Origin of the sequence: Methylomonas sp. EFPC3 (assembly GCF_029643245.1) — a bacterium.
In the GTDB taxonomy this organism is placed as follows: Bacteria; Pseudomonadota; Gammaproteobacteria; order Methylococcales; family Methylomonadaceae; genus Methylomonas; species Methylomonas koyamae_B.
This window is the reverse complement of the sequence record NZ_CP116398.1, coordinates 2,015,372-2,938,117: the sequence shown is the minus strand read 5'-3', so window position 1 is coordinate 2,938,117 and position 922,746 is coordinate 2,015,372. Positions and strand designations below refer to the sequence as shown.

Genomic DNA, 922,746 nt, shown 5'->3' with positions numbered 1-922,746 from the left:
GCCGGTCACGTCTATCGCGGTGGCATCGATGCCTTGGGCTTGCAAGGCCCGGTATACCGCGTTGCCGCTGTTCAACGATACTTCGCGCTCGGCGGCGGAACCGCCCATCATCACCGCGACCTTGCCGAATGCGGCGGGATCTTTAATCCGTAAGGGCCTCATGTTTTGTCACCTATCCGGCAAACTTCGGTCTGCAGACTGACGCCGAACTTGGTTTGCACTTGCGTTTGAATATGTTCGATCAGAGCTTCGATATCCGCCGAACTGGCGTTACCCTGATTCTCGATAAAATTGGCGTGTTTTTCCGATACCACGGCGCCGCCCACTGCAAAGCCTTTCAAGCCGCAGGCTTCGATCAGCCGCGCGGCGAAGTCGCCTGGCGGATTCTTGAACACCGAGCCGCAGGTCGGCTTGTTGGTCGGTTGGGTCGCGTTGCGTTTCTCCAACAGTGCCTTGATGTGTTGCTGGCTGGCTTCGCTATTGCCTTTGACCAATTTCAGTTGCACCGACAGAAACCATTCGCCTTCCAGGCCTTTGACCGAGCGGTAGGCGACTTCGAACTCGCCGTGATCGCGCTCGATCACTTCGCCGCGGGCGTTGACCATTTCCACCCGGTCGACAATGCGCCAGGTCTCGCCGCCGAAAGCGCCGGCATTCATTTTCAGGGCGCCGCCCATTGTGCCGGGGATACCGGCCAAAAATTCGGCGCCGGTCAGGCCCAAATCGGCGCAAAAGCGGGCGACGTGGGCACACGGCACGCCGGCTTCGACGTAAACTCGTTCCGAGTCGATCAGCCGCATCTCTTTCAAGCGGTTGCGGGTGTTGATCACGGTGCCTTTGATGCCGCCGTCGCGCACCAGCAAATTGCTGCCCAGGCCCAGCCAATACAAAGGCTCGCCTTCCGGCAGTTCGGCAATGAACTCGATCAGGTCGGCCTTGTTTTCCGGAATGTACATGTGTTGCGCCGGGCCGCCGACCCGCCAGCTGGTGTATTTGGCCAGCGGCTCGTCGTTCAGCAAGGTGCCTTTCCAGCTCGCCGGGGCCATCACTCGCTTCCTCTCAGTTCGGCCAGCGCCTCGGCCAGCTTTTGCGGCAGTTCGGCGGCGATCTGGCCGACGTTGCCGGCGCCCATGGTCAGGATCACGTCGTCTTTTTCGACGATGCCGGCCAGGATGGTGGCCAAATCCTCGCGGTTTTGCACGAATACCGGATCGACTTGGCCGCGCACCCGAATCGAGCGGCTCAAGGCTTTGCCGTCGGCGCCGGTGATTGGCGTTTCCCCGGCCGAATAAACGTCCAGCAAAATCAACACATCGACCCCGGACAGCACTTCGACGAAATCTTCGAACAGATCGCGGGTGCGGGTATAGCGGTGGGGTTGGAATACCACGACTTTACGCCGACTCGGCCAGGCTTGGCGCAAGGCTTCCAAGGTGGCGGCCAGTTCGCGCGGGTGATGGCCGTAGTCGTCGACCAAGGTCAGTTTGCCGTCGGCGAAATCGACGTCGCCGTTAATTTGGAAGCGGCGGCCGACGCCTTTGAATTCGGCCAAGCTTTTCACAATGGCGGCGTCGTCCACGCCCAGCGCGGTAGCGATCGTGGTTGCCGCAAGCGCATTCAACATGTTGTGCCAGCCGGGCAAATTCAATGTGACTTGCAGCGGCGGCAGGTTGCCCCAGCGCAGCACGGTGAAATGGGTGCGCAGCCCGTCTTGTTTGATGTCGACGGCGCGGACGTCGGCATAACTGCTGACGCCATAGGTTTTTACCGGTTTCGAAATGTTCGGCAGCACGTCGCAAACGCCGGGGTCGTCCACGCACATCACGGCCAGTCCGTAGAACGGCAACTGGTGCAAAAATTTCAGGAAGGTGTCCTTCAGCTTGCTGTAACTGCCGCCGTAGGTCTCCATGTGGTCCTGATCGATATTGGTCACAATCGCCATCATCGGCTGCAGGAACAGAAACGAGGCGTCGCTTTCGTCGGCTTCGGCCACCAAATACTTGCCCAGGCCCAATTTGGCATTGGCGCCGGCACTGTTCAGGCGGCCGCCGATGACGAAAGTGGGGTCCAGGCCGCCTTCGGCCAGCATCATCGTGGTCAAACTGGTGGTGGTAGTTTTGCCGTGAGTGCCGGCGACGGCGATACCGAAGCGGAAGCGCATCAGTTCGGCCAACATTTCTGCGCGCGGAATCACCGGAATCCGGTTTTCGTAAGCCCTGACCACTTCCGGGTTGGTTTTATCTACCGCAGTGGAGGTGACGACGACATCGACATCGGCGACGTTTTCGGCCTTATGTTCCAGATAGACTTTGACGCCCAGGTTTTGCAAACGGTCGGTGACCGGCGAGGCCTTGATGTCGGAGCCGGACACGGTGTAGCCCAGGTTGCTCAGGACTTCGGCGATGCCGCTCATGCCGGTGCCGCCGATACCGACGAAATGGATTTTGTCGATGTCGCCCAAGGCCTGATTGGCGGCGGGAATATTGGGGCGGTTCATCGCGCGGCCTCCGCGTGAGGCGCGGCAATTGTCGCGCAAATGTCGGCCACGGTTTGGGTGGCAGCGAGTCTGGCCTTGGCTTTCGCCGCCCGACTCATGGAATCTAAGGATGTCATGGCTTGGGTAATGGTTTTACGCAGGTTTTCCGCGTTCAATTCGGGTTGCGGCAGCAGTAAAGCGGCGCCGGCGTCGGCTAAATATTTGGCGTTCGCGGTTTGGTGGTCGTCGATGGCATGCAACAACGGCACGAAGATCGCCGGTAGTCCGGCCGCCGCGACTTCGCTGACCGTCATCGCGCCGGCGCGGCAGACGACCAGATCGGCCCACCGGTAAGCGGCGGCCATGTCGTCGATGAAGGCTGCTACTTCGGCGTTTAGGCTGGTGGAGCGGTAAGCGGCGGCTACCTCGGTTTGCATCGCGGCACCGGTCTGGTGCTTGATCTCCAGATTGGCGAATGTGGTCAATGCGGCTGGTACGGTCTCGTTCAATACTTTGGCACCCTGGCTGCCGCCGAGAACCAGTATGCGCAGGTTACGGCCGGCGTCCGGCGTCCATGCCTGTTTGTCCGGCAGTGCGCTGAAGCCGCTACGCAGCGGGTTACCGGTGCATTCGGCGCCGAGATTCGGCGCAAAACTGGCGGGAAAGGCTTCCAGAATTTTGGTTGCCGCCAGTTTGGCCAGCCAGCGGTTGGTGGTGCCGGGCACCCGGTTTTGTTCGTGGATTACCAGCGGAATGCGCAGGCTCTTAGCCATCAGGCCGCCGGGGCCGGCGACGAAGCCGCCCATGCCCAAAACCACATCCGGCCGGCGCTCGCGCAAAATCCGTTTGGCTTGGCGGCAGGCTTGCACCAGTTTGACGATACCACCGACTTTGGCCAACAAGCCTTTGCCGCGCAGGCCGGCCACCGCCAGCCAGTCGATATCGATGCCGGCGGCCGGTACCACTTTGGCTTCCAGACCGGTCTGGGTGCCGAGCCAACTCACTTGCCAGCCGCGCGCAGCCATTTCCTGGGCCACTGCCAATGCCGGAAATACGTGGCCGCCGGTACCGCCCGCCATGATCACAATGCGGCCGCTCATGCCAGTTTCCCCTTGACGTTGCTCTTGTTGTGTTCGGTCACTTCGTAATGGATCCGAAACAACACTGCCATCGCCCCGCACATCACAATCATGCTGCCGCCGCCGTAACTCATCAGCGGCAGCGTCAAACCCTTGGTCGGCAGCATCCCCATGTTGACGCCCATATTGACGAAGGACTGAAAGCCGAACCAAATGCCCAAACCGTAAGCCGCGAGCGAGTTAAATCGCAGGCCGGCTTGTTCTGCCTGTTCGCCGATCGCAAACGCGCGCACCACCAGGGCGCTGAACAGCGCGATGATGACCAGTACGCCGACCAAGCCCAGTTCTTCACCCAGCACCGAGAATAAAAAGTCGGTATGAGCTTCAGGCAGATAAAACAGTTTTTGCAGGCCGTTGCCCAGCCCGACTCCGAAGAACTCGCCGCGGCCGAACGAAATCAAGGCTTGCGTCAACTGGAAGCCGGTGTCCTTGGCGTCGGCCCACGGGTCGAGGAAACTGGTGACCCGCGCCAGCCGGTAAGGCGAGACGATCACCAACATGACCGCCAGGCCGGCAACCAGCGCCAGTAGGATGACGAATTGCGAAATCCGCGCCCCGCCCAGAAACATCATGCCCATGGCGATGATCAGAATCACGACGGCGGAGCCGAAGTCCGGCTCCAGCAGCAACAAAACGCAAGCCACCGAAAACAGCATCAGCGGTTTGACCAGGCCGAAGGCGGAACGGCGCACGTGTTCGGCGTGGCGGGTGACGTAGCCGGCCATGTAAATCACCGAAATCAGTTTGACCACCTCGGATACCTGAATCCGCAGACCCAAAATCGATAACCAACGGATACTGCCGTTGACTTTGACGCCGACGCCGGGAATCAGCACCACCAGTAGCAGCGCCAGACCGGCGATGAACAGGGTTTGCCCCATTTTTTCCCAGCTTTTCATCGGCACGTTCAAGATAAAGCCGGCAAAGGCCAAGCCGAAGGCGATGTGCGCCAATTGTTTGAATGGATAATGCGAAATGTCGTCGGCCATCTTCACACCCAGGTGCAGCGAAGACGACGTGACCATCATGAAGCCGATACCGAGCAGGGCGAAGCAGGCCAGCATCAGTACCGGATCGGTATGCAAGCGGCTTTGCCGAGGCTTCGCTGCGGGCGTAGGCTTCAACATGACGGCAGCTCCATCACCGCTTCGGCAAATTTGTTGCCGCGGTCGACGTAACTGCGGTATTGGTCGAGGCTGGCGCAGGCCGGCGACAACAGTACGCTGTCGCCGGCATCGGCCAGACTGGCGGCGGTTTTGACCGCTTCTTTCATGTTGCCGGCGAATTTGACCGGTACGTAATCGTGCAAGGCATCGGCGATCAATTGCGCATCCTTGCCGATTAAGACCACGGCTTTGGTTTTCTCGCGCACGGCCGGTGCCAATTCGGTCATGTCGGCACCCTTGGCGTCGCCCCCGGCGATCAATATCACTTTACGGTCGTAGCCTTGCAGCGCGGCGATACAGGCGCCGATGTTGGTGGCTTTGGAGTCGTTGATCCAGTTGATGCCGGCTCTTTCGGCCACCTTTTGCATCCGGTGCGGCAGGCCTTTGAAGTTGCGCAGCGCGGTGCACATCGCGGTCATACTCAAACCGATGGCGCTGCCCAAGGCCAATGCGGCCAAGGCGTTGGCCAGATTGTGCGAACCTTCCAGACGCAGGTGAGAGGCCGGCATCAATACTTGATCGCCGTGCATCAGATTGATGGTTTCGCCGCGTTGCAGATAGAAATCGGCGGTGCTTTGGATCGAAAACGTCAAGCTCGGCCGGTTGGTGTCGCGCATCGCCATGACCAGCGCATCGTCCGCATTCAAAACCATCGTGCCGTCGCCGCGGAATATGCGTTGCTTTTCGGCGGCGTAGGTTTCGATGCTGGCATGGCGATCCAGATGGTCCGGACTGACGTTCAGCACGGTGGCGGCTTTGGCGTTCAAGGCTCGGGTGCGTTCCAATTGGAAACTGGACAGCTCCAGCACGTATAAATCGGCGTCCTGTTGTAATAAGTCCAGCGCCGGCGTGCCCAGATTGCCGCCGATGGCGGTTTTCACTCCGGCGGCGTTGGCCATTTCGCCGAGCATGGTCGTCACCGTGCTTTTGCCGTTCGAACCGGTGATGCCGATGATCGGCTTATCGGTGGCGCAGGCGAACAAATCGATGTCGCTGATGACTTTTACTCCGGCCTGCACGGCTTTTTGAATCGCGGTTTCGTGCAGCGATACGCCGGGACTGACGAGCAAGTGAGTGGCGACATCCAGTGCGGACTGATCGAAGCCGCCGGAAAACACGGGTACGTCCGGCATTTGTTCGCGCAGATTGTCGATCAACGGCGGTTGCTTGCGGCTGTCGACTACGGCGAACCGGATCGGGGTTTTTTGCAAAAATTGCGCGGCCGAATAGCCAGTCGCGCCCAGGCCGACGATCAGCAGTCGAGCGTTGGCCGGATCCAGTTGAAAATGGCGTTCCAGATTGGCGAGTAATTGTGCGGTATCCATGGCTATCTCAGTTTCAATGTCGCCAGGCCGATCAGGACCAAAATGACCGAAACGATCCAGAAGCGGACGATAATGCGCGGCTCGGGCCAGCCTTTCAATTCGTAATGATGGTGAATCGGGGCCATCAGAAATACCCGTTTTTTGCGGGTTTTATAGGAGGCGACCTGAATGATCACCGAAATGGTTTCGACTACAAAAATGCCGCCCATAATCACCAAAACGATTTCCTGGCGGACCAGCACGGCGACGATGCCCAGCGCGGCGCCCAATGCCAACGCGCCGACATCGCCCATGAATACCATGGCCGGATAGGCGTTGAACCAGAGAAAGCCGAGGCCGGAGCCAATTAGCGCGGCGCAGAAAACCACCAATTCGCCGGATTTGGGGATATGCGGTATTTGCAGGTATTGGGCGAAATTGGCGTGGCCGGACAGATAGGCGAAGATCGCCAATGCGGCCGCGATCATCACGGTAGGCATGATCGCCAGGCCGTCGAGGCCGTCGGTCAAGTTCACCGCGTTACTGGAGCCGACGATGACGAAATAGGTCAACACGATGTACATCCAGCCCATGTCCAGCGTCACGTTCTTGAAAAACGGCACGATGAATTGGGTTTCGGCAGCGACTTGAGCGGTGCTGTACAAGTAGATGCCGGCACCCAGTGCGACCACCGACTGCCAGAAATATTTGGCTTTGGCCGACAGGCCGACGCTGTTGCCGAGCAGCACTTTCTTGTAATCGTCGATAAAACCGATGACGCCGTGTGCCAGCGTCACCAACAAAACCACCCAGATGTAACGATTGCTCAGATCGGCGCAGAGCAGGGTGCTGATCGCCACCGCGAACAGGATCATCGCCCCGCCCATGGTCGGGGTGCCCGATTTGGAGAAATGGCTTTGCGGACCGTCGTCGCGCACGCTTTGGCCGATTTTTCTGCGGGTCAGCTTTTCGATCACCATCGGGCCGCTCAGCAGCGAAATCGCCAAAGCGGTCAACACGCCCAGGATGGCGCGGAAGGTCAGGTAGTGTAAGACCCGGAAGCCGCTGTCGATACTGCTTAAAAAGTCTGCGAGTAAAAGTAACATTATGCCGCTCTAAAATTGTCGACCAGCGCCGCCACCACGTTTTCCATTTTTTGGGCGCGCGAGCCTTTAACCAGTAAAGTTTCCCCGCCGCTCAGTTCCGCGGTCAGGTCTGCAATCAATTGTTCCTGCGTGTCGTAATAACGGGCGCCGGCGCCGAAGCCGGCGACGCTGTGGCGGGCCAATTCGCCGGTGGCGAACAGGCGCTTGGCGCCCATGGCTTTGACCAATTCACCCATTTCCCGGTGTATCGCCGGGCTGTCCGGGCCTAATTCGCCGAACGCGCCTAGCGCAACCCATAACTCGGTCCGGCTGCAGCCGTCGATAGCTTCCAAAGCGGCGCGCAACGAACTCGGATTGGCGTTGTAGGTGTCGTCGACCACGATGTTGTTGCGGCGGCCGCGTAACGGCTGCATCCGGCCGACTACCGGCCGCAAGCCTTCCAGACCGGCTTTGATCGCGTCGAGCGCGATGTCGAATTGCCGCGCAACCGTCGCCGCTGCCAACGCGTTTTTGACGTTGTGGGCGCCGGCCAGATTCAAGCGGATAGCGATACTTTCGCCGCCGGCTTGCAACTGAAAGCGGGTGGCGAAGCCGTCGGCATCAAGGCCGGTTTCGATTTGCTCGGCGCGGACGTCGGCAGCAGGATGGAAGCCGAAACTAACCGATTTGCGCGGGCCGGCCAGGGTGAGCCAGAAGTCGTAGAAGGCGTCGTCTCGGTTCAACACCGCGACGCTATCCGGGTTCAGGCTTTCTATGATCTCGCCCTTGGTTTTGGCCACGCCGTTCAGGTCGCCGAAACCCTCGATATGCGCCGCACCGACGTTATTGATCACGCTGACGTCGGCTTGGGCATAACGGCTGGTATAGGCGATTTCGCCGATGTGGTTGGCGCCCATCTCAATCACGGCATAGCGGTGGCCGGCATCGAGTTTCAGCAAAGTTAGCGGGACGCCGATGTCGTTGTTCAAATTGCCTTGAGTCGATAAGGTGGGGCCTTGGGTAGCGAAAATCGCCGCGATCATTTCTTTGACCGTGGTTTTGCCGTTGCTGCCGGTGACGCCGGCAACTTTGACCGGCAATTGCCGCCGCCAGTAGCCGGCCAATTCGGCCAGCGCCAAGTGACTATTGTCGACCACGATTTGCGGTAGAGCGGATGCGCAGGCGTGTTCTACCAGCAGCGCCGCGGCGCCGGCCTGTTGCGCTTGCTCGATAAAATCGTGGCCGTCGAAATTCTTGCCTTCCAAGGCCAGGTAAAGTTCGCCGGGTTTGAGCGTGCGGGTGTCGATGCTGACCGACTCGACGCTGTGGTCGGTTCCGGTCAGAGTGCCGTTGACGGCTCGGGCGATTTCGCTGAGCAGCATCTTCATGGTTTGCGCCACTCCGCCAAGGTTTTTTCCACCAGCGCGCTATCGCTGAACGGCCATTTTACGCCGGCGATTTCCTGGTAATCTTCGTGGCCCTTGCCGGCGATCAGTACGCAATCGTCGGGAGCTGCTTGTTGTATGGCTGTGTTGATGGCCGTGGCCCTGTCGTTAATAACGGTTACTTTATCGCTACGGCAGCCCGCCAAAATGTCGGCGACGATGGCGGCCGGAGCTTCGCTTCGCGGATTGTCGTCGGTGACGATGACCTGATCCGCCCAGGTCTCGGCAATCCGGCCCATTTCCGGGCGTTTGCCTTTGTCGCGGTCGCCGCCGCAGCCGAACACCAGTTGCAACCGGCTGTTGCCTTTGATGGCTTTCAAAACTTTTTCCAAGGCATCCGGGCTGTGGGCATAGTCCACGAACACGGTCGGTTTGCCGTGGCCGCCGAATTTTTCCATGCGGCCGGCAATGGCAGTTAGTGAGGTCAACCGTGCTACGGCGGTTTCGAAACCAATGCCCTGGGCCAGCAATACGCACAGCACCGCCAGCAAATTTTCCAGATTGAAACTGCCGACAATGCCGCTGGTGGCGGTTAGCCGTTTACCGCGCCAAACCGCGTCGAATTCGATGCCGGCGGCGCTAAATTTTGCATTTTCGGCCGTCACGCATTCGCAGTCCGGAAGCGTTCGCCCGCTGGCGCTGAAGGTCCACACCTGGACACCCCGGCCGATACTGTCCAATACCTGTGCGCTGCTGGCGTCATCCAAATTGATAGCGGCAAATTTCAAGCCCGGCGTCTTGAACAAGGCCAGCTTGGCTTGCAGATAGCTCTGCATATCGCCGTGATAATCCAGATGGTCCCGGCTCAAATTGGTGAATACCGCGCCCTTGAATTGCACGGCATTGACCCGGCCTTGCTGCAATCCATGCGAGGACACTTCCATGGCGACTGCGCGTTTGCCTTGGGCCGCCAATTCGGACAAGATCCGTTGCACGTCCAGCGCATCCGGGGTTGTGTTTGCGGTCGGCTGTAACTTGCCGAATTCGCCCCAACCCAGCGTGCCGATCACGCCGCAATCGGGCAGCGCCTGCGCGAGCAGTTGGCTGCAGGTGGTTTTGCCGTTGGTGCCGGTGACGCCGATCACATCCAGCTGCGCCGAAGGCCGGCCGTAAAACCGGGCGGCGATCTCGCCCAGGCGGTCCGCCAATCCGGCAACGGCAAACAGCGGCGCAGCGAGCGGCGTCTGTAAGTGGGACGCACTCTGCTGCGGTTCGAATACCACGGCTTTGGCGCCGCGGCTGACGGCCTGCGCGGCATGAGCCAAGCCGTGTTGCCGCGAGCCGTTCAAAGCGATGAATACGTCGCCTGCGCGCGTGCAACGGCTATCCAGGCTCAAGCCGGTTATCTCCGCGTCCGTAGCTATATCAGTTAGTCCGTTCAGCAATTCGCTCAGCTTCATCGTTTGCTCAACAGTAAGTGCATGTTTTCCATGCCGTCCGGCTCGACGCCGTAAACTCGTAATGCTCCGGCCATGACCCGCGAGAAGGCCGGTGCGGCAACCAAACCGCCGTAATATTGGCCGCTGGTCGGCTCGTCGACCACGATCGCGATAATAAATCGCGGGTTACTGGCCGGCGCCATGCCGACGAATACCGATAAATATTTGTCGTCGGCGTAACCGCCGGCGGTGGCTTTTTTCACGGTGCCGGTTTTGCCGGCCACCCGGTAACCTTCGACTCTGGCTTGATACGCCGTGCCTTCCTTGCTGATCACGTGCTCCAGCATTTCCCGGACTTTTCTGGCTGTTTCCGGCTTAAACACCCGTTGTGCGTCCGGATCTTCGTCGCGCTTCAATAGGGTCACCGAATGAATGATGCCGTCGTCGGCCAAGGCGGTATAGGCCCTGGCCAGTTGTAAAATCGAGGTGGATACCCCGTAACCGAACGATAAAATCGCTTGGTCGAATTCGTGCCAGCCTTGATAGTCGAGCAACGAGCCGCTGGCCTCGCCGGGGAAGCCGACGCCGGCCGAGGTGCCGAAGCCCAGTTTGTTGTAAACCCCCCAGAAATACTCCGGCGGCATGGTCATCGCGATCTGGGTCACCGCGATGTTGCTGGATTTTTGCAACACGTGGGTCAAATCCATCGTGCCGTAGTTATGCACGTCTTTGACCACGTTGCGGCCCAGGTGGTAAACGCCGTGGGTCTCGATCATCACATTCGGATGGATATAGCCGCCGTCCAGCGCCGCCGCGATCACGAACGGCTTTACGGTCGAGCCGGGTTCGAAACTGTCGACGATGGCCCGGTTGCGGTAACGGTTGCTGCTCAGTTCTTTCCGGTTGTTCGGGTTGAACGCCGGCTGGCTGACGCTGGCCAATACGTCGCCGTTTTTGGCATCCAATACCACCAGCGAAGCCGAATGCGCCTTGTTCTGGATTACTGCGTTTTGTAATTCCCGGTAAGCCAGGTATTGCAAGCGCTCGTCTATCGTCAGAATCAGGTCGCGGCCCGGCACCGCTGCTTCGATGTTTTCTACGTCTTTGATGATCTGGCCTTTGCCGTCTTTGATCACCCGTTTTTTGCCCGGTTGGCCGCGCAATATATGTTCGTAACCGTGTTCGATGCCTTCCTGGCCGATATCGTCGATATTGGTAAAGCCCAGCAAATGGCCGGAGACTGCCCCGGCAGGGTAATACCGCTTGAATTCGCGCTCGAAATAGACACCGGTGATTTCCAGATCTTTAACTTTTTCGGCGATATCCGGATTGATCTGCCGGCGCAAATAGACGAAGCGCTTGTTGGCGTCTTTTTCTTTTTTCAGCAGCGAGCGCAGCTCTTTTTCCGGGAAACCGAGAATTCTCGCCATCGGTGTCAGTTTGTCCTGTTCGCTGTCTTTCAATTGCCGTGGATTGACCCAGATCGATTGCACCGGGGTACTGATTGCCAACGGTTCGCCGTTACGGTCCTTGATCTGGCCGCGGTATGCCGACACCGACACGACGCCGATGTGTTGCATGTCGCCTTTATCCTGTAAAAAATCCTTGTCAAGGATTTGCAGATAAACCGCGCGGCCAACCAAGGCAGTCATCGCCAGCATCATTGTCGACAACAGCAGTTTTCGCCGTATCGGAAAATCGGTATTAAGGCGCGGTGCTGGGGCAGAACCGGTAAAAATTCGCATTACGGCTTGATGTAAATTATTTTGTCCTGCGGCGGCAAAGTCAGCATCAATCGCGACCTGGCCTCGACTTCAACTCGGTTTTCTTCGGTCAGCGTCGTCAATTCGAGCTGTAACCGTCCCCATTCGACTTCGTAATCGTCGAGTTCCTTTTCCTTTTTTTGGATCTCGATAAACAGCAGCCGCGATTGGTATTTGCTGTAAATCACCGCGATGCCGGATATAAGCAACACCGCTACCAGTATTGTCAGCAGGATGTTTCGAGCAAATATCATCAACGCTTCTCCGCGACTCGCATTACCGCGCTACGCGCTCTGGGGTTATCGCGCAATTCCTGCGCTTGGGCGCGTATCGATTTACCGATTTTGCGTAATTGCCCTTGTTCTATGTCCCGTTCTCTGACCGGCAATCTGCCGGGATCGGTTTTCGCCCCCGATTGGTCCCGAATAAACCGCTTGACGATCCTGTCTTCCAAAGAGTGAAACGAAATCACTACCAGCCGTCCGCCCGGCGCCAGTACCTCCAGCGCTTGCTGCAAACCTGCCTTGATCTGTTCCAGCTCCTGATTGATTTCGATCCTGATCGCCTGAAAGCTGCGTGTGGCAGGATGTTTGTGCTTGTCGCGAAACGGCACGCTTTGTTCAATCAATCTCGCCAGTTCCAGAGTGGTCGTGACCGGGGCCTGTAGGCGCTGGCCGACGATCGCCCGGGCGATGCGCTTGGCAAACCGTTCTTCGCCGTATTCGAATAAAATCCGGACCAATTCCGGTTCGTCAACGCTAGCCAGGTACTCGGTAGCCGACAGTCCGCGTCCGGTGTCCATACGCATATCCAGCGGTCCGTCGCGTAAAAAACTGAAGCCGCGTTCGGCAATATCCAGTTGCGGCGACGATACGCCCAAGTCCATCAATATGCCGTCGATCTTGCCGGCGTATCCGTTACGTCTCGTTACTTCCGCCAATTCGGCAAAACTGGCATGGCGTAATTCGAATCTGGGGTCCTGACGTAAACTCTCTGCCTCTTGACTGCCAATCGCATCCGCGTCTCTATCCAGTGCCAACAACCGGCCCGATTCGCTCAGCTCGGCCAAAATGCCACGACTATGGCCGCCCCGACCGAAAGTGCAATCCAGATAGAGGCCGTCCGGTTTTATCGCGAGTTGCTGGAGCGCTTCCGCGTATAAAACGGTTTGGTGTGCCGGCATCTCCGTCAAAACGACAAAGAGCCAAGTTCTTCAAGGCCCTCGCTGTCGTTACCGTCCATCCATTCCTGTTCTTTGGCCTTCCAGGCGTCTTCGTTCCAGACTTCGAACTTGTTCAGTTGGCCGACCAGCACAATATGCTTTTCCAGGCCGGCGAACTCGCGCAATTTTTCCGGCAACAGCAGGCGGCCCTGGGCGTCCATTTCGCACTCCGAAGCGTTGCCTATGACAAAACGCCGCAACTTGCCGGCCATTTTGTTCAAGGTCGGTAAGCGGCTGATGGTTTGCTCCAGCTTTTCCCATTCGGGTAAAGGGTAGAGCCAGAGGCAGCCCGGTTCGCCAACGCATTTATCGTCGACTGCAACGGTGACAACCAGTTGGCGGTCGCAGCACTCCTGTAACTCCTCCCGATAGCGGGTAGGAATCGCAACGCGCCCTTTCGCATCCAAACTGATTGAACTTATGCCTCGAAACAAATCAAACCCTCAAAAAGCCAAAAAAATCCATTTATGCCCACTTTACATCACTTTTGTACCACTATAGTTTTCAAAATGGGCTTAGTCAAGAGGCAGCTAGATTAAATTCTTTCTTTTTCTACAATGACTTAGGTCTGGTTGGGGGTTGGGTTTGAATGGGTGGTGAGGGAGGGGGTAAAACTGATTGGTATCAAAAAGTTAATGTCGATTTTTGATGTAAATCGCAATTAACGAACGCTAATGCTCAAATTTATAAGGTTATTTTGTTCAAAACGGGAGAAGCGGCGCTTGCAGGAACTCAGGGCGCCGAAAAAACTCGCGCTTGTTAGGGCGTGGTTTTTAGGGCGGATTGCTCTTTGAATGGGGGCGGGGCGAATTCAGGCTTGTTCGGGTTTTTGATCCCGGTTTAACAAGTTGTCTACGGCTTGTTTGGGTTGGAGGTTCTCGAAGAGTACTTTGTAAACCTGTGAGGTGATGGGCATTTCGACGCCGTATTTTTGCGATAACCCGAAGGTTTCGCGGGCAGCGGAGATGCCTTCCACTTCCTGGTTGATTTGTTTCAACGCTTGAGCCTGATCCTGGCCGCGTCCAAGGGCCAGGCCGAAGCGGCGATTGCGGGATTGATCGTCGGTGCAGGTCAGGATCAAGTCGCCGAGGCCGGCCAAGCCCATAAACGTGTCGGCTTGGCCGCCCAGACGGATGCCAAGGCGCATGATTTCGGTCAGGCCGCGGGTGATTAAAGCTGCGCGTGTGTTGGCGCCGAAACCCAAGCCGTCAGCGATTCCGGCGGCGATGGCTAATACGTTCTTGCAGGCGCCGCCGACCTGGACGCCAATAATGTCGTGGCTGGTGTAGACTCGAAAGCGTTGATTGTGCAGCATGGCGCTGAGTCGGGACGAAAAGGCATCGGATGTCGAGGCGACGGTCACTGCTGTGGGCAAGTCTGCCGCGACTTCGGCGGCGAAAGTCGGCCCGGACAGCGCGGCGGTTTCGATATCTTCGCCCAGCGTTTCGGCGACGACTTGGCTTAACAGGGCGCCATCAAGCCCGTCGAAGCCTTTGGTGGCCCAAGCGACCATAGGTTTTTCCGCCAAAAAGGGTTTGATGCGAATCAAAGTATCCCGGAAGGCATGGCTGGGAACCGAAATCAAAAGTACCTGGCTGTAACTTACGGCTTTGCTGATGTCGGCGGTGAGCTCGAGATTGGCAGGCAACTGGGCGCCGGGCAGGTAGCGGCTGTTTTCGCCGGCTTGTTGCAGCGCAGCGATATGTTGCGGATTATGTCCCCATAGCGAGGTGGTGCAGCCATTTCTGGCTGCTTGGATAGCCAGGGCGGTCCCCCATGATCCGGCACCCAGGATGCTGATTGATGGCGGCATCCTGTCTTAGTTTAAAGTTTTGGCTTCGGCGTTTTGCGGAGCTTGTTGTGCCTGTTGTAAATGTTGCATGTACAGGGCGTCGAAATTAACCGGAGCCAGGACCAGTTGCGGGAATCCGCCTTTGCTGACTAGGTCGGAAATGACCTCGCGGGCGTAGGGGAACAGGATGTTCGGGCAAAAGCTACCCAGCATTGGCCCCATTTCCTGTTCGTTAAAGCCTGCGATCAGAAATACTCCGGACTGGTTGACTTCTACCAGATAAGCGGTGCTTTCGCCGACTTTGACGGTTACGGTCAGTGTGAGCGAGACTTCGAACATCGAATTTTCGATCGGTAACACATTGGTGCCGAGGTTCAGATCCAGCGCCGGCTCCCATTTTTGGGTAAAGATTTTGGGTGAATTTGGGGTTTCAAAAGAAATGTCTTTGGTATAGATCTTTTGAATGATGAATTGTTTTTCGCTGGATGCGTTGTTTTCGGCCATGGTCGTGGTTTGGGGTTGGTTGGTTAATCTTTGATTTTGCCCAGTTTGATCGGCAGTTTGTTGTCTTCCCATGATTGCATGCCGCCAATCATGTTATAGACCTGTTCGAATCCTGACTTAGTCAGGGTTTTGCAGGCAGCGGCCGAGCGAGCCCCGGTTTGGCAAGTCACGATCAGCGGATGCTTTTTGTGTTTCTCCAGGGCCGTGAGTTGTTCATCGATTTTGCCTAGCGGAATATTCAAAGCATTTTCGATGTGGCTTTTGCTGAATTCGTGTAATTCCCTGACGTCCAGAACGACGACGTCGTCACTGTTCATTTTGGTGACGGCAATTAGCGGCGAAATGTTTTCGTACTTATTAAAAGAATTGGCAAGCAAATCCTGAATTAGCAAGAAAATGACGCAGACCAGTGCAAATACCAGTAAATAATGGTTGGTGGCGAATTCGATATATTGTTCTATTGGTGCATTCATATTGTTGGTTATTGCTGTTTAAGCGCCGCAAAAAATGCTGCGCATCATTTGAATCAGATGAATAACGCGTTCGTCGTCGATAAAGTAATAAACGCGGTTGGCTTCCTTTTTATAATCAAGAATGCCTTTGTCCCGCAATATCGCCAAATGTTGCGAAATATTGCTCTGACTGGTTCCGACCTGTTCCACAATGTCTTGAACGCTGATCGAGTTGCTGCCCAATACGCAGAGGATTTTCAGTCGTAAAGGGTGGGACATGGCTTTCAGGCAGCGCGCGGCGCGGCTGATATCGCTGTCGTCATATTGAATACTATCGTCTTGATCTTCCATTTAATTACGATATAGCTTGGCAAAATTGGTCGCTAGGCGGCCTGTGGCATTTTTCGGATTTGGCGGCTGGTGGTGCTGGTATAATGCCTTGCTTAGATATGCAGCGGCCAAGCCGCCAACTTAGCGAGCAATACGAGGCCAGCAAATCTAACAGAGTAGGCCTTATTGTTCAATACCCGAGAATTGAGCCCGCGTAATTGTGCGGCAATGGCTGTCGCCGAGATCTGATTTTATAACCATTAGTGCTTGGAGTCCTTAATCCGATGGCAAACCGGCTTCCCCGCGCGCCGCTCGTTACCAACAGGTTTTCAGGGTCGAAAAACAGCGAATTGTCGTGTCGGCTCGGGAGTATAAGAATTGCCAAATACCCACCGATGGCGCTGGCAAGGGTAGTCGGTTGCCTGGTTTTCGCCGGGTTGGGGGGGGTAAGTCAGACATTGTCGGCCGCTCCCGCAAACGACAAAACCTTGGCCGACGTCCAGTCGAAAATTCAACAGATCGGTGGCGACGTTCGCGACTTGCAAGCCGAAAAAAATCGGGCAGTGGAGCAGTTGCAAAAGCTGGAGATGCAATATGGCGAATTGGCAAATAGCCTGCGTGCATTGAAAGCCGAAATCAGGCAACAGGAGTCAGTGCTGCAGGAAGTGCGCGGCAAGAGCGCTGCGGCGCAACGCAGTATGCACGAACAACAGCAGGAACTCGAAGGGTTGCTCAAGGCGATCTACGCCATGGGCGGCGATAAGGAGGGCTGGAAAGTGATTCTGAACCAACGCGATCCGGCAGTGTCAAGTCGAATGGCGATTTACTTCGACTATATCAGTAAGGCGCGAGTGGAAAAACTCAAAGCGTTTGGCGAGGCCTTCGATGAGCTTCGGCAGTTGGAGGCGCAAAAGGACAGCGAGTCTCAATTGCTTCAAGCTGCTTTGGTAAAGAAGCAGCAAGAGTCGGATGCAATGCTGGCGTTAAAGGGTCAACGCGAAGCCTTGTTAGCCAGGATTGAAAGTGATTATTCAGCCAAGGCCGACCAACTGCAGCGCTTGGTGGCTGACGAGAAAAAATTGCAGTCCTTGGTGGCGTCTTTGCAGAAAACTGATGATAATGCCGAGGACGAGTCTTCACCTGAGCCGCACAAGTCCGAACCAAGCACGAGCCCACCGCGGGTACTTTCCAAGCAAATGCCGGCTACTCCTCCGGTTGGCGCATCAGCAAGCCAGCCGTTTGCAGAGTTGCGCGGCCAATTGCCGTGGCCGGTGCAAGGGGCGGTGACGGAGCGGTTTGGCAGTCGGCGCTACGAAACCACTTGGGACGGCGTCGTTATCAGTGCCAGGGAAGGGGCTGACGTGCGTGCGGTGACGGGCGGCAAGGTAGTCTATGCTGATTGGCTGCGAGGTTACGGATTGATGATTATTGTCGATCACGGTAGAGGCTTTATGAGCTTGTACGCGTTCAGCCAAAGTTTACATAAAGGGGTTGGCGATCACGTTAGGGCCGGCGAGGTTTTGGCCTCGGTAGGTCGAAGCGGTGGCAGAGCCGATGCCGCCTTGTATTTTGGCATCCGAAAAAACGGACGGCCGGTCGATCCGGAGCAATGGTGCCGTAAACCGGGCAAAGGTTAATTATTTTTAGGAAACAGGTTGTTGGAGTTCGAATTCAAATGTTAAAAAACAGAAACATATTAATCTTGCTGGTCGGATTTATTTTGGGCGTGGCGCTTAGTTTGTGCGGTAGCGTCTTTGCCGAAAAAGAGTCGCCGGCTTCGGTGAAAAGCGATGAGCTGCAGGCCTTGCCGTTTGACGAGCTGCGGACCTTCACCGAGATTTTCGGTCGCATCAAACAGGATTATGTAGAACCCGTTTCCGACAAGAAACTTTTGGAAGATGCAATTCGGGGCATGCTGTCCGGTTTGGACCCGCATTCCGCGTATCTTGCCAGCGAAGAGTATAAGGAGCTGCAAGAAGGCACCACGGGTCAATTCGGTGGTTTGGGTATAGAAGTCGGCATGGAAAACGGTTTCGTTAAAGTGGTTTCTCCTATAGACGATACGCCGGCGCAACGGGCCGGAATTAAAGCTGGAGACTTGATCGTTCGTCTCGACGATAAGCCGGTGAAAGGTATGACGCTGGCCGATGCGGTGAAAATCATGCGCGGCGAGCCAGGCAGCGAGATTGTGCTGACAGTGATTCGCGAAGGGGAAGAGGCGCCGCTGAAGTTCGCGTTGACTCGCGACATTATCAAAGTCAAAAGCGTCAAGAACAGGATTTTGGAAAAGAATTACGGTTATTTGCGGATCAGTAGTTTTCAGTCCGGCACTGGTCAAGGTTTATTGGATGCAATCGATGAGTTGAAAAAGGAGAACGAAGGCCCGCTGAAAGGTATCGTTCTGGATTTGCGCAACAATCCGGGGGGCGTTTTAAATGCGGCGGTGGATGTTAGTGATGCCTTTATCGATTCCGGGTTGATCGTTTATACCGAGGGGCGGATCAAAAATTCGGAAATGCGTTTTAATGCCACTTCAGGCGATGTGATAAACGGTGCGCCTATCGTGGTGCTGATCAATGGCGGTTCTGCTTCGGCATCCGAAATTGTGGCCGGCGCATTGCAGGACCACAAGCGGGCCATCATCATGGGTGAGAAGTCGTTCGGCAAAGGCTCGGTGCAAACCATTTTGCCGACCAGTAACGGTGCGGCGGTCAAGTTGACTACGGCGCGTTATTTTACGCCTTCAGGTCGGTCTATTCAGGCCGAAGGTATCGAGCCGGATGTGACGTTGGCCAGAGTCAAGCTGGCGGCCATGGATAAAGCGAAGCTGGATACCGTCAAAGAAGCGGATTTAACGCATCATTTGACCAACGGTAATGCTAAACCTGAGAAGAAGGTTGATGAAGAAGACGGTGATGACGCCAAAGATGCGCCGGAGAAAGATGGGGACGGGGCGGACTTGTCCGAGGCTGATATGCGCGATTATCCTCTGCATGAGGCGTTGAACTTGCTGAAAGGCATTAGCATCATGCGTCGTTAAGCGTTCGGTTTGATAAAGTCGTTCGCCGGAATCGTAGCGATTCCGGCGTCTTTGGCCAAAATAAAACCCCGAGTGGCTTTCGCCAGTCGGGGTTTTTTGTTTCAGGTCAGGCGGCTTTTTGTTAGCTGAGCGCGAAGTTCAATTGGTCGACGATTGATAACGCACTGAAAATTGATTCATGGCCGCCAAAACCAAATCCGCGTCGTTTTGGCTGCTTAAATCAAAGGCGTTGATGCCGACTCTGGACAAGTAGAATACTTGGTCGGGAAGGTATTGACCCACCGCGCGGAGCTCGCCTTGGTACCCGTCCCTGCTGCGTAGTAAGCGGGCCACGGAAAACAAGCGGCCGTCGCCGAAGATCGGAAAGTTCAGTTCGATCAAATCGATTTTATCCAGGTCCGAGTTCAAAGCGTCCAGTTGTTCGCCGGGAGCTACCCGGATGCCAACTTTGCTGTTACGTTCAAGGAGCTGGGCTTTCTCGCTGAGCCAGCGTTGCAGGCTGACCGTAATGTCTCCGCTGGGAAGCGGGGCGGCGTCTTCGATAAAAGTCCAGGTGTTGTTGATTAACTGTTGGTCTTTAATGATTTGCATAAACTCTTTCCCTAAACGGCTCCAGGCCGACGCGCTTTACGGTTTGTAAGAAGGCTTCGTCTTCTAAGCGTTGCTGAACATAAACGTCGAGGATGTCGGTAACGGCCGTGGTGATATCGCTTTTGGCAACTGCCGGTCCCAGGCGTTCGCCAATCGCGGCTTCGTTTTCGGATGAGCCGCCGAGTGTGATTTGGTACCACTCTTCGCCGTGCTTGTCGACGCCGAGGATGCCGATATGGCCGACGCTTTGGTGTGCGCAACCGTTCATGCAGCCGGACATGTTAATTTTGATGTCGCCGATGTCGTGAATGTAATCAATGTCGTCGAGTTTGGAATTCAGTTCTTTGGCAACGCTGATCGAGCTGGCGTTGGCCAGAGAACAAAAGTCCAGGCCGGGGCAGCAAATAATGTCGGTTACTGTGCCGATATTGGGTGTGGCCAGCTTGAGTGCGTCCAGTTTTTGCCAGAGCGCAAATAAGTCGCTTTGTTTGACGTCGGCGAGCACGAGGTTTTGCCGATGGCTACTTCGGACTTCGCCGAAGCTGTATTGGTCAGCCAAATCGGCCACGGCCTCCAGTTGTTCGGCGGTAATGTCGCCTGGCGGGGATTCGGGGGCTTTCAAAGAGATGTAAACGCCTTGGTAGCCGTTGATTTTGTGTTCGACTGTGTTGTATTTAGCCCATTTGGCGAAGTCGCTGTTAACGGCAAGGGTGTTGGCAAAATTCGGGTCGGGGCTTGCGATGGTTTCGTAAGCGGGCGGGGCGAAGTGGGCTTTAAGTTCGGCGATGCGTTCCTCGCTCAGTAACATGCTGTCGCGGATGCGTTCCCACTCCTGCTCGACCATGGCCTTGAATTTTTCCAGGCCGGTTTCCTTAACCAGAATCTTGATCCTGGCTTTGTACTTGTTATCACGGCGGCCGAACAGATTATATATCCGTAAAATAGCTTCCAGATAGGACAGCAGGTGCTGCTTTTCCAGATAAGGGCGAATGGTTTGGCCAATTATCGGGGTTCGGCCCAGGCCGCCGCCTACCAAAATTTGAAATCCGGTTTCACCTGCGTCGTTTTTGACCAAGTAGACACCGATATCATGCAATTGGACTGCTGCTCTATCATGAGTTGCGCCGCTGACCGCGATTTTGAACTTGCGTGGTAGGAAGGCAAATTCGGGGTGCAGAGTGGTCCACTGTCTGATAATTTCGCAGTACGGCCGCGGGTCTTCGATTTCGTCTTTGCAAATGCCGGCCAAATGGTCCGATGTGGTGTTTCGTAGGCAATTGCCGCTGGTTTGAATGGCGTGCATCTGCACTGTTGCCAATTCGGCGAGCAGGTCTGGGACCCGTTCCAAGGCTGGCCAGTTGTATTGAACGTTCTGCCGGGTTGTGAAGTGGCAGTATCCGCGGTCGTAATCGCGGGCCACCGATGCCAGCTTGCGCAATTGTTTCGAGGAAAGTAGTCCGTAAGGGACTGCGACCCTCAGCATCGGTGCATGGGTTTGCACGTAGAGACCGTTCATCAGGCGTAGTGCTCTGAATTGGTCGGCTTCCAGGTCCCCGTTCAGAAAGCGTTGGGTCTGGTCGCGAAACTCTCTAACGCGTTCTTCAATAAGTGTTTGATCTTTCTGGTTATATTGATACATTTAGCGATGATGCGTGGTTTACTGACTATTTTGCTAGGTATCTGAATAATATAACGGCCGGGATTAAATGACAAAGAATATTGTATGGTGATAACATGCCCGGTTAGTTTTTTTGCTTTTAATAACGACTAAAACATAGAGGATAAAGGGGGCTACCTTGTTGCGCTTATTGTTGATTTTGGCCGGGCTGTTGTTTGTGCCGCAAATGGCCATGGCCGAAGAGTTTCACAATCTCGGTCTCACCGGAACCGAGCGGGGGATATACACCGTTCTAATCTTTTTGGTGGCTTACGGCTTTGTCATGGCCGAAGAGTTCACTCATCTGCGCAAGTCCAAGCCGGTGATTTTTGCCGCGGCAGTGATTTGGGCGCATGTGGCCGTTCTGGCTAGCGAGGCGGGGGTTTCGGGCGAGGAACTGCATAAAGCTTTCGAGCACGATTTGAAAGAATATGCTGAGCTGATGCTGTTTTTGCTGGTGGCGATGACTTATATCAACACCATGGCGGAACGCAATGTGTTCGAGGCGTTGCGCTCCTGGTTGATTCGGAAGCAATTCGGTTACAAGCAGTTGTTTTGGATCACGGGCGTCATCACCTTTTTCTTGTCTTCCGTTGCTGACAACCTGACTTCGGCTTTATTGGTCGGCGCTGTGGTGATGGCGGTGGGTGCGGATAACGAAAAGTTTGTTTCTGTCGGTTTCGTCAATCTGGTTATCGCAGCAAATGCCGGCGGTGCGTTTTGCCCGTTCGGCGATATCACGACGCTGATGGTGTGGCAAGCCGGGTATGCCGAATTCTTTGATTTCTTTAAATTGTTTATTCCGTCGGTAGTCAACTTTGTTGTCCCTGCATTTTTCATGTCGCAAGCGATTCCAAACGGTCAGCCGCAAGCCACCAACGAAGCGGCGGTAGAATTGAAGCCAGGTGGCTGGGTGGTCTGCGGTTTGTTCGCTGTAACCATTGGCTTGGCGGTCAGTTTTAAGCAGTTTTTGCACTTGCCGCCGTTCATGGGAATGATGGCCGGCTTATCGATTTTGATGTTGTTCATTTATTACATCAAGGTTCGTTTCACCTCGGAAAACGAAGTGCGTCTTGATGTATTTGACCGTGTCAAAGAAGCGGAATGGGATACCTTGTTGTTCTTTTTCGGCGTGGTATTTGCTGTCGGCGGTCTGGGTTATATCGGTTATCTGGAATTGCTGTCTGCGGCCATGTATGACGGTTTGGGGCAAACAACGGCTAACATTCTGGTCGGTATCATTTCCGCGGTAGTCGATAACATCCCGGTAATGTTTGCAGTGTTGAACATGAATCTGGATATGGATTTGTACCAATGGTTGCTAGTCACCTTGACCGCCGGCGTCGGCGGATCTTTGTTCTCGGTCGGTTCGGCCGCGGGTGTGGCGTTGATGGGGCAATCCAATCACAAATATACGTTCTTTAGTCACTTGAAATGGACGCCGGTTATCGCGGCCGGTTATGCGGCCAGTATCGTGACGCATTATTTGATCAACGGTTGATTTTAGGTCCTACCTAAAGTGCGTTGTTAGAGAAAGCGTATGGCGGAAACTGTAAGCAGTTGGCGCAGCGCTTTCTCTATCTATACCCAGCCGCGCGTGCTGGGTATGATTTGGCTGGGCTTTTCGGCCGGCCTTCCGTTCTCTTTGACGTCCTCTACTTTGTCGGCCTGGCTGGCTGACGCCGATGTTTCTCTGGCCGTAATCGGCTATTTCAGTTTGGTTGGTGTTGCATATTCGGTAAAGGTGTTGTGGGCGCCTGTGGTCGACCGATTGCCGTTACCGTTGTTTTGCCGGTGGTTGGGTAAGCGGCGGGGGTGGATATTCGGCGCTCAAATCGGCATAGCGTTGGGTTTGTTTGGGATGGGCGGCTTGGATGTTCATCAGGAGCTGGCGAAAATGGCTTGGTTGGCGATTTGGGTGGCATTCTGCTCCGCTACTCAGGACGTTGCAATCGACGCCTATCGGATTGAGATTGTAGCTCCGGAGATTCAGGGGGCGATGGCGGCGATGTACGTATTTGGTTACCGTCTGTCGCTATTGCTCGCTGGGGCTGGGGTGCTCTACATTGCGGAATATCAGAGTTGGTCTGCGGCATATCAGGGGATGGCGTTGACGATGTCGGTGGGCATGGTTGCGACGTTGCTGGCGCGCGAACCGGCCCGGCTGGTTGACGATCGGGTGGAGCGGCTCGAGCAAAGTGTGGAAGTTGCGCTTGGGGTGTCAGGGGTACGTAGCTTGTCGGCTAGTTTGCTACGTTGGTTTTCCGATGCGGTTGTCAGTCCGTTTGTCGAGTTTTTCCAGCGCAACGGCAAAAATGGCGCGCGGATTTTGCTGCTGATCGCTGTCTATAAAATGAGCGATATTGCGATGGGGGTCATGGCGAATCCGTTCTATTTGGAATTGGGGTTCAGCAAAAAAGATATCGCTGACGTCACCAAGGTATTCGGTTTTTTCATGACGATTGTGGGTACGTCGATAGGCGGGGTGTTGGTGGTTCGCTTCGGTATTATGCGGCCACTATTATTCGGGGCTGTGATTGTTGCGGCGACTAATTTGCTGTTTGCAGCTTTGGCTTTGGTGCAGCCCGATATCATGCTGTTGGCAGGCGTGATCAGTGCGGACAATTTGAGCGGCGGCATCGCTTCGGCCGCTTTTATTGCGTATTTGTCCAGTTTGACGAATTCGGCTTACACTGCAACGCAGTATGCGCTGTTTAGTTCGTTGATGACATTGCCGGCGAAGTTGATTGGGGGTGTTTCTGGCGACTTGGTAGCGCAGTTCGGTTATGCCGTTTTTTTCATGTATTCCACCGTTATCGGCGTACCAGCAATCGTCCTGGCGATCATGTTGACGCGCTCTGCGTCGTTTGGCCGGCGAAATTAATTCATCTGAATACGTCTTTGGCTTGCGGTTCTGGTTGCTAAATCGTATCATAAGCAGTTCTCTATCAAGTATGTCTCCCGAAAAGGGTATGTGAGCGCTATGAAACCAGAAATTCATCCACAATATAAACAAATAACCGTGACATGCGGTTGCGGCAATACTTTCCAAACCGGTTCCGTTTTGGCTTCCGATTTGCACATTGAGGTATGCTCTTCATGCCACCCGTTTTTTACCGGTAAGCAACGCGTGGTCGACACTTCAGGTCGCGTGGATAAATTCCGCAAAAAATTCGGAAAATAAACGTCTTTCCGGCCTGCGCTCGGCCGCCAAGCCTTTGGCGGCTTTGAGTGTCGGCCAGCGTCAAAACAAGCTTTCTTCGTTAAATTCCTCTTCGAAGCTTTCTTCCGGTTGAATCGGCGCCGACATGGTTTTCGGTGCGGTTTCTTCTGCGAAATATTCCCAAATCCCGCCTTTTTCGTTTGGCTCTAGCAAAAGTCCGTCGTGCGGGTTGATATAGGCTTGCACAATTCCGGCGGGCGGAGTTTCCGGTTTTTCCGGAAAATGGTGTTGTACTGCTTTGATGAATTTAATCCACATCGGCAATGCAACTTTGCCGCCGGTTTCGCCGTGGCCTAATGGTAGGGAGTTGTCATATCCGATCCAGGTCGACGCGACAATTCCCGTGGCGAAACCATTAAACCAAGCGTCCCGCTGTTCGTTGGTGGTGCCGGTTTTTCCGGCGAGGTCGTTTCTGCCGAGTTGTTTGGCTTGGGTCGCTGTGCCGCGTTGCACGACATCGCGTAGCAAGCTGTTAATTAAGAAATTGGTCTTTGCTGAAATCGCACGTGGCGCTGATGTTTCTTGAGGTGGGTTCAGTTCGTTGCAATCGGCGCACGCGATTGGCGGTTGGGCTTGAAATAACACAGCGCCGTCATTGTTTTCGATTCGCTCAATCAAATAAGGCGTTACCAGAAAGCCGCCGTTGGCAAACACGGCGTAGGCGGTGGTCATCCTTAAGGGCGATGCATAGCCGCTCCCCAGGGCGAGCGATAGCGTGGTCGGCAACTGTTCTTTGTCGAAGCCGAAACGTCTTGCCGTGTCTATGGCTTGCGTAACGCCGATTTCCTGCAATAAGCGGATCGACACCAGGTTTATCGATTCACGGAGCGCTACCCGTAGCGGTGTCGGCCCCAAATAGCGCCGGTTATAGTTTTCCGGTCGCCAGTCGTTTTCTTGCGAAGGATCTTCGATCACAATCGGTGCATCATTAATAATGCTGGCCGGCGTAAAGCCTTTCTCAAAAGCCGCGGTATAGATAATAGGTTTAAATCCGGAGCCCGGCTGTCGCTTAGATTGCGTGGCGCGGTTGTATTTGCTGTGGTAGAAATCGAAGCCGCCCGAGAGCGCCAATATGGCGCCATTGTTTGGGTTAAGCGCAGTTAAAGCCCCCTCTACTTCCGGTACTTGGGTCAATGCCCAATCGCCGCTATTGAGTCGTCTGACCCAAATCAAATCTCCGCTATGTAGATTCGTTCGGTTAGCGCCGCTGCGCTTGATCCACTCGATGTTGCTGCGGTCGATTTGAATCCTGTCGCCGCCGTGAATTGTCGCGGTGATGCCTGACTCGGTAAGTCCAACAATTTGTGCTTGGCGGCAGTCGCCGATGACGGTATCGGTCAAGATAGCGCCGTTTCCGGAGGCGTTTTTGGTCAATGGGCCACGATATCCGTGGCGTTCGTCGTATTCGTGTACGGCTTCCTGAAGGGCGCGATCGGCAGCGCGTTGAAACTCGCTCGGCACCGTGGTGTATACCTTAAGGCCCAGTGTGTAGGCGGCATCGCCGAATTGCGCCATGATTTCTTGGCGGGCCATTTCGGCTACGTAAGGTGCTTGGAATTCGATATTGACCGGCTGCAATGCGGCGTCGTCCGCAGTGTTCAGCGCCGAGCGGTAGGTGTTTTCGTCGATATATTTTAACTCCAACATGCGCCGTAACACGTAATTGCGCCGTTGCAGCGCGCGCTCGGGATTGGTGATCGGGTTGTAGATGGACGGAGCCTTGGGTAGGCCGGCGATCATTGCTTGCTGCGCCAGGCTCAATTCGGAGAGGTTCTTGCCGTAATAGGTTTGTGCGGACGCGGCTAAACCGTAAGCCCGTTGCCCCATGTAAATTTTATTCAGATAAAGCTCGAGAATCTGATCCTTCGAATAGCGGCGTTCGATTTTTAAGGCCAGGAGGATTTCCTTCAATTTGCGCAAATAGGTTTTTTCATTGCTTAGCAAAAAGTTACGCGCGACTTGCATTGTGATGGTACTACCGCCCTGGCGCTTTTTGCCTGTCAATACGAGCTGAGTAGCCGCTCTGGCCAGGCCGGTGGGGTCGATGCCGATATGGGTAAAAAACCGGTCGTCCTCTGCCGCGATAAAGGCGTTAATTTGTTGCGGGGGGACTTGGTCGATGCTCACTGGCATTCGATGCTTTTCGCCGAATTGGCCAATCAACAAGCGATCTTGGCTGTAAATGCTGAAAGGCATTTGGTATTGCACGTTTTGTAACTGCTCGATATCCGGCAGTTCTTTGTCGAGTTCGGCAAAGAAAAAATAACTCGCTACGGCAAAAGTGGTGCAAAACGCTAAAACGCACAACGCTAGCCACTTGATCAGCGACTTCAGCAAAGAGCCTGATTTTGGAGCTTTTTTAATCGGCACAGCAATACGAATGCGTTAAAAGATTTACAAGAATCGGTTTAGGAAATTCCTGTACATGGGGTCGATAAGCTAAAGTTACTTATAAAGTGGTTCATCTAACAGGATGAAAATAAAAAAACCATCTATACTTGGACCGTAGAGCTTCTGCGGGCCTCGGTTGCGCTGTGCGAGCTAAGTTTAGTCTTTTATGATTCAAAAAGGGTTTGTTCATGAGCTGGTTCAGCAGGAATCCGTCGGCTGTATTGGGAGTGGATATCAGTACGGCGGCGGTCAAGTTGTTGGAGCTAAGTCGGGCAGGTGCGCGATATAAAGTCGAGAGTTACGCCGTAGTGCCGCTACCCCAGGACGCCATCGTTGACAAGAATATCACTAATGTCGAGCAAATTGGCGGAGCGATCAAGGCAGCGGTCAAGCAATCGGCTACCAAGGCCAAGCACGCCAGCGTCGCTGTTGCCGGCTCGTCGGTAATGACGAAGATCATATCGATGCCGGCTTCGCTGACCGATGCCGAGATGGAAGAACAGATCATGGTCGAAGCGGATCAGTACATTCCTTATTCGCTTGACGAGGTGAATTTGGATTTCGAGGTGCAAGGGGTAACCAAAAGCAACCCGGATATGGTGGATGTGCTGCTTGCGGCGTCCCGGCGGGAAAATATCGAAGACCGCGTTGCAGCACTGGCTTATGCCGGCTTGAAAACGGTGGTGGTCGATGTCGAGGCATTTGCCATGGAAAATGCTTTTTCGCTGTTGATCGACCAACTGCCCGAAGGGATTGGCGGTATGACTGTCGCGATCGCCGATATCGGCGCGACGATGACGTCGTTGAATATATTGCATGCCGGAAAGACGGTTTACACCCGTGAACAGGGTTTCGGAGGCAAACAATTGACCGAGGAAATTCAACGCCGTTACGGACTTTCCTACGAAGAGGCGGGGTTGGCCAAGAAGCATGGCGGTTTGCCGGACAACTACGCGGCCGACGTACTGGAGCCTTTCAAAAAAGCCATGTTGCAGCAAATTGCTAGATCGCTCCAATTTTTCGTGTCTTCAAGCGCCAACCGTGGCGTCGACGCATTGATTCTGGCGGGCGGTTGCGCGTCTATCGCGGGGTTGGACAAATTAGTCGAGCGCGATTTGGGCATACCTTCTTATATAGCCAATCCGTTTATCAATATGGCGCTGTCCAATCGGGTCAAGCCGCAAAGTCTCAGTAACGATACGCCGGCGATGATGATTGCTTGCGGCTTGGCGTTAAGGAGTTTCGACTAATGGCCAGAATTAATTTACTGCCTTGGCGCGAGGAGCTTAGGAAAAGGCGACAACAGGAATTTGTTGCCGGTATTGGCGCGGGAATAGTGGCCACCGCATTTATTTTGGTGGTTGTCTATTTATACATCGAAGGTTTGAAGGAATACCAGACCTTGCGTAACACAATGCTGCAAAACGAGATTGCCATTCTCGACAAGAGAATTCAGGAAATAAAAGATATCGAAGACAAGAAAAACCGATTGTTGACCAAGATAGAAGTCATTCAAAAATTGCAGGAAAGTCGTCCGGAAGTGGTGCATCTGTTTGAAGAGTTGGCTAAAACCACGCCCGAAGGTGTTTATATAACTAAATTCGTTCAAGCCGGGGCTCTGATAACGTTGGACGGTAAGGCGGAATCCAATGCCCGGGTGTCGGCTTATATGCGAGCAATAGACAATTCTCCATGGCTCAACGGCGCTGTGCTGACCGTTATTCGGGGCGAGGGTAAGAAAAGCGGAACCATGAACGACTTTACGTTGACGGCAAAGCAGGGCAAGAAGGCGGATAAAGTTCCTGGAGGGGCTGCAAAATGAATTTGTCCGAAGTCAATTGGGACGTCAACGCTGCGGGAAGTTGGCCGACACCGCTAAAAATTATCGTCATTGTCATTTTTTCGCTGCTGACCGCCGCTGCCGGCGTGTACTTGGTCACGATCCCGCAGTTGGATGAGTTGGAGGCGTTGGAAAAACAAGAGGCCAGTTTGAAGAGCGCATTCGAAGTCAAACAGAAGAAAGCCATTAATTTGCAGGATTACCGGGATCAACTCGAACAGATCGAGGCGTCGCTGGGCGACATGTTGAAGCAGATGCCGACCAAAGCGGAAGTGGCCAGTTTGCTGGTAGACATTTCCCAGACCGGGCTAGCCAGCGGCTTGGAATTCAAGTTGTTCCAACCCGGCGCGGAGGTTAATCGGGAGTTCTATTCGGAATTGCCGATCAACATTCAGGTTGTCGGCAAATATGAGGAACTGGGTTTATTTGTCAGCGGATTGGCGTCCTTACCGCGTATCGTTACGGTACACGATGTGCAAATTACCCCGCTAGGTAAAGAAGGTAAAGACGGGATGACCATGGCGGCCATCATCAAAACCTACAACGAAAGCGAATCCGGGCAAGCCGGTGCGGCGGCAAAAAAACGGAGAGGACAGTGATGGGGATTGAGTGCAGAGTCGTCTCGACTCCGGCATGCTTGGCGTTCTTGTTGGTTCTTAGCGGTTGCGGTGGCGACGACGTCAGCGATTTGAATAAATATGTTCAGGAAGTCAAATCTCGGCCCAAGGCGCCGATAGAGCCTTTGCCTGAAATAAAAGTGGTCGAGTCGTTTATTTTTAAACCGGACGGTTTGCGCGATCCGTTCCGGCAGATCGAGAGAGCGAATGACGACAGCAGTGTCGATGTTTCCGGGGTGAGCGGTATTCATCCCGATACCGAACGCCGCAAAGAAGAGCTGGAGGCTTATCCGCTGGATACTTTACGCATGGTGGGAACGTTGCGCAACGAGAAGGGGTTCTGGGGACTGATCAGAGCGAATGACGGGACCATACACCGGGTTCAAGTTGGGAATCATATGGGGCAAAACTACGGCAAAATTTTGCGTATCCTCGACGACAAAATAGAGCTGATGGAGATCGTTCCGGACAAACCTGGCACTTGGCGCGAACAAGAGTCCGCGTTAGCGATGGCCGATGATAAAGGGTTATAAAATAATGAGTATCGAACTTAATAATGGCGTACGGATTGGCTTGGGACGGTTTTCGAGTCAACGATGGTTTCTGTTTTTGGTGTTGTTGCTGGCCGGGATGCCGGTGCGAGCCGAAGATGCGGCGATCAATAACCTCGAGTTCTCGTCGTTAGCCGGCAATCAAGTCCAAATCCAGTTGGAAACCAGTGGCGGATTGGTCGAGCCGAAAATATTTCAAACCGATAACCCGTCGAGAATTGCGTTAGATTTCGCTGGCGTCAAGAGTAATTTGGCGAAAAAAAGTTTTCCGATCAATCAAGGTGCCGCCGGCACCGTATATGTAGTGGAAGCATCCGGTCGTACCCGGGTCATTATTAACCTGATCGAGAAAGTGCCCTACGAGACTCGAGTTGAGGGCGATAAGTTTTACGTGCTCCTGAAGTCGGCCGGTACGGTTTCTGCTGTCAACACGACAGTGCAGCAAGCGCCTTCTGCGGCGAAGAATTCGGTGATCAGCAAGTTTTTGCCCGAGCAAAATATCAGGAGCATTGATTTTAGGCGGGGGCCGAATGGAGAAGGGCGCTTGCTGTTGGGTTTGTCGGCGGCCAACACCGTGGTGGACACCAAGCAGAGCGGCGGTAAAGTGGTGTTGAATTTTTTGAATACCCGTTTGCCGGAGTCATTGGTCAAGAGCTTTGATGTATCGGATTTTGCCACGCCAGTGCAAAGAATCGAGGCGGTTCCGAAAGGTGACAGCGTTAACGTTACGATAACGCCGAACAACGGCAATTACGAATATTCCTCGTATCAAGCCGATAACTTGTTGACGGTGGAGTTCAGACCGTTAACGCCGGCGGAAAAGGAAGCGCAACAAAAGGAAAAGTTTCCCTATGTCGGCAACAAACTGTCTTTGAATTTTCAGGATATCGAGGTTCGTTCGGTGCTCCAGATTCTGGCTGATTTTACCGAGCTGAACATCATCGCTGCCGATTCTGTGGCCGGGAACGTTACTCTACGGTTGAATGACGTGCCGTGGGATCAGGCTTTGGAGCTGATTTTGAAGGCCAAAGGCTTGGCGAAGCGCCAAAATGGCAACGTGGTGATGGTGGCGCCCGTAGCCGAGATCATGAAAATCGAGCAGGAAGAATTGGATTCGAAGAAGATTTTCGAAGAGCTGGAGCCGTTGAAAACTGAAAACGTCCAGATCAATTACGCCAAGGCTTCCGAAATTTGCGGTGTGCTGATGGGTATCGGCAACAACTCACAAGGTGGACAGTCGGGAGCGGGCGGTGCCAGTGGCGGCGGTGGTTGTGGTGGTGGCGGTGGTTCTGTTGCCAGTCCGGCAGGTTTGGGCGGCGCGGGTCAAGCCGGCGGATTAGGAGGGGCGACCAGTATGCGATTGCTGTCGCCCCGTGGCACCGCGATCGTGGATGCCCGGACCAATACGTTGATTGTCAAAGATACTGCCAAAGCGATGGAAGACGTCCGTAAAATGATCAAATTATTGGACGTACCGGTGCGGCAAGTGTTGATCGAGTCGCGCATCGTGATCGCAGATACTTCCTTTGCCCAAAATCTGGGTACCAAATTCGGTGTTGCCCACAAGGCCGATGTCAACGGTGGAACGCAATACGGTATGACCGGCAGCGGTGTGGATACCAGTGAAAATTCGCAAATTCTGGCGGATTTAGGTTCGGCGTTGGCGGCGTCCAGCGGCGGTGCGCTGGCGTTGACCTTGGCTCGGGGCGCTGACTATTTGTTGAATTTGGAGATCAATGCGCTGCAGGACGACGGCAAGGGTGAGTTGGTATCCAATCCTCGGGTCATGACCAGCGACCGGGTTCAAGCTTCGATCAAACAAGGTGTGCAAATTCCTTATCAAACCCAAAGCCAAGCAACCGGACCGGTCACGCAGTTGGTCGATGCAGTGTTGGAGTTGAACGTAACTCCGCAAATTACCCCTAGCGGCAGCGTGATTATGCAGCTGGATATCAAAAAAGACTCGCCGGGTACGCCATTGGCGACCGGAGGCAACGCCACCGTACCGATCGATACGCGGCAGTTGAAAACCAAGGTGCAGGTCGAGGACGGCGAAACAGTTGTTCTGGGCGGTATTTACGAGTCTACTGTGCAGGATTCGTATAATACAGTGCCATGGGTGTCTGATCTTCCGGTAATTGGGTGGATGTTCAAAAAGAGCATAAAAACCGATAACAAGAAGGAGTTGCTGGTTTTCATAACGCCTAAGATCGTCAAGGAATCGTTGAGCGCAAAGTAATTGCGTTTGTCGCGGAGATGGTATCCGTAGAAAGGGGGCTTCAGCCCCCTTTTTCATGGTGAATCCCAGATTGGCGGGGCTCTCGTTCTTTCGGGGGGCTGGCTATGGTATATTCGATCGATCAATCTAAACCATCTCGTTTGCTTATGGCGACTGAAAGACTGCTTGCTTTAATTTTATGGTGTCTGCTTTTGCAGGCTTGTGGTCAGACCGGGCCGTTGTATATGCCCGATAGTCAGCCGCCGATTTACGTTCCCAAACAAGAAAAATAAACATGGATTTTTTTAACTATCGGCAACAGGCTTTGTTTGCCGAAAATGTTGCTGTTGAAAGCATTGCCGCCCAATACGGCACACCTTGCTACATTTATTCGCGTGCCGCGTTGGAACAACAATGGCAAGCCTTTGATCGGGCTTTCGGCTCGCATCGGCATTTAATTTGTTACGCCGTGAAGGCCAACTCAAACATTGCGCTACTCAATTTGTTGGCCCGCTTGGGTTCGGGATTCGATATTGTTTCGTTCGGAGAAATGCAGAGAGTATTGGCGGCTGGAGGGCGTCCCGGCGACATCGTATTTTCTGGGGTAGGCAAGCGCGCGGACGAAATTTTGGCGGCTTTGCAAGTCGGCATCCGTTGTTTTAACGTTGAAGTCAGCGGTGAGCTCGATCGGATCAACGAGTTAGCCGGACAACTTGGTGTTTTGGCGCCGGTATCGTTCCGAGTGAACCCCGATGTCGATGCCAAAACCCATCCTTACATCTCAACCGGCTTGAAGGAGAATAAATTCGGTATCGACATCGATAGTGCTATCCACGAATACCGGCGCGCGGCGGCTATGCCGAATATTCAAGTGGTCGGGATCGATTGCCATATAGGGTCTCAACTGACAGGGCTCAATCCGTTTCTGGATGCATTGGATAGGGTGCTGGCGCTGGTGGATTTGCTTGCTGCGGAAGGAATCAAGCTGCATCATTTGGATTTAGGCGGTGGTTTAGGCATTCGCTATCGCGACGAAACGCCGCCGGCGCCGGCGGAATACGTCGATGCGTTGCTGCAGCGTTTGGGCAAATTAGATTTCGAGATTTTGTTGGAACCTGGCAGGGCGATTGTTGGCAATGCCGGTATTTTGCTGACCAAAGTCGAGTACCTAAAGCCAACCCCTAATAAAAATTTTGCGATAGTTGATGCGGCAATGAATGACTTGCTCAGGCCGGCACTTTACAGTGCATGGCAGGATATCGTGCCGGCTCGGTCGGTCAATTCCGGGCAAGAATTGGAATGGGACATTGTCGGCCCTGTTTGCGAGACCGGTGACTTCTTGGGTAAAGGCCGAGTGTTGACGCTGGCTCCGGGCGATTTGTTGGCGGTCCGCTCGGCAGGAGCGTACGGGTTTTCGATGAGCTCGAATTACAATTCCCGGCCTCGTGCGGCCGAGGTGATCGTTGACGGTAGTGACTGCCATCTGGTCCGTGAACGGGAGGGTGTTGAGCAATTATGGATTGGCGAACGCTTGTTGCCATAGGACGGTTATGGAGATTCGTTTTACCAAAATGCACGGCTTAGGTAATGATTTTATCGTTATTGATGCTGTTTCACAGCAGATCGATCTGAGTGCCGGTCAAGTTCGTTTTCTCTCTGACCGGCATTTCGGGGTCGGATGCGACCAAGTATTGTTAGTCGAGAAGCCTGTCAGCGCAAATGCCGATTTTAAATATCGTATTTTTAACGCCGATGGCAGTGAAGTGTCTCAGTGCGGCAACGGGGCAAGGTGTTTTGCCCGTTTCGTGCGGGAAAAAGCATTGTGCGACAAAGCGGAAATTGTCGTGGATACCGATGCCGGTCAATTGGTGTTGGGGTTCGATACTGACGGTTTGGTCCGGGTTAATATGGGGGTGCCGCGGCATGAACCGGAACAGATACCGCTAATCGCACCAAAACAACTACCGATTTATTCGTTATTGCTCGACGACGAATGCATCGAATTTGCCGCGGTTTCCATGGGTAATCCGCATGCTGTGCTGATTGTAGATGATGTTGAGCGAGCGCCTGTAGCGCAATTGGGGCCGCGGTTAGAGCGCCACGAATTTTTTCCGCAAAGGGCTAATATCGGTTTTATGCAGATCGTGGATCGATCATATGTTCGCTTGCGGGTCTATGAGCGAGGTGCTGCGGAAACGTTGGCTTGCGGCAGCGGTGCCTGTGCTGCGGTGGTGGCCGGTATAGAACTCGGCCTGTTGGATAGCCAGGTTACTGTGCGTTTGCCTGGCGGAGAGTTGCGGATCAATTGGTCGGGCAGGGGGTATCCGGTATTCATGACCGGGCCGGCAGTTACGGTATTTGAGGGGCGAATAAGCATATGATTGACGAGCGGCGCGCGGATATCACGGATGCTTTGGTGGTCGACTACTTGCGGCTTCATCCGGATTTCTTTCATCACCATCTGGACTTGTTGGAGCAAATGCATATCCCGCACCCCAGTGGCAACGCAATCTCCTTGATATCCAAGCAGTTGGAAATCTTCCGGGTCAAGCATCAAGAGCAGGAAAGTCAGCTGAATGCGTTGATAGATATAGCCAGGGAAAATGATGCGTCGTTTAATCGCATGCATGAGTTGACACTGGCTATGTTGGAAGCGAATTCTCTGGAGGATGCGATTGCGAACTTGAGCGATGTGTTGTCAGAATGTTTTCTGACGGATTTTGTCGGAATCAAAATTATCAGGGGTGGCGTCTATTCGCCAATCAGTAATTTGTTTGTTACGGCGGATGAACCGAACTTGAAACATTTTGCCAACGAACTGGCGACCAATCAGCCCAAATGCGGGCGTCCGACGTTGGCGCAAGCGACTTTTTTGTTCGGTGATGCGGCCATGGAAGTCAAGTCGTGTGCGATTATCCCAATGGTGTTTACCCAGCTCGAAGGTCTATTGGCTATTGGTAGCCGCGACGAAAGTCGGTTTCATTACAGTATGGGAAGCGTATTTTTGACTCAGATGAGCGAGATTATTGGGACGCGGTTGATTTCGTTGTTGCAGCAGCTGGATTAGTGCTGTGGATGCTGCTGCGCATAGCTTAGTAGGCTTGTTCTTACGGTATCTGCGCGAAGAAAAGAGGGTTTCGGAGCATACTGCTGTCAATTACCAGCGCGATTTGGCGCGGTTTACCAATTTTTGTTGTTCTAAAGAAATCCGGAGTTGGGCTGATGTGCAGCCGGGCGAAGTGCGCCAATATGTCTCGGCTAGGCATAAGGATCGAATCAGCAGCAAAACCATCGGCCGAGATTTGGCAGCGTTGCGTAGCTTTTACCGATTTTTGCTCAAAGGAAAACACGTTGCGGCCAATCCTGTTTTGCATATTCGGGCGCCCAAGGCTCCAAAAAGATTGCCTAAGGTGTTGGATGTCGATCAGATGTCGGGAATGTTGGATGCAGCGGCTGATTCCGTGTATGAAATACGGGATATTGCCATGTTCGAACTATTTTACTCATCAGGGCTTAGGCTAAGCGAATTGGTGAAGTTGGATCTGTCCGATGTCGACTTTGCGGCGGGGTTTTTGTTGGTGCGTTTCGGCAAAGGCGGTAAGCAAAGGCTGGTTCCGATTGGTTCCAACGCCATTGTCGCGGTCAATCGCTGGCTAAATGTTCGCCCGGATTGTTCTGAGTCGTCGCTGTTTATATCATTTTCAGGGCGAAGGCTATCCCCGCGTACCGTTCAGCTACGGTTGAGCCGGTGGGGTAAAAAAATAGGTTTGGATGAGCATGTTCATCCGCATATGCTGCGGCATTCTTTTGCTAGTCATCTTTTAGAGTCAAGTCAGGATATCCGGGCTGTTCAGGAGTTGCTCGGACACAGCAGCGTTGCAACGACTCAAATATACACGCATTTGGATTTCCAGTATCTGGCAAAGATTTACGACAGCGCGCATCCTCGGTCAAGAAAATCTCAAGAGAACGCCGAAAATTCGCGAGAGTGAATTTGATGTGTTGACAGAGTGGAGAGGTGTGGCTAGAATGAGCGGCTCTTCACTGCTGACGGCTTGGGGATTTGAAGGTTAAATCCTGGGTTGGTGGTGGGCTTGCTGGCTCTGTTGTTTTGGGGTTGGTAAGTTGGTGGCTTTTGATTTGGAGGTTTGAATCGAAAGTCGCTGAAAAAAGTGGTTGACATGACTTCTGATTGCTGTAGAATATGTCGGCTCAACAGGGCGAAACGCTCTGGCTCTTTAACAAACTGAATCGAAATAATTTGTGTGGGTATGTGTAGCGATCGATTTCTGTTAGAAATTATCGGTACAGACCACGTCAATTTAAGCTTATAAATTACGTTCTGTAATCGAGTCAAGATTGGTCGCTAATCTTTCTTAGCGACAAACCAAAATTAAACTGAAGAGTTTGATCATGGCTCAGATTGAACGCTGGCGGTATGCTTAACACATGCAAGTCGAACGCTGATAAGGTGCTTGCACCTTTGATGAGTGGCGGACGGGTGAGTAATGCATAGGAATCTGCCTATTAGTGGGGGACAACGTGGGGAAACTCACGCTAATACCGCATACGATCTACGGATGAAAGCAGGGGACCTTCGGGCCTTGCGCTAATAGATGAGCCTATGTCGGATTAGCTAGTTGGTGGGGTAAAGGCCTACCAAGGCGACGATCCGTAGCTGGTCTGAGAGGATGATCAGCCACACTGGGACTGAGACACGGCCCAGACTCCTACGGGAGGCAGCAGTGGGGAATATTGGACAATGGGCGAAAGCCTGATCCAGCAATACCGCGTGTGTGAAGAAGGCCTGAGGGTTGTAAAGCACTTTCAATGGGAAGGAATACCTATCGGTTAATACCCGGTAGACTGACATTACCCATACAAGAAGCACCGGCTAACTCCGTGCCAGCAGCCGCGGTAATACGGAGGGTGCAAGCGTTAATCGGAATTACTGGGCGTAAAGCGTGCGTAGGCGGTTGTTTAAGTCAGATGTGAAAGCCCCGGGCTTAACCTGGGAACTGCATTTGATACTGGATAACTAGAGTTGAGTAGAGGAGAGTGGAATTTCAGGTGTAGCGGTGAAATGCGTAGAGATCTGAAGGAACACCAGTGGCGAAGGCGGCTCTCTGGACTCAAACTGACGCTGAGGTACGAAAGCGTGGGTAGCAAACAGGATTAGATACCCTGGTAGTCCACGCCGTAAACGATGTCAACTAACTGTTGGGTTCTTAAAGAACTTAGTAGTGGAGCTAACGTATTAAGTTGACCGCCTGGGGAGTACGGCCGCAAGGCTAAAACTCAAATGAATTGACGGGGGCCCGCACAAGCGGTGGAGCATGTGGTTTAATTCGATGCAACGCGAAGAACCTTACCTACCCTTGACATCCTCGGAACTTGTCAGAGATGACTTGGTGCCTTCGGGAACCGAGAGACAGGTGCTGCATGGCTGTCGTCAGCTCGTGTTGTGAAATGTTGGGTTAAGTCCCGTAACGAGCGCAACCCTTATCCTTAGTTGCCAGCGAGTAATGTCGGGAACTCTAGGGAGACTGCCGGTGATAAACCGGAGGAAGGTGGGGACGACGTCAAGTCATCATGGCCCTTATGGGTAGGGCTACACACGTGCTACAATGGCCGGTACAGAGGGCAGCGAAACCGTGAGGTCAAGCAAATCCCACAAAGCCGGTCCCAGTCCGGATCGCAGTCTGCAACTCGACTGCGTGAAGTCGGAATCGCTAGTAATCGCGGATCAGAATGCCGCGGTGAATACGTTCCCGGGCCTTGTACACACCGCCCGTCACACCATGGGAGTGGGTTGCAAAAGAAGTAGGTAGTTTAACCTTCGGGAGGGCGCTTACCACTTTGTGATTCATGACTGGGGTGAAGTCGTAACAAGGTAGCCCTAGGGGAACCTGGGGCTGGATCACCTCCTTACAAAGACAGAATCCCGTTACACGTATCCACAACAAATTATTTCGATTGAAAGACGCACCTGGGTCTGTAGCTCAGTTGGTTAGAGCGCACCCCTGATAAGGGTGAGGTCGGAGGTTCAAATCCTCCCAGACCCACCAACGCGAAAAGCAAGACGAAAGCAACAAGGCAACTGAACACGCAAAAGACATTCGTCGGATTGCTGTTTTGATCTTGACGATTTCGGCTTTAGTCTTTTGACTGTTTTCGGGGCCATAGCTCAGCTGGGAGAGCGCCTGCCTTGCACGCAGGAGGTCGGGAGTTCGATCCTCCCTGGCTCCACCACTCGCCAGAGGCAAGCCAAGTGCCCGCGTCCAACGTATCCGTGAAGGCGATCAGCTCTATAATGCTTGAATACAGGCTTTATAGAATTGATCCTTAGATCAATACGCTCTTTAACAATATGGAAATCTGTAACCAAGTCTTGATCGGAAACGATCAAAACTGAAACGAGTTGCGGTTTATCGGAAGTGATTATCGAAAGATAAGCGCCGAAAGTAAATAGCAAGTCGTTCTCAAGCAACATCAGCGAACATGTCAGCTGACAAATAACTTAAATCGTAAGCCTAACGAAGCCGAAGATGAAAATCGGAAGCGAAGTAAAAGCAGACGTATTCGGGTTATATGGTCAAGTGAATAAGCGCATACGGTGGATGCCTAGGCAGTAAGAGGCGATGAAAGACGTGGTAGCCTGCGAAAAGCTTCGGGGAGGCGGCAAACAGCCTGTGATCCGGAGATGTCTGAATGGGGAAACCCGGCGAGGATAACCTCGTCATCTTTGAGTGAATACATAGCTCACTGAAGCGAACCCGGAGAACTGAAACATCTAAGTACCCGGAGGAAAAGAAATCAACCGAGATTCCCTTAGTAGTGGCGAGCGAACGGGGACCAGCCCTTAAGTGTTGATGACGTTAGTGGAACGGTCTGGAAAGTCCGGCGATACAGGGTGATAGCCCCGTACACGAAAACGTCTTCAGCATGAAATCGAGTAGGTCGGCGCACGTGAAACGTTGACTGAATATGGGGGGACCATCCTCCAAGGCTAAATACTCCTTACTGACCGATAGTGAACCAGTACCGTGAGGGAAAGGCGAAAAGAACCGCGGAGAGCGGAGTGAAATAGAACCTGAAACCGTATGCGTACAAGCAGTGGGAGCCCCTTCGTGGGGTGACTGCGTACCTTTTGTATAATGGGTCAGCGACTTACATTTTGTGGCAAGCTTAACCGAATAGGGGAGGCGTAGGGAAACCGAGTCTTAATAGGGCGTTTAGTCGCAAGGTGTAGACCCGAAACCGGGCGATCTATCCATGACCAGGTTGAAGGTGTGGTAACACACACTGGAGGACCGAACCCACTCCCGTTGAAAAGGTAGGGGATGAGTTGTGGATCGGAGTGAAAGGCTAATCAAGCTCGGAGATAGCTGGTTCTCCTCGAAAGCTATTTAGGTAGCGCCTCGTGTATAACTGCTGGGGGTAGAGCACTGTTTCGGCTAGGGGGTCATCCCGACTTACCAACCCGATGCAAACTCCGAATACCAGCAAGTTTCAGCACGGGAGACACACGGCGGGTGATAAGGTCCGTCGTGAAAAGGGAAACAGCCCAGACCGTCAGCTAAGGTCCCCAAATCTATGCTCAGTGGGAAACGATGTGGAAAGGCACAGACAGCCAGGAGGTTGGCTTAGAAGCAGCCACCCTTTAAAGAAAGCGTAATAGCTCACTGGTCGAGTCGGTCTGCGCGGAAGATTCACCGGGGCTAAGCATAGTACCGAAGCTACGGATTCACGCTTTGCGTGAGTGGTAGAGGAGCGTTCCGTACGCCTGCGAAGGTCGATTGAGAAGTCGGCTGGAGGTATCGGAAGTGCGAATGCTGACATAAGTAACGATAAAGGGGGTGAAAAACCCCCTCGCCGTAAACCCAAGGTTTCCTGCGCAACGTTAATCGACGCAGGGTTAGTCGGCACCTAAGGCGAGGCAGAAATGCGTAGTCGATGGAAAACAGGTTAATATTCCTGTACCAGTAGTAACTGCGATGGGGTGACGGAGAAGGCTATATCAGCGGTCGGTTGGAAGTGGCCGTTTAAGCAAGTAGGCATGTACCTTAGGCAAATCCGGGGTGCTTTATGCTGAGATGTGATGACGAGTGTCTCGAAAGAAACGCGAAGTGATAGATGCCCTGCTTCCAGGAAAAACCTCTAAGCTTCAGGTTACTAGTGGCCGTACCCTAAACCGACACAGGTGGGTGGGATGAAAATTCTAAGGCGCTTGAGAGAACCCAGGTGAAGGAACTAGGCAAAATGATACCGTAACTTCGGGAGAAGGTATGCCGTTGATAAGTTAAGTCCCTCGCGGATGGAGCGTAAGGCGGTTGCAAAAAATCGGTGGCTGCGACTGTTTAGCAAAAACATAGCACTCTGCAAACACGAAAGTGGACGTATAGGGTGTGACGCCTGCCCGGTGCTGGAAGGTTAATTGATGGGGTTATCTTCGGAGAAGCTCTTGATCGAAGCCCCAGTAAACGGCGGCCGTAACTATAACGGTCCTAAGGTAGCGAAATTCCTTGTCGGGTAAGTTCCGACCTGCACGAATGGCGTAACGATGGCCACACTGTCTCCACCTGGGACTCAGTGAAATTGAAATCGCTGTGAAGATGCAGTGTACCCGCGGCTAGACGGAAAGACCCCGTGCACCTTTACTATAGCTTGACACTGGACTTTGAACCTACTTGTGTAGGATAGGTGGGAGGCTGTGAAGCAGGAACGCCAGTTCTTGTGGAGCCATCCTTGAAATACCACCCTGGTATGTTTGGAGTTCTAACCTCGATCCATTATCTGGATTAGGGACAGTGTCTGGTGGGTAGTTTGACTGGGGCGGTCTCCTCCCAAAGAGTAACGGAGGAGCACGAAGGTACCCTCAGCCTGGTCGGAAATCAGGCAATGAGTGCAAAGGCATAAGGGTGCTTGACTGCGAGACGGACAAGTCGAGCAGGTACGAAAGTAGGTCTTAGTGATCCGGTGGTTCTGTATGGAAGGGCCATCGCTCAACGGATAAAAGGTACGCCGGGGATAACAGGCTGATACCGCCCAAGAGTTCATATCGACGGCGGTGTTTGGCACCTCGATGTCGGCTCATCACATCCTGGGGCTGAAGCAGGTCCCAAGGGTATGGCTGTTCGCCATTTAAAGTGGTACGCGAGCTGGGTTCAGAACGTCGTGAGACAGTTCGGTCCCTATCTGCCGTGGGCGTTTGAGATTTGAGGGAAGCTGCTTCTAGTACGAGAGGACCGAAGTGGACGAACCTCTGGTGTTCCGGTTGTCATGCCAATGGCATTGCCGGGTAGCCACGTTCGGACAGGATAACCGCTGAAAGCATCTAAGCGGGAAGCCCCTCCCAAGATGAGATCTCACTGGGACTTTAAGTCCCCTGAAGGGCCGTTGGAGACGACGACGTTGATAGGCACGGTGTGGAAGTCCAGTAATGGGCGTAGCTAACGTGTACTAATTGCCCGTGAGGCTTGACCATATAACACCCAATGCGTTTGGGTAGCAGTTGACTGCTGATAACAAACTGAGAACGACAAACTCGCTACAGATTTCCATGAAAAACAGGTTAACGGCGAAAGCCGGCAAGCGAATAAGCTTGAAACCTGTGCATGACGGCTGCAACAACAGCCTAACCAGTTTGCTTGGTGAACATAGCAAGCGTGAACCACCCGATCCCATCCCGAACTCGGAAGTGAAACCGCTTAGCGCCGATGATAGTGTGGCAGGTTGCCATGTGAAAGTAGGTCATCGCCAAGCTCTTAAACATAAAGCCCGTCTCAGACGGGCTTTTTTTTGCCTAGACTCTTCTCACAGCTGCGTGCGCCATGCGATGGCTCAATCCAGGTACGGGACACGTAAGGCTGCTAATCCGCCTAGAGAGTCGTTCAATTCGACTACATTGCGGCAATTCGTGCTCGCCAGTCCGCTAAATTGAATCGACCAACCACCCGGGAAACGACATTCCTTTCCCGGTCAATCAAAAAACTGCTGGGCGTCAACGATACATCTCCAAAGGCCCTCGCATGGACGCCTTCGATATCCAAGGCTACTGCATACGGCAATTTCCGCATTTCGCTCAACTGCTTTACTCGGCTGGGAATCTCGTAAGGCATCGCTACCGCAATTATTTGCAAACCCTTGTGGGCGAATTGTTGGTGCAAAGCGATTAAATCCGGAATTTCTTCGATACAGGCCCGGCAGTCGGTCGCCCAAAATGTGATCAATACTGGCTGACCGCCCAATTCTCCGAGCACAATTCGCTCGCCACTTAGCGTGGTGAATTCGGCATCGGGGGCTTTGGGGTTTAGACAATGCCTTCTATCGGGACGGAGGATAGCTACTACAAGAGCGATGGGCTATAAGCCAAAGCACTAAAGACAGTCGTATAAGCCATCAATGAATGCATATAAGTCGCTTTTTAAGCTGAAACCGCCCCTGCGTTTATAAGGTGTAGGCCGCAAAATAGTGTATCGAGAGCTAAGTTGAGGAGGCTATTGATGTGAGTGCCGGAAAAAATTGAAATTGTCTTGACAACAATTTGCTAGGTGGTAGACTGCCTCGCACCTTGAGGGACGTGGGTGTCTTCGAAAGAAGTCTGGTAATAAGGAAAAACAAAGAACTCCCGATTCGATCGGGGATTTAGATAATCTTTTAGGAGGTAGAAATGGCTGCTACAACTGAATCAGTTAAGGCTGATGCTGCGGAAGCACCGCTTTTAAATCAAAAAAACCTGTGGGCAGGCGTTGCTCTGTACTTGGTTTTTTATTCATTCATTCGTTGGTATGAAGGTGTTTACGGCTGGTCTGCTGGTCTTGACTCTTTCGCGCCTGAGTTTGAAACATACTGGATGAACATGCTGTACATCGAGATCGTTATCGAAGTACTGTTGTTTGCTGGTATCAACGGCTATATCTGGAAAACTCGTGATCGCAAAGTAATGTCAATCACTCCACGTGAAGAATTGCGTCGTCATTTCACACACTGGACTTGGTTGGTTTGCTACGGTTGGGCTATCTACTGGGGTGCTTCTTACTTCACCGAGCAAGACGGTACTTGGCACCAAACTATCGTTCGTGATACCGACTTTACTCCAAGTCATATCATTGAATTCTACCTGTCATACCCGATCTACATCATCACTGGTTCAGCTTCTTTTATGTATGCAAAAACAAGACTGCCTACATACCATGAAGGTCTGCACCTGATGTACTTGGTTGCGGTTATTGGTCCTTTCATGATTCTGCCTAACGTAGGTTTGAATGAGTGGGGTCACACATTCTGGTTTATGGAAGAGTTGTTCGTTGCTCCATTGCACTACGGTTTCGTATTCTTTGGTTGGGCTGCTCTTGCTGTAATGGGTGTTGTGAACACCGAAGTAATGGCAATTGCAAAATTGCTGAAAAAAGATCTGGCTTAATAGCTTATCTTTAAAAAGTAAAATACTATCTCCTTTCCTGCCGCTGCTTTAGCTGGTGGCGGTAGGATAAAGAGAAGTGAAAAAAATATAATTTTAATTCTTTAGGAGGTAAGCTAATGAGCGCATCTCAATCAGCTGTACGTTCTCGTGCGGAAGCGGTTCAAGTTTCCCGTACGTTTGACTGGATGATTCTTTTTACACTGTTCACCGCGGTTCTGGGTGGCTATCACATTCACTACATGTTGACCGGTGGTGACTGGGACTTCTGGACCGACTGGAAAGATAGACGTCTGTGGGTTACTGTAGCTCCTATCGTTTCTATTACATTCCCTGCGGCTGTTCAAGCTTGCTTGTGGTGGAGATACCGTTTGCCAGTTGGTGCAACTCTGTCTGTAGTTGCTCTGATGGTGGGTGAGTGGATCAACCGTTACATGAACTTCTGGGGTTGGACTTACTTCCCAGTTAATATTTGCTTCCCATCTAACCTGCTGCCAGGCGCTATCGTTCTGGACGTGGTTCTGATGTTGGGCAACAGCATGACTCTGACCGCTGTAATCGGTGGTTTGGCATACGGTTTGTTGTTCTACCCAGGCAACTGGCCTGTTATCGCTCCGTTGCACGTTCCTGTTGAATACAACGGCATGATGATGACTTTGGCTGACTTGCAAGGTTACCACTACGTACGTACCGGTACACCTGAGTACATCCGTATGGTTGAGAAAGGTACATTAAGAACTTTCGGTAAAGACGTTGCTCCTGTATCAGCGTTCTTCTCCGGTTTCGTTTCTATCATCATCTACTTCTTGTGGCACTTCTTCGGTCGTTGGTTTGCTAAAACTGACTTCATCGCTGACGACGCTTCTTAATTTGAAGTAGTAAGAAAATGAACTTGGCGGCAATATGTCGCCGTCAAAAAGTCTTAATTTAATTTCTCTAGTAATAGAGGAGGAAATATGAAAATAATAAAAGACAAAGTTGCAAAACTGTCCTTTGTCGCACTGTTGGTTGCAATGGCAACAGCGATGTTCTACGCTCCAGCAGCATCTGCTCATGGTGAAAAGTCACAGGCTGCGTTCATGCGTATGCGTACTATTCACTGGTTTGACCTGAACTGGTCAAAAGAAGAAGTGGCTGTCAACGATACAATGACAATTTCTGGTAAATTCCTGGTATTCGCAGGCTGGCCAGAAACTGTTGATAAACCAGAAGTTTCATTCTTGAACGTTGGTATCCCTGGTCCAGTATTTATTCGTGCTGGTTCTTGGATCGGTGGTCAACTGGTTCCTCGTTCAGTTTCTTTGGAACTCGGTGAAGTTTATGAGTTTAAAGTTCTGTTGAAAGCTCGTCGTCCTGGCGACTGGCACGTTCACTCAATGATGAACGTACAAGGCGGTGGTCCAATCATCGGTCCTGGTAAATGGGTAACTGTAACTGGTTCTATGAGCGAGTTCGTAAACCCAGTAACCACTTTGACTGGTCAAACCATCAACTTGGAAAACTACGCTCTGGATAACGTTTACTTCTGGCACGCTGTATGGTTCGCAATTGCGTTCGCATGGTTGCTGTTCTGGATCAAACGTCCTATCTTCGTTCCACGCCATATCGCTGTAAGCACTGGCAAAGCAGATTCTTTGATCTCAGCTGGTGACAAAAAAGTCGGTATGTTGTTCGCTGTTGGTACCATGGTAATCGTAGCGGCTTCTATGGCTTCTACTAATGAAAAATACCCTGTTACTACTCCGTTGCAAGCTGGTTTGTTGCGTGGTATGAAAACTTACCAAATGCCTGAGTCAACTGTTTCTGTAAAAGTTGATGATGCTACCTATCGTGTTCCTGGTCGTGCAATGCAAATGACCTTGACCGTTACAAACAATGGCGATTCTGCTATTCGTTTGGGTGAGTTCAACACTGCTGGCGTTCGCTTCTTGGACCCTGCTGTTCACGAAGACGACACCAACTATCCTGATGACTTGTTGGCCGAAGAAGGCTTGTCTGTTAGCGATAACAGCCCGCTGGCTCCAGGTGAAACCCGCACTATCGAAGTTACCGCTTCTGATGCTGCTTGGGAAGTTTACCGTCTGGCTGACTTGATCTATGACCCAGACAGCCGTTTTGCTGGCTTGTTGTTCTTCTGGGATGCAAACGGCAACCGTCAATTGGTAACTGTTGACGCTCCGCTGATCCCAACTTTCATCTAATATTTGAAAGTGTTCTAGGTTTGTAAAAACTTAGGATTGAAAAACAAACCCCCGCTATTGAAAGATAGCGGGGGTTTTTTTTGGAGTAAATTTCTGATAGAACACATAAATCAATGTTTTAATCGGAATGAATATTTGAGTTTAAGAGTACAGAGATGAAGAAAGTAATGTTAGTTTGTGCGTTATTTTTATTGGTGGGGTGTGCGGAAAAGGAAGAATATCAAAATGTGGTGTTGGAACAGATGAAAGGAGATAAAGATATTAATGACTACAAAATAGCGCCCGAAAAGATGACAAAATGCGTAGTCCAAACTTCATCGTCAAATATGCCGGGATTGTTTTTTTTGGATCCATTGCGTAGGCAAGCGTATAAAAACTATACAAAGATGTTGCAGCTCAATAAAGCTAGCGACCCCAAAAAAAGCCTAGATGAGTTAAGGCAAGAGTTTGGCGACGCAAAGAAGCTCTCGGAAGCGCATTCTAATTATGTAGAAAGTGTGGTTGATTGTATGTCCAATCTAGTTTCTTCTACAGAAGAAGCTCAAAATAAGTAATGGCGCCCGTTCTAGATCACTTATTCGGAAACCGCAAGATAGTCTGAGAGATAAGCTTAATTATTGATGGGATGTGATGTTGGCAAAATTAGCAAAAGCGAGTCGGGAGTTTTCCAAGCAAATGCATTTGCCAATTCTCTGCCTAATACTATATTAATACAATTGTCTGATATAGGAACTTGGTCGTGACGCTAAGATTAGTAGTGATCTCATATAAAGGTACTAGATTAACTGATAATGTAGTCGCCGAGTTTAATCAATCGGGTGGGGCAATAGGCAGGAAAAAAGAAAACACCCTGGTGTTAGGCGATCCGGAAAATTTTGTATCAGGTCGTCATGCCGAAATTTTGTATAACAATGGGCAATATCAATTAAAAGATATTAGTAAAAACGGTACGTATTTGGTTAATGCTAATGTCCAACTGAATGGCGAATCGATTACATTAAATGACAAAGAAGTTTTGCGAATAGGCGAATATGAGGTTTTAGTTGAAATAGACAGTGATCCTGCGGATATTTCAGCTATCGATTTTTCCGAGTTCGATAGGGGGCCTTTCTCTCAGGCTATCATGACGGAGGCGGGAGCACCTTTTGGCACTGAATCGGTTTCGGTCGGACTCGAGAAACTCCCGGAAGACACTGATAGACAATTTCCGCCGAGTCAAGCGTTTCAAGACAGTTTTTCGGTGCCTAACGTCTTGATGGAAAATTCAGCACCGCCAGTTCAACCGGCTAAAGATATTGCCCAATTTCTGAAAGGGTTAGATGCGCTGGAGGATCCCAGACCTTTTGACATACCTGTTGTCAATGGTGCAGCCTCAATCGATAAGCGATTCGCCGTTGAAAATTTTCCACAAGATGTATCCCCTCTATCGGGGATAGAGTTGACCGAGCAGGCAGATCGAATAGCGCCTGAGTTACCGCAAGCGAGCAGTGTCTCTCGAGATAGGCAAGAGGAGGTTAGCAGTGTTAACGCAAGCCATCCAGGCGCAATCGACAATAGCGAATTGCTCAAATGTTTTTTGCAAGGTGCGGGGATTAGCGACACAGATTTTTTGCAAGAATCGCAGCGCCGCCAAGCGATGATTTCGGCTGGCCAACTCTTCAGAAATTTGATTGAAGGCTTGATGGACGTTCTGCGGGCACGCGCAGAAATGAAAAGTGAATTTCGTGTTTCTGTAACGACAATCCGGTCAACTGAAAATAACCCGCTAAAATTCAATCCTGATGTAGAAAGCGTGCTTAAACTCATGCTATCGCCGAATAACCCGGCATTCATCTCCCCGGATGTCGCAGTAGCAGAAGCATTTAGAGATATCAAGTATCACCAGATGGCGATTACCGCGGGTATTCAAGCTTCTCTTGCCGAAATGATGAGAAGATTCGAACCGGATACCTTTGAGAAAACGTTGGGTGAAGGATTAGTGTTTCAGAAGAAGGCGAGATGTTGGGAGCTTTATTGCGAAAAATATCCGGAATTAAAGTCCTTGGCGGTCAATGAGTTTTTTGGGGATGAATTTGCTGACGCATACGAGAAGCAGATGAATTTGTTTAGCCGGCGCTGAGCTTTAGCCTGATTAAATTCCCATCTTAAGCCTATAACCGAGATCAACAGAGTATGTCTATCAACAATAAGATTGTTTGGACTGAAGGCATGTTCCTCCGGCCTCAACACTTTCAGCAACACGACCGTTATCTGGAAGCACTGGTCGATGGACGTTGCCGTGGAATCAGAGCGCACGACTGGGGTTTTTCGACAATCGAGATTGACATCGCCCAATTGGCAATAGGTAAGATTTGCTTGAGCGAGGCGAGGGGTATCTTTCAAGACGGTACCCCATTTTATTTGCCACACGAAGATGAATTGCCATTACCTTTAGACGTCCCGCCAGGTACCAGTAATGAAATCGTTTACTTATCTTTGCCGTTGCAGCGACCTGATGGTGTTGAAGTCGATAGCGAGCAAAACCCCGATGGGTTAGCACGCTATCGTCTAAACCATCGGGACGTCAGAGATAATAACGCTGGATATGATGGACGTTATCCGGTCCAAATAGCGAGTATACGTCCGAAGTTGTTGTTGAGTTCGCAAGAGCGCTCCGGATATTTGTGTTTGGGGATTGCGAATATCGTTGAAGTACGGGCGGACAAAACCGTCGTGTTGGATGAAAAATATATCCCTGTGACGCTGCAATCTATGGCTAGCCGTATCCTAGCTGGTTTTGTACGCGAGTTGCAGGGATTGCTGCATACTCGCGGTGAGGCGTTAGCAACCCGAGTGGCGGGTGCCTCACATGGTGCCGCTGTGGCCGAAGTAGCGGATTTCATGTTGTTGCAAACGATTAACCGCTACGAACCGTTACTCGAACATTTAGCAGCAGACAGCTCGCTGCATCCGGAAAGCCTATTTTCTCTATGTTTACAGCTAATGGGCGATCTGGCGACTTTTTATCGTTCAAGCAAGAGACCGATCGCCATTCCGCCTTATCAACATGACGATTTGCGTTGCAATTTCATTCCATTAATCGACGAGTTGCGGCGTTTGCTGAGCATGGTATTGGAGCAAAACGCGATTCAAATACCGCTCACCAAACACAGTCAATCGGTTTATTACTCCGGTCGCCCAGATGTAAGACTACTGGAAAATGCGATCTATATACTCGCTGCCAATGCTCAAGTATCCTCGGAAATGCTGCGTATGCATTTCCCGCCCCAGGTTAAGATCGGTCCGGTTGAAGAGATAACGCAATTGGTCACCGCCGCATTGCCTGGAATTTCTATCCATCCACTGCCGGTTGCGCCGAGGCAATTGCCATACCACGCAGGATGTTCATATTTCGAGCTCGATAAACAAAGTCCTTATTGGAAAAAAATGGCCGAATCGGGCGGATTTGCTTTTCATATCGGCGGCAATTTTCCAGGTCTGGAACTGGAGTTTTGGGCAATTAAAAAAGGGTAGGCTGCAATGACGCAAAATGGTCCATTCGGTGATGACGACAAAACCGTGTTACGCCCGTCGCCGGGCGGGCGTATGCCTGACTCCGCCACGATCAGTCGGGCTGTACAAAAATCGGTAACCCCGCCACCTGCCAGTTTTCAAAATCTGCCGCCAATAAGCGCGTTGACGTTATCGGCATCCGCTTCGTTCTTGGATTTGGCTGCCGGCCTACTTTCGCTGGCCGCCAGATTAAAGACAATGGTCGCGTATTCGGCAATCGACGAATTAAAACAAAAACTCGCTAAGGAACTCAGCGAATTCGAGAACCGTGCACTTGCCTCAGGTTTACAACAAGAGCAAGTGCGTATCGCCAGCTATGGCCTTTGTGCCTTTCTCGACGAAATTATCCAGAACACCCCGTGGGGATCACAAAGCAATTGGGGGCATCAAAGCTTGTTGATCGTGTTTCACAAGGAAGCCTGGGGGGGAGAGCGATTTTTTCAGATTCTCGATCAATTGGTAAGACAACCTGCACAAAATTTGGCTTTGATCGAGCTTTGTTATGTTTTATTGAGTTTCGGTTTCGAAGGCAAATACCGAATCATGGCTAACGGTATGAACGAGTTGGAAAAGCAACGGCTTGAACTATACCAATTGATCCAACGCGTTCGCGGAGACAGCCCGCCGGAATTGTCACCTCGCTGGCAAGGCCAGAAAACAGCAGTACAGCCGCTGCTAAACCGTATCCCTTTATGGGTGTTCGCAACCATAGCGGCCGGATTGGCCTTGCTGTGTTATTTGGGCTTTGTGTTCTTTATCAACGCCGCCTCAGATCCAACCTACAAAGAACTGCTCAAGTTGAGTAAGGAACCGATTTCGCTGGCTGCGCTGGAGTCTACTGCGCCGGCCGTCCCGGCGAGCCCATCGCCGATGCCAAACCGGGCGCAACGTTTTATTCCGCTATTGCACGACGAGATCGCCAGCAACATGGTAGAAGTAGTCGACGATAGCGTTATCCGTATCCGCAATTCATTTCCATCAGGTAGCGATCAGGTTAAACCCGAATTCATTCCGATGTTGAAAAAGATCGCTAAGGAACTCGAGAATCAGCAAGACTCGATACTCGTCACCGGGCATACAGATGATAAACCCATCGTGTCAGCCCGGTTTCCCTCCAATTGGCATTTGTCGACGGCGCGAGCCAAGAATGTATTGGCTATTTTGGTCGCTTCCGCTCAGTTGCGCGGAACCGCCCGGGCCGAGGGGCGCGCAGATGGAGAGCCGCTGGTGCCCAACGACAGCGCAGAACATCGCGCGCTTAACCGCCGTGTCGACATCCTGATTAAGTGAGAACTGCTCGTGGAACGGATATTCAATTTCTTCAAACATAAATGGGTGTTGGAACTGATCGGCATACTGTTCCTATCGCTAATGATCTGGTTTATCGGGCCGCTGGTGGCAATTGCCGGTGTCGCGCCGTTGGAATCTGAATTGGCCAGAGGAATAACGATCGGGGTATTAGTATTTGTCTGGCTGATTTATCGGCTATTGGCCTACCGCTTCTCGCAACAACGCGACCATAAGCTGATGGCCGATTTGGCCGGAAAGGAGGGCAATGATAGTGCTAACGATACGGAAGCCGCCGCCACCGCAGAGTTGGATATCTTAGGCCGAGGTTTTGAACAAGCGTTAGCGTTGTTGAAAACTAGTGGGGGTAAGCAACAGCGAAGTACCCAATTTCTGTACGAAATGCCTTGGTATGCAATTATCGGTGCGCCGGGGTCCGGTAAAACGACAGCATTGATCAATTCCGGTTTGCACTTCCCGTTGGCCGAGCGTTTGGGTACGCATTCGGTGAAAGGCGTCAGCGGTACCCGCGATTGCGATTGGTGGTTTTCCGACGAAGCGATATTGCTGGATACCGCCGGCCGCTACACCACGCAAGATAGTCATAAAGAGGTGGATGCGTCCGCTTGGCAGGGTTTCCTGCTGTTGCTTAAAAAATACCGGCCGCGCCGGCCATTAAACGGCGTATTCGTCGCGGTCAGCGTCAGCGACTTGATGCAACAGTCGGAAGAAGAATTGCGGCAGCATGCGGCGGCGGTCAGGCGCCGGATCATGGAGTTGAACGACCGCTTGGGTGTTCAGTTACCGGTTTACGTGTTGTTTACCAAAGCCGACTTAATTGCAGGTTTTAACGACTTTTTCGCCAACTTGACCGAAGACGAACGCAGCCAAGTATGGGGCGAAACTTTTCTGCGTACCGAAATGGCCACCGACAATCCGGCCGAACACATCCAGCAATTCGGACGTGGTTACGACGAGTTGATTGAGCGACTGACTCAGCGGCGTCTGAAACGGATGCAGGAAGAACGTGATGTTCAGCGGCGAGCGGCCATTTTCGATTTCCCGCAGCAAATGATGCTGTTCAAAACCGTTGCTACCGATTTTTTGCAGGCTACGTTTTCCACCAATCGTTATGAAGAACCGTTTCTATTGCGCGGCGTGTACTTCAGCAGCGGCACCCAGGAAGGCACCCCTATCGACCGCATCATGTCGGCGCTGGCCGCCAGTTTTAGACTCGAGCGCCAAGCAGTTCCTTTATTGAGTGGCCGCGGCAAAAGTTATTTTCTGACCAAATTGTTGAAACAGGTGGTGTTTCCGGAAGCGGACCTGGTCGGCACCGATCCGCGGGTGGAGCGCCGATATCGCCTGATGACGTTTGCCGCCTACGGCGCTACCTTTGCGTTTGTTGCAATCGCCACCATTGTTTGGTCAATCAGTTTTACCGCCAATAAAATGGCGATAGCCGACGTCGACAAACAAATCGAAGCCTACCGTGCCAGTAATATCGTCGCTCAAGACGCCCGAAGCGGATTTTTGGCCTTGTTGCCGAAGCTAAACGCACTGCAGGCGGCGGGCGATGTTTATCGCCAAGCCGGCTGGAGTACAGGTTTTGGATTGGATCAAGGCGACAAGATCGGCTCCGGTGTGGACATGGCCTACCAGCGCTTGTTGAGGGAGGGCTTTGCGGTACAGATCGTCCAGCGCTTGCAACAACGCATGCAGAGCGACGAAGGTAGCAACCTGGATGTGTTATACCAGTTATTGCGAGTTTATCTGATGTTCGGCGAACCCCAACGGATGGATGTCAAGGTGGCTCAGCCCTGGATCAAGCTGGATTGGGAACAAATGTTCGCCACCGATCCGGAAACTCAAGCGAAATTGCAGACCCATTTGGATAATTTGCTGGCTTTGCCGTTGGATCCTGCCGCGATCGATAACAACTTTGTCGGCGCGGTTCGCAACAAACTGAGCCAAATACCGTTGGTCAATCAAGTCTACAGTCGCTTTAAAAGCGAGGCTTTGTTTGACCATAGCCACGATTTGATCGTTGCCGCCCAATTGGCGCCAAATGGCGGCCGGGTTTTCGTTGCGGCCAATGGCAAAGAGTTGGACTCAATCGTGGTGCCCGGGGTGTTCACCGCTTATGGCTATACCGAGCTGTTTTTGAAAAAGGGTATGTCTTACGTCAAGGAAGCCAGCGAACAGAACTGGGTATTGGGTGTCGAAACCGGCAATTCCTTGACCGAAATCGACCGCTTGTACGGCGATTTCAAACGGTTGTATCTGGCCGATTATCAAAAAGCCTGGGATGGCGTCTTGGCCGCGGTCAAATTCCGGCCGCAAGCCGGGACCAGCCAGCTGGTCGACACACTGGATCTGTTGTCCAGACCGGACTCGCCGTTGAAATTGTTGCTGGAGTTGGTCGAAAAAAATACTTCACTGAGCAAACTCTCGGCAGACTTGGCCGACAGCCTGAGCAAAGCCGCCGGCGCTGTCGCGGTGCCGGAGGCCGCTACCCAGAAATTGTTGGCGATGGCCAAACAGAACGAGCAAGGCATCGATCCGGTTAAAGCGTTAGAAGCTTATTTCGAGCCGTTTAACGCGCAAGTGCGCGGCGGTGCCGACCGTCCGGCGCCGATCGCTTCGGCGCTCTCCAGTATTAAAAATCTGCATGACTATTTGATGCAAATCGGCTCGGCCAGCAATGCCGGCGGCCAGGCTCTATCCACCGAAGCTGCCAAAGCCGCAGGCGGCGGCATTGATCCGCTGCAGGCGGCGAAGATGGAATTCGCCCGCTTACCGGGGCCTATTGCGGCCTCTTTAAACGCCTTGACCGCCACTGGCGGTCAACAAATCAAGAGCGGTGCAAAAAACCAGCTCAACGAAATGTTGAAAACCGCCGTAGCAATTCCCTGTAAGGCTGCCTTGTCCGGCCGCTATCCATTTGCGAAAAATACGCCTCAGGATGTGTTGTTGGCCGATTTTGGCAAGGTGTTTGCGGCTAACGGTATCGTCGACCAGTTTTTCAATGCCAATTTGAAACCTTTCGTCGATATTGCCGCTGTGCAGTGGCAAGAACTTAAATCCGATAACGCTCTGGGCTTGGCCCCGGCCAGCATTCGCCAATTCCAGATTGCCGCCAAAATCCGCGATGCGTTTTTCCCGGGTGGCGGTGCCGTGCCGCAAGTCCAGTTTGAATTGAAGCCGCTGTCCTTAGACGACCGGGTCGGGACTTTCCGGCTGAATGTCGAAGGCCAGGAATTGGTCTATCGCCACGGGCCGGAACAGCTGACTAAATTTCAATGGCCGGGAAGCAATAACAGCGCCGGAGTGCGAGTGGTATTCGAAACCCTGGACGGCAAACAAGTCAGCCGTGCCAAAGACGGGGCCTGGGCGCTGTTTCGTATGTTTGATGAATTCAACATTGAGCCGACAGGCCTGCCTGACCGCTTCAATCTGACCGTGCAAGTAGAAGGCCTCAGCGCCCGTTTCGAATTGCACGCCGCGAGCGTAAACAATCCGTTCGGCATTAGCGAATACCAAAGCTTCCGCTGCCCGGAGGCCTTGTGACGAATGTCGAACCGGCAACAGTCGGTTTTTTCGGCAAAGTTCCTAGCTTGGGCGATTTTGTTAGCCGGCGCTTGCCCCGCCAATTCATCGAGCCCTGGGACCAATGGTTGCAATCGTCGTTGCGCGCCAGTCAGGATTCGCTGGGCGACAAGTGGCTATCGTCGTTTTTGGTCAGTCCTTTGTGGCGTTTCGCCCTCGGCCCCGGAGTTTGCGGCAACACTGCCTGGGCTGGCGTGATGATGCCCAGTGTCGACCGGGTCGGACGCTATTACCCGTTGACTTTGGCGCAGCCGGTGCCGAGCGACGCCGTGATGGGTTTGTTCCTGCCGGAGACGGATTGGTTCGCGCAATTGGAGGATGTGGCGCTGTCAGTTTTGGGCGAGTCCTTCGATTTGGAGGCATTCGACGCAGCGGTATCAAGTATTTCCTGGAACCGGCACGGTCCGGCCCATTATTTTCAAGGCAATTCTGATGCGGATTTCCGCCAACCCCAAGGTAAGTGGGCCGTTGGCTTCGAAATGCGTGATTTATCGCAAAGCGGGTTGGCGTATCCGTACTTGAGCCAAGCCTTGATGGCGAGGTTTTTAACGTGCTACAGCGTGTGGTCTTCGGCCGGCACCCAGGCCGGCCCTGCCAATCTGTTGTGTTGCGAAGGTTTGCCGCCCATCGAGACATATGCCGATTTTTTAAAAGGCATCCCGCAAACCACGCGCTCCTGGCAATTACACAGCCATAAACAAACTTTGGAATCTCGTCAGATCAATCCGGCGGTCGTGACAAAGACCGAAATGGCTGCCGAATCGCCCCCGGCTACTCCGAGCTGGTCTTCCCATGGTGTAAGCGTGGTTGGCAATAAGCGCAAACACAACGAGGATGCGATGCTGAATTCCCCGACGCAAGGGCTATGGGTCGTTGCCGATGGTATGGGAGGACACCAGTCAGGTGACCTGGCCAGCCGGCTGGTGGTTGACAGTCTATCGGCCATGGCGCCCACTGAGAGTTTAGACGGACAAATAGAAGCGGCATTAGCGCGTTTGCAAAAGATCAACGAAGATCTACGCCGTTTTGCCTCCGGCCTGCAGCAGGGCGACATCATCGGTACCACGGTTGTGGCGCTTCTGGCCTGCGCGGCGGAATGCGCCGCGATTTGGGCGGGGGATAGCCGGCTGTACCAACTGCGCGGAGGGCGATTCCGGCAACTGACCCGCGATCACACGCTATTAGACGAATTGATGGATTCAGGCTTGATGACTCGGGAAGTGGCCGAGCAGCAGGTCGGAGCGAATGTGATTACCCGTGCCGTGGGTGGACAGCAGGATCTGGTTTTGGATGTGCTGAGATTCCGGGCCGAGGCGGGCGACCGTTACTTACTGTGTAGCGATGGCTTGGACAAAGAATTGAGTGAAGCCGAAATCGCCGCTTCGCTGGCGCTCGGCGATTGTCGGGAAGCCACTGATAGTCTGATCGATCAGGCCTTGGCGCGCAGCGGTAGGGACAACATCACGGTCGTTGTCGCCCAATTCGGCTGAAAGCCCTGTCCCAGACTTTTACCCACGCCAGACGGCTGGCCGGTGTTGGCCGTTAGTCCCCACCTCAATTTACCAAATCCCGTATCGGGTACGACATATCGTGCCAACTGTGCGTTTAGACTTGATCGCCTGGCAGGTCCCGACTTTATGCGCTATTTCAATAATTATTATCTTTCAATCGCTTAGCTTTTGATTGCCGATAAGCCGGCTTGGTTGGCATATTAATTGTGATAGTCCCTATCGTTGAGCGCCGATTGCTCAATTCGAATGAGCGATGAATCCGGCAAGCACGTTTATTTCGATTTTCGGCACGCGTCGTAAAAGCGGCTACACTGGAAGCGCCGCAATCTGGGTAGAGCATGCCGGGAATTATGTTAGGCGACGTAAATTTGTAACCCTGATGGGTTAATAATCAGTTGCGCCATGGCCGCATTTTCGGATCGCAACGCTAGTTGCGGCTCGGCTGCCTTGTTTGCCGCTGGTGCTGGATTTTACCGATTTGGAGAATAGAACATGGCCGATTTATCAGGCTTGTTAAACGAAATAAGCCCGGATAACCCCTGCGGCGACAACTTGGAATATGACGCCGCCCGGATTGCGTTGGACACCGATATTCAGGGCACGCCCGAAAATCAGTTTACCGGCGAAAAAGCGATGCCGCCCAACTGGCGCGATATCCAAAAACAAACCCTGGCATTGTTGGAGAGATCCAGAGATCTGCAGGTGATTTTGTACTTGATCAGAGCGTTGATTCCGTTGGAAGGCTTGACCGGTTTTCGCGACGGGCTCGGTCTGTTGCAGGAGTCGGTGAATCGGTATTGGGATAGCATTCACCCGCAACTCGACCCGGACGACGGCCTGGATCCGACGTTGCGGATCAATATCATCGAAGAGTTAGTGAATTTCGATTGGATCATCCGGCCCTTAAGTTTGACGCCGCTGGTCGAATCCAAAGCCGTAGGCCGTTTCTGTTTACGCGACATTCAGTATGCGACCGATAAGTTGGAGCCGCCGGAAGGCGTTGCCAAACCCGATATCAACGCCATCAAGGCCGCATTTTTGGATGTGGACGGTGAGGAATTGGGCGCAACGTTCCGGGCGATCGGCGAGAGTATTGCCAGCGTGGCGCAGTTAGAGAATTTTGTCAGCGAAAAAGTAGGTGTTGGCCAGGGCGCCAATTTGTCGGCGCTCCGATCCTTACTTAAAGAAATCAGTTACCAGTTCGACCAACTCGCCGGCAGCCGACTGGAAAGCGAAGCCGAAAGCACCGAACAGAATGCCGAGCAAGACGAAGTCGGCGCAACCGGTGGCAGCGCCCCGGCTAAAGTCAAACAAGTGTCCGGGGCGATAGAGTCGCGTGCGGATGTCGTTCGGACGTTAGACTTGCTCTGCAAATATTACGCCGACTACGAGCCTTCTAGCCCGGTGCCTATTTTGTTGCAACGTGCCAAGTATCTTGCTACCGCGGATTTCCTCAGCATAGTCAATAACCTGATGCCGGATGCGCTGTCGCAAATTGATCTAATCAAAGGTCCCGATCTGAACTAAAGTGTTACTGTTGTTTACTATTTCAACTGGAGAAGAACATGGCTGAGAGTAGTCAGAAATTTATACAGCGAAACCGGGCGCCCCGGGTGCAGATTGAATACGATGTCGAATTGTATGGTTCGGAGAAGAAGGTACAGTTGCCGTTTGTGATGGGGGTGATGTCCGATTTGTCCGGCAAGCCTTCCGAACCGTTGGCTCCCGTGGCCGACCGCAAATTGCTGGAAATCGACGTCGACAATTTCAACGATCGTTTGAAATCGATGAAGCCGCGCGTTGCGTTCCAGGTCGCCAATACCCTGACCGGCGAAGGCAATTTGAGCGTCGATATCACCTTTGAAAGCATGGACGATTTCTCGCCGGCCGCGGTCGCGAAAAAGGTCGCCGGTCTGGATAAAATCCTGGAGGCCAGAACTCAGCTGTCGAATCTGATCACTTACATGGACGGCAAAACCGGCGCCGAAGAACTGATCGCCAAACTAATTAACGATCCGACCTTGCTGCAAACCTTGGCGGCATCGGCCAAGCCAGCCGAATCCGGAGCTGAAACCACCGAAGGGCAAGGGGAATAAGCCATGGCAGAATTAGAATCGCAAAGCGCGCAAGGTGCAACCCAAACCCTGGAGTTCGACGATTTCTCCGCATTGCTGGCCAAGGAGTTCAAACCGGGTACCGAGGCGGCGAATCAGGTCAATACCGCCGTAGCGACCCTGGCCCAATACGCCTTGAAGGACGTCGCGAAAATTTCGGACGATGCCATCAAATCGATCCAGGCCATCATCGCCAGTCTGGACCAAAAAATCACCGAGCAGTTGAACTTGGTCCTGCATCACCCCGATTTCCAAAAACTGGAAGGCGCATGGCGGGGACTGCATTATCTGGTTAACAACACCGAAACCGACGAGATGTTGAAAATCAAGGTGTTGAATATTTCCAAAAACGAACTGGGCAAAACCCTGAAAAAATTCAAAGGGACCGCCTGGGACCAAAGTCCACTGTTCAAAAAACTGTACGAAGAAGAATACGGCACCTTCGGTGGCGAACCTTTCGGTTGTTTGGTCGGCGATTACCATTTCGACCACAGCCCGCAAGACGTCGAATTGCTCGGCGAGATGGCGAAGATCAGCGCTTCGGCGCATACGCCTTTTATCTCCGGTGTCGCGCCTTCAGTGTTGCAAATGGAAAGCTGGTCTGAACTCGCCAATCCGCGCGACTTGACCAAAATTTTCCAAACGCCCGAGTACGCCGCGTGGCGGTCGCTACGCGAATCGGACGATTCACGCTATATCGGTTTGGCAATGCCGCGCTTCCTGAGCCGTTTGCCTTACGGCTCCAAAACCGATCCGGTCGAAGAATTCGATTTTGAAGAAGATACCTCCGGAGCCGACAGCGGCAAATATACCTGGTCGAACGCGGCCTACGCGATGGCGGTCAACATCAACCGCTCGTTCAAATATTACGGCTGGTGTTCGCAGATTCGCGGCGTCGAGTCCGGCGGTGCAGTGGAAGGTTTGCCGGTGCATTCGTTTCCGACCGACGACGGCGGCGTCGATATGAAATGCCCGACCGAAATCGCGATTACCGACCGCCGCGAAGCGGAACTGGCGAAAAGCGGATTCATGCCGTTGCTGCATAAGAAGAATACCGACTTTGCCGCGTTTATTGGCGCACAGTCCTTACAAAAACCGGCCGAATACGAAGATCCGGATGCAACCGCCAACGCCAATTTGGCCGCGCGTCTGCCTTACCTGTTCGCGACCTGCCGCTTCGCCCATTATCTGAAATGCATCGTCCGCGACAAGATCGGTTCTTTCAAGGAAAGGGAGGATATGGAGTCCTGGTTGAATACCTGGATCAGCCAATACGTGCTGACCAATCCTGCCGTTGCTACCGAGAAAGACAAAGCGAGACGGCCTTTGGCCGGCGCCGAAGTGGTGGTGGAGGAAGTGGAAGGGAATCCCGGCTACTACCAATCCAAGTTTTTCTTGCGGCCGCATTACCAATTGGAAGGTCTGACGGTGTCTTTGCGTCTGACATCTAAATTGCCGTCGCAGAAAGGATAAATTGGATTGCTCGATCGAGCCGGATGCCTTGCGGATTGTTGTGATGAGCATTCGGCTCGCCGCGGTGAGCGGCAAGAAATTTTATAAATCCCGCATTGCCGGGACCTATAAATCCCGGGTGGCATACCCGTTTGTTTTAATGACCAAAGTGGAAAGGAGAGCAGTATGATTTTATTGAAATTTGCAACCGAAATTAAAGGCGACAGTACCGTCGAGGGCCACGCGGATTGGATCACGATTGATTCCCTGTCATGGGGCGTAGGCCGTGCGATCAGCACCAGCGGCGCCGGTAAAGACCGGGATACCAGCAATCCGTCTTTTTCGGAAGTGGCCATCACCAAAAGCATGGACGTTGCCTCAGTGGACTTGTGGATGCAGGCCATTTGCGGCAAAAGCTTGGGCACTGCGACGATTCATTTCATTCAAACCGGCGGTGCCGATACCAAACAACAGGTCTATTTGGAGATCGAACTTTCGGAAGCCATCGTCAGCGGCTATAGCCAAAGCAGCGGCGGCGAGCGTCCCTCTGAATCGATCTCCCTCAACTTCAACCAGGCCAAAATGAAGTACAGCACCTTCGGCGAAGGCAAATCAGCTACCGCCGGCGCGTTCAAAGGCTGGGACTTGAAGAAAAACCAAACCTTTTAATCGCCGTCCCCGGCAGCGTTTGCGTTGCCGGGGATATTTTTCCGATCTATTGGAGAAGTCATGCTCAGTGTTTCGCAACTGATCGCAAACGGAGAACTGGATCCCGCTTTGCAGCAAACGCAGCAACAGATTCGCCAGAATCCGGCGGACGCCAAACTGCGGGTTTTATTGTTCCAGTTGTACTGCGTATCGGGCTGGTGGGACAAGGCTCTCAACCAACTCAACGTGTTGCGCGATCTGGATGCATCCACTCTACTGATGGTCAGCACCTACGAGCAGGTTTTACAGTGCGAGGCCTTGCGTAAGGAAGTATTTGCCGCCCGCACCACACCACTGATTTTCGGCCAACCGCAGGAATGGATGGCCCTGATGCTGGAAGCGTTGAAATTGGAAAGTGACGGCAACCACCCCCTCGCAGCGGAATTACGCGGCCGTGCCATGCAACAGGCGCCGGCTACGCCCGGCTCCATCGACGGTACCCCATTCGCCTGGATTGCTGATGCCGACGTTCGGCTCGGTCCCAGTCTGGAGGCGATTATCAATGGCCGTTATTATTGGATTCCCTTCATGCAAATCAGCAAGATTCAGTTGGAACAGCCGACCGACTTGCGCGATTTGGTCTGGCTGCCAGCCCATTTCACCTGGGTTAACGGTGGCGAAGCCGAAGGCTTTATTCCGTCGCGTTACCCCGGTTCGGAACTGGCCGACGATGTCCGGATTCGCCTGTCTCGACTCACCGACTGGCAGTCGGTGGCGGCAGACGCTGCGCACGGCCTTGGCCAACGTTTATTGGCGACCGATGTCGACGATTATGCGCTGTTGGATGTGCGCAGCATCGAACTGGCCGCCGCAACGGAACCGCAATAATGGCCGATTTGCTTCACGCTGAGCGGTTACAGCCGTCCTTGTTGGACCGCTTGACCGACGATGCGCCGGAGAACCAAAAAGAAAGCCGGGAACAGCGCGTCATGTCGATGCGCCAGCTCCGGCAAAGCGTACTGCGCGATTTAAGTTGGCTGCTGAACACGGCGGCCTTGGAAAGCATGATCGATCTCGGCGACTACCCGTGCGTGGCGAATTCGGTTTTGAACTTCGGTTCGCCGGTGTTTTCCGGCGTATCGGTAACAGGGATCGATGCCAAACAGATCCAGAAAAAGGTTAAACAGGCGATAGCCAGTTTCGAACCGCGCATCCTGCCGGATTCGCTATCGGTGGAACTGGTGAAGGACGATGAGGAAATGAGCAACAAAGCCCTGTCTTTTACTATCGAAGGCGACCTGTGGGCGCAGCCCTTGCCGATTCATTTGTTTATCCGTAGCGACCTTGATCTGGAGACCGGGGAAATGAGTATTCAGGAATTGGATTAAGCGGCAATGGATCCGAAACTGCTGAAATACTACAACCGCGAATTGCAATACGTGCGGGAAGTCGGGGCCGAATTCGCCGCCGAATTTCCGAAAATTGCCGGTCGCCTGGGCCTGGATACCTTCGAGTGTTCCGATCCTTATGTCGAACGGCTGTTCGAAGGCTTTGCCTTCATGGCGGCGCGGGTACAGCTTAAAGTCGACGCCGAGTTTCCGAATTTTACCCAGCAGTTATTGCAAATCGTCTATCCGCATTATTTGTCGGCGACGCCGTCGATGACGGTGGTGGAATTCAAGCCGGATCTGGCCGAGGCGGCGTTAGCGGAAGGATTGACCATTGCTAAGGATACTGTGCTGCGCAGCTTGATTGCGAAAGGCGAACAAACCGCCTGCGAATATAGGACTTCGCAACCGGTGCAACTTTGGCCGCTGCAACTGGCGCAATTGGAATATTTGCCCAGTTTGGCGGCGATTTCCAGCAGCGGGCTGACACCGGGACGCTATCCGCCGACGGTCAAGGCCGCATTCCGCATCGTGTTGCGTACGGTCGGCGGCATTAAGTTCAGCAAGATGCCGCTGCAAAACTTGCCCTTGTTCTTGCGCGGTTCCGGCAATATTCCTTACCGCTTGTACGAGCAGTTTTTGGCCAACGCGGTGGGCTTGGCCGCAAAATTCAAAGTCGGCGCGTCCCATGGTTTCGAATACGCCAACGGCCGAGTGGCGCGTGGCATGGGCTTCAATCAGGAAGAGGCGTTGCTCAGGCAAACGCCGCGCTCGTTCGACGGTTACCGGATATTGCAGGAATATTTCGCGTTTCCGGATCGCTACCTGTTTGTCGAGTTGGAGCGGTTGAATCAGTTGACGGCGACCTGCGATAGCGAGGAACTGGAGCTGTTCGTGCTGTTGGACCGGAGCGATTTGCAACTGGTCAACGCGTTGGACCAGAACAATTTGGCGCTGTTTTGCGCGCCGGCTATCAATTTGTTCCCGAAGCGCGCCGACCGCATGCACGTCGACCATCGCCAGTCCGAATACCATTTGGTAGTCGACCGCAGCCGGCCGATGGATTTCGAAGTGTACAGCGTTAACGAGGTTTGCGGTTACGGAAATGACCAAGCCGGCGAGCAACCATTTCTGCCGTTCTACGGTTCCAAATCGGCGTACCAGAATCAGGCTGAAACCGCATTTTATGCGCTAAGGCGGACGAAGCGGGTGTTGTCGTCCAAACAGCGCCGCAAAGGCGTGCGTTCCAGCTACATCGGCAGCGAAGTGTTTATCGCCCTGGTCGACGCGACCGAGGCCCCCTATTCCACCAAATTGGCGCAGTTGGGCGTCGAGACGCTCTGCACCAACCGCGATTTGCCTTTGGTCATGCCGGTTGGTTTGGGCGATACCGACTTTACGCTCCAGATCAGTGCGCCGGTCAAATCGATCCGTTGTATCGCCGGGCCAACCCGGCCGCTACCGGCAGCCTACGAGTCGGATACGGTGTGGCGCTTGATCAACCATTTGTCGCTGAATTACTTGTCCTTGATCGACAGCGATCAGAAAACCGGCGCCGCCGCATTGCGGGAATTATTGGGCTTGTATGCGGAAAGCCGCGAGCCGGCGATCAAGAAGCAAATCGAGGGCGTTATTTCGGTTAGCTCGAAGAATGTAGTCAGGCGCATCGATTCCAAAGGGCCGATGGTGTTCGGTCGCGGTCTGGAAATATCGGTCTTACTCGACGAATCGGCCTTCGAAGGCGGCGGGTATTTCTTAATGGGTACCGTGCTGGAGCAGTTCTTTGCCCGTTACGTGTCGATCAATTCCTTCGTCGAAACCGCGATTCGCACTACCGACCGCGGCGAAGTGGCCAGATGGCCGGTGAGGATGGGATGCCGCCAAACGTTTTGATCGACGAATTGCGGCAAGCCGCGGATCGCTTCGATTTTTTCGAAGCTTTGCGTTTGATAGAAACCTTGCACCCGGACAAGCCGCGCTTGGGAGAAAGTCTGAAAGCCGGGGACGATGCGATCCGCTTGTCTCAGGAACCCGGATTGGAATTTCCGGCGTCGGCCATCTCGGCTTACGTCGCCGAGAGTGCTAATTCGGCAAAGCCCCGGCTGGCAGTCAACTTTATGGGATTGTTCGGCCCGAACGGTCCGTTGCCCTTGCATTTGACCGAATACGCCCGGCAACGTGCGCGCCACCATCACGACCCGACCCTGGCCCGGTTTGCCGATGTGTTTCACCATCGCATGATCAGCCTGTTTTACCGGGCTTGGGCCAATGCTCGACCGGAAGTGCATTACGATCGGCCGCACACCGACCGCTTTGCTTTTTATGTGGGTAGCTTGGCGGGCGTTGCCGGAGAGGCTTTCCAGCAGCGGGATGCGCTGGCGGATCGGGCGAAACTGTTTTACGCCGGCCATTTTTCCGTCCAAACCAAACATCCCGACGGATTGCGCGCCGTGATTGCCGATGTCCTGGGGCTGGGAGTGCGTATCGAGGAGTTCGTTGGCGAGTGGATGGACATCCAACCGGCCGAACAAACCCGTTTGGGTGCAACTCCCGAAATTGCCAGCTTAGGCCAAACCGCCTTACTGGGTGCTTCGGTCTGGGGTTGTCAGCACAAATTCAAGGTCGTACTGGGGCCGATGGCGTTGGCCGATTATCTGGCATTGTTGCCGGGCGCGGTATTGTTCGAACAAGTCAAGTCTACCGTAAGGAATTACGTCGGCGATGAGTACGTGTGGGATGCCCAATTGGTATTGAAATGCGCAGAAGTACCGCCGGAAATGGCTCTGGGTGTTCCGCCGCAACAGGATAAGCGCAGTATGAACGGCTATGCCCAACTGGGCTGGAGTATGTGGCTGGGGCCGCGCAGTAGCGAATGCGACGCCGACGATTTATTGCTAGACCCATTTATCGCCGTAGGGGCGAACTGTTAAACCAACCTTAACTTTTGAACAGGAAATGTAGCGATGGCAGAAATTAGCCGAGTCAAGCTGTTTGGGAAATTAAACCGGGTTTGTTACAAAGCCGTTGAGAGCGCGACGGTGTTTTGCAAACTGCGCGGGAACCCCTATGTCGAATTGGTGCATTGGTTGAGCCAATTGCTGCAATTGCCCGACTCCGACCTGCACCGGGCGATCAAGCATTACGGCCTGGACATGTCGCGGATCGCGAAAGAAGTCACCGAAGCGCTGGACAAGCTGCCACGCGGTTCGACCTCGATTTCCGATTTCTCGCCGCATATCGAAGACAGCGTCGAACGCGGCTGGGTTTACGGCACGTTGTTATTCGGCGAAAACCAGGTACGTAGCGGCCATTTGCTGGTCGGCATGCTAAAAACCAAAGGTCTGCGCAACGAGCTGATCGGCATTTCCCGTGAATTCGAAAAACTGAAACCGGACAGCGTCTCCGACGAGCTGCCGAATGTGATTGCCGGTTCGCCGGAAGACGGCCAGACGGCAACGGACGGCAGCCATATCGCCGCGACGCCGGGCGAGGCCAGCGGTGCGATAGCGCCGGCGGCGATGGGCAAGCAGGAGGCCCTGAAACAATTCACCGTCGACCTGACCGAACAGGCCCGCCAAGGCAAGATTGATCCGATTGTCGGCCGCGACGAGGAAATCCGCCAGGTCATCGACATCCTGATGCGCCGCCGCCAAAACAATCCGATTCTGACCGGCGAGGCCGGGGTCGGCAAAACGGCGGTCGTCGAAGGTTTTGCTTTGAAAATTGTCGCCGGCGACGTGCCGCCGTCTTTGCGCGACGTCAGTTTGCGCACCTTGGACGTCGGCTTGCTGCAGGCCGGCGCCAGCATGAAAGGCGAATTCGAAAACCGCCTGCGCCAAGTCATCGAAGAAGTCCAAGCTTCGCCGAAACCGATCATTCTGTTCATCGACGAAGCTCACACGCTGGTCGGCGCCGGCGGCGCAGCTGGTACCGGCGATGCCGCCAATCTGTTGAAGCCGGCGTTGGCGCGCGGCCAATTACGTACCGTCGCGGCGACCACCTGGGCCGAGTATAAAAAACATATCGAAAAAGATCCGGCCTTGACCCGCCGCTTTCAAGTCGTGCAAGTCCACGAACCGGACGAAGCCAAGGCTATCCGCATGATGCGCGGCGTGGTATCGGTGCAGGAAAAACACCATCAGGTGCTGATTCTGGATGAAGCGCTGGAAGCGGCGGTGAAATTGTCGCATCGCTACATTCCGGCTCGGCAACTGCCGGACAAGGCGGTTAGCCTGTTGGATACCGCTTGCGCCCGCGTCGGCGTCAGCCAGCACGCCGTGCCGGCCGAAGTCGACGACTGCCGCAAGCGTATCGAAGCGCTGGAAACCGAATTGGCGATCATCGGCCGCGAAAAAACCGTCGGTGTCGAAGTGGTTGGCCGCGAAGAGTTGGCCAACGAAAAATTGGCGGCCGAACGCGAGCGGCTGGTGGGTTTGGAGGAGCGTTGGAACGCCGAGAAAGAATTGGTCGGCAAGATTCTGGCGCTGCGCAGCAAATTGCGTTCGGCCGGACATGCGGTGGACGGTGCAGCCGAACCAACAACCGATTCGACTGACGCGCAGGAAGACCGCGATGCCTTGTTGGCCGAATTGAAAGACTTGCAAACGCAATTGCATGAACAGCAAGGCGAGTCGCCGTTGATCTTACCGACGGTCGACCATCAGGCCGTCGCCGCCGTGGTGCAGGATTGGACCGGCATTCCGGTCGGGCGGATGGTCAAGAACGAAATCGAAACCGTGCTGAAACTGGCCGACAATCTGGAACAGCGCATCATTGGCCAGCGCCATGCGTTGGAGATGATTGCCAAGCGGATTCAGACTTCGCGCGCCGGATTGGACAATCCGAACAAACCGATCGGCGTGTTCATGTTGGCCGGTACGTCCGGCGTCGGTAAGACCGAAACCGCGCTGGCTTTGGCCGAAGCCTTGTACGGCGGCGAGCAGAACGTCATTACCATCAACATGAGCGAATACCAGGAAGCGCATACCGTGTCGACATTGAAAGGTGCGCCTCCCGGCTACGTCGGTTACGGCGAGGGCGGGGTGTTGACCGAAGCGGTCCGGCGCCGGCCCTACAGCGTCGTGTTGCTGGACGAGGTCGAAAAAGCTCACCCCGACGTGCACGAAATCTTCTTCCAGGTGTTCGACAAGGGCTGGATGGAAGACGGCGAAGGCCGCGTCATCGACTTCAAAAACACGCTGATTTTATTGACCACCAACGCCGGTACCGACCTGATCGCCAATCTGTGCAAAGACCCGGATCTGATGCCGGAACCGGAAGGGATTGCCAAAGCGCTACGCGAACCGTTGCTGAAGGTGTTCCCGCCGGCGCTGCTCGGCCGTTTGGTGGTGATTCCGTACTATCCGCTAAACGACGAAATGATAGGCGCGATCGCCCGCTTGCAATTGAACCGGATCAAAAAGCGGGTCGAAGAAACCCACAAGGTCCCGTTCAACTACGACGACGACGTGATCAAACTGATCGCCAGCCGCTGCACCGAATTGGAAAGCGGCGGCCGGATGATCGACGCGATCCTGACCAACACCGTGTTACCGAAAATCAGCGAGGAGTTTTTGACGAGGATGATGGAAGGTGCGCCGATCGAGCGGGTACAGGTTAAGGTTGAGGGTGGGGATTTTGGCTATGGGTTTGAATGATTTTTGTTGGATATTCCTGTTGGAAATAGGTTAAGGCCGACATTTAATTATTAGTTAAATGGTTTTTTGTCGTTTGGTCTTTATTGGAAATATGTGTGGTGTTTTGCTGTTGTATGGCAGATTTATTTTAAATTAAAAAGTTAGCTGGAGGAAATGTGGCGGATGTAACTTATACGTTTGATTTTGAGAAATATCATGTTTATAAAGTCTTGGCTAATGAGTCGCTTAAAGAAATAGTTGCTAAGGGCATCAAAAAAGCTAGTCTTCGTCAGTCAGCTCATAGTAGAGGAGGTAAGAATACTCTATTGGTTATGAATGCAGCCCAAGAACAACAGTTGCATGAATATATTCGAAAAAATAAGTTATTTGGTGACGGAGTGTGGGTTCCTGTCTACGGTTGTATCGTAATTGGATATTCGGATGGCAAGAAAGGAATCGTATACACCGGGGGAACAGTGGAGTTAAACATAAAGAAGGAGAAATCTAGCGGTAATCAACCGCCGACATACGTGCTTTCGCATTGTGGCGGAATTTCGGAGGATGCAACTTATGTTGGGACTACCGCGTATGCTAAATGGGAGACTACTTGGGGAAATACCTCTATAAGTGCGTAAGTATTACGGAATTATAATGATGGGCGCTGTGAGGTATTGTTGGGCTCAATTTCGGTGCATATGTCTTGCGTAGCCAGGATTATTTAAGAAAATCTGTTTTTCGGATTTGCTTTTGAGGTGATAAGGAAATGCTTTATAAAGCAGAATTTCAAATCAAGATTGATCAGATATTCTGGGCGAACATCAGAGACTCCCAATTTCCGAGTGATCGAAAAATCGAGATTGTGCCGGGTGTCGATGCGGTTTGGTTACCGTATACGCAAGAGTGATTGACTCGGTTAGCAGGTTGGTGAAAAACCATATTTCAGACACTAGTTTTGCTCAATCGAACCAGCATTTAGTGGGAAAAATAGCCTCATCGTCACTAAATATAGAGTCATTCAAAGGCAAAAAAGAGTTTTTCACCAACCTGTTAAGTTAAGGATGGTAGGAGCGGGCCCTGCCCGCGATCAAACGGCTTCGGTCGCAGGGCTGGCCTGCTCCTACAGGATGTGAACCAGCCGTTCTGTTCCTTAACTTAACGGCATTGGGGGGAAAGGGGACTGGTATCAAGTGTCGGGGTGCAGTGAATAAAGGTGGCCTGATACACTGCAGAGCAGTTTTATCCTTAAACTAAGTCGGATGTAGGCTGCTTTTTTTCAGCAACTAGATCATTAAGCGATTCGACGATTGAAATTCTAGTCGGTCAATCTCGAAGCACTCGGATGGGCGGAATCTGAATGCTTTGTTTCTAACTGGGGGATAGTGAAGTCGCCACCTGTCTGGGCTACTCAGAAAGCGCAATTCCAGCATCTTTACAGGCCCTAACGGTTACCGCCGCATATGGTCGACGATTGGCTGGTGCAAAAATAGGAGTCCAGTACTTGGTTGGGTGAGGGCTTTCAAGGTGGTATTCGGTGCAACAGTTCGGATGTCGTGATCGGTTATTGTGGTACGAATCCGGGACAAAAGTGGAAACTAATCTCGGATTTGGGAGCCCATCTGAAAATCGGCTTGCGCATGTTGTCCAACAATTGCTCGTCGGCGCGGCAAATGTTGAAGGCCGCCAAAAAATGCTACTGGCAGACGAATATCGGTCAGTGGGCATTTGTTAGGTGGCGGTTTGGCACAAGTGGTTGGCGTTTGGGAACGCGTACCAGCCGCCACCGTTAACTTTAACGTTTCGGCGATGGCTGATGCCACCGGCGGCGGTGCGCACGGTAAGGGTAATTGTTGGCAGGCGGTATTGCAAACGGATTGGGCCAACATAAACCCGTTCGAAGCGCTTTAAACCGGGTAGCTAACTTGGCGTTCAACGGTTAATATTTTTACCTGTGATACGCATAATCACGGTCAGGACAATCCGAACTCAGACTCGTTGAAGATGGGAGACAGCATGACAACTGCGGTAAGTTTACGCAAAGTGACGATGCCCACGGCGGCGCAAATTTGCCGGGATATTCAGTTGGAGCCAGATGCGTTACGTTGTTTGGCCGAGGACTTGGCACCGGCGGCATTTTTGCGCAACTTGATCGAACTCAAACTGTTCCCCGATGCCGTTCGGTTTCTGGCAAGAGCCTTGCCCAAGCGGGAAGCAACCTGGTGGGCCTGCATCAGCGCCCGCAGCGTGGTCGGACCGGATACCAAGCCGGAAGTGGTGAAAGCCTTGGAGGCTGCCGAGTTATGGGTGTTCAAGCCGACCGAACCCAATCGCAGATTGGCGAACAGCGCAGCCCACGATGCGTCGTTCGAAAACCCGGCTGCTTGGGCGGCAATGGCGGCGTTCTGGAGTGAAGGCAGTATGGCGCCGGAAAACGTGCCGGCCGTGCCACCGGCCGACAATTTGACCGGTAAGGCTGTGGCCGGGGCCGTGATGCTGGCCGCGGTGCTGACGCAGCCGGACAAATCCCAGGACAAATACCAGTTCTTTCTGGAGCAAGGTATCGATATCGCCAACGGCGGTAACGGCCGGGTCTGGCAAGCGGCTTGACGGAGGGACGATATGGGACAGCCCGCCGCACGCTTGACCGATATGCATGTTTGCCCAATGTTCACCGGACCGGTACCCCATGTGGGCGGGCCGATTTCCGGCCCCGGCGCCCCCACCGTTTTAATCGGTAATATGCCCGCTGCCCGTGCTACAGATATGGCGGTTTGCGTCGGACCTCCCGATACCATTGCGATGGGTTCCACGACAGTATTGATTGGCAATATGCCGGCCGCCCGTATGGGCGACACTTGCGCCCACGGCGGCACCATTGTCGTCGGTTACCCGACCGTATTGATCGGGTAACTCGCCGGGCTCGGTTCTTCAACAGTTTCATTTAGGATTTCGACATGTCCCTCTCTCAAGATCAACGTGTAGCCAAGGTGACCACGGCGCTGGGCGATGGTGTTTTCGCACTTTATCGGATGACCGGTAACGAAACCGTCAGCCGCTTGTTCGAATACGAATTGGAACTGTTGAGCGAAAGCGGTACCCTCGATTTGAAAGCTTTATTGGGTACCGGTTTGACGGTCCAACTGGCATTGGAGAACAGCGGTAGTCGCTGGTTTAACGGTATCGTCACTCGGGTCAATCAACTCGGCATGCTGGGCGACTTGTACAACTACCGGGTCTGGTTGCACCCCAAAGCCTGGTTGATGACCAGGGCGAGCAATTGCCGGGTTTTGTCGCCTTCTGTCGGCGAAGGCAACCAAGCCGCGCCGACCACCGCGTCCGAGATCGTCAAGAGCATACTTGGCGAATACGGCATCGTGCCGACCTTGAATCTGAACGAAACCTACCCGGAGCGTGAGTTCTGCGTGCAATATCGGGAGACGGATTTCAATTTGGTCAGCCGTTTGATGGAGGAGGAGGGTATCTATTACTACTTTAAACACGAGAACGGCAGCCACACCATGGTATTGTGCGACAACATGCAGGCGCACCAGGCGCTTGCCGGCAATGCCACGGTCAAGTATTACCCGCCCGACAATCAGGGCGTGCGCGATGAAGAACATATTTTCGATTGGACTTTCAGTCGGCAAATTCAAAGCGGCGGTTACCGCTTGAACGAATACGATTTCGAAGCCGCCACTGCCGATTTGAAGGTGGCGTCGTTGATTGATGGCGAACATGCGGAATCCGGGAAGGAAATTTACGATTATCCGGGCGAATATAAAACCTCTACGGAAGGCGAGCGCTACGCCAGGTTACGGATGGAACAGGCCCGTTCCGAGCACGAGCAGATCTTTGCCGGCGGTAATGTAAGAGGGCTGGCAACCGGTCTGACGTTCAGCTTGGCCGAATATCCCCGCGCCGACCAGAATAGCCAGTACATGGTGTTGTCTACCGACATCAGCATTCGCAATAACGGTTTCGACTCCGGTGCCGGCGGCGAGGAAGAGTACCTGTGTACCTATTCGGTGATCAATACGTCTTATGTTTACCGCCCGCCCCGTTTGACACGGGTTCCGGTGGTTCAAGGCGTGCAAACCGCCGTCGTGGTTGGCGGACAGGGCGACGAAATCCTGACCGACCAATACGGCCGGGTTAAAGTCCAGTTCCATTGGGACCGGCTCGGCACCAAAAACGAGAATAGCTCCTGTTGGGTGCGGGTCGCGCAGATTTGGGCCGGCAAGAACTGGGGCAGCATGTTCATACCCCGAGTCGGCCAGGAGGTTGTGGTCGATTTTCTGGAAGGCAATCCGGACAATCCGATCATAACCGGCCGAGTTTACAACAGCGTCAATATGCCGCCGTACACGCTGGATGCCAATAAAACCCAAAGTGGTATCAAGACTCGCAGCACGCCTCAAGGCGGCACCGGAAACTTTAATGAACTCCGGTTCGAGGACAAGTATGGTGAAGAGGAAATCTATCTGCACGCGGAAAAAAACTTTACCCGTATCGTCGAGAACAACGACGTGCAGAAAATCGGGTTCGATAAAAAAGATGCCGGCGATCAAACCATAGATATCTATAACCACCGCACCGTGACCCTGGATCAGGGTAACGATAAATTGACGGTCAAGACCGGTAACCGCACCGTCGAGATTCAGCAAGGCAACGACGAATTGACCGTCAGTTCCGGCAACCGTAGCGTCAAGTTGGGATCGGGCAATTTGACGGTTAAGCTCGATGCCGGCGCCATTTCGGAAGAAGCGGCGCAATCCATAGAACTGAAAGTAGGCTCCAACAGCATCAAGATCGACCAGAGCGGTGTGACGATTAAAGGCATGATGGTCAAAATCCAAGCCGACACTCAGGCTGAGCTGAAGGGTTTGCAGACTACCGTCAGCGGCGACGGCATGCTGACATTGAAAGGCGGCGTGGTGATGATCAACTAATGCGTGGCGGGTACTGCCGGGTGCTATTTTATAACACTTTGATTTGCTAGGGTTTTTAAAGGTTCTGGTTGCGGCAACGCCCAGCGCGGCCCTACGATCTGTTCTAAAAATACTAAGCTATTGAATTAAATGTGCTTTTTAAAACCAGAATAATTCTTTATTATAATGCTAGGTAATTAGGTTGGACCCGGTCCGCACCTAGTCACTGCTGCTGTTCAATCAATCTGGAGAATTAAAGATGAGTTTTGAATTACCTGCATTACCGTATGCCAAAGACGCTTTGGCGCCGCACATTTCCGCCGAAACCATCGAATACCACTACGGCAAACACCACCAAACCTATGTGACCAACCTGAACAATCTGGTTCCGGGTACCGAGTTCGAAGGTTTGTCTCTGGAAGAAATCGTCAAAAAATCGTCCGGTGGCGTGTTCAACAACGCAGCCCAAGTCTGGAACCATACATTCTATTGGAATAGCCTGTCTCCCAACGGCGGCGGCGAACCGACCGGCGGCTTGGCCAACGCGATCGAGAGAACCTTCGGTTCGTTCGAAAAATTCAAAGAAGAATTCACCAAGTGCGCCGTCACCACGTTCGGTTCCGGCTGGGCATGGCTGGTGAAAAACGACAAGGGCGGCCTGGAACTGGTCAGCACTAGCAACGCCGGTTGCCCATTGACCGACGGCAAGACTCCGATCTTGACCTGCGACGTTTGGGAGCACGCCTATTACATCGATTTCCGTAACCTGCGCCCGAAGTACCTGGAAGCATTCTGGGCTTTGGTTAATTGGGAATTCGCCAGCGCCAATTACGAAGCTTAAGTTCTAACCCGGCGCGGACCGGCGTCCTCACAGGCCCGCCCGCGCCGTTTTTGGCTGAAAAGCACTACGGAACGGCAGAGTCTAATCCCCTGCCTTCTTACTCGGCGCCATTCTTTTGCAAACCAGGTTTTGCCGACGGGCTAAAATAGCCTGTACCGTTCAGGAAATGCCCTGCCACAGCGTGTGGCCCACGATGAAGTACGTCTGCTTCCATAACAAGGGCGGCAAAGGCGTGACCAGCTCGTTCGATCATTCATAAATGGCTCCCAAACTCAATCCGCAACAACTCGCCGCGGTCAAAACCGTGGATCGTCCTTTGCTGGTGCTGGCCGGTGCCGGCAGCGGCAAGACCCGGGTAATTACCGAAAAGATTGCGTACCTGGTGCAACAAGGCACCGCGGCGCGGCATATCGCCGCCGTCACCTTTACCAACAAGGCCGCGCGGGAGATGAAAAGTCGGGTCGGCCGTTTGATCGACGACAAGCAAAGCCGCGGCCTGCGGGTGTCGACGTTTCATTCCCTGGGTTTGGAAATTCTGCGTAAGGAACACAAGGCGCTGGGGTACAAGGCTGCGATCACCTTGTTCGACGAGCAGGACAAATTGAGTCTGCTGAAACAGTTGATCGGCCATGGTGCCGACGGTTGCGACATCGACGCCGTCGAGAGTTACAACCATAAGATAGGGCAGTGGAAAAACGCATTCGTCAGTCCGGAGCAGGCCTTGAGCCGGGCCGACGACACAGAAACCGCCGCGGCGGCGCGCTTGTATCATCAGTTCAACCGCAGTTTGAAGGCCTATAACGCGGTGGATTTCGACGACCTGATCGGCCTGCCGGTGGAATTGTTTCAACGGCATCCGGATGTTCTGGAAAAGTGGCAGCATCGGATTCGCTATTTGCTGGTCGATGAGTATCAGGATACCAATATCACCCAGTACCAGTTGGTGCGGGCGCTGGCCGGGTCCTTGGGCCGGTTTACAGTGGTCGGCGACGACGACCAGTCGATTTATGCCTGGCGCGGCGCCCAGCCCGAGAATCTGAGTCAGTTGCAAAAGGATTACAGCCGGTTGCAGGTGATCAAGCTGGAGCAGAACTACCGCTCGGCCGGGCGGATTTTGAAGGTGGCCAACCAATTGATCGCCAACAATCCGCATACCTTCGAGAAAAAATTGTGGAGCGAACTCGGCTACGGCGAGCCGTTGCGGGTGTTGAGCCATAAAAACGATCTGGCCGAGGCCAAGCAAATCACCGCCGAGATCGTTCACCACCGGTTCAAGACCGGCGGCAGCTACGGCGACTATGCCATTTTGTACCGCGGCAACCACCAGTCGCGCTTGTTCGAGAAGGAGCTGCGCGAAAATAACGTGCCGTATTTCATCAGCGGCAGCGCCTCGTTTTTTTCGTTCACCGAAATCAAAGATGTGCTGGCTTATCTACGCCTGTTGGTCAACCGCGAAGACGACGCGGCGTTCTTGCGGGTGATCAACACGCCGCGGCGGGAGATCGGGCCGACCACTTTGGAAAAATTGGGCGCTTACGCCAACGAGCGGCATATCAGCTTGTTCCAGGCCTGTTCCGAACTGGGCTTGCAGCAGCGGCTGTCGGAAAAATCGGTGCTGCGTCTGACCCGGTTTTGCGATTGGGTGCGGGATAAGGCGCTGAAGATCGAGCGCGGCGATACCTTTGCCGAAATCGAAAAAATGATAGACGAAATTCATTATCCACAGTGGCTGGACGAGAACAGCAAAACCCCGGCCTCGGCCGAGCGCAAGCTGAAAAACGTCTACGAATTGATCGAGTGGCTGCGGCGCATCGCGACTAAAGAGGAGGGCCGCGAACAGTCGTTGGCGGATGTGATCGCTAAAGTGATGCTGCTGGATATCCTGGACCGCAACCAGGAGGAACAGGCCGGCGACCAGGTCAGTCTGATGACCTTGCACGCCGCCAAGGGGCTGGAGTTTCCGCACGTGTTTCTGATCGGCATGGAAGAAAACCTGTTGCCGCACCAGAACAGCATCGAAACCGGCAATATCGAGGAAGAACGGCGCCTGGCTTACGTCGGCATCACCCGCGCCCAACAAACTCTGACCTTCAGTTATTGCACTCACCGCAAGCGCTACGGCGAATTGGCGGAATGCGAACCCAGCCGGTTTTTAGGCGAGTTGCCGGAGGAGGATTTGGAGTGGGCCAATAAAAAACAATTGGCCCCGGAGGAGATCAAGCAGCGCGGCAAGGCCAGCCTGGCCGCGCTGAAGTCGATGTTGACCTGACGCCGACTATTGCAGCACCACGAAGAACGCTTCGCCGCCGCGTTGCAGGTTGACCAGCAGCGGCGCGTTGGGATTGACCACCTGCTTCATTTCGTCCAGGTTCCGGACCCGGTAGCGGTTGGCGGTGACGATGACGTCGCCGGGGCGCAGGCCGGTTTTCCAGGCTTTCGAGTTTTGTTCCACTTTTTCGATCAGAACTCCTTCCACCTGCTCTTTCGGCGTGACGCCGAGCGTGGCGCCGCTCAGGATCGGATGCAGTTTGGCGCCTTCGAGCTGTGGCCGTTTCGGTTTGCCTATCGTGGCCTGCACGGTTTTGCGTTCTTCGCCGCGCATGATGTCCAATTCGGCAGTATCGCCGACTTGCAGCAGGCCGACCGCATTACGGATTTGGGTGCTACCGCCTTTTACATCCTGGCCGTTGATTGCGACGATGATGTCACCGGGTTCCAGCCCGGCTTTTTCGGCCGGCGATCCGGCTTCGACTCGGCTCACCACGGCGCCATGCTGGCTTTTCAAGGAGAAGGCTTTGACCAAGTCCGGCGTCAGATCTTGGGTGGTGACGCCGAGCAGGCCGCGGCGCACCTCGCCGTGCTGCACCAAAGACTCCATTAAACGCAGCGCCATGTTGGACGGAATCGCGAAGCCGATGCCGACATTACCGCCGCTCGGCGCCAGGATGGCTGTGTTCATGCCGACGAATTCGCCGCGCAAGTTGACCAGTGCGCCGCCGGAGTTGCCGGGATTGATCGAGGCGTCGGTCTGGATGAAGTCTTCGTAACCTTCGATGCCGAGGCCGGAGCGGCCCAGGGCGCTGACGATGCCGGAAGTGACGGTTTGGCCCAGGCCGAACGGGTTGCCGATCGCGACGACGAAATCGCCGACTTTCAGTTGGCTGGAATCGGCGACTTTTAACGCAGTCAGGTTGTCGGCCGGGATTTGGATTACTGCGACGTCGGCTTCCGGGTCGGTGCCGAGCAATTTAGCGTTCAGTTGGCGGCCGTCGGCCAGGGTTACGTTAATCTTGTCGGCTTTGTCGATCACGTGGTTGTTGGTCAACACGTAGCCTTGGTCTTTGTCGATGATCACGCCGGAGCCCAGGCTGTTGCGCTGTTGTTGCTTGGGGTTGTTGGGGATGTTGAAGAACCGGCGGAAGAGGGGGTCGTTCATCAGCGGGTTTGCCTGCATCCTCACGTTGGTGGAGGTGGAAATGTTGACCACGGCCGGCATGCTTTGCTCCAGCATCGGCGCCAGTGACGGCAGGTTGGTGCCATCCACCTGCAAGGGCAATGCGGCGTTGGACTGCCAACTACTCAAGCCAAGCAAAAATAGCAGAATGATTTTTCTCATGGTGGTTATGTTTTTGGGTTGTGGTTTGTTGGATTGCCGGCATGGACACGCCGGAGCCTAATTTGTTTCCCGGAGTTTAATTAATAATCGGCTATCATAGGTTATGTTCCGTCGTTGGATTCCATACTCTTCAATCCGCACCTGACTAGTGGCTGTCGACATCCATTCCGCCGAGGGCCGGATTATCCGGCAGTTAATTCCGCTCTCCACGCTGCCGTTCAGTAAATTTGAGGCGATATGCGCCCAAATCAATATCGAATCCGCCGAAGAAGGTAAATTTTTATTTCAACGCGGCGACGAACGCAACGAGTTGGTCTATTTGCTGGACGGCAGCGTGACCTTGCAGACCGAAGCGCTCACGATTGAAACCATCAGCGCCGACAGTCCGTCAGCCCGGTTTGCGCTGGCGCATCAGATTCCGCGAAAAGTGAACGCAGTCGCTAATAGTAGAATTCGGTTTTTACGTTTGAATACCGATATGGTGAAATCGGCGCAAGACGGCAATTTCGAGGAAAACGAGAGTTTTATGGTGGTAGACGAGGTGGAAGACAACGACGACTGGATGACGACTTTATTGAAGTCGCCGGTGTTTCGTGCGTTGCCGCCGGCAAACCTGCAGAAGATTTTGATCGGTATGCAGGAACTGCGCGTCGACGCCGGGGACGTGATCGTCAGGCAGGGCGATGTCGGCGATTATTTCTACATCATCAAGAGGGGGCGTTGCCAAGTCAGCCGCAGGCCGGCGCCGAATGCAAAAGATATTAAGCTCGCCCTGCTGAGCGATCAGGATACTTTCGGCGAAGATTCGCTGATTTCCGGGGAGCCGCGAAATGTGTCGGTGACCGCGCTGACCGATGTCAGTCTGTTGCGCTTGGCGAAAGAGTTGTTTTTGACCTTGATCAAGCAGCCGACGCTGAAATATATCAATTATCGAGAGTCTCAGGAATTAGTGGCTAAAGGCGCGGATTTGATCGACGTTCGCGAGCCGGACCACTATAAGCCGCTGCATTTGCCGTTGAGCATCAATATCCCGTTCTTTTCATTGCGAATGCATTTGAAAACCTTGAACCGGCAGCATCCGATCGTGGTGGTGTGCCAGAACGGCCGGATGAGCGAGGCGGCGGCTTTTATTTTGATGAGGCACAAATTCAATGCGTTGATTTTGGCCGGCGGTATTGACGAGATCGATCCGAGCTATTTGAAATCGCCGTCTTCGTTTCCGATCGACGACGGTATCGAGACTGGCAATTTCCGTGAGATTGCCGGCGACACCGCCATGTCAGCCGCCACTAGTCAAGTCTTCACCGAGCCTTCGTCGCTGCAGGACGACATGCTAAAGCTGCGTCGCTATTTGCAACAACTAAAGACCAAATACAATATTCTGGAAGCAGAGAAAAAGGCTTTGGAGATGAAATACTTATCGCTTGCCAAGTATTCCGAAAGCCTGAAGGCCGAGCTGGAGGAAATCAAGAACGCCGGCAACCGGGGCTGACCGGAGATTCCGGCCGCCCGGCGGGCTAGAAGCGGAATTATTTGATTTTGGCTTCTTTGTACATTACGTGTCTGCGGACGACAGGATCGAATTTTTTGATCTCCATCTTTTCCGGCATGGTTTTTTTGTTTTTAGTGGTGGTGTAGAAGTGGCCGGTACCTTCAGTCGAAACCAATTTGATTTTGTCGCGCATTGTCTGTCTCCTTAAACTTGTTCGCCACGGCTACGGATGTCGGCCAAAACCGCATCAATGCCATTTTTGTCGATGATTCGCATGCCTTTTGAAGATACTCTCAAGCGTACCCAGCGGTTTTCGCTTTCCACCCAGAATCTGTGATGGTGCAGATTCGGCTCAAAACGGCGCTTGGTTTTGTTCATTGCGTGTGAAACGTTGTGCCCGCTCAGGGGGCGTTTACCTGTTACTTGGCATACTCTGGACATGACTACCTCAATGCGAGCTTTTGATTCAAAATAGCCGCGCTTTATATCAAAAAAACTTTTCCGGGTAAACCGCAGCCTGGAAAATAAATTTGATAAAATCCCCCGCATTCCCACTTGTTTCGCGTAATACAGGACTTTATGGCAATCAAACTCGGCATGGTCATGGATCCCATCGGCCAGATCAATATCAAAAAAGACACCAGTTTTGCCATGTTGCTGGAGGCTCAGGCCCGCGGCTGGGAACTGCACTACATGGAGTTGTCCGATCTGTTTATGCGTAACGGCCATGCCTATGCCCGCAGCCGCCTGCTCGAAGTCAAGCGCGACGAGAAACAATGGCATGCTTTCGGCGCCGAGCGGCAGATCGAACTGTCCGAGCTGGACGTGATCATGATGCGCAAGGATCCGCCGTTCAACCAGGAATATATTTACGCCACCTATATGCTGGAGCAAGCCGAACGCCAAGGCGTGTATGTAGTCAATAAGCCGCAGTCGCTACGCGATGCCAACGAAAAAATGTTTACCGCTTGGTTTCCACAATGCTGCACCGATACGTTGGTGGCGCGGGACCCGCAAAAAATCCGCAATTTTCTGGCCGAACAAGGCGAGATCATTTTGAAGCCGCTGGACGGCATGGGCGGCGCCTCGATTTTCCATGTGCGCGAGGGCGACCCTAATCTGAGCGTGATTCTGGAAACCATGACCGGCCACGGCAGCAGTTACATCATGGCGCAACGTTACTTACCGGCGGTCAGGGACGGCGACAAACGAATCTTGATGGTGAACGGCGAACCGGTGCCGTATTGCCTGGCGCGGATTCCGGCCAGCGGCGAAAGCCGCGGCAATCTGGCGGCGGGTGGACGCGGTGAAGGCCGCGAATTGAGCGCGCGCGACCGTTGGATTGCCGAACAGGTTGGGCCGACATTGCGGGAAAAAGGTTTGGTGTTCGTCGGCTTGGATGTGATCGGCGATTACCTGACCGAAGTCAATGTCACCAGCCCGACCTGCGTCCAGGAGTTGGATAAGCAATTCGGCATCAATATCAGTGCGCAATTGATGGACCACATTGCTGCCCAAGTGCAAGGTTGAAATGCAGGCTCCGCAGTTGACGTCGACCCCGCTGTCGCAAGGCGATTCGCTGATCACGGCTTTGTTTCTGGCGGCGGTGGTGCACGTCGTGATTGTATTGGGTATCAACTTTACCTCGCCGAAACCGGCAAAGATGGATAAATCGCTGGAGATTACAGTGGCCCATACTCCGCTGAAAAAGGCGCCGAAGGATGCCAAGTATCTGGCTGCGGAGCATCAGCTCGGCGCCGGCGAGCAAACCCAAAAACCGGAGCCTTTGCAGCATAAAGAGGCGGTACCGTTTTCGCCGCCGAGTCCGCCGCAGAAAAAAGTGGTGCCGCAGCCGATGCCGGTTCCGGCCAAACCGGTCACCGAAAAGGTGCTGGTCCAAGCCAGGGCGCCGGTTAAGATTGCGGCTGAGCCGGAACAGCCGGTGGAAACACCCGAGCCGGTTGAGGTCCATGACGCCGCCCCCAAATTATCCCCTGAAGCCCTGCAGCAGCAGATCGCGCAACTGGGCGAGCGGATTCGCAACAGCCAGCAAAGTACCCAGGAATCGAAAATCAAATTCGTCAACTCGATCAGTACCCACAAATACCTGGCAGCGCAATACGTCAAGGATTGGGAAGACAAGGTTGAGCGTACCGGCAATCTGAATTATCCTGAGGCGGCTCGCAAAAAAGGGGCCTCGCAAATCTTGACGATGGATGTCGGCATCAGTGCCGACGGCAGTATTTACAGTATGCGGATTGTTAAATCGTCCGGAAATCCGGCGCTGGACGATGCTGCCAAGCGCATCGTCAAGATGAGTGCGCCGTTTGCGGCGTTACCGGACGAGTTGTTGAGAGAAGTGAACGTTTTGGTGATTACCAGGGTCTGGAAATTCTCGGACGAAACCGGTATGACCGCCCGTTAGCCTATGAGCACTGCCATGACAGACGCAACTTATTTGAACAATCAGTTTTTGATCGCGATGCCCGGCCTGGCCGACCCGCATTTCTTTCATACCGTCACCTACCTGTGCCAACATAATGCGGAAGGCGCGCTCGGTATCGTGATAAACCGGCCGACCGGTATGAAGTTGAAAGATATTTTCGAGCAGATGGGCATCAAATCCGAAATCGAAGCCGTGTTGAACACGCCGATTTTCGCCGGCGGCCCGGTGCAGCAGGAACGCGGCTTCGTGATTCACAATGCCTGCGAGCAGCGTTGGGATTCCAGTATTTCCACGGCGGAAAACATCACCTTGACCAGTTCCCGCGACATCCTGGAAGCCATCGCCGAAGGTAGAGGCCCAAGCCATTATCTGATCGCGCTGGGTTATGCCGGTTGGGGTAGCGGCCAGTTGGAGAAAGAAATCGTCGAAAACGCCTGGTTGAATACGCCTTGCGGCGAAGCCATCCTCTATGAGACGCCGATCAGCCAGCGCTGGAATGCCGCGGCTGGTCAGCTCGGCATCGACATCAATCGTCTAACCACGCCGGCCGGACATGGTTAAAATCGACCCGCTGGCTGCCAAATTAAGCAGCGACGCCTATTTGGGATTCGATTTCGGCAATAAAAAAATCGGCGTAGCCGTCGGTTATGCCGGCAGCGGCATCGCCAGTCCGCTGCAAACCATTCGTTCCTTAAACCAGGTGCCGGACTGGAGCAGGATCGGCCAACTGATCGCCGAATGGCGGCCGGCCGGCTTGGTCGTCGGCATTTCCCGGCAAGCCGACGGTTCCGACAACGTGGTGACGCCGCGGATGCAGAAGTTCTGTCGCCAGTTGCAGGGGCGTTACAATTTGCCGGTGCACCAGATCGACGAAGCGCTGACCACGTTTGCCGCCAAACAGATGCTGTTCGACGAACTGCAACTCAGTGCGACCAAACTATGGGCGGTCCAAGACCAGCTTGCCGCCCAATTGATTTTGCAAAGTTGGTTCGACCGATAACCGCGGATTTCGGTGCGGATTGGTTATGCCCCGCGCCCGGCCGCCAACAATAACAAAATGCTCAACCACACCATGTCTATCGATTCTTTGAACATCGACGTCCTGCTGGACAATCTGGAACTTGCCATCCGGCAGCAGATCGGCGAACGAAAACTGCAAAATCCGCTGCTGATCGGAATCCACAGCGGCGGGGCTTGGGTTGCCCGCCACATGCACTTGCGCTTGGGCATCAGCGAGCCCTTGGGTTTGCTGGACATCACCTTTTATCGCGACGATTTTTCCCAAATCGGCATGCATCCCAAAGTCAAAACCAGCCAATTGCCGCCACATCTGGAAGGGCGCGATATCATTCTGATCGACGACGTGTTTTACAGCGGCCGTACCAGTCGCGCCGCACTGAACGAGATTTTCGATTACGGCCGCCCCAATCAGGTCGTGCTGGCGGTGTTGATCGAGCGCAACGGCCGCCAAATTCCGTTGCAGCCGGATTGCCGCGGCATCCGTATCGATTTGGCCGAGGGCCAGCGGATTAAATTGACCGGTCCCGACCCGCTCGGCATCGAGATTCAGGATTTGGCCGGAGTCGCGGCATGACCCGGCATCTGCAACTGACCGAGCAAGGCAAACTCAAACACTTTCTGACCATCGAGGGCCTGGATCGGGAGTTGCTGACCGAGATTCTGGACACGGCCGAATCCTTCGTCGGCATGTCCGAGCATCAGGTGAAGAAAGTGCCGTTGCTGCGCGGCAAGACCATCGTCAATCTGTTTTTCGAAAACTCGACCCGCACCCGCACCACGTTCGAGCTGGCTGCCACCCGGCTGTCGGCCGACGTGTTGAACATGGATATTGCCCGTTCCGCCACATCCAAGGGCGAAAGCCTGCTCGACACCATCCGCAATTTGGAAGCGATGCAGGTCGACATGTTCGTCGTGCGCCACGCTTTGAGCGGCGCCGCCCACTTCATCGCTCAACAAGTGGCGCCCCACATCAGCGTAATCAATGCCGGCGACGGCCAGCATGCGCACCCGACCCAGGCCATGCTGGATATGTTCACGATTCGTCAACATAAAAAACAATTCGAGGGGCTGAAAGTCGCGATCGTCGGCGATATCCTGCATTCGCGGGTGGCGCGCTCGCAAATTCTGGCTTTGAATGCCTTGGGTGTGGCCGAGGTTAGAGTCATTGCGCCGAAAACACTATTGCCGGCCCAGGTCAAAACCATGGGCGTGACGCCGATCCACGACATGGACGAGGGCTTGGTCGATGTGGATGTGGTAATCATGTTGCGTTTACAAAAGGAACGGATGAACTCGGCCTTTCTGCCCAGCGAAAGCGAATTTTTCCGCTGCTTCGGTTTGACCGAAGCCAAACTGCAACGGGCCAAACCCGATGCGATCGTGATGCATCCGGGCCCGATCAACCGCGGTGTCGAAATCGCCTCCAGTGTTGCCGACGGCCCGCAGTCGGTGATCCTGCAGCAAGTCAGCAACGGCGTGGCGGTAAGGATGGCGATCATGTCAATGACCATGCAAAGCGGAGGTACGGCATGACAAAATTTCAGGATAGAAATTTTGCACTGCCAACGGCGGCCCGCCAAGGTGCCGCACCAGGAGGTGCGGCATGACCAAAATCCGAATCGACAATGGCCGCATCGTCGATCCGGCCAGCGGCATCGACGCCATTGGCCCGGTCTATATCGCCGACGGTAAAATCGTGGCGGTTGGCGAAGCGCTGGCCGATTTCGCTGCCGAACAAACTATCGACGCGACCGGCCAGTTGGTTTGCCCCGGCTTCGTCGACTTGAGCGTGCGCTTACGCGAGCCGGGCCAGACCCAAAAAGGCAATATCCAATCCGAAACCCGGGCCGCGCTGGCCGCGGGCGTGACTTCGTTGTGTTTGCCGCCCGACACCAAGCCCTGTATCGACACGCCGGCCGTGGTCGAATACATCAAAGACAAGGCCGAGCAGGCCGGTTATGCGCAAGTTTACAGTATCGGCGCGCTGACCCAGCGTCTGAACGGCAACGAGCTCAGTGCCATGTTTGCGCTGAAGCAGGCCGGCTGCATCGCAGTCGGCAATGCCAGTGCCCCGCTCGGCAATTTGCTGATCTTGCGCCGGGCGATGGAGTACGCCAGCAGCCACGATTTGCTGCTGATGTTCCGCGCCAACGAAGCGTCCTTGTCCGGCAAGGGCTGCGCCCACGAAGGCGCGGTCGCCAGCCGCTACGGCTTGCCCGGCATTCCGGAAGCGGCGGAATCGATTGCATTGGCACAATGTCTGGAACTGGCCGAACTGACCGGCTGCCGGGTGCATTTCAGTCAGATCAGTTGCAAGCAATCGGTGATCAAGATCCAACAGGCCAAGAAGTACGGTCTGAACGTCACCGCCGACGTCGCGATACACCAACTGCACCTGACCGAAAACGACATGGCACCGTTCGACGGCAATTACCACGTGATGCCGCCGCTACGGGGCACGATAGACCGCCAGTATCTGCGCGAAGCGTTGGCCAACGGCACCATAGACGCGATTTGTTCCGATCACCAACCGCACGATCTGGACGCCAAGCTCGGCGCGTTTCCGGAAACCGAGTCCGGCGTCGCAGCGCTGGAAACGCTGGTGCCGTTGACGCTGGCCCTGACCGGCCAACACCGCATCGGCCTGACGCAAGCGATTGCCGGCCTGACCTGCAACCCGGCGCGGATCATGGGCCTGGCCGCCGGTACGCTGGCCGTGGGCAGCAACGCCGACATCTGTATTTTCGATCCGGCGCTGGTCTGGCGGGTCGAGCGCCCGGCCTGGCTTAGCGCCGGCTGCAACACGCCTTACTGGGGGCGCGACCTGACCGGGCGCGTGACCCACACCTTACAAGCCGGGCGGATTGCATATTGCCTGTCGGATATTTCTGGAGTTAACCGGGGCTGACCCTTAGCACCGTGACGGCGGGCAGCCCTCGCCAAGGAATTTAACATGAGTTGCATCAAAAATCGGACCAGCAGTTCCGCTTCGACCAGCATTATCGACGATTTGAAAGGCGACCAATCCTGGCGCATCTTCCGGATCATCAGCGAGTTTACCGAAGGCTTCGATGAATTATCCGGCCTGTGCGACGCGATCTCGATTTTCGGTTCGGCCCGCTTGAAACCGGATCATCCCTATTACGTCAAGACCGTCGAAATCGCCGACCTGCTCAGCAAACAGGGCTTTGCCATTATCAGCGGCGGCGGTCCGGGCGTAATGGAAGCCGCGAATAAAGGCGCGATCGCCAACGACCAACCCTCCATCGGTTTGAATATCGAATTGCCGATGGAGCAAAAACCCAATCCTTACCAGAATATCGCGCTGAATTTCCGTTACTTCTTCGTGCGCAAAGTCATGTTCGTGCGTTATTCGATCGGTTACGTCTGTATGCCGGGCGGTTTCGGTACGCTGGACGAATTCTTCGAAGCGCTGACGCTGATGCAGACCCACAAGGTCTATCCGATTCCGCTGGTGTTGTTCGGCAGCGACTTCTGGAACGGGCTGATGGACTGGATGAAGGCGAAAATGCTCGAATACGGCACCATTTCCGAAGAGGATTTAGCACTGATCACCGTCACCGACGATCCGCACGAGGTGGTCAACATCATGGTCGCCCATCGCGAATGGAAAGACCGGCAACGTAAAAACTAGCCGCAAACGCAACTTTTCGGACCAAGGTCGGTCCCAACTCGGCAACATCAATCAAACCAATTCGACATGACTGCAACAAGTCCCGATTCCTGCCAAGCGGCGCTGCAACAACTCAAACACCATATCAATAGCCAAATCATCGGCCAGGAAGTCCTGGTAGAGCGGATGCTGATCGCGTTGCTGGCCGACGGCCACCTGTTGGTGGAAGGTGCGCCGGGGTTGGCCAAAACCCGCGCCATCAATGTTCTCAGCCAGGGCGTACAGGCCGATTTTCACCGGGTGCAATTTACCCCGGATCTGTTACCGGCGGATTTGACCGGCACCGAAATATACCGGCCGCAGCCCGGCAGCTTCGAATTTCAGAAAGGTCCGTTATTCCATAATCTGATCCTGGCCGACGAGATCAACCGGGCGCCGGCAAAAGTGCAGGCGGCGTTGCTGGAAGCAATGGCCGAGCGGCAGATCACGGTCGGTAAAGCCACCTATCCGCTGCCGCAACTGTTCATGGTGATGGCGACCCAAAACCCGATCGAACAGGAAGGCACCTATCCGCTGCCGGAAGCTCAGCTCGACCGGTTTTTGCTGCACGTCAAAATCGATTATCCGGATGCCGGCCATGAACAAGCCATTCTGCACCTCGCCCGGGCCGAAGCCAAAGGTGCTTTGCAAAACGGCGACTACCAGGCGCCCAAAATCAGCCAGCAAACGCTGTTCGCCGCCCGTGGCGAGGTACTCGACTTATACATGGCCGATAGTCTGGAGCAATACTTATTGCAGATCGTATTGGCCACCCGTAAACCGGCGGCCTACGGCCAGGACTTGGCCGGTTGGATCCAATACGGCGCCAGCCCGCGCGCCAGCATTGCGCTGGACCGCTGCGCCCGGGCCAAGGCCTGGCTGGCGCAGCGCGATTTCGTCGACCCGGCCGACATCCAGGACATGGCCTACGACGTACTTCGCCACCGGTTGATTTTGTCCTACGAGGCCGAGGCCGAGGGCGTCACTGCCGACTACGTGGTCAAGGAATTGATCGCCAGGATTGCCGTGCCGTGATGGATGCGCAACACACCGCCGATAACCCGCGGGTGGCGGTTACTCTGAAAGGCTTGGTCGATCTGGCCAAACCGGCCGCCGCGATCAGCCTGGGTCACGCCAATATCCGCGCCGCGCAGAGCGGTAATTACCTGTCGCATCTGAAAGGGCGCGGCATGGCCTTCGACGAAACCCGTCTGTACCAGCCCGGCGACGATGTACGCCGCATCGATTGGCGCGTCACCGCCCGCACCGGCAAACCGCACAGCAAAATTTTCAAAGAGGAACGCGAGCGGCCGATGTTCATCGCCGTCGATTACCGGGCGACGATGGCTTTCGCTACCCGCGGCGTGTTCAAGTCGGTGCAGGCCGCCCGTCTGGCGGCTTTGCTGGCGTGGGCCGCATTGCAACAGGGCGACCGCATCGGCGGCCAGATATTCAGCGAAGCCGGTTGCCTGGAATTGCGGCCGCAAACCGGCAAGCCGGCCTTGCTGCGGTTTTTGAATGCCTTGGTAAAACCGGCTTACAGCGGCGACCCGGCAGATCAGCTCGATATTCCGCTGTCCAGGCTGCTACATCACGCCCGCCCCGGCAGCCGGGTTTATATCCTCAGCGATTTTCGCGGTCTGAATCCGGCCGCCGAACGGCATTTGACCAATTTGGCCAAGCACTGCGAAGTGGTCATGGTGCATATTGCCGACCCGTTGGAAATGCGCTTGCCCAGCAAGGGCCGCTACAGATTTACCGACGGCTTGCGGGAAATCCTATTCGACAGCGCCGACCGGCAACGGGCGCAGTCCTATCAGCAACAGTTTGCCGATCGTCGGCGCCTGCTGCAGAAATTGTCCAGCCAATTGCACTCGCTGCTGATCCCCTGTAGCACGCAGCAAACCGCTCTGGACGTGCTGACCGGCGCCCGGCCGCATTGCCGCTAGAGGCCCAGTCCGTCATGTCCGGATCCGAAAACTTGCTGCGTCCCGCCAATTTAGCCGCCCCGGGGCCACAGGCGCGGCAAACCGGCGTTGCGCGACCGCTGCATTTTGCCGCCAGCATCGCTATGCTGGCGGCCGCAATTTTTATCGGCGGCTGGCTGGGCATGAAACTGGTGATTCCGCCGGGTTATTCCAGTCCGCTCTGGCCGCCGGCGGGGATCGCACTGGCCGCCTTATTGATATGGGGCCGCCGGTTGTGGCCGGGTATCTGGTTGGGCGCCGTGCTCAACGAATTGACCGCTGCCGCTAATTTTTCCGGGCAATTGAATTCGACTGCCGTCGCGGCCGCGATGTTGATCGCTGGCGGCAGCACCTTACAAGCCGTGGTCGCCTCCGGTTTGTCGGAACGGTATTTGCGGCCGGGCTTGCCGAAACTGGAAACGCCGGGCCGGATCTTGACGTTTTTTGTGTTAGTCGGCCCTTTGGCTTGCGTGACCGCGCCGAGCATAGGCATCGGTGCCCTGTACGGTTTGCAACTGATGCCCGGCGACGAGGTACAAAACTCCTGGCGCAATTGGTGGATCGGCGACAGCCTGGGCGTGATGGTGATCGCGCCGTTGCTGTTCTGCGCCTTCGGCCGACCGCATGCCTTGTGGCGGGCCCGGCGCTTGAGCGTGGCCTTGCCGCTATTGGGCACTCTGCTGGCGCTGGTGTTAGTGTTCACGCAGGTGTTTCGCGCCGAGCAAACCCGAATCCAGCAGACCTTCGATAACCGGGCGGCCGCCGTCGAAACCCTGTTGGCGGAATACACCACCCACGTTGTCGACAGTAGTCTGGCGCTGCGGGATGTATTCCTGGCGTCCAGCGATATCAGCCGCGAGCAATTTAGCGGCTTTGCTCGCGGCATCTTGGAGCGGCATCCGGAAATCCAGGCGCTGGAATGGTTGCCGAGAATACGTCACCCGCAACGCGCCGGCTTCGAAGCTAAATTGCGGCAGGAAGGCTACGCCGGATTCCGCATCACCGAACGCGACCCCGGCGGCCGTTCCGTGCCGGCCGGCGAACGCGCCGAATATTTTCCGGTGGCCTACGTCGAGCCGATGGCCGGAAACGAGAGATCCTTCGGGTTGGACTCGGTATCCAATCCGCTGAGTAAACAGGCCAAGGATGCCGCGCGGGCCAGCGGCAAGCCGACCGCATCGGCAGGGCTAAGTCTGGTGCAGGCCGATGGCGCAGTTCCGGGCGTACTGGTGTCTATCCCGGTATTCAAAATGGCGGCAGCGGCGGCAGACAGCGATTTCATCGGTTTCGTCTCGGCGGTAATTGTGCCGGCGCGGATGTTGGAGGTCGTCACCCAGGGCCTGAACACGCAGTCCTTGGATATCAGTATCGAGGATACCGCCGGCAACGGCGTCTACACCGAATTGTTCGCCAAGCGCTTACCCTCGACGATGCGCCAAAATTACGCATTGCAGGATTGGCAACGAGTCTTCAAATTCGTCGACCGCGATTGGCGGGTGACGATAATGCCGAGCAGCCAATTCATCAACGAACAAGGGTCTTCGGTGTTATGGGTGACCTTGCTCGGCGGCCTATGCTTTACCAGTTTGTTGAATATCATGCTGTTGATCGTCAGCGGCCGCACCGCCGCCGTCGAAGCCTTGGTCGAACAGCGCACCCGCGATCTGGAAACGGCGGTATCCGAACAAAAAGCCGCCGCGCAACAGGCGCGCGAGTCCGAGCTTAAATTGCGCACTATCGTCGATTCGCAACCGGAGTCCGTGAAACTGCTGGCGCGCGACGGCCGGCTGCTGCAGATGAATCCGGCCGGCCTGGACATGATAGAAGCCGATTCGCTGCAACAGGCCCAGAATTGTCGATTGGAAGACTTGGTCGGCGCCAAATACCGGGACCAATTCAAAAAATTGATCCGTCGGGTGTTCGCCGGAGCGTCAGGCACCTTGGAATTCGAAATCACCGGATTGCGCGGCGGCCAGCGCTGGCTGGACACTCATGCCGTTCCGATGCGCGACGCCGACGGCAACATTACCGCCTTGTTGGGCTTGTCGCGCGATATCACCGAACGCAAACTGGCCGAAGACGATTTAAAGCTGGCTGCCCGCGTGTTCAGCGAGGCTCACGAAGGGATTCTGATTACCGACGCCGAGGCCAACATCATCGACGTCAATCCCACCTTTTGCGAGATTACCGGTTACAGCCGCGACGAGATGGTCGGCAAAAAACCCAATATTCTGCAGTCGGGTAAATACGGTCCGGAATTCTACGCCGAGATGTGGCGCGACTTGCAGCAACAGCAGCATTGGCGCGGCGAATTATGGAACCGCAAAAAGAACGGCGATTTGTATGCGGAATGGTTGACGATTTCCGCATTGTGCGACAGCGACGGCCGCATCACGCATTACATCGGCCTGTTTTCCGACGTGACCCAAGCCAAACAACAGCAACAGTTGTTGGAACTGGTGGCGCATTACGATCCGTTGACCCGGTTGCCAAACCGGATTTTGTTCGCCGACCGCTTGAGCCAGGCTATTGCTCACAGCAAACGGGAGAAGTCGTTGCTGGCGATCTGCTTTCTGGATCTGGATGGTTTCAAACCGGTCAACGACCTGTTCGGCCACGACATCGGCGACCGGGTGCTGGTGGAAGTGGCGGAGCGCATCAAGAATACGATTCGCGAGGAGGACAGTGTGTCGCGCCACGGCGGCGACGAATTTGCCTTGCTGCTGCGCGATATCGACACCCTTGAGCAATGCGAACAGGCCATTTTGCGTATCCATCAGGCGATCTCCGAACCCTTCTCGGTCGACGGCCAGCAAATCACGGTCGGTGCCAGCAGCGGCTACACCTTATATCCGCTGGACGATGCCGATCCGGACGGCTTGCTGCGGCATGCCGATCACGCCATGTATCAGGCCAAACTGGCCGGCAAGAACCGTTGCCAATTGTTCGATGCGACGCAGGACCAGCAAATCATGCATCGCCACCAGCAATTGCGCGATATCGAAGCGGCCTTCGTGAATGGCGAAATGTGTTTGTATTACCAGCCCAAGGTCGATATCAAGCGCGGTCAGGTTGCTGGCGTCGAAGCCTTGATCCGCTGGTTGAGTCCGCAGCGCGGCATGGTGCCGCCGCTGGAGTTTCTGCCGGCCATTGCCTCTACCGATTTGGAAATCCGCATCGGCAACTGGGTGATCGAGCAGGCCTGCCGCGATCTGGCGGCTTGGCAGGCATTGGGCTTGAAATTGGAAGTCAGCGTCAATATTTCCTCGTACCATTTGCTGTGGCCGGGAATTCAGGAGCACATAGCCGGCATCTTGCGGCAACATCCCGAAATCCGGGCGCAGTCTTTGCAATTCGAAATCCTGGAAAGTACCGCGCTGGACGATTTGAGCGCCGTGAACCGCATCATCAAGAATTGCCGCGAGCAGCTGGGTATCAGTGTGGCGCTGGACGACTTCGGCACCGGCTATTCGTCGCTGACCCATTTGCGACATTTGTCGGTCGATACCGTAAAGATCGATCAAACCTTCGTCCGCGACATGCTCGATGATCCGGACGACTACGCCATCATCGACAGTGTGATTGATTTGAGCCAAGCCTTTAACCGTAAGGTGGTCGCCGAAGGCGTCGAAAATCAGGACCAAGGTGTGGTGTTGCTGTTGCTCGGTTGCCGATTGCTGCAAGGTTATGCGATTGCCAGGCCGATGCCGGCAGCGCAGATCGCCGATTGGGTGGCCGCCTACCGGCCTTTTGCCGACTGGGATTTCTATGCCAACGCCGAGTTGACGCCGGAGCAGACCATGATTGCCATTCGGCGTTGCGACGCCCGCCAGTGGTTGCAGCGGGTACGCGACTGCCTGTTTGCGGCCGGACAACAGCCGGTACCGGCCTGGCCGATCATGGATCGCCAGCGCACCCATTTGGGGCGCTGGCTGCGTCAGGCCCGGCAGGAGCGGCAGCACGCCGAGGACTGGCTGGAGCGACTGCTGCAACTGCAGCAAAATTTGCATAGCCAGGCCGATCGCTTGCAACGATATTACGATGCCGGCGAGTTGGCGGCAGCCCAAACCGGTTTTGCCGATTTACAGGCGGTACAGCGGGAAATCGACGAAAGCCTGATCCTGTATACTCAACTGCCCTGAATTCGATAACGCCAACGATGGAACAATTGCCGTTAAGAGATATTCATTTGCCCGACGCCGTCGATTTTTGGCCACCGGCGCCCGGTTGGTGGGCTTTGGCGCTATTGCTGCCGGCATTAATGTTCGGTTTGCGGCAGCTTTATCAACGAATACGTCGGCGCAGTGCCGTTAAAATTGCCGGCAAATTGCTGGAAGCCATGCGCAGCGAGCCCACAGGCGATGCCAGACAAACTGTGGCGGCCTTGTCCGCCTGGTTGCGCCGGGTTGCGCTGAGTACCGCACCGCGGCGCGACGTGGCCAGCCTGAGCGGCCATGCCTGGCTGCAATATCTGGATCGTTCTTTGCCGGATGCGCCGTTCACACAGGGGCCCGGACGTTGTCTGGCCGATGCCCACTACCGGCCGCAGCTACCGAACGACGCGGAATTGGATGCCTTGTTCGAGCTATGCGAACGCTGGTTGAAACAGCAGGCGAAAAAATCATGATGACGCTGGCCTGGCCTTGGCTGTTGCTCCTGATACCGTTGCCGCTCTTGCTGCGCCGCTGGTTGCCGGCCCAGACTCCGGCCCGGCAGGCGGCATTGAAGACCCCGTTTCTGGACGATTTCGGCAGCGATCCGGGTCGCATCGTCGGCAGCGACCGGCGTTGGCCGTTGTGGCTGGCGGTTTGCGCCTGGCTTTGCCTGCTGTTGGCCGCGGCCCGGCCGCAGTGGCTGGGCGAACCGCTGGAGCAGACGGTCAGCGGCCGCGATCTGATGTTGGCGGTCGACGTCTCCGGCAGCATGCAGGAAGAGGACTTTCTGTTGGAGAAACAGCGGGTCGACCGACTGACCGCGATCAAGCAGGTGGCGGGCGAATTCATCATGCGCCGCGCCGGCGACCGCCTCGGCCTGATCCTGTTCGGGACCCAGGCTTATCTGCACGTACCGCTGACTTTCGACCGCAAGACTGTACAGACCTTGCTCGGGGAGGCCTTTATCGGCATCACTGAAGACGAGCCGAAAACCTCTATCGGCGATGCCATCGGCCTGGCGATCAAGCGGCTGCAAGACCAGAAAGATGCCAGCCGGGTCTTGATCCTGTTGACCGACGGCGCCAACACCGCCGGCGAACTGACACCGCTGAAAGCCGCAGAACTGGCAGCCGAAAACCACTTGAAAATCTATACCATCGGCATCGGCGCCGACGAAATTTTGGTGCGCAGCCTGTTCGGCACCCGCCGGGTCAATCCGTCGCTGGATTTGGACGAGAAAACCTTGACCGCGATCGCCGAAGCCACCGGCGGCCATTACTTCCGCGCCCGCAACACCGAGGAATTGGAGCGCATTTACCAAATGCTGGACCAACTGGAACCGGTGGAAAAGGACAAACAATACTTCCGGCCGCGGAGCGAGCTGTTCCATTGGCCGTTGGGTCTGGCTTTGATATTGGCCGGCTTGATCGCGGCCGGGCGGTTACGGTGGAGCTGATGCCGGCAGAATTCCATTTTTTACGGCCGCTCTGGTTTCTGGCCTTGCTGCCGGCCGCCTTGCTGTTGCTGAAACTGGCCCGCCACCGGCAAAGCCGGGCAAATTGGACTGAGGTTTGCGATGCCGAGCTATTGCCGTTCGTGCTGCAGGACCAGCCGGCGGCAGCGCAGCGGCGCTATAGCCTGATCGGTGCCGCGCTGGCGACCGTGCTGGCGATTGTTGCGTTGGCCGGGCCGACTTGGGAACGCTTGCCCAGCCCGGCTTTTCGCAACGATGCGGCGCTGGTCATCGCGCTGGATTTGTCCAAATCGATGGACGCCGCCGATATCAAGCCCAGCCGCATCGGCAAGGCCCGCTATAAAATCGCCGACCTGCTGAAACAGCGCAAGGACGGCCAGACCGCACTGCTGGTTTACGGCGGCGATGCCTTTACCGTGACGCCGCTGACCACCGACACCGCCACCATCGACAGCCAGTTGTCGGCATTGACCACCGACATCATGCCCAGCCCCGGCAGTCATACCGCCATTGCCGTAGAACACGCCGCCAATTTGTTGCGTCAGGCCGGACTGGCCAAAGGCCATATCCTGTTGGTGACCGACGGCGCCGACGCCGACGTGGCGGAACAAGCCGAGCATTGGTTGCGCGGTTACCAATTATCGGTATTGGCGGTCGGTACCGCCGACGGCGCGCCGATCCAGGCGGCCGGCGGCGGTTTTTTGAAAGACCGCAGCGGCAATATCGTGGTGGCGAAGATGGACGAAGCGACCTTGGCGACTCTGGCTCGCAACGGCCGCGGCCTTTATCAGCCGGTAACGGCCGGCGACGAAGATGTCGAAGCCTTGAGCCGGGTGTTCAATTCCGTCGTAACCGATCCGCAAAATCAGGACTCCAATTTGCTGTTGCAGCAATGGGACGAAAAAGGCCCATGGCTGTTACTGCTGGTGTTGCCGTGGGCGGCCGGGCAATTCAGGAAAGGCTTGTTGCTCTGGTGCCTGTTGAGTCTGGCGCCGCTGCCCAGAAACAGCTATGCGCTGGATTGGCAAAGCTTGTGGAAAAATCCCGACCAACGCGCAAAGCAGGCCTTCGAGCAGCAACAATACCAGCAGGCGGCCGAGCAATTCCAAGACCAGGCCTGGCGCGCCGCGGCCCAATACAAGGCCGGCCAATACGAACAGGCCGCCGAGTCCCTGAAACACGCCAACAGCGCGGAAGGCCACTACAACCGCGGCAATGCGCTGGCCCTGGCCGGTCGTTTGCCGGAGGCGGTGCAGGCTTACCAGCAGGCCTTGCAACTCGATCCGCAGCATCAGGACGCAAAATACAATAAAGAATTGGTCGAGAAAAAATTGCAGGAGCAGCAGCAACAGCAACAACAGCCGAACCAGGGCCAGGACCGCCAGCCGCAGGACGGCGGACAAGAACAGCACGCGCAAGACCGGCAATCCCAGTCCGGTCAGGCAGACGGCGACCGGCAGAACGAAGCGGCCAAGCAGCAGCCGGGCGAGCAATCGGCGGCGGACCAGCGCAAGCAGGCCGAGCAGCAATCAAAACCGGCGGAACAAAACCCCTCGGATAGCCGGCAAACTGCGCCGCCGGATCAGGCTCAAAATCAGCCCAAGGATGCCAAGCCGGAAGCGCAGCCGGCGGAAGCGGCCGCCGCGGTCGAGCGCAACGAAACCGAACGCGCCAACGAACAGCTATTGAAACGTATTCCCGACGAGCCCACCGGTTTGTTGCGGCGGAAATTCAAGTATCAATACAGCCAACGCAATCGCCGGAATCAGGCCGACAGCCCCTGGTAAAGCGATGCCCAAACCGTTCCACAGACTGACGAAAAGACGATGGATATTGGCCTGATAGTGTTTTTGATTGTGCTCAACGGCGTGTTTGCCATGTCGGAAATGGCCTTGGTGTCTTCCGGTTTGGCCCGCTTGCAGAGATTGGCCGGCGAGAAGCGGGCCGGCGCCGCCACCGCCTTGAAACTGCACCAAGACCCGTCGCGGTTTTTGTCCACGGTCCAGGTCGGTATCACCTCGGTCGGCATCCTCAGCGGCGCGCTCGGCGAAGACGCCCTGACCGAACCGTTGCAGCGCTATCTGGCCCAATTTCCCTGGTTGGCGCCGTACGCCGACAGCATCGCCCTGATCGCGACCGTGGTTGCCATCACCTATTTTTCGGTCGTGGTCGGCGAATTGGCACCGAAGCGGCTGGCGCTGCTGAATCCGGAACGGATTGCGTTGGCCGTGGCCAAACCGATGAACGCGTTGGCGGCGCTCGCCAGCCCGCTGGTGTGGTTGTTGTCCTCGTCCAGCTCGCTGCTGCTGCGTTTGTGCGGTGCCCACCGGCCGCCGCAGGCCAGCGTGACCAACGAGGAAATCAAATTGCTGATGGAAATCGGCGCCGAGTCCGGCGTGTTTCATGCCAGCGAACGCCATCTGGTCGGCAATGTGATGAAGCTCGACGAGCAGCGGGTCGGCGCGGCGATGACCCCGCGGCTGCAGATTTACGCGGCCGACCTGGATGACGGCGATGCCGAGGTGCGGCGCAAGCTTGCCGAATGCCCCTATGCCAGAACCGTGATTTGCCGCGGCGGGCTGGACAACATCGCCGGGGTATTGACCCGCAGCGAATTGCTGCAGCCGGCGATGAGCGGGGTGGCCTTCGAAATCGCACCGTTCGTGCACACGCCGCATTTCGTGCCGGAGACGATGACTTTGGTGCAACTGCTGGAATATTTCAAAGCCAACCAGGTCGACCTGGCTTTGGTCGCCAACGAGTATGGCGATATCGAGGGCCTGGTCACGCTGAGCGACGTATTGAAAGCCATCGTCGGCGAATTGCCCGGCGGCGACCTGGATGTCGATATTGCCGAGCGGGCCGACGGCTCCTGGCTGGTCGACGGCGGCGTCTCGGTGCAGCGCTTGAAATCGCTGATCGGCTTCAGCGGCGAGCTCCCCGGCGAAGCCGACAATGCTTACCACACGGTAGGTGGCTTCGTCTTGTTTTACCTGGAAGATATTCCGCGTGTCGCCGAAGCCTTCGAGTATCGGGAATGGCGGTTCGAGATTGTCGACATCGACGGCGTGCGCATAGACAAAGTGCTGATCACGCCGCGGCCGGGCGAAGAATAAATGCCGGGGCCGCCCATTGCGGCCGTGCCGGGCAAGCAGATTACTGACAAAAGGAAAAAACCATGCAAGCGCAGCGATTCTTAACCCTGATCTTCGCTTTATTGTGCTGGGCCGGGCCGGTGCCGGCCGCCGACATGAAACCGTTGCTGGAGGCCTCGCCGGCGTTGATGAAATTGTTGACGATTGACGAAGTCAGGCCCGGCGAGATGCGGGAGTCGTTGAGCCTGTCGGCGCGGGTGGATTTGGATCAGCATCGGGTGGCCCGGATCGGGGCCAGCGTGACCGGCCGCATCACCGAGATCAATGCGATGCTGGGCCAGAACGTCAAGAAGGGCGACCGGCTGGCGTTATTGAACAGCACCGAACTGAGCCAGGCCCAATCGGACTATCTGAAAGCCACGTCGCAAGTCAATCTGCGGCGAATCACGGTCAAGCGCGCCGAGCGGCTGCTGGAAAGCGGCGTGATCGCCGAAGCCGAACTGCAGGAACGCCAGGGCGTGCTGGCCGAAGCCGAGGTGGATCAGCGCGCCGCCAGCGACCGCTTGCGGGTGATGGGCATGAGCGAGGCCGATTTGAAGCGGCTGGACAGGCAGCGCAGCATCCATTCGTTTTCGCCGGTAACCTCCAGCATCGACGGCGTCGTGATCGAGCGTAACGTCGCCATCGGCCAGGTGGTGCAGCCGGCCGACAGCCTGTACACGGTCGCCGATTTGTCGCAACTATGGCTGGTGGCGGAAATTCCGGAACAGCAGGCGCACTGGGCCCGGCAGGGCGACCAGGTGTTGGCGGAAGTGCCGGCGTTGCCCGGTGAGAGCGTCAGCGGCAAACTGATCTACGTTTCCGATCTGGTCGATCCCGACACCCGCACCGTGACGGTCAGGATGGCGTTGGCCAATCCGCAGCGACTGTTCAAGCCGCAGATGCTGGCGACTTTAAAAATCAGCAAGCCCGGCGCCCAGTCGCTGCTGATTCCAAGCCCGGCGGTGGTGCGGGAAGATGATAAAGACCACGTGTTCGTGCAGACTGCCGACAATCGGTTCGAATTGCGCCCGGTCAAACTCGGCCGCGAGGAAGCCCAAAAGCGCGAATTGCTGGCCGGTCTGCGCCCCGGCGAAAAAATCGTCGTCAACGGCGCCTTTCATTTGAACAACGAACGCCTGCGTAGCGCGTTGGAGTAAGCCATGATCAACCGTTTGATAGAACTGGCGCTGCAACAACGGATTTTGGTGGCGGTGCTGGCGGTGGCGGTGGCGCTGTTCGGCGTCCGCGCAGTGCGGCAGCTGTCGGTGGATGCGTTTCCGGACGTGACCAATATTCAGGTGCAAATCGCCACCGAAGCCGCCGGAAAATCGCCCGACGAGGTCGAGCGGCTGGTGACCGTGCCGTTGGAAATCGCGATGGCCGGCTTGCCGGGACTGGAGGAAATGCGCTCGCTGAATAAAAACGGCCTGTCGCTGATTACGCTGATCTTTACCGATAAGACCGAGGTCTATTTCGCCAGGCAATTGGTGATGGAGCGCCTGATCGAGGTCAAGCAGCAAATGCCGCCCGGCGTCAATCCGGTGCTGGGCCCGGTGTCGACCGGCCTGGGCGAGGTTTACCAATATACGCTGGACCGCGACGATGACGGCGAGCGGCCGTTGACCCAGGAAGAGTTGCAGTTTCGGCGTGAAGCACAGGATTGGGTGGTCAGGCCGCTGTTGCGCGGCATTCCCGGCGTCGCCGAGATCAATTCCCAGGGCGGTTACGTCAAGCAATACCAGGTTTTGGTCAATCCCAACCGCTTGCACCACTACCGGATTTCGCTGAACGAGGTGTTCGAGGCCTTGGCTCGCAACAACGCCAACAGCGGCGGCGGCGTGTTGCCGCACTATGCCGAACAATATTTGATCCGCGGCGTCGGCCTGATCAACGAGGTTAAGGACATCGCCAATATCGTGTTGAAGGAGGAAAACAGTGTGCCGGTGCATATGCACGACGTCGCCGAAATCAAAATAGGCCACGAAGTGCGGGTCGGTGCGGTGTTAAAAAACGGTTATACCGAATCGGTCGGCGGCGTGGTCATGATGCTGCGCGGCGGCAACGCCAAGGAAGTGGTGAGCCGGATCAAGCAACGGGTGGCCGAAATCAACGCCAAGGGCATGCTGCCGGGCGGCTTGAAAATCGTGCCGTATTACGATCGCAGCGATCTGGTCGACGCAGCCTTGCATACCGTGACCAAAGTGTTGATGGAAGGCATCGTCTTGGTCGTCATCATCCTGTTTCTGTTCCTGGGCGATGTGCGCTCCAGCCTGATCGTGGTCGGTACCCTGATCGTGACGCCGCTGGTGACTTTCATCATGATGAACCAATTGGGCTTATCGGCCAATTTGATGTCTCTCGGTGGCCTGGCGATTGCGATCGGTTTGATGGTGGACGGTTCGGTGGTGGTGGTCGAGAACGCGTTCCGCTTGCTTGGCGAGCGCAAGGGCCGCGCCACCAGCCGGGTGCGGGTGGTACAGGCGGCGACCCAGGAAGTGGCGACGCCGGTATTGTTCGGCGTCGGCATCATCGTCTTGGTGTTTTTGCCGTTGATGACGCTGCAGGGGATGGAAGGCAAGATGTTTGCGCCGCTGGCTTACACCATTGCGATCGCGCTGCTGATTTCGCTGGTGGTGTCGCTGACCTTGTCGCCGGTGTTGTGCGCGTTTGCGTTGGAGGGCCACGACGGTGAACACGATACCCGCTTGATTGCGTTCATCAAGCGCCATTATCTGCGCTTGCTGGATTTTTCGATGGCCAACCGGCTGAAAGTGGTCGGCGCCGCCTTGGCGGCCTTTGTCGGCGCTTTGGTGTTGTTGCCCTTGCTCGGCACTTCGTTCATTCCGGAAATGAAGGAAGGCTCCATCGTGCCGGGTATCAACCGGATGCCGAATATCTCCTTGGAAGAAAGTATCAACGTCGAGATGCAAGCCATGAAAATGGTGATGCAGATTCCGGGCGTCAAAAACGTGGTGTCCGGCGTCGGCCGCGGCGAAAGTCCGGCCGATCCGCAATCGCAAAACGAGTCGACGCCGATTGTGACCTTGAAACCGCGCGAGGAATGGCCGCAAGGCTGGACTCAGGACGACATTGCCGATGCGATGAGCGGCAAGCTGATCGAAAATCTGCCCGGCATGCAAGTGGTGATGGCGCAACCGATTTCCGACAGGGTCGACGAGATGGTGACCGGGGTGCGTTCCGACGTTGCGGTCAAGGTGTTCGGCGACGATCTGGCCGAACTCAAGCGGCTGGCCGATGCGATTGCCGGGGTGGCTAACGGCGTCAGCGGTGCCCGCGACATTCGGGTGGAACGGCTGACCGGTCAGCAATATCTGAATATTACCGTCGACCGCCAGGCGATCGCCCGCCACGGTCTGAATGCGGCGGACATTCACGACGTGATCGAAACCGCAATTGCCGGCAAAGTCGCCACCGAGATTTACCAGGGCGAGCGGCGCTTCTCCGCTGCGGTGAGATTGCCGGAAGCCTTCCGCAACAATATCGCCGCGATCGACCAATTGATGTTGACCTCCCCAAACGGGGCGCGGGTGCCGCTGGGCGACGTGACCAAGATCAGCCTGAACGACGGCCCCGCCCAGATCAGCCGGGAAATGGGCAAGCGGCGGATCGTGGTCGGCATTAACGTGCGCGACCGCGATTTGGGCGGCTTCGTCGCCGAGTTGCAAAAGGCCGTGGCCGATAAGGTCAAATTGTCGGAAGGATATTATCTGCAGTGGGGCGGTCAGTTCCAGAACATGGAGCGGGCCTTGGGTCATTTGCAAATGATCATTCCGGTAACGATTGCGGCGATTTTCTTTCTGCTGTTCATGTTGTTCAAATCGCTGCGCTTCGCCGCGCTGATCATCCTGGTGCTGCCGTTCGCTTCGATCGGCGGTATCGTCACGCTGTTTTTGAGCGGCGAGTATTTGTCGGTGCCGGCTTCGGTCGGTTTCATCGCCTTGTGGGGTATCGCGGTGTTGAACGGCGTGGTGTTGGTGTCCTATATCCGGGCCCAGCGCGAGAGCGGGCTGAGCCTGGAATATGCGGTGCGCCGCGGCTGCGAGCAGCGTTTCCGGCCGGTGATGATGACGGCGACGGTGGCCTTGTTGGGCTTGGTGCCGTTTCTGTTTGCGGTCGGGCCCGGTTCGGAAGTGCAAAAGCCGCTGGCCATCGTCGTGATCGGCGGTCTGATCAGTTCGACCTTATTGACTCTGGTGGTATTGCCGGTGCTGTACGGTTGGTTCGACGACCGTCAGGATGTTCATAAACCGTTTTCGATGAGATGAGCGGATTTTTGTCTATGCGTACTAGTGTGTCGCCCTGGTGGCTGGGGATATTGTGGTTTTGGCTGAGTGCCGTTGCCGGCGCCGCCGAGATCGGCGTTGCGGTCGACCGCAATCCGGTGGCTTTGAACGAGTCGTTTCAAATTACGTTTACCGCAACCGAGCAACCGGACGGCAATCCGGATCTCGAGCCCTTGCGGCAGGATTTCGAGATCGTCAACCAGCAACGCAGCAGCAGTGCCTCCTGGGTCAACGGCAAAAGCAACCGCAATGAGCAATGGGTTTTGACGGCGATGGCCAAGCGCAGCGGCGAGTTGACGATACCGGCCATTGCCTTCGGTGCCGACAGCAGTAAACCGCTGGCGCTGACGGTGACCGAAGCCGCGCAGCCGACCGCGAAGGACGATGAACTGTTCCTGGAAGTCTCGGCGACGCCGGAGCAGCCCTATGTGCAGGCGCAGGTGATTTATACGCTGAAACTGTTCCGCCGGGTGCAGATCACCCAGGCCAGTTTGGCGGAGCCGGAAATCAAGGATGCCCTGGTGGAAAAACTGGGCGAGGACAGTACTTACTCGACCCAAATCAAGGGTGTCGACTATTGGGTCACCGAGCGCAAATATGCAATTTTTCCGCAGCAGAGCGGCCTGTTCACGATTGCGCCGCTGGTGTTGAATGCGGAATACATCAGCAGCCGGCAGCAACCGCGTTTCAACGGCTTTTTCAACCGGCCCAGCACCGAGACCCGGCGAGTGGTCTCCAAAGCTGTGACATTGAACGTGCGCGCGGCGCCCGCCGAATTCAAAGGCGCCTGGCTTAGCGCAGAATCTTTGGAGTTAAGCGAGGGTTGGTCCGATTCCAGTTTGCAGGTCAAAGTCGGCGAGCCGCTGACTCGCACCTTGACCTTGAAGGCCAGGGGGGCGACGGTCGGCCAATTGCCCGAGTTGTTCGACAAAACCCCGATCGACGGCATCAAGACCTATCCCGACCAGCCGCTGTTGCACGAGGATAAACAAAGCGACGGTTTGACCGCGTCGCGCGAGGAGAAAATTGCCTTCATTCCGTCCAAACCCGGCGAGTACAGTTTGCCGGCACTTAAGATCCAGTGGTTCAATTCCAAATCCCAGAAAATCGAGGTGGCCGCTTTGCCGGCGGTCAAAATCAAAGCTTTGGCGGCGGCCGAGGTCGCCACGCCGACGGCCTCCGCTACCGAGTCCGAACCGGAGCAGGCCAGCCCGATAACGGCAACGCCGATCGCTGTCACTTCCGATAGCGGCGTTCGGCTGTGGCAGGCGGTTTCGGCTGTCCTGGCCATGGGCTGGTTGCTGACCGTAATCGGATTCGTAAGGTCCGGCCGGCAGCGGCGCCAAACTAGGGCTGCCAGTATGGCGCAGTCGGAAAGCGCGCTGGAAAAAGCGATAAAGCGAGCTTGTTGGGAAAATAATCCGCAAGCGGCCAAGCAGTTATTGCTGCAATGGGGCAGGGCCGAATTCGGCGCCGACAGTCTGGCCGGCTTGGCGAGCCGTTGCGATCAGCCGCTGTGCGACGAAATCAACGACTTGAATCGCTTGTTGTACGCACCCGGTGGGCAGGAGTGGCAGGGCCGCGACTTGTGGACCGCATTCAGCGGCCAAGCCCGCCGCGCAGCCGCGCCGGCGCCCCTCGGCGACGGCTTGGAGCCCTTATTCAAAATTTGAGCTAACCGCGCCGTTCGAGATGAGCCAGAGCCATGTACAGTGCGGCGATCGAACGGGCTTCGCTGCATTCGCCGCTGGCCAGCAGGCTGTCGATGCTGCGCAACGACCAGGGCACTACCTGTAATTCTTCCGGTTCGTCGCCTTCCAGCTTCTCCGGGTACAGTTCTTCGGCCAGGATGATGTCTATGGTGTGTTCCAGATAAGACGGCGCCAACGAGACCCGGTGCAGATGCTCCAGTTTGCCGGCGCCGTAGCCGATTTCTTCTTTCAATTCCCGGTTGGCTCCGCTGAGCATGTCCTCGCCGGCGTCGAGTTTGCCTTTCGGCAGTCCCAGTTCATAGCGGTGGATGCCGGCAGCATATTCCCGGACCAGCAATACCGTTTCCGGGTCCAGCATCGGTACGATCAGCACCGCGCCGTGCGAGCTGTTGCGCGCCAGCCGTTCGTATTGGCGGCGTTCGCCGTTGCTGAATTCCAGATCCAGGGCTTCGATGCAGAATTGGCGGGTTTGGGCCAGCACCGTTTGTTTTAGAATTTTGGGTCGCTTGGGCATCGTGGGGCGGGTTTGGGTTAGTTAGGCCGAGTTTATGGCCGGAAGTTGGCCGCCTTATGTTCGGCAGCGGCCGGTATCGGCATGGGCTGGCCGAATCCGAGTCGGGGTTTAACTGTCAGTTTACGCATCATGCTTCTTGGGTCTAGCGCCTGGACTTGGGCTGGCATTGTAAAACGTTGCCGCTGCGGCGGATAGCATCGAATTCCCCGGCGCTGCCGCTTCGCGCGGTGCGCGGCTTATAATCGGCGAATATTTAACGGAGATCTCTAGCAATGTTGGATTGGCGGCAAATCGATACGGTGATGTTGGACATGGACGGCACCCTGCTGGACCTGAATTTCGATAACCATTTCTGGCAGGAATTCGTACCTTTGCGTTTTGCCGAGTTGCACGGTTTGACTCTGGAGCAGGCCAAGCAGGAGTTGGCGCCGCGGGTCAAGGCGATGGAAGGCCGTTTGGAATGGTATTGTCTGGATTACTGGAGTAGCGAGCTAAATTTGAACATCGCCGGATTGAAGCAGGAATTGGCTGGCCTGATCGCGGTGCATCCTCATGTGGTGGAGTTTTTGGATGCGCTGCGCGGCCGGCGGCGGCTGTTATTGGTGACCAATGCCCATCGCGACAGTCTCAGTCTGAAAATGGAGAAGACCTGTCTGCACCGGTTTTTCGACGAGATTGTAAGTTCCCACGATTTCGGCTTTGCCAAGGAGCAGCAGGGATTTTGGCAAGCGCTGCAGGAGCGGCATGTATTTGAGAAGCAGCGCAGTTTATTGGTCGACGATAGCCTGGCCGTGCTGCGCTCGGCCAGGCAATTCGGTATCGCTCATCTGGTCTCGATCAGCAAGCCGGACAGCCGGCGTCCGGTCAGGCCGATTGCGGAGTTTCCGGCGATTGAGGATTTTCGGGCGTTGATGCCGGGCTTGCTGCCGGATGCGGCCGATGTTCCCTAGGCTTACGGTCCGGCCGGGGCGGGCGTTTACCGTGCTGGACTACCCGTTCCCGCGGTTCGCGGCGCTCGGGCTTGGCGACCTGATCGGCCAGTAGTTCCGGTTCGATCGATGCTACCGGTACTTTTTCGCCGATGTAGTCTTCGATGTCCGGCATCGAGTAGGCGTATTCCTCGCAGATGAAGCTGATCGCTTCGCCGCTGGCGCCGAAGCGGGCGGTGCGGCCGATGCGGTGCACGTAATCTTCGACGTCTTGCGGCAGGTCGTAGTTGAACACGTGGGAGACGTCCGGAATATGCAGGCCGCGGGCGGCCACGTCGGTGGCGATCAGCAGGTTGACCTGGTTGTCCTGAAACGCGGCGAGCAGTTTTTGGCGCTTTTCCTGCGGCACGTCGCCGCTCAACATCGCGACTTTGTAGCCGTTGGCCTGCAGGTAGTCGTCCAGCCGTTCCGCGCAACGCTTGGTGTTGACGAAGACGATGCTGCGTTGCGGCTGGTGATGTTTCAATAAGCCCAGCAGCAACGGAATTTTCTGGTCGTTGGCCGGGCAATAGGCGATTTGTCTGATCGCTTTCGAGGTGACTTCTTCCGGTTCGATCCGGATCAGCACCGGGTTGTTCATGTGTTCGTAAGCCAGTTCGGTGACTTTGTAGGACAGCGTGGCCGAGAACAACAGGTTCAGGCGTTTATCGGCCGGCGGCATCCGCCGTAGCAGAAAGCGAATGTCTTTGATAAAACCCAGGTCGAACATGCGATCGGCTTCGTCGAGTACCGTGACCTGGATGTTATCCAAGGTGAATGCGCCCTGTTTGTAAAAATCGATGATGCGTCCCGGCGTGCCGATGATGATGTCGACGTTGGTTTTGATCTTGTCCAGCTGTTTTTGGTAGTCGGTGCCGCCGTAGATCAACGCGAATTTCAGGTTCAGATACTTGCTCAACACCAGCGCGTCCTTGTGGATCTGGATCGCCAGCTCGCGGGTTGGCGCTAAGATCAAGGCCCGCGGGTTCTTGATTTTTTCGCTTTCGTCGTTGATCAGGTGCTGGAACGTCGCGAGCAGGAAGGTCGCGGTCTTGCCGGTGCCGGTTTGCGCTTGGCCGGCGATGTCTTTGCCGCGCAGGGATAAGGGTAACGACTTGTCCTGGATCGGAGTGCAGTTGATGAATCCCGCTTCTTTCAGACCTTTGATGATGGAGTCGGACAGCTCCAAATTGCTAAATCGCGTTTCCGTTAAGTGTGTTTTTTTCATAACTCGCTAGAATAACTCAAAACGCTGCGCGGTTGAAATCGATTGACAATTTAAGCGCGGCGAAACTATATTCATTGCTTTGCAAACTTATGGAGAATGGCGTGAGCGACCTAGTGCTTCATGTATCAGACGCTGATTTCAACGAAACTGTGTTAAAAGCCGGCTCGCCGGTATTGGTCGACTACTGGGCCGAATGGTGTGGCCCTTGCAAAATGATTGCTCCGGTGCTGGATGAAATTGCAGCCGAGTACCAAGGCAAACTGACCGTCGCCAAACTCAACATCGACGAAAACCCGAAAACCCCGCAACATTACGGTGTGCGCGGAATTCCCACTTTGATGATTTTCAAGGGCGGCGAAGTCGAGGCTACCAAAGTCGGCGCCTTGACCAAGTCGCAGTTGGCCGCGTTTATCGACAGCAACCTGTAAACAGGCTGTAACCGGACTTGTCGAAAATGTTTTGATAAGTCCGGTTATTGCGCTAGAATTCCGCCCGCTAGCTTCTCGCACCCCGATCGCCCGAGTTTTCCAACACACTTCTTCCGCCGTAAACAGCCTTCTGCTGTTTTGCATTTCTTCCATTTCCCTAAGTCAACATGAACCTTACCGAGTTAAAACTTAAACAACCGACAGAAATCATCGCTATCGCAGAATCCCTGGGGTTGGAAAACATCGACAGAGCCCGAAAGCAGGAACTGATTTTCTCGATCTTGAAGAAGCAGGCGAAGAGCGGGGAGGATATATACGGTGACGGGGTACTGGAAATCTTGACCGACGGCTTCGGTTTTCTGCGCACGCCGGGTTGTTCTTATCTGGCAGGGCCGGATGACATTTACGTATCGCCCAGCCAGATCCGCCGTTTCGGCTTGCGCACCGGCGATACCGTCAGCGGCAAGATTCGGCCGCCGAAAGAGGGTGAGCGTTACTTTGCGATGCTGAAGGTAGAGAGCATCAACTTCGAGTCTCCCGAGCAAGCCAAGAACAAAATTTCCTTTTCCAACCTGACACCCCTCTTCGCCAACAAACGTTTCCGCCTCGAGCAGGGCAACGGGACCAGCGAGGATTTGACCGCCCGCATCATCGATTTGATCGCGCCGATCGGCAAGGGTCAGCGCGGTTTGATCGTATCGCCGCCGAAAGCCGGTAAAACGATGATCATGCAAAGCATCGCCCATGCGATTGCCGAGAATAATCCGGAGTGTTATCTGATCGTATTGCTGATCGACGAGCGTCCGGAAGAGGTGACCGAGATGGAGCGTTGCGTGCGCGGCGAAGTGGTCTCCAGCACCTTCGACGAACCGGCTACCCGCCACGTGCAGGTCGCCGACATGGTGATCGAAAAAGCCCGGCGCATGGTTGAGCACAAGCACGACGTGGTTATTCTGTTAGACTCGATCACGCGTTTGGCTCGTGCTTACAACATGGTGGTGCCGTCTTCCGGCAAACTGCTGTCCGGCGGTGTCGATGCCAATGCCCTGGAAAAACCGAAGCGATTCTTCGGTGCTGCGCGTAATATCGAGGAAGGCGGCAGCCTGACCATCATTGCCACTGCGCTGGTCGAAACCGGTTCGCGGATGGACGAGGTGATTTTCGAGGAGTTCAAAGGTACCGGCAACATGGAGCTGCATCTGGAGCGGAAAATCGCCGAGAAGCGGGTCTATCCGGCGATCAATATCAACCGTTCCGGCACCCGCCGCGAGGAATACCTGGTCGATCCGGACGAACTGCAAAAAACCTGGATTCTGCGCAAGATTCTGCAGCCGATGGACGAATTGGCGGCATCCGAATTCTTGTTGGGCAAACTCAAAGATTTCAAAACTAACGCCGCGTTTTTCGATTCGATGAAGCGTTAACGCTTACGGCCGATGAGGCGAACGGCACTCCGCCTGCCGTTCGCTTCCGGTTCGCTCTACCCCCTCCAATCCCCCGTTGTCCCCGGTATTTCGCTGCCAAACCTAAAGAGTCCGATTCCGCTTCGAGTCGCGTTTGACATCCAACTGAAACATTTCTTGGTTGTGGATGTGCTTAATTTTGTTATATTGCGCCCCGACCTTAACGCGGAGAAATGGCCTTGCGAAACACTAGCAAATTTTTCATGCAGTTCGTCCGATTGGCGGGGCCTTTCTGGTGTTCCGAAAACAAGGCCAGTATTCGCGGACTGTCGGCGGCGTTGATTGCGCTGACTGTCGCCCAAATCGCGATTTCAGTGATTATCACCGAATGGAGCGCCGATTTGTTCGATGCTCTGGAACAACGGTCGATGTCGCGGTTCTTTACCCAAATCGGTCTGATTGTGCTGATCTTTTTGGCGAACATTGCGATCACCGCGACGCACTTGGTCATTAAACGGCGGTTGCAATTGGGTTGGCGCGGCTGGTTGACCTATAAATTGATCGGCCAATGGATGCGAGACGGTCGCCACTATCTGGTGACCCACATTCCCGGCCAGCACGACAATCCGGACGGGCGTATCGCCGAAGATGTCCGGATTTCGACCGAATATGCGATTGATCTGCTGCACACAATTTTTTACTGTGTGTTGTTACTGGTTAGTTTTACCGAGATTTTATGGACCTTGTCCGGCAGCGTTGCCATCGATCTCGGCATCGCCGAAATTCCGATTCAAGGTCATTTGGTCTGGTTGGCGCTGATCTACGCCGCCAGTGCCTCGGTTCTGGGCTGGTGGATAGGTCGACCGCTGACTACGGCGACCGATAATCGGCAAACCGTTGAAGCCAATTTCCGTTTTGCACTGGTCAAGGCCCGCGAAAACGCGCAAGCGATTGCCCTGATCCATGGGGAGCGCCACGAGAATCCGCATTTCCATCGCTTGTTCGGCAACATCGTCGACGCCTGGAATCAGCAAACCTTGGCCTGGCAACGGATCACCATGTTCAGTTCCGGCTATTCCATCCTGTCCATGGCCTTCCCCATCCTGGTGTCCGCGCCGCGCTTTATTCTGGGAACCATCAGTTTGGGCGCATTGATGCAATCGGCGCAGGCCTTCCAGCAGATGGTCGCCGCGTTGTCCTGGCCGGTCGATAACATGGGCAAGGTCGCGGAATGGCGGGCCTCGGTAGAACGCGTGCTTGGGCTGAGTAAGGCACTGGAACAATTGGAACGCGAAATCGCCAAACCCGATCCGCACCGCATTCGCAGAGTCAAGCAAGATAACTCGATGTTGGCATTCCGCAATTTGTGCATTAGTCGGCTGGACAACATCGTCTGTATTTCGATGCTAAACGAGGAAATCCGCGCCGGCGAAAGGGTGTTGATTGCCGGTAACGCGTTCTCCGGCAACAAATTGTTTAAGGCGATTGCAGGATTGTGGCCGTGGGGCGAAGGCACCATCGAACTGCCGGACGACGAACAGATGTTTTTCATGCCGCCCAAACCGTATTTGCCGACCGGCAACCTGCGCGCTTCAATTTGTTATCCGGCCGATGCCGGTAGCTTCGACCAGCAACTATTGATCGACACCCTGCAGTTGGTTGGTGTCGGCGAGTTGGTGGAGCAGCTGGAACAGCACGCCGATTGGGATAAAACTCTGGAGCGCGAGCAAAAGCAACGTTTGGGTTTGGTGCGCTTGCTGTTGCATAAACCGAAGTGGATTTTGATGCAGGAAGCCTTTGATTCGCTCGATCCGGACGGCGAAGTGGAGATGGTCAATCTGATCCACAAAAAGTTGCCGCAAGCGGCGATGCTGACCATAACCAAACAACCGACGATACAGAACTTGCACAAACGCCGGATTACCTTGAGTTGAGCGCTTGCCCACGACCAGGCTCCAACAAAATTTTTGCTCGAAAAGTGGGGTATTTGGTTTCTGAAACGTCTTAATGGATAAGGCGCCCGCCGATCGGCGGAGGCGCCGGGGTGTTAGTCCTTAAGAAAACTCTGAGCGATATGATTCTGCAGGCCGTGTCTAAACTGCTTTGAACGGAATCGACTCTATGTCGTTCGCTGAAACCTGGGGCAGCGTTTAATCGAAGCTTCCTTCTGTTCGGGTAATGTTATGAAACCAAGACATTCGCGCAGCAAGCCGGCGGATTTGGCCGCGGAAAAGTTGGAAGCCGCTTTTCCGTCGGCCCGCTATTTTCAAGTTCACTTCGAATATCTTCACGAAACCATCGCTGAACTGAAGCAGCAGATCGAAACGGCGAATCGGCAAATTGCCGAGTTGCAGCGGCGGTTGCCGGAGGCGGAAGCGAAGCAGAGGATGGAACTGGACGGAAAGGCGGCCAGTGCCTTTACGACTCAAGATTGGTGTTTGTAGCCGGAGCTGTTTTTATCCACCCAGCGTTGCTCGCCGTTGGTCAGCATTTCCCGTTTCCAGAACGGCGCCCGGCTTTTCAGATTCTCCATGATGAAACGGCTGGCGTCGAAGGCGTCGCCGCGATGTTCGGACCATACCGCGACCAATACCAGCGAGTCGTTGGGTTCGACCCGGCCGACGCGATGCACGACCAGCGTATCCAAAACCCGCCATTGGCTTGTTGCCTGTTCGACTATATGCAGCAGTTGCTTCTCGGTCATGCCGGGGTAATGTTCCAGGTACATGCCGGATACGGCATCGCCTTGGTTGAAATCGCGCATGGTGCCGACGAACACGGCCGTCGCGCCGTATTTTCCGGCCATGCCGGCCGCTTGTTGGTGGTTAGCGATTTCTTGCCAGGGATCGAAAACCGTATCCGATAATTTCACCGCCATGGTCTTCAACCTCCCGTCACCGGCGGAAAAAACGCCACCTCGTCGCCGTCCGCGACCAGACTGTCCAGGTTGGCGTAATTCATATTGATCGCCGCCAGCAATGCGCTGGGCCGAGCCAGATCGGGATTGGCCAACTGCCATAGTTCGCCCACCGAAACCGGGGTGGAAACGACGAATTCGTCGCCGTCACGACCGACGTATTCTTTCAAACTTGCGAAGTACAGCACTTTGATCGACATTCTGTTTCACCGGGTAATACAATGCGTTTATTTAATCTTTCAGTCTGTCATGTCCAATTCGCCGCTTACCCACTTCAACGCTGCCGGGGATGTCCACATGGTCGATGTCGGCGCCAAAGCCGTTACCCAACGCAGCGCGGTTTGCGAGGGCTATATCGAGATGCGGCCGGAAACGCTGGCATTGATTGTAAACGGCGCACATAAGAAAGGCGATGTGCTTGGCGTGGCCCGGATCGCCGGGATCATGGCCAGCAAGAAGACCGCCGAGCTGATTCCGTTGTGCCATCCGTTGCCACTGACCCATGTCGAAATCGACCTGCAGCCCCAGACCGCTCTGAATCGGGTTTACTGTCGAACCTTGGTCAAAACCAGCGGCCAGACCGGCGTCGAAATGGAAGCGCTGACCGCCACCCAAATTGCGCTATTGACCATCTACGACATGTGCAAGGCGGTCGACCGCGGCATGACTATCCAAGGCGTGCGCCTGTTGGAAAAGAGCGGCGGCAAATCCGGCGACTGGCGGGCGGATGCCGTCGCCGCGCCTTAATTTTCCGGTTTGGCTTGCGGATTCCGGTTCAGAATTTTCTCGTCTATGGTTTTGTGCAGCAGGCGCAACAGCTCCGCCGAGCCGTCCTCGTCGGTCTCCATATCTTCCGGTTTGGCCAGGGCCGCGTTAACGCGGATGCCGCCGGTTTGTTCCTGCAACGTGATCAAATATTCGGCTTCGGCGTAATGGTTGTTCAGCAAGGTTCTGATCAGGCTCAGATCCTTGCCGGCCGTGTCCGGGTCGTAACGTACCTGGAACCTGCCGTCCTGCTGATTTTTGTCGAGGATCTCGATGTCGGTGATTTTTAATGCCGTTGCGATCATTTCCCAGGCCCGTTCTTCGCGGGTCTTCAAGGTGAGCAGCGGTTTGTCGCCGTCGGTGAAGGTCATCAGCCCGGCCAGAGCCGATTTCGGCTTCAGATCGTCGGAGTCGAGGGCCGGTTGCGGGTTAGTGTGCTCGATCGGCAGCACCGGCGGTAATTCCAGATGGTGGGTATCGCGGTACTTCTCCGGCGTTTCGCCGCAGGCGGCCAACAGCAGGCAGGGAAGCGCGTAGCGGACTCGTTTCAACATAGCCGGATTCACTCGCAAAAATAGCGTCTGTGTTCCAACACCGGGAACGACACCCGCATCTTTTCCAGTCGGTTCTTGTCGACTTCGCCGCAGACGAAGCCGGGGCCGGTCTTGTAGCAATCCAGCACCACGCCCCAGGGGTCGATGACCATGCTGTGGCCGAAAGTTTGGCGGCCGTTCATATGAAAGCCGCCTTGGTTGGGCGCCAGCACGTAGCACAGGTTTTCGATCGCCCGCGCTCGCAGTAGTACTTCCCAGTGCGCAGCGCCGGTTTTGGCGGTGAAAGCTGACGGAATCACCAGGATGTCCAGGCCTTTGCGGGTCATGGGCCGGAAAAACTCCGGGAAACGCAGGTCGTAGCAGACCGCGACACCGAGGCGGCCGAACGGGGTATCGATCACACAGGAATCTTCGCCGGCTTCCACCGAATCCGATTCCCGGTATTCCTCGGCGGTATCGGGGACGCTGACGTCGAACAAGTGCACCTTGTCGTAACGCGCCACGCGTTGGCCCTGGTCGTTGTAGATCAGGCAGGCAGCGCGCACTTTATTCGGGACCGAGGCTTGCATCGGCATGGTGCCGCCAATGATCCAAGTGCCGTATTTTTTCGCCGTCGCAGCCAGGAACTCCTGAATCGGGCCCTGTCCGTCCGGCTCGCCGACCTTGACTTTGTCGTACTCGTTCATGCCCATGATGGCAAAGTTTTCCGGCAAAGCCACCAGCTTGGCGCCGGCTTTGACGGCTTCGGCAATTTGTTTTTCGGCTTCGAGCAAATTGGCGCTGACTTGCGGCCCGGAAGCCATTTGGATGGCGGCACATAGTGTCATGAGTGGTCCCTGATGGTATTTAGTTGGTTGCGTCGATCGGGGTGGGCAGTTCTTGCTGGCGCTGAACCGGTCATTTGCCGAGCGAATCCAGCCATTCGAAGCCGGTCAGGCTGCGCCAGGCTTTCTTCACCAAACCGTCCTGGTCGTGCAGCGGCGTCACTTCGACATTGCCCCATGGCCCGCTCAGTTTGTATTGCGAGCCGAAAAAATATCCCTCTTTGTAATCGTCGGTCACCGCTTGGGTAATCATCGCGGCGATGCCGCCGACGATTGTACCAGCAATGGGAACGGCGCCGGAACTCTTAGGTACCACGGCTACCCGTTGGTCCACGATCTTCTGTACCAAGTCGGCGTTGCCGGCGACACTGAGTTTGGCCGACACCGCGTCGATGACCAAATCGTCGGAATAGGCCAGGCCGTTACTGATCTTGACGGTACCGGTAATCGTATCGAAGGCCAGCCCCTGGCGGAAAACGTCGCTGAAATCCAGGCTCAGGCGTTTGGCCCATTGTTCCATCGCGATCAGCCCCAGCAAGCGGCCGAAGCCGGGTTCGATGCTGGAAATGCGGCCGTCGCTGAGTTTGAGCCGGAGTTGGCCGTTGACGCCGGCCAGCGAAAACTGCTGCGGGCCGCCGCGCCAACTGCCGTTAAAGCCGATTTCGGCGTCGGTGCCGCGAAAGTCGTCGGTAAAGCCCAGTTGCGACAGGAACATACCGAAGCCTTTCATGTTCAATTTTCCGGTCAGTTGGGTGGAACTGACGCTGCCCAATTTCAACCAGTCGGCGCTGAAGTCGATGGTGCCGGCCACGCTGGCCAGTTGCACGTGCTTGAAATGAATGCCGTTGATCAACCGTTCGGTGCGCAGTTTCAGATTGCCCAGGTCCACATTCCGCCACAGCAATTGCTTGCTATCGATATCGATCAGCGGCAAATCGCCGACGGCCGCCTCCTCGGCGCCGCCGAAATTGAGTCCTTCCATGGCGGTCAGATTCAGATGCTCCATTTGCAGGTGGATGCGCTCGGCGCCTCCGCGTTGGTCCGGAATCGTAAAGTGGCCGCGCGCCATCGTGCTGTCTATCGAGCCTTGCCACGCTTGGTCGCTATGCTGCATCCGGCAGGCGACGGCACCTAAGCGGAGTCCTTGCCAAACCAGATCGCCGCTGTCCAGCACCAACTCCTGCAGTGCCGGCAGACGCGCTTGGTTGTCGCCGGAACCGAATGCGGCCAGCGCTTCGGATAATTTGAATTGGGGCTGGCGGATTTCCAATTTCAGGCCGGGACGGTCGAAAATTTCGGCGGCGCCCTCGCCGTAAACGATATGCGCCGAACGCAAGCCGTTACTTTGGCCGTCGATTTGCAACGCCGCCCGCAGCTCCCGGCCGTAACCGATATGCAACGGCACGAATTCGCCGTCGTCCAGTATGAAACGCAAGTTCAACGGGCGTTCCTCGCCGGCGGTTTTGCCGAGCCGCTCCGGCGCATCCAGGCTGACGCCCTGCAGATTGCTGGTGATTTGCAAGACGTCGGCCTGGTCGGCGGCGTAAGGCAGGGTCAGTGCGGCCTGGTAATTGAAGCCGCCCTTGGCCGCCTGGGTTTTCAAGAAAGAGAACTGCTTTTGTAAGCGCTCGACGTCGGTGACGCCGCTGATCAGCAATTGCGTTGCGGTGTGGTCGCTTTGCAACTGGCCGCGGATCGGATAGCCCAGGGTTCTGGCTTCCAGCGGGCTACTACTGACGCGGTCTTCGGTGAAGTGCAGCACGCCGCCGATGTTGTCGACCATTAGATCGACCGGCTTCAGCAGCAGGCGCGCCTTATCCAGATGGGCATCGACTTTCACCGTGGTGGGCAGGGTGTCGTAATAGGCGATTTTCAGGTCCAAGTCGACTTGGGTGTCGCCTTCCGGCGCCAGTACTTTGGCTAGCGGATCGGTTTTGACGTGCAGCGGGGTCTTTTGCAGATATTGCAGACTTTGCGGCAGCTTGCTGTGTACTTGGCCCCAGACGTAGACGTAATCGCTGTCGGCCAGGTCCGGAATCGTCACGACGGCCTGATCGATACCCACTTCTTCGCTATGGCCGCCGTCGATCGCAACTTGCAAGTCGGCGCCAAGAAACTGCACGTCGGCATGCACCGCGCGCAAATGCGGCCATAAGGCATTGAACTGGATTTCGCCGTCGTCTATCGCAAACACCACTTCGAAACGGCCGGCGCCGGAGGTGAACGGAAAGTCCGCCAGCTTGCCCTGCAAGCGCATTTCGCCCTTATCGATATGGCCGCCGACAAAGGCGTCGTCCAGCCAGGCTAATGCATCCTTACCCATGATTTTGGCCGGCAGGTAGCGCGGCACCTGGCTGATGTCCGCGAAATTGCCGAAGCGGGTGCGCATGTCGATTACCGGACTGCCGCCGTCGTGCGGGATGCTCAATTGCAGGCGGGTGGTGGTTTGGAAGTCGGCGCTATCCAACTGCAGGCCGTCGCTGGAAAATTGCCAATCGTTATCGGTTTGCACCCAGTCCAGCCGGCCGGTCAGGCGGGCGATTTCCAGTTGGTCCCGAAACATGGCCGGCGCGTCGAAATCGGCGCGTTCCGTGTCGAAAACCAGCCGGCCGCCCTGGTCGCCGGCCGTGATGCTGCCGCGTAAGCCCTGCACTTGCGGCATGCCGTCGACGGCGTCGATGCCGAGCTCGGCAAATTCGCCGCTCAAGGCGTAATGTTGCTGTGCGCTATCGATATACAGCGCCGTGTTATGCAATTCGCCGCGCGGATTCAGCTTCAACCAGCGTTCGAAGCCGGCGGCGTCGCCCAGAAACGGCGCCGTCAAATGGTCCAATGCTTGCAGATTCAGGGCTTCGATGCGGCCGCCGACATTGCCTTGGGCGTCGCGCTGCAGGTAAAACTCGCCGCCGTGCCAGCGTTGGCGGTTGCTGACCGCGTTCATGTCGTAAACGCCCCAGCGCTGGCGGCCGTCGGTTTCGCTCCAGGCCAGATTGCCCTCGAAGGTGTCCAGTTGCAGGGCTTTGCCGGTCTGTTTGCCGAGCTTGATTTGCTGGCCCTGCACGTAACCGGCAATCCGGTAGGGCGTCGAGTCGCGCCAATCGCTCCAGAGCCGAATATCGCCCGAACCCGAATACAAGTGCAGGCCGGCCGGTAAATCTTCGATCAACCAGGCCGGACCTTGCAGATTGTCGCCTTCGATATAAAGCCGACCGTTGAGGGCGTTGGCCTGGAAAATATTGCCGTGCAGTAGTGCGGAAATCCGCAAGTTGTCGCCTAAGGAATCCGGCAGCCGGCTGATTAAGTGGATTTCGTGGTCCTCGCTGCGGTTTTCGATGCGCAAGTCGAAGTCGGCGATCGTCACCGGCGGCCGCTGCCGTTTCAAGTCCAGCCAGGTGACCTGGCTTTGCAGGATTTCGTATTGGCCGCCTTCCAGCAGCCACAGCGGCTGTTCGTCGCTGCTATGCAAGCCCTTGATGCGCAGGGCGCCGTCGGCATCGCGGATAATGTCCAGTTTGGCGCCGACCAGCGTGACCCAGCCGGAGGCCATGGCATCCTGGGTGAACAACCATTCCAGCAAATTGATGCCGAGCCGCACCTGTTGCAAACTGATCGCCGGTTTGGTGCCGGCTTCCGCGGCGTCTATGGTAATGTCGCGCAGAATCAATTCCGGGCTGAAGCCGCGCATCTTGGCGCTGAGCCGGCCTATGTGCAGCGGCACCCCGCTGATGCGGCGAATTTCGCTTTCCAGCCGTTGGCGGTGGTCGGCGATATCGATCAGAAACAGCCTGACCGCGCTCAATGCCAGCGCCGCCGCGATCAGCGACCAGAACAGCAGGTGCCGGGTGGCCCGGCTGACATGGCGGTGGATAACCAAAACTTAGGCCTATAGCAACACCACGTCGTAGTGTTCCTGGTTGTATTCGGCTTCGGCGCGAATCTTGATCGCCACCTTCAGAAATACTTCCAGCTCGGCCAGCATGTCGGCTTCCTCGTCCAGCAGCATTTCCACCACCTGCTCAGAGGCCAGGACCAGAATTTGCTGCACGCTGTATTGGCGCACCACCCGGATGATTTCGCGGAAAATCTCCAGGCAGATCGACTCGGCGGTTTTCAGCACGCCGCGACCGCCGCAAGTCGAGCAAGGTTCGCACAGAATGTGCTCCAGGCTCTCCCGGGTGCGTTTGCGGGTCATTTCCACCAAGCCCAGCGCCGACACCTCGGTGATCTTGGTCTTGGCGTGGTCTTTTTCCAGATTGCGTTGCAGCGCGGCCAACACTTGTTTCTTGTGCTCGTCGCTTTGCATGTCGATGAAATCGATAATGATGATGCCGCCCAGATTGCGCAGCCGCAGCTGGCGGGAAATGGTTTGCGCCGCTTCCAGATTGGTCTTGAAGATGGTTTCTTCCAGGTTGCGGCCGCCGACGTAGCCGCCGGTATTGACGTCCACCGTCGTCATCGACTCGGTCTGGTCGAACACCAGATGGCCGCCGGACTTGAGCTTGACCTTACGGTCCAGCGCCTTGCTGATCTCGTCTTCGACGTTGTAGATGTCGAACACCGGCCGTTCGCCGGAGTAATGTTCGATCACCGAGACGATTTCCGGGACGAAGGTCTCGGCGAATTCGACCAGCTTCAAAAAGGTTTCCTTGGAATCGACCCGGATTTTTTCGATGCCGTCTTTGTACAAATCGCGCAAGGTGCGGATGCTGAGCGGCAGGTCTTCGTGGATCAAGGATTTGACCTTGGCCTTTTTGCTCTTGTCCAGGATCGATTCCCAGAGTTTGTGCAAGAAGGTCATGTCGGAATACAGAATCACTTCCTCGACGCATTCGGCGGCGGTGCGGGCAATGAAGCCGCCCGGCACCTGGTGTTTTTGCTGGTAGGCCTCGATGCAGGCCCGCAGCCGGGTGCGCTCGGACTCGCATTCGATGCGCTGCGACACGCCGGAGTTGCCGGCATAAGGCATGTAGACCTGGTAGCGCGACGGAATCGAAATGTCGGTGGTGAGCCGGGCGCCCTTGTTGCCGAGCGGGTCTTTAGTGACTTGCACCACCAGCTTCTGGCCTTCCTTCAGGTAATGTTCGATGTTCTCCGAACCCTTTTCCGCCAGTTCCTGGCTGCTGAAGTCGGATAAATGCAGAAAGGCGGCCTTGTCCAGGCCGATATCGACGAAGGCGGCCTGCATGCCCGGCAATACCCGGCAGACCTCGCCCTTGTAAATGTTGCCGACCAAGCCCTTTTGGCGAACGCGCTCGATGATCAGTTCCTGCAACACGCCGTTTTCGATGACGGCGACCCGGGTTTCCGGCGGCGTCACATTGATTAATATTTCTTCGCTCATTGAATTACTTCTATGCCGGCTTGGCTCAACAGTTGTGCGGTTTCGAACAGCGGCAGGCCCATCACCCCGGAAAAACTGCCGGCGATCGACTCGATAAACACGCTGGCCAGTCCCTGAATCGCATAGGCACCGGCTTTATCGCAAGGTTCCCCAGTTTGCCAATAGGCCACGATTTCCTGGTGGCTGAGGGGGCGGAAACGGACTTCGCTGACGCTCAAGGCCTGCCAATGGGTTTGCCCGCTACGCAAGGATACCGCGCTATACACCTGGTGGCTGCGGCCGGACAGCCGGCTCAGCATTTCGATGGCATGTTGCAGATCGTCGGGCTTGCCCAGAATCCGGCCGTCGCAAATCACGCTGGTGTCGGCGGCCAGTATCGGCAAGCGGCTGTCGCTTTGCGCCGCACACACGGCCGATTTTTCGGCCGCGACCCGCTCGACATAGGCGGCCGGGGCTTCGCCGGGGAACGGGGTTTCGTCGATGTCGACGGCCATGACGGCGTGGCGGATGCCGATTTGGGCCAGTAATTCGCGGCGGCGCGGCGAGGCCGAGGCCAGGATCAATTGTGCTTGCATACCGTTAACGGTGGTAAGGATGGTTGTTGAGCAGACTCCAGGCCCGGTAAATTTGTTCGGCAACGACGATACGCACCAGCGGATGCGGGAAGGTCAGCGGCGACAGGCTCCAAGATTCGCGCGCCAACTCTTTGACCTGCGGCGCCAGGCCTTCCGGGCCGCCAACCATCAGCGCGACCGGCTGGCCGTTGCCGAGCCAGCGCTGCAAAGCCTGCGCCAGATCGGGGGTCGACCAGGGCTTGCCGGGAATATCCAGCGTCACGACGTGGGCGCGCGGCGGCAAGGCGGCGATCATGCGTTCGCCTTCGTCGCGGGTAATGCGGGCCACGTCGCCGCTTTTGCGCTTGTCCGGCGCGATTTCGCGCAGTAGCAACTCGCACTCGCGCGGCAGCCGCTTGGCGTACTCATTATAACCTTGCTGTACCCAGTCCGGCATTTTGCTGCCGACGGCGATCAGATGAATTTGCATGGCGGGGAGGATACACAGATGTGATGGGTGTGACAATGCGAGGGCGGTTGGCGTGGCGAGGGATTTCCTGATAGCGGGAACGTGTGGCGGAAAGGCGATTTGACCGCGATGTGTTTGTCTCGGCTGGCTGCAGTTTTGCGAAACAGCCTTTCATCCAGTGCCGCCATGCACCGGTCTGATGATCGCCGGCTTGCTCATAGCCGCTTTTCGTCGCAAAACCATGCGTCCCAACCCATTTGCCGGGCGCTTGCCGAGCCGCGAGTCGCTGTAATATGCTTGGTTCAAATACATTTGATTTGCCGAGGTGACTCATGTCCGCCGCGCTTCAACGTTATACCGCCGAAGAATACTTGAGTCTGGAACGCAGTGGATCGATTAAAAGCGAATTCCACGACGGGCAAATTTATGCGATGACCGGCGCCAGCCGGGAACATAATTTAATTTCCGGAAATATTTGTGGAGAACTCAGTCAGCAACTGAAAAGCCGTCCCGGCGAAGCCTACATCAACGACATGCGGGTCAAGGCCACCGCAGCCCGCAGCTACCACTACCCCGACATCGCCGTGGTTTGCGGTAAACCCGAGTTCGAAGATGCGCAGGTCGATACCTTGCTTAATCCGACCCTGCTGATCGAAGTGCTGTCGCCGTCCACCGAAGCTTACGACCGCGGCGGCAAGTTTGCCCATTACCGAAAAATCCCCAGCTTGCGCGAATATCTGCTGGTGATCCAAGACCAGCCTGGTATCGAACGTTATCTGCGCCAAGGCGAAGTCTGGATATTGAGCGAGACGCTGGGCCTGGAAGCAAGCGTAGCGCTGGAAAGCATCGATTGCCGGCTCAGCTTGCGCGAGGTTTACGATAAGGTGTTTGACGATAATGCAAGCGGGGAGAGGTAAGTGAGTTGCGTCCTGGCGGTCGACATGCAAATGCTTGATTGCTAGACCTGATCCCGATTCTCCCCTCGCAATAGGTGCGCGCTCGGTATGCAGCGAATAATGCTTGAGCCGCACGATGCGGTGAACGTCATCCTGCAAGGTCGGCGGATTTGATGCTTGACATCGAATGATTAGCGAATATATTCAGGCGCTGATTATTTGAAGAGTCAAATCCGCGCGAATTTATGGCAAATATCAGGTTATCAACCCGGTTGTGCGCGGTTTGGCGGTTATCCGGGCAAAGGTGCCCGAAAAGGCCGGCAATATCAACTTGTCGGGCAGATTTGCCTGATAATCAATAGTTAGGCGCCAACCAAATAAGGGAGAGTGCGATGGCATCGTCACAGTCAGAACTTCAACTTTGGGTCAATCTGGCCACAGGCCTTAGGCCGCTGGAGCAACTCGCTCTAATAGGCCTAAGTCAGCGCGATCCCTATCTGCAACCAAGCACCATTGATCCGTCACGCATAGTGGGAGAAGAGAAGTGCTACCGCGCGAGCCAATGGCTCAGCCAGAACGTCCGAAGTCTTCTCCATTGCTACTGCGACTTTTGCTCCCAGGCCGGATCGAAAGTCGGGGGCAAGGCCTCGGACACCATGTCTCTAGTTGGTGCGCTCGCCTCGCTTCTGATGGCCACTTATGGTTATTCGGCTGCCCCCGCCGTCGCATTCGCATCTTGGGCATTGCAGTCTGGCATGAAGCTCTGGTGTGACCAGTACGGAGTAGTTCGTCTTGATGGTTCAGGTAGCTACCGCCTGAACCTGTACGCAAACTATGAGGGAGACCATCCGGTCACCTTATCATCTGTTGATATTCCTGGGATCTTTTCCATGAGCTACTACCCGGCTATCAAGGAAGTCATACGCGACAAGCAATACAAGAGCCCTGTTCACCAAGTCCTCATTCAGGAGCCGGCGCGTGCGAAGGGACAGTTCATGCCGGCTGACGCGAAGAAAATCTATGACGTCATGGAGTACTGCGAATCCAAGCATCAGCACCAGTTCTCGTTTTCCGACATCCGTAGCAAGCGCACTCTTTCAGGTACGGTCGACGTTTACTGTTTGCAGGCCCTATCGACCGAGCTGGAGTTGGAGGCATCAACGGTAGAGCTAAGAGGTGCCTAAGGCCGTAAGGCGCAATAACCAACGGGCATTGCGCCGAATGACGGAGGTCAACATACGGCGCAATGCGGCTATCGCCTATTGCGTATATGGACTCCTCCCGTTTTGCAAGCAAATCACTTCTGTTGGTAAAAGGTACGACTGCACACGTATATCCGGCCTTACTTGAGCATCATAGGCTCTGGCCATAATGGGCTATTCGCGCGCTGGTTCCTTATCGCCCTAACGTGCTCTTGGGCACAACTCAATAGTCAGGTTTTACCAGCGCCGGTTCGTCCGGTTGCCATCAGGGTGATGCTTCGCAATCGAGTGGATTGCTCTTTTATCTCAATCGGCTTGGGCGTGACAGTTTACTGTCAGGCCCAAGCCGATTCCCCAGCCGGCCGGTCTCGGTCCGGTTGGTAGTCGATGTTCTTGCTCAATAACGCCCAAGCAATTCGAGCGTTTTTATTGGCCAAGGCGACGGCGGCGATGTTTTTGTTACGCCGCTCGCTGAGGGTTTGCAGCCAACGGCTGCGCGGATCGTCTTTTTGCCCGGCGACTTTGAGCACGGCCCGTGCGCCGTGAATCAACAAGGTCCTCAAGTAGGCATCGCCGCGCTTGCTGATGCCCAACAGCCGTTCCTTGCCGCCACTGCTATGTTGACCTGGCGTCAAGCCCAGCCAAGCCGCCATGTCCCGTCCACGCTTGAATTGCTTGCCGTCACCCACGCCGCTGACCAGGGCTGTGGCGGTAATCGGGCCGATGCCCGGAATTTGCTGCAGACGTTTGGCGCCCGGATCGGTATCGGCTTGGCGTTGAATGCGTTTATCCAGATCTTTGACGCGCTCATCCAGGCCGATCAAATCGTCTTTTAAACCGTTGAGCAAACTTCGGAAGTGGCTGGTCAGGTGGTTGTCACCATCTTCCAATAAGCCCGGTAGCGCTTTGCGTAAGGTTTCCAGGCGTTGTCCGACGACGATGCCGTATTCGGCCAGCAAGCCGCGAATTTGATTGGCCTTCTCGGTGCGCTGACTGACCAATTGACTGCGTATGCGATGCGTGGCCTGTAGGTCTTGCTGAGCCACCGTCTTGATGGCTACGAAACGCATCGTTGGTCGCGAGACCGCTTCGCAGATCGCTTCCGCATCATTGGCGTCGTTTTTGTTCGCCTTGACATAGGGTTTGACGAATTGCGGCGCAATCAATTTGACGGTATGACCCAGTTTTTCGAGTTCTCGTCCCCAGTGGTGGGCACTGCTGCAGGCTTCCAGGCCAATCAAACACGCCGGCAAGTCCCGAAAAAACGGCAGCATTTGCTCGCGTTTAAGTTTTTTCTTCAGCACGGTCTGTTCGTGGCTATCGACCCCATGCACTTGAAACACCTGTTTTGCCAAATCAATTCCTATACGTTTAACATTCATCTCGGACTCCTCCTTCCGCTTGTCGGATAGCTTTAGTCTATCCCTCTGGCACCCGATGCCGCTAGGAGGGAGGAGTCCATCCCATTGCCCTACGCGGGCTAGACCTCACCCCTTTCTGTGCGCTCAAGCGGGACGGTCGCTATCACACCCGCCCCTTAGCTTTACGTTATGTTGCAAGGTGAGCAATGGGTTTGCAGGAAAAATGGAAAAGCATTGAGCAAGAATTGATGGCTGCATATCAGTTGCTCCCTGAGAATGTCATCGAATCCGATAATGGATACAGAGAAAATGATTTCTTGTCCTATATTGAAGCCAATGAACTGCTCCTTGCAATGGAGGAACTTGATGGGGTGATTGATTATAATCCGAGCCCCGGCAAGGAGTTTTGGACTCATCTCATAAATGCAGCAAAATTAATGAATCACAATAATGCCATTAGATATGAATCTATCCGTTCGGCAACATAACACGGCGCTCCAGCCGACGTCGGCGCTGTCGCGCCTCCTCGGCTGAGCTGGGCGTTGGGCAGTCGAATTCAACTAACAGTTGGACCGCAAATCCTCCAATTCAACAACCGAAAGGGCTGTAGCGTGGCAAAGAATGACGCAGTGCTCCTCGACTCGCTATTACAACAGCAACTGGCTGCGAAGCCAGATACAGATGTTGGAGAGCTATTCGAGAGATTTGTCCTTGAGCAGATTCTTAAGAACTTTGACTTATCAAACGAAGAATTAGACTTCGGATGGACCGACGGCTCGCTTGATGGAGGCATTGACGGCTTTTACGTTCTAGTCAATGGACGCCTACTAACAGACCCTAAGGATTTTTCTTGGCCTCGCTCCGCAGCGGAGATTCAAGTCTTTCTTGTAACCTGCAAGCATCACGACACCTTCCAACAGGTACCCCTTGACGCCATGCTTGCTTCGGTTCAAGAGCTCTTTGATTTATCTCGAAACACAGCAAATCTGACGGGCAGCTATTCGGCAGAAATTCGAAAATGTCGTGAAGTGTTCATCGCTGCATTCCGACAGCTTTCTCTTTATCGGCCAACGCTCTCATTCAAAGTTATTTACGCTTCACGCGGGGACACAAGACTTCTCGGAGACAGCGTTTCGGCACGCGCAAAGCAGCTAACAACACTACTGAGCTCCTACTTCAGCGCATCTACTGCCACCTTTACAGCTTTGGGTGCATCTGAACTTGTTGAACTACATCGCGAGGTCAAGAGCTTTGCGCTTGACCTTCCTGTTCAAGAGTGTCTTACGGCTGATCAAGAGGGTTACGTTGTACTTGCACGGCTCAAAGACTACGGGGTATTCGTGAGTGATGACAAAGGACAGTTACGACGTTACCTGTTCGATTCAAATGTCCGAGCCTTTTTGGGCGGAAATCTGGTCAATGTCGATATCGCCCAAACCTTAGCGAATCCGCTTGCACCGAACTTTTGGTGGCTCAATAACGGAGTCACGATTCTCGCGACCAGCGCGTCGCTTGTTGGAAAGACACTCAAGCTAAAAGATATTCAAATCGTCAATGGACTTCAAACCACAGAGTCCATTTACAGGCACTACGCGACGAGCCCATCACAGCAAGAGGATCGACGCTCGCTTCTTGTCAAGGTCATTGTGTCTCAAGAGGAGAGCGTGCGTGATCAAGTGATTCGGGCTACAAACAACCAGAGTTTGGTGGAACCTGCTGCGCTTCATGCGACAGATCGAATTCAGCGCAATATTGAAGAAATTCTCATTCGACATGATTGGTACTACGAGCGACGAACCAACTACTTCAAAAACGAGGGGCGGCCAGAAGCTAGAATAATTTCTCCTCTCGTCATGGCGACGGGCTCAGTTGCTCTTTTGCTCAAGAACCCGGTCAAATCATCGAAGCTAAAACAAAAGCACCTCCGCACAACTGAAGCATATCAAGCGGTCTATTCAGAAACCTTCCCAATCGATGCGTGGCCTGTCGTTGCAGCCCTCATTCGGGGTGCGGAGATCGCCATACTTCGCTCTCAACAAGCGAGACATGGCGGCCGCGGCCAATACCTATCTGCTTGGCGAGGACTTCTTGCTTATCTCGCGGCTGTGCGAACACTAGGGACTTTCTCCTATTCTCTCCGACAGTTGGCTTCACTCGACGTTTCTTTATTGACTGAGACGTATATGTCCGAGTGTTGGACCGCCATGGTCGACGCACTAGGTGGACTTGGGTCCAATAAACTCAACGAGGGCCGGCTAACTCGAATTACTGAAGCTGTAACCTCATTGTGGGCACTCAGCGGACAACCGACGGATGGACGGCGAGATATTCCTTCAATCGCTACTTACCAAGTGCAAGCCCCGAAATCTACCGAACCGGAAGAGTTTTTGAAGGCGGTAAACGACGCGCTACCCCCGCAACCCTGGAAGCCCGGCGTCCACATAACTGTTGCACAACAGATTAAAGTCAAACCATTCCGAGTAAGCAAAGCGATTCAGACACTGATCGCCCGAGGTGTTTGGATGCAGCAGCGGGATGGAGTCGTCTTTGATCAGTTGGGAAATGAATTAATGCGTGACGAAACTCGTAGTCCAAAGCTGGAAGGTTAATGGGTTGGACGTTCTAACCACTCTTACACACCGCTGCCCAACCCGTCATTCCACCGGACCAGCGCGAAAAGCCGCGCAGGCCGGTGAATTCAGACGTTATAAGTCTTTGGAATGATCGTGAGCAAAGATCAAAAAGTCATTGAGTTACAAGGCCGTAAGGCGCAATAACCAACGGGCATTGCGCCGAATGACGGAGGTCAACATACGGCGCAATGCGGCTATCGCCTATTGCGCACTACGCGGGCTGGAGCCTCGGGCCGCGAAGCCAAAAGGATGGCTTGAAGCTGCCGTCCATGGCCCTGGATGCCCGCGTCCTGCGGGCATGATGGCCGTTGTGGATAACGATCAGCGCAAAGCGTGGGAACCAGGAAATCATCGGACATCTCCCTGGCAAAACGCTCAAGCCGCGCGGATTCCTCTGCGCTTCAACCCCCCTAAAGTACCTTCCGGCTAAGCCGGGCAGCCTTCCATTTTGTAGATATAAAAGCCGTCGCGTTTTATGCTGTCGATCACGTCGGCCGGAGCTTTCTGGCTGTGGCAGAAACGGCACTCCTTGCTGCTAACCGCCGCGTCCGCTTCGCCGATCGACGCCAGCCATTGTTTGGCATAGGCGATGGCTTGCTGGTCGTCGCGTGCCGCGGTGAATACGTCGAAGTGCATCAAGCGGCCGTCGCCGGCGGTGACGTAAGTGTCGTAAACATGGATCTGCATGGTGGTTCTCCTGCTGCAAAAAGTCGGTAGTTGCCGGCATATCCGGTTGATCTATTTTATATCGAATCAATATCAATTTGCCGATTGCGTTGGAGCACGCGGCGGATCATTGCAACAACTCGACAAACCGGTCGACTTCGTCGGCGGTCGTGGCAAAGCTGGCAACCAGACGCAGCAACACCTCGTTTCTATTTAGCAGGCCGGGATTGGCGTGCGGCGGATTCCAAGGGTAGAACACCGCGCCGGCGGCGTGCAGCCGGTCGGCATCGCTCCGCTCCAGTACCGCAAACACTTCATTAGCCTCCGCCGGCCAGGCCAGCCGGGCGCGGCGGGCGGCGACAATGCCTTGCTGCAGTCGGGCTGCCATCGCGTTGGCGTGGCCGGCCAGTTCCAGCCACAGGCCGTCTTGTAGATACGCTTGGAATTGGGCGGCAATGAAGCGGCTTTTGGAGAACAGTTGCGCGGCGCGTTTGCGGATGAACGGCAAATCTTTGGCCGTGTCCGGGTCCATGAACACCAAAGCCTCGGCACACCAGCAGCCGTTTTTGGTGGCGCCGAACGAGACGATATCCACGCCGAGTTGCCAGGTCATTTGCGCCGGTGTCAATTGCAGCGCGGCCAGCGCGTTGGCGAAGCGGGCGCCGTCCATGTGTAAGGGCAATCGGTGCTTGCGGGCGATCTCCGCGATGGCGGCGATTTCGTCCGGTCGATACAACGTGCCGATTTCGGTGGCCTGGGTGATAGAGACCGCCATCGGCTGACCGGCGTGGATGAAGCCGGGCGGAAAGCGGCCGATTTCGCCGGCCAGCTTGGCCGGGTCTATCTTGCCCAAATCGCCGTCGACCGGCGCCAGCCGGGCGCCGTGGGTGAAAAACTCCGGGGCGCCGCATTCGTCTTCCAGCATGTGCGCTTCACGGTGGCAAAACGAGACGCCGCCGGGACGATTGATTGCGGCCAGGGCCAACGCATTGGCGGCGGTGCCGGTGCCGACGAAAAAGACTGCGACCTCACGTTCGAACAGTTCGCAGAAACGGCGTTCGATGCTGCGGTCCAGCTCGCTGGCGCCGTAAGGTGCGGCGAATCCGGCGCCGGCGGCCAGTAAATGTTGGGCGATGGCAGGGTGAGCGCCGGCCCAGTTGTCGGAAGCGAAGTTCATAGTGTGTCGCCGGGTTTGAATTGCGAGAAAAAGGTTTCCGGTTTAAGTCGATTTAGGCCGCAGTATCGGCAGCACGGAGCAGATGCTACCCGCTGGCTGGTTTTTTCTGGTTCATTTAAACCAATTCGCTTTTAAAAATGGCTTTTTTCAACCAATTGCCGGTAGAATGCCTTGCGTTTTCGACTCTAAATCCCATAAACAATGGTCATACTCAGCACGCTGCTTTGGACCCCCGCTGCCGGGGCGCTATTGCTGGTGCTAATCCCCGCCCATCAAACCCAAGCAGTCCGCCTGACGGCGAATCTGTTTGCCGGCGTGGCTCTAATGCTGGCCTGCATGCTATTGGCGCACTACGACGCCGCCGATCCGGCTTTGCAACTGACCGAATTCTACCCGCTGAATCCCAAACTCGGTAGCGCCTACGCGCTAGGCATCGACGGCCTGTCGCTGCCGATGCTGATCCTGGCGGCCTTGTTGACCTCGATCTCTTTGATCGGGTCGTTCAATCTGGCCGACGGCGTCAAGGGTTACCACATCTGCATCCTGCTGCTGGAGTTCGGTATGCTCGGCGTGTTCATGGCCCAGGACTGGGCCTTGTTCTATATCTTCTGGGAAGTGACCTTAATCCCGCTGTTTTTTCTGATCGACCGCTGGGGCGGCAAACGCCGTCACGCCGCCAGTTTGAACTTCGTGCTGTACACAATGGGCGGCTCGGTGTTCATGCTGCTGAGTCTGTTGGCGATTAGCCAGTACGATTTGCAGAACCAGGGCTCGTTGATGGCATCGATGGGCCAGGCGGCGCAGAACATGCCGGCCGTCGAACAGGTGCTGGTGTTGTTGGGCTTTCTGATCGGCTTCGGCGTGAAAATGCCGATTTTTCCGTTGCACGGCTGGTTGCCGCTGGCGCACGTCGAAGCGCCGAGCGCGGTCAGTATTTTGTTGTCCGGGATTTTATTAAAGATGGGCGCCTACGGTCTGCTGCGCTCGGTGGTGATGTTGCCGGTCGCCGCGCAACTGATTCAACCCTTGCTGATGTTTCTGGCCATGTTCGGTATGGTTTACGGTGGCCTGCTGGCTTGGCGCCAGCCGGACATGAAAGCCATGGTGGCCTATTCCTCGCTGAGCCACATGGGCGTGGTGTTGCTCGGCATCGCCACATTGAACCAGACCGGCTTCATCGGCGCGATTCTGCAAATGACTGCGCACGGCCTGATCGCCGGCGCCCTGTTCTTACTGGTCGGTTTGCTGTACGAACGCACCCACACCCGCAATATCCAGGATTACAGTTCGCTGGTGCAGGTCATGCCGCGCTTTGCCGGGCTGGCAACGCTGGCGCTGCTGGCGGCGATGGGCCTGCCGGGCTCGATCGGCTTTGTCGCCGAATTGCACATGCTGATCGGCGGCTTTCAGCAATGGGGGGGCTGGATGGCGTTTTTCAGTCTGAGCCTATTGATCAGCGCGGCCTATGCCATGCGCACCATCGGCCTGCTGTTCACCGGACCGGTCAAGCCGCAGATGCGCGACATCGCCGATTTGACGCCATCGGAGCTGGCGGCGTCGGCGGTATTGGTCGGCTGCATCGTCGTGTTCGGCTTGTTGCCGGCGCCGTTGATCGAATTGTCGGCGGCGTCGGTCGGGCGGATGCTGGCCGTGATCGGCGAGAGGTTGCTGTGATGCGGCCGCTATGTCTTGGTTTGCCCGGCCGGGGAGCGATCTGATGGCAGCGTCCGTTACCGGCGACATGGACCTACGCGACATTGTCCGCCACGCGATCGCACATTTGGACCACGTGTTGCCGGGCCAGGCGCCGATCCACGATTTCGTCCACCACAACACCTTGCACGGCTTTCAACATTTGCCGTTCGAGCAGGCGTTGGCCGAGTTCACCGCGCTCACCGGAATCGATTGCTATCTGCCGGCCGAGAAGTTCCGCGAGTTTTACCGGCAACAACGCATCACCGACCGCGATCTCGATGCGGCATTGCAGCATCGGTTCGGCAGTGCATTGGCCGAACCGCTGGCCGGTAGCGCCGGTATTTCCCGGCGCGAACTTTACCGGGCCGTGTTACTGCACGATTTACAGGCCATTAGCCCGCAGCAACTGGCCTGGCGGCTCGGCGAATCCGCCGAATTCGATGTCGAGACGGCCGGCGGCCGGCCGCTGCGCGAGCTGTGGCAAGCGGTTTCGGCGAAGTTGGCATTGCCGGCGGCAGAATTGCATCCCGAGGATTTGCTGGATCTACCTGCCGCGCCATTCGACAATGAATTGCCGCAAGCGGACGATGCCGATAACCCGGTGCTCTGGTTCGACCGGGTCGGCGTCACTTTGACTTGGCGCGGTGTATTGCTGGCTTTGGCGGGCAAGGACATTTTGGAACTGGTGCGGCCGCAATTGATTCGCTTGTGCGCATCGTTGCTGGACGAAGGTTTGGCGGCCTGGCGTTTGCCGGGACGCCAGGAATTGGGATTGTATGCGGCCTGGCGGCAGGCGCTGGACTGCGATGCGCTGCCCTTGTTTCACGATCTGGCGGATTGGCGCAGCGTTACGGCACGCTTGCCGGAAGATGCGACGGACGCCATCGTCCAGCAACTGCAGGCCATGGCCTTGCCGGCGGAGCGCTGGGCAGGCTATTTGCAGCGGCTGGCGCTGGAATTGCCGGGCTGGTCCGGGTTGATCAACTGGCGGCAGCAGCACCCGGATTATCGGGAAGGGCGGCCGGTTCCGGTGCGGCTTACCGATTATCTGGCCATCCGGCTGGTATTGGATCGGCTTTACGCTCAGCCGTTGTGCCGTAGCCTGTGGCATGGTCCGGCTCAATTCGACCGGCTGCAGGCCTATTTCGAAAAACATCCAGCCGAATTTGGCGTCCGTCGGGCGCTGTTCGCCGGCGAGTTGCCGGAGTACCTGGCTCAGGCCGCTCAGCAATTGGTATCCGCGGCCGATAGCTCCCGGCAAGCCTGGCAAACGCTGGCGCAACGGATTCGGAGTTGGCGGCAAAGCCCGTTGGCGGCAGCCGACGGCAGGCTCACCGCTCACGACCACGGCTGGCGACTATTTTCGCTTTGTCGGAATTTAGGGTTGGGGCCCGATGCGGTGTCGGCTCTGGAAAAAAGCCAACTGCTGGCCTGGTTGACGCCGGTCGCCGAATTTGACGAGCAACAACGGGCTTCGGTCTGGCTGGACGCTTACGAGCGGCATTATCGTCAGGATTTGTTACAAGCCTTGCACGCCAATCACGGCCGCGGCCGCTGGTGGCGGCGGGAGCGGCGGCCGCAAGCGCAGGTATTTTTCTGCATGGACGAGCGCGAGGAAAGTTTTCGTCGCCATCTGGAAGAGTGGAACCCGGCCATCGAAACCCTGGGCGCTGCCGGATTTTTTGGCGTGGCGATGGACTACCAGGGGTTGGACGACCATCATCCGACGCCGTTGTGTCCGGTGGTGGTGACGCCGGCACATCGGGTAGCGGAAGTTTGCCTACCCAGCCGCGAGGATTTGCTGGCCGACCACCGTGCCGGCTTGAACCGGGCGCAAATCATCAGCGACTGGTTGCATCAAACCTTGCGCCGGCATCTGTTGCGGGCTTATCCATTGTTATACCTGTTTGCGCCGCTGAAGTTGGCCGGGCTGTTGGGCAAGACCTTATGGCCGGACCTGCAATATCGCCTGGAACGGGCCTGGCAGGCGCGGCTGGTGCCGGCGGCACCGACCCGCTTGCAGTTTACCGCCGATGCCGCAGCGCCGGTCGCAGCGAAACCCGGTTTCAGCGACCAGGAACAGGCGCAACGGGTCGGCCAATTCTTGCGCACCACCGGACTCAGCTACGGCTTTGCCCGGATCGTCGCCATTTTGGGCCACGGTTCCACCAGCCAAAACAATCCGCACGAGGCCGCCCACGATTGCGGCGCTTGCGGCGGCCGCCGCGGCGGCCCGAATGCCAGAGTATTCGCGGCGATGGCCAATCGGCCGCAGGTGCGCGCCTTGCTGGCCGGGCAGGGCATTGCGATTCCGGACGATACCTGGTTCGTCGGCGGCCAGCACGATACCTGCAGCGACGCGATTGATTGGTACGACGCGGATCTGGTGCCGGCTGCGCTGGTCGCCGATTTCACCCGCTTGCAAGCCGATCTGGCCGAGGCCGACCGGCGGGCCGCGGCCGAACGCTGCCGGCGCTTCGCCTCGTCGGGTTATCCGGTTTCGCCTGGGGCCGCGTTCCGCCACGTCCAGCGCCGCGCCGCCGACTTGAGCCAGGTGCGGCCGGAATTCGGTCATGCCACCAACGCCGCCGCCTTTATCGGCCGGCGTGCGGCGACGCAGGGCGTGTTTTTCGACCGCCGCCTGTTTTTGATTTCCTACGATCCCACTCAGGACGGCGACGGTACGATTCTGGAAAATATTTTGCTGACCGCCGGGCCGGTCGGCGCCGGCATCAATCTGGAATATTACTTCTCGACCGTCAACAACGACCGCCTCGGTTGCGGCACCAAGATTCCGCATAACGTCACCGGTTTGTTCGGGGTCATGGAGGGCGCGTTCAGCGATTTGCGCACCGGTTTGCCGCTGCAGATGGTGGAGATTCACGAGGCGATGCGCCTGCAAATCGTGGTTGAAGCCAACACCGAGACCTTGGCGCGGATTTATGCCCGGCAACCGGTGTTACAGGAGCTGGTTGGCGGCGGCTGGGTGCATTTGAATGCGCTCGACCCGGACGATGGCCGGATTTTCGTGTTCGATCGCCGCGAAGGTTTTCTGCCCTGGCAGCCGGAGGATCGCGAACTGCCGCTGCGCGATGATTCGGCAGCCTGCTACGTCGGGCAGACCCAGGCCGTGGCGCCGATTCTGGTTCGGCAACCGGACATCGCAGGGGAATAACGACTATGGCCGGATACGCATTTTTGATTCCGTTGTTACCGCTGCTTGCCGCCTTATCGATTGGCGGCCTGCATTTTTTTAATCTGCTGCGCGGCGAAGCCGGCGAAAAGCTCAGCGCCCGGCTGGCGGCCTGGGCGATCGGCTTGGCGGCTGCGCTGGCGCTGGGTTTGCTCGGGCTGGAGCTGGCCGGCAGCCCGAGTGGGTTGCAGGTCTACGGTAGTTGGCTGGCCAGCGGCAAGTTGGCGATAGGCTTTTCGTTGCAGGCGGGCGGCCTGAGTATGGCGTTGGCGGCCTTATTCGGGTCGCTGTTGCTGGCCGTGGCCCGCTTTTCCCGCAATTATCTGCACCGCGAGCCGGGCTTTCATCGCTTCTTCTTTATTCTGAGCCTGTTTGCCGCGGCAATGCTGTTGTTGGTGTTGTCCGGCAACGCGGTGTTCACCTTTGTCGGTTGGGAAATCGCCGGGGTCTGTTCTTATCTGCTGATCGCCTACGCCTACGAGCGGCCGGTGGCGGCGCATAATGCCACCCGCGTGTTTATCACCAACCGGGTCGGCGACGGCGGCTTTTTGCTGGGCATCGGCTTGATGCTGGCCTGGCTGGAATCTGCCGACTGGCAAACCTTGAATACCGGCGCGGCCGACCTGGACCGCGGCGACGCTACCTTGCTGGCCTTGAGCTTTGCCGTCGCCGCCTTCGCCAAATCGGCGCAGATTCCGTTTTCGCCCTGGCTGGCGCGGGCGATGGAAGGTCCGACCCCGTCCAGCGCGATCTTTTACGGCGGCGCAATGGTGCATGCCGGGGTATTCCTGACCCTGCAACTGCGACCCTTATTCGAGCAGGCGCCGGCGGCGATGGCCTTGCTGGCGGCGATCGGGGCGATGACCGCCATTTACGGTTATTGGGTAGGCTTGAGCCAGACCGACATCAAAAGCTCGCAAATCTTCGCCGCATCGGTACAACTGGGCTTGATGTTCCTCGAATGCGGCTTAGGCTGGTGGACCTTGGCCGCCTGGCATTTGGCGGCGCATGCCGTGGTGCGTTGCTATCTGTTTCTGACCACACCGTCGATTTTGCATAACACCCATGGCCGGCCGCTCGAACCGGTGCCGGCGGCGCTCGCCGACTGCCGCTGGGCCTTTCTGGCTTCGTTGCAGCGTGGTTGGCTGGAGCCGGCGGTGGATTGGCTGTTAGTGAAGCCAATCCTGCAACTGGCCAAGGATGCCCGTTACATCGAAGAGCGGATTCTGGACCCGTTGATGGGCTCGCCGGCACCGGCGATCAGGGCAATGTCGTCGTTGGCGCAGCGGGAAGAGCAAAAGATGGGCGCCAATCTGAGCAGTGCCGAAGACAGCTTTGCCCAGGGCAGCGGCCTGGCCGGCAAGTTGGCGCAATGGACTTCGGGCTTGCTGAACTGGTTTGAATACCATTTCATCTTGCGCGGCATCGGCGGCGAGTCGATTCGGGTCGGGCGCCGGCTGGGGCAGGCGGCGAACCGGTTTGAACAGTTGTTGTTGCGTGCCCGTTATCTGGCGCTGTTCGTGTTGATTACGTTGATGGTAGCTTTGGGGTACCGATGACGACCGATATCGTTTACTGGCAGGCGGCTGCGGCGTTTCCGGTGCTGAGCGTATTGACCGCGCTGCCGCTTCTGACCTGCGGCGCGGTGTTGGGTTTGAAAAGCTGGCGGCTGTGGCCGACCGCGTTGACCGGCGCGGTGGCGAACGTGTTGTTGAGCATTTACCTGCTGTGGGTGTTCGATGCCGAAGCGCCCGGCATCCATCTGGCCGAGAAAATCGACGGCCTGGGTTACCGGGTCGGCGTTGACGGCACCAATATCCTGTTTATTCCGTTGACGGCGGTGTTGGGTGCGCTGGCGCTGGTCTACACCCTGATCACCCGCCACCGCAACGACCGTTTATTCGTCGCCTGTCTGCTGGCTTACCAAGGCATCCTGATCGGGGCATTTGCGGCGCTGAACACGCTGCAATTCTGGTGCTGGAGCTTGTTGGAACTGGTGCCGGTGGCCTTGCTGACGATGGTTGCCGGTACCGGCCGCTTGCGCAACCAGGCCGTCAAAACCTTGCTGCAATATTGGTTGTCCGGTCTGGCGATGAGTCTGGCCGGCTTTCTGTTGCTGAGTTTCGGGCTGGCCGGCAACGGTATGGATTTGAGTTTCGATTGGCTGGCGCTGAAACACCATAATCTGGCGATTCCGAACGAAACCTTGATCTTTCTGCTGCTGTTTTTTGGTTTTGCGGTGCGGATGCCGCTGTTTCCGTTCCACGCCTGGTTGCCGGTCTTGGGCGAGCACGGTACCGCAGCCAGCGCGGCGATTTTTCTGCACGGGCTGAAGCTGGGCATCTATGCGCTGATCCGCTTCATCTTGCCGCTGACGCCGGGTGCCGCCGAGCAATGGACCCATTTCGTCGTCACGCTGGGTTTGATCGGGATTTTTTACGGGGCCTTGCTGGCCTTGATGCAAATCAACATGCGGCGTTTGATCGCGTTCGCGGTGATCAGCCATACCGGCATGCTGGCGATCGGCGTGTTTTCGTTCAACGATTTCGCGCTGGAGGGCAGCATTTTGTTGTCGGTGGCTTACGGCTTGGCTACCGCCGGCATGCTGTTCTGCATCGGCCTGATTTACGAACGGACCCGGACTTCGTTCCTGCCGCGCCTGGGCGGGCTGTTCGAGACCAATTCGACCTTGGCTTTGCTGTTTCTGATCTCGGCGCTGAGTACGATGGTGATGCCGGGCACGCCGGGATTCGACGCCGCTCATTTGTTGATCGAGGGTACCATCGAAGAACACGGCTGGTGGATCGCGATCGCAATTCTGTTGGGCAACGTGTTGGGGGCGGCATTCTTGTTGTGGGCGTTTCAACGTCTGTTCATCGCTCACCCGAAACGCTTCGTGCAGCCTTACGGCAGCGTTCACCATCCGGTATTGAAGGAACGCATCATCGCCGTGACGGTGTGCGGCTTGTTGATCGGTACCGGGTTTTATACGACGCCGTGGCTGAAATACATCGACCAGGAGGCGCGGGAAATCGGCGAGCATTATCCGGCCCACCACAGCCACCATATCAACGAGACCCACCATGAATGAGGCTTTGCCGCTGCTGACGCTATGCCTGCTCTGGCCCTTGCTCGGCGCATTGGCGCTAGCCTGCGTCCGCGATGGCGGCCGGGCGAAGCGGCTGGCCTTGGCCGTAGCGGGCGTCGAGCTGCTGTTGACCTTGGGCGTCGTCTTCGGCTTTGATCCGAGCGATGGCGGCTATCAATGGCAGGAACACCATTTGTGGATACCCAGCCTGAACGCCTATTACGCGGTCGGAGTGGACGGTATCTCGCTGTTGTTCCTGCCGATGACGGCCTTGTTGACCTTGATGGCGCTATTGGCCGGCTGGAATGCGGCAGCCCGGCTGCACCGATTTCAGTTGGCGCTGGTGCTGATCTTGGAGAGTGCCACCATCGGCGTGTTCGTCGCACTGGATATGGCGCTGTTTTTCCTGTTTTGGGAGTTGACGCTGCCGCCGATTTTCTTCCTGGCCGGTTTATGGGGGATCGGTGCCGAACGGCGCCAGGCTGCGCTGAAATACACTTTGTACATGCTGTTCGGCGGCGTGCCGCTATTGTTCGCGATCGCGACGCTGGCCTTGAACCACGCCCATTTCACCGGCGGCGACGTGCCGGGCGGTCTGGCCTTCAGTTTGCCGGTGTTACTGAACACGCCGATGGATGCCGCGACGCAGGAACTGGTGTTTTTTTTGCTGATGCTCGGTTTCGCGGTGAAAGCGCCGCTGGTACCGTTTCATACCTGGCTGCAGACCATGGCGATGGAAGGACCGGCGTTTCTCACGGCCTTGCTGGTCGGGTTGAAGCTGGGCTTGTACGGCATTCTCCGCTTTGCCTTGCCGTTGGCGCCGCAAGCGGCGCTGGAGCATCGCTGGCTAGTGGCGATCGTCGGCGCCGTTACCTTGGTATACGCCGCCCTGATCGCGTTGCAGCAAACCAACTTACGCCGGTTGCTGGCCTATTCCAGTATCAGTCACGTCGGCTTGGTGCTGATGGGCTTGGCGGCATTCAATTATCAGGGACAGCAAGGGGCGTTGTTGCAGTTGCTTAATTTCAGCGTGGTCGCCGGCAGCCTGATGCTGATGGCCGGCATGCTGCAACAGCGCTTGGGCAGTTGCGAGCTGGTGCATCTGGGCGGCTTGGCCAAACCGGCGCCGCGTCTGGCTTGTTTGTTCTTCCTGTTTACGCTGGCTAGTCTGGGTGTACCGGGTACCAACGGTTTTCCGGCGGAATTGCTGGTTCTGATCGGCACCTTGCAGGCTTATCCGGCGCTGGCGATGGTGGCTTTGTTCGGCGCCGTGTTGAGTGCCGCCTACATGCTCGGTTTCGTCAGGAAAGCCTTGTTCGGGCCGACTAACGCTACGGCTCGCAACTGCCCGGATTTGACCCGGCGCGAGCTTTTGCTGTTGTTGGTCCCGGCCGTGCTGGTGTTGCTGGTCGGACTCAGTCCAAAAAGCGTATTGGTCTGGCCGGAAAGCAGCTTGTTGATGCGGCAGCAGGCCGTGGCCGAAGCGGAAGCGGTGCGAGCGGTTTCCGGGCTGGCGCCGGCACGAGCCGCCACTGCGGATGCGGCCGACTCGATTTGAAAGCTGGCGGCGAAGGCTTGGACCGGCCCGGAAAATTGATTGGCATATAGTTTCGAATCGATATAATATTGACCCAAGCCCGGCAGTTTCAGGCCGGGAGCTCAAAAATACGTTACGCCACTGGGATTACCCCTAAAAGGACGATAAATATGCACACTCCCGCGAAATTATTATTAGAAAACAAAGCTTGGTCCGAAGAAATCAGTAGCAAAGATCCGGATTTTTTCAGTCAGTTGGCCAAAGAGCAAAAGCCGGATTTTTTGTGGATCGGTTGTTCCGACAGCCGGGTGCCGGCCGAGACCATCGTCAATGCGCAACCCGGCGAAATATTCGTCCATCGCAATATTGCCAACCAAGTCATCGTTACCGACTTCAATTGCCTGAGCGTTTTGCAATATGCGGTCAACGTCTTGAAAGTCAAACACGTGATCGTCTGCGGCCATTACGGTTGCGGCGGCGTCAAGGCGGCATTGCAGCCGCAAAAATCCGAATTGGTGATCACCAACAAATGGCTGATGCACATCAAGGATGTCTACCGTTTGCACGAGGAAGAATTGGAAACGGTGTCGCCCGAAGACAAAGTGAACCGCATGATCGAGCTGAACATCGTCGAACAGGTTTACCGGCTGGCGCATACCTCGATCATCCAATCCGCCTGGCGCCACGGCCACAAGCCCACCTTGCACGGTTGGGTATACGGGCTGAACGACGGTTTGATCCAGGAATTGATCAAGCTCGACCATAACACCCAAATCAATCCGATTTACCGCTATGCGGATTAAGCGGCCTGCCCACTATTAACGACGGATTGAAACCAATGACAACGCATTTGAGTGATTACCTGAAACATTTGCACCAGGATCTGCCGGCCGGCATCGTGGTTTTTTTGGTGGCGTTACCGCTCTGCCTGGGGGTGGCCCTGGCCTCCGGTGCACCGCTGTTTTCCGGGATCATCGCCGGATTGGTCGGCGGCTTGCTGGTGTCCTGGGCTAGCGGCTCGCAACTGAGCGTGTCCGGTCCGGCGGCCGGGCTGACCGTGATCGTCTTCGAAGCCATCGAAACCTTAGGCGGCTTCGGCGGCTTCCTATTGAGCGTGGTACTGGCCGGCGGCCTGCAGATTGTATTGGGCTTCTTGAAAGCCGGTGTCATCGGCGCGTTTTTTCCGGCGGCGGTGATCAAAGGCATGCTGGCGGCAATCGGTCTGATTTTGATCATCAAACAGACACCGCACGCCACTGGTTACGACACCAGTCCCGAAGGCGACGAAAGCTATATGCAAGAGACCGCCGAATCGAGTTTTTTCGAATTGTCGGAGGCGTTGGAGGGCATTACGCCCGGTGTGACTCTGGTTAGCGTGGTCGCGTTGTTGATCCTGATCGTTTGGGACAGCGCGCTTATCAAACGCTTCAAGGGTTTGAAGCTCGTGCCGGGGCCGTTGTTGGCTGTGATTTGGGGGGTCGGTTTCAATGCCGTGGCGCTGCAATACTTTCCGGAATTGGCGATCGGCGATAAGCACTTGGTGTCGTTGCCGGAGTTGGGCACTACCGCCAATTTTGTCAACCAGTTGCGGTTGCCGGACTTCAGCTATTTCGGCAATCCGAAAATTTATTCGATTGCCGTAACCATTGCCATCATCGCCAGCCTGGAAACGCTGTTGAGTATCGAGGCGGTCGATAAGCTGGATCCGCACAAACGGGTGGCGCCGACCAACCGCGAGCTGAAGGCGCAGGGCTTGGGCAATATGGTCAGCGGGATGATCGGCGGTTTGCCGATTACGGCCGTGATCGTGCGCAGTTCGGCCAATATCAACGCCGGCGGTCAGACCCGGCTGTCCTGCTTCTTCCACGGTCTGCTGTTGATGGTCAGCGTGCTGTTTTTCGCCAAGTACCTGAACATGATTCCGCTGGCCTGTCTGGCGGCGATTTTGCTGCAAACCGGTTACAAATTGGCCAAACCGGCCATGTTCGTCGAGTTTTACCGTAAGGGCTGGAACCAATTCCTGCCGTTTGTGATTACCGTCGCCGCGATTTTGTTAACCGATCTGCTGGTGGGCATTGCGATAGGCATGGGCTGCGGATTTTTCTTCGTGCTACGCGCCAATTTTCACGCGGCGATTACCTTGACTCAGCACGGCCAGCATTACCTGCTGCGCTTGCATAAGGATGTATCGTTTTTGAATAAGGCCCTATTGCGCAAATGCCTGCAGGAGGTCCCAAATGATTGCGAACTGCTGATCGACGGTTACAAGGCGCAATTCGTCGATCTGGACATCTTAGAGACGATAGGCGATTTCATGTTAGCGGCGCCGGACCGGGGCATTCAAGTCGAGATTCAAGGCATCCCGCTGGAAGACATTACGCCGTCTGCCGGCCATTGATGCGGCAGCCCGCCCGTGTCGGGGCGGGCGGCGTTAGCTAGCGGTTGTCGGAGTCAATTTTGCTATCAATTCCTGTATCGCGCCGCGTTGGCGTTCGATATCTCGCACCAGCTCGAATTGGGCCAGCGCCCGGCGCAGATTTTGGCCGGCGTCGTCCACTTTGAAGTAGCGGTTACCCTGCAAATAATCGGTGAAGAAGCGCAAACCCAGTTCGAACGGGATCAGGCGGATCGCCGGATACAGGTAACGGTAATCCGCTTCTGTAAAAAAACGGCCGGCCTCGGCCAGATAATGCTCGAGAACCGCACTGCAACGCTGCAGATCGAAGCCGTTGGTGTCCGGAATCTGGCAACAGGAGCGCAGGCAGTCGCCGATGTCGTAATGCACCAGACCGGGTTTCACGGTATCCAGATCGACCAAACCGATAATCCGGTCGCTGTCCGGCTCGAACAGAAAGTTGTTCAATTTCGGATCGCCGTGTATCACTCGATCCACCAATTCGCCGCGTAGTCTGGCCTGTTCCAGCTCATGGATGCCTGCGCCGAAATCGGCGATGAAACGGCGGCAGCTTGCAAAGTCGGGATCGCTCGGCTCTTGCGGTGCTTGAGCCAACGCCGCCTGATACTGGCGAAAATATTCGGGGGTGATGTGGAAGCCGGGCAGGGTGTCGTGCAGGGTTTCGGCGGCCAGGGTGCTGCACAAGCTATGAAAATGGCCGAGTGCGGCGCCGACTTCGCCGGCTTCGGTGAGATTGGCGAGCCGTTCCCGGCTTTCGGATGGCGTGATCCATTCCAGTGCCCGCCAGACCCGGCCGCTGTCGCGGTCGCGAATTTGCGCGTCGTCTGCAGCCGGCAGCAGTCGGGGGATGCGTAAACGAACCTCGACTGCGGTTTGTCGGCCGAGGTGGCGGTTCAATGCGGTTAGATTTTCAGCGATAAGTTCCGGATGCGGAAACACCCGGTCGTTGATGGCTTGCAAGACGAAGTTGTCGCCATCAGCTTCGACCAGGAAGGTATCGTTGATCAGGCCGCTACCGAGCGGCCTGATCGCGTGGATGGTCCGGCCGCCGGCGAAGCGGCGGGCAATCGGTTCCAGCCGGTTCACGGATTTAACTGCCGGGCCAGTGCGCGTAAGGCCTGGCCGCGGTGGCTCACCGCATTTTTGGTTTCCGGCGGCAGTTGCGCCGAGGAGCATTGGAATTGGTCCAGCCAGAAAATCGGATCGTAGCCGAAGCCGTTCTCGCCGACCGCAGCAGGCAGGATCTTGCCTTCCCAGACGCCCTGGGCGATCAGCGGAGTCGGGTCCGCAGCGTGGCGCAGGTAAACCATCACGCAAATAAAGCGGGCGCTGCGCAAGGCGTCCGGCACATCGCGCATTTCCGCCAGCAGTTTCTCCAGATTGGCTCGGTCGTCGGCGCCGATGCCGGCATAGCGGGCGGAAATCACGCCGGGCGCGCCGTTCAGTGCGTCGACAACAATGCCGGAATCGTCGGCAATCGCCGGCAGCCGGCAATGCGCGGCGGCATTGCGGGCCTTGATGATCGCGTTTTCGATGAAGGTGGAGCCGGTTTCCTCGGGTTCGGCGACGTTGAATTGCGATTGCGGCAGAATCTTGTCGCTTTGCAGAATGGCCTGGATTTCCCGAATTTTGCCCGGATTGCCGCTGGCCAGTACGATCGAACTCATCGGCTTAGAATGCGATCGGTTTCGGCGCGGGTTTCTTCGCCTCTTCCAACGCCGCTTGTTGTTTTTCCAGCAATTGTTTGATGCCGTGTTCCGCCAGTTCCAGCATCGCATTCAGTTCGTCCTTTCTGAAGGCATGGCCTTCGGCCGTACCCTGGACTTCGATGAAGTGGCCGGCTTCGTTCATGACCACGTTCATGTCGGTCTCGGCCTGGTGGTCTTCGGCATAGTCCAGGTCCAACACCGGTACCCCGTTGTAAATGCCCACCGATACCGAAGCGACTTGGCCGTGCAGCGGGTTTTTCTTGATTTTGTGGGTTTTCAGCAGGTGGTCGATCGCAATCGACAAGGCAACGAAACCGCCGGTGATTGACGCGGTGCGGGTGCCGCCGTCGGCTTGAATCACGTCGCAATCGATGGTGATGGTATTTTCGCCCAGCGCCTTCAAGTCGATCGCGGCGCGCAGGGAGCGGCCGATCAGGCGCTGGATTTCCAGGGTTCTGCCGCCCTGTTTGCCGCGGCCGGCTTCGCGGTCCATCCGGCTGTGGGTCGAGCGCGGCAGCATACCGTATTCGGCGGTGACCCAACCCTCGCCTTTGCCTTTTAGGAAACGAGGGACGCTATTGTCGACGCTGGCGGTGCATAAGACCCGGGTGTCGCCGAATTCCACCAACACCGAGCCTTCGGCGTGTTTGGTGTAATGGCAGGTAAAACGAATTTCGCGTAATTGGTCCGGATTGCGTCCGCTTGGTCTCATATTGTTCTCGGCTGTATCAAAAGTTGCGGCATTATACTGGCTTTGCCGGGCCGATTTTTAACTATTGGGGGCTCAGCGCCTGCTGCAATTCGGCTACGGTTTGCGGCCGGTTTTCCGGGAAAATCGCCATGGCCCAATCGATCGCTTTTAACAGATATTCCGGGAAGCGGCGCTTGTGGGCTTTGACGGCCGGCGGCAAATTGTCCTGCTTGGCGCGGTCCGGCGACGGTATCGGGATTTTGTAGTCCAGGCAGGCGCGCATGCTGGCACCGACGGCATAAATGTCGGACCAGGGGCCGAGATTGCCGTTACTGTCGTATTGTTCGATCGGCGAATACCCGTTGGTCAGCACTTTGGCCCGGTTGCGCTGCGGGTCCAGCGTGATTTTGCGGATCGCGCCGAAATCCAGCAGCAGCGGATCGTTTTCGGCGCGGATCAGAATGTTGGCGGGCTTGATATCCAGATGCACCAAGCCTTTTTGATGAACTGCGTCGATACCGTTCAGCAACAATGGGAATACCGTCAACAGGAATTCTTCGGTAATCGGCAGGCTTTTGCGGTGTAGGATTTTATCCAGGGTGACGCCGTAGTCGTAGGTCATGACCATATACACGGTATCGTTGGCTTGGAAGAAGTTGATCACGTCGACGATGTTGTGGTGCTTCAGCATCGCCAGAACTTTGGCTTCCTCGAAAAACAGCGCCCGGCCGCGCATGAATAACGCCTTGGCTTCTTCGCTATTCGGCGCCACCAGGTTATTCCAGGTACGGTGCGCCAGCTTGCGCGGCAAGTATTCCTTGATCGCCACCTGCGTCTGGTCGGACATTTGCCGGGCCAGATAGACTGAACTGAAGCCGCCGTGCGCCAATTCCCGCTCGATCATGTACTGATCTATAATGGTTCCCGATTGCAGGTAGTTCCATTGTTTCGGGTAGGTTTCCGGATCGTAATATTCGGCCATAAGGAAAGCTGCGCGGGTAAAGCGTGAAGATTATAGGTGAAAAATGATTAGAAGCATGACCGCGTTCGCGGACGGCGAAATGAGCGCCGACAACCTGACTATCTTGTGCGAATTGCGTTCGGTTAACCACCGTTACAGCGACGTCAGCGTCAAATTGCCCGAGCGCTTGCGATTTGCCGAAGCCGACGTTCGCCGCTTGATAGCCGAAAAGCTGAAACGCGGCAAAATCGAATGTGCATTGAGTTACAAGAAACAGACCGGCGAAGCCAGCTTCAATGTGAATCGGGAAAACGTGCGGCGTCTGTTGGCGGCTACCGCCGTTATCGAAGCCGAAATGAGCAAGCCGCAAGCTTTTTCCGCGCTCGATGTGTTGGCTTTTCCCGGTGTTCAGCAAGAGCAGGAGACCGACAAGGACGCGCTGCACGACAAAATCGTTCAACTGCTGGAGGAAACTCTGGACAAAATGCTGGAGACTCGGGTTCGAGAGGGGGCGCAACTGGCACAATTGCTGGAAGACCGCTGCCAGAAGGTGTTGGTGTTGGTCGAAGCGGCGCATAAACGGATGCCCGAGGTATTGAACAACTTACGCAATAAATTGACGGCCAGAGTCCAGGAAATGGTTGCCGAGCCCAATTTCGACCGGCTGGAGCAGGAGCTGGTGCTGCTGGCACAAAAGTTCGATGTGGCCGAGGAATTGGACCGGCTGGAAACTCACGTCCTGGAAGTGCAGCGCGCGTTAAAACAACCAGAACCCACCGGCCGGCGCCTGGATTTTTTGATGCAGGAAATGAACCGGGAAGCTAACACCCTCGGCTCCAAATCCGCCGACCGGGAAATGACCCAGATCTCGATCGATTTGAAAGTGCTGATCGAGCAGATGCGCGAGCAAATCCAGAACATTGAATGATGTTTCAGGCTGTCTAAACCAATCCAGCCAGACCATAAAGCCCAGTCAATCTGGGCTTTTTTGTGTCCTCAAGTGTCCCACGCTTGCTACCCGTTCGGTTTAATCGACAGGCAACAGCGTTCTCTCTGCAGCAACCGGCCGCCCGTTCAAGGCCAAATGTCATTGTCCCGCTTGAACTTTTCCAATCATTGAGACGCCCAAGCGGCGGGATTGTGGGTCGCTTCGCGCGATCGGTACCCGAAACCGCCGCGAGAAGGGGATCAAACAAATATTTCATCAGCCTCCTGCTGCCGGATTGGGAAGCGGCTCAAATTCAGCCGCGCTTGATCGGGGCGGTCAACCGTTAACGGTCATGGTATTCCAGCTCCGGATATGCTCGCTCGCCCGGCGGCTGGGTTTTTTCCGAATGGCGAAATAGATAATTTTGCAAGGTGCCGGGGTAGGTGATGCCGGCGTGGTAATCGTAGAACTCGTATTCGACTTCTTCTACCGGTGGGGCCTGGGTTTTCGCTACCGTATGTTCGCTGTGTTCGGCCCAAGCCGGCATCAGCCATAGTCCGCATAAAACGGTCAACCCCGCTGTTCTTAGTGTGTTGTTGTTTTTCATATCAGTCACCTCTGAGTCATTACAGCGGTTTCGGGCGTAATCCCGACCTTCGCGCTTGGCATTTAGTTCCTCGGCAATCGGCGTCTAGCCTACCAATTATTTGAAAAACACCCCCCGCAGGTAGGGCGAAACGTTAGCGTATCCCGGTTAATCTTGCTATCGACCGAAACGGAGACTGGCGAAGCGCCGGTCTCGACGTTTCAACCCTGATTTCCGCGAATTCAAGGTTTTTGGTGGCTGGACCGTGAGGTGTATTGGCATCGCATATTTCGCCAGGTCGTTCGCCGCGGCGATGCGTTGGCTGCCGGCGGTTTAGCGGGTGAAGACCAAGCTCATCTTTTGGCATTGCGCGATGCGGTGGACGGTGACCGGGCCGCGCCGCACTTTCTGGTTCGGGCGGTATTAGGTAACGAAGATCGTCCGGACCCTTTTTAAATTTTGGCACCGGGTTGCCGTCGTGAAAAGACCTTGCCACCGCGCCTTGGCTTCGGCGGTGCGGTCGTTTCTGAAGCTGACAACAACGGTGCAGCTGAATCCGCGCTAGGTCCTGCCCCCTAAGTCTGTAGGGTGTTGGCGGCAGGGATTTGCGGTTATCGTAAAAGAACTGAGTAAATTCGCTAGAATCTAGCGATTACACTCGGCAACAACAGGATCGCCATGAATGGCGGCCTTATATTTTCATCGTTAGTCTTTGGAGTAGAGTATGAAACTGAAACACACATCGATGATCGTCGGCGCGTTGCTATCGGGCGGCCTGACCAGTGCTGCGCATGCCGTACAGCAACCTAATTTTTACGAATGTTCCGGCCGCGGCGCCAACCTGACTCTGAGCATAGGCAGCAAGGCGGAAGTCGGCATTTTCCCGGCGGCGACCATACTCAATCTGGACCTGGGTAAAAAGAACTATTCCTTCAAAGAGGCCGACATCACGGTCGAATCCACCCTGATCGGCGAGCTGTGGGAGGTCACGCTGGAACACATTCCTGATTTGCGTATCGACCACGCCTCCGTGGTGATTCCGCAAATCAACTTGGCTGACGCTCCGCAGCATTTCGTCAGCCAGTTGATCCTGACCCGGGTTGCCACGCCGTTTACCGGCGAACCGCCCAAAGGCGTGGTCAATGCGTCCCGATACATCGACCTGAGTTGCTCGGCGTCTGTGGTCTATTATTGATAACCCAATATTGCCATGCCGACGCAAGTCGGCATGCTTTCGCCCGGTTGCTTCCGTTCAATATGGACATGTTGCGACGCTTGACCGCCCACCCCAGATAGCTTGCGTATGACATTGTCTGCCACGTTAATTGCCGGAACCGCCTACTTCATGTTGGGCGGGCTTTGGTTTACGCCGCTGTTCGGCAAATACTGGGACCGGGCGGTCGGCTTTTGCCGTCCGCAACGCTGGCGGCCGCCGGCGATCTACTACCTGGGGCCATGGCTGGGCTGCCTGATTGCGGCTTTTGCCACTGCAATCCTGTTCGATATAATCCGGCCGGCATCGTTGACGGATGCGTTAAAAATCGGGTTTGTGATCGGTGCCGGCTACGGCGCCGCGCTTACCGCAGTCAATGCCATCTCGCCGAACATGCCGAAACCGGGGCTGTACGCACTGGTGGTCGGCGGTTACCACTGGCTGGGATTGACCTTATGCGCCGCAATTTTGTACGAATTGGCCTAACCGATCATGCCGAAAACGACTTGCACTTATTGGAATCCCTTATTACCCGCCAAGCAGGACGGCTGGCAGCCGATTCCCGGTCTGGAAGGCCTGGCGGAACAATTGACGCTGAGCATCGATCCGGAAGCCGGCGAATATACCCGCCTGACCCGCTTCCTGCCGGGGGCCGACACCGCCGAATTCGGCGGCAAGACCCACGACTACCCGGAAGAAGTGTTCATTGTCAGCGGCCGATTGTACGACGCTGCTTTTGACCTGTGGCTGGAAGCCGGCCACTACGCCAGCCGACCGCCCGGTGAATTGCACGGTCCGTTCAAAACCGACCTTGGCTGCGTGGTGCTGGAAGTTTCGTTTCCGAATCGGGTCTGACGATAACCACATGTCCGAATCTCTCGAATACATAAAAGACTTGCTATTGAGCGATGGCCTCCCGGCCGATGCCGAATGGCTGTTCGATCTCTACCGTCAATCGATGCGAGACTGCGTCGAGGCGACCTGGGGTTGGGACGAAGACTTTCAAAAAAGCGGTTTTAACCAAAACCTTAAGCCCAGCGATTGGCAGGTCATTTGGCTGGGCGAACACCGTATCGGCGGGTTCGTGTTGAACGAATGTAGCGACCATCTCCGGCTGGCGATGATCATGCTCGAGCCGGAATATCGACGCCAAGGACTCGGCCGAAAAATCCTGACTCACATTCAGCAAGTAGCCAGGCAAAAGGCATTGCCGGTCAGGCTCAATGTCATCAAAGCCAACCCCGTCCTGCCGTTCTATACCAAATTGGGTTTTCGCCAATACGCTGAAGACGAGGCGTGTTTCCGATTGCAGTGGGACGCCTAAACCTCAGGCGTTGTGCTGCCGCTTTTAGGTAGTCTGCGCTTGAAAATCGCTAAACGCGCTACCATGTCGCCGGCATCAGAACCCAATAGCCGGAGGCCGCCATGAACGATCCCAAGCAAACCCATTCTGCCGATCCCTTCGTCAAGCGCGTGCTCGCGGTTGGCGCAGTCGCCGCCGTACTACTAGCCGTTTGGAATTGGCGCCCAGGACTTTCGGCACCGGAACCGGCATCGATCCGAACCGTGGCGGCGCGCGGCGATTTGGCGGCCGACGAGAAAAGCACGATCGAGCTATTCGAAAAATCCCGCGATTCGGTGGTGTACATCAGCACCGCCGCGCTGGTGCGCGACGCCTGGACCCGTAACGTATTTTCGGTACCCAAGGGTACCGGCTCCGGCTTTATCTGGGACGAAGCCGGCCACGTGGTGACCAACTTCCACGTCATCGCCGGCGCCAACGAAGCCACCGTCAAACTGGCCGACGGCCGCGACTACAAAGCCGCGCTGGTCGGCGCCAGCCAGGTGCACGACATCGCCGTGTTGAAGATCGGTGTCGGCTTCAAACGGCCGCCGCCGGTGCCTATCGGTACCAGCAGCGATTTGAAGGTCGGGCAAAAAGTGTTCGCGATCGGCAACCCGTTCGGTCTGGACTGGACCTTGACCAGCGGTCTGGTATCGGCTTTGGACCGCTCGTTGGGCGGCCAGGAAGGTCCGGCCGTCGAGCATTTGATTCAAACCGACGCGGCGATTAATCCCGGCAATTCCGGCGGTCCGTTGCTGGATTCCGCCGGCCGCCTGATCGGCATCAATACCGCAATTTATAGCCCCAGCGGCGCCTCGGCCGGCATCGGTTTCGCGGTGCCGGTGGATACGGTGATGCGGGTGGTGCCGGAATTGATCAAACAGGGCAAATACATTCGTCCGGCCCTGGGCATCGAAATCGATCAACAAATGAACGAACGGCTGGCCACTTTGACCGGCACGGCCGGCGTCGCGGTGTTGCGGGTGCAACCCGGTTCGGCGGCGGATAAGGCAGGCTTGCGCGGCGTCGAACTCGCGTCGAACGGCGTCATCCCCGGCGACATCATCGTCGCGATCAACGGCAAGCCGGTAGACTCCTTGTCCAAATTGTTCGCCCGCCTGGACGAACAGAAAATCGGCGATGTCGTCAAAGTACAACTGGTCAACAACGGCCAGACCCGCGAAGTCGAAGTAACCTTGCAGCCGGGGAATTGATTGGGCTTGGTAGTTGGTTATAACTACCAAGCTGTAAATGATCGAACCCCACCGTCGCTCCCGCGAACGCGGGAGCCCCGTTGCGCATTCGATTCGCACCTTGGCTGCAAAGTCTCGCCAAATCCGGATCGACTGGTAAGCTCGCAGACTAAACGCCCGCATCTCGCCAGCCATGACCCCAACCAAACCGCCCAAACTCAATCCGCGTAAATTGCTGCTCAGCAAATGGACCGCAGTTGCGCCGCAAAACCGGGAAAAACACTTTATTGTCAGTAAAGTGCTATGGCCCGACGATCCGACGCTACCGCTGGAGTTGATCGAACTGGAAGCGGTGCACAGTAAGCGCATCCAACTGCTGCCGTGGCGGGCCTTGCAGGACACCGCCACCTGGCGTCAGGGCTGGCATTGAGCGATGAGTTACAACCTGGTCTGGTTCAAGCGCGACCTGCGCCTGCACGACCACGCGCCGCTGTGGCAAGCTTGCCGCCATGGCCCGGTGCAGTGCCTGTACATCATCGAGCCCAGCCTGTGGGCCGCGGCCGATGCGGCAAGCCAGCACTACCTTTTTCTGCGGGAAAGTCTGTTAGACCTGGATTTGGCGCTACGCAAACGCGGTGGCGGCTTGCGGGTCGAAATCGGCGAAGCGGTCGATGTGCTGGAACGGCTGTGGCGGCAGGCGCCATTCGCGGCCTTGTACTCGCATCAGGAAACCGGCAACTGGCTCAGCTTTCAGCGCGACTTGGCCGTGCAGCGCTGGTGCCGGACTCGGCATTTGCCCTGGCACGAATATCCCCAATTCGGCGTCGTGCGCCGCCTGCAGGATCGCGATCTGTGGCAGGCCGAGTGGGAAAAACTGATGGCCGCAAACTGTCTTGAGGCACCGACAAACGTCCAATGGCTGCAACCGGAGTTACCAATGACGTTGCCTGAACCGCAGACCTTGGGTCTAACTCAACCTGATCCGCCGCAGCGCCAACCAGGCGGTCGCCGCCAAGGTATCGAAACCTTGCGCGATTTTCTGTTCGAACGCAGCCGCGGATATCGCGGCGGCATCTCCTCGCCATTATCGGCTCCAAGCGCCTGCTCGCGGCTGTCGCCGTATCTGGCCTTCGGTTGTCTGAGCTTGCGGGAAGTAGTGCAAGCCAGCCGCCGCCAGATCGCTGCCTTGCCGCAAGGCGACCCGCGCCGGGCCGGTCTGACGGCTTTCGTCAGCCGTCTTTACTGGCATTGCCATTTCATCCAGAAACTGGAAAGCGAGCCGGAGCTGGAATTCAGAAATATGCATCGCGGCTACGACGGTCTGCGCGAAGCCGATTGGAATCCGTATCATTTTCAAGCCCTGATCGACGGCCGCACCGGCTGGCCGCTGGTCGACGCCTGCGTGGCGATGTTGAAGCAGACCGGCTGGCTGAATTTCCGGATGCGGGCCATGCTGGTTTCGGTGGCCAGCTATCCGCTGTGGCTGCACTGGCAGCCGGTCGGCCATTGGCTGGCCCGGCAGTTTCTGGATTACGAGCCGGGCATTCACTGGAGCCAAATGCAAATGCAGGCGGGCACCACCGGCATCAACGCCACCCGGGTCTATAACCCGATCAAACAAGCTCGCGACCACGACCCGCACGGCCACTTCGTTCGGCATTGGCTGCCGGCCATGCGGCGGGTGCCGCAGGCATGGCTGTTGGAACCGTGGCGGATGCCGGCCAGACTGCAACAGCAATGCGGGGTCAAGGTCGGCGTCGATATTGCCGAACCGCCGGTCGATCTGGAAATCGCCACCCGGCAAGCCAAAGCCAGACTTTATGCCGTGCGTGGCAAGGCCGAAGTCAAAGCCGCCAAGGCCGCCATCGTCGCCAAACACGGTTCGCGCCAGCGGCCGGCGCCGCGTCGAAAAGCTCGAGCCGCCAGCGGCTGGATGCAAACCGAATTGGAATTTTGATGCATCGCAAGGCTTCGCTGCCGTCGAAAGTCTGCCCGGTCTGTAACCGGCGGTTTGCCTGGCGCAAGAAATGGGCAAAAGACTGGGATGCCGTGAAATATTGCTCGGAACGCTGCCGCCGGCAACGGCCTGCGGTAACCGCGCCATGACTACATTGCGCCTGATCCTGGGCGACCAGCTCAATCCTCTGCATAGCTGGTTGGTCGATAGCGACCCGAACGTGGTCTATACGCTGATGGAAATCCGTCAGGAAACCGATTACGTGCTGCACCATGCCCAAAAAATCATCGGCATTTTTGCGGCGATGCGCGACTTTGCCGGGCAATTGACCGCTCGAGGCCATCGCGTGCACTACCTGAAAATCGACGATGCCGACAACCGGCAAGCGCTGACCGCCAATCTGGATTGCTTGATCGAACGCTTTCAAGCGCAGCGTTTCGAATACCAGTTACCCGACGAATGGCGGCTGGATCGGCAGTTGCGGGAGTACTGCCAAAACTTGGCTATCGCCAGCCGGGCCTGCGACAGTGAACATTTCTACACCGAGCGCGACGCCGCCGCCCAATGCTTCGGCGAACAGCCGCATTGGTTGCTGGAAAAATTCTATCGGCGGATGCGGGTCAAACACGGCGTATTGCTCGACGACAGGCAATGGCCGCTGGGCGGGCAATGGAATTTCGACCATGACAACCGCAAGGCCTGGCCCGGCGTGCCGGCGGTGACTTACGACAACCGGCCGCGGCATGACCATACTACGCTGTGGCAAGACATCGTCGCTGCCGGCATCAGCAGTTTCGGCGCGGCCGACGCCGAAGACTTTCGCTGGCCGCTGAATCGGGCGGAAGCGTTACAGCAGCTCGACGCTTTTATCAGCGACGGCTTGGCCCAGTTCGGCGATTTTCAGGACGCGATGAGCCGGCGCAGCTGGCGGCTGTTTCATTCGCTGCTGTCGTTTGCGTTGAACACTAAAATGCTCAGCCCGCGCGAAGTGGTCGAGCGAGCCGAAGCCGCCTATCGCCAGGGCCAAGCGCCGCTGGCGGCCGTCGAAGGTTTCATCAGGCAAATCATCGGCTGGCGCGAATATGTGCGCGGCGTGTACTGGGCCAAGATGCCGAATTATGCGCAACTCAATCATTTCGGCCACACCCGGCCGCTGCCGTCCTGGTTCTGGACCGGCGAAACCCAGATGAATTGCCTGGCGGCCTGCATCGGTCAGTCGTTGCAATACGCTTATGCCCACCATATCCAGCGGCTGATGGTGATCGGCAATTTCGCGCTGCTGGCCGGCTTGGCGCCCGAGGCCGTGCATCGCTGGTATCTGGGGGTCTATATCGACGCCTTCGAATGGGTGGAACTGCCCAACACGTTGGGCATGAGCCAATTCGCCGACGGCGGCTTGCTAGCCACCAAGCCTTACGTCTCCAGCGCGGCTTACATCGACCGGATGAGCGATTATTGCAAGGGCTGCCGCTACGATAAAAAGACCCGCAGCGGCGAGCGCGCTTGTCCATTCAACGCGCTGTACTGGCATTTTTTCATCCGCCACCGCGACCAGTTACAGCGCAATCCTCGCCTGAGCATGGTCTATCGCAACCTGGACCGTTTTGCCGCAACCGAACGCGATGCGCTGGTTTGCCGGGCGCAGGCAGTGTTGACGGATCTGTCCGGGCTTTGAATGGGGTTTCGCCGCAAGGGCTTACAGATGATCTGAATATTCGCGGCTCCGGTCCAACCGCAGCTATTTGATTTGAGTTGCCTGAGCTTAAGGTGCCGGGGCAACCGCAAGCTTCTGCTGCTCGCGCGGTTGCGCCGGTTTACTGTTGGACGAAGCGTCCGATCGATTCCGGAGAATTGGTTAATTATTGATTGGTATTGGCGCCGGCCGGCGCGTAACCGTCCACGCTGATTTCCACAACGGGTTGGCCTTCCTGCCCGGTTTGACGGAAGCGCAACGCGCCGGTCACGGCGGTCGGCGTTGCCGAAGTACAGCCGCTTTGCACGTAAAACCAAGACGAATCACGCATCGACGAGCCGTCCGGGTCCATGAAATTGACGTCCGAGGTAAAGTCCACCCAGTTGTCGCTGATGGGGGCGACCGAGGTCAAGGGTTGCGCTACCGTGCTGCCGGCGACGTGGGCGACCGAGGTAGAGGTCAAGCCGACGCGGAATAAGACTTCATCCGATGCCGAGCCGCCGCGGGTGACGAAATTGTAGCCGGCGGAAACCGGGCCGCGATTGCGAAAGCCGGCGCGCTTGAAATCGTTGACTTCGAAATACTGGGTGCCGGCTGACGACGGGTTGTAGTCGACGTTGTTCAGGCGGATTTTAGCGGCGTAAACGCAACTGGTCCCGGCGGCGTTACGCCAGACTTGGTCGGTTACGGTACCGATGGTGATGTTGTTGATGCGGATATTGCGCGGGGTGCTGACGACCAGAGAATAGCCGCTGACCGGCGGATTATTGCTGGGCACCGCGCAGGTGTTGTTGGCGCCGCCGTTGGGCGAAAACGTTGGCGGAGTCGACTCCAAAGAGCCGAAGTCGCCGGTCAGGTTGCAGGTCGCGTAGGCCGAAGTGCCGCCGGGGACGGCAAAGCCGGTGGCCGGTAGCGTTATCAGGCCGGTGGCCATGGCCGATCCGGAGACGGCAAAGGCGGCGAGCATTGCTGCCGCAAGTGATGTGTGTTTCATGGTTTCTCCTTAGTTCGATAAATTGTGTGTCGTTGCTATTGAGGAGGGTTTGCTCGTCCTTGAGCATTGCGGCTAGAAGCCGTGTCCAACGCAGGTGGTTACCTGGGTTCCGTCGACCGTCACGCCATCCGGACAGATGGCGGACAGAAATTGGGTGCGGCTATCGATAACGGCCCGTTCGCTGCCTTTGGCCGCCGAGAGGTCGGCGCCGCGCAAATCCGCGCCGGATAGATCGCTGCCGCCAAGCTCCGCCCCCGCTAAGTTGGCCTGTTGCAGATCGGCATCGGCAAGTAAGGCATCGTTTAAATTGGCGTCGGACAGATTAGCTTCCCGCAACCGGGTGTCGGTCAGTGCGGCGCCGGCTAAATTGGCGTAGCTGAGGTTGCTGTTACGCATGTCGGCGTTCGCCAATTGGGTGCCGCTGAGTTCCGCGCCGGTCATGGTGGCGTGGGCCAATTGCGCCTGGGACATGTCGGCGCCGGCCAGTTTGGCGCCGGACAAATTGGCTTGGCTGAAGTTGGTTTGTTGCAGATTGGCCGATTCGGCGATCAGCGGGTTGTTGCCGTCGGATTGCAAGCTGGACAGATTGGCGCCGGCCACCCGGGTTTCGGCGCCGATAACCAGCGAACCGATCACTGCCGCGCCGGATAAATCGGCGCCGCTCAAATCAGCGCGGCCCAATTCGCCGCCCAAACGGGCTTTGAACAGCACGGCGCCGGCTAAATTTCGATCCTTTAGGCTCGTGTTCTCGCTAAAGTCGCAACGGGTCAGATCATCGCCGGCCTTGGCGGTTCGGCAAGTTTCCAGGTCGGCGGCCTTGTAGGTCTTTAACCAGCGCCAGTAGTTAGGGCTGCTGTCCGGCACTTGGTTTTGATTCTCGGCTTGTAGGCTCAAATAGGCCGAGCCGGCGTAGTTGACCCGGTCATTGGCGGCATAGATCGGGGTTTCCCCCAGTCGCCGCGAAACACACCAGGTAATTTTCCCGCGGGAGCCGGATTTGGCTCGTTAGGCGATAGGGGTGTCGGGTCGGTATCGGCCAATGCCAAGTCGGCATTGCTCGATGCATTGGCCGTTGCGGCGTTTTGTTGTGGCCGAGTCGGCTTTTCACCATTGCCAATCAAGAGCTTAGGGGTAGCGAGCGAGTGCTGGTCGCCGGTCGACCATTGCAGGGCGCCGCCGAAAATCATGGCTACCGCAGCGATACCGGCGCCGGATAACACCGTCTTGTAAATATTCATAAGCGTGCTGACGAGTCGAAGAATTCGGTCTTCGCTACCGAGACCTGTTTTTCATTCTAGCAGGCATATTGCTGCATAAAGCGCAGGAAAAAATCCTAAAAAATTATTGAAATATAAGGAATTTTTCCTGTATCCCTCGAAGAGGTTGCCGATTAGAATCGCGCAGTTTTCGTTAGAGCCATCCTCGCACGAGGCCAACTTACCAACCACTGACCTTTCCCATGTTGTCGCTTTCCGATCGCTATTCACCGCACTCAGTCTGCGGATGCCGAACTACGTTCTCTTGGTCGCTCCTAGCGCTGGTCCTGATGTTTGGTGTCCGCCAATGTCCGGCGGCAGAGCGCGAAGTCGAAGCCAATGAATTGGATAGTGTCATCGTCGAAGGCAAACCCACCGCTAAGATCAGCCCGCTCGAAGGTTTGCAACTGGACAAAGAGCAAATCGCCGGCAACATTCAGTCGATCTCCGCCAAAGACATCAAGGAATCCCTGGCCACCAGCATGGGCGACTTGATGAACAGCCATTTGCAATCGGTTAACGTCAACGATTACCAGGGCAACCCGTTCCAGATGGATATCAGCTACCGCGGTTTTTCGGCGTCGCCGCAATTGGGTACGCCGCAAGGCCTGTCGGTATTTATTGACGGTGTCAGGGTGAACGAACCCTTCGGCGATATCGTCAATTGGGATTTGATCCCGATGAACGCCTTGTCCAGCATGGACGTATTTCCGGGTTCCAATCCGTTGTTCGGATTGAATACGCTGGGCGGCGCCTTGTCGCTACGCACCAAAAACGGTTTTGACGATAGCGGTGTCAACTTGCGGTTTACCGGCGGATCGTGGGATCGGAAGAAAGGCGAGCTGACCGCCGGCTGGAACAACGGTACCGTCGCCGCTTTCGTGTCCTTTACCGGATTCGACGAAGAAGGCTGGCGGGACAATTCGCCGTCCCAGGTCAACCAGGGTTTCGCTCGTTTCGATGTGCGCGGCGAAAATTACAATCTGCGTTTCAGCACCTTGGTGGTGGGCAACAACCTGTTGGGAAACGGCTTGATTCCGACCGATTTGTACCGGCAGGATCCGGCCTCGGTGTTTACTTCGCCGGACAGCACCCAAAATCAGCTCCAGCAATACACCTTGGGCGGCGAACTGTTTTTGAACGACGAGTGGAGTGTCACCGGGCAAATTTACCGCCGCGACAGCAACCGTAAATCGGTTGCCGGCGATATTTACGAAGGATTTTCCGACATGAGCGTCGACGGACCGGGAAAGGATCAAGTGGTGCAAGCGAACGGCACTTTGACCGGAGAGCCGGTGTGCCGCTACCAGGATGCCAATCACGACGGCATTATCGATTACGGCATTTTTATCTACGATCCGTTTACCGGCACCAGTACCCTGGATCCGACGAGCATAAACAAAAAGAACTTGACGGTGGAGGAAAGCAATAATCTGTTTCCGTTGGATCCTTTGAATTTAAGTACCGGCTGCAGCACCGTGCGTTACGAGAGGGTGTCCGGCCCGCGCAACGGTGCGGCGGTTAACAACACCGATCCGATCGATCCCAATCCGATTTATTCGCCCGCCGGCTACATTCCTGGAACTCCGATCGGGGTATTGAGCAAAACCGACATCGGCCAGATCACCGACGGCGCCTCGCTGCAATTGAACTGGAACAACAAGCGGCATAAATTCATGTTCGGCGGCTCCATCGATTATGCCTCGACCGATTTCGACACCAGCCAGCGCCTTGGTTTGATCGACGCCAGTCACCGGGTGTATCTGGACCCGGCCAACATCGATCCGATATACACCGCCAGCCAGCAGGACATCAACAACAACTCCTTCAGCGGCGTTTCCCGCACCCTCAGCGGCTATTTCAGCGAGACGTTTTCGCCGGTGGATAATCTACACCTGAGCGTTTCCGGTCGCTTCAATCGCACCAACGTCAAAAACCGGATGCGGGCCCGTACCCGTGCCGGTTTCGAAAGTTTGAGCGATATCAAAGACCTCAATCAATACCGGCCGACGGTCATTTTGTGCAACGGCAGCGATCTGGCCTCGTGTGGGGATACGCCCAACTACAACGACGAGCGCTGGTTAAATGACGTTTATAACTCGCAAAACCCTTACTACGGCCTGGGCCAATATAGCGAAACCCCAACTTCGGAAAGCTTCGACTACACCTCGTTCAACCCGTCGGCCGGCTTTAGTTATCTGCCGTTCAAAAACCAGGACGTACCATACAAGGACTTGAATCCGTTCTTTAACTGGAGCCGGGGCACGCGGACCCCGTCCACTGTGGAACTGGGCTGTGCCTACGACGGCACCATGGTGCCGCAAGATCCGGGCGACCCCAACTCGCAATCAATACCGAAAAGTTTGGCGACAATCGGCGGCTCCTGCACCTTGCCGACCGCCTTGTCCGGCGATCCGTTTCTGCCGCAGATTTTCGCGAGTTCTTACGAATTTGGGGTGCGTGGCAAAGTCTTCGGCGATTGGAATTGGAATGCCGGCGTCTACCGCACCGACGTCAGCAACGACATTTATCTGGTCGGCATTACCGCCGATCGCAGCTTTTTCGACACCATCGGCGAGACCCGGCGGCAGGGGATCGAGTTCGGTTTTTCCGGCAAGGCCGGCATCGTCGATTTCTCGCTGAACTACGGCTATACCGACGCTACCTTCCAATCGCATCTGTTCATGCTGAGTCCGCACAACAGCAGCGCCGCTCAGCGCGACGTCAATGCCGACTTCGGGCAGCAATTGTACGATTCGACCGGGAGGCCGATTGTGGCCTTGCAGGACATGATCGAAGTAAATCCCGGCGACCGTATGCCCGGCGTACCGTTGCACAACATCAACGCTTCGCTGAATTTTCATGTAACCGAGCAATGGCAGTTCGGCATCAACATGGTGGCGCACACCGCCTCCTTCGTGCGCGGTAATGAAAACAACGACCATCAGCAGGGCGCCTACCACTATTACTACACCACCGACCAACTGGGTAATTCGATTCTGGTCAGAGGCCGCCAATACAAAGATGCCGGCAGCGTCTCCGGCTTTGCCATCTTTAATTTGAAAACCCAATACCAAGTCAGTAAGACGGTCAAAGTGTTCGGCATGATCAATAATTTGTTCGATCGGCAATATGCGACGGCCGGGCGGCTGGGTACCAATCCGTTTTCGCCGTCGGAGCGCGGTGCCATCGGTCCGAGTGGCTGGAATTACAACTCCAGGGATTGGCTGAGCAGTACCTTCATCGGGCCCGGTGCGCCCAGAGCGTATTGGGTCGGAATCGAGATGTCGTTCTAAACCGCAACAAGCCAAGTCTTACCCCCAGATTGGCTTATCCCCCAAACGGTGAAAGGCTGACGGCGCGGAAACCCGGCCGTAGCACATTTTGCCGTTTGTGAAATATTCACCTGCAAATACCCTCTCTGGGGAGGGGGAAGCGCGGCGCCGGACCGATTACAGTATCAGCCCAGTAACCGGGCTGATGCGTCGAAGCACAACTCAAAGCACGCCCCCGGTTAACCGCAGTTCGGCAACAGCGATTCGCTCGCGGTTTCCGCGCTACTGCAAGTACCGACAGCTTCGGCGCATCCAGGCCGTGCTGTTGCATGCCGCCGGAACCTTGCGGTTTGGCGGTTATTGATGTTGATCTGCCCCCCCAAGGATGCGGCCAACATGTTTTAGTCCATTTCCAAACTCAGGTGAATACGATGAATCTTGTTAAATCTTCGCTACTGGCCGTGCTGCTGTTGCCGGCGATCAGTTCTAACGCTAGTGCCGCCCTGGTGACGGTCGACGCCGCCAACTTCGGCATCTTCGAAAGAACCGTCAGCGGTGCCACCACCACTGTGTCTCATACCACGCCGGACAATTTGCCGCGCTACGACCTGGGCAGTCCTTTTTCCAGCACCGACACCCAAATTACCATCCGCCACTATTTCGTTTACGACTTGAGCCAAATCACCGGCAAGATCGTCGGCGCGACCTTGAAAATCTTTTCGCCCAGCGACGGCAGATCGCCGAACGAAACCGATCACTACAAAATTTCCGCGGTTTCGACCGGCGTCGATGTGCTGACCAACGGCAATTCCAGCGCGGCGGAAAATCTGGCGGCCTTCGATGATATGAACGACGGCACCCTTTACGGCCAGACCGATCTGAAGGCCTCCACCATCACCACCGGTTCGATTCTGACCATCGATTTGGCGGGGGCGCTGGCTGACTTGAACGCCAAACTGGGCGGCAAGTTCGCGTTGGGCGGGGTCATCGATCCTCTCGTCAGCCAAGACGACGGCAACGGCGGCTTGCTGGTGCCTTATTACTTCTCGGGCGCGCAAGGCAGTACCGATCCTGTACCGCAATTGATCCTGGAAACCGCGCCGGTGCCGCTGCCGGCGGCTTGGACCTTGTTCCTGGCCGGCGCAGCCGGTTTGTCTTTCGCCAAAAAACGGCGGCTGGCGGCCTGACGCAATCGGCGGCCTTTGCGGCCGCCAACTCCATTTGCTGCCGGCCCGCGCAATCCGGGCCGGCACGTTCCGATCCCGCCAGCGTCTTCCAGCTACCCTGGATTTTTGGTATTGAACACATCGGGAACTGACACCCCGCTATTTTGGTACGATGATGCCGCGGCGGTCGGCGCGTAGCCGGCGTCGCGCAAAACTTTCGGCAGATTAGCGGACACTTGGCATGACGAGTTCAATCAACAAATCGGCAAATCCCCAGGGCAAGGGCTTGGTCGCGCTATTGGACAGCTTGCAACAAGCCAAGCAGCAACTGGTCGTACCCGCCAAGAACCTTCAACAAATCAGCAGCGACTTGTTCACCTCGCTGTTCGTGTTAAACAGCCGGATTCGCTTCAAACCGACCGCCGGGCAAACCTATTGGCTGTACTTCAAAGATAACCAGTACCGGCTGTCGTTGATCGCGCCGGAACAATGGCCGCCGGCCCAATCCGGCCGCTTCATCGGCGCATGCGAACTGCAAGCCGATTTGAGCTGGACGCTGGAGCTATCCGACGCCTGCGCCAATGACAACGCCTTCCTCCAGGAAATCGCCGACCGCCGCCGCCAACTCGAACAACAACTGCAACAAGCCGAAACCATCGACGCCGCCTTGCCGGTATATCTGGAAACCCTGCCGTACTACTCCCGCGTCCTCGCCTCGGCACTGGCCTATTCGCTGAAACAATCGATGCAAAAATCCGGAATTTCCGGCTTGAGTTATCGGCAGGCGGAAAGGTTGTTAGCTGGGCCGGCGGAATAATCCATCCGCTAGACACGTTGAGGCCGTTGCGTTTAATCTAGTGCTGTAAGGCCTGAGTCGACCCAAAGGGGACTTTGTCCTGAGTTACTGAAATGGCTGGTAGTAGGCATATAAGAGACAGTTATAATGGCAAACAGCTAAATTTCTGCCGGATTGGAAAGATATACAGGACAATTTAATAATTTGTTAGCCAACACAATACAGGGAGGTTTTCATTGACTGAAGCAAATGAAGGCAAGATTGATAGCTTGAATTCAGAAATTGAACAGTTCGCTGAATCGTTGCCATATTGGGCAAAATATCTGAGTTCAAAACTGCTATCCGGGGAATCAATTTCTTATACCGATATAGACACTGCATACAGCTACGTTCTTGAAGATGCTGGCTTAAAACCATCAACAGAGAAGCCTGCTATTGTAATAAGTTGCGACAACGCATCCTGTGACGGTTTCAAAGATGACCTTCTGCTAACCAGCTTGCAAAACCTCAAAGGCGTAAACGCGCTTGTAGAAAATCAAAAGATTGAGTTTTGCCCTCAGGTAACAATTGTTTACGGCGTAAATGGTTCGGGAAAAACTGGATATACTCGCCTATTGAAGAAGGCTTTTCATAGCCGTTCTACGGAAGATATTCTGCCGAACATTCATGTCGCAAGCGGTCATAGTAATGTATCAGCAGAAATCAGCTTTACTTCCAAATCTAAACTTTATGCCCTTACATACCCAGACCACAAACAACAAAACGAATTCAGACAATTTTCAATATTCGACAACAAATGCGTCAATGTCCATTTAACCAATAGGAATCAATTCGAGTTTAGGCCAGCTGGGCTTGATTTTTTCGGCGATTTAATCGAGGCCTTCAAAAAAATAGAAGAAAAAATAACCGCCGACATTACCAATAAGAGCGTTACAAAGGATTATCCTTCGTTGTTCGATGGTGAGTCAGACATCAAGAATGTACTGAATACCCTTTCCGCAAAAACCCAAATTGATGACCTCAAAAAACTAATCCCGATTACAGAAGAAGAGAAGAAAAAACGAAGTGAACTTGAAGAACAAATGGCGCAACTGCAGACTTTGAAGAAAGATAAAGAGATTGCAGATTTAAATGATTACAAAGAACTCTTAACGACATTAAAAATATCCATTGCCGACAACAACAAATTCTTTACAGCGGAATCACTTTCTGAAATCAAAACAGCAATATCGGACTGTCTGTCAAAAGATGACACCGCTAAAACCGAAGGTATCGAGAGCTTCAAGACCGACAAAATAATGAATGTCGGCAGCAAAGAATGGAAAGGTTTCATAACAGCGGCCCAGGATTTTGCAAAACAACAGGTGGGTGATAACGAGAAGTACCCAAAGGCCGATGACTATTGTATTTTGTGCCAGCAGCCACTTTCTATTGAAGCACAGAAACTAATTGCATCATATTGGATTTTTATTAAGAGTCAGTCAGAGCAGGATGCAAAAAATGCTCAGACAGCATTGAATACACATAACAAGAACTATGAAGAGTTAAATTTCGACCTGCTACCCGAAAACGGTGTATTAACAAAATGGATGCTTGAAAAGCATAAGAAAGAAACACTCGAAATTAAGGAATATTTACAAAAGCAGAAAGCTTTATCTGAAAGCATAATTTCAGACCTAACAACGAAGACAGCAAATAACAGGACAGCAATTCAAACTGATACGACTCACATCGACAGAATCGTTCAGGGCATTGAAGGCAACATAACAAAGCTCCAAGAGAATGACCCCACAGCAGATATCAAGAAACTACAAGATTCAATCACATATCTGAATCACAAAGAAAAACTTGAACAGCATATAACGGGTATTGAAACATATGTTAGTAACCTGAAATGGGCCGCCACAGCGACAAAGGCAAAAGGTAAAATTTCGAAACGTAAAATCACAGACAAGGAAAAAGAGCTTTCTGGAAAATATTTTAACGAAGCATACGTCAGAGCTTTCAATGATGAGTGTAAATCTTTGAATTGCGAAATAGGCATCAATATTTCCCATACTGGCTCGGCTGGCACATCTTATCGACAGTTGTTTTTGAAAGGAAAAGAACCCTCAAAGATTTTAAGTGAAGGGGAGCAGAAAATCATTTCGCTTGCGGATTTTCTCGCAGAAATTAAGCTATCAGAAATCACTTGCGGAGTTATTTTTGATGACCCGGTAACTTCACTTGACGACGAAAGAAAAGGCCGTATTGCAGAACGGATTGCAGAAGAATCTACAAAAAACCAGGTAGTAGTTTTTACCCACGATTTAGTTTTTGTCTCAACATTGATTTCTGCATGCTGTGAATTCAAGGTTGACCATGTATGCCACTGGATTGAAAAAAGAGATGATACGCCTGGATATGTGTTTCTAAACAATGCACCGTCTTATGAAAAGCAATATCGTAACTCTGTAATTCCGAGACGCCATTATGATGAAGCAAATAAAACAGATTGCCCGCCGGCGCAGAGAGAATACCTTGTAAAATCAGCGTTCACCGAACTCCGTACTTGTTATGAGGTTTTGGTTATAAACGACTTGTTCAATAATGTCGTTCAACGCTTCAATGAACGTGTCAGTGTTGAATCACTTAAAGATGTTTGCTTTGACGAAGAGTTAAAAACTGAATTGCTTGATAATTTCGGTAAATGCTGCAGATACATGGAAGGACATACTCATAGCGATAAATATGCGTATCAAAAGCCCACAGTGGAAAATTTAAACGCCGAAATCAATCGCTATGAAACCATCAGAACAAAAATCAAGAGATCGAAAAAAAGAAAGTAAGTGTTGAGCACTTAGCAGGTTGGTGAAAAACCATATTTGAGACGCTAATTTTGCTCAATCAAACCAGTATTTAGTAGGAAAAATAGCTTCATCGGCACTAAATATAGAGTCATTCAACGCCAAAAAAGAGTTTTTCACCAACCTGTTAGGGGGTGGTTAAAAACCGGATCAAACGGGAAGCTGACCAAGGCAGGTTATTGACCGGTGCGGTTTATGAGAAGCGTTGGATGGCAGTTTTCTGGCTCTCACTTGCCATTGGCCCAATTTATCGGCCGACCGCTCTTGGCCGATAGCAACCCCCAAAAATTTCAAAACACCCCAAATTATTCCCGCTTTCGAACAAATGTTACCTTAATCCGCTATGGCCCTTATTTGGCTTTATAGCGTGCTTCCAGTTGAGTCAGTTTCTGTCCGAGATCGGGGGGGGCTAAAAAAACGAAGGCATTTCCATATTTGTGCTTGCTCAGGATATGAAATTCGTCTGCCATTTTGAGTAAATCGGTGCGCGCGGTTTGGTAGCTGAGTTTATGGGCGGCCTGATGTTGCTGGATGGTGTAGATGGTCGTCGGGTGATCCAGGGCATGTCTCAGAATCGCCAACTGCCTGTGGTTTAATTTTCCTTGTAAAGCCGAGCCTTCCAGGCATTGCTCTATCTCGAATATCTCCGCCGTTTTCTTTTCCAGATATTGATGTAAAGCAGTTATGGCTTTTCTGATGACTTCCAGTTGATGAACGATGAAATACGTCAAATCGTTATCGTCGGTTTCGGAATAAAGATAGGCTCTGCCGTATTGCGCCGGCGCTTGCTTAATGATCTGCGATATGGAAATAAACTCCATCAGCCAATAGCCCTGGCTTGCCATGGACCACTACAACGCCCTGGCGGTGCGTCCGTTGCCGAACCAGCCTCCCCCGCCAGGTAATATTTCACACCCGCTACCCTCCCCACGTAGGGCGCTTCGAAAACCGGCAATTGTTACCTTATCCCCCAACGGACCCAGGCTGCGGCTGTTAGGTCCGCCGGTTTTTATTCATTCGTTTTGGGGGAACTCAGATGTACACATTACTTGTTGGTAAACAACGCGCGGCTGGTCGCGCTTTCTGGTTAGCGGTTTTAGTGATCGGCGGCGCGAATGCGGCCGCCGGCTGGGTAGCGACGGGTCCGGCTCAGTCGGTAACCGTCGCCTGGACTAGCGACGAAGATCCGGATGCCGGCGGCCAGGCGGCTTGAGCCGGCCTTGCTGAATCGGATTCGAACTGTTCCAGGAGATAACCATGTCATTCCCAATTTTTCAGATAAGACCTCTGCCTTGGGCTGTTGCGGCGGTGCTGGCCGGCGGATCGTTGGCGGCGGTTCCGGCCGCCGCGGCGGCCCGTTACGATTTTGCCGGTACCGGTCTGCAAGGCGACCGCAACAGCGTTGCCCGCGACATCAACGACCAGGGCCAAATCCTGCTGTTGAACAATCTGCCCGGCAAGGACCGGGAACCAAGCGTTACCCGTTCTTACATTTACCGCAACGGTAGCGCCGAGGAAATCACCGTCGGCGGCAAATCGGTACAAGCTTACGCGATCAATAACCGGGGCGACGTCGTGGCCTCGGTCAACGTCGATGCCGACCATCCGTATACCAATCAACTCTTTATCCGGCGGGACGGCGCCAACGAGATGACCGGCTTGAGCACGGATAGCCGTAAAAGCCTGTCATGGGCGATCAACGACCACGGCGATATCGCAGGTACCTTGGTAGGGGACCGGAGCGTTGCCGGCGTGATCTACCGCAACGGTACGTTGCTGAAAACCGGCGGGAGGGGCGTGAATGCGATCAACAATCGCGGCGACGCCGCCGGTTACGTGGCCGGTCCGAACGGGCTCGGCTCGCTTGCCCACTTGTACCGCGACGGCGTCGGCCAAACGATTGGCGGCCTGGGCGGCGATACCAGCGAAGGCACGGCGATCAACAACGCCGGCGAGGTGGTCGGCTACAGTTCGTTGAGGCCGGATGAGTACCTCCCCCACGCCTTTCATTACGCCAACGGCCGGATGCAAGACCTGGGCAGTCTGGGCGGCGACAGTCGGGCTTCGGACATCAACGATACCAGTCAGATCGTCGGCTATTCGCGCACCACCGACAACGCCATGCATGCCGTGCTGTGGAATAACGGCCGGATTTACGACTTGAACCGGCTGGCAGCGGACGGCTGGACCTTGCACCACGCCTTGGGCATCAACCGTTACGGCCAGATCGTCGGCTTCGGTTCGCACGAAGGGGCTGAAGCCGAAGGCTTTGTACTGACCTTGCATCCGGAATGGCAAGGCAACGGCAACGGGGCTTGGGACGATGCCGCGCGCTGGAATTACGCCGGATTCGGCAGTTTCGGTTTCGCGCCCGGCCAACCGCACGATGTTGTCGTCAATCCGGGCGGTAACGCCGCTATTTTGGGCAGCGCCCATGCCAGCGTGCGCAGTCTTGTCGTGAGCGGTAGCGCCGGCCAAAGCGTGGCGTTTGATTTGAATCGTGGCTATACCGCGGCCGAGCGCGGCACTCGTCTGCAAAATGCCGCGTTGACCGGGGCCGGTACGTTGGACGGCGGCTTGCAAATCGATGCCGCCAGCCGGGTACAGGTCGGTAGCGGCGAGCAGATGCGCTTACTGGGCGGTAGCGTCGACAACGCCGGCAGTATCCAATTGATCGGCGCCAGCGCCAATCTGGCCCGCTTGCACACCGATCGTATGTTGATCAATCAGGGCCAATTGCAACTGCAAAATGCCGCCGCCGATTTTGCCGGCGGCCTGGAAAATCGCGGCCAGCTGCAGGTCGGCTTTGGCGCCAATAGCGTAACCGGCGCCGTGACCAACGCCAAAACCGGCCGAATCGTGCTGTCCGGCAACGGCGAAACCGCATTCTGGGGCGACGTGACCTTGCAATCCGGCAGCGAATTACGGGTAGGGCGCGATGCCGGCGCCGTGTTTTTCGGCCAGGTGGTGGTGCGCGACGGTGCCTTGTTGAGCGGCACCGGCACCAGTTATTACGAAGGCGGCCTGTCCTTGGGCAATTCGCCGGCCTTGGTGGCCAACAGCGGTAGCGCCAGCTTCGGCAGCGAGAACCTGTATCTGGCCGAAATCGGCGGTCTCGAAGCCGGTCAGCAGTTCGATCAATTGCAAGTAGCCGGCAACCTCAATTTCGGCGGCGTGCTGCAACTGATGTGGTGGGACAACTTCGCGGCCCAGGCCGGCGATGTGTTCGACTTGTTCGACTGGGGCAGCAGCTCCGGTAAGTTCACGCGGATCGATACTCGCTTCGCGACCTTGGCCAACGGTTTGCGCTGGGATTTTTCCAAGCTGTACACCACCGGCGAAATCGGCGTCGCGGCGGTACCGTTGCCCGGCGCTTTCTGGCTGTTCGGTTCGGCTCTGCTTGCTTTGGCCGGCCGCCGCCGCAACGCTTAATTCAATATTGTTAGGGGAATTATCATGAAAAACATTAAGTTAAAACAACACTCCATCCGCGGCTTGCTTGCTGTCGCCGGGCTGGGCCTGTTTTGGGTCGGCTCGGTTCAGGCCGGTACCCCCGGCCGCGGTTACAGCACCAAGCAACCCAAACCGACGCCGATCCGCACTCAGGAATATCGGGCGCAAACCGCATGCCCGACCGCCGGTTGCGTAGAGTTCTTCGGGCCGCTGATTCGAGGCATCGGCAAGGGCGGTTAACCGCGATGTTGCCCGGCGGTTTGGCTGCGATGCCGTCGCCGGGCGTGTTTGTTGTCCCGCCCATCAATACCGTTTCACCCTGATGTTTTCGAAGGGCGTGCGTCATGGGCTACGACAGCCAGAAACGAGAGTAATCAGGAGTATCCCATGCGTATCTTATTAGTTTCCACAGCATTCTCAGGCCTGACCCAGCGTTTTTTTACCGAACTCAACGATGCCGTCCATGACGTCTCTGTCGAATTGCATTTAGGCGACGAAGCCCGGCTGTTGGAGGGGGTTGAGCTGTTTCATCCCGAACTTATCCTCTGCCCGTTTTTAACCCGGCGCATTCCGGCCACGATTTACCAGCGCTACACCTGTCTGATCGTACACCCCGGCATAAAAGGCGACCGCGGCCCGTCCTCGCTGGATTGGGCCATTCAGGAAGGTTTGCCGGAGTGGGGAGTAACCCTGCTGGCCGCCGACGCGGAAATGGACGCCGGGCCAATTTGGGCCTGCCGCACGTTTCCGATGCGCGCAGCCACCAAAAGCAGCTTGTTCAACCGGGAAGTGACGCAAGCCGCCGTCGAGTGTCTGTGGGAAGCCATGAGCTACATACAGGCTCCCAGCTTCCGCCCGGAACCCCTGGATTACGGCAATCCCAGCGTCACCGGCAGATTGCGCCCGGCGATGAAGCAGAGCGATCGCGCCATCGACTGGCAACAGCACAGCAGTGCCGAAATCGTGTCCAGAATTCGCGCTGCGGACGGCAGTCCCGGCGTACTGGATCAAGTGTGCGGTCAGCCGTTTTACCTGTTCAACGCCCATGCCGACGACCAGTTCATCGGTAAACCCGGCAGCATCGTGGCGATCGCCGAACAGGCTATTTGCCGGGCCACCGTCGACGGTGCGGTCTGGATTGGCCATCTCAAACCAAAGCGGGCGGACGGAAAGGGCATTAAGTTGCCGGCCGCAATGGCATTGGGTGACCTGCTCCAAGCGCCACGGCAGGGCATGGCCCGCTGGTTCGCAACCGGGGTCAAGCGCCTGACGATCGATCACTTGAAGCCGGGCCGACAATATCCACTACAGGAGATCTGGTACGAGTTGGAAGGGGACGTGGCCTTTCTGCACTTTACTTGCCACAACGGCGGTATGAGTACCGATCAATGCCGTTTACTGCTGAAAGTGTATCGCTATCTGGCGGGGCTAAGCATCAAAGCCATCGTATTGATGGGCGGTGAGGATTTCTGGTCAAACGGCATTCACCTCAATCACATCGAGGCCGCCCAAAACCCGGCGGACGAATCCTGGCTGAATATCAACGCCATCGACGATCTGGTCAGACAAATCATCCAGACTCCCGACAAGCTCACCATCGCCGCTGTGGCCGGCAACGCCGGTGCTGGCGGGGCGATTCTGGCGTTAGCCGCCGATCTGGTGTGGGTGCGGGCTGGGGTGGTGTTCAACCCGCATTACCGCAACATGGGCGGACTATACGGTTCGGAATATTGGACTTATCTCCTGCCCAGGCGGGTGGGTGCGGAGGCTGCGGAGCGTTTGTCGACAGCCTGTATTCCGCTCAGCGCCAGAAAAGCATGGCAACTGGGTATGGTCGATCAAGTGCTGGATAGTTCGCATGCCTTGTTTGTTGCCCAAGTCAAACACCTGGTACGCCACCGTCTCGAAAACGACGCGTTATTGCGGGAAGAACTGGGCGCCAAAGCCGGTCGGCGTTGCCGCGACGAAGCCGAGCAGCCGTTGGCGGCTTATCGTCAGGCAGAGTTAGCCCAAATGTTCGAAAACTTTTACGGCAGTGGCGATTACCACGAGGCCCGCAAGGCTTTCGTGTTTAAACAGGCGGCCAAAGACACGCCGCGTGCTATCGCCAGCCATCGGCAAGCGGAAGCCAAAGCCCAAGTGGTTCGGCAACTGCCGTCGCGATCGGTATCGCCCGACAGATCGCGCAATGCCGGCGCTTTACAAAACTCTTGAGATTAAAACTTAACCAGAGGTGAACGAAATGACTACCAATCTGCAATTGGATAACCCTTTAACCGCGAATTCTCAAGCGGTGACCGACCAAAACGGCAACCGCAGTTCTCTTAATATTTCCAGCGATAGGTTGGGCATCGGCACCGCCGACCCGAAAGCCAAACTGCACGTCAGCGCGGACATTGTGGCCGGCACGGACGCCAACGGCTATCGCTATATCTTCCACACCAGGACCCATGCCGGTGGCGATTTTCTGCATATCACCGGCGACGATGCGAATGGCAACTGGCAGTGGGATAGAGGGATTTCATTGGTTAAAGCGACCGGAAATGTGGGCATCGGTACAGCCCATGCCAGCCAGCGGCTGACGCTGGGTTCCGGCAATGTGCAATTGCCAGCGCCTGTAGGTGGCGAGCATGGCAATCTGTATTTCGGCGGGATAACCGACCAAGGCCAGGTTGGCATGCGTCTGTTCGGCGGCTACATAAACAACACCTATCAATCCGGCTTTATCGACGTGCGTGCCGGCAACCTGGAAAACGGCTTGGTATTCCGGGTGGACGACGTGCAAGGAGGTATGGAACGGATGCGCATCAATGCCAATGGTAACGTCGGCATCGGTACCCAAACCCCGGAAGAAGCCTTGCATGTGGCCGGCAATATTGCCGTCAACGGCGATATTCGCCTGCTCAACGCCGATTGCGCCGAGGACTTCGACATCTGCGACGCGGATATCGAAGCCGGAACCGTGATGGTATTGGGCGACGACGGCTCACTGCATCCCAGCAGCCAGGCCTACGACAAGCGCGTGGCCGGCGTGGTTTCCGGCGCCGGGCAATACAAGCCCGGCATCGTGCTGGACAAGCAACCGACCGGCAAGCCGCGCAAGCCGATTGCCTTGATGGGCAAGGTGTATTGCAAGGTCGACGCCGAGTTCGGCGACATTGCCGTCGGCGACTTACTGACTACCTCGCCGACGCCGGGCCATGCGATGAAAGCCGGCGACGCCCTCAGCGCCTTTGGCGCAGTCATCGGTAAAGCCTTGCGTCCGTTGAAAGGCGGTAAGGGCTTGGTGCCGGTTTTGATTGCCTTGCAATAACTCACTTTCAGGCGTCCATGCACGCGCTAATGGCTCGTGCATGGAGTGCCGCACGATTTTGGAGAAATTCGATGATCACCAGTATCCGAGAAGTTTTAAATTTGACCGGTAAACCGGCAAGTCTGCGCGAGATAGCCGTCAAGCGGAAAGCCGTGTTTCCGGTCTCGCTGCGAAATTTGGTGGGTGCACCGCCGCCTGGAAAAATTGTCCAAAAACGTATTCCGCTGGACTTATTGCAACGAAAATCCGACGAAATTTTCGAGAATCGAAGTCGGCCACTGATCAAAATTCGCTTGCATAACCTGGGAAGCGGCGATCATCGCCACAGTACGTTGACCGTCTATCAGGATGCCGGCTATCAAGAAAATGGAACTCAAGTTTATCGGGAGGCGAGCGGATTTCCGAGGGACTTGGGCCAGTTGAGTTCCCGTATCTCGGATTACCATTTCAACGACTTGAACAGCCGCGAAATTTTGTCACCGGACTTCATCGGCGGCACAAATCCGATCATGCGGATGCTGATTTATTTCGAAACCGGCGGCGAAGAATTGAAGATGAACAACTGGCGAAACGTCAATCTCACCGCGTTTAAACTCGATTTGACCTTCAAGTTTGCGCTGGATGCGGACAACAATCTGCTAGTAACCGAAAAATCGTTGATCAAGGCCGACGTGGCAACCGATGCAGCCTTCGGTTGGCGGGCGGTAGTGGAAAGCGAAATGGAATCCGGGATGCGTAATAAAATCTACGATGCGTTATACAAAAAGGACTCGCTAACCGGCGCCTATGCGATTCAAACTCTGAATCAGGCATTAAAACGGCTGTTGTTGGGCGACGACTTTTTAATAACCGGTATTTCCAGCGACGACGAAGCCATATACATCGACTATCTGTTAAAGCCCGGCCAGTTGGAGTCGTTTCCGGAAACCCCGCAAGCGCCGCTGGAACCTGGATTGCTGAGCAACATCGATCACATCGTGGTGTTGATGATGGAAAACCGTTCGTTCGACCACATGCTGGGGTATCTGAGCAAGCATGGCGGACGTAGCGACGTCGACGGTTTGCATGACGGCGAAAAGAACCGATACTTGGGCAAGGACTATCCATCCATCCCGCTGACCGACACCCAGTTTTTCCAAAGTCCGCCGCACAGTCATGGGCCGGTTGAGGCGCAAATCAACGCTGGCAAAATGGATGGCTTTGCTGCCGCGTTTGCCCAGAAGTTTCCTCAACAACCGGAAATCGTCGGCCAAATCATGGGCTACCACCCCGCTGCCCACGTGCCGGTTTACGATGCCCTGGCCCGCGAATTTGCAATTTGCGATCGCTGGTTTGCCGCCCATCCCGGTCCGACCTTTTGTAATCGCTTTTACACCCTGACTGGCCGACTGAATCGCAACCGGTTTGGCTTGCCGGAAACCGATAATCCACATTTGGCGGAATTTCAGCCGGTCAAAACCAAAACCCTGTTCGATCATCTGAGCGATCACGGCGTCAGCTGGCACTACTACGAAAACCGTTATTGTTTTCTGCGTTTGTTCGAGCGTTATACGTTGGACGATCACTTCATCGTCGACTTCAACGACCCGCTCAAAGGCTTCGTCGCCAGTGCTCAGGCCGGTACGCTACCGGCGGTGTCTTTTATCGATCCCAACTTCGTTGACGAGCCGGACGATGGCGATAACGATGACGGCCCGCCCGCCGACATCCGCGCCGGGCAAAACCTGATTGGCACCATTGTCAACGCTTTGATGAACGGGCCAAATTGGCATAAGACCCTGTTACTGATTACCTATGACGAACACGGCGGCTTTTACGACCACGTCGATCCGTACGACTACTCCGCCAACGCCAAACCGGTGTCGGGTATCGATCATTACGGGGTGCGGGTGCCGACCTTCGTGGTGTCGCCTTGGATCGACGCAGGTTCGGTCAGTAAGGCGGTGTTCGACCACACATCCATTCCGAAGACCATCATCCGCCGCTTCCTGCACACCAATCCGCCGGACATGGGCGAGCGTGTCACGGCAGCCAACGATGTGTCGCAGATGTTGCGTAGCACACCTAGAACGGATAAGCCCGCTATACCGATTCCGCCCAGGCCGCAAGTGAACGCTTTTGCGGCGAAAATGGCGATAGCGGCAGATCCGGAAATCGATGACTTCAAGGACATCATGCGGGCCATGCGGGCGAGATATCCACGAGATCACTAGTACGGCCGGATACGAAGGGGCTGGTAGAGACGGTATATTCTAAGCAAACTGTAATACCAGCCCGCCCCGGCACTTCATCAGACTTTGGGACCGCCAAACCGACTTGCCGTCTATATGACACGTAAACACAGGCTATTCGTACACGTGAATCTTGCCACTTGTATCTCACTATCCGCTTGCGATAATCGTTAGCCTCCGCTACCCGCCATGACAGCTGAATCGGCTAATGCCGTGCGATTGAAACGAGGTTAAACGCATGTCTGCCATAGAATCCAAATATCGAAACGAAATCGAAGTGGAGCGGTTGTGGGTGACGACCGCGATCAGCAATTCAGTGCTGTTAATGCTGCCGTTCCCGGTGCTGATCGTGATCGATCTGTGGCATACCGCGCCGCACAATCAATTGCTGGCATGGTTTGCGTTTTCATCGCTGACCCATTTATCGCGTTGGTCGATTTTGCATTACTACCGGTCCCGCAAGCAGCGCTTGGCGGCAAACATCACGCTGTACAAAATGTTGGTGTTATCGGCCGGCGCGCTGACCAGCTTGGGCTGGATACTGTGTATCGTTCTGTTTCTGGACATCGACGACCCTGCCAATGTGTTGCTGGTCTGCTTGCCGCCGATTATCCAGGCCGTGGGGGCGATGATGAGTTGGTTTGCTTACTATCCGGCCGTCTTGATGTTGTCGATACCGATCGGCCTGACTTTTGTCTTTGAGTTGCTGTATTACGGCGGCGAACATTTCATTGCCGCGGCGATCACGATGTCGTTTTTACCGCTGTTAAGCTACTACTACACGCAAAAATTTTCCGACATGCTCAACCACGCGCTGGAGTTGAGTTTCGAGAATGTCGCGCTGCGCCAGGAATCGGAAGAAAAATCGACCTTGTTGGAAACCGCGTTGGAAAACATGGGGCAGGGCATCGCGATGTCGGACGAGAACGATGGCTTGCGGATGTGGAATGCGCGGTTCAGCGATACCTTGGCCGCGGTCGGTTGCCAAGTCGAACCCGGCACGAACCTGGCGCAGTTGTTGGCTGCAGCGAATCCGCCGCTGCCGGTCAGCGCCCAAGGCCCGGCCCATTACCATCTGCCCGGCGGCCCGGTATACGAAATTCTGCAGGTACTGTTACGCCACGGCGGCCGGGTGATCACGTTTACCGACATCAGTAACCTGATCAAGCGCGAGTTGGCTCTGGAGAATGCCCGGCGCGACGCGGAACGGGCGAATGCCGCCAAAACCCGGTTTCTGGCCGCGGCCAGCCACGATTTACGTCAGCCGATTCATGCGCTGGGTTTGTTTTTCGGGGAATTGTCGGAGCGGGTACGCGGCGAGAACACGGCGCACTTGATCGATCGGATCGATGACGCCATCGACGCCGTCAATTCGATGCTGAGCGCCCTGCTGGATGTCTCTAAGCTGGATGCCGGCGTAGTCACGCCTGAACTGCAAGCCTGCGATCTCGCCGAGTTGTTCGAGCGGCTGCATGCCGAATTTCAGCCTTTGGCTCAGGAAAACCGCAATACCGTCCGCTTCCGGCCCGGCCGATACCCGGTCGCGACCGATCCGGCGATGTTGGAGCGGATGCTGCGAAATCTGATCGGCAATGCCCTGCGCTATACCGAGAACGGCCGGGTTTTGGTCGGTACCCGGCTGCGCGGAGCGGAGCTGGAAATTCAGGTGATCGATACCGGCCGCGGCATACCGGAAGACCAGTTGCACGAAGTTTTCGTCGAATTTCACCAGCTGCATAATGCCGGCCGCAACCGCCGTCAGGGTTTGGGGCTGGGGTTGGCCATCGTCAAACGGCTGGCGCGGCTGCTCGGCCACCCGCTCCAGGTGCGTTCTGCGTTGGGCAAAGGCTCGTGCTTTTCGCTGAGGATGCCGTTGGCGCTAAAGTCTGCGCCGCGCCCGGCTCAGGCCGGCCAACCGCTGCTGGCGACCACGCTGCTGACCGGGAAGCAGGTGTTGTTGCTGGATGACGATAGCAGTGTGCTGGAGAGCATGAGCGGCCTGTTGTCGCGTTGGGGTTGCCGGGTTTTGGCGGCGGCATCCTTGTCGCAAGCTTTGGACGAGCTGGCGCGGGCGGATTCGGCGGTTGACTTGCTGATTACCGACTATCGGCTGGCCGATAGCGTTTCCGGGATCGATTTCGCGCGTGATTTGCGGGAAACACTGGGCTACCGGTTCGAGGTGCTGGTCGTCACCGGCGATACCGGTCCCGAACGCTTACGCGAGGCCGATGCCAGCGGCTTTCCGTTGCTGCACAAGCCGGTCAATCCCGCCAAACTACGTGCAACCTTGCAGCACTTGCTTGGCGCGGCAAATGCCAGATCGTGAGGGGGGCATCAAGCAAACTACGACGGCGCTCCAGCAAATTCGAAGTGATCTGCTTGCAAAACGGGAGGAGTCCATATACGGATTCGGAGCGTAGCGACAATCCGCCAAAATCCAAACCAAGTGCAAGATCAAATGGCGCAGGTATATCGCAAGCCATAAATGGTGGATTGTTTCGCGGATCCACCTTACGCCAATCGTTTATCTGCCGTACGGCCGTTCGATCAAAACCGCCGGGCATTCAGGTTGGATCGCCGTCATCGCTTTTGATTCAAACCCAGCCAGATTTTGAACGCCTTGGATCGGCCAATTGCGGTAGTTCGTCGTCGCCAGATACTTGGCGCTCAAAGGGCTTCTCCACTCTTAAATCTGCCGGTTACCCGTAACTCAGCATCATGTCTAGTTGTTCAACCTCGTCCGAGTGATTACCCGACTTAAGAGCGGTATTGCATAGAACGAGCACTGATTTTTTCACCGTTTGATGTGAGCTGTACGACCCAATTGTTAGGCGAGTCGACGAAGACACCGTAAAGCATCTCACCGAACTTTTTCTTCGAGTAAGACATGTCTGGACCGATGTCGGCCAGAGTCCCAGCCAAGTAGTCCGGCAACCTTATAAGCGCATCAAATCTGTGCTCCCCTGTTCGGTTAGGAAGCTCGAAGTTTATATTGGGGACGTCAAGGATCAAATTTCCCTGTGTAGTGGTCTCCTGGCCGAGCTGGCTTGACGACATGAGAATGAAATAGAGGAAGGCTAGGTCATAGACGACGGTATCGTTGTGCTCAATCAGCTTATCCCTGTCAGAAATCCAGCGCAGGTAGCCCGCCCGAGTCGCCTGGGTCACGAGATAGAACATCGTGGCGGCGAACCCTGATGCCAGGTGAATTTGGCGAGATAGCTTGGCATTCAATTGCTTCCGCGCTAAATCCCTCTCAAAGGTGCTGAGCCGCTTCAGTACGTCATCGAAGTATGTGGGGTCCAAAGAAGCGTGGGCTGGCGAGTTCTTCCGCAAGGATTCCACAAACTCGCAAGCATCCGGGATGAAACAGGACATGTGCTCGATGCGCAGATAGTCACGCAAGAGCGCCGAATCCCTGTCAATGACGAATGACACACTGAACGTCACCGGTTCTGGGCAAGTCAGGTACTGCATCAGCCCCCACGGTACTTGTCTTGTGTTTTTGATGTCGCGGGGAGCCACCGCTGAGAGGTACTCACTGATGTTCTCTGTCTTATCATGATTTGCGATGACCACGAACGAGAAAACATCGTTTTTCTTGCCATTGTCTCCGATGCAGTAATCCGAAACGATGGTCCAAGGCATCCCTGCTGGATAGGCTGCGAACCATTGCTTCATTAGTTGTTGCAATGTCATTGTCGCGTCGATAAATACTGGCAACAAATCCACCATCCGTACTCACCTTCAATTGTTATCCGCGCACGCTTTTCAAAGTGTCACGGCTCTGTTTTGCTGCCAGGACAGCTTTTCGCCGTCGCTCATGACGACCTCTTTAGGTCCAGACGTATTTCGGCATGACGGTGAGCCCCAAATGCCCTTCGAGATCGTCGAGAAATGCTTGCCAGTACGTCAAATCAACTCGTTTAGAGCAGAATGCACCAGCCATGACAATGAAGGCCTTGAGAACCGTTTCCATATCGCTGATGAACCCTTTGATGACCGTATCGACTTGCGCCTCGTAGGTGAGAAACAGCGCATCGCGATAGTTGGCTTTGCCACGGTAGCGAAACGCTTGGTGCAAGAATCCCAGACATCTGCCTTGCAGACGACCGTCACGTAGCTGTTGCGCTCGCTTTGAGCGGAAATCGTTTAGTCCGAGCTTGGATAGCTCCTTGAGCTTCAGGTCTTCGCAGATCTGCCATTCACGATAGTCCCGCGTTCCACTGAGATAGGATATGCAGGCACCACGAGCGTCCGCTACATTAGTGGGGCGCGTGGGGAGGCTGAAGTTATTGCCATTGCGTAGGACAGCTATCTCGGATGTCGCATCCTTCTTGACCAGGGTAGTTAGTCGGAAGGCAAATGGAGAAACTGCCAACCCGTCAGATGCGATTTGCCGATCCCATTGGGTTGCAGTACTGGTATGGTCTTTTTGCTGTGAACCATCCCTGGCCGCGATCATTGCACTGGCGGCACAGTAGATGCCGTAGTACCAGGCCATAATCCCAACTCGCACTAGGTCTTGATCACGACCAGCATTTGCCATCGCCTTCACTGCAGACAGGTGATGAAGGCTCATCAGCAACTGCTCAAACACGGTGTTCATTGCTGCGTCACTTAGATTGGTAAAACGTTGTACATGCTGATAGTAAGTCTGCATGTGGGACCATTCGAGGGCTTCATCTTGCACGACTAAAGCCAAGGCATGCATCCAGTTGACGCTTCCTTGAAGGGCAAATCGCGGTTCTGGGGCTCCTTGTGGCTCGGCTAGCGTGCCGGTGACGGAGGGCCGTCCACGCGTAATGCGTTCATACAGAAAGCTGGCTACCATTGTTTTATTTTCTCCTAACAGGGAAATCTATCGTTCGGTTAATATTGCTAGTCTAGGATTAATATACAACCAACACCAGCCGCTTGAGCTCGATGGAAATAACGGTAGCACTGGCCGAGGTCCAGCCCGTCGAGGGTGGCTCCCGAGCGCCTGCTCTACTCCGATACCTACCCTTGAACCTCTGATATATCGACCGGCGGGTATGGGTCGGTTGTGCCAATTTGCCACGTCTAAAAGCAGTCATTCGAAACTGGCGTAACGATACCGAATCGATGGCTGAGTTTTAATCGGAACCGGTGGCGGTTTTCAATCGGAATGGGTGGCTGGTTTGGACTGGAATATGCCAGCAGATACGAATTCACCAAGCCCTCCAGCCAATTGACCTGAGCCCCGTTTTCTTCATGCCCCGGTAACGGCGCTTGTGGAAACCGGATTGGCACTTGTGCCTTGATGGGTATTAATGCTCCGGAAAATAAGCTCGACCCAGGCTCTGCTCGACGCGTACGTCCGGTTTTGCTTACGCTGGCTGTACGACAGGTTTTTGCCGGGTTTGCCTTTGTCGTTGATGCGCCAATTCAGGCCGAGATGCTGCGAGTCTTTCCTGTCGTCACGGAAGATTTAATCAGCGTTTCCCGCTGCGGCTAAAAGGTCAAATCGGAGCTAGCCGACGGGAAGAAACTCGACTTCGGGCAACTCTGAACATGGACTAGACTCTTTGTTAACGTCGTTCAAAACTTAGCGAAATGGTCCTTGCCGACCAAGCTTGACCCGAGAAGAAAACGGTTGGCAATTCGCTACTACCTTCACCGTAACCCCAGGAGAGTCTTATGCTGCGCCGCTTTAAACCCCTGATAATCGTCACTGCCACTGCTGCTTTGATCAGCATGAGCGGCTGTGTTGTCAATCCGAATAATTCGAACGGAAGTTCTTATAACCACAATCTTGGTCAGGAGCTTAAAACCATCCTGGTCTACGACTTGAAGGGCAAAAACGTTTATCAAGCGGAAAACGAATTGCGTGATCGCGGATACGGCGAATACGGCCGGGAAGGTCCGCACAGTTGGTGGTTTAACGAGCAAAAAAATGAGTGTTATGAATTCGAAGAAGAGAACAACAAAGTTCATAAGATACATCTGAAAGGCCGGCATGATTGCGAAAACGCTCCGGGTAACCGTTACGGGCGGCATCACGATCAACAGCATAATTCCGAGCATAACCAGCGTTACAACAACCAATACAGCAATGGAAACAACAGCCACTTCGGACAAACGCCAAACAGTTTGTCCGACATGGTGGGTGCCCGTGCCGGACAGGCTGAAGGGGAGTTATCGCGGCGCGGCTACCACTTTTCGCGCTCGTCCTCCTCGGTTGACGCGCCAACCCAGTTTTGGCGGGAAAACCACAGCGGCGCGTGCGTATCCATCCTTACAAACGAGGGCCGTTACCAGTCCATCGTCTACACGGCAGCCGATGCTTGCAACTGAGTCAATCCAAACAGGTTGGCCAGAGCCGTAGCTGTTTCGACGGGCGTTCGGCTTTGCTGCATGCACGGGATAGCCGCGGCCCGCCTAGCAAGTAGCCTGGATGGAGCGTAAGCGGAATCCGGGATTTGACGAATCGGAACCCGGCGCGGATTTATATCGTGCAATCCGGTTGGGTTTTAATTCGATCCTGTGCTCCGCGTTGTTTAATACGGGCTACGACACGAAATTTCCTGATCGCCGGATTAAGCACGTTCGGCTCAATCGCAGGGCCGTAGGCTGGGTAGAGCAACGCGAAACCCAGGTGCGCCTGCGAAGGCGCGTAAACAGCACGGTGAAAGTCCGTGTCGGAGAAAGCCATGACTCCGTAATCAAAAGTAACTGCGTCACCGCGAGGTGGGGTGGAGAGCAACTGGCGATGAACGACCAGTCCGTAGGAGACGAACCCGATTCGGCGGGATGTGGCGGCGAGCCTGCTTGGGTATGGCGAAGCCCGAAAATCGACCTTGACGTTGCGATGGCGGCTAAAACGATCAAGGAGCGCATCAAGTGGTTGGGGATGGAATGGTCGGAAGTTTACGCGAGATAAGCAGGGAGACCTGTCGGAGGGAGAGAACACCGGCAGGAGTCAGAGCCTTCGTACGACTGCATGGATGCAGGAGGTAGAGCAACGCAGGAGCGGTTGCCGAGTACTGTAAAGCGATGAAGTTGTCCAAGGTCAGCCCGATCTGGGAAACCGGGTCATTAGAACCGAGGCGCGGCCTCCTGAACCTAAACACAATGACATCGCCGGAAAAGCGCGGGACAACACAACCCGCGTCGAGGGAAGGGAGGTAGGAAAGTTGATGCGAGAAAGACAGACAACGTACCGAGAGGAGTCACCGAGTGTCGGAAGCGACTAAACAAGCGACAGAGACCCAAGGACCGCAAAAGTCGTGGGAGGAAACGGCTGTCTGGACGGAACGCATGTTGGCGGCACTGGCAAACGGTGTCAAAGGCGGCAAATGGTTCAGTTTGTACGACAAAGTTTATCGGCCTGAGGTATTGATGGCGGCCTGGCAACGGGTAAAGCGCAACCGGGGAGCGGCGGGCGTCGATCGAGTCAGCATTGATCGCTTCGACGCACAGGCGGCGCAGTGCTTGGAGGAGCTGCATCAAACCCTGAAAACGGGGCAATACCGACCGCAAGCGGTCAAACGGCTGGAAATCCCGAAAGGCGACGGTAAAACGCGCCCGCTGGGCATTCCGACGGTCAAGGACCGAGTGGTACAAGCGGCGCTGAAAAGCGTCATCGAACCGATCTTCGAACGGCAATTTCTGGACACGAGCCATGGATTCCGGCCTGGGCGCGGATGCAAAGACGCGCTCCGAGTGGTGGATCAAGGTCTGAAAGAGGGCTATTGCTGGGTAGTTGATGCCGACATACAAGGCTACTTCGACAACATTGCGCATGAAAGGCTGATGAAACGGGTCGAAGCATCGATAAGCGACGGCAACGTTCTGACGTTGATCCGGCAATTTCTCGAACAAGACATTCTGTTGGAAGCGAGACGCTGGACGCCGATGAAAGGTACGCCCCAAGGAGCGGTGCTCAGTCCGCTGTTGGCGAACCTTTATCTGCATCCTTTGGACGAGAAGCTGACGGGGGAAGGTTTTCGGCTGGTACGCTACGCCGACGACTTCGTGATTCTCTGTCAAAGTCGGGAAGAGGCCGAACGCGCGTTGGAAAGTGTCCGCGTCTGGATGGCCGAAAACGACTTGAACTTGCATCCTGACAAGACGCACATTGGCGACTGTCGGGAACCGGGCCAGGGGTTCGAATTCCTGGGCTACCGATTCGAAGCGGGGCGGCGGACGGTCAGACGTAAAAGTCTGAACAAGGTAAGGGATGCGATTCGGTTGCGAACCCGGCGGACGTCCGGCGAGTCGATTGAGCGGACGATACAGAAGCTCAATCCGGTACTGAAAGGCTGGTTCGGCTATTTCAAGCACGCGCACAAATACACCTTCAACACCTTGGATGCCTTTGTGAGGCGGCGACTGCGCGCGATCCTGCTGAAACAGAACAAGAAGCAGGGCTGCGCCAATAGCAAAAGCGCGTCGTTTCGTTGGAAGAATGCCTACTTTGCCGAGCGCGGGCTTTTCTCGTTACACGAAGCCTACGTGATGGCTAGCCAATCCCGATGAGGAAACAACTGACTGGAGAGCCGTGTGCGGGAGAACCGCCTGCACGGTTCGGAGGGAGGGGAGGCTTTGGTCTTTCCTACCCCTATCGGAGACTTAAATGACCAAGTTTCTTTGCATTTCATGCTACCGGCCATATTCCCTGTGCGTTGGAGCTCGGCCAACCGACCGGCCGCTGCCCGTTTGGGGTTGTTCGCAAGGGCGCAGGCAATGCCGAAGTCCGGATCAACCGCAACGGCCGCGGCGAGCGGCGTATCGAGTTCATTTCCGGTCAGCCGGCTTTTTACGACGACAATTTGACGTTGATATTCGAGCGCTCCGGCGATTTGTTTTTGATTCGAATCGGAAATGAGGAACGCTACGGAATCCCCGAAGCGGTGGTTACCGGTGGCTAGCGCATACGGTTTTCGGGCGCTATCCCCGTTTGTAGCGGTAACAAACGTGACTAATTGACATTGCCGGCGGATGTTATAGTCCGCAACGACCGGCTTGATTGTCCCTAATCGTCGTTAACTTGAAACAACGGAGTACAACATGACCCAATTACTCAGCTTACTCGCCGGCATCGTGTTAACGATGAGCCTACTCACCACCGCCGAGGCGGCGAGCAAACCCGTGCAATTTCCCAAAGGCAAATCCAGCGCGACCATCAAAGGGACTGTCAAAGGCGGCGAAGACGTCGATTACGTGTTGCGAGCCAAGGCCGGCCAAACATTGAATGTAGATTTTAAAGCCGGCAAGGGCGCGGCCTATTTCAACGTCATCCCACCCGGCAGTACTTATGAAGCCCTATTCGTGGGGATGAACGAAGGCGACCATTATTCCGGGACGCTACCGAAAGACGGCGATTACATTATTCGCGTCTACCTGAAAGGCAATGCCAAAGACTCAGGCAAACCGGTCAGTTTCACTATTAACGTGGGAATCCCTGCCAGCAGTGCAAGTACCGGCAGCGCGGAAAGCAATGTCAGCCTGACCAGCGCTGCGGAAAAGGCCTGTCTGACAGCCGTTGCGAAACAAGTTGGCGCCGACAAAAGCCTGCTGAAGATTAAAGACATCTTTTCTTCTGAAGCCGGCATGGCGATTATGGTGCTGGTCCCCGAAGCCACTGCACCCTGGAAATGCTTTTCCGACGTGAGAGGCAATGTGTCCGGGGTTGAATTCACCGGCTCAGAAGGCGCGTTGTAAATCTGCTTTAACCGCTCACGCTGACGACTTCTTACCGAGTCGGTCCCCCGCGGCATCGATCTTTTGTCCGTCAAGATCGATGCAGTTTCTCCGCTTCACCGCAGCCTCAATGCGCCTGGGCCGGCGTGGGCGCCTGACCTAGTTGGGCCATCGCCTGATAGACATACGCTAGCAAGGGCGGATCGATAAACGTACCAAAGAATAGGTAAGGCTCGGCCTGATGCGCGGCACGAATTTTGGCATGGGTGTCCGGATTGTCACCCGCGTAGGCCCGGAACAAGCCCAGCCAAGTTCGCGCGAGTGCCTGCATCTCGGGAGCGCTGGGCGGTGTGCCGTCCTCCAAATGCTGGCGGATTGCGGCGATCAGTGGCGGCCAAGCGTCGGCTTGTTTGCCGTAATTCGCGCGCATCACGCTGAATTCGTCGGCACTGAGGTATTTTTCGTAGATCCGCAATTTACTCTCAACGAAAGCGCTTTGGATGTAAGCCACAATGGCCAAAATGTCCCCGATCTCGGCCAGTGACAACCCAAACTGCCTTAAGGCTTGAATTTGATGCAATCTGGCAATGTCGCCCCGCTGATACAGCCGGTAGCCGGTATCGGAACGCGCGGAAGGTTTGAGCAAGCCAATGCTGTCGTAGTGATGCAGGGTGCGGACGGTCAGTCCGCAGCGTTTGGCGAGTTCGCCCACTTTAAGCAACATGATTTGCCTCCTGCCTGATGCGTTCCGGCAGCATAGAGCGTGACGCAACGTCAGGGTCAAGGGTCCTCAGAAAGATAATCCCGTCCCCGACTGCAACTGAATTCGTGAGGTTTTGATGACTCAGCCAAGGCCGACTCAAGCCATCACGTCCAGTTTCGTCGGCAAGGCCATCCCATCCAGACGTTTTACGTTGCTCAGCACCCGTTCCAGAAAGGCGGTGTCTTCGTGACGGCTTTTCCGGAATTCGATCAGCCCCTCGATCTGGCCTAAATAATCTACCTTCACGTCGCCGGCATCCGTTGCGGCGCTTGGGTTGATGGTGGCGGTCGGCATGTAGGGCACGACATCCAGCAAACCATCCACGCCGGACTTGATCAAGGCATTGATTTCGTTTAGCGAGACATTGCGCATATCAACCGTAGGCGGCGACGGCTGTCTATCGTCGGCAGCATCCGTTTTGACTTGCGGTGGAGATGGCAAAGTTTTTCCGCTGACTGTTCGGGTTGCGGCAAGGTTGGGGCTTATGGTGGAAACATTCATGGCAAACTCCGGCTTTTAAGGTGACGATCCAGCGTATCCAGCAAAATAGGCGCCATTTGCCGTGGTTCATGCCAACGGCTTTACGCGTCGTCGTTGTCGGCCACCGGTAATATTCGACACAGCAAGGCGTACAAGGCCTCCGGCTCCAACGGCTTATGCAGCACCAGATAGCCTTCCTGCTCGGCCTGCGCCAGGGCCGGCGAATCGAATTCGCCGCTGATCATGGCCCCGGCGGCTTCCGGGCAACGTTCCAACAGCGCTTGCAGTAATTCGAAGCCGCTCTCGCCGGAGCGCAGGCGCTGGTCGCAGAAGATGGCGTCCGGTGCAAAGCCCGCGTCCAGCTCGGCAAAGGCTTCGCCGGCCGAAGCCACGCAGACGGCGCTGATGCCCCAGGCGCAGAGCAAGGCTTCCCACGCGCTGCGGACTTGAGGCTCGTCGTCGACCACCAGACAGTGGCCGTGCAGCCGGGTATCGCCGCCCAGCGCTAAGGGCAGCGTCTCGCGCACCGCCAAGCGGCGCTCGCCGGTCTCCGCCGCCGGCAGCCGCAACCAGAAGCGGGAGCCGCGGCCTTCGTGCGAATTCAAGCCCTGGCTGGCACCCATCAGATCGGCGCAGCGGGCCACCACCGCCAGCCCCAGGCCATGGCCGGCATTGTCGATGCGCCAGGCGTGTTCCGGGCGGAAGAACGGCGAATACACCCGCTGCTGATCGGCCTGAGCAATGCCGACCCCGGTATCCCAGACTTCGAATTGCCATTGCCCGGCCCGGCGGCGCACCGCCATCAGCACCCCGCCGCGCTGGGTATAACGCAACGCATTCTGCATCAGATTAATCATCGACTGCCGCAGCAACAATGGATCGGCGTTGACCAACGCCTTGCCGCCGCTGGTGCGGACCCGCAAGTCGATGGTGCGGGCCTGGGCTTCCTCCCGAAACAGGGTCGCGATATCGGTCATCAGCGGATCGATCGCCACCGGTTGCAGTTTCACCGGTTGCGCGCCGAGTTCGATCTTGGATAAATCGAGTAGCGAATTGAACATCTGGGTCACGGACTGCACGCTTTGCCGCAAATCCTGCAGGGCCGGCCGCAACTCGGCGGCGCGGTTGCGGCGGGAAATGGATTCGATCAAAAAGCCCATGGCATGCACCGGTTGGCGCAAGTCGTGAGCGGCGGTGGTCAGAAACCGGTTTTTGGCATAGAGCGCCGCTTCGGCTTCTTCTTTGGCTTGTCGGTAATCTTCGGCCAGACGCTTGCTGTCTTCTTCCAATTTCACCTGTTGTAGGAAGAAGCGGTGGGCAATCGCCGAATGGCGATGGATGGACATGATGTAACTGACGCACAACGGCATGATCAAATGCCAATGCTCCGGAAACGCCCACGGCGTTAGCAGGGTGCAGCCACCCCAGCCGGCATTGAAGAAGCGCTTGAAAGCACTGTATACCGGCGATTGGTGGGTGGCGTTGGCGGCCATGACCGCCGCCAGGCTCATGTAAAGCAGCAACGCAAATTCGAACGGTACCCGGCCTGCGATCACCGCAACCAAAGCCGTCAGACCCAGGCCGTGGGCCAAGGCCATGCGCAAGATCACCGGCATCCATTTACCGATCGTTGCGTCCGGATCGAGACGGTTTCTATCTCGCCGGTAGTTCCGGTATTGCAATCGTGCCGCCGTAAACGCCACGAAATAGGACAGCGTCCACATCAGCAGGCCCCAGGCGTTTTGATCCAATTGGTACTTCCAGTAGACGAAGGGCATACCGACGAAGGGGATGATGGTAATGCCGTAGACCAATCGGTTGTGGGTAATGTCCAACAATCGGGCCTGGCTTCCGGCATTCAGGTCTTCGAAGCGCAAACGGCTGTTTGTTGAGTCGGTGGGATCGGAATCGACGATCATTCGCTTTCCAGGCTGCGTCCGCGAAGTTTGGTAATCACTTCGATCCTATTTTTCGCACCGAGACGTTCCAGGATGCCGGTGACGTGTTCTTTCACCGTGTGTTCCGACAAGGATAGATTCAGCGCGATTCGTTTGTTCGGTAAGCCTTTCAGCATCATCGCCAACACTTGCCCCTGCCGCGGCGTCAGGCCCAGCTCGGCGGCGGTGACCGGCAATTCTCGCGCCAGCGTCAGCGCAGCCGGGGACTGACCGCGGAACCAGATCTCGCCGGCCATCACCGCCGTTACGGCTTTGGCGAAGAGCTTAGGCGCGGCCTGTTTGTGAATGAAACCGTCGGTGCCCGTTGTGGCGATTTTTTCGGCGACGGTTCGGTCGTCGTCCGCGCTGATCGCCAGCACCCGAATCATCGGATGCCGTTGTTTCAATTCGGCCAGCAGCGGTAAGGAAGCGCCGTCCGGCAACCAAAAATCGACCACGGCCAGTGCTGGCGGCTGGTCGGTTTCCAGCAACGGCCAAAATTCGGCGATAGCCGATACCGGCTGCGCCCGGCTAAAACCGCAGTGCGTCACTAAAAAATCGGCGATGCCGTGCGCCACCAGCGGATGGTCGTCCACTACCACTGCCCAAGCCGAGTTGTCCACGATCATGTTCTCCTTGCAATTGAGTTCAGGCGGCCGAAGGTTTTATCTCGGCTCTTCCTGGAGAGTCAAGATTGCTTTTATACATGCAAATGATTTGCATCTTAACAGATTCCAACGGCTAAACTACCCCCACTGGGGTGGGGTTCCACCGCCGAAATCCCTTCTCGATAATGCCCGCCAACTGAAACAATTTTTGGTTATTTTTCCGATTCGGAGCTTATCTTATGAAACTCAAATTGATGGCCAGCGCCGTTACCACTTGCGGCATCTTAGCGGCTCCGGCCGCGCAAGCCCAATTATTCGACCGCGGTGGCGGCCTGATTTACGACAGCGTCCAAAACATCACCTGGCTGGCGGACGCCAACTACGCCAAAACCAGCGGATACGATGACGATGGGCGTATGACCTGGAACGAGGCGAACGCCTGGGCTGACGGCTTGGCGATCCACGACGCGGTTCGCAACGTCACTTACAGCGACTGGCGCTTGCCGACGCTCACCGATTTGGGCGCCCCCGGCTGCAACTACAGTTATAGCGGCAGCGATTGCGGCTTCAACGTCGACACCACCAGCTCAGAATTGGCTGGCCTATTTTACGGAGCGCTGGGCAATAAGGCCTTGGTCAATGGCAGCGGCCAGCAGCAACAGGGATACGGCTTGATCGACGATCCGGCCAACCCCAACGACGAGTCCTTGTTTAGCAATCTCGAGTCCGACTACTACTGGTTCGGCACATCCTACTTAAGCTCATCCAGTTTGGCGTGGGGCTTTCGATTGTCCACCGGAGAGCAATATTACTTCTCATCCGCCGGCGGCGCGATGAGGGCTTGGGCGGTGCGCGACGGCGATGTGGCGGCTGTGCCGTTACCGGGCGCGGTCTGGCTGTTCGGCAGCATGTTGATGGGTTTGCTCTACACCCAACGATCGGGGAGTGGCAAGGTTTAGCCGCTAGAAGCAGCCTGTTCGCTTAAAGTTTTGGAGAACTACGTATGAAAAAAACATTGATGGCTGCGCTGTTGACGGCGTCGCTCGGTACTAGCGGTCTGGCCAATGCAGCGACGACCGTGGTCGATTTCGAAGGCATCCGCGACTGGGATCTGGTCGATGGCTACGGCGGTTTGTCGGGCTGGGAATCGTTTCACGTACAGGTGTCGAGTTACTCAGAATTCGAAGCGCACGGCCCGGAATTGGGCGAGAGCCGTTTGCATGCTACAGCCGGCGAGCTGACGTTCGATCAAGGTCCGGTGATTTTTCAAGGTCTGTATTACAACTATTGGGGCTCCGATACCAACGTCAGTTTTTCGCTGTTTTACCAGGGGGAAAAAGTCTACAGCTCGCCGCTGGATGGCGACAATCAACCGCGCGATATCTATTGGCTGGCATCCGGCTACGCCGGACTGGTCGACAAAATCCAGTTCCACGGCCAGAGCGGCGACGGATTTATCGTCGACAATCTGACCTATACCACTGCACCGGTGCCATTGCCGGCCGCAGTCTGGTTGTTCGGCGCCGGCTTGCTCGGGTTGGTCGATATGCGGCGCTGGCGGGCTTAAGGAAACTGTTGCCGCTTGGTGGGCCTGTGTTGTGACAGGTCGATTTCTCAAGTCGGGACGAAAACCATGCAATTGCGCCGCATACCAACGAATCTTGGCGGCGCATTTTTTACCTAGCAAACGAGGAGACAGGTGATGTGGAATACTAGATGCCCCAAGACTGGGATTGGAAAATTGGCGGTGCTCGCGCTATTCGCTGCGCTGCCTTATTCGGCTGAGGCGGCGCCGATATTTCTCGGGCCGAGCGCTTATGCAAGCGTTACCGATAGCCCGTTCCACGGACAAAATTTCGGCTATTTTCATCTCGAAGACTTTGAGGATGGCGTGTTGAGCACGCCGGGGGTCAGCCTCCGCGAAGTTTTCACCACTGGTATCACCACCGCGTTCAGCGATTCGGTAGACGGCGACGACGGCATCATCGACGGTGTCGCCAGCGGTCAAACCCGAAGTTTGTTCAGCAATTACAGAACCAGCAGTTTTACTTTCGATTTTTCCGCTGCAGCGCTGGGCGGTGCTCTGCCAACGCACGCCGGCATCGTGTGGACCGATGTCGGGCGAAACAACGGCGGCGCTCCGCGAGCCGCCGACCTGTCGGACAATACTATCTTTGAAGCATTCGACCATTTGGGTCGTTCCTTGGGCGTGTTCGGGCCTTACTCCCTGGGAGATTCCAGTATTTCCCGCACCACCGGCGAGGATCGCTTCTTTGGCGTGATAAACGCCAGCGGCATTTCCGCTATTCGAATTTCCATGCCCGGTAAAAACAATTGGGAGGTGGACCATTTGCAATACGGTTACGCGCCGGTGCCGGTGCCGGCAACGGTGTTGCTGTTCCTGTCCGGATTGGGGTGGTTAGGCTTGGCGCGGCGCGGCCAATCGACGGTGAGTCCAAACGGCGACACGCTGGATGGCGTTTCGACTATCGGCTGACCGCCGCCTAGTCGTCGTGCGCTGGCTCAGTAGCATAGGGGCTTCCGGTTTTGGTCTGGGGGATTACCATCTTCCAGCGCACACCGCTGAGCCGCAGATATGCTGAGCCGGCAAGTCCTGCTGTCGCGGACGTATTATCCCGAGAAATCGACCTTATATCTTTCCGGTCTCAGAAAGAAACTGACGCAACAGCGTGTACAGCGCCTCCGGCTCCAACGGCTTATGCAGCACCAGATAGCCCTCCTGCTCGGCTTGGGCCAGGGCCGGCGAATCGAACTCGCCGCTGATCATGGCTCCGGCGGCTTCCGGGCAACGTTCCAGCAGCGCTTGCAGTAATTCGAAGCCGCTCTCGCCGGAGCGCAGGCGCTGGTCGCAGAAGATGGCGTCCGGTGCAAAGCCCGCGTCCAGCTCGGCAAAGGCTTCGCCGGCCGAAGCCACGCACACGGCGCTGATGCCCCAGGCGCAGAGCAAGGCATCCCAGGCGCTGCGGACTTGCGGCTCGTCGTCGACCACCAGACAGCGGCCGTGCAGCCGGGTATCGCCGCCCAGCGCCAAGGGCAGCGTCTCGCGCACCGCCAAGCGGCGCTCGCCGGTCTCCGCCGCCGGCAGCCGCAACCAGAAGCGGGAGCCCCGGTCTTCGTGCGAATTCAAGCCCTGGCTGGCACCCATAAGATCGGCGCAGCGGGCCACCACCGCCAGCCCCAGGCCATGGCCGGCATTATCGATGCGCCAGGCATGCTCGGGGCGGAAGAACGGCGAATACACCCGCTGCTGATCGGCCTGAGCAATGCCGACCCCGGTATCCCAGACTTCGAATTGCCATTGCCCGGCCCGGCGGCGCACCGCCATCAGCACCCCGCCGCGCTGGGTATAGCGCAATGCGTTCTGCATCAGATTAATCATCGACTGCCGCAGCAACAATGGATCGGCGTTGACCAACGCCTTGCCGCCGCTGGTGCGGACCCGCAAGTCGATGCTGCGGGCCTGGGCTTCCTCCCGAAACAGGGTCGCGATATCGGTCATCAGCGGATCGATCGCCACCGGTTGCAGCTTCACCGGTTGCGCGCCGAGCTCGATCTTGGATAAATCGAGTAGCGAATTGAACATCTGGGTCACGGACTGCACGCTTTGCCGCAAATCCTGCAGGGCCGGCCGCAACTCGGCGGCGCGGTTACGGCGGGAAATGGATTCGATCAAAAAGCCCATGGCATGCACCGGTTGGCGCAAGTCGTGAGCGGCGGTGGTCAGAAACCGGTTTTTGGCATAGAGCGCCGCTTCGGCTTCTTCTTTGGCTTGTCGGTAACCTTGCTCCAGCAAAATCTGCTGCAGAAAAAAGCGATGGACCAGTATGGCGTGTTTGTAGATCGAGAGGATATACAGGGCGGTCAATGGCATCACGTAGGGCCAATGTTCCGGAAATACCCAAGGGATTAAGATGGTTGTAATGCCCCAGCCGGCAGCGAAAAATCGCTTAAAACAACTGAGTACCGGCGACTGATGAGTGGCATTGCCGGCCACAATCGAGGCGCTGGTGACCAAAAACAGGATAGCAAACTCGAACGGGTAAGGCGCGCAGGACATGATTACTATCGGTAGCGACAAACCGAATCCATAGACTAGCGCCAGTCCATGCACCCGCGGTAACCAATGGCTGATCGCCTGCTCGGCGTCCAATCGCGTGCAATCGGCCTTGAAACGGTTAAACAGCAGTTTCACCAATAGCGCTACCAGGCTGAAGCAAACGGCCCAAGTCCAAAACGGCACTGCACTCCTGCCGATTTGGTGTAACCAGACGATGAAAGGGGTTGCCACCACCGGGAATAAACTGAAACCCAACACGATGCGGGCGAAGCTGAGGTCCAATAGGCGCAATTGGCCGCTGGCGCTGATTTCCGATAAGCTACCCGCGCCTTGTCGAGCCGATTTCGCAATAAGTGTTGCCATTTCGCTACTCCAATACCGGTCAGGTGATTGCGGTGCCCGTATCTTTCCGAATTAATCCGTTTGCCAAGAGGCGGTCCGGCTGTCGGCAGCGGTGCAACGGGCGGCAAAGTCGAGCGGGCAATCTTGCCAAACCGCCGCGACAGAGTCGATCCGCTTGCACCGGCGCAGCGGATTATGTGCGCTTTTTAGAGCGAAAGGCAGCTATCGCAATCAGGCCGGATAGAAACGGCCATACCGCGGCTGGCAATGGCACCGGCGCCGGCGCCAATCTGGCTGACCAGTTATTGCTTGGAATGACCGGTCCGCTCCAGGTGCCGTTGATAATTTCCGTGCCGGATACAGCCAATACCGCGAAGTAATTCGTCAAGCCGATGCCGCGCGCCGGTTGTACGATCTCGAATCCGGATAATTCGATTTCCCGATTGGCGAAAAGGGTTCCGGTGAACCGCTCGCGGCCGAATGAGCCGTTACTGCCCACCCAATCGAAATATCCGGTCAAGGACAGGCTGTCCCCGATCGCTATTTGCGTTTCGAACACCAGGGTCGAACCGTTCCAGCTGACGCCGCTGGTGTCGCCCCCGGATACTAGCCAGGTACCGGAAGTCAAATCGACATTTACCGGAGCGGCATTCGCCGTTTGCGAAACCATCGCCAGAAGAACGATAAGCAGCGCAAGCAAACGGATAGCGTTATTTTTTAAATTCATTGTTTGTACTCCAAAAAGGTAGAAGGCATTTAGAAATCTTTGAGCTGTTGGATATCTGGGTATCTGCTACCTCCTTCGGTCGCCTGCCGTTGCAATGAGTTTGAGTTGCGCCTGCGTTCCGTCGCCCCGCTTTTGGACGCTGATGCGCATGCTCCACGCTGCTGTCAGCGGCCAATCCCTAGTCCTCCAAATAGGTTGCGGTGCCGGATAACGGCGGCAACCGCAACGGAAGCCGCCGTTACCTGACAAACCTCTCGATCTGCCGCTGGCAATCGGCCGCCGCGACGGGCGCTGGCCGGCAAGTATCGTATGGCTCCGTTCGGCGTGAAGTGGCATAAGCGGAAGACGTGGTATTCAGCAAACACGCCGGATCTCGACAATGGCGTTGTTAGGTGACTTGGCGCCCATGCCAATCGATTTTCAGACAATTCGTTCCAGATCAAACCTGGTTAAAACATACAATTAAATTGCATCTTAACAGGCCGGCTACGGCTTTCGATACCCCACTCCGGTAGGGTTCCCCAGCGCCATTTGCCTTTCGATAATGCCGGCCAGGCTTGGCATCCTTGACCGGTTTACCGAGTTGACGAATCCGCTCGAGAACTACTGTTTGGAGAAAATTGATGAAACCTAAAGCTTTTCGCACATGGCTGGCCTTGCTCGGCTCGCTGGCTGCCTGCAGTGTGCAGGCGCAGCTATTCGACCGCGGCGGCGGTCTGATCTACGACAGCGACCTTGACGTCACCTGGCTGGCTGACGCCAACTACGCCAATACCAGCGGCGCCTATACTCCCGGCAAGATGAGTTGGCAAAACGCCGTGGCCTGGGTGGATGGGCTGACTTACGCGGATAGCGTGCGCGGCACCACCTACGACGACTGGCGTTTGCCGACTTTCCAAGACTTGGGCGCGGCGGGCTGCGACTACGGCTACAGCGGCACCGACTGCGGTTTCAACGTCGCCTTAACCAGCTCGGAACTGGCCCATTTGTTCTACGGCGATTTCGGGAATAAGGGCTTTTCTGATTCGCGCGGCTTGCCCCAGCCCGGCTACGGTCTGGTCGACGATCCGGCCACGGCCGACGACGAAAGCCTGTTCAGCAATCTTCAGTCCTTCAGTTATTGGCTGGGCACCAGTTACAGCGGCGACAGCAACAAAGCCTGGTATCTGAGCACCGCGACCGGTATGCAAAACTACATCGGTAAAGGTAGCCAATTTTACGTCCTGGCCGTGCGCGACGGCGATGTCACCGCAGTACCGAACCCGGAAAGCTATGTCCTGTTTTTATCCGGCCTGGGCCTGATGGCCGGGCGGATCGGCCGCCGTCGCAGCGGCGCCAGTCCGATTGAATCGATCCACTTGCAAGGAAAAATCCTATGAATTGTAAACACACCGTATTGGCGGTCGCGATGGCTGCCACAATCAACTTGACTGACGCCCAAGCCGCGCTGCTGGACCGCGGTGGCGGCATGCTGTACGACACCGTCCTGAACGTGACCTGGCTGCAGGACGCCAATTACGCCAAGACCAGCGGCTACGACGCCGACGGCAAGATGAATTGGTACGAGGCGATGGCGTGGGCGGAACAACTGGAGTTCGGCGGCTTCGGCGATTGGCGGCTGGCCAGCATCAAACCGGTCAACGGCATTGCCTACAACGAGAACTTTTCCAACGACGGTTCTACCGATTACTCCTGGAATGTCACCAGTCCGAACTCGGAACTGGGGTATATGTACTTCGTCAACCTGGGGTTAACTGCCTATCAGTTTCCAGATGGTAGCGACAACCCAAATTTCGGGATTTTCCGCGACGGCCGCACCGGCGGCCAAACCGATGTCGGCTTGGTCAAAAATCTGCAATCGGGTGATTACTGGTCCGGCAACGAGGTACCCAGCCGTACCGACGAAGCCTGGTCTTTCCCGACCACGATAGGCATGCAACAAACTTGGTACAAAAACAATCTCGCCTCAAGCATGTATGCCTGGGCAGTCCGCGACGGTGACGTTGCGGCGGTACCGCTCCCCGCTGCGGTCTGGCTGTTCGGCGCCGGTCTGGCCGGACTGTTGGGCAACGGCAGACGGCGCCTGACAGACTGAATAGCACGCTTCAATTAAGAAAATTCAACCAGGAAATCCAATGACGAATCAAAAAATTTGGCTGTATGCCGGTTTGTGTTTAACGCTTGGCGGCTGCGCGGCCTGGGCCGTGACCCAAGACGCGCTGGTGGATCGCACCGCCCACGCCCTGGGACTGGAAAAGAACCAGTTCAAAATCGAGAACCGGGTGGACGACGGCGTCACCACCCGCTATTCGGTGAAGACCGACAGCGGTCTGCAATACAATTGCTACGTCGGCGGCTCGATCTCGGTGCTGGGGCGGATGGTTTCGGAAGCGATCTGCAGCAAAAAAGGCGAGCCGGCCAGAAATCCGTTATTGGGCCAATGACGCGATTTCTGCAATGTGGGCTAGCCGTTCGGGCGGTATCGAACCGAGATCGCCGCGGCGGCGCTGCCGTCCCTGCAACTTCGGTTGATCGATTGCATCCCCGGCGATGAAGCTAGCGCATTCGACCGCGGCCATGCTGCCCTTGTTGGCCGGCCTGCTGAACGGCTGTGGCGGGAACCTTCCCCAGGTGGCGACGACCAATGTCGCCGGCCGCCAAGTGGAATTTGCCTTGAGCCGGCGCGATACCTTGCCGGTGGTGTTCGAAACCGGGCTGGGCGGACACTTCACTTGGTGGGAGGAGGTCTATCCGCCAATCGCCGAGTCGGCAACGGCCTTGGTTTACAACCGCGCCGGCATCGGCAACAGCGATGCAGTCGCATCGCCGCGCGACGGTCGCCATGTGGTGCAAGAGCTGCGTGAATTGCTGATCAGCCAGAAACTGGCGCCGCCCTATGTTCTGGTCGGCCATTCGCTGGGCGGTTTGTACCTGCAATGGTATGCCCGTTACTATCCGCAGGAGGTTGCGGCTTTGATTCTGGTGGATTCCACCCATCCAGCGCAACTGAAAGGCCAGGGGGCTGTGGAACATTGGCCGTTTTGGTGGCGTTGGCTGTTCGAAGTATCGTTGTCGGCCGCGGCCGAAGGCGAGTTCGCCGAAATCGATCGGACCGGCGATGAAGTACTCGCGGCGCCGGCATTTGGCGCCGTGCCGGTGATTGTGCTGAGCGCGGCGCAACCGTTGGCCGATACGTCGGCACTGGCCGTCGATAGCAATCGCAAACGAATGGAGCTGGCCCGGCTCTATCCGGGCGCAATTCAAATTTGGGTGGACAGCGGCCACGCCATGCCGCTGGAACGACCGGAGCCTATCATTTCGGCGATTCGCGAGGTGCTGGCCGCGGTACAGCCCAAGTCCCAAACGGTAGCGATGCCGTCGGCGCAAACGCCGGCAGGCGCCGACACTTCGCGCTAAGCTGCTAGCCGGCCTGCGCCAGCAGCTTAGGCAACAACTCCTCGCGTTGGCCGATATCCAGTTTGGTGTAGATTTTACCGATGTGGTCTTTGACCGTGGTCAGTTTGATGTGCAGGCGTTTGGCAATGTGATCGTACGACAAGCCTTCGGCAACGCATTGCGCGACTTCCTGTTGCATCGGCGACAGCGGCAAGTCCTGCATCGCCCGCAGAATTTTCAAGGCCACCGGTTCCTGGTGTTCGATGGTGACGCCGATCAGTTGGGAGCCTTGGTCCTGGCAATCGAACAGGCGGTAAGCGCGGAACCAAAATCGGCCGTACGGGTTGATGTGGCAGAACTGCGGCGGCGGTACGTTTTGGCCGCGATAAACGGCGGTGAGATTGGCGCAAAGTTGCGAGAGACGGCCCAACAAACGGTCTTCGCGGCGGCCGTCGACCAACAGGCGGGGTAATCTGGCCATACTTAATAACTGTTCGGCTTCCCGGCTTTGGCTCAGCAGTTCGCCCTTGCTGTTCATGATCATCATACCGGTACGACCGTTTTCGCTGTATTGCGGTTCGGCATGGGCGGTATTGCCCAAGGCGTGGACGATGTATTGCTGCACGTGTCCGAGCAGCATTTGTTCCTTGGTGCCGAACGGAGCCTGGTTTTTGCTGCGGTATAAACCCAGCACGCCGACCGGCCGCCCGTTCTGCGCTACCGGCATCCATAACACGTGGTGCATATCGAACGGCCGGTAAACCAAGTTGTACATGTCGCTACGGTAAAATTCGGGGTCGACGGTGCGAGCGTCGGCGATTGCCGGGTGGTCTTTAAACCAGGCAATCGCCCGTTGCTGCCTTTCCTGAGTGTGGAATTCGGCGACGATGGCCGGAATGGTGTCGCGCATCCCGGCCAAATCGAAGCCGGCGATGTGGTACTGCGGGTAGAGTCTGGCGTCGGTACCGGAAAACGTATTGTGGTGCGATTGAATCAGAGCCGGCAATGCCCGCAAGAATTCGGCAATCACAATCTCCTTACTCAAACCCGAACAGCACAGCCGGCGCAGATAGGCGATTGCGTTAGATTGTTTCATGGCTTATTTCCCCCACTGGTTATTGTTTTGGGCCGGTCGCCAAACGCTGGCGCTTGCCGGCCTTGCAGTTTCGGGAAAAAGTATGCTGGTATTCGGTAGCCCTAGAAAATATGGCTGACAGCCTATGTCTTTCGGGGTAATCGGCTTTTATGTTAGGGCTTTGTCGGTCTCGATCTCAGCGATAGGCGGGCGTGCAATCTCGGGCTTTGCCCGCCGTTTGCGGCCGGCAGCCGGCCGGGCGCGTTGCGGGGCTAGTCCGAAAGAGATAGGCCGTCGTATCGATTGCAGGGCAGCCGCTCAGCCATTATCCTGCAGCCAGCGAAAATGCTCTCCCGATCAAGCTCAGCAGGATCAGCCATGAATAACTCGGACCGGAATCTCGAAGCGCAAATTGAAGTGGAACGGCTATGGGTGACGACCCGGCAGGGCAAATATGTGTTTTTTGTGATGCTGCCGTTTACGATCTTGATTGTGGTCGGCTTGTGGCAGACTGCCGCCCATGGCCTGTTGTTGCTTTGGGCTTTGGTTTTGACGGGTATCAACCTGTTTCGCTGGGTTGTCCTGCACTATTACCACTTGCATAAAACGGCGTTGGTCGACAACGTGCCGAAATTCAAACGCCTGATTATGCTGGGTGCCGCGCTCAACGGTTTTTGGTGGGTCATGTGCCAGGTGTTTTTTTTGGATGCCAACGATCCGGTCAACGTGCTGGTGATTGCCGTGCCGACTATTACTCAGGTTGTCGGGGTCATGTTGACCTGGTTTACCTATTTTCCGGCAGTGTTGGTCGTCAACATTCCGGCGACGATTGCGATCGACTATTTCCTGTTAAGCGAAGGCGGCGGCAACTACATCGTACCGGCCATCATTTTTTCGGTGCTGCCGATTATCAGCATTCCCAGCTCGCTAAGGCTGGCCGGGATGCTGAACCATGCCCTCCGCCTGAATTTCGAAAATGCCGCTTTACGCCGCGAGTCCGAGGAAAAATCCCTGTTGCTGGAAACGGCGCTGGAAAATATGGGGCAGGGCATCACGATGTCGGATACGGACGATCTGCTGCGCATGTGGAACCGCCAATTTACCACCTTGCTGGGCGACGGAGCTGGCACTGTGGACAGCCATGCCAGGCTTTCAGAGTTATTGGCGGCCGCCAGCCCGCCGATCACGATCAGCGCGGAAGGCTCGAGCAATTATCGCGGTCCTGACGGCAAGGTCTACGAAATCCGCCAATCCGGGTTGGCGCACGGCGGCCGAGTTGTCACTTACACCGACATCAGCGATTTGATCAAACGCGAACAAGCTTTGGAAAAAGCCAAGCGCGAGGCCGAACAGGCCAATGCTGCCAAGACCCGGTTTCTGGCTTCGGCCAGCCACGATTTGCGTCAGCCGATACACGCACTGGGCCTGTTCTTCGCCGAATTGTCGGACCGGGTGGCGGCGCCGGAAACCCAGGGTTTGCTGGCCCAGATCGACGACTCGATCGCCGCGATCAATTCGATGCTGAATGCTTTACTGGACGTATCGAAATTGGATGCCGGCGTGGTCAAGCCGGCGATCGAGCCGTTCGCGCTGGATGACTTATTCCAACGCCTGCAAAGCGAATTTCAGCCGATCGCCGCGGAAAACCGCAACCAGCTCAAGATTCGCCTCGCCCCATTACTGGTCAACACCGACCCGGCCATGCTGGAGCGGATGTTGCGCAATCTGATCGGGAACGCGTTACGCCATACCGGGCATGGCCGGGTATTGGTCGCTGCCCGCCGGCGTTGCGGCAGTGCCGAAATCCAGGTCATCGATACCGGCCCCGGTATTCCGGACAATCAGCTCGACGAGATCTTCGTCGAATTTCATCAACTGCATAATCCGGCCCGCGACCGCCGGCAAGGGTTGGGCTTGGGCTTGGCTATCGTCAAGCGTCTGGCGAAACTGTTGAACCATAAGATTCGAGTCAAATCCCGCTTGGGCCACGGCTCTTGTTTCTGTTTGACCCTGCCGTTGGTGGCGGAAGCCGCGATCACCTTGCCCGGTCCCGAGCCGCAAAATGCAGTGTCGCCGTTACATTTGCTGGAGGATAGACGGTTGTTGGTGATCGACGACGATGTCGCGGTGCGGGACGGCATGCGCGGCCTGCTGAGCCGCTGGGGCTGCCGCGTGTTTGCCGCGGCCGACCTGTACCAGGCTTTGGCCGAGATCGACGATCATCAATTGCGGCCCGAATTGGCGATCGTCGATTACCGCTTGCCGGGCGATTTGTCGGGGATCGAGGTGGCGCGGGAACTGCGCCGCCGGTTGGCATATCCGCTGCCGATACTGATCGTCACCGGCGATACCGGGCCGGAACGTTTGCGCGAAGCCGATGCCAGCGGTTTTCCGTTACTGCACAAACCGGTGCAACCGGCCAAGCTGCGCAGTACCTTGCAGTATATGCTCAGCAAACCCGGTAGGGACTGAGCTCGCCGGAATCAGAGTCCTGTGGCCAGCGGCAACAGTCCGAGCCGAGCCGCCGCGGTGACGGCTTGGGTGCGATTGCCGGCATCCAGCGCGCGTAAGATCGCTGCGACATGCAGTTTCACGGTGCCTTCGGCCAGATTCAAGCGGCGGGCGATCGATTTATTCGGCAAGCCTTGCGCCATCAGTTCCAGTACCTCGATCTGGCGTGCGGTCAACGGGTGTTGGCCGGCATCGGTCTCGACTTTCAGCGTTGGCGCAACGTCGAGTTTGCCGAGCAGGCGCGGCGGAACGTAAATGTCGCCCTGCAACACGATGCGCAAGGCAGTCAACATCTCGTGGCCGCTGCAAGATTTCGGAATGTAGCCGACCGCGCCGGATTCCAGGGCGGCGTTGACGTGCTGCGAGCTTTCCGAGCCGGACAAAACCACGATAGGCACGGTCGGCGCCTGCTCCCGCATGCCGGGTAGGGCGCTGAGGCCGTCTTGTCCCGGCAGATCGATGTCGAGCAACACCAAATCCAGATTGCGGCGGTGGCTGAGCAGATTCGAGGCTTCGCCGGTATTGGCCGCTTCGTGGACCAGCACGTTGTTGTCCAGTTGCTTTAACACATGCAACAGCGCTTCCCGAAACAAGGTGTGGTCGTCGACGATTAATATTTGCATGGTTGGGACAAGTCCTGAAAGGTAACGGGTGGCCGCCGTCGGCGAGACATTCAGTCGAGGGTTGCGGCTTAGGTTAGCCCGATACCGCTCGCGTCGCCAATATTCCGTGAGGGTGCGGCCTAAGCCCTCAGTGCCAGCAACTTCGGCAATACCTCGTCGCGCTGGCGGACGTCGAGTTTGCCGTAGATTTTTCCGACATGGTCCTTAACCGTAGCCGGTTTGATGTGCAGCGATTGGCCGATTTGCTCGAACGAAATGCCTTGCGTCAATAGCATTGCCACTTCCTTTTGCGTCGGCGACAACGCCGAATGCTGTAGCGAGCGCAGCAGTTTCAGCTTCAGCGGCTCGCGGTGTTCGGCGCTGATGCCGATCAGGCTGCCGCTCTCGCTGCTTTGGCTTTCCAGCCAGTAGGCCCGGAACAGAAATTCGCCGGCCGCACCGGTGTGGCGGTAACAGGGCGGGGCGGCGCTGTGGCCGCGGGAAACTGCTTGTAATTTCGCGCAGAGGCGGGCCAGTTCCGTCATTAACAAGGCTTTTCCCCGGTCGTGATTGGCGTCGAGCGCCGGGGTAGATGCGGCGTGTAGTAACTTTCTCGCCTCCGGGCTTTGAAATAAGATTTTGCCTTGCGGGTCCATGACGATCACTCCGCAAGTCGCCTCGCGTTCGTAGCGGAACTGGGCGTCGTTGGCCGCTTTTATCGCGTGGGCCAGATAGGGGAGCAATTGGCCGGCCAGTGCTTGATCCTCGCGGCCGAAGGGTTTTTGGGTTCTCGGCCGGTACAGGCGCAGCACGCCATTCGGTTTGCCGTTGTCGATGGTAGGCAGCCACAGTACATGGTGCATGTCGAAGCGGCGGTAGACGACGTTGTAGATATCGCTTTGGTAAAAGCGGTCGTCCAGCAGCAAGGGGTTGGTGATCGCCGGATGGCGTTTCAGCCATGCTGCGGCCCGGCTTAAGCGTTCCGGCGTATAAAACGCCGATACCACCTCGACCATCGTGCCGGCCATTTCGCTCATGTCGAAATCGGCAATACAGTAAGTCGGTCTGAGCTGCGCATCGACGCCGGAAAAGACGTTGCTGGTGGAAGGTATCAGGATGGGCAAGGTGCGCAGAAATTCGTTGATCACCAATTCCTTGCTCAGTCCGGAACAGCAAAGTTGGCGCAGATAAGCCATTGCGTGATTTTTTTTCATCGAAACCGCTCCGTTTCGGCCGGGTAGAGTTGTTCGCTAGCGCTTGCGGAGGCCGCCAGCAGCTTAGGCAGTAATTCTTCCCGCTGGTGAATATTGAGTTTGTTGTAGATTTTGCCGATGTGGTCCCTGACGGTGGTCATTTTGATATGCAGGCGTTGGCCAATCTTTTCGAACGGTTCGCCCTGGGCCAATAGCAGCGCCACTTCGCGCTGGGCGGGCGACAGCGGTTGGTCGCGGAGAGCTCTGAGCAGTTTCAGCGTCAAAGGCTGGCGATACTCTACCGTCACGCCGATCAGGCGCTCCGGCTGGTCGCCGCAACCGTTCAGCCAATAGGCTTTGAACAGATATTGGCCGGTGGCGGCTTGATGGCTGAATGACGGTGGCGGCGCATCTTCGCCGCGGTAGATGCCGAGCAGATTGCGGCATAGTTCGGCGAGTTTGGCCAGCAGGCGGTCCTGACCGCGCATATCGCGCAGTAACCTGGGGTAGCGGGCGAGCTCCAAGAGCCGCGTCGCCTCCGGGCTTTGGAATACGGTCTTGCCTTGAGTGTCCATCACCAACATTCCGGAGCTGCAAGGCGGGCCGAGCTGGAAATTGCTGTCGTTACCGGCGCGGAAGGCATGCGCCAGATAGGGCAATAAACTCAGCGCCCGGGTCTGGTCGCGGCCGTCGAACGGTTTCTGATGCTGCGGCCGGTAAAGCCCAAGTACTCCGGCTGCGCCGCCGTCCAACGGGAGCGGCAGCCACAGCACGTGATGCATATCGAATCTGCGGTAGATCAGGTGGTAAAGATCGGTCGCATAAAATCCTTGTTCCATCACCCTGGGGTCGCCGATGCAGGGATGAGAGGCGAACCAGACGTTGGCGCGTCGTTGGCGCTCGGGAGTATGGTAGGCGGCGATAATTTCCGGAGCCGTGGCCGCCATGTCGGCCAATTCGAATCCGGCTATGTGGTAGACCGGTCTCAATTGGCTGTCGCCGACCGAAAAGGTATTGCTGTTCGACGGCACTACCAGCGGCAAGGTTTTGAGAAATTCGCCGATCGCGAGCTCACGGCTCAAGCCTGAGCAACAGATTTGGCGCAAATAAGCTAAAGCGTGGCTTTGTTTCATACCTGAGCCTTTGGCAGGGCTGGAGCGCCAGCTGGCGGACGGATTCACTATTGGAACATATTCTGCGCAGCCAAACATCCTCTCTATGGAGGGTGTTTGCGACGAAAGTCGGTGGATTTGCTGTGGCCGGGTTTTTTGCCGGCCGATTGCAGTCTATCGCCGAGGGCCTTGGGATGCAGTTAAAAAATTCACTTGGCCAAGTGGGGGAGATGGGCAGAGTCGGCCGCAAAACGTCAAACTGGAGTTTTGCGGCGGCTCCCGCTAGGGCTGCGCCGGCAAACGCCAGCGGTGTTGACTGGTTTGGCTTACTTGCGCAACCGTTTGTAAGCGTTGATCAGACCGTTGGTAGAGCTGTCGTGGTCGGTCACCGTTTCGTCGTTTTTCAATTGCGGCAAAATGGCCTTGGCTAGCACTTTACCCAATTCAACCCCCATCTGGTCGAAGGAATTGATGTTCCAGACGACGCCCTGGACGAAGATTTTATGCTCGTAAAACGCGATCAGCATGCCCAGTGTGCGCGGCGTCAGTTTTTTGAACAGGAAGGCGTTGGACGGCTTGTTGCCTTCGAATATCTTCGAAGCGATCAAGGCGTCGTCCAGGTTGGGCTCGTGGCTTAAATCGTGGCGCACTTCGGCTTCGGTTTTGCCGCGCATCAAGGCTTCGGCCTGGGCCAGAAAGTTGGAGATCAAGATATCGTGGTGGTCGGGGAGGTCGTAATGGCTTTGCGCCGCCGCCAGAAAATCGCCGGGGATCAGTTTGGTACCTTGGTGGATCAACTGGAAAAAGGCGTGCTGGCCGTTGGTGCCGGGTTGGCCCCAGATGATCGGTCCGGTGTTGTAATCCACCTTTTCGCCGTTGATCGTCGCGCTTTTGCCGTTGCTTTCCATGTCGCCTTGCTGGAAATAGTCGGCGAAGTATTTCAAGGATTGCGCATACGGCAGAATCGCGTAGGTTTCGGCTTCGAAGAAGTTGTTGTACCAGATGCCGAGCAGGCCCATGATCACCGGGATGTTTTGCTCGAACGGCGCACTACGGAAGTGTTCGTCGGCCAGATGCGCGCCCATCAGCAGTTCTTCGAAATTATCCATGCCGATGTACAGCGCGATCGACATGCCGATCACCGACCATAACGAGTAACGGCCACCGACCCAGTCCCAGAACTCGTACATGTTTTCCAGGTCGATGCCAAATTCCTTGACTTTGGCCTCGTTGGTGGAAATCGCGACAAAGTGTTTGGACATGTGTCCCTGCTCTTGCGCCGCTCTCAGGAACCAGTCGCGGGCCGAGCGGGCGTTGGTCATGGTCTCCTGGGTGGTGAAGGTTTTCGAGGAAATCAAAAACAGCGTGGTTTCCGGGTTCAATGGTTTTAGGGTTTCGACGATGTCGGTCTGGTCGACGTTGGATACGAAATGCGCTTTCAGGCCTTCCTTGCCGTAAGGAGCCAAGGCAGTATCGACCATTTTCGGCCCCAAGTCGGAACCGCCAATACCGATATTGACGATGTCGGTGATGGTTTTGCCGGTGTAACCGGTCCAGGCGCCGGAACGGACTTGTTCGGTAAACACCCGCATTCTGGCCAGCACCTGGTTGATTTCCGGCATGACGTCCTGGCCGCGGAAATAAATCGGCTTGTTGCTGCGGTTGCGTAATGCGGTATGCAACACGGCGCGTTTTTCCGTGGTATTAATGATGGAACCGGAAAACATGGCTTCGGTCTTTTCCGAGAGCTGGGCGCGGTTGGCCAATTCGATCAACAGCGGCAGAGTCCGATCGGTGATCAGATTTTTTGAGTAGTCGAATAACAGATCGTTGAAGGTTATCGAAAACTTGTCGAATCGCTTGGGATCTTTGTCGAAGGCATCCTTCATGCAAAATTTGCCGGCAATCTCGCGGTGGTGTTGCTTGACGGCGTTCCATTCGGCAGAGTCTACTAATTTGGACATATGATTTGGTTGTTAATTGACCAGAGAGGTTAATTCGGTGGAAAAGATCGGGCGGAGGCTTTTCGAGGAACGGATCATAACCCCATTATAAGGATTGTCTTTGACTGCTGACAAAAAAAATTAAGCAACGAATAGTGCCCGCCAAGTATGGAACGCCAACCTTTCTTTGCCTAGGGCGATGTGCTAGAGTTAGCCATTGTTTCGATCCAAATCAGGCATTTAGATTCGCCGGCGACGAAAACAGGTTTCATGCATAACCACATGAAAGATAATAAAAATTAAAGCATTTACTAATACAGGAAGGGGATTTATGAAAAGCTCTCGCATGATAAAAAACGGTTTCCTGGGCTTGCTGGGCCTGGTTTTTTCTGCGTCGGTTTGGGCGCACGGCGGTGCGGCCGGTACCGATACCGACCAATGTAAGTTCGAACTGGAAAAAGACCACTGGATCCACTATACGGCTTATCAGCCCAAAGCTTATCCGGCCGAAGAATTTTGCGGCAATATTCCCGACACCGGTTCGCTGACCCAATTGGTCTTCGATTACCAAGACCAACGTTACCGCGGTATGGCCGTCGAATTCGAAGTCACCAAAGAGCCGGAAGGCAAACGCGTATTCTTCCAGGCTGCCGAAAAACACAAATCTGGCACCGTGGTATTGAATCTGCCTGAGGGCGTGCCCGAAGTCGGCAAATACCTGATCCACATCACTCTGTTGCAAGATAGCGGCGAACGTTTGGATGCCCACATGAGCTTCAAAGCGGGTGGCGGCCAACCGACCAGCAAAGGCAGCTATGGCCTGTATGCATTGGTTCTGTTTGCCGGTCTTTACATCTTTTATCTGTCCAATGCCGGTTTCAAAAGCAAAGTTGACGGCATGCTCGGTAAAGCCAAAGAATTTTAAATATTGACCCGCCCTTTGTCGGCCAAGCCGGTAGAGGGCGGATGCAGTAGTCCACTAGTAAAACCCGCGGTTTGCGGTAGATTCATGATTCACCAACGCCTCACAGGTACTCGCGCCATGGTCAAATTTCTTTCACTAGCTTCTTTAGTCTGCGCTCTGTCGGTCTCGACTGTGTCTGCAAAGGAGGTTCAGGATCATAATCAGATGATGAACCACGGCGACGGACATTTGATGGATATGGACGGTGCGATGGTGATGGGCCAAAACACCGACACCCTGCCGGGCGGATGTGAAAAAATCGCCGCCACCAAGGAAATCACCGTGCGGGCCGGACACAAGTATTCGGAAAAATTTCCCGGCACCATGTTCGCGTTCGACCAGCAGGAATACCAGTTCGAGCCTTGCACCAAGCTGACCGTGCATTTCATCAACGAAGACGAAATACGCCACCAATGGATGATGCATGGCCTGCCCAAGTATTTATACCCAAAAGGCATGTTCCATCTGGAAGTCAGCGGACCGGGTAAAGTGTCCGGCACCCTGATCTTGCCGCCGGGCGATAAAACCTATTTGGTTCACTGCGATATCGCTCAGCACATGGAAAAAGGCATGAAAGGCCAGTTAAAGGTCGGTAAAGGCGGTGAAGATTTGCCGAGCATTCCGGGTGTCACCGCAAGCATTTTTCCAGACGATTACAGCGGTAAGCCTTACGATCCAAAGGTCGACGCTCCGGTCACTTCAGCGCCGGTTGCGGCGCAACCGGCGGCGGCCAAAGCCGTTTCGGCTCCGGTTCAGTCTGACGATTCAATCGTTTCCGGCGTTACCGTGATCGGCCTGGCCATCGGCTTGATTGCCGCACCTTGGTTGGCAAAGCGCTTTGCCGGCATGAGTGCCGGGGAAATCGTCGCGACGATTCTGGAGCAATCGGCGCATCTGGTTGGCTTGGTTGTGCAACTGATCAGTAAACTGGTGAAAATGGTTTCCGGTAAAAACGCTATCGCTCTGCCGGACAAATAAGCCACATGAGCAAAAGCCCCTGAAGCTTTTCGGTTTCAGGGGCTTTTTTATGGGACACGGAAATGCAATTCGAATCCTGGGGCCTGTTGGGCTTGTTCGCCAGCGCGTTTATTTCGTCGACGGTCGCGCCTGGCGGTTCCGAAGCGGTGTTGGCTTACTTGGTCAGCCAGCAGCACATTCCGGTAATCTCGCTGGTGGCCGTCGCCACAGTCGGCAATACCCTGGGGGCACTGACCACCTGGTGGCTTGGATTGTGGGCGGCCGGCAAATATCCGGCCGAGACTGTGTTGTCTAGCGAGCGGCAGCGTTCGTTGCGCGCCGTGCGCCGCTGGGGCAGTTGGGCTTTGTTGTTCTCCTGGTTGCCGCTGGTCGGCGACGGCTTGTGTTTCGCGGCGGGATGGTTGCGTTTGTCCTGGTTTTCTTCGCTGCTGGCGATCTTTTTCGGTAAAGTGTTACGTTACCTCGCCGTGGCTTACGCCTTTATTTGATCCGCTATGAGTTTTTTTTCGCTACCCCATTTTCCGCCAGTCGATAGCTCAGCCGAACACCGCCGCCGCGATTACCAAATCGCCGGATTCACTTTTGTGACTACGACGATTTGTTTGACCATGGATGGCTTCGCGCCGCAATTCATGCAATACGTGTTGGCTGTGTTCGGCTGGCTGTTTTTATTCGCCTGGCTACGCGGCGAGTGCAAGTACGTTCGCACTCAAGTGGCGGTTGCAGTGACGTTTGCGCTAATCGGCGAATATTTTGCGTCGGTCTACATGAAGGGTTACATCTACCGTTTCGGCAACGTACCGGCTTATGTGCCGGCCGGCCACGGTTTAGTCTATTTGACTGCCGTCGCCTTGGGTCGCTCCGGTCTGTTCCAGCGCTACGCGCGGCCTATCGCTGTTTTCGTCGTCGCGGCTTGCGGCAGTTGGGCGGCCTGGGGCTTGAGCGGTTACACTCGGCTCGATGTGATCGGTGCGGTACTGTTTATCGTGTTCTTGGGCTACCTGTTCAAAGGCCGTTCGCCGATGGTTTATCTGGGGGCGTTTTTCATTACCTCGTGGTTGGAAATCGTCGGCACCAGCGCCGGGACTTGGGCTTGGGCCGAGATCGATCCCGCCTCGCATCTGCCGCAAGGCAATCCGCCCAGCGGCGTGGCCGCTTGGTATTGTCTGGTCGACGCGGTGGCGATTGCCGGCGCCGGCCCGCTGTTGCAAGTATTAAGTAAAACGGCGCTGGTGCTGCAACGGCAACGGGCTTGATCAATCCGGGCGGGCGGTTTTTCCGGGCAGCGTTCTGACTGCGTGCAAACTGACGCGGTCGCCGATTCGGATCACGCCGCCGGCTAAGATTGTCGCAGTCATGCCGCCGTGGCCGCGCAAGGCGTTGTAACTGCCTGCGCCCAACTCCGCCGCCATTTTCGAGCACGGGTCGCAAGGTCCGGTGATTCGAATCCTGACTTCGCCGCCGATGATCCATTCCAGTTGCGTATCCGGAAACGGCGAACGCATGCCGACCAGATTCAAGCCGGAGATTAGCAGATTACGCCGTAGCCGGAGCGGGTCCAGGTAGTCGAGTCCGCACCAGCCGGCGACTAGCGGCAGGTGTTCGACTTGAAATAGCGTGATCTCGCGTTTCGACGATTGTCGTCCGGATTTTTTGGCGGCCGAGCGGCGGTCGCCGAGCAAGCCGCGGCCGGGTTCGGCGACGGCCTCTCTGACCGAAACCGCCGGTTCGCCGCGCGCCGGACGCAGGATGATGGCTTCGATCCGGCCAGGCGTGGCAAAGCGTTGGCAGATTTGCCGCAGATCCATGGTTCGGTTAACCGAATGCCGCAAAATAGCGATTGCTTCGGGCAAGAAAGTCTTTCATTTCGAAGGCGACTGGTTTTTGTAGCGCCAGGTCAAATACCCCATCAGCGCGCCCCAGACCAGCATGTAAATACCGTGCAAAATGATCTCGAAGTTGAGCCGATAGGCTTCGACGTAATAATCGTACAGATAGTCGAGAACGACCGCGGCCAGAGTCAACTGGACAGCGTGTTTGAATGTCAATTGTTTGAAGTAAAAACAAACGACGCCGAGTACGAAAAAACCCACCAAAAATCGAGTGCCGGCGTGGATGCTCCACTCCACACTAGGAATTGCCGACTTCAGCATCGCCATGTTCATGAGGTAGAGCAGAGCGAGACCGGTGGTAAATGTGAACAGCAATAGTTTCATGGTGGTTCCCCTGTGTGCGTTTTAGTTATTTTAATGTTGCCGGCAGCAACCTTTGGGACGGTTACACCGCCATCCGCCGCTTGTCGGCCGTATTCGCCGGGTTGGCAGAGGGCGAGAAAAAATTGCTCCATGCATTAGGGTGACCCTGTTCGGCGCGCTTGGTTCGATGCGGCGTGCCGAATTGTAAGGCTGAAATTCGGTTTTCGCCGAACCCGCTCAGCTCTAAACCGGCCGCATTCCTTGGCGATAGTCGCTTCGCAGTTGCCGGGACTAGGGTCGGTGCGACCGGTTCCACGCCGTCGCGAGCCGATCTGCTTCCAGCCTACTTGCAACGCCGGCCGAAGCGGAAGCGCAATCGCATATTTATTGACTGGGATCAAATTCGCCGGCAATCCCGATTTAGACAGCGCGGCGGCGGAGGCATACGATCCGTGGTAAAGCCGAAGAATCCACCCGGCTAAGACTCCCGGCAACGTAACGTACTATCGAGGAGGTTGTTATGCCAGTCACCCGAGTCATTGTTACGGACAGCAGCAGAGCGCGTTTTTTCAACTTAACCAGTCGCATCGAGCCGATGCTCGAATTGGACGGTTTGACCCATGCCGAAGGCCGGATGCGCGGCCAGAACGAGGTCAGCGACCGTCAGGGCGGCATTGCCGGCGGACATGGCGAAGGCGACCATACCTTCGAGGCTCCTACCGATTTGAAACACCACGAAGCCGAGGTTTTCGCCAGGCAAATCGCCGACAGGTTGGAACAAGGGCGGGTCGGGCGCGAGTTCGACAAGTTGGTTCTGGTCGCGCCGCCTGAATTTTAGGTGCGCTTCGCCACGTACTCAACGGCTATTTGCGAAGTTTGGTGGATCATTCGCTGGATAAAAATCTGGTTGCCGCCGATGAAGCGGCTATCCGCGAGCATATCTTGTAAAGTGTCGCCGATCCTTCATTCAGCGCACGGCCGCGTTCAGCCGCGGCCGCTTCCCCAGCCTCCGATTATTTGCTAAAGCTCTAAATTTCCCGTGTGGCCGATTGTTCACTCATCGCTTCGCCGCGGCCTTTGCTTTCGCTAAATACTTGCAAATCCACCGAAAATCTAGCCGGGTAACGTTTTACAGGTAAAATATCCGCTCGTATAAACGCAAGCCTTTCCAACACAAAACATGGACAAAACCTATTCCCCGCACGCAATCGAACAAAGCTGGTACAAAATCTGGGAAGAAAACGGCTATTTCGCCGCCAACCGCGACGGTGCATCGTATTGCATCATGATCCCGCCGCCCAACGTAACCGGCAGCTTGCATATGGGACATGCGTTTCAGGACACCATCATGGATGCGCTGACCCGCTATCACCGGATGAAGGGCCATAACGCCTTGTGGCAACCGGGAACCGACCACGCCGGCATCGCCACCCAGATGGTGGTCGAACGCATCATCAATGCCGACGGCAAAACCCGCCACGATTACGGCCGCGACGCCTTCATCGAAAAAGTCTGGGAGTGGAAAGAACAATCCGGCGGCACCATCACCCGCCAGTTGCGCCGTATGGGTTCGTCGCTGGATTGGGACAAGGAACGCTTCACGATGGACGACGGCATGTCCGCTGCGGTGCAGGAAGTATTCATCAAATTGTACGAAGAGGGCCTGATTTACCGCGGCAAACGTTTGGTGAACTGGGACCCGGTGTTGCACACCGCGGTGTCCGATCTGGAAGTGTTGTCGGAAGAAGAAGCCGGCTCGATGTGGCACATGCGCTATCCGCTGTCCAATGGCACCGGCCACTTGATCGTGGCGACCACCCGACCGGAAACGATGCTCGGCGACGCGGCGGTGGCGGTGCATCCCGACGACGAACGCTACAAACACCTGATTGGCGAGCTGGTCGAACTGCCGTTGACCGGCCGCTTGATTCCGATCATCGCCGACGACTACGTCGATCCGGAATTCGGCACCGGCTGCGTCAAGATCACCCCGGCTCACGACTTCAACGACTACGAAGTCTGGTCGCGCCACAAGCAAATGAACGTGATCGCCGACCAACCGCACGGAGGCTTGATCAACATCTTTACCGTCGATGCGGCGATACGCCCGAATGATGATGGTTTTGCAATTATCCCGGAAACCTATATCGGCCTGGACCGCTTCGAAGCCCGCAAACGCATCGTCGCCGATCTGGATGCCCAAGGCCTATTGGAAAAAATCGCCGACCACAAATTGATGGTGCCGCGCGGCGACCGCACCGGCGCGGTGATCGAACCCTTCCTGACCAACCAGTGGTACGTCAAAATCGCCCCGCTAGCCAAGCCGGCGATCGAAGCGGTGGAAACCGGCGCGATCAAATTCGTGCCGGACAATTGGAAAAATACCTATTTCGAATGGATGCGCAACATCCAGGACTGGTGTATCTCCCGGCAAATCTGGTGGGGGCACCGCATTCCGGCTTGGTACGACGACAAGGGCAATACCTACGTCGGCCATTCCGAATCTGAAATCCGCGCCAAGCACGGCTTGGCGGACGACTATGTTTTATTCCAGGACGAAGACGTATTGGATACCTGGTTCTCGTCGGCGCTGTGGCCGTTCTCGACCTTGGGCTGGCCGGACAAAACCCCGGAATTGGCCGCGCATTACCCGACCAGCGTGCTGGTCACCGGCTTCGACATCATTTTCTTCTGGGTAGCGCGGATGATCATGATGGGCTTGAAATTCATGGGCGACGTGCCGTTCAAGGAAGTCTACATCCACGGCCTGGTGCGCGACGCCGAAGGCCAGAAGATGTCGAAGTCCAAGGGTAACGTGCTGGATCCGATCGACATCATCGACGGCATCGAGCTGGATGCGCTGGTGGAAAAACGCGTTTCCGGCATGATGCAGCCGCATCTGGCCAAGAAAATCGAACAAGCCACCCGCAAGCAGTTCCCGGACGGCATCCCGTCCTACGGTACCGATGCGCTGCGCTTTACTTTCGCCTCGCTGGCTTCGACCGGCCGCGACATCCGCTTCGACTTGCAGCGTACCGAGGGCTACCGCAACTTCTGCAACAAATTGTGGAACGCGGCGCGCTACGTGTTGATGAATACCGAAGGCCAGGATAACGGCGTCGATTGCGCCGAGTGCCGCTACAGCCCGGCCGATCAGTGGATTTTGTCCCGACTGAACCGCACCATCGCCGACACCCGCAGCGCCATCGACAGCTACCGCTTCGACCTGGCGGCACAGGCGATTTACGAATTCACCTGGAACGAGTACTGCGACTGGTATCTGGAGCTGGCGAAAATCTCGCTGCAAAGCGACGATGCACTGCTGCAACGCGGCACCCGCCAAACCTTGTTGCGAGTCCTGGAAACCGTGCTGCGGCTGGCGCATCCGATCATGCCGTTCATCACCGAGGAAATCTGGCAACGGGTCGGGCCATTGGCCGGCGTCACCGCGGCGACCATCATGTTGCAGCCTTACCCTGAGAGCGACGAAAGCGCTATCGACTTGGTCGCCGAAACGCAAGTGCAATGGGCGATGGACTTTATCCTCGGCATCCGCCGCATCCGCGGCGAGATGAATATCGCGCCGGGCAAACCCTTGAACGTGTTGCTGCAAAACGGCTCGGCGACCGACCAAGCCAATCTTAAAGAATTGGAAAGCTATCTTTTAAAGCTTGGCCGACTGGAAACCATCGTTTGGTTGAACGCCGGAGACAACGCGCCGGAATCGGCGATTGCGCTGGTCGGTGAGATGAAAATTCTGATTCCGATGGCCGGCTTGATCGACAAAGATGCCGAACTGGCAAGGCTGGACAAGGAAATTCAACGCATCGAAAAAGAATTGCCGCGCATCGAAGGCAAACTCGGCAACGCCGCGTTTGTTGACAAGGCGCCGCCTGAAGTCATTGCCAAGGAGCGCGAGAAACTGGCCGGTTTGCAATCCTCGTTGACCAATCTGAAGGAACAGTACGCCAAAATCAAAGCCTTGTAAGCCGATGGGCGGACCACAAAAAGCGCCGGCAAACCTGGAAGACTGGACGGAGCTGTTGCGCGGCCAGGAAATGCCGATTTTCTCCAACACCGCGCACAATATTTATGCGGCGTTGGATGATCGCAAGAAAGGGGCAATGGAGTTGGCGACGGTGATTCTGCAAGATCCCAACCTGACTGCCAAGGTGCTGAAAGTCGGTAGCAGCCCGTACTACAATCCGTCCAAGCAGAAGATGAGCACCGTTTCGCGGGCTATTGTCGTGTTGGGTGCCGAAATCATCCGCGAATTGACGCTGGCATGTTCGTTTTTCGAAGCGATTTTGTCGACCAGCGATAAAAATCGGGCCAACCGGGAGATCGCCAAGGCTCTGCATGCGGCGGTCCAGGCCAAGAATCTTGCGGTCGCCGTGGGCGATATTTCGCCGGAGGAGGTGTTTGTTGCGGCCCTGTTGCACAATCTCGGCCACGTCGCGTTTTGGTGTTCCAGCGATCCGCATTCCAAGCAGGCGCACGCGAAACTCGAAAAATGCGGTTTGAGCGGCGCGGAAGCCGAGAAAAAAATCCTCGGCTTTTCGTTGCGCGATCTCGGCAAAAAGCTCAGCAAGTCCTGGAGCCTGGGCGGATTGATCGAAGAAGCGATCGCCAAACCCGATTCTGCGGACAAACGGGTGCAGATGGTCAAGTTGGGTCACGATATCTGCCAAGCGTTGCAGGCCGGCCCGGATTCGCCGCTAATGACCGCTTGTCTGACTAAGTTCAGCGAGCTCACCCGGCTGCCGCTGCCGGAAATACGTGCCAGAATCGAGAAAAATACCCAGGAGGCGGCGCTGATCGCCCGCCAATTCGGTGCGGACGATGCGTCGCGCTTTATCAAAGTCGATGCGGTGGCCGACGAAGCGCCGGTCGAAGAACCGTTCGACAAGAAGCAATTGCAGTTTCAGATCCTGCAGGATATCAGCAGCCATATCAGCGGCCAAATCAACCTGAACCAGTTGTTCGAGATGGTGCTGGAAGGCATCCATCGCGGGGTGGAAATGGATAGGACCTTATTCATGCTGCTAAGTCCGGATAAACAGGCGCTGAACGAAAAATTTTCCTTGGGTTGGCGCAAACCGGTTCCGGAACAGAAGCTGCGGATTCTGAATTCGGAAAATTCCACCAATTTGTTTTTCAACGCCCTGCGCCAAACCGAAGGCGCCTGGCAATTTCCGGAGCAGCATCCCGGCCTTTATACCCCCCAAATCGTGCAGCATATCGGCCGTCACGAATGTTTTGTCTTTCCGATACGGGCCGAGAACAAGATGGTCGGTCTGATCTATTGCGACCACTCCATTCATGGGCTACCTTTAACCCGCGAAGATTTTATCGCCGCCAACCATTTCGCCAAGCAAGCTCATATCGGCTTGACTCTCTACTGTATGAAGGGCCATTAATCCATGACCGATCCCGAGCTGTCGAATCTCCAAGTGTTTCTGGTGGAGCCGTCCCACACCCAACAGCTCATCATCATCCAATATTTACAGAGTTTCGGGATCAGCGACATCATTTGCGTTGCCAGCGGCCGGGAGTTGTTTCAGGGTTTGCAGCATAGCCGGCCCGATTTGGTGGTCAGTGCGATGTATTTGCCGGATATGACCGGTGTGGAATTGGTTCACGCCTTGCGCGAGGACAGTGCCTCCTACGAAATGGCCTTTTTGTTGATTTCCAGCGAGACCAATATCAAATACCTGGAGCCGATACGCCAAGCCGGTGCGATTGCGATTCTGCCCAAACCGTTCGGTCGCGAAGCCTTGCGTACGGCCTTGCAGTCCACGCTCGAATACGTGCATCCGGAAAAGCTCGGGCTGGAGCATATCGATATCGAAGACTTGCGGGTGCTGCTGGTCGACGACAGCGATTTTTCTTTGAAATATCTAACTAAGGTGTTTAACAACATCGGCGTTGACCAATTGACCGTTGCCCACGACGGCAAACAAGGCTTGCAGCTTTTCAGCCAGCACTATTTCGATCTGATTGTCACGGATTACAACATGCCGGAAATGGACGGCTTGCAATTGGTCGAACATATCCGCAACCATCCGGAGCGAGGCTCCACGCCGGTCCTGATGGTAACTAGCGAACAGAACCAAAGCCGGCTGGCCGCTATCGAAAAATCGGATGTGTCTGCCATTCTCGACAAGCCGTTCGAACCGGCGTCGATCAAGCGGTTGTTGATTAATCTGCTGAATTGACCCTGTCCCGCAGGCGTGCGGATATTTCACGACGCACACGGCAAAAAGCGGCATTTGCGTACCCCCCAAAACCGGAAATTCAGCTAAATTTAGTAATGTTATTTCCTGAACGGTGCGCCCATGAAACCCGGAATTACTCCCAACAATCATGAAAAAAAACTGGGCGACGAGGATTTTATCGTCTCCAAAACCGACGCTGCCGGGCGAATTACCTACGCCAACCGGATTTTCATGGAGATTGCCGGCTATCCGGAACACGAACTGCTCGGCATACAGCACAACATCATTCGCCATCCCGACATGCCGCGCGGTGTATTCCGATTTATGTGGAATACCTTGAAAGCCGGCGACGAGTTTTTCGGATTCGCTAAAAACCTGTGTGCCGACGGCGGTTATTATTGGGTGTTTGCCAACATCACGCCCGACTACGACCGTAACGGCAAGTTGCAAGGTTACTATTCGGTACGGCGCAATCCGCCGCGCTCGGCGTTGGAGGTGCTGATTCCGATTTACCGGGAAATGCTCGCCATCGAAAAGCGCAGCTCCGCCAAGGATGCCCCGGACTTATCGCTGGCGTACCTTCTGGATCAGGTCAAGCAAACCGGGGCTAAGCATTACAACAGTTTAGTGCTCAACCTGTACAAGCCTAACGGAGTTTAAGCGATGAGTTCCAATGCCAACATTCCGTTTTTAAGAACCAAGCTGAATTATGCGGTAGCGGCGATACTGGTCTCGGCGCTGGGTGCCTTGGTTTACTCCGTGATCATGTTCGGTTTTTCCTGGATCATGTTGCTGCTGTTATTGCCGTTGCCGCTGGTGGCTCTGATCGCCTGGCAGACCGGCAGACAAAGTCTGCTGGTGTTGGAGCGGATGGAGCAGGTGCTGAAGCATACCAATGACGGAGAGCTCTACCATCGGGTCACCAAAACCCGCGGCATGGGCGAAATCGGCAAGGTGGCCTGGGAGCTGAACGAGACACTGGACATCATGGAATGTTATTTCAAGGAAATCAGTACCTGTTTCAGTCATGCCTCGCAAGGCAACCATGAACGCTATGCTCTGGTCGACGGTTTGCCGGGTTTGCTGAAGCAGTCGGCCAAAAACATGAATGCGGCGATCAAGTTGATGGACGAAAACGACCAACTAATGATCAAAAACCGCTTGTCGGCCGGCTTGCACGCGCTGAATACTTCCAATTTGCTGACTAATCTGAAAGGCAACCAAAACGATCTGATCAATATCACCGAGCAGATGCAAAAGGTGGAGAGCATCGCCACCGAAACCGGGCGCAACGCCGACGATAGTTTGGCCACTGTAGAAACGATCAGCCACTCGTTGGCCGATATCAATTCCAACGTGCATTCGGTGTCCGACGTGATCGGAGCCTTGATCAGCGACAGCAAAAAAATTACCGAATCCTTATCGATGATCACCGGGATTGCCGACCAAACCAACCTGTTGGCATTGAACGCGTCGATCGAAGCGGCGCGGGCCGGGGAGCACGGTCGCGGCTTTGCGGTGGTGGCGGACGAGGTGAAAAACTTGTCCGAGCATACCAAGGACGCGGCAATGGAAGTCTCGAAGACGCTGAGAGCCTTTAACTCGCGCGTCGAACAAATGCATGGAGAAGCCGAAACTTCGGCGGCCATTTCGCAGGAGATCATGGCCCAAGTCAGTTCGTTCCGGCAACAGTTTTCCAACCTGTCGCAATCCGCCAAAGCTTCGCTGGGCTTTATCGCCTACGCCAAGGACAAGTCCTTCGGTTTGCTGACCAAGTTGGACCATATCATCTACAAGCAGAACGGCTATATTTCGATAGAAACGCCTAGCGATTGTCCGCAACGTCAGGCCATTATGGTCGACAACCATAATTGCCGATTGGGCAAGTGGTATTACGAAGGGCTGGGCTACGAATCTTTTCGGCATACCGCGGCTTACGCCAAACTGAACCAACCGCATGCCGACGTCCACACCACAACCCAGCGCGCATACCAAATCTCACGCGGCAAGTGGCAGGAAGATCAAGCCATGCTGAACGAAATCATCCATCAGATGCAGTTGGCCGAAAACGCCAGCGCCGACGTTATGCTGATGATCGACGCCATGGTCGAAGAAAAGCATAAAGGTAGCTGATGCCATGCCGGTCAGGTTTTGGCTGATTTGCGCCAAATCTCCCCCGCCGCAAAACAGGCCCAGCCCCAACGCAACCAGTTCAACATAGCCGCCGCCAGCCACAGCGCCCAAGCCAGCATCAGGCCGCGGTACGCTGCCAGCGGCAGGCTGAGTACCGTGGCGCTGGGCAACTGCGGGTCGTTGCGGTCCTGGTACCAATTCAGTTGGTAAGCCGTCGAATTGTTACCGGCGATTTGCATCTCCGGGCTACCGAGCAGGCCTTGTTCCACCGCCCAGGCCAATACCAGCAAAGCCAATACGCTGCCGCTTGCCAGACCGATTTGTAACAGGTTGAAGCGGTGTACTCCGGCAGGCGGCTGCCTGGCGCGCCATTGCAACGCAAACAGCCAGCCGGCGATGAAAATGCCGGCGGCAACGTGCAATTGGCTCAGGCCGGTCAGCAGTAAAAACCATTCCCAGTGCTTCAGCGGCGTGGCTCCTGTTTTGCTCAGACCGAAGCCGATCAGAGCCAGTACCAACAACAAGCCCCAAATTAACGCAGCCGGGCCGAACGAGGGGCCTGCGGTCCACAGCAGCCAGCGGTTTTGCGGCATGATCAACCGAATGCGGCTATTGACGCTGGCGCTGCCGAGATTGGCACTGGGCGTGGAGGTCGTGAAACCGAGCGGCAGCGGGGTTTGCCACTTTAACACCGCGTGCTGGTGACCGGGCCGCAACGGCAGGCTGACACTGACGCCTTGCTGGCGTATCGGCTGGCTGATGCCGTCGATCGCCACTTCCTGCAGTTGGGCGGTGTCCGGCAAAATGATCGTGTGTCGGCCGCCTTTCGAACTGCGGATAGCCAGCGTGAGTTCCGCAGTCTGATTACGTGCGCCGGGCTGAACTAACAATTCGCTGCTGTCTATCGTGAGAGTGGCCCCGGCGACCGCCGCCGGGCGTTCTACTTGCAACGACACGCGCTCGCCGGGCCAGGGATGCCACTCCGGCAGCCAGGGGCCTTGCGGATTTTCCCGGTAAATCGGAGCCGGGCCGTCGCTATGCAGGCGCCAAACCGGGCTTACCTCGACCTGCCAGACTTCGTGCCATTGGCCCCCGGCATCGGCCAGCAAGTCGATTTGGCCCGATTTTTCCAACACCGACTCCCATTCTGCGCTGCCTTCGCTGGCGGCAATATTCACCAATACCTTGCCGTCCTTGACCCGGACTAGCGGTGTGGTTACCGCCTCGCCTTTTAGCAACGGTAGTTCGAACATGATCGGATTGCCGGATTCGGCCAGCGATTCGACTCGGGTGCTGATGCGCCAATCCAGGCCCAGGTGCAGAGTGCGGCTGACGCGGACGAACGCCGGCAGCGCCGTTTGCGGCAGGACTTTACCGGTCGGCGTTTCGGTTTGCAGCCGGCTGAATTCCAGTTGCGGACCGACTTTGCCGTCTTCGTAGCCGCCGTCGATACGCCAGCCGTCGGCGGCGAGGCTGACATGTTGCGGGATCAGCGGCAACGGCAGTGTGAACTTGACCGGTTCCCGGTAGCGGCCTTGCATCGCCACACTGTGTACGCCGCGCGGCAACGCCAGCCAGACGTCGCCGGAGGCATTGCGGAACAGGGCCTGCCCCGGTGCGCCGTCGACCTCTACCGTTTCCGGCAGCCATTGGTCGGCCTGTGCCGGCAACGGCACCGCCAGCGCTTGCTGGGCGTGGATTTGCAATTGCAGGCGCAGCAGGTCCGGTTTGGCTTGCACTTGCATTTCCGCGATCTGAGCACAGTCGGGCAAGCAAGCGGGAGCTTGCAACAGCCGGGCTTTCAGCTCGGCCAGCAATTGCGGATCGGGCAAATCCGCATATGCCGGTCGGCTCGGCATAGCCAGCAGCGGCGCCAGCACCACACAGGCAGCAGTGGGCGCCATCCGGCGCCAGCAGCCACCAATCGAGACGTCGGTCAGCCTTAGAAGCAGCGCCAGGGTTATCCCGGCCTGCAAAAAATGCAGCAACATCATGGCCCAGGGCGGCAGGTACCACAGCTGCACTTGCTGTTGGCTATCCACCCCGCCGTTCCAGGCCAGATGGACGCTACGCCAATGCCAGTTCGGCAGACCGGGGCCGGTTTGCAGATTGGCGTCGGGATCGGTCCGCTCCAGGTCGGCGGAACTGCTGGCGCCGCCGCCAGCTTCGGATTTGGTCGAGTAACTGCGTTTGAATACTCTTGCCTCGGGCAGCGCGTCAGCCAGTTCTGCCGGCGCCGCATCGCTTTGCAACGCTTCGGGTGCGGCGGGCGCGCTGGTGTAGGCGACGCTCGGCTCGATCTGTTCCGGCTGCTCCAGTTGCGGATAAATCCCGATCCGGATTTGAGCCACTACGAATGGAACTGCCAACGCAACCAGCGTCAGCCAACACAAATTGCGGCAAGCGGCCAACCAGTGCCGGGCTTTGCCTTCCGGCAGTACCCGCAGCAAGGCCAGCGTTGCCAGAGTCAGCAGCCAAATCAGGCGCGGTGCATCGGGTTCGTGCCAGATCAGACTCAAGCCGAGCAGGGCCGCGCCGCCCCATGGCGAAGACCACAGGCGTCCGGCCGCCAGGCCGCCGAGCAACACCAGAAACAAATCCAGCAAGGTCCAGCGGTTCAGCCAGGTGTCCGGGGCGTTGTCGACCCCGGTCACCGCCAGTAAGCGCCAGCCGGGCGGTGTTTTCAGTTCAGCCCGGACCTGCTGAAAGCGTTGCTGCCAGCCGCTGGCGGACAAACTCGAGATATCGGTCTCGATCCGGCTGTCGGCATTCAGTTGCAGATTGCCGCTACGAATTTCCACGCCTTGGCTATGGTCGGGCAATTGCGTGACCAGCTGGTTTTGACCGTTCAGTTGTACTTGGCCGAGATGTAACTCCGGCGCCGCGTTCAGCCGCCAGTCGCGGCGCATGCTGCCGCTAATCCGGTCGTTGACCGTGTAACCGGTGCCGGCAAAATCCAGCCACAGGGTGCGGGTCAGGGCTAGCTGGTTGGGTTCGGGTTCGGGATCGCCGCGGCGGATCACGTTGAAAATCATGCTGTCGCCTTGGTGCAAACGGTAGGTCGGCAAATGCCGCCAGTCGTCAGGCAAGTTGGTCTGGCTGCCGTCGATCGCCGCAGGTTGGGTGATTTCGGTCAACCGCAGGGAGGGTAAGGCTTGAAACGTCCATAATTCTTCCTGCGGCCAGCCGGCATCGTCGATTGCCAGCTCCAGTTGCGTCAAATACTGCGGATGGCGGCTGTGGATATCTATGATCCAGTGACCGGGGCGGACTTGGGCGAATAAGCGGCCGTTTCCGTCCAGCCGGGCCGGCAGTGTGCTGTTGACATTGATCGGAATAAAGCCCGGTAACAACGCGTGGCCAAATTCAAGCTCGCGCGCGGCGCCGGAGACTTCCAGGTCCAGCCGGGTGATCATTTGCAGCGGGGATTCGTCGATAACTTGGCGAAAAACGTGCAGTTCCAGGCGGTTCTCCCGATTGCCGGCGTCGGCTGCGGCCCGCTCCGCCAGCCAGACCGCGCCCTGTTCGATCCGCGGATAATCCACCGGCCGGCCGTCGATACTAAGTCGAAGTAAGCCGGAGGCCTCCGGGATGGCCAGTTGTTCCGGAAGCTGATCCCAAACGAATTGGCCGCTGATCCGGTAATGTCCTGCCGGTAATTCCAGGGCCGGCCTGCCATCCTTGATCCCGACCGGAACGGCTTGTTGGTCTACCGTCACGGCTTGCGGCCAGTGGCGTTCGTCGCCGGGTAGCGGGATCCAACTTTTGCGGTAAAGTGTCCAGTCGGACTCGAAATTGCCGCGGTTGGGTTGCAGGTTTAGCACGAATCGACCGGGCCAGGCGCATTGCTTGTTTTGGAGGTCGTTGAACCAGAACGGGCAGCCGTGTTGCGGTTGGTCGTGCAGCACCCAGCCGATCCAGGGTTTTAAGGGTTCCGGGGTATCCTGAAGTTCCCAAGCGTTAGCCGGCTGCCGCATGCCTTGCCAGGCCAAAAGAATAACCAACCATATCCAGCGCTCCATCTTGTCCTCCCCGGAATCAACCCGGTTTCAGTGAATTGGAAAACCCCTGCTATCGAGGTCTTTTTGTAAACAATCCCGATCTTAAGCTGTGTTTATTCGCTAATTGCAATAGAATAAGTCGCGTACCCCGTTTAAAACGCTCGTAATTACCGGAGAAATTTGACATGACTGATCAAAAAGTGACGTTAAAACACGATGGCCAGGAACAGGCCGTCGAATTGCCGGTTACTGCTGGCACCATGGGGCCGTCGGTCATCGACATTCGCTCGCTGTACGCGCAAACCGGTTGTTTCACTTACGACCCCGGTTTTACTTCCACTGCCAGTTGTACCTCGAAAATCACCTTTATCGACGGCGACGCCGGTGTGTTGCTGTACCGCGGCTATCCTATCGAACAATTGGCCGAGAAATGCGACTTTCTGGAAGTCTGTTACCTGTTATTGAACGGCGATCTGCCCAACGGCGCGGAAATGAAGGGCTTCGTCACGACCATCAGCCAGCATGTCATGGTCCACGAGCAGTTGATCAAATTCTATAGCGGATTCCGCCGCGATGCCCACCCGATGGCGGTATTGGTCGGCGTCGTCGGTGCGCTGTCGGCGTTCTACCACGACGTGATGGATATTACCTGCAAAGAAGACCGTTACATGTCCGCGATTCGGTTGATCGCAAAAATGCCGACCATGGTGGCGATGTGCTACAAATACAGCATCGGCATGCCGTTCATTTATCCGAAGCGCAAACTGGGCTACGCCGAAAACTTCATGCGCATGATGCACGGCGATCCGGGCGAGGATTATCTGGCCAATCCGGTATTGATGCGGGCGCTGGACCGGATTCTGATCTTGCACGCTGATCACGAGCAAAATGCTTCGACCTCGACGGTACGTCTGGCCGGTTCCAGCGGCGCCAATCCTTACGCCTGCGTCGCCGCCGGTATCGCCTGCCTGTGGGGTGCAGCGCATGGCGGTGCCAACGAAGCGGTATTGAATATGCTGGAAGAAATCGGCGACGTGTCGCGAATCGGCGAATATGTGGCCAAGGCCAAGGATAAAAACGATCCGTTCCGGTTGATGGGCTTTGGTCACCGGGTCTACAAAAACTATGATCCGCGCGCCAAGCTGATGCGGCAAACCTGCCATGAAGTGCTGGACGAGCTGAATCTGAACGACGACCGTTTGTTCAAGCTGGCGATGGAATTGGAGCGGATCGCGCTGGAAGATCCGTATTTCGTCGAGAAAAAACTCTACCCGAACGTAGATTTTTATTCCGGTATCGTGTTGCGGGCTCTGGGAATTCCGACCGAAATGTTCACCGCGATTTTCGCGTTGGCGCGTTCGGTGGGCTGGATCGCGCAATGGGACGAAATGATCTCCGATCCGGAACTGAAAATCGGCCGGCCGCGCCAGTTGTACAAAGGCGTGACCACCCGCGATGTGAAACCGATCTCCGCCCGTTAAGCCCTTTGGCAACACGGCGTTCGCGCGAGGCGGATCGCCGTGTTGCCAAAAAATGCCGCCGCGGCAGCGGTAGTTTTAGTATCCTAGCCGACCCACTTGTTCCGGTCGCCCATCATGACGCAATACCCTCTTTACGCTACTGCGCCCAAGGCGCTGGAAGGCATCCTCGCCAACGAAATCCGCAGCCTCGGCGGCCAAAACGTCAAGGAAAAACTGGCCGGGGTGGCCTTCGACGGCGATTTGGCGCTGGCCTACCGAGTGTGTTTGTGGTCCAGGGTCGCCAACCGGATCTTTCTGCCGTTGAGTAGTTTCGAGGTCAAATCCCAGCAGGACTTGTACGACGGCGTCAAACGCATCAACTGGTTCGAGCATATGAAGCCGGACGACAGTCTGGCGGTGTCGTTCAGCAGCAAGAACAGTCCGGCCATCAACAACACCCATTTCGGCGCGCAAAAGGTCAAAGACGCCATCGTCGATCAAATGCGCGCCAAGTTCAACAAACGGCCCAGTGTCGAGACCGAGCGGCCCTCGCTGCGGGTCAATGTTTATTTGCACAACGACTTGGCCCAACTCAGCCTGGATTTGTCCGGCGAGAGTTTGCACAAACGCGGCTTCCGCGACGTCAGCATCGCCGCGCCGATCAAGGAAAACCTGGCGGCGGCGATTTTACTGCGCGCCGGCTGGCCTGCTATTGCCGAACAGGGCGGCACGTTGCTGGATCCGATGTGCGGTTCGGGGACGATGCTGCTGGAAGGCGCCTTGATTGCCGCCGATATCGCGCCGGGTTTGCAGCGCGATTATTTTGGCTTTCTGGGCTGGAAGAAACACGATGCCGAGTTGTGGCAAGGCTTGCTCGACGAAGCACGGCAACGCCGCGAGGCCGGGCTGGCAAAACTGCCTACCATCGTCGGTTTCGACCAGGACCGGCGTACCGTCGCCACTGCGGTTCAGCACGTCGAAAACGCCGGCTTGTCCGGCAAGATTCATATCGAAAAACGCGACATCGGCGATGCGGCCGCGGCGGAAAGCTGGCCCAAAGGTTTGATCGCCTGCAATCCACCTTACGGCGAACGCTTGGGCGACGAAGCGGAAACCGCCGCGCTTTACCGCCGCTTCGGCGAGGTGTTGAAACAGCGCTTCGCCGGCTGGCTGGCAGCGATGATTATCAGCGACCCGGAGTTGGGCTTTAGGTTTGGCATTCGCTCGCAGAAGCCGATTACGTTGTTCAACGGGGCGCTGGAATGCAAGTTGTTGCGTTTTAACATTGAGGAAAGAGTTTTCTTCGAGCCCAAGGCCAAGTCGCAACAGGAGCGCGCGGAATCGATCTGGCGCCGCGCTCAAGCCGAGCAACCCGATCCGCAAGCGGACATGTTCGGCAACCGTTTGCGCAAGAATCTGAAAAAACTGGCGAAATGGGCCAAGCAGAATAACGTGCATTGCTATCGCTTGTACGACGCCGATCTGCCGGAATACGCGGTCGCGGTGGATGTTTATCAGGGCGAGAATACCTGGGTCAACGTTCAGGAATACGAATCGCCGAAAACCATCGATCCGGCCAAGGCCAACCAGCGCTTGGCCGGAGCGATGGCCGAGATTCCCAAGGTGCTGGAAATTCCGGCCAACCAGGTGTTTCTGAAAATCCGCCGCAAGCAAAAAGCCAGCGACCAATACGAAAAGCAAGGCGACTCCGGCCGCTTCCAGGTCGTCGAGGAAGGCGGTTGCAAGTTTTGGGTCAATTTCGAGGATTATCTGGATACCGGCCTGTTTCTCGACCACCGGCCGATGCGCTTGCGGATTCAACAGGAAGCCAAAGGCAAGCGCTTCTTGAATCTGTTCGCCTACACCGGCAGCGCCACAGTGCATGCGGCGCTGGGCGGCGCAGTAGCGTCGGTCACGGTCGATATGTCCAACACCTATCTGGACTGGGCCAAGCGTAATTTCGAATTGAACGGCATCCGCGGCGACCATAAACTGGTGCGGGCGGATTGCCCGAAATGGCTGGCCGAACAAGCCACTGCCAAGACCAAGCCGCAATTCGACCTGATCTTTCTCGACCCGCCGACCTTTTCCAATTCCAAGAAAATGGACGAGGCCTTCGATATTCAAAACGATCACGTCGCGTTGCTGAAAAACGCCGCCGCGTTGCTGGCGCCGGGTGGGGTACTGTATTTCTCGACCAATTTCCGCCGCTTCAAATTGGACCGCGAGGCTTTGGCCGGTCTGCACTTCGAAGATATAACTGCGGCCACGATCCCGGACGATTTCGCCCGCGACCAAAAAATTCACTATTGCTGGAGGATCAGCCGATGACGGATTGTGTGCATATCATCGTTAAAGGCCGGGTGCAGGGCGTCTATTTTCGGGCCTATACCCAGAAGCAGGCGGTAAAGCTCAATCTATCCGGCTTCGTTCGCAACTTGGCTGACGGTTCCGTGGAAATTGTCGCCAGCGGTCATTCGGAAGAATTGCAAAAATTGGTGGCCTGGTGCCATCGAGGGCCGCTGTTGGCCAAAGTCGGAGAGGTGACGGTGACGCCGCATCACAGCGATGAACATTTTGCGGGTTTCGAAATTCGTTGAGCTTGGTGACGGTATCGATCGGCTGTTTTTCAAAAGCTATGGCTCAAGATCAATGCGAGCGATGCCAACAGAAAAATCGCCGCCAGCGCGGCCTGACGAATGTTAGGCGGGTCGGCACTGAGGCCGGTCGCCAAGGCGGCGAGCGACAACAAAGCCATCGGATACGCCAACAAGTCTGAAATGCCGAATGCCTCGCGGCCAGCGTCAGCCTCCGCCGCGGCGTAGTAGGTAAAGCAGCCGATGCTGGGTATAGCGGCAATCAGGCCGACGCCTGCTAGCAGGCGTATGGATCGTTTCATGCGGGCTACTCGTCCGATTTGTCAGGTTAAAGATAGAGCGATCTTCGTTTTTTCCAAGCGCTGGCAGATGCTTTGTCGACCTCGGTTAGGCTTCGCATAGGGCATTTCGATCATTTTGACGGACTAGGCTCACATTCGAGATATGCGGTTGGAGACTGGGCTTGCGGATTTTGACGTAACGGCTAAGCTTGGCGGGCCAAATCACTTGGAAAGTTCGCTGTGGCAAGCGGTCGAGTTGTTGTGGCTTACATGGATTGAGATGGTGAATCTGCCAATACGGCCAATTATGGCGTTAGATCATTTGCTCGGCGGAATTCGCCGATTCTTCGAGGATACCGGAGAGCATGAAACATTTGGAACCGATAAAGCCGTCACGCAATGAGCAGGAGTCGAGGCGGGTCAGAAGCGGCCAAGCTTCGCCGCTTAAGTTACTTTTGATCAGTGCCTTGCTGGTTGCCGGGCTGGGTTACGCTATTGATGATGCATGGATTTCCGGTGCTGTCGATAAGGTTTCCAGTACCCACCAAGCCGAATTGGAGACCACGTTCGCCAAGATCCAATCAGTCGAGTTAGTGCCGGTGTCAGATAGCGATACGGAAGCCGCTTTGGCTACGATGCGACTCCCGCCTGAACAGCGGCAACAATTGATGTCGGAATTGTCGAAGCGCGTTGATTTGGCTCCAGACGCTAATCCGGCGGCAAGCGGATTGAGGTTGGTGTGGGTCACGTTGTGGGATTTTGCTGCCGCAGATGGCGATGTGGTCAACGTGGCTTCGGCCGGCTATCAGAGCGATGTGGTTTTACAAAAAAACCAACCCGGATCGCGGTGCCGCTTGACGGGACTAAGTCTGTGAAAATAACCGGAGTTCATGACGGTGGCGGAGGTATCACGCTTGGCGTTGAGAGCGGAGGTAACCCGCTTGCGCTGCCGGTGTTAAAACCGGGCGTCAGTTTGGTTTTACCGGCCTCTTGATTGGGCGGTTGACGGATGATTAGTGCCTTTGGCCGTTGGATGCCTGTGCTGTTTGCGGTGACGGCGTTCGTCAGTTTGTTTCAGTTTGCTGAGGATCACTGGCCGAAGGCGCCAGTCGTGCCAAGCATCATTTCCGGATTGCGTAGCAACATCGCCTATATCGCCGGCTTTGCTCTAGTCGGATGGCTGTTGTTAGCGCTAGGATGGCTCTACGAGTGCTCCCGGCTTCCCACTTTTTTACACAAGGGGCTACTTATGGATATTCTCGACCGCCTGACCAATAGACAGGCTATAGAAGACGGGTTGGCCGAAGCGGAGAATGCTACATTTATCGACGCCGAAAGTCTCTCCAAGGCGATGAAACAGCGGGTAGTCGGGCAGGACGGCGTTTGCGACGACATATCTGCCCAAATTAGGCGGCGCTTGGCCTTATCTCAGCGCGGCAAGCCTGTCGGCGTATTTTTGTTCGCCGGACCACCGGGTACCGGCAAAACCTATCTGGCCAAAGTGCTGGCCGACGAACTTGAGCGTCCGTTACTGCATTTTGACATGACGCAATTTGCATCCGGTAGTTATTCTTTGTCGCAATTGTTCGGTATGACCAAGGGATATGTCGGTTCCGACAGTTATGGAAAGTTGACGGCCGGTCTGCGGGACACGCCGGATGCGGTGGTGCTGTTGGACGAAATCGAGAAAGCGCATCCGGATGTGCTGAAAGCCTTTTTGACCGCTTGGAATGATGGATTTGTAACGGAGCGCTCCGATAGCCGCCACATTGTCACGACCTCGGCGATTTTTGTTTTGACTAGTAATGCAGCGACTGACCGCCTGACGGAATTGGCCGAGACTTTCGCTGGCGAGCCAGACATGATGAGGTCGAGCGCGGTCGAAGCGCTCCGCGAGAGTCTATTTGCCCCCGAAGTTTTGAATCGGCTGGATCGAATATTCGTGTTTCGAGCGCTGCAAGGTTTGGATGTTGCCAGAGTCGCTGCTTTGGAAATCGAGGACATGATTCGTAGTTACGGCTTGGAAGTCGTCAATCAAGGTATCGACCCCCAAATTATCCTGACGTTAATGGCGCGTTTCAAGAAGCTCGGGAAGAGTAGTTCCTCTAGGGATCTGGTGCGTGTCATTGAAGAGCGTTTGGCGGATTCACTGATAGAAGCGAAGAAATGTGGCGTTAAAGCCATCGAATTGAGTTTTGACGGTGAGCAACGAGTTGTGGCTCGAGCGCGAGTTTAAAGTTTCAAAGTGAACTCGATGGAGCGCGAAGGGTTATGGGTTCGATCGGCAACGTGGCGCTGGACTGTGGTTTTGACCTGCCTGTCTTCCGCGTTAGTGGTGTGGTTGGGACCTTGGCAGCAGATGGTTACATCCAGACCCAGTGCTGCCAGTTACCGAGCCAGTGCGGCGAATTCGGTGCAGCAGGTGGCGGCCAACACCACACAAGTTCAGCTATCAACCGGATCAGCCGGACACGACGAGTCCTTTGACGTCAGCCTGGCACCTCAGGCTAATGTTTTGCCGCCCGGTACCGAATTGCATGTCGTCGGTGTGTATAGTGGGGGCGCTGCCGATGGACCTAAATCCCAGCCGTGGTGGGCAAAGTGTCCCAACCGAAAGGATTCTCAAGCGATGCTGAATTGTCATCAGCAATTTGCCGGGCAGCACACTCAGAATATCGTGACCGTGACAGTCCCATCTTCCCCGATACCCAAAGTACTCGCGCTGATGTCTTACGAGCCGGTTAAATGGGTATTGGTTGGAGCAAAGGCCGGGAACGTCCGGCGAATTATTCTCGGTGGGTATCACGGTCAGGATTTTCAGGGGGTCACCGAGGATATCCCGGTGGACGTTTATACCTATGATTCCTCTCCTTGCGTGAACTGTTCACGCCATTCCGATCACTTTTACGCTTATCGCAAGGACTCTGCGGAATACTCGCAAGCGCTGGATAAGCTTCGCAGCATAACGGGCCTTAGTCCGGTCTCGTTCCAGGGACTTCCCAAAAGCGACCGTTTTACCATTGTATCTTCGCCCGCGGTGAGCGTGGCGTCCGCAGGTAAAACTGAAAACCGGGCTGATTCCGTTTCCGGGCGTCGCTTTATTGATGAGGTTGTGATCGGCGATGTGGCGATACCGCTGCCGGAGGGAGACTGGCAGGGGTTGGCACACATCCAGAATCCGTCCAGTCGGGGCAGCGATGAATTGGCGGTGTTGGCCAAAATTGAGCAAGACAAATTACAGGAAATGGTTGTACTACGCTTACAGTTTGTCGTTGATGGTAAAGGTTTCGCTCGGCACTCGGCTTGCGATGCTGCCGGCGCACAAGCCGCTAAAACGGCGGAAAACCAGGATTTCGGCAAGCAGATGTGTTTTTGGGTCGGACACGATACCGCACCGTGGGGGCAGCCGATTTTTAATTTGGCCGCAAACAGGCTAGTCGCTAAAAACGTCGCATTGCCGGATGTCTTGATCGACAGTGTGTTTCATCGTGCGGACAAGAACACGGCGCTGACTGTTGTTTATGCCAACAACCCCGAGATAAGGGGATTGTCCAGTCCCAAAACTACCTGGGAAGCTAGTCCATGGCACCCGAAGTTTATACAGCGATTTCCAGATAAATTGACTTATATGCAAGACCGAATGCAATGGGCTGCAACTTGGTTCCAGATTTTTAAAGCGAAACTTCCTGCCTCCGCTGGCTGATTTCCGGTCACTACCGTCATTCCAGTTTTAGTTTGTTGTCGGTGGTTTTACAGGCACAGTGCCGGAACCACGCAATCGGCGACGCTAGGATAACTTCCCCCCACCTTTCCCGGAGAATCGGATTACAATAGCCGCCATTTATTCTCAACTCAGGGTGCGGGTGGTTCCCGCCCGAATCGGCAGGAGCTATTTTGGCTGACAGAATCATTCGAATCGCCACCCGGCAAAGTCCGCTGGCTTTGTGGCAGGCCGAGCACGTCGCCGAGCGCTTGCGTCAGGCTTTTCCGGGCTTGCAAACCGAACTGGTGAAGATGGTGACCCGCGGCGACAAAATCCTGGATGCGCCGTTGGCGAAAGTGGGCGGCAAGGGTTTGTTCGTCAAGGAACTGGAACAGGGCATGCTGGAAGGGGCGGCCGATATTGCCGTGCACTCGATGAAAGACGTGCCGGTCGAATTTCCGGATGGCTTGCATCTGGCGGTGATTCTGGAACGCGAAGATCCGACCGACGCCTTCGTCTCCAACCGTTACCGGGCTTTGGCCGAGCTGCCGGCGGATGCCCGAATCGGCACCTCCAGTTTGCGTCGTCAATGCCAAATTAAGGAAAAATTCCCGAATGCCGAAATTTTGAGCCTGCGCGGTAACGTCAATACCCGCCTGGCCAAGCTCGATGCCGGCGAATACGACGCGATTATTCTGGCCTCGGCCGGACTGAAACGGCTGGATTTGGCGGAACGCATCACCGCCCGCTTGCTGCCGGAGGAGTCCTTGCCGGCCATGGGCCAAGGCGCGATCGGCATCGAATGCCGGATCGACGATGCCGAGATTCATCACTACCTAAAGGTATTGCACGACGAAGAGACCAGCATTCGCGTCGGCGCGGAACGGGCTATGAACGCCAGGCTAAATGGCGGTTGCCAGGTGCCGATCGCCGGTTTTGCCGAAGTCAAAGGCCAGCGCTTGTTCATGCGTGGTTTAGTCGGTAGTCCCGACGGTTCCGTTTTGTACCGTGCCGAGGCAGAGAGCAGTTTGGCGCAGGCTGAGGCATTGGGCCGGGCGGTAGCGGACGATTTATTGGCGCAAGGGGCCGATCAGATACTCCGCGAGCTTTACCAGTGATGCCCGGTTTGAACGGCGCGCGCGTTTTAGTAACCCGGCCTGCCGGTCAAGCCGAGCATTTGTGCGAATTAATCGAAAGCCGTGGCGGGATTCCGGTGCGGTTTCCGACCTTGCTGATCGTTGCGCATCAGCCTGAGGCACAAGCTCTGGCTGATGCCGCAGCCAGCGATTGGCTGATTTTTACCAGTAGTAACGCTGTGGATTTTGCTATACCGGCGTTCGGTGGCAAAATGCCGGGTTGGCGTGGAGCCAGACTGGCGGCTGTCGGCGCCGCAACCGCGCAAGCGTTGCGGCAGGCTGGCTGCGAGGTGGCGTGTGTGCCGGCCAGCGAATTCAGTAGCGACGGTTTGCTAGCCGAGCCGGCACTGCAGCAGGTTGCAGGCTTGCGCTGCACTATTGTGCGCGGCTGCGGCGGCCGGGAAAAATTGGCGGACGGACTCCGTGGCCGCGGTGCCGAAGTGATGTATTTGGAAGTCTACAGCCGGAGCCGGCCGGAGGCCGATGCCGCTGGATTGCGGGCCGATCTGCAAGGAAACCGGCTGGCAGCGGTGACGGTGACCAGCGTTGAGGCGCTGCAAAATTTGTTGGCAATGCTGGACAGCGAGTCGGTTGAACGATTGCGGCAAATCGGATTGGTGGTGGTGAGCGAGCGTATCGGCCAAACTGCGCTACAGCTAGGATTTAAACGGGTGGCAGTCAGCTCGCAAGCGACGGATGCGGCGATATTAGAGACCTTGACGACGTTATTGAACGGGGAAAACAGTGGCGGAAGTAATTGAAGAAAAACAAGAAGCTCCAGCTCAGGTGGTAGTGGTTAAGAAGTCGCACGCCGGTCTTTGGATAGGCATACTTTCCATCGCCCTGGTTGTGGCGGTGGCGGCGGCGGGTTTTTATTATTTGCAGCAATTACGAGCCAGCCAAGACACCGAGAATAGTCAGGACAATCAGAAAATCATCGAACTGGACCGGGAGTTGAACGGCTTGCGCGATCAGTTGGCCGGGGTGCAATCCCAGATCGCCAACGTCAATGCCGAAATGACCGGCAAGGACAACCATTTCAACCAAACCTTGGCCGAGTTCTCCCAGTTGCACGAAGAGCGTTTGACGACAGCCCGCAAGGAATTGGAGAACTCTATATTGGTGGTGCAGCGCCAATTGGGTAAAACACGCGGTGATTGGCTGCTGGCGGATGCCGAATACTTGTTGACAGTCGCGAATCAGCGGTTGCAGCTGGTCGGCGACGTCAATACCACGCGTCAGGCGCTGGAAGCGGCCGACCAACGGCTGCGCGAAAGTGGAGATGCGGCGGTATTCAAGGTCAGAGAGCAGATTGCCAAAGAACTGTCGTTGTTGAACAGTGCCATCGTGCCGGACATCGTCGGCCTTTACGCGCAAATCCAACAATTGCAGGATTCGGTAGAAAACTTGGCGGTGTTTCTGCCACATGCCGGCAAAGCCTTGGAAAAACCGGATGCGGCCAATCAGGATTTGTCCGAACACGGTCATGAAATCCTGCAACAGGTTGCCAAGCAATTGGAGGGCTATGTGGTATTGCGCCATACCGACCAGCCGGTCAATGCCGTGCTGACCCCGGAAGAAGCGCACTTTATCAAACAGCAATTGAAAGTTCGGTTGGAAATGATCCAGATTGCCTTGGTGCAACAGAATGATGCCTTGTTTTCCAGCAGCGTTGCCGACGCCAAACAATGGCTGAAGAAGAATTTTGCCGAAAACCAACAGACCGATAACTTTGCCGTTGAGCTGGATAAACTGGCCGGGGTTCAGATTCGTAGCCAGTACCCGGACGTCAGCGGCTCGCTGAAGCTACTGAAGGACATTAGCAAACTGCGGATCGAGACCGATAAGGCCGTGTTCAACAATCCGCCGGCGCCGGCCGAAGCCGCAACGGCCGGCCAGTAATCAGCGGTGGCGCCATGAAGAATCTTGTTTATTTCCTCGGCTCGCTGCTTTGTGCGGTTGTTGCGGCGTATTGGCTGCACAGCTGGTTGGCCGAGTATAACGATCCGGGCTATGTCTTGATCGGTTTCGGCCATTGGTCGTTGGAAACCTCGCTGACGGTATTTGCCGTGGCGTCGGTGATCGGTTTTTTTGCGTTGTATAACTTCTTCCGGTTACTGGGCGTATTGCTCAGACTGCCGGGGCAGCTATCCAAACGCCGACGCAACATCAAATTCAACCGTTCCCAGGAAGCGTTGATCGCCGGTCTGTTCGATGCCGCCGACGGCAACTGGGAGCGGGCCGAGAAAATTCTGGTCAAGCATGCCGCGAACAGCGGCGCGCCGCTACTGCACTATTTGACCGCAGCGAGGGCGGCGCAATCGCGGGGGGCGCTGGACAAACGTGACGAGTATCTGCAAAAAGCCGCGGCGCAATCGTCCGATACCAGCATCACGGTTGGCTTGACTCAAGCGGAGTTGCACCTTTCCGAACAACAATTCGAGCAGGCGTTGGAGACTTTGGGCAAATTGCATTCAATCAACCCCGGCCATGCCAGGGTGTTGAAAATGATGCATCAGGCTTACCAGCACCTGGGCGATTGGGAAGGCCTGAGCAAGCTGTTGCCATCCTTGCAGCAACATAAAGTGCTGATGGAAGCCGACGTCAAGTTGCTGGAAACCGAGACCTTCAGCCGGTTGTTGAAACAAGCGGCCGAGCAGAACGACGCCCAAGCCGTTCAAGCTTGTTGGGAGACCGTGCCGGACCATATCAAAATCCTGCCGGGTATTGCAAATATTTACTTTGCGGCAATGATCGGTGCCGGCGCTGGCGAAAGCGTCGAGCCGGCGATGCTGAAACAGTTGGGCCGGCGCTGGGATGATACCTTGCTGGTGTTGTTGGCTAACGTCGAAACCTCCGACTCCGCCAAGCAATTGCAGTCGATAGAGCAATGGTTGGCGGTGCATCCGGCCAATGCCGTGTTGCTGCGCGTGCTCGGCAAACTGGCTTTGAAAGTGCAACAAATGGAAAAAGCCGAACAGTACTTGTTGAAAAGCCTGAATATTGAACCGTCGGTCGCCGCTTACCAATTACTCGGCGAAGTGCAGTTCAGCCGCGGCGAAAAAGACCTGGCGTGCGAGAGTTTCAAGCGCGGTTTGGTATTGGCTTCCGATGAGGTGGTCGGCAATATCGAGGCCGTTACCGGCTAGGCTTTGCCGATTGGCCGAGATCGGGATTGGTTTACCGGCTTAACAAAGCTCCGGTTGGCCGGTGTTAACCGGCAACGGAATTCGGGTTTGGGTGGGTTACCAGTCTGTTTCGGCCCCCGGCTTTGGCCTGGTAAAGCGCTTTGTCCGCCCTGTCCAGCAAGTGGGCCGGCTCAGTTTGGTGGTCGATATGGGTTAGGCCGATGCTGACAGTGACTTGGCCGGCAACCGGAAATTGCTGACGCTCGATTGCGGTGCGGAACCGCTCGAAGGTCGACACGGCGTCGGCCTGATTGACCAGATTCAATATCACGACAAATTCCTCGCCGCCGAAACGGAACAAAAAATCGTTGTAGCGGAAATGTCTTTCCATCGCCTGGCTGAACATCAGCAATACTTCGTCGCCGTATAAATGGCCGTGAGTGTCGTTTATCCGTTTGAAATGATCGATATCCAGCATGGCAATCCAGGAGCTCTTCTCCAAGTAGCAATCCTTGATCGGATGCGAGCGGAAATAATCGCAGACCTGTAACATGCGGGCGTCGAACGACTGGCGGTTAGGCAATTTGGTCAATGGGTCGCGTTCTTTGCGGTCGTGTAGCGCCACCAGATTCCGGTAAATCGAGATTAGATCGGTAAGCAGTGCCAAGGCCGGTGGATCGAACGTTCCCTTCAGTAGTAAGGCCCGGTCGGGTCCGCCCAGCTCGCGTACCGGAGCGACGATTTGGGTGAACAGCCCAGCTGCATTGGGTTTGCTAGGCGTCAGATCGGCACTGCTGTTAAATTCCTTAAGCAGGTCGATGTCCTCTTCCTGCGGCTGCTCGGCAAAATCCAACGGAAAGCGCCGCACCAGTTGCTCGCTGGTGCACCGGGCTTCGCCGGTTTTTAGGTTGCGTTCGCCGTAGACTTCGTAGGCAGCTGCCTGGTCGATCCAGGGCAAATCTTCCAATAAATGCAGGAAGCGGTAAGTCAGGCCTTGGTAGTCGGGTTGTTCGCTCAACGCGATCGCCCAATGCGAAATTTGCCGGTAGTCGGGATGTAGGTTCAATTGCGCGAGCCTTTGGTCGGCAGAGTTATAAGTACCCGCATATTCTGCTTGAATCGCAGGTGGTTTCGAAAGACATTTTTTAATAAGGTTCGATGCGTGTGGCGTGGTGGGCGCTGGCGAGGCCCCGGCGGAGATTCGGCCGCTCCAGGGTGGAACGTTATACGCAGCGTATTGCCATGCAGGAGATGTCGTCGTGGGCTTCGCGAATTGCCAAATGGCGTTCCAGCGCCGCTTTGACGGCATCGATGCGTTGGCCGGCCGGAGTGGCCGCCAAGGTCTCGATCAAGCCGCCTTGACCGAAACATGCGTGGTCTGGATCTTGGGCGTCGGTCAGGCCGTCGGAATAGACAAATAACTCGCAAGCGGATTCCCATTGCCAAAGTTCGCAGCGGTCATCGAATTCCTCGTCGGCCAGGATGCCGGCAAAGGTATGGCGAGATTTAAAGGAATGCATCGCGGTGCCGGCAGAGTCGAGGACCAATGCGCTAGGCAAGCCGCCATTCCACAGTTCTATCGATTTCCGCGTGCTGTCTATCATGCCGATAGCCAGCGCCACAAAGCGATCCGGCGGTATCTGCGTGAACAATAAGCGGTTTATTTCCCTGACGATAACAGGAATTGCCAAGCCTTTTCGGGTCATGGCCTGAAATGCCTGATTGACTATGACGGTCGGAATCGCCGCCGCCAAGCCGTGGCCGGTTGAATCTGCCAGCATGAAATATATTTGCTGTTGGCTGACGCGGCGGGCGCAAATCAAATCGCCGCTGAAGCGGTTGGCCGGTTTCAGCCAAAATTGCAGATGGTCGTCTTTCAGATCGTTTTGCCTGATCAAGCGGGCAAAAATGCTTTGCAGGAACAATTGCTCGGTTTCGTTCCGGTCGTGGTACATCTTCAATTGCGCTGTGTCGGCGGCAATGACGCGTTGCATATCCAAAAAACGCTGCACCGAGTTGAGCTTGGCTTGCAGGATGGCTTGATTGAACGGTTTCGGTAAATAGTCGTCAGCCCCCGCTTCCAGACCGGCGACGACGTCTTCGGTTTCGGTCAGTGCGCTGATGACGAAAATCGGCGTCCATTTGCTGCTATTCAGTGCGCGGATGGCTTTGATTGCCTGGATGCCGTCGAGTGTCGGCATTATGATGTCCATCAGTACCAGATCGGGATCGGTGGCGGCGAACTGGTCGACGGCTTCCTGACCGTTTGCCGCCAAGATAACCCGATGCTGCATCCGGGTCAGCAATTTCTCCAGCAGTATTCTGTTTTCCGGCAGGTCGTCGGCGACCAATATTTTCATTACGGCGACTACAGTTAATTACTGAAAGCCTGCAGTCTACATTAACTGAACAGCGAATCCCACATTGCGTCGACTTTTTTTATGACCTCCGGCCGCATCACAATCGGCCGCCCCCATTCGCGTGCGGTTTCGCCGGGCCATTTGTTGGTAGCGTCGAAGCCGACTTTGGAGCCCAGGCCGGATACCGGCGAGGCAAAGTCCAGGTAATCGATCGGCGTGTTTTCCAAGATCGTCAAGTCGCGAGCCGGGTCCATCCGGGTGGTGATGGCCCAGATCACATCCTGCCAGTTGCGCACGTCCACGTCGTCGTCGACCACGATCACGAATTTGGTGTACATGAACTGGCGCAAATACGACCAGGTGCCGAGCATGACCCGCTTGGCGTGGCCGGCATATTGTTTCTTCATGCTGATGACCGCCATCCGGTAGGAACAGCCTTCCGGCGGCAGGTAGAAATCGACGATTTCCGGAAACTGTTTTTGCAGAATCGGCACGAACACTTCGTTCAAGGCCACGCCCAAAATCGCCGGCTCGTCGGGCGGCCGGCCGGTGTAGGTGCTGTGGTATATCGGCACCTGTCGCTGGGTGATACGCTCGATCGTGAACACCGGGAATTCGTCAACTTCATTGTAATAGCCGGTATGGTCGCCGTAGGGGCCTTCCGGCGCGGTTTCGTTTGGGTAGATAAAGCCTTCCAGGACGATCTCGGCGCTGGCCGGCACTTGCAGATCGTTGCTCAGGCATTTGGTCACTTCGGTCTTGCTGCCGCGCAGCAGGCCGGCGAAGGCGTATTCCGACAAAGGGTCGGGTACCGGGGTAACCGCCGCCAGGATTGTCGCCGGGTCTGCGCCTAAGGCGACCGCGACCGGAAATGGTTCGCCGGGACGTTGTTGTTGCCATTCCCGAAAATCCAATGCGCCGCCGCGATGGGCCAGCCAGCGCATGATGACTTTATTTTTGCCGATGACTTGCTGGCGGTAGATGCCGAGGTTTTGCCGTTCTTTGTTCGGCCCGCGCGTGATCACCAGCGGCCAGGTAATCAGGGGGGCGGCGTCTTCCGGCCAGCAGGTCTGAATCGGGTAATCGGCCAGATCGATTTCGTCGCCGATCCTGATCACTTCCTGACAAGGCGGATTATTGACGACTTTCGGCGCCATGTTCAGCACTTGTTTGAACACAGGCAGCTTTTCCAGTGCGTCCTTCACGCCTTTGGGCGGTTCCGGTTCCTTCAGGTAAGCCAATACTTCGCCGATCGCCCGTAACTCGGAGATATCCTTGGCACCCATTCCCATCGCCACCCGCTTGGTCGTGCCGAACAGATTGCCGAGTACGGCAATATTCGAGCCTTTCGGGTTTTCGAATAACAATGCCGGGCCGCCTTGTTTCAGCACCCGGTCGCAAATGACGGTCATTTCCAGAACCGGATCGATTTCGTGTTTGATGCGCTTCAGTTCGCCCTGTTTTTCCAGTTGCTGAATGAAATCGCGTAGGTCTTTATATTTCATACCAAAGTAGATGATTGGATGTCCGAGGGAAAGGTTGGTCCGCTGGTATCGCATTCGCCCGCAAAGTTTAACGGAATCCGCAATGCCGGGTTTAGTTCGTAGGCTCGCCGGTCCAATTGTTCAAGCGGGTACCGAAAACGTAATCGAACCAGGGCCAGGTTACGCACCAATTGCCGTTACCTGCTTGCAGATGGTGCTGGTAGTGCCAGGGTAAGTGCCGCTTTGCCCAATCGGGATCGAGATGGGCGCGGCGGTGTTTGCAGTAATACAGTGCCAGCGAAGCATAGAGTGTCAGCACGAAGAACGGCAGGTCGAGCGCCAAAGGCAGATGCAGCGTTACGATAAGCGCCAATATTGCCAATTCTTTGGTCTGCGCATTCCAAGTCCAGCGTAAGCTGCGATAGCCTGGATCGCGCATACCTTGTTCCGCGCAAATCCTGTGGTGCTGCTGCCAGTGGTAAGCCCAAATGCTGCCGGGATTCTTACCCAGGCCATGCAGCAGGTACTTATGCATTAGCCATTCGCCGAGATTCGCGTAGAGCAGGGCGGCCAGTATTTGCAATGCTGCCATCCGGATTCGACCGTCAAATCACCGGCACGATCAGGACGAACAGAAAAGCAATGACGGTCCACAACACGATTTTGGTCCGCAACGGCGTTTTGCGCCATAACGCGGCCAATTCTTGTTTCATCGCCTGTTTGCGGTCGGTTGCGGCGCGGATGCGTTTGATTGCTCCGGCCAGGGTATCGCGTTCCAGACGCTGCTGTTCCTCGAACAGCAACTCGTCCAGCTGCGAATAAAACACGTCGCAGGTCGGGCATTTGAATTCCTCGCCGATTCGGGCCTGACCGCACTGAGGGCAATTTTTCATGGTTGCTCCTGAGAGTAAAAAATCCGGCCGTTTGGCAACTCGGCCAAACAGCCGCTGGCGCCGTTATGCGGCAATGCCGTTGTGGCGCAATAACGCATCGATATTCGGTTCGCGGCCGCGGAAGTTTTTGAACAAGGTCATCGCGTCGGCGCTGCCGCCCTGCTCAAGGATATTGTGCAAGAATGCCTCGCCGGTCGCCTGGTCGAAGATGCCGTTTTCTTCGAACAGCGAGAAGGCATCGGCCGACAGCACTTCCGCCCATTTGTAACTGTAATAGCCCGCCGCGTAGCCGCCGGCGAAGATATGGGAAAAGCTGTGGGCGAAGCGGTTGAACTCGGGCGGCTTGACCACCGCGACCTGCTCGCGCACTTGCTGTAAAGTCGGATAGATCCGGCCGCCCTTGGCTGGATCGAAATGTTGGTGGATTTTGAAGTCGAACAAGCTGAATTCCAGTTGCCGCACCATCATCATGCCGGCCTGGAAATTTTTGGCGGCCAGCATTTTGGCATATAGCGTGTCCGGTAACGGTGCGTCGGTTTGGTAGTGGCCGGAAATCAAGCCCAGCGCTTCTCGATCCCAACACCAGTTTTCCAGGAATTGACTGGGCAACTCAACTGCATCCCATTCCACGCCGTTGATGCCGGAAACGCCCAGGTAATCGATCTGAGTCAGCATGTGGTGTAAGCCGTGGCCGAATTCGTGGAACAGGGTTTCCACTTCGTCGTGGGTCAGCAGGGCGGGATCGTTGCCGGTCGGCGGCGTGAAGTTGCAAGTCAGGTACGCTACCGGGGTTTGCAAATGGCCGTCCGCGGATTTTTTGCGGCAGACGCAATCGTCCATCCAGGCGCCGCCGCGCTTTTTGGCACGGGCATATAGATCGAGGAAGAAGCGGCCGCGCAGTTGGCCGTTGCGGTCGAGAATTTGGTAAAAGCGGACGTCGGGATGCCAGGTGTCGAAGTCTTTGAGCTCGGAAATTTGGAGGCCGAACAGTCGCTCTACAATCGCAAACAGGCCCGGCACCACTTTGCTGTCGGGGAAATAAGCTTTTACTTCTTCTTGTGACAACTGATAGTAATGTTGGCGCATTTTTTCCGAGTAATAACCGATATCCCAGGCTTGCAAATCTTGCAGGCCGTGTTGTTGCGCGGCGTATTCTTTCAGTTCCGCCAGATCGCGGCGGGCTTGGCGCCAGGATTTGTCCGCCAGATCTTCCAGAAATTGAACGACATCCTCGGTGGACTTGGCCATTTTGGTGGCGAGCGAATACTCGGCGTAGTTGTCGAAGCCCAGCAATTGGGCTTTTTCGTGGCGCAAGGCCAGGATCTGCTCCATGATTTCCGAGTTGTCCCAGCGTCCGGCGTGCGGACCTTGGTCCGAGGCCCGGGTACAGAAGGCTTCGTAATGTTCGCGGCGTAAATCGCGGTTATCGGCGTAGGTCATGATCGCCAGATAGGACGGGAATTGCAGGTTGATCAGCCAGCCGTCCTTGCCCTCGGCTTCGGCCGCCTGCTTGGCTTGCGCCAACGCGGATTCCGGTAGCCCGGCCAGATCGTCGACATGGGTGATTTGTTTGTGCCAGGCGTTGGTAGCATCCAGCAGATTTTCCTCGAACTGGCTGGCGAGTTTGGACAATTGCTGGCTGATTTCCTTGAAGCGGGCTTGTTTGTCCGCCGGCAGATCGACGCCTGACAGATGAAAGTCGCGTAATGCATTGTCGATAATCTTTTGTTGGGCGCGATCCAGCGCAGCGAATTCGGTGCTGTCGCGGACGGCTTTATACGCCTGTTGCAGCGCCTTATTCTGGCCGACTTCGGTCGAATATGCGCTCAATTTGCCCAGGCAGGCGTTGTAAGCGTCGCGCATGGCTTCGCTGTTGACTACCGAATTCATGTGGCTGACCGGCGACCAGGCTTTATTCAGCCGATCTTCGGCAGTTTCGATCGGGTCGATCAGGTTGTGCCAAGAGTAGGCCTCGCCGCCTGCGAGTTGTTTTTCGATCGTGGCTCTAGCCTCGGCCAGTAATTGGTCGATGGCCGGTTCGACGTGTTCGGGCAGTATTTTGGAAAATTGGGGCAATTCGGTCTGTACGAGTAACGGGTTGGTCATGTCGGTGCCAATTTAGATGAAAAAATGAAAAACGATGTCAGCACGGCAGCAGCGTCGCTCGACCCACGGTGTGGGTGTCGTGCGATATCGCCAACGCAAAATCCTGGTGCAATTTGCTTAGGTTGAGCCTGCTAGCGTCGGGATTTGCGTCGAACTCCGGGGAGCCTTTGCACTGTGCTTGCGCCGTAAGCCAGGATCAGTGAAGCCGGTTGTGTTGATTCAGTTCGGCTGCGGCACAAGCAGTTTTCCGCACGATGCGGATATTGCCACTATATTCCGGAAATTCGAACGATTTGTACAGGAGCAAACGGTTGGGTAGCGGCGTAAGTTGGAAAGCTTCCGGCTTGTCAAGTAAGGATGCGAGGGCTTGAAGCTGGCCGCGTCTGGGGAGCTTAGGCGTTGTTGCACCGGCTGGTATCAGGTCCGGAAGAAATTCAGCGCCTCCGCTATTTGCTGTTTGGCATCTTGCAGCGCTTTCAGGGACATGTCGGGCGTCAGCGCATTGTCGCCCAGTTTGTGGAAGGCCGGTAAAGTGTTCAGCGGCGGCAAGTTTTGACTTAGCGGGCCGCCGAGCCGGCTGTGGAATTTTGCCAGCAAGACGATATCGTTGACTTGCAGCGGCTTGGCGTCGTCGAAATACCAGTTATCGGTGTTTAATGGAATCTGTTGCAGACTGTCCGGAAAGTGCCATTTCTTGAGGATAAACGTACCAACCACCCCCTGCAAATGATCGATAGCGGCTCGCAGTTCGGTTTCGTTGTATTCGGCCGGGTCCAGCGTTTCCGCTAGCGTTACGATCGGGAGGGCGCCGATGTTATGAGTCAAGCCGGCCAGCAAGGCTTCGTCGGCATTGATTTTGCCGCTGAGCCCGGCCAGGGTGTAACTGAGGCTGGCAACCTGGATGCTTTGTTTCCAAAGCGACTGTGCCAACTGGTTCAAGAGTTTGTTTCGGCTCTTGAACAGTTGGTGCAGACTGATGCTGGTCGCCAGATTTTGTGTGGTCTTGAAGCCGAGCCGGTTGACGGCGTCGTGGCTGCTGGTGATCGGCCGGTTGCTGCGATAGATTGGGCTATTGGCGACCTGAATCAGTTTCGAGGAAATTACCGGATCCAAATTCAGGATTTTGACCGCATCGCCGATGCTGATGTCTTTTTGCAACGCGCTACGCAGCCTCAGTGCCACGTCGGGCAGGCTGGGGACGTGCAGGTTGTCGGCCTTGAAAGCTTGGCAGAAGCGTTGGAACAACACCGTATTGCGCAAGGCTTGCGGAACTTGTTCCAGATTCAGGGCGGTCTGGTCGGCCAGTTTGCTGCTGCGTTGCAAGGCCGACAGCGGCAGGTAGACGGCTTGCAACGCAGATTTGGCGATGGCGTTGAAGTTCTGTTCGCCGGAGGTCGCCAGCGGATAGCAAGCTTTGAAGGTGCCGGCTTCCACCATGTATCCAGCACCGTTGGCCGCTTCCATAAATACTTGGCCGCTGTAGAGGTATGCCACTTCCTCCGTCTGCTCGCCGCGGTTGAACAGCAAGTCCCCCGGATTGAAATTACGCAATCTGATGGGCAAGGCTTTCAGCTCCGTGACCGGTAATTCGCCTACCGGGATCAGCTGTTGCAAAAACTGGAGCGGTAATTGCGCTGTCGTTGCTTCGCGAGTTTTTTCCGCTCGCTCGCTTGGTTCGGCGGTTTTTTTAAATAGCTTTAAGAACATGCGGTCAGGTCGAGAAAATACTCAGGGCTTCGTGAATTTTGGCTTTGGCGTCGTGTAGGATCGCCAGTGTGTTTTCCGGAGACAACGAGAAATTTTTCAGTTTGCTGGCGGCCGGAATGGCAGTGATCGCCGGCAGCTCGGAAGACGCGGTTTTGCCTATCTGCGCATGCAGGCGCGACAACACTACGATATCGGTCAGCGTCAGTTTTTCATGGCTGTTTTGGTACCAATTGCTGCTGGACAGGGCAACGTCGAGGAATTCTTCCGCAAAATCCCATTCTTTTAAGACCACGGCGCCGACCGGCCCCTTGATGACCGGGATGGCTTGTTCGATCTCGCTTTCGTTGTGGTATTCGTTAGGCAGGTTGGCGACGAAGTTCAGGAACGGGATCACGCCGATGTCGCAAACCAAGCCCGCCAATAGCGCGTTCTCCGGATTTTGTTCGCGGGTATGGCTGGCCAGCACGTGGCAAAGGCCCGACAAATACAGGCTTTGTTTCCACAAGTTTTCCAAATGGCTTTTGATCAGTGGCGATTTGCTTTTGAAAATTTGCCGCATGCTCAATGCGGTGACCAAATTGCGGGTGGCGTTCAAGCCGATGCGGATCACGGCTTCTTTACAGTTTTTGGCGCGCACCGCGGTCAAGTACAGCGGGCAGTTGGCAACTTCGATCAATTTGGCGGAGATCGCGGGATCAAGTTGGATGATCTTGACCGCTTCGTCGATATTGACATCTTTTTGGATGGCCTTGCGCAGATTGATGGCGACTTCCGGCAGGGACGGTATTTCGATTTCGTGGTCGGAATTCTGGAAGTGTTCGGCGAACAACGCCAGCAGGCGGTTGTCATGCAACTCTTCGGGTATTTCCAGTTTGCCGTGGTCCTGCCGACTGGGCGTCAACATGATTTTCAACGATACCCGCAGGATGTCGACGTCGGTTTTGGCGGTCGCGGTGGCGGTGTGCTTGGTGCCGCTACAGATCGGAAACTTGGCTTGGGCGCTGCCGGCCACGATTTCGTAACTCTTGCCGTTGTGGTCGGCCAGCGTGACGGTGCCCTGCAACAGGTAAATCGCACAGGTGGCCTGTTCGTTGACGTTATACAGGATACTACCCGCGCTCAGGCTTTCCACGTGGTTGTCGGTGGAAAAGGTTTGCAGGATTTCGTCGCTGAGATTCCGGATCGGAAATAGCTGTTTCAACGTCTCCGGTGTAATGGGTTGTCCGGCGTGTTGCTTGTGCAGCTTGGCCTGGGCTTTTTCGAAAAAAGATCTGATTCCACTCATGCTGTTCCAATAACCGTATAGAAGTCGTTTTGCGGGTGATTGTCGCCGTTTGTCGGCGTGTTTGTCATTTGTCCGGGTTCAGTTGGTCTCTCGGCGTTCTTGGTCGAGCAAGCCGATCACCGGTGCGGTGGCAGGGCGGACTCCTCGCCAAATATAGAACGCCTCGGCGGCTTGTTCCACCAACATGCCTAGACCGTCGACACTTTTTGCCGCGCCATTGGCCAAGCCCCAGCGGACGAAGGCGGTCGGCCGGTTGGCGTAGGCCAAGTCGTAGCAGGTGCCGTTTTCGGCGAGCAGGCCGGCGGGAAGCGGCGGGAGTTCGTCGCTGAGGCTGGCCGCGGTGGCGTTGATGATCAGATCGAAACAGCGGCCGGCCAGGGCGTCGTAACCGCAGGCGTCCACCGCGCCGAGAGACTTGAAGTCGTCGGCGATGGTATGAGCTCTGGCAGGTGTCCGATTGGCGATCACCAGGCTGGCCGGGTTTCGCTTCAGCAACGGGGCGACAATGCCGCGGCAGGCACCGCCTGCACCGAGGATCAGAATGGCGGTTCCCGGCAGATTGAGCTGGAGGTTCGCGGTCAGGTCGTTCAACAGGCCGGTGCCGTCGGTATTGTCGCCCAAAATGCTGCCGTCGGCGGTCAACGCCAGGGTATTTACCGCCTTGGCCGCTTCGGCGGCCTCGCTGAGCCGGTCTGCATAACGCCACGCCAGTTCCTTCAATGGCACCGTGCAGTTCAGGCCTTTGCCGCCGGCGCTAAAAAAAGCATCTGCCGCGGCTGTAAAGTTGTCCGCGGGGACGTCCTGTGCCGAGTACGCCAGATTTTGACCGGTTTGCTCGGCAAACAGTTTGTGTATTCTGGGCGATTTACTGTGGTTGATCGGATGGCCGAATACCGCGTATCGATCGGATAGGCTCGAGTCGGGGATGTTGGCGACGCTGTAGAGGTTATCGTTCATGCCGGAGATCATCCTCGGCTGAGCCACTGGGCGGCGGCTTTGGCGTAATAGGTCAGGATGGCGTCGCAGCCGGCACGTTTGAAGGCCAGCAGCGATTCCAGCACGACTTGCCGTTCGTCCAGCCAGCCGTTGGCGCTGGCAGCCTTCAGCATGGCGTATTCGCCGCTGACCTGATAGGCGAAGGTCGGTACGCCAAAGTGGTCTTTGGCGCGGCGGATGATGTCCAGATAAGGCATGCCGGGTTTGACCATGATCATGTCGGCGCCTTCCTGCAGATCCAGCGCGATTTCGCGCAGGGCTTCGTCCGAATTGGCCGGGTCCATCTGGTAGCTGTATTTGTTGCCGCCGGCCAAGTTACCGGCCGAGCCGACCGCATCACGGAACGGACCGTAAAAACTGGAGGCGTATTTGGCCGAATAAGCCAGAATCCGGGTGTTGGTAAAACCGTGGTTTTCCAAAGTATTACGAATCGCGCCGATCCGGCCGTCCATCATGTCCGAGGGCGCGACAATGTCGGCGCCGGCTTCGGCGTGGGACAAGGCCTGCTTGCATAGCACGGCCACGGTTTCGTCGTTGACTACGTAGCCTTGTTCGTTCAGCAGACCGTCTTGGCCGTGCGATGTGAACGGGTCCAAGGCGATATCGGTGATTACGCCGAGTTCCGGCAGCTCAGCTTTCAGCGCTCTTACGCAGCGTTGCGCCAAGCCGTCCGGGTTGAATGCTTCCTCTGCCGCCAAGGACTTCTGGGCCGGATCAATCACGGGAAACAAGGCTATCGCGGGTATGCCCAGCTCCAACAAGGTTTCCGCTTCCTTGAGTAATAAGTCTATCGACAACCGGTTGACACCGGGCATTGAGGCGACGGATTGCTGCTGGTTTTGGCCTTCGATGACAAACAGCGGGCAAATCAAGTCGTCACAGCTTAGGCGGTTCTCCTGCATCAGCCGGCGGGAAAAAGTCTGAAAGCGCATGCGCCGCATCCGGGTGGCTGGGAAAAAGTCTTTAGGGTGTGGCATCTGATCCATAGTAATATAATAGGGCATTGGTCGATCCACGGAGGGTGGACCGAAGTCTTTCGCTTGACCGGCTCAGGCCTTTATTCTAGCAGTGTATCGAATCGGGGCACTCTAATTTAGCCGGCAATTCCTTTTGAGATGATTTTATGAGTATCCGAACTTATATGCGTTTTATGTCTGTGTTGGTTTTTAGCGTATTTGCAGTCTTGTCTACGATCGCGCCGGTAGCGGCCGCCGACCTAAGCGAACCGCAAATGGCGATTGAAGACGCTTCCAATAAGCTCAAGCAACGTCTGCAGGACCCGAATTTTCCGCACGATTTCCAAAAAATCAATGCCTTCGTTCAAGAGGTGATTTATCCGCATGTCGATTTCGATCTGATTTCGTCGCTGGTGCTGGGTAAGCTGTGGAAGGACGCTTCCCCCTCTGAGAAGGAAAGTTTCAAAAAGGAATTTCAAACTCTGCTGATCAGAACCTATTCCAGAGCGTTTTTCGAGTTTAAGGATTGGTCCATCCGGTTTTTGCCGGTGACGCCGGAAGAGGACGAGCGCAAAGTCTTGATCAAAACCGAAGTATTGCAGCCTGGATTGCAGCCGATAGCGGTCAATTACCGGATGTTGAACGTTAAAGGCCAGTGGAAAGCTTACGACATCATGATCGAAGGCGTCAGTTTAGTGACCAACTATCGGACCAGTTTCAAAAACGAAGTCGAGCGTACCGGTTCGTTGCAGGAAGTAATAAATCAGTTGGCGAAACGCAATACTGAAGCGCTAAACGCCAAAAACAACTCCTAAGTGTTCTCCTCGGATTCCGGCCACGCCTAAAGGTGGGGCCGGAATCCAGCTTCCTGTTCATGTCATCCCTCAAAGATTCTCTTTACGCCAATCCGCTTGGCGAAGTCGGTGCATTTAAATTCGACGAAGCCGTGGTCAAGGTGTTTCCGGACATGATTCAGCGTTCGGTGCCCGGCTATCCGGCGATTATCTCGGCCATCGGCCTGTTGGCCGGCCGCTTTGCCAGGGATGACAGCGTTTGCTTCGACTTGGGCTGTTCTCTGGGGGCGGCGAGTCTGGCTATGCGGCAGCAAATCACCGCGAAGAATTGCCGTGTCGTGGCCGTCGATTGTTCCGAAGCAATGGTCGAGCAGTGTCGGAAAAATCTAGCGGACTCTGCGGTCGCGGGGGTGGATGTGGTGTGTGCCGACATTCGCGACATCCCGATCGAGAACGCGTCGGTCGTGGTGTTGAATTTTACGCTGCAATTTATTCCGTTGGCGGACCGGGAGGCTTTCTTGGCCAAGCTCTATGGTGGATTGCTGCCCGGCGGAATTTTGATTTTGTCGGAAAAATTGGCGTTCGATGATACGCGGCAACAGGAATTGCAGACCGAGATGCATCACTTGTTCAAAAAGGCACAGGGCTACAGCGAGCTGGAAATCAGCCAAAAGCGCAGTGCGCTGGAAAACGTGCTGATTCCGGAAACGTTTGCAGTGCATCGGCAGCGCTTGGTTTCAGTGGGTTTTTCCAGTGTCGAGGTTTGGTTCCAGTATTTCAACTTCGCATCGATGATTGCGTTGAAATGTTAGGTTACGACGATTTGTACGCCTCACTACGGGAGGCGGGCGACCGGGTTTGGGGTGAGAGTTTGCCCGGACAATTGGCTGCGGCGTTTAACGATGCCGCGCACGGCGATTTGCCGCGTTGGCGCCAGGTGGTTGACGATTTGCCGCGTTACCCGGCCTCCAGTATCGATTTGGCGAATGCGGTGCGGATCGGTGTCGATTCGGATATTTCCGATGTTGCCAGAGAGCAATTGCGCGAACAGCTGATGAAGTTGCATCCTTGGCGGAAAGGGCCTTACCGGATATTTGGCATCGATATCGATACCGAATGGCGTTCCGATTGGAAATGGGAGCGTCTGAAAAATGGGATCGCTCCGCTGTCAAATCGGGCAGTGCTCGACGTCGGCTGTGGTAATGGTTACCACTGTTGGCGAATGCTGGGAGCGGGGGCGCGATTGGTGGTTGGCATCGATCCTACCATGCTCAGCGTGATGCAGTTTCAGGCGATACGTAAGCTCCACGGGCCGGCGCCGATTTACGTCTTGCCGCTGGGGATCGAAGACGTGCCGGCCAATTTGGGATGGTTCGATACCGTGTTTTCGATGGGGGTGTTGTACCACAGGCGCTCGCCGATCGATCATTTGTTGGAATTGAAAGGTTGTTTGCGGCCGGGCGGCGAGTTGGTTCTGGAAACGCTGGTGGTCGAGGGTGACGAGCGCCAAGTTTTACTGCCGGCCGGCCGTTACGCGCAAATGCGCAACGTCTGGTTTTTGCCCAGTTGCCAGGCGCTGGAATTATGGATGCAGCGTTGCGGCTATAAGGATATTCAGTTGCTGCATGTCGGCAAAACCACGGTCGAGGAGCAGCGTAGTACGGAATGGATGCGGTTTCATTCCTTGGCCGATTTTCTCAATCCGGGTTCTCCCAAGTTGACCAGCGAAGGTTTGCCGGCACCGATGCGGGCGATTCTGAAGGCTAGCGTTTAAATATAGGTTGGCAATTCTAAATTATTGTAATTCGACAGTAACATTCTAGAATTGCCTAGCTTGAAAAATGCGCCGACACGGGTTCGGTTTTTTCAGGCATTCAACCATTAAAACGGGAGTCCAAATATGAAAAAATTAATTACCATTTTGATGTTATGTTCCTTCTCTGTGTTTGCCGAGCCGATTGACATCAATCGAGCGGATGCCGAGACCATCGCTAAGGAGTTAACCGGAATCGGGCCGAAGAAAGCGGAAGCGATTTTGCAGTACCGAAAGGAGCATGGGGATTTTAAGACGCCAAAGGATCTGGAAAATGTCCCTGGTATCGGTGCAAAAACGGTTCAGCAAAACGAGAAGAACATAATATTCGGCGATTCAGCGGCAGCGGAAAAGTCAGCGAAATCGGAAAAGTCGGCAGAGCCGAAAAAAGCCAAATAGGCGCCTGATTTCCGGCTCTTGATTGAATTGTGTTGCGGCTGGTGCCGCAACCGATTGCTCCGCCCCCTGGAGGTCGATCCGCTGTATTATAGGGGGCGGGCTTTAGCCGAAAGTGCCGCCGTTCCAGCCCCAAAATTCCGCCGGACATTTGCTGAACTCGATATAAATCCGATCCGGCTTGATCTCCAGTTTATTTGACAGGAGCTGGCACAGCTCTGCGGCTAAGTTTTGTGCTTGGTTTTTGGTCAAGCCGATACTTTTGCATTCCAAGTAGGCCAGGGGCTGGTCGTTGCCGGCGAAAAGCATAGAGCCCTCGCTGGCCAATTGAACCATCACGTAGCGTTCGGGTTTACCGGTCTCGGTTGCGACAAGTTTGGATAATTCGCCGAGTAATTCCTTGGCTTGCTCGACATTTACTGGGGAGTTGGTGTTGAGTTTCAGGTAAGGCATGCGTTCTCCTTCACGAGTTTATGCATTGATGTCGTGCCATCGTTCGACGATCCGGTATTCTACGCCCGAAGGGGTATGGAGGGATTCCGCCAGGCAAAATCCGTTCGATTGCCACAAGACAGGGGTTATATTCACTTCGGGTTTGCAGCGGGCTTTTTTGGTTAACGTGGCATGTGGCTTGTAAGGCCGGCAGTCGGTAATAATGCCGCTTCGGTCTGCAATTCCGGCCAGCTCGGTGTGGAATCGCAGGAAGTTTGGATCGAAACCGCTCGCTGTCAGGCACAAGACTTTCGGTTTTTCCCAGAAATCCAGTCGGTCTAATACAAGCTCGGTTGGAATATCTTTGAGTTTGGCCGCTTCCTGCGTCACCTCTGTCTGCTGCTTGGCGTTGACCTTGCCCAAAAATAGCAAGGTAATGTGCAGATTGTGTGTTGCAACCGGTTTGCCGCAACCAGCCAGTTGTTTGCAAACGGCGGCGCATGCCGAACGCGTGGCCGGAGTGGGCCATAGTGCAAAAAACAGGCGTCTCAATCAGCTATCCTCCTGTGTCGGAAGTGCAGTGTCGAAGTGTGCGGTTTGTTGCCGAGTTTTGCAATTCCGGTTTGGCAATAACGCGATCGATTGCGGTGTAGTTCCGAGGTGCGGGGTGGGAAGGGTTTTTAGTGGCATGCGATCTGTCCGTTACGCAAATGTAGCATTTCGATTGCGTCGTCAGCCTATGTGGCGCTTGCGGTTGCTAAGGATTGACATACCTGCTGTTTCTATCTTACAGTTACAGATGCATCACACGTACGTGACAAGCCTAGCGGGTTGTGGCAATTTGCAAGAATCGGCTATTACTAAAAATTAAAAACTTTCGGAGCACATCACATGGCAAGACCATTAATTCAAATGGCGTTGGACTCACTGGATTTCAACCAAACTGTGGCATTGGCTGACCAAGTCGCCCCTTATGTCGATATCTTTGAAATCGGTACCCCTTGCATCAAATATAACGGCGTCAACTTGGTGAAAGAGTTGAGAAACCGTTACCCAGACAAATTGTTGTTGGTCGACCTGAAAACCATGGACGCCGGCGAATACGAAGCAGGCGCTTTCTACGCAGCCGGCGCAGATATCTGCACCGTATTGGGCGTATCCGGTTTGGCTACCATCGGTGGCGTAATCAAAGCGGCAAAAAAATACGCTGCTGAAGTACAAGTTGACCTGATCAACGTGCCAAGCAAATCCGAGTGCGCACGCGAATCAGCCAAACTGGGCGCGCAAATCATGGGCGTTCACACCGGTCTGGACGCGCAAGCGGCTGGTCAAACCCCATTCACCGACTTGAATGAAGTCGCTTCTTTGGGTTTGAACGTTCGCGTTTCTGTTGCCGGCGGTATTAAACCGGCAACCATCGACCAAACCGTTAAAGCCGGTGCCAATATCATCGTCGTCGGTGCGGCTATTTACGGTGCGCCATCACCTGCCGAAGCGGCTCGTGAAATCCGTGAATTGGTTGACGCGGCGGCGGTGTAAGCCATGCATCAAGAGTTAATCATAAACAAAATTTCCAGCATTCTGGAAGCCACCCCCGATTCGCACGACAAAGCTTTGGTCGATATGCTGGATCAAGCCAAGAGAATCTTCGTCTCTGGTGCCGGTCGCTCGAAGCTCGTTGGTAATTTCTTCGCCATGCGCTTGATGCACGGCGGTTATGACGTCAGTGTTGTTGGGGAAATTGTAACGCCGAGCATTAAAAACGGTGATTTGTTAATCATCATTTCCGGTTCTGGCGAAACAGAGCAATTGATCGCGTTTACCAAAAAAGCGAAAGAAGTCGGCGCTAAAATCGTATTGATTTCTGCCAAGGACGACTCGACTATTGGCGATATGGCGGATATTACGCTGCAAATCGGCCGTTCCGAGCAATACGGCAAAGTTAAAGGCATGCCTATGGGTACTGTGTTTGAATTGTCCACCTTGCTGTTTTTGGAAGCTACCATTTCTCACGTAATTCACGAGAAAGGTATTCCCGAAGAGGAAATGAGATCAAGACACGCCAATTTGGAATAATTGCGTATAGCCTACGGTCTGGCGCAGCCTGCCGTAGGCCCAACAGATAACAAGTGGGCGTCAAGGTGATACCGATTCCAGCAGTCTAAGAGCAAGAGTGTGGTATTGGTCTTCCTTGAAATTTACCAAGCCTCAGCCAGAGCGGCGTTTGACATCACAAACGTGCACTTAAAATAACAAGTTAAAGGAGACCAACATGCCTTCGCGTCGAGACTTAGCGAACGCCATCCGCGCACTTAGCATGGACGCGGTACAAAAAGCCAATTCAGGACACCCTGGAGCCCCGATGGGGATGGCCGATATCGCCGAAGTACTGTGGAACGATTTTCTGAACCACAACCCCAATAACCCGAAATGGGCCAACCGCGACCGCTTCGTGCTGTCCAACGGTCACGGCTCCATGCTGATTTACTCATTGTTGCACCTGTCGGGCTACAACCTGCCGATCGACGAACTGAAACAGTTCCGTCAACTGCATTCCAAAACCCCGGGCCACCCTGAATACGGCTACACCGACGGCGTCGAAACCACCACCGGCCCGCTGGGCCAAGGCATCACCAATGCTGTCGGTTTCGCCATCGCCGAACGCGCCCTGGCCGGCCAATTCAACCGCCCCGGTCATGACATCGTCGACCACCACACCTACGTATTCCTGGGTGACGGCTGCCTGATGGAAGGCATCTCCCACGAAGCCTGCTCGCTGGCCGGCTCCATGAAACTGGGCAAACTGATCGCCATCTACGACGACAACAACATCTCCATCGACGGCGAAGTCCGCGGTCACGGCGACGTCACCGGCTGGTTCCTGGACAACACCCCGGCCCGCTTCGAAGCCTACGGCTGGCACGTCATCCCCAAAGTCGACGGCCACGACCCGGACGCAGTGAAAAAAGCCATCGAAGAAGCCAAAAAAGTCAGCGACAAACCGTCCATCATCTGCTGCCAAACCATCATCGGCTTCGGCTCGCCGAACAAACAAGGTAAAGAAGAATGCCATGGTGCTGCGCTGGGTGAAGCCGAAGTGGCCGCCACCCGCGAACAACTGGGCTGGCCGCACGCCCCGTTCGAAATTCCGGCCGACATCTACGCCGGATGGGACGCCAAAGCCAAAGGCGACCGTTTGGAAAGCGCCTGGAACGCCAAATTCGCCGCCTACCAAGCCGCGCACCCGGAACTGGCTGCCGAATTCGAACGCCGCATGGCCGGTAAATTACCAGCCGACTGGAGCGAAAAAGCCAACGCCTTCATCGCCGACGTCAACGCCAAAGCCGAAACCATCGCCAGCCGCAAAGCCTCGCAAAACACCCTGAACGGCTTCGGCCCGTTGCTGCCGGAACTGCTGGGCGGCTCCGCCGACCTGGCCGGCTCCAACCTGACCCTGTGGAAAGGCTGCAAAGACATCAACGCCCCTGGTCACGACGGCAACTACGCCTACTACGGCGTGCGCGAATTCGGCATGAGCGCCATCATGAACGGCATCACCCTGCACGGCGGCTTCAAAGCCTACGGCGCCACCTTCCTGATGTTCAGCGAATACGCCCGTAACGCCCTGCGCATGGCCGCCCTGATGAAAGCGCCGACCATCTTCGTCTACACCCACGACTCCATCGGCCTGGGCGAAGACGGTCCGACCCACCAACCGATCGAACAAACCGCCACCTTGCGCATGATTCCGAACATGCACGTCTGGCGTCCGTGCGACGCGGTCGAATCGGCGATTTGCTGGAAAGCGGCGATCGAACGCCAAGACGGCCCGAGCACCCTGATCTTCTCACGGCAAAACCTGCCGCACATGGCTCGTAGCCAAGCCCAGATCGACGCGATTGCCAAAGGCGGTTACATCCTGAAAGACAGCAACGGCACCCCGGATGCGATCATCATCGCCACCGGTTCCGAAGTCGAACTGGCCGTCAAAGCTGCCGAAGCGCTGGCCGCGAAAGGCAAAAACATCCGCGTGGTGTCCATGCCGTCGACCAACGTGTTCGAAGCCCAGGACCAGGCCTACAAAGACAGCGTATTGCCAGCGAGCGTGACCAAACGCGTCGTGGTCGAAGCGGGCGTGACCGACAGCTGGTGGAAATATGCCGGCAGCCAAGGCCGCGTGGTAGGCATGGACCGTTTCGGCGAATCGGCCCCGGCCGGCCAGCTCTTCAAAGAGTTCGGCTTCACCGTGGACAATGTCGTCGCTAACGTCGAAGCCGTTCTTTAATTTTGATAATCAGTAGGCGAAGCTCCGGCTTTTGAAATATCAAATGGCCGGGCTTCTCTTTTCCAACAGCTATAGGTGAAAGACGTGAAAATGAATGAATTGACAAAAGGCGTAATGGCGGCGTTATTGCTGACCAGTTCCGTAGCAATGGCAGAGTCGGATTATCCGGCGGCTGATTATCAGCCAAAAGTTCTGTATACCAATCCGGATTACAAACCGGAAGCAGCTCCCGCCGCTAAAGCAGCCGCGCCTGCGCCGGCTGCTAAAGCTGTAGAAGTGGTAGAAAACGATCCAAATTATCCTGCGACCAATTTCCACCCCAAAGTAGTTTTCAGCGACTCGGCTTATAAACACGATAAGACCGCTCCGCAAGCACCTGGTGCCCGTTCGTCTTCCGCATCGTCTGCGTCGGCAGCGAGCAGCGACGCTAGCGAGGAGGTAAGTTCAAGTGCCGGAGAAAAAGGTTCGTCCAACAACAGTTTGTTGGGGCTGGTCGCCTTGGCTGCTGTTGGCTTCTTCCTGTTTAACAAGAAAGGTGGAGCCGGTTCCGCTTCCGGCGGTGGTTCAGACGCGACTTACGGCGATGCTAGCGGCTCTACAGGCGTCGAAAAATATATCGACAGACTGGGTATTAATAAAACCGGCGTTGCTAAGTATTTGGAGAAACAAGACTCCACTCCTGCAACCGGTGTTGCTAAATATATGGCGAAGCAAATCATCAAGGACAGAGAAGGCGCTGCGGCGAAAGCCACAGGCGTGGAAAAGTATTTGCGCGATAAAGTGTAATTTATCGCGAATTATTCTTAGGTAGAAGTCCGGTGGGGTGATTGTCCCGCCGTTATCTGCGGAATCGCCACTTAGCGTGTTTTGGAGAGCCGAATGGCCTCAAAATATGTCAAGTGGCGATTCAGTCTCATATACCCAATTTTGGAAAAACTCCCCATCAAGCATCAAGTGCGAATCGGTAGCTGAAGCGTTCCACTTCAGCAACGATTTTGCCGACGCAAAGGGAATACATTAACCGAGGATATTTTTATGGCAAAAAACTTATTAGAACAACTTCGTGAAATGACTGTCGTGGTGGCCGACACCGGCGACATTCAAGCAATCGAAACTTTCAAGCCGCGCGATGCGACTACCAACCCATCTTTGATTACCGCTGCAGCACAGATGCCACAATATCAAGGCATCGTCGACGATACCTTGAAATCGGCTCGCGCAACTTTGGGCGCTAGCGCTTCTCCTGCGGAAGTTGCTTCCTTGGCTTTCGATCGTCTGGCGGTTTCATTCGGTTTAAAAATACTGGAAATCATTGAAGGCCGCGTTTCAACCGAAGTTGACGCTCGTTTGTCTTACGACACCGAAGGTACTCTGGCCAAGGCTCGCGACATTATCGCTCAGTATAAAGCTGCCGGTATCGACACCGAGAAGCGGATTCTGATCAAGATCGCTGCCACATGGGAAGGCATTCAAGCTGCCGCGGTGCTGGAAAAGGAAAACATTCACACCAACCTCACCCTGCTGTTTGGCATGCATCAAGCGATCGCGTGCGCTGAAAACGGTATTCAGCTGATCTCGCCTTTCGTCGGCCGTATCTTGGACTGGTACAAAAAAGACACCGGTCGCGATTCTTACGCACCGGATGAAGATCCAGGTGTCTTGTCGGTAACTGAAGTTTACAACTACTACAAAAAATTCGGCTATAAGACTGAAGTAATGGGTGCAAGCTTCCGTAACCTCGGCGAGATTACCGAACTGGCTGGTTGCGATTTGTTGACCATTGCGCCTTCCTTGCTGGCTGAGCTGCAATCTGTTGAAGGCGAACTGCCGCGCAAACTGGATCCGGCCAAAGCTGCGTCCGCTTCTATCGAGAAAATCAGTGTTGATAAAGCGACTTTCGAGCGTATGCACGAAGAAAACCGCATGGCAAATGAGAAATTGAAAGAAGGTATCGACGGTTTCGCCAAGGCATTGGAAACTCTAGAGAAATTGTTGGCCGACCGTTTGGCGGCGCTGGAAGCGTAAGCGCTGTAATCGCGCACAATCAATGTTGTGCGCGACTTAAGTTGATATGCAAGGCCGCCGAATCGAGTACGCGGCCTTTGTTCATTGTTATATAGGTAAAATTCATGGCAAAAATTTTAGATGTAGTAAAACCTGGCGTTGTCACCGGTGAAGATGTGCAAAAAGTCTTTGCGATCTGCAAAGAAAACAAATTTGCACTGCCAGCGGTTAACGTAATCAGCACCGATACCATTAACTCCGTTTTAGAAGCGGCGGCCAAAGCCAAATCACCTGTTATCGTCCAGTTTTCCAACGGCGGTGCGGCGTTTGTTGCCGGCAAAGGCTTGAAATTGGAAGGCCAAGGCTGTTCGATTCACGGTGCAATCTCCGGCGCGCACCATGTTCACCGGATGGCGGAACTCTATGGCGTGCCTGTGATTTTACATACCGACCATGCCGCTAAAAAATTGCTGCCTTGGGTAGACGGTATGCTGGATGAAGGTGAAAGACATTTCGCAGCGACCGGCAAACCGCTATTCAGCTCGCACATGTTGGATCTTTCCGAAGAAAGCCTGGAAGAAAATATCGAAATTTGTGGTAAATATCTGGAACGCATGTCGAAAATGGGCATGACGCTGGAAATCGAATTGGGTTGCACCGGCGGCGAAGAAGACGGCGTCGATAACAGCGGCATGGACCACTCTGCGTTGTACACCCAACCGGAGGATGTTGCCTACGCTTACGAGCGCTTGAGCAAAATCAGCCACCGCTTCACCATTGCCGCATCATTCGGTAACGTTCACGGCGTGTACTCACCCGGTAATGTCAAACTGACCCCAAAAATTTTGGACAACTCGCAAAAATACGTGTCCGAAAAATTCGGCCTGCCGAATAACTCATTGACCTTTGTCTTCCACGGCGGCTCGGGTTCTTCTCCGGAGGAAATCAAAGAATCCATCAGCTACGGTGTCGTCAAAATGAATATTGACACCGATACCCAATGGGCTTCATGGGAAGGCGTGATGAACTACTACAAGAAGAACGAAGGCTATTTGCAAGGCCAAATCGGCAATCCGGAAGGCGCCGATAAGCCGAACAAAAAATACTATGATCCTCGGGTATGGCAACGCGCCGGCCAAGAAGGCATGGTTGTCCGTCTGCAGCAAGCGTTCCAAGAACTGAACGCCGTCAACTCTTTGTAACAAGTGCTATCCAGCTGCAAAAGCATTCTGCTTTTGCAGCTTCCCGCTTACTCGTCGTTGGCAATTAGTCAAATTGTTGACGATCCGTTCCGCCAGTCCATGCTGTCTCAGCACGCTAAATTCGGTTTTGTAGCCTCGCCGTATTCTTTCGGCCGACTATACTATCATTCTAAAACCATGATTTTTCTTGTATGATCGAAAAACACTGAGTCGGCATACTCTTGGTTTTCGGTTTGACCAATAACGTGGCATGCGTTGTGCTTTAAGAGTAATAAAGGTGAAAAATGGCTGAAACTCAAGGAAAAGACGAAGGAAAAAAATCATCCAAAAAACTGATAATCATCATTGCGGTGGTTGTCTTGGCGTTGGCTGGCGGTGGAGCGGCCTATTTTTTCTTGGCCAAACCGGCCGAGAATGGCAAAGAAGCGGCCGAGGCAAAACATGGCGAGGATAAACATGCCGAGTCGTCCGCGCATGAAGCCGAAACCGATCACGACAAGCCGCCCGAGCCCGATGTGTATTACGCGTTTCCTACCCCTCTACTGGTCGACTATCCGAGCGGGGCGAGCGCCCGAGTCATCAAAATTTCTCTGACCGTTTTAACCAAAGGCGAAGCCAGCATAGAAGCCATGAAAAAACACGAGCCGATGATCCGGAACAATTTACTGATGGTCATTAGCTCGGTGGGCGCCGACAAAGCGAAGACATTGGAAGGTAAGCAGGAATTGCGGGCAATGATGCAACAAGAGATTGGCAAGGTTTTGGAAAAGATGGCAGGCAAGAATACGCTTAAAGAAGTCTATTTCACTGATTTCATAATGCAATAAATGTCTACCGCCGATTTACTCTCCCAGGATGAAATTGATGCGCTGCTGCACGGCGTAGACGACGGCGATGTCGAAACGGCGGCCGACGACGACGAACGCGGTCGCGGGGCGACCAGGCTTTACGATTTCAATAGCCAAGAACGAATCGTTCGCGGCAGGATGCCGACCTTGGAAATGGTCAACGAGCGTTTCGCTCGCCATTTCCGTATCGCATTGTTCAACTTTTTGCGCCGTGCGGCCGAGATATCGGTATCCGGGATACAGGTACAGAAGTTTTCCGAATTCATTCAGGGTTTGTTCGTTCCGACCAATTTGAACGTGATCAGGATGTCGCCATTGCGCGGCCGGGCGTTGATTGTGATGGAACCGCGCTTGGTATTCACTGCCGTGGATAACTTTTTTGGCGGTGGCGGCCAGTTTTACAACAAGGTCGAAGGTCGCGAGTTCACGCCTACCGAGATGCGGATCATCCGCTTGATTATCGACATGATTTTCAAGGACTTGGCTGAAGCCTGGAAGCCGGTGATGGATGTCGAGTTCGAATACATTAATTCCGAAGTAAACCCGCAATTTGCCAATATCGTCAGCCCTTCCGAGATCGTAGTCATATCGACGATACACGTGGAATTGGAGGGCGGCGGCGGCGACATCAACATCGCGATGCCGTATTCGATGATTGAGCCGATCAGAGAGTTATTAGACGCTGTCACCAGCGACCGAGGAGAAGTCGATGGTCGTTGGCAGGAATCGTTACGGGTCGAAATCATGCGTAGCGAAGTCACATTGAACAGCAAATTAGTTGAAAAAGAAATGTTTATCAGCGAAGTCATCGCGCTTAAAAAAGGCGATGTAATACCGATCGAATTGCCGGAGACCGTGTTGTTGGAGGTTGAGAACGTGCCGGTATTTCGCGGTAAGCTAGGCTTGTCGGATGGCAATTATGCTATTGAAATTATTGACAAAATGACGCTCGATAATATTTGAGACATGGGAAGGGATTGAGATGAGCGAGAACGACGAAATTGGTGACGATTGGGCCGCGGCCATGAACGAGCAGGCGGAAGCCGAAGCGGAAGCGGATTGGGGCGATGCCTTGAAGGAACAAGCGGCCGTGTCGAAGGGGTCAAGCGGCTATTCCACCGCCGAATTTCCGGACTTGGGCGACAGTAAGCCCAAGCCGACCGCTGGCGGCGAAGAGGTGAAGCTGGACGTAATTTTGGATGTGCCGGTTACCGTGTCGCTGGAAATCGGCAGAACCAAAATAAATATCCGTAACCTGTTGCAGCTTAACCAGGGTTCGGTAGTGGAATTGGACCGTTTCGCGGGCGAACCGATGGACGTGCTGGTTAATGGGACGCTTGTGGCCCACGGCGAGGTGGTTGTGGTAAACGACAAATTCGGTATCCGTTTGACCGATATTATCAGCCCTTCGGAACGGGTGCGAAAACTGGGTTGAACATTGTGCAAAGTCTGGCAAGGTTGATATTTGCGATGGGGCTGGTGTCCTGTGCTTGGGCCGAAGACTCGCCCACCGCGCCCAAGGCGGGGGCCAAACTCGTGACCTCAGCGGACGTGGCGCAATGGGTGTTGGCCTTGCTGTTGGTGTTGGCGCTGTTTTTGTCGTTGGCCTGGGCGTTGAAAAAAACTGGGGGATTGGGTTTTGCCGGCAAAAACAAATTAGCGGTACTGGCCGGGCTGTCACTGGGCTTGAGGGAAAAGCTGATTTTGGTCCGCGTCGGCGAAAAAGAATTATTGTTAGGTGTCAGCAGCGGCCGTATCGACAAATTACTCGAGTTGGAAGGCGAGCAACGCTTATTCGCCGACCAGTCCGACCCGCAAAGTGTCAGCCCGTTTGCGAAGAAATTATTGCAAGCCATGCAAAGTAAAGCTGATGAACGGGCCTAGTAAGCTGATTTTGGTTTTGCTGGGAGGCTGTGGATTACTGTGGGCTGCGGGGGTGCAGGCGGTGCCCGGTGTGGATGCGATTACGGTGACCAGTAATTCCAAAGGCGGCGAAACCTATACGGTCACAATCCAGATTTTGGCTCTGATGACGCTATTGACGCTGCTGCCGGCGTTATTGTTGTCAATGACCGCGTTTACCCGGGTCATGATCGTGTTGGGGCTATTGCGGCAGGCGATCGGCGCAGCGCAAGCTCCCAGCAACCAAGTCTTGCTGGGGTTGTCGTTATTCCTGACGATTTTCATTATGACCCCGGTGCTGGAAAAGGTGAACGAAACCGCGGTACAGCCTTACCTGGAAGAAAAGATCGATGCCGTCACCGCTCTACAAAAGGCGTCGGAACCGTTCAAACAATTCATGTTAAAGCAAACGCGCGAGGCGGATTTGGATACCTTCGTCCGGATATCCGGCCGTGAGCAAATCAACAAACCCGAAGACGTGCCGTTTTCGTTGTTGGTGCCGGCATATGTCACCAGTGAATTGAAAACCGCATTTCAGATCGGCTTTCTGATTTTCCTGCCGTTTCTGGTGATCGATCTGGTCGTGGCCAGCGTACTGATGTCGATGGGGATGATGATGCTGTCGCCGATGATCGTGTCCTTGCCGTTTAAAATCATGTTGTTCGTGCTGGCCGACGGTTGGACCATGGTCATGGAAATGCTGGCGGCCAGTTTTTACGTGTAGGCCTGAATGTGACTCCGGAAACGATCTCAAACGTAGCGCAGGACACGGTATTGATCGGCCTGAAACTGATGGGGCCGATATTGATCGCTTCCCTGGTCGTGGGCTTGCTGGTTTCGATGTTTCAGGCGGCAACCTCGATCCAGGAACAGACTCTGACCTTCATCCCCAAGTTGGTCGCGATTATCGCGGTACTAATGATTGCGGGTCCGGGGATGCTGCAAATGCTGATCGATTATTTCCAGGACTTGATGCGCGATATTCCCTCCTTGATCGGATGAACGTCACCGAAAACGAGATATTGGGCTATCTCGCCGGTTTCATCTGGCCATTCTTTCGCATTAGTTCGATGTTCATCACCATCCCGGTTTTCAGCGTTAACGCCTTGCCGGCCAGGGTCCGCGTGATCGCAAGCCTGCTGATCACTTTGGCGATATTTCCGACTTTGCCGGCCATGCCGACAATCGACGTATTCGGTTACCAAGGTTTACTGGTCGCCGTCCAGCAGGTTGTCCTGGGCGCTACTGCCGGCTTCATTCTGCAAATGGTGTTTTCAATCATGCTGTTCGCCGGTCAGGCCATCGCCTACAGCATGGGGCTTGGCTTCGCCTCGATGGTCGATCCGGTCTCGGGCGTGCAAGTCCCGGTCGTGGCGCAATTGTTCGTGATCAGCGGCAGTCTGTTGTTTTTGGCCGTGGACGGTCATTTGCTGTTGATCGAAATGCTGGCGCAAAGCTTCCATACTCTGCCGATTGCGGCAACCGGAATCGGAAAAGCCGATTTGTGGCGGGTGGCGTTATGGGGCGGCACCATATTCGCCGACGGCTTATTGTTGGCAATGCCGGTGATGGCAGCGTTGCTGTTCGTCAATATCAGTTTTGGCGTGGCTTCCAAAGCTGCGCCGCAATTGCAGATTTTCGGCGTCGGCTTTCCGGTAACCATCATGTTGGGGATGGTCTTGATTTGGGTAGGATTACCGACCTTGCTGGAAGTCTTCGCCGATATGTTGCACCAGGGCTTTGCGTTGGTGAACGAGTTGTTGAGGTTGCAGTAAGTGGCGGAAGAATCCGGTCAGGACAAAACCGAAGACCCCACCGGCAAGCGGCTCACCGACTCGCGTAAAAAAGGCCAGGTTCCCCGCTCCAAAGAACTGAATACCTTTGTCACGCTGATGGTCAGTTCGGCGCTGTTCTTTTATGCCGGCCAGGGCATGTGGCATGGTTTGTTGGAGGTGATGAAGCGGCCGCTGCGAGTATCGCGCGAGCAAATTTTCGACCCGGTGACCTTGACCACCTACCTAAAAACGGCTTTTGCCGACGGCGTTTGGATCATTCTGCCGTTCTTGGCGGTGTTGGCGGTTTTCGATCTGGTGGCGGCGACGCTGTTGGGCGGCTGGAACTTTACCAGCGAAGGCTTTGCCTTTAATTTCGCCAAATTGAATCCTTTGACCGGCGTCAAAAAAATTCTCGGCGTCCAGGGTGTGGTCGAATTGGTCAAGGCGGTGTTGAAGACCGTATTGGTGGCGCTGGTGGCGTGGAATCTGTTCAAATGGAATTTCGACGAATTCATGGCATTGAGCAGGCTGCCGATTGCGCAGTCGGTGCAGCAGGCCGGCGAAATGATATCGGTCTCGCTGCTGATTTTAAGCGCCACGTTCGTGTTGCTGGTGATGCTGGATGCGCCTTACCAACTGTGGAATTACCAGCGGCAACTGAAAATGACCAAGCAGGAAGTCCGCGACGAATCCAAGGAGCAGGAGGGCAGTCCGGAAGTCAAAGGTCGGCAACGGCGGCTGCAAATGGAAGCGGCGCAACGGCGGATGATGGACGCAGTGCCCAGTGCGGATGTCATCGTTACCAATCCGACCCATTTTGCTGTTGCATTGAAATACGACCAGAGCGGCAACGGAGCGCCGGTGCTGGTCGCCAAAGGCGTCGATTTGATCGCGGCGCAGATCCGGCAGTTGGCGATAGGCGCCAAAGTGCCGCTGGTAGCGGCGCCGTCGTTGGCCCGCGCTTTGTACTATTCCACCGATTTGAACCGGGAAGTCCCGCGCGGCCTGTTTTTGGCGGTCGCGCAGGTATTGGCCTATGTTTACCAATTACGCGCTTCCTCTCAATACGGCTGGATCAAGCCGGTGCCGCCGGGCGACGTCCCGGTGCCCGATGATTTCAAACAATAGCGCCTTACCGAGCCCGTTATGGATTTCAGCAAATTAACCAATGCCTTGAAAATGGTCACCGGCCTCGGTCTGGGGGCGCCATTGTTGATCATCATGCTGTTGTCGCTGTTGATCCTGCCGCTACCGCCGTTCGTGCTGGACCTGTTTTTTACCTTCAACATCGCGTTTTCGCTGATTATCCTGCTGGTGGTGGTTTACACCCTGAAGCCGTTGGAATTCGCCTCGTTTCCGACCGTGATTCTGATCGCGACGTTGCTGCGGCTGGCGTTGAACGTGGCCTCGACCAGGGTTGTGCTGATTCGCGGCCACGAAGGCGGCGATGCGGCCGGTAAAGTGATCGAGGCATTCGGCTCGTTCGTGATCGGCGGCAATTTTGCAGTCGGTATCGTCGTGTTTGTGATCCTGATCGTGATCAATTTCATGGTGGTGACCAAGGGTGCCGGGCGGGTGGCCGAAGTCAGCGCGCGGTTTACCCTGGACGCGATGCCCGGCAAGCAAATGGCGATCGACGCCGACTTGAATTCCGGCCTGATCAATCAGGACGAGGCGCGTGCCCGGCGCGAAGAGGTGGCCGCCGAGGCCGACTTCTACGGTTCTATGGACGGTGCCAGCAAATTCGTGCGCGGCGATGCGGTGGCCGGCATCATCATCATGTTCGTTAACATGATCGGCGGGTTGGCGATCGGTGTCGGCCAACACGGCATGAGTTTCTCCGATGCGGCCAACGTCTATGTGTTGTTGACGATTGGCGACGGCTTGGTCGCCCAGATTCCGTCCTTGTTACTGTCGGTGGCCGCGGCGATGGTCGTAACCAGGGTACGCGGCGCCAAACAGGACATCGGCAAGCAATTGACCTCGCAGATGTTCGAGGATCCGAAAACCCTGTTGGTCACCGCGGCAGTGATGGGCTTGCTCGGCATCATTCCCGGTATGCCGAATCTGGTATTCATCCTGCTGGCATCGACTTTGGCCGGCGGCGCCTATTTGATCGATCGCCGCCGCAAATTGGAGGAGGAAACCGCCTTGGCGGCGGTGAATATCGCCTCGCCGCAAGCGGCTAAGACCGAAATCAAAGAGCTCGGATGGGACGATGTGATGCCGGTCGACGCGATCGGGTTAGAGGTTGGCTACCGGCTGATTCCGCTGGTGGACCGCAACCAGGGCGGCCAATTGATGATGCGGATCAAAGGCGTACGCAAGAAATTGTCGCAAGAACTTGGGTTCCTGATTCCGTCGGTACATATTCGCGATAACCTGGATCTGGCGCCCACGGAATACCGGATTTCGTTGATGGGGGTCAGCGTCGGCGAGGCCAATATCATGCCGGAAAAAGAAATGGCGATTAACCCCGGTCGGGTGTTCGGTAGTTTGCCTGGTGCGCCTTGCAAGGACCCGGCTTTCGGTTTGGATGCGGTCTGGATAGACGGCAATCAAAAAGACCAGGCGCAGACTCTGGGTTACACAGTGGTCGATCCCAGCACCGTTGTCGCCACCCATCTCAGCCATGTCTTGCAAAGTAATGCCCACGAACTGTTCGGTTACGAAGAGGCGCAGCAGCTACTGGACAATCTGGCCAAGCTGGCGCCGAAGTTGGTCGAGGATTTGGTGCCGAAAACCCTGCCGTTGGGCGTGTTGGTAAAAGTGTTGCAAAACCTGCTGCAAGAGCGGGTCTCGATTCGGGATATGCGGACCATCGCCGAAACTTTGGCGGAGTACGGGGTCAAGAGTCAAGATCCGGACATCTTAACTTCGGCGGTGCGTGCCTCGTTAGGCCGGTCAATTGTGCATGAAATCAATGGGGTACAGGTTGAAATTCCTGTTATTACCCTCGATCCAGGGTTGGAACAGATATTGCATAAGTCATTGCAAACGGCGGGCGAGAGCGGGGCCGGCTTGGAGCCGGGTCTGGCCGAGCAGATGCACAAATCCCTGGAGGACAGTGCGCAGCGGATGGAAATGGAAGGGCAATCACCGGTTTTGCTGGTGTCTTCCTTCATCCGTCCTTGGTTGGCTCGCTTCGTTCGCCATTCGATACCGGGGCTACATGTGCTGGCTTATAACGAAATTCCCCAAGATCGGCAGATCAGGGTGGTTTCGACAGTGGGGCAGCGTTAATAAAACAGAGGTTGCGCAATGAAAATCAAACGCTTTTTTGCAGCAGACATACGGCAGGCCATGCGCATGGTCAAAGAAGAATTGGGCGCCGATGCGGTGATTATGTCCAACAAGTCGGTGGACGGCGGTGTCGAAATCGTGGCGGCCCGCGATTTCGACGAGCAGGTGATCCACCGGAATCTGAAACAGCGCGAGGAAGAAAAGGCGCCGGCGCCGGTGCGCGAACCGAAGAAAGTCGATTTGCCCGATTTCGATGGCGACAAAAAACCGTTACATGTGTTGCCCAGCGCCAGAAAACGTAATGCGGACGGTTCGCTGCCGGAAAATCCGATTCGACGCCACATGGACCAGTACATCGGCTACGCTGAAAAACTCCAGGTCGGCAATAGTCAGGCGCAGAAAATAGCTGAAAAAGTCCGTCCTGCGGAAAAACCGGCCTGGGCCGGCGCCGACCCGAAATTGAAACCGGCGCCGCTCGATCCGCGGCCGGTTCAAGCCACTGCGCCGGACAAATTCATCCACGAAATGCGCCAGGAAATGAAGGAACTGCGCAGTATGTTGGACGCCAAGCTGTCCGGTATCGTCATGCAAATGCCGCAACATGGTCAGACCATGCACGAGGAATTGCGCGAGCGTCTGGGCGACTACGGTTTCTCCAGACATTTGTCCGGCAAAATTGCCAACCGCCTGGGTAGCCATAAAAACCTCGAGTTGGCGATGGATAAGGCCAGAGAAATGTTGGCCGGGCTGGTGCCGATTGCCGACGATCGCTTGCTGGAGCAAGGCGGTATTGCGGCGTTGGTCGGTTCGACCGGCGTTGGTAAAACCACGACCGTCGCCAAATTGGCAGCACAATTTATTCTTAAGCACGGCTCTCGCCAAATCGCATTGATCACCACCGATAATTACCGGATCGGGGCCCATGAGCAAATCAACACCTACGGCAGAATTCTGGATGTCCCGGTGCGCGTGGCCGGCGATGCGGACGAGTTGCGTCGGCACATCGATAGCTTTGCCGACAAACGCCTGATTTTGATCGATACGGCCGGCATGAGCCAGCGCGATATGCGTTTGGCCGAACAGCTGAAAACTCTACAACACGGCGATTTGCCGATCCGTTCTTACCTGGTGATGTCGGCAACGACGCAATACAAAGCAATGCTGGAAATTATGGATGCGTTCCGAATACTCGAGCCACAAGCGACTATACTTACCAAGATGGACGAGGCTGTCAGTAAGGGAACTGCGTTGTCGGCTGTTATCGAACGGCGGATGCCGGTGTCGTTTATTACCGATGGCCAACAAGTACCGGAGGATATTTATCAGCCGGAAGCCGACACCTTGATTCGGCAGTGCATGAGCGGTAGCGAAGGCGACAGTCCGTATGGCGGCGAATTGAATTACGGCGAGTGGTTGGCGGAAAGCCATGCATAAGCCATTCGATCAAGCAGCTGGAATAAGACAGATGAGACATATGAAACCGGTACGAGTGATCGCCGTGACTAGCGGCAAGGGCGGGGTAGGCAAAACCAACCTTTCCGTGAATATTGGCGTGGCGCTGGCCAAGATCGGCCGGCGGGTCGCCATACTCGATGCCGATATGGGATTGGCCAACGTCGACATTCTATTGGGCCTGTTTCCGGAATTTAACTTGTCGCACGTACTGAACGGCGAGAAAAGCTTGCAAGACATCATGATGACCGGTCCTGCCGGGCTGAAAATTATTCCGGCGTCTTCCGGGATACAACGTATGTCGGATCTGTCCAGTGTCGAGCAGGCCGGTGTAATTCGCGCGTTCAGCGAGATCGATAGAGAACTGGACGTGCTGATTGTCGATACCGCGGCCGGCATTTCGGCCAGCGTGGTCAATTTCGCCCGCGCCTGCCAGGAAATTATCGTCGTGGTTTGCGACGAACCGACTTCGCTGGCCGACGCCTATGCTTATATCAAATTGCTGAACCGAGACTACGGTTTAAACAGCTTTCACATTATTACCAACATGGTGCAGTCGGCAGAGCACGGCCAGGCGTTGTTCAATAAATTGAGCAAGGTGACCGACCGCTACCTGGACGTCGCTTTGCAATTTGTCGGCGCGGTGCCGCAAGACGAATACTTGAAAAAATCGGTGCAAAAACAGGTGCCGGTGGTGGAAGCATTTCCGCAAAGCAAAGCGGCACTGGCAATCAAAAATTTGGCGAGAAAGATCGACCATTGGCCGATCAAACCGAAAGCCGGCGGCTACTTGGAGTTTTTTGTCGAACGCATGATCCAGTACAGCGCAAAAGAGGACGTTGCATGAGTGGAGCGGCAATGTATGCGGCCGTACAGTCCGCAAATATTGACGCTTTGGTGGCGCAGCATACGCCATTGGTAAAACGGATTGCCTACCACTTGATGGGCCGCTTGCCGGATACGGTACAGCTCGACGATTTGATCCAGTCCGGCATGCTGGGGTTGCTGGAGGCGCTGAAACATTACGACGCCGGCCAGGGTGCCAGTTTCGAGACCTATGCCGGCATTCGGATTCGCGGTGCGATGCTGGACGAATTGCGCCGTTCGGACTGGACCCCGCGTTCCGTACATAAAAAGGCGCGCATGGTGGCGGAAGCTATACGCGAGCTTGAGAATACCTTGGGACGCGACGCCAAGGATGCCGAAGTCGCCAAGCATATGGGGATCGATCTGGGCGAATACCACCAGATTTTGCAGGACGCAGTGTCTTGTAAGACCTTTAGCGTCGAAGAATTGATCCAGGGCGAAGACAGTATCATCGACGATGTTCAGGGCCATCACCAGCCGGATGAACTATTGTTACAGCAGAGTTTTCGCAAGGCCTTGGCCAAAGCGATAGCGGAATTGCCGGAGCGGGAACGTCTGGTGATCTCGCTTTATTACGATGAAGAGCTAAATTTACGTGAGATCGGCAAGGTTCTCGATGTCAGCGAGTCGAGAGTCAGCCAAATCTGCAGCCAAGCCATGTTGCGCTTGCGTGCTAGGCTTGCGGATTGGATAGAACGGAAAGATAATGAAAATCCCTGCTAAATTGCGGTTATTTCAAGGTTTTTTTCGTGAGTTTCGGCAATTTGCCTGGTTGTTTCTTAATAAATAATGTGATCTGGGTGGAGATTTTCCTTGGATAAAAATATGCGCATTCTGATTGTCGACGATTTTTCGACAATGCGGAGAATAGTAAAAAACTTGTTAAAAGATCTCGGTTTTACCAACACGGTAGAAGCGGACGACGGTAAATCCGCACTGCCAATTTTGGAAAAAGGCGGGATCGATTTCCTGATTACTGACTGGAATATGCCCGGTATGACCGGCATAGACCTGCTTAAGGCGGTCAGATCGACGCCGAGTCTGGCCAATCTCCCTGTTCTGATGGTGACCGCCGAAGCCAAACGCGAGCAGATCATCATGGCTGCGCAAGCTGGCGTAAACGGGTATGTGATCAAACCGTTTACGGCTGCGACGTTGAAAGAAAAAATCGAAAAGATTTTCGAACGTATCGACGGCTAACACCAGGAAGCGCGCTATGAATAATGAGCTATTGCAATTGGCCCGGGAACTGGTTTCAGCCTTGGAAAAAGGTGACGAAGCGACTGCCGACCAGATTCTGGATCAGGTTGCCGGCGTCAGAGAGACGCAGTTGTTCCAGGAAGTCGGGCGCTTGACTCGGCAATTGCACGACACCATGGTGAGTTTCTCGGTCGATTCGAAGATTACCGAAATGACCGAGCACGACATACCGGATGCCAAGGAGCGCTTGCAGTATGTCATTGCGATGACCGAACAGGCCGCTAACCAAACCTTGACGGCGGTGGAAGAACTGTTGCCGGTTTCGGACGAATTAAGCAATCGGGTCAATCAACTGGCGGGACAATGGAACCGTTTTCTCGATCGGGAAATGCCGTTCGACGAATTCAAGGCCATGAGCGCCGATTTGAGCCAGTATTTCAATCGGTCGCGGCTGGAACTGGACAAAATTCAGGCGGGCTTGAACGACATCTTGATGGCTCAAGGGTTCCAGGACATCACCGGCCAAATCATTCGTCGTGTTATCGATTTGGTGCAGGATCTGGAAAACAGCATGGTCAATCTGATCAAAATTTCCAGCCGTAAAGTCGGGCCAAGTTCGCAGAAGTCGGCCCACGAGAACGAATTGCCGGGGCCGGTGGTGCCTGGTGTGGATGATAGAGAAGGCGATGTTGCGACGAGCCAGGTCGATGTCGATGACTTATTGTCTAGTCTAGGTTTTTGAGGAAAAACGTTATGGCGATCGATCTGGACGATGAAATTTTGCAGGATTTTCTGGTTGAGGCCGGAGAAATTCTGGATTTACTGGGCGAGCAGCTGGTTGAGCTGGAACAGTCGCCCGACGATCTGGATTTACTGAATGCGATTTTTCGAGGCTTTCATACGATTAAAGGCGGTGCGGGATTTCTGGCGATTAGCGAATTGGTGGATGTTTGCCACAATGCCGAAGATGTATTTAACGTATTGCGGCAGGGCGATCGCCAAGTTACGCCGGATTTGATGGACGTGATCCTGCAAGTGGTTGATATCGTCAACGAAATGTTCGGCCAGGTCCGATCCGGCAATGCGCCCAGACCCGCCGACAAAGGCCTGTTGACCCGTTTGAAGGCTTACGCCGAGCCTGCCGGACCGGGGGAGATGGCGGCAGCCGAAGCGGTAGCCGTTGAAACGCCCGTGGAGCCGGTGCCGCCGATTGTCGCGCAAAGCTCTGCGATGCAGGATTTCGACGCCATGCTTGATCCTGAGGAGTTGTTGGCCGGCGATGAATCGGCAGCCGATTCCGACGAGATTACCGAGCAAGAGTTTGAAAATTTATTGGATGCGTTGCACGGAAAAGGCGGCTCGCCGACGGCAAAAACTCAACCCGTCGCCGTATCCGCTCCGGCAGCTGCCGATGACGAAATAACCGAGCAAGAATTCGAAAATTTGCTCGACGAATTGCATGGAAAAGGCAAGTTTTCGGGTGGCGTCGAAACTGCGACAGAGCCGCAGCCAAGTACTCCGGCGGCCGACTCCGGCGACATCACTGAACACGAGTTCGATCAGATCCTTGATCAATTGCACGGCAAAGGTAAATTCGATGCCGCGAATCTGCAAACTATCGATGTATCCACAGCTCCCGCCGCTGAGCTGCGCAGCGAGGATACGCCGAGCTCAGAGCCGCCTGCTGAGCCGGTTGTTGCCAAGCCAGCCGCTCGTGCCAAACCAGAGCCGGTTGCGGTTACTCCGGTAGCTGCCGACGATGCCGAACGTCCGACTAACAAGGCTACAGCGATGGACCCTGGCCTGGATAAAGCCAAGGCCGCACCGCAAGCCGATACTACCGTGAGGGTCGACACCCAGATCCTGGACGACATCATGAATATGGTGGGGGAATTGGTGTTGGTGCGTAATCGGTTCCAGACCTTAAAGGCCAACGCCGAGGCCGGCGAACAGTTGTCCAAGGCGATATCCAATTTGGACGTGGTGACCGCCGATTTGCAATTGGCGGTGATGAAAACCCGCATGCAGCCGATCAAAAAAGTGTTCGGCCGTTTCCCGCGCGTCGTGCGCGACTTGGCGCGCAGCCTAAGAAAGGAAATTCGCTTGGAGCTGGTCGGGGAAGAAACCGATCTTGATAAAAATCTGGTCGAAGCTTTGGCCGATCCGTTGGTGCATCTGGTCAGAAACGCCGTCGATCACGGTATCGAGTCGCCGGATGAGCGGGAGGCCAAAGGCAAGCCGCGCGAGGGCGTTGTGATCCTGAAAGCCTCGCAAGAAGGCGATCACATCCAATTATCGATCAAGGACGACGGTAAAGGCATGAACCCGGATTTATTGCGGGCTAAAGTCGTAGAAAAAGGTCTGATGGATGAAGAATCTGCCGCGCGACTGGACGATAAGGAATGTTACAACCTGATTTTTCTGCCCGGATTTTCCACCAAGAACGAAATTTCCGACGTTTCCGGCCGCGGTGTCGGTATGGATGTCGTAAAAACCCGGATCGCGCAAATGAACGGTGTGGTCGAAATCGATTCGGTCGAAGGCAAGGGCAGCACGATCATTATCAAAGTACCGTTGACATTGGCGATCATGCCGACGCTGATGGTGAAGTTGCGCGGTCAGGCGTTTGCTTTGCCGCTGGCCAGCGTGTTGGAAATTCTGGATTTGGATCTGAGTAAAACTAACAAGGTGGACGGCCAGTTGGTGGTTATGGTCAGGAACAAGGCCTTGCCTTTGTTCTATCTCAGCGAATGGTTGGTTAAGGATTATTACGCCAGCAGCGAAGTCCAAGCCACTAGCCACGTCGTCGTGGTCAATGCCGGCGGCCGTCATATCGGATTTGTGGTGGATCAGTTAATCGGCCAGGAAGAGGTGGTAATCAAAGCGTTAGGCGCCAAATTACACGGCCTGGAAGGGCTGGCGGGAGCGACTATTACCGGCGACGGTAAAATCGCGCTGATTTTGGACGTGCCGGGCTTGATGAAAAAGTACGCGGTTTGATCTGGCGATATGGCCATTCGGGTATTGGTAGTCGATGATTCCCATTTCATCTGCCACAGAATCACCGAAATTCTGGAAGAAGACCAAGAATTCAAAGTAGTGGGCGTGGCCAACGACGGGCGGCAAGCGGTCGATATGGCGGCAGCGCTACAGCCGGATGTTATTACCATGGATGTGGATATGCCGGTGATGGACGGAATTTCCGCCGTCAAGCGCATCATGAGTACTCGGCCGGTGCCGATTCTGATGTTTTCGGCTATGACCCAGGTTGGTGCCAAGGCGACGCTGGATGCGCTTAGCGCCGGCGCCATTGATTTTCTACCCAAGCAATTGGAGGACATCGATGCCAACCGGGAAACCGCCCGCTACCTGTTGCGGTACCGGGTCCGAATGGTCGCGGGACAGGGAGTGAAACTGAATTCTGCTAAAACGATCGGTGAGACCGGCATCAGCAGAGACAGCGGTTTCCTGACCGGGACCCGCACTCCGGTTGCCGGCAAAGATTTTGGGTTGGCGGCCAAACCGACGCCAGCCGGACACGGCAAAGTCGATCTGTTGGCCGTCGCCGCTTCGACCGGAGGGCCGGTGGCTATGCAATATGTGTTGAGTCGGATTCCGGCTGACTGCTCGTTGCCGATCCTGCTGGTGCAGCACATGCCGCCCAACTTCACTAAGAGCTTTGCCGAGCGGCTGAACTCGCTATGCAACATCGAAGTCAGAGAGGCTCAGGACGGCGATATGCTACAACCCGGACTGGCGCTGTTAAGTCCCGGCGCCGCACAAATGCAACTCAAACAAACGCCGGGCTCCCGCCAAATAACCTTGCGGCCCAAACAATCCGGCGAAATCTACAGCCCCAGTGTCGATATCACATTTAGCTCGTTGGCCGATAACTTCAATGGCCGGGTGTTAGCTGTGGTGCTGACCGGCATGGGGGCTGACGGCAAACTCGGCGCGATGAAATTGCGCCAGCACGGTGCGCAGATTTGGGCGCAGGACGAAGCCAGCAGCACGATTTACGGCATGCCGAAAGCGATTGCCGAAGCCGGGCTGGCCGATCATGTTTATTCGCTGGACGAGATTGCGAACCAATTTAACAAATTGCACTGATGGATATTCTTAGCGTTCTGGGGGTTTTGATCGGGTTTGCCGCGATAATCGGCGGCAATCTGATGGGCGGCGGCGAGATCGGTGCCCTGGTCAATTTTCACGCTTTCGTCATCGTGGTGGGCGGGACTTTGGGGGCGACCTTGCTGCAATTTCCGCCCAAGGTGTTTCTGCGCAGCATGCGCATTTTGGCTTGGATTTTTATGCCGCAAAATCTGCAGTTGAAAAAACAGATCGATAAGATCGTGCGTTGGAGCACGCTGGCCAGAAAAGAGGGCTTGCTCGGTTTGGAAGCCGTCATCGATAGCGAAAAAGACACCTTCGCCAAAAAAGGCCTGCAACTTTTGGTAGACGGCAACGAGCCGGAGGTGATTCGCGATTGTTTGGAAGTGGAGTTGACGACCAAGGAGCACTTGGATAACCAGGCCGCACGCGTATTCGAGGCCATGGGCGGCTACGCGCCGACTATCGGCATTATCGGCGCGGTAATCGGCTTGATACACGTGATGCAGAATTTGGCCAAACCCGAGTTATTGGGCAGCGGCATCGCCACCGCATTTGTGGCGACGATATACGGCGTCGGCCTAGCCAATTTGCTGTTCATTCCGATCTCCAATAAGCTGAAAAGTCTGATTTTCGAGGTCTCCCAAGCGCGAGAGATGGTGATCGAGGGGATTTCTTCGATCGCCGAAGGCGAAAATCCGCGCAATATCGAGTTGAAATTGTCCGGGTTTTTGATCGAGAAGTAAGGAATTGGACATGAGCCGGCGCAAACGCGTTAAATCTTCGTTACCGACCGACAACCATGACCGCTGGATGGTGTCGTACGCCGATTTTGTCACCTTGTTGTTTGCGTTTTTCGTCGTGATGTATTCGATTTCGTCGGTCAACAAAGGCAAATACGAGACATTTTCCGAATCGTTGGATCAGGCATTATTTCACAACGATAAAGTGGAGAAGGAAGCGGAGCCGATCCAAATCGGCACCATTCCCACCGCGATCCAGCCGATCGAGCTGCCAAATCTGGCTACCGCAGAAGAGCGCGAACTCAGCGAAGAAATATTGCAGGAAAAGCAGCGGTTGAGCGAGGTTTCCGAACAATTTCAGGGGGCTTTGCAGCCTTACGTCGAGAGCAAACTGGTTGGTATTAAAAAGCACGATTTTTGGGTCGAGCTGGAGATGAATAGCGAATTGCTCTTCGCCAGCGGTAAGGCTGAATTATCGAGTAAAGCCCTTCCGGTGCTGGCCAAGGTGGCGGAAGTGGTCCGCGACGTGCCAAATGTCATAAACGTTGAGGGGTACACCGACAATGTGCCGATTTCCAGCGGAATATATCCGTCTAATTGGGACCTGTCCTCGGCGCGCGCCACCAGTGTCGTTAAGGAGTTGGTGAAAAATAATATCCCGGCCACGCGTTTATCGGCGGTCGGCTATGGAGAATTCCATCCTATTGCCGATAACAAAGATGAAGACGGGCGGTTTAAGAATCGTCGGGTGGTGTTGGTTTTGATGTCGCAAGCCTTTGCCCGTTATGGCATGTCGGACGACGAGCGAGCCAGAGCATTGAATTTGGCGCCGCAGTCGGACTCGTCATCGCCAACGCCCGAGCCCATTACCGAAAGCGCACCGGCGGCACCGGTACCACAATTATGAAGATCTGGTCTGTTTCCAATCAAAAAGGCGGCGTCGGCAAAACGACTACCGTGGTGACGCTGGGAGGCTTGCTATCCTCCTGGGGGTTCCGGACTTTACTGGTGGATTTAGACCCGCACGGCTCCTTGAGCAGTTATTTTGGGATCAACCCCGAAGAAGTTGAGTTGGGCGTTTACAATCTGTTTCTCGATGCCAGCGAAAAGAAGAAGAATGTCGATCCCCAGGTATATGTCGCCAAGACCCGCTTCGACGGTATCGACGTGTTGCCGGCTGCTACTGCGATCGCGACATTGGATCGGCAGGTAGCGGCGATCGGCGGAATGGGCTTGGTCGTTTCGACCGCACTACACAAAATGGACGACCGCTACGATTACGTGATTATCGACAGCCCGCCGATGTTGGGTGTGCTGATGATCAACGCCTTGGCGGCTTGCGACCATTTGGTGATTCCGGTTTTGGCCGAATTTTTGGCGCTTAAAGGTTTGGATCGGATGGTGCATACCATCAAAATGGTGTTTCACTCGCGTAAAACTCCGCCCAAGTTCACCATCGTGCCGACCATGTTCGATAAGCGGACCAAGGCCGCCCGCGATAGCTTGGCTGCGTTGTACCAGCAATATCCGGAAAATGCTTGGCGGTCGGTGATCCCAGTGGACACCAAGGTCAGGGATGCCAGCCAAGCGGGGGCGCCGCTGCCGCTGTTGGATAAAAATGCGCGGGCAGCCGAAGCCTATACCGAATTGTTGGAATTGTTATTGCTTGAGAAAAGTGGAGACAAAACCTTGGCGCCGCGTTCATGAAGCAAAAATCTCCTCCCAGTATCGTCAAACAGCAACTTGCGCTTGACGTATATCTGCAGACCCTACTCGACGACGTACCCGATGCGGACGCAAATTTTGAGCTTGAGGCGCTAGCTAAGCCCACAGAAAAACCGGTAATCGTCGCAACGCCGTCTTCCAAACCACTTGCCGGGGTGACGTTGCCGCAGCCGGTGGTGCGGCCATTGGAAAAAGTGGTTCCGACGCGAAAGGTTCGACCTGGCACCACGCTTGTCGCCACTGAAAATCCGGCTAAACTTCAAGCGTTGTCGGTAATGCCGGATTGGTCGCAGTACGAGTTTCAAGCGTTGTTTTTCAAAGTCGACCAGCTGATATTGGCTACTCCACTGGTTGAATTGGCTCGAACGATCAAAATCGATCGCAGGCCCAGCCAAATTCCCGGCCAGCCTTCCTGGTTCCTGGGGTTGGTCGACGAACACGACAGCCGGATCGGCGTGTTGGATACCAGCCAGTTAATCTTCGGTAAAAGCCGCGCCAGGATGCGAAATTTCGAAGATTCTCCCGCTAGCCGCATCTTGATTACGCAGGACAAGAGATGGGGTTTGATCTGCGACGAAATATTGTCTATCGGTAGAGTCAAGCCGGACGGTGTTCGTTGGCGCACTGCCAGGCAAAAAAAGCCGTGGTTAATCGGTACGGTAATAGACGAACTGACAGCAATTGTCGATGTTAAACAATTGGTGCCACATCGAAAATAATTTAACTGCCTTTGGATGAACAAGATGAGTGAAGATAGAAAACAAGGCGATCCAGTGATGCAATGGGTGACTTTTTGTCTGGGCGATGAAAAGTACGGTATCAATGTGATGCAGGTTCAGGAGGTATTGCGGATTACCGAGATTGCGCCGGTACCGGGTGCTCCTTCCTACGTTCTGGGAATTATCAATTTGCGCGGCAACGTGGTTACCGTGATCGACACCCGCAACCGGTTCGGTTTGCCGTCGAAAGAGACTGACGATGCCTCCCGGGTGGTGATTATCGAAACCGATCGGCATATTATCGGTATCTTGGTGGACAGCGTGGCCGAAGTGGTAGAGATGCGCGCATCGGAAATCGAAACCGCCCCTAACGTCGGTAACGAAGAAAGCTCGAAGTATATTCAAGGCGTGACTAGTCGCGATAACCAACTGTTGATATTGGTGGATTTGAACAAATTCCTCAGCGACGACGAGAAGGCTGAGTTGGATATGTTTTAGTAGGAAGCTACCGGCTGAATAGGGTGGGAGGGCTTTATGACAGAGATCGCGCCGATAACAGCTTATCCGCCGGTAACTGCGCCCTTGAAAGTGGAACGAGAGCCGCGCGACAAGCGTAACCCGGATAAACGGCCGCCGCGCGCAAAGGCAGAGCGCGGCCAAAACGATGCGAACCAAGGTCCCGCCGAGCACATAGACGAAATAGTGTAATGACCGATTACTTAGTTTGGGGTTTGGCGGCAAGCGTGTTGGTTACCTTGGCCGTGTTACTGCGCCTGATCGGTAACCAAAAACGGCTGGAGCAGGAGCTCAAGCTTTTGCAAGAGCGTTTGCAGCGCAGCAACGAGGATCTGGCGGGTTTGTGTTCGGCTGCCGTCGCGGTAGACCGTAGGTTGGCGGCCAACGACAATCGGCTTGACACGATTGCGGATCGAGTGAACAGACCGGCTCCTGCTGCGCCATATCAGCACCATTCCGTCCAGGATGAGCCTGCTTCAGCTCAAGGGTACGAAGATGTCATCCAAAAAATTCGCCGTGGGGCCGAGATAGACGAATTAGTCAGAGACTGCGGTCTGACCCGAGATGAGGCTTTGTTGTTGATGCGCCTGCACGGTGGCAGTAAGCGTTAACGGCTATCGTTTATTTCTTCCAGATGTTGCCTGACGCCGCGTTCGGCAAGAATGACTCGCGGATTGGCAACTCGTTCCAACAGCCGCCGATAATTTTGGTCGTGCTGGCTTCTGTCGTTGTAGGGATGCCAAAGGTGTAGCACCGGCACGGCAAAGCGGCCCTCCTTGCGTTTGCAGCCGAAGTGAATCAAGCGAATCACCAAATCGGAATCTTCATATCCCCACCCTTCGAACTTTTCATCGAAACCGTTAACGGCCAGAAAATCGGATTTCCACAACGCAAGGTTGCAGGTCATGGCTTTTTCCCAACCGTATGGATTGAGGTAACGCCAAGCGTGCAACGGTAGGTTGATCAAGGGTAGCAAGCGGTTTAGTTGCCGTTTGAGCCACAAGCCGATGAAAAAGACCAATGGCTTGATGTGTAACGCCGCGTTGCCGTTCAAGGCATCTTCGGTACCCTGGGCGTTGATGAGCAATCGGTTGCCGGGCACGAAATACCCGGTTTCGGCCAGCAGCCGGTGTCGTGCGATAAAACTCGGAAAGGCGATGCAATCGCCGTCCATAAATATTAGATAGTCGCCGTTGGCATTAGCCGCCGCCTTATTGCGAATGGTGCCGGCGCGGAAGCCCTTGTCTTCATGCCAGATGTGGCGGATCGGTATCGGGCTGGCCTTACCTTCCCGCTCGATTAGCTGGCGGGTGGCTTCGCCAGACCCATCATCCGCGACTAGGACTTCGAAATTTCTATCCAATTGGTCTTGCAGGCTGCGCAAACAAGCAAGCAAAGCAGGAGGCCGGTTGTAGGTGGTGACGATGACGGAAATCAATTGCGGGGCTTGCGACATGGCTTGGTTTATCGCTCGTCAGGCGTCCAATTCATTGTCGCGGTAGCTGCTTTTGCGTAGCGGTAAAAGGTGCCCTCGAAATTGCCCAGTGCCAAGACGAATCCGGCCCAGCCGTCGAGAAAGCCGAGTTTTAAGACGTAAATTCGAAAGAACGCCCATAAGCCGTGCAACAGAGCCGTCGTCATGGTGGGGTGTTTACCCGCACGTTCCAATTTGCGTGCCCCTAGTGTCGAATAGCGCTGCATCTTGTGTATTAGTTGTTCCAGATTCAGAAACGGCACCTGGATGATCGCCGAATTGAAATAGCCAATTTTGCCGTTTACCGTGAAGCCTTCGTGAACTTCGGCATGATCGTCGAAAACCATGGCTTGCTTGCGGAACAACTGCGGTTGCCGATAATCCGGATACCAGCCGCAATGCTCGATCCAGCGGCCCATGAACCAGTTGCGGCGCGGTACATAGTAAGCATCTGCCTCGGGAGCGGATAACAGGCGCTCGATTTCGGTCCTTGCCTCCGGCGTGCAGCGTTCGTCGGCGTCCAAGCTGAACACCCAGTCGTGGCTGCAGGCGGCAATTGCGTCGTTACGCAACTTACCGAAGGTTGTGAACGGGATTTGTTGCACGGTCGCACCCAAGTCGGCGGCTATTGTCGCAGTGCTGTCGGTGCTGTTCGAGTCAAGCACCAGCACTTCGTCCGCCCACAGCACGCTCTGCACCGCGGCGGCGATTTTGTCGGCCTCGTTATAGGCGATGATGTAGACGCTCAGCTTCGAACGAGGCCCGGTTTGAACGTGATTGGCGGATGTTTCTGTCATAACGTGGCCGTAAAAATCTATTGATGGTGCTTTGAGCTAAGGTCTAAGGCTTGGTAGCGAATTTTGGTCAATGCCACGCTATTGCCAGTTAAAGTCGCCGTTGAGCCGAATGCCATGCATGGTCATGCCGAATTGCGCCAGCTCGCTGTCACGCCATTGATTGGCTTGGCGGATACGGGCTATTTTCCCTAATTTCCGTTCCAGCCAGCTTTGCTGCAGTAGACGGTAATTGTAGCGGTTGCCCAAGCCTTGTTTGTCGGATAAGCCCCGTTCCTGCTTCATTGCGGTTTGGGTTACCGACCCGTAATGGTGTAGCCAGGATGCGCCGGTGATCGCACAAGCAATGCCGGCTTTCTCTGCCTCGTGGAAAAACAGCGTATCTTCGTAGCCGAGTAATTTGGGTACCGGTTGAAAATAGCCGATTTCGCGCCAGACCGAATCGTGGATTGCCAAACAGACGGCATGTTTTCCGCTCAGACGCAGCGCATTGACCATTTTTAGCGAGGCATGGCCGGCAAACTCGTCGAAGTCGTAATCCAGCTTGCCTTCCACCAATGCCGGTGAAATGATTTTCAGCCGATTTTGCTCGGCGGTTTCGATCAGGTTTTCCAGCCAATTGGCGCTGACCAGCACATCGTTATTCATCACTATGGTCCATTCCGCCTGTAGCGCCAGGGCGCCCTGGTTCCAGGCCACGCCGCAGCCGAGGTTGGATTTGTTCAGGATCAATCCGCCGAGATCCAGTGTGCTCAGATAATCGCACGTGCCGTCGCTGGACCCGTTATCCACGATCACCAAGCGTTTTAGATCCAAGCCGTGTCTGACCATGCTGTCGATGCATTGGCGTGTATAGTCGATTTGGTTGTAACAGGCGAAAGTGATGGCGTATTTATCGGGTTTCATGCGTTCGAATGATAGGGAGCGGGCAGATGTTAATCGCGCGGGGTTTGGGTTTGGGCCGATATGATTTGCGCCGAAATTCCGGCGATGATCAGGCCGTAAAAGGAACTGGTGTATTTAAAGGTCAGCACTTCGCTGCTGATACTGCATAAAATCAGGCTGCCAACGTACGCCAGGCCTAAGTGGCTGGCAAATTTTGACTTTTCCATGTGTCTGTTTCGCCAGAAAATTGTAAGAGGAACCAAGAATAAACCCAGTACGGAAATCCCGCCCATCACTCCCGAGCGCACTAAATTTGCCAGTAGTTCGTTATGTGGACCGTTATAAAGCATGGTCTCGGTCGCTTCGTTGCTGGCAAACGCTCCTATCCAAGGCGCATGGAGATACGCTTGAAAATTGTGGTCGCCATATCCCTTTAAGGGATTATGTTTGAAGAGCTCCCAGGTTATTTGCCACATCGTCAGTCGCAAGCCGGTTGAGGTTTCGGTGTTGCTGCCGTTGAGCCAGGAGCTCAGTTCGTAAATGCCGCTGAATATTCTGTCGAGAGTATAAGGCTTTAATAAACAAATAACGGCGAACCCGGTAACGGTCAGAAACCCCAGATAACACAGAGTTTTACGCGGTAAATTTTTCCGGTTTAAAACCACCCATAAAACCAGTAAAGGCGGTATCGCAATCCAGCTGCCGCGAGTGCCGGAACCCAGAAGCAGATAAATGCCGGCCAGGGCTCCGGCAATTTGGTACACCAAGAGTTTGAGGCTAAGTTTATCGGCTTGGGTTTCTATGCTGAACAAACAAAAGGCTGTCAAAACCAAGGTATAGGTACCGAATTCGGTGGGGTCTACAGCCGGCGTGGCGAATCTGCCGATCCAGCGTTCCAATACCTCCGGGTGAGAATAAACGACCGGAATCAAAATGAATAATGCGATTGGTGCAGAAAGAGTAACGATTTTGGAAAAGTTAAGTTTTATATGTAAAAAATAGAACAATACCGGAATGCAAAGCAATATCCGGAACGGGCCGTCGTAGGGTTTAAGCGCCCATTCTTGTCTTAATGTTTGGCTGATGAATATTGCCAGCATCGGTAATGTCATAACGACAACGAACGGTAATATCGAGTTTATTTGTTTTTCGCTGTAAGCGCCGTTCCATGCCTTCTTTAAAAAAATAAGCGCAGGGATTAACAATAGGAAAATTGTAATATTGGTCCAGCTTCGGACCGATAAATAAGCAATGATGCTGCTGAAGGTTAATACGATAACCGGCCAATCAAACCAAGATAGCATGGGGTTTTCGATAAACTGGTTGCGAGTTATATCGATTTTTTGCATTGGTTTTTGCATTACGCTGTATATATTATCCAAGACCTGGCCTTTTGTTATTGTTCTGCTGAGTCAGAATTCGGTGAACTTGGTTCGGTGTGGCCCATACTTATAGTATCAAACTCGGTATCCGCAATATCGGGCCGGCTGGAAGGTTATTCTTGTTGTTCTAAAAAATAGTCGGCTATTTGCTTTCGAAAAATATTGGGTTCGCTTTTTAAGTATGCGCGATAGCTGTCGAAGTTGCGGTTATGAGTTGTAAAATCGGCCAATATGTCTGCGGCCAATTTTGAAAATTCCGCCACGAAGCCGGCTTCAGAGCTATCCAATTTATAGCGCCTGGGGATTGGCAGGTCGACATCGTTACCGGCCGATCCTAGGACGCCGGTGATCAGGCAGCAGCCGTGCATAGCCGCTTCCCTCGGCATCCGGTCTCGGCCCGGATGGTGACCGAAGTCGATGTAGAGTTTCGCCGCATACAACTGTTGTGACAATTGCTCGCGGTCAAGTCCTTTGAGTGGGACGAATTGCCATTGCGGATTCGCCGCAATCAATTTATCCGTTACCTTCTTACCTTTATTCGGGTTGTACAGGATGATGTCCCGTTTGGTGCTGGCGTACGCCAGATGGTTATCGTTCAAAAAATCTTCGTTGATGGAGTCGATCAACGGTATCGGTTCGATGCCGCACTGATTGAGATATTCGGTTGCGTGTTGGGTCTGCGAGAAATGGATCATATGCTTCAAGGACTTTGCCCCCCTTAGTGGCCGTCGTCCTTGAAATACGCGTTTTATATAACGCACCTTATCGTGTAGTGGCCAGATATGACGCCGTTCCAGAAAGTTTTCCAGCGACAACCACCAGATTGCCGCTTTGGCATGGCGTACTTTATCGGCTAATTGCGGATAAACCTCCGGAAAAATAATCAGGTTGCCGGCCGCATCTTCGTAATTGGTTACCGGGGCCGTATATCGCAGGTAGGGCTCCGGTGTGCTTGCCGCCTGGTCGAACGGCAAATAAGTAATGTACGCCGGCAAGCCAAGCTGGTTCATGTGATCGACCAACTGGTGTAAAGCTTCAGGTCCGCCGGTCACGGCACCTGCCGGACATACGACTAATATTTTATTGAATCTGGTCACTGTGATTATCTGTCGGGTCGATTGTTACAATCAAACTTTACGCGGTTGTGAATAAAGTTTATCCGATTGGTAAGGTAAATGGATGCCAAACGGCAGCGCCTGGCGTCTTATATGCTCGGGCGGTTTTGCCTCAAAGCCTCGGCAACGGTGTCGATGACTTTATCTGCCGGCAGCCGGTCCAGGCATTCGCTGTGGCTATTCCGGTGGCGGTCGCACCCCTCCAGTTGGCATGGGACGCAGTTGCGCTCGGAGAATCCCTGCAACAAATAAACGTTAGCGATGCGTTTGCTACCAACCTTGGCGAACGGGCTGGTTGGTCCGGCATAGCCATATGGCCACGGTGCCCATTTTTTCGGGTCGGTCGGGCCGTACAACGCGATGGTTTGGGTGCCGGTGGCGGCAGCGAGGTGGGTGATACCGGTATCCGGCCCGATAAACAGCGCTGCTTGCGCGATCAATTCCGCCAACTGAGCCAGGGATAGTTGGCCGGCCATAATGGTTACAGGGAAGGCCAAGTGTTGTTGCAGTTCACGCAAGCTTTCCAATTCGGCCGGTTGTCCGCTACCGGTCAGTACCACTTGGTAGCCTGACCGATTCAAAAATTCCATTAGGCTAAGCCAACCGTCGCGGTGCCACTGCTTGTAGCGCCATTGCGGCATAGTGTGCAGTACGACGTAAGGTTTTGTTGGCGGATGCGCCATTGGCTTTGAGCTGCGCGGCGGGGTTAACCGGTAGCTGGGTTCGATGCTCAACACCCTGCAGAAGCGCAGGTTTTCCAATACGGCATGATCGTAATCGGCGCCGAATACCAGCGACCGGTCCAGCAACAGATTTTTCCACCAAGCTTTACCTGCTTCGTCCGGCACAAAACCGAGCGCCGTCTTGCCCGCGGCACGCGCGATCAAGGTCGGGCGGTCGCCGGCTTGGGTGGAGATCGCCAAATCATAGTTGCGGCGGATGCTGAACAGCAGTTTTACGAATTGGCCCAGGCTAGGTTTGCTCGGCAGTCGGATCAATTGGCGGATATCCGGGTTGCCGTCCAGCATGCCGGCGTTGGCGGCGGGCAGCAATACGTCGATTTCGGCATCCGTATAGGCTTGTTTTAAAGCGCCGATCAGCGGGGTAACCAGTAAAGTGTCGCCCAAGTAACGCAAGGTTATTACTAAAATGCGTTTCGGATGTATATTGAGCGGCTTTTGGTTTGGCATTGAGCGCTGGTTGATCGACATAAGCGCACATTTTAAAGGTAAATATATTGGACACGTTACAAAATTCGCAACGCACGATGACCGATAGTCAGGTTTACCGGCGCTTGCTGAAGTTCGTGCTGCCCTACTGGCGCTTGTTTTTGCTGGTGGCAGTTGGCTTTGCGATTTATGCCGGTACCGAGCCGGCTGTGGTGATGATCATTCAACGCATCATAGACAGCTTCGGTGCTCCGGACCGTTCGAGCATCCAATATTTGCCGCTGGCGTTTGTGGTGCTGTTTCTGGTACGCGGCATCGGCTCTTTTTTGGGGAACTACTATCTAGCAAGGATCTCCGGCAATCTGATTCATAAATTGCGCTGCGAAATCTTCAACCAATATACGCGCTTGTCGGTCCAGTATTTCGATAGCCACAACAGCGGCTATATGATTTCGCGGATCACCAATAACATCGGCGAAGTGACTAGAGCGACGTCCGATTCGATCCGTTCCTTCGTGCGGGAGGGCTTTACCGCGCTGGGATTGCTGGCTTATCTGGCTTATACCAATTGGCAATTGTCGCTGGTGTTCCTGGCGCTGGCGCCGATCGTCGCGGTAATGGTGCGTTACGTCGGCAAGCGCTTGAAGCGTCTGAGCCGCAATATGCAAGATACCGTCGGCGACTTGACCCAAATAACCTCGGAAACCGTGGCCGGCAACCGCATCGTCAAAAGCTTTGTCGGCGAGCCTTACGAGCGGCAGCGCTTTAAAGCCGCGAGTCTGGAAAACCGGGCCCAGCACCGCAAGTTGATGATGACGATTTCGCTGAACAATCCGTTGATGCAATTGGTGATTTCCTTTGCCTTGGCCGGCATGATGTATCTGGCCTTGATCATGATGAAGTCATCCAGCCCTGGTGAGTTTGTTGGTTTCTTTACTGCGGCCTTTTTGTTGCCTAAACCGATCCGCCAATTGAGTGACGCCAATTCCGAAATCCTGCGCGGCATCGCCGCCGCCGAGTCGTTGTTCGAGGTGCTGGACGAGCCGGCGGAGATTGATGAGGGCGATGTAGAGATTGATCGCTGCCAAGGTCGAATCGAATTTCGGAATTTAAGTTTTCGTTATCCCGGCAGCGACACGCCCGCTCTGAATGGCATCGATCTGACCATTGAGCCCGGACAGACCGTGGCCTTGGTGGGTGCTTCCGGCGGCGGTAAAAGCACGTTGATCAATCTGTTGCCGCGTTTTTACGATTATGCGGAAGGCGAAATTCTGATCGACGGCGTCGAACTGAAGCGGTATCGGTTGGACAGCCTGCGTCGGCAAATCGCGCTGGTGACTCAGAACGTCACGTTGTTTAATGCCTCTGTTGCCAACAACATAGCCTATGGCGGTCTGCAGGGTGCTGACCGGCAGAAAGTCGAACAGGCGGCAATCGATGCCTATGCGATGGATTTCATTGCCCGCATGCCGCAGGGCCTGGATACCGAGATCGGCGAGAACGGCGTGAAATTGTCGGGCGGCCAGCGCCAGCGATTGGCACTCGCCCGCGCTTTGTTGAAGGACGCCCCGATTCTGATTCTGGATGAAGCCACCTCTGCGCTGGATACCGAATCGGAACGCTACATTCAAGCGGCATTAAATCGGGTGATGCAAGGCCGGACCACGCTGGTGGTAGCGCACCGTCTGTCGACTATCGAAAATGCCGATGTGATATTGGTGATGGATAAGGGGCGAATCGTCGAACAAGGCTCCCATCGGGATTTGCTGGCTAGGGAGGACGGCGCCTATGCGAAATTGCACAAGATGCAATTTCAGGATGTGACCTCCTCCGGCGCCGCCGAAACCTGAACGGGCATCGGCTGAGCAATCTTGGGCTATTAAAACTGCCGCGAGTTTTTGGAATTACGGAACACCAGCGGCTTTTCGTTGCCGGGCAACGACGCGGCGCGGGCTGAGGCGATTGCTTCGTCTATGCGATGCCGCTCTGGCGATTTGGAGCAAACCGGATCGGTGCTGTACATGTCGCCATTAAACAAATAGGCCTGACAGCGGCAACCGCCGAAATCCTTGTGTTTTTCGTCGCAGCTGCGGCAAGGCTCCTGCATCCATTCGGTACCGCGGAAGAAATTGAAGGTTTTCGATTCGCTCCAGATCTGTTCGATGCTGTAATCCTTGACGTTGGGACACTCCAGGCCCGGCAGCTCGCGAGCAGAATGGCAAGGCAAAGCGGTGCCGTCCGGAGCGATGGTCAAAAAGGTGGTGCCCCAGCCGTTCATGCAGGCTTTCGGACGGTCTTCATAGTAGTCCGGCACCACGTAGTAGATCTTCATTTTGCCGGCGACTTTTTCTTTATAGGCCTGGGCAATTTTCTCGGCTTCCTCGAACTGTTCTCTGGTCGGCAGCAGCGCATCGCGGTTGATGTGGGCCCAGCCGTAGTATTGGGTATTGGCCAGTTCCAGATAATCGGCGCCGAGATTTTCGGCCATTTCCAGAATCTGCGGCATTTGGTGGATGTTTTCGCGGTGAATCACCACGCACAACACCATTGGGTAGCCGTGTTTCTTGATTAAACGTGCGACTTCCTGTTTTTGCTCGTAGGTCGCGGTGCCGGCGATGTGGTCGTTCAGTTCCTGGGTGCTGGCCTGGATGCTGATCTGGATGTGATCGAGGCCGGCCTGTTTCAAATCGACGATTTTTTGCTCGGTCAGGCCGTAGCCGGAAGTGATCAGATTCGAGTAATAACCCAATTCGCGGGCATGGCTTACCAGCTCCACCAGATCTTGCCGGGTTAGCGGTTCGCCGCCGGAAAAACCGAGTTGTACCGCGCCCATTTTTCGAGCTTGACTGAGTACCCGCTTCCAGTCGTCGGTGCTTAGTTCTTCCGGATATTTGGCGTAGTCCAGCGGATTAGAGCAATACGGGCATTGCAGCGGGCATTTGTAGCTCAGTTCCGCCAGCAGCCAGCGCGGCGGGGTAATGTCAGCCTTGTTTGATCCAGCCATTTTGCAGGGCGATGTTCAGAAAGTTGTGGATGTCGTTGCTCAAGCCGCTGGTTTCGAATTTGGCTTCCAGTTCGGCGACGATTTGTGCCGGGTTATTGGTGCCGTCGCACAGCTTGAGGATTTCCGCCGAGCTTTGGTTGAGTTCGACCATGCCTTCCGGGTAAAGAATCACGTATTTTTGCTGGGCTTCTTCCCATTGCAGGCGGTGCAGCGGCGAGAATTGCAGGATTTGGTCGGGGTTGATCGTCATTAGGCTTCGGATTTGGAAAAGGTGATTGCCGGTTTACGCGGCTTCGATGTCTTCAAAAATTTCCGCCATCGGCAAGCGAATGCCCAGGCTGATCAATTCGCAATCGGCTTCGCCGACGTAATCGTGCAACAGCCAGTCGTTGTCGGCGGTGCGGCGGAAGCATTCCACGCGGCGGGCTTCGATGTCGACGATCAGGTATTCTTTTAGCGAGTCCAGCTTGCGGTAGGCGACGAATTTGCCGCCGCGGTCGTAGTCGGCGGTGGAGTCGGACAACACTTCGACGACGAGCGATGGGTTGGAAATATAGTGTTGGTTACCCAAGTCGCCGGGGTGACAGGACACCATCACGTCGGGGTAGAAAAATGCGTCTGCCGCTTCGACCTTCAATTTCAGATCAGCGACGTAAGGCCGACATGGCGTGCCGCGCAAACGTTGTTTTAACGCGGCGAAAATGTTGCCGGCAACGACAACATGATCCTGCCGCGCACCCACCATGGCAAACACCTCGCCGGCGACAAACTCGTGCTTCTCGGCCTGGGTTGCTTCCCAAGCCAGATAATCCTCGGCACTAAAATGAAGTCGCTCGGCGGTTTGCATGTTATTGCTCGATATTGAAATACGGCGGCATGTTGGCGACATAAGCCAGATACATCGCGTCGGCCATGGTCCACAACACGTCGAGTTTGAATTTCAGGATGTCCAGCATGCGTTCCTGCTGCTCGCGGGTTTTGTACCAATCCAGGGTCAACTCCAAACCGTGTTCTACGTCGCGGCGTGCCTCGGTCAATCGTTTACGGAAGTAAGCATAACCCTCCGGTTCGACCCATGGATAGACATCTGGCCAGTTATCCAAGCGCTGTTGGTGAATTTTCGGTGCGAAAAGTTCCGTCAATGACGAACTGGCGGCTTCGTGCCATTCGGCGCGGCGGGCAAAATTGACGTAGGCGTCTACGGCGAAACGCACACCGGGCAACACGTGTTTCAACGAAGTAATCTCTTCGCGGGTCAGGCCGACCGCGATACCTAGTTGTATCCAGGCCTCAATGCCGCCGGTGTCGCCGGGATGGCCGTCGTGGTCGAGTATGCGCTGCACCCATTTGGCGCGCGTCTCGCGGTCCGGGCAATTGGCCATGATGTTGGCGTCCTTGATCGGAATCATGACTTGGTAATAAAAGCGGTTGGCGACCCAGCCTTGCAATTGTTGCTTGGTCAGCTTGCCTTCGTTCATTAGCACATGCATCGGATGATGAATGTGGTAGTACTTTTCCATGCCGCGCAATTTGGCTTCGAATTCTTCGCGGCTCCAGGGTTGATTATCAGCAGTCATGTAACACCTTTGTTATAAGTCGATTTCCAAACCGTCGTAAGCCACTTCTATGCCGTTGCCAGCCAGCGTCTTACGCTCCGGCGAATCTTCGTCGAGAATCGGGTTGGTGTTATTGATATGAATCAAAATCTTACGAGCGTTCGGCACGCCGTTCAACACTTCAATCATGCCGCCGGGGCCGGATTGCGGCAAATGACCGATTTCGCGGGCGCGTTTCTGGCTGATACCGCGCGTGACCATTTCATCGTCGGTCCAGAAAGTGCCATCCACCATCAGGCAGTCAACGCTTTGCATAGCCTTGAAAACGTGCGGCTCGATTTCGCCCAACCCGGGCGAGTAGTAAAGCTTTTTGCCTGTAGAAATCTGTTCGACGATCACGCCAATGTTGTCGCCCTCGTGCGGGTCGTGGCGGTGCGGCGAATAGGGCGGCGCCTTGCTTTTTAAGGCATGGGCGTAGATGCGGATGTCGTCGATGCCGGGAATTTCGAACGGCGTTTCGTCGCAGGCAATCGGATGATGGTTGACGGTGCAGTAATCTTTCAGCATCGTGAACAGCGGAAAGCCGGTCGTTAAATCTTGTCGAACCATCTCGGTGCAATATACGTTCAAGGGCTTGCCTTCGCGCAGCATCAGCATGCCGGTGGTGTGGTCGATCTGGCTGTCGATCAGCAGGACGGCCTTAATGCCGGTATCGCGAATGCCTTCTTTGGGCTGAATCGCCGGAAACGCTTCCAGTTGGGCGCGAATGTCGGGCGAAGTATTGAGCAGCAGCCAGTTGCGGTTGTCGGTGCTGATCGCGATCGAGGATTGGGTGCGGGCCTTGCCGTTGAATTCGCCTCTGCGGTAACGGCCGCAATTGTCGCAATTGCAATTCCATTGCGGGAAGCCGCCGCCGGCGCCGGCGCCGAGAACTCTGATTTTCATGTCGGATTCGGATTGATGAACGAGCGCCGCATGATACGGGATTGAAAAACGCCAGGCAAAAAAAAGGGGCAGGAATTTGCCCCTTTTTGTGGTCAACCGTAATAATTAACGGTTGTAGATGTACATGGTAACTTCAAAACCGAAACGCATGTCGTTGTAAGCTGGTGTTTCCCATTTCATTTGTATACCCTCCAGAGGTTTTGTTGTTGTGTGCGATAGCTTGGTCGAGAAAGCTGCACCGAAGTATACGATGAAGTTTTTCTTTGCGCAACCAAGCGGATTCGAGACTATCGGCACGATTCCGAGCTGTTTTCGTTCCGAAAAGTTCCCGGTTGGTTACGCCGCTTGCAATGCCTTGGAAGCCTTATCAGGCAGGGTGGGGTGTTGCCCGTTGGGCTGAGTCGGGGCTCGCGTATTTGATTCGCTGGTGCAGAAAAAAGGTCCGGGCTGGTTGGGGAGCTTAACACCTCAGCGAAAGTCGGCGTATGAGGCTAGGGCTGAATCACTCTCGGTGGCGTTTTCCGAGATTTCCGCAGGTGGAATAAGCCGGACGCTATGCTGGCGACTCATTTATACTGTGCGTTTTTTAAGTGCGGATTTGTTGGGTATGAAAACATATCTGGTCGGCGGCGCGGTGCGTGATCGTTTACTGGATTATCCGGTCGAGGAGCGCGATTGGCTGGTGGTCGGCGAAACGGCGGAGGCGATGGTGGCGCGCGGTTTTCGGCCGGTAGGAAAAGACTTTCCGGTATTTTTGCATCCGGAAACCCACGAAGAATATGCTTTGGCCAGGACCGAGCGCAAAACCGGCATGGGTTATAAAGGCTTTGCCGTGCACGCCGATCCTGACGTGACCTTGGAAGAAGATCTGCAGCGGCGCGATTTGACGATCAACGCGATGGCAATCGGCGACGATGGCGTACTGATCGATCCGTTTTGCGGCCGGCTTGATTTAGAGCAAAAGCTGTTGCGGCATGTATCTCCCGCGTTTAGTGAAGATCCCGTTCGGATTTTACGTGCGGCACGCTTTGCTGCACGCTACGCGCATCTGGGATTTCGCGTGGCTGACGAAACCATGATGTTAATGAAGCATATGGTTGCTGCGGGCGAGGCTGATTACTTAGTGTCGGAGCGGGTCTGGGCGGAGCTGCATAAAGCACTGTTGGAGCGTACGCCTCAGGCGTTTTTTCAAGTTTTGCGGGACTGCGGTGCACTGGGCGTTGTGTTCCCCGAAATCGATGCCCTGTTCGGTGTACCGCAACCGGAAAAATACCATCCGGAAATCGATACCGGTGTACATGCCTTAATGGTGCTGGAGCAAGCTGTTCGTCTGTCTGCGAAAGCCGAGGTGCGTTTGGCTGCGCTGTTGCACGATTTGGGCAAGGCTTTGACGCCCAGAGAGCATTGGCCCAGTCACCACGGTCACGAAAAAAAAGGTTTGCGGGTGTTGGAGCGCTTTTGCGATCGTTTGCGGGTTCCCAAACCCTTCAAAAGTTTGAGCATGCAAGTCATGGAATACCACACGCATTGCCATAGGGCTCTGGAACTACGTTCGGATACCTTGACCGATATGTTGCAAGCGATAGCTGCCTTCAAACCGGGAAATCGGCTCGACGAGTTTTTGTCGGCCTGCGAGGCGGATGCCAGGGGACGCAGCGGTTTCGAAGACCGCAGTTATCCTCAAGCCGAATACATTCGTGGCGCCGCCGCGGCGGCTGCCGCAGTAGATACTGGAGCGGCCTTGTGGCAAGGGCTGCAAGGCGAACAGATCGGGGCGGCGATCCGCCGGTCGCGAATACAAGCCGTCGACGATTTTAAGAAATGCTACCGATCGGCCGTTTCATGAATGCCGTGCTGATTTCCGCCGGCCTTCTCGTTTGCAGTAACGTGTTTATGACTTTTGCCTGGTACGCGCACTTGAAGGAGTTGAATGGCCAGCCTTGGTTGGTGGCGGCGCTGCTGAGCTGGGGCGTGGCTTTGTTCGAGTACCTGTTGCAAGTTCCGGCGAATCGCATCGGCTATACCTCGCTTAGCCTGGGCCAGTTGAAGATTATGCAGGAGGTGATCGCGTTGAGCGTGTTCGTGCCGTTCTCGGTGTACTACATGAAGGAGCCGTTGAAACTGGACTATCTCTGGGCCGGATTGTGTTTGCTCGGGGCAGTGTTTTTTATCTTCAGGGCCAAATTCAATTAAACGTATACGGCAGCCGCCGGCACCACGGATATCCAAATATGCTCAGTTACCGACACGGTTTTCACGCCGGCAATTTTGCCGATGTTTTAAAACATAGCCTGCTGGCCTTGACCGTTGCGGCGTTAAAACAAAAGTCCAAGCCTTTTGTTTACATCGATACTCACGCCGGCGCCGGCAAGTACTCATTTAAATCGGAATTCGCCGAAAAGACCGGCGAGTATCGGCTAGGTATCTCCAAGGTGTGGCGCGAGCCTGAGCCTCCCGCCGAGTTGCACGATTATCTGGCGGCGGTGCGCGCCGAAAATACCGGCAGGCAATTGGCGCGTTATCCCGGTTCCCCGCAATTGGTGAAGCGCTTGGCCCGCCCCCAAGATCGGTTATTATTGTCGGAATTGCACGGATCGGACGTTGCCGCGTTGCAGCAATTGTTCGCCGGGGACAAGCAGGTAAGCGTCAGCAAGGAAGACGGCCTGCAAATGTTGCCGAAAAAGCTGCCGCCGATTCAGCGCCGCGGATTGATTTTGATCGACCCCAGTTACGAGATGAGAGACGAATATAAAAAAGTGGTCGCTGCTCTGGTCAGTGGCCATCGGCATTTCGCTACCGGAATCTTTGCGGTCTGGTATCCCGTTATCGAGCGGGCCGCAACCGAAGCTTTCATCGGTAAACTGGCCGGAAGCGGTATTCCCAAACAGTTACGCATCGAACATTGTGTTGCCGAAGACGGTGCTGGAAGAGGAATGACGGGGTCTGGCATGCTGTTTATCAATCCGCCGTGGTTGCTGGCAAGACAAGCAGAAACGCTGCTGCCTTGGTTGGACCGGGTTCTGGCCGACGGCGCAGGACGTTGGAAAGTCGAGTGGACAGTACCCGAGACCGGCGCGGACGGCGCGTAGCGGAATTAGCCATGTTGAAGAAGAATCTCGACCTGATCATCGTCGGTTGCATCGCTTTGGCGCTGGTCATGTACGACGTGACGCTGGAATTGCTGGGGGAGTTGATGCATCTGCTGTTCGAAGGTCTGCACGTGGCTTTCGAATACGTCGAGTTGGGAATAGAAGAAGCGGTCGAGTTGGTTTTTCACATTTTGGATATCGGCGAAATTGTCGAATATTTGTTCGAATCCGATCGCCACGGCAGTCAGGTCGTGACGTTTTACATCCTGCTCTCAATTTTCGGTTTCGGATTTTACAAATTGTGGAAGACTCTGCCGCGGTTACACGCTTTTTTGAAGCAACGGCTACTGAATATCTGGGTCCGGCGCAAAACCGAGTTGCAACTGTATTGGTTGTCGCTCACGACGCGTAACAAAGTGACCCTCGCACTAACCGCATTGCTAGTCGCTTACATCGCGTCGTTTTTCGTGATGTAGCCGGACGCGCTTTACCATCCCGTTTCGAGCTATCTGATGCCATTAGAACAAGTCAAGCAATCCATTTTGGCCGGCAACGGCCTGCAAACTCAGGATATCGATCGAGTCATGTCCGCGTTGCTGAGCGCGCCGGTCGATGCCGCCGATATCTATTTTCAGTCTAGCCACTTCGAATCCTGGTCTTTGGAGGGCGGGATCATCAAGGAAGGCAGTCATTCGATCGAGCACGGCGCCGGGGTGCGCGCCGTCAGCGGCGATAAAACCGGATTTGCCTACAGCGACCGGATCGAGTTGCCGATTTTGCTGGAAGCGGCCAATAACGTGAAAGCCATTGTCCGCCATGGTCAACAGGCGCAGCGCAAGGTGGATACCTTTCGCGCAGCGCCGTGTCTGTACCGCCCCGTGAATCCTTTAAAGTCTTTGGACGATAGGCAAAAAATCGAACTGTTGATGCGCGTCGATCGGGAAACCCGAAAGTTGGATTCGCGCATCGAAGAAGTCATGGTCAGTCTGATTGCTGCCTATGACCACGTGTTGATCGCGAATCAAGACGGCTCGTTGGCGGCCGACATTCGGCCGCTGGTGCGAATGAATGTCACGGTGATCATGGCCGAAAACGGCCGGCGCGAGCAAGGCAGTATGGGCGGCGGCGGCCGCTGCGACTATTCCTATTTTCTGGAGAGCGACCGCGGCCTGGAATACGGCAAAGAAGCGGTCCGTCAGGCGCAAGTCAACTTGCAGGCTGAGGAAGCCCCCGCGGGTAATATGACCGTGGTTCTGGGTTCAGGCTGGCCGGGGATTTTGTTGCACGAGGCCATCGGTCATGGCTTGGAGGGGGACTTCAATCGCAAGGGGACTTCGGCTTTCAGCGGCCGAGTCGGCGAGCGGGTGGCTTCCGATCTGTGTACCGTGGTGGACGACGGCACGTTGCAAGGTCGGCGCGGTTCGTTGAACATCGACGACGAAGGGACGCCGACTGAAAATACCGTGTTGATCGAGAAGGGCATTCTGAAAGGCTACATGCAGGATAAGCTGAATGCCCGGTTGATGGGGGTGGCGCCGACCGGTAACGGCCGCCGCGAATCCTATGCCCATTTGCCGATGCCGCGCATGACCAACACTTACATGCTGCCAGGACAGAGCGATCCGGAAGAGATTATCGCCTCGGTGAAAAAAGGCCTGTACGCGCGCAACTTCGGCGGCGGTCAAGTGGACATCACTTCCGGCAAGTTCGTATTCTCGGCCAGCGAAGCCTACCTGATCGAAAACGGCAAAATCACCCGGCCGGTGAAAGGGGCGACGCTGATCGGCAACGGTCCCGACGTATTGACCAAAGTGTCCATGGTCGGCAACGACATGGCGCTGGATAGCGGCGTCGGCACTTGCGGCAAGGACGGCCAAAGCGTTCCGGTCGGCGTCGGCCAGCCGACGTTGAAAATCGACGGCTTAACGGTTGGCGGTACCAGCGTCTGAAATACAGGGTGCAGCCATTCGGCTTGTACGCGTAACGACTAAACAAGAGATTTGCCGTGCAAAATCAGGAAGAAATCAATCGTTTGAAAAATGTGGTTCAACAATTGTTGGACGAAGCCAAACTACAGGGAGCCACTGCTGCAGAAGCGGCATTCAGCGTGGACAATGGGTTGTCGGTGTCGGCTCGACTCGGGGAAGTGGAAACCGTGGAGTACCATTGCGATCAAGGCATTGGCGTCACGGTGTATTTCGGCAAAAGGAAGGGCTCTGCCAGTACCAATGACATTTCCGGCGAATCGTTGAAGGAAACCGTCAAAGCCGCATGCAGTATCGCCCACTACGCTAGCGAAGACGAGTTTGCCGGCCTGCCCGATCCCGAGCGGTTGGCTACGGAATTTCCCGATCTCGATTTAAACCATCCTTGGCAGCTCAATGCCGAGCAAGCTATCGAGCTGGCGATCGAGTGCGAAAACGCGGCGCGCAATTATAGCTCTGTGATCAGCAACTCCGAGGGGGCTTCAGTTAATACCCATCAGGGCACACGGGTGTTCGGCAATTCATTGGGTTTTTTGCAGGGTTACCAGTCCAGCCGGCACTCCTTGAGTTGCTCGGTACTCGCCGGTAGCGGCGACGCCATGCAACGAGACTATTGGTATAGTGTCGCGCGTAACCCGAGCGATCTGGAAGCTGCGGCACAAGTCGGCGAAAAAGCCGCGCAGCGCACGCTAGCGCGGTTAGACGCCCGGCCTCTCGGCACCCGGCAATGTCCGGTGTTGTTTGCGCCGGAAATGGCCTCTAGTTTGATCGGAGCGTTGCTGGGCGCGATCAGCGGCGGTAGTCTGTACCGGAAGTCATCTTTTTTATTGGACAGCCTAGGAAAGCAAATTCTGCCGGAGTTTGTGCGGATACACGAGCAGCCGTTGTTAAAGCGGGCGTTGGGAAGCGCGAGCTACGACGCGGAAGGTGTCGCGACCCGGGCTCGAGACATCGTTAATAACGGCGTTTTGCAATCTTACATACTCAGCACCTATTCGGCGCGCAAGCTGGGCATGCAGACTACCGGTAACGCCGGCGGGGTACATAATCTGATTGTCGAGCCGGGCGACCGTGATTTTGCCGAAATGTTGCAGCTGTTGGGTACCGGTCTGTTGGTCACCGAATTGATGGGGCAGGGCGTGAATCGGGTGACCGGCGATTATTCCCGCGGCGCTTCCGGGTTTTGGGTCGAAAATGGCGTTATCCAATACCCCGTTCAAGAAATCACCATTGCCGGCAATTTAAAGTCCATGCTGCGCAATATCGTGGCGATCGGCAACGACGTTGATCTGCGCGGCAATGTCCGGGTCGGCTCGATTTTGCTGGAGCAAATGGCGATTGCCGGCGAATAAGCTTAGCCTTTGAAAAGCAGCAGGACCTTAAAACTTTCGTTGGGCCGCTGCAGATTTGCAGCGGCCTTGTAAATCAAGAGATTCAGGTACGGTGGCGTTAGCGCCCAGGGATGTAAATCCTTAGGGCTACTCGAACAGCTTACGCACGTTTTCGTACCTTTGGACTTCAATCTGCTTAGCCCTCCCAGAAAACATTAAAAAGCTTACTGCGCTTAGCATGCCTGAGATCAATGCTCCAATCGCTATAATGGAAAAAAGGACATCCATGTTCTGGTGATAAAGAAATACAACGATGGAACCGCATGCAGCGAATGCAAAGCGCGTAAAAACTGCGGTTATCGGCCAGAACACTTTGCCCGCGCCTTGCCCGGCAAAATAAAACGCAAATAGAAAGGCAACCATACCGTACACCGGCCCGACTGCTTTTAGGTACTTTTCGCCAACGAACAGAACATCCGTCGAGCTAGTGAACAAGTTCATCCAAATGCCTGGATGATATGCCAAGGACAAACCGACCAGCTCAACCATCGCGCCAACAAACAGGGCATTGAGTAACGCCGCTTGCCTTGCTCTTTTGATATTGCCGGCACCGATGTTGGTACCCACTATTGTCAAAACAGCGGTACCAAAACCAAACATGACCGGTATTAACAGATACTCCATACGCGAGGCAATGCCATAACCAGCCAAGGCCGGTACGCCAAAAACACCGACCACCGAGGTAATCGCGGTAACTGACAAGTTGGAAAAAATGGCACTGAGTGATGACGGCAAGCCGACGGCCAAAATTTGCTGGAAATAGTGATAACGAATTCGGCGCCGCCGTAACCGTAAAATACTGCTCGAGGAGCGCATGTAACTAATAATTAAAAGCAGTGAGGCAGCATTGCAGATCAGTTGCGCATAGCCCGCCCCTGCAATTCCTAACTTCGGCGTACCCAATAGTCCCAATATCAATACGGGCGATAGTAATAGGCAGGCTAAGACATTTCCCAGCGTTATCAACGCAGGCACTTTGACGTTGCCTGCCCCGCGTAAAGCAGACTGCAGCAATATATAAACCCAGTTAATAGTGGCCGAGCCAAACAATATGTCCGAATAAAGCAGCGCTTGTTGTAAGGCATCTCCGGTTCCTCCCAGCGATGCGTAAATCGGGCGGCCAAATACCAGCAGCACAAGGGTAAATAAGCCGCCAAATGCGATACCTATCAAGGTGGCGTGATAGGCCAATCGTTCCGCACTTTCTACATCCCTGGCACCGATGGCACGAGCGATGGCGGAAGATACGCCCCCGCCTATGCCTCCGTTCGACATCATGATCATCAACATCACCATCGGTATCACCAATGATGCACCCGCAATCGAATCCACCCCTAATGAACTGACAAAATAAGTTTCTGCAACGCTAACTATTGCGGACAGAAACATGACACCAACCGTCGGCAATGCCAATTTAACCAATACTGGAAACAAGGGGCCCGATAAGATCATCGTCACATGTTTTTCCCTGTTTGATATCAGTTTGGACTGGATTTTCAGCTGGGCGCAATCATCCCTATTTCCGTACTGGATTTGCTGATCGTTAAATTTTGAAAGCTTTGGCTTTTTCATGTAATGGTTTAGAAGTGATCTTGAATGAAGTCTGGCCTGGAGACACCAAATTCCGCATTCTTTGCGCTTGGCGGATTAAGGCATCTCCTTTAGCTCTCCAACATTGGGGGTTTATTTAAGAAGAGATAACCGGCCCCCAAGGCGAAGCGCCGGGCGGTGCGACATTGATCAATTTTTCGTTTACAAACTCGTAAAAACCGCGCTCCGATAACTCGCGGCCAAACCCCGAGTTTTTGATCCCGCCAAACGGCAGTTCCGGGGCCGTCCAGGCGGGCTGGTTGATGAAAACCATGCCGCTTTCAATTTCCACCGCGACGGCTCGGCCGCGTTCGACATCGGCGGTAAAAATGGATGCACCGAGTCCAAACGAGGTTGCGTTGGCCAAAGCAATGGCTTGCGCTTCGCTATCAACCACGTAAATGGCGGCGACCGGGCCAAACAGTTCTTGGTTGTGGATCGGATTATTTGCGTCTATTTCGGTGATGACGGTAGGCTCAAGAAAGTAGCCTGGTCTGTCGATTCTTTTACCGCCAAGTACGACGTTGGCACCGCCGGCTTGGGCCTGAGCAATCTGATCGAGCAGCAGCTTCAGCGCTTTTTCCGAGGATAGCGGCGCCAACGTCGTGGCCGGATTCAGTGGATCGCCGGCGTGCAAGGACGACATGCGTTCGACAAAACCTTCCAGAAACGCCTTGCCGCGCGCTTGCCCCACCACAATAAGGCGTTTCGAGCCGACGCAACATTGGCCGCAGTTGAACATGCGCCCGAACAAGGCGCTATCGAGCGTGGACTCAAGCGGAGCGTCTTCCAATACCAGTAGTGGGTCGCTCCCACCCATTTCCGCCACGACTTTTTTCAATGCTCGCCCGGCGCGTCCCGCAACCGCGGCGCCGGCAGTTTCGCTACCGGTGATCGTGACGCCGCGCACCCGCGGATCGTCGATCACGCGGCCGATTTGTTCTATAGTCGCGAATAGATTGGTGTACACACCGGCCGGGGCGCCGGCATCTTCGAATAGCCTGGCCAGGGCCAGTGCCGACTGCGGGACGTTTTCCGAATGTTTCAGCAATAACACGTTGCCGGCCATCAATTGCGGGCCAGCAACGCGCGCAACTTGGTAATAAGGGAAATTCCAGGGCTCTATGCCCAGAATCACCCCTATCGATTCGATCGATACTTGGGCGGTCGGTGCTTCCGGCAGGGCTTTCGGTGCAAGATACTCTTTCGCATTTTTGGCGTAGTACTGGAGTATCCCGGCGGTAATGTCTACTTCTGCGTATGCTTCGCCAATGAGCTTACCCATTTCTAACGTCAAATATTGCGCGTACTCTGCTTTCCTTTCCAGCAGGATCGATGCTGCTTTCTCCAGAACCTTCGCGCGTTGATCGACCGAATAATGGCGCCACGCCTCCCGATAGGCTTGATCGGCTTTCGAAATCGCAAGCTCAAGATCAGAATCGGATAGTTCAGGATAAGCTGCTAGTAATTCGCCGGATGACGGATTGATGGATTGATAAGCCATATTTCTATCTCGTTTTAGTCGATACCGTCTTGCTAAGAGGCATAAAGCCAGACCGATAGCGCGATCAGAAACGTGTATCGATGATTTTGGAAAAAGTGCCCGGTTCACCATGAACGGGGCACTCGTATTAACTAACCCGTTACGCCTGGAGACAGTAAAAAGTGACCCGCGGGTAGTTTTTCTTGGTAGGTGTAAGGGCTAGCCTTGTTTTCCGCAACCCAACGTTTTTCGGCTATCGATTCGAAGGGCGGGGGTAATTCGCCTTGTAGCGACCAAAGGTCGAACGGGGTTTCGTCAATTGAAATTTCCCAATCGAAACCGCGTTCCTTCACAAAAGGCGCAATGACGTCGTCAAGCGTTCGCATCCACCATTCGCGTATGATGGGGCCCGGCAATGTCCGGGCGATTTGGTCGATCTTGAAACGAACGAACTTGTCATTACGTACGCCACCGACAAAACAATTACCTTTCGCCACTTCTTCGAAAATGACGACGGCGTAAAATCTTGGGATGGGTACGCCCGCATAGACGTTAGTGATTTGTTCGACCAGTTCCTGTTTGTCTTCGGCACTGAACGCATTGGTAGGATGATAGACTTTCCACAAAGGCATGATGATTCTCCTGATATTTGAGTAGGTTTTGGTGATCTTGCTAACCACCTTGTTTTTCTCAATCAGCATTCCGCCAAAACTCGGCACTTGCTGCACGATTGAGAGTAAGGAGACGGGCCACCGCGTTGACTTGCAAATTCCTTGGGGGAAAACTAAGTGCCGATGGCTGCGTCGGGAATAAATTTATGCCTGAGACGGCAAACGGTAAAATGCTTTGTATTCATGCGCCTATGAAAATAATTGATGCCAAACGCCTCGGACATTTCGGTAACATAGCCCGCCTTTACATCCCGGAAACCCAGCCATGGCGGACTTAAGAACGTTTGATTTGAATCTATTGATCGCTTTTGATCTGCTGATGAAGGAACGCAACGTGTCGCGGGCGGCGGACAAAATGTTCATTAGCCAATCGGCAATGAGCCACGTGCTGCAACGCTTGCGGCAACAACTGGAAGATCCGTTGCTGGTGAAAACCCCGGCGGGCATGACGCCGACGCTACGCGCGTTGTCCCTGGTGGCTCCGGTAGCGGCGGTACTCAAAGATGTGGAAGGTTTGATTCGGGCGCCGGCGCCGTTCGATCCCGCCACTTGTCGGCGCGCTTTTACCATTGCGGCGACAGATTACGTGGAAGCTCTGCTACTGCCGATATTGGCGCCGCGTATTGCCCAACAGGCACCGGGCGTGGATATTCATTTCAAACGTACCAGCAGCCGTTTTCCTTCGCATGCGCTGGAGCAAGGTGAGATAGACCTGATACTGGGTTTTGACGTGATGTTGAATCCCCCCAAGCATCTACATTGTGAACGCCTTTTCGACGATTTCATGGTCTGCGTGGCGCGCATCGGCCACCCGCGAGTGAGTGCGGCATTAACGCTGGAAGACTATATAGACCTGCCGCATATTCTGGTGTCCAGAACCGGCGCCACTACTGGGCAGGTCGACAGCTGGCTAGCAGAACATGGCCGCGAGCGGCGCGTGGCGCTGACCGTGTCGCATTTTCTGTCCGCGTCGATGATCGTGGCGCAAACGGATATGGTCATGGCTTTTCCCAAACGCACGGCCGAGCAATTTGCTCAGACTTTGCCTTTACAATTGGTGCCCTTGCCGCTGGATTTACCGCATTACGACACGGTCATGGTCTGGCATCCGCTGCAAGACCAGGAATTTGCCAATCGCTGGCTACGAGAAGAAATCCGCGCGGCTTGCGCCACGCTGGACCATCAATTGCCAAACTTCGGTTCGCCTAGTTCGGGAAAATAGCGTTCTTGAATGCGCCGACAATAATCGACTAAGGCGGATTGGGTTAAGGCATAATCCTTGACCGGCGAACTGACCGGGCAAGCCAAAAGATTGATCAATACGCCGAAGGCCGAGGCATCGACGCTGGAGGGCCGGTTTCCCAACAAAAAAGTTTTGCCATGAAGCGCGGCGGACACAGCCGCTACGTCGCGTCGGCCCAATTCGAAAATATGTGCGGCAGGTAGCCGGCCAATGCCTTGGCCGCGTAGTTGCCCCCGAATCCGCAGCCGATAGAGTGCGGCCACCACATCCGCCCAGGGTTGCTGTAAACCTTGGAAGATCGCCTGCTTATTGATTTGCCAATTTTCCGCTCCGTACTGCCAACGGCTGTACATGCACACCCAGTACAAATGTTCTTCCAATAAACGTTGCCAGGCCAGCGCTTGCGCACTTTGCTCGGCCGACAAATGCCCATCCAGGCTATCGCCGTAATGCTCTCGCAGATAGCCGATAATCAGCCGGCTATCGGCAAGCTTTTGACCGTTGTCTTCTATGAAGGGCAGCTTGCCGAAGGGCGCAAAGAGGGGCAACGTTTCGGCAATCCGGTATTCGATGCCGGCCATGCGCAGATAGGTTTCCAGCTTGACGCAAAACTGGCTGGGGTTGGGAATGTTCCAGGCTCTGGGAAATTGATACAACGTAATCATGTGGAACTTCGTTTCTGACTCACTACAACTGTCGACATGCGCTTTAGAAATGGCCAACTATTGTATCGGTTAAAAAGGGGTTGCCGGGTGAATTGATCAGCCTTCGTCCGGCAACACAAAGCGTAACGGCCGCGAGCCTATCTTTGCCCCCGTCACCTCGTCGATGGCCACCGGTTTAATATACTCTCCCGTTTCAATATCCTGGATACGCACCAACGGACCGTCGCCGCGATACTGGCTCCCCCAGGCGCCAATCATCATAAGCACCGGCAGAAAGTCGCGGCCAGCGGCTGTCAATACATACTCCTCGCGCGGCGGTCGCTCCGAATAAAGCCGTTTTTCCAATAATCCTTCCTCAGTTAACGTCGCCAAACGCCGGGTCAGTATCGTCGGCGCTATACCGAGACTTTTCCGAAATTGGTCGAAGCGGGTTAGGCCGAAATGGGCGTCCCGCAGTATCAATAAACTCCAGGTGTCGCCAAGAAAAGCCAGGCAGCGAGCGATCGGACAAGGGTCGGCGCAATTATTTTTATCGTTCATACATTTTTAGTAGTGACTTGGTTTCATTTTGATAGTAACATTACTTTCGAAATGATAGTAACACTTAGTCGACAGACTATCCACCCTCAAAAGGAGATTCGATATGAGCAATAAAGACAATGCTGTAGCCCTGGTCACCGGCGCATCCTCGGGCATTGGTCTGGTAACGGCCAAGGCCCTGCAACAAGCCGGTTACCGCGTATTCGGCACCAGCCGCAAGGCGCTTGCAAGCGCCGATGGCGTCACGATGTTGACCTGCGACGTGACCGACGAAGCCTCGGTAAAGAACGCGGTAGCCGAGGTCTTGAAACAGACCGGTCGCATCGATCTGCTAGTCAACAATGCCGGCGTCGGCTTGCTCGGCGGGGCGGAAGAGTCTTCAACCGCGCAAACCCAGGCGCTGTTCGACGTCAACGTCTTCGGTATTACCCGTGTGACCAACGCCGTGCTGCCAACCATGCGCAGCCAAAGAAAAGGCAGAATCGTCAATATCAGCTCGGTCCTGGGCTTGATCCCCGCGCCTTACAACGCGCTCTATGCCGCGACCAAACATGCGGTCGAAGGTTATTCTGAATCGCTGGACCACGAACTGCGCACCTTCGGCATCCGAGTGGTACTGGTTGAACCGGCATTTACCCGCACCTCGTTCGAAGCAAGCATCACCAAGCCCGATCAACCGCTGGCCGTTTATGACGCCGTACGTACCAGGATGGCGACTCTGATGCGGATTGGCGTGAGTGCGGGCGATGCCCCTAGCGTGGTCGCTGAAACGGTATTGAAAGCCGCAACCGCCGTAGTTCCCAGAAGGCGCTATACCGCCGGAAAACAAGCAAGCCAAGTGCGTTTTCTGCGTCGTTTCCTTCCGGAGGCCATGGTAGACAAGAGTTTGCGCAAGTTTAACCAACTGCCGATGGTCTGAAAAATGGAAGGATAGCGAGATGATTCAATTATTTACAACGTCCGTGAAGACTAAGAGCCGGCTTCAAGGCGGATTTTTGCTGCTGCTGATGGTAAGCGCAGGATGCAGCGACCAGCACGGACCAACATCAGCGGTTGCTCGCCCGGTAAAAGTATTTCGAACCGAGGGAAACACCGCTTCAGGCGCTAGAAGTTTTGCCGGCGAAGTTCGGGCAAGAATTGAGACGCCCTTATCATTCCGGGTAGCAGGTAAATTGCTGGCGCGCAAAGTGGATGTTGGCGATCCGGTGCGTAAAGGCCAGTTGCTGGCGACACTGGACGGCAACGATTATCGCCTCGCCGTACAGGCCATTAAGGCTCAGTTGGCTGCCGCGCAAGCCGACAGCAACTTCTTGCACGACGATTTGGCCAGATACCGCGAATTGCTGGCCCAGCGAGTCATCAGCCCGCCGGAGTTCGAACGCCACGAAACTGCCTACACCACGGCGCGGGAGCGTACAGCGGCGCTGGAAGCGCAATTGGGCGAGGCGCTTAACCAGCTATCCTATACCGAGCTGCATGCCGACCGCGACGGCGTGGTCACGGCGCTGGCTGTAGAAGCCGGACAAGTGCTGGCCGCCGGTCAGGCCGTGGTGACGCTGGCCCAGCTCGACGAAAAGGAAGTTCATTTCGACGTTCCCGAGCATCAACTATCGGAAACCCGGCGCCAACAAGTCGTTAATGTGTCTTTATGGTCCGACGACAACCGGCGGATCAAGGCCAGAATCCGCGAGATCGCCTCGGCCGCCGATCCGTCCAGCCGCACCTATCGCGCCAAGGCCACCTTGCTCGAAGGTCTGGATGCCGCGCTATTAGGCATGACGGCGACGGTTCAACTCGCGGCGAACACCGCTTCCGGCATCGCCATTCCGCTTTCCGCCGTCTATACCCCGCAAAATCAGCCCGATCATCCTTTGGTCTGGCTAGTCGACGAGCAGGCGGCTACCGTCAAATCCATGCCGGTTAAGCTGGGCGAAACGCTGGCCGGCGAACGCATCGCCGTCGAGGGACTCGCCGCCGGCCAATTGCTGGTCAGCGCCGGCGTCCAGCGCCTGGCCGAGGGCCAGTCTGTCCGCTTACCGGCAGAAAATGCACCAGCTAAAGAGGGACAACCATGAAAGAGTTCAACCTCAGCGAATGGGTGCTTAAACACCGCTCCTTCACCGGCTTTATGCTCGCACTGGTGGTGCTCGGCGGCCTATTCGCTTATTACAAGCTGGGCCAGCAGGAAGATCCGCCGTTCACCTTCCGCATCATGGTGGTCAAGACCCTTTATCCCGGCGCCACCGCGTTGGAAGTGGAACAGCAGTTGACCGACAGGCTGGAAAAGAAAATCCAGGAACTGCCTGACCTGGATTACTTGCGCAGTTATTCCAAACCCGGCGAATCGGTGATTTTCGTCACGCCGCGCGAAGATACGCCGCCCAAGGACATTCCCGAGCTTTGGTATCAAGTGCGCAAGAAGGTCGACGACATCCGCATGACGCTGCCACCCGGCAGCATCGGGCCGTTTTTCAATGACGAATTCGGCGATACCTATAGCCTGATCTACGCCTTTTCCGGCGAGGGCTTTAGTTATGCCGATCTGAAATTGGCGGCCGATTCGGTTCGCCAACAGCTGTTGCGGGTCAAGGATGTCGAGAAGGTCGATTTGATCGGCGTACAGGACGAAAAGATTTTCGTGGAGTTTTCCGACAAAAAGCTGGCCGAATTGGGCCTGGAGACGGCGGCGGTTGCCCAGGCCTTGCAGGCGCAGAACGGCATGGCGCCGGCGGGCACGGTGTTTTCCGCGCACCACAACCTGCCGATACGCCTGACCGGTTCGTTCGACTCCGAAGATGGTGTCGCCAATATGCCGGTGCGCATCGGCAATCGCACCTTCAAGGTTAGCGACTTTGCTAGGGTGACGCGCGGCTATGTCGATCCGGCGGAATTCAAGATGCGTTTCAACGGCAAGCCGGCGCTTGGTCTCGGCGTGACGATGAACAAGAAAGGCAATGTCATCGATCTGGAACAAGCCTTGGACGAGACGCTGAACCGTGTAACCAACGAGCTACCGTTAGGCTTGGACGTGGAAACGGTCGCCAATCAAGGTCGTGTGGTGAAAAATCAGATGGCGGAATTCGGCCGTACCTTCTTCGAAGCCCTGGCCACCGTGTTGGTGGTGAGTTTCTTGAGCCTGGGTTGGCGTACCGGTTCCGTGGTGGCGCTGACCGTGCCGCTGGTGCTGGCAGCCACCTTGTTGGTCATGCTGCTGTGCGGTATCGACCTGCAACGCATTTCCTTGGGCGCTTTGATACTGGCGCTAGGCTTGCTGGTGGACGATGCGATGATTGCCGTCGAGATGATGGCCCGCAAGCTGGAAGAAGGCTGGGACCGGATGCGCGCCGCGACCTATGCGTATACTGCCACCGCCTTTCCGATGCTGACCGGCACCTTGATCACCATCGCCGGATTCCTGCCGGTGGGTCTGGCGCAATCCTCGGCCGGCGAATACACGGTGGCGATTTTCCAGGTGGTCGGCATTTCGCTGATACTGTCCTGGATAGGCGCGGTGGTGTTCACCCCCTATTTGGGGTTTTTGATCCTCAAGGTGCATGCCAACGGCCAGCAAGCGGCTCACGACTTGTTCGATACGCCGTTCTACAACCGCTTGCGCCGCTGGGTGGATGCTTGTGTGGCGCACCGCAAGAAAGTCATTGTCGCCACGCTGGCTCTGTTCGGCCTAGGCGTGGTGGCTTTAACCCATGTTCCCGAGCAGTTTTTCCCGCTGTCCAACCGGCCTGAAGTCATCGTCGACCTGTGGTTGCCGGAGGGCAGCGCCTTCGAGCAAACCGAAGCCGCCGCCCAACGCATGGAAGCGCTATTAGCCAAGGACGAAGACGTGGAGCATGTCGCCAGCTATATCGGCAGCGGCACGCCGAGGTTTTTCATGTTGATCGTGCAGCAACTGGCGAATACCAATCTGGCCGAATTGGTGGTGATGACCAAGGATAATGCCGCCCGTGAACGGGTGATGCAGCGTGTCCTGCAGATGCTTGAGACCGATTTTCCGAATGTCCGCGGCCGAGTGAAGCGGCTGAATGTCGGGCCGCCGATGGACTATCCGTTGGCGTTCAGAGTGCTCGGTGAAAACCCCAATATCGTACGCGGCATCGCCGAGCGGGTGGCCGAAGTCGTGCGCGACCATCCAGGCACCGTGGACATCAACGATGACTGGCATGACCGCATGCCGTCGTTCCGACTGATGCTGGATCAGGACAAGGCCCGCGCCCTCGGCGTTTCCACGGCCAGCCTGTCGCAAGCCTTGCAGGCGCATTACGCCGGCATCCCGGTCGGTCAGTTGCGCGAGCAGGATAAATTAATCGACATCGTCTGGCGGGCCAGCCCCGAACTGCGCACTGCCGCCGACGAAATGCCGGATGTCGCGGTGCGTACGGCTAATGGCAAGTCGGTGTCGCTGTCGCAGTTCGTCAAGTTCGAGACCGTGTTCGAGGACGGCGTGCGCTGGCGGCGTAACCGCTTCCCGGCTATTTCGGTGCGCGCCGATGTGGCCGACGGCAAGATGGCCCCGGACGTGGCGGCGGAAATCGTCCCGAAACTTAAACCAATCCAGGATAGCCTGCCGGCCGGCTATTTCATCGAAACCGGCGGTTCCAAGGAAGATGCGGTGACCGCGCAGAAGTCGATTCTGATCTGGATTCCGCTGGTGCTGATTGTCACGCTGATCTTGTTGATGATGCAGTTGCAGAATCTGTCCAGGACTTTCATGGTGTTCAGCACCGCGCCGCTGGGAGTGATCGGCGCGGCCTTCGCCTTGCTGTTGTTCCGGGCGCCGTTCGGCTTCGTGGCCTTGCTCGGCATCCTGGCGCTGGCCGGCATGATCATGCGCAATTCGGTGATTCTGGTCGATCAGATCGATCAGGACGAACAGTCCGGACTCGACACTTGGTCGGCCATCGTCGAATCGACGGTACGGCGCTTTAGGCCGATCATGCTGACCGCGGCGGCGGCCATCCTGGCGATGATACCCCTGTCGCGCAATGACTTCTTCGGCCCGCAGGCCATCGCCATCATGGGAGGATTGACGGTGGCGACCGCATTGACGGTGTTCTTTCTGCCGGCGCTGTATGCGGCTTGGTTTAGGGTGGCGCGTACCGATGCAAAAGCTTCCTCTCCCACCGGGAGAGGGTAGGGGTGGGGGGATAAAGCTTTGTTTTATATACCCTCATCCTAACCTTCTCCCAAGGGGAGAAGGAATAACCCCCGCTTTTAGGATCATCCTCGCGGGTACCACGCGATGCGACCACGGAGTTTTGCAATGAATAATAGAGTTTTAACACCGCTAACCCTTCTGTCCCTGGTTAGTCTAATTGCCTGCACGCCAACCCGCGTGGGCGACCAAGTGGCGCTCAGCAGCCCGGCAACCTGGCAACACGCGCCCAGCGCCCAAGCCTCCGAAGCGGTTGATCTAAAGACTTGGTGGCAAGGTTTCAATGATTCCTTGCTGAATGAATTGATAGACCAAGCCTTAACCGCCAACCACGATCTGAGAATCGCCGCCGCTCGCGTTCGCGAAGCCAACGCGATGGTGACCGTCGCCGAAGCGGCCTTGTATCCCAGTCTGGATTTCTCGCTCTCCGGCGGCCGGGAGAAACGCATCGACCGCATCGTCGGCGTGCCGAGCAAGCAAGGTATCAAATTGATTACACCTACCGCCGATGCGGTCAGCGGCGGCTTGGCGGCGCACTGGGAAATCGATTTGTTCGGTGGCCGGCATTTGGAAGCGGAAGCCGCCGCAGCCCAAGCCGAAGGCAGTCAGGAAGGCTTGCATGCGGCGAAAGTCGGTCTGTTAGCGCAAGTTGCGACCAACTATCTGGAGCTGCGCGGCGTGCAGCAACGCATCGGCATTCTGCAAAGCAATATCGCCTTGCAACGTGAACGGCTGAGGACTTTACAGGTATTTCTTAAAGCCGGACTGGCTAATGAGGCGGATGTCGCCCGCCAGCAAATGCTGTTGCAGGGCACCGAAGCGATGCTGCCGCAACTGACCAATGCTGGGCAAAAGCTCATCCATCGTTTAGGCGTGTTGCTGGGTGAGCCGCCGGAAAACCTGGAAAAGCGGCTGACCGTCGCCGGCCCTTTGCCGAAGCAAATGCCGACCATGCCCAGCCTTTTGCCGGCCGATCTATTGGCGCAACGGCCTGATTTGCGTTTCGCGCAAACCGAAGTCAGCGCCGCGGCGGCCAGCCTGGGTTCGGCGCGGGCCGATCTCTATCCGAAACTGGTGCTGTCGGCCAGCGGCGGCCTCGGCGCGATTGCGGTCGGCGGTTTTCCGAGTCTGGCCGAGAGTGTCTACGCGCTGGGCTCTGGCCTTTCGGCGCCGATCTTCAACGCCGGCCGCATCCGCGCCCATATCGCCGCCGCCGATGCCCGGCTGGACCAAGTCGCCACCAATTACGAGAAGACTTTTTTGCTGGCATTCGAGGACGTGGAAAACGCTTTCGTCGCCCATCGCTCCGCCACGGAGAGCTTGGGCCAATTGACCGCAGCGGAAGCCTCGGCGGAAAAGGCTTACCGACTGGTCGATGCCTTGTATCAGCATGGTGCGGGCGATTATCTGGCAGTACTGGACGCCCAACGCAGTAAACTGGCCGTCAGCGACGAGCGGGCCAAAGCCGAAACGGCGGTCGGCGTGGCGATGGTGTCGTTGTATCGGGCTTTCGGTGGCGGCTGGACGATGGATGCGTCGGTGAGCGCCTTCGAAAATACCTCTGCAAGGTGATTCGCGGCGAGTTGGCATCGGGTAGAGAGCCCTGAAAGCGCCGAAGACGATGAATGATCGAGTGACCTTGCCAAATAGAGGGGGACGTAAAAGGTAGGTTATGCTTCATGCTATGAAGCCCAACATTTTGATTTTGTTGGGTTACGCTACGCTAACCCAACCTACATTTTGACTTTTACGACAGCCTCAAATAGATGGGTTTGATAAGGTCAGGGGGCTAGCCGATTAGATGGTGTTCAATATCTCTTCGATCAGTTGCGGCCCTTTGTAAATCAAGCCGCTGTAAATCTGCACCAAGCTGGCGCCAGCGGCTAATTTCGCCTGGGCATCTTCACCACTCAAAATTCCGCCGGCGGCGATAATCGGCAGTTTGCCGTTCAATTCGGCCACCAAGCCTTTAACGACTCGCGTTGAACTTTCCCTGACCGGTGCGCCGCTCAAACCGCCGGTTTCGTCGGCGTGCTTATGGCCTTTAATGTGGTCGCGGGCGATGGTGGTGTTGGTGGCAATCACACCGTCAATCGCAAATTCCATTAGTAAGCCTGCAATATGGCTTATTTCATCGTCAGTTAAATCGGGGGCTATCTTCACGGCGATAGGCGTGTATTTACCCAGCGCGGTCTGCAGCTTTAATTGTTCTTCTTTCAGAGCGCTCAATAATTGTTTGATCTCGTCGCCTTGCTGCAATTGCCGCAAGTTCTTGGTGTTGGGCGAGGAAATGTTGATGGTGATATAGCTAGCCGCTGCATAGCTTTTTCTTAAGCCGATCAAATAGTCTTCGGTGGCGTTTTCCAAGGGGGTGTCGGCGTTCTTGCCGATATTGATACCCAATATTCCGCGATACTGGCATTTACCGACTTGTGCCAGCAAATGGTCGATGCCTAAATTGTTAAACCCCATCCGGTTGATGATGGCTTCATGTTCCGGGAGCCGAAACAACCGTGGTTTGGGGTTCCCCGGTTGCGGGCGCGGCGTGACCGTGCCGATTTCGATAAAGCCAAAGCCCAAATCGGCCAACGCGTCGATATAGTCGCCGTTCTTATCCAGACCGGCCGCCAGTCCGAGCGGATTTTTAAAATTCAAGCCCATTACCTCGACCGGCTTGCTGCTCGATTTCGCCCGGCTTAGCGTGGATAGGCCGGTTTGTTTCGCCAGTTTGAGCAAGTCTAGGGTGACATGATGGGCGGTCTCCGGGTCAAGCGAAAACAATAGCGGGCGCAGGTAGGGATATAAGTTCATGATGCGGTAGCAGGTTTTAACGAATAAGGAGAAGGATCCAGGTCGGTTGGCCGTTGCAGAATCAGATCGGCCAATAATTTGGCGGATGCCGGCCCCATGACCAGACCATTGCGGAAATGACCGGCATTGATGTAAAGATTTTCGATGTCCGGATGTCGGCCAATAAAAGGGATGCCCTGCGGGCTGCCGGGGCGCAGGCCGGCCCAATGGTGACTGACCGGGAACTGCTGCAGGTTTGGCAGCAGTTGCGTGGCGAACCGATAGAGTTGTTCGCGAGCCTGTTCCGTGGTGGTTTTGTCGAAACCGGCCTGTTCGACTGTGCTGCCTACCAGAATCTTGCCGTCGCGGCGGGGAATCAAATACTGGTCCCCGTCCAGAACCATATACTGCAGTGTGTCCGGCTTGGCGTCGAATAGCAGCATTTGGCCTCGAACCGGGCGGATGTTGATATCGACCGGCCAATCCGGCAGCAAATTGTTTAAAAATTCGCGAGTCCAGGCGCCAGTGCTGACGACCAGTTCGTTCACCGTAAAGCGACCGTGTCTGGTTTTTACGCCGGCGATGCGGCGATTGACGACGTCGATTTCCGCGATTTCGGTATCGCTGATGAATTGGGTGCCGAGTTGGGACAAATATGCGGATAGAGATTTCAGCAGGCGCGGATTGCGGGCCTGAGCGATACCCGGAAGCCATATCGGTTGCTCGAGTCGGGTTGTGAGCGCTGCGGTCAGTTCGGCGGAAGCTGTCTGGAATGCCACGTCGTAGTGACGGCACCAGCGTTCCGCCGCTTCAAAATCGGGATTCTTGCAAATCAGCATGCCGCACTCCCGCCATTCCGGGTCGATCCCGGTACTGGCTAGCAGTTCTGCACTTAACTGCGGATACAGTTTCAAGCTTTGTATTGCCAGCTCGGAAATGGCTTCAGCTTGCCGCCATGGATAAATCGGCAGCAAAATGCCGCCGCCTGCCCATGAGGATTCGGTGCCGGGGCCGGCTTTGTCTAGCAGGGTGGCTTCGCGTCCGGCTTTGCGAAATTCGCGGGCGGCAAGTTGGCCGCTAATACCGGCGCCGATGATCAAAATGTCCAGATGATGGGTCATGCAGATAAAGGGAATGTCGGACTAAAGATGCTTTTTTAAGGTATCACGAAGCTATTGCGCTAGATAGGTTTTAGGCATTGGTGGTAGCGGTGTGAAAAAACAAAAAAATGTTGTTTATTTTTGACATTATTTGATTCAGGATTACAAATGCTTCATATATTATTGATTTAAATCAATTTTTTTTGGTCAAAAAAATAAGCTTAAAACTTGTATGGCTGGTGTTTTGCTGCTATTATTGCCCACGTGAAGAAATCCTGTGTTGCTTTAAAGCTAATTCAGTCTTAACAATAACAACCCTTGGGGGGGAACAACAATGAGTTTTACTAAAACCAAATTAGCGCTGGGTGTTGCTGCAGCGACTTTGACAATGGCTGGAGCGATGGTTGCCCCGCAAGCCCAAGCAGCTGACAACAAAGCCGAGCGCGTTGCCGACGCCGCCGCCAGAAAAGCTGAAGCTCTGGAAGCGCAAATGCAACAAATGGCCGAGCAAATGCAAGCCATGCAAGCGGAATTGAGCCGTGTTAAGTCGTCTTCCACAAAAGACTCTACCGAAACCGCCAAAATTCAAGAACTGGATCAGTGGATGGCGTCTGTTAAAGCTGCCCCGGCCGCTTCCGGTGCCAAAGACAACTTGGTTGCGGTTCGTGGTGGTTGGACTCGCCTCGATCAATCCAGAAAGGCAGGTGCTAACCAGCCGGGAGCTATTCTCAGTGGCTCTGATTTGTTGTCTGATAATGGAAACGCAGACGGTTTCTACTTTGGTGGCGCTTTTGATTTCAACGTTAACAACGATTTGTTCGGTTTGATGGACGATACCTCGTTTGGCATCGAATTGGGTGTTGAATATTCTGAATTCGGTACTGGTCAGAATAATCTGACAGCTACATATCCTGCGGCTTTGGGTACAACTGGGATTGCTGTAAGTCCGGGAACTTCTACCGACAATCGTTTGCGTATCAATGCCTCTCCAAAAATTAAATTCATGCACGGCAGCAAATTGCGTCCTTGGATTATTCCGGTCGGTCTGGAGTTGAACATATTGGGTGTTCCTTCTCGTGCGGTTTCCGTTCTCAATTCAGGCATGCAGTTTGGCGGTGGTGTGGAATACGAATTGTTCAGAGGCATCGTTTTGGGTTCCGACGTTCGTTACCACTATTCGACCAGCAAAATCGACGGCACAGAGACCGACGGTTTCAGCGCTGGCGGTTCTGTAGGTTTCAAATTCTAAATCCACAAGCCGCTGGATTGTCCAAAAAGGGAAGGTTTCGCCTTCCCTTTTTTTATGCCGTAAAGGTTTTGTTATACTGCTCGGTCCCGGTGCGGGGTCGGTCGGTTGCGTAAGTTCTATCCTCAAAGGCAATGAAATCTCTTTATCCTGAAATTTCTCCATTTCATACCTTTTTTCTGGAAACCGGGAGCGACCATCGGGTCTATGTCGAGCAATCCGGCAACCCGGCCGGAATTCCGGCGATATTTTTGCACGGCGGTCCCTGTTCCGGAACCAAGCCGGACCATCGCCGTTTCTTTGATCCTCAGCGCTACCACATCATTCTGATGGACCAGCGCGGATGCGGTCTATCCGAGCCTTTCGGCGAGCTGGCGGGGAATACGACGCAAGATTTGCTGGTAGATATGGAGCGTATCCGCGCGCGTTTGGAAATTCGACAGTGGTTGTTGTTCGGTGGTTCTTGGGGAGGCGCCTTAGCTTTGCTCTACGCACAGCACTACCCTGAGAATGTGTTGGCCATGATTTTGCGTGGTGTGTTTTTGGCGCGGCGGGGTGATTTGGAATGGTTTCTCGGCGAATATGGCGTGAATCGGGTCTATCCGGAATTGTGGCAGGAGCTGCAGGAGAATTTGCCGGAGCTACCGGGCGGCTCAATGCTGGAGCGCTTCTGCGAGGCGGTGTTTAGTTCCGATCAGGAGCTTGCCAAGAGTGCGGCTAGGCTATGGCAGGCTTGGAGTGGTCAGGTGGCGCTTGGCGCTGATTATCAGGAGAGTTTGGAGGCCGTCAGCGAAAAGACGTTGCGGCAAGTCAAGATGGAATTACACTACGCCGTCCACGATTACTTTATCGCTGAAAATCAGATTTTGGCCAACTGCCCCAAATTGCGGGGAATTCCGACGATTGTAATCCATGGGCGTAACGATTTGACTTGCCCGATAGAGGCCGGGTGGCGGTTGTGCAAAGCATTGCCCCAGGCACGCTTCCAGGTGTTGCCTCATGCCGGCCATATTGCTCGCGGCGAGGAAATGATCGACGCGTTGGTTTCCGCCGCGGACGAGATGGCGATGGTTTTGGCTTGAGAATTGACGGCGGGAACATGGAACATAGAAAACGGATTGTCATCGGCATGACCGGCGCTACCGGAGCGATTTACGGTGTGCGGATGCTGGAAATTTTACGCGAACGCGGTGGCTGGGAAACTCATTTGGTGATCTCGTCCGCCGGTCTGGTCAACTTGAAATACGAGTTGGGCATGGATCGAGCCGAGCTTTACGGAATGGCCGACGTTACTCACGGCATCAATGATATTGCCTCTTGCATTGCCAGTGGCTCGTTCAAGACGGAAGGGGTGGTGATCGCGCCCTGTTCCATGAAGACCTTGGCCGCGGTGGCGCACGGTTTTGGCGATAACCTGATTTCCCGTGCCGCAGACGTGGCGCTGAAAGAGCGGCGCAAAACCGTGCTGGTGCCGCGGGAGACGCCCTTGAATTTGGCGCATATTCGCAATATGGCGGCCGTGACTGAAATGGGCGGGATTATTTTTCCGCCGATGCCGGCGTTCTATAACAAGAGCGATTCGTTACGTGCCATGGTTGACGAAGGTGTTGGGCGTATCCTGGAGATGTTCGGTGTCGATGCCTGCGGATTGTATAAACCTTGGGGTGGTCTTTCCGGCTGAAGCTTGCTTATCCCGCTATCGATTGGGGTTTTTCGCTTTGAAATAGCAGCTCTTCAATTGACAGGGTGCTACGTTCTGATTTAGAGTTGCCCCACTCGCTTAAACCGCCCACTGACAAAGGCTTGCGGCGCTCTCCATTCGGTGACGAATGAGAGATTCACGGAAGGGGTGGGTCTCAAAAACAATAACTGTAACTACAACAATCGGAGCACATTAATATGGCAAGACCATTAATTCAAATGGCGTTGGACTCACTGGATTTCGACCAAACCGTAGCATTGGCAGATAAAGTAGCGCCTTACGTCGACATTTTTGAAATCGGTACCCCTTGCATCAAATACAACGGTATTAACTTGGTTAAAGAATTGAGAAACCGTTACCCAGACAAATTGTTGTTGGTCGACCTGAAAACCATGGACGCCGGCGAATACGAAGCAGGCGCTTTCTACGCAGCCGGCGCAGATATCTGCACCGTATTGGGCGTATCCGGTTTGGCTACCATCGGTGGCGTAATCAAAGCGGCAAAAAAATATGCTGCGGAAGTACAAGTTGACCTGATCAACGTGCCAAGCAAATCCGAGTGCGCACGCGAATCAGCCAAACTGGGCGCGCAAATCATGGGCGTTCACACCGGTCTGGACGCGCAAGCGGCTGGCCAAACTCCGTTCGGCGACCTGAACGAAGTCGCTTCTTTGGGCTTGAACGTTCGCGTTTCTGTTGCCGGCGGTATCAAGCCTGCAACCATCGACCAAACCGTTAAAGCCGGCGCCAACATCATCGTTGTCGGTGCAGCTATCTACGGTGCGCCATGCCCAGCCACAGCGGCTAAAGAAATCCGCGAATTGGTAGACGCTGCAGCTGCATAAGCCAAATTTGGCAACGCCTAGTTTCTAGGAAATATCGAGGACGGGTGGTTCGCGCCACTCGTCCTTTTGTTTGTTATATCCCCAGTTTTTTAGTGCGGTCCCGATAAGGGGCCGCTAGCACCGTATAAGATTCAATTTAGGAGACCAACATGCCTTCGCGTCGAGACTTAGCGAACGCCATCCGCGCACTTAGCATGGACGCGGTACAAAAAGCCAATTCAGGACACCCTGGAGCCCCGATGGGGATGGCCGATATCGCCGAAGTACTGTGGAACGATTTTCTGAACCACAACCCCAATAACCCGAAATGGGCCAACCGCGACCGCTTCGTGCTGTCCAACGGTCACGGCTCCATGCTGATTTACTCGTTGTTGCACCTGTCGGGCTACAACCTGCCGATCGACGAACTGAAACAGTTCCGTCAACTGCATTCCAAAACCCCGGGCCACCCTGAATACGGCTACACCGACGGCGTCGAAACCACCACCGGCCCGCTGGGCCAAGGCATCACTAATGCCGTCGGTTTCGCCATCGCCGAACGCGCCCTGGCCGGCCAATTCAACCGCCCCGGTCATGACATCGTCGACCACCACACCTACGTATTCCTGGGTGACGGCTGCCTGATGGAAGGCATCTCCCACGAAGCCTGCTCGCTGGCCGGCTCCATGAAACTGGGCAAACTGATCGCCATCTACGACGACAACAACATCTCCATCGACGGCGAAGTCCGCGGTCACGGCGACGTCACCGGCTGGTTCCTGGACAACACCCCGGCCCGCTTCGAAGCCTACGGCTGGCACGTCATCCCCAAAGTCGACGGCCACGACCCGGACGCAGTGAAAAAAGCCATCGAAGAAGCCAAAAAAGTCAGCGACAAACCGTCCATCATCTGCTGCCAAACCATCATCGGCTTCGGCTCGCCGAACAAACAAGGTAAAGAAGAATGCCATGGTGCTGCGCTGGGTGAAGCCGAAGTGGCCGCCACCCGCGAACAACTGGGCTGGCCGCACGCCCCGTTCGAAATTCCGGCCGACATCTACGCCGGATGGGACGCCAAAGCCAAAGGCGACCGTTTGGAAAGCGCCTGGAACGCCAAATTCGCCGCCTACCAAGCCGCGCACCCGGAACTGGCTGCCGAATTCGAACGCCGCATGGCCGGTAAATTACCAGCCGACTGGAGCGAAAAAGCCAACGCCTTCATCGCCGACGTCAACGCCAAAGCCGAAACCATCGCCAGCCGCAAAGCCTCGCAAAACACCCTGAACGGCTTCGGCCCGTTGCTGCCGGAACTGCTGGGCGGCTCCGCCGACCTGGCCGGCTCCAACCTGACCCTGTGGAAAGGCTGCAAAGACATCAACGCCCCCGGCCACGACGGCAACTACGCCTACTACGGCGTGCGCGAATTCGGCATGAGCGCCATCATGAACGGCATCACCCTGCATGGCGGCTTCAAAGCCTACGGCGCCACCTTCCTGATGTTCAGCGAATACGCCCGTAACGCCCTGCGCATGGCCGCCCTGATGAAAGCGCCGACCATCTTCGTCTACACCCACGACTCCATCGGCCTGGGCGAAGACGGTCCGACCCACCAACCGATCGAACAAACCGCCACCTTGCGCATGATTCCGAACATGCACGTCTGGCGTCCGTGCGACGCGGTCGAATCGGCGATTTGCTGGAAAGCGGCGATCGAACGCCAAGACGGCCCGAGCACCCTGATCTTCTCACGGCAAAACCTGCCACACATGGCCCGTAGCCAAGCCCAGATCGACGCGATTGCTAAAGGCGGTTATATCCTGAAAGACAGCAACGGCACCCCGGATGCGATCATCATCGCCACCGGCTCCGAAGTCGAACTGGCCGTCAAAGCTGCCGAAGCGCTGGCCGCGAAAGGCAAAAACATCCGCGTGGTGTCCATGCCGTCGACCAACGTGTTCGAAGCCCAGGACCAGGCCTACAAAGACAGCGTATTGCCAGCGAGCGTGACCAAACGCGTCGTGGTCGAAGCGGGCGTGACCGACAGCTGGTGGAAATATGCCGGCAGCCAAGGCCGCGTGGTGGGCATGGACCGTTTCGGCGAATCGGCCCCGGCCGGCCAGCTCTTCAAAGAGTTCGGCTTCACCGTGGACAATGTCGTCGCTAACGTCGAAGCAGTGCTTTAAACTACTAGGCCGTATGCACCCCTTGCCGGCTTGCCGGCAAGGGGATATTTGAATAGTAAGGTAAGGTGGAGAATATGAAAGACACTAAACTAGCCGCTGTCGCTTTTGTTGTATCGCTGTTCGCCGCGCCGTCCGTAGGGGCTGTTGATTACCCGGCGGCGGATTTTCAGCCGAAAGTTGTTTATCGCGATTCTTCTGTTGCCGAAGTGGCGCCTGCTGCGGCCAACTCTGCCGCCGCCGCGAGTAGCGCGGCTCCATGCGTTAACCAGACACAGCAATCCGAGGTCGATCCGAAATTTCCGGCTGCCAATTTTCAGCCTAAGATCGTCTACAGCGGTACGGGGTCGTAGCGTTAACAACGGTTTTATGGCACTCTGTTAGTAGTGGTCCGCCGCAGTTGGTGTGTAGGTCGCAACATATAAAAATTATTACATTCAGGAGTATTCTCAAATGACAACAAGCAGTTTGATGAATAGCTTATTCGGCTTTTTATTCGACAAACCTACTGACGACGGTAGCTGGCTGGATGCTGATTCAAGCGTCAGCGATGCGCAACTGACCGGTGTTGCCCGTTATTTGCAAAAACTCGAACCGCCAAAGCCGGAAGTGGACGGAAATGGTGAGCCATTGACAGGAGTGGCCAAGTATTTGGCTATGCAACGGCAAGCTGAACAGGCAGCACAGACGGTCGTCGAGGCAACTGAGATCGAGGCGGTGGTTGAAGAGGTTGAAGAAATCGAAGAAGTGGCCGCGGAGATCGAGATTGAACCCGTGGCTGTCGCTGTACCAACTGGCGTCGAGAAGTATCTTAGCCAGCAGGCCGATAATCCGGTGACTCGGGTTACCAAGTACTTGATCAAAGAATCGATTCAAGCCAAGTCCGCGCCTGTTACCGGTGTATCCAAATATGTCACCAAGCATGATCGCGAAGAGCCAGGGGTGACGGGGGTTGCCAAATATGTGATCCGCCAGAATATGGCGCAGCAACCGGCAGTGACCGGAGTTGCCAAGTATGTGCTCAAAAAAGACCTTGCGGCTAAAGATGCGCCGTCGGCAACTTCAGTGAGCAAGTATCTGGCTAAGCAAACCTTGGTAAACAAGGATGCGCCGGTTGTCACCGGGGTTGAAAAATACTTGGTGCGCCAGGAACGTCTGTTGAAAGAACAGGAGCCAGTAACCGGCGTGGCCAAGTTTCTGGCCGAGCAGGCGCTGGCAGCGAAAAAGGCTGCGGCAGCCGCGCTGGTGGCCCGTTACGTTGAGGCCGAAGCGAAATTACAAGCCGAGAAGGCGGAGGCTCTGATGAACCAATCGCAACAAGAAGAGTTGATTGCCGACCGTGAAGTGATTATCGAGGGCTCGGCCGTCGATCGCTATCTGGCGCGGCAGGCCGCGGCCCAGGAGAATGCGCCGAAGCCGACCGGAGTGGCAAAATATTTGGCGAAACAAGTGCAGTTGCAAAGCCAGGCGGAGCCTCTTACCGGAGTGGCGCGTTACTTGGTAAAACAAGCAATTGCGGCGAAACAAATGCCAACACCTACGGGGGTGGCTAAATATGTCGCTAAACAACGCCTGACGGTCAATCCGGTGCAACCGCTCAGTTCGGTAGCCAAATACGTGGCAAAACATCACGCGGAGGAAAAGGCGGCCGGTGAGGTCACGGGGGTTGCCAAATACATGGCCAAGCAAGACGTCAGGCAGGTGGAATCTGTCGGTCTTTCCGGCGTAGCCAAATACGTGGCGAAACAAGCGTTGAGTGATAGTGACACCGGCTTTGCCCGGACTACCGGCGTCGAAAAATATTTGCGCAAGCAAGCCTAAGTCTTGCGAGACGGCAAACCGGCATCTCCAGTGAGTTGCCGGTTTTTTTGTGCCCGCGGTCTTTTCGGTCGGTAGCAGGCGGTTGCCGATACAGCAGGCGAAAACTGTATTATTATGACCTACCGTAATTAGCCTCAGAGATTCCGATGCGCCTTTTAATTCGCTGCGTACCGTTTGTTTTCGCTCCCTTCGTCGCAGCGTGGGGGGCGCCGGATGAGCCGGCGCCGGTGCCTGAGCCGCCCGATTTGCCGGCGCCGGTGCAATCGGGCGAGGAAATGGAACCGGACATCACCATTATTCGCAAAGGTAAAGATACGATTCAGGAGTTCCGGCGTAACGGTAAACTGTACATGGTTAAGATTCAGCCCCAGGTCGGGCCGCCTTACTATATGCTCGATACCAACGGCGACGGTGAAATGGATGTGAAGAAGAACGACTTGGACGACAACACCAACATCAATAAATGGACCTTGTTCGAGTGGGATTGGCCTTGATGATCCCGGCGCCCTTCACCAGATAGTCAGTTGGGCGCCGAGTGTTGTTAATCCGAAACTTTGAGTAGCCAGCCTTCTTCGGCGCTGCATTTTTCGAATTTCGCTTTCAAACTGACCGATACCCGGACGGTGGTATTTTTGATGTCAGCGGGCAATTTGCCTTTCACCAGATAAAACGTGTCTTTATCTTCCACCGTTATCGGAACGGCTTGTTGCTTAATGCTAACGTGGATGTGGCCTGGGCCGTTGCTACCCGACGCGGCAAACGAAAATTCTGAGCCCGGCGCGACGCTGGCCAGGTGTTCCGGTTTGATGCGGCTGACTTTGGCTCGGATACAGCCTGATTCGCTGGCATTGCCGCCATGGCCTATGTGGCCGGTCGATTGGCTCAAGCTCGGTTGGCTGAAACCGAGAGCCAAGATTGCCATCAGAATTTTTGAAATTTGCATGGTTCCCCCTTGATTTGATAGTAATTATTGCCAAGCGCCCTCGATTATAGGCTTCGGGATGGTAACTTAGAAGTGGAGGGAGTCATTGGCTGTCCCGGCGACGAGATTGATGTTTCTATGCAAATTGATTACATTGAAATTTGCTGTTTACGATCGGTTTTCATAACAATAAAACGATGAGGATGGAGGGGGCATGTATTTTTTAGCGAAGCTGTTCGGAATCTTAACCTTGGTTTGGTTTTACCTGACGGCAAAAAACCAAAATGCGCCGTTGCTTAACTGGTCGATCATTGGCTTGGTGGGGTATTGGTTGACTTGGTGGCTGGCCAAATTTTTCGTGCTGGAGCCCCTGTCTAAATTGGTTGCCAAACATTCGGTGATGGAAATGGTCTTGACCCAAGTGCCGGTAGCTTGTGCCGTAGTGGCGTGCATCTTGATTCGTAAGAGGTTAATAGCCAGTATTTCGGCAAATTAGAACGCTTGGATGCCTAACGTAGTGCTTGTCACCGGCGCGGCCCGGCGCATCGGCGCAGCTTGCGCCCGTATGTTGCATGCTGCGGGATATAACGTAGTTTTACACTTTAAAAGTTCGGAGTCCGACGCGATAGCGCTGTGCGAGGCATTAAATAATCTGCGTTACGCTTCGGCGGTATCGGTCAAAGCCGATTTGCAGAGTGTAACTGACGTCGAACGGTTGGCAACGGTGGCTGCGTCAACCTGGGGCGGGCTGGATGCGTTGGTGAACAGCGCTTCTGTGTTTTACCCGCAGCCGGTAGGTAAGGTGGTCGAACAGGATTGGGAGCAAGTCTTTGACACTAACCTGAAAGCGCCATTCTTTTTGTCGCAGGCGTTGTTGCCTACGCTCAGAGCAAGGCGAGGCTGTATCGTGAATATCGCCGATATTCACGCCGAAACCGGCTTGCCTGGCTTTCCTGTCTATAGTATTGCCAAAGCCGGGTTGTTGGCGATGACGCGTTGTCTGGCCAAAGACATGGCACCTGAAGTCAGGGTCAATGCTGTTTCGCCTGGAGCTATTTTGTGGCCGGAACACGGTGGCAGTGAAGCAGAGCGTGCGGCGATCTTGAGTAAAATTGCGTTGGGCCGCCAGGGAGAGGCTGACGACATAGCCAAGGCGGTTAAGTTTTTGATTCAAGACGCCGGGTATATTACCGGTCAAACCATCAACGTTGACGGTGGGCGGAGTTTATACCGTTAGCGGAAATCAGTCCGGCTGAAGGCTTTTGATCCATGGGCCGGTTTCAAGCCTGAGAATTCACTGTCAATTTTTTTTGTTTGACGTCTTTTTTATCGAATTGGTGCCATAGCTCGGCATAGCTTTTTTGGGTATTGGGATGGGTCAAGTTAGGTGCGATTTCGGCCAGCGGTTCCAATACGAACGCATATTTTTCGATTTCATCCCTTGGTATTTGCAGGCGACCGTCGTTGATGATTTCATCGCCGTACAGGATCAAGTCCAAGTCCAGCGTTCTGGCGGAAAACTTTTGGCTGTCCCTGCTGCGGCCGTGGTCAAGTTCCACCTGCCTAAGTAATTTGGCGACGCTTTTGGCCGGCAGATCGGACTGAAACCCAATCACAAGGTTGTAAAAGCTGTCGCCGACGAAGCCGACCGGTTCGCTTTCGTAGATGCTGGATACCGTTAGTTCGCCGAATAATTCGCGCAGTGCGTTTAGGCTCGACGGAATATGGGTTTCCTTGTCGATGTTACTGCCGATGCTGATGTATCCGGTGGGCATGGGCTATTTTTGGCCGCGTTCGATGATAATGCCGACATCTCGAGCTCGACTGATGGCGCCTTTTTTGTTCAAGGTGATTTTTACCCAAGGAATTTGGAATTCGCCCAGCAGAATATTGGCTATTTCTTCGATCAGGGTTTCCACCAGGTAGAATTCGCTGCGTTCCACGAATTCCACTACCCGATCAGAGACGGTTTTATAGTCGAGGGCGTGGGCGATATCGTCGCTGGCTGCCGCTTTGCGGATGTCGAAGCCCATTTCGATGTCCAAGATAACTTTTTGCTTGATTTTCCGTTCCCACTCGTAAATTCCTATCACGGTGTCTATTTCGAGGCCGCCTAAAAAGATGATGTCCATCGTTGCTTTCCGGTTATTATATTTCGTAACAAAATCGCCGCAGTATCGAGTAAATGGCTGCGCTGTACAAGTATTGATATGAGGTTGTTTGAATGATGGAGTGGTTGTTGGTGCCGTTGGCCTATTTGGCCGGTTCGGTGTCGAGTGCGATTATTGTCTGTAAAATGATGGGCTTGGCCGATCCGCGAGAAAACGGTTCCGGCAATCCCGGGGCTACCAATGTGATGCGCATCGGCGGAAAAAAAGCTGCGGCGATTACGCTGGTCGGCGATGCGCTAAAAGGTTTGTTGCCGGTGTTGGTTGCCAAAGCATTGGCGGTCGATAGCTTGGTATTGTCCGCGGTGGTGTTTGCCGCTTTCATCGGTCATTTGTATCCGGTATTTTTTCAATTTAAAGGCGGCAAGGGTGTCGCGACTTCGTTGGGTGTGACGTTGGGAGTGGCTTGGCTGCTGGGTGTGGCTGTCGCCGGAACTTGGTTTATCGTCTATAAGTTGGGCAAAATCTCGTCGTTATCTGCACTGGTGGCCGCGACGTTGGCTCCGATCTACACCTGGCTGATCGTCGGTGATGCGTATTTGACGGCCACGTTTACTTTAATATCCCTGATTTTGCTTTGGCGCCACAAAAGCAATATCCAGCGGCTTTTGGCTGGTCAGGAGTCCTGATCACAACTGCCGCAGCTGTTCCATCGGCCAGCGCGGCCGGGCAAAGATTTCCAAGTTTTGCGTTTGTCCGGCCATCAAGCGTTGGGCGCCGGCATAAGCGATCATGGCGCCGTTGTCGGTGCAGAAGTCCGGGCGCGGGAAATAGATCCGGGTATTCGCGCTGTCGGCCATAGCTGAAAGTTGGTGGCGAATTTCGCGGTTGGCGCTGACGCCGCCGGCAACAACCAGGGTTTTCAGGCCGGTGATTTGAAGTGCGCGCCGGCATTTTATGGTCAAAGTCTCGGCAACGGCCTGCTGAAAGGCAAAAGCGATGTCGGCTTTGTCTTGCGGCGATTGGCCGGTTTCGTGCAATGCGTTTAGGGTAAAGGTCTTTAGGCCGCTGAAGCTGAAGTCCAGGCCTGGGCGATCGGTCATTGGACGTGGAAATTTGAAGCGGGACAGGCCTTGTTCGGCTAGTTTTGCCAATCTGGGGCCGCCGGGGTAGTCGAGCTCCAGCATCTTGGCGGTTTTGTCGAAGGCTTCGCCGGCGGCGTCGTCCAGCGATTCGCCCAGTAATCGGTAATGACCGATACCGGTAACTTCGATCAGCATCGTGTGGCCGCCGGATATAAGCAGGGCGACAAACGGGAATGCTGGCGGATTGTCCTCCAGCATGGGCGCCAACAAATGGCCTTCCATGTGGTGGACGGCGATGGCCGGTACCTGCCAGGTCCAAGCCAAACTTCTGGCTGTGGCGGCGCCGACTAGTAGCGAACCCATTAAGCCGGGACCGGCCGTGTAAGCGATGCCGCCGATATCCGTGGCTTGCAGTGAGGCGTCGGCCAGTACGGCTCTGATCAACGGTACTAGTTTGCGGATATGGTCGCGCGAAGCCAGTTCCGGTACTACGCCGCCGTACTCGGCATGGGTGGCAACTTGGCTGAATAGGGTATGGGCAATCAAGCCTCGATTGGCGTGGTAAACCGCGACCGCCGTTTCGTCGCAAGAGGTTTCTAGGCCGAGAACAAACATTAGTTTTTGGAATAAAAGATATTTATGAGTATAATCGGCCGTTTTCGGTGGGCAAGGTTCGCCGATTGCTTGAAAAGATACTAACACAATTCGGATTATTGCTAATGCCATCAGTTAAAGTTAAAGAAAACGAACATTTCGACATCGCGATTCGCCGCTTTAAACGTGCCTGCGAGAAGGCTGGCGTCTTGGCGGAAGTGCGCCGCCGTGAGTTTTACGAAAAACCGACTACCGAGCGTAAGCGCAAGGGTGCGGCGGCGGTAAAGCGCCACCTGAAAAAATTGGCTCGCGAACGCTATGCGCTGAAAAATTTGCGCCGCGGTCGTCCGCAGGTTTAAGGCTGTTAGATGGATGTGTTGAAGGAACGTATCAAGGAAGATATGAAAGCTGCGATGAAAAGCGGCGACAAGGCTCGGCTCGGTGTGATTCGTATGATCTTGGCTGCGATTAAGCAAGTTGAGGTTGATGAAAGGATCGAGTTGAGCGACGATCGAATCATTTCAGTACTCGACAAAATGCTCAAGCAGCGCCGGGAATCGATCAAACAGTTCCGTGATGCGGAACGCCATGATCTAGCCGATATTGAGGAGGCTGAAGTGCTGGTAATACAGGACTTTCTGCCGCAGCAGTTTACCGATGCCGAAATAGATGCCATGGTTGTCGAGGCGGTCACTCAGGTTGGTGCAACTTCGGTGAAAGAGATGGGCAGCGTCATGGCTTTGTTGAAGCCGAAAATGCAAGGCAAGGCCGATATGGCGGTCGTTAGTGCTCGAATCAAGGCGCGTTTTATAGCCTAATGTCCTGTCGGTAATATGTCCGGCAGAATACCTCGCCAGTTTATCGATGATCTGTTGGTGCGGGTCGATATTGTTGATTTAATCGACTCGCGCGTCCCCTTAAAAAAGTCAGGTGCCAATTACGTTGCGCGCTGCCCTTTTCATACCGAGAAAACTCCTAGTTTTTCCGTAAATCGCGCGAGACAGATTTATCACTGCTTCGGTTGTGGTGCTAGCGGTAATGCCATCGGATTTTTGATGGAGTTCAATCATTTGGGCTTCGTTGAGGCGGTCGAGGATTTAGCGAATTTTGCCGGAGTGGATGTGCCGCGGGAGGCGGGCGGCGGTTTTAGCGTGCCGGTGTCTGATAAGCAGGGGTTGGTAAGGCTCTACGATGTATTGGCGGACGTTGCCAGGTTTTACGCTGAGCAATTGCGATCCAGTCCGGAGGGGCGGCGGGCGCAAGAATATTTGAATAAGCGTGGTGTCGGCGGCGAGATAGCTGAGGAATTTCTGCTCGGTTATGCGCCGGACCGTTGGGATGGGGTGCTGACACGATTCAGTCGCGCTGAGTTGAGCGAAGCTGGGCTGCTGGTAGTCAGAGATGATGGAAAGATCTACGACCGGTTTCGCGGGCGGTTGATGTTTCCGATTCGTGACAAACGTAAGCGTGTTATTGGATTTGGGGCTCGAGTCCTGGATGATTCTCTGCCCAAATATCTGAATTCACCGGAAACTCCGGTTTTTTCCAAAGGTAAAGAGCTTTACGGGTTATGCGAGCTATTGCAGCGCAATTCCAAGCCGACTCGGATTTTGGTGGTCGAGGGATATATGGATGTTATCGCTTTGGCTCAATTCGGCATCGCTTATGCCGTGGCTGCGCTCGGAACGGCGACGTCAAAGAGTCAGATCGATTTGCTGTTTCGCTTCACCTCCGAATTGGTGTTTTGCTTCGATGGCGACAATGCCGGGAGGCAAGCGGCGTGGAAGGCGGTAGACGCGTCTTTGCCCTGTTTGCGCGACGGCCGGCAGATCAAAATCATGTTGTTGCCGCAAGGGCAAGACCCCGATTCTTTGTTGCGGTCGGACGGAGTAGAAAGTTTTTTGGAACGAATCGGCTCTGCGCAGGTCTTGTCGGATTACTTTTTTGCAAATATTGGGTCGGGTGCCGATAGGGCGACTGTTGAAGGTAGGGCGCAGGTGTTGGCTGCCGCCAAGCCGGCGCTGGATAAAGTCCCTTCTGGTTTTTTTCGGGAAATGATGTTTGCACGGTTGCAGGCTTTGGTGGCGATGCCCGGAGTCATCGACCTTGGCGAAAAGCGGTCTACACTTAAGGGTGGGCGTGGCGATGCGTCAGCGGTCAAGGACTCGGTCAGGCTATCGCTTCCGCGTAAAGTTATCGCACTGTTGGTGCAGCATCCTGGGCTCGCTATTTTGGTCGAACGGCAGGGTGTCGAGCTTGAAGAGTTGGATTTTTCTGGTATCGCCGTGCTCAAGGATGTGTTGCGGGTTATTGCACTTGAAAAGCCGGAAAACAGCGCCATCTTGTTGGAAGCTTTCCGCGGGTCGGCTCAGGAAAAGACGGTAAAGGCGTTGGCGGCGCTGGAGTTGGGGGTGCCGGCTGGGGGCGAAGAGGCCGAATTCAGTGGGGCGTTACAGCAGCTTTGCCGGCAAACCAGGGAGCAAATGCTGAATCGCCTGATAGACAAGGAGGGTCGTGAAGGTCTGGCGCCTGATGAGAGAGAGTTGTTGAGAGAATTGTTGAAAGAAAAGCTTTAGGGATCTGAGCTGATGTGATGTTTTAAAGGGCAACAGCGCGGGTCTCTTGTTTTGACGGTGGCCGGTGCGAACAATGGCTTTTAGGTGACCGGATCGGGGTTTATCGTTATAATTTCCTGTTCTGCGGCGCTTGGTGCTGAAAACGTATTGTGAGTAAAGAATGAATCAAGAACAACAGCAATCCCAATTAAAACAACTGATAGCGAAAGGCAAGGCGCAGGGTTATTTGACTTATGCCGAGGTTAACGACCACCTGCCTAGCGATATCATCGATCCCGAGCAAATCGACGATATTATCGGGATGATCAACGACATGGGGATTCAGGTTTATGAGGTTGCGCCCGACGACGACGATTCCCTGATTACCTCCGATGCAGTTGTGACCGCCGACGACGACGAAGAGGTTGCGGAAGTCGCGGCCTTGGCGTCGGTCGACAGCGAGTTCGGTCGAACCACTGATCCGGTGCGGCTCTACATGCGCGAAATGGGGTCTGTAGAGTTATTAACCCGTGAAGAAGAATTAAAAATTGCCAAGCGTATCGAAGAAGGGCAGCGGCAGGTTGTCGGGGCGATTGCTCGTTCCGGTTTTATCGTCGAATCGTTTATCGAGGCTTTCGATTCGGTGAAAGATGACGACTCCGGTGTTCGCCTCAACGATTTGGTGATGGGCTTTGTCGACTTGACGGAAGTTGAAGATATCGACGTCAGCGGCATTGAAATGGAAGCGCCGGCCGAAGAGACAGAAGAAGAGTCTAAGACTATCGACTACGAAGAAGTGAAACTGAAGGTCGATGCTCTACGTAAGGCGTTGAAAGCGGCGTTCGCGTCAGTGAAAAAGCATGGTTACGGACACGATAAGTCCGAAAAAGCGTTTGATGCCATGGATGAGATATTCTGCGAGTTCAAGTGGACTCCGCAATATCTGAAAAAAATGGTATCCGTTTCCGAAGAGTTGATGGCCGCTATTCGTGAAGAAGAGCGAGTCATTTTGGATATTTGTGTCAAGAAAGCGAAGCTGCCGCGCAAAGACTTTATCAATGCGTTTACCGCAAATGAGACTAATCTCGAATGGTTGAATCAGTTTGTCAACAGCCACGCGGCATACGCCGGAACGCTTGCCGAGAATGCAGAGGCGATTAAGGCAGCTCAACAAAGATTGGCGGAACTTGAGGCGCGTTACGGGTTGAGCATTGCGGTTCTGAAAAGTATTTGCCGGAACATTTCGTTGGGCGAAGCCAAGGCTCGGCGAGCCAAAAAAGAAATGATCGAAGCCAACTTGCGTTTGGTGATTTCGATAGCGAAGAAATATACGAACCGCGGATTGCAGTTTCTGGATTTGATTCAAGAAGGCAACATCGGTTTGATGAAGGCTGTCGACAAATTTGAGTACCGGCGCGGTTACAAATTTTCGACCTATGCTACGTGGTGGATACGTCAGGCTATAACCCGGTCGATAGCGGATCAGGCTCGCACCATCCGGATTCCTGTGCACATGATTGAGACTATCAATAAGCTGAATCGGGTGTCGCGGCAGATTCTGCAGGAACTTGGCCGGGAGGCAACGCCGGAAGAGTTGGCCGAACGAATGGAAATGCCTGAAGACAAGATTCGTAAAGTGCTGAAAATTGCTAAAGAGCCAATATCGATGGAAACACCGATTGGCGACGACGAAGATTCGCATCTTGGCGATTTTATTGAAGATTCGAAGATGCTATCCCCTGTCGAATCTGCTACAATCGCCGGCCTTCGCGAATCAACGCAGAACGTTTTGGCGGGCTTGACTGCCCGGGAAGCCAAGGTTCTGCGGATGCGTTTTGGCATCAACATGAACACCGACCACACGCTGGAAGAGGTTGGCAAGCAGTTTGACGTTACCCGGGAACGGATTCGCCAGATCGAGGCCAAGGCTTTACGTAAGTTGCGGCATCCGTCGCGCTCCGAGCAATTGAGATGTTTTCTGGACGGTGAGTAAGGCGTTGTAGCGTCGTAGATGCACCGACAATTTCGGGCCCTTAGCTCAGTTGGTCAGAGCTTCCGACTCATAATCGGCAGGTCGTAGGTTCAAGTCCTACAGGGCCCACCATGATACCAGGCCGTTTAAGCGGCCTTTTTTTATACGCGCAAGTTTTATTTTGACGAGGGTGTTAACCGTGAATAAAAACTACCTTTTTACCTCAGAATCTGTATCGGAAGGCCATCCGGATAAAGTAGCGGACCAGATTTCCGACGCCGTGGTCGATGCCTTGTTGGCTCAGGACCCTCGTTCGCGGGTGGCTTGCGAAACTTTGGTTAAAACCGGCATGGTCGTATTGGCCGGTGAAATTACCACCAACGCCTGGGTCGATACCGAAGAGTTGGTTAGAAAGGTAGTTTGCGAAATCGGTTACGATTCCGGTGATATCGGTTTCGATGGCAATAGCTGCGCGGTGTTAAACGCAATTGGCAAACAATCTGCTGACATCGCCATGGGCGTGGATGAATCCGAAAACCACGAACAAGGCGCCGGCGACCAAGGCCTAATGTTTGGTTATGCCAGTAACGAAACTGACGTGTTGATGCCAGCGCCGATTACCTACGCTCACCGCTTGGTTGAACGGCAAGCACAGATTCGCAAAAACAAAACCCTGCCTTGGTTGCGCCCTGACGCCAAAAGCCAGGTGACTTTCCGTTACGAAAACAACAAGCCGGTAGCGATTGATGCAGTGGTATTGTCTACTCAGCACTCGCCGGAAATCGGCGGCAAACAGCTCGAAGAAGCGGTGATGGATGAAATCATCCTGCCGACGCTGCCGAAAGAATGGCTGCATAAAGACACCAAGTATTTCATCAATCCAACCGGCCAGTTCATCATCGGCGGTCCGGTCGGTGACTGCGGATTGACCGGTCGTAAAATTATCGTCGATACCTACGGCGGTATGGCTCGTCACGGCGGTGGCGCCTTCTCCGGTAAAGATCCATCCAAAGTCGACCGTTCGGCAGCCTATATGGGACGCTATGTGGCCAAGAACATCGTGGCCGCCGGCCTGGCCGAACGTTGCGAGATCCAGGTGTCTTACGCCATCGGCGTTGCCGAGCCCACCTCGATCAGCATCGAAACTTTCGGTACCGGCAAAATCGACGAAGAACGTTTGGTCAAAATCGTCCGCGAACACTTCGATTTACGTCCAAAAGGCTTGATCGCTCAACTCGGCTTGTTGAAACCGATTTACCGCCCGACCGCGGCCTACGGCCACTTTGGCCGCAACGAAGCGACCTTCAGCTGGGAAAAAACCGACAAAGCCGAGGCTTTGAAAGACGCGGCTGGCATCTAAATTCAGGATCAGGAAACTCAAATGACTCAAACCGATTACAAAGTAGCGGACATGGCTTTGGCCGATTGGGGCCGTAAGGAAATCAAAATCGCTGAAACCGAAATGCCGGGTTTGATGGCCTTGCGCGCCGAATACGGTGCTCAGCAGCCGTTAAAAGGCGCCCGCATTGCCGGCTGCTTGCATATGACGATTCAAACCGCGGTGTTGATCGAGACCTTGACTGCCCTGGGTGCCGAAGTGCGCTGGTCGTCTTGCAACATCTTCTCTACTCAAGACCATGCCGCAGCGGCGATTGCCGCAGCCGGTATCCCGGTATTTGCTTGGAAAGGCGAGACCGAAGCCGAAGCCGAATGGTGTATCGAACAAACCATTCTGGGCCCTAACGGTTGGCGTCCGAACATGATTCTGGACGACGGCGGCGACCTGACCAACATGATGCACGACAAGTTTCCGGAGCTGATGGCAGACGTCAAAGGCTTGTCGGAAGAAACCACCACCGGCGTATTGCGTTTGACCGAAAGGGTTGCCAAAGGCAGTTTGAAAGTACCGGCGTTCAACGTCAACGACTCTGTAACCAAATCCAAATTCGACAACCTGTATGGTTGCCGCGAATCCTTGGTCGATGGCATCAAGCGTGCCACCGACGTGATGGTCGCTGGCAAAATCGCCATCGTCTGTGGTTATGGGGACGTGGGTAAAGGCTGCGCGCAATCACTGCGCGGTTTGGGCGCCACCGTTTGGATTACCGAAGTTGACCCGATTTGCGCGTTACAGGCGGCGATGGAAGGCTATCGCGTGGTAACGATGGACGAAGCCGCTTCACAAGGTAACATTTTCGTCACCGCGACCGGTAACGTCCATGTCATCACCCATGACCACATGAAAGCGATGCGCGATCAGGCCATCGTCTGCAACATCGGTCATTTCGATTCCGAAATCGATATCGCTTCGTTGCGCCATTACACCTGGGAAAACATCAAACCGCAGGTCGACCACGTGATTTTCCCGGACGGTAAGCGCATAATCGTGTTGGCCGAAGGCCGCTTGGTAAATCTGGGTTGCGCAACCGGCCACCCGAGCTTCGTAATGTCCAACTCGTTCTGCAATCAGGTATTGGCGCAGATCGAACTGTGGACCAACGCGTCGGCTTACGAAAACAAAGTCTACATTCTGCCGAAAAAACTCGACGAAAAAGTGGCGCGCTCGCATTTGGCGCAAATCGGCGTGAAATTGACCCAGTTGTCGCCGGAGCAGGCCGCTTATATCAACGTGCCGGTCGAAGGTCCGTACAAACCGGAACATTACCGTTACTAAACGGGCATTAATCCGCTATAAAGGGGCGCAAGCCCCTTTTTTGTGTCAGCCATGAACAATAAAACCATTGTCGAACGCGATCTCGCCGTGCTCTGGCACCCGTGTAGCCAGATGAAGGATCACGAGCGCAATATGCCGATGATTCCGATCAAGTCCGGCCAGGGAGTCTGGCTGGAAGATTTCGAAGGTAAGCGCTATCTGGACGCCATCAGTTCTTGGTGGGTCAATCTGTTCGGTCACAGCAATCCCACCATCAACCAGGCGCTCAAGACTCAACTCGACACGCTGGAACATGTCATCCTGGGTGGTTTTACCCATCAAGCGGCGCTGGAACTGGCGGAAAAGCTGGTGGAAATAACTCCGCCGGGCCTGGATAAATGCTTCTATGCCGATAACGGCTCGTCGGCAATCGAAATTGCGCTGAAGATGAGCTTTCATTATTGGCGTAATCTCGGTCAAAGTGGAAAAACCAAATTCATCACGCTGGAAAACAGTTACCACGGCGAAACCCTGGGGGCTTTGGCGGTTGGGAATGTCGCGTTGTACAAGGAGACTTACGGACCGCTGTTGATGGAGGTCATCACGGTTCCCGGGCCGGACTGTTACTACCGTGAGCCCGGCGAAAGTTGGGAGGCCTACTCGATTCGGCGGTTCGCCGACATGGATCTGACGCTTGCCGAACACGCGGATCAGGCTTGCGCCGTCATCGTCGAACCGCTGGTACAGTGTGCCGGCAATATGCGCATGTATCACCCCGTTTATTTAAAAATGTTGCGCGAGGCTTGCGATAAATACGGCGTGCATCTGATTGCCGATGAAGTCGCGGTCGGCTTCGGGCGCACCGGCACTCTGTTCGCTTGCGAGCAGGCCGGCATCAGCCCCGATTTCATCTGTCTTTCCAAAGGTTTGACCGGCGGCTACTTGCCGTTGTCGGCGGTCTTGACCGGCAATCCGATTTATCAGGCGTTTTACGACGATTATCAAAATTTGACCGCATTTCTGCATTCCCATAGTTACACCGGTAACGCTTTGGGCTGCCGAGCGGCGCTGGCGACCATCGACATATTCCAAACTGAGGACGTTTTGGGCAGAAACCGCACCTTGGCGGCGGTGATGGCAAACGCACTGGATCGTTTTCGCGATCACCCAAACGTCGGCGAAGTCCGGCAAACCGGCATGATTGCCGCGATCGAGTTGGTAAAAGACAAACAGAGCCGAGAAGCGTATCCCTGGCAGCAGCGGCGCGGATTGCGGGTTTACCGCCATGCACTGGCGCAAGGGGTATTGTTAAGGCCGCTCGGCAACGTGATTTATTTCATGCCGCCTTACGTGATAACCGAACAGGAGATAGAGCTGATGGTGGACACGGCCTGGCAAGGCATTCAATTGGCGGTGCAAGACTGATGCGGGTATCGCGCTTATACGTTGACCTGGGGCTGAACGTTGGTCGACATATTGAGTTGAACGATGCGGCCGGACATTACCTGCGCACGGTGCTGCGATTGAAACAGGATCAGGAGATCGTGCTGTTCAACGGCCGTGGTGGCGAATATCGCTGCCGGCTCGAGGAAGTGAGCCGGAAGCGGGTAAGCGTGGCCGTCGAACAATTTATCGACCGTTCAGTCGAGTCGCCGCTGGCGATCAATCTGGGGTTGGGTATTTCGCGCGGCGACAGAATGGATTGGGCCGTACAAAAAGCGGTCGAATTGGGGGTGGCCAGTTTGACGCCGTTGATTAGCGAGCGCTGCGTGATCAAGTTCGACGACGACAAGAAGCAACAACGGCAACAGCATTGGCAAAGCATCATTCAGCATGCTGCCGAGCAATCGGGGCGGACGCATTTGCCGGAATTAAATCCTCCGCTCGCATTAGCTGATTGGGTCGACGGTCAATGCGGGCTCAAGTTGTTTTTGGATCCTTATGCCAAGCAAGTGTTCTCCGAACTTAATCCGGGGGGCGAGGGCGTGACTTTAATGTCCGGGCCGGAAGGCGGATTTAGCGACCAGGAACGCGAATACGCCAAAGCGGCCGGCTTTGTCCCGGTTAGAATGGGTGGCAGAATTTTGCGCACCGAAACCGCGGTGCTGGCCGCGTTGGCCGCCGTGCAAACCTTATGGGGCGATTTTCGTTGATGCGCGGGTTGGCTTCCGCTCTGGCGCCTTTGCTGTTGTTGGTAATGCTGGCGATGCTGGCCAGCGTGCTGGGTTACGCTGTGCTGAAGCTGGCCGGAGACGTTTTGTCCCTGGCCAAGATTGTCAGCAAAATTACGCTGGTATTGCTGCTGCTCAGCGTATTTCCGTTAAAAAAGTATCTACAACTCAGTTGGACGGATTTGGGATTCGCGCCGTTGCCCCATTTTCTCAAGCAAGTCGGCAACGGTTTTGCATTGAGTTTGGTCACTTTGCTACCGGTCTTGCTGATTTTGTACCTGCTGCAAGTGCATGTCTGGGACGATAGCCGGATTTGGGCTTGGGAAGCGTTTGCTGGTAAAGCTTTGCTGGCATTGCTATTGGCGATGTTGATCGCCGTCGGCGAAGAATTGTTGTTTCGCGGTTTGCTGTTGAGCGGCCTGCGCCGGCAAATGCCGTTGTATGCTGCTATGTTTGCGAGTTCGCTGTACTATGCCGCGCTGCATTTCTTGAAAAGTTCGACGCCAATCGCTTATGCCGATATCACACCATTTAGCGGCTTGCCGTTGCTTGCCGAGGCATTTGCCAATTGGTTCAATCCGGCAATCGTTAGTGCCTTTATTGCTTTATTCGCGGTCGGACTATTCCTCGCCGTACTAAGAAGTCGTGAGGGGCAAGGATTGGGGTGGTCGATTGGCTGTCATGCCGGGTGGGTCTGGCAGATCAAACTCAGTCGGGATTTGTGCAACGTCAATTTGCAGGCTGATTCGGTTTATCTGGTCAACACCTATTACGACGGTGTGATTGGCCCACTGGTGGCTGTCTGGCTGACGTCGGTATTGATTGGTTACGGGTTGTATGTCAGCTACATGAGGTCACGCTAAGCCAAGCGGCGGCGGGAGGGTGGATTGAAAAAACCGTTGCAACAGTTCGCACTGTTTTGCAATATTCCGTTTAATTTTTGTTTTTACTGCGTAACAAGAGGACATGATCATGCGCAATAACAACTATCTGCTGGTTTCCCTTATCATGCCCGTTTCGGCGTTACTGCTCGGCGGTTGCGCCAGCGAGCCGGCGCCGAAAGCGTCCGCCGAAAAGATCTTGTCGGGCGAACAAATGCTGCGCGACAGCCAGGGCATCGCTCAATTGGGCAGTCGTTGGCAGGAAGGCAAGCAAATGGTCGAGCGCGGGCAGGCCATGCAGCGCGAGGGTCAGATCAAAATCGACGAAGGGCGGAATTTGATTGAAGAAGGCCAGAAAATCATGCGCGAGAGCGAAGAAGGCTACAAAAATCTGAAGCAGTGATCTCGGCTAAAAAACCGGCCCGAAGCCTTGACGGTTGGGCCGGTTTTTTAATGCCGATTGTAGCCGGATGAATGCAGTGGAGAGTATGCCAATAGAGTCGGATTAAACCGGAGAATAGGTTCTTGGTTTCGGTTTGCGGGCGAGGCGTATCACGGTTTTGGCTTTCGGTTGCTTGGTCGCATGAATTTCAATCGCTTCCGAAACAATATTACTGCACAGCGGGCACAGAGACGTATCCGGCAAAAACCGCAATTCGTCGGCTGTTATGTCGTCACCGCAACGCGAGCAAAAGGTTAGCGGCTTTGAAATCGGTTTCATAATATCCCTCCTGGTGGTCTGACGGGTGAGGATAAACTCAATCCAAGCTACCTTTTGTCGATATGTCGTCACTTCTGAAGATGCACTGTTTGGGTACTGTGAAAAGGTCGAAAGTTCCGGCCTCGAGTCTGCTTAAGCGCGTAACAAGTGTGTGTTTTCACTGCTCCCCGAACGTCGGTCCGGCCGCTGTATGATAGCGCTGCGAACGCCAAGTGCATATGATCTTCTAGCGTGAGTGATTGCTGCCAAACCCGTTTTGTCGCATTTGCAAAAAAAATGCGGCCTATTTTCGAATTTAATCTTCACCTCGATTCGAAATGAGCGCTATTATTTATTGAAAGTATTCGAAGAATGCTGGTCAATAACCTTGACGACAGTGCTCTGAGCTCTCAGCGTTAAATCGGAATCCAAAAGCAAAAATGAATCGACTTTTCTTGCGCATATCATTACTGACGGTTGCGGCAATTCTACTGAATGCTTGCGGCGGCGCACCGGTCAAGCGCGATAAAATTGCCACTGCCCGTCCCAATTACGTACCGCAGCGCCAGGCTTACCAAGCGCCGCCTCAGAGCTACCGGCCTGCCAGCTATTCTGGGGTTTTTCTGAAGCCGGCGTCGTTGGAGCCGGCTGTGGAATTCTGGCGTAAAACCTATGCAGTCTGGCAGCGTTCCGAAGTCGCTTTCCACGACGACCGCTATTTGGACGTGATTTATGAAGTCATGACCTTGCCCGGTTACGTTGCGGAAGGTCTGACCGTCGAACAAAAAGATATGATCAGTCAGCGGCGTGATTACTGGAAGGCGCAATTAGCGGGATTGGAAAGCAAATTACGCTACGGCGCGGCTTTGACCCCCGGGGATAGGCTGTTGATTGCGAAACTGGAAGCTAACGGGCGTTCTTTGTCCAGTGTGCTGGCTGGTGCAGATGCTCGGGTGCGTTCGCAGCGCGGGACGCGTGAGCGGTTTAAGCGCGGGTTGGAAATTAGCGGGCGTTACGATTTGCAGTTCAGAAAAGTGTTCCGCGATGCCGGTTTGCCTGAAGACTTGGCCTATCTGCCGCACGTCGAATCCTCATTTCAACCGGGCGCCAAGTCCTCGGCTGGTGCGGTCGGCATGTGGCAGTTCACCAAAGCAGCCGCTAAAACCTTTATGCCCGGCGGTGGTGTAGTCGATCAACGTTTCGATCCTTTCGCGTCGGCAAACGGTGCCGCGCGATATTTGAGTTATGCATACGGAAAGTTGGGCGACTGGCCTGCTGCGGTTACCTCCTACAATCACGGTATCGGTGGTATGAAGCGGGCTCAAAACCAGGTTGGCAGGGATTTCGCTCAAATCGTGGAAACTTACGATGGACCGGCATTCGGTTTTGCGTCCCGGAACTATTACGCGCAGTTTCTGGCTGCACGCGAAATTGCCTCGAATCCGGAACCGTATTTTCCGGAGGGCGTGCGCTACGAAACACCGCTGGCTCCGGGGCAATATTTGGCCGAAGAGTAGTCTTGCACCCTGCTTAATGCCGAAAGCCTCAAGAGGGGACGGCGTATATGCAGAGCCTAATCTAGGGTAATGGACTTTGCTCGCTAGTTGGTTCCAGACAGAGCTCCAGCGACACTATTAACCAAACGGTTTTTAAGTTATCTCCGCTTAACCTCCAATAGCTGGCCGGGAATAGTTTCATTAGTAACCTGGCCCGGCGTTTCCGGCGGTGTTTGGTGGAAAAGGCTCAATTTTTATCCCGGCGTCAGATGTGCGGTTCGAACGCAGCTCTGCGGCTAAGTCGATGGTGTGGTCAGTAGCAGCATGCGCCCGCGGAAAGTTGGCGGAGCTCCATTCACGCTATTGGCTGTGGCTTTGTCGGTTTAGGCACGCTTGGTGCCGAGTTTTTTGTCATAAAAAGGTAATATAGCGCTGCTAAATTCCGCATATTCTCGGAATCATTACACTTAAGATGACTATGTCGAATTTGAACGTCCTGGTTGTGGAAGACGAAGACGCCATTAGGGAAATGCTGGTGATGGTGTTGGAGCAAGCGTCGTTTAAAGTGTTGGCGGTAGCCAGTGCGGAGCAGGCGCGGGAAAGTCTGGCGGATAATATGGTGGATTTGATTGTGCTGGATTGGATGTTGCCCGGAATCAGCGGCGTTGAAATGGCCAGACGCCTGAAAAGCGAACCTGGCTATAAGGATCTGCCAATCATTTTGCTGACGGCGCGCGGCGAGGAAGAGGATAAGATCCGCGGCCTGGAGATCGGTGCCGACGACTACATCACCAAACCCTTTTCGCCCCGGGAATTGATTGCCCGGATTAAGGCCGTAATGCGGCGTAGCGGCAAACTCTCCGAATCGGGTCAATTGAGCATTGGCGACTTGACGCTGGATGCCGAGCAGCACAAGCTGACGATAGACGGTCGAAGCCTGGAAGTCAGCCCGACGGAGTTCAGACTGATGCAGTTTTTTATGACCAATCCAGACAAAGTCTACAGCCGTACCCATCTACTGGACCAAGTTTGGGGGCGTAGCGTTTACATCGAAGAACGCACGGTGGATGTGCATATCCGCCGCCTGCGCAAAATTCTGGCGGAATACGGCCGCGAAGAACTGATACAAACGGTACGCGGCTTCGGTTACCGGTTTTCCTTGGCGAATTAATCTTACATGCAGCGTTGGCGGCGGGAAAGAAACATTGCGATCGCGCTGGTCGTGCCGGCTTTTGTGGCCAGCGTCTTTGTTGGTCATTTGAGCGAATTGCTATTGCTCGTAATTTCTTACCTGCATATCAGCCAGACGGCAAGCATCAATAAATTGGAACGCTGGCTGAGCCAGGGCGGCCAAGGCGAAAAGCCCGATTTCAAAGGAATCTGGAGCGATATTTACTATCACGTCTATAAAATCAGGAAGAGTCAGAAGCGGCGTAAGAAAAAGCTGGGCAAGATGCTGGACAGCTTTCGCAAATCCACTGGCGCCTTGCCCGATGCGGTCGTCGTATTGGGCAGCTACGGCGAAATCGAATGGAGCAACAAAGTCGCTCATGATTTTTTGGGTTTGAAAAAGTCCGACAACGGTCAACGTATTCCCAATTTGGTTCGTCATCCCTTGTTCATCCAGTATTTAAAAGAGCAGGATTACCGCCACAAGATTTGCATCCCGTCGCCGGTCAATGAAAACATGTTTTTGCAGATCGGTATCGTGCCGTACGGCTCGGGTTTGCGATTGTTGATGGCTCAGGACATCACCTTGCAAAAAAACATCGAACGGATGCGTACCGATTTTGTGGCAAACGTTTCGCACGAACTACGTACGCCATTGACCGTGTTGCGCGGTTATCTGGAAACGCTGCAGGAAATGGACAGCGGCAGTGGGGTTTACAGCCGCTCGTTTCAAAACATGGCAGCCCAGACCGAACGCATGCAGGCTTTGATCGACGACTTATTGCTCTTGGCACGGTTGGAAAGTAAGCAGAAGAAGTCGGAGTCGGTAGCCGTAGCCGCGTTATTGCATGAGGTTTGTCAGGAGAGCGATTTACTGGAAAAGGACGAACGCCGCGTCGAATTGCATGTCGCCAGTGGTGCCAACCTGCTGGGTGACGCCTCCGAGCTGCGCAGTGCCTTCAGCAATCTGTTGGTCAACGCGTTGAAATATTCGCCGGCGACTTCGCCCGTCAAGGTCGTTTGGCAAGACAGCGCCGATGGCGGGGCGTTTTTGGAAGTCGAAGATTTCGGGCCGGGTATCCCTGCAGTCGATATCCCGAGGATTACCGAGCGCTTTTATCGAGTCGATGTGAAACGCAACCAGAAGATCGTTGGTACCGGTTTGGGATTGGCCATTGTTAAGCACGTGTTGGTAAGGCACGATGCCAAATTGGATATCGACAGCCAGTTGGGGCGGGGTAGCCGCTTCCGTTGCCAGTTTCCGAAGCAACGCATTTGCTGATTCGCATTAGATGTCAACAAGGCTTTCCGGCTTAAATTTCGTCCGTCATGTTGGCGAAGGCATGGCCGGCCGGAGCGCTGCTTTTCAGCGCTTGTGCGGCGACTTGCTGTAAGCGGTCGGCGTCGTCGGCGTCGTCGGGACACACCGCAATCCCGATGCGGCAGTACAATTGTAAATCCTGCGCTTGCTCGTCAACCACAAACGGCTCGCCGAGTTTTTGGCTGATCGTGTCGGCGATGCGTTCGATATGATCGATTTTTTCCAGATCGGTCAGGATCAACCCGAATTCCACACCGTCCATTCGCGCGACTAAATCGGTTTCCCTGACGCTACGCAAGATGCGTTGTGCCGCTTCTCGTAAAATGTGGTCTCCGGCTGTGTAGCCCAAGCGGTCGTTCACCTCCTTGAACTTGTCGATGTCGATCAGCAGCAATGCCAGAAACAGGCCGCTGCGATGAGCTTTTTTGATTTCCTGGTCCAATCGGTCGTAAAACATGCGGCGGTTGCCGATACCGGTCAAAGGATCGAAGTAGGCTTGTTTGCGTAATTGTTCTTCGTTAAGTTTGCGTTGGGTTACGTCGAAAAATAGGCCGATGCGGCGTAGCGGCAAGCCGTTGGCATCGAAAACGGTATTGATGCTGAGTTGTTCGACGTATAGTTCGCCGTTTTTACGACGGTTCCAAATTTCCCCGTGCCACTGGCCCAGGCTGTTGATGGTTTGCCACATGTCCTGAAAGAATCCGGAATCGTGGCGGCCGGAACCGAGAATACTGGCGTTTTTACCAATGACGTCTGCCGCTTCGTAGCCTGTAATCTCGCTGAAAGCCGGATTGACCGAAACAATCGTCGCATCCACTTCGGTAATCATCATCCCCTCGTTGCAATTCTGGTAGAAAAGCATGGCCAATTGGCGGTTTTCGTCGGCAAGTTTTTGAAGCGTGATGTCCTGGATGATCCCCGTCATTCTTGGGTATAGGCTATGGTGGCGACCGGAACCGCGAATCCAGCGAATTTCGCCATCCAATCGGCGAATTTTGCATTCGAAATTCCAATTGCTGCGGTCGCGGCGGGCGTGGCGGAAGTCTTGGTCGACGGTGTCCCGGTATGTCGATACGACGTGACCGAGAAAGGTTTGGTAAGTCCAGACCGGTAACAGGTCGTCGTAGCCGAAAATCCGGTCGTGGATCGGAGTGCGCATCACGGTTTCTGTTTCAAGGTCGAGATCCCAGGCGCCGGTGTCTATGGTTTGCAACGCAAAGCTCAGGCGGTTTTCGCTTTCTTGCAGTGCTTGGGCTTTTTGCTCGCGGTCGTAAAGCATTAACGCCAACGGAATGCCGACACAGGCCAGGACCAGTAAATAGAGCCAAATATTCAGCAGACCGGCTTGCAAATCGCCGGAGGCAAACAGGCCGCACTGGCGCTCCAATCCCCACAGAGACTGGATCGCGGTTATGCCAATCAGGAGCATCACGCCGTGGCGTCCGAAGCGAGCCGCCGCCCAAACCACAAACAGAAAAGTCCAATACCCGCGGGCGTAACCGCTGATTACATCCGGACACCAACCCAGAAATATCGCTTGGCCGCTGAAAAAACTCAGCGCCAAGAAGGTCGCAGTTTCCGGCAGACGTTTGACGACGAACCAGCCAGTTGGCCATTTTCGCCAAATCAGAATGCAAGGGGTTACTAAAGCGATACCAAACAAATCGGCCATCCACCAATGCAGCATGCTCGGAAACAACTGGTCTTGAGTCAGGTAACCGCCCAGCAACAACGCCATCGGCCCGATCAGCGCACTGAAACAGGCGGCAACCGCGCCGGTGACGGCCAGCCACGCGAAGTCGCTCGGGTGGCGCAGTTTGATCGAAAAACCGGGGTTGCCAAGCAGGAGCCAAGCGCCGATCCACGATTCCAGAGTGTTGCCGGCCGCAATAAAGGCCGAGATTGTCCACGAGTCGCCGACCAACAAACCCGCGATGAAAGCGCCTGACAGTACGCCGGCCCAATAATGTTTGGCATTCAACAAAAATGCGGCCAGACCCAGGCCAGCCGGAAACCAGATCAGTGTGACGTTTCCGCGGTCGGAAAAAAAAGCCAATACCAGCTTGGCCAAGCCGGCGTAAAGTAGCGCCAAGCCAATGATTTTCAGTCCGATTATCCAGCGGGGCGGGAGCTTCATGGAGTGTCGTAAACGCGGCCGTAGTCCATCAAAGTGTATATCAGTGCCGCTTATTCTCCATGGTCTGGCGGCCGATATAATGCGACTTGATCGAGAAAAACGCAGACAAACGGGCGGATAATTTTATAATTGCCGCCATTTTGAGCTTGGCCTAGAGGTAGGAATGGTTTCCGAAACGGTTATTGAATTGTCTCGCTCGCAGTTTGCGATCAATGCAGTACAGCATTTTCTATTTGTACCGCTGACGGTAGGCTTATCGTTTTTCTTACTGGTATTGGAAACTTGGGGGCTGGCTGGCGGCAGGGGCGATTACCAAACCTTATGCCGGTTTTGGGGCAAGTTGTTCGCACTCAGTTTCGGATTGAGTCTAGCGTCGAGTGTGGCCATGCTGTTCCAATTCGGTGGCAATTGGTCGTATTTTGCTCACTATGCCGGCGATGCCTTTGCCGGGCCGGTGCTGGTCGGAGTTTTGGCAGGCTTGTTTACGGCGGCGAACGCTTTGGGCTGGATGTTGTACGGCTGGGACAGGTTGGGGGGCTTTCCGCATCTTCTCGCTACCCTGGCGGTGTGCTTGGGCTGCCATTTGATATTGTTTGGTTTTTCGGTCGCCAGCGGCTGGATGCAATATCCGGTCGGTGCCGAATTCGACGTACAGGCGTTGCGGATGGACATGGCAGATTGGCGTGCCGTGTTATGCAATCCGGTGGCGCTGGCCAAATTCGCCCATAGCTTGCTTTCCAGCTATGCGTTGGCAGCCGGGTTCGTGTTGGCTATCAGCGCCTATTACCGGCTAAGGTCGGCCGAAACGGGGTTGTCCGGGCCGTCGTATTCCATTGCTGTGGGGCTGGGCTTGCTGGCGATTGTTGCTACCTTGTTGTTGGGAGACGCCGGCATTTACAAACAAAGTTCGTTTCAGCGCGGCAAGCTGATGGCAATTAACGGCCTGCCTGCCGACGACATTCTGGCGCAAAACCGGCAACGAATCGAAAACGGTGTCCGCGCTTACGCCATGTTGCAACAATTGCGCGACGATAACCCGCAAGCGCAATTGTGGGAGGAATTCGGTGCCGCTAAAGCCGATCTTGGTTACGGATTGTTGCTGAAACGTTGGAGAGACGGTGTGGTCGATGCTAGTCCGACGCAAATTGAGCAGGCGGCGCAAGCCAGTTTGCCGCCGGCAGCGCCCCTGTATTGGGGGCATAAGGCCATGATCGTGTTCGGTGTGTTGGCACTAGTGACGTTTTTGACAGCCGGTTTCGGTGTCGTGACCGGCAGCCGGCAGCCGTGGGTGCTGAAGTCGGCAATGTACGCATTGCCTGCTACTTGGTTGGCCAGCGTTGGCGGTTGGTTCATCTCCGAATTCGGCGACCAGCCTTGGATTGTGGTCGACATTTTGCCGACATGGTTGGCGGTATCGACTTTAACGACTAGCGACTTGGTACTCGGTTTGGCTGTTTACGCCTTAGCGTATTCCGGGTTACTGGCCCTGGCGATTCTGCTGGCGATGCAATTGATAAAACAGGGAGCGGCGTCAGCTCAGGAGGGCGGCGATGCTTGATTACGATATTTTGCGCTTGTTGTGCTGGGGGCTGCTCGGTTTATTTACGGTCGGTTTTGCGTTGAGTAGCGGTCTGGAAATGGGCGTGGCGCTGTTGTTGCCGTTTTTGCAGTTGTCCGAACCCCAACGGCGGCAGATCGCTGCCAGACTGGCGCCGCTCAGCGCGGGAAATCAAGCCTGGCTGGCTGCAGTGATCGCGGTGTTGTATGCGGGCTGGCCCACGGTCTATGCCGTGGTGTTTTCCAGCTTCCAGAATTTGCTGTTGTGCGTGATACTGGCCGTCTGTATCAGGCCGATCGGTCTTTACTTTAGAAATAGCCTCGAGCATCCGGATTGGCTGCCGTATTGGGATAAGGCGCTATTTCTCAGTGGATTGTTGCCCGTCGTCGTGTTGGGCCTGCTGGCGGGAAATTTGTTGAAGGGTTTTCCGTTTCATCTGAGCAGCGACATGCATATCGCTTTTTTGGGTAGTCTGGCCGGCCTGTTCAACCCGTTTGCAATGTTGGTTGCGGCCTGTTGTCTGGCGTTGTTGGCCGCTTACGCAGCAGTCTATTTGCAATTGCACGGCGATCCTGAGTTACAGTTACGCGCAAAAGCGGTGGCGCAAACTACGGTAATTCTGTTTTTATTGTTATTTGCTTTGTGTGGCGGTTGGATTACCCATTTGGAAGGCTACCACGTCACTACCGAAATCCTGCCGGACGGCGTTTCCAATCCGTTGGCCAAATTCGTCAAGCGCGGCGACGGCTTGTGGCTGGATAATTACGAACACGAGCCGGCGTTGTGGGTGATCCCCGGTCTGGCTTTCCTCGCCGGCATCGGCGCCTGGGTGCTGTGTAAGTTCGATCGGGCGTATTGGGCGTTGTTAGCGCTGGCGGTGGCGCTGGCCCTGGCAGTGCTGACCTTAGGCGTATCAATGTTCCCGTTTCTGGCGCCGTCCAATATATCGTTAAACAGTTCGCTGACGCTTTGGGACGCCAGCGCCAGTCAAACCGCATTGACGGGGTTGCTGGGGTTTGCCGGGCCGGCTCTGCTGGTTATGGCGGTAGCGACGCGGGGGCTGTTCAGAATTCTGCGTTAGGCCGTTTTGACGGAGCCGGGCTAACTGGCGCTTTCTAATCAGGCTTAACTTTGATAAAACCGTATATCGATAACAACAATAACTAATGAGGTAGGCGCATCATGAAGAAAATTCTGAACCACACCCTGATCGGCGTATTAGCGTTCATTCCGATCATGGTGATCGTGCAAATCGTGCTGTTCGTTAAAGACCGACTGACCGATTTGTTCCAGTTCGTATACGGTTATTCAGACAACTACTTGGTGACCTTTCTGCTATTTGCGGCCAGCTTCGCTACCATCACTTATGTCGGCCACCGCGTCAGCCTCGGCCGCTTTTCGATTATCGCAATGTTCGAACATCTGATCGAACGCATTCCGCTGTTGAGTACGATTTACCGGGTCACCAAAAAACTGGTGAACATGATTGCCGGCCACCAGTTGCAGGAACCGCGCGAAGTGGTTTATGTCGAGTATCCGAAAGAGGGCATTTGGGTGCCAGCTTACGTGACCAACAAAACCGACGATCGATACGTGCTGTTTGTGCCGACTTCTCCAAACCCGACATCCGGGTTTGCCATCATCGTCCACGAATCGAAAGTGGTTAAATCCGAAATGAGCATCGAACAGGTCACCAGCTTCATTATCAGCGTCGGTGCAGACTTCGAAAAAGTCGGCGAAGTCAAAAAGCTGCCGCAATGATGACCGGCAATAGTGCCGGGAGACGATACTGCTGCGGGCAGGCCTTGGGGCGTTGATGCGCGATCCGGGTTATCTGTTGTCCGAGCAGCTCGGCGAAGGTTTGCGAGGTTCGAACCGGGTATTGGGTTTGGCAGAGTCCTGTACCGGGGGCGGCATCGCCGCGGCCATCACCGATGTGCCCGGCAGTTCCGCTTGGTTCGATCGCGGTTTTGTCACCTACAGCAATGCGGCCAAGGTCGAACTGCTGGGGGTACATCCGCAGACATTGCAACGTTACGGCGCGGTTAGCGCCGAGACTGCCGGAGAAATGGCGGCCGGCGTCCTCGCACACAGCTCGGCTGACTTGGCTTTGGCCGTTACCGGCATCGCCGGCCCGGATGGCGGCACGGCCGAAAAGCCGGTGGGGACGGTTTTCGTCGCCTGGCGGCAGCGGGGTGGCGAGGAAGCTGTGTGCGTAAGAAAGCAGTTTTCCGGCGACAGGCAAAACATTCGGCAGCAGACCGTGTTGTTTTGTTTGCAGCAACTTCTGCAGCTGGTGCGGGCGGGGTAGGCGCAAACCAGCGTCGGTTCGGCTTTTCGTAAGGTCATCTGAGTGCTCAGCTTATTGTGCGCTACCCCCTCCAGCTGGCATGGCCAAAAAGCGTGTAACCCCCTGGCGAGTTAGGCTAAAATGGCCGGCCATTTCTCTGCGGGTAGTTAAGCCATGTTGACTAGAAATTTGCTTATCGCTGCCGGTTTCGTATTGCTCAATAGTTGTGCAACCAGTCCGACCGGCCGCACCCAGTTTATTTACATGCCCGACAACCAAGTCGACCAAATGGGTTTGCAGGCCTTCGACAGCATGAAGAGCAAAAACCCGGTCAGCCGCAATTCTCGCGTCAACCAATTTGCCCAGTGCGTGGCTTATGCAATTACCCAACAAACCGGCGGCCAGTGGGAAGTGGTTGTGTTCGAAGACGAAACCCTGAACGCATTCGCGTTGCCCGGTAATAAAATCGGCGTGCATACCGGTTTGATCAATCTGGTCGAGAATGCCGACCAGCTGGCGGCGGTCGTCGGCCATGAAGTGGGCCACGTCCTGTCGCGCCACAGTAACGAGCGCTTGTCGCAGGAAACCGCGGTCAGCACCGGTCTGGCGATGGTGCAGGCCGTGACGCAGCCGCAGACAGCCATGGGGCAAACGGCATTGGGCTTGCTCGGTGTTGGCGCCCAGTACGGGGTGATCCTGCCTTACAGTCGGATTCACGAGACCGAAGCCGATACCATTGGCTTGGATTTGATGGCTCGCGCCGGCTTCGACCCGCGGCAAAGCATTAATTTGTGGTTGAAGATGGACAAGGCCGCGCAAGGCGGGCAGCCGATCGAATTCATGTCGACCCACCCGTCGCATGCCAGCCGCATCGACAATCTGCAACAGAACATGAACCGCGCGTTGCAAATTCAACAGCAAGCCTGGAGCCAAGGACGCCAACCGCGTTGTAGCAAATAAAGCATGAATCCGTATTTATCCGCCTTACACCCGTACCCGTTTGAAAAGCTGGCAACGCTGAAGCAAGGCATTACGCCGCCGGCCGACAAAGCTCATATCGCTTTATCGATTGGCGAGCCTAAGCATGCTACGCCGCATTTCATCCAGGAAGCCTTGCTGCGGCATTTGCATGGCCTGACTCAGTACCCCACCACCAAGGGCCTGCCGGAACTGCGTCAAGCGATAGCCGATTGGACTTGCCGTCGTTTTGGGATTCCGGCGGGTGGTGTGGATGCCGAAACCCAAGTGCTGCCGGTAAATGGCACCCGCGAGGCCTTGTTTTCGCTAGTGCAAGCCGTGGTCGATCCGGCCGACAAGCCGGTAGTGATCATGCCCAACCCGTTTTATCAGATCTACGAAGGCGCGGCGCTGTTGGCCGGCGCCGAGCCATATTATCTGAACACGGTTGAGGCCGATGGTTATTTGCCGGATTTTGACAGCGTGCCGGAAACGATTTGGCAACGCTGCCAACTGATGTTTATTTGCTCGCCCGGCAATCCGACCGGCACGGTGTTGTCGCAGGCTGATCATCTGAAATTATTGGCCTTGGCCGACAGGTACGATTTTGTCATCGCCTCCGACGAGTGTTACACCGAACTCTATGACGACGAAGCCAATCCGCCGCAAGGTTTGCTGCAAAGCGCTTACGCCGCCGGCAGTAAGGATTTCAAACGTTGCGTGATTTTTCATAGTCTGTCCAAACGCTCGAACGCGCCCGGTCTGCGCTCAGGGTTTGTGGCCGGCGATGCCGAGGTGCTGAAGCAGTATTTCAAATACCGCACCTATCACGGCTGCCCGATGCCGGTGCCGACTCAGCACGCCAGCATCGCCGCCTGGAACGACGAGGACCACGTCAAGCACAATCGCCAGTTATACCGCGCTAAATTCACCGCGTTTATCGAGATATTGCAAGACGTTTGCGAAATCGAGCGGCCGCCAGCCAGTTTTTATGTTTGGCTGAAAACGCCGATGTCCGATACCGAGTTTGCCCAAAAACTGTTTGCCAAGCAAAACATCACGGTGCTGCCTGGCAGTTACTTATCCCGTGATAGCGGCGGCATCAATCCCGGCGCCAATCATGTCCGTATCGCGTTGGTCGCGCCGATTGAGGAATGCGTCGAAGCTGCGCAGCGTATTAAAGATTTTCTCAATGAAAACACCGCGTAGGTTGGGTTAGGCGTAAGCCGTAACCCAACGAGAGGCCTTAATTGTTGGGTTACGCTTCGCTTTTATGCCCTGCGGGTAAACCCAACCTACATTATTTTTATCCAACCCACGAAATACCATGTCAAATCTGGAAACCATCATCAACGACGCCTTCGAAAATCGCGCCGAAATCAGTCCGTCTACCGTCTCCGCCGAAGTCCGCAACGCGGTTGCCGAAGTGTTGAACATGCTCGACAAGGGCGAAATGCGCGTCGCCGAGAAAAAAGACGGCGACTGGGTTACCAACCAATGGCTGAAAAAAGCCGTGTTGCTATCGTTCCGGATCAACGAAAACAAAGTGATCGAAAGCGGCGACGTGCGTTATTACGACAAAGTGCCGACCAAATTCGGTAGTTACAGCGAGGCTGATTTTGCGCAAGCCGGCGTTCGCGTCGTGCCTAACGCGGTAGCCCGTTACGGTTCCTATGTCGCGCCGGGTGCTATCCTGATGCCGTCTTACGTCAACATCGGCGCTTATGTCGATAGCGGCACGATGGTCGATACCTGGGTAACCGTGGGTTCCTGCGCGCAAATCGGTAAAAACGTCCACTTGTCCGGCGGCGTCGGCATCGGCGGCGTGCTGGAACCGCTGCAAGCCAACCCGACCATCATCGGTGACAACTGCTTCATCGGCGCCCGTTCCGAAATCGTCGAGGGCGTCATCGTCGAAGACAACTGCGTGGTATCGATGGGCGTTTACATCGGCCAGAGCACCAAGATCTTCAACCGGATGACCGGCGAAGTGACTTACGGCCGCATCCCGGCCGGCTCGGTGGTAGTCTCCGGCAACCTGCCGAGCAAAGACGGCAGCCACAGCCTGTATTGCGCGGTGATCATCAAGCAAGTGGATGAGAAAACCCGCAGTAAAACCGGTATTAACGAGTTGTTGCGGGATTAACCGCTCGCTCTCCGGCGCATGGCGCTCGTTTGGGTGACATGCGCTACAAAGCGGTTACCGATTTCTTGTTAAGCGCGTGATACCATTGATGCCTCGAAATTTGTGCTACTTTAAAATCAGCCGGTTTTAACGAGGCTCAAGCCGAAGTCACTACTGAAATGCAAAAAGAAGTCGTAGATAACACGCTTCATCTCGACGATGTTGCCACCAAACGCGATTTAAAAGACTTGGAAGGTGTATTGCGTAGTGAAATCAAAGCGCTAGAGTCCGAGTTAGTCTACAAAATAGAATTTCTCAGGGCCGACACCAGTTGCAACCAAGCGGTAACCAAAGCCGATTTGACCAGCTGGATTATTGCCGCCGGTTTCTTGCAAACTACTATTATCGTCGCGGTGTTGCTGAAAATAGCGCGTTTGATTTAATTCCGATCTTTGCCAAGTTCTTAAGGCTAGCAAGTAGTCTGGATGAATAAGAGTGGAGTCGAGCGTTTTTGGCTTCCAATCGGCTTGGAGCTTAGGGCTTTCAAAATGAAAAAATTAAAGGATTGGCCATGTTTTATTTGTTAATCACGCTTGCAGGGTTAATTTTTCTGATCTGGGCGCCGGTAAATGTGTCGATAATTACTGGACTCGTCCTACTTCTGATCCCTATGGTAGTTCGCTACAGTGCAAAGTTAATAACAGGACTTGATGTTTCCTTTGGCGAAGCTTTTAAAGCAGTTACTCTTTCATTGTGTCTACCTGTCGTCGGGCTAATTTGGCTGGTGGCGACCTTAGGCAGTTTTGGGGCTAATATTGAGCTTTCTGGCGTTGGTTCAGTCATTTTTCCGATGGGTCTTTTTGCAGCCTATACGCTCGGATATAAGATAAGTCTTGGTCTAGATTTCAAACCGAGCATGGCAATTGCTGGATTATCGGCCCTGCTTTCCATTCCAGGGTTACTACTTATACGTTCGTTTTTTTAGTTTACCCAGTCGACATTCTCCCGCTTAGAATGCGGGAAGAATGTCGACCTCGAGTTTCAGTGACATTGCGCTTCGCACAACAAGGCTAGCGAATCAACGTTTGGCGTTTGGTAGCGTAACGGCAATTTTTGTACTCTCCGCCCGAATCGTAAACACCATCAATAACTCCTCGCTCTGTGTTAGCTCCAATGGCGTCGGCAGACCATCTGCGCCGAGTTGCTTGCCGATAATCGGCTCTATACAAACATACTCCGCTTTTTTATCGCTCCACACGCCGAACGCCAGTGCTATCGGCTGCGACAGCGGGCTGATCTCGCAGGCCATAGATACGGCAAATTCCTCGGTGCTGAGTTTGACCGGGTCACTCGGTGTTACTGCCGGATAAGCTCGCATGCTGTCGTGCGGTAGCGCGGCTACGTCTATCCGCGTGCCGACAATATCTACAAAACTGTTCGGTGTAATCGAAAAATACGGGTGAAAGCCGGGCCGTACCAGCGCGGTTTCCGAGAGGGCGCGGATGGTGGTGGTGACTTTCAGCGTTTTGCTGTGTTGTTCGTCGGTTTCTTCCCAATCGGTAACCACCTCGATGTTGCCCCAGTCGTTTTCGTTGGATGCCGCCAGGTTCTTTTGATGCGGCAGCGTGACGTCGCAAACCGTGGTGCGGTATTCGCCGTGCTTGATGCTGAACGGCGGCGACAGTTCCTCGAAATTGGGGATACAAAGATATACCCCGCCGCGCGAGCCGCCGCCCGGCTTGTCGTGGAGCGGTGCGACAACGTCGATATCGTCCAGTTGCCATCTGATCAGAGTGCCGGTATCGGTGAATTGCATGGTGAAGTTTGTCCTTGTCTTTGGCTGGATTTGGGATACAGCCGGTGTCGGGGCTTGCATAGTGCGTAACAAGAGCTGTCGCGTTGTGTTTAAACCGTTAGGTGCCGGCTCGCAGCCGATTATTGTAAACTGCAAGCATTCATATCAGGTAATCGAATGCAGAATAATTTACTTAGGCGAATTAAACCCGACTGTCATTCGTGATTGTTGCCGCTGTTTTTCTATAGGAATTGCATGCGCGTGATCGAGCTTTTTTCTCTGGCCAGCCATGCCGGCGATTACCGGAATTGGCCGCTGCAAACCCGGCTATTACAGCATGGCGTGCCGACTGCTTGCCATGTCCCCGGCTATCGGCTGTTACATCAGTTCCAAACCGAAGCCGGCGACTATTTGCTGATTTGCGATTGGGATTGCCCGTTCGAAGAAGCCAGCGAATTCGTGTTGCTGAACCGGGAATTGCAGGTTCTGGCGCGGCGCAGCCTGGGCGTGCCGTATGCGTCGTTGGTGTTGGATGCTGTGGAAATCGTCGGCCCGGAGGAATTGCGCCTGAACTATTATCTGGATCGAAAATGGGCGTTACGTGTCATGAGCCCCATCAAATGGCTGCCCGGTTTTCTCAGTCGATGCCGATTTTTCGGGTGCAATCGGCGGCTGCACTTGCGGCGTTTGGCCTGACCCGACAAACTCGGCCATCGATGCACTCGGAATGCCGGGATTTTGCCGGTTTTATCCGGCATACTGTCGTTCAACGGCGCGGTGTATCGTTCGCACTTGCCGATCGGCCCCAACGATAGAGACTTGTATGGCATTGAACCTGTTGCTGTTCTGCAAAGAAGACATTTGGCGGCTGGATGAACGGAGCCTGACTTGCTGGCCGGCGCTTGGCATCCGCTGTTTGAAAATCGCGTTGTTGGCGGTGCAAGGCTTTCGCCGCGATTTATGCCAACTGCGAGCCTCGGCGCTGACCTTGTATAGCATCCTGTCTATCGTGCCGGTGATTGCGATGTTGTTCGGCATCGCCAAGGGTTTCGGCTTCGAAAAGCTGCTGCAACGGCAATTACTGGAGCGGGCGCCGCAGCAGGACGAACTGATGTTGCGCTTGATCGGCTTTGCCCAAAATTTGCTGGCCAAGACTCAGGGCGAAGTGGTGGCCGGCATCGGTATCGCGGCTTTGTTTTGGACCGTGGTCAGCCTGATCGCCAATATCGAAGAGTCGTTCAACTACATCTGGAAAATCGATCAGGACCGCAGTTGGGGGCGCAAATGCAGCGATTATTTGTCGCTGATGTTGCTGGGGCCGGTACTGCTGATGGCTGCCAGCGGCCTGACCGTGTTCCTGCAAACCCAGGTAGGCTGGTTGGCCGGGGCGATACATCTGCCGGCTTTCGGCGTCTGGCTGGTATTGAAAGCCTTGGGGCTGTCGCCGTTGCTGCTGATGATCGTGCTGTTCACGGTGGTATTCGTATTCATGCCGAACCACGCCATCGACTACCGGGCCGGGCTGGCTGCCGGCGCCGTGACCGGCATGCTCTACCACGGTTTGCAGTGGGCCTATTTGAGCCTGCAAATCGGCGTGTCCAGCTATAACGCGATCTACGGCAGTTTCGCCGCCTTGCCGCTGTTTGTGGTCTGGCTGCAAAGCTGTTGGATGATCGTGTTGTTCGGTTGCGAGATGGCGTTTTATATCCAGAACTACCCGATTCACCGCCACGGCGACCGTTTCCGCAATCTGAGTTTTTCGTTGAAGAAAATCCTGGCGCTGCAAATCGCACATGCCCTGGTTAAACGCTTCGTCAACCAGGACGCGCCGCCGTCGGCCGAGGAATTGGCCCGGGATTTGATGATTCCGCTGGCCTTGGTGCAGGCGTTGCTGCATAAGCTGATTGCCAGTCGCATCGTCGTCGAATTCTGCCATCCGGAACAAACCGTTTCGGTCTACCAGCCAGCGGTCGATATTAATATTCTCAGTATCGGCTATGTAGCCGATGCACTGGAAAGCTGCGGCCAAAACCAGTTGCCGGATATCCAGCCGGAACCGGCTTTTGCCGATGCCGTCGACCATTTCCGCCAGGCGATGGCGGATAGCCCGGGCAACCGCTTGTTGAAAAACATTTGACGCTGAACGCCGCGGTTAACATCGCTCGCCGCCAATGCGTTACAATGCGGCCAAATTCGATGGAGGCGGTACTTGCATGCATGCAACGACTATTGCCGGGTTAGCTCGGCGCCAATCCTAGCGGCCTCCTGCTCAGTTCTGTTCTTCCATTTCAACCTGCGAGCACACCATGCCAGAAAATATTTCGAATAATGCCTTGATCCTTGCGCTGCTGTCCTTGAACGGCGAAATCGCGATCCAGAAAGACTATTTGGAATCCGACGAGATTCCGGAAGACGAAGTGGCCGACGAGGAGGAAGTGTTGGACGATCTCGAACAAGCGTTTATGGAGTTCGTCGATGTCTACAAAGCCCGCGCGCAGGCCGATAAAAGCTTGCCTAGCCTGGACGAACTGTTGGCCGGCGAGGCATAACCGGCAATGAAGGTGTTGTACGGTATCAAGAACTGCGACACGGTGAAGAAAGCCAGAGCATTGCTGGATTCGCGCCGTATCGAGTATCGCTTTCACGATTACCGGGTGGACGGACTGGAGCCGGCCTTGCTGCAAAAGTTCGTCGATGCGCTCGGAGTCGATGCCGTTCTAAACCAGCGCAGCACCAGTTGGCGCCAACTCGACGACGAGCAAAAACGCGACTTAACGCCTGAAAAAGCCGTGCAGTTGATGTTGGCAGTACCGACTTTGATCAAGCGTCCAATCCTGGACGACGGCCGACAACTACTGGTCGGTTTCAATCCCGAGCAATATCCCAGCGCATAATGACAGAAACGCTTTCCCTGCTGGAGCAACTGATTCGGCGCGAATCGGTGACTCCCAACGACGCCGGTTGCCAGGATTTGCTGGCCGAACGTCTCAGTAAACTTGGCTTCAGCGACGAACGCCTGAATTTTGCCGATACCCAAAACCTGTGGCTGCGTCGCGGCAGCGAGCCGCCATTGTTTGTGTTTTTGGGGCATACCGACGTGGTACCGACCGGGCCGTTGGCGGCCTGGGATTCGCCGCCGTTCGAACCGACTATCCGCGACGGCAAGCTTTACGGTCGTGGTGCGGCCGATATGAAAGGCGGCATTGCCGCATTCGTCACCGCGGTTGAGCGCTTTATCGGCCAATATCCGCAGCACAAGGGTTCGATAGCGATCATGATGACCAGCGACGAGGAAGGTGCTGCCACGCACGGCGTCGTCAAAGTGGTCGAGGTGCTGGAGCAACGCCGCGAAAAGATCGACTGGTGCCTGGTCGGCGAACCTTCCAGCGATAAAGCTATCGGCGACGTGATCCGCGTCGGCCGCCGCGGTTCGCTCTGTGCCAAACTCACCGTATTCGGCATCCAGGGCCATGTGGCATATCCGGAATTGGCGGAAAATCCGATCCATACCTTCGCGCCGGCTTTGAAAGAACTGACCGAAGAAGTCTGGGATCACGGCAACGCGTTTTTTCCACCCACCCGGTTGCAGGTCTCCAACATCAACGCCGGCACCGGCGCCGAGAATATCATTCCGGGCCAAGCCGAAGTGCAGTTTAATCTGAGGTTTTGCACCGAGCTGGACGAAGCGACCATCAAAGCCCGTACCCAGGCTATTCTGGATAAACACGGCTTCAAATACGACTTGCAATGGCGGCTGTCGGGCAATCCGTTTTTGACGGCGCGCGGCGAATTGATCGACGCCACCCACGCGGCGATCGAAACGGTGTGCGGCTTTCAAACTCAGGACGACACCGGCGGCGGTACCTCGGACGGACGTTTCATCGCACCCACCGGTGCCCAGGTCATCGAGCTGGGGCCGTTAAATGCCAGCATTCATAAAGTCAACGAGCATATCGGCCTGGACGATTTGGAAACGTTGAGCCGGATATACCAGCAGATTTTGGTCAATCTGCTGGTCTAGCCGGGCCTGCGCCGACTGGTCGGCACAACGAAAGAACGTTGTGCCGGACCTAGCCATGCTTCGAAAATCATATACTCTTAAATCCTGAAAATTTGCCGAAAATTCATTGGTGCCAAGCCGATACCGCGGCGTTTGTTTGATCGCAAAACGGGTCGTTGATTTGGTTGCCGTCCGTCTGCCATGATGGTCGAAGCGCTGCTTGCGCTGGTGATTCGAGACAAGTCCTAGAAACCGCCCAATAAGCAACTGATAAGGCGTGGGGGTATGCCATGGTGAGCTCAGTCGGGAAGCTGTCGACGTTGCGTTACCGGCACTATATGCCGGTGCTGTTGGTGCTATCGGTTTCGGCAGCGTTTTTGTTTTTTGCGTGGCAAGCTCTCGAACGGCATTATCAACAACGACTTCGCGAATATTTCGAATTCGAAGTCGAGCGCATCACCTCGAATATCAGCGAACGCATGGCATTGCATGCGCTAACACTGCGGAGTGCGGCCGGCGTCTTTGCCGCCAGCAACGAAGTGAGCCGCGCCGACTGGCGGGCTTTCGTCGAAATGTTGGGCTTGGACCAAAACCATCCCGGCGTGCAAGGCGTCGGTTACGCACAGTGGATTCCGGCGAATGAGTTGCAAAGTCATATTTTGCAGATTCGCAGCCAGGGATTTCCGGATTACGTCGTTGCTCCGGCGACTCCGCGGCCTCATTACAGCAGTATCGTTTACCTGGAGCCGTTCTACGGGCGCAATTTGCGGGCCTTCGGCTTCGACATGTTTTCCGAGCCGGTACGGCGCGAGGCGATGGAACGGGCGCGGGATAGCGGAGACTTGGCTTACTCCGGTAAGGTCACCTTGGTGCAGGATTCCAAAGCCAATCCTCAGGCCGGAATGTTGGCGTTTTTTCCGGTTTACCGTCATGGGAGCATTCCGCAAACGCCGGAACAACGCCGAATTGCCATCCAGGGTTGGGTCTATATACCTTACCGGATGAACGATTTGCTTCGCGCGATACTCGGAAAGCAATTGTCGGCGTTGCGGCTGGAAATTTTCGATTCCGACCGTACCGACGCGGAAAGTTTGTTGTACGACAGTAGCGATACCCTCGATTTTCAGCAGCAAAGTCTCGGATTTGGCCATTTGCGTCTGGAGCGGCGGCTGGAACTGGCGGGGAGGCATTGGACTTTGCGCTTCACCGAATTGGCCGGCTTCAGTAAAGCGAGTAAATTGGAACCGCCTTGGGGCGAATTTCTGGCCGCCGCGTTTATCAGTTTTCTGCCGGTATTTTTCTGCGCGGCCTATATCAAGGCCCGCCGCAGCAGTCTGATCGCGTTACATCTCACCGAATCCTTGAAACAAAGCGAACACCGCTTCCGCAGTCTGTTCGAGAACTCGCCGGTCGCCTATATGGCATTGGACCGGCACGGTTGCCTGCTGGATGCGAATCCGCAATTGTGCGCATTGTTGGATTACCCGGGCGACGAGTTGATAGGGAAAAAATTGCCGGATTTTTTAGTTGACGACGCCGATGCCGGGGCCGATTTCGGCCTGAAACTGCAAATGTTGAACCATTACGGCGTGTTGGAGTGCGAACTGACGCTGCGCAGAAAATCCGGAGGCACCATCACGGTGATATTGGACGGCCGCCTGCAAAGCCGTAAATCAGGGCCGGCGATCATTCACTGCATTTTGACCAATATTACCGAGCGTAAGCGCGCCGAGGGCAAATTACAGTTGGCGGCACGCGTGTTTGCCGATGCGCACGAAGGGATCACCATCACCGATGCCGACGGGATTATCATCGACGCCAACCCAACCTTTTGTGCGATAACCGGGTATCCGCGCGACGAAGTGATCGGCCGCAACCACAACTTCCTCAAATCCGGCAAACACGATGCCGAATTTTATAAAAACCTGTGGCAAACCCTGCAAACCGAGGGCTGTTGGCAGGGCGAGATATGGAACCGCAAGAAAAACGGGGAATTGTATGTGGAACTGTTGACGATCTCGGCGATGCGCAACCAGAAAGGTGAAGCGGTCAATTACGTCGGTTTGTTCTCCGATATTACCCAGTCGAAGTTGCATCAACAGGCATTGGAGGAGATGGCACATCACGACCCGTTGACGCATTTGCCTAACCGGACCTTGTTCACCGACCGTTTTCAGCAGGCCATGGCACGCTGCAAGCGAGACAATTCCTTGCTGGGCGTGGTGTACATGGATTTGGACGGCTTCAAGCAAATTAACGATAATCTGGGTCACGAGGCCGGCGATCAGTTGCTGGTGGAAGTCGCGGCGCGGTTGCGGGCCGGCTTGCGCGAAGAAGATACCGTGTGCCGTTTGGGTGGCGACGAGTTTGCAGTGTTGATGTGCGGCGTCGAATCGAAGCAGCAGTGCATACAGGCGCTGGAGCGGATTCACCAGAACGTTGCCCGCAGCTACCCGATTGCCGGGCAGCAGGTACAAGTAGGGGTTAGTAGCGGCGTTACCATTTATCCGTATGATCCCAGCAATCCGGATTATTTGTTGCGGCATGCCGATGAAGCCATGTATATCGCCAAGCAACAGGGTCGCAATCGTTTCGAGTTTTATCAGGCCGGCTGCAATGGGGAGTCGGTGCAGCCCGATCAGGCGTTTTCCAATCAGAGTTGATTTTTTGCGGAGAGTTTATGAATTGCCACGAAGTTGATTACCGGATCGTCGGCCACGATATTCAGATGGTCGAAATCGAATTGGATCCGAACGAAACCGTTGTTGCCGAAGCCGGCGCGATGACCTATCTGGAGCAGGATATCGAATTCGAAACCAAAATGGGCGACGGTTCCGGCGGCGTGATGGATAAGCTGTTCGGTATCGGCAAGCGCTTGTTGACCGGCGAATCGGTTTTTCTGACCCATTTCAGCAACCGCGGCGGCCAAAAACGGCAAGTGGCTTTTGCCGCACCGTTTCCGGGCACCATCATTGCGTTAAATATGGCTGAGTTGGGGCAGGAAGTGATCTGCCAGAAATCGGCATTTTTGGCGGCGGCGTTCGGTACCCAGGTCGACATCGCCTTCAACAAACGATTGGGCAGCGGTTTTTTTGGCGGCGAAGGTTTTATTTTGCAGCGCCTGCGCGGCGACGGGATGGCCTTCATCCATGCCGGCGGTACGGTGGTGCGCAAAGAATTGCGCAATGAAACCCTGCGGTTGGATACCGGTTGTCTGGTCGCTTTCAGCGGCGACATCGATTACAACATCGCCCTGAGCGGCGGCCTGAAAAGCATGCTGTTCGGCGGTGAGGGTCTGTTTCTGGCAACCTTGAAAGGCACGGGATCGGTTTGGATCCAAAGCATGCCGTTTTCGCGGCTGGCGGAACAGGTGTTAAGCCACTATCGGCCGTTAGGTCAGGATAGCCAATAAAGCCGGTTACAGCAGGCCGTGTTCGGCGAACGAGAACGGCGGACCGTCGCCAACGATGAAATGGTCCAACACCCGGATATCGAACAAGCCCAGGGCTTGTTTCAGTTTCTCGGTAATCTGCCGGTCGGCCTGGCTGGGTTCGTTGATCCCCGAAGGATGGTTATGAGCGAATATCACCGCCGCAGCATGGTGAAACAACGCCCGTTTGGCGACTTCGCGCGGATAAACGCTGGCGCCGTCTATCGTGCCGCGAAACAATTCTTCCCATTGAATCACCCGGTGCTGGTTGTCGAGAAACAAACAGGCGAAAATTTCGTAGCTGTGGCCGCGTAGTTGTGCGCTCAGGTAAGCGCGGGTGATATCCGGGCTGGTCAGCGCGTTGCCGCGTTGCAGAATTTCGGCGAAATGGCGGCGGGCCATTTCCAGCACCGCCTGCAGTTGTGCATATTTGGCGTCGCCCAGGCCGTGGCTCTGGCAAAATCGCTGCTGGTCGGCGCCTAGCAGCGCGCGCAACGAACCGTATTCGCTGAGTAGTTCCCGTGCCATATCCACCGCCGATTTACCGGCCGTGCCGGTACGCAAGAAAATCGCCAGCAATTCGGCATCTGTCAAGGCGCCGGCGCCGCGCTGCAACAGTTTTTCCCGCGGGCGTTCGTCGGCAGGCCAATTTTTAATGCTCATCAACTCGCTCCGGCCGTTAAGAAACGGTTTTAAGCGTAGAAGAATCGGACCGACTTTGCCATAATTCCGTAATTAGCCATTTTGGGGCGTGTTATTAACAAGCGAATTTTACTGGGAGTTTGCGGCGGTATCGCGGCCTATAAAGCGGCGGAATTGCTGCGCCTGCTGCGCAAGCAAGGCTGCGAGGTCAGGGTGGTGATGACCGCCGCCGCCGCCCGGTTCGTGGCTCCGCTGACTTTTCAGGCCCTGAGCGGACATAGCGTGCACAGCGAATTGCTTGATCCGGAGCAGGAACAGGCGATGAGCCATATCCAACTGGCGCGCTGGGCCGATCTGCTCCTGATTGCACCGGCAACTGCGGATACATTGGCCAAAATGGCGCACGGATTGGCCGACGATTTGTTGTCGACTTTGTATCTGGCCGCCGAATGTCCGGTTTACGTGGCGCCGGCCATGAACCAGGCGATGTGGGGCAAGCCGGTTACCCAAGAAAATATCGCTCGTTTGCAGCAGCACGGAGTGACGGTGATTGGCCCGGCCGCGGGCGAGCAAGCCTGCGGCGAGCAGGGATACGGGCGCATGGTCGAGCCGGCCGAAATCGTCCAAAGCGTATTGATCCAGTCCACTGGCGGTTTAATTGCCGGCCTGAAACTGGTGGTCAGCGCCGGTCCGACCCGCGAGCCGTTGGATCCGGTGCGGTTTATCAGTAACCGTAGTTCCGGCAAGATGGGTTATGCGTTGACCAAAGCCGCTGTCGCCGCCGGCGCCGATGTGACTTTGGTCAGCGGCCCGGTGCATCTGCCGGCGCCGACCGGGGCCAAATTCATTCAGGTCGAGACTGCATTGCAGATGTACCAGGCCGTGCTGAACGCTTGCGCTGATGCAGACCTTTATATCGGTGCGGCGGCAGTGGCTGATTATCGAGCCAAACAGGTCGCCGGGCGCAAACTGAAGAAAGGTGAAGCCGAAGACAGCGTGATTGAGTTGGAAAAGAATCCGGATATCGTCGCCGCGGTTGCAGGACTACTGCCCAAACCTTGGGTCGTCGGTTTTGCCGCCGAAACCGACGATCTTGAGAACTACGCACTGGGCAAGCTGCGCAGTAAAAATCTGGACATGATTGCCGCTAACTGGGTGGGCCGGGCCGAAGGCGGCTTCGATTCCGAACGCAACGCCTTGCAGGTGTTCTGGCCGGATGGCCGAAAAACGCTGGAGATGGCCGACAAAACCAGTCTGGCGGTGCAGTTGTTGCAATTGATTGCCGAGAGAATGCATGAGAAAAATCCAATTAAAAATCCTTGATTCACGCTTGGGCGAGCAGATCCCGTTGCCGGCTTACGCCACGCCGGGTTCGGCCGGGCTGGATTTGCGGGCCTGTCTGGAACAGGCGTTGACGCTGCAGCCCGGCCAGACTGCATTGATTCCGACCGGTCTGGCGATTCATATCGACGATCCGCATTTGGCGGCAATGCTGCTGCCTCGATCCGGCTTGGGCCACAAACACGGCATCGTGTTGGGTAACCTGGTCGGTTTGATCGATTCGGATTACCAGGGCCAGGTGTTCGTGTCCTGTTGGAATCGCGGCACGGAGCCATTCATCGTTGAAGTGGGCGAACGCATTGCCCAAATGGTGTTCGTGCCGGTTGCGCAAGTGGAATTCGAATGCGTTGCCGAATTCGATGCCAGCCATCGCGGTAGCGGCGGTTTCGGACATAGCGGTCGGCATTGATCGAGGGCAACCATGGGGCGCATATTCAGCATCGTCGCCGGCATTGCCGTGTTTATGGTCTTATTGGCCGGCGGCGGCGCATATTGGTTCTCGGCGGCCAAAGTCGCAGAGACGCAACAAGCCAGCGTTACAGCCGTAGCGAACGGCATGGCCGTCAGTTTGTCGACCCAAATCGACACCTTGCAACACGTTGTCGATGGCCTGGCACTAGCGCCGGACGTAATTGCCGTGTTCAGCCCCGAGACGCAGGATGCTGCAAACCGCATTAGCGTGGCAGCCAGATTGCAGAGCGTGATCCCGAACGCTTTGAAAGTGCGTTTGCTGCCGGCGAATGTCAGCGAACCGGATTTGACTCAAGCACCGAACATGGGGTTTGCCGACTTGGAAATGGTCAGGGCGACGCTCGCCGCCAAACAAAAGCCGTCGGTGCAAGGCGAGGGCGAACACCGGCACCTGGCGATAACCAGCTTGGTCATTAAAGATCAGCAGCCGATCGGCGTGATACTGGTCAGTTTGAAACCTGATGCATTGCAATTGTTAATCGGCAAAACCAGTTTCAGCGGCGGTTTTGTCGAAGTTCGCCAAGACAGTGCCGTATTGGCCACTGCCGGCAATTCCGCTGCAAAACTTGACGATCCCCAGACCCTGCCGTTGCTTAACAGTCGCTGGCAACTGGATTTGTGGACAGGTGAGGCTACCGAGCCTGCCGATGTGGTGCTGTTTCTGTGCATTATCCTGATCCCGGCGTTGTTGTTGAGTCTGGCGTTTTTTATCGGTTACCGAAAATTGGCCGACTATTTGCGGCACGACCAGAGCAGTATATTGAAGGCTGCCAAGGATATGATGACCGGCAAAAGTGCGGGGCATTATCCGGTGCAACTGGACGAGATGCGTCCGATCGTGTCCACCTTGGCCCAATTCAAACGCATTCTGGAACATGAAAAGCAACCCGAGAAGCCGGTCGAAGTCGACGAGGACTTCGATTTTTTCGAGGAATCGTTCGATATGGATTTTGTCGAGCCCTCCAAGTCTGCCGCGGTTGCGGAGCAGTACGCCAGCGTGCCGATAGCGTTGTCCTCGGCGCCGGTTAGCCTGCCCGAGCCGACGCCAGTTGCCGAGGTAAAGCCTGCCAAGCCCGCGGGCAAGAGCGGCGATATTTTTAAAGCTTACGACATTCGCGGCGTAGTCGGTCGCGACCTGACGGCAGAAACGGTGCGGGCGATCGGCTTGGTGCTGGCGAACGAGGCTCGGCAACAGCAGGTCAGGACCATCGTGTTGGGCCGAGACGGCCGTTTGACCAGTCCCGAGTTAGCGGATGCCATGGCTCAAGGTTTGACAGCCGGCGGCTGCGATGTGCTCGACATCGGTTTGGTGCCGACGCCGCTGTTGTACTTTGTCGCTCACCACAGCGAAGGCGCTAGCGGCGTGATGGTCACCGGCAGCCATAATCCGAAAGAATACAACGGCCTCAAACTGGTTTTGAACGGCGAGACCTTATCCGGCGAAAAGTTGCAACAATTGAAACAGCGTCTGGAAGCGGGCGACTACAGCCAGACCGAGCCCGGCTCGATTCAACGCAACAGCCTGTTCGGCAACGAATATATCGGCATGATTACGGAAGATCTGCATCTGGTGCGACCGATGAAGGTCGTTGTCGATTGCGGGAACGGTGCGGCCGGACGGTTGGCGCCGATGTTGCTGAAAACCCTGGGTTGCGAAGTGGTCGAGCTGTTTTGCGAGATCGACGGCAATTTTCCCAATCACCATCCGGACCCCAGCAAGCCGGAAAACCTGACCGACTTGGTGTCTGCCGTCAAACATTACGCGGCCGATATCGGCTTGGCTTTCGACGGCGACGGCGACCGTTTGGGCGTGGTGGATTCGACCGGTAAAATTATCTGGCCGGATCGGCAAATGATGTTGTTCGCCCGCGACGTGCTGACGCATAAGCCTGGATCGGAGATCATTTATGACGTGAAATGCTCCCGGCATTTGCACGATCAGATTGTTAAACGCGGAGGTCGGCCCTTGATGTGGAAAAGCGGCCATTCGCTGATGAAAGCCAAGCTGAAAGAAACTGCGGCAGCCCTGGCCGGAGAAATGAGCGGCCATATATTTTTCAACGATCGGTGGTTCGGTTTCGACGATGCGCTGTATGCCGGCGCGCGGCTGGTCGAGATCCTTTCCAACGATATGCGAAGTAGCGGCGAGTTGTTTGCCGATCTGCCGGACAGTATCAACACCCCGGAACTGCAGGTGCCGGTGGCGGAAGGCGAAGGAGCCGGTTTGATGGAGCGCTTATTCGCTCAAGCCGAATTCAAGGGCGGAAAAATCGTCAATATCGACGGTATGCGCGTCGAGTTTGCCGATGGCTGGGGCTTGGTCCGCGCCTCGAATACCACGCCGGTGTTGACCGTCCGGTTCGAAGCCGATACCCAGGAAGCGATGCAGCAAATTCAGGCGCAGTTCAGGCAATTGCTGCTGAAAGTGAATCCCGACCTTCATTTGCCATTTTAATTGTTAGAGACCATGAAAGAAAAAACCGCACACCAGATTGCCCACGTCCTGATCGAAGCCCTGCCGTACATTCAAAAATTCAAAGGCCGGACGGTCGTGATCAAATTCGGCGGTAATGCCATGGTCGACGATGCGTTGAAGCACAGCTTCGCGCGTGACATCGTGTTAATGAAGCTGGTGGGGATCAACCCTATCGTTGTACACGGTGGCGGCCCGCAGATCGGGAACCTGCTGGGGCGGCTGGGCAAGACCTCAGAGTTTGTCGACGGTATGCGCGTGACCGACAGTGAAACCATGGACGTGGTGGAAATGGTTTTAGGTGGCTTGGTCAACAAAGAGATCGTCAATTTGATCAATCTGCAAGGCGGTAAGGCGGTAGGTTTGACCGGAAAGGACGGCAACTTCATTCACGCCCGCAAAATCAATATCACCAAAGCCGGCGCTTCGCTGGACGATGCGCCGGAAATCATTGATTTAGGCCATGTCGGCGAGGTCAGCAGCATTGATCCGGCGGTGGTGGAAATGCTGGGCAACAGCGATTTTATTCCGGTGATAGCGCCGATCGGTGTTGGCAAGGACGGTCATTCCTACAATATCAACGCCGATCTGGTGGCGGGCAAGGTTGCCGAGGTGTTGAAAGCCGAAAAGCTGATGCTGCTGACTAATACCCCGGGTATTTTGGATAAACAGGGCAACTTGCTGACCGGATTGACCTTGACCGACATCGACAACTTGATCGCTGACGGTACGATATCGGGCGGCATGATTCCGAAAACCCGCTGTGCGACTGATGCGTTGAAAGGCGGTGTCACCAGCGTCCATATCATTGACGGCAGGGTTGACCATGCCGTGTTACTGGAGTTGTTTACCGACCAGGGCGTCGGCACCTTACTGCTGCGCCGCTAATTGGGATTGGATAAACGGGGCGAATGCTTCGCGAATGGCTTGGGTTTTGGCGCTGGCGCACAGTTCCAAACCGAGGCTGGATTGGCGGCAGCGAACGTCGAGAAAAATCTGACGGACGTTGTTCCGTTCCAATAAAGATGCCGACAGACTCAGGTCGGTATCGGTTTGCGGTGCCGCCCGCATGATCAGTTTTTCGCTTTCCACGTCTTGGCCGGTAGTGGAGTTGCTGGCGACAAATTCACCGGCGATTTTCCAGGCCTTTTCGCATTGAACGGCATCTTCGCAGACGAACAAGCCTAGTTCGTTACTGGCGTTGCTGGCGGCTAGAGAGGATTTGTCGGTTTTCCCGGTTTTTTGCGATTGGGTCAAAAACTGAAAGCGGGCAACATCGGCTTTGAACTCTTTTTCGCTGTTTTGCCGTTCCACTTGGTGGCGTTGCAGATCTTGTTTGGCCGCGTCTATCTGTTGTTTGCTGGCGGCAATGTCGCCGAGTAGTTTGTCGGGCAATTTGCTGCCGCTACGTTCGAGATTGGCGGCCTGTTGTTGCTGTTGCCGTAATTGCGATTCCAGTAAATCGATGTTGCCCTCGATTACCTTACGCGCCGCGTCGATCGCAGCTAATTTGTTGGCGATCGCTTTTTCCAAGTCGTCGACGCTGCGGAAGGTGCTGAGTAAGACTTTATCGTTGGCCGCTTGTTTCGTGATGATCTTCTCCTGCTCCTTGCGCAGTTCGTCCAGGCGTTTTTGCTGGGTGAGTTGCTCTGCGGTTTTGGCTTTTTCTACCACATCCGTCACCCGCGCCTTTTCGTTTAGGGTTTCCCGTTTGTGCTGGATCTGATCGGGCGGAACTTGGTCGGAAAAATAAACGTTACCGCTGTCGTCGACCCAACGATACATTTTTTTAGCAAAGGCCGGGTCTGCAGCCAACATCGGCATGACCAGAGCGAGCGCTAGCAGGATGCGTTTGGCGGTGTTGTTCGGTGTGCCCATATTTTTCGGCGATCCGACCTAGCCCAAGATCGTGGCCAGCTGATGTAATGGCGGTAATATCATCATTTTTGCCAGTTGCAACAACACCAGAGCTGCCAAAGGCGACAAGTCAATGCCGCCTAAATCGGGCAATACTCTGCGGCAAACGTTCAGCAGCGGTTCGGTCAAACTGTACAAGATCGATGAGGCGCTGCTGTAACTGCCCGCTGCGAACCAGCTCAGGATCGCTGCGGCAAAAATGGCGTAGACAAAAATGTCCAACAGCATTTTTACAAGGTCGGTAAACGACAGCAGCAGCAAAGCGACTACGCTGATCGATAAGCTTTTCAGTGCCAGAATCGAAAAATTGGCGATCATTTGCAGTACCAGCGCCAGAACCAGCGAGGAACTGTCGATACGGCCGATCGCCGGGATAAAGCGCCGCATGATCCTTAACGGCGGATGGGTGATTTTGACCAGAAACTGCGAAATCGGATTGTAAAAATCGGCTTGGGTCCATTGCAGCAAAAACCGCAAGGCGACCGCCAGGATGTAGAGCGAGAACAGGGTGTCGATCAAAAACACCAAGGGATCTGTCATGTAGTTACTGCCCATCAGTCGGCTCCGAGTTGTTTTGACATTTCAATCGAGCGGTCCCTGGCGGCATGCAGGGCTTTCGATACCAAATCGACGAAGCCGTGTTGCAGAAAGGTCTCGACGGCTTGCTGCGTTGTACCGCCTGGCGATGTTACTCGCGCCCGTAGTTGTGCCGGAGATTCGGCGGATTCCAGGGCGATTTTCGCCGCGCCCAACGCAGTTTGCTGAATTAATAAACGCGCGGAATGTTCGTCCAGACCCAGTTCCAAAGCGGCCTGCTCCATCGCTTCCATTAACAGAAAAAAATAGGCCGGGCCGCTGCCGGAGACCGCAGTAACGGCGTCGAGTTTGGCCTCGTCCCCGAACCATAACGTCAAGCCGACGGCGCGCAGGATGTTCTCGGCCAGGTCTTTCTGTTCCTCGTTGACTTGCGGATTGGCGTGCAATGCCGTGGCACCGGTTTGAACCAAAGCCGGGGTGTTGGGCATGCAACGGACGATGGCGGTGTTTGCGCCCAGCCATAGCGCCAAGCTTTGTTGACCGATGCCGGCGGCGATCGACACTACCAGAACGTTCTTTTGTTTCAGTTGCGGTGCGATTTGCAAGCAGACGTCTCGCAGAATCTGCGGTTTGACCGCCAGAACCACGACGTCGGCTTCGTTGGCGATATTAGCGTTATCGGCGGAAATATTGACGTGTAATTGATCGGCGTGGGACTTCAGGATGTCGGGAGCGGCATCGGATACCCAGATTTGCTGGGGCGAGTGGCCGCTGGCTATCAGGCCGCGCATCAAGCTGGTTGCCATGTTGCCGCCGCCGATAAAGCCGATTGTTTTTGTGTTCATAGCTTACTGAAAAATAAATTGTATCGTGATGGAAACCGCTGTTGGCAGCGCATTCTACATGACAATGGTGGCGGCGGATTAAATCTCAAGCAGTGGCCGATTCCCGGAATCCGATATGCCGCGGGCGGAAGCCGGATAGTAGCAGAGCGCTGCCGTAAACGATTATCGCCAAGCTGATTGTCGCCGCCAAGTTCAGGCCGCGTTGAGCGGCGTTCCAATTCAGCCATAAGCCGGCATCGACAAAATAGTACAAAAATGCCGACATGGTTGCGTTTGCCGCCACAATCCGCCCGATATAACCGTACCAACCGGCGCAAGGTTGGTAAATGCGTGTCGTAACCAGGTTGCGTAACAACAGCACTGCGTTGAGATAGGCGGATAAGGTGGTCGCTAAGGCAACTCCGGCATGAGCCAAAGGCCAGACCAAAATCAGGTTGAAGGCTACATTGGCAAGCATCGAATACCCGCCGAATCGTGTCGGTGTTCGGGTATCGTGGCGGGAGGTAAAGCCGGGGGCCAGCACTTTGATTAGCATAAAAGCCAACAAGCCCAGCGAATACGCAATCAGGCTGCGGCCGGCCATCTTGACGTCGCCGCTGTCGAATTCGTTGTATTGGAACAAGGTAGAAAGCAAAGGTTCGGCCAGAAATGCCAATCCCAAAGTGGCCGGCATGCCAATTAGTAGTGTCAGTTTCAAGCCCCAATCCAATGCCTTGGAAAATGCAAGCTGGTCCGACGTGGCATGATGCGCCGACAGATGCGGCAAAATCACGGTGGCGACGGCAATGCCGAGGATTCCAAGCGGGAATTCGACCAGGCGGTCTGAGTAATACAGCCACGACACGCTGCCCGGAGCCAGAAAAGAAGCTACCAAAGTGCCGAACAGCAAGTTGACCTGCACCACCGAGACGCCGAAAATCGCCGACGGCATCCGCGTCAGCATGCGTTTTACGCTTGGATCGCGGTAGGCCCAGCGTGGCCGCGGTAGCAAGCCGAGGCGCAACAACGGCGGAATTTGAAATGCCAACTGTATCGCTCCGGCCGCGAATACGCCCCAGGCCAGCGCGACAATCGGTTGGTCCATTAGCGGTGCCAGCCAGATTGCGGCAGCGATCATCGCGAGGTTCAAGATCACCGGTGTCAAAGCCGGAACCGCAAATCGGCCTTGGGCATTCAATATTGCGCCGGCAAAAGCGACCAATGTGACGAAAAACAGGTAAGGAAATGTGATGCGCAGCATTTGTACGGTCAACTCGTACTGGCTGCCTTCCCACAAAAATCCCGGCGCAAACACCAGGATTAACAAGGGGGCTGCAACGACTCCGGCTAGCGCGACCAGAGCCAGTAACGCTGCCAAGGTGCCTGAGCTGCGGTCTATGAACTGGCGTAATGCTTCTCTAGTACCTTTCTGATGGTAATCGGACAGTAGCGGTACGAAGGCTTGAGCGAAAGCGCCTTCGGCAAATAAACGGCGTAAAAAATTGGGAATCCGGAACGCGACGAAGAAAGCATCGGTGGCAGCATTAACCCCGAAAATATTGGCGAACAGCATGTCTCTGGCGAAGCCCATCAACCGCGAAATCAATGTCATACTGCCGACAATGGCGGTTGATTTGAAAAGCTGTTTACTCACGAATCTTCCCGTCTATTCAGAAGCAGCTAAAAATTTGACAATCATAGCATTCAAAAAGATAATATGCGGTTCCAAATTCACTGAAACAAATTGATAGACTATGGCGAATTCACCACAAGCTAGAAAAAGAGCGCGTCAGGCAGAGAAAAGCCGTATTCGCAATGCCGGACAGCGCAGCAACTTACGCACTTTCATCAAAAAAGTGATCGCCGCTGTTAGAGCAGGCGATAAAGAGCAAGCGCAAGCCGCGTTCAAAGTGGCTGTCCCCGTTATCGATTCAGCCGTCAACAAAGGCTTGATCCACAAAAATAAAGCCGCCCGCGGTAAAAGCAGATTGAATAACAGACTGCGCGCCATGGCTTAATTTTGGTTTAGGCATAATCGATTGCAAAAGGCCCGGATGGAAACGTCCGGGCCTTTTTTGTGCCTGGCGTTTTTTCAGTTGCCGAGTGATGTTTTAGTCGCCGCACTTGGCGCCACGTTTTCGGACAATCGTTTGCTTGCCGCGGAAGACTTTTTTCCAGCCGCGTTTGCGGCTGTTAAACAAGCTGCTAATCTGTTACTGCTTAAGAATATCAGTAAAAGGTAATCGCCATGAATAACCAAGATCAAGCCAAGCTGCGCTGGGGAATACTCGGGGCGGCGCGTATCAACGAGCGCCTGCTGCCCGCTATAGTCGAGGCTCAGAATTCCGAATTGGTCGGGATAGCCAGCCGGCGGCCGGGAGCCGCCGCGCAAACTTTGGCCCAATACGCTCCTTGCCATCCCAATATTCAAAGTTACGACAATCTGGACAGCCTGCTCAACGACGACGACGTGCAAGCCCTATATTTGCCGATGGCCAACCACGAACACGCGGAATGGGCCCTACGAGCCATCGAGCACCGCAAACACGTACTCTGCGAAAAACCGATGGCTTTGACCGTGGCCGACATCGATGCCATCGAAACCGCCGCCCGCCGCTATCGGGTGACGGTCATGGAAGGGTTTATGTACCGTTTCCATCCGCAGCATGCTCGGGTATTGGAATTGATCGGCTCCGGCTTGATCGGCGAGGTGCGTTCGGTACGAGCTAGCTATTCGTTCATGATGCGGCCGGCGCGGATGTACCGGCTGGCGGAGGATGTTTCGCGCGGCGGCGGTGCGATGTGGGATATCGGCTGTTATGCGATCCATTCGTTGCGGATGTTTTTTCAGCAGGCGCCGCGCACGGTTACTGCTTTATCCAAGTATGTCGAAAGCGGTGCCGACATTACCACCAGCGGGGTGCTGGATTTTGGAGACGGCAAATTTGGCCACTTCGATTTCAGTTTCGAGCGGGCGCGACGTTGCGAATACGAGATCATCGGCACCCGGGGCGGCATAAAATGCCACGTCGTCTGGCAATTGCCGGGCGATATTCCGATTATTTCCTGGTGGACCGAGGACGGCCGCTTTGCCGAAGAACGGATGCCGGCGGCGAACCATTTTCGTTTGGAGATCGAACATTTCAGCGATTGCGTGCTAAACGGCAAGCAGCCGCAATTGTCGTTCGACGATGCCCGCGACAATTGCCGGACCATTGTCGCTGCGTTGCAAGCGGCCGCAGAAGGGCGGACGGTAAAAATTTAGCGGAACCCGCGCCGGCCCGAACTTGAATCCGGGCCGGCGCGGCGGGCTTATTTGCTGAAGGTCAGGCCGTCGTTGGCAACATCGATTTTTATCGTATTGCCCGGCAAGAAACGGCCGGCCAATATTTCGTTAGCCAACGGATTTTCCAATTGGCGTTGTATCGCCCGTTTCAATGGCCGCGCGCCGTAGACCGGATCGAAGCCGGCCTCGCCGAGCAAATCCAAGGCCGGTTCGCTGATGGTCAAGCCGATCTCCTTCTCTTGCAGGCGCCGGCGTAGTAAATCGATCTGGATTTTGCAGATTGCCCGAATCTGGTCTTGCTCCAGCGGATGGAACACCACGGCCTCGTCGACCCGGTTGATAAATTCCGGCCGGAAATGCTGGCCGACGATGTCCATTACCGCGTCTTTCATTTCGGCATAGTTGTCTTCGCCCGCCAGTTCCTGAATCACGCTGGAGCCCAGGTTGGACGTCATCACCACCACCGTGTTCTTGAAATCCACGGTACGGCCCTGGCCGTCGGTCAGCCGGCCGTCGTCCAGGACTTGCAGCAAGACATTGAACACGTCGTTGTGGGCTTTTTCGATCTCGTCGAGCAGGATCACCGAGTAGGGCTTACGGCGCACGGCTTCGGTCAGGTAACCGCCTTCTTCGTAGCCGACGTAACCCGGCGGTGCACCGATCAAACGCGCGACCGAATGTTTCTCCATGAATTCCGACATATCGATGCGCACCATGGCTTCTTCGGTGTCGAACATGAATTCGGCCAAGGCCTTGCACAGCTCGGTTTTACCGACGCCGGTCGGTCCCAAGAACAGGAACGAGCCGTTCGGCCGGTTCGGGTCGGAAAGCCCGGCGCGGGAGCGGCGGATCGCGTTGCTGACGGCTTTCAAGGCTTCCGTTTGGCCGATCACGCGTTTGCCCAGCTCTTCTTCCATTCGCAACAATTTCTCCCGCTCGCCTTCCATCATTTTCGAGACCGGAATGCCGGTCCATTTCGATACGACTTCGGCGATTTCCTCATCCGTGACTTTGCTGCGCAATAATTTGGCTTCCTGCATTTCGGCTTGCGATGCCAAGTCCAGCTCCTTCTCCAGTTTCGGAATCTCGCCGTATTGCAGCTCCGACATCCGGGTGTAATCCTGATTGCGGCGGGCAGCTTCCAACTCCAGGCGAGCGTGTTCCAGCCGCTCTTTGATGGTGGCCGTGCCTTGCAGCGCCGCCTTTTCAGCTTTCCAGATTTCGTCGAGATCGGAATATTCTTTCTCTAGCTCGGCAATGTCTTCCTGCAAGGTTTCCAGGCGCTTTTTCGAGGCTGGGTCGCTTTCGTTTTTCATCGCCTCACGTTCGATTTTCAGCTGAATCAGGCGGCGGTCGAGTTTATCCATCGCTTCCGGTTTGGAATCCATTTCCATCCGAATCCGGCTGGCAGCTTCGTCGATCAGATCGATGGCTTTGTCCGGCAATTGCCGGTCGGAGATATAACGGTGCGACAGCATCGCCGCGGCGACGATGGCCGGGTCGGTAATGTCGACGCTGTGGTGGATTTCGTAACGTTCCTTTAAGCCGCGCAGGATGGCGATGGTGTCTTCGACGCTGGGCTCGTCGACCAAGACTTTTTGAAAACGGCGTTCCAATGCGGCGTCCTTTTCGATGTATTGGCGGTATTCGTCCAGCGTCGTCGCACCCACGCAATGCAGCTCGCCGCGCGCCAGGGCAGGCTTGAGCATATTGCCGGCGTCCATCGCGCCTTCGGCTTTGCCGGCGCCGACCATGGTATGCAACTCGTCGATGAACAGAATCACCTGGCCTTCCAGCTTGGCGATGTCGTTCAAGACCGCTTTCAGGCGCTCCTCGAACTCGCCGCGGAATTTGGCGCCAGCGATCAGCGCCGCCATGTCCAGCGACAACAATTGCTTGCCCTTGATGCCTTCCGGCACCTCGCCGTTGACGATGCGTTGGGCCAGGCCTTCGACGATCGCAGTTTTACCGACGCCGGGCTCGCCGATCAACACCGGGTTGTTCTTGGTGCGGCGTTGCAACACCTGAATGGTGCGGCGGATTTCGTCGTCGCGGCCGATCACCGGATCCAGCTTGCCTTGCTCGGCCCGCTCGGTCAGATTGATCGTGTATTTTTTTAAAGCTTGGCGTTGGTCTTCGGCATTGGCATCGTTGACGTTCTGGCCGCCGCGCATGTTGTCGATGGCTTTTTCGACGGCCGATGCGGTGACGCCGGCCTTTTTCAGCAGGTTCTGCAAGGCTCCGTTGGTGTCCAGCGCCGCTAACAGGAATAGTTCGCTGGAGATGTAGGCGTCTTTGCGCTTTTGTGCCAGTTTGTCGGTCAGATTCAGCATCCGCGACAATTCGTTGGAAATCTGCACGTCGCCGCCGGCGCCTGAAACGCTGGCCAAACGGTCGATCTCTTTCAACAGATCGTTGCGCAAGGCGTTGACCTGAACCCCGACCTGCTGCAATAAAGGTTTGATGCTGCCGCCTTCCTGGTCGATCAAGGCCTGCATGACATGCAACGGCTCGATGAACTGGTGGTCTTTGCCGAGCGCCAGACTTTGCGCGTCGCCGAGAGCCTGTTGAAATTTACTGGTTAATTTATCCATTCGCATGCAGCGTACCTCGTTAGGAAAATAAGTTTGGTTGCGACCGACATGGGGCGGCCTGAATCGGTTTTCAAGCGTCGAGGCTTGGGCTGGACAAAATTTCCGCTTAGTCTTCAGGGGAATGCCCGAATATCGCCGGTAGCTTAGACCATTGATTCAAAGTACAATGCCCGCGCTCAGATAATAGATGTTTGCGGCTTATCGCCACTGCTTCAGGCAGCAACGGTTGCCATTAATGTCGGTCTGCGTAACCAATAGTTTTATTTTGTAGGAGTTTTAAGATGGCAACAGGCACTGTAAAGTGGTTTAACAACACCAAAGGTTTTGGATTTATCGAGCCTTCCGAAGGAAAAGAAGATGTGTTCGTACATCATTCCGTGATTTTGGGAGAAGGTTTTAAAACCTTGTCGCCTGGCCAATCGGTCCAGTTCGATATCGAATCCGGCCCCAAAGGCTTGACCGCCACCAATGTGTCGCCCAGATAAACCTTAACGGTTACGGAAACAAAAGGCTCTTGATTGTTCAAGGGCCTTTTTTATGCGCGAAACAAAGCCGTTTCGCTAGGGGACGGCCCGTCCAGCAAGCTATAATGCAGACTCCTTTTCTAAACTGGGATTAGAGTATGGCACGCGAATTTTCATCGTTAAAACAATTGGATATCCCGGTTAAAGTGCTGTTCACCGGTTATTTGACAACGGTGGCGGTCGGTTATCTGGTGGCGTTGATTCAGATCCTGTTTACCCACGGGATGGCCGACGGTAAATTCGGCCTGTCGATAGACGACATCGTGTACAGCTACTACGGGAACCGCTCCGGCACGGTGTTGGAGACCAAACTGAATGGTTCGATGAAGGAAAACGCCTCGGAACAGGAGCGGTTTCAAATCATTCAATGGGTGCGCGACGGCGCCGACCAGGACGAATACGAAGAGTCCGGCGTGGCCAAGATCATTCAGGAACGCTGCGTGATGTGCCACAACAAGGAATCGTCGCTGCCGGATTTCACCGATTTCAAGGTTCTGAAGGAGTTGACCAAAGAGGACGAAGGCGCCACCTTCGGCTCGTTGACTCGGGTGTCGCATATCCATTTGTTCGGCATCAGTTTCATATTCATGTTTGTCGGCTTGATTTTCAGTTTTGCCGAAACCAGTACCGTCAAATACAAGTCGATCGCGATCGGCATGCCATATGTTTTCCTGCTAGTGGATATTTTGTCGTGGTGGTTGACCAAATTGCATCCGATATTTGCTTGGCTGGTGGTATTGGCCGGCGGCGGCATGGCGGTATCGTTTGCGTTTATGTGGACGGTGTCGGTGGCGGAAATGTGGCTATTCGACAAAGTGTTTCTGGATGGGCAGGGCCAACCCAGGCCGCAGTGGAGTACCATCGTCGAAACCAAATTCGAGGAGTTAGGCGGCATTGATGCTTACCGCAAATTGGCCGCTTGGGCCAAGCGGACGGGCTCGTCTGGCTGCGCGCTCTGCCAAAGCAAGTTGGCGCCTTACCTGCAAGGTTGGTGTGCAAAAATCTTTAAAAAAGACAAATAGTTATCGAGTGTGATTGCGTCTGCAAAATGCTGACAAAAATTAAAGTTATGGGCTGTCGGCCGCTACGCTAAGCGGTATGATGCAAACCTGTTTTGCAGGAGGTGTAACCATGATTACCAACGCTCTGAATAGTGCCACCAGCCTGATCTCGCAAGCTCAGCAAAAGGCCAGTACCGCTGCGCAAACTATCGCAAGTCTGCCGGTTCAGGAGCAGGAGGTCGGTGGTTCCAAAGATGTCGGCTCGGCAGAGATGTTCAAGCCGGTGTTGAGTTTGAAAGAAGCCGAATTGGAAACTTCGGCCGGCGTCAAAATCATCAAGGCCCACGAAAAAATGCTGGGTTCGATATTAGATATTCGCGCTTAATAACTGACGCTGACGTCATAGCCCAGGGCGCTGACGTCGGCTGCCAAAGCATCCATGCTAGCTGTGGATGCTTTGGCCAATTCCGCCGCTTCCGCTTGTAGAGACGGTCGTGCCAAGCTGTAAAGCATGACCTGCTCGATCTTTATATCCATCTGCCGCAATTGTTTTAACAAACTCAAATAAGCTTGTTTCTCTTGGTCTGACCACGCAAATCGATAGCTGAAAACGCAGGTCTGTAATTTGGTTCGGCAAAGTTTTGCGGCGATTCGCAAGTGCTCCAACAGTTTCTGCTGGCTTTGCCCGGTCTGATTGATCAGCTTGCGGCCCGACTCGGTCGCGCTATCCAGCTTGAACCAAAGCTCGCCGTTGTAACGCGCCAAGGTTCTCAGTCCTTGTTGGACCGCGGATTGATGAATCAAACTGCCGTTACTGATCAGTACATAACGACTTTCCGGAAACAGGCCGGCTTGACTGGCGATCCCGCCTATGAGGTCGGCGGCGCGGTCGAAATTCTTCAAACTGGTGGGTTCGCCGTTACCGGAGATGGCGATGTCCTTAATCACGCGCTGCGGTTCCGGGATATTGAAGCGCTGATAAAAGTCGCCGTTTAAGACCTGATTCAGGAACTCTCGCAGCTCTTGCTCCAACAACGCAAAATCCAATTCCGGCGCATTACCGCGCTGCAGGCCGGGGACTTGGCAGTAGACGCAATGCCAGTTGCAGGCGTTGTTGGGATTGAAATTAATCCCAATCGACAGGCCGCCGGCGCGGCGGGAAATTACCGGATAAACGTAGCGCAGGCCGGCAATGTTCCGGTCGTGGTCGTTGGTGCTGAGAGTTTTCGGCATTCAAAATAGCTGCTGCCGACCGGGCGGGAGCCGGCCGGCATTGACTGGCCGCTTAAAGTTTGACCAGAATTTCCCCGCGCCCGGCTTCGGCCATATCGCCGCCGAAGCGGCGCACCCGATTGAAGGCAATAGCTTTGTCGGCGAAGCGGGAGTTCAGCGATTTAAACGACGCGAACAGCATCGGCAGGAAGGCCAGCGTATGCGAGCCGCAATCGTTGAAAGTGGCAGGCAATTGCGGTTGGTTCCACAATAGCAAAGTGCCGCGCCGCATGGCATAACCGGCGTAACGGCCAACTTGGCCCATCACGGCAATGGTTCCGGCGACCATGCGTGAGCCGCAATAATCGCCGGCGTTGCCTTCGACCAAAATTTGGCCGCGGCGCAGGTGGTCGCCGCAACGCTGGCCGACGTTACCTTTGACCAGGATCGTGCCGCCTTTCATGCCTTGCTTGTTGCCAGGCAGCGCACCGCCGAGGAAATCTCCGGCATCGCCTTCGATTTGAATCAGACCGTTCTTCATTTCGCAGCCGGCATAAAGGCCCACATCGCCGATCACGTTGATCGTGCCGCCCTTCATCTGCATGCCCAAATAGGCGCCGGCTTCACCCTGTACGCTGATGCTGCCATTTGCCAACTCTTTGCCGATGAAATCCAGCTTGCCGGTGCTGCCGACGATACTGAGGTCGTCGGCGTTGCTACCGGTAATATGAAACAGTTGAGCGACCCGCAGCTTTTGCTTGCCGCATTGCAGTTCGATCGCCGCAATTTGGTCCAGGCTCTGGCCGGCCAGTTTGTGGCAGACCAGCGGCGACATGTCGATGCGCTGCGCCGGCGGCGTTTCGATCAAAGTAAACGTCAACGAGGTCATGCCATGATCTCCTGCAAGTGAAAGTGGAATGGGCCGAGTTTGCCGCCGTAGTTACCAGCGCTGATGCGCTTGATGCCGTTGGCCGCACCCAGATCGCAAACCGCCTGAATGCCGACCCGCATCGCCTTGTCGATGTCTTCCTTGCTCAAACCGTCGATGACGATTTCCATCACCGATTCGATTTCCGGCGACAGATCGGTTTTGGTCACGCCTTTCAGCGTCGGGCAAAACGCATCGTTGGTCGAGGCGCTCAAGGCTTTGTATTTGGAGCCTACCTTCGATCCGGAGCGAACCACGCCGCCGGGGAAGGGCATGATCACGTTGGGGATTTTTTTCATCGCTTCGATCGCCGCTTCGCAGGCCGCCAGGGCTTGCGGTTGTGATTCCGCCAATACCAGAAAGTTACCGCCGCCGACCGCGTCAACCATGCCGGTCGTCGCTTCGGTCAGAAATTCGCCGTCCATTACCGGCACCCGCCAGTAACGTTTGCCACCGATTTTTTTCGCAATCTGAAAGCCGTCGCCGAAGAAACGCAGGTTTTTACCCAGCGGAATCGGCTTGCCGCCTTCGATGCCGGCGAATAGCGCAGACGTCGGCGAGGTTAGCACGCACTGGCCGGCTCGGGTTTCCAATTGTTTGGCCAAGCCTTTGCTGCCCATCGCATAAATCATGATCGCGACGCCAGGACGGCCGTCCGGAGTTTCGTCCGGACTCAACACCCGTTCGATGCCGGCTTCGCAGCCGCAGGCAATGACCGAGGTGGCGAAGCCGGTCATGGCCTGTGCGGAAATCATCGCCCATTTTTCGTTCTGGGCGGTGATGATGGCGCGCGTCGCTTTCATCGGGAAGGCTTCGGCGAAAGTTTTATCTATGGTGACGCCGTTAATTATCATCGTGGTTACTCATAGTCCGGAGTTCTGTATATCGATTTGCCGCGGTGGTTTAATCGAATTGGTTTTGATTGATTTGGTAGATCACGTGCCGCCCCGCGTGGTTATAAGTTTCGGCAACGGTGTTTACGTTAAAGCCAAACTCGGGCGCGATGTGTTTCGGGTCGTGTTCGGCGCCGACAAAATCGGAAAAGGGAATAAATATCTGCGCGTCCGGCTCCAGATAATCCGGCACTTCGCGAAAAAAGCGGCGCAGTATTTGTTGACCGCCGTCCTCGTTCAAGCCGAATGTACCGTTGGAGGGGTAATAATTGAAATTGAAAACAATCATGCCGAAACGTTTGGCCGGAACCGAGGCAAACAAATCACTATGCAGGAATGCTTCCGGCGCTATATCTGGATTTAATGAACCGTTGTGGCGGGCACAGGCGACGGCGTCCGGATTAAAGTCGACACCGATAACCTCTTCGCAGCCGATTTTTTTCAATATAAACGCGAAATAGCCGCTGCCGCAGCCCATATCCAATCCGGTCTTCGCCGGATTTTGCTGCAGCATGAAGTCGCCGAAAAACGAACTGGTCAAGCCGAAATCCGAGGGAAATACATTTTTCGCAATACTCAGAGTAATGCCATCCTGCTCGACCAGATATGGCTGGCGTGCCAGATAATCGGCCAGCTCGGCTTCTCTGTCGGCGATTGTGATCGATGTTAGAGTCATCTTGTTCCTTGGGTTCCGATTGACCTATACGCCGATATGCAACGGATGCGTCGTCAAACTGCCGCGGCCGTCTTCGCTAATCTCATCATCGCTGATTTTAAAGTTGCCGAGTTTCATGGTCAGGTATTTATCGAAATACGGTTTCAGTTCGTTTTCGATAGACAGGTCGTAGTCCGGTCTGACGATGTGGGTGGTACCCCAGGTGACTTTGACGACCTCGCCGTCTTTCACCACCAGTTCGCCGTCTTTGAATACGTAATCCGGTTTCGAGAACATGGTCTCCCGATTGTCGTTTTCGGTATAGACGGTAATGTCGGCGAAGTTGCCGGGGCTGAGCGCACCGCGGTCTTTCAGGCCGATGATGCGAGCGGCGCCGGCGCGGGTCATGATGGCGATTTCGTTCAAGCTGTATTCGCGCTCGATCGATGCCAGCGTGGTCATCTTTTGTGCTTCCGGATGAATAGTCGCCAGCATGTCATTGCGGAAACTACGGTCCATCAGCAAACGGATCAAATGCGGATAGCTGGTGAACGGCGCGCCGTTGGGGTGGTCGGTGGTCAGGAAGATTCGCCACGGGTCTTCGACCAGCAGGAAGATTTCGAGGCCAATCGCCCATTGCAAGGCGTTGACGAAGTTCTGGTCCTTATACTTGAACGGCACCACGCCGCAGCCGGCATCGCATTCGATGTCCATACACACCCACTTGTTCGGACTGGCGAACTTGTGGTTGGCGTGTTGGCGCATGTTGTCGCCGGAGGCAGTGACGGTCTGGCCGAACAAGATTTGGCCGACGTCGGCGGTGATATTTTTATTCTTGTTGATCGCCTCTGCAATTTGCGCCGCGCCGGAGGAGAATTTGAAGTCGCCTTCGGTGCCGTAGCTGTGGAACTGAATATGAGTCAGATGCATCGGCAGGCCGTCGATGCCTTCGATGGTGTTCAAGGTGGTATCGACGTTGCCGGGGACGCCCAGGTTGCAGCCGTGCACGTGCAGGGGATGAGTCACGCCCAGTTCATTGACCGCGCGGGCCAGGGTTTGCAGCACTTGCCGCGGAGTGACGCCGTAATGAGCGTTTTGCTCGTCCAGCTCCAGCTTGCGTTGGTTGAATTTGAAGGCGTTGATGCCGCCGGCGTTAACCACTTTGACCCCGATAGCTTTGGCGGCGTTCAGCGTCCAGGCCACGTAATCGTTGACGGCTTTCTGGTCTTTTTTGGCGGTCAGCATACGCAGCAAAAAGTCGTCACTGCCCAGCATCACGTAGCCGCCTTTATCGATGATGGGCGTGTCGCCCATTTCCATGTGGGCCTGACGGGCGTTGATCGGCAATACCGCCGGTTCGAAGCAGGCGGTGTAGCCCATTTCGGCGTAACGGTAACCGGTGACGAAACTTGAAGGCATCGCATGGCCGGTGCCGGAACGGGTCAAATGAGTGCGGTGCACCGGATCGGCTCGGTGATCTTCCGGCAGCAGGGTACGGGCGATGTTGCCCTTGCCGCCGCCGATGTGGGTGTGCATGTCGATGGCGCCCGACATGACGACTTTGCCGCGCAAGTCGTATTCCCGATCTACCGGGCGGCCGTCCTCGGGCGCTTCGACGATGCGGCCGTCCTGAATGTAAATATCCTGTTGCTGACCGGCAATGCCGCTGGCCGGATCATAAATGGTGCCACCTGTGAGTTTTATCAGCATGTCGGTATCCTAAAGTGCTTGTTCAATGGCATTCAGCACCTCGGCGGTGCTAGGCAGACCGGAATCGCGCAATTTTTTCAAGCGTAAGGCCACTACACTATCCATCCGATAAACATGACCGGCGTGATCGATCCCCGGCGTACCGACCGGAATGAATACGTCGGGCTCGGGTTCGAGTTGCATGCCGGAACGGCCGACAACGATGGTCGGCAAGCCTGTTCGTGGTGGCGTCGCCGTTGCGTTATAGGCCTGCACCCATACCAAGGCATCGGCTTCGCCGTTGGCGATCATGGCCTGACTATCGAACAGAAACGGATCGTATTCCGGATAGCCTCTGGCGAAATTGACTCGTGCTGGATAACCGGTGGTCCAGCCGCAAACCTGATTGGCGGTGTAATCGCCTTCCTTGCCGCCCAGCGGCAGGCCGGAGCAACGGGTGGCCTGCATATTGATGTCTTTGACGATATTGCAGATCGTTTGAACAGTTAACTCAGCGTGTTCGAATGCCAGTTTACCTGCGCTCCACAATACGACGCCATAACGTGCCTGGCGTAATCTGTCGGCTACTTTTTGCAGTGCCGAAACCGCAATATTGCCGACGGTTTCAACCTGTAATGGTTGATTCCTGACCAGAGCGGACAGCACCGCCACCACGTCAGGTAGGTCGGCGTCGTCGCAGGCCAGCACGGTTGGTGTTTTGCCAGCAGGTGAAACAGCGGCCTTGCCCGCGGGTGTCTTGCCAAGATAAATCACGTCACGTTGGTCAGTGCTTTCTAGGAACATCGCGTGTTCGTTCCATAAAAAGCGTTCGAAAAAGCGCGGTGCAAAGACTTCGGGATCGGTACCGATGATCAACAGCAAATCACAGCGATTCTTGACCTCAGCCAAAGTGGTGTTCATCCAGCCGGAGTCCTGCATCGCCAGCAAATTGCGGCGAGCCGCGTTGAAGTTGATGTTATCGACCACCGCGCCAGCCTTGTCCGCCAGCGCCAGCAAGGCGCGCATGCCGTTGACGTCGGTCGCGCAGCCGCCGATGACTGGTTGCCGGGTGTCGCGCAGCAATTCGGCGGCTTTGGCGACGGCAGCCTCCAGGCTGGCAGTTTGGCCGGCGATACGCGGTGCGGTATCGCTAATCGGCTGTTCGAAGGCGGGGGTGTTGACCGCGCAACCGTTGGCGGTTACTGTCACGGCCAAGCCTTCCACCTTGATACTCAGATCGTCGGTGCCGATGCCGCAAAACGGGCTGGGTACCTCGGTGATTTCAGTCATCGTGCTGTCCTCAGTCTTTTTTAATGTATTTGAAACGCGGATCGTCCGGCGTGCCCTCGAAAATGCCGTCGGATTCGGCGGCGGCGTCCCACAACACCACCTGCTCGATTTTTTTTGCCAGTGCGAAATCCATTTCGGTCACGCCTTTGGCGGCATGGGTGACCAGTTTGACGATCACGAATGCGTAGGAAACCGTTAAATCCGGATGGTGCCAGGCTTTCTCCGCCAGATGGCCGACGGTATTGACGACCATCAACGTGGCTTTCCAGCCGCTGGTTTTGAATTTGCGCCGAATCCAGCCGTTCTCGTAATACCAGTGCGGCAAGTCGCGACTCAATCGTTCGGCAATTTCGGCTTCGCTATAAACTTTGAGTGTATCGTGAGGCATTGCCTATCCTCCGGGTAGAATCAATTCAACATTCTATCGCACAGTTTGGCCTGGTGTCTTTATGGCGCGTGGCTTCAGAATAGACTATTTAGCCGTGTCGGTGTAAAGCGGCGAGTGGTTTTGTAGTTTCCAATGTTCAGGCGTGCTGCGATCCGGATTGGTATAGCGGTTTGGCTTGTAACGACACCAACCAACCCGGTTTTGGTTGACACGGGGGTAAGCGAAATCTTTGCGGATCGCAGTCACAGTTTGCAAAAGGGCGGATTGCAGGTTTTTCAGTTTCGGCCGCTTAATTGAGTACGCGATGCCGGGGCAATAACGACGATGTCGCTGTTGAACAGGGCGGCATTGAAAAACAGCGTGATCGTCGCCAAGTCCGGCATTGAACTCAAAAACCGCTGTCGCGGTTATTTCACGAAACGGGGGATACAGAAATGTCCACGATGACTTTCGAGGCTTTATTGCAAACCGTGGCCGAACAGGAAGGCCAGATCGCAGAATTGAAAAACCAATTGATTTGGCTGCAAGCCTTGCTGGAAAACCAGCGCCGATTACAGTTAGCGCAGGAATTAGTGCAGATGGTCAGTCAGTATCCGGGCAAATTAAATTGTCCGATGGTGGTTTCGACCGAGGTGCACTGATTTAAGCCAGCATGGCTTGGTTTGCTGATGGCTGGCAGGAGAGGCCGATGTTTGGAGCCGATACGAGGCGCCAAGCAACCGAGCCGATCATCCCAGTCCGGGATGCAGGGCTCAGCCCTTTGATAGCCACTCGTTGCGCATTTCTTCCACCCGCCGCATCATCTCGTCGAGCGCTTTGACGGATTCTTTGTGGAGCGGGTGAGCGCGGTTATGGACCGGATGCTTGGTATCGTTGAGCAATTCCTCGATAAACCGCTCGTATTCCATCAGTTCGGCGGGTATGGAGTCTGGCTTTTCTTTCATCAGCATAACGACAAGTAGAATTGAAAGTATAAGAACATAAAAAAAGCCCACATTGTAGTGGGCTCCGTCCGGTGTTTTTATGTTTTTTTGATGGACGCCTACCCGATGTAGCGGTAGGTTAAAGTGTTGCGCTGTTTTTCTTGTTATACCGCCGAAACGGTCGCTTACCTCCTCCCCCTTTTTAAAGATACGCCCTTGCAAGGCGTATTGACCTAAGTCAAGGTGGGCGCATTCTAGTGAAGAAAAATGCACTTGTCCAGAAAAACGCGACAATTTGTCGCATAATAAATTTAAGGATTTTGTTCGGCGCTTAAATCCTGTTCGCAAGTCGCGGCCGCAGTTTGATTTGCCTCAATTTGCCGCCGAACTTTTGTGCGGTATAAATGGCCTGGCAACTGACTGGAAACAGGCCGCTGGAGGATAAAACATGGACACCATTCACCACATCGCGATTCAAGTCGACGATATTCAACAAAGCGTGGACTGGTACACCAGCCGTTACCAAGTGCGTGTGGCGTATCAGGACCAAACCTGGGCCTTGCTGCAATTTGCCAACGTAGCGCTGGCATTGGTGCTGCCCAACCAACACCCGCCGCATTTTGCCATCGTCTCCGAACATGCGGAGGACTACGGCCCATTGCGAACTCATCGCGACGGCACTGCATCGGTGTACATTCAAGACCCGGCCGGCAATCAGATCGAGATGATTCGGCTGGCAAAGATGGCCAACGATTAAACCCGGTCGTCTTCCTGCAACATCGCATAGGCGGCATTGATTCTTCGGGTTTCTTCTTCCGCCACTTGCCTGATTTTCGCGCCCAGGTTTTCGACCTTGTCCGGGTGGTATTCCGAAATTTTCTTCTTATAAGCAGCGCGGATGTCCAGCGGAATCGCTTCCGGCTTCACTTCCAGAATTGCAAAGCATTCGTCCAAGGTTTTGACCGCGGTATCGTCTTCCGGCAGCTTGATTTCGGTGATATAGACGTTGTTATGCGCGTCGACGTCCAATTTGAATTGTGCCGCGCACTTGCGGCATTGGGCCTTATTACTTTTGACCGGTAGCGTGAATTTGATTTGCTGAGCGCAGGCCGGGCAGGAGATGACCCGGTCATTGGGATTGGGCTTGGCTACGGCCGGTTTCGGCGATTTCTCCCGCTTCTGCTTGATCCGGCGCTTGATCAGCAAGTAGCCTAAGGCCATTGCGGCCGCGAATGCCGCTGCGGCGAAAATAAACGGGTTCATTGGCGGGATGTCTGCGAAGCTTCGAGCGCGGGTTGCGGATGTCGGCAAGTGTAGCCGATAGCGGCACAATAGGTTGCACGGCTCGAAACCGAGTCCCGGTCAGCCGCCGCTAGAAAGTCGGGATGCGCGCTTAAACCTCAGCCCACATCCGCAGTAGATTGTGGTAGCAGCCGGTCAGATTGACCACCGGCTCGCTGTCGCCACCGGTGTTGCGTAACTGCAGGATGGCCATGTCCATTTCGAACAGCAGCCGGCGGCGTTCGGTTTCGCGCACCATGCTTTCCAGCCAGAAAAACGACGCCACCCTGGCGCCGCCCGTCACCGGCTCCACCCGGTGCAGACTGGAGCCGGGATACAGCACCATGTCGCCGGCGGCCAGCTTGACGGCATGCTGGCCGTAGGTGTCTTCGATCACCAGTTCGCCGCCGTCGTAACTGTCCGGATCGGCCAAAAAAATCGTCGCCGACAAATCGGTGCGTACCCGCTGGCCGCTGACCGGACAATGCCGAACCGCATTGTCGATATGGTTGCCGAAGGTGTTGTGTTCACCTTCGTAACGGTTGAATAGGGGCGGGAAGATGCGCTTCGGCAGCGCAGCAGACAGGAACAAGGCGTTGCGGTTCAGCGCGTCCAGCAAAATAGTGCGGGCCGCCGCGCTTTGGCAGGATTGTTCCGGCAACTGCCAGTTGTTTTTGACTTGCGCCGACTGGCTGCCGGCCGTGATCCGGCCGTCGGCCCAAGCCGCATCGGCCAGAATCCCGCGGACTCGGCTGAGTTCGTCCGGGTTCAGCACCTGCGGAATTTCGATCAGCATGGCTCAAGCTCCGATCGCGTCAATGGCGAAATACAGCATCAGGCTCAACGAGCCCAAGCCCAAACCGGCCGCGGCCAGCCGATTACCGTGCAATCGCGTCCACAATAACGTGCCGGTCAGACTGAGCAGAATCAGGCCGCCGGCCAGGGTATCGACCAGCAACACCCAGCCCACGCCCATCCCGACGCCCTTGTGCAGATTGTTCAGGGTTTGCAGCAGATTGGCGTCGCTTTGTTTAACCGTGACAAAAGCATTCCCTTCCCAGTAATCGGCCGACAACATATGTTGCGGGTTGCGCAGATTGATCTGCCACGAGGCCGGCTGTTGCACGGCCTGGTTATTCCAGGTCACGATCTTGCCCGGTTCTCTTCGCGCTCTGGCGTGGCTGGTGTCGACGTTAAGCGTCTGGCCCAGCCAGGCCGCCAGCGCTTTCGGATCGGCCGGTTTCGGCTCGGGCAAGGCGATTTGGATTTCCTTGGGCTCCATCCGGCCGATCGGAATTTTCATCACCTCGCGGTGGTTCATCAAAATCCCGGTAAAACCGAACAGCAAACCCATCGCCGCGCCCCACAGCCCGAACCAGGCGTGGGTGCGGCGCAGCCATTTCAAAAAAGCGCCGCGCGAAAGATTTTTGGGCAGGAATAAATAGCCGCCGTTGGTTTTTTTCGGCGGGCGGTTGGCTGGCGTGGGTACAGTGTCGGTGATGCTATTCATGGCAATCATGGGTAAGAGCAAAATTAGTCAGCGGGAAACGTCGATTCGGACATTTTTTCGCAGCGGTTAATATTTAAAACTGACGGTCAACTGGCCGGATACCGGTGTCCCTGGCAGCGCCGAGTTTTGTTGGCCGGACTCGTAATACACCGTGTCGGTCAGGTTGAACACGTTCAGTTGCACATCGTAATGTTTCTGGTGGTAAGCCACTACCGCATCCAAGCGGGCGTAGCCGGGCAAAACCGCTTCGTTGACGTTATCGGCGTAACGGTGGCTGGCGTAAAACACGCCGCCGCCGATTTCCCAGTTGTCGGTCAGGTGGTAAGTAGTCCAGGCCACGCCGCTATCCTCGGGTACGTTGACCGGCGTCATGCCCAGGAACGACTTGACCGCGCCGCTGACCGATCCGTTCGCGGTAGAGGTCGACTTGGTGATTTCGGCATCGAGGTGGGCATAGGTGATCGACGCATCCCAATTCGGCATGATTTGTCCGGCCAAACCTAGCTCGAAGCCGTCGGTGCGTTGCTCGCCGGCCAGCATTTGCAGAGTGGGGTCGGGCGACGTGGTGCGGGCATTGGTTTTTTCCAGACGGAATACCGCAGCAGTGGCCGACAGTTGGCCGTCGAATAAATCCCACTTGGCACCGATTTCATAGTTGTTATTTTGTTCGGGCGGCAGGTTGGCGTTGTTGGCCGATAAGCTCAGACTTTCCGCCGATGGATTGAAGGACTTGCCGTAGCTGAAGTAGTAAGACTGCTCCTTGCTGGGTTGCCAGATGATGCCGCCGCGCGGGCTCCATTGCGACACGCTGGTATCGAAATTGCCGGTGCTGATCCGGTCTATCTGCTGAGCTTCGAACACGTCGTAACGGGTGCCGCCCAGGATTTTCCATTCCGGTGTAATTTCGAATTGGTCCATCAAATAGCCGGCATAGGTTTGCGCCCGGGTCAGCCGGTTGGTGGCCAGAAAGCCGCTGAAATCGTAAGCCAGGCCGCTGGTGCTGGCCGTGATACGCGGATCGAACACCGATATCCGGGTCAAGCCGGTCGAGTTTTTGGATTTGAAATCGTACTCCTCCCAACCGAACTCGCTGCCGAACATCAAGGTATTGACGTGGCCGAACAACGGTTTCTTATAAACGAAGTCGGTCTGGTTATAGATATTTTCCTGCGTATTCAACCTTAGCGCCTGGCTACGGTTGATGGTGCCGGCGTTGGCGCCGCTGGTGGGCACGCAGACACCGGTGCTCGGACAGGAGAATAAGTGAGTCAGGTATTTACGTTCGTAGTCGCCGTAACGCACGGTATTTTTCACCGAGAAATCCTGGTTGAAGCGGTGGGTCAAGGCCACGGTGGCGACGTTGACATCGGTGTCCATCATCCGGTTGTCGGAGTAACCGTAGAAGGTATTGATCGGCACGTCGGCCGGCCGACCTTTATACATCGGCACGCCATAGTCGAATACGCCGTCCTCCTGCTGATGAAGCAGATTCAAGGTCAGGTCGGTGTCGGCCGTGATATCCCATTTGAACGACGGCGCAATGCCCCAGCGGTTGGTGTAGTTGTAGTCGCGGAACGAGTCGGCATCCTGGTACAGCACATTCAAGCGCGCGCCCAGATCCTGGTATTTGGTCTCGGCGTCGATGGTGGTGCGTTTGAAGTCGTACAGGCCGTAGGTGAAGCTGCCGGTGACTCCGGTTTTGCCGGTGGGTTTTTTGAACACCTGGTTGATCACGCCGCCGGTTGCGCCGCGGCCAAACAGAATCGACGAGGCACCTTTCAGCACTTCGGCCCGCTCGATAAAGAAGGTGTCGCGGGCGTATTGGCCGTTGTCCTTGACGCCGTCCAGATATTGGTCGGAATTGGCGGAAAAACCGCGCAACGTAATCGAGTCGCCGGTGCGGCCGCCTTCGCCGGCAGCGATAGTCAGGCCGCTAACGTTACGCAACGCATCGCGCAAATTAAAAGCATTTTGCGATTCGATCAGTTCTTCCTTGACCACGCTGATCGATTGCGGGATATCGCGAATCGCCATTTCGGTTTTACTGCCGGTTGTAGACGTGTCGGCCTTGAAGCGGTTGACCGGTTTATCGCGGTTGGCTTTGACTTTAACGTCGTCGAGCACGAGTTCCTGGTCATTGTCGGCAACGGTGTTGGCTGTAGGTTCGGCTAAGGCCATGCCGCTCAAGGCGGCGCCGAGCGGCAGAAGGACGCCCAGCCGCCATTTGGCGTTGCCGGATTTGCTACGGAGTGGTTTGGTGTCTGACATACGTTCCCCTAAGTTGGCATAAATTCGGTTGGCTGCCTGGCGAGGAACGCTGGGTGGCTATAAAGGTGTTGCAATGCTGGTCTCGCGCGCTAATTCGGGCGGGAGCGCAATGCTCTGAGAAAGATGCTGCACGGAGCGTAATTGAAATCGTTCTCAAATAATAACGATTCTCATTTTATGTGTTTCGATTTGCTTGTCAATTGTTGCTGAGTCGCAACGGCTTCGCCCAGACCCTAAATTTCCATTTCAGATACGCCGGCCCCAGAGTCCGCTCGGAGTGAAAAATCTGCCGCCAAAATCAGGAATTACCTGAAGCTTGGCCGCTATCGCTTCGCTCGCACCTGGGCCTGATTTGGCATTGTTGCGCGCTTTGAAAAAAATAATTTCGCGCAGAGAGGGAAAAGTGCTTTACGACTTAAATGAGAATAATTATCATTTAATTCAAATTCACTGCCTGTTAGCAATCGTGAAACGACTATTTTCATTTTGGGACAAAACGGATTGCGTCAATCTGGCGATTGCGCCGGACGTACTTGCAACGCTGGTCGAAACAGGCCAACTGCACGCCACCGATTTTCGTTGTCTGGATCTGGGGTCCAAGCAAATTGTCTGGAAGATGTTTTTATCGCTGGCCGCCGCAAAACTGGGTGGTCGGCAAGCTTTGGCGGATTTTTCTCTTAAATTAAGGAGCGAGCGATGAGTAAGAAACCCTGCAACCATGAATATCTGGCGGCCACCGAATTCGGTAAGGTCCAGATTTGCCGCGAATGCGGCGTCGTCCACTTGCACGTGCAGAATTTGACGATGCGGTTTGAAGTGGCCGATTTTCTCGGGCTGGCCGACACGTTGGCCGATGCGGCAATCCAGGCCAGAACCGGCGGCGATAAGGACAAGGCCAGACGCGCCGGCTTTACCGTGATCAAGCCCAGCCAGCGTTTGAATTAACCGGGCGAAGCGATGCGTTACCACCCGCAGGCGCTTGTCATCGCCATTTTATCGGCAACGATAGGCTGCAACTTCGTCGTTAAGGTCCTGTTTCCGGAAGCCGGCGTCAAAATCGCCGAGGCATTGCAAAGCGATGCGGCGCCAGTGCTTGGGGTCGCCGCACTATTGGTGCTGATCGCCCTGGGGCTTTTCGTTAAGTCCAACAGGAGCACCATCGATCGGGTATTGACCGGCCGCGCCGAACCGGCGGAAGTATGGCGCGCGTTTTTCAAACCCAGTGTTGCCCGACGCCGCGATCCGAAATAGCGGATGCCGTTCGCGCTTGGCCGCTGCTGCCCGAATGGCAACAACCCCTTAGAATCGTCCTGCAACAGCGCCGTCTCAATCGCGCAAACCCTCGCGCTGCTTTCTTGCAGCGGGTAGATCGCCAATCGAGCGCATAGACCGAGTCCAACACCAAGCAATCCCCGCCTCGAACCCACCCATAACGGAGCGAACAAGCCGCAGTACAGTTACAACTGCCGCCAGACCGATTTTACCTGCGCCCGGTTTGTCGGCTAATCTGTTGCCTTGCCGCTCGTTTCCGGAGTTATCCAAATGACCGAACTACCGTTCCCCGTCGCCGTTGCCGCCGAGCAAGTGCCGCCGCGACCGCGAAAATCCTTGTATCCCCAAGCCATTCTCGATCTACATGGCACCCGCTTCGCGGGGCGGGAAAAGACGCCGCTCGGGGACGTGTTCGGGCTGCAAAACTTCGGCGTCAACCTGACCAAACTGGAACCCGGCGCGATTTCCGCCCTGCGCCACGCCCACGCCAAGCAGGACGAATTTATTTACATACTGCAGGGTACGCCGACGCTCTATACCGACGAGGGCGCGACACGGCTGGCGCCGGGCATGTGCGCCGGCTTCCAGGCCGGCAGCGGCAACGCCCATCGCTTGGTCAACGAATCGGCGGACGACGTGCTCTATCTGGAAATCGGCGACCGCACGCCGGGCGACCGGGTCGAATATCCGGACGACGACTTGCGGGCAGTCGGCACGGCCGGCGGTTGGCAGTTTACCCATAACAACGGCGAGCCGTATCCATGACGGCGCCAACACCCGCACGCATCGTTTTGCTGCGGCACGGCCGGCCGAGCGTAGCGCTGACCGGCATTTTGCGGGCGACCGATCTGGCGCGCTTGGCCGATGCTTACCGCGTCGCCGGCATCGTCGATGCGCCGCCGCCGACAACCCGCGCAGTGCTAAAAGACATCGGCATGGCCTTGTGCAGCGATCTGCCGCGTTCCCGGCAATCGGCTCAGGCACTGGGATTGGGGGAAAATCCGGTCGCCGATGCCCTGTTCGGCGAAGCCCAATTGCCGCACTTTCGCCATGGCCGGATTCGCCTGCCGGCGGCCGTGTGGCTGACCGTGCTGCGCCTGCTCTGGCTGGCCGGCTTTTCCCGCAACGGCGAATCCTACGCCGCAGCCAAACGCCGTGCCCGCTCGGCCGCGCAACGCCTGATCGATCTTGCCCGGATTCACGGCAGCGTAGCGTTGGTGGGACACGGCGTGATGAACCATTTGATCGGCCGCGAACTGCGGGCCCAGGGCTGGCGCTGCAGCCTGCGCCCCGGCAAGGACTATTGGGCTTACGCCGTTTACGAGGTGAATTGATACGTGGGGCTAGAGGATGTGTCGGGCGAGGCGGCGCCTTAATATCGGTAGCTCGCGAACGATGCGTATCTCGTTGTTCGTTACATTCGATAAGTGCATCTTAAGGCTGCCGAGGGCAGTGATCGGTCATAAGCCGACAAACGAATGGGAAATGCCAAAGACTGCTCCCAGCCAAAAGCAGGCGTAGGGTGCGGTGAGTTTTTACGAACCGCACCAATCGAGAACGATGCGGTGCACGTTGTTTACCGCATCCTACCGAGCTGATTGAGTTGTGTTTCAAATGCCTGGCTAAGAGATGCGGGAACGGCTAACATGGCAACCTCCAAAGCTGATTTGGACGCAGTGTGAATGATATACAGAAAGGAAAAATCCTTGCTAATCACAAATTTATTGGAGCAGCGCAGCTTTTATGGTAGATATACGGAACTATCTAATAACTTGTTGGGCATCATCTGAAAGCGCCTTGCATCACAACCAGCGAGGAACCGAGCGTTGATATTCAAAATACTCATTGCCAAATTTCAACGCCATAGCCCTTTCTTCGAGCGGTATGTACCAATAATTCGCAAGAATGAAGAAACCAAGAGGCCCAGCCATGGGCGAAATTGACCCGAGCATACACGCCACCCCGGCCAAAAAAACGATCATTCCAAGGTACATTGGATTTCTTGTTCGGCGAAACAAACCTTCTGTGGTCAATCGCCCAGGCTCTCCAAAAGTGTTTATGTTGGAGCCGATGCGCCGGAATAGGCGCGCATGCCAATTTGCAATGCCTAATCCGGCAACAACCAGGATAAGACCCGCAAAATTTGCTGGTCGTGGCACCAGTTGTACGATGGGAACTGCTACATGGAGCAAAAACATGATGCCGGCAGACATGAGCACGACGATAGGGGGAAGAAGCAAAAAACGCACAGCGATCTCCTTTGGGTTGCATGATCCGCTTAGTTTGCCTACACAAGCATGGGGCCGCGATAACCTGAGTTAACGGCATGGGCACCTACGTATCCACCTTTGAAGTGTTTAGGCGCTTGGCGGGTTCAGATCTGCCGGTCATGAATGATCTGATTCCCGCCACAACCCAACGCCGACTCAAGCCGGGTGATGCGCTATTCCACGTCGGTGAAAGCATGCCCTTCGCTTTCGTTGTCAACTTGGGTGTTATCAAGCTTGTGTATGAAACGCCGGCTGGCGATTCTTGGATCAAAGGATTCGCGGAAGCTGGTATCTGCTTCGCAAGCCTCATGGCGCTGGAAGATGGTGGGGTAACGAACTTTTCCGCCTATGCTGTGACCGAATCCACGATTGAAATAATTGAGTATCGCAGGCTTCAGCAACTGGCAGATAGTCACATCGAATGGCAACGCGCGCTAAGCACTGCTTTCAAGCACTACGGCCAGCGAAAAGAGAAACGCGAGTTGGAGCTTCTGACACACTCGCCCGAAGAGCGATATCTCGGTTTCCTCGGCGAGCACTCTGAACTTGTGGCCTGTATTAGGCAACACGACATTGCAAGCTACATCAGGGTCACCCCTGTTGCACTCAGCCGAATTCGGACTCGCCTCAAAGCTCAAGGGAGACTCGCATGACGCCCAACCCTGCGGTCAAGGCGCTCCCTCTGGTCGCTGGGACGCTGCGCGATAAAGCGCAGCGCCCCTTACCCTCGACGTTGGGCGTCATAACATGACCACGGATGCTTTGTTCAAGAAAGTCCGTACCTATACAAAGCTCTCGAAGAAGGCGGAGCAAGCTTGGACATCGCTTCTTCGACCAAGACATTACCGCAAAGACGAGTCGTTTATTCTGTCGGGAACTGTACCAACCACATTTGCCTTTGTCGTCGAAGGGCTGTTCTCTCAGCATTATGTCGGTCCAGAGGGCAATATGACCATCAAATACTTCTTTCCGGAGAACCGCATCGCCGCCTCAGTCAGCGCGACCTTGCTTGGGCAGCCAAGCCTATTCACAATCACCGCAATCGAGGACAGCACTGTCCTTGAGTATGAGTTTGCGGCGTTTCGAGCGCTCGTAACGGAGTTCCCCGACATTGCGGATTTCTACATCCGGTACATGGAGCGTCATTGGATCGTCGAAAAGGAGCCGGACGAGATATCCTTCCGGCATAACGACGCGATGAAGCGCTATCGTGATTTCATAAGCAGGGAACCGCTCCTGCACCGGCGCTTGAAGCAGCATCACATCGCGGCATGGCTGGGTATCACTCCCGAGAGCCTCAGCCGCATCAGGAAAGCAATCGCTTTAGGCGTGGGATAGGCTAGGCGTGAAGTCTTAACAAACATCAATGCGTTAGTGCAGTCGTATCTGTAATCTTTGGTTCGGCAAGCACGTAGCTTGTTGCAACTAACGGAGACTTAAAATGACCAAGATGATTTTCGTGAACCTACCGGTGACGAACCTGCCGCAATCCAAAGCCTTCTACGAAGCCCTAGGCTTCGTCAACAATCCGCAGTTCAGCGATGATACCGCAGCCTGCATGGTATGGAGCGAGACCATCAACGTGATGTTGCTCACCCACGCGAAATGGCGCAGCTTCACAAATCGCCCCATTCCTGCCATGAACTCGAGCGAAGTGATGTTGGCGATTTCTTGCGACAGCAAGGAGGCCGTCGACGGGATGAACGATGCAGCCGCGAAACATGGCGGAACGGCCGACATCAATCCGATACAGGATCTCGGGTTCATGTACAACCGGAATCTCGCCGATCCCGATGGGCATGTGTGGGAGGCGATGTGGATGGACTCGTCGGCGATCCCGTCTGTTGGCTGATTAAGGTGCAGATCACCCAACAATACGCTCAAGCCGACCCGCTTCCGCGGTCGGCTTAGCTCTACTTTAGGCGTCAATGGCAATCACTTTCAACTCTGGAGAAATTCGATGCAACTCCCCCCACTCACCAGGTCCGTTGGTTCTGCAGAACGCTCCATGCGCGCACTGCTTGAGCAAAAACTTCAAAATGTCAATCTTTCGTTTGCCGAATGGACAGTTCTAGCCTTCACCAGCGGCGCACCCTTGAAATCCGATGACGTGGTTCAACGGCAGATTACTGGCCATATCATCGCCGCTGCAGCGGATGGTCACGAATCGATAGGCAGACTGACGCGCGCCGGCCTTATTGCCAAGAACCAAGACGATGTTCTTGCGCACACGGAAAGCGGCAAAGCGGTGTTTATCCGCCTGAGCGGTGAAGTTGAAGGAATGACACAACGTCTCTATGGTGATTTACCAATCGAAGACCTTCAAGCCACCCATCGAACTCTCACAGAAATTGCCAAGCGCGCAGGCACCCTTTTGGGTCGCCAGAGTTGAAGTGTCGCCTAACTGGCGGTTCAACGCGGACGCCAAAGCTGGCCATGGCTTCGCCATTTTTATGGCCAGCTTTGGTGCCCTTCGGCCTCCGGCGCCGGTTAACCTGGGCGTTGGGCTTAAACAACTGGGTTCCCAGATATGGCAAGTCGATTTGTTTCTTCACCTCATTACCGACTTCGACTCCTCGGTAATCTGTTGGGGATGAGCGCATGACGGACCGTAGCGCCGTTGACACGATACACGGGTACTTCTATCAGTTCGACTACTCGATACTGAAAGTGCTCCAACTGTCTAATCACGACGACTCGATCGATGTCGAGTGCATCGAAGACGTCGACATTACATGTGTCCTTATGGCGCAGATGGGCGTATCGGAAAGGTGTAGATGCCAATGAACTTCAAAATGAAGGTCAGTCCTTTAGTATCTTATGGCCTCGAGGTCACTTTTTCGAAAAAACGGAATTTGGGAATTTAGTTAAACATTGGCGAAAGTAGCCTAACATGGTAGTCAAAGGGACGCGCCGGACGTAGGCGTTTGTTAACCTTTCTTATTTTTTCGGGTTCGCTGGCTTTGTTAAACTTTGCCCCGGCGCGCCCCTTACTTTTACGTTGAATGGCTGCTATTTGAAGCCCTCCCGACATTGAGCGCAATGCTTCAAATGTCAACTTGGGGTCGTTCGCGTCACGGTCTTCGTTATCCGTTCCACCTCCAATCCACAGCCCCCAAGCCCGTTAGCCGTTGGTTTCTCACAAAAAGGTGCCGCCATCCCTGGCGGCTTTTGTTAACGCATTCCTCCGAACACGCTAAAACCGGTATTCCTCGGCTCAAGTGAGCGCCAGCCCCATGGACCGACTCTCTCATCGCGCCGGCATGCCGGGCGCGGCTTGCCGTTGCGGTATTACTAACAGCGCCTGCGGGTGTTGCGGGTGGCTGGCGATGCTGACTGGATAATCGAACACTTGCCGGATCGATGCGCTGTTCAAGGTTTGCGCCGGGGTGCCGACGGCGGCCAAGCGGCCTTGGTGCAGCAGGGCGATGCGGTCGGCGTAGAGCGCGGCCAGGTTCAGGTCGTGTAACACCGCCAATACCCCGGCCTGTTGCCTGTCGGCAAAACGGCGGGCGATGGCTAACACGGCGTGTTGGTGGGCCAGATCCAGCGCCGAGGTCGGTTCGTCCAGCAGCAAGTAGCGCTGCAGCGGGTGTTGCGGCTCCCAGATTTGCGCCAGCACTCGCGCCAATTGCACCCGTTGCCGCTCGCCGCCGGACAGCGTGGTGTAGATGCGCTCGGCCAGATGGCCGGTGTCGGTCAGCGCCAAAGCTTGGTCGGCGATGGCTAGATTTTGCGCGGCGCTGTGGGTTTTACGTTGCGGGCTGCGGCCCATCAAGACCACGTCACGCACGCTAAAGCGGAAGGCCAATCCGGAACTTTGCGGCAACACCCCGCGCAAACGCGCCGCTTGCTTGGGCGGCCAGTCGGCTTGCGGCCGGCCGTTCATCAGCACTTGGCCGGCGCTCGGTGCCAGTTCGCCGCTCAAGGCCCGCAGCAGGCTGGATTTGCCGGCGCCGTTGGGGCCGGCCACGGCTAGCACTTCGCCGGGACGCAGTTGCAGCGTCACGCCGGCCAGCAAGGTTTTCGGGCCGGCGCGCAAGTTCAGATCGATTGCTTGCAGCATGTCAACGCCCCATCAGTTTTTGCCGAAACAGCAGCCACAGAAAAAACGGACTGCCGAGCAGGCCGGTGACGATGCCGATCGGAATCTCGGCCGGCGCCGCCAAGCTGCGAGCCAGATAGTCGGCGCAGATCAGCAACAAGGCACCGAGCAAGCCGGAAGCCGGCAACAGCCAGCGGTGATCCGGACCCAACGCCAGCCGCAACAGATGGGGCACCACCAGGCCGACGAAGCCGATCACGCCGGACAAGGCCACCGCCGCGCCGACACCGAGCGCGACCAAGGCCACCACCCCGGCCTTGATCCGTTCCACCGGAAAGCCGAGATGGCCGGCTTCGGCCTCGCCGAGCAGCAATGCGTTCAGCGCGTCGGCCAGCCACGGTAACAGCAGCAGATTCGCCAGTAAAAACGGCGCGCCCAACACGACGCCATCCCAACCGGCACCGTTCAGGCTGCCCAGGCTCCAGAAGGTCAAGCTGCGCAATTGGTCGTCGTCGGCCAGATAAACCAGCAGGCCGGTGGCGGAACCGGCCAGGGCGTTGATGGCGATGCCGGATAATAGCAGTGAGGCCACGTCCAGCCGGTCGCCGCTGTCGGCCAGCCGGTAGACCAGCCAACTGACGCCAAAGCCGCCGGCAATGGCCGCGACCGGCAACAAATAAGCGCCGAATGCGTCGGCCAGCGCGCCGAACAGGCTGTCGCGCAGCACGATCACCGCCACCGCGGCCAGCGCCGCGCCGCTGGAGACGCCGATCAAGCCCGGATCGGCCAGCGGGTTGCGGAATAAGCCCTGCATCGCCGCGCCGGATGCGGCCAAGGCGGCGCCGACCAGCAGGCCAAGCACCAGACGCGGTGCGCGGATCGCCAACAGCACCGCTTGTTGCTCGGCAGCGAAGGGCCAGGGCAGGGCGATACCGAAGCGGTCGGCAACGATCGCGGCGGCCTGGCCGGCCGAGATCGCCACCGCGCCGCTACCCAGCGCAGCCAAGGCCGCCAAACATAATAGGAGCGCCAGCAGCCAACACAGGCCGGCCCGGCTCAAGGCTGGTTTCAGCCACTGGCTCGGTCTGGCGGCCTCGGTTGCGGAACAGGCGGTCATCGATTGGCACCCGCGTCGGCGGCAACCGCCGGCTCGCCGTGCAGTTGCATCGCCAGATCCAGGATGGCCTGACCGCTGTGCAAACCAAAGCCGAGCAAGGCCAAGGTATCGACAACCCGGATGTTGCGGTTCCGTCCGGCCGGCGTTTGAGCAATGCCGGGTTGTCGGTAGAACGCGTCCAGGCCGCCGATGGCATTGGCGGCGACGTCGGTCAACAAAATCACCTCCGGCGCGGCAGCGATCATCGCCTCGGTACTGATAGGTTTGTTACCTTGCAATTCAGCGGCGGCATTGCGGGCGCCGGCCAACGCCAACACCGCGTCGGCGGCGGTGCCGCGGCCGGACGCCAGCGGTGCGCCGTGGGCGACCGCCATCAAAAACAAGGCCTTGGGTTGTTCGCTGTGTTGCGCGCGCCACTGCGCCAGCCGCGCGAAGTCGGCTTGCACTTGCCCGGCCAGTTCCCGGCCGCGCTCGGGCCGTTCCAGCAAGCCGGCAATCGTATCGATTTTGGCGGCGATGCCGGCAGCGGAATAATCCTCGGCCACGGTTTCGATCCGTACCCCGGCCGCGTGCAATTGCGCCAATACCGCCGGTGGCCCGGCGTGGGCGCTGGCCAGCAGCAAGTCGGGGCGCAGCGACAGCACGCCTTCGGCGGACAGCGTGCGCATGTAACCGACTTGCGGTAACGCTTTGGCGGCGTCCGGGGTCAGGCTGGTGCTGTCGACGCCGACCAGGCGCGCCTCGCCGCCCAGGGCGTAGACAATCTCGGTTAACGCGCCGCCGACCGAAACGATGCGGGCCGGTGCGGCGGCCGATACCGGCGTGGCGGCCGCCAGCCAGACCAGCGCGGCGACTGCGCTTCGGCCGGCAAGGCCTAGCGATAGGCTGAGTTTCATCTGCAAATCCCTGCCGCTTATGCCGGCGCTTCGATCGGTGCGCGGGACTTGTGACCGACATCGTTCATGTGGCGGATTTGGCTCAGATCGTCGCCTTCTATCGCAAAAGCCTTGGCAAAGCCTTGCACAAAGCTGCCGCGCTGCGGCTGGATGCGGAACAAATGGAAGTCCTGCATACTCTGCAACTGGCGGATGAAGGCGCCGAATTTTTCTTCGAACAGACTCATCAGGTCGTCGAAGGCAGCACTGTCGCGGTCGATTTCGCCGGCCTTGCAGTGGTAGGTGACGCGCTGGCGGGCGAACAGATGCGTGGCCTTGTCCTCGTCCTCAAGGAACAGCAAGCAGACCTTGCCGTTGGCGAGCAGGTTACGGGTGTGGGCCGAAAGCTCGCTGACGTAGATGTAGTAGTCGCCGTCGTGTTGCAGATAGGCGGCATAACTGGCTTCGGGTTCGCCGTCGGCGCTGACCGTGGCCAGCAAGACCGAGGAAAAGCTTTGCGCCAACGCGCTGTAGCTTTGGCGGATTTGGTCGAGGTCTATCGTTTTTGGATTCATGGTCTTATCCTGTGCCCGGAGACGACCGGGCCGTTAATTGAAAATACGATTGCCGGGCAGGGCGTCGATGAATTCCTGCCACAACAGACTCTCACCGTCGACGGGGTCGTAAGCGCCGAAAACGGTCGCTGCGGTGTAGCCGAGGCGGTCGCGTAACAGCAAACCGCGCAGCGTGTGCCGGCCGTGGCCGAGTTGGATGATGGCGGTCTCGGCCACGCCTTTTTCGTTCAGATGCAGATTGAAGCCCTGGTCCAGCACGTTGAACCAAGGCTCGGTAATCCGCAGGTTCTGCACCGGGCCGGTGTGCAATTGCAGCGCGCCGGGGCTGGGGACCAGAATTTGCAGCGGCATCGCCAGCCGCGCCAATTGCTGCAGCAGTTCCCGGAATTGTTGCCCGGAAATGAAGCCGACGGTTTGCAGCCGGCCGGCCAGCGGCCGGCTCAGACGCTGCCATAACTCCGGCAGGCGCTCGGTTGTCGCCCAGTCGATATCGGTGGGTCTGGCAATATTCAGGGGCTCTACCGTCGGTGATTGGTCGGCGGCGGCGAAGCTGGCGACCAAGCGCCGGTAACGCCCGGCATCGGACTGTTCGGTCAGGTAGATCTTGTGCACGGCCTCGCCTTCGGCGTCGAAAAACTGCAGGCTTTGCCGCGGACCGATCCGGCTTTGCTCGGTCACCGCGTAGCCGGAATGCCAGCGGCCGGTCAGCAGGCACAGTTCTAGGTTATGCCCGGACACCAACAGCAGATCGCCGCACAAACGCAGCCGTTCGTACCGGCCGGTTATTTCGTGTACGGCGACATCGTTGCGGGTCAAGGCCATCACCGGTCCGAGCCCGCCGACGGCATCGATCAGGGCCGGCCAGTCCGGACGCAGCCGAACGGCGTTGTCGCCGCAGCCGGTCGCGACCAGTTCGGCCTCGCTGACGCCAAGGCTGCTGGCTGCGTCGCGCGGCCGCAGATGGGGGTGGTCGGCCAACAGGTCGCGCCAGGCCAGTTTCAATTCGTAGGCGGCGCTGGCGTTTTGGGTAGCGGTCGTATTCAGCATCATGTTTAACTCCGGTTGCTAAAACGCGATGCCGCTGTGGCGGGCATCGCGGTAGTCGGGCTTGGCGCCGACGGCGCCAAGCGCAAACGGCGGCCTAGGCCGCCAAGCCTTTTTTACGATTCACGCCCAGCACGGCCATCAGCCCGGCGCCGAACATCCACACCGCGGCCGGCAGCGGTACTCCGGAAATTGGGCCGGTATTCGGGCCGATGTCGATTGCGATCTGGGCCAGACTCATGCTGTGTTCGGCGCTGTTGAAGTCGAATGCGTAACTGGCCGCCGCGGTTGGCAGATCCCAGATCGCCAGATACTGGACCAGATCGACAGGGCCGAAAGAACTGGCATAGTTGGCCTCGAAATAGGTCGTGTCGACATAGGTCGGCGCAGCGCCGTTCAGCAAAATGCTGTCGTAATCCATTGGTACGCCCCAGGTTTCGAATTGCAGGGCTACGCGTAGCGGGCCTGACGCCGTGCTGCCGCTTAACGACGCGGTGAAGTCTTCAATGACGCTGAAGCTGTAGAGATTGCCCGACCCGGCGGCGAAGGTACCGGCATTCCAGGCGATATTGGCGTTGCTGGTGCCGGCGCTGCCGACATCGGGTGCGGCGGTGCGAGTGCCGGGATAGGTACTGTCAATAAAGGTATCCCATTCGGCGTAGAGCGTGCCGGCATCGCCGCGAGTCCAGCCGCCCCAAGTCGCTTCGGTGGGTGTGTCGAAACCGTAGCCGGCGGCGTAGGGATTCGGGCCGTTGGTGATATCCGCGAAGGCCGCGCCGGACAGCGATAACAGGCCGGCGATCAAAGTCAGTTGATGAGTCGTTTTCATAATGCTTTCCTATGCTTGATTGAATTAGCGTTGCTCTTCGCCGTGAAGACGCAGCGTTGGTTTTGCCAAAAATTGTTTCCGCCGCTTCGGCCCCGTGCCGGCGATCCGCGTCTGTGGTTGCGGTGGCGGAAATTTAAAAATCAATCCGGTTTTCCCGGCTCCGCAGCGGATTGCGCCGAGCGATTTACGCTGGCCGCATCCCGTGCTTGAAAGTCCACGACGTAGCGATACTGTTTGCCGCAGTAAATGATGACTTCCTTCTGGCCGCGTTTTAGCAGGCGCATTTCTACCCGCAAGTCGCCGTAACCGTCGTGATCCAGCAGATCGCCGAACAGGGTTTCCAGTTTGCGTTGGGCCGCCTGTTTGGCCCTGGCTGTTGTGCTCATCGGTTTGTCCTCGATCAAAATGCCAGTTTCATGGAGACGCCGAGGTTGCGGCCCGGCCGCGAATAGCGGTCTCCCCAATATTCCGAACTGGAGTAGCGGTTCAACGTGGCGTGCGGGTCGTTGCCGCGGGTGTTGATGTCTTCCCAGTCGAAATATTTCTTGTCCAGCAGATTGAACACCCCGACGTTGAAGCTGAGATGTTTGCCGGCGTTGTAGTAAGCGTTGAAATCGATAACGCCGTAACCGCTGGGCAGCAGCCGAGCTTTTGCTTCCACCTCGTCGGCGGGCTGCGGCAGGGTTGAGGCTTGTTTCGGGCCGACCAGGGTCAGAATCAACTCAGAGCCCCAGTCGCCGCCGGGCTGGTCGTAACTCAAACCGATGACGGCTTTCTTCGGGCTGATTTGTCTGAGTGCCTCGTCGTCGCTGCGCTGCGTCTCCAGGTTGATGCCCTGGGTATAAGAACCGCTGACCAGTAGGCTGGCGCCGGTTAGCACCGGTGTCAGCCAGTCCAGATTAAACCGGCTTTTGAATTCGATCCCCTGAATCCGGATCGGGTCGGCGCTGTTGACGTTTTGATACGTCAGGAAATTCAGCGGTGGACACAGGGATTTGACGGGATTACAGATGGTCTTTTGGTAAATGAATTGTTGGTAATCGTTGCGGTAAACGCTGATATCGAACTCTCCGGCCGCGCCCCGGCCGCGTAAGCCGGCTTCGGCTCCGATGCTGGTTTCCGGCTGTAAGTTGATATTGGGTATTGTGCTGTAACCGCCGGTGACGTTGGTGAAGCCCAAATTGCTTTCGCTGAAGTTGGGGCCGCGGAAACCGTGGCTGTATTGGCCGTGCACGCTGAAAATATCGGTGAGGTGCAGCAAGGCGCCGAACTTCGGCAGGAAGGCATGGGCGTCGATGATGCTGGGCACAATCGGATCGCCACCTTCCGCAACCGCGGCATCCGAGGCTTTTTGAAACAGGTAATCCACTTCCGGCAACAAGCGGAAATATTCGAAGCGGCCGCCCGGAATCAGTTCGATGCGTTTGTCGAGTAAGCCGATGTTATCCTCGATGTAAGCGCCGGCCTTGGTGACGGTGGACCGCGGAAAGTCGCGTACCGGAAAATCGTCCGGCGTAACCGCGTTGCTGATGCTGCCCTTGGCACAAACTAATGGATTAGGTGAACCGCTGAGGCAGGCACGGCTGCCGTCGCGTTGTTGTTCGATGCTGTTCTTGCTGATTTGGCCGCCGTATTGCAAGGCGTGCCGGGATTCGCCGAGCGTGAAATTTTTGTTCAATTTCAATTCGCCGCCGAAATCGTCGTTGGCGAAATCGAACAGTCGTGTGGTCAGCGTGTTACCTTCGTTTGCATTAGTGCGGTCCTGCAGGGTGACTTGGCCGGTGGCGGATTTTTGAGTGTAAAACTTCCACATGGCATCATCGACGAATGCCGTGTCCAGGTGCTTCAGGGTGTGGTCCAACGTCAGCCGCCAACGCGTTTGGGTATCGGTGGTCAGCATGCGGTTGACAAAGCGGCCGCTAAAGTCGGGCTCGCCCATGATGAACAGACTTTCGAGATCGGAACGGCTGTTCAGCCATTCGCCGCTCAGCCGCAAGATGTTGTCATCATCGAACCGGTACAGCAGTTTGGTCAGCAGGTTGTAATTGCCGTTGTCCTGCGGACTGGGCGCGGTACGAGTACTGCCCAGGGTTTCGACACTGCCCTTGTTGTCGGTTTCGTTGCTGGCCATGTGCGTGAATAGCGCCATGCTCTCCCAGCCGCCCAGCGCCCCGGCGAAGGTGGCGGTTTGGGTAAAGCCGTTATCGGTGGTGTTGTAGTTCAGTTTCAGGCCGGTGTAATAGTCCTTGCCGAACACGTTCAAGTAGTCGCGCGGGTCTTTGGTGACGAAATTGACCGTGCCGCCCATGGCGTCGCCGCCGTAAGCGGCCGGGCCGGCGCCGCGCACGATTTCCACCGCTTTCAGCGCATCCATGTCCACCGCGTTGCGAGTGGCGTTGGAGAACGAGCCGATACTGAAAGCTTCCGGCAGCCGCACGCCGTCGATCTGCATCAACACCCGGTTGCCGCCCAGGCCGCGGATCGTAAAACCGCTGGCGCCGAAGCGCTGCGGATCGTTACCGACGTTGACGCCGGGTTCGTAGCGGATCAAATCCTTGATATTACGGATCATGCGTTGCTCGATGGTTTTGGCGTCTATCGTCGATTGGGTGCCGGGCGGGGCGGCGGCCGGTTTTTCGGTTTGGGCTTTGACCGTGACGGTTTCCAGCTCGAGTTCTTCGGGCGCCTCGACGACTTCGGCTTCGACCGGCTCGGCCGCCAACGGCGTAGCGGCCAGCAGCCATAGCAGCGTGCACAGTGCGGCGCGGCTGCAAGTCTCGGCAGATTCGGCGCAGGCCGCATAGGGGCAGCGGCCGAGGGTTGTCGATGAGTAATTCAGTTTGGTTGCCATGGCATACAGTGGTTACTGCTGGCTGCCTGGCGCGACGGCTAGGGGGCTGGCGGGTTGTTTCGGTTGGTACTGCTTGCCGGCTATTCGGTGCCGGCTGTTAATTTATCCGTGTAGGGTGACATCCTTGTCGGCCGACGGGTCCTTGTCGGTGTCCTGCGCCGCGCAGCCAGGCGCCGGGCAGATCGGCGCGACGGCTGGCGGCATCGTTGCTACCAGTGCTCGGTTGTCCACCGCCGGCCGGTTTGCAGCGGCACGAAAGCGGTCGGCATGTGTCTTTGCCGGCTTTGGGATATCTGACGTAACGGCGTTTTACTGTTCATACCATGACAACGCGGCGTCCCTACCTCGCCTACGCCAGACATCCCAAAACCGGCAAAGGTCGGAATTTTGCGTACTATTTTTTCTCCGGCTCCGAGACGAAGCCGATCTTGCTGACGCCGGCATTCGCCGCGTCGGCCAGGGTTTCGGCGATAAAGTGGTAAGCCACGTTGCGGTCGGCGCGGATATGCACTTCCGGGGCGTCGGCTTGCTGGCCCAGCGGCTGCAAGCGTTGTTGCAATTGCTCGCGGCTGACGGCGTCCCGGTTCCAGAACAATTGGCCGTCGGCATTTATCGCCAGATTCACCGGCTCGACCGGTGTCGGCGGCTGCACCTGGCTGCTGGCTTTGGGCAGGTCGATTTTGACGCTGTGGGTCATCATCGGTGCGGTGATCATGAAGATCACCAACAGCACCAGCATCACGTCGATCAGCGGCACCATGTTGATTTCGGCCATCGAATGGCCGCCGGCTTTGTTTTGGTCGAAGTTGCCGAAGGCCATTATTCCGCTCCCACGCTAACCAGCGTCAGTTTTTGGGCGGGATTGGCCGGCGCCGCGCCGGATGCGATGGCCGAGCCGGTGGTCAGGAACGCGAACAGGTCGTGGGCGAAGGCGTCGAGTTGCGCCAGCAATACCCGGTTGGAGCGGACGCAATCGTTGTAGGCCAGTACGGCCGGAATCGCCACGGCCAAGCCCAGGCCGGTCATGATCAGTGCTTCGCCGACCGGGCCGGCGATTTGTTCCAGCGAACCCTGGCCGCTTTCGCCGATGCCGATCAAGGCGTGGTAAACACCCCAGACCGTGCCGAACAGGCCGACGAACGGCGCGGTGCTGGCGATCGAGGCCAGTACGGTCAGGCCCCATTCCAGCTTGGCGGTTTCCTCGTCGATGACCCGGCGCATGGCGCGGGTCAGGAATTCGCTGGCCGAACCGGCTTCCTGCAGGCGTTGTTTGCCGTGCTTGGCGTGGTGGCGGCTGGCGCTGATAGCGTGGTATGCCAGATGCGAAAACGGTTCGTCGTCGCGGTGTTGATGCAGCGAGTGCGCCACTTCGTCCAGCGAGGCGGCATTCCAGAATTGGTTCAGGAATTGTTTGCTGTTTCGCCGCGCCTGCAAGCCTTGCCAGGCCTTGACGGCGATGAAATACCAACTGGTGACCGACATCAACAGCAGTAGCCCGAACAGGGTTTGGCCGACGGTGTCGCTTTGCGACAAAAAATGACTGAGATTTTGGTTGAACGACATGGCTTTATCCCTCGAGGCTGAATGAAATCGGTACCACCACCCAAGCGGCGACCGCTTGTTCGGCGCGTTTGGCCGGCACGAAACGCCATTTTTTGACAGTTTCCTGCGCAGCGGCGTCCAGGCGTTCGTGGCCGCTGGTTTTGCGTAACGTGACTTGATCGACGTTGCCTTCGACGTTGACCAAAACCCGCAAGTAGACCTTGCCTTGTTCGCCCAATTGGCGCGAGATCGGCGGGTAGGCCGGCGGCGGGTTGTTCAGGTAGTCGGCGTTCAGATTGGGCAGGGTCAATGGCGCCTGATTGTTGTCGATTTCGCTGGTTTTGGCCGCGGCCGGTGCGGCTTCTGCTGTCGAAACGGCGGCAGGTGCCGGCCGTGCGGGTGCGGGTGCGGGCAGCGGTTCGGCCGGCAGGCTGATCGGCGAGGCGGTTTCGCTGGGCGTGGCCAGTATCGGTTTCGGTTTGGCAACCTGAGGCAAGGGTTTGGCTTTGGGTTTGACCGCTTCCGGTTTCGCTTGGGCGGCGGCCGGCGGCGGAGCCGGAGTAGGCGCTTTGGCGGCCGGTGCGGCGATCCAATTCACCATGATGGCCTGCGGCGGCGTGATTTTGGCTTCGGGCTGGCTGTCCGGAATCAGGCATAGACCGGCAATGTGCAAGGCAAGGACCAAGCTCAGACCGAGCCAATGGCCGGATGCTGAAGGCTGCGGCTGCGAACCGGCATGGCGGAACGCGGGTTGCCGTTGCGGACTGGTTGCTACGGCGATGGCTTGTAGAAAACACAGATTGACGGTCATATAGCCTCGACTATTGCGTGGGTTGGTTACGCTTGGCTGGCTACCGTCCGGTTGGCTGGCTATGCGGTACTACGGTTTATTTGGTCAAAATCAATTTGCCGTTGCTGGTGATGCGTAAGCGATATTCTTCGCCTTGGTGCTCGATAATCACTTCGCTCTGGGCGGCGAACAACTCGCGGGTACTGAGGCGCGGGCGGTTGGCGACGGTGGCGGCGATTCGAACGTCTTTGTTTTTAGGGTTAAGCTCATTCATAACAAGGTTCAGTGGTAAACGGCGGTTTGCCGCTGTTGCTGCTTAAGGTCTATCAATTGTTGGGTCACTCCTTGCCAGTGCATCAGTAGTTGTTGGTATAGCTCGCGGCTTTCGGACCGCGTTTGTGATTGCGGATGGGATAACAAATGGCCGAGCTGGCTGACGATTTGCTGCGACAGTTTCGGGCAGTGCCGGCCGCTGATGAACTGAGTCATCAACAGGCAGGTGGTCGCATGCAACCGGGTCAATTCCGCTTGTGATCCGGCCGTGGTTTCGGCTTCGTCCATAGAGACCTCGTTGTCAGGGTGCTAACCCGGCGGCCGCTTTACTGTTAGCGAGGACACCGGATTAACGGGCTTAAAAAACCGCATGCTCCAAGCGAGACCGAAGATGCGGAGATGCCACCGCGAGAGAAGCAATAGCATTTGATACAAATGATAATGATTCGCAATTATAAGTCAAGCAAAAATATATTCCTGCGCGAACGCTCGAGCCGGACGCGGCCGAAGGCAAGCGTCAGCGGATGAAAATTCGGGATGGATCGGGAGAGAGTGAGGTTTGCGCGCCGGCCGGACCAAAGCCGTAGAACGCCGGGAACTAGGACGCCCGCCGGCAAGACCCCGCTAGGGGCGGCTATCGAAGACGCGTAGGTCGAGGTTTGTCGGTTGGTCGCTGGCTTCCTGTAACCGGGCCTGGAATTGTTCCAGCGGCAGCGGCCGGCCGAACAGAAAGCCCTGGTAGAAATGGCAGCCGTGGGCTTTCAGAAAGGCGAGCTGTTCTTCGGTTTCGACGCCTTCGGCTAAGCACTCGATACCCAAATTGTCGGCCATGCCGATGATGGTCTGGACGATGACCGCGTCGTTTTGGCTCACGCCCAGATTGTGCACGAAGGAACGGTCGATTTTTAACTGATCGAACGGCAGCTTGGTCAGGTAATACAGCGACGAATAGCCGGTGCCGAAATCGTCCATCGAAAAACTGACGCCGCTTTCCCTGAGTTGCTGCATTTTGACGATGGTATCGTCGATATCGGCCAATACCAGGCTTTCGGTCAGTTCCAGTTTCAGGCGGCTGGGACAGAGTCCGTGACGCGCAATCGTCCGGCGGACCTGGGCGACGAAATCCGCCTGCCGAAATTGCGGCGCACTGACGTTGACCGCCAGTTGCAGGTTATCGAATCCGCTCCGGTCCGCCCAATGTTTCAACTGGGCACAGGCGCTATCCACCACCCAATTGCCGATCGGCACAATCAGCCCGGTTTCCTCGGCCAGCGGGATGAATTCCGCCGGCCCGACCAGACCGCGTTGCGGATGTTGCCAACGGATCAAGACTTCGGCACCGACAATGTTGCCGTCCTGGTCGACTTGCGGCTGAAAATAGAGCAGGAAACCGTTTTCTTCCAGTGCCCGGCGTAAGTCGTTTTCCAGCGCGGCTTTGGTCTCCAGCGCTTGTTGCATCGCCGGGTCGTAAAACTGCATGCTGTTGCGGCCGCTGCGTTTTGCCTGATACAGCGCGGTATCGATGCATTTCAGCAGCTCTTCTACCGTGGTATCCGGATCGCGAAACAAGCCGACGCCCATGCTGGCCGAGCAATGGTGCTCGTAGCCTTGCAGCGGGTAGGGACGGCTGATCGCCGTCAGGATTTTGCTGCCTATCATTTTGGTTTGGGCCGAAGCCTGCCCCGGATCGGCGTTAAGGCCGTTCAAAATCACGACGAACTCGTCGCCTCCCAGCCTGGCCACGGTGTCGCCTTCGCGTACGCTGTCTTCCAGACGGCGAGCCACTTCGACCAGCAACAAGTCGCCGTGGTTATGGCCTTTGGTGTCGTTCAGCGTCTTGAAATTGTCCAGATCGATGAAGAGCGCAGCCCCGTGGCTGGCGACGCGGGCGTTGGCGACGATGGCCTGATGCAGGCGGTCGTAAAGCAGGCGGCGGTTGGGCAGGCCGGTCAGCGGGTCGTAAAATGCCAGCCGCTCTATTTCGGCTTCGGCTTGTTGCTGGGCCCTGCGGCGGCTGAAGTTGTCCAACGCAATATCAATGTCGGTAGCCATTTCCAGCAACAGGTCGCGGGCGTCGGCGTCGAAAGCGTCCACTTCGTCGGCATACAACACGAACACGCCGGCGCCCTGGTGCAAGGGCAGAGCGGCAGACGCTTTCCAATTGGCTTTTAGCGCTTGGGCTCGCCATGGCAGCGTTAACGGATCGTTTTGAAAGTCCTGGCACCAATAAGGCCGTTGTTCGCGGATCGCAACGCTGGTGGGACTGCGGCTGAAGGTGCTGCCGGCGGTCAAGGCCATGTCGATGGTTTGCAGTTCGTCGGCGCCCTCGCCGAAACTGGCGCATGGGCGAAGCGCGCTCCGGTCGGCAGTCAGCAGGCCGACCCATGCCATCTTCATGCCGCCGAATTCCACCGCAGCCTGACAAACGCTGAGGAAAAGGTCTGCCTCGTCGGCGGACTGGACGATGGCTTTATTGCACCGGCTCAATGCGGCGTAGAGTTGCATGTGGCGCTGGATTTTGGCCTGGGCCGCCCGGCGTTCGCTAATGTCGCGGGCGATACCCAGCACGCCGATCAACTTGCCGTTTCGGTCCAGTACCGGAGTTTTCAGGGTTTCGAACAGGCCGCGGTAGCCGTTGTCGGCAAATTCCAGCCATTCCTCGTTGGCGCATACCTTGCCGGCCCGTACTGCTTTTTGGTCGTTGTCGCGGAAAAAGTCGGCCAGTTCGGCGGAGACGAAGTCGTGGTCGGTTTTGCCGACGATCTCGGCTTCGCCGGCACCGTACAGGCGTTCGAATTGGAGGTTACAGGTCAAATACACCCCGTTCGGGTCTTTCAGCCAGACCAGATCGGGAATGGTATCCAGCAGGGTGTGCAATTGGGTGTGGGCGGAAATGTAATCGTCCAGCGTGGTTCTGAGTTTTTGCTCGCTCTGGTACAGCTGGCTGCTGCGTTCCGCCACCGCCTCTTCCAGCCGGTTGCGCAGGCGTTCGATTTCCAGATGGGTCCGCACCCGCGCCAGCAGTTCTTCGCGCTGATAAGGCTTGGACACGTAGTCCACCGCCCCCAAATGGAAGCCTTGTACTTTTTCTTCGGTTTCCGACAGGGTACTGACGAAGATGACCGGCACTTGCCGCGTGGCCGGGTGCGCTTTCAGCCGACGGCAGACTTCGAAGCCGTCGATGCCGGGCATCATGATGTCCAACATCACCAGATCCGGCGGGTTGTCGAACGCCGATTCCAGTGCCAATTCGCCGTCGATGGCGGAGCGGACCTCGTAGCCTTCCGCCCGCAGCAGTTCCGACAACAGCTTCAGCGATGCCGGGGTGTCGTCGACGACAAGAATTCTGGATTGACGGCTGGTCATGTCGAATCGCCTCGATTGGCTCGCAATGCTTTCAATATCGCTGGATAGTTATAGTTTTCGGCCTGCAGCGCCAGTGCTGCGGCCAGTTGCTCATCATGCGCCCGGACTTGGCCGATGGCGTCGGCGATACGTTGGTTTTCCAGGCTTTTCAAGGCATTTTCCAGATCGTAGCGCACCGCAGCCGGCAGCTTGCTCAGGCTGTCCGTGCTGAAGGCCGGCGTCTCGGCGGCCGGCGCATTGGCACAGCGGTAACGTACCCCCAATTGCCGGGCCAGGCAATCGTAGATTTCGGCCGGATGGTAGGGCTTGCCGATAAATTCGTCCATGCCCGCTGCCAAAATTTCGTCGCGCTGTTCGGCAAATGCCGACGCCGACACACCGACGATTTTTACCGCATTGCCGCCCGGTAAGGCCCGAATGGTTTGGGTGGCTTCCAGACCGTCCATCACCGGCATTTGCCGATCCATCCAGATCAGGTGCGGTTTCCAACTTTGGAACAGTTCCACCCCGTCCCGGCCGTTTTCGGCCAATTTGACCTTGAAACCGACGGCTTCCAAGATCCAGGAAAGCAGCAGTTGATTGTCGGTCTGGTCTTCGACGATCAGAATCCGGTACTCCGGTTGGTCCGGCGCCAGCCCCAACACTTCGCGTTCGTCTGCCGCGGCCTGCTGAGCGGCGCCTTTGGCCGGTTCCGATATGCGTAGCGGCAGTTCGACTCGGAACAGCGATCCCTGGCCCTCGACGCTTTCTAGTCCGATACTGCCGTTCATCAATTGTACGAATTGGCGGGTGATGCTCAGGCCCAGACCGGTGCCTTTGCTCGCGGCGGTTTGGCCGATCTGGACGAAGGGTTCGAAGATGCGTTGCCGGTCTTGCTCGGCGATACCGACGCCGGTGTCTTCTACCTCTATCAGCAGGTGCGCAGTGGCGTTAAGTTTGCTGCGCAGGCGAACGGTGACGCCGCCCTTGAACGTGAATTTCAAAGCATTGCCGACCAGATTGATCAAGACTTGGCGTAAGCGGGATTGGTCGCCGACGATGAACTGCGGAAACGCCGATGCCGGATCGAGCGCCAGGCTGAGCCCTTTTTCGGTGGCGCGCGCGCGCATCATGTTCAGCACGTCGTCGACCATCGCCTGCAGGTCGAAAGTCGCTTCCGCCAACGGTACTTGGCCGGATTCGATTTTGGCCATTTCCAACACTTGGTTGATCAGGCTGAGGAGATGTTCGCCGCTACGATTGATGATGTCCAGATTGCGCAGATCGCGCTCCGCCAGTTGTGCGCTTTTACGCATCAGGCTGGAGAACCCCAGAATCGCGTTCAACGGTGTGCGCAGTTCGTGGCTCATATTAGCCAGGAATGCGCTCTTGGCTTTATTCGCAGTTTCCGCCGCATCTCGCGCCATTTGCAGTTCTTCGGTACGGTGCTGCACGGTTTCTTCCAAGCGGTCGCGGTAATGGCGCAGTTCTTCTTCGGTTCGCTTGCGCTGGCTGATGTCGCGGCAGATCGCCAAATTGTAAGTTTTGCCGTCGAACTCGAAAGCGTTGCCGGTGATTTCCACCGGAAACACGCGGCCTTGACGGGTGCAATGCATGGATTCGAACTGAATTTGCCGGTGTTCCAACAACTGCGGCCAGAATTCTCGCCACATTTCCGGCGTCCAAGTCGGGTCGATGTCGTACACGCTCATGCCCCCTGTCAATTCCGCGACACTGTAACCCAGGGTATGGGCTCCGCTTTGATTGACGTACAAAAACCGCGGGTCGTTTTCGCCCATCAGCAGGATGGTTTCCCTGACTTTGTCCAGTGCGAAGCTCAGCAATTGCAAACGCTGTTGCGCCTGTTTGCGTTCGGACAGATCATAAAACAAGCCGACGAAACCGCCGATACGGCCGCTTTCGTCGCGCAATGCCGTCACCGAAAGATTGACCGGCAAGCGGCTGCCATCGCTGCGGATAAACGTCCATTGGCGTTCTTCAGGCGAATGATATTGCGCCAGGGCAGTGAACACGCCGAAGTCCGGCGTTATGGTTTGGCCGAATTGCGCCGAGAGCTCGCCAGCGCACAGTTCGATCTCTTCGCTATCGTGCCACAACGCCGGTGTTGCCCGCCCGACCACCTCTGCGGCCGGGTAGCCCAACAGCCGTTCCGCGGCCGGGTTAAAACTGGTGACGATGCCGTCGCAGTTGGTGGATACGATACCGTGGGCGGCGTTGTCCAGAATAGTGCGTTGAAACAGGTTGAGCTGGTGCAAGGCGTCGTCGCGTTGTTGAATCGCCGCCATCATGGCGTTGAAATTGCGGCCGAGCCGGGCCAGTTCGTCGTTGCCGTCGGCCGGTACCCGTTGCCGGTAATCGGCTTCGGCTCGCACCCGCTCGGTGGCTTCGGTTAACGCCGCGATCGGCCTTACCACCGTGCGGCGCAAAACCATCAACTGGCTCCAGGTAACTCCCATCAGGATCAAGACCCCGGCGCCGAATAACCACAGGGTCTGACGCGTTTCGCGGTTCAATTGTTTCAGATTCATGCTCAGGCGCAGACGGGCGCCGCTGGGGAGGGTTTGCACCCAGTCGGCATGAGCCGGAGCCAGATAAATGCCGTCGCGGTTGTCGACGCCGGCGAAATTGGTTTCAGCCTGATTGCCGATCTGAGCCAGCAGTCGGCCGTCGCTGAGGACGATGTGTGCCCCCAGCAATTGCGGATTGTATTTCAGCGTATCCAGAATTTCCTGGGCGCGTTGGCCGTCCTCGAAAGCCACCGCGCTGTCGGTGCCGACCGCGATCAAGTCTGCGTAGGGTTCCATGATCTGATGGACCCGTTGCTCCAAAGTCAGGTTTTGATGTATCAGCAAACCGCCGCCGAGCAATATGAAGATCAAGACAGCCGATCCCCACAATATCAGAGATAGCCGGTGGTGAATGTTCAATCGCATCGGCATCGCTTACCTCATCCGGCGCAAGGCACCGTTGAACAGGACGCTGGTGGACACCTCCAGCATCTTGGTTTGAATGGTCAGCGAAACCGCTCGCGCTTGGTCCAGATTGATGCTCATGCCCACCCGGTCATCGACAACGAAGCCCACGACTCCGCCGGCGTCGAGAAAATCCGGCGCGTCGCCGATCGTCAATACCGGCTTGTTGCGCAATTCGGCGAGTGCTTGTTGGCGTTGCCAAGGCTCCGGGTAAGCAATGTAAACCAATTGGCAAGCCGGCAATTCCGCCGGCCGCTGGGCGCGAACGATGCGGAAGCCGCGGCCTTGCTCGGTGCGGTTGCGCAAGGTATCGTCCAGAATCTCGCCGAACGGGTCCGGACCGAGGATGCCGACGCACCAGGGGGCACCGTTGTCCGGCAAGGCTTGGTCCGGCCAGACCACATAATGGGCGAAATTGCGCAGAAAGGCGGCTTTGACCCGGTACGGGTTTTCCTGAGTCGAGGCCGGAGCCGGCGCTAACGCGCAGAGCAGCAGTGTCAGCAGGCCGAATGCCCGGATTCGGCCGGAGCCGCTATGCGAAAACTTGATGCCGTATTGCATGCTCGTGCCGCCGCAGTCAGTACTTGACCGAAAAGTTGACCATCAACTCTTGCGGTCGACCGCGGCTGCTCTGCGACGGCCGGTAATGTTCGTCGAGCAGGTTTTTGCCGATCAGGTCGACGCTGATGCTGTGGCCGCCCACTTGCCAGGTGTAACCGAGCAAGGCATTCAGTAGCGCATAGGTCTGGTAGGCCGAACTCGGCGTGTCCGGTAACAAGGTCTGGTCGAACACCAAGTTGACGCCACCGCCGATATGCAGCCCTTGCAGCGGGCCGGCGTCGAAATCGTAGCGGGTCCACAAATTGGCCAGATGCGGCGCGCTCATTTGTAGCGGCGCATTGTGAAAGCGCCACGCGTTCTTGTAATAGGCGCGGCCGGTCGCGTCCAGCGTGTTCGGATCCTGGGCCAGGATCGCGGCGTCGTTGCCGGTGAATTCGGTAATCCTGGCGTCCATGAAGCTGTAGGACAGGTACAACTGCCAGTTCTCGGCCAGCCTGGCCGTAGCGTCCCATTCGATACCGCGCGAGCGCTGCTTGCCGGTGGGGACGCCGTAGATGGTGGTGATACCCAAGCCGTCGGTCACGGCCAGATCGTTGACGATGTTTTTGTTTTCGATGTCGAAGAAGGTCAGCGTGCTCGACAGGCGGCCGCCGAACAGCTCGGCTTTCAGGCCGATGTCGACCCCGCGGCCTTCGCTCGGTTCGGGGATGCCGCGGCTGCCGTCCAGGTTGTTGACCAAAAACGTGGCGGGAACGAAGGATTCGGCATAGGTGGCGAAGGCGGTCCATTCCGGCGTGATTTTGTAGAGCAGGCCGTACTGGGGCGTGAGTTTGCTGACGCTGGTTTGCGGTTGGGCGACATTGGTCAGACCGTCGCTGACTTGGCTGGTCGTGGAAGTCCAGCGCCAGCCGGCCAAAGCCAGTAGCCGGTCGCCGAACAGGCCCAGGGTGCCGCCGCCGTAAACCGATTTGTCAACGGCGCCGACGTCCTGGTTGAAGCGGCCGGCGGTCAAGGCCGCTAGCGGAATCGCGGTATTCCGGTTCCAGGTTGCCGGGTTGCCCAAGTCCCACCGCGGTAGCGGCGAGGCGATCGGGTTGTTGCCCAAGGCCGGATCGTTCGGCGCCTGGCCGGCATTGCGGTGGAAATTGCGGTCGACATACTGGCCGCCGAGCAACAAGCGCAGGCTGGCGAAACCCAGGTCGTATTTACCGACGCCCTGAATTTCGACGGTGTCGTCGCGGTTGGTATAGTTTTGCAGCCGGACCCGCCGGCCTTGTATTAGCGTGGCGTTGTTCGACATCCCCAGGTTGCCGCTGAACACGGCTTCGATATCGTATTCCAGATGCGAATAGCCGGCGCGCAGATTCCAGTGTTCGTCGGCTTTGACGTCGATCCAACTGCTGAAATTATTGGTTTTGCTGTGGCGGAAGTCGCTGTAGGCCATGCTGTTCCAGGTGTCCGCCAGCCCCGGCACGTCGACGCCGGACAGGTTCGGGTCCGCCGTGCTGGGGATCAGTCCGGCCCAGGTGCTGTAGCCGGGTTTTTGCATCAATTGCGGTTCTTCGATCTTTTCGAAGTGTTCGAATTTCAGCGAGACGCTGAGCCGGTCGCTAGGCTGCCACAGCAGCGAAGGCGAGAGGTTCCAGGAATGGGCGTCGTAAGCGTCCCAGTAATGCATGTCCTGGTCGTAGGACGCCGCCAGGCGGTAGGCCAGCGTGGCGGAGGCCGGGCCGGTGACGTCGGCATCGAAGCGGTATTCGCCGTAAGAGCCGTAGCGGGCGTCGGCGCTGGCGGCAAACCGGCGCTGCGGTTGTTTGGTGATGACGTTGACGATGCCGCCCGGCGCGACCTGACCGTATAAAAACGAGGCAGGGCCTTTAACCACCTCGACCCGCGAAATATTGGTGAAGTCGAATATCGACGGGCCGTGCACGCCGTCACGCAGGATCTGGATATTGCCGCCGGCCAGCGAGCCCACGGTGAAGCCGCGGATGGCCAGATTGGCATTGCCTTCGTTGAAATCGTTGCTGCGGTAGGTGACGCCGGGCGAATAGCGGGCGATATCGAAAATGTCGCGCGGTTTCTGGTCGGCAATGAACGACTCGGTGAAGGCCTGCAAAGCGAACGGCAGCTCGCGAATCGGCGCATCGAAACGGGAGCCGGATACCGAATTGGAGGCGCTGTAACCGCGGTCGAGTTGGCTGGACACTTCGAACGGCGAGACCTTGACGCCGACCAGTTCGTCGATGTCCATGTCGGCGACGCTTTTGGTTGTTGCTGCCGGTTCCGGGGCAGATGCCGGCCGATAAACCTCGCCGACTTCCGCGCTCGTTTTCGCCGTCGGCGCGACCCCGAGCGCCAAACCGGTCGCAACCGCGCCAAGTCCACCTAATCTTGGCCAACGTCGCGTCATATTTGAGCCTCCCCAACAGCGGTTAGTCAACGTTGCCGTCCGGTTTGGCCGATCAAATTCCTCCAGTCGCTACCCGCTCGGGCAGGGCGATCTGACGCATGATAGCACGGGGGCGCCGCAACGGATTACTGTTGCACCCGGCTTGCGGTTTACACCGTAAACCGGTCACAGCATATAGCGCCGCCACAGCCGCTCGACTTCGCCGCGCAATTCGGCAAACTCGGCGCCGTCTGCGGTGGCGCTGAGCCCTTGCAGGACCTGGTGATGGCCGTAATCCCGGTAAGCGCAGTAGGCTTGCTTCAGCAAGTCTGCGTCGGCGGCCGGCATCAAACCGTGCTGTTGCAAGCCTGCTAACAGACGCACGTTGTCGGTGTAGGTGGCAAGGTCAGGATAGTGTGAGGTGCCGGCCAGAATCGAGTATTGGACGATGAATTCGATGTCGGCGATGCCGCCGGCACTGTGTTTCAGGTCGAATACCGCGGGGTCTTTCGGCGCCAGGTTGTCGCGCATCTTTTCCCGCATTTCCCGCACCTGGGTCTGCAATTCGGCCGAATCGCGCGGCAGCGCCAGAATCCGGGCCCGAATCGCTTCGTAATCGGTTTGCAAATGCTTGTCGCCGGCCACGAAACGGCCGCGCACCAGGGCCTGGTGTTCCCAGGTCCAGGCTTGGTCCCGCAGATAGGCTTCGTAGTGGCCGATATGGGTTACGAGCAAGCCGGAGTCGCCATTCGGCCGCAGCCGCAGGTCGGCCTCGTACAAGACGCCGGACAGCATCTTGGTATCCAGGATATGGCGGATTTTCTGGCCCAGCCGTAAATAGAACTGGGCCGTGCCGATCGGTTTTTCGCCGTCGGTGGTAGCGTTGCCGTCGGCGCAATCGTACAGAAACACAAGGTCCAGGTCGGAGCCGTAACCGAGCTCGATGCCGCCGAATTTGCCGAACGCAATCACGGCGAAAGCGGCCGGACCCGGGCCGGTGCCGGGCGGGCAGCCGTATTTGGCGGCCAGCATGTGCCAGGCGCGTTCCAATACCTGCTCCAGAATCGCTTCGGCGATCCAGGTCAGATAGTCACTGACGATCATCACCGGAATCGCGTCCATGATGTCGGCGGCGGCGACCCGCAACACGTTCAGGTGTTTGAACTGGCGCAGCGCGATCATCAGCTGTTCGCCGTCCTGTTGGTCGACTTTATTCAGCGCCCGCTGCAAGTCTTCGCGCAAGGCCTGTTTCTGCAACGGCTCGTACAGCGAGCGGGTGTCCAGCAGTTCGTCGAACAAGATCGGATACTGTGCCAGATACTCGCAGATCCAGGGACTGGCCGCGGCCAGCGTGATCAGTTGTTGCAAGGCATCGGGATTTTCCGCCAGCAAGGCCAGATAGACGTTACGGCCGGATACGGCTTCGAACAGTTGCAAGATCCGCAGCAAGGTGGTGTCGGCATGCTCGCTGCCGGCAACCTGTTCGATCAGCTTCGGCATCAGCCGGTCCAGCACGCCGGCGCCTTTGGCGGTCATGCGTTTTACTGCGTGGGAGTCCTTGAAATCGGCGACGGCTTTTTGCATGGCCAGCGGGTCGGCGAAACCGTAATCGGCCAGCGCCTCCAGCGCCTGTTCGTCGTCGGCCCCGGCGGTCCAGATCAGGCGCGCGCTTTGCCGCTTGTTGTCCTGGTCGCTGAGCGAGAACACCTGTTCGAAAATTTCGTGGACCGAGGCGCGCACCCGATCCAGTTCCTGCTTGAATTCCTGCCAGTCGGCGAAATCCAGCGAATAGGCCAGCAGCAGCTGCGCCCGCGGCTCGGCGGGCAAATCGTGGGTTTGTTTGTCCTGGTATTCCTGGATGTGGTTTTCCACCCGGCGCAGAAAGCGGTAACCGAATTTCAGCGTGGCGACGTCGTCGTCGCCCATCAATTGCAAATCGCGCAGTACGTCCAATACGGTCTGGATTTCCCGTTGCTGCAGCGCGACGTCCTGGCCGCCGCGGATCAGTTGGAAGGCCTGGCCGATGAACTCCACTTCGCGGATACCGCCGGGGCCGAGCTTGACGTTTTCCATCCGGTCTTTGCGCCGCAATTCCTGCGTGATCTGGAATTTCAACGAACGCAATTCTTCGAAGGCGCCGTAGTCCAGATAGCGCCGGTAAACGAAGGGTTTGATCATCGCCGCCAGTTGCTTGCCGCTGACGAAATCGCCCGCCACTTGGCGCGCCTTGATCATCGCGTAGCGTTCCCATTCCCGAGCTTGGGTCAGGTAATACTGTTCCATGCCGTCGAAGTTCATGATCAACGGGCCGCTGTCGCCGAACGGCCGCAACCGGACGTCGGTGCGGAAAACGAAACCGTCCACGGTGATTTCGTCCAGCATTTTCACCAGCGAGCGGCAGAGACGGGTGAAGAATTCCTCGTAGCTGATTTCCTTTTTGCCGTTCAATACTCCGTCCTCGGCATAGGCGAAAATCAGATCGATGTCGGACGAGTAATTCAGCTCCCAAGCGCCGAGTTTGCCCATGCCGAGCACGACGATATTGAACGCGGTGCCGTCGGCCAGCGTCGGCGTGCCCCAGCGCTGGCAGGCCTGGCGGTATAAAAAATCCAGCGCGGTCTGGATACAGGTTTCCGCTAGTGCGGTCAGATCGGCCAGGGTTTCGTCCAGATCGGACCAGCCGGCCAGATCGCGCCAGGCGATTCTGACCATTTCCCGGCGCCGAAACAGCCGCAACGCGCGGGCCAGAGTCGGTTCAGAATCGGCCGAGACCACGCTCGGCGCCAGCGCGGCGGCGTAGTCCTGCCGGCGTAGCGGGGCGAACAGGTCGCCCGAGTCGACCAGTTCCGGCAGCAGGCCGGGGTGGCGCAGCCAGTTGTCGCTGATGAACTGGCTGCAGGCGCAAACCTTCAATACCGAAGCGCGGAAGCTGTCGTCGCCGAATGCGGCCAGATGCTCGGGGCTAGAAACCTCGGCCAGTCTGGCGCAAAAATCGCCGGCCCAGGCTTGCAATTCATCGGGTAAATGCGCCGAATGCTGCGACAACGTATCGAAAAGCGTCATTGGCCGGTTCCTGTAGTTGTAAACGGAAGGGCATGATACCTAAACTGCCGAGGTCTGAATAACAATATCCACACTATGATTAAGGCATGTTTCCGCAGTGTTTTCCCGGCATTCCGGTGTTGACGCTTTGCGCCTGCACGCAGCCAGCCCAAAGGGGGCTTTCACCATGAAAAAAATTTACCCGATACTCGTTTTATCCGCGGCAGTGGCGGCCTGTTCGGCGCCGGAGCCAAAAAGCCTGAGTAGCTCAAGCGGTTGGAGCCAAACCGGAACGCCGGCCCTGCATGCGGTTCGCGACGGCAAATTACGCGAACTGATGGATCGAATGGACAGCCTGATGCATGAGCGATTTATGACCGAGACCCAAATCGATGCCGAGCGGCGCAAGTACGCGCGGCAGATTGCCGAGACTGCGCATAGCCTGTCGGCGAACGTCGACGCTATCATCGCCAGCCTGCCCGGTCTGAACCTGACCGCTGACGAACAAACCGCGTTTCGGGCGTTGGCGGCAAAACTGCGCAGCGAAATGGGCTTGTTGCAACAGCAAGCCGAATCGAATCGTATCGATCAAATCAGCGACAACCTGCATGAAATCAACACCACCTGTACCTCGTGCCACGCCTTGTTCCGCAAACTGGGAGGTTAGTGTGAGTAGAGCGGGCAATTTTTTACTGAAATTGGCGGCGCTGCTTGCCTTGTGCGGAGCGTTGTCCGGTTCGGCGGCAGCGGACGACGACATCAAGGCTCTATTGGGCGCGATGAGCCGGCAGATCGAGGACTTGAAACAACAGGTGGCGCAGTCCAATCAGCGCATCGGCCAGTTGGAGCAGGCGCTGAAGGTCTATAAAAGCGAGCAGCAATCGCCACAAGCCAATTTGGTCGGGGCTGCGGGCGTTCAGCCAGTACCGGCCTCGGCCGCCGGCGCCGGTAATTCCAAGGAAAAAGCGGTTGTAACGGTTGGCGATACTAAAGGCACATTCAAAATTCCGGGGACCGATACTTCGTTAGGTCTGGGCGGTTTTGTCAAAACCGACCTGCTGTTCAACAGCGTCAGCGCCGGTCGCGACCGTTTGGGCGACCAGCAATTGGCCATGTCGCAAATTCCGGTCGGCGCTGCCGGCGAACGCGGGCAGGTTACTTTTCTAGCCAAGGAAAGCCGTTTGTGGTTCAAGTCGTTTACGCCGAGTGAGTGGGGCGACGTCAATACCTTCGTCGAACTGGATTTTTACGGCGATCCGGCCACCTATAGTTATACGCCGCGCTTGCGCCATGCCTACGGTTCGTTCGGCCATCTGCTGGCCGGCCAAACCTGGACTACGTTTTTGAACGCGTCGGCTTTGCCCGACAACCTGGATGTGGGCGGCTCGGCCGGCGCCCTGGCTAGTCTGCGTCAGCCTCTGGTGCGCTGGACCGAGCCGTTTACCTGGCTGGATACGCCGATGGAAGGGCTATTGGCGCTGGAAACGCCGCGCAGCCGGCTATGGGTGGATAACCATCTGGAAACGGGAAGCGCGAACCGGGCGGCGGCCGGCGATCCGAATCTGGATGCCGCCTATTGGACGACACCGAACGCGGATCGCTATCCGGATTTGGTTGCTCGCCTGAATTTGAATCCGGAATGGGGCAACATGTCGCTGGCCGCATTGGGCAGGCAGTTGCGTTACACCAATAGCAGCAACGGTTATCGCCAGGATGCTTGGGGCGGCGGTGTCAATTTATCCGGCAGGATCAATACCTTCGGCCTGGATAACATCCGTTTCATGGTGCATTACGGCAAGGGCGATGCTCGTTACGTGTCGACAACCAACACCTTCGCCGATGCGGCGCTGGATAGCCACGGTGCGATAGAGTTGTCGGAGAGCTACGGCGCTATGCTGGCCTACCAGCATTGGTGGGACAAACAATGGCGTTCCAGCCTGACTTACGGCTTCGCCCAAACCGACTATCCGCGCTATGCCAATCCGGTATTGACCCGGCAGGTGCAATCGCTGCACGCGAATTTGTTATGGAGCCCGGTCAGCCAGGCCATGCTGGGCGTGGAATACACCTATGCCGACCGGGAATTGATCGACGGCCGCGACGGCGTGCTGCAACGGGTGCAGTTTTCGGCGAAATATAGTTTCTGAGGTGGGCAAGTTGGCCCAGCGTTTGAGCCTGTAATAAGTCGGAGCCGAAATGTCGCGGCGGATCAGCCCCGCAACAACGGCGATTGCAGGATCAGCGCTGCCGTAATCAGCACCGCGGCGCCGAAGATGGCGCGCAGGGTGCGGGTGTTGTTGCGCTTGAGTTGTTTGCGCAGTTGGATCATTTCCTTTTGCTGGTGTTGCAATTGCTGCTGCATATGCGCGGCGCTTTGCAGGGCTTGAAACACCAGGCCCGGCACTTCCGGCAGTTGTTCGCCGATTTCCGGAAACTTGCCCAGCAATTCCTTGAGTTTCTTTTCCGGACCGATGCGTTGTTTGAACCAGTTTTCCAGGAACGGCTTGGCGGTTTGCCACAGGTCCAATTCCGGATAAAGCTGGCGGCCCAGGCCTTCGATGTTGAGCAGGGTTTTTTGCAGTAACACCAGTTGCGGTTGTACCACCATGTCGAAACGGCGCGCGGTCTGGAACAGGCGCAGCAACAGCAGGCCGAAAGAAATGTCCTTCAACGGCTTTTCGAAAATCGGTTCGCATACCGCGCGGATCGCCGCTTCGAATTCCTCAATCCGGGTGGTTGGCGGCACCCAGCCCGATTCGATGTGCATTTTCGCCACTTTCCGGTAGTCGTGATTGAAAAACGCCAGAAAGTTTTCGGCCAGATAACGCTGGTCGCTGTCCGACAAGCTGCCGACGATACCGAAATCCACGGCCAGGTATTTATCCGGCAGTTGCACGAAAATGTTGCCGGGATGCATGTCGGCATGAAAGAAATTGTCGCGGAACACCTGGGTGAAGAAAATTTCGACGCCGCGCTCGGCCAGCTTTTTGAAATCGGCCCCGCCGCGGCGCAAGGCATCGATATCGCCGACCGGGACGCCGTAGATGCGTTCCATCACCAGTACTTTCCGCCGGGTCAACGGCCAATGGATTTCCGGGATGTACAGCATCTCCGAGTTTTTGAAATTGGCGCGGATCGCGCTGGCGTTGGCGGCTTCGCGGACCAGATCCAGTTCGTCGAGTATGGTTTTCTCGAATTCGGCAACGATTTCCATTGCCCGCAGCCGGCGGGCGTCGGCCCAGAAGCGTTCGGCCAGACGGGCCAATTCGTACAACAAGCCGACGTCGGAATGGATTTTGTCTTCGATGTCGGGCCGCAATACTTTGACGATGACTTTCTCGCCGCTGGGTAGCGTCGCGGTATGGACTTGGGCCACCGAGGCCGAGGCCAGCGGCGTCGAGTCGAATTCGGCGAACGCTTCCTCTATCGATTGGCCGAGCTGTTGTTCGATGATTTTGCGGGCAGTGTCGATCGAGAACGGCGGCACCCGGTCCTGCAATTTGACCAATTCTTCGGCGATGTCTTCCGGCAGCAAATCCTTGCGGGTCGACAGGGTCTGGCCGAATTTGACGTAAATCGGCCCCAGGTCTTCCAGGGTGCGACGGATACGCACGCCGCGCGGTTCGCGCGAGTTGCGGGTCCAGTAATTCGGCGAAAAGAACGCCAGAAACCGGATCGGTCGGAATAGATGAGTTCTGAGTACGATTTCGTCCAGACCGTGAAACATCATCACCCAATTGATATGCATCAGGCGTAGCAGTATTTTGGGGCGAATCACGATGTCGGTCCTTTAGTCAGACTCAGAGGTGTTGTCGGAAGTTGTGGTCAGCCGATCCAGCCGGGCGGCAAGGCGGTCGCAATCGCTACGGCAGGCGTCGATGCCGCGGAACAGCAATTCGGCTTCGGCCTTGGCCGGCAGTTCGCGGGTTTCTTCCTGCAGAAATTCTTCCAGGTTTAGCCGCAGCGTATGCAGGCTTTGACCGGTCCAGCGTTTGCCGCCGCGAACGATATCGCCCAGTTGCCGCGCCAGTCGCTCGCCGGTGAAGCGGGCCAGTTTGCCCTGCAGATCGATATCGAGTTTTTCGAACAGGCGCTGGAATTTGCGGGCCAGTTGTACGTCGCCGGCCAGGCGCACTTCGCCTTTGAACAGCGAACGCATCGGCGTGGCTCTGAGGCCCATCAGGCCCAGCGACGATAAGGAACCGCTCAGGGTGGCGTCGGCCGCCGCCGGATAACTGTCCAGGATACGGATAGTGTCGCTGCCGGGGCATAAAAACAGGCTGCTGCCGAAGGTATCGATCCGCAATTCAATGACCTTGCCCGCCATCGGCGCCAGATATTGTTCGCTGTGGCTGTCCAGCGCCAGATAGCGGACCAGTGCCGCTTCGAGCGCGGATATCAGCAGTGGTTTCAGCGAGCCGGGCATTTATTGGGCCTGCTGCTGTTGTTGCTGCAGATAATCCCGCATGTCTTCGTTATCGATCCGATGGTATAAATCGGCGACGGCTAAGCTCAGACCGACGCTGTCGAAGCTGATATTGTCGTCGAGAGAGGAGTGCGTCGGTCGCCAATCGGCTTCGCTGATCGGGTATTGCGCCTGTTGCAGAGCCATCTTCGAATCTCGCTACCGGGTCCGTGGGTCGGCTTAAAACTTGTAACCCCGGTGCACGGCAACGATGCCTTGGGTCATGTTGAAATATTCGCAACGCTCCAGGCCGGCGTTTTCCATCATTTGCTTCAATTCGTCCTGCTTCGGGTGCATCCGGATCGATTCGGCCAGATAGCGGTAACTGTCCTCGTCCTTGGCAACGACGGCGCCGATTTTCGGCAGGATGTTGAACGAATAAAAGTCGTAGACTTTTTCGGTGATCGGGTCGATCGGATGCGAGAACTCCAGCACGATGACGCGGCCGCCCGGCTTCAAAACCCGATACATCGAGCGCAGCGCAGCGTCCTTATCGGTGACGTTGCGCAAGCCGAAGCCTATTGTCACGCAGTCGAAGGTGTTGTCGGCGAACGGCAGGCATTCGGCATTGACCTGGGCATAGCGGATATTGCCGGCAACGCCTTTGTCGATCAAGCGGTCGCGGCCGGTGCGCAGCATTTCCGAATTGATGTCGGCCAATACCACCTGGCCGGATTTGCCGACCCGTTTCTCGAACAGCAAGGTCAGGTCGCCGGTACCGCCGGCCAAGTCCAAAACCTTATCGCCCTCGCGAACATTGGCCAGTTGCACCGCAACCCGTTTCCAAATCCGGTGGATGCCGAGCGACATCAGGTCGTTCATCACGTCGTATTGACGGGCGACCGAATCGAAAACGCCGCGCACCAGCGCGACTTTATCTGCCTTGGGGACCTGTTTGAAGCCGAAATGGGTGGTATTGTCGTTTGTCATGATTCGATTCAGTTGTGTAAGGGCGAGCGGCGGCTGATGCCGGCGGCTTGCAATGCTTCCAGGTAAGCCGACCACAGCAGCGGGAAGTCGGAACCCAGCTTGTACAGCAAGTCCCAGCTATAAATGCCGGTGTCGTGGCCGTCGCTGAAGATGAGTTTCACCGCGTAATTGCCGACCGGCTGAATGTCGGTAATGGTGACGTCTTCCTTGCCGGTTTGCAGAGTTTCCTGACCGGGGCCGTGGCCGACCGCTTCCGCCGATTGGGTGAAAACCCGCAGATACTCGCTGGGCATCTCGAAGATGCTGCCGTCGTCGAAATGGATTTCCAAAATCGCCGACACTTTGTGCAGCTTGATTTCGGTAGGTTGGCAATGGCAGGGAGTGATGGCTACGCGCATGGTCGGTTATAAAATGTAGCGGCTCAAGTCTTCGTCGTCGGCCAGTTCCAATAGGTGGGCGTCGACGTAAGCGGCGTCGATGACGACCGATTTCTCCGGCAGATCCGGCGCGCTGAAGGAAATGTCTTCCAGCAGTTTTTCCAGAATCGTATGCAGGCGGCGGGCACCGATGTTCTCGGTCTTTTCGTTGACCTGCCAGCCCAGTTCGGCAATGCGTTTGATGCCGTCTGCGGTAAATTGCAGATCGACGCCTTCGGTTTTCAGCAACGCCTGGTACTGCTCGGTCAAGGACGCATCCGGTTCGGTCAGAATGCGGACGAAGTCGTCGGCGCTGAGTGCGTTCAACTCGACCCGGATCGGAAAACGGCCTTGCAGCTCCGGGATCAGGTCGGACGGTTTGGTTAAATGGAACGCGCCGGAGGCGATGAACAGGATATGGTCGGTCTTGATCATGCCGTATTTGGTGGTGACGGTGCTACCCTCGACCAGCGGCAGCAAATCGCGCTGCACGCCTTCGCGGGAGACTTCGCCGCCGCCCGTTTCCGCGCGTTTGCAAATCTTGTCGATCTCGTCCAGAAACACGATGCCGTGCTGCTCGACGGCTTCCAGCGCCGATTGTTTGATTTCCTCTTCGTTGACCAATTTGCCGGCTTCCTCTTCCTGCAGCAGTTTCAGCGCGTCCTTGATTTTCAGTTTGCGCGATTTGGTGCGGCCGCTGTTCAGGTTCTGAAACATGCCCTGCAACTGGCTGGTCATTTCTTCCATGCCCGGCGGCGCCATGATTTCGACGCCGACCGACGGTGCGGACACGTCGATTTGGATTTCCTTATCGTTCAAATCGCCTTCGCGCAATTTTTTGCGCATTTTCTGCCGGGTGGATTCCTCGGTATCCGACAGCATGCCGCCCTCGGCCCGCGGCAAAAGAATGTCCAGTACTTTGTCTTCGGCGGCGTCGGCGGCCCGGTTTTGCACCTTTTCCATGGCCGATACCCGCGTCATTTTTACCGCACTGTCGATCAGGTCGCGGATGATGGATTCCACGTCGCGACCGACGTAGCCGACCTCGGTGAATTTGGTGGCTTCGATTTTGATGAACGGCGCATTGGCCAGTTTGGCCAGACGGCGGGCGATTTCGGTTTTACCGACGCCGGTCGGGCCTATCATCAGGATGTTCTTCGGCGTGATCTCGTCGCGCAATTCGGGTGCAACCTGGCTGCGGCGCCAGCGGTTGCGCAGGGCGATGGCGACCGAACGCTTGGCGTCGGCCTGACCGACGATGTGTTTGTCCAGTTCGCTGACGATTTCTCTCGGGGTCATTTGACTCATGGTTTACTCTTGCGGCGCCGCTTGCGGTTCGGCGTCCAATTCTTCGATGCGTAAGTTGTGGTTGGTATAAATGCAGATGTCGGCGGCGATATTCAAGGCCTTTTCGACGATGTCGCGCGCACTAAGTTCGGTGTTTTCCAGCAAGGCGCGGGCGGCGCTTTGGGCGAAGGCGCCGCCGGAGCCGATGGCGATGAAATCGTGTTCCGGTTCGATCACGTCGCCGGTGCCGGAGATGACCAGGGAAGTTTTGCTGTCGGCGATGATCAGCAGTGCTTCCAGTTTACGCAGGGCTCGGTCGGTACGCCAGTCTTTGGCCATTTCTACAGCGGCGCGGGTCAGGTTGCCGCGGTGTTTTTCCAGTTTGCCTTCGAAATGTTCGAACAGGGTGAAGGCGTCGGCAGTGGCCCCGGCGAAACCGGCTATCACTTTGTCGTGGTACAAGCGTCTGACTTTTCTGGCATTCCCTTTCATTACGGTGTTGCCCAAAGTAACCTGACCGTCGCCGCCGATCACGACCTTGTCGCCGCGCCGGACCGATAGAATTGTGGTGCCTCTGAAGTTGGTCATAAGCTGGGAAACTGAAAACGGAAAGGCGGCGATTTTACATGTTCTGGGCCCGGATGGGTTAGAAGTTTAGCAAGCGCAGGCCTTGTCGGAAAAAGGTTCGGAGATTGAACAAAGCACTAAAACTGATTAAAGTTGAAACTGCTGGTATTTTAAGGATGCGCCGTTTTGTCGGGCGCTTCCAACATTACAACAACAATAACAACAAGAGGCTAGTCATGAATTTGTCGATTCGCTGGAAAAGCGCGCTGCTGTTGGGCGCCATGGTTTTTTCGAGTGTGGCGTTGGCGCTGACACCCGAGGAGGAGGAACGGTTAAAGGAATGCAAACGGCCCAAATTTCGCGATTTCGTTCCGGAACATAAAGCCGAAGTCGATGCTGGGGTCGATATGTCGTTCCATGTCTCGCACAATGCCGATCCGTTGTCCATCAGTGCCGAGGCCCGCGGCGAGAAAATGAAGGTCGAGGTGGTCGATAAAAAGACTTTTTATTTCGTTAAATCCAAATTGCCGCAACTCAGTCCGGGATTCGCCCGGATCCACGTCATGGCCAAATCGGCCGAAAGCAAAGTCGAGTCCGGCTGCTGGGGGCAGGACGGCTGGTTGATCAAAATCAAGGGTGAAGAGGCTGCGGCCAAGCCGGCAGTTCCGGCAGCGGCTCAGTAGCGGATTTTATCGGTCTGGATTTGCCATAAGCGGAACGGTTCCGCGGCAGATTCTAGTGGCAGATGCCGCATAACGATCTGGCGCTGCTCGGCAGGTTTGTCGATTTCAGTGTAAATCAGGCTGTCGTCAAAGCCGGCTTGGGCGGCATCGTCGCGACTACTGGCGAAATAGACTGCGTCCAGCCGGGACCAATAAATCGCGCCCAGACACATCGGGCAGGGTTCACAACTGGTGTAGAGCACGCAGTGTTTCAATTGAAAGTCTTGCAAATACTGGCAGGCTTGGCGGATGGCCAGCACCTCGGCATGGGCGGTGGGGTCCATGTTCTCGGTGACGCGATTGCCGCTGGCGGCGATGATGCGCTGGTCTCGCACGATCAGCGCGCCGAACGGGCCGCCGCCGTTGCTGACGTTGAAGCAAGCCAGTTCTACCGCTTGATGCAGAAAGTCCTGGTGCATCAGAGGCCCAGCGGATTGCGCGGATCGACGCCGTCCATGAACGGCAGCCGGCGGTCTTCGTTGGTGATTTGGTAGACCTTGCCCAGCCAGTTGTTGAATACGGCTTTGGCCGAGTCGCGCCAGGTGATGTCCAGACGTTCGACGATTTGCTCCTCTGGCATTGCTTTTAGCTGCCGGCCGCCGTGGCGGGCGGCCTGGACGTGGCTGGCGTAGTCGGCCAGCAGGCGTTGCGCCGCTTCGTCGAAATAGTGTTCCGGATAGGGCGGATAATCGTCGCGTTCGGCGCGGTAATAGCGCAGTACCTCGCGTTTATATTCCTTCAACAAGCTGATGTCGTCGTACTCCGGATGGCCCTGGAAGAACACGATCCGGAAGCCGTCCGGGCTGACCGCCAAATGTACGCCGGCCTGGTCGCTGGCGACTAATACCTTTAAGCCTTGTTTTTCCATGTCGCTACGGAAAACCTCGTTGAACCGAGAATGCGGTACATCGAAGCGGGTATTGATTTCGGCTACCAGCGGGTGGTTGCGATCAACCACCTTGTGCGAGTAGACCCCCCAACGCTTGGCCGGCAGCCGGGTGCGTTCGATACCGTAACAATGCTGAATCAGAGCATGGGTGGCGAGGCAGGAACAGAGCACCGAAGTGACGTTTTCCTTGGCCCACTCGAACACTTCGGTCAGCGGCCGCCAAAAATCCTCTTCCTGTAAATGGTCGTGGGTGACGTTGGCGCCGCTGATGATCAAGGCGTCCAGGCCGTCGCGCTTGATCTGTTCGAAGCTTTCGTAATATTTGGCGATATGCGCCAGAGCTTCCGGGCCGCGCTCCAGGCCGTCGATGGTAAACGGGTGGACGTGGAACTGGGCAATTTGGTTGCAGGCGCCGACCAGACGGAAAAACTGGCGTTCGGTAGCTTCCAGCGCGGCATCCGGCATGATGTTCAACAGGCCGATGTGCAATTCGCGGATGGATTGGTGGGCAGCGCGGTCCGGCGTCAGAATCTCTTCGCCTTCTTCCTGCAAGCGGCGGAAAGTCGGTAATTCGGTATGAGCGACTAAAGGCATGTCAGTGGGCCGCTCAAGCGCTTTGGCGGGCGATCGCCGCGGCGATCAGTTGGACGAAATCGTCCTCGGTTTGCACTTTGGCGGTTTCGTCGGCGCTGATCGTGTAACCGTATTGGGCGGCGATTGCCTCGTAACGCGGCACCCGCGCCTTGAACAATTCCGGAAACACCCAGCTGACGAATTCGTCCGGCGGAATCTGGTCGGTGTTCTGGTAGTTGCGTTCGCGCATGAATTGCGCCAGCTTTTCATCGACGAATTCCGGCCGGTAATACAGCGGTTTTGGATCTTGCTTGGCGCGGTCGATGATGGTCTGTTCCAATGCCGGCGGAATTTTGATGTAAACGATCAGCGTATGCTTGGCCAGGTTTTCCAGCACTTCCGGGCAATCCAGTTCGCAGACGCTGCCGCCGGCGTCGTTGATGAAGTGCTTGTAGCCGTAGATGGCTTCGGCTTTATGGATGAAATCCGGCACGTCGTTCATCGCCGCGATTTCGGCTTGATGGTGCAGGGCTTGCCGACGCTTGAATTCGGCCTGACTCAAACCGCCTTTGCCGGGGTCGCCGATTTTGCCGAGGAAGCTGGATACCGGCGCCAGATTGTCGACGGTGATGTTGCTGCAAATATAGATCGAGTCGGACTTAAGCAGGTCCCGCAAAAACGGCACGCCCATCGCTTGCTGTTTGATGTTGTCCAGTATCGGCTCTTCCAGGTATTTGGTGCCGATCCGGTAGTCGCCGGAATAATGGAACCATTTGTCTTTGGGCAGTTTGGCCGATAGCGTGGTTTTGCCGGCGCCGGACATGGCTAACAGGGTGATGCTTTTGGACTCCCAGTCCAAAAACTGTTGCGGGGTCATTCTCATAAGGTCGTGTTTAATCCAAAAAGTCGCTGATATCCAAATCTTCCGAATCGGCCCGGCTGTGGCGGTCGGGATCGGTATAGCCGAGATCGTCGGCTTCCAGATCGTCGAACGGTGCGCTCCAGTCGTCCGGATCTTCGATGTAATCGATGGTCGAGCCGTACCAAGACTCGTTATCGTACTCGCCTAAATCGCCGTTGGCGTATTGCACTTCGATCGATTCGTCGGCTCCTTCGATCGCCACTACCTTGAAAGTAAGATTGCTTTCCAAATCTTTATACCAACGGCCGATGACCGGATCTGCAATGGTTGTCATGGTTGCATCCTCGCTGTGTTGATGTGGTGGGCAATGATAGCGAGTTTGGTGGGGCGGTGCGAGTGCGCAGGCGTAAAACCGCGATCAAATTCGATTAGAATGTGCCATTACTTGCAGCTTTAGGCCGTTATGAACGAAGAACGCATTATCGAATTGGAGATTAAGCAAGCGTATCAGGAAGACCTGATTCAGGCTTTGAACCAAGTGGTGGCCGATCAGCAAAAACAGATCGGCAAATTGGAGGAGACCTGCAAGTTGCTGCACGACAAGATCAAGAGTTTGGCGCTGAGCATGGCCGAGCGGCCGTTGCTGCCGCTCGACGAAAAGCCGCCGCACTACTAAGCGGCGGCCGGTTAAGACTTGGAGCGGTTGCGGTGGCCGATTTTGCCGTGGTTGCCGGTCGCAGCCACGGTTTGTTTCGGTTGCGGGAAGGAGCTGCAATCCAGATTTTTGCCGTGCAGGCGGCGGCAGAAATCGCGGCTGTCGTCCTGTTGCAGGCCGGTCCATTGGCTGAGCCAGACGGTGCCTCTTTTGTTTTTGCTCTTGACGATACGCGGTTGACCGCTTTTTGCCAACGGGCCTAATGCGTTGCGGACCCGTTGCAGGTTGACGTCGGCATCGATTTTGCGCGGAAAGCTGCCCAGGCTGACGTTCCACGATGCGGCGCTATAGCGGGGCTGCGGCTTGTTTGCCGCCAGCAGCCGGCGCTCGCGGCTTTCCGGCGTTTCGTTGATCCTAATCGGTTCGTAACGGCTGATGGCACCGGAGTCTGCGCCCATTTGCGCGGCACTGCCGGCGCAACGGTTAGATGCCAATTGAAACGGTGGCGGCAATTGCGCGGCATCGTGCAATTGCGAGATGTGTTCGCCCAACTGGCTGTTGCCGCTCTTGGCAAAGCCCATATCCAACAGGTTGCCCATTTGCTCGAAACGTTCGCCGCTGCTGTGGGCGCCGAGCAGTACGCCGATGATCCGGTGGCCGTTGCGTTTGGCCGAAGCGATCAGGTTATAACCGGAGCCGCAGGTAAAACCGGTTTTGAAGCCGTCGGCGTCGGGGTAGGTTTTCAGGATTTTGTTGGTATTCGGCATTACCCGGCCTTTGTAGCGGAATTCGGTGGCCGAGAAGTAATGGTAATACTGCGGAAAATCGCGCAGCACCGCCGCCGATAACAATGCCAGGTCGCGGGCGCTGCTGATTTGGCCGTCGTCCGGTAAGCCGCTGGCGTTTTCGAACGAACTGCTGCTCATGCCCAGGCGGTGCGCGGTTTGCGTCATCATCGCCGCGAAATTGGATTCGGTTCCGCCCAGTCTTTCCGCCAACACCACCGCCGCATCGTTGGCCGAGCGGGTGGTGACGGCCATGATCGCTTGTTCGACGGTCAGGCTTTGCCCGGCGCGCAAGCCCAGCTTGGAACTGGGCATAGATGCGGCGTGTTTCGATGCGTAAACCGTATCGGTTAGTTTCAGGTTGCCTGATTCGAGCGCGGCAAACGTCATGTACATGGTCATGACTTTGGTCAGCGAGGCCGGATACCAGCGCTGGGTGGATTCATTCTCGTGTATCACCCGGCCGCTGTCGGCGTCGATGACAATGGCCGCATAGCGGGCGGCCGCAAACGGGCTCTGCAGCATCAGGCAAGCCAGGGATATTAGGGCGAAACGGGGCTTAGGCAGGCGGCTCAAGTTATTACTTTGCTCCAGGAAGGTTGTGTAAGCGTTTGACGATATTATTTAATCAGAAATTTCAATTTCGACAAAGGCGGATTTCGTGGCGGGTTGGATGGATTCGACTGGCCGAGTGGTGGATTTTTACCGGAATCGGCCCGGAAAACCCGGCTCTACCGTATCGTAGTGCCAATCTTGGTGCCGAAATCGCCCGCCGCCGGCACCGATCGGCAAAATAGCGAAAACCGGCGGCGCTCGGGTCAGACGCTGCTGCGCAGCTTGAATTTGTGACGGGCTTGGCGTTTTTGCAGCCAGCGAATCAGGCCGGTGACGAACAGCAGCGGGCAGGCCGATCCCGAAATCAACACCAGCAATTGCCCGGTCAAGCCGAAGGCTTCGCCGGTATGCAAGGGATGCAGCCAATTGATCAGCGTGTCGGAACCGCCCAGCTCGACGGGATTGCTGACCGCCAATACTCGGCCGCTGTATTGATCCACCCAGACATTGGTTTTCGGGAAGCGTTGGCTGGGCTCGCCGTCTTGGCGCAGATTGATGCGGAAACTGCCGCCAGCATCGTGCGGGGTTTCGATCCAGCACAAGCGGGCGTCGGGAAAAACCGACTGGCCGGCGGCGACGGCTTGATCGAGGCTTATCCGCTGCTGCCCGGCGCGGGCCGGGAAAGATTGCGGCTTTGGCGTGGGCTGCAGCGGCGAAAAATAGCCGAACAGCGGATTGACGTATTGTGGAATTTCCAGGGCAACGCCGCTCAGCGCCAAAACCAGCATCACGATGAAAGTGTAAAAACCCGCCAATTTATGCAGATCGTAATTCAGCCTTTCCTTGCTGGCGTTGGCCTTAACTGTCAGCGCGGTTTTTAGTTTGCTTAACGGCGGCCACCACAGGTAGAGGCCGGAGATCAGCGAAATCAACAAAAAGCCGCCGACAATCGCCATCAAAATTTTACCGGGCTCGTCCAGTAACAGTTTGTAATGCAGGTCGTACAGCCAGGTCATCGCAAACTCGCCCCAAAAGCGGTTCGCCAGCACCTGGCCGGTATAAGGGTCCAGCGAAACCATCAACGGGGCGAAACCGTGGTGGGCGGTTTCTTCCGGTTTGTAATAGCGGGCGGTGACGGCGCGGTGAGGGTCTGCAGGAATTTCCAGCCGCCAGCCGCGTTGCCGGCCTGGTTCCGCCTGGCGCAAAGCCTGGTACAGGGCTTCGTAGCTTTGCCGCTGTGCATTGGGCTGGGCGATTACCAATTGCGGATTCAGCCATTCGTCGAGATCGAGATAGAACACCAACAGGCTGCCGGTCAGACCGGCGACTGCAATAACCAAGCCCAAGCTCAGACCCAAATAAAGATGGACCGCCAACCAAAGCTGGCGGGCGGTCTGTTTCCTGTTGGCTGTTAAAGCTGGCGCAGCCATGTTTTAGTAGTCGAACTTGACATTGACTGCGCCGTAGAAAGCGCGACCGTCACCCGGTGAGTAAAAGGCATAACGTTGGCCAGCGCCATAACTTTCGTCATACCACAGGTATTCGCGCTGGGCGTCAGTCAGATTTTTGGCCTGGAATTGCAATTCGACTTCCTTGGTTACCTGATAGCCTAAGTCCAGATTCAATAAGGCGTATTCGCCATGTTTACCGGCGTCGTTGGCTTGATCCACAAAGTAGTTGCCTTGGCCGCTGGTCCATAGCGATGAACGCAGTTGTTCGGTGACTTGGTAATCGATGCCGGCCGAAAACAGATAATTCGGCGTATTCACGACCTGATTGCCGACCGTGTATTCCATGGTATTGGTGACAACCGCCGGTGGGTTGGTTACCTTGGCTTCCTGCAAGGAATAGGCCGCCCAGATGCCAAAACGATCGGTCGGATAAACCTTGATTTCGATGTCGACGCCCTGGCGTTTGGTGGGACCAATCAAGGTCGAATCAGCACTGGCCAGATTACGGCTGATCTCGTTGCTGGCATCCTGCATCCAGTAGGCTACCCGGCCTTCCGCCCAGTCGACCGGTTGCAGTTTAAAGCCGACTTCCCAGCCGTCGTTCAGAGAAGGACCGGTATTTGATTGGTTGCGCCCGATAAAGGTGGCTTGCCCAAGTCCGACTTGGAAGGTTCGGCCCCAGTTGCCATACAGACTGTAACCCTCGATTGGCGTGATTACCGCGCCTATTTTGGGTTGTGAGATGGTGCCATAATCGTTGATCGGATAGGCGCCAAAGGTAGCGCCGGGACGGTAGCTGAAAAAGTTGCCGTCAATGACGTCGGCGCGATAGCCGGGCGTCAGTTTCAGCCATCGGGTGGGCTTGATTACCGCCTGAATGTAACCACCGTAATTCAGAAACGTCCAATGCTCGTCGTTGCGGATGTTGGTCGCACTGCTCGGGTTGGGTATGCCGTTGGTGGTTCGGTACTGTTTGTATCGGTTTTCCTGTTGTTGGAAATCAAAGCCGGTTTCAATCGAGAAATCGTCCAGCCAGCTGATTTGCGGGTGATAAGTCAGCGAGGTTATCGCACCGTACTGCACTTCGTCGCGATCCCGTTTTACCTGGGAAAACGCCGGGTGAAAACGCACCAGGCGCTGATCATCGAAAATATTGCCGTACGCCTTGTTCGACCAGAACAAAGTTTCGCTCAAGTTGACGTCGAGATGGGCGCTAACCTGGCCTATCGTGCGCTTGCTGTAATCCAGCGGGTTGTGCGGTGTGGACTGTGTGGTACTGGCTAATTGCTGTTGATAAGTCAGATAGCCCGGCTCTTGCGCGCCGGCCTCGCTCCAACGGGCGATTAAACCGGCTTTATATTTATCGGTTGGTGCGTAAAACCACTTGCCGGAAAAGCTGTTCTTGTCCGAATCGCTACGATCGCGATAGCTGTCGCTGGCGCGATACGAAATCTGGTAGTTCTGAGAAAAGCCGTCCTTTTCGTAACCTAAACCGGATTGGATTTCGTGGGTGTCGAAACTGCCGTAACTCATCCGGCCTTTGACGTAATTGCCGCCGGTGGTGGTGGTCATGTTGACGTTACCGGCAACGTTATGCAGGCCGTAACGCGGATCGTTGGTGCCCCGCACCACCTCAATCGATTCGATATCCAGCGGAAACAAGGCATCCAAATAAGGCATGTTGCCGTCGTTCGAGTTGCTGGGAATGCCGTCGATCAGTAATTTCACCGCGTTGATCCTGCCTTCGCCGTTGAAGCCGCGGAACGAAAATTTGCCGGTGGTGGTGCCTTGGCCGAATTGGGTGATTTGGATGCCCGGCATCCGATGCATTAAGTCGAATGCGGTCAATACGTTCTGGTCGGCGATCTTGTCGGCATAGAGGATGTCGACTGATGTCGCGATGTCCTTGCTAGTCAATTTGCCGTTGTCCGGCTGTTCGTTGACCGTAACTTCGCCGAGCGAGATGATCGAATCGTCGCGGATGGCTTGCGGTTTCGGCACCGGCGGGGCCTTCTTGATGGTAATCACGCCGCCGACAATCTCCGACTGCAGCCCGTGTTTATGCAGCAACCGGTCCAGCGCTTGCTGTACGGTGAATTCGCCGCGCAGCGCATCCGCTTGAATGCCGTTGACGATCGAGTCGGCGTAGATCAATTTGGCGCCGCTGGTCTTTGCCAAACTGTCCAGGCTGGCGGCGAGGCTTTGGGCCGGCAGATCGAGTTTGCTCGATACGGCTTCGCCGGCCCAGGTATTGCTGGCGATTGCCAGAGACAGGGCCAGCATCGGCAAAACGATGCGGCGTCCGCTGCGCTGCCGGTCAGTTGGACTGCTTGATAGAGTCATTTTCATCTCCTGATTTATGAAGGTTGGCCAGACCTGTGCCTGGGCATACCGTTCATAACGAAGCAGAACAAGGAAACTGGACAGTTTTGCCGAAAAAAATTGGTTCGGGGGAATTCGGCGTAGCGGCTGCGCTTAGCGTTTGTGTAGTACGATAGTGTCTTTACTGCGTTGTACCCGTAGCGGCAATATGCTTTGCACGGCCTGTAGAAACGGCTGGAGATCGGTGGCGTCGAAACGTCCGCTTAGGGTTTGGCGGCCGAGCGACGCGTCGGCGAGCACGAAGTGAAGGCTATGGTAGCGCTCAAGTTCTTTGATCACGTCGGCTAGCGGCGTGTGGTCGAATAATAACTGGCCGCGGGTCCAGGCCAAAACCGGTTCGGCGTCGACTTTTTCCTGGCTTTGCCAGCGCCCGTCCGCATCCAGGCGGCGGCTGAATCCGGCGCGCAATGCTTCTCCCAGCCAACGGCTGCCGACCCGCATTTCCACTTCCCCTTCCAACACCGCAACGGAGGTGCCGTCGGTATCCTGATGGCGGACATTGAACAGTGTGCCGATATCGCTAATGTGCAGTTTTCCGGCATGGACCCGAAACGGACGCCAGCGCGCGTGGGCGACCTCGAATACCGCTTCGCCTTGCTCCAGTTCGATATCTCGACGTAACCAGGATATGCGGGTTCGCAGGCGAGTAGCGGTGTTCATTTCCAAGCGCGAGCCGTCCGCCAGCGCCAATGTGCGGCGTTCGCCGATTCCGGTTTGGTAAGTAGTGGTTGGTGTGGAGAATTCCTGCCATGCTCCGCCGAATACCGTCGCCAGTAATATCCCGGACAACAGTTGCCGGCTATGGCGCCATCGTTGCGGGCGAACCGATCTGGCCTGGTTCAATTCCGCCAAGTCTCTCGACTTCAGCGTGTCCAGATTGCCCCAAACTTGTTCGACTTCGCAAAAGGCGCGGCGATGCTCCGCACTTGCCTCCAGCCATTGCTCGAATTGCTGGCGTTCTGCGGCGGCGACATGCTCTGATTGCAGCGCTACGAACCAAGTCGTGGCCTGCCTCAGAGTGCGTTGCGAGGGCGAGGTTGATGACATCGGGTGGTACCAGGTTAGTCAACGGAGTTAACTCTTAGTCAGTTTAGCCGGTTTTGCTAAACAAGAGTTGAGACGTATCGGTCGTGGGATGCTAAGGCAACATGTCCAGGCAATATTGGTGGCAATGCAGCATCGCTTTGACCAACTGGCGCTGTACGGTTTTTTCGGATACGCCCAGCCGATCGGCAATTTCGCGGTAACCGAGTTCGTCGACCTTGCGTAGCAACAATATGTGGCGGCATTGCGCCGGCAAAGCGGCGATCGCTTCCAGTACCCGGCGGTAACGCTGAGTGACGATTGCGGCGTCCTCCGGTTGTGGCAGCGGGCAAAGGGCGTCTTCCGCTAACGGCTCTTGGCGGGCGCTGTGGCGCTGGTTGTGGCGGACGAAATCGATTGCCAGCCGCTCGGCGGTGCGGAACAGGTAACCGCTCAGGTTGTCGGTATGGACCAGCCCGTCTTTCCGCAACAGGCGTAAATAGGTTTCCTGGCTCAAGTCCTGTGCCGTGTCGGGGCATTTGACGCGCTGTAACAGAAAATGCACGATCGCTTCCTTATGGTCGCGGAATAGTGCGGCAACCTGATCGGCGGGAATGGCGGCAGCGGACAAGACGGGCTCCGGTGAGAACAGATGGAGTTAGATTGAAGCAATAAATTTGCCAGTTGAGCAATGCTGATATAAGTACCGGATTTCAAGGCCGCGGGCGGACCAGCCGGCAGAAGAACGTAGGCGGAATAATTAATCTAAGTTAAATAACTCAATCGTGTCGGCATATCACGCAGTTTTATGCGCTTCAAAATATTCGACTACGAACCAAATCGGCCAAGGTTAGGCCGCCGATACGGAATTTTGCCGGGAGGTGTATGACGGCCGCCGATAGCTTGCTGACCTCGGCTTGGGGTTTGCTATATCATGCCGCTACCATCAATTAAAAAATTCCAAGGGGGAGGCTATGGATAAACTCAGAGCGCTGGGTCTGGGACCCGCCGGTCAAGACGAGCAGGCGGTGAAACGCCAATTGCATCTTTACATCAATTTAAAACTGGCATCCTGCGGCCAGCCGACATGTATTGATCACGCGTCGGCCCAATTCATGGATACCGCTCAGGATTTATTGAACAGCTACCTGGAAAAAAGCCGGCAATTGGCCAGTTCCTCGTTGTACCCGGCCGACCGTCGGATTCAGGATTTTCTCGAGCGTTATTTAGGCGATGTGGGTCTGGACAAGATATCTTCGTTGCCGACCATGACCTTCGAGCTGGATCGCCACGGCGTAGCGCGCGAATTGTCGCTGCCGATGGGCGAAGATGAATTTCGTTCCGAAATCGTGTCCAGTTTCCGCGTCAAACAGGGGGTGTTGCATAATCCGGCCAGCGACCGCCGTACCACCCAAGGCTCGTTTCATATCGCCGAAGGCGGTTTGCCGGTGCCCGGCGACAAAAAACAGGTGCCGAAGCTGACCTTCGCCTTGATGCTGGCCGAAGCTCTGAATCCGCCGCCAGACTTGCTGACCCTGCCGTTTACCGCCAATCAGCCCCAGCCGGCGCGCATGTTCGCCTCCTTGCTGCTGCGGCCGGTGGTTTGCCCGGAAATCCCTGGCGTTGCAGCCGAAAAATCGATGGAAATCCGTTTTTTCGCTCCTGGAAATCTGGTCAGCAACCTCGATTTCGTCGAGAGTATTTTCGGCAACGGCGGCAATCCGGCTTTGCCGGAATGCGACGCGGCGCTGGACGTCGAACATTGGTCCGGCCACAGCGGCTGCGTGATTCTGGCGCCGCATCTGGTCAAGCTCACCAAAAAACAGTTGGGCTTGCCGCACTGGGATGATGCCAGCGAACGCCAGCGCGCCGAAGGCATGTGTTGGCAGAACCCGGCCGAACTGTATAACGACGGCCAGGCCTTTAAACTGACCGCCCGCGATCGTTCCGGCGTCATTGTCACGCTCGTCGCCGACAACTATTACGGCTACTGCAAAAAGGAAGTGAAAACCCAAATCAGCTATGCCGCCAATCTGTTCGGTTTGGCCGAGGAGGAGCATGCCGGCGGCGCGCTGGCCTTCCGCCGCTTCAACCACGGCGACGAATTCGGCATCGGTAGCCTGACCCGCGAGCCGGGCTATGATTTCGACGACATGGTTTATCGTTACGGCGCCATCATGGACATGCAGCCGGAAGGCTACGCCATCGACAAGCAATATCCGGACATCATTTACGTGCCGCAAGACCTGCGGATGAGCCTGAACAACCAGAAAATCACCTGGATCAGAAACGGCCAGAGCCATAGCATCCGGCTGCAACCGGGCAAGATTTACGTGCAGCCCAACGGCTATAAGATCGAGATGTGCAAGCACCCCGGCGCGCCGTCCTGGCGGTTGATCGGTACCGTCGCCGAAGGTACCTTTTGCCACAAGCCGTGTACCGTGTCCGGCGGCGGCAAGTCGGAAATTTCCAAATCCATCGAGGATGCGGTGATTTACGGACCGCTGTTCGTCGACGATTTGCAGCACGACCTGGACCGGGTGCAGGCAATTTTCGACAAGGACTACACCGGCCGCTTTCTGCCGGGCTACGAGCACGAAGATCGCGATCCGGCCCGCAAGATTTTGAGTCCGGAGCGCAGCCTGGGCTCGGTGATCAAATTATTGACGCCGTCCAGTTACCACACGCCGGAGTTCAACAACTGGCTGAAGTCGATACCGCCCAGCATTCTGGCGTTGGTGTTCCTGATCAAACGCTTTTACCGCGAGGAGTGGGGCGAACACTGGCGCGACCATTTGTCCGTGGATGTCATCGACGGCGCGCCGGGCCACGAGCTGAAACTGAACCAACGAAAGATCGTCGCCACCTATTTGCGGGTCGGTTTCGACGCCGAAGGCGGCTGGCGTACGTTTAAGGTACGCCAGGACTACATCGCCTGCGAGAAAGTGCAGATGGAAGACGACATCAGCGCCTCTGTGGTGGTACCGACCGCATCAGTACTGCCGTGGTTGCCGGATGCCGGTTACCAGATGAGCTTGAAACTGGTCACCAACTGCGAATACCGGCTGTTTCAGCGGCCGGACGATGCGATCATCCCCGGCTACGACAAGCAGACCGAAGCCAACATGTCCGGCCCCGGCAATTTCATGGCTAATTTCGAGCCGCTGGATCCGGCAAAATTGGCCGCGGTGGTCGAAGACGTGATGACTTTCTCCAAATTTACCCCGCCGATGCAAAACCTATTGAGCGATGCCTATCAGGACGGCAAGGGGTTCGTGGTGTCTTCCGCGCATCCGCGTTTGGTGGATGGCAAACCCTCGAAAAATCCGCGCTACCTGGAAACCCGGGTCGATGTGGTCAAGCCGCTGCGTAAATATGTCGCCGAAGTCGGGGCCCGCCTGCACCGAAAGATTCCGCTGAACCAGCCCTTGTGCCATCCGGTGGATGCGGTGCTGACCGGCCGGCGCAACAATCCGCCCGAACCCGGAATCCGGCCGCTGGCGGTGTACAACCCGATTCATTACCAGGAGTTGCCGGAGTTGTTCATGGACTTCATCAGCTCGCTGACCGGCAAGTCGCCGTCGACCACCGGCGCCGGCAGCGAGGGCGCGCTGACCAAGGGCCCGTTCAACGCCTTGCGCGGCATCACCGACCTGAACAACACCTTGGTGTCTTATATCCTGACCGGCTATCCGGGGTTTTCCAGCTCGGCCGGCCATATCGGCCCCGACACCCGCGTCGACCACGACATCAGTTTGCTGATTCCGGAAATCTGGGCCCGCTTGTCGCGCCAGGAACGCGAAGCCGATTACCTGTTGCAACACGGTTACCTGGAGCCGTTGACCGATTTCGAGCACAAAGGCCAACTGGTCATGGCCAGCCGGCTCGGCTACCGCATCACCAGCCATTTCGTGCATAGCCTGATGGGCAAGATCTTCGACAATCCTTACGCGGTGTTCACCGACGAGATCCTGCAACCGGAACGGCAAGACCTGGAGGTGTTCGTCGACGGCGTCAACAACATCGTCGAGACCCAGCAGCGGGTGGCCCAGCAATATCTGGACGACGGCAGTATCGAAGACGCCTGCCCGCCGTTGTATGCGCTGCTGCACATCATGGCGCTCGGCCATTACGAAGGTAAGGACGCTCACCATCCGGAGATCAGGGCCATGTTTAGCCGCGAGTATCTGCTGGCGGCGGATTGGTACCATGAGCGGCTGGAACTCAAACAGCAGCGGGAAATGGCTTTGTGGCGGCGCCACGTCGGCTATCTGGAGGGATTTTTACGCGACAACAGTCATCAGGCCGTGGTTGGCGAATTGAAGCTGACGGAACGGTTGCAGCAATCGCAACGCAAACTGCAGCAAGTGTCGGGTCCGGAGTATTTGAAATCGCTGGTCGGTACTTTGGGTGCCGATCCGCTGGGGCCTTACCGCTGCCTTAACGCATAAAGCCCGATAGCCGTCTGGCCGTCCGGATCCTTAAAACCGGGCGAACAGCCGGCGAAATTCGTCTATCGGCAGCGGCTTGTGGAAGAAATAGCCCTGGCCGCGGTCGCAGTTGTTCTGCTTCAATAAGGTCAATTGTTGCTCGGTTTCGACGCCTTCGGCTTGGACTTTCAGGTTCAAGCCGTGCCCCAAGCCGATGATCGAGCGCACGATGCAGGCGTCGTTCTGGTTGTCGTAAATGTCGGCGACGAAAGATTTGCCGATTTTCAGCGTGTCCACCGGAAACCGTTTCAAATAACTGAGTGACGAAAAGCCCGTGCCGAAATCGTCGATCGCCAGCCGAATGCCGAGGTTTTTCAAGTCTTGCATGTGCTTGATGGCGGTCTCTATGTCGTCCACCAGCATGCTCTCGGTAATTTCCAGTTCCAGGCGTTCGGCCGGAAAACCCGTTTCGTGCAGAATGTCGCCCACACTGTCGACCAGTGTGGTTTTCTTGAACTGCCGCACCGACAGGTTGATAGCCAATAGCAGGTTGCGCTCCCGCAACGGTGAACACATATAGTCGCGGCAGGCCGTGCGCATGACCCATTCGCCGATTTCGACGATTAAGCCGCTGTTCTCGGCGATCGGGATGAATTCGTCCGGACCGACGGCGCCGAGCTCCGGCGTCCAGCGCAGCAATACCTCCGAGCCGATGATGCTGCCGCTGGCCAGATCGACTTGAGGTTGGTAGACCAGCGAGAATTCGTTGCGGGCCAGGCCGTGGCGTAAATGGTTTTCCAGGTTCAGTCGGCGCAGGGATAAGGCGTTGGACGCGGCGTTGTAGAATTCGAAAGTGTTACGGCCGTGCTGTTTTGCCAGATACAGGGCGTCGTCGGCGTGTTTCAGCAATTGTTCGCTGGTGGTGGCGTCCTGCGGATATACGCTGATACCGAGGCTGGTGCCGACGAACAATTGGTGGTCGTCGATGAAATACGGCTCGTTGATGGTGTTGATCACGCGTTGAGCGATATCGCCGGCGTCGGCGGGACTGGTCAGGTTCAGGCCGATCAGCGCGAATTCGTCGCCGCCGAGGCGAGCGACGGTTTCTTGCTGACGCAAGCAGGCCGCAATTCGTTTCCCGACTTCGATCAGCAATTTGTCGCCGACCAAATGCCCCAGGGTATCGTTAATGTTTTTGAAACGGTCCAGATCCAGGTAGAACAGCGCAAAGATCTGCGGATTGCGCTTGGCCAGGTGGATGGCTTGTTCGAGCCGTTCGTTGAACAGCGAGCGGTTGGCCAGATCGGTCAACGGGTCGTAGTACGCCATATGGCGAATGATTTCCTCGGTATCCTTGCGGTCGCTGATGTCGTGAATGATGGAAACGAAATGGCTGATCGAATTGTCGTCGGCCAGGATCGGGGCGATCGATTCCAGACACCAAAACAGTTCGCCGTTTTTCTTGCGGTTCAAAAATTCGCCGTGCCAGGCGGTGCCGCTCAACAGGGTGGTCCAAAGATTCTTGTAGGTGTCTTCGGCGGTCAGGTCTGACTTCAGCAGATTGGCTCGGCGCCCGATCACTTCGTCCGCCGTGTAGCCGGTAATCTGGTAGAAGGCGGGATTGCAATATTCGATTTGGGTTTGCGCATCGGTGACCATCACCATGCTGGAGCTGTATTGCATCGCCAGGGTGAGTTTGCGCAGCTCGCGTTCGGTGTTTTTGTGATTCTCGATCTCCCTGGCCAGCGCCGAATTTGCCGCGACCAATTGCGCTTGGCTGGGGATAGCCAGGATTTTCGGAACCAACGGCCAAACTAACGCGGCTGTGCTGATCGAAACCATTGCCGTCGCCAGTTTGACGAAACCGGACAGCCAATAGTCCGGTATCCAGACGTTCCAGATGCTGAGCAAGTGGGTCGTGCCGCATAGAAAGATGAACAGGCCGAACAGCCAGTAAATCCAGCTGAACGGAATGTCCAGGCGCTTTTTCAGGATGTAGAGCAGTGCGAACGGGATCGAGTAATAAGACAAAACGATTAGCGCGTCGGACACCACGTGCAGCATCAGCAGATCGCTTTGCCACATATAACATTGGCCGTGCGGCATGTACGGGTGAATGTCGAACAGGTGATCTGGCATGTTTCGCTCGCTTTGGAGTTTCTCGAGCGCCGGAAAGCTGTCGGGCGAGGCACCGACGATCCGGCCCTGCGGGTTGGGGTACTCGCGTTCCGTGCGGCTGGCTGGCAAGCTTAACGTAAATTTTCGCTAAAACAAACAAGTTAAGCGGCGGAGGCTATCGGCACCGGAAACGCTGTCCAAGTGCCGTAGATCGGGATGCCCCGCCCGCCGCAGCCTAGCCGGAAGCTTGCGGGCTTTAATCCCGTGGAGATAGATATGTCGGCGCGACCCGGCAGACTAAAGCGCTATTCAGGGCTGCAGGCTGGGTTTGACGAGCGTCAAGGAGGCGACACCCGCCGGATCAGCCTTTGCGCTTGGCTTTCTTGCCCTTGTTTTTAACCGATTCCTGAGCGATTAAAGAGCGGGCCAGTTTGCGCAAACCGTTGGAAGAGACTTCCAGGCCCAACGGTGAGCCGATCGATTCCAATTCGTACATCAAGTCGGTCGCGGCAATCAGCGTGACGTAACGCAATTTTTCGCCGCCCGGCAATTGGCTGGAGGCGTCGCGCAACAACGGGGCGAAGGTATCCCACGAGCTGTTGAAAAACTTGCGCACCGGGTCGTTCTCGGCGACCGATTCGCTGCTCAGGCCTTGCTCGAAGGCCGTGCCGGCTTTTTGCAACACTTCGTGCAGTTTGGCCCGGGTGTCCTCGGCATTGCCGCCCAACTGGGCAGTGGCGATCGATTTGTCCAGGGAAGCCTGCCAGTTTTGCCAAAGCGCGCGCCATTGTTTCAACTCGGTTTCGGTTAGAACCGCGGCCGGTTTGACGTTGTTCGGGTTCGGGTTGTCGGCCGTGTAGCCCAAATTGATTTGTAAGCCGTTGGCGTCGGCCTTGGCTTGGTTGAAGCGCAAGCTATTGATCGTATCGTGCAAGTCTTCGCTGTGATCGGCGGCGATGTAAGGCACCAGAGCTTTAGCGATGTCCGGCCGGACCTGGTTCAAGTCGATTTTCAAACCGGACAGTTTCGGTTCGGCGGCTTTCTTGATCAAGGATTGCAACTGGCTGATATTCAGCGGCTGGCCGTTGCGGTCGAACGCGTTGAGCTGGGTGACCGGAAAGCTCAGCACATTTCCCGAAGCGTCCACGGTGGGTTGCTGAAAGGTCTGCAGGATACCGGACCACTCCACCAGCGCCATGCATTTGCCGCCCAAAGCGGTGCCGATCCGGGCCTGGACGTTGTTCTGGATTTTGACTTGGCCGTTTTCGCCGCTGATTTGCGGATGGTCCAGGTCGAGATAGCTGCATTGTTTGCCGTCTTTCCAGGCCCGCACCGATTCGTCCGGGCCGGTGTAGAGTTGGTTAACCAAAACGCTCTTGATAAAGCGGTATTCCATCGGCACTGGAATATTAATTTCGCGGGCTAGACCGTTCTCAGCCGTCAGCAGCAGTGCGGTAGAGATTAAAACGGTACGCAATATTGACATGAATTTACTCCTTAACGTTGTCGGGCGCTGTTGGATTAAGCGCGGCGGTGCCGCGGTAAGCCGATGAAATGGGGTAACGCCGGTCGCGGCCGAAGGCCCTGGGCGTAATGCGAATGCCCGGCGGCGATTGCCGGCGTTTGTACTCGTTGCGGTCGACCAGCGAGATGGCGCGTTCGACCGCGTCGCGCGGATAACCCAAGGCGACGATGTCGGCGGCTGATTGGTCCTGCTCGATGTAGAGGGCCAGAATCGGATCCAGGATCGAGTAGGGCGGCAGCGAGTCTTCGTCTTTTTGGTCCGGCGCCAGTTCGGCCGACGGCGGCCGGGTGATGACCCGCTCCGGAATCACCGGCGACAGGCTGTTGCGGTATTCGGCCAGTTTATAAACCATCAATTTGGATACGTCCTTCAACGGCGCAAAACCGCCGGCCATGTCGCCGTAAAGCGTGGCGTAGCCGACGCTCATTTCGCTCTTGTTGCCGGTGGTCAGCAGCAGTTTACCCTGTTTGTTGGATAAGGCCATCAGCAATACGCCGCGGCAGCGGGCCTGGATATTTTCCTCGGTGGTGTCTTTCCGGCTGCCGGCGAACAGGGGCGCCAGCATCTGGTTAAAGGCGTTGACTGCCGGTTCGATCGGTAGGGTATGGAATTTCACGCCGAGGGCTTCGGCTTCCAGTCTGGCGTCTTCGTTGCTGATGTCGGCGGTATAGCGCGATGGCATCGCCACCGCCTCCACCCGGTCGGCGCCGAGCGCATCGGCGGCCAGTGCCAGTACCAGCGCTGAGTCGATGCCGCCGGACAGGCCCAGAATCGCGCCGTGAAAGCCGTTCTTGCGCACGTAGTCGCGAATCCCGAGCAACAAGGCCTTGTATTCGCTGACGATGGGCTGGTAAAGCGCAACGATGCCGGTTCGGGCCGGCAAAGTGCCATCGAATTCGACTACATCGAGTTGCTCTTCGAATTCCGCCGCGCGATAAACCACTTCGCCGCTTTTATCGGCGACGAACGAGGCGCCGTCGAATATCAGTTCGTCCTGGCCGCCGATCTGGTTGACGTACACCAGCGGGATGCCGGCGGCGCGGACATGATTGCAGATGATGTCCTCGCGCTGCTGCATCTTGCCGGCGTGGAACGGCGACGCATTCAAGGCCAGCACGATGTCGGCGCCGGCATCGCGGTTAGCGGCCATGGTGGCGGGCAGCCAGACATCCTCGCAGATCGCCAGTGCCAACTTGCGGCCATTGGTTTCGAATACGCAACAGCCGGTTCCGGGCTCGAAATAGCGTTGCTCGTCGAACACACCGTAGTTGGGCAGCGCGGTTTTATGGTACTCGGCGAAGATGGCGCCGTCGCGGATGGCAGCCGCGGCGTTGTACAACTTGCCATCCCGGCGGCGCGGGAAGCCGATCACGGCGACGATGCCTTGAATTTGCGCGACCAGTTGCCGAACGGCCTGTTCCGATTGAGCCAAGAAATCGGCTCGCAGCAACAGGTCTTCCGGCGGATAGCCGGTCACGCACAATTCGGGGAACACGACGATGTCGGCTCGCCGCTCCCGGGCTTGTTCGGCTGCGGCCAGGATTTTGCCGACGTTGCCGGCAATGTCGGCGACGGTGAAATTGAGTTGGACTAACGCGATTTTCAAGGGCATCGGCTACTTCGAAAAACAATCCCGCATGGCCGCACCGATATCCGACGGCGAACTGACCATGCTGACGCCGGCCGCTTTCATCGCTGCGACCTTGCCTTCTGCCGTGCCGCTGCCGCCGGTGACGATAGCACCGGCGTGGCCCATGCGTTTACCGGGCGGTGCAGTCTGGCCGGCGATGTAACCGACCACCGGTTTCGTGACCTGGGCTTTGATGAATTCCGCGGCCTGTTCCTCGTCGCTACCGCCGATTTCGCCGACCATGACGATACCCTCGGTTTGCGGATCGTCCTGGAACCGACGTAACACGTCGATGAAGTTCATGCCGTGGATCGGGTCGCCGCCGATGCCGACGCAGGTGCTTTGTCCCAGGCCTTCGCGGGTGGTTTGGTGTACCGCTTCGTAGGTCAGGGTGCCGGAGCGGGAGACGATGCCGATTTTGCCGGGCTGGTGAATATGGCCGGGCATGATGCCGATCTTGCATTGGCCGGGCGTGATCACGCCGGGGCAGTTGGGGCCGACCAGCAAGGATTGGGTGCCCTGCATCGCGGCTTTGACTTTCAGCATCTGCAGTACCGGAATACCCTCGGTGATGCAGACGATCAATTCGATGCCGGCCGCGACCGCTTCCAAAATCGCATCGGCGGCGAAAAACGGCGGCACGTAGATCATCGTCGCATTGGCGCCGGTGGCTTTGACCGCTTGCTCCACCGTATCGAACACCGGTAGCTCCAGGTGACTAGAACCGCCGCGGCCCGGCGTGACGCCGCCGACCAGTTGGGTGCCGTAGGCCAGGGCCTGTTCGGAGTGGAAGGTGCCTTGTTTGCCGGTAAAGCCCTGGCAAATGACTTTAGTGTTTTTGTCGATCAAAATGCTCATCAGGCCACCTCCTGCGCCAGTTTCACCGCCAATTCGGCGGCTTGGTTCAAATTGTCCGCCGGCACCAGCCCGAGCCCGGACTGGCTTAACATGGTTTTGCCCTGCTCGACGTTGGTGCCTTCCAAGCGCACCACGACCGGAATGGTCAAATGCATTTCCTCGACCGCAGCCAGAATGCCGGCGGCGATCACATCGCATTTGACGATGCCACCGAAAATATTGACCAGCACGGCCTTGACGGTGCCGTCCGACAAAATCAGTTTGAAGGCCTCTTTGACCTTGTCTTTGTTGGTGCCGCCGCCGACGTCCAGGAAATTGGCCGGCGCGCCGCCTTTTAATTTGACCATGTCCATCGTCGCCATCGCCAGGCCGGCGCCGTTGACCATGCAGCCGATGTTGCCGCCCAGCGTGACGTAGTTCAGATCGAATTGCTTGGCCTCGGCTTCCTTGGCGTCTTCCTGCGATGCGTCGCGCAGCGCGGCGATGTCGGGATGCAAAGCGATTGCGTTATCGTCGAAATTGATTTTGGCGTCCAAGGCGACCAGTCTGCCGTCTGCGGTTTCGATCAGCGGATTGATCTCGATCTGGCTGCAATCCTTGGCCAGAAACAACTGGTACATGCCGTTCAAGATGGTTTGCAGTTGGCCCTGCTGTTCCTTGCCCAAACCGAGTGCGGCGCCGATTTGCCGGCCTTGGTAAGCTTGCAGTCCGGCCGCCGGATGTACCGGCACTTTGACGATTTTTTCCGGGGTTTGGGCGGCGACTGCTTCGATATCCATGCCACCGGCCGCCGAGGCGATGAAAATCAGGCGTTCGCTTTCTCTATCCAGCAGCAGGCTCAAATAAAACTCGGATTTGATCGCAGACGCCTCTTCGATCCAGACGCTGTTCACCGGCAAGCCGGCGGCATCGGTCTGGTGGGTAACCAAACGCTTGCCCAGCATCTCTGTGCTGAATTGGCCGGCTTCTGCTGGGCTGTCGGCCAGTTTTACGCCGCCGGCTTTGCCGCGGGCGCCGGCGTGGACTTGGGCTTTGACCACGCACTTTACCCCACCCAATTGCCGAGCCGCTTCCTCAGCTTCCGCGGCACTGGCTGCAACCAATCCGCGCGGAACCGGGATGGCAAAGTCGTTAAATAGTTGTTTCGCCTGGTATTCGTGAATATTCATCTAGGTGCTCCATATTGAGGCGGGCATCGCGGCGTTTTGAGTTGGTGCTATGATTGCCGGACGCTAATTTTAACCAACTCCTGAAAAAACGACGGGCAATGCGAATGCCAGCGGCCGATACTTTATACCCCTGTCCCTTTTCCAAAGGTTACGGTATTCCCAGTCGGCAGGCCTGGTTGATGCTGAAAATCTTTGCCTTGTACCGTTTCGTCACCGCCAGCCTGTTCGCAATGCTGTTTTATTTGCGTTTCGGTCCGTCCCTACTCGGCTCTTACGACACCGCATTGTACCAGTTCGCCAGTTTGGCTTATTTGGCGATTTCGCTGATTGCCGCGCCAATCGCATTTAGGCAGCGGCTGGGTTACGCCCGATTGGCTCAGATTTTTATCTTTACCGATATCATCTTGATTACGCTGATGATGCATGCCAGTGGCGGGGTCGGCAGCGGCATTGGTATCTTGCTGGCGATTTCGATTGCGGCTGGCGGGCTGTTGGTTGGCGGGCGGTGTGCGATCTTGTTTGCCGCGTTGGCGAGTGTGGCGATTCTGACCGAAGAGGTTTACGCGATCCAGACCCGGGCGTTTGAAACTACCACACTGACCTATGCCGGCATGCTTGGCGTCGCATTCTTTTCGATCGCCTATCTGTCGGTGATACTGGCGCAGCGGGCCGAGCAGGCCGTGATTCTGGCGCAACGTCACGCGCAGACCATTGCCCGGCTGGAAAGCTTGAACCGCTACATCATTCAGCATTTACAATCCGGCATCATGATTGTCGACGACGGCGAGGCGACCCAGCTATCCAACCACTCGGCATTGCGTTTATTGGGGCTGGAACGGCAGCCAGCCACCCTAGCCGACATTTCGCCGCAACTGCAACAGGCTTTCGAATTGTGGCGCGAACACCGGGAGCAGGATTTTGCCATCGTGTCTTTGCCCGATCGAAGTGAAATTCAAGTCCGGTTCTCGGCACTGATGATGGACGGCGAAAACTTGAATATGTTGATTTTCGAAGACATCGCCCTCTACAACCAGCGTCTGCAACAAAGCAAACTGGCTTCTTTGGGCCGATTGACGGCGAGTATTGCCCACGAAATTCGTAACCCGCTATCGGCGATCAGTCATGCCGGCCAATTGCTGGCCGAGTCCCGCGCCTTGGACGCCCAGGATTTACGCTTAACCGAGATCGTCCGGGTTCATTGCCAGCGGGTGAATGGTATTATCGAGGACATTCTCAAGCTGTCGCGGCGCACGCCGTCGCATAAGCAGACAATCGCGCTGGACCAGTGGCTGCCGGCCTACTTGAGCGAGCAACGGCTGAATCTGGGGCTGAAAAAAGACACGTTTAACCTGTCGTTTAAGGCCCAAGGCCTGGATGCCTACATCGACGGCGGCCATTTGAAACAGATTCTGGATAATTTGTGCGCCAACGCGCTGAAGTATGGTCGCCCGGAAGCTGGACCGCTGATGATCGAAGCGGGCCTGGCTCAAGGCTCGCCTTACATCAGCGTGATAGACAACGGCCCGGGCATCGGCGCCGACAATCTGCAGCATCTGTTCGAACCGTTTTTCACCACGTCTCACCAGGGTACCGGGCTGGGACTTTATATCTCCAGGGAATTGGCCGAATTGAATCGGGCGGAGTTGTATTACGCGCCCGGCGAAAAATCCTGTTTTACCTTGTTATTGGCGAACGCCGATCGTGCGGCGATTGAAATATGAATATGCCTATTACTTTGTTGGTTGACGACGAACCCGATATTCGGGAGTTATTGGAGATCACGCTAAACCGGATGCAAATCCAAACCTGCTGCGCGGCGACGCTAGCCGAAGCCAAGCATTGGTTAGCCAGCCGATCTTTCGATTTATGTCTTACCGACATGCGCTTGCCGGATGGTGACGGTCTGGAGCTGGTCGATTACATTCAGAGCCAAGGCTTGCAATTGCCGGTGGCGGTGATTACGGCCCACGGCAGCATGGATGTTGCGATCAAAGCCATGAAAAAAGGCGCTTTCGATTTTCTGTCCAAACCGGTCGATCTGGCGGTATTGCGGCAGTTGGTCAGTCATGCCTTGCAAATCTCGCTGAACCGGGTGGCGGAAAAAGAACGCCGCACCCGCGATTTGTTGCTGGGCGAGTCGATGCCAATGCGCAATATCCGCTCGAAGATCGATAAGGTGGCGCGGAATCAGGCGCCGGTATATATCAGCGGCGAGTCCGGTTCCGGCAAGGAGTTGGTGGCACGACTGATCCATCAACAAAGTCCCCGTAGCGATAAGGCATTCGTCGCCATCAACTGCGGAGCGATCCCGCATGAATTGATGGAAAGCGAGTTCTTCGGCCATAAAAAAGGCAGTTTCACCGGGGCGGTCAGCGACAAGCAAGGCTTGTTCCAAGCTGCGGAAGGCGGCACCCTGTTTCTGGACGAAGTGGCCGACTTGCCGTTGGCATTGCAAGTCAAATTACTGAGAGCGATACAAGAAAAGAAAATCCGGCCGATTGGCGAACAACACGAGATTCCGGTGGATGTGCGTCTGTTGAGTGCCACCCACCGGGATTTAGCCAAAATGGTTCAGGAAGGCAGTTTTCGGCAGGACTTGTATTACCGGATCAACGTCATCGAACTGAATTTGCCGCCGTTACGGGCACGGGCGGCCGATATTCCGCAATTGACCGCACATTTGTTGCAAGGGTTGGCCCGTAACAACGGCATTGCCAAGCCGGAATTATCCGATGCGGCGCTCAGCGCGTTGAAGCAATATTATTTTCCCGGCAACGTTCGCGAATTGGAAAATATTCTGGAGCGAGCTTTGGCGTTACATGAGGGCGGGGTGATTCAGGTAGACGATCTGAATTTGCCGATGGGCTTGGATTTGGCTGTGGCCGAAGATTTCAATGCCGAAAAAATGTCGCTGGAAAGCTATTTGGAAGATATCGAGAAAAAGGCATTGAGCTCGGCCCTGGAAGAAAACCGCTGGAACAAAACGGCGACAGCCAAATATTTGGGGATGAGTTTCCGCTCATTGCGTTACCGCTTGAAGAAACTCGGCCTGGAATAAAGGCCGGCAGCCTGTCGCCCGCAAGGCTGCCGCAGGCGCTGCGTGGTTACTGGTATTTGTCCAATGTTCTCAATTGTTGCAGCGCGGCCTGAATTTTGGCATTGGCGGCCTCGTCCAGCTCATTGTTCTTGTAAACCTTGTCCAGCAGGCCTTCTTCTACCAGTGCATCTTTAATCCAGCGTTTGGCAAAGGCGTAGCTGGCCGGAAACTTGGCGACTTCGCCGGTTTTCGGATTTTTCAGGCTGTCGGCGTTAGCGGCCGGTTTGGTTGTGGCCGGTTTGGCCGGAGCGGCCTTGGTTGCGGTTTTTGCGGAAGGTTTGGCGGGGGCTGGTTTTGCGGGTTTTTCTGCGGTTTTGACGGCGGTGGGCGGGGCGGCTGGTTCCGGCTGCGGCGCCGGTTTGACGGCTTCAGGTTTTGCTGCCTCGGCTTGCGGGCTTTCCGACGTGTCTTTCTTCCCCCCCAGCACTACAAATATCACATAAGCCACAAAAATAGTGGTCGCTATGAAAAGCAATTCAGCCATAGTCCTTCCCCCTTGTTTTAATTTTATTTATTAAAGTTTAAGCACGATGTAAAGGCAAATATTGTTGCCGAATCCGAATATACCAGAGCAAAGCATGCCGGTAAACTAATTGGCGGGCCGATATCAACGGGAATTTTCCCCGAATAACTCTAATTGATCGTGGTCGTCGACTTCGGGGCAGCGAACAATATTGCATTGGAAACCTGGCTATCGATTAAATTGCGGTCGGGTTTCCCGAAAGCGTAACCCTGGCCGAAATTAACGCCGATTTCTTTTAACTTGAGTGCGGTACCGGTGGATTCGACAAATTCGGCAATGGTTTTCTTGCCCAGTTTGGAAGCGATTTCTACCATCGATTTCACCAGAATCTGGTCGGTTTCGTTTTCCAGCAGGTTTCTAATAAATTGGCCGTCGATTTTTACGTAATCGACCGGAAAGGTTTTCAGGTAATTGAAGGAACAAAATCCGGCGCCGAAGTCGTCGAGCGCGAATTTACAGCCCAAGGAGCGGATTTTGTTGATCATGTGCCGGGTCTTGTCGAAGTTGTCGACGGCGGCGGTTTCGGTAATTTCGAAGGTCAGGCGGCCGGCATCGATCCAGGTCATTTCCAGCTTGTCGCTGATCGTAGACAACAAATCCGGGTATTGAAAAGCGGTACTCGACAGGTTAATGGCCAGCGACACGTATGACATATACGACGGCAACGCCGCCAGAAAATCGATCGCGTTTTCCACCACCCACAAGTCGATTGCATGGATTAAACCGGTGCGCTCAGCGACCGGAATGAATTGGTCCGGGGTGATGATTTCGTCGCCCTCGCCGCGCATTCTGAGCAAAACTTCGTAATGGGAAATATTGCCGTCGGTCAACTGCACCACGGGCTGGAAGACCAGAAACAAATTGTTGTCGCGCAATGCCCTACGGATTAACGGCACCCAATAGATGTCGCGTCGCCTTTCCTTGACGGTAACGTCTTCGCTGTTATACACGCAGACCTTGTCGCGGCCCGTGTTTTTCGCGAAATTGCAGGCCTGGCGTGCATGCAGGATCATTTCCCCCGGATGAAAGGCCGATACCGAGTTGTCCAGCGTGGCAATACCGATCGAAACCGAGGCGCTGTAGCAAACCTCGCCGGTGAAAAAACGGAAATTGTCGACCGTATTTTTGATGGTTTCGGCCAGTATCTGCGCCTGTTTTTTGGTCTTGTTCTCGACGAACAGACAAAACTCGTCGGCACCGATGCGGGCGAACAGGCTGGCCGGGGGGGTTAGTTTGCGGACTAGAATGGCCAGCTCCACCAGCAGACGGTCGCCGACTTCGAAACCTTCCAACTCGTTGATAAGGCTGAAGCGGTCAACGTCGATGAACAACAACGCACCGTCTTTTTGGGTTTTGTTGCTGCGATTCAAAATCAGCCGCAACTGGCGTTCGAAGCTGCTGCGATTGAACAAGCCGGTCAGTTCGTCGTGCGCTACCAGAAACTTGAGTTTGGCGTCGATGACGTTTTTTGCCGCCAACTCGTTAATCAATTGCTCTTCCTGGCGCTGACGAAGTTGGCGTTCTTGTTTCAGACTCAGCAGAAATTTCACCGCCAGCAACAACTCCTGAGTATTGACCGGGGTGTGGATTCTATAAGTGAGGCAATCGGTTTCCGGTTCGATCGAACAGTGATCGGAGGGGCAATCGAAGTTTTCGTTGTCCAGCAAGACCACGGGAATCACCGAAGCCGCCGCGGTGCTCGAAAGGTTGCGGCACATTTCGTGGACTTGGCACAGAGGCAAAGCCGTATTCAAGACGATCAGGCCGATGGCTTCCGGGGTGCTGCTGTGCGGGCGCAGTAGTTGGTAAATTTGCTCGCCGCTGCCGGCTTGGCTGATATTGGTAAAGCCTTTGGCCTTAAGCGTGGAAACGATTTTCAACGCCGAGATTTCGTCGTGTTCCGCTACGACGATGAGTTTTTCTTTGAGCGCGTCACTGGCAAACATTTAATACCATCCAGGTATTTGTTGAAAATGGGGGGGCCTCAAACATGGGTAGGGAGGGCGGCCGGCATTTGCAAAGCTTGTAATTCCATTGAAATGGACTAGGGTTAACCGCAAACTTTAAAGTCGTTTCTATGCTATCGCTTGCTAGTATAGGTGCAAATTCATAATTTTAGAATTGTTGATGATAGTATCCTCACCATCCACGTTAACCATTACCGATCTGTTGCGGGGCGATCTTCAACTCGCTTCGCCGCCGAATGTTTATTTTCAGCTCAAGAAGGTGGTGGAGGATCCGACCAAGACCGCGAAGGACGCGGCGTTTGTGATCGAAAACGACGCGGCACTGGCCGCCAAGTTGTTGAAGATCGTGAATAGCGCGTTTTACGGTTTTCCGGCTCAGATCGGTTCGATCGCCAAGGCGATCACGCTGATCGGTACCCGCGAGCTGCAGAACCTGGTGCTGGGGGCGGTCGTCGTCGAGCGCTTTTCCGACTTGCCCGGCCAAGTTTTCACCATCCACGATTTTTGGGCGCGTAATCTGCGTTGCGCGCTGATTGCCAGGGAGCTGGATCTGCAATTCGGCAAGCACTATACGGATGTTGCCTTCATCTGCGGTTTGCTCCATAACCTGGGGCAGTTGGTGTTCTACCGCCGGATTCCGGTTTTGGCTCGCGAAGTGGATTTATTACTACAATCCCAGGCGCATCTGGAGGTTGACGACGACGTACACATCGAACAAAACGTGATCGGTTTCGACCACTTTCAGGTCGGTGCACAACTATGCCAGCTGTGGAATTTGCCGGAAGCCATCGTCGAAAGCATCCGCTTGCATTGTTTTCCCGATACGATCGGTCCGTTTTCGGATTTGGCGGCGATGGTCCGCTTGGCCAATTGTCTGAGCCGGATCGAAAATCCCTATGATGCTTTCGCGGTCAGCGCGCTCAATCTGTCCCCGGAACAAATCAGTTTCGTGCTGGATAAGATCAGCGACGAATTCGAAGTCATCTTTAAGCTGTTTTACCCCTCCCGCTAATTTCCCCGATTGTCCGCGCTGGCTCGTTCAAGTTTCCGGCAGGATGTGTGACGCAAATATTACGGCCGTTTTCCCGCCGCTTCTTACGCTAATCCGCAAATTACAGTTCCGTGGCATTGCTGCGGCTGACAAGCTGCGCGGTCGAATCTGTGCGCGGCGTCGAATATTATCGATCCCGTTTGGTAAAAGCGTTGCATTCAAGCAACATTTGCGTTGCTAAAACCGAATTGTCACAAAGCTGTCATATTACCCCCCTAAAATGCCTCCAAACTCGCCGGTCAAGCCGGTTGGTCTGTCTTAATTTATTGATTTGTTTAAATTTTGGAGCATTTTTTGATGAAACTTTCCAAGCTCAGTTTGGCCATTGTGGCAGTGATGGGTGCCGGCAGCTTCGCCGAAGCCATCGCATTGGACCTATACGTCGACGAAAAAACCAAGCAGATTTTTGCCGAACCCGGCCCTGGACGGACCAAATTGGGGTCGTTCGAGAAAGTCGAAGACAGCGCCAAACAAAAAGCCGACTTGACCGCGATTCAGACCGACCTGGAATTGAAAACCAACGAGTTGAAAGCCATCGAAGAACATATCGTGGCGCAGCGCGAGGATAAGGCCAAGAACGACGAAAAGTGGTTCAACAAGATCAATATGCGCGGTTATACCCAAATGCGTTATAACCAACCGCTGAGTGGGGACCGTGTCGCCGGCGAGCCGGAACTGAAATCGGTCGGTGACGGTTCAATCGGTAACAACAGCAACTTCTCATTGCGCCGGGTGCGTTTGGTCTTCTCCGGTGATATCAACGAATACATCTCGTTATATCTGCAACCGGACTTCGCTACCACCAACGGCGATTTGCACTTTGCCCAGTTACGCGATGCCTATGCCGACTTGGCGTTCGACAAAGCTCATGAATACCGGATTCGTGCCGGCCAATCCAAAGTGCCGTTCGGTTGGGAAAACTTGCAGTCATCGCAAAACCGGATTGCGCTCGATCGCGACGATGCTCTGAACAGCGCGGTGCCTAGCGAACGAGATTTGGGCTTGTTCGCTTACTGGAGCCCGTCCGACGTGCAGAAACTATGGAAAGATCTAACCAAGAAAGGCTTGAAGACGTCGGGTGATTACGGTGTTTTGGGTGTCGGTGTATATAACGGTCAAGGTATCAACAAGGCCGAAGCCAACGATGGCATGTATCTGGTCGCCCACTCCACATACCCGTTCGACTTGGGATTTCTCGGTAGTGCAATGCGGGGCCAAGTCTTGGAGGTTGGTGCGGACGCGTTGTCGGGTCGGTTTAACCGATCCACTGCGGCGTATACCAGCCGCTTCGGTTCCGGTACTCCGACCGCACGGGATAATAGTGAAGATCGGGTAGGCGTCCATGCTGTCTTATTCCCGCAACCATTTGGCTTGCAAGCGGAATGGAACTGGGGGGCTGGCTCCACGCTAGACCCGGTGACCAATGTCATAGATCGCAAGCATTTGGAAGGCGGTTATGTGCAGGCAATGTACAAAATCGACGAAGTATTCGGCACCAAAGGCACAATGTTTCCTTATGTGAAATGGCAGACCTACGACGGCGCGTGGAAAGGCGTTACCAATGCCCCAAGAGTGTCGGTTGATGAAGTCGAGGCAGGTGTCGAGTATCAAATCAATAAGGCGTTGGAGCTGACTGTGGCTTACTCGACCATGAGCCGCACCCAAATCCAGACTCAAACAACCGCAGCCGGATTCTTGCAACAAGCCAGTGGCGACATGATTCGTACCCAGTTGCAGTTCAACTACTAAATTCAACGGCGGGAGTTCCCCGCAGTTGAATGAATCATCAGAACGCCTCGTTTCTCCGGGAACGCGGCGTTTTTTTTGTGCGTAACAAAACCCGCTATTCGGTTAACGCCTTCGCACGAGGTCGGTTAAACTCCCCGGTTATCTTGCGATTACCCCGTATCCGCCTATGTACCCCACCATGCGCCGCTTGCTGTTTCGGCCGGTTATTTTTGTCAGCTTCGTTCTCGGTTTGCTGGTGATTGCGGAATTGCTGGCGATCGGCCGCCTGACCTGGGTCAACGATCAGCGGATTCACATCATCGAACGCGACATCGGCCGCGGCCATCATTTGGAAGATACTCTGTTCGAACTGCTGCAACTGCAATTGACGCTGTCGACCAATCAGAGCGCTTCCGAGGCCGAGAAAAGTCAGTTAGCCGATATTCAGGAGCAATTGATCGGCGGGTTGAACGATTACGACAGTGCGATACCGGCCAATCTACAGCAACTGCAGGAAGTGTTCGGCAAGGCGGTGCAGGGCGACCAGGCTAATTTGGTCACCGCGTTGCAGTTGATTAAACAGGTCCTGGACCGGCAGGCTCAGGAAGAAGAGCGCTTGTTGATCAATATTGAAGACGACGGCGAATTGGAAATGCAGTTGGCAATTTTGTTGCCGCTGTTGTTGTTGTGGATCGTCGGCTACTTCTTTCGAACCAATGTGTTGGAACCGCTGGACTGCTTGAAAGAACTGTTGTCCGGCCTGGCCGAGGGCGAGATGAAACCGATCAAGCGCAGCACCTCGGATCCGTTGCTGCACGCCTTGTTCGATCGCTACAACCATTTGGTTTCGCGTCTGGTCGAGTTGGAACGCGAACATCTGGAGCACACCGAATTGCTCGAATACCGGGTCCGGCAAACCAGTCACGCCTTGCTGGAGCGCAGCCAGCAGTTGGCCAAGGCTGAGCGTTTGGCCGCACTGGCTGAATTGGCGGCCAGCACCGCCCATGAACTGCGCAATCCGCTGGCCAGTATCCAATTGGCGATGGAGAACATGTTGGAAGAATGCCGAGACAGTGATCTGGCGGAACGGTTGCAGATGGTATACCGCGAAGTGCAACGCCTGACCCGCAATTTGAACGATCTATTGGCCTCTGCCCGCAGTAACGGTGAGACATCGCAACGTGTCGCCGTGCAGCCGTTGTTGGAAGAATTGTTGACCTTGCTGAAATATCAGGCGCGGGAAAACGTGAGCTTCAACTGTCGGGTGGCCGAAGAACTGTATGTGTTTTTGCCGGAGAGCGAGTTCCGTCAGGCGGTGTTGAACTTGCTGTTGAACGCGGTCCAGGCTATCGGGGCTAGCAATGGCGAAGTCAATGTCAACGCCGACATCCTTGACGGTAAATTGGAGCTTACCGTGGTCGATTCCGGACCGGGTTTCAGCGCCGACTTTTTACGCCACGGCATTCGGCCTTTCGTCAGTCTGAAAGACGGCGGCAGCGGTTTGGGGCTGGCGATGGTAAGACGTTTCGTCAAAGACCATCAGGGGGGGATGCGTTTACAAAACGACGAACAGGGCCACGCTTGCGTGACCTTGACTTTCCCGCTCGCTGCCTGAATCGGTCCGGTGCGACGCAGTCTGCTAAAATTCGATTCTTTATGCATGTCCTCCGCTAATGGCTAACGCACCGAAATCTCTCGCCGCCTACGGTTGGCTCTCCATCGCCGCAGCCGTGTCTACCATCGGCCTGAAAAGCTACGCCTATTGGCTGACCGGTTCGGTGGGCTTACTGTCCGACGCGCTGGAATCTGTAATCAATTTGGTGGCGGCGGTGATTATGGTCGCGGTGTTGAGTATTTCCGCGCGGCCGCCGGACGATACCCACGCCTACGGCCATGAGAAAATCGAGTACTTTTCCAGCGGTGCCGAGGGCGTGATGATTCTGTTGGCGGCGTTCAGTATCGGTTTTTCTGCTTGGGAGCGTTTATGGCACCCGCAGGCTTTGCAACAACTGGATTTGGGTATCGCGGTCTCGGTGTTTGCTTCGCTGATCAATCTGGCGGTAGCGCGGGTACTGATCGGTGTCGGGCGGAAGCGGCAGTCGATCACCCTGGAAGCCGACGGCAAGCATTTGATGACCGACGTCTGGACCACGGTCGGCATCCTGGTCGGTATTGCTTTGATCTCGGTGGGTAACCGCTTCGAAGTCAGTTTGAATCTGGCGCAAAGTTTGGGTATGAACGGCTGGGAAATTTTGGATCCGTTGCTGGCGATCGGCGTCGCCTTCCATATCGTCTGGGCCGGATTGCAGTTGATCCGGCGTACCGTTTCCGGATTGCTCGATGCGGCGTTGCCCGCAGACGAAGTGAAAGCCATCATCGCGGTGTTGGAACAATATGTTGCCAGCCATGCCATCGCTTATCACGCCTTGCGTACCCGTTACGCCGGCGCCCGCCGCTTCATGTCGGTACATGTACTGGTGCCCGGCCAATGGAGCGTGCAGCAGGGTCACGATTTGCTGGAGGATATCGAGCGGCAAATCATGGACAATTTGGACAATATCGATATCGATACTCACCTGGAACCCATCGAAGACCTTGCCTCCTGGGAGCATAATTAACCTGTATGCCGGATACGCTATTAATCATTGAAGATGAAGCTCTGCTCGGTTCCGAGCTGGCGCGTTTCTTTCGGAAAAAAAATTGGGAAGTTACGGTTAGCGAGAATCTGCAGCAAGCCGAGCGGCATTTGCTGAGCCAGACTACTGACCCGTTGGTGGTGTTGTCCGACATGAACTTGCCGGACGGCAATGCCCTGGATTTGTTGGAAAGAATCAAGGACAAGATCGGCAGCAGCGAATGGGTGTTTTTGACCGGTTACGGCGGAGTGGCCGATTCGGTGCGGGCGGTGCGGCTGGGGGCTTACGATTTCGTCGAAAAGCCTTGCGAACTGGAGCGCTTGAACCTGTTGGTCGAAGGAGCGGCGCGCAGTGCTCGAGCCCAGCGCCAAGTGCAGCAGCAAGCCATGGCCCGCAACAGCAAGCATACGGTGGACGCCCTGGTCGGCAGTAGTCAGGCCGCCACTTTGCTGCGGACTATGATTTCGCAAGTGGCGAAAACGCCGTTTTCCAGCTTGATCATTTCCGGCGAAACCGGCACCGGCAAAGGTTTGATCGCACGCATACTGCATGCGTCCGGCAACCGGGCTAATGCGCCGCTGGTCGAAGTCAACTGTGCCGCGCTGCCGCGCGAGTTGCTGGAATCGGAATTATTCGGTTACGAAGCCGGCGCTTTTACCGGCGCCAAAAAGCGCCATCGCGGCTTGTTCGAGCAAGCCCACACCGGCACGCTGTTCCTCGACGAAATCGGCGAGATGGATCTGGATTTGCAGACCAAGTTGCTGAAGGCGGTGGAAGACCTCCGGATTCGGCGGTTGGGCGGCGAGGCCGAAATTGCGATAGACGTGCAAATCATCGCTGCCACCAATCTGAATTTGCTGCAAAAAGTCGAGCTGGGCTTATTCCGCAGCGATTTGTACCACCGCCTGAACGTGATGAGCTTGCGGGTGCCGGCGTTACGCGAGCGCAAGCAGGATTTGGACGAGCTGGTGCCGTTTTTTATCGCCGAGAGCAACCGCAAGTCGGCGAAGAATGTCAGCAAAATTTCCAAACAGGCCTGGGCTTTGTTGAAGGCTTACGATTGGCCCGGCAACGTGCGCGAACTGCGGAATGTGATCGAGCGTTGCGTATTGCTCGCGAGCGACGAAAATTTTCCGGAGCATTGGCTGCAACTGCCGAATGCGCCGAGTAGCCCGACCGTGCAGCAAAACGAAAACGGTATTTTCCTGCCGTTGGACGGCAGCCTGAGCCTGCACGATATGGAGAAATACTTGATCCAGGAAGTATTGAACCGCACCGACGAAAACGTCACCGCCGCGGCGCGGATGCTGGGCACCACCCGCGAGACTTTGCGTTACCGGGTACAGAAATATAACTTGAAGTGCAAGGGCTCCTAGGCTTCGATCAGATTCAACACGGCTTCGGTGACACTATTGCCGTCGATTTTGAAACCGCGCATTTCCAATACGCCTTTGGTATTCAAGGAAATAATCAGATTCAGCGCATTCGGATAAGCCGCTTCGGCAATGTCGGTGGCCGAGGGCGTGGCCGGCGCGTCCGGATGCGAGTGGTAAATCGCAAACAGGCTTTCGCCGTTTTCCCGCATTTGTTTCATCGCCGCGATTTGTTCGGCGGCATCCAGTAAAAACCGGCGTTTCGGGTCGGCGGCGCTGTTATTGACCGGATAGCAAGCGACCGGTTTGCCGCTGGCATCGGCGCCGATCAAGCCGCAGACTTCCGCTTCCGGGGACAGTTGCGCCAGATGCAAAAGTTGGTTGGTTAATTTGCGCGGCAGGCTGATTTCTAAAGTATTGGTCATGGATTCCATACCCCTCTGGTAACGCGAGGATTATTTGCTAAATCGTGGTGCGTGGCGACGTGCCGGTAACCGAGCGCCGCTAAGATGGCCCGGACCTCGGCCGCTTGATTGTAACCGTGTTCGAGCAATAGTTGACCATGCGGTTTCAAACGACTGCGAGCCTGCTCGGCGATCAGGCGGATATCTTTCAGGCCGTTTTCGGCGCTGACCAAAGCGTTGGCCGGTTCGAAGCGAACATCGCCTTGCCGCAGATGCGGGTCGTCCGCCGCGATGTAGGGTGGGTTGCTCACCACCAGGTCAAAATCGGATTCGGCTATGTCCGCAAACCAATTCGAAACGGCGAAACTAACGTTAGCCACCTGTAGCCGTCCGGCATTGCGTTGGGCCGTCTCCAGTGCCGCATAGCTGACATCCACACCGACTACATGCGCCAGCGGGCGCTCGACGGCGAGGGTGATGGTCAATATCCCGGAGCCTGTGCCCAGATCGATGACTCGGCAAGCGCGATCGGTCGGCAGCAAGTCGAGGCTAAGTTCGACCAGCAGCTCGGTATCCGGGCGTGGAATCAGCACCTCCGGACCGACCAGAAACTCGCGCGACCAGAATTCTCGGTGGCCGGTCAAATAGGCCACCGGAACACCTTGCCGGCGCTGCTCGAGCAAGCGGCGGAATTCCGAGGCCTGCTCGGCATCCGGACTGCGCTCCGGCCAGGCGCGCAGAAACGCCCGCGGTTTATCCAGGCAATGGCAGAGCAGGACTTCGGCATCGAGTTGCGCGGTTTCGGAGCTGTCGGCCAATGCCGCTACTGCGGAAGCCAGCAACTCGGCGATGGTTTCCGGCCGGACGCGATCGCCGTCAAGCATTGCCTAGCTGGGTCAGCAATTCTGCTTGGTGTTCGTGGATTAGCGGTTGGATGACTTGGTCCAGCGCTCCTTCCATGATGTCTTCCAGTTTGTACAGGGTCAGGTTGATGCGGTGGTCGGTCAGCCGGCCTTGCGGGTAATTGTAAGTGCGGATACGCTCAGAGCGGTCGCCGCTGCCGACCTGCAATTTCCGGCTTTCCGACTGTTCGGCGTGGATTTTTTCCTGTTCGGCGGCCAATAAGCGCGCCTGCAATACCGACATCGCTCTGGCCCGGTTTTTGTGCTGCGAACGTTCGTCCTGGCATTCCACCACCACGCCGGTTGGGATGTGGGTGATGCGGATGGCCGAGTCGGTACGGTTGACGTGCTGGCCGCCGGCGCCGGAAGCGCGGTAGGTGTCAATGCGCAAATCGGCCGGGTTGATCTCGATTTCGTCGACGCTGTCGACTTCGGGCATGATCGCCACGGTGCAGGCCGAGGTATGCACCCGGCCTTGCGATTCGGTTTCCGGTACCCGCTGCACGCGATGGGTGCCGGATTCGAACTTCAATTGCGAATATACGTTCTGGCCGGCCACGCGCATGATGATCTCTTTATAACCGCCGTGTTCGCCGCGGTTTTCGTTGATGATTTCCACATTCCAGCCCTGACGCTCGGCGTAGCGTTGGTACATCCGCGCCAGATCGCCGGAGAAAATCGCCGCTTCGTCGCCGCCGGTGCCGGCCCGGACCTCCAAAAAGACGTTGTGATTATCGTTGGGGTCTTTTGGTAGCAACAGGATTTGTAGTTCTTGTTCCAAGGCCTCGCGCCGGCTGTCTGCCGCGGCGATTTCTTCCTTCGCCATCTCGCGTAGCTCCGGATCGCTGTCCTTGGCCATTTCCCTGGCCGATTCCAAATCGGTTGCGTTATCTTGATATTGTCTGTAGCAGGCGACGATCGGTTCCAGCTGAGCGTATTCCTGGCTAAGGCTGCGAAATTGGTTTTGGTTGCTTTGCACTTCCGGTTGGGTGAGCAGCGCGGTAATTTCTTCGAAGCGCTCGCCGAGGTTTTCCAGCTTGGTTTGTATCGAGGGTTTCATCAACGGTTATCTTAATTTGAAAATTTCGCGCGAGGCGGCGATCAGGTCGTGGCGTTCGTTGGCGCCGGCGTCGCGCAGTTGCGCGCAGGGCGTGTGGATCAATTTGTTGGTTAAGGTATGGGCTAAACGTTGTAACACGTCTTCGGCATTTGCGCCGGTATTTAGTTGGGCCAGGGCTCTTTGCAACGCCTCGTCGCGGGTCTTTTCAGCTTGCGCCCGGAAATCGCGGATGGTTTCCTGAGCGCCCTGCGAGCGCAACCAGGCCAGAAAATGTTCGACTTGGGTGTCGATGATTTCTTCGGCTTGTTCCGCCGCGCGGCGGCGCGAGTCCATGTTCTGGTTGACGGTGTGTTGCAGGTCGTCGACGGTGTAAAGGTAAACGTCGCGCAATTGGCCCACTTCGGCTTCGATATCGCGCGGCACGGCCAGATCGACCATGAACATCGGCTTGTGTTTGCGGATTTTGATTGCGCTCTCGACCCGGCCCTTGCCCAGGATCGGCAACTGGCTGGCGGTGGAGGAGACGACGATGTCGGCTTCGGCCAGATGGTTGGGCAGTTCCGCCAACGAGATAGCGTAGCCGTTGAACTGGGTGGCAAGTGCGTGCGCTTTGTCGTAGGTGCGGTTGGCGATGATGATCCGGCCGATGCCGTGTTGGAACAAATGGCGGGCCGTGAGCTCTATGGTTTCGCCGGCTCCGATCAGTAACGCGGTTTGGTCGCTTAGCTTGTCGAAGATTTGCTGCGCCAGTTGTACTGCGGCGAAAGCGACCGAGACCGGGCTGGAGCCGATTGCGGTGTCGGTACGCACCTTTTTAGCAGCGGAAAAGGTATGCTGGAACAACTTACTCAGATTGCGACCCAGCGTGCCGGCTTGAGATGCCGCGTGATAGGCGGTTTTCATTTGGCCTAAAATCTGCGGTTCGCCGAGTATCATCGAGTCCAGGCCGCAGGCGACGCGGAACATGTGGCGAATCGATTGGCTGTCTTTGTAGCTATAAAGGTAAGGTGTAAATTCGGCGGGCGTGATCCGCTTGGTGTCGGCAATCCACTCCACCAGCGAGCTTTGGGCGTCGTGTTCGGCCTGACAATACAATTCGGTGCGGTTGCAGGTTGAGAGTATCGCGGCCTCGCTGATTTCACGGATGCTCCACAGATTTTTCAGCGTGGCCTCCAGGGCTTCCGACGGGAACGCCAGCCTTTCGCGAACGGCGACCGGCGCGGTGTTGTAATTTATCCCTACGGCGAGAAGAGTCATCGAATACGCATAAACACTTAAGAAAATTCCTGTATTTTAAGGAATGCGCAGTTTTTGTCCAAATCCAATCAAACAGCGGTCCGACTCGCCGGGGTTTTTCTGGTAATCTATAAAAAACAATTTTCTGAACACAGGTCGATTGATTGCATGAATAAATGGATAGCCATAGCAATAGTTTTGTCTGCAGCGGGATGTGCTGTTGCGCCTGACAAGGATGCTGCGGTCGAGAGTCAGCCGGCGAAGGTTGATGGCCTGCAAAGCCGGGTTAACCGCAACACCGTCATTGACGAAGAGGTTTTATACCTGTTGATGGCGGCTGAGTTGGCGGGCCAGCGCAACCAGTACGATTTGGCGATGGATGCCTATTTGCAGGCCGCTAAGCGGGTCGACGATCCGCGGATTGCCGAAAGAGCGGTGAAAATCGGTTTGTTCCTAAAGGATGAGGCGCGGACGCGGGAAGCGTTGACGGTTTGGTTGTCTAAGGACGGCAAAAATTTGGCAGCCAGAAAGTTTGCGGTGTTGTTGGCTATTAAGAATTCCGATCATAAGGCAGCGCTGGATAATCTCGACGCGATGTTGGCCGACGATCCTGCCGGTTTTGAAGCCGGATTGCTGGAGATGAGCAAGCTGCTTGAAAAAGAGGGGCGGACTCAGTTTACTTACGATGTGTTGGATGAGTTGGCGCAAATGCGTCCGGCGCATGCCGGCATCTTTTTCGTCCAGGCGGTATTGGCTTCGGTATTGCAGCAGAGCGAACTGGCTCAACAAAAAATCAGCCAGGCCTTGTTGTTGGAGCCCGATTGGAACAAGGCGGTTATTTTTCAGGCGCAGTTGGCGGGTCGGGCTGGCGACTTGGCTAAGGCCAGAGAATATCTGGAAAAGGCCGTGAAACAGGCGCCGAACGACAAACAGCTCCGAAAAATGTTGTTGGAGGTTTTGGTTAATAGTCGCGATTATGATGACGCGATCAAGCTTTGCCAGTCAGTGCTTGAAGATAAACCGGACGATCCGGAGACCTTGTTTGCTCTGGCTTTGATTCATATGCAGCTAAACCAGGTAGATAAGGCCGAAAACACTTTGGAGAGGTTGTTGCCCAATCCGGACTGGGAAGGCCAGGCCAGCTTTTACCTGGGCAAAATAGCGCTGGAGCAACAGCGTCCGGAAAAAGCTTTGGCTTGGTTCGACCGGGTCGAAGAGGGGAGTTACGCTTTCGACGCTGACATGGCCGCAGTCTCACTTTTGATGAATCAGAAGCGATTGGATGATGTCGAAGCGCGAGTCAATCGGATGGATGTCAAATATCCGGAGCAGCGTTTGCGGATACTGATGGTAAAGGCCGAATTGTATAACCAGTCCGGGCGCTATCAGGATGCGTTCGATGCTCTGACGTCAGCGTTGAAAGAGGCGCCGGATAACCGTGACGTGCTTTACGCTCGGGCTCTGGTGGCTGAGCGTTTGGATAAGCTCGACGTGCTTGAGGCAGATTTGCTGAAGATTCTGGAGAAAAAGCCGGAAGACGTCGCGGCTCTGAATGCTTTGGGTTATACCTTGGTCGACCGAACCCAACGTTATGATGAGGCTGCCAAATATCTTGGAAAGGCCATCGAGTTGCAGCCGGAAGAGCCGGTGATCGTCGATAGCTACGGTTGGTTGCTATATAAACAAGGTAAATTGGAATTGGCCTTGGAATATTTGCGTAAAGCCTACGACAAGCAGCCTGAAAATGAGATTGCCGCCCATATTGCCGAGGTTTTGTGGGAGATGGGTGATAAAAAGCAGGCCAAGGAATTGTTTGACGCCGCTTTTAAAAAATCTCCAGAGGACGAATATTTGCTCGAATTCAAAAAGCGCTTTCTACAGAGCGGCCAATAATGATGATTCTGCGTGGGCTGGGGGTGTGTTGCATTTTGGCATTGTCAGCTTGCTCGCTGGTTTCTGAGTCGGAAGTAAGCGTTTATCGTCCCTTTGAAACCCATGCCTTGCAGGCTCACGGTCGTTGGGCATTCTCGGGAAGATTGGCGGTTGCCGATGAGCGAGAGTCGTTTTCCGCATCGGTCAATTGGCGGCATCTTGGCGGCAGGGATGATATCGAGTTGTTGGGGCCGTTGGCGCAGGGGCGTTTGGCGATTAGTGTGGTCGATGGCGCTGTCACAATCGACGATGGCGAGAATCGGCAAGAATTTTACGGTTCGGCAGAGCAGGTTTTGTCGGAGCGGTTGGGAGTGGTGATGCCTGTCGACTCGTTGAGGTATTGGGTATTCGGGATTCTCGATCCGGGTTTGCAGGGCGTCGAATTGGATGCTGGTTTTATGCAGGCGGGTTGGAGGGTCACTTTTAGGGACGTGTATAAGGTAGCGTCGGATTCTCTGCCTAAGAAAATCAATATTGAAAAAGATCGTACAAAAATAAAATTGATAGTGGATCAATGGGATTTGTCGTGACTGAAAGTCAATTAAATTCGAAGGGATGGGGCGAGAAGTGGCCGGCTCCGGCAAAATTAAACCTGATGTTGAGAATTATCGGCCGTCGCCCGGATGGCTATCATTTGTTGCAAACGGTGTTCCGAATTATCGACTTGTGTGATTGGATTAGGTTTAGTCCTGCGGGGGATGGCAAAGTCAGGCTCCGTAACCCGATTCCTGGGGTGCCTGAGAGCGATGATTTGACTGTTCGTGCTGCTAATTTACTCAAAGAATATACTGGCAGCCGTGAGGGCGTGTGGATTGAAATTGAAAAGAATCTTCCAATGGGCGGTGGATTGGGGGGTGGAAGTTCGGATGCTGCCACGACGCTACTGGTACTAAATAAGCTTTGGGGATTGAACCTTTCTCTTGAGACTTTAATGGATCTGGGGTTGCGATTGGGCGCCGATGTGCCTGTTTTTGTGTTTGGTCGAACCTCTTGGGCTGAGGGAGTTGGAGAAAAGTTGACTGAGGTGAACGTTCCGGGCAGGTGGGTTGTTGTGATTAAGCCGGATTGCCACGTAAACACCAAACAAATTTTTTTGGCTAATGGGTTGACAAGAAATAGTAAACCAATCAAAATGACTGACTTTCTTGCAGGGGATGCAAGGAACGATTGTCTTTCGGTTGTGAGTGAGTTGTATCCTCCGATTGTAAGGGCTATTCATGCTTTGTCGGAATTCGGAGAGGCTAAGTTAACCGGTACCGGTGCCTGTGTTTTTGCGGAATTTGATTCCGAAGATGCGGCAAAGTGTGCGTATTCCGGGCTGATTGAAGAGTGGATGGTTTATCTCGCCAAGGAGGTGGATAAGTCGCCGCTTCACGTTAAGTTGGAACAGGGAGTGTTTTAAGTCAAATATTGGGCTGTCGCCAAGCGGTAAGGCACGGGGTTTTGATCCCCGCATACCTAGGTTCGAATCCTAGCAGCCCAGCCATAATTTCCAAATTTAAATCCCTTGGGAGTGCTTTAATGCGCGAGGCTTCGGTAATGGTATTCTCTGGCAATGCCAATAAGGCTTTGTCTGAAGGTATCGTGAAAAAGCTGAACATGCGCCTTGGCATGGCTAGTGTCGGTCGCTTTAGCGATGGCGAGATTTTTGTAGAGATCCAGGAAAACGTTAGGGGAAGGGATGTCTTTGTAATTCAGCCAACCTGTTCTCCCACCAACGAAAATTTGATGGAGTTGTTGGTGATGATCGATGCTCTTCGGCGCGCCTCTGCGGCCCGGATTACTGCAGTGATGCCTTACTACGGCTATGCGCGGCAGGATAGAAGGTCTCGGTCTGCGCGAGTGCCGATTACGGCGCGTTTAGTGGCCGACATGATAGGCAATGCTGGTGCTGATCGGGCCTTAACGGTAGATTTGCACTCCGACCAGATTATGGGTTTTTTCGGAATTCCGGTCGACAATGTATATGCTTCTCCAATTCTGCTTGGCGATATATGGCGGCAAGAATATCCGGACTTGATTGTGGTGTCACCGGATGTTGGTGGTGTGGTGAGGGCTCGAGCAATTGCAAAGCGCTTGGGTGATGCGGACTTGGCGATTATCGATAAGCGCCGCCCTCGGCCTAACGTGTCTGAAATCATGCACATTATCGGTGATGTTGACGGTAGGACTTGTGTGATGGTCGATGATCTGGTGGATACTGCTGGTACGCTGTGTCACGCCGCTGCGGCATTAAAAAAGCACGGGGCAAAAAAAGTTGTGGCTTATTGCACTCATCCGGTGCTTTCTGGATCTGCGGCTGAAAATGTCAAGCAGTCGGTTCTTGATGAGCTGGTCGTCACAGATACGATTCCCTTAACCGATGAGTTGTTGGGTGTCAGCAAAATCAGGCAGTTGAGTGTCGCTGAAATGTTGGCTGAAACCATAAGGCGAATAGCGGTTGGAGAATCCGTAAGTTCGTTATATGTTGATTAAATTGAGAATTAAAGTAGTGCTTGTGTGGCAAGCGTGAGGAGAAATAATGGCAAACGTGTTTGAATTTATTGCAGAGGCTCGTGTTGGTGTTGGTAGTGCTTCGGCGAAAGCGGTGCGTCGGCAAGGTAAGGTTCCTGCGGTTATTTACGGCGGTTCTGCTTCTCCTTTGATGCTGGTTCTTGATCATAACGAGGTCGTTAAGCATCTGGCTCACGAAGCGGTGTATTCTCATGTTCTGGATGTGATGGTTGATGGTGCGGCCGAAAAAGCGGTGCTGAAGCACATCCAGCGTCACCCGGCTAAGCCTCAGATTTTGCATATGGATTTCATGCGTGTGGATGAATCTCACAAGCTGAAGGTTCATGTTCCGTTGCATTTTGTTAACGAGGCTGTGTGCGTTGGCGTTAAAAAAGGTGGGGTTGTGACGCACACGATGACTGATGTTGAGGTTATATGCATGCCTTCTGTGTTGCCTGAGTTTATTGAGGTGGATTTGGCGGCTATCGATATCGGTGAGACTATTCATTTGTCTGACTTGGTGTTGCCTGCTGGCGTAGAGTTGCCTGCTTTGGCTCATGGTTCTGAGCATAATCATCCTGTGGCTCAGGTTGTTAAAACCAGGGGTGCTGAAGAATCTGTGTAATTACCAAAGTCATTGAATGATTAGGTTGATTGTTGGTTTAGGTAATCCTGGTCAGCAGTACGAAAAAACCCGGCACAATGCCGGGTTTTTGTTTGTGGATCGTTTGGCTGAATTGCATGGAGCGCGCTGGTCTCGCTCGGCTCAGTTTCAGGGGGATGTTGCAGATTGCAGCATTGGTCTCGGTAGGGTGTTGTTGCTGAAGCCAGTGACCTTTATGAACAGAAGTGGTGCATCGGTCGGTGCTATGATGCGGTTCTATAAGATGGATTGCAGCGAGCTTTTGGTTGTCCATGATGAGCTTGAGTTGGCGGAAGGTGTGGTGAGGCTCAAGCGCAATGGTGGTCATGCTGGGCATAACGGTTTGCGAGATATAATATCCAATACCGGGACCAAAGATTTTTTTCGGTTGCGGATTGGTATAGGTCGGCCGTCTGAGGGAGGGGTGGCTGATTACGTTTTGTCTGGTTTTTCTAATGGCGCGATGCTCAGGTTTATGGCTTTGTGCGATATGTTGCTCAAGGATGTTGAGGCGTTGGTGGCTGGTGATTTGGCGCGAATTAATTCGCTTGCGTAAGAATCGGTATAAAAAGCTTGACCTCTTTTGTAAAAAAGAGGAAAATTGATTGAATAAGTACGGAGGGGTTCCCGAGCGGCCAAAGGGATCAGACTGTAAATCTGCCGGTTCTACCTTCGGAGGTTCGAATCCTCCCCCCTCCACCATCTAATTTTGAGGAATCCTGCGGGTGTAGTTCAATGGTAGAACTCCAGCCTTCCAAGCTGATTGCGTGGGTTCGATTCCCATCACCCGCTCCATTCTGAGTAGGTTGTTTTTGCTCATATAGCTCAGCAGGTAGAGCACTTCCTTGGTAAGGAAGAGGTCACCGGTTCAAATCCGGTTATGAGCTCCAGTTTATTTTGATCGTATTGTTGTAGGTGTTTCGAAATGGCTAAAGAAAAATTTGAAAGAAAGAAACCGCACGTAAACGTAGGAACGATTGGCCACGTTGACCACGGCAAAACAACCTTGACTGCTGCGCTGACCAAGGTTATGGCCGAGCTGCAAGGTGGCGAAGCAAAAGCGTTTGATCAAATCGACAATGCTCCCGAAGAGCGCGCGCGCGGTATTACCATTTCGACCTCGCACGTAGAGTACGAGTCAGCCAATCGTCACTATGCGCACGTTGACTGTCCGGGTCACGCTGACTACGTCAAAAATATGATTACCGGTGCGGCGCAAATGGACGGTGCTATTCTGGTTTGCTCCGCGGCTGACGGTCCGATGCCGCAAACGCGCGAGCACATCCTGCTGTCTCGCCAGGTAGGCGTTCCATACATCGTTGTGTTCTTGAACAAAGCGGACATGGTCGATGATGCCGAGCTGATTGAGCTGGTTGAAATGGAAATTCGCGAACTGTTAAACCAGTACGAATTCCCGGGCGACGATACCCCAATCATCGTTGGTTCTGCGCTGAAAGCGTTGGAAGGCGAGCAAAGCGAAATCGGTGTTCAGTCGGTTGTTAAACTGGTTGAAGCGCTGGATAGCTATATTCCTGAGCCGCAACGCGCAATCGATGGCAAATTCCTGATGCCAATCGAAGACGTATTTTCGATTTCCGGTCGTGGTACGGTAGTAACCGGCCGTGTCGAGCGCGGTATTATCAAAGTCGGTGAAGAGGTTGAAATCGTTGGTATCAAAGATACCGTGAAAACTACCTGTACCGGTGTTGAAATGTTCCGCAAATTGCTGGATCAAGGTCAGGCTGGCGACAACGTGGGCATCCTGCTGCGTGGCACCAAGCGCGACGACGTAGAGCGTGGTCAAGTATTGGCTCACGTAAACAGCATCAAGCCACACTCGCATTTCAAAGCCGAAATCTACGTATTGTCGAAAGAAGAGGGTGGTCGTCACACGCCATTCTTTAACGGTTACCGTCCACAGTTCTACTTCAGAACCACCGACGTGACTGGTGCGGTTGAGCTGCCGGAAGGTGTTGAAATGGTAATGCCAGGGGACAACATCTCGGTCACAGTAAAATTGATCTCACCGATCGCGATGGAAGACGGCTTGCGCTTCGCAATTCGTGAAGGTGGCCGTACCGTCGGTGCGGGTGTTGTGGCTTCTATTGTCGAGTAATTCTCGGTTTTTGGCTGAAAGTACATTTTCTGAAATAGGTCAGTAGTTCAATTGGTAGAGCAGCGGTCTCCAAAACCGCAAGTTGGGGGTTCGAGTCCCTCCTGGCCTGCCACTCAGAAAATTATTTCAATTTATTTCAAGTCTGATAAATGAACGCACACGCAGAAGAAGTCACCTCTGTAGGTGATATTGTAAAACTGTCATTGTCTTTGCTGGTTGTCGTAGCGAGCGTTGTTGCGTTCTATTATTTCTCCGACATTCCGCTGCTTTATAGAGTCCTGGCTTTGTTGGCTTTGCTGGTTGCGGCAGCTGGTCTTTGCTTTGCTACGGCCAAAGGGCGTGGTTTGTGGGGTTTTATATTAGAGTCAAAACAAGAATTCAAGCGAATTGTTTGGCCAACAAAAGACGAAGCCGTTCGCACGACGCTAATGGTGTTCTTGATGGTCTTTGTGGTCGGCTTGATACTCTGGTTGCTTGATATGTTTCTGTTTTGGGGTGTCCAGCTACTGATGGGCCAGGGAGTTAAGTAATGTCGCTTCGCTGGTATGTCGTTCACGCATATTCCAATTTTGAGAATAAAGTAAAGCAAGCTCTGGAAGAGCGAATCAAGCGAGAAGGCTTGCAAGAATATTTTGGTAAGATCCTTGTGCCGACCGAAGAGGTTGTTGAAATGAGGATGGGGCAGCAGCGTAAAAGCGAGCGGAAATTCTTTCCGGGTTATGTACTTGTCCAAATGGAATTGAATGACGAGACGTGGCATCTTGTTCGGAATGTTCCTAGAGTTTTAGGCTTTATCGGTGGTGCTTCGGATAGGCCCTCGCCTATCTCAGAGAAGGAAGCGATGGCGATATTGAGCAGGGTTGAAGAAGGTGTCAATAAGCCGCGGCCTAAAGTGTTATTTGAAGTGGGCGAAGTAGTAAGAATCATAGATGGTCCATTCAAAGACTTTAACGGCAATATCGAAGAAGTAAATTACGAAAAAAGCCGTTTACGGGTTTCTGTTTTGATTTTTGGTCGTTCTACTCCTGTTGAGCTTGAGTTCGGCCAAGTCGAAAAAATTTAATTCAGTGATGTTTCATTAAAAATCCCTGCCATTCGCGTGGCCGGGATTTTTGTTTCTTGGGGAGCTTGTAAAGCGCTATAACCCGTTCGGAGTATAAGATGGCAAAAAAAATTGATTCCTATATCAAATTACAGGTAAAGGCTGGTGAGGCTAATCCGAGTCCGCCAGTCGGTCCAGCGTTGGGTCAACGTGGCGTCAATATTATGGAGTTCTGTAAGGCGTTCAATGCCAGGACCCAGGATGTGGAAAAGGGCTTGCCTTTACCTGTGGTAATCACTGTTTACAGTGATAAAAGTTTTACTTTCGTTACTAAAACCCCACCAGCCTCCATATTGCTGAAAAAAGCAGTTGGCATTAAAAGTGGAAGCAGCAAGCCAAATTCCAATAAAGTTGGCACTGTCACCAGAGCGCAATTGGAAGAAATAGCGAAAACCAAGATGGAAGACTTGAATGCAGCTGATATGGAAGCCGCGATCAGAATTATCGCGGGAAGCGCTCGTAGCATGGGCTTGAACGTGGAGGGCGTGTAATGGCTAAAATTTCGAAAAAAGCTAAAGCAATTAAAGAAAAGGTTGTGCGTAGCAAACAATATTCTGTTGGCGAAGCGGTGGCTGTGCTGAAAGAGTTTGCTAATAGCAAATTTGATGAATCCATTGATGTCAGTGTTAACTTGGGCGTCGATCCGCGCAAATCTGACCAAAACGTGCGCGGCGCTTCTGTTTTGCCTCATGGTACAGGGAAAACAGTAAGGGTTGCCGTTTTCACTCAAGGGCCGAATGCTGATGCTGCACGCGAAGCCGGCGCTGACGTAGTTGGAATGGACGATCTTGCCGAACAAGTAAAACGTGGTGAAATGAATTTCGACGTCGTTATTGCTTCTCCAGACGCTATGCGCGTTGTGGGTCAGTTAGGTCAGATATTGGGTCCAAGAGGCCTGATGCCAAACCCGAAAGTGGGCACTGTTACCCCGGACGTAGTGACGGCGGTAAAAAACGCAAAGTCTGGTCAAGTCCGATATCGCACCGATAAGGCTGGCATTATCCATTGTTCAATCGGTAAGGTTTCGTTTGACGAAAATGCGCTCAAACAAAACCTCGAGTTTTTGATTGCCGATTTGAAAAAAGCCAAGCCGACTGCGGCAAAAGGTATTTATCTGAAAAAAAATCTCACTGTCTTCGACCATGGGGCCGGGGCTGTGGATCGATCAAGCTAGCATCGAGATTTAATATTCAAAAACTTTGGGTTGCCGGACTACACCGGCAACCGTCAAAGACCGTAGGGGCTTAGGCTTAATTATCCTACGCAGACGGGAGCTGGAACCAAAAGGTGAAAGATACCCGTAAGGGGCATCGCAAAGATGCGTTTTATTGATTCTGATGAAAATCAGAAACACACCGGAGATAGATGTGGCACTCAATTTAGATGGCAAAAAAGTTGTCGTAGAGGAAGTTGCTGAATTCGCCGCTAAAGCCCTTTCTGCGGTAGCCGCAGAATATCGTGGTTTGACTGTTACTGAGCTAACCAAGCTTAGAAAAACCGCGAGAGAGACGGGTGTTTATTTGCGAGTCGTAAAGAATACGCTGGCAAAACGCGCAGTCGCCGGAACCGAATTCGAATGTATGCAAGATGGGTTGGTTGGGCCACTGATCTTGGCTTTTTCGATGGAAGATCCAGGCTCTGCCGCTCGGCTGGTGAACGATTTCGCGAAAGAAAACAACAAGCTCGTCGCCAAAGTGGTAGCGATCGGCGGCCAAGCGTTTGGCGGATCGGAGCTGGAGCGGTTGGCGAGATTGCCGACACGCGATCAAGGTATCAGTATGCTGATGTCTGTAATGAAAGCCCCTGTCGAGAAATTGGCTCGTACATTGGCGGCTATCAGAGACGAAAAAGAAGCGGCATAAATTCGCAACCTACGATATACAACTTTTAAATATTAGAGGACTAATAAAATGGCAATTTCAAAAGAAGACATCTTAGAAGCAGTTGCGAATATGACTGTGATGGAAATCGTCGACCTGATTTCCGCGATGGAAGAAAAATTTGGCGTTTCTGCAGCCGCTGCGGTCGCAGTTGCGGCACCCGCTGCAGCTGCGGCTGTAGTTGAAGAACAAACCGAGTTCGATGTAATTCTTACAGGTTTCGGTGATAACAAAGTCGCTGTAATTAAAGCAGTTCGCGGTCTGACCGGTCTGGGTCTGAAAGAAGCTAAAGACGCCGTAGAAGGCGCTCCAACCACATTGAAAGAAGGCGTCAGCAAAGCTGAAGCTGAAGCAGCTAAGAAGGAACTTGAAGAAGCTGGCGCAACCGCCGAAATTAAATAAGCATCTTGATTGCTGCATATCTGGCGTAAGCCTACCAAACCGGGCTGACGGCATCTTGCCGTCGGCCTTTTACTGCTTGTAAAAAGCAGTACAAATAATCTCTGACGACGAAGGTATAGAAGCAATATGGCCTATTCTTTTACCGAAAAAAAGCGTATCCGTAATAATTTTGGGAAAGGTACAGAGGTACTTGACGTCCCATATCTGTTAGCGACACAAATAGATTCCTATGCGAATTTCCTGCAGTCCGGTGTGGAGCCCGATAAACGGCGAAGCCAAGGATTGCATGCTGCGTTCTCCAGCGTATTTCCGGTGGTTAGCCACTCCGGTTACGCCGTATTGGAATATGTTAAGTATCGCTTGGGAGAGCCTGCTTTTGACGTAAGAGAATGTCAGCAACGCGGTGCGACGTTTTCGGCGCCGCTCAGAGTGTTGGTGCGTCTGGTCATTTACGATAAGGACGCGCCCGCCAATACGAAAGTTGTCAAGGATATTCGCGAACAGGAAGTCTATATGGGTGAACTGCCCTTGATGACTGACAACGGCACTTTCGTAATTAACGGCACCGAGCGAGTTATCGTTTCGCAATTGCATCGGTCGCCCGGTGTATTCTTCGACCACGACAAAGGCAAAACTCATTCATCTGGAAAGCTGCTATTTAACGCGCGGGTAATTCCGTATCGCGGCTCTTGGTTGGATTTCGAGTTCGATCACAAGGACGCCGTATATGTGCGTATCGATCGGAGACGTAAAATCCCAGCCACTATTTTATTGAGAGCGTTGGGATACGAAAACGAAGAGATGATCAAGATTTTCTTCGATACCAATAAGTTCTCTTTAAGCGCCGATAAATTGATGTTCCATCTGATTCCTGATCGCTTGCGCGGCGAAATGGCTGTGTTCGATATCAAGTACGACGGCAAGGTGTTGATCGAAGAGGGCCGGAGAATTACCGCGAAGCATGTTCGGCAGTTGGAAAAAGCTGGCGTCACCGAAATCGAAGTGCCTCGCGACTATTTGTACGGCAAAATTCTGGGACACAACGTTATCGACAAGTCAACCGGCGAATTGCTGGCCAGCGTCAACGATGAAATTACCGATAACCTGCTGCAAAAACTGATCGACGCCGGCGTACCCGAGATTAACACTCTGTACGTAAACGATCTGGATCGTGGGCCTTACATTTCCAATTCAATGCGTTTGGACACCACAACCAATCGGTTGGAAGCGTTGGTTGAGATATATCGGATGATGCGCCCGGGCGAACCGCCTACCGTGGAGTCGGCCGAAAATTTATTTGAAAACCTGTTTTTTACCGACGAGCGTTACGATCTGTCTGCAGTCGGACGAATGAAATTTAATCGCCGTTTAGGTCGGGAAGAGACCGACGGTCCCGGTACCCTTAGCAAAGAAGATATTATTGATGTCCTGAAGGAACTGATTAAAATCCGGAACGGCAATGGCACCGTGGACGATATCGACCACTTGGGAAATCGTCGCGTCCGCTCTGTCGGTGAAATGATCGAAAACCAATTCCGCATCGGTTTGGTGCGGGTCGAGCGCGCAGTCAGAGAGCGCTTGACCCTGGCCGATTCTGAAGGCTACATGCCGCAGGAAATTATCAACGCCAAACCGGTGTCGGCGGCAGTGAAGGAATTTTTCGGCTCCAGCCAGTTGTCGCAGTTCATGGACCAAAACAATCCCCTGTCACAGGTGACGCACAAACGCCGGGTGTCTGCCTTGGGTCCCGGCGGTTTGGCCAGAGAGCGCGCGGGCTTCGAGGTTCGCGACGTTCATACCACGCACTACGGACGGGTTTGTCCAATCGAGACGCCCGAGGGCCCGAATATTGGTTTGATTAACTCGTTGTCTGTTTATGCCAGAACCAACGAGTACGGTTTCCTGGAGACGCCTTACCGGAAGGTGGTGGACGGCAAAGTGACCGATCAAGTCGATTACATTTCCGCTATTGAAGAAGGCGAATATGTCATCGCTCAGTCCAGCGTGGCTGTCGACGAGAACGGTAAATTGGTAGAAGGCCTGGTGTCGTGCCGTTATAAGGACGAATTTACCTTGGCCTCTTCAGAAACCGTGCAATATATGGATGTGTCCTCCAAGCAGATCGTCTCTGTAGCGGCATCGATCATTCCGTTCTTGGAGCATGACGACGCTAACCGCGCCTTGATGGGTTCTAACATGCAACGCCAAGCGGTTCCGACTTTGCGTGCGGAGAAGCCTTTGGTCGGTACCGGTATGGAGCGGGTTGTAGCAAAAGACTCTGGGGTGACGGTGGTTGCTACCCGTGGCGGTAGGGTCGAAGCTGTCGATGCCGGCCGGATCGTGGTTCGTGCCAACGACGACGAGACGGTCGCCGGCGTACCGGGTGTGGATATCTATAATTTGATCAAATATACCCGCTCCAACCAAAACACCTGTATCAATCAAAAACCATTGGTCAAACTGGGCGACATCGTTAACAAGGGCGACATCCTGGCCGACGGCCCATCCACCGATTTGGGTGAGCTGGCATTGGGCCAAAACATGTTGATCGCTTTCATGCCATGGAACGGTTACAACTTCGAGGACTCGATCCTGGTATCGGAGCGGGTCGTGAAGGAAGACCGTTTCACGACGATTCACATCGAAGAAAAAACCTGCGTGGCGCGGGAAACCAAACATAGTCCGGAAGAAATCACAGCCGATATTCCAAACGTCAGCGAGGAAGCGCTTTCCAAGTTGGACGAGTCGGGGATTGTTTATGTCGGGGCCGAAGTGAAAGGCGGCGACATTCTGGTCGGTAAGGTAACTCCGAAAGGCGAAACTCAGCTGACGCCCGAAGAAAAGCTGTTACGGGCGATTTTCGGCGAGAAGGCTGCCGATGTGAAAGATACTTCTTTGCGGGTGCCAGGCAACGTTCGCGGTACGGTGATCGACGTACAAGTCTTCACTCGCGATGGCGTTAAGAAAGACAAACGAGCGCTGGAAATCGAAGAAGCGGAAATCAAGCGTTACCGTAAAGATTTGGATGACCAGTTGAAAATCGTAGAGCACGACATTTTCGCCCGGGTTAAGACGCTGCTGACCGGTAAAAAAGCCGAAAAGGGGCCGAACGGTTTGAAAAAAGGCGAGGAAATCAGTGCCGATTATTTGGATCAATTGACTCATTCCGAACTGCTGAAAATCAGAACGCTGGATGAAGACGCGAACCTGCAATTGGAAACCGTTGCCGAGCAGGTCGAACAGCAGCGTAAGGAATTCGACGAGCGCTTCGAACAGAAGAAGAAAAAAATCACAATGGGTGACGATCTCGCTCCAGGGGTGCTGAAAATGGTCAAGGTTTATTTGGCCGTGAAAAAACGCATCCAGCCTGGCGATAAAATGGCCGGCCGGCACGGTAACAAAGGGGTTATCTCGCAAATCGTGCCGATCGAAGACATGCCCTACACGGCCGATGGCAACCCGGTCGACATTTTGCTCAATCCGCTCGGCGTACCGTCGCGGATGAATGTAGGGCAGGTGTTGGAAACCCACTTGGGCTGGGCGGCGAAAGGTTTGGGTATCAAGATCGGCAAAATGTTGGAGGCGCAAGCCAAGGTCGCTGAAATTCGCGGTTTCCTGGAAAAGATTTATAACTGTAGCGGTAAAAAAGAAGATTTGAGCCTGTTCAGCGATAAAGACATTTTGGAATTGGCGCTGAATTTGGTCAGCGGTGTACCGATGGCGACACCGGTATTCGACGGTGCTTCCGAAGAAGACATTCGTACCATGTTGCGGCTTGCTGATTTACCGGAGCATGGCCAAACGGTGCTGTACGACGGCCTTACTGGGGAACCGTTCGAGCGCGAAGTGACGGTAGGCTATATGTATATGCTTAAACTGAACCACTTGGTGGACGACAAAATGCATGCCCGTTCGACCGGTCCATACAGTCTGGTGACCCAGCAACCGTTGGGCGGTAAAGCCCAGTTCGGTGGCCAGCGCTTCGGCGAGATGGAGGTTTGGGCATTGGAAGCCTACGGCGCAGCCTACACATTGCAGGAAATGTTGACGGTCAAGTCGGACGACGTGACAGGCCGAACCCGAATGTACAAAAACATTGTCGACGGCAACCATTCCATGGAAGCCGGCATGCCGGAATCGTTTAACGTATTGGTCAAAGAGATACGTTCCTTGGCGGTAAATATCGAGATGGAACAAGAGTAGTCGGTCTCACACGACTAGATTTCGGACGATATCGGTAACATTTTGAAGAGGGTAAGCTCTTGAAAGATTTAATGAATTTCTTAAAGCGTCAAGGCCGTACAGACGATTTTGACACTATACGCATCGGTTTGGCTTCTCCGGACATGATTCGCTCATGGTCTTACGGTGAAGTCAAAAAGCCTGAGACGATCAATTACCGCACCTTCAAGCCGGAACGTGACGGTTTGTTCTGCGCAAAAATTTTCGGGCCGATTAGCGATTACGAGTGCTTGTGCGGTAAATATAAGCGCTTGAAACACCGTGGCGTGATCTGCGAAAAATGCGGCGTCGAAGTGACTTTGTCCAAAGTTCGGCGCGAACGTATGGGCCATATCGATTTGGCCAGCCCGGTAGCGCATATTTGGTTTTTGAAGTCTTTGCCGTCGCGTATCGCGCTGCTGCTGGATATGACTCTGCGTTCGATCGAGCGCGTGCTTTATTTCGAAACGTTTGTGGTGATCGATCCCGGCATGTCTCCGCTGGAGAAAGGCCAGTTATTGACCGACGAAGAATATTTGAACGCGGTTGAAGAGCATGGCGACGATTTCGTCGCGAAAATGGGTGCCGAAGCTATCTACGATTTGTTGAAGTCGATCGATTTGAAAGACGAAATCAACAAGTTGCGCGAAGAGATTAATTCGACCAATTCCGACACCAAAATCAAGAAATTTTCGAAGCGCTTGAAGGTGATCGACTCCTTGCTGGCATCGAATAATCGCCCGGAATGGATGATTATGACGGTGTTGCCGGTGTTGCCGCCCGAATTAAGGCCTTTGGTGCCGCTGGATGGCGGCCGCTTTGCCACGTCGGACTTGAACGATCTTTACCGCCGCGTTATCAACCGCAACAACCGTTTGACGAGGTTGTTGGATTTGAACGCGCCCGACATCATCGTGCGTAACGAAAAGCGGATGTTGCAGGAAGCGGTGGATGCACTATTGGACAACGGCCGCCGCGGCCGGGCAATTACCGGTAGCAATCGCCGTCCGTTGAAGTCCTTGGCCGATATGATCAAGGGCAAGCAAGGTCGTTTCCGGCAGAACCTGCTGGGGAAACGGGTGGACTACTCCGGCCGTTCCGTAATCGTGGTAGGACCGACGCTGCGTCTGCACCAGTGCGGATTGCCGAAAAAAATGGCGCTGGAGCTATTCAAGCCGTTTATTTTCAGTAAGTTGCAGCTGCGTGGCTTGGCGACAACCATCAAGGCGGCCAAAAAGATGGTCGAGCGCGAAGGCGCTGAAGTTTGGGACATTCTCGAAGAAGTGATCCGCGAACATCCGGTGCTGTTGAACCGTGCGCCGACGTTGCACCGTTTGGGCATTCAGGCATTCGAGCCGACCTTAATCGAAGGAAAGGCCATCCAGTTACATCCTTTGGTTTGTAGCGCTTTCAATGCCGACTTCGACGGCGACCAGATGGCGGTTCATATTCCGTTGTCTGTGGAAGCACAGTTGGAAGCCCGTACTCTGATGATGGCGACCAATAATATTCTGTCTCCCGCAAACGGCGAGCCGGTTATCAATCCGTCGCAGGACGTGGTTTTGGGGCTCTATTACATTAGCCGCGAGAAAATTAACGCGGTTGGCGAAGGTAGCGTTTTCTCCGATGTGTCCGAAGTCATGCTGGCTTTGGATAGCAAAGCAGTCGAATTGCAGACCAAGATTCAGGTACGAATTACCGAAAAACTAAAAACCGCCGAAGGTGAATTCGAAACGATTGTCAGCCGTAAGCAAACTACAGTCGGGCGTTCCATCATCTGGGGTATCGTGCCAGACGGCATGCCTTATGAGTTGGTCAATGTCGATATGACTAAGAAGAATATATCGCGACTGATTAACTATAGCTACCGTTACCTGGGGATCAAAGAGACCGTTATTCTGGCCGATAAGATCATGTATCTTGGCTTTAAGTACGCGACTCGCGCCGGTGTGTCATTTGGTATCGAAGACATGGAAATTCCGCTGAAAAAGGCCGACATTATTCGGGCTGCGGACGCCGAAGTGAGCGAAATTCAGAATCAGTACGCATCCGGTTTGGTTACCGACGGCGAACGCTATAACAAAGTTGTCGATATTTGGTCCAGAGCCAATGACCAAGTGGCGAAAGTCATGATGGAAGGCTTGGGGGAAGATGAGGTCGTCAATAAAGCGGGTGAAACCGTCAAGCAAAAATCGTTCAACTCCATCTTTATGATGGCCGAGTCGGGAGCGCGGGGTTCCGCGGCTCAAATCCGGCAGTTAGCCGGGATGCGCGGTTTGATGGCGAAGCCGGACGGTTCGATTATTGAAACGCCTATTACGGCTAACTTCCGCGAAGGTCTGGATGTATTGCAATACTTTATTTCGACCCACGGTGCTCGCAAAGGTCTGGCTGACACGGCGCTTAAAACGGCGAACTCTGGGTATTTGACCCGGCGCTTGGTCGACGTCGCCCAGGATCTGGTCATTGCCGAGTTCGATTGCGGTACTCAAAATGGTTTGACCATGATGCCGATTATCGAAGGCGGCGATGTAGTCGAGCCTTTGGTTGATCGCGTTTTGGGGCGTGTGGCTGCAATTGATGTTACCGAGCCTGCCGGGAATAAAGTTTTAATACCGGCGGGTACGATGATCGATGAAAATTTGGTCACTGTGCTGGAAGAGAACGGTATCGATAAGATGCTGGTTCGCTCGGTAATCACTTGTGAGTCGCGGCATGGTGTCTGTGCTAAATGCTACGGCAGGGATTTAGGTCGAGGTCATTTGGTCAATATTGGCGAAGCTATCGGTGTTGTAGCTGCGCAGTCGATTGGTGAGCCGGGTACGCAATTGACTATGCGTACCTTCCATATTGGCGGTGCGGCATCGCGTTCGGCGGCGGTCAGCAACGTACAGGTCAAATCGAGTGGTACGGCGAAGCTCAATAATTTGAAGACTGTTAAAAACCGCGAGAATAACTTGGTTGCTGTATCCAGATCCGGCGAGGTCGGCGTGATGGATGACTACGGCCGTGAGCGCGAGCGTTACAAGATTCCTTACGGCGCCGTTTTGTCGGTAGCCGACGGTACACCGGTTAGTGCTGGTGACATCATCGTCAATTGGGATCCACATACTCATCCGGTTATTACTGAGGTGGATGGTTTCATCCAATTGATCGACTTTATGGATGGAATCACAGTACAGGAGCAGTCTGACGAGGTTACTGGTCTGACGTCTCGGGTGGTTACGGATCCAAAGCAACGGACCTCGGCCGGTAAAGAGCTGCGACCAATGGTTCGGTTGATAGATGAGCAAGGCGGCCAGATTAATTTGCCTGGGACTGATATCCCGGCTCAGTATTTCTTGCCAGCCGGCGCTATCGTAGGCGTTAAAGATGGCGGTGAAGTTAAGGTCGGTGACGTGTTGGCGAGAATTCCGCAAGAATCTAGTAAAACTCGCGATATTACCGGTGGTTTGCCACGTGTTGCCGATTTATTCGAAGCTCGCAAAACCAAGGATCCTGCCATTCTTGCAGAAGCAACCGGTATGGTGTCGTTCGGTAAAGAAACCAAGGGTAAGCAACGCGTCATTATTACTGATTCCGAAGGTGAGCAGTACGAGACATTGATTCCCAAATGGCGGCATATCACGGTGTTCGAGGGTGAATTTGTCGACAAAGGTGAAACGATCGCCGAAGGCGAGCTGACTCCTCACGACATCCTGCGTCTGCGTGGAATTGAAGAGCTAGCCGATTACTTGGTTAAAGAGATTCAAGACGTTTATCGCCTGCAGGGTGTAAAAATCAATGACAAGCACATTGAGGCAATCATTCGGCAAATGCTGAGAAAGGTTGAAATTACCGCCTCGGGAGATACTGATTTTGTTAAGGGCGAGCAGGTAGAGCGGACCTTGATTAACGCGGTTAACGATCAAATTGAAAGGGAAGGAAAAATCCCTGCAAGTTACGACTCGTTATTGCTGGGTATCACTAAAGCTTCTCTTGCTACAGAGTCGTTTATTTCTGCGGCTTCGTTCCAAGAAACTACTCGAGTGCTTACCGATGCGGCGGTGCGCGGCATCAGTGACAGCCTGAACGGACTGAAAGAGAACGTTATCGTTGGGCGCTTGATTCCTGCTGGAACCGGGCTGGCCTACCACGAGCAGCGACGGAAAAGAAGGTCTGCTGAGTTCGCATCCTCGGCGGACGCATCTAGTCAGGCCATGGAAGCCGTTGATGTGGAAGAGGCCTTGAAACAGGCGTTGAATATTGAATAGCCTTAAAAAGACTTGACCTGATTACCGTGTAAAGGTATCATGCTCTGCTCGAATCGACCAAGTGATTTGGGCGGAGTAATGTCATTTGTGGAAAGATATTACTTATTAACATTGCATATTCGGAGTAGTTAAGAATGGCCACGATCAATCAGTTGGTCCGTAAGCCTCGCGCTAAAAAAATAGAAAAAACCAATGTTCCGGCATTGGAGGCGTGCCCGCAAAGAAGGGGTGTTTGTACGCGCGTGTACACCACGACGCCAAAAAAACCTAACTCGGCGTTGCGCAAAGTTGCGCGGGTGCGGTTAACCAATGGCGCTGAGGTAAGTAGCTATATCGGCGGCGAAGGGCACAATTTGCAGGAGCACTCTGTGGTCTTGATTAGAGGTGGTCGGGTAAAAGATTTGCCGGGTGTGCGCTATCACGTGGTTCGCGGTAGTCTTGATACGTCGGGCGTAAAGGATAGAAAGTGCGGTCGTTCAAAGTACGGCGCAAAAAGGCCTAAGAAATAAGGGTTGGTAACAGATGTCAAGAAGAAGAGTTGCTGCAAAAAGAGTAATAAATCCTGATCCGCGCTTTGGTAGCGATATGCTTTCAAAGTTTATGAACATGATTATGGTAGATGGCAAAAAATCAGTTGCCGAAAAAATCGTGTACGGTGCGCTCGATGTTATCGAGAGCAAAGGGCACAAAGAGTCTCTGGAGTTGGTTTCCAAGGCGCTAGAAAATGTTCAGCCTCGGGTCGAGGTTAAGTCAAGAAGGGTGGGTGGTGCGACTTATCAGGTCCCAGTAGAAGTCCGTCCTGCACGAAGATTGGCTCTTTCTATGCGTTGGTTGATTGATGCGTCCCGCAAAAGGAATGAAAGGACAATGGCTGCCAAATTGGCCGGTGAGTTACTGGACGCCTCTGAAGGTCGCGGTGCGGCAGCTAAGAAGCGGGAAGATACCCACAGAATGGCTGAAGCTAATAAGGCGTTTGCGCATTATCGTTGGTAATCAGGTCTGGGTTTCGTTGTGTCTCGAAAGACGCCTATAGAGCGTTATCGTAACATAGGCATAATGGCGCATATAGACGCTGGAAAAACAACGACTACTGAACGGATACTTTACTACACTGGGGTCTCGCACAAAATTGGCGAGGTTCATGACGGCGCTGCTACCATGGATTGGATGGAGCAAGAGCAAGAGCGTGGCATAACTATTACATCCGCGGCCACGACCTGCTTTTGGGCTGGGATGGGTGGTGGGCGAGAGCAGTATCGTATCAATATTATCGATACTCCAGGTCATGTCGACTTTACCATTGAGGTTGAGCGTTCGCTTAGAGTGCTAGATGGCGCCTGCGCGGTTTTCTGCGCAGTCGGAGGTGTAGAGCCGCAATCCGAGACAGTTTGGCGGCAGGCTAACAAATACAAAGTGCCCCGTGTTGTATTCGTCAACAAGATGGATCGAGTCGGGGCAGATTTTCTTCGGGTGGTCGAGCAAATAAAAAGTCGCTTGGGGGCTTCGGTTGTTCCAATGCAGTTGCCGATAGGGTCTGAAGACGCGTTTAAAGGTGTGATTGATCTTCTGAAGATGAAGGCCATTTACTGGTCTGAAGCCGATATGGGTTTGGCATTTACCGAATCGGAAATTCCGGAAGAACTGGTTGCCAATAGCCTTAAATGGCGCGAATACATGTTTGAGTCGGCGGCCGAAGGAAGCGACTCATTAATGGATAAGTATCTGGAGCAAGGAGAGCTTACGGATGCGGAGGTAATATCAGGAATACGGGCCCAGGTTCTAGCAAATAAGCTGGTACCTGCCTATTGCGGTTCAGCCTTTAAAAATAAAGGTGTGCAGTGCCTACTGGATGCGGTCATAGACTTTTTGCCGTCACCCGCCGATATCGGTTCGGTTTGTGGATTGAACGATGCGGGCGAAAGTGTTTATAGGTCGGCAGCAGATAACGATTCGTTTTCCGCCTTGGCTTTTAAAATCGCATCCGATCCATTCGTAGGAACGTTAACCTTTATTCGGGTTTATTCGGGGGTGCTTAAATCAGGCGATACGGTGCTCAATTCGACGAAGAATAAAAGAGAGCGCGTCGGCCGTATCGTGCAGATGCACGCCAATAGCAGGGTAGAGATAAACCAAGTTAGGGCGGGTGATATTGCGGCCTTGGTTGGTTTGAAGGAGGTTACGACAGGTGACACCTTTTGTGATATAGCGGCGCCTGTGTTGTTGGAAAAAATGGAGTTTCCGGAGCCGGTTATTTCTGTTGCCGTAGAGCCAAAAACCAAAGCAGATCAAGACAAATTGGCGGTTGCGCTGGCAAAGCTGGCCCAAGAGGATCCTTCCTTTCGCGTAAGTACCGATCCTGAGTCCGGGCAAACAATTATTGCTGGCATGGGCGAGCTACATCTTGAGATTATCGTTGATCGGATGAAAAGGGAATTTAGTGTTGCCGCCAACGTAGGGGCTCCCCAGGTCGCTTATCGTGAAACAGTGACGAAAGTCGTTGAAGCAGAAGGTAAATTTGTTAGGCAAACCGGGGGCAAAGGGCAGTACGGCCACGTTTGGTTGCGCATCGAGCCTGGTGAGCTAGGCTCAGGTTACCAGTTCGTCAATGAGATCGTGGGTGGCATAGTTCCTAAAGAGTATGTCCCGGCCATTGACAAAGGTATTCAGGAGCAAATGGAAAACGGAGTGTTGGCTGGTTTTCCAGTGGTTGATGTAAAGGTTAGTTTATTCGATGGTTCATATCATGATGTCGATTCGAATGAAATGGCTTTCAAAATAGCAGGATCTATCGGCTTTAGGGATGGAGCAAAAGCTGCAAACCCAGTGTTGCTGGAGCCTATCATGAAAGTAGAGGTAGTGACTCCCGAGGAAAATATGGGAGATGTCGTCGGCGACATTAACAGGCGCAGAGGGCTGATTCACGGCGTGGATGATGTTCCAGCTGGTAAAGTGGTCCAGTGCGAAGTGCCTCTAGCGGAAATGTTCGGTTACGCTACCGATCTTAGGTCGGCCACGCAAGGACGTGCCACTTATAGTATGCAGTTTGAAAAATATAACGAAGCACCTGCAAATATTGCGGAAGCGATTATTAGAAAAGTATCTTAAGTTTTTAAATATCAGGTATTGAATCATGGCTAAAGAAAAATTTGAAAGAAAGAAACCGCACGTAAACGTAGGAACGATTGGCCACGTTGACCACGGCAAAACAACCTTGACTGCTGCGCTGACCAAGGTTATGGCCGAGCTGCAAGGTGGCGAAGCAAAAGCGTTTGATCAAATCGACAATGCTCCCGAAGAGCGCGCGCGCGGTATTACCATTTCGACCTCGCACGTAGAGTACGAGTCAGCCAATCGTCACTATGCGCACGTTGACTGTCCGGGTCACGCTGACTACGTCAAAAATATGATTACCGGTGCGGCGCAAATGGACGGTGCTATTCTGGTTTGCTCCGCGGCTGACGGTCCGATGCCGCAAACGCGCGAGCACATCCTGCTGTCTCGCCAGGTAGGCGTTCCATACATCGTTGTGTTCTTGAACAAAGCGGACATGGTCGATGATGCCGAGCTGATTGAGCTGGTTGAAATGGAAATTCGCGAACTGTTAAACCAGTACGAATTCCCGGGCGACGATACCCCAATCATCGTTGGTTCTGCGCTGAAAGCGTTGGAAGGCGAGCAAAGCGAAATCGGTGTTCAGTCGGTTGTTAAACTGGTTGAAGCGCTGGATAGCTATATTCCTGAGCCGCAACGCGCAATCGATGGCAAATTCCTGATGCCAATCGAAGACGTATTTTCGATTTCCGGTCGTGGTACGGTAGTAACCGGCCGTGTCGAGCGCGGTATTATCAAAGTCGGTGAAGAGGTTGAAATCGTTGGTATCAAAGATACCGTGAAAACTACCTGTACCGGTGTTGAAATGTTCCGCAAATTGCTGGATCAAGGTCAGGCTGGCGACAACGTGGGCATCCTGCTGCGTGGCACCAAGCGCGACGACGTAGAGCGTGGTCAAGTATTGGCTCACGTAAACAGCATCAAGCCACACTCGCATTTCAAAGCCGAAATCTACGTATTGTCGAAAGAAGAGGGTGGTCGTCACACGCCATTCTTTAACGGTTACCGTCCACAGTTCTACTTCAGAACCACCGACGTGACTGGTGCGGTTGAGCTGCCGGAAGGTGTTGAAATGGTAATGCCAGGGGACAACATCTCGGTCACAGTAAAATTGATCTCACCGATCGCGATGGAAGACGGCTTGCGCTTCGCAATTCGTGAAGGTGGCCGTACCGTCGGTGCGGGTGTTGTGGCTTCTATTGTCGAGTAATTGAAGATGGCAAATCAAACTATCAGAATCCAATTGAAAGCCTTTGATCATAAATTGATCGATCAGTCGGCGGGAGAGATAGTAGAAACTGCAAAGCGGACCGGCGCCCAAGTGAAAGGCCCGATTCCTTTGCCTACTAGAAAAGAGCGCTTTACTGTACTGATTTCGCCACACGTCAATAAAGACGCGCGGGATCAATACGAATTGAGAACATACAAACGGTTGTTGGACATTGTCGAGCCTACCGATAAGACTGTTGACGCCTTGATGAAGCTTGATCTGGCGGCTGGGGTTGATGTTCAAATTAAGCTGAAATAACGAAAAGTTATAGATTAGAGGGATTGGCAGATGTCAATAGGTCTTATTGGTCGTAAATGTGGTATGACCAGAATTTTTTGCGAAGATGGTTCTTCTGTACCTGTAACCGTGCTTCATATCGACTCAAACCGAGTCATTCAGGTAAAGAACGTCGAAAACGACGGTTACCGCGCCGTACAAGTGGCTGCAGGCGATGTAAAGTCTTCTAAGGTCAATAAAGCAATGGCGGGTCACTATGCTTCTGCCAATGTCACAGCTGGTCGGGGGCTTTGGGAGTTTCGTCTCGGCGAGAATGAGGGTGGGGAGTTAGTCCCTGGAGCTGAGCTCAAGGTTGACGTATTTTCCGCAGGGCAAATTGTCGATGTTGCCGGTACGAGTATCGGTAAGGGCTTTGCAGGTACAGTTAAGCGCCACAATTTTAGAACGCAGGATGCCACCCATGGTAACTCTCGTTCGCACAGGGTGCCCGGTTCCAGCGGTATGAACCAAACGCCAGGACGAGTATTTAAAGGCAAAAAAATGTGCGGCCACATGGGGGCAGTTAAGACGACTGTTCAAAATCTGAAGATTCACGCCATAGACGTCGAGCGCAATTTGATTCTGGTTAGGGGCGCCGTTCCCGGGGCGAAAGGCGGCGACGTGGTTATCACCCCTGCGGTGAAAATGATCAATAAAGGTTAATTTATGGCATTACAAATACCTGCAATCAACGGTGGCGGTTCCTCTCAGGCACTCGATGTGTCAGATGAAGTATTTGGTCAGGATTTCAATGAAACCTTGGTCCATCAATTGGTCACTAAATATCTTTCAAGTGCACGAGCTGGCACAAAGGCGCAAAAAAACCGCTCTGCCGTTAGCGGTGGCGGTTTGAAGCCCTTTCGCCAAAAAGGCACTGGCCGTGCGCGTGCCGGTACAACCCGCAGCCCGATCTGGCGCACGGGTGGTGTCACGTTCGCGGCTCAGCCGCGCTCGTTCGACCAGAAGTTGAACAAAAAAATGTACAAGGTCGGTATCCGATCCATATTCTCAGAACTATTGCGTCAGGGACGGATCGCAGTTTGTGATGACATCGTGCCGGCATCCCCAAAAACAAAAGACTTCTTGTCAAAAATTAAAGGTATCGAAGCCAAACGGTTGCTGGTTGTAGCGGATGACCTGAACGAAAATTTGATTTTGGCGGCAAGGAATTTGCCATATGTAGCGGTGGTAACACCTACTAGTATCGACCCGGTGTCGCTAGTTGCCGCTGACAAAGTCATAGCAACGGCTACAGCCTTGAAGCAAATTGAGGAGCGTTTAGCATGAGTGAACAAAAAGTTAAATTAGCGAACGTTTTGTACGCGCCGATCATTTCGGAAAAAAGCTCAAATGCCGCGGACCAAAATAATCAATTTGTGTTTAAAGTGCAAAAGACAGCAACCAAGCTGCAGATTAAAAAAGCAGTCGAGTTGATGTTCGGCGTGAAAGTCGAATCGGTTCGCGTATTAAACGTCAAAGGAAAAATCAAGCGCTTCGGACGCGCTTTGGGTAAGCGCTCAGACTGGAAAAAAGCATATGTGAAATTGCAGTCGGGCCACAATATCGAACTTGCAACAGCATAACTTTTTAAAGCAAATAGGAGCGGTAGAAGAGCATGGCTATTCTAAAATCAAAGCCGACATCTCCAGGTTCTCGGTTTGTAGTACGTGTACAAAATAATGATTTGCATAAGGGTAAGCCATTTGCACAACTACTAGACAAAAAGAGCAATACTGGTGGACGTAACAATCAGGGTAGAGTGACAACCCGCCACATCGGTGGGGGACACAAGAAGTTTTATCGTATTATCGATTTCAAGCGCGATAAAGCTGATGTTCCGGCCATTATCGAGCGAATAGAATACGATCCAAACAGAACAGCTAACATCGCACTGGTTTTATTTAAAGACGGTGAGCGGAGATACATAATAGCGCCCAAAGGGATAGAAGTTGGTCAGGAAATACTAAGTTCCGAAACCACCCCCGTCAAAGTTGGAAATTGCATGCCGTTACGTAATATGCCACTGGGTACCACCCTGCATTGCGTCGAATTGAGGCCCGGCAAAGGTGCTCAGTTGGCACGAAGCGCAGGTACTTCTGTCCAATTGGTGGCTAAGGATGGCGCTTATGTGACAGTAAGATTGCGTTCCGGTGAGATGAGAAAAGTGCCTTCCGACTGCAAAGGTGTGGTTGGCGAAGTTTCGAATTCTGAGCACAATTTGATTTCCCTGGGTAAAGCTGGCGCCAAAAGGTGGAGAGGCGTAAGGCCTACGGTCCGAGGCGTTGCCATGAACCCGGTTGACCACCCGCATGGAGGTGGCGAAGGCCGAACTTCAGGCGGGCGTCATCCTGTGTCGCCATGGGGAACTCCAACTAAGGGCTACAAAACCCGAAAAAACAAACGTACTGACAACATGATTGTCAGACGCCGTAAGCAAAAATAAGAGGTATCTGACGTGCCACGTTCAATTAAAAAAGGTCCATTTATTGATCATCACTTGCTTAAAAAAGTTGAAGAGGCGGTGAGAACAAATAATCGGAAACCGATTAAAACCTGGTCTAGACGCTCGATGATCAGCCCTGATATGTTGGGGCTGACCATTGCGGTGCACAATGGTAAGCAACATGTGCCAGTGTTGATTTCTGAAAATATGGTCGGTCATAAATTAGGTGAGTTCTCCCCGACGAGAACTTATAAAGGCCATATCGCTGACAAAAAATCCAGATAAGGAGTGAACGTGGAAGTATCGGCTAAATTGAGTAACGCTCCCTTGTCTGCGCAGAAAGCGCGTTTGGTAGGAGATCAGATTAGAGGGTTGCCTGTTGAAAACGCCTTAAACCTTTTGAATTTCAGCTCCAAAAAAGCGGCTGCAATCTTCAAAAAGGTTCTTGAATCAGCTATAGCGAACGCCGAGCATAACGAAAACGCAGACATAGACGAACTAAAAGTGTCTACCGTTTTCGTGAACGAAGGGCGCACAATGAAGAGAATCTCTGCTCGAGCAAAGGGGCGCGCCAACCACATTCTGAAAAGAACTTGCCATATAACAATCAAAGTAGCTGAGAAATAGAGGTATAAGATGGGACAAAAGGTTCATCCCACTGGGATTCGTCTCGGGATCGTAAAAGATTGGACTTCGAGATGGTATGCAAATAGCCAGAATTACCCTGTGCTTCTGCTGCAAGATTTGAAAGTTCGTGAATATATCAAGCAAAAATTGGCGCACGCTTCAGTTAGTCGTGTCCAGATTAATCGACCCGCTAACAATGCAAATATAACTGTGCACACTGCGCGGCCTGGCATCGTAATTGGAAAAAAAGGCGAGGATATCGATATCTTGCGTCAGAATATCTCCGCGATGATGGGTGTCCCCGTACAACTGAATGTCGAGGAAATTAGAAAGCCTGAGCTCGACGCGTACTTAGTTGCAGAGAGTATTGCCCAGCAGTTGGAAAAACGGATTATGTATCGCCGGGCAATGAAGCGGGCAGTGACAAATACTATGCGATTGGGTGCTGAAGGTATCAAAATCACCGTGGCGGGACGTTTAAACGGTGCTGAAATCGCCAGAACTGAATGGTACCGTGAAGGGCGCGTCCCGCTGCACACCTTGCGGGCTGACATCGATTACGGAACCGCAGAGGCGAAAACCACTTACGGAATCATCGGTATTAAGGTCTGGATCTTCAAAGGTGAGGTGTTCGATATGGATGCCCATACCGCTTCGCTCAACGCAGATTCAAAAAAATAAGTTGAAGGGGAATAGACAAAATGCTTCAACCAAAAAGAACAAAGTTTCGTAAACAACATACCGGACGTAATAACGGCACCGCGTTGCGTGGGTCCTCAGTCAGCTTCGGTGAGTATGGTTTGAAATCTATAAGTCGTGGTAGAATGACTGCCCGCCAAATTGAGGCGGCTCGGCGAGCTATCAGCAGGCATGTTAAGCGTGGTGGTAAAATTTGGATCCGTATTTTTCCAGATAAGCCAATTACCAAAAAACCATTAGAAGTTCGTATGGGTAAAGGTAAAGGTAGTGTAGAATACTGGGTTGCTCAAATTAAGCCCGGCACCATGCTGTTCGAGATTGAAGGGGTTTCTGAAGAGTTAGCGCGTGAGGCTTTTGAGCTTGCAGCTGCGAAGTTACCTGTAAAAACAACGTTTTCTGCTCGGACAATAATGTAATGAAAGCAAAAGAACTGAGAACCAAAAGTAAAGACGAATTGAAAGGGACTTTGTTGGAGTTGTCCAAGGAGCAATTTAATTTAAGAATGCAGAAAGGTACCGGGCAGCTAAGTAAATCTAGTCAAGTAAAAACCGTTCGGCGCCAAATTGCTCGCATTAATACGATCTTAAGTGAAATGGCGAGGGCGTGATCATGAGCGAAAACATAGAAAGTACACGTAAAGTAACCGGACGCGTCGTTAGCAACAAAATGGATAAGACAGCGTCGGTTTTAGTCGAGCGGTTGGTGAAGCATCCGGTGTACGGCAAATATATCAAACGGTCTACGAAGCTGCTGGTGCATGACGAGAACAATATTTGCCAAGAGGGCGATATAGTAACAATCGCTTCGTGTCGACCGATTTCGAAAAATAAATCGTTTAAGTTGCTGGAAGTCGTCGAGGCTTCCAACAAATAATTAATATCTTTAGTTGGGAATTTAAAAATGATTCAGATGCAAACTAGCCTTGACGTCGCCGACAATAGTGGCGCAAAAAAGGTCATGTGTATCAAGGTTCTTGGAGGATCGCATCGCCGCTATGCCGGTATCGGTGACATCATCAAAGTCAGTGTTAAAGACGCAATGCCTCGCACCCGCGTGAAAAAAGGCGACGTTTACAATGCCTTGGTCGTAAGAACAAAAAGAGGTGTTCGTAGAGCTGATGGTTCAGTGATTAGATTCGACGGTAACGCTGCGGTAATTTTAAATAACCAACTGCAACCAATCGGTACACGTATCTTTGGGCCTGTCACACGCGAGCTGAGAGGGGATAAGTTTATGAAAATTATTTCTCTAGCCCCAGAAGTACTATAAGACGGAGGCCTAAAGATGCAAAAAATCAAACAAGGTGACGAAGTTATTGTCTGTGTTGGAAGAGAAAAAGGCAAGCTTGGACGGGTTTCTAAGGTGCTTGAAAATAATAGAGTGCTGGTCGAAGGCATTAATTTGGTTAAGAAGCACCAAAGAGGTAATCCTAACCTCGGTATCTCTGGCGGCATCGTAGACAAAAATATGCCCATTCATATTTCGAATATAGCGATATTCAATCCCAAAACAAAAAAAGCTGATCGGATCGGTTTTAGGTTGAGTGCTGATGGCAAAAAAGTTAGGTTTTTTAAATCTAACAATGAAACTATCGGTGATTGAGGAGACAAGCTATGTCGAGATTAGAAAAGAAATACAAAGAAGAAATAGTGCCGGCATTGATAAGTCAATTCGGATATAAAACCGTAATGCAAGTGCCTAAATTAACCAAAATCACTCTTAATATGGGTGTTGGTGGCGCGGTAGCGGACAAGAAAGTGCTGCAATCTGCCGTGTCTGATATGGAGAAAATCTCTGGACAGAAGGCCGTAGTTACTTTGGCGCGTAAATCTATAGCAGGGTTTAAAATCCGCGACGACATGCCTATTGGATGTAAGGTGACTTTGCGTAGCGATAGAATGTACGAGTTTTTGGATAGGTTAATTACCATCTCTATACCGCGTATTCGTGATTTTAGAGGGATGAGTTCTAAAAGTTTCGATGGCAGGGGGAACTATTCTGTCGGTATTAAGGAGCAGATAATTTTCCCGGAAATCGACTACGATAAAATCGACACCCTTCGAGGGATGGATATTTGCATCACTACGACAGCCCAAACCGACGAGGAAGGTCTGGCGTTGTTGAAGTTATTCAATTTTCCATTTAAAAGCTGAGGGTGCACTGATGGCAAAAAAATCGATGATAGCTCGCGAATCAAAGCGTGCTAGTTTAATTAAAAAATACGACAGCAAGCGCAGTGCGTTAAAGGGAATTATACGGTCGCCAAATGCGACGTTCGAGGAGAAGGAAAGCGCGCAAATTCAGCTGCAAAAATTACCCAGGGACTCTAGTAAATCTAGATTACGTAATCGCTGTAAGCTCACCGGTAGACCTCATGGTTACTATAGAAAGTTTGGGTTGAGCAGGAATAAGCTTAGAGAAGCGACCATGCGAGGCGATGTGCCTGGTCTGTCTAAAGCTAGCTGGTAACTATCGTTACGTAAAAGGTTGTTGGGGAATTAATAATGAGTATGACAGATCCTATTGCAGATATGTTGACCAGAATAAGAAATGGTCAGTCTGCTGGTAAAAAGAGCGTGAAAATGCCGTCCTCTAAATTAAAGCTTGCTATAGCAAAAGTTTTAAAAGAAGAGGGTTATATCAACGATTACAAAACCGAAGTAAACGGTAGTCATACAGAGATGACAATCGAGCTCAAATATTACAACGGTGTCCCGGTAATTGAGAGTGTGAAAAGAATTAGTAGGCCGGGTTTGAGGATTTACAAATCTAAAGACGAGCTTCCAAAAGTTCTCGGCGGCCTCGGTATTGCGATCGTATCAACTTCAAACGGCGTAATGACTGATCGGGCTGCTCGTGCCATTGGGCACGGCGGCGAAGTCATTTGTACCGTCTGCTAAGAGTTTTAAAGGATATATCATGTCACGAGTAGCTAATGCGCCGATTGTATTGCCGGCCGGCGTAGAGATAAAACTGGACGGTAAACACACAGTCATAAAAGGCAAACTGGGTGAGCTTTCATTCCGCCTTTCGCCATCAGTTGAGCTTGAATTGAGCGGCAATGTTATCAGCGTAAAATGGGATAGTGCGGTGAAAGGTGCGAAGGCGCATGCCGGTACTGCTCGCGCGTCAATCAACAATATGGTTAAGGGTGTTTCGGAGGGCTTCGTTAAGAAGATGCTTTTGGTTGGCGTCGGTTATAGGGCGCAGGTCAAAGATAATCTCCTGACTTTGTCTTTGGGTTATTCCAATCCAGTGGAATATCTGATTCCCGAAGGTGTCACCGTCGAGGCGCCGTCCCAAACCGAGCTTTTGGTAAAAAGTAGCGACAAGCAGAAACTGGGGCAAGTGGCTTCTGAAATTCGCGCTTTCAGGCCGCCGGAGCCTTACAAAGGTAAAGGTGTCAGAATTGCCGATGAATATGTGGCTCGAAAAGAAGCCAAGAAGAAATAGGTAACAAAATGGATAAGAAAAATTCCAGGCTAAAGCGAGCGCTAAAGCTTCGTTGCAAAATCAAGAAACTGAACGTCAACAGATTGACCATACATCGCACTTCACAGCATATCTATGCACAAGTGTTGAGTGTTGATGGAACAATGACCCTCGCTTCTGCTTCTACTGTGCTCGCGGATATTAAAACAAAGGTAAAAAATACCAGTAATATCGATGCGGCGACAGCAGTAGGTACGCTAATTGCGGAGCGAGCCCTGGCTGCTGGGGTTCAGGAGGTCGCGTTTGATCGATCGGGTTTTAAATATCATGGCCGTGTGAAAGCGTTGGCAGATGCTGCTCGCGAAGCCGGGTTGAAGTTCTAGGGGAAGATTATGGCAACAGCACCATCTCAAGGTAGTACTGACGGTTTGCAGGAAAAATTAGTTTCTGTTCGTCGAGTGGCAAAAGTGGTTAAAGGCGGTAGGGTATTTGGGTTTGCTGCTCTTACAGTCGTAGGTGACGGCGACGGTCGGGTCGGTTACGGCGTATCAAAGGCCAGGGAGGTGCCGGTAGCAATCCAGAAGTCCCTGGAGCAAGCACGAAAAAATATGAGAAAAGTCGCGCTGAAGGAAGGTACTTTGCAATATTCCATTATGTCCAACACTGGTGCAGCTAAAGTCTATATGCAGCCGGCGTCGGAAGGTACTGGTATTATCGCTGGAGGGGCTATGCGTGCGGTTTTTGAGGTTGTAGGTGTGCACAATGTACTGGCCAAATGCATAGGTACTAGTAATCCAATTAATGTTGTCAGAGCTACGATCAACGGTCTCACTGCTATGCAGGATGCGAAGAGGATTGCCGCTAAACGCGGTTTGACTGTTGAGCAAATTACAGGATAAGAAGACATGTCCGGCAAAAAGTTAAACGTAATGATGACTAAAAGTAAAAATGGTAGATTGAAAAGTCATCAACAATGCCTGAAAGGCTTGGGATTAAGCAAAATTCGCCAAGTTGTTGAGGTGAGTGATACTCCTGAAAATAGAGGCATGATTAACAAAATCGCTTATATGCTTAAAGTAGAGGAAGTCTAAATGTTTTTAAACACGATACAGGCTGCATACGGCGCAAGAAAAAAGGCTAAGCGCGTTGGTCGCGGAATAGGTTCTACTGACGGCAAGACCTGCGGTCGCGGTCACAAAGGGCAAAAAGCGCGTGCAGGGGGGTTTCATAAGGTAGGCTTTGAAGGGGGGCAGATGCCCTTGCAAAGGAGGCTGCCTAAAGTTGGTTTTACCTCTCGCACCAAGAAGTTTTCCGCAGAAGTACGGTTGAGCGAAATTAGTTCACTAAACGTTGACGTTGTAGATCTTCAGGTTTTGATTAGGAGTAATCTTGTCCCTGTGTTCACAAAGAAAGTTAAGGTTGTCAATACGGGTGTGTTGTCAAGAGGTTTAACTTTGAAAGGCCTTGGTGTAACTGCAGGTGCGAAGTCAACAATAGAAGCTGCTGGTGGCAAAGTAGAGGCATAGGTGAGTGCTAAAGGTTATGAAGTTTCCGCGGGTGCTTTCCGTTTTGGGGAGCTAAAGTCTAGGTTGCTGTTTGTTTTAGGCGCTTTTGTTGTGTATCGGGTTGGTGCTCACATTCCGGTGCCCGGGATTGATCCAAAGGCGCTTGCTACAATGTTTGAGCAGCAGTCCGGTTCGATCTTAAACATGTTTAATATGTTTTCCGGCGGGGCTTTGATGAGGCTAAGCTTGTTTGCGCTTGGCATCATGCCTTATATTTCTGCCTCCATCATTATGCAGTTGATGACTATCGTTATTCCCGCGATGGAGCAATTGAAGAAAGAAGGTGAGTCTGGTAGGAGAAAAATCTCTCAATATACGCGCTACGGGACGGTTGTTCTGGCGATGTTTCAGTCGGTGGGTATTTCTGTAGCGTTGCAAAATCAAACCGCAGGCGGACTTGCTGTGGTTTTGCAGCCCGGTTTAGGGTTCGTGGTTGTTACTACCATTACGTTAGTAACTGGGACAATCTTTCTGATGTGGCTTGGCGAACAGGTGACAGAGCGGGGAATTGGCAACGGCATATCGCTACTAATCTTTGCCGGTATCGTATCAGGACTTCCCTCTGCAATAGGTGGGACGTTGGAGCTTGCTCGTACTGGAGAGATGAATGGTGCATTTATTGTGTTGCTTTTCGCGCTAGCGATTTTTGTCACAGGCATTGTGGTATTTGTTGAGCGCGGACAAAGACGGATCACGATTAATTACCCCAAGCGTCAGCAAGGCAATAAGGTTTATGCAGGGCAGAGTTCGTTTTTGCCTTTAAAATTAAACATGGCTGGCGTTATACCGCCTATCTTCGCTTCAAGTATTATCTTGTTTCCAGCAACTATTGCAGGCTGGTTCGGTAATGTAGATGGTTTTTCGTGGTTGCAAGATGTGGCATCTGTTCTTTCTCCCGGTCAGCCTGTCTACGTCTTGTGCTACGCGTTGGCTATAGTGTTTTTTTGCTTTTTCTACACCGCGCTGGTGTTTAATTCTAAAGAAACAGCGGAGAACCTTAAGAAATCCGGAGCCTTTTTGCCTGGTATCAGGCCGGGGATGCATACAACTAGTTACATTGATAAGGTAATGACTAGGCTTACCCTGATTGGTGCAGTCTATATTACATTGATTTGCCTGTTGCCCGAATTTCTGATTGTTTATTGGAATGTCCCATTTTCTTTTGGCGGTACTTCACTGTTAATCATTGTTGTGGTTGTAATGGATTTTATATCGCAAATGCAGACCCATCTGATGTCTCAGCAGTATGAAGGGTTGATGAAAAAAGCCAATCTGAAGAAATCTTAATTTAAGGAGTTAGCCGTGAAAGTACGTGCTTCAATAAAAGCCATCTGTAAGAGCTGCAAAGTTATAAAAAGGAATGGCGTAGTAAGGGTCATCTGTAAAGATGGTCGTCACAAGCAAAGGCAAGGTTAGTTGTTTTTGCGATTTATTTTTCGGAGTGTTATACTTCTCCGTTTAACCTTATAGTATCGTTTTTGGAGTGTTTGAATGGCTCGTATTGCTGGTATAAACGTGGCTGATCATAAGCATGCGGAGATAGCCTTAACAGCTATTTACGGAATTGGTAGGCAGACTGCTAGAGATATATGCAGTGAAGTAGGGGTTAATCCCGCTGTCAAAATCAGGGATCTGACTGAAGATCAAGTTGAGGCAATACGCAAAGTCATTTCTGGTATGACCGTCGAAGGCGATTTGCGTAGGGAAGTCTCTATGAACATAAAGAGACTTATGGATCTTGGCTGCTATCGCGGGATTCGGCATCGTCGGGGGTTGCCGTTGAGAGGTCAGCGGACTCGGACAAATGCGAGGACTAGAAAAGGGCCTCGTAAATCGGTCACCAAGTAGTAATTAAAATAGATAGGCAATTTGATGGCAACCCAAAATCGAGTTAAGAAACGGATAAAAAAGGAAGTTGCAGACGGCATAGTGCATGTTCATGCTTCCTTTAATAATACGATCGTTACAATTACAGACCGGAAAGGTAACGCTTTGTCCTGGGCTACGTCAGGTGGCTCCGGATTTCGCGGGTCGAGAAAGAGCACTCCATTTGCTGCTCAGGTGGCCGCTGAGAAAGCCGGCGCGGTGGCGCAGGAATATGGCATGAAAAACCTCGACGTCATGATCAAAGGGCCTGGTCCAGGCAGGGAGTCCGCTGTTCGTTCATTAAACAGCATGGGCTTTAAAATTTCGAATATTGTGGATGTGACTCCGATTCCTCACAACGGATGCCGTCCTCCAAAAAAGCGTCGCGTTTAGGTAGTGGAGTAAATAATGGCAAGATATCTTGGTCCTGCGTGTAAGTTAAGTCGCAGAGAGGGCACTGATCTTTTTTTAAAAAGCAGAGGTAAATCTCTGGAGAGTAAGTGCAAATTGGATCAGCGTCCCGGTCAGCATGGGGCTAAGCGCACGAGAAACTCTGACTACGCTATGCAATTGCGCGCAAAGCAGCGTTTGCGCAGGATTTATGGCGTTTTGGAAAAGCAATTTAGAAATTATTATAAAGCGGCCGACTTGCAGAAAGGCGCGACTGGTCAAAATTTGTTGGATTTCCTGGAGTCCAGGCTGGATAACGTTGTTTATCGCATGGGTTACGCGGCCACTCGAGCAGAGGCTAGGCAGTTGGTGTCGCACAAAGCAATCTTGGTCAATGATCGTCTGATCAACATCCCCTCGTATCAGCTTTCCGCAGGCGACGTGGTTAAAATCAGAGAGAAAGCCAAGAGTCAACAGCGAATTAAGGATGCGTTGGTCGTTGCGGAACAATACGGCTTTCCGGTATGGGTGGAAGTTAACGCTAAAGAAATGAGCGGCGTATTCAAATCCGTGCCTGATCGCGTCGATTTGGGGTCTGACATCAACGAACAGTTGGTTGTCGAGCTCTATTCTAAGTAATAAACAGGGCTAGGATACAATATATGCAGAGTTCTATTGGTGGCCTTCTTAAGCCAAGATTAGTTGAAGTCGTAAACGAATCGGCCAATCATTCGCGGATTGTGATCGAGCCGCTTGAAAGAGGCTTTGGCCACTCGCTCGGCAACGCTTTGAGAAGGGTCATGCTCTCTTCAATTCCTGGTTGCGCAGTTACAGAAATATCTATAGATGGTGTGCTGCACGAATTTACCACGATCGAAGGCGTTCAAGAAGATGTTATCGATATCATCTTGAATTTGAAAAAGCTGGCGGTAATTGTCCATTCTAAAGACGAGGTAACATTAACCTTATCAAAAAAGGGAGCGGGTGTTGTTACTGCTGGTGATATAGAATTGCCTCATAACGTTGAAATCGCCAATCCTGAATTGGTCATCGCTAACGTTACCCAAGATATCGGCTTAAACATAAAAATTAAAGTTGAAAGAGGGCGCGGCTACGTTCCAGCAAGCGTCAGAAAGGAAGCGTTCGACGACGCTCCCGTTGGCGTTCTGATGTTGGATGCCGCTTTCAGTCCGATTGTTAAAGTGGCTTATCACGTAGAGAGCACCCGGGTTGAGCAGCGGACCAATCTCGATCGCTTAGTTATCGAGTTGGAAACTAATGGCACTGTAGATCCAGAGCATGCGATAAAGACGGCTGCGTCAATCTTGCACGATCAGCTTTCTGTTTTCGTTGATTTCGAAAAGGTCAACGAGCAAGTTCAGGAGGAAGTTGCGGTAGAAGAGGACTCTTTCGACCCTGTACTATTACGTCCGGTAGATGATTTAGAACTGACGGTTCGTTCGGCGAATTGCCTAAAAGCAGAAAATATCTTTTATATCGGCGATTTAATCCAGCGAACAGAAGTCGAGCTGTTACGGACTCCCAACTTAGGCAAGAAGTCTCTCACCGAGATAAAAGACATCCTTGCTATTAAAGGACTGTCTTTAGGCATGCGGCTGGAAAACTGGCCGCCTGAGAACTTGGCAGACCAATCCCAAGCTGGAATTTGAATATAAGGCACTGAAAAATGAGACACCGTAAATCTGGAAGACAGTTAAACAAAAACAGCAGCCACAGAAAAGCGCTGTTTAGCAACATGGCTTGCTCACTTTTTAAGCATGAGTTGATTAAAACCACGCTTCCGAAAGCAAAAGAATTAAGAATGATTGCAGAGCCGTTGATCACTCTGTCGAAAAATGATTCAGTCGCAAAACGTCGTCAAGCTTTCTCCAAGTTGCGTGATCGCGATGTGGTGACTAAGTTGTTTAACGAACTGGGTCCACGCTACTCTGCCAGAACTGGTGGTTACTTGCGTATCATTAAGTGCGGCTTTCGGCCAGGCGACGATGCACCAATGGCTTATGTAGAGTTGGTTGATCGACCGGAGCCTGTGGCTGCGTCAGAATAAACTTATTAACTTTACTAGATGTTTTTGTTTAAAGGCCTAGCCTAATTTGGTTAGGCCTTTTTATTTAGAAGTGCATTTTATCCGTCGCTTTTCGGATAGCTAATTCAATATAAGCTTCCATATTTCCAGCTTCCGTTCCAATGATAATGCGGCATTGGCCGGGCTGGTTGATGGTAGTCTTCTATAGTTGCGTATGTCATCGCATACCTTCAGCGTGGTAGTTAAATAAAATTTCCTAAACAGGTTTTCTGCTGTAGCACCGTTGAAGAACACGCTACGTATCGATGGGTGTCTTTGGAAAAATATAACGAAATCGTTGGGAACGATCGTTTGTTTAACAATACCCGAATCTAGACTGCCAGAACGAGAGCAGTCTTTTATCACGTCCCACACGGCAATGCCGTTGTCATTGAGAGCATTTAATCTGGATTCATAAGGAAGTAATGCATCGATTCCTAGTAATCTACAGACAATCGGCCAGAATTGATTGCGGGGATGGGCGTAATATTCGCCGGCGTTAAGCGAGGCTAATCCAGGCATGCTGCCCAGAATCAAGACTCGGGCGCGCTCCGTCGCAATTGGAGGAAATCCGCTTATAGGGTTCATTCAGAGCTTTGTGCGGAGTGGTTCTGCGTTGCTGACTTCAACAGACCGAGTACGTCCAAAACTCTACAGCTGTATGCGTGTTCGTTATCGTGCATTATCGATAATCCGATTTGCTTATTCTGATTAATTGTGAGCTGCGCCATCAACAAAATTGCAGAGAAATCTGTTCGCATGTAATCGATGCTTGCTTTTTGATGGCCCCACGCCCCGTAGTCACAGCAAATGATTCCGGATAATTGGTTGTTAGCATATCGCTCAAATAGTTCTATGCACTGATCTCGGCTAGCATCCGTTGCCAAGTATGCCGTAAAGTCGATCACCGACACTATTGCTGTTGGGACGCGGTAGGAAACGGCTTCCAACTTGCCCGCCAAATTTGGTAAGACGAGAGCTGTCGACTTGGCAACATTGGTGCCGGTGGGGATGATCGAAGCGGCACAGCCTCGCCCAAGCTGTGAAGATGAGTGGTAGCCGTCCAAGACCCTCTGGTCAGAGAGTTGGGGGTGTATAGTTGCGATACGCGCCGATACTATTCCAAAATGTTTATCCAGAATGTGGCAAATCGGTACCATTGCATTTCCGGTGCAGGTACTTGCGGAGATAACGTGGTGCTTATCCGGTAGGTAATCAGCCTGATTAACCCCGTAAACGATGCTGATGTCGCACCCGGTAACGTTCCATGTGCATAAGACCTTGCGGGCGATGCCCCGTTCCAAAATGGTTCTGAAATCATTGATGCTAGCGGTGCCGGTGGCGTCGAATAAAACATCGAGATCAAATTCCTTCAAACTGTCCAGGCCATGTTCGGATGGGCCGCTGCGTCGTCTATCGACCCGTTGATAGCGTATTCTTTTCCCATCCAAAATCAGGTCGTTGCCATCGCACTCAACTTGAAACGGAGGTCTGCCGTACGTACTGTCATTTGCCAGTAGATACGCGACATGGTCAATCGTCATCACGTCGCACACCACGCAAATCTGATGTCGGCCTCCACTTTGCTGGGAAAAGTTCGTACGTAATACGCCGCGGCCGATACGGCCGAGGCCGACGATTGCTACCTTCAAACTCATAAGCGGATACCTCCCGGTGCGGGGCCGGCTAATAATCGAGTGTTTTTGTTACCGCGAGAAATGAGGGCAATTGTCATCGCTGATGTGGGTGTTTTTAGACAGGTGTAGCGTTTCGGTGCTAAAAAGCTAGAGCAAGTTCACGGCCTCGTCAAGGTAAGCGGTCCTTACATAAAACGGTTCTGCGCCAAACAACTTGTTGGTGAGCTTCATTGATTTAGATATCTTCTTCGTGGGCGCCAAATTTGGCGGAGAATCGCAGCAATACGAATACGGCTCCGGAGCCCCCGGCTTTTGGCGGTGCCGAACAGAAGGCCAATACGTCTTGATGTTGGCGTAACCACAAATTGATATCATTTTTTAACACCGGCTGACTGTCGGGCGAGTTATATCCCTTGCCGTGAATCACGTGAACGCAGCGGATTCCGTTTTCGACGCAGTCATGCAAGAAATTTAATAATTGTTGTTTGGCGTTTCGGCTAGTCAAACCGTGCAGATCGATTTCGGCGTCCAAGCCATACTGTCCCTTGCGTAGCTTCTTCAGCACGTTTTTTTGCAGGCCCGGCGCTAGAAAGGCAATCCGGTCTTCCTGAAACAGCATGTCCAACTTTTCAGAAATATCTTTTTGCAGCGGGTCTATTTGTTCGAGCGGCTTAGTTTTCGGAAATGGGCGAGGCTTGCCGGCGGGTTGCAGACTCACCGTATTGGTATCGATAGTTTTAACTTTGCCTACCGTGTTTCTGAACAGCGCGGAGTCATCCGGCGAAGTGGTTTTTTTTGTCACGTAAGCTGCTGGTTTTGCGGTTTTTTTGCTAAGATGCTGCAATTTTAATGCGTTTTAATGCGGTATGCACATTCTGATTAGTAACGACGACGGCTATTTGGCGCAAGGGATCAATACATTGGCGCAAGCATTGAGTCAACATGCCGAAATATCCGTCGTTGCACCGGACAAGAACCGCAGCGCGGCCAGCAACTCGTTGACTTTGGACATGCCGTTACGCGCTACGGCATGTGACAATGGTTTTGTCCGTGTCGATGGTACACCGACCGATTGCGTACACTTGGCGATTACTGGCTTATTGAAAACCGAACCCGACATGGTGTTCGCTGGTATTAACCATGGCGCCAACCTGGGCGACGACGTGCTGTACTCCGGAACCGTCGCGGCAGCGACTGAAGGCCGATTTTTGGGATTGCCTGCGGTCGCTATTTCGCTAGCAGCCAGCGACCCCAAACATTTCGATACCGCGGCCGCGGTTGCAATCGCCTTAATGCAAAAAATTCTGGCTCATCCGCTGCCGGAGGACACCTTATTGAATGTGAATGTACCCGATGTGCCGTTGCACGAATTGAAAGGGTATCAAGCAACCCGCCTGGGCCAGCGGCACAAGGCGGAAGCGGTGGTTCGTGCCAGCGACCCGCGCGGGCATACTATTTACTGGGTGGGGCCGCCGGGTAGCGAGCAGGATGCCGGGCCGGGTACGGATTTCGATGCGATCCGCAACGGTTTTGTATCGGTCACGCCGCTACAACTGGATTTGACCCGTTATGAGCGTTTGGCAGGCCTGAGCGAATGGTTGGCATTGGAGGCATAGGTATGAGTCGGCGTCTACAAGGCATCGGCATGACGTCGCGCCGCACCCGGGAGCGCATGATCTCCCGGCTGCGGCAGCAGGGCATAACAAACGGTAACGTGTTGGCGGTGATGGCGGATACGCCGCGGCATATTTTTGTCGACGAGGCTCTAGAAAGTCGGGCTTACGAAGATACGGCGCTGCCGATCGGCCATAACCAAACCATCTCCCAGCCCTACATCGTGGCGAAAATGACCGAGTTATTGCTGGAATTCGGGCCGCGGAAAAACGTATTGGAAATCGGCACCGGTTGCGGCTACCAGACCGCGATATTGGCTAACTTGGTCGGTCAGCTTTATTCGGTCGAGCGGATTGCGCCGTTGATGAAAAAAGCTCGAGACACGCTATGGGAACTGGGCATAAAAACGGTGGGGTTCAAGCATAGCGACGGTGGTTGGGGCTGGCCGGAGCACGCTCCGTTCGATGGCATTTTGGCCGCTGCGGCACCGCCGGAAGTGCCGCCGGCATTATTGGAACAACTCGCAGTCGGCGGCGTCTTGGTTATCCCGGTCGGATTGGAAGGCATGCAGGAATTACACAGAATCACGCGCACCGAGCACGGCTTCGAAGACGAAGTCATCGAGCGGGTAACCTTCGTGCCGTTCTTGTCGGGCGTCAGCCGTTAGTTTCGGCTTTTCTCTATCCCCGGACAGTCGCAGACGCGGGAGCGGCAAAATTAGCGATTAACCCTGGTGGTCCACATTTCCCGCATGGCTTGGGCAAATTGCTCGGCAAATTGCCTGCCGGCAAACAGCGGTGAATATTCCAGCCGGTCCCGTAATTCCGAGCGCAGCTGGCTAAGCAGACCGAGATCGGCGGCAAAGCCAGCGGCTTTCTGCAGATAATCCGACTGGTCTGCCGCGATCCAGTCGGCCAGCCCGGCATTGGTAGCGATCGATTCCGCGGCGCGCGCCAGTAAACCGCCGCCGCGTAGAGTCAGCACCGGCACTCCCATCCATAACGCTTCCACGCTGGTAGTCACGCCGGGATACGGAAACGTGTCCAATGCAATATCGACAGACTGGTAAGCCGCCAAATGTTGTGTCCGGTCGCTAAAAGGCGGGCTCAAAACCAACCTATCCCTGTCGATACCGTGGCCGGCAAAGCGGGCGATGGTCCGTTCCCGAACCAAAGCCTCGTTTAACTGGCTGGCTTTCAGAAACAATTTGGCATCAGGGACATGCTGCAACACTTGCGCCCACAGCTCTACCGTATCGTCGCTGATTTTGGTCAGATTGTTGAAGCTACCGAAGGTGATATAACCATTTTGCAGCGCCGGTAGCGGCCGAACCTCGACGGCCTGTTGCGGCGGCGTAAAACATAAACAAGTCTGCGGCAGACGCCATATCGCTTCGGTAAAGTGCTGTTCGTCTTCGGCCAGAATCGAATAAGGGTCGCTCAACACGTAATCGATGGCCGGCAGCCCGGTCGAAGCCAAATAGCCCAGCCAACTAATCTGAACCGGTGCCGGCTTCCAGGCGAATAAGGGCAGCCGATTGTGGGCGCTGTGGCCGGCAAGATCGATCAGGATATGCACCGCGTCGCCGCGTATCAGCTCGGCAGCGGTTGCGTCAGTAAAACCGCCAATATTTTTCCATTCGCGCAGATAGGGTTGTAAATGCATCGAATAGTGGTCCGTTTCGGGCTGGGTTGCGTAGGCAATAAATTCCACTCGCTGCGGGTCGCTGTCGCGCAATAACGCCAACAGAAAATGCCCGACCGGATGATCGCGTAAATCCCCGGACACCAATCCGATCCGTAACCGCTCCGGATTGTCGTCGCATAGCCAATCGGCAAACGGCCGCGCCGCATGCTCGGCCATCTCGGCGAATTTCTGCGCTTCTTCCAGATAATTGCAGTTAGGCGTGTGTGCGCTGTAGTTCAAATGAAACAACAAACCGCTTTGGGTGGCGATTTGATCTGGATTCAGGGCCAAACTGCGCCGCCAGCAGGCCTCGGCTTCGGCAATGCGGCCCTGGCTTTGCAGATTGATGCCGAGATTGGTAACTGCGTCGACATAGGCCGGATTCAATTCCAGCGCCCGGCGATAACTGGATTCGGCTTCAATAAGCCGCCGTTGCATTTGCAAGGTGGTGCCGAGATTATTCAGCGCTTCCGGATAATCGGCTTGCTTGGCCAAAGCATTGCGGAAATGGGCTTCGGCCTGGACCAAATCGCCCGCTTCGTAATACAACGAACCCAGCGTACAAAACGCTTCCGCATAGTCCGGATTCAATGCCAATGCTTGTCGGCAGGCTGCCAAGGCCTCAGCCGCCCTGGCCTGGCTTTTCAATAGTACCGCTAATTGGTAGTGGACTTCGGCCTGGAAAGGGGCTTTAGCCAATGCTGTACGGAACACTTGCTCGGCTGCGGCGAATTGGCTTTGCGCCTGTTGGCTCAGGCCTAAGCGCAACCAGGCATCGATTGTGTCGGGAGTTAACGCTGTCAGCCGGGCAAAACAGGTCTCGGCTTCGGCGTAACGGCCCAGATTGTAGAGCAGGCTGCCCAGATTGGCATACGCAGGCACGTTATTCGGCTCCAGTTGCAAGGAGCGGCGGTAGGCGTCGATGGCTTCCGCAAAGCAGCCCTGACCGTGCAAAGCTGAGGCGTAATTGAGCAGGGCTTCGGCGTCATCGGGCAACAGATCTGCGGCGCGGCCTAAAGCCTGCAGGGCTTCCGGGAAAATCTGCTGTTGCAGCAGGAACAAGCCCAGGATTTTCCAGACGATACCCGATTCAGGAAAGAGGGCGAGCAAACGGCGGGCAAGTTGTTCGCCTTCGGCATAACGGCCTTGTTGAAAGTGGGCGTACAACGCCTGCAAATCCGGCCCGGCTGGGGCGGCCAGGACCTGTTCCATCGCCGCAATATCCGGCCCGACTAAACCGTAGCGCTGCTTGGCTTGCTGCAGCACCTCTCGCGCTTGCGGATAACGCTCGCCCTGAACCAGCGCCTGCAAATAGCTAAGCTGGTACTTGTGTTGCGCCGGGTCGGTTGCCATAGCGCGTTCAAGGTGGTTCAGGGCAATGTCGAATTGGCCGACCTGCAACGCCAGAACACCCATGTTGTGATGGGTTTGGGCGTGTTCGGGTTGCAACTGCAATATCTGAAGATACAAAGCTTGCGCCTCTGCCAGTCGCCCGGCTTGGTGCTGGGCGATGGCGAGTTGCAACAGCTGTTGCAGTTTTTCGGCAGACACTATCGTTTGTTGCTGATCAGGCGGGCCGGTGCTGATCTGCTAATAGCTGGCGCAGGGTTTGTTCCAGGTTGCGGCAGAACAGTTCGGTGTCGAACAAGGGATGGCTTTTTTGATTCTCGAGGAGTTTGGCTTTAATGCCGGCCAGATAAGCGCTGTCAGTGGCCAGTTTCAACGCCAAAGTCTCGTACTCTTCCAGCGACTGAGCGATCAACTCGGGCAAGCCGATCGAATGCAACAAACTGGCTGCGACCCGGCCGGAAAAGGTGTTGCCCAGGTAGGTCACCACCGGCACTCCGACCCGCAAGGCGTCGCTGGCCGTGGTATGTGCGTTGTAAGGCGTGGTATCGAGAAACATATCCGCCAGCCGATAGCGGGCCAGATGGTCTGCCACGGCCGGAACCCGGGTAGCGAACACCAGCCGATTCGGATCGATCCCGCGCTGTTCCGCTTCCCGGCGCAAATTGCGTTGCGCCGGTTCGTTCAACTTCATCAGCCACAACACGCTGCCCGGAACTTGTTTGAGCAGACGCATCCAGATGTCGAACATCGGCGGATTGATCTTGTAATCATGGTTGAACGAGCAAAAGATGACGCCGGTTTCCGGCAAGCCCATTTCGGCCCGGGTTGGCGTGCGCTCGGCAATCTTCAGATTCGAGTCGGTCGGCAGATACGCGTTGGGCAGATAGGCCACTTTCTCGCTGTAATATTTTTGATGCTGTTCCGGGATGACGATGCGGTCCGCCAGGATATAGTCCATGTAGTCCAGACCCAGCGAGCCGGGGTAACCCAGGAAATTGACGTGAATCGGCGCCGGCCGGTAACTGAAAATGTCGGTGCGGGAGTCGGCGGTATAGCCGGCCAAATCGATCAGGATATCCACTTCCAGATCTCGGATCAGTTCCGCGATTTCCCAGGATTTTTTACCGCGCACGTCGATGAATTTGCTAAACGCATTTTCGAAGCGTTGCCGCAATGCGCCTTTGTCGTCCAGTCCCAACGAAATGGCAATGGTCTCGAATTGGGATCGGTCGTGGTGCTCGATGATGCCGGCCATCAAATGTCCGACCGGATGTTCGCGAAAATCCGGCGACACGTAGGCGAGGCGGATTTTATCGTGCCGGTAGCTTTCGCCATTCCATAACGCCTTGTTTTTCGGCGGAAACAAATGTTCGGCGAAAATCTTGACGCATTGCTGCAGAGCTTCGGGCGAGTTGGACAAGGACATAAACGGCAGCGTTTTACAGACCTTGCGTTGTTCGCGGACGCCGGTTTCGATAATGTCGCGGCTTTCCTCGAACCGGCGCCAGTCGCAGCAATGCTGCTCGGCGTGAAATAGCAAACCTCTGCCGTAATCGAAATCCGGATTCGCCGCCAACAGTTGTTCGAATAGCGGAATGGCATCCTCATAACGGTTCATTTCGGTCAGGATAATGCCCAGACCGGCCAGCGCCTTGTCGGATGTCGGATTGACTTTTAACGCCTCGTTGAAGCTCTCGACCGCTTTGACGTGCTGTTTGATCTCGTAGTAAAGGTTACTGCGGTTGATCATCGCGCTTTCGTAGGCTGGGTCCAAGGCAATCGCCTGTTGGTATGCCGCCAACGATTCGTCGAAACGCCCCAGAGATTGCAGTACAACAGCCTGGACAAAATGCGCCGGTGCATAGCTTCTGCCGGTATCGGTGGCGATGGCTTTGCCGATCCAGGCCAAGGCCTCCTGTTGTTCGTCGGCTTGCGAGGCAAGGACCGCGAGCGAATATAGGGCTGGAAAGTTTTGCGGTTGCAGTTGCAACACTTCCAGAAACAATTGCCTGGCTCCGGGGGCGTCGTTGCTGTTTTGCAACTCCAGCGCTCTCATGGTTTTTTGCTGGACCAGGGTGGCATCGTTGGCGCTGAGCGTAGCGGTCGGCGTGGTCAGCGCGAAGTGGCTAGGCAGATTGTTGGTGTATTGGTCGGCTAAATTAGAGCCTTCGCGGCGGTCCAGCTCTTTCAATACCAACAGGCAGAAATCCGGTGACTGCACGACGCTGTCCAATATCGCTGCCAGTTTGCGCAATTGCAGGTTACTGAGTCGGTCCAGCTTTTGAAAGTCTCTGACGAATACGGCGTCGGACCAGATTGCTTGTTTGATGCCTGCATACGGGTTGTCTTTCAAAACCAGTGGTTTGAAACTGCGCGGCACGATGCCGGTGAAGCAGTGGAACATAAAACCTTGCGAGCGCAGGAATTGTTCGACTTCGGCAAACAAGGGCTGGCCTTCGTACAACTCGACGAATTCGACTTCGGTCCAAATCACCAAGGTGTCGGCCAAGGCGTTGCTGCCGCCTTTGAATACGTCGAGTTCGCCGCCCTGTACGTCGATTTTGATCATGTCGACGTTGCCCAAATCGTTCAGCTGATCCAGGCTGACGGTCTCGACCGGATGTTCCGCGACCAACTGCACCACGTCGCCGAGTTGAAAAAAAGCGTCCAGCAACGGTTTGTTCGGCTTGTACAAAGAGCCGGTCATGAACCAGTTGGTTTCGTAGTATGTCGCCGGACCGCCCTTGCCGACGAAATAAGGCAGATAACGATAGGATGCGTTGCCGGCGTAGATCTCGCATAATTTGGCATGGGCCTCCGGATCCGGTTCGAATCCGACCACGGTCGCTAAATCGGCCTGCATCAACGGCGCGTAGGGTTCGGTCAACTGGCCGTGGGAACTGGCGCCGATATCGACGATGTTGACCCGTATCGGGTTGTCGTCTGTTTTTAGCAAGGCGTCGAGCAGATTGAAAGCTTGCGGCAGGTTTAACAGCTCGCGCCAAATCGTGGCATTGTTGCGATTGTGTTGGACGATTAATTGCTTGATATGCTCGGGAACCGGTTTTTGCCGGCGCAAACTGGCCAAGGCGTAGCGGCGGGCCATGCCGACCGATAAATTCGGGCTGTTTTGAATCAGATCCAGGACGCTAAGCGGGTCGGCCAGAAAATACGATGAAAAGCTGCGTTTGGCTTCGTAGAACTCGATCAACAAGCATTTCAACCATTCGCCAAGCGAACCGACGACCGGGCGATTTAAGTCCCGGCTCAGCGGCGGCAGAAACGGGTGGCGGAAGTCGGTCAACACGTTGATATTCAACAACAATGTTGCCGCGGTGGACAATGCTGCCGCGCGCATGCCCAGTTTGTAGTAAACATAGACCAGCATGACCAGCCAGGGCGTTTTTTCGGCCTCTGTGGCGATGTTCAGTGTGTTGTACGGTTCGGCTAAAACTCTGGCCTGTTGCAGCAAGTTCAACTTCTCGTGCGCAGCGAGCTTGCCCGATTCGTAGGCTGCACAGAGCGATATCAGTTGGCGAAATTCCGGCGCCAATTCGCTGCTATCGAGCGGCAAACAATAGTGCGAGTACTCGTAACCGGCAAAAAATGCACTGGGGTCGAAGCTATCTGGGCTTGCTGCCGGTTGCGGATCCCGGTCCAGTAACAAGCCGCGCTGGCGCAATAATGCCGCCCGGTCCGGTTTGCAGGCGAACAGGTTTAAGGTCTCGCTGTGTTGATCGGCATCGAATTCGACCAAAACGTTGGGCTCGGCAATCAAACGGTAAATCCCGAAGCCGAATTGGCGGACGGCATCGATCAAGCCGTGATTGATTTGGCTGCCGTGCATTAACTCGAACATCAACAGCGGCGACTGTTCGCTGAAAAAGCGTTGGCCGCCTTTGAGGACGTTGATTTCTTCGCCTTCCGCGTCCATTTTGACGAAATCGATCATTACCCCCGGTGCATATTCGGCCAAGCTGTCGTCCAGGGTACGTAATTGGATGGTTTCCTTGTTTTGGCCGCTGCCGCTCAACGAGTTGAGTTCGCTGTTGGCCGATACGCTGATCTCCGCGGCGCGGGTCGTGTCGGATAAGCCGAAACGCAGCAGGTTGACCTTGTCGCTAAAGCCATTCAGTTCGATGCTGCGCTGCAGCATAGTCCCCGGAGCCGAGGTCGGTTCGAACGCCCAGACCCGGCCGCTATCGAGCCGTTTGGCGATGCTGAGGGCGTAGACGCCGTGATTGGCGCCGATATCCAGGCTGTGCATGCCCGGCTCGATGTAGCTCCGGATAAAATCCATTTCGTCTTCGAACCAATCCTCCTGTTCCAGCAAAACATAAGGGGTCATCAAATTGATGTCGCTGGCCGCACACACGGTGACGTCGTTCTCGATTTTGATCGGCCAAAAAAGGGGTTTCTCCATGTATCTACCTTGTTTTGCGTTGCGATTGCAGGTTTAGGGAAATCGACCGGGCTAAGAAATCGATTCCGGTTGTGGGTACGGCGGCGGTGTCTAGTGCGAAACATGGCATTTCGACAGCGGCCGGATTGCAGAAATTATAGACGGCTATTGCCAAGCAAGAAGATTCCCGGATTTTAGGCAATAAAAAAGCCGTCCCCGCTCCCGCAGAGGACGGCTTCCGAGCTTTAGTGGTTAAGGCTTATCCGATCAGGATGTCGTTAGCGCCGGTGCCGGATGTCGCCAATGCGTCGGCCGCGGCGATACCGGTCAATTTGATCAACAAATCGCCACCGGTGTTTTCCTGGAACACATAAGTATCGCCGCCGAAAGCGAAGGCACTGGTGGCGCCGTCTGCCGTGGTCATCAACTTGGCTACTTCAACCCATTCCGCCAGCGTATCGATGTCGGCAGCGTCGGCACCTCCCAATGTGATGACACCGTCGGTACTGTCAGCCGTCAGCACTTTCGCCGGGGTAACACCGCTGATTGCCAGTTTCACGTCGACAGCGGTTACGTCGGCAATAATCGTCGGTGTACCTTCAAGGTTTAATGTATCCGGGCCTGTGCCGTCAGCCAGGGTGAAACCGTTTACCGTATCGAAGCTGCCGCTTTGGATATTGCCACTGTCACCTGCCGCGAACACGAAGGTATCAGCACCTGTGCCGCCCGTCATGGTGTCGGCACCGGCACCGCCGGTAATGTTATCGGCCAAACTGGTACCGGTGATCGTATTCGCATCGGAATCGCCGGTGATATTGACAATGTCGGTACCGGTATCGAAGGCGTTGCCGGAACCGAATGCGGTAAAGGTTAGGCCCGCCAAACTCACCGCGGTACCGCCGACGACATTGACTTGTAACGTCGCCGCTCCGGCCGCCGTAGCGTTAACCAGCAAGGTTGAGCCGGTCAATTGTGCACCGGTAAATGTTGCGGTTTGGCCGGAGGTGATTATCAATTGCTCGACGTTGGTGATACCGCTGTTGCCCGCACCGGCGAAATCGGTGCTGGTCACGACTTTCAACGCGTCGAAATCAGCCCCGCCGTTAATGGTTTCGCCGAAGCTGACGTCGCCAGTGTTGAACAGGAAGGTATCGTTACCTGCGCCACCGGTTAGGTCATCTGCACCGGCGTCGCCATCGATGGTTTGAGCGCCGTCGCCGCCAACGATCACGTCAGCTACTGTGGTACCCGTTACTGTCGAGGTGGTTTCGATTCCGACCGTGTCGATCGTGCTGTAACCCAGTGTTGCCAACCTGGTCACTTGAGCCCCGGTCAGGAAATCGAGTTGGTTGGCGGTAATCGCGCCGATTTGGGTCGAGGTCAAGGCGTCGAGCTGGCTGGTGGTCAGTACCGCAAACTGCGCTGAGGTCAAAGCCTGAATATCGAAAGTCGTCAATGCGTTCAACTGGGTTGCCGTCAGTTTGGGCAATTGGGCAGTAGTCAGCGCTTCCACTTGAGTCGTCGTCAATGCGTCGATTTGCGCGGTTGTCAACTTATCGATCACGCTGGTCGAAATCGCTCTGATCTGATCGGTCGTCATTTTTTGCAAATCGGCGACTTCGATCGAGGCGATTTGATCCGAGGTCAAAGCGCCGACTTGGGTTGTGCTCAACTGGCTGATTTGCGACGTGGTCAGCGATGCAATTTGCCCGCCGGCCCCGGCAGACAAGGCCGCGATTTGAGTAGTGGACAGAGCAGCCAGCTGAGTTGTATTCAGAGCCTGAATTTGCGATGAAGTCAGCGCGGTGAGGCCGCCGGTAGCCAACAGGCCTGCCACGTTGACGAAAGCCATGTCTCCGACTTCAACTTTAGCCACTTGCGCATTCGACAGTGCCGATACCTGGGTCGAGGTCAGCGCCGAAACTTGCAAGGTATCCAGGGCCACGACTTGGTCTGTGGTTAGTGCCCCCATCTGGTCGGTCGTCAATGCATTGATTTGGGTTAGCGACAGCTTTTGCAGATCGGCGGTTTGAATCGCTTCGATTTGCCGCGTGGTCAGTTGCGCTATTTGCGTTGCCGACAGTGCCGCGAACTGGGCAGAAGACAAGGTCGCGATCTGGCCGTCGGTTCCCAGCGTCAAGGCCTGCAATTGGTTGGAGGTCAAGGCTCGCAACTGGTCTGTGGTCAGCGCTGCGATCTGGCCGTTGGTTGCCGTGGTCAAGGCTTGCAATGCCGAAATCGACAAGCCCTTGATCGCGTCGGTGGTGACTGCCCGTAAATCGGTCGTCTCCATTTTCGCGATTTGGTCGGCGCTCAGCGCACCTATTTGGGTTGAGCTTAGAGCTTGTACTTGACTGCTGGTCAGTTTCTCTACTTGCGAAGTCGTTAACGCCGCCACTTGTGTTGACGTGAACGCCTCTATTTGTGCAGTCTTCAACGCGGCCAGATCTGTCGTTTCCAGAGCTTGGATCTGGTTAGTCGTCAGTTTTTGCAATTGGGTCGCTGTCAATGCCGCGGCTTGCTCGGTAGTCAGCGCAGCGACCTGACCGCCAGCACCCAGGGTTAAAGCCTGAATCTGCGTCGTTGTCAGCGCTGCAACTTGGGCAGTGGTCAGCGCGGCGATCTGGCCGTTTGTTGCTGTGGTTAGTGCTTGCAGACTATCGGTTGTCAGACTTTGCAGAGCCGTGGCCGAGATTGCGCGCAGATCGGTCGTTTCCAGTCCGGCGATTTGGCCGGGCGTCAGTGCTGCAACCTGAGTACCGCTCAAGTTGGCCGCCTGATCGGAGGTTAACGCGGTAACCTGTGCCGAAGTCAATGCGGCGACTTGAGCCGTCGTCAAAGCCTGAATTTGCGGGGTTTTCAGCGCGGCAATGTCTGCGGTTTCCAAGGCTTGGATTTGCTTGGTGGTTAACTTGCTGACTTGTGTGGTCGTTAAATTGGCAATCTGATCGGTCGTCAACGAGGCAATTTGGCCATTGGCTTCCACAGTCAGGGCGGTCAGTTGCGTCGTGGTTAAAGCCGCCACTTGGTTTGTGGTCAGCGAGGCGATTTGGCCGTTGGTGCCGGTGCTCAGAGCCTGCAGTGCGTCGGTCGTCAGACTTTGAATCGCAGTGTTGGTAACCGCGCTCAAATCTTCGGTTTCGAAGCCAGCCACTTGGCCCGGCGTCAACGAAGCCACTTGAGCACCGCTCAATTTTGCCGCTTGGTCCGAAGTCAATGCGGCGATTTGAGTAGAGCTCAAGGCAGCCACTTGGCCGGTTGCTCCGGTAGTCAAGGCCTGGATTTGAGCCGCTTTCAACGCCGCAATATCCGCCGTTTCCAGCGCCTGGATTTGGTCCGTCGTCAGCGATGCGATTTGGCTAGCTTGCAAATTCAATACTTGGGTTGAGGTCAGTGCGGCAATTTGGCCACCGGCGCCGGCAGTCAGCGAAGTCAGCTGGCTACTGGTCAGTTCGGTCAGTTGTCTGGTTGTCAGTGCAGCGATTTGGCCGTTGGTTGCCGTTGTCAAGGCTTGAATCGCCGAGCTGGACAAGCCTTTGATTGCGTCGATCGTTACTTGCGCCAAGTCTTCGGTTTCCATTGCCGCGACTTGGTCGGCCCGCAACGACGCCATTTGCGCCGAGGTCAAAGCGCCGGCCTGGGTTGTGGTCAGTTTTTGCACTTGGGTGCTGGTCAACGCGGCGATTTGACCGCCGGTGCCGGTTGTCAGGGCCTTGATTTGGTCCACCGTCAGCTTCTGTAGATCAGTGGTTTCAATCGCAGCGATCTGATCCGGCAACAGTTGCGAAATCTGCGTGGTTGTCAGTTTTTGAATCTGCTCGGTGGTCAGAGCGGCGATTTGGCCGGCGGTACCGACCGACAATGCCTGCAACTGGTCAGAGGTCAGTGCTTTGATTTGCGATGTGGTCAAACCGGCGATTTGGTTGCTGGTCAGCGCCGAGATTTGGTCGGTTGACAATCCGCTGATGGCTGTTGACGCGAGATAAGCCAAGTCGCCGGAATCCAACGCAGCAATTTGGGCGTCGGTCAACGAAGCAATTTGGCTGGAGGTCAGGGCTTCGACCTGGCTCGTCGTCAGGCTCTGCACTTGGGCTGTGGTCAATGCCGCGATTTGGCCCGTGGCACCTGTGGTCAGTGCCGCGATTTGAACCTTGCTCATCGCTACCAAGTCGTTGGTTTCCAGCGCCGTGATTTGAGCAATCCTCAATGCCGCGATCTGTGTGGTACTTAGTTGTTGAACCTGGTCTGCACTTAAGCTGGCGATTTGGCCGGCCGTGCCTTCGGTTAATGCCTGCACCTGGGTGGTGGTCAACGCGGCTATCTGGTCCGGTGTCAAGGCGGCGATTTGCACCGTCGACAACTCGGTGATTTTATCGGTCGATAACGCCCGCAACGATGTGGTCGACATATTGGCGATGACGGTGGTCGTCAAGGTCGCAAAGTCCACCGCCTGCATGTTTTCGACTTGGCTGGAGGTAAATTTATTGAACTGGGTATAGGTCAACGATGCGGCTTGGCTGGTTGTCAAGGCCTGAATCTGGTTCGCGTTCAGGACTGCTATTGCATCGGTGGTCAGCTTGGCTAGAGCGCCAGTCGCCCCAGTGGTCAGTGCGGCGAACGATGGAGTCGGTAAGTTGGCGACTTGGGTCGCGGTTAATTTCGAAGCCTGGTCTGCAGTCAATGCTGCCGCTTGGCTAGTGGTCAATGCGGCAACTTGCTGCGTGGTCAGGCCTTGCAGTTGGGTGCTGGTCAGTGCGGCAATCGCTTCGGTTTTCAGCGCAGAAATATCGGTAGTTTCGATTTTCGCCAACTGAGTGACGCTGAATTTGGTGACTTGGTCCGAGGTTAGAGAATTAACTTGCGCGGTCGTAAATTTCGCGATTTGCGAGGTTGTGAGCGCCGCAATTTGTGATGACGTCAAGGCGGCAACCTGGCCGGTTGCTCCGGTGGTCAGAATTGCGACTTGGTCGGTCGCCAACGCAGCGAGGACCGCGGTTGCCATGCCTTTGATAGCCGTCGTGGAGATCGCAGTGAAGTCAGCGGTTTCCATGCTGGCAATTTGTACCGAACTCATTCTCGCCAGTTGAGTCGAGGTCAACGCGGCCGATTGCGCCGTAGTGAATTTCGGCAATTGATCCGTTGTTAGTGCAGCAATTTGAGTCGTGGTCAGGCCCGCAACTTGATCTGTGGTCAGGTTAGCGATCTGGGTCGTAGTCAAGGAGGCGATTACGTTAGAACTCAAACCTTTAATCGCATCGCTGCTCAATTTTTGGAAATCGGCGGATTCCAGGTTGGCGACTTGAGTCGTAGTCAAGCCGGTCAGTTGGCTGGAACTGAACGACGCGGCCTGGTTGGTGGTCAGTGCGACAATTTGGTCGGTGGTCAGCGCGGCAACCTGCAAACTGGTCAAGCCGGCGACTTGGCCTGCGCTGCCGGTGGTCAGCAATTGGATTTGATCGGTGGTCAGATTGGAAATGACTCCGGTCGACAAGCCTCTGATACCGCTGGACGAGAAGTTGACGAAATCCGCGGAATCGGTGGTTTCGCTGATCAACACACTGAATTGGCTGGTGCTAAGTGCCGCTACCTGAGCCGACGTCAGCGAAGCTTCCTGACCGGAGCTCAAAGCGTCTAATTGTGTCGAAGTCAAGGCCGCAATCTGAGCGGTCGACAAACCGGCCAACAAGCCGGTGGCGCCGGTGGACATGCTGGCGATTTGGGCGGTAGTCAAGCCGGCGATCGTCGCAGTGGATAAACCTTTGACGCCGGCCGGAGACAGTTTTGCGAAATCCGCGGATTCCATCGACGCGAATTGGTCGGAGGTGAATTTCGCGACTTGAGTCGATGTCAGCGATGCGGCTTGGTCGGTAGTCAACGCTGCGATTTGACCGTTGGTGCCGGTAGTTAAAACGGCGATTTGTGCGGTAGTCAGTGCAGCAATCTGGCCGTTGGTGCCGGTAGTCAAGCTAGCGAATTGAGTGGTGGTCAAATTCGACACAATGTCGGTCGAAAGGCCTCTAATCCCCTGCGATGTAATCGCGGCAAAATCGCTGGCTTCCATCGACGCGAATTGGGCGGTGCTCAAGATTGCGACTTGGCTGGACGTCAAAGAACCGGCTTGCGCGGTCGTCAAGGCTTCGATTTGCGTCGGGGTCAACGCCTGGATTTGAGCAGTGGTCAGCGCGGCGATTTGACCGGTTGCGCCGGTAGTTAAGGCCTGAATTTGCGACGTAGTCAACGCGGCCACGGCGTCGGTCGTCATGCCTCTGATGCTGGCAACTTTGACTTTCGCCAAATCGGCCGTTTCGAAACTGGTGATTTGCGCAGCGCTGAATGCACCCATTGCGGCGGATGTCAGCGACGCGGCCTGTTCGGTGGTCAGAGCGGCAATCTGGCCGGTCGCGCCGGTGGTCAAGGCTGCGATTTGCGCTGTGGTAAAGCCGGCTACGGCGGCATTGGACAGCTCCGCAAAGTCTGCGGTTTCAATGGCTTGAACTTGGCCGGTGGATAGTCTGGCGATTTGGGTAGCAGTCAACGCCGGTGCTTGCGTGGTAGATAGAGCGGCGATTTGGCTGGTAGTCAAAGACGAGATATTGGTTGTGGAAATGCCGGCGATCGCGCTGGAGCTCAGAGCCGCGAAATCCGCCGTTTCCATGTCGCTCAATTGGTCGGAACTGAATTTGCCGACTTGGGCAGCCGTTAACGAGGCCGCTTGGCCTGTGGTCAGCGCCTTAATATGGCCACTGGCGCCAGTGGTTAATGCGGCGATGGCGGTGGTGGTTAATTTTGACAGTGCGCCGGTGGAGCCGGTGGTCAATGCCGCGAAATCCGCGGTTTCCATGTTCGCAACTTGAGTGGATGTCAACGCGGCAGCCTGGGTACTGGTTAACGATCCGGCTTGCGACGAGCCGAATGCCACAATTTGGTCGCTGGTCAGGGCCGCAATTTGGGTAGTGGTTAAGCCGGCAACTTGTCCCGCGGTACCTGTGGTCAGTTTTTGGATTTGGGTGGTGCTCAACGAGGTCAGCGCTGAGGTGGTCATGCCTCTGATTGCACTGCTGGAGATCGCAACCAGATCGGTCGATTCCATCGCCGCAAACTGGCCGGAAGACAATGCCGCAACTTGGACCGAGGTGAATGCCGCCGCTTGTTGTGTCGACAAGGCCACGATCTGGCCGTCGGTTGCGGTGGATAGTGCGGCGACTACAGCGGTGGACAAGCCTCTGATGGCATCGGAATCCAATGCGGCGAAAGCGGAGGTCGACAAGGTGCCGATTTGCGCCGATGTGATCGCAGCTGCTTGCGCCGAAGTCAGCGCCGCTGCTTGAGCCGAAGTCAAAGCGTCGAATTGGGTTGATTTCAGGGCGGCGATTTGCGCGGTTGTCAACGCGGCGATTTGTCCGGCGCTACCGGTTGTCAGCGCGGCCAGTTGGGCGTCGGTCAGGCTGGCAACTGCTGAAGCAGTCAGGCCTTTAATCGCGGTGGTTGTAATATTCGCCAGGGCGTCGGTTGAAATTTGTACCGCTTGAGCGGAACTCAATCTGCCGACTTGGGCAGCCGTCAAGCCGTCGGACTGACTCGAAGTCAGGTTTTGAATTTGGCTGGTGGTGATCGAAGAAATGGCCGTGGTCGTTATCTGGCTGAGTGCGGAATCGGTTAACGCGCCGAAATCGGCGTCGTCGAGCGCTGCGATTTGGGCGCCGCTGAGAACCTTGGCCTGGTTAGACGTCAGCGATGCCACTTGACCGAAGGAGAGTGCTTTGACTTGGGCCGTGGTCAATGCAGCGATTTGTCCGGCGCTACCCACGCTCAAACCGGCGATTTGACCATTGGTGCCGGTGGTCAGCAATTGAATCTGTGTCGTCGTCAGTCCGCTCAGGACGGCGGTAGTCATGCCGGAGATCGCGGCTGATGAGATTGCGCTTAGATCGGCATTTTCCATCACGCTGATCTGTGCGGACGAGAATTTGCTGATCTGCGAAGCGGAAAGTTTGTTGATCGCCTCTGTCGTGAAAGAAGGTATCTGGTCGGTCGTCAATGCGGCTATTTGAGCCGCGCTTAAAGACGGAATCTGGGTCGTCAATAAAGCCGCGATCTGTCCGGTAGCGCCTGTGGTCAGAGCCGCAATTTCAGTGGTGGTCAGAGCCGCAATCTGGGCTGGCGTCAAAGTGGTAATGTCTGTATCGGTAGTGATAGCCATAGTTGCGGTCCTGTATGATGGATTCTGAAATTCGGCGGCGTCAATCAAGCGTCAAGGCAACGCCGGAATATGTGTTTAGCTTTTCGGTAGCAGGCAAAAAAACTTTAGCGGTTTTTTACTGGCGAAAAGTTATAGCAGCATCTAGGCTGTTTAATTATCAGCCCTCTTTGACCACTGTCACAGTTTGGCCAATTGTCACGAAGTGTAGACACAAAACTGAGTGGCGCATCTAAATTTGCCGGGCGGCAAATTGCGCCGGATTTGGTGCGGCGCTGACGAGTGTGTAAAAATCGAGCCGTTTTCGCGAACCTTAAACCGCTAACCAAGGTATGAATTCCCCCCAATCCGATTTGATCGAAGCGTTACGGCTGTGTAAGGGCGCGTTTATATCTGCTGCCGGTTTTAGTTTTGTGATCAACGTATTGCAACTGGTGCCGACCATTTACATGTTGCAGGTTTACGACCGGGTGGTGCCGACCGGCAATCTGACGACCCTGTCGCTGTTGACGCTGATTTTGATGGTGTTGTTCGTGACCATGGGGGTGTTGGAGTGGGTGCGGTCGCAAATTTTGGTTAGGATCAGCACCCGCATCGAGGTTCTGCTCAGCGAACGGTTATTGAAAGTGGCCTACAAAATGGCCCTGTATTCCAACGGCCAGCGCGCCAGCATCCAACCGCTCGACGATTTGACCGCACTACGCCAGTTCATGACCGGTAGCGGTTTGTTCGCCTTCTTCGATGCGCCCTGGCTACCGATCTACTTGGCGGTGATGTTCATGTTTCATCCCTGGTACGGTTGGGCCGGAGTGGCGACTGCGATCCTGTTGGTGATCGTCGCCTACGTCCAAGAAAAGACCACCAGCCGGATGCTGAGCGAAGCCAACAGCACTGCGCTGAACGCACGTAACCTGGTCAGTAAAAATTTGCGAAATGCGGAAGTGCTGGATGCGATGGGCATGCTGCCCAACATCCAGGGGCGTTGGTTGAACAGCGTGCATAAAGTGCTGCGGCTGCAGGCTATCGCCAGTTCCCGCGCCGGTCTGGTCAACGCCGTTTCCAAGTTGGTACGCTTGTCGTCGCAATCTTTGATATTGGCGCTTGGCGCCTATCTGGTCATCGAAAACGAGATTTCCTCCGGCCTGATGATCGCCGGTTCCATCCTGCTAGGTCGAGCCCTGGCGCCGATCGATATCGTGATCGGCACCTGGAAAGGCTTTATCAACGCCCGTGGCCAATACAACCGACTGAACGAGTTGCTGATACAGATGCCGGCCGAATCGAAAAAAATGACCTTGCCCGATCCGGTCGGCGCCTTTCAACTCGATATGGCGCAAGTCACGCCGCCGGGGGCGAAAACGCCGGTCATCAAAGGTATCAGCATGGCCATCGCCAAAGGCGACGTGGTCGGCGTGATCGGCCCCAGCGGCGCCGGCAAATCGACCTTTGCTCGCGCCTTGCTCGGTATCTGGCCGACTTCCAGCGGCACGATCCGCCTGGACGGTGCCGAAATCTTCAATTGGAACCGGGACGAACTGGGGCCGCACATCGGCTACTTGCCCCAGGATATCGAATTGTTCGAAGGCAGCATCAGCCAAAACATTGCCCGCTTCGGCGAAGTCGAGCCGGAGAAAGTGATTGCCGCGGCAAAGATGGCCGACGTCCACGAACTGGTGCTGCATTTGCCGGACGGCTACAACACCGTGATCGGTGCCAACGGCGGCAACTTGTCGGGCGGCCAGCGCCAGCGCATCGGTTTGGCGCGGGCTTTGTACGGCAATCCGGTCGTGGTGGTATTGGACGAACCTAACTCCAATCTGGACGAACAGGGCGAAATCGCCTTGGGCCGGACCATCCAGCGGCTGAAAGCCAATAAGGTCACGGTGATCGTGATCACCCACCGCAACAACGTCCTGAATAACGTCGACAAGTTGCTGTTGCTCAGCGACGGCCAATTGTCGGTTTACGGGCCGAAAGACCAGGTCGTAGCCCACTTGCAAAAGGTTGCATTGCAAACCGCGCAGCAAGCAAGGGCCGAACACGTCCAAGCCGGAGCCTAAACGATGAGTCAATCCCCGGAGCTGGAAACCATTTCTTTAGTCATCGACGACCGGCCGATCCGCAATATCGGTAACGCTGTGATATTTGCCACCCTCGGTATCTTCGGCGTCTGGAGTTATTTCGCGCCGTTGGACAGCTCGGCAATGGCACCGGGTTATGTGGCGGTCAAATCCCATCGCAAAACCGTGCAACATCTGGACGGCGGCATGGTCAGCGAGTTGCTGGTCAAAGAGGGCGATTTCGTCAAGGCAGGCGATGTGATGATCCGGCTCGACGATACCTCGATCCGCGCGGAGCAGGATATTTTGCGCAGCCAGCAGATTACGTTGTCGGCCCAGGTCGCCAGGCTCAGCGCGGAGCGCGACCGCAAGCCGGCCGTCGAATTTCCGGATACCCTGCAGGACGACGCCGACGCCCGCACGCTGGAGGCCAAACAAGCCGAGAGCCGGATTTTTCTGGCGCGAAAACTTTCCCACGAAGGGGAAATCTCGGTGCTTAAGCAACGCAGTACCCAATTGGCCAGCCGGGTCGAGGGCTTGCGCGGGCAACGCGCGGCCAAACAGGCTTTGGCCGAGTCGTATAAAGACGAACTCAAGGACTTGCGCGAATTGCTGGCGGAAGGTTTCACCGGCAAACAACGGGTGCGCGATATCGAGCGTAATTTGACATTAGCGTCCGGCGAGATTGCGGCGCTGACCGCCGAAATTGCCGGCAACGAAATGCAGATCGGCGAAACCCAGTTGCAGATTTTGCAACTGGAGAAACAATTCCAGGAGGGAATCGCCGGCAAGCTCGGCGAGGCTCAAGCCCAACTTTTCGACGTGACGCAACGCTTGACCGCGGCCCGGGAAAGACTGGCCCGAACCGAAATCCGCGCGCCGGCCGCCGGCCGCGTGCTGGGTTTGACCTTACATAACGTCGGCACCGTGGTCGGTCCCGGTCGGCCGATTCTGGATTTGGTGCCGCAGAACGAAGACCTGATCGTCAATGCCCAGGTGTCGACGATGGACATCGACCGGGTGCACGAAGGCCTCAAAGCCGAAGTCCGGTTCAGTTCTTTCAAACAATCGGTAGTGCCCAAACTCGACGGTATCGTGACCAATCTCTCCGCCGACCGGCTCAGCGACGAAAAATCGGGGATGGCTTATTACCAAGCCCAAATCGAATTGACTCCGGACAGCTACGCAAAACTGGGCGAAGTGGAATTGTTGCCGGGCATGCCGGCCGAGGTGCTGATCACGACCGGCGAGCGCACCGTGCTGGAATACCTGCTGCAACCGATCACCAACGCGGTGGCCCGCGCCTTCAACGAAGACTGATGAAACCGGCTTGGAGTTTTGCCTTAGCATTGGCGGTGTCGAGTGTCGGTCAGGCGCTTGCCGACGACCTAGTCAGCGTTTACCAGCAGGCCTTGTCCGGCGATCCGAAATTGAAAGCCGCCGGTTTGAAACTGAATATCGGTACCGCGCAAAAAGAACAATCCTTCGGCGAGTTCTTGCCGCAAGTCACGGCGACCGGCAACTGGTCGCACAACGACCAGACCGTCAGCGGCAGTGGCCGCGAGGTCAACACGACTTATCCCGGCAAGCGCTACTACATCTCGGTCAACCAGTCGCTGGTCGACCTCGCCAAATTCTGGAACTGGCGCCGGGCCAAGGAAACCGAGAACGTCTACATCGAAGAACAAATCGAAGCCGAAAAACGCGCTGATCGACGATGTGGTCGAGCGTTACTTTGATCTGCTGCAAGCCGAGGACCAGCTGAATTTGCTGCGCGGCGAAACCGAAGCCTTGGCCGTGCAGCACGAACAAATCAAACATCAATTTGCCAAACAACTGGTCAAAATTACCGATCTCTATGAAGTCGAGGCCAGACTCGACCAATTGCAGGCCAGCCAGATCGAAGCGGAAACCGTACTGGTTAAGGCCAGGGAAAATTTGCGGGAGATGACCGGCAATCTGCCGCAAGACTTGGCGCGATTGCGCGAGGATATTGACTACCAGCCGCTGCAGGGTAACCTGGATGACTGGATCGCCGTCGCGAAAAGCGAGAATCCGTTACTGAGGGCGCAACTCAGTGCGATCGAAGCGGCCAGCGACGATGTGGCGATGCAACGCTCCCGGCATCTGCCGGTGGTCGATTTGCAATTTAATTACTTCAACAGCGATACCGGCTTTCAAAGTTCGCGCACGCCGCAAACCGAAGTGCAGACCGCCGGCATCAATGTCAGCGTGCCGATTTTCAGCGGCGGGGTGATTTCGGAAAAAACCAATGAAGCCCAGCACCGGCTGGAGTTGGCAAAAAACGAAAACGAAAGCAAAATCCGCGCCCTGGTCAAGGAAATCAGCGACGCGTTTTTAACCTCCAACGCCAGCGTGCGGCGGATTGCCGCGTCGGCCAAAGCTCTGGAATCGGCCAAAAAATCGCGCGAAGCCAAGGAAAAAGGCTTTAAATTCGGCCTGGAAACCATCAGCGATGTGCTCGACACCCAGCAAGCCGAATTCCGCGCCAGACGCGATTTGGCTCAGGGTCGTTACAGTTACGTCAAAAATCGGATGCGTTTTTTACATGCGGTGGGTGTGATCTCGCCGCAGAACCTGGAAGAAGTCAACCAATGGCTGCAGCAGCCGCAATCCACCAGCCCGAACTAAGCATTTTGAATAACTCAGCCAGCCAATATTTAGTCGGTATCGATCTGGGTACCACCCATACCGTCGTGGCCTATGCCGCTGTCGGCGATCCGCACAAGACCATCCGCCTGTTCGAAATTCCGCAGATGACCGCGCCGGGCGAAGTCGCGTCCAAACCGCTGCTGCCTTCGGTGCGTTACCATCCGGCGGCGGGCGAATTGAGTGCGGAAGCCGGTTTCCTGTTGGCCGAGGATGGAGCTGTACTGGGCGAAGCCGCGCGAGTCCTGGGTGCCAAATCGCAGGGCCGCCTGGTCACCAGCGCCAAGAGCTGGTTGTCGCATACAGCAGTCGACCATACGGCACCGATTTTGCCGTGGGGGAGTGACGAGTCGGTATTCAAGGTATCGCCGCTGGCGGCCAGTGCGAGTTATTTGCAGCACGTGCGGACGGTTTGGGAGCAGCGCTTTCCCGACGCGCCGTTGGCGCGGCAAACCCTTGTCGTCACCGTGCCGGCCTCGTTCGACGAATCGGCCCGTTCTCTGACCTTGGAGGCGGCGAAATTGGCCGGTCTGGCCGACGTGCGTCTGCTGGAGGAACCGCAGGCCGTATGTTACGACTGGTTGCGCCGCCATGCCGGCAGCATCGAGCCCAGCCTGGCCGGCAGCCGCTTGATGCTGGTTTGCGACGTTGGCGGCGGCACCACCGACTTGACCCTAATCAAAATCGAATACGGCGCCGGCGAGCCCAAATTGACCCGCATCGGCGTCGGCGACCACTTGATGCTGGGCGGCGACAATATCGATCTGGCCCTGGCGCACTTGGCCGAGAGCCGGTTACGCGGTACCGAACGCAAACTGTCCAGTGCCGACCTGGCGCAATTGCTGGAGCAATGCCGGATCGCCAAAGAACGCTTGCTGGCCGACGATGCGCCGGATCAAATGGCTGTGACTTTGCTCGGCGGTGGGTCCAAATTGATCGGCGGTAGTAAAACCACAGCGTTGAGCCGGGAGGAAGTCAGACAGATTGCGTTGGACGGTTTCCTGCCTCTGTCGGGGCTGCAGGAACTGCCGGACAAGAAGCGTAGCGGGGTGGTCGAATTCGGTCTGCCCTACGCGGCCGAGCCGGCCATCAGCAAGCATATCGCCGGTTTTTTGCAGTCGCATGCCCAGGCCGCGCAACAGGCGCTCGGCGAGCAGGGCATCGTACCCGATGTGCTGTTGTTGAACGGCGGCGTATTCCGCAGCCGGGCACTGGTGCAGCGGGTAACGGGGCTGCTGTCGGCTTGGCGCGGCGGCCGGGCGCCGACCGTGCTGGACAATCCGGACCCGGAATTGGCGGTTGCCTACGGTGCAGTCAGCTACGCCATCGCCCGCCGCGATAAAAAATTGCGGATCGGTGGCGGCGCGGCGCGCAGTTATTTCTTGCTGGTCGACAGTGCCGGTCAAACCCGGCGCGGCGTCTGCATTTTGCCGAAAGGCAGCGAAGAAGGGCATGAAGTGTTGCTGGCCGGCCGCCAATTTGCGTTACGCGTCGGCCAGCCGGTGCGCTTCCATTTGCTCTCGGCCAGCGGCGACGGCGATTACCGCACCGGCGACCTGGTCGAACTCGACGACGACCGCTTCCACAGCTTGCCGCCATTGGCGGTGGCGTTCGAAGGCCAACAGCGGGCCGAAGTTGCCGTGCAGTTGTCGGCAAGCTATACCGAAGTCGGCACCTTGCGTTTGCAATGCGTCGCGCTGGATGGCGAGCAGCAGCGGTGGGATGTCGAATTTCAGATCCGCAAGGCCAAATCCGCGTTGGTAAATGCCGATCTGCCCGCGCAACTGCCGCAAGCCCTGGAAAAGATTCAGGCCGTATTCGGCGCCAAATCCAAACAAGTCGACCCGCAGGCGGTAAAAACCTTGCGTGCCGATTTGGAAAAAGTGTTGGCCGTCCCGCGCGGCGAGTGGCAAACCCCGCTACTGCGCGAATTATGCAATGCCTTGTTGGACGGCAGCAAATACCGCCGGCGCAGCGAACAGCACGAGCGGTTGTGGTGCAGCTTGATCGGGTTTTGCCTGCGGCCCGGTTTCGGTTATCCGCTGGACGACTGGCGGGTGGAGCAACTGTGGAAGCTGTATCCCGAAGGTCTGCAGTTCGTCAACGAAAAGCAGAACTGGGCCGAATGGTGGACCTTGTGGCGGCGAGTCGCCGGCGGTTTGCCGGCCGAGGCCCAGCAACGCATTTTTAACGATATCGGCAAGTTCATCAATCCGGCCTCGGCCCGCCAGCCGGGGCTGGCGAAGCAACTCGCAACCCGCGGCTACGAGGACATACTGCGGTTGGCGGCATCGCTGGAGCGTTTGGCGGTGGCCGATAAATTGCAATTAGGCGAATGGCTGCTGAAACGTTTGGCCAAAGCCGGCGAACCCGAACAAAGCTGGTGGGCCTTGGGCCGGATCGGGGCGCGGATACTGTTTCACGGCAACAACCACGATGTGATACCGCCGGCTCAGGCGTCCGCTTGGTTAAACCAATTGCTGGCTGCCGATTGGAAAAAGCAGGTGCAGATCGGCTTCGCCGCGACCTTGCTGGCGCGGCGTTGCGACGACCGCGTCCGCGATATCGACGACGACTTGCGCCGGCAAGTGCTGGATAAATTGAAACAGGCCAAAGCCCCGGCGTCGTGGCAGGACATGGTGGCCGAATACACAGCGCTTGACGAAAGCCAGGAAAAACAAATCTTCGGCGAAGCCTTGCCGCCTGGATTGAAACTGATTTAGCGCTGGGAGATAAGTCATGGCGGCAGCATTCGATTTACTGGTCGTGGTTCCGGCACGGAGCGGCTCCAAAGGGTTGCCGGACAAAAATGTCCGGCCGCTGGCCGGCAAGCCGCTGCTGGAATGGACCGCGCAAACCATTAATCGGGCCGGGTTGCCGCAGTCGTTGGCGCTGTTGTCGACCGATGCCGAAGCGTATGCCGAGATTGGCCGTAAGGCCGGGCTGGCCGTGCCGTTTCTGCGCCCGGCCTGTCATGCGACGGACGGTGCGTCGTCGCTGCAAGTGGTGGAACATGCCTTGGATTGGTTTCGCGGGAATCAGGGTTATTTGCCGGCTTGGGTCATGTTGTTGCAGCCAACCTCGCCGTTCCGCAGTCCGGCTATACTTCGCCAGGCGATGACATTGGCCAATGGCGGTAACGTCGATGCGGTGATCGGTTGCAAGGAAATCCAGCGCAACCTGACCACGTTGTTCCAATTGCGCGACGGTTTCATGCAAGCGCTGGACAACCGGCAACCGATCCAGGCCAGCCGGCAACAAACCCAGCCGTTGTTGACTCCGAATGGGGCAATGTATCTGGTTCGGACCGACTACTTGCTGGAATATAAATCGTTCTATCCGCCGCAGACCGTGCCGTTGGTGATGAACGCCATTCAAAGCCTGGACATCGACACCGCAGAAGACTGGGCTATCGCCGAGGCCTTTGTTAAACAAGGATTGGTATGAAAAAAGTTCTAGTGACCGGCGCCGACGGTTTCATCGGCTCGCATCTGACCGAAATGCTGGCGGCGCGCGGCTGCGAGGTACGGGCTTTGGCGCAATACAATTCGTTTAATTCCTGGGGCTGGCTGGACGATGCCGCCTGCAAACACGACATCGAAGTAGTGTGCGGCGACGTGCGCGATCCGGCGTTCTGCCGCAGCATTTGCCAGGGCGTCGATACCGTATTTCATTTAGCGGCGTTGATTGCGATTCCGTATTCCTATGTCGCGCCGGACAGTTATGTCGATACCAATATCCGCGGCACCTTGAACATCTGCCAGGCGGCGCGCGATGTCGGCGTTAGCCGGGTGATCCATACCTCGACCAGCGAGGTTTACGGCACCGCGCAATACGTACCGATCGACGAAAAACATCCGCTGCAACCGCAATCGCCTTACAGTGCCTCGAAGATTGCCGCCGATGCGATGGCGATGAGTTTTTTCAATGCCTTCAATCTGCCGTTGACGATCGCCCGGCCGTTCAACGCCTATGGTCCGCGCCAGTCCGCCAGAGCGGTGATTCCGACCATCATCAGCCAGATCGCCGCCGGTAAAAAGCAAATCCAGCTCGGCGACGTCACGCCGACTCGCGATTTCAACTACGTCGAAGATACTTGCCGCGGCTTCATCGCGCTGGCCGAGTCGGACAAAACCATCGGCGAGACAGTCAACATTGGTTCCAATTTCGAAATCTCGGTCGGCGACACCTTGAATCTGATCAAGGCCATCATGGCCAGCGACGTCGAATTTCTGGTCGACGAGCAACGTTTGCGGCCGGAAAAATCCGAAGTCAACCGGTTGTGGTGCGATAACAGCAAGATCAGAGAATTAACCGGGTTTAACCCGGAAGTCAGCTTGGAAGAAGGCCTGCGCCGCACCGTGGACTGGTTTTGCCGGCCCGAGAATCTGAAAAAATATAAAACGGATATTTACAATGTTTGAGCGTTTGGTCGGTTTCGTCAGGGAGATTTACCAAACCGACGCTTTCATTCCGTTGCACGAACCGCGTTTTGCCGGCAACGAAAAACGCTATTTGAACGACGTGATCGACAGCACCTTCGTCTCCAGCGTCGGGCCGTATGTCAGTGAATTCGAGCGCAAGATTGCCGAATACTGCGGCGCCAAGCATGCGGTTGCCACCGTCAACGGCTCTGCCGCGCTGCATATTGCGCTATTGCTGACCGGCGTCGAACCCGGCGACGAGGTGGTTACCCAGGCGGTGACCTTTATTGCCACCTGCAATGCGATTCACTACTGCGGCGCCGAGCCGGTCTTCGTCGATGTCGATAGCGCGACTCTAGGCCTGTCGCCGGCGGCGTTGGCGGCGTTTCTGGCGCAACACGGCGAGCGCCGCGACGACGGGGTTTATAACAAAACCAGCGGCAAGCGTATCGCCGCCTGCCTGCCGATGCATACCTTCGGCCATCCTTGCGATATGGCGGGCTTGCTTAAGGTCTGCGGCGACTATGGAATCGCCGTCGTCGAGGATGCGGCCGAAGCGTTGGGTAGCCGGCTCGGCGATCGGCATTGCGGTACCTTCGGCAAACTCGGCGTGCTCAGCTTCAACGGCAACAAGATCATCACCACCGGCGGCGGCGGCATGATTCTGACCGACGATGACGAATTGGCCCGGCAGGCCAAGCATCTGACCACCACCGCTAAATTGGCCCATGCCTGGAAATTCGAACACGACCGAATCGGCTACAACTACCGAATGCCGAATCTGAACGCCGCGCTGGGTCTGGCGCAGCTGGAGCAGTTGCCGGAATTCGTCGCCGCCAAGCGCGAATTGGCCCGCCGCTACTTGGACTGGGCCGTCGACAATGCCGTGAAAATCTTTGCCGAACCAGCCGATGCAGAATCTAATTATTGGTTGAATGCGTTATTGCTCAATGACTTGACTGAGCGCGACGCGTGTCTGGAATACACCAATAACCATGGCGTGATGACCCGGCCCTTGTGGGAGCTGATGTCGGATTTACCGATGTATCGCCATTGCCAGACCGATGGTCTCGAAAACTCGCGCCGTTTGGCCGAGCGCTTGGTCAACGTACCCAGCAGCGTGGTGCTATGACAGCGCCACGCAAAATCTGCGTCGTTACCGGTTCGCGGGCCGAATACGGTTTGCTGTATTGGTTACTGCAGGAAATTCAAGCTGACCCGGACCTGGAATTACAGTTGGTGGTCACCGGCATGCATTTATCGCCGGAATTCGGTTTGACCTGGCAACAAATCAGCGCCGACGGATTTAACATCGACCGAAAGGTGGAAATGCTGCTGTCGTCGGACACGCCGGTCGGTATCAGCAAGGCGATGGGTTTGGGCTTGATCGGTTTTGCCGATGCGTTGGCGGAATTAGAGCCGGACATCGCGGTCGTGCTCGGCGACCGGTTCGAGATTTTCGCGGCGGCGCAGGCGGCCATGAATTTAAGGATTCCGATCGCGCATATCCACGGCGGCGAACTCAGCGAAGGCGCGATCGACGATGCGATCAGACATGCGCTGACCAAGCTGTCGCACCTGCATTTCACCGCCGCCGAAGTCTACCGGCAACGGGTGATCCAGCTCGGCGAGCAACCGGAGCGGGTGTTTAACGTCGGTGCGCCGGGTTTGGACAATATCGCGCGCTTGCCGTTATTGCATCGCGCCGAATTGGAAGCCGCCATCGGCTTCAAGCTGGCTACGCGGAATTTGTTGGTAACGTTTCACCCGGTGACCTTGGAAGATGCCAGTGCCGCCGAGCAGTTCAAGCAACTACTGCAGGCCCTGGACGCCTATCCGGAGGTTCATGTCATTTTTACCTACAGCAACGCCGACGCCGACGGCCGGATTATCGCCGAATTGATCGAAGGCTACCGCGAGCGTTGGCCGCAGCGGGTTGCGGCCTTCGTCTCGTTGGGTTCGCTCCGTTATTTGTCGGCGATGCGCCTGGTCGATGCGGTGGTCGGCAATTCGTCCAGCGGCCTGTTGGAAGCGCCGGCATTCAAGGTTCCGACCGTCAATATCGGCGACCGCCAGCGCGGCCGCTTGTGCGCCGCCAGCGTGCTAAATTGCTCGCCGCAGGCCGAGGCGATCGTCGCAGCGCTGGCACAAATCTGGTCCGGCGCATTGGCGCCGGTATTGGCAAATTTGCAACATCCTTACGGTAGCGGCGGCGCATCGGCGGCGATCAAGCAGGTGTTAAAGAACACCGATCTGGGCCCGTTGTTGAAGAAGCGGTTTCATGATTTGGCGACGCTACCATGAGCCATTGCTCCGGCGGTCACCGCCGCGGCGAAGACATCATCGAATCCGACATGCCTGAGCGCGATTCACGGGTCTGCCGCGATCCGCGCATGTCGGGAGGTAAATAGGGCGTGATGCCCAAGTTCGGTAGCGATCGGATCAGCGATCCGAATGCTCGGGAACTGTTCGACTATCTGAATTTTGCCTGTGCCGCATCCAAGCGGCCGGTCTCTGCTCAGTAACGCTGGGCCATTGCACTTAATGGCAACGGTTTGATCTTGCCGGCGTGGCCGGCCGAGCCGAAGGCTTGGTAGCGCTCTTGACAGAGCTTTTGCATCGCATCTCTGGCCGCCGCGAAAGTCTTGCGCGCATCCAATTCGGCGACATTGTCAGGCTGGGCCAGAAAGCGGCGCATGGCGCCGGTCGAGGCCATGCGCAGGTCGGTGTCGATGTTGACCTTACGTACGCCGTACTTGATGCCTTCGACGATTTCGGCAACCGGCACGCCATAGGTTTGCCGAATCTCGCCGCCGTGGGCGTTGATGACTGCCAGCCATTCCTGCGGCACGGAACTGGAGCCGTGCATGACGAAATGCATGTTGGGCAGGCGTTGCTGCAATTCTTTTAAGCGGTTGATCACCAACACCTCGCCGGTGGGCGGCTTGCTGAATTTGTAAGCGCCGTGGCTGGTGCCGATGGCAACGGCCAATGCATCGACTCGCGTCAGTTCGACGAACTGAGCGGCTTCGTCGGGGTCGGTCAGCAGCCGGCTGTGGTCGGTATCGGCTTCCAGCGAACCCAGACAGCCGATCTCGCCTTCCACCGACACGCCGCAGGCATGGGCCATGTCGACCACTTTACGGGTGACTTCGACGTTGTAGTCGAACGACGCCGGGGTTTTCATATCCTCCAGTAACGAGCCGTCCATCATCACCGAGCTAAAGCCGTTTTGGATCGCTTGCGCGCAAAGTGCCGGACTCGGCGCATGATCGCGGTGCATCACCACCGGAATATGCGGATATTGCTCAACGGCAGCCTGGATCAAGTGGCGCAGGAAAATTTCGCCGGCATAGCGGTTGGCGCCGGCCGAGCCCTGCATGATCACCGGGCTGTCGCAAGCGTCGGCGGCCTGCATGATGGCCTGCACTTGTTCCATGTTGCTGATGTTGAAGGCGGGTACTGCGAAATTGTGCTCGGCTGCGTAGTCGAGCAGTTGTCTGAGTGAAACCAGGGCCATAATGGATTTTTAGTTCGATGGAGCGGAAAGATTGATCGTGTTGCTTCGGCGCGGGTTGGGCCGCCGCAGGTTGATAATACTTGGATTTTACACGTTTTGCCGGGCGGGCTTGGTAGCGAAGGGGGTGGCAGGCGGCTTCTACAATTAAGAATAGCCAGGGAAACCGCTGTCAACTTAGTGGTGATGTTTGAGCAGAGCCGGGGATATACTGTGGTCGCGATTCGGATGCAAGCGGGCGGATACCGATTTGCAGGTTATGCCTAAGCGTTCGAAATCCGGATTCCGCCTAAACTTAGGCTACTGGCATGGAATCATCAATTTAGGAGTGTGACTATGAAACAAGCTAAGCGCGGTATCTTTCCCTGTTTGCTGATAGGGTTGCTGGCAACGGTCGCGGCACCGGCGAGCGCGTCGTACCAAGTAGTGAATGTTGCAGCCACCGCAGGGCCGTGGATGTGGGAGGCGGGGGGATTGAACGACAGCTACCGTTACGGTCTCGGCGCTGACGGCAGTCCGGCTTCGCCCGACTATACGGCACCGTCGCGGCTTAAATTGGCGGATATTGGCATCGGGGCGGGTGATGCCGTGTTCATCGGGTATAGAAGCGGTCTTACCAGCGCCATCGGCGGGGTACCGGCGGTGGATAACAGCGGCTATGTGGGCAATTCGTATAAAGACGACCAGCCGGGATCGAGCGGGCAGGTGTTACCGAGTTTCTACCTGCCCGGCGAATGGGGCGTGGCGCAAAATCCAGCGAACCCCGCCTCTTACGGTGTGTTCTTGCAAGCCTTGCTCGGTGCGCTCACCGATGACGCCGGCAATATTGTTGAGCTGTTCAGTCTGGGTACGGTGGTTGACGACAACGGCAATCCCACGCCGGTAAGCGGCGTCGCGTTTACCGTCCCGGTCGGCGTTAGCTATATTCAATTCGGTTTTAACGACGATATCTTTCATGACAATACCGGGTCGGTCAGTGTCTGTGTCAATGGCGACGACGCGCAATGTACCGCGCCGGTGCCATTGCCCGCTGCCGCTTGGTTGTTCGGCGTCGGCATAGCGGGTCTGTTGGGGTATCGGCCGCGGCGGCGATTTCGGGGTTGATCCTGCCGATTTTCAGGCTGCCAACTTCGCTTTTAAGGCACCGGCCATTGCCGATTGGACTAACCTTATGGTTTTAGTCAGTCGTGGCCGGAAACGGCCGGGGAGTCAAGCAAGGCATGAGCCGGGTTTTTATCATCGCCGAGGCGGGAGTTAATCATAACGGAGATCTGGAAACCGCGATGCGACTTGTCGATGTGGCGGCGGCGGCAGGAGCCGATGCGGTAAAATTCCAGACCTTCAAGGCCGAAAAATTGGTAACGCAGACTGCAGCCAAGGCCGATTACCAAAAACATACGACCGATGCTTCGGAAAGCCAACTCGATATGCTGCGCAAGTTGGAGTTGAAGTACGAGTTTCACCTCCTCTTGCGCGATTACTGCCGCAGTCGCGCTATCGAATTTCTGTCTACCGCCTTCGATATCGACAGTTTGCGGTTTTTGGTCGACGAAGTCGGTGTGACCAGACTCAAAATTCCGTCCGGAGAAATTACCAACGGCCCGTTCTTACTGGCCCATGCCGAAACCGGCAAGGACATTATTGTTTCCACCGGTATGGCGACGATGGGGGAAGTGGAGACTGCGTTGGGGGTTTTGGCCTTCGGCTATCTCGGGTGGAGCCAGCCCGGTCTGGCCCGGTTTCGCGAGGCTTACGCTTCGGCGCAAGGCCAAAGCGTGTTGCGGCAAAAAGTTACCTTGCTACATTGCACCAGCGAATATCCGACGCCGCCGGAGCACGCGCATTTGCGGGCCATGGATACGCTGGCCCAGGCTTTCGGCTTACCGGCCGGGTACTCGGATCATACCGAGGGATTGGCGGTGCCGATCGCTGCCGCGGCCCGCGGTGCGGTGTTAATCGAGAAACATTTCACGTTGGACCGCAGCTTGAAAGGGCCGGATCATCAAGTCTCCTTGGAGCCGGACGAGCTGAAACAAATGGTCGAAGCCGTCAGAGTAGTGGAGCATGCGCTTGGCTCGCCGCTGAAAGTACCGCAACCGGTTGAGTTGAAAACTCGCGATGTCGCTCGAAAAAGTCTGGTCGCGGCCGAGGTTATCGCCGCCGGCGATGCGTTTAGTGTCGAAAATTTGGCGTGCAAGCGTCCCGGTACCGGCTTAAGCCCGATGGAATATTGGCGGCTTTTAGGCGTTGTCAGTCCACAAAGCTATCAGGTCGACGATTTGATTGCCAGCGGGCGGGAGCCGCAATGAAAAAGCCGGTGATATTGCTGGGGAGCGGCGGCCATGCCAAGGTGTTGTTGGGCATGTTGCAACGCTGCGGTTTCGAAATCGTTGGCGTGACCGATCCGGCGCGGCTGCCGGGCAGCGAATGGCTGGGCTGCCGAGTTCTGGGCGGAGACGAGGCGGTACGCGGCTTCGAGCCGGATCAAGTGTTGCTGGTCAATGGTATCGGTTCCTTACCGCACGACAACCGGATGCGCAGCACCTTGTTCGACGACTTTAGCGCCGCCGGCTACCGCTTCCAAAGCGTGTTGGACCCGGCGGCGTTTGTGGCCGGGCAAGTGCGTCTGGCAGCCGGGGTGCAGGTCATGGCCGGTGCTGTGATACAAGTTGGCGCGTTAATTGCTGAGAACTGTATCGTCAACAGCGGAGCAATTGTTGACCACGAGTGCCGGATCGGCCGTCACGTCCACATTGCACCGGGGGCGGTGCTTAGCGGGGGCGTTGAAATCGGCGATGGTACGCATATTGGTACCGGGGCGGTGGTGATTCAGGGTATACGTATCGGCAGCGGCAGTATCGTCGGCGCCGGCAGCGTTGTCACCAAGGACATCGGCGCGCGCCAGATCGTGTATCCGGCTCGTTCTCAGATTCAGGATTTATAGACATGAAGCAGCATTGGCAGCAAGTATTGATCAGGCCCGAAGCGAGCCTGCGGACGACCATAGAAGTGATCGACCGCGGCGCGTTGCAAATTGCGTTGGTGGTGGACGACCTGGAAAAATTGGTCGGGGTCGTCACCGACGGCGATATCCGTCGGGCGCTGATTCGCGGTTTGTCGTTGGAACACCCGGTGGTCGATGTGATGAACAAGCGGCCTAAGGTCGCGAGTTTGCACGACAGTAAAACTCAGTTGATTGCGATGATGGAAGGGCATCATCTCTATCAATTGCCGGTGGTCGACGATCAGGGCAGGGTGATGCGGCTGGAGTCGCTACAAGCGCTGTATAAACAACCGTCGTTTCCGAACCCGGTATTTCTGATGGCCGGCGGTTTTGGTAAGCGCTTGCGGCCTTACACCGACGATTGCCCGAAGCCGTTGTTGGAGATCGGCGGCAAGCCTATTTTGCAAACCATCATTGAGAACTTTGTGAAATCCGGTTTCCGCCAGTTTTTCATCGCGGTGCACTACAAGGCCGACCAAATCAAAAACTATTTCGGTGACGGCGGCCGCTGGGGGATTTCGATCAGTTATATCGACGAAGCCGAGCCGATGGGGACTGCCGGTGCGATCGGCTTATTGCCGGACGAGTTGCCGGATGTGCCGCTGATCGTGATGAACGGCGACATTCTGACGCAAATCGATTTTTCCCGTTTGCTGGCTTACCACAACGAACAGCAGGCGATCGCGACGATGTGCGTCCGGCAGTACGAGTACCAAATACCGTACGGCGTGGTCTCGGCCGAACAGCAACGCATCGTCGGCATTGAGGAAAAGCCGCTGCAGAGCTGTTTGGCGAACGCGGGAATTTATGTGTTAGATCACAGTTTGGTGAAGAGCATTGCCGAGCAGAAAAAGCTGGATATGCCGACCCTTTTTAATCAGCAAATCGCTCTAGGCGAGACGGTGTCTATGTTTGCGGTCAATGACTACTGGTTGGACATCGGCCGCGAAGCCGACTTTTTACGCGCCCAAGGCGAATTTGCCCAGTATTTTTGAAAGTGCGAGGTTAAAGGAATTCAAAACGACGCCGATACATCCTTCGAGTTCGAAATGAATCATTTTTCTTCAGTCACTTAACCAACATCAGTCGTTTCCGCTCACGTAGCCGGACGTACTAGGAGGATAACATCATGTCAATGGTCATCAACACCAACGTAGCTTCATTAACCAGCCAACGGTTATTGAACAATACCACTAGCTCGCTGAAAACCTCCATGGAGAGATTATCCTCCGGTTTGCGGGTTAACTCTGCCAAAGACGACGCTGCGGGCTTGGCGATCAGCGACGGTATGACCTCGCAAATTAGAGGTATGACAGTTGCAATTCGGAACGCCAACGATGGTATTTCGATGGCGCAAACGGCAGAGAGCGCAATGGGTTCCATCACCGAAACCATGCAACGGATGCGGGACTTGGCGGTACAGGCTTCCAACTTCGGTGCGGTAAGCTCTAGCGATCGGGAAAAGTTGCAGACCGAATTCAAACAGTTGGGCGATGAGATTGGCCGTATCATTAAGAACACCGAGTTCAACGGTAAAAAAGTGTTGAACGGTTCATTGGCTAACGTCAATTTCCAAGTGGGTGCCGGAACTTCGGCCAATAACCAAATTTCGATCAACGTCAGTGATTTGGCCGCCGCTTCGGGTATACAATCGTTGTTCAGTACCGGTGCGGTTTCTATCGGTTCCGGCGCCGCTTCCGGCGATACCAGGGATGCGATCGACGCCATTGATAACGCGATCAAAAAGATCGATACTTTCCGCTCGACTTTGGGTGCTATCCAAAACCGCTTTACCACGACTATCGGCAATTTGCAGTCTTCGATCGAAAACCAAAGCGCCGCACGGTCTAGAATTATGGATGCCGATTTCGCAACCGAAACTTCTAACCTGAGTCGGACCCAAATTCTGCAACAAGCCGGTACGGCGATGCTGGCGCAAGCCAACCAGTCATCGCAAACGGTGCTCAGCTTGCTTAGATAAGGTTAGTAGGAAGGCTGCTTAACCGCGGCCTTCCATCATGTTTACTTAACAAGGGTTAATGTCATGAACAGTGAAATTACAAATGTGTTGAAACTGGTTCCTGTGACTACCGTAAAAACCGATAAGCAAGAGACGGGTAAAGTACTACCGCAAAACGCGAAGGCGACAAACGATCAGGGCGGCAGCAATGTCGCCGCTTTATCTCAAGACAAACAAGGCGTGGTAACCGCTTTGGCTGGAAACGAGAAAAAAGACAAAGCCGATCAAAAGCCGCCGCTGGAGGTAGTCCGGCAAGCCGCAAAAGAGGGAAATTCCATACTGCAAGCGACTCAACGCAATTTGCAGTTCAAAATCGACTCCGATACCAAAGAAGTTGTGGTCAAGATCGTCGATAGCGAAAGTGGAGAATTGGTGCGGCAAATTCCATCCGAAGAAATGTTGGCTTTTATCAAGCGGATGCAGGAACTGGAAGGCGATCAGGGTTCGGTGATTCAGGACCGAGCTTAGTCGGTTTGGGAGGGTGTCATGGGCATAGTGTCTTCTACGGGTCTCGGCAGCGGTATCGATATTCAAGGGCTGGTCTCGCAACTGGCTAGGGCGGAGACTCAACCGCAGTTGAATGCGATTCAACGGCAACGAGATACCGCCAGCGCCAGGCTGAGCGGCTTGGGGACATTAAAAAGCGCACTATCCGACTTTCAAACGGCAATCAATGCCTTGAAAGACGGTAGTGCCTTTCGTGCGCATACCAGCTCGTCTTCGGACGAGTCCAAACTCAAAATTACGGCGGACGCGTTTGCCGCTAGCGGAACTTATGCGCTGGAAATCACGCAGCTGGCCAAGGCGCAGAAAGCCGTCGCCAACGTCGAGTTTGCCGGAGTGACGAGTGCTTTGAACTCGGGCACGCTATCGTTCTCGGCGACCTCGGGCGACAGCTTCAATATTACGGTCGACAGCAGTAACAATACCTTGGAAAAACTGCGCGATGCGATCAACAAAGCCGACGGCAATACTTTTGTTTCGGCCAGTATCGTCAATGTCGATAATGCGACCCATACTGGTACCGTGTCCAAATTGGTATTAACCGCAAAAAACACGGGTACCGCCAGCGGCTTCACCGTAAGTGGTACCGATGATGGCAATATCGGCGGTAACGTCAGTCTGGCGCAACTATCTTCCGCCAACCTGGATATCAAAACTGTCGCGCAGGACGCCGTGATTTCAATCGATGGCCAAACCGCGACCAGAAGCAGTAATAGCATTACCGATGTATTGCCCGGTGTGACGTTGAATCTGGCCGCGCAAACCGAGGCGAACAAGCCGGTGACTATCAACGTCGGCGTCGATAACGATGCGATAGCGAATAGCATCAATGCCTTCGTCACCGCCTACAACAAATTGAATAGCACGGTAAAAAACCTCGGCAAATACGGCGGTAGTAGCGACGGTAGCGGCAACGGCGCATTGATCGGCGATTCGACCTTGCGTTATGTTGCAACCCAGATTCGGCAGAACACGTCCGGAACTGTATCCTCCGCCAGTGGGGACTACAATTCCTTGGCGATGATCGGGGTTTCCGTCAACAAGGACGGCGTGATGTCCTTGGACAGTTCCAAATTAAAAACCGCATTGGCCGCCAATTTTCAGTCTGTTAGCGATGTGTTTTCGTCTACCGACGGCGTCGCGACTCGATTGGCTTCAAAGCTGTCCGGGTTGTTGCAATCCGGTGGCTCGATAGACAGCCAGCAAACGTCGTTGAACAAAACCATTTCCAAACTGGACGACCGGAAAGACGACGTCAATGTCAGGTTCGAGCGGGTGCAGGCGGCTTTACAGAAACAATTTATCGCAATGGATAGTGCGGTCGGACAATTTAAGAATACGGGTAGTTTTCTGACGAATTGGATTAACTCGTTGTAATAGGGGATTAATATGTACGCAATGGCGAAAACTCGAAACGGTGCAAGGCAGTACGCAGATGTACATACCTCTAGCGGCTTAGGCGAAGAGTCACCGCATCGGCTGATACAAATGTTGATGGAAGGCTTTCTAGCCAGAATCAACTCCGCAAAAGGTGCGATCGCTCACGGCGATTTGGAAGCCAAGAGCGTTTATATCTCCAAAGCCATGGGTATCATCGGCGGCTTGAATGAGGCCGTCGATATCGAACAAGGCGGAGACATCGCCGCCAATCTGAATCAGCTGTATAACTACATTAACCTGCGTTTGTTACAAGCCAGCGGCGAGAACAGCGAACAGATTCTGGATGAAGTGGCGTCGTTGATGAAAGACATCAAAGAGGCGTGGGATGCCATTGGTTGAGCCGGTAACTCCTGAACTTAGCCTTGAGCTCGATAACTATGAGTTGGTACTGCTGGATTTCAAGCGCCGGATTGAACAATGCCTGGCCGACGCCGAATGGGACGAGCTTCCCGCTATTTTGGCGTCCAGGCAGTCTTATCTGGAACGCATTGCCGGCCAGCAAATACCCGCTGAGCGTCGGGAATGGGTTAAGCAAGTTGCCCTGTCGACATTAGCCGACGATGCCGGATTTTTGAGTAAGGTCGAAGCCGACAAATCGGCGATGGCAAAACAACAGCAATCGCTGGAGCGCGGGATCCGCGCCACCCAGGCTTACAAAAACACCTGATATCCGCCATTTTTCGCCGGCTACTGCGCGTAACGCTGTTTAAGCACTGAGCGTCAAAACCAACTTTCCGGCGCAGCCGGAGCAACACCGGCACTCCCTTCCTCTCATCTGCCGGCCTCCGGCGAAGCCGCCGAAATTGCCGCCTCCGCCAATCCGCTATAATGCGGAACCGCTTTCTCGAACCGATTTTTTTGATGCCCAATTCCACCAGAGATCAGGATATCCGCCGCGCAGCGGAGGCACCACCATTGCCTTGCCGGCCGTGGCGATTCGTATTGTTTTGCTTGCGGCCTTTCGGCTGGCTGTTGCTGTTGATGCTGGTATTGGAAACCGGCCAGGCCGCCGGCAGCATTCTGGTGCCGTACGCGATCAAGGCCTTGATGGATGCGGTCGCAGCGCAGACCCTGCCGGTTGGCGATTGGCTGGAAACCTTCAAACAACCGTTGCTGATCCTGGTAGGCTTGAATGTCGCGGAGATCGTCTCCAGTCGGGCCAGCGGTGCGGTGCTAATCATGATGGGGCCGCGCTTGCGCCAGAGAACTACCCGCCTGCTGTTTGCTTATCTGCAATACCACGCGCCGCGCTATTTCGGTAACCACTTCGCCGGTGCGCTGGCGCATCGCATCAGCGAAACGGCGATGAGCGTCAACCATACCACCTGGGCCGTGATCTGCGATTTCTGGCCGATTGCCGTGACCTTTTCGGTTTCCGTAGCGCTATTGCTGCAAGAGCATCAAGGTCTGGGCCTGTTCGTTGCCGGTTGGGTCGCCGGCTATGTGCTGGTTTCTTACTGGCTGGCGACGCGCTGTCAGCCCTACGCCCAGGAATTCGCCGCCACCCGCAGCATGGTCAACGGCAAAATCGTCGATGCGGTAACCAATATTCTGAACGCCAAATTGTTCGCCCGCTTGCACCACGAGCGCGACTATCTGGACGAATTCCTGGCGACCGAACTGAAAAGTGCGCGCCGCACCTTCTGGTATATGGAACGGGTACGCTGGTTTCAATTCAGCGCAGCGGCCGTGCTGAAAATCGGCACGATCGGCTATGCCTTGCAACTATGGCAAGCCGGCGAAATCAGCGTCGGCGCGTTTGCGATGAGTACCGGGCTGGCGCTGTTGGTCATCGGCGATGCTCGTAACCTGAGCCGGCGTTTTCTCGAGTTCTTCGAGTACGTCGGCAACGTCGCCAATGGGGTTGAGACCATCGTCAAGCGCCACGAGATCGTCGACAGTGCCGACGCCAAACCGTTAAAGATCGGTCGCGGCCGGATCGAATTCAAGAACGTCGATTTTTGCTACGAACCCGGCCGGCCGGTGTTTCAAGGTTTGAGTCTAACCATAGAACCGGGCCAGCGGGTCGGCTTGGTCGGCTTTTCCGGCTCCGGCAAATCCACCTTCGTCAACCTGATCCTGCGCCATTTCGAGCCGCAAAGCGGGCAAATATTGATCGACGGCCAGGATATTCTGCAAGCCACGCAAGATTCGTTGCACGAACAGGTCAGCTTAATACCGCAAGACCCCAGCCTGTTCCACCGCAGCTTGCGCGAGAACATCGGCTACGGCCGCCTGGACGCGGAGATGGCCGAGATTGCCGAAGCCGCGCGCCTGGCCCATGCCGACGCTTTTATCGATGCGATGCCGGAAGGTTACGAATCCCTGGTCGGCGAGCGCGGCGTCAAATTGTCCGGCGGCCAGCGCCAGCGCATCGCCATCGCCCGGGTCATGTTGAAAGACGCGCCGATTCTGATTCTGGACGAAGCCACTTCCAGTCTGGACTCGGTCACCGAAAAAACCATCCAGGAAAATCTGGACCGGGTCATGGGCCGCAAAACCGTCATCGCCATTGCTCATCGCTTGTCCACCATCGCCCATCTGGACCGGATACTGGTATTCGACCAGGGCCGGATCGTCGAAGACGGCAGCCACCAGGAATTGCTCGACAAGCGAGGCTGTTATTACCGGTTGTGGACCATGCAGGCCGGCGGCTTCTTGCCGGAGGAAGTGTATTAGCCGATTTTGCTTCGTCCGGCCGAGCCCCTGGCTCGCTTATGTCGGGTAATACGGCGAATTCATGCCGATGTTGGCTTCACGGGTGATTTCGCCATCGAACAATTTGACCGACAGATTGCCGTCGACGGTCCGGTTGTTGATCCCGCTCAGCCAGGTTTCCGACTTCAGGCCGGGGAATTGTTTCATCTCCACGTTATTGGGTGCCGTTGATATTGCAAAAATACGGTAAAAACGTGCGGTCAGTCAGCCGCGAGGTGATGGGGCAAATTCGCGCGTCTCAACTTGTTAAATGAAAGTTCAATAATTTGATTTGTATCTGTCCGGTTTTTTTACAAAGCTTTGAAAGTGAGGCATTTCAGGCCTTAGAGTGGCTATTGAAGAATCGTTAAATTTTTCAATTGAGCACGGATGTTGCTTGTTAGACATGACATCAACTTACCACTCAGTGTTCGATACGGAATCTTTATGACACTTTTCACCAAAATCAGCTTTGCAGTCAGTCTTTTCGCTCTTTCCACTCAACTTTCCCTCGCGGCACCGCTTAACGGCGACTTTTCCAGCAATCTGGATAGCTGGGTTACTTCCGGGCCGGTAGGGTCGGTAGCTCAAGCCGCACAATTAACCGACAATCAGGGTGGCGACAGCAGTCTTTTCCAAGGCGTGGCGCTGGCTAGCGGCCAATACACGCTGGAGTTTGACGCGCTGAATCTGCTATCGAGAGACATACCCAACGGCAACTTTCCGGACGCATTTTTCGCCTCGCTGTACTTTGCTAACGACCTTAACCAATTCGATCTTGCCAACGGTATTTTTGATAATGCCTTGGCTTTGTTTGATCTGGATTACAGCGGTGTTGCCAATAACAACGGCGCGATCAGCGCTAGCGCACTGGGCGGCGACTGGTTTCATTTCTCGATACTGTTCAACAACAGTTATGGCTTCGCGATACCCACTTTCGAACTGTTCAATCTCAATGCCACCGACGGCGACAGCCAGGTGTTGATCGATAACGTGGTGATTTCTTCCGCACCGACGAGCACGGTGCCGGAGCCGGCCAGCTTGCTGTTATGGTTGATTGGCTTGCCGGCCTATCGTTTTAGCCGCAGCCGGCTAGAGAAGGCTTGAATAACACGTAATTTAAAGAATCGGGCTTATTGGCCCGATTTTTTTGATCGGTACTGTCGGATTATTTTACACCTGCCGACAAAGCGCAAATGCAAGAACCCAATGCCGTAAAACCAATTAGCGAATAATAAAAATCTCAAATATCCCGTGGAGCATGGGAAAGGAAAATCAGATGGGCTGGCAAGAATCGTTTACCTTTAAAACCATTTGCAGACTGGTACTGATCAGTTTTTACTTTCAGACCGTCAACCCGGCCAGTTTCGGTTACGGCCCCAACGGTTTTCGATGGCCGGTAGGGTTTAACGAAGCAGCAGCCGATACCACGCCAGCCACACCAGCCAGCAGTCCAAGCCCATCGACGCCAACCGCTGTCACCAAGGCCGCACCGGTATTTCCGCCGCAATTGGCGCCGGACGATTATCTGGGCTCCACGGTGGAAGCCAATACTACCGATCCCTACATCACCCAAAAAGCCACTGAATTGAATCATGACCCGGCGCTGATCTTCGCTTTCGTTCGCGATGAAATCGGCAACGAAGTTTACAAAGGCTCGTTGCGCGGCGCGCGCGGCACCTTGTGGAGCAAGGCCGGTAATGCGCTGGATAAAGCCAGTTTGATGATTGCGCTCTTGCGGGCTTCCAATATTCCGGCTCGATATGCAGCAGCAACTTTGCCGGACGATAAGGCCAAACAAATCATCAATTCGATGTTCAAAATGCCGTTGAACGTGGTGGGTTGCCCTGATGAAAACGCCCTGCGTGCTGAACCAGACAAAAATGCCGATTTACTGGCGGAAGCTCGTGAGCATTATTGGGTTGAGTTTGGGGCAGGGTTTGAAACGGCAGACCCCAGTTTTACAGAATTGGAAATTGGCACACCTGCTATCACAGCGGTTGAGCGTTTCAACCAAGTGCCGGATGATCTTCGGCACAAAGTCACCGTGCGTTTAAAACGGGAATATGATGCGCCGCTCGGTGGTCCAAACGATAGGGATACCAAAGCGGTTTTGGAACACACCTTCACATCGGTGGAATTGGTTGGTAAACCCCTGTCGATTGGTCATTTCGTCAACAGTTCCGCAAACTTTTGGGGGCAAAGTCATAATTATTCACCTTATTTATTGGTCGGTCAGGGTGACTCTAATATTGCTGATGACGAAATGATTCGGGGGGAAGATTATCAGGAAACATTCTCGCTTTTCGGCGGTATCTTGGGTAGCCAAATTCTTTCAGGGTTGTTTGTTGAATATGAAGTTTTTAATGCTCAAGGCAATGCTGAGCTTTATGGGTACGAATTGTTAGATCGAGTCGGGATTGTGGCGAGGGAAAATGGAGAAAAAGTAACTGTTGGTGGAACTATTGATGGTGGCCCCAGCATCACTGAAAACGATGTCGCAACTGTCAACATTCTGCCTGGGCTGCAGAATAGTTTGGTGATGCAGGCTCAGTTTGAGCGCTTGAGTAATCTGCAGAATCGATTTAACAGTATTAAACCAATGCTCGATAAAATCCCAATCACCGGCCCAGAGACCGACGCACAAAAGCAAATTCAAAACGAAGCTGTTTCAATTAGCCGGAATATGGCTGTGGTGCAGAGCGAGACTGTTGGTATTACATTTACATTGGCCTCAGATAAAGCCCTGGAACAATTGCAACAAGGTTATTTGACGAAAGCATTTTACCCGACACCTCGCTTGATTGTGTCCAAGTTTAAAATTGAAAATAACACTCTAAAAGCAGAAATAGATTTGCTTAAAAATACTTTAGAGGCTTTGCCTTTTCCGGGGCAAATAGCCTCACTTCGAAATAGTTTTGAAATTGCCAGGGGGCTGATAGAAAGCACCCTTGAAGGTTCTATTTTGAAGTCCCTATACGGGCTGGAGGTCGATTTATTTTCGAAAGTAATCGAGAATTTGCAATTGGACAACTCCCTTACAGTCATTGAGTCCTCTTCCCAAATGGACTTAGATGCTTTGAACTTGTCGAGTAAAGCAAAATCGCGGATAAGTAACGCAGTCAAAAACAATAAAGTTGTATTTACCCCGGAAAAAATGGTTAACGTCGGAGGAAAAGATTTAATTGCATGGTTGGAGGTAGATAAAGTTACTGGGCATGTAATTAGTGTTAACGAAGATGGTAGTCATTTCGCCGCAGGTGAGTATGCTTTAATTCTTAACAGTCCGGGAGTAAAGGAAATAGCTAAATTCATTGGTGCAATGCATGGGTTTTCTAGCACACAGTTAGTGTTTATTGGAAAGCTTCTTGATGGCGTGAACAACAATGGAACCGATCAGCTTGCTTCTATAGTGAAACAAGCGAAAGTCGAAACGAAAAAAACCATGGATCAACTTGCTAAGGCACTAGGCTATCTTAAGAAGACCCCTAAAGCCCCAAAAGGATTTGTTGAGGCGTTTGTCAAGGGTTTCAAAGAAGGGGTGAAAATTGGGTTTGATTGGATTAATCGAAATCTGCCGTTCGATCCTCAAGTTTTTTCATTTCTTTCCAGCGACTTGGCACCAGTTCCGGCGACTGTCCTTCCAAATGCACAAGCCGGAATATCAGTCAAATTACCGTCAGATACGTTATTCACAGTTCCTGTACACGGTGCTGAGATTCCTTCTGTTTTTAAAGCCCAAATCCAAAATACCGGTCCGTCAACCGATACCTTCAAACTGGCATTTTCTAACGTACCCGCCGGTTATAAAGCTCAAAGCAGTATCCCTGAAGTCACCATTCCTGCCGGCCACACCGCCGAAGTGGGTGTCTGTATCAAACCGGAAAGCTCCACCGTGCCACCAGCCGGTACAACAGTTCCGTTTAAACTGGACGTGATCAGTACCAGAAATCCTGGCGTGAAAAGTACCGGCCAGGCACAGGTTGAGATTCCTGATTTGCATGAGGCCTCATTAACTTTGGATCGTTCTGCTGTCAGCGTGAAGCCGGGCGAAACTGGAACGGCTACTTTAAGTATCACCTCCAGCGGCAACGTTGCCGAGCAGTTAACTTTGCAAGCCCAATTACCGAACGGCGTACAACTGTCCGGGCTACCGGTATCCGTTACCCTGGCAGCCGGCGAAACCAAAAGCTTCCCGGTCACGGTGCAAACCGATGCCGGCTTGAGCATCGGCCAAAGCCTGGATCTGGTGATCAACGCCGATCTGACCGGCGCACCGCAACCCAGCCAGCGTAGCGCCACCTTACGCGTCAACCTGCGCTCTGCCCAAGGCGTAACCATCGACAACGCCATACAGCAAGCACAGGACGGCAGCAATACCCAATTGCCGGGTGTGTTGTCCGATTTGCAAACCACTTTGGAACAATGGGCGGCAACGCCGACTAACACCAGTTATTGCGAGCGGGCCAAGTTGCAGGTGGATAACCTGAGTAAATTGGTGGCCGGCGATGCGCTGTTGGCGGGCTATGCGTCGGAGGTCAGCGGTTTGCGCAGTTTGGCGCAAAGCTGTAATCTGGCTGGCATCCAAACCCTGCTGCCGCCGTTGTTCGAAAGTTTGGCGGAAGCCAGCGCCTTGGGCGTGGTGGCAGCGATTGCGCCAAGTGCCAGCGTCACTCAACCCGGTAGTTCGGTGACCGCAAACCTGACCTTGAAGAACAAGGGTAAAAAGCCGGCGAATCTGCATCTGGCGTTGGCGAATTTGCCGAACGGCTTGGCGGCTGCAGCCGATATCGACACCCTGAGTTTGGCGGCCGGCGAAACCACGAGCGTGCCGATTACCTTGACGCCGGCCAATAGCGGACGCTTTGGTTACCAAGCGGTTGCCAGTGTCGATGGCTTTGCCAAAACAGTGAAAGCCAGCGGCTTGCTGATCAGTGCCAATGCCTCGGTGAACGTCATGTCGGTTAGCGGCACGCCGCCGTTTGTGGCCGTTAACGGTACGACACGGGCGCAAGCCGTGGTAGCCAATACCGCCGGCATCGACATCAACGCCAAGGCCAGCCTGACGGTCAAGGATGCCAACGATCAAACCGTGTATCAAAGCGCCACGCCGATTCCAGTGACGATTGCCGGTAGCGGCAATGCGGTCAGCTTGGATTTGGATGTGCTGAGCACGCAAGGTTGGGCGGAAGGCCAGTACAGCCTGCAGTTAATTCTGACCGATGCCGCCAATCGGCCGATCCCCGGCGGTCAGGGCGAGGGCAGTTTGTCGGTTGGCGCGCCGGTGAAGGCGGTGGTGTCCGCGAGTCCCGTCGTCGTGCCGCCGGGTAGCAGTCTGGTCAACACCTCGCTGCAAGTGACTCCGGCGGTCACCGGCTTGGGCGGCAGCATCGGCTTGGCGCCTACCGATCCAAGTTTGGGTCGGATCAATTGGGCGGCGGCGCGACAAGGGGCGAGTATTTCCGTCAATAATCCCGGTAACATCAACGGCACCATCGGCAATTTGATTGACGAATTGCAAAACGGCGATCCGCAAAGCAATTGGATTGGCGTGAACTGGAATGCGTCGCCAGCGGGCAGTTTCCTGTTGGATTTGGGGCAAACCCGTTCCATCGATACCTTGCAGTTTCATATCTGGGATGGTGACGATCGGTTTGGCCGCTATAAAGTGGAGGGTTCGCTGGATGGTCAAACGTTCTTTACCGTTGCCGATAAATCGGCAGGCGAATTCCGAGGCCTGCAACATTTGACCTTCCCGGCGACCGATTTACGTTATCTGAAAATCAGCGGATTGTTCGATAGCCGAGACGGATCGACATTTTATTTATACGACGAAATTCAAGCGATAGGCGACGCGTCGGCTCAACCGATGGCCCCTCGAACGGTAACGTTAACCGGTGTGGACAACGCCGGACCGGATTATAAGAACGGCAAAAAAGTGCGTTTGAATGCCGGGATTTACGAAGTTACCCGGCAGAGCGGGGCTATCTCCTGGTATTCCGATGATAGCGGCAATAACGGTAAAGCCTGGTCGTACGGTGTCCGTGCATCAATGCCCTTAAAAAGCTATCAGGCTGATCCGGTGCTTTGGTATGCATCCGATACCGATGTCGAAAATGCGGTAGGGACGCATCGGTTCAAGCTTTATGTGCCGGCGGAAACCGACGTTTATTTCTGGGTTTACGATACTAATCCCGGTGATAACCGGGGCGAGGAAACCTTTGAAATCAAGCAGGTTTCCGGTCCGAACGATTCATTGCCAGTGCGAATACGGGATGCGATGACACGTAGCGTGTTATGGGAGCAGGCCGATGTGGCGGCTTGGAATAACTGGACGGAAAACTCCAATTACGATTGTTTTGGTTGCCATGTGCAGGCTCAAGCGTCTTCTGGCTTGGATATATCGCATAAAAAACTGCCAGAATTGCCATTTGACCGTAACCTGCAGCAAGAGTTTTTCAAAGGTTATCGAGCTTGGCAAAACAAGGAACTCGGTTGGGTTGGTTTTGACGTTAACCGTATCGGCGTATCACAGACCAGCCTGTGGGCCTGGGCAGTAGCCAAGTTTGAACCAAGCTATTTCGATCTAATGTCTGCTCGGTTCGTGCAGGCACTCGATTGGTTGCTGACTAAGCGTAACGATGATGGGACTTGGACTGATACAGGTGATGGACGCTCTGATTTAATTTATACCGATGGCGCCCCGGCTGCTGGGCTTACCGCCAATAACATAACTTCAATGGCGAAAGCTTTGGAATTGATGGCGGGACATTCGATTGTAGAATTTCTACCCGATGAATTCTCGGTTAATGGCGCGGAGATTGTCATTAACGACAATCGAGGTCCGTCTATTGATATAAGTTTTGATGCCACAAAAAATGTTACCGGGGTTCGCGTCACCATAAGCGACACATACGCGGGTAACGGTAATTTTGTGCTCAACGAGTTGGAGGCCTTTAGTGGCCATTTAGGCGTGGCGTTCAACGGGGCGTCTGCCAATTTCGAGCAGTCCAATTATCCGATTGCCGATTCCATCGATGGCGTAAAAAACAAAGAGGAAAACGGATGGGCATACTTCCCTAGGGATAGCCGTAATGAACCCGCAAGCGGCGTATGGCGATTTGCTGATCCAGTTAGCATCGATAGTTTACGGATTACGGAGTTCTACCCTAATCATCAGCTCAAAAAATTCAAGATCGAGGTGACCACTGATCCCAACCCATCCCTTGATAGTCAATTTGTGGATGTCACTGGAGTTAAGATTGGGTATCGGGTGGCGGATCGCGCTGAAAATTACCGTGGTGCCATTACAAAGGCTGCGAATACGCTTTCCTCTGCGAATTGGCCATTCGCGCGTAGCACGCGTACGACGGCACAAACGATCATCGGTTTAAACGCTGCATTGCCTTATTTAAACGGTATTGATTTAACGGCGGCGTTGGAGCGTATCGAAGCAGCCGCGCAGCATCTGCGTAATATTCAACACAATGATGGTAGTTGGAGCGAAGATGACGGCGGCTTGCCTCAAGCCTTGCCATCGGCGCATGCTTTGGAAGCCTTGCTGTTACGTTCGCAGAATAGTAGTGATCCGGCTATCGTTGCCGGGGCTGAGTATTTGATGCAGTCCCAATTGAATGATGGTTCATGGAAAGCGCCTAATGGACTTTCGCAGCGGTTGGCGTCTACGACCTGGGTGCAAATCGCACTGCCAACGATATTCGAGAATCTGGCGTCGGTGACTTTGGGAGTTGATCATCGGGCTGTCGCGAGCGGCAATACCGTTCCGCAATCAGCTAGCTTCAATCCGGCGGTGTCTTCCGCAACGACTAGCAGTGACGAGTCCAAACTGCACTGGGATGCGTTATTGAATTCCGATAACGGCATTTTGTTTAGTCTGAGTTCGCAACTGACTGGCATGCAGCCGGGCGAAGTCCGCGAGATTAGCCGGGGTACGACGGTGGATTACGCTAGTGTCGGCGGCAACGGCCATTTGAATTTGCCGCCGTTGTTGGTGGCTGCGCAGCATATCTTGAAGCTGTCGCCAGCCAGTCGCTCGGCGGTTGCCGGCCAGTCCGTGAGTTTTAATGTCAGTGTGCAAAACTTGCTCAATCAGCCGGATCAGTTCGCCTTGTCGATTACTGGCCTACCGGACGGTAGTTATACCTTGCCGGAGTCAGTTGATATTGCGGCCGGCGCGACCGGAGCCGTGACCTTAACCGTCAACCTGCCGGCGAATACCGGCGCCGGTGAATTGGGCTTTACCGTTAACGCGGTTTCGACGGCGGGCGTCAAGGACTTTGCGCTGGGTAATATTGCCGTCAGCGAGGCACCGGCGGTCGGCGATACGGTGCTGGATAATCAAGCGTTGGATTTGCGGCTGACACCACCCAGCCAATCGGCGGGACAGGGTACGTTCGCAACCTACACCGTACGGTTGTTCAACGCCGGCAATGTGGAAGACACTTATACATTGGCGGCGGATTTGCCCGAGGGCTTTAGCGGTGTGTTTAGTGAATCGGCGGTGACGCTTTCACCGGGTCTGAGTAATTTCCGCGATGTGCGCTTAACTGTGACTCCGCCGGTCGGCACCACACCCGGAAACTATGCCGTATTGGTCTCCGCGCTGTCCAACAGCAATGCGCAAGTCAACCGTTCGGCCGTGGGGCAGTTGAATGTTTCCGAACGCGGCGTTTCGGTGGTGTTTTTGCCGAACAGCGATTCCGGCAATAGTTCGTTGTTGTTACGGGTGACCAACACCGGCAGTGTGCAGGATATTTTCGATTTGACCCTGGGCGGCGCGGCATCTGTTTCCGCCACGCTAGCGTCAAGTCTGGTCGATTTGTTCCCAGGTAGCTACCAAGACATTGCGATTGCGTTTGGTGACTTGAGCTGGTCGTTACCGGGCAATTTGGCTTTGTTTGGTCAAGCGACTTCGCAGGCCAATAACGCTGTGAAGGCCGTTGCTGAAACGTCGGTTGCAGTTGCGGAACGGAAAGCATTGGACGCTTCGGCTAATCCGGCGAGTAAATCGCTTGCCGATCCGGGCTCGGCTGATTTCGCGATTACGGTGCAAAATACCGGCAACATCGAGGACAGTTATTCGGCAACTATCGTTGCTAAAACCGGTTCCATACAAGCCAGTTTGCAGGGATTGGATGGCAACCCGACGCAACAAATTGCCTTGTTCCGGTTGCCAGGCTTGGCGGCGGGCAGTTTGTCGTTGACGGTGAGCGATAGCAAACGCGAAACCGGTACGGTAAAAGTCGAGATAGTTTCGACGACGGATTCGACGATACGCAAGACCGTTACACTGCAACTGACTGTCAACGGCACGGATAATCAGGCACCGATTGCCAACGCCGGTACTGATAAGAACGTGGCGACTAGTGAATTAGTGACCTTGGACGGCACGGCCTCCAGCGATCCGGATGGCAATCTGTTGTCCGACTATCGTTGGCGTTTTGTCAGCGTGCCGGACAGTAGCGGGTTGCAGGACAGTGACCTTTTACATAATGGTTCGCCGAATGCGCAATTCACCCCGGATGTGGCTGGATTGTATCGTGTCGAGTTGATCGTCTCCGACGGACAACTGGATAGCGAGCCGGATACTGTCGATATTGTCGCGGCGAAGGCCAATGTTCCACCCAATGCGAATGCGGGCCTGGATCAAACCGTCGAGATCAATACGCAGACATTGCTGGATGGCAGTCAATCGGTCGATCCGGATGGCGGTCCCGGCAGTTTGCAATACGCTTGGCGCTTGAACGATGCTTCGCAAAGCACGCACGTGACATTGCTGAACGCGAATCAGGCTAAAGCCACGATGAGTGCCGATACGATAGGCGACTACGGCTTCACCTTGCGGGTGTTTGACGGTAAGGATGCCGCCGAAAACAGTACGGTTGTGCATGTAACTAGGACCAATTTGCCGCCGGTCGCTGATGCGGGTGTGGATTCGGCGATTGAGTTGGGCAAGGTTGCGCCACTCAATGCTTCCGGCAGTCGCGATAACGATACCTGGCCGCAGCCATTAACTTACGCATGGCACTTGGTATCGATCCCGTCAGGCAGCCATTTGACCGATGCGGCGATCCAAACCGATCCGGCCGACCTTGCCAAAGCGTTGTTCATACCCGATGTGCTGGGTGATTACGTACTGCAACTGAGCGTATCGGATGGGCAGGACAGCGCGACCGATAACGTGCTGGTCAAAGCGTTGCCGGCTCTGCGTTACCAAGAAGTTAGCGACTTGATTCCGGTAACCTCGTCGGCATTGAAATCGACGCTGGATCGGGTCACCCGGAAAATGACCAGTAGCGCGACCCTTACGTTGCGTAACGCCTCGTCGTTGGATGTGAAAGCGCCAATCCGCTTGATGTTTGACCTGGGCGGTGCAAATGTTGTAGTGGTGGGTGCCAAGATCGATGAAACCGGCAGAACCTACCTGGAAGTGCCGAACCAGTTGTTAAAACCGGGCGACGCTATTTCGGTGGATGTGCAGTTTGTTTATGCATCTACCGTGAAGTTTACCTATGCCACGAAAGTGTTTGGGGGTGTGGCGAGGTAAGCCAAAATCCGAGGCTTGGCTTTGGTGAGCCAAGCCTCCCTCTTTGGTGAATGGCGGGGATCGTTCGGTTTGCGGACATTGGCTGGGTTTGGGGGTAACTGCAATTGGCCGTTACCAAACTTTAAGCCGGTAACCCAGCCCGGATTCCGTGAGCAGCAGTTTGGGCTGGGCGGGGTCGGCTTCCAGTTTTTGCCGGAGCTGGCTCATGTAAATCCGTGGGTAGTGGGCGTGCTCCTGGTAATTGGGGCCCCAGACTTCTCGGAGAATTTGCTGGTGGGTCAGTACCTTGCCGGCATTTTTCACCAGTACCGACAGCAGCCGGTATTGGATCGGCGTCAGGTGGATTTCGCGGTCGTCGACTTTAACCACCCGGCTGCTGAGGTCGACCTGCAAATTGCCGGTGGTAAACACGGACTCCGGCGCCGAGTCCTGCGGGCGTAAGGCGTGGCGCAGAGCTACCCGAATCCGCGCCTGCAATTCGCCGAAACCGAAGGGTTTGGTCAGGTAGTCGTCCGCTCCGGCGTCGAGCGCGTCGATTTTTTGTTGTTCGCCGCTACGGGCCGAGAGAATGATGATCGGTAACGCAGACCAGGCTCGCACCGCCTTGATCACGTCGACGCCGTCCATATCCGGCAGGCCCAGGTCCAGGATCAGCAAGTCCGGCTTGCGCACGCCCAATTCGACCAAGCCTTGTTTGCCGGTCTCGGCATCGAACACCTTATAGCCGTTGCTGTGCAGACTGGTGCGCAGAAAGCGGCGGATGGCCGGGTCGTCTTCGATGACGATGATAACGGGGTCGGTTTTGGACATGGCGCGGGTTTCCGTTGTGCTTTATTCCTCGAGTTCGACTTCGGGTGGGGCTTGATCCAGCGGCAGCTTGAACGCAAATACCGCACCGCCTTCCGGCCGGTTGCGTGCGCTGATGGTGCCGCCGTGGATTTCGACGATCGCGCGGCAGATCGCCAGGCCCAGGCCGACGCCGCTTTGCGCCGTCTCCTGGCGGCCTTGGTAGAACTTTTCGAACAGGCGTTCTTCCAGACCGCGCGGGATGCCGGGGCCGCGGTCGGCGACGGCGATTTCGACGGAACTGTCGCCAAATTCGGCCGAAATATCCAGCGCGCCGCCCGCCGGGGTATAGCGTACGGCGTTTTCCAGCAGATTGATCAAGACCTGTTCGATCATCACCGAATCGACCAGCACCAATGGTATACCCGGCGGCAGCTTGACCGTGACCGGCCGGCCGGCCAGTTGAGCTTGTAACTGGTTCAGTGCGGTACCGACGATTTCCTCCAGCGGGTACCATTGCTTGTTCAACTCCAGCACGCCGGCTTCGAGCTTGGCCATGTCCAGGATGTTGTTGACCAGATTCGCCATCCGTTCGGCTTCGTCGACAATGCCCTGGCCGAGTTCGACGATGTCCTGCGGTGCCAGTTTTTGCTCGTTGTGGGCGATGGTGCTGGCCGAGCCGATGATGGTCGCCAGCGGGGTGCGCAAATCGTGGGAAATTGCGCTGAGCAGCGAGTTGCGCAGGCGCTCCGCTTCCATTTGCATCTGAGTGGAGCGGGCCCGTTCCGAAAAGCGGATGCGGCCGATGGCTTGGCCGATCTGGCGTAAAAAGGTTTCCAGCAGTTTTTGCTGTTCCGGCAAAAACACCCGGCGCAGATTGACCGGCAACAAGGCTAGCACGCCCAATACCTGGTCGTCGGCGTGGATTGGGAAGTAGACGACGGAGGCGCCGGGCAGGGTATCGGTGCCTTGTCCGGCGATTTCGTTGTGGTCCAATACCCATTGGGCCACGCTCAAATCGGCGCCGAGCAGCGATTCGGCGATGGCTTTTTGGGTCGGAAACGCCATGCGGCCGTTGGCGTTCGGAAACAGAATCACGTTGCGGCTGCTGAATTCGGCATACAAATGTTTTACCGCGACCCGCACTACGTCGGTTTCGGTCTGGCTGCTACCCAACTCCCGGCTCATCGAATACAAAGCCGCGGCCCGGCGTTCGCGGTGCGCGGCCACTTTGGCTTGCGAACGCACGTTCGCGGTCAGGTTACTAATGACGATGCCGACCGCCAGCATCGCCGACAGCGTAATCAGGTACTGGCTGTCGGCCACCGAAAAACTGTAGTACGGCTGCACGAACAGCAGGTCGAAGCAGCCGACGCCGAGCACCGAGGCCAGCACCGAAGGGCCGCGGCCGAATCGGCTGGCGACGAAAATCACGCCCAACAGATACACCATCACCAGATTGGCGGGTTCCAGGCGGCCCAGCAGCAGATAGCCGGCCGCGGTGACCAGTCCGGTGACGGCAAAGGCCGATAGGTAGCCTAAGTAGCGGCGTTTGGTTTTGGCCGGGATGCGTTGGCGTAGGCCGGGCAGGGGGCTTTTGCCGAACAGCGCCAGTTCCGGCGCGGCTGCGCCGCGTTCCCGCGTTTGCGGGCTGCCGAGCAGATACAGGTTGATATTATGGGCCCGGCTGACCAGGGTATCGACCACCGATCCGAACAACCAGCGCCGCCAGCCGCGCCGGCTGGGTTTGCCGATCACGATTTTGCCGATGTTGCGTTGCCGGGAAAAACGGATCAAGGCTTCGCTCATATCCGGCGAACTCAGGGTCACGGTTTCCGCGCCGAGTTGTTCCGCCAGACGCAGAATGCGTAGCACGCCGTCGCGCTTTTCGGCCGGCAAGCGCTGCAACTGCGGGGTTTCGACGTAGGCCACGATCCATTCCGCGCGCAGGCTGGTCGCCAGACGCTTGCCGGCGCGGACCAGGCGCTCGGCCAATGGGTTCGGGCCGATGCAGACCAGAATCCGTTCGCTGACCTGCCAGACTTCGCGGATGGCGTGGTCTTGCCGGTAATCCAGCATTTCGGCGTCGACCCGGCTGGCCGTCTGGCGCAAGGCCAATTCCCGCAGCGCGATCAGATTGCCTTTGCGAAAGAAATGGTTGATCGCTTCCTGGGCCTGTTGCGGCAGGTAAACCTTGCCTTCCTTGAGCCGGTTCAGTAGTTCGTCCGGCGGCAGATCGACCAACTCGACTTCGTCGGCGTCCTCGAACACGGTATCCGGCACCGTTTCCCAGACCCGGATGCCGGAGATCTGGCCGATATCGTCGTTCAAGCTCTCCAGGTGTTGCACGTTCAGCGCGGTATAGACGTCGATGCCGGCTTCGAGCAGTTCGTGGATGTCCTGCCAGCGTTTCGGATGGCGGGAGCCGGGCGCGTTGGAATGGGCCAATTCGTCGACCAGCATGATCGCCGGCCGCCGCTTCAACGCGGCATCCAGATCGAATTCGTGCAGCACGGCGCCTTTGTAGTCGATCCGGCGTAGCGGCAAGGTTTCCAACCCAGCCAGCAGCGCCTGGGTTTCTTTACGGCCATGGGTTTCGACGATGCCGACCACGACGTCAAGATTGTCGGCACGGCGTTCCCGGGCCGCCAGCAACATCGCAAAGGTCTTGCCGACGCCGGCCGCGGCGCCGAAGAAAATCTTCAACCGGCCGCGCCTGGCCTTGGCCTGGTCGCGTGCAAACCGGGCTAGCAGGACATCTGGGTCGGGGCGGGGTTGTTCCATAGCGGTTCCGAAAAGCGGTGCGGATGGTTCGGGCAGGCTCAGTTTACGGACGGATCGATAAAAATGCCGTAAAGATTTGGTGTGTCGCTAGGGGGCGGGCCCAGCGGCCAGTAAGATTTGCGCCTGTCATTTTTGTCATGGCCCCTAAGTACCATGTTAAGGACCTGCTACAAAATTTAAGATTTGAGCACCTCTTCAATAATTTATAGGAAATAAACCATGACGAAAGTTAAAAAAGTTCTGAAAGCGGGTTTAGCGGTTGGTTTGTTGGTCGCGTCCGGTGCAAGTTCGGCCAGCGTATGGGCGCCGACGGATAACGATGCGCAGTTTGCCAATCCCTTTGCCCTGCTATTCAACATCCCAACCGGAGAAAAGTTCGGTATCTTCGAAGATACCGCGTCGTTGAGCAGCACATTAGGGAATGCGGCGATTACCCCGGTATTGAGTTTCACCGACGCCGCGACAGTGCTGTTTACCCAAAACGGCAGTAATGTCGACATCAAAACCGATAGCTCGAACGGCACCTTACTCGGTTCCAGCAATTTTCAATTAGGCTGGTGGTCGCCGGCTGGTTGGGTCACCGAGCATTCCAGCAGCATGCTGAATTTGCTAGGTAAAACCTCTTGGAGTCTGGCTTTCGTCGATCCGACTCACCAAGGTGCCGGTAACGAACACCGCTTGTTTGCGTTCGACATTCAAGCTTCCCAAGCCACCTCAGACGGCGGCGCCCCGGTGCCGCTACCCGCATCGGTTTGGTTCATGACCAGTGCGCTACTCGGCTTTTTGGCTAAAGGCCGTCGCAAATCCAGCGTTTTTGCCTAATGTCGTTAGGCCTTTGCAACCCGCCGTCGGGTGCAAAGGCCGTTTCCTGCCAAATCATTGTCGGCAGGGCGACCGTCACCGGCTACAGTCCGGTAAACCCTCGCCAAAATCCAAGGTGTCAGTAAGCCCCGGCCCGGGCAACTCTATAGCGAGAAACTGATACTAAATCCCACCCTGACGTCCTGATCCAGAATCGGCAACGCACTCCGCTTATTCGCAAAGGTAGCGATCACCGTTCCCATTACCGACCAGTGGTCGTCGATAGCATAAGTCAGCATTGCGCTGCTCAGCGCTTGACCGGCATTCAGCGTGCCTTGGTTGAAGGAAGTGAAGTTCAGGGTATCGTTCAAAAAACGGCAGTTGTAGCGTATCAGCCAGGTGCCGAAGATATCGCCGTTGGCGGTGCGTTCGCCGGGAGCCAAGCCGCTGTCGTGGGCCAGAAACGAGCGCGCCAGCACCGAAGCGTTGATGCTTTGGTCGTTGGTCAGTGCGTAATCGAAGCCGAAGGATGCGCCGATTTGGTCTTTTCGCACCGTCGAGGTATGCGGGATCGGCGCCAAAATGGTGGTGTCCTCGAGCAGGCCGACGCTGTAGGCTAGATCCAGCTTCAACAATAATTTGCCGATGGCCCGGTTGGCGCTGGCGCCGAGCAGCCAGTAACCGTTGTCCTTGGCCTGAATATGGCCGGAAAGTCTGACTGGCGTCAGGTAATGCAGTTGGTTTTCATACAGATACGCCGCCATCAGCGAAACATCGCTATGTTCGACCGACCACTGCATCCGCGCCCCGGCCTCGACCCGGTGGCGGTCCGACTCGGGGGCGTCGATCGGAAACAAGGGGGCCACGTAAGCCGGACTGCCTTTGCGCGGCAGCGGGTTGAATTGCGGATTCAGATTGACGAACATCGCCCAACGCCTGGCGTCGGCGAAATGCTCCCACACCGCGAACCATTGGTTGATACGGGCGTCTTCGACTTCTATCGTGCTCAGGTCGCGGTATTCCAGCACGTTCAAGGTGTCCAGCACCGAATTGCCTTCGGCCTCGCCCCAGACCAAGGTCTGCCGGCCCAGTTTGAAGGTGTGGCTGCCGAAGGTCTTGCTCAGGTATAGCTCGTTCAGCCGCATTTCGAGGTTGTCCAGGCGTTGCTCCATTTCGATGGACTGGCTGCTCAAGCCTTCGAAGTCGTAATCCGACGGCCAATACAATTTGGCTTGGCCGCTGCCCTGCAGATTCCAACCTGGCGCGAACGGATTCTGGTATTTGATTAACAGGCCGAGCCGGTTGTCTTCCACAGTCGCTTGTTTCAACGCGCCGGAATCGGTTTTGTGCGTGTGGACCTGCGCGTAAACCAGTTGGGTGAATTTGAAGGTGAATTTGTCCCAAAATTCGGAACCGGCATCTGCTGCCGCTAGGACCGCGTTATCGTCGAACGCCAGCGAGCCGGTGTCCGGCAAGTCAAGCGTCGGCTCGGCCCGAGCGGCGGTCGTCAACGCCAAGGCGAGGGCCAGCCAGCGCAATGCCAGGTTCCGGCCTATCGTCTGGGCGGACGGCAACGGATCACCGTTAATTCACTTGAGCCCGTAGTTGTGCCAAGGTGGTTTCCCGGAAGGCCACATCGGTCAAGGTTCGCTGGGTCAGAAAGTCTTCCGGAATGTTGACGCCGCTGTTGATCTCGCTCCGCGCCATATTTGACAGCCGGTTGGTGACCAAATTCATCATGGTTTGCGAACGCGCGGTCCAGACCCCTTTGATTTCCTCGACCTTGGACGTCAGCAAGCGTTTGATTTCCTTGTTTTGCTTGTCGTACAGCTCGACCCGCAACGACACGTAGCGCTCCTTATCGACGTACATCACCCGGCGGCCGTAGCGGGTCTTGCGGGCGCGCTCGGCATTGGGGATGGTTTCGATTTTCCAGACCGGCCGGCCGGCTTCGACGGCTTCGCCCAGGACGTTAATCGTGTAATCGTCCAGTTTGCCGGTTTCGGTGTCCTCGGTGGTGAATTCCGAGCCGAACAGCGAGGCCGGTTCGGAATCCTCGTCGGAATTGCCGCTGGCGATACGCTTGACCTTCCCCAGCGCCGACAAATACAGCCAGGTTTCGTTATCCTTGCCGGTTTCGTCGTAGCTGTAATTCAACATGCCCACGCCTTTTTCGGCGGCCGGCTCCAGCACGATGGTCACCGCCTTGGTGTCTTTTTTGTGCTTGCCGTCGTTGATGCCGACCGCTTCCAGCAGTTTTTCTCGCGGCGTCTCGGCGCAGGTGATTTTGTTGTCCTTGATGCCGTATTGGCAACTGGATAAGCGCGATTTGACGAAGGCCGAGTCGGTGATGCTGCGCTGATAGTCCGACAGCTTTTCCAATATGGCCCGCCCGTCCGGCGCGCCGCCTTCCTCGGCCGCCGCCGGCTGAGCCATGACGGCGCAGATCGTCGCCAGAATCAGCCGATTTGCAAGGGTATTACGCATGCTTGAACCTCATAAATTGACGGTCGTATCGACCTGTTTGAGACCGAATTTCGGTTTGAAGGCCACCAGCAGGGCCGGCAGCAAAAACAGTTCGCACAAGATGCCGACGAAAATCGCCAAACCGCCGAAGATGCCCATCTTTGCGGTGCCGAGGTAGTCGGAAAAACCTTGAATCGAAAAACCCAGGCCCAACACCATGCCGGTGAACAGTATCGACGGGCCAACTTCTTCTATCGTTTCCCGCAAGGCTTCGGCCATCTGCCGGGTCTTGATCAGCGCCTGTCGGTAATGGGTCATGAAATGGATGGTGTCGTCCACCGCCAAGCCGATGATGACCGGCGCCAACAGCAAGGTATCGGTGTCGAGCGGGATGTCCAGCAAGCCCATCAGGCCGTAGGTGAACAAGGCCGGAATCACGTTGGGAATCAAGGACAGCAAACCGGCCTGCACCGAACCCAGCGTCAGGAAGATAATCACGCTGATGACGCCCAGCGCCAACAAAAAGCCGTCGTATTGCGAATGGGCGATGATGGCCTGGGTCCGCATCGCCAGCGGTACCGTGCCGGTCAAAGTCACTTCCAGATTGGGAAACTGGGCTTTCACGTCGCCGAACACTTGTTCGATTTCGCGGTTCACTTCGTCGAAGAAGGCTTGGTACTGCGAAGAGCCGGCGCTATAGACATTGACGCTGATATGCGACTGGCTGTAGTCGTCCGAGACGATGCCGCGCCGGTCGGCCGGATTGACGCTGTTGAACAGGTACAACAATTGCGCCACCATGGGCTGTGAATCCGGGATGCGGTAAAACTCCGGCCGGTCTTCGTTCAGCACCCGGTAAGTGTCCTTGACCAGATTCGCCAGCGAATAGGTGCGGCTGACCTGGTCCGGATATTTTTCGGCGATTTTTTGTTGCAGCAAGTCGATCCGGGTCAGGATTTTCGGATCGAGAATGCCGTCCGCCGTTTTGGTGTCCAGCATGATTTCCATGTTTTGGGTGCCGGCCATTTTGCTGTCGGCGGTCTGATAGACCACGCGGATGCTGCTGCCTTCCCTGGTCAGTTCGGTGACGTTGGAGTCGATGCGCAATTGGCTTTCGCCGTACCAGCAGGCCGCCACCAATACGCCGAACAACAGCAAGGACAGCCGAAATTGCCGCGAGGCCAAGCGCGGCACGGCTGTCAACAAGCGTTTCTGGCCGCGTACCACGCCGTAGGTCAACACCGAAATCAGCGCGATGTAGCCGCCCACGCTCAGGCCCAAGGCCAGCATGACCAAGCTGACGTAGCCGATGCCGCAAACCGTGCGAACCGGCGCGGATAAGGCCAGCCAACGATTTGCGATACGCCGCGTCCAGCCCGGTTTGACCGAGGCGTCGGCCACGCCCGGATGCCAGAAGTCCAACAGGATAGGCAACAGCACCACCGAAAATAAGTAGGCCAGCCCGACGCCCAAGGTGGACATCGCCGCGAACACCCGGATCGGATAAAGCTCGGATGAAATCAGCGAAAAAGTACCGGTCATATTGGTGATGCTGGTAATCAACATCGGCAAGCCGGCGGTGGCGTACGCATCCGAAAGCGCCTGCCGGTGATGGTCGCCATCCTGACGGCGCGCTTGGTAAATGCTGATGACGTGGATGCAATCGGCCATGCAGCAAACGAACACCAACATCACGGTCAGACTGATCATCGTCGATAGACTCTTGCCGGCCCAGGCCACCGCGCCGGTCACCCAGACGATGCTGAACAGCACGATCAACACCGGCCACAGCACCGCGCTGAACGAGCGGAACAACACCCACAGCAGTACCACGTTGATCAGAATCATGCCCAGATTCAAGCCGGCCGATTGTTGCAGCACTTGCTGCACGAATTCCATCAGCGGCGGATAACCGACCGAATAAAATTCGAAGTCGTTGTCGTAGCGTTGGTAGACGGCTTTCAAGGCCTTGACGAAGCGGGCGTAAACAAAGTTATCGACCTTCTCGTACTGGATGGTTTGCACCTCGGCGCTATCGTCGAATTTCAGCGTGTCGGCACCGCCCGCCACATCGCCGAAGCTGTCGTCCAAGGCCACGCCGTCGGCGTTGACCTTGGGCACGTAGTCCTTGACCGGGATGGCGCCGAAATCGGTTTGGATCAACACCGCTGCGTATTGGCTGTCCGGCGAGTAAAACGCCAGCCGATAGTCTTTTTGCGCCAGCGCCTTGGCTTTGATTGCGGCGAATTCGGCCGGACTCTCGGGCAATTGCCGCGGCACCAAGCGGTTGGAATGCAGGGTGTCGCCGTCGGCGCTTTGCACGCGGATATTGCTTAAGGACTGCACCCGGCGAATATGGCGCAGGTCGTCCAAGTTTGCGGTCTGACCGCCGGCATCCTTGACCTGGTCGCCGAGTTCGCGCCAGTTTTCCAAGTCGTCGGTCAAGGTTTGCAACGCGGCCAGAGAACGCCGTGAAAATACATCGCCGTCCTTGGCCCGGTAAACCAAAAACACCGAGTCGTCGCTACCGAACTGGCGGCGAAACTTGTCCAGCGCGACGATGGCCGGGTCACTCCGGTCCAGAAAGCTGTTGGCGGCGGTGTTGATGCTGGTGCGAGTCAGCGCGCCGAATAGCAAAAACAGGGTTAGCGCGAGAGTGGTCAGTAAAATCGCCCACTTAAACCGGATTGCCCTTAGCGGGACACCGGCAAAATATTCGTTCAGGCTGTCGAACCATTTCTCCATCATGACTCCATCGCGGCGGCGTTTCGACCGCGCAGCCGGTTCTTTGAATTAGCAGTTAGCGAGGCGCCGGATAAGGCGCGTTGGCCGCCGGCAATAGCGCGTTAGACCGGCAAGGCTGGAAGCCGCACACGAAACGACTCCGCAGCGCACACCAGAAAAGCAAATACCGAGCCAAAGGGCCGGCGGCAAGGATATTGGCGGTCGCGGGTTCAGTATCCAGCCCGTGAGTTACTAAACTAGGTTATTTAACAGTGGCGTTGTGTGTAATGGCCTATCTGCGGGACTGAGGCGGCCGGACGGCGGAGCGATATGCCCCGCCGAATTGAGTGCAGCCGATCCTACCGATTGCCAACTTGGTAGCGACGCAGTGCCGGATCGGCCTCGATCTCGGCATTGCGGAACAAACAGGGGCGCCAGCCTTTCCTGGAAAACAAGGTCGTCTGATCGGCGTAATGCGGCGATTCCGGGTCCGCAGACTGGGAAAACGCCATCACGGCTTGGGCGGACGGACCTTGCGCCGTCAATTCCACCGCCAGCAAAAACGAGGTGCCGTAATTGACCACGTAGCCTTGATCGGTCAAACCGGTGGCCGGATTCAGCACTTTTCCTCTGGGTGTGGTCGGCAGCAAGCTGTCGTTCGAGCCGCTGTAGGCCGCCATATTCAAAATGCCTTCCTGGCCTTGGCCGCCGTGGATCGGTATTTTGACGGCGTTTTTCGGGCTGAATTGCACATCGCCCAATCTGGCATCCAACTCGATGCCGGCTTGTTTCAACCTTTGCGCGGCCTTGGCCAGGGCCAGCAAAGCGGGGTCCGGAGCGCTTTTCGGCGCTGGGGCCAATCCGCTGGGCGTGGCGAGCGGTTGGGCCGGGTCGAAGGCCTGGGCAAAGATTTGGCGGTTCGCCGCCATCAACGTATCTTCGTGGCCGCCGGCTTCCGGACGGAAGCCGCTCAAAAACTCGCGAAACAGCACCGCGCCGCGGCTGTCCGGGTCGAAGCGTTCGTCCCAGTTAGCCAATACCCGACAAGCCTCGGCCAAATCGACGGTTTTGCCGTCCACTTTAACGGCTTTGGTTTTCCGGCAGCGCTCGACCAAGGCCGATCGGAACAATTGGCCGGCCAAGGCCTGATTGGACAAAGCCGCATCCTTGACCGCTTGCAACGTAAATTTGCCGGTCTGGCCGCTGAGCGTGCGTGCGTTCATCCGGGTGCGCAACGAAGGCGGTTGACGCTCGTCGCCGTACAGTGGGTAAAAGCCTTCCAGCGGCTGCTTGGGGTTGGTCAGCCAGTGGCTGTCATTGGCGTTGAATACGAAGTCGCGCCGGGCCAGTTGCGGGGCGCGCTCGAACGGCACCAACCCCGGTTTGCGGGCGGCAGGATCGTTGACCCATTCATCGCGCGACGTGCTACCGTCCAACAGATAGATGCCGTGAAACGCGAAGAGCGCGGCAACGCCCGGATCGCTTAGCCTGGCTTGCCGCCAGGCCTGTAAAGTTGCCGGCGATAAATGCGGTACCGGCGAGCTGTCGGCGTACCAAGCCTTACCTTCGGCCGACGCGGCGACGGTGTTGGAGAAGGGCACGCTGCCGGCCCAACGCCGGTGGGCGTCGATCAGGCCGTCCATGTTCGCCGCCTTGGCCATATCGAAAAATTGGGCGAGCATCGAGTCGTTGTCGATATTGGCGTCGCGGTAGGTCAATACATGTTGGGCGTTCCAGGCGTAATCGGCCATGCCGCCGGTCAGGGCCGCCGGAATCGACAGGATGGGTCCGTAATGACTGCGCCATAGCTTGCGGGTTTTTGATTCCAGCGTTCCGGTTTTACTCAATACCTCAATCGTATACTCGGCCGGCTCCAATGCTCGCACCTGACCGTCGTAGTAATAACGGGTGGCATCGCCCGGCAGCAGATTCAATTGATATAGCGTGGCCTTGGGCGAGGTGGTTACGGTCAAGGTCCAGGCCACCGCGGCATTGAAGCCCACCAGCGTGTTCGGTACGCCGGGGACGGTGATGCCGTACACATCAAGTTGACCCGGCACCGTGACATGCGATTCCCAAGCCTGCAAGGCACCTTCCCAGGGAAAATGCGGCTGAGCCAGCAACATGCCGTGGCCCGATTCGGTCATGTCGGCGCCGATCGCCCAACCGTTGCTGCCCGGTTTTTCCGCGTCGGCGGCTGGCGCGGCCGGTGCCGTTACCGGCGTGCCGGCGGCTTGCGGCGGTTGGGCGTTACTGATAAAGGGGGTCAGAAACCGGCTGCTCAGAAAGATGCTGAAATCGGTGGCGATCGCCAACAGGTCGGCCGCACTGACTGTCACGTGCTGGCGCGGATCGCGGCAGGCTGCGGGTAGTTTGGCGGTATCGGTAACGGCCAGATACCGATTGATGCCGGCAGCGTGCGCGGTCAACATGCTTTGAATTTCGTTGGGCAGGCCGGGCAAGCGTTTTTCCGCGTCCGCCAGCAGTAGCAAATGCCGGTAGGCAAAGTCGCTTTCGACGTTGGCTTCGTACTCGCCGGGGCCGAAGTAGCGCGCGCGTTCGCCGCGCACCTTGATCACCTGATCCAGCAACACACAAAGCCGGTCTTCCGCCATCGCGTAGCCTTGGCCGAACCAGGCTCCAGCTAAATCTTGAGCCGTAATGTGCGGAACTCCGTAGCGGGTGCGCCGAATAGTCGCCGAATAGCTGATCTCGTCGGCAGCAGCAGAGAGTTTCTCCCGGGTATCCATAGTCGTTAAAACCTCCGATTGACACGGTCCGCTGATGAATATTGCGGAAAAAAAACAAGTGAACAAGCAATGATGTATTAAAGGTTTTTTAGTATGCATAAAACTATAATAAAAATTCGGTCTTAATGTCAGATATCGGTTTTATCGATGGGGTTTTTTTAGAAATATTCGATTATTTACTCTGGTTAAATTTGAAAAAAAGTTTATGAGTTTATGGCAAAACCTATGCTATTAATTTTAATGTATCGGCATGCTGTTTTTTCCGGATGTAAAGCGATTTATATTTCGTAATTATTAAAAAATAAAATAGAGCGTAAACTTAGCCGCCGATAGGGCGGGCAGCACTGAAACTTGGTGTTTCCTGAAGCCGAGATGGTCGGCTTTCACTGGTAAATGTAGCATTTTCAAGGCCAATTATGCTTGGTTTTGCCAAAAATTGGCTGGACGAGGCGAGCTTGTTGCCGCACGAGGCGGCTGGTTCTGGAGCTTTGCAGACGAGCTTGGCGGCTTAATTTGACGGCTAGTATCAAATCGATTTTTTCTTGGCCTGGTGTCCGGTTTTAGGGCATATGACTCAAGTTTTAATAGATTGCGGCATATGCCCTAAAAAATATGCTTTTTTGAGTGATATGAAATAGTTATTTGCCGCGATTTTTTGAGTTATTCGGCGAGAATTTTGGTGCGACAATTTGCCTCATTGAAACTGTGTAAATCTCGGTGGAAACTTCGCGCCGACTCCGATGGAGTCAGCGGGAGTGTTAGAGTTATTTAATCGCTTGGCGGCCAAATTAATAATCGCCAATTTATGTTTGATTTGGAAATTAAAGTTTTCAGTCAAAACAAAGGAGAAAAAATGAACACCAAGAAAATCAAAGCAAGCCTTTTCGCGCTTGGCGCATTATCTACAGCGTTAATGACGGCGGATGCCAATGCGGCGTGCGTAACCGGTAAAACTGCGACCATTACGCTGAATAAAGCCATACTGGCAACGATAGCAGGCGGCGGCAGGCCGGGCGGTGTAACTTTGCCGGTCTCGAATGCCAGTACCGGGCAAGCCCTTTGGGGAGGGGTAGATTATGGCAAACGCTATATCTACCTGAATACGTTTCTGGCGGATAGCGCGTTCAGTTACAGCACCTTGAGTAACACAGTGCCTGTCACGTCCACTGGCGGAACTGGCGTGCTTGCCGGTACAGACACCTATCCAACTCAAACCCTGCCTGTGGTCTGCGCCACATCCGCTACACCTAATTACACAACTACTTTCCAAACCGGCAATATCGTCTCGACCTATAACGCTGGTACAGGTGCGGGAAAGATTGGCTTGGCGGGTGTGTTCAAAGTACGTAGCGCCTTCCAAAACCCCACTTTATCTCTTAGATGGGGAAAGCTATCTCTAGAAAAAGTCTCTGGCAAATGGGTGGTTAAAGATAATTTGGTCGCAGCCATGACAGGCACGCCACAAACGCTGTTTAAATTGACCGAGGCGACGGAAACCCTATCGGGTACCACGGTGACGCTGAAAGGTAATCTGCGTTTCGCCGATGCCGCCGGACCGACAGACTGGGGTAGTTGTATTAAGGGTACGTTTAGCTCTACTTGTAACAATGGCGACCCTGGCGACACCATCGGTACCGGCGCCAACTGGTGGCAAACAAGCACTGCCACCTACAACAACCAAACCATGCTGACCGGAAGCGGTACCTATACGACAGCGACAGCGACCAAAACCGGTACCCCGGCGCTTTACGGCAGCCCTCGTCCAACCGGCAGCGAGTCTCAAGCCCTGGTCGGCACCCTCGAAGTGACCTATACGTACTAATTGCCGATAGCTTCACTGGCGATAGATGTGCGTCCATCGCCTTCGTTTGAAGCCCACCACCAGGGAAAGCTCCGCCTACCCTGGTGATTTTTCCGGACATAACTCCAAAAAATTCCGGCTGGTTTACCCCGAAACAATAATGTTAAGAAAAACTCATGAAAATTTATCCCACAAACCTTAAACATCTGGCCGCCGCGCTAGCACTGGCGACAGCCTCGTCGGCACAAGCCGACTTACCGAGCGGCACCATCGGCGGTATGGCCTACTTCACTTACGACCAAGCCACCTGGGCCACGATGCGTAGTTCGGCCATGCGTAGCGACTCACACGGCATCGATCTGAAGAACACGCCCGATCCCACCTCGGATACCGACGGCAACCGCTTTTTTTATCCGCAGTTGTTTCGCGACTACCGTCAGTCCGCGCCAACAACGGTTTCCACCATGGCTTCTGATGACCACATCGTGAAAGGCACGGCCGATCCGAAAGCGGTTGAAGAATGGCGGATTTTCGATCTGGCGCAACGCAAGCCGTTGGACCAACCGGAAGGTGGCTTCGCGATGCCGGTCGATCCAATAGAATCGGGTTTGCCGATCGATTGGGGTAGCGGTTATAGCCAAACTCGTTACGATCCGAATCCCACTAACGATAGTGATCGTGTGCGAACGGTTATAGGTTTGGGCGGTTCGTTCCGGATGGTCAGCGATTTTTTCGGCCAAAGCGGTTCGTTGTGGTTTAGCGGTTTGGAGCTACGCGAACAAATTAACACGTACGACGACAGCAACAACTATTACTGGTATATCGCCAGTACACATCCCCAAGCTCCGGCGACGATATTCGAGTTGATTAACCCGGTGTTTGACGTCAACGCCCAGGGCCAGATGACTTTGGAAGCCGACTATAGATGGGGTACAAGCGCTTGGGGCGCGTTTTTTCAGTTTAGAAATGTGGATGGGACGGTTTCCGAAGACGGTAACAAAGTACTCGGCCACCTATCCATCAATCCCAACCGGTCCGGCAGCGGGGTTTCCAGCGTACCGCTACCCGCCACGGCCTGGCTGTTCGGCAGCGCGCTGTTGGGCTTGATCGGCATCAAGCGCCGCGCCATTTCTATCTGACACCCACCGCGCGATAATTCAAGGAGCACGAATATGCACACCGTTAAAACCCTCGGCGCCGCGGCGCTGCTGATCCTATCCGCCAATGCCCAGGCCGCCTTGCTCAGTCGGGCCGCCGGCACTATGGTCTACGACACCGAACTCAACGTGACCTGGCTGGCGGACGCCAATCTGATCAAAACCCAAATGGCGGCCAATCCCAATCTGGTCAGCCAGATCATCGCCAATGTCGGCGGCATCCACGATACCCCCAATGACTACGACTCCCCGGCCGGCAGCGGTTACCACGCGCTGACCGCCCGCGACTTCGACGCCGAAGACGGCCGCATGACCTGGTACGGTGCCAAGGCCTGGGCCGAGAACCTGACATACGGCGGCTTCAGCGACTGGCGGCTACCGAATTACGGTACGCCGGGGCCTGGATTTGGAATCGGCGGTAGCGAAACGAACCATTTATACCAAGAGCTGGGCAGTTTGGACCCCGACTACGCCACCAGTCCGGATTACAGCCTGTTCAGTAACTATCCGTCGGTGCAGGGCGGCGGTTACCACGCCCCACAATACTGGCTGGATGCCGAATTCGGGCCATTTCCTGAGTTCGCCGGTTACTTTAAGTCGGCCTTTCCACCGGGTGCCGCGATTCCGGAAGGCTACCAAAGCTACGGCGTCAAGGGCGACGAATACCTTAACGCCTGGGCGGTGCGCGACGGCGACGTGGGCGCGGGGTCGCCGGTGCCGCTGCCTTCCGCCGTTTGGCTGTTTGCCGGCGGCTTGGGCTGGCTGGGCGTCAAACACCGCCGTGCCGCTTGACCGGTAACCCGCCATTTAAAATTTTAACGAACCAGGAAAATGCACATGCAACTGTTAAAACCGCTAACCGCAATCTTATTGCTCACCCTGTCCGCCACCGGCCAAGCCGCGCTGCTCAGCCGGGCCGGCGGCACCATGATCTACGACAGCGACCGCAACATCACCTGGGTGGCCGATGCCAACCTGTTCCAAACCCAGGCCGCCGCCAACCCAAACTTGGTGAACGAGATCATCGCCAATGTCGGCACCATTAACGACACCCCCAACACTGGCAACACGCCAGCCAATAGCGGCCATTACAATCTGGCCGCCGGCGACTTCAATGCCGACACCGGCCAATTGAGCTGGTATGGGGCGATGGCCTGGGCCCAAAATCTGGACTACGGCGGCTACAGCGATTGGCGCCTGCCAACCGCCAGCGCCAAGAAAGTCCAAAGCGAGATGGGGCATTTATTTTTTGGCGAATTGGGCGGTGAATTGGGGCAGCCGCTCGATGCCGTCCACAACGCCAACTACGACCTGTTCAGCAATGTTCAAGTCGGCGGGTCAGGTTACTGGTCGTCAGGTGAAATGCCCAAAAACCCCGCGTGGGCGGAAACCTTCAGTCTTTACGAGGGAATCGACAGTTATCAACCCAAGGGTGACGAGTATTTTTACTCTCAAACCATTTTTAATGCCTGGGCCGTCCGCGACGGCGACGTGGCCGATGCGTCGCCGGTGCCGCTGCCGGGCGCGGTCTGGCTGTTCGGCGGTGCACTGCTTGGCGTCGGCGGATTGCGGCGATTCGAGAGGGGTTAATGTTGCTTTGCAGCCGCGCATCATGGTGTTTAGCCCGGTTCCTAGGTTCTGGGCAGCATTCTCGGCTCAACGGTTTGTTGAATCTACAACTCGCGAAAATCGAATGACAAGGAGACATCGTATATGCAGCTAACCCGCGCGATTGTGATCCCCGCGTTTCTGCTGGCTTGTTTGATGATCTATTTTTTCGGCGGCGGCGAGACGGCCCAGTCGCTTAGAGTCGGCGGTAGGGCTTCCGCCGGGGCGGCATCTCGCGTCAGCCGGTCCGTCGATTCCGTGGTGCTGCCGGGTTGGGCGGCTGACCAGCCGGAGCCGGGATTCGCAGAAGTTGCCGAGGATGAGAATGCTTCGGCGGAAAATCCTCTACCCCAGGCCGTCGGGGAAATATTGTTGGTCCTCGACGATCTGGCCGGACAGGGCCTTAGTCACGACGAGCTATTAAACAGCGAAAGTTACCAATTGTTGATGGCAAAACTGCAATCCGACCCCGCAGCGCGGCAAGCCGTATTGGCGCGGATCATGAAAACCAGCGGCACGCCGCTCGGTAAAACCTTGGTGCTGGCTGTGGCGACATCCGGCGCGGGCGTTGGCATGGGGACGTTGAAAAGTTCGGCCGAATGGCTGTTGAAACACGGTAACAGCGAACAGCGGGCTGACGCCTTGCAACTGCTGGGTTCGACCCCCAGTTACACGCCGCAAACCCGCACGGCGTTGCTGGAGGCGCTGAAACGTGATGGAGGCGATCCGGAGGTGGCGGTGGCGGCGATGGACAACTTGGTGCGGCAAGGTGGAGCCTCGGAGGTCGAGCGGCAGGCGATCATCAAGGAGGTGACGCCGTTCGTCGGGCATGACGATTCGCGAGTGCGCTTGAACGGTTTCCAGGTAATCGCCAAGTGGGGAGCCCAAGACCCGGATGCCGTGCAAACTTTGGCCCAAGGCGCTAACGATCCCGATCCTCAGGTGCGAACCTGGGTGCTTTCTGCGTTTGGCAACGGCGAATTTAGTTACGACAGCGTGCGCCAACCTTTGCTCGACACCTTGCATAACCCGGATGAAGAGCCGGCAATAAAAGCGGTTGCGCAACGGGCGTTGGCGCGTTTTGCGTTGGATGAGCAAGCGCAAGCCGCCATTCAGCAGTATATGGCAAGCGAGTCCTATCAGCCGCCTCAAACCAATTTGGGTTTCAACTAAACGATATTCCGCACCAATTCCGCTTCCCGGCCGTGGCTGATTCAAGCCGCTCCGCCGCGGCGGGCACCGAGCTTCATTTCATCCGCCTGATCCTCCTCGCCATCGGAAAAAGCAGTTTTTCGGTGATATGCGGAGTTTCTATATTTACACAGCGGCAAGGTAAATAGCGGGTTGAATAATGCCGGCGGCGCTGGCACTAACGGATAAAACTAAATATTTAAGCTGTCTGGTCGGTTGCTAAGTGATTGTCTGCCTGCTGTGGCTATTTTTGTAGGTTCGTAAATATTGTCTGGGATATCGATTTTTACCAAGATAAATCGCCGTTTACTTTAGGTGTTAAAAATAAATAATTAAATAATATATATTAGCTTTTAAGATGAACTGTTCGGATGATGCGTTTTGATGATATTCCGAAAATTATGGCGTCTTATGGCTGATAAGATGGTCTCGATGCGTCTTCTATGGAATTTGCTTGAGTGTTAGTTGGTTTCAGCCCCTGTTGGCGGTAAAAAATATTTTCAAATAGAAATTTTTCATATTTATAGTAATTGCGGCATATGCCGTAAAATCGGCCAAAAGTGCGGTATTTAAACTAGTTATTTAACACAGTATTGATATTGTTGCTGAGACAATTTGTCGCGCGACAATTTGTCTCATTGCGGTTTGTTTATTCTCGATTGAATATGCGCACGGCTCGAAAAGAGTCAGTGGGTGTGTTAGAGGCGTTTTTGAGCAATTGAGGGCCCTATTATTTAAAATGCCGATTAATGCTTATTTAAATTAGGAAAAATCAGGTTGATTTCTAAAGTTGAACACGGATAGGTCTACTGATTAGAACTCAACATTTTAGTATTTTTGGAGTATTAAATGAAAAGAATGAATAAAGTAAAAGTCATCATGATGACTATGACAGCCTTCTCAAGTGTGCTGGAGGTATCCGATGCCAGCGCAACGGCGTGCGTGAGTGGCGTTGCAAACAGTAGTGCCACCATCACCATGAACGTAACCAATCTGGCGTTGATGGGTACTCCCACCGGTGCAGCTTGCAACGCTACGACCAATCGTTGCCTCTATGTGGATAAGTTCTTGACGGATGGCCAGTTTACCTACGATACACCTGGTTTCAATTCCAATTGTATGGATATTTATCAAGGTGCTCATGCCGCTTATTCACCTACCAACAAGTTGTGCAATGACTCACCGGTTCTCTCGCCGAGAACAACGAATTTGCAGGAGGCGCAACATGGCTCGCTGCTTTGGACTGGTACTCCGGCTTGGACAGCGCCTAGCGCCACGAAAACCCTGCCTGCAGTCTGCACCACGGGCTATCAATCAGCCAATGTGACGACAAATATTCTCTATACATCAGGCTCTACGGTTAACGTAGGAACGATTATCGGCTTGGCGGGCGCGTACAAATTCCGTACTGATGTACCGAATTCAACGGGTTATACAACCAATAGAGGTTATTCCTTGAGATTCGGGCGCTTCTATCTGTATAAACTTGCTGCTAATACATGGCAGTTGAGGGCCAAAGGCGCTGGCAATAGTGCTGGAACTGCGGATGCTGTTTTATTTCAGGCGACAGTAACCGAAACCGTTACTGGGAGTGGCGTGGGCGGTAGAACCGTTACGCTTCCCTCAACCAGTAATTTTAAGATTATTACGGGTACTGCTACGGCTACTCTTGATTATTTCGGGTCATTTCTCCAAACAAAAACCAATATAACGCCAACCAATACGCAATTAGGCAATACAGCGGCAAATATTGCAGTGAGCGTGAAGTTTTAATCGGCTTTCGCATCGCGAATGGCTGCTTGGAACCTTGCCAATTTGCCCTTCTGGAAAAGCTTTGACGAAAGAAAGTGGGACGAGTAACGCTTGTCTCACTTTCCCGTTGGCCAACTTGGTTTTCGCTAAATCTATCGAAACAACAATTATTAGAAGGATTTTTCTTCCATGAAACAAAATAGCAAATTAAAAAGACTCGCTTGCTTCGCCCTGAGCGTTGGCGCGATGGAATTAAGTCATGCCGATGCGATCGGATTTGATCCAAGTCATCAGGTAGTGGGGGGGCGTGCCTATCTGACTTTCGACCAAGCTGCTCTGGCCACTTTGGCACCGCGCATCGGTCGCTATGATGATCATGGAATGCCTATCGATCCTGGCACAACTTACCCCACGGCAGATGCCGCTGGGCAACGCCTGCTTTATGTGAGGCAATATCTTGATTCATACACATATCCGGGGATAAAGGATCCCTCGCTGGCTTCAGATCTCAGGATAGCCAATGGAACGGCTGACCCGGAAGCCGTCGCGCAGTGGCGCTTGTTAACCCCCGAAGATCGGGTGCCGATCCAATCTCCCGAGGGCGGATGGGATATGCCGATAGACCCTTTGTCAAGAAACTTCTATAACAACTCATATTTTGGTAGTGAGTTTGGTAGTTATGGTTACACGCCTAGCGCTTATGACCCCGATCCTAATAGCACCAATCCCATGTTTATAAGTATCGGAGGCAATTTTCAATTTGCCAGTGATTTTATTTCGCCTACGGGCAGTATTTGGATGAGGGGGCTTGGTATAAGTCTGGAACAACAATATTACGATTCAGCTAATCCAGATGCGGTACTTCAAAATAAGTGGTATCTGGTCTCTGATAGCGATGCATATAATCCCGGAGCAGGTAGATGGTTTGAACTCAAAAACCCGGTATTCGGGACGAATGAAGATGGTATGCTCACTTTGGACTCGGACATTATGTTAGGCGACGCCATGATGGGAGTATTAATACATAATTATGGCGACACCAAAACCATTGGTCACCTTACCTTTAATCTTCCTAACACCGCAGGCGTGGTGGCACCAGTGCCGCTGCCTGCGACGGCATGGCTGTTCGGCAGTGCGTTGTTCGGCTTAGTCGGCTTTCGCCGCCGCACAGACTTAAGCTGATTATTCGGTAGTCGAGTGGGCAAGCCGTTTTGGATTGTCCGCTCGAGATTTTATATATTTATATTTTCAGAGGGTTTAGGCGGCCATGCGGCGATTAAACTTCAATTCTATAACGGCATTAACCGCGCTGACAGCCGTCCTTATCTCCGGCTATTTTATCAGCGACAGCGGGCAGACGAGCGCAACCCAAACTAAAGCGGGGGGGGGCAATGTTTTAGCGGCCAAAGCTAGGCAGTTAGCCAAACAGAACGGATTAATTCGTGCCGTTCAAGCCGGTGCTGCCGATGCAGATTCTTTCGACACCGCCCTATTTGCCGAAGAACCGCAATCCCAAGCGGATGATGCACTCCAAAACCAGTCCGTGGAACAGCTGCTAGAGACGATAGAATCCTTTTCGCTACAAGATAAGCCGAATGAAGAAATCCGTGACAGCAAGGAATTTCAGCAATTGTTATATCTACTGACGTCAGACCCCTTAGCCCGTAAAGGCTTGCTGGAACGCTTTATGAGCGTAAGCGGCACGCCCTGGGGCGATACGCTGAGCCTGGCATTGGCTATGTCTGTCGTTGGTCGGGAAACCCCGGAAGTCAAAGCCGCCGCTACTCAGCTATTGCGCAGCGGTACCGCCGAACAGCGCCTTAATGCCTTGCAAATGCTAGGGCAGGTTGACGGCAATGACGGCAATATCCGGTCTGCGTTGCTGGATATTCTGCGTAACGACGCCGATGCAAACCCGAAATTAGCGACTGCAGCCATGGCGACCTTGAGCCAGAAAGGCATGGTCTCCCAAGAAGATTATCAAGCCGTGGCGGATGCTATTGTTCCTTTGGCTCATAGCCAGGATCCGCAAGTCAGGCAATCCAGCTTGCAGATACTTTCCCAATGGGCAGGCCGAGATGCGACGGCGCTGCAAACCTTTACCGAGGCCGCTTACGATGCCGATGCGAGGGTTAGGGCTTTGGCGGTCGCAGCGTTAGGACAGGGTGGATTCGATTATCAGAGTGTGCGCGATACCTTGATCTCCACCTTACAAAACCCTGCCGAAGCCTCTTATGTAAAAGCCGCGGCGCAGCAAGCGTTGGAAGTTTTCCCGTTAGACGAACAAGCCCTGACGATTTATCAAGTCTACGCTTCAGAATCGTTGAGTCAGCAATCCAGCGCGGGATTTAATTGAAAACCGCCGGAAGTTTGGCCGATATAGGGTGTTGCGCATAATTTCTCGGCGCTATGCGGAGTTTTTCTATTTACACAATGGCGAGATAAATGCCGGTATTAATATTGACGGCGACTCTAGCGCGAACTGATTTAATATTATATTAAACAATCTAAACATTCAATCCATGGCGGCCGTTGCCAGGTGGGCGTCGTCCTGCCGTGAATAGTATTAATAAGGTTGGTAATATTGTCGTAAATACCGGGTTTTACCAAGATAAACCGCTATCTCATGCAGCTATAAAAAGTAACTAATTGAATAATATAGATTAGCCTTAACAGGTTGGTGAAAAACTCTTTTTTGGCGTTAAATGACTCTATATTTAGTGCCGATATTTTCCTACTAAATACTGGTTCGATTGAGCAAAATTAGCGTCTCAAATATGGTTTTTCACCAACCTGCTAATGCGTTGTTTTAGATGTTAGCAAATTTCGGCGGTTGTTGGCAGTAAAAAATATTTTTCAGATAGAAACTTTGCCTGCCCATGGTAATTGCGGCATATGCCGTAAAACTAGCCAAAATTGCGGTATTTAAAATAGTTATTTACACAGTATGGATAGTGTTGCCGAGTTGGTTGGTGGTGCGACAATTTGCCTCATTGAAACTCTGTAAATCTCGGTGGAAACTTCGCGCCGACTCCGATGGAGTCAGCAGGAGTGTTAGAGTTCTTTAATCGCTTGGCGGCCAAATTAATAATCGCCAATTTATGTTTGATTTGGAAATTAAAGTTTTCAGTCAAAACAAAGGAGAAAAAATGAATATCCGCAACAAAAAGCATATAAAACTTCGGCAGGCGCAACCCCTACTGGTTCAGAGGCACTTGCTTTAGTCGGTAGAATTTCTGTGACATATACCTACAACTAAAAGTCTATTGATTCAGTTTTACTAGACTGCGGTTGATCGATAAATTGAAACCATTTGAGTGAATTAGCAAAACACCTCGGGTGGTTTCAGTTTTAAAGCGCGGTAGTTTGAGGTTACCGCGAGTGAAGCCAAATAATTCGAAGCGGCAAATGTTGGGGTTCGAAAAATTACCCACCACCTGCAAAAATCCACCATACCTGCAGCTAGCCAAGCCTGATTTATTTTCAATAAGTTTTAATTAGCTTTAAATTCATTGCACCCTTTTTGTCCGCCTTAGTTTAAAAGGAAAATTGACTATGCCATCAACAAAACCCGTTAAAAAACACGCATTATTAGTTTTGATAAATTCGCTGCTACTATCCACGCAAGTTTTCGCCTCAACAGTATTCGAACCCACTTATTTCCCTCCAGGGTTTATAGGCGGGGAAGCGCATTTGACCTATGACCGTCAAGCCTGGGCCACCTTGCTGCCGACGCGGGCTCGAACCGATATCCATGGAATCCCCATAGAGGGGTCTGAAGGACCGACGTCGGATACCAAGGGCAATCGTTTTTTATATCCGCAGCTATTTTTGGATCATAACTCGCCTACCGCCATTAAGCGTTCGGAGCTTGCCTCGGAGGCGCGTATAGCCAATGGCACAGCCGATCCGGAAGCCGTGGCGCAATGGCGTATCTACAATCAAGATGAGTGGGTGCCCCTTGATCAACCGCCAGGCGGCTTTACCATGCAAGTCGATGATTTGCGAGCAGGGGTCTGGTGGCCTGAAAAATCCGGTTGGGTACCCAGCAGTTATAATCCCTATCCCGGCGAGGAAACGCCTTTAACAATCGGTCTGGGCGGCTCGCTGCGCCTGCACAGCGATTTTATCGCACCGGGCGCCTCGCTGTGGTTTGCCAGCCTGGATATCCGCCTGCAACAAGATCGGATGACTCAGGAATACAAATGGTACATCGGTAGCAGTGGCGGCGTGGCGCCTGGAAGCATATTTGAACTAATCAACCCGGTGTTCGGCGTCGATCCGACAACGGGCTATACGACCTTAAGCGCGGATTACAAATGGGGCGCGTCTCAATGGAGTAACTTTTTTCATTTCAATGCCTATCCTGGAGATATCACCGAAAAAGTGCTAGGGCATATTTCGATGAATGTCGGCGCGGAAACGGCACCGGTGCCGGTGCCGGCAGCCGTGTGGTTATTCGGAAGTGCCTTGGCGGGCTGGCTGGGTTTTAAACGCCGTACCGCAGTACTTGCTTAATAGACGTTTTTAGTGGCTTGGAGCAGGCGGCAATGGACGCAGCACGCCTGCTTCGGCGAGATACCGTTCGTTTGCGAAGCTTCGCGGGAGTCTTTAAGAATTATGCCTAATTCCAAAATTTTATCTCTGTCTCTCCTTATGGCGGCATTCGGTGCCGGGTATTGCGTTCGCGGAATTGATTTCTCAGACGCAGCGAGTCTCGCCAATCAAAGCGCCTCGGAGCCCACGACGCCGCGCCCGCTTGCCGCCAACCGCAAAAGCGAGCAATCGGGCAAAATTTCACGGCTGGCAGCATCGGCATCCGGCATTCACCTTTCAGAACAGGCCGTAAACCGTGGCGCCGCAGTTTCTCGGACTCAGGCTTTACCCATGGCTGAGACTGAAGCAGCCCCTCGGGACACGCATGAATTATTGGGGGCTTTGGACGCCAAACTGGCGCAAAATCCGGATATGGACGCTTTGCGCAATAGCCCGGAATTCCAGCAACTCATCGCGCATTTACAAAGCGATCCGGCTGCGCGCAACCAAGTCATCTCCCAATTCCTGCATGCCAGCGGCACAGATTTAGGCAACACCTTGAGCGAAATATTGGCCATGTCCGGCGGCGTAGAAGTGATGCCGGAGCTAAAAGACGCGGCTTCGCAACTCCTGCGCGACGGCAACGACGAGCAACGCTTGAATGCCTTGCAGTTGATCGGTGGCGCGGCCGGCAACGATCCTAAACTTCGCTCGCAAGTCATAGACATGCTGCACAAGGTTGCCGATAGCGATCCCCGGCTGGCCAGCGCGGCGATTTCCAGTTTAAATCGGCAAGGCGTCTCCACCCGCACCGAGCATCAGGACGTGATTCGAGCGGTTTCGCCGCTGGCCGCCAGTGCCGATCCCGAAGTGCGCCGCAATAGCTTACAAGTGCTGACACAATGGACCGGCAAAGACCAGTCCACGTTGGAAATTTTTACCAAAGCCGCGCGGGATTCCGATACTGGCGTGCGCAACTTGGCAGTATCGGCGCTGGGTAACGGCAGCTTTAGTTACGAAAATGTCCGCGATTCCTTGTTAGCCGTACTCCAAAACCCGAGCGAAGACCTAAAAGTCCAAGCCGCTGCTCAACAGGCCCTTTCGAGTTTTCCATTGGACGAACAAGCGCTCAAAATTTATCAGGAGTACATGGCAAGCGTTAAAACGGAAGGAGGCAGCCCAAGCGGCGCTTTTAATTGAAGTCACGGCTGACTGGGCAGTTACCCTGCTTGAAGTAGTGGCGGGTTGGAATCACGGGAGCAAGGGCAGACCGATGCCGACGATCCAAATTATTAAGGGTATCTGGCTGCCGGCGCTCCGGCTCAAGCCAATTTGGGTTTCAACTAAACCATATTCCGAACCAATTCCGCTTCCTGATCGTGGCTGATTCAAGCCGCTCCCGCGGGGCGGGCACCAATCTTCATTTCATCCGCCTGATCCTCCTCCCGATCGCCAAGCTGCAGTGTTGGCCATAGATGCCGGTCAGCCGGTTTGGCGAAAAATTCCCTGAGCTCGGATTCCGATATTTCGGCAGCAGCCAGGAAAGGTTGCTCTCCAATTGCGATGCGGAAAGGTTTTATCGTCCGCTTCGATGCTCGGGCTGGCTGAAAACGAGCGCGGTTTTTGAGCTATGTGATTTGACTCAAAAAAATTACGCCAAAACACCCATTTTTCTTGCTAGATATGTTGGCGGCCGGTTACGCCGCTGAGCGGGGCCGATTTGCCGGTTCAAGCCCGGTGAGCTTAGTCGATTTTTAATTAAATAAATTTAATTAAATCAATATATTGAGTTTTATGTGCCGATTTATGCTGCCACGGAAATTCCGGGTGGCATTCTAGTTGCTTTATGTAAAAGCATCATACTTATCTCTAGCAAGCACAATGACGTTATCAGCCCCGGAAACTCTGGCCGGAATCTCGGCTTGGCAAGCGCAACAGCGTGGCGATGCGACCGCTTTCGTGTTCGAAGGCTGTCGTTCGACGTTTAGCCAGTTCGACCGGCATGCCAATCAAGTTGCTGCCGGATTAGTCGCCGAGGGGATTATGCCGCAAGCTCGGGTTGCGGTTTTGGCCAAGGACAGTATCGACAGCTATCAAATTTTATTTGGCTGCGCCAAGGCGCGGGCGGTGCTGATCGGGATTAACTGGCGCCTGTCCGCGGCGGAAAGCGTTTATATCCTGCAAAACGGCGAAGTCGAAATCGTGTTTGTGGCTAAAGATTTTCTCGAACGTGTTGCCGCGGCAAAACACGCACTGCCGCGGCTGCGCACAATTGTCGTGTTAGACGCGGAACTGGGCGAATACCCAAGTTTTCAGGGCTGGCGGGACCGGTTTCCGCCAACGCCGCCGGCTTTGCAGCCTCGTCCGGAAGATGTGGTGGTGCAAATGTATACCAGCGGTACCACCGGCCATCCGAAAGGGGTGCAGTTGCAAAATGATGCGTTCTTCAGGCTGATGCGGGGCATGCGCGAACGAGGCGACCTTTGGATGGATCTGAATCCGGAAGACCGGCTGTTGATATCGCTGCCGCAATTCCATATGGGCGGGATCTGGTGGGCGATACAGGGATTCATTGCCGGCGCGCAAGGCATTGTCATCGACACCTTTGTGGCCTGGAAAGTGTTGGAATTGATCGAGCGCCACCGGATCAGCAAAGTGCCGATGGTGCCGGCCATGATTCAGACCACGCTGGCGGAACCGACCTGCGATAGCACGGATTTGTCGTCGGTAAAGGGCTTTCTCTACGGCGGTTCGCCGATCGCGCCGGCCTTGCTGAAGAAGGCGATGGCGCGGTTCGGTTGCGGCTTTTTCCAAATCTACGGCATGACCGAAACCGGCAATATGGCGGTTTGTTTACGCCCCGAGGACCATGAGCCGGCAAACCCCAAGCGTTTGGAATCTGCCGGCCGGGCTTTGCCGGGGGTGGAGCTGCGGGTGATCGACGCCGAAGGCCGTTGCCTGCCGCCGCTGGCGATAGGCGAGATCTGCATCAAGTCGCCGGCCAATATGGTCGGATATTGGAACAATCCGGCGGCAACGCGGGAATGTCTGTCCGCCGACGGTTGGGTTCGCACCGGCGATGCCGGTTATCTCGACGACCAGGGCTATTTGTTTATCTGCGACCGGCTCAAGGACATGATCATTTACGGCGGCGAGAACATCTATCCGGCCGAAATCGAAGCTGCGCTATGCGAGCACGACGGCGTCGCCGAGGCGGCGGTTATCGGCGTCCCGGACGAACGTTGGGGCGAAGTCGTTAAGGCGTTTGTGGTGTTGCGACCGGGTTGGACGATCAAGCCGCGAGAATTGATCAATTTTACCCGCCAGCGCATTGCCGACTTCAAAGCGCCGAAATCGATCGACTTTCTGGAAAAGCTGCCTCGGAATCCAAGCGGAAAAATATTGAAGCGGGAATTGAGGACACCTTATTGGACCGCACAATCCCGGCAAGTCAATTAGGCCGCGCGCTATTGGCGGCCGCCTTGGATTGCAGGGCCAAATCGGTAGCGTCGTGCGCCAGTCGACACCTGCCGGGAGTACCAACCCACCACCATCACTGGAGCTTATAGGAGTGCCTGAATGAGCGTTGAAACCATCGAAATCGAAGTGATCGAGTCTAAACCCGGCAAAATCGGTGCCGAAATCCGCGGCCTGGACATAAACGCCTTGTCCGCCGAAGCGCCTGAACTCGGGATGATTCGGAGTCTGATCTACCGCAATAAACTGGTCGTGTTGCGTAACCAGGAACTGGACGAAGCCAAGTATGTGGCATTCGCCCGTAAACTGGGCCGGCCGCAGGTTTATTTCCAACCGCAGTACCACCATCCGAATTACCCCGAAATTTTTGTTTCGTCCAACGTGCCGGATCAAAACGGCAACAAAATCGGCGTGTCCGGTACCGGAAAATATTGGCATACCGATTGTGCTTTCGAAAAACATCCATTGTCGTTTACCTCGGTTTATCCCTTGGTATTTCCGAAAATGTCGCGGGAAACTTCGTACATCGATATGGTGCAGGTGTTGAAAAATCTGCCGGCGCAATTAAAACAATATGTCGACGCCAAAACCTATATTCACGCCGGCCAACTCAGGTATAAGGTTCAGGCCAGCGATATCGATAAATCGCTGGCGGAGTTACTCGAGCGCATCAATGCCGAAGTGCCTCCGGTCGAACATCCGGCCGTCATTCAACATCCGGTAACCGGCGAATTCTCGTTGTATATCAGTAGCGGTTTTACGATAAAAATCGCCGGACTGGACCATGAAGAAAATCAAATGGCGCTGAAGGCATTATTCGATTTTATCGAGCGTCCGGAGCACGTGCATACCCATTATTGGGAAGAGGGCGATTTAATCATTTGGGATAACCGTTCGGTGATTCATAAGGCCTCGGGGGTTAAACCGGGCGAGACCAGCAAAATGTATCGGGTTGGTATTTACGACGATTTGCCTTTTTACGTTGGTATCGGCAATTGACGTTCGAGAATATCTTGCCGGTAATACTGTTTACTTTTGGCGAAATTATTGAAATTGGAATAAGCGAATGACTACTGAAACTTCAGGCCTGGAAATTAAAGAAGCAAGGCCCGGTAATATCGGCGCCGAAATTATTGGATTGGATGTTAACGAATTGTCTGACCATGCGCCGGAGTTAGCGCTGATAAGGCAGTTGATTTATAAAAACAAACTGGTGGTGTTGCGCGGTCAAGAATTGACGGCGGAACGTTATGTGGCGTTCACCCGCAAACTGGGTCGGCCGCAAGTGTATTTTCAGCCGCAGTACCATCATCCCGACCATGCCGAGATCTTCGTCTCGTCCAACGTGATCGAGGCGGACGGCAAAAAGCTTGGCGTGGCTGGCACCGGGCGCTACTGGCACACCGATTGTGCGTTCGAACCCCACCCACTGTCTTTTACGTCGGTCTATCCCTTGGTATTCCCGAAATCCGCCCGGGAAACGTCTTATATCGACATGGCCGCGGTATACGCAAAATTGCCGGCCGAATTAAAAGCCTATGTCGAAACGGCAAGCGCCGTTCACGAAGGCAAACTGCGTTACAAAGTTCAAGCGTCGGATATCGACAAGTCGTTGGCCGAGTTACTCGACCGGATCCATAACGAAGTACCGCCGGTTATTCATCCGGCGGTGATACAGCATCCGGTCACGGGCGAAAAGATTCTCTATATCAGTAGCGGTTTTACCACCAAATTGGCCGGTTTAACTTACGAAGAAAATCAAAAGGTAATGCAGGCCTTATTCGACTTCGCCGAGCAGCCGGAACATATTCATACCCATTATTGGGAGGAAGGCGATTTGATTATCTGGGATAACCGGCCGCTGGTGCATAAAGCCTCTTCGGTAAAACCAGGCGAGAAAAGCAAAAGCTATCGCATCGGTATTTACGACGACTTACCTTTTTACGTAGGAATAAACTCATGAGTGCAATCACTGAATTAGCGGAATGCGACGCGCTGACGTTAACCGATATCGAAGGTTCCTTCGTCAATCAGGTATTGTCGCCATATCGGCAGCACTGCCAATATCTGAAGAAGGCTTATTTTCAGCAGCAAGAAGGGCTGGGATTACAAGGTATGTTGATGAACGGCGAGTTTTCGATTCCGGAATCCTGCTATATCGACGATACCGGGCATTTTAACGCCGTCGAATACAATATTTGTTACAACCAAATCGCTTATGTTCATTTGGGATATTGCATCAAGCACGGTTTAATTCCGGAGTTAAACGAATACGAGCCGGATTCTTTTTTCGAGAAGCAGTTGTCCAACTTTCTAATTGCGAATTTAAATTCAAGCTATCAAAGCTTTATTAATGCCAAACGGTTTTACGGAACCTTCGGCATTAGTTTGGTGAAGAAAACCTCTCGCTGCACGTTTTTGAAGACGTTCTGCCATTTTCACGACGACAAGCTTGGCAAATCCAAAGGCGAGGTAACGTTGGCGGTGTTACGCCCGGATGCTTAACGGAACGCCGATTCCGCACATCGATTTTGCGCCAACTATCCATAGTTTTTGACTCTATTCAGACCACGATGGGGACGGATATACAGTTTGCGGACGCCTACTGCGAAACGCATGAAGCATTCAGCGTGTTAGACCGGCTTGCCCAAGCTCAGCCGGATTTGCGCCGACGCATCTTGATCGATTTTATCCGCGGTTTGCTGGTCGAGTTTTTGGAATTGGACGATCCCGACGATGTCGCCGACGACCGCAACTTCGGCGAACTCGGCGCAGACTCCATGCAGGCGGTCGACTTTAAAGTGGAACTGGAACAGCGCTTGCACTGCGCGTTGCGGTCGACCGTGCTATTCGATTATCCGCGTTTGGACTTGCTTGCGGATTATTTGCTTGCGGAGGTGTTGGACTTGGCGGCGGTGGCTACGGACTGTCTGCCTGTGACTGTGCCGGCGGCATTGGTGGCGCGACCGCAGCCGGCGCAAGCCGCCATGGCGATTGCCGTGGTCGGCATGGCCGGGATTTTCCCGGAAGCCGAAAATGCCGTTGCGTTATGGCAAAAGGTGGTGTCCGGGGTGCCGTTGCAGGTCTCGGGCCGCTCGGAAGCGCCGGAACTGGCCTATGGCCGAATCGACCTTGGCAAGCGGCAAGCGGCGGAGGCATTGCCGATCTCGGAAGCCGAGTATGCAGCCTTGCCGCGGCAGGAGCAATTGCTGTATCGATGTATCGCGGACGCTTTGCTGGAGTATCGGCTCGACCTTGCGGCATTGGCGAAAACTCCGACCGCGGTTTTCATCGGCTGCCGGGAAACGTTGCCGACGGCGGACGTGGCGTATCGGATTCCGCTTGCCAACAAAATTTCGTTTCGGCTGAACCTGAAAGGGCCGAGCGAGACGGTCAATTCCTTTTGCACCAGCGTCTACCTGGCCTTGCACCGGGCGGTGCAAAGTTTGCGGGCCGGGGAATGCCGGCAGGCGATTGTCGGCGGCGTCAACCTGATTGCTGCGGACGAATTCGCTCAGGCGGCGCGACAGGGGCTTTACCGCGATATTCTCAGCCGCGACAACCAGACCAAAAGTTTCGGCGCTACCGCCAACGGTTATCTGCGTAGCGAAGGCGGCGGCGTGTTGATCCTGAAACCCTTGGCCGATGCCGAGCAGGATGGCAACCGCATTTTGGGCGTAGTCAAAGGATCGGCGGTTTACCACGGCGGCCGCGGCTATTCGTTCGAGGCGCCGAATCCGCAAGGGCTTAAGGAAGCGATTCGATTGAGCCTCGCCAATGCCGGCTGCAGCGCCGACTCGATCGATTACGTCGAGGCGCACGGTATCGGCAATCCGATGGCCGATGCGTTGGAATTGGGCGCCGTCGACCAAAGCTACCGGCAAGCCAGCGCCGATTCCGGCAAACGCTGGCACGTCAGCAGCGTAAAACCCAGCATCGGCCACCCGGAAGCCGCTTCCGGGATGGCGTCGATTATCAAAGTGTTAAAAGCTTTCGAGCACGGTTTGTTGCCCGGTATCGCCGGTCTCGATGCGGTCAATAGCGATTTGGCCGCCGGGCATGCGTTGATTCTGCAACGCCAGGGTCGGCCTTGGCCGAGTTCCGATCAGCTGAAACGCGCGGCCCTGAACAGCTATGCCATCGGCGGGGTAAACGCCCATGTCGTTCTGGAGGAATACCGGGCCGATGCCGCGGTTGCCGCCAGCAGCATCGCCCAGTGCGCAGCGCGGGCCTCCGATCGGCCCCTGGCGGAGTTGGGGCTCGATCCATCCAGCGCCGCGGTGCTAGCCGAGTTGGTTCAAGACATTTTTAAGCTGGAGCTGGGCTCGCTCGACTTGGCGCTTTCCCTGATCGATTACGGTTTCGATTCCATCGACGTGGTGCAGTTCGTCGGCCGTTTGAACGAGGCGCTGGGGTTGGACATCAAATTCAGCCAGGTGCTGGGTGTCGACGACTTTGCCGGGTTTTTTGCGCTGTTGGCGCTGAAACTGCAGCAAAAAACGCCGGCCGGCAGCACCGGCTCAAGCGGGGAGGCGCCGGGTTTGGCCGATGCGGCTATCTGCGGTCCGTTGTCGGAGGTGCAAAAGGGTCTGTGGTACGTCAATCAACTGGCGCCGGAGTCGATCGCGTTTAACGTGCCGTTGACGTTCAAGGTCTCAGGCAACGTCGATGCCGCCTTATTGCAGCAAGCGCTTGCGGCGATGCTGGCCGAGTACCCCATTCTTACCGTGGCGCTCGAGGTCGACGCCGAGACCGGCGCTTGCGTGCAGCGGATTCGGCCGGTCGCAGCATGTATCAACTGTCACGAAATGCGACTGGAATCGGCGGCGGTGCTGGACGCCTGCTTGTGGGAATTGTTGCGGCAGCCTTTCGATTTGTCCAAGGACGCGCCGGTCAGGCTGTATGCGATCGATGCGGCCGAGGCCGGGACTTACGTCTATTTCGTCATTCACCACATTGTGTTCGACGGCACCTCCGGGGCCTTGTTTATCGCCGCGTTCTGGCAGAAATATCACGCCTTAGGGGCCGGCACGACCTTGGTTTGCCGCGCTCCCGATCTGGCGTTTCTGGATTTTGTCGATTGGGAACGGCGCTATCTGGCCGGCGCTGACGGGGCGGCAGACGCACGCTGGTGGCGCGAATTATTGGCCGATCGAGCGGCGACCTTGAATCTGCCTTACGATTATTTGCCGCAAGCCAGCTTGTCGGCCGCCGGTATCGGTTGTCAAAAGTTCAGGCTGGACGGTGCCGAGCTGGCAGTCCTGAAGTGCTTGGCGACGCGCGGAAAAACCAGCTTGGCGGTGTTGTTCCTGGCGCTGTTTCAAGTCTTTTTATACAAGCTGACCCGGCACGCGGCGCCGGCGGTGACGACGCCGGTACGCGGGCGGCCCAAATCGGCCTACGAACACAGTATCGGTTGTTACATCAACGTCATGGTCGTGCCGTGCCAAGTGCAGCCGGCAGCTTCCTTCAATCAGTTGATGCAGCAAACCCGGCGCCGGTTTTTCGAGTGCCTGGACCATGCGCACTATCCGTTTCCCAGGTTGTTGTCGGACTTGGGCTTGCATTTGGCCAATCCCCAGGAAAACCCGTTTCCGGTGTCCTACACCTACCAGAATTTTTTCGACGAGCTGTTACATAACGCCGACGCGCTGCAGGGCGTCGAGACTTTGTACGAGGTGTTTCAGCAAACCGAGGACAATTACACGCTCGAAATTTACGATTTCAGGCACAGCCTGCAAATCAACATCAAGTACAAGCGCAGCTTGTTCGACGATGCCAGCGTTGTCCGGCACTTGGCCTGTTTCAAACAGTTAATGGCCGGTGTGGTTGCCAATCCGGATCAAGCCGTCAGCGCCATCGAAATCCTGGCGGCGGCGGAAAAGCAACGTCTGTTGACCGGGTTCAATGCGACGCAGACGGTCGCGGTTCCCGCCGCCTGCCTGCACCAGCTATTCGTCCGCCAGGCGCTGGAAACCCCGGAACAGGTGGCGGTGATCGGCGAGGAGAGTTCACTCAGCTACCGGGAACTGCACCAGCAAAGCGACCGGCTGGCCGTTTATCTGCAACAGCTTGGCGTCCATGCCGATACCCTGGTGGCGGTGTGTCTGCGCCGTTCGCCGCTGATGCTGGTCGGCCTGCTGGGCATCCTCAAGGCCGGCGGCGCCTATCTGCCGCTGGACGCCAACACCCCAACCGAACGCGGCAAACTGCTGCTGGCGGACAGCGGCGCCAAACTGATATTGACCGAAGCGGCGCTGGAACCGCATGCCCGCGAGATGACCCAGGGCTTGGACCTGCCGCGGGTTGCCGTGGACCGGGACTGGCCGCGGATCGCCCAAATCGACGAGCCGCCGCGGCAATTGGCGCGTCCCGAGCATCTGGCCTATGTCATCTACACCTCCGGTTCCAGCGGCCGGCCCAAAGGCGTCATGGTCGAGCACCGCAACGTCGTCAATCACAACCTGGCCGTCATCGCCGCCTACCAACTCAGCGGCAGCGACCGGGTGCTGCAATTTTCGACGATCAGCTTCGATATCTTCGTCGAGGAAGTGTTTCCGACCCTGCTCAGCGGCGGGGCAGTGGTGATGATGGACGGCGAGCGCTTTACCGACGCCGGCTACCTGAAAAGCGTGGTGCAGCGGCAGCGGGTCAGCCTGATCAACCTGCCCACTGCCTACTGGCATACGCTGGTGGAGCAAGACTTCAGCGACACCGCGCTAAGCCGGGTCGTGATCGGCGGCGAAAAAGCCGAAGCGGAAAAGTATCGGGTCTGGCGGCAACGCAACCCGAATATCCGGGTCATAAACAGCTACGGCCCGACCGAAACCACCGTCATCGCCACGCTGTACCCCATCGAAGCGGCCGCCGCCGACCAGCCGATCCCGCTGGGCCGGCCGCTGGCCAACACCCAAGTCTACGTCCTGGACAGCGACCTGCAACCGGTCCCGATCGGCGTACCCGGCGAATTGCATATTGCCGGCGCCGGTGTTACCCGCGGCTATCTCAACCAGCCCGAATTGACCGCCGAAAAATTCATCGCCAATCCCTTCGGTCCGGGCCGGCTGTACAAGACCGGCGACTTGGTACGCTGGCGCGACGACGGCCAGTTGCTGTTCATCGGCCGGCAAGACCAGCAAGTGAAGATTCGCGGCTTTCGAGTCGAGCTCGGCGAAATCGAACAGGCCTTGCTGTTGCATCCGAACATTCGCCACGCCGTCGTCGTTGCCCGGGAATTTGCCGGGGGCAAGCAGTTGGTTGCCTATTTCCAGGCCGGGATAGCGCTCGAGACGGCGGAATTGATCGCGTATTTGCGCCAGCGCTTGCCCGATTACATGGTGCCTGCCGCCTGGGTGGCATTGACGCAAATGCCGTTGACCGATAACGGCAAGGTTGATCGCAAAGCGTTGCTGGCGCGGCCGGTCGAGCGCTCGGCAGAGGCGGGTTACGTCGCGCCGAGCAACGCCATCGAAGCCACTTTGGTCGACATTTGGCAGGACGTATTGGGTATCGGCCGGATCGGGACTCAGGACAATTTTTTCGCGTTGGGCGGCCATTCCTTGCTGGCGATCCAAATCGTGTTGCGGGCCAAGGCGGCGTTGGGTGTCGAACTGGCGCTGAGTACTTTGTTCGAGGCGGCGGACATTCAACAACTGGCCGTGGCGATTGCGAACAGCGGCCGCGCCCCGGCCGAAGATTCGTTGGCTAACTATCTGAAACATCTGGAGGCATTCGTTGTTTAACGGCATACGGCATCGGTGGTGCGATTCGGTTTCTGATCGCAGTCTGGGATTCATCCAATTCGCGGCAGCAAGTCCATGTTGAGCGAGTTGATCGCTAACGGCGCGCGCTTGACCCGGTCGCCGGCCGGAGATTTGTGCGTCGAAGCCGGCGCCGGCCTGCTGACCGACGCGGTGAAGTCCGCGCTAAAAGCGGAGAAGGCCGGGGTTCTGAGCTATCTGGCCGGCGACAAGATCGCCTGCCAGTCGTTTTCGCAGGAGCGCCTGTGGTTTCTGGACCGGCTGGGTTTCGGCGGCCAATACCATGTGCCGGGTTTGGGCAAGATCGAAGGGCCGTTGGATATCGGCGCGCTGGCCAAGGCGTTGGATTTTATTTACGCCCGGCACGAAGCCTTGCGCACCAATTTTTCGGCGCTGGACAGCACGCCGTTGCAACGAATCCGGCCGGCGGCGGCGGTCGCCATCGAGCAACACGATCTGAGCCGGTTTAGCGGCGAACTGCAACACCGCGAACAAAAACAACGGCTGCAAAGCTTTATCGAGCAGCCATTCAATCTGGAGACTTCCGCATTATTCAGGGCGATGCTGCTGCGCCTGGCGGCGGAAACCCACATCCTGGCCTTGTGCTTGCACCACATCGTGACCGACGGCTGGTCGATGCGGGTGTTATTGAACGATCTGGCGGCAGCCTACGCCGCGTTTGTCGAAGGTAAACCGCCTGCGTTGCCGGCCTTGCCGGTCGATTACGCCCGGTATGCCGGTTGGGAGCGGGAAACCCACACGGATGCCAAACTGACGCGCGAACTGGCTTACTGGCAGCGCCAGTTATCCGGTTACCAGAATCTTGAGATGCCGTTGGATTTTGCGCGTCCGGCGAGCGCCAGCGGGCGCGGCGCTTACCTCCAGTTCGAGTTGAGTTCGGAGCAGGGTAAATTGGTTAAACAAGCGGCCAGAACGCGCAAAACCACTCCGTTCTCCTTGTTTATGGCCGCGGTCTATCTGCTGTTAAAAAAATACAGCGGCCAACACGACATTTGCTTGGGCATGCCGGTGGCCAACCGCAATCAGCGCGAAATCGAAGCTGTGGTCGGTTTTTTCGTCAATACCGTGGTGATGCGGATTAACCCGCCGGAACAAACCGGTTTGACGGTGAACGCCTTGCTCGAGCAGGTTCACACCGTGATTGTCGAAGGCCAGGAAAACCAGCAGGTGCCGATCGAGAAGATTTTCGATTTGCTGCAACCGGAGCGCGATTTAAGCCGCAGCCCCTTGTTTCAAGTCCTGATCAACTACACCCCGCTTCGGCTCAGCGGCTTACCGTTCGGCAATTGCCGCCTGGAGCCCTTGTTCGATTTCGAGATCAATGAAGCGAAGTTCGAGTTGACCTTCACCTATAACGAGTTCGAAGACGAGCATGCGCTGATCGGGATCGAATACGCCGCCGATCTGTATCGGCCGCAGACGGTGCAGCGGATGGCGGAGCATCTGACCAGCATCATGCGCTACCTGGTTGAGTCGCCGCACGGCATGCTCGCGGAACTGGAGCTGCTGGACGCGGACGCGCAGCGCAAGATACTGGACGACTGGAGCCGCTCGACCGCCAATCAGCTTCCCGACGCCTGCCTCCACGACCTGTTCGTCCGCCAGGCCTTGAAAACCCCCGAGCAAGTGGCGGTGATCGGCGAGGAGAGTTCGCTCAGTTATCGGGAATTGCACGAGCAAAGCGACCGGCTGGCCGTCTATCTGCAACAGCTTGGCGTCCAGGCCGACACCATCGTGGCGGTGTGTCTGCGCCGTTCGCCGCTGATGCTGGTCGGCCTGCTCGGCATCCTCAAGGCCGGCGGCGCCTATCTGCCGCTGGACGCCAATACCCCCGCCGAACGTAGCAAAGTCTTGCTGTTGGACAGCGGCGCTCGACTGCTGTTGACCGAAGCCGGCTTGATCGAAGGTTTGGCTGAAATGCGCGCGGGTCTGGCGATTCAGACCGTGGCGCTGGATAGCGACTGGCCGTTGATCGCCCAAAGCACCGGGCAACCGCGTCCCAGCGCGGCTCCCGAGCATCTGGCCTATGTGATTTATACCTCCGGTTCCACCGGCCAACCCAAAGGGGTGATGGTCGAACACCGCAACGTGGTCAATCACAATCTGGCCGCGATTGCCGCCTACCGTCTCAACGAGCGCGACCGGGTGTTGCAGTTTTCGACCATCAGCTTCGATATCTTCGTCGAGGAAGTGTTTCCGACCCTGCTCAGCGGCGGGGCGGTGGTGATGATGGACGGCGAGCGTTTCACCGATGTGGCTTACTTAAAAAGCCTGCTGCAACGCCACCGAGTCAGTCTGATCAACCTGCCCACCGCCTACTGGCATACGCTGGTGGACCAAGACTTCAGCGACACCGCGCTGAGCCGGGTGGTGATCGGCGGCGAAAAAGCCGAAGCGCAAAACTATCGGGCTTGGCGGCAACGCAACCCGAACATCGCGGTGATCAACACCTACGGCCCGACCGAAACCACCGTCATTTCGTTGCTGCACCCGATAGACCCGGCCCACGATCCCGACCAAGCGATACCGCTCGGCAAGCCGCTGGCCAACACCCAAGTCTACGTGCTGGACAGCGCACTCAAACCGGTGCCGATTGGCGTGCCGGGCGAACTGCACATCGCCGGCGCCGGTGTCGCTCGCGGCTATCTGAATCAGCCCGAATTGACCGCCGAGAAATTCATCGCCAATCCGTTCGGTGCCGGCAAACTGTATAAAACCGGCGATCTGGTGCGCTGGTTGGACGACGGCAATCTGGCCTTTATCGGTCGCCGCGACCATCAGGTCAAGATTCGCGGGTTTCGGGTGGAGTTAGGCGAAATCGAGACTGCGCTGGCTAGGCATCCAGCTGTCAAACTGCCGGTGCTGGTCGTCAGCGAACGCCAGAATAACAAGCAACTGTTGGCGTTTTATACCCACGACGGCAATCCGCCCGAGCCAGAAGTCATGAAGGCTTTTCTGCGCCGCACCTTGCCCGATTACATGGTGCCGCTGGCGGTGCTGGCACTCGATACCCTGCCGATGACGCCGGGCGGCAAAATCGACCGTAAGGCACTGGCACAGCAAGCCGAGAGCTGGCTGGCCGGGCGCGGGGATTTCAGCCCGCCGCGCGGCCAGCTGGAGCAACAACTGGCCGAAATTTGGCGGGCGCTGTTGAACGTCGAGCGGGTCGGCGTGAACGACAATTTTTTTGAGTTGGGCGGCCACTCCTTGCTGACCGTGCAACTGATCAGCCGGATTAACGCCATTCTCCCCGACAGCTCGCTGAATCTTGCCGATATTTTCAAATATCCGACGATAAAAGCCTTGAGCGATTACCTAGAGCGCCCGCTGGAAAAACTGACCAATTCAGCGTATTTGCTCAATCTGCGCTCGGGGATTCCGACGTTTATCGTGCCGGGCATGCCCGGCTTGAGCGACGGCTATTTCGAACTGGCGGAGTGCCTGAAGCGGGAAGGGCCGGTTTACGGCTTGCAAATGAAAGGCTATAGCGACGAGCCGCCGGCGACCACGGTCGAGGACATGGCCGCGCACAATATCGCCCAGATCAAAAGCGTTTGGCCGCAAGGGCGGATCAATTTGTACGCGCACAGTTACGGCGGCACCGTGGTCTACGAAATGCTGCGCCAGTTGCAAGATTCGGCTTACGAAATCGGCGAAGTGGTGTTGATCGATAGCGGTTTGTTGCTGCGGCAAAGCAGCGTGGACAAGGCCTCGGTCAAGGCATTCTGCAACTTCATGCTGACGAACGCCGGAATTTCGCCCGAGCCCTATCGCGGCGCGATTGCCGAAATTTTAAAAACCAAGCCCTACGCGGAGTGGAAAGACTGCTTTGCGTCGTTATTGGCTGACATCGTTCCGAATCTGGACGCCGGGCATTTTCGGAAAATCTGGCAAGTGACCGAGGCGTCGATTACCGCCCGTTACCGTTACACCGCCAAGTTGCCGTATCGGGTGACGCTGGTGATCGCCGAAGGCAGTAAAGGCTGGTTGGCGGCCAACGAGTGGGACGATTATTTTCAAGCCGTCAATGTGATCAAGGCCAAGGGTGAGCATTTCACGGTAGTCAAGCAGCCGTATTGCGCGGCTTGGTTGCGCGAACTGAATCCCGAGCCGGCCGCTCAGCCGTCAACGCTCGCCGTGCCGCCGCTGGTCGAGCCGGACCAGACTAGTAGTCTGCTGAGCGTCAGTGGTTTGGAGAAACACTATGGAGAAACGACGGCGGTTGCCGGCGTTAGTTTCGAGCTGCAAGCCGGGACCTGCTTCGGCTTGCTGGGACCGAACGGCGCCGGCAAAACCTCTACGCTGGAAATGCTGGAAGGCATACTCAAGCCGAGCAAAGGCGACGTCCTGTTTCGCGGCAAACCGATCGATAGACGCTACAGCCAGCACATCGGGATTCAGTTTCAACATACCGCCTTGCCGGAAACCTTGACGGTGAAGGAATGCTTGCAACTGTTTCAGAAGCTTTACCCGCGTAGTCTGCCGCTCGACGACATTATCGAGGCCTGCGCGCTAGGGGACTATATCAACCGCGATTCCCGCAAGCTGTCCGGCGGCCAGCGGCAACGCTTGTTGCTGGGCATCGCCTTGATCAACGATCCGGACATTTTGTTTCTGGACGAACCCACCACCGGTCTGGACCCGCAATCGCGCCACAACTTCTGGAGCTTGATTCGGGACATCAAACAGCGCGGCAAGACCATCGTCCTGACCACGCATTACATGGAGGAAGCCGAGCAGCTTTGCGACGAAATCGCCATCATGGATCAAGGCCGGATTATCGTCCAGGACACGCCGGAGAACCTGTTGCAGGAGCATTTCGACGGCGTAATGATCCGTCTGCCGCGGGCCAGCGGGCTGGCGGAGCTTCCAGGCTTGCCGTTCGCGGTGAGTGCCGGCGCCGAAACGGTGGAGTTCGTCACCGCCAATGTGGAAGCGGCGATCGCCCAACTGACTCGGCTGAATATTTCGTTGGAAGGTTTGACGGTCGCCACGCCGAATCTGGAAAACCTGTTTCTTAAATTAACCGGCCACTCATTGAGAAGTTGAGATGAAGTATTTTTTGGCATTGCTAACAGCCCGCAATATCGAATTGATCCGCGACAAAGCCACCTGGGTCTGGAATTTCGTGTTTCCGGTGGTGTTGATCGTCGGCATCGCGGCGATATTCAACGACAAGGATACCGCGCTGTTTAAAGTGGGCGTGGTCGGCGAGGCAAGTCCGCAAATCAGCGCATTCAAGACCACCCAATATTTGCAGTTCATCGACTACCCCGAGCTGGATAAGGCGCTAGCCAAACTGCAGCACCATCAGTTGGATATGGTGGTCCGGGGTGGCTCGGAAGACGGTTACTGGATCAACGACAGTGCCGCGCAAGGCTACCTGTTGGAAAAAATCCTATTGGCCGGCGATCAAACTACGACCTGGAAAAAGCAAGTGGTTTCCGGGCGGCAGGTGCGCTACCTCGACTGGGTTTTGCCCGGCATTCTAGCCATCAACATCATGCACAGCAGTCTGTTCGGCGTCGGTTTCACCATCGTCAGATACCGTAAAAACGGCGTGCTTAAACGCTTGAAAGCCTCGCCGGTCAACGCCTTCGAATTCCTGTCGGCGCAAGTCGCCAGCCGGTTGGCGATGTTGATGCTGGCGATTGTGCTGCAATTTGTGGCGATGCACGCCTTGTTCGATTTTTTAGTCCAGGGTGCTTTTGCGCTGTTGGCGCTGATTGCGGTACTCGGTTCGGTAACCCTGATCAGCCTCGGCTTGTTGATGGCGAGCAGGACCAGCAGCGAAGAATTGGCCTTGGGTATCCTGAACCTGCTGACCTTGCCGATGATTTTGCTGTCCGGGGTCTGGTTTTCATTGGAAGGCGCGCCGACGCTGTTGCAGAACCTGACGCTGATTTTTCCGCTGACCCACATGCTGCAAGCCGCGCGCGCCGTGATGATAGACGGTGCCGGATTAAGCGATATTGCGCCGGCGTTATTGACGCTGTCGGCAATGACACTGCTGTTTCTGACCAGCGCTGCGCTGCGCTTCAGATGGGTGGAAGAGTAGCACCCGGATTCGCGTCAGTTCCGGCGGCGACGCGGGATTTCACGCGGCGATTGCGTGAGATAACTTAGTTTTCGAGGGCCGGCGCCGGATTCGCCGTGCCAAGCCTTGTTATTCAAGGCGAATCAGATTTGGCCTAGTGTTTGCTCGTCGCTAATTGACTCGAAAACCCGACTTTAATCTGCCTTCGCGGCCTTTCCGTTGCAGCGTCGCTACGCCGCAACTCCGCCTGCGTTTTGTGAGGAGACCGTCGGGAGCTCGAGTTATTGGAAGGAATTGCTGGAAGCTCAGGCAGTAATCGTTCGCGGAAGCAGCGATGCCGCAAGGATTGCGGCGCAACGCCACACCCGCCGCGAGGCGGAGCCGGAAAGCCACGGGTCTTGGAACAAGACGGCCGGGTTACCGGCGGGCAAGGTTTGCCGATAGACACGGCGTCGGCCGCGTCGATTTACAAACTTGGAACCCGCCGCATAACTTAACCATCGATAAATCTACAAGGAAAAACCATGTATCTATTTAAAAAACATAGCCACAAATTGGCCTCGGCCGGCGTTCTGGCAATCGGTCTATTCGGCGGACTGTTGACAACAACCGATGCCAACGCGGCTCTTGTTAGCGGCGTGGCGAATTTAACAATCGACAATTCCGCCTTTACTTCGGCTATACCGGGTGCCGAAGGTTGGTATATCGCTAATTTTTGGGATAAAAACCATAACGCCACGCCGATCACTCTGGATACAACCGGAGGCGTCGCGCTGAGCCAGACCGGAACCTTTAGCGTGTCGTTGGCGGTCAATAGCAATACCTCGACCATCAACTACGGGGCCGCTCGCAAGCAACAAGCCACGACGATGGACGCCGGCAACACCGCGGCCGGGCAAATCGGCTTGAGCGGCGCTTTCCGGATGGAGCCGGCGGCTGGTGGCACCTATCTGAATCCCGCCGATTTCTTTTTGAAAAAAACCGCCGGTCAATGGGACATCTTCACCTACAGCAACGGCTTTGGCCAACCGGCACTGTTCCGTTTGGTCAATGCCTCGGAATCGGTTAACGCCAACGGCGAGTTATCGCTGAGCGGCGACGTGTATTTCACGGCTCAATCCTTTTCCTGGAACTTGCTGTTGAATGGTAGCCAGTCGGTCAAGCTGGGCACTTTCAGCCTGACGCCATCGGCAGTACCGGTACCGGCGGCCGTTTGGCTATTCGGCAGCGGATTATTGGGGCTATTGGGTTCAGCGCGCGGAAAAAATCAGATTGTCCGCCTAAGCCGCCAGCCGGCACCGTCGTCGATCTGCCCGGCAATATCGGCGGTGCCGAGCCAATTTATCCCAGCCGCCAGTTACACCGGTTCAAACCCGGCGTCGGATCTAGCGCCGAGCGTTGAACGCTTCCGCCAGCAATGGCGCGGCCGCCTGGGATTTTCAGTTAGGGCCGGTATTGGAATCACCTCTAAAACAAGGAAACAAAATGAAATCTTTAAACGTTGTCGCGATCGCCGCATCGCTGCTCGCGACATCCGCGCACGCCGCCACCGTGGCCGGCGGTTCGTTGATTCTCAACCTGGACCGGAACGCGTTCGCTGCCGGAATCGACTTGGATAACACGCCGGCGCCGTCGATTTATGTAGAAGAGTATTTCGACGCTTCGGCGGCTTCGAAAACATTTGCCCAGTTGCGCGACTCCAACACGCCGGTCGATCTCACGAACTATGCGGCGAACGAAATCTCCGCAATCGGTCTTGAGTTCACCGTGAACGGCGCAAGCGTCGCACCCAATCCGACCAATCGGCACAACAGCCCGACGACTTTTAGCTTCGATCCCAATAACATCGCCGCCACCGCGACCGGAAACATCGGCTTGGCCGGCGGGATGCGTTATCGAGTCGATGTCGATCCACCGACCAACAGAGTCTTAATGGCCGATATGATCCTGGCATACAACCCGGCGGAGCAGCAAAAAACGCCGGAAAGTTCGGCGTGGGTGATCTATAACCAAGTCGGTTTTTCCGCCGTCGCTTTCGAATTGTTCGACGTGACAACGCAGTTAACCGGCAATGTTCTCACCTTGAACGGCAGTTTGGGGTATGGTTGGGGCTTCGACCATCTGGGTGCCGAAGTCGCTAGAGCCGCCAACGCCCGTATCGGCACCTTCAGTTTTCAAACCACGGTAGTCCCGCTGCCTGCCGCGGTCTGGATGTTCCTGAGCGGCGCACTCGGATTGGGCGCGGCCGGCTATCGGAAAAAAGCCGCTTGATGCGGATGTCGATAAACGAACGGCTGGGTTATTCCGAGTCGTTCATCGACGTTGTTACGGCCTGAGCGTAGCCATCGCCGCCATGTCGTGCCGTCGGTTGGCCGTCGGGCTGCAGCATCCGGGCAGTGTCGGTTTTCCTGAGATACTGTGAGACATAAAAACCCGCGAAGCTAGACCCTTCGCCGGATTTGATACATATTGGGTATTTCCGGTACTACACCGAGGACTGCTCGATGATGCCCGCGGCCCACTTGCGGAACTGTAAGCCCGCTTTGATTTTTTTCACGCTTGCGCTTCCGGTGCGGCCATCAGCTGATTTAACCGAGCCAGAGCATCCGCCACGATCCTTCCTTGCGCCGCGATGCTTTCAATGATTTCACCCGGCGTACGGTCATCAATCACTGCCACCGCGTTGGGGTTGACGGCTTTCAGGTCGAACACCGCCGCGTCGATGGCTGCAGCCTCGGCCTCAAGATCGCGAGCCGCTTTTTCCTGCTCGCGAATATCCGTTTCCAATGTCTCGATCTGTTTCGCGTCGGCTTTGGCTTTCTTCAGTTGCTTGAGGCGTTCTTTCAGATCCACCACAGTTGCCTTGATGCCAGCAGCCTTGTCCTGCAACGGCTGCATTTCCTCGCGCGCCTTGGCGCGGCGGGCGGTGAAATCCACCGTCCAGGAATAGCGGCTGGCACCCTCGGCTTGGCCGTGGTGTTGCAGCATGCGGGCGTAGCTGGGGAAAGGCTTGCCTGCGTTTTCTTCATCGGCCAGCCAGTCGGTAGTGAGGATAGCGGGCAAGGCATCATCCGCCAGTATTTCGCCATCCTTGCCAAAGCCGAAGTGCGCCAGCGTCAGCGGGGTTTTCTTGCCCACCTTGACCCACGACAGATCGTAATACCAGATGCGTTCGGTCTTCTTGCCCTTGGTGAAAAACAGCAGGTTAGTCTTCACGCCCGCACCTGCGGTGGAAAAAACACCGCCCGGCAGACTGACGATGGCCCACAGATCGCACTCATCGGTGAGCTTGCGCTTGGTTTCCACGAAGGCGCTTTCGTTGGTGCGGAACAGCAAGCCTTCATCCAGCACGATGGCGCAGGTGCCACCCGGCGCCAGTTCGGACAGGATGTCCTGCACGAACAGCACTTGGGTGGCGCCCGTTTCAAATGCAAAATTCTTCTGCGCGTCGCGCCCCTCTTTACCGCCGAACGGCGGATTGGTCAGGATCACATCGAACTGCGCGGGCGCATGGCGGAACAATTCGGCGTAAGTGGCGCGGCGCGTCAGCGAATTGCCATGCCACAGATTGGGCTGGTCAATGCCATGCAGCACCAGATTGGCCAGCGCAATGGGGAAGACCAGATTTTCCTTTTCCCGCCCGAAAAACGTATCGTGCTTGAGCTTCTCTATGTCGGTAGACGCGGGAATTTTGCCCAGTTTGCGCTCGACATGCTCATACGCCACGGCGAGAAAGCCACCTGTGCCGCAGCAGGGGTCGTACACCGTTTTACCCAGCGATGGATTCACGGTGTGCACCATGGCACGAATCACCTCGCGCGGGGTAAAGAACTGGCCGCCGTCGGAATTTTTCTCGCCCATCTTCAGCAGCAAATCTTCGTACACCTGCGACAGCGTGAAGAAGTGCTGGTCGTCGATGTGATCGATACTGATTTCATGCACCCGGTCGAGGATGTCGCGCAGGTTGGCTTCGTCATCCACGCGCACCCGCTCCACCGCCGTCATGATGCGGCCAATGATGCGCTGCTTCGGGCTGGCTGCCGGGTTGGGCAGATTGGTGCGCGGGTCCACATCCAGTGCGTGCAGATGCGGTAACAGTTCTTTGTTGATGAAGTCGAACAGCCTGCCGTCCCCGGCAGCGAACAGCTCCTGCCGCTTCCAGCCTTGGACTTTGCCATCGGATATCTTGGGGTGACCGGCCTTGTCAGACCAGGGCGCGGCCCAGTCCTGCCAGCGGTAGGGGCTGCGCAGCGCGGGCGAAAAATCGTTGCCCGATACCTCAGCCTGTTCCGCTTCGCGCGCTTCCTGCGCATCGAGAATCCGCAGAAACAAAATCCAGGTCAGCTCTGGCACGTATTGCAGCGCACTGGCGCAGTTGGAGCGGCGCATCACATCACAGATGCTTTTTACAAAGGCCGAAAGCGACTGAGTGGAGGCAATGGCCTTGGGGGCTTTATCGTTTCTTTTGGGGCGGGCCATATTCAGTCTTCACTCTCGTTCAAGGCTTGGATGTTTTGCAGATAAAACTCATGCAGCTTGGCGCGCAGCAAGGCTTTGTCCGTCAATTGGGTTTGGTATTCGGCGATCAGCGCTGGCGATGAACTGCGGCTCAGCGCATACTCCACCACCTCGTCGTCTTTGCTGGCACACAGCAGCACACCGATAGCCGGGTTTTCATGTGATTTTTTGACATCCCGATCCAGCGCTTCCAAATAAAAAATCAGCTTACCCAGGTATTCCGGCTCGAAGCGACCCACCTTCAGTTCAATAGCCACCAGGCTGTTCAGCCCACGGTGAAAGAACAACAAGTCCAGTGCAAAGTCACGCCCGCCGACCCGCACGGGATATTCACTGTCCACAAAGCAAAAATCACGTCCCAGCTCAATCAAAAAATCCTTCAGCCGCTGCAGCAAACCACGGTGCAGGTCGATTTCGGCATGATCCTGGGGCAAGGTCAAGAAAATCCAGCAAATAGTTGTCTTTAAACAGGCTGGTTGCCTCGGGGTGTGTTTGTCTCACCAGTGGTGAGACTTTTGCCGGGCTTAACACCCTGCGCTCGAACAGCGCCGCTTTGAACTGACGCTCCAGTTTTCCTGCACCGCCAGCCGCAGGTAAAACTCGCGTTCCTCGGGGCGTTGGCTCTGACTGAGGATGATGAGGTGGTGCGTCCACGGCAATTGTGTCACCAGTGGTGACACTAATTCATGGTCGGCGTAAGCCTCATAAAACTGCTTCATACGAAACAGGTTTCGGCGGGTAAATCCACGCAGCCCCGGCTGGGTTTGGGCCAGATACCGCGCCAGCTGCTCCACCACGCCATCACCCCAATCCGACGCAGCAATCTTGCGGCTGATGCGTTCGCCCACCGACCAATACAGCTCGATCAGCGTGGTGTTGACGGCCTGCACCGCACGCTGTTTGGCCTGGGCTATCAGGTGGGCGATGTCGGCGAAATCGGCAGATTGCGGAGTGAGGCTCATGCGATGGGTGCTCCACTTTGAAAAGCTTGGGCGAGGATGCGCTGCGGCAAAGCGTCCAAATCGCGTAGTTGTTGCTCCAGCGCGGCGCGCAGGGCATCGGCTTCCGCCAGTTGTTGTTTCAGAGCGGTGACGATGCGGCGTTGATCGTTAATTGAAATATCGGGGACCTCTATGCCACCAATAACATCTTGATTGATGGTCAGCTGGCCCGCAGATGTCGAAGCTGCTTCTTCGATTCGAGTCCTAGCTGAAGGGGCTTCTACACAAAAACGCACATACTCAGGATCAATGCCCGGCTTGAGGCAAACCCGGATTAAATGATCGTTGAAGATCGTGTCGGCTGGCAGGTTAGAGCCAACCACGCAGCAGCGGCCTACGATATGGCGAGCACCGTTGACACGAATGAAAAGCAAATCGTTTGTTTGCAGGCGATAAGTATGAGCCTCCTTTAGGGAAACCGCGCCACATCTCGGATTACAGAGATCGATGATTCCACTAGATACATCTGCAATGCGCAACACTATCGGCCCTGTCTCTCCTTCACCTGGGCGTTTCCCAAAGCCATTGCGATAGGACATAACCCACTTACCCAGCACCTTGTGCGGCCCATCGGCCAAGGCATCGAAAGTCTGCTTCAGCAGACGTTGGCGCAGCAAGCCCGCATCCCGCAACTGCACCTGCACCGCCTGCCGCGCGGTGTCCACTTCGGCCAATTGGGCTTTCAGGCGGGTGGCGATTTGTCGTTGTTGGGTAATGCTGACGTCGGGAATCAATAGCTGCTCTAGCCGAACCTGAGGCAGATGCGCAATCGTTGTCTTTGCGTTCTGATCCTCAAAAACACCGGTACTGGCTTGATGCCGAATCCATAAGCTGATGAACTCCGAATCTGCCTTGTCTTCGTGCGGCCTGACGCGGTGTAATGCCTTCTGGTAGTAGCAGTCTGAGACTTCGTTTCTCCACACCGCACAACGCCCTGGCTCGCCACCTTCGCAAACCAGCAAATCACCAAAGCGCAGTTCAAATTTCTTTCGTTCGGCTTCGGAGAAATCCATCTGCGCCAAATCTGAAAGATCAAGGCGCCCCCATTGGACGTTCGTATTGCGCAGGTAGCGGAAGTAACTGCTGCCAGTTTTCGCTTTGGGTGAAAGCATTTTCCCGAGCTGCACATCGGCGACTCTGGCCAGAGGAACAAATCTCATGCCCCAAACAACCTCATCTTCGCGTCCTGCATCACCTGCGTCGGCGCACCCAAGGCACGCAGCGCGTTAATCCCGCCCGCCAGCTTGATCTCCGGCACCTCCCACAGCGCGCTGCTTTCCAGCGCCTCGGTGCCGTCCAGCGCGAACTGATGCCCCAGGCCCTTGAGCACGGTGGCCGGTTGGGTGTCCATGTCGGCAAACCACGCGGCATTGACGCTCAGGTATTCCGCGCCACGCTGCGGCCGGGTCAGCGCTCTAGCGTGGTAGCCATGCTTGCCGAAGAAGTCGTAGAGGTCGAAGTCGTTCATCTGCTCGGCATCGCGGATCAGCTCGGGGCTGAGGTGGTCGCCCAGCAGGTGGGCGATCAGCTGACGGCGCTTTTTGGCTTCCACCCACAAGGCGCGGAAGTCGTCGAGGTTGTGGGCTTCCGAGAGCACGCGGGCCATCATCTCATGCCGGTATTCATCCACCGGAATCGGCGTGGCGACGCCGCCCCGGTTGCCGAGGATGAAACGACCTTGTGCGTTGATGATGACTCTTTGTCCACCCATCACCGGGACGACCGGGCTGTCGTCATCGCCACCGTCGTCATCGCCGCCGCCGGTTCCGCCGCTACTGTCGCCACCGCCTGGCCGAGGCGGGTTGGTGATGAAGTCCACGCCAAACAGGTCGGTGACGCCGGTGTAGTCGTAGAGCCAGAATTTATATTTCTGGGTTTCTTCGTGGATGCGGGTGCCGCGCCCCACCATCTGATAAAACTTGATCGCCGATTGCAAATAGCGGAAGAACACCACGGCGTTGAGGCGTTCGATGTCCACCCCGGCTTCCAGCAGATCGACGGTGCAGGCAATGAAGGCGCGCTCGCCGCTACCGCGCATGATCTCGATCTTGTCCGCGCCGCCCGCCGCCGTGCATTTGAAGGCGTAGTCGTCCTTGCGGGGTTTGTTTTGCTCTTTGCACCAGCGGGCGTAGAGGTTGTTCATCTGCATGGCTACGCGGTCGGCGTGCAGGTCGCGGGTGCAGAAGATAATGACCTTTTGCTCCGGCCCGCCGTTGTCGCACAAGAGCTGGAACAGGTCTTCACACATCTTGGGCGTGCGCAGGTCGATGAAGAGTTCGTCGTCGAAGTCCTTGCCGGTGTATTCGGCTTTGGTCAGGTCTGCTTCGGTGAGCGGTTTGCCGGTTTTGATGTCGCGCGCGCCGGAGCTGATGATTTCCTCGCGGGTGAACACGCGAGCATCGATGTCGGCCTTGCGCTTGATGATTTCGCAGGCGGCAAGATAGCCGTCCTCCTGCGCTTGCGCCAGCGTGTATTCGTACACCGGTTCGCCAAAGTATTGGATGTTGTGCGCGGTGATGGCATCGTCTGCGGCGATGGCGGTTTCCACGTCCTTGGATTTCTTGTCGTGTTTGGGTGGTTTCAGCTTGCGCGGCGTGGCGGTGAGGCCGATATGGATGGCGTTGGGGTTGCGGGTGAGCACCTGCGACCACTTACCCCAAGCCGAGCGGTGACATTCGTCGATGATGATGACGCTGAAGGCGTCATGGCCGTAGTGGTCGGTGAGAAAGCTGCCATTGCCGTCCTCGTCGATGCCGAGCGTATGATAGGTAGCGATGTGGATGCGCGCATTGGCGGCGGCGTTCTGGCCGCGCACGGTTTCCACAATGCGCGCGTTGCCGCCAAAAGCGGCTTTGAGCTTGGTGTAAGCCTGTTCGCGTAGTTCGTCGCGGTCGCACAGAAACAACGCGGGTTTGGGCAACAACCCTGCTTGCGCCATACGCCACAGCAGGTTGGTGGCAATGATGGTTTTGCCCGCGCCGGTCGCCAGCGTGAGTAGTACGCGCGCTGGGTTGCCCGCTTGTCGCTCCAAAATGATTTTTTCAAAGGCCGTGCGGATGGCTGCATCTTGGTAATAGCGACTGGCCGACCAGGCCGGGCTGTCGGCCTGAAACAGCAGGGCAGCTTCAGGCGAATTCAGATCGATGCCCTTGTCCTTGGCGTAGCGCGTGCACAGGTCCGGGTGTGGCGGGAAGTCGATGAGCGGATGTGGGCCAGTCTGGATGCCGCTGGGTTTGTCGTAGTCGCCATACAGATGGCCGTTGCTGGCGAACACATACTGCACGTCAAAGCGGGAGCAGTCCGCGTAGCCTTTGGCTTGCTCCATACCTTTGAGCGGGTCTTCGCTTTCGCGTTTGGCTTCCAGCACCGCGACCGGTAGCGGCTTGGGCATATCGCCCACCTGCACGCACAGTAAATAATCTGTTCTACCGCCGCGTTTGCTGCGTCGTCCCTTCGGTCCGGTCGGCTCCACCGGCGCCGGGGTTTCCAGACGGATGCGCTGAGGGTCGTCATAACCCTTCTTGCGCAATATTGGATCAATAAGATGGAATCGGGTTTCTTCTTCGTTGAATGCCACAGTCACGCCCCTTGTCCTTGATCTTTGTGTTCACGCTCGCCACTGGCTTGCCCATTCATCGACTGCGGACCGCCGAAATTTCCGCAGCCGCCAGACACGATGCGCGGGCAGGTATTTGCGTCCGCGCTCAGCAGGTATAAGCAGAGCCGGCAACGAGCGTTGAAAATCTACCAGTTAGTTGCATCAGTGCCGATTCCCCTGAACACAGATGCCCGGAACCCGAGTGGTGCGGGGATTTCAGGCAAAAAAAAGGCCCGGAGATTATCCGAGCCCTTGTATTTGGTGGAGGTGGGGGGAATTGAAAACGCCGCCTGACTTTCCACAAAAAAACAAGGCTTTATTTTTCATATACTTACAAAAACACGCCGGCTCAAAATTGGCGGTAGCTGGCGGTTTTTGGCGGTTGCGACCGCCACTTGCCCGCCAGACATTACCCGCCATGACTAACAACACATTGTACCCCAATCACGGAATCGAACCCACGTCCGCCATCGGGTTCAGCCGCACAGCATCCTGCAAATGATCCGGACACAAATGCGCGTAACGCATCGTCATCTCGATATTGGCATGGCCGAGAATCTTCTGCAGCGACACAATACTGCCGCCCTTCATCACAAAATGGCTGGCGAACGAATGCCGCAGAATATGGCTACACTGCCCGCGCGGCAGATCCAGATCAGTCCTGGCCACAGCCCGCCGAAACGAACCGATACAGTTGGTAAACAGCCTATCGTCCGGATTCTTATAGCCGGCAAACTTCATCAACTCCGCGTAAAACCAGGGATCCAGCGGAATCGTCCGCGTCCGCTTACCCTTGGTAAACTCATACGTCACCCGGCCGGAATGCAACTGCTTAAACCGCAACTGCTCTGCCTCGCCCCACCTGGCGCCCGTGCGCAGACACAACTGCGCCACATACCACGTCGAAGCGTTATCGCAGCCCGATTGAATCGCCTCGAGCAACGTCACAATCTGATCCGTCGACAAATACGACAACTGCCGCTCCTGTATCTTGATGAAATCCACCTCACCGATCGGATTCTCGTAATCGATCACCCGCAACTTGCGCAACTTGTTATAAAGCGACGACAAATAGCCGTGATGATTGTTCGCTGTCTTCTGAGACAACCCAGCCCGCAACCTAGCCGCCCGATATTTGACAAACTCCTCCGCCGTCAGCCGGCTCGCCACCGGATTTTTCAGCGCCGTCGCCAGATCCAGCAAACAACGCCGCCGCTTCTCGCCGTCCGCCAGATTCAGCCCGTGATACTCGAACCACAACTCCACCAGCTCCTTTAAAGAGCGGCTGTCGGCATTGGCATTGATCTTGGTCGCATACCGGGCCAGATACTCCCGCTCAAACGCTTCCGCCTCCGCTTTCGAAGCAAAACTCGACTTCCTGACCCTCGGAATCCCCTTTCGATCGATCTCGACGCCCCATTTACCGTTTTTATATTGTTTAACAGTCACTTAACACACTCACGCGCATGCGCACGCACACATAGGCGCCGGCAGCTTTCAAAATTTGGAAAGGCCTTCGGAAATCCATTACCAACATGACCAACTGAGTTGCAAATTAAAATAAACTAACCAAAACAAATGGATAGACACAAAAAACAGGTCATGTAATTTCATTACTTTCGCATTACCAAGCCATTACCGGTAATGAAATTCGGTCATGCTTTGGTAATGGCATTCAACCGCTATACAAAAACCTCTGAAAGCCAGACACGGCGCGGCCTGCGGCCAATCGCGCAAAAAAGCCGGTAATGCCGAGTAATGGCTTGGTAATGCCGTGAAAACGCGCAAAAAACTAGCGCAACGTATTGATATAAAAAGAAATAAAAACCACACAAGCGCGCTCGGTCATGCCGGTAATGGATTTCCGAAGGCCTTTCCTGAAAAATCTTTCAGCCGGCCGCCTCATGGGCCACCAGGGACAGCTCGCCGGCGCCGAATTTTTCCGCCACCAACGGCTGCGCCAGCCGGTACAAATCCAGATAGGAATAGTCCACCCCCGGCGTAGCGCCGGACTGCCGCAACGATTCTTCCGCGCAGCGCGCCGCCAGCCACCAAAAATCCTGCACCGTTGATAGATCCACCGTCTCGAAAAACGGCAACAGCGCCCCCGGCGCCGGTGCCGACTCGCCGCCGGCAAACATCGCCCCGCGCCCCATCACCAACCAATCGATACTGACGCCGAACTGTTCAGCCAACGCCCGCAACAACCGACCGCCCAACGGCTGATCGCCCCAGATGCAATTGTTGATCGTCCGCGCCGCGATCCCGGTTTTGGTTTCCAGCGAAGCCGGCGTCTCGCCCAACTCAGCCAGCAAGGACTGCAAGCGCACGATTTCCGGAGATTTACGATTCCTACTCATCAGACATACCTCTATTACGCCGATCGCGCCGGCGATTCCGTTTCAGTCTCGGCCTCCTTTGAGGCCAGTAGCGCCAATCGCCTGATAGCGCGCTTGTCCTCCTCCGAGCAATGCTCGTAATTCTCGAGAAGCTTTTCCTTTTCCGGAGTAAGTGCATAACCGGCCGCCTGCTCAGCCACAAACGATTGACCGGTAGCGATGAAATGCAAGTTCGCGCCAGCACTGGCGAATGCGAACAAAACTTCTCCTCCCGGTATCGCATCGCCGCGTTCGTATTTTCCCCACATTTCCCGGCTCACCCCGCACAGCTTGCCGGCCGTGGCCTGATTCAAACCCAGTCGTTTTGCCTCCGCGCGCAGCCGCGCCCCAAAAAGCGAACTTTTATTATCTTCTTCACTTGACATAGAGAAGTTTTGTTCTCATAATTTACCCAACATCTACCCGAAACAAACCCGAACATGACCCAACACGCAAGTATAGACAAAAGTTCACTTTCTGCCCGTAAGAAATTGCGTACACGGAAGCAAGCCAAAGCCTACCTACGGCGTAATGGTTTATCCGTCCCAGCGTTCGCAAAACTCCACGGATTCAAGGAAAAGGCCGTCCGTCGTGTGCTGTCAGGAGAGTTGCAAGGCAACTACGGAGACAGTCACGCCATAGCCGTTGCGCTAGGCATAAAACAACCCGATCCGGAAGTAACAACTTCGTTACCCGGCGCTAATTAGACGCGAACAATCGTTCGCACGAAATGGGCTAATCAGCCCGAAGTGAGGAGACCGCCATGCAAACACAAGACAAAGAACATAACGCTGCCACTGCGAAATTTATTCAACAAATCGCTGAATACGAATTAGAACGCACCCTTCGTATAGATGCCGGCGTTCCGGCATTGCACCGACTGGTAAAAGTCGCAAAAGGCGATACTGGACAAGCGGAAACCGTTCGTGCCTTCCTGCTCGGTCTATACAACGGCTACAACTTCCCATTTAACCTGGTTTCTCTGCGGTCGATCGATAAAGAGCTATTCGACGACTGCATCGACGTACTAGCGCTGGATGCCAGAGCCACCCAAAAAGAAATCCACCTATACATAGACCATCCGCATCCAGATACCGGTAGCAAACTGTTTAAGCAATGGGCCAGGCAAGCCATTGATCAAATAAACAACTCGCATTAATCCGCCGACATGAAACTCCACGTCCAACTGCTGCAACGCGGCCCCATGACCCCACGGCAGGCCGCCGTACTCTGCCGGCTTTGCACCGGCATGACCCGCCAGCAGATCGCCGACGAAACCTGCCGCTCATACGGCTGCGTCAGCAAACAAGTGGAAGCCATCGCCGAAAAACTCGGCGCCCACAGCGCCGCGGAAATCGTCGCCAAAGCCGTAGCCAATCAGTTAGTGCAAATCACTATCAAAACCTGGCTTTTGCTCTGCTTCTGCACCTGCTGCCTGGGCGACCAACTTAACACCGACCTGCGCCGACCGCCGCACTGCCCGCGGCCGCCGCTCAGCCGCTGCCATACCCGCAACCAAACCCCGCGCTTTCAACGCGACACTTGAGGAGACCGCCATGCAACTTGCCACCCATGCCGACCAAAGCGCCGCCGCGCTCGCCGTCACCAGCACCGTCGCCAAACTGGCAGAAGTGTGCCTGCGCGCCGACGAATATTTAACCGCCAACGCCCCGCGCTACCTGAAGCACGACCGCCAAAAACTGATCGATCTAGGCATGGTCGCGCTGATGGAATACGAAGACGAACTCTTCAACTGGACCCACCTGCGCTTGATCCTGATCGAGCGCCTGGGCGTCTACGAAACCGGCAGCCTGCCCTGGTTCATCGACATCGACCGCAGCACCGACCGCGTGCTGACCGTCCGCCACGAAAACGGCAAACAACAACTGCAATTCGAAATCGGCCAACTGCTCCTGGCCGCCTTGATCCACACCAGATAGGAGAACGCCATGACCGCCGTCGCCCATATCCCCATCAGGACCAGAAGCGTGCAAGCCCGCCACCCAAAACCGCTGAAACTGACCGTCAAAAGTCAAAACTACGTCGAATTTGTCGAACAGCGCGTCTGCAACCGCGAACGCCGCATCGGCCAACTGGAAACCGAAGTGGAAAACCTGAAAGACGATCGCCGCGCCTGGCAATGCGCCGCCGGCTGCCTGTTCGCCACCCTGGCCATAGTGCTGTACCAGTGGCTGGTGGTCTGCAACGGCCAAGCGCCGGGTTAAGCCATGCCGACCAAGGTCGAACGCTACCAGCCGATGATCAGCCCGACTTCGCTCGACGAAGATACCCAACGCCAGTTGTGGTACGGCCTGCAATCGCTCGATCCCGGCGTGGCGGCCTTGATTAAAGACGAAAACAACCCATTCAACGCCGACAAACGCGCCTTTTCCGCCACCATCGTGTTTCCGCGCGACCGGGCGAGAGAGTACGTGCGCGAAGGGCGGCGGATTCTTGAGGAGAGAGCCCGTGTCAGACAAAACGATCAAGTATTACAAGACCAATAACCCGGCAACGCGGGAAGCCTGGAGAGCTTCCGAAGCCGAAGATGCTGCATTCATTGAGCAATGCAGGTCACAGATACTAGGCTGTGGACTAAGCCGGATAAGTACGGCATCCAAAGACCGCGCGGAATATCAACGGCGAAGAAGGATATCCGTGCGGAGCTTACCGCGTTACTCGATGAGTACACTTCGCGACTTCCAACGCTTTCGCCGGACTTAGATCCGGTCTTAAAAACCATCGGCTTGTGTTGGTCTGATTTCTTTTTCAGGGGTAATTTGAAAATTCTAGCGGAAGGCGAGTTTTTCTATTGCGCGACCGATCTACCTGTCTCTGACCACATGATCGAAATCCTCGCGAGCGAATTCGAAGCGGCTGCAGCCGCCAAACCTGTTAAGCCGGAGTAATACCGATGCCAGAAATTAAATATTTTATTGCCGAAGGCGAAAAGGCCGATCGGGTTGCTAATCAGGGACTCGAGTTTGCCAACCAGAAACGAAAAGACCGTCAGGAATATCTAACGGAAATGGGCGCCGATGCATTTTATGAACGTGAAAGGTCAGCGCCTACCGGTTTGGCATTCGCCGGTGCCGATGGCTCGGAAAAAAAAGGCTTTAAAAAGCCATTTCAAGTTGAACACGAAAGTCATAAATATTGGGTTTACCAGCCAAATCGCCAAACTACGATTGGCAAACAGATATCTGCACGCTTGAAGAAATTAGCCACATTCAATTTCTCGAATTACGCAGTTACTGAGTTTTCAGTGAATGTTCATAAATTTGACGCTGGTCGATTGTATTTTTCTGTCGCCGGTTTTTATAAAAGCACCCTGGTATTCAAAATCCCGTTCGGCGACGACCCGGTAACTATTCCTCCCGATTTTCGCGAAATCAAAAAAAGCGAATTTATCGCATTGACCGAGGAGTAACCCCACCATGTGCCACCTACCGCTCAGCAACAAAGGCTGGCTCCGGCAACTGCGCCCTAACGTCAGGCCGAAAGCAATCCGCCGCTTCGAAACCTTGGTCCATCATCACCAATCCGGCCGTCCGGAATGCTTAACCCAAGCGCGCTTTACGGCGTTTAAGGAAATGGGCTTTTGCGATGTGGAATGAAATAAACCACCAAATCGTCCAGCGCCTGCAACGCCCGCCGTTCAACGCCAAGTTGCGTGGCGATCACCTGCGTGAAGGCGTCTGCCCATCATGCGGCAAAAAAGAGTTGTGGACCTGGGTCGCATCGCCTGCAGTTGTTTTGTGCAGCCGTTCAGACAAATGCGGTTTTAGTATGGCCAGCAAAGACCTGTTCCCGGACCTGTTCGCCAACCTCAACAAAAAATACCAACCCACGCCGGAAAACCCGACTGCCACCGCCGACGCCTACCTGGGCCTGGTCCGCGGCTTCGACGTTGGCAAACTCAAAGGCTGGTATGAACAGGGCAAATACTGGCACCCGCACGCCGACAAAGGCACGGCCACCGTCCGCTTTTGGTTGGATGCGGAAAAGACAGTCATGTGGGAGCGCCTGATCGACGACGTGACGATCAGCCACGAAAACGGCGACAAGGAAACCCGCAATAAAAACTTCAAAGGCCAGTTCAAAGGCCTGTGGTGGCAGCCGCCCGGCATGACCATCGAAGCGGACGACCGCGTCTATCTGTGCGAAGGCATCCTGGATGCCATTGCCCTATATCTGAACGGGTACAAAGCCTGTGCCATCATGTCCAGCGGCACCTATCCGGACAAAGCCATCGAACCGCACCTGGGCAAGGGCGTGAAATGGACCTTTGCCCTGGACAACGACAAAGCCGGCCGCAAAGCCCTGCACAAACATGCCAAACGCCTGCGCGACCAAGGCGAGAAAGTCTCCGCCGCGCTGAGCAGCGAAACCGACGAAAAAGCCGACTGGAACGATCTGCACCGGCTGAAAAAACTCACCGAGGACGACATTGCCCACTATGCCTACCTGGGCAAAGTGGAACTGGCGCCCAACTACATCAAGCGCGCCCAGGTCATGTGGGAACACGACCCGCGCAAAACCTATTTCGTGTACACCTTCGGCAACACCACATATTCGTTCAAGATCGACCCCAACGAATACGAAAAAGCCGTCGCCAAGGAACACGACCACGATCCGTTGACCGCCGAAGACCGCGCCTTTACCCATGCCGCCGCGATCAAACCCATCGCCACCTTCCGCATGGATTTTTTGTACTTTCAACAACCGGAGAATGGCGAAGATGGCCAATACTTTTTCCGCTTCAACTTCCAGAACCAGGCACCTGAAATACAACTCCCGTTCCCGGGTAAAACTTTCGGCGCGGCAGGCGACTTTAAAAAAGCGGCGATGCAAAAAGCGCCGGGTGCTCAATTTACCGGCACGGGTCCTGATCTGGATTACCTCTACAAGAACTGGATGGGGAAAATCCCGAAAATTGTTACCACGTTGGATTACGTTGGCTACGACCGCGCCACTAAGGCCTACGTGTTTCCCGATTATGCCGTTCAGGGCGGGAAAATACTGAAGGTCAACAAAGAGAGCTTCTTCCAGCTCAAACAAGGCGGCATCAAAACCACCGTCGACATCAAACAAAAACTCACCGAAAAACAGCCGGTCGATTGGTTGAAGGATTACCAAACCGCCTTCGGTATCCGCGGCTTGGTCGTGCTGGCCTGGTGGTTCGGCTGCCTATTTGTGGAACAAGTCCGCGACCAGCACCGCTCTTATCCCTTCCTGGAAGTGGTCGGCGAGGCCGGTTCCGGTAAATCCGACATGGTCGATTTTTTGTGGAAACTGCTGGGCCGCGAAGGCGAGTCCTTCAACCCCAACAGCTCTACCCTGGCCGGCCGCACCCGCAAAATGGCGGAAGTCTCCAACCTGCCGGTGGTATTCAACGAAACCGATAACGAACAACTGGCCGAGGACCGACATCAAAAGCGTTTCAACTGGGACGAACAAAAAGACCTGTTCGACGGCGAGTTTGGCCGCGTCACCGGCCAAAAAACCCAAGACAACAGCACCCGCAAGCCCACCTTTAAAAGCGGCTTGATGATCGTGCAAAACGTGCCGGTGGTAGCGTCCGAAGCGATCATGACCCGGATTTGCCACTTAACCTTCGACCGCTCGCATCACTCGCTGGAAGGTAAATACGCCTCGGACCGGCTGAACCTGCTGAATGTGGAAGACGTATCCGGCTTTCTGCTGCACAGCGTCAGCAAAGCGGAAGCGGTGATGAAGCAATTCAACGAATCGTTCAAAGCCCACCGTGTCGCCCTGCAGCAAGATCCCAAGATCAAACTGCAACGCATCGTCGAGAACCACGCCAAGATCATGGCTTTTGCCGACTGCCTGCGCCTGGCCGTACCGATCAGCGACGCCGCCATCGGCAGCGTCCACAAAACCCTGATCGACATGGCGCAAACCCGCCAGGAATCGTTGAACGAAGATCACCCCATCGTCCAGCAGTTCTGGGCCATCTTCGACTACCTGAACAGCCGCCCGCGTCCGTCCGATCTGCCGGACGACATACCGGACGTGGCATCCGGCCGCGACCTGCTCAACCACAGCCACCAGCCGGACCGGGAAATCAGCGTCAACCTGGAACACTTCCGCCGCGCCTGCGTAGACATGAAACAAGAAACCATCGACAGCAAAGACCTGCGCCGCTGGCTACCCACCAGCCGCAAACGCGAATTCCTCGGCACCGGCAGCGTCAAGAGCCGGATCGAGAGCCGGAACGTTTGGTGCTGGCGGTTTAAGCATTGATTTTTAATTAGGAGGATAAATGTACGAATTTTTTATGGTTTGGTGCGAAAACGGATGTTCACCTACGTTCAAACACTCAACTATTGAATCAGCCAAGCAAGAAGCCGAGCGATTAACCAGAAAACACGGCGGAGAATTTCACGTACTTAAATCGATAGCGACTGTGAAACGAACAGATGTGACCTGGATCGATCACGAAACTGATGACCTGCCGTTTTAAATCGTAGGGTACGCACCGCGTACCACACAAAAACCAAAACTTGAGGAGAAACAAAATGAAAGCAACAGATTTTTGTGGCATTGCCGACATAGCCGACTGCGTTAGAGATGCGATTGATTTAACGCTGGATGAAATACACCTCGCCAAAATTGATGAAGCCGAACGCGCCTTAAAACAATCGATTAGACATACTGAAATATTGCTGGATAGATTGAGAAGCGTCCGAAAACCTACAAAAGCGTTTTCCAACAGAGCCGACCGCCAAGCCGCCATCCTGCAATGGGCCAACGCCACCTTCGGAAAACGAACCGCTTCCGTCACGGCAGAACGCATCGCCCGCTTTATGGAAGAAGCGATCGAACTGGCCCAGGCGACGCACATGTTTCCAGAAGACATCAAAGAGTTGGTGGATCACGTCTACACCAAGCCTGCCGGCGACGTCGCCCAGGAAATCGGCCAAGTCGGCGTGGCATTGCTGGCCCTGGCAGAACACCTGCAAGTCAACGCCGACGCCGAAGAGCGCAACGAGTTAGAGCGCATCACCTCATTGCCGAAGGAACACTGGCAAGCCCGACAAAACGCCAAAGCCGCCAAAGGCCTGGCCTTGGAAACGACGGAGTAAGCCGTGACCTGGCGCCAAACCGTTGCACCGATCATTGCCGACGTCATTCGTGCCGTCGGCACAGATGATCCTACGAAACTGCGTAAAGCCTTGGCAGATGCATATCCCTTCGGCGAACGGAAATATCACCCATACAAAGTCTGGCGCGATGAAATCAAGCGTCAATTAGGCCGTCCGTTAAACGCTACCAAGCCGAAAACGGACGGCATTCAAACATCGATTTTTTGAGGTAACCATGAGCAACAAACCCCTAAAAACCGGCGACTACATCATCCACTACTTCAACCGCTACGGCGCCCGCCTGAAAGACCTGGAGCAATCCGCGGCCAACCTGGGCATGGCGCAGGATATCGGCAACGCCAGGCTGTTCGATCCGGCCGCCATCAAGGACAAAGACGAAAACCACTACCTGCCGACCTCGTTCGTAGTGGATCGCCGCGTGTATAACTCGTTGGATAAATAGCCATGAAAAACTGCGACTGTACCAGCCTTTGCGGCGACGATCCGGATATCATCAGAAAAAACGCCAGGCCTTGCTCCGGCTTTGTCCGCTTTCATCCAGACCTGTGCCGCGATAAACGGCTAGTACCGGAAGAAGAATTGATCCCGGTCTATCAAGACATCGCCAACCGCAAACTGAAAGAAGCGGAAAAGGCCTGGCACGACTACTGCACTTTACTGCCTGTCGGCGATCAGCGCACGGCAGCATTCGAAGTGTTTGAAAATATCAGGAATGCCGGGCGGGTATTTTGATGATGAACGCCCACGTCGAACTGTTTTACCGGCTGCTGTGGCTGCAAGCCCAGGCCCGGCGGCAGTTTTTTGCGCAGTTACATTGGTACACCTTGGCGATGAAAGAAAGCGATCCGGATTGGTCGCCGTATCAATGAAACAAATCGCCCTGCAGCAATTCCTGCCGCTGAGCCTTGGTCAACGATCCGATGATGTGCGCCGCCAGGCGCTGGGTGCTGGTGAGGGGTGGGTTAAGGTAGCGGGAAAAGCCCAGCGTCATCACAAACGACGCCCCGCAAGCTTGGGTATTCATGCACTGGCAATACAGATCGGCCACTGTGGTGGTGATCTCGTTGCGCGAGGTGATTCTGGCCTTAGACAAGCAATGCGGACACTGAACTTTCACGCCAAAACCTCCTCAAGTTTTGGCGATATTATAGCATTTACACCTAGATTCAGGTGTTTAGGCCTTTTACCTGATCCAGTTCCAACTGAATTTGTTTAACGGCAATTTCCAGCAGTTGTGGAAATTTATCGATATAGAATCTCGGTTCAGTCTTGAACTCATGCATGGTTTTTCTATTAACACCAAATTCAAGATAATCCGGGACTATTTCCTTGAACTGCTTTTCTTCGCCCGATCCGGTAGTAGACAGGTAACTGATTTCACGCATGACACCGGTATTTACCAATGCCTTTCCAATGCTGGACGGATTGAGCGACAGATCGTAATGCGCGCATAAATCTTTCAAAGACCGTGCCTCACGCCTAATTGTCATGGCTTTATTATTTGCGGATGATCGTCGGCAAACTTCATGATTTGATTCAATCCATCGGAAAAGGCGCTAAATCTAAAATAACGGCCATCCTTGAACCAAACATGAAACTGATGGTGGTTGCTTTTGATGTACTGCATATAGGCGGCTTGGTCTGCGTAGCCTTTGCTGGTTTCCGTGGTATCGTCTTTCGATCTTGGGTAAATACCTAAATATTCATCGTTGGTATTGATAAGCCAGCCGTTTTCCCACAGTGGAATCACGCTTTTACTGACCAGCCAGCGAAAATTTTTAACTGATTCCGGTTCTTCACCGCTAACGAACTGCGGCTGAAAGGGGAGAATGTCAGTGATATGTTTCAGTTCTAAGATGCGTTCGCTATCGCTGGTGTAATTGTAGGCAATCAGCTTGCCTTTATCGTTGAAGCGCAAAGGGCGAATAACGCCGGCAATGATTTTGCCGCCTTTATGATCGTAATTGATTTTCATCAAATGCCCGGCACCGATAGCCTTTTGATAAGGCGCTCGTTCGTTCATGCCAACCTCCTCAAATCGGCAGTAAAAACAGCCTAACACTGTAGCAAGGCGGCGCAACAATTTCACCACACAAAAAGGGTGAAAAAGCCCAGTTTTTACACCTGTTTTTAGGTGTAAAATCCCTCCGTCAAATGCTTGTTGACAAACGGTTTTTCCGGGCCTAATCTGAAATAGCACTGGCAAAATCCAGTGCCTGGGATTGGTCTCCCGGAAAGTCATGGCGCACAACCGCCTTACCAGCGGTTTTTTTGTGCGCAGCGTTCGGCCCTTCGTTATGTCGGGCTGGGCAGGCAGCCGCAAGGCTGGCCGGGTCGTGACTCCGGTAGACCAACCTGTTCAGCCCGGCACCCATGCTTGGTCTCATGGTTGTCGGTTTTAAACCAATAGTCACGGAGACAATCATGTCTGAATTCAAAACTCTGGCAAACGGTTTCGCGTTTGCCGATCAATTCGTAGGAACCGCCGTCGACGAGAACGGCGACGTCTGGTTTAGCGCAAAAGATGTCTGCTTAGCTCTCGAAATTTCGTGGTGCGGCGGCTCAAAAACGCTGGGCAACATGCCTCAAACATGGGTTATGGTCGGCTATCAACCGACCATAAAAGGCGACCGAGAAGCCATATTCATCAACGAAGCCGGCGTCTACAAACTCATCTTCCGCTCCAACAAACCCAAAGCCGAAGCCTTCGCCAACTGGGTCTGCGAAGAGGTGTTGCCGCAACTGCGCAAAAACGGCTTCTTCGGCAGCATCGACGCCAGGGAACGCCTGGCGTATTCCAAGCAAATCGTCGACGTTACCACCCGCCTGACCGAAACCAAGGACGCGATGCTGTTCAAACTGCTGGCCGCCGAGCTGCGCGACCTGTGCAACCTGGTCGGCCGCAAAATGCCGGATCTGCAACTGCTGGGCAAGGATTACAAACAGCTCGACCTGTTCAGCAACGCCGGCCAAGCCGCGTTAACTGTAGGAGCCGAGTCATGAGCGCCACACTCGCCGGCCTGAAAAGCCAAATCATGGACCGCATGGAAGCGATGGAAAGCGAAATCATTGCCCTGCGCTGCGTCACCGGCCTGCTCAACGGCCAAACGCCGGGCGCCAATGCGATAGAGCTTTCGGAACTGTCCTACATCATTGACCCGATCATCGAGCGGGAAAAGGCGATATTGGACGAGGTGCGGGAGATGTTTAAGGAGGTTGGCTTTACTAAAGCCGGCTAATCGAGCGGGCGGGCGCGGTTGCCGCGTCCGCCCACCGCTCCGCCGGCAAATACCATTGATGCGGTACCGGCAGCATGCGGCAGTCGACGCGGGTAAATTGCGGCATCGGCCGCGGCCCTTGGCAGCCGGTTTTTACCGGCGCTTGCGGACAGCCGCTGGCGGCCGCCATTAGCACCAATCCGGCCGCCAGCCGCCGTGCCGCCGTCACCGCCAGCAACCCAACCGCCACTCGAACACGCCGGCCAACTGCCGCCGGGCCGAGATACAGCGGCCGCCGACGTGGCCGATAACGATGCCGCTCAGGTGGATCGCTTCCATCGCCAGGCAAATGCAGACGGCCACGATCGCGGCGCTGCCGCTGAATAGCAACTGTTTCATAACACCATCTCCCAATACACCAGCGGCCCATCCTCGCGCAGAATGCGGCCGGGATACGGCGGCGCGGCGTCCTTGATGCGCCAGCAATAGAGTCGACGAACGGCGTAATCGGCTACCAACTGCCGGCGTAGTTCGCGCAGATCGGCGCGGGTGATGGGGTTATCCGGACACGCTAGATCGGCGCTGATTTGCGCTTCGCTGCGACCGATGAAATCGAGCGTGCAGACCAGGTTAAATGGATCGGCGTCGGCGTAGTGCAGCTTGTCGGCATAGCGCCGCACCACCGCTTGCTTCACTTCGATATGCACCTCGCCCATGTCAGGCGGCCTGTTTCCAGTCCGGCTCGCGGAACTGCACGGCCGGCACGCCCAGCATTTCGTTCAATGCTAAAAACACCTGCTGCATCGCCGTCACTTCCATCTCGTAGTACACCCGCATCGACTTCTCCAGGTCGCCGAAGCCGCCGACGTTGGCCGGCAGCGCCGGGACCAACCCGGGGTAGCAGCGGTGCATGATCAGCATTTCCTCTTGGGTCACGTCCTTGATGGCCTGGTATTCGTCCTTGCTGCCGAACTGGCCGACCGGAATGACTTGCACCGGCTCTTTGTTGCTTGATCGCGGGATATTCAAATACAAGCTGCGGAAGTTGCCGGGGCCTTTGGATTCCCGCACCTTTTTCTCGATCTGCTCGGCGGTTTCCGGGTCCAGGCCGGCGTCGGTCGTCACCAGGATGTAGCCCATGTGGGCGCCGTTTAAAAAGAACTTGCGGCGGAATAGCGTGGAATCCTCGGACAGCAGCACCGACTGGATCCCGCCCAGGTATTGCGGCACGCCGTAGATGCCTTGTTTGACGTCGTATTCCTTCAGTTGCAGAACTTCGCCGGGCCTAAACTCGAGGTAATTTTGCGTGGCGTAGCCTGGGTCGGCGGTACTGCGCAATTTCACAAACACGGCCGGGTCTTTGGTCGCGCGCATGCTGATCGCCGGCTGCCAGCCGATGCGCACCAATTTGCCGAGTCGATTGAAGAACAGTTGCGGGTAGGCGTTGCCGAATACCGCGTAATCCAGCGCCAGCCGGCGCAAGCTCACGGTATCCAGCAGCGGCCTGCGCACAAACCACTTGGCCACCATATTGGCCTTAAAGTGCAGGATCGGGCCGTGGTAGGCGTTGGCGTTCATCAAATCCGCCAGTCCGGTCAAATCCACCGGCGGCCGGTAATAAGCGCCGCCGATGTCCAGGAACACGCCCAGGTAATCGGTCAGCCGGTTGGACAATACCGGCTCCGGGTCGCCGAATGAAAATGCCAGCGACCTGCCGCTTTTGGTTTCGAGTGTTTCCGACATGGCCGCCCCTTACCAGCGTTTATAAATGCCGCGTTGGTACACGTCCAGCTCGCAGCGGCGGCGGTTGATCAGGCCGTTACTGATGCGGCCCTGGGATTTGTTCCAGGCCTTCCAGGCTTTTTCCAGGGTCGGGAATTTGGTCACGGCGCGCGGATCGTTGACCATTTTCACCACGCTGGAGTCGGCGAAGTTGGTCCTGCCGATGTTGTACGCCAGCATCACCAGCGCATCGAACTGCTGTGGTTGCAGCGGTACGCGGATATTGCGGCGGACGCTGGCGACGAACGGCGCCAGGTCTGCTTCGAACAGGGCGACGGCGCTGTCGGTGTCGATGCCGTGGCGGTAACGCTCCCATTCGTCGATCCGGATCAAATGGCCATAGCCGATGGTCGCGCCCTGGCACCATTCCCGAATCTCTTTGCCGGTCTGGTCGTCGTAGGGTTTCAAGCGCAGGATTTCGATGCCGCACAGCAATTGGCGGCCGGCATCGCTGAGGGTGAGGTGGTCGTTGATCATGTCGGTCTCCGGTTAGTCGCTAAAGGTTGCGGTAGCTTTCCGCGCGTTGTTGTCGATCGGTTCGTAATGCAGGGCGTGCATGATGCTCCAGGCGATATCGGCGTGGCCGGCCTCGGTGCTGCGGTTGCTGGCGTAGGTGATCTGGCCGCTGCCGGTGGTGGTTTTGGTAATCATCAGAAAGGCGCGGGTGATCTCGTGGTCGCCGGCGCGGTACTTCAGGCGGGCGTTCTCGATCACGTCCAGCGCTTTTACGACCAGCTTGGTTTTCATGTCCATGCTGTAGTGGATCGGCGTGACGGACGGGTACCACACTTGCACCAACTCATAGACACCGTGGCCGATGCCGGTGGTGTCGATGCCGATGTGCTGCACGTTGTGGGTGTCGCGCACGTCCTTGATCCGGTTGCTTTGGTACTGAAAGTTCTGGCCGTGGTAGCTGTCGGTGCGCAGTACCCGCCAGGCCTCGCCGGGCACCAACGGGATAGCCAGCGCCGCCAGGCTGGCATTGTCGCGGGTGCGGCTCGGGTCGTAGCCCAACGCCACCGGCTTATTGCCGAACGGCCGGGCGTGTTCCGGTTTGTAGTCCGGCCATTCATCCACTTCCACGGTGCATGCCAGCAGTTTGGACAGCGAGAATACCGATTGGCTGTCGTCGATAAACTTGCACATGAACAAGTTGGCGAAATCGTCCTCGCTGTATTCGTCCATCAGTTCGTCGATGTCGAACAGGTCGCAGCCTTGGTCTTCGGCATCCTTCACCGTCACCATGTGCCGCCACTTTTTGTCCGGGCCGTAGGCGCCGTTCGTCAGTGCGGCATGGCTGATGTCGAACTCCACCTTGTCCTTGTCGGCGCGGCGCTGGTTATAAATCTCGCCGGACCATTCCGCGTACGCCTCGTGGCTGATCGCCGACGGCGTGGAGAACTTGGTGATCCGCCACTTTTTGTGCGCGGCCATCCCGCTGGCCACCTTGTTGAGCTTTTTGTAATTGGGTATCCAGAACACCTCGTCGATGTACAGATGGCCGTGGTAACTCTGCGCCGTGGTGCTGTTGGTGGACAAAAACCGCAGCTCGGCGCCGTTGGACAGGATGATCACGCCCTGGCCTTTCAGCTCCACGTCGAAACAATTTTTGGCATAGGCGATGATGTAGGCTTTGAATACCTCGGCTTGGTCGCGGCTGGCGGACAGGAAAATGCAGTTTTCGGCGGTTCTTATTGATCTATCGAGCGCCTCGAATGCGAAATATGCGGTTGCCCCGATCTGCCGGCTTTTCAGAATTAGTCGAATGCGGTCGTTCCGGTGGGCGTACCAAAGCTCCTGATAATCAAATACTCCGCGCCAAACTTCTTTGTTGTTTTCGTCGGTGTCTTTGAACAGATGATTGCGCCTGGCGTCGTCCAACATCTCCGGTGTGATGCCCGAGACGTCGTTTTTCGGGGTTTTCTTCTTGCGCTTCTCGGGTTTCTCGGATTTTTCCGCCGGCTGTGAAAAATTCGCCTCACCAGGAACGCCGACATTCAACGATCTGCCACTAGCCAATGCATTTGCTTGGGCTTCTATCAGCGAGGCCTTAGCCAGCTCTATTTTGAGATTTCCGAAATTTTTGGTCAGCGCCGTAAATTCGGCCAGCTCCGCTTCGGTCTTGTTCTCCCGTTCCGCCAGCACATTGATGCGCCTGGCCAAAGCAATCTCCACCGTATCCGGCGGGCAATAGCTGTCCCAGTCCTGCGCATCGCGCCACTTGTACAAAGTCCGCGTCGGCACGCCGGTTTCCCGCTCGATCTCGGGCACCGCATAGCCGCGCACATATAGCGCTTTGGCGGTTTGTTGGAGTTCCGGGGCGTAGCGTTTCATGGCGGTCCGATAATGGTGTTTCCCTCATTATCAGGTGTTTAAAACCGCCGAACGCCCGCCGCCAGTCCTGAAAATTCCTATATCCGCGAAATAGGTACAACAAGGAACGGCGCCGGTTGCCGCACCGCACGAAACCGCTAATCTGTCGCCAAACCAACACCCGTTTTTGAGTGAACATGGCAGACAGAGTCCTCCGCACAGATTACAAACGCATCGGCCGCAGCGGCCAGACGGTAGACGGCCGCGTGATCGATCCGGCGTGGATCGATCAGATGGCGGAAACCTACAACAAGGAACTGTTCACCGCGTTGATCTGGCCGGACCACTCGCGCTGGATGAATTACGGCGTGGTGGAAGAACTGCGCGCGACCGACAACGAAGAAGGCGGCCGCGATCTGTGGGCGGTGCTGTCGCCGAATCAATCCTACCTGTCGGACAACCGCTACGGCCAACGCCTGTTTACCAGCATGGAAATTACCTTCGATTTCCGCAAATCCGGCAAAGCCTATCTGACCGGCCTGGGCGCTACCGACGACCCAGCCAGCGTCGGCACCACCGAGATCCGCTTCAGCAAATTGGCAAAACAAGCCGGTGTCGAGCTGTCCGCGTTTATCGAAGCCGAAACCAAAACCTTCACCGACCAGAGGCCTGAATCGCTGCTGGATCAAATCAAAGCACTGTTCAACAAAAACCAAACCCACGAGGACGACGACATGGCAACGAAAGCCGAGATCGCACAAATGAATCAAGGTCTGGAAGACCTGAAAGCCATGTTCAGCAAATTGACCGGCGGCAAACCCACGGACGACAAAGCCCCCGGCACCGAACTGACCGCATCGGAGCAACGCATCGTCGCGGCGGTGGTGAGCCAGTTCCGCAAACAGCCGGAAGAAGAAAAGCCGACCGACGATCCCAAGCCAGGCAACGACTTCGCCGCATTCACCAAGCAGATCGTCGACGCGATTCATGCCAATTTCGGCAAAAAGCCGGAAGACAACAACGGCGCCGAAGCCGCGGACCCAAAAGCGTTGAAAGACCTGCAAGCGCAATTCGCCGCACTGAAAAAGCAACTCGACGACGCATTGCAGGAACAACCCGGCACCGACGGCGGCGAGCATTTCGGCAATCAGGGCGACGCATCGCACCTTGAGTAACCCCATCACGGAACACACACATAAGGAACCGCCATGTCCCAGTCTTACATCATGAGCCCCGAAGGCCGCCAGCAACTGGATGAACTGTTTTCTGCCACCGGCCGCCATTTCCGCCGCCGGACGGTGGAACCCAGCGTCGGCCAGGAATTGGTTTACAGCCGCGCCCAATCCCGTAACTACTTCAACCGATTGAAGCATAACCCGGTTGCCGAGGCGCTGATGTATGCCGCTACGCCATCGCGGGCGCAAACTGGACAACAACAAGTGGTGGAGCTGGCGAACTGGTTCCTGGCCATGCTGCCGATGATCGGCGTGCGCGATCTGATCGGACAGAAGGTGCTGATCGGGCTATCAGGGCGCGTGGCCAGCCGTACCGACACCAGCGGCGGCGGCGAGCGTACTGCAAAACGGCTGCAAAGCACCGGAACCCAGGATTACGACCTGAAAGCTACCGAATTCGACGTCGCCTTGGCCTACGCCACGATCGACGCTTGGACCGGTTTAGGCCAGGGCGTGTTCGAACAACTGTACATGCAAGCGGTGCGCGATGCGATCAGCAACGACTTGCTGCAAACCGGTTGGACTGGCACCAGCGCCGCTACCGCCACCAACATCGGCGCTAACCCGCTGCTGCAGGATCTGAACAAAGGCTGGCTGCAAAAAATCCGCGAATACAACAGCGGTAGCCAATACCACATTGGCACCGTCGGAACCCCGATCAGCATCGGCGCTTCCAGCGGCGTCTACAAAAACCTGGACCAAGCGGTACAGGACGCCAAACTGACGGTAAGAAAATGGTATCGCGGCCGCACTGATTTGGTGGCATTGGTCTCCGATAACTTGGTCAACAACCAGGAAGGCGTTTACTACAAAACCAACGGTAATGTCGCCACCGAAAAAATGGTACTGGACGGCGCAATCCGCAAAGGCTACGGCGGTCTGCCGACCATTGTGCCGCCGTTCTTCCCGGACGGCACGATCCTGATCACGCCGTTGTCCAATCTGGCGATCTATTACCAGGACAGCAGTGTCCGCCGTCTACAACGCGATTGGCCGACAAAGAATGAGATCCAGGATTTCAACAGTATGAACCTGGGCTACGTGGTGCAAGACGAAAACGCCACGTCGTTGGTCGAAAACATCACGCTGGTGTCTTAGTCATGAGCATCCTCGACCAGATCAAAGCCAAGCAACAGGCGGATGAGGCCAACCCATACGTGCTGGTTCATCAGCCGGAGAAGCTGGCGGAACTGATCGCCAAAGCCCCGGAAAACCCGCCGGAACTGATCGACAAAGACCCGGAAAACCCGCCGGAACCCTTCGAGCCTTCGCTGTTGGCGCAGGTCAAGGCAAAACAACTGGCGGAGGCGGATGAAACCGGCGCGGACTCGGCACCCGCAGACGCCCCAGGCGACCTGGCTCACTACCAGGCCGCCATGGCGGCGGACTTAGCCACGCTGTCGGGGATTAAAGACATCGTCGAAAAGGGCAAGGCCAAGCTGCAAATGTTGCCTACGTACTGGCCGTTCGTGAAAGCGTACGTCGACAACGGCGACAACTACCCGAACGACGTCGCCGTGCGGGTGATGATCTGGTTGCTCGATACATTCGATATCGAGCGCGGCCTGGATCTGGCGTTTCACCTGATAAAACAGGGTATCCACGTCACGCCGGCCAAATTCGACCGCGATATCCCGACCGTCGTCTGCGACTCCGTCTACGACTGGGCCGCGGCGCTGCTGAAGGCCGATCCGCCGCAATCGGCCAGCCCGTATCTGGACACCTTGCTGGCGACCATCGACAACGAGCAGTGGTCGCTGGCGCCGCCGGTGCATAGCAAGCTGTTCGCCATGCTGGCCAAGCACAAAGCGCGGCTGGAGGAATGGGAGACGGTGGTATCCCTCTGCGAACGGGCCGAAGAGGTCAATCCGGAAGGTGCCGGCGTCAAGAAATTGAAAGACAAGGCCAAGGCCAAACTGGCGAAAGCGGCAACGCCGCCGGCCGAATAACGACTCCTCAAGCCCTGGCTGGCTGTCATCGCCCGAGACTCGCTGTTAGACGATGTTCTTGGCAGGTGGTTAGTCCAGGCACTAACTCAAGGTGATTTATGCGCAAACACATAACGACCTCTCTCTCCGTGGCATTGCTGGCCTTTGCCGCCGGCTGCTCTCTGCTGGCGCCGTCCGGCCCGCCTGGCGGCAAAACCGCGGTGGAACTGGCCGCGCTGGCGGCGAACGACTTGGCGCAACTGGAACAAGCCCGCACCGCCTACTGCGACAACACCCAAAACCTGCAACTGCGCGCCGCGGCGATCCAACTGATTCGGGTTTACGTGCCCGAGTTTCCGGCCGACGGGATCTGTACCGAGCTATCCACGCTATTGACCGATGTATTGCTTCGGAAAACCGGCGCGCCGGTGGCGCCGATCGATGCCAATGCCCGAGCCTCTCCAGGCCAATAACCCGTTCCCCCGTTTTTACTGCCGGTCGCAAGGCCGGCCTTTTTAACCCGCATCCGCCACGATCATGAGCCTGACCGGAAAACCCGACTTGACCACTCGCGCCCCCGTGACCAACGACGGTTTCTGGCCCGATCTGCATTCCGGCCATCTGGCCGACCGCTACCGGGTGCCAACGGAATATCCGGACGACACGATTATTTGGGGGCTGACGCTGGCCTTGGTCAACGTCAATATCGAGCTGGAACCGGTGAAAGCGGCGATTCAGGCGCTGGGATACGCCAGCCTGGCGGCCTACAACACCGCCCACCCGAACCCGCTCAACGGTGCCGACATCGAAAAAACCGAATACGAGCACGCGGTCTACGCCCGTGCCAAAGCCAAGCTGCTGCCGCAGTTCAACCTGCCCAAGCGCGCCGGCGCCGATGCCAATCCGGAAGCCGACGCCCAAACCGAACAATATTGGCTGAACGAATCGGCCAAAGCGATTGCCTGGCTATTCGCCGCCTTCGCCCCAGACCCAACCAAACTGCCAACGGCCGGCGTGCATGCGGCGTTGATTTAAGACGGAGATTTATTATGGCCAACATCGAAGACTATAAACGCCTCAGTAGTGCTCGCCGCACCGACTATGTTGTGGTGAAAGGCGAGACCGAAGGACTTGGCAAAGCTGGCCGGGTGAAGCTGAACGATATATTGATGCCGCTACAAACGGCTATCAAACCGTTTGATTTCACACCGGATTTCGGCACGCTATCAGCCACCAATGGCACGTTCGCGTTGGATCCTACCGTGCCAATTCAGGGCCTGCCGTCGGTAAAGGCAACACCGACCGCAACGTCTCCGTTTACCGGTCGGTTCACGTTCAACAACCCGGTATCGTTTGCCAAATTCGAAAATATTGTGATTCCGTTACGGATCACTAGCAACGAGGCGGCGTCCGGCATCGGTACCAGCGCGATTGATATCGTATTAACGACCACGACCGGCAAAACCGTCCGGCTAAGGGTGCATACTCTGGAGACCGCACCGAGCTTATTTTATGCGTTCGAGTGGCACCGAAATCAGGATAAGACCAACTCCAATTTTTTCAATTATGCCAATGGCGCGACAGTCGACACACTGGACAGCGAAGCGATCGCGACTTTCGATTTGACCTTCACCACCGGCGCAAACTCGGCCAACTACCCGATCTGGATCGGCCCGCCCAAGCTGAACTGCAAATCAGAGGACAACAAAGGGATTATCTGCATTACCGCTGACGGCCCCTATGCATCGCACAAAAAGATTGCGGCCATTTTGGAAAAATACGATGTCGAAGCCTGTTTCGCCATTCGTAAGCAATTGGTTGGTGATCCGGCTGGGTTAACCGAGGAGGAAGTTATTGCGTTGGATAGAGCGGGGCACGACATCATTGCCCATGTATTCGCCAGCAACAAAACAGCCGGATTGATCAATGCCACCGACTGGCCGACCTCAAAATCCATTGCTGACGATTATCTAAACCATTGGGAGTGGATGCGGCTTATTGGCTGTATCAACGGTATTGGAGACTGCGTGAGGGCGTTCAACGATATTTTCCCTCACACCGCTACCTTAACGCGACAACTGTTAATCCGAGACGGACTGATCGCCGGCGGCGTCAATTTTATGCGCGGGTCGGAAACTGTCGTGAACCGAAAAATACCGGTCGGTTACGGACGCATCGCGCCGCTGGAAATCATCAAATACGCTCACTCGACATCTCAGACCAGCACGGAGGAGGTGATGCGGGGCCTGGTCGATCGGTGTGCTGATACCAAAGAGCTTATGACGATTTTAATCCACGGTCTGGACGGTGGATCCGGCAATCAGGGCATGACTTCATTGGCATTTGAAGCGTTTATCGAGTATGCGGTGAATCATCCCTCGATCAAGATCGAAAAATTCACCGAAGTCGGCAAACGATACTTCGCCTGATTATGATCGACAAAGACCCCACTAGTTACACATGGGTGACCTACGCCTGGGTGATGTTGCTGTCGACGCTGGGCGGCGTGGTCAGCTTCAATACCAAGCTGCGCACCGGCGCCGCGCGGCCGTTCAATATCATGGAGCTGTTGGGCGAGATTCTGACCAGCGCGTTTGTCGGCGTGCTGACCTTTTACCTGTGCGAAGCGGCCGGCGTGCCGCAATTGGTCGGGGCGGCCTTGGTCGGGATTTCCGGCCACATGGGCAGCCGGGCCATTTTCCGCTTTGAGCGCTGGGCGGAACAACGCCTGGTCGGTAGCGAAGGCAACGATCGGCCATGATCAAGCACGCCGCATTGGTCTCGTTCCTGATGCACCTGGATTATTTCGACGCGGGGAACATGGACTCGTTCGTCGACGATTTGACCGTGATCCCCGCAGGACGCGGCACGGACGCAGCGGGCCAAATCGTCGTCTGCGAAATGGAATATACCGGCGTTTACGGCATCGCGGATTACCCGCACGTGCAGTACCCGGTGCAACGCCTGCTGGCGCAGATCAGCGCCTGGCTGCTGGACCACGACACCGACCGCACCACGCCGTTCGACTTTTCGGTCAATGTCGAGACCAACCCCAGAGACGATAGCAAAGCCGATCTGGAAATCCGGATTCCGTTTCGAGAAGCCGTAACCGCATCGGCCGATGCCGGCGGCGAATTGGCCTTGGCCGGGGAGCATTATGATGTCAATGCTTAGCTTCAAAGTTGACGGCCTGGATGCCGTGATCGGCAACCTGGCGCAAATCAAATCGCCGACTCTGCGCAAACGCATCCTCGACCGCGCCGGCAAACAATTGATCCGCGCCGCCAAGGATCGCGTTGCCGCACAAACCGATCTGGACGGCAAACCGTTCGGCGACTATTCGACCAACACCAATCACACCCGTCCGCGCAAACGCAGCCGGCGCATGCTGGCTCGCATCGTCAAGCGGCTGGCCGTGATGGAGTTTAGCGACTTCGGCGCCACGGTCGGCTGGCGCAATAGCACGGAAGGCAACATCGCCGCCAAGCAGCAATTCGGTTTCAGGCAGGTGTTCAAGAAAGCCTGGCAGCGGGTGGAGTTGGACGGCAGCCGCAAGGAAAAAGACTACTACCAGTTACCGGCGACCCGGCGCCAGGCCAAGGCGCTGATCGAAGCCGGTTACAAGGTCCGCCGCCAAGGCGACAAAGGCGGCTGGAAAACGCCGACGATCAAGTGGATCACTCAAAACCTGACCATTGCCCGCGCCGGTTTGATCCTGCGCGTGCTGCGCGGCAGCAAAGACCAGTGGGAAACCAATCTGCCGCCGCGGGCGTTTCTCGGCGTGACGGATGCCGATCTGCAATTGCTGGCCGACGCCGTCGGCGCCGAGCTGCAAAAAGCCTTTGCCGGAGCCGCCGCATGATCGCGCTGCTGGATTTAAACCACGTCGTCAACCGCTTAAAAGCGCAATGCCCGCTGCTGGAAAACCGCGTCTATCAGACAGTGGAAACCAACGAAGCGGCGCTGGAAATGTTCGGCGACCCGGCGGCGTTCGTTTACCTGGCCGGCGACCAATCGGAAAGCAATCAGTTGCTGTCCGGCGTGCTGCAAGCCCACGGCAACGGCATCGCCGTGCGGCTGTCGGTGCGCAAATCCGCAACCCGCAGCGACCGCTTGAACGGCTCCGACGCCGAATCGATACGGCAATGCCGGCAGGAAATTTTGACCGCGTTGCTGGGCTGGAAGATTCCCGGCGCCAAAACGCCGCTGGAGCACAGCACCGGCTCGCTCACCGAAAAAGACCGGTATCTGCTATGGGCGGATACCTTCAATACCACCGATCATTTAACCAATTAGGAGGCCGACATGGCACAAGCCAGACTCTGGACCGACGTGGATGTGTTCATGCAATCCGCGATCGCCGCAGCGAAACCCATTACCGCGATTACCAAGGCTGCCGAAGGCGTGGTAAGCGCCGCCGCGCACGGCTATTCAACCGGCGATTATGTGCTGATTAACGCGCAGGGCATGAGCGAGCTGGACGGACGGATTTTCCGCGTTGTGTCCGTTGATGCCGGACAGTTCAAACTGGAAGGCGAGGACACCACACTGTATGCCGATTTCAGTTCCGGCAGCGCGCAAAAAATCACCTTCGGTACCACGTTGGCGACCTTGACCACGGTCAACGCCAGCGGCGGCGAGCCGGAAATGAAAGACACCACTCCCATCAGCGCCAAGCAAAAATCGTCTATCCCCGGACTATCGTCCGCGAGCGAATACAAATTCGATTCGTTGTGGGATCCGAACGACGCCGGACTGAAGGCGGCCAAAGCGGCTAGCAATACTAAGGCGCAACGGGCGTTCATGATCGTGTTTGCCGACGGTGCCCGTGTAGCGTTCTACGGCTACATCTCGGCCAACCTGCAACCGACCGGAAGCACCGGCGACGTGGTCAAGACCCCGGTCAATATCACCGCCCAAGGTGCGCTGACGTCTTACGGTAGTTAAACCATGAGCCAACGCAAACATTTAGGCGAGGCCTTGCTACAGCAGTTGGGCATCGATACGACCAATGCGGCGAAAGCGACGATTAACATCGATCACACGCCGCTGATTACCGTCCACGTCGAGTACGTGATGGTGGAACCGATACCACCAGTCGATTGGCTGCGGATCATGAATTCCGGGATTAGCCATCGGCGGTTTTTGGCATTGGTGAAAATCGGCAGCGAACGCCGGCTGAGCATCGAGCACATTATTAAACGATTCAATCTATCAATGACGCCATGAGCCAACCGTTAATCGAAAAAATCAAAGTATTGCGCACCGTGGACGTCGAGGCCGGCGGCCTCCTGTTTACCCTGCGTCGGCCGACCAATCTTGAAATCAAGGATCTGCGCGACACCAGCTCGATGCTGGATTCGCAGATTCTGCGCAGCTTCGTCACCGGCTGGAAGCAGGTCACGGAAGCCGACTTGATCCCGGGCGGCACGCCGAAAGAAGTGGCGTTCGATCCGGACTTGTTCGTGGTGTGGGTATCCGACCAACCGGACATTTACGAAAAACTGCTGGAGGCCATCATCGACAGCTACAAAACGCGGCAAGAGGAGTTGGGCCGGCTGCTAAAAAAGCCAGAACCTGGCTAGAGACTAGCCAATTGCCGGGCGGCACCAACCAGCCGCAACCGGACCAACTGAAACTGGCCGTCGATGCCTGGAACATCATGGGCGGCCTGGATTGGGCCGGACTGCCGGTCGTGGCCGAGCTATTGGGCGTGCAAGACATCGAATCGTTGATTTACCACCTGAAACTGATCCGCGACCAGAACCATGTCGGACCTTAACCTGAAAATCAAAATCGCCGGCGATAGCAGCCAGGCCGAACAAAGCGTCGGCCGGGTGGATAAAGCCTTGCGCGGTTTGGAAAGTACCGGCTCCAGCATCAACAACGTGCTGACCGGGCTGGGCGTGGGCATTTCCGTGGCCGGTCTGGCGGCATTCGTCAAGGAAGGCATCAACGCCGCCGACGCGCTGAACGATTTGGCCGACCGGTCCGGCATCGCGATCGAGAAGTTGGCCGGGCTGGAATACGCCGTCAAGATCGGTGACACCAGTATCGAGGCGTTTGTCGCGTCAGCCAACAAACTGTCGATCAATATCGCCAAAAATGCCGACGACTTTGCCAAACTCGGCATCACCGCGAAAGACCCGGTCGAGGCCTTCAAGCAACTGGCCGACGTGTTTTCCGGTATCGACGATCCGCAAAAACGGGCCGCATTCGGCGCCGCGGCGCTGGGCAAATCCTACGCCGAAATGGCACCGTTATTGGCCATGGGCGCGAGCGGCATCCAAGAGCTGATCGACAAGGGCCGGCAACATAACCCGGTCACGGCGGAGCAGGCCAAACTGGCCGGCGATTTCAATGATAAGTTGACCGAACTATCCAATCAATCGATTGGTTTTCGCAGTAAATTCGCGATGTTCGTGCTGGAACCCCTGGCAACCCTGGCCGAGTCGCTGGACAAGGACATCCAGAAATTCGGCTTGCTGGAAGGTGCCTGGCGTGGGTTTCTCGATGGCTACCAGAACTTTGCCATTCCTGGAGCCGGCGGCGGCTTGAGCGACGAACTCGACCAAATCAACCGCAAGATTGCCGAGCAGAAGCAACTATTGTCCGAGGTCAGACGCGGCGAACGCTCAGGCGGCGCGGCGCGCGAGATCGCTGAGCAGCGCGAGCTGAACCAGCTGATTCAACAGCGTGCCGATATCGAACAAAAACTCAGCGAATCGCGGCGGAAAAAATCGACGTTGGACGACGAAATGAAGATGGGTGAAGCCAATCTGAAAGCCGTCGAATCATTCATCCAAAAAGGCAACTCCGCCGCCGACGAAGCGGCCAAGGCGGCCGAATCCGCCGCCAAATCCCTGCAATCCGCCTACGAATCCACCGAACGCAGCCTGCGCAAGGAAATCGCGCTGCGCGGCGAGAACAGCGCGGCCGCGCAGATGGAATTCGAGGTGCAGTTCGGCTCGCTGGCCAAGTTGGACGAATCGCGCAAACTGGTGTTGCTGAACCTGGCCGCCGAGAAAGACGCGGTGCTGGCCAATGTCCAGGCGTACAAGGAATACGACGATATCGTCGAACAAGGTCTGGCACTTGCCGGCAAGCAGCGCGCCGCGCAATCTGAAAATTACCAACGCCTGTTCGACCGCTTCAACCCCGGCTATTCCACGCTGAGCCAAGGCATTGCCGATGTGGACCAAGCCAAGGCCCTGGGCCTGATCGACGCCGACCGGGCCAAGGCCGAATTCGACAAGTTGGGCAAGGACTACAACGATCTCGTCAATAAAGTGAATGACGGCAGCGACGAGATGTCGCAATTCGCCATCCAGGCCGCGCGCAACATCCAGACCTCGTTTGCCGATTTCATCATGAGTGCCGGCGAAGGTTTCGACGAGTTGGGCGCCAATTTCGCCAAAACCCTGGCCCGCATGGCGGCCGATGCCGCTTCGGCGCAATTGATGGATACGCTGTTAGGCAAGGGCTTCGGCACCGCCAACGCGGCCGGCAACGGCTTGCTTCAGGCCGGCTTTTCCGCCGTTAGTAGTTTTTTCGGTTTTGCCGACGGCGGCATCATGACCGCAGCCGGCCCGCTGCCGCTACGCACCTATGCCGGCGGCGGCGTTGCCCGCAGTCCGCAACTGGCATTGTTCGGCGAAGGCAGCATGCCGGAAGCCTACGTGCCACTGCCGGACGGCCGCTCGATCCCGGTCACGATGGCCGGCGGCGGTAGCGGCGGTGTCACCGTCAACATCATCAACAACAGCGGCGCCGAGGTACAGACCACCGAACGCGAAACGCCCAGCGGCAAAATCCTGGAAGTGTTGATCGACAAACGCATCAACAAATGGGCGGCCGATGCCAAGCGCCAAGGCGGCATTCTGGTATGACCGCGCTACCGTTCCCCGAAAAAATCCACCTGCGCAGCCAGCCGGCCATTGCCGATGCCTCGGACGTGATCGAGCTGGGCGATAACTACGTGCAAGCGCTGGAAACCGGCTTGAATCCGCAACACGAGGTCTGGGACGTGGTGTATTCGGCATTGAACCGCGCCGATCTGAACACGCTGTTGGGTGTGCTGGATACCGTGCGCACCGTGACGCCGGTTACCTGGACGTCTCCGCTGTACCAGGTGCAGAAGAAATACATGATCGTCAAAGACTCCCGCCGGCCGATGCCGCTCGGCGCCGACTTGTGGGAGTTCGGTTTGAAACTGCGCGAGGTGCCCTAATGGCGAATCTGAAAGGCCAAATGCACAAGCTGTCGCCCGGCGCTCGGGTCAGTTTGTTTATCCTGGATCTGAACAGCATTGGCGTAGCGGAAGTGCACCGGTTTTATCCCGGACAGGATACCGACGGCACGCCGCTGGAATACCTGGGCGATACGTATCTGCCGTATTACGTCGAAATCCGCAACGTCAAGAAATCCGGCAGCGGCCCCAGCCCGCGGCCGCGGGCCATCGTCGGCAATTACCAGGGTTTCGTCACCGAGCTGTGTCTGCAATACCAAGGCCTGGTCGGCGCCAAAGTCACCCGCCGCCGCACCATCGCCCAGTACGTGCTGAGCGATACCGCCGAATACCACGACGATGTTTATTTTATCGAGCGGCCGGTCGAGGATCTGGACGCTACGGTCGAATTCGAGCTGTCCTCGCCGCTGGATTTTCTCGATAAAGAGTTGCCGGGGCTGATCTGCGTCTCGGTGGGTTGTCCGCACGTCTACAAATCCACCGTCGGCGGTTCCGGTTGCAGTTGGCCCGGTACCGATCCGGCGAAGTGGTTCGATGCCAACGATAACCAGGTATTCAACGCTGAACTCGACGTCTGCAGCCACACCCTGGCCGGCTGCAAAGCCCGGTTCGGTGCGGATAATCCGTTGGACTACGGCGCCAATCCCGGCCTGGGCAGGTCGAACGTATGATGACCGACGCCATTCTGGAACAGATCAAAGCCCACGCCGAACGCGCCTTCCCGCTGGAGGCCTGCGGGCTGATTCTGCGCGACGCCGCCGGCGTGCGGGTGCTGGAGTGCGAAAACACCAGCGCACAGCCCGAGCAATCCTTTCTGATTGATCCAATCGTCCAGGCCCGCCATATCCGGCAAATCGCCGCGGTGTACCACAGCCACCCCAACCGCAGCGCCGAACTCAGTGCCGCCGATATCGCCAGCGCCGAGCGCTGCAATCTGCCGTTTTTGGTGGTCAGCGTGCCGGAATTCGAGATCCGCAGTTACACCCCGCGCGGCGTGGTGCCGGCGGCGTATGCCGGCCGCGACTTCGTTTACGGCGTGATGGATTGCTTGTCATTGGTCACCGATTACTACCGCCACGAGCTGGCTATCGATTTGGGCGACCCGCCGCGCAAGACCTGGGGCTGGTGGGAGGATGTGAATAATTACCACGCCTTCATCAACGGCTTTAAAGCCGCCGGCTTCGAGCGCGTGGAAAGCCCGCGCCTGCATGATGTGGTGATCATGCAATTGCGCGGCGTCTGCCCCAGCCATGCCGCGATCTACCGCGGCGACCAAGTGATTTTGCACCACGCCGGCCCGTCGGCGCCGTCGCGCGAGGAAACCTTCGGCCAATACTGGCGCAGCCGGACCGTGTGTTTTATGAGGCATAAGGACCTATGAAAACCGTCAGACTGTTCGGGGACCTGGAAAGATACAAAGCGGAATGGCGGCTGGACGTGAAAACCCCGGCCGAAGCCTTGCGCGCGATCGACGTGCAACGCGACGGCTTTTTGGCCGAGTGCGATGCCGGCAACTACGTGGCTATTTTGGTCGATCCTATCAGCCAGGAAAATTGCCGACCCATTTCAACAGATACTGCAAACGGGCCTTGGGCCAACGAAGAACTGTGGATTCTGCCGGTAATCCAGGGCGAGGTATTTGCGCCGGTGATATGGGCTGCCGTGGTATCGGCGGCAACCAGCTTGGGAGCCGGCGCCGGCCTGGCCGTGTTTTTGGGCGAAATGGCGGTGGCTATTGTCAACATCGGTATCTCGATGGCGTTTTCAGCCGTCGCTACTTTAATGACCAGCAAAAAGCGCAACACCTCCGCACCCATGCAAGAACGCCCCGACAACAAGCCGTCGTTCATCGCCGACGGCGTCGTCAACCTCACGGCGGCCGGCCATCCGCACCCGATCCTGGTCGGCGACGTGCCGGATGTGGGCTGTATCGTGCTGTCGTCGGATTATTGGGTGGAGGATCTGCCGTTATGAGTCAGCAACTTGCGGTAATCGGCGGCGCGATGGGCGGCGGTGGCGGCGGCGATGGTGGTGCACGCACGCCCATTTATCAGGCCGATACCGTTCGCTCGCGCGGCGTGATCGAAATCGTCGGCGAATGGTGCTGGGGCGAGATCGCCGGTTTTCCCTACGACGACCCCTTGAAGGGCGTCAAACTGGACGGCACCCCGGTGAAAGATGCCGACGGCAATGTGATGATCGAAGGCGTGTCGTTCGATTACCGCCTCGGCACCCAAAACCAATCCTACATTCCCGGCACGCTGGGCAATGCCGCGGCCTCGCCGGAATCGGTCAATGTCAACGTATTGCACGCCACGCCGATTACCCGCACCGTCACCGGCTGCGATGCGGTACGGGTGATTTTGACCTTTGCCGGCCTGTACTATCAAAACCCAAACACAGGCGACCGCACCGGTACCACGGTTAATGTGCAAATCGATGTCCGCGTCAACGGCGCCGGCGCCTGGCTGCCGGTGGATTTGGCCGGCCGCGGCACGGTATCGGATAAGCAGGATGGGGCTTATCAGAGGATGTATGTGGTCGATCTGCGCCAGTTCAGCGCCAGCGCCAGCGAATTCGATATCCGAGTGACCCGCGTCACTCCGGACCCGGACAGCAACACTCAAAACGCCTTCAAGTGGGATTCATTGGTTAAATTGACCTACGCCAAGCTGCGCCGGCCCAACATCGCCCACTTTCGGTTGACGCTGGACACCCGCTATTTTTCGCAAGTGCCGAAAATCTCCTGCCATCTGCGCGGCTGGCTCTGTTTAGTGCCGCATGCCTTGGTCTACAACCCGGAAACCCGAGCATATACCGGCGCGGATTGGGACGGCACCTTGGTCCGCGCCGTTAACCGTAACCCGGCCTGGTTTTTGTATACGCTGCTGCTCACCGAAGGCCAAGGCCTGGGCGATTACATCGACCCGGCCTATCAAGACAAGTGGCTGATCTACAAAATCGCCCAGCGCTGCGACCAGTTAGTCAACGACGGCAGGGGCGGCCAGGAGTTTCGCTATTCGATCGACGCCTGGATCTCGGAAAGCGTGTCGGCTTACGAGATGATCAACCAAATCGCCGGCACTTTCGACGCCCAGGCACTGTGGAGCGGCAACCAGGTCTATCTGACCCAGGACGCGCCCAAGCCGGTGCGCAATTTGTACGTGCCGGCCAACGTCGCCAAAGGCCGCTTTGCTTATTCCAGCAGCGCCCGCCAGGTGCGTTATAGCTCGGTCTGCCACAAATACCACGACAGAGACGACCAGAGCAGACTGGTACCGGAATATTACGACAACCGTGAAGCCCGCAAACGCTACGGCTATCTGTACAAAGAACAAACCATGCTCGGCTGCTATTCCCGCGGCCAGGCGGCCAGGGCCAACCGCCGCCTGGTCTATACCGGTCTGCTGGAAACCGATGCCGTGGTATTCAGCCCCAGCATGGCGGCGTTCCGCGACTTGCCGGGCGACGTGATCCGCATCGCCAACCCGCGCCGGCAGGGCCGCAAGCGTATGGGCGGCCGCGTGCTGGCCGGCTCGACCGCGTCGTCGGTAGTGTTGGATGCGCCGGTCACGTTGGCGGCCGGCATCGGTTACCGGCTTTCGGTGATTTCCAGCGACGGCGAGGTGATGGATGCCGCGGTCAGCAACGCAGCCGGCGTGCATAGCGTGTTGAATCTTGCCAGCGCCTTGGCCGAAGCGCCGCAAGCGGAAATGGAGTGGATCGTTTACGACCCCAACTCGGTGGCCGAGCTGTACCGGATTCTGGAAATCAGCGAGAACGACGACATCACGGACGGTGCTTACACTATCAGCGCGATCCAATACGACCCGGCCAAGTACGATTTCATCGACGCGCTGGGCACGCTGGAACCGACTTTGCCGCCGATCTACCAACCCGCCCGCAACGGCGTGGTGGCGCCGTCCGGGCTGCAGGTGGTGCCCGGCGTCTATCTGGCGCTGGAAGGCATGCGCCGTTACATCGACATCAGTTGGTCGCGCTCGACCGATCCATTCCTGCGCGGCTATGCGCTGTTGGTACGCCAGGATGGCGCGGTCATATTCGAAGACATCATCGACTCACAATCGAAGCGGATTTTGAATCCTGCCGTCGGCGAATATCAAATCACATTGTCGGCAATCAATATTTTCGGCAAGTATTCGAGTTCGATCAGCGTCAATTACACGCTGGAAGAGCTGTACCCGATCGAAGCCATCAGCATCACCGATCTGGAAATCCTCGGCGGCGGTGCCACGTTTGCGGGGCGAGTCATCGAACTGGATTGGGATAACGACGCCCAGTCGGTGCTGGGGTTTTCAGCCAGTTACGGCGCCGGGCAGGGCGGCCAGTCGCCGTGGTTTCGGGATTACCAGGTTGATATCTACGCCGGCGCCACGCTGTTGCGTTCCGAGTTCCCGACCGAATCGCGTTACCAATACACCTACGAGCAAAACCTGGAGGACGGCGGCCCGCGCCGCAGCATTACCGCCAAAGTGCGGGCGCGCGACATGCATGGCCGTTACAGCCAGCAGGCCGAGATCACGGTCAGTAATCCGGCGCCGGCGGCGATATCGGCGGTTAGCGTCAACGCCGGCTTCAAGTCGCTGATTTTGACCTACACCCGGCCAACCGATAACGATTGGGCCGGGGCGATTGTGTTTGTCGGCACAGCGACCGGATTTACCCCGAGCGCCGGCAACCGGGTGTATGTTGGCAGCGACGCCACCATCACGATTCCCAACCTGCTCGAGGGCACGCCCTACTTTATCCGGATTGCCAGTTTCGACGCCTTCGGCGGCGTCGACGACTACGTGCTGAGCGGTACCGAGTACACCAAGACCATTTCATCCATCGCGCTGCCGGATCCGGAAGCCATTAAAAACGGCCTGCAGACGGCGCTGGATACCGCGGTCGATCCGTTGGTATTCGAAGCCGACGTGTTTGCGCTGCGCCTGGCCGGAGTGGAGAAAACCCCGTTCATTGTCGGCGTACACCAAGGCCAGCCCGCGATATTGATGGATGCCGACGTGGTGGTCACCGGCGCTTTGTCGGCGGATCAATTGATCGGCGGCCGCATCGCCGCAACCGAGGACATCATCGTCGGCAACGGCAACGCCCGCATCAACGGCAACGGCTCGATCATCGTCTACAACGGCGCCGATACCGTCAGCAACCGCGACTTTGCCATGCTCAGCGGCGGCACGCTGACCTTCCAGCGCTACCGTGGCGGTGCTTATCACGAGTACAAATCGGTGCGGCGGGTGGAGTACGGCCAAGCCAACAGCGGCGAAACCGTCACCTTGCCGGGTTACTGGGACGCGCAGCCTCGTTTAATGGTCTCGCCGGCCTCGTTGCGCAGTTACGACGCGGCCAATGTCAGTTCCACCCAGACCTGGACCGTGCGCGGCCAAAATCTGCATGAAGTCACGGCCGGATCGGGCGTCTGGGCCTTTGATGCGATTGCCGAGCTGAATTACGCCAGCAGCGCCGGCGTCAATACCGTGGCCAGCAACTCGGGGCCGTTATCGGTCAACGGTTGGACCAGCGGCAATTCGATCCTGCCTAACAACACCGCCTCGATCAACGTCGAGGCCAAGTTCAGCAGCGTGCGCGGCAACGGTATCAGCACCTACGGCTATTTTTACCGCACCGTGACCTGGACGGTGCAGGGCTGGAACGGCACGATCTGGCTGGATTTGGCGACGAAATCGCGCAATATCCTGGCGTCGGAACATGGCCAGCAGATCACCGACACCCAGTCGGTCAATATCGATTCGGGTATCAGCATGATCCGGCTGGTGTTTGTGGCGTCGGATACCAACGGCAGCATTTACACCATCGCGCCGCATGCCGATGAATATGATTATTCGACAGCGAGTGTGCCGAGTAACGGGGCATCAGTGACGGCATCTGCTGACGCCTATTGGCCTGTCACCGTCGATACCGGCCAATTGCCTCTAAACGGAACGGAATATTCGCCTCCTTCAGGCAGCCAAATTTATAAAATCGTGTACTCGGTAGAGTACTTGCAAACGGCGATCGATAATTCTTCAAACGGCACAGGTGGTTTGTCTAATGCCTACGCCTACGGCGGTAATACTATCCTGCTGTCGAATTCATTGAATCCTGTATTACCCGCTGCTCCGACGTTTCCGCAGTCTGGAGGGTTCGGCTCATTTTCATCGGGAGAAATCGTAACCGACACATACCAGTCCACGTTCTGGAAAGCCAGGATTATCGCGCAAGAATCAAACACCAGCTTTGTCTTAAGGAATATGACTGCCGTCGTTTATTTGAAACAACTACAAGCGAATTCGGCTACACCTGCTAACAATTTCACCTTCCAAAACTACGCCTGGAACATCTCCGGATCGACCGCAATCGCGGTGGGAGCGCTGAACTGGATGGCGTTGGGGGATTAATGGACCTTTACCAAGCCGGACAAATCAACCTGACTAACGCCAGCGACCTGGTTGAAGGCCTGGGCACGCGCTGGCTGAATTACATCGCTGCCGGCGATGTGCTGCATGTCGACGGCAATACTTATTCGATCGCGGAGATACTTGCCAATCACCGGTTGCGTCTCGAAGCGTCCTATCCAGGGCCGACGGCAACGCAACGGCGCTATTCAATTGCCCGGCAACCGGTCGTGAAAACCATCGCCGATTACATTGCCGAAACCTCGCAGCGAGTCAACGAGCACTTGGCACAACTGGACGAATTGCCGCTGACTTTTTCCGGGTCGCTATGGCAGGTTGATGCTAAGAGCCGGGAGAACGTCACGGGCAAGATTGCGGAAATCAATTCCAAGCAGGCACTCGGTGTATCGGTGCCCATCGCCGACTTATTTTGGCGCGACATCGACAACACCACGCATACCTGGTCAACGGTTGAAAATTACCTGGCGTGGCTGCACGGCTTTGTGTCCACCTACGGCAGCCGCCGCACGGCACTGTACCGATCCGCGTTCGCCCACAAAGCGGCGCTGGATGCGATCGCGACCAATACCGCGCTGACCGATGCGCAAAAGATCGAATCGATCCGCAATTACGATTTCACCACCGGCTGGAGTTAACCGATGTTGTTCACCAACCAAGTCGGACATTGGCTGATCAGACTCGCAGTTGAGCTGCTGAAGCGCACGAAAAAATAGACGGTGCGACCGCAAGGAATGTTGGCGCACTCCTTGCGACCACCTTTCGCAGAATGCGCTGCGTCCAGCCTAGGCACCGTGCTGTGCACACAGCGGGCTTAAGGCTAGTACATGGCCACGATTTATGGAAATTTTGAAATGCGGGAAATGTGAAAGAAAGTTAGCCGAAGCGGATTACCGGGAGAACTCGATCAAGTGTCCGCGCTGTAAAACCTTAAACGTCATCAGGGCCTCGAGCCCCAGTCCAGAACACCGCGAGTGTCATTGTCAAAGAGGCACTCGTGGAGAAATATCAAAGGGATTCAATCGAGCTACATAACGTCGATGCGTTGAGTCTGTTGGCCAGCCTGGCGGCGGATACCGTCGATTTGATCGCGACCGATCCGCCGTATTACAAAGTCAAAGACAACGCCTGGGACAACCAATGGCGCAATCCGTCCGAGTTCTTTACTTGGCTGGATGGCGTGCTGGTCGAGTATCACCGCGTGTTGAAGCCGGCCGGTTCGCTGTACTTATTTGCCGGTCCGCATTTGGCGACGCAAGTGGAGCTGGCTGTCGCCAAGCATTTCCGTATCCTGAACCACATCGTCTGGCGCAAACCCAGCGGCCGCCATAACGGTTGCCGCAAGGAATCGTTGCGCCGTTATTTTCCGCAGACCGAACACATCATCTTCGCCGAGAGCCGCAAGCGCTTGCCGTTTGCCTTCGAGCCCATCAGATCGCATCTGGAACAAGCCAGGCAGACGGTCGGCATCTCGCGCAAACAAATCGACCAGGCTTGCGGTTGCCAAATGTCTGGCCATTGGTTTGATCGATCGCAGTGGAGCATGCCCAGCCGCAAGCATTACGACACGATGAACCAGTTGTTTGGCGGCACGCTGAAACCTTACGCCGAACTGTTTGCCGAGTACAAAGCCGTCAAGTTACAGCAACGCCACTTTGCGGTGACCAAGGACGTGCCGTTCACCAACGTGTGGGACTTCAAGCCTGTGCAGTGGTATCCGGGCAAGCATCCGTGCGAGAAGCCTTTGGATTTAATGCGCCACATCGTCTCGGCCAGCTCGAGGCCGAACGACGTCGTGCTGGATACGTTTGCCGGGAGCGGATCAACGGCGATAGCTTGCCTGGATCTGGGGAGGAAGTTCCTCGGTTGCGAGCTGGGAGAGGATGAATATGCCGGTGCCATCACCAGACTGAAGGAACGATAGCGGAGCCGGCCACCAAAGAAAAAACCGCCGCCCGCCCGCCGAAAATCACTCCTCCTCGCCTGCGCGGTTTTTGCGCAGATTTTTCGTTGTGAAATATGGCTCTGCCGCTGGCAAACCTGGAAGCCTAGAAAGATCAGGATTTCGCGCGAATGGGGGAAATTCGGAATGTGCCGATAAATGGCGTTCCCTGCAATTAGGAAACGCCAATTTACCGCCACAAATTGAAAGACTAGAAATTATTTTCTTTATCTTTCAATGGGTTGATTGGTGGAGGTGGGGGGAATTGAACCCCCGTCCGCAAGCACTCCGCCACAAGCTCTACATGCTTATCCCGCGCTTTTAATTTAACTGTTGACTACCCGTCGGGCCAAGAGGATCAACAGCGATTTCGATTGGATTTAGCGCTTCAGGCTCCGAACTAAGCCCTGGCGCGATCTTATGTAATATGATCCCTGAGCGTTCCCCGAGAGGAACTCCAGACGCATAAGTACATCTGGTCAGAGAAGTGGTGCAGGTTTTAAGCTGCTAAGGCCACTGAGTAGTTTTCGTCGTTTGCGAATACTTGTTTTCAGTAGGTTTTACGAGCTGTACTGTGCTCGGCATGCACCTGAGGTTTTGCTACCCACGTCGAAGCCATGTCACCCCCGGAACCTTCATTCTATCAAATCGATAAAAGAATTGCTGCGTAAGATGGGTGCTGATCCGATTGGTTCAAGCCGTTTGCGCTTCAAGCCAGACTCTTGATTTTTACCTGAATGGCCGACATTTCATTTCTCGATGATCGAGCCGGGAGGAGGGTGGTCCGCATTTGCCGATTGTCCACCCGTTCGCTATCGTTTATAAGAACCCGGCTCAGCTGAGTTTGGCGGCTTCAGTCACTGGAGGCGTGGCGTGCAATACAAAGATTATTACCAGATTTTGGGCGTCGGCCGCGATGCGGCTTTGGCCGATATCAAAAAGGCCTATCGTAAATTGGCCCGTAAATACCATCCGGACATTTCCAAAGAGCCGGATGCCGAAGCGCGGATGAAGGAAGTCAACGAGGCATATGCCGTCTTGTCCGACACCGAGAAACGCGCGGCCTACGATCAGCTCGGCCGCGGTTACCGTTCCGGCCAGGAGTTTCATCCGCCGCCGAACTGGGACGCCGGCTTCGAGTTTTCCAGCGGCGATACGGCGGATTTCGGCGATTTTTTCAGCCAGTTGTTCGGCCGCATGGGCGCGCGCGGCCGCGGCGGTCCGTTCGAAGCCCACGCCGGTAGTTTTCAGGCCCAGGGCGAGGATCATCATGCCAAAGTGTTGCTCGACATTGAGGATGCTTTCCGCGGCGCCACTCGTCAGATCAGTTTGCGGGTGCCGGCGATGGATGCCGGCGGCCACGTTACACTGAACACCCGCACCTTGAACGTCAAAATCCCCAGGGGCGTCTACGAAGGCCAGATCATTCGCCTGGCCGGTCAGGGCTCGCCGGGCGTGGGCCACGGCAAGTCCGGCGACCTGTTGCTGGAAGTCCATTTCAATCCGCATCCGCAATTGCGCGTCGACGGTAACAATCTGCATATGACTTTGGCGGTGACGCCATGGGAAGCGGCACTCGGCGCGGTGTTGCCGGTCAATTTGTTCGAGACCGGATTGAAAGTGCGGATTCCGGAGGGTACCCAGAGCGGCCAGCAATTGCGCGTGCGCGGCAAGGGTATCCCCAGCGCGACGCCCGGCGATTTGCTGCTGGATATACACGTGGTGCTGCCGCCGGCCAACACCGCCAAAGCCAGAGAACTTTACCAAGCCATGGCGCGCGAATTGGCTTTCGATCCGCGCGCCGCACACGGGAGCTGAGTCATGTCCGGATCGTTGACCGCCATCGCCATAGACGCCATTCTTGAAGAGCACGGCCTGACGTTACGGCAGCTTGCCGCGTTGGCCGCGGTGGACCACGAATGGATCAGCCACCACGTTGCCGAGGGCTTGCTGACGCCAAGCCGACACGGCGAAGAGTGGCGTTTCTCCAGTGCCACGCTGCTGCGGGTAAAGCGTATCGCCGCCATTGAGCGCCAATTCGAGGCGATACCGGAACTGGCCGCGCTGGTCGCCGACATGCAGGAAGAAATCGACGACCTGCGGCGTCGTCTCCGCCGCGCCGGCTTGGAGTAGTCATGAATCGCGCTATTCGCCGCAGCCATCGCTGGCTGAATCGGCTGCAAACCGTTTTATTGGTTGCCGCGTTGTTGGGTATTTGCGCGCTGGCCGGCAGTCTGTTATTCGGCGACGACGGTATCTGGATGGCCCTGGCGGCGGCCGGCTTCGGTTTGTTGATTACACCCAGCACCGCTTGGCGTCTGACCTTGAGTTTCTATCGGGCCCGGCCGATTTATCCGCAAGAGGCCCCGGTACTTTGGCAAATGCTGGAAACGCTGGCCGAACGTGCCGAACTGACCCGCGCACCGACGCCTTACTTCTTCCCCAGTCCGGTCATCAACGCCTTTGCCGTGGGCAGCCGCAAGCAATCGGCGATCGCGCTGAGCGACAGCCTGTTGCAGCGCCTATCGACCCGAGAACTGGCGGGTGTGTTGGCCCACGAAATCTCGCATATTGCCAACAACGATTTGCGGGTGATGAGTCTGGCTGATGCGGTTAGCCGCATCACTGCGGTGTTTGCGAGTTTAGGGCAATTGTTTCTACTGCTAAGTATTCCGGCCATGCTGCTTGCCGATGTCGTATTCGAGTTCAACTGGCCGGCGATACTGCTATTGTTGTTTTCGCCGCACTTGGCTCTGCTGGCGCAACTGGGCTTGTCCCGCACTCGCGAATACGACGCCGATTTGAATGCGGCCATGCTGACCGGCGACCCGCTGGGTTTGGCGCAAGCGCTGGCCCATATCGAACAAGCCAGCAAGGGCTGGCTGGCCGTGTTGTTTCCCGGTTGGGGTAACCCGGAACCGTCCTGGCTGCGCACCCATCCGCCAACCGAAGAACGGATTCGTCGGCTACAGGCCTTGGTGCCGGCGGCGCCGAGTCACTGGCTGGACTATGCACCGTTACTGGGTTACCGCGTAATTCCGGCACGGCGGGCGCCGCGCTGGCGAATCGGCGGTTTGTGGCGATAATTTCGATCGGCCTCTTGTTTTTAGCAGCACCGCCCTAAGTTTAAGCGGCAATCCCTTCGCCGCCGCGAAGGTTAGCCGTCCCTATTCCGAGGCCAAAAATGAGCGAATCGATTCACTTAGCCTGCCCGCATTGCGCGGCCATCAACCGCCTGCCTGCCGCGCGGCTGGCTCAGCATCCAAAATGCGGCCAATGCCATCAAGCGCTGTTTACCGGCCATCCGCTGGAATTGACCGCCGCCAATTTCGACAAACATCTGCGTTCTAGCGAGATACCGCTGCTAGTGGATTTTTGGGCGGCTTGGTGCGGGCCCTGCCGGATGATGGCGCCGGCCTTTGCCCAGGCGGCCGGCTTATTGGAACCGACGATGCGCCTGGGAAAAATCGACACCGAAGCGCAGGTCGAGTTGAGCGCGCATTACCAGATCCGCAGCATCCCGACGCTGATTCTGTTCAAGGGCGGCCGCGAAATCGTCCGCCAGGCCGGGGCGACGTCAGCCCAAGACATCGTGCGCTGGGCAAAAAGTCACGCTTGAACTGATTTGTTACGGCAATTGTTTCAGCGGAATTTGAAAACGTTGCCGGGCAATGTCGCCAATCTGGCCGCTGTAACGGCTCAGATACAAATCCCGGCCGCAGACGTGCGGTAAAGCCGAACAGCGGCCTGTCACCGCAAATCGCTCGCCGGCCAAACGAAAGGTCAGCGGCACGCAATCGTCGCGCAAAATCGGCCCTGCCACCTGCAAGTCGAGGCGTTGTTCGAAGTGTTCGTAAAGCAGCGTATCGGCTTCCAAGCTCAGCTCGGCCAGCACGACGCGGTCGTCGTCACCAATGCTGCCGAATATCGTGCAACGGCATTCGCGCAGGTCATCCAGTAAGCATTCCGCCAACTTTGCCAGTGTCGGCCGGCCGGAGATTGCCGCCCGTAGAGTTTCCAAGCCGTGGTACTGTCTCATAAGCTTTGCCGATGGCGTCGATAGGGGTTTGCCATTAAAATAGCGCACTAACCTTTGCATGCAAACAGGCCGCGCGCCCCGGATAATTGATGACCGATTATAAACTGACCCACCTGAAACAGCTCGAAGCCGAAAGTATCCACATCATCCGCGAAGTGGCAGCGGAATTCGAAAAGCCCGTCATGCTCTATTCCATCGGCAAGGACTCGGCGGTCATGCTGCATCTGACCCGCAAAGCCTTCTTTCCCGGCAAACCGCCGTTTCCGTTGTTGCACGTCGATACCACCTGGAAATTCCGGGAAATGATCGAGTTTCGGAACAACATGGCCAAAGATCTGGGCTGGGACCTGATCGTCCATATCAATCAGGAAGGCGTTGCCCAAGGCATTGGCCCGTTCACCCACGGTAGTAAGAAGCATACCGACGTCATGAAAACCGATGCGCTGAAACAAGCCTTGAACAAATACCAGTTTGATGCGGCTTTCGGCGGCGCCCGCCGCGACGAGGAAAAATCCCGCGCCAAGGAGCGGGTTTACTCGTTTCGTGACAAGAACCACCGCTGGGACCCAAAAAACCAGCGCCCGGAGCTTTGGAACATCTATAACGGCAAGATCGACAAGGGCGAATCGATTCGGGTATTTCCGCTATCCAACTGGACTGAATTGGACATCTGGCAATACATCCATCTGGAAAACATCCCCATCGTCCCGCTGTACTTCGCCAAAGAGCGCCCGGTGGTCAATAAGGATGGCATGTTGATCATGGTCGACGACGACCGGATGCCGATCGGCCCCGAAGACAAAGTCGAAATGAAAATGGTGCGCTTCCGTACCCTGGGCTGCTACCCGCTGACCGGCGCCGTCGAATCGACCGCAACCACCTTGCCGGAGATCATTCAAGAAATGTTGCTGACCACCACGTCCGAGCGTCAAGGCCGCTTGATCGACCACGATCAGGCCGGATCGATGGAACAGAAAAAACGCGAAGGGTATTTTTAACAGGAACCTTGCCAACCAGCAAAACTCGGTGGAAGCTTTCATGCAACTGCACGAAGAAATCCAGCAGCACCTCGTGAATCTCGAACCCGGCCTGCAAGCCGAGGTACTGGATTTCGTGCTGTTTCTTGAAGAAAAACAAAAGAAGCAACAGTCTGACCAGCGCGTGACTGAAGCACAAGCCCTACAAATTCATCAGCAGTTAATGAGCCAGTACGCCGATGCGTTTGCCAAGCTGGCCCAATAGATGGCCGAGTTGTTTTTCATCTCGAAAGCATTGGCGTTACAGATACATCGTCAACAGATAGAACGCTTTGGCGGTGCTTTGGGTATTCGAGACGAAGCGCTGTTGGAATCGGCGCTTGGTGCGGCACGACAGACTTGGCACTACAGCGGCGATATATTTCAGACCGCCGCTCAATATTGCTATTCGCTAGCCAACAACCATCCGTTTCTGGACGGCAACAAGCGGGTAGCGGCCGCCTGCATGCTGGTGTTTCTGGTCGCCAACCAAAAACAACCAACGATGGACGACACTCAGTTTTACGACTGGGTTATTAGTACGGCAACCCGGCAAGTCAGTCGCGAAGAACTGGCTGACTTTTTAAAACAGCATTGCGCGTAATACAACTTTCGAACAAATTTAGGCATTCAGGAAACCCATGTCCCACCAATCCGACCTCATCGCCACCGACATCAACGCCTATTTGGCGCAACACGAACGCAAGGAGTTGCTGCGATTTTTGACCTGCGGCAACGTCGACGACGGCAAGAGTACCTTGATCGGCCGCTTGTTGCACGACTCGAAAATGATTTACGAAGACCAGTTGGCCGCGGTGCAGGCCGATAGCGTCAAGTCCGGCACCACCGGCGCCGGCAAGATCGATTTGGCTTTGTTGGTCGACGGTCTGCAGGCCGAGCGCGAGCAGGGCATCACCATCGACGTCGCTTACCGTTATTTCTCGACCTCGACCCGCAAATTCATCATCGCCGACACCCCCGGCCACGAGCAATATACGCGCAACATGGCCACCGGCGCCTCGACCTGCGATTTGGCGGTGATCCTGATCGACGCCCGCTACGGTGTGCAAACCCAGACCAAGCGCCACAGTTTCATCGCCTCGCTGCTGGGCATCAAGCACATCATTGTCGCGGTCAACAAAATGGACTTGGTCGGCTACAGCCAGGAAACCTTCGAAAAGATTCGCGACGACTACATGACTTTCGTCAAACATCTGGATTTGCATGATATCCATTTCATTCCGATGTCGGCTTTGGACGGCGACAACGTCGTCAACCCCAGCGCCAATATGCCTTGGTTCAGCGGCCTGCCGATGATGGAATTGCTGAATAGCATCGAAATCGCCAGCGACCATAATTTCGACGACGCCCGCTTTCCGGTGCAGTACGTCAACCGGCCGAATCTTGATTTCCGCGGCTTCTGCGGTACCGTGGCGTCGGGTATTTTTCATAAGGGAGATGCGATTACCGCGCTGCCGTCCGGCAAAACCAGCACGATTAAATCGATCGTGACTTTCGACGGCGATCTGCAACAAGCTTTCGCCGGCATGGCCGTGACCTTGACGCTGAATGACGAGATCGACATCAGCCGAGGCGACGTCATCCTGGGCCAGCAACAAACCACACCCAGCGTCGCCGATAAATTCAAGGCCAACATTGTCTGGATGACCGAACAAGCCATGCTGCCCGGTCGCCAGTACGTGATCAAACTGGCCACCCGCAGCGTGTCCGGTTCGGTGGCGACGATTCACCATCGCATCGACGTCAACACCTTGGAACACCACGACGCCGACGAATTGAAACTGAACGAAATCGGCTTATGCACCGTGGCGGTCAACGCGCCAGTGGTGTTCGAACCCTATAAGCGCAATAAAGCCACCGGCTCGTTCATCATCATCGACCGTTTGACCAACGTCACCGTTGGCGCCGGCATGATCGTCGGCGATGCCAGCAAGGACGAATGGGCGCCGGTCACTGCTGAGGAACGCGCCAGCCGCTTCGGCCAAACCGCCACCATCGTCGCCCTCGCTGGCGCTGATGCCAAAACCATGGCTTATCATCTGGAGCGTCGCCTGTTCGACACCGGTCACGCCGCGACGGTATTGGAGCAAGCCGATTCGGGATTGGCCGCCGCGATTAAAAACGCTGGTTTGATCTGCTTGGCGGTAGGTTTGGCAGCCGATGCCGCCGATTTGGCCTTCGACGCCGATCAAATGAGCGTCGACGACATTTACGCCACATTGAAACAGCGCGAAGTGGTGCGTTAAATCCGTTTGCCGCCAGGTCTTGCGGCCTGGCGGTTGCCGGCGGCGAGTTTGCCGCTCAACCACCTGTAACCAGCACACAGGTATCGACTGACGATGAAAGCCCAGCCCAAACAACCGCAACCGGCGGAATTACAGGCCATCCATCAACTGTACCAGGCCGGCCAAATCCCGTTGGCGGAAATCAGGGCGCAAGGCTTGTTGAACGCCTACCCCAAATCCTTGCCGCTGCTGAATTTGCTGGGCATGTGCCAACAGCTACAAGGCAAGTTGCGCGAGGCGGCGGCCAGCTTCCGCAAGATGATCGCCATCGATCCCAATATCGCCGAAATCCATTTCAACCTCGGCGCGATTTATACCCAACTCAACGACGCCAAAGGCGCCATCGCCGCTTACCGCAAGGCGCTACAAATCAAGCCGGATCTGACCGTTGCGCATTTCAATTTGGGCGCGCTGTTGCAGCAGCAAAACCAATGGCAGGATGCGGCCAAGCATTATCGAACAGCCGTCGAGCAACAACCCGGTTATTACCAGGCTTGGGCCAATTGGGGCGCGGTGCTGCAAACGCTTGGCGACCTGAAAGCGGCCGAGCAGTGTTACCGCAAAGCCCTGGAGATCAATGCCGATGCGCTGGGCTATTTCAATCTCGGCACCAATCTTTACGACCAGGGCGCGCACGGCCAAGCCATCGACGCTTTCAAAGCAGCGTTGCGCCTGGATCCGCAATTCGCCGACGCCTGGAACGACCTGGGTGAAATTTACCGCGACCAAGGCAACATGGAGGAAGCGGTGCGTTGTTACCGCGCCGCGCTGCAAGCCAATCCCGATCACGGCCGTGCCAATTACAATCTGGGCGAGAGTTATTGTTTGGGAGGACAGTTCGAGCAGGCGATCCCTTACTTCTCGGCGTCGGATTTCGCCGACGCTCAAGAGCGGGTGTTGTTGTGTTTGTATAAAACGCGTCAATTCGACGCGTTCAAACAGCGCCTGGATGAATTGATCGCCCAAGACCGCCACAACTCGGTATTGCTGGGCAGTTTGGCGACGCACTACGCCACCAATTTCCGGCAATCCGACGTGTACGGCTACTGTCGCGATCCGATGGCGTTCGTTCAGCACACCCGGATAGCCGAACTGACGGAACCCGGCAGCGCCTTGCTGAACCAATTGCTGGATGACGTCAAACACTTGGCCATCGCCGAGCGCAAGCAGGGGCGTTTGTATTACGGCATGCAGTCAGCAGGAAATTTATTGCAGCGACCGGAAGCCTCGTTTCAGCAGTTGGCGACACTGATCCGCGCCAAGGTCAAAGCTTACCAACAACACTTTGCCGGCAGCGACGATGCCTTGATTCGCTTGTTTCCGAAAACGCTGGAATTCGCCAGCTCCTGGTATTTACGCATGGACCAGGGCGGCTATTTGACCTCGCACATCCACGAAGAAGGCTGGATCAGCGGCTGCGTCTACCTGCAACTACCGGACAAATGCAACAACCATGAAGGCAGTTTCGAATACGGTACCGACGGCGATGACTACCCGCGTCTGCACGACGACTTTCCGACCCAAATCGTCGACCAAAAAGTTGGTGACCTGGTGTTGTTCCCGTCCTCGTTGTTTCACCGCACAATTCCATTCAATTCCGACCAGGAACGAATTTGTATTGCATTTGACATTAAGCCGGGTAGATAGGATTTAGAGTCTTGAAGCTACTGCAGGCGAAAACAAATCGTTTGCGGATACGGGTTGTTTTAGGTGGGGCAGGTGGGGGCTTTCTGAGCAGTTCAGTCAGGGCGCGGGCAAAATATTAGCCGGTGACTGGATTGGAACGAAGGCTTGACTTTCAAGAGTATGGTGGGGTGAACGATGGGGCTCGAACCCACGACAACCGGAATCACAATCCGGGGCTCTACCAACTGAGCTACGCTCACCATTACATCTAACCCACTGATAACACATATAAACCTAACGAACTATCCATTTAGACCGCCCCTAAAGTTGGCCTTTTGTCCTTCTCCTGTCCTTTTTTAGGAGAACATATGGCTACATTTCGAAAGCGCGGGTCCGGCTCTTGGCAAGCCAGGATACAGCGCAAAGGACACCCAGACTTAACCAAGTCTTTCGGTACCAAAGCGGAGGCCCAGACCTGGGCTCGGCAGATTGAAGCGGAGATCGATCGAGGGAACTACTCGGCACCAGCTCCAATTGAAACCGATGGGACTACCCTAAGAGACTTACTCTGCCGGTATCTGGAATTAATCACACCAAAAAAGAAAGGTGCTATCCATGAGGGCCACCGGGTAAAAAGCTGGATAAATTCGCCCATCGCGAATAAGCCTCTAGCAGAAATTAAAAGCAGTGACTTTGCCAAGTGGCGCGATGAGCGGTTAGGTAAGGAGCTCTCCCCCAATACTGTACGCCTAGACTTGGCCGTTATTTCCAACGTGTACAGCATCGCCCGGACTGAGTGGGGTTTTGAGTCGCTAGCTAATCCCATCAAGCTCATCAAGCTCCCTAAGTTACCGAACGGCAGAACCAGAAGGCTCACCCCGGAAGAACTCCGTAAACTTATCCAAGCCCTGGAGTACACCCAAGAAGTTCACCAGATAGTCCAGCTTGCCGTCGAAACCGGCATGCGTCGATCTGAGCTCCTGGGTATGACCTGGGAGAATGTCGACACCGCCAAGCGTGTTGTACTCCTCCCGGATACCAAGAACGGTGATTCTCGGGAGGTACCGTTATCCTCCAGAGCCTTGGAGGTGCTCAACAGTGTAGGCGTTAAAACTGAAGGGCCGGTATTCACCACCAAGCCCGACTCAGTGTCCCAAGCCTTCAGCCGTGCCTGTAAGCGGGCCAACCTCAAAGACCTACGGTTTCACGACTTACGCCATGAGGCCACCTCCAGGTTATTCGAGAAGGGGCTCAACACGATGGAGGTCTCAGCCATTACCGGGCATAAGACCTTATCCATGCTCAAACGATACACCCACCTCAAGGCCAGCGACTTGGCGTTAAGGCTCGGCTGAGGAGGCATTATGACAACATCTAGGCATTTTCTCGATGATGGTTGGCATTATCTGGGTACTGACTACCGCGACTCTGCCGACGCCAAACTTAAAGACATCCCTCCCCATGCGGCAGTAGTTTATACCGTTGAATGGCGGCGGGATGGTAAGGGGCTGGAGGCTTTCACCACGGTACTAACCAAAGACCTTGGCCCAACTGATACAACGCATTAATCAACTTTCAATATCTCACTAAAGGAAACCTAACTATGTATATCGAAATTACACGTAAATCTATCGCTTTTGGCTTTGGCGCAATCCCTTCGATCAACGACTCTGGGGAGGTGCCTCTTATGCTCGACACTACCACTAAGGTGCTGTTCCTGGGGAATCATGAGTTTTACCTTGAGGTTCACCCTAAGGGGACAGACCTACAGTTACAAAGAACAGTGCATGGCCCCCGAGAGGTTAGCTTCCATTGGCATCGGTTTTCTTTTCACTACACCGACATGGCCGCCCAACGTGCCAGACGGACTGATGTTGTTGGTGAGCTAGCCTAAGCCCCCACCTTGCCGACAATCAGCCCACCCTCTACTGAATTAAAGGTGATGCTCTGGAGTAAGCCCGGTTTGATCTGATCGGCAAGCCACTTCCTCAGGTTGCCCGCTGCAGCCTTCCGGCTCCGATAGGCCCACGCAATGAGGGACTCTTGGTTAACCACCAGAGCCTCCCTCGGGCCTCTCGGGGTATCTATCCATATTAAGGCCTTGTCCATCCCTGCCAATATTGAGTAATGGCTGGGAGGGGTACTGCCAAAAGCCTTGGCAATATCGCCGACCAATAGCCAAGCCTCTTGGCCTTGAAGTATCCCTCTGATCTGGGTACCGCCCAAGTTGAAGGTGAGAAGCTTCACGGTAGTGCGCTTACTCATGAGTGGCCCCGGTACCAGTCATAGGCGTTGATAACCGGGTAATTGTCGGCATGCTGGAGAACTACCCCGCTACCATCGGTGGAGCCTGTGGGCTGGATACCGACTAAGCCCCTATCGGCGGCCTCGCGATACTGGGCCATTATCTCCAGGAGTAATCTGGTTTTTTCATCGTTGGGGTTATTCTTGAAGTCCTGTAGTCGGTTGCTGAGTTCCGACCAGAACCACATCATTCTATCCGCTGGCCTTGTCATGGATTTAACTCAGGCGACTAAATCCGCAGACAAAACGGGGACCGCCAAGGGGTTGCCTAGGGTCGCGAGGGTTTGCTTGAGGGTTTGCTTGGTTTTTGAGGTGATGGGGCGGAAGCTATAGAGTTCACAGGTTGTGACCGTGCAGCCTTCCGTTTGTTGTCTCCAAGTACCGCCTGCTTTCGGGTCATAAATACAACCCTTGCAATGGTTGGCGATGGCTTGGCGTGGTGAGATTGCCATTGATTGAAATGCTTGTGAGTGGATTAAATGCTGGAAAGAAAAGGGCGAACCCTGAGCCTTGGTGGGGCTCCTACGGGTTCACCCTGGTTTTTAGTTGCCTGAGTTAAATCCTCAGATTAGGCGCATCTTCTGGGCGACACTGGCGAGCGTCCAGGCACCGTTGATGTTGACCAATAGTTCACCATAGTCGTTAACGTGGGTTTGATAGCCAGCGGCTTTGAGGGAGCCCTCATCGGGGCCGAGCGAGTCCTTTGCATGCTGGATAAGCTGGCGGAGCATCCGGGTATCCCGGTTAAACGCCATGTCTCTTTGGGCTCTCTTCATGGCATCCCCTCGGTTAGTGTGCAGCCAGTTCCAGAGCTCTTGGGGTTCCTGTATGCCCATCGACTTGGCAATACTGTCCGCCTGAGCGGTAAAGGCCCCAATCACAGAGGCGGCCCGTTGTTGTACCTCAGCCGCAGACAGGCCGGTTAGGCTGGCGAGCTGGTCATAGTTCAAACTCTCGGGGCCGTGCTCCAGTACATGAACCACAGCCTCACTAATCATGGGCTGAGGTATGCCGCTGATGGCCTGGGCCACTTGGGCCTCTACTTCAGGAGTGAACGGCTCGACACCTTCCGGCAACTTCTGCTGAGACTCCTCCCGCTGATCGGTCGGCGGCTCCTGGGTGTTCTGTGCTGGGCTTATCTGGGAGCTATCGGGATTTTTTTTAACTTCTGGGTGGCTGCCTGGGCCTATCCACTCGAAACCGTTGGCGGCTTGGCGGACCCAACCCATGTGCATGGCGTTTTCGATGGTCAATTCGGTGCCGCCTGCCTTGATAACAGAATCAAGCCTTAAGTCGCCACCGGCAGGAAAGCCGTTATTGCGGGCGGTACTCAAGGGGCTGCCGGTATCCCGTGCAAAGTCCGAAGTATCGAACTGGCTCAAACCTTGGGAGGAGAACCCTGGATTAGCGCCACCGAATTGGACGGAGTGAACCGTATCGGTGACTTGAACGGCTGGGCTCGTCAAGTTGCCATAATTGTTTACTCCGGGTGATTGTGGATCATGATTAAGCGAGCGGCTGAGGCCTGGGAAATACCCCACCTTGAGGCGATTGCCCTGGGGGTGATAATTCCATCGCCGTGCCTTATCTCGATAATCAGTTGGTTAAGGTCGTTCTTTGTGAGGTCTTTGTGGTAGACCTTGGGTCTGGTACCTGGATGGGTACGAATCATTGCCTAAGCCTCCAGTCGGGGTCTGTGGTGAGTAGCTTGTTGAGTCTCCGTTGGCCTGTCTCCTTCAGGTACTCACTGAGAGGCTTGCCCGGTTTCCTGGTGAAATCGGGCTGAGTTCTCCAGGGGATACCCTCCCCGGTTGCTGCGGCTTTCAGTTGGTACCCCTCCAGGCGTAACAGCTCGGGATCGGGGAGGAGAGTCTCTAAGTAGCTCTGATAGTACGATAGGGCTCGGCGGATCATCATGGAGCCAGAACAGGTGAACTCTGGATATTGGGCATTGATCCAGTCCATCTTGGCTTTGGTTAGCGGGTCTACCCTGAAGGTAATAGAGACCGCATTGGTGCTATTTACTTTCACGTTTTCATGGGTGCTGTAATGGTCAACAAAAACCGGACACTTGTTTAGGCAGCGTCTCTCGAAAATTCCCGCTCGAATTCGATCGGGGATTGATAGCCCAATGTTGAATGCGATCGACGGCCGTTGTAAAAAGCCAAATAGTCGATCACGCTCAGTTTTGCCGCCTCTTGGGTTTTGAATTTTTCGTAGTTGAGCTGTTCATGCTTCAAGCTACGGAAAAAGCGTTCCGTCGGCGAATTGTCCCAGCAATTGCCTTTTCGGCTCATGCTTTGCTCCATGCGCATCACGGCCAGATGTTGGCGATATTCTCGACTCGCATACTGACTACCACGATCCGAGTGATGCAGCAGACCAGGTGGCGGTTTGCGACGCCAGAAGGCCATTTGTAATGCCTTGACACAGAGCGAGGTCCGCATGTGGTCGTCAATGGCCCAGCCCACCACTTGGCGGGAGAATAGATCGATAACGACCGCGACATACAGCCAGCCCTGTAACGTCCAGACATAGGTAATATCCGTGCTCCACACTTGATTTGGCTGAGCGACCTTGAATTGGCGATCCAGCCGATTTGGGGAGATGGCCTCGCTGTGGTTGCTGTCCGTGGTCACTTTAAATCGTTTGGGGTAGCGAACTTTTAACTTCAACTCCCGCATGATCCGCCGCGTTTTAAAGCGGCCGACGGCAAAACCCTGTTTCTGCAAGCGATCCGCTAAGCGACGCGAACCAAAGCACTGCTTGTTGTCGGTAAAGATTTGACACACTTTATCGGTAAGCTGTTGATCCTGCCGCTTTTTATCACTGCCTTGTGAGGCGGTGCACCATTCGTAGTAAGCACTAGTGCCAACGCCCATGACCCGACACAGTACGGTGACTGGATAGGTCTTCTGTTGCTCTCGAATAAACCCGTACTTTATTCGGTTTCTTTCGCAAAGAAGACTGCGGCCTTTTTTAAGATTTCGCGCTCCATTCGCAACTGTTCATTTTCCTTCCGTAAGCGGATCAATTCGTCACGGTCCCCCAGATTCAGACAAGACTTTTTTACCGCCGATTCGTTCGCCGAAGGCTTGCGTTCCGCTCGTACCCAGCGTCCTAGGGCGCTTTGCGATATGCCCAAATGATCGGCTGCCTGCTGTTGGCTGTAGCCTTTTTCCAGAACCAGTTTGGCGGCATCTTGTTTGAATTCCAGGCTGTATTTTGGCCGATTGTGTTTTTTGTCGTTACTCATGACCACCTCTGCTAACAGTATAAATTCTGCCTTTAGAAGTGTCCGGGGTTATTAGACCATTTCAGTGCAGTATTGGGTTGATGGGAGAAATTGAGGACGAAAAGGCGCTCAAGAGGCATCTATAGGCGAAAAAACTATGTGCTGCCACTTGTCGAAAAAACTCTAGGGGGATCAATAAGGGCAACTATGTGCTGCCTCTTGGGGTGAAACTGAGGAACTGCAACAGATGGGGTGGGCTTTATCTCCAGGATTTCCTGGATTTAGCGAGCCGAAGGGAGCCCGCCTAAAGGTTCACTCACAGGCATGAAGGTGCATGAAACCTAGCCTATCCCATCCCGATAAATAACCCCATGAGTGAACTTTTAGGCGGACTATTGGCAACCCCAAAAGGCGCTCAAGTAGCAGACAGCCGATGTTTATCCTTAAAGACTCCCCCGTCCCCCCCAAGGTTATTCCGTTGGTGAACATACGGTTGGCTTGAGTTGCTCCTATAGTGTCCCCGTATGAACTCCAACGGTGAATCTATAGCTATCATCATCAATAGTTATTACTAAGTTGATAATAATCTTTGGTACCGGCACGTCAGGGCACGTTATGTGATCCTGTGGGTGCTATTGTCGTATCCGCATAACGGGAACTGACGGTATATCCTTGGGCGTGGTCTCTCTCCCTGGAGGTGCCGATTCTGTTTATAGCTGAAATCGTATATCCCTGGCTCAATCGCTCAGTACCCTAGGCGATCCCATTGCCCAGAGTGATTCGCTCCAGGATTCGACCGAGAGAACTATATTCTCAATTCTCCCGTTTAATCCCTGCCTCTTTGGCAAGTCGATACAGTGATGCGCGGCTGAGGCCATGCCGCTTGGCAATCACGGCTGAAGACTCATTGCCAGCCTTGAAGTCTTCCAGAGCCGCTTCGGCAATCTCCGGTGTGATGGTTTCCTTCCTGCCGAACTTAACGCCTGCCGCTTTGGCTTTCTCTCGACCTTCTTGGGTGCGCTCAAGGATTAGGCTACGCTCAGTCTCAGCGACATAGCCGAACATGGTCATAACTAACTTACCTTCTTTGGTGGTGGTATCGATAAGCGGCTGATCGAGAACTTTAAGAGCCGCGCCTTTTTGCTCGATAGCTCTCACGGTTTCCCATAGGTCACTAATCGAACGGGCCAACCTGTCCAGCTTGGTAACAATCAGAACATCGCCCTCTCGGATGTAATCCAGTGCCGCCTGATATTGCTCCCGGTTGCTAGTGCTCTTACCGGATAACTTCTCCTGATAAATCTTGGTACAACCTGCCGCCTGGAGTGCTGCTAACTGTGTCTCCAGGCTTTGGCCTGTGGTGCTTACTCGGGCGTAACCGATCTTGATTGACATATAAACCACCGTCTCACTTGTTTTAAAGATTTGATGGAATCAATTATGAGACGACTTTTTAGACGAGTCAAGAGGCCGGATAGAATATGTCTTTTAAGTTGCAAGATATGAGATACCACTACCCATTTCTGGGTAATGTCAAACGCCAAAAATGGCGGTAGCTCAAAGCCCAGAAATGGGCTCTGAGTCAATCAGGTTGAACCCCTGGCTACCCCATTGCCTCCCACCTGTTCCCCTGAGGATTGCGCCCACTCGATTACAAACGGAGGCCCATCGGCCACCCCCAAGGGGGGAACGGCGCTTCTTCGTCAGTCAGAACAGGTAAGACATTTTTGTGGTGAAAACAAAAGGCCGGGAATCCGGCTTTTTCCCGGTACGGTATTGATCGGGATGATGTCGGAATCACGACATCTTAAATGCCCCCCTGGGCTTCCAGAAGTAACTCCCTTTTGGAAACTCTGCGTTTCTGTAGATTTGCGAAAACGCAACCGTAAACGGATTAAGGAGTGGCTATTAGTTCGGCGAGGCGTTCGCCCTTTGCTTATTTATTAATTAGTTTCTCCAACACCGCCCTCCTGCGGTCAGCCTCAAGCTGACAAGTGCCAGCCATCCCAGAACCTAAAGGTACATCTATGAACGGCCCTTCTGTTTGGTTATTGATAAACGAAGAGCCTGCATTCGGTGTAACTTTCGGCTTAGGTAACTGGACGGCTTTAGCTTCTTTAAAAGCAACGCAATTTGTGAAGATGTTCTCCCGATCTTGCTCAAGGATAATTTCATATTCACTTTTAGGTTCACTGACTGAGTAACTTGAGTTCACCCAAACGGCTAAACCGATCAAGGCGCAGGCGGCAAGTAAGATAGAACGCATAAGGTTTCCTAAAGAGTCCTGGCGGATAATGCACGATTTAGCGCATTAAAAAGGACAGCAAAAAAGATATGGTCAGGTGGGCGGTTTTTGGTGTACCCTGGGGACGGCAAGTAAGAAATTACTTGTCCTGATTTTGTCCTTTTTGAGTAAGGGCAGAGTGCTAACCTAAGGTTTTCTCTTAGGATGCTCTTTAGGCTAAGGTATTGATTATCTTAGGATAAGATGGGGTGAACGATGGGGCTCGAACCCACGACAACCGGAATCACAATCCGGGGCTCTACCAACTGAGCTACGCTCACCATTATGATGATTTTTGCGATGGCACGCTTGGCAGGACTCGAACCTGCGACCCTCGGCTTAGAAGGCCGATGCTCTATCCGGCTGAGCTACAAGCGCAAATCTTGGTCGGGGTAGAGAGATTCGAACTCCCGACATTCTGCTCCCAAAGCAGACGCGCTACCAGACTGCGCTATACCCCGAATTGACCTTCTTTTTATCCCCGAAGAGCCTTGGCGCTTCAGAAAGATCGCCATCATAGGCTGTTATTCGAAGCGCGTCAACCACTTTTTAAATTAAGCCGGCTTTGCCTGTTTCCGATTCTCGGCGATATTGCAAAAACTCATGCCGAAAAAAGTAGTAACTTTTTGAAACAAATGGTTTTATCGGCTATTCGGCTACAAATTCCAGGGCATCGACTTTTTGGAATCCTCTCGGCAGCGATGCGCCGCGATTTGCGCGATTGCCGGCATACTGTTCGATATCGATTTTCTTCAATGTAACAAAACGTTTGCCGGAGACCACCTTCAGCTCGCCGTCCGCCGAAATCGCCGTGACAGCGACTACGCCATCCTTACCGCTCGCCAAATCGGCGGTTGGGATTTGAATCAGCTTATTGCCTTTGCCTTTGGCCAGTTCCGGTAAATCCTGGACCGGGAAGATCAGCAGCCGGCCCTGTAACGTCGCTACTGCCAGCAAATCTCGTTCGGCCGGAATCGGAGTCGGGGTCAACACTTTGGATTTGTCCGGAACCGACAGTACCGCCTTGCCGGCCTTGTTTTTACTGTACAGCTCTTTCAACTGCACCCGAAAGCCGTAACCGGCGCTGCTGCCCATCAAGACCCAGTCGTCCGCTTGCCCGGTGAATACAGCGGTAAACAGGCTGCCCGGCGGCGGATTCAGGCGGCCGGTCAAGGGTTCGCCCTGGCTGCGTGCCGACGGTAAATCGTGCGTCGTGACGGCATAGACCCGGCCGGTCGAATCCATTACGTAGGCCGGTTGCGTGGTGCGGCCCTTGGCGGACGACAGGTAGCCGTCGCCGGCGCGGTAACTCAAACCTTCGGCTTCGATATCGTAGCCCTTGGCTGCTCTGATCCAGCCCTTTTGCGACAGGATCACGGTGACCGGTTCGTTGGCGATCAGTTCGGTGGTGTCCAGCGCTTGTGCCGCTTCGCGCTCCATGATCGGCGAGCGGCGGGCATCGCCGTATTTTTCGGCATCGCGTTCGATTTCCTTTCTAATCAACCGATTCAACAAATGTGCGGAGCCCAGGGTTTTCTCCAACGCCTGGCGTTCCTGTTCCAATTCGTCCTGCTCGCCGCGAATCTTCATTTCCTCCAGTTTGGCCAGATGGCGTAACTTCAACTCCAAAATGGCTTCGGCTTGGACATCGGTCAACCCGAACCTCGCCATCAACACCGGTTTGGGATGGTCTTCGTGGCGGATGATGGCGATGACTTCGTCGATATTCAGGTAGGCAATCAACAAGCCTTCCAGAATATGCAAGCGCGCCAACACCTTGTCCAAACGGTATTGCAAACGTCGGCGCACGGTTTCGGTCCGGAAGGTAATCCACTCGGTCAGGATTTGCCGCAGATTTTTCACTTGCGGCTTACCGTTCAGGCCGATCATGTTCAGGTTGACCCGGTAGTTCTTCTCCAGATCGGTGGTGGCGAATAGATGCGACATCACCGCGTCGACGTCGGTACGCTTGGTTTTGGGAATGATCAGCAGTCGGGTCGGGTTCTCGTGGTCGGATTCGTCGCGCAGGTCCTCGATCATCGGCAGTTTTTTTGCCAGCATCTGCGCGGCAATCTGCTCCAGCAACTTGGCGCCGGAGACTTGGTGCGGCAGCGCGGTGATGACAATGTTGCCGTCTTCGACTTCGTATTTGGCCCGCATCTTCACCGAGCCGTTGCCGGTGGTGTAAAGCCGTTGAATGTCGGCGGCCGGGGTGACGATTTCGGCGTCGGTCGGGAAATCCGGGCCTTTGATGTGTGCCAACAAACCTTCCAGCGGCGTTTCCGGTTCGTCCAGCAGTTGCAGTACGGCGGCAGCGACTTCGCGTAAATTGTGCGGTGGAATGTCGGTGGCCATGCCGACGGCGATGCCGGTGGTGCCGTTCAGCAGCACGTTGGGCAGACGCGCCGGCAGCAAGGCCGGTTCCTGCAATGTGCCGTCGAAATTGTCCACCCAGTCCACCGTGCCCTGGCCCAACTCGCTGAGCAAGGTTTGCGCGTACGCGGTCAGCCTCGATTCGGTGTAACGCATTGCCGCGAACGATTTCGGATCGTCCGGCGAACCCCAGTTGCCCTGGCCGTCGATCAGCGGGTAGCGATAGGAAAAATCCTGCGCCATCAACACCATCGCTTCGTAACAGGCCGAATCGCCGTGCGGGTGGTATTTACCCAGCACGTCACCGACGGTACGGGCCGACTTTTTGTATTTGGCCAGTGCGGTCAGGCCCAGCTCGGACATTGCGTAGACGATGCGGCGTTGCACCGGTTTCAGACCGTCGCCGATATGCGGCAGGGCCCGGTCCAAAATCACATACATCGAGTAATCGAGGTAGGCTTTTTCGGTGAAATCTTTTAAAGGGAGTTGTTCGAAGTTTTCTTGTGCACCCATGAATTGCTGGCTTTCCTTGGAATGAGGCTCGGGACGGCGAATTTGCGGCCGCTACCATACCACACCGGCGCTACTTTGAACCGGCAATCGAATCCCACAGCATGATGCGCAGGATGGGATTAACCGCCAAGTTCGACGATCCTGCGCTGCAGAAAACGCTGTTCCGGCGCCTGCTTTGCCAATGCCAGCGCTTTTTGGTATGCGCCGAGTGCCGAGTCGGCTTGACCCAGCCGACGCAATAAATCGGCGCGGGCGGCATGGGCCAGATGGTAGTCGACCAAATCGCCAGCGGCGAGGATGGCGTCGATCAAAGCCAGGCCGGCAGCGGGGCCGTCGCGCATTGCAACGGCAACCGCGCGGTTTAATGCGACGACAGGCGACGGCGCCAGCTTCAGCAACACCTCGTATAAGCCGGCGATTTGCCGCCAGTCGGTAGCGGCCGCTTCGCTTGCGCCGGCATGCACCGCCGCGATAGCAGCTTGTAGGCTGTAGACGCCGAAACCCGGCTGGCGCAAGGCCTGTTCCACTCGTTGTAGGCCCTCGGCGATCAATTCGCGATTCCATAACCGCCGGTCCTGGTCTTCCAGCAAAACCAATTCGCCATCGGTGCCGCTACGAGCCGCCCGGCGCGACTCGTGCAACAGCATCAATGCCAACAAGCCTTGTACTTCGGCTTCCGGCAATAATTCGAGCAATAGCCGGCCCAGCCGAATCGCTTCCGCCGACAAGTCGGGACGGTTAAGTTCCGGGCCGGACGACGCCGAATAGCCTTCGTTGAATACCAGATAAACCACCTGCAGCACCGGCGGCAAGCGCTCGGCCAGCTCCTCGGGTTCCGGCGTCCGGTACGGAATTTTGGCATCGCGGATTTTGGCCTTGGCGCGGACGATGCGTTGTGCCAAGGTCGGCGTCGGCAACAAAAAAGCGCGGGCGATTTCCTCGGTGGCCAAGCCGCAGACTTCGCGCAGCGTCAGCGCGACTTGGGCTTCGGCTGCCAGCGCCGGGTGACAGCAGGTAAAAATCAGCCGCAGCCGGTCGTCCTCCAGGCCGTCGCCATCCGGATCGGGCGGCGCCGATTCGGTTTCGGCAATATCGGCCATGTCTGCGTGTAAGTCGTAGCGGCTTTGCCGGCGCAGTTTATCGATGCCTTTGAAGCGGCCGGCGGAAACCAGCCAGGCGCGCGGATTGTGGGGAATGCCGGCATCCGGCCATTGCTCCAATGCGCTACGAAACGCATCGTGCAGCGCTTCCTCGGCGACGTCGAAATCGCCGAGCAGCCGAATCAACGTGGCAAATACCCGTCGCGATTCGGAGCGGTAAAGCCCATCGATATGGGCGCGGACGGCTGCGGCGGTTTCGGCGGTCGGCTTCATGGCTGTTGACGATTCGGATTTCGCATATCGGCTGTAAAGGGCGTAGGCAGTATGGCGATTGGTGCTACATGCTACCAAACCAAGTCAGTGGATTTGGCAAAATCTGGCCGCGGCCGGTTTTGTCCGGACCGGGTGATGTTGGTGCGGGGGAATTGGGAGTGGCTGAAAAATAGCGCCTCCGGCCATCGCGGCCGGAGGCGCTTACGATATCAACGGTGTTGGCGATTGTGCCGGCCACGGTGGCCGCAAGATTCGATATTGCTGCCGGTATTGGTCGACGCATCCCGCGCGGCGACGCCGGTGTCCGGAAAGTCGGTAAACAAGCCGTCCACGCCCAAGTCGTAGTAATAGGTCATTTCCGCTTGCGGATCGGCAAAGCCGTAACCGCTGGCGTCGTTGCGGAAAGTCCAGGTATGGACTTTCAAGCCTTTGTCGTGTGCCATTTCCAATACGCCGGTGCTGCCGTCGACCCGGCGGTCGTTGAGGTTGACCACGCCGTCGTTGTTGCGGTCGACGTTATCTGCCACGGTTTTCACCAGATAGGGTTTCCACGGGCCGATTGCGTCGGCGTAGGATTTGACAAAATCCAGTCCGTCCTCGCTCAACAGGTCGGCAAAGGTGCGCGAGTCGCCGGCTTTGACAAAGTCGTAGGGTTGTTTGTACGGCGGTACCAACGAGATCGAGCCGTCGGCATTGACGTCGTCGGCATCGATCAATTGCACCAGATTGATTTCGGTTTTCTTGCTCAGGTATTGCAGATTGCCGACTTCGAACGACTGGATGAAGACCGGTGCGCATTCGCTGTTGCCGTATTCGGCGTGCAATTTGGCAAGCAGCCGATTTTCGAAGTAATGGCGGCCGAATTGGCGACGGCCGCCGGCGTTGCGCAAATCGGCGTGGTAGGTGGAATGTTTGATTTCCGGATAAATGCCGATGGTGCGGCCGCTCAGGCGCGACTGGCGTTTGGCCAGGGTGATGACTTCGTCCAGGGTCGGGATTTGATACAGGCCGTTGAATTCTTGCGGGCGGTTGGCGCGGGGCTGCACGGCGCGCAGAGTTTTGATCTCGGCCAGGGTAAAGTCGCTGGCGAACCAGTCTTCCACTTCGACGCCGTCCAACATGCGTTTGGTTTTGCGGTCGGCGAATTCGGGGTGGCTGGCCACGTCAGTGGTGGCGCCTATCATCGGTTCGTGGCGGGCGATCATTTTGCCGTCCTTGGTCAAGACCAAATCCGGTTCGATGAAGTCGGCGCCCAACTCGATGGCTTTGGCGTAGCCTTCCAGCGTGTGTTCGGGCAAATAGCCGGACGCGCCGCGATGGCCGATCACTAGCGGCGCCTGGTTGCGCGGCTGGTGGTGAGGGTGTTTGAAATCGGCATCGGCAATTGCTGGCATGGCAAAACTGGCGGCTAAGGCCAACGGTAATAGACGGAATGCGTAAGATTTTGGCATGGTTGGTTCCTTAAAGTAATTCGGTAACAGAGTTAAAACTGGAGCGGCCGGACGACGAAGCGTCCGGCCTCAGTGTTAGTCGCGGTCCCAGGCGTATTTGCGGTCGCGGCCGGTTTGCGCCGGCAAGGTTTTGCTGAACACGACGGCGCCGTTCAGGTCTTTGAGTTGTACGGTCATGGCGCGGCTACGTTGATCGATATCCACTTGGCCGAAGAATTGCAGCCCGGCATAAGGCGACAAATTGGCTTGGCCGGCCGGCGGTGCCTTGCTGAATACCACTTGCGGGCCGAAAGTGCCGTCGGTGCCGTTGGGGCCAAACGAGCCGGCATTTAAAGGGCCGGAGACGAATTCCCAAAACGGCAGGAAGTCTTTGCTGGCGGCTTTGGCCGGATCGTAGAAATGCGCGGCGGCGTAATGCACGTCGGCGGTCAGCCAGACGATGTTTTTGATCCGCGCGTCCTTGATGAATTTCAACAAACGGGCGATTTCCAGCTCGCGGCCGGCGGCCGGGCCGTGGTTGCCGTTGGCGATCGCTTCCCAGCGCGGCGTGCCGTCCGGTAACTGGCCGTCGCCGATGTTCAAGCCAATCGGCATGTCGGCGGAAATGACTTTCCAGGTCGCATCCGAGTTTGCCAGTTCCTCTTGCAGCCAGGCCAATTGCTCTTCGCCCAGAAATGCGGAGTCCAGGCTTTCGTTGGTCTGCAGATTGGCGGTGTTGGGGCCGCGGTAGCTGCGCATATCGATCACAAATACGTCCAGCAATTTACCGTAGGACAGTTTGCGGTAAACCCGCTCGGACTCTTCGGCGCCGTGCGGACGCAGTGGAGCGTACTCGTGGAAAGCCTGGGTGGCTCTGGCGATCAAGGTTGGGATGTTTTTCTCGGTGTAACGGGCGTCGTTGCTCAAGTCTTTGGCGTCGGACCAGTTGTTGACCACCTCGTGGTCGTCCCATTGCCAGATTTGCGGCACTTCGGCATTAAAGCGGCGCACATTCGCGTCCAGCAGGTTGTACTTGTAACGGCCGCGGAATTCGTTCAAGGTCTCGGCCACTTTGCTGACTTCCGGCGTGACCAGATTGGTCCAAACCTGGCCGTTCTCTGCTACCCGGCTTTCCGGGATTGGCCCGTCCGAATAGACGCTGTCGCCGCTTTCGATGAAGAATTGTGGCCGCACCTGGCGCATCGCTTCGTAAATTTTCATGCCGCCGAAGCTTTCGTTGATACCCCAGCCCTGGCCGGCGATGTCGCCGCCCCAAACGAAACGGATATTGTCGCGTTTGCCCAGGGTATGGAATTTGCCGTTCACCGCTTCGCTTTTATTGCGGGCATTGGACAGGTCTTGGAACCAGACCTTGACGTAAACGTCCTTACCGGGCTCCAGCCCGGTCAAATCCTGGCGCGCGGTGAAATCGGACTCGGCCGTCGCATGCGGGCCGCGGATCAGCACCGAGTCGATAAATTGCGGATTGTAGGCGTACTCGACGAACATTCGCGCCGGGCGGTCGGCACGGCTCCAAATGATGGCACGGCCTGGCGCCAAATCGCCGATCTGTATGCCTTGGGCCATTTGCGGCACGTCGGCGGTTTCGGCGTGGGCCGGTAGTAATCCGGCAAGACTCAAGGCCAAAGCCAGCGGGGTAAAGCGGAATTTACGGAAATGTCGCATTCGAAAGGCTCCCAAGCGGTTTGATAAGCCGCGGATTATAGGAAGCTCGGGATGACAGGACGGTTAAGGTCCGGTTACAGAAAGATTGCAATGTGGTGAACGTGGAGCAAGCGTTTGCGCGTTAGGCCTGCGCTTGCTGGAAGGCGGCGGTTTTTGTGAACTAAGTCTCCTTACGGCATGGTTGTTGCTTATGGTAATTTTTCACTTTCACTTTTTATTTCAATTAGTTACGATTGATCTATCATATTTCGGTCTTAAATCGGCGGGCGATGGTTGGCGGCGGTAACGCCGCCGAATCAGCCATTGTCGGCAGTGGCGGAGATATGCTGCCAAGCAGGGAATGCACACAATAACTATAAACAACGAGGTAGGAAGCATGATCAGACCCGGAAACACGCGGCGCGGAGCCCGTTCCAAAAAATTGAATCGCCTGCTGACGATTCCGACATCCCATATTTGCGAGTTGGTACGCTGGGTCTTGGAAGCCGGCGGCGTACCTTACCGCGAACAAGGCAGCGCGCCGGTATTGCATTTGCTGCCGTTTCGACTGGCCGGTGGCGGCGGTCAGGCCATGCCGGTATTCGTCAGCAGCGAGGCGACGCTGGATAGCTGGCGCGACATCGTCGGATACGTCGACGCCCGCTTGCCGGCCGATCAGCGTCTGTTCCCGGCCGGTAACGCGGAGCGGCAAGCCACCGCTGAAGTACTGAGCAAACTGGATGCCCTGGGTCTGGCGACTCGCGATTACGCCTATTCGATGTTGCTGCCGCACCCGCAGATTTTGCTGCCGGCCTGGCGGCGGGGCATTGCGGGCTGGCAGCAAGCCATTCTGGAAAAAGCCTATCCGTATATCCGCGCGGCGATGCAGAAACATCTGCCGGTCGGCAGCGAACACGTTCAACCCAACCGGACCAAAATCGAGACGCTATTCGGCGAATTCGATGCCTTGTTGAGCGACGGCCGGGCTTATCTTGCCGGTGCAAAACCGGGAATTGCCGATTACGCCCTGGCGGCGCTGGCGGCGCCGGTGATTTTTCCGGACCAATACGGCGGCGAGTTTCCGGCCTTCGCCAGTTTGCCTGAAGAATATCAGGCGTTTTGCCGACAGTTGCGCGCTACCCGCAGCGGCGAACTGGCTTTGAAGATGTACCGCGAACACCGGCCGCCACGCCAGGCCGAGCTGGATCACCACCCGACCTCCACCACGCCGCAGAATCTGTTTTCGTACTATTTGGCGCGCGGCATCGCCCAATTGACCGGGGCCAAGGTGCAGCGGCCATTGTTCGCCTGGTTGCGTGAACACAAGCCGGTATTGGTGCTCGGCAAATACGGCATCGTCACCCGCGATGCCGACGTGCGCGAGACGCTGGCGCGCGATACCGAATTCACCATCGCCGAAATCAACGCGCCGAACATGCAACGCCTGAACGGGCCGTTTTTCCTGGGCATGGACCGGTCCGAACAATACAGCCGCGAGCAGGGCGCATTGCGGCGGGTGATCCAGCCCAACGAAGCCGAGTTGATCCGCCGTATCGTCCGTAAACACTGCGACGAGCTGGTGCAAGCCGCGCTGCCGGTGGGCCGGATCGATATGGTGTCGCAACTGGCGCGGCCGGCGGCACGGCGCTTCATCAGCGATTACCTGGGCGTGCCGGGGCCGGACGAAGTGACGATGATGCGCTGGATGCGCTCGCTGTTTCACGACCTGTTCCTGAACTTGAGCAACGACCGCGCGATTCAGCAAACCGCCGAACAATCCTTCCGGGAAATGGGGCCTTATCTGCTGAATCTGATTGCCGAACGCCGGCAGCGTTTGCAAAACGGCGAGGTCTGCGAAGACTTTTTGTCCCGTCTGATCAAAATGGGTATGGACGGCCAGCACGATCTGGATGACGACGGTATCCGCCGCAATATTTCCGGCCTGATCGTCGGCGCGTTGGACACCACGTCGATGGCCAGTACTTTGATCGTCGAACAATTGCTGGCCCAGCCGGACGTCTTGGCCCGGGCCAAGCAAGCGGTCGATGACGAGGACAAATTGTTGCATCTGTGCTTCGACGTGTTCCGCTTCAATACCATGGCTGCGGCGATGCGCCGCCACTGTAAACACGGTGCGGTAATCGGCGGCGTCAAGATTCCGCAAGGAACCGAAGTGTTTGCCTTCACCGCCTCGGCGATGTTCGACGAAAGCGCCTGGCCGGAACCGTTCAGCGTCCGCGACGACCGTCCGCTGGACAAATACCTGCATTTCGGCGACGGCATGCACCGCTGTTTCGGCGAGTACGTCAACCGCATCCAGATTCCGTTGATAGTGGGCAGTTTGCTGAGACTGAACAATCTCAGGAAATGCGGGTGCCTGTTGTACGACGGTCCGTTCCCCGATCAGTTCGTGCTGGCGTTCGATCGGTAATTTCGACCAGACCATAATAATTTCAAGAGGACTTTGCTATGCAACAGAATCCGATGACCGTTATCACGGAAATTTTGCCGGACAAGCTGGAGGAGCTGAAAAGCTATCTGGAGCCGATCGGGCTGGATATCAAAAACAAGAAAGGCCAGGAGATATCCTTCGCCGCCTACGAGCATCTGCATTACTGCACTTTTTTCGTCATACCCGGCGACCATCCGTCGCCGGGCAGTTCGCCGGCACCGGCCTTGCTGGCGTTCGAGGCCAATATCGACGGCGAGGTCAAGGCTTTCGTCAACGAACTGATCGCGAAGAATCCGCAGTTCGTCAACAAGGTCTACAGCTGTTGCGCCGGTTATCCCGGCAGCGATGCCGGCCAGTTGGCGGCTTACTTGCTGGCCAACGACCAGGGCGCCAATGCGTTTTACGTCGCCCATCCCGGCCAGAACCGCAATACGATTTACCGGCAGCGCGAAATCCGCGGCCATATCCAAAAATTCATCGACGAAAACCGCAGCCAGTTGGTCGGCCAAAGCGAAGCGCAAATCCACGCCGCGGTGGTGCAGCATTTGAATACGGTGTATCCGGGCGGTATTCCCAAGATCGAGGCTCAGCCGTTCTTTACGCTCTATGGCGATAAAGTCTTCAATGCGCTGTTGGCGGTGGTCGGCATCGTCCTGGTCGGCGGCTTTTTCGGTTGGTTCGGGCCGTTTACCGAATTTTTGGCGACCGCGGCGGTGCTGGGTGCAGTCGCGTTCGGCGTCGTGCTGCGCTGGCATGAAATGCGCGACAAACAGGACGACAAACCTTGGGTGGTGTCCGAGCAAATGCGGGCGATTCAGCGGGTCGAAGACCGCCAGTTGCAAAACCATTTGACCAGCGTGATCGAAATCAAGCCCGGTAATTTCCGGTTCTACACGTTGAAGGTGGTGTTGGCCGGCATCAATTTGGTCGCCAAACTGGTGGCGACCAAAGGCAATTTGAGCGGCATCGTTACCATTCACTTCGCCCGCTGGGTGATTCTGCCCGGCAATGCCGGCGGCCGCCGACGCCTGCTGTTCATGAGCAATTACGACGGCAGCTGGGAAAACTACCTGGGCGAATTCATCGACCATGCCAGCGTCGGTTTGACCGCGGTCTGGAGTAACACCCAGCAAGCCAAGGACAGAGGTTTTCCGGATACGCAATGGTTGGCCTTGCGCGGCGGTTCCCGCGACGAACAGCGTTTCAAAAACTTCGCCCGTAACAGCCAGTTGCCGGAATTGGTCTGGTACAGCGCCTATACCGATTTGTCGGTGAAAAACATTGATAACAACCGCCGCATCCATGGCGGTTTGTTCTCCACCGCCGATCTGGCCGCCTGGCTGAAATGCTTATAAGGAACTGAACCATGACAACGATAAAACTAGACGAAGTACAAGGCATCGTATTCAGCGGATACAACAAATACATGGCCAATGCCAGCTATTATCTGCTCCGGATCGAAGATGCCGCCAAAACCAAAGCCTGGTTGAAAAATCTGGTCGCCAGCGGCCAGATCAGCCACGGCGCCGAAAAGCCGGACGACACCACCGAAAACCGTCTGAACTTGGCGATCAGCTATCCCGGCTACTGCAAACTGGAGGCCGACGAGGCCAAACGCTACAGTTTCGAACTGTCGTTCCGGGAAGGGATGAATTCCGAACACCGTTCGGCCTTGCTCGGCGACCGCGGCCCCAACGACCCGGCGCAATGGAGTTGGGGCAACGGCAATAAGGAAGTCGATATTCTGCTGATTCTGTTTTCCAAGGATGATGCGATTCACGCCGCCAGTTGCAGCAGTTTCGAAAAAGGCTTAAAAGCGGCCGGCTTGAGTAAAATCGACCGTCTGGATGCCGGCGCCAAGGTGCAAAACCAGCACGGCTTCGTGCGGGAGCATTTCGGCTTTGCCGACGGTATTTCCGATCCGCTGGTCGACGGCTTTCCAACCGTGTCCGGCAGCGGCGAAATCGCGACCGGGGAGTTTCTATTGGGTTACCCGAACCAGTACGACGGCAAGAAGACCCAGATGCCGGTCAGCGAACAATTCGGCGCCAACGGTACCTACCTGGTGTTCCGCCAATTGAAACAGAACGTCGGCGAATTCTGGCAGTTTATCAACGACGAGGCGGCACGGCAGGGCATCGATCCGGAATATCTGGCCGCCAAGTTCGTCGGCCGCTGGAAAAGCGGTGCGGTGGTCGAGCCCGGGGAAAAGACCGATTCCAATAAAATCGACAACAGCTTTACCTTCGCTAACGACAAGGACGGCACCGGCTGCCCGTTCGGCTCGCACATTCGCCGCGCCAATCCGCGCGGGGTGGGTTTGGGCGAAAACGAGGCCGAATCGCTGAAAGTGGCCAACCGCCACCGCATCTTGCGCCGCGGCCGCAGTTACGGCAGCTTTTTGGAAGATCCGAGCCAGGACACCAGCAAAGACGAGCGTGGCCTGCTGTTCATCTGCCTGAACGCCAATATCGAACGCCAGTTCGAATTCGTACAACATACCTGGATCAACAACGTCAAATTTGCCGGCTTGTACGACGAAGACGATCCGTTGATCGGCAGCGCGGTGGAAACCGACCGCAAATTCACCATTCAGGACCAACCGTTACGGCGCCGGGTCTGCGGCTTCCAGCAGTTCGTCACCACCCGCGGCGGGGCTTATTTCTTCCTGCCCAGTCTGACGGCGTTGGCGATGCTGGCCAACACCTGATGACTTTTGCTTCGCGCCAACCGCGTTGTCCGCAGTAGCGTTTCCAGCCACGGCTCCCGTCAGCGCGGGAGCCGATTGCATCGGTCCGGCAAACCACCCCGAAAAATCAAGCTGCTAGTCTTGGCAACCGGTAATCCGCAGCTTTGCCGGGACCGATGCGACCTGCCTGGCCGCACTTTCTGGCGCTAGTGGTCACGCCAAGATCGACGGCTCTCGATAAATCATGCAAACTGGCTGAGACTGTTTTAAGCAGCGCCATTTCGGCAAGGAGTCAGAGCCATGAATACCGATCCCTGTACCTACGTGATTTTCGGCGCCACCGGCAATCTCGCCCGGCTGAAATTGATGCCCGGGTTTTATCATTTGCAACTGGAAAAAAAACTGCCGGACGACACCCGCATCCTGGCCGTCGGCCGGCGGCCGTGGGATCGGGCGACCTGGCTGGCCGAAGTGAAAACCTTGTTGCAGGAGCAGTCGAAAACGCCGCTGGACGAAGCCGAATTCGCCCGTTTCGCCGAACGCCTGGATTACCACCGCGGCGACCTGGACCAGACCGAATGCTACCAAGCGCTGGCGGAAACCCTGGGCGGCCGCCCGCAATTTTCCCGCAATATCGCGTTTTATTTGGCGATCGGCCCCAGCGATTTCGGCAACGTGATCGAATCGCTGAGTAACGTCGGCCTGCTCAACGAAGAGTACGGTTGGCGCCGGGTCGTGATCGAAAAGCCGTTCGGTTACGATCTGGAGAGCGCGCAAGCGCTGCAAAAACGCCTGAACCGCTATCTGAGCGAGGACCAGATTTACCGGATCGACCACTATCTGGGCAAGGGCATGGTGCAGAACGTGCTGGTGTTCCGTTTCGCCAACGTGATGCTGGAGCCGTTGTGGAACCGCAATTACATCGATCACGTGCAGATTACCCATGCCGAAGAACTGGGCATCGGCAGTCGCGGCGACTATTACGACAGCGCCGGCGCGTTGCGCGATATGGTGCAAAGCCATTTGCTGCAATTATTGACCTTGGTGGCGATGGAGCCGCCGGTATCGATGGACGCCGAATCGCTACGCGACGAGAAAGTCAAAGTCCTGAAATCGATCCGGCCGATTCCGAAGTCGGCCGTGCATGCCCACGCCTTCCGCGGCCAATATGCCAAGGGCAACATCGCCGGCCAAAAAGTCCCGGCCTATCTGGAAGAACCCAATATCCCGGCCGAAAGCACGACCGAGACCTACGCCGCTGTGAAATTGCTGATCGACAACTGGCGCTGGCGCGGCGTGCCGTTTTATCTGCGCACCGGCAAGCGTATGGCCAAGGGCCAGTCGTCGATTTCGATTTGTTTCCGCCATCCGCCCTTGCAATTTTTCCGCGACACCCAGGTGCAATGCATGACGCCGAACTGGGTATTGATGGGGATTCAGCCCGACGAATGTATCCGGATGGAAATGACCGTCAAAGAAGCCGGGCTGGAGATGCGCACCCGCACCACCAGCCTGGACGCCAGTTTCCGCCAACCCGACGAACGCCGGGTCGACGCTTACGAGGACCTGTTGCTGGACGTCATGAAAGGCGATCGCTCGTTGTTCCTGCGCTTCGACGAAGTAGAGTATGCCTGGCGTATCGTCGATCCGATCCTGCAAAACTGGGCAATCGAACGCGACTATATCCCTACCTATCCGGCCGGTTCCTGGGGGCCGGAAGAAAGCCGGCGTTTGTTCGAGAAAGAAGGCCAATACTGGCGCAGTTCGCTATTGCCGGAGTGCCATCCATAGAGGGCTTTGCCCCATCTAGCGGCAAATCCGTGATTGGCCTTATTTTGATCAGCAGGGCAGCATGACTGCGCTCCTGCTGATCAGACCGGAGTCCAGCTTAATTCAAGTGGCTTTCGATTCCTCATCCTGCGATTTCATACTCTATAATTTTCTCGACCGTATTCGGCGCCGAGTTAGCTTCAGGTCAGTGACATTGCGTTAAGTCAATGGTTTAGGATGTTTTTCGTCGGTTGTGATAACCGCCTTCAGCTGAATCACACAAAGCGGTTTGCCTCAAACCAAAGCGCAAGACGGACGCCGGAATTGCCTGCCGTTTTTTTACGAACTGACACGTGGTTGTCGGAGAACCAGTCCCATGGAGTCTGTATTTTCCGACCGACTTGGCTTCCTCTGACGCCACGTCCAAGTTGCGTGGGTTTTGAATAGAGTTTGTTGGTATTGGGGGTGCGATTGCTGGACCGGGTCAGGGCTCTAAGCCCAAACAGATTCGACGACATTCGGATGGGCCGGACGGGGCGCCGGGTGTTCCGAGTTACCTGAGTTGAAGAGGCAATATCGATGCCGTTGGCCTTAGAATTGGAACAGCGTTTTTCGCGGATGGCGGCCCATCTGCCGGGTTTTGTGTTTACCTTTCGCTTGTCGCGGGATGGCCGTTTCAGCTTTCCCTATGCGAGCAGCGGCATATGCGATTTATACGGTCTGCAAGCGGAGCAGGTGGCCGAGGACATGGCTCCGTTGCATGCTATGGCCCATCCGGATGACAGGGAAATGATCGAGGCCGCGTTGGCCAACTCGGTGAAACAGCGGGGGCTGTTTCATATCGAGTTTCGTATCATTCACCCCGCCAAGGGAATCCGCTGGCTCGAAGCCAAGTCCGCGCCAGCCCCGGATCTGGGCCCCGAGGGTGAGATCGAGTGGCATGGCATCATGCTGGATATCACCGAGCGCAAGCAGATCGAACAAGCCTTGCAGTCCAGTCGAGTGGCGCTGGAAGAAGCCCAACGCATCGGTCATATTGGCAGTTGGGATGTCGATATCGTCAATGATGTGTTGACCTGGTCGGACGAGACCTTTCGCATCTGGGAAATCGACAAGACCCGGTTCGCTGCAACGTTTGAATCCTTCGTCGACACGGTTCATCCCGACGACAGAGCGCGAGTGGTGCAGGTGTATAACGCATCGATTGTGCAACGGACGCACTATGAAGTCGAACATCGTTTGTTGTTCCCGGATGGTCGCGTCAAATACATCCTCGAACGCGGTCAACCTTACTACGATGCCGACGGCAAGCCGGTGCGCTTTATCGGCACATCGCTCGATATCACTGAACGCAAGCACATCGAGAACACCCTGCAATTCATTGCGCAACGGCGTTGGCAGGCCGACGGCGAATCGTTTTTGTCGGCACTTGCCCGTTACTTGGGCGAGACGCTGGCAATGGATTATGTAGTCGTCAACCGGTTGCTGAAAGGCTCGGGGATTGCCGAAACCGTAGCGATGTACGCTAAGGGGGCTATGTTGCCCAATACCCAATACGACTTAAAAGGGACGCCTTGCGCCAACGTGATCGAGGGCGGCGCGTTATGTTGTTACACGGAGCAGATACGGCGCCTGTTCCCGGAAGATGGATTGCTGGTTGAAATGGATGTCGAGAGCTATGTCGGGCTACCGCTGCTGGATTCGTCGGGCCAGGCGGTCGGTTTGATTGCCGTGATGGACGGCAAGCCGATGCACGACCTCGCCGGTGTGACCGCCTTGTTGCAACTGGTGGCGACCCGTGCGGCAGCCGAGCTGGAACGCGAGCAGTCGGAACGCCTGCTCAATGAGTCCCACCAATTTCTCGACAGGGTGATCGAAACGATCGCCGACCCGGTGTTCGTCAAAGACCGTGAGCATCGCTGGGTCAGGCTCAACCAGGCTTTTTGCGAGTTCATCGGCCAGCCGATGGACACCTTATTGGGGCAGCGCGATTGCGATTTTTTTTCCGCGCAGCAGGCCGCCGTATTCCGGATTAATGACGATGCGGTGTTCGCCAGCGGCGAGGAGAATGTCAGCGAGGTGACGTTTACCGACCGCGCAGGCAACGCCCATACCATCATCATCAAGAAAACCCGCTGCAACGACGAGCGTGGCCAACAGTTCCTGGTGGGTACCATACTGGACATCACCGAGCGCAAACGACGCGAGCAAGAGCTGGCCCGCCTGCACTATGCCATCGATCGGGTCGAGGAATCGGTTTGTCTGATCGACGCCCATGCCCGCATCCGATACGTCAATGCGCACGCCTGCCAAGCACTGGGTTATAGCAAAGACGAAATGTTGGGCTTGAGCGTCCCGGATATCGACCCCAACTACCAGCATGCGATCTGGCCCGAACATTGGCGCGAGCTGCGGGAGAACGGCTCCTTGACCTTTGAGTCCTGCCACCAGACCAAGGACGGGCGAATGTTTCCGGTCGAGGTGGTCGCCAACTATTTCGAAGCCGACGGCCAAGGCTACAACATGGCCATGGTCCGTAACATCAGCGAACGCAAGCAGATGGAGTCTGCACTGGCCGAACGCCAACAAGAATTTCGCACACTGATCGAAAACTTGCCGACCTACGTGCTGCGTCTGGACTGGAGCTTGCACCACACCTACGTCAACCCGGCTTTCGTGGAAGCTGTCGATCTACCGGAAGCAGACATCCTGGGTTCGCATGTAACCGCATTCTGGCGGGCGACCAATGTGACGGTCGATGATTACATCGCCTTGTTGCGGCGGGTGTTGTCGTCCGGCAAACGTGAAGATGTGACGTTGGAATGGCGCAATAAGCAGGAGGTCTTGTACAGCCATCTGGTGCGTATCTCGCCGGAGTGTAATGCAAACGGGGAAATACGCGGTTTGCTGGTGTTGGGTTTCGACATGACCAAACATCGACGAGAGCAACTGTTGGATATTGAACGTCGACGGGTATTCGAGCGCATGGCTCAAAGCGGTGACCTGTGCGAGATACTCACGCAAATCGCACTCTATGTCGAGTCTGCCTGTCCCGGTTGTCGTTGTCGGATTCAATTGCTGGATCAAACTGGCAAGCGTTTGATTCAGGGGGTGGCGCCGTCGTTTTCCATTCCTTGCCCCGTGCATGGGCAAGGCGTGGCAGTGGGCGAGCCGGGTTGCGGCTGTGCCATGGTATTCGATCGGGCCGAGCCTTTGATCATAGAGGATATGCGCTTGGCCACCGCTTCCGAAAAGTGTCGCGCGTTTGCCGCGGCAACCGGAATGGTCTCCAGTTGGTCGGATCCGATTATCGGCTCTTCCGGCCAGCAATTGGGCGTCATCACCCTGTATCGCGGCCAACCCGGCGAGCCGAATGAATTGAACCTGGGACGACTGCGCTATGCCAGTCATTTGAGCGCTATCGCTATCGAGCGCAAGCGCATCGAAGAACAGATGCAACATCAGGCCAGCTACGACACTTTGACCGGATTGCCCAACCGGCGCATGTTTCGCGACCGCTTGCACGAAGAAATCGGCAAAGCCGCCCGTGGCGGCGAGAGTCTGGCTCTGCTATTTATCGATTTGGATCGTTTCAAGGAAGTCAACGACACGCTGGGTCACGAAATCGGCGATCTGTTATTAGTCGAAGCCGCCCAGCGGATTCGTGCTTCCGTTCGCGAAACCGATACTGTCGCTCGGCTGGGCGGGGACGAATTCATTGTCATCTTGCCGCGGGTGGATGACATGTCGCACCTCGGTCGAATCGCGCAAAACATCGTCGGCGACATTAGCAAGCCATTCAGCTTGGATATACACACCGTGTATATTTCCGCCAGCATCGGGATTGCCGCTTATCCTTTCGATACAGTCAATGCCGACAGCTTGGTCGGTTGCGCCGACCAGGCCATGTATGCCGTGAAACAACAGGGGCGCAACGGTTTTAGCTTTTTCACGCCCGCCATGCAGCAACAAGCGCAAAACCGCTTGCAACTTGCCAGTGATTTACGCGAGGCCTGGGTCAAAAGCCAATTGCAAGTTCACTATCAACCGATTGTCGACATTGCCAGCGGCCTGATCGTTAAGGCCGAAGCGCTTCTGCGCTGGCGGCATCCGCAACGCGGCATGGTGCCGCCCGACCAATTCATCTCGATTGCCGAGGAAAACGGGCTGATCCACGACATCGGCGATTGGGTCTTTCGTCAGGCCGTGGAAACCGCCCGGTGTTGGAACGCCGACAGTCGGCTCATCCGGCAAATTAGCGTCAATTTGTCGCCGCGCCAATTTATCAAGGGTGACTTTTACGTGTCTTGGCTGGCTGATTTGGCGCAAACCGGGCTCACGCCGGCACACATCGTCATCGAAATCACCGAGGGCTTATTGCTGGACGATCGTCCCGACATCCTGCAAATCATCAAACATCTGGGTCAGGTCGGCATGCAGGTGGCGTTAGACGACTTCGGCACCGGCTATTCGGCGATGGCTTACTTAAAAAGATTCCCCATCGACTACCTGAAGATCGATCGTTCGTTTGTGCGCGACCTGGAAAGCGATTCCAACGATCGTGCGATCGCGGAAGCGATTGTCGTGATGGCCCACAAGTTGGGTTTAAAAACCATTGCCGAAGGGGTGGAGACACTGGGGCAGCGCGATCTTCTGGCGGCGGCCGGTTGCGACTTCGTGCAAGGCTATCTGTATGCCAAGCCGATGCCGGCCGAGGAATTATTGGCGTTTCCGCTGCCGGCTTCCCACTTTTCATAAAAGTTTGATGGCAACCAGCCGCGGCTCGTAAGGATCGGAAGAATGCCGGCGTCTGGTGCTGCATGACGGTCGGTATTTGCCTCGTTTTTCATTACCGGAATGTCTTTTAAACCAACCGGTACATGCTTAAATTCGCTAAACTGGAGATCTAAGTAGCGGAGACCGTACTGATGACCGGAGAGCCGTTTAAGGAAGCTAACATCGCGCAAAATCGTGCCATTGCCCGCGCCTTGATCAGGCGCTACGCCGTGGCGTTGCTGTTGGTTGCTGCGTCGTCTACCGCCGCCTGGTTCAGTTTGCGCTTGGTGATTGCAGAGCAGCAAAGCACGGCCGCGATCGTTAATGTCAGCGGCCGCCAGCGTATGCTCAGTCAGCGTACTGCATTGTTTGCCAATTTGTTGGTAATGACGCTGCCGGCCGGCCGGCCGGCCATCCGGGCCAGTTTGCAGGACGCTGTGGATTTGATGGAGCGTTCGCACCGGGCGCTGACGCTTGGCGATCCCGCCATGGGGTTGCCCGCCAACCATTCGCCGACGGTAGAGGCCATGTATTTTGCCGGTGCCGACGGCGTCGACGCTCAGGTGAACCGTTACGTCGCCGCGGTTCGGCAGTTGCTGGAACTAAGCGACGACGCGTTGACGACAAACCACCCGTTGCTGTTGCAGATCACGCGTACCGCGCCAACCACGCTGGTGTCGGCGCTGGACGGAATGGTCAAGCAATATCAGGCAGAGGGCGAGGCCAATGTCAGGCGCATCGAAGCCACCGAAACGGCGGTTTGGCTGCTGACTTTAGCCTTGCTCGTGCTCGAAGCCGGGTTGATTTTTCAACCGTTTGCCAGCCATATCAAACGTGTGGTCGGCAAACTGCAATTGCTTACCGACGAATTGCAACACCATCGGGATCACCTTGAAGAATTGGTGCGGCAACGTACCACGGAGTTGCAGAACAAAAGCGCGGAACTGGCGGAAAGCATGGAAAAGTTCCGCTTGATTAGTTCGGCGGCGCAGGATGCGATTGTCATCATCGGCAGGAACGCCGAGGTGGTGCACTGGAATCTGGCGGCGGAAAGAATTTTCGGTTACACCGAAACCGAAGCGCTGGGCCGAAACCTGCATGAGTTGATCGTGCCGTTACCGATGCGCGAGCTCGCGCATGCCGGTTACCGGACCTTCGAAAGCACCGGCCAGGGCATCATGATCGGTAAAACCCTGCAAACCATGTCCCTCAGAAAAAACGGGGACGAGTTTCCGATAGAGCTGTCGGTGTCGGCGATCAAATTGCAGAATAACTGGCATGCACTCAGCATTATTCGTGACGTTACTCAGCGGAAGGGCGACGAGGACAGTTTGCGCAGCAGCGAGGAGCAGCTCAGATTTGTGTTGGAAGGCGCCGAATTGGGCTATTGGGATTGGAATATCAGCACCGGCGAAGTAATCCGTAATCCCCGCTGGGCGGAAATGTTGGGATACACTCACGAGGAAATCCGCCATACCACGCAACAATGGAGCGATTTCGTGCATCCGGACGACCGGGCGGCGGCGTGGCAGTCGATTCGCGATGTGATCGAAGGCCGGTCGCCGTCGCACAAGCTGGAATACCGTATGCTGCACAAGGACGGCAGTATTCGTTGGGTTTTGGACCAAGCCAAAGTCATGCAGCGCGATGTGGCCGGCAAACCGGTTAGGATGAGCGGCACCCATTCCGATATCACCGAACGCAAACGGCTGGAGGCGGAGCTGACCCGGCAGGCGCGTACCGACTATTTGACCGGTATCAGTAGCCGCGGGTATTTCTTGGAACAGGCCGAGCAGGAACTCGCCAGCGCGTTGCGTTACGGCAATCCGTTGACGATGTTGATGATGGACGTGGATTTCTTCAAACAAGTCAACGACATTCACGGCCACCGCGCCGGTGACGCAGTATTGAAAAAATTGGCGGACGTTTGCCGGGAGACCTTGCGCGAAGCGGACATTATCGGCCGTCTGGGCGGCGAGGAGTTCGCGATCCTGTTGCCGCAAACCGATAAGGGAAGCGCGGTCGAGGCGGCTGAGCGGCTGAAAGAGGCGCTCGGCACTGCGCAAGTCCCGCACGATGGCGGCAAGCCGCTGAGTTTTACCGTTTCGATCGGTGCGGCCGCCTTAACCGGCGGAGACGACAGCGTCGATGCGTTGCTGAATCGGGCCGATCAGGCGCTTTACCGAGCCAAGGAAAGCGGGCGCAATCGGGTCTGCGCAGCCGTTGACTAGCGCCCAATTCGACGCGGGCTTGGTTGGCAAGGCCCATCGTTCGAAGGTTTCGATCTGAGAGGCCGCGCGCGATAAGGGGCGGGGTATTCGGCCGATCGGGAAAATACTGCTTGACTCGCGCCGGTTAGGCATCCATACTCCCGCCAGCTCCAAAATTAAGATTTACCCTGCTGATTACCATTTCGATGCCGCTTCCACCGAAGCCGCAACTCGCTCTGATTTCATAAAGTAAGTTCCAATTTTACCGGCTACACCTGCCTTTTAGGCAGTATTTCACATTTATCAAGGACTTACTCATGTCTACAATCACGACTGGCACCGTAAAATGGTTCAATTCCGATAAAGGCTTCGGCTTTATCGAGCAACAATCCGGCCCCGACGTTTTCGTTCATTTCAAAAACATCATCAATTCCGGCGGTTACAAAACTCTGGAAGAAAACCAAAAGGTCGAATTCAGCATCGGCCGTGGCCCTAAAGGCCTGCAAGCTGAAAACGTAAAAGTCATTTAATCGATGGCTCTGCAGGTTGCCGGTAGCTTACGCGGCAACCTGTATTCAATACCGAACCAATCCGCACGGACAACGAATCAACCGAGTTAAAGCGATATCGCTGGCTTTGTTGCCTCAACGTTTTGATTTTCCAGTGCCGCGCCAATGGTCTGGAAAGTTCGCCAATCCCGCCTCCGTTACGCGCTCTGCCCAAAGCAGCAGCCGCATACTGATCCCCCAACTCAGGACTCATTTTGAAAAGAATATTTGTCGGCAATCTGCCTAGCGACGCGACCGAATCCACTGTCACGGCCCTGTTCTCCGAATTCGGCAAGGTGCATTCCATCGAACTCGTCATCGATATGTTCAGCGGCAAATGCCGCGGCTTCGGTTACATCGGCATGGAAGGCCATGAAGCCAGAGCGGCGATTGCCAAACTCAGCGGCGTCCAATTCGGCGGCAATATGCTCAGAGTTGGCTTCGAAAGTGGCGGCGGCAAACAGGGTAGACGCCGTTAACCGCGACCCTATCCTGACACACGACTTCAAGCAGACACCGATGCCTCGGTGTCTTACCCTTTTCCCTAACCGGATGCTCCGGTTAGGGATTCCTTTTTTTCACGGGATTTCACTCCCGCACATCGAGAATTATTCATGCCATTTTCCAATCTCGGCTTGGCCGAGCCTTTAATCCGCGCCGTCCGCGAAGCCGGTTACAGCGCGGCGACGCCGATTCAACAACAAGCAATTCCGCTGGTGCTTTCGGGCCGCGACTTGCTCGCCGCCGCCCAAACCGGCACCGGCAAAACCGCCAGCTTTACCTTGCCGATTCTGCAGCGTTTGGCGACCAATCCCGGCGCCAGCCGCAATCGGCCGGTCAGGGCGCTGATACTGACGCCAACCCGCGAATTAGCGGCGCAAGTGGCCGAATCGGTCGCCAAGTACGGCGTTCATCAACAGCCGCGCTTGAAATCCGACGTCGTGTTCGGCGGTGTCAAAATCAATCCGCAGATGCTGCGCTTGCGCGGTGGTGTCGATATCCTGACCGCGACGCCGGGGCGCTTGCTCGATTTGGTCGGCCAGAATGCCGTGAAACTGAATCAAGTTGAAATGCTGGTGCTGGACGAAGCGGACCGCATGCTGGACATGGGCTTCATCCGCGACATCAACAAGATTTTGGCCCTGCTGCCGAAAACCCGGCAGAACCTGCTGTTTTCAGCCACCTTTTCCGCCGACATTCGCCGATTGGCGCAAACGCTGCTGCGCAATCCGGCCCAAGTCGAAATCGCCGCCGAAAACGCCGCGGCCGACAGCGTCGAACAAATTGCCTATGCCGTGGAAAAACCGGCTAAGGCCGGGGTGCTGGCGCATTTGATTAAAAGCAACGACTGGCGGCAAGTGTTGGTTTTTACCAGCACCAAACACAATGCCAACCGGCTGACCGAGAAATTGAACGCGGCCCAAATCAGCGCCAAGGCGATCCACGGCAATAAAAGCCAGGGCGCCCGCACCAGCGCCTTGGCCGACTTCAAAACCGGCGACATCCGGGTGTTGGTCGCGACCGATGTCGCCGCACGCGGCATCGATATCGCCAAACTGCCGCACGTGGTCAATTTCGAATTGCCGCGTTCCTCGGCCGACTATGTGCACCGCATCGGCCGTACCGGCCGGGCCGGGCGGAGCGGGCTTGCCGTGTCCCTGGTTGCCGCCGACGAACGCAGTGCGTTACGGCAAGTGGAAAAGCTGATCGGTAATAAAATCGCCTTCGGCTCGATTGCCGCTGCTGCCCCCGCTGCTCCTGCGGAAGCGAAGCCCGTTCGGCCGAGTTCCACCGGAAAATAAGCGCCCTTCGCTTTTGGGATTGAATTTGCCTGAGCCGAAATATTAATTGGCGCAGGCAAAACCCGCTGGGAGTTTGAGTTAGCGATTGTCTGGTTTTTACGCGTTACGCAAAAATGATGGATAGTTTGGCAGCTGCGGCGGAAGAGAAACCGATCTCGTTGCGGCCCGGCGCTCGAAGTGATTCAATGGCTGCGATTTGATGTTACCGAGCACATCCGCTGACCGCCGATGACATACAGAAAAGGTACCAATATGCCGATCAATGGGATATCGTTTCGAGCAGTATTTATCGGTAGATATCTGGAAACCATCTAATTTCTCAATTAGGCCTCAGAACCATGCCCGTTGCCCCTTCGCCGCCGACCTCAACTCCTCTATTGGAGGCCTTGCCAAAGATTGTCGGTGGCTTGGTGTCGCTCTCGGCCATTGGATACTTCGTAGGCTGGCGCCAAACCCAAGCCTACTACTCTTCGCTCGGTGCCAGTTGGGCCTCGGCTTCAGTACCGCCCCAAGCACTGCTACAGATGAGCGCCGGCACAATACTCGCCATTGCGTGCGGCGCGTTTTACTCCTTCATGTTTCTGAGCGATAGCAAGGTAAAGATCAGAACACTGACTTGGGCCTGTGCGGGCCTGATTGCTCTCGCAACGCTTTGTCTGCTAGCCGCACAATCTTCCTTTGGAGACGTGCCAGCACACGCTGCGTTTGGACTGGCTTCGGCCGGAGCCATCGCTTGCGCTGTTGCAGGCGGCATTACCATTACTGAGCTATACGCCAGCCTGCAACCGCAGCCAAGCGCCAATACGTCTGGTCAGCTTTGGCTTGTCTATTGGTTCGTATTACCTAGCTTGTTTTGGGCACCGGATCGACTTGGCCAAGCACAGTCCGCAAGAGATGCGCACCCGCAGTCCTCTCCGTTGCCAAAGGTTGAGCTTGCCGACCCAGGCACTCAGGACACTTGGCGATTGATCCATCTGCATGAAGGGCGAGGCTTGCTTGTGCGCCTGGGAGAAAAGCCGGAAGACCGCATCTTCAAATTGGTTGATGCGAAGGATATCAAGTTCATTTCATATGCATCCCTTTCTCCAACCGCGAACTGAACTTAGCCCGGTAGGGTGCGGTAAACAACGTGCACCGCATCGCTCGCGATCGGTGGTTCGTAAACTCACCCGCCCCTTCCGCTTATGGTTAGCTGTATGTCGTTGGCACGTTATTTATAGTCCGGCGGATTGCAGCCGTTACTTAGTCAAGCCCAACATGCCAATCGATCGTCAATTGCTACGATTTCAACAGCGTATGCCGGCGTCCGGTCAAGCGTTCGCTGCCGTGGATAAAAGCCATGTGCCCAGAACAGCCTGACAAGGTCAGCCCGATAATGGCGGCACCATGGCTTTGACGTAAGGGCCTAGGTCAAGCCTGTGCCAGCGCCGGCTTCAGCATCGAAGTCTTGCCGACCATGATGTCCACCGCTTTTAACAGGCGTTTGAATACCGAATCCTGGCAATAAGGGATGCCGTGGCGGGCGCACAGGGCTTTGACTTGCGGTTGCAGCTTTTGGTATTGGCTCAACGGCAAATCCGGCCACAGGTGGTGCTCTATCTGGTAGTTCAGCCAGCCGTATAAAAAGTCGTTGGCGTTGGAACCCGTCGGGTAGTTGACCGAACCCAGGATTTGCCGCAGATAAAATTCGCCTTTGCTGTGTGCTTTTTCGTCGAAGCCCATCACGTCGTCGCCGGCGTGGTTGGGGATCATCACCAGAAAGGTATGCATGTTGGTGAAAATTTCCGCCAGGATGGAATTCAACAATACGCTGGTGGCGGCCACCGTGCCGAGCGGCAGGAACAGCGCCGGCAGCAACAGGAAACGATATGCCGCGTAAGGCAAAATGCTTTGTAGCCACAGGCCGCGGCCTTGCGGGGTGAACAGGCTCCAGGCGCCGAGCCGGGTCATTTGCGGTGCCGGTTGGTGCTGATGGCGGGCCTGTTCCAGGCGCAATTCCTTGTGGGTACGCGGCGTGTAATAGCTCAGCTTCCAGACGCCGGAGAACAGCGCCACAATGACGTAACGCAACCACATCGGCAAGCCGGATTGGCGTAACCATTGCATATTGTGCTGAGCGTTATTGGGGTCGGCAGTCTCGCCCAAACGGTAATGGTGCAGCACGTCGTGTTCGTGGTGCCAGCCGGCCGGCGTCATCCAGTCCGGCCAATCCAGAAACCGGCGCCAACCTTTGGCAAAGCCTTTGCTTTGGTAGCGCGGCTTAGCCTGCTTGATTTTGTCGTAGCCGCGATGCTGGATCGGATGCGCCACCTGGGTCCAGCGGGCAAAACTGCCCTGGCTGATCAACAGTGCCGACAGCGGGTTCGGTGCGATCCAGGCCGTAGCGTAGCCGAGCAGCGAACAGGCTTGGCCCCAGCGCTCCATCCGCTGCATGTGGCGGTAATCTTCAGGCCCCAGATCGGCCTGGGCTTGTCGGTAAAGTTGTTTGATATCGTGCGCAAGCTGGTCGCGGTCGACGTTGCGGTAGCTGGATAAACTCAAAAGAACCTCGTGGGTACACTAGCGGCGGAAAATCCCAGTGATCAGATTCGCCGTCGACACTGTCCCTGCGTCGGTGCCAAAACGTAATCGGGGTTGAATGCCCTGAACGCGCTGGTAGCGTTGATGCGGAGTGGTGGATAACTTACGAAACACAACTGAGCCAATTGCCTGGCCGGGTCTGGAAGCGAATAACGACTCTGGTTCGCTATGTCGTCTAAATCGGACGCGCTTAACTCGATTCTCCGAATTTTTAGCCCAGCAAGGCAGCCGGCAATTTTACTGCAAACGTCGGGAAAATATCTGAATTTGCTATATCCGGAGGTCAAAGCCGGTTCAAATCCGGCTCTGGCAAGGGTAGCGGGGAATACCGTCGCTCCGCGAATGCGGCGCGTGTCGGCTGGTACTGCAGCCTCGATTGTGTGCGGTCAATCAGTCCGACCTATCGCCGCCGGCAATTGACCTGCCAAATGCCTGTCCCACATGGCTTGATACAACGCTTCCAGGTCCAGTGTGTACGCCGCATTGTCGAATAAGGCGACCGATAAACGGTTTTGCTGCAGTTGCTGTCTGATTTCGGCCAGGCGTTGCGGATCGCTGCTGAGTGCCAGTGCCAGCGCATAATAGGCATCCGCATCTTCGGCGATCAATTCTTCCAGATTCACCGCCCGCAATAAGCTGCCCGCCACCCGAGACGCGAAAGTGTCGCCGGTAAACGTCACCAGCGGTACGCCGACCCACAAGGCGTCGCTGGCCGTGGTATGGGCGTTGTAAGGTGCCGTATCCAACACCAGATCGGCCAGACTCAAGCGCGCCAAATGCTCGGGCTGCGGCGCCTCGTCGGCAAAAATCAGCCGCTCCGGCGATATGCCGCGCTGATAGGCTTCGTTGCGGAGCCGGCCTTTAGCCTGCGAGTTTTTCAGCAGCCACAGCACGCTGCCGGGAGTGTTGTATAGCAGCCGGCACCAAATATCGAAGGTCTCGGGCATGATTTTGTAAGCCTGGTTAAAGCAACAAAACACGAAGCCGTCGGCGGGTAGACCCTGTTCGGCTCGGCTGCTCGGTTGGCCGATCGCCACATCGCAGCCGTGCGGTTGATAGCTGCCGGGCATGCAAGCGAACGCTTCGCTGTAATCGCCGGCGCTGGCAGGTGGCGTTACATAATTATCGGTAATGATGTAATCGCAGAAATCGCCGCCCATCGTGCCCGGATAACCCAAATAATTCACCTGAATCGGCGCTGGACGGTAGGTCAGAATTTCGGTGCGGGTGCCGCGGGTATAACCTTTTAAGTCGATCAGAATGTCGATCCGGTCCGCGTAAATCGCCTTGGCGCAGGCGGCGATGGACAATTCCCCGAGATCGATGAAACGGTCGAAACAGCGTTCCAGGCGCTGGCGCATGGTGCCGTCGTCGGCGGCGCCGTAGGAATAGGCGTAAAGTTCGAAACGGTCGCGATCGTGGGCTTCCAGCGTTTCGGCCAGCAGGTAGGCGGTGGCGTGTTCCTGAAAGTCGGCGGATAGGTAACCCAGGCGAATTTTGGCGCGCGGCAAGCGGTCGAAAATGAACTCTAAATTTGCCCGTTCCGCCGAGCTGGCGGCCAAGCGATCGGACATCCAGACATCGGCACATTGGCGCTGTTCGGCGGCAGTGAATCCGGTCAGGGATAACAAATGAAACGGCGAAATCCGGCTGGTTTCGCCGCCGGCCAGGCTGCTGCGGATTTTGTCCCGCCATTCGTCCAGCCGTTCCCATTCGCAGATGCTCCGGCTGCGATCGTAGTACTTCATCATCGGGATCCACTCCGGTATCGGCGGTCAGCCTGGAAAGGCCCGACGTGCAGTCCGGGGCTGTCTGGCATCGTACTCCGATTCGCCGAAAATGCCGAGCAATTCCGCAGCAGTGCTCGAGTCCAGTTTGCGGCCGGCTGAATAGCCGGCGCGGTTGGCGCAAATGCGTATTTGCGGAAGTGCGTTACTGCGCCGGCTGCGAGTCGCCAGGCACCAATAAGCCTCGTAATGGTAAGCCGCCGGACGGCAGGTAGAACGCTATGCCAGCGGCTCGAATCCGCCGGCCGTCGCTGTGGCGCCAACGCTCGAAACCGGCTGCCACACAATCTGTTGTCCTTTGTTCGCCGGCTTCGGGCGGATTGCCAAGCATCTCGGTATAGTCCGGCAAGCCTTCCTGCAGCAGAATCAAGTGCATGCGCACGCGCGGAATCGGTGCGACCGGGTCCAAGCCGGCCTCGCGAAAATTTGCGCTGAAGAACTGAGGAGTGGATTTATCCGCGCTCGCCATGTCGGGCGTGAATTCGGTTGTGGCCGTCCTAGCGTCGGACTGCAGCCACGATAGCCGCAAATACGGCGGCGGCTCTTGCGCCGACCACATCAGATGAACGTCGTTGCCCTGTGTGCAGTAATTGGGGTGCTCGATATCGTATGCGGGCCAGTATCCGCCGAGACGTTGCTCGACGCGTTGCAAGCGGATGCCGGGTTCTGCCCGTAGCGATTGGGTGTATATCAGGCCGGCACCGGGCATCGTATAAGGCGTAACCGGCTCTACGCGATACGGCAGCGGTGGGTTGTCCGGCGGCAATTCCCGGCGCAAACCGATCTGCCGGGCGGCGGCGTGCAATGGGTTTTGCGCCGCGAAATAGGCCGTCAACGGCACGGCTAGAATCGCCAAGCCGCTGAAACCCAGCGCAATGCTTTCGTTTCGGGAAAAACCGGGACTCACCAGGCTGCCGCAAACGATATGGCAACCGAACCAGAGCAACGGCGCCGCCGTGAACAGCGAGAGATAGAATACGGCAAGGCCTTCCATGCCGCTGACCGCTTGGGCCGGCAATACCAGAACGGCAAAGGTGAGCGGTGCGGCAATCAGCGACGCGATCCGCACTGCCAGCCAACTGTCGGTTCGGCCGCGGCGGCCAAAAACCCGGCTTTCCAGCCAGAGCAGGATGGCTACCGTTGCCGCCACGCCGGCCGTCGCCAGTACCCATTGGCGGCGTTCGGCCGGTGTGATTGCGTGCAGAATATCGAGAATTTGTGTCCAGTCCATATTGCAACCTCTAGTTGCCGGTGTTGACCAGGGACAGCAACGGCGAATTGGCTTGGTTCCGGCGAGTAGTGCCGGACGCGCGCTTTAACTTGGCGGCATTTAGGTGCTGGACAGGGGACTACGGTTTCGGATGCACTTCCACCCATTCGATGCGCGGGCCTTGCATTTCCTTGACCACGATTTCGAAATCGTTGAAAGCGATGCGTTCGCCGACATCGGGTATGTCGCGCAACTGCGCCAGAATCATGCCGCCGACGGAATCGACATCGTCCAGGTCCAATTCTTCGTTTTCGATGTCGACGCCGAGAATGCGCTCCAACGAGAAGATCGGCAGGCTGCCCTTGCCTAATAGGCTGCCGTCATCCTGCCGGGTCCAGTCGCTTTCCGATTGGCAGAATTCGTCGCGGATCTCACCGACTATCGCCGACAGCAGATTGTCCAGGGTGATGAAGCCCAACGGTTTTTGGCCTTTCTGGCCGATGACCGCAAAGTGGGGGGAGCCTTGGGTAAAGCGGCGGAATAGTTCCAATGCCGGCATGTGCGCGGAAATATGTAGAATCGGGCGCAGGTAGGCTTCCAGGTCGTGCAGCGGATCGCCTTTTTGCTGGGCCAGAAACAAATCCTTCAAGTGGATGATGCCTAACGCATCCATTCCGTTGCTGTCGAAGTACGGAAAGCGGCTGTAGCAACTGCTGGAAACGATTTCCAGCATTTCCTGCGGCGACTGGCCGCGTTGCAGTGCGGTGATTTCGTGGATCGGCCGCATCAAGTCAGAGACTTCCAGTTTGCCGAAATCCAGGGTTTTGGCTAACACCTTATATTCTTCGCCGGTAAAGTTCTCGGCCGAGCGGGTGGAGCGCAGGATCAGTTTCAGTTCGTCGGTGGAGTAATGGCTGTCGTGGTGGTGGCCCTCGCACAGCCCGCTCAGGCGCAAGACCAGGGTGGCGCTACCGTTCAGCAGCCAGATGGCCGGATACATCAACCAATACAGCGCATATAGGGGCCCCGCGCTCCACAGACCGATGCCCTCCGGATTGCGAATCGCCAGCGATTTGGGGGCTTGTTCGCCGACCACGATGTGCAGGAATGAGATGGTGCAGAAGGCAAAGGCGAAAGAAATATTGTGGATTAATTCGGGCGAGGTGATTTGCAACTGATCGAACAAGGGTATCAGTAAATCGGCGAAGGCCGGTTCGCCGATCCAGCCCAGGCCCAGAGAGGCCAGCGTGATGCCGAGCTGGCAGGCCGATAAATAGGCGTCGAGTTGTTTGTGAACTTTGGCCAGAATCCGGCCGCGCCAGCCTTCGTTTTGTTCGATGGCTTTGATTCGGGTCTGCCGCAACTTTACCAGACTGAATTCCACGGCCACGAAAAAGCCGTTCAACAACACCAGCAGCAAGGCGCAGGCGACCAGAAAAACATTACTCATATACAGCTAAAGGATTACAACGGAAGATTCATTATACCGGTAATTGTGGGGTTTGCTTGACAGGCGTGGCGGTGGCCAAATGCCGGCCTGGTTTTAGCGGATGACGCGGCGCAGCAGACGTGCTGTAATCCGGGCTCTGGCCGGCCAAGCGATTCGCCGGCCGTTCTCAGGATAAACTTCTCGTCGTTTGGAGGAAGCCGTCATGCCCGGACAACGCCCTGGCCCCGTCTGTAACAGCAGAGGAAACGAAACCATAGACCAAGGTACCAGTTGTCGGGCGGTATCGCCGCGGCCGGGGCCGGTCGGTGCCTTCTCGGGAGCGGTCGGCATGGCGGCGAAGCCCATCAGTTTTGCCCGGTTGTGGGCCGGCTATCCGGACGAAGCGCCTTACCGCGACGGCAACGGCAACGTGCCTGTGGGGTATGAAAACCAATGCGCGATTAAAGTCAGCGCGGCATTGTATGCGGCCGGTGCCAAGCTGGATGGCTTTACCGGGGCTACGGTCAGCGTTGGCGGTAACCGGTTGGCGATTCGGGCGCAGGAAATGGCGGACTGGCTGCAGACGGCTTCGGTTAAGGTGCTGCAAAGCCGGGTTGCCGATGTCACCGGCCAGGATTGGCAAACCAAAATCAAGGGTAAGACCGGTATCGTCTATTTTCAGAATTATTGGTTGCGCCCCGGCGAAAAAACGCCTTCCGGCGACCATATCGATCTGTGGAACGGTAGTCGGCTGACGGCGTCCGGGTTTCAAGGGACGGTGGTGACCGTGCTGCGCTTCGGTTTGGGGGTGGCGTCCGGACCGGGTTTTTCCGATTTGAGTAAGTCGCAAAAGATTCTGTTTTGGGAGGTGCCGTGAGTTTGCGCTTTCTGTCTCGCTTGGCCGGCGCCGGTTTGGCAGTCGGCTTGGGCGTTGGTTTGTGGCGCTATTGGACCGGAATCTGTAACGAGGCCTGCGCCGCGGAACGGGCGCTGGCGATGATTTTGTTGAGTTTCCTGTTGCCGGCCGCGGCGTATTGGACTTTGCTGGTTTGGACCGCCTCCAGTCCGCGGCCGCGCGCACGGGTTTTTGCCGCGCTGTTGACTGGCGTGTGTCTCGCGACATCGATCTGGTTGAGCGTTACCGGCTGATGCCGCCGGTTGGCGGCTTACTCGCGGTCGCCGATTTTCGGCAGCCGGTCGGCCAAGCCCATCGCGTGGCGGGCCAGCATTTGCTTGGCGAAGGGCAGGTGGTCCAATAAGGTCAGGCCGGCGTTGCGGACTGCGGCCAGCGGCAGGTTGCCGTTGGAGAAGATCTTGACCAAGTTGTCGGTGAAGCCGATGGTTCTGCCGTGGTCTTGCTGGCGCTGCCGGCTGTAGTTTTTCAGCATGCGGGCATCGCCGATATCGCCGTTATGCTGGTGTTGCTCGGTCAGCATTTCCGCCAGCAAAGCCACATCGCGGATGCCCAGGTTAAACCCTTGTCCGGCCACCGGGTGCAGTTGGTGAACGGCGTTGCCGATGATCACGGTACGGCCGGAGACCATGCTCTCGGCGCGAATCAGGCTGAGCGGAAACGCCCGGCGCGGCGCGGCCAATTTCAGTTCGCCCAGCCGATAGCCGAAGCAATCCTGCAGTTCAGCGAGAAATTCGCGGTCGTTGGCATTGAGCAGAGTTTCGGCTTGCTCGTGGCTGCGGGTCCAGACGACGGCCGATTGCTTGCCGGCTACCGGCAACAAGGCCAGCGGGCCGAATTCGGTGAAACGTTCGAAGGCGGTGTTGCGGTGTGGCAGCGCCGAATGCACGGTGGTGACCAGCGCGGTCTGGCCGTATTCGGTGACTTGCTGCGGAATTTCCAACAGTTTGCGTACCGTGGAATTGCCACCGTCGGCGCCGACCAGTAATTGTGCGCTGACGTTCAGCGAACTGCCGTCGTGCTGCTTCAAGCTGACGTTGACCGCATCGCGGCCCGACATCAATCCGGCGACCCGGGTCTGGTGCAGGCAAACGGTATCGGTTTTCTCGGCCAAGTCGGCCATGTGCTGTTCGATGTCGCGGGCGACTATCACATAACCCAGGGCATCGACGCCCTCGGTTTCGGCCGATAGCCGGGTTTTACCGAAATGGCCGCGGTCGGAAACGTGAATGTGTTTGATCGGAGTGGCTTTGTCGGCTACGCCGCGCCAGGCACCCAAGGCGTTCAATAATTCCACGGTGCCGGCCGCGAGGGCCAAGGCGCGGTCGCCGGCCGGCGAATTTCGCAACTGCTCGCGGCTGGCGGCTTCGACCAACGCGATCTTCAATCCGCTGCGCTTCAGGGCCAGAGCCAGGCAGTTGCCGGCCAAACCGGCGCCGACGATGATCAGATCGAAGTCGTGTTGCATTGTCTAGCCCGTCATTAGCGCTTCGATGGCGTCTATCGACTTCGGTACTCCGCCGGTCAGTATCTCATGGCCATCCTTGGTGACCAGCACGTCGTCTTCGATCCGGATGCCGATGCCGCGCCATTGCTTATCCACTGTCTCGCAGTCGGCGGCGACGTAGAGTCCCGGCTCGACGGTCAACACCATGCCGGGTTCCAGCAGGCGCCATTCGTCTTTGATTTTATAATCGCCGACGTCATGCACGTCCATCCCCAGCCAGTGGCCGATGCGGTGCATGTAGAACTGTTTGTACTTTTCGTCTTTGATCAGTTTTTTCACCCTGCCTTTGAGCAGGCCCAGTTCCACCAAGCCCCTGGTCAAGGTTTCCACCGAAGCGTCGTGGGCCTTGTTCCACGGATTGCCGGGTTTGATCTCGGCCAAAGCCGCGGCTTGGGCGTCCAGCACCAGTTGGTACAACAAGCGTTGCGGCTCGTTGAATTTGCCGGACACCGGGAAGGTGCGGGTGATGTCGGCGGCGTAATGGTCGCATTCGACGCCGGCGTCGATCAGCAACAGGTCGCCTTTGTTGAGTTTGTCGTTATTTTCGGTGTAATGCAGCACGCAGGCGTTTCTGCCGCCGGCGACGATGGACGGGTAGGCCACTGCGCGCAAGCCATCTTGCACAAATTCGTGCATCAGTTCTGCTTCGATCTGGTATTCGTATAAACCCGGCTTGCAGGCCCGCATGGCCCGAACATGTGCCTTGGCCGAGACTTCGGCGGCGCGGCGCATCAATTTCAATTCCTCGGCGCTTTTGAACAGCCGCATCTCGTGCAGGATGTGTTCCAGCGACACCAATTCGCCCGGTGCCGTGATACCGGAACGGGATTGCTTGCGGATGTTGTTGATCCATTCCATCAGTTTGTGGTCGAGATCGCTGTCCTTGCCCATCGGGTAGAACACCTTGCTCTTGTTTTCCAGCATGCCGGGCAGGATGTCGTCCAGATCGTCGATCGGAAACGAATCGTCGGCTTCGTAATGTTTGGTGGCACCTTCCAGGCCGGCATGGGCGCCTTCCCACAAGGCCTTTTTCTCGTCGAATTCGCGGCAGAACAGGATGTATTCGCCTTGTTCGCGGCCGGGAATAAACACGGCCATCGATTCGGCTTCGTTGAAGCCGGTCAGGTAGTAAAAGTCGCTATCCTGGCGGAATGGGTAATGCACGTCGCGGTTGCGGGTGCGGTGCGGGGCGCTGGCAATGATGGCGATATTGCCTTTGCCGATTTGTTTCATCAGGCTGGCGCGGCGCTTTTTGAATTCGCTTTGTTTCATCGGGGCGGCGGCTTAGTGAGTTTGTAGCGGGTGTTGTTCGGCGAACTGGTCGCGTACGGTAAATACGGCAGCGCGCACGTATTCGCGGATTTCGATCAGCGCGTTTTCGTCGTCTTCTTCGCCAAGGTCGCTGTCGATTTTAGTCAGTTCGATCATGTCCCGCATCACCTCGGCCGTGTCGCCCGGCCAGTCGGCGTCGGTTTGGGCGTAGCCTACGCCGAACAGAAATCCCTGGCACCAACAGCGCAGGGCTTCGACCTGTTCCGCCAATGCCTCGTCCTCGTCCGGCAGCAGCAAATCGAACGCGAACTCGTCGTTTTGATTTTCCAGTAAAGTGCGGGTTTGTTCGAAGACGCCACACAGCAGGTTCTTGTCTCCCTCAATCAATTGTTCAATCTCGGCAAACAATTCCCGGAGCCAGTTTTCCACGTCGGCTTTAATTTCGACGCAGAGCATGCCGGTAGCGACGCCGTGTGCCTCTGCGGCGCCGACGTCCGCGTCGTGTTGTTGCAGAATTTCGCTGATCGCGCTGTATGTCATTGGATACGTGTTTCCTGTCAAGGAGCTGTTCAAATACCTGGCTTATGCTAACATTCCTAGCCGAACGTGAGGATTATAACGTCATATCAGCCCATACTTCTGACTATGTCTCAACTCGAAAAAGATCCGTCTACCGAACTCGAAGCGCTGGAAAATAAACTGGATGTGCTGATCGCTCAGTTCAATCAAGTCAAAAATGAGAACAAGTCGTTGAAAGTCAAACAGGATGCCTTGGTTAAGGAGAAAGCCAAATTGCTGGAAAAAACCACGCTGGCCAAAGCCCGAGTCGAAGCGATGATCGCTCGCCTGAAAGCGATGGAACATGACTCATGAGTAAAGCCGTTCACCCCGTCTCGTTGAATATTCTGGACAAGGAATACAAGATCGCCTGTGCGCCGGACGAGAGAGATTCGTTGATTAGTTCCGCTCGCGAGCTCGACAAGCAAATGCGCAAGATCCGCGACACCGGTAAAGTCAGCGGGGCCGACCGTATTGCCGTGCTGGCGGCGTTGAATCTGGCTCACGATTGGGCTGCGGAAGCCCACAAGCCCACCGGCGACAGCGATATGGCGAATCGCTTGGCAGATTTGCGCATCAAAATAGAAAACGTTTTGGAAAACCCGTAAATCCGGTAAACTACAAGTCCAATCTCCTGCAGCGTTCGAGCAGTACTGGGTGTTTCCTGAACCTGCATTTGCCCCGGAAGCTTTTTACCCGTCATGGTGTGCATGCCTGTTCGTTCAGGAAGCCTGATTGGCGGGAATCGGTTTCCACTTGAACCTCCGGTTCAAGGACGAAAGTATCAGACGGCGCAGGCGGGAGATCTCTTTACCTTTCAAATCCCGCTCTTCTTCCCCCAAATAAAGTTTCAGATGGCGTTGGTTTTGCTGCGCCTATTGCGCGTGGGCGCCAGCCTCAAGACTGACCGATCCGCTCTCAGCTGCAATATCCAAGTGCCGCCGCGCGATGTGGCTTTCGTGATGAGCGCCACATATTTAAATTCAATTTGAAGTCGGTTTTTTATTATTCGGCCTATGTCTCGGAAATCCGGTTTTTTGTGCGGAAGCCTATGGTTTTTTGGTTGAAATATGCGAAATGTATTAAATAACGGAAGATCGGTGCTGGCAGTAACTGAAGTTTTGGATTTTACTTAACTCACGTTGCCGCTTGAGGTGGCGAGAATGGATTTAACAGCGTTTTGGGTCGGACGTGTTTGCATATTAATTTATCGTAGGGTGGTCGCAATGAATGAATTTAAAAAAGACGTGTTTGTTGGCTTGGTTTCTTTCTCCGGCATACTGAGTTTTATTTTCGGGCAATTTATAATTTCAACCATGCTGTTCGGTATCGCCGCGCTTTCCAGCAACATGGTACTGGAAAGTCGCGCCAAGCTTGAAAGGTTTTAAAAGTTTCTCCATTTGGCGGAGATTCGCAGGTAGATATTCTAAATATTTGCTTGCTTTTGCTCCCGTATCGGCCCTCCGGTACGGGAGTTTTTTTATGCCAAATACCCTGGTACAGACAATTGCGAAGATAGTATTGCAATCACCGGTTCGCGCTGCCGGTTTTTTATTGCTTCCGCAAAAACTCCAGTTTATCTTTTATCTTTACTTCCAGGCCGCGTTCTACCGGAAAATAATAACGTTTGCCTTTTAAAGGTTCCGGTAAATAGTTTTCGCCGGCGGCATAGGCGTTTTTCTCGTCGTGAGCGTAACGATACTCGGCGCCGTGTCCCAGTTCTTTCATGAGTTTGGTTGGCGCATTGCGCAGATGGATCGGCACCTCCAACGAGCCGCTGGTTCGAGCATCGGCCATTGCCGCCTTATAAGCGACGTACACTGCATTGCTTTTCGGCGCACAGGCCAGATAGACGATGGCTTGTGCCAGCGACAACTCGCCTTCCGGACTGCCCAGGCGCTCGTAGGCGTGAGCGGCATTCAGCGCCAGTTCCAGCCCGCGCGGGTCGGCGTTGCCGATATCTTCCGAAGCCATCCGCACCACCCGGCGGGCGATGTACAACGGGTCGCAACCGCCGTCTATCATCCGGCAGAACCAGTACAATGCCGCGTCCGGGTCGGTGCCGCGCACCGATTTGTGCAGCGCGGAAATCTGGTCGTAGAAAATATCCCCGCCCTTGTCGAAACGAGCCGCATGGCCTTGCAAAACTTCGCCGATCACCTCGCGGTCGACGACTTCCCGGCCGTCCACGGTTTCCGCCAGGTCGGCGGCAATTTGCAGAATGTTAAGGCAGCGGCGGGCGTCGCCGTCGGCCGCCTTGGCGATCATTGTCAGCACGTCGTCGCTGATTGCCAGTTTGCGCTTACCCAAACCGCGGGTTGGATCGGTCAACGCTTGGTGCAGAAGCTCCACCAAATCCTCGGCTTCGATGCTGCGCATCACGTAAACCCGCAGCCGCGACAGTAGCGCGTTGTTCAGTTCGAACGACGGATTTTCGGTGGTGGCGCCGAACAGGATGATCGCACCGCTCTCGATCGGCGCCAGCAAGGAATCTTGCTGGCTTTTCGAGAAGCGGTGGATCTCGTCGATAAACACCACGGTGTTCAGATTCCGGCTGAGCTTGACCTCCTCGGCCTCCGCCACCGCGGCGCGGATTTCCTTGACCCCTGCCATCACCGCCGACAGTTCGATGAAATGGCAATGGGCGCTGGCGGCGATAATTTTCGCCAGCGTGGTCTTGCCAACGCCCGGCGGCCCCCAAAACACCAGCGAATGCGGCACGCCCTGGTCAATCGCGGCGCGGAGCGACTTGCCCTTCGTCAGCAAATGCTGCTGGCCGATGTATTGGTCCAGATTGGTCGGACGCATGCGGGCGGCCAAGGGCGCGTGCGGATTGATGTCGAAGGCGGTCTGGTTCATGATCCGGTAAAACTGATAGGCAATGGCAGCATTTTTCTTTAAAATCGCCGGCCATTTTATTGATTCTCTGGCCGGATTGACATGGATTTAAAATTCTTAGATTTCGAACAGCCCATCGCCGAATTGCAAGCCAAAATCGAAGAGCTGCGCAAGGTGGAGCTGGACAATAATTTCGACATTTCCGAGACGCTGAAACAGCTCGAGCAAAAATGCGAAATGCTGACCGAGAGCATTTTCAGCAACCTGTCCGACTGGCAGATTTCGCAATTGTCCCGCCATCCTGGCCGTCCCTACACATTAGACTACGTCAATCTGATGTTCACCGACTTCCACGAACTGCACGGTGACCGGGCGTTTGCTGACGATCAGGCCATCGTCTGCGGCTTGGCGCGGCTGGAAGGTCAGCCGGTGGTGGTGATCGGCCATCAAAAAGGTCGCGACACCAAGGAAAAAATCCATCGCAACTTCGGCATGCCGCGTCCGGAAGGCTATCGTAAAGCCTTGCGGGTCATGAAGATGGCCGAGCGTTTCAAGCTGCCGATTATCTGTCTGATCGACACTCCGGGCGCCTATCCCGGCATTGGCGCTGAGGAGCGCGGCCAAAGCGAGGCGATTGCCCGCAATCTGTTCGAAATGTCCAAATTGCGCACGCCAATTATCTGCACGGTCATCGGCGAAGGCGGCTCCGGCGGCGCGCTGGCGATTGGCGTTGGCGACCGCTTGTTGATGCTGGAATACAGCACCTACGCGGTCATTTCGCCGGAAGGTTGCGCCTCGATTTTATGGAAAAGCGCCGACAAAGCCCAGTTGGCGGCGGAAGCCATGGGCATTACCTCCGACCGGGTGCGCGAGCAAGGCTTTTTGGACGAGGTGGTGCGTGAGCCGGTCGGCGGCGGTCACCGTAATTTTCAGAAGATTGCCGAAAATTTGCAGGAGGCGTTATTGAGGCACTTGGCGGAATTGAACCAGGAGGCGGCTGCCAACATGGATCAAATGCTGGAAAAACGCTACCAGCGGATCATGCGCTTTGGCTCCTACATTGAAGAGCCGGTTAAATAGTCCGGCCACGTTCGTCCGTTTAGACAAAAGGCCGGCTGCGTTCGGCCTTTTTTTATGAACCCGAAAATCTCTAGTCTCGACCCGCGTCTGATCACTGCGCTATTGCCGCCGGATTGTCGAACGGTTTACGTGGCCTATAGCGGCGGTGTGGATTCGCATGTGTTGCTCCATTTGGCCGCAGTCGGAGCCGGACTACAAGAGCGCATTGTCGCCGTATACGTCAACCACGGTTTGCAAGCCAGCGCCGATGCGTGGGGCGAGCATTGCCGCCGCCAGTGCCTGGAATTGCGGGTGGCGTTTCAAATTGTCAAGGTCGATGCCGTTGCCCGAAACGGTGAAGGCCCCGAGGCTGCGGCGCGCGAAGCAAGGTACCGGGCTTTGCGTCCATTGTTGGAGGAGGGCGACGTGTTGTTGCTGGCGCAACATCGCGAGGACCAAGCGGAGACGTTGTTGCTGCAATTGTTCAGGGGGGCGGGGGTGGCCGGCTTGGCTGGCATGCCTGTCGATGCAGCATTTGGCCGCGGGCGTATGCTGCGGCCTTTTTTGGATAAGTCTAAAAAAGATATTTGCGACTATGCGCGCGCCAATCATCTGCAATGGGTGGATGATCCGAGTAACCAAAGCAGCGATTTCGATCGCAACTTTCTGCGCAATCAAATCCTGCCGTTGTTGAAGCAGCGCTGGCCGGCGCTGGATAAAACAGTGGCGCGTTCGGCCGCGCATTGCGGCGAAGCCTCACGGATGTTAGAGGATTGGGTAGGACCGGTTTTGGCGGAAATGCTCGACCCTGAAAGCAAAAGTATCTGTCTTGCCGGTTTAAGCCGGCTCAGCGACTCGCAGCGCCGCTTTGTGTTGCGGAAGTGGCTGACCTCATTCGGGTTGAAGCCGCCGAGTGCCGCAGTGATCGATGCGCTGACGGCACAAGCCACCAACCGTCAGGGTAAAACATCGGCGCCGCAGCTCCAAATTCAGGGGTATCATGTCCTCGGTTATCGGCAAAAATTGTTTTGCATCCCGGCGGTCGCGTTGGATAAATTCGCAGGTAATTTGTTGTGGCCGAAACCGGATACCCGGTTAGATTTGGGAAACGGCTATGGTTTGGTCAGGGCGGAAGCCTGTTCCGGAATCGCCAAGGCTCATTGGGACGGAGCCGAAGTGTCGGTAAAGGCTCGAGTTGGCGGCGAAAAGCTCAAGTTATCCGGACGTGCTGGGCATCATTGCCTGAAGAAGTTGTACCAGGAGGCGGCTATTCCGCCCTGGGAACGTGATCAGCGGCCGTTGCTCTATATGGACGGGCGTCTGGCGGCGGTAGCGGGCTTATGGGTCGCGGAATGGGCTTGGGCCAGCGGTGAGGCTGCTTGTTATCGAGTGGATTGGAAGGCCAGTCGCTGGCTTGATGATTCCGTTTTTTGACCAAGGGGTGGAGATGTTTCCGGATGTTCTGCAGAGTGCGATTGTCGGGATGATGGTGGCGATCCCGACCATCGTCGTTTATAAAAAGGCCGGTTTGCATCCGGCTTGGGCTGTGTTGGTATTTTTGCCGGTGTTCGGCTTGTTGTTGGTATTCTTGCAGTTGGCGTTCCAAGGATGGCCTAACCTGAAACAGGAGCGGTGACCATGGAATTGTTTTTTATCCTTTTGCCGGCCTACATTCTCTTCTGTCTTTGGCTGGGCAATCGCATTTTGCAAAAAGCCGGGTTCGACGGGCGTTGGGCGCTAGTGTTGCTGGTGCCGGTGGTGAACATCATCATGATTTGGGTGTTCGCATTCAGCTCCTGGCCGAATTTGCGGTCGGGCGCAAAGTTGGAATGATCGGGAGTTGCCGGCCTGTTAAGCAAAGTCGGCCTTCGGGTTCCGCTTGGGTGCTGTTTGGATTGATCGGGCTAATTTAGCGGCAAGCTGCGGCCAAAGCTGCTAAAATCGTCGTTTGTTTTGATCCTGCTATTCGCTAAACAGGGCGCAAATCCTTAATGACAAAATTCATCTTTATCACCGGCGGCGTGGTGTCTTCCTTGGGAAAAGGCATTGCCGCTTCATCGCTGGCGGCGATTCTGGAAGATCGCGGCCTGAAAGTCACCATCACCAAACTCGATCCTTACATCAATGTCGATCCCGGCACGATGAGCCCGTTCCAGCACGGCGAAGTGTTCGTCACCGAGGACGGCGCCGAAACCGACCTCGACCTGGGCCATTACGAGCGGTTTTTGAAAACCACGATGGCCAAGAAAAACAACTTCACCACCGGCCAGGTTTACGAGCAGGTTCTACGTAACGAACGTAAAGGTGAATACCTTGGCGCCACGGTGCAGGTCATTCCGCACATCACCGACGAAATCAAGCGCCGGGTGTTCGCCAGTGCCGAAGGCATGGACATCGGTATCATCGAAGTCGGCGGCACGGTCGGCGACATCGAGTCGCTGCCGTTCCTGGAAACCATTCGCCAAATGGGCGTGGAACTGGGCCGCGACCGCGCGGTATTCATCCATTTGACGCTGGTGCCCTACATCAAGTCGGCCGGCGAGCTGAAAACCAAGCCGACGCAGCACTCGGTCAAAGAATTACGCACCATCGGGATTCAGCCGGACATTCTGATCTGCCGCTCCGAGCAGCCGATTCCGGCCAGCGAGCGCCGCAAGATTGCGCTGTTCACCAACGTCAGCGAAAAAGCCGTGATTTCGGCGATCGACGCCGACACCATTTATCGCATCCCGCTGTTATTGCGCGAACAAGGCCTGGATGATCTGGTGGTGCATCAGTTGCGTCTGGATGTGCCGCCGGCCGATTTGACCGCCTGGGAAAAAGTCGTCGACGGTCTGACCCATCCGACCGACGAGGTGCAAATCGCCATCGTCGGTAAATACGTCGACCACACCGACGCCTATAAATCGCTGAACGAAGCCTTGCTCCACGCCGGTATCCATACCCGGCATAAGGTCGAAATCAAATACATCGACTCGGAAACCATCGAGCAGGAAGGCACGGCGCAATTGAAAGACGTCGACGCGATTCTGGTGCCGGGCGGTTTCGGCGAGCGCGGCGTCGAAGGCAAAATTTCCACCGTGCGTTTCGCCCGCGAGCACAAAATTCCTTACCTCGGCATCTGCCTGGGCATGCAATCGGCAGTGATCGAGTTCGCCAGAAACGTGGTGGGTTTGGAAGGCGCGCACAGTACCGAATTTTTGCCGAAAAGCCCGCATCCGGTGATCGGTTTGATTACCGAATGGATGGACGAAGCCGGCGAACTGGTGACCCGCGACGAAGATTCCGACATCGGCGGCACTATGCGCCTGGGCGCGCAAAAATGCCGGTTGAAGTCCGATTCGCTAGCCTTCGATGTGTATCAGAAGGATGTGATCACCGAGCGTCACCGCCACCGCTACGAGTTCAACAACCAGTATTTGAAACAATTGGAAGCCGCCGGCATGCGTTTTTCCGGCAAATCGCTGGACGGTCGTTTGGTGGAGATCGTCGAATTGGCCGACCACCCTTGGTTCCTGGCTTGCCAGTTCCATCCCGAATTCACCTCGACGCCGCGCAACGGCCATCCGTTGTTTTCCGGTTTCGTCGAAGCGGCCGCCAAGCACAAACAGCATTCATCCGCATCCAATTAATCAAGGTCAAGTATGCAACTTTGCAATTTCGAAGTCGGACTCGACAAACCGTTATTTCTGATCGCCGGCACTTGCGTCATCGAAAGCGAACAAATGACGCTGGATACCGCCGGTAAACTCAAGGAAATCACCGACGAGCTCGGCATCCCGTTTATTTACAAATCCTCGTTCGACAAAGCCAATCGCTCGTCGATGAGCAGTTTCCGCGGCCTGGGCCTGGAAACCGGCTTGCAGATTCTGGAAAAGGTCAAGCAACAACTGAATGTGCCGGTGCTGACCGATGTGCACGAAGATACGCCGCTGGCCGAAGTTGCCGCCGTCGTCGACGTGATGCAAACCCCGGCTTTCCTGTGCCGGCAAACCAATTTCATCCAAAGTGTCGCGGCCCAAGGCATACCGGTCAATATCAAGAAAGGCCAGTTCATGGCGCCCTGGGACATGGGCAATGTGGTTGCCAAGGCCAAGGCTACCGGTAACGACAAGATCATGGTCTGCGAGCGCGGTGTCTCGTTCGGTTACAACAATCTGGTGTCCGATATGCGTTCGTTGGCAGTGATGCGCGACACCCAATGTCCGGTGGTGTTCGACGCCACCCACTCGGTACAGTTACCGGGCGGGCAGGGCAGTTGTTCCGGCGGCCAGCGCGAGCATGTGCCGGTGTTGGCGCGGGCGGCAGTGGCGGTCGGCGTTGCCGGCCTGTTCATGGAGACCCATCCGAAGCCGGAAGAAGCCCTGAGCGACGGCCCCAACTCCTGGCCGCTGCACCGGATGCAAGAATTGCTGGAAACCTTGATGACCATAGACCGCGCCGTTAAAGCTCAGGCCTTCATCGAAACCACCTTAGGCTGAAAAAATTAATAACTAATCCATCCTTACCACGGAGCAAGCAAAGATCATGAGAATCGTTGATGTAAAAGCTAGAGAAGTTCTGGACTCGCGCGGCAACCCCAGCGTCGAAGCCGAAGTGTATTTGGATTCCGGCGTCGTCGGCAGCGCGATGGTGCCGTCAGGCGCCTCCACCGGCGAGCGCGAAGCCATCGAATTGCGCGACGGCGACAAAAACCGCTACCTGGGCAAAGGCGTCTTGAAAGCCGTCAATAACGTCAACACGGCATTAAAAGACGCTGTCGTGGGCATGCAAGCCGACGATCAAGCGGCGCTGGATCAAAAAATGATCGATCTGGACGGCACCAATGCGAAAAGCAACCTGGGCGCCAACGCCATCTTGGGCGTATCGATGGCCGCCGCCCGCGCCGCCGCGCAAGAAGCCGGCAAACCGTTGTACCAGTTCATGAACAAATCCGGCGAATTCATCCTGCCGGTGCCGATGATGAACATCATCAACGGCGGTTCGCACGCCGACAACAGTGTCGACCTGCAAGAATTCATGATTCTGCCGGTCGGCGCGCCAACCTTCCGCGAAGCGATCCGTTACGGCGCCGAAGTGTTTCATAACCTGGCCAAAGTGTTGAAAGGCAAAGGCTTGGCCACCACCGTCGGCGACGAAGGCGGTTTCGCGCCTAACCTGCGTTCCAACGAAGAAGCCATCGAAGTCATCCTGGAAGCGATCGAAAAAGCCGGTTACAAAGCGGGCCAAGACATCTACCTGGGTATGGACGCGGCCGCTTCCGAGTATTTCGAAAACGACAAATACTTCCTCTCCGCCGAAAACCGCAGCTTTACTTCCACCGAGATGGTCGATTTCCTGGCCGCCTGGGTTGATAAATATCCGATTATTTCGATTGAAGACGGTCTGGACGAAAACGACTGGGACGGTTGGAAATATCAAACCGAAAAACTGGGTAATCGCATTCAATTGGTCGGTGACGACTTGTTTGTGACCAACCCGGCCATTTTGAAAGAAGGCATCGAAAAAGGTATCGCCAACTCGATTTTGATCAAAGTCAACCAAATCGGTACCCTGACCGAGACCCTGGAAGCGATCAACATGGCTGGTGCGGCTGGCTACAGCGCCGTGGTTTCTCATCGCTCCGGCGAAACCGAAGACACCACCATTGCCGACTTGGTTGTCGCCACCGGCACCGGCCAAATCAAAACCGGTTCCTTGAGCCGCTCCGACCGCGTCGCCAAGTACAACCGTCTGATGAAAATCGAAGACGAGTTGGGTGCGAAAGCCCGCTATGCCGGCCGTAGCGCATTTAAAATGCTGAAATAAAAGCGTAGGTTGGGTTTACCCAAAGGGCATATAACGCGCTAGCCGTAACCCAACACGTCGGCTTTTAAGTTGGGTTACACCCTTCGCTACCGCTCAGGGTTAACCCAACCTACATTTTCGAGATAACGCCATCAAAACTCTGATCCTTGTCATCATTGTCCTGACGCTGCACTTCCAATACCGGTTGTGGTTCGGCGATGCCAGTCTGTCGCAAATTCGCGAATATCGCGCGCGGTTGGAGGAATTGACCAAGGAAGCTCAAGAGAAAAAAGAGCGTAACGATACTTTGTATGCCGAGGTTAAAGACTTGCGCAAGGGTCTGGAAACCATCGAAGAACGCGCCCGCTACGAACTGGGCATGATCAAGGAAAACGAAACTTTCTTTCAAGTGCTGGAATAGCGCATGAACCAAATTCCCCAATGCTGGGCTGTAGTGCCTGCAGCCGGAGTCGGCAAACGCATGCAAGCCGATCGCCCCAAACAATATCTGCCGCTGGCCGGCAAGACCGTCATCGAACACACTTTGAGTCGCTTGCTGGCATCCGGCGCGTTTCAAAAAGTCGCGGTGGCGATTTCCGTTGAAGACCCGTATTGGCCGGAACTGGAAATCTCCAAACATCCCGACGTGATTACCGCTCCCGGCGGCAAGGAACGCGCCGATTCGGTGTTGTCGGCTTTGAAAGCGTTGCAAGGCCTAGCTGAGGAAGACGATTGGGTGTTGGTCCACGATGCCGCGAGGCCGTGTTTGACCGCCTCCGATATTCATCTGCAAATCGACAGCCTGAAAGATGACGCCGTCGGCGGCATCCTGGCCTTGAGTTCGCACGACACCCTGAAACACGTCGACGGCGATACCATCACTGCGACCATCGACCGCAAGCACGTCTGGCGGGCGCTGACGCCGCAAATGTTCAAATACGCCATGCTGCGCGACGCGCTGCAACAGACCGAAGGCAATCCGGCCGTGACCGACGAAGCCAGCGCGCTGGAAATCCTGGGCTACAAGCCTAAAATCGTCGAAGGCCGCCCCGACAACATCAAAATCACCCGCCCGGAAGATCTGGCCCTGGCGCAATTCTATATGGAGCAACAAGCATGATCCGAGTCGGCATGGGCTACGATGTTCACCGCTTCAACGACGGCGACCACATTATTCTCGGCGGCGTCACCATTCCTTATGAAAAAGGCCTGGAGGCCCATTCCGACGGCGACGTGGTCTTGCACGCGCTGGCGGATGCGATCCTCGGCGCGGCGGCGCTGGGCGACATCGGCAAGCATTTTCCGGATACCGATCCCGAATTCAAGGGCGCCGACAGCAGGGTGTTGTTGCGCCACGTTTACGGCATCGTTAAGGAAAAAGGCTATAAGCTGGTAAACGCCGACGTCACCATCATCGCCCAGGCGCCGAAAATGCTGCCGCACGTGCCGGCCATGCGCGCCAATATCGCCGCCGACCTGGAAACCGACATCGATTTCATAAACGTCAAAGCCACCACCACCGAGAAACTCGGCTTCGAGGGCCGCAAGGAAGGCATCGCGGTACAGGCGGTGGTGTTGATTGAGAAATAAGCTTGGCGGAATTTGATGCGGAACCGGATTTGTCTCCCTAATTTGAAATTGGCTTTTGTTGGATTGACGGCAATCTGCCTCTCATATTCAGCGTTGGCAGACGAAAAATTCGCCAAAACGTTATGTGGTGGGGCCTCTGTCGAAGTAAGCGCAGAGAGATTTCCTGATGCCAAGTTAGCCTTATCTAAAATAGTCCTCTCCGCCAGCTCCGGGAAAGAATCAATTCGTTTGGTTTTTGACAACACGGTCGACGGTCCAAAAGCAGCCGAGTACTTTTTTGCCGCTTGTCTAAAAGGAAAAGATCAACGTTCGTACATCGTTTTCCAAAATTATTGCGGCGGTTCCGGATGCCATGATTTGGACAACTTTGGTATTATCGATGCGGCGTCACTGCGCGTATTGTTGGCACCGTCGGATAACAATCATTCTCTTGCTGACCAAATTATCGGTCATCCCGTCCAGCCTCTTTTTGACTATAAGGAACGTTTTTTCTGAGCCGCTTGCCGTTAAATTTGGAATCAAGCGGTTTTGATTTAATTTGCGGGCCATACGCCCACGGCGGCCCATCCGGCAGTGCCGACATCAAAACCATCCCTGACGACTTCATCGTCGAAGAAATCCTTGGCTTCGAGCCGGAAGGCAACGGCGAACATGTCTTTTTATTCATCGAAAAAATTGGCGAAAACACCGAATACATCGCCCGCCTGTTAGCCCGCCATGCTGGGGTCAGGCAACGCGACATCGGCTATGCCGGCCTGAAAGATCGCCATGGCCGCACCCGGCAATGGTTCAGCGTCTGGCTGCCGGGCAAAGACGATCCCGATTGGTCGGCGGTCGAATCGGAAACGCTAACAGTCCTGCAAGCGGTTCGCCATCCGCGCAAACTGAAGCGCGGCGTGTTGGTCGGTAACCGTTTCGAAATTCTGCTCCGCAACTGGCAGGGCGACCGCACGCAAACCGAATCCCAACTGCGACAGATCCAAGCGCATGGCTTCCCCAATTACTTCGGCCCGCAACGCTTCGGCCACCAAGGGCGCAACCTCGAGAAAGCTCTGGCGCTGTTCGGCGGCGCCAAAATTAAACGCGAGCAAGCATCGATTTATCTGTCCGCTGCCCGTTCCTATTTGTTCAATCTGATCCTGGCCGAGCGCGTCCGCCAAGGCTGCTGGAACCGCGCTTTAGCCGGTGATGTGTTCAAGCTGGCGGCAAGCAATAGCGTGTTTGCCGACGAAGCGGCAGATGCCGGCCTGTCAGCGCGGGTGGTGGCCGGCGAGATTCATCCGACCGCCGTTCTGTACGGCAAATCCGGCCTGTTTGCCGTGGCCGATGCCGGCGAAATAGAACAATCGGTTTTAAACAATAATCCGCTATTGGTCGAGGGCTTGCGAGATCATGCGGATGCCGCCGACCGTCGGGCATTGCGGGCGATACCGGGCGAACTGCGCTGGAACTGGGAAAGCCAGGGCCTGCGGTTAGTTTTTTCGCTGCCGGCCGGCAGTTATGCTACGGCGTTAGTGAGGGAGTTGGTCGGCTGCGACAACGCTGGAGATCTTTAAATTTCAAAGTAAATTGGACTTGGGTACAAGTGTTGGTAGGAATGTGATCTTAATCAATTTATAATCTGGAGCCGAAGCCGGACCGGTTCCACTATAAAAATAATCACTACCGACCCAATAACCCGATGCCCGATAGCCTGCAGAGTGTAGGACCTGCCAATCCCAAGTTTGACGATCCGCTATTGCTGGCACTGCTCTCGGTCTGCAAAATTCTGCATATTCCGCAAACCGAGACTGCGCTGGTGGCGGGGTTGCCGTTGCAGAATCATAAACTCACTCCGGATTTGTTCCAACGTGCCGCCGAGCGCGCCGGCTTGCGCAGCAGCCTGCTGCGTAGACCTTTGGCGCGGATTTCCAATCTGGTATTGCCGGTCGTACTGTTGCTGAAGGACGGCAACACCTGCGTTCTGGTTGGCAGGGAAGGCGATCGCTGTAGCGTCGTCGTGCCGGAAACCGAAAGCGGCGAAAAAATCGTCGATGCCGGCGAACTGGAGGCCTTGTACAGCGGTATGGCGTTCTTCGTGCAACTTAACCACCGCTTCGATGCCAGAACCGAGGAATCCGCGCTGCCAAAGGCCACGCATTGGTTTTGGGATGTTATCGCCAAGTCCTGGCCGATTTACGCTGAAGTGGTGGCGGCGTCGTTATTGGTGAATCTGTTCGCGTTAGCGACGCCGCTGTTTTTTATGAACGTTTACGATCGGGTGGTACCGAACCGCGCCTTGGAGACTCTGTGGGTGCTGGCGATCGGTATTTTGATTGTATTCGGCTTCGAATTGGCGATGAAATTGCTCCGCAGCTACTTTATCGATTCGGCCGGCAAGCGGGCCGATATCATCCTGTCCGCGACTATTTTCGAGAAACTGATGGGGTTACGGATGGAGGCCAAGCCGGCCTCGGTCGGCGGTTTTGCCAATAATCTGAGCGAATTCGAGTCGTTTCGCGAATTTTTAACCTCGGCGACCCTCGCAACCCTGATCGATCTGCCGTTTCTGGTACTGTTTTTGTTGATTATCTCCAGCATCGGCGGCCATTTGGCTTGGATTCCGTTCGGCATATTGCCGCTGGCGGTGTTGATCGGCGTCACCTTGCAAGCACCGTTGAAGGCTACGATTCAAGCCCTGTTTAAAGCCGGCGCCGAGAAAAACGCCACGCTGGTCGAAGCGCTTACCAATCTGGAGACGATCAAAGCCGCCGGCGCCGAAGGTCAGTTGCAGGCGCGTTGGGAAAAAGGCATCGGCGAGATCGCACGCTTGGGTTTGAAGTCGCGGTTCTACTCCGGATTGGCGGTCAACTTAACCGCATTCTTTCAGCAATTGGCCTCGGTGATGATGGTTGTGGCCGGCGTTTACCTGATTGCCGACGGCGATTTGACCACCGGCGGGCTGGTAGCGTGCACGATGTTGACCTCGCGCGCTTTGGCGCCGGTCGGCCAGGTCGCGGCACTATTGACCCGCTATCATCAGGCGCGTGCGGCGCTGGATTCCTTGACCCGGATGATGGCCTTGCCGGTCGAACGTGAAGCCGGGCGCGACTATTTGCATCGGCCGCGCTTTGCCGGCGATATCGAATTCAAAAACGTGGTGTTCAATTACCCGCAGCAGCCGGTCAACGCACTGGAAGGCGTCTCGTTCAAAATTAAAGCCGGCGAACGGGTCGGCGTCATCGGCCGCATCGGCTCCGGCAAGAGTACGCTGGAGCGCCTGATCCTAGGTCTTTACCAGGTCCGGCAGGGGGCGGTATTGATCGACGGCACCGATATCCGCCAACTCGATCCGGCCGACTTGCGCCGCCAGATCGGTTATGTGCCGCAGGATATTTCGTTACTCTACGGCAGTGTCAAAGACAATATCACGCTCGGTTCCGGTTTCGCCGACGACCAACAAGTGTTGCGAGCGGCGCGGATTGCCGGCGTCGACGCGTTCGTGAACAAACATCCGGCCGGTTTCGATTTGCAGGTCGGCGAAGGTGGTGCCAATTTATCCGGCGGTCAGCGCCAGAGCATCGCATTGGCCAGAGCGCTGGTATTGTCGCCGCCGATTTTCGTATTGGACGAACCGACCAATGCGATGGACAACAGTAGCGAGGAAGGTTTCAAACAGCGTTTTGCCGCCGAGCTCCAAGGCCAGACGCTGATTTTGGTCACGCATCGCATGTCGCTGTTGAGCTTGGTCGACCGGCTGATCGTAATGGATGGCGGCCATATCGTGGCTGACGGTCCGAAAGATCATGTGCTGGAAGCCTTGCGCCAGGGCCAGATCAAGGTTGCGGCATGACGTTATTGCAGAAGATCGCCGCATGGCGGGCTGCCAAGCGTTACCGCGCCGAAGATCAGAATTTTCTGAACGACGTCAACGCGGCCAATCTGTACGAAGTGCCGCTGCAAGGCCACCTGATTCTGTGGCTGACGCTGGCTTTTGTGGTGATCGCCTTAGTCTGGGCCGGGTTTGCTCCTATCGACGAAGTGACCCGCGGCCAGGGAAAAACCATTCCCTCCAGCCAGGTTCAGGTGGTGCAGAATCTGGAGGGCGGCATCGTTTCCGACATTCTGGTGCAGGAAGGACAACTGGTGGAAAAAGACCAGGTGCTGCTGCAATTGGACGAAGTCAGATTCGCCTCGTCGTTCAAGGAAACCAAGCTGAAATATTACGAGCTGCTGGCCGCCACCGCGCGGCTGAATGCCGAAATCAACGGCACGCCGCTGCAGATTCCGGCCGATGTGGCAAAGCATGCGCCGCAGATTGTCGAAAACGCCAAGCAATTGCTGCTGTCGCGGCAGAACGAACTCAAATCCAACAGCGATATCCTTGCCGAGCAAGTCCGGCAAAAAGAGCAGGAAATTGTCGAGCTGCAATCGAAGAGCGAGCAATTGGCTCGCAGCTACCACTTATTGCAGGACGAGGTAAAAATGTCGGAACCCTTGGTGGCCGACGGCGCCATGTCGCAAGTGGAATTGCTCAGGCTGCAGCGCGCCGCCAACGATTTGAAGGGGGATTTGAATTCGGCCAATCTGGCGATACCGCGCTTGCGTTCGTCGTTGGACGAAGCGCGCAATAAACTGGCGGAAATCAAAATCCGCTACCGCACCGAAGCCTTGAAGGAGTTGAACGAAGTCAAGGCCGAACTGGACCGCACGTCGGAATCGGCAGTGGCGCTGGAAGACCGCGTCAGCCGCACCCGGGTGTTGTCGCCGGTGAAGGGCACCGTCAAGCGCATCAAAGTGGCGACGGTCGGTGGCGTGATCCAGCCCGGCATGGATTTGCTGGAAATTGTGCCGGTAGAAGACCAACTCCTGATCGAAGCCAAAATCCGCCCGGCCGATATTGCTTTTCTTCACCCCGGACAACCAGCTGTGGTAAAACTAAGCGCGTACGATTTTTCGATATACGGCGGTCTGGATGCGACGTTGGAGCATATCAGCGCCGACAGTATTCCGGGTGAGCGCAAGGACGAGGAAAACTATTACTTGATCCGCTTGCGGACGGCAAGGAATTATCTGGAAAAAAACGGCCAACGTCTTGATATCATTGCCGGGATGACGGCGGAAGTCGATATTTTGACCGGCAAGAAAACCGTACTGGACTACCTGTTGAAACCGATATTGAAAGCCAGAGATCGGGCCTTCAGAGAACGATAACTTTAGACGATATTCATACTACTCACTGTGGCTAACATACTGATTTATTCCAATAACCCTCAGTTGACCGCGCAATGGACGCATGCGTTACTGGCTGAGTACAGTGTCAGTATGCTCCACAGCATTCGCAGCGATTTTCAAGCCGACGCCGTCATCTTCGATGCCAAAAAGCTGGACGAGGACGCCAGCCTGCTGACGGTTTTTGCCAATAAACGGACCCGCTTCTTGGTGATTGGTTCCGACTGGCCGGAAGAGAAGCAAATCAACATTTTGATCAACGGTGCAGCCGGTTATTGCGAGCAGGCGGAGGCGCCTGCTCTGTTGGCGCGGGCGGTTGCCAGCATCCTGGCTGGCGACATCTGGATCCGCCGGGCGCTGGTACCGAAAGTGATCGGCGCTCTGACCGGGGCGCGGCGAATGCAGTCGGCACCCGCCAGTACGGTGGATTGCGATCGAAAACTGCAGATGCTGGCCGCGTTGTCGGCCCGCGAGTTGGAAGTGGCAAATATGATACGCCAGGGCGAAAGCAATAAACGCATCGCGTTGGCGTTGAATATATCGGAACGGACGGTGAAAGCCCATTTATCTTCGATTTTTAGGAAACTGGAAGTCGACGATAGATTGCGCTTGGCCATATTGTTGAAAGAGATCGATCAATATCAGAGAGGAACGTCATGAAATTTGCTTTGGGAATTGGCATCGGCGTAGCCATGCAGATGGGCTGTGTAACTGCGAGTCACGCATTGAGCTTGCAGCAATCGATACAAAAAGTTCTGGACGATAACCCGAAAATCCAGGCTGCCAAGTCGGAACGGCGTGCGGTCGAAGAGGAAATCGATCAGGCCAGGGCTGGCTACTTTCCCACCGTCGATGTGACAGCCGGCATCGGCTGGGAGGAGTCCAACAATCCGACCACCCGCGGCCGCGGCGACGGCTCCGTGTTTTACCATCGCGAAGAAGGCGCGATTCAAGTCAGGCAAATGCTGTTCGACGGCTTGGCGACGCCGAACGAAGTCGAACGTCAGGAAAAGCGCACCGATTCGCGTGCTTATACCGTATTCGGCCAATCCGAAATCACCGCGCTGGAAGGCGTCGAAGCTTATTTGAAAGTATTGCGCCGCCAGGAACTACTGAATCTGGCCAAGGACAACCTGCAATTGCATTTGCGCACCAACGAGCAGATCAAATTGCGCAGCGAGCGCGGCGTCGGTAAACGCGCCGACGTCGACCAATCCATGGGCCGGGTGGCATTGGCTGAAAAGAACGTTTGGTCCGAAACCGGTAATTTGAGAGACGCCGAAACCGGCTTTCAACGGGTGATCGGCATCCTGCCGGACGCGGTCGAACCGGTGGCCGCGCCGACCGCGGCGCTGCCGGCGACGATGGAGCAAGCCATAGACGAAGCCCTGGCCGAACATCCGATTCTGAAATCGGCCAACTCCGATATCGAATCGGCCTTCGCTCAACACGAAACCGCGAAGGCGCCGTATTTCCCGCGCTTCGATATCGAGACCGGCGTCAGCCATAACTACAATCTGGACGGTATTCGCGGCACCAACTCCGACATGACGGCAATGCTGCGCATGCGCTACAACATCTTCAACGGCGGCAAGGACATCGCCCGCCGCGAACAAACCGCGCAATTAATCAATCAGGCCAAGGACATCCGCGATAACACCCATCGGCAAGTGGTGGAAAGCATGCGCTTGTCGTGGGTGGCGTACGAGACCGTGAAAAGCCAGATGGATTTTTTCAAACAGCATGCCGAGTCTGCTGAAAAAACCATTACCGCCTACCAGCAGCAATTCAACATCGGCCAGCGCACCTTGTTGGACTTGCTCGATACCTTCAACGAAATGTATATCGCCAAAAGTTCGCTGATCAACGCCAAGTACGACGAGTTGTTCTCGCAATACCGGATTCTGGCGAGCAAAGGCCAGTTGAACAAATATCTGGGTACGCAATTGCCGGCTGAGGTGCAGCCGGTGAGTTTGGCGGATTAGGTTTTTTTAAAACCGGCCGCTGGTCTGGTTTGAATGGTGGGCGATTTGATGGCATGGTGATGGTTATAGTTCGGTGTGGAGATTGGTGGCAGTACGAGCCCAATCGGAAGCTTAGTGGATAACTGGTAATATCCGGAAGGGAAATTGTATGTCGATCAATGGCGTACTCTTGAAATGTGCGATTATGGATCGATATATGGTTAACCACATAATTACTTGTTAGGCGTCAGAAGCCCTCTCGTGAACACGCAGCAAGCCCTCGAACTCGGCGCGCAGATCCACGAGCTCCAGGATCTGATGATTGCGTTCGTCACCGATGGCCGAACGACGGAGCAACCAGCTAACTGTACACGACGATTCACATCGCTCTTGAGAATGCCAAGTACACCCATCCGAACCCGCACAAGTCGTTGGAGGTGTTCTGGTCGTTCTGCAAATTGCAGGAGATGAAAACCTACACGAGCAGGAGAGCCTACGTTGAGAGCCTCTATGCAGACGTTCTTTTGGATCTGAAGCGCATTCAAGCGCACAAACCGACTTCTCGAAACTGGACGAAGGCGAACGATGTGTTGGCCGATGAATTGTCGCCGGTCCGAACACAGTGGCTGAAGGCGAAGAACTTCATCGTCGCCAGTCAGCCGGACTTCGAAAACTCCATCAAGGAGTCCGTGAACTCCGTAGAGTCATGTTTGATGATCCTTCTCGATGAGCCAAAAGGCACTCTCGGGAAGTTGATCAAACGCGCCGAGATCGACGAGGACATTCAACGCCTTGTCAGTCAGGTCTACGGGATGGCAAGCAACCGCGCGTTCGTCCGCCATGGGGGAACTGAGGCGTCGTCGCTTGGCCGGGCTGAGGCTGAGTTCTTCTTGGAGTTTGCAGCTTCCTCCATCATCTATCTCACGGCAAAGTTCAAGCGTAGAAGCTGACACTTAACGAATAAGGTTAGCCAGTGGGTGGGCACGGCATTTTGTGCCCACGCGGTAAATATAGGCCTTCGTGTCTTGTGTCGCTAACGCGACGGTTGCTTTGAATGTCGGTTCGCGGACCGACAACCGCGATACTTTCTTTTGCGTGGCCAAAAGAAAGTATCCAAAGAAAAGGCCACCCCATGCCGCGTTGGTCCTGCGCTCCTGCGGATTTGGCGAGGGTTTTCGGAAGGGCTGTCCTAGCCCTCCGAAAACTAGCGGCATCCCTGCCGCTCCCCTACGGGCAATTTCTCGCCAAATCCTCCGGTGCTCGGCGCGTCATCAGGGGCGGAAAACCGTCCCGACTTCCCGGTGTTCCTGGTTCTCACGGTCATCCGTGGGAGTCCATACAGATGTAGGCCGGAATAAGCGTAGCGTTTCCGGCAGGTTTGGTGGAGGATCTCGCGGCTTCAACGGGTTAGTTATGGAGGGCTAGGGCGAACAGACTTACGATATTTCCATTGGAACAAGGCTATCAATCAGGTTAAGCCGACCTGCTTGTTGAGCTGAACTACACTTTGCAGCAACAAATTCTGAAACTGCGGAGGAACTTCATTGATGCGAGATTATTTGTCAAAGGCGTTGTTTGGATCACGCGAAGGACTTATTTTTGTTATAGCCAGCGCTATTTACGTTGCAATCTGGGTGTCAGCAGAACTTTCACCCTTTATGGCTTCCGAGTTTGGCTTCATCGGCCTAATGTCTCGCTATATGCCGGTTTTTCTGCTGATCTTTTTTCTTAAGATTGGCGGTCACCGCAGAAATTATCTCTCTACTTGGTTTAACACGTCGATGATGTTGATCTTCGCGCTGGTACCTTTTCTCGTTGTTGCAAAGTCGGCGATTATCGGTTGAACATTCCGTGCAGTTTAGCCCGGTGGGCATTTTGCATGCGACAGTTCAACAAATGATATAAGCCGGAATAAGCCTAGCGTTTCCGGCAGGTTCTGAAGTCTTTGGAGGGTTGGAGGATAGGGGGGCTAGCCGAGAACTATCCTTTGTTGATCGGTAAAAAACGGTTAGGGCTTTTGGGCGATGCGTTTGACGGCTTCGGCGACGATGTCGAGCAATTCGTTGCCGCCGTGCTGGATGTATTCGACGATTTGCTTGCGCATTCTGGGCTCCCAGAAATTGCGGATGTGCTGTTCGACGCCGGCTACGGCCACATCGTGCTCCGGTTCGGATTTAAAAAAGGCGCCAATGTTGTTAGCCATTTTGATCAAATTGCTGTGATTGTCCATGATGCTATGCGACGGATGTTTGTAAATGTTGTAGGCGAAAAGGATGAGTATAAATCGTGTGGTTATCGTTGCGGGTAAAGCCGACCAGGGTTAAGCCGCACTCGTCCGCCAAACGGATCGCGAGGGCGGTCGGCGCCGAGATGGCGGCCAGCAAGGTGATGCCGACGCTGGCGGCTTTTTGTACCATTTCGTAACTGGCGCGGCTGGTGACCAACAGCCAGCCGGCGGAAAAATCGCAGCCGCCTTTCGCCAACGCACCGATCAGCTTGTCCAGCGCATTGTGGCGGCCGACGTCTTCGCGCACCGCGGTTATGCCTTTTTCGGAATCTAGCCAGGCGGCGGCGTGTACGGCGCCGGTCAATAAATTCAACGCTTGTTGCTGACGCATCGTTTCAAAAGCGTCGCGCAGTAGCGGTGCGTCCAGAACCAAGCCTTTGCCAACCGTGCGCGGCGGACGGATGGCTTGTTCCAACGTCGTAGCTCCGCACAAACCGCAGCCGGTGCGGCCGGTCAGGTTTTTGCCTTTGCCGTGCAGTTTATCGAAACGTTCCTCGGGAATTTGCATGCGGACTTCGATGCCCTTGGAGCGCTGTACGACCTTGATTGACTGGATCTCGGACGGATGACGGACGATGTCTTCGGTCAAGCTGAAGCCAAGGCCGAAATCCTCGAGATTGAGCGGTGTGGTCAGCATGACCACGTGAGGTATCGTGTTGTAGACCAGGACTACCGGCACCTCTTCGGCGACGTAGTCCTGTTTGCGGCTATGCTCCGGGCCGCGCCAGCTATCGAACGTTCCGGTCCGATAGCTGGTCCAGCCTAGTTCCGCGGGTACTGGATCCATGCTAGGTTTTGCTTGGATTTAGCCGGCGGTGACGATACGGTTATCCAGCAAGGACTGCTGGTCGTCGGAGAAGGCCTGGTATTCCTTCTGCCATTCGGACGGTTGCGCCACTTTCGCGACGTGTACCGCCGTAACCTTGTATTCCGGACAGTTGGTGGCCCAGTCCGAGTTGTCGGTGGTGATCACGTTCGCGCCGGAATGCGGGAAGTGGAAAGTGGTGTAGACCACGCCCGGCTGCATCCGGTCGGTAACCAGTGCCCGTAGCACGGTCTCGCCCGACCGGCTTTTTACGCCGCACCAGTCGCCGTCCGCGATACCCAGAACTTCGGCATCGTGCGGATGGATTTCCAGACGATCCTCCTGATGCCATGCCACGTTTTCGGTACGACGGGTTTGGGCGCCGACGTTGTATTGCGACAAAATGCGACCGGTAGTCAGAATCAGCGGATATTTGCTGTTGGTGCGTTCACTGGTCGCAACATACTCGGTCAACAGGAAACGGCCCTTGCCGCGTACGAACTGATCGGCGTGCATAATCGGGGTGCCGTCCGGGTTTTCCTCGTTGCATGGCCATTGAATGCTGCCCATCTCCTCGATTTTGGCGTAGCTGACGCCAGCGAACTGAGGCGTCAGTCGAGCGATTTCGTCCATGATTTCGGACGGATGTGCATAAGTCATCGGATAGCCTAGCGCGTTAGACAGGTCTTGGGTGACTTCCCAATCTTCTTTGCCTCCTAGCGGTTTCATCACCTTGCGTACCGGCGAAATTCGGCGTTCGGCGTTGGTGAAGGTACCGTTTTTCTCCAGGAACGATGACCCCGGCAGGAACACGTGGGCGAACTTGGCGGTTTCGTTGAGGAAAATGTCTTGCACGATCAGGCATTCCAGTTCGCGCAGGGCGTGGTGAACGTGGTTGATGTCCGGGTCGGATTGGGCGATGTCCTCGCCTTGTACGTACAGGCCTTTGAAGCTGCCTTCGATCGCGGCGGCGAACATGTTCGGAATCCGCAGGCCGGGTTCGGAAGCCAGGTTGACGCCCCATTCCGCTTCGAACTGGGCGCGGGTGGCGCCATCGGAAACGTGGCGGTAGCCGACGAATTCGTGCGGGAAGGAGCCCATGTCGCAAGAACCTTGCACGTTGTTTTGGCCGCGTAGTGGGTTGACGCCGACGCCTTCGCGACCGATGTTGCCGGTGGCCATCGCCAGGTTGGCAATGCCGATCACGGTGGTCGAGCCTTGGCTGTGTTCGGTCACGCCCAAGCCGTAGTAGATCGCGCCGTTGCCGCCGGTGGCATATAAACGCGCCGCGCCGCGCAGCAATTCAGCGGGTACGCCGGTCAATTCGGCCATGGCTTCCGGAGAATTTTCCGGTTTGGCGACGAAGGTGCGCCATTTGCCGAAGGATTCGACGTCGCAACGTTCGTTGACGAACGCTTCGTCGACCAAGCCTTCAGTGACGATGACATGAGCCAGCGCGGTGACCACGGCGACGTTGGTGCCGGGACGCAGTTTCAGGTGGTAATCAGCTTTGATGTGCGGGCTATTGCGCACCAAGTCGATTTCGCGCGGGTCGACCACGATCAATTTGGCGCCTTGGCGCAGGCGGCGTTTCATCAACGAACCGAATACCGGATGGCCGTCGGTCGGGTTGGCGCCGATGACCAGGATTACGTCGGATTGCAACACCGAGTCAAAGGTTTGGGTGCCGGACGATTCGCCGAAGGTGGTTTTCAAGCCGTAACCGGTCGGCGAGTGGCAAACGCGGGCGCAGGTGTCGACGTTGTTGTTGCCGAAACCGGCGCGGATCAGTTTTTGTACCAGATAGGTCTCTTCGTTGGTGCAGCGGGAAGAGGTAATGCCACCGACCGCGTCTTTGCCGTATTTGGCTTGAATCCCTTTCAACCGGCTGGCTGCAGTTTCGATCGCTTCTTCCCAGCTCACTTCGCGCCATGGGTCGGTGATTTTATCGCGCACCATTGGTTTGGTGATGCGGTCTTTATGGGTGGCGTAACCGAAGGCGAAGCGGCCTTTCACGCAGGAGTGACCGTGGTTGGCTTGGCCGTTTTTGTCCGGAACCATGCGCACCAGTTGTTCGCCTTTCATCTCGGCTTTGAACGAGCAGCCGACGCCGCAATAGGCGCAGGTGGTAATCGCGCTATGTTCGGGCTGGCCGTGGTCGATCACGGCTTTTTCCATCAGCGTTGCCGTCGGGCAAGCTTGGACGCAGGCGCCACAAGACACGCACTCCGACTCCATAAACGGCTGGTTTTGGCCCGGAGAGACTTTCGACTCGAAGCCGCGGCCATCGATCGTCAACGCAAAGGTACCTTGCACTTCTTCGCAGGCTCTGACGCAACGCGAACAGACGATGCATTTCGAAGGGTCGAACGAGAAATAGGGGTTGCTTTCGTCTTTTTCGGCTTGTAGATGGTTTTCGCCGTCGAAACCGTAACGCACTTCGCGCAGACCAACCGCACCGACGGTATCTTGCAGTTCGCAATTGCCGTTGGCGGAGCAGGTCAAGCAATCCAGCGGATGGTCGGAGATATACAGCTCGGCAATGCCTTTACGCAGCTTCGCCAGCTTTTCATTTTGCGTGGTCACCTTCATGCCGGCGGCGACCGGTGTGGTGCAGGAGGCGGGGTAGCCGCGCGCGCCTTCGATTTGTACCAGACACATTCGGCAAGAGCCGAACGGGTCCAAACGGTCGGTGGCGCACAATTTCGGAATGCTGATGCCGGCCTCGGCGGCCGCACGCATTACCGAAGTGCCGGCATTGACGGTCACTTTGTGGCCGTCGATTTCCAGGGAGACTTGTTCAGCCGACGCGCTGGCCGGCGTGCCGTAGTCGATTTCGTTGTTTAATGACATAGCTACCTCCGGGAGGATAGATCAGGCTTTGGCGGGGTGTAAGCCAAAGTCTTCGGGGAAATGGTTCAATGCGCTCAACACCGGATACGGTGTCATGCCGCCCATCGCGCACAGCGAGCCGCACAACATCGTGTCGCACAGGTCGCGCAGCAATTCGGTGTTTTTGGCCTTGTCGACGTTGGCGACGATGCGGTCGATGACTTCGACGCCGCGGGTCGAGCCGATCCGGCACGGCGTGCATTTGCCGCAGGATTCCTCGACGCAGAATTCCATCGCGTAACGGGCCATGTCTGCCAGATTGGTCGTGTCGTCGTGAACGACCAAACCGCCGTGGCCCAAAACCGCGCCGATGGCGGCGAAGGCTTCGTAATCCAGCGGTGTATCGAATTGGCTTTCCGGCATGTAGGCGCCCAACGGGCCGCCGACCTGCACGGCGCGGATCGGTCGACCGCTGGCGGAACCGCCGCCGTAGTCGTAGAGTAGTTCGCGTAAGGTCATACCGAATGCGGCTTCGAACAGACCGGGATGTTTGATGTTGCCGGCCAGTTGCAACGGCAGCGTGCCGCGCGAGCGGCCCATGCCGTAATTTTTGTAGTACTCGCCGCCCTTGTCCAGAATGATCGGCACGGACGCCAGAGAAATCACGTTGTTGACGATAGTCGGTTTGCCGAACAGGCCAACGATGGCTGGGAGCGGCGGTTTGAACCGCACCAGGCCGCGTTTGCCTTCCAGGCTTTCCAATAATGATGTCTCTTCGCCGCAGACGTAAGCGCCGGCGCCGCTGCGGACTTCCAAGTGGAAAGTCTTGCCGCTGCCTTGGATGTTTTCGCCCAGATAGCCGTTTTTGTAGGCGGCTTCGATGGCTTGGTTCAAGGCAATTTTGGCGTGGGGGTATTCGACGCGCAGATAGATGTAACCTTGGGTGGCGCCGACCGCAATGCCGGCGATGGTCATGCCTTCGATCAGTACGAACGGGTCGCCTTCCATGATCATCCGGTCGGAAAAGGTACCGGAGTCGCCTTCGTCGGCGTTGCAAACGATATATTTCTGGTCGCCGGTGGCGTTCAGCACGGTATTCCATTTGATGCCGGTGGGGAATGCTGCGCCGCCGCGGCCGCGTAGGCCGGAGTCGGTAACATGTTTGACGATTTCGGCCGGTTGCAGCGCTAAAGCGTTTTTCAGGCCTTTGTAGCCGTCGTTGACCAGATAGTCTTCGAGACTGACCGGGTCGGTGATGCCGACACGGGCGAAAGTCAGCCGGTTTTGGTTTTTGAAATAGGGGAGTTCTTCGATATTGCCCAGGTAAAGCGGATGTGATTTTCCTTCCAGTAATCCGGCTTCGAGCAGCGAAGCGACATCTTCTTCCTGCACCGGGCCGTAAGCGATGCGGCCATTCGGTGTTTCGACTTCTACCAGAGGTTCCAGCCAGAACAAGCCGCGCGAGCCGTTACGAACGATTTGTACCGATTGGCCGCGGTCGGCCGTATGTTGAGCGAAGGCGTTGGCGACTTGTTCGGCGCCCAGTGACAGCGCGGTGGAGTCGCGGGAAATAAACAGGCGGGTCATGTTAAGCACCTTTGAATTTTGCAAGCAGACTGTCGAATTTATCCGGCGTGACGCGGCCGAATACTTGGTCGTCTATCGTAATGGATGGCGAGCAGGCGCAATTGCCCAGGCAATAGACCGGTTCCAGCGAGAAGGCTTGGTCTGCGGTAGTTTCGTGATAATCGATGCCGAGCACCTGTTTGGCGTGGTTTTCCAGGGCGGTGCTGTTCATCGATTGGCAGGATTCGGCACGGCAGATGCGCACGGTGTGTTTGCCTGGCGGAGTGTCGCGGAAGTAATGATAAAAACTAATAACCCCGTGTACTTCGGCTTGCGACAAATTCAGAGAACTTGCGATGTCTGCCACGGCAGCCGGAGGAATGTAGCCCAGGGTGTCCTGAATGCCGTGCAGAATCGGTAATAAGCTGCCCGGCATCGTTCGGTGAGCGTCCAGTATTTCCAGCACAGTGGCTTGTTGGGTTTGATAGTCTTGCATCATTGGCTCTTGTAAATGACGAAAAGGTTATCAGAGTATTTAAGCACGAAAAAAACCCGCCAACGCAATTGGGATTCATGGCTCAATCCCGCGAATTTCCTAAGCATTGCAAGGTAATCCGGCGTTTCGACTAAGAGCGTTTGGCTTAGTTCGGTATCAGAAAAAAATGCCGCCGGCATCACTTTACTTTTAAATGATAATTGTTATCATTAATTCAAAATGATCTGGAGATTTTTGTATGTATGTGTGCGTGTGCAAAGCGGTTACCGATAAGCAGGTTGCTCAAGCGATCAGCCAGGGTGTTTGCAGTCGTAGACAGGTCATGGAGTGTACCGGGGCTGGCGGCGTTTGCGGTAAATGTTCCGCCAGTATCAAGGCGATGTTGGATGAGAAGTGCCAAAATCAGGCGTTGAGGGCGCAGGCAGCTTAGTCCGCTGCTATAGGATTTAGAGGAACAGGGCGGGTGTCCGCCCTGTATTGCTAGGCAGGCTGTTTGGTTATTTTGCGGCTGCCGGGTCCGCGGGTTTGGTTTCCGTTGCCGGGGCTGCCGGTTCGGATGGGGCGGCGGCTGGCTGCTCGGCCGGTGCCGCGGCAGGTTGTTCGGCCGGAGCTGCAGGTTGCGCTTCTTCTGGTTTAGCCGGTGTCGGCGGCAACATCACTTCCACTTTTGCGTTCTTGCGCAGGTTTTCGATCATTGCTTGAGCTTTTTGCCGTTGCAACATCGGCCGGATTTGTTCTTTGACGGCGTCCAGCGGCGGCGGGGTCAAAGCTCTGGATTCTTCGCGCAAAATCACGTGCCAGCCGAACTGGGTTTGCACCGGTTGTTTGCTGTATTTGCCGTTCTCCAGCGCTACCACCGCTTCGGAGAATGGCGGCACCATCCGGTCGGCGGTAAACCAGCCTAAATCGCCACCTTCCGATCCCATCGGGTCGATCGAATGTTTTTTAGCCAGTTCGTTAAAGTTGCCGCCTTTATCCAGCTCGGCGATCAATTTTTTGGCTTCTTCTTCGGTTTTGACCAGAATATGGCGGGCCTTGTATTCGCTGCCCATATTGGCCATTTTTGAATCGTATTCGGCTTTGATTTCTTCATCGGTGACCGGGTTGGCTTTCAGGTAATCCTGTAACGCCGCTTGCGACAGCAAGGAATTTCTGACGGTTGCCATCCGCTCGATCACTTCCGGCGTTTTATCCAACTGCTTCTGCAGCGCCTGTTGAATCAACAATTCGCGTTGAATCAACTCTTCCAACAATTGTTCCTTCGGAAAGGTTTGGCCTTGGCTACGTTCGGAAATCTCTTTTTCCAACGTTTCCAGGGTTTTTTTGCTGATGTAGGTGCCGTTGACCGAAGCGACTGCATCTTCTTTGCTGACTGTCGGGGTTGCGGGGGCAGCCTCTTTGGCTTTTTCTTCGAAGCAGCCCGGCAGCAGAGCGGCGCCGGCCAGAACCAGAGGGACAAGTTTCAATTTCATATCAAGAATTTCCTTTGCTGTTTTCAGAGGGAGTTAAAGCGTTAATGCTCAAGGCGTGAATCTCAGCCTTCATCATATCGCCCAAGGCTTGGTAGACCAATTGGTGGCGTTGCACCAACGATTTGTTTTCGAACTGCGTTGAAACCAGGGTGACGTGGTAATGGCCGCCGCCTTGGTTTCCGGCATGTCCTGCATGCGCGGCGCTATGGTCGATAATTTCGATTAATTCCGGCTGGAAAGCGTCTTCCAGCTTGTGTCTGATGATATCGGCAGTCATTGGGGAAATACTTGTTTAAAAGGTTTGACGGTAACGCCGGCGTAAACGCCGGCGGCAAAATAGGGATCGGCATCGGCCCAGGTTTTGGCGCTCTGCAGATCGGGAAACTCGGCAACGATCAGGCTGCCGCTAAAGCCGGCTTCGCCGGGGTTTTCGGCGTCGATTGCCGGATGCGGCCCGGCCAGCACCAATCGGCCCTGGTCTTGCAAAGCCTGTAGTCTCGCCAAGTGGGCGGGGCGTGCCGCCAGGCGTTTGCTCAGGCTGTCGGCCGCGTCTTCAGCAATAATGGCGTAAAGCATCATTCCTTCGCTTCCGGAGTCGGCACATGTTTATAGAGAAATGCCATTTGTACGCCAATAAACAACACCATCAGGCCCGGTACGCCGAAGGTCTTGAAGCTGACCCAGTCGTCGGTGCTGTAATGGTGCATCACGTATAAATTCAAAAAGCCGACGCCGATGAAAAACAAGGCCCAGCTTAGGTTCAGTCGTTTCCAGATACGGACCGGCAGCTCCAGATTGGCGCCCATCATACGTTCGATGAAGGTTTTATTGCCGACGAATTGGCTGGCCAAGAACGCGCCGCCGAACAACCATTCGATGATGGTCAGTTTCCATTTGATGAATTGTTCGTCTTGCAAATACAGTGTGGCGCCGCCCATGACCAGGATCAATCCCAGCGTAATCCATTGCATCGTTTCGACTTTGCGGTAGAGCAGCCAGTACAGGCAGACCTGAACGACGGTTGCGGCAATCACCACGCCGGTGGCAACGTAGATGTCGTAGAGCTTGTAGGCGACAAAAAACAAAACGATGGGAAAGAACTCTAAAAGCGGTTTCATGATGGATGGTTAAGCAGAATAGTTAGGCGTAAAGATCGATACCGGAAATTGTTTGGTTGAGCTGTTCTTGAACGAGTTGGTTGCGGTTTTCGGTATAAGCGTTCAGGGCTTTCAAAGTGCGCGAATTGGTCGGTACGTTACGGGGTTCAAGCATCAATTCGGTTTCGGCCAAGGCTGCCTGGATTTGCGCGGTGGACGAAGGTTGGCGTTGGCTTTGCGGTTGCCGGTTTGTCAGCTCCGCTTCGGTAATCGCTATCGGCGGCTGTTCGCGTTTGGCGTCTGACGGTCCGGCCTGCGGATATTTATAGCCGACCGGATAGTAGGCCAATGACGAACTGTGTATGGTGCTCACTGGAGTGACGTTAGGGGCCGAAGTAACGATGCTTCATTGTAGAATCTTTGTTTGCAATTGTACATGAGCCGGGCGGCTTTGCTGCTAAAATGCCGAATTTAAAGGAGGATTTCATGTCAGATACCCATAGCACCGAGTTGGAGGCCGCTGCTTTCCGACAACTGCTTGCCCACTTGCAAAAGCACGCCGAAGTACAAAATATCGAATTGATGATCCTCGCGGATTTCTGCCGCAACTGTCTGGCCAAATGGTATGCGGCTGCGGCGGCCGAACGCGGTATTGCCGTGGATTACGAACAGGCCCGGGAGATCGTCTACGGCATGCCGTATGCCGAATGGAAGGAAAAATACCAGCTTGAAGCTACCCCTGAACAATTGGCGGCTTACCAGGCTCGGCAAAAACTCAAGGACGATAAATGAGTGCCGATAACCCGTTCGATGCGATGTTCTCCGGCGTGATCGGTCGGGAATACGACATGCTGAAACTGATCTGTCCGTTCGCGACGGAAATGAGTCGTCTGGTCGGCTTGGAAATCGGCGATTTTTGCCGGGGCCACGCTAGCCCGGCCAGTGTGGTCGAGTTGGGCGGCGGTACCGGTATTACCACGCTGGCTATATTGTCGGCGGCGGAAAATTGTCGGGTATTGAGCATCGACAGCGAACCGACGATGCAAAACCAAGCCAAATTGAGCTTGCAAGACTGGGTGCAACAGGGGCGGCTCGATTTTTCCGGGCAAGACGCCTTGAGCGCATTGCGCGATTTGCCCGCAGACAGCGCCGATGCGGTGGCATCCGCCTATACCTTGCATAACTTCGAGGCGGGTTACCGGCGTCAAGTGTTGGCCGAGATTTACCGGGTGTTGAAACCGGGCGGCATCTTCGTCAACGGCGACCGCTACGGCCTGGACGACATCGACGCACACACCCGTGCCACGCAACAGGAAGTCGCCGGTTACTTCAAAGTCTTAACCGGCATCGATCGCTTGGATTTACTGCAGCATTGGATCATACATCTGTTCAGCGACGAATCCGAAAACCACGTGATGCGCGAGTCTATCGCTCTGGCACAGATGGCGGAAGCCGGTTTCGGCAAGATCCAACTCAAGCGGAGGATGGACGTGAATGCGCTGGTGACTGCCGCCAAGAATGCCGGATAAACCTCGCGCAACAGACGCTTAATTCGGGCGCGTAAGCGGCCGCCCGACCGAACCGAGAAAACTCATGGCTGAACCGACTGGTAATAAAAGCAAGAAAACTCTGGATGCCTTCGCCGACGACCTGGATGCGATGTTGAACATCAGCGAGCCGGCCGGTCGCGAGGTTGGCGAAATCGACGACGACGAAGCGATAGACCGCTTACTGGTCGGAGACGAAACCTTGGGTCGCGAAGCGGACGAGCAGATCGACGAGTTCGGCGATTTCGACAACCTGTTGGAAATCGACTTGCCGGCCGGCAAGAACCGGCCGCTGGACGATATCGACGAATTCGGCGACGAATTCGATACTGAGATTGCCGAGATCGCAATCAATCCCGGCCGGGAGTCGGACGATCTGGCCGACGAAGTTGCCGATGCCGTCGGTGCCGACATTCAACGCGAGTTGGAAGAGGCCGACGCCATTGCCGACGCGGCCGAATTGACAGCGGCCGACGACATCGACGACATCGACGAATTTGCCGACATCGATTCGGTGCCTGCGGCTAGCGCTGCCGAGCCGGGTCGGGCCGGCCAGGAAAGCGTGGCAGACATCGACGAATTTGGCGATGAACCGGAGTCGGCCGGTAACACGGCGGATTTTCTGATGGCGGATTTCGATATTACCGCGGACGACGATTTGGCCGAGCCCGCTGCCGAAACGGCCGAGGCGGAGCCAAGCGAGGCCTTTACCGAAACCGATGCCGTCGAAGCGCTAGCCCCTGCTGCCGTCGGCGAAGCGAACCAGCCGGAACCGAATATTCCGGTAGAGCCGGCAGCGGCGGCTGAAGCCGACGACGGCGATATTCTGATTGCCGGCGACGACGAGCCGGAGCTGGCGGCCGTTGCCGCAGCAGCCTCGGTAGCCGCTGCCGCGGTTACCCCACCACCTCCGCCGCCGCCGGCCGTCGACTACAGCGGCGACATTACGGCATTGAACCGCCAGGTCGGCGAGTTGAAACGGCAATTGCAGCAGTTGAAGCATGAATTGGCCGAGAAACCGGACAGGACTCAACTTGGCGAGTGCCAGACCGGCCTGGAAAACCTGCAAGTCGAACAGAAAAAAACCAAACGCGGCTTGGATGCGCTCACTGCCAAAAAACCGGTGCTGGCCTACGCGGCGGCTGGTGTGGCCGGTGTCGCATTGCTGGCGAGTATCGGTCTGGGGGTGCAGGGCCTTATTACCAAATCCCAAGTCGGCGAACTGGTCACCATTATCGGAAAATTGCAGGAACAGGCAAATGCCGCGCCGACCAACGACGCGGCCGAGATGGCAATGATGCAAAAACAATTGGACGAATTGACGGTCAGTGCCGGCGTCATGTCGACCCAGATTACGGAATTGAGCAAAGTGCCGCACGCCAACGCTGGGGCTGCGCCGGCACCTGCCGGCGACCAGGCGACTAAACTGACCGAGCTGGCCAATCAGAATTTGCAAATCGGTGCAGCGATAGAAACTTTGCAGAACAAGGTCAGCGCTTTGGAAAAAGGCCGGACCGTTGTCGCGGCCGCGCCGAAACCGGAAAAGAAAAAACCGGAACCGGTCGAAGAGAACTGGGCAGTCAACCTGGTGGCATTCAAGCAGGATTGGTACGCCAAAAGCAAGGCCCAGGAGTTCGCCGGCAAAGGCGTACCGGCCAAGGTCAGCAAGACCGAAACCAAGGGCGAAAACTGGTACCGCCTCAGCGTCGACGGTTTTAAAACTCAGTACGAAGCGGCAGCCTACGCCGCAAAGGTTAAGAAAACCTTGAACCTCGATTCGGTCTGGGTCACTCGTGTCAAGGATTGAGGCTGCCGGGATGAGTAACCAGAAACTGGTGGTGGCGGTATCGTCGCGGGCCTTGTTCGATCTGGACGAGTCGCACGCAATTTTCGAAACCCAGGGCAAAGAAGCGTTTTGCCGCTACCAGATCGAGCACGAGAACGAAATCCTGCAACCGGGGTTCGGCTTTTCGCTGGTCAAAAAATTTCTCGACATCAATAAAGCCTTTCCCGGTTCGCCGCAGGTCGAAATCATTCTGTTGTCGCAGAACAGCGCCGACACCGGCCTGCGCATTTTCAACTCGATCAACCATTATGACTTGGCGATTACCCGGGCCGCGTTTACCAGCGGCGTGTCGCCCTACGAATACATTCCGGCCTTCGGCGCCCATCTGTTTCTGTCCGCCAACAACGAAGACGTCCGCAAAGCGCTGGCCGCCGGCTATGCCGCGGCGACCATCGTTTCCGGTGCCGTAGCCAATCCGTCGCCGCAATTGCGGATTGCCTTCGACGGCGATGCGGTGCTGTTTTCGGACGAATCGGAACGGATATACCAGCAACACGGTCTGGCTGCATTTGCCGCCAACGAACGTAGCGAAGCGCACAAGCCGTTGTCCGGCGGGCCGTTAAAGGAATTTCTCAGCGCCTTGCATCGGATTCAAACCCATTTCGATCAGGAGGTTTCGCCGATTCGCACGGCTTTGGTCACGGCCCGCGCCGCGCCGGCGCACGAACGGGTAGTGCGCACCTTGCGCGCTTGGGGGATTCGGATCGACGAAGCCTTGTTTTTGGGCGGCATGTCCAAGGGCGCCTTTCTGAAGGCGTTCGGCGCCGATATTTTTTTCGACGACCAGAAAGGCCATTGCGATTCGGCCGAACGACATCAGGTCGCGGCCGCGCACGTGCCGCACGGCGTCACGAATCAAGAGTGACGCGGAAGCGAGCGTAGTATTCGTTAAATTCCAGACAGCTTTTCAATTGCAAGCTCGGTCCGTGCGCCAAGCTTATTTTGCTTTCCAGCGCATATTTGCCTTTGGGCAGAAATACTTCGGTACCGCTTTCGGCATTGACCAGAACGGCTTGCAGGGTGTCGCCGTCGCCGATGGAGAAGTCGTAGATCGATAATTCGCCTAACACCGGTTCCAACGCGATCAGCGAAGTATTTTCGAATGCCACCTGGCGCCGTACCAGCATCAACCTGGGTGCTTGCTGCTCCCGGCTCAGCATGCCGATGTCGCCGGTATTGAATGCGGCATCGGCACTTTCGGCCACGACAAATTGCTTACTATGGTTGCGTAGCAGCGTTACGGTAAAGCCGGGTTGATTGCTGAAGTTGGAAACGTGGCCGGTACTCGGTTTGTAAAAGTTTTTTTCGTGCTCCAACGGCACCAGACTCATGTCGCGCAGGGCGCTCCGGTTTGCCCCTTGCCCGCTTAGGCGCATGATTTTCGACAACTTATCCTGGCTCGACAAATAGGCCTGAACGCTGCTCAAACCCGGAAAAAACTGCGCCGGCAATATCGGCGGCTTTAAATCCACGGTCGCGAACAATTGGTCGTAGCCGCAAAGGTGTTGCGTCAGTTTGTTTAGCGCAGCCTGCGGCAGGTCGCTGCTGATTTCGCCCAGGCGCAGAGCGTGGCCGAGCCGATGGCTGCGGATCGCCACCGTGCCGCGCGAGGTGTGCCAATGGCCGCGTTTGGCCGGATAGGGTTCGCCGTCTTTCAGTTCCCAGCAAAAATCCGGATTCCGGCTCGGTTGGATGCTGGTTTCCAGCAAGGGTTGAGCGATCGCGGCAAGTTTGAATAGTTGTTCGATCTCCGCGGCCGGGTAGCGGTTGGGAGCGCAAATCGCGAATAACAGATTGCGTTTGACCACGCCTTCAATCGAATTCGGTTGTCTCAAATCCGCGAACTTGGCGACGATCTCCCGCTGCAGCCAATCTTGTTTCGATGCAATCTGGTAGAGCAGGGCGGTTTTTTTCCATAATGTGGCCGAGGGCGGTTCGTAAAACAAGGCGCTAATACGTTGGCAATAGCCGATCAGTTGTAGGGCGTGGAAGATTGCGATCGGTTGCGACTCCGCCGCCAGTTGATTGGATTCGACCGTCCGGCACAGCGCCAAACTCAAATGGCGCAGGAGCTGTACGGCCAGCTTGGCGATCTTATAGGCTTTACCCTGGGCCTCGGCGCGGGCCAGATTGGCCAGACTGTTGGCAAGGTGCAACGTCAGCGGGCTCAGATTGATTAACAACGGCAGCATTGGGGTGGCATCGGCGTTGGTCCGCGCCAATTCTTTCAGGGCCAGATTGAGCTGGTTGGCGGCAACGGCCGGCGCCAGCGAACTGAGCGATTTCAACCAGCCTGCCAGCGATTCGCTGGTCAGTTGGAACGGCAAGGATGCGGTGTCTGTCATGAACGGCGCGTTGATATGCATAGTAAAACCCAAACAAGTTTAGAACAGAATAACCGCTGCAACCTTGGCGGATTTTGAATAAGCGCACGCGGCTGCATAAAATGCCGCTCCATTTGCACTCCGGTTTGTTCATGTTTCGAATCTTTCGTCACCGCCCCGAAATCGCCGCGCTCGGCAGCGGCAGCTTTTTGACTCTGGCCTTCGCCCCATACGCCTACGCCTATCTTGCGCCTATTGCGCTGGCCTTACTTTATCTGAGCTGGAGCGGGCGCACTCCCCGGCAAGCGGCTTTGGTTGGCTATTGCTTCGGTTTGGGCTTGTTCGGTTCCGGGATTTGGTGGGTGTTTATCAGTATTCACCAGTTCGGCGGCGCCGACGCGGTCAGTGCCGCTGCCTTGACCGCGTTGCTGGTGGCGGTATGGGCCTTGTTTCCGGCGCTGGCGGCTTGGTTGATTGCAATGACGCCGTGGCCTGGCGTTTGGTCGCGGGTTGCCGGAGCCGCCTTGCTGTGGTTGGCGGTCGAGTACTTCCGCGGCAATTATGTGCTCAATGGCTTCCCCTGGCTGCAGATCGGTTATAGCCAGACCGCTACGCCGCTGGCCGGCTTCGCTCCGCTCGGCGGCGCCTATTCGGTCGGCTTTTTGCTGGCGTGGTCCGGGTTTGCGATGGCAGAGATCGTTCAAAGCCGATTGTCTTGGCGGCTCGGCTCGGCGATGTTGCTGGCGATATGGGCTGGCGGTGCCGGGATGCAGGCTATCGCCTGGACTGAAGCCGCCGGCGCGCCGATCGATATTACTTTGGTGCAGGGCAATATCGGCCAAGGCGACAAGTGGCAGGCGAACCAGCAGCTGGCAACCTTGAAGCTGTACCGTAAGCTGACCGAACAACACTGGGATTCCGACGTCATCATCTGGCCGGAGACCTCGATTCCGGCTTTTCTGGAAGATGTGAAGCCGTTTTTTATCGACCCTCTGCACGCCGCAGCTCGCGAGCGCGGCGTCGATATCGTGGTCGGTTTGCCCAGCAGCGGCCAGGGTAAGGACTATTACAACAGCGTGTTGGCTCTGGGCGAAACTCAAGCGCTTTACCACAAAATCCATCTGCTGCCGTTTGGCGAATATTTACCGTTGCAACCCTTGTCGGGTTGGGTGTTGGACCAATTGGCGATTCCGCTTGGCGATTTCGCCGCCGGCGGCGCCCGCCAACCGCTGTTGCGGGCCGGCGGCCATGCCTTTGTCACGACCATTTGTTACGAAGATGCGTTCGGCGAACTGGTCGCGCGTCAGGCGGCCGAGGCCGGGTATATCGTCAACATGACCAACGACGCCTGGTTCGGCGACTCGGCCGAACCCCACCAGCATCTGCAGATGGCGCAGATGCGGGCGCTGGAAACCGGCCGCTATTTGGTGCGGGCCACCAACACGGGCGTGACCGGCTTCATTGCCCCGGACGGAACCGTCAAGCGCCAAGCGCCGTTGTTCAGCACCGTCGCAATCACCGACCGTATTGTGCCGATGCGCGGCGCTACGCCTTACCTGCGTTTAGGCGACAGCGGCGCGTTTGCGGCCATGGCGCTGCTGGTGTTATCGATTGCTGCCGGCGAGCGCCGCCACACCCGGCGGGCGATGTGCGAAACCGTGTAATACATTTCGCCAAACCTTAACCGGATTGACACCTTGTTTTGTTGCGAGCGGATTAAGATCGGTAACAAGCGACGGTGCGGTTTGGTTTTTTGATTCCTTAGCGTCCGCTTGCCGATGCCGCCGCTCGGCAAACCATCGCCACAGGGATGTGAACTTATCTGGTCTGGTTGGGATTGGGGGGCGCGAATCGAGCGCAGGCTTGAATCCGACTGCCGCAGCCATTTGCTCCGCCGCAAGTTCAAGCTCTTGCAACGGCAGCGGCTCGATTCGGCGAGGAGTTGCCGGCGGGAGCGACGATCCGGTAACGACACGCTCCGGGGCTGAAAGCCGGTTATCGTTAGCGCAGGATTTTTTGCCACTGTTCGCGGAATAGGTGTAACAGCCGTTGCCAGACAGTCTCCCCGGCATCGACGGCGGCGGGCGATGCGGGATCGGGTACCGCCGACTTGACGTCGTCGACGACGATAAACGTACCCGGAATCATGCCCATCCAGCAGCTCCACGCTACCACGCCGGCTTCAGGCGGAGTGAATTCGACCACTTGCGCACCTTGCCGCAGCTGAATTTCCAGGCCGTAGTCGCGGACTACGATTTCTTTGTTGCATTGATTGAGCTCTTTGACGTCAATGACCCATTTCACCGGGACGCCTTTGCGCAAGGTGAATTTGTTCGGAGAAAAACGGTTTTCCAGCACCTCCATACGGATGGTTTGTTCGTTCTCGCAGCTCTGTGTTTGCGCCGAGGTCGGGGCGAATTCCAGCGAGAGCCGCGCCAGCAGCGTGTTGAAATCCGCACCGCTGCCCGTTACCGACAGCCCCCGGTTCAGCATAATGACCCCCAAAGCGATCACAATCACGCCGGATGCTTTCAGCAATTTGGGGGTCAAATTAGCCGATAACAGGCTGGTCAAAACACCGAAGCCCATCAACAGCGGCAAGGTGCCCAGACCGAAAAACAACAGAATGGCGGCGCCTTGCGACCAACTGCCGCTGCCGGCCGCCATCACGTACATGGCTTGCAGCGGGCCGCAAATAATCATCAGGCCGTTCAGCAGTCCGATCACGAACGGATTGCTGTGCTTGCGGTATTCTTTGCCGACGAAACGCATGACAAAAGCCGGTGTCTTGAACTGGAAATGGTGCAAAGCCGGAAATATTTCCAACATGTGGATGCCGAACAGAATCAGGAAAAAGCCGGCGGCCACGCCGATCACGCCTTGGGTAAACGGGGTGAAGGCGACCATGGCGCCGAATGCGCCGAACAGCGCGCCAATTGACCCGTAGGAAACTGTCTTGCCGGCGCCGTATAACAGATGGGCCGTATGCGAATGTTGTCCGGCCTTGGCACTTTTGGCGATATAACCCAGGATCAACGGGCCGCACATGCCGACGCAGTGGAAGCTGGTCAAAAAACCGATCAGAAACAGCAGGCCGAAATTCAGGTCGCCGTTCAAATCCGGCATGCCGGCATGATCCATGAACCAGGTGTCCAGCCACAAGATCAGCCCGATTCCGACTAAGGCAAAACCGATAGTCAGTATTTTTTTAAAAACGCTGCCGGAACCGGCTGGGGTAGGGGCTGATGATGGCATAGTGGAATCTCGGATAATCGATTTGGCGGCTAAATTTAAGGGAATTGACCGCACAACAAAACTGGAGCAAGATTAGTGAAGTCTGATATACCGGTCAAGCCTGTGCCAGATTGTAGCCGGCCACTTTGGCGTCGACTGCATGGCGCAGGCCAATTCCCGTTGCCAACACGGAGACAGTTATGAGCGACCACAGCATTTCCGCCCACGAACAGCACGATCCCCGTAAAAAATCCGGAACCGGCGGCCGCAAAGCCAAACGGATGGCACCGCCGACCCGAGGCGAGGCCTTGGTCAAAGGCGTATTCATGGGCATCGTCATTTCCGGCGTGACCCACGCCAGCAAAAGCATTACCGGGGCCTTGGTTCGCCACCCGTTGGCCTTGTTCGCCACCGGCGTGGTCAGCGGTTACCTGACCCACAAATACCGCAAAGAAATCATCCTCGTCGGCAGCCGCACGGCTGTGGAGAGTAAGAACTTTCTGTTGCGGCAACGCGAGAGTGTGCTGGATTTGGTTGCCGAAAGCCGCGAATATGCCGCCCGGCGCGATGCAGCCGAATGAAGCCGACCCAACAGGCCCGGCCGCTAAAACGGTTTCGGATCCAGCCGGAGACCGGCTGAACCGGAGGCTTGCATTACTTTATTTTTATAGCGATTGAGGTGATTACCATGGCACATGTACACGGAGCAAAAGCGGCGGTCGAGGCTGGCGGCAAAATGGCCGGCACGGCCATGAAGATGGGGGAAGGCATGATGCATCCGGCGCTGGCCGGTGCCGTGGCGGGGGCGGTTGCCACCACCAAGGCCGGCTTGGTCAGAAAAATTCTGCGGCACCCGCTGGTCTGGTTCGGTGCCGGCGTAGCGTTGGGTGTGGTGGCCTATAAATACCGCCGGGAATTGGCTGAAAAAGCGGAGCACGGCGAGTAGGTGTCCGGCATCGACCGGAGCAATAGCAGCCTACTTCGGAAATTCAGCTCCGGAAACTTGGCACCATGACCGCTTCCGGATCGGAATACTTTGGTTGATGTCGTGCATCCGGCGCCCATCCGCCCTAGCCGACGGCGGGGAATAAGCGTTTTCGAAACCAAAATGCCACGTTGACTAAGCCTACCATGACCGGAACCTCGATCAACGGGCCGATCACAGCGGCAAAGGCGGCGCCGCTATCGATGCCGAACACCGCCACCGCCACCGCAATTGCCAGTTCGAAGTTGTTGCTGGCGGCGGTGAAAGCCAAGGTCGTAGTTTGGCCGTAGTCGGCGCCGATCAATTTGCCGCTGGCAAAGCTCACCAGAAACATCACCACGAAATACACCAGCAGCGGCAGCGCGATGCGCAATACGTCCAGCGGCAGTTGCACGATCAGTTCGCCTTTCAACGAGAACATCACCACAATCGTGAACAGCAGCGCAATCAAGGTCAGCGGGCTGATTTTCGGCACGAACAGCTCTTGGTACCAAGCCTTGCCCTTGGCTCTGATCAGAATCCAGCGGCTGCTAAAACCGGCCAGGAACGGGATGCCCAGATAAATAAACACGCTGTGGGCGATATCGCCGATGGTAATGTCTACCAGACTGCCGGGCAGGCCGAACATCGGTGGCAGCACCGTGACGAACAGCCAGGCGTAGACGCTGAAGAACAACACCTGAAACACGCTATTGAACGCGACCAGTGCCGCGCAATATTGGTTGTCGCCGCGCGCCAGTTCGTTCCAGACGATCACCATCGCAATGCAGCGCGCCAGGCCGATCATGATCAATCCGGCCATATATTCCGGATAGTCGCGCAAAAATAAGATCGCCAGGCCGAACATCAAAATCGGCCCGATAATCCAATTCTGCACCAGCGACAAGCTCAGTACCCGCCAGTTGCGAAACACGTCGCCCAATTCCTCGTAATGCACCTTGGCCAGCGGCGGATACATCATCAGGATCAGACCGGTCGCGATCGGGATATTGGTGGTGCCGACGGAAACCGTTTCGTTGATCTGCTTGACCTGCTCGGGCAATGCAAAGCCCAGGCCGACGCCGATGGCCATCGCGATAAAAATCCAGAGCGTCAAAAACCGGTCCAGGAACGACAAACGCGGGCTAGGGCAGAGTGGGGTATTCATATCAAATTTCCTCCAAACGGTTTTCCGGAAAGGGTGTCCGAATCATTGCAAACGATCACTGGCTGGGATCGTTCTGGGTAGAGCCGCAGCAGGGTGCAGCCGGCGGCATCTGGATCACATCGTCTGCGCCGAACATCGGGATCTGTTCCAGGGAGTGGAAGGCTTCCCAGGCAATGCCCTGCGGGTCCACCGTCCAATACTTGTCCGACTTGGCGTAGCAGCAGGCGGCCTGCTTTTGCTCGGCCAGCGGTACCGCCGCAGCGGTCAAGCCCGATTGCACCGCTTCCAGCTCCGGCGCCGATTCGACTTGTATGCCCAGATGGTCCAGGCCCGGTTTGCGCCCGCGCCGAGATATGGCAAAGTTGACGCGCGGATCGTCCAGCAACCACTTGGCGTAATCGCTCTGCAGCACTGTGGGTTCGGCTTGAAATAGCGCGTTATAAAAGCGGATATTGGCGTCGAGGTCATCGACGGCGATATGGATATGAAAACGTTTCATGGCGGCAATATCCTCGGTTCGGAAGGTGAGTGGCTGTCGGCGGCACTGCGGCCGATTTCGTCGATTCTTTGGGTCAGGGTCAGAGTGTCCAAGGTCGGCAGCGGTAACGCGCACAACAATTCGATACGGCGTTTCAACAGGCTGTAAACCTCGAAAAACAATTTCTTGCGTTGCTGTTCCGAGCCGTAGAGTAGTGCCGGGTCCGGTACGCCCCAATGGGCTCTTGCCCGTTTCGACCAGACCGGACAGGGTTCGCCGGCCGCTTTGTCGCAAACGGTGAACACAAAATCCAGCGGCGGCGCCTCGGCGCCGCTGAATTCGGACCAATGTTTGCTGCGCAACGGCCGCGTGTCGTAACCCAACTGCTCCAACAACTCGATGGTCAACGGATGCACGCTGCCGGCGGGTTCGCTGCCCGCACTGAATGCCTGGAATCTGCCGCTGCCCACTCGATTGAGGATGGCCTCGGCCATGATGCTGCGCGCCGAGTTGGCCGTACACAGAAATAAAACAGTCGCAATTCGTTCCGGCATCGAAAAATCTCAGTGATCCGAGCCGACCAACTGTTGTAGGCCGGCGATTCCGACCGGCTCGTCCTGTAGCAACGGTACCACGGCGTAGCGCGGCGCATGGCGCTTGGCGACGGCGGCAATTTCTACCAGTTCGTTACTGGCGCGTTGCCGCAATAGCGGCGAGGTCGCGTTGGCGGCGGCGATGCTGTTATTGATTATCCAGGCCCAGGGCTCGATACCCGCCCGGCGCAAATCCTGTTGCAGATTGGCGGCTTCCAGCACCGGCGTGGTTTCCGCCAGCGTGGCAATCAGCAGTTTGGTTTGTCGGCTATCCTGCAATTGCATCATCGGCGTCTGATAGTGAATACCGGGTTGCATTTGCCGCGCCACCTCGCGATGGTAGGCGCCGGTGGCGTCCAGTAGCAATAACGTATGGCCGGTCGGCGCGGTATCCATCACCACGAATTGCCGGCCGGCCTCGCGGATGATGCGGGAGAAGGCCTGGAACACGGCGATTTCCTCGGTACACGGCGAGCGCAGATCTTCTTCCAGCAGCGCCCGGCCTTGGGCATCCAGGCGTGCCCCCTTGGTAGCCAATACCTGCTGGCGGTAGCGTTCGGTTGCCTCGGCCGGATCGATGCGGCTGACGGTCAACTGTTCCAGCGCGCCGGCCAACGTTTCCTGCAAATGCGCGGCCGGATCTGAGGTCGTTAAATGCACCGGCAGGCCGCGCCGGGCCAGATCGACTGCAATTGCCGCTGCCAGCGTGGTCTTGCCGACGCCGCCTTTGCCCATCAGCATGATCAGGCCGTGACCTGCTTGGGCGATTTCTTCGACTAATTCGGCCAAACCGGGATGAGCGTCGGGCCGGCAAGGCTCGCCGGCCGGGGCCAGGCCTGCGCCGTCGCCGGTCAGCAAGTGGCGCAACGCAGCCAATCCCACCATGTTGAAGGGCCGCAGCATCACGGCGTCGCGAGGCAAGGCGGCGAGGACGTCGGGCATATTCGCCAATGCGGCTTGTTCGCGTTGATGAATCGCCATTGCCAGCGGGTCGTCGGCGACTTGCTCGGCCGGCAGTATCGCGTTGATCAGCAAATATTGATTGCGCAGGCCGATCTCGGCCAGCTCGCGATGGGTTCGCGCCACTTCCCGCAATGTGGATTGCTGGGCGCGAGCCACCAGAATCAAGCGGGTACGGGTGCTGTCCGCCAGCGCATCCACCGCGGCTTTGTACTGGGCACGTTGTTTGTCCAGGCCGGCCAGCGGCCCCAGGCAAGAGGCGTCGCCTTTGCCCGCTTCCAGAAAGCCGCTCCAGGCGCCGGGCAATTGCAACAAGCGAATGGTGTGGCCGGTGGGCGCGGTGTCGAAGACGATGTGGTCGTAACCGGCTACCAACTCGGCATCGGTCAATAAACCGGTGAATTGGTCGAAGGCGGCGATTTCGGTGGTGCAGGCGCCGGAGAGCTGTTCTTCGATCCCCTTGACCACGTTATCCGGCAACAAGCCTTTGACCGGGCCGACGATGCGGTCGCGGTAAGCTTGGGCGGCGGCTTGCGGGTCGATTTCCAGGGCACTCAAACCGGAGACGGCGGGAACGGCGGCGATGCGATTGCCGATATCCAGGCCGAAAACCTGGCCGACGTTCGACGCCGGGTCGGTGCTGACCAATAGCACTTTAGATCCGCTATCGGCCAAATGAACGGCGCTGGCGCAAGCCACCGAGGTCTTGCCGACGCCGCCCTTGCCGGTGAAAAACAGAAAGCGCGGCGCTTGCTGCAGAAAGTTCAAGGCAGGCCCCGGCCGATCAGCAGCAGCGGCTGCCACTGCAGCAGGCCGCTTCCGGTTTGTCCGTCGCCGGGTCGAGCGCGGCCCAGCGCGCCAATTCGTTTCGATTCGGATAGCGGCCGGTCAAGGCAATTTCGCCGTCGACTAAAACCAGCGGTAATCCCTCCGCGCCCGACCGCTCCAGGAAAGCTTTCACAACCGGATTTTCGGCAAAGGCCAAAGGCTGCTGCGCCAGATTGAAGCGTTCGATGGCGGCACCGCTTTGCTGGGCCCAGGCGATGTCGGCGGCGACATCGACCAGTTGCTGATCGACCTCCACGCCGCAGACGCCGCTGCTGCAGCACAGCGAGGGATCGAAGATTTGAATGCTGCTCATGGCTGTTCTCCTGCTGGTTAAGGTAAAGACACGCCGATCCGGTCCATTTCCGCTTTCAAGCGTACCGGGTCGTGTTGCAATTCGGTCAACGGTAAAGCCAGAAATTGTTCGATGCGATAGCGCAGAATGGCGTAGGCCGTTTCAAATGCGGCTTTGATTTCAGCTTCGGTGCCTTCGGCATGGGCTGGATCTTCCACGCCCCAATGGCTTCGCAGCACCGGGCCCAGATAGGCCGGGCAAGTTTCGTTGGCGGCATTGCCGCAGACGCTGATGACGATGTCGGGCGTGACCGGCAGATCGTTCCAGGACTTGCTGTAGTAGCCGGCGGTGGCAATGCCTTTTTCCTCCAGCAAGGCCACGGCGCCGGGATTGAGCCGGCCAAGCGGCTTGCTGCCGGCGCTGATGGCATGCCAACCTTGCGGCGCCAGATGGTTGAAAATCGCTTCGCCCATCAGCGAGCGGCAGGAGTTACCGGTACAAAGAAAGAGAACGTTCATCATAGATCGGGATGCTGAATTGAGATTAGGGTTATCGTGACGAGCGACCGCTCCGGCAATCGCCCGGATTTCATGTTTGGGGCTCGCAGCGGCTGACCGAGGCCCCCGAACAGTCGTTTCCGCCGCAGCAGTTCTCGCTCAAAAACGCCAGGAGCTGGTTCATCGCCGCAAAATTGGCCGAATAGATCACGAAGCGGCTTTCGTTGCGGGACTCGATCAAACCGGCATGGACCAGTTCTTTCAAATGAAACGACAACGACGACGGCGAAATTCCCAGCATTTCGCTGATCTTGCCTGCCGCCAAACCGTCGGGCCCGGCCTGGATCAAGGCGCGGAACAGCGATAAGCGGGTTTCTTGGGCTAGTGCGGCGAGGGCGGTAACGGCGGTTTTATTTTCCATATTTCAAAAGTAGTTGAAATATGGAAATAAGTCAACCCGTTTCACGAAATTGTCATGTTCGGCCATTAAGCTGCCGGTTTCCGAATCTAATGTTGGAGCCAACACATGAAACAAGCCAAACTAGCCGCGGCGCTGGGCGCCTTTGGTATTACGCTTTCAATTGCCGCGGTAGCAGACGACAACTACCGACACCATCACGACTTACCGGCGGGCCAAGTTCCTGAATCCGCCAGCGAATGGTTCCACGCCGGCCAAGCGGCCGTCAGGTTCAACAAATACGAGTTGCCCAATCTGCGCAGAGCCAAAAATGTGATTTTGTTCGTCGGCGACGGTATGGGCGTTTCCACCGTTACCGCCGCCCGCATCCTGGAAGGCCAGATGAACGGGCGCGACGGCGAATTCAACCGGCTCAGTTTCGAAAGATTCAACCACACGGCGCATTCGGTTACCGCTAGCGCCAACCAGCAGACTTCCGACTCGGCGCCGACTGCGACAGCGATGGTCTCTGGCGTCAAAGCCAACGATGGTGCGATTTCTGTCGATCAAAGTGTTGCCCGTACCGAAACGAGTGCAGACGTCACCGCAGCGAAGAGTGTAAAAACCATCCTCGAGCGTGCCGAGGAGCGCGGTATGTCTACCGGGGTTGTGACGACCGCCCGCTTTACCCACGCCACTCCGGCCGTCAATTATGCTCACATTGCCGATCGCGACTGGGAGGCTGACAGCAATCTGCCGGCCGGCGCGACGGTGAAAGACATCGCCCGCCAATTGCTCGAGTTCCCCTACGGCGACGGTTTGGAAGTGGCCTTGGGCGGCGGCCGCAGCTACTTCATGCCGAAAACGGCGATCGATCCGGAATATCCGACCCAAAAGGGCCGCCGAGCCGATAGCCGCGATTTGACCGCCGAATGGACGGCCAAATACAACAACTCGGAGTATGTTTGGAACCAAGCCCAATTCGATGCGGTGAACCCGGCTAAGACCGATCATTTGTTGGGTCTGTTCGAACGCTCGCACATGCGTTACGAAGCCGATCGGAAAGACGATGCTGCAGGCGAGCCTTCCTTGGCGGAAATGACCGAAAAAGCGATCAAAGTTCTGCAAAAAAACCGCAAAGGCTTTTACTTGATGGTAGAGGGCGGACGGGTTGACCATGGTCATCATGCCGGCAACGCTTACCGCGCATTGACCGATGCGATTGCGTTGTCCGATGCAGTGAAAAAAGCCAAGCAACTGACCAACGACAAGGACACCCTGATCCTGGTTACCGCCGACCACAGTCACGTGTTCACCATCGCCGGCTACCCATCGCGCGGTAATCCTATTTTGGGCAAGACGGCAATTGACGGCGTCGAATCGAAAGATTCTTTGGGCCTGCCGTATACCACCTTATCCTATGCCAATGGCCCGGGCTGGACCGGCGGCCTGCAACGCAAGGAATTCAACCCGGCCAATGAAGGCACTGTGGCGGCAGAGTATGCCGGCAACAAGCTGCGCCCGGATTTGAGCGCGGTAGACACCGAAAATCCTAACTATATGCAAGAAGCAACCGTGCCGATGGGTTCGGAAACCCATGCCGGCGAAGACGTGACGATCTATGCCGACGGCCCCGGTGCCTACTTGGTGCGCGGAACGTTGGAGCAAAACGTGATCTACCACATCATGGCGGACGCGCTGGGCTGGAACGACCGCCGCTAACGGCAGTCGCTATTGCTTTGTCGGGGGCGGCTAAAATGCCCCCGGCTTTTTCGTCAATCCCGTATCCGCTTATTCATGGCTCAAATTGTTAATTCGCTTTCCAAGCTCCTCTTTGTCTTCGCTACGGCGGTAATTTTGGCCGCATGTAGCCAGACATCCCATCATCAAGCCGTGCCCGGCGGACTTGTCGATTTGGCATCCGCCAACCTGCCGCCCGCCGCGGCCGAATATAGAACCACGCTGTCCAAAGGACCAGGCGAGCATGGGCACGATTTGGCCGACGCGGACGCGGAACCTGTGACGTGGCGGTTTTGGCGGGATGCCAAGCAAATCGTCATCGAGCGGCCGCAACTCGGCTTGGGCGAGCTCTGGCAACGCGACGGCAAGACTTTAATTCACCGCAAGCTGTATCACGGCGACCGCCGGGCGCTCGAATTTCAAGAAGACGATTTGAAAATGCTCGGCAGCAAACCGGTTTGGCAGAAGTTGGCGCTATTGATCGATCCGGCCGTGTTGGAACGGTTGGAAGCCGGTAGCGAGGATCGACTGGACGGCAAACCGGTGCGTGAATACCAAGGTACCGTGGCCGGTGCCAAATGGCATGTCGTAATCCGGCTGGATCTGGGCCTGCCAGTGTTGATCGAACGCGAAACCGCCGCTGCCGCCGAACGGACCGAGTTGCTGAACGTCTACGCCCTTGGCTCTGTTCCCTGGCAACCGATTCCGAGCGACAGCTATGAGATTGTCGATTTCGCGGACCTGGGTGATAAGGAATACGATCCGTTCGTCGTCAAAGTTCAGGCGCAAATGGGACACGATCACCGTCACTGACCGACAGCGGGCAGCCATTCAGGGATTGACGGCGTAAAAGGTACCGGGAGCGGTGGGAGAACGGGGATCAGGGACCGGACAGCGTTGCTACCGGGTGTGAGAGGCTGCCATGATTTGAGTGCCGATTTCACAACGGCCTAATTCCGGGCATTCGGTGCAGCGATTTGCCACGTCGGATAAAATCTCGATTTGTCCGGACTCGGCGATAGATCGCAACAGCTGTGCCGTGAAAGTAACGTCCGGCAAGTTCCTGATAAAATCCGGATAACCAAATCCGCACAGCAAGGCGCCGGCAAACTGCGATTTACGGCCGCCGGCGTCTAACATCGATATTTTCTGCAAATAACGGGTAAGCGGGCAGTTCTGCCCGAAATCTATTTTGTCCATTGTCTAACTTGTTGCGCGTCCAACATAGGGCAAGCATAAGACAACGGTACAAAAAAATAACCACCATAATGTGGTAACTCCGTAGCGTATATATGCTAATTTCTGCGCGCAGCCGACTAGGCCGGCTTATTTGGAAGGAAGTAGGCCGTGATCGATTGCAAACTTGGTGACTTCGGCGGTGCTGTGCAGATCCAGCTTCGCCATCAGGTTGCGGCGGTGCGAAATGACCGTTGGCGTCGCCAGATGCAAGCGCTTGCCGATTTCAGCCGAGGTCATGCCGATCGCGATCAATCCCAGGATCTGCCGCTGGCGTTTGGTCAGACTTTCCGCGGTTTTACCTTCTGCCGTTGGTGCGGGAGTGTAAGATGAACTTTCGCGTATCAACGATTCGATCCGCTTCAACAAATCCATGCCTTCTTCGTTCAGACGCTTGCGCATCGTAATATCTTGAATGGTGCCGACCATGCGCAACGGCATGCCGTCCTTGTCCCGGCGAGTCACCTTGCCTTTGGCTTCGACTGTAACCCAATGTCCGTCTTTATGCCGTAACTGGTGTTCGCTTTCGAAGCTGGCGGTTTCGCCATGCAAATGTGCTTGAAGCTTGTGGCGAAAGCGTTCCAGGTCCCGAGGATTTATTAAGGCCATCCAGTCGTCTTCGTCCGTACCCAGTTCCGCGTCGGTGTAGCCGAGCAAGTCGAACCAGCGATTCCCGGCGGTGACCTTGCGTTCAGGTATATTCCAGTCCCATAGCACCAGCCCCGAGGCTGCCAACGCCATTTCCAGCCGCTCGTCGCTTTCGCGCAGGTCCGATTCGATTTGTTTCAGACGCGTGATATCGCGGCCGACCGACTGAATTTCCTTCAGAGTTCCGGTATCGTCGTAAAAGCCGCGATTGACGAATTGCATCCAGCGTAGCTTACCGCCGGCGCCGAACACCCGGTTCTCGATCACGATCACAGGCTGATCCGGAGACATTGCGCCCAGTCCGGCTTCGATCCTCGGCACATCGTCGGGATGAGCTATGGGTTGCCAGCGGTGGCCGATCAATTCTGCTGCGGACTTTCCGAACAGCCGGCAATAAACCTCATTGACGAATAAGAACGTACCGTCCGGCAAAAAGCGGCAGATGGCCTCGGTCTGGTCTTCTACGACCGAGCGGTAACACAACTCGCTTTCTTCGAGTCTTTGGACGTTGCGGTAGCAGTCGGTTCGGTCGACGATAGCCCCAACCGCCATGTCCGGGTAACCGGCGAGGCTGGAAATGTTGATTTCATACCAGCCCGTCGTGCCGTCCTTACGTCTTTGCGGAATAGTATCGGTATAGGTTTGGCCAGCCGCTATCGCCGAATACGCCTCGTGGCCGAATGCCTCGTAACTGGCCTGATCCAGAAACAGCTGGCGGGTGGCTAGGCCGACCAATTCGCTCGGTTCGTAACCGAACATGCGGTGCATCGCAGCGTTGGCCCAGACGACGTGTCGGTCTTTGACGATTGCGATGGCGATAAAATCGCTGTTTAAAATTGCGGCGGACTGGCAAATGGCATTTTCGGGCATAGGAAGCTTTGGCCTTCTCTGGCACTGAATGTTCAGGTGGAAGAATCCGGTTTTTGCGGCTTGGAGCGCCGGTTACTCATGGTATGGGGCGGGAGTTTAAGCCGCGACCAAGGCGCTCGGCTCGCAAAAAATGCACGGTAACCCAACTATACCCTATGCCATGATCGGCTTCCAAAAACGCCGAATTGTTAAAGTTCGAACCGAAGCAACTGGCGCTTTTCAGCGGGGCCGCGACGTCTTCAGAATCGCCTGCACCGCGCGTTGGGCCGATTCGACTGCGCCGTTGGAATGGGTGTCTTCGCTAAAGTCGCCGGCGAAATAGATTCTGCCTTGGCCTGCGCGCAGCGCGTCGGCCAGTTCGTCGAAGCGCGAGCGCCCCACCGGCCACGAGGCGATGGCCCGCGGATGGTAGCGGTAGAACTGCATCCGCTTGATCGCCGGCCGCACGCCGGGCCATAGCTGGTCGAATGCGGCCAGCAATTCCTCCCGAATCTGGTCCGGGTCGTTGACGCGGGAATTGAAGCGCTCCGCGCTGGCACCGTTGATCAGCAGATTCAACAAGATGTCGCGGCCGGGCTGGGACTGACCGGCGTAAATCACGCCCAGCGGGCCGTCGCTGAGGATGGGCAGCACGCTCTGGCCTTGCACGGTCCAGAACCGGGCGGCGTCGGGGTCGAGAAACACGTGGGCCGTGAAATAGGCGCCGGCGGATTGGGTTTGAATCGCCTGTTTGCGCTCGGCGCTCAACGGCGGTTCGAATTGGATATCGTTCAGACGGAACAACGGAATGGCGGTTATCGCGTAATCGGCCCGGTAAATCCGCTGGCGAAAATTGCTTTGATCGACGGCGGTGACTTCCACGCCTTCCGCCGTGGCGGTGATATGCGTCACCAATTGGTTCAACCGTATCCGCTTGCGGCCGACTGCATCTGCCAGCCTTTCCGCGGCGCGCTGGTTGCCGCCGATTACGTGGTACGGCGTCGCGCCGTCGCCGGAGAACAAGCGCCATTCGGCGATGCCTTCCAACGCGCTGATTTTTTGCCAGGAGGTGGCGAATTCCGGTTCGGTTTCGATCCGCACCAACTGCTGTGCGGTTTCCGGCAAGCCGCTGCGGGTTTCGATCCATTCGGCGAACGAGATATCCTGCAAGGCCCGCAATTGGGGACTCAGCGGTTTTTGTTCCAGTTGCCGCTGCAAAACGGACATATTGCTATCCCAGGCTTGGTAAGCCTTCAGCTCGGCGGGGTTTAGCACCGATGCCAGAAACGCCCGGTTGCAGTCCTGAGTAAACGGATACAAACGGCCCTGGCGGTAAAAGCTGGAAAAACTGCTGTACGAGGTTTCCAACGGAATCTTCAGCGCCCGGAACAACTCGTTGGCCGGGCTGTTGCTCCAAAACTCTTCCAGGCCGATTTCGGCATGGGCGCCGTCCGGATAGTGTGCGGTCCGAATCCGGCCGCCGATATGCGGGCTCATTTCCAGCAGTGTCACGCTGTTCCCGGCCTGCTGCAAATAGTAGGCGGCGCTGAGCCCGGATAGGCCGGCGCCGACGATGATGACGTCGCTGTGCTGCGGTTTCGCAATCGCCGGCGGTAAAGCCAAAACCAGGCATAACATCAGCCAAATCGAAGCAACAACTTGGTCGCGAACGTTGGGCGACCGACAACTGTTAGCCGCCCGACCGCAAGGCGTATCGCGCATACCCATTTCCCCTGGATGGTGGTTACGGGCGAGATTAGCCGAGCAATGTGGCGGAATTATGACAATCGTTGCTGCATCGGCTTCGGCGGCGTCCTTTTACAGCTGAGGCAAAGAATAGGCGGCATAAAAACCACAGTTTTCACCAGATTTTAATCTTGAATTCAACTTGGATTCATCTTGGCGGCTTAATGTATTAGAGCTTCATTATTAAATAATGAAGCGATGCTCTGCACCAGGAGACGAGGAGAACTATCATGAAAAAAAATGTGTTGTTAGTGTTGCTGGCCGTTGCGGCAACAGAGGTTGCCGCCGCATTGCCGGCGGATTGTAGCGTGACCGACGCCAACGGCGTGCAGCGAGTCATGCAGCCGAACGGCGAATTGTTGGCGGCGCAGTGTTACCAATGCCACGGTTACCAGGGCCGATCGTTAGGCGAAATCGATTCCATCGGCGGCAAGTCCGCCAGCGATTTATACGGCGATTTGCGGGAATTCAAGAGCAACGGCAAAGCGGACATCATGAGTCTGCAAGCCCGCGCGTATCGCGATTGCGAGCTGAATGCCATTGCCCAATACCTGTCGACTTTGCCAAATCAAGGGGATTAACCATGGATAGAAGAACGTTTGTCAAAAAATTGGGCCTCGGCACCGTCGCTTCGGCTGCAGTCGCCGGTACCCTGGCTAAAGCCGACAGCGGCAGTGCCGCAGCTACTGCACCGGAGCCGTTCGAAATCGTCGTGGTCGGCGGCGGCTTCGGCGGGGCTTCGGTCGCGAAATACATTGCCTTGTGGGGTGGGACAGCCGTCAAAGTCACCTTGGTCGACAGCAATGCCGCCCACGTTTCCTGCATCTTGTCCAACCTGGTTTTGAACAACCAGAAAACGTTGGCGAATTTAACCTTTCCGTTAGTCAAAGCCGCTGAAAAATACCAATTTGCCTTCAAACAAGGCGCCGTGGCCGGGATGGGAGCCGAACTCAACGGCAGTCGCTTCGTCACGCTGGCGGACGGCAGCAAGATTTACTTCGACAAACTGGTGCTGTCGCCCGGTATCGATTTCGATTTTCCGCCGGGCATGCTGCAGAACGGCTGGACCGACACCAATACCCCGTTTCCGCATGCCTGGAAAGCGGGCCTGCAAACCAATAATCTGCGCGATCAATTGAAAATGTTGCCGAGCGGCGGTAAAGCCCGGGTGGTGATGACGATTCCGCCCAAGCCCTACCGTTGTCCGCCGGGGCCTTACGAGCGCGCTTGTTTGATCGCGGATTATTTAAAAAACAAAAAGGGCGGCGGCAAATTGTTCGTGCTGGACGCGAATCCGACGATCCAAGCCGAACCGCTGAATTTCGGCAAGGCTTTCTCGGGACTGTATAAAGGCATAATCGAGTATCAACCCAATGCCGCGGTCAACGCCGTCAGCGCTGCCGCGGCCTTCAATCCGCGCCTGGCCTTGCCGCAGGACAAAACCATCAACGTTAGCTATACCGGAGCGTTGCCGGCCAACCCGATTGGTTCCGGACAAAAATTCCATTTGATCAACGTGATTCCGAAACAAAAGGCGGCCGATTTATTGTTCGGAACCGATTTTCGGCATTTGCTGGGCGGAAAGGCCTGGGCCGGCGTCCATATCGACACTTACCAGTCGCTTTACGATAACGATGTCTACGTGATCGGCGACGCCCACGATTCGGTGCAACCCAAAGCCGGCCATATCGCCAACTCCGAGGCCAAAGTCTGCGCCGACGCGCTGTTGCGCCATCTGCAATTGAGGCCGGCAAGAGTGATGCCGGACGAAGCGCCGGTCACCAATTCCGCCTGTTTCAGTCCAATCACGGCCAGCACGGCGTCGTTTTTGACCGCCGGTTACCGTTATAACCCGGCGCTGGATACGATGGAAAAAATCGCCGCCGCCTCCGGCGAAGCCGAGCAGATCAACTCCGACAATTACAAGATGATGTTGGCGTGGGCCAATAACCTGTTTGCGGAAGTATTCTGATTAACAGTCGGTAAACCGATTCCAGTTCCTCGCTGGTCTAGCCGGGTCTGCCAAAACAGGCAGGCCCGGTTTTTTTTCGATCTCAAAAAGGGCGATGTGAAGACAGGGTTGGAAATGATCTCAACACGCGTTAAAGCCGCAGTAGCCGGTTAATGCATGCTGGGTTGAAATCGAAGGGAATTTAGCGTCAATAACTTTCCTGAGATTGGTTGGAACTCTCGGTCTTTAGGCTCCTGCCGGCCGAAAGCCTACAGACGATACAAAAGTACCAATGTCAACAGCCCAACCCAAAGCAGGCGTAGGGTGTGGTGAGTTTACGAACCGCACCAATCGCGAACGATGCGGTGCACGTTGTTTACCGCATCCTACCGTGGTCCGGGTTGGAGGCCCGCTTGCAACGCAGACTGCATGTCATCGGCTAGGCCGGCGACGCCCCGGACGACGCCTGGGCCGCCATTCTTCCAGTGCAAGACAAACTGGCGCACTTCAGCGGCTGACTGAGGCGAGTATTCAATTATGCGCAGGACAACTTCGGTTCCGCCTTCAACCAGTGCCACAGACGACAGGAGCTTGACAATCGGGCCAAGCTCGCGGACCTCGATGCCAACTACCGAGCCGACCGGCTCGCGTGTGTTGCCAAGCGCCGCTTGGACTGTCGCCGGCGCCAGCGCCTGCACTCTGCGGAGCTCAGTGCGGGCGAAACAGCCCGATTGAGCAAAGAACTGGTTCAGACCGGAGGCGGCAGCTTCCTCGCGCGCGGTCCGGTCCTTTTGATCGGGACGCCAGTGAGGCGCCCACAGGACGAGCGCGTTGGTCGAGGAAGTGCAGACAGGAGATTGTGGCGTGGGCTGCAAAGTGACGCTTGTGCTGGCGCACCCGGCAAGTAGAGCGCAAACCGCGAAGGTAGCGAATCGCAGTGCGATGCCGTGCAGGCTCGGGTTGACCGACATGTTAGGCTGTATTTGGGCGGCCCCGCACCAGCGCCCAGCGCTCGTGGTCGCGCCAGCGGCCGCCGAGCTTGAGATACGCAGGCGAGTAGCCTTCCTGCCTGAAAGCCGCAGGCGCGAACAAGTGCGATTGAGGCTAGATTACCAGGCTGAATGTTCGCTTCCAGGCGATGTAGCCTGAGCTCGCGGAAGGCGTGGCGTACGACAAGAGACAAACCCCGCTTCATGTAACCACGGCCTTCATGGCCCTGGAATGCGAAGTAGCCGAGGTAGCCGCTCTGAAACAGCCCGTAGACCACGTTCGTGAGGTTGATCGCACCAACGAGTTCCCCGGACTTCGCAAGCACGACCACGAAGCCAAAGTTGTTCCGGGCATCAAAGCGGGCAAGGTATCGCGTGAACGTCGCTTCATCGCAAGGCGCCGATGTCCATGGCCGATGAAGCTCACGGCTTCGTCGTGCAGCCAAAATGAACTCATGCTGGTCTGACGCAGCAACGGCTCGGATCACAATCGTCGGAGACATGTAGCCTAACGTTAAGCTAACCGGGCGCGGCACGGGAAGCTGAATAAACAAATCCGCATTATAACCGCGCTCCGGTTGAGCGCCATGTTAGTCCACGGGCTCGACTTTGAGGCTATTACCGAAAACATGCTTACCCGGCTTAATGTCCGCCTTAGTATGAAATATGTATGATTTGACTGCGCAAAACCCAGATAAAGAGTGTCTGGCGATGACATTGATTCGCAAATCCTGAGTGTCCGAGAGCCAAAGACTACGAATATCTTGCGAGCATCCGACGCGTAGCGCGTAATCTGCTTCGCGGTCATTAGCATCAAACTTTCCTAGCTGAAAAAAATCGTTTCTCGTTAATTGTAGGGCTGTGGCAGATTTTACAGCTCCACCATTTACGTTTACAGGAGTGACAAGCACGAGTTCAATTCGTATATCGACTAATGGATATGGGGTCCGATTGATGATCTTGAAACCGAACATTGGTGTTGAATCATGTGTCGGCTGCTCGGCAATATAAGGTGAGATGTCGAGCTTTGGCTTGAGTCGATAAAGGAATAAGACCACAAGCAGTGAACCCATAAAGCCAGTAGTCACGCTAAAAAATAATTCGTATAAAAACATGGAGTTTTCCCGATATATTAATGATATGGCCTAACGATAAGTATAACTTGACCCGAAAAGCGTAGCGACGACAGGAGCTGAGCTTTTTGGGGTCAAGTTGATACGTTGGTGTACGCCCAGCATGGGCATGAACTCAGAGAAAAGGGGGTCAGGTCTAGGAATATAGCAAAACCTTTCAATGATGCTTAATTCCTAGACCTGACCCCGTTCTGTTCACATAACGCTATACATAAGCCGCGTCACCAATGACCTTGCCTCGTAGCCGCCGAGCTTCTCGGCGTCGGCCTAAATGTGGTTTAGTGTTCATCAATGCTTATAAGCTCTTTCTTTAATGTGTCAAGGTATCTGTTAGCCAACTTAGACGCCGTAGTATTGTAAATTAGAGGCCATATTGATCCACCCTTGTAAGCATCTGCGCTAAAAGTGGAGAATGCGTTCATGTACTCGAGCCATTTTTCATGGGATGACTCAAGCTCGGATATTCTATCGGATTGTTCTGATAGCTTTTGAATTATCTGGTTTTTTAATTGGATTATTTCCTTTATCACCTTATCCAATGTTTCCGCAGAATGGATGTTCATATCAGTTTGTGTGAGCGGAGCATTGGGATGCATTTTTTCAGTAACGTAATCGACCGATGCTTTTAAAAAAATTGAAACAGAAAGAAAACACTCTTCAATTTCTTCATAGTCAAAGTCTATTTTTGTGGCTGTTTCATGACAGAAAATATGTCTAAGCTCAAAAGTACGACTTACGTTTTTGTAAATTGTATCTGCATTTGAAAGTATTGGTATATCTTCCTTTTTAAGGATTTCAATGTCCCAGCGAGAACGATGATCTTTTAATTCCTTAAGAAACTCTGTATCCAATATTGTGCTCAATAAGGCATCAATATCTGAAAGACTATTTATAGACACAATGTGTGAGACAAATTCCCCGACTGAGACTTGTTGCCCTTGAAAAGCTTTAATTAATTCAAATGTGATTTTATGATTTTTTAATAGCTGGACGCAGTTATCAAAGAATGGCTGCCCATGATCAATCAATTCTGCGGCCATAACTCGAAAGCAGCCTTCCATTGTAGCGACTAAAGCAATCGGGAAATATTTAATAATTTCATGCTGATCTTTTGGAGCGGCTTTGAAGGCTTGTTCAAGACTTGATAGTCGCTGAAACGATTCAATGTGCGAGCTATTAGATGAACGTCTTTCCCGAATCTGAATAATTTCGTCTATGAAATCTCTAGTGCCCAATTTCTATAGCTCCTATTGGATAATTAGTTATTAGATAGTTCTGTATATCTACCGAAAACCAATGCTAGAACCGATAGCTGATTGATTCACATAATATTTGTCCTATGTATATCATCGGAACCTAGTAAGCAATTTGCCTCGATGAAATCGAGGATTCGAAGACCAATACCTGTCAATTGCCGATGTTCGTCTGATGAAGGATGGGCAGCACCGTAGGGCGTTTTCGCGATAGCAAAACGCCGTGTCGTTTCGAAGTTTTGGCGGATTGCTATCGCGAATCCGCCTTACGGCCTTGGGCGTCGCCTCAGCGGATACCCGAATACTCATTAGTTACAGCTTCGACAAAAGCCTTTAAAGCGCTGGCGGACCTCAAGTGATGCACTTGCTTGTGAGTGGCCTGCTCCGCAACCAACTGCCGGTACTTAGGTGTCAGTTTTTCATGACAGAGCCGAAGTACGCGATAGCTGTTCAATGTGCCGCGCCATATTGGACTGTTTTCAGGCCACCCCTCGGGTGTGACGAGTAAACCCTTTACAAGACGCTTTGTAACCCAGACGTAATGGGTAAATAACGGTAGATCGATGTAGATCAACGTGTCAGCAGCCGAGAAACGTTCCCAGGCTGATGGCACACAGCCGAATCCGTCAATGATCCATTTGTCTCCGCGTACGAGTTCGGAATGAATCTGAAGGTACTCGTCGTGAGGCGCCTCGCCGCCACCAGGCTTGTATTTAATGGTGTCGAGTGAATGCAGCGGCAAACCGGTAATGCCAGCCAGTTTCCGAGCGAGCGTTGATTTGCCGCCACCAGCGTTGCCAAAAACGGCAACTCGCCTCATCTCAGGCACATTACTCAATGATCTGCTCTCCATGCCGGTGCCGAGTCCGCTCGAGCGAAGGGTTAAGCGTCAGTGTGGTGTCCGCCGGATGCCTGGCTGCGGGTGCACTAGCCATCGATCTGGACTCCGCTCGGTGCGCCCCTTTCAAACGTGCAGGTGAACAAGTGGCGCTCCCGATCTTGGATGCACTCGAACGACAACTCCCACGGGTTGTGCTCATCTGCCGCGACTGGGACGGACATGGCAACAAACTCGAACGCCTCTGTCCAGTCGCTGGGAAACGGCTTCCGTAGCCACTTTTCGTACTCCGCGATGAGAAGCGGCTGAGCTCTGGAGAAAGCAAGACTCGGGTTCTTGGCGTACCGCTCGAAGAAGGCAACTTGCTGCGGCGACGGGTCAGCTTCATCCGGTGCCTCAATAGAGACTGTGAACGCCTTTCGCGCGACCTCAGTTTCAACCTCCCAGTAGGCACCGTTCTTCGCGCGGATCAGAAGTGCCTCGCCGAGCACCGGGTGCTCAATGCGACGCCCGTGGTTTGAGCGGAAGATGCACTGAAGTAGGCCCATGTTCTGACGCCTAGCGTGGAGGTGAGGGGCGACGGGCCGGCCCCGCCGGCACGGCGTCCCAGCGGCGAAGCCGCGCCTCGACCGTAGTGTTATGCATCTCTCGATCCGATATAGCTTTGAAAATTCTTGATGTAGTCATCGAGATTTTCCTCAAGCATCTTTCTGTATTCGTTCGCGAAATACTCGATAGTCTCTGCCTTTGCCGCTGCCATTTCTTGAGCGTCGCTCCAACCGGTAGCGCTCACCCATGAATTGAATCTTGCAGTGGCATACATCATTGAAGCGCTGACCTTACCCTTCGTGGCTTCTTTGGTTATCTGATCGTTTGAAAGATGTATGTGCGCATCCGCTCGATCAAAGAACTTGTCATCGAGTTCCGTCACGGACCTCTCCTGATGCATAACGTAGAAGTGAGCGTACTGCGCGGCTTTTTGCGCAGGTCCGCTCGACTGCCGGGTTGGGCGTCTCAGCGTTCATAGAACCACTCCATAAACTCACCGGCTACCTCGGGCGAAAGCTCCAAAACAGCTTCGGCAACTGCCGGTTGTCCTTTTGCGGCGGCGAACGCCGAAAGAGCGCAACGGAGGAAGCCTTCATCCCACTGACGCGAGGCCGCTGCGGCCACGAGAGCGGGCAAACGCGACAACGACTCGAAATAGGCGAGAGCAATGTCTTCGGGGACCGAAACGCCGTTCTTGGCGCGACAGACTTCAACCCAGGCCGGAAACTGAAAATAGGAGAAATCGGCCGTCAATGGGGCAGAGGCGAGCGCATCAATCACGTGTGGCACCGCTGCGAATGAAGCCGAGTAGACATCGCCTTGGTGGGCCAAGGCGCTCCAGATGGAGAACCAAGGCTCGTTGTCATTCTCGGACGAAGGAAGATCGGCCAGTTGCTTCAACAACGCCGGGATGTCCGCCGCAGCGCCATAGGCATGCTGAAGTTCGGACCAGCGAGGATTATCAAGGCTAAGCAAAGCGCGATTCCTTAGACGCCCAACAAGTTATTAAGCTGTTAATAGCATATCTACCGAAAACTGATCCTCGAAACGATAAATTATTGATCAGCATATGGGTTTCCCTTCTGTGTATCATCGGAACCTAGTAAGTATGACTTGGTGAACATCAGGCTGAGGTCATTGAATCAGATTAGACGATAGACTGCAACGGGTCGGTGTTACTCATTTGCGTAAGCAAAAGCTGGAATGTCATCGACTTGGGTAATCATCGCTGCGGATGGGTGTTGGGCTATCAAACCTTAAAAATGCTCATGGCAAAAAAAAGCCCGCCGTAAGCCTACCGGCGGGCAAAGTGCTGCAGAGCTTTAGCCTGAAACTTTAAGGTGCCGGCGCCAACAAGATCCGGTTGCGCGGGCCGGGATTGACGCTGCCATTGGCGAGAAAGTAGCTTTCCAGGGCGTCCAAATCCAAGGCGCCGCCCAAGCGATTACTGCCTTGGGTCAACACGTAGTATTGGTCGCCGCCGTCGGCCATGAAGTTGTTGACGGTCACCCGGTAGCCGGCGGCCGGATCGACCACGACGCCGTTGATTTTGATGCTGGCCGGATCGACGTTATCGCACGGTGTGCCTTTTTCCGACCACTCGTAACTGAAGCCTCCCGAAACTTGCATGATCCGGTTGAACGGCTGGCCGCTAGCCGGCGCGCCGGCCGGGTAACCCGCCGTGCAACCGGTGAATTGCTGTTCCAGCAAAGTGTGGATTTGGGCGCCGGTCAGGGTCAATGTCACCAAGGTGTTGCCGAACGGTTGCACGGTAAAGGCTTCGGCGTAAGTAACTTTGCCGTCGCCTTCCCCGGCACTGCTGCCGGGATAGGTCAAATCGGCGCGGATACCGCCCGGATTCATGAACGAGACTACGGCGTTGCCGAAACCGGCCGGGCTGGTCGCCGCCAATTGGGCATCGGCGATCACGTCGCCCAGCGCGGATTCGCCGGCAGCCGTTGCGGTGCGGGTAATCGCCGCGCTGATCGTGCCGATCACCCGGTTGGCGATCGGCGTGGCCAGCGCTTTGTAGTTGTCGACGATGGTTTTGATCCCGGCATTCGGCGTGATGGCCGGGTTGTTGCGCACCACCGCGATGTTCTCGGCATTGACCGCGCTGACTTCGCCGTTAGCGGTGTTGATCGTGACGTCGATGTCGGTCAATACCCGGCCTTGCGAGTTGGCGCTGGTCACCGAAATCAAGCGGCCGGCTTTGTTGGCGATTTGGCAGTTATAAGCTTGGTGGGTGTGGCCGGAAATCACCAAATCCACTTCGTCGTCCAGTTGGTTGACGATGGTTTTGATCGGCGAACCGGCCAGGTCGCCGTTGCAATTGTTGATTGTGGCAACGCTCTGTGTGACCGGAATCGTGCCGCCTTGGTGGATCAACACCACGACCGCTTCGACGCCGCGGGCGCGCAGTTTCGGGATCAACGCATTGACCGTGGCGGCTTCGTCGGTAAACGTCAAGCCGGCGACACCGGTCGGGGTGACGATGGTCGGGGTTTCTTTCAAGGTCATCCCAATGAAGCCGACCCGGACGCCGCCGACGACTTTTATCGCGTACTGCGGAAACAGGGTTTTGCCGTTGGCGGTTTCGACCACGTTGGCGGCCAGGAATTTGAACTTGGCGCCCTCGAACGGCACCGGCGTCCCGACCTCGGCACCTTTGCAGCTATTCGGATCGGTCGGATGGCAGCCGCCGGTTTGCATCCGTTTCAATTCGTCCTTGCCTTCGTCGAATTCGTGGTTGCCGACCGCGTTGAATTCCAGGCCCAGCCGGTTCATGGTTTCGATGGTCGGTTCGTCATGGAACAGTGCCGAAACCAGCGGCGTGGCGCCGATGATGTCGCCGGCCGAGACGACGATGGTGCTGGGGTTTTGCGCTTTCAGGTCGGCCACGTAGCCGGCCATCCAATCGACGCCGCCGACCGGGATGGTCGAAGCCGCATCGGTCGGCAGGTTGCGGAAATTGCCCGGCGATTCCAGTTGGCCGTGGAAATCGTTGAAGGCGACGATTTTGATCGTCGTGGCCGGCATGGTGGTTACAGCTTGGGCGGTTGCGGCGCTCAGGCCCAAAGCGATGGCGCCGGCTAAGGTATGCAGATTCATGCGCTTAAACTCCGGATTTGGATTGGCGGCGGGCGGTCAAGCCCAGCAGGCCGGTTCCGGCCAGATACAACCAGGCGGCGGCCGGTAACGGCACGGCGGTCAGGCTGATCGCTCCGACCGTGGCATTGATGGCGCCGGCGCTGTCGTCCAGCGCCGATTGGCTCAGTAAGCCGCTGATGCTGTAACTGCCCGGCCCCAGCAGGAATACGCCGCGGCTGTATCGGTTGTCGGCAAAGGCTGCGTCGAAATCCAGGCCCAGCGAGTCGGGGTAATTATTGCTGGCCGCCGAGGTCCGGCCCAATAGCAGGTTGCCGTTGAACACGTCGAAACGGTCGCCGGCAAAACCGCCGTCGACGATTCTTAAAATGGCCGAGCCGGTCAGGGTAAAATCGAAACTCAAGGCGTTGCCGTCCAGGTCTATCCATTCCAGGCCTGCAGAAGCGGAGACAGCTTCGTCGACGTCGAACGGATGCCATTGGCCGTCGGCATTCAGCACCGCGGCGCCGGCATTGGCGGATAACGCCGACAGTAACACTGCCTGGCAAAGAAATTTTTGGTTGAACATTTAAGCGGCTCCGGTTGTGTTTGGTGTTGAGTGGCGGCCGCAGCAGTGAATGGGGGACACTGCGGCAACAAAGGTTCGTCCGATCGCCTCGCCACAAAACAAAAATCCTAAGCGTTGGGCCGCAGCAGTCCGTTAGCGGTCGGCACGCCGCGCACAATAGGGATGTTTTGTGATGGAGTTGTGATTGTTCGATGAAGATTTGGTGAAACGTATTACAAATGCGGGCAAAGCCTGATAAAGCGTCGGCGAAAGTTGCGCCTAACGCCAATTCCGGTCCCGGCTTATTTTTCGCGGCCGCCGCGATAGAATAGCCGCCCGTGCCGCCGAACTTTAGGCGTCCAGCCGATCAATTCTAATCAGCCCGCTCACCGAATCATGCCGTCTCCATCCAACCTTTCCCAACGCCGCCGGCATTCCGCCCGGCCCAAAGTCAGCACTCAAGCAGCGCAGCCCGAAAACCTGCGGGAATACGCCGCAGCCTGGAGCGATTACGAATTGCTGGATGCCGGCGGCGGCCGGAAACTGGAGCGGTGGGGCGAGGTGGTGACGATCCGGCCCGAGATCAACGCCGCCGCCGCCGCGTTATGGCCGCTTACCGAATGGCGGGAACTGGCGCACTGGGAGTTTGTGGAAACGTCCTCGACTCAAGGCCGTTGGCAAAAAATGCGCGCCGATGCGCCGGAGAGTTGGAGCATCGGCTACCGGCAACTGCGCTTTAATTTGAAGCTGACCCAATTCAAACACCTCGGCCTGTTTCCGGAACAACAGGCCAATTGGCGCTTTATCGCCGAGCGGGTCGCCCCCGGCGCCAGAATTTTGAATCTGTTTGCTTATACCGGTGCCGCCTCGCTGGTGGCGCGGGCTGCCGGCGCCGACGTGACCCATGTCGATTCGGTCCGGCAAATGCTGGATTGGGCCAACGCCAACCAGGCGCTGAGCGGCTTGGCCGATATCAAATGGGTGTTGGAAGACGCCTTGAAATTCGCCGGGCGCGAACTGAAACGCGGCAAGCGCTACGACGGCATTATCATGGACCCGCCGGCCTGGGGGCTGGGCGCCAACGGCGAGAAATGGAAGCTGGAACACCAGTTGCCGCGGCTGGCGGAAACCGCGTGCGGCCTGCTGCAGCCCGGCGGCTTTCTGGTGTTGAATACCTACTCGCCGCAAGTTGGGCTGCAGGAATTGGCCGCCGCGGCCGGACTGCATTTTGGACAAGGTCAAAGCGAAACCAGGCAACTTTGGGCCCGCAGCCGGACCGGCAACGCCTTGTATTACGGCAATTTGCTGCGGGCCGTGGTTTGACCGGCGGTTTCGAGTGCGCCGGGACGCCCGCGCTTGGCGGTTTGCCCGGCGTTGCCGGTGCTGGGTTAGCGCGATCGCTTGATGCGGCCGAATCGGCTGACGGCCGCCAGCGCCGAACCGAACAACCATAGCGCAGCGGGTACCGGTACCTGGCTGGGATCGATTTGATTCAGCAACAGCTGGCGGGTTTGCGAACTGGCGCGCGGGAACGCGTCGGACCAGTCAAAACCGTTGACGAAAATGTAGCCGGCGCCGTAACTGCCGCCGACAATGACAGGCGCGCCGGAGCTACCCCTTGTCGCCAGGATGCTGCCGCTGCCTAACGCATCGAAGTCCTGAAAAAATTCCGTCCGATCGCCATCGCGGTAACTGGACCCGATGAGTTGTCCCAAACCCAGCGCCAATCCGCTGGCGCTGAAATTTATCGAGTCGTTGGTGATGTAGCCGTCGTAATTATCGCTGGCGCGGCCGCCCAGCAAATTCATGCCATATTGCGAGCTGCTCCATTCGGTAATTAACTTGCCGCCGGCATAAATGAAGTCGGCCAAAGCGATGTTGCCGCTGATGGTGCGGTCCATGATTACCACATCCACATCCAGCAGGTCGGTGCCGGTAATCTCCGCTTCGCCGCGATTGCTGGCGGCGTTACCGGTGGTGTTGAGCCAATTCGTAATATCGGTTGCGTAGTAGCCGCCGTAAACAGCGATGTTGGCGGCGTTTGCGTCGAACGTCGTACTTAAAGTAACGACCACTATCCATTTTAAAATCGATTGCAGCTTCATACCGGCTCCTGGAAAAACGGGTTAAAAGCCGTCCGTCGGTTTGGCAATGGGACTGTTCCGCATTGCGTTAAAACTGGCGGCCGGCGTTAGCTTGGAACCGACTCGGCGTAGTCGCTTGCATCCCACGCCAGGGCCTGATTCCAACGGATTTTCCCCCGATTCGCGGTTTGGTCCTTATCACCGCGGGTTGCGGGTTCGCCTACCTGGGTACAACTAGTCCTTCCCGGCGGCGAGCCTGCGACTCAGTTATAAGTTAGTCAGAAAATATGTCAAATTAATTTTATTGCGAGTGATTAGTGAAAAATTTTGTTGACCTTGCAGATGAGCGGTGGCGAGGTCGAGATAACGCGGCGCCGCTTGGATCGCTCGGCATCGGCTTAAGTTGAAGGTGAGGGCGGAGAGGCCTTGTCGGCCGGGCAAGCGCCATCGTCCAAAAACTAAGCCTGCATTTGCCGGTAATCGCTGGGCGTGCAGCCGAAATGGCGTTTGAAGGCGCGGCTGAAGTGGGCCATGTCGTTAAATCCCCAGCACAGGGCAATTTCGGTCAAACTGCGGCCGGCATGTTGCTCGGACCGCAGTTCCTCGGCGCAACGTTGCAGCCGGCGCAGCCAGACGTAGCGCATCAGCGAGGTGTTTTCGGCGTTGAAGAGGGCGTTGAGGTAACGCGGCGACAGGTGCGCCGTGCGGGCGATTGCCGCGCTGTCCAGCGCCGGGTCGGTCAGGCGGGCGTCGATCAGGCGTTTGATGCGGTTCAGGGTCAACGTGCGGTGGTCGGCCAATTCGAACCGACCCGGTCGCTGCGAGCTTAGCGTTAAAGTTAACAAATCCAGCGCCTGACCGGCCAGCGGAGCAAACCGGGCGGCGTCGATGCAATCGGCCTGGCGCGCGGCGCTGCGCAAGAAATCGGCGGTTACCGCGCCGAGGCCGTCGCCGCCGGGAATCCGCAACCCCGAACAATGCTCGACGCCGGCCAGGCGTTGTTTCAGCAGTTGGCGCGGTATCGACACCAACAGTTTGGCAAACGGCTCCGGACAATCGATCCGGTGCGGCCGGGTGGCGTCGTACAGCGCGATGTCGCCGGGTTGCAATTCCGCCTCGCGGCCGTCCTGCTGCAGCCGGTAGCGGCCGCTGAGCAAGACCACCGCGAAATAAGCATCCTGGCTGGCGGTTTCCGGTTCGCATGGCGGGCAGTGCAGGCCGATGCTGTGCGAGCGGATCGCCGACAGCCGCAGTTCCCGCCACGGGTAAATCGTCATCTCATTGAACAGCTCAGCTTGCTTCGGCGGTGTGATCCGGACCTTGGCGTACTCGCGGCCGATCACCTCGTGTAACCAGTCCCGCCGCTGTGCCGGCGGCAGGTCGGCGGTCGACAGGCGTAACGCCGGATTGGCGGATGGCTTCACGGTATAGCTCCCTAAATTCGATGTGCCCATGATAGCCGCGCCGGCACCGTTGCAGTCAAGTGATAGCGCCGTCCCGGTCAAGCCGGCCGCGCGCCTGGCGGCTAGGATAACCGCATCGATTGAGAGAACTGAGGGAGGAGAAGATGGCTACGAACAATCCGGCGCCGACCGACATTTTGTTGTTGAAAGGCGCGGCGTTATGGCTGATGGCGGCGTTGCTGCTGGCCTGGTGTCTGGTGGGCTTGAACCTGGAACTGGCGCCGCTGCAGGCGTTGTTCCCCGGCAAGCCTGCGCGCTTGTTGCAGGCGCATTTGGACTACCTGCTGATGAGCGCGTTGCTGTTCGGCTTCGCGGCGGCCGGCATCGGCTTGCCCCGGCTGGTGGCGTGGGCGATGGTGGTCGGCGCCTGCACCAATTCCAGCCTGTTCTTGCTGATGACGCTGTTTCCGCACCTGGACGGCCCGCAGCCGCAAGCGGACGGTTGGTTGCTGTTATTTAAACTCTATACCTTTGCCAGTATCGTCACGACCAGTTACGGCTTCGGCCGCGCTGCCTGGTTGTTGTTGGCCTGGACCCGGCAGCGGCCGGGCGCGGCTTAAGCGGCGCTTGGTCGGCCGGCGGCGAAAAACGGCCGAGTCGCGAAGATACGGTCGGCAAAGCGTTTGCCTTGCCAGGACAAGGTGCGTTTTAACACGAAATCGAAGCGAAACGGATGGTAGTCCTGCAGGGTTTGCAGTGGTGCTATCGCCGTTTCCGGCAACAGGCCGGCCTCGGCTAAGGCCGGCACCGAAATCAACGGCAAGATGCCGGTCAGCGGGTAATCGGAGCCGAACAGCAGCCGGTCATGCCAGCCGGATTCGCTGAGCAGGGTTTTGATGACCTCCGGATCGCGGTTGCGCAGCACGATTGCGGAAATGTCGCCGAACAAGCGGCCCTGCCATTGGCGCTCGCTCATGAGCTGGGCGAATAAATCGAAACTTCTGACTTCGCGGCCGTCGGCATCGACGTCCTGGCCGATTGTGGCGCAATGGGCGATCACCACCCGCACCCCGGCTTCCAGTGCCCGCCGCAGTCGTAACGGATTGCCGAACAACGGTTGGTCGGCGCCGTGCAAGGCCTTCTCCTCGCCGCCGTGGGTGATGATCGGCATATTCAATGCCGCCGCAGCTTTATAAAACCGGTCGCACAGCGGCGAGGCCGGATCGATCCCCATCACCGGCGGTAGCCATTTCACCGCCCGCGCGCCGTTGGCGGCGGCTTGCTGCAGAGCATCGACGCAATCGGCGCGGTAGGGATGGATGCTGGCGACCCATTCGAAGCGGTCCGGATCAGCCTTGGCCAGGCGTTGGGCGTATTCGTTCGGTACAAAAAACGCCGTGTTGGCGTGATCCGGGTCGCCGGTGGCGCCGTGGGCGCGGTCGAAGGCGTATAACATGGCCTTGGCGCCTTTGGGCATGGTGTCCATCAAGGCCCGCAGCCGATCGACGAAGGCCTGGTCTTGATTGGTGTCCGGAATGCAGGCGGCATTGGCGTAGGCCCAATGCTGCAGGGTTTGAATCGGATGGCGCAACGGCGCGTGCATGTCCGGGGTTTGGGTGATACCGCTGCCGCCGTCGCCGGAGCCGACGATATGAGTATGGCAATCCCACCAATCGGTCGGATCGATACCTTGCCAGGCGGCTTTTTCCAACTCCAGCATCGGCGTTTCAGTCGGATTCAGACAAGGGTTATTCAGGCGGAACAGAGCATTTGCCGCCGGGCTCAGCGCTGCCAGGCCGGCTGCGCCGAGTTGCAGGAAACGGCGCCGGGCCGGGTGAAATGGGGCGAAACGCGAATCGATAGTCATGTCGGATGTTGGCGGTTGCAAGGCTGACGTTGAATGAACGCAACGGTTAGAGGCTGCAGACGGCAAATATAGCCCGGCTTACAAATTCCGTTGCGTTTACACGCGCCGATTTGCTGTCGCGGGATGGTTCCGCGCTATCCGTTGGCGCTGGGCGTAACCGCAAGCTTTGCGGCGCAAGCCGCCAACTCAGTCGGCGCGCCCTGTAGCAGGTCCAGTGCAAAGCGGGTGGCCTGGGCCAGATTGGCCTGAGCGGCCGGGCTCAAGGCTTCGCCCAGTTCGAAACTATGGCCGCCGATGCTGAGCAGGTAGGCTGGCGGCGGTTCGCCGTGGAGCGAGCGGTAAACGCCGAGCAATGCCGCCGGACTCAGCGCGTGGGTGGTATGGCTCAGGGCTGGTGCAGGCGTCAGCATGGTGAATTCGAAACTTGGCTCCCGAACCGACGCGTCGATGAAAATCACCAGTTGCCGGTCCTGCAAGTCCAGCGAGTGTTCGATCTGCAATTGAAAGTCGACGATGCATTCGACCAGGTCCGGATCGATATGCTCGGCCAGCGCCTCGAGCAATAACGGCCCCAAGGCGTCGTCGCCCCGGCTCGGATTGCCGCAGGCCAGCAGCAAAACCGGCTTGGCCGCCATCAAACCGCGTCGCCGCGGGCGAATTCGCCGTTGCTGTGTCGAATCAAGCGATCGACGACTCGGCCGGCGGCATCGACCAATTCCACCTGCAACGGCATCTTGCCGACCGCATGCGTCGCGCAGGACAGGCAGGGGTCGTAGGCGCGGATCGCCACTTCCAACTGGTTTAGCAGCGGTTCGGTCAATTCGCGGCCGGACAGGTATTCGGCGGCAACCTGACGCACCGATTCGTTCATGCCGGTGTTGTTGCTGGTGGTGGAGACGATCAGATTGGCCTTGGTGACGATGTCGTTGTCGTCGATCTGGTAATGGTGGAATAAGGTGCCGCGCGGCGCTTCGATCACGCCGATGCCTTGGTAACGCTTGCTGCCTTGGGCGACCAGATCGCTGCTCAGCAAATTCGGGTCGGCCAGCAGTTGCTCGATGCGTTCGGCGCAGTGCAGCAATTCGATCATCCTTGCCCAGTGGAACGCCAGCGTGCTATGCACCAAGGCCGGATCTGCCAGCTGTTGCTTGAATTCGACTCGGGCGACCTCGGCCAACGGCGTGTCGATGAAGTCGCAGTTGTTGACTCGGGCCAGCGGCCCGACTCGGTACCAGCCGTCGGCTTTGCCCAGAGCGGTCAGGTAGGGGAATTTCATATAGGTCCACGACCGCACTTCCTCGCGAATCAAATCTTGGTAGTCGCAGTAATCGTAATGATCGAACAGTGTCGTGCCGTCGGCGTTTTTGGCGCGAATGCCGCCGTGGTAAAGCTCCAGCGCGCCGTCGGCGTTGACCAGCCCCAGGTAATTGCTGCGGATCGTCGCGAATTGGTCGTTAAACGGCCGGTTGGCGTTATGCAAATGCTTGACCAAGGCCACCGCTGCCTTGGCCCAATCCACAATTTGGCCGATGTCCTGCAACAAATAGTCGCGCTCCTCGCGGCTCAGCGCCTTGTTCATGCCGCCCGGAATCGCGCCGGTGCCGTGCACGCGCTTGCCGGACACCATGCGGATCACTTCCTGGCCGTATTTGCGCAGCTTGACGCCCTGCAAGCCGATCTCGGGATGGTCGGCCAGTACCGCGACGACGCTGCGCTGGCCGATCTCGCTGTCGAAGCCGAACAACAAATCCGGACTGGACAGGTAAAAAAAATGCAGCGCATGCGATTGCAGCACTTGGCCGAAATGCAGCAACCGGCGCAGTTTGTCGGCGGCCGCCGGCAGATCGGCCGGATCAATGCCGACCAGTTGGTCGATGGCCTTGGCGGCGGCCAGATGGTGGCTGACCGGGCAAATCCCGCACAGCCGTTGCACCAGCACCGGCAGTTCCCAATAGGGCCGGCCCTGAATGAATTTCTCGAAGCCGCGAAACTCGACGATATGCAGCCGGGCCTGTTGCACCTGGTTCTGGTCATCCAGCAACAAGGTGACTTTGCCGTGGCCCTCGACCCGGGAGACCGGATCGACCGCGACCCGCTTCAGGCCGGCTGGGTTGGCGGCAGTTTCCAAATGTTCGTACATAAGGGTTCCTTATCAGTCGTAATGGACTAATTCATAAGGCAAGCTCGGCTCGCGGCCTTCGATCAGCGCGCTCAGGAAAGTCCAGAACACGTCGGCGGACGGCGGGCAGCCGGGCATGAAGTAATCGACTTTGACGATTTCGTGGATCGGATGCACTTTGTCCAGCAACAACGGCAACTCCGGATCGCTCGGGATTTGCGGGTTGTCCACGCCGATGCCGTCGCGGTAGGCTTCCAGCAAACATGCCTCGACCGAAACGAAATTGCGCAACGCCGGCAGACCGCCGTTGATCGCGCAGGCGCCGACCGCGACCAGCACCTTGCAATTCTTGCGGAACTCGCGCAGCACGTGCACGTTTTCGGAATTGCAGACGCCGCCTTCGATCAAGCCGATATCGCATGGTCCGCAGTGTTCGATGTCGGTCAGCGGCGAACGGTCGAATTCCACCACTTCCGCCAACGCGGTAATCCGCTCGTCGATATCCAGAAACGACATGTGGCAGCCGAAGCAGCCGGCCAGCGAGGTGGTCGCGATTTTGATTTTAGGGCTCATGGTCAGCCTCCGCGGACAGCGCAACCTCGCTGATTTGGCGCTGGTCGTACAGGCGTTGGCCGATCGGCAACTGGTAGCCGCTACGCTTGATCAGAATCGCGCCGGTCGGGCAGACCTGGGTGGCTTCGTCTTCGACGCTAATGTCGCTATCTTTCAGCTTGCCGCTGGCCGAATTGACGATCAAGCGCTTGTTGATACCGCGCCCGGCGATGGCGAACACGTTTTTGCCGTCTTTATCCCGGCTGGCCCGGACACAGAGATTGCAGAAAATGCAGCGGTTGTGGTCCAGCAAAATGTCCGGATGCGAAGCGTCCACTTCCCGCTGCGGGTAGAAAAGCGGGTAGTGGTTGTCCAGCATGCGCAAATGGTAGGCCACGCCTTGTAGTTGGCAATTGCCGGACTTTTCGCAGGACGGGCAGAAATGGTTGCCTTCGACGAACAGCATCTGGGTCAGGCGCAGCCGGTCCTGCTGCAGTTCCGGGGTATCGCTGACCACGTTCTGGCCGGCCGCCGCCGGATAGGTGCAGGCCGAGCATTTGCGGCCGTTGACGAACACCGTGCACAGCTTGCAACTGCCGTGCGGCGCGTAGCCCGGCTTGTGGCACAGGTGAGGAATGTAGACGCCGGCACAACGCGCGGCTTCGATCACGCTTTGCCCTTCCGCGAACGGAATGGTCTTGCCGTCTATGGTCAGCGTGCCGCTCATGTCAATTCTCCACTTGGTTCAAATGCGCAGCGGCATCGTCGCGCTGCGCCAGGCGGCGGGCCGCCGCCAAGGTCGCATCCAGATCGAAGCCCGGCGCGAATTCCCTGACTTGCAATTGTTGCAGGTAAAGCTCCGGATAACTCAGCAGCGTGGTCAATATCGGATTGGCGGCCGACTCGCCCAAGCCGCAATGGCTATTGTTTTTGACCACCTCGCATAAGGCGCTGAGTTGTTCCAGGTCTTCGGCGGCGCCGTGGCCGTCGGCAATTTTTGCCAACTGGTTTTTCAGCAACGAAGTGCCGACCCGGCACGGGGTACAGAAGCCGCAACTCTCGTGGGCGAAAAAGTCGATAAAGTTCTGGGCGATGGCGAAAAGGTTGCGCGAGCGGTTGAACACCATGAACGAACCTGCCGTCGATAGATCTTCGAACGCCACGACCCGGTCCAGTTCCCGGGTCGAGATAAAACTGCCGGACGGGCCGCCGACTTGCACGCCCATCACTTCGTCGGCGCCGCAATCCAGCAGAATCTGGCGCACCGGGGTGCCGAACGGGTATTCGTAAATTCCCGGCCGCCGGCAGTCGCCGCTGATGCTGAGTAGTTTGGTCCCGGTCGACTGCGGCGTGCCGACGTCGGCAAACCACTGTCCGCCGTGAATGGCGATGTGGGTGGCGGCGAAAAAGGTTTCGACGTTGTCGACCACGGTCGGTTTGCGCTGGTAGCCGCACACCACCGAATTGGGCGGCTTGGTGCGCGGGATGCCGGGCTTGCCTTCCAGCGATTCGATTTGCGCGGAGGCCTCGCCGCAGATGTAGGCGCCGGCGCCCATGCGGATTTCGATGTCGAAATCGAAGCCTTCCCGGCCCAGGATCGCCTTGCCGAGCAAGCCTTGCTCGCGCCGGGCCTGCAGCACCGCCAGCAGCTTGTCGCGCAGGAACAGGTATTCGGCTCGCAGGTAGACCAGGCCGTGGCTGGAACCGATGATTGCGGCGCAGACGGTCATGCCTTCGAAAACCTGGTCGGCGTAAAGGTCGAGCAACATGCGGTCTTTGAAGGTGCCCGGCTCGCCTTCGTCGGCGTTGCAAATCACATAGCGCGGCGTCGCCGCTTGCTGCGAGCAGGTGCGCCACTTCAACGCGGTTTTAAAGCCGGCGCCGCCGCGGCCGCGCAAATTCGATAGGTCGACTTCGGCCAGGGTCTCGGCCAGCCCGCGGGCGAACGTGGTCTGCAACGCGTCGCCGTTGCTGAACGGCTGCTTCAACAGCAAGTCCGCGCGGTAAATCGGTTCGTCGACCTGAAATAAGTCGGCAGGCCAGTCCGCCAGCGGCACTTGCTGTTCGATCAACGCCGCTACCGTGTCGATTTTTGCCGGGGTCAGACGCGGCAGCGGATAGCCGTTGACCAGGCCGGCCGGGCCCTGATCGCACATGCCGGTGCAGGAAGTGCGGTTCAGGCTGACCAGACCGTCGCCACGCACGCTGCCGACTTGGACTTGCAAGCGTGCGGCCAGCGCGTCCAGCACTTGCCGGTTGCCGAGCATGCGGTCGGTAATCGAGTCGGAGACCAGCAGATCGTAGCGGCCTTGCGGCGTCAGATGCAGAAAGCTGTAAAACTCGGCGACCGCGATGATTTGCGTGCGCGGAATTTGCAAACTCGCAGCTATCTGCGCTATGGCCGGCTCCGGAATGTGGCGGAATTCGGCTTCCACCGCCCGCAAAATTTCCAGCAATCGGGCCGGCTGCAATTCGGCCTGGGTCAGAACCTTGTCTACAAAAGTCTTCATGGTCTGTTTTTTCTTCCTGTTAACGGCAATCGCGGTCGAAACGAGTCTGCCAAATCAAGGCCGGGTCCGGTGCCGCGGCAAGCGGGCGTTAATCCAGGCTGGCCCGACGGACAATTTATCGAAATTGGCGACATTAATAAACCACCGAATTCGGCAATAGACTGTATGCCGGTTCAGCACTGCTGCGGCCTTGGTCGGCTGATTCGGCGTTGACCGGGCAAGCCGATTCGGGCTAATAATGTCGGGGTCGTTCCATAAACAGGCAGGTGGATATGAATCCGTGGTTGTTATTAGCCGTGGCAATCGGCAGCGAGGTGGTTGCGACTTCGGCGCTGAAAGCCAGTGACGGCTTTACCCGGCTTTGGCCGGCGCTGATCGTGGTGGCCGGTTACGCGGTGTCGTTCTTTTTTATGGCGCTGGCTTTGCGCTATATCCCGATCGGCATCGTCTACTCGGTCTGGGCCGGAGTCGGCATCGTTTTGATCGCGTCGGTGGGTTGGCTGTTGTTCGGCCAGCAACTGGATGTTCCGGCGCTGGCCGGCATGTTTCTGATCGTGTCCGGCGTGGTGGTGATCCGGGTGTTCTCCAAAGCCGCCGCTCTGTAGTCGCCAAAAAAAGGTGCCGGACCGGGACTACTCGTCGTCCTGGCAACCGAAGTGATATTGGTAATCGGCCATGGCCCGTTTGATCACTTCGTGCGCTTCTTCGCGGTTGTAAACGTGGGTGATTTCGCAGACGTTCTTCTCGCTGGGCAGATGTTTGTAGGTCAAAAAATAATGTTTCAGCCGATTGATGTAGGAATCCGGGCAGTCCGAAACATCGCGCCATTGCCGGTAAAACTCGTCGCCCTTCATCACCGCAATGATCTTGTCGTCGGCCTCGCCGCCGTCCAGCAGCCGGAAACCGCCGATCGGGATTGCTTGCAGCAGGATGTCGCCGTGGGTCACGCTACGTTCGCTCAATACGCAAATATCCAGCGGGTCGCCGTCGCCCTTGGTCACGTCACGGCCGGAACGGCTGGCGGCGAATTCGGCGATGCGTTCCGCACAATAACTGCGCGGAATGAAACCGTATAAAGTCGGAATCATGTTGGAAAACTTCTGCGGCCGGTCGATCTTCAGATAACCGCTGTCTTTATCGATTTCGTATTTGACCGTGTCCGACGGCACGATTTCGATGAAGGCAGTGACGATGTCCGGCGCATTGTCGCCGGGATGGATGCCGTGCCAGGGGTGTGCTTTGTGTTTAATATTCATCGGGGTTTTAGGGCTGGGGAGGAAACTGGTTACCGGCTTGGTTTACCAGGGCCGGGATGATGTGCAAGGCTGGCGGGGGCGGCGGCATGCCGGTCGCCGCCAATCGACCGGCGTCGTCATGATTATTCTGCCGCCACGGTCGCCGGTTTGCGTTTCAAATCTTTGTTCAGACGCTGCAGGCGTTTGACCATCTCCTTTTTCATTTGCTCGCGGCCGATCGAGTGTTTCAGGCTGCTACCCATGCCGGCGACCTGATCGGTGGAACTGCGGATCGAATAGAACACCAGCGTACCGTCTTTATAGGGCAAACCGCCGGCGACGACCTGACTGGAGTTGTAGGAGTGGCCGACGTAGAACTGGCGGGACAGGATGATGCCGCCGGCATCGCCGACTGAGATTAGCCTATGATTCAGAATCGCGGTGGGCCGGTCTTCCACCCGCCGATTCAACCAAATGAATTGCTCGGTCGTGTTGGCAGGTAATGCGGCCGGATAAGTCAACCAGGCTTGCTGCAATTCCGGAAAGTAGCGGGCCCAGGCTTTACTGTTGACGGCGTCGGTGCGTAACTCGGCAGCGGGGTCGGCGCTGCCGCCGTCGCGGATGTAGGCGGCGATGCCGTTCAGGCCGTTTTTTTTGTACGCCAGCAGGCGCTGCAGCAAGAACTCGCGGTAGGTCTGGTTGGCGGTTTTCAACAGGGTCTTGTCGTCGGCGTCTTCCAGTTGGGGTTGCAGGCTGTTCAGGCGGTCCAGCTCGGCTTTGGACAGGTTGAATTCGTCGCCGGCTTCGGCGGCCAGAAAGGCCTTGGCTTCGTCCAGTTGTTTGTCGGTGAAGGCGAATTTTTTAAAGCTGTCGCTGCTCGGATTCGGGCCCAGCGTCGCGCTGGCCAGAATGTCGCTTTCGATCGCATTCATATTGCCCTTCTTGATGTAATCGGCAATCTGCGCCAACGGCACCGGCAATACCATTGCCACCCCTATCGCCAACTCCTTTTGGCTGGTTTCGCTGACGTCGTAGCCGACAATCTCGCCGCGGTCCAACTGGGCGATTTGCTCGGCGCCGATGCCGAAGTTTTGCAGAGCTTGCAGCGGCGAAGGCGCCTCCTGAGCTGCGGTCGGCGCGGCGGCCATTACGCAGCTCAACAGCAGTGCTGCGGCGAATGGGATCTTGATCGGCATACAGGCTCCTTTGCAGCGGGGCGCCGGATTGGCCCCGGTTTCGACCCTAAGTGTCGGCCATCGGCCGCCGTTTGACAACCGTCAATCGCGTTCGGGCTCGCCGTCGGCCGATCTGTTAGCGGCGGAATCGCCGTCGGCGGCGGCTTGGGCCTCGATCAGGTTGTTACCGAACAAGTCGGCAAATTTTTCCGCCGGTAAGGGCTTGGAGAACAGATGGCCCTGGCCGTAATCGCAACCGGCGGCCCGCAACAGCTGCATTTGCTGCCGGGTTTCGATGCCCTCGGCCACGACTTTCAGGCCCAATTTGTGGGCCATGACAATGATCGCTTCGCACAATGCCAGATCGCTGGCGTCAAACCCCAGATTGCGGACGAAGCTTTGGTCGATTTTCAGGTAATCGATGTCGAATTTTTTCAAATACGACAGCGACGAATAGCCGGTACCGAAATCGTCGATCGCAACCTGGATGCCGGCATCGCGGTAGGCGTACAAGTGGTCGCGGATCACGTTGTCGGCATCCAGCAACAGACCTTCGGTGATCTCGATCACGATTGCCTGCCCGGCCAGGCCCAGCGATTGCAAGTAAGCCAGCCACTCGCTGTCGACTCGGTTATGGCGGGCGAACTGGACCGGCGATTTGTTGATGCTGATTTTGAAATCCGGCGCGTGGCTGGCGCGCCAGCGGGCGACTTGCTGGGCCGCCACCCGGAACACCCAGTCGCCGATGTCGACGATCAGGCCGGTTTCCTCGGCTAGCGGCACGAACTCGGCCGGACTGACTCGGCCGCGCTTCGGATGGCGCCAGCGCAATAACGCTTCGGCTTTATGCATGGCGCCGGTGGTCAGGTCCACGACCGGCTGGTAATGCAGTTCCAATTCGCCGTTGACCAAAGCTTGGCGCAGATCGTTGGTCAGCCGCATTCGGTTTTGCGCGACTTGTTCCATCTCGGCGGTAAAGTAACTGTAGCGGTTGCGGCCTTGCTGTTTGGCGCTATACATGGCCTGATCCGCGTTTTTCATCAACTGCTCGGCGGCGGTGGCATCCTGCGGATACAGGGTGATGCCGATACTGACCGAGATATACGCGAGTTCGTCGCCCAAGCGGAACGGCTCGCTGAGACTGTGCAGAATGGCCTGCGCCACCCGGTCGGTGTCGGCCTGCGATTCCAGTTCGCCGAGGATGATGGTGAATTCGTCGCCGCCCAGGCGGGCCACGGTGTCGGCTTGGCGAACGCAGTCGAGCAGGCGTTTGGCCGCTTCCTTCAATAATACGTCGCCCATACCGTGGCCCAGCGTATCGTTGACTTCCTTGAATCGGTCCAGATCCAGCAGCATTACCGCCAAGCCTGTGCGGTCGCGTGCCGATTTTTTGATCTCCTGGTTCAGCCGGTCTTGAAACATGCGGCGGTTGGCCAGATCGGTCAGCGGATCGAAATTGGCCTGGCGCCAGATGGCCTGTTCCACGTGTTTTTGTTCGGTAATTTCGGAGAACATGGCCACCCGGCGTTCCAGCTCGCCGTTTTCGTTATAGATACTGTTGATCACCAGCCACTCGTGGTAAATCTCCCCGTTTTTACGTTTGTTCCAAATTTCGCCTTGCCAGTGGCCGGTCTGCAGCAAGGAATGCCACATGTGCTGGTAGAAGTCGGGGCTGTGGCGGCCGGATTTCAAAATATCGGTGGTTTTGCCGATCACTTCCTCTTCAAGGTAACCGGTCAGGCGGGTAAAGGCGTCGTTTATGGCGATAATCCGATTGTTGGCGTCGGCGACCATCACCGCTTCGCCGATGGCTTGGTGGATCATCGCCATCAATTGCATTTCCCGTTCCAGGCGTTTGCGTTCGCTGACGTCGTGCACCGATACCAATACGGTATGTTGATTGTTGATCTCGAGCGGGTTCAGACTGATTTCCACCGGAAACTGGCTGCCGTCGGCACGCAGTGCCGCTAGCGAGCGGTTGGCGCTCATCGGCCTGGCTACGTCATCCCGCATGAAACGCTCGCGCAACGCGGCGTGGTTCAGGTTGGCCGGAAACGGCACCAAATCGTCGACGTTACGGCCGATCAGGACCTCGCGCGCATAACCGAAAACCGTTGCCGCCGGTTGATTGGCCAGCAGGATGTTGCCGCTGGCTGCGACCAGTAGCGCCGCTTCCGGCGCGCCGGCGACGATTTTTTCCAATTGTTGCCATTGCAGTAGCTTACGTTTGGAAATATCGGTGTGAGTGCCGATCATCCGCGAGGCCTTGCCGTTGGCGTCGCGTTCGATGACCAGGCCGCGACTCAAGATCCAGCGCCAGTCGCCGTCGACTTTGATTCGGTGTTCGTTACTGAAACGTGGGTTCAGATTATTCAGATGGGCCTGTAAATCGGCCATCAGTTTCGGGCTGTCTTCCGGATGGATGCTGGCTTTCCAATTGCGGTAGTTATCGCGGGCGTCGAGTTCGTCGAAATTGAGGATTTCCATGCAGCGCGGCGATAGAAACACTTGGCCGCTGGCCAGGTCCCAGTCCCAGACCCCGTCGCCGCCGCTTTCCAAGGCGAATTTCCAACGCCGCTCGCTTTCTTGCAGCCGTTTTTCGGCCGCCTTGCGCTCGCTGATGTCGGTGCAAATGCCGCAGACTGCGTAGATGTCGCCGCCGGGGGTGCGTAGCGGGAACTTATGCGCCAAGTAGGTTCGGAGCGTACCGTCCCGGTGCGGGACTTGTTCTTCGAAGATCATGGGCTGCCCGGCCTCTAATACCATGCGGTCGTTGCCGCTCAGGCTGGCGGCAATCTCGGCCGGGAACAGGTCGGCATCGAAATGGCCGCGCACCTCGTCTTCGTTCAGGCCGAATATTGCAGCTAATTGCCGGTTGACCATTTGGTAGGCGCCGTCCGGGGTTTTCGTGAAAATCATCGTCGGCGTATGGTCCAGAATGCTCTGGAACCGGGCTTCCGATGTGGATAGCGATTGGCCGAACTGGATTTGCGTCGACTCGTCCTTCACCAGTTCGATTACCCCGACAATGCGGTCGTCGGCGTCGCGCAACGGTGTCTGCACCGAACCGAGCCAACGACCGTCCACGCTTTGGAACGGGGCGTGGTAGACAGTTTCTCCTTTCAGGGCGCGCTTGATCCCTGCCGGGACCTCGGTTGCCGCCAGCCAGGGAAATTTTTCCAGCGGCGTCCGGCCCAAACAGTCGTCTTCGCCGATGCCGGTCAGGGTCTGCATAAAACGGTTCCATAGCTGGTAGCGGCCATCAGCATCGTAGACCACCACGCCTTGTTGCACCGACTCCAGAATCTGCCGGTTAAACGCGCTCAGCGATTTGGCGGCCAGCTCCGCGCGTTTGTGGTTTTCGACGGCCAGGGCCAGCATGATGCCGAGGACCGCGCAGAGCAACAGGTACGACCATTCCAGGTAGGGCCCGCTGTGAGGATCGACGCCGGCAAAGTAACCGCGGCCGAGTCCGGCGCCGAGTAGCGTTTGCATCGCCATTGTCGCGACCAAGGGCAAAACGCCGGGCAGGCCGAAATTCAATGCCCCGTAACCGATAAAGGCCAGCAAGTAAAAGGCTTTGCCGAAAGCGCCCGGATAAAGCGGCCAATTTAAAAAGACGATATGGCCGGCCAAGAGAGCTAGTGCCAGATGGGCCGCGCCGTGGCTGTAACGCCAGACATTCCAGCGGACCAGTGGACGGTATTGCCGGAGCAGCAGTATGGGGGTGGCGATGGCGATGCCCAGCAAATCCGCCATCCACCAATGCAGCCAGTCGTTGGGCCACTGTCCGGCCGGGCTCAATTCGAAAACACGTAACGCCGTGGCGGCGCAAAACGCCGAGATGACCGATACCAGGCTGCCGCAGAGCAGTAAGCGCAGGAAATCCTGCGGGGTTTGCAACAGAGTGGGGGAATGGCGCAATAAACGCTGGCCGGCCAATGCCGATACGGTGGCTCCGCCGGCGAAGGCCAATGCCACCAGCGGCGGGCTGCCGGCCCACAGGTTGCCGACCAGGGCACCGGAAAACACGGCAGGCCAGTAGCGGCGGCCGGCCAGCAACAATCCGCCCAAGGCAATCCCGCTGGCCGGCCAGATAATGGCGACCGTGCCATAGGACGTAAAAAAATCAGCCGCCAGCTTTGCCGCCAGTGCGTAGGCCAAGGCCAGTGCGGTTGCTGCAAGCGGATTGCCGCTGAAAGGGGAAAATATAGTTTGCAAACAAATACCTTAGGTCAAAACGAAGAGCCGGGATTCGGGGAGCCGAAACCGACCGTTTATCGCACAAATGATAAGGTTTTGTCATCCATTGCAGCCGGCCGCGGAGGCTGGCCGGTTGAAAGCGGCGCCGGTTCGCTCAATTGATAGCGCCTTTAGGCCCTTGGGTAGGGAGTGTTTCGAAGTGCGGGTCAGCTGGGCCTTAGACAGGTTCAGCCCGAACCGAATACCCGCAATAAACCGGGCCGGTTTATTGGCCCAGGTTTTCCATTTCGACGCTGACGCTCAATTCGTGGTCCTGGCCGCCGAAAATGACGCCTTTCAGCGGCGTGACGTCGCTGTAGTCGCGGCCCCAGGCGACGACGATGTGCTGGTCGCCAGGGGTTTGGTTGTTGGTCGGGTCGAAGTCCATCCAGCCCAGGTCCGGCAAATACACCGAAAACCAGGCGTGCGAGGCGTCGGCGCCGACCAGCTTCGGTTGGCCCGGCGGGGGCAGCGTTTCGATGTAGCCGCTAACGTAACGCGCCGCCAGCCCCTGGGAGCGGATGCAGCCAATCGCCAAGTGGGCGAAATCCTGGCAGACGCCGCGCCGGTGTTCCAAGACGGTTGCCAGTGGCGTGCTCAAAGTGGTGAATTCCGGATCGAAGGTGAAATCGCGGTAGATGCGTTGCATCAAATCGCGTATCGCTTCCGGTAGCGCTCTGCCCGGTGCGAAGGATGGCTTTGCATACGCCGCCAGCTCCGGGCCGGCGCTGACCAGCGGCGAATCCAGCGCATATTGGCGCGCGTCCAGTGTCGGTTCGCTGATCTCGCTGTGCAGTATCTGTTTGGCGGTTTCCCAGGCGACGCCGTGACTGAGATCCATTTGTGCCGGCTGGCGGATGACCCGGACTTCGCTGATGGCGGTGACTTCGAACGTCTGGTGCGGTTCGCGGATCGAAAACCAGGCCACCTGGTTGCCGAAAAAATCGTTCCGTACCCGGTATTCGCTGGGGCTGGGCAAAATCTGCAATTGGGTGTCGATCACCTGCTGATTTGGGGTCGGCCGCGGCAACATGCGGACTTCGTTGTAGGACAATCCGACCGTTTGCTGGTAGCTGTAAGCCGTGGTATGAGTCACCTTATAACGCATGGCAAGCCCTCAAAGCAGCGATTGCGGCGCATCGCCGTGGCGGAAATAGGTCGCCGTCAGCGTTTCCGACAGATTGGCCAATAGCCCGTATATTTTGCCGAGTTGGCTGTCCAACGCTTCGCGGCTGCCGCTTGCGGCGACAGTCTGCAATTCTTCGATGTTGGCGATGTGCAAAATGCAACTGGCCTCCAGCAGCAAACGTTCCTCGGCACCGATGCGGCGGTTGCCGGCCTCGCGCGGCAGCTTGGCGACGTGTTCTTGTAGCCGGCCGATTTGGTAAGCCAGGGAACGCGGATTGTTCGGGTCCAGCAACAGCAATTCCAGAAAAGGTGCCAGCTCCAGGTTGGCGCGGTAATGTTGCCGGTAGCAGATCAGATTGTCGCTGCTGTCCAGCAAGGATTCGATTAGCCGGGTTTCCGCGGCTTCGCTTTGCGGTTCGGCGAATGCGGTGCGCAGCAGCGACACCAGTTGCAGGCCGCGTTCCAGGCGGCGGCCGATGTCCAGAAACAGCCAGCCGTCGCCGCGGGTCATGCTTTCCATGGCCAGGCCGCTGAAGGCGGACAAGGTCGTGACCAATTGGTCCATCTGTTCCTGCATCGACCACAGTCCGGACTTGCGCAGGCGTTGCGCCGCGGCGATCTGCTCTTCGATTTCGTCCACCACCCGCCAGGTATCCGACGACCACAAGTCGCGCACGGCATAGGCCGACTGCGCCATGCGGTTGATGGTATCGGGCAGGCTGCCGATGCGGTCGGCATCGGTAGCCAATGCCAGCAACTCGGCTTCCGGCGCCTTCAGCAATTCCTCGGCATCTTCGCCGAAGAAACCGGGGTAGGAACCGGTGGTACCGGTGACGCAGCGTAGCAGGGTATGCATGCTGTGTTGGTAGTCCGGGTTGTCGCGTTCCGGATTGATGAATAATTTTTTGATCGTGGCCCGGATCAGGCGAATGCCGCCTTCGGCGCGTTCCGCGTTGCGGCCGACCCAGAAAATATTATCGGCCGCGCGGCTGGGCAGGGCGCTGGCATGGCCGCTGAGGCCGTTATCGCCGGCTTGCGGCAGGGTAGTGATTTGCGGTTCGCTGGCGATGACCCAGGTATCCTTGCTGATGCTGCCCATCTGGTTCGTGATCAGCATTTCGCCGTAACTGTGGGCGCTGCGGGTCAAACCGCCCGGCATTAAGGTATAGCCGTCGGCTCGAGCCACCATGAAGCAGCGCAACAAGGATTGCCGCGGCTGATAGCTGCCTTCGGCCAGACTGGGCGCAGTGGAAAAGCTTTCGTACTCCTGGCCGACGTAGAAGGCCGGCCGCGCTTGTATCCGCTGGCGCCAGGCGGCCAGTTCGGCCCGGCTCAGTTTGTGGCCGAACACGGCGTGCTCGCCGGGTTTGCGGTAAATCGGCTTGATCACCAGCCGCGGCAAATTGGCCAACACGTAGCTCAGTTCCAAGCTTTGCCCGCACCACCAGGTCGCGATTGAATTCAATTTCAGCGACTGGCCCAGAAAGTATTCGGCGATACCGGGCAGGAAGGCCATCAGACCGGGGTTTTCCAGCACGCCGCTGCCCAGCGGGTTGGCGATGGCAACATTGCCGCGGCGGACGACCTCCAACAAACCGGGTACGCCCAGCCGCGAGTCTTCCCGCAGTTCCAGCGGATCGCAGTAATTGTCGTCGACCCGGCGCAGGATCACGTCGACCCGTTGCAGCCCGGTCAGGGATTTCAGCCAGACGTAGCCGTCGCGCACGGTGAGGTCGTCGCCTTGGACCAGCGGATAGCCCAGGTAGGCAGCCAGATAGGCGTGTTCGAAAAAGGTTTCGTTCAGCGGCCCCGGCGTCAATACCACGACCCGCGGCAATTCGTGGTGCTTTGGCGCGATTGCGTTCAGGCCGGCGCGTAGCGACTGGAAAAAACGCGCAAGCCGATGGACTTGGTTGTCGCGAAACAAGCTGGGCAGCACTCGGGACATGGCCAGCCGGTTTTCCAGCGCATAGCCGGCGCCGGACGGCGCTTGGGTTCGGTCGCCCAACACCCACATTTTTCGATCCGGGCCGCGAGCCAGATCGGCGGCATAAAGTATCAATTGGTGCTGCCCGGCCAAGCGAATCTGGTTGCAGACCCGCAAAAAGCCTCCGTGGTTGTAAACCAGTTCCAGCGGCAACAGGTTCTTTTTGATCAGCTCGCGCGGGCCGTAGAGGTCGGCCAGGATCAAGTTCAGCAATTCGGCCCGTTGCAACAGGCCGGCTTCGATATCGAACCATTCGTCGCTGGAGACCAGCAGCGGCACCGGGTCCAATCCCCACGGGCGGCTGGCGCCGTCCGGGTCGCCGTAGACATTGTAGGTGACGCCGTTCTCCCGCAGCAGCCGCAATGCTTCGCGGTGGCGTTGCGCCACCTCGTCCGGGCCAAGCTGGATCAAGGCTTGCATCAAATGCAGCCAATGGCCGCGGATCTGGCCGCTCTCGTCCAGCATTTCGTCGTAGCACTCGGGCTGTTGGCGGTACGCGGATGCGAAAGCTTCTGGCAGGCTGAAAGTGGTCATGGCGACGAGTTTGCCGGTTTAAGGCGAATTACGCAATCGATAGTGGCAGTCTCGGTTGCTTGGCCGCTGCCGGTTTTCCGACAGCAAATGTCGTGCCGCTGCGTGCGGATTGGGGCCTCGGATTCCGGAAGGGGCGGTACGCGGCTCGCAGGCGGCATACCGCGGGTGGCGCAGCAATATCAAGGCCGCGCCAAACCGGAGCGCAGTGCTCGCTATCGGGGCAATGGCGCGAGCGGGTTCGGCGCCTGCAGAAAAGGGCTGGTCGATTTAGTAGTGGTAGCCAAATTCGCAATTGCCGCCGAGGCGTTCGCTGAGCGGGGCGGTGCCGAGGGTGTTTTGGTTTAAATCCATATTGCAGTCGACGTCGACATTGGATTTGCGGCTTTTCCGCGAACCAATCAAATTTTGCTCGCGGTTATCGGCCAACGTCGGGCCACTTTGCGCCGGCCGTTCGTCCAGCCAGCGGTCCGATGGCATGCTGAGGATCAATTCCGGTCGGGATTCGGGCGCCGCGGTGGGGGTGGCGCCGGTAGTGCCGGGCCAAACGGCAAAAACGGCGATGACTGCCAACAACTTGGCGGGGCGGGCAACAAGTAGGGTTTTCATGGCACTCTCCTCAAGCCCCTTAGGCTTGGATGACGAGTTTTTTGGTGTAAAAGGCTTTAAAAATGGCCTGTAAGGCGTGGAAAAGTATAGACAAAATTTTCAGATTGTGGAGGGTTTTTTCCGGATTCTGGCGTGTTGAAATTTGACGGCAACGCTGATTCAACCGCGGTTTGACAGTGTTGGCGGGCGATGTATCCCTATCGGCGGCGGATCGGTTGGAGTGCGTAGCGTCCACGTTGGACGCCGGAAGGTTGGGCCCGGCCGAAAGAGTCAGGCCGGGCGGCAAGGGGGTATGGTCTGGGGGCGTTCAGCAATTCATCGGTAGCGGCCGGGAATCGGCCTTGCTGAATTGCGGCAGCGTCGCGAATGCTTCCTTCAGCTTTTCATGCCACATGCGGCGCAGTTGTATCAGGTATTCGTTATCTTCCTGGAAGCAGTAGTATTCGTCGAGAGCCAGGCTGTCCTTGTGATAGACCAGCAGTTCCACCGGTGCGCCGACGCTGGCGTTGCTGCGCATGGTCGAGTCCATCGAAATCAGACAGCAGCGGCCGGCTTCCTGCAGCGATGTTTCGATTTTCAGAAACCGGTCGAGGACCGGTTTGCCGTATTTGTTTTCACCGATTTGCAAATAGGGGGTTTGGCGGGAGGTGGTAATGCAATTGCCTTCCGGATACACCAGATAGGCGCCGTGCGGCTCCTGGCCGATCTGCCCCGCCAGGATGAAGGTGGCCGAGGGGTTGAAACTGCTTTGGCCTTCATCGACATGCCGCCGTTGCTTTTCCACGCTGACATGGCCGACGTAATCGGCGGCTTCCGACAAATAGCTGACGCTGTCCAAATTGACTTCGGCCTGCTCCTTGATGTCCCGTTTCAATTGGTCGATCACCGCCTGCGTGGTCGCCAGATTGCCGGCACTGAGCAGGATGATCTTGCGATCGCTGGCCGTGGTAAAGGCATGCATTTTGCCGTAGGTGCTGACGTTGTCGATGCCGGCGTTGGTTCGGGAATCCGAGGTTAACACCAATCCGTCCTTCAGAGAGACGGCGATACAGTAAGTCATAAGCGCAGAGTCTGAAACATTAGGTTAACCGCAGTGTACTAGAGATAAACCGCAAAGGCCAACGCCGGTCTTGGTGGACTGAGGCCGAGAGTTTGGCCGGATCGCGGCTACCGGGTCCGACGTCCGGCCGTCAAAACACGATGTCGTCATCCGCCGCGATTTGTAAGGTCTGCTTGGTTTCCTGCACGATGCTCTCGCGGGTTTTGTCCAGATAGCCTCTGGCCTTGTCGATTTCCGTGCTCAGCGAGGCCACGGTTTGTTTCATGTTGGCCAGGGCTTCCAGTTTGTAACTGGCCACCATGTCCATCGTGTCGTAGATGTTTTTGAAGGCCACGGCCAGTTGGTCCAGGCTGACCGCCGCCGTGCCGGCCTGTTGCTGGATTTGCCCGGCCTGCTGCTTGAGCAGCGCCGAGGTGGATTCGATCAGGTTGCCGGTGGTGGCACGCAGCGCGCCGATCTGATCCAACACCAGCTTTTGGTTAGCCAGCGCCTGCGCCACGATCACGGCGGTGCGCAAGGCGGAGATGGTGGTGGTCGTGGCCCGGTCGACGCCCTTGATCAATTCCAGATTGTTCTTGCGGATCAGGTCCATCGCCAGATAACCCTGGATGGTCACGGCGAGCTGGGTCATCAAATCCTGCACCTTCTGCCGCAAGTAAAACAGCAGTTCTTCGCGAATGACGCGCGCCTTTTCCGGGTCGGCCGGCTCGATTTCGGCCAGCTTGGCTTCCAGCGCTGCGTCGATGCTGTGGCCGACGTGGATGTATTGCTCCAGCTTTTCCATGGTGTGCCAGGCGTTGACTTTCTCTTCTTCGATGGCGGCGTTGTCCTTGCGCAGTTCGTCCTGGCCGCCGTAAAGGGCGACGATGATGGCATCGATATGTTGCTGCGCCGATTGGTATTGCTGGAAATAATCGTGCAGCCGGTTGCCCCACGGAATCAAGCCCAGCAATTTGCGCGGTTGCAGCAAGTCGCCCTGGCGGGTGGGATCGAGCGCTTCCACTTGGTTGCGCAGATCGACCAGCGAACGGGAGATTTTCGAACCCTCGCTGAACACGCCGGCATCCAGCGCTTGGGTAGGTCGCGCCAGCAGGCGGTTGGAAATGGCGGCGGCTTCCTTAATTTCGCCGGCACCAAGCTGGTGAACGCTATCCACCTTGGCCTTGAAGGCCGGGCTTTGGCTGGATTCCGCCAACACCGTATCGATGAATTCGGCGACGCGCTGGTCCAGTTTGACCACGGTTTCGGTCGGCAGTTTGACCATGGAAACCGCTTGCTCCTTGGCGATCGGCAACACCGGGGCCGGTGCGGTCAGGGTTTCCGGCGGGGTCAATTCGGGGATGTTGCTCATCGTGGGTCTCCCTGGTGCTGTCGTTAAATGTGGGCGGGTCCGGAACCGGATTGCTAGTGCCGATCTGCGCCGGCAAGTGGCGGCCAGCGGCGCGGCCTATGATAACCCGGATTGGATTGGCGCCCGATCGCGTTCAGCCGCGCGGCCCGTTTCGGTTCGGATCGGCTGGCGAATTGGGGTATGATCGGCTTTCCACCTGTCTCGCCAAAACCCAACTCTTTGAGGGCGCCATGCCAATATTCCCGGAAGCTGCCGCAAGCCGCAAACTCGAACGCGATCTCGACCGACGCCGGTTGGGCGGCGTCTGCAGCGGTTTGGCGCGTTATACCGGTTTTAGCGTCACGGCCGTGCGGTTTATTTTTCTCGGCTCGATTTTTTTCAGTTTCAGTCTGACGTTCTGGCTTTACCTGGTGTTATGGATCGTACTGCCGGGGCGGCGTTCGTCGGTATCGGAACTGTCCTGGCGCCTCCGGCGCAAGGCCCGGCGCCTGGAAAAACTGATCGAGACGACCCAGGCCCGCTTGCGCCTGCCAGCGGCGCGGTCCGCGCTGGAGCATACCCATCAGTTGGTCCTGAACCTACTGCCGGATTTCGACGGCCTGTCCAATCGCAATAGTATTGAACTAGCCGCAGCCAAACGCGCGGTATTGGAACAGTTGCCGACTATGCTCGAACACTACCTGCGTCTGCCGCCGTCCGATCCGGAACCGGCGGGCGGCTCCGCGGCCGAGGAACGCTTGGGCCAGGAGTTGCAACGTCTGGAAACGCAATTGCGCGGGACGGCGGAAACGCTGTATTACCAGCGGATCGAGAAAGCCGCGGCAAATTCCGCCGCCCACCAAACCCCAGCGCAGCAAGCCGTTCCGTTGCCGGTTCGTCAGCAACTGGAATCTCTGCAGCGCCGCGTCGCCGGCAGGGTCGACGACGAGGTGGAACGCAAAATAGCCGGCATCGTCGATACCTTGCTGACACTTTTGTCCCGCCTGCCGCAAACCGTCGATGCCACCGACCCGGACCATTACAACCTGCAGCAAATCGCCCACGACTATCTGCCCGGCGCGATCGAACGCTACCTGGCCCTGCCGCCCGCGCTGGCCCGCACCGAACCGGTGAGCCAGGGCAAGACCGCGCATGCCTTATTGGCGGAACAATTGGACCTGCTCGACCGCTCGCTGCATAGCATGCTGACCAGCCTGTATCGGCACGACGCCCAAGGCCTGTCGATCCACGGCCGCTTTTTGCGCGACAAATTTGTGGAACATGCGGAGGATTGGTCGCAATGATTGCGCTGTCGCGACGGCTTAGCGTAAACCTGCCCAACCTTTCAGGCCAACCGGAACACCCACGCGCAATAAATTTTTAAACACCGGCCAACAGGGCTACCACCCGCTACGCAAAATCAGGGTGTGCCTGTCCGGCTTGCGTTACGCCGTTGTTTACGACTTTAGCGTCGCTTACAAATGCGTGCTGTCGGTGCCGGTATTGGCCGCATGTTTTTATTACCGGCAATGGCTCGATTTTTTGTCGGTGTTCGCCGCGACCGGCTTGATGCTGATCGCGGAAATGTTCAACACCACCATCGAAGCGCTGTGTGATTTCGTCGAATCCGGCCATAACGACAAAATTCGTATCATCAAGGACATCTCCGCCGCCGCCACCGGCATCGCCATATTGATCTGGATTGCGGTTATCGGCGCGGAATTGAACAGGCTATGGCAGGCGTTAACCTGAGCCACGCTTAAATTGCGCATACAGGCCGGCGCTTCGCCTGCCGGTTTTCCGATTGGCAAAGGCTTCGGTCGTGCACGGTGAAGCAGGCGACGACAGCGAAATTTTTTGCTGGGTTCGACTTTGTCGGAACAGGTTGGACTAATAGCGGCGCTTTCAAACGATCTGGCCCGTAAGGTTGATGTTATGCGAGAGCGAACAATAAATATTTGCGGCGAAGTGCCTTGCGGGTAGCCCGGCCGTGATGAAAGATCGCTCACTCTATCGGGAAATGGCAAATGCCTTTGGTAAGGCAGATATCCTTGTAGGATGCGGTGAGGAACGAACCGCATCGATCGAGAAAGGAGCTAAATAACAACGATGACGGACTACCGCCGCTTTCAATATCCCGGAGCCACGTGGTTTTTTACGGTCAATCTGGCTGAGCGTCGTGGCAATCGATTGCTGACCGACCAGATCGATCTACTACGAACCGCCTTCGCGCAGGTTAAAAGCCGCCACGCTTTTGAAATTGACGCGATTGTTGTGCTGCCAGAGCATTTACATTGCATTTTGACCTTGCCGGTTGGCGATTCCGATTTTTCTACCCGCTGGGGATTAATCAAAGCCAATTTTTCCCGGCGAGTCGCCAAAGGCGAGAGAATATCGAAAAGTCGAGAAAAACGAGGCGAACGGGGTGTCTGGCAAAGACGATTCTGGGAGCATCTGATTCGCGATGAAACCGACTACCGGCAGCATATCGATTATATTCATTGGAACCCAGTCAAACATGGATGGGTTCAGGTAGTCAAAGATTGGCCTTATTCCAGCTTTCATCGTTATGTGAAATTAGGTTAGTATGCCGAGAATTGGGGGCATGAAATCGACTTATCGAAGATAGCGGCGAGAGAGTGACGCGATCGATGCGGTTCACGTTGTTCACCGCATCCTACGTGCTGAAGGTTACGATCCGTCCCGCTTTTTGGAAGATAAAAAACTCAGGGTGCCGTTGTCCGCAATCAACCGATTCTGTTGAAAAAGTCGGTTTTTCTTGAATTTCGGCTAAATTGACCTGTTTCTATAATACTAAGACATTGTTTTTATTAGTAATTAATTTTCAGGTTATACCCAATTTTGCTAGAAAGGGACTTTTTCAACACAATCAACCCAATGCGGTCATTGAAGGTAAAATTATCATCGTCGGCAATTGCCAGCGTTGCGGCCACTGAACGACGATCGAGAAAACAGCGTTGTATGAAAGATGAATTTATTAAGATTGCGCGGTACCGAAAATTGATAAGATGTACGAAATTGTTAAAATCTTTCTAAAATTCAACCACCAAATAACCATTTTCTCATCGAAACATTTAATATGCTTAAAAAAATTCTAATATGTTTTTTGATTTATCAATACTTGCCATCCGTCAACGCAAATGAGAAATCTGATCAAGTAATAGATTTTCTTAAGACAGCGTGCGCATCTGGCGAAAAAGTCGAAATTGAAGCATCAGGTGATGGTGCGCTCTCTCTTGGAAACAAAGGTCTCAAAGGCAAGCTTATTTTCAGCAAAAGCGATTTTCGTGGAATTTCGGAGGGCCTCAACAGTGAAAATCAAGCCAAAAACCTTGAAAATGTTCGAGAATGCATGAAGCCGTACATTAATAAAATTATTGATCATATATTTGGCGATTTATAAACGTTAATGGTATAAACAAAAATAAAATTGCGATCCGTATGAATACAAGATTTTTGTTATTTTTTTTGGTTTGTTCGTGTATTTTACCTGTGAATGCAGATGATAAAGTTATTCAAGCCATAGATTTTTTGAAAACATCATGTGCATCCGGTGATAATCTCGAAATTATAGCTGAGAGTGATGGAAGGCTCTCTTTAGAAAAACAAAGTACCCAGGGACGTATTTATTTAAACAAGAGCGAAGCACGCGGAATTGCAGTAGGTTTGAATAGCGAAGATCAAGTTAACAATCTTCGAGACGTCAGAGAGTGCATGAGACCTTACATACACAGGATTGTTAATTATATTCTTGGAGAACTAGGGGACGGTCCTCCGAAGCATCAATCAACTCTGATCAGTCAAATAAATTTAAATATAACAAAAGATCAATTTTTGGATATATTGAGCAATAAAAATAAAACATGTACTTGGGAAACTTCTGATGAAGGTGGTGTTATTTGTTCCACCAATATTAATTTTTTAGACCTTTCTGATTGGGATGGTCGTTTTTTCTTTAAAAATGGAATTCTTTATAATTTTAATCTTTCTAAAAAAGCACTATATCATACAGAGAAATGTGAGAATCTTGAAAAACCTTCGACACGTCCTCTATATGCATGCTCCGGCAACGACGGAAGTTTAGATGAAGTTAATGTATTGTGCGCCCCTAATGCTGCCAAGGCTTTCGAATCTTCTTTAATTTCAAATTTTGGTGAACAATTAAGGGCGCCAGAAATTACTAATAATAATTATGATCCTTTTGAAAGAATTACTAATTGTAACCGTGCTATTTGCACTGGAAGCGGAAATGCCTATGCAAAGAAGTTATTTTTCAAGGCAAACCAAAATTTAAAACTTGTTGCTAAATATTGGTCTAATAACTACGACTTTGAAATAAAACAAAGTTACAGTGAGAGGAGTTATAAGGGAGGCATAAAGAATGTTCAACATTCAGCATGTGGGTACCTGTTAGACTTCCTGTCAGGCAATGACTAGAGGTGTAAGATGCAAGTTCTGTGGTGAGTACATTAAAACTACAACAAATTGTATGAATTAATCGTCGGCTATCAACCGCTCATTTATTTTTGGATTAAAAAACCTGATCGTCTCTTGATGGCCGTCACGAGCCAAGTACCGATTTCCCCGAGTGTGGGTCGGACTGATCTCAAACGGGTGCCGGCTTGCCTGTGGGCAACCCACCGGCGGCTTAACCTGTACTCGGCCATTGGCTATACTGCAGGCTTCAGGACAACTGGCGGGTAGCGGAGCGTGGCGACGAAACGAAGGTTGGCGATTATCGGTGCGTTAATCGCGGTTGGCGCAGGCGGCCTGGGCTGGCAGGGCAGCCGAAACGGCAACGATCCGGATGTGTTGCTGCTGCACGGCAATATCGATATCCGCCAGGTCGAGTTGAGTTTTCGCGACCCGGAGCGGATCGAGCGGGTTGAGGTGCAGGAGGGCGAGCGGGTCGAACGCGGCCAGCTGTTGGCGACGCAAGCGCTGGAGCGTTTTCAATATACCAAGGATCAGGCGGCGGCGACGCTGGCCGTGCGCCAACACCAGCTCGACAAGTTGTTGCACGGCTCCCGGCCGCAGGAAATCCGCAAAGCCGGTAACGACGTCAAAGCCGCCGAAGCCGCCGTGGTGCTGGCGGAAAAGGAACTGGCCCGCTTGAAAACCCTGGTGGCGCGCAAACTCAGTTCCGTAGAGTCGGTGGATCGGGCCAAGGCCCAATACGACTCGGCGCGGGAGAATCTGCAGGCCTTGCAGCAGCAATACGCACTGGCCGAGATCGGACCGCGGCGCGAGGATATCCGGGCGGCCCAGGCCCAGGTCGAGGCCGACCGCGCCGCGCTGCAACTGGCGGAAAAAACCTGGACCGACGCCCATCTTTACGCACCGCAGACCGGCGTCGTCCAAAACCGCATCCTGGAACCGGGCGACATGGCCGGCCCGCAGACGCCGGTGTTGACCCTGGCCCTGCCGGAGCCGCTGTGGGCCAGAACCTATCTGGCCGAAACCGATCTGGGCAAGGTTCGCCCCGGCGCGCCGGCCAGGGTCTACAGCGACAGCTTTCCCGGCAAGGCTTATCCCGGCTGGGTGGGCTATATCTCGCCGACCGCCGAATTCACTCCCAAAAGCGTCGAAACCAGCGAACTGCGCACCAGCCTGGTCTACCAGATTCGGGTATTCGTCTGCGATAGCCAGGACCAGTTGCGCTTGGGGATGCCGGTCAGCGTGACGATCGATACCCGGCAGCAACCGCTGGCGCAACCGGGCTGCGGCCCGCGGCCGTGAACCAATCCGCTAGTGCCTGCGCGCTGCGCTTTGCGGCGGTCAGCAAGGCGTTTGCCGATACCGGCCCGGCCCTGCGCGACATCGACCTGGCTTTGCCGGTCGGCGGCATCACGGCGCTGGTCGGACCCGACGGCGCCGGCAAAACCACGTTGCTGCGTTTGGCCGCCGGTTTGCTGCTGCCGGACCGCGGCCGCATCGAAAGCTTTGGTTTGGATAGCGTCACGGCCGGCGGCCGGTTGCATAGTCTGATCGGTTACATGCCGCAGCGCTTCGGGCTTTACGAAGACCTCAGTGTGCAGGAGAACCTGCAACTGTATGCCGACCTTTACGGCATTGCGCAAGCCGAGCGCCAAAGCCGCTTCGCCGATTTGATGCGGATGACCAATCTGGCCAAGTTCGGCGAGCGACTGGCCGGCCGCTTGTCCGGCGGCATGAAGCAAAAGCTGGGCTTGGCCTGCACTTTATTGAACCGGCCGCGCCTGTTGTTGCTGGACGAACCGTCGGTCGGCGTCGATCCGTTGTCGCGCCGCGAGTTGTGGCAGATCATCGCCACGCTGGTCGCCGAATTCGGCACCACGGTGTTGCTCAGCACCGCTTACATGGACGAAGCCGAACGCTGCCAGCGCGTGGTGTTGCTGGATCGCGGCGAAATCCTGCACCAGGACGCGCCGGCCGCATTCCACGCATTGGCTAGCGATTGCAGTTTCCTGTTGTCCAGCCCCCGCAGTTCGAACCGGGCCTTGCAACAACGCTTGGCGGCGCACCCCGACGTGGTCGACAGCGTCGTGCAAAGCGGTGCGGTGCGCACCGTGGTCAGGCCGGGTAGCCGGCCGGATTGGTCCAAGTTGTTTCCGGGCGCCGAGACCGTGGTCGCCCGGCCTGTGGCGCCGCGCTTGGAGGACGCCTTCATTTTGCTATTGACCCGGCGCCGCAGCAGCATAGCGGATGCGGAGACGGTTTGTTTCAACCCTCACGGCGCAGGCGCCAAACTCGAAGGTAGTAGGGCTCCGGTGATCGAGGTCGATCAGGTCGACCGCTGGTTCGGCCGGTTCCAGGCTGTGAAAAAATTGTCGTTTCAGGTCGGCCGCGGCGAAATCTTCGGCTTGTTGGGTGCCAACGGCGCCGGTAAGACCACGACCTTCCGCATGCTATGCGGTCTGCTGCCGGCCAGCAACGGCACCTTGCAGGTGGTCGGGCTGGATTTGCGCCGCGCCGCCTCGCAAGCCCGAGCCCGGCTGGGCTACATGTCGCAAAAATTCTCGCTGTACGGCCAATTGTCGGTCCGGCAGAACCTGGAGTTTTTCAGCCAGGCCTACGGCCTGCACCAGGGCCGGCGCCGGGAGCGGATCGATTGGGCGGTGGGCCAGTTCGGCTTGCAAGCCTTTCTGGAGCATAACAGCGCCGATCTGCCCCTGGGCTACAAGCAGCGCTTGGCGTTGGCCTGCGCGTTGATGCACGAGCCGGAAATCCTGTTTCTGGACGAACCCACTTCCGGCATCGACCCGCTGGCGCGGCGCGAATTCTGGGCCAGGATCAATCAATTGGCGGCGCAGGGGGTGACGATTCTGGTTACGACCCATTTCATGGAAGAAGCCGAATACTGCGACCGCTTGCTGATCATGCGCGAAGGCGACATTCTGGCGGCCGGCACGCCGGCCGAGATCAAACAGCGCAGCCAGACCGGCGGCGCAGAGCCGGTAACGACGATGGAAGACGCCTTTATCCGGCTGGTCGAAGCCGGCGGCGAGGCCGGCGGATGAGCGGTTTCGGTTTGCGTTTGCGCGGTTTGATGCGTAAGGAGTTCCTGCAAGTCTGGCGCGATCCCAGCAGTCTGGCGATTGCGTTCGCGATGCCGGTGTTTCTGCTGTTGCTGTTCGGTTACGGCGTGTCGCTCGACGCCAAGCAGGTGCCGATCGGTCTGGTCATCGAGCAAACCTCGCCGGCCGCGCGCGAATTTGCCGGCGGCTTCGCGCAGTCCGACTATTTCGCGCCGCGCTATTTCGCCAATCTGCGTGAGGCGGAAGCGGCTTTGCTGGCGCGGCAGATCAACGGCATCGTCCATTTGCAAAGCGATTTTGCCCGGCGTTTGCAGGCCAATGCGCCGGCGCCGATTCAAGTTATTTTGAACGGCGTCGACGCCAATACCGCCAGGCTGGTGTCCGGTTACGTGCAGGGCGTGTGGGACAAATGGCTGGGCGCCGATGCCGAACGCAGCGGCCGGGCGGCAAACCGTCCGGTGCAGATGGAAGCGCGGATCTGGTTCAATAGCGCCTTGCGCAGCCGCAATTTTCTGGTGCCGGGCTTGATCGCCGTGATCATGACCCTGATCGGCGCCTTGTTGACCGCATTGGTGGTGGCGCGGGAATGGGAGCGCGGCACGATGGAAGCCTTGATTTCGACGCCGGTGACGGTGCGCGAGGTGCTGCTGGGCAAACTGTTGCCGTATTACCTGTTGGGCATGGGCGGCATGTTGTTGTCGATCGGCATGGCGGTGTTTTTGTTTCAGGTGCCGCTGGCCGGCTCGCTGTGGGTGTTGCTGCTGGCCGGCACCTTGTTTTTGCTGGCGGCCTTGGGCATGGGCCTGTTGATTTCGATTGCCGCCAAAAACCAGTTCGTTGCCGGCCAGATCGCGATTATCGTCACCTTTCTGCCGGCGTTTATCTTGTCCGGCTTTATATTCAATATCGACAGCATGCCGCCGGCGGTGCAACTGATCACGCATCTGGTTGCGGCGCGCTATTTCGTTGCAATTTTGCAGACCGTGTTCCTGGCCGGCGACGTCTGGGAGGTGATCCTGCCCAATGCCCTGGCCTTGTTGGCGATGGCCGCGGCCTTTCTGGCCCTGGCCCTGTGGCGCGCGCCGCGCCGCTTGGAGTAAGCGATGTGGTGGCGGGTTTATGCCTTGTTGGCTAAAGAATTTTTGAATTTGCTGCGCGACAAGAAAAGCCGCTTCGTGCTGATCGTGCCGCCGTTGGTGCAACTGTTCGTGCTCAGCTACGCCTCCACCTTCGATCTGAACCAAATGCCGATTGCGATTTACAGCGAAGACAGCGGACAAGCGGCGCGGGATTTGATCGCCCGCTTTACCGGCGCGCCGGCCTTCCGCGAAGAGCTGCGGATTACCCGGCAGGAGCAGATCGCCGCCGCGCTGGACAGCAAGCGGGTGTTGCTGGTGTTGCACATCGGCCGCAATTTCAGTCGCGATCTGCTCGGCGGGCACCAGTCGGGCAGTCTGCAAGTGTTGCTGGACGGGCGCGATTCGAATACCGCGCAGATTGCGCAGGGGTACCTGCGTTCGGTATTGAGCCGGTTCAACAACGACTGGGCGGCCGGCCGCGGCCAGGCCGGGCCGCCGGCGGAACTGATCGTGCGGGCCTGGTTCAACCCCAATCTGGAAAGCCGCTGGTTCATTGTGCCTGGCATCGTCGGCCTGCTGACCCTGGTGGTGACGATGACGGTCTCGGCCTTGTCGGTGGCGCGGGAGCGGGAGCAGGGCACCTTTGACCAACTGCTGGTCACGCCGTTTACCCCGACCGAAATTCTGTTGGGCAAGGCGATACCGGGCCTGATCATCGGCGTGCTGGAAGCCTCGCTCAGTATCTTTTTCGCGGTGTTCTGGTTTCAGGTGCCGTTGTTGGGCAGCCTGCCGGCGCTGTATCTGGGGATCGTGTTGTACGTGTTTTCGGTGATCGGCGTCGGCCTGATGATTTCGTCGCTGTCGTTAACCCAGCAACAGGGCCTGCTCGGCGGTTTTCTGGTGATCGTGCCCGGCGTGATTTTGTCCGGCTACGCCACGCCGATCGAAAACATGCCCGAGCTGGTGCAGCATTTCACGCTGATCAACCCGCTGCGCTATTTTCTGGTCATCATCCGCGGCGTGTTTCTGCAAGGCTTGCAGACCGCCGATTTGCTCGACCAATACTGGCCGCTGGCGATCATTGGCCTGTTCTGTCTGAGCTGCGCCGGCTGGTTGTTTCGCAAGCGCTTGTATTGAGCGCCGCCGTCAGCGCAGTACCCGGATCGAACCGAGCGTGCCGGTTTCCACCGTGACGCTGAGCCGGGTGATCTTGCTGACCCGAATCGCGTTTTTCGGTTGCGAGGGGTCGAAATTGAATTCGTCGCCCTCGCGGACCATGAAGGTGCCGACGCCGGTGACTTCCAGCAAGGCGATAAAGGGCTTGCCTCTTCGTTTGCCTTTTACAAATGGATATTGAATAGATACCCTTACTTTTTATTTAAATTCCGTCCAGTCCAAATCGACATCCAATCCTACCCACGCTGCCAAGGGCGCGCCCGGTCCAATAAAGGTGGTTTTATTCCAAGCATCAGAATCAGTAATAAAGTTACCTGCAGAGTCAAAGCTGTTGCGGCCTAAATCACCTGCAGTGGCATATTTTTTATTAAACAGGTTGTCTACTTTGGCAAACAGGGTAATGCTTTTATTAAACTTATAATTCGCTCTCAGGTTAAACACGATATAGCCTGCAGTTTTACCACCACCGATATAGTCGTTTGGGTCGCGATTAAAGCCACCGCCTGTGGCATTACTGGCGGCTCTTGGTTGATGGTCATTATTTTCGTTGCCGCGTACAAAGGCTGATGAATGCGCTACCATATTAATAGTGAAATCAAATTTGTCATTGAACTGATGACTCCAGCCGGCTTGAATGATATGGTTGGGCAGGCCTGGTAAAGAATCACCAGGTTCTATTTGGTTATAAGCCTGCAAGGTTATTGGCGCGGTGTTGCTACTATTGCTTTCATTGATTGTGCGCGCTGCAGATTCAAAGGTCGCTTCTAAAAACGTGTAGCTCAAATGCAGCTTGTTTTTGCCTAAAGTCCCATCCAGTCCCATCTCAAGGCCTTCACGCCGGGTACCCCCAAAATTATCAAATAAACCCCGGTTTTTACGGCCTAGCGGCACAAATAAAATATCGTTTGTTAAATCGGTACGAAACCAGCCCACGTTCCATTGCAAAATGTCTGTAGCACCGCGAAAGCCAGCCTCGAATGCAGTGGAGCGCACCTGCTCCAAATAAGGATCGGATGATAACGCGGTGGGAATCGAACAGCCATATTGATAATTGGTGCTGCCGAGACTATTATCTTTAGTTTTATCGTTGGCGCAACCCAATTCAATGACCGTAGGCGTTCTTGCGCCTCTGCTGATGTTGGCATAAACAGCCAAATCTTGCTTCGCTTGCCAGGTAATACCAAGGGCCGGGTTGAAACTTTGATAATTGTAATCTCCTTCACTACAGATAAAGCGGGCACGAAAATCAGCTGAATTTAGTGCGCAACGCTGTCGGAGAGGGTCTAGTAATCCTCGATTGGGTTGGCTCGGATCAACGGCAAATTGGTATAAATCGATGCCGCGATCTGATGTCAAGTTATTGGTCACATTAGTCCAGTTATAACGTGCGCCAAAAGTAATATGCAAGTCATCAAGCGGTGACCAAGTATCTGTAAAAAAGATACTTTTTGTTGTGCTTTGTCCATTAAGATCATTTCTAGTAACGGGAAATTTTGCCGCATACAAGCCCTCAATAGAATAAGCCTCGTCTCTAACCGGCGTCACGACATGCGATATGTCGTTGATTTCGCCAAACTTTTGCCCTTGCAAAAAATGGATTTTATTACTATCCAACGTTGCGCCAAGCACCATTTGATGTTTGTTAGAATCCAACATCATTTGCAAGGCCAAACCTTCAGAACTTTGCTTTAGATCAGATAAATTGAATACGCCTTTTATATATTCAACGCCTGCTACACGCCCTTGTAAAGCATTGTAAGTATCATAAATATCACCATTAACCGCCGATTGGTCTATCTTACGGCTATAGGCCATACCCGTCAGGCTGATGGCGTCGCTTAAATAAGCTTGCGCATTAACATTATAGTGGCTCATGTCATTTCTCGATTCGTCGGGCGAGGTAAACACGGCTTCTCGATTAATATCAGCGGTTTCATACGGTAATAAGCCATTACCGACTAGTTTGTTGTCTATATTAAGGGCACTAACATTAAGTTCGCCAAAAGGTAATCGAAGTGTTAACTGGTTATACAATTGCCGGATATTGCTAGGCGAATTAACACGCCAACCGTCTTCTTTTAATTGGTTATAGGCAGTAAATAACCCAAAAGTACCATTATTTATACCGTTAGAAATCTGCGTTTGCAGCCTGCCCCAACTACCACCTAATACTTGTGCTCTAGTATGTTCGTCACTGAAGCCAGTTTTGGTTCTTAATGCCAAGGCACCACCCAACGTATTTAAGCCGAACATGGGATTGGTGCCAGGAATCAAATCCAAACTGGCTAATGCATTCATGGGAATTAAACCCCAATTTACAATTTCGCCAAATGGCTCATTAATGCGAACACCATCCATATAAACCGAAATGCCTTGCGGCGTTCCGATAGCAGGTGACGCAGTAAAACCGCGGAAATTGAGATCCTGCTGAAAAGGATTGCCAGCATAGTCCGTAACGCTAACCGATTGCATTTGACTATTCAAAAATTCGGTTACATTCAACGCTTTAGATTCGGCCAAGTCTTTATCGGATGCACTTTGTATATTGGTGGTTGACATCCCGCGATCAATTGCCAATCCAGGTAGAGGTGTGATAATGCGAAGACGACGTTCTGTAACTATAACGTCTTCTAATTGGGAAACATCTTTTTGCTGGTCGGTTGATTGATCTGGTATTTGATTTGGCGGCTCGGAGGAGTCTTGCGAGGCTTCAAGTTTAACTTCCGATTTTGCAGGCTGTTGTGCGCTTTGTGTTTGATTTTCAGGGGGTGATTGCCCGCTTTCCAAAACAATATTTTCTATCGGATCGGCTGCACTTTCATTTGCTTTTGCTTTAAAAGATAACAACGTAGTGCTAGCTGCACTATAAAACACAATACCTGCAATAAAATACTTTTTCACAATATATGTAGCCATAGATAAGCTAGTTCTTATTCATTCTTAGGCCTTTGCACTAATTCCAGAGCTCATGAATACGACTGTTTGAAACGGCCTCTCGATTCGGCTAATTGACTATCAGCAATCCAGGTGTTGCCGTGCCGGCATCAATGAAGGGAGATGTAAGACCGGTCATCCCATGGACATTGAAATGCCGGTCAGAAGAAATAAACCAAGAACGAAGTCTTAACCGACCTTTCGCGCCCTCAGCAGACCGATACCGAGCAATGCACTAGTAAATAGTGGCAGCGCTGCAGGAACAGGGACGGGGGCTATTACATCAAGACGATAGGAATTCGCGGTGCTGGCTGAATTACCCCAATAGCCGCTCGCGGCAATACCGCGCAATGACGGATCGATGTTGGTCGTTCCGCGAATTTTAATCCAGGCATAAGTATCCGGAAGGCTCGGGTCGTTGCCATTAGTAACCGGATTGCTGAGTAGGCTAGCTACACTGATGTTGGACAAACCAGCTCCATTGAAGATATCAATGGTGGAGCTCTTGCCTTGGGTCAGGCTGTCGGCAGTGAATGTCGATCCGCTGAAATTGAATTCCTGGGCAAAAGCCTGCCAACCATTGGTGGCGCCCCCTTCTTGCCACTCGATGCCGCCACTACCTAAAGGTGTGCCGCTAACATTTGCCCAACGATTTCCGACGCCTGCACTGTCGTATCCATTGAGACCATTCTCTTCGTGATCCATGGTGCCCGGAAAATTTAGCACATAAGAACCGATCCACGTGGCGGTGCCTGCCACACCGCTGCCGAACTGATTGGTTCCGAGATTTGTGATTGTTGCTCTGACGCCCCCAGAGCCCTCCCCCGCTGAGGCCAGTTGCGCCGGCGTGAGTATGTCTGCAAGGTCTGTAATGGTCAGTGAGGCGACCGGAGATACGCCTGCACTGCCATACTTATTGGTCGCTATATAATTGAAATTCAAGTTAACCGTGGCTGACCATGCACTGGGGGCATTTAAAGCAAACGCACTAATCAGCGTTAAATATTTAATCGAATTTTTCATGACTGTTAATTAATATTGTAATAACGAATGTTGCGAACAAAATGTTCGAGTCCGATTTTCGGGAAATTTATAACCAAAGACAAGGGAATAATTCCTTTTTTATGCTTTGGTGAAAAAATCATTGCGAATTGCAGTGTTTGCCGGCTGTTGGTTTTGCAAAAAACGAATTGCCAATCACTACATTTAGTGTTTTTTTATAAGCCCTGTGCCATATATTGTGAACGGATAGCACTAAAAATCAATTTTTCAACAGTCTGCCAACCATGAGAGTTAGCTTGCTGTTGTAAAATAGACGAAGGCGGGTCAATTATTGTTTGTTCCGGGAAAAATTCCTTTTCTTTTTCTTTAAGTCTGCTAGCTCAAACTCAAGGGATATTTGTGATAATTTATGTGTCGCTATAAGTAATTTGGTCCTATTCTACAAGTTCTATCCATTTATTATCCAGGACAGGTTTTTGGTTCTGGCCGAAAATTCCGCTGACTATAATGGGTTTTTTAGTTTTCTGATTTGTGGATGAATTAGTAGTGATGTGGGGTTGTTAATATAGTGTTTTAAATTTTTTCAAGCAAAACGGACATCAATTTTTAAGGAGACGTCCATGAAAGTTAAGTTAAAAAACTTAGGTGTACAGGCCTTACTGGCAACAGCGTTTTTTGCAGGGTCGACAACATCCCAAGCGGGGAATTTTGTGACTTTAAACAACGGTGTTGGAGGCAGTTTAACCACCGGTAACGGCGGCATCGTTTCTGGGACAACTAATCAAAATGTGGATAAATTGTTTATAGAGACCACTTCTGCGATCTATTTAAACGGTTTTGATCCTTCAAATTTAACGGGTGAGGTAGTAGCCAGTTCGCTGAGCTATCGCGCATTTACAGGCACAAATACAATTTCTACCGGCACCTTGACTTTGCTGGATTGGCAGGTTACGCGTGATGTGGCCTTGTCGCAGCCTGGCCAATTTGATTATTTCGATTTTGTGTATCGCGATAGTGCAGACAACAAACTGGTGTTTGGTACACGCGCACTCAATCAACTTGATAATAATGAGGAGGCAAACTTTCTATATCGCTATGGCTTTTCCGGGTTTGAAACAGCATCGGCCTGGACATATTTAACCGATTTTGACTTAAGGCAGTATCAGGCGGCGCGCACTGATAGCTTAAGCCCCGCTCCGACTTTGCCTTTTGATGCCGATGCCGTTCGCCAAAGAAGTGATATAAGCTTATCTGAAGGTAATCCTTGGAGTGGATTATATCTTGTGAAAACAGATGCAACTAATTACGCCTTGGGTGAAAAAGCAATCGGTTTTGGACAAGCCGGTGAAGAAGGTCAAGCGGTTGTACGCGGATATATCGGCGGTTATATTCCAACTGCTACCACCGCCCCCGTCCCTTTACCGGGAGCTTTCGTCCTGATAGCAACAGGTTTGAGTTTTTTGGGTTTCTCAGCGCGCCGAGGGAATAAAGCTTGATTGGTTAACTAAGTAATTATACTCTTTGCATGACCAGGTTTTATGTAAAACAATATGCTATATATTGTCAAATTAAACTTTGAAGTGCTGAGAGTATATTACAAGCATGCGCCCATCTAGCTACTCCAATGTTTGCTATCTTCCGTATTATTTTTAAATAAGTTTGGGATGCAAAATAACAACAAAAATCTAGGCTTCATAAAATCCTTATTTTTATTGTTAACTGTCGGAGATATCCGAGACAATTCGACTGTCGATTTGAGCTAGTTGCGTGCGGTGAGTTGCATTTAGTTCCGGTCGAAATTGCGCCGAATGCTGAAACTAGGATTCCAACTGCGCAAGGATGCGCAATTCTATCCTTTTTGCTTAGTTAACCAAGGCCCAGAGTCTGCCGTGTTGCCTGAATCCGGCTCTGAAGGCGGACAACTCTTCCCCGGTTTTTTGTTTCCTTACACACATTGCTCTGGTCGCTGGTTTTGACGATGAGCTGGTTGTGTGTTCCTGGTTGACGGTGACGAACACCACTTTATTGGCGCCGGCGACTTCGGCAAACTTGTCGCTATCGATATGTTTGCCGTCCTAGACGCTCATGTTTCCAGGCACCTGGTCCTGAAAGGTCAGATTGCCCATCCGCTGCCCATCACCGGGTTGAAGCTGACTCGAACCCGAGGTGCGTACAGGTTTTGAATGGCCATGGCAATGGCGAGGACGTTGGGGGTGCGGAGTTGAAATACTTTGATATTGTCGTCCTGGCCCAGCATCAAATCTTGGCTGTACTGGTCCTTGGTCATCAGTCGGTAAGTGCCGGGACCGCCTTCGTCCTGGCGGTACCAGAGTTCGCTGATGCGACAGATCGCGCGAAGGGCGTCTTCGAGCGCGATTTTCTTGAGAAAGATGGTGACTTCTTTTTTACCGGCTTCGGGGGTGGCGACGATGTTGACCTTGGCGTCTTCGGACAGCACGCGGATGATGTCGGCGACCTGGGTATTTTTGAACTCCAGTTCTTCGATAATAAAGGCGTTGCCGGCTGCCTGCGTATCGGCGCTAATCATCAAAACCATGATCGTCAATAGGAATATGCACTTCGTGAACTTGTCCAACAAGCCAAGCATCCTTTGTTTTTCTTATTTGCCGCCAATTTGGCGGGGTAATCACTCTTGGGTTTCCGGTTTGTTTTGCTGGGCGGGGCGGCCTGATCCGCGCTTACGTCCAAAAAAATCTGCGATGCATACCGAGGTTGCATCGCAGATTTTTAAAACAAACGGAGGAAACACAATTAATTCAACAACGCATCCTGCAACGTCCTTGTCGTTACTTCTCCTGAGTAATCCGTTAACCGACTCACATTTTAAGCGGGTGGGAATTATGGCTAGTAGGGAATAAAACCCAAATTTGGCCGGGAAAATTTCCCGATATCAAGCGATACTAAATATTGTAAGGCCGCGGTTTTAGTGCGAGTAGAGCGATAAGTCCCGAATCTTCTGCGGAATTTTTCGGAAATTTTATCGGCATTCGGCGAATTGACACCGGGTTTGAGCTTACAAAGCGTAGTCCGTCGGCGTCGAGGTTGGCGGCTGCGACTGTTTCAGGGATTCGGTCTGCCGTCTCTTCCCTGTTCCTTTTTACTTACCATCGCAATCTGCAAGGTCCGGTTTTGGCTATCCGCTTATTGGTCGTCGATTCAGAATCCAGTGCAAATACGTTCGATGCCGCCGCCTTAGCGGCAGAGGGAGTAATGGCCGACGTCACCGAATTCGCCGGCCCGGACTGCGATCGGCCGCAGCCGGACGTGATTTGGTTCGCCGACCGGGCTGAACGCGGGGCGGTCGCGCGCGTCGCCGAGATTAGGGCAATTGCGCCGGAATGCCGGGCGCTGCTGGTAGCCGGCGTTTGTGGCAGCCGGGCCTTGGCCTACCTGCAGGCGGGCGTGGTCGGAGTCGCCGATTTCGGTACCGATACGCAACGTCTGGCCGAAATAGCCCATCGAGTTCTGGGCGGGGCCTATTATCTGGACCCGGATATCGCCCAAGTCTTGGCGATCCGCCACGTCAAGCGCTTGTTGGAGCCGTTCAACGCATTGAGTTCGCGCGAGTTCGACGTGTTTTGCATGTTGGCCGAGGGATTTGCCTTGCAAGACATCGCCGAGCAGTTTGGCATCAGTTCCAAGACCGTTTCCAACTGTCAGACCTCGTTGAAGCTGAAACTTGGCTTGGACGGTCGGGACGCGATGAAAAAATTTGCCGAAAGCCATGGCTTGATCTCGGGTTGAAGGGTATGATTCCCGTCATTCGGGAATTTTTCCTTTTTTTATGTGAGGTGAGTTATGAAGAAGATATCGGTAAAAACCGCGGTAATGGTCGGTTTGGGTTTGTTGTCGCTGGGTGCGGTGGCGGCCGATCAGGGTTTGGAAAGCTGTATCCAGGCGGTGAAAAAAGAAAAATCCGGCGACTTGGTCAAGTTGGAGAAGTTGAACGTGGCCGGCAAGGGTGTTTACGAGCTGGAATTACGCGACGGCAACCGTCAGGAATGGGAATTCATGTGCGACGCCGATAGCGGCAAATTGACCGAGCGGGAATCGGAAGTCGCCGATCCGAATAGTCAGGCCTTCAAAAAGAGCGTCAAGGTTACTGAAGAAGACGCCGCGGCGACCGCATTGAAAGCCAATCCCGGCACCATAGAAGAAGTCGAATATGAGATCGAGGAAAACGGCGCCGCGTCTTATGAATTCGATATCGTCAACGATAAAGGCGTCGAAACCAAGATAGAAGTCGATGCCGCCAGCGGCAAGATCATCGAGACTGCCACCGAGGAATGGGAAATCGGCGAGGAGGCCGACGAACGGCGTTAAGTAATAATCTCCCCGATTGCGACAGCCCTGTTGCAATCGCTTCCTCTCTTCAGCTACCAGGGGGCGGAGGAGGTTATCTAAACAAATCTCCTCTCCACTCTGCTTGTTTACTCGGCCCCGACATCAGAACTCGAACCTTACCCCGGCATTGATGGCGTGGCGCGAGGTGTTCTCCAGGCCCAAGGTCGTATCGTACTGCACGAAGGCCGAACCGCCGTAAGGCAGCTGCGCGGAAACCGCCGCCCTGACGTTCAAGTAACCCTGATCGACCACGTAGGACGCGGTGGTGAATTTGACGTTGGGCTGGTCGGCAAAACCGGTCTTCATGCTGGGTAACTTGTCTATTCACTGCCGCTCGTATTCGACGTTGATTTGCGACACCAGCACCCCGAACGGCAGGCTGAAGCTGCGCATGACGACGGCGCCGACCGCGCTGGTCAGCGAATCGTATTGCTGGTCGTCGATAATCAGGTTCATCCCCAAATTGGCGCCGTGTTCCTTCCTGCCGGCGATGGACATACGCGCGTATTCGCCGCGGGCCCGCAAACCGAAAGTCCACTCGCCGACCGGCAAATCGTAGCCGCTGGACAGGCTGAACTGCTGTTGCCAGCCGTCGGTTTTGCTTTTTGCGGTTTCATTGACGGCATTGCCGTTGGCGTCGGTATAGGCCGTGGTGCGGTTGGTATGGTATTGGTTGTAAGTCAGGTTGCCGACGGCATCGATATACCAGTTGTCGGTCAGATTCAACGAGCTGAATAGCGATGCGGTATAGCCGCCGATGGACTGGTCGCCGCCGTTGTTGGCGACCTCGGCGTAAGTGTTGCCGTAACCGATTGAGGTACCCAATAAAAACCGCTGGCTGAAGCGGTAGTCGGCGCCGGCCGTGACGCCGTAAAGCGCCGAGCGCTAGCCGCGCTGCACCAGTGTCGAGCTGCGATCCACCCATTCGAACTGGCCGTTCAGGAAAAAACCCAGGTTCTTGAACGACGACAACAAATCGGGCGGGCTGTCCCGGTCGCTTTGCAGATTGATCGACAGCGCGCCGGAACCGGGCGTGGCGCCGGGCGCCTGGCCGGAGCGGTCAGCGCTTGCCGGTACGCCGCCGCCTGCGGGAGAGGGGGCGGACGTGGGCGCCGTTGCCGGTGACCGGGCCGTTCAACACCAGGTTGTTGCCATTGGCGCCTAGCGTGCCCTGGTTAACCAACTGGCCGCCGACACTGCCGTTGCCTTGCAGCGCGGCGGTCGCGGCGACCACGACATTGCCGCTGTTGATCAAGGTGGATTGGTTATCCAATTGGAAATTGCCGGTCAACAGCAGGTTGGTCGAAGTGCCGCCGTTGCCGTCGATGATAAATTTGCCGGGTCCGAGCATCGAACCGCCGGACAAGGTTGCCGAAGACACTCTCAATTCGCCCGATCCGGATAAGGTGCCGCCGGTCTGAATGTACTGGTCGACTTCGGTGACGGCCGCCGCGAAAGTGACGTGGCCGTCGTTAATCACCAGGGTCTGACCCAATATCGCCGGCGTCGATGAGGCGAAATTGACGTTGCCGCCATTGATTGTCGTGGTGCCGCTGACGGTGTAGCCGGCGTTGATATCGGTGGTGTCGACGTTTTCGGCGCCGCTAAAAGTCGCATTGGTCGCGGTTAGCGCTGCGTTCAGGGTGTTGGTACCGCCGCTGGCCGTGAACGAAGTAACGGATAAGGCTTTGTCGATAGTGTTGCTGCCGCCGCTCAAGGTAATGTTGGCGGATGTGACGCCGGCGCCGCTGGTGATCTGGTTGCTACCGCCGCTGAAGGTCAAATTGGTGGTGGCGATTGTCGCGCCGGTCGCGAACTGGTTGGTGCCGCCGGCAAATTCCAAGCTGCCGGCGCCGGTATAACTGCCGGTAAGCGTGTGGTTGCCGCTGCCGTTGAAAATCAAGGTCCCGGCGTTAACCTGGGTCGTGCCGGTGTAGCTGTTGTCCCGCTGAGGGTTACCGTGCCGGCGGTGGTTTTGTTGATGCCGACGTTACCCGCCAGCGCGGTCTCGATCGAACCGGATTGCAGATTGTAGGTCGTGTTCGAGGTTAAAACCCCGCTGCCGCTGACCGTGCCGGATTGCAAATCGAATGCGCTGTTCGAAGTCAAAGTCCCGCTACCTTGCAGTACGGCGCTGGCGGAAGCCAGGGTGAATTTTTGGACGGTGGCGGCAACATCCAGATCCAGGTTGTCGTCCGTATTCAGCACCGCGTCGTCGGCATTGCCCGGCACGGCCGCGCAGCTCCAGTTACCGGGGCTGGACCAGACCGAGTTGCCGCCTTCCCAGGTACAGACGGCGGCAACGGCCGGCCCCGGCAAGGACAGAAACGCTACGCCCAACCGGACCGAAAATCCTAAAACGCCAATCGCGGCGGGAGAACGAAACCTGTTCATAAGCGTTGGCCCAGCTCCATATTAAGGTCGTAGACGCCTTATCCGTTGGGCGGCAGCGCAGCCCTATTCGCTGGCGAGGCGAATGTTGATTTATGTGAACTCTATCGCACGGATTGTGGCATCACGCTGGAAATAGTAGGGTTTTCGGGGCGAGGTTGCACCGTCTGGCCCGGCTATATCCAAGCGCCGGATGGTATTTTTTCCGAAATTTCGACAATTCGACGCGATGGTTTGTGCTCTTACAAACATCGGCATGTGATATTTGCGACAAGTCGCAGGGTTCTTGATTTAAAAAAACAAATAAATCATACGGTTACGATATAAAAATAACTGGCATGGCCTGTGCTATCTCTCTTGCAACCCATTTAAGCGAGGTGAAGATCATGGAATTGCCAGTTTTGAACGAAACTCCAGCGGCCAGCGCCGGCGGCTGCTCCTCCCACTCCTGCGGCTCATCGGACGACCAATTAGGCCACTTGTCCGACGAGATCCGGGCCAAAGTGGAAAACCATCCGTGCTATTCGGAAGACGCCCACCACTATTTCGCGCGGATGCACGTCGCGGTGGCGCCGGCCTGTAACATCCAATGCCATTATTGCAACCGCAAATACGATTGTTCCAACGAATCGCGTCCGGGCGTGGTATCGGAGTTGCTGACTCCCGATCAAGCCGTGAAAAAAACCATGGCGGTGGCAGCCAACATTCCGCAAATGACCGTACTCGGCATCGCCGGCCCCGGCGACCCGCTGGCTAATCCGGAACGCACCTTCGAAACCTTCCGCCGGCTGAGTGCCGAAGCGCCGGACATCAAACTGTGCGTTTCCACCAATGGTCTGGCCTTGCCGGAATCGGTCGAGGAATTGTCCAAACATAACATCGACCATGTGACGATCACGATCAACTGCGTCGATCCGGAAATCGGCGCTCAAATCTATCCGTGGATTTTCTGGGAGAACAAGCGGATCAAGGGCGTGAAGGGAGCGAAAATTCTGATCGAGCAGCAGCAAAAGGGCCTGGAAATGCTGACGGCCCGGGGCATTCTGGTCAAAGTCAACTCGGTGATGATTCCCGGTGTCAACGACAAGCACTTGGCTGAAGTCAGCAAAATCGTCAAAGCCAAGGGCGCTTTCCTGCACAACGTGATGCCGCTGATCGCCGAAGCCGAACACGGCACTTTCTACGGCGTGATGGGCCAACGCGGCCCGACTCAGGACGAGTTGATGGATCTGCAAGACGCCTGCTCCGGCGACATGAACATGATGCGCCACTGCCGCCAATGCCGGGCCGACGCGGTCGGTTTGCTGGGCGAAGACCGCGGCGACGAGTTCACGATGGACAAGATCGAGGCGATGGAAATCGATTACCAATCGGCGATGGAAAAACGCAAAGTCATCCACGAAGCGATTGCCGAGGAAATGCATAGCAAGCGCGCCGCCAAAGCTGAAAAAGCCGCCGGCCATGCCGACGAGCCCAAGCTCAATACTCGTCCGGTGTTGATGGCCATCGCCACCAGCGGCCAGGGCGTGATCAACCAGCACTTTGGCCATGCCAAAGAGTTCCTGATTTACGAAGCCTCGCCGGACGGCGTGCGCTTCATGAGCCACCGCAAAACCGATTTGTACTGCAGCGGCGACGACACTTGCGGCGACGGCGAGAGCGTGTTACAGCGCACGATCCGGGCCCTGGAAGGCTGCGAAGTGGTGCTGTGCTCCAAAATCGGCTACGAGCCCTGGGACATGCTGGAACAAGCCGGTATCCAACCCAACGGCGAGCACGCGATGGAACCGATCGAGGATGCGGTGATGGCGGTTTACAAAGAGTTGGCCGCCGCCGGCAAGCTGGACGAGAGCGCTACCGAAGAGCGGGCAACCGCTTAATAAACCTCGGCCGGGTTAGCGTTAACGCGCGACCCGGCCATCGAATCCAATGCCGGGTTACGGCCGTAACCCGGCCTGCATAGGACGAACGTCATGGCTCTACAAATCATTGAATCCTGTGTCAACTGTTACGCCTGCGAGCCTTTGTGCCCGAGCAAGGCGATTTTCATGTCCAGCAAAGCCGGACATTTTCGGATCAATCCGAACAAATGCACCGAATGCGAAGGCGATTACCAGGACACCCAATGCGCCAGCATCTGCCCGATCGAGGGTGCGATCCTGGATGCAAACGGTTTGGCGATCAATCCGCCCGGTTCGTTGACCGGCATTCCACCGGAGAGAATGGCCGAGGTGATGGCGGAACTCCAAGCCCACTGACGGCTATGGCTACCGTCCACTTTTACGAGAAGCCGGGCTGTTTGAACAACACCCGGCAAAAGCAGCTATTGAGCGCAGCCGGCCATTTGCTGGTGGTCTACGACTTGTTGCAGCAGCCCTGGGCCAAGCAGCAGGTCAAGCTGCGTTCGTTTTTCGGCGACAAGCCGGTCGCGGAATGGTTTAACCGCAGCGCGCCGGCGATCAAGCAGGGACTGATCGACCCGGCAACACTCGACGAACAGCAGGCGATTGCCTTGATGGTGGAACAACCATTGTTGATCCGGCGGCCGTTGATGGAATCCGGTCTGCGGCGGGTGTCCGGCTTCGACGAAGCCGAAGTCGATGCCTGGCTGGGATTGAAATCGGCGCCCAGCGGCAGAGAACTGGAGACCTGCCCGCGCCAGGCCCGCGCCGAGGCGTACGGGCCATGAAGGGCGTCAAGCTGGAAAGCGACGACGGCACACCGATTGCCGTGCCGCTATCCGAGCGGGTGTATTGGGTCGGTGCCTTCGATCCCAATCTGCGCATCTTCGACATCATTTTAAAAACCGCCAACGGCACCAGCTACAACGCCTACGTCATCCGCGGCAGCGAAGGCGTCGCGGTAATCGACACGGTCAAGGAAGGCTTCGCCGGTGATTTTTTCGCCCGGCTGGAAAGCGTCGCCGATTACAGCGAAATCAAAGTCATCGTCCTCAATCATCTGGAACCGGATCATACCGGGGCGCTGCCGGAGCTGATGCGGCGGGCACCGCAGGCGCAATTGTTCATTTCCCAAAAAGCCCAAACCATGCTGAAAGGCCTGCTGAAGCAGGACGCGTTGAGCTTTACGCCGGTGGTGACCGGCGATTCGGTATCGCTGGGCGACCGTCGGCTGGAGTTTTTGCACACGCCGTATCTGCATTGGCCCGATACCCAGTGCACCTATTCCCCGGAAGAAAAAATGTTGTTTTCCGGCGACGTGTTCGGTTGCCATTTCTGCGACAAGCGTCTGTTCAACGACAGCGTCGGTGATTTCCGTTTCTCGTTCGAATACTACTACGCCCACATCATGCGGCCGTTCAAGGAGTATGTGGTGCGGGCGCTGGAATTGATCGAGCCGTTGCCGTTGACCCTGATCGCGCCGACCCACGGCCCGATTCTGCGTGATCGACCGCAGCATTACATCCAGCGCTACCGGCAACTGTCCAGCCCGGCCTTGCACAACGAACTCAGCCCCAACCAGAAAACCCTGCTGATTTTTTACATCAGTTCCTACGGCAATACCCGGCGCATGGCCGAGGCGATTTACCAGGGAGCGATGCAGGTCGAGGATGTACGGGTGTCGCTGTACGACCTGGAAGGCGGCGAGGTCGGGCCCTTCGTCGATCTGATCGAGGAAGCCGACGGCCTGGTGCTGGGCACGCCGACCATCAACGGCGACGCGGTCAAGCCGATCTGGGACCTGTTGTCGTCGCTGGCGGTGGTGAATTTAAAGAACAAACTGGGCGGCGTGTTCGGTTCCTACGGCTGGACCGGCGAGGGCGTGCGTCTGGTCGAGGACCGCTTGCGCGGCCTGAAATTGCGGGTGCCGATTCCGGGCTTGCGGGTGAAATTGATCCCGACCGACGACGAAATCCTGGAATGCACGGCCTTTGGCTTGGAGCTGGCGCAGGAGTTGACCGGCGCCCGCTTATCGAAAGTGATTAATTTTGCGGATCTGGCCTGAGCCGGATGCGTGTTCAACAGTTTTAGACATACGTCACGCGTTGAGCCGGTGCAGTAAGGCCGGCTAAGCCGATCCCAGGACGGATAGGCGAACCCCGCCGGCTTTCGAGTCGGCGGGAATCGGGAATCTTTGCGGATTCCAAAACGGCAGTCCTCAGATTGGAGGTTGCCGAGATGACACTTAAACAGCGTAAGGAGTTTTTTCAATGGCCAAAGCGACCATTACATTCGAAGACATCAATGTCACCGTCACCGTACCCGCCGGCACTCGCATCATCGAAGTGTCCGAGAAGGTCGGTTCCGGCATTACCTACGGCTGCCGAGAGGGCGATTGCGGCACCTGCATCATGAAAGTGACGTCGGGCTGGAATCATCTGACCGAACCCTCGGTATTGGAAGACAAAATTCTGCGGGAAAACATGGCCGGCAAGCACAACCGTCTGGCCTGTCAGGCGCAGGTGCTGGGCGGCGAGATTTCCGTCAAACCGGTGTAAGCCGTTCAAGGAGACAACACATGGCATTAGTCACATTTTCAAGCCCGGAATACCGGGATAAAACCGTTTACGCCGTCGCCGGCAGCCACACCCAAACCGTGTTGAAGCTGGCGCTGGAAAACAAGATCCCCATCCACTTCGAATGCGAAGACGGGGAATGCGGTACCTGTCTGGTCAAAGTCACCAGCATCGACAAGAAAAACCAACGCATGGGCGGTCCGCTGACCGAAAAAGAAAAAGCGGTGCTGAAACAGCTCGGCAAGGTCACCGGCGAAGAGCTGGAGAAAATGATCGTCGACGATCTGCCCTGCGAATGGCGGCTGGCCTGCCAGATGATCGTCAGGGACGAAGATATCCGCGTTGAGTATTAGTCCGTTCCATCCCTAAACGCCGGAGGACCGAAATGAATTGCATGCCTGCTATAGAACCGACCCAAACCATTCCGAGTCTAGCGGTTACGCCAAAGTCACGGCAGCAAATTCATCAGGAACTCGCGGCGTGCGCCGGCTGGTCGCCCAACAGCGTCTGGCTGGCGCAAATCATCGCCAGTTGGGCGGTGGGAGAGGGCGCGTTGCCGGATCGGCTGGGTTTGGCGGCGGAGCAATTCGTCGCGTTGCTGGCCAGCCATTTTCCCGGGTACGCGTTGGCTGAGGCCGCTGTGTCTGGCGTCACACTGGATTACAGCCGGATGCTGGAAAAGCAGGATCTGGAAACGCTATTGCGCCAATTCGCCGCGCAACCGGGCGCCGATACCGAATGGCTGATCGCGCTGATCGTCGCCGCCTGCCTGGGCAGCGATCATTTATGGCAGGATTTGGGATTGTGGTCGCGCGCCGATCTGTCGGCGATGCTGGCCCACAACTTTCCTGAGCTAGTGGCACGCAACAGCAAGGATATGAAATGGAAAAAGTTTCTGTACAAACAACTCTGCGAGGCCGAGGGTTTGTACGTCTGTCGGGCGCCGTCCTGCGAAGTCTGTAAGGACTATCAGCAGTGTTTTGGGCCGGAGGATTGAGGGGGGGCGGAGGTGGGGCTCTGTTTCTGAACTGTCGTCTAATCGAAAATGCTATTAGGAAATGCTCAGCCAAAATCAGACTTAAGGCGCGGTGAATTTAGGAACTGCAACAATTGCAAATAATGCGGGACATGTAATTTACTGGTATCTACCCTCCTGTCTAGCTGTTGACATGAGTACTGAGGTAGCGGGGTTGGAGTTCGGCGTTTTATGTCAGGTGTGCGCCCCAGCGTTATGTTAGATTACGGCTCTTGAGCTCTCAAAGTTTGGATGGTCTGCTGCAGTCCAACTCCAAGCGACGAAAAGGGGCAAACGGCAACAATTCGACTTGTGGGGTACCAAGCGCTTTGGATTCCTATCAGCTTGTACGTGAGGCCCTGGTCGGTCTTAAACGTTGCGAAAACGGGGCCCCCACTCATTCCTTCGACGTTTCTGACTATTGTCTCTGAACCGTCGATAAGTTGGGCATAGAACTGATTCTTAGCTTTTTCTCCTGCTGCCTCTGGTGCGCATGATTCTTTTAGCGCGGCACTAACCAATTTGGCGCTAATGATAGTCTTTCCGTCGCCGTTCACTGTCTCGGTTGGGACGCCAATTAATACCCACTGATGGTATCCAGTGACGTGATTACCCCACGCCTCCGGACCTATAGGAATGATGCCGCCAGATCTAAGGCCATCACGGTAGAGTTCTCTAAGTGCCAACGCTGCGTAATCAAGCCCCACCGCTTCGTTTCTGATGACAATCCACTCGGTCGGATCAAAATGAAACGGAATTCCACTGTCAAACGGGCTACGAGCCGCTTGGTCCCCTAATCTCCATGTGTCAAAAGTACTTCCGGTAACCAAAGCGGTTTGAATATCGCGAATTATGTGACCAGCGGTTACATAAAACCATAACTCTTTAACAAGGATTACGAATCCCGACACCACGAATACATTAGCATCACTACTAGCCGGAGGAGTCTGCCTGGCTGACATCGTGACGAAGTGCTTGCCGACAGCTTTCAAGAAATCATCGTTGAAGTTCCGATTCATGCTTAGTCCACTCCCGCCGCAACCTTTGGATGATGCTGTTGATTATTTTCAATACGGGCTATTTCACGACACAAAACGATATTCGCTACCCATATCGGGTACGCTCAAGACTGGTCTTGAGCTTTTTCCTGCAGCCAAATCTTGATTAGGGATTGATAAGGCACATCACGGGCATTGGCCGCGGCTTTAATCGAATCCAACAGATGCTGTGGCAGCCGCAGGGAAATGGTTTTGGTGGTTGGCTTGAGATTGGTGAACACCACTGGCTGAGCTTGATGCCAATCCAAATATTCAGTGGAATCGTGAGTTTCCCAAAATTGTTGTTCTTCGGTTTCAGTAGAAAATTCCGGAATTTTTTTAAGGTGCTTGCTCATAAATGCTCCGTTCTTTTTTGTGCATGTCTCTCGCCGAGATGACGCGGATATGGCTATTTTGCCGGCGCAAAGTAAACGTGATGTGTAACAAACGGTTTTGATGCGTTCTGCCGAGCGCGTGAAACCTCGGTTCCTGGTGGCTATGTCTAACGTCTGCCAGCAGAAGCAAAGGCGCGTTAAAGAACACCTGCTCAGCCTCCGCTGTCGAAACCCCGTGTTTGCTGTTTTTACGGCTGTTACCGTCGTCCCAGTCGAAGCCAATTATCGCGGATAAATCAATCATTTTTGTATATTATGAAAATATACAGGCTGATACAAGGTCTTTGATATAACCTCCATTTTGTGTCACCTGTTGCATGTCATTTCCGGGGTCGTAGGCTGGGTAGAGCAACGCGAAACCCAGCAGGTGTCTTGAATAACCAAGTTTTACAAGTGGACTAATCCTGTTTGGATCATTGCCGGGATCAACAGGAATTGGGGAAGGCGGGTTTGAAGGGATTTTACGGGAGAACCCGCTAGCGATGTATTTCACTTGCGAAACCGGTATCGGATAACCGGCCCCGCAAGCGAAATGGCATAACTAGAATTTGTAACCTACCTGAGCAAAGAAGGTTCTTTGCGGTAACGGGTGGTTATAAAACGCCTGGTAGTCGTTGATGTTGTCGATGCCGGCGGAGACGTGGCCGGCTTTGTTGAAGCGGTATGTGGCTTTCAAATCGACGTAGACCGATTCGGTAAAGGCGCTGTAATACGGCAGTTGCAGATCGGAGTTATCCAATTGCGAAAACTGTCTGCCGGAGTAGCGGGTGCCGACCGAAAAATCCCAATCGGTGCCGTAGTGGTAGGTGGTCAACAGATTCGCGCGGTAGTTCGGCATCAACGGGAACTGCTTGCCGACATAGGCAGGGTTGCGCTCGTTGGCGATGATCTCGGCATTCAATATCGTGGTGTTCAATTTAACGTCGAAATTGGAACCGAACACCCGATCATGGTTGATCGTAAAATCCAGACCGTCGGTTTCGACTTCTCCGATCGACGACACCAGCGTGCTCAGCACCGCGCTGCCCGGCAAGTAAATCGACTGGTTATAAATCGCGTTACGGACGTTTTCATGGAACAGGTTTAGGCGCACGTAACCGTTGTTGAAGTCGTATTCGGCCAGCAAGTTGTGGTGCGTGCCGTCCTCGGGTTTCAAAGTCGCGTCGGCCAGCGAAACATTGCCGCTGACGCCGCTGGAGTTGCCGTACAGTTCCTCCGGTAACGGGAACTTATAAGCTTTGCCGACCGAATAACGAAATTTCCACCGGCCCGGCTCGTAGCCCAGCGAGAATTTGGGCGACCATCTCGATACTTGCCTGTCCGCCGGATTCAGACGGCCGGTTTGTTGACTACTGGTCAGGTTGATGCCGTCGTAACTGTTCCAACGCTCCAGCCGGGTGCCGACCGTGGCATCCCAATCTGGCATGAAGCGCCAGCTCAATTGGCCGAACAAGGCGTGGACATCGGTGGTGCCGCCGCTTTTTGAGTTCAGCCAATTCGTTGCCTGGGTATTGTTTTCGTAATTGGACAAGTTGGTTTGGGTCAGCAAAATTCTGGAGTGCTGAAATTCGTAACCGGTCGCGAACGACAAATCCTTACGGCCCAGGAATTGTTCGTTATTGAACTTGGTGGATATGTTGAACCAGCCGGAGTCGTCGAACGAACTATCGCGTCCGGTCATGATCCGGTTCGGGTCTTGCGGGTTGTAGTTGGAGCTGATGGTTTGGTCTTTCAGGATATCGAAGAAGCTGATATTGGTGTTGGTGTACCAATCGCCGGCAATTCGCCCTTTCAAACCCCAGCCCAAGGTCAGCGTTTGCCGGGTTTGGGTGCTGGTACCCAGCGTGGTCGGCGACGCGCCCAACGTGGCCGGCCATAACGAACCGGAATTGGCTACCGTACTGCCCGGCCAGACTGTGGTGCCGTTGGCGCGTTCGATGAAAGACTGGCCGGTATTGGTCCGTTCGAAATTCTGGAATGCGACGACGAAGTTGGTCTCCAACTCGGGGTTGATCGCGTAACTGCCTTTCCATTTGTACAGGTCGTCGATCGAATGTTGGATGCCGTCGTCGCCGTAGTTGTAACGGTACTGGCCGGTGCGCGGGTTCTTCTCCAGAAAGGCGCCGTTCGGTATGCCGGCCAAGGCGGTGTTGCGGTTGAAGCCTTTATCGCCGGAGAATTGCGGCGTCATCGGCTGGCCTTCGTTCTCGATATGGTTATACGAGAAATAGGTGCTGAAATCGCCGAATTTATCGCCGTAGGAGCCAAAGGTCTTAAAGCCTTGCAGATTGGTTTTGGTACCCTCGAATTCGTACGGTTGCACGAAATAGGTCGCCTCAGTGTAGATTTCGCGTTTCTGCGGCATCAACGTGTTGTAGTTCAGAACCCCGCCCATCGCGTTGCCGCTGTATTCGGCGGAAAACGGCCCGGACAGCACGTCTATCGATTTGATTTCGCCGGGTCCGATCAAACCCCAGCGCGGTGAGCCGTTAAAGCTGATTTGCAACGGGTTCCAGATTGGCATGCCGTCCATGAATACCATGACCCGGCCGCCTTGGTACGGACTGGAGCCGCGCATGCCGATCGGGGCATTTTGGTCGCCGATATAGCGTTGCCGGGCGAACACGCCGGATTCGAACTTCATTGCGTCCACCGTCGTCACCGCATTGGTCTTCTCGATAGCTGCCTTGGTCACTTTGGTTTTAGGCGTGGCGAAATCGGTTTTGGATGGGGTTTCCGGGCGGCCGTCTTCGGATTGCTCCGTGACAACCACGTCCGATAGTGTCGTGGAGGCTTCGGCAGCGTTGACGTCGGGTGTTAACGCGACGGCACCGGGTAGTATCAGGAATGCGGACTTAATTTTAGTTTTTCTTGGCATGGTACGGAAAAGTCTCAAAATTGCCGACAAGGCGGGTAACAAAAGCGGGTAAGTGTAAAGGTTTTTAAGTAGCAATAGTGAAACCATGCTGTTATCTATTTGATTTTATTTGTTTTAAGTGGCTGTTAAAAATAAACTGTGTTATTTAACTCATTTTCTGGGTATTGAATGAGTGATATGCCGCGAATGCAGGGCTTTTGCGTTAGGTAACTGTTGAATGTTTGCGAAGTATGTAGTGGAAATTGCGTAACACATCGCATGGTATTTGGCAGGCGCCGCTCGAGAGATGCAATAACCGGAAGATAGCCGATCACACCGAGCGTTCTGCAGAGCTCGCCGCGAGTTGGGCAACGGCGGCTTTTGAAGCCCTGGAGTGAGTCTTTAGCGTCGCTTGGAGGGGCGGAATCGAAGTGAGGTTGTTCCTAGGGTGGTGGAACGAATCGGCAAAGCGGTATTAAAACTATGTTAAATAACATATATATCGTTGACTTAGTCTGCTGATTCAGTCTCAGCTTGAATGCGGGCGGGATCGGCGGTAATGTGCCAAGCGAAAAAGCTCGTATCCCTTCCAACTATTCGGACATTAACTGATGAAAAAACCTGTCCTGTTTTTTAGCTTGGCTATGGCTTGCTTGGCCGGTAGCGCCGAGGCCGATCAAACACCGATAAAACCCTTCATCCCCGGCAGTTACCAGCAAATTCTGGCGGCGAATGCCGGCAAACCGCTGATGCTGGCGATCTGGTCGGTGGATTGCCCGTCGTGCCTGAGGGACATGGCGGCCATCAATCAATTGCACGACAAACACCCGGCGTTGAAGATCGTGATGCTGGCGGCCGACGAGGGGGATGCCTTGCCCGAGATTCAGCGCATCGTCGACACTCATAAGCTTGGCAGTATGGAAAATTGGGCTTTTAGCGGCGACAATCCGGAAAAATTACGCTATGAGATCGATCCGGCTTGGTATGGAGAGTTGCCGAGGACTTATTTCTTTGATGCCGGACACCGGCGCGACGGTAAAAGCGGGGCGATGACGCTCGAAGAATTCGAGGCTCAGCTCGCCAAGATGAAAATCTGAAACAAGTTGCCGCCGCGTTTCGGCTTTGCTTAACCCAGTAACGATTCAGTCGGCCCTATTTCCACTGGCGTTCCGTTTTAGCTGTCGAAGCTTGGCGACGCCATTCGCTCGGCTCTGTGCCATCGTGGGCAACAGGTAACGGTGAGGTTTCGGCTTCCGTGTGGCGGCTCTGAAGCAACCAAACTCAAATCCTGCCGGTTCAAGGCCAGGGGAATGCCAGGTGGATTGCGGGCCAAGCAACCGCAGCCCTCCATTCGGCTAGTCGGGCCGTCTGTCCGCTGATAAATTATGTTACTTTTATGTCGTGGTCGGTTATGCCGGTACGATAGGTTTCCATCTCGGAAACCAGAGCTAGCGCACGGCGGCAAACTTGGGTAACGTTGGACATACCGGTATTATCCGGCCCAATTCGGCTGGCGCCAGATGACGGCGATTTCGCCTTGGTCAGGAAAGCGCATTCCATCTTCTTTGGTAAATCGAATCACATGCCTATAACAAACTGGTGGCCGTTCCGTCGCAACAAGAAAAAAACGGTACAGAGCACTGTCAACGTTTACGACGTTAATCAGCGGGTTTATACGCCGGTGGCTCAGCTCAAGCTGGGCATGTATGTGATCGAATTGGACCGGCCCTGGCTGGACAGTCCGTTTTTGTTTCAGGGTTTCGAATTGCAAACCGAGGACGATATTCGCAAGGTGCGCGAGGTTTGCGAGTACGTGTATATCGACGTCACCAAGAGCCGTAAGAAAGTAGTCGAGTACAAAGGTGGGCAAGAAAATCTATCCTTAGACAGCATCGCCGATTTCCCGCCGCCACCGCCGAAATTGAGCGTGTTCGAAAAGGAAATCGAACGGGCCGAATCGGTTTACCAGGAGATGGGGGAGCTGGTTTCCGATTTTATGGAGCGTATCGCTCGCGGCGAGGGCGTCGATACTAAGGCCGCCAAGGCTGCCGTGGCCGAATGCGTGAACAGTATTTTGCATTCGCCGGATGCTTTTCTTTGGCTAAGCCAGCTGAAAAACCGGGACGAATATACCGCTCAACATAGTTTGAACGTCTGCGCGTTGGCCATCGTGTTGGGCCGGCACCTGAACTTTTCGGTGTCCAACCTGAATTTGGTAGGCTTGTGCGGCATGATGCACGATATGGGCAAAATGTTGATTCCGCTTGAGATTTTAAACAAGCCCGGCAAGTTGGACGCGGATGAAATGGAAATTATGCGTTCGCATACCTCGCTGGGTCACGAGTTGTTGAAATCCAGCTCGGATATGTATTTGGGCGCGATCGAAACGGCTTTAACCCATCACGAAACCCTGGACGGCAAAGGTTATCCGCGGCGGATCAAAGACAAAGGCATTTCGTTGTTTACCCGGATGGTGACGATTGTCGATATGTACGATGCAATGACCAGCGACCGTGTCTATCAAAAGGGCCGGACTCACCTGGAGGCCACCAGCATCATGTCGAATTTGAGCGGCAGCCAGTTGGACGGTCGGCTGGTCGTCAAATTTATCGAAGCCTTGGGGGTCTATCCGCCGGGCAGTCTGGTGCAGATGACCAATGGCGCAATTGCGATTGTGGTCGAAGTCAACGAGCTGGCGCGCCTGAGGCCTAAGGTCATCATTTTGCTCGATTCGGAAGGGCAGCCGGTCGAAGAAAGAGTGGTCAATTTGGCCGAAATGGTACTCGACAAGCGCGGCAATGTGCTGACTATAAAAGGGATCGTTCGGCCGCAGGATTACGGTATCGACATCAGTAAATATTACCGGCAGGGCGTTTTGCAAAAGGGGTTTGCCCAAAGCCGAGCTTAAATTCGCCGAAACCGGCCAAAGCCTTATCCTGACTGGGTCGGCTCGGCCACAAATTACCCAGGCGGGTTCGGCAAGCAAAAAAGGCATCCGCAGATGCCTTTTCGATCAGTGCCAGCCTGCGGCAACAATCAATCGTAGTGGTAATGTTTGCGTAGCGGTTTGACGACTTCCCAATGGCTGTCGAGGCCGGCGTGAAACATGACCAAATCGCCCGGCAGAATGCGGACCGGCTCGCCGCCGGTCGGCGTGACGATGATTTCGCCCTCCAGCACGTAGGCGGTTTCGGTCTCGTCGAAATCGATGGTGAAGGTAGAGATTTCTTTTTCCCAGATCGGCCAGCTTGCTACACCCAGTTCCTGCAAACGCTCTTCGCTGGGGTTATGCTCTACGGTAATGAGGCTCATGAATTTCCTTTTGGCTTGAGTTTAACAAAAGCCGGATTCTAGCATTGATGCCGCGGTAGCGCCTAGGAATGGGACGGATCGTCGGGTAGAGGTTTCGGATCGTCCCAGCGCCTTAGTTTTTTGACTTGGTCGAACTCCACGTGGGGCGGGGCCGAATGTTCTGTGAGTTGAGGGTCGGCTTGGTGGTAGATTTGGTATTCGGTGACGCTGTTGATCGTCGCCAGCATCGGTTCCCTGTTCAGGTAATCGCGCAGCCAGACGACCAATAACGCCAGCATCAGACTGGCGGCAGCGGCGATTGCCGCTTCCGCCGTGTAGTCTGGCCTGATCGGCGTTTCCGGTAACGAGGCCCAGTCGACCACATCCAGCTGCGGATTACTTTGCCGCTGTTTTACTTCGATTTCGACCAGTCGTTGCCGAGTCTGCCTTTGCAGCTCTTCCAGTTTGGCCAGCTGTTCCAACATTGCCTGATGCTGGGCAAAACGGTCGGTGTAAGCGGCTGCCTGTTGTTTATGCCGTTCCAGTTCCTGGCGCAGATTTTTCACAGCGGCTTGGGCCGCATTGTAATTATTCTCCGCCTCCTGTTCGGCGAAGCGGCTGGCCGATTGCTCCTTCTCGGCGATTTTTCGTTCCAGTTCGGCCAGTTGGGTTTTAACCGTACGTAGCGTCGGGTGAAAATCGATATATTCGTCGGTGTATTGGCTGCGTTGGCGCTCCAGCGCTGCGCGTAAGGTTTCTGCTTGCGCCGTCAATACTGCCAGGGTTTGCGAATCGGTATCGGTCACCACGGCTTTGCCGGCCGCTAACGCATCGCGGATCGCTTCGAGTCTGGCCTTGGCCTTGACTTCCTCTTCCTGGGCGTTGTTCAACGCGCCGTTTAGTCCTTGCAACCGGGCGTGGGCTTCGTTATCCGGGCTTTGCAGCGAAACAATGTCGTGTTCGCGGCGGAAGGTTTCAACGCTCCGGCGCTGGTCTTGTACTTGCCGGTCCAGGCGCATCAGTTCGGCGTTGATGTCGACCGTGGCTTTATCGCTGATTTCGGCAATATATTCGCTGCGGATTTGTTGGTAAGCCCTAATCCAGGTATTTAAGGCTTTTTGCAAAAAATGCGGTTCGTGGCCCTCGGCGCTGAGTTGTACCAGATTGGTATCCGCGATCGGGCTGACCTGAAATAAGGATTTTAGTTGGTTGATCCCGACATGCGGCGAATTCTCCGTGCTATTCAGTACTGTCACGGTTTTATCCAGCACGTTTTGCCCCAGCAGTACCTGTTTTTGGATATTGACGTGTTCCAGATCCGCTACGGCGTGGGTTTGGTCTATATCGCTCGCCGCCGTGGTCAATACCAGCGCTTGGCTTTGATAGACGGCAGGTTGTAGAAACACATAGGATTCGGTCGCGGCTAAAGCCGGCAGCAGGACCAGAAAAAACAGGTGTCTGCGGCGCAAACGTTTCGGTGCCGGCTCGGGGCTGTAAAATTCGTCGGCGTCGACTTGGAAATCGTTGTGATTCAACAACATAACGATTCTCTCCGGGAAAATGGCCGATCTGGCGCTATTCTTATTGTGCGTAAGCATGTGGCGACGACTGCCGAAATCGGTTTCGGCCTGAGGTTGCCGGCATGTTGGAAATGCAGTGTAAACCTTTATCCGAATCTGGCAATTGAATTATTACCGCTGGAAGTCCATGAGTTCGGTCAGTGTGGCCTGACTGCATGCACTACCCGAATCTTCCGATTCTAACTGTGAATTGCCGCATACTTGACGATGCAATTTTGCGGGATCGGCGTCGTATGACTATAGGGTTCGGCTGCTGACTGTATTAAGCTGTATCCATTGCTGAAATGTGTGAACGTGTTGGGATGTGTCGCAGGTATGAGTAGTAAAGACGACGGTGAGCTCAGAATTCATGTCTACGAATTGAGAGTCGGTATGTGCGTATGCCGATTGGAGGAGCCGCGGAAAGAATCGCCGTTCATGTTCGATCGTATCGTGATCGAAAGCCCAGCCGATATTAAGTTGATTCAGGATATTTGCGATTACGTCTATATCGACGTCAAGTGGCAAAAGTCGTCGGCCGGAGCAATTCCGACCCGGAACAGCGATTCGCTCAAGCACTTGAGTTTTGCCAGATCGTTCAACCAGACCGCGAATACGTTCAACCGAACCGGTAGTCTGATTAAAACGGTGCTGGATGACATCCGCTTTGGCAACCAGTTCAGCGTCAGCGCGGTGAAGCAGGCCGTGGCGGAAACGGTGGATCAAGTTTTGGAGAATCCGGATGCCATGCTGTTGTTAACCCAGCTCAAGGATCAGGATCAATATACCGCTCAACATTCTATGAATGTCTGCGTGTTGTCGATATTGCTGGGGCGCGAGTTGAAGCTCTCGGTCCAGGAATTGAACAAACTCGGATTTTGCGGGTTGATGCACGATGTCGGCAAAATGCGAGTGCCGCTGGAAATTCTGAACAAACCCGGCAGGTTGGAAGACGACGAAATGGCCATCATGCGCCAGCATACGCTGCATGGACGCAATGTGCTGATGTCGGCGCGGAATGCTTATCCGGGCGCGGTGGATGTGGCCTACGCTCACCACGAGCATCTGGCGGGCACCGGCTATCCGCGCGGATTGGGAAAAGAAGCGCTATCGTTGTTCACGCGCTTAGTGGCGGTGGTCGATACTTACGACGCGATCACCAGCGACCGGGTTTACCAAAAAGGCAAACCGCATTTGGAGGCGCTGGGTATCTTGGTAAAAGGCATGAATCAACACTACGAGGCCAATTTCGTTACTCAATTCATTAACTGCATCGGTTTTTACCCGCAAGGCAATTTAGCTGAGTTGAGTAACGGCGAAGTTGGCGTCATTGTCGAACAAAACCGAGCCGACCGGCTGAAGCCGAAAATTTTGCTGATTCAAGACGAGAACAAACAGCCAATCGCCGAGCACATCCTCGATCTGGCGGTGACCGCTACCGACAAAAACGGCAAGCGTTACGGGATCAAACAAATCATGCGGCCGCAGGATTACGGGATCGACTTAAGCCAATACTGCCGGGACGGTAAATTCAGCCAAGCGTATCCGGAAGTTTCCTGAAGCCCGCTTGCGGCTGCACAACAGACCGTTTCGACTCTTTGCCATGGTAAAAAAAATCGCCACCAGCCAACTGCGTAAAGGCATGTATCTATGCGGTACCGACCGCAAATGGATAGACATTCCGTTTCTCACCACCAAGTTTTTAATCCGCTCTGACGCCGACATCGATACCTTAAGGCAGTATTGCCGCGAAGTGTTCATCGATTTGGCGAAGGGGCTGGACGTAGCCGAGCCGGAACACGATTACACAACCCCGCCTGACCGGTCGGCGCCGGCCGCGCCGGAACCGGGGCCGTTGCTGCCGTTCCGGAGCCGTTTCGAAACGGTGTTGGGCAGGATTCGCGCCGGCTCCGGCTTGGATTTCGCCGCCGTCGAGGACATTGCCTGCGAAATTGTGTCTGTGCTGGATAGCGGCAGCATCTCGCTAAACCGGGTTGAAGGCTGGCACCAGAGTGGCGACAGGTTGGCGCACAAAGCGGTCAACGTCTGTTTTCTGGCCGCAGCTCTGGCACAGCGGCAGGCATTGGCGCCGGAGCTGGTGCGGCATACCGCAATCGGCGCGCTATTGCATGATCTCGGTTTGCTAAAGCTGCCGCAAGCCATCTTAGGCAAAGCCTCGCTGCTGACCGACGCGGAGCAGCTAGAAATTCGGCAGCATCTAGCGACGGGATTGGCGCTGCTGGCGACGACGCCGGAGGTGCCGAGCACGGTGCTGGAGGTTGTCGGGGATCACCACGAACGGCCGGACGGTGCAGGCTATCCGCGCGGTTTGGCCGGCGGGCAAATCGGTTTGCCGGCCCGGCTGGTGGGCGCGGCATCGGTCTATGAAGCCCTGCTTAGCGATCGCGCCGACCGGCCGGCGCAAAGCAAAGTCGAAGCGCTCCGGTATCTATATCAGGCGAGTCCGGCACAATTTGATGCCGTCGCGGTGGCCGGCTTGATCGAGGCCGTCACCGTCTATCCGCCGGGATGTGTTGTCGAATTGTCCAATGGCGTGTTGGCGATGGTGGATGAGATGCCGGCTGATGATCCAGGCCGGCCGGCGTGCCGCGTCATTGCCGACTCCAACAAACAGTTGCTGTTTCAGGAACAACGCATCGATTTGAGTCAAGCCGTGCATTCCAATTTAGCCATAGCGCGGCTTCCGGCAACCGACGAGCCGTTTATCGAATTGCTCGCCAGCTTTGCGGCGATGGAGCGGCTTTAACTTTCTGCCGTTTCGGCGGCAGGCTTTGGCAACAATTGTTTGGCCAAGGCCACGATATCGGCTACCGGAATTTCGCCGATCGAAAAATCGTTTTTATTCAGCTTGAACGGATCGACCACGGACGGGGATTTCAGCACTTGGTTGATTTCGGTCTGGTACACCCGGCTGACAGGTGTCGGGCCGAACAAGGTGATAGACGGCCGGTTCATGCCCCAGGCCATGTGGGTCGGGCCGGTGTCGTTGCCGATCACCAGATCGGATTTGGCCACGACCGCTTTCAAGTCGTTCAGGTTCATCTGCGGCAACACCCGCGCCAGACTGCGTTCCGCCAGCCATTGCGCCATCCAGTGTTCCTTTTCGTTACCCCAGCAGATCAGAAAATTGGCTTCCACGTCGAAAATCACCTGCAGATATTTTTCCAGCGGATAATTGCGGCTGGGCCAGGTCGAGCCAACCACCAGCAGAATATTGCTTTGTTGCTTGGAAAAATAGTCTTCCAGCCTGATTCGCGGCGGTCGAAAAAACAGAAAAGGCTGTTTTTCCAGGATGCGGTCGGTCCCGACCTCCAGGCCGAGCGGCCGGGTCAGCACCGTCACATTGCGGTCTATGGTGTTGGCATCGTAAGGGCAGGCGACGGTCTGAGCGTAAAACCAAGCCGCCGATTTTTCGCGGATCGAATTGCGATCGAAGCCGGCGCAATTGGCGGCCAGCAGCCGGCTGACCAAGGCCGATTTGATCAAGCCCTGGGCGTCGATTACCAGATCGTAGCCGTGCTTGGCATAACCGCGGACCTTGCCGATTTCGCCGAATATGCGCAACTTATCGGTTTTCAAGGCCTTCAAATTCAGCGGCAGCACCTGATCGATATGCGGATTGTCTGCCAGCAGCCCGGCGAAACGTTCTTCGACGATCCAGTCGATTGTCAGATCCGGATAGGCGGCCTTGATGAACTGCAAGGCCACCATCGCATGCACGATGTCGCCCAAAGCAGATAATTTGACGACCGCAATTCTCATTGTCAGGCTCCCAGTGCGGCCAGCACCTGCTCGGGCTGCAGGTCGACCAGACAGCGGGTGTGGCCGAAAGGGCAGTCGCGCTTGAAGCAGGGCGAACATTCCAATTTCAGGGTCAGAATATGCGCGGCCGGATTCAGCGGCGGGGTAAAGCCCGGATCGGAGGAGCCGTAAACGGCGACGATTTTTTTGTCCAGCGCGGCGGCCACGTGCATCAAGCCCGAGTCGTTGCTGACTACGGCGTCGGCCAGCGACAGCAAGTCGACCGCTTCGGCCAGCGAGGTGTCACCGGCGAAATTGCGGCAGACGCCGCCGGTCAAATTCACGATGGCGTCGGCGGCCGGTCGGTCTTTATCGGAACCGAACAACCAGACCTGCCAGCCTTCGCCGATTTTGGCATTGGCGACGGCGGCGAAATGCTCGGCCGGCCAGCGCTTGGCCGGACCGTATTCGGCGCCGGGACACAGTGCCAGGATTTTTTTGTCGGCATCGATGCGGAATTTGTCGCAGACTTGTCGGCGCTGTTCGGCGCTGATCGCCAGTTGCGGAATCGGATAGGCCGGCGGCTGTTCGTTTGCAGCAGGCAGTCCCAGCGCGACAAAGCGTTGCACCGTCATGGTCAGCTGGTTTTTGTCCAGTCGGCGGGCGTCGTTGAGCAGGCCCCAGCGCAATTCGCCAAGATAGCCGGTGCGTAGCGGGATGCCGGCAAAAAACGGCACCAGCCCCGACTTCCAGGAGTTGGGCAGGACGATGGCTTGGTCGTAACGGTCGCGAAGCTGACGGCCCAAGCCGAACCGGGCGCCGAGGCCGAATTGGCCGTGGCCGAGCGGCATGGCTATGCCTTGTCGCACTTGCGGCATTCTTGCCAATAACGGCAAAGACCAGGACGGCGCCAGGACGTCGATATGAGAATCGGGGAGGCGTTGTTTTAGCGTGATGAACAGGCTTTGCGCCATCACCATGTCGCCGACCCAGGATGGGCCGACGACCAGGATGTTATGCGGGGCAGGCACGTCGGTTTAGGATACCAGCGTCAACCATTCCTTGTGGTCGGCGCGGCGGCCTTGGACGTAGTCGAAATACAAGGCTTGCAACTTCTCGGTAATCGGGCCGCGGCTGCCGGAGCCGATGTCGCGGTTGTCGTATTGGCGAATCGGCGTCACTTCGGCGGCGGAGCCGGTGAAGAAGGCTTCGTCGGCGACGTAAACTTCGTCGCGGGTGATGCGTTTTTCAATGACTTCATAGCCTTGTTCGCGAGCTATCGTCATCAGTGTGTCGCGGGTGATGCCTTCCAGCGCCGAGGTGGTTTCCGGGGTGTAAATCTTGCCGTTGCGGACGATGAACAGATTCTCGCCGCTGCCTTCGGCGCAGAAACCTTCGTGGTCCAGCAACAGCGCTTCGTCGTAACCGGTCGATAGCGCTTCCTGCAAGGCCAGGATCGAGTTGATGTAATTGCCGTTGGCCTTGGCCTTGCACATCGTGCTGTTGACATGGTTGCGGGTGTAGGACGAGGTGCGGATGCGGATGCCTTTTTCCATGTTTTCCGCGCCCAGATAAGCGCCCCAGGTCCAGGCCGCGATCATAACGTGGACTTTCAAGTTGTCGGCGCGCAGGCCCATGCCTTCGGAACCGAAGAACACCATGCTGCGGATATAGGCCGATTCCAGGTTGTTCTTGGCGACCGCGTCGCGGTGGGCCTGGTTGATCTCGTCCTTGGAGTACGGCATTTTCATGTTCATGATATGCGCGGAACGGAACAGACGGTCGGTATGTTCGGCCAGTTTGAAAATGGCGGTGCCGTTGTCGGTTTTGTAAGCGCGCAGACCTTCGAAGACGCCACAGCCGTAATGCAGGGTGTGGGTCAGGACGTGGACTTTCGCGTCGCGCCAGTCAACCCATTTCCCGTCTAGCCATATCAAACCGTCTCTATCATCCATCGTTGCCATTTGTCTGAACCCGTTTTGTGAAAAAATCGTGCGCCGCCGTCGCGGCCGAAAACTGCCCGAAATTGTACTATAAAGCCGCGGCCGGCAATACCGGCGGCGTTTACTGCCAGGGGAAGGCTTGATCGGGGGCGGGGCGCCAGAAACCGAATAACTCTTCGCGGCGAGCGACAAATTCGCCGATCAACTGGTTTTGGCGCTGCCGATAGTGTGCCAACGCCGATTCCGGTGGATTTCCGCCGTAGAAGCTCTGCAGCGCCGCGAGCATGACGACGGTATTCTGGATCTCGCCCATGGTGGTCAAATAGCGTTGCAAGCGTTGGTCGTGGTCGGCCGGCAATCGCGGGACGGTTGCCGCCATCGCGGCGATGGCATAGCGTAGTTTTTTAACGGAGATACGCAGGCGGTGGATGCTGTGCTGGTCTTCGACAGAAACCGCAGCGTAGCGCGCCATCGCTTCCGCATAAATTCGGTCCAATGCGTTGAGTACGTCGGCAGATACTTGGTTTCGGTGGGCTTTGGGATGCTGAAATTGGCGCGCCGCCTTATCGATTTTTCGGCGCAGTTTGGCTTGGCGCAGTTCGGCAACGAGCGCAGGTAAACGTGTCAGTTGTTCTTGCTCGCGTCGGTGCAGGTGGTCGAGGAAGTCGCTTAATTCCGGCAATTGCGGCAGTTTGCCGGCCACTTCGTAAAGCATGACCTGCACGTCGCGCAGATCGTCGAAGCTGTCCAGTTGGTGTTTTAGCGTCTTGCGTAACGGCGTCAGCGGCCGGCAAGGGCCGATTTGTTGTAATAGTCCGAGAATGCTCAACAAACGGCGGATGCCGGTGCGCAAAGAGTGGACGTGGTCTTCGCTGCACGTTTGGCAGCAGGCTTTCAGGCGTTTGCGATATTGGCGCCACTGACGGTAAAGCGCTGTACTCAGCAAATTACCGTCGGCGTCGGCCACGTCTAGCCCTTGCGGCTTTGTAGCCGGCGTTTGCGCATTACCAGCGTGATGATAGGGCCGGATGCGGCGTAACCGACCGACAGCAGGAACAGCATGCGTTGCGGCTGAGCCATGACAAAGCTGATGACCAGCATCGCGATAATCGCGACGATGAACGGCACTTTGTTTTTCAGATCGATTTCTTTGAAGCTGGAATAGCGGAAATTGCTGACCATCAGCAGGCCGGTGGTGATGGTGGCCAGCAACACCAGATATTTGAAGTTTTCGACGTCGTAGCCGTTCTCGACGCAAAACCACAGGCCGCCGGCCAGAATCGCTGCCGCTGCCGGGCTGGGCAGGCCCTGGAAGTAGCGTTTGTCGGCGACTTCGACTTGCGTGTTGAAGCGCGCCAGCCGCAATGCGCCGCCGGCCATGTGCACAAAAGCCGCGAACAAACCGGCCTGGCCCATACTGGATAAAGTCCACAAATACATGACGATGGCCGGCGCGGCGCCGAAGGAAACCATGTCCGACAAACTGTCGTATTGCACCCCGAACTCGCTCTGGGTGTTGGTCAAGCGGGCGACCCGGCCGTCCAGGCCGTCCAGCACCATGGCGATGAACAACGAAATCGCCGCCGTCTCGAAGCGGCCGTTAATCGCCGACGTAATCGCGTAAAAACCGGCAAACATCGCGCCCGTGGTAAATAGGTTGGGCAGCAGATAGATGCCGCGGTGGCGTTTCGGTTGAGGATTTTTCAGCATGGCGGTTGCAAGCGGTAACAAGTTGGCGGCATTTTACATGCTCGGTCCGGGGCGTGCTATTGCGATTGCGTGACAGGGCGGGATTGCGCGATGTAAAACGGGTAGTGCGGCAATCTGTCTCCAGATAGTTTGGTCGCCCTCGAACCGTTCAGAATTTCCAGACCAGCAAAGCCTGCGGCACATTGTCGTGCAAGCCTTTGATGCCGTACTTGTTATGCCAATATTGGTACTCCAGGCCTATAAACAGATGGCCTGAGTCACCCCAGAAATCGCCCAGGTCCAATCTTAATTGCGGTTGGGCCAGCGCCTGGCGAGCTGCGGTCTGGTTGCGGCCGATGAAATCGGCGAAGCCTTCGAAACTCCATTTCGTGCCGGCGATTTGAAACGGCAGTTGCCAGAATGGGGTGATTTGCCAGGAGGTACCAATGTCGGCGGTTTCGGTGACGCGTTGGCGCAGAAAATCGATGTTGAAGTAATTGAAGCCGGGTAAGTCGAAATCGACGCTGATGCCGTACAGCCAGGCCCGAAAAACCGCTTTGTCGGCTGTTCATGTTCTCGCCGAGGTTGATGCCGGCGGTCAGGCCAAAGTCTTTGAAAATCCCGTACGATAAATCCAGGCCGCCGATTTTACTCAAACTGAAGGTGCTGTAGGCTTCGCCGTATAAATGGGTTTGCGCCTGCTGGCCGGATTCGCTGAACAGCGTGTCCATGAAGAAAAAGTTGCGGCCGTAAGCCCAGCCGTGGGCATGAGTGATCGTGACGATGGCTTGGCTGACGTCGTTAGGATTGAACGGCTCGTGGTAGTTGCCGCCGTGCAGATATTGGATTTCGCTGTTGCTCCATTGCATGAAGTCGGCGGAGGCCTGCTCAGCTAGTGTTGCGGCTAGTAGGGTGATGCAGAGCGAAGGCGCAAGATTGGTCATATTTGAAATCCTGCAGGCAAAAAAAAGCCCATCGTTTAGATGGGCTTTAATCCTAGCCGATTAGCTTAGTTTTTGCTCTTATCGACGATTTGGTTGGCTTTGATCCAAGGCATCATCGCCCGCAGTTTGGCGCCGACGGTTTCGATCGGGTGTTCGGCGTTCAGGCGGCGGCGTGCGGTCATTTCCGGGTAGCCGGTGGCACCTTCCTGGATGAATTGCTTGGCATAGCGGCCTTCCTGGATGTTTTTCAGGGCTTCCTTCATCGCTTTGCGGCTTTCGTCGTTGATCACGCGCGGACCGGTGACGTATTCGCCGTACTCGGCGTTGTTGGAGATCGAGTAGTTCATGTTGGCGATGCCGCCTTCGTACATCAAATCCACGATCAATTTCAGTTCGTGCAAGCACTCGAAGTAGGCCATTTCGGGTGGGTAGCCAGCTTCGGTCAGGGTTTCGAAGCCGGCTTTGACCAGTTCCACCGCGCCGCCGCACAGTACTGCTTGTTCGCCGAACAGGTCGGTTTCGCATTCGTCGCGGAAGGTGGTTTCGATGATGCCGGAACGGCCGCCGCCGATCGCGGATGCATAAGACAAGCACAATTCTTTGGCTTGGCCGGAAGCGTTTTGATGCACGGCGATCAAGTCAGGGATGCCGCCGCCTTTGACGAATTCGGAACGCACGGTGTGGCCAGGCGCTTTCGGGGCGATCATGATCACGTCCAGGTCGGCACGCGGTACGACTTGGTTGTACAGGATGGAGAAACCGTGGGCGAAAGCCAGGGCCGCGCCTTGTTTGATGTTCGGCTCGATTTCTTCTTTGTACAGTTTGGATTGGAATTCGTCCGGGGTCAGGATCATGACCACGTCGGCGCCGGCGATGGCTTCCGGTACATCTTTCACGATCAGGCCGCTGTTGGTGGCTTTGGCGACGGACGCGGAGTTGGAGCGCAAGCCGACCACGACGTCAACGCCGGAGTCTTTCAGGTTGTTGGCATGGGCGTGGCCTTGCGAGCCGTAGCCGATGATGGCAACTTTTTTGCTGCGGATGATCGAGAGATCGGCGTCTTTGTCGTAATAAACTTGCATAGTGTTTCTCGTTACTCTTGGTGTGAATTAAAAATTGTGTTTGGCGGCCGCTGTGCGGAGCGCAGTGGGTTCGCGCTCCGCTAGCATTTAAAGATGTAAGCCTTTCTCGCCGCGGGAAATGCCGGTCGGTCCGGAACGCGCCACTTCGATGATGCTGCCTTCCTCGAAGCCGTGAATGAAGGCGTCCAATTTGTTGGATTGGCCGGTCATTTCGACGACGTAGCTGTTCGGCGTCACGTCGATGATCTTGCCGCGGAAAATGTCGACCATGCGTTTCACTTCCTCGCGGGTGTCGTGCGTGGTTTTGATCTTGACCAGCATCAATTCGCGCTCGATATGGGCCGACTCGGCCAGATCGATCAATTTGACCACATCAATCAGTTTGTTCAATTGCTTGGTGATCTGCTCGATGATCTCGTCGCTGCCGCTGGTGACCAGGGTCATCCGCGACAGACTGGGATCTTCGGTCGGGGCGACGGTCAGCGATTCGATGTTGTAGCCGCGCGCCGAGAACAGGCCGGCCACCCGCGACAGGGCGCCGGATTCGTTTTCAATCAAAATGGAGATGATATGGCGCATCAGGACAACTCCCTCTCGACCGGGGTGCCGGGCGCGACGCGCAATTTCATGTCGTGGTGAGCTTTGCCGGCTTCAATCATCGGGTATACGTTTTCGGTTCTATCGGTAATGAAATCGAGGAACACGGTTCTGTCCTTCATTTCGAATGCTTGTTTCAAGGCGTCGCGCACTTCTTCCGGTTTTTCGACGCGTATGCCGACATGGCCGTAGGCTTCGGATAGTTTGACGAAATCCGGGATCGTGTCCATGTACGAGTGCGAGTAACGGCTTTGGTAAGAAAATTCCTGCCACTGGCGAACCATGCCCATGTAACGGTTGTTCAGGTTGATGATCTTGACTGGTGTTTTGTATTGCAACGCGGTCGACAGTTCCTGAATACACATCTGGATGCTGGCCTCGCCGGTGATGCAGGCTACGTCGGAATCCGGAAACGCCAGTTTGACGCCGATTGCCGCTGGTAAGCCGAAGCCCATTGTGCCCAGGCCGCCGGAGTTGATCCAGCGCCGCGGTTTGTCGAACTTGTAATACTGCGCTGCGTACATTTGATGCTGGCCGACGTCCGAAGTCACGAACGCTTCGCCGTTGGTGACTTCATACAATTGTTCAACGACGTATTGCGGTTTGATGATCCGGCTTTCGCGGTCGTATTCCAGACAATTGACGTCGCGCCAGCTTTGGATCAATTGCCACCAAGATTCCAGCGCCGCTTTTGACGGCTTGGTTTTGCTGTCCTTGACCAGTTCGATCATTTGTTGCAACACCGGTTTGACTTCGCCGACGATCGGTACGTCCACTTTCACGGTTTTTGAGATCGAGGCTGGATCGACGTCGATGTGAATGATCTTGGCATAGGGGCAAAACTCGGCCAGTTTGCCGGTGACACGGTCGTCGAAGCGGGCGCCGACCGCCAAAATCACGTCGGCTTCGTGCATGCCCATATTGGCTTCGTAAGTACCGTGCATGCCGAGCATGCCGACGAACTGCTTGTCGGTGGCCGGATAGGCGCCCAAGCCCATCAGCGTGTTGGTGATCGGGTAACCCAGCATCCGGGTCAACTCGGTCAGTTCTTCATGGGCTTCGCCCAAGATCACGCCGCCGCCGGAATAAATCATCGGCCGTTGCGCACCCAACAGCATTTCCACGGCGCGTTTGATCTGACCCTTGTGGCCGGTTACCACCGGGTTGTAAGAGCGCATACTGACTTTTTTCGGATATTTGTAAGGTATCTTGATATTGGGATCAGTGATGTCCTTGGGTACGTCGACCAATACCGGGCCCGGGCGGCCGGTGGTCGCCACGTAAAACGCTTTCTTGATCGTTTCGGCCAGGTCGTTGACGTCCTTGACCAGGAAGTTGTGTTTGACGCAGGGGCGGGTGATACCGACCGTATCGACTTCCTGAAACGCGTCGCTGCCGATAACCGGTGACGGCACCTGGCCGGAAATGATCACCATCGGGATCGAATCCATGTAGGCTGTCGCGATGCCGGTCACGGCGTTGGTCGCGCCCGGGCCGGAGGTGACCAGCACCACGCCCGGTTTGCCGGTCGCGCGCGCGTAAGCGTCGGCCGAATGGGTGGCGCCTTGCTCATGGCGCACCAGGATGTGTTTTACGTCGTCTTGATGGAAAATGGCATCGTAGATGTGCAAGACAGAGCCACCCGGATAGCCAAATACAAATTCGACACCTTCATCTTTAAGACATTGGACAAGAATTTGTCCGCCACTGAGTTCCAATTTTATGCCCTCGAAAAGCTAACCAAAGCGTGAAATGCGGATTTTACAAAAAAGGTTGGATAAGCTACTGTCTTTGGCCGGTTTCGTCAAGGAAAACCAAGGGTTTTGCTTGGTTTCGCGGTAAGCAGCGACAGGTTTTGAAAAGGAGGGATGTTTTGCGGGCGCAATTTGTTGATGTTTGGCATGCCGAGTTGAGGGGGCTGGATTCGAAGGCCTTAACCGTTTGGGATGCCTTATTGTCGGATCAGGAGCGACAGCGGAGCCAAGAGTATAAACGCCCGGAGCGGCGCCAGGGCTTTGTTGCGGTGCGGGGCTTGTTGCGTTGCACATTGGCCGGGTATTTGGATGTCGAGCCGCGGGAATTGGTGTTCGAGTCGGGCGAGTACGGCAAGCCGGCGTTAGTGGGGGCAAGGCTGCATTTTAATATTTCCCATTCTGGAGATCATTTGCTGATTGCGGTGTCCGATCTCGGCGAGTTGGGGGTTGATGTTGAGAGCCTGCGAGTCGGGCGAAATCTGCATGCGCTCGCCGGGCGTTGTTTCTCGGTGCGGGAATATCGGGAGTGGGCGGCGTTGCCGGCCGAGCAGCAATTGCCGACTTTTTACCGTCTCTGGGTCAAGAAAGAGGCGTTTGTTAAGGCGGTCGGGCGTGGGATTGCGGCAGGTTTGGACTTGTGCGAGTTTGCGCTGGAAGCGGGCGGACAGCTTGTTGCGATTCCTGGCGAATTCGGGGGTATCGACGCTTGGTCGGTGGTCGAGTTACCGGTTGCCAATGCTGCTGCGGCGTTGGTCGCGCCGAACAAGTCCGGTGTGTTCTGCTTTCGCGAGTTGGGGCTGGGTGTTTGACGAGGCCTATGCGGCAGTCGAAAAAAAAGCCGCTGGTGTGCGGCTTTTTGTGATCGATCGTTTCTTAACGTTTCGAGTATTGCGGACGCTTTCTGGCGCCGTGCAAACCGATTTTTTTACGCTCGACTTCGCGGGCATCGCGAGTCACGTAACCGGCTTTTCTCAATGGAGAGCGCAGGGATTCGTCGTATTCCATCAGTGCGCGGGTCAGGCCGTGGCGAATAGCGCCCGCTTGGCCGGAAGGGCCTCCGCCGGAGACGATGATGTTGATGTCGAAGTCGCCGGATTTTGCCAGAAGTTCCAGAGGTTGTCTGGCGATCATTTCATCGGTTTTGCGGCCGAAGTATTGGTCTACAGGGCGGTTGTTGATGATGAACTTGCCTGTGCCGACCGTTGCGTAAACGCGGGCTACCGAGCTTTTGCGGCGACCTGTTCCGTAGTATTGAGCTGCCATAAACTATCTACCTGCTTAGAATTCTAAAACTTTAGGTTGTTGAGACTGATGATTGTGCTCCGGACCGGCATACACTTTCAATTTTTTGAACATCGCCCGGCCCAGTGGGTTTTTAGGCAGCATGCCTTGCACTGCGGTAGTGATGATGCGGTCGGGGAAGGTTTGTCTCAATTTGCCCAAAGAGGCAGACTTCATGTTGCCGACATAACCGGTGTGGCGGTAATACATTTTGTCTTTTTCTTTGTTGCCGGTAACGCCGATTTTTTCGGCATTGACGACGATGATGTAGTCGCCGGTGTCGACGTGCGGGGTGTATTCTGGTTTATGTTTGCCGCGAAGACGTCGTGCAATTTCAGTAGCAAGGCGACCCAATGTCTTTCCTTCTGCATCAATCACGTACCAATCGCGCTTAACTTCTGCGGGCTTTGCACTAAATGTTTTCATCGTTGCTTTCTTAAAATCGGTTGAAGCTGTAAAAGCATGGCATTCTACTTAAACCGGCCGCTAACTTCAAGTTGCAATTACAGCTTGATTTTCAGCGAATGCAGTTTCCGGTACAAATGGGTACGTTCCATGCCGATCGCCGCAGCTAACTTGGCGACGCTGCCGCCGTTTTTTTCGAAATGGTACTCCAGATAGGATTTTTCGAAATGGTCGCGGGCCTCTTTTAGCGGCAGGTTGAAAAATTCCGGCACGTTCAAACCCAGTTTGGGCTGCTCGGCAATCGAACCTAGCGCTGCTTTGACTTCGTCCAACTCGATGTCATCGCCGGCACCCAGAATCATCAGCCGCTGCACCAGATTGCGCAATTCTCGGACATTGCCGGGCCAACTGTAGTTGCGCAGATAATTTTGCGCCGCCATCGAAAAGCGGCGGAACGGCAGTTTTTCGTGCACAACGAAATGATCGACGTAAAAATTCAGCAGACTCGGTACATCCTCGCTGTGCTCGCGCAGCGGCGGAATTTCTAACGTCACCACGTTCAGTAGGTAGTACAAGTCCTGGCGGAAGCGGCCGCTGTTGACTTCTTCCTCCAGCGCCATTCGGGTCGAGGCGACCACGCGCACGTCGACCCGCACGGCCTGGCTGCCGCCGACCCGCAGGAACGAACTCGATTCCAACGCACTAAGCAATCGAGTTTGGGTTTCCGGGTCCATTCCGCCGATTTCGCCCAGGAACAGCGTGCCGCGGTCGGCCTGCTCCAGCAGGCCGCGGTAAATCCGGCCGTTGTCTTCGCGGCCGAAAAATTCGACCGCCGCGTTTTCCGGGGAGATGCTGCCGACCGAGACGTCGACAAAGGCGCCGTCGCGACGGGAGCTGTTGTTGTGCAGGTAGCGGGCGTACATCTCCTTGCCGACCCCGGCTTCGCCGACTAGCAGCACGCGGGCGTCGTGTTGCGCCAGACGTTTCAGTTTGTCTTTGGTGCGCTCGACCACGGCGCTTTTGCCGACCGGCTCCACGCCTATCATCAATTGCTGCTTCAGGCCGGCGTTTTCCCGCTGCAAGGAACTGGTCTCCAGGGCGCGCTCGACGATCAACAGCAATTTTGCCATCGACAGCGGTTTTTCCAGAAAATCGTAAGCGCCGAGGCGGGTGGCTTCGACTGCCGACTCGACCGAGCCGTGGCCGGACATCATGATTACCGGACAGAGTGAGCTGTCTTCGCCGACCCATTCCCGCAACAGCGTGATGCCGTCGCTATCGGGCATCCAGATGTCGAGTAGAATCAGATTCGGCTGGCGCTGGTTTTTCAGTTTCTTCGCTTCCGTGGCATTTTCGGCCATCGCGACTTGATAGCCCTCGTCTTCCAAAATCTCCGACACCAGTTCGCGAATATCCTGTTCGTCGTCGACCACCAATATGTAGGGCGCTTGTTTATTCATGCATCGTTCCAAATTCAAAAACCGGTAGCTGGAGCAGAAAGCCAGCGCCGCCATTATATGCCGTATCCACCCAAATCACGCCGCCGTGTTCTTCCACGATTTTTTTGACGATGGCCAGGCCCAAACCAGTACCCTTGGATTTGCTGGTGACGTAGGGTTCGAAAATGGTTTCGATCTGATCCGCATTCAGGCCGCTGCCGTTGTCGTACAAACCGACTTCGACATAATCGGTGTTATTGCGCGTGACTTTGCCGATTTTAATGGCGATATGGCATTTTTCCCCAGTGGCTTCTTGCGCGTTCTTGATCAGGTTATGCAGCACCTGGCGAATGCTGACAGGATCGACTTCGACAATGACGTGCTGGCTGGCGGCGGCCATCGCGAAGCTAATTCCGGACGGCAGGTACAGCGTAGTGATCTGCTGGATCAAATCCACCAGGTTGATTTTTTCGACCTGCTTTTTCGACGGGCGGGCGTATTCGGAGAAGTCGTCGACCATGCGTTTCATCGCTTCCACTTGCTGGACGATGGTGCGGGTGCCGCGTTGCAGAAACTCGGCTGAGCCATCCTGCAGTTCTTTGGACAACTTGTGCTGCAAACGTTCTGCGGACAGTTGGATCGGCGTCAATGGGTTCTTGATTTCGTGGGCCAGACGCCGGGCGACTTCGCCCCAGGCCGCGTTTTTCTGGGCTTGAATCAAATCGGTGACGTCGTCGAACACCACCACGGCGCCGGTGTGGGCGCCGTGTTGCGAAAACAGCGGCGTACCGCGGCACAGTAGCTCTTGGCGGCCGTTCGGGCCGAGAAAGACGATGCGCTGCTCCCAGATGTCATCGGCTTTTTCCAGCAGGCTTTGGATTGCTGTCAACACGTCGGCCAGTTCGGGATGCAGCTCGGCCAAGGCGGGTAGATTCTGGCCGACGAAATGGCTGACCGGGATGTGCAAAATCCGGTAGGCGGCCTGATTCGCAGTGCGGATGAAGTATGTCGCGTCGAAACTGATTACGCCGGCGGTCAGGTTGGCGAGGATGGTTTCCAGGTAGGCGCGCTGATTTTCCACCTCCAGGCCGGCGGCGCGGGTTTCGTCGCGGGAACGGGCGATGCGCCGGGTCATCTGGTTGAACGATTCGACCAGAAAGCCCAGGTCGTCCTGGCTCATTACCGGCAATTGCTGCTGATAATCGCCGTCGGCGACGGCCTGGGTGCCTTTTACCAATTCCCTGACCGGAGCGACGATATTGCGGATGCTGATAAAGGCCACCCAGATCGCCGCCAGCATACTCAACAGCAGCACCAGCAGCAGGATCAGCGAAAAACTGGTTTTCAGCGAATCGCGCAGGAAATTCATTTCCTGGTAGCGAATGAAGGCGAATTCGATCGAATCGGCCAAATCGGTGACCCGCACCGGAATTGGATACAAAACCTGGAGAAACCGGCTTTGGTCGGCTTCGATCGCGACGATGATGCGCACCAACATTTCGTCGTTGTCGCCGGGATCGAAGGCAAAATATTCCTTGTTCTGTTTCAATTGCAGCCAGATTTGCTCGTCGGGCAAATGCGGCAGAATGTCGCTGGGGTTGATGCTGCTGGAGGCCAGAATTCGGCCCTGGTTGTTGAATACCGCCAGTTCCAGCGCCCCCGATTCGCGCCACAACGAACCGACTTCCAATGCAATCAGCGTTTCCGATTTGTGCTGCAAATGCTCGGCCATTTGCTTGGTTTGCTTGATGTGCCAATTCATGCGCTGATTCATCGCCGACTGGCTCAGTTCCAGCGCGTCGTCCATGGCCCGGTCGATTTCGACGTTAAACCAACTGTCGATACCTTGGTGCAGGAATTGCACCGAGAAGTAGAACACGATTGCGGCTGGGGCCAGCGCCAACAATACGAACAGCGAGACCATGCGCGTGGTGAGTTTGGAGCCGGCTTCCTTTTTCTTCAGCTCGCGGACCAGCGAGTAGGCGTTGACGACAACCAGCCCGAGCAGGATGATCGAGCCCAGGGTATTGATCACCAACAGCCAGGAATACAACTCGCCGAGTTCCGAAGACTCCTGGGTGGCGCTGCTCATCAGTTGCAGCGAAAGCAGCACGAAACCGAACAAAATAACGATTGACGCGCTGGCCGGCAGCTTCATTTTTGAATAGGCCATAAGCTCCAATGGCTGGAAAGAAACCAACGGTGGTCCAGATACGCCACCGGGCGTAGCGGAATCGGCAGCGCCTCGCGATTAAATTCGCTGCGCACCGCCAGTTGGTAGTAGTGGCCGGTCTCTAGGGCTGTGGCCGGGATCGGTTGCTGGTCGCGCACGCTGGCCATGAAATGCAGCGCGGCGCTCAGGGTCAAAAACATCTCGCTATGGTTTTGCGGGGTTTGCACCGCATATTGGTTCAATAGCGCGTGAAACTGCAGTCGGTAGCGCTGCTTGCTGCGATAGGCGACGCTATCCCACAGCCAGCCCGGTTCGCGCAATTCCATGACCACGTCCCAGGTCAACGGCACGCCTTTGTCCAGCGCCTCTTTGGCGACCGGGCTCAGCCGATACTCGATCTGGCTGGCGATGATCGCCGTATCGCCTTCGCTTTGCAGTTCGGCGTACTCTATCCGAGCGGCGTAATTACCGGCCCAAGCCGGCGTCGAGCCCAGGGCCAGGCATAGCGCAAACAGGCCGGGGCTAAACCGCTTTGCGCAGCTTGGCATAATAAAAGCCGTCCATTTGCCGTTCTCCGGTCAAGATTTGCCGGCCGTGCGGGCGGGCCAGGCCCCAATGCGCGTATATCGTCAGTTCTTCGGCGTCGGTGTGAGTCGCCAGAAACGCGGCGATTTGCTGCTCGTTTTCGACTTTCAGCACCGAGCAGGTAGCGTAAAGCAGAACGCCGCCGGGAGTGAGTAGTTGCCATGCGGCCTGCAGAATTCGGGCTTGCGTGACCTGCAATGCCGCAATGTCATCCGGTCGGCGCAGCAATTTGATGTCCGGGTGGCGGCGGATTACGCCGAAACCGGAGCAGGGAGCGTCCAGCAAAATTCGCTGAAAACGGCGTGGTCCGGCCCAATCGGCGGGGTTTCCGGCGTCGGCCACCAAGGTTTCGGCCTGCAAATGCAGTCGGGCCAGATTTTCCTCGACCCGTTGCAGGCGCTGGGCGTCGACGTCGATCGCCATTAGTCCTGCCAATGCCGGTTGCCGTTCCAGAATCGCTGCGGTCTTGCCGCCGGGTGCCGCGCACATGTCCAGTACCCAGTCGCCGGCTTGGGCGTCGAGGAGTTCGGCTGCCAGTTGCGCGGCGCCGTCCTGTACCGAGACCCGGCCGTCGCTGAAGCCGGGCAATTGCTCGACCGCCACGGCCTGATCCAGACGAATCGCCGTATCGCAGCAATCGACCGGCTGCCCGGCAATGCCTTGCGCCGCCAATTGGTCCAGGTAGGTTTCGCGACTGGTCTGCCGTTGATTGACCCGCAAAAACATCGGTGCGGCTTGGTCGTTGGCGTGCAGAATTTTTTCGTGGCGTTCGGGCCAGTCGCGGCACAGCGCGTCGATAATCCATTGCGGATGGTTGAGTCGGGCTTGTTGATCCCGGTCTGTGGCTTGCAACAAGTTGTCCGCGTCGCGTAAATACTGCCGGAGTACGCCGTTGACCAAGCCTCTGGCCCAAGGTTTGTGGCTGGTGGCAGCGACGGTTTCCGAGACGGCGGCGTGCGGTTTGACCCGCATGTGTTGCAATTGGTACAGGCCGACCAGGAGCAGGGTTTTGATGTCGGCGTCCTTGGCTTTTAGCGGTTTGCCGAGCAGTTTGCCTAACGCGAAATCCAGTGCGTAATAATGGCGCACCACGCCGTAGCATAAGGCTTGGACGAAGGCCCTGTCTTTGCTGTCTTTCAGCTTGGGCAAGCCGTGCTCCAGGGCGGGGGTCAGCGACTGGCCGTCGCCGATGACCTTGGCCAGAATTTGCGCCGCGCAGCCGCGAAGATTCATAAGCCGAGTAAGACGCCGGCGGCAGGATGCGCGTTCAGAAAATCCTTGCCGTTGATGCGCTTGCCGCCCGGCAGTTGCACTTCCAGTAACCGAAGCATGCCGTCGCCGGTAGCGACGTCCAGGGCTTGCGCCGAACTGTCTATCGTGCCGGGCGCTAAGGTCGCCGCCTTCGCCAAGACTTCGCTGCGCCAAACGCGCAAGATCTGGCCGGCGAAGGTGGTTTGCGCTACCGGCCAGGCGTTGAGGCCGCGAATTTTTCGGTCCAGTTCGACCGCCGATTGTCGCCAATCGATTAACGCTTCCTGTTTTTCCAGCTTATGGGCATAGGTGACCAGGCTCTCGTCCTGAGCTTCGGCTTGCAAAGCACCGCGCTCAATCATATCCACCACTTGCAGCAAACCTTGGGCGCCGAGTTCGGCTAGGCGGTCGTGCAATTCGCTGGAGGTGGCGTCGGCACTGATCGGGCATTCCAGCTTGAGCAGCATATCGCCGGCATCGAGTTTTTTGACGACTTTCATGATCGTGACGCCGGTTTTGGCATCGCCGGCCATCACGGCACGATGGATCGGTGCCGCGCCGCGCCAGCGCGGTAATAACGAGCCGTGGACGTTGATGCAGCCGAACTTGGGAATATCGAGCACCGCTTGCGGCAAAATCAGGCCGTAGGCGACCACAACCAGCAACTCGGGCTTTAAATCGGCCAGGGCTTGGATGGCTTCGGCGGTTTTGAAGTTTTCCGGCTGGGCGACCGGGATGCCGGCCGTCAACGCCAAATCTTTGATCGGACTGGCCGTCAATTTACGGCCGCGGCCTGCCGGCCGGTCCGGTTGGGTATAGGCGGCGATAACTTCGTGCGGCGAATCTATCAGGGTTTGCAACGTTGGCACCGCGAATTCCGGGGTGCCGGCAAAAACGATTTTCATGGTTGTCCTTATACGCCCTGTGAGCGGTGGATCTTATCCAGTTTGGATTTTATTCGGTTACGCTTGAATGCCGACAGATAATCGACGAACAGCTTACCTTCCAGATGGTCCATTTCGTGTTGGATGCAAACCGCCAACAAGTCGCGGGCTTCGAGTTCGAAACTGTCGCCGTTACGATCGAGCGCTTTGACTTTGATCTGTTCGGCGCGGCTGACTTTTTCGAAGAAGCCGGGTACGGATAAGCAGCCTTCTTCGGATTCTTCAACGCCGTCGCGTTCGACGATTTGCGGGTTGATCAGGCAGATTGGATTGTCTTTGTTTTCGGAGACATCCATCACGATCACGCGTTTATGGACGTTGACCTGGGTTGCGGCCAGGCCGACGCCCTTGGCCGAATACATGGTTTCGATCATGTCGTCGACCAGTTTTCTGATGCCGTCGTCGACTCGCTCCACCTCGCTGGCGACCGTGCGCAAGCGTTTGTCGGGGAACTCCAAAATCGTAAGAATACTCACGCCTTACTCCGTATTGCTGAAATCAATGTCGGCGATTCTATCCGAAATCAGCCTGGGTTTGCATGCTGCGACAGGCCAGCGAGCCGCGGCGTACTGCTGGCAATCTGCGTCAATTCATCTAAACTGTGCGGCAAATTCTATTGGCGGCCGGCGGCGATAGCGCCGGCCGGCTCATACTACGCCCGGTTTCGGCTGTTAGAGATCGGATCGAACACGTTACTGGCTTCGGCAGGATAGATATATGTTGCTTCGCACCGCTCTGGGTATTGCATTTTCGTTGTTGGCCGCGGCAACTGCACGCGCCGACGAATTGCAGATCAACCCCAATCATCCCGACCAATACACGGTGGTAAAAGGCGACACGCTGTGGGATATCTCCGGCAAGTTTTTGCAACATCCTTGGCAATGGCCCGAGCTCTGGCATAACAATCCGCAAGTTAAAGACCCTCACTGGATTTATCCGGGTGATACTTTGTACTTTTCTTATGTTGATGGTAAACCCAGGTTAAGTTTCACTCCGGGCGATGCAACTGAAGAAAAACTGTTGCCACGGGTTCGCGAATCTTCGGTCGAACAAGCCATACGGATGGTGCCGAGTGATGCGATTATCCAGTTTCTGAATTCGCCGAAAGTGGTGACGGCCGATGAATTGCAGCGCGCGCCCTACGTGATCGGTTTCGTCGGCGAGCATCTGATCGCCGGCGCTGGCGACGGGGTTTACGTGCGGGCGATCGAGGAGCCACAGGGCTTGGGTTATACGATCTACCGGCAGGGCAAGCCTTACATCAGCCCGGTTACCAAAGAGATTTTGGGTTACGAGGCTCAGTTCATTGCCGATACCACGTTGCAACAGCCCGGCGATCCGGCGACGCTGGTCATCAATAAATCGGATATGGAGGTTCAGCGCGGCGACCGCTTGATGCTGACGTCCGAAGGCGAATTGGCGTTGAACTACTTCCCGCGGCCGCCGGAAAAACAAATCGTCGGCAGTATTATCCGGGTGATGGGCGGCGTATCCCAGATCGGCCAGCACGACGTGGTGGTGATCGATAAAGGAACGGCCGACGATATCGAAGTCGGCCATGTGTTCGACGTTTACCGGCGCGGTAACTTCTTGGTGGACCGCTACCAGTCTCCGGAAGGGGTTGCGGTGAAAATGCCGGACGAGCTGGCCGGTGAACTGATGGTGTTCCGGACCTTCGAGCGGGTCAGCTATGCCTTGGTGATGAAAGCGTCGGCCGCGATGCACACCTTGGACCGGGTGCAGACGCCTTGACCTTTACGGTATGGCGCGACCTGATCCTAAGTGCTCCGGGGCGAGCGGCTCGATCGGTTGACTGAATTGGACCTGGCGCGCGATTCCGAGCTGAAATACTGGTTGGCCTTGTTGCGCATGCCGGGCATCGGCGGCGGAACGATTCAGCGCTTGCTGGAGCATTTTCAACCTGAAGCTATTTTTACCGCCTCCCGCGCCAGCCTTGGCGCTCTCGGAATCAGCGACAAGTTAATCTCCGTGTTGCAAGCGCCCGACTGGCAGGCCGTCGAAACGGATCTGGCTTGGCTGGCACAAACCGGTAACCATGCGTTTACGCTGCGGGATCCGGACTATCCTCCCCAATTGAAAGAAATCGACCGGCCGCCGCCGGTGCTGTTCGTGAAAGGCGATCCGGCCGTATTGGCCGAGCCGCAATTGGCGATCGTCGGCAGTCGCAATCCGTCCCCGGTCGGGGTCAGTACCGCTCTGCAATTTGCCGAAACGCTGGCGGCCGCCGGGTTGGTCATTACCAGCGGTTTGGCGTTGGGCATCGATGCCGCCAGCCACCAAGGGGCTTTGAACGCCAACGGCTGTACCGTTGCCGTGGCCGGCACCGGGCTGGACCGGGTATATCCGGCCCGGCACAAGGACTTGGCCACGCAAATCGTCGAGCACGGCGCTTTGGTGTCCGAATTTCCGCCCGGCACCGGCGCCAAGGCCAGTCATTTCCCGCTCAGGAATCGCATCATCAGCGGCCTATGCCTGGGCTTGCTGGTGGTGGAGGCGGCGCAGCAGAGCGGATCGCTGATCACGGCGCGGCTGGCGTTGGAGCAGAATCGGGAGGTGTTTGCGATTCCGGGTTCGATCCATAACCCGCTGGCACGCGGCTGCAATGCCCTGATTCGGCAAGGTGCGAAACTGGTGGAGACCGCCGAGGATATTTTTGAAGAATTAGGCCAATATAATCAACAAAGTATGCGAACCGAGCCGGAATCGGCGCAGACTGTGCTTGACCTGGAACAACAAAATCTATTGAATTTGATTCCGTATAGCCCCACAACGGTAGATGCTTTGGTGCACGCAGGTACTTGGACGGTCGAAGAGGTCTCCTCGATGTTGCTGGTGTTGGAGCTGCAGGGCTATGTCGCCGGTATCGCCGGCGGTAGCTACCTTCGAATCAAATAAAGGTTCTAATGAAAGAAGATATTTTTGATGTGCTGATATATCTGTTTGAAAACTATCTGGATGGCGACAGCGATAACTACCCCGATACTTCAATCATTGCCAGCGAATTGTTGGATGCCGGTTTTCAGCAGCCGGACGTCAATAAAGCCTTCGATTGGCTGGAGTCGCTCGCGGAAATGGACAGCATATCGCCGGCGGTTTCGTCGTCTTTCCGGATTTTTAGCCAACAGGAAAACGCTGTTTTCGATTTGGAATGCCGCGATTTTCTAATGTACTTGGAACACGCCGGTATTTTGACTCCGGGCAACCGCGAGATCGCCATCGACCGGGCGATGGCCTTGAAAGACGAAAATATCACCCTAGACAAATTGAAGTGGATTGTGTTGATGGTGCTATTGAGCCAACCCGGTGACAGTGCCGCTTTTTCCAGAATGGAAGACATCGTCTACGATTTGATACCTAGTTCTTTACACTGAGGCTTTTACGACTGTATGAGCAAAAGTTTAGTCATTGTAGAGTCGCCTGCGAAATGCAAAACCATCGAAAAATACCTGGGTAAAGATTTTCAGGTTCTCGCCTCCTACGGCCATGTTCGCGATTTGATACCCAAAGAAGGCGCAGTCGATCCGGAGAACGGCTTTGCGATGAAGTATCAGGTTATCGACCGCAACCAGCGCCATCTGCAGGAAATCGGTAAGGCCATTAAAGATGTGGATACGCTTTATTTGGCGACCGACCCGGATCGGGAAGGCGAGGCGATTTCCTGGCACGTTTTCGAGCATTTGAAGGAGAAAAAGCTCCTAAAGGACAAAGAGGTGCGGCGGGTGGTGTTTCACGAAATCACCAAGAAGGCCGTCACTGAAGCTATTGCCCATCCGACCGAGTTATCCAACAGTCTGGTCAATGCCCAACAGGCGCGGCGGGCCTTGGATTATCTAGTGGGCTTCAATTTGTCGCCGTTGCTGTGGAAGAAAATCCGCCGCGGTTTGTCCGCCGGCCGGGTGCAAAGTCCGGCGTTGCGGATGATCGTCGAGCGCGAGATGGAGATCGAAGCGTTTAAGACCCGCGAGTACTGGTCGCATACTGCCGAAGCCAATGCCCAGGGTCAGCCTTTCAAAGCCAAACTGACGCATTTCAACGGCGAAAAACTCAACCAATTCAGCTTTACTGAAGAAGCGCAGGCCCATCAGGTCAAACAGACTTTGTTGGCCGAAGCCGACGGCCAGCTGATTGTTGCCAAGCTGGAGAAGAAACAGCGCAACAGGAATCCGGCGCCGCCGTTTATCACGTCGACCTTGCAACAGGAAGCGGCGCGGAAACTGGGGTTTACCACCAAGCGCACGATGATGGTTGCTCAGCAGTTGTACGAGGGCATTGATCTCGGTGGCGAAACTGTCGGTTTAATCTCTTATATGCGTACCGACTCGGTGAATCTGGCAGAAGAAGCTGTTGCCGATATTCGCGCTCTGATTGCCGAGAAATACGGTGCCGAGAACGTGCCGAAACAGCCGCGCGAATTTAAAACCAAGTCAAAAAACGCACAAGAAGCTCACGAGGCTATTCGGCCGACCTCGGTGCAACGTTTGCCTGAGCAGGTCAAAGGCCGGCTGACGGCTGAGCAGTACAAACTTTACGATTTAATCTGGAAGCGTACCGTAGCCTGTCAGATGATCCATGCCACTCTGAACCTTGTGGCCGTGGATTTGAACTGCGGTAGCGAAAAAAATGTGTTTCGCGCCACCGGTTCCACCGTGACCAATCCCGGCTTCATGATGGTTTATCTGGAAGGCGTCGACGACAGCAAAGAAGCGGCGGACGACCAGGAAAGTATTCTGCCGCCGATGGAGGAAGGACGGCCGGTCAAGCTGCAGGAGATCGTCGCCACCCAGCATTTTACCGAGCCGCCGCCGCGTTATAGCGAGGCCAGTTTGGTCAAGGCTTTGGAAGAACACGGCATCGGCCGGCCTTCGACCTATGCGACCATCATTTCGACACTGCAAAATCGCGAATATGTGACGATAGAAAACAAGCGTTTCTATCCGACCGATGTCGGTCGCATCGTCAACAAATTCCTGACGGAGCATTTCACCAAGTACGTTGACTACGGTTTTACCGCTAATCTGGAGGACGAACTGGACGCGGTATCCCGCGGCGAAAAGGATTGGATTCCGTTGATGAACGATTTCTGGCGGCCGTTTACCCAGTTGATCAACGAGAAAGAAGAAAGCGTACAGCGCAAGGATGTCACGCAAGAAAGTATCGACGAAAAATGCCCGGAATGCGGCAGCGCCTTGTCGATCCGGTTGGGCCGGAACGGCCGTTTCATCGGTTGTACCAATTATCCGACTTGTTCTTACACCCGCAATCTCGGCGAAGACAATGCGGTGGCGGCTAACGAGCCGGAAGTGGTCGAAGGTCGCGTCTGCCCGAAGTGCGAGTCGGCGTTGGTGATCAAGACCGGGCGTTACGGCAAGTTTGTCGGTTGCAGCGCTTATCCGAAATGCAAGCACATCGAACCGCTGGAAAAGCCTCAGGATACCGGGGTCGAATGCCCGCAGTGCAAAAACGGCGCGATTTTGAAGCGCAAGGCACGCAGCGGTAAGATTTTCTACTCCTGTTCGGAATACCCAAAATGCGATTATGCGTTATGGGATGCGCCGATCAAGGAAGAATGTCCGGATTGTCATTGGCCGATTCTGACCTTGAAAACCACGAAGCGCCGGGGCACCGAAAAAGTCTGCCCGCAGAAGGAATGCAAATACGCAACGCCGTATGAAGGCGATGCCGAGGATGTCAATGGGCCTTAATCCCTGTCGGCAGTGGCTAGGTCGTCGGGCAAGACCAATTTCTGGCCGATGCCGATTGCGTGCCGGTCGATAAAGCCGGCCGGCAATTCCAGCATGTACTGCGCCGGAATCTGCGAGTCGTAGATCCGGCAAGGGTCGATTCTGCAGGGAGGCAGGTTTTTCAGGACGGCGGCGATCCTGGCGTCTGCGGAGACGAATAGCACGTCGAGCGCGATCATCGTATTTTTCATCCACATGCTGCGCGGGCGTTGGTCCGCATAAACGAATAGCATGCCTTGGTCCGGGCCGAGCTCGCGGCGGAACATCAAACCCAATTCCCGTTGCTCGGCGCTATTGGCGATAGCCACGTAGACCGGATGTTGTTGATTCTCAAAAACCAGTTTGTGGGCGAATGGGATTTGTCCGTCCGCCTGTGCCGGCTTTGCGCCCGCCGTAAGGGCTAATGCCAAAGCGGAGATTGCGCCGCGCAGTCGAATATTCATGCTGGAAGTGGCGTATTGCCTCATAGAAAAAAGGTAACCGAAGTTGTTTTTGCCGGGTCGGCTGATTATAATGCCGCGTTCTTTTGTTTTGCGAGCGTGGCGAAATTGGTAGACGCGCTGGATTTAGGTTCCAGTGGTAACCCCGTGAGAGTTCGAGTCTCTCCGCTCGCACCATACCCGCTTAATGCGTCACTTTACGACCGTAAAGCTCCCCGGATTTGAACATCGTCGACGATTCTCCCGAATCATAAATTCCTATTTTTTAGTTATCGAGGTAAAGCAATGCAAGTTTCTGTCGAGAAGACATCAGAATTAAGCCGGAAAATGACTGTCAGCATTCCAGACGCCGTAGTTCAGGAAAAAATGGAAACTCGCTTCAAAACACTGGCGCGCACCGTCAAAGTCGATGGATTCCGCCCGGGTAAAGTGCCTGCGAGTATGGTGAAAAAACTTTATGGCGATCGGGTCAGAAACGAAGTCACCGGCGACTTGATTCAGTCGACTTACTTTGAAGCTTTGCAACAGCAGGATTTGAATCCGGCTGGTCATCCTCATATCCATCCCAGCGAGAAAACCGAGGGATTCGAATACGTCGCCGAGTTTGAAGTGTATCCGGAAATCGCGTTGGACGGCATCGACAACTTGCAAATCGAACGGCCTAATGCGAGCGTCGAAGAAAGCGATGTCGATAACATGGTCGAAAAGTTGCGGCAACAGAAGAAAACCTGGAACGGCGTCGAACGCGCATCGCAAGAAGGCGACAGAGTTTCGATCCATTTTTCCGGTGTTTGCGAAGGCGAAAACTTCACCGACGGCAAGGTCGAAAACTATCAGGTCGAGATCGGCGGCAAGCAAATGATCCCCGGTTTCGAAGACGAGCTGAAAGGCCTGAGCGTCGGCGAAAGCAAAACATTTGCTGTGACTTTTCCGGAAAAATACAACAGTGAAAAGCTGGCCGGCAAACCGGCTGAGTTCGAAGTCGAATTGGTTAAAGTCGAGGAGCCGGTGTTGCCCGAAGTCGATGCCGACTTCATAAAAGCCTACGGCGTCGAAGACGGCGATGCGGTAACCTTCCGCGCCGATGTGCGCGCCAACATGGAGCGGGAGTTGGCGCAAGGCTTGAAAAACAAATTGAAAACCGCCGTGATGGATGCGTTGTTCGAGCACATTTCGGTGTCGATCCCCAATGCATTGATTGACCAGGAAATTCAAGCCCTGATGAAGCCTTACGCGGAACGGGCCAAGAACATGCGTTTGAAATTGGAAGACCTGAATCTGCCGCGGGATATGTTCGAAGAGCAAGCCAAGCGCCGCGTGGCCTTGGGCTTGATTTTGGGCGAAGTGATTCATAAAAACGAATTGAAGGTTGATGCCGACAAAGTTCGTTCGGTTATCGAAGACATGGCGAAGAGTTATGAGCGCCCTGAAGACGTCGTGAACTGGTATTATGCAGACAAGTCTCGGCTGAACGACGTGCAACAAATGGTTCTGGAGGATCAGGCTGTGGCATGGATCGTAAGTCAGGCTAAAGTCGCCGACGTGACCGTCGGTTTTGATCAGGTAATGGAACGATAGTGACAATGAGGGCTTAACGTGTTTAACCAAAATGTGATTAGCGAAATGATGGCGCCGCAAGCGGCGGGCGGTCTAGTGCCGATAGTGGTTGAACAAACAGCCCGTGGGGAAAGATCGTTTGATATATACTCCCGTTTACTGAAGGAGCGGGTCATTTTTCTGGTGGGCAAGGTTGAGGATTACATGGCCAATCTGGTTGTGGCCCAACTATTGTTCCTGGAATCGGAAAACCCGGATAAGGATATTCACCTGTACATCAATTCGCCGGGCGGTTCGGTAACTGCGGGTATGGCGATCTACGACACGATGCAGTTTATCAAGCCGGACGTCAGCACCATGTGCATCGGCCAGGCGGCCAGTATGGGAGCGTTGTTGTTGGCGGGCGGTGCGGCCGGTAAACGTTATTGCTTGCCGCATTCCCGGGTCATGATTCATCAGCCTTTGGGTGGTTTCCAGGGACAGGCCTCGGATATCGACATCCATGCAAGAGAAATCCTGCAGATTCGGGATCGGTTGAACAAGGTGTTGGCGCACCACACCGGCCAGTCCTTGCAGAAGATCGAACAGGATACCGATAGGGATAATTTTCTGAGTGCGGAACAGGCCGTGGATTACGGTTTGATCGATAAGGTGTTGACCAGTCGTAGCGGTTAACAGCAACGCACCCCGGTTGCCGCGATGTGCGGGGGAGTTTACTATTGGTTTTTGAAGTATTTCATCTCTGTGATGAAGCGAAGTGAAACGGTGGAGTCTGTCTATGAGTAGAGACAAGAAAGGTAAAGACGACGAAAAGCTTCTTTACTGTTCTTTTTGCGGTAAAAGCCAAAATGAAGTGCGGAAACTGATTGCCGGGCCATCCGTTTATGTTTGCGACGAGTGTGTCGAGCTTTGTAACGACATCATCAGGGATGAATTGCTCGAAGACGAAATGGCGGTATCCGGCGGTGCGTTACCTAAGCCCAAAGAAATCAAAGCTGAATTGGATAATTACGTAATCGGCCAGGAAAACGCCAAGAAAATTTTGGCAGTGGCCGTTTACAATCATTACAAACGCCTGCGTAGCAACAGCAAGAAAAGCGATGTCGAGTTGGCGAAAAGTAATATTCTGTTGATAGGTCCGACCGGTTCCGGTAAGACCCTGCTCGCGGAAACGCTGGCCAGATTGTTGGATGTACCGTTTACGATCGCAGACGCAACGACTTTGACCGAAGCCGGATATGTCGGCGAAGACGTCGAAAACATCATCCTGAAGATTCTGCAAAAGTGCGACTACGACGTAGAGAAGGCCGAAACCGGCATCGTCTACATCGATGAGATCGACAAAATTTCCCGTAAAGCCGATAACCCGTCGATTACGCGGGATGTGTCCGGCGAAGGGGTGCAACAGGCCCTGCTGAAGCTGATCGAAGGCACGGTAGCTTCGGTGCCGCCGCAAGGTGGACGCAAGCATCCGCAGCAGGATTTTCTGCAAGTCAACACGGCGAACATTCTGTTTATCGTCGGTGGCGCTTTTGCCGGCCTAGATAAAGTCATCAAAAACCGTACCGAAAAAGGCGGTATCGGTTTTGCCGCCGAAGTCAAAACCAAGGACGACAGTCGAAATGTCGGTGAGATTTTCGCCGACGTGCGTTCAGAGGATTTGATTAAATACGGTTTGATTCCGGAGTTCGTCGGCCGTTTGCCGGTGATTGCGACTTTGGACGAATTGGACGAAGCGGCGTTGATTCAAATTCTGACGCAGCCGAAAAATGCGTTAATCAAGCAGTACAAGCATCTGTTCGAAATGGAAGGTGCCGAACTGGAATTCAGAGACGATTCATTGGCGGCGATTGCCCGCAAGTCGATGGAACGAAAGACTGGTGCCCGCGGCCTGCGTACTATCGTCGAAAATGTTTTGCTGGATACGATGTACGAATTGCCGTCCAACGACAAAATTTCGAAAGTCGTGATCGACGAAAGCGTGATATCGGGTAATTCCGAACCGATTTTGGTTTACGAAACCGAGCCGAAAATGGTCGTCTCCGACGCTTCTTAGTCTGAAACATCCGGCTTTGCTTGAGCCGAAACAAAATCCGGGAGTTTGGCTGATACCAAACTCCTTTTTTTTGCGCTGAATTTAAGATACTTGTTTTCTCCAGGATCGTCCTCATATAGGATTGGGTGTGTATTGACGTGCTCCGGGAGCAATTGAAATGACCGATTTGAAAAACCAAGACGAACTGATTCCAGTCCTGCCTTTACGGGACGTGGTGGTTTACCCGCACATGGTAATCCCGTTGTTTGTCGGCCGAGGCATGTCTATCGACGCACTCGATGCCGCTATCAAGCAAGATAAGCAGGTGCTGCTGGTAGCCCAGAAACAAGCCGATGTCGACGAACCGGGATTCGACGATCTGTATAAGGTCGGAACGTTGGCCAATATCCTGCAATTACTGAAATTGCCGGACGGCACCGTGAAAGTGCTGGTGGAGGGTAGCCAACGCTGTTCGGTGATCCAATACTGCGAAGTCGACAGCTATTGCGCTGCCAGCGTCATCGAGTTAGCGGACGAAATGAATATTTCCGAGCAGGAGGCGGAAGTGCTGCAACGCACCGCGATCAACTCCTTCGATCAGTACGTGAAGCTGAATAACAAAATTCCGCCCGAAGTCTTGAATTCTTTGTCCGGCATTGACGATCCCAGTCGTCTGGCCGATACGATGGCGGCGCATATGGCGCTGAAGGTCGAGGAAAAACAAGAGATGCTGGAAATGGTCGACGTGGCCAAGCGTCTGGAAAACCTGATGACGCTGATGGAAGGCGAAGTCGATATTCTGGAAATGGAGAAGAAGATTCGCGGCCGCGTCAAAAAACAGATGGAAAAGAACCAGCGCGAATACTATCTGAATGAGCAAATGAAGGCGATTCAGAAAGAGTTGGGCGAAATGGATGAGGCCGGCAACGAAATCGAAGAGCTGGAAAAGAAAATCGCCGCTGCGGGTATGAGTGCGGAAGCGAAAACCAAGGCAACCGCCGAGCTGAACAAATTGAAGATGATGTCGCCGATGTCCGCGGAAGCCACAGTGGTTCGGAATTATATCGACTGGATGGTTAACGTGCCTTGGAAGAAAAAAACCAAGGTTCGCCACGATTTGAAAGTGGCCGAAGAGGTATTGGAAGCCGAACATTTCGGTCTGGAAAAAGTCAAGGAACGCATTCTCGAATACCTCGCGGTTCAACAACGGGTCAAAGCGTTGAAAGGGCCGATTTTGTGCTTGGTCGGACCTCCGGGGGTTGGTAAAACCTCGTTGGGACAATCGATTGCCCGTGCTACCAATCGTAAATACGTGCGCATGGCCCTGGGCGGCGTCCGAGACGAGGCGGAGATTCGCGGTCATCGCCGGACCTACATTGGTTCGATGCCGGGTAAGATTCTGCAGAATCTGGCGAAGATCAAAACCCGCAATCCGATGTTCCTGCTTGATGAAATCGACAAAATGGCGGCGGATTTTCGCGGCGACCCGGCATCGGCGTTGTTGGAGGTGCTGGACCCCGAGCAGAACCACACGTTTTCCGATCACTACCTGGAGGTCGATTTCGATTTGTCCGACGTGATGTTCGTTGCTACCGCCAACACAATGAATATTCCGCCAGCCTTGCTGGACAGAATGGAAATCATTCGCTTGGCCGGGTACACCGAAGACGAGAAAATCAATATCGCGACCCGGTTCTTGATTCCGAAGCAGATCAAGAGTAACGGCTTGATCGAGTCGGAAATCCATATCTCGGAAGGCGCGGTCAAAGATATTGTGCGTTACTACACTCGGGAAGCCGGGGTGCGCGGCCTGGAGCGGGAAATATCGAAGATTTGCCGTAAAGTAGTTAAGGATTTGTTACTCAAAGCGAAAAAGTCGCGGACCTCCATTACCGAAAAGAACTTGGACAAGTACCTTGGTGTGCGCCGGTTCAGCTACGGCATGGCCGAGGATAGCGACCAAATCGGCCAAGTAACCGGTCTGGCTTGGACCGAAGTCGGCGGCGAACTGCTGACGATAGAGACCGCAGTCATGCCCGGTAAGGGTAAGCAATTGGCTACCGGCAAGCTTGGCGATGTGATGAAGGAGTCTATCGAAGCCGCCGTAACGGTTGCGCGCAGTCGGGCCGGCATATTAGGTATCGACAGCGAAGTGTTCCAGAAGAGCGATATTCACATCCACGTTCCGGAAGGAGCGACGCCGAAAGACGGGCCGAGCGCCGGTATTGGTATGTGCACCGCGATTATCTCGGCGCTGACCAAGATTCCGGTGCGGGCCGATGTGGCGATGACCGGCGAGATTACCCTGCGCGGGGAGGTCTTGCCCATCGGTGGTTTGAAGGAAAAACTGCTTGCCGCACACCGAGGCGGCATCGCTACCGTGGTCATTCCTGCCGAAAACGAAAAAGACTTGGCTGAGATTCCGGAAAACATTAAACGCAATCTGGCGATCAAGTGCGTACGTTGGATCGACGAAGTTTTGGAATTGGCCTTACAACGTATGCCAACCCCTCTTTCTCCGGCTGAATTGGCCGATGCGACTAGCGCAAAGGTCGAGGTAAAACAGTCCGGGGTAGTGGCACATTAAGCATGGGTTAAAATCCTTGGAAACCGCAAAAATCGTGGTTTCCAAGGCTCCTAACGCTTGACACCGATCGCAGCCCGTTGATATAAATGTCGGCCTCTCGCAGAGGAGAGGCCGTATTCGGGTTGGTGGAATAACCGGTGGGCGGGCAAAACACGTGTTTGTTTGCCGAGCATAATTAATACAACGACATCCTAAGGGGAAATAAATGAATAAATCGGAACTTATTGACGCTATTGCCAGTGCGTCACAGTTGACAAAAGCCGATGCTGGTCGGGCTCTGGATGGTTTTATCAAAGCCGTTGAAGACGCATTGAAACAAGGCGATTCCGTTGCCCTGGTTGGTTTCGGTACTTTCGATGTTAAAGAAAGAGCGGAACGTAAAGGCCGCAACCCGCAAACCGGCGAAGAGATCACCATTAAAGCCGCAAAAATTCCTTCATTTAAAGCTGGCAAATCTTTAAAAGATGCTGTAAACTAGTTGCTCTTTAGTCGGGTGCTTAGCTCAGCTGGGAGAGCATCGCCCTTACAAGGCGAGGGTCGGGGGTTCGAACCCCTCAGCACCCACCAGACTTTGGAGCGGTAGTTCAGTTGGTTAGAATACCGGCCTGTCACGCCGGGGGTCGCGGGTTCGAGCCCCGTCCGCTCCGCCAAAACAGAAACCTCGGGCCGTACGGTCCGAGGTTTTTTTTTGCGTGTAATTTTATCGCCTTTAGCGATCGGGTTTAATTCTGTTTAAGGAAAGCGTTTATGCTTTTAGAAATAAGAGAAAAGGTGCATGGAGTTTTTGCATCGATCATATTGATATTTATTTGCGTGCTGTTCGGTTTGTGGGGCATTCAAAATTATCTCGGCGGCGGCAAAGAAGTGCCGGTAGTGACGGTGGAAGGCAAGGAGTTTTTCCAGCGCGACGTCAATCAGGCCTACCAGCAATATGCCCAAAACTTGGCGGGCATGAAATTCGATGAAGAAACGCTGAAAAAGCAAGCTCTGGAAAAGCTGGTGCGCGACGAAGTATTGCTGCAGTACGTGCAGAATGAAAACCTGATCGTCAGCGACGACACTGCCAGGGATTTCATTCAATCGCTGGAGTATTTCCAAAAAGACGGCAAGTTCGACAAAACCCAATACCAAACGCTGTTGGGCTCACAGGGCATGTCATCCGCTGAGTTCGTCAATCGCATCAAGAAAGCCTTGGTCATGGAACAGTTTCAGCGCGCCATCATCGATAGCAGTTTCGCGACACCTGCCGAAATCGCCGGTTTCTTCAAAATCCAAAACCAAACCCGCGATATTGAATATGTGACGGTCCCGTTGGTTCAGGTCTCGCAACAGCCTGGCGACGACGAACTTACCGCTTATTACCAGCAGCATCAGGACGATTACCGTACCGACGAACAGGTTTCGGTCGAGTATGTCGAACTCTCGGTGGATAAACTGGCATCCGGTATTGCGGCCGACGACGAACATCTGAAGGCCTATTACGAAGACCAAAAAGCTCAATTCACGACCCAGGAGCGTCGCAAAATTAGCCATATCCTGTTTGCTTTTGGTAAAGACAAGGATGCAGACGCTCAAGCGCTGCAAAGAGCCGTAAAAGCCAAGCAGGATTTGCAAACCAAGGATTTTGCCGCATTGGCGGCCGAAGTGTCGGACGACAAATTGACGGCGAAAAACGGCGGCGATTTGGGGCTGTTCAACGTCGGCGTGATGGAAAAGGCCTTCGAGGACGCCGCCAGCAAGCTGAAGCTGGGCGAAATATCCGAGCCGGTGCGTTCCGCTTTCGGTTACCACCTGATCAAAGTGACCGAACTGGCTCCGGGCGAAACCAAGCCCTACGAAGCGGTCAAAGCCGAAGTCGCCAAGGCCTATCAAAAGAGCCAAGCCGAAACCAAATTCAATACCTTGGCTGAGAAGTTGGCCGAAGTCAGCTACGAGAATCCGGACAGTCTGGCGGCCGCAGCCGATTTACTGGGCGGCCCGGTACAAAAAACGGCTGAGTTTACCCGGGCAAACGGCGAAGGCATCGCCGCCGAAGAAAAAGTTCGTGCCGCCGCATTCTCTGAAGATGTGTTGAAGGGCGGCAACAGCGAGCCGATCGAAGTTGGTGGCGATAAGCTGGTGGTATTGCGCGTAGCCTCGCACCAGCCGGCAGCAGTTAAGGAATTGAAAGATGTCAAAAAAGAGCTGATTGCCGCTATTCAACGCGACAAGGCCAGTCAGCAAGCCGTCGCGGTGGCGGATCAGGTCAAACAGGATCTGGCGTCGGGAAAAACGCTGGCCCAGGCGGCCGAAGCTAGAAAATTGGTTTCGAAAAAACTGGACGGTTTGGCGCGTAACGCCACTCAGTTACCTGCGCCGGTCGTCCAGGAAATATTCAAAGCCGCCAAGCCGCATGCCGGTCAACCGAGTATTGCCGTGCTGGATAATGCCGACGGCGGCAAATTGGTGCTAGCCATTCACAAAGTCAACGAAGGCGTAATGTCCGAGGCCGACAAAAACAAGCAAGCTGCGATCTCGAAAAACATCGCCGCGGCTTTCGGTAAGGCGCAACTCGAAGCAGTGTTGAACGCGTTGCAAGCCAAAGCTGATATTGTGGTTCGGCCGGAAAAGCAATAATTTTTCAGCCGAGACTTGAAAAGGGAGCGTAAAGCTCCCTTTTTTGTAACCGCGATTTGACGCAGGCCTGACTAGCGGCCCCGATTCCTGCACAATCGGTAAAACGGAGGCTTGGAGCAAAGCAGCGATTTTGCAAATCGCCGGCCTGAAGGTAAAGTACAGCAGCTTTTGCGGCAGTTTCTGGAAATTGATACCGGTTGCCGTTGTGGTCAGCGTCAATATAAACTCCGCTCCCTTCGCCTCGAAACTTTCGGACAGATTTACCATGGAAAAACCATTCGCTTCTCGGGATTGGACGCTTTACGGCTTGGTTTGCTTGGCACTCGTTTTGATCGTATTGACGATGTACCAGATAGACCGGCAATGGGTGAAGCTTAGCGAAATGCAGGCCGCATTGGCCGAACAAGCCCAGGCCATGCGCGAGTTGCGCACTCTAGCAGCTAGCGGTGCCTTGACAGGGCAGACGCAAACCGCACAATCCGGCGGCATTGCCCCGGCCTTTCAACGAGCGTATGCCGCAACCAAGCTGCCGGATTATGCCACAGGCGACTGGAGCGTCGAAGCCTTCGGCACTAACCTGAAAACCATTACGCCGCTGGTATCGACCGATGCCTACGCCTCGAATGTACAAAGCTACGTCCAGGAAAGCCTGATTACCCGCAACCCGGATACGCTGGCCTGGGAAGGTTTGATCGCCAAAAGCTGGACGGTCAGCGAAGACGGTCTGACCATCGCTTTCGAGTTGCGCGACGACGTCGCCTTCTCCGACGGCCAGCCGCTGACTGCCGACGATGTGGTATTCAGCTTCAATTTCATCATGACCGAGGCGATCCAGGCGCCGCGCGAGCGTGCCTATTTGCAGAAGATTCAGTCGGTCAAGGCCGAAGGCAAATACCGGGTGGTGTTCACCTATAAGGAACCGTATTTCGAAGCCCTGTCCCTGGCCGGCGGTATGAATATTCTGCCCAAGCATTTTTACGAACCCTACCTGAAAGAACCGCAAAAATTCAACGAATCCAAAGGCCTGTTGCTGGGCAGCGGTCCCTTTAAACTGGCCGATCCGAAAAGCTGGACCCCGGACCAAGGCAATGTCGAGCTGGTGCGCAACGAGCGCTACTGGGGCGACGTGCAGCCGGCCTACAACCGCATCTTGTGGAAAATCATCCAAAACGACAGCGCCCGTTTGACCACCTACCGCAACGGCGACATAGACTCCTACTCGGCGCGAGCCTCGGAATACAAACAACTGCAAAGCGACGCCCAGATTCAAGCTAAGAGCCAAAGCTTCGAATACATGCCGCCAGTGGTGGGTTATAGCTACATCGGCTGGAACCAGATGCGCGGCGGCAAACCGACCCGCTTCGCCGACAAGCGGGTGCGCCAGGCCATGAGCTATTTGACCGACACCGGCCGCATCATCAAGGATGTGTTTCTAGGCTACGCCGAGCCGGCGGTCAGCCCGTTCGGCAACGCCAGCAAGCAGCACGACGCTACCTTGCAGCCGTATCAAGCCAATCTCGATAAAGCCAAGGCCTTGCTGAAAGAAGCCGGCTACGAAGACCGCAACCAGGACGGCGTGTTGGAAGACAAAACAGGTCAGCCCTTCGAGTTCAAACTGACTTACTTCCAGGCCAACGAAGACACCAGCCGCATGGTGCTGTTGTTGAAGGATCTGTACGCCAAAGCCGGCGTCAAACTGGTGCCGTTCCCGCAGGAATGGCCGGTGATGCTGGAAAACCTGGATAAAAAAGACTTCGACGCCATCACCCTGGGCTGGACCAGCAGCATCGAAACCGACCTGTACCAAGCCTTCCATAGCTCGCAGGCGATCAGCAAGGGTGATAATTTCATCGGCTACCAAAATCCGGAACTGGACAAATTGATCGACACCGCCCGCCGTACCGTCGACGAAGGCAAACGTATGCCGCTGTGGCAGCAGGCCGAACGCATCCTCTACGAAGACCAGCCCTATACCTTCCTGATGCGTCGCAAAAGTCTGTTGTTCGTCGACAAGCGTATTCACAATCTGCAAATGACCAAACTGGGCTTGAACCTGGGTTCGCTGCCGCTGGAAAACTACGTGCCGCTGGCCCAGCAAAAATACACCCAATAAGCCGGAGGACGCCGGATGCTGACTTATCTGCTGCGCCGCCTGCTGTTGATGGTGCCGACTTTGCTGGGCATCACCATCGTCGTGTTCACGGTGATGGCCGCGTCGCCGGGTGGTATCAGCGCCCAAACCCTGGTCGGCGGCATGGACATGAAGCCGCAGGAAAAGCAGGCCTTGCTGGACTATTACAACAAGCGCTACGGCCTTGACCAACCCGCGCCGCTGCAATACCTGCGCTGGCTGAACAATGTTTCGCCGATCGGTTTCGTCAGCGACGAGCAAGGCCACCAGTCGTTCTCGCTGAGCAAAGGCATGGATCTTGGCACCAGCTTTCAATACGGCCGGCCGGTCGCCGACATTCTCGCCGAGCGCATCCCGATTACCTTGCTGCTCAATCTGGTGACGATACCGTTCACCTACGCGCTGGCGATCTGGATCGGCATGAAATCGGCGACCGAACGCGGCGGTGCCTTCGATGTCGGTTCCAGCCTGGCGATGTTGGGCTTGTGGTCGATCCCGACCATGCTGGCCGGCGTCCTGCTGCTGGGTTTCTTCGCCAACGTCCAATATTTTCAATGGTTTCCGACCGCCGGCCTTAGCGACCGTGAAGCCTTGGACATGCCGTTCCTGCCGCATTGGGACGACAGCGGCTTCGTGCGCGGCTTTTTGCTGGATCGCATCTGGCACTTGGTGTTGCCGGTGATTTGTTTGTCCTACGGCGGCTTTGCCGCGCTGGCCAAGCTGACCCGCACCTCGATCCTGGAAAACCTGCACGCCGACTACGCCCGCACCGCCCGCGCCAAGGGCCTGGCCGAAAACGACGTGCTGTGGAAGCACGTGTTCCGCAACAGTTTGCTGCCGCTGATTACCGTTTCGGCCGGCTTGCTGCCGAGTTTGCTGGCGGGTTCGTTGATCGTCGAGAACATTTTCAGCATCAACGGCATGGGCCAACTGGCGGTCGAAGCGGTGAAGGGCAGGGACCGCGAGCTGGTGTTGTCGATCACCTGGATCAGCGGCTTTTTGACCCTGATCGGCTATCTGATCGCCGACTTCTGTTACACGCTGGCCGACCCGCGGGTGAGTTATGACTAAGCCCATCGTCAGTCGGCAATCCTTCGCCGCCCGCATCTGGCGGCGCACGCTGGACGGCGTCGGCGTCAAATTCGGCTTGGCCTGGGTTGGCGTGTTGGTGTTTTTTGCCGTATTCGCGCCGTTTCTGGCCAACTCGATGCCGTTATTGATGAGCAAAAACGGCGAGATTTCGGCGCCGGTGTTGCGCTATCTATCGATCGAGGATGCCGGGATTCTGGCGGGGTTTTTCATCGCGTTGGCGGTGTCGCGGTTGCCGTTGGCAGGCGGCACCAAGTTTTTACTGTTTCTGGCCGGCACCGGGCTGGCCGCTTTGATTGCCAACCTGACCGTCCAGCCGCCGGCCCTGGTAATCTACGACGATTTTCGCGGCCCCGAATACAGTCAGGTCGATTGGAAAATCATGCCGCCGATTCCCTACGCGCCCGGCGATTACCTGCGCGACCTGGGCAGCAAGGGCCTGGAAGCGCCGTTCGCCAGCGAAGGCCATAGGCATTGGATGGGTACCGAGGAAAACGGCGCCGACGTGCTGAGCCGGATGATCCATGCCAGCCGCATCGCCTTGAGCATCGGCTTCATCGCCACCGGCATTGCCCTGGCGATCGGCATCGTCGTCGGCGGGCTGATGGGCTATTTCTCCGGTGTGGTCGATATGCTCGGCATGCGCCTGGTGGAAATCTTCGAGGACATCCCGACCCTGTTTTTACTGCTGACCTTCGTCGCCTTCTTCGGCCGCAGCCTGTACATGATGATGGTCATCATCGGAGTCACCGGCTGGTCTGGCTACGCCCGCTACGTGCGTACCGAATTTCTGAAACTGCGCAAGCAGGACTACGTGCAGGCGGCGATTGCCAGCGGCTTGCCGCTGCCGTCGATCCTGTTCCGCCACATGTTACCCAACGGTGTCGCGCCACTGCTGGTCGCGGTCAGCTTCGGCGTCGCCGGCGCCATATTGTCGGAAGCGACCTTGAGTTTCTTGGGCCTCGGCGTGGTCGATGCACCGTCTTGGGGGGCAATGCTGGATCAGGCCGTAAAATCCTCGACCTTCAACTGGTGGATGGCGGTGTTTCCCGGCGGGGCGATTTTCATGACGGTGTTCGCCTACAATCTAATTGGTGAAGCGTTCAGGGACGCAATCGATCCGAAATTGTCGCGCCGCAACGGAGGCGAGTCGTGAGCGCGCCGTTATTGCAAGTCAAAAACCTGCGCACTTATCTGCACACCGGCGCCGAGCCGGTCAAAGCAGTCGAGGACGTCAGTTTTGAAATCCCGCAAGGCGAAACCTTTTGTCTGGTCGGCGAATCCGGCAGTGGCAAGTCGATCAGCGCCTTGTCGGTGATCCGCTTGTTGCCGGACGGTATCGCCAATCATCCCAGCGGCCAGATTCTGTTCGAGGGCCGCGACCTGCTGACCTTGCCCGATGCCGATGTCCGCCAAGTGCGCGGCGCGCAAATCGCGATGATCTTCCAGGAACCGATGACATCGCTGAACCCGGTGTTGACAGTCGGCGAGCAAATCATCGAAGCGCTGCAACTGCATTACCCGGACATGAACCCGAACGAGGCCGAGCAACGCGCGGTCGCCGCCTTGACCCAGGTACAGATACCCAATCCCGGCTCGCGCTTTCGCGATTACCCGCACCAATTGTCCGGGGGCCAGCGCCAGCGAGTGATGATCGCGATGGCCTTGGCCTGCCAACCCAAGCTGCTGATCGCCGACGAGCCGACCACTGCGCTGGACGTCACCGTGCAGGCCGAGATTCTGAGGCTAATGCGGCAGCTGCAAGACGACACCGGCATGAGCATGCTGTTCATCACCCACGACTTCGGCGTGGTCGCGCAAATGGCGCACTGGGTCGGCGTGATGCAATACGGCCGATTGGTCGAAGCTGGCCGCTGCCGCGACGTGCTGGGGAATCCGCAGCATCCGTACACGCAAAAACTGTTGGCTTCGGTGCCGGAGAATCTGGCCAAGCCCGATGTCTCCGCATCCCCGAAAGCCGTTCGCGCTGAGCCCGTCGAAGCGCCACCGCAGCTCGCAGAAGAAATACAACCACCTCTCTCCACTCCGGCTGAGAAGGATCGAAAATCGCTTTCCGTTCTGGAACGGGCCGGTCTGAAGCTGCAGGCGGCATCGGCTACCGGAGTTGATGTCATTCCGGTCGAGGCACAGGCAGCCGCTGCGCGGGTTGAACCCACTGCGAATCTGCAACCAGCCGAGCCTGCAATTGGAACAAAACCGCAAGCCGCTACCGAAAGCGACGCGCTAATCCAGATCCGCAACCTGAAAGTCTGGTTCCCGGTGCGCAAGGGTCTGTTGCGCCGCGTGGTCGATCACATCAAAGCCGTCGACGACGTGTCGCTGGATATCCCGCGCGGCGAAATCGTCGCGCTGGTCGGCGAATCCGGTTGCGGCAAAACCACGCTGGGCCGCGCCGTGTTGCAGCTGGAGCCGCCAACCGAGGGCAGCATCCGCATCAATGGCCGGGAACTGGTCGGATTGTCCGCCAAAGAACTGCGGCCGTTGCGTCGGCAGATGCAGATCGCCTTTCAAGACCCGCAATCGTCGTTGAATCCGCGATTATTGATAGAAACCACGCTGACCGAACCGATGCAGGTGCACGGCATCGGCGCCAGCCGCGACGAGCGCATCGCTTTGGCCGAGCAACTGTTGGACGACATGCAACTCGGCCGCGACGCGCTCTGGCGCTACCCGCACGAATTCTCCGGCGGCCAGCGCCAGCGCATCGGTCTGGCGCGGGCTTTGGCGTTAAATCCGGAATTCATCGTCTGCGACGAAATCACCAGCGCGTTGGACGTGTCGGTGCAGGCGGAAATTCTGCAACTGTTATTGGACATCCGCCGCCGGCGTAATCTGACCTTGCTGTTTATCACCCATAACATTGGCGTCGTGGAGTATCTCAGCGATCGGACGGTGGTGATGTATCGGGGGAAGGTGGTGGAGCATGGCTCTACTGCTCGGGTTTGCGGGGCGCCGGAGCATGAGTATACGCAGAGGTTGCTGTCGGCGGTGCCGAGGTTGGTGGTAAGTTGATATTCTTCTTTGGAGATATGGTTCGTGAAGGGCTTTGATTTTATAGACTTGAGAACTAAGTTATTTTATGGCTTTTAATTCGAGAGAAGGATTTGATTTTGTCGAATCAAAATTTTTGACTGATTCGTCTGGACGACGCCAAATTCATTACTATATTAATGGCATTCCATGTCCGACTGTTTATCTAAAAGATAGAGATGCACAGCAAGCAGCTCGGTATAGGCTCATAATAAAAGATTTAGAATATGTTGAATCTGCTCTTTCTTTTGCATTAAAACAATATCCATCAGATGTATTGAGTGAGTATGATTATTTATCTTCAGACACTGAGGCTGTGATTAACTGTTCTATTATGGATCATGGAATGCTAATTCGCCGATCAATCTATATTGCCTCTGTCATTTTCTATGCCAAAACTTTTACAGAGGCGAGGGGTAGGCGGTTAAAACTTGAAGCTAAAGATGTGTTTTCAGAAATTCGTGATCGAAAAACTCACAAAAAAATAATGGAAGATAGGCACTCTTACCTCGCTCATGCGGGGTACAGCGAAAGTGAAGCTGCAGTCGTCCCTGTAATTTTATCGCCAAATAATCCATTAAGAATTTTAGAGGGGCCTACAGTTCATGCAGCGTTTCTACAGTTGCCTGATGTCGATAATATGACAGATTTTTATTCCATTGTTGTTAAACTCAAAGAGTATTGCGAGAAGAAAGAAAAACTAAAACTTGATCAGCTTTGGGAAAAGCTAAAGGATATGAGCATTCATCAACTATACGAAATGGCCTCATTAACAGGCGATAAATTGGTTCCTATTCGCTAGCCGAGCACGCGTAGGTGCGATTAGCGGTAGCGTAATCGTACTCATGGTGTGAATTTGCCACGACTTGTTTTAATGTCGGGTCTCGGCCCGACGGCCGAAATACTTTTCTTTGCTTGTCCAAAGAAAAGCATTCAAAAGAAACGACACCCCATGCCGCTTTAACCCTGCGCGTCTGCGGGTTTGAGCGGGGTTTTTGGAAGGGCTATCCATAGCCCTCCAAAAACGCGCGGCATCCCTGCCGCGCCCCAGTCGGACAAATCCGCCCAAACCCTCCGGTGCTCGGCGCGGCATCAGGGAAGGAAAACCATCCCGATTGCGCGGTAGACCGGAGCACGCATAGCGTAACGTTTGCCTAATATCAAAGAGATCACTGCTGCGACGCTGACTTGAATGCCTGGGCGGAAACTGTTAAATCATTTCAGCGAATCGCGGGATTGATATGAAAATTATTCTTCAGTTGTTAGTTGCAAGCTTGGTATTGCCGTTACTTTGGATGATTATTTCGTCGCCAATCTTGTTTGTGTTTTTCCGTCTCGCTCGCATCATGCGCCGCAGAGCAATGCACTCAGGATGGATTATGGCGTTATTTGCGTCAGTCTTTTCTCTGATTGCTGCGCCTGTTCCAACTCCAATTATTACGGTATTCATTCCGTTTGGATTGGCGCTTACAGATAGTTCTTACTACCATGGCATTTTTCACGGACCTATGACCGAGCTGTGGAGATGGATAGTACCGTCGCTCGTTGTTACTTTTGCGGTTTCGCTCGCAGCAATATGGCGCTACCTCCGATCACCTGACGATGCCGGTTAGAGTGGGTGCGATTTTTTGTGCGCATTCGGAGTTGAAAATTTGGGTATCGATAGCGGTAGGCCGGAATAAGCGTATGCGTTTCCGGCTGTGGCTTACAGTTCCAGCCTGACGCCGACAGTACCGACCAAATGGTCGAAAAAGCGATTTCCCAGTAAGGTGTCGAAATTGACGAAGGGTTGGATGCCGTTGGGTAAGGTCAGGCCGATTCCTGCGCCCAGATGGTAGAAGTCGCGGTCGGGCCGGTCGTTGTTGAAGGTAAAAACCGTCGGGTTGGCGCGGCCGTCTTGGACGAAGCTGGCGCGGAGATCGCGCTGTTTGTTTTGAAACTCGTGGGTCCAATCGAAACTGATTTGGGGAGCGACCACGCCCCCTGGAGTGCTCAGCGCCGTCGATAGCATCAGGCCCACCGAGCTTTGCAGCGAGCGAATCCGGTCGCGCAGGAAATTCAATTCCAAACCGGTCGTACCGGTCTCGCGGTAGGCGTCGAGGCTCATTTCGCTGTAACGGAAACCCAGGCGCGGGCCGATGACAATGCCTCCGAACCAAAAATCGTAACCCGCCAGCGCATTGGCGGCGTAATGGTCCGCGCCGAAATCGGACGACACCATGCCGGACACCGGCCGCTTATTGGCGCCGAGCGACGGAAAACTGGTCAAGCGATCGCGTTCGCGCCATTGGCGAGCATATTCGAGCACGATATCGACAAAGGCGTTATCGTTTGGTGTCAGCGTGGCGTAAAGCGCCGGGCCGAACGCGTCGACCCGAAATCCGCCGAGGTTGGCGAACCGGCTGTCGGTGTTGCTGTAATTCAGCGCCGCGCCGGCCAGCAGCCAGTCGTTGGCGCGCCAATCGGCGCCGATTGCGCCGCCCTGGACATTACCGTTGTAGCCGGTTTCGAAGCGGGTGCTGCGTCGGTCGATGGCTTCGAATTGGCCGGAGAAGAACAGGTGCAAACCGTCAGTAAAAGCAAGCTCGGCTTCGTCGCCAGCGCCGCCGCCGTCCTTGCTTTGTTGCCGGCGGAGTTTTGCCAAGCGCTTGCCGGCGGCGACGAATTGGCTCTGAACCGAGCCGGCTCCGCCGCCAACGCTGCCGGCACCGCCTGCGCCGCCGCCCGGCGGGCCGCCGGGTGTCGGGAGGCAGAGTCTGTAAAGATTCGGGCCGGCCTTTTCGAGGAACTCCACCCGGTCGCCCGCCAGTCGCTCGCAATCGTTGCGTAGCAACGCGAACTGCGCTTCGTCCAGCGAGCTGGCTTCGGCCCAAACTTTAGCCGTCGGGCAAAGCAGCGCGGCAACCGCAACAATCGCAACGATCGGCTTGGGCGGCAGTTGCGAGAGGAGACGGCCGGGGGCGTCCATGAAGTCTTTGCGGTCGAGTAATCGCAAGTCAGACCGGCCCATGAAGCGTCAGCTCGCGGTGCTTATTTTTTGGTCATGAAGAAATAAATCGACTGGCATTTCAAGACCATTTTGCTGCCGTCTTTTGTGGTGGCGGCGCAGGTTTCCATTTTCGAGCGGCCCGGAGCAGCCTGTTTTTTCAATTTGCCGTCTTCGACGCTGTAGTTCAATACCGCTTTGAGTTGCTCAATGCGGGCGTGGGAGTCGTTTTCTTGGGAAATGCCTTCCATGGTGCCGTCGTTTCTGAAGGTCCATGTCGTGTTCAGGCCGCGGGCGCCGCTACCGTCGGCGTTGACCGATTCTTTTTCGATTTGCCAGGTGCCCAGCAGGTCGGCTTGGGTCAGCGGAATTTCCGCGGCGCCGGCGGCGAAAGAGGCGGAGAACAACAGCAAGCCGATGAGTTTGATGGAGGGCATAAAATTCCTGTGAGTTGATATGGATGAGGTACGGATTGTATCACGTACGAATATCATGGTTTTTGCTGCATCTGTTGTCGCCGTCGACAGCAGATGAAGTTTACCGGCCGAGACTGTCGGTGTTTTGCGCTGGTGCCGCTTCTGAAGGTGTTTTTTAAACCGGGCGGTGAGGAGGGAGTCGACTGGCTAATTGTCGAGCGAAGCGGCCGGATCAACTCTGTTCGTATCCGGCCGCCCCGCGTCGAGGCATCAAGCCAGGCTGCCGGCGAATATTCGCGTCGAATATTCCTGTTCGCGGAGCAGGATGGTCTCGTTCTTGACGTCTTTGAGTTTTTTTACCAGAACTTTGCCGGATTCCGGAAAGAAATAGATCTTGCGCGGATAGATATCCAGCGTGTCGGCGGCAACGATCGGGATGTCGCGTTCGGCCAGGTAATTACGCAAGAATTGCGCACTACGGGCACCGACGTTGTCGCGGTGCAGGCCGTTCAGAATATTGCCGCCGCCGAAGACTTTAGCTTCCAGCTGGTGCGCCTCCGCACCGATGTCGAGCAGATGGTCGATGAACTTATCCATCGCCGCGACCGCCTGGTGTTCCAGGCGCGCATTCAGCGGTTGGCCTTCGTTGGTGTTGGCCACCATGATGTGGTTCATGCCGCCTATGCCTTTGTTGCGGTCGCGGATACAGGCCGTGACGCAAGAGCCCAGCACGGTGACGATCACCGAACCGGCCGTGGCGAGGCAGTATTCGCCGGGGATGATTTTCTGGGCGCGGGTGCGCCAGTAAGGGTCGAAATAGGTTTCGGAGCGCTTTTTCAGGTACATGGCTCGGTGAATTCGGTAGTCGAGAGTATGAAAAATAACAAACAAAAATCGGGCCAGTCTTGAATAATGCCCTAAGCTCAAAATCTTGGCACTGAGCGATGTTGGTCGGCGGCGAACTTTGTAAAGCGGATTGACAATCTGTCGTTTTGGTCTACGCGCTCCGCACTGTTTGAGAGCAGATCGGTGCGGTATCGATTCCTGCCAAATCCAGACTGCTATTTGCGGGGTAAAGTTTCGTCCGCTGCGATTCGGCATTGCTCCGGTTTGCCGTCGGCAAATGCCGGCGAAATACTGACCGGTTCGGTCAAACTTTTCATTAACAGTAGATAGGCTTGGCCGTCGATGCAGACCTTGTTTAGGTTCCAAGTCTTGATCTGGCCTTGGAGGTCGATGCGTTCGATGCTGATTCGATCCAGCGGTAGCGAACGGTTGGCCGGCGGGATGGCGTTGGCATTGGTGCCAGCAGCGGCCAGCACGGCTGTAAATATCAGTTTTCTCATGGCTCGGGCCTCATCGATAGATTGTTGATCGACCCGCCAAGATGCCTGTCGGAGCGGATTCGGGCGCAGCGGATCAATAGGGATTCACGGGCGACAGTTTCTCCTCGGTTTCGTCGAGATCTAAAATGTCGGTGTCAGTGACGTTGCCGTCGTTGACCAGGTAATCGCGCTGCGAAAAATAGGCGCCGCGGAAAAATCCGTAGCGGTCCACCGCCGCTTCGCTGGCGATTTTTTCGGTTTCGAGGTTGTCGGCCCGCAAATCGGCAGCATTGACGCCGCCCAAGCCGCCGGAGATCGCCGTCGACAATGCCGACGACTGGGTAAACAGGCCGGTGTAGCTGATCGGGTTGGCGGCGGTGTCGCCGATCAAGCCAATCACGCCGCGAGGCGAACTCGACCCCAATAGCGGCAGCACTATATAAGGGCCGGTCGGTATGCCCCAATAGCCCAGGGTCTGGTCGAAATCTTCATGGTGTTTGGGCAAATCGATGGCGCTGGCCGGATCGAACCAGCCGGCGATGCCGACCGTGGTATTGACCAGGAAACGCGCCGTATCCATGCCGGCTTGCCGAAATTTTCCTTGCAGAACATCGTTGATCGAGACCCGGATGTCGGCGATATTACTGAAAAAATTGCTGATGCCGGCATCGACGAAATCCGGCGTAATCCAGCGGTAGCCACGGGCCACCGGTTTCATCAGGTAATCGTCGACCCGGTCGTTGAAGGTTTGCATCGGCCGGTTCCAGCTTTCCCAAGGATCGCGCGGATCGGAAGCCGGAACGCTGGCGCAACCGGACAGCGTGGTTGCCGCGCTTAGCAACAGAGTCAGGGCAGGGATGGTTCCGTTTCGCATAAGGTGTGCTCCAGTAACTGACGACTGATGCGTAAAGGTTAGCGTATTGCCGGGGTGTTTGTCTTGCCAGTCGGCGCGGATTTTATCGTGCGGCAGACGCGTCGGTTAGCCCGCTTGTGCGGGACAATAAACCGGTTTCCAACCGCTAACAATCTGAATATGACTTTTGCCGATGCGTTACGTTTACTGCTCCTGGCTGCGATTTGGGGCGGATCTTTTCTGTTGATGCGGATATCCGCGCCGATTTTGGGGCTGGCCTATGTCGCGGAAGGCCGGGTGTTCTCGGCAGCGTTGTTTTTATGGGTACTGGCCGTGTTTGGCAAACGGCTGGGTGGCCTGTGGCGGAACTGGCGCTATTTACTGGTGATGGGTTTTTTCAATGTCGCGCTGCCGTTTAGTTTGTTTGCCTATGCGGCGGCGACATTGTCGACCTCGCAATTGTCGGTGTTGAACGCAACGGCGCCGATTTGGGCTTATGCGATCGGATTGACGCTCGGTATCGAGAAACTGGCGTGGAAACGGATTTGCGGCATGTTCATGGCGCTGTCCGGGGTGGCTCTGTTGTTCTGGGGCTTGCTGGCTGTCAGCCCCGGCCAATTTTTGCTGCCGGTCATCAGTTCGCTGGCCGCCGCATTCTCGTACGGGATTGCCACCAATTACGCCAAGGCCAGAGCCAGGCTGGCGCCGTTCGACACTGCTCATGGCAGCCTGTGGGCGGCGGCGTTGCTGCTGCTGCCGATGGTGTTTCTGTGGCCGTTAAAGCAACTGCCGACCGTGGAATCCATCACGGCTGTCGCCGGTCTGGGCATTGTCTGCACCGGCATCGCCTTTCCGCTCTATTACCGATTGATTCGGGATATCGGTGCCTCGTCCGCGTTGACCGTCACTTTTCTGAATCCGATGTTCGCGACCCTGTGGGGCGCGTTGTACTTGGCCGAAACGGTCACGCCGCGGCATCTCCTCGGAATGGCGGTGATTCTGGTCGGAACCGCACTCTCTACCGGGTTTCAGGCCCGCAGTCTTCTCAAACGGCGGATACCTGGCTAGCGTTGGCTGCCTGTGCGGCGAGATAAGGCGACGCTTTGGCGGCTGAACCGAACCGGACGCTGTCGCGGGCGGTACCATTCCTTGAAATCCACCGGCGGTTCAAGCAACGGGGCGCTGACGCAGAAGCGCAAACTGCCGTCGGTGGTCAGATACGGCGCGGTGCGAATGCGGGTAATTCCTTTCTGCGAGTCTTTCATATCGGCTCCTGGATGATTCGGCTGCTAGTCTGGCAAGCGGCCGCTTAAGGCCGACTTAATCCGCGGTTAGCGGCGCGGGAGTTTGCCGGAACTCGGGTCGCATCGTTCGGCTTATGATTTGTCGCACGGACGGCCGCCGAGTTTGGCGGCGGTGGCGGATAATTCCGTCGTGCAATCAAGCTGGTATACTGAACCGTTAGGTTCAAGAGCAGGTGCCGGGTTCCTTGGGTGGGGCCCCGGGTCTTCATTATAAAAATTATATTTAGCCGGGATTTTCTATGGACGCATATTTACCGATGATTCAAAGCATATTGTTGGATTGGTACCAATTAACCCTTGCCAATCCGGAATATGCCGGAGCCGTGGCCGTTGCGGTTTGGTTGCTGACTTCGATTTTTTACAGTATCCGCATTTACTTTCTGAAAAAAGCCAACGCCACCCTGGTGAAACTGCGTCTCGGCTTACAGTCCGATCTGGAAACGGCACAACAGCAATTGCAAAGCAGCCAGGCCGAATTGGCCGCCAGCGTTCAGCAATTGGCCGAGGTACAAACCGCCGCCGAAGAGTCCGCCCAACGCGCTGCCGGCTTGGAGGAGAAAGTGGTCGCCGGTAATCGGCAATTGATCGACAGCATCAAGGCCTTGGCCAACAAATTCGAATTGACCGAGCCGAGTTTGCCCGCGGCGAACAACGCCGATAGCGGCGATCTGTGGAGCCGATACGCGGCGATCAGCGAGCAGGCGGTCGAACGTTTCCAAACCGAGCAAAAAGGCAAGACCGATCTGCAATTGTCGTTGTGGGCCGAAACTGCGAAGTTGGCGGAGAAAGACGCATTGCTGGAGCCCTTGCAGCGTAAGGTGGAAGAGCAAACCGCGCAGGTCGCCAAATTGGAGTTGGCGTTGGAAGAACAGAAAATTCGGTTCGAACGCCAACAGGCCAACGCCGAAAAAGCCCTGGCCGAAACCGTCAGCCGCTATCAAACCGAGGTGGGCCAACGGGATAATCCGGTGAATCAGCCTGCCCCTGCCGCGGTTGCGCCGCAGCCGATTGTCGCGCCGATTCCGGAATCGACCCCTGCTGTTATCCAGCCGCAGATTGCTGCCGTTTCGGCGCCTGAAGTGGCCGCCCCGGTCGAACCGATACCTATGCCAGAGCCAACTTCGGCTCCGGTGGTTACGGCGGCGCCGGCACCGGTCACCCCGGCTGAAACTGCCGCAACCGTCGCCCCGAGCAAACAAGCGTCGGTCGATAAGGCGGTCGAGAAAAGCGGCGGCTTCGGTAAGTTCAAGCAATTATTGAACAACACCATGCAGCAGATGGCCAAACTGGATCAGAAGCTGGGTACCCAAACCACCGTGGAAGTGGCCGAATCCGTCGAGGAAGCTGCCGTTCCGGCCGCGGAACCGGTCGCCGAGCCAGTGCCGGAGCAGCCGGTTGTCGTTGCCGAGCCGGTAGTCGAGGTGGCTGCGCCGGCACCGGCCAAAGCCAGCAAATTGAAAAGCCTGTTCGGTAAAAGCAAACCTGCCGAAGAACCGCAACCGGCGCCAGTAGCCGCTCCGGAGCCGCCTCCGGCACCTGCACCTGCGCCAATCCCGGCCGCAGCCAAGCAAGACAAGCTGAAAGATTTGTTTTCGAAATGGAAATAAGCGTTTAAGCCATTCCTTCCCGCCGGGCCGTTACGGCCCGGCCCGCTGGTAGGATCAGACCTCCGGTACGAAAAAGAACGGGCTGCCTTCATGCCCGGCATGTTGCAACGGCGCATATTGCGGTTTTTGTTCGAAGCCGCCGCGCGCCGCCGACGCCTGTACCTGATTCGCAACATCCCGGAAAATATCGTAGTCCTCGATAATCCGTTTGTTGCCGCGCAACACCTTCAAAAATGCATTGGCAAACACCGAGTGCTCGCCACCACCCTGATCCATAACCGGCTTGACGCCACCGGATGTCAGCACTGTACGAGCTTTGCGGCTGTTCATCGCCTTCAACCAGCGCTCGCGCTTGGCATCGTCCATACCCTCCGGCAGTTTGGCCACGGCGGAACCGGTCAAGGCGCCGGAATAACAGGAGTCGGCCACTACCATGATGTGTTTGGCTGGCATGATGCTCAGGAATTCGGTGATGCTTTGGCTGGAGATCCAGTTGGCGCTGTTGCCGGTCTCGGAATCGACCGGCAGCCAGTAGGCGGTCTGGCTGCGCTTGTCGATTTCGCCGTGGCCGGCGTAATAAATCAGCAGATTGTCCTGCTCGGTCAGTTTTTGGTTCAGCTCGTTCAGCGCCGACATGATCGCGTGGCGGTTGGCGTTCAGCAGCAGTTTGGTTTTAAAGCCGTAGCGCTCGCGCAGCAGCAATTCCAGACTTTTCGCGTCGGCCATCGGCGTTTTCAGCGACGGATAAGCGCCGTAGTCGTTGTTGCCGATGATGATGGCGTAAAACTTGCCGAACTGGATGTCGCCGCTGCGTTTCAAGTCGCTGCCGCTGCCGTTGCTGCTCGGAAACGGTTCGGCGCTAATCCCGCTGCTGGCGGCGAGCAGGCGCAAGCTCAAGTCGCTGCGTTGGTTGCGTTTGTCGGTCGCGCTGATCCGCACCACGGTTTCGTCACCTTGTAGACTGACGTCGGTTTCGAAGCGGCCGTTAGCGTCGACCTTGACCGGTTTGTCGTTCAGTAATAAGCGGTTGAGGCCGGTACTGGCGTCGATTTTGCCGATAATGCGTTTGCTACTTTCGCCGACGGCGAATTGGATGCTGGGAATGCCGCGGGTAACGGTCACGGCCGGTTCGATCAGCTCGATATTCGGGCCGGAGCCGGATGCCAATAAGGTGCTGCGCGATTGTTCCAGTTTTTCTTTCAGCGCGGCGATTTCCTTGGCTTGTTGTTGCAGCGCCAGTTTGCGGCTGTCGATCTGGTTGCGGTCGAGCTTGTCCGGCGATGTCAGCCAGCCGGTCAGTTCGGCCGATTGTTTCTGGAAGGTTTCGATCTTCTCGTTCAGCCGGTTTTCCAGTTCGTTGGCCTTGCTGTCAGCGGTTTTGGCCGCGGGATTTTCCTGCCGGGCCGCGTCCAGCTCGCGTTTCATGCGTTGCCGTTCCTGACTCAAGGTTTGGGTCAACGAACCGAGCTTGGCTTGTTGGTCTTTGAGTTGCGACTCTTTCTCGCGTAGTTGTTTTTCCAGCAGTTCGATATCGCTGGAATTGCCCGGCGCAGTCGATTTTTGTTGTTGCAGTTTGTTGCGTAGCGCTTCCAGCTCGCTTTGGGCCTTACGCAGACTTTCCTGCTGGTCCAGGGTCTGTTGGCGGGTGTCTTGCAATTGCTCGCGCAGTTGCTCGGCTTCGCGGCGCGACTCGGCGACTTCGCTGCGCAGCGTCTCCAGCTCCTGAGAGTTTACCGCCGGGGCGAATTGGATGCCGGCATCTTCTAGGCCGGCCGATTTGCGATACCAGCGTAACGCCGCCTCCTTGTCCGGCGCGACGCCGAGGCCTTTTTCGTAGAGATGGCCCAGGTTCAATTGCGCTTGCGAGTTGCCTTGCTGGGCGGCTTTTTCGTACCACTGCGCGGCCGCTTTATAGTCGGCTTGGCTGCCCAAGCCCTTTTCGAAAATTTCGCCGACCGCCAATTGCGCGGCGGCGTCGCCTTCCTGGGCTTTCGGCAGCCAGATGTTCAATGCGCTGGCGTAATTGGCGCGGTCGTAGGCCACGTATTCGCCGCCGCGGACTTCGCAATCCGCCGCGGTGGTGCGAATCGGCCGGCGCGCGCTGAGGTAGGTCATTTGCGAACCGAGTTTGCGGACTTGGCCGGGCAGTAGGCAATCCACCACAAACAGTTTATTGGTATCGGCCACGATGTAGCCTTCGGTGGCCCTGGCCATTTCTTCCTGGCTGACGTCGCGGGCGCAAGCCGCCATGAGTATGCTGCCGATCGCCAACGCGAGCGTACGATTTTGATACATCTTCTGAGCCATAACGAGCCGCCTTTTGCTGTGAAGGGTTAGGCCGGCAACGATAGCAGAAAACCGCCGGGCCGCAATAGCGCTTATCTCGCGCTGGGCAAGCGTCGCAACATTTCCGGCCAGATCGCTTGCCAGCCGCGGCTATGGTCGGCATCGACCCGGATTACATGGGCATGCGGGCGGGCGCGCAGGCCCGACTCGAACAGTGCCGGCGGGATGGTCGTATCGCGCTCGCCGAGCAGGTGCCACTCTGGAACGCGGCCCGCCGGCCTTATGGCCGGATTCAGCGAGTTTTGCAAGCGCTGGTAGCCGTGGTAATCGGTCCAGCGGTCGATGTCGTAATTGCCGGCCAAAGTGATGACGGCCACCGTTTGCGGCAAGCGTTCCGCCAGTAGCAGGGCCAGCGTGCCGCCGCCGCTGTGGCCGATCAATACCAGTTCGCGGTATCCGTTTTGCTCGGCGAAGTTCAGCAAGGCCTGCGCCATGCTGGCAACGACGGATTCGCCGTAACGGCCGCCGGTCCACAACTCCGTGCTGCAGCCGGGGTCTTCAGTGCGGCCGTTATAGCAGGGCCGGCCAAGATACAGACTGGGCGCCGGGTCGCCGGCCATCAGCGGCAGGACTGCCGAATCGCGCGTGGTCGGTTCGGCGGCCGGAATCAGGCCGCGCTCCCACGGCCGGCCGTCGCCTTCCAGGTAAACGTGTAAACGTTCTGTGGCCGGTATCGGCCGATTCCGGAATCCGCGCAGCGTAAATTTGCCGCCGTCGAGATCCAACGCGACCAGATCCAGGTCGCGTGCTTGTTGATGCAGTTTGGCGACCGGCGAAATGCAGCCCGCCAGCGATATCGCCAGCGTAAGGCTTGCCGCCAACAGATAACGTCCGACGCGTGGTTTCAGCATATTTGAGCTGTAGCTGTGGCGGAATCGGGCGGTTGCCGATAGCGGCAGCGACACAAAACGAGGTCTTCGGCTAAAATCCTTGGACAATTTGGTTTTGGGTTGGTCATGGCAGCATTTGATAGCGCATTAAACGCGTTCCGGCAATCGCAAATTTCATTCGACGAGTTATTGGCGGCGGCCCGCGTTGCGGCAGGACAATCGGCCGCGGAAGTGGCGGCCGCGTTGCAACATTTGGAAGCGGCATACCGCGGTGGCGGCCTGGCGGCCGAGCGTTATTTCGCGTTGCAGTCGGCTTTGCAGGACGAGACCCGTTTGGCGGTTGCGCCGGTTTCGCCGCCGCCAGTCGCCGGCGACGACGAAACCTTACTGGCGCTGCGGCCAGCGCCGGCCGACGATGCCACATCGGTCGACTCCGCGCCTTTGGCGGCGCCGATTGCTGCCGAGCCGACCCTGGTGCAAACTCAGGCGCCGACCTTGACCACCGAATCCCTGTTACAAGGTCTGGACCCGAACCAACCGCAAGCGGAGTTGACGGTGGGCTGTACCTTGAAAAACCGCTTTGTACTGGAAGAGTTGCTCGGCGTCGGCGGCATGGGCATGGTGTTCAAAGCGACCGACTTGCGTAAAGTCGAGGCGGCGGACAAAGACCCGTTCGTGGCGTTGAAGGTGTTGAACCAGGATTTTCAATTCAATCCGATGGCTTTGGTCGGGCTGCAGCGCGAAACCAAGCGGGCGCAAACCCTTTCCCATCCCAATATCATTAAAGTGTACGACTTCGACCGGGACGGCGCTTATGTCTTCATGTCGATGGAGTATCTGCAAGGTCGGCCCTTGAGCCATTTGATCCGCGACCACGTCGAAACCGGTCTGCCGTTCAAAAAAGCCTGGCCGATTATCAGCGCCATGGCCGAAGCCTTGGGCCATGCGCACAAAAAAAACATCGTCCATTCCGATTTCAAACCCGGCAACGTCTTCGTCAGCGACGAAGGCGAGATCCGGGTGTTGGATTTCGGTATCGCCTGCGCCATCGGTCGGAGCGAGAAAGACGGTCACGACGCGACCGTGTTCAACGCTCGCGATTTGGGGGCGATGACGCCGGCTTATGCCAGTCTGGAGCAATTGCAACATAGCGCGCCGGATCCGCGCGACGACATTTATGCGCTGGCCTGCATCACTTACGAGCTGTTGGCGGGCAAACACCCGTTCGGCCGCTTGTCCGCCGAAAAGGCCAGGGAACTGAATTTACAGCCCAAGCCGATTCCGCAGTTGTCGCGGCGGCAGTGGAAAGCCTTACAAAAAGGTCTGGCGTTCAAGCAGGAAAACCGTAGCGCCAGCATCGACGAGTTCATTTCCTCTATCGGCCCGCGTTCGTCGGTTTACTACGGCCTGTGGGCCAGCGCCTTGATTATCGCGTGTTCGATCGGCGTCAACGTGTATTGGACTTTGACCGAGAAGACGCCAGTGGCCGAGCCGCCGAAAGTAGTGCCGAGTCTGACTGCGGAGCAACTGCAAAAGATCAAGGATTTATTGGAGCTGGCCGAGATTCATTTCGACGTCGGCTACCTGACCGCTCCGACCGGCAGTAACGCCTTCTGGGCCTATCAGGAAGTGTTGAAGATCGATCCGTACAACAAGGCCGCGATCGCCGGCTTGAACAAGATCGCCGATACCCTGGAGCAACAGGCCTGGGAGTTTTACGAGAAAAGCGACCGTTCCGAAGCCCTGAAGAAAGTTCAGGAAGGTTTGGAGGTCAATCCGGGGCACAAAGGTTTGCTGAGTCTGCAGGAAAAGCTTCGATTCAATTAACAGGCAACGACCGGATTATGTTGACAATTCGGTTTTATAGGTTGGGCTATTTATATGATTTTGCAGAATAATTAAGTTTTTTCGATTTTGCGGAATGTGGGCCGGCGTGTAAGATATTAAAAACACATCTTTGAGGAGAGAATCATGTATTACCCCAATTTAAAGCCGGTTCGCTCGGTCGACGCCGAGACTTCGGTCCGGCCACCGGTCCACTTGCAGCTTTGTAGGGCGATAAGTTTGGCCGTGATGACATTATCGTCGGCATCCACCAGTGCCGTGCCGAGTTTTTCGCAGAATCTGAATCCGAATCAACAGTCGGTCGATACGGCCTTGTCCAATTGTTCGTCTTTTTATTCGGATTCGAACGATCCCACCCCAACCGTGTGTCAGGCGGGATTTTCCGATATCCAAAGCCTGACGCCCGACCAAGTCCTGGGTATGGGCAACTCGATTACCCGACTGGACGGCGGCCGCAATCCGGTGCCTTACGACTATTACAGTAACAATCAAACCTCGAGATTGGGCGGAGGCAGCGGCGACGCCGATTTCCCGCCGTTGAATTTTTGGACCAAGGTCGATAGCGGCTTCGGTGCCCACGACAATACCGCGCTGAACAATGGTGGTTTCAAGTACGACAACCATAATTTCATGGCTGGCGTCGATTACCGGATCAGCGACAGTTGGGTCAGCGGCGCCGTCTTCAACTACCGCCATAGTAATGCCGCATTCAACGCCGGCCGCGGTGAAACCCTGGGCGACAGTTACACCGGTATGCTCTATATCTCTTACTTCGTGACCGAGGCCTTGCATTTGGATGCCACGGCTTCTTACGGCGGCCATGAGTTCGAAACCACCCGTAATATCACGTTGAATGGTGTGTCTTCGGTGGCCAAGGCCAAGCCCAACGCCGACCAATATTCGTTCAGTTGGGGCGGCGGATACGACTGGCACCATCAGGCTTTGAGCGTTTCGCCTTATGCGCGCGGCGAATACACGGCTCTGAACATCGACGGCTACGCCGAATCCGGCAGTGTGGCCGCGGTTCGATTCGGCAAGCAGAATATCGAATCGTTGATTTCTACCGTCGGTGTGCAAACTGCTTATACCTTCAGCTTTCCATGGGGTGTTTTGATTCCGCAATTGCGCGGCGAGTGGCATCACCAGTTTCTCGACGGCCGGCGTAATGTGTCCGGCAGCTTCATTGCGGACGGCTCCGGCTCCACTTTTAGTTTGGTCAATGACGCACCTACCCGGGACTATTACACCTTCGGCGCCGAAGTGTCGACGGTGCTGCCCGGTGGTGTGTCTGCGTTTCTGGCTTACGAGACATTGCAAAGTTACCGCCATGTCGAAAGCAACCGCTTGATGCTGGGCGGTCGTTTAGAGTTTTAAGCTCTTGGCCAGTGGGACGGTCGGGCGTCTCTGGACGGCGCCCCGGTTGTCCGTTGGCGGTGATTAGGCCGTGTTATAGAGTGCCGGCGGCCGGATAAACCCCAGATATCTCGCGGTTTGCGCGGCGATTTTTCGGCCGGCTCGGTTTCGGCCCGTGTTAAAATCCGGCGGACTATGACTTCATGTTCGCCGAATCCTGTGGCCTCTCCATTATTCCCCGCTTCGATTGAATCCGCTCCCGCTCGAGTGCGGGAAATTCCCTACAACTACACCTCGTTTTCCGACCGCGAAATTGTGATTCGCCTGCTGGGGGAAGAGATGTGGTCGATTTTGGATTCCTTGCGCGAGGAGCGGATTACCGGCCGTTCCGCCCGGATGCTTTACGAAGTCTTGGGCGATATCTGGGCGGTGCGGCGCAACCCCTATTTGGAAGACGATCTGCTCGACAATGCCAAACGCCGGCGGGCTTTGTTGCAAGCCCTGCGTCATCGTTTACAGCAAATGCAAGCCAGACACGCCGAAGCCGAGAACCAAAATCCCGACCGGGCCGAGCGCGTCGCCAAATTAATCCGCGCCGCGCATCAGGCGGTAGACGAATTCGATGCCCACTTCGAACGCACCGCTCAATTGCGGCGCAGCGTGATGACGCTGTTGTCGCGATACACCCGTAAAGACAATATCAGTTTCGACGGCTTCGCCCGGGTCAGCCATGTCACCGACGCCACTGACTGGCGGGTGGAGTATCCGTTCGTTGTGTTGTATCCCTGTTCCGAAGACGAGGTCGGCCATTTGGTGCGCGGCTGTATCGAGCTGGGTTTGACCATCATTCCGCGCGGCGGCGGTACCGGTTATACCGGCGGTGCGGTGCCGCTGAACGCCTATTCCGCAGTAATCAACACCGAAAAGCTGCTGACGATGGGCCAGGTGGAGCGCCAGACTTTATTGCCCGGCGTCGATAAATCCTACGCCACGATCCATACCGGCGCCGGCGTTGTCACCCGGCGGGTGATGGATGCCGCCGAGCAGGCCGGCTTGGTGTTCGCCTGCGATCCGACCTCGGCCGATGCTTCCTGCATCGGCGGCAATATCGCGATGAACGCCGGCGGCAAGAAAGCCGTGCTCTGGGGTACCGCGCTGGACAATCTGGCTTCCTGGCGCATGGTGACGCCGGACGGCAATTGGCTGGAAATCGAGCGGTTGAACCACAATCTGGGCAAGATTCACGAGCAGGAAACCGCTGCATTTCTGTTGAAGCGGTTCGACGCCAGCGGCAAGCAATTGCTAGGCGAAGAGAGCCTGGAGATATCCGGCAGTTTTTTCCGCAAAACCGGGTTGGGCAAAGACGTTACCGACAAGTTTCTGGGCGGTTTGCCCGGCGTGCAGAAAGAAGGCTGCGACGGCATCATCACCTCGGCCCGCTGGATTCTGCATGAAATGCCGCCGGTGACCCGAACCTTTTGCCTGGAGTTTTTCGGTCAGGTGCGCGAAGCGGTGCCGGCCATCGTCGAGATTCGCGACTATCTGGAAAGCCTGCCGAAAGACGGCGCGCAACGGGTCATGCTGGCCGGTCTGGAGCATCTGGACGAGCGTTATGTCAAAGCGGTGGGCTACGCCACTAAAGCCAAACGCCACGGTCGGCCGAAGATGGTATTGGTCGGCGATATCGTCGGCGACGACGAGAATCAGGTGGCTCTGGCCGCTTCGGAAGTGGTGCGTCTGTGCAATTCCCGTGGCGCGGAGGGCTTTATCGCCGTGTCGGCCGAGACCCGCAAAAAATTCTGGCTGGACCGGGCCCGGACCGCGGCGATCGCCAAACATACCAACGCCTTTAAAATCAACGAAGACGTGGTGATTCCGTTGCCGCGGATGGGCGATTATTGCGATGGCATCGAGCGGATCAACATCGAATTGTCGCTGCACAATAAGCTGCGCTTGTGCGCGGCATTGAACGAATTTTTGGCCGGCGATTTGCCGATGCGCGCTTACGAAGAGGGTGTAGATTGGCGGGAATTGCTCGGCGAGCGCCGGGCTCAGGCGCTGGAAACGCTAGCCATGGTGCGTCAGCGCTGGACTTGGCTATACGACAATTTGGATTTGCCGTTGCTCCAGGCGGAAGCCGAGTTCGGCAAATACGGGATTCAGGCTGGCGAGTTAAGCAATCGCGCCGCAGAGCCGACTTTGTTTCACCGCTTGCAGGATTACTCCATCAGGGTGTCCTGGAAGCAGGAACTGCTGCCGCGTTTGCGCGAGATTTTCGAGGGCGACAATTTTCGGCCTATCGTCGAGCGCATCGAAGCCCTGCATAAGGAAATCCTGCGTGGCCGCGTGTTCGTGGCCTTGCATATGCATGCCGGCGACGGCAACGTGCATACCAATCTACCGGTCAATTCCGACCATTACGAAATGTTGCAGGAAGCCAATGCGGCGGTGGCGCGGATTATGGAGCTGGCGCGGGCGTTGGGCGGGGCGATTTCCGGCGAGCACGGCATCGGCATCACCAAATACGAGTTCCTGACCGAGGCCGAACTGGCCGATTTTCATGCTTATAAAAACCGGATCGATCCGGAAGGGCGCTTCAATCGCGGTAAATTGATGCCGGGTGCCGATTTGCGCTCGGCTTATACCACCTCGTTCAGCCTGATGGGCTATGAGTCGCTGATCATGCAGCAGAGCGATATCGGTGCGATTTCGGAGTCGGTCAAGGATTGCCTGCGTTGCGGCAAATGCAAACCGGTCTGCGCGACTCATGTGCCGCCGGCGAATTTGCTGTATTCGCCGCGGAACAAGATTCTGGCCACCTCGTTGTTGATCGAGGCCTTCTTGTACGAGGAGCAGACTCGGCGCGGCATTTCGATCACCCACTGGAAGGAATTCGAAGACGTCGCCGATCATTGCACCGTCTGCCATAAGTGTTTCAATCCGTGTCCGGTTGACATCGACTTCGGCGACGTCTCGATGAATATGCGCAATCTGCTGCGCAAAATGGGCAAGCAAAGTTTCAATCCGGCCAAGACCATGGCGCTGGCCTTTTTGACCGCGTCCAAGCCGGGCAACGTCAAAGCCATGCGCAAGGCGATGATCGATTGGACCTACAAAGCGCAGCGTATCGGCAATAGCTTTTTGCAGCATTGGGGCAGGGCGCAGATCGCGCAGCCGCCGGCGACGGTCGGCAAGCCGCCGGTGCGGGAGCAGGTGATTCATTTCATGAACCGGAAAATGCCGGGCGAATTGCCGAACAAAACGGCGCGGGCTTTGTTGGATATCGAGGACAACCAAATCGTGCCGATCATCCGCAACCACGAGAAAACCAAAGCCGACTCAGAGGCCGTGTTTTATTTCCCGGGTTGCGGTTCCGAGCGTTTGTTTTCCCAAGTCGGGCTGGCGACGCAGGCGATGCTTTACGAAATCGGCGTGCAAACGGTGTTGCCGCCGGGTTATTTGTGTTGTGGTTATCCGCAACGGGCGGGCGGCCAATTCGACAAGGCGCAGAAGATAACCACCGATAACCGGGTGTTGTTTCACCGAGTGGCGAACACCTTGAATTATCTGGATATCAAGACTGTCGTGGTCAGTTGCGGTACCTGCCAGGATCAATTGCAGGATTACGAATTCGACAAGATTTTCCCCGGTTGCCGCTTGATCGATATTCACGAATATTTGTTGGAAAAAGGCGTGAAATTGGATGGCGTGAATGGCCAGCGTTACCTTTATCACGATCCTTGCCACAGTCCGTTCAAGCAACAAGATGGAGTTAAAGTAGTAAATCAGTTGTTGGGGGCGCCGGTCAGCAAGTCAGAACGTTGCTGCGGCGAGTCCGGCACGCTGGCGGTGGCGCGGCCGGACATCTCGACGCAGATTCGTTTCCGCAAGGCCGAAGAACTGCAAAAGGATGCCAGCAAATTACGCGGCGACGGTTATGCCGGGCCGGTAAAAATGTTGACCTCGTGCCCATCCTGCATGCAGGGCTTGCAGCGTTTTCAAGATGAGGTGGAAACCTTGGAAGTCGATTACATCGTCGTCGAAATCGCCAAGCACGTGCTTGGCGACAACTGGATGCCGGAATATGTCGAACGGGTGACTCAGGGCGGCGTCGAGCGGGTGTTGGTCTGATGGTGATGCTTGTCGCCCGCTGAGCAAGTAGCGCTGTCGGGGGTGGACCGGAGGAGGTTGGTTTACTTGAGCCACTTTCTCCCGGTCGGCTCCCAAGATGGAGCGTGAGCGGGCTTCTGACGGGCACAAAAAAGCCGCGATATTCGCGGCTTTTTATGAATTTGGAGCGGGAAACGAGACTCGAACTCGCGACCCCGACCTTGGCAAGGTCGTGCTCTACCAACTGAGCTATTCCCGCATGTCTATATGGAGGCTGCGACCGGAATCGAACCGGTGTATACGGCTTTGCAGGCCGCTGCATAACCACTTTGCTACGCAGCCTTAATCGGTCAAACAAAAAAGCCGCGTTTTGCCGCGGCTTATCGAATTTGGAGCGGGAAACGAGACTCGAACTCGCGACCCCGACCTTGGCAAGGTCGTGCTCTACCAACTGAGCTATTCCCGCTTGGCTAACTATCCTGCCTATTATAAAAGCTAAATTTTTTGTGTCAACACTTATTGCAGGTTGATTGAAGACGTCCAAGCGCGCCGGCCTTGGCATTCTCCGCTGGCGGATATTTCGACTTCGGCCCACACCAGGTTTTTGTCGGACGGATCGTTTTGGATTTGGGTCAATTTGACCGGTGTATTCATTGGCATATGTTTGCAGGCGCCATCGCGATCGTTTTCCTCGGTATCGTCGTAGGCAGCCAACGAACCCGGAACCGAAACCAATCTGACAGTTGCGTTTGGATCGTAGGTGTTGGGGCTTTTCAGCACATAATTTTGGCCAGAGACCAGCGGTTTTTGTTGATGGACCGGCAGTTTCGGGTCGGAGCCGCCGCTAAATACTAGGGCAAGCAGAACCACTGCGGCGCCGCCGATCGCGCCGTAAAATACTTTAGGATTGGATTCCTTCAAAGCTAAAAAACCGGCCAAGGCATTTCCGGCAGCGGCGGCAGGAGCAGCAGCAGGCGCGGCGGCGGCCTGATTCGGCTCCTCGGCTTGATTTGCGGTTTCGTTGGTGTTTTCGTCAAGGCTCATGCGCTGTATCCTCTCAAGCTAATTATTATTATGGAAGGTTATTGGGTGAGTGCCTAAAGTTACCATGATGACCAAACATTTCAAGCATTCATTTCTAAGGCTTAGAGACTATCTTAACTGGAATAGCGGCAATATCGGATTTACACGAATAAAAAAGCCAGCAAAGAAAAGATTTGGCCTATAATATTAGGAAATACTTAATTACTAACATTTGGCAGTGCTATGCGAATGATTGTGAAACATGCCGTTGTACCGCTTGCGGTCACGCTAAGTCTAATCGGACCGGTTGCCTGGGCTGCCGGTACTTACACGCTGGAGCAAGCCGTGGAGCAGGCGTTGGCCAACAATCCGGAACTGCACATCATGCAGGAGCGGATCGAGCAAGCCGACGCCCAGTTGGGGCAGGCGCTCGCCAGTTTCTATCCGCAAATCAAAACCAGTTTGTCCTACCAGCACAGCGATAATCCAGCGATGGCATTCTCGATGATTATTGCGCAGCGGCGTTTGAATCTGAACGGCGGCGATTTTAATCATCCGGGCGGTGTCGACAATTACCGGCCGCAAGTCACGGCGACTTACTCGCTGTTCCGCGGCGGCCAGGATTACTATTTGAGCCAGGCCGCACAACTTGGCGTGGAAAGTTCCGAACTGGAAAGGGCCGCCACCCGCAATCGGTTGGTGAACAACGTCACCGCGGCGTATTACGGCGGTTTGGCGGCGATCGAAGCGCACCAAGTCAATAACCGCGCAATTGAAGCGGTGCAGAGCGAATTGAATCAATCCAAGATTCAATACGACGCCGGCGTGGTGCTGAAATCCGATGTGCTGTCGTTGGAAACGCAACTTGCCGAGGCTAGAGACGCCGAACTCCAGTCGGCGCATGCCATCGAACTGGCGCAGAGTCTGTTAAAGACCCTTTTGGGCTTGAACGTCAACGAGGCATTCGATTTCGCCGGCAATGTGCAACCCGACCTGCCGGGCAGCCCTGCCGGTTTCGACGAGTTGCTGAACCAAGCGCTGGCGCAACACCCCGAGTTGAAAAACGCCGAGAAACGCGCCGCTATCGCCGAACAGCAATTGGCGGCCGCCAAAGCGGCGCATTTACCGCGCGCCGATGCCTATGTCAGTTACGGTTCGGACAGCAAGGACTTGGCGTTCAGCAGCAACCGCGACAACGTCAGCGCCGGCGTCATGGTCGAAGTGGACGTGTTTTCCGGATTCGCTACCCAGGAAAAAGTCCGTAAGGCCGAGCACGAACTGACCGCCGCCCAAGAAACCGTCAGGCAGACCCGGTTGCGCATCGAAAACCAGCTCAAGTCTGCGCAGCTTGGCTTGCAGCAGGCTTTAAACCGGGCTGAGGTTAGCGATGTCGCGGTGCGCGCCGCCGAGGAAGCGTTGCGTTTGGTCAACGAGCAACGCCGGGCCGGCGTCGTCACCGTCACCCGCTACCTGGAGGCTGAAGTCGCCCGAGATCGGGCGCGCAACCGGCAAATCGGCGCCCGCTACGATGCCTTGCGCGCCGAAGCGGACCTGAAACAAGCCCTCGGCTTTTGGCAATAAACCCTCGCAGGCATACCCACATGGCCCAACATCTTTCTCTTTCCGACAAACCGAAGTGGCTGATGCCGGTGGCGGCGATCGGCGGCTTGTTATTGGTCATTCTGCTGGCGCTTGGTGTTTTGGGCGGCGCAAGCAAGATTGAGCCCGGTACTACCGCGGTAGCGCCCCGCAGCGTTCCCGCCGATGCACCGACAGTGCGCGTGACCAGCCAGGCGGCCGCCGGCACTTCGGTGTGGCAGGGTACCGTGCGTTCCCGGCTGGCGATAAAAATTGCGCCTAAGCTGAATGCCAGAATCCTGGAAATGCCGGCCCATCCCGGCGACCGTTTGAAAAAGGGCCAATTGCTCGCCAAATTGGACGACCGCGACTTGCAGGCCGCCTACAATGCCGCCAATGCCGCCTACGCCGCGGCCCAAGCCCAGGCGGCGCAAGCCGGCGCCGACGAGAAACGTATCGTCGATCTGTACCAAAAACAGGCTGCCACCCGGCAAAACTACGACGCGGTCATGGCTCAGGCTAAAGCGGCGCGGGCCATGGCAAATCAGGCAGCCAGCGCCGCGCAGCAGAGCAAAGTCATGCTCGGCGAGAATATTTTGTATGCGCCTTTCGACGGCGTGGTCGGCGAACGCTTCCAGGAGCCGGGCGACATGGCCGCGCCGAACCAGCCTTTGCTCAGTTTTCACCAACCCGACGATTTGCGGCTGGAAGCGGCGATAGCCAGTCAATGCGCCGCCCAGCTTGAACTGGGCGCGACGGTATCGGTCAGAATCGACGCGTTGCGGCAGACGTTGTCGGGCACGATAGACGAAATCGGCCCGGAAATCGATCCGCAAACCCTGACCCAACCAGTCAAAGTCAATTTGCCGAAAACATCGGGCCTGCAACACGGCCAGTTCGCCTGGCTGGAAACGAGCTGCCAGGGGCCGCAAACCGTGATGCTGGTGCCGGCCAGCGCCATCGTTCGATACGGCCAATTGCAGGCCGTGCGCGTGGTCGAAGGCGGGCAATGGCAGATGCGGCATATTCGTAGCGGCAAACGTTACGGCGATCAATTGGAAGTGCTGTCCGGTCTGCGGGACGGCGAAACCATCTTGTTGCAAGGCGAGCTCGGGCAATGAATTCCAACGCAACCAAAAAAGACAGCCTGACGGTTGCCATCGTCCGGTTGTTCACCACGTCGCACCTGTCTTTGCTGTTTTTGCTGATCTCGTTGTTGGCCGGCGCCGCGGCGCTGATGTTGACACCGCGCGAGGAAGACCCGCAAATCGTGGTGCCGGTGATGGACGTGTTCGTGCAGGCTCCAGGCGCTTCGGCCGACGAAGTCGAAAAGCAGATCACGACGCCGCTGGAAGTGTTGCTGCGCCAGATTCAGGGTGTGGAATACGTCTATTCGGTATCGCGGCCCGGTCAGGCGGTGGTCACGGTGCGCTATTACGTCGGCGAGAACCTGGAAAACAGTCTGATCAAGACCCGGGATAAATTGCTGGCCAACCAGGACATCATTCCGCCCGGCGTCAGCGATTGGCTGGTCAAGCCGGTGGAAATCGACGACGTACCCATTTTATTGCTGAGCCTGTCGCCGCAGAACACCAACGTCGACGAAATGGGCTTGCGCCGTATCGCCGACGAACTGATCGAGCGCTTGCGGGCAGTAGATAACGTCGGCAAAAGCTGGGTGGTCGGCGCTGCGCCGCGGCGGATTTCGGTTTATCCCGATCCGGCCAAATTGCAGGCCGGCGGTATCGGCCTGGCCGATGTGCAACGCGCGTTGCAGCAGAACAACCTGAATCTGCAGGTTGGCCAAACCACCGCCAACGACCGCGAAATCGTCTTGGAAGCCGGACCCTACTACCAAAGCGCGGAGCAGGTCGGTAATACCGTGGTGGCCGGCGGCAACGGCCGCTTGCTGCATTTGCGCGACGTGGCTGAAGTGATCGACGGACCGGCCGACACTGATTACTACACCCGCATCGGCTTCGGCCCGGCCGTGGCGCAGATGCACACGCTCGGCGAGCCCGGTCGCTTGCCGCAGGCCGGCGAGGAGCGGCCGTTGGCGACCATTGCCATCGCCAAACGCCGCGGCGCCAACGCCGTCAGCGTGGCCGAACAAGTGCTGGCGCTGACCGAAGAGCTGAAAGGCTCCTTGATTCCGGACGACGTGTTACTGACCGTGACTCGCAACTACGGCGAAACCGCCGACCATAAGGTTAACGAACTGGTCATGCATCTGGGCATCGCCATTTTGACCATCATCGTGTTGCTGGCCTTGTCGCTCGGTTTTAAGGAATCGCTGATCGTATCGCTGGCGGTGCCGATGACGTTTGCGATCACGCTGCTATGCGATCTGATCTTCGGTTACACGATCAATCGGGTGACCTTGTTTGCCTTGATCTTATCGTTGGGTTTGTTGGTGGACGACCCTATCGTCGACGTCGAAAACATTCACCGCCATTACAAGCTGCGCAAAGAACCGCCGTTGCAAGCCTTGCTCAGCGCGGTCGACGAGATCAGGCCGCCGACCATATTGGCGACGTTTGCGGTGATCATGTCCTTCGTGCCGATGTTTTTCATCACCGGCATGATGGGGCCGTACATGGCGCCGATGGCGTTTAACGTGCCGATCGCGATGCTGTTGTCGCTGGTGATTGCCTTCAGCGTTACGCCCTGGGCCAGTTACCGCTTGTTGAAGGGCGATTACGGCAAAGACCACGGCCCGGCATTCGATTTGAAACAAAGCCGGGGATTCAGGATTTACCAATCGATCCTGGCACCGCTGCTGGCGGACAAAGCCAAAGCTTGGTGGTTTTTGGCGGCGGTGATCGTGGCCTTCGTGTTGTCGGCCTTGATGGCGGTGACCCGGGTGGTGCCGTTGAAGCTACTGCCGTTCGACAACAAAAACGAGCTGCAACTGGTCATCGACATGCCCAAGGGTTCGTCGCTGGAGGCCACCGACCGCGTTGCCGCGGAGCTGGGCCGCTATCTGGCGACGGTCAACGAAATCAGTAGCTACCAAAGCTATGTCGGTCTGTCGTCGCCGATGGATTTCAACGGCATGGTCCGCCATTACTATTTGCGCCAGGGCGCCAATGTCGGCGACATCCGCATCGTCCTGGCCGATAAAACCCGCCGCGAGCAAGGCTCGCACGAAATCGCGCTGCGGATGCGGCCGGAGATCGACCGCATCGAAAAACAATTCGGCGCCAACATCAAGATCGTGGAAATGCCGCCGGGGCCGCCGGTGCTTTCCACCGTCGTCGCCGAAGTCTACGGCCCGCCGCAAGCCGATTATGCCGATATCATCAATGTCGCCAACCGGGTGCGGGCGGACATGCAGCAAACCGAGGGTGTGGTCGACGTCGACGATTTCGTCGAAGCCGATTACGACAAATGGCAGTTTCTGGTCGAACACGACAAGGCGGCCGCGTTGGGCGTGACCACCGCGCAAATCGCCCAAACCTTGCAGTTGGCGCTGGCCGGCGCCGATGTCGGGTTATTGCATACCGAAAACGAGCGGCAACCGCTGGCCATCCGGCTGCAATTGCCCCGCGCCGCGCGTTCGGCCGAAGCCGATCTGCTGGCCTTGTCGGTCAAAACCGCCAACGGCGTATTGGTGCATCTGAGCGAGTTGGGCCGGTTCGAGCGCCAGAGCGGGCAAAAGGCCATTTACCACAAGAACCTGCAACGCGTGGCTTACGTCACTGCGGAAATGGCCGGCCGCAGTCCGGTCGAGGCGATTCTGGATTTGTTCAACGTGTTCGAAGCCAAACCACTACCGGCCGGTTATAAAGCCGAAATGGCCGGCGAGGGCGAATGGAAAATCACCGTCGACGTGTTCCGCGACCTGGGCTTGGCTTTTGCCGCGGCGATGGTGATGATCTATATCCTGCTGGTCGGCCAGACCGGCTCGTTGGGTGTGCCGCTGATCATGATGATCGCGATTCCGCTGACCGTAATCGGCATCATGCCCGGCTTCTGGCTGATCAATCTGTTCGCCGGCGACGTTGGAGAATACGCCAGCCCGATCTATTTCACGGCCACGGCGATGATCGGCATGATCGCGCTGGCCGGCATCGTCGTGCGCAACTCGATCATCCTGATCGACTTCATCGAGAATATCTACCGCGGCAACCCGGAGATTTCGCTGGCCGACGCCATCGTCGAAGCCGGCGCCACCCGTCTGAACCCGATCTTTCTGACCGCCGCCTCGGCGGTACTCGGTTCGATGATGATCGTGTTGGACCCGATCTTCTCCGGCCTGGCTTGGAGTTTTATCTTCGGCATCATCGCTTCCACCTTGTTTTCGTTGGTGGTGATTCCGTTGGTGTATTTTTTGATTAATCGGAATATGCCCAAGATAGTCGCTGAGGAGGAGTGAGCTTGAATGGTGTTGGGCAAATTAGGATTTAGTGGGTTGGGTTGAATATGCGAGACCTGGCTTCAACGCCATTTTTGCTCATTTCCACCGCACTCAACACAGCCCTGATAGGTCTCTTGGGTGGCAAATTCTCTTCGCACCCAACGCGATTAACTTCGGCAACTTCGTTTCCTTAGTGAAATTACCATCGGTGGTTAGAAACAAATCGTTGCCGTTCTGAATATGGCACCACAACGAAAGAACGTCACAGGTGCGATTCAGCCATTTTCTCCAAATGGGTGAATCGATAGTTTCGTTGTCAATCACGATAGGTTCCGAACTCCCGAAAAGGGCGTTTTCAATGTCTTCCGCGAGTTTGATTGTGTCGTCATCACAAAAGACACAGCTATCGTAAAAAGTAACATTGTAGATGGCCATTGGGTTAAGTCTTGGCAGATGACCAATTCCTGCAATCTTTAGCAGATCTTCAAACAGATCATATCGGTCGGGCCGCACTCCTCTTTCTCTCATTTCAGACGCACCCACGTTCACGATAAAGCACTCGTTGGAAGGATCGTCAAGTACTGTCTTAATGCGCGCACCGATATCTGTGCGGCGCTCAAGATTAATGATGCAGTTGTGATCAAGCGTAACTTTCATGAGGGCATGCTCCTGATAAGGTTTGATTCATCTGTCAAAGTCTCACCGAAACGCACTGAAACCCCTTCGTATCGCCATCGTCGCTCAATAATTCCACCCGATCTGTTTGTCCCGGAAATAAGAATGCGGCTTCGATATTCAAGTCGCCAAGGTCGGCGTCCAAGCGTTTGAGCTTAGGGGTTCGGTGGTTGCTGTGCCACAGATACAGTCGGTGTTTCTCGCGCCGGTCTTCGTTGGCATGGTAAGGCCCGGCGACGATCAGGTATTCGTTGTCTTGGCGCCGGGCGATGTCGCGGATGCCGTAGCCGCCGAGGTCCAGTTCGATCGGGTCGCCGAATTTTGCGGCTTGGCCTTGCAGAAGGTTTCGCGGATTCAGCAGCGGCACGATCAGGGCCTTGCCGTCTTGTAAGCTGCCGTTTTTCTCGGTGCCGCCGGCCAGCGGATTGCGGAAACCGATCAGCAAACTTTGCTCCGGCGTCGCCGCCAAGCCTTCGATACTAAGACCGCCCAAGGCTTTCGGCGCGATGCCGACTGCCTTATCCAACCGATAGGGTTTAAACCGGCGGTCCAGGATCAGGTCGTCGATCAAGGTCCGATAAATTTGCCCATAACGCTGTCCGCTGAATTCGCCGACGGCGTTGCGCTGGATTTGCAGTGCGAGCAGGCGGTGGCGGCTGGGGCGGCGTTCGCCGTCTTTGTTGGTGCTGTGCGATCCGATCCAGAAATAAACGTCGCCGATCGCGGCGGCGCCTTCCAAATCGATTTCGCAGCCTTTGCCGTCTTCGATTTCGCCGGCAAACAATTCAGACAACGCGATGCGGGGCGGTAAGACTTGTTCATGGCCGCTGTCGAACACGCCGAGCAGGTTGTCTTCATCGTCGGCGACGACGAAATGGTTGGCGTCGATGGCAACAGCGCCGGAAACGTTGGTACAGCCGCGATAACGTTTTGGGTCCATAGCAAGTCTCCGAATGGGTGATGGTTAGGAAGCCGCTGCGGCAGGCCCTGGCGCGGTTACAGTTGTTTTATGACGTAGTCCGCCGCCAGCCGGCCGGTTTGGGCGCCGCCTTCCATGAAGCCGTAATAAGCATCGCTCAGATGTTCGCCGGCGAACAGCAACCGGTCGAATACCACTTGCTGCGCCGCGGCAGGATTGGCCTCGACCCAGAAGTAGTCGGCAAATTCGCTGAGCTGACCAGGAGCGAAGTTGGCGTAGCCGCCGCCGGTGTAACGGCTGTTACCCCAGGCGCTGCGAATATTGGCGCCGTTGGCGGAAACGGCGGCGCCCGGTACGAAGCGATCCAAATCGGCGATGAAGCGGTCGGCTACGGCGTTGAAATTGGATGTGCGGTTGAATTGGCGGGCTTGGTCGCCGCCCAAAAAGAAATTCAAGGCGCCGTCGGTGCGCCGGGGTTGGCGCTGCGATTCGTCCCAGACTTCGGCGAAGCCCAGGTCGGTCCAGGCCGCCAGACTAAAGCCGTTCGGCTGGTGCCAGAAGCGCCGGTCGAATCCGGCGATCAGCTTCTCGTTAACGCCCAGGCCGGTTTCGGCGATGAAGCGGCGGAACCGCGCCGGCAACGAAACCTGCAAATCGACGCGGCGCAAGGCCGGGAACGGCAGCGTGATAATGACGATGTCAGCTTCGGCCTGGCTTCGATCGGCAAACTGTAGCGCGTAGCGGCCGTTGTGCCGCGCGATACTGTGTAGGGCTGTGCCGAACCGGATTTGTCCGGCCAAGCTTGCGGCGAGCGCATCGGTAATCGACGCCGAGCCGCCCTGCACGGCAAAAGCTTCGTCGCTGTAACTGAGCAGTTCGACCGTTTGACCGTTTACGACCGGTAACAGAAACAATAGCTGCAATGCCGAGGACTCGGCCGCTTCGACGCCGTATTCGGTCCGAATCGCGTTTTCCACCAGGGCGCGAACATAGGGTCGGGAGATTTTATCGGCGTGGCGGTCTAGGTAATCAGCGACCGAGAGTTGGTCGAATGCCGGGGCGTAGGTATCCCAATCGCTGTCCAGCAAGCCGGCGTCGTCGTTAATCTGCCCGGCCAGATCGGCCAGGTCCAACGCGAGCTGAGCTTCGTTGTAAGCGACGCCGTCGAAGAAGTAGGTTTCTTTCGGATAGGGCAGGCGATTGGCGTCTTTCAGTTTGTTGAACAGCGGAATATCGAAGGCTTTGGCCAGGGCGCGCATGTCGTGGTGATCGGTATTGATCAATTCCGCGCCTAAATCGACGGTCAAACCGTTATTGATGCTGGTCGAAAGCATACGGCCACCGGGGCGGTTGCGGGCTTCGTAGACCGTTGCGGTTATGCCGGCCCGTTGCAAGCGATAGGCGGCGTTTAAACCGGCGATGCCGGCGCCAATAATTGCGATGCTTTGTCGCGGGCGGTTATTGCCGGCGCTGGCCGGTAAAGGCAGACTTTGGCCGAGCAGGCCGGCGATACCGGCCGCGACCGAGGTTTTGACGAAGCGGCGCCGATTCCAGCCAAGTTCGCTGCCCGCAGCCGGCGCCGGGCGCTGTTGGGTTTTGAGGTGTTGGCGGCGGGCCGTTTGTAAGGCCAATATCAGCCGGCGAAATAACAAAGAATGCGCCATGGTCGAACTCCCGATTGCTGTGCAACGATGGCGCATTGTGCTACCGGGCCGGCCAATTCGCAAACCGGGGTTGGTTGCCGGTGTGGCGATTGAGGCGTGATCCGTGCCGTTATGGCAAGCGCCGGGTATCGATGTCAGAATGCCGGTACCGCGAACCACCGCATCATTTAAGACATGCCCGACATCAGCCGTTACGGCCACAGCACCAATTTAATCGGCGTAGCGACCGCCTGCATTGCCAGCCAATTGTTCAACGACCATCCCAAGTCTTTGCATATTGCCGGTACCCGGGAGTCGGCGCCGGGGTTATTCGACCAATTGGCGCAACAAGCGACTTTGGCTGCTTGCGGCAGGGTGTTTCAGGATTATATGTGTGTGGTGTTCGGCTTCGAAACCGAACAGCGCTTGCGCGACGATGCTCAGGGCCGGCGCCGTTACCGTAACAGTTACCTGCGTTTGATCCAGGATTGGGGGATGGATTCCAACAATGCCCAGGGTGCGGTAATGAAAGGCTGGGTGGAAAGCCGCTTCGGATTGTTTCCCAACTTTCATAAAACCCGGATTCGCAATTTCATCAGCAACGATTGGCTGACTTACATCGAAGAAAAGATGAACAGCCGTTACCACAACAACTGTATCTATATGCAGTTGGATCTGGTTTACGAGTTTTGCCAGTGGGTGGTCGAGCGGTTTCAGGTGCCGGCCGCGACTCACAAAACCCTTTACCGCGGCGTGGACGCGTTGGAAGATTACGTCGTCAAGGAAGAGGGCCGGCACGACAAAATCGTCCGCTTCAACAGTATCGTCTCGTTTACCGACCGGCCCGGCATCGCCAGCGAATTCGGCGCCAATATTTTGGAAGTGCGGGTGCCGATGGTGAAGTTGGTGTTTTTTAACGAACTGCTGCCGCATCATGCCTTGCGTGGCGAAGCGGAATACCTCGCGATAGGCGGCGATTACCGGGTCAAGGTGTTGAGTTGATGAACGAACAGATTCTAGGGCGGGCGCTGGGCGCTTACCTGGGCTTTGCCTGCGGCGATGCCTTGGGAGCGACGGTGGAATTCATGTCGCCCAAGCGGATTCAAAAGCATTACGGCGTGCACCGCGACATCGTCGGCGGTGGTTGGTTGGGCCTGGCGCCGGGCCAGGTGACCGACGACACCCAGATGTGTTTGGCCTTGGGCCAGGCGATCATCGACAACCAAGGCTGGAATTTGCGGGCGGTGGCGGAGAATTTTCTGGCCTGGCTGGAAAGCGGGCCGGTCGACATCGGCAATACCTGCCGGCGCGGCATTCTCCGGTTTCGTGATCGGGGCGAACTGTCGGGCGAACCGCGCGACGACGAAGCCGGGAACGGCGCCTGCATGCGCAATCTGCCGGTGGTGTTGGCGACCTTGCAGCGGCCGGAACTGTTCGAGCAGTGGAGTTTGCAACAAAGCCGGATCACCCACCACCATGCCTTATCCGATGCGGCGACGTTGGCCTTGGGGAGGATGGCCGGGTTATTGATCGGCGGCCGCGACGAGGCCGCCTGCCGAGAGGTCGCCGCAGGCTTGATAGAACGTTACTCTGAATTCGGCTACAACCCTTATCCGGGACGAGCGTCGGGCTATATCGTCGATACCGTGCAGACCGTACTACACCATTTTTTCAACAGCGACAGTTTCGAATCCTGTCTGGTCGCCACCGTCAACCAAGGCGGCGACGCCGATACTACCGGGGCTTTGGCGGGGATGCTGGCCGGCGCCAAATACGGTGTCGATAATATTCCGCAGCGTTGGCTGTCGGCGCTGGATCCCGCCGTGACCGAACAGGTACGGCGCCAGACCTTGGATTTACTGATGCTGGCTGACATCGATTGACGGAAGCGTCGGTGGTCGCCAGAGTCTGTGCCGACCGTTTCCGCGGCAGTCTTCATTGCAGTTCGTTTGCCCGTTTTTCCTGTTCTTCCGCGTGGTTGCGGCCCCAGACTTCCATATACTCGGAGCCGTGGATTTTCGATTCTTCCTCTAGCGCCCGATATTCTTCCGCGCGGCGGCGGTGGAAATCCAACGCTTCTTGCCTCTGGCGCTGGTTTTCCAGGATTTGCATCTGGGTATTGATTTCCTGGGCGCTCCTGCGGTCCACGCCTTTCGCCATGTTGTCCAATTCCTGACGGCGGCGAGCGGCTTCTTGCGACTCCATTTGGCGATTGAGCTTTTTCTCTTCTGTATCGTTGTCGATTTTGACCGCTTTGCCTTCTCCGGCACACGGCGATTGTTGGTAGACGACTTTGCCCTCCACGGTGCATTTGTAAGCGGCGGCATTTGCAGCGGGTGGAATTGCCATAAGGCAGGCAGCGGCGACTATGTATAACAAAGGCTTCATAAGTTTTTCCCGGAAAGAGATGCGATGAAATGCTACGGTAAATACGTTAGCGCGGTTTGATTAAGCGGTCATTAAAGGTTTGGATCGGAGTGGCCGGACTTGTTCGGTGCGGCGGAGCCTTTCTGATCCGCCGCAATCGGCCTAGAATAACGGCCTGTCCCCATACACCCAGCAGCTTGCAATGAAAGCACAGTCGTTTACTTTCGAACAAATTCACATCGAAGTCGCCCGCAACGCCTCGGACGATTTCAATCTGTTTCACGACAAGCATAAATGGTTGCAGATCACCCATAACCCGTTCAAGGGCCCGATCGTGTTGGGGTTTCAATTGAACACGCTAATCGAGCACCAAATGCGCCTGTATCGCGAGGTGCAGCACGAAGATCAGATCATCGCCGAGAAGCAGTTGCGGTTTAGCAACTACCAAATTACCTTCGTCAACGCATTACGTCCGCGCCAGGAAATGACGCTGGACATCAAGAAAACGCTGATCAACACCATACCCGAATTGACCTTGACCAACCGAGTGGCGATCAAATCGCTGGGTAAGACCATTCTGCTGGGTTACAAAAAGGAAACCAAATCGCCGCTATTTCTGGCGGATGTGGATTTGAGCAGTTTGCCCGATTTGAACGGCATCGCCGATAAAACCGTGGTGCCGGGCACTGATTTGTTCTTGAAACGGAAATGGATGAATAACGGCAACGTCAAAAACTTTTTGTCGGGATCGTTGGCCGAGCAATCGGATTATTTCGATGAACTGGCCCATGTTGCGCATTATCCGGAAGTCTATCCGTGCAGTCTGACTTCCGGTGCTTTGCTGGAAAAAGCGCAGTTGGAGAACCATGATTTCAAACGCAATCCGATGGTGTATACCTCGCACGACATTTCGGTGGACCGTGTACACTTGGCCAGAGTCAAAAACAACGACAAACTGCATATTCTGGTGAAGCAATTGCCGGAATCGAAAGACAATACGTTGAACCAAACCAACATCATGCTGCGTACTTACGAGTGCTTTGGGGTGTTGGAAGACGGCGCGATTTTGTACCGGATCAAGCTGAATTTGGTGCCTTTGGAAGAAATTTTGAAAAATTTGCGCGGTAAGGCGGCATAGTGGCGCGGGCCGGCCTAATGTTGTGAAATTTTTGGAACATCAAGTATAATCCGCGAAGTCGTTAGGCTAGGCCAGTGACGAGATAGCAAATTCAATTAATACAACACTAAAGATAAGGTAAGTGCTTGCAGTCGGGCATTTGCATTGTTCGAGGAAAAACATATGAGTAATATCGAAGAACGAGTAAAAAAGATTGTCGCGGAACAATTAGGCGTAAAGGAAGAAATCGCAAACGATGCGTCTTTTGTCGACGATCTTGGTGCTGATTCTTTAGACACAGTTGAACTCGTCATGGCTCTGGAAGAAGAATTTGAATGCGAAATTCCGGACGAAGAAGCCGAAAAAATCACCACCGTCCAATTGGCTATCGATTACATCAACGCCAATCTGCAATAACAGCAAGTTGTTTCCAAACGCTAGTGGATGACGCCATCCACTAGCCGATACATCCCCCTTCTCTGGTTGTCTTCTTTATTTACCGGTAGTTTACTGTGAGCACACGTCGAGTTGTAATTACGGGCTTAGGCGCCGTTACGCCGTTAGCCAACAATGTTGCGGATACCTGGGACGGTATTGTCAATGGCAGAAGCGGCATTGGGCCGATAGATTCTTTTGATATTTCACCGTTTGCAACGACTTTCGGCGGCGTGATTCGAAATTTCAACATCGGCGACTACATTCCGGAGAAGGATGCCAAGCGGATGGACGGTTTCGTCCATTACGGTATTGCCGCCGGCTGCCAGGCGATTGAGGACTCCGGAATCGTCGTTACCGAAGAAAACGCCGAGCGCATCGGCATTGCGATCGGCGCCGGCATCGGCGGCATCACCGGAATCGAGGAATGCTATGCCACCTACGTGGCTGGTGGACCGCGCCGGATTTCGCCGTTTTTCGTCCCCGGCAATATCATCAACATGATCTCCGGCAACCTGTCGATCAAATACGGCATGAAAGGGCCGAATTTCGCGATCGTTACGGCTTGCTCAACCGGTACCCATAACATCGGCGATGCGGCGCGTCTGATCAAATACGGCGATGCCGACGTGATGGTCGCCGGCGGCGCCGAGCGTTGCACTACCTCGCCGACCGCGATGGGCGGCTTTGCTTCGGCGAAAGCGCTGTCGCGGCGTAACGACGATCCGCAGCGAGCCAGCCGGCCCTGGGACCGCGACCGTGACGGTTTCGTCCTCAGCGACGGTGCCGGCGTGATCGTCCTGGAAGAGCTGGAACACGCCAAGGCTCGCGGCGCCAAGATTTATGCGGAACTGGTCGGTTACGGCATGAGTGGCGACGCTTACCATATCACTTCGCCGTCCGAAGGTGGCGAAGGCGCAGCCCGCTGTATGCGTAACGCGATGCGCGATGCCAAAATCAACCCGGAACAGGTCGATTACATCAACGCCCACGGCACTTCGACCCCGGCCGGCGACGTTGGCGAAACCCACGCCATGAAAAAGGCGCTGGGCGATCACGCCTACAAACTGGCGGTCAGTTCGACCAAATCGATGATCGGCCATTTGTTGGGTGCTGCCGGCGGTATCGAAGCGGTACTGACGGCGTTGGCGATCAAACACCAAACCGCGCCGCCGACCATTAATCTGGAAAACCAGGATCCCGATTGCGATCTGGATTACGTGCCCAACACGGCCAGAAACATGAAAATCGATCTGGCCATTTCCAATTCGTTCGGCTTCGGCGGCACCAACGGTTCGTTGGTTTTCAAGCGTTTCGAATAAGCGGTCCCGAACTAACAGTGTCCGGCTATGTATCTGTTGAATGGCGAACCCGGACACTACGTCGACGCTGCCGATCGCGGCTTTCAGTACGGTGACGGCCTGTTCGAAACCATCGAGGTTGTTGAGGGCAGGCCGCTGTTTCTCGATCGGCATCTGCGTCGATTGGCTCTCGGTTGTCAGCGTCTGCTGATTCCGGCTCCGGCAGTCGATTTGCTCGCGGCGGAGGCCGCCAAGCTGGCAAAGCCGGCCGAACGCGCGGTACTCAAAATCATCGTCACCCGCGGTTCCGGCGGTCGGGGTTATCGCCAACCTGAACCGATTCAGCCCACCCGATTACTTAGCCTGCATCCTTATCCCGATTACCCGGACATATTCCAAACCGACGGCATTCGCGCCCGTTTCTGTTGGCACCGCTTGTCGATCAATACTGCGCTCGCCGGCATCAAACACTTGAATCGATTGGAGCAAATTCTGGCTCGAGCAGAATGGCGCGACGACGATATTCAGGAAGGCTTGATGCTGGATAGCGAAGATCGCGTGGTTGAGGGTGTGATGAGTAATCTATTTGCCGTCAAGGCCGGCCAGTTGTATACGCCGAGCTTGGCCGGTTGCGGCGTGGCCGGGATCATCCGGGAGTTGGTGATCGGTTTTGCTCGCGATATCGGTGTCCAGTTGCATGAAATTCCGCTTGACCCAGTCGACGTATTGGCAGCGGATGAATTGTTCGTGACCAATTCGGTGATCGGCATTTGGCCGATCAAACGCTTGGAGCAACGCGTACTGGCGGTCGGACCGTTGACCCGGCGAATGCAGGACTTATTGAATCAGGCCAGAGCGGCGGAGGTGCAAGCGTGTTCCGTAGCATAGTCGCCTTCACCTTACTGATGGTTCTGGGCTTGGTATCGATCTGGGCCGGCATGCACTATCACATCATCGAGAAAAAGCCGATTGTGATCGGCGAGACGGTCATCGAAATCAAGAAGGGCGATACCCTGGAAACGGTGATCAAAACCTTGCGCAATCAGCGGGTGATGGTGAACCGGTTTTGGTTTAAACTGTTTGCCTACCGCAAGCAGCTCGACCGCACCCTGAAAGTCGGCGAATACGTGCTGACCAAGGGCGCCACTGCTGCAGACGTATTGCAACAACTTACCGAAGGCCGCACCCGGCAATATTCGATTACGTTTCCGGAGGGCTGGACGTTCAAGCAGATGTTCCAGGCCATTAAGGATAATCCGAATTTACAGCATACCTTGAGCGACAAGGAGCTGAAGGATTTGATGGCGAAAATCGGTTCCGACAAGAATCACCCGGAAGGCCTGTTTTTTCCCGACACCTATTTTTTCGAAAAAAATACCTCGGACGTGGATTTGCTGAAACGAGCGCATGACCGGATGCAGGCCGTGCTGCGCGAGGAATGGCGCAAGCGCGATCGAAACGTGCCGCTGGACGATCCTTACCAAGCGCTGATTCTGGCGTCGATTGTCGAGAAAGAAACCGGTGCCGGCGAAGAACGGCGCCAAATCGCCGGCGTATTTGCCCGCCGCTTGAAGAAGGGCATGTTGTTGCAAACCGACCCGACCGTGATTTACGGCATGGGCGACGATTACCACGGCGATATTCGCCATAAGGACTTGCGCGAGCCGACGCCTTACAACACTTACGTGATCGAAGGACTGCCGCCGACGCCGATCGCAATGCCCGGCAAACAGTCGATTGCCGCCGCTTTGCACCCGGACGACGGCGATGCGTTGTTTTTCGTCGCCCGCGGCAATGGTCGCCACGCTTTTTCGGCAACCCTGGCCGAGCACGAAAAATACGTGGACCGTTACCAGCGATGACGCCGGGCCGATTCATCACCTTGGAAGGCGGCGAAGGCGTCGGCAAGTCCACCAATTTGCAATTCATCCGCCAATGTCTGGCCGAGCGCAATATTCCGCTGCTGGTTACCCGTGAGCCGGGCGGCACGCCGATTGCCGAGAAGATTCGTGCCATTCTGTTGGACCATAGCGAGGAAGCGTTGAGCGAACAGGCGGAACTGCTGTTGGTATTCGCAGCAAGGTCCCAGCACATCCGCCACGTGATCCAGCCGGCCTTGCAACGCGGACAGTGGGTGGTTTGCGATCGCTTCACCGATGCGACATACGCCTACCAAGGCGCCGGGCGCAATATGGACTCGGCTGCAATTGCCTGGTTGGAGCGAATGGTTCAGGGCGGACTGCGCCCGGACTTGACCTTCGTACTCGACGCGCCGGTCGAGACCGGTTTGCAGCGGGCCAAACGCCGCGGCGAACTGGACCGTTTCGAAACCGAACAAGGGGATTTTTTCGAACGTATTCGCCAAAGCTATTTGCAGCGTGCCGCCGACGATCCAGCGCGTTACAGAGTCGTCGATGCGGCGTTGCCGTTGCCGCAAGTTCAGGCCCGTCTGCTGGCCGAGCTGGAAATGTTATGGGTAAGCTGACGCTTTACCCGTGGCAGGAGCAACACTGGCATCGGCTGCGAAGTTATATTCAGCAGAATAGAATCCCGCAAGCCCTGCTGTTTTCCGGCCCGGCCGGACAGGGCCGTCGCCATCTGGCCGAATATTACGCCCGCGCCTTGCTATGCCATGCGCCGCAAGACGAAGGTAACGCTTGTGGCGCTTGCGCCGCCTGCAAGTTATTCGACGGTGGTACTCATCCGGACTTCATCGCAGTCGAGCCCGACGAACCCGGCAAGGCCATCGGTATCGATAAAGTCAGGCAGTTAATCGGCAAACTGGCGTTGAAGCCACAGTACCATGCATACCGGGTCGCGATATTTCAGCCGGCCGATGCGCTGAACACGGCGTCGGCGAACGCGTTTCTGAAATGTCTGGAAGAGCCCGGCGAACGCACCTGTTTGTTGTTGATCAGCGAGCAGCCGGCCCGTCTGCCGGCGACCATACGCAGTCGCTGTCAGAAGATCGTCTGCGAAATACCGGAGCGCGATGCGGCCTTACGCTGGCTGCACGGTGCGGGAGTGCGGGAGCAGGCCGATCTGCTGCTGGATTTGGCCGGCGGGGCGCCGCTACTGGTCAAGCAATATGCCGAAACCGGCATTGCGGCGCTACGGCAAGAATATTTTCAGGCTTGGCTGCAAATTGGCGAGGGCAAGGCCGATTGGCTAGCCGTCGCCGAGCGCTGGCACAAGCAGGAACAAATCGAGTTGAATGTGGTTTTGGCCTGGCTGGCTGGCTGGCTGGCCGATATCGTCAAATGCGCCTATCGGGCCGATTCGGCGCATTTGACCAATCCCGATCTGAAAAACAGCTTGCAAGGCGTTGCCGAGCGGCTAGAATTGCAGCGAGTTTACCGATTCTACGACCGTGTGCTGACGGCGAAAGCGCAGTTGGCGACGCAATTGAATCGACAACTGATGCTAGAACAACTGTTAATCGACTGGTCTCAACTCAACCCACACTGACATTATGGCGGAAGCAGCTCCCCGGCAAGGTATCCTGTCGCTATCGATCAAGGATAAAAACGCGCTTTATGCAGCCTATATGCCGTTCGTCAAAAACGGCGGTCTGTTCATCCCGACCAAGCGTGAATACGAAATGGGCGAGGAAGTGTTTATGTTGTTGAATTTAATGGAAGAGACCGAGCGCTTGCCGATCGCCGGCAAAATTATCTGGAAGACGCCCAACGGTGCCGAAGGTTACCGTGCCGCGGGTATTGGCGTCCAATTCAGCGACCAGGACGGCGGTGCGGCGCGCAATAAAATCGAAACCTATCTGGCCGGTGCGCTGGAGTCGGACCGCTCCACCCATACCATGTAATCCTGACCGGGCGGTTGCCGCTCGGCACTAACGTTTCCCAAGCTTCATGTTCATCGATTCCCACTGCCATCTCGACCGTATCGACTTGGCGCCTTATGCCGACGATTTCGACGTTTTTGTCCGCGCGGCCCGGACAGCCGGCATCCAGCATATGCTGTGCATTGCCATCGATCTGGAGTCCTATCCGGCGATGTTGGCGCAAACCGCGCCATATCCCGATATCTCACTGTCGGTGGGCGTGCATCCGAATGTCACCGATGGCCGCGAGCCTGAAATCGACGAATTGCTGGGATTGGCGGCAAATGACAAGGTGATTGCGATCGGCGAAACCGGCCTGGATTATTTTCATAGTAAGGGCGATCTGGAGTGGCAATTTCGGCGTTTTCGCAACCATATCGCGGTGGCCAAGCAGTTGCACAAGCCCTTGATCATTCATACTCGGGAGGCCGGGCAGGATGCTTTGGACGTGTTGCAGGCGGAAGGCGCCGATAAGGTGGGCGGAGTGATTCATTGCTTTACCGAGGACTGGGCCTATGCCCAACGCGCTGTCGATTTGAACTTTTACGTGTCGTTCTCCGGTATCGTTACGTTCAAAAATGCCGCAGCGATCCAAGACGTGGCGCGTAGAATTCCGGCCGACCGCTTCCTGATCGAAACCGATTCGCCTTATCTGGCGCCGGTGCCTTATCGCGGCAAACCCAACTATCCAACCTACGTGCGCCACGTAGCCGAATATATTGCCGAATTGCGCGGCACCTCGGTCGAAGCGGTGGCGAAGCAATCCAGCGAAAATTTTTACCGGTTGTTCGGGCTTGAAGCCGGACGCTGCAATTTGGCCGCGTAAAAAAATGCGGTAGCACCGGATACGGCGCTACCGCACAAAGAGGTGGGGTATAACTCTCATTTTCCCGAAGGACGCATACAAGAGTTGCTATCAGTGTACTGGAGCATTCTAACGTTGAAAATGTGGCAATTTGCCGCGTGACAATTTGTCGCTGACTTCGATCCAGGCTCTACGTCTTCCATTTTCCGGACTTGATCACCGATGGAACAGCAATTCAGCGTCCCGCAGGGCTGTTTTCGGCTAACGCGCCAACCCCACCGAAAAAACGAATTGCTGCAGGCCTGGGATGCGGCCGACGACTATTTGCTGCATCATCTGGCCGAAACCGAAGCGCTTGCCGGTCAGAGTGTTGTCATCCTGAACGATAACTTCGGGGCGCTGGCCGTGGCGTTGAGCGAATTTCGGCCGACGGCCATTTCCGACTCCTGGTTATCGCAGCAGGCGACGCGCGAAAATTTGGCCGCGAACGCGATAGCGGCCGACCGGGTGTTGCTGTTGGACAGTCTGTCCTTGCCATCGCCACCGATCGATCTGTTGCTCATCAAGATTCCGAAGACTTTGGCTTTGCTGGAATACCAGTTGCATAGACTCAGGCCGTTGTTGCAGCCGGATAGCCGCATCGTTGCGGCGGGCATGGTCAAGGCTTTACCGGCCAATGCCTGGAAGCTGCTGGAACGGCTGCTCGGCCCGACCGTACCGTCGTTGGCCAGAAAAAAGGCCAGGCTGATTTTCGCCAGCCTCGATCCGAATATCCGCTTGCCGCAAAATCCCTACCCCAGTTACTACCGCCTGGCGGCCGAAGAGCCGCCGCTTTGCAACCATGCCAATGTGTTTTCCCGGGAAAGTCTGGATATCGGTGCCCGCTTTTTGTTGCAACATCTGCCGGACCAGCCCGGCTATCGAGACTACATCGATCTGGGATGCGGCAACGGCGTGATCGGCTTGCGCCTTGCCGAATCGAATCCGGCAGCCAATATCATGTTTGTCGACGAATCGTTCATGGCTATCGCCTCGGCAACGGAAAATTTTCGCAGCTGGTTCGGCGATGCGCCGCGGGCGAAGTTCGTCGTCGGCGATTGTCTGAGCGGTTTTGCACCGGCAAGCGCCGATTGCATCGTCTGCAATCCGCCGTTTCATCAACAGCACGCGATCGGCGACCATATCGCCTGGCGCATGTTTCAACAGGCGCATGCGGTGTTACGGCCCGGCGGCGAGTTGCGGGTGATCGGAAACCGCCACCTCAACTACCATATCACGCTGAAAAAACTGTTCGGCCGCTGCCGGCAAGTGGCGGCGAATGCCAAGTTCGTCATTTTCAGTTGTGAAAAGGCTTGAGCCGGCTATTCGATGTTTTTGTAATGCAGAGACGAGATTTGCTCAGAGACGATGCCGATCAGGAAAGTGACGATGGCGGACAGGAATAGCACGGCGCTCATGTTGGTGAAACGAGCTTCAGTGATATAGGTGTAGGCGTAGTAACCCATGCCGACGCCGAAAATCGACATACTGATCGGTAGGAACAACCGCATCGGCGAGAACAGTACGCCGATACGCAGAATGATGATAAAGAAACGTAAGCCGTCGTGTAGCAGGCGGATGTGGCTCTTGCCGCTACGTTTGCCGGCATGGATCGGGACGTAGGCCACCGGAAATCCGGAGCGGAAAAACGCCATGGTACTGGTGGTCGGATAGGAAAATCCGTTCGGTAGCAGGTAAAGGAATTTACGGAATTTGTCGGCGCGGGCGGCGCGAAAGCCCGAGGTCAGGTCGTCGATCCGGTGGCCGGTCATCAATGACGCCAGCTTATTGTAGAACCTATTGGCAATGCGTCTGAACCACGATGCATGGCTGCGGGCGTTTCTGGCGCCGACAGCCATGTCGTAGCCTTCATTTATTTTTGCCAATAACGCGGCAATATCGTTCGGGTCGTGTTGGCCGTCGGCGTCCATGAACACCAGAACCTCGCCCTTCGCTTGTCTGGCCCCGGTTTTGATCGACGCGCCGTTACCCATGCAATAGGGGTGGCGGATCACCTTGACTCCGGCGTCGTTGGCAATGGCTCCGGTGTCGTCGCTGGAACCGTCGTCGACCACTAAAATTTCGGCCTGCGGGTACAACTCCAGCAATTTCGGCAGAAAAGCCGGCAGATTTGCCGCTTCGTTCTTGGCGGGCAGGACAATACTCAGCGACTCAGGTGTTTTCATCGAGCGGTCAATTTACGGTGGAAACCACCGTGCAGTTTAGCAGACTTCGTCAGTACCGGCTGCCGCGGGCTTTAGCGAAACCGGTCCTTCTGCCGGCGTATCGCAGTAAAAACCGCCAATGCCGAAGCCGTCGGCAGGGCGAGGTTTTGCCGGATCTCCGAGCTGTGCTCGCGCAGAAACGGATTGGTCGCCAATTCCCGGCCGATAGTGGAGGGCAGGCTGGGAGCGTTGCTGCGCCGGAGTTGGCAGACCTCGGCGTAACGCTGTTGCAATAGCGGATTGCCGGGTTCCAGCGTCAAGGCGAAGCGGGCGTTGGCTTCGGTATATTCGTGCGCACAATAGATCTCGGTCTCGGCCGGGAGTGCTTTCAGTTTTTGCAGCGATTGCCACATTTGTTCGGGGCTGCCTTCGAACAGGCGGCCGCAACCCAATGAAAACAAAGTATCGCCGCAAAACAAGGCGTTACTGCCGGCGCTGTAGTAGACGATATGACCAATGGTGTGGCCCGGCGTATCGATGGCTGCCAGTGTTTCGCCGCCGAGTGCTATCCGGTCGCCATCGCCTAGCGCGATGTCGATGCCCGGAATTCTGGAATGGTCGGACTTGGCGCCGACGATCTTGCAACCGGTTGCGGTTTTCAGTTCCAGATTGGCACCGATATGGTCGTTGTGGTGGTGGGTATTGAAGATGTAATTCAGTGCCAAACCGCGCCGTTGCAGTTCGGCCATGACCGGCGCCGATGTTGCCGGGTCCACCACTGCAGTTAGGCCGCTATCCGGTTCCTGCAGCAGGTAGATATAGTTGTCGGTCAGGGCCGGAATGATGCTGATATCTAACATAACGGACAGTGGCTTTAACTATCGCCAGTTATGATCGCTACTGCTTCCGCCATGGCGGGCTGGTACGAGGATTCAAGATACCCCGCCAGCACGTGCTGCCTAAGCGCAAAAAGCTTCGATTTGCTGGCGGATGCCGTTGACATCGAGCCGGCACAGGCTGAGCAATTCCTCGCGGGAACCCTGCTCGACGAAGCGGTCGGGCAGGCCAATGTTCAGTACCGGCATCAGAATCTTCTGCTGTTGCAGGAATTGCAGTACCGCACTGCCGGCGCCGCCGGCAATGACGTTTTCCTCGACCGTGACGAACACGTCGTGGCTTTTGGCCAACTGCAGGATCAAGTCTTCGTCGATCGGTTTCACAAAGCGCATGTTCGCCACCGTGGCGCCCAGTTGCTTGCCGGCTTCGACGGCCGGCGTCACCATCGCCCCCCAGGCCAGAATCGCAATCCGCCCGCCCTGGTGTCTGATTTCACCCTTGCCGATTTCCAGCGTGCTGAGGTCCGGGTTGATCGCCGCACCGGGACCCTTGCCGCGCGGATAACGCACCGCGGCCGGGCCGTGGTGGTGGAAGCCGGTGGTCAGCATCTGCCGGCATTCGTTCTCGTCGGCCGGGGCCATCACCAGCAGATTGGGGATGCAACGCATATAGCTGTAATCGAAGGCGCCGGCATGGGTCGGGCCGTCCGGTCCCACCAGACCGGCTCTATCCAGCGCAAACAGTACATCCAGATTCTGCAAAGCCACATCGTGAATCAACTGATCGTAACCGCGTTGCAAAAAGGTCGAATAAATCGCCACCACCGGCTTGGCACCCTGGCAAGCCTGACCGGCGGCCAAGGTCACCGCGTGCTGCTCGGCAATCGCCACGTCGAAATAGCGCTTCGGAAATTTCTGCGAAAACTCGACCAAGCCCGAGCCTTCGCGCATTGCCGGGGTAATCCCCAGCAGGCGTTCGTCTTGTGCCGCCATATCGCACAACCAACGGCCGAACACCTCGGTATAGGTCGGATGCGGCGACGGCGCCGCCTTCGGTAGAAAATCCTGGGTCGGGTCGAAGGCCGGCACGCCGTGATAGGCCAGCGGATCCTTCTCGGCCGGGGCATAACCCTTGCCCTTTTTGGTCACCACATGCAGGAACACCGGTCCGGTCAAATCCTTCAGATTCTCCAGCGTCGACACCAGCATCTCCAGATCGTGACCGTCGATCGGCCCGAAATAATTGAAGCCCAACTCCTCGAACAAGGTCCCCGGCACGATCATGCCTTTGACATGTTCTTCCGCTTTCCGCGCCAGTTCCCAGACGCTGGGCATACTGGACAACGCCTTCTTGCTTTCCTTCTTGACCGACGAATAAAACTTGCTGGATAAAATCTTGGTCAGGTAATTATTCATCGCCCCGACCGGCGGTGAAATCGACATCTCATTGTCGTTCAAAATCACCAACAGATTGGCATTGACATCGCCGGCATGATTCATCGCCTCGAACGCCATACCGCCGGTAATCGAGCCGTCGCCGATGATCGCCACCATCTTCTTGTCCTCGCCGCGCAACTGCGAGGCGATCGCCATACCCAGCGCCGCACTGATCGAGGTCGAGGAATGGCCAACGCCAAACGCGTCATACTCACTCTCGTCGCGCGACGGAAATGCCGACACCCCGCCCAGGGTACGAATCGTCGTCATCCGATCCTTGCGGCCGGTCAGAATCTTGTGCGGATAAGCCTGATGGCCCACATCCCACACCAACTGGTCCACCGGGGTATCGAACACATAATGCAAGGCCACGGTCAGTTCCACCGTACCCAGGCCCGCGGCGAAATGGCCGCCGGAAATACTGACCGTGTGCGTCAAATACGAACGCACCTCATCGGCCAACTGCGGCAGTTGCTCTTTCTTCAGGGCGCGGATGTCGGTCGTGCCGGCGATGGTGTTCAGCAGAGGAAATTCTTGAGTCTGTTTCATATCAGTACAGGGGTTCGCGGTAGAACATCAGAATCACGCCGATTTGGAACAAGGCGAAAACCGAGATAAAGCCGGCAATGTTCTTGCCGGGGGCGTCCAGCTTGAGTTCCAGCCAGCGGCCGCAGGCCAGAATCAGCGCAAACACGCCCATCAAGGTATGGCCGACTTGGATCAGGAACGCGGTTTTGGCCTCGAAGCCGACGTGCGAGTGGGCCAACAGCATCATGCCGCCGAAGGCCGACATCAGCGGGAACAAATAGGGCAGAATGCCAGGATCGGCTTTGACCCGGGCCCGGGTCTCGTACAAGCCCAGCATGAATACCAGGAAGGTGGCAATCCGGTGCTGCAGAATTTCGCCGTTGTTGAAGGTACTGTCCCAAAAACCGATCGGACCCAACGGCCAGCTCTCGGCGTCGGAACGGAAGAACAGAAAGATGCCGAGGCCCATGAAGCCGATCGGCCAATAACGCGTCCAACGGTGAAAACGCTCCGAATACGACAACATCGCGAAGAAACTCATCACGGTCAGGAAGATGCCCGAGATATTGTGGTTGTAATCCGACCAGGCGGTGGCGGCTTCCGACGGAATCTGGCCGACGATGGCGGTTCGACCGGCTTCGCCGGCGATCAGCGCTTCGTGGGTCGGCGATTCCCAGCGAGGAACCCGCGGATGGAACATGTTCAACACTTCTTCCCAGGTCGCGGTCAAGTGCGGAATGTCGACCGACGGCGGCTGCGAAGCCAAACTGGCCGCCGTGAACAGAATGGTCAGCAGAATCAGGGTTTCCGCTTCAATGTAGTATGGGACGCGCACGGTCAGGGCGTAGAGGCTGCGGCAGGCAAAATACTCTTCCACCGCTTGGCGGTTGATCCAGGCAAAACCCAAGGCCAGGCCCATCATCATGATTTTGACCATCAACAGGTTGCCGTAACCGGCGCCGATGAAGCCTTGGAAGGTACGGATGTAGTACCACGCAAGCGGCGTACCGGTTACCAGTAATAGCGCAACGGCGACGAAGCCGACGGTCGAGAAGCGTTTGAGCAGCAAAGGCCACAGTTCTTCGGCGATCGCATTTTGCTTTTTCAGGCCCCACAGCGCCAAGATTTGGAAAATGCCGCCAACCCAAGCTGCGGCGGCAATCTGATGGCTGACGGTCAGCGTCATCAGCAGACCGCGGTCTTCCAGGCGACTGGCGCCGTGCACCAGCCAGGCCGCGGCCATCACCAACGGGATCACGATCGCCGTGGCCACCAGCCAATGGGTTTTCGAGCGCAGATTGGCTTTTAACGCTTGTTTGATGAACAGATACAAGGCGAACGCAAAGGTGGCGCGTGCCAGGCCGGCGTTGAATTGCACGGTATGGAAAAAAGCCGGAAACGGCGATTTGCCCAATGTCACGGCCATTAACCAGATTTTCAGGCCGATTTTCGACAGCTGGGTGATAACCAATGCCTTGCTGCCGAAATGGATCAGGTTGACAGTTTTCTGCAGCAAGGCGCTGTTGTAGTTGGCATTTTCATCCCACGGCCGCAGGACGAATAGACCCCACAGCAAACCGCCGATGGCGATCGAGTAAAACGTCAGATCGACGCCGCCGATCAGCGAGTCGAGATAATTAGCTATACCTTCCATATCCGGTTATTTGGGTTCTTTGACGAAAAAGCGCAGCAAGTCCTCGCTCAGATGACCGTCCGCGGCAAAAATTTTTAATTTGATGGCGTATTCGCCCGGGGCCAGGGCGGGTAAATCCAGCAGTACCTGGCCGGGTTTGGCGCCGGGAGATGCGCTGATGGAGGTCATCACGTCGCCGGCGCTGACCAGAAACACTTCGGACAAATCCAGTTCGACTTTGGAGTTGAACGACAACTCGACCTGGCTGGCCTGATTGACCGGCACCGGTTTCAGTTTCAGCGAATTGTGGGTGACTACGGCATGGCCGAAGGCGCCTTGGCTGGCGGCCAGAGTCAAAGCCAATAAAATCCTGATTACAAAACGCATGCTGATCTCCTTATTTTTTGTTTTTCAAAGCGTGGCCGGCCAGGTTTTTACCCAGCGTCCAGATCGAGCCGGTGACGTTGTGAGTGTCGGCGATGGTTTTTTCTACCGAGTTGACAATCCAGTCGCGGTCTTTTTCGGTCAAAATCAGCGGCGGCAGGAATTTGACCACGTTCATACCGTGGCCGGCGACTTGCGCCAATACCCGGTGCTCCTTGAACAACGGAATCAGGATCATCTGGCAAAACAGGCCTTTGTTGGCGGCTTCCAGCATCGCCCAGGCGGCTTTCAGACCTAAGCTTTTCGGGGCATGGAATTCGATGGCGATCATCGAGCCCTTGCCGCGAGCTTCTTTCAGGAACTCGTATTTCGGCACCATCGCGTTGACGGCGGCGATGATCTCGTTGCCGATTTTGGCGCTGTTTTCGACCAGTTTTTCCTGATGGACCACATGCAGTGCGGCCAAACCAGCCGCCATCGCCATATTGTTTTTGGAGAAGGTGGAGCCGTGCACCACGGCGCGGTCCATCCGGTTGAACACGGTGTCCATGATTTTGCTGGTCATCGCCACGCCGCCGACCGGGACGAAGCCGCCGGACAGGGCTTTGGCCATCAATATCATGTCGGGTTTGACGCCCCAGTGTTCGATGGCCCAGAACTTGCCGGTACGGCCGATGCCGGTCTGGATTTCGTCGGCGACGAACAGCGTGCCGTATTTTTTACACAGGCGCTCGACTTCCGGCAGGTAATTATCATCAGGGACGTTGACGCCCTTGCCTTGAATCGGTTCGACGATGAACGCGGCCACGTCCTTGCTGCTCAGCGCATTTTCCAGGGCTTCGAGATCGTTGAACGGCACCGAACCGGTGTCCGGTAGTAGCGGGCCGAAGCCTTCGCGGAAAATGTGCTCGCCGGTCAGCGACAGCGAGCCCATCGTCAGACCGTGGTAACTGTGTTCGCAATGCAGGATCCGAGAGCGTTTGGTGGTGTAGCGGGCGAATTTGATCGCCGCTTCCACGGCTTCGGTACCGGAATTGCAGAAGAACATTTTTTCCAGATTATCCGGGCAGGTAGCCAGGATTTCCTTGGCCAGCAAGCCGCTCAACAGTGACACATCCATTTGCACCAGATTCGGCAATTCCATGGTCAGGGTTTCCTGCAAGGCGCTGACGATGGTGGGATGGTTGCGGCCCATAGCGAACACGCCGAAACCGCTAAGCAAATCCAGGTATTGGTTGCCGTCTTCGTCGTAGAGGTATTGGCCGATCGCCCGCTTGTAGTTGCGGTCGTAACCGATGGTGCGCAGCACGCGTACCATCTGGTTGTTGAGATATTGCTCGTGCAGTTCGAATTTTTCCCCGAAGTGCTGAGTAAAAAGATCGGCAATGCTAAAGGACATGTAATACCTCGTGGTGGTGCGTCGGCTGGCGCTTGATCTCGGCGCCGGCAACGCTGATTTTGCTAATAAATGGCGATTTCGTTTAAATGCCTGGCGATGGTTTTCAGGGTTTTTTGTGCGGCGTGAAAATGCAGGCCAAGCTTGACCAGTGCCGGCACTTCCCAGGGGTGTAGCGCCAGATGGCACAGCAGCTTGCCAAGCTCGACCTGCCCCTGTTCGTTCATGGCCCGGGACACGGCCGGCGGTAAGTCCAGCGTCACCGGGTCGGCGATGGCGCGCAACACCAAACACGGCAGATTGGACTGGCTGGCGACCTTGGCAATCGCGCCGCTCTCCATGTCCAGCGCCATGGCGCCGGTGTTGCGGTGGATGGCTTGCTTGTCTTCGCTTAGCGCCACGATGCGGGTTTCGGTGACCAGTTTGCCGTTGCCGACAGCGAGTTTTTCGCCGAGCCGGCTACTCACCTTATCCGACCAGAATTTGTCGGCTTCGTAAATCTGCTGGTCGAAAAAGATCCGGTCGGCGATCACCAATTGCCCCGGCCGCAGTTGCGGCGCCAGCGCAGCGGCGCAACCCCAACTGATCAAACGATTGGCGCCCTTGGCAATCAACAGATTTGCCGCGTTGGCGGCGTTGTGCGGCCCGGCGCCGGCGTAGGCGACCAGCGTGTCGTCGCAAAGTCTCAAGCATTCGCCCTGCGCTAATTTGCGGCTGGTCAGGGTCGCAAGTTCTTCCGGCAGCGCAACGACGATTCCGCAACTCACGTTAGTGTTTGTGCAATTCGTTACGGTATCTGGCCAGTGCCCACAACGGGAAGAATTTGTCGTAGCCGTGGTACTTCAAATAAAACACGCGCGGGAAACCCGGTGCGGTAAAGCAGGGATCGTTCCAAACGCCGTCGGCTTGCTGGCTGCGCAACAAAAACTCGATGCCGGCCTTGACTTCTTTGCTGTGTACTTCGCCGGCGGCAATCAGGCCCAACACCGCCCAGGCGGTTTGAAAGGCGGTGCTGAAGTGGTAGCGGCCGCGGTATTTCCGGTCGTCGTGGTAGCTCAGATTGTCTTCGCCCCAGCCGCCGTCCTCGCGCTGCACGCTTTTCAGCCATGCGGCGGCTTTGACGTACATCGGGTCGGTTTTCGGTAAGTCGGTTTGCTCCAGACCCAACAAAGCGGACCAGGTGCCGTAAATGTAGTTGGTGCCCCAGCGGCCGAACCAGGAGCCGTCGGCTTCCTGTTCGCTACGGATATATTCGATGGTGCGTTGCAGCGCAGGGCGGTATTCGTCGTGGCCTTTGGCGACGCGGGCCATCAGCATCGCGCAGCGGGCGCTGACGTCGACGGTTGGCGGGTCGAGCAGGGCGCCGTGGTCGGCGAACGGAATTTCGTTCAGATAGTAATAGGTGTTGTCGACATCGAACGCGCCGTAACCGCCGTTTTTGGACTGCATGCCGACGATCCAGCGGGTAGCGCGGTGGATGGATTCGTCCAAACCGTCTTGCTCGGATTCGGCCATCGCGAAACCGACGATTGCGGTATCGTCGACATCGGGATAATGCGGGTTGGCGAATTGGAATGCCCAGCCGCCACCGGCCAAATCAGGTTTGCTGACGCGCCAGTCGCCCGGTTCGTCGGACAGTTGCACGCTTTTCAGCCAGTCGTTGGCTTGTGCCAGTTGCGGTGCGTTACCGCGCTTGTCGGCTTCGATCAGCGCCATGCTGGCCAGGGCAGTATCCCAGACCGGGGACAGGCAAGGCTGGCAATACGCTTCGTCTTCCTTAATCACCAACAGTTTGTCGATGGATTTGCGGGCGATTGCGACATTTGGATGGTCGTGCGGCATACCGAGCAGCAGCATGGCCTCGTAGGCGTTGACCATGGCCGGAAAGATGCCGCCCAAGCCGTCTTCGCCGTTCAAACGCTCGGTAAACCAAGTCAAGGCCTTGTCTATCGCGCGCTTACGCATGCTCTGCGGAATCAACGGTTCGGTCACGCGGCCCAGTTGGTCCAGCGCCAGAAAGCATTTATTCAGCAGCGTACGCTCGGGAAAATAATGCTTTTCTTCGTCCGGATGCACCACGAACAATTCCAGGATGTCTACCTTATGCGGATTCTTGGCTTTGGCCTTCAGCGTGCACAGGATGAACAGCGGTACCATCACGGTGCGCGACCAATAAGACACTTTGTCCAAGTGGAACGGAAACCACTTGGGCAGCAGCATGATTTCGACCGGAATGTAGGGTACGCCGCGCCAAGGCAGTTGCTCGAATATTGCCAGTGCGATTCGGGTGAAGACGTTGGCGCGCGCCGCGCCGCCTTGGCTCAGGATCCAGTTGCGCAGTTGCACCATATGCGGCGCGTCGATCGGATCGCCGGCCATTTTCAAGGCGTAATACACCTTGACGCTGCAGCTGATGTCGCCCTGGCCGCCGGTGAATAGCGGATAGCTGCCATCCGGATTTTGCCGGCTACGCAGATAAACTGCGATCTTGGCTTGGAGTTCTTCGTTAATGTCGTCCAGGTAATGCATCATCATGATGTATTCGGACGGAATGGTGCAGTCGGCTTCGAGTTCGAATACCCAATAGCCGGCCGGATTTTGCAAGCCGAGCAGTTTCGCCTGCGCTCGGTCGATCGCGGCTTGAATTTTGCCCGGGCTGATGGCAGCCGCCGAGCTGTGTTGGGAAAAGTCGTGATTGCTGGTCTCTACAGGGGCTTCAGTAAACATGGCGATTCCTTATGGTCCAGTGTGAGATACGGGTGAATACTGCCAGTCAGGGGTTTTTAAGCCGCTGCTGGTGAGATTGAAAAGCAGTGACAGCAGCCAGTTGCTGCGTGCCGATAATTTGCTGGCGATAATCGTGGCCTTGACGCTGTTGCGACTGATCTTGACCTGATTGGATTCGTTGAAGTCCAGGTGCTGTTTGATCTTCTTTAAGGTCAACACCGCCATGCCCAGTGCCCACAGGCAGAAGTTGCGGATGCCGGTTTCGTGGCTGGGCAACAGTTGGGTGTAGGTCAATGCGTTTTGCAAATGGCCGTGGGCGATACCGATCAGGCGCTCCAGGCCCTTGCGGAAGCGTTCGTCGTTGGTGGTCGGCGTCAGATCGGCCAAATCGAAGCCGGTTTCATCGAATATGTCCTGCGGCAGCCAGCATACTCCGCGTTTGGCGTCGTCCCAGATGTCTTTCAGAATGTTGGTCATTTGCAAGCCTTGGCCGAACGAGACCGATAGCTTCAGCAGTTCCGGCCGATGCTGATCGATTTCCGTCGAGTAGTGGCAGAACAGTTTTGCCAGCATTTCGCCAACACAGCCGGCCACGTAGTAGCAATAGTCATCCATGTCTTTCATGGTTTTCAGACCGGCGTGCAGGTCGAGGGCCTGGTAAACCGGCATGCCGCCGGCCATGGTTTCCACACAGCACGCCAACGCGTCTATTTGTGGGGTCGAGAGGCTGTGGGTGATGGCGATGACGCGGGGGATCAGCCGGATCAGGCTGTGCTCGGCCGGAATGGTTTGTGCGGAAAGCAGCGGAGCCAATTCGGCGGCAAACGCCTCAGCACCGCGGCCGGTCTTAACGATGTCAATAAAACGGTCGCAGAAGCCCTTTTTTTGTGCTGGGCTAAGGGAAACTTCGTCTTCGATAGTGTCGACGATTCTACAGAGTAGATAAGCATTGGCCACGGCCGGATAGAGCGTTTTCGGCAACTGCGGAATGGTCAGCGCAAACGTACGCGACACGCCTTCAAGCAGCACGGCTTGAAGTTCTTGGTCGGATAGCTGTTTCAGCAATTCCGGGTTATCGATGGGGGGTGAAATCCGTTCATTTACTTTTTAGTCTAACTATCGGTAGCGGCAATGATAGACTGTTTGTTGGGGTTTTGCAAAGCGATGTTGCTTTAAGGCAAATTTGCTGAGATTGATATTGCTGTTTGGGATTTTGGTTCTTGTTTGGTGTGCTTTCGTTATGATTTATAAGGCATATTTTGTAGGGCTGGGTTTGCAGGCGGCGGGGTTTGAATCTGTGATGGTTGTGGTTTTGCAAAGTACTTCCCAAGTAGGTTGTTGTTTTTTGCGTATTTCGACTGGAGCAAGGTATAAAAAAGTAGTATTCTTACCACATCTAGTTGTGCGTCCGCTTGTTTCTCTGGCTTGGTGGTCGTTGGTTTGGGCGCGCTCCCGATAGTAATGGCTCGAATGCTGTTGTTTTTTTGTAACAGCGTCGTAGCTGAAAGTCTTGAAAGTTTTTGGAGAATAATGCCGTGAGTGTTCCTTTACGTCAGCAATTGGCTGTGGGTAGTTATCTGATCAAGCAAAAAATTAAAGGAGTCAAAAAGTACCCTTTGGTTTTGATGCTGGAGCCTTTGTTCAGATGTAATCTGGCTTGTGCCGGTTGCGGTAAGATCGACTATCCGGACGACATTTTGGATAAGCGCTTGTCTGTGCAAGAGTGTCTGGATGCAGTGGATGAATGCGGTGCGCCGATGGTTTCTATTCCGGGCGGGGAACCATTGATTCACAAGGAAATGCCGCAAATCGTCGAAGGCATCGTCGCCAGAAAGAAATTCGTCTATTTGTGCACCAACGCATTGTTGTTGAGAAAGCGCATCAACGATTACAAGCCGTCGCCTTACCTGACATTCTCTGTGCATCTGGATGGCTTGAAAAACCGTCACGACGCATCGGTCTGTCAGGACGGTGTATTCGATATCGCGGTAGAAGCGATCAAATTGGCTCTCAGCAAGGGGTTTCGGGTTACGATCAACTGCACGCTGTTCCAGGGCGAAACCCCGGAAGAAGTCGCCGAGTTTCTGGATTATGCGATGGAACTTGGCGTGGAAGGTGTAACGATCGCGCCTGGCTTCAGTTACGAGAGGGCGCCACGTCAAGACGTCTTTATTAAAGGCTTGGAAGTTAAAAACTTATTCCGCGGCATTTTCAAAATCGGCAAGACCAGAAAGTGGAAGCTGAACCACTCCTCGCTTTATTTGGATTTTCTGGCCGGCAATCAGAACTACGATTGCACACCGTGGGGTAATCCAACCCGCAATGTGTTCGGGTGGCAAAAACCTTGCTATTTGTTAGCGGACGAGGGCAATGCTTCCTCGTTTCAGGAACTGTTGGACTCTACGCCGTGGGAGAAATACGGTACCGTGAAGAATCCCAAATGCGCTAACTGCATGGCGCATTGCGGTTATGAAGCTACTGCGGTTGAAGATACCTTGGCTAATCCGTTGAAAGCCCTGCTTGCAAAGATTCGCGGGCCGAAAACTGCGGGGGACATGTTGCCGGAGAAACAGCCCGAGTTCGTGATGAATTACAAAAAAAGTTCGATTTCGGAAATTCCGGTCAAAGTCGAATCTTAAAATAGTCGCTCTAAATATGAGGTTTCGATAAGCGTTATGTTCAACAGAATGTATTCCGTACTGGGCTTGCTTGTGTTTCTAATGTTCTCTCCGTTGGCGACGGCGGAAGAGCAGACTGCGAGACAGGTGGTCGACGAGTTTCAAAACGAATTGCTGGGCATAATGAAGCAAGGCAAAACCTTGGGCTTCAACGGCCGTTATGACAAATTGGACGTACTGGTTAAGAAAAGTCACGATTTGCCAAAAATCGCTCGTATTGTGGTCGGTAAGCAGTGGGAGGAGTTGACTCCTGAGCAACAGGAAAAATTGGAAACAGTGTTCAGCCGGCTCAGCGTTTCCGCGTATGCGCATAATTTCAAAGATTTTTCCGGGGAATCGTTTAATTTCGTTTCTGAGGAAGAGACTGGCCGCGGCGGCGTGGTAATTCATACCAATCTATTGATTCCCGGCGAGAAAGACGTCAAATTCGACTACATGATGAAGAAAAAGGACGATGGTTGGCGAATTATCAATATAATAGCGGATGGCGTCAGCGATTTGGCATTGAAAAGGTCGGAATATACCAGTGTTTTGAGTCGGGAAGGTTTCGATGCTTTGATTGCCAAAATCAACGAAAAAATTGAAAGTTACGCGAAACAATAGTTTGCCAGGAATTGTGAGTGATGTTTTTTAACCCCTGTTATCAAGGTAAAAGCCAAGCCGGCTTGATGTGGGCCGTGCTGTTTTCCGGTGCTTTATCGGTCGGCGGTTGCGCGAGTACGGAACCAAAAGATCTAGGAACCACCAATATTGCCGAGTCCAAAACCAATTCGGTCGATCCTTACGAGGGTTTCAACCGATCGATGTATGGTTTCAATATGGGCCTGGATAAGTATTTGCTTAAACCGGTAGCCGACGGTTACAAATTCATTACTCCGGATTTCATGGAAACCGGCGTGACTAATTTTTTCACCAATTTGAAGGGTATCAACGTCGTTTTGAATGACTTCCTGCAAGGTAAGGTTAGTCAGGGGGCATCCGATACTGGCCGGTTTTTGACCAACTCGACTATCGGTTTGTTGGGGCTGTTCGATGTTGCCAGTGATTTAGGTATGCAAAGCAATGTTGAGGATTTCGGTCAGACGCTGGCGGTATGGGGAGTCGATCAGGGAGCTTATTTGGTGCTGCCGATTTTAGGCCCGACCACAATTCGCGACGGTTCGGCCAGCATTCTCGATCGGGCGGCAAACCCGAGTACTTACCTGCCGGGCACTGGTATTGTCGAGGGGATTAACGACAGGGCCAATGCCGAAGGTGCATTAAATTTCATCGACGAGGCGGCGTTGGATCCTTACGTGTTTACCCGCGAATCGTTTTTGCAATACCGGCAGAATCTGGTTAACGACGGTAAGCACTCGGCCGAAACTTACGATATCGATGTGGATTCGGCGATAGAGGACGAAACGAGTTCGGCAAAGCCGGCAAAGGCGGTCGACAAGCCGAAGCGGCCGGCCGGAAGCGGTTCGTTAGGTCCTCAATCCAGCTTGAATCCTGCTATCGATGGCAACGCGACAAAATCTGACGCTTTCGAGAATATGTCGCAGTCTTTCGAAAAGGCCGAGGCTCAGTTCGAACAGGCCGCTGCGAAGATGGATGAATTCAGCAGTAAAAAAAAAATGCGGCGTAAACGCCGTTGATTTAGTTTAGAGACGCACGGAGGCGTCTTTTAGCCTAAATCAGTAGTGCAACAGGGAATGCACTTCGTAGCCCGCCAGTTTTTCCCGTCCCGCCAAAAAATCTAATTCCACGACGAAAGCGCAGGCAACCACTTCGGCCCCCAGCTTTTCTATCAATTCGCAACTGGCTTTGGCTGTGCCGCCGGTAGCCAGCAAGTCGTCGATCAAGAGCACTTTGTCGTCGCTGTCGACGGCGTCGATATGGACTTCCAGTTCGGCCGAGCCGTATTCCAGGTCGTAAGACACGCTTTGCACGTCGTAAGGCAGTTTGCCGGGTTTGCGTAGCGGTACGAACGGAATGCCCAGCTCCCAGGCGACTAAGGCGCCAAAAATGAAGCCTCTGGCCTCCATGCCGGCCACCGCAGTAATGTCGCGGCCTAAGAACGGATGCAGCAATTGGTGGACCGACAAACGCAACGTGGCCGGGTCTTTGACCAGTGGCGTAATGTCTTTAAAGATAATGCCGGGCTTGGGGAAATCAGGAATATCGCGGATTTTATTGCGTAAACGGTCCATTTATCACCTCGTGATTATGCGCAAAAAGCTTCGATCTGCTGGCGGATGCCGTTGACATCGAGCCGGCACAGGCTGAGCAATTCCTCGCGGGAACCCTGCTCGACGAAGCGGTCGGGCAGGCCGATGTTCAACACCGGTATCAGAATCTTCTGCTGTTGCAGGAATTGCAGTACCGCACTGCCGGCGCCGCCGGCAATGACGTTTTCCTCGACCGTGACGAACACGTCGTGGCTTTTGGCCAACTGCAGGATCAAGTCTTCGTCGATCGGTTTCACAAAGCGCATGTTCGCCACCGTGGCGCCCAGTTGCTTGCCGGCTTCGACGGCCGGCGTCACCATCGCCCCCCAGGCCAGAATCGCAATCCGCCCGCCCTGGTGTCTGATTTCACCCTTGCCGATTTCCAGCGTGCTGAGGTCCGGGTTGATCGCCGCACCGGGACCCTTGCCGCGCGGATAACGCACCGCGGCCGGGCCGTGGTGGTGGAAGCCGGTGGTCAGCATCTGCCGGCATTCGTTCTCGTCGGCCGGGGCCATCACCAGCAGATTGGGGATGCAACGCATATAGCTGTAATCGAAGGCGCCGGCATGGGTCGGGCCGTCCGGTCCCACCAGACCGGCTCTATCCAGCGCAAACAGTACATCCAGATTCTGCAAAGCCACATCGTGAATCAACTGATCGTAACCGCGTTGCAAAAAGGTCGAATAAATCGCCACCACCGGCTTGGCACCCTGGCAAGCCTGACCGGCGGCCAAGGTCACCGCGTGCTGCTCGGCAATCGCCACGTCGAAATAGCGCTTCGGAAATTTCTGCGAAAACTCGACCAAGCCCGAGCCTTCGCGCATTGCCGGGGTAATCCCCAGCAGGCGTTCGTCTTGTGCCGCCATATCGCACAACCAACGGCCGAACACCTCGGTATAGGTCGGATGCGGCGACGGCGCCGCCTTCGGTAGAAAATCCTGGGTCGGGTCGAAGGCCGGCACGCCGTGATAGGCCAGCGGATCCTTCTCGGCCGGGGCATAACCCTTGCCCTTTTTGGTCACCACATGCAGGAACACCGGTCCGGTCAAATCCTTCAGATTCTCCAGCGTCGACACCAGCATCTCCAGATCGTGACCGTCGATCGGCCCGAAATAATTGAAGCCCAACTCCTCGAACAAGGTCCCCGGCACGATCATGCCTTTGACATGTTCTTCCGCTTTCCGCGCCAGTTCCCAGACGCTGGGCATACTGGACAACGCCTTCTTGCTTTCCTTCTTGACCGACGAATAAAACTTGCTGGATAAAATCTTGGTCAGGTAATTATTCATCGCCCCGACCGGCGGTGAAATCGACATCTCATTGTCGTTCAAAATCACCAACAGATTGGCATTGACATCGCCGGCATGATTCATCGCCTCGAACGCCATACCGCCGGTAATCGAGCCGTCGCCGATGATCGCCACCATCTTCTTGTCCTCGCCGCGCAACTGCGAGGCGATCGCCATACCCAGCGCCGCACTGATCGAGGTCGAGGAATGGCCAACGCCAAACGCGTCATACTCACTCTCGTCGCGCGACGGAAATGCCGACACCCCGCCCAGGGTACGAATCGTCGTCATCCGATCCTTGCGGCCGGTCAGAATCTTGTGCGGATAAGCCTGATGGCCCACATCCCACACCAACTGGTCCACCGGGGTATCGAACACATAATGCAAGGCCACGGTCAGTTCCACCGTACCCAGGCCCGCGGCGAAATGGCCGCCGGAAATACTGACCGTGTGCGTCAAATACGAACGCACCTCATCGGCCAACTGCGGCAGTTGCTCTTTCTTCAGGGCGCGAATGTCGGTCGGGCCGGCGATGGTGTCGAGTAGCGGGAAGTTTCCGGAAGATGTCATGTTGTTATTATTTCCTTGGGGCCGCAGGGCAGTGAGAAAAGCAGGGGTCTAGTGGGTGCGCTCGATGATGTACAGGGATAGTTCCCTTAACAGGTCGGCTTCCGGACCGAAATCGGCCAAACTGGCCACCGCTTGCTCGTGCAGTGCCTGGGCTTTTTCTTTTGCTCCGGCCAGACCCAATAAAGCCGGGTAGGTCGGCTTGTCGTTATCCACGTCCTTGCCCTGCGTTTTACCCAGCGTTGCCGTGTCGGCTTCAATGTCGAGAATGTCGTCTTTGACTTGAAACGATAAGCCGATGCATTTGGCGTAATGGTCCAGTTTTTTGGCGGCGTCGGCATCCAGGCCCGGTTTGGACAGGGCCGCCAAGTTGACGCTGGCCCGGATCAAGGCACCGGTTTTGTGAATGTGCATGTTTTCCAGTTCTGGCAAAGTCAGTTTGCGTCCGACCGAGCCCAAATCGATCGCTTGGCCGCCGACCATGCCTTGCGAACCGCTGGCGCGGGTCAAAGCCGCGATCATCTTGACTCTGGCTTCCGCGCCGACCTTGATGGCGGCGTCGTTGGCCAACACGTCGAAAGCCAGTGCCTGCAGGGCGTCGCCGGCCAGGATCGCCGTGGCTTCGTCGAATGCCTTATGGCAGGTCGGCTTGCCGCGGCGCAGGTCGTCGTTGTCCATCGCCGGCAAGTCGTCGTGGATCAGGGAGTAAACGTGGATGAATTCCACCGCACAGGCCTGGGCGTCCAATTCTTCTTCGCTCAAACCCACGGCCACGCCGGTGGCGTAGGTCAGCAACGGCCGGGTGCGCTTGCCGCCGTCTAAAACGCTGTAGCGCATCGCGGCATGCAGCGTCTGCGGCAAAATGTTGTCGCCGGGCAAGCGGGCGTCCAACGCGCGTTCGACGCGGTTCTGGCAGGCGACTAAATATTCTTTCAACTTACTCATCGGTGAATGGCTCCAAAGTTTGCTGGCCGTTTTTCTCTAATAAAATCTGTACTTTCTGTTCGGCTTCCTGCAAAGCTTGCTGGCAGGTCCGGGTTAAACCGACGCCGCGTTCGAAGAATTTCAACGATTCTTCCAGCGTGATGTCGCCGCGCTCCATCTGTTCGACCAACTTTTCCAGTTCGGCCATGGCCTCTTCAAATTGGGCAGCGTTTTTGCGTCTCGACATGGTTTGCGCGGCTATGCTCGAAAAAATGACCGAGCATTATAGTATGTTTTGCCGAGCGGTTGAGTCCGGATTGAGATTGCCGCGTTCCGCCATCGGCGGCCGAGATTGAGGACCCGCTCTCGACCGAGTCCGCCAGTTGCCAATTGGGGCGGGCCTGCTTGTCCACTGCCTTAGGCGACCTATCTAGCGCAACAGTGCAATCACGAGCGCATTGGTTTCGTTGTCCTGTCGCAATAGTCCGGGGCGATGCCGAAAAGATACCCGCGATTGGAACCGGGGTAATTGAGCTTTCGAATTTCGTACGATATTTCGTGTAAATGCGATATGTCGTGGTCAGCAGGCGTTATGGGGGGCTGATGTTTCCTGGGCGGTTTTTGTAAATAATTGCGTGTATTCAATGGGTTGGTTTTTGTTGGTCTCGGTTTGCCAAACATGGCATCGCCCTTGCCAATACAAATTGAAGTCCATCGATTGTGACGACAGATTTTTTAACTGTCGTATCGGCGGCTCTCTTCCAAACCAAATTATCTAACCTTTTGAGGATATGTCATGAAAACAGCTAGCCGTTTTATAAGTGTTGTCTTAGGTGCCTTGATGGCCTCGTCAGCCAGCGCTGCTGCCACTGAGGATGTTGTCAACAATTCGGGCCTGTCGGTCTATTACGAATTTAGCGCCGGTGGGATTTCCACCTATTTCACCGATTGCAAAGGCATGGGGTCGCAGAACGAAGTGGAGCAAACCAGGGTTAATCCGCGCGAAGAGAGCACTACTAAGCTTCCAGGGCGTCTCCAGGTCAAAAATCTTACCTGTAGCAGAGGCTTGACCAAGTCGATGGATTTGTGGAACTGGCGGCAACAAGTTGCCAGTGGACGGTCGGCCCGGTCGCGGGTCGATGCGACTTTGATTGCCTATGACCAGACGATGACGCCCATCGCGGAATGGAGCTTTAGCCGGGTTTGGCCGGCATCGATCGATTTCAACGACACGACCCCCGGCAGAGAAACCATCGTATTCGCCGCCGACCAAGTGCAACGCCTGCGCTGATCCAAACCGTGGTGGTCGCCAAGATGGTTGGCTGGCATCCGAAAAAAGCAAGTGAGCCCTGCGAAATGTCGTTCGTCCGGCTTTTCGTCGGGCCTTTCCTTCACCCCTTCAAAGACCGGCAATTTGATACGGAACTAGTGGGACTTGGCTCGGCATGAGTCCCGGTGGTCCCGAGCCCGCGGTTACGGGCCCGGACATTTGCCCTTGGCCGAGTTTGCGCGGGTAGGTTGACATATAATGGTCCGCCGACAATGGCTGACTACCTTCAAAAACATATCATGACCCAAGAATACAATGCCGCCGCGATCGAGGTGCTGAGCGGCCTGGACCCGGTGCGTAAGCGCCCCGGCATGTATACCGATACCACCCGGCCCAACCATTTGGTGCAGGAAGTGGTTGATAACAGCGTCGACGAAGCGCTGGCCGGATACGCAAAAAACATTGAAGTAACCTTGTTTAAAGACGGCTCGGTCAAGGTCGTCGACGACGGCCGCGGCATGCCGGTCGATATGCATCCGGAACAAGGCATTCCCGGCGTCGAAGTGATCCTGACTCAACTCCACGCCGGCGGTAAATTTTCCAACAAGAACTACCAGTTCTCCGGCGGTTTGCACGGCGTTGGCGTGTCGGTGGTGAATGCCCTGTCCGAAAAGCTATTGGTCGAAATCAAGCGCGGCGGCGGCGTTTACCAAATGGAATTTGCCGGCGGCGACAAGGTCGGCGAATTGCAGCAAACCGGCAATGTCGGCAAAAACAACACCGGCACCAGCGTGCATTTTTGGCCGGACGCCAAATATTTCGATTCCAACCGGGTTTCCGTCAGCAAGCTCAAGCACGTATTGCGCGCCAAGGCCGTTTTGTGTCCGGGCCTGAAAATCGTGCTGCTGTCCGAACTCAGCGACGAGCGGCTGGAATGGTGTTACCAGAACGGCTTACAGGAATATCTGCTGGACCGGGTCGGCGACGCCGAAATTTTTCCGCAGCCGCCGTTCATGGCCAATATGGCCGCCAGCAACGAGGCGGTGGAATGGGGCATCGTCTGGACTCCCGACAGTCTGCCGGAGGCGGTGGCGGAAAGTTACGTCAATTTGGTGCCGACCGCGCAGGGCGGTACCCACGTCAACGGCCTGCGCGCCGGTTTGACCGAAGCGATCCGCGAGTTCCTGGATTTTCGCAATCTGCTGCCGCGCGGCGTCAAGATCGCGCCGGAAGACGTCTGGGAAAACTGCCATTTCGTGCTGTCGGTGAAACTGGAAGATCCGCAATTCTCCGGGCAAACCAAGGAGCGTTTGAGTTCGCGCGAATGCGTGACTTTCGTCTCCGGTGTGGCCAAGGATACCTTCAGCCTGTGGCTGAACCAGCATCCGCAGGAAGGCGAGAAAATCGCCGAGATCATCCTCGCCAGCGCCCAAAAGCGCTTGCGTTCGGCTAAGAAAATCGTGCGTAAGAAAATCACGGCCGGGCCGGCTTTACCCGGCAAACTGGCCGATTGCTCAGGACAGGATCTCAGCCGTACCGAACTGTTCCTGGTCGAGGGCGATTCGGCCGGCGGTTCCGCCAAACAGGCCCGAGACCGCGAGTTCCAGGCCATCATGCCGCTTAGAGGCAAAATTTTGAACACCTGGGAGGTCGATTCCGGCGAGGTCATGGCCTCGCAAGAGGTGCACGACATCGCCGTGGCGCTGGGCATTGAGCCCGATAGCGACGATTTGCAAAACCTGCGTTACGGCAAGGTCTGCATCCTGGCCGATGCCGATTCCGACGGCAACCACATCGCCACCTTGATTTGCGCCTTGTTTTATAAACACTTCAAGGCCTTGGTCGAAGCCGGCCACGTGTTCGTGGCGATGCCGCCGCTGTACCGGATTGACGTCGGCAAAAAGGTGTTTTACGCCTTGGACGAATCCGAACGTTTGGGTGTGCTGGCGCGGATCGAAGCCGAAAAACTCAGCGGCAAGGTCAATATTCAACGCTTCAAAGGCTTGGGCGAAATGAATCCGTCGCAACTGCGCGAAACCACGATGAACCCGGATACGCGCCGGCTGGTGCAGTTGACGGTGCCGGACCACGCCGAGGCGTTTCAGCAGATGGATTTGTTGCTGGCGAAGAAACGCGCCGGCGACCGCAAAAGTTGGCTGGAAGATAAGGGAAATCTGGCCGAGATTTTGTAGTGCAAGGCGGGTACCGAGTTGGTGCCCGCCCGGAGACCGGTCAAATATCCATCAACAGCATCGGAATGCCGTAAGTCAGGATGAAGTAACTGAATGCGTAAATCAGGCTGACACTCATGGTGTATTTGAAAAAACCGCGGAAGATGTAACTGACGATGCTGATATACCAAACTACCAGAAATACCGCGATGCCGATGCCGATTTCCTCGCGGTAGGGATGGTGTTTCAACACCAGCCAGTAGTCCAGGCCTTCGGCGGCGATGGCCAGGGTCATGATGAAGTTTTCGCAGACGAAAATCGACGTGTACAACTGGCTGAACAGACTCCATTTTCTTTCGGTCAGCAGCAATACCGCCACGGAACTGAAAGCCATAATAGTGCGGCCCAATACTTCCAGAGTGCCGTCGGCCGGATCGGCAATCAAACTTTCGACGATGATGCCGGACATTAAATAGAACGCCACGTTTTTCCACATAAAGGAATTGGGCGGGACTAAGTCGGCCGGATTATTCAGAAACCAGCAGGAGGACAGGTATTTGAGTAATAAAGTCATGGTGTGTGCTTGCACTCGGTTTCGAGCGCCGTAACGTGCTGAAAAAACCGGCCATTATAGTCGGTCGTAGCGCTAAATCGATTGAGCTGCGTCAATTGTTGCCGATTTATCGCAGCGTAAGTCGCGGTCAGCCCCAGCGCGATTGCTTGTATAATGCGGCTTCGCTAGTTTTCCAACACCGGTGCCATGCGGCCGGTCTCGTCTCAATCTCCCGGAATCCCATGATCGAATTAGGTAAAGTCAATGCGTTAACCGTGCTTAGCCGGCGCGATAACCAATATTATTTGGACGGCGGCGAATTGGGAGAGATCGCGTTGGCCGATAAACCGCCCGTCACGGAATTGGCGGTCGGTGCAAAAGTCGATGCGTTTGTTTATGTCGACGGCAAAGGCCAAACTTTGGCGACCTTGCAAATGCCGCTGGCGCAAGCCGGCGAGGTGGCTTGGTTAAAGTGCGTCTCGTTGAGCCATGCCGGGGCATTTTTGGATTGGGGCTTGCCCAAGGACTTGTTGCTGCCGTTCAGCGAACAAAAAGGCAAGGTCATCGAAGGCCGCTCCTATCTGGTTCGCTTGTTTCTGGACGAGGACAACCGTATCGCCGCGTCGATGGTGTTGGACGATTTCATTCAGGATCAGGCGTTTTACTACAAGGAAGGCCAGGCCGTGCAATTGGTAATCGCCGAGCATACCGAGCTGGGTTTCAAAGCGGTGGTAGACCACCAATACTGGGGTGTGTTGTATAAAAACGAAGTGTTCCAGCCGCTGAAAAAAGGCCAGAAATTGACCGGCTACATCAAGAAGATCCGCCCGGACCAAAAACTGGATTTAATCCTCAGTCAGGAAAAGTACGGGCAGAAAGTGGACGCCACCTCGGCGAAGATACTGGATATCCTGGCCCGACGCGGCGGCTATGTGGCGTTGACCGACAAAAGCGATCCGGAGCTGATCTACGACACCTTTGCGGTCAGTAAGAAGGTGTTCAAACAGGCTATTGGCGGTTTGTACAAGCAGCGGCGGATATTGATCGAGGCGGACGGTATTCGTTTGCTGGATCAAGCCACGGCCAAATAAGTCGAGCGATAGAGGCGCCGGCAATCGGCGCCTGACCGACGGCCGGAAAATCCGGATCAGGGCCGGTATTGAGAAAACACGTAGTCGGTTTTTTGCTCGGAGGCGTGGCAGGCAAAGCAACTCGCTCCGCCATCCTGGACCAGGCGTTCGGTCTTGCTGTTGCCGGCAAAGCCCTCGAAGCCCCAGCCGCCGGTCGCGGCATATTTTTTCGAATCTTTCTGCATCACCCCCAGTAGTTTGCGCTCGCCTTCCTGAATGGTTTTATCCTGTTCCTGGTATTGCAACAGATCGAATACCAGCACCGAGCCGTCTTGATATTTACCGGATTTCAATCCGCTTTCGGCTTTTTTATTGGCATAGACGTGGTGCAGACCTTGAAACGGGTTTTCCAGGGCATGGCCGGGCTGAATCAGCATGGTTTTGGCATGCAGCCAGGTGCGGTAGCCTTCCGGGTAAGCCACGCTGTGTTCGGCGGCTTGGGCGGAAGCGAAAAGAGTCAGGAACAGTCCGGCGGCGGACAGTGAAAGGCGCGTAGTCATAGCAAAATCTCCCCTGTAGACAAGACAAACTGATTTCGAATCGAAATCAGTTTGTCTTTTTAGGCGGATTTTGCCGGTCTGTCAAATTAATATTGATCCGCTATTAGTGTGTGGCGGGGCGGCGAGCGCTTAAATCTTGCCGTCCAGACCCATTTGAAAGTACTTGTGGACGATTTTTTCCTGGTTTTCCAGCAGCCAATCGATGTCCGGGGTGTGGGTCATGGCTTTATGGATGGCTTTGGCCATGGCTTGACGGTGGATGTCGAACAGAATGCGGTGGTCGAGTTTGTCGTCCTTGATCACACTCGGATTCAGCCATACCGAACAAATGATGCCGAGGTCGTTGGCTTTTTCTTTCGGTATGTCGCCGGCGCGCACCGCGTCCAACACGCCGTTGGCGATTGCCGCCTGCACCGTACCCATCAAAATATTGGTATAGCGGCTGTTCTTGACCGTGACCTTGCTCACCATCAACGTCACCGGCCGCACTTGGATATCGGTATTCAAAATCGCGAACACCCGGCTATGGCCCTGGACCTGGTCGCCGGTCAAGGTGGCAATTGCGGTGCCGACCGGCCCGTCCAACTCGCCGATGATGATTTCCGGCTCGGCAGCGGTGCCGGCCGGGCCGCCGGCGACCAAGGCTTCGCCGGTACGCATAACGATTCTTTCGCTCATGTGGTTCTCCAATTTGAAGTGAGTCAGTTAAGGTTTTTAGCAGTTACTTTGTTCGAAAGCGTGGTCTGACGCGGGATCAAAGCTTACCCTTCGCCGCGGTGCACCATCTCCCCGTACTGTTCCGGCGTAATAGTACCGCCCAGGTTCTCGGCGATTTGTTTATCGCAGGCCGGCAACACGTCCTGCACGGCGTCGATCCGTTTCCACTGCGGCAGCGGCGTATCTTTTCCGGCTTCCGGTACGTATTGGGAACTGGCGACGCGGCTCATTTTGTGAACGTAACGCGGACAGTTGATAAAAATCTCGCTGAGCGCCACCCGTACGATCGATTCCGCGCCGGCATAGTCGGCCAGCAGCGGATCGTCGGCCTGAATACGGGCGTCGCCATGGAGCCGAAGCCGATGCGGCGTTTCGAAATCGATGAACAACAGGCCGATTTTGGGGTTGCCGTTGATATTGCCCAGCGATAAAAACATGCCGTTACCGTCGTAGTTCGGAAACGCCAATTCCTGCGGACCGATCACTCTGACCAAGCCGGGATGGCCGCCTTTATAGGAACAGGTCGGATAACCGCGGTGGTCGATCGTGGTCAGAAAGAAAAAGTCGCGGCTTTCGATGAAAGCTTGGTGCTGCTCGTTGATGTGCTGTTCGACGATGATTTGCTGTAAGCGGTCCGCCAAGCGGACGGTATCGTGTTGCGTTTGCAGTTCCCGTTGTTGCGGGCTATAGAATTCGTCCATCACCGCTGACTCCCGAATCGAAAAGCCGCCATTCTAACCGAGATTGCCGGGAACGCCCTTTTAGCTAGCGGCAATGGCGAGCCGCAGTGTTGTGTCAGACAAGTGGCAGGAAAAATCGAACGTGAGTTAAACGCGGTGCTTGCCGTATCTGCAGCCGCCCAGACTGTAAATGACCACGCAGCCGAACCGGAATCGAGTTTTTAGGTATGGGCCTAAACGACGCGGCCGAGGCTAAAACTCCCAGGTAATTTTGCCGTAAACTCCGCGTTGAACTTCGGTAGCCTGGGTGAAAGTCTCCTGGATGTACTCCAGATGGCGGTTGTCCAGCAGGTTTTGTCCAACCAGTGCGAGTTCGACGCCGCGGCTCAACTTCCAGCCCAGTCGCAGATCCAGTGTGGTGTAGGAGCGGATATGGGCGGGGCCTGTCAGCGTGAAGGCGCTGGCGTTATCGACGTAACGCAGCCAGGCGTCCAGCGTAACATTGGATGTCGGATTCACACTCGCCCGCAACGAGATTTTATGTTGCGGCGAGACGGCTTCCTGGTAGTAGGCGTTGCTGCTGAGTTCGGTTTGCAGTGCGCTGTAGCTGATGTCCCAGCGCCACCAGTCCAGCATTTTCATGACCGCCGAGGTTTCGATGCCGTAGGTGCGACCGGCGTTGCCATTGTTAATGTAAAACGGCTGGCTTAGAGCAGCCGGCAATTGCGACGTATCGATTGCGCCGGGTTGGAATGAGCGCAGGGTGCTGTAGTTGTTGTAAAAGCCGGCGACGTCTATCGAGAAGGCCGGATTCGGGCTGAAGCGGTAACCGATTTCGTAAGCCAGCACTTGTTCGGCCTTGTAAGTCTCCGAACCCATCACCGCAAGCTCCAACGGAAACGGCGTGACGTTCTGGCCGCTAAACGGCGGCAGGATTTGACCGACCAGACTCATATCGGCGTCGACCCGCGACGGAATCCGCACCCCGCGGGAGATAGCCCCCCACAAGCGGTGGTGCGGGTGGGGAGCCCACATCAAGCGTGCGGTGGGCTGAACTTCGAAGCCGGTAAAATCGTTATGTTCCAGTTTGGACCCCAGGGTCAACCATAGGGTGTCGTCGATTAGCGTCAGTTGGTCTTGCAAAAAACCACTGTAATAGCTGTTATCGCGGTCGCTAGGTCTGAAGGAGATCAGATCTGGACGGATATCCGTTACGTCGGAAGACGAGTAGCGGAATCCTAAGCCCCAGATAATGTCATTCCACGCGTTCAGCGCGAAATGGTGTTGAAAATCCAGATCGGTGGTGTGGCGTTCCTCGTCGATGAAGCCTTCGCGCCGGTTGTAGGAATCGAGATACAACTGCAGTGTCGTGTTTGAGGTATCCGAGAAATCATGTTGCCAGCGGCTGACGATATTGCCGCCGCTGGCCATGGCCCGGTCGCCAACAACTTGTCGATAGGGTGCGGTTAGCGTAGCGAGCGAGAGTTGTTGGTTTAAGTCGGCGGAGTACATGTCGCCTTGTACGGTTAGCGAATCCGCGTCCGATACCTCGGAATCGAGGCGGAAGCCGCCCTGCATCTTGTTCCAATAATCTCCGGCACCGCTGCCGTTGGCCCGCGCCAATGCGTCGCGCTCAAATCCCTTCAGATAGGCACGGGCGGTCGTCGTATCGTTTAGCCGGGTACCGTAGCGAAATGCACCGAATGCTCTTTCTTCGCTGCCGCCGCCGGCGCTGACGAGTCCGCCCTGGGTGTCGGCACTGTGTTTGGTGATGATATTGATTACCCCATTGACGGCGTTGGCGCCCCACAAGGCGGCGCCGGAACCGCGGACCACTTCGATGCGCTCGACGTCTTCCAGCATCACATCTTGCAATTCCCAATACACGCCGGCAAATGCTGGCGTGTACAGGTTCCTGCCGTCGATCAGCACCAGCAGTTTATTGGCAAAGCGGCCGTTGAAGCCGCGCGAACTGACCGCCCATTTGTTGGAGTCGATCCGGCCGACGTCGATGCCGGGCGCCAAGCGCAACGCGTCCGGAATGCTGGTGGCGCCCGAGCGCTTGATGTCTTCGTTGCTGATCACGAATACCGCGGCGGCGGAATCCTGCAAGGACTGGACTTTTTTTGCCACCGAAGTAATTTTTACCGCCATCAGTTCTTCCAAGTTCAGATCGGTCAGGTCGGCATCCGCATGCGGGCTGCCCGGTAGCCAAACCAAAATCGCAGTCGCGATCCGAAATAAAGACGGAAGAGTTTTTTTCATGAAATGCCAGGAAAACGAATACTTCTAGCTGAGCAGTGGTGGTGAAGAAATAAGGATAACTGTAGTGAAAGATCGGAGATGCGCAAGATTCTATTTTTTGTGCGGAACTGCTTGAATTTTATTGGAGAATCGATAACGGCAGCTGCAAGCCGACCCGGTCGAGCGATGGGAAGCGGCCTGGCCGGATCGGCGCCCGTGAAACTGGCGCCGGGTCAACAGTCAGTTGTGTCGGATTTGTTGACCGCGAACGAAAGTCGTTCTGTCCCCATTTCGCCAAGGCCATGGCTGGGGCCGCACCAGCACAAGCTGCGGTTTAGAGGCAGATTAGGCGACGGGCTCCGAGATATTGGAGCCCGTGCTGAAAGGATCTAGTCGGCGGCAGGCTCGGCAACGGCTTCCCAACCGCCGCCCAGCGCCTTGTAGACTGCGGCCAGCGCCGTCGCCGCCGCGGTTTCGCTTTGTGCCAACTGGCTTTGGTCTTGCAGCAGCCGCTGCTCGGCGTCGAGCACGGTCAGAAAATCGCTGATGCCTTCCTGGTAACGCAGCTGCGCCAATTCGCGGGCCTTGGCGCTGGCGGCCGCGGCTTTGCTTAAATCGGCCCGCCGGCTCAATTCCTGGCGATAAGCCACCAGGCTGTTTTCGGTTTCCTCCAACGCGTTCAGTACGGTTTGCTCGTACTGGGCCAGACTGGCCTCGGCGCGAGCGTCGGCGGCTTTGATCCGGGCGTAGACCCGGCCCAAGTCGAACGCCGCCCAAGTAATACGGGGACCGATCGAATAGGCATCGCCGCCCGGCGCCACCAGGTTGGTCAAGGTGTTGCCTTCCAGAGAAATGCTGCCGACGAAGGTCACCCGCGGAAACAGGTCGGCAGTGGCAACGCCGATTTGTGCGGTCGCCGCGGCCAGATTGCGTTCCGCCATGCGAATGTCCGGCCGCCGCCGCAGCAGTTGCGCCGGATCGCCGATCCGGATCGTTTCCGGCGCTTTAGGTAATGCTTGTTCGGTGCTTAAGGTAGTAACCAAGGCATCCGGCATCTGCCCGCTCAACACGCTCAAGCGGTGGATGGCCTGGGAGATGGCATTTTCCAGCGGCGGGATGCCGGCCCGGGTGCTTTGCAATTGCGCCTCGGCCCGCGACGTGTCCAGTTCGGTGCCGCGGCCGTTGTCGAATTTAACTTGAGTGATCTGCAGGGTTTGCGCCTGGTTGTCGGCATTGCGGTTCGCCACGGCCAACTGCTGTTGCAGGCCGCGCAACGCAAAGTAATTGCGGGCGACTTCGCCGATCAGACTGACCTCGACGTCGCGCAAACTGGCTTCCTCGGCGGCGACCTGGTCGTCGGCGGCTTCGACGCCGCGCCGGACCCGGCCGAAGAAATCCAATTCCCACGAGGCGTCGAAGCCCATGCTGTACAGTTTCAACTCGCGCGGCACGAAAGCCCGGTTATTCAAAGACCCGGCGCTACGTTTCTGTTCGTTGTAGCTGGCGCGCGAGGTAACGGTCGGCAGCAGGCTCAGGCCGGATTCCAGATACAAGGCCCTGGCCTCGGCCAGATTGGCTTTGGCGGCTTGCAAATCGCGGTTGTGGTTCAGGCTTTGCTCGACCAGCTGTTCCAGCAAGCCGTCATTGAACAACTTCCACCAGGCCACCTCGCTGCTGTCCGCCGCAAACAGCGGGGCAGGGGCGTTGACGAATTGGCCCGGCAAATCGGCGGTGGCCGGCGTTTGGTAATCCGGGCCGACCGCACAGCCGGCCAGCAGACCGGTGGCAAACATGGCCTGAGCCAACGGGCGAAGCTTCAAATTAAGATTCATGGCATTGACTCCGCGCCGGCCTGTTGCACCTTGGTATTGCGGCGCAATTTGGCGGCCAGCCCTTGTACCGCGACGAAAAACACCGGCGTCAGCAGCAAACCGAAAATCGTCACGCCGATCATGCCGCTGAATACCGCCGTGCCCAGCAAGTGCCGGGATTCGGCGCCGGCGCCCTTGGCGATCACCAACGGAAACACGCCCATCACAAAAGCGAACGAGGTCATCAAAATCGGTCGCAACCGAATCCGTGCCGCCTCGACTGCGGCATCGAAGCGGCTCAAGCCGGATTCCTGGCGATGTTTGGCGAATTCGACGATCAGAATCGCGTTCTTGCTGGCCAGGCCTACCAAGACGATGAAGCCGATTTGGGTAAAGATGTTGTTATCCATGCCGCCGATCCAGACCCCGGTCATCGACGACAAAATACACATCGGCACGATCAGAATCACCGCGAACGGCAAGGCCCAGCTTTCGTATTGCGCGGCCAGGGCCAGGAAGACGAAGATCACGCTGAGCGGGAACACCAGCAACGCCACGTTGCCGGCCAGCACCTGCTGCAAGCTGAGCTCGGTCCATTCGAAGTCGAAACCGGGCGGCAGGTTGTCGCGCAATACCCGGCCCATTTTCTCGATGGCATCGCCGGAGCTGACGCCGGGCAGGGTGCTGCCGTTGATTTCGGCGGCGGTGTACATGTTGTAGCGGGTAATTTTGTCCGGACCGCTGATTTCCTTGACGTCGGCGACCGCGCCCAACGGCACCATGCCGCCGCTCAGGTTTTTGGTTTTGAGCTGGGTGATGTCGCTGGGCAGCATCCGGAAGTCGGCATCAGCCTGGGCCGTGACCTGATAGGTGCGGCCGAAGATGTTGAAATCGTTGACGTACAACGAGCCCAGATAAATCTGCAAGGTGTCGAACACGTCTTTCAATGGCAGATTCATCGATTTGACCTGAGTGCGGTCGACGTCGACGAACAACTGCGGCACGCCGGCGCGGAAGGTGGTGAACAAGCCGACCAAACCCGGTTGCTGGTTGCCTTTTTCGATCATTTCGCCGGTGACTTTTTGCAACTCGTCGATGCCGGCGTTATTGCGATCCTGCACCTGCAATTTGAAACCGCCGACCGAACTCATGCCGCGGATCGGCGGTGGCGTGAACACGGCGATGCGGGCGTTGGGGATGGCGGCCAATCGCTGGTTCAGGGTTTTGACGACTTGCGAGGCATGCAGATCGGGGCGCTGAGCGCGGCTGTCGAACGAGTCCAGCCGGGCAAACATGGTCGCGACATTCGATTGGTTGGCACCGCTCAGAATCGACCAGCCGGCGTAGGCGTTGATATGGCTGACGCCTTCGGTGTCCAGCACGATTTTACTGGCTTGTTGCACCACGTCCTTGGTGCGGGCCAGCGATGCGGCGTCGGGCAATTGCGCGTACAGGATCAGATAGCCCTGGTCCTGGTCCGGAATGAAGCCGGTCGGCACTTTTTCGAAGGCCAGAAAATTCAGGCCGTTCAAGCCTACGTACAGAACCAGAACCACGGCGACCATCCGGATCAGTCGCGCCACCAGTCTGGAATAGCCGAGGCTGAAACGGTCGAAGAAGCGGTTGAAGCGGACGAAAAACCAGCCGAATAACTTATCGAACAGTTTGGTGAAGGCGTCCTTGTTCTCGTGGGCGCGGTCCAGCAATAGCGCGCACAGGGCCGGGCTCAAAGTCAGTGAGTTGAAGGCCGAGATCACCGTCGAGACGGCAATGGTCAAGGCAAACTGTTTGTAAAACGCGCCGGAGACGCCGGTGATGAAGGCGGTTGGTACAAATACGGCGACCAGTACCAGGGCCGTGGCGACGACCGGCCCCACCACTTCGCTCATTGCCAGCCGGGTGGCTTCGCGGGCGTGCATGCCTTCGGCAATATGGCGTTCGACGTTTTCGACCACGACGATGGCATCGTCAACCACGATACCGATCGCCAGTACCAGGCCGAATAACGACAAAGTATTCAGCGACAAACCCAAGCCGGCCATCACGGCAAAGGCGCCGATCAGCGACACCGGCACCGCCAGCAACGGAATCACCGCCGCCCGCCAGTTTTGCAGGAAGACGATCACCACCAACACCACCAAGCCCAACGCTTCGAACAGGGTCTTGACCACGGCGTCGATCGATTGCTGGACAAACACCACCGTGTCGTAGACCAGCACGTAATCCAGGCCTTCCGGGAAGCGGGTTTTCAGTTTTTCCATCGCTTCAACCACGGCTTTTTTGGTGTCGATGGCGTTGGAGCCGGGCAATTGGAAGATCGCCAGGCCGACGGTATCTTCGCCGTCCAGGAACAGGCCGGAGTTGTAGTCCTTGGCGCCGAGTTCGATCCGCGCTACGTCCTTGAGTTTGGTGACCTGGCCGTTGGCGCCGGGTTTAATCACGATTTCGCCGAACTGCTCCGGATCGCTCAAGCGGCCCAGCGTGCTGACCGTGTATTGGTATTCGGCGGCGGTCGGCGACGGTTGCTGGCCGACCACGCCGGCCGCGACCTGCACGTTTTGTTCGCGCACGGCATTGACCACCTCGGCGGCGGTCAGATTGCGGGCGGCGATTTTTTCCGGGTTCAGCCACAGGCGCATGCTGTAGTCGCGGGCGCCGAACAACAGAATATCGCCGACGCCGGGCAGCCGGGCCAGCGTATCGCGGATTTGCAATAGGGCGTAGTTGCTCATGTAAACGCTGTCGTAGCGTTTATCCGGCGATACCAGATTCACCACCAGGCTCAGGTCCGGGCTGCGTTTTTTCACGCTCAAGCCTTGGCGGCGTACTTCTTCCGGCAGTTTCGGTTCGGCCAGTGCCACCCGGTTTTGCACCAGCACTTGGGCCTTGTCCAGATTGGTGCCGGGTTTGAAGGTGATGGTCAAGGCCATGACGCCGCTATTGGTCGATTGCGACGACATGTACAGCATGTCCTCGACGCCGTTGACTTCCTGTTCGACCGGCGTTGCCACCGTTTCGGCGACGACTTTGGCGTTGGCGCCGGGGTAGTTGGCGGTGACAACGACGGTGGGCGGAGCGATTTCCGGATATTGGGCAATCGGCAGGCCGATCAGCGCCAGGCCCCCGACCAGCACGATCACAATCGACAGTACCGAGGCGAAGATCGGCCGGTCGATAAAAAAGTGGCTGAATTTATCCATGGTTTATTGGCCTCCCTGGCCGTCGAGCGCGGTTTTTTCCGGAACGACGGTGGCGCCGGGCCGCAGTTTTTGCAGGCCTTCGACCACGACCCAGTCGTCGGCTTTCAAACCTTCGCGTACGACACGCAATTGGCCGATGCGGGCGCCGGGCTTGACCGGCCGGTATTCGGCCTGGTTATTGGCGTTGACCACCCAAACGAAGCGCTGGGCCTGGTCGGCACCGATGGCGCGGTCCGGCACCAACAGGGCAGGGTAAGCCGCCGAACCTTTCAGCCGCAGGCGGGCGAAGAAGCCGGGGCTGAGCAGTTCGTCGGGATTGGCAAACACGCCGCGCAGGGTCAAGGTGCCGGTGGCGGCGTCGGCGCGCGGGGCGATGTAGTCCAGCTTGCCCTGATGCGGAAAGCCGTCTTCGTCGGCCACTGCCGCTTCGACCGCCGCGCCGTGCAGATCGGCGGTGGCGTTGCCTGCCTGCTTGGCCTGGCGCCGGTATTTCAACACCGATTGTTCGTCGGCATCGACGTAGACGTAAACCGGATCGGTCGATATCAGTTGCGTTAATAGGGTTTCGTCGGCTCTGACCAGATTGCCGACCGTCAACAATTCGCGGCCGACCCGGCCGCCGATCGGGGCGCGGATTTCGGTGTATTCCAGATTGAGTTTGGCGGTGTAGGCGCTGGCTTCGGCTGAAACCAGGGCGGCGGCGGCTTCGCGCAGGCCTTTGCTGCGGGCGTCGTATTCTTCGGCGGAAATGGCTTTGGCTTTGAACAGGTTCTCGGCGCGGGCCAGATCGTTTTTCGCCAGTTCGCGTTTGGTTTTGGCCCGTTCCAGTTCGGCGTTGGCGAAATTCAATTGCGCTTGCAACGGTTTGGGGTCGATCAGAAACAGCAGGTCGCCTTTTTTGACTTTATCGCCGGCATGGAAATTAACCTTTTCCAGGTAACCGCCGACCCGGGCGCGGATATCGACGGCATTGACGGCTTCGATCCGGCCGGTGTACTCGTCCCAGTCGCTGGTTTCCCGGCTCAGGGGTTGGGCAATTTTGACGTTGGCCGGCGGCATGGCGGCTGCGGTATTGCCCGGCGCGCCGGAATCGCCGCAACCGGATACGGCCAATTGCAGAGTGAATGCGAAGATGCTGAGACCAAGTCCTCGTCTGGCAAAGCGGGTCGGTCCTGCTTTTGTTGCGGGGATGCGCGGATAAGCCCCCACTACCGATTCCAAAATAAATGCCATGCCCTCTCCCCTGAAATGCCTCAACCAAAAATGGTAATACCTATTACCGTTTAGTCTAGGGTATCATCGTTTGGCAAGTCAATTTATTTCATGAGTACGACAGCATGGTTAAATGTGGCCGCCCGTGTAAGGGCGACGAGCAACAAAGCCGGGATAGATTACTCGACGCGGCGCTGCAGCTTTTTTTGGAACACGGCTACGGCAATTTGAGTATGGAAACCATCGCCCGCGACGCGCGGGTCTCGCTACGGACCGTTTACAGCCAATTCGGCGGCAAAGCCGGCTTGTTCGGCGCGTTGATCCGCCGCTGCAGCGACCAGTTCATCGGGAGTCTGTGCGGCGAGTCGCCGCCGGAACAGGCTTTGCAAAGCTTTGCCTGCCAGTTTTTGTTCCGCATCACCCGCCCCGACGTATTGCGGATGCGGGCGATTCTGATCGGCGAGTCGCCGCGATTTCCGGAATTGGCGACCCAATTTTACGAACAGGGGCCGCGGCGGACGTTGGCGGCGCTGGCGCAGTTTTTCCGTCGTCACCAGCAAGCCGGTGCGATTGCCGATATCGACCCCGATTTTCTCGCCGACCAGTTCGTCAGTGCCGTGCGCGGCGAGCGGTTGCAGCGCCTGCAATTGGGCCTGGAGCCGACGCCGGATGCCGCCGAAATCGAACGCTGGGTGACGCCGGCTGTACGCCTGTTTCTGGCGGGTTGCCTACTCAAGTAGGGTTTAGACCAGAGAGTCAAGCGTTCTCGTCGGGGGAGCCGGTCGGGTTGGCGCCGCGAATGTCCGACTCGCTGGAAACGCTGCCGCAATCGCCGACCAGGCCGGAGATCGCGATGCGGCCGCGGTCCAGGGCGCGTTGCAAATCTTGCGGCAAGTCTCCGATGGCGAGTTGCCGGTGAAATGCGAGTTCCAGACGTTCGGCGGCTTCCCAAATCGCCACCAGAGCCAGATTGGCGGCCGACCCTTTCAGTTTGTGAACCAGCGCGCGGGCTTGTTCGCCGTCACCGGCGGCGATTGCTTCGGCTATCGCATCGCCGTCGCGGCCGTGGTTGGCGATAAACTTTTCCAGATAGGTTTTATAGACGTCCAGTTCCCGCCAGGCCCGCAAACCTTTTTGCAGATCGATAACCGGCGCGGCATCGGCCGCCGGGACATCAGGCCCAGTCTCAGTCTCAGTCTCAGTCTCAGTCGGTGAAGATTGTGCCGGTCGTGAGGCATATTGCCGAAGGTAGGCGATCAACTTGTCGACGTCGAACGGTTTGGCGATAAAACCGTTCATCCCGGCAGCCAGCGAGGCCTCGATTTGAGATTGAAAGGCTCCGGCGGTCAGGGCGATCACCGGCAGCGCGGTTAATCCCAGCTGTTCGCGGATGCGGCGGGTGGCTTCGTGGCCGTCCATCTCCGGCATCTGCACGTCCATCAGCACCACATCGGCGCAACCGGGGTTGGCTTTCAGCCAGGCCAGTGCCGCCACACCGTCGTCGGCCAAAAACACTTCGGCCGCTTCCGATTCCAGAATCCGCTTCGCCATATCGCGGTTGATTTCGCTGTCGTCGACCACCAGTACCCGCAGCTGCCGGAGTTGGCCCTGGCTGGCCGTATCGCTCGGCCGCTGGCCGCGGTTACCTTGCGCATGACGCCTGGCTTCGCTGATTGCGTTGTACAGGGCCGATGCGGTGACCGGTTTGTTCAAAATCGCATCCGCCAATTCCGAGCCCGGTTCGTGGCTCAAGACTTCGCGGTCGTGCGCGGTGGCCATTACGATCAACGGCGCCTCCGGAGCGCCACCGAGTATCTGCTTGATTTCTTTGCCGGCCTGTAAGCCGTCCAGACCAGGCATCCGCCAGTCCAGCAACAGGATGTCCGGCAGTTTGCCGTGGCCGGCAGCCCGGCTGCGGATGCGCTCTACCGCTTCTGCGCCGGATGCGACCACCTCCGGGTTCCAGCCCAGGCTGCGTACCGTTGCTGCCAGCATTTCCCGGGCCAGCGGATGATCGTCGGCAATCAAGACGTTTTGGAAGGTCAGTGCCGGATGGGCGTAATCCCGCGCATCTACCGGTGTCGTTGGAATTTCGAACCAGAACTCGCTGCCTTTACCTAACTCGCTGATGACGCCGATCTCGCCGCCCATCATTTGCACCAGGCAACGGCAGATCGACAAGCCCAGGCCGGTACCGCCGAACCGGCGGGTGGTGGAGGTGTCTTCTTGCGAAAAAGCGTTAAATATTTCGGCTTGTTTATCGGCGGCGATGCCCTTGCCGGTGTCGGTGACACTGAAGCGCAAGCCCGGCTTGCCGCCGACGCTGCAGCGGGCGACGGCCAGCGCGACACTGCCGTGGGCGGTGAATTTCAGTGCGTTGCCGGTCAGGTTGACCAGTACTTGCTCCAGCCGCAAGGCATCACCGAGTAGGTATTCGATGCCCTCCGGGGCCGGCCCCATGATGAATTCGACGTCGTCGTTGGCCGCGACCGAAGACATTAAGGTCGCGACATTATCTAGCACATCGTTGAGCCGAAACGGCGTGCGCTCGATTTCCAGCCGGCCGGATTCGATTTTGGAAAAATCGAGTATGTCGTTGATGATCCCCATCAGCGACCGTCCCGCCATGCGGATTTTTCTGACCAGTGCCAATTCCTCGGCGCCGAGCGGGGCTTTTTCCAACAAATAAGCGATGCCGAGAATCGCGTTCATCGGCGTGCGGATTTCGTGGCTCATATTGGCCAGGAAATTGCCTTTGACGTGGGCCAGACGTTCCGCTTCCCGCCGCGCGGTCTGCAATTCGGCGGTGCGTTCGGCGACACGTTGCTCCAGTGTTTCGTTCATTCGCAGGATTTCGTCCTGGGTCCGCTTGCGTTCAGAAATATCGACGATGGTCGCCAGCACGAAGAACTGTTTATTGTCCCAGAACGGGCTTAGGCCGATTTCCAGGGCGAATTGGCTGCCGTCTTTGCGTGTGCCGTACAAATCGCGGCCGGCTCCCATCGTCCGGCTGGACGGCTCCCGCATATATTGCGCGCGTTTTAACGCGTGGCCGGCACGGTCGGCGTTGGCCAGCAGCACTTCCACCGGCTGTCCCAGCAGCTCGGCCAAGCGGTAGCCGAACATGGCCTCGAAGGCGGGATTGCCCATGGCGATCCGGCCCTCGGCATCGACTACCAATAAACCGTTGGTATTGGCTTCGAACAGCATCCGAAAACCGGCTTGAGCTTGATGCAGCCGCAAGGCCGAATCGGCCTCGCTCCGCGCCAGGGCGGCGTCTTTTTCGGCATTGGCTTGCGCGGATTTGGCCTGAACCAGCCGGTGGATGCCGAGCCCGAATAGCGCCAGTAACACCAGCGCCCCGCTGATTTTGGCCGGCCATACCCGAAGTGCCAATTCGGTCAGCGTCCGTTCCGGCAAATGCGTAACGATCGTCCAGCGGATGTTGTGAGCCAAGGGGGCGTCGCCGTTCGGTACCGGTGAGGCCGTGCTCCAGGTCCACAAGCCATCGCCGAGTCTGACTTGGCCGCGGTTTTGTTGCGACACTGCGGCCCAGGCGGCCGGATTTTTGGCGGCCAGCGTCAGGTCGCGCTGGAACATGAAACCCCACTCGTCGGCCGGATTGGGGCTTTTCAGCCAGTAGCCTTCGGCGTTGAGCAGCATTAGCCGATCGGCGGCAGGGCCGGCGCTGGCGACGAAAGCCTGCAACATCGAGCGGGCGGCGACGTTGATCATCAAAATCCCCGCGGGGCTGCCGTCGGCTTGAAACACATGGGTGGCAACCCGCAATGTCGGCTTATACGGGACTTCAATCTGGTCGCGGTCCACATTCAAGTCCAACGGCGAAATGTAGATTGCTCCGCGGTTGAGCCGAATCGACTCCTGGAAGAAATAGCGCTGCTGCTTGTTCTGAAGTTCGTGTTGCGGAACCGGGTAGGGGTGGCCGTCGACGTTGTTGATCCGGACTTTTTCCCTGCCGGATTCGTCGATCCAGCGGATTTTGTCGTAGCTGGGATTCCGCGACATCAATGACAGGAAGGCTTCCACCATGGGTTGAAAATCGCTATTTTCGCCAGCCTCGTAGACTTGGCGTACCGGCCTTTCGCCGGCCAGACTCAGCAAATGCCGAATCGGCACTGCTAATTCCTGGTCCAGTCGGCCCTGGCTTAAGTCGACATAGGTACGCTCCTCGGCCATCAACATGGTCAACTCGCTGTGCACCCGCGCTTCGCCCAGGGTCCAGGCTCCGACCGCAATCAGAGCGGCGATCGGCAGAAACAACAGTAGAAAGTCTTTTAAGCTGCCGCGCTGCCTGTAACCTCCCGGTAAATCGGACGATTTGTTTGCAGTTGGTGACACGTGCTCCATATTCTGCTCACTCGATAATCGGATCGGCAGGCGGTGGCTCTAGCATTGATGCTGCGTTAGCCGATGCCTGAAACTCTTGCTGAAACCCGGCCGCCCGGCATGCCGGAATCAACCCGGAACCGGTCTTGGACTCTGCACTTTATACACTAGACTCGGTGCCAATGAAAACAGCGGAATCTTGAACAAACTAAGTCTTTGGGCTTAGTGCTGTGCGCGACCGCGGCCGGCGTTCAATTCGGCTTGCAATCTTTCCCGGTCCAGCTCGCGCTCGGAGTCGGAGATGACAATCGCCGCCACGGCGTTGCCGATCAAATTGGTTAGGGCCCGGGCTTCGGACATGAAGCGGTCGATGCCGAGTATCAACGACAAGGCGGCCACCGGCACCGCCGGCACCGCGCTCAGCGTCGCCGCCAGCGTGATAAAGCCGGCACCGCTGACGCCGGACGCACCCTTGCTGGTCAGCATCGCCACCAGCAACAGGCTCAGTTGTTGGCCGAGCGGCAGCTCGATATTCAGGGCCTGGGCCATGAACAGCGCCGCCATCGTCAGATAAATGTTGGTGCCGTCCAGATTGAACGAATAACCCGCCGGAACCACCAGACCGACCACAGAACGCGAGCAGCCCAGCCGCTCCAGTTTCTGCATTAGCGGCGGCAAAGCCGACTCCGACGACGAGGTGCCGAGGACGATTAGCAGTTCCGCCCGGAGATAGCTTAAAAGTTTGAACAGATTGAAACCGGTGAGTGCGGCAATACTGCCCAATCCCAAACCGATAAATAGTACGCAGCTCAGGTAAAAACACCCCATCAACGCTGCCAGCGGTTTCAGCGCGGCAATCCCGTATTTGCCGACCGTAAACGCCATGGCGGCACCGGCACCGAGCGGTGCCAGTTTCATCACCAGATTCAGCATCGCGAAAAACAACTGTGCGCTTTCCTCGACGAAGCGGTGCACCGAGCGGCCGGCTGCGCCCATCCGCTGCAAGGCGAAGCCGAACAGGGTCGATACCAACAATACTTGCAGCAAATCGCCGGAACCGGTGAAAGCGTCGGTGAAGGTTTTCGGAATGATGTGCAACAGAAAATTGGCAAGCCGTTGCTCGGCGGCCTGTTTGACGAAGCCGGCTACCGCTTGCGGATCTAAGGTGGCCGGGTCGGCGTTAAACCCGGCGCCCGGTTTCAGCAGGTTGGCGAGCAACAGGCCCACGCCGAGGGCGAAGGTGGAGACGATTTCAAAATACAACAAGGCTTTGATCCCGATGCGGCCGGCTTTTTTCATGTCCTCGGCCCCGGCGATGCCAAGCACGATGGTGCAGAAAATCACCGGCCCGATCAGCATTTTTACTAACCCAATAAAAGCGTCGCCGATGGGTTTGAGCAGCACGGCATGGCCGGCATCCAGTGCGCCGAACAAGGCTCCGCAGACGATGGCGGCCAACACGGCAAGATACAGGCGCGGCGAAGTCGGAGCAGGGTGCGGTAAGTGAGTCATGGGGCGAATGAATGGCGGCGGATCCGGTTGATCAGGTTATTATGGTACGGGATTGCAGGCAAAGCGTCTGCGCGGAAATGGCCGCCAGCGGCCACGGGAGACTGAACACATGGGCGGATTGGGCCGAACCCGGCTTATCGGTATTTTCTTAATTGGTTTGGCCGGTTGCGCCGAGCTGGCCGTGATCGACGGCACCTTGGTCTTTACATCGGCCGATACCGGCTGTATCGGCAAGGTCGCAACCCCGGCCGCGGGGTTGGAGCCGGTCGCCGACGACAGGCTGGTCGAAATAGCGTACGGCGCTCCCGGGCAGGGTAAATTGTGCACCGGCCAAGCCTTTATGGTGTCGGCGCCGTTGACCGTTTACCGGGTCTGGGACAGCGGCCGGCCCTACAGCGAATACGGCAATTGGTGGACGTTTGCGGCGCCCGCCGCCGGTCTGGAACAATACCGCGAACTGGAAGCCATCTGTCCGGAATGGAGTGCCCCGGACCGGCTCAGCGTCTGCCAGATCAAGGTCGGAACCCGGATTGCGGTCGGGCCGGGCCAAAGCGTGCAATGTGCCGACGGTTCGAATTACCCGCCCGCCGCCGCGAACCAGATTTATATTCCGAACGACGCCGCCAAGGGGAAAATGTATCTCGAGCATTGTGCGCCGGCTGTCCCCTGGCCGCAGTAGCAGCGCAATAAATCGAAAGACGGATGCCCGCAGGCTGATCAGGCGGCCGACCTCGTCTTACCGGTCGTCGGTGCTGCTGCCGTCGTTATCGGTCAGGCGATCGAACTGGCCGCCGGGGCTCGAAGCTCAGCAGAAGGTAAGCCCGAGGATTCAAATTGGTTCGCTTGCCATAAGGGCGTTGCTTCGCAATTGATTTGGGCGCGAATGTTGATTGTCAGGCTCAAATCGATTCAGGCGCCAGCGCCATTTCGGCCGGCCGGCAACCAAATCCTTGCTCAATAACCCCCAGGCACTCCGGGCATTTTTATTGGCCAGCCGCTACGGCGGAGTATTTCTGTTACGCCGTTCGCTGAGGCTTTGCAGGCAACGCCCGTTCCTTGCTGCCACCGTAATGCTGACTGCCGCCAACCCAGTCAGGTCGCCAAGTCTGGGTCATGCTGGAATTGCTTAGCGTCAGCCGGATTGCCTTCCACTTGCTGACTGAATTTCGAAGCCCGGCCTGACTTGGCGGCAAAAATCAGGGCGGTTTAGAAACCAAATGTCAAATTCCCCCAATAGCTTTGGTAATCGGCTTTGGGATCATTTTCAACCGGGACTAGATGTACCGTGCTGACCATCCAATCGCCCGTGTCGGTTAAAGGAAAAGTCAGTAAGCCTTTGGCGTCGGTGTAATGCGTTTGCGGTTTGGCTGCATCGCTGGCGGTGCGCTTGTGCCAGGTCAGGATCATTTTGTTA

The 922,746-nt window shown here is 55.7% G+C and carries 831 protein-coding genes, 18 tRNA genes, 3 rRNA genes, 2 other RNA genes, 1 pseudogene and 1 riboswitch (2 of these 856 only partly in view); of the genes and pseudogenes, 517 read left to right on the top strand and 338 right to left on the bottom strand.

Annotation, left to right across the window (positions count from 1 at the left end):
* The 17 genes from PL263_RS13180 to PL263_RS13100 form a co-directional block, all read right to left on the bottom strand.
* On the bottom strand, nt 1-162 hold the start of the coding sequence (locus PL263_RS13180) for a D-alanine--D-alanine ligase (protein ID WP_278209794.1). It extends 789 nt beyond the left edge of the window; only the first 162 of its 951 coding nucleotides appear in the window; its start codon is at nt 160-162; its stop codon lies beyond the left edge, outside the window.
* Nucleotides 159-1,046: a UDP-N-acetylmuramate dehydrogenase gene (gene murB / locus PL263_RS13175; RefSeq protein WP_140914082.1), complete on the bottom strand. Its 888-nt coding sequence runs from the start codon at nt 1,044-1,046 to the stop codon at nt 159-161. Before murB ends, PL263_RS13180 begins: the two co-directional genes overlap by 4 nt.
* Complete coding sequence (gene murC / locus PL263_RS13170) at nt 1,046-2,497, bottom strand: UDP-N-acetylmuramate--L-alanine ligase (protein ID WP_278209793.1); 1,452 nt, start codon at nt 2,495-2,497, stop codon at nt 1,046-1,048. The genes murB and murC overlap by 1 nt, the downstream gene beginning before the upstream one ends.
* Nucleotides 2,494-3,576, bottom strand: coding sequence for an undecaprenyldiphospho-muramoylpentapeptide beta-N-acetylglucosaminyltransferase (gene murG / locus PL263_RS13165; RefSeq protein ID WP_278209792.1), 1,083 nt, complete (start codon nt 3,574-3,576; stop codon nt 2,494-2,496). The genes murC and murG overlap by 4 nt, the downstream gene beginning before the upstream one ends.
* Nucleotides 3,573-4,742 (bottom strand): putative lipid II flippase FtsW, encoded by a 1,170-nt coding sequence (gene ftsW / locus PL263_RS13160; RefSeq protein WP_278209791.1) that lies wholly within the window; start codon nt 4,740-4,742, stop codon nt 3,573-3,575. Before ftsW ends, murG begins: the two co-directional genes overlap by 4 nt.
* Nucleotides 4,736-6,106 carry a UDP-N-acetylmuramoyl-L-alanine--D-glutamate ligase gene (gene murD, locus PL263_RS13155; RefSeq protein ID WP_278209790.1) on the bottom strand — a complete coding sequence of 457 codons (1,371 nt, stop codon included), beginning with the start codon at nt 6,104-6,106 and terminating at the stop codon, nt 4,736-4,738. Before murD ends, ftsW begins: the two co-directional genes overlap by 7 nt.
* A gap of 2 nt (nt 6,107-6,108) precedes the next feature.
* Entirely contained in the window at nt 6,109-7,191 is a 1,083-nt protein-coding gene (mraY, locus tag PL263_RS13150; RefSeq protein WP_140914077.1) for a phospho-N-acetylmuramoyl-pentapeptide-transferase, read from the bottom strand.
* Nucleotides 7,191-8,558 (bottom strand): UDP-N-acetylmuramoyl-tripeptide--D-alanyl-D-alanine ligase, encoded by a 1,368-nt coding sequence (gene murF, locus PL263_RS13145; protein ID WP_278209789.1) that lies wholly within the window; start codon nt 8,556-8,558, stop codon nt 7,191-7,193. Before murF ends, mraY begins: the two co-directional genes overlap by 1 nt.
* Complete coding sequence (locus PL263_RS13140; protein WP_278209788.1) at nt 8,555-10,015, bottom strand: UDP-N-acetylmuramoyl-L-alanyl-D-glutamate--2,6-diaminopimelate ligase; 1,461 nt, start codon at nt 10,013-10,015, stop codon at nt 8,555-8,557. The genes murF and PL263_RS13140 overlap by 4 nt, the downstream gene beginning before the upstream one ends.
* On the bottom strand, nt 10,012-11,739 hold the full coding sequence (locus tag PL263_RS13135) for a penicillin-binding protein 2 (RefSeq protein ID WP_278209787.1): 1,728 nt from the start codon (nt 11,737-11,739) through the stop codon (nt 10,012-10,014). Before PL263_RS13135 ends, PL263_RS13140 begins: the two co-directional genes overlap by 4 nt.
* Nucleotides 11,739-12,011, bottom strand: coding sequence for a cell division protein FtsL (gene ftsL, locus PL263_RS13130; protein ID WP_140914073.1), 273 nt, complete (start codon nt 12,009-12,011; stop codon nt 11,739-11,741). Before ftsL ends, PL263_RS13135 begins: the two co-directional genes overlap by 1 nt.
* Nucleotides 12,011-12,940, bottom strand: coding sequence for a 16S rRNA (cytosine(1402)-N(4))-methyltransferase RsmH (rsmH, locus tag PL263_RS13125; protein WP_278209786.1), 930 nt, complete (start codon nt 12,938-12,940; stop codon nt 12,011-12,013). The genes ftsL and rsmH overlap by 1 nt, the downstream gene beginning before the upstream one ends.
* Before the next feature lie 5 nt (nt 12,941-12,945).
* Entirely contained in the window at nt 12,946-13,413 is a 468-nt protein-coding gene (gene mraZ, locus PL263_RS13120) for a division/cell wall cluster transcriptional repressor MraZ (protein ID WP_140914071.1), read from the bottom strand.
* A 377-nt stretch (nt 13,414-13,790) separates the two neighbouring features.
* On the bottom strand, nt 13,791-14,792 hold the full coding sequence (locus PL263_RS13115; RefSeq protein ID WP_140914070.1) for an NAD(P)H-dependent glycerol-3-phosphate dehydrogenase: 1,002 nt from the start codon (nt 14,790-14,792) through the stop codon (nt 13,791-13,793).
* 6 nt (nt 14,793-14,798) lie between these two features.
* Nucleotides 14,799-15,275 carry a protein-export chaperone SecB gene (secB, locus tag PL263_RS13110; protein ID WP_140914069.1) on the bottom strand — a complete coding sequence of 159 codons (477 nt, stop codon included), beginning with the start codon at nt 15,273-15,275 and terminating at the stop codon, nt 14,799-14,801.
* A gap of 23 nt (nt 15,276-15,298) precedes the next feature.
* On the bottom strand, nt 15,299-15,748 hold the full coding sequence (locus tag PL263_RS13105) for a rhodanese-like domain-containing protein (RefSeq protein WP_313901423.1): 450 nt from the start codon (nt 15,746-15,748) through the stop codon (nt 15,299-15,301).
* Between the two features lie 18 nt (nt 15,749-15,766).
* Entirely contained in the window at nt 15,767-16,078 is a 312-nt protein-coding gene (locus PL263_RS13100) for a metalloregulator ArsR/SmtB family transcription factor (protein WP_140914068.1), read from the bottom strand.
* Between the two features lie 518 nt (nt 16,079-16,596).
* Between PL263_RS13100 and PL263_RS13095 the strand changes: the two genes are divergently transcribed.
* On the top strand, nt 16,597-17,694 hold the full coding sequence (locus PL263_RS13095) for a peptidoglycan DD-metalloendopeptidase family protein (RefSeq protein ID WP_278209785.1): 1,098 nt from the start codon (nt 16,597-16,599) through the stop codon (nt 17,692-17,694).
* Between the two features lie 38 nt (nt 17,695-17,732).
* Nucleotides 17,733-19,097 carry a S41 family peptidase gene (locus PL263_RS13090; protein WP_140914066.1) on the top strand — a complete coding sequence of 455 codons (1,365 nt, stop codon included), beginning with the start codon at nt 17,733-17,735 and terminating at the stop codon, nt 19,095-19,097.
* A gap of 138 nt (nt 19,098-19,235) precedes the next feature.
* On the opposite strand, the gene PL263_RS13085 is transcribed toward PL263_RS13090, so the two are convergent.
* Both PL263_RS13085 and PL263_RS13080 read right to left on the bottom strand, forming a co-directional pair.
* Complete coding sequence (locus PL263_RS13085) at nt 19,236-19,688, bottom strand: DUF934 domain-containing protein (protein ID WP_140914065.1); 453 nt, start codon at nt 19,686-19,688, stop codon at nt 19,236-19,238.
* Nucleotides 19,675-21,327, bottom strand: coding sequence for a nitrite/sulfite reductase (locus tag PL263_RS13080; RefSeq protein WP_278209783.1), 1,653 nt, complete (start codon nt 21,325-21,327; stop codon nt 19,675-19,677). The genes PL263_RS13085 and PL263_RS13080 overlap by 14 nt, the downstream gene beginning before the upstream one ends.
* 211 nt (nt 21,328-21,538) lie before the next feature.
* Between PL263_RS13080 and nhaD the strand changes: the two genes are divergently transcribed.
* The 3 genes from nhaD to rpmE all read left to right on the top strand — a co-directional run bounded on the left by nhaD (nt 21,539) and on the right by rpmE (nt 24,529).
* Complete coding sequence (gene nhaD, locus PL263_RS13075; protein ID WP_278212877.1) at nt 21,539-22,846, top strand: sodium:proton antiporter NhaD; 1,308 nt, start codon at nt 21,539-21,541, stop codon at nt 22,844-22,846.
* A 39-nt stretch (nt 22,847-22,885) separates the two neighbouring features.
* Nucleotides 22,886-24,229: an MFS transporter gene (locus tag PL263_RS13070; protein ID WP_278209782.1), complete on the top strand. Its 1,344-nt coding sequence runs from the start codon at nt 22,886-22,888 to the stop codon at nt 24,227-24,229.
* A gap of 99 nt (nt 24,230-24,328) precedes the next feature.
* A complete protein-coding gene (gene rpmE / locus PL263_RS13065; protein WP_140914061.1) occupies nt 24,329-24,529 on the top strand; it encodes a 50S ribosomal protein L31 in 201 nt (66 codons plus the stop codon).
* Between the two features lie 60 nt (nt 24,530-24,589).
* On the opposite strand, the gene PL263_RS13060 is transcribed toward rpmE, so the two are convergent.
* Nucleotides 24,590-26,905, bottom strand: a complete 2,316-nt coding sequence (locus tag PL263_RS13060; protein ID WP_278209781.1) for a penicillin-binding protein 1A — start codon at nt 26,903-26,905, stop codon at nt 24,590-24,592.
* A gap of 242 nt (nt 26,906-27,147) precedes the next feature.
* On the opposite strand from PL263_RS13060, the gene PL263_RS13055 reads away from it, so the two are divergent.
* The 14 genes from PL263_RS13055 (at nt 27,148) to rrf (ending at nt 41,950) form a co-directional block, all read left to right on the top strand.
* Nucleotides 27,148-28,209: a pilus assembly protein PilM gene (locus PL263_RS13055; protein ID WP_140914059.1), complete on the top strand. Its 1,062-nt coding sequence runs from the start codon at nt 27,148-27,150 to the stop codon at nt 28,207-28,209.
* Entirely contained in the window at nt 28,209-28,781 is a 573-nt protein-coding gene (locus tag PL263_RS13050) for a PilN domain-containing protein (protein WP_278209780.1), read from the top strand. Before PL263_RS13055 ends, PL263_RS13050 begins: the two co-directional genes overlap by 1 nt.
* Entirely contained in the window at nt 28,778-29,398 is a 621-nt protein-coding gene (locus PL263_RS13045) for a type 4a pilus biogenesis protein PilO (RefSeq protein ID WP_140914057.1), read from the top strand. Before PL263_RS13050 ends, PL263_RS13045 begins: the two co-directional genes overlap by 4 nt.
* The gene (locus tag PL263_RS13040; protein WP_140914133.1) at nt 29,398-29,949 is read left to right on the top strand and encodes a pilus assembly protein PilP; all 552 of its coding nucleotides are present in this window, start codon (nt 29,398-29,400) and stop codon (nt 29,947-29,949) included. The genes PL263_RS13045 and PL263_RS13040 overlap by 1 nt, the downstream gene beginning before the upstream one ends.
* A gap of 4 nt (nt 29,950-29,953) precedes the next feature.
* Nucleotides 29,954-32,206 (top strand): type IV pilus secretin family protein, encoded by a 2,253-nt coding sequence (gene pilQ / locus PL263_RS13035; RefSeq protein ID WP_278209779.1) that lies wholly within the window; start codon nt 29,954-29,956, stop codon nt 32,204-32,206.
* Nucleotides 32,207-32,480: 274 nt separating this feature from the next.
* A complete protein-coding gene (lysA, locus tag PL263_RS13030) occupies nt 32,481-33,728 on the top strand; it encodes a diaminopimelate decarboxylase (protein ID WP_140914055.1) in 1,248 nt (415 codons plus the stop codon).
* A 7-nt stretch (nt 33,729-33,735) separates the two neighbouring features.
* Complete coding sequence (dapF, locus tag PL263_RS13025; RefSeq protein WP_347568915.1) at nt 33,736-34,566, top strand: diaminopimelate epimerase; 831 nt, start codon at nt 33,736-33,738, stop codon at nt 34,564-34,566.
* Nucleotides 34,563-35,252, top strand: coding sequence for a DUF484 family protein (locus PL263_RS13020; protein WP_278209777.1), 690 nt, complete (start codon nt 34,563-34,565; stop codon nt 35,250-35,252). Before dapF ends, PL263_RS13020 begins: the two co-directional genes overlap by 4 nt.
* A 4-nt stretch (nt 35,253-35,256) precedes the next feature.
* The gene (xerC, locus tag PL263_RS13015; RefSeq protein WP_278209776.1) at nt 35,257-36,177 is read left to right on the top strand and encodes a tyrosine recombinase XerC; all 921 of its coding nucleotides are present in this window, start codon (nt 35,257-35,259) and stop codon (nt 36,175-36,177) included.
* Nucleotides 36,178-36,580: 403 nt separating this feature from the next.
* A 16S ribosomal RNA gene (locus PL263_RS13010) occupies nt 36,581-38,116 on the top strand.
* A gap of 60 nt (nt 38,117-38,176) precedes the next feature.
* Nucleotides 38,177-38,253 (top strand) — tRNA-Ile (locus PL263_RS13005).
* A gap of 108 nt (nt 38,254-38,361) precedes the next feature.
* A tRNA-Ala gene (locus tag PL263_RS13000) sits at nt 38,362-38,437 on the top strand.
* A gap of 341 nt (nt 38,438-38,778) precedes the next feature.
* Nucleotides 38,779-41,672 (top strand): 23S ribosomal RNA (locus tag PL263_RS12995).
* A gap of 162 nt (nt 41,673-41,834) precedes the next feature.
* Nucleotides 41,835-41,950: ribosomal RNA gene (rrf, locus tag PL263_RS12990) — 5S ribosomal RNA — on the top strand.
* The 16S, 23S and 5S rRNA genes sit together here with 2 tRNA genes alongside, the layout of an rRNA operon.
* A gap of 137 nt (nt 41,951-42,087) precedes the next feature.
* Here the strand turns inward: rrf and PL263_RS12985 are convergent.
* Nucleotides 42,088-42,447, bottom strand: a complete 360-nt coding sequence (locus tag PL263_RS12985; protein ID WP_278209774.1) for a TlpA disulfide reductase family protein — start codon at nt 42,445-42,447, stop codon at nt 42,088-42,090.
* Nucleotides 42,448-42,857: 410 nt separating this feature from the next.
* Between PL263_RS12985 and amoC the strand changes: the two genes are divergently transcribed.
* From amoC to rep, 24 genes are all read left to right on the top strand, one after another.
* Complete coding sequence (gene amoC, locus PL263_RS12980; protein WP_140912023.1) at nt 42,858-43,610, top strand: bacterial ammonia monooxygenase, subunit AmoC; 753 nt, start codon at nt 42,858-42,860, stop codon at nt 43,608-43,610.
* A 116-nt stretch (nt 43,611-43,726) separates the two neighbouring features.
* The gene (amoA, locus tag PL263_RS12975; protein ID WP_140912024.1) at nt 43,727-44,476 is read left to right on the top strand and encodes a bacterial ammonia monooxygenase, subunit AmoA; all 750 of its coding nucleotides are present in this window, start codon (nt 43,727-43,729) and stop codon (nt 44,474-44,476) included.
* Nucleotides 44,477-44,563: 87 nt separating this feature from the next.
* Entirely contained in the window at nt 44,564-45,808 is a 1,245-nt protein-coding gene (amoB, locus tag PL263_RS12970; protein ID WP_140912025.1) for a bacterial ammonia monooxygenase, subunit AmoB, read from the top strand.
* Nucleotides 45,809-45,963: 155 nt separating this feature from the next.
* Nucleotides 45,964-46,362, top strand: coding sequence for a hypothetical protein (locus PL263_RS12965; RefSeq protein WP_140912026.1), 399 nt, complete (start codon nt 45,964-45,966; stop codon nt 46,360-46,362).
* 185 nt (nt 46,363-46,547) lie between these two features.
* Nucleotides 46,548-47,927, top strand: coding sequence for a type VI secretion system-associated FHA domain protein TagH (gene tagH / locus PL263_RS12960; protein WP_278209773.1), 1,380 nt, complete (start codon nt 46,548-46,550; stop codon nt 47,925-47,927).
* Nucleotides 47,928-47,980: 53 nt separating this feature from the next.
* Complete coding sequence (tssK, locus tag PL263_RS12955) at nt 47,981-49,321, top strand: type VI secretion system baseplate subunit TssK (protein ID WP_278209772.1); 1,341 nt, start codon at nt 47,981-47,983, stop codon at nt 49,319-49,321.
* Nucleotides 49,322-49,510: 189 nt separating this feature from the next.
* The gene (icmH, locus tag PL263_RS12950; RefSeq protein WP_278209770.1) at nt 49,511-50,650 is read left to right on the top strand and encodes a type IVB secretion system protein IcmH/DotU; all 1,140 of its coding nucleotides are present in this window, start codon (nt 49,511-49,513) and stop codon (nt 50,648-50,650) included.
* Between the two features lie 9 nt (nt 50,651-50,659).
* Nucleotides 50,660-54,217, top strand: a complete 3,558-nt coding sequence (gene tssM / locus PL263_RS12945) for a type VI secretion system membrane subunit TssM (RefSeq protein WP_278209769.1) — start codon at nt 50,660-50,662, stop codon at nt 54,215-54,217.
* Entirely contained in the window at nt 54,214-55,746 is a 1,533-nt protein-coding gene (tagF, locus tag PL263_RS12940) for a type VI secretion system-associated protein TagF (protein WP_278209768.1), read from the top strand. Before tssM ends, tagF begins: the two co-directional genes overlap by 4 nt.
* A 513-nt stretch (nt 55,747-56,259) precedes the next feature.
* The gene (gene tssA, locus PL263_RS12935) at nt 56,260-57,294 is read left to right on the top strand and encodes a type VI secretion system protein TssA (protein WP_278209767.1); all 1,035 of its coding nucleotides are present in this window, start codon (nt 56,260-56,262) and stop codon (nt 57,292-57,294) included.
* An 86-nt stretch (nt 57,295-57,380) separates the two neighbouring features.
* Nucleotides 57,381-57,863 carry a type VI secretion system contractile sheath small subunit gene (gene tssB, locus PL263_RS12930; RefSeq protein ID WP_278209766.1) on the top strand — a complete coding sequence of 161 codons (483 nt, stop codon included), beginning with the start codon at nt 57,381-57,383 and terminating at the stop codon, nt 57,861-57,863.
* 3 nt (nt 57,864-57,866) lie between these two features.
* Nucleotides 57,867-59,354 (top strand): type VI secretion system contractile sheath large subunit, encoded by a 1,488-nt coding sequence (gene tssC, locus PL263_RS12925; RefSeq protein WP_278209765.1) that lies wholly within the window; start codon nt 57,867-57,869, stop codon nt 59,352-59,354.
* 165 nt (nt 59,355-59,519) lie between these two features.
* Entirely contained in the window at nt 59,520-60,002 is a 483-nt protein-coding gene (locus PL263_RS12920; protein ID WP_278209764.1) for a type VI secretion system tube protein Hcp, read from the top strand.
* A gap of 60 nt (nt 60,003-60,062) precedes the next feature.
* Nucleotides 60,063-60,869 (top strand): type VI secretion system accessory protein TagJ, encoded by an 807-nt coding sequence (locus tag PL263_RS12915; RefSeq protein ID WP_278209763.1) that lies wholly within the window; start codon nt 60,063-60,065, stop codon nt 60,867-60,869.
* Entirely contained in the window at nt 60,869-61,369 is a 501-nt protein-coding gene (gene tssE / locus PL263_RS12910) for a type VI secretion system baseplate subunit TssE (RefSeq protein WP_278209762.1), read from the top strand. Before PL263_RS12915 ends, tssE begins: the two co-directional genes overlap by 1 nt.
* Before the next feature lie 6 nt (nt 61,370-61,375).
* Entirely contained in the window at nt 61,376-63,262 is a 1,887-nt protein-coding gene (gene tssF, locus PL263_RS12905; RefSeq protein ID WP_278209761.1) for a type VI secretion system baseplate subunit TssF, read from the top strand.
* Complete coding sequence (gene tssG, locus PL263_RS12900) at nt 63,244-64,299, top strand: type VI secretion system baseplate subunit TssG (RefSeq protein WP_278209760.1); 1,056 nt, start codon at nt 63,244-63,246, stop codon at nt 64,297-64,299. Before tssF ends, tssG begins: the two co-directional genes overlap by 19 nt.
* Nucleotides 64,300-64,332: 33 nt before the next feature.
* Entirely contained in the window at nt 64,333-67,026 is a 2,694-nt protein-coding gene (gene tssH / locus PL263_RS12895; RefSeq protein ID WP_278209759.1) for a type VI secretion system ATPase TssH, read from the top strand.
* Between the two features lie 155 nt (nt 67,027-67,181).
* The gene (locus PL263_RS12890; RefSeq protein ID WP_278209758.1) at nt 67,182-67,640 is read left to right on the top strand and encodes a hypothetical protein; all 459 of its coding nucleotides are present in this window, start codon (nt 67,182-67,184) and stop codon (nt 67,638-67,640) included.
* A 1,375-nt stretch (nt 67,641-69,015) separates the two neighbouring features.
* On the top strand, nt 69,016-69,609 hold the full coding sequence (locus PL263_RS12885; RefSeq protein WP_140912044.1) for a hypothetical protein: 594 nt from the start codon (nt 69,016-69,018) through the stop codon (nt 69,607-69,609).
* A 12-nt stretch (nt 69,610-69,621) separates the two neighbouring features.
* A complete protein-coding gene (locus PL263_RS12880) occupies nt 69,622-69,912 on the top strand; it encodes a PAAR domain-containing protein (RefSeq protein WP_140912045.1) in 291 nt (96 codons plus the stop codon).
* A gap of 44 nt (nt 69,913-69,956) precedes the next feature.
* Nucleotides 69,957-71,951: a type VI secretion system tip protein VgrG gene (locus PL263_RS12875; protein WP_140912046.1), complete on the top strand. Its 1,995-nt coding sequence runs from the start codon at nt 69,957-69,959 to the stop codon at nt 71,949-71,951.
* A gap of 238 nt (nt 71,952-72,189) precedes the next feature.
* On the top strand, nt 72,190-72,771 hold the full coding sequence (gene sodB / locus PL263_RS12870; protein WP_278209757.1) for a superoxide dismutase [Fe]: 582 nt from the start codon (nt 72,190-72,192) through the stop codon (nt 72,769-72,771).
* Nucleotides 72,772-73,030: 259 nt separating this feature from the next.
* Nucleotides 73,031-75,040 carry a DNA helicase Rep gene (rep, locus tag PL263_RS12865; protein ID WP_278209756.1) on the top strand — a complete coding sequence of 670 codons (2,010 nt, stop codon included), beginning with the start codon at nt 73,031-73,033 and terminating at the stop codon, nt 75,038-75,040.
* 6 nt (nt 75,041-75,046) lie between these two features.
* Here rep and PL263_RS12860 read toward each other — a convergent pair whose 3' ends face one another.
* Nucleotides 75,047-76,387 carry a DegQ family serine endoprotease gene (locus PL263_RS12860; RefSeq protein WP_140912049.1) on the bottom strand — a complete coding sequence of 447 codons (1,341 nt, stop codon included), beginning with the start codon at nt 76,385-76,387 and terminating at the stop codon, nt 75,047-75,049.
* Between the two features lie 148 nt (nt 76,388-76,535).
* On the opposite strand from PL263_RS12860, the gene PL263_RS12855 reads away from it, so the two are divergent.
* Nucleotides 76,536-77,879, top strand: coding sequence for a cyclic nucleotide-binding domain-containing protein (locus PL263_RS12855; RefSeq protein ID WP_278209755.1), 1,344 nt, complete (start codon nt 76,536-76,538; stop codon nt 77,877-77,879).
* Nucleotides 77,880-77,916: 37 nt separating this feature from the next.
* On the opposite strand, the gene rpmG is transcribed toward PL263_RS12855, so the two are convergent.
* Both rpmG and rpmB read right to left on the bottom strand, forming a co-directional pair.
* The gene (gene rpmG, locus PL263_RS12850; protein ID WP_140912051.1) at nt 77,917-78,072 is read right to left on the bottom strand and encodes a 50S ribosomal protein L33; all 156 of its coding nucleotides are present in this window, start codon (nt 78,070-78,072) and stop codon (nt 77,917-77,919) included.
* An 11-nt stretch (nt 78,073-78,083) separates the two neighbouring features.
* Nucleotides 78,084-78,320: a 50S ribosomal protein L28 gene (gene rpmB / locus PL263_RS12845; protein WP_140912129.1), complete on the bottom strand. Its 237-nt coding sequence runs from the start codon at nt 78,318-78,320 to the stop codon at nt 78,084-78,086.
* A 138-nt stretch (nt 78,321-78,458) separates the two neighbouring features.
* On the opposite strand from rpmB, the gene gshB reads away from it, so the two are divergent.
* From gshB to PL263_RS12755, 18 genes are all read left to right on the top strand, one after another.
* On the top strand, nt 78,459-79,409 hold the full coding sequence (gene gshB / locus PL263_RS12840; protein ID WP_140912052.1) for a glutathione synthase: 951 nt from the start codon (nt 78,459-78,461) through the stop codon (nt 79,407-79,409).
* 1 nt (nt 79,410) lies between these two features.
* Nucleotides 79,411-80,304, top strand: a complete 894-nt coding sequence (locus PL263_RS12835) for a TonB family protein (protein ID WP_278209754.1) — start codon at nt 79,411-79,413, stop codon at nt 80,302-80,304.
* Between the two features lie 15 nt (nt 80,305-80,319).
* Complete coding sequence (locus tag PL263_RS12830; protein ID WP_278209753.1) at nt 80,320-80,886, top strand: YqgE/AlgH family protein; 567 nt, start codon at nt 80,320-80,322, stop codon at nt 80,884-80,886.
* Entirely contained in the window at nt 80,879-81,325 is a 447-nt protein-coding gene (gene ruvX, locus PL263_RS12825; protein WP_278209752.1) for a Holliday junction resolvase RuvX, read from the top strand. Before PL263_RS12830 ends, ruvX begins: the two co-directional genes overlap by 8 nt.
* A gap of 72 nt (nt 81,326-81,397) precedes the next feature.
* Nucleotides 81,398-81,919 carry a bifunctional pyr operon transcriptional regulator/uracil phosphoribosyltransferase PyrR gene (gene pyrR / locus PL263_RS12820; RefSeq protein WP_140912056.1) on the top strand — a complete coding sequence of 174 codons (522 nt, stop codon included), beginning with the start codon at nt 81,398-81,400 and terminating at the stop codon, nt 81,917-81,919.
* On the top strand, nt 81,916-82,878 hold the full coding sequence (locus PL263_RS12815) for an aspartate carbamoyltransferase catalytic subunit (RefSeq protein WP_278209751.1): 963 nt from the start codon (nt 81,916-81,918) through the stop codon (nt 82,876-82,878). The genes pyrR and PL263_RS12815 overlap by 4 nt, the downstream gene beginning before the upstream one ends.
* Before the next feature lie 70 nt (nt 82,879-82,948).
* Entirely contained in the window at nt 82,949-84,253 is a 1,305-nt protein-coding gene (locus PL263_RS12810) for a dihydroorotase (protein WP_278209750.1), read from the top strand.
* Between the two features lie 45 nt (nt 84,254-84,298).
* Entirely contained in the window at nt 84,299-85,000 is a 702-nt protein-coding gene (locus PL263_RS12805) for a TIGR00730 family Rossman fold protein (protein WP_140912059.1), read from the top strand.
* Between the two features lie 66 nt (nt 85,001-85,066).
* Nucleotides 85,067-86,053 (top strand): MoxR family ATPase, encoded by a 987-nt coding sequence (locus tag PL263_RS12800; protein WP_140912060.1) that lies wholly within the window; start codon nt 85,067-85,069, stop codon nt 86,051-86,053.
* Nucleotides 86,053-86,967: a DUF58 domain-containing protein gene (locus PL263_RS12795; RefSeq protein ID WP_278212875.1), complete on the top strand. Its 915-nt coding sequence runs from the start codon at nt 86,053-86,055 to the stop codon at nt 86,965-86,967. Before PL263_RS12800 ends, PL263_RS12795 begins: the two co-directional genes overlap by 1 nt.
* Before the next feature lie 14 nt (nt 86,968-86,981).
* The gene (locus tag PL263_RS12790; RefSeq protein WP_278209747.1) at nt 86,982-91,127 is read left to right on the top strand and encodes an EAL domain-containing protein; all 4,146 of its coding nucleotides are present in this window, start codon (nt 86,982-86,984) and stop codon (nt 91,125-91,127) included.
* Between the two features lie 17 nt (nt 91,128-91,144).
* Nucleotides 91,145-91,612 (top strand): DUF4381 domain-containing protein, encoded by a 468-nt coding sequence (locus PL263_RS12785; protein WP_278209746.1) that lies wholly within the window; start codon nt 91,145-91,147, stop codon nt 91,610-91,612.
* On the top strand, nt 91,609-92,595 hold the full coding sequence (locus PL263_RS12780) for a VWA domain-containing protein (RefSeq protein WP_278209745.1): 987 nt from the start codon (nt 91,609-91,611) through the stop codon (nt 92,593-92,595). Before PL263_RS12785 ends, PL263_RS12780 begins: the two co-directional genes overlap by 4 nt.
* Nucleotides 92,595-94,400, top strand: coding sequence for a VWA domain-containing protein (locus PL263_RS12775; RefSeq protein WP_278209744.1), 1,806 nt, complete (start codon nt 92,595-92,597; stop codon nt 94,398-94,400). The genes PL263_RS12780 and PL263_RS12775 overlap by 1 nt, the downstream gene beginning before the upstream one ends.
* Before the next feature lie 39 nt (nt 94,401-94,439).
* Nucleotides 94,440-95,729 (top strand): hemolysin family protein, encoded by a 1,290-nt coding sequence (locus PL263_RS12770; protein WP_278209743.1) that lies wholly within the window; start codon nt 94,440-94,442, stop codon nt 95,727-95,729.
* A gap of 62 nt (nt 95,730-95,791) precedes the next feature.
* Nucleotides 95,792-96,907: an efflux RND transporter periplasmic adaptor subunit gene (locus tag PL263_RS12765; protein WP_278209742.1), complete on the top strand. Its 1,116-nt coding sequence runs from the start codon at nt 95,792-95,794 to the stop codon at nt 96,905-96,907.
* Between the two features lie 3 nt (nt 96,908-96,910).
* Nucleotides 96,911-100,036, top strand: a complete 3,126-nt coding sequence (locus PL263_RS12760) for an efflux RND transporter permease subunit (RefSeq protein ID WP_278209741.1) — start codon at nt 96,911-96,913, stop codon at nt 100,034-100,036.
* Nucleotides 100,037-100,050: 14 nt separating this feature from the next.
* Nucleotides 100,051-101,727, top strand: a complete 1,677-nt coding sequence (locus tag PL263_RS12755; RefSeq protein WP_278209740.1) for a BatD family protein — start codon at nt 100,051-100,053, stop codon at nt 101,725-101,727.
* A gap of 1 nt (nt 101,728) precedes the next feature.
* Here PL263_RS12755 and nudE read toward each other — a convergent pair whose 3' ends face one another.
* A complete protein-coding gene (nudE, locus tag PL263_RS12750) occupies nt 101,729-102,280 on the bottom strand; it encodes an ADP compounds hydrolase NudE (protein WP_140912067.1) in 552 nt (183 codons plus the stop codon).
* A gap of 272 nt (nt 102,281-102,552) precedes the next feature.
* On the opposite strand from nudE, the gene yrfG reads away from it, so the two are divergent.
* On the top strand, nt 102,553-103,230 hold the full coding sequence (gene yrfG, locus PL263_RS12745; protein ID WP_278209739.1) for a GMP/IMP nucleotidase: 678 nt from the start codon (nt 102,553-102,555) through the stop codon (nt 103,228-103,230).
* Here yrfG and rhlB read toward each other — a convergent pair.
* Nucleotides 103,145-104,476 (bottom strand): ATP-dependent RNA helicase RhlB, encoded by a 1,332-nt coding sequence (gene rhlB / locus PL263_RS12740; RefSeq protein WP_278209738.1) that lies wholly within the window; start codon nt 104,474-104,476, stop codon nt 103,145-103,147. The genes yrfG and rhlB overlap by 86 nt on opposite strands.
* Nucleotides 104,477-104,577: 101 nt before the next feature.
* Between rhlB and trxA the strand changes: the two genes are divergently transcribed.
* From trxA to PL263_RS12720, 4 genes are all read left to right on the top strand, one after another.
* Nucleotides 104,578-104,904 (top strand): thioredoxin TrxA, encoded by a 327-nt coding sequence (trxA, locus tag PL263_RS12735; protein ID WP_140912070.1) that lies wholly within the window; start codon nt 104,578-104,580, stop codon nt 104,902-104,904.
* 167 nt (nt 104,905-105,071) lie between these two features.
* On the top strand, nt 105,072-106,328 hold the full coding sequence (rho, locus tag PL263_RS12730) for a transcription termination factor Rho (RefSeq protein WP_140912071.1): 1,257 nt from the start codon (nt 105,072-105,074) through the stop codon (nt 106,326-106,328).
* 242 nt (nt 106,329-106,570) lie between these two features.
* On the top strand, nt 106,571-108,241 hold the full coding sequence (locus tag PL263_RS12725; RefSeq protein WP_278209737.1) for an ABC transporter ATP-binding protein/permease: 1,671 nt from the start codon (nt 106,571-106,573) through the stop codon (nt 108,239-108,241).
* 249 nt (nt 108,242-108,490) lie between these two features.
* Nucleotides 108,491-108,751 carry a hypothetical protein gene (locus PL263_RS12720; protein WP_278209736.1) on the top strand — a complete coding sequence of 87 codons (261 nt, stop codon included), beginning with the start codon at nt 108,491-108,493 and terminating at the stop codon, nt 108,749-108,751.
* Here PL263_RS12720 and PL263_RS12715 read toward each other — a convergent pair.
* Entirely contained in the window at nt 108,733-109,185 is a 453-nt protein-coding gene (locus PL263_RS12715; protein WP_278209735.1) for a molybdenum cofactor biosynthesis protein MoaE, read from the bottom strand. The genes PL263_RS12720 and PL263_RS12715 overlap by 19 nt on opposite strands.
* A gap of 5 nt (nt 109,186-109,190) precedes the next feature.
* Nucleotides 109,191-109,424: a MoaD/ThiS family protein gene (locus PL263_RS12710; protein ID WP_278209734.1), complete on the bottom strand. Its 234-nt coding sequence runs from the start codon at nt 109,422-109,424 to the stop codon at nt 109,191-109,193.
* A gap of 49 nt (nt 109,425-109,473) precedes the next feature.
* Here PL263_RS12710 and moaC point away from each other — a divergent pair, with 49 nt between their 5' ends.
* Complete coding sequence (moaC, locus tag PL263_RS12705; RefSeq protein ID WP_278209733.1) at nt 109,474-109,971, top strand: cyclic pyranopterin monophosphate synthase MoaC; 498 nt, start codon at nt 109,474-109,476, stop codon at nt 109,969-109,971.
* Here moaC and PL263_RS12700 read toward each other — a convergent pair.
* The 6 genes from PL263_RS12700 to rlmH all read right to left on the bottom strand — a co-directional run bounded on the left by PL263_RS12700 (nt 109,968) and on the right by rlmH (nt 117,752).
* The gene (locus tag PL263_RS12700) at nt 109,968-110,543 is read right to left on the bottom strand and encodes an outer membrane protein assembly factor BamC (RefSeq protein WP_278209732.1); all 576 of its coding nucleotides are present in this window, start codon (nt 110,541-110,543) and stop codon (nt 109,968-109,970) included. The genes moaC and PL263_RS12700 overlap by 4 nt on opposite strands.
* Nucleotides 110,544-110,551: 8 nt before the next feature.
* Complete coding sequence (locus PL263_RS12695) at nt 110,552-111,370, bottom strand: carbon-nitrogen hydrolase family protein (protein WP_278209731.1); 819 nt, start codon at nt 111,368-111,370, stop codon at nt 110,552-110,554.
* 70 nt (nt 111,371-111,440) lie between these two features.
* A complete protein-coding gene (locus tag PL263_RS12690) occupies nt 111,441-115,241 on the bottom strand; it encodes a YhdP family protein (RefSeq protein ID WP_278209730.1) in 3,801 nt (1,266 codons plus the stop codon).
* Between the two features lie 9 nt (nt 115,242-115,250).
* Nucleotides 115,251-116,708: a ribonuclease G gene (gene rng, locus PL263_RS12685; RefSeq protein ID WP_140912080.1), complete on the bottom strand. Its 1,458-nt coding sequence runs from the start codon at nt 116,706-116,708 to the stop codon at nt 115,251-115,253.
* Entirely contained in the window at nt 116,705-117,283 is a 579-nt protein-coding gene (locus tag PL263_RS12680) for a Maf family protein (RefSeq protein WP_278209728.1), read from the bottom strand. Before PL263_RS12680 ends, rng begins: the two co-directional genes overlap by 4 nt.
* 4 nt (nt 117,284-117,287) lie before the next feature.
* Nucleotides 117,288-117,752, bottom strand: coding sequence for a 23S rRNA (pseudouridine(1915)-N(3))-methyltransferase RlmH (gene rlmH / locus PL263_RS12675; protein ID WP_278209727.1), 465 nt, complete (start codon nt 117,750-117,752; stop codon nt 117,288-117,290).
* 311 nt (nt 117,753-118,063) lie between these two features.
* Here rlmH and PL263_RS12670 point away from each other — a divergent pair, with 311 nt between their 5' ends.
* Entirely contained in the window at nt 118,064-118,648 is a 585-nt protein-coding gene (locus PL263_RS12670) for a Uma2 family endonuclease (protein WP_278209725.1), read from the top strand.
* Between the two features lie 371 nt (nt 118,649-119,019).
* Entirely contained in the window at nt 119,020-119,811 is a 792-nt protein-coding gene (locus PL263_RS12665; RefSeq protein ID WP_278209724.1) for a hypothetical protein, read from the top strand.
* A gap of 353 nt (nt 119,812-120,164) precedes the next feature.
* Here PL263_RS12665 and PL263_RS12660 read toward each other — a convergent pair whose 3' ends face one another.
* The gene (locus PL263_RS12660) at nt 120,165-121,211 is read right to left on the bottom strand and encodes an IS110 family transposase (RefSeq protein WP_278209722.1); all 1,047 of its coding nucleotides are present in this window, start codon (nt 121,209-121,211) and stop codon (nt 120,165-120,167) included.
* Between the two features lie 185 nt (nt 121,212-121,396).
* Between PL263_RS12660 and PL263_RS12655 the strand changes: the two genes are divergently transcribed.
* Together PL263_RS12655 and PL263_RS12650 are read left to right on the top strand one after the other, a co-directional pair.
* On the top strand, nt 121,397-121,678 hold the full coding sequence (locus tag PL263_RS12655; RefSeq protein ID WP_278209721.1) for a hypothetical protein: 282 nt from the start codon (nt 121,397-121,399) through the stop codon (nt 121,676-121,678).
* 123 nt (nt 121,679-121,801) lie between these two features.
* On the top strand, nt 121,802-123,799 hold the full coding sequence (locus PL263_RS12650; protein ID WP_278209720.1) for an AIPR family protein: 1,998 nt from the start codon (nt 121,802-121,804) through the stop codon (nt 123,797-123,799).
* A gap of 450 nt (nt 123,800-124,249) precedes the next feature.
* Here the strand turns inward: PL263_RS12650 and PL263_RS12645 are convergent, their stop codons facing one another.
* Together PL263_RS12645 and PL263_RS12640 are read right to left on the bottom strand one after the other, a co-directional pair.
* Nucleotides 124,250-124,510: a DUF2024 family protein gene (locus PL263_RS12645; protein ID WP_278209718.1), complete on the bottom strand. Its 261-nt coding sequence runs from the start codon at nt 124,508-124,510 to the stop codon at nt 124,250-124,252.
* Between the two features lie 106 nt (nt 124,511-124,616).
* Nucleotides 124,617-125,666 (bottom strand): low specificity L-threonine aldolase, encoded by a 1,050-nt coding sequence (locus PL263_RS12640; RefSeq protein ID WP_278209716.1) that lies wholly within the window; start codon nt 125,664-125,666, stop codon nt 124,617-124,619.
* Nucleotides 125,667-125,867: 201 nt separating this feature from the next.
* Between PL263_RS12640 and PL263_RS12635 the strand changes: the two genes are divergently transcribed.
* The 7 genes from PL263_RS12635 (at nt 125,868) to PL263_RS12605 (ending at nt 137,577) form a co-directional block, all read left to right on the top strand.
* Nucleotides 125,868-127,340, top strand: coding sequence for an NADH-quinone oxidoreductase subunit M (locus tag PL263_RS12635; RefSeq protein ID WP_278209715.1), 1,473 nt, complete (start codon nt 125,868-125,870; stop codon nt 127,338-127,340).
* Nucleotides 127,341-127,383: 43 nt separating this feature from the next.
* Entirely contained in the window at nt 127,384-130,536 is a 3,153-nt protein-coding gene (locus PL263_RS12630; protein ID WP_278209714.1) for a DUF2309 domain-containing protein, read from the top strand.
* Between the two features lie 5 nt (nt 130,537-130,541).
* Nucleotides 130,542-132,113, top strand: coding sequence for a proton-conducting transporter membrane subunit (locus PL263_RS12625; RefSeq protein WP_278209713.1), 1,572 nt, complete (start codon nt 130,542-130,544; stop codon nt 132,111-132,113).
* Nucleotides 132,110-133,645 carry an NADH-quinone oxidoreductase subunit M gene (locus PL263_RS12620; protein ID WP_140912091.1) on the top strand — a complete coding sequence of 512 codons (1,536 nt, stop codon included), beginning with the start codon at nt 132,110-132,112 and terminating at the stop codon, nt 133,643-133,645. The genes PL263_RS12625 and PL263_RS12620 overlap by 4 nt, the downstream gene beginning before the upstream one ends.
* Nucleotides 133,638-135,200 (top strand): NADH-quinone oxidoreductase subunit M, encoded by a 1,563-nt coding sequence (locus PL263_RS12615; protein WP_278209712.1) that lies wholly within the window; start codon nt 133,638-133,640, stop codon nt 135,198-135,200. Before PL263_RS12620 ends, PL263_RS12615 begins: the two co-directional genes overlap by 8 nt.
* Before the next feature lie 149 nt (nt 135,201-135,349).
* Nucleotides 135,350-135,982, top strand: coding sequence for a carbonate dehydratase (can, locus tag PL263_RS12610; protein ID WP_140912093.1), 633 nt, complete (start codon nt 135,350-135,352; stop codon nt 135,980-135,982).
* Between the two features lie 35 nt (nt 135,983-136,017).
* Nucleotides 136,018-137,577: a SulP family inorganic anion transporter gene (locus PL263_RS12605; protein WP_278209711.1), complete on the top strand. Its 1,560-nt coding sequence runs from the start codon at nt 136,018-136,020 to the stop codon at nt 137,575-137,577.
* Nucleotides 137,578-137,610: 33 nt separating this feature from the next.
* Here the strand turns inward: PL263_RS12605 and PL263_RS12600 are convergent, their stop codons facing one another.
* From PL263_RS12600 to PL263_RS12585, 4 genes are all read right to left on the bottom strand, one after another.
* A complete protein-coding gene (locus PL263_RS12600; RefSeq protein ID WP_278209710.1) occupies nt 137,611-138,681 on the bottom strand; it encodes an aminoglycoside phosphotransferase family protein in 1,071 nt (356 codons plus the stop codon).
* Complete coding sequence (gene rdgB, locus PL263_RS12595) at nt 138,678-139,262, bottom strand: RdgB/HAM1 family non-canonical purine NTP pyrophosphatase (RefSeq protein ID WP_140912096.1); 585 nt, start codon at nt 139,260-139,262, stop codon at nt 138,678-138,680. The genes PL263_RS12600 and rdgB overlap by 4 nt, the downstream gene beginning before the upstream one ends.
* Before the next feature lie 4 nt (nt 139,263-139,266).
* A complete protein-coding gene (gene rph, locus PL263_RS12590) occupies nt 139,267-140,016 on the bottom strand; it encodes a ribonuclease PH (RefSeq protein ID WP_140912097.1) in 750 nt (249 codons plus the stop codon).
* A gap of 61 nt (nt 140,017-140,077) precedes the next feature.
* A complete protein-coding gene (locus PL263_RS12585; protein WP_140912098.1) occupies nt 140,078-140,977 on the bottom strand; it encodes a serine/threonine-protein kinase in 900 nt (299 codons plus the stop codon).
* 43 nt (nt 140,978-141,020) lie between these two features.
* Here PL263_RS12585 and PL263_RS12580 point away from each other — a divergent pair, with 43 nt between their 5' ends.
* Nucleotides 141,021-141,884 carry a YicC/YloC family endoribonuclease gene (locus tag PL263_RS12580; protein ID WP_140912099.1) on the top strand — a complete coding sequence of 288 codons (864 nt, stop codon included), beginning with the start codon at nt 141,021-141,023 and terminating at the stop codon, nt 141,882-141,884.
* A 343-nt stretch (nt 141,885-142,227) separates the two neighbouring features.
* Here the strand turns inward: PL263_RS12580 and PL263_RS12575 are convergent, their stop codons facing one another.
* Nucleotides 142,228-142,491 carry a hypothetical protein gene (locus PL263_RS12575; RefSeq protein WP_278209709.1) on the bottom strand — a complete coding sequence of 88 codons (264 nt, stop codon included), beginning with the start codon at nt 142,489-142,491 and terminating at the stop codon, nt 142,228-142,230.
* 249 nt (nt 142,492-142,740) lie between these two features.
* Here PL263_RS12575 and PL263_RS12570 point away from each other — a divergent pair, with 249 nt between their 5' ends.
* From PL263_RS12570 to PL263_RS12530, 10 genes are all read left to right on the top strand, one after another.
* Nucleotides 142,741-142,926 carry a hypothetical protein gene (locus PL263_RS12570; RefSeq protein ID WP_278209708.1) on the top strand — a complete coding sequence of 62 codons (186 nt, stop codon included), beginning with the start codon at nt 142,741-142,743 and terminating at the stop codon, nt 142,924-142,926.
* Nucleotides 142,927-143,194: 268 nt separating this feature from the next.
* Nucleotides 143,195-143,665 (top strand): hypothetical protein, encoded by a 471-nt coding sequence (locus PL263_RS12565; RefSeq protein WP_278209707.1) that lies wholly within the window; start codon nt 143,195-143,197, stop codon nt 143,663-143,665.
* 108 nt (nt 143,666-143,773) lie between these two features.
* On the top strand, nt 143,774-144,169 hold the full coding sequence (locus tag PL263_RS12560; RefSeq protein ID WP_278209706.1) for a DUF1761 domain-containing protein: 396 nt from the start codon (nt 143,774-143,776) through the stop codon (nt 144,167-144,169).
* A 6-nt stretch (nt 144,170-144,175) separates the two neighbouring features.
* Nucleotides 144,176-144,538, top strand: a complete 363-nt coding sequence (locus PL263_RS12555; RefSeq protein WP_278209705.1) for a cupin domain-containing protein — start codon at nt 144,176-144,178, stop codon at nt 144,536-144,538.
* A gap of 10 nt (nt 144,539-144,548) precedes the next feature.
* Nucleotides 144,549-145,007: a GNAT family N-acetyltransferase gene (locus PL263_RS12550; protein WP_278209704.1), complete on the top strand. Its 459-nt coding sequence runs from the start codon at nt 144,549-144,551 to the stop codon at nt 145,005-145,007.
* Nucleotides 145,008-145,108: 101 nt separating this feature from the next.
* Nucleotides 145,109-146,242, top strand: coding sequence for a trypsin-like peptidase domain-containing protein (locus PL263_RS12545; protein ID WP_278209703.1), 1,134 nt, complete (start codon nt 145,109-145,111; stop codon nt 146,240-146,242).
* A gap of 172 nt (nt 146,243-146,414) precedes the next feature.
* A complete protein-coding gene (locus PL263_RS12540; RefSeq protein WP_256610735.1) occupies nt 146,415-146,651 on the top strand; it encodes a TIGR02450 family Trp-rich protein in 237 nt (78 codons plus the stop codon).
* A 3-nt stretch (nt 146,652-146,654) separates the two neighbouring features.
* The gene (locus PL263_RS12535; RefSeq protein ID WP_278209701.1) at nt 146,655-148,178 is read left to right on the top strand and encodes an FAD-binding domain-containing protein; all 1,524 of its coding nucleotides are present in this window, start codon (nt 146,655-146,657) and stop codon (nt 148,176-148,178) included.
* Nucleotides 148,178-148,327 carry a DUF2256 domain-containing protein gene (locus PL263_RS20355; protein WP_347568914.1) on the top strand — a complete coding sequence of 50 codons (150 nt, stop codon included), beginning with the start codon at nt 148,178-148,180 and terminating at the stop codon, nt 148,325-148,327. The genes PL263_RS12535 and PL263_RS20355 overlap by 1 nt, the downstream gene beginning before the upstream one ends.
* Nucleotides 148,324-149,853: a cryptochrome/photolyase family protein gene (locus PL263_RS12530; protein ID WP_278209700.1), complete on the top strand. Its 1,530-nt coding sequence runs from the start codon at nt 148,324-148,326 to the stop codon at nt 149,851-149,853. Before PL263_RS20355 ends, PL263_RS12530 begins: the two co-directional genes overlap by 4 nt.
* A gap of 184 nt (nt 149,854-150,037) precedes the next feature.
* On the opposite strand, the gene PL263_RS12525 is transcribed toward PL263_RS12530, so the two are convergent.
* Together PL263_RS12525 and PL263_RS12520 are read right to left on the bottom strand one after the other, a co-directional pair.
* Nucleotides 150,038-150,865, bottom strand: coding sequence for a hypothetical protein (locus tag PL263_RS12525; RefSeq protein ID WP_278209699.1), 828 nt, complete (start codon nt 150,863-150,865; stop codon nt 150,038-150,040).
* 72 nt (nt 150,866-150,937) lie between these two features.
* Nucleotides 150,938-151,759 (bottom strand): pentapeptide repeat-containing protein, encoded by an 822-nt coding sequence (locus PL263_RS12520; protein WP_278209698.1) that lies wholly within the window; start codon nt 151,757-151,759, stop codon nt 150,938-150,940.
* 652 nt (nt 151,760-152,411) lie between these two features.
* Here PL263_RS12520 and PL263_RS12515 point away from each other — a divergent pair.
* The 4 genes from PL263_RS12515 (at nt 152,412) to PL263_RS12500 (ending at nt 160,186) form a co-directional block, all read left to right on the top strand.
* A complete protein-coding gene (locus PL263_RS12515; RefSeq protein WP_278209697.1) occupies nt 152,412-155,417 on the top strand; it encodes a TonB-dependent receptor in 3,006 nt (1,001 codons plus the stop codon).
* A gap of 410 nt (nt 155,418-155,827) precedes the next feature.
* Nucleotides 155,828-156,583 carry a hypothetical protein gene (locus PL263_RS12510; RefSeq protein ID WP_278209696.1) on the top strand — a complete coding sequence of 252 codons (756 nt, stop codon included), beginning with the start codon at nt 155,828-155,830 and terminating at the stop codon, nt 156,581-156,583.
* A gap of 220 nt (nt 156,584-156,803) precedes the next feature.
* On the top strand, nt 156,804-157,379 hold the full coding sequence (locus PL263_RS12505; protein WP_278209695.1) for a DUF2452 domain-containing protein: 576 nt from the start codon (nt 156,804-156,806) through the stop codon (nt 157,377-157,379).
* Nucleotides 157,380-157,594: 215 nt separating this feature from the next.
* The gene (locus PL263_RS12500; protein ID WP_278209694.1) at nt 157,595-160,186 is read left to right on the top strand and encodes an AAA family ATPase; all 2,592 of its coding nucleotides are present in this window, start codon (nt 157,595-157,597) and stop codon (nt 160,184-160,186) included.
* A 368-nt stretch (nt 160,187-160,554) separates the two neighbouring features.
* On the opposite strand, the gene PL263_RS12495 is transcribed toward PL263_RS12500, so the two are convergent.
* On the bottom strand, nt 160,555-161,049 hold the full coding sequence (locus tag PL263_RS12495) for a hypothetical protein (RefSeq protein WP_278209693.1): 495 nt from the start codon (nt 161,047-161,049) through the stop codon (nt 160,555-160,557).
* A 191-nt stretch (nt 161,050-161,240) separates the two neighbouring features.
* Between PL263_RS12495 and PL263_RS12490 the strand changes: the two genes are divergently transcribed.
* From PL263_RS12490 to PL263_RS12460, 7 genes are all read left to right on the top strand, one after another.
* Nucleotides 161,241-161,417 (top strand): hypothetical protein, encoded by a 177-nt coding sequence (locus PL263_RS12490; protein WP_278209692.1) that lies wholly within the window; start codon nt 161,241-161,243, stop codon nt 161,415-161,417.
* A 44-nt stretch (nt 161,418-161,461) separates the two neighbouring features.
* Entirely contained in the window at nt 161,462-163,636 is a 2,175-nt protein-coding gene (locus tag PL263_RS12485) for a hypothetical protein (protein WP_278209691.1), read from the top strand.
* 24 nt (nt 163,637-163,660) lie between these two features.
* Nucleotides 163,661-163,897, top strand: coding sequence for a hypothetical protein (locus PL263_RS12480; RefSeq protein ID WP_278209690.1), 237 nt, complete (start codon nt 163,661-163,663; stop codon nt 163,895-163,897).
* Nucleotides 163,898-164,044: 147 nt separating this feature from the next.
* On the top strand, nt 164,045-165,871 hold the full coding sequence (locus tag PL263_RS12475) for a hydrogenase maturation protein (RefSeq protein WP_278209688.1): 1,827 nt from the start codon (nt 164,045-164,047) through the stop codon (nt 165,869-165,871).
* A 28-nt stretch (nt 165,872-165,899) separates the two neighbouring features.
* Complete coding sequence (locus PL263_RS12470; protein ID WP_278209687.1) at nt 165,900-166,970, top strand: hypothetical protein; 1,071 nt, start codon at nt 165,900-165,902, stop codon at nt 166,968-166,970.
* A 71-nt stretch (nt 166,971-167,041) separates the two neighbouring features.
* A complete protein-coding gene (locus tag PL263_RS12465; protein ID WP_278209685.1) occupies nt 167,042-169,183 on the top strand; it encodes an alkaline phosphatase family protein in 2,142 nt (713 codons plus the stop codon).
* Nucleotides 169,184-169,439: 256 nt separating this feature from the next.
* Nucleotides 169,440-171,527: an ATP-binding protein gene (locus PL263_RS12460; protein ID WP_278209683.1), complete on the top strand. Its 2,088-nt coding sequence runs from the start codon at nt 169,440-169,442 to the stop codon at nt 171,525-171,527.
* 198 nt (nt 171,528-171,725) lie between these two features.
* Here the strand turns inward: PL263_RS12460 and PL263_RS12455 are convergent, their stop codons facing one another.
* The 3 genes from PL263_RS12455 to PL263_RS12445 form a co-directional block, all read right to left on the bottom strand.
* Nucleotides 171,726-171,872 (bottom strand): hypothetical protein, encoded by a 147-nt coding sequence (locus tag PL263_RS12455; RefSeq protein WP_278209681.1) that lies wholly within the window; start codon nt 171,870-171,872, stop codon nt 171,726-171,728.
* 86 nt (nt 171,873-171,958) lie between these two features.
* The gene (locus tag PL263_RS12450; protein WP_278209680.1) at nt 171,959-172,936 is read right to left on the bottom strand and encodes a hypothetical protein; all 978 of its coding nucleotides are present in this window, start codon (nt 172,934-172,936) and stop codon (nt 171,959-171,961) included.
* A 100-nt stretch (nt 172,937-173,036) separates the two neighbouring features.
* Entirely contained in the window at nt 173,037-174,035 is a 999-nt protein-coding gene (locus tag PL263_RS12445; RefSeq protein ID WP_278209679.1) for a hypothetical protein, read from the bottom strand.
* 827 nt (nt 174,036-174,862) lie between these two features.
* Between PL263_RS12445 and PL263_RS12440 the strand changes: the two genes are divergently transcribed.
* From PL263_RS12440 to PL263_RS12420, 5 genes are all read left to right on the top strand, one after another.
* The gene (locus tag PL263_RS12440; protein ID WP_278209678.1) at nt 174,863-175,519 is read left to right on the top strand and encodes a hypothetical protein; all 657 of its coding nucleotides are present in this window, start codon (nt 174,863-174,865) and stop codon (nt 175,517-175,519) included.
* A gap of 100 nt (nt 175,520-175,619) precedes the next feature.
* Nucleotides 175,620-176,105 (top strand): hypothetical protein, encoded by a 486-nt coding sequence (locus tag PL263_RS12435; protein ID WP_278209677.1) that lies wholly within the window; start codon nt 175,620-175,622, stop codon nt 176,103-176,105.
* 296 nt (nt 176,106-176,401) lie between these two features.
* Entirely contained in the window at nt 176,402-177,703 is a 1,302-nt protein-coding gene (gene ltrA / locus PL263_RS12430) for a group II intron reverse transcriptase/maturase (RefSeq protein WP_278209676.1), read from the top strand.
* Nucleotides 177,704-177,849: 146 nt separating this feature from the next.
* A complete protein-coding gene (locus tag PL263_RS12425; RefSeq protein WP_278209675.1) occupies nt 177,850-178,095 on the top strand; it encodes a hypothetical protein in 246 nt (81 codons plus the stop codon).
* A 139-nt stretch (nt 178,096-178,234) separates the two neighbouring features.
* Complete coding sequence (locus PL263_RS12420) at nt 178,235-178,888, top strand: hypothetical protein (protein ID WP_278209674.1); 654 nt, start codon at nt 178,235-178,237, stop codon at nt 178,886-178,888.
* 106 nt (nt 178,889-178,994) lie between these two features.
* On the opposite strand, the gene PL263_RS12415 is transcribed toward PL263_RS12420, so the two are convergent.
* The 4 genes from PL263_RS12415 to PL263_RS12400 all read right to left on the bottom strand — a co-directional run bounded on the left by PL263_RS12415 (nt 178,995) and on the right by PL263_RS12400 (nt 182,676).
* Nucleotides 178,995-179,591, bottom strand: coding sequence for a MerR family transcriptional regulator (locus PL263_RS12415; protein ID WP_278209673.1), 597 nt, complete (start codon nt 179,589-179,591; stop codon nt 178,995-178,997).
* Nucleotides 179,592-179,726: 135 nt separating this feature from the next.
* Nucleotides 179,727-180,071: a hypothetical protein gene (locus tag PL263_RS12410; protein WP_278209672.1), complete on the bottom strand. Its 345-nt coding sequence runs from the start codon at nt 180,069-180,071 to the stop codon at nt 179,727-179,729.
* A gap of 140 nt (nt 180,072-180,211) precedes the next feature.
* Entirely contained in the window at nt 180,212-182,029 is a 1,818-nt protein-coding gene (locus tag PL263_RS12405; RefSeq protein WP_278209671.1) for a hybrid sensor histidine kinase/response regulator, read from the bottom strand.
* Nucleotides 182,026-182,676, bottom strand: coding sequence for a response regulator transcription factor (locus PL263_RS12400; RefSeq protein ID WP_140913938.1), 651 nt, complete (start codon nt 182,674-182,676; stop codon nt 182,026-182,028). The genes PL263_RS12405 and PL263_RS12400 overlap by 4 nt, the downstream gene beginning before the upstream one ends.
* Nucleotides 182,677-182,894: 218 nt before the next feature.
* Between PL263_RS12400 and PL263_RS12395 the strand changes: the two genes are divergently transcribed.
* The 3 genes from PL263_RS12395 (at nt 182,895) to PL263_RS12385 (ending at nt 185,152) form a co-directional block, all read left to right on the top strand.
* Nucleotides 182,895-183,614 carry a DUF1566 domain-containing protein gene (locus PL263_RS12395; RefSeq protein WP_278209670.1) on the top strand — a complete coding sequence of 240 codons (720 nt, stop codon included), beginning with the start codon at nt 182,895-182,897 and terminating at the stop codon, nt 183,612-183,614.
* Between the two features lie 44 nt (nt 183,615-183,658).
* A complete protein-coding gene (locus tag PL263_RS12390) occupies nt 183,659-184,222 on the top strand; it encodes a VPLPA-CTERM sorting domain-containing protein (protein ID WP_278209669.1) in 564 nt (187 codons plus the stop codon).
* A gap of 135 nt (nt 184,223-184,357) precedes the next feature.
* Nucleotides 184,358-185,152 (top strand): VPLPA-CTERM sorting domain-containing protein, encoded by a 795-nt coding sequence (locus tag PL263_RS12385; RefSeq protein ID WP_278209668.1) that lies wholly within the window; start codon nt 184,358-184,360, stop codon nt 185,150-185,152.
* A gap of 153 nt (nt 185,153-185,305) precedes the next feature.
* Here PL263_RS12385 and PL263_RS12380 read toward each other — a convergent pair whose 3' ends face one another.
* The gene (locus tag PL263_RS12380) at nt 185,306-187,096 is read right to left on the bottom strand and encodes a hybrid sensor histidine kinase/response regulator (RefSeq protein WP_278209667.1); all 1,791 of its coding nucleotides are present in this window, start codon (nt 187,094-187,096) and stop codon (nt 185,306-185,308) included.
* 172 nt (nt 187,097-187,268) lie between these two features.
* Nucleotides 187,269-187,802, bottom strand: coding sequence for a hypothetical protein (locus PL263_RS12375; protein WP_278209666.1), 534 nt, complete (start codon nt 187,800-187,802; stop codon nt 187,269-187,271).
* A gap of 623 nt (nt 187,803-188,425) precedes the next feature.
* On the opposite strand from PL263_RS12375, the gene PL263_RS12370 reads away from it, so the two are divergent.
* The 4 genes from PL263_RS12370 (at nt 188,426) to PL263_RS12355 (ending at nt 191,219) form a co-directional block, all read left to right on the top strand.
* Nucleotides 188,426-189,181 carry a DUF1566 domain-containing protein gene (locus PL263_RS12370; protein WP_278209665.1) on the top strand — a complete coding sequence of 252 codons (756 nt, stop codon included), beginning with the start codon at nt 188,426-188,428 and terminating at the stop codon, nt 189,179-189,181.
* Entirely contained in the window at nt 189,178-189,897 is a 720-nt protein-coding gene (locus tag PL263_RS12365) for a hypothetical protein (protein WP_278209663.1), read from the top strand. The genes PL263_RS12370 and PL263_RS12365 overlap by 4 nt, the downstream gene beginning before the upstream one ends.
* Nucleotides 189,898-189,937: 40 nt before the next feature.
* On the top strand, nt 189,938-190,246 hold the full coding sequence (locus tag PL263_RS12360) for a hypothetical protein (RefSeq protein ID WP_278209662.1): 309 nt from the start codon (nt 189,938-189,940) through the stop codon (nt 190,244-190,246).
* A 106-nt stretch (nt 190,247-190,352) separates the two neighbouring features.
* A complete protein-coding gene (locus tag PL263_RS12355) occupies nt 190,353-191,219 on the top strand; it encodes an alpha/beta hydrolase (protein WP_278209661.1) in 867 nt (288 codons plus the stop codon).
* A gap of 4 nt (nt 191,220-191,223) precedes the next feature.
* Here PL263_RS12355 and PL263_RS12350 read toward each other — a convergent pair whose 3' ends face one another.
* Nucleotides 191,224-192,294: a LuxR family transcriptional regulator gene (locus tag PL263_RS12350; protein WP_278209659.1), complete on the bottom strand. Its 1,071-nt coding sequence runs from the start codon at nt 192,292-192,294 to the stop codon at nt 191,224-191,226.
* Nucleotides 192,295-192,651: 357 nt separating this feature from the next.
* Here PL263_RS12350 and PL263_RS12345 point away from each other — a divergent pair, with 357 nt between their 5' ends.
* Nucleotides 192,652-194,745 carry an ATP-binding protein gene (locus tag PL263_RS12345; protein ID WP_278209657.1) on the top strand — a complete coding sequence of 698 codons (2,094 nt, stop codon included), beginning with the start codon at nt 192,652-192,654 and terminating at the stop codon, nt 194,743-194,745.
* Between the two features lie 11 nt (nt 194,746-194,756).
* On the opposite strand, the gene PL263_RS12340 is transcribed toward PL263_RS12345, so the two are convergent.
* From PL263_RS12340 to pgi, 4 genes are all read right to left on the bottom strand, one after another.
* Nucleotides 194,757-195,407: a response regulator transcription factor gene (locus PL263_RS12340; protein ID WP_278209656.1), complete on the bottom strand. Its 651-nt coding sequence runs from the start codon at nt 195,405-195,407 to the stop codon at nt 194,757-194,759.
* A gap of 119 nt (nt 195,408-195,526) precedes the next feature.
* A complete protein-coding gene (locus PL263_RS12335; RefSeq protein WP_278209655.1) occupies nt 195,527-196,600 on the bottom strand; it encodes a LuxR C-terminal-related transcriptional regulator in 1,074 nt (357 codons plus the stop codon).
* On the bottom strand, nt 196,597-197,712 hold the full coding sequence (locus tag PL263_RS12330; protein WP_278209654.1) for a helix-turn-helix transcriptional regulator: 1,116 nt from the start codon (nt 197,710-197,712) through the stop codon (nt 196,597-196,599). The genes PL263_RS12335 and PL263_RS12330 overlap by 4 nt, the downstream gene beginning before the upstream one ends.
* Nucleotides 197,713-198,017: 305 nt before the next feature.
* The gene (gene pgi, locus PL263_RS12325) at nt 198,018-199,655 is read right to left on the bottom strand and encodes a glucose-6-phosphate isomerase (RefSeq protein WP_278209653.1); all 1,638 of its coding nucleotides are present in this window, start codon (nt 199,653-199,655) and stop codon (nt 198,018-198,020) included.
* Nucleotides 199,656-199,965: 310 nt separating this feature from the next.
* Here pgi and PL263_RS12320 point away from each other — a divergent pair, with 310 nt between their 5' ends.
* The 4 genes from PL263_RS12320 to PL263_RS12305 all read left to right on the top strand — a co-directional run bounded on the left by PL263_RS12320 (nt 199,966) and on the right by PL263_RS12305 (nt 202,832).
* Entirely contained in the window at nt 199,966-200,559 is a 594-nt protein-coding gene (locus tag PL263_RS12320) for a hypothetical protein (protein ID WP_278209651.1), read from the top strand.
* Nucleotides 200,560-200,676: 117 nt separating this feature from the next.
* On the top strand, nt 200,677-201,576 hold the full coding sequence (locus PL263_RS12315) for a copper oxidase (RefSeq protein WP_278209650.1): 900 nt from the start codon (nt 200,677-200,679) through the stop codon (nt 201,574-201,576).
* 62 nt (nt 201,577-201,638) lie between these two features.
* Nucleotides 201,639-202,064, top strand: a complete 426-nt coding sequence (locus tag PL263_RS12310) for a YqaA family protein (RefSeq protein WP_278209649.1) — start codon at nt 201,639-201,641, stop codon at nt 202,062-202,064.
* Between the two features lie 6 nt (nt 202,065-202,070).
* A complete protein-coding gene (locus PL263_RS12305; protein WP_140910547.1) occupies nt 202,071-202,832 on the top strand; it encodes a hypothetical protein in 762 nt (253 codons plus the stop codon).
* Here PL263_RS12305 and PL263_RS12300 read toward each other — a convergent pair whose 3' ends face one another.
* Together PL263_RS12300 and PL263_RS12295 are read right to left on the bottom strand one after the other, a co-directional pair.
* Nucleotides 202,833-203,384 carry an MOSC domain-containing protein gene (locus PL263_RS12300; protein ID WP_278209648.1) on the bottom strand — a complete coding sequence of 184 codons (552 nt, stop codon included), beginning with the start codon at nt 203,382-203,384 and terminating at the stop codon, nt 202,833-202,835.
* 54 nt (nt 203,385-203,438) lie between these two features.
* Nucleotides 203,439-203,792 carry a hypothetical protein gene (locus tag PL263_RS12295; protein WP_140910545.1) on the bottom strand — a complete coding sequence of 118 codons (354 nt, stop codon included), beginning with the start codon at nt 203,790-203,792 and terminating at the stop codon, nt 203,439-203,441.
* A 499-nt stretch (nt 203,793-204,291) separates the two neighbouring features.
* On the opposite strand from PL263_RS12295, the gene PL263_RS12290 reads away from it, so the two are divergent.
* The 6 genes from PL263_RS12290 (at nt 204,292) to PL263_RS12265 (ending at nt 212,122) form a co-directional block, all read left to right on the top strand.
* Nucleotides 204,292-204,609: a host attachment protein gene (locus PL263_RS12290; RefSeq protein WP_278209647.1), complete on the top strand. Its 318-nt coding sequence runs from the start codon at nt 204,292-204,294 to the stop codon at nt 204,607-204,609.
* 342 nt (nt 204,610-204,951) lie between these two features.
* Entirely contained in the window at nt 204,952-207,759 is a 2,808-nt protein-coding gene (locus PL263_RS12285) for a valine--tRNA ligase (protein WP_278209646.1), read from the top strand.
* A gap of 4 nt (nt 207,760-207,763) precedes the next feature.
* Nucleotides 207,764-209,191, top strand: coding sequence for an HDOD domain-containing protein (locus tag PL263_RS12280; RefSeq protein WP_278209645.1), 1,428 nt, complete (start codon nt 207,764-207,766; stop codon nt 209,189-209,191).
* A gap of 3 nt (nt 209,192-209,194) precedes the next feature.
* Nucleotides 209,195-209,989, top strand: a complete 795-nt coding sequence (locus PL263_RS12275) for a response regulator (protein ID WP_278209644.1) — start codon at nt 209,195-209,197, stop codon at nt 209,987-209,989.
* Nucleotides 209,990-210,109: 120 nt separating this feature from the next.
* Entirely contained in the window at nt 210,110-210,649 is a 540-nt protein-coding gene (locus PL263_RS12270) for a PAS domain-containing protein (protein WP_140910540.1), read from the top strand.
* 3 nt (nt 210,650-210,652) lie between these two features.
* Nucleotides 210,653-212,122, top strand: a complete 1,470-nt coding sequence (locus PL263_RS12265) for a methyl-accepting chemotaxis protein (RefSeq protein ID WP_140910539.1) — start codon at nt 210,653-210,655, stop codon at nt 212,120-212,122.
* An 11-nt stretch (nt 212,123-212,133) separates the two neighbouring features.
* On the opposite strand, the gene PL263_RS12260 is transcribed toward PL263_RS12265, so the two are convergent.
* A complete protein-coding gene (locus PL263_RS12260) occupies nt 212,134-216,144 on the bottom strand; it encodes a hypothetical protein (protein ID WP_278209643.1) in 4,011 nt (1,336 codons plus the stop codon).
* A 164-nt stretch (nt 216,145-216,308) separates the two neighbouring features.
* On the opposite strand from PL263_RS12260, the gene gltA reads away from it, so the two are divergent.
* The 3 genes from gltA to yccX all read left to right on the top strand — a co-directional run bounded on the left by gltA (nt 216,309) and on the right by yccX (nt 220,183).
* Nucleotides 216,309-217,604, top strand: a complete 1,296-nt coding sequence (gltA, locus tag PL263_RS12255; protein ID WP_278209641.1) for a citrate synthase — start codon at nt 216,309-216,311, stop codon at nt 217,602-217,604.
* A 114-nt stretch (nt 217,605-217,718) separates the two neighbouring features.
* Nucleotides 217,719-219,914: a bifunctional 23S rRNA (guanine(2069)-N(7))-methyltransferase RlmK/23S rRNA (guanine(2445)-N(2))-methyltransferase RlmL gene (rlmKL, locus tag PL263_RS12250; RefSeq protein WP_278209639.1), complete on the top strand. Its 2,196-nt coding sequence runs from the start codon at nt 217,719-217,721 to the stop codon at nt 219,912-219,914.
* Entirely contained in the window at nt 219,911-220,183 is a 273-nt protein-coding gene (gene yccX / locus PL263_RS12245; RefSeq protein ID WP_278209638.1) for an acylphosphatase, read from the top strand. The genes rlmKL and yccX overlap by 4 nt, the downstream gene beginning before the upstream one ends.
* 29 nt (nt 220,184-220,212) lie before the next feature.
* Here yccX and PL263_RS12240 read toward each other — a convergent pair whose 3' ends face one another.
* Entirely contained in the window at nt 220,213-220,482 is a 270-nt protein-coding gene (locus tag PL263_RS12240; protein WP_278209637.1) for a hypothetical protein, read from the bottom strand.
* Nucleotides 220,483-220,826: 344 nt separating this feature from the next.
* Here PL263_RS12240 and PL263_RS12235 point away from each other — a divergent pair, with 344 nt between their 5' ends.
* The 7 genes from PL263_RS12235 (at nt 220,827) to PL263_RS12205 (ending at nt 228,449) form a co-directional block, all read left to right on the top strand.
* On the top strand, nt 220,827-221,336 hold the full coding sequence (locus PL263_RS12235) for a hypothetical protein (protein ID WP_278209635.1): 510 nt from the start codon (nt 220,827-220,829) through the stop codon (nt 221,334-221,336).
* A 134-nt stretch (nt 221,337-221,470) separates the two neighbouring features.
* On the top strand, nt 221,471-222,697 hold the full coding sequence (locus tag PL263_RS12230) for an AAA family ATPase (protein ID WP_278209634.1): 1,227 nt from the start codon (nt 221,471-221,473) through the stop codon (nt 222,695-222,697).
* A 177-nt stretch (nt 222,698-222,874) separates the two neighbouring features.
* The gene (locus PL263_RS12225) at nt 222,875-224,164 is read left to right on the top strand and encodes a hypothetical protein (protein ID WP_278209633.1); all 1,290 of its coding nucleotides are present in this window, start codon (nt 222,875-222,877) and stop codon (nt 224,162-224,164) included.
* A gap of 191 nt (nt 224,165-224,355) precedes the next feature.
* Nucleotides 224,356-225,282, top strand: coding sequence for a hydroxymethylbilane synthase (gene hemC / locus PL263_RS12220; protein ID WP_278209631.1), 927 nt, complete (start codon nt 224,356-224,358; stop codon nt 225,280-225,282).
* Entirely contained in the window at nt 225,282-226,061 is a 780-nt protein-coding gene (locus PL263_RS12215; RefSeq protein WP_347568913.1) for a uroporphyrinogen-III synthase, read from the top strand. Before hemC ends, PL263_RS12215 begins: the two co-directional genes overlap by 1 nt.
* A complete protein-coding gene (locus tag PL263_RS12210) occupies nt 226,045-227,202 on the top strand; it encodes a uroporphyrinogen-III C-methyltransferase (protein WP_278209629.1) in 1,158 nt (385 codons plus the stop codon). The genes PL263_RS12215 and PL263_RS12210 overlap by 17 nt, the downstream gene beginning before the upstream one ends.
* 14 nt (nt 227,203-227,216) lie before the next feature.
* Nucleotides 227,217-228,449: a heme biosynthesis HemY N-terminal domain-containing protein gene (locus PL263_RS12205; protein WP_140910528.1), complete on the top strand. Its 1,233-nt coding sequence runs from the start codon at nt 227,217-227,219 to the stop codon at nt 228,447-228,449.
* 64 nt (nt 228,450-228,513) lie between these two features.
* Here PL263_RS12205 and PL263_RS12200 read toward each other — a convergent pair whose 3' ends face one another.
* The 10 genes from PL263_RS12200 to hemB all read right to left on the bottom strand — a co-directional run bounded on the left by PL263_RS12200 (nt 228,514) and on the right by hemB (nt 240,245).
* Nucleotides 228,514-229,494 (bottom strand): GGDEF domain-containing protein, encoded by a 981-nt coding sequence (locus tag PL263_RS12200; RefSeq protein WP_278209628.1) that lies wholly within the window; start codon nt 229,492-229,494, stop codon nt 228,514-228,516.
* 157 nt (nt 229,495-229,651) lie between these two features.
* Nucleotides 229,652-230,788 carry a SpoIIE family protein phosphatase gene (locus tag PL263_RS12195; protein WP_278209626.1) on the bottom strand — a complete coding sequence of 379 codons (1,137 nt, stop codon included), beginning with the start codon at nt 230,786-230,788 and terminating at the stop codon, nt 229,652-229,654.
* A gap of 41 nt (nt 230,789-230,829) precedes the next feature.
* Nucleotides 230,830-232,293: a 4-hydroxy-3-polyprenylbenzoate decarboxylase gene (gene ubiD / locus PL263_RS12190; RefSeq protein ID WP_278209625.1), complete on the bottom strand. Its 1,464-nt coding sequence runs from the start codon at nt 232,291-232,293 to the stop codon at nt 230,830-230,832.
* Between the two features lie 91 nt (nt 232,294-232,384).
* A complete protein-coding gene (locus PL263_RS12185; protein ID WP_278209624.1) occupies nt 232,385-232,864 on the bottom strand; it encodes a sterol desaturase family protein in 480 nt (159 codons plus the stop codon).
* 13 nt (nt 232,865-232,877) lie between these two features.
* A complete protein-coding gene (locus PL263_RS12180) occupies nt 232,878-233,165 on the bottom strand; it encodes a hypothetical protein (protein WP_278209623.1) in 288 nt (95 codons plus the stop codon).
* A 63-nt stretch (nt 233,166-233,228) separates the two neighbouring features.
* On the bottom strand, nt 233,229-235,271 hold the full coding sequence (prlC, locus tag PL263_RS12175) for an oligopeptidase A (protein ID WP_278209622.1): 2,043 nt from the start codon (nt 235,269-235,271) through the stop codon (nt 233,229-233,231).
* A gap of 417 nt (nt 235,272-235,688) precedes the next feature.
* Complete coding sequence (locus tag PL263_RS12170) at nt 235,689-236,885, bottom strand: HDOD domain-containing protein (protein WP_278209620.1); 1,197 nt, start codon at nt 236,883-236,885, stop codon at nt 235,689-235,691.
* Nucleotides 236,886-236,982: 97 nt separating this feature from the next.
* The gene (locus PL263_RS12165) at nt 236,983-238,263 is read right to left on the bottom strand and encodes an HDOD domain-containing protein (RefSeq protein ID WP_278209619.1); all 1,281 of its coding nucleotides are present in this window, start codon (nt 238,261-238,263) and stop codon (nt 236,983-236,985) included.
* 78 nt (nt 238,264-238,341) lie between these two features.
* Nucleotides 238,342-239,220: a shikimate dehydrogenase gene (gene aroE / locus PL263_RS12160; protein ID WP_278209618.1), complete on the bottom strand. Its 879-nt coding sequence runs from the start codon at nt 239,218-239,220 to the stop codon at nt 238,342-238,344.
* An 8-nt stretch (nt 239,221-239,228) separates the two neighbouring features.
* Nucleotides 239,229-240,245 (bottom strand): porphobilinogen synthase, encoded by a 1,017-nt coding sequence (gene hemB, locus PL263_RS12155; protein ID WP_278212874.1) that lies wholly within the window; start codon nt 240,243-240,245, stop codon nt 239,229-239,231.
* A 137-nt stretch (nt 240,246-240,382) separates the two neighbouring features.
* Between hemB and PL263_RS12150 the strand changes: the two genes are divergently transcribed.
* The 4 genes from PL263_RS12150 (at nt 240,383) to PL263_RS12135 (ending at nt 243,221) form a co-directional block, all read left to right on the top strand.
* Nucleotides 240,383-241,030, top strand: coding sequence for an ABC transporter substrate-binding protein (locus tag PL263_RS12150; RefSeq protein WP_278209617.1), 648 nt, complete (start codon nt 240,383-240,385; stop codon nt 241,028-241,030).
* Between the two features lie 59 nt (nt 241,031-241,089).
* Nucleotides 241,090-241,821, top strand: coding sequence for a carboxy-S-adenosyl-L-methionine synthase CmoA (gene cmoA, locus PL263_RS12145; protein ID WP_278209616.1), 732 nt, complete (start codon nt 241,090-241,092; stop codon nt 241,819-241,821).
* Entirely contained in the window at nt 241,815-242,783 is a 969-nt protein-coding gene (cmoB, locus tag PL263_RS12140) for a tRNA 5-methoxyuridine(34)/uridine 5-oxyacetic acid(34) synthase CmoB (protein ID WP_278209615.1), read from the top strand. Before cmoA ends, cmoB begins: the two co-directional genes overlap by 7 nt.
* A 126-nt stretch (nt 242,784-242,909) precedes the next feature.
* The gene (locus tag PL263_RS12135; protein ID WP_278209614.1) at nt 242,910-243,221 is read left to right on the top strand and encodes a helix-hairpin-helix domain-containing protein; all 312 of its coding nucleotides are present in this window, start codon (nt 242,910-242,912) and stop codon (nt 243,219-243,221) included.
* Between the two features lie 102 nt (nt 243,222-243,323).
* On the opposite strand, the gene PL263_RS12130 is transcribed toward PL263_RS12135, so the two are convergent.
* Together PL263_RS12130 and thpR are read right to left on the bottom strand one after the other, a co-directional pair.
* Nucleotides 243,324-243,671, bottom strand: coding sequence for a phenylpyruvate tautomerase MIF-related protein (locus PL263_RS12130; protein ID WP_278209613.1), 348 nt, complete (start codon nt 243,669-243,671; stop codon nt 243,324-243,326).
* An 18-nt stretch (nt 243,672-243,689) separates the two neighbouring features.
* Nucleotides 243,690-244,202, bottom strand: coding sequence for an RNA 2',3'-cyclic phosphodiesterase (gene thpR, locus PL263_RS12125; RefSeq protein WP_278209612.1), 513 nt, complete (start codon nt 244,200-244,202; stop codon nt 243,690-243,692).
* A 339-nt stretch (nt 244,203-244,541) separates the two neighbouring features.
* On the opposite strand from thpR, the gene hxlA (PL263_RS12120) reads away from it, so the two are divergent.
* From hxlA (PL263_RS12120) to PL263_RS11985, 28 genes are all read left to right on the top strand, one after another.
* On the top strand, nt 244,542-245,189 hold the full coding sequence (gene hxlA, locus PL263_RS12120; protein WP_260839145.1) for a 3-hexulose-6-phosphate synthase: 648 nt from the start codon (nt 244,542-244,544) through the stop codon (nt 245,187-245,189).
* Between the two features lie 3 nt (nt 245,190-245,192).
* Nucleotides 245,193-245,726, top strand: a complete 534-nt coding sequence (gene hxlB, locus PL263_RS12115; protein ID WP_054763862.1) for a 6-phospho-3-hexuloisomerase — start codon at nt 245,193-245,195, stop codon at nt 245,724-245,726.
* 196 nt (nt 245,727-245,922) lie between these two features.
* A complete protein-coding gene (gene tkt / locus PL263_RS12110) occupies nt 245,923-247,935 on the top strand; it encodes a transketolase (RefSeq protein WP_278209571.1) in 2,013 nt (670 codons plus the stop codon).
* A gap of 75 nt (nt 247,936-248,010) precedes the next feature.
* On the top strand, nt 248,011-248,721 hold the full coding sequence (locus tag PL263_RS12105) for an LPXTG cell wall anchor domain-containing protein (protein ID WP_278209611.1): 711 nt from the start codon (nt 248,011-248,013) through the stop codon (nt 248,719-248,721).
* 249 nt (nt 248,722-248,970) lie between these two features.
* Nucleotides 248,971-249,960, top strand: a complete 990-nt coding sequence (locus PL263_RS12100; RefSeq protein ID WP_140913613.1) for a transaldolase — start codon at nt 248,971-248,973, stop codon at nt 249,958-249,960.
* Nucleotides 249,961-250,064: 104 nt separating this feature from the next.
* On the top strand, nt 250,065-251,141 hold the full coding sequence (gene fbaA, locus PL263_RS12095) for a class II fructose-bisphosphate aldolase (RefSeq protein WP_140913614.1): 1,077 nt from the start codon (nt 250,065-250,067) through the stop codon (nt 251,139-251,141).
* A 284-nt stretch (nt 251,142-251,425) separates the two neighbouring features.
* Entirely contained in the window at nt 251,426-251,968 is a 543-nt protein-coding gene (locus tag PL263_RS12090) for a flagellar basal body-associated FliL family protein (RefSeq protein WP_278209610.1), read from the top strand.
* Complete coding sequence (gene fliM / locus PL263_RS12085; RefSeq protein ID WP_140913616.1) at nt 251,969-252,952, top strand: flagellar motor switch protein FliM; 984 nt, start codon at nt 251,969-251,971, stop codon at nt 252,950-252,952.
* A gap of 19 nt (nt 252,953-252,971) precedes the next feature.
* A complete protein-coding gene (fliN, locus tag PL263_RS12080) occupies nt 252,972-253,424 on the top strand; it encodes a flagellar motor switch protein FliN (RefSeq protein ID WP_140913617.1) in 453 nt (150 codons plus the stop codon).
* Between the two features lie 5 nt (nt 253,425-253,429).
* Nucleotides 253,430-253,873, top strand: a complete 444-nt coding sequence (fliO, locus tag PL263_RS12075) for a flagellar biosynthetic protein FliO (protein ID WP_278212873.1) — start codon at nt 253,430-253,432, stop codon at nt 253,871-253,873.
* On the top strand, nt 253,860-254,615 hold the full coding sequence (fliP, locus tag PL263_RS12070) for a flagellar type III secretion system pore protein FliP (protein WP_278209609.1): 756 nt from the start codon (nt 253,860-253,862) through the stop codon (nt 254,613-254,615). Before fliO ends, fliP begins: the two co-directional genes overlap by 14 nt.
* An 8-nt stretch (nt 254,616-254,623) precedes the next feature.
* Entirely contained in the window at nt 254,624-254,893 is a 270-nt protein-coding gene (gene fliQ / locus PL263_RS12065) for a flagellar biosynthesis protein FliQ (protein ID WP_140913618.1), read from the top strand.
* The gene (gene fliR / locus PL263_RS12060) at nt 254,890-255,666 is read left to right on the top strand and encodes a flagellar biosynthetic protein FliR (RefSeq protein ID WP_278209608.1); all 777 of its coding nucleotides are present in this window, start codon (nt 254,890-254,892) and stop codon (nt 255,664-255,666) included. Before fliQ ends, fliR begins: the two co-directional genes overlap by 4 nt.
* Nucleotides 255,667-256,794 carry a flagellar biosynthesis protein FlhB gene (gene flhB / locus PL263_RS12055; protein ID WP_278209607.1) on the top strand — a complete coding sequence of 376 codons (1,128 nt, stop codon included), beginning with the start codon at nt 255,667-255,669 and terminating at the stop codon, nt 256,792-256,794. It begins immediately after the preceding gene.
* An 18-nt stretch (nt 256,795-256,812) separates the two neighbouring features.
* The gene (gene flhA / locus PL263_RS12050) at nt 256,813-258,909 is read left to right on the top strand and encodes a flagellar biosynthesis protein FlhA (protein ID WP_278209606.1); all 2,097 of its coding nucleotides are present in this window, start codon (nt 256,813-256,815) and stop codon (nt 258,907-258,909) included.
* A gap of 18 nt (nt 258,910-258,927) precedes the next feature.
* Complete coding sequence (flhF, locus tag PL263_RS12045; RefSeq protein ID WP_278209605.1) at nt 258,928-260,343, top strand: flagellar biosynthesis protein FlhF; 1,416 nt, start codon at nt 258,928-258,930, stop codon at nt 260,341-260,343.
* 31 nt (nt 260,344-260,374) lie between these two features.
* Nucleotides 260,375-261,208 carry a MinD/ParA family protein gene (locus PL263_RS12040; protein WP_222101925.1) on the top strand — a complete coding sequence of 278 codons (834 nt, stop codon included), beginning with the start codon at nt 260,375-260,377 and terminating at the stop codon, nt 261,206-261,208.
* The gene (locus PL263_RS12035) at nt 261,205-261,951 is read left to right on the top strand and encodes an RNA polymerase sigma factor FliA (protein WP_278209604.1); all 747 of its coding nucleotides are present in this window, start codon (nt 261,205-261,207) and stop codon (nt 261,949-261,951) included. Before PL263_RS12040 ends, PL263_RS12035 begins: the two co-directional genes overlap by 4 nt.
* 90 nt (nt 261,952-262,041) lie before the next feature.
* Nucleotides 262,042-262,428 carry a chemotaxis response regulator CheY gene (cheY, locus tag PL263_RS12030; protein ID WP_140913625.1) on the top strand — a complete coding sequence of 129 codons (387 nt, stop codon included), beginning with the start codon at nt 262,042-262,044 and terminating at the stop codon, nt 262,426-262,428.
* 16 nt (nt 262,429-262,444) lie between these two features.
* Nucleotides 262,445-263,170: a protein phosphatase CheZ gene (locus tag PL263_RS12025; RefSeq protein ID WP_278209603.1), complete on the top strand. Its 726-nt coding sequence runs from the start codon at nt 262,445-262,447 to the stop codon at nt 263,168-263,170.
* Between the two features lie 11 nt (nt 263,171-263,181).
* The gene (locus tag PL263_RS12020; RefSeq protein ID WP_278209602.1) at nt 263,182-265,428 is read left to right on the top strand and encodes a chemotaxis protein CheA; all 2,247 of its coding nucleotides are present in this window, start codon (nt 263,182-263,184) and stop codon (nt 265,426-265,428) included.
* 9 nt (nt 265,429-265,437) lie between these two features.
* Nucleotides 265,438-266,538, top strand: coding sequence for a chemotaxis response regulator protein-glutamate methylesterase (locus tag PL263_RS12015; protein WP_140913628.1), 1,101 nt, complete (start codon nt 265,438-265,440; stop codon nt 266,536-266,538).
* On the top strand, nt 266,538-267,284 hold the full coding sequence (locus PL263_RS12010) for a flagellar motor protein (RefSeq protein WP_140913629.1): 747 nt from the start codon (nt 266,538-266,540) through the stop codon (nt 267,282-267,284). The genes PL263_RS12015 and PL263_RS12010 overlap by 1 nt, the downstream gene beginning before the upstream one ends.
* Nucleotides 267,285-267,294: 10 nt before the next feature.
* On the top strand, nt 267,295-268,188 hold the full coding sequence (gene motD, locus PL263_RS12005; RefSeq protein WP_140913630.1) for a flagellar motor protein MotD: 894 nt from the start codon (nt 267,295-267,297) through the stop codon (nt 268,186-268,188).
* Nucleotides 268,185-268,988 (top strand): ParA family protein, encoded by an 804-nt coding sequence (locus PL263_RS12000; protein ID WP_140913631.1) that lies wholly within the window; start codon nt 268,185-268,187, stop codon nt 268,986-268,988. The genes motD and PL263_RS12000 overlap by 4 nt, the downstream gene beginning before the upstream one ends.
* On the top strand, nt 268,985-269,725 hold the full coding sequence (locus PL263_RS11995; RefSeq protein WP_278209601.1) for a chemotaxis protein CheW: 741 nt from the start codon (nt 268,985-268,987) through the stop codon (nt 269,723-269,725). Before PL263_RS12000 ends, PL263_RS11995 begins: the two co-directional genes overlap by 4 nt.
* Nucleotides 269,726-269,749: 24 nt before the next feature.
* Nucleotides 269,750-270,223 (top strand): chemotaxis protein CheW, encoded by a 474-nt coding sequence (locus PL263_RS11990; protein WP_054760137.1) that lies wholly within the window; start codon nt 269,750-269,752, stop codon nt 270,221-270,223.
* A gap of 209 nt (nt 270,224-270,432) precedes the next feature.
* Nucleotides 270,433-270,852, top strand: coding sequence for a DUF2802 domain-containing protein (locus PL263_RS11985; RefSeq protein ID WP_140913634.1), 420 nt, complete (start codon nt 270,433-270,435; stop codon nt 270,850-270,852).
* Here the strand turns inward: PL263_RS11985 and PL263_RS11980 are convergent.
* The 6 genes from PL263_RS11980 to PL263_RS11955 all read right to left on the bottom strand — a co-directional run bounded on the left by PL263_RS11980 (nt 270,849) and on the right by PL263_RS11955 (nt 277,081).
* Nucleotides 270,849-271,697: a glycosyltransferase family 2 protein gene (locus PL263_RS11980; RefSeq protein ID WP_278209600.1), complete on the bottom strand. Its 849-nt coding sequence runs from the start codon at nt 271,695-271,697 to the stop codon at nt 270,849-270,851. The genes PL263_RS11985 and PL263_RS11980 overlap by 4 nt on opposite strands.
* Nucleotides 271,698-271,705: 8 nt before the next feature.
* A complete protein-coding gene (locus PL263_RS11975; RefSeq protein ID WP_278209599.1) occupies nt 271,706-272,512 on the bottom strand; it encodes a glycosyltransferase family 2 protein in 807 nt (268 codons plus the stop codon).
* Nucleotides 272,513-272,590: 78 nt separating this feature from the next.
* Nucleotides 272,591-273,415, bottom strand: coding sequence for a glycosyltransferase (locus PL263_RS11970; protein WP_278209598.1), 825 nt, complete (start codon nt 273,413-273,415; stop codon nt 272,591-272,593).
* 29 nt (nt 273,416-273,444) lie between these two features.
* On the bottom strand, nt 273,445-274,743 hold the full coding sequence (locus PL263_RS11965) for an O-antigen ligase family protein (protein ID WP_278209597.1): 1,299 nt from the start codon (nt 274,741-274,743) through the stop codon (nt 273,445-273,447).
* Nucleotides 274,744-274,889: 146 nt separating this feature from the next.
* A complete protein-coding gene (locus PL263_RS11960; RefSeq protein WP_278209596.1) occupies nt 274,890-275,828 on the bottom strand; it encodes a hypothetical protein in 939 nt (312 codons plus the stop codon).
* A 152-nt stretch (nt 275,829-275,980) separates the two neighbouring features.
* On the bottom strand, nt 275,981-277,081 hold the full coding sequence (locus PL263_RS11955; RefSeq protein WP_278209595.1) for a glycosyltransferase family 9 protein: 1,101 nt from the start codon (nt 277,079-277,081) through the stop codon (nt 275,981-275,983).
* Between the two features lie 77 nt (nt 277,082-277,158).
* Between PL263_RS11955 and msbA the strand changes: the two genes are divergently transcribed.
* A complete protein-coding gene (gene msbA / locus PL263_RS11950) occupies nt 277,159-278,910 on the top strand; it encodes a lipid A export permease/ATP-binding protein MsbA (protein ID WP_278212872.1) in 1,752 nt (583 codons plus the stop codon).
* 29 nt (nt 278,911-278,939) lie between these two features.
* Here msbA and pqqE read toward each other — a convergent pair whose 3' ends face one another.
* The 6 genes from pqqE to pqqA form a co-directional block, all read right to left on the bottom strand.
* A complete protein-coding gene (gene pqqE / locus PL263_RS11945; protein ID WP_278209594.1) occupies nt 278,940-280,064 on the bottom strand; it encodes a pyrroloquinoline quinone biosynthesis protein PqqE in 1,125 nt (374 codons plus the stop codon).
* Nucleotides 280,042-280,314 carry a pyrroloquinoline quinone biosynthesis peptide chaperone PqqD gene (pqqD, locus tag PL263_RS11940; protein WP_278209593.1) on the bottom strand — a complete coding sequence of 91 codons (273 nt, stop codon included), beginning with the start codon at nt 280,312-280,314 and terminating at the stop codon, nt 280,042-280,044. The genes pqqE and pqqD overlap by 23 nt, the downstream gene beginning before the upstream one ends.
* A gap of 33 nt (nt 280,315-280,347) precedes the next feature.
* Nucleotides 280,348-280,911, bottom strand: coding sequence for a Uma2 family endonuclease (locus PL263_RS11935; protein WP_278209592.1), 564 nt, complete (start codon nt 280,909-280,911; stop codon nt 280,348-280,350).
* Nucleotide 280,912: 1 nt separating this feature from the next.
* The gene (gene pqqC / locus PL263_RS11930) at nt 280,913-281,641 is read right to left on the bottom strand and encodes a pyrroloquinoline-quinone synthase PqqC (protein ID WP_278209591.1); all 729 of its coding nucleotides are present in this window, start codon (nt 281,639-281,641) and stop codon (nt 280,913-280,915) included.
* A 12-nt stretch (nt 281,642-281,653) separates the two neighbouring features.
* A complete protein-coding gene (pqqB, locus tag PL263_RS11925; protein ID WP_278209590.1) occupies nt 281,654-282,565 on the bottom strand; it encodes a pyrroloquinoline quinone biosynthesis protein PqqB in 912 nt (303 codons plus the stop codon).
* Nucleotides 282,566-282,670: 105 nt separating this feature from the next.
* Entirely contained in the window at nt 282,671-282,745 is a 75-nt protein-coding gene (gene pqqA, locus PL263_RS11920) for a pyrroloquinoline quinone precursor peptide PqqA (protein WP_054760176.1), read from the bottom strand.
* Nucleotides 282,746-283,172: 427 nt separating this feature from the next.
* Here pqqA and PL263_RS11915 point away from each other — a divergent pair, with 427 nt between their 5' ends.
* Genes PL263_RS11915 through pmbA form a run of 6 tightly spaced genes read left to right on the top strand, consistent with a single transcriptional unit; the run spans nt 283,173 to nt 288,991 of the window.
* Nucleotides 283,173-284,411, top strand: coding sequence for a multifunctional CCA addition/repair protein (locus PL263_RS11915; protein ID WP_278209589.1), 1,239 nt, complete (start codon nt 283,173-283,175; stop codon nt 284,409-284,411).
* Nucleotides 284,387-284,758 carry a DMT family protein gene (locus PL263_RS11910; RefSeq protein WP_347568912.1) on the top strand — a complete coding sequence of 124 codons (372 nt, stop codon included), beginning with the start codon at nt 284,387-284,389 and terminating at the stop codon, nt 284,756-284,758. Before PL263_RS11915 ends, PL263_RS11910 begins: the two co-directional genes overlap by 25 nt.
* 38 nt (nt 284,759-284,796) lie before the next feature.
* Entirely contained in the window at nt 284,797-285,654 is an 858-nt protein-coding gene (gene rlmJ / locus PL263_RS11905; RefSeq protein ID WP_278209588.1) for a 23S rRNA (adenine(2030)-N(6))-methyltransferase RlmJ, read from the top strand.
* A gap of 11 nt (nt 285,655-285,665) precedes the next feature.
* Nucleotides 285,666-286,130, top strand: coding sequence for a hypothetical protein (locus PL263_RS11900; protein WP_278209587.1), 465 nt, complete (start codon nt 285,666-285,668; stop codon nt 286,128-286,130).
* A 36-nt stretch (nt 286,131-286,166) separates the two neighbouring features.
* Nucleotides 286,167-287,603 (top strand): metalloprotease TldD, encoded by a 1,437-nt coding sequence (tldD, locus tag PL263_RS11895; protein ID WP_140913649.1) that lies wholly within the window; start codon nt 286,167-286,169, stop codon nt 287,601-287,603.
* Nucleotides 287,604-287,659: 56 nt separating this feature from the next.
* Nucleotides 287,660-288,991, top strand: a complete 1,332-nt coding sequence (gene pmbA / locus PL263_RS11890) for a metalloprotease PmbA (protein ID WP_278209586.1) — start codon at nt 287,660-287,662, stop codon at nt 288,989-288,991.
* 126 nt (nt 288,992-289,117) lie between these two features.
* Here the strand turns inward: pmbA and PL263_RS11885 are convergent, their stop codons facing one another.
* From PL263_RS11885 to PL263_RS11875, 3 genes are all read right to left on the bottom strand, one after another.
* The gene (locus PL263_RS11885; RefSeq protein WP_278209585.1) at nt 289,118-290,602 is read right to left on the bottom strand and encodes an MATE family efflux transporter; all 1,485 of its coding nucleotides are present in this window, start codon (nt 290,600-290,602) and stop codon (nt 289,118-289,120) included.
* 115 nt (nt 290,603-290,717) lie between these two features.
* Nucleotides 290,718-292,235, bottom strand: coding sequence for an NAD-dependent succinate-semialdehyde dehydrogenase (locus tag PL263_RS11880; RefSeq protein WP_278209584.1), 1,518 nt, complete (start codon nt 292,233-292,235; stop codon nt 290,718-290,720).
* 20 nt (nt 292,236-292,255) lie between these two features.
* The gene (locus PL263_RS11875; RefSeq protein WP_278209583.1) at nt 292,256-292,804 is read right to left on the bottom strand and encodes a tautomerase family protein; all 549 of its coding nucleotides are present in this window, start codon (nt 292,802-292,804) and stop codon (nt 292,256-292,258) included.
* Between the two features lie 235 nt (nt 292,805-293,039).
* Here PL263_RS11875 and PL263_RS11870 point away from each other — a divergent pair, with 235 nt between their 5' ends.
* On the top strand, nt 293,040-293,996 hold the full coding sequence (locus PL263_RS11870; protein WP_278209582.1) for a LysR family transcriptional regulator: 957 nt from the start codon (nt 293,040-293,042) through the stop codon (nt 293,994-293,996).
* On the opposite strand, the gene PL263_RS11865 is transcribed toward PL263_RS11870, so the two are convergent.
* Both PL263_RS11865 and PL263_RS11860 read right to left on the bottom strand, forming a co-directional pair.
* On the bottom strand, nt 293,957-294,682 hold the full coding sequence (locus PL263_RS11865) for a glutathione S-transferase family protein (protein ID WP_278209581.1): 726 nt from the start codon (nt 294,680-294,682) through the stop codon (nt 293,957-293,959). The two genes, PL263_RS11870 and PL263_RS11865, sit on opposite strands and share 40 nt — an antisense overlap.
* A gap of 96 nt (nt 294,683-294,778) precedes the next feature.
* Nucleotides 294,779-295,222 (bottom strand): helix-turn-helix domain-containing protein, encoded by a 444-nt coding sequence (locus PL263_RS11860; protein ID WP_278209580.1) that lies wholly within the window; start codon nt 295,220-295,222, stop codon nt 294,779-294,781.
* 103 nt (nt 295,223-295,325) lie between these two features.
* Here PL263_RS11860 and PL263_RS11855 point away from each other — a divergent pair, with 103 nt between their 5' ends.
* From PL263_RS11855 to PL263_RS11840, 4 genes are all read left to right on the top strand, one after another.
* The gene (locus PL263_RS11855) at nt 295,326-296,141 is read left to right on the top strand and encodes an oxidoreductase (protein WP_278209579.1); all 816 of its coding nucleotides are present in this window, start codon (nt 295,326-295,328) and stop codon (nt 296,139-296,141) included.
* 19 nt (nt 296,142-296,160) lie between these two features.
* On the top strand, nt 296,161-297,297 hold the full coding sequence (locus tag PL263_RS11850; RefSeq protein WP_278209578.1) for an efflux RND transporter periplasmic adaptor subunit: 1,137 nt from the start codon (nt 296,161-296,163) through the stop codon (nt 297,295-297,297).
* Nucleotides 297,294-300,374, top strand: coding sequence for an efflux RND transporter permease subunit (locus tag PL263_RS11845; protein ID WP_278209577.1), 3,081 nt, complete (start codon nt 297,294-297,296; stop codon nt 300,372-300,374). Before PL263_RS11850 ends, PL263_RS11845 begins: the two co-directional genes overlap by 4 nt.
* A gap of 126 nt (nt 300,375-300,500) precedes the next feature.
* Nucleotides 300,501-301,964, top strand: a complete 1,464-nt coding sequence (locus PL263_RS11840) for a TolC family protein (RefSeq protein WP_278209576.1) — start codon at nt 300,501-300,503, stop codon at nt 301,962-301,964.
* A 225-nt stretch (nt 301,965-302,189) separates the two neighbouring features.
* On the opposite strand, the gene PL263_RS11835 is transcribed toward PL263_RS11840, so the two are convergent.
* Together PL263_RS11835 and thiO are read right to left on the bottom strand one after the other, a co-directional pair.
* The gene (locus tag PL263_RS11835) at nt 302,190-303,203 is read right to left on the bottom strand and encodes a quinone-dependent dihydroorotate dehydrogenase (RefSeq protein WP_278209575.1); all 1,014 of its coding nucleotides are present in this window, start codon (nt 303,201-303,203) and stop codon (nt 302,190-302,192) included.
* A complete protein-coding gene (thiO, locus tag PL263_RS11830; RefSeq protein WP_278209574.1) occupies nt 303,200-304,303 on the bottom strand; it encodes a glycine oxidase ThiO in 1,104 nt (367 codons plus the stop codon). Before thiO ends, PL263_RS11835 begins: the two co-directional genes overlap by 4 nt.
* 313 nt (nt 304,304-304,616) lie before the next feature.
* Here thiO and PL263_RS11825 point away from each other — a divergent pair, with 313 nt between their 5' ends.
* From PL263_RS11825 to PL263_RS11790, 8 genes are all read left to right on the top strand, one after another.
* On the top strand, nt 304,617-305,531 hold the full coding sequence (locus PL263_RS11825) for a porin family protein (protein ID WP_140913662.1): 915 nt from the start codon (nt 304,617-304,619) through the stop codon (nt 305,529-305,531).
* Nucleotides 305,532-305,662: 131 nt separating this feature from the next.
* On the top strand, nt 305,663-306,610 hold the full coding sequence (pip, locus tag PL263_RS11820; protein ID WP_278209573.1) for a prolyl aminopeptidase: 948 nt from the start codon (nt 305,663-305,665) through the stop codon (nt 306,608-306,610).
* Between the two features lie 17 nt (nt 306,611-306,627).
* The gene (locus PL263_RS11815; protein WP_278209572.1) at nt 306,628-307,209 is read left to right on the top strand and encodes a UbiX family flavin prenyltransferase; all 582 of its coding nucleotides are present in this window, start codon (nt 306,628-306,630) and stop codon (nt 307,207-307,209) included.
* A gap of 218 nt (nt 307,210-307,427) precedes the next feature.
* The gene (hxlA, locus tag PL263_RS11810; RefSeq protein ID WP_140913665.1) at nt 307,428-308,075 is read left to right on the top strand and encodes a 3-hexulose-6-phosphate synthase; all 648 of its coding nucleotides are present in this window, start codon (nt 307,428-307,430) and stop codon (nt 308,073-308,075) included.
* Between the two features lie 149 nt (nt 308,076-308,224).
* Nucleotides 308,225-310,237 carry a transketolase gene (gene tkt, locus PL263_RS11805; protein ID WP_278209571.1) on the top strand — a complete coding sequence of 671 codons (2,013 nt, stop codon included), beginning with the start codon at nt 308,225-308,227 and terminating at the stop codon, nt 310,235-310,237.
* Between the two features lie 74 nt (nt 310,238-310,311).
* A complete protein-coding gene (locus PL263_RS11800; protein ID WP_278209570.1) occupies nt 310,312-310,587 on the top strand; it encodes a hypothetical protein in 276 nt (91 codons plus the stop codon).
* Nucleotides 310,588-310,813: 226 nt separating this feature from the next.
* Nucleotides 310,814-312,055: a hypothetical protein gene (locus PL263_RS11795; protein ID WP_278209569.1), complete on the top strand. Its 1,242-nt coding sequence runs from the start codon at nt 310,814-310,816 to the stop codon at nt 312,053-312,055.
* A 146-nt stretch (nt 312,056-312,201) separates the two neighbouring features.
* Nucleotides 312,202-312,549, top strand: coding sequence for a DUF2782 domain-containing protein (locus PL263_RS11790; RefSeq protein WP_278209568.1), 348 nt, complete (start codon nt 312,202-312,204; stop codon nt 312,547-312,549).
* Between the two features lie 47 nt (nt 312,550-312,596).
* Here PL263_RS11790 and PL263_RS11785 read toward each other — a convergent pair whose 3' ends face one another.
* Nucleotides 312,597-312,998 carry a hypothetical protein gene (locus PL263_RS11785; protein ID WP_278209567.1) on the bottom strand — a complete coding sequence of 134 codons (402 nt, stop codon included), beginning with the start codon at nt 312,996-312,998 and terminating at the stop codon, nt 312,597-312,599.
* A gap of 193 nt (nt 312,999-313,191) precedes the next feature.
* On the opposite strand from PL263_RS11785, the gene PL263_RS11780 reads away from it, so the two are divergent.
* Both PL263_RS11780 and PL263_RS11775 read left to right on the top strand, forming a co-directional pair.
* Nucleotides 313,192-313,473 (top strand): hypothetical protein, encoded by a 282-nt coding sequence (locus PL263_RS11780; protein ID WP_140910913.1) that lies wholly within the window; start codon nt 313,192-313,194, stop codon nt 313,471-313,473.
* A gap of 9 nt (nt 313,474-313,482) precedes the next feature.
* Nucleotides 313,483-314,214 (top strand): pteridine reductase, encoded by a 732-nt coding sequence (locus PL263_RS11775; protein WP_278209566.1) that lies wholly within the window; start codon nt 313,483-313,485, stop codon nt 314,212-314,214.
* A 43-nt stretch (nt 314,215-314,257) separates the two neighbouring features.
* On the opposite strand, the gene folK is transcribed toward PL263_RS11775, so the two are convergent.
* Together folK and folB are read right to left on the bottom strand one after the other, a co-directional pair.
* Nucleotides 314,258-314,752, bottom strand: a complete 495-nt coding sequence (gene folK, locus PL263_RS11770) for a 2-amino-4-hydroxy-6-hydroxymethyldihydropteridine diphosphokinase (RefSeq protein ID WP_278209565.1) — start codon at nt 314,750-314,752, stop codon at nt 314,258-314,260.
* Between the two features lie 3 nt (nt 314,753-314,755).
* Nucleotides 314,756-315,109, bottom strand: coding sequence for a dihydroneopterin aldolase (gene folB / locus PL263_RS11765; RefSeq protein WP_278209564.1), 354 nt, complete (start codon nt 315,107-315,109; stop codon nt 314,756-314,758).
* A gap of 92 nt (nt 315,110-315,201) precedes the next feature.
* Here folB and plsY point away from each other — a divergent pair, with 92 nt between their 5' ends.
* Nucleotides 315,202-315,774, top strand: coding sequence for a glycerol-3-phosphate 1-O-acyltransferase PlsY (gene plsY / locus PL263_RS11760; protein WP_140910909.1), 573 nt, complete (start codon nt 315,202-315,204; stop codon nt 315,772-315,774).
* Here plsY and tsaD read toward each other — a convergent pair whose 3' ends face one another.
* Nucleotides 315,775-316,785, bottom strand: a complete 1,011-nt coding sequence (gene tsaD, locus PL263_RS11755) for a tRNA (adenosine(37)-N6)-threonylcarbamoyltransferase complex transferase subunit TsaD (protein ID WP_278209563.1) — start codon at nt 316,783-316,785, stop codon at nt 315,775-315,777.
* A 104-nt stretch (nt 316,786-316,889) separates the two neighbouring features.
* Between tsaD and rpsU the strand changes: the two genes are divergently transcribed.
* From rpsU to phoR, 14 genes are all read left to right on the top strand, one after another.
* On the top strand, nt 316,890-317,123 hold the full coding sequence (gene rpsU / locus PL263_RS11750; protein WP_054760073.1) for a 30S ribosomal protein S21: 234 nt from the start codon (nt 316,890-316,892) through the stop codon (nt 317,121-317,123).
* Between the two features lie 9 nt (nt 317,124-317,132).
* Entirely contained in the window at nt 317,133-317,582 is a 450-nt protein-coding gene (locus tag PL263_RS11745) for a GatB/YqeY domain-containing protein (protein ID WP_140910907.1), read from the top strand.
* Between the two features lie 15 nt (nt 317,583-317,597).
* Nucleotides 317,598-319,340 (top strand): DNA primase, encoded by a 1,743-nt coding sequence (dnaG, locus tag PL263_RS11740; RefSeq protein ID WP_278209562.1) that lies wholly within the window; start codon nt 317,598-317,600, stop codon nt 319,338-319,340.
* Nucleotides 319,341-319,500: 160 nt separating this feature from the next.
* The gene (gene rpoD, locus PL263_RS11735; RefSeq protein ID WP_140910905.1) at nt 319,501-321,312 is read left to right on the top strand and encodes an RNA polymerase sigma factor RpoD; all 1,812 of its coding nucleotides are present in this window, start codon (nt 319,501-319,503) and stop codon (nt 321,310-321,312) included.
* A gap of 34 nt (nt 321,313-321,346) precedes the next feature.
* A tRNA-Ile gene (locus PL263_RS11730) sits at nt 321,347-321,423 on the top strand.
* 67 nt (nt 321,424-321,490) lie between these two features.
* A complete protein-coding gene (gene metK, locus PL263_RS11725; protein WP_140910904.1) occupies nt 321,491-322,651 on the top strand; it encodes a methionine adenosyltransferase in 1,161 nt (386 codons plus the stop codon).
* 21 nt (nt 322,652-322,672) lie between these two features.
* Nucleotides 322,673-323,965, top strand: a complete 1,293-nt coding sequence (gene ahcY, locus PL263_RS11720) for an adenosylhomocysteinase (RefSeq protein ID WP_278209561.1) — start codon at nt 322,673-322,675, stop codon at nt 323,963-323,965.
* Between the two features lie 51 nt (nt 323,966-324,016).
* Complete coding sequence (locus PL263_RS11715) at nt 324,017-325,369, top strand: adenosylmethionine--8-amino-7-oxononanoate transaminase (RefSeq protein ID WP_278209560.1); 1,353 nt, start codon at nt 324,017-324,019, stop codon at nt 325,367-325,369.
* Nucleotides 325,369-326,097: a 16S rRNA (uracil(1498)-N(3))-methyltransferase gene (locus PL263_RS11710; RefSeq protein ID WP_278209559.1), complete on the top strand. Its 729-nt coding sequence runs from the start codon at nt 325,369-325,371 to the stop codon at nt 326,095-326,097. The genes PL263_RS11715 and PL263_RS11710 overlap by 1 nt, the downstream gene beginning before the upstream one ends.
* Nucleotides 326,079-326,978 carry a CPBP family intramembrane glutamic endopeptidase gene (locus tag PL263_RS11705; protein ID WP_278209558.1) on the top strand — a complete coding sequence of 300 codons (900 nt, stop codon included), beginning with the start codon at nt 326,079-326,081 and terminating at the stop codon, nt 326,976-326,978. Before PL263_RS11710 ends, PL263_RS11705 begins: the two co-directional genes overlap by 19 nt.
* A gap of 109 nt (nt 326,979-327,087) precedes the next feature.
* A complete protein-coding gene (locus PL263_RS11700) occupies nt 327,088-327,399 on the top strand; it encodes a hypothetical protein (protein WP_140910900.1) in 312 nt (103 codons plus the stop codon).
* Between the two features lie 752 nt (nt 327,400-328,151).
* Nucleotides 328,152-329,213, top strand: coding sequence for a lytic transglycosylase domain-containing protein (locus tag PL263_RS11695; RefSeq protein WP_278209557.1), 1,062 nt, complete (start codon nt 328,152-328,154; stop codon nt 329,211-329,213).
* A gap of 457 nt (nt 329,214-329,670) precedes the next feature.
* The gene (gene phoB / locus PL263_RS11690) at nt 329,671-330,363 is read left to right on the top strand and encodes a phosphate regulon transcriptional regulator PhoB (RefSeq protein WP_140910923.1); all 693 of its coding nucleotides are present in this window, start codon (nt 329,671-329,673) and stop codon (nt 330,361-330,363) included.
* A 6-nt stretch (nt 330,364-330,369) separates the two neighbouring features.
* On the top strand, nt 330,370-331,644 hold the full coding sequence (phoR, locus tag PL263_RS11685; protein WP_140910897.1) for a phosphate regulon sensor histidine kinase PhoR: 1,275 nt from the start codon (nt 330,370-330,372) through the stop codon (nt 331,642-331,644).
* Between the two features lie 31 nt (nt 331,645-331,675).
* On the opposite strand, the gene PL263_RS11680 is transcribed toward phoR, so the two are convergent.
* Nucleotides 331,676-333,820, bottom strand: a complete 2,145-nt coding sequence (locus tag PL263_RS11680) for a sensor domain-containing diguanylate cyclase (RefSeq protein WP_278209556.1) — start codon at nt 333,818-333,820, stop codon at nt 331,676-331,678.
* Between the two features lie 163 nt (nt 333,821-333,983).
* On the opposite strand from PL263_RS11680, the gene PL263_RS11675 reads away from it, so the two are divergent.
* The 9 genes from PL263_RS11675 to PL263_RS11635 all read left to right on the top strand — a co-directional run bounded on the left by PL263_RS11675 (nt 333,984) and on the right by PL263_RS11635 (nt 341,735).
* On the top strand, nt 333,984-335,378 hold the full coding sequence (locus tag PL263_RS11675) for a cytochrome ubiquinol oxidase subunit I (protein ID WP_278209555.1): 1,395 nt from the start codon (nt 333,984-333,986) through the stop codon (nt 335,376-335,378).
* On the top strand, nt 335,371-336,459 hold the full coding sequence (gene cydB, locus PL263_RS11670) for a cytochrome d ubiquinol oxidase subunit II (protein WP_278209554.1): 1,089 nt from the start codon (nt 335,371-335,373) through the stop codon (nt 336,457-336,459). The genes PL263_RS11675 and cydB overlap by 8 nt, the downstream gene beginning before the upstream one ends.
* Before the next feature lie 101 nt (nt 336,460-336,560).
* Nucleotides 336,561-337,139 (top strand): DUF502 domain-containing protein, encoded by a 579-nt coding sequence (locus tag PL263_RS11665; protein WP_140910893.1) that lies wholly within the window; start codon nt 336,561-336,563, stop codon nt 337,137-337,139.
* Between the two features lie 55 nt (nt 337,140-337,194).
* Nucleotides 337,195-337,689 (top strand): CinA family protein, encoded by a 495-nt coding sequence (locus PL263_RS11660; RefSeq protein ID WP_278209553.1) that lies wholly within the window; start codon nt 337,195-337,197, stop codon nt 337,687-337,689.
* A 153-nt stretch (nt 337,690-337,842) separates the two neighbouring features.
* Nucleotides 337,843-338,628, top strand: coding sequence for a M48 family metallopeptidase (locus tag PL263_RS11655; protein WP_278209552.1), 786 nt, complete (start codon nt 337,843-337,845; stop codon nt 338,626-338,628).
* A gap of 3 nt (nt 338,629-338,631) precedes the next feature.
* On the top strand, nt 338,632-339,834 hold the full coding sequence (gene dapC, locus PL263_RS11650; protein ID WP_278209551.1) for a succinyldiaminopimelate transaminase: 1,203 nt from the start codon (nt 338,632-338,634) through the stop codon (nt 339,832-339,834).
* A 118-nt stretch (nt 339,835-339,952) separates the two neighbouring features.
* Entirely contained in the window at nt 339,953-340,771 is an 819-nt protein-coding gene (gene dapD, locus PL263_RS11645) for a 2,3,4,5-tetrahydropyridine-2,6-dicarboxylate N-succinyltransferase (protein ID WP_278209550.1), read from the top strand.
* A 158-nt stretch (nt 340,772-340,929) separates the two neighbouring features.
* Nucleotides 340,930-341,193, top strand: a complete 264-nt coding sequence (locus PL263_RS11640) for a hypothetical protein (RefSeq protein ID WP_278209549.1) — start codon at nt 340,930-340,932, stop codon at nt 341,191-341,193.
* A gap of 128 nt (nt 341,194-341,321) precedes the next feature.
* A complete protein-coding gene (locus PL263_RS11635) occupies nt 341,322-341,735 on the top strand; it encodes a hypothetical protein (protein WP_278209548.1) in 414 nt (137 codons plus the stop codon).
* Nucleotides 341,736-341,828: 93 nt separating this feature from the next.
* On the opposite strand, the gene PL263_RS11630 is transcribed toward PL263_RS11635, so the two are convergent.
* Entirely contained in the window at nt 341,829-342,566 is a 738-nt protein-coding gene (locus PL263_RS11630) for a hypothetical protein (RefSeq protein ID WP_278209547.1), read from the bottom strand.
* A 240-nt stretch (nt 342,567-342,806) separates the two neighbouring features.
* Here PL263_RS11630 and PL263_RS11625 point away from each other — a divergent pair, with 240 nt between their 5' ends.
* The 7 genes from PL263_RS11625 (at nt 342,807) to PL263_RS11595 (ending at nt 349,957) form a co-directional block, all read left to right on the top strand.
* Entirely contained in the window at nt 342,807-343,241 is a 435-nt protein-coding gene (locus PL263_RS11625; RefSeq protein WP_278209546.1) for a hypothetical protein, read from the top strand.
* Nucleotides 343,242-343,368: 127 nt separating this feature from the next.
* Nucleotides 343,369-344,682, top strand: a complete 1,314-nt coding sequence (locus PL263_RS11620) for a YihY/virulence factor BrkB family protein (RefSeq protein ID WP_278209545.1) — start codon at nt 343,369-343,371, stop codon at nt 344,680-344,682.
* A gap of 169 nt (nt 344,683-344,851) precedes the next feature.
* Nucleotides 344,852-345,094, top strand: coding sequence for a hypothetical protein (locus tag PL263_RS11615; protein WP_140910883.1), 243 nt, complete (start codon nt 344,852-344,854; stop codon nt 345,092-345,094).
* Nucleotides 345,095-345,100: 6 nt separating this feature from the next.
* A complete protein-coding gene (locus tag PL263_RS11610; protein WP_278209544.1) occupies nt 345,101-345,439 on the top strand; it encodes an ArsC family reductase in 339 nt (112 codons plus the stop codon).
* Complete coding sequence (gene dapE, locus PL263_RS11605; protein WP_278209543.1) at nt 345,439-346,566, top strand: succinyl-diaminopimelate desuccinylase; 1,128 nt, start codon at nt 345,439-345,441, stop codon at nt 346,564-346,566. Before PL263_RS11610 ends, dapE begins: the two co-directional genes overlap by 1 nt.
* Nucleotides 346,567-346,835: 269 nt before the next feature.
* A complete protein-coding gene (locus PL263_RS11600; RefSeq protein ID WP_278209542.1) occupies nt 346,836-349,208 on the top strand; it encodes a CHASE domain-containing protein in 2,373 nt (790 codons plus the stop codon).
* 17 nt (nt 349,209-349,225) lie between these two features.
* Nucleotides 349,226-349,957: a TIGR00266 family protein gene (locus PL263_RS11595; protein ID WP_278209541.1), complete on the top strand. Its 732-nt coding sequence runs from the start codon at nt 349,226-349,228 to the stop codon at nt 349,955-349,957.
* Nucleotides 349,958-349,963: 6 nt separating this feature from the next.
* Here the strand turns inward: PL263_RS11595 and radC are convergent, their stop codons facing one another.
* Entirely contained in the window at nt 349,964-350,638 is a 675-nt protein-coding gene (gene radC, locus PL263_RS11590; protein WP_140910878.1) for a DNA repair protein RadC, read from the bottom strand.
* An 81-nt stretch (nt 350,639-350,719) separates the two neighbouring features.
* On the opposite strand from radC, the gene coaBC reads away from it, so the two are divergent.
* The 4 genes from coaBC to argB are packed head-to-tail and all read left to right on the top strand — an operon-like array spanning nt 350,720 to nt 355,790.
* Complete coding sequence (gene coaBC, locus PL263_RS11585; protein WP_278209540.1) at nt 350,720-351,940, top strand: bifunctional phosphopantothenoylcysteine decarboxylase/phosphopantothenate--cysteine ligase CoaBC; 1,221 nt, start codon at nt 350,720-350,722, stop codon at nt 351,938-351,940.
* Nucleotides 351,912-352,367 (top strand): dUTP diphosphatase, encoded by a 456-nt coding sequence (gene dut, locus PL263_RS11580; RefSeq protein ID WP_278209539.1) that lies wholly within the window; start codon nt 351,912-351,914, stop codon nt 352,365-352,367. Before coaBC ends, dut begins: the two co-directional genes overlap by 29 nt.
* A 12-nt stretch (nt 352,368-352,379) precedes the next feature.
* Nucleotides 352,380-354,884: a phosphomannomutase/phosphoglucomutase gene (locus tag PL263_RS11575; protein ID WP_278209538.1), complete on the top strand. Its 2,505-nt coding sequence runs from the start codon at nt 352,380-352,382 to the stop codon at nt 354,882-354,884.
* Nucleotides 354,885-354,896: 12 nt separating this feature from the next.
* Entirely contained in the window at nt 354,897-355,790 is an 894-nt protein-coding gene (gene argB / locus PL263_RS11570) for an acetylglutamate kinase (protein WP_278209537.1), read from the top strand.
* Here the strand turns inward: argB and PL263_RS11565 are convergent.
* The 4 genes from PL263_RS11565 to murJ all read right to left on the bottom strand — a co-directional run bounded on the left by PL263_RS11565 (nt 355,773) and on the right by murJ (nt 359,834).
* Nucleotides 355,773-356,780, bottom strand: coding sequence for a DUF4124 domain-containing protein (locus tag PL263_RS11565; RefSeq protein ID WP_278209536.1), 1,008 nt, complete (start codon nt 356,778-356,780; stop codon nt 355,773-355,775). The genes argB and PL263_RS11565 overlap by 18 nt on opposite strands.
* A gap of 18 nt (nt 356,781-356,798) precedes the next feature.
* Nucleotides 356,799-357,374: a YggT family protein gene (locus PL263_RS11560; protein WP_140910874.1), complete on the bottom strand. Its 576-nt coding sequence runs from the start codon at nt 357,372-357,374 to the stop codon at nt 356,799-356,801.
* The gene (gene proC, locus PL263_RS11555) at nt 357,374-358,201 is read right to left on the bottom strand and encodes a pyrroline-5-carboxylate reductase (protein WP_278209535.1); all 828 of its coding nucleotides are present in this window, start codon (nt 358,199-358,201) and stop codon (nt 357,374-357,376) included. The genes PL263_RS11560 and proC overlap by 1 nt, the downstream gene beginning before the upstream one ends.
* 85 nt (nt 358,202-358,286) lie before the next feature.
* Nucleotides 358,287-359,834 (bottom strand): murein biosynthesis integral membrane protein MurJ, encoded by a 1,548-nt coding sequence (murJ, locus tag PL263_RS11550; protein WP_278209534.1) that lies wholly within the window; start codon nt 359,832-359,834, stop codon nt 358,287-358,289.
* Nucleotides 359,835-359,934: 100 nt separating this feature from the next.
* Here murJ and rpsT point away from each other — a divergent pair, with 100 nt between their 5' ends.
* Nucleotides 359,935-360,198: a 30S ribosomal protein S20 gene (gene rpsT, locus PL263_RS11545; protein WP_140910871.1), complete on the top strand. Its 264-nt coding sequence runs from the start codon at nt 359,935-359,937 to the stop codon at nt 360,196-360,198.
* Nucleotides 360,199-360,428: 230 nt separating this feature from the next.
* Nucleotides 360,429-361,445, top strand: coding sequence for a Gfo/Idh/MocA family oxidoreductase (locus tag PL263_RS11540; RefSeq protein WP_278209533.1), 1,017 nt, complete (start codon nt 360,429-360,431; stop codon nt 361,443-361,445).
* Between the two features lie 47 nt (nt 361,446-361,492).
* On the opposite strand, the gene clpB is transcribed toward PL263_RS11540, so the two are convergent.
* Complete coding sequence (clpB, locus tag PL263_RS11535; RefSeq protein ID WP_278209532.1) at nt 361,493-364,066, bottom strand: ATP-dependent chaperone ClpB; 2,574 nt, start codon at nt 364,064-364,066, stop codon at nt 361,493-361,495.
* A 275-nt stretch (nt 364,067-364,341) separates the two neighbouring features.
* Between clpB and PL263_RS11530 the strand changes: the two genes are divergently transcribed.
* From PL263_RS11530 to PL263_RS11520, 3 genes are all read left to right on the top strand, one after another.
* The gene (locus PL263_RS11530) at nt 364,342-364,545 is read left to right on the top strand and encodes a cold-shock protein (protein WP_140910868.1); all 204 of its coding nucleotides are present in this window, start codon (nt 364,342-364,344) and stop codon (nt 364,543-364,545) included.
* A gap of 137 nt (nt 364,546-364,682) precedes the next feature.
* Complete coding sequence (locus PL263_RS11525) at nt 364,683-365,606, top strand: hypothetical protein (RefSeq protein WP_140910867.1); 924 nt, start codon at nt 364,683-364,685, stop codon at nt 365,604-365,606.
* A 109-nt stretch (nt 365,607-365,715) separates the two neighbouring features.
* Nucleotides 365,716-365,970 (top strand): hypothetical protein, encoded by a 255-nt coding sequence (locus PL263_RS11520; RefSeq protein WP_140910866.1) that lies wholly within the window; start codon nt 365,716-365,718, stop codon nt 365,968-365,970.
* On the opposite strand, the gene PL263_RS11515 is transcribed toward PL263_RS11520, so the two are convergent.
* Genes PL263_RS11515 through PL263_RS11485 form a run of 7 tightly spaced genes read right to left on the bottom strand, consistent with a single transcriptional unit; the run spans nt 365,967 to nt 372,640 of the window.
* Nucleotides 365,967-366,818 carry a radical SAM protein gene (locus PL263_RS11515; protein WP_140910865.1) on the bottom strand — a complete coding sequence of 284 codons (852 nt, stop codon included), beginning with the start codon at nt 366,816-366,818 and terminating at the stop codon, nt 365,967-365,969. The genes PL263_RS11520 and PL263_RS11515 overlap by 4 nt on opposite strands.
* 52 nt (nt 366,819-366,870) lie before the next feature.
* Entirely contained in the window at nt 366,871-367,686 is an 816-nt protein-coding gene (locus tag PL263_RS11510; protein ID WP_278209531.1) for a formylmethanofuran dehydrogenase subunit C, read from the bottom strand.
* Entirely contained in the window at nt 367,683-368,579 is an 897-nt protein-coding gene (gene fhcD, locus PL263_RS11505; RefSeq protein WP_278209530.1) for a formylmethanofuran--tetrahydromethanopterin N-formyltransferase, read from the bottom strand. The genes PL263_RS11510 and fhcD overlap by 4 nt, the downstream gene beginning before the upstream one ends.
* Nucleotides 368,580-368,628: 49 nt before the next feature.
* Nucleotides 368,629-369,294 (bottom strand): methyltransferase, encoded by a 666-nt coding sequence (locus tag PL263_RS11500; protein WP_278209529.1) that lies wholly within the window; start codon nt 369,292-369,294, stop codon nt 368,629-368,631.
* 24 nt (nt 369,295-369,318) lie between these two features.
* Nucleotides 369,319-370,983 carry a formylmethanofuran dehydrogenase subunit A gene (locus tag PL263_RS11495; protein ID WP_278209528.1) on the bottom strand — a complete coding sequence of 555 codons (1,665 nt, stop codon included), beginning with the start codon at nt 370,981-370,983 and terminating at the stop codon, nt 369,319-369,321.
* 9 nt (nt 370,984-370,992) lie between these two features.
* Nucleotides 370,993-372,252: a formylmethanofuran dehydrogenase subunit B gene (locus tag PL263_RS11490; protein ID WP_140910860.1), complete on the bottom strand. Its 1,260-nt coding sequence runs from the start codon at nt 372,250-372,252 to the stop codon at nt 370,993-370,995.
* A gap of 10 nt (nt 372,253-372,262) precedes the next feature.
* Entirely contained in the window at nt 372,263-372,640 is a 378-nt protein-coding gene (locus tag PL263_RS11485; RefSeq protein WP_140910859.1) for a 4a-hydroxytetrahydrobiopterin dehydratase, read from the bottom strand.
* Between the two features lie 434 nt (nt 372,641-373,074).
* On the opposite strand from PL263_RS11485, the gene PL263_RS11480 reads away from it, so the two are divergent.
* Nucleotides 373,075-373,281, top strand: a complete 207-nt coding sequence (locus PL263_RS11480; protein WP_278209527.1) for a hypothetical protein — start codon at nt 373,075-373,077, stop codon at nt 373,279-373,281.
* A 111-nt stretch (nt 373,282-373,392) separates the two neighbouring features.
* Here PL263_RS11480 and PL263_RS11475 read toward each other — a convergent pair whose 3' ends face one another.
* On the bottom strand, nt 373,393-373,857 hold the full coding sequence (locus PL263_RS11475; protein ID WP_278209526.1) for a hypothetical protein: 465 nt from the start codon (nt 373,855-373,857) through the stop codon (nt 373,393-373,395).
* A gap of 154 nt (nt 373,858-374,011) precedes the next feature.
* Here PL263_RS11475 and PL263_RS11470 point away from each other — a divergent pair, with 154 nt between their 5' ends.
* The gene (locus tag PL263_RS11470) at nt 374,012-374,320 is read left to right on the top strand and encodes a VOC family protein (RefSeq protein ID WP_278209525.1); all 309 of its coding nucleotides are present in this window, start codon (nt 374,012-374,014) and stop codon (nt 374,318-374,320) included.
* Here PL263_RS11470 and PL263_RS11465 read toward each other — a convergent pair.
* The 4 genes from PL263_RS11465 to PL263_RS11450 form a co-directional block, all read right to left on the bottom strand.
* A complete protein-coding gene (locus tag PL263_RS11465; protein WP_278209524.1) occupies nt 374,317-374,826 on the bottom strand; it encodes a J domain-containing protein in 510 nt (169 codons plus the stop codon). The genes PL263_RS11470 and PL263_RS11465 overlap by 4 nt on opposite strands.
* A gap of 130 nt (nt 374,827-374,956) precedes the next feature.
* A complete protein-coding gene (locus tag PL263_RS11460) occupies nt 374,957-375,640 on the bottom strand; it encodes a Fe2+-dependent dioxygenase (protein WP_278209523.1) in 684 nt (227 codons plus the stop codon).
* A gap of 3 nt (nt 375,641-375,643) precedes the next feature.
* Entirely contained in the window at nt 375,644-376,354 is a 711-nt protein-coding gene (locus PL263_RS11455) for a PepSY-associated TM helix domain-containing protein (RefSeq protein ID WP_278209522.1), read from the bottom strand.
* A gap of 66 nt (nt 376,355-376,420) precedes the next feature.
* Entirely contained in the window at nt 376,421-378,622 is a 2,202-nt protein-coding gene (locus PL263_RS11450; RefSeq protein ID WP_278209521.1) for a TonB-dependent siderophore receptor, read from the bottom strand.
* Between the two features lie 316 nt (nt 378,623-378,938).
* On the opposite strand from PL263_RS11450, the gene PL263_RS11445 reads away from it, so the two are divergent.
* The 5 genes from PL263_RS11445 (at nt 378,939) to PL263_RS11425 (ending at nt 381,228) form a co-directional block, all read left to right on the top strand.
* Nucleotides 378,939-379,322 carry a hypothetical protein gene (locus tag PL263_RS11445; protein ID WP_278209520.1) on the top strand — a complete coding sequence of 128 codons (384 nt, stop codon included), beginning with the start codon at nt 378,939-378,941 and terminating at the stop codon, nt 379,320-379,322.
* Nucleotides 379,319-379,567, top strand: coding sequence for a hypothetical protein (locus PL263_RS11440; protein ID WP_278209519.1), 249 nt, complete (start codon nt 379,319-379,321; stop codon nt 379,565-379,567). Before PL263_RS11445 ends, PL263_RS11440 begins: the two co-directional genes overlap by 4 nt.
* A gap of 12 nt (nt 379,568-379,579) precedes the next feature.
* The gene (locus PL263_RS11435) at nt 379,580-379,873 is read left to right on the top strand and encodes a hypothetical protein (protein WP_278209518.1); all 294 of its coding nucleotides are present in this window, start codon (nt 379,580-379,582) and stop codon (nt 379,871-379,873) included.
* A 291-nt stretch (nt 379,874-380,164) separates the two neighbouring features.
* Nucleotides 380,165-380,659 (top strand): cupin domain-containing protein, encoded by a 495-nt coding sequence (locus tag PL263_RS11430; protein ID WP_278209517.1) that lies wholly within the window; start codon nt 380,165-380,167, stop codon nt 380,657-380,659.
* The gene (locus PL263_RS11425) at nt 380,656-381,228 is read left to right on the top strand and encodes a phosphoglycerate mutase family protein (RefSeq protein WP_278209516.1); all 573 of its coding nucleotides are present in this window, start codon (nt 380,656-380,658) and stop codon (nt 381,226-381,228) included. Before PL263_RS11430 ends, PL263_RS11425 begins: the two co-directional genes overlap by 4 nt.
* Nucleotides 381,229-381,696: 468 nt before the next feature.
* Here PL263_RS11425 and PL263_RS11420 read toward each other — a convergent pair whose 3' ends face one another.
* A complete protein-coding gene (locus PL263_RS11420; RefSeq protein WP_278209515.1) occupies nt 381,697-382,143 on the bottom strand; it encodes an isoprenylcysteine carboxylmethyltransferase family protein in 447 nt (148 codons plus the stop codon).
* Nucleotides 382,144-382,220: 77 nt separating this feature from the next.
* Here PL263_RS11420 and PL263_RS11415 point away from each other — a divergent pair, with 77 nt between their 5' ends.
* From PL263_RS11415 to PL263_RS11400, 4 genes are all read left to right on the top strand, one after another.
* Entirely contained in the window at nt 382,221-382,817 is a 597-nt protein-coding gene (locus tag PL263_RS11415) for a Crp/Fnr family transcriptional regulator (protein ID WP_278209514.1), read from the top strand.
* 94 nt (nt 382,818-382,911) lie between these two features.
* On the top strand, nt 382,912-383,502 hold the full coding sequence (locus PL263_RS11410) for a Crp/Fnr family transcriptional regulator (RefSeq protein WP_278209513.1): 591 nt from the start codon (nt 382,912-382,914) through the stop codon (nt 383,500-383,502).
* Between the two features lie 103 nt (nt 383,503-383,605).
* Nucleotides 383,606-384,016: a glyoxalase/bleomycin resistance/extradiol dioxygenase family protein gene (locus tag PL263_RS11405; protein ID WP_278209512.1), complete on the top strand. Its 411-nt coding sequence runs from the start codon at nt 383,606-383,608 to the stop codon at nt 384,014-384,016.
* Between the two features lie 156 nt (nt 384,017-384,172).
* Entirely contained in the window at nt 384,173-384,556 is a 384-nt protein-coding gene (locus PL263_RS11400; protein WP_278209511.1) for a hypothetical protein, read from the top strand.
* 858 nt (nt 384,557-385,414) lie between these two features.
* On the opposite strand, the gene PL263_RS11395 is transcribed toward PL263_RS11400, so the two are convergent.
* From PL263_RS11395 to glnE, 18 genes are all read right to left on the bottom strand, one after another.
* Nucleotides 385,415-386,230: a heme ABC transporter ATP-binding protein gene (locus tag PL263_RS11395; RefSeq protein ID WP_278209510.1), complete on the bottom strand. Its 816-nt coding sequence runs from the start codon at nt 386,228-386,230 to the stop codon at nt 385,415-385,417.
* 1 nt (nt 386,231) lies between these two features.
* The gene (locus tag PL263_RS11390) at nt 386,232-387,326 is read right to left on the bottom strand and encodes an iron ABC transporter permease (protein ID WP_278209509.1); all 1,095 of its coding nucleotides are present in this window, start codon (nt 387,324-387,326) and stop codon (nt 386,232-386,234) included.
* A complete protein-coding gene (locus PL263_RS11385) occupies nt 387,323-388,222 on the bottom strand; it encodes an ABC transporter substrate-binding protein (protein WP_278209508.1) in 900 nt (299 codons plus the stop codon). The genes PL263_RS11390 and PL263_RS11385 overlap by 4 nt, the downstream gene beginning before the upstream one ends.
* A 17-nt stretch (nt 388,223-388,239) precedes the next feature.
* Complete coding sequence (locus PL263_RS11380) at nt 388,240-388,776, bottom strand: pyridoxamine 5'-phosphate oxidase family protein (protein WP_278209507.1); 537 nt, start codon at nt 388,774-388,776, stop codon at nt 388,240-388,242.
* A gap of 33 nt (nt 388,777-388,809) precedes the next feature.
* Nucleotides 388,810-389,826: a ChuX/HutX family heme-like substrate-binding protein gene (locus PL263_RS11375; RefSeq protein ID WP_278209506.1), complete on the bottom strand. Its 1,017-nt coding sequence runs from the start codon at nt 389,824-389,826 to the stop codon at nt 388,810-388,812.
* A 91-nt stretch (nt 389,827-389,917) separates the two neighbouring features.
* Nucleotides 389,918-390,649 carry a VPLPA-CTERM sorting domain-containing protein gene (locus tag PL263_RS11370; protein WP_278209505.1) on the bottom strand — a complete coding sequence of 244 codons (732 nt, stop codon included), beginning with the start codon at nt 390,647-390,649 and terminating at the stop codon, nt 389,918-389,920.
* A 140-nt stretch (nt 390,650-390,789) separates the two neighbouring features.
* Nucleotides 390,790-391,035 (bottom strand): hypothetical protein, encoded by a 246-nt coding sequence (locus PL263_RS11365; RefSeq protein ID WP_256610225.1) that lies wholly within the window; start codon nt 391,033-391,035, stop codon nt 390,790-390,792.
* Between the two features lie 14 nt (nt 391,036-391,049).
* A complete protein-coding gene (locus PL263_RS11360) occupies nt 391,050-393,500 on the bottom strand; it encodes a TonB-dependent hemoglobin/transferrin/lactoferrin family receptor (RefSeq protein WP_278209504.1) in 2,451 nt (816 codons plus the stop codon).
* Nucleotides 393,501-393,894: 394 nt separating this feature from the next.
* Nucleotides 393,895-394,320, bottom strand: a complete 426-nt coding sequence (locus tag PL263_RS11355; RefSeq protein WP_140910836.1) for a biopolymer transporter ExbD — start codon at nt 394,318-394,320, stop codon at nt 393,895-393,897.
* Nucleotides 394,320-395,063 carry a MotA/TolQ/ExbB proton channel family protein gene (locus PL263_RS11350; RefSeq protein WP_278209503.1) on the bottom strand — a complete coding sequence of 248 codons (744 nt, stop codon included), beginning with the start codon at nt 395,061-395,063 and terminating at the stop codon, nt 394,320-394,322. Before PL263_RS11350 ends, PL263_RS11355 begins: the two co-directional genes overlap by 1 nt.
* A 4-nt stretch (nt 395,064-395,067) precedes the next feature.
* Nucleotides 395,068-395,853 (bottom strand): energy transducer TonB, encoded by a 786-nt coding sequence (locus PL263_RS11345; protein WP_278209502.1) that lies wholly within the window; start codon nt 395,851-395,853, stop codon nt 395,068-395,070.
* A 76-nt stretch (nt 395,854-395,929) separates the two neighbouring features.
* Nucleotides 395,930-396,106 (bottom strand): hemin uptake protein HemP, encoded by a 177-nt coding sequence (locus tag PL263_RS11340; protein WP_278209501.1) that lies wholly within the window; start codon nt 396,104-396,106, stop codon nt 395,930-395,932.
* Between the two features lie 8 nt (nt 396,107-396,114).
* Nucleotides 396,115-396,393 carry a hypothetical protein gene (locus PL263_RS11335; protein WP_278209500.1) on the bottom strand — a complete coding sequence of 93 codons (279 nt, stop codon included), beginning with the start codon at nt 396,391-396,393 and terminating at the stop codon, nt 396,115-396,117.
* A 336-nt stretch (nt 396,394-396,729) separates the two neighbouring features.
* A complete protein-coding gene (locus PL263_RS11330; RefSeq protein WP_278209499.1) occupies nt 396,730-399,471 on the bottom strand; it encodes an EAL domain-containing protein in 2,742 nt (913 codons plus the stop codon).
* Nucleotides 399,468-402,404 (bottom strand): PAS domain S-box protein, encoded by a 2,937-nt coding sequence (locus PL263_RS11325; protein WP_278209498.1) that lies wholly within the window; start codon nt 402,402-402,404, stop codon nt 399,468-399,470. The genes PL263_RS11330 and PL263_RS11325 overlap by 4 nt, the downstream gene beginning before the upstream one ends.
* A 9-nt stretch (nt 402,405-402,413) precedes the next feature.
* On the bottom strand, nt 402,414-403,004 hold the full coding sequence (locus PL263_RS11320) for a YfiR family protein (RefSeq protein ID WP_140910829.1): 591 nt from the start codon (nt 403,002-403,004) through the stop codon (nt 402,414-402,416).
* Between the two features lie 16 nt (nt 403,005-403,020).
* On the bottom strand, nt 403,021-405,417 hold the full coding sequence (locus PL263_RS11315) for a TonB-dependent receptor (RefSeq protein ID WP_278209497.1): 2,397 nt from the start codon (nt 405,415-405,417) through the stop codon (nt 403,021-403,023).
* Nucleotides 405,418-405,582: 165 nt separating this feature from the next.
* Nucleotides 405,583-408,459, bottom strand: a complete 2,877-nt coding sequence (gene glnE, locus PL263_RS11310; RefSeq protein ID WP_278209496.1) for a bifunctional [glutamate--ammonia ligase]-adenylyl-L-tyrosine phosphorylase/[glutamate--ammonia-ligase] adenylyltransferase — start codon at nt 408,457-408,459, stop codon at nt 405,583-405,585.
* Nucleotides 408,460-408,625: 166 nt separating this feature from the next.
* On the opposite strand from glnE, the gene PL263_RS11305 reads away from it, so the two are divergent.
* Both PL263_RS11305 and PL263_RS11300 read left to right on the top strand, forming a co-directional pair.
* Entirely contained in the window at nt 408,626-409,105 is a 480-nt protein-coding gene (locus PL263_RS11305) for a cytochrome c (protein ID WP_278209495.1), read from the top strand.
* A gap of 1 nt (nt 409,106) precedes the next feature.
* A complete protein-coding gene (locus tag PL263_RS11300; RefSeq protein WP_278209494.1) occupies nt 409,107-410,585 on the top strand; it encodes a DcaP family trimeric outer membrane transporter in 1,479 nt (492 codons plus the stop codon).
* Nucleotides 410,586-410,647: 62 nt separating this feature from the next.
* On the opposite strand, the gene ubiB is transcribed toward PL263_RS11300, so the two are convergent.
* From ubiB to hslV, 7 genes are read right to left on the bottom strand one after another with little or no spacing between them, the layout of a single operon-like run.
* Nucleotides 410,648-412,216, bottom strand: a complete 1,569-nt coding sequence (gene ubiB / locus PL263_RS11295; protein ID WP_278209493.1) for a ubiquinone biosynthesis regulatory protein kinase UbiB — start codon at nt 412,214-412,216, stop codon at nt 410,648-410,650.
* Between the two features lie 12 nt (nt 412,217-412,228).
* The gene (locus PL263_RS11290; protein ID WP_278209492.1) at nt 412,229-412,864 is read right to left on the bottom strand and encodes an SCP2 sterol-binding domain-containing protein; all 636 of its coding nucleotides are present in this window, start codon (nt 412,862-412,864) and stop codon (nt 412,229-412,231) included.
* A complete protein-coding gene (locus tag PL263_RS11285) occupies nt 412,865-413,050 on the bottom strand; it encodes a hypothetical protein (RefSeq protein WP_278209491.1) in 186 nt (61 codons plus the stop codon).
* 33 nt (nt 413,051-413,083) lie between these two features.
* Nucleotides 413,084-413,833, bottom strand: coding sequence for a bifunctional demethylmenaquinone methyltransferase/2-methoxy-6-polyprenyl-1,4-benzoquinol methylase UbiE (gene ubiE / locus PL263_RS11280; protein ID WP_140910821.1), 750 nt, complete (start codon nt 413,831-413,833; stop codon nt 413,084-413,086).
* A gap of 8 nt (nt 413,834-413,841) precedes the next feature.
* Nucleotides 413,842-414,231, bottom strand: a complete 390-nt coding sequence (locus tag PL263_RS11275) for a DUF971 domain-containing protein (RefSeq protein ID WP_140910820.1) — start codon at nt 414,229-414,231, stop codon at nt 413,842-413,844.
* A 6-nt stretch (nt 414,232-414,237) separates the two neighbouring features.
* Nucleotides 414,238-415,557, bottom strand: coding sequence for an ATP-dependent protease ATPase subunit HslU (hslU, locus tag PL263_RS11270; protein WP_140910819.1), 1,320 nt, complete (start codon nt 415,555-415,557; stop codon nt 414,238-414,240).
* A 3-nt stretch (nt 415,558-415,560) separates the two neighbouring features.
* Nucleotides 415,561-416,124: an ATP-dependent protease subunit HslV gene (gene hslV, locus PL263_RS11265; protein WP_140910818.1), complete on the bottom strand. Its 564-nt coding sequence runs from the start codon at nt 416,122-416,124 to the stop codon at nt 415,561-415,563.
* A 215-nt stretch (nt 416,125-416,339) separates the two neighbouring features.
* Here hslV and PL263_RS11260 point away from each other — a divergent pair, with 215 nt between their 5' ends.
* Complete coding sequence (locus PL263_RS11260) at nt 416,340-416,786, top strand: hypothetical protein (RefSeq protein WP_140910817.1); 447 nt, start codon at nt 416,340-416,342, stop codon at nt 416,784-416,786.
* On the opposite strand, the gene PL263_RS11255 is transcribed toward PL263_RS11260, so the two are convergent.
* From PL263_RS11255 to PL263_RS11240, 4 genes are read right to left on the bottom strand one after another with little or no spacing between them, the layout of a single operon-like run.
* Nucleotides 416,780-417,244 (bottom strand): nucleoside deaminase, encoded by a 465-nt coding sequence (locus PL263_RS11255; protein ID WP_140910920.1) that lies wholly within the window; start codon nt 417,242-417,244, stop codon nt 416,780-416,782. The two genes, PL263_RS11260 and PL263_RS11255, sit on opposite strands and share 7 nt — an antisense overlap.
* Complete coding sequence (locus PL263_RS11250) at nt 417,244-418,308, bottom strand: homoserine O-succinyltransferase (protein ID WP_278209490.1); 1,065 nt, start codon at nt 418,306-418,308, stop codon at nt 417,244-417,246. Before PL263_RS11250 ends, PL263_RS11255 begins: the two co-directional genes overlap by 1 nt.
* A gap of 13 nt (nt 418,309-418,321) precedes the next feature.
* Nucleotides 418,322-419,170: an ATPase gene (locus PL263_RS11245; protein ID WP_140910815.1), complete on the bottom strand. Its 849-nt coding sequence runs from the start codon at nt 419,168-419,170 to the stop codon at nt 418,322-418,324.
* Between the two features lie 10 nt (nt 419,171-419,180).
* Nucleotides 419,181-419,483, bottom strand: coding sequence for a DUF6763 family protein (locus PL263_RS11240; RefSeq protein WP_140910814.1), 303 nt, complete (start codon nt 419,481-419,483; stop codon nt 419,181-419,183).
* A 129-nt stretch (nt 419,484-419,612) separates the two neighbouring features.
* Here PL263_RS11240 and PL263_RS11235 point away from each other — a divergent pair, with 129 nt between their 5' ends.
* Nucleotides 419,613-419,825 carry a SlyX family protein gene (locus tag PL263_RS11235; RefSeq protein WP_140910813.1) on the top strand — a complete coding sequence of 71 codons (213 nt, stop codon included), beginning with the start codon at nt 419,613-419,615 and terminating at the stop codon, nt 419,823-419,825.
* An 11-nt stretch (nt 419,826-419,836) separates the two neighbouring features.
* On the opposite strand, the gene PL263_RS11230 is transcribed toward PL263_RS11235, so the two are convergent.
* The 5 genes from PL263_RS11230 to PL263_RS11210 all read right to left on the bottom strand — a co-directional run bounded on the left by PL263_RS11230 (nt 419,837) and on the right by PL263_RS11210 (nt 426,631).
* A complete protein-coding gene (locus PL263_RS11230; protein ID WP_278209489.1) occupies nt 419,837-421,114 on the bottom strand; it encodes a D-alanyl-D-alanine carboxypeptidase family protein in 1,278 nt (425 codons plus the stop codon).
* A 293-nt stretch (nt 421,115-421,407) separates the two neighbouring features.
* Nucleotides 421,408-422,574, bottom strand: coding sequence for a PepSY-associated TM helix domain-containing protein (locus PL263_RS11225; protein ID WP_278209488.1), 1,167 nt, complete (start codon nt 422,572-422,574; stop codon nt 421,408-421,410).
* A gap of 3 nt (nt 422,575-422,577) precedes the next feature.
* Nucleotides 422,578-424,938 (bottom strand): TonB-dependent receptor, encoded by a 2,361-nt coding sequence (locus tag PL263_RS11220; RefSeq protein WP_278209487.1) that lies wholly within the window; start codon nt 424,936-424,938, stop codon nt 422,578-422,580.
* Nucleotides 424,939-425,070: 132 nt separating this feature from the next.
* Entirely contained in the window at nt 425,071-426,024 is a 954-nt protein-coding gene (locus PL263_RS11215) for a FecR family protein (RefSeq protein ID WP_278209486.1), read from the bottom strand.
* Nucleotides 426,025-426,115: 91 nt separating this feature from the next.
* Nucleotides 426,116-426,631: a sigma-70 family RNA polymerase sigma factor gene (locus tag PL263_RS11210; protein WP_140910809.1), complete on the bottom strand. Its 516-nt coding sequence runs from the start codon at nt 426,629-426,631 to the stop codon at nt 426,116-426,118.
* Nucleotides 426,632-426,974: 343 nt separating this feature from the next.
* Between PL263_RS11210 and PL263_RS11205 the strand changes: the two genes are divergently transcribed.
* Nucleotides 426,975-430,451, top strand: coding sequence for a hypothetical protein (locus PL263_RS11205; RefSeq protein ID WP_278209485.1), 3,477 nt, complete (start codon nt 426,975-426,977; stop codon nt 430,449-430,451).
* A 30-nt stretch (nt 430,452-430,481) separates the two neighbouring features.
* Here PL263_RS11205 and PL263_RS11200 read toward each other — a convergent pair whose 3' ends face one another.
* From PL263_RS11200 to sucC, 5 genes are all read right to left on the bottom strand, one after another.
* Nucleotides 430,482-432,569, bottom strand: coding sequence for an EAL domain-containing protein (locus PL263_RS11200; RefSeq protein ID WP_278209484.1), 2,088 nt, complete (start codon nt 432,567-432,569; stop codon nt 430,482-430,484).
* A gap of 340 nt (nt 432,570-432,909) precedes the next feature.
* On the bottom strand, nt 432,910-434,034 hold the full coding sequence (locus PL263_RS11195) for a hypothetical protein (protein ID WP_278209483.1): 1,125 nt from the start codon (nt 434,032-434,034) through the stop codon (nt 432,910-432,912).
* Nucleotides 434,035-434,038: 4 nt separating this feature from the next.
* On the bottom strand, nt 434,039-435,685 hold the full coding sequence (locus tag PL263_RS11190) for an NAD+ synthase (RefSeq protein WP_278209482.1): 1,647 nt from the start codon (nt 435,683-435,685) through the stop codon (nt 434,039-434,041).
* Between the two features lie 3 nt (nt 435,686-435,688).
* On the bottom strand, nt 435,689-436,561 hold the full coding sequence (sucD, locus tag PL263_RS11185; protein WP_278209481.1) for a succinate--CoA ligase subunit alpha: 873 nt from the start codon (nt 436,559-436,561) through the stop codon (nt 435,689-435,691).
* On the bottom strand, nt 436,561-437,730 hold the full coding sequence (sucC, locus tag PL263_RS11180; RefSeq protein ID WP_278209480.1) for an ADP-forming succinate--CoA ligase subunit beta: 1,170 nt from the start codon (nt 437,728-437,730) through the stop codon (nt 436,561-436,563). The genes sucD and sucC overlap by 1 nt, the downstream gene beginning before the upstream one ends.
* A 179-nt stretch (nt 437,731-437,909) precedes the next feature.
* On the opposite strand from sucC, the gene PL263_RS11175 reads away from it, so the two are divergent.
* Both PL263_RS11175 and PL263_RS11170 read left to right on the top strand, forming a co-directional pair.
* Nucleotides 437,910-439,451, top strand: coding sequence for an ATP-binding protein (locus PL263_RS11175; RefSeq protein ID WP_278209479.1), 1,542 nt, complete (start codon nt 437,910-437,912; stop codon nt 439,449-439,451).
* Entirely contained in the window at nt 439,448-440,788 is a 1,341-nt protein-coding gene (locus PL263_RS11170) for a sigma-54 dependent transcriptional regulator (RefSeq protein WP_278209478.1), read from the top strand. The genes PL263_RS11175 and PL263_RS11170 overlap by 4 nt, the downstream gene beginning before the upstream one ends.
* Nucleotides 440,789-440,834: 46 nt before the next feature.
* On the opposite strand, the gene PL263_RS11165 is transcribed toward PL263_RS11170, so the two are convergent.
* Both PL263_RS11165 and PL263_RS11160 read right to left on the bottom strand, forming a co-directional pair.
* The gene (locus tag PL263_RS11165) at nt 440,835-441,311 is read right to left on the bottom strand and encodes a hypothetical protein (RefSeq protein ID WP_278209477.1); all 477 of its coding nucleotides are present in this window, start codon (nt 441,309-441,311) and stop codon (nt 440,835-440,837) included.
* A 149-nt stretch (nt 441,312-441,460) separates the two neighbouring features.
* Nucleotides 441,461-443,296 (bottom strand): EAL domain-containing protein, encoded by a 1,836-nt coding sequence (locus PL263_RS11160; protein WP_278209476.1) that lies wholly within the window; start codon nt 443,294-443,296, stop codon nt 441,461-441,463.
* A 181-nt stretch (nt 443,297-443,477) separates the two neighbouring features.
* On the opposite strand from PL263_RS11160, the gene PL263_RS11155 reads away from it, so the two are divergent.
* The 5 genes from PL263_RS11155 (at nt 443,478) to PL263_RS11135 (ending at nt 450,108) form a co-directional block, all read left to right on the top strand.
* Entirely contained in the window at nt 443,478-444,329 is an 852-nt protein-coding gene (locus tag PL263_RS11155) for an HDOD domain-containing protein (protein WP_140910799.1), read from the top strand.
* 336 nt (nt 444,330-444,665) lie between these two features.
* Nucleotides 444,666-446,117 carry a porin gene (locus tag PL263_RS11150; protein ID WP_278209475.1) on the top strand — a complete coding sequence of 484 codons (1,452 nt, stop codon included), beginning with the start codon at nt 444,666-444,668 and terminating at the stop codon, nt 446,115-446,117.
* Nucleotides 446,118-446,283: 166 nt separating this feature from the next.
* On the top strand, nt 446,284-447,711 hold the full coding sequence (locus tag PL263_RS11145) for a HAMP domain-containing sensor histidine kinase (RefSeq protein ID WP_278209474.1): 1,428 nt from the start codon (nt 446,284-446,286) through the stop codon (nt 447,709-447,711).
* 58 nt (nt 447,712-447,769) lie between these two features.
* Nucleotides 447,770-448,714, top strand: a complete 945-nt coding sequence (locus PL263_RS11140; RefSeq protein ID WP_278209473.1) for a cation diffusion facilitator family transporter — start codon at nt 447,770-447,772, stop codon at nt 448,712-448,714.
* Nucleotides 448,715-448,719: 5 nt separating this feature from the next.
* Complete coding sequence (locus tag PL263_RS11135; RefSeq protein WP_140910796.1) at nt 448,720-450,108, top strand: sigma-54 dependent transcriptional regulator; 1,389 nt, start codon at nt 448,720-448,722, stop codon at nt 450,106-450,108.
* Here PL263_RS11135 and PL263_RS11130 read toward each other — a convergent pair.
* Genes PL263_RS11130 through hemA form a run of 4 tightly spaced genes read right to left on the bottom strand, consistent with a single transcriptional unit; the run spans nt 450,105 to nt 453,728 of the window.
* A complete protein-coding gene (locus tag PL263_RS11130) occupies nt 450,105-450,530 on the bottom strand; it encodes a M67 family metallopeptidase (protein WP_278209472.1) in 426 nt (141 codons plus the stop codon). The genes PL263_RS11135 and PL263_RS11130 overlap by 4 nt on opposite strands.
* The gene (prmC, locus tag PL263_RS11125; protein WP_278209471.1) at nt 450,527-451,393 is read right to left on the bottom strand and encodes a peptide chain release factor N(5)-glutamine methyltransferase; all 867 of its coding nucleotides are present in this window, start codon (nt 451,391-451,393) and stop codon (nt 450,527-450,529) included. The genes PL263_RS11130 and prmC overlap by 4 nt, the downstream gene beginning before the upstream one ends.
* A complete protein-coding gene (gene prfA / locus PL263_RS11120; protein WP_140910793.1) occupies nt 451,386-452,471 on the bottom strand; it encodes a peptide chain release factor 1 in 1,086 nt (361 codons plus the stop codon). Before prfA ends, prmC begins: the two co-directional genes overlap by 8 nt.
* Nucleotides 452,472-452,477: 6 nt before the next feature.
* Nucleotides 452,478-453,728 (bottom strand): glutamyl-tRNA reductase, encoded by a 1,251-nt coding sequence (gene hemA, locus PL263_RS11115; protein WP_278209470.1) that lies wholly within the window; start codon nt 453,726-453,728, stop codon nt 452,478-452,480.
* 147 nt (nt 453,729-453,875) lie between these two features.
* On the opposite strand from hemA, the gene PL263_RS11110 reads away from it, so the two are divergent.
* The 52 genes and pseudogenes from PL263_RS11110 to rplQ all read left to right on the top strand — a co-directional run bounded on the left by PL263_RS11110 (nt 453,876) and on the right by rplQ (nt 490,496).
* A complete protein-coding gene (locus PL263_RS11110) occupies nt 453,876-455,600 on the top strand; it encodes a tetratricopeptide repeat protein (RefSeq protein ID WP_278209469.1) in 1,725 nt (574 codons plus the stop codon).
* Nucleotides 455,600-456,169, top strand: a complete 570-nt coding sequence (gene lolB / locus PL263_RS11105; RefSeq protein ID WP_140910790.1) for a lipoprotein insertase outer membrane protein LolB — start codon at nt 455,600-455,602, stop codon at nt 456,167-456,169. The genes PL263_RS11110 and lolB overlap by 1 nt, the downstream gene beginning before the upstream one ends.
* Complete coding sequence (gene ispE, locus PL263_RS11100; protein WP_278209468.1) at nt 456,166-457,041, top strand: 4-(cytidine 5'-diphospho)-2-C-methyl-D-erythritol kinase; 876 nt, start codon at nt 456,166-456,168, stop codon at nt 457,039-457,041. The genes lolB and ispE overlap by 4 nt, the downstream gene beginning before the upstream one ends.
* 9 nt (nt 457,042-457,050) lie before the next feature.
* Nucleotides 457,051-457,125: transfer RNA gene (locus PL263_RS11095), tRNA-Gln, on the top strand.
* Nucleotides 457,126-457,160: 35 nt separating this feature from the next.
* Complete coding sequence (locus PL263_RS11090; RefSeq protein WP_278209467.1) at nt 457,161-458,114, top strand: ribose-phosphate diphosphokinase; 954 nt, start codon at nt 457,161-457,163, stop codon at nt 458,112-458,114.
* A gap of 46 nt (nt 458,115-458,160) precedes the next feature.
* Nucleotides 458,161-458,757, top strand: a complete 597-nt coding sequence (locus PL263_RS11085) for a 50S ribosomal protein L25/general stress protein Ctc (RefSeq protein WP_278209466.1) — start codon at nt 458,161-458,163, stop codon at nt 458,755-458,757.
* Nucleotides 458,758-458,773: 16 nt separating this feature from the next.
* Complete coding sequence (gene pth / locus PL263_RS11080) at nt 458,774-459,331, top strand: aminoacyl-tRNA hydrolase (RefSeq protein ID WP_278209465.1); 558 nt, start codon at nt 458,774-458,776, stop codon at nt 459,329-459,331.
* A 61-nt stretch (nt 459,332-459,392) separates the two neighbouring features.
* Nucleotides 459,393-459,477 (top strand) — tRNA-Tyr (locus tag PL263_RS11075).
* A gap of 19 nt (nt 459,478-459,496) precedes the next feature.
* A tRNA-Gly gene (locus PL263_RS11070) sits at nt 459,497-459,570 on the top strand.
* Between the two features lie 19 nt (nt 459,571-459,589).
* A tRNA-Thr gene (locus PL263_RS11065) sits at nt 459,590-459,665 on the top strand.
* Between the two features lie 35 nt (nt 459,666-459,700).
* Nucleotides 459,701-460,891: an elongation factor Tu gene (tuf, locus tag PL263_RS11060; RefSeq protein ID WP_140913950.1), complete on the top strand. Its 1,191-nt coding sequence runs from the start codon at nt 459,701-459,703 to the stop codon at nt 460,889-460,891.
* 36 nt (nt 460,892-460,927) lie between these two features.
* Nucleotides 460,928-461,003, top strand: a tRNA-Trp gene (locus tag PL263_RS11055).
* Nucleotides 461,004-461,040: 37 nt separating this feature from the next.
* On the top strand, nt 461,041-461,421 hold the full coding sequence (gene secE / locus PL263_RS11050; protein WP_278209464.1) for a preprotein translocase subunit SecE: 381 nt from the start codon (nt 461,041-461,043) through the stop codon (nt 461,419-461,421).
* Complete coding sequence (gene nusG / locus PL263_RS11045) at nt 461,421-461,954, top strand: transcription termination/antitermination protein NusG (protein ID WP_140914202.1); 534 nt, start codon at nt 461,421-461,423, stop codon at nt 461,952-461,954. Before secE ends, nusG begins: the two co-directional genes overlap by 1 nt.
* A gap of 98 nt (nt 461,955-462,052) precedes the next feature.
* Nucleotides 462,053-462,484, top strand: a complete 432-nt coding sequence (gene rplK, locus PL263_RS11040) for a 50S ribosomal protein L11 (RefSeq protein WP_140914201.1) — start codon at nt 462,053-462,055, stop codon at nt 462,482-462,484.
* A pseudogene (gene rplA, locus PL263_RS11035) lies at nt 462,484-463,180 on the top strand (50S ribosomal protein L1). Before rplK ends, rplA begins: the two are co-directional and overlap by 1 nt.
* 180 nt (nt 463,181-463,360) lie before the next feature.
* Nucleotides 463,361-463,855 carry a 50S ribosomal protein L10 gene (gene rplJ, locus PL263_RS11030; protein ID WP_256612841.1) on the top strand — a complete coding sequence of 165 codons (495 nt, stop codon included), beginning with the start codon at nt 463,361-463,363 and terminating at the stop codon, nt 463,853-463,855.
* A gap of 48 nt (nt 463,856-463,903) precedes the next feature.
* Complete coding sequence (gene rplL / locus PL263_RS11025; RefSeq protein ID WP_064022735.1) at nt 463,904-464,275, top strand: 50S ribosomal protein L7/L12; 372 nt, start codon at nt 463,904-463,906, stop codon at nt 464,273-464,275.
* A gap of 126 nt (nt 464,276-464,401) precedes the next feature.
* Nucleotides 464,402-468,478 (top strand): DNA-directed RNA polymerase subunit beta, encoded by a 4,077-nt coding sequence (rpoB, locus tag PL263_RS11020; RefSeq protein ID WP_278209463.1) that lies wholly within the window; start codon nt 464,402-464,404, stop codon nt 468,476-468,478.
* 59 nt (nt 468,479-468,537) lie between these two features.
* On the top strand, nt 468,538-472,749 hold the full coding sequence (gene rpoC / locus PL263_RS11015; RefSeq protein ID WP_313901424.1) for a DNA-directed RNA polymerase subunit beta': 4,212 nt from the start codon (nt 468,538-468,540) through the stop codon (nt 472,747-472,749).
* Nucleotides 472,750-472,883: 134 nt separating this feature from the next.
* Nucleotides 472,884-473,258 (top strand): 30S ribosomal protein S12, encoded by a 375-nt coding sequence (gene rpsL, locus PL263_RS11010; protein WP_013820393.1) that lies wholly within the window; start codon nt 472,884-472,886, stop codon nt 473,256-473,258.
* A gap of 13 nt (nt 473,259-473,271) precedes the next feature.
* A complete protein-coding gene (gene rpsG / locus PL263_RS11005; protein ID WP_140914198.1) occupies nt 473,272-473,742 on the top strand; it encodes a 30S ribosomal protein S7 in 471 nt (156 codons plus the stop codon).
* Nucleotides 473,743-473,760: 18 nt separating this feature from the next.
* Entirely contained in the window at nt 473,761-475,854 is a 2,094-nt protein-coding gene (gene fusA, locus PL263_RS11000) for an elongation factor G (RefSeq protein ID WP_278209462.1), read from the top strand.
* Between the two features lie 25 nt (nt 475,855-475,879).
* Nucleotides 475,880-477,070: an elongation factor Tu gene (gene tuf / locus PL263_RS10995; protein ID WP_140913950.1), complete on the top strand. Its 1,191-nt coding sequence runs from the start codon at nt 475,880-475,882 to the stop codon at nt 477,068-477,070.
* A gap of 6 nt (nt 477,071-477,076) precedes the next feature.
* A complete protein-coding gene (rpsJ, locus tag PL263_RS10990) occupies nt 477,077-477,388 on the top strand; it encodes a 30S ribosomal protein S10 (protein WP_020484801.1) in 312 nt (103 codons plus the stop codon).
* Nucleotides 477,389-477,418: 30 nt separating this feature from the next.
* Entirely contained in the window at nt 477,419-478,069 is a 651-nt protein-coding gene (gene rplC, locus PL263_RS10985; RefSeq protein ID WP_278209461.1) for a 50S ribosomal protein L3, read from the top strand.
* Nucleotides 478,070-478,072: 3 nt separating this feature from the next.
* Nucleotides 478,073-478,693 carry a 50S ribosomal protein L4 gene (gene rplD / locus PL263_RS10980; RefSeq protein ID WP_140913506.1) on the top strand — a complete coding sequence of 207 codons (621 nt, stop codon included), beginning with the start codon at nt 478,073-478,075 and terminating at the stop codon, nt 478,691-478,693.
* Nucleotides 478,690-478,989 (top strand): 50S ribosomal protein L23, encoded by a 300-nt coding sequence (gene rplW, locus PL263_RS10975; RefSeq protein ID WP_278209460.1) that lies wholly within the window; start codon nt 478,690-478,692, stop codon nt 478,987-478,989. Before rplD ends, rplW begins: the two co-directional genes overlap by 4 nt.
* Nucleotides 478,990-479,021: 32 nt before the next feature.
* The gene (gene rplB, locus PL263_RS10970; RefSeq protein WP_278209459.1) at nt 479,022-479,849 is read left to right on the top strand and encodes a 50S ribosomal protein L2; all 828 of its coding nucleotides are present in this window, start codon (nt 479,022-479,024) and stop codon (nt 479,847-479,849) included.
* 12 nt (nt 479,850-479,861) lie between these two features.
* Nucleotides 479,862-480,134 carry a 30S ribosomal protein S19 gene (gene rpsS, locus PL263_RS10965; RefSeq protein WP_064042135.1) on the top strand — a complete coding sequence of 91 codons (273 nt, stop codon included), beginning with the start codon at nt 479,862-479,864 and terminating at the stop codon, nt 480,132-480,134.
* Between the two features lie 9 nt (nt 480,135-480,143).
* Complete coding sequence (rplV, locus tag PL263_RS10960) at nt 480,144-480,476, top strand: 50S ribosomal protein L22 (RefSeq protein WP_140913509.1); 333 nt, start codon at nt 480,144-480,146, stop codon at nt 480,474-480,476.
* Between the two features lie 9 nt (nt 480,477-480,485).
* A complete protein-coding gene (rpsC, locus tag PL263_RS10955) occupies nt 480,486-481,157 on the top strand; it encodes a 30S ribosomal protein S3 (protein WP_140913510.1) in 672 nt (223 codons plus the stop codon).
* 20 nt (nt 481,158-481,177) lie between these two features.
* A complete protein-coding gene (rplP, locus tag PL263_RS10950; RefSeq protein WP_026602118.1) occupies nt 481,178-481,591 on the top strand; it encodes a 50S ribosomal protein L16 in 414 nt (137 codons plus the stop codon).
* Nucleotides 481,591-481,782, top strand: coding sequence for a 50S ribosomal protein L29 (rpmC, locus tag PL263_RS10945; RefSeq protein ID WP_140913511.1), 192 nt, complete (start codon nt 481,591-481,593; stop codon nt 481,780-481,782). Before rplP ends, rpmC begins: the two co-directional genes overlap by 1 nt.
* A 2-nt stretch (nt 481,783-481,784) precedes the next feature.
* Complete coding sequence (rpsQ, locus tag PL263_RS10940; RefSeq protein WP_278209458.1) at nt 481,785-482,048, top strand: 30S ribosomal protein S17; 264 nt, start codon at nt 481,785-481,787, stop codon at nt 482,046-482,048.
* Between the two features lie 27 nt (nt 482,049-482,075).
* Nucleotides 482,076-482,444: a 50S ribosomal protein L14 gene (gene rplN, locus PL263_RS10935; RefSeq protein WP_054759259.1), complete on the top strand. Its 369-nt coding sequence runs from the start codon at nt 482,076-482,078 to the stop codon at nt 482,442-482,444.
* Between the two features lie 15 nt (nt 482,445-482,459).
* Nucleotides 482,460-482,777 carry a 50S ribosomal protein L24 gene (gene rplX, locus PL263_RS10930; RefSeq protein WP_278209457.1) on the top strand — a complete coding sequence of 106 codons (318 nt, stop codon included), beginning with the start codon at nt 482,460-482,462 and terminating at the stop codon, nt 482,775-482,777.
* An 11-nt stretch (nt 482,778-482,788) separates the two neighbouring features.
* On the top strand, nt 482,789-483,328 hold the full coding sequence (gene rplE, locus PL263_RS10925; RefSeq protein WP_140913514.1) for a 50S ribosomal protein L5: 540 nt from the start codon (nt 482,789-482,791) through the stop codon (nt 483,326-483,328).
* Between the two features lie 10 nt (nt 483,329-483,338).
* Nucleotides 483,339-483,644 (top strand): 30S ribosomal protein S14, encoded by a 306-nt coding sequence (rpsN, locus tag PL263_RS10920; protein ID WP_278209456.1) that lies wholly within the window; start codon nt 483,339-483,341, stop codon nt 483,642-483,644.
* Nucleotides 483,645-483,679: 35 nt separating this feature from the next.
* Complete coding sequence (gene rpsH, locus PL263_RS10915; protein ID WP_140913516.1) at nt 483,680-484,075, top strand: 30S ribosomal protein S8; 396 nt, start codon at nt 483,680-483,682, stop codon at nt 484,073-484,075.
* Between the two features lie 19 nt (nt 484,076-484,094).
* Nucleotides 484,095-484,628, top strand: coding sequence for a 50S ribosomal protein L6 (gene rplF / locus PL263_RS10910; protein ID WP_140913517.1), 534 nt, complete (start codon nt 484,095-484,097; stop codon nt 484,626-484,628).
* 8 nt (nt 484,629-484,636) lie between these two features.
* On the top strand, nt 484,637-484,990 hold the full coding sequence (gene rplR / locus PL263_RS10905; RefSeq protein ID WP_140913518.1) for a 50S ribosomal protein L18: 354 nt from the start codon (nt 484,637-484,639) through the stop codon (nt 484,988-484,990).
* A gap of 9 nt (nt 484,991-484,999) precedes the next feature.
* Nucleotides 485,000-485,506: a 30S ribosomal protein S5 gene (gene rpsE / locus PL263_RS10900; RefSeq protein WP_140913519.1), complete on the top strand. Its 507-nt coding sequence runs from the start codon at nt 485,000-485,002 to the stop codon at nt 485,504-485,506.
* Between the two features lie 6 nt (nt 485,507-485,512).
* On the top strand, nt 485,513-485,698 hold the full coding sequence (gene rpmD / locus PL263_RS10895; protein WP_140913520.1) for a 50S ribosomal protein L30: 186 nt from the start codon (nt 485,513-485,515) through the stop codon (nt 485,696-485,698).
* Complete coding sequence (gene rplO, locus PL263_RS10890) at nt 485,699-486,133, top strand: 50S ribosomal protein L15 (RefSeq protein ID WP_278209455.1); 435 nt, start codon at nt 485,699-485,701, stop codon at nt 486,131-486,133.
* Nucleotides 486,134-487,459: a preprotein translocase subunit SecY gene (secY, locus tag PL263_RS10885; RefSeq protein ID WP_278209454.1), complete on the top strand. Its 1,326-nt coding sequence runs from the start codon at nt 486,134-486,136 to the stop codon at nt 487,457-487,459.
* A 15-nt stretch (nt 487,460-487,474) separates the two neighbouring features.
* A complete protein-coding gene (gene rpmJ / locus PL263_RS10880; protein ID WP_081607976.1) occupies nt 487,475-487,588 on the top strand; it encodes a 50S ribosomal protein L36 in 114 nt (37 codons plus the stop codon).
* 75 nt (nt 487,589-487,663) lie between these two features.
* Nucleotides 487,664-488,020 carry a 30S ribosomal protein S13 gene (gene rpsM, locus PL263_RS10875; protein ID WP_140913523.1) on the top strand — a complete coding sequence of 119 codons (357 nt, stop codon included), beginning with the start codon at nt 487,664-487,666 and terminating at the stop codon, nt 488,018-488,020.
* A 24-nt stretch (nt 488,021-488,044) separates the two neighbouring features.
* Nucleotides 488,045-488,431: a 30S ribosomal protein S11 gene (gene rpsK / locus PL263_RS10870; RefSeq protein ID WP_020484822.1), complete on the top strand. Its 387-nt coding sequence runs from the start codon at nt 488,045-488,047 to the stop codon at nt 488,429-488,431.
* Nucleotides 488,432-488,446: 15 nt separating this feature from the next.
* Nucleotides 488,447-489,067: a 30S ribosomal protein S4 gene (rpsD, locus tag PL263_RS10865; RefSeq protein ID WP_278209453.1), complete on the top strand. Its 621-nt coding sequence runs from the start codon at nt 488,447-488,449 to the stop codon at nt 489,065-489,067.
* Between the two features lie 23 nt (nt 489,068-489,090).
* A complete protein-coding gene (rpoA, locus tag PL263_RS10860; protein ID WP_278209452.1) occupies nt 489,091-490,098 on the top strand; it encodes a DNA-directed RNA polymerase subunit alpha in 1,008 nt (335 codons plus the stop codon).
* A 17-nt stretch (nt 490,099-490,115) separates the two neighbouring features.
* Nucleotides 490,116-490,496, top strand: coding sequence for a 50S ribosomal protein L17 (gene rplQ, locus PL263_RS10855; RefSeq protein ID WP_140913526.1), 381 nt, complete (start codon nt 490,116-490,118; stop codon nt 490,494-490,496).
* A 99-nt stretch (nt 490,497-490,595) separates the two neighbouring features.
* On the opposite strand, the gene PL263_RS10850 is transcribed toward rplQ, so the two are convergent.
* The 3 genes from PL263_RS10850 to PL263_RS10840 all read right to left on the bottom strand — a co-directional run bounded on the left by PL263_RS10850 (nt 490,596) and on the right by PL263_RS10840 (nt 492,953).
* Nucleotides 490,596-491,102: a DNA-deoxyinosine glycosylase gene (locus tag PL263_RS10850; protein WP_278209451.1), complete on the bottom strand. Its 507-nt coding sequence runs from the start codon at nt 491,100-491,102 to the stop codon at nt 490,596-490,598.
* Entirely contained in the window at nt 491,099-492,172 is a 1,074-nt protein-coding gene (locus PL263_RS10845) for a glyceraldehyde 3-phosphate dehydrogenase NAD-binding domain-containing protein (protein WP_278209450.1), read from the bottom strand. Before PL263_RS10845 ends, PL263_RS10850 begins: the two co-directional genes overlap by 4 nt.
* A 214-nt stretch (nt 492,173-492,386) precedes the next feature.
* Nucleotides 492,387-492,953 (bottom strand): Smr/MutS family protein, encoded by a 567-nt coding sequence (locus tag PL263_RS10840; RefSeq protein WP_278209449.1) that lies wholly within the window; start codon nt 492,951-492,953, stop codon nt 492,387-492,389.
* A 64-nt stretch (nt 492,954-493,017) separates the two neighbouring features.
* Here PL263_RS10840 and surE point away from each other — a divergent pair, with 64 nt between their 5' ends.
* Together surE and PL263_RS10830 are read left to right on the top strand one after the other, a co-directional pair.
* Nucleotides 493,018-493,767, top strand: coding sequence for a 5'/3'-nucleotidase SurE (gene surE / locus PL263_RS10835; protein WP_278209448.1), 750 nt, complete (start codon nt 493,018-493,020; stop codon nt 493,765-493,767).
* Between the two features lie 2 nt (nt 493,768-493,769).
* Nucleotides 493,770-494,432 carry a protein-L-isoaspartate(D-aspartate) O-methyltransferase gene (locus PL263_RS10830; protein WP_278209447.1) on the top strand — a complete coding sequence of 221 codons (663 nt, stop codon included), beginning with the start codon at nt 493,770-493,772 and terminating at the stop codon, nt 494,430-494,432.
* Between the two features lie 50 nt (nt 494,433-494,482).
* Here PL263_RS10830 and PL263_RS10825 read toward each other — a convergent pair whose 3' ends face one another.
* The 3 genes from PL263_RS10825 to PL263_RS10815 all read right to left on the bottom strand — a co-directional run bounded on the left by PL263_RS10825 (nt 494,483) and on the right by PL263_RS10815 (nt 509,403).
* Nucleotides 494,483-497,002 carry a tetratricopeptide repeat protein gene (locus tag PL263_RS10825; protein WP_278209446.1) on the bottom strand — a complete coding sequence of 840 codons (2,520 nt, stop codon included), beginning with the start codon at nt 497,000-497,002 and terminating at the stop codon, nt 494,483-494,485.
* A gap of 16 nt (nt 497,003-497,018) precedes the next feature.
* Nucleotides 497,019-501,224, bottom strand: a complete 4,206-nt coding sequence (locus tag PL263_RS10820; RefSeq protein ID WP_278209445.1) for an FkbM family methyltransferase — start codon at nt 501,222-501,224, stop codon at nt 497,019-497,021.
* Between the two features lie 238 nt (nt 501,225-501,462).
* Nucleotides 501,463-509,403, bottom strand: coding sequence for a hypothetical protein (locus tag PL263_RS10815; RefSeq protein WP_278209444.1), 7,941 nt, complete (start codon nt 509,401-509,403; stop codon nt 501,463-501,465).
* Nucleotides 509,404-509,732: 329 nt separating this feature from the next.
* Between PL263_RS10815 and PL263_RS10810 the strand changes: the two genes are divergently transcribed.
* From PL263_RS10810 to neuC, 9 genes are read left to right on the top strand one after another with little or no spacing between them, the layout of a single operon-like run.
* Complete coding sequence (locus tag PL263_RS10810) at nt 509,733-511,460, top strand: type I secretion system permease/ATPase (RefSeq protein WP_278209443.1); 1,728 nt, start codon at nt 509,733-509,735, stop codon at nt 511,458-511,460.
* A 3-nt stretch (nt 511,461-511,463) separates the two neighbouring features.
* The gene (locus PL263_RS10805; protein WP_278209442.1) at nt 511,464-512,780 is read left to right on the top strand and encodes an HlyD family type I secretion periplasmic adaptor subunit; all 1,317 of its coding nucleotides are present in this window, start codon (nt 511,464-511,466) and stop codon (nt 512,778-512,780) included.
* Complete coding sequence (locus PL263_RS10800) at nt 512,780-513,199, top strand: TolC family protein (RefSeq protein WP_278209441.1); 420 nt, start codon at nt 512,780-512,782, stop codon at nt 513,197-513,199. The genes PL263_RS10805 and PL263_RS10800 overlap by 1 nt, the downstream gene beginning before the upstream one ends.
* A complete protein-coding gene (locus tag PL263_RS10795; protein ID WP_278209440.1) occupies nt 513,180-514,112 on the top strand; it encodes a TolC family protein in 933 nt (310 codons plus the stop codon). The genes PL263_RS10800 and PL263_RS10795 overlap by 20 nt, the downstream gene beginning before the upstream one ends.
* Complete coding sequence (locus PL263_RS10790; protein WP_278209439.1) at nt 514,076-516,853, top strand: Hsp70 family protein; 2,778 nt, start codon at nt 514,076-514,078, stop codon at nt 516,851-516,853. Before PL263_RS10795 ends, PL263_RS10790 begins: the two co-directional genes overlap by 37 nt.
* 16 nt (nt 516,854-516,869) lie before the next feature.
* On the top strand, nt 516,870-517,577 hold the full coding sequence (locus PL263_RS10785; protein ID WP_278209438.1) for an acylneuraminate cytidylyltransferase family protein: 708 nt from the start codon (nt 516,870-516,872) through the stop codon (nt 517,575-517,577).
* Entirely contained in the window at nt 517,574-518,554 is a 981-nt protein-coding gene (locus tag PL263_RS10780) for an NAD-dependent 4,6-dehydratase LegB (protein WP_278209437.1), read from the top strand. Before PL263_RS10785 ends, PL263_RS10780 begins: the two co-directional genes overlap by 4 nt.
* Entirely contained in the window at nt 518,547-519,686 is a 1,140-nt protein-coding gene (locus PL263_RS10775; RefSeq protein WP_278209436.1) for a LegC family aminotransferase, read from the top strand. Before PL263_RS10780 ends, PL263_RS10775 begins: the two co-directional genes overlap by 8 nt.
* On the top strand, nt 519,683-520,858 hold the full coding sequence (neuC, locus tag PL263_RS10770) for a UDP-N-acetylglucosamine 2-epimerase (RefSeq protein ID WP_278209435.1): 1,176 nt from the start codon (nt 519,683-519,685) through the stop codon (nt 520,856-520,858). Before PL263_RS10775 ends, neuC begins: the two co-directional genes overlap by 4 nt.
* A gap of 214 nt (nt 520,859-521,072) precedes the next feature.
* Here neuC and fba read toward each other — a convergent pair whose 3' ends face one another.
* Nucleotides 521,073-522,074, bottom strand: a complete 1,002-nt coding sequence (gene fba / locus PL263_RS10765) for a class II fructose-bisphosphate aldolase (protein ID WP_278209434.1) — start codon at nt 522,072-522,074, stop codon at nt 521,073-521,075.
* 333 nt (nt 522,075-522,407) lie between these two features.
* Between fba and PL263_RS10760 the strand changes: the two genes are divergently transcribed.
* The 10 genes from PL263_RS10760 (at nt 522,408) to PL263_RS10715 (ending at nt 531,718) form a co-directional block, all read left to right on the top strand.
* A complete protein-coding gene (locus PL263_RS10760; RefSeq protein ID WP_278209433.1) occupies nt 522,408-523,175 on the top strand; it encodes a hypothetical protein in 768 nt (255 codons plus the stop codon).
* A 116-nt stretch (nt 523,176-523,291) separates the two neighbouring features.
* Nucleotides 523,292-524,380 (top strand): N-acetylneuraminate synthase, encoded by a 1,089-nt coding sequence (neuB, locus tag PL263_RS10755; protein ID WP_278209432.1) that lies wholly within the window; start codon nt 523,292-523,294, stop codon nt 524,378-524,380.
* The gene (locus PL263_RS10750) at nt 524,377-525,015 is read left to right on the top strand and encodes an acetyltransferase (RefSeq protein ID WP_278209431.1); all 639 of its coding nucleotides are present in this window, start codon (nt 524,377-524,379) and stop codon (nt 525,013-525,015) included. Before neuB ends, PL263_RS10750 begins: the two co-directional genes overlap by 4 nt.
* Before the next feature lie 2 nt (nt 525,016-525,017).
* Nucleotides 525,018-526,070 carry a nucleotidyltransferase family protein gene (locus PL263_RS10745; protein ID WP_278209430.1) on the top strand — a complete coding sequence of 351 codons (1,053 nt, stop codon included), beginning with the start codon at nt 525,018-525,020 and terminating at the stop codon, nt 526,068-526,070.
* Nucleotides 526,071-526,204: 134 nt separating this feature from the next.
* The gene (locus PL263_RS10740; protein WP_278209429.1) at nt 526,205-527,056 is read left to right on the top strand and encodes a flagellin; all 852 of its coding nucleotides are present in this window, start codon (nt 526,205-526,207) and stop codon (nt 527,054-527,056) included.
* A 63-nt stretch (nt 527,057-527,119) separates the two neighbouring features.
* Nucleotides 527,120-527,563: a flagellar protein FlaG gene (locus tag PL263_RS10735; protein WP_278209428.1), complete on the top strand. Its 444-nt coding sequence runs from the start codon at nt 527,120-527,122 to the stop codon at nt 527,561-527,563.
* Nucleotides 527,564-527,581: 18 nt separating this feature from the next.
* Nucleotides 527,582-528,976, top strand: a complete 1,395-nt coding sequence (gene fliD, locus PL263_RS10730) for a flagellar filament capping protein FliD (RefSeq protein ID WP_140914041.1) — start codon at nt 527,582-527,584, stop codon at nt 528,974-528,976.
* Between the two features lie 12 nt (nt 528,977-528,988).
* The gene (gene fliS, locus PL263_RS10725) at nt 528,989-529,378 is read left to right on the top strand and encodes a flagellar export chaperone FliS (RefSeq protein WP_064026060.1); all 390 of its coding nucleotides are present in this window, start codon (nt 528,989-528,991) and stop codon (nt 529,376-529,378) included.
* On the top strand, nt 529,365-529,706 hold the full coding sequence (gene fliT / locus PL263_RS10720; RefSeq protein ID WP_278209427.1) for a flagellar protein FliT: 342 nt from the start codon (nt 529,365-529,367) through the stop codon (nt 529,704-529,706). The genes fliS and fliT overlap by 14 nt, the downstream gene beginning before the upstream one ends.
* Nucleotides 529,707-529,900: 194 nt before the next feature.
* The gene (locus tag PL263_RS10715; RefSeq protein WP_278209426.1) at nt 529,901-531,718 is read left to right on the top strand and encodes an ABC transporter ATP-binding protein; all 1,818 of its coding nucleotides are present in this window, start codon (nt 529,901-529,903) and stop codon (nt 531,716-531,718) included.
* Nucleotides 531,719-531,754: 36 nt separating this feature from the next.
* On the opposite strand, the gene PL263_RS10710 is transcribed toward PL263_RS10715, so the two are convergent.
* Nucleotides 531,755-531,904: a hypothetical protein gene (locus PL263_RS10710; protein ID WP_278209425.1), complete on the bottom strand. Its 150-nt coding sequence runs from the start codon at nt 531,902-531,904 to the stop codon at nt 531,755-531,757.
* Between the two features lie 279 nt (nt 531,905-532,183).
* Between PL263_RS10710 and PL263_RS10705 the strand changes: the two genes are divergently transcribed.
* Together PL263_RS10705 and PL263_RS10700 are read left to right on the top strand one after the other, a co-directional pair.
* The gene (locus PL263_RS10705) at nt 532,184-532,843 is read left to right on the top strand and encodes a hypothetical protein (RefSeq protein WP_278209424.1); all 660 of its coding nucleotides are present in this window, start codon (nt 532,184-532,186) and stop codon (nt 532,841-532,843) included.
* A gap of 172 nt (nt 532,844-533,015) precedes the next feature.
* Complete coding sequence (locus PL263_RS10700; RefSeq protein WP_278209423.1) at nt 533,016-542,303, top strand: PKD domain-containing protein; 9,288 nt, start codon at nt 533,016-533,018, stop codon at nt 542,301-542,303.
* A gap of 111 nt (nt 542,304-542,414) precedes the next feature.
* Here PL263_RS10700 and PL263_RS10695 read toward each other — a convergent pair whose 3' ends face one another.
* Nucleotides 542,415-543,113: a response regulator gene (locus PL263_RS10695; protein ID WP_278209422.1), complete on the bottom strand. Its 699-nt coding sequence runs from the start codon at nt 543,111-543,113 to the stop codon at nt 542,415-542,417.
* A 21-nt stretch (nt 543,114-543,134) separates the two neighbouring features.
* The gene (locus PL263_RS10690; protein WP_278209421.1) at nt 543,135-545,873 is read right to left on the bottom strand and encodes a sensor histidine kinase KdpD; all 2,739 of its coding nucleotides are present in this window, start codon (nt 545,871-545,873) and stop codon (nt 543,135-543,137) included.
* A 219-nt stretch (nt 545,874-546,092) separates the two neighbouring features.
* On the opposite strand from PL263_RS10690, the gene PL263_RS10685 reads away from it, so the two are divergent.
* On the top strand, nt 546,093-546,695 hold the full coding sequence (locus PL263_RS10685) for a hypothetical protein (protein WP_278209420.1): 603 nt from the start codon (nt 546,093-546,095) through the stop codon (nt 546,693-546,695).
* Between the two features lie 143 nt (nt 546,696-546,838).
* Here the strand turns inward: PL263_RS10685 and PL263_RS10680 are convergent, their stop codons facing one another.
* The 4 genes from PL263_RS10680 to PL263_RS10665 form a co-directional block, all read right to left on the bottom strand.
* On the bottom strand, nt 546,839-548,248 hold the full coding sequence (locus PL263_RS10680) for a DUF1302 family protein (protein ID WP_278209419.1): 1,410 nt from the start codon (nt 548,246-548,248) through the stop codon (nt 546,839-546,841).
* A gap of 10 nt (nt 548,249-548,258) precedes the next feature.
* Complete coding sequence (locus PL263_RS10675; protein ID WP_278209418.1) at nt 548,259-549,161, bottom strand: outer membrane lipoprotein-sorting protein; 903 nt, start codon at nt 549,159-549,161, stop codon at nt 548,259-548,261.
* Nucleotides 549,162-549,170: 9 nt separating this feature from the next.
* Nucleotides 549,171-551,888, bottom strand: a complete 2,718-nt coding sequence (locus PL263_RS10670; RefSeq protein WP_278209417.1) for an MMPL family transporter — start codon at nt 551,886-551,888, stop codon at nt 549,171-549,173.
* 335 nt (nt 551,889-552,223) lie between these two features.
* On the bottom strand, nt 552,224-554,614 hold the full coding sequence (locus PL263_RS10665; RefSeq protein ID WP_278209416.1) for a penicillin acylase family protein: 2,391 nt from the start codon (nt 554,612-554,614) through the stop codon (nt 552,224-552,226).
* 805 nt (nt 554,615-555,419) lie between these two features.
* Between PL263_RS10665 and PL263_RS10660 the strand changes: the two genes are divergently transcribed.
* The 19 genes from PL263_RS10660 to PL263_RS10570 all read left to right on the top strand — a co-directional run bounded on the left by PL263_RS10660 (nt 555,420) and on the right by PL263_RS10570 (nt 586,225).
* Entirely contained in the window at nt 555,420-556,436 is a 1,017-nt protein-coding gene (locus tag PL263_RS10660; RefSeq protein WP_278209415.1) for a hypothetical protein, read from the top strand.
* 155 nt (nt 556,437-556,591) lie between these two features.
* Nucleotides 556,592-557,554, top strand: coding sequence for a VPLPA-CTERM sorting domain-containing protein (locus PL263_RS10655; protein WP_278209414.1), 963 nt, complete (start codon nt 556,592-556,594; stop codon nt 557,552-557,554).
* A 33-nt stretch (nt 557,555-557,587) separates the two neighbouring features.
* Nucleotides 557,588-558,364 carry a hypothetical protein gene (locus PL263_RS10650; protein ID WP_278209413.1) on the top strand — a complete coding sequence of 259 codons (777 nt, stop codon included), beginning with the start codon at nt 557,588-557,590 and terminating at the stop codon, nt 558,362-558,364.
* Nucleotides 558,365-558,409: 45 nt separating this feature from the next.
* The gene (locus tag PL263_RS10645) at nt 558,410-559,162 is read left to right on the top strand and encodes a DUF1566 domain-containing protein (RefSeq protein WP_278209412.1); all 753 of its coding nucleotides are present in this window, start codon (nt 558,410-558,412) and stop codon (nt 559,160-559,162) included.
* Nucleotides 559,163-559,285: 123 nt separating this feature from the next.
* On the top strand, nt 559,286-560,353 hold the full coding sequence (locus PL263_RS10640) for a HEAT repeat domain-containing protein (RefSeq protein WP_278209411.1): 1,068 nt from the start codon (nt 559,286-559,288) through the stop codon (nt 560,351-560,353).
* 867 nt (nt 560,354-561,220) lie between these two features.
* The gene (locus tag PL263_RS10635) at nt 561,221-562,144 is read left to right on the top strand and encodes a hypothetical protein (RefSeq protein WP_278209410.1); all 924 of its coding nucleotides are present in this window, start codon (nt 561,221-561,223) and stop codon (nt 562,142-562,144) included.
* Between the two features lie 168 nt (nt 562,145-562,312).
* Nucleotides 562,313-563,305 carry a VPLPA-CTERM sorting domain-containing protein gene (locus tag PL263_RS10630; RefSeq protein ID WP_278209409.1) on the top strand — a complete coding sequence of 331 codons (993 nt, stop codon included), beginning with the start codon at nt 562,313-562,315 and terminating at the stop codon, nt 563,303-563,305.
* Between the two features lie 85 nt (nt 563,306-563,390).
* Complete coding sequence (locus PL263_RS10625) at nt 563,391-564,479, top strand: HEAT repeat domain-containing protein (protein ID WP_278209408.1); 1,089 nt, start codon at nt 563,391-563,393, stop codon at nt 564,477-564,479.
* Between the two features lie 1,199 nt (nt 564,480-565,678).
* A complete protein-coding gene (locus PL263_RS10620; protein WP_278209407.1) occupies nt 565,679-566,641 on the top strand; it encodes a hypothetical protein in 963 nt (320 codons plus the stop codon).
* 369 nt (nt 566,642-567,010) lie between these two features.
* The gene (locus PL263_RS10615) at nt 567,011-567,859 is read left to right on the top strand and encodes a HEAT repeat domain-containing protein (RefSeq protein ID WP_278209406.1); all 849 of its coding nucleotides are present in this window, start codon (nt 567,011-567,013) and stop codon (nt 567,857-567,859) included.
* Nucleotides 567,860-568,540: 681 nt separating this feature from the next.
* Nucleotides 568,541-570,118: a long-chain-fatty-acid--CoA ligase gene (locus PL263_RS10610; RefSeq protein ID WP_278209405.1), complete on the top strand. Its 1,578-nt coding sequence runs from the start codon at nt 568,541-568,543 to the stop codon at nt 570,116-570,118.
* A 120-nt stretch (nt 570,119-570,238) separates the two neighbouring features.
* Nucleotides 570,239-571,135 (top strand): TauD/TfdA family dioxygenase, encoded by an 897-nt coding sequence (locus tag PL263_RS10605; RefSeq protein WP_278209404.1) that lies wholly within the window; start codon nt 570,239-570,241, stop codon nt 571,133-571,135.
* Nucleotides 571,136-571,202: 67 nt separating this feature from the next.
* A complete protein-coding gene (locus tag PL263_RS10600; RefSeq protein ID WP_278209403.1) occupies nt 571,203-572,099 on the top strand; it encodes a TauD/TfdA family dioxygenase in 897 nt (298 codons plus the stop codon).
* The gene (locus PL263_RS10595) at nt 572,096-572,641 is read left to right on the top strand and encodes an FcoT family thioesterase (protein ID WP_140913760.1); all 546 of its coding nucleotides are present in this window, start codon (nt 572,096-572,098) and stop codon (nt 572,639-572,641) included. Before PL263_RS10600 ends, PL263_RS10595 begins: the two co-directional genes overlap by 4 nt.
* Nucleotides 572,642-572,709: 68 nt before the next feature.
* On the top strand, nt 572,710-577,878 hold the full coding sequence (locus PL263_RS10590) for a non-ribosomal peptide synthetase (protein WP_278209402.1): 5,169 nt from the start codon (nt 572,710-572,712) through the stop codon (nt 577,876-577,878).
* A 75-nt stretch (nt 577,879-577,953) separates the two neighbouring features.
* Complete coding sequence (locus PL263_RS10585) at nt 577,954-582,966, top strand: non-ribosomal peptide synthetase (RefSeq protein ID WP_278209401.1); 5,013 nt, start codon at nt 577,954-577,956, stop codon at nt 582,964-582,966.
* A gap of 1 nt (nt 582,967) precedes the next feature.
* Nucleotides 582,968-583,975, top strand: coding sequence for an ABC transporter permease (locus PL263_RS10580; RefSeq protein WP_278209400.1), 1,008 nt, complete (start codon nt 582,968-582,970; stop codon nt 583,973-583,975).
* 327 nt (nt 583,976-584,302) lie between these two features.
* Nucleotides 584,303-584,379: riboswitch (cyclic di-GMP riboswitch) on the top strand.
* Between the two features lie 99 nt (nt 584,380-584,478).
* On the top strand, nt 584,479-585,573 hold the full coding sequence (locus PL263_RS10575) for a hypothetical protein (protein WP_278209399.1): 1,095 nt from the start codon (nt 584,479-584,481) through the stop codon (nt 585,571-585,573).
* A complete protein-coding gene (locus tag PL263_RS10570; RefSeq protein WP_278209398.1) occupies nt 585,566-586,225 on the top strand; it encodes a VPLPA-CTERM sorting domain-containing protein in 660 nt (219 codons plus the stop codon). Before PL263_RS10575 ends, PL263_RS10570 begins: the two co-directional genes overlap by 8 nt.
* Nucleotides 586,226-586,507: 282 nt before the next feature.
* On the opposite strand, the gene PL263_RS10565 is transcribed toward PL263_RS10570, so the two are convergent.
* The 8 genes from PL263_RS10565 to PL263_RS10530 form a co-directional block, all read right to left on the bottom strand.
* Complete coding sequence (locus PL263_RS10565) at nt 586,508-588,433, bottom strand: type I restriction-modification system subunit M (protein ID WP_278209397.1); 1,926 nt, start codon at nt 588,431-588,433, stop codon at nt 586,508-586,510.
* A 2-nt stretch (nt 588,434-588,435) separates the two neighbouring features.
* Nucleotides 588,436-588,906, bottom strand: coding sequence for a PDDEXK nuclease domain-containing protein (locus PL263_RS10560; protein ID WP_278212870.1), 471 nt, complete (start codon nt 588,904-588,906; stop codon nt 588,436-588,438).
* A 90-nt stretch (nt 588,907-588,996) separates the two neighbouring features.
* Nucleotides 588,997-589,434: a DUF1016 N-terminal domain-containing protein gene (locus PL263_RS10555; RefSeq protein ID WP_278209396.1), complete on the bottom strand. Its 438-nt coding sequence runs from the start codon at nt 589,432-589,434 to the stop codon at nt 588,997-588,999.
* On the bottom strand, nt 589,431-590,633 hold the full coding sequence (locus PL263_RS10550) for a hypothetical protein (RefSeq protein WP_278209395.1): 1,203 nt from the start codon (nt 590,631-590,633) through the stop codon (nt 589,431-589,433). The genes PL263_RS10555 and PL263_RS10550 overlap by 4 nt, the downstream gene beginning before the upstream one ends.
* Nucleotides 590,630-593,050 (bottom strand): DEAD/DEAH box helicase family protein, encoded by a 2,421-nt coding sequence (locus PL263_RS10545; protein WP_278209394.1) that lies wholly within the window; start codon nt 593,048-593,050, stop codon nt 590,630-590,632. Before PL263_RS10545 ends, PL263_RS10550 begins: the two co-directional genes overlap by 4 nt.
* A gap of 465 nt (nt 593,051-593,515) precedes the next feature.
* Nucleotides 593,516-594,520: a tyrosine-type recombinase/integrase gene (locus PL263_RS10540; RefSeq protein ID WP_278209393.1), complete on the bottom strand. Its 1,005-nt coding sequence runs from the start codon at nt 594,518-594,520 to the stop codon at nt 593,516-593,518.
* A gap of 440 nt (nt 594,521-594,960) precedes the next feature.
* Nucleotides 594,961-595,431: a helix-turn-helix transcriptional regulator gene (locus PL263_RS10535; RefSeq protein WP_278209392.1), complete on the bottom strand. Its 471-nt coding sequence runs from the start codon at nt 595,429-595,431 to the stop codon at nt 594,961-594,963.
* 14 nt (nt 595,432-595,445) lie between these two features.
* Nucleotides 595,446-595,835, bottom strand: a complete 390-nt coding sequence (locus PL263_RS10530) for a helix-turn-helix transcriptional regulator (protein ID WP_278209391.1) — start codon at nt 595,833-595,835, stop codon at nt 595,446-595,448.
* A 377-nt stretch (nt 595,836-596,212) separates the two neighbouring features.
* On the opposite strand from PL263_RS10530, the gene PL263_RS10525 reads away from it, so the two are divergent.
* The 14 genes from PL263_RS10525 (at nt 596,213) to PL263_RS10460 (ending at nt 603,448) form a co-directional block, all read left to right on the top strand.
* Nucleotides 596,213-596,608, top strand: a complete 396-nt coding sequence (locus tag PL263_RS10525; protein ID WP_278209390.1) for a hypothetical protein — start codon at nt 596,213-596,215, stop codon at nt 596,606-596,608.
* 9 nt (nt 596,609-596,617) lie between these two features.
* Nucleotides 596,618-596,995 (top strand): helix-turn-helix transcriptional regulator, encoded by a 378-nt coding sequence (locus PL263_RS10520; RefSeq protein WP_278209389.1) that lies wholly within the window; start codon nt 596,618-596,620, stop codon nt 596,993-596,995.
* 10 nt (nt 596,996-597,005) lie between these two features.
* Nucleotides 597,006-597,389: a hypothetical protein gene (locus tag PL263_RS10515; protein WP_278209388.1), complete on the top strand. Its 384-nt coding sequence runs from the start codon at nt 597,006-597,008 to the stop codon at nt 597,387-597,389.
* Between the two features lie 9 nt (nt 597,390-597,398).
* Nucleotides 597,399-597,674, top strand: a complete 276-nt coding sequence (locus PL263_RS10510; protein WP_278209387.1) for a hypothetical protein — start codon at nt 597,399-597,401, stop codon at nt 597,672-597,674.
* 3 nt (nt 597,675-597,677) lie between these two features.
* On the top strand, nt 597,678-597,956 hold the full coding sequence (locus PL263_RS10505; RefSeq protein ID WP_278209386.1) for a hypothetical protein: 279 nt from the start codon (nt 597,678-597,680) through the stop codon (nt 597,954-597,956).
* Nucleotides 597,957-598,016: 60 nt separating this feature from the next.
* On the top strand, nt 598,017-598,358 hold the full coding sequence (locus PL263_RS10500) for a hypothetical protein (protein ID WP_278209385.1): 342 nt from the start codon (nt 598,017-598,019) through the stop codon (nt 598,356-598,358).
* Nucleotides 598,359-598,363: 5 nt separating this feature from the next.
* A complete protein-coding gene (locus PL263_RS10495) occupies nt 598,364-598,879 on the top strand; it encodes a DUF5420 family protein (protein WP_278209384.1) in 516 nt (171 codons plus the stop codon).
* A gap of 7 nt (nt 598,880-598,886) precedes the next feature.
* Nucleotides 598,887-599,066, top strand: a complete 180-nt coding sequence (locus tag PL263_RS10490) for a hypothetical protein (RefSeq protein ID WP_278209383.1) — start codon at nt 598,887-598,889, stop codon at nt 599,064-599,066.
* Nucleotides 599,056-601,716 carry a toprim domain-containing protein gene (locus tag PL263_RS10485; protein ID WP_278209382.1) on the top strand — a complete coding sequence of 887 codons (2,661 nt, stop codon included), beginning with the start codon at nt 599,056-599,058 and terminating at the stop codon, nt 601,714-601,716. Before PL263_RS10490 ends, PL263_RS10485 begins: the two co-directional genes overlap by 11 nt.
* Before the next feature lie 275 nt (nt 601,717-601,991).
* Complete coding sequence (locus PL263_RS10480; RefSeq protein ID WP_278209381.1) at nt 601,992-602,558, top strand: hypothetical protein; 567 nt, start codon at nt 601,992-601,994, stop codon at nt 602,556-602,558.
* A gap of 3 nt (nt 602,559-602,561) precedes the next feature.
* Nucleotides 602,562-602,786, top strand: a complete 225-nt coding sequence (locus PL263_RS10475) for a hypothetical protein (protein ID WP_278209380.1) — start codon at nt 602,562-602,564, stop codon at nt 602,784-602,786.
* Between the two features lie 7 nt (nt 602,787-602,793).
* The gene (locus PL263_RS10470) at nt 602,794-603,021 is read left to right on the top strand and encodes a hypothetical protein (protein ID WP_278209379.1); all 228 of its coding nucleotides are present in this window, start codon (nt 602,794-602,796) and stop codon (nt 603,019-603,021) included.
* A gap of 2 nt (nt 603,022-603,023) precedes the next feature.
* Nucleotides 603,024-603,311, top strand: a complete 288-nt coding sequence (locus PL263_RS10465; RefSeq protein ID WP_278209378.1) for a hypothetical protein — start codon at nt 603,024-603,026, stop codon at nt 603,309-603,311.
* Nucleotides 603,311-603,448 (top strand): hypothetical protein, encoded by a 138-nt coding sequence (locus PL263_RS10460; RefSeq protein WP_278209377.1) that lies wholly within the window; start codon nt 603,311-603,313, stop codon nt 603,446-603,448. The genes PL263_RS10465 and PL263_RS10460 overlap by 1 nt, the downstream gene beginning before the upstream one ends.
* Here the strand turns inward: PL263_RS10460 and PL263_RS10455 are convergent.
* From PL263_RS10455 to PL263_RS10445, 3 genes are read right to left on the bottom strand one after another with little or no spacing between them, the layout of a single operon-like run.
* Nucleotides 603,442-603,696 carry an ogr/Delta-like zinc finger family protein gene (locus tag PL263_RS10455; protein WP_278209376.1) on the bottom strand — a complete coding sequence of 85 codons (255 nt, stop codon included), beginning with the start codon at nt 603,694-603,696 and terminating at the stop codon, nt 603,442-603,444. The two genes, PL263_RS10460 and PL263_RS10455, sit on opposite strands and share 7 nt — an antisense overlap.
* Before the next feature lie 49 nt (nt 603,697-603,745).
* Complete coding sequence (locus tag PL263_RS10450; protein ID WP_278209375.1) at nt 603,746-604,042, bottom strand: hypothetical protein; 297 nt, start codon at nt 604,040-604,042, stop codon at nt 603,746-603,748.
* Between the two features lie 23 nt (nt 604,043-604,065).
* Complete coding sequence (locus PL263_RS10445; protein ID WP_278209374.1) at nt 604,066-604,821, bottom strand: hypothetical protein; 756 nt, start codon at nt 604,819-604,821, stop codon at nt 604,066-604,068.
* A 182-nt stretch (nt 604,822-605,003) separates the two neighbouring features.
* Here PL263_RS10445 and PL263_RS10440 point away from each other — a divergent pair, with 182 nt between their 5' ends.
* Both PL263_RS10440 and PL263_RS10435 read left to right on the top strand, forming a co-directional pair.
* The gene (locus PL263_RS10440; RefSeq protein WP_278209373.1) at nt 605,004-605,582 is read left to right on the top strand and encodes a BRO family protein; all 579 of its coding nucleotides are present in this window, start codon (nt 605,004-605,006) and stop codon (nt 605,580-605,582) included.
* Nucleotides 605,579-605,818 carry a hypothetical protein gene (locus tag PL263_RS10435; RefSeq protein ID WP_278209372.1) on the top strand — a complete coding sequence of 80 codons (240 nt, stop codon included), beginning with the start codon at nt 605,579-605,581 and terminating at the stop codon, nt 605,816-605,818. The genes PL263_RS10440 and PL263_RS10435 overlap by 4 nt, the downstream gene beginning before the upstream one ends.
* On the opposite strand, the gene PL263_RS10430 is transcribed toward PL263_RS10435, so the two are convergent.
* From PL263_RS10430 to PL263_RS10405, 6 genes are read right to left on the bottom strand one after another with little or no spacing between them, the layout of a single operon-like run.
* On the bottom strand, nt 605,805-606,047 hold the full coding sequence (locus PL263_RS10430; RefSeq protein WP_278209371.1) for a hypothetical protein: 243 nt from the start codon (nt 606,045-606,047) through the stop codon (nt 605,805-605,807). The genes PL263_RS10435 and PL263_RS10430 overlap by 14 nt on opposite strands.
* The gene (locus PL263_RS10425) at nt 606,023-606,196 is read right to left on the bottom strand and encodes a hypothetical protein (RefSeq protein ID WP_278209370.1); all 174 of its coding nucleotides are present in this window, start codon (nt 606,194-606,196) and stop codon (nt 606,023-606,025) included. Before PL263_RS10425 ends, PL263_RS10430 begins: the two co-directional genes overlap by 25 nt.
* Complete coding sequence (locus tag PL263_RS10420) at nt 606,193-606,513, bottom strand: hypothetical protein (protein ID WP_278209369.1); 321 nt, start codon at nt 606,511-606,513, stop codon at nt 606,193-606,195. The genes PL263_RS10425 and PL263_RS10420 overlap by 4 nt, the downstream gene beginning before the upstream one ends.
* Before the next feature lies 1 nt (nt 606,514).
* Nucleotides 606,515-607,540: a phage portal protein gene (locus PL263_RS10415; protein WP_278209368.1), complete on the bottom strand. Its 1,026-nt coding sequence runs from the start codon at nt 607,538-607,540 to the stop codon at nt 606,515-606,517.
* Between the two features lie 9 nt (nt 607,541-607,549).
* Nucleotides 607,550-608,056 (bottom strand): lysozyme, encoded by a 507-nt coding sequence (locus tag PL263_RS10410; RefSeq protein WP_278209367.1) that lies wholly within the window; start codon nt 608,054-608,056, stop codon nt 607,550-607,552.
* Between the two features lie 12 nt (nt 608,057-608,068).
* Entirely contained in the window at nt 608,069-609,913 is a 1,845-nt protein-coding gene (locus tag PL263_RS10405; RefSeq protein ID WP_278209366.1) for a terminase family protein, read from the bottom strand.
* Nucleotides 609,914-610,089: 176 nt separating this feature from the next.
* On the opposite strand from PL263_RS10405, the gene PL263_RS10400 reads away from it, so the two are divergent.
* The 22 genes from PL263_RS10400 to PL263_RS10295 all read left to right on the top strand — a co-directional run bounded on the left by PL263_RS10400 (nt 610,090) and on the right by PL263_RS10295 (nt 629,664).
* On the top strand, nt 610,090-611,067 hold the full coding sequence (locus tag PL263_RS10400; RefSeq protein WP_278209365.1) for a GPO family capsid scaffolding protein: 978 nt from the start codon (nt 610,090-610,092) through the stop codon (nt 611,065-611,067).
* A 33-nt stretch (nt 611,068-611,100) separates the two neighbouring features.
* Nucleotides 611,101-612,225, top strand: coding sequence for a P2 family phage major capsid protein (locus PL263_RS10395; RefSeq protein WP_278209364.1), 1,125 nt, complete (start codon nt 611,101-611,103; stop codon nt 612,223-612,225).
* Between the two features lie 2 nt (nt 612,226-612,227).
* Nucleotides 612,228-613,076, top strand: a complete 849-nt coding sequence (gpM, locus tag PL263_RS10390; RefSeq protein ID WP_278209363.1) for a phage terminase small subunit — start codon at nt 612,228-612,230, stop codon at nt 613,074-613,076.
* Nucleotides 613,077-613,174: 98 nt separating this feature from the next.
* Nucleotides 613,175-613,528 (top strand): hypothetical protein, encoded by a 354-nt coding sequence (locus tag PL263_RS10385; RefSeq protein ID WP_278209362.1) that lies wholly within the window; start codon nt 613,175-613,177, stop codon nt 613,526-613,528.
* A 64-nt stretch (nt 613,529-613,592) separates the two neighbouring features.
* Nucleotides 613,593-614,090, top strand: a complete 498-nt coding sequence (locus PL263_RS10380) for a head completion/stabilization protein (protein ID WP_278209361.1) — start codon at nt 613,593-613,595, stop codon at nt 614,088-614,090.
* 14 nt (nt 614,091-614,104) lie between these two features.
* Nucleotides 614,105-615,484, top strand: coding sequence for a hypothetical protein (locus PL263_RS10375; RefSeq protein WP_278209360.1), 1,380 nt, complete (start codon nt 614,105-614,107; stop codon nt 615,482-615,484).
* A 2-nt stretch (nt 615,485-615,486) separates the two neighbouring features.
* The gene (locus tag PL263_RS10370; protein ID WP_278209359.1) at nt 615,487-615,816 is read left to right on the top strand and encodes a phage holin family protein; all 330 of its coding nucleotides are present in this window, start codon (nt 615,487-615,489) and stop codon (nt 615,814-615,816) included.
* Nucleotides 615,813-616,229, top strand: a complete 417-nt coding sequence (locus PL263_RS10365) for a phage tail protein (RefSeq protein ID WP_278209358.1) — start codon at nt 615,813-615,815, stop codon at nt 616,227-616,229. Before PL263_RS10370 ends, PL263_RS10365 begins: the two co-directional genes overlap by 4 nt.
* A complete protein-coding gene (locus tag PL263_RS10360) occupies nt 616,213-616,917 on the top strand; it encodes a phage virion morphogenesis protein (RefSeq protein ID WP_278209357.1) in 705 nt (234 codons plus the stop codon). The genes PL263_RS10365 and PL263_RS10360 overlap by 17 nt, the downstream gene beginning before the upstream one ends.
* Nucleotides 616,914-617,351, top strand: coding sequence for a hypothetical protein (locus PL263_RS10355; protein WP_278209356.1), 438 nt, complete (start codon nt 616,914-616,916; stop codon nt 617,349-617,351). Before PL263_RS10360 ends, PL263_RS10355 begins: the two co-directional genes overlap by 4 nt.
* Before the next feature lie 9 nt (nt 617,352-617,360).
* Nucleotides 617,361-618,002: a phage tail tube protein gene (locus PL263_RS10350; RefSeq protein ID WP_278209355.1), complete on the top strand. Its 642-nt coding sequence runs from the start codon at nt 617,361-617,363 to the stop codon at nt 618,000-618,002.
* A gap of 3 nt (nt 618,003-618,005) precedes the next feature.
* Nucleotides 618,006-618,284: a hypothetical protein gene (locus tag PL263_RS10345; RefSeq protein ID WP_278209354.1), complete on the top strand. Its 279-nt coding sequence runs from the start codon at nt 618,006-618,008 to the stop codon at nt 618,282-618,284.
* The gene (locus tag PL263_RS10340) at nt 618,281-618,640 is read left to right on the top strand and encodes a hypothetical protein (RefSeq protein WP_278209353.1); all 360 of its coding nucleotides are present in this window, start codon (nt 618,281-618,283) and stop codon (nt 618,638-618,640) included. Before PL263_RS10345 ends, PL263_RS10340 begins: the two co-directional genes overlap by 4 nt.
* Before the next feature lie 11 nt (nt 618,641-618,651).
* On the top strand, nt 618,652-618,837 hold the full coding sequence (locus PL263_RS10335) for a hypothetical protein (RefSeq protein ID WP_278209352.1): 186 nt from the start codon (nt 618,652-618,654) through the stop codon (nt 618,835-618,837).
* A complete protein-coding gene (locus PL263_RS10330; protein WP_278209351.1) occupies nt 618,824-620,944 on the top strand; it encodes a hypothetical protein in 2,121 nt (706 codons plus the stop codon). The genes PL263_RS10335 and PL263_RS10330 overlap by 14 nt, the downstream gene beginning before the upstream one ends.
* Nucleotides 620,941-621,285: a hypothetical protein gene (locus PL263_RS10325; RefSeq protein WP_278209350.1), complete on the top strand. Its 345-nt coding sequence runs from the start codon at nt 620,941-620,943 to the stop codon at nt 621,283-621,285. Before PL263_RS10330 ends, PL263_RS10325 begins: the two co-directional genes overlap by 4 nt.
* Nucleotides 621,285-621,974, top strand: coding sequence for a phage minor tail protein L (locus PL263_RS10320; protein WP_278209349.1), 690 nt, complete (start codon nt 621,285-621,287; stop codon nt 621,972-621,974). Before PL263_RS10325 ends, PL263_RS10320 begins: the two co-directional genes overlap by 1 nt.
* Nucleotides 621,971-622,684 (top strand): C40 family peptidase, encoded by a 714-nt coding sequence (locus PL263_RS10315; RefSeq protein ID WP_278209348.1) that lies wholly within the window; start codon nt 621,971-621,973, stop codon nt 622,682-622,684. The genes PL263_RS10320 and PL263_RS10315 overlap by 4 nt, the downstream gene beginning before the upstream one ends.
* Nucleotides 622,681-623,277 carry a hypothetical protein gene (locus PL263_RS10310; RefSeq protein ID WP_278209347.1) on the top strand — a complete coding sequence of 199 codons (597 nt, stop codon included), beginning with the start codon at nt 622,681-622,683 and terminating at the stop codon, nt 623,275-623,277. Before PL263_RS10315 ends, PL263_RS10310 begins: the two co-directional genes overlap by 4 nt.
* Nucleotides 623,274-627,725, top strand: coding sequence for a phage tail protein (locus PL263_RS10305; protein WP_278209346.1), 4,452 nt, complete (start codon nt 623,274-623,276; stop codon nt 627,723-627,725). The genes PL263_RS10310 and PL263_RS10305 overlap by 4 nt, the downstream gene beginning before the upstream one ends.
* A complete protein-coding gene (locus PL263_RS10300; RefSeq protein WP_278209345.1) occupies nt 627,725-628,378 on the top strand; it encodes a hypothetical protein in 654 nt (217 codons plus the stop codon). The genes PL263_RS10305 and PL263_RS10300 overlap by 1 nt, the downstream gene beginning before the upstream one ends.
* Nucleotides 628,379-628,737: 359 nt before the next feature.
* Entirely contained in the window at nt 628,738-629,664 is a 927-nt protein-coding gene (locus PL263_RS10295) for a site-specific DNA-methyltransferase (protein ID WP_278209344.1), read from the top strand.
* Between the two features lie 265 nt (nt 629,665-629,929).
* On the opposite strand, the gene ssrA is transcribed toward PL263_RS10295, so the two are convergent.
* Nucleotides 629,930-630,310: a transfer-messenger RNA gene (ssrA, locus tag PL263_RS10290) on the bottom strand.
* A gap of 245 nt (nt 630,311-630,555) precedes the next feature.
* Here ssrA and PL263_RS10285 point away from each other — a divergent pair.
* The 4 genes from PL263_RS10285 to trxC all read left to right on the top strand — a co-directional run bounded on the left by PL263_RS10285 (nt 630,556) and on the right by trxC (nt 633,301).
* Nucleotides 630,556-631,500 (top strand): DnaJ C-terminal domain-containing protein, encoded by a 945-nt coding sequence (locus PL263_RS10285; RefSeq protein WP_278209343.1) that lies wholly within the window; start codon nt 630,556-630,558, stop codon nt 631,498-631,500.
* Between the two features lie 3 nt (nt 631,501-631,503).
* The gene (locus tag PL263_RS10280) at nt 631,504-631,815 is read left to right on the top strand and encodes a chaperone modulator CbpM (RefSeq protein WP_140913746.1); all 312 of its coding nucleotides are present in this window, start codon (nt 631,504-631,506) and stop codon (nt 631,813-631,815) included.
* Between the two features lie 2 nt (nt 631,816-631,817).
* Nucleotides 631,818-632,768, top strand: a complete 951-nt coding sequence (locus PL263_RS10275) for a zinc metalloprotease HtpX (RefSeq protein ID WP_278209342.1) — start codon at nt 631,818-631,820, stop codon at nt 632,766-632,768.
* Nucleotides 632,769-632,866: 98 nt separating this feature from the next.
* Entirely contained in the window at nt 632,867-633,301 is a 435-nt protein-coding gene (gene trxC / locus PL263_RS10270; RefSeq protein ID WP_278209341.1) for a thioredoxin TrxC, read from the top strand.
* A 9-nt stretch (nt 633,302-633,310) separates the two neighbouring features.
* Here trxC and PL263_RS10265 read toward each other — a convergent pair whose 3' ends face one another.
* Entirely contained in the window at nt 633,311-633,721 is a 411-nt protein-coding gene (locus PL263_RS10265) for a hypothetical protein (protein WP_278209340.1), read from the bottom strand.
* A gap of 89 nt (nt 633,722-633,810) precedes the next feature.
* Here PL263_RS10265 and cysD point away from each other — a divergent pair, with 89 nt between their 5' ends.
* The 5 genes from cysD (at nt 633,811) to PL263_RS10240 (ending at nt 638,690) form a co-directional block, all read left to right on the top strand.
* Nucleotides 633,811-634,719 carry a sulfate adenylyltransferase subunit CysD gene (gene cysD / locus PL263_RS10260; protein ID WP_256610297.1) on the top strand — a complete coding sequence of 303 codons (909 nt, stop codon included), beginning with the start codon at nt 633,811-633,813 and terminating at the stop codon, nt 634,717-634,719.
* 40 nt (nt 634,720-634,759) lie between these two features.
* Nucleotides 634,760-634,963, top strand: a complete 204-nt coding sequence (locus PL263_RS10255) for a hypothetical protein (RefSeq protein ID WP_278209339.1) — start codon at nt 634,760-634,762, stop codon at nt 634,961-634,963.
* Nucleotides 634,964-635,341: a type II toxin-antitoxin system death-on-curing family toxin gene (locus PL263_RS10250; protein ID WP_278209338.1), complete on the top strand. Its 378-nt coding sequence runs from the start codon at nt 634,964-634,966 to the stop codon at nt 635,339-635,341. It abuts the gene before it with no gap.
* Between the two features lie 37 nt (nt 635,342-635,378).
* A complete protein-coding gene (cysN, locus tag PL263_RS10245; protein ID WP_278209337.1) occupies nt 635,379-637,004 on the top strand; it encodes a sulfate adenylyltransferase subunit CysN in 1,626 nt (541 codons plus the stop codon).
* A 93-nt stretch (nt 637,005-637,097) separates the two neighbouring features.
* On the top strand, nt 637,098-638,690 hold the full coding sequence (locus PL263_RS10240) for a tetratricopeptide repeat protein (protein WP_278209336.1): 1,593 nt from the start codon (nt 637,098-637,100) through the stop codon (nt 638,688-638,690).
* A 163-nt stretch (nt 638,691-638,853) separates the two neighbouring features.
* Here PL263_RS10240 and PL263_RS10235 read toward each other — a convergent pair.
* Nucleotides 638,854-638,929: transfer RNA gene (locus PL263_RS10235), tRNA-His, on the bottom strand.
* Between the two features lie 108 nt (nt 638,930-639,037).
* On the opposite strand from PL263_RS10235, the gene PL263_RS10230 reads away from it, so the two are divergent.
* The 3 genes from PL263_RS10230 to PL263_RS10220 are packed head-to-tail and all read left to right on the top strand — an operon-like array spanning nt 639,038 to nt 640,563.
* Nucleotides 639,038-640,024, top strand: coding sequence for a site-specific integrase (locus PL263_RS10230; protein WP_278209335.1), 987 nt, complete (start codon nt 639,038-639,040; stop codon nt 640,022-640,024).
* Between the two features lie 9 nt (nt 640,025-640,033).
* Nucleotides 640,034-640,237: a hypothetical protein gene (locus PL263_RS10225; protein WP_278209334.1), complete on the top strand. Its 204-nt coding sequence runs from the start codon at nt 640,034-640,036 to the stop codon at nt 640,235-640,237.
* Between the two features lie 35 nt (nt 640,238-640,272).
* Complete coding sequence (locus PL263_RS10220) at nt 640,273-640,563, top strand: hypothetical protein (RefSeq protein WP_278209333.1); 291 nt, start codon at nt 640,273-640,275, stop codon at nt 640,561-640,563.
* Here PL263_RS10220 and PL263_RS10215 read toward each other — a convergent pair.
* The 13 genes from PL263_RS10215 to PL263_RS10155 form a co-directional block, all read right to left on the bottom strand.
* Nucleotides 640,560-640,934, bottom strand: coding sequence for a hypothetical protein (locus tag PL263_RS10215; protein ID WP_278209332.1), 375 nt, complete (start codon nt 640,932-640,934; stop codon nt 640,560-640,562). The genes PL263_RS10220 and PL263_RS10215 overlap by 4 nt on opposite strands.
* 602 nt (nt 640,935-641,536) lie before the next feature.
* Nucleotides 641,537-642,307, bottom strand: coding sequence for a hypothetical protein (locus PL263_RS10210; RefSeq protein ID WP_278209331.1), 771 nt, complete (start codon nt 642,305-642,307; stop codon nt 641,537-641,539).
* 741 nt (nt 642,308-643,048) lie between these two features.
* Entirely contained in the window at nt 643,049-643,903 is an 855-nt protein-coding gene (locus PL263_RS10205; protein ID WP_278212847.1) for an IS3 family transposase, read from the bottom strand.
* A gap of 11 nt (nt 643,904-643,914) precedes the next feature.
* A complete protein-coding gene (locus PL263_RS10200) occupies nt 643,915-644,229 on the bottom strand; it encodes a transposase (RefSeq protein WP_278209330.1) in 315 nt (104 codons plus the stop codon).
* 792 nt (nt 644,230-645,021) lie between these two features.
* On the bottom strand, nt 645,022-645,603 hold the full coding sequence (locus tag PL263_RS10195; protein ID WP_278209329.1) for a recombinase family protein: 582 nt from the start codon (nt 645,601-645,603) through the stop codon (nt 645,022-645,024).
* Between the two features lie 541 nt (nt 645,604-646,144).
* A complete protein-coding gene (locus PL263_RS10190; RefSeq protein WP_278209328.1) occupies nt 646,145-646,474 on the bottom strand; it encodes a hypothetical protein in 330 nt (109 codons plus the stop codon).
* A 223-nt stretch (nt 646,475-646,697) separates the two neighbouring features.
* Nucleotides 646,698-646,773 (bottom strand) — tRNA-His (locus PL263_RS10185).
* Between the two features lie 20 nt (nt 646,774-646,793).
* Nucleotides 646,794-646,870, bottom strand: a tRNA-Arg gene (locus PL263_RS10180).
* A gap of 6 nt (nt 646,871-646,876) precedes the next feature.
* Nucleotides 646,877-646,953: transfer RNA gene (locus PL263_RS10175), tRNA-Pro, on the bottom strand.
* A 187-nt stretch (nt 646,954-647,140) separates the two neighbouring features.
* The gene (gene parC, locus PL263_RS10170; RefSeq protein ID WP_278209327.1) at nt 647,141-649,378 is read right to left on the bottom strand and encodes a DNA topoisomerase IV subunit A; all 2,238 of its coding nucleotides are present in this window, start codon (nt 649,376-649,378) and stop codon (nt 647,141-647,143) included.
* Between the two features lie 119 nt (nt 649,379-649,497).
* Nucleotides 649,498-650,751 (bottom strand): RNA polymerase sigma factor, encoded by a 1,254-nt coding sequence (locus tag PL263_RS10165; protein ID WP_278209326.1) that lies wholly within the window; start codon nt 650,749-650,751, stop codon nt 649,498-649,500.
* Nucleotides 650,752-650,960: 209 nt separating this feature from the next.
* Entirely contained in the window at nt 650,961-652,202 is a 1,242-nt protein-coding gene (locus tag PL263_RS10160) for a glycerophosphodiester phosphodiesterase (protein ID WP_278209325.1), read from the bottom strand.
* Nucleotides 652,203-652,277: 75 nt separating this feature from the next.
* The gene (locus tag PL263_RS10155; RefSeq protein ID WP_278209324.1) at nt 652,278-653,867 is read right to left on the bottom strand and encodes an alkaline phosphatase D family protein; all 1,590 of its coding nucleotides are present in this window, start codon (nt 653,865-653,867) and stop codon (nt 652,278-652,280) included.
* A 376-nt stretch (nt 653,868-654,243) separates the two neighbouring features.
* Here PL263_RS10155 and PL263_RS10150 point away from each other — a divergent pair, with 376 nt between their 5' ends.
* The 10 genes from PL263_RS10150 to PL263_RS10105 all read left to right on the top strand — a co-directional run bounded on the left by PL263_RS10150 (nt 654,244) and on the right by PL263_RS10105 (nt 671,193).
* On the top strand, nt 654,244-656,277 hold the full coding sequence (locus PL263_RS10150; protein ID WP_278209323.1) for a cytochrome P450: 2,034 nt from the start codon (nt 654,244-654,246) through the stop codon (nt 656,275-656,277).
* Nucleotides 656,278-656,330: 53 nt separating this feature from the next.
* On the top strand, nt 656,331-657,653 hold the full coding sequence (locus PL263_RS10145) for a hypothetical protein (RefSeq protein WP_278209322.1): 1,323 nt from the start codon (nt 656,331-656,333) through the stop codon (nt 657,651-657,653).
* An 11-nt stretch (nt 657,654-657,664) separates the two neighbouring features.
* The gene (locus PL263_RS10140; protein WP_278209321.1) at nt 657,665-659,008 is read left to right on the top strand and encodes a Dyp-type peroxidase; all 1,344 of its coding nucleotides are present in this window, start codon (nt 657,665-657,667) and stop codon (nt 659,006-659,008) included.
* Nucleotides 659,009-659,287: 279 nt separating this feature from the next.
* Nucleotides 659,288-660,778, top strand: a complete 1,491-nt coding sequence (gene zwf / locus PL263_RS10135; RefSeq protein WP_278209320.1) for a glucose-6-phosphate dehydrogenase — start codon at nt 659,288-659,290, stop codon at nt 660,776-660,778.
* A gap of 558 nt (nt 660,779-661,336) precedes the next feature.
* A complete protein-coding gene (locus PL263_RS10130; RefSeq protein ID WP_278209319.1) occupies nt 661,337-665,515 on the top strand; it encodes an EAL domain-containing protein in 4,179 nt (1,392 codons plus the stop codon).
* Between the two features lie 170 nt (nt 665,516-665,685).
* Nucleotides 665,686-667,764: a diguanylate cyclase gene (locus tag PL263_RS10125; RefSeq protein ID WP_278209318.1), complete on the top strand. Its 2,079-nt coding sequence runs from the start codon at nt 665,686-665,688 to the stop codon at nt 667,762-667,764.
* A gap of 296 nt (nt 667,765-668,060) precedes the next feature.
* Complete coding sequence (locus PL263_RS10120) at nt 668,061-668,273, top strand: cold-shock protein (protein WP_064022702.1); 213 nt, start codon at nt 668,061-668,063, stop codon at nt 668,271-668,273.
* Between the two features lie 233 nt (nt 668,274-668,506).
* A complete protein-coding gene (locus tag PL263_RS10115) occupies nt 668,507-668,770 on the top strand; it encodes an RNA-binding protein (RefSeq protein WP_140913005.1) in 264 nt (87 codons plus the stop codon).
* 135 nt (nt 668,771-668,905) lie between these two features.
* A complete protein-coding gene (locus tag PL263_RS10110) occupies nt 668,906-670,093 on the top strand; it encodes a DEAD/DEAH box helicase (protein WP_278209317.1) in 1,188 nt (395 codons plus the stop codon).
* A 524-nt stretch (nt 670,094-670,617) separates the two neighbouring features.
* Nucleotides 670,618-671,193, top strand: coding sequence for a hypothetical protein (locus PL263_RS10105; protein ID WP_278209316.1), 576 nt, complete (start codon nt 670,618-670,620; stop codon nt 671,191-671,193).
* Between the two features lie 310 nt (nt 671,194-671,503).
* Here the strand turns inward: PL263_RS10105 and PL263_RS10100 are convergent, their stop codons facing one another.
* From PL263_RS10100 to PL263_RS10085, 4 genes are all read right to left on the bottom strand, one after another.
* A complete protein-coding gene (locus tag PL263_RS10100; protein WP_278209315.1) occupies nt 671,504-672,634 on the bottom strand; it encodes a fatty acid desaturase in 1,131 nt (376 codons plus the stop codon).
* A gap of 425 nt (nt 672,635-673,059) precedes the next feature.
* The gene (locus tag PL263_RS10095) at nt 673,060-674,424 is read right to left on the bottom strand and encodes a UDP-N-acetylglucosamine-peptide N-acetylglucosaminyltransferase (RefSeq protein ID WP_278209314.1); all 1,365 of its coding nucleotides are present in this window, start codon (nt 674,422-674,424) and stop codon (nt 673,060-673,062) included.
* A gap of 181 nt (nt 674,425-674,605) precedes the next feature.
* Entirely contained in the window at nt 674,606-675,691 is a 1,086-nt protein-coding gene (locus tag PL263_RS10090) for a hypothetical protein (RefSeq protein ID WP_278209313.1), read from the bottom strand.
* A 118-nt stretch (nt 675,692-675,809) separates the two neighbouring features.
* Nucleotides 675,810-677,120, bottom strand: a complete 1,311-nt coding sequence (locus tag PL263_RS10085; RefSeq protein WP_140913013.1) for a hemolysin family protein — start codon at nt 677,118-677,120, stop codon at nt 675,810-675,812.
* Nucleotides 677,121-677,322: 202 nt separating this feature from the next.
* Here PL263_RS10085 and PL263_RS10080 point away from each other — a divergent pair, with 202 nt between their 5' ends.
* Entirely contained in the window at nt 677,323-677,976 is a 654-nt protein-coding gene (locus tag PL263_RS10080) for a type VI secretion system amidase effector protein Tae4 (RefSeq protein ID WP_278209312.1), read from the top strand.
* A complete protein-coding gene (locus tag PL263_RS10075) occupies nt 677,973-678,248 on the top strand; it encodes a hypothetical protein (RefSeq protein ID WP_278209311.1) in 276 nt (91 codons plus the stop codon). The genes PL263_RS10080 and PL263_RS10075 overlap by 4 nt, the downstream gene beginning before the upstream one ends.
* A gap of 17 nt (nt 678,249-678,265) precedes the next feature.
* Here the strand turns inward: PL263_RS10075 and ubiH are convergent, their stop codons facing one another.
* Genes ubiH through PL263_RS10060 form a run of 3 tightly spaced genes read right to left on the bottom strand, consistent with a single transcriptional unit; the run spans nt 678,266 to nt 681,331 of the window.
* Entirely contained in the window at nt 678,266-679,480 is a 1,215-nt protein-coding gene (ubiH, locus tag PL263_RS10070; RefSeq protein WP_278209310.1) for a 2-octaprenyl-6-methoxyphenyl hydroxylase, read from the bottom strand.
* A 3-nt stretch (nt 679,481-679,483) separates the two neighbouring features.
* The gene (gene pepP / locus PL263_RS10065; RefSeq protein ID WP_278209309.1) at nt 679,484-680,791 is read right to left on the bottom strand and encodes a Xaa-Pro aminopeptidase; all 1,308 of its coding nucleotides are present in this window, start codon (nt 680,789-680,791) and stop codon (nt 679,484-679,486) included.
* A gap of 12 nt (nt 680,792-680,803) precedes the next feature.
* Complete coding sequence (locus PL263_RS10060; protein WP_140913018.1) at nt 680,804-681,331, bottom strand: UPF0149 family protein; 528 nt, start codon at nt 681,329-681,331, stop codon at nt 680,804-680,806.
* 105 nt (nt 681,332-681,436) lie between these two features.
* Between PL263_RS10060 and PL263_RS10055 the strand changes: the two genes are divergently transcribed.
* The 4 genes from PL263_RS10055 to PL263_RS10040 all read left to right on the top strand — a co-directional run bounded on the left by PL263_RS10055 (nt 681,437) and on the right by PL263_RS10040 (nt 682,737).
* Nucleotides 681,437-681,664: a TIGR02449 family protein gene (locus PL263_RS10055; RefSeq protein ID WP_140913019.1), complete on the top strand. Its 228-nt coding sequence runs from the start codon at nt 681,437-681,439 to the stop codon at nt 681,662-681,664.
* Nucleotides 681,661-681,957, top strand: a complete 297-nt coding sequence (locus PL263_RS10050; RefSeq protein WP_140913020.1) for a cell division protein ZapA — start codon at nt 681,661-681,663, stop codon at nt 681,955-681,957. Before PL263_RS10055 ends, PL263_RS10050 begins: the two co-directional genes overlap by 4 nt.
* Before the next feature lie 20 nt (nt 681,958-681,977).
* A non-coding RNA gene (gene ssrS / locus PL263_RS10045) (6S RNA) lies at nt 681,978-682,157 on the top strand.
* Between the two features lie 418 nt (nt 682,158-682,575).
* Nucleotides 682,576-682,737 carry a hypothetical protein gene (locus PL263_RS10040; RefSeq protein WP_186289607.1) on the top strand — a complete coding sequence of 54 codons (162 nt, stop codon included), beginning with the start codon at nt 682,576-682,578 and terminating at the stop codon, nt 682,735-682,737.
* A gap of 163 nt (nt 682,738-682,900) precedes the next feature.
* On the opposite strand, the gene PL263_RS10035 is transcribed toward PL263_RS10040, so the two are convergent.
* A complete protein-coding gene (locus PL263_RS10035) occupies nt 682,901-684,208 on the bottom strand; it encodes a replication-associated recombination protein A (RefSeq protein WP_278209308.1) in 1,308 nt (435 codons plus the stop codon).
* Nucleotides 684,209-684,289: 81 nt separating this feature from the next.
* On the opposite strand from PL263_RS10035, the gene accA reads away from it, so the two are divergent.
* From accA to PL263_RS09945, 18 genes are all read left to right on the top strand, one after another.
* Nucleotides 684,290-685,267, top strand: coding sequence for an acetyl-CoA carboxylase carboxyl transferase subunit alpha (accA, locus tag PL263_RS10030; protein WP_140913022.1), 978 nt, complete (start codon nt 684,290-684,292; stop codon nt 685,265-685,267).
* A gap of 54 nt (nt 685,268-685,321) precedes the next feature.
* On the top strand, nt 685,322-686,680 hold the full coding sequence (gene tilS / locus PL263_RS10025; protein ID WP_278209307.1) for a tRNA lysidine(34) synthetase TilS: 1,359 nt from the start codon (nt 685,322-685,324) through the stop codon (nt 686,678-686,680).
* Entirely contained in the window at nt 686,664-686,882 is a 219-nt protein-coding gene (locus tag PL263_RS10020) for a hypothetical protein (protein WP_278209306.1), read from the top strand. Before tilS ends, PL263_RS10020 begins: the two co-directional genes overlap by 17 nt.
* 2 nt (nt 686,883-686,884) lie before the next feature.
* On the top strand, nt 686,885-687,079 hold the full coding sequence (locus PL263_RS10015; protein ID WP_278209305.1) for a hypothetical protein: 195 nt from the start codon (nt 686,885-686,887) through the stop codon (nt 687,077-687,079).
* A 158-nt stretch (nt 687,080-687,237) separates the two neighbouring features.
* Nucleotides 687,238-688,878 (top strand): CTP synthase, encoded by a 1,641-nt coding sequence (locus tag PL263_RS10010; RefSeq protein ID WP_278209304.1) that lies wholly within the window; start codon nt 687,238-687,240, stop codon nt 688,876-688,878.
* A 12-nt stretch (nt 688,879-688,890) separates the two neighbouring features.
* Complete coding sequence (gene kdsA, locus PL263_RS10005; RefSeq protein ID WP_278209303.1) at nt 688,891-689,727, top strand: 3-deoxy-8-phosphooctulonate synthase; 837 nt, start codon at nt 688,891-688,893, stop codon at nt 689,725-689,727.
* A gap of 43 nt (nt 689,728-689,770) precedes the next feature.
* The gene (eno, locus tag PL263_RS10000) at nt 689,771-691,054 is read left to right on the top strand and encodes a phosphopyruvate hydratase (protein ID WP_140913026.1); all 1,284 of its coding nucleotides are present in this window, start codon (nt 689,771-689,773) and stop codon (nt 691,052-691,054) included.
* A gap of 184 nt (nt 691,055-691,238) precedes the next feature.
* Nucleotides 691,239-691,454: a septum formation initiator family protein gene (locus tag PL263_RS09995; protein WP_347568911.1), complete on the top strand. Its 216-nt coding sequence runs from the start codon at nt 691,239-691,241 to the stop codon at nt 691,452-691,454.
* 3 nt (nt 691,455-691,457) lie between these two features.
* Nucleotides 691,458-692,153, top strand: a complete 696-nt coding sequence (gene ispD / locus PL263_RS09990) for a 2-C-methyl-D-erythritol 4-phosphate cytidylyltransferase (RefSeq protein ID WP_278209302.1) — start codon at nt 691,458-691,460, stop codon at nt 692,151-692,153.
* A complete protein-coding gene (gene ispF / locus PL263_RS09985; protein ID WP_256612312.1) occupies nt 692,150-692,623 on the top strand; it encodes a 2-C-methyl-D-erythritol 2,4-cyclodiphosphate synthase in 474 nt (157 codons plus the stop codon). The genes ispD and ispF overlap by 4 nt, the downstream gene beginning before the upstream one ends.
* A 15-nt stretch (nt 692,624-692,638) precedes the next feature.
* Nucleotides 692,639-693,118: a hypothetical protein gene (locus tag PL263_RS09980; RefSeq protein WP_186289608.1), complete on the top strand. Its 480-nt coding sequence runs from the start codon at nt 692,639-692,641 to the stop codon at nt 693,116-693,118.
* A gap of 17 nt (nt 693,119-693,135) precedes the next feature.
* Nucleotides 693,136-694,179 (top strand): tRNA pseudouridine(13) synthase TruD, encoded by a 1,044-nt coding sequence (locus tag PL263_RS09975; RefSeq protein ID WP_278209301.1) that lies wholly within the window; start codon nt 693,136-693,138, stop codon nt 694,177-694,179.
* A 125-nt stretch (nt 694,180-694,304) separates the two neighbouring features.
* Entirely contained in the window at nt 694,305-696,455 is a 2,151-nt protein-coding gene (locus PL263_RS09970) for a type I secretion system permease/ATPase (RefSeq protein WP_278209300.1), read from the top strand.
* Complete coding sequence (locus PL263_RS09965) at nt 696,452-697,816, top strand: HlyD family type I secretion periplasmic adaptor subunit (protein ID WP_278209299.1); 1,365 nt, start codon at nt 696,452-696,454, stop codon at nt 697,814-697,816. The genes PL263_RS09970 and PL263_RS09965 overlap by 4 nt, the downstream gene beginning before the upstream one ends.
* Nucleotides 697,817-697,843: 27 nt before the next feature.
* Nucleotides 697,844-698,494, top strand: coding sequence for a response regulator transcription factor (locus PL263_RS09960; protein WP_278209298.1), 651 nt, complete (start codon nt 697,844-697,846; stop codon nt 698,492-698,494).
* On the top strand, nt 698,491-699,819 hold the full coding sequence (locus PL263_RS09955; protein WP_278209297.1) for a TolC family outer membrane protein: 1,329 nt from the start codon (nt 698,491-698,493) through the stop codon (nt 699,817-699,819). The genes PL263_RS09960 and PL263_RS09955 overlap by 4 nt, the downstream gene beginning before the upstream one ends.
* Nucleotides 699,820-700,265: 446 nt before the next feature.
* Nucleotides 700,266-700,748 carry a hypothetical protein gene (locus PL263_RS09950; protein ID WP_278209296.1) on the top strand — a complete coding sequence of 161 codons (483 nt, stop codon included), beginning with the start codon at nt 700,266-700,268 and terminating at the stop codon, nt 700,746-700,748.
* 597 nt (nt 700,749-701,345) lie between these two features.
* The gene (locus PL263_RS09945) at nt 701,346-701,642 is read left to right on the top strand and encodes a hypothetical protein (protein ID WP_278209295.1); all 297 of its coding nucleotides are present in this window, start codon (nt 701,346-701,348) and stop codon (nt 701,640-701,642) included.
* A 164-nt stretch (nt 701,643-701,806) separates the two neighbouring features.
* On the opposite strand, the gene PL263_RS09940 is transcribed toward PL263_RS09945, so the two are convergent.
* From PL263_RS09940 to PL263_RS09920, 5 genes are read right to left on the bottom strand one after another with little or no spacing between them, the layout of a single operon-like run.
* Nucleotides 701,807-702,028, bottom strand: a complete 222-nt coding sequence (locus PL263_RS09940; RefSeq protein ID WP_140913036.1) for a formate dehydrogenase subunit delta — start codon at nt 702,026-702,028, stop codon at nt 701,807-701,809.
* A 4-nt stretch (nt 702,029-702,032) separates the two neighbouring features.
* Complete coding sequence (gene fdhD, locus PL263_RS09935; protein ID WP_278209294.1) at nt 702,033-702,872, bottom strand: formate dehydrogenase accessory sulfurtransferase FdhD; 840 nt, start codon at nt 702,870-702,872, stop codon at nt 702,033-702,035.
* 18 nt (nt 702,873-702,890) lie between these two features.
* Nucleotides 702,891-705,743, bottom strand: coding sequence for a formate dehydrogenase subunit alpha (gene fdhF / locus PL263_RS09930; protein WP_278209293.1), 2,853 nt, complete (start codon nt 705,741-705,743; stop codon nt 702,891-702,893).
* 21 nt (nt 705,744-705,764) lie between these two features.
* Nucleotides 705,765-707,309, bottom strand: coding sequence for an NADH-quinone oxidoreductase subunit NuoF (locus PL263_RS09925; RefSeq protein WP_278209292.1), 1,545 nt, complete (start codon nt 707,307-707,309; stop codon nt 705,765-705,767).
* Nucleotide 707,310: 1 nt separating this feature from the next.
* On the bottom strand, nt 707,311-707,784 hold the full coding sequence (locus tag PL263_RS09920) for a formate dehydrogenase subunit gamma (protein ID WP_140913155.1): 474 nt from the start codon (nt 707,782-707,784) through the stop codon (nt 707,311-707,313).
* A gap of 238 nt (nt 707,785-708,022) precedes the next feature.
* On the opposite strand from PL263_RS09920, the gene PL263_RS09915 reads away from it, so the two are divergent.
* Nucleotides 708,023-708,214, top strand: coding sequence for a (2Fe-2S)-binding protein (locus tag PL263_RS09915; protein WP_140913040.1), 192 nt, complete (start codon nt 708,023-708,025; stop codon nt 708,212-708,214).
* 67 nt (nt 708,215-708,281) lie between these two features.
* Here the strand turns inward: PL263_RS09915 and PL263_RS09910 are convergent, their stop codons facing one another.
* From PL263_RS09910 to PL263_RS09890, 5 genes are read right to left on the bottom strand one after another with little or no spacing between them, the layout of a single operon-like run.
* On the bottom strand, nt 708,282-709,256 hold the full coding sequence (locus PL263_RS09910) for a peptidylprolyl isomerase (protein WP_278209291.1): 975 nt from the start codon (nt 709,254-709,256) through the stop codon (nt 708,282-708,284).
* Between the two features lies 1 nt (nt 709,257).
* On the bottom strand, nt 709,258-709,533 hold the full coding sequence (locus tag PL263_RS09905) for a BolA family protein (protein WP_278209290.1): 276 nt from the start codon (nt 709,531-709,533) through the stop codon (nt 709,258-709,260).
* Nucleotides 709,530-709,832 (bottom strand): YciI family protein, encoded by a 303-nt coding sequence (locus tag PL263_RS09900; RefSeq protein ID WP_278212868.1) that lies wholly within the window; start codon nt 709,830-709,832, stop codon nt 709,530-709,532. The genes PL263_RS09905 and PL263_RS09900 overlap by 4 nt, the downstream gene beginning before the upstream one ends.
* Nucleotides 709,832-710,374 (bottom strand): septation protein A, encoded by a 543-nt coding sequence (locus PL263_RS09895; protein ID WP_278209289.1) that lies wholly within the window; start codon nt 710,372-710,374, stop codon nt 709,832-709,834. Before PL263_RS09895 ends, PL263_RS09900 begins: the two co-directional genes overlap by 1 nt.
* 22 nt (nt 710,375-710,396) lie before the next feature.
* On the bottom strand, nt 710,397-710,726 hold the full coding sequence (locus PL263_RS09890) for a hypothetical protein (RefSeq protein WP_140913044.1): 330 nt from the start codon (nt 710,724-710,726) through the stop codon (nt 710,397-710,399).
* A gap of 113 nt (nt 710,727-710,839) precedes the next feature.
* On the opposite strand from PL263_RS09890, the gene PL263_RS09885 reads away from it, so the two are divergent.
* The 4 genes from PL263_RS09885 to PL263_RS09870 all read left to right on the top strand — a co-directional run bounded on the left by PL263_RS09885 (nt 710,840) and on the right by PL263_RS09870 (nt 714,611).
* A complete protein-coding gene (locus PL263_RS09885) occupies nt 710,840-711,145 on the top strand; it encodes a DUF1244 domain-containing protein (RefSeq protein WP_278209288.1) in 306 nt (101 codons plus the stop codon).
* On the top strand, nt 711,142-711,882 hold the full coding sequence (locus tag PL263_RS09880; protein ID WP_278209287.1) for a class I SAM-dependent methyltransferase: 741 nt from the start codon (nt 711,142-711,144) through the stop codon (nt 711,880-711,882). The genes PL263_RS09885 and PL263_RS09880 overlap by 4 nt, the downstream gene beginning before the upstream one ends.
* A 64-nt stretch (nt 711,883-711,946) precedes the next feature.
* On the top strand, nt 711,947-713,707 hold the full coding sequence (locus PL263_RS09875) for an SPOR domain-containing protein (RefSeq protein WP_278209286.1): 1,761 nt from the start codon (nt 711,947-711,949) through the stop codon (nt 713,705-713,707).
* A gap of 10 nt (nt 713,708-713,717) precedes the next feature.
* Nucleotides 713,718-714,611 carry a 5'-nucleotidase gene (locus PL263_RS09870; protein WP_278209285.1) on the top strand — a complete coding sequence of 298 codons (894 nt, stop codon included), beginning with the start codon at nt 713,718-713,720 and terminating at the stop codon, nt 714,609-714,611.
* Here PL263_RS09870 and PL263_RS09865 read toward each other — a convergent pair.
* On the bottom strand, nt 714,595-716,091 hold the full coding sequence (locus PL263_RS09865; RefSeq protein ID WP_278209284.1) for a hypothetical protein: 1,497 nt from the start codon (nt 716,089-716,091) through the stop codon (nt 714,595-714,597). The two genes, PL263_RS09870 and PL263_RS09865, sit on opposite strands and share 17 nt — an antisense overlap.
* Before the next feature lie 101 nt (nt 716,092-716,192).
* On the opposite strand from PL263_RS09865, the gene lnt reads away from it, so the two are divergent.
* On the top strand, nt 716,193-717,734 hold the full coding sequence (lnt, locus tag PL263_RS09860; RefSeq protein WP_278212838.1) for an apolipoprotein N-acyltransferase: 1,542 nt from the start codon (nt 716,193-716,195) through the stop codon (nt 717,732-717,734).
* Between the two features lie 337 nt (nt 717,735-718,071).
* On the opposite strand, the gene PL263_RS09855 is transcribed toward lnt, so the two are convergent.
* Nucleotides 718,072-719,325, bottom strand: coding sequence for a sulfite exporter TauE/SafE family protein (locus tag PL263_RS09855; RefSeq protein ID WP_278212837.1), 1,254 nt, complete (start codon nt 719,323-719,325; stop codon nt 718,072-718,074).
* Nucleotides 719,326-719,504: 179 nt separating this feature from the next.
* Between PL263_RS09855 and PL263_RS09850 the strand changes: the two genes are divergently transcribed.
* Both PL263_RS09850 and PL263_RS09845 read left to right on the top strand, forming a co-directional pair.
* A complete protein-coding gene (locus PL263_RS09850) occupies nt 719,505-719,885 on the top strand; it encodes a hypothetical protein (protein WP_278212836.1) in 381 nt (126 codons plus the stop codon).
* A gap of 107 nt (nt 719,886-719,992) precedes the next feature.
* Complete coding sequence (locus tag PL263_RS09845) at nt 719,993-720,250, top strand: hypothetical protein (RefSeq protein ID WP_278212835.1); 258 nt, start codon at nt 719,993-719,995, stop codon at nt 720,248-720,250.
* Between the two features lie 124 nt (nt 720,251-720,374).
* Here the strand turns inward: PL263_RS09845 and arsB are convergent, their stop codons facing one another.
* The 7 genes from arsB to PL263_RS09810 form a co-directional block, all read right to left on the bottom strand.
* A complete protein-coding gene (gene arsB / locus PL263_RS09840) occupies nt 720,375-721,436 on the bottom strand; it encodes an ACR3 family arsenite efflux transporter (protein ID WP_278212834.1) in 1,062 nt (353 codons plus the stop codon).
* A gap of 55 nt (nt 721,437-721,491) precedes the next feature.
* Nucleotides 721,492-721,935: an ArsI/CadI family heavy metal resistance metalloenzyme gene (locus PL263_RS09835; RefSeq protein ID WP_278212833.1), complete on the bottom strand. Its 444-nt coding sequence runs from the start codon at nt 721,933-721,935 to the stop codon at nt 721,492-721,494.
* Nucleotides 721,932-722,468, bottom strand: coding sequence for an arsenate reductase ArsC (locus PL263_RS09830; RefSeq protein WP_278212832.1), 537 nt, complete (start codon nt 722,466-722,468; stop codon nt 721,932-721,934). Before PL263_RS09830 ends, PL263_RS09835 begins: the two co-directional genes overlap by 4 nt.
* Before the next feature lie 9 nt (nt 722,469-722,477).
* Nucleotides 722,478-724,235 carry an arsenical pump-driving ATPase gene (gene arsA / locus PL263_RS09825; protein WP_278212831.1) on the bottom strand — a complete coding sequence of 586 codons (1,758 nt, stop codon included), beginning with the start codon at nt 724,233-724,235 and terminating at the stop codon, nt 722,478-722,480.
* A gap of 16 nt (nt 724,236-724,251) precedes the next feature.
* Entirely contained in the window at nt 724,252-724,608 is a 357-nt protein-coding gene (gene arsD, locus PL263_RS09820; RefSeq protein WP_278212830.1) for an arsenite efflux transporter metallochaperone ArsD, read from the bottom strand.
* A gap of 17 nt (nt 724,609-724,625) precedes the next feature.
* Nucleotides 724,626-725,108: an arsenate reductase ArsC gene (locus PL263_RS09815; protein ID WP_347568947.1), complete on the bottom strand. Its 483-nt coding sequence runs from the start codon at nt 725,106-725,108 to the stop codon at nt 724,626-724,628.
* 67 nt (nt 725,109-725,175) lie between these two features.
* Entirely contained in the window at nt 725,176-725,505 is a 330-nt protein-coding gene (locus PL263_RS09810) for a metalloregulator ArsR/SmtB family transcription factor (RefSeq protein ID WP_278212829.1), read from the bottom strand.
* 105 nt (nt 725,506-725,610) lie between these two features.
* On the opposite strand from PL263_RS09810, the gene PL263_RS09805 reads away from it, so the two are divergent.
* The gene (locus tag PL263_RS09805) at nt 725,611-727,203 is read left to right on the top strand and encodes an alkaline phosphatase (RefSeq protein ID WP_278212828.1); all 1,593 of its coding nucleotides are present in this window, start codon (nt 725,611-725,613) and stop codon (nt 727,201-727,203) included.
* Between the two features lie 192 nt (nt 727,204-727,395).
* A complete protein-coding gene (locus tag PL263_RS09800) occupies nt 727,396-728,034 on the top strand; it encodes a hypothetical protein (RefSeq protein WP_278212827.1) in 639 nt (212 codons plus the stop codon).
* An 87-nt stretch (nt 728,035-728,121) separates the two neighbouring features.
* Here the strand turns inward: PL263_RS09800 and PL263_RS09795 are convergent, their stop codons facing one another.
* The 3 genes from PL263_RS09795 to PL263_RS09785 form a co-directional block, all read right to left on the bottom strand.
* Complete coding sequence (locus PL263_RS09795; RefSeq protein ID WP_278212826.1) at nt 728,122-728,421, bottom strand: hypothetical protein; 300 nt, start codon at nt 728,419-728,421, stop codon at nt 728,122-728,124.
* Between the two features lie 126 nt (nt 728,422-728,547).
* Nucleotides 728,548-729,975, bottom strand: coding sequence for a PAS domain-containing protein (locus PL263_RS09790; RefSeq protein ID WP_278212825.1), 1,428 nt, complete (start codon nt 729,973-729,975; stop codon nt 728,548-728,550).
* 219 nt (nt 729,976-730,194) lie between these two features.
* The gene (locus PL263_RS09785; RefSeq protein WP_278212824.1) at nt 730,195-731,676 is read right to left on the bottom strand and encodes an NAD(P)/FAD-dependent oxidoreductase; all 1,482 of its coding nucleotides are present in this window, start codon (nt 731,674-731,676) and stop codon (nt 730,195-730,197) included.
* Between the two features lie 254 nt (nt 731,677-731,930).
* On the opposite strand from PL263_RS09785, the gene PL263_RS09780 reads away from it, so the two are divergent.
* The gene (locus tag PL263_RS09780) at nt 731,931-732,281 is read left to right on the top strand and encodes a hypothetical protein (RefSeq protein WP_140913061.1); all 351 of its coding nucleotides are present in this window, start codon (nt 731,931-731,933) and stop codon (nt 732,279-732,281) included.
* Between the two features lie 2 nt (nt 732,282-732,283).
* On the top strand, nt 732,284-733,672 hold the full coding sequence (locus PL263_RS09775) for an FAD/NAD(P)-binding oxidoreductase (RefSeq protein WP_278212823.1): 1,389 nt from the start codon (nt 732,284-732,286) through the stop codon (nt 733,670-733,672).
* Nucleotides 733,673-734,037: 365 nt separating this feature from the next.
* On the opposite strand, the gene PL263_RS09770 is transcribed toward PL263_RS09775, so the two are convergent.
* Entirely contained in the window at nt 734,038-734,622 is a 585-nt protein-coding gene (locus PL263_RS09770; protein ID WP_278212822.1) for a hypothetical protein, read from the bottom strand.
* Between the two features lie 191 nt (nt 734,623-734,813).
* On the opposite strand from PL263_RS09770, the gene PL263_RS09765 reads away from it, so the two are divergent.
* Nucleotides 734,814-735,107: a hypothetical protein gene (locus PL263_RS09765; RefSeq protein WP_278212821.1), complete on the top strand. Its 294-nt coding sequence runs from the start codon at nt 734,814-734,816 to the stop codon at nt 735,105-735,107.
* 123 nt (nt 735,108-735,230) lie between these two features.
* Here PL263_RS09765 and PL263_RS09760 read toward each other — a convergent pair whose 3' ends face one another.
* From PL263_RS09760 to PL263_RS09725, 8 genes are all read right to left on the bottom strand, one after another.
* Complete coding sequence (locus PL263_RS09760; RefSeq protein ID WP_278212820.1) at nt 735,231-735,755, bottom strand: hypothetical protein; 525 nt, start codon at nt 735,753-735,755, stop codon at nt 735,231-735,233.
* 296 nt (nt 735,756-736,051) lie between these two features.
* Nucleotides 736,052-737,008, bottom strand: coding sequence for a lysozyme inhibitor LprI family protein (locus tag PL263_RS09755; RefSeq protein WP_278212819.1), 957 nt, complete (start codon nt 737,006-737,008; stop codon nt 736,052-736,054).
* 304 nt (nt 737,009-737,312) lie between these two features.
* Complete coding sequence (locus PL263_RS09750; RefSeq protein ID WP_278212818.1) at nt 737,313-737,864, bottom strand: adenylate kinase; 552 nt, start codon at nt 737,862-737,864, stop codon at nt 737,313-737,315.
* An 89-nt stretch (nt 737,865-737,953) separates the two neighbouring features.
* The gene (locus PL263_RS09745) at nt 737,954-738,412 is read right to left on the bottom strand and encodes a hypothetical protein (protein WP_278212817.1); all 459 of its coding nucleotides are present in this window, start codon (nt 738,410-738,412) and stop codon (nt 737,954-737,956) included.
* Between the two features lie 89 nt (nt 738,413-738,501).
* Complete coding sequence (locus tag PL263_RS09740) at nt 738,502-738,795, bottom strand: DUF3144 domain-containing protein (protein WP_278212816.1); 294 nt, start codon at nt 738,793-738,795, stop codon at nt 738,502-738,504.
* An 83-nt stretch (nt 738,796-738,878) separates the two neighbouring features.
* Nucleotides 738,879-739,388, bottom strand: a complete 510-nt coding sequence (locus tag PL263_RS09735) for a hypothetical protein (protein ID WP_278212815.1) — start codon at nt 739,386-739,388, stop codon at nt 738,879-738,881.
* A 360-nt stretch (nt 739,389-739,748) separates the two neighbouring features.
* Nucleotides 739,749-741,524 carry a bifunctional metallophosphatase/5'-nucleotidase gene (locus tag PL263_RS09730; protein ID WP_278212814.1) on the bottom strand — a complete coding sequence of 592 codons (1,776 nt, stop codon included), beginning with the start codon at nt 741,522-741,524 and terminating at the stop codon, nt 739,749-739,751.
* Between the two features lie 4 nt (nt 741,525-741,528).
* Entirely contained in the window at nt 741,529-742,089 is a 561-nt protein-coding gene (locus tag PL263_RS09725; protein ID WP_278212813.1) for a VPLPA-CTERM sorting domain-containing protein, read from the bottom strand.
* A 375-nt stretch (nt 742,090-742,464) separates the two neighbouring features.
* On the opposite strand from PL263_RS09725, the gene PL263_RS09720 reads away from it, so the two are divergent.
* Nucleotides 742,465-743,391, top strand: coding sequence for a class I SAM-dependent methyltransferase (locus PL263_RS09720; protein ID WP_278212812.1), 927 nt, complete (start codon nt 742,465-742,467; stop codon nt 743,389-743,391).
* Between the two features lie 65 nt (nt 743,392-743,456).
* Here PL263_RS09720 and PL263_RS09715 read toward each other — a convergent pair whose 3' ends face one another.
* Together PL263_RS09715 and PL263_RS09710 are read right to left on the bottom strand one after the other, a co-directional pair.
* Nucleotides 743,457-744,173, bottom strand: coding sequence for a hypothetical protein (locus PL263_RS09715; RefSeq protein ID WP_278212811.1), 717 nt, complete (start codon nt 744,171-744,173; stop codon nt 743,457-743,459).
* 437 nt (nt 744,174-744,610) lie between these two features.
* Nucleotides 744,611-745,576 (bottom strand): helix-turn-helix domain-containing protein, encoded by a 966-nt coding sequence (locus PL263_RS09710; protein WP_278212810.1) that lies wholly within the window; start codon nt 745,574-745,576, stop codon nt 744,611-744,613.
* A 143-nt stretch (nt 745,577-745,719) separates the two neighbouring features.
* On the opposite strand from PL263_RS09710, the gene PL263_RS09705 reads away from it, so the two are divergent.
* Entirely contained in the window at nt 745,720-746,175 is a 456-nt protein-coding gene (locus PL263_RS09705) for a hypothetical protein (protein ID WP_278212809.1), read from the top strand.
* Here the strand turns inward: PL263_RS09705 and PL263_RS09700 are convergent.
* The 6 genes from PL263_RS09700 to PL263_RS09675 all read right to left on the bottom strand — a co-directional run bounded on the left by PL263_RS09700 (nt 746,172) and on the right by PL263_RS09675 (nt 752,603).
* Nucleotides 746,172-747,422 carry an amidohydrolase family protein gene (locus PL263_RS09700; RefSeq protein ID WP_278212808.1) on the bottom strand — a complete coding sequence of 417 codons (1,251 nt, stop codon included), beginning with the start codon at nt 747,420-747,422 and terminating at the stop codon, nt 746,172-746,174. The genes PL263_RS09705 and PL263_RS09700 overlap by 4 nt on opposite strands.
* A gap of 134 nt (nt 747,423-747,556) precedes the next feature.
* The gene (locus PL263_RS09695; RefSeq protein ID WP_278212807.1) at nt 747,557-748,057 is read right to left on the bottom strand and encodes a hydrogenase maturation protease; all 501 of its coding nucleotides are present in this window, start codon (nt 748,055-748,057) and stop codon (nt 747,557-747,559) included.
* Nucleotides 748,057-749,562 (bottom strand): Ni/Fe hydrogenase subunit alpha, encoded by a 1,506-nt coding sequence (locus tag PL263_RS09690; protein ID WP_278212806.1) that lies wholly within the window; start codon nt 749,560-749,562, stop codon nt 748,057-748,059. Before PL263_RS09690 ends, PL263_RS09695 begins: the two co-directional genes overlap by 1 nt.
* 12 nt (nt 749,563-749,574) lie before the next feature.
* Complete coding sequence (locus PL263_RS09685) at nt 749,575-750,114, bottom strand: NADP oxidoreductase (protein ID WP_278212805.1); 540 nt, start codon at nt 750,112-750,114, stop codon at nt 749,575-749,577.
* Nucleotides 750,104-750,820: a 2Fe-2S iron-sulfur cluster-binding protein gene (locus tag PL263_RS09680; RefSeq protein ID WP_278212804.1), complete on the bottom strand. Its 717-nt coding sequence runs from the start codon at nt 750,818-750,820 to the stop codon at nt 750,104-750,106. Before PL263_RS09680 ends, PL263_RS09685 begins: the two co-directional genes overlap by 11 nt.
* Nucleotide 750,821: 1 nt before the next feature.
* The gene (locus PL263_RS09675; protein ID WP_278212803.1) at nt 750,822-752,603 is read right to left on the bottom strand and encodes an NAD(P)H-dependent oxidoreductase subunit E; all 1,782 of its coding nucleotides are present in this window, start codon (nt 752,601-752,603) and stop codon (nt 750,822-750,824) included.
* A 272-nt stretch (nt 752,604-752,875) separates the two neighbouring features.
* Between PL263_RS09675 and PL263_RS09670 the strand changes: the two genes are divergently transcribed.
* Entirely contained in the window at nt 752,876-753,208 is a 333-nt protein-coding gene (locus PL263_RS09670; RefSeq protein WP_140913083.1) for an SMR family transporter, read from the top strand.
* A 27-nt stretch (nt 753,209-753,235) separates the two neighbouring features.
* On the opposite strand, the gene PL263_RS09665 is transcribed toward PL263_RS09670, so the two are convergent.
* The 8 genes from PL263_RS09665 to PL263_RS09630 form a co-directional block, all read right to left on the bottom strand.
* On the bottom strand, nt 753,236-753,859 hold the full coding sequence (locus PL263_RS09665; RefSeq protein WP_140913084.1) for an inorganic pyrophosphatase: 624 nt from the start codon (nt 753,857-753,859) through the stop codon (nt 753,236-753,238).
* A 122-nt stretch (nt 753,860-753,981) separates the two neighbouring features.
* Nucleotides 753,982-755,034 (bottom strand): hypothetical protein, encoded by a 1,053-nt coding sequence (locus tag PL263_RS09660; protein ID WP_278212802.1) that lies wholly within the window; start codon nt 755,032-755,034, stop codon nt 753,982-753,984.
* Nucleotides 755,035-755,115: 81 nt separating this feature from the next.
* Nucleotides 755,116-759,234 (bottom strand): EAL domain-containing protein, encoded by a 4,119-nt coding sequence (locus PL263_RS09655; RefSeq protein ID WP_278212801.1) that lies wholly within the window; start codon nt 759,232-759,234, stop codon nt 755,116-755,118.
* 247 nt (nt 759,235-759,481) lie between these two features.
* Nucleotides 759,482-760,363, bottom strand: coding sequence for a transglutaminase family protein (locus tag PL263_RS09650; RefSeq protein WP_278212800.1), 882 nt, complete (start codon nt 760,361-760,363; stop codon nt 759,482-759,484).
* 9 nt (nt 760,364-760,372) lie between these two features.
* Nucleotides 760,373-762,904, bottom strand: coding sequence for a circularly permuted type 2 ATP-grasp protein (locus PL263_RS09645; protein ID WP_278212799.1), 2,532 nt, complete (start codon nt 762,902-762,904; stop codon nt 760,373-760,375).
* Nucleotides 762,905-763,171: 267 nt separating this feature from the next.
* Nucleotides 763,172-763,510, bottom strand: coding sequence for a hypothetical protein (locus tag PL263_RS09640; RefSeq protein ID WP_278212798.1), 339 nt, complete (start codon nt 763,508-763,510; stop codon nt 763,172-763,174).
* A gap of 307 nt (nt 763,511-763,817) precedes the next feature.
* Nucleotides 763,818-764,570 (bottom strand): peptidase, encoded by a 753-nt coding sequence (locus PL263_RS09635; protein ID WP_140913090.1) that lies wholly within the window; start codon nt 764,568-764,570, stop codon nt 763,818-763,820.
* A 130-nt stretch (nt 764,571-764,700) separates the two neighbouring features.
* Nucleotides 764,701-765,921, bottom strand: coding sequence for a toxic anion resistance protein (locus PL263_RS09630; protein ID WP_278212797.1), 1,221 nt, complete (start codon nt 765,919-765,921; stop codon nt 764,701-764,703).
* A gap of 230 nt (nt 765,922-766,151) precedes the next feature.
* On the opposite strand from PL263_RS09630, the gene PL263_RS09625 reads away from it, so the two are divergent.
* The 9 genes from PL263_RS09625 to PL263_RS09585 all read left to right on the top strand — a co-directional run bounded on the left by PL263_RS09625 (nt 766,152) and on the right by PL263_RS09585 (nt 775,654).
* Nucleotides 766,152-767,204 (top strand): PspC domain-containing protein, encoded by a 1,053-nt coding sequence (locus PL263_RS09625; RefSeq protein ID WP_278212796.1) that lies wholly within the window; start codon nt 766,152-766,154, stop codon nt 767,202-767,204.
* A 136-nt stretch (nt 767,205-767,340) separates the two neighbouring features.
* Nucleotides 767,341-767,652, top strand: coding sequence for a diacylglycerol kinase (locus PL263_RS09620; RefSeq protein WP_278212795.1), 312 nt, complete (start codon nt 767,341-767,343; stop codon nt 767,650-767,652).
* A 357-nt stretch (nt 767,653-768,009) separates the two neighbouring features.
* The gene (locus PL263_RS09615) at nt 768,010-768,486 is read left to right on the top strand and encodes a transposase (protein ID WP_278212794.1); all 477 of its coding nucleotides are present in this window, start codon (nt 768,010-768,012) and stop codon (nt 768,484-768,486) included.
* Between the two features lie 514 nt (nt 768,487-769,000).
* Nucleotides 769,001-769,324, top strand: coding sequence for a hypothetical protein (locus PL263_RS09610; protein WP_278212793.1), 324 nt, complete (start codon nt 769,001-769,003; stop codon nt 769,322-769,324).
* A gap of 38 nt (nt 769,325-769,362) precedes the next feature.
* Nucleotides 769,363-770,358, top strand: a complete 996-nt coding sequence (locus PL263_RS09605) for a hypothetical protein (RefSeq protein ID WP_278212792.1) — start codon at nt 769,363-769,365, stop codon at nt 770,356-770,358.
* A gap of 273 nt (nt 770,359-770,631) precedes the next feature.
* Nucleotides 770,632-771,660 carry an efflux RND transporter periplasmic adaptor subunit gene (locus PL263_RS09600; protein WP_278212791.1) on the top strand — a complete coding sequence of 343 codons (1,029 nt, stop codon included), beginning with the start codon at nt 770,632-770,634 and terminating at the stop codon, nt 771,658-771,660.
* Nucleotides 771,657-773,420 carry an ATP-binding cassette domain-containing protein gene (locus PL263_RS09595; RefSeq protein WP_278212790.1) on the top strand — a complete coding sequence of 588 codons (1,764 nt, stop codon included), beginning with the start codon at nt 771,657-771,659 and terminating at the stop codon, nt 773,418-773,420. Before PL263_RS09600 ends, PL263_RS09595 begins: the two co-directional genes overlap by 4 nt.
* Entirely contained in the window at nt 773,417-774,538 is a 1,122-nt protein-coding gene (locus PL263_RS09590; RefSeq protein WP_278212789.1) for an ABC transporter permease, read from the top strand. The genes PL263_RS09595 and PL263_RS09590 overlap by 4 nt, the downstream gene beginning before the upstream one ends.
* A 3-nt stretch (nt 774,539-774,541) precedes the next feature.
* Nucleotides 774,542-775,654: an ABC transporter permease gene (locus PL263_RS09585; protein WP_278212788.1), complete on the top strand. Its 1,113-nt coding sequence runs from the start codon at nt 774,542-774,544 to the stop codon at nt 775,652-775,654.
* A 9-nt stretch (nt 775,655-775,663) separates the two neighbouring features.
* Here the strand turns inward: PL263_RS09585 and PL263_RS09580 are convergent, their stop codons facing one another.
* From PL263_RS09580 to PL263_RS09570, 3 genes are all read right to left on the bottom strand, one after another.
* Nucleotides 775,664-775,825 (bottom strand): hypothetical protein, encoded by a 162-nt coding sequence (locus PL263_RS09580; RefSeq protein ID WP_278212787.1) that lies wholly within the window; start codon nt 775,823-775,825, stop codon nt 775,664-775,666.
* Between the two features lie 66 nt (nt 775,826-775,891).
* Nucleotides 775,892-778,609 carry a TonB-dependent receptor gene (locus tag PL263_RS09575; RefSeq protein ID WP_278212786.1) on the bottom strand — a complete coding sequence of 906 codons (2,718 nt, stop codon included), beginning with the start codon at nt 778,607-778,609 and terminating at the stop codon, nt 775,892-775,894.
* 207 nt (nt 778,610-778,816) lie between these two features.
* A complete protein-coding gene (locus PL263_RS09570; RefSeq protein WP_278212785.1) occupies nt 778,817-779,650 on the bottom strand; it encodes a hypothetical protein in 834 nt (277 codons plus the stop codon).
* 599 nt (nt 779,651-780,249) lie between these two features.
* On the opposite strand from PL263_RS09570, the gene PL263_RS09565 reads away from it, so the two are divergent.
* Nucleotides 780,250-781,125 (top strand): hypothetical protein, encoded by an 876-nt coding sequence (locus PL263_RS09565; protein ID WP_278212784.1) that lies wholly within the window; start codon nt 780,250-780,252, stop codon nt 781,123-781,125.
* 617 nt (nt 781,126-781,742) lie between these two features.
* On the opposite strand, the gene PL263_RS09560 is transcribed toward PL263_RS09565, so the two are convergent.
* Entirely contained in the window at nt 781,743-782,195 is a 453-nt protein-coding gene (locus PL263_RS09560) for a hypothetical protein (protein ID WP_278212783.1), read from the bottom strand.
* 584 nt (nt 782,196-782,779) lie between these two features.
* Between PL263_RS09560 and PL263_RS09555 the strand changes: the two genes are divergently transcribed.
* Together PL263_RS09555 and PL263_RS09550 are read left to right on the top strand one after the other, a co-directional pair.
* Entirely contained in the window at nt 782,780-783,394 is a 615-nt protein-coding gene (locus tag PL263_RS09555; RefSeq protein WP_278212782.1) for a LuxR C-terminal-related transcriptional regulator, read from the top strand.
* A gap of 54 nt (nt 783,395-783,448) precedes the next feature.
* Entirely contained in the window at nt 783,449-783,973 is a 525-nt protein-coding gene (locus PL263_RS09550) for a PepSY domain-containing protein (RefSeq protein ID WP_278212781.1), read from the top strand.
* 123 nt (nt 783,974-784,096) lie between these two features.
* On the opposite strand, the gene PL263_RS09545 is transcribed toward PL263_RS09550, so the two are convergent.
* The 4 genes from PL263_RS09545 to PL263_RS09530 form a co-directional block, all read right to left on the bottom strand.
* Complete coding sequence (locus tag PL263_RS09545) at nt 784,097-784,300, bottom strand: hypothetical protein (protein WP_278212780.1); 204 nt, start codon at nt 784,298-784,300, stop codon at nt 784,097-784,099.
* Between the two features lie 18 nt (nt 784,301-784,318).
* Nucleotides 784,319-784,819, bottom strand: a complete 501-nt coding sequence (locus PL263_RS09540; RefSeq protein WP_278212779.1) for an autotransporter outer membrane beta-barrel domain-containing protein — start codon at nt 784,817-784,819, stop codon at nt 784,319-784,321.
* A 235-nt stretch (nt 784,820-785,054) separates the two neighbouring features.
* Nucleotides 785,055-785,897, bottom strand: coding sequence for a hypothetical protein (locus PL263_RS09535; RefSeq protein WP_278212778.1), 843 nt, complete (start codon nt 785,895-785,897; stop codon nt 785,055-785,057).
* Nucleotides 785,894-786,388, bottom strand: coding sequence for a hypothetical protein (locus tag PL263_RS09530; protein WP_278212777.1), 495 nt, complete (start codon nt 786,386-786,388; stop codon nt 785,894-785,896). Before PL263_RS09530 ends, PL263_RS09535 begins: the two co-directional genes overlap by 4 nt.
* A 383-nt stretch (nt 786,389-786,771) precedes the next feature.
* Here PL263_RS09530 and nifB point away from each other — a divergent pair, with 383 nt between their 5' ends.
* From nifB to PL263_RS09495, 7 genes are all read left to right on the top strand, one after another.
* Nucleotides 786,772-788,265 (top strand): nitrogenase cofactor biosynthesis protein NifB, encoded by a 1,494-nt coding sequence (gene nifB, locus PL263_RS09525; protein ID WP_278212776.1) that lies wholly within the window; start codon nt 786,772-786,774, stop codon nt 788,263-788,265.
* 93 nt (nt 788,266-788,358) lie between these two features.
* Nucleotides 788,359-788,643 carry a 4Fe-4S dicluster domain-containing protein gene (locus tag PL263_RS09520; protein WP_140913107.1) on the top strand — a complete coding sequence of 95 codons (285 nt, stop codon included), beginning with the start codon at nt 788,359-788,361 and terminating at the stop codon, nt 788,641-788,643.
* 5 nt (nt 788,644-788,648) lie between these two features.
* Nucleotides 788,649-789,074, top strand: a complete 426-nt coding sequence (locus PL263_RS09515; protein ID WP_278212775.1) for an ArsC/Spx/MgsR family protein — start codon at nt 788,649-788,651, stop codon at nt 789,072-789,074.
* A complete protein-coding gene (locus PL263_RS09510) occupies nt 789,071-790,351 on the top strand; it encodes an FprA family A-type flavoprotein (RefSeq protein WP_140913109.1) in 1,281 nt (426 codons plus the stop codon). Before PL263_RS09515 ends, PL263_RS09510 begins: the two co-directional genes overlap by 4 nt.
* A 205-nt stretch (nt 790,352-790,556) precedes the next feature.
* Nucleotides 790,557-790,844 (top strand): 2Fe-2S iron-sulfur cluster binding domain-containing protein, encoded by a 288-nt coding sequence (locus PL263_RS09505; RefSeq protein ID WP_054763155.1) that lies wholly within the window; start codon nt 790,557-790,559, stop codon nt 790,842-790,844.
* A 20-nt stretch (nt 790,845-790,864) separates the two neighbouring features.
* The gene (locus tag PL263_RS09500; protein ID WP_140913110.1) at nt 790,865-791,215 is read left to right on the top strand and encodes a 2Fe-2S iron-sulfur cluster binding domain-containing protein; all 351 of its coding nucleotides are present in this window, start codon (nt 790,865-790,867) and stop codon (nt 791,213-791,215) included.
* Between the two features lie 41 nt (nt 791,216-791,256).
* Nucleotides 791,257-791,859 (top strand): nitrogen fixation protein NifQ, encoded by a 603-nt coding sequence (locus tag PL263_RS09495; protein ID WP_278212774.1) that lies wholly within the window; start codon nt 791,257-791,259, stop codon nt 791,857-791,859.
* A 242-nt stretch (nt 791,860-792,101) separates the two neighbouring features.
* Here PL263_RS09495 and PL263_RS09490 read toward each other — a convergent pair whose 3' ends face one another.
* The 3 genes from PL263_RS09490 to PL263_RS09480 form a co-directional block, all read right to left on the bottom strand.
* Entirely contained in the window at nt 792,102-792,896 is a 795-nt protein-coding gene (locus PL263_RS09490; RefSeq protein ID WP_278212773.1) for a hypothetical protein, read from the bottom strand.
* A gap of 104 nt (nt 792,897-793,000) precedes the next feature.
* Complete coding sequence (locus tag PL263_RS09485; RefSeq protein ID WP_278212772.1) at nt 793,001-793,270, bottom strand: BrnA antitoxin family protein; 270 nt, start codon at nt 793,268-793,270, stop codon at nt 793,001-793,003.
* Between the two features lie 580 nt (nt 793,271-793,850).
* Nucleotides 793,851-796,187: a TonB-dependent receptor gene (locus PL263_RS09480; RefSeq protein ID WP_278212771.1), complete on the bottom strand. Its 2,337-nt coding sequence runs from the start codon at nt 796,185-796,187 to the stop codon at nt 793,851-793,853.
* A 590-nt stretch (nt 796,188-796,777) separates the two neighbouring features.
* On the opposite strand from PL263_RS09480, the gene PL263_RS09475 reads away from it, so the two are divergent.
* Together PL263_RS09475 and PL263_RS09470 are read left to right on the top strand one after the other, a co-directional pair.
* Nucleotides 796,778-797,263 carry a TlpA family protein disulfide reductase gene (locus PL263_RS09475; RefSeq protein ID WP_278212770.1) on the top strand — a complete coding sequence of 162 codons (486 nt, stop codon included), beginning with the start codon at nt 796,778-796,780 and terminating at the stop codon, nt 797,261-797,263.
* A 485-nt stretch (nt 797,264-797,748) separates the two neighbouring features.
* The gene (locus PL263_RS09470; protein ID WP_278212769.1) at nt 797,749-799,074 is read left to right on the top strand and encodes an HD-GYP domain-containing protein; all 1,326 of its coding nucleotides are present in this window, start codon (nt 797,749-797,751) and stop codon (nt 799,072-799,074) included.
* Nucleotides 799,075-799,202: 128 nt separating this feature from the next.
* Here PL263_RS09470 and PL263_RS09465 read toward each other — a convergent pair whose 3' ends face one another.
* Both PL263_RS09465 and PL263_RS09460 read right to left on the bottom strand, forming a co-directional pair.
* Nucleotides 799,203-799,478, bottom strand: coding sequence for a cupin domain-containing protein (locus tag PL263_RS09465; protein ID WP_140913116.1), 276 nt, complete (start codon nt 799,476-799,478; stop codon nt 799,203-799,205).
* Nucleotides 799,479-799,540: 62 nt separating this feature from the next.
* Nucleotides 799,541-800,998, bottom strand: a complete 1,458-nt coding sequence (locus PL263_RS09460; RefSeq protein WP_278212768.1) for a hypothetical protein — start codon at nt 800,996-800,998, stop codon at nt 799,541-799,543.
* Nucleotides 800,999-801,352: 354 nt separating this feature from the next.
* On the opposite strand from PL263_RS09460, the gene PL263_RS09455 reads away from it, so the two are divergent.
* Both PL263_RS09455 and PL263_RS09450 read left to right on the top strand, forming a co-directional pair.
* A complete protein-coding gene (locus PL263_RS09455) occupies nt 801,353-802,576 on the top strand; it encodes an HD-GYP domain-containing protein (protein ID WP_278212767.1) in 1,224 nt (407 codons plus the stop codon).
* A 43-nt stretch (nt 802,577-802,619) separates the two neighbouring features.
* Nucleotides 802,620-803,783 (top strand): HD-GYP domain-containing protein, encoded by a 1,164-nt coding sequence (locus PL263_RS09450; RefSeq protein ID WP_278212766.1) that lies wholly within the window; start codon nt 802,620-802,622, stop codon nt 803,781-803,783.
* Here PL263_RS09450 and waaC read toward each other — a convergent pair.
* The 10 genes from waaC to PL263_RS09400 form a co-directional block, all read right to left on the bottom strand.
* The gene (gene waaC / locus PL263_RS09445; RefSeq protein WP_278212765.1) at nt 803,780-804,799 is read right to left on the bottom strand and encodes a lipopolysaccharide heptosyltransferase I; all 1,020 of its coding nucleotides are present in this window, start codon (nt 804,797-804,799) and stop codon (nt 803,780-803,782) included. The genes PL263_RS09450 and waaC overlap by 4 nt on opposite strands.
* Nucleotides 804,800-804,801: 2 nt before the next feature.
* Nucleotides 804,802-805,758, bottom strand: a complete 957-nt coding sequence (gene waaF, locus PL263_RS09440; RefSeq protein WP_278212866.1) for a lipopolysaccharide heptosyltransferase II — start codon at nt 805,756-805,758, stop codon at nt 804,802-804,804.
* A 57-nt stretch (nt 805,759-805,815) separates the two neighbouring features.
* The gene (locus PL263_RS09435) at nt 805,816-806,742 is read right to left on the bottom strand and encodes a branched-chain amino acid transaminase (RefSeq protein WP_278212764.1); all 927 of its coding nucleotides are present in this window, start codon (nt 806,740-806,742) and stop codon (nt 805,816-805,818) included.
* Between the two features lie 100 nt (nt 806,743-806,842).
* A complete protein-coding gene (locus PL263_RS09430) occupies nt 806,843-807,688 on the bottom strand; it encodes a CHAD domain-containing protein (protein WP_278212763.1) in 846 nt (281 codons plus the stop codon).
* A gap of 2 nt (nt 807,689-807,690) precedes the next feature.
* Complete coding sequence (gene pssA / locus PL263_RS09425; RefSeq protein ID WP_140913124.1) at nt 807,691-808,431, bottom strand: CDP-diacylglycerol--serine O-phosphatidyltransferase; 741 nt, start codon at nt 808,429-808,431, stop codon at nt 807,691-807,693.
* Between the two features lie 148 nt (nt 808,432-808,579).
* A complete protein-coding gene (locus PL263_RS09420; RefSeq protein ID WP_278212762.1) occupies nt 808,580-808,714 on the bottom strand; it encodes a hypothetical protein in 135 nt (44 codons plus the stop codon).
* The gene (locus PL263_RS09415) at nt 808,689-809,354 is read right to left on the bottom strand and encodes a hypothetical protein (protein ID WP_278212761.1); all 666 of its coding nucleotides are present in this window, start codon (nt 809,352-809,354) and stop codon (nt 808,689-808,691) included. Before PL263_RS09415 ends, PL263_RS09420 begins: the two co-directional genes overlap by 26 nt.
* 65 nt (nt 809,355-809,419) lie before the next feature.
* Nucleotides 809,420-810,436, bottom strand: a complete 1,017-nt coding sequence (gene ilvC, locus PL263_RS09410; protein WP_140913126.1) for a ketol-acid reductoisomerase — start codon at nt 810,434-810,436, stop codon at nt 809,420-809,422.
* Nucleotides 810,437-810,523: 87 nt separating this feature from the next.
* Nucleotides 810,524-811,015 (bottom strand): acetolactate synthase small subunit, encoded by a 492-nt coding sequence (ilvN, locus tag PL263_RS09405; RefSeq protein ID WP_278212760.1) that lies wholly within the window; start codon nt 811,013-811,015, stop codon nt 810,524-810,526.
* Nucleotides 811,015-812,751 carry an acetolactate synthase 3 large subunit gene (locus PL263_RS09400; protein WP_278212759.1) on the bottom strand — a complete coding sequence of 579 codons (1,737 nt, stop codon included), beginning with the start codon at nt 812,749-812,751 and terminating at the stop codon, nt 811,015-811,017. The genes ilvN and PL263_RS09400 overlap by 1 nt, the downstream gene beginning before the upstream one ends.
* A gap of 155 nt (nt 812,752-812,906) precedes the next feature.
* Here PL263_RS09400 and PL263_RS09395 point away from each other — a divergent pair, with 155 nt between their 5' ends.
* Nucleotides 812,907-813,596: a 4'-phosphopantetheinyl transferase superfamily protein gene (locus PL263_RS09395; RefSeq protein ID WP_278212758.1), complete on the top strand. Its 690-nt coding sequence runs from the start codon at nt 812,907-812,909 to the stop codon at nt 813,594-813,596.
* Nucleotides 813,597-813,660: 64 nt separating this feature from the next.
* On the opposite strand, the gene rpsI is transcribed toward PL263_RS09395, so the two are convergent.
* The 8 genes from rpsI to def all read right to left on the bottom strand — a co-directional run bounded on the left by rpsI (nt 813,661) and on the right by def (nt 821,341).
* Nucleotides 813,661-814,050, bottom strand: a complete 390-nt coding sequence (gene rpsI, locus PL263_RS09390; RefSeq protein ID WP_256609801.1) for a 30S ribosomal protein S9 — start codon at nt 814,048-814,050, stop codon at nt 813,661-813,663.
* Nucleotides 814,051-814,065: 15 nt separating this feature from the next.
* Entirely contained in the window at nt 814,066-814,494 is a 429-nt protein-coding gene (gene rplM / locus PL263_RS09385; protein WP_054759837.1) for a 50S ribosomal protein L13, read from the bottom strand.
* A gap of 77 nt (nt 814,495-814,571) precedes the next feature.
* Entirely contained in the window at nt 814,572-815,933 is a 1,362-nt protein-coding gene (locus tag PL263_RS09380) for a sigma-54 dependent transcriptional regulator (RefSeq protein ID WP_278212757.1), read from the bottom strand.
* A complete protein-coding gene (locus PL263_RS09375; RefSeq protein ID WP_278212756.1) occupies nt 815,926-818,085 on the bottom strand; it encodes an ATP-binding protein in 2,160 nt (719 codons plus the stop codon). The genes PL263_RS09380 and PL263_RS09375 overlap by 8 nt, the downstream gene beginning before the upstream one ends.
* Complete coding sequence (locus PL263_RS09370) at nt 818,067-818,633, bottom strand: DUF4390 domain-containing protein (protein WP_278212755.1); 567 nt, start codon at nt 818,631-818,633, stop codon at nt 818,067-818,069. Before PL263_RS09370 ends, PL263_RS09375 begins: the two co-directional genes overlap by 19 nt.
* Nucleotides 818,608-819,903 (bottom strand): 16S rRNA (cytosine(967)-C(5))-methyltransferase RsmB, encoded by a 1,296-nt coding sequence (rsmB, locus tag PL263_RS09365; protein WP_278212754.1) that lies wholly within the window; start codon nt 819,901-819,903, stop codon nt 818,608-818,610. The genes PL263_RS09370 and rsmB overlap by 26 nt, the downstream gene beginning before the upstream one ends.
* Entirely contained in the window at nt 819,900-820,826 is a 927-nt protein-coding gene (gene fmt / locus PL263_RS09360; RefSeq protein ID WP_278212753.1) for a methionyl-tRNA formyltransferase, read from the bottom strand. Before fmt ends, rsmB begins: the two co-directional genes overlap by 4 nt.
* Nucleotides 820,827-820,834: 8 nt before the next feature.
* Nucleotides 820,835-821,341, bottom strand: coding sequence for a peptide deformylase (def, locus tag PL263_RS09355; protein ID WP_278212752.1), 507 nt, complete (start codon nt 821,339-821,341; stop codon nt 820,835-820,837).
* A gap of 241 nt (nt 821,342-821,582) precedes the next feature.
* On the opposite strand from def, the gene PL263_RS09350 reads away from it, so the two are divergent.
* From PL263_RS09350 to topA, 4 genes are all read left to right on the top strand, one after another.
* Entirely contained in the window at nt 821,583-822,617 is a 1,035-nt protein-coding gene (locus tag PL263_RS09350; RefSeq protein ID WP_278212751.1) for a LysM peptidoglycan-binding domain-containing protein, read from the top strand.
* Nucleotides 822,618-822,734: 117 nt separating this feature from the next.
* The gene (gene dprA, locus PL263_RS09345; RefSeq protein WP_278212865.1) at nt 822,735-823,781 is read left to right on the top strand and encodes a DNA-processing protein DprA; all 1,047 of its coding nucleotides are present in this window, start codon (nt 822,735-822,737) and stop codon (nt 823,779-823,781) included.
* Between the two features lie 8 nt (nt 823,782-823,789).
* On the top strand, nt 823,790-824,257 hold the full coding sequence (locus tag PL263_RS09340; protein WP_278212750.1) for a DUF494 domain-containing protein: 468 nt from the start codon (nt 823,790-823,792) through the stop codon (nt 824,255-824,257).
* Nucleotides 824,258-824,272: 15 nt separating this feature from the next.
* Nucleotides 824,273-826,588 carry a type I DNA topoisomerase gene (gene topA, locus PL263_RS09335; protein WP_278212749.1) on the top strand — a complete coding sequence of 772 codons (2,316 nt, stop codon included), beginning with the start codon at nt 824,273-824,275 and terminating at the stop codon, nt 826,586-826,588.
* On the opposite strand, the gene PL263_RS09330 is transcribed toward topA, so the two are convergent.
* Nucleotides 826,585-827,094, bottom strand: coding sequence for a DUF192 domain-containing protein (locus PL263_RS09330; RefSeq protein WP_278212748.1), 510 nt, complete (start codon nt 827,092-827,094; stop codon nt 826,585-826,587). The genes topA and PL263_RS09330 overlap by 4 nt on opposite strands.
* A 66-nt stretch (nt 827,095-827,160) precedes the next feature.
* Here PL263_RS09330 and PL263_RS09325 point away from each other — a divergent pair.
* The 15 genes from PL263_RS09325 to PL263_RS09255 all read left to right on the top strand — a co-directional run bounded on the left by PL263_RS09325 (nt 827,161) and on the right by PL263_RS09255 (nt 843,746).
* A tRNA-Leu gene (locus tag PL263_RS09325) sits at nt 827,161-827,244 on the top strand.
* A gap of 150 nt (nt 827,245-827,394) precedes the next feature.
* A complete protein-coding gene (gene tig / locus PL263_RS09320; RefSeq protein WP_278212747.1) occupies nt 827,395-828,645 on the top strand; it encodes a trigger factor in 1,251 nt (416 codons plus the stop codon).
* Between the two features lie 48 nt (nt 828,646-828,693).
* Nucleotides 828,694-829,299, top strand: a complete 606-nt coding sequence (clpP, locus tag PL263_RS09315) for an ATP-dependent Clp endopeptidase proteolytic subunit ClpP (RefSeq protein ID WP_140913164.1) — start codon at nt 828,694-828,696, stop codon at nt 829,297-829,299.
* Between the two features lie 103 nt (nt 829,300-829,402).
* Nucleotides 829,403-830,680 carry an ATP-dependent Clp protease ATP-binding subunit ClpX gene (clpX, locus tag PL263_RS09310; RefSeq protein WP_278212746.1) on the top strand — a complete coding sequence of 426 codons (1,278 nt, stop codon included), beginning with the start codon at nt 829,403-829,405 and terminating at the stop codon, nt 830,678-830,680.
* 166 nt (nt 830,681-830,846) lie between these two features.
* Nucleotides 830,847-833,246, top strand: coding sequence for an endopeptidase La (lon, locus tag PL263_RS09305; protein WP_313901415.1), 2,400 nt, complete (start codon nt 830,847-830,849; stop codon nt 833,244-833,246).
* A 205-nt stretch (nt 833,247-833,451) separates the two neighbouring features.
* Nucleotides 833,452-833,724, top strand: a complete 273-nt coding sequence (locus PL263_RS09300) for an HU family DNA-binding protein (protein WP_020482925.1) — start codon at nt 833,452-833,454, stop codon at nt 833,722-833,724.
* Between the two features lie 13 nt (nt 833,725-833,737).
* Nucleotides 833,738-833,813: transfer RNA gene (locus PL263_RS09295), tRNA-Val, on the top strand.
* Between the two features lie 6 nt (nt 833,814-833,819).
* Nucleotides 833,820-833,896: transfer RNA gene (locus PL263_RS09290), tRNA-Asp, on the top strand.
* Between the two features lie 97 nt (nt 833,897-833,993).
* Complete coding sequence (locus PL263_RS09285) at nt 833,994-835,862, top strand: SurA N-terminal domain-containing protein (protein ID WP_278212745.1); 1,869 nt, start codon at nt 833,994-833,996, stop codon at nt 835,860-835,862.
* A gap of 265 nt (nt 835,863-836,127) precedes the next feature.
* Nucleotides 836,128-837,975 (top strand): peptide-binding protein, encoded by a 1,848-nt coding sequence (locus tag PL263_RS09280; RefSeq protein WP_278212744.1) that lies wholly within the window; start codon nt 836,128-836,130, stop codon nt 837,973-837,975.
* A 15-nt stretch (nt 837,976-837,990) separates the two neighbouring features.
* Nucleotides 837,991-839,064, top strand: coding sequence for an ABC transporter permease (locus tag PL263_RS09275; RefSeq protein WP_278212743.1), 1,074 nt, complete (start codon nt 837,991-837,993; stop codon nt 839,062-839,064).
* Nucleotides 839,057-840,238 carry an ABC transporter permease gene (locus PL263_RS09270; protein WP_278212742.1) on the top strand — a complete coding sequence of 394 codons (1,182 nt, stop codon included), beginning with the start codon at nt 839,057-839,059 and terminating at the stop codon, nt 840,236-840,238. The genes PL263_RS09275 and PL263_RS09270 overlap by 8 nt, the downstream gene beginning before the upstream one ends.
* Nucleotides 840,235-842,115: a dipeptide ABC transporter ATP-binding protein gene (locus PL263_RS09265; protein ID WP_278212741.1), complete on the top strand. Its 1,881-nt coding sequence runs from the start codon at nt 840,235-840,237 to the stop codon at nt 842,113-842,115. The genes PL263_RS09270 and PL263_RS09265 overlap by 4 nt, the downstream gene beginning before the upstream one ends.
* A 67-nt stretch (nt 842,116-842,182) precedes the next feature.
* Nucleotides 842,183-842,935 carry a hypothetical protein gene (locus PL263_RS09260; protein ID WP_278212740.1) on the top strand — a complete coding sequence of 251 codons (753 nt, stop codon included), beginning with the start codon at nt 842,183-842,185 and terminating at the stop codon, nt 842,933-842,935.
* A gap of 439 nt (nt 842,936-843,374) precedes the next feature.
* Nucleotides 843,375-843,746 (top strand): hypothetical protein, encoded by a 372-nt coding sequence (locus tag PL263_RS09255; protein ID WP_140912824.1) that lies wholly within the window; start codon nt 843,375-843,377, stop codon nt 843,744-843,746.
* Nucleotides 843,747-843,838: 92 nt separating this feature from the next.
* Here the strand turns inward: PL263_RS09255 and PL263_RS09250 are convergent, their stop codons facing one another.
* The 5 genes from PL263_RS09250 to PL263_RS09230 all read right to left on the bottom strand — a co-directional run bounded on the left by PL263_RS09250 (nt 843,839) and on the right by PL263_RS09230 (nt 847,734).
* The gene (locus PL263_RS09250) at nt 843,839-845,143 is read right to left on the bottom strand and encodes an autotransporter outer membrane beta-barrel domain-containing protein (RefSeq protein ID WP_278212739.1); all 1,305 of its coding nucleotides are present in this window, start codon (nt 845,141-845,143) and stop codon (nt 843,839-843,841) included.
* 20 nt (nt 845,144-845,163) lie between these two features.
* Nucleotides 845,164-845,556, bottom strand: a complete 393-nt coding sequence (locus PL263_RS09245; RefSeq protein ID WP_140912822.1) for a lipocalin family protein — start codon at nt 845,554-845,556, stop codon at nt 845,164-845,166.
* 249 nt (nt 845,557-845,805) lie between these two features.
* Nucleotides 845,806-846,381: a chemoreceptor glutamine deamidase CheD gene (locus tag PL263_RS09240; RefSeq protein WP_140912821.1), complete on the bottom strand. Its 576-nt coding sequence runs from the start codon at nt 846,379-846,381 to the stop codon at nt 845,806-845,808.
* Between the two features lie 215 nt (nt 846,382-846,596).
* A complete protein-coding gene (locus tag PL263_RS09235; protein WP_278212738.1) occupies nt 846,597-846,881 on the bottom strand; it encodes a hypothetical protein in 285 nt (94 codons plus the stop codon).
* A 73-nt stretch (nt 846,882-846,954) separates the two neighbouring features.
* Entirely contained in the window at nt 846,955-847,734 is a 780-nt protein-coding gene (locus PL263_RS09230) for a VacJ family lipoprotein (protein WP_278212737.1), read from the bottom strand.
* A 159-nt stretch (nt 847,735-847,893) separates the two neighbouring features.
* Between PL263_RS09230 and PL263_RS09225 the strand changes: the two genes are divergently transcribed.
* Nucleotides 847,894-848,781: a DMT family transporter gene (locus tag PL263_RS09225; protein WP_278212736.1), complete on the top strand. Its 888-nt coding sequence runs from the start codon at nt 847,894-847,896 to the stop codon at nt 848,779-848,781.
* Here PL263_RS09225 and PL263_RS09220 read toward each other — a convergent pair.
* Nucleotides 848,778-848,978 carry a hypothetical protein gene (locus PL263_RS09220; protein WP_278212735.1) on the bottom strand — a complete coding sequence of 67 codons (201 nt, stop codon included), beginning with the start codon at nt 848,976-848,978 and terminating at the stop codon, nt 848,778-848,780. The genes PL263_RS09225 and PL263_RS09220 overlap by 4 nt on opposite strands.
* A 278-nt stretch (nt 848,979-849,256) precedes the next feature.
* Here PL263_RS09220 and PL263_RS09215 point away from each other — a divergent pair, with 278 nt between their 5' ends.
* Nucleotides 849,257-850,624, top strand: coding sequence for a hypothetical protein (locus PL263_RS09215; RefSeq protein ID WP_278212734.1), 1,368 nt, complete (start codon nt 849,257-849,259; stop codon nt 850,622-850,624).
* A gap of 54 nt (nt 850,625-850,678) precedes the next feature.
* Here the strand turns inward: PL263_RS09215 and PL263_RS09210 are convergent, their stop codons facing one another.
* On the bottom strand, nt 850,679-852,931 hold the full coding sequence (locus PL263_RS09210; protein ID WP_278212733.1) for a caspase family protein: 2,253 nt from the start codon (nt 852,929-852,931) through the stop codon (nt 850,679-850,681).
* 71 nt (nt 852,932-853,002) lie between these two features.
* Nucleotides 853,003-853,821: an alpha/beta hydrolase gene (locus tag PL263_RS09205; protein WP_278212732.1), complete on the bottom strand. Its 819-nt coding sequence runs from the start codon at nt 853,819-853,821 to the stop codon at nt 853,003-853,005.
* 105 nt (nt 853,822-853,926) lie between these two features.
* Between PL263_RS09205 and PL263_RS09200 the strand changes: the two genes are divergently transcribed.
* The 3 genes from PL263_RS09200 to PL263_RS09190 all read left to right on the top strand — a co-directional run bounded on the left by PL263_RS09200 (nt 853,927) and on the right by PL263_RS09190 (nt 861,129).
* Nucleotides 853,927-855,627 (top strand): serine/threonine-protein kinase, encoded by a 1,701-nt coding sequence (locus PL263_RS09200; protein ID WP_278212731.1) that lies wholly within the window; start codon nt 853,927-853,929, stop codon nt 855,625-855,627.
* 144 nt (nt 855,628-855,771) lie between these two features.
* On the top strand, nt 855,772-857,019 hold the full coding sequence (locus PL263_RS09195; protein WP_278212730.1) for an autotransporter outer membrane beta-barrel domain-containing protein: 1,248 nt from the start codon (nt 855,772-855,774) through the stop codon (nt 857,017-857,019).
* Nucleotides 857,020-857,217: 198 nt separating this feature from the next.
* Complete coding sequence (locus PL263_RS09190; RefSeq protein ID WP_278212729.1) at nt 857,218-861,129, top strand: FAD/FMN-binding oxidoreductase; 3,912 nt, start codon at nt 857,218-857,220, stop codon at nt 861,127-861,129.
* Between the two features lie 162 nt (nt 861,130-861,291).
* Here PL263_RS09190 and PL263_RS09185 read toward each other — a convergent pair.
* From PL263_RS09185 to PL263_RS09170, 4 genes are all read right to left on the bottom strand, one after another.
* A tRNA-Gly gene (locus PL263_RS09185) sits at nt 861,292-861,367 on the bottom strand.
* Nucleotides 861,368-861,376: 9 nt separating this feature from the next.
* Nucleotides 861,377-861,450: transfer RNA gene (locus PL263_RS09180), tRNA-Cys, on the bottom strand.
* Nucleotides 861,451-861,498: 48 nt separating this feature from the next.
* Nucleotides 861,499-861,574, bottom strand: a tRNA-Gly gene (locus PL263_RS09175).
* Nucleotides 861,575-861,624: 50 nt separating this feature from the next.
* On the bottom strand, nt 861,625-862,152 hold the full coding sequence (locus tag PL263_RS09170; protein ID WP_278212728.1) for a hypothetical protein: 528 nt from the start codon (nt 862,150-862,152) through the stop codon (nt 861,625-861,627).
* A gap of 234 nt (nt 862,153-862,386) precedes the next feature.
* Between PL263_RS09170 and PL263_RS09165 the strand changes: the two genes are divergently transcribed.
* From PL263_RS09165 to PL263_RS09155, 3 genes are read left to right on the top strand one after another with little or no spacing between them, the layout of a single operon-like run.
* Nucleotides 862,387-863,712 (top strand): TolC family protein, encoded by a 1,326-nt coding sequence (locus PL263_RS09165; RefSeq protein WP_278212727.1) that lies wholly within the window; start codon nt 862,387-862,389, stop codon nt 863,710-863,712.
* Between the two features lie 20 nt (nt 863,713-863,732).
* Nucleotides 863,733-864,830: an efflux RND transporter periplasmic adaptor subunit gene (locus tag PL263_RS09160; protein ID WP_278212726.1), complete on the top strand. Its 1,098-nt coding sequence runs from the start codon at nt 863,733-863,735 to the stop codon at nt 864,828-864,830.
* The gene (locus tag PL263_RS09155) at nt 864,827-868,087 is read left to right on the top strand and encodes an efflux RND transporter permease subunit (protein ID WP_278212725.1); all 3,261 of its coding nucleotides are present in this window, start codon (nt 864,827-864,829) and stop codon (nt 868,085-868,087) included. The genes PL263_RS09160 and PL263_RS09155 overlap by 4 nt, the downstream gene beginning before the upstream one ends.
* Nucleotides 868,088-868,180: 93 nt before the next feature.
* Here the strand turns inward: PL263_RS09155 and PL263_RS09150 are convergent, their stop codons facing one another.
* The 3 genes from PL263_RS09150 to PL263_RS09140 are packed head-to-tail and all read right to left on the bottom strand — an operon-like array spanning nt 868,181 to nt 871,327.
* On the bottom strand, nt 868,181-868,726 hold the full coding sequence (locus PL263_RS09150) for a hypothetical protein (protein ID WP_278212724.1): 546 nt from the start codon (nt 868,724-868,726) through the stop codon (nt 868,181-868,183).
* A gap of 34 nt (nt 868,727-868,760) precedes the next feature.
* Nucleotides 868,761-869,684, bottom strand: coding sequence for a DUF3616 domain-containing protein (locus PL263_RS09145; RefSeq protein ID WP_278212723.1), 924 nt, complete (start codon nt 869,682-869,684; stop codon nt 868,761-868,763).
* A 56-nt stretch (nt 869,685-869,740) separates the two neighbouring features.
* Nucleotides 869,741-871,327, bottom strand: coding sequence for an NAD(P)/FAD-dependent oxidoreductase (locus PL263_RS09140; RefSeq protein WP_278212722.1), 1,587 nt, complete (start codon nt 871,325-871,327; stop codon nt 869,741-869,743).
* A 174-nt stretch (nt 871,328-871,501) separates the two neighbouring features.
* Between PL263_RS09140 and PL263_RS09135 the strand changes: the two genes are divergently transcribed.
* Both PL263_RS09135 and draG read left to right on the top strand, forming a co-directional pair.
* Nucleotides 871,502-872,308: an NAD(+)--dinitrogen-reductase ADP-D-ribosyltransferase gene (locus PL263_RS09135; RefSeq protein ID WP_140912804.1), complete on the top strand. Its 807-nt coding sequence runs from the start codon at nt 871,502-871,504 to the stop codon at nt 872,306-872,308.
* Nucleotides 872,308-873,189, top strand: a complete 882-nt coding sequence (draG, locus tag PL263_RS09130; protein WP_278212721.1) for an ADP-ribosyl-[dinitrogen reductase] hydrolase — start codon at nt 872,308-872,310, stop codon at nt 873,187-873,189. Before PL263_RS09135 ends, draG begins: the two co-directional genes overlap by 1 nt.
* Nucleotides 873,190-873,241: 52 nt before the next feature.
* Here draG and PL263_RS09125 read toward each other — a convergent pair whose 3' ends face one another.
* On the bottom strand, nt 873,242-873,655 hold the full coding sequence (locus PL263_RS09125; RefSeq protein ID WP_278212720.1) for a hypothetical protein: 414 nt from the start codon (nt 873,653-873,655) through the stop codon (nt 873,242-873,244).
* Between the two features lie 220 nt (nt 873,656-873,875).
* On the opposite strand from PL263_RS09125, the gene PL263_RS09120 reads away from it, so the two are divergent.
* The 10 genes from PL263_RS09120 to PL263_RS09075 all read left to right on the top strand — a co-directional run bounded on the left by PL263_RS09120 (nt 873,876) and on the right by PL263_RS09075 (nt 882,528).
* The gene (locus PL263_RS09120) at nt 873,876-874,811 is read left to right on the top strand and encodes a hypothetical protein (protein ID WP_278212719.1); all 936 of its coding nucleotides are present in this window, start codon (nt 873,876-873,878) and stop codon (nt 874,809-874,811) included.
* Nucleotides 874,812-874,973: 162 nt separating this feature from the next.
* Complete coding sequence (gene acpP / locus PL263_RS09115; RefSeq protein WP_013820083.1) at nt 874,974-875,207, top strand: acyl carrier protein; 234 nt, start codon at nt 874,974-874,976, stop codon at nt 875,205-875,207.
* A gap of 95 nt (nt 875,208-875,302) precedes the next feature.
* Nucleotides 875,303-876,547 (top strand): beta-ketoacyl-ACP synthase II, encoded by a 1,245-nt coding sequence (gene fabF / locus PL263_RS09110; protein WP_278212718.1) that lies wholly within the window; start codon nt 875,303-875,305, stop codon nt 876,545-876,547.
* A gap of 27 nt (nt 876,548-876,574) precedes the next feature.
* Nucleotides 876,575-877,414: an aminodeoxychorismate lyase gene (pabC, locus tag PL263_RS09105; RefSeq protein ID WP_278212717.1), complete on the top strand. Its 840-nt coding sequence runs from the start codon at nt 876,575-876,577 to the stop codon at nt 877,412-877,414.
* Nucleotides 877,399-878,388 carry an endolytic transglycosylase MltG gene (mltG, locus tag PL263_RS09100; protein WP_278212716.1) on the top strand — a complete coding sequence of 330 codons (990 nt, stop codon included), beginning with the start codon at nt 877,399-877,401 and terminating at the stop codon, nt 878,386-878,388. The genes pabC and mltG overlap by 16 nt, the downstream gene beginning before the upstream one ends.
* The gene (tmk, locus tag PL263_RS09095) at nt 878,385-879,011 is read left to right on the top strand and encodes a dTMP kinase (RefSeq protein WP_278212715.1); all 627 of its coding nucleotides are present in this window, start codon (nt 878,385-878,387) and stop codon (nt 879,009-879,011) included. Before mltG ends, tmk begins: the two co-directional genes overlap by 4 nt.
* On the top strand, nt 878,999-879,994 hold the full coding sequence (locus PL263_RS09090; RefSeq protein WP_278212714.1) for a DNA polymerase III subunit delta': 996 nt from the start codon (nt 878,999-879,001) through the stop codon (nt 879,992-879,994). Before tmk ends, PL263_RS09090 begins: the two co-directional genes overlap by 13 nt.
* A gap of 4 nt (nt 879,995-879,998) precedes the next feature.
* Complete coding sequence (locus tag PL263_RS09085; RefSeq protein ID WP_140912796.1) at nt 879,999-880,349, top strand: PilZ domain-containing protein; 351 nt, start codon at nt 879,999-880,001, stop codon at nt 880,347-880,349.
* A 46-nt stretch (nt 880,350-880,395) separates the two neighbouring features.
* Complete coding sequence (locus tag PL263_RS09080) at nt 880,396-881,193, top strand: TatD family hydrolase (RefSeq protein WP_278212713.1); 798 nt, start codon at nt 880,396-880,398, stop codon at nt 881,191-881,193.
* 201 nt (nt 881,194-881,394) lie between these two features.
* The gene (locus tag PL263_RS09075) at nt 881,395-882,528 is read left to right on the top strand and encodes a methyltransferase (RefSeq protein WP_278212712.1); all 1,134 of its coding nucleotides are present in this window, start codon (nt 881,395-881,397) and stop codon (nt 882,526-882,528) included.
* Between the two features lie 5 nt (nt 882,529-882,533).
* On the opposite strand, the gene PL263_RS09070 is transcribed toward PL263_RS09075, so the two are convergent.
* From PL263_RS09070 to PL263_RS09030, 9 genes are all read right to left on the bottom strand, one after another.
* The gene (locus PL263_RS09070) at nt 882,534-883,397 is read right to left on the bottom strand and encodes a glycosyltransferase family 2 protein (RefSeq protein ID WP_278212711.1); all 864 of its coding nucleotides are present in this window, start codon (nt 883,395-883,397) and stop codon (nt 882,534-882,536) included.
* Nucleotides 883,398-883,468: 71 nt separating this feature from the next.
* Nucleotides 883,469-884,236: a hydroxyacylglutathione hydrolase gene (gloB, locus tag PL263_RS09065; protein WP_278212710.1), complete on the bottom strand. Its 768-nt coding sequence runs from the start codon at nt 884,234-884,236 to the stop codon at nt 883,469-883,471.
* A gap of 99 nt (nt 884,237-884,335) precedes the next feature.
* Complete coding sequence (gene dxs, locus PL263_RS09060) at nt 884,336-886,198, bottom strand: 1-deoxy-D-xylulose-5-phosphate synthase (protein WP_278212709.1); 1,863 nt, start codon at nt 886,196-886,198, stop codon at nt 884,336-884,338.
* A 1-nt stretch (nt 886,199) separates the two neighbouring features.
* Complete coding sequence (locus tag PL263_RS09055) at nt 886,200-887,831, bottom strand: CopD family protein (RefSeq protein ID WP_278212708.1); 1,632 nt, start codon at nt 887,829-887,831, stop codon at nt 886,200-886,202.
* 6 nt (nt 887,832-887,837) lie between these two features.
* Nucleotides 887,838-888,197, bottom strand: a complete 360-nt coding sequence (locus PL263_RS09050) for a copper resistance CopC family protein (RefSeq protein WP_278212707.1) — start codon at nt 888,195-888,197, stop codon at nt 887,838-887,840.
* 10 nt (nt 888,198-888,207) lie between these two features.
* A complete protein-coding gene (locus PL263_RS09045) occupies nt 888,208-889,593 on the bottom strand; it encodes an aspartate aminotransferase family protein (RefSeq protein ID WP_278212706.1) in 1,386 nt (461 codons plus the stop codon).
* Between the two features lie 62 nt (nt 889,594-889,655).
* Complete coding sequence (locus PL263_RS09040) at nt 889,656-890,357, bottom strand: phosphorylase (protein ID WP_278212705.1); 702 nt, start codon at nt 890,355-890,357, stop codon at nt 889,656-889,658.
* A gap of 1 nt (nt 890,358) precedes the next feature.
* Nucleotides 890,359-892,317, bottom strand: coding sequence for a squalene--hopene cyclase (shc, locus tag PL263_RS09035; RefSeq protein WP_278212704.1), 1,959 nt, complete (start codon nt 892,315-892,317; stop codon nt 890,359-890,361).
* A 9-nt stretch (nt 892,318-892,326) separates the two neighbouring features.
* A complete protein-coding gene (locus tag PL263_RS09030; protein ID WP_278212703.1) occupies nt 892,327-893,382 on the bottom strand; it encodes a phytoene/squalene synthase family protein in 1,056 nt (351 codons plus the stop codon).
* A 470-nt stretch (nt 893,383-893,852) separates the two neighbouring features.
* Between PL263_RS09030 and hpnH the strand changes: the two genes are divergently transcribed.
* From hpnH to PL263_RS09015, 3 genes are read left to right on the top strand one after another with little or no spacing between them, the layout of a single operon-like run.
* Complete coding sequence (gene hpnH / locus PL263_RS09025) at nt 893,853-894,956, top strand: adenosyl-hopene transferase HpnH (protein ID WP_278212702.1); 1,104 nt, start codon at nt 893,853-893,855, stop codon at nt 894,954-894,956.
* A gap of 36 nt (nt 894,957-894,992) precedes the next feature.
* Nucleotides 894,993-895,598 (top strand): ABC transporter substrate-binding protein, encoded by a 606-nt coding sequence (locus PL263_RS09020; protein WP_140913610.1) that lies wholly within the window; start codon nt 894,993-894,995, stop codon nt 895,596-895,598.
* A 20-nt stretch (nt 895,599-895,618) separates the two neighbouring features.
* On the top strand, nt 895,619-896,632 hold the full coding sequence (locus PL263_RS09015) for a VacJ family lipoprotein (protein WP_278212701.1): 1,014 nt from the start codon (nt 895,619-895,621) through the stop codon (nt 896,630-896,632).
* Nucleotides 896,633-896,671: 39 nt separating this feature from the next.
* On the opposite strand, the gene PL263_RS09010 is transcribed toward PL263_RS09015, so the two are convergent.
* Genes PL263_RS09010 through PL263_RS08995 form a run of 4 tightly spaced genes read right to left on the bottom strand, consistent with a single transcriptional unit; the run spans nt 896,672 to nt 900,232 of the window.
* Entirely contained in the window at nt 896,672-897,187 is a 516-nt protein-coding gene (locus PL263_RS09010; RefSeq protein ID WP_140913612.1) for an adenine phosphoribosyltransferase, read from the bottom strand.
* A 14-nt stretch (nt 897,188-897,201) separates the two neighbouring features.
* The gene (dxs, locus tag PL263_RS09005) at nt 897,202-899,064 is read right to left on the bottom strand and encodes a 1-deoxy-D-xylulose-5-phosphate synthase (protein ID WP_278212700.1); all 1,863 of its coding nucleotides are present in this window, start codon (nt 899,062-899,064) and stop codon (nt 897,202-897,204) included.
* Nucleotides 899,065-899,112: 48 nt separating this feature from the next.
* Nucleotides 899,113-900,006, bottom strand: a complete 894-nt coding sequence (ispA, locus tag PL263_RS09000; protein ID WP_140913833.1) for a (2E,6E)-farnesyl diphosphate synthase — start codon at nt 900,004-900,006, stop codon at nt 899,113-899,115.
* A complete protein-coding gene (locus PL263_RS08995; protein ID WP_140913834.1) occupies nt 899,999-900,232 on the bottom strand; it encodes an exodeoxyribonuclease VII small subunit in 234 nt (77 codons plus the stop codon). The genes ispA and PL263_RS08995 overlap by 8 nt, the downstream gene beginning before the upstream one ends.
* Nucleotides 900,233-900,781: 549 nt before the next feature.
* On the opposite strand from PL263_RS08995, the gene PL263_RS08990 reads away from it, so the two are divergent.
* Together PL263_RS08990 and parE are read left to right on the top strand one after the other, a co-directional pair.
* Entirely contained in the window at nt 900,782-901,276 is a 495-nt protein-coding gene (locus PL263_RS08990) for a phage tail protein (RefSeq protein WP_278212699.1), read from the top strand.
* A 278-nt stretch (nt 901,277-901,554) separates the two neighbouring features.
* On the top strand, nt 901,555-903,447 hold the full coding sequence (parE, locus tag PL263_RS08985; protein WP_278212698.1) for a DNA topoisomerase IV subunit B: 1,893 nt from the start codon (nt 901,555-901,557) through the stop codon (nt 903,445-903,447).
* A 40-nt stretch (nt 903,448-903,487) separates the two neighbouring features.
* Here parE and PL263_RS08980 read toward each other — a convergent pair whose 3' ends face one another.
* Nucleotides 903,488-904,000: a hypothetical protein gene (locus tag PL263_RS08980; protein WP_278212697.1), complete on the bottom strand. Its 513-nt coding sequence runs from the start codon at nt 903,998-904,000 to the stop codon at nt 903,488-903,490.
* 221 nt (nt 904,001-904,221) lie between these two features.
* On the opposite strand from PL263_RS08980, the gene PL263_RS08975 reads away from it, so the two are divergent.
* Nucleotides 904,222-905,070, top strand: a complete 849-nt coding sequence (locus tag PL263_RS08975) for a S1-like domain-containing RNA-binding protein (RefSeq protein WP_278212696.1) — start codon at nt 904,222-904,224, stop codon at nt 905,068-905,070.
* 56 nt (nt 905,071-905,126) lie between these two features.
* On the opposite strand, the gene PL263_RS08970 is transcribed toward PL263_RS08975, so the two are convergent.
* The 7 genes from PL263_RS08970 to PL263_RS08940 all read right to left on the bottom strand — a co-directional run bounded on the left by PL263_RS08970 (nt 905,127) and on the right by PL263_RS08940 (nt 915,494).
* Nucleotides 905,127-905,609, bottom strand: coding sequence for a cytochrome P460 family protein (locus PL263_RS08970; protein WP_278212695.1), 483 nt, complete (start codon nt 905,607-905,609; stop codon nt 905,127-905,129).
* 129 nt (nt 905,610-905,738) lie between these two features.
* A complete protein-coding gene (gene fae, locus PL263_RS08965; protein ID WP_278212694.1) occupies nt 905,739-906,287 on the bottom strand; it encodes a formaldehyde-activating enzyme in 549 nt (182 codons plus the stop codon).
* Between the two features lie 83 nt (nt 906,288-906,370).
* Nucleotides 906,371-907,027 carry a pyridoxamine 5'-phosphate oxidase family protein gene (locus PL263_RS08960; protein ID WP_278212693.1) on the bottom strand — a complete coding sequence of 219 codons (657 nt, stop codon included), beginning with the start codon at nt 907,025-907,027 and terminating at the stop codon, nt 906,371-906,373.
* Between the two features lie 231 nt (nt 907,028-907,258).
* A complete protein-coding gene (locus PL263_RS08955) occupies nt 907,259-909,271 on the bottom strand; it encodes a TonB-dependent receptor (RefSeq protein ID WP_278212692.1) in 2,013 nt (670 codons plus the stop codon).
* A 368-nt stretch (nt 909,272-909,639) separates the two neighbouring features.
* Entirely contained in the window at nt 909,640-911,082 is a 1,443-nt protein-coding gene (locus tag PL263_RS08950) for an efflux transporter outer membrane subunit (protein ID WP_278212691.1), read from the bottom strand.
* Nucleotides 911,079-914,261 carry a multidrug efflux RND transporter permease subunit gene (locus tag PL263_RS08945; protein WP_278212690.1) on the bottom strand — a complete coding sequence of 1,061 codons (3,183 nt, stop codon included), beginning with the start codon at nt 914,259-914,261 and terminating at the stop codon, nt 911,079-911,081. Before PL263_RS08945 ends, PL263_RS08950 begins: the two co-directional genes overlap by 4 nt.
* Nucleotides 914,262-914,264: 3 nt before the next feature.
* Nucleotides 914,265-915,494 carry an efflux RND transporter periplasmic adaptor subunit gene (locus tag PL263_RS08940; protein ID WP_278212689.1) on the bottom strand — a complete coding sequence of 410 codons (1,230 nt, stop codon included), beginning with the start codon at nt 915,492-915,494 and terminating at the stop codon, nt 914,265-914,267.
* A 104-nt stretch (nt 915,495-915,598) separates the two neighbouring features.
* Here PL263_RS08940 and PL263_RS08935 point away from each other — a divergent pair, with 104 nt between their 5' ends.
* Nucleotides 915,599-916,213 carry a TetR/AcrR family transcriptional regulator gene (locus PL263_RS08935; protein ID WP_278212688.1) on the top strand — a complete coding sequence of 205 codons (615 nt, stop codon included), beginning with the start codon at nt 915,599-915,601 and terminating at the stop codon, nt 916,211-916,213.
* Between the two features lie 16 nt (nt 916,214-916,229).
* On the opposite strand, the gene PL263_RS08930 is transcribed toward PL263_RS08935, so the two are convergent.
* Both PL263_RS08930 and dctA read right to left on the bottom strand, forming a co-directional pair.
* A complete protein-coding gene (locus PL263_RS08930) occupies nt 916,230-919,832 on the bottom strand; it encodes a response regulator (RefSeq protein WP_278212687.1) in 3,603 nt (1,200 codons plus the stop codon).
* Between the two features lie 210 nt (nt 919,833-920,042).
* Nucleotides 920,043-921,332, bottom strand: a complete 1,290-nt coding sequence (gene dctA / locus PL263_RS08925) for a C4-dicarboxylate transporter DctA (RefSeq protein ID WP_278212686.1) — start codon at nt 921,330-921,332, stop codon at nt 920,043-920,045.
* Between the two features lie 109 nt (nt 921,333-921,441).
* Between dctA and PL263_RS08920 the strand changes: the two genes are divergently transcribed.
* Nucleotides 921,442-922,011: a hypothetical protein gene (locus PL263_RS08920; protein WP_278212685.1), complete on the top strand. Its 570-nt coding sequence runs from the start codon at nt 921,442-921,444 to the stop codon at nt 922,009-922,011.
* Between the two features lie 527 nt (nt 922,012-922,538).
* Here PL263_RS08920 and PL263_RS08915 read toward each other — a convergent pair.
* Nucleotides 922,539-922,746 carry the 3' portion of a DUF4198 domain-containing protein gene (locus tag PL263_RS08915; RefSeq protein ID WP_278212684.1) on the bottom strand. The gene runs 605 nt beyond the window's last position, so only the last 208 of its 813 coding nucleotides appear in the window; the start codon falls outside the window, past its right edge; it ends in the stop codon at nt 922,539-922,541.

Coding starts and splice junctions, on each gene's coding strand:
- murB (WP_140914082.1), bottom strand. CDS start 1,046: ATGGCCCCGGCGAGCTGGAAAGGCACCTTGCTGAACGACGAGCCGCTG.
- murC (WP_278209793.1), bottom strand. CDS start 2,497: ATGAACCGCCCCAATATTCCCGCCGCCAATCAGGCCTTGGGCGACATC.
- murG (WP_278209792.1), bottom strand. CDS start 3,576: ATGAGCGGCCGCATTGTGATCATGGCGGGCGGTACCGGCGGCCACGTA.
- ftsW (WP_278209791.1), bottom strand. CDS start 4,742: ATGTTGAAGCCTACGCCCGCAGCGAAGCCTCGGCAAAGCCGCTTGCAT.
- murD (WP_278209790.1), bottom strand. CDS start 6,106: ATGGATACCGCACAATTACTCGCCAATCTGGAACGCCATTTTCAACTG.
- mraY (WP_140914077.1), bottom strand. CDS start 7,191: ATGTTACTTTTACTCGCAGACTTTTTAAGCAGTATCGACAGCGGCTTC.
- murF (WP_278209789.1), bottom strand. CDS start 8,558: ATGAAGATGCTGCTCAGCGAAATCGCCCGAGCCGTCAACGGCACTCTG.
- PL263_RS13140 (WP_278209788.1), bottom strand. CDS start 10,015: ATGAAGCTGAGCGAATTGCTGAACGGACTAACTGATATAGCTACGGAC.
- PL263_RS13135 (WP_278209787.1), bottom strand. CDS start 11,739: ATGCGAATTTTTACCGGTTCTGCCCCAGCACCGCGCCTTAATACCGAT.
- ftsL (WP_140914073.1), bottom strand. CDS start 12,011: ATGATATTTGCTCGAAACATCCTGCTGACAATACTGGTAGCGGTGTTG.
- rsmH (WP_278209786.1), bottom strand. CDS start 12,940: ATGCCGGCACACCAAACCGTTTTATACGCGGAAGCGCTCCAGCAACTC.
- PL263_RS13115 (WP_140914070.1), bottom strand. CDS start 14,792: ATGCCGCCATCAATCAGCATCCTGGGTGCCGGATCATGGGGGACCGCC.
- secB (WP_140914069.1), bottom strand. CDS start 15,275: ATGGCCGAAAACAACGCATCCAGCGAAAAACAATTCATCATTCAAAAG.
- PL263_RS13105 (WP_313901423.1), bottom strand. CDS start 15,748: ATGAATGCACCAATAGAACAATATATCGAATTCGCCACCAACCATTAT.
- PL263_RS13100 (WP_140914068.1), bottom strand. CDS start 16,078: ATGGAAGATCAAGACGATAGTATTCAATATGACGACAGCGATATCAGC.
- PL263_RS13090 (WP_140914066.1), top strand. CDS start 17,733: ATGTTAAAAAACAGAAACATATTAATCTTGCTGGTCGGATTTATTTTG.
- PL263_RS13085 (WP_140914065.1), bottom strand. CDS start 19,688: ATGCAAATCATTAAAGACCAACAGTTAATCAACAACACCTGGACTTTT.
- PL263_RS13080 (WP_278209783.1), bottom strand. CDS start 21,327: ATGTATCAATATAACCAGAAAGATCAAACACTTATTGAAGAACGCGTT.
- nhaD (WP_278212877.1), top strand. CDS start 21,539: ATGGCCGAAGAGTTTCACAATCTCGGTCTCACCGGAACCGAGCGGGGG.
- PL263_RS13070 (WP_278209782.1), top strand. CDS start 22,886: ATGGCGGAAACTGTAAGCAGTTGGCGCAGCGCTTTCTCTATCTATACC.
- rpmE (WP_140914061.1), top strand. CDS start 24,329: ATGAAACCAGAAATTCATCCACAATATAAACAAATAACCGTGACATGC.
- PL263_RS13055 (WP_140914059.1), top strand. CDS start 27,148: ATGAGCTGGTTCAGCAGGAATCCGTCGGCTGTATTGGGAGTGGATATC.
- PL263_RS13050 (WP_278209780.1), top strand. CDS start 28,209: ATGGCCAGAATTAATTTACTGCCTTGGCGCGAGGAGCTTAGGAAAAGG.
- PL263_RS13045 (WP_140914057.1), top strand. CDS start 28,778: ATGAATTTGTCCGAAGTCAATTGGGACGTCAACGCTGCGGGAAGTTGG.
- PL263_RS13040 (WP_140914133.1), top strand. CDS start 29,398: ATGGGGATTGAGTGCAGAGTCGTCTCGACTCCGGCATGCTTGGCGTTC.
- pilQ (WP_278209779.1), top strand. CDS start 29,954: ATGAGTATCGAACTTAATAATGGCGTACGGATTGGCTTGGGACGGTTT.
- lysA (WP_140914055.1), top strand. CDS start 32,481: ATGGATTTTTTTAACTATCGGCAACAGGCTTTGTTTGCCGAAAATGTT.
- dapF (WP_347568915.1), top strand. CDS start 33,736: ATGGAGATTCGTTTTACCAAAATGCACGGCTTAGGTAATGATTTTATC.
- PL263_RS13020 (WP_278209777.1), top strand. CDS start 34,563: ATGATTGACGAGCGGCGCGCGGATATCACGGATGCTTTGGTGGTCGAC.
- amoC (WP_140912023.1), top strand. CDS start 42,858: ATGGCTGCTACAACTGAATCAGTTAAGGCTGATGCTGCGGAAGCACCG.
- amoA (WP_140912024.1), top strand. CDS start 43,727: ATGAGCGCATCTCAATCAGCTGTACGTTCTCGTGCGGAAGCGGTTCAA.
- amoB (WP_140912025.1), top strand. CDS start 44,564: ATGAAAATAATAAAAGACAAAGTTGCAAAACTGTCCTTTGTCGCACTG.
- PL263_RS12965 (WP_140912026.1), top strand. CDS start 45,964: ATGAAGAAAGTAATGTTAGTTTGTGCGTTATTTTTATTGGTGGGGTGT.
- tssK (WP_278209772.1), top strand. CDS start 47,981: ATGTCTATCAACAATAAGATTGTTTGGACTGAAGGCATGTTCCTCCGG.
- tssA (WP_278209767.1), top strand. CDS start 56,260: ATGGCCGATTTATCAGGCTTGTTAAACGAAATAAGCCCGGATAACCCC.
- tssC (WP_278209765.1), top strand. CDS start 57,867: ATGGCAGAATTAGAATCGCAAAGCGCGCAAGGTGCAACCCAAACCCTG.
- PL263_RS12920 (WP_278209764.1), top strand. CDS start 59,520: ATGATTTTATTGAAATTTGCAACCGAAATTAAAGGCGACAGTACCGTC.
- PL263_RS12915 (WP_278209763.1), top strand. CDS start 60,063: ATGCTCAGTGTTTCGCAACTGATCGCAAACGGAGAACTGGATCCCGCT.
- tssE (WP_278209762.1), top strand. CDS start 60,869: ATGGCCGATTTGCTTCACGCTGAGCGGTTACAGCCGTCCTTGTTGGAC.
- tssF (WP_278209761.1), top strand. CDS start 61,376: ATGGATCCGAAACTGCTGAAATACTACAACCGCGAATTGCAATACGTG.
- tssG (WP_278209760.1), top strand. CDS start 63,244: ATGCCGCCAAACGTTTTGATCGACGAATTGCGGCAAGCCGCGGATCGC.
- tssH (WP_278209759.1), top strand. CDS start 64,333: ATGGCAGAAATTAGCCGAGTCAAGCTGTTTGGGAAATTAAACCGGGTT.
- PL263_RS12885 (WP_140912044.1), top strand. CDS start 69,016: ATGACAACTGCGGTAAGTTTACGCAAAGTGACGATGCCCACGGCGGCG.
- PL263_RS12880 (WP_140912045.1), top strand. CDS start 69,622: ATGGGACAGCCCGCCGCACGCTTGACCGATATGCATGTTTGCCCAATG.
- PL263_RS12875 (WP_140912046.1), top strand. CDS start 69,957: ATGTCCCTCTCTCAAGATCAACGTGTAGCCAAGGTGACCACGGCGCTG.
- sodB (WP_278209757.1), top strand. CDS start 72,190: ATGAGTTTTGAATTACCTGCATTACCGTATGCCAAAGACGCTTTGGCG.
- rep (WP_278209756.1), top strand. CDS start 73,031: ATGGCTCCCAAACTCAATCCGCAACAACTCGCCGCGGTCAAAACCGTG.
- PL263_RS12860 (WP_140912049.1), bottom strand. CDS start 76,387: ATGAGAAAAATCATTCTGCTATTTTTGCTTGGCTTGAGTAGTTGGCAG.
- rpmG (WP_140912051.1), bottom strand. CDS start 78,072: ATGCGCGACAAAATCAAATTGGTTTCGACTGAAGGTACCGGCCACTTC.
- rpmB (WP_140912129.1), bottom strand. CDS start 78,320: ATGTCCAGAGTATGCCAAGTAACAGGTAAACGCCCCCTGAGCGGGCAC.
- gshB (WP_140912052.1), top strand. CDS start 78,459: ATGGCAATCAAACTCGGCATGGTCATGGATCCCATCGGCCAGATCAAT.
- PL263_RS12835 (WP_278209754.1), top strand. CDS start 79,411: ATGCAGGCTCCGCAGTTGACGTCGACCCCGCTGTCGCAAGGCGATTCG.
- PL263_RS12830 (WP_278209753.1), top strand. CDS start 80,320: ATGACAGACGCAACTTATTTGAACAATCAGTTTTTGATCGCGATGCCC.
- ruvX (WP_278209752.1), top strand. CDS start 80,879: ATGGTTAAAATCGACCCGCTGGCTGCCAAATTAAGCAGCGACGCCTAT.
- pyrR (WP_140912056.1), top strand. CDS start 81,398: ATGTCTATCGATTCTTTGAACATCGACGTCCTGCTGGACAATCTGGAA.
- PL263_RS12815 (WP_278209751.1), top strand. CDS start 81,916: ATGACCCGGCATCTGCAACTGACCGAGCAAGGCAAACTCAAACACTTT.
- PL263_RS12810 (WP_278209750.1), top strand. CDS start 82,949: ATGACCAAAATCCGAATCGACAATGGCCGCATCGTCGATCCGGCCAGC.
- PL263_RS12805 (WP_140912059.1), top strand. CDS start 84,299: ATGAGTTGCATCAAAAATCGGACCAGCAGTTCCGCTTCGACCAGCATT.
- PL263_RS12800 (WP_140912060.1), top strand. CDS start 85,067: ATGACTGCAACAAGTCCCGATTCCTGCCAAGCGGCGCTGCAACAACTC.
- PL263_RS12795 (WP_278212875.1), top strand. CDS start 86,053: ATGGATGCGCAACACACCGCCGATAACCCGCGGGTGGCGGTTACTCTG.
- PL263_RS12790 (WP_278209747.1), top strand. CDS start 86,982: ATGTCCGGATCCGAAAACTTGCTGCGTCCCGCCAATTTAGCCGCCCCG.
- PL263_RS12785 (WP_278209746.1), top strand. CDS start 91,145: ATGGAACAATTGCCGTTAAGAGATATTCATTTGCCCGACGCCGTCGAT.
- PL263_RS12780 (WP_278209745.1), top strand. CDS start 91,609: ATGATGACGCTGGCCTGGCCTTGGCTGTTGCTCCTGATACCGTTGCCG.
- PL263_RS12775 (WP_278209744.1), top strand. CDS start 92,595: ATGCCGGCAGAATTCCATTTTTTACGGCCGCTCTGGTTTCTGGCCTTG.
- PL263_RS12770 (WP_278209743.1), top strand. CDS start 94,440: ATGGATATTGGCCTGATAGTGTTTTTGATTGTGCTCAACGGCGTGTTT.
- PL263_RS12765 (WP_278209742.1), top strand. CDS start 95,792: ATGCAAGCGCAGCGATTCTTAACCCTGATCTTCGCTTTATTGTGCTGG.
- PL263_RS12760 (WP_278209741.1), top strand. CDS start 96,911: ATGATCAACCGTTTGATAGAACTGGCGCTGCAACAACGGATTTTGGTG.
- PL263_RS12755 (WP_278209740.1), top strand. CDS start 100,051: ATGCGTACTAGTGTGTCGCCCTGGTGGCTGGGGATATTGTGGTTTTGG.
- nudE (WP_140912067.1), bottom strand. CDS start 102,280: ATGCCCAAGCGACCCAAAATTCTAAAACAAACGGTGCTGGCCCAAACC.
- yrfG (WP_278209739.1), top strand. CDS start 102,553: ATGTTGGATTGGCGGCAAATCGATACGGTGATGTTGGACATGGACGGC.
- rhlB (WP_278209738.1), bottom strand. CDS start 104,476: ATGAAAAAAACACACTTAACGGAAACGCGATTTAGCAATTTGGAGCTG.
- rho (WP_140912071.1), top strand. CDS start 105,072: ATGAACCTTACCGAGTTAAAACTTAAACAACCGACAGAAATCATCGCT.
- PL263_RS12725 (WP_278209737.1), top strand. CDS start 106,571: ATGCAGTTCGTCCGATTGGCGGGGCCTTTCTGGTGTTCCGAAAACAAG.
- PL263_RS12720 (WP_278209736.1), top strand. CDS start 108,491: ATGAAACCAAGACATTCGCGCAGCAAGCCGGCGGATTTGGCCGCGGAA.
- PL263_RS12715 (WP_278209735.1), bottom strand. CDS start 109,185: ATGGCGGTGAAATTATCGGATACGGTTTTCGATCCCTGGCAAGAAATC.
- PL263_RS12710 (WP_278209734.1), bottom strand. CDS start 109,424: ATGTCGATCAAAGTGCTGTACTTCGCAAGTTTGAAAGAATACGTCGGT.
- moaC (WP_278209733.1), top strand. CDS start 109,474: ATGTCCAATTCGCCGCTTACCCACTTCAACGCTGCCGGGGATGTCCAC.
- PL263_RS12700 (WP_278209732.1), bottom strand. CDS start 110,543: ATGTTGAAACGAGTCCGCTACGCGCTTCCCTGCCTGCTGTTGGCCGCC.
- PL263_RS12695 (WP_278209731.1), bottom strand. CDS start 111,370: ATGACACTATGTGCCGCCATCCAAATGGCTTCCGGGCCGCAAGTCAGC.
- rng (WP_140912080.1), bottom strand. CDS start 116,708: ATGAGCGAAGAAATATTAATCAATGTGACGCCGCCGGAAACCCGGGTC.
- PL263_RS12680 (WP_278209728.1), bottom strand. CDS start 117,283: ATGCAAGCACAATTGATCCTGGCCTCGGCCTCGCCGCGCCGCCGCGAA.
- rlmH (WP_278209727.1), bottom strand. CDS start 117,752: ATGCAAATTCATCTGATCGCCGTCGGCAGCAAAATGCCGGACTGGGTA.
- PL263_RS12670 (WP_278209725.1), top strand. CDS start 118,064: ATGTCCGCCGCGCTTCAACGTTATACCGCCGAAGAATACTTGAGTCTG.
- PL263_RS12665 (WP_278209724.1), top strand. CDS start 119,020: ATGGCATCGTCACAGTCAGAACTTCAACTTTGGGTCAATCTGGCCACA.
- PL263_RS12660 (WP_278209722.1), bottom strand. CDS start 121,211: ATGAATGTTAAACGTATAGGAATTGATTTGGCAAAACAGGTGTTTCAA.
- PL263_RS12655 (WP_278209721.1), top strand. CDS start 121,397: ATGGGTTTGCAGGAAAAATGGAAAAGCATTGAGCAAGAATTGATGGCT.
- PL263_RS12645 (WP_278209718.1), bottom strand. CDS start 124,510: ATGCAGATCCATGTTTACGACACTTACGTCACCGCCGGCGACGGCCGC.
- PL263_RS12640 (WP_278209716.1), bottom strand. CDS start 125,666: ATGAACTTCGCTTCCGACAACTGGGCCGGCGCTCACCCTGCCATCGCC.
- PL263_RS12635 (WP_278209715.1), top strand. CDS start 125,868: ATGGTCATACTCAGCACGCTGCTTTGGACCCCCGCTGCCGGGGCGCTA.
- PL263_RS12630 (WP_278209714.1), top strand. CDS start 127,384: ATGGCAGCGTCCGTTACCGGCGACATGGACCTACGCGACATTGTCCGC.
- PL263_RS12625 (WP_278209713.1), top strand. CDS start 130,542: ATGGCCGGATACGCATTTTTGATTCCGTTGTTACCGCTGCTTGCCGCC.
- PL263_RS12620 (WP_140912091.1), top strand. CDS start 132,110: ATGACGACCGATATCGTTTACTGGCAGGCGGCTGCGGCGTTTCCGGTG.
- PL263_RS12615 (WP_278209712.1), top strand. CDS start 133,638: ATGAATGAGGCTTTGCCGCTGCTGACGCTATGCCTGCTCTGGCCCTTG.
- can (WP_140912093.1), top strand. CDS start 135,350: ATGCACACTCCCGCGAAATTATTATTAGAAAACAAAGCTTGGTCCGAA.
- PL263_RS12605 (WP_278209711.1), top strand. CDS start 136,018: ATGACAACGCATTTGAGTGATTACCTGAAACATTTGCACCAGGATCTG.
- rdgB (WP_140912096.1), bottom strand. CDS start 139,262: ATGAGTTCGATCGTACTGGCCAGCGGCAATCCGGGCAAAATTCGGGAA.
- rph (WP_140912097.1), bottom strand. CDS start 140,016: ATGAGACCAAGCGGACGCAATCCGGACCAATTACGCGAAATTCGTTTT.
- PL263_RS12585 (WP_140912098.1), bottom strand. CDS start 140,977: ATGGCCGAATATTACGATCCGGAAACCTACCCGAAACAATGGAACTAC.
- PL263_RS12580 (WP_140912099.1), top strand. CDS start 141,021: ATGATTAGAAGCATGACCGCGTTCGCGGACGGCGAAATGAGCGCCGAC.
- PL263_RS12575 (WP_278209709.1), bottom strand. CDS start 142,491: ATGAAAAACAACAACACACTAAGAACAGCGGGGTTGACCGTTTTATGC.
- PL263_RS12565 (WP_278209707.1), top strand. CDS start 143,195: ATGAAACTGAAACACACATCGATGATCGTCGGCGCGTTGCTATCGGGC.
- PL263_RS12560 (WP_278209706.1), top strand. CDS start 143,774: ATGACATTGTCTGCCACGTTAATTGCCGGAACCGCCTACTTCATGTTG.
- PL263_RS12555 (WP_278209705.1), top strand. CDS start 144,176: ATGCCGAAAACGACTTGCACTTATTGGAATCCCTTATTACCCGCCAAG.
- PL263_RS12550 (WP_278209704.1), top strand. CDS start 144,549: ATGTCCGAATCTCTCGAATACATAAAAGACTTGCTATTGAGCGATGGC.
- PL263_RS12545 (WP_278209703.1), top strand. CDS start 145,109: ATGAACGATCCCAAGCAAACCCATTCTGCCGATCCCTTCGTCAAGCGC.
- PL263_RS12540 (WP_256610735.1), top strand. CDS start 146,415: ATGACCCCAACCAAACCGCCCAAACTCAATCCGCGTAAATTGCTGCTC.
- PL263_RS12535 (WP_278209701.1), top strand. CDS start 146,655: ATGAGTTACAACCTGGTCTGGTTCAAGCGCGACCTGCGCCTGCACGAC.
- PL263_RS20355 (WP_347568914.1), top strand. CDS start 148,178: ATGCATCGCAAGGCTTCGCTGCCGTCGAAAGTCTGCCCGGTCTGTAAC.
- PL263_RS12530 (WP_278209700.1), top strand. CDS start 148,324: ATGACTACATTGCGCCTGATCCTGGGCGACCAGCTCAATCCTCTGCAT.
- PL263_RS12525 (WP_278209699.1), bottom strand. CDS start 150,865: ATGAAACACACATCACTTGCGGCAGCAATGCTCGCCGCCTTTGCCGTC.
- PL263_RS12515 (WP_278209697.1), top strand. CDS start 152,412: ATGTTTGGTGTCCGCCAATGTCCGGCGGCAGAGCGCGAAGTCGAAGCC.
- PL263_RS12510 (WP_278209696.1), top strand. CDS start 155,828: ATGAATCTTGTTAAATCTTCGCTACTGGCCGTGCTGCTGTTGCCGGCG.
- PL263_RS12505 (WP_278209695.1), top strand. CDS start 156,804: ATGACGAGTTCAATCAACAAATCGGCAAATCCCCAGGGCAAGGGCTTG.
- PL263_RS12495 (WP_278209693.1), bottom strand. CDS start 161,049: ATGGCAAGCCAGGGCTATTGGCTGATGGAGTTTATTTCCATATCGCAG.
- PL263_RS12490 (WP_278209692.1), top strand. CDS start 161,241: ATGTACACATTACTTGTTGGTAAACAACGCGCGGCTGGTCGCGCTTTC.
- PL263_RS12485 (WP_278209691.1), top strand. CDS start 161,462: ATGTCATTCCCAATTTTTCAGATAAGACCTCTGCCTTGGGCTGTTGCG.
- PL263_RS12480 (WP_278209690.1), top strand. CDS start 163,661: ATGAAAAACATTAAGTTAAAACAACACTCCATCCGCGGCTTGCTTGCT.
- PL263_RS12475 (WP_278209688.1), top strand. CDS start 164,045: ATGCGTATCTTATTAGTTTCCACAGCATTCTCAGGCCTGACCCAGCGT.
- PL263_RS12470 (WP_278209687.1), top strand. CDS start 165,900: ATGACTACCAATCTGCAATTGGATAACCCTTTAACCGCGAATTCTCAA.
- PL263_RS12465 (WP_278209685.1), top strand. CDS start 167,042: ATGATCACCAGTATCCGAGAAGTTTTAAATTTGACCGGTAAACCGGCA.
- PL263_RS12460 (WP_278209683.1), top strand. CDS start 169,440: ATGTCTGCCATAGAATCCAAATATCGAAACGAAATCGAAGTGGAGCGG.
- PL263_RS12450 (WP_278209680.1), bottom strand. CDS start 172,936: ATGGTGGATTTGTTGCCAGTATTTATCGACGCGACAATGACATTGCAA.
- PL263_RS12445 (WP_278209679.1), bottom strand. CDS start 174,035: ATGGTAGCCAGCTTTCTGTATGAACGCATTACGCGTGGACGGCCCTCC.
- PL263_RS12440 (WP_278209678.1), top strand. CDS start 174,863: ATGCTGCGCCGCTTTAAACCCCTGATAATCGTCACTGCCACTGCTGCT.
- PL263_RS12435 (WP_278209677.1), top strand. CDS start 175,620: ATGGAGCGTAAGCGGAATCCGGGATTTGACGAATCGGAACCCGGCGCG.
- PL263_RS12420 (WP_278209674.1), top strand. CDS start 178,235: ATGACCCAATTACTCAGCTTACTCGCCGGCATCGTGTTAACGATGAGC.
- PL263_RS12415 (WP_278209673.1), bottom strand. CDS start 179,591: ATGTTGCTTAAAGTGGGCGAACTCGCCAAACGCTGCGGACTGACCGTC.
- PL263_RS12405 (WP_278209671.1), bottom strand. CDS start 182,029: ATGATCGTCGATTCCGATCCCACCGACTCAACAAACAGCCGTTTGCGC.
- PL263_RS12400 (WP_140913938.1), bottom strand. CDS start 182,676: ATGATCGTGGACAACTCGGCTTGGGCAGTGGTAGTGGACGACCATCCG.
- PL263_RS12395 (WP_278209670.1), top strand. CDS start 182,895: ATGAAACTCAAATTGATGGCCAGCGCCGTTACCACTTGCGGCATCTTA.
- PL263_RS12390 (WP_278209669.1), top strand. CDS start 183,659: ATGAAAAAAACATTGATGGCTGCGCTGTTGACGGCGTCGCTCGGTACT.
- PL263_RS12385 (WP_278209668.1), top strand. CDS start 184,358: ATGTGGAATACTAGATGCCCCAAGACTGGGATTGGAAAATTGGCGGTG.
- PL263_RS12380 (WP_278209667.1), bottom strand. CDS start 187,096: ATGGCAACACTTATTGCGAAATCGGCTCGACAAGGCGCGGGTAGCTTA.
- PL263_RS12375 (WP_278209666.1), bottom strand. CDS start 187,802: ATGAATTTAAAAAATAACGCTATCCGTTTGCTTGCGCTGCTTATCGTT.
- PL263_RS12370 (WP_278209665.1), top strand. CDS start 188,426: ATGAAACCTAAAGCTTTTCGCACATGGCTGGCCTTGCTCGGCTCGCTG.
- PL263_RS12365 (WP_278209663.1), top strand. CDS start 189,178: ATGAATTGTAAACACACCGTATTGGCGGTCGCGATGGCTGCCACAATC.
- PL263_RS12360 (WP_278209662.1), top strand. CDS start 189,938: ATGACGAATCAAAAAATTTGGCTGTATGCCGGTTTGTGTTTAACGCTT.
- PL263_RS12355 (WP_278209661.1), top strand. CDS start 190,353: ATGAAGCTAGCGCATTCGACCGCGGCCATGCTGCCCTTGTTGGCCGGC.
- PL263_RS12350 (WP_278209659.1), bottom strand. CDS start 192,294: ATGAAACAATCTAACGCAATCGCCTATCTGCGCCGGCTGTGCTGTTCG.
- PL263_RS12345 (WP_278209657.1), top strand. CDS start 192,652: ATGAATAACTCGGACCGGAATCTCGAAGCGCAAATTGAAGTGGAACGG.
- PL263_RS12340 (WP_278209656.1), bottom strand. CDS start 195,407: ATGCAAATATTAATCGTCGACGACCACACCTTGTTTCGGGAAGCGCTG.
- PL263_RS12335 (WP_278209655.1), bottom strand. CDS start 196,600: ATGAAAAAAAATCACGCAATGGCTTATCTGCGCCAACTTTGCTGTTCC.
- PL263_RS12330 (WP_278209654.1), bottom strand. CDS start 197,712: ATGAAACAAAGCCACGCTTTAGCTTATTTGCGCCAAATCTGTTGCTCA.
- pgi (WP_278209653.1), bottom strand. CDS start 199,655: ATGTCCAAATTAGTAGACTCTGCCGAATGGAACGCCGTCAAGCAACAC.
- PL263_RS12320 (WP_278209651.1), top strand. CDS start 199,966: ATGAAAAGCTCTCGCATGATAAAAAACGGTTTCCTGGGCTTGCTGGGC.
- PL263_RS12315 (WP_278209650.1), top strand. CDS start 200,677: ATGGTCAAATTTCTTTCACTAGCTTCTTTAGTCTGCGCTCTGTCGGTC.
- PL263_RS12310 (WP_278209649.1), top strand. CDS start 201,639: ATGCAATTCGAATCCTGGGGCCTGTTGGGCTTGTTCGCCAGCGCGTTT.
- PL263_RS12305 (WP_140910547.1), top strand. CDS start 202,071: ATGAGTTTTTTTTCGCTACCCCATTTTCCGCCAGTCGATAGCTCAGCC.
- PL263_RS12300 (WP_278209648.1), bottom strand. CDS start 203,384: ATGGATCTGCGGCAAATCTGCCAACGCTTTGCCACGCCTGGCCGGATC.
- PL263_RS12295 (WP_140910545.1), bottom strand. CDS start 203,792: ATGAAACTATTGCTGTTCACATTTACCACCGGTCTCGCTCTGCTCTAC.
- PL263_RS12290 (WP_278209647.1), top strand. CDS start 204,292: ATGCCAGTCACCCGAGTCATTGTTACGGACAGCAGCAGAGCGCGTTTT.
- PL263_RS12285 (WP_278209646.1), top strand. CDS start 204,952: ATGGACAAAACCTATTCCCCGCACGCAATCGAACAAAGCTGGTACAAA.
- PL263_RS12280 (WP_278209645.1), top strand. CDS start 207,764: ATGGGCGGACCACAAAAAGCGCCGGCAAACCTGGAAGACTGGACGGAG.
- PL263_RS12275 (WP_278209644.1), top strand. CDS start 209,195: ATGACCGATCCCGAGCTGTCGAATCTCCAAGTGTTTCTGGTGGAGCCG.
- PL263_RS12270 (WP_140910540.1), top strand. CDS start 210,110: ATGAAACCCGGAATTACTCCCAACAATCATGAAAAAAAACTGGGCGAC.
- PL263_RS12265 (WP_140910539.1), top strand. CDS start 210,653: ATGAGTTCCAATGCCAACATTCCGTTTTTAAGAACCAAGCTGAATTAT.
- PL263_RS12260 (WP_278209643.1), bottom strand. CDS start 216,144: ATGGAGCGCTGGATATGGTTGGTTATTCTTTTGGCCTGGCAAGGCATG.
- gltA (WP_278209641.1), top strand. CDS start 216,309: ATGACTGATCAAAAAGTGACGTTAAAACACGATGGCCAGGAACAGGCC.
- rlmKL (WP_278209639.1), top strand. CDS start 217,719: ATGACGCAATACCCTCTTTACGCTACTGCGCCCAAGGCGCTGGAAGGC.
- yccX (WP_278209638.1), top strand. CDS start 219,911: ATGACGGATTGTGTGCATATCATCGTTAAAGGCCGGGTGCAGGGCGTC.
- PL263_RS12240 (WP_278209637.1), bottom strand. CDS start 220,482: ATGAAACGATCCATACGCCTGCTAGCAGGCGTCGGCCTGATTGCCGCT.
- PL263_RS12235 (WP_278209635.1), top strand. CDS start 220,827: ATGAAACATTTGGAACCGATAAAGCCGTCACGCAATGAGCAGGAGTCG.
- PL263_RS12230 (WP_278209634.1), top strand. CDS start 221,471: ATGATTAGTGCCTTTGGCCGTTGGATGCCTGTGCTGTTTGCGGTGACG.
- PL263_RS12215 (WP_347568913.1), top strand. CDS start 225,282: ATGCCCGGTTTGAACGGCGCGCGCGTTTTAGTAACCCGGCCTGCCGGT.
- PL263_RS12205 (WP_140910528.1), top strand. CDS start 227,217: ATGAAGAATCTTGTTTATTTCCTCGGCTCGCTGCTTTGTGCGGTTGTT.
- PL263_RS12195 (WP_278209626.1), bottom strand. CDS start 230,788: ATGAAAATATTGGTCGCCGACGACCTGCCGGAAAACAGAATACTGCTG.
- ubiD (WP_278209625.1), bottom strand. CDS start 232,293: ATGAAATATAAAGACCTACGCGATTTCATTCAGCAACTGGAAAAACAG.
- PL263_RS12185 (WP_278209624.1), bottom strand. CDS start 232,864: ATGGCAGCATTGCAAATACTGGCCGCCCTGCTCTACGCGAATCTCGGC.
- PL263_RS12180 (WP_278209623.1), bottom strand. CDS start 233,165: ATGAAAAATTGCCCTCAGTGCGGTCAGGCCCGAATCGGCGAGGAATTC.
- prlC (WP_278209622.1), bottom strand. CDS start 235,271: ATGACCAACCCGTTACTCGTACAGACCGAATTGCCCCAATTTTCCAAA.
- PL263_RS12165 (WP_278209619.1), bottom strand. CDS start 238,263: ATGAGTGGAATCAGATCTTTTTTCGAAAAAGCCCAGGCCAAGCTGCAC.
- aroE (WP_278209618.1), bottom strand. CDS start 239,220: ATGAACGATAACCTCTACAGCGTCGCCAACATCCCCGACTCGAGCCTA.
- hemB (WP_278212874.1), bottom strand. CDS start 240,245: ATGGATCAGATGCCACACCCTAAAGACTTTTTCCCAGCCACCCGGATG.
- PL263_RS12150 (WP_278209617.1), top strand. CDS start 240,383: ATGAGTATCCGAACTTATATGCGTTTTATGTCTGTGTTGGTTTTTAGC.
- cmoA (WP_278209616.1), top strand. CDS start 241,090: ATGTCATCCCTCAAAGATTCTCTTTACGCCAATCCGCTTGGCGAAGTC.
- cmoB (WP_278209615.1), top strand. CDS start 241,815: ATGTTAGGTTACGACGATTTGTACGCCTCACTACGGGAGGCGGGCGAC.
- PL263_RS12135 (WP_278209614.1), top strand. CDS start 242,910: ATGAAAAAATTAATTACCATTTTGATGTTATGTTCCTTCTCTGTGTTT.
- PL263_RS12130 (WP_278209613.1), bottom strand. CDS start 243,671: ATGCCTTACCTGAAACTCAACACCAACTCCCCAGTAAATGTCGAGCAA.
- hxlA (WP_260839145.1), top strand. CDS start 244,542: ATGGCAAGACCATTAATTCAAATGGCGTTGGACTCACTGGATTTCAAC.
- hxlB (WP_054763862.1), top strand. CDS start 245,193: ATGCATCAAGAGTTAATCATAAACAAAATTTCCAGCATTCTGGAAGCC.
- tkt (WP_278209571.1), top strand. CDS start 245,923: ATGCCTTCGCGTCGAGACTTAGCGAACGCCATCCGCGCACTTAGCATG.
- PL263_RS12100 (WP_140913613.1), top strand. CDS start 248,971: ATGGCAAAAAACTTATTAGAACAACTTCGTGAAATGACTGTCGTGGTG.
- fbaA (WP_140913614.1), top strand. CDS start 250,065: ATGGCAAAAATTTTAGATGTAGTAAAACCTGGCGTTGTCACCGGTGAA.
- PL263_RS12090 (WP_278209610.1), top strand. CDS start 251,426: ATGGCTGAAACTCAAGGAAAAGACGAAGGAAAAAAATCATCCAAAAAA.
- fliM (WP_140913616.1), top strand. CDS start 251,969: ATGTCTACCGCCGATTTACTCTCCCAGGATGAAATTGATGCGCTGCTG.
- fliN (WP_140913617.1), top strand. CDS start 252,972: ATGAGCGAGAACGACGAAATTGGTGACGATTGGGCCGCGGCCATGAAC.
- fliP (WP_278209609.1), top strand. CDS start 253,860: ATGAACGGGCCTAGTAAGCTGATTTTGGTTTTGCTGGGAGGCTGTGGA.
- fliR (WP_278209608.1), top strand. CDS start 254,890: ATGAACGTCACCGAAAACGAGATATTGGGCTATCTCGCCGGTTTCATC.
- flhA (WP_278209606.1), top strand. CDS start 256,813: ATGGATTTCAGCAAATTAACCAATGCCTTGAAAATGGTCACCGGCCTC.
- flhF (WP_278209605.1), top strand. CDS start 258,928: ATGAAAATCAAACGCTTTTTTGCAGCAGACATACGGCAGGCCATGCGC.
- PL263_RS12040 (WP_222101925.1), top strand. CDS start 260,375: ATGAGACATATGAAACCGGTACGAGTGATCGCCGTGACTAGCGGCAAG.
- PL263_RS12035 (WP_278209604.1), top strand. CDS start 261,205: ATGAGTGGAGCGGCAATGTATGCGGCCGTACAGTCCGCAAATATTGAC.
- PL263_RS12025 (WP_278209603.1), top strand. CDS start 262,445: ATGAATAATGAGCTATTGCAATTGGCCCGGGAACTGGTTTCAGCCTTG.
- PL263_RS12020 (WP_278209602.1), top strand. CDS start 263,182: ATGGCGATCGATCTGGACGATGAAATTTTGCAGGATTTTCTGGTTGAG.
- PL263_RS12015 (WP_140913628.1), top strand. CDS start 265,438: ATGGCCATTCGGGTATTGGTAGTCGATGATTCCCATTTCATCTGCCAC.
- PL263_RS12010 (WP_140913629.1), top strand. CDS start 266,538: ATGGATATTCTTAGCGTTCTGGGGGTTTTGATCGGGTTTGCCGCGATA.
- motD (WP_140913630.1), top strand. CDS start 267,295: ATGAGCCGGCGCAAACGCGTTAAATCTTCGTTACCGACCGACAACCAT.
- PL263_RS12000 (WP_140913631.1), top strand. CDS start 268,185: ATGAAGATCTGGTCTGTTTCCAATCAAAAAGGCGGCGTCGGCAAAACG.
- PL263_RS11995 (WP_278209601.1), top strand. CDS start 268,985: ATGAAGCAAAAATCTCCTCCCAGTATCGTCAAACAGCAACTTGCGCTT.
- PL263_RS11990 (WP_054760137.1), top strand. CDS start 269,750: ATGAGTGAAGATAGAAAACAAGGCGATCCAGTGATGCAATGGGTGACT.
- PL263_RS11985 (WP_140913634.1), top strand. CDS start 270,433: ATGACCGATTACTTAGTTTGGGGTTTGGCGGCAAGCGTGTTGGTTACC.
- PL263_RS11980 (WP_278209600.1), bottom strand. CDS start 271,697: ATGTCGCAAGCCCCGCAATTGATTTCCGTCATCGTCACCACCTACAAC.
- PL263_RS11975 (WP_278209599.1), bottom strand. CDS start 272,512: ATGACAGAAACATCCGCCAATCACGTTCAAACCGGGCCTCGTTCGAAG.
- PL263_RS11970 (WP_278209598.1), bottom strand. CDS start 273,415: ATGAAACCCGATAAATACGCCATCACTTTCGCCTGTTACAACCAAATC.
- PL263_RS11965 (WP_278209597.1), bottom strand. CDS start 274,743: ATGCAAAAAATCGATATAACTCGCAACCAGTTTATCGAAAACCCCATG.
- PL263_RS11955 (WP_278209595.1), bottom strand. CDS start 277,081: ATGCCAAACCAAAAGCCGCTCAATATACATCCGAAACGCATTTTAGTA.
- msbA (WP_278212872.1), top strand. CDS start 277,159: ATGACCGATAGTCAGGTTTACCGGCGCTTGCTGAAGTTCGTGCTGCCC.
- pqqE (WP_278209594.1), bottom strand. CDS start 280,064: ATGGCTGGATCAAACAAGGCTGACATTACCCCGCCGCGCTGGCTGCTG.
- pqqD (WP_278209593.1), bottom strand. CDS start 280,314: ATGACGATCAACCCCGACCAAATCCTGCAATTCTCGCCGCTGCACCGC.
- PL263_RS11935 (WP_278209592.1), bottom strand. CDS start 280,911: ATGCAAACCGCCGAGCGACTTCATTTTAGTGCCGAGGATTATCTGGCT.
- pqqC (WP_278209591.1), bottom strand. CDS start 281,641: ATGACTGCTGATAATCAACCCTGGAGCCGCGAAGAATTCGAAGCCAAA.
- pqqB (WP_278209590.1), bottom strand. CDS start 282,565: ATGAAAATCAGAGTTCTCGGCGCCGGCGCCGGCGGCGGCTTCCCGCAA.
- PL263_RS11915 (WP_278209589.1), top strand. CDS start 283,173: ATGAAAACATATCTGGTCGGCGGCGCGGTGCGTGATCGTTTACTGGAT.
- PL263_RS11910 (WP_347568912.1), top strand. CDS start 284,387: ATGCTACCGATCGGCCGTTTCATGAATGCCGTGCTGATTTCCGCCGGC.
- rlmJ (WP_278209588.1), top strand. CDS start 284,797: ATGCTCAGTTACCGACACGGTTTTCACGCCGGCAATTTTGCCGATGTT.
- PL263_RS11900 (WP_278209587.1), top strand. CDS start 285,666: ATGTTGAAGAAGAATCTCGACCTGATCATCGTCGGTTGCATCGCTTTG.
- tldD (WP_140913649.1), top strand. CDS start 286,167: ATGCCATTAGAACAAGTCAAGCAATCCATTTTGGCCGGCAACGGCCTG.
- PL263_RS11885 (WP_278209585.1), bottom strand. CDS start 290,602: ATGAAAAAGCCAAAGCTTTCAAAATTTAACGATCAGCAAATCCAGTAC.
- PL263_RS11880 (WP_278209584.1), bottom strand. CDS start 292,235: ATGGTGAACCGGGCACTTTTTCCAAAATCATCGATACACGTTTCTGAT.
- PL263_RS11875 (WP_278209583.1), bottom strand. CDS start 292,804: ATGCTGATTGAGAAAAACAAGGTGGTTAGCAAGATCACCAAAACCTAC.
- PL263_RS11870 (WP_278209582.1), top strand. CDS start 293,040: ATGGCGGACTTAAGAACGTTTGATTTGAATCTATTGATCGCTTTTGAT.
- PL263_RS11865 (WP_278209581.1), bottom strand. CDS start 294,682: ATGATTACGTTGTATCAATTTCCCAGAGCCTGGAACATTCCCAACCCC.
- PL263_RS11860 (WP_278209580.1), bottom strand. CDS start 295,222: ATGAACGATAAAAATAATTGCGCCGACCCTTGTCCGATCGCTCGCTGC.
- PL263_RS11855 (WP_278209579.1), top strand. CDS start 295,326: ATGAGCAATAAAGACAATGCTGTAGCCCTGGTCACCGGCGCATCCTCG.
- PL263_RS11850 (WP_278209578.1), top strand. CDS start 296,161: ATGATTCAATTATTTACAACGTCCGTGAAGACTAAGAGCCGGCTTCAA.
- PL263_RS11845 (WP_278209577.1), top strand. CDS start 297,294: ATGAAAGAGTTCAACCTCAGCGAATGGGTGCTTAAACACCGCTCCTTC.
- PL263_RS11840 (WP_278209576.1), top strand. CDS start 300,501: ATGAATAATAGAGTTTTAACACCGCTAACCCTTCTGTCCCTGGTTAGT.
- PL263_RS11835 (WP_278209575.1), bottom strand. CDS start 303,203: ATGAACTTATATCCCTACCTGCGCCCGCTATTGTTTTCGCTTGACCCG.
- thiO (WP_278209574.1), bottom strand. CDS start 304,303: ATGACCCATCATCTGGACATTTTGATCATCGGCGCCGGTATTAGCGGC.
- PL263_RS11825 (WP_140913662.1), top strand. CDS start 304,617: ATGAGTTTTACTAAAACCAAATTAGCGCTGGGTGTTGCTGCAGCGACT.
- pip (WP_278209573.1), top strand. CDS start 305,663: ATGAAATCTCTTTATCCTGAAATTTCTCCATTTCATACCTTTTTTCTG.
- PL263_RS11815 (WP_278209572.1), top strand. CDS start 306,628: ATGGAACATAGAAAACGGATTGTCATCGGCATGACCGGCGCTACCGGA.
- hxlA (WP_140913665.1), top strand. CDS start 307,428: ATGGCAAGACCATTAATTCAAATGGCGTTGGACTCACTGGATTTCGAC.
- tkt (WP_278209571.1), top strand. CDS start 308,225: ATGCCTTCGCGTCGAGACTTAGCGAACGCCATCCGCGCACTTAGCATG.
- PL263_RS11800 (WP_278209570.1), top strand. CDS start 310,312: ATGAAAGACACTAAACTAGCCGCTGTCGCTTTTGTTGTATCGCTGTTC.
- PL263_RS11790 (WP_278209568.1), top strand. CDS start 312,202: ATGCGCCTTTTAATTCGCTGCGTACCGTTTGTTTTCGCTCCCTTCGTC.
- PL263_RS11785 (WP_278209567.1), bottom strand. CDS start 312,998: ATGCAAATTTCAAAAATTCTGATGGCAATCTTGGCTCTCGGTTTCAGC.
- PL263_RS11780 (WP_140910913.1), top strand. CDS start 313,192: ATGTATTTTTTAGCGAAGCTGTTCGGAATCTTAACCTTGGTTTGGTTT.
- PL263_RS11775 (WP_278209566.1), top strand. CDS start 313,483: ATGCCTAACGTAGTGCTTGTCACCGGCGCGGCCCGGCGCATCGGCGCA.
- folK (WP_278209565.1), bottom strand. CDS start 314,752: ATGCCCACCGGATACATCAGCATCGGCAGTAACATCGACAAGGAAACC.
- folB (WP_278209564.1), bottom strand. CDS start 315,109: ATGGACATCATCTTTTTAGGCGGCCTCGAAATAGACACCGTGATAGGA.
- plsY (WP_140910909.1), top strand. CDS start 315,202: ATGATGGAGTGGTTGTTGGTGCCGTTGGCCTATTTGGCCGGTTCGGTG.
- tsaD (WP_278209563.1), bottom strand. CDS start 316,785: ATGTTTGTTCTCGGCCTAGAAACCTCTTGCGACGAAACGGCGGTCGCG.
- rpsU (WP_054760073.1), top strand. CDS start 316,890: ATGCCATCAGTTAAAGTTAAAGAAAACGAACATTTCGACATCGCGATT.
- PL263_RS11745 (WP_140910907.1), top strand. CDS start 317,133: ATGGATGTGTTGAAGGAACGTATCAAGGAAGATATGAAAGCTGCGATG.
- dnaG (WP_278209562.1), top strand. CDS start 317,598: ATGTCCGGCAGAATACCTCGCCAGTTTATCGATGATCTGTTGGTGCGG.
- rpoD (WP_140910905.1), top strand. CDS start 319,501: ATGAATCAAGAACAACAGCAATCCCAATTAAAACAACTGATAGCGAAA.
- ahcY (WP_278209561.1), top strand. CDS start 322,673: ATGACTCAAACCGATTACAAAGTAGCGGACATGGCTTTGGCCGATTGG.
- PL263_RS11715 (WP_278209560.1), top strand. CDS start 324,017: ATGAACAATAAAACCATTGTCGAACGCGATCTCGCCGTGCTCTGGCAC.
- PL263_RS11710 (WP_278209559.1), top strand. CDS start 325,369: ATGCGGGTATCGCGCTTATACGTTGACCTGGGGCTGAACGTTGGTCGA.
- PL263_RS11705 (WP_278209558.1), top strand. CDS start 326,079: ATGGGGCGATTTTCGTTGATGCGCGGGTTGGCTTCCGCTCTGGCGCCT.
- PL263_RS11700 (WP_140910900.1), top strand. CDS start 327,088: ATGCGCAATAACAACTATCTGCTGGTTTCCCTTATCATGCCCGTTTCG.
- phoB (WP_140910923.1), top strand. CDS start 329,671: ATGTCGAATTTGAACGTCCTGGTTGTGGAAGACGAAGACGCCATTAGG.
- phoR (WP_140910897.1), top strand. CDS start 330,370: ATGCAGCGTTGGCGGCGGGAAAGAAACATTGCGATCGCGCTGGTCGTG.
- PL263_RS11680 (WP_278209556.1), bottom strand. CDS start 333,820: ATGAAGCTCCCGCCCCGCTGGATAATCGGACTGAAAATCATTGGCTTG.
- PL263_RS11675 (WP_278209555.1), top strand. CDS start 333,984: ATGGTTTCCGAAACGGTTATTGAATTGTCTCGCTCGCAGTTTGCGATC.
- cydB (WP_278209554.1), top strand. CDS start 335,371: ATGCTTGATTACGATATTTTGCGCTTGTTGTGCTGGGGGCTGCTCGGT.
- PL263_RS11665 (WP_140910893.1), top strand. CDS start 336,561: ATGAAGAAAATTCTGAACCACACCCTGATCGGCGTATTAGCGTTCATT.
- PL263_RS11660 (WP_278209553.1), top strand. CDS start 337,195: ATGCGCGATCCGGGTTATCTGTTGTCCGAGCAGCTCGGCGAAGGTTTG.
- PL263_RS11655 (WP_278209552.1), top strand. CDS start 337,843: ATGTTGACTAGAAATTTGCTTATCGCTGCCGGTTTCGTATTGCTCAAT.
- dapC (WP_278209551.1), top strand. CDS start 338,632: ATGAATCCGTATTTATCCGCCTTACACCCGTACCCGTTTGAAAAGCTG.
- dapD (WP_278209550.1), top strand. CDS start 339,953: ATGTCAAATCTGGAAACCATCATCAACGACGCCTTCGAAAATCGCGCC.
- PL263_RS11640 (WP_278209549.1), top strand. CDS start 340,930: ATGCAAAAAGAAGTCGTAGATAACACGCTTCATCTCGACGATGTTGCC.
- PL263_RS11635 (WP_278209548.1), top strand. CDS start 341,322: ATGTTTTATTTGTTAATCACGCTTGCAGGGTTAATTTTTCTGATCTGG.
- PL263_RS11630 (WP_278209547.1), bottom strand. CDS start 342,566: ATGCAATTCACCGATACCGGCACTCTGATCAGATGGCAACTGGACGAT.
- PL263_RS11620 (WP_278209545.1), top strand. CDS start 343,369: ATGGCATTGAACCTGTTGCTGTTCTGCAAAGAAGACATTTGGCGGCTG.
- PL263_RS11615 (WP_140910883.1), top strand. CDS start 344,852: ATGCCAGAAAATATTTCGAATAATGCCTTGATCCTTGCGCTGCTGTCC.
- PL263_RS11610 (WP_278209544.1), top strand. CDS start 345,101: ATGAAGGTGTTGTACGGTATCAAGAACTGCGACACGGTGAAGAAAGCC.
- dapE (WP_278209543.1), top strand. CDS start 345,439: ATGACAGAAACGCTTTCCCTGCTGGAGCAACTGATTCGGCGCGAATCG.
- PL263_RS11600 (WP_278209542.1), top strand. CDS start 346,836: ATGGTGAGCTCAGTCGGGAAGCTGTCGACGTTGCGTTACCGGCACTAT.
- PL263_RS11595 (WP_278209541.1), top strand. CDS start 349,226: ATGAATTGCCACGAAGTTGATTACCGGATCGTCGGCCACGATATTCAG.
- radC (WP_140910878.1), bottom strand. CDS start 350,638: ATGAGCATTAAAAATTGGCCTGCCGACGAACGCCCGCGGGAAAAACTG.
- dut (WP_278209539.1), top strand. CDS start 351,912: ATGAGAAAAATCCAATTAAAAATCCTTGATTCACGCTTGGGCGAGCAG.
- PL263_RS11575 (WP_278209538.1), top strand. CDS start 352,380: ATGGGGCGCATATTCAGCATCGTCGCCGGCATTGCCGTGTTTATGGTC.
- argB (WP_278209537.1), top strand. CDS start 354,897: ATGAAAGAAAAAACCGCACACCAGATTGCCCACGTCCTGATCGAAGCC.
- PL263_RS11565 (WP_278209536.1), bottom strand. CDS start 356,780: ATGGGCACACCGAACAACACCGCCAAACGCATCCTGCTAGCGCTCGCT.
- PL263_RS11560 (WP_140910874.1), bottom strand. CDS start 357,374: ATGGGCAGTAACTACATGACAGATCCCTTGGTGTTTTTGATCGACACC.
- proC (WP_278209535.1), bottom strand. CDS start 358,201: ATGAACACAAAAACAATCGGCTTTATCGGCGGCGGCAACATGGCAACC.
- rpsT (WP_140910871.1), top strand. CDS start 359,935: ATGGCGAATTCACCACAAGCTAGAAAAAGAGCGCGTCAGGCAGAGAAA.
- PL263_RS11540 (WP_278209533.1), top strand. CDS start 360,429: ATGAATAACCAAGATCAAGCCAAGCTGCGCTGGGGAATACTCGGGGCG.
- clpB (WP_278209532.1), bottom strand. CDS start 364,066: ATGCGAATGGATAAATTAACCAGTAAATTTCAACAGGCTCTCGGCGAC.
- PL263_RS11530 (WP_140910868.1), top strand. CDS start 364,342: ATGGCAACAGGCACTGTAAAGTGGTTTAACAACACCAAAGGTTTTGGA.
- PL263_RS11525 (WP_140910867.1), top strand. CDS start 364,683: ATGGCACGCGAATTTTCATCGTTAAAACAATTGGATATCCCGGTTAAA.
- PL263_RS11520 (WP_140910866.1), top strand. CDS start 365,716: ATGATTACCAACGCTCTGAATAGTGCCACCAGCCTGATCTCGCAAGCT.
- PL263_RS11515 (WP_140910865.1), bottom strand. CDS start 366,818: ATGCCGAAAACTCTCAGCACCAACGACCACGACCGGAACATTGCCGGC.
- PL263_RS11510 (WP_278209531.1), bottom strand. CDS start 367,686: ATGACCTCGTTGACGTTTACTTTGATCGAAACGCCGCCGGCGCAGCGC.
- fhcD (WP_278209530.1), bottom strand. CDS start 368,579: ATGATAATTAACGGCGTCACCATAGATAAAACTTTCGCCGAAGCCTTC.
- PL263_RS11500 (WP_278209529.1), bottom strand. CDS start 369,294: ATGACTCTAACATCGATCACAATCGCCGACAGAGAAGCCGAGCTGGCC.
- PL263_RS11495 (WP_278209528.1), bottom strand. CDS start 370,983: ATGCTGATAAAACTCACAGGTGGCACCATTTATGATCCGGCCAGCGGC.
- PL263_RS11490 (WP_140910860.1), bottom strand. CDS start 372,252: ATGACTGAAATCACCGAGGTACCCAGCCCGTTTTGCGGCATCGGCACC.
- PL263_RS11485 (WP_140910859.1), bottom strand. CDS start 372,640: ATGCCTCACGATACACTCAAAGTTTATAGCGAAGCCGAAATTGCCGAA.
- PL263_RS11480 (WP_278209527.1), top strand. CDS start 373,075: ATGTCCACGATGACTTTCGAGGCTTTATTGCAAACCGTGGCCGAACAG.
- PL263_RS11470 (WP_278209525.1), top strand. CDS start 374,012: ATGGACACCATTCACCACATCGCGATTCAAGTCGACGATATTCAACAA.
- PL263_RS11465 (WP_278209524.1), bottom strand. CDS start 374,826: ATGAACCCGTTTATTTTCGCCGCAGCGGCATTCGCGGCCGCAATGGCC.
- PL263_RS11460 (WP_278209523.1), bottom strand. CDS start 375,640: ATGCTGATCGAAATTCCGCAGGTGCTGAACCCGGACGAACTCAGCCGA.
- PL263_RS11455 (WP_278209522.1), bottom strand. CDS start 376,354: ATGAATAGCATCACCGACACTGTACCCACGCCAGCCAACCGCCCGCCG.
- PL263_RS11450 (WP_278209521.1), bottom strand. CDS start 378,622: ATGTCAGACACCAAACCACTCCGTAGCAAATCCGGCAACGCCAAATGG.
- PL263_RS11440 (WP_278209519.1), top strand. CDS start 379,319: ATGAGTAAGAAACCCTGCAACCATGAATATCTGGCGGCCACCGAATTC.
- PL263_RS11435 (WP_278209518.1), top strand. CDS start 379,580: ATGCGTTACCACCCGCAGGCGCTTGTCATCGCCATTTTATCGGCAACG.
- PL263_RS11430 (WP_278209517.1), top strand. CDS start 380,165: ATGACCGAACTACCGTTCCCCGTCGCCGTTGCCGCCGAGCAAGTGCCG.
- PL263_RS11425 (WP_278209516.1), top strand. CDS start 380,656: ATGACGGCGCCAACACCCGCACGCATCGTTTTGCTGCGGCACGGCCGG.
- PL263_RS11415 (WP_278209514.1), top strand. CDS start 382,221: ATGGGCACCTACGTATCCACCTTTGAAGTGTTTAGGCGCTTGGCGGGT.
- PL263_RS11410 (WP_278209513.1), top strand. CDS start 382,912: ATGACCACGGATGCTTTGTTCAAGAAAGTCCGTACCTATACAAAGCTC.
- PL263_RS11405 (WP_278209512.1), top strand. CDS start 383,606: ATGACCAAGATGATTTTCGTGAACCTACCGGTGACGAACCTGCCGCAA.
- PL263_RS11400 (WP_278209511.1), top strand. CDS start 384,173: ATGCGCGCACTGCTTGAGCAAAAACTTCAAAATGTCAATCTTTCGTTT.
- PL263_RS11395 (WP_278209510.1), bottom strand. CDS start 386,230: ATGCTGCAAGCAATCGATCTGAACTTGCGCGCCGGCCCGAAAACCTTG.
- PL263_RS11390 (WP_278209509.1), bottom strand. CDS start 387,326: ATGACCGCCTGTTCCGCAACCGAGGCCGCCAGACCGAGCCAGTGGCTG.
- PL263_RS11385 (WP_278209508.1), bottom strand. CDS start 388,222: ATGAAACTCAGCCTATCGCTAGGCCTTGCCGGCCGAAGCGCAGTCGCC.
- PL263_RS11380 (WP_278209507.1), bottom strand. CDS start 388,776: ATGAATCCAAAAACGATAGACCTCGACCAAATCCGCCAAAGCTACAGC.
- PL263_RS11375 (WP_278209506.1), bottom strand. CDS start 389,826: ATGATGCTGAATACGACCGCTACCCAAAACGCCAGCGCCGCCTACGAA.
- PL263_RS11370 (WP_278209505.1), bottom strand. CDS start 390,649: ATGAAAACGACTCATCAACTGACTTTGATCGCCGGCCTGTTATCGCTG.
- PL263_RS11365 (WP_256610225.1), bottom strand. CDS start 391,035: ATGAGCACAACAGCCAGGGCCAAACAGGCGGCCCAACGCAAACTGGAA.
- PL263_RS11360 (WP_278209504.1), bottom strand. CDS start 393,500: ATGGCAACCAAACTGAATTACTCATCGACAACCCTCGGCCGCTGCCCC.
- PL263_RS11355 (WP_140910836.1), bottom strand. CDS start 394,320: ATGGCCTTCGGCAACTTCGACCAAAACAAAGCCGGCGGCCATTCGATG.
- PL263_RS11350 (WP_278209503.1), bottom strand. CDS start 395,063: ATGTCGTTCAACCAAAATCTCAGTCATTTTTTGTCGCAAAGCGACACC.
- PL263_RS11345 (WP_278209502.1), bottom strand. CDS start 395,853: ATGACCGTCAATCTGTGTTTTCTACAAGCCATCGCCGTAGCAACCAGT.
- PL263_RS11340 (WP_278209501.1), bottom strand. CDS start 396,106: ATGAATGAGCTTAACCCTAAAAACAAAGACGTTCGAATCGCCGCCACC.
- PL263_RS11335 (WP_278209500.1), bottom strand. CDS start 396,393: ATGGACGAAGCCGAAACCACGGCCGGATCACAAGCGGAATTGACCCGG.
- PL263_RS11330 (WP_278209499.1), bottom strand. CDS start 399,471: ATGACCAGCCGTCAATCCAGAATTCTTGTCGTCGACGACACCCCGGCA.
- PL263_RS11325 (WP_278209498.1), bottom strand. CDS start 402,404: ATGCGATTGAACATTCACCACCGGCTATCTCTGATATTGTGGGGATCG.
- PL263_RS11320 (WP_140910829.1), bottom strand. CDS start 403,004: ATGCAATACGGCATCAAGTTTTCGCATAGCGGCTCCGGCCGAATCCGG.
- PL263_RS11315 (WP_278209497.1), bottom strand. CDS start 405,417: ATGACGCGACGTTGGCCAAGATTAGGTGGACTTGGCGCGGTTGCGACC.
- glnE (WP_278209496.1), bottom strand. CDS start 408,459: ATGACGCTTTTCGATACGTTGTCGCAGCATTCGGCGCATTTACCCGAT.
- PL263_RS11305 (WP_278209495.1), top strand. CDS start 408,626: ATGAAAAAAATTTACCCGATACTCGTTTTATCCGCGGCAGTGGCGGCC.
- PL263_RS11290 (WP_278209492.1), bottom strand. CDS start 412,864: ATGCCCGGCTCGCTGAAACCACTGCTGATATCCGCGCTCGAAGCGGCA.
- PL263_RS11285 (WP_278209491.1), bottom strand. CDS start 413,050: ATGGCTCTGCAACAGGCGCAATACCCGATCAGCGAAGCCGATTGGCGA.
- ubiE (WP_140910821.1), bottom strand. CDS start 413,833: ATGACAAACGACAATACCACCCATTTCGGCTTCAAACAGGTCCCCAAG.
- PL263_RS11275 (WP_140910820.1), bottom strand. CDS start 414,231: ATGCGCGTAGCCATCACTCCCTGCCATTGCCAACCTACCGAAATCAAG.
- hslU (WP_140910819.1), bottom strand. CDS start 415,557: ATGAGTCAAATGACCCCGAGAGAAATCGTCAGCGAACTGGACAAACAC.
- hslV (WP_140910818.1), bottom strand. CDS start 416,124: ATGACCAACTTCAGAGGCACCACAATTCTATCGGTCCGGCGCGGCGAC.
- PL263_RS11260 (WP_140910817.1), top strand. CDS start 416,340: ATGAATTTGTCGATTCGCTGGAAAAGCGCGCTGCTGTTGGGCGCCATG.
- PL263_RS11255 (WP_140910920.1), bottom strand. CDS start 417,244: ATGCACCAGGACTTTCTGCATCAAGCGGTAGAACTGGCTTGCTTCAAC.
- PL263_RS11250 (WP_278209490.1), bottom strand. CDS start 418,308: ATGCCTTTAGTCGCTCATACCGAATTACCGACTTTCCGCCGCTTGCAG.
- PL263_RS11245 (WP_140910815.1), bottom strand. CDS start 419,170: ATGAGAATGACCCCGCAACAGTTTTTGGACTGGGAGTCCAAAAGCATC.
- PL263_RS11240 (WP_140910814.1), bottom strand. CDS start 419,483: ATGACAACCATTGCAGATCCGGTCATCGGCCGTTGGTATAAAGATTTG.
- PL263_RS11235 (WP_140910813.1), top strand. CDS start 419,613: ATGAACGAAGAACGCATTATCGAATTGGAGATTAAGCAAGCGTATCAG.
- PL263_RS11230 (WP_278209489.1), bottom strand. CDS start 421,114: ATGCTGCAGAGCCCGTTTGCGGCCGCCCGCTATGCGGCCATTGTCATC.
- PL263_RS11225 (WP_278209488.1), bottom strand. CDS start 422,574: ATGGCTGCGCCAGCTTTAACAGCCAACAGGAAACAGACCGCCCGCCAG.
- PL263_RS11220 (WP_278209487.1), bottom strand. CDS start 424,938: ATGACTCTATCAAGCAGTCCAACTGACCGGCAGCGCAGCGGACGCCGC.
- PL263_RS11215 (WP_278209486.1), bottom strand. CDS start 426,024: ATGTCATCAACCTCGCCCTCGCAACGCACTCTGAGGCAGGCCACGACT.
- PL263_RS11205 (WP_278209485.1), top strand. CDS start 426,975: ATGGATAAACTCAGAGCGCTGGGTCTGGGACCCGCCGGTCAAGACGAG.
- PL263_RS11200 (WP_278209484.1), bottom strand. CDS start 432,569: ATGCCAGATCACCTGTTCGACATTCACCCGTACATGCCGCACGGCCAA.
- PL263_RS11195 (WP_278209483.1), bottom strand. CDS start 434,034: ATGTCAATATTGCGTACCGTTTTAATCTCTACCGCACTGCTGCTGACG.
- PL263_RS11190 (WP_278209482.1), bottom strand. CDS start 435,685: ATGCCCTTGAAAATCGCGTTAGTCCAACTCAATTTCACCGTCGCCGAC.
- sucD (WP_278209481.1), bottom strand. CDS start 436,561: ATGAGCATTTTGATCGACAAAAACACTAAAGTCATTTGCCAGGGCTTT.
- sucC (WP_278209480.1), bottom strand. CDS start 437,730: ATGAATATTCACGAATACCAGGCGAAACAACTATTTAACGACTTTGCC.
- PL263_RS11175 (WP_278209479.1), top strand. CDS start 437,910: ATGCTGAAAATCTTTGCCTTGTACCGTTTCGTCACCGCCAGCCTGTTC.
- PL263_RS11170 (WP_278209478.1), top strand. CDS start 439,448: ATGAATATGCCTATTACTTTGTTGGTTGACGACGAACCCGATATTCGG.
- PL263_RS11165 (WP_278209477.1), bottom strand. CDS start 441,311: ATGGCTGAATTGCTTTTCATAGCGACCACTATTTTTGTGGCTTATGTG.
- PL263_RS11160 (WP_278209476.1), bottom strand. CDS start 443,296: ATGTTTGCCAGTGACGCGCTCAAAGAAAAACTCATCGTCGTAGCGGAA.
- PL263_RS11155 (WP_140910799.1), top strand. CDS start 443,478: ATGATAGTATCCTCACCATCCACGTTAACCATTACCGATCTGTTGCGG.
- PL263_RS11150 (WP_278209475.1), top strand. CDS start 444,666: ATGAAACTTTCCAAGCTCAGTTTGGCCATTGTGGCAGTGATGGGTGCC.
- PL263_RS11145 (WP_278209474.1), top strand. CDS start 446,284: ATGTACCCCACCATGCGCCGCTTGCTGTTTCGGCCGGTTATTTTTGTC.
- PL263_RS11140 (WP_278209473.1), top strand. CDS start 447,770: ATGGCTAACGCACCGAAATCTCTCGCCGCCTACGGTTGGCTCTCCATC.
- PL263_RS11135 (WP_140910796.1), top strand. CDS start 448,720: ATGCCGGATACGCTATTAATCATTGAAGATGAAGCTCTGCTCGGTTCC.
- PL263_RS11130 (WP_278209472.1), bottom strand. CDS start 450,530: ATGACCAATACTTTAGAAATCAGCCTGCCGCGCAAATTAACCAACCAA.
- prmC (WP_278209471.1), bottom strand. CDS start 451,393: ATGCTTGACGGCGATCGCGTCCGGCCGGAAACCATCGCCGAGTTGCTG.
- prfA (WP_140910793.1), bottom strand. CDS start 452,471: ATGAAACCCTCGATACAAACCAAGCTGGAAAACCTCGGCGAGCGCTTC.
- hemA (WP_278209470.1), bottom strand. CDS start 453,728: ATGACTCTTCTCGCCGTAGGGATAAATTACAACACCGCGCCGGTCGCC.
- PL263_RS11110 (WP_278209469.1), top strand. CDS start 453,876: ATGAATAAATGGATAGCCATAGCAATAGTTTTGTCTGCAGCGGGATGT.
- lolB (WP_140910790.1), top strand. CDS start 455,600: ATGATGATTCTGCGTGGGCTGGGGGTGTGTTGCATTTTGGCATTGTCA.
- PL263_RS11090 (WP_278209467.1), top strand. CDS start 457,161: ATGCGCGAGGCTTCGGTAATGGTATTCTCTGGCAATGCCAATAAGGCT.
- PL263_RS11085 (WP_278209466.1), top strand. CDS start 458,161: ATGGCAAACGTGTTTGAATTTATTGCAGAGGCTCGTGTTGGTGTTGGT.
- pth (WP_278209465.1), top strand. CDS start 458,774: ATGATTAGGTTGATTGTTGGTTTAGGTAATCCTGGTCAGCAGTACGAA.
- tuf (WP_140913950.1), top strand. CDS start 459,701: ATGGCTAAAGAAAAATTTGAAAGAAAGAAACCGCACGTAAACGTAGGA.
- secE (WP_278209464.1), top strand. CDS start 461,041: ATGAACGCACACGCAGAAGAAGTCACCTCTGTAGGTGATATTGTAAAA.
- nusG (WP_140914202.1), top strand. CDS start 461,421: ATGTCGCTTCGCTGGTATGTCGTTCACGCATATTCCAATTTTGAGAAT.
- rplK (WP_140914201.1), top strand. CDS start 462,053: ATGGCAAAAAAAATTGATTCCTATATCAAATTACAGGTAAAGGCTGGT.
- rplL (WP_064022735.1), top strand. CDS start 463,904: ATGGCAATTTCAAAAGAAGACATCTTAGAAGCAGTTGCGAATATGACT.
- rpoB (WP_278209463.1), top strand. CDS start 464,402: ATGGCCTATTCTTTTACCGAAAAAAAGCGTATCCGTAATAATTTTGGG.
- rpsL (WP_013820393.1), top strand. CDS start 472,884: ATGGCCACGATCAATCAGTTGGTCCGTAAGCCTCGCGCTAAAAAAATA.
- rpsG (WP_140914198.1), top strand. CDS start 473,272: ATGTCAAGAAGAAGAGTTGCTGCAAAAAGAGTAATAAATCCTGATCCG.
- tuf (WP_140913950.1), top strand. CDS start 475,880: ATGGCTAAAGAAAAATTTGAAAGAAAGAAACCGCACGTAAACGTAGGA.
- rpsJ (WP_020484801.1), top strand. CDS start 477,077: ATGGCAAATCAAACTATCAGAATCCAATTGAAAGCCTTTGATCATAAA.
- rplC (WP_278209461.1), top strand. CDS start 477,419: ATGTCAATAGGTCTTATTGGTCGTAAATGTGGTATGACCAGAATTTTT.
- rplD (WP_140913506.1), top strand. CDS start 478,073: ATGGCATTACAAATACCTGCAATCAACGGTGGCGGTTCCTCTCAGGCA.
- rplW (WP_278209460.1), top strand. CDS start 478,690: ATGAGTGAACAAAAAGTTAAATTAGCGAACGTTTTGTACGCGCCGATC.
- rplB (WP_278209459.1), top strand. CDS start 479,022: ATGGCTATTCTAAAATCAAAGCCGACATCTCCAGGTTCTCGGTTTGTA.
- rpsC (WP_140913510.1), top strand. CDS start 480,486: ATGGGACAAAAGGTTCATCCCACTGGGATTCGTCTCGGGATCGTAAAA.
- rplP (WP_026602118.1), top strand. CDS start 481,178: ATGCTTCAACCAAAAAGAACAAAGTTTCGTAAACAACATACCGGACGT.
- rpmC (WP_140913511.1), top strand. CDS start 481,591: ATGAAAGCAAAAGAACTGAGAACCAAAAGTAAAGACGAATTGAAAGGG.
- rpsQ (WP_278209458.1), top strand. CDS start 481,785: ATGAGCGAAAACATAGAAAGTACACGTAAAGTAACCGGACGCGTCGTT.
- rplN (WP_054759259.1), top strand. CDS start 482,076: ATGATTCAGATGCAAACTAGCCTTGACGTCGCCGACAATAGTGGCGCA.
- rplX (WP_278209457.1), top strand. CDS start 482,460: ATGCAAAAAATCAAACAAGGTGACGAAGTTATTGTCTGTGTTGGAAGA.
- rplE (WP_140913514.1), top strand. CDS start 482,789: ATGTCGAGATTAGAAAAGAAATACAAAGAAGAAATAGTGCCGGCATTG.
- rpsN (WP_278209456.1), top strand. CDS start 483,339: ATGGCAAAAAAATCGATGATAGCTCGCGAATCAAAGCGTGCTAGTTTA.
- rpsH (WP_140913516.1), top strand. CDS start 483,680: ATGAGTATGACAGATCCTATTGCAGATATGTTGACCAGAATAAGAAAT.
- rplF (WP_140913517.1), top strand. CDS start 484,095: ATGTCACGAGTAGCTAATGCGCCGATTGTATTGCCGGCCGGCGTAGAG.
- rplR (WP_140913518.1), top strand. CDS start 484,637: ATGGATAAGAAAAATTCCAGGCTAAAGCGAGCGCTAAAGCTTCGTTGC.
- rpsE (WP_140913519.1), top strand. CDS start 485,000: ATGGCAACAGCACCATCTCAAGGTAGTACTGACGGTTTGCAGGAAAAA.
- rpmD (WP_140913520.1), top strand. CDS start 485,513: ATGTCCGGCAAAAAGTTAAACGTAATGATGACTAAAAGTAAAAATGGT.
- rplO (WP_278209455.1), top strand. CDS start 485,699: ATGTTTTTAAACACGATACAGGCTGCATACGGCGCAAGAAAAAAGGCT.
- rpsM (WP_140913523.1), top strand. CDS start 487,664: ATGGCTCGTATTGCTGGTATAAACGTGGCTGATCATAAGCATGCGGAG.
- rpsK (WP_020484822.1), top strand. CDS start 488,045: ATGGCAACCCAAAATCGAGTTAAGAAACGGATAAAAAAGGAAGTTGCA.
- rpsD (WP_278209453.1), top strand. CDS start 488,447: ATGGCAAGATATCTTGGTCCTGCGTGTAAGTTAAGTCGCAGAGAGGGC.
- rpoA (WP_278209452.1), top strand. CDS start 489,091: ATGCAGAGTTCTATTGGTGGCCTTCTTAAGCCAAGATTAGTTGAAGTC.
- rplQ (WP_140913526.1), top strand. CDS start 490,116: ATGAGACACCGTAAATCTGGAAGACAGTTAAACAAAAACAGCAGCCAC.
- PL263_RS10850 (WP_278209451.1), bottom strand. CDS start 491,102: ATGAACCCTATAAGCGGATTTCCTCCAATTGCGACGGAGCGCGCCCGA.
- PL263_RS10845 (WP_278209450.1), bottom strand. CDS start 492,172: ATGAGTTTGAAGGTAGCAATCGTCGGCCTCGGCCGTATCGGCCGCGGC.
- surE (WP_278209448.1), top strand. CDS start 493,018: ATGCACATTCTGATTAGTAACGACGACGGCTATTTGGCGCAAGGGATC.
- PL263_RS10830 (WP_278209447.1), top strand. CDS start 493,770: ATGAGTCGGCGTCTACAAGGCATCGGCATGACGTCGCGCCGCACCCGG.
- PL263_RS10820 (WP_278209445.1), bottom strand. CDS start 501,224: ATGGAGAAACCCCTTTTTTGGCCGATCAAAATCGAGAACGACGTCACC.
- PL263_RS10815 (WP_278209444.1), bottom strand. CDS start 509,403: ATGGCTATCACTACCGATACAGACATTACCACTTTGACGCCAGCCCAG.
- PL263_RS10810 (WP_278209443.1), top strand. CDS start 509,733: ATGAATTCCCCCCAATCCGATTTGATCGAAGCGTTACGGCTGTGTAAG.
- PL263_RS10805 (WP_278209442.1), top strand. CDS start 511,464: ATGAGTCAATCCCCGGAGCTGGAAACCATTTCTTTAGTCATCGACGAC.
- PL263_RS10800 (WP_278209441.1), top strand. CDS start 512,780: ATGAAACCGGCTTGGAGTTTTGCCTTAGCATTGGCGGTGTCGAGTGTC.
- PL263_RS10790 (WP_278209439.1), top strand. CDS start 514,076: ATGGCTGCAGCAGCCGCAATCCACCAGCCCGAACTAAGCATTTTGAAT.
- PL263_RS10785 (WP_278209438.1), top strand. CDS start 516,870: ATGGCGGCAGCATTCGATTTACTGGTCGTGGTTCCGGCACGGAGCGGC.
- PL263_RS10780 (WP_278209437.1), top strand. CDS start 517,574: ATGAAAAAAGTTCTAGTGACCGGCGCCGACGGTTTCATCGGCTCGCAT.
- PL263_RS10775 (WP_278209436.1), top strand. CDS start 518,547: ATGTTTGAGCGTTTGGTCGGTTTCGTCAGGGAGATTTACCAAACCGAC.
- neuC (WP_278209435.1), top strand. CDS start 519,683: ATGACAGCGCCACGCAAAATCTGCGTCGTTACCGGTTCGCGGGCCGAA.
- fba (WP_278209434.1), bottom strand. CDS start 522,074: ATGGCCCTGGTTTCACTCAGACAACTGCTCGACTACGCAGCCGAGCAC.
- PL263_RS10760 (WP_278209433.1), top strand. CDS start 522,408: ATGAAACAAGCTAAGCGCGGTATCTTTCCCTGTTTGCTGATAGGGTTG.
- neuB (WP_278209432.1), top strand. CDS start 523,292: ATGAGCCGGGTTTTTATCATCGCCGAGGCGGGAGTTAATCATAACGGA.
- PL263_RS10750 (WP_278209431.1), top strand. CDS start 524,377: ATGAAAAAGCCGGTGATATTGCTGGGGAGCGGCGGCCATGCCAAGGTG.
- PL263_RS10745 (WP_278209430.1), top strand. CDS start 525,018: ATGAAGCAGCATTGGCAGCAAGTATTGATCAGGCCCGAAGCGAGCCTG.
- PL263_RS10740 (WP_278209429.1), top strand. CDS start 526,205: ATGTCAATGGTCATCAACACCAACGTAGCTTCATTAACCAGCCAACGG.
- PL263_RS10735 (WP_278209428.1), top strand. CDS start 527,120: ATGAACAGTGAAATTACAAATGTGTTGAAACTGGTTCCTGTGACTACC.
- fliD (WP_140914041.1), top strand. CDS start 527,582: ATGGGCATAGTGTCTTCTACGGGTCTCGGCAGCGGTATCGATATTCAA.
- fliS (WP_064026060.1), top strand. CDS start 528,989: ATGTACGCAATGGCGAAAACTCGAAACGGTGCAAGGCAGTACGCAGAT.
- fliT (WP_278209427.1), top strand. CDS start 529,365: ATGCCATTGGTTGAGCCGGTAACTCCTGAACTTAGCCTTGAGCTCGAT.
- PL263_RS10715 (WP_278209426.1), top strand. CDS start 529,901: ATGCCCAATTCCACCAGAGATCAGGATATCCGCCGCGCAGCGGAGGCA.
- PL263_RS10710 (WP_278209425.1), bottom strand. CDS start 531,904: ATGAAACAATTCCCCGGCCTGAAGTCGGAAACCTGGCTGAGCGGGATC.
- PL263_RS10705 (WP_278209424.1), top strand. CDS start 532,184: ATGACACTTTTCACCAAAATCAGCTTTGCAGTCAGTCTTTTCGCTCTT.
- PL263_RS10700 (WP_278209423.1), top strand. CDS start 533,016: ATGGGCTGGCAAGAATCGTTTACCTTTAAAACCATTTGCAGACTGGTA.
- PL263_RS10695 (WP_278209422.1), bottom strand. CDS start 543,113: ATGTCCAAAACCGACCCCGTTATCATCGTCATCGAAGACGACCCGGCC.
- PL263_RS10690 (WP_278209421.1), bottom strand. CDS start 545,873: ATGGAACAACCCCGCCCCGACCCAGATGTCCTGCTAGCCCGGTTTGCA.
- PL263_RS10685 (WP_278209420.1), top strand. CDS start 546,093: ATGACGAAAGTTAAAAAAGTTCTGAAAGCGGGTTTAGCGGTTGGTTTG.
- PL263_RS10675 (WP_278209418.1), bottom strand. CDS start 549,161: ATGCGTAATACCCTTGCAAATCGGCTGATTCTGGCGACGATCTGCGCC.
- PL263_RS10670 (WP_278209417.1), bottom strand. CDS start 551,888: ATGATGGAGAAATGGTTCGACAGCCTGAACGAATATTTTGCCGGTGTC.
- PL263_RS10665 (WP_278209416.1), bottom strand. CDS start 554,614: ATGGATACCCGGGAGAAACTCTCTGCTGCTGCCGACGAGATCAGCTAT.
- PL263_RS10660 (WP_278209415.1), top strand. CDS start 555,420: ATGTTTGATTTGGAAATTAAAGTTTTCAGTCAAAACAAAGGAGAAAAA.
- PL263_RS10655 (WP_278209414.1), top strand. CDS start 556,592: ATGAAAATTTATCCCACAAACCTTAAACATCTGGCCGCCGCGCTAGCA.
- PL263_RS10650 (WP_278209413.1), top strand. CDS start 557,588: ATGCACACCGTTAAAACCCTCGGCGCCGCGGCGCTGCTGATCCTATCC.
- PL263_RS10645 (WP_278209412.1), top strand. CDS start 558,410: ATGCAACTGTTAAAACCGCTAACCGCAATCTTATTGCTCACCCTGTCC.
- PL263_RS10640 (WP_278209411.1), top strand. CDS start 559,286: ATGCAGCTAACCCGCGCGATTGTGATCCCCGCGTTTCTGCTGGCTTGT.
- PL263_RS10635 (WP_278209410.1), top strand. CDS start 561,221: ATGAAAAGAATGAATAAAGTAAAAGTCATCATGATGACTATGACAGCC.
- PL263_RS10630 (WP_278209409.1), top strand. CDS start 562,313: ATGAAACAAAATAGCAAATTAAAAAGACTCGCTTGCTTCGCCCTGAGC.
- PL263_RS10625 (WP_278209408.1), top strand. CDS start 563,391: ATGCGGCGATTAAACTTCAATTCTATAACGGCATTAACCGCGCTGACA.
- PL263_RS10620 (WP_278209407.1), top strand. CDS start 565,679: ATGCCATCAACAAAACCCGTTAAAAAACACGCATTATTAGTTTTGATA.
- PL263_RS10615 (WP_278209406.1), top strand. CDS start 567,011: ATGGCTGAGACTGAAGCAGCCCCTCGGGACACGCATGAATTATTGGGG.
- PL263_RS10610 (WP_278209405.1), top strand. CDS start 568,541: ATGACGTTATCAGCCCCGGAAACTCTGGCCGGAATCTCGGCTTGGCAA.
- PL263_RS10605 (WP_278209404.1), top strand. CDS start 570,239: ATGAGCGTTGAAACCATCGAAATCGAAGTGATCGAGTCTAAACCCGGC.
- PL263_RS10600 (WP_278209403.1), top strand. CDS start 571,203: ATGACTACTGAAACTTCAGGCCTGGAAATTAAAGAAGCAAGGCCCGGT.
- PL263_RS10595 (WP_140913760.1), top strand. CDS start 572,096: ATGAGTGCAATCACTGAATTAGCGGAATGCGACGCGCTGACGTTAACC.
- PL263_RS10590 (WP_278209402.1), top strand. CDS start 572,710: ATGGGGACGGATATACAGTTTGCGGACGCCTACTGCGAAACGCATGAA.
- PL263_RS10585 (WP_278209401.1), top strand. CDS start 577,954: ATGTTGAGCGAGTTGATCGCTAACGGCGCGCGCTTGACCCGGTCGCCG.
- PL263_RS10580 (WP_278209400.1), top strand. CDS start 582,968: ATGAAGTATTTTTTGGCATTGCTAACAGCCCGCAATATCGAATTGATC.
- PL263_RS10575 (WP_278209399.1), top strand. CDS start 584,479: ATGTATCTATTTAAAAAACATAGCCACAAATTGGCCTCGGCCGGCGTT.
- PL263_RS10565 (WP_278209397.1), bottom strand. CDS start 588,433: ATGGCCCGCCCCAAAAGAAACGATAAAGCCCCCAAGGCCATTGCCTCC.
- PL263_RS10555 (WP_278209396.1), bottom strand. CDS start 589,434: ATGAGCCTCACTCCGCAATCTGCCGATTTCGCCGACATCGCCCACCTG.
- PL263_RS10550 (WP_278209395.1), bottom strand. CDS start 590,633: ATGAGATTTGTTCCTCTGGCCAGAGTCGCCGATGTGCAGCTCGGGAAA.
- PL263_RS10535 (WP_278209392.1), bottom strand. CDS start 595,431: ATGAGTAGGAATCGTAAATCTCCGGAAATCGTGCGCTTGCAGTCCTTG.
- PL263_RS10530 (WP_278209391.1), bottom strand. CDS start 595,835: ATGTCAAGTGAAGAAGATAATAAAAGTTCGCTTTTTGGGGCGCGGCTG.
- PL263_RS10525 (WP_278209390.1), top strand. CDS start 596,213: ATGCAAACACAAGACAAAGAACATAACGCTGCCACTGCGAAATTTATT.
- PL263_RS10520 (WP_278209389.1), top strand. CDS start 596,618: ATGAAACTCCACGTCCAACTGCTGCAACGCGGCCCCATGACCCCACGG.
- PL263_RS10515 (WP_278209388.1), top strand. CDS start 597,006: ATGCAACTTGCCACCCATGCCGACCAAAGCGCCGCCGCGCTCGCCGTC.
- PL263_RS10510 (WP_278209387.1), top strand. CDS start 597,399: ATGACCGCCGTCGCCCATATCCCCATCAGGACCAGAAGCGTGCAAGCC.
- PL263_RS10505 (WP_278209386.1), top strand. CDS start 597,678: ATGCCGACCAAGGTCGAACGCTACCAGCCGATGATCAGCCCGACTTCG.
- PL263_RS10500 (WP_278209385.1), top strand. CDS start 598,017: ATGCAGGTCACAGATACTAGGCTGTGGACTAAGCCGGATAAGTACGGC.
- PL263_RS10495 (WP_278209384.1), top strand. CDS start 598,364: ATGCCAGAAATTAAATATTTTATTGCCGAAGGCGAAAAGGCCGATCGG.
- PL263_RS10490 (WP_278209383.1), top strand. CDS start 598,887: ATGTGCCACCTACCGCTCAGCAACAAAGGCTGGCTCCGGCAACTGCGC.
- PL263_RS10485 (WP_278209382.1), top strand. CDS start 599,056: ATGTGGAATGAAATAAACCACCAAATCGTCCAGCGCCTGCAACGCCCG.
- PL263_RS10480 (WP_278209381.1), top strand. CDS start 601,992: ATGAAAGCAACAGATTTTTGTGGCATTGCCGACATAGCCGACTGCGTT.
- PL263_RS10470 (WP_278209379.1), top strand. CDS start 602,794: ATGAGCAACAAACCCCTAAAAACCGGCGACTACATCATCCACTACTTC.
- PL263_RS10465 (WP_278209378.1), top strand. CDS start 603,024: ATGAAAAACTGCGACTGTACCAGCCTTTGCGGCGACGATCCGGATATC.
- PL263_RS10460 (WP_278209377.1), top strand. CDS start 603,311: ATGATGAACGCCCACGTCGAACTGTTTTACCGGCTGCTGTGGCTGCAA.
- PL263_RS10445 (WP_278209374.1), bottom strand. CDS start 604,821: ATGACTTTCCGGGAGACCAATCCCAGGCACTGGATTTTGCCAGTGCTA.
- PL263_RS10440 (WP_278209373.1), top strand. CDS start 605,004: ATGTCTGAATTCAAAACTCTGGCAAACGGTTTCGCGTTTGCCGATCAA.
- PL263_RS10435 (WP_278209372.1), top strand. CDS start 605,579: ATGAGCGCCACACTCGCCGGCCTGAAAAGCCAAATCATGGACCGCATG.
- PL263_RS10425 (WP_278209370.1), bottom strand. CDS start 606,196: ATGAAACAGTTGCTATTCAGCGGCAGCGCCGCGATCGTGGCCGTCTGC.
- PL263_RS10420 (WP_278209369.1), bottom strand. CDS start 606,513: ATGGGCGAGGTGCATATCGAAGTGAAGCAAGCGGTGGTGCGGCGCTAT.
- PL263_RS10415 (WP_278209368.1), bottom strand. CDS start 607,540: ATGTCGGAAACACTCGAAACCAAAAGCGGCAGGTCGCTGGCATTTTCA.
- PL263_RS10410 (WP_278209367.1), bottom strand. CDS start 608,056: ATGATCAACGACCACCTCACCCTCAGCGATGCCGGCCGCCAATTGCTG.
- PL263_RS10405 (WP_278209366.1), bottom strand. CDS start 609,913: ATGAAACGCTACGCCCCGGAACTCCAACAAACCGCCAAAGCGCTATAT.
- PL263_RS10400 (WP_278209365.1), top strand. CDS start 610,090: ATGGCAGACAGAGTCCTCCGCACAGATTACAAACGCATCGGCCGCAGC.
- PL263_RS10395 (WP_278209364.1), top strand. CDS start 611,101: ATGTCCCAGTCTTACATCATGAGCCCCGAAGGCCGCCAGCAACTGGAT.
- gpM (WP_278209363.1), top strand. CDS start 612,228: ATGAGCATCCTCGACCAGATCAAAGCCAAGCAACAGGCGGATGAGGCC.
- PL263_RS10385 (WP_278209362.1), top strand. CDS start 613,175: ATGCGCAAACACATAACGACCTCTCTCTCCGTGGCATTGCTGGCCTTT.
- PL263_RS10380 (WP_278209361.1), top strand. CDS start 613,593: ATGAGCCTGACCGGAAAACCCGACTTGACCACTCGCGCCCCCGTGACC.
- PL263_RS10375 (WP_278209360.1), top strand. CDS start 614,105: ATGGCCAACATCGAAGACTATAAACGCCTCAGTAGTGCTCGCCGCACC.
- PL263_RS10370 (WP_278209359.1), top strand. CDS start 615,487: ATGATCGACAAAGACCCCACTAGTTACACATGGGTGACCTACGCCTGG.
- PL263_RS10365 (WP_278209358.1), top strand. CDS start 615,813: ATGATCAAGCACGCCGCATTGGTCTCGTTCCTGATGCACCTGGATTAT.
- PL263_RS10360 (WP_278209357.1), top strand. CDS start 616,213: ATGATGTCAATGCTTAGCTTCAAAGTTGACGGCCTGGATGCCGTGATC.
- PL263_RS10355 (WP_278209356.1), top strand. CDS start 616,914: ATGATCGCGCTGCTGGATTTAAACCACGTCGTCAACCGCTTAAAAGCG.
- PL263_RS10350 (WP_278209355.1), top strand. CDS start 617,361: ATGGCACAAGCCAGACTCTGGACCGACGTGGATGTGTTCATGCAATCC.
- PL263_RS10345 (WP_278209354.1), top strand. CDS start 618,006: ATGAGCCAACGCAAACATTTAGGCGAGGCCTTGCTACAGCAGTTGGGC.
- PL263_RS10340 (WP_278209353.1), top strand. CDS start 618,281: ATGAGCCAACCGTTAATCGAAAAAATCAAAGTATTGCGCACCGTGGAC.
- PL263_RS10330 (WP_278209351.1), top strand. CDS start 618,824: ATGTCGGACCTTAACCTGAAAATCAAAATCGCCGGCGATAGCAGCCAG.
- PL263_RS10325 (WP_278209350.1), top strand. CDS start 620,941: ATGACCGCGCTACCGTTCCCCGAAAAAATCCACCTGCGCAGCCAGCCG.
- PL263_RS10320 (WP_278209349.1), top strand. CDS start 621,285: ATGGCGAATCTGAAAGGCCAAATGCACAAGCTGTCGCCCGGCGCTCGG.
- PL263_RS10315 (WP_278209348.1), top strand. CDS start 621,971: ATGATGACCGACGCCATTCTGGAACAGATCAAAGCCCACGCCGAACGC.
- PL263_RS10310 (WP_278209347.1), top strand. CDS start 622,681: ATGAAAACCGTCAGACTGTTCGGGGACCTGGAAAGATACAAAGCGGAA.
- PL263_RS10305 (WP_278209346.1), top strand. CDS start 623,274: ATGAGTCAGCAACTTGCGGTAATCGGCGGCGCGATGGGCGGCGGTGGC.
- PL263_RS10300 (WP_278209345.1), top strand. CDS start 627,725: ATGGACCTTTACCAAGCCGGACAAATCAACCTGACTAACGCCAGCGAC.
- PL263_RS10280 (WP_140913746.1), top strand. CDS start 631,504: ATGTCCGGATCGTTGACCGCCATCGCCATAGACGCCATTCTTGAAGAG.
- PL263_RS10275 (WP_278209342.1), top strand. CDS start 631,818: ATGAATCGCGCTATTCGCCGCAGCCATCGCTGGCTGAATCGGCTGCAA.
- trxC (WP_278209341.1), top strand. CDS start 632,867: ATGAGCGAATCGATTCACTTAGCCTGCCCGCATTGCGCGGCCATCAAC.
- PL263_RS10265 (WP_278209340.1), bottom strand. CDS start 633,721: ATGAGACAGTACCACGGCTTGGAAACTCTACGGGCGGCAATCTCCGGC.
- cysD (WP_256610297.1), top strand. CDS start 633,811: ATGACCGATTATAAACTGACCCACCTGAAACAGCTCGAAGCCGAAAGT.
- PL263_RS10255 (WP_278209339.1), top strand. CDS start 634,760: ATGCAACTGCACGAAGAAATCCAGCAGCACCTCGTGAATCTCGAACCC.
- PL263_RS10250 (WP_278209338.1), top strand. CDS start 634,964: ATGGCCGAGTTGTTTTTCATCTCGAAAGCATTGGCGTTACAGATACAT.
- cysN (WP_278209337.1), top strand. CDS start 635,379: ATGTCCCACCAATCCGACCTCATCGCCACCGACATCAACGCCTATTTG.
- PL263_RS10240 (WP_278209336.1), top strand. CDS start 637,098: ATGAAAGCCCAGCCCAAACAACCGCAACCGGCGGAATTACAGGCCATC.
- PL263_RS10230 (WP_278209335.1), top strand. CDS start 639,038: ATGGCTACATTTCGAAAGCGCGGGTCCGGCTCTTGGCAAGCCAGGATA.
- PL263_RS10225 (WP_278209334.1), top strand. CDS start 640,034: ATGACAACATCTAGGCATTTTCTCGATGATGGTTGGCATTATCTGGGT.
- PL263_RS10220 (WP_278209333.1), top strand. CDS start 640,273: ATGTATATCGAAATTACACGTAAATCTATCGCTTTTGGCTTTGGCGCA.
- PL263_RS10215 (WP_278209332.1), bottom strand. CDS start 640,934: ATGAGTAAGCGCACTACCGTGAAGCTTCTCACCTTCAACTTGGGCGGT.
- PL263_RS10200 (WP_278209330.1), bottom strand. CDS start 644,229: ATGAGTAACGACAAAAAACACAATCGGCCAAAATACAGCCTGGAATTC.
- PL263_RS10195 (WP_278209329.1), bottom strand. CDS start 645,603: ATGTCAATCAAGATCGGTTACGCCCGAGTAAGCACCACAGGCCAAAGC.
- PL263_RS10190 (WP_278209328.1), bottom strand. CDS start 646,474: ATGCGTTCTATCTTACTTGCCGCCTGCGCCTTGATCGGTTTAGCCGTT.
- parC (WP_278209327.1), bottom strand. CDS start 649,378: ATGGGTGCACAAGAAAACTTCGAACAACTCCCTTTAAAAGATTTCACC.
- PL263_RS10165 (WP_278209326.1), bottom strand. CDS start 650,751: ATGAAGCCGACCGCCGAAACCGCCGCAGCCGTCCGCGCCCATATCGAT.
- PL263_RS10160 (WP_278209325.1), bottom strand. CDS start 652,202: ATGCCAAAATCTTACGCATTCCGTCTATTACCGTTGGCCTTAGCCGCC.
- PL263_RS10155 (WP_278209324.1), bottom strand. CDS start 653,867: ATGCGACATTTCCGTAAATTCCGCTTTACCCCGCTGGCTTTGGCCTTG.
- PL263_RS10150 (WP_278209323.1), top strand. CDS start 654,244: ATGATCAGACCCGGAAACACGCGGCGCGGAGCCCGTTCCAAAAAATTG.
- PL263_RS10145 (WP_278209322.1), top strand. CDS start 656,331: ATGACCGTTATCACGGAAATTTTGCCGGACAAGCTGGAGGAGCTGAAA.
- PL263_RS10140 (WP_278209321.1), top strand. CDS start 657,665: ATGACAACGATAAAACTAGACGAAGTACAAGGCATCGTATTCAGCGGA.
- zwf (WP_278209320.1), top strand. CDS start 659,288: ATGAATACCGATCCCTGTACCTACGTGATTTTCGGCGCCACCGGCAAT.
- PL263_RS10130 (WP_278209319.1), top strand. CDS start 661,337: ATGCCGTTGGCCTTAGAATTGGAACAGCGTTTTTCGCGGATGGCGGCC.
- PL263_RS10125 (WP_278209318.1), top strand. CDS start 665,686: ATGACCGGAGAGCCGTTTAAGGAAGCTAACATCGCGCAAAATCGTGCC.
- PL263_RS10120 (WP_064022702.1), top strand. CDS start 668,061: ATGTCTACAATCACGACTGGCACCGTAAAATGGTTCAATTCCGATAAA.
- PL263_RS10110 (WP_278209317.1), top strand. CDS start 668,906: ATGCCATTTTCCAATCTCGGCTTGGCCGAGCCTTTAATCCGCGCCGTC.
- PL263_RS10105 (WP_278209316.1), top strand. CDS start 670,618: ATGAGCGCCGGCACAATACTCGCCATTGCGTGCGGCGCGTTTTACTCC.
- PL263_RS10095 (WP_278209314.1), bottom strand. CDS start 674,424: ATGATGAAGTACTACGATCGCAGCCGGAGCATCTGCGAATGGGAACGG.
- PL263_RS10090 (WP_278209313.1), bottom strand. CDS start 675,691: ATGGACTGGACACAAATTCTCGATATTCTGCACGCAATCACACCGGCC.
- PL263_RS10085 (WP_140913013.1), bottom strand. CDS start 677,120: ATGAGTAATGTTTTTCTGGTCGCCTGCGCCTTGCTGCTGGTGTTGTTG.
- PL263_RS10080 (WP_278209312.1), top strand. CDS start 677,323: ATGCCCGGACAACGCCCTGGCCCCGTCTGTAACAGCAGAGGAAACGAA.
- ubiH (WP_278209310.1), bottom strand. CDS start 679,480: ATGCAACACGACTTCGATCTGATCATCGTCGGCGCCGGTTTGGCCGGC.
- pepP (WP_278209309.1), bottom strand. CDS start 680,791: ATGAAACAAAGCGAATTCAAAAAGCGCCGCGCCAGCCTGATGAAACAA.
- PL263_RS10060 (WP_140913018.1), bottom strand. CDS start 681,331: ATGACATACAGCGCGATCAGCGAAATTCTGCAACAACACGACGCGGAC.
- PL263_RS10055 (WP_140913019.1), top strand. CDS start 681,437: ATGTCTCAACTCGAAAAAGATCCGTCTACCGAACTCGAAGCGCTGGAA.
- PL263_RS10050 (WP_140913020.1), top strand. CDS start 681,661: ATGAGTAAAGCCGTTCACCCCGTCTCGTTGAATATTCTGGACAAGGAA.
- PL263_RS10040 (WP_186289607.1), top strand. CDS start 682,576: ATGAATGAATTTAAAAAAGACGTGTTTGTTGGCTTGGTTTCTTTCTCC.
- PL263_RS10035 (WP_278209308.1), bottom strand. CDS start 684,208: ATGAACCAGACCGCCTTCGACATCAATCCGCACGCGCCCTTGGCCGCC.
- accA (WP_140913022.1), top strand. CDS start 684,290: ATGGATTTAAAATTCTTAGATTTCGAACAGCCCATCGCCGAATTGCAA.
- tilS (WP_278209307.1), top strand. CDS start 685,322: ATGAACCCGAAAATCTCTAGTCTCGACCCGCGTCTGATCACTGCGCTA.
- PL263_RS10020 (WP_278209306.1), top strand. CDS start 686,664: ATGATTCCGTTTTTTGACCAAGGGGTGGAGATGTTTCCGGATGTTCTG.
- PL263_RS10015 (WP_278209305.1), top strand. CDS start 686,885: ATGGAATTGTTTTTTATCCTTTTGCCGGCCTACATTCTCTTCTGTCTT.
- PL263_RS10010 (WP_278209304.1), top strand. CDS start 687,238: ATGACAAAATTCATCTTTATCACCGGCGGCGTGGTGTCTTCCTTGGGA.
- kdsA (WP_278209303.1), top strand. CDS start 688,891: ATGCAACTTTGCAATTTCGAAGTCGGACTCGACAAACCGTTATTTCTG.
- ispD (WP_278209302.1), top strand. CDS start 691,458: ATGAACCAAATTCCCCAATGCTGGGCTGTAGTGCCTGCAGCCGGAGTC.
- ispF (WP_256612312.1), top strand. CDS start 692,150: ATGATCCGAGTCGGCATGGGCTACGATGTTCACCGCTTCAACGACGGC.
- PL263_RS09980 (WP_186289608.1), top strand. CDS start 692,639: ATGCGGAACCGGATTTGTCTCCCTAATTTGAAATTGGCTTTTGTTGGA.
- PL263_RS09970 (WP_278209300.1), top strand. CDS start 694,305: ATGCCCGATAGCCTGCAGAGTGTAGGACCTGCCAATCCCAAGTTTGAC.
- PL263_RS09965 (WP_278209299.1), top strand. CDS start 696,452: ATGACGTTATTGCAGAAGATCGCCGCATGGCGGGCTGCCAAGCGTTAC.
- PL263_RS09955 (WP_278209297.1), top strand. CDS start 698,491: ATGAAATTTGCTTTGGGAATTGGCATCGGCGTAGCCATGCAGATGGGC.
- PL263_RS09950 (WP_278209296.1), top strand. CDS start 700,266: ATGAAAACCTACACGAGCAGGAGAGCCTACGTTGAGAGCCTCTATGCA.
- PL263_RS09945 (WP_278209295.1), top strand. CDS start 701,346: ATGCGAGATTATTTGTCAAAGGCGTTGTTTGGATCACGCGAAGGACTT.
- PL263_RS09940 (WP_140913036.1), bottom strand. CDS start 702,028: ATGGACAATCACAGCAATTTGATCAAAATGGCTAACAACATTGGCGCC.
- fdhD (WP_278209294.1), bottom strand. CDS start 702,872: ATGGATCCAGTACCCGCGGAACTAGGCTGGACCAGCTATCGGACCGGA.
- fdhF (WP_278209293.1), bottom strand. CDS start 705,743: ATGTCATTAAACAACGAAATCGACTACGGCACGCCGGCCAGCGCGTCG.
- PL263_RS09925 (WP_278209292.1), bottom strand. CDS start 707,309: ATGACCCGCCTGTTTATTTCCCGCGACTCCACCGCGCTGTCACTGGGC.
- PL263_RS09920 (WP_140913155.1), bottom strand. CDS start 707,784: ATGCAAGACTATCAAACCCAACAAGCCACTGTGCTGGAAATACTGGAC.
- PL263_RS09915 (WP_140913040.1), top strand. CDS start 708,023: ATGTATGTGTGCGTGTGCAAAGCGGTTACCGATAAGCAGGTTGCTCAA.
- PL263_RS09910 (WP_278209291.1), bottom strand. CDS start 709,256: ATGAAATTGAAACTTGTCCCTCTGGTTCTGGCCGGCGCCGCTCTGCTG.
- PL263_RS09905 (WP_278209290.1), bottom strand. CDS start 709,533: ATGACTGCCGATATCATCAGACACAAGCTGGAAGACGCTTTCCAGCCG.
- PL263_RS09900 (WP_278212868.1), bottom strand. CDS start 709,832: ATGCTTTACGCCATTATTGCTGAAGACGCGGCCGACAGCCTGAGCAAA.
- PL263_RS09895 (WP_278209289.1), bottom strand. CDS start 710,374: ATGAAACCGCTTTTAGAGTTCTTTCCCATCGTTTTGTTTTTTGTCGCC.
- PL263_RS09885 (WP_278209288.1), top strand. CDS start 710,840: ATGTCAGATACCCATAGCACCGAGTTGGAGGCCGCTGCTTTCCGACAA.
- PL263_RS09880 (WP_278209287.1), top strand. CDS start 711,142: ATGAGTGCCGATAACCCGTTCGATGCGATGTTCTCCGGCGTGATCGGT.
- PL263_RS09875 (WP_278209286.1), top strand. CDS start 711,947: ATGGCTGAACCGACTGGTAATAAAAGCAAGAAAACTCTGGATGCCTTC.
- PL263_RS09870 (WP_278209285.1), top strand. CDS start 713,718: ATGAGTAACCAGAAACTGGTGGTGGCGGTATCGTCGCGGGCCTTGTTC.
- PL263_RS09865 (WP_278209284.1), bottom strand. CDS start 716,091: ATGACAGACACCGCATCCTTGCCGTTCCAACTGACCAGCGAATCGCTG.
- lnt (WP_278212838.1), top strand. CDS start 716,193: ATGCCGCTCCATTTGCACTCCGGTTTGTTCATGTTTCGAATCTTTCGT.
- PL263_RS09855 (WP_278212837.1), bottom strand. CDS start 719,325: ATGCCATCATCAGCCCCTACCCCAGCCGGTTCCGGCAGCGTTTTTAAA.
- PL263_RS09850 (WP_278212836.1), top strand. CDS start 719,505: ATGAGCGACCACAGCATTTCCGCCCACGAACAGCACGATCCCCGTAAA.
- PL263_RS09845 (WP_278212835.1), top strand. CDS start 719,993: ATGGCACATGTACACGGAGCAAAAGCGGCGGTCGAGGCTGGCGGCAAA.
- arsB (WP_278212834.1), bottom strand. CDS start 721,436: ATGAATACCCCACTCTGCCCTAGCCCGCGTTTGTCGTTCCTGGACCGG.
- PL263_RS09835 (WP_278212833.1), bottom strand. CDS start 721,935: ATGAAACGTTTTCATATCCATATCGCCGTCGATGACCTCGACGCCAAT.
- PL263_RS09830 (WP_278212832.1), bottom strand. CDS start 722,468: ATGCCGGAACGAATTGCGACTGTTTTATTTCTGTGTACGGCCAACTCG.
- arsD (WP_278212830.1), bottom strand. CDS start 724,608: ATGAGCAGCATTCAAATCTTCGATCCCTCGCTGTGCTGCAGCAGCGGC.
- PL263_RS09815 (WP_347568947.1), bottom strand. CDS start 725,108: ATGATGAACGTTCTCTTTCTTTGTACCGGTAACTCCTGCCGCTCGCTG.
- PL263_RS09810 (WP_278212829.1), bottom strand. CDS start 725,505: ATGGAAAATAAAACCGCCGTTACCGCCCTCGCCGCACTAGCCCAAGAA.
- PL263_RS09805 (WP_278212828.1), top strand. CDS start 725,611: ATGAAACAAGCCAAACTAGCCGCGGCGCTGGGCGCCTTTGGTATTACG.
- PL263_RS09795 (WP_278212826.1), bottom strand. CDS start 728,421: ATGGACAAAATAGATTTCGGGCAGAACTGCCCGCTTACCCGTTATTTG.
- PL263_RS09790 (WP_278212825.1), bottom strand. CDS start 729,975: ATGCCCGAAAATGCCATTTGCCAGTCCGCCGCAATTTTAAACAGCGAT.
- PL263_RS09785 (WP_278212824.1), bottom strand. CDS start 731,676: ATGCGCGATACGCCTTGCGGTCGGGCGGCTAACAGTTGTCGGTCGCCC.
- PL263_RS09780 (WP_140913061.1), top strand. CDS start 731,931: ATGAAAAAAAATGTGTTGTTAGTGTTGCTGGCCGTTGCGGCAACAGAG.
- PL263_RS09775 (WP_278212823.1), top strand. CDS start 732,284: ATGGATAGAAGAACGTTTGTCAAAAAATTGGGCCTCGGCACCGTCGCT.
- PL263_RS09770 (WP_278212822.1), bottom strand. CDS start 734,622: ATGTCGGTCAACCCGAGCCTGCACGGCATCGCACTGCGATTCGCTACC.
- PL263_RS09760 (WP_278212820.1), bottom strand. CDS start 735,755: ATGTTTTTATACGAATTATTTTTTAGCGTGACTACTGGCTTTATGGGT.
- PL263_RS09745 (WP_278212817.1), bottom strand. CDS start 738,412: ATGGGCCTACTTCAGTGCATCTTCCGCTCAAACCACGGGCGTCGCATT.
- PL263_RS09730 (WP_278212814.1), bottom strand. CDS start 741,524: ATGAATCTGCATACCTTAGCCGGCGCCATCGCTTTGGGCCTGAGCGCC.
- PL263_RS09725 (WP_278212813.1), bottom strand. CDS start 742,089: ATGTTCAACCAAAAATTTCTTTGCCAGGCAGTGTTACTGTCGGCGTTA.
- PL263_RS09720 (WP_278212812.1), top strand. CDS start 742,465: ATGCCGTCTCCATCCAACCTTTCCCAACGCCGCCGGCATTCCGCCCGG.
- PL263_RS09715 (WP_278212811.1), bottom strand. CDS start 744,173: ATGAAGCTGCAATCGATTTTAAAATGGATAGTGGTCGTTACTTTAAGT.
- PL263_RS09705 (WP_278212809.1), top strand. CDS start 745,720: ATGGCTACGAACAATCCGGCGCCGACCGACATTTTGTTGTTGAAAGGC.
- PL263_RS09700 (WP_278212808.1), bottom strand. CDS start 747,422: ATGACTATCGATTCGCGTTTCGCCCCATTTCACCCGGCCCGGCGCCGT.
- PL263_RS09695 (WP_278212807.1), bottom strand. CDS start 748,057: ATGGCGGCCAAGCCGGTTTTGCTGCTGGCCTGCGGCAATCCGAGCCGG.
- PL263_RS09690 (WP_278212806.1), bottom strand. CDS start 749,562: ATGTACGAACATTTGGAAACTGCCGCCAACCCAGCCGGCCTGAAGCGG.
- PL263_RS09685 (WP_278212805.1), bottom strand. CDS start 750,114: ATGAGCCCTAAAATCAAAATCGCGACCACCTCGCTGGCCGGCTGCTTC.
- PL263_RS09680 (WP_278212804.1), bottom strand. CDS start 750,820: ATGAGCGGCACGCTGACCATAGACGGCAAGACCATTCCGTTCGCGGAA.
- PL263_RS09675 (WP_278212803.1), bottom strand. CDS start 752,603: ATGAAGACTTTTGTAGACAAGGTTCTGACCCAGGCCGAATTGCAGCCG.
- PL263_RS09670 (WP_140913083.1), top strand. CDS start 752,876: ATGAATCCGTGGTTGTTATTAGCCGTGGCAATCGGCAGCGAGGTGGTT.
- PL263_RS09665 (WP_140913084.1), bottom strand. CDS start 753,859: ATGAATATTAAACACAAAGCACACCCCTGGCACGGCATCCATCCCGGC.
- PL263_RS09660 (WP_278212802.1), bottom strand. CDS start 755,034: ATGCCGATCAAGATCCCATTCGCCGCAGCACTGCTGTTGAGCTGCGTA.
- PL263_RS09650 (WP_278212800.1), bottom strand. CDS start 760,363: ATGCGTTATAAGGTGACTCATACCACGGCTTACAGCTACCAGCAAACG.
- PL263_RS09645 (WP_278212799.1), bottom strand. CDS start 762,904: ATGACCACTTTCAGCCTGCCAGAAGCTTTCGCATCCGCGTACCGCCAA.
- PL263_RS09640 (WP_278212798.1), bottom strand. CDS start 763,510: ATGAAAACCCTACTTGTTGCCCGCCCCGCCAAGTTGTTGGCAGTCATC.
- PL263_RS09635 (WP_140913090.1), bottom strand. CDS start 764,570: ATGACTTACTGTATCGCCGTCTCTCTGAAGGACGGATTGGTGTTAACC.
- PL263_RS09630 (WP_278212797.1), bottom strand. CDS start 765,921: ATGAGCAACATCCCCGAATTGACCCCGCCGGAAACCCTGACCGCACCG.
- PL263_RS09625 (WP_278212796.1), top strand. CDS start 766,152: ATGCCAATATTCCCGGAAGCTGCCGCAAGCCGCAAACTCGAACGCGAT.
- PL263_RS09615 (WP_278212794.1), top strand. CDS start 768,010: ATGACGGACTACCGCCGCTTTCAATATCCCGGAGCCACGTGGTTTTTT.
- PL263_RS09610 (WP_278212793.1), top strand. CDS start 769,001: ATGCTTAAAAAAATTCTAATATGTTTTTTGATTTATCAATACTTGCCA.
- PL263_RS09605 (WP_278212792.1), top strand. CDS start 769,363: ATGAATACAAGATTTTTGTTATTTTTTTTGGTTTGTTCGTGTATTTTA.
- PL263_RS09590 (WP_278212789.1), top strand. CDS start 773,417: ATGAGCGGTTTCGGTTTGCGTTTGCGCGGTTTGATGCGTAAGGAGTTC.
- PL263_RS09585 (WP_278212788.1), top strand. CDS start 774,542: ATGTGGTGGCGGGTTTATGCCTTGTTGGCTAAAGAATTTTTGAATTTG.
- PL263_RS09575 (WP_278212786.1), bottom strand. CDS start 778,609: ATGGCTACATATATTGTGAAAAAGTATTTTATTGCAGGTATTGTGTTT.
- PL263_RS09570 (WP_278212785.1), bottom strand. CDS start 779,650: ATGAAAAATTCGATTAAATATTTAACGCTGATTAGTGCGTTTGCTTTA.
- PL263_RS09565 (WP_278212784.1), top strand. CDS start 780,250: ATGAAAGTTAAGTTAAAAAACTTAGGTGTACAGGCCTTACTGGCAACA.
- PL263_RS09550 (WP_278212781.1), top strand. CDS start 783,449: ATGAAGAAGATATCGGTAAAAACCGCGGTAATGGTCGGTTTGGGTTTG.
- PL263_RS09545 (WP_278212780.1), bottom strand. CDS start 784,300: ATGAAGACCGGTTTTGCCGACCAGCCCAACGTCAAATTCACCACCGCG.
- PL263_RS09530 (WP_278212777.1), bottom strand. CDS start 786,388: ATGAACAGGTTTCGTTCTCCCGCCGCGATTGGCGTTTTAGGATTTTCG.
- nifB (WP_278212776.1), top strand. CDS start 786,772: ATGGAATTGCCAGTTTTGAACGAAACTCCAGCGGCCAGCGCCGGCGGC.
- PL263_RS09520 (WP_140913107.1), top strand. CDS start 788,359: ATGGCTCTACAAATCATTGAATCCTGTGTCAACTGTTACGCCTGCGAG.
- PL263_RS09515 (WP_278212775.1), top strand. CDS start 788,649: ATGGCTACCGTCCACTTTTACGAGAAGCCGGGCTGTTTGAACAACACC.
- PL263_RS09510 (WP_140913109.1), top strand. CDS start 789,071: ATGAAGGGCGTCAAGCTGGAAAGCGACGACGGCACACCGATTGCCGTG.
- PL263_RS09505 (WP_054763155.1), top strand. CDS start 790,557: ATGGCCAAAGCGACCATTACATTCGAAGACATCAATGTCACCGTCACC.
- PL263_RS09500 (WP_140913110.1), top strand. CDS start 790,865: ATGGCATTAGTCACATTTTCAAGCCCGGAATACCGGGATAAAACCGTT.
- PL263_RS09495 (WP_278212774.1), top strand. CDS start 791,257: ATGCCTGCTATAGAACCGACCCAAACCATTCCGAGTCTAGCGGTTACG.
- PL263_RS09490 (WP_278212773.1), bottom strand. CDS start 792,896: ATGAATCGGAACTTCAACGATGATTTCTTGAAAGCTGTCGGCAAGCAC.
- PL263_RS09485 (WP_278212772.1), bottom strand. CDS start 793,270: ATGAGCAAGCACCTTAAAAAAATTCCGGAATTTTCTACTGAAACCGAA.
- PL263_RS09480 (WP_278212771.1), bottom strand. CDS start 796,187: ATGCCAAGAAAAACTAAAATTAAGTCCGCATTCCTGATACTACCCGGT.
- PL263_RS09475 (WP_278212770.1), top strand. CDS start 796,778: ATGAAAAAACCTGTCCTGTTTTTTAGCTTGGCTATGGCTTGCTTGGCC.
- PL263_RS09470 (WP_278212769.1), top strand. CDS start 797,749: ATGCCTATAACAAACTGGTGGCCGTTCCGTCGCAACAAGAAAAAAACG.
- PL263_RS09465 (WP_140913116.1), bottom strand. CDS start 799,478: ATGAGCCTCATTACCGTAGAGCATAACCCCAGCGAAGAGCGTTTGCAG.
- PL263_RS09460 (WP_278212768.1), bottom strand. CDS start 800,998: ATGTTGTTGAATCACAACGATTTCCAAGTCGACGCCGACGAATTTTAC.
- PL263_RS09455 (WP_278212767.1), top strand. CDS start 801,353: ATGAGTAGTAAAGACGACGGTGAGCTCAGAATTCATGTCTACGAATTG.
- PL263_RS09450 (WP_278212766.1), top strand. CDS start 802,620: ATGGTAAAAAAAATCGCCACCAGCCAACTGCGTAAAGGCATGTATCTA.
- waaC (WP_278212765.1), bottom strand. CDS start 804,799: ATGAGAATTGCGGTCGTCAAATTATCTGCTTTGGGCGACATCGTGCAT.
- waaF (WP_278212866.1), bottom strand. CDS start 805,758: ATGGTGATGGCGCAAAGCCTGTTCATCACGCTAAAACAACGCCTCCCC.
- PL263_RS09435 (WP_278212764.1), bottom strand. CDS start 806,742: ATGGCAACGATGGATGATAGAGACGGTTTGATATGGCTAGACGGGAAA.
- pssA (WP_140913124.1), bottom strand. CDS start 808,431: ATGCTGAAAAATCCTCAACCGAAACGCCACCGCGGCATCTATCTGCTG.
- PL263_RS09415 (WP_278212761.1), bottom strand. CDS start 809,354: ATGACCAATCTTGCGCCTTCGCTCTGCATCACCCTACTAGCCGCAACA.
- ilvC (WP_140913126.1), bottom strand. CDS start 810,436: ATGCAAGTTTATTACGACAAAGACGCCGATCTCTCGATCATCCGCAGC.
- ilvN (WP_278212760.1), bottom strand. CDS start 811,015: ATGCGCCATATCATCTCCATTTTGATTGAAAACGAATCCGGCGCCCTG.
- rpsI (WP_256609801.1), bottom strand. CDS start 814,050: ATGGCAGCTCAATACTACGGAACAGGTCGCCGCAAAAGCTCGGTAGCC.
- rplM (WP_054759837.1), bottom strand. CDS start 814,494: ATGAAAACATTTAGTGCAAAGCCCGCAGAAGTTAAGCGCGATTGGTAC.
- PL263_RS09380 (WP_278212757.1), bottom strand. CDS start 815,933: ATGAATAAACAAGCGCCCTACATATTGGTGGTCGACGACGAACAGGAT.
- PL263_RS09375 (WP_278212756.1), bottom strand. CDS start 818,085: ATGGCCTATTCAAAAATGAAGCTGCCGGCCAGCGCGTCAATCGTTATT.
- PL263_RS09370 (WP_278212755.1), bottom strand. CDS start 818,633: ATGCCAAGCTGCGCAAAGCGGTTTAGCCCCGGCCTGTTTGCGCTATGC.
- rsmB (WP_278212754.1), bottom strand. CDS start 819,903: ATGAATCTTCGCGGCTGCGCGGCGCAAATTCTGGCCAAGGTCATCGGC.
- fmt (WP_278212753.1), bottom strand. CDS start 820,826: ATGAAAATCGTTTTTGCCGGCACCCCGGAATTCGCGGTGCCAACGTTG.
- PL263_RS09350 (WP_278212751.1), top strand. CDS start 821,583: ATGTTGCTTCGCACCGCTCTGGGTATTGCATTTTCGTTGTTGGCCGCG.
- dprA (WP_278212865.1), top strand. CDS start 822,735: ATGCCGGGCATCGGCGGCGGAACGATTCAGCGCTTGCTGGAGCATTTT.
- PL263_RS09340 (WP_278212750.1), top strand. CDS start 823,790: ATGAAAGAAGATATTTTTGATGTGCTGATATATCTGTTTGAAAACTAT.
- topA (WP_278212749.1), top strand. CDS start 824,273: ATGAGCAAAAGTTTAGTCATTGTAGAGTCGCCTGCGAAATGCAAAACC.
- PL263_RS09330 (WP_278212748.1), bottom strand. CDS start 827,094: ATGAGGCAATACGCCACTTCCAGCATGAATATTCGACTGCGCGGCGCA.
- tig (WP_278212747.1), top strand. CDS start 827,395: ATGACTGTCAGCATTCCAGACGCCGTAGTTCAGGAAAAAATGGAAACT.
- clpP (WP_140913164.1), top strand. CDS start 828,694: ATGGCGCCGCAAGCGGCGGGCGGTCTAGTGCCGATAGTGGTTGAACAA.
- clpX (WP_278212746.1), top strand. CDS start 829,403: ATGAGTAGAGACAAGAAAGGTAAAGACGACGAAAAGCTTCTTTACTGT.
- PL263_RS09300 (WP_020482925.1), top strand. CDS start 833,452: ATGAATAAATCGGAACTTATTGACGCTATTGCCAGTGCGTCACAGTTG.
- PL263_RS09285 (WP_278212745.1), top strand. CDS start 833,994: ATGCTTTTAGAAATAAGAGAAAAGGTGCATGGAGTTTTTGCATCGATC.
- PL263_RS09280 (WP_278212744.1), top strand. CDS start 836,128: ATGGAAAAACCATTCGCTTCTCGGGATTGGACGCTTTACGGCTTGGTT.
- PL263_RS09275 (WP_278212743.1), top strand. CDS start 837,991: ATGCTGACTTATCTGCTGCGCCGCCTGCTGTTGATGGTGCCGACTTTG.
- PL263_RS09270 (WP_278212742.1), top strand. CDS start 839,057: ATGACTAAGCCCATCGTCAGTCGGCAATCCTTCGCCGCCCGCATCTGG.
- PL263_RS09260 (WP_278212740.1), top strand. CDS start 842,183: ATGGCTTTTAATTCGAGAGAAGGATTTGATTTTGTCGAATCAAAATTT.
- PL263_RS09255 (WP_140912824.1), top strand. CDS start 843,375: ATGAAAATTATTCTTCAGTTGTTAGTTGCAAGCTTGGTATTGCCGTTA.
- PL263_RS09250 (WP_278212739.1), bottom strand. CDS start 845,143: ATGGGCCGGTCTGACTTGCGATTACTCGACCGCAAAGACTTCATGGAC.
- PL263_RS09245 (WP_140912822.1), bottom strand. CDS start 845,556: ATGCCCTCCATCAAACTCATCGGCTTGCTGTTGTTCTCCGCCTCTTTC.
- PL263_RS09240 (WP_140912821.1), bottom strand. CDS start 846,381: ATGTACCTGAAAAAGCGCTCCGAAACCTATTTCGACCCTTACTGGCGC.
- PL263_RS09235 (WP_278212738.1), bottom strand. CDS start 846,881: ATGAGAAAACTGATATTTACAGCCGTGCTGGCCGCTGCTGGCACCAAT.
- PL263_RS09230 (WP_278212737.1), bottom strand. CDS start 847,734: ATGCGAAACGGAACCATCCCTGCCCTGACTCTGTTGCTAAGCGCGGCA.
- PL263_RS09225 (WP_278212736.1), top strand. CDS start 847,894: ATGACTTTTGCCGATGCGTTACGTTTACTGCTCCTGGCTGCGATTTGG.
- PL263_RS09220 (WP_278212735.1), bottom strand. CDS start 848,978: ATGAAAGACTCGCAGAAAGGAATTACCCGCATTCGCACCGCGCCGTAT.
- PL263_RS09215 (WP_278212734.1), top strand. CDS start 849,257: ATGGACGCATATTTACCGATGATTCAAAGCATATTGTTGGATTGGTAC.
- PL263_RS09210 (WP_278212733.1), bottom strand. CDS start 852,931: ATGGCTCAGAAGATGTATCAAAATCGTACGCTCGCGTTGGCGATCGGC.
- PL263_RS09205 (WP_278212732.1), bottom strand. CDS start 853,821: ATGCTGAAACCACGCGTCGGACGTTATCTGTTGGCGGCAAGCCTTACG.
- PL263_RS09200 (WP_278212731.1), top strand. CDS start 853,927: ATGGCAGCATTTGATAGCGCATTAAACGCGTTCCGGCAATCGCAAATT.
- PL263_RS09195 (WP_278212730.1), top strand. CDS start 855,772: ATGTATTACCCCAATTTAAAGCCGGTTCGCTCGGTCGACGCCGAGACT.
- PL263_RS09170 (WP_278212728.1), bottom strand. CDS start 862,152: ATGAGCCTTGACGAAAACACCAACGAAACCGCAAATCAAGCCGAGGAG.
- PL263_RS09160 (WP_278212726.1), top strand. CDS start 863,733: ATGGCCCAACATCTTTCTCTTTCCGACAAACCGAAGTGGCTGATGCCG.
- PL263_RS09155 (WP_278212725.1), top strand. CDS start 864,827: ATGAATTCCAACGCAACCAAAAAAGACAGCCTGACGGTTGCCATCGTC.
- PL263_RS09150 (WP_278212724.1), bottom strand. CDS start 868,726: ATGAAAGTTACGCTTGATCACAACTGCATCATTAATCTTGAGCGCCGC.
- PL263_RS09145 (WP_278212723.1), bottom strand. CDS start 869,684: ATGGACCCAAAACGTTATCGCGGCTGTACCAACGTTTCCGGCGCTGTT.
- PL263_RS09140 (WP_278212722.1), bottom strand. CDS start 871,327: ATGGCGCATTCTTTGTTATTTCGCCGGCTGATATTGGCCTTACAAACG.
- PL263_RS09135 (WP_140912804.1), top strand. CDS start 871,502: ATGCCCGACATCAGCCGTTACGGCCACAGCACCAATTTAATCGGCGTA.
- draG (WP_278212721.1), top strand. CDS start 872,308: ATGAACGAACAGATTCTAGGGCGGGCGCTGGGCGCTTACCTGGGCTTT.
- PL263_RS09125 (WP_278212720.1), bottom strand. CDS start 873,655: ATGGCAATTCCACCCGCTGCAAATGCCGCCGCTTACAAATGCACCGTG.
- PL263_RS09120 (WP_278212719.1), top strand. CDS start 873,876: ATGAAAGCACAGTCGTTTACTTTCGAACAAATTCACATCGAAGTCGCC.
- acpP (WP_013820083.1), top strand. CDS start 874,974: ATGAGTAATATCGAAGAACGAGTAAAAAAGATTGTCGCGGAACAATTA.
- pabC (WP_278212717.1), top strand. CDS start 876,575: ATGTATCTGTTGAATGGCGAACCCGGACACTACGTCGACGCTGCCGAT.
- tmk (WP_278212715.1), top strand. CDS start 878,385: ATGACGCCGGGCCGATTCATCACCTTGGAAGGCGGCGAAGGCGTCGGC.
- PL263_RS09090 (WP_278212714.1), top strand. CDS start 878,999: ATGGGTAAGCTGACGCTTTACCCGTGGCAGGAGCAACACTGGCATCGG.
- PL263_RS09085 (WP_140912796.1), top strand. CDS start 879,999: ATGGCGGAAGCAGCTCCCCGGCAAGGTATCCTGTCGCTATCGATCAAG.
- PL263_RS09080 (WP_278212713.1), top strand. CDS start 880,396: ATGTTCATCGATTCCCACTGCCATCTCGACCGTATCGACTTGGCGCCT.
- PL263_RS09075 (WP_278212712.1), top strand. CDS start 881,395: ATGGAACAGCAATTCAGCGTCCCGCAGGGCTGTTTTCGGCTAACGCGC.
- PL263_RS09070 (WP_278212711.1), bottom strand. CDS start 883,397: ATGAAAACACCTGAGTCGCTGAGTATTGTCCTGCCCGCCAAGAACGAA.
- gloB (WP_278212710.1), bottom strand. CDS start 884,236: ATGTTAGATATCAGCATCATTCCGGCCCTGACCGACAACTATATCTAC.
- dxs (WP_278212709.1), bottom strand. CDS start 886,198: ATGAAACAGACTCAAGAATTTCCTCTGCTGAACACCATCGCCGGCACG.
- PL263_RS09055 (WP_278212708.1), bottom strand. CDS start 887,831: ATGGAAGGTATAGCTAATTATCTCGACTCGCTGATCGGCGGCGTCGAT.
- PL263_RS09050 (WP_278212707.1), bottom strand. CDS start 888,197: ATGCGTTTTGTAATCAGGATTTTATTGGCTTTGACTCTGGCCGCCAGC.
- PL263_RS09045 (WP_278212706.1), bottom strand. CDS start 889,593: ATGTCCTTTAGCATTGCCGATCTTTTTACTCAGCACTTCGGGGAAAAA.
- shc (WP_278212704.1), bottom strand. CDS start 892,317: ATGTTTACTGAAGCCCCTGTAGAGACCAGCAATCACGACTTTTCCCAA.
- PL263_RS09020 (WP_140913610.1), top strand. CDS start 894,993: ATGTTCAACAGAATGTATTCCGTACTGGGCTTGCTTGTGTTTCTAATG.
- PL263_RS09015 (WP_278212701.1), top strand. CDS start 895,619: ATGTTTTTTAACCCCTGTTATCAAGGTAAAAGCCAAGCCGGCTTGATG.
- PL263_RS09010 (WP_140913612.1), bottom strand. CDS start 897,187: ATGGACCGTTTACGCAATAAAATCCGCGATATTCCTGATTTCCCCAAG.
- dxs (WP_278212700.1), bottom strand. CDS start 899,064: ATGACATCTTCCGGAAACTTCCCGCTACTCGACACCATCGCCGGCCCG.
- ispA (WP_140913833.1), bottom strand. CDS start 900,006: ATGAGTAAGTTGAAAGAATATTTAGTCGCCTGCCAGAACCGCGTCGAA.
- PL263_RS08995 (WP_140913834.1), bottom strand. CDS start 900,232: ATGTCGAGACGCAAAAACGCTGCCCAATTTGAAGAGGCCATGGCCGAA.
- PL263_RS08990 (WP_278212699.1), top strand. CDS start 900,782: ATGAAAACAGCTAGCCGTTTTATAAGTGTTGTCTTAGGTGCCTTGATG.
- parE (WP_278212698.1), top strand. CDS start 901,555: ATGACCCAAGAATACAATGCCGCCGCGATCGAGGTGCTGAGCGGCCTG.
- PL263_RS08980 (WP_278212697.1), bottom strand. CDS start 904,000: ATGACTTTATTACTCAAATACCTGTCCTCCTGCTGGTTTCTGAATAAT.
- PL263_RS08975 (WP_278212696.1), top strand. CDS start 904,222: ATGATCGAATTAGGTAAAGTCAATGCGTTAACCGTGCTTAGCCGGCGC.
- PL263_RS08970 (WP_278212695.1), bottom strand. CDS start 905,609: ATGACTACGCGCCTTTCACTGTCCGCCGCCGGACTGTTCCTGACTCTT.
- fae (WP_278212694.1), bottom strand. CDS start 906,287: ATGAGCGAAAGAATCGTTATGCGTACCGGCGAAGCCTTGGTCGCCGGC.
- PL263_RS08960 (WP_278212693.1), bottom strand. CDS start 907,027: ATGGACGAATTCTATAGCCCGCAACAACGGGAACTGCAAACGCAACAC.
- PL263_RS08955 (WP_278212692.1), bottom strand. CDS start 909,271: ATGAAAAAAACTCTTCCGTCTTTATTTCGGATCGCGACTGCGATTTTG.
- PL263_RS08950 (WP_278212691.1), bottom strand. CDS start 911,082: ATGAATCTTAATTTGAAGCTTCGCCCGTTGGCTCAGGCCATGTTTGCC.
- PL263_RS08945 (WP_278212690.1), bottom strand. CDS start 914,261: ATGGATAAATTCAGCCACTTTTTTATCGACCGGCCGATCTTCGCCTCG.
- PL263_RS08940 (WP_278212689.1), bottom strand. CDS start 915,494: ATGGCATTTATTTTGGAATCGGTAGTGGGGGCTTATCCGCGCATCCCC.
- PL263_RS08935 (WP_278212688.1), top strand. CDS start 915,599: ATGGTTAAATGTGGCCGCCCGTGTAAGGGCGACGAGCAACAAAGCCGG.
- dctA (WP_278212686.1), bottom strand. CDS start 921,332: ATGACTCACTTACCGCACCCTGCTCCGACTTCGCCGCGCCTGTATCTT.
- PL263_RS08920 (WP_278212685.1), top strand. CDS start 921,442: ATGGGCGGATTGGGCCGAACCCGGCTTATCGGTATTTTCTTAATTGGT.